At 41.1% G+C, this 922746-nt stretch carries 796 protein-coding genes, 10 tRNA genes, 6 rRNA genes, 2 pseudogenes and 1 riboswitch (2 of these 815 only partly in view); of the genes and pseudogenes, 393 read left to right on the top strand and 421 right to left on the bottom strand.

The genetic code is table 11. The features are described from left to right. The 4 genes in view from D3P12_RS05005 to D3P12_RS04990 are tightly spaced (at most 36 nt apart) and all read left to right on the top strand, a layout consistent with a single transcriptional unit that may run on beyond the window. Positions 1-779: the final stretch of a GDSL-type esterase/lipase family protein gene (locus D3P12_RS05005; RefSeq protein WP_118193971.1), read on the top strand. The gene continues 1315 nt to the left of window position 1, outside the view; only the last 779 of its 2094 coding nucleotides appear in the window; its start codon lies beyond the left edge, outside the window; it ends in the stop codon at positions 777-779. A 2-nt stretch (positions 780-781) separates the two neighbouring features. Further along, entirely contained in the window at positions 782-1960 is a 1179-nt protein-coding gene (locus D3P12_RS05000) for an AGE family epimerase/isomerase (RefSeq protein ID WP_118193970.1), read from the top strand. Position 1961: 1 nt separating this feature from the next. Next, complete coding sequence (locus D3P12_RS04995) at positions 1962-3923, top strand: family 20 glycosylhydrolase (protein WP_205941060.1); 1962 nt, start codon at positions 1962-1964, stop codon at positions 3921-3923. A 36-nt stretch (positions 3924-3959) separates the two neighbouring features. Next, the gene (locus D3P12_RS04990; RefSeq protein WP_118193968.1) at positions 3960-5117 is read left to right on the top strand and encodes a sialidase family protein; all 1158 of its coding nucleotides are present in this window, start codon (positions 3960-3962) and stop codon (positions 5115-5117) included. A gap of 72 nt (positions 5118-5189) precedes the next feature. Here D3P12_RS04990 and D3P12_RS04985 read toward each other — a convergent pair whose 3' ends face one another. Both D3P12_RS04985 and D3P12_RS15310 read right to left on the bottom strand, forming a co-directional pair. Next, the gene (locus D3P12_RS04985; RefSeq protein WP_118193967.1) at positions 5190-5609 is read right to left on the bottom strand and encodes a hotdog fold thioesterase; all 420 of its coding nucleotides are present in this window, start codon (positions 5607-5609) and stop codon (positions 5190-5192) included. A 249-nt stretch (positions 5610-5858) separates the two neighbouring features. Further along, positions 5859-6026, bottom strand: coding sequence for a hypothetical protein (locus tag D3P12_RS15310; RefSeq protein ID WP_157970253.1), 168 nt, complete (start codon positions 6024-6026; stop codon positions 5859-5861). Here D3P12_RS15310 and D3P12_RS04980 point away from each other — a divergent pair. After that, positions 5947-6378 carry a 2'-5' RNA ligase family protein gene (locus D3P12_RS04980; protein ID WP_118193966.1) on the top strand — a complete coding sequence of 144 codons (432 nt, stop codon included), beginning with the start codon at positions 5947-5949 and terminating at the stop codon, positions 6376-6378. The genes D3P12_RS15310 and D3P12_RS04980 overlap by 80 nt on opposite strands. Positions 6379-6424: 46 nt before the next feature. Here D3P12_RS04980 and D3P12_RS04975 read toward each other — a convergent pair whose 3' ends face one another. The 4 genes from D3P12_RS04975 to D3P12_RS04960 form a co-directional block, all read right to left on the bottom strand. Continuing rightward, the gene (locus D3P12_RS04975; RefSeq protein ID WP_118193965.1) at positions 6425-6817 is read right to left on the bottom strand and encodes a barstar family protein; all 393 of its coding nucleotides are present in this window, start codon (positions 6815-6817) and stop codon (positions 6425-6427) included. 67 nt (positions 6818-6884) lie between these two features. Then, complete coding sequence (locus D3P12_RS04970; protein ID WP_118193964.1) at positions 6885-8849, bottom strand: tetratricopeptide repeat-containing sensor histidine kinase; 1965 nt, start codon at positions 8847-8849, stop codon at positions 6885-6887. Positions 8850-8968: 119 nt separating this feature from the next. Further along, positions 8969-9550 carry a hypothetical protein gene (locus tag D3P12_RS04965; protein ID WP_118193963.1) on the bottom strand — a complete coding sequence of 194 codons (582 nt, stop codon included), beginning with the start codon at positions 9548-9550 and terminating at the stop codon, positions 8969-8971. 228 nt (positions 9551-9778) lie between these two features. Beyond that, positions 9779-9850 (bottom strand) — tRNA-Glu (locus tag D3P12_RS04960). Between the two features lie 165 nt (positions 9851-10015). Between D3P12_RS04960 and D3P12_RS04955 the strand changes: the two genes are divergently transcribed. From D3P12_RS04955 to D3P12_RS04940, 4 genes are all read left to right on the top strand, one after another. After that, complete coding sequence (locus D3P12_RS04955; protein ID WP_118193962.1) at positions 10016-11581, top strand: serine hydrolase; 1566 nt, start codon at positions 10016-10018, stop codon at positions 11579-11581. A 210-nt stretch (positions 11582-11791) separates the two neighbouring features. Further along, positions 11792-12916: a Re/Si-specific NAD(P)(+) transhydrogenase subunit alpha gene (locus D3P12_RS04950; RefSeq protein ID WP_118193961.1), complete on the top strand. Its 1125-nt coding sequence runs from the start codon at positions 11792-11794 to the stop codon at positions 12914-12916. A gap of 16 nt (positions 12917-12932) precedes the next feature. After that, on the top strand, positions 12933-13220 hold the full coding sequence (locus D3P12_RS04945) for an NAD(P) transhydrogenase subunit alpha (protein ID WP_118193960.1): 288 nt from the start codon (positions 12933-12935) through the stop codon (positions 13218-13220). Positions 13221-13229: 9 nt separating this feature from the next. Continuing rightward, on the top strand, positions 13230-14621 hold the full coding sequence (locus D3P12_RS04940; RefSeq protein ID WP_245977390.1) for an NAD(P)(+) transhydrogenase (Re/Si-specific) subunit beta: 1392 nt from the start codon (positions 13230-13232) through the stop codon (positions 14619-14621). 22 nt (positions 14622-14643) lie between these two features. On the opposite strand, the gene D3P12_RS04935 is transcribed toward D3P12_RS04940, so the two are convergent. From D3P12_RS04935 to D3P12_RS04915, 5 genes are all read right to left on the bottom strand, one after another. Continuing rightward, on the bottom strand, positions 14644-17721 hold the full coding sequence (locus tag D3P12_RS04935; protein ID WP_118193958.1) for an SbcC/MukB-like Walker B domain-containing protein: 3078 nt from the start codon (positions 17719-17721) through the stop codon (positions 14644-14646). Continuing rightward, a complete protein-coding gene (locus D3P12_RS04930) occupies positions 17718-18941 on the bottom strand; it encodes a metallophosphoesterase family protein (RefSeq protein WP_118193957.1) in 1224 nt (407 codons plus the stop codon). The genes D3P12_RS04935 and D3P12_RS04930 overlap by 4 nt, the downstream gene beginning before the upstream one ends. A 126-nt stretch (positions 18942-19067) precedes the next feature. Further along, on the bottom strand, positions 19068-19646 hold the full coding sequence (locus D3P12_RS04925; RefSeq protein WP_118193956.1) for a YceI family protein: 579 nt from the start codon (positions 19644-19646) through the stop codon (positions 19068-19070). Between the two features lie 116 nt (positions 19647-19762). Continuing rightward, positions 19763-20770, bottom strand: coding sequence for a GlxA family transcriptional regulator (locus tag D3P12_RS04920; protein WP_118193955.1), 1008 nt, complete (start codon positions 20768-20770; stop codon positions 19763-19765). Between the two features lie 109 nt (positions 20771-20879). After that, a complete protein-coding gene (locus D3P12_RS04915) occupies positions 20880-21509 on the bottom strand; it encodes a trimeric intracellular cation channel family protein (protein WP_118193954.1) in 630 nt (209 codons plus the stop codon). 168 nt (positions 21510-21677) lie between these two features. On the opposite strand from D3P12_RS04915, the gene D3P12_RS04910 reads away from it, so the two are divergent. From D3P12_RS04910 to D3P12_RS04890, 5 genes are read left to right on the top strand one after another with little or no spacing between them, the layout of a single operon-like run. Then, on the top strand, positions 21678-23966 hold the full coding sequence (locus D3P12_RS04910) for a DUF7133 domain-containing protein (RefSeq protein ID WP_118193953.1): 2289 nt from the start codon (positions 21678-21680) through the stop codon (positions 23964-23966). Between the two features lie 48 nt (positions 23967-24014). Next, complete coding sequence (locus D3P12_RS04905) at positions 24015-25742, top strand: FAD-dependent oxidoreductase (RefSeq protein WP_118193952.1); 1728 nt, start codon at positions 24015-24017, stop codon at positions 25740-25742. A 23-nt stretch (positions 25743-25765) separates the two neighbouring features. Next, the gene (locus D3P12_RS04900; protein ID WP_118193951.1) at positions 25766-26413 is read left to right on the top strand and encodes an NAD(P)H-binding protein; all 648 of its coding nucleotides are present in this window, start codon (positions 25766-25768) and stop codon (positions 26411-26413) included. A 54-nt stretch (positions 26414-26467) separates the two neighbouring features. After that, positions 26468-26968 (top strand): GNAT family N-acetyltransferase, encoded by a 501-nt coding sequence (locus D3P12_RS04895; RefSeq protein ID WP_118193950.1) that lies wholly within the window; start codon positions 26468-26470, stop codon positions 26966-26968. Positions 26969-26994: 26 nt separating this feature from the next. After that, complete coding sequence (locus D3P12_RS04890; RefSeq protein WP_118193949.1) at positions 26995-28284, top strand: GDSL-type esterase/lipase family protein; 1290 nt, start codon at positions 26995-26997, stop codon at positions 28282-28284. 4 nt (positions 28285-28288) lie between these two features. Here the strand turns inward: D3P12_RS04890 and D3P12_RS04885 are convergent, their stop codons facing one another. Continuing rightward, on the bottom strand, positions 28289-29419 hold the full coding sequence (locus D3P12_RS04885) for an NAD(P)-binding domain-containing protein (RefSeq protein ID WP_118193948.1): 1131 nt from the start codon (positions 29417-29419) through the stop codon (positions 28289-28291). 1151 nt (positions 29420-30570) lie between these two features. On the opposite strand from D3P12_RS04885, the gene D3P12_RS15305 reads away from it, so the two are divergent. The 3 genes from D3P12_RS15305 (at position 30571) to D3P12_RS04875 (ending at position 32539) form a co-directional block, all read left to right on the top strand. Then, positions 30571-30771, top strand: coding sequence for a hypothetical protein (locus D3P12_RS15305; RefSeq protein ID WP_157970250.1), 201 nt, complete (start codon positions 30571-30573; stop codon positions 30769-30771). A 185-nt stretch (positions 30772-30956) separates the two neighbouring features. After that, on the top strand, positions 30957-31277 hold the full coding sequence (locus D3P12_RS04880; protein ID WP_118193947.1) for a helix-turn-helix domain-containing protein: 321 nt from the start codon (positions 30957-30959) through the stop codon (positions 31275-31277). Further along, positions 31277-32539, top strand: a complete 1263-nt coding sequence (locus D3P12_RS04875; protein ID WP_118193946.1) for a type II toxin-antitoxin system HipA family toxin — start codon at positions 31277-31279, stop codon at positions 32537-32539. The genes D3P12_RS04880 and D3P12_RS04875 overlap by 1 nt, the downstream gene beginning before the upstream one ends. 151 nt (positions 32540-32690) lie before the next feature. Here the strand turns inward: D3P12_RS04875 and D3P12_RS04870 are convergent. Next, positions 32691-32762, bottom strand: a tRNA-Glu gene (locus D3P12_RS04870). A 173-nt stretch (positions 32763-32935) separates the two neighbouring features. On the opposite strand from D3P12_RS04870, the gene D3P12_RS04865 reads away from it, so the two are divergent. Continuing rightward, positions 32936-34600, top strand: a complete 1665-nt coding sequence (locus D3P12_RS04865) for a L,D-transpeptidase family protein (protein ID WP_118193945.1) — start codon at positions 32936-32938, stop codon at positions 34598-34600. Here the strand turns inward: D3P12_RS04865 and era are convergent. After that, positions 34574-35452, bottom strand: coding sequence for a GTPase Era (gene era / locus D3P12_RS04860; protein ID WP_118193944.1), 879 nt, complete (start codon positions 35450-35452; stop codon positions 34574-34576). The genes D3P12_RS04865 and era overlap by 27 nt on opposite strands. 186 nt (positions 35453-35638) lie before the next feature. Here era and D3P12_RS04855 point away from each other — a divergent pair. Continuing rightward, a tRNA-Met gene (locus D3P12_RS04855) sits at positions 35639-35711 on the top strand. Positions 35712-35757: 46 nt separating this feature from the next. Here the strand turns inward: D3P12_RS04855 and D3P12_RS04850 are convergent. Together D3P12_RS04850 and D3P12_RS04845 are read right to left on the bottom strand one after the other, a co-directional pair. Further along, the gene (locus D3P12_RS04850) at positions 35758-37197 is read right to left on the bottom strand and encodes an amino acid permease (RefSeq protein WP_118193943.1); all 1440 of its coding nucleotides are present in this window, start codon (positions 37195-37197) and stop codon (positions 35758-35760) included. A gap of 49 nt (positions 37198-37246) precedes the next feature. Then, positions 37247-38302 carry a sugar phosphate isomerase/epimerase family protein gene (locus D3P12_RS04845; RefSeq protein WP_118193942.1) on the bottom strand — a complete coding sequence of 352 codons (1056 nt, stop codon included), beginning with the start codon at positions 38300-38302 and terminating at the stop codon, positions 37247-37249. Between the two features lie 632 nt (positions 38303-38934). On the opposite strand from D3P12_RS04845, the gene D3P12_RS04835 reads away from it, so the two are divergent. The 5 genes from D3P12_RS04835 to der all read left to right on the top strand — a co-directional run bounded on the left by D3P12_RS04835 (position 38935) and on the right by der (position 46912). Further along, complete coding sequence (locus D3P12_RS04835) at positions 38935-40098, top strand: efflux RND transporter periplasmic adaptor subunit (RefSeq protein WP_118193940.1); 1164 nt, start codon at positions 38935-38937, stop codon at positions 40096-40098. 73 nt (positions 40099-40171) lie between these two features. After that, positions 40172-43324 carry an efflux RND transporter permease subunit gene (locus D3P12_RS04830; protein ID WP_118193939.1) on the top strand — a complete coding sequence of 1051 codons (3153 nt, stop codon included), beginning with the start codon at positions 40172-40174 and terminating at the stop codon, positions 43322-43324. Next, positions 43317-44780: an efflux transporter outer membrane subunit gene (locus D3P12_RS04825; RefSeq protein ID WP_118193938.1), complete on the top strand. Its 1464-nt coding sequence runs from the start codon at positions 43317-43319 to the stop codon at positions 44778-44780. Before D3P12_RS04830 ends, D3P12_RS04825 begins: the two co-directional genes overlap by 8 nt. Before the next feature lie 52 nt (positions 44781-44832). After that, positions 44833-45522 (top strand): SIMPL domain-containing protein, encoded by a 690-nt coding sequence (locus D3P12_RS04820; protein ID WP_118193937.1) that lies wholly within the window; start codon positions 44833-44835, stop codon positions 45520-45522. A gap of 88 nt (positions 45523-45610) precedes the next feature. Then, a complete protein-coding gene (der, locus tag D3P12_RS04815; protein WP_118193936.1) occupies positions 45611-46912 on the top strand; it encodes a ribosome biogenesis GTPase Der in 1302 nt (433 codons plus the stop codon). Between the two features lies 1 nt (position 46913). Here the strand turns inward: der and D3P12_RS04810 are convergent, their stop codons facing one another. Next, positions 46914-48533: a S41 family peptidase gene (locus D3P12_RS04810; protein ID WP_118193935.1), complete on the bottom strand. Its 1620-nt coding sequence runs from the start codon at positions 48531-48533 to the stop codon at positions 46914-46916. A gap of 146 nt (positions 48534-48679) precedes the next feature. Between D3P12_RS04810 and D3P12_RS04805 the strand changes: the two genes are divergently transcribed. Continuing rightward, positions 48680-49246, top strand: coding sequence for a hypothetical protein (locus D3P12_RS04805; protein ID WP_118193934.1), 567 nt, complete (start codon positions 48680-48682; stop codon positions 49244-49246). Between the two features lie 16 nt (positions 49247-49262). Further along, complete coding sequence (locus D3P12_RS04800; protein ID WP_118193933.1) at positions 49263-49838, top strand: DUF4833 domain-containing protein; 576 nt, start codon at positions 49263-49265, stop codon at positions 49836-49838. Here the strand turns inward: D3P12_RS04800 and D3P12_RS04795 are convergent. Then, positions 49813-50973, bottom strand: a complete 1161-nt coding sequence (locus D3P12_RS04795; RefSeq protein WP_118193932.1) for a formylglycine-generating enzyme family protein — start codon at positions 50971-50973, stop codon at positions 49813-49815. The two genes, D3P12_RS04800 and D3P12_RS04795, sit on opposite strands and share 26 nt — an antisense overlap. Before the next feature lie 135 nt (positions 50974-51108). Continuing rightward, a riboswitch (SAM riboswitch) is annotated at positions 51109-51215 on the top strand. A gap of 89 nt (positions 51216-51304) precedes the next feature. Between D3P12_RS04795 and metH the strand changes: the two genes are divergently transcribed. From metH to D3P12_RS04780, 3 genes are read left to right on the top strand one after another with little or no spacing between them, the layout of a single operon-like run. Beyond that, the gene (metH, locus tag D3P12_RS04790) at positions 51305-55000 is read left to right on the top strand and encodes a methionine synthase (protein WP_118193931.1); all 3696 of its coding nucleotides are present in this window, start codon (positions 51305-51307) and stop codon (positions 54998-55000) included. Between the two features lie 31 nt (positions 55001-55031). Further along, positions 55032-55991 (top strand): methylenetetrahydrofolate reductase [NAD(P)H], encoded by a 960-nt coding sequence (gene metF, locus D3P12_RS04785; RefSeq protein WP_118193930.1) that lies wholly within the window; start codon positions 55032-55034, stop codon positions 55989-55991. A 10-nt stretch (positions 55992-56001) separates the two neighbouring features. Beyond that, entirely contained in the window at positions 56002-57102 is a 1101-nt protein-coding gene (locus tag D3P12_RS04780) for an Ldh family oxidoreductase (RefSeq protein ID WP_262511128.1), read from the top strand. Here D3P12_RS04780 and lepB read toward each other — a convergent pair. The 5 genes from lepB to D3P12_RS04755 form a co-directional block, all read right to left on the bottom strand. After that, positions 57086-58504 (bottom strand): signal peptidase I, encoded by a 1419-nt coding sequence (lepB, locus tag D3P12_RS04775; RefSeq protein WP_118193929.1) that lies wholly within the window; start codon positions 58502-58504, stop codon positions 57086-57088. The genes D3P12_RS04780 and lepB overlap by 17 nt on opposite strands. Positions 58505-58519: 15 nt before the next feature. Next, positions 58520-59263: a 4-hydroxy-tetrahydrodipicolinate reductase gene (gene dapB / locus D3P12_RS04770; protein ID WP_118193928.1), complete on the bottom strand. Its 744-nt coding sequence runs from the start codon at positions 59261-59263 to the stop codon at positions 58520-58522. Positions 59264-59327: 64 nt separating this feature from the next. Continuing rightward, positions 59328-60020, bottom strand: coding sequence for a DUF5683 domain-containing protein (locus D3P12_RS04765; protein WP_157970249.1), 693 nt, complete (start codon positions 60018-60020; stop codon positions 59328-59330). Positions 60021-60024: 4 nt separating this feature from the next. Next, positions 60025-60954, bottom strand: coding sequence for a ParB/RepB/Spo0J family partition protein (locus D3P12_RS04760; protein WP_118193926.1), 930 nt, complete (start codon positions 60952-60954; stop codon positions 60025-60027). 3 nt (positions 60955-60957) lie between these two features. Then, positions 60958-61758: a ParA family protein gene (locus D3P12_RS04755; protein WP_118193925.1), complete on the bottom strand. Its 801-nt coding sequence runs from the start codon at positions 61756-61758 to the stop codon at positions 60958-60960. A 179-nt stretch (positions 61759-61937) separates the two neighbouring features. On the opposite strand from D3P12_RS04755, the gene D3P12_RS04750 reads away from it, so the two are divergent. Continuing rightward, on the top strand, positions 61938-62459 hold the full coding sequence (locus tag D3P12_RS04750; RefSeq protein WP_118196969.1) for an NADPH-dependent FMN reductase: 522 nt from the start codon (positions 61938-61940) through the stop codon (positions 62457-62459). Between the two features lie 144 nt (positions 62460-62603). Here the strand turns inward: D3P12_RS04750 and D3P12_RS04745 are convergent, their stop codons facing one another. The 3 genes from D3P12_RS04745 to D3P12_RS04735 form a co-directional block, all read right to left on the bottom strand. Beyond that, positions 62604-64646, bottom strand: a complete 2043-nt coding sequence (locus D3P12_RS04745; RefSeq protein ID WP_118196968.1) for a M16 family metallopeptidase — start codon at positions 64644-64646, stop codon at positions 62604-62606. Positions 64647-64668: 22 nt separating this feature from the next. Further along, a complete protein-coding gene (locus D3P12_RS04740; protein ID WP_118193924.1) occupies positions 64669-66018 on the bottom strand; it encodes a M16 family metallopeptidase in 1350 nt (449 codons plus the stop codon). 90 nt (positions 66019-66108) lie between these two features. After that, positions 66109-67185 (bottom strand): aminotransferase class V-fold PLP-dependent enzyme, encoded by a 1077-nt coding sequence (locus D3P12_RS04735; RefSeq protein WP_118193923.1) that lies wholly within the window; start codon positions 67183-67185, stop codon positions 66109-66111. A 263-nt stretch (positions 67186-67448) separates the two neighbouring features. Here D3P12_RS04735 and D3P12_RS04730 point away from each other — a divergent pair, with 263 nt between their 5' ends. Continuing rightward, positions 67449-67823 (top strand): GreA/GreB family elongation factor, encoded by a 375-nt coding sequence (locus D3P12_RS04730; protein ID WP_118193922.1) that lies wholly within the window; start codon positions 67449-67451, stop codon positions 67821-67823. Between the two features lie 92 nt (positions 67824-67915). On the opposite strand, the gene D3P12_RS04725 is transcribed toward D3P12_RS04730, so the two are convergent. Continuing rightward, positions 67916-70366: a TonB-dependent receptor domain-containing protein gene (locus D3P12_RS04725; RefSeq protein WP_118193921.1), complete on the bottom strand. Its 2451-nt coding sequence runs from the start codon at positions 70364-70366 to the stop codon at positions 67916-67918. 111 nt (positions 70367-70477) lie between these two features. Then, on the bottom strand, positions 70478-73258 hold the full coding sequence (leuS, locus tag D3P12_RS04720) for a leucine--tRNA ligase (protein WP_118193920.1): 2781 nt from the start codon (positions 73256-73258) through the stop codon (positions 70478-70480). A 118-nt stretch (positions 73259-73376) separates the two neighbouring features. Here leuS and D3P12_RS04715 point away from each other — a divergent pair, with 118 nt between their 5' ends. The 5 genes from D3P12_RS04715 to D3P12_RS04695 are packed head-to-tail and all read left to right on the top strand — an operon-like array spanning position 73377 to position 76987. Further along, positions 73377-74255, top strand: coding sequence for a cell division protein FtsX (locus D3P12_RS04715; protein WP_118193919.1), 879 nt, complete (start codon positions 73377-73379; stop codon positions 74253-74255). Between the two features lie 19 nt (positions 74256-74274). Continuing rightward, entirely contained in the window at positions 74275-74499 is a 225-nt protein-coding gene (locus tag D3P12_RS04710; RefSeq protein ID WP_245977389.1) for a DUF3098 domain-containing protein, read from the top strand. Positions 74500-74502: 3 nt separating this feature from the next. Further along, positions 74503-75297: an undecaprenyl-diphosphate phosphatase gene (locus D3P12_RS04705; RefSeq protein WP_118193917.1), complete on the top strand. Its 795-nt coding sequence runs from the start codon at positions 74503-74505 to the stop codon at positions 75295-75297. Between the two features lie 2 nt (positions 75298-75299). After that, positions 75300-76016 carry a tRNA pseudouridine(55) synthase TruB gene (truB, locus tag D3P12_RS04700; protein WP_118193916.1) on the top strand — a complete coding sequence of 239 codons (717 nt, stop codon included), beginning with the start codon at positions 75300-75302 and terminating at the stop codon, positions 76014-76016. Further along, positions 76013-76987: a bifunctional riboflavin kinase/FAD synthetase gene (locus D3P12_RS04695; RefSeq protein ID WP_118193915.1), complete on the top strand. Its 975-nt coding sequence runs from the start codon at positions 76013-76015 to the stop codon at positions 76985-76987. The genes truB and D3P12_RS04695 overlap by 4 nt, the downstream gene beginning before the upstream one ends. Before the next feature lie 43 nt (positions 76988-77030). Here the strand turns inward: D3P12_RS04695 and D3P12_RS04690 are convergent, their stop codons facing one another. The 11 genes from D3P12_RS04690 to uvrA (D3P12_RS04640) all read right to left on the bottom strand — a co-directional run bounded on the left by D3P12_RS04690 (position 77031) and on the right by uvrA (D3P12_RS04640) (position 89305). Further along, positions 77031-77561, bottom strand: coding sequence for a YceI family protein (locus tag D3P12_RS04690; RefSeq protein WP_205941059.1), 531 nt, complete (start codon positions 77559-77561; stop codon positions 77031-77033). A 98-nt stretch (positions 77562-77659) separates the two neighbouring features. Next, positions 77660-78076: an OsmC family protein gene (locus D3P12_RS04685; RefSeq protein WP_118193913.1), complete on the bottom strand. Its 417-nt coding sequence runs from the start codon at positions 78074-78076 to the stop codon at positions 77660-77662. Between the two features lie 2 nt (positions 78077-78078). Continuing rightward, positions 78079-79248 (bottom strand): trans-sulfuration enzyme family protein, encoded by a 1170-nt coding sequence (locus D3P12_RS04680; RefSeq protein WP_118193912.1) that lies wholly within the window; start codon positions 79246-79248, stop codon positions 78079-78081. Positions 79249-79379: 131 nt separating this feature from the next. Then, positions 79380-80621, bottom strand: a complete 1242-nt coding sequence (locus D3P12_RS04675) for a sulfate adenylyltransferase subunit 1 (protein WP_118193911.1) — start codon at positions 80619-80621, stop codon at positions 79380-79382. 20 nt (positions 80622-80641) lie between these two features. After that, positions 80642-81532, bottom strand: coding sequence for a sulfate adenylyltransferase subunit CysD (gene cysD, locus D3P12_RS04670; RefSeq protein WP_118193910.1), 891 nt, complete (start codon positions 81530-81532; stop codon positions 80642-80644). Between the two features lie 43 nt (positions 81533-81575). Further along, positions 81576-82286, bottom strand: a complete 711-nt coding sequence (locus D3P12_RS04665) for a phosphoadenylyl-sulfate reductase (RefSeq protein WP_118193909.1) — start codon at positions 82284-82286, stop codon at positions 81576-81578. Between the two features lie 2 nt (positions 82287-82288). Then, positions 82289-82927: a precorrin-2 dehydrogenase/sirohydrochlorin ferrochelatase family protein gene (locus D3P12_RS04660; RefSeq protein WP_245977388.1), complete on the bottom strand. Its 639-nt coding sequence runs from the start codon at positions 82925-82927 to the stop codon at positions 82289-82291. Between the two features lie 4 nt (positions 82928-82931). After that, positions 82932-83696 (bottom strand): uroporphyrinogen-III C-methyltransferase, encoded by a 765-nt coding sequence (gene cobA, locus D3P12_RS04655; RefSeq protein ID WP_118193907.1) that lies wholly within the window; start codon positions 83694-83696, stop codon positions 82932-82934. 1 nt (position 83697) lies between these two features. Beyond that, positions 83698-85803: a HEPN domain-containing protein gene (locus D3P12_RS04650; RefSeq protein ID WP_118193906.1), complete on the bottom strand. Its 2106-nt coding sequence runs from the start codon at positions 85801-85803 to the stop codon at positions 83698-83700. Positions 85804-86046: 243 nt separating this feature from the next. Beyond that, the gene (locus D3P12_RS04645; RefSeq protein WP_118193905.1) at positions 86047-86484 is read right to left on the bottom strand and encodes an RrF2 family transcriptional regulator; all 438 of its coding nucleotides are present in this window, start codon (positions 86482-86484) and stop codon (positions 86047-86049) included. A gap of 22 nt (positions 86485-86506) precedes the next feature. Further along, positions 86507-89305 carry an excinuclease ABC subunit UvrA gene (gene uvrA / locus D3P12_RS04640; protein ID WP_118193904.1) on the bottom strand — a complete coding sequence of 933 codons (2799 nt, stop codon included), beginning with the start codon at positions 89303-89305 and terminating at the stop codon, positions 86507-86509. 238 nt (positions 89306-89543) lie between these two features. On the opposite strand from uvrA (D3P12_RS04640), the gene D3P12_RS04635 reads away from it, so the two are divergent. After that, positions 89544-90146: an RNA polymerase sigma factor gene (locus tag D3P12_RS04635; RefSeq protein ID WP_118193903.1), complete on the top strand. Its 603-nt coding sequence runs from the start codon at positions 89544-89546 to the stop codon at positions 90144-90146. 41 nt (positions 90147-90187) lie between these two features. On the opposite strand, the gene rocD is transcribed toward D3P12_RS04635, so the two are convergent. Continuing rightward, complete coding sequence (rocD, locus tag D3P12_RS04630) at positions 90188-91435, bottom strand: ornithine--oxo-acid transaminase (protein ID WP_118193902.1); 1248 nt, start codon at positions 91433-91435, stop codon at positions 90188-90190. Between the two features lie 72 nt (positions 91436-91507). Here rocD and metN point away from each other — a divergent pair, with 72 nt between their 5' ends. Then, complete coding sequence (gene metN, locus D3P12_RS04625) at positions 91508-92539, top strand: methionine ABC transporter ATP-binding protein MetN (protein ID WP_118193901.1); 1032 nt, start codon at positions 91508-91510, stop codon at positions 92537-92539. After that, on the top strand, positions 92532-93185 hold the full coding sequence (gene metI / locus D3P12_RS04620) for a methionine ABC transporter permease MetI (protein WP_118193900.1): 654 nt from the start codon (positions 92532-92534) through the stop codon (positions 93183-93185). Before metN ends, metI begins: the two co-directional genes overlap by 8 nt. A 150-nt stretch (positions 93186-93335) precedes the next feature. Here the strand turns inward: metI and D3P12_RS04615 are convergent, their stop codons facing one another. After that, the gene (locus D3P12_RS04615) at positions 93336-94901 is read right to left on the bottom strand and encodes a calcineurin-like phosphoesterase C-terminal domain-containing protein (protein ID WP_118193899.1); all 1566 of its coding nucleotides are present in this window, start codon (positions 94899-94901) and stop codon (positions 93336-93338) included. A 145-nt stretch (positions 94902-95046) separates the two neighbouring features. Between D3P12_RS04615 and metQ the strand changes: the two genes are divergently transcribed. Together metQ and D3P12_RS04605 are read left to right on the top strand one after the other, a co-directional pair. After that, the gene (gene metQ / locus D3P12_RS04610; RefSeq protein WP_118193898.1) at positions 95047-95865 is read left to right on the top strand and encodes a methionine ABC transporter substrate-binding lipoprotein MetQ; all 819 of its coding nucleotides are present in this window, start codon (positions 95047-95049) and stop codon (positions 95863-95865) included. A 128-nt stretch (positions 95866-95993) separates the two neighbouring features. Continuing rightward, the gene (locus D3P12_RS04605; RefSeq protein WP_118193897.1) at positions 95994-97310 is read left to right on the top strand and encodes an ATP-binding protein; all 1317 of its coding nucleotides are present in this window, start codon (positions 95994-95996) and stop codon (positions 97308-97310) included. Positions 97311-97668: 358 nt separating this feature from the next. Here the strand turns inward: D3P12_RS04605 and D3P12_RS04600 are convergent, their stop codons facing one another. The 4 genes from D3P12_RS04600 to D3P12_RS04585 all read right to left on the bottom strand — a co-directional run bounded on the left by D3P12_RS04600 (position 97669) and on the right by D3P12_RS04585 (position 105221). Beyond that, positions 97669-99255 (bottom strand): efflux RND transporter periplasmic adaptor subunit, encoded by a 1587-nt coding sequence (locus D3P12_RS04600; RefSeq protein ID WP_118193896.1) that lies wholly within the window; start codon positions 99253-99255, stop codon positions 97669-97671. A gap of 24 nt (positions 99256-99279) precedes the next feature. Beyond that, the gene (locus tag D3P12_RS04595; RefSeq protein ID WP_205941058.1) at positions 99280-100572 is read right to left on the bottom strand and encodes a TolC family protein; all 1293 of its coding nucleotides are present in this window, start codon (positions 100570-100572) and stop codon (positions 99280-99282) included. A 10-nt stretch (positions 100573-100582) separates the two neighbouring features. Then, positions 100583-104413, bottom strand: a complete 3831-nt coding sequence (locus tag D3P12_RS04590; RefSeq protein WP_118193895.1) for an efflux RND transporter permease subunit — start codon at positions 104411-104413, stop codon at positions 100583-100585. 616 nt (positions 104414-105029) lie between these two features. Next, positions 105030-105221 (bottom strand): hypothetical protein, encoded by a 192-nt coding sequence (locus tag D3P12_RS04585; RefSeq protein WP_245977387.1) that lies wholly within the window; start codon positions 105219-105221, stop codon positions 105030-105032. A gap of 277 nt (positions 105222-105498) precedes the next feature. Between D3P12_RS04585 and D3P12_RS04580 the strand changes: the two genes are divergently transcribed. Together D3P12_RS04580 and D3P12_RS15645 are read left to right on the top strand one after the other, a co-directional pair. Continuing rightward, positions 105499-105738: a VOC family protein gene (locus D3P12_RS04580; RefSeq protein ID WP_118193894.1), complete on the top strand. Its 240-nt coding sequence runs from the start codon at positions 105499-105501 to the stop codon at positions 105736-105738. Positions 105739-105749: 11 nt separating this feature from the next. Then, positions 105750-106304: a sugar O-acetyltransferase gene (locus D3P12_RS15645; RefSeq protein ID WP_118193893.1), complete on the top strand. Its 555-nt coding sequence runs from the start codon at positions 105750-105752 to the stop codon at positions 106302-106304. A gap of 113 nt (positions 106305-106417) precedes the next feature. Here D3P12_RS15645 and D3P12_RS04570 read toward each other — a convergent pair whose 3' ends face one another. Next, positions 106418-107107: a DUF1295 domain-containing protein gene (locus D3P12_RS04570; RefSeq protein WP_118193892.1), complete on the bottom strand. Its 690-nt coding sequence runs from the start codon at positions 107105-107107 to the stop codon at positions 106418-106420. 42 nt (positions 107108-107149) lie between these two features. Continuing rightward, positions 107150-107695: a dihydrofolate reductase family protein gene (locus tag D3P12_RS04565; protein WP_118193891.1), complete on the bottom strand. Its 546-nt coding sequence runs from the start codon at positions 107693-107695 to the stop codon at positions 107150-107152. 54 nt (positions 107696-107749) lie between these two features. Between D3P12_RS04565 and D3P12_RS04560 the strand changes: the two genes are divergently transcribed. After that, a complete protein-coding gene (locus tag D3P12_RS04560; RefSeq protein WP_118193890.1) occupies positions 107750-108058 on the top strand; it encodes a hypothetical protein in 309 nt (102 codons plus the stop codon). A gap of 1 nt (position 108059) precedes the next feature. Here D3P12_RS04560 and D3P12_RS04555 read toward each other — a convergent pair whose 3' ends face one another. After that, entirely contained in the window at positions 108060-108788 is a 729-nt protein-coding gene (locus D3P12_RS04555; RefSeq protein WP_118193889.1) for a hypothetical protein, read from the bottom strand. Positions 108789-108908: 120 nt separating this feature from the next. Continuing rightward, on the bottom strand, positions 108909-109589 hold the full coding sequence (locus tag D3P12_RS04550) for an ATP-binding cassette domain-containing protein (protein ID WP_118193888.1): 681 nt from the start codon (positions 109587-109589) through the stop codon (positions 108909-108911). Positions 109590-110006: 417 nt separating this feature from the next. Between D3P12_RS04550 and D3P12_RS04540 the strand changes: the two genes are divergently transcribed. After that, positions 110007-112736 carry a hypothetical protein gene (locus D3P12_RS04540; RefSeq protein ID WP_118193886.1) on the top strand — a complete coding sequence of 910 codons (2730 nt, stop codon included), beginning with the start codon at positions 110007-110009 and terminating at the stop codon, positions 112734-112736. Positions 112737-112804: 68 nt separating this feature from the next. Here the strand turns inward: D3P12_RS04540 and D3P12_RS04535 are convergent. Next, positions 112805-112878: transfer RNA gene (locus tag D3P12_RS04535), tRNA-Met, on the bottom strand. 118 nt (positions 112879-112996) lie between these two features. Here D3P12_RS04535 and D3P12_RS04530 point away from each other — a divergent pair. The 11 genes from D3P12_RS04530 (at position 112997) to D3P12_RS04480 (ending at position 125808) form a co-directional block, all read left to right on the top strand. After that, positions 112997-113374 carry an START-like domain-containing protein gene (locus tag D3P12_RS04530; protein WP_118193885.1) on the top strand — a complete coding sequence of 126 codons (378 nt, stop codon included), beginning with the start codon at positions 112997-112999 and terminating at the stop codon, positions 113372-113374. 32 nt (positions 113375-113406) lie between these two features. Further along, the gene (locus D3P12_RS04525) at positions 113407-114852 is read left to right on the top strand and encodes an LptF/LptG family permease (RefSeq protein WP_118193884.1); all 1446 of its coding nucleotides are present in this window, start codon (positions 113407-113409) and stop codon (positions 114850-114852) included. Positions 114853-114922: 70 nt separating this feature from the next. Next, positions 114923-116137, top strand: a complete 1215-nt coding sequence (locus D3P12_RS04520) for a bifunctional 3,4-dihydroxy-2-butanone-4-phosphate synthase/GTP cyclohydrolase II (RefSeq protein ID WP_118193883.1) — start codon at positions 114923-114925, stop codon at positions 116135-116137. Positions 116138-116207: 70 nt separating this feature from the next. Further along, positions 116208-116531 (top strand): hypothetical protein, encoded by a 324-nt coding sequence (locus tag D3P12_RS04515; protein WP_118193882.1) that lies wholly within the window; start codon positions 116208-116210, stop codon positions 116529-116531. A 135-nt stretch (positions 116532-116666) separates the two neighbouring features. Beyond that, a complete protein-coding gene (locus D3P12_RS04510; protein ID WP_118193881.1) occupies positions 116667-117782 on the top strand; it encodes a sensor histidine kinase in 1116 nt (371 codons plus the stop codon). Positions 117783-117788: 6 nt separating this feature from the next. Continuing rightward, positions 117789-121847: a response regulator gene (locus tag D3P12_RS04505; RefSeq protein ID WP_118193880.1), complete on the top strand. Its 4059-nt coding sequence runs from the start codon at positions 117789-117791 to the stop codon at positions 121845-121847. 26 nt (positions 121848-121873) lie between these two features. Further along, positions 121874-122272, top strand: coding sequence for a response regulator (locus tag D3P12_RS04500; RefSeq protein ID WP_118196966.1), 399 nt, complete (start codon positions 121874-121876; stop codon positions 122270-122272). Then, positions 122250-123077, top strand: a complete 828-nt coding sequence (locus D3P12_RS04495) for a CheR family methyltransferase (RefSeq protein WP_118193879.1) — start codon at positions 122250-122252, stop codon at positions 123075-123077. The genes D3P12_RS04500 and D3P12_RS04495 overlap by 23 nt, the downstream gene beginning before the upstream one ends. Then, positions 123067-123642 (top strand): chemotaxis protein CheB, encoded by a 576-nt coding sequence (locus tag D3P12_RS04490; RefSeq protein WP_118193878.1) that lies wholly within the window; start codon positions 123067-123069, stop codon positions 123640-123642. Before D3P12_RS04495 ends, D3P12_RS04490 begins: the two co-directional genes overlap by 11 nt. Positions 123643-123752: 110 nt before the next feature. After that, the gene (locus D3P12_RS04485; protein ID WP_118193877.1) at positions 123753-124727 is read left to right on the top strand and encodes a polyprenyl synthetase family protein; all 975 of its coding nucleotides are present in this window, start codon (positions 123753-123755) and stop codon (positions 124725-124727) included. 4 nt (positions 124728-124731) lie between these two features. After that, positions 124732-125808 carry a TerC/Alx family metal homeostasis membrane protein gene (locus D3P12_RS04480; protein WP_118193876.1) on the top strand — a complete coding sequence of 359 codons (1077 nt, stop codon included), beginning with the start codon at positions 124732-124734 and terminating at the stop codon, positions 125806-125808. Positions 125809-125834: 26 nt separating this feature from the next. Here D3P12_RS04480 and D3P12_RS04475 read toward each other — a convergent pair whose 3' ends face one another. Genes D3P12_RS04475 through recJ form a run of 3 tightly spaced genes read right to left on the bottom strand, consistent with a single transcriptional unit; the run spans position 125835 to position 129838 of the window. Then, complete coding sequence (locus tag D3P12_RS04475) at positions 125835-127358, bottom strand: GH3 auxin-responsive promoter family protein (RefSeq protein WP_245977386.1); 1524 nt, start codon at positions 127356-127358, stop codon at positions 125835-125837. A 9-nt stretch (positions 127359-127367) separates the two neighbouring features. After that, positions 127368-128102, bottom strand: coding sequence for an LPS export ABC transporter ATP-binding protein (lptB, locus tag D3P12_RS04470; RefSeq protein ID WP_118193875.1), 735 nt, complete (start codon positions 128100-128102; stop codon positions 127368-127370). 29 nt (positions 128103-128131) lie between these two features. After that, positions 128132-129838, bottom strand: a complete 1707-nt coding sequence (gene recJ / locus D3P12_RS04465; RefSeq protein ID WP_118193874.1) for a single-stranded-DNA-specific exonuclease RecJ — start codon at positions 129836-129838, stop codon at positions 128132-128134. Between the two features lie 72 nt (positions 129839-129910). Here recJ and D3P12_RS04460 point away from each other — a divergent pair, with 72 nt between their 5' ends. Beyond that, positions 129911-130672 carry an MBL fold metallo-hydrolase gene (locus tag D3P12_RS04460; protein WP_118193873.1) on the top strand — a complete coding sequence of 254 codons (762 nt, stop codon included), beginning with the start codon at positions 129911-129913 and terminating at the stop codon, positions 130670-130672. 56 nt (positions 130673-130728) lie between these two features. Here the strand turns inward: D3P12_RS04460 and D3P12_RS04455 are convergent, their stop codons facing one another. After that, positions 130729-131136 carry an OsmC family protein gene (locus D3P12_RS04455; RefSeq protein ID WP_118193872.1) on the bottom strand — a complete coding sequence of 136 codons (408 nt, stop codon included), beginning with the start codon at positions 131134-131136 and terminating at the stop codon, positions 130729-130731. Positions 131137-131239: 103 nt separating this feature from the next. Here D3P12_RS04455 and lipA point away from each other — a divergent pair, with 103 nt between their 5' ends. Then, positions 131240-132121, top strand: coding sequence for a lipoyl synthase (gene lipA, locus D3P12_RS04450; protein ID WP_118193871.1), 882 nt, complete (start codon positions 131240-131242; stop codon positions 132119-132121). 50 nt (positions 132122-132171) lie between these two features. Here the strand turns inward: lipA and D3P12_RS04445 are convergent, their stop codons facing one another. Next, on the bottom strand, positions 132172-132582 hold the full coding sequence (locus D3P12_RS04445; protein WP_118193870.1) for a DoxX family protein: 411 nt from the start codon (positions 132580-132582) through the stop codon (positions 132172-132174). A gap of 1 nt (position 132583) precedes the next feature. Continuing rightward, positions 132584-133558 (bottom strand): S66 peptidase family protein, encoded by a 975-nt coding sequence (locus D3P12_RS04440; RefSeq protein WP_317124652.1) that lies wholly within the window; start codon positions 133556-133558, stop codon positions 132584-132586. Between the two features lie 21 nt (positions 133559-133579). Between D3P12_RS04440 and metG the strand changes: the two genes are divergently transcribed. Continuing rightward, a complete protein-coding gene (metG, locus tag D3P12_RS04435) occupies positions 133580-135652 on the top strand; it encodes a methionine--tRNA ligase (protein ID WP_118196963.1) in 2073 nt (690 codons plus the stop codon). An 80-nt stretch (positions 135653-135732) separates the two neighbouring features. Here metG and frr read toward each other — a convergent pair whose 3' ends face one another. Both frr and pyrH read right to left on the bottom strand, forming a co-directional pair. Then, positions 135733-136296, bottom strand: coding sequence for a ribosome recycling factor (gene frr / locus D3P12_RS04430; RefSeq protein WP_118193869.1), 564 nt, complete (start codon positions 136294-136296; stop codon positions 135733-135735). Between the two features lie 40 nt (positions 136297-136336). Then, on the bottom strand, positions 136337-137041 hold the full coding sequence (gene pyrH / locus D3P12_RS04425) for a UMP kinase (protein WP_118193868.1): 705 nt from the start codon (positions 137039-137041) through the stop codon (positions 136337-136339). 182 nt (positions 137042-137223) lie between these two features. On the opposite strand from pyrH, the gene D3P12_RS04420 reads away from it, so the two are divergent. Beyond that, a complete protein-coding gene (locus D3P12_RS04420) occupies positions 137224-139728 on the top strand; it encodes a zinc-dependent metalloprotease (protein WP_118193867.1) in 2505 nt (834 codons plus the stop codon). A gap of 107 nt (positions 139729-139835) precedes the next feature. Here D3P12_RS04420 and D3P12_RS04415 read toward each other — a convergent pair whose 3' ends face one another. From D3P12_RS04415 to D3P12_RS04390, 6 genes are all read right to left on the bottom strand, one after another. Then, positions 139836-140828 (bottom strand): aspartate-semialdehyde dehydrogenase, encoded by a 993-nt coding sequence (locus tag D3P12_RS04415; RefSeq protein WP_118193866.1) that lies wholly within the window; start codon positions 140826-140828, stop codon positions 139836-139838. A gap of 90 nt (positions 140829-140918) precedes the next feature. Continuing rightward, a complete protein-coding gene (locus tag D3P12_RS04410; protein WP_118193865.1) occupies positions 140919-142475 on the bottom strand; it encodes a YifB family Mg chelatase-like AAA ATPase in 1557 nt (518 codons plus the stop codon). A gap of 31 nt (positions 142476-142506) precedes the next feature. Beyond that, positions 142507-143847 (bottom strand): signal recognition particle protein, encoded by a 1341-nt coding sequence (gene ffh, locus D3P12_RS04405; protein ID WP_118193864.1) that lies wholly within the window; start codon positions 143845-143847, stop codon positions 142507-142509. A 333-nt stretch (positions 143848-144180) separates the two neighbouring features. Continuing rightward, entirely contained in the window at positions 144181-145476 is a 1296-nt protein-coding gene (locus tag D3P12_RS04400; RefSeq protein ID WP_118193863.1) for a sugar MFS transporter, read from the bottom strand. Positions 145477-145713: 237 nt separating this feature from the next. Further along, positions 145714-146220 (bottom strand): DinB family protein, encoded by a 507-nt coding sequence (locus tag D3P12_RS04395; RefSeq protein WP_118193862.1) that lies wholly within the window; start codon positions 146218-146220, stop codon positions 145714-145716. Further along, entirely contained in the window at positions 146201-147436 is a 1236-nt protein-coding gene (locus D3P12_RS04390; RefSeq protein WP_118193861.1) for a sensor histidine kinase, read from the bottom strand. The genes D3P12_RS04395 and D3P12_RS04390 overlap by 20 nt, the downstream gene beginning before the upstream one ends. Positions 147437-147521: 85 nt before the next feature. On the opposite strand from D3P12_RS04390, the gene gltX reads away from it, so the two are divergent. Then, positions 147522-149051, top strand: coding sequence for a glutamate--tRNA ligase (gltX, locus tag D3P12_RS04385; RefSeq protein WP_118196962.1), 1530 nt, complete (start codon positions 147522-147524; stop codon positions 149049-149051). After that, entirely contained in the window at positions 149048-149620 is a 573-nt protein-coding gene (locus tag D3P12_RS04380) for a nitroreductase family protein (protein WP_118193860.1), read from the top strand. The genes gltX and D3P12_RS04380 overlap by 4 nt, the downstream gene beginning before the upstream one ends. A 9-nt stretch (positions 149621-149629) precedes the next feature. Here the strand turns inward: D3P12_RS04380 and D3P12_RS04375 are convergent, their stop codons facing one another. Genes D3P12_RS04375 through D3P12_RS04365 form a run of 3 tightly spaced genes read right to left on the bottom strand, consistent with a single transcriptional unit; the run spans position 149630 to position 151684 of the window. Beyond that, on the bottom strand, positions 149630-150268 hold the full coding sequence (locus D3P12_RS04375) for a peptidase associated/transthyretin-like domain-containing protein (protein ID WP_118193859.1): 639 nt from the start codon (positions 150266-150268) through the stop codon (positions 149630-149632). Between the two features lie 46 nt (positions 150269-150314). Next, entirely contained in the window at positions 150315-150557 is a 243-nt protein-coding gene (locus D3P12_RS04370) for a NifU family protein (RefSeq protein ID WP_118193858.1), read from the bottom strand. 53 nt (positions 150558-150610) lie between these two features. After that, positions 150611-151684: an Mrp/NBP35 family ATP-binding protein gene (locus D3P12_RS04365; RefSeq protein WP_118193857.1), complete on the bottom strand. Its 1074-nt coding sequence runs from the start codon at positions 151682-151684 to the stop codon at positions 150611-150613. A gap of 129 nt (positions 151685-151813) precedes the next feature. Here D3P12_RS04365 and D3P12_RS04360 point away from each other — a divergent pair, with 129 nt between their 5' ends. The 4 genes from D3P12_RS04360 to D3P12_RS04345 are packed head-to-tail and all read left to right on the top strand — an operon-like array spanning position 151814 to position 156146. Continuing rightward, entirely contained in the window at positions 151814-153883 is a 2070-nt protein-coding gene (locus D3P12_RS04360; protein ID WP_245977385.1) for a transglycosylase domain-containing protein, read from the top strand. A gap of 2 nt (positions 153884-153885) precedes the next feature. Next, positions 153886-154422 (top strand): hypoxanthine phosphoribosyltransferase, encoded by a 537-nt coding sequence (gene hpt / locus D3P12_RS04355; RefSeq protein WP_118193856.1) that lies wholly within the window; start codon positions 153886-153888, stop codon positions 154420-154422. Positions 154423-154462: 40 nt separating this feature from the next. Beyond that, entirely contained in the window at positions 154463-155128 is a 666-nt protein-coding gene (locus tag D3P12_RS04350; protein ID WP_118193855.1) for a phosphatidylserine decarboxylase family protein, read from the top strand. Beyond that, positions 155118-156146: a sensor histidine kinase gene (locus D3P12_RS04345; protein ID WP_118193854.1), complete on the top strand. Its 1029-nt coding sequence runs from the start codon at positions 155118-155120 to the stop codon at positions 156144-156146. The genes D3P12_RS04350 and D3P12_RS04345 overlap by 11 nt, the downstream gene beginning before the upstream one ends. 1 nt (position 156147) lies before the next feature. On the opposite strand, the gene D3P12_RS04340 is transcribed toward D3P12_RS04345, so the two are convergent. After that, on the bottom strand, positions 156148-156780 hold the full coding sequence (locus tag D3P12_RS04340; protein ID WP_118193853.1) for a hypothetical protein: 633 nt from the start codon (positions 156778-156780) through the stop codon (positions 156148-156150). Continuing rightward, positions 156777-157301 (bottom strand): RNA polymerase sigma factor, encoded by a 525-nt coding sequence (locus tag D3P12_RS04335; RefSeq protein ID WP_118193852.1) that lies wholly within the window; start codon positions 157299-157301, stop codon positions 156777-156779. The genes D3P12_RS04340 and D3P12_RS04335 overlap by 4 nt, the downstream gene beginning before the upstream one ends. Before the next feature lie 135 nt (positions 157302-157436). On the opposite strand from D3P12_RS04335, the gene D3P12_RS04330 reads away from it, so the two are divergent. Genes D3P12_RS04330 through pepT form a run of 4 tightly spaced genes read left to right on the top strand, consistent with a single transcriptional unit; the run spans position 157437 to position 161056 of the window. Beyond that, positions 157437-157931 (top strand): hypothetical protein, encoded by a 495-nt coding sequence (locus D3P12_RS04330; RefSeq protein ID WP_118193851.1) that lies wholly within the window; start codon positions 157437-157439, stop codon positions 157929-157931. After that, positions 157900-158997 (top strand): Nif3-like dinuclear metal center hexameric protein, encoded by a 1098-nt coding sequence (locus D3P12_RS04325; RefSeq protein WP_118193850.1) that lies wholly within the window; start codon positions 157900-157902, stop codon positions 158995-158997. The genes D3P12_RS04330 and D3P12_RS04325 overlap by 32 nt, the downstream gene beginning before the upstream one ends. Beyond that, entirely contained in the window at positions 158997-159740 is a 744-nt protein-coding gene (locus D3P12_RS04320) for a zinc ribbon domain-containing protein (RefSeq protein WP_118193849.1), read from the top strand. Before D3P12_RS04325 ends, D3P12_RS04320 begins: the two co-directional genes overlap by 1 nt. A gap of 56 nt (positions 159741-159796) precedes the next feature. Next, positions 159797-161056, top strand: coding sequence for a peptidase T (gene pepT / locus D3P12_RS04315; RefSeq protein WP_118193848.1), 1260 nt, complete (start codon positions 159797-159799; stop codon positions 161054-161056). Here the strand turns inward: pepT and D3P12_RS04310 are convergent. From D3P12_RS04310 to D3P12_RS04280, 6 genes are all read right to left on the bottom strand, one after another. After that, positions 161053-161715: a LytR/AlgR family response regulator transcription factor gene (locus D3P12_RS04310; protein ID WP_118193847.1), complete on the bottom strand. Its 663-nt coding sequence runs from the start codon at positions 161713-161715 to the stop codon at positions 161053-161055. The two genes, pepT and D3P12_RS04310, sit on opposite strands and share 4 nt — an antisense overlap. 14 nt (positions 161716-161729) lie before the next feature. Then, a complete protein-coding gene (locus D3P12_RS04305) occupies positions 161730-162734 on the bottom strand; it encodes a sensor histidine kinase (RefSeq protein WP_118193846.1) in 1005 nt (334 codons plus the stop codon). Positions 162735-163099: 365 nt separating this feature from the next. Further along, on the bottom strand, positions 163100-163870 hold the full coding sequence (locus tag D3P12_RS04295) for a succinate dehydrogenase/fumarate reductase iron-sulfur subunit (protein ID WP_205941057.1): 771 nt from the start codon (positions 163868-163870) through the stop codon (positions 163100-163102). A gap of 26 nt (positions 163871-163896) precedes the next feature. After that, the gene (locus tag D3P12_RS04290; protein ID WP_118193844.1) at positions 163897-165828 is read right to left on the bottom strand and encodes a fumarate reductase/succinate dehydrogenase flavoprotein subunit; all 1932 of its coding nucleotides are present in this window, start codon (positions 165826-165828) and stop codon (positions 163897-163899) included. A gap of 32 nt (positions 165829-165860) precedes the next feature. Next, positions 165861-166640 carry a succinate dehydrogenase cytochrome b subunit gene (locus tag D3P12_RS04285; RefSeq protein ID WP_118193843.1) on the bottom strand — a complete coding sequence of 260 codons (780 nt, stop codon included), beginning with the start codon at positions 166638-166640 and terminating at the stop codon, positions 165861-165863. A gap of 191 nt (positions 166641-166831) precedes the next feature. After that, a complete protein-coding gene (locus D3P12_RS04280; protein WP_205941056.1) occupies positions 166832-168364 on the bottom strand; it encodes a Do family serine endopeptidase in 1533 nt (510 codons plus the stop codon). A 217-nt stretch (positions 168365-168581) separates the two neighbouring features. Here D3P12_RS04280 and dapF point away from each other — a divergent pair, with 217 nt between their 5' ends. From dapF to D3P12_RS04260, 4 genes are read left to right on the top strand one after another with little or no spacing between them, the layout of a single operon-like run. After that, on the top strand, positions 168582-169367 hold the full coding sequence (dapF, locus tag D3P12_RS04275) for a diaminopimelate epimerase (RefSeq protein ID WP_118193841.1): 786 nt from the start codon (positions 168582-168584) through the stop codon (positions 169365-169367). A 59-nt stretch (positions 169368-169426) separates the two neighbouring features. Then, positions 169427-170377, top strand: coding sequence for a lamin tail domain-containing protein (locus D3P12_RS04270; protein WP_118193840.1), 951 nt, complete (start codon positions 169427-169429; stop codon positions 170375-170377). A gap of 47 nt (positions 170378-170424) precedes the next feature. Beyond that, positions 170425-171372 (top strand): NAD-dependent epimerase/dehydratase family protein, encoded by a 948-nt coding sequence (locus tag D3P12_RS04265; protein WP_118193839.1) that lies wholly within the window; start codon positions 170425-170427, stop codon positions 171370-171372. Between the two features lies 1 nt (position 171373). Next, positions 171374-172096 carry a YebC/PmpR family DNA-binding transcriptional regulator gene (locus D3P12_RS04260; RefSeq protein ID WP_118193838.1) on the top strand — a complete coding sequence of 241 codons (723 nt, stop codon included), beginning with the start codon at positions 171374-171376 and terminating at the stop codon, positions 172094-172096. Positions 172097-172133: 37 nt separating this feature from the next. Here D3P12_RS04260 and D3P12_RS04255 read toward each other — a convergent pair whose 3' ends face one another. Together D3P12_RS04255 and trhO are read right to left on the bottom strand one after the other, a co-directional pair. Next, a complete protein-coding gene (locus D3P12_RS04255) occupies positions 172134-173294 on the bottom strand; it encodes a dipeptidase (RefSeq protein WP_245977384.1) in 1161 nt (386 codons plus the stop codon). Positions 173295-173364: 70 nt separating this feature from the next. Further along, complete coding sequence (gene trhO, locus D3P12_RS04250; protein ID WP_118193837.1) at positions 173365-174318, bottom strand: oxygen-dependent tRNA uridine(34) hydroxylase TrhO; 954 nt, start codon at positions 174316-174318, stop codon at positions 173365-173367. A 95-nt stretch (positions 174319-174413) separates the two neighbouring features. Here trhO and D3P12_RS04245 point away from each other — a divergent pair, with 95 nt between their 5' ends. Continuing rightward, positions 174414-176219: a DUF4153 domain-containing protein gene (locus D3P12_RS04245; protein ID WP_118193836.1), complete on the top strand. Its 1806-nt coding sequence runs from the start codon at positions 174414-174416 to the stop codon at positions 176217-176219. Positions 176220-176366: 147 nt separating this feature from the next. Here D3P12_RS04245 and D3P12_RS04240 read toward each other — a convergent pair whose 3' ends face one another. From D3P12_RS04240 to D3P12_RS04215, 6 genes are all read right to left on the bottom strand, one after another. Continuing rightward, a complete protein-coding gene (locus D3P12_RS04240; protein WP_118193835.1) occupies positions 176367-177053 on the bottom strand; it encodes a DUF4998 domain-containing protein in 687 nt (228 codons plus the stop codon). A gap of 34 nt (positions 177054-177087) precedes the next feature. Continuing rightward, positions 177088-178296, bottom strand: coding sequence for a DUF5000 domain-containing lipoprotein (locus tag D3P12_RS04235; protein WP_118193834.1), 1209 nt, complete (start codon positions 178294-178296; stop codon positions 177088-177090). 15 nt (positions 178297-178311) lie between these two features. Then, positions 178312-180207: a RagB/SusD family nutrient uptake outer membrane protein gene (locus D3P12_RS04230; RefSeq protein ID WP_118193833.1), complete on the bottom strand. Its 1896-nt coding sequence runs from the start codon at positions 180205-180207 to the stop codon at positions 178312-178314. A gap of 9 nt (positions 180208-180216) precedes the next feature. Then, on the bottom strand, positions 180217-183669 hold the full coding sequence (locus D3P12_RS04225) for a TonB-dependent receptor (RefSeq protein WP_118193832.1): 3453 nt from the start codon (positions 183667-183669) through the stop codon (positions 180217-180219). 240 nt (positions 183670-183909) lie between these two features. Continuing rightward, positions 183910-185046: a FecR family protein gene (locus tag D3P12_RS04220; protein ID WP_165438718.1), complete on the bottom strand. Its 1137-nt coding sequence runs from the start codon at positions 185044-185046 to the stop codon at positions 183910-183912. Between the two features lie 93 nt (positions 185047-185139). Beyond that, entirely contained in the window at positions 185140-185694 is a 555-nt protein-coding gene (locus D3P12_RS04215; protein WP_118193830.1) for an RNA polymerase sigma factor, read from the bottom strand. Positions 185695-185927: 233 nt separating this feature from the next. On the opposite strand from D3P12_RS04215, the gene D3P12_RS04210 reads away from it, so the two are divergent. Continuing rightward, positions 185928-187331 (top strand): MFS transporter, encoded by a 1404-nt coding sequence (locus D3P12_RS04210; protein WP_118193829.1) that lies wholly within the window; start codon positions 185928-185930, stop codon positions 187329-187331. Between the two features lie 14 nt (positions 187332-187345). On the opposite strand, the gene D3P12_RS04205 is transcribed toward D3P12_RS04210, so the two are convergent. From D3P12_RS04205 to D3P12_RS04170, 8 genes are all read right to left on the bottom strand, one after another. Beyond that, positions 187346-188182, bottom strand: a complete 837-nt coding sequence (locus D3P12_RS04205) for an endonuclease/exonuclease/phosphatase family protein (RefSeq protein WP_118193828.1) — start codon at positions 188180-188182, stop codon at positions 187346-187348. Positions 188183-188251: 69 nt separating this feature from the next. Continuing rightward, the gene (locus D3P12_RS04200; RefSeq protein ID WP_118193827.1) at positions 188252-190693 is read right to left on the bottom strand and encodes an outer membrane beta-barrel family protein; all 2442 of its coding nucleotides are present in this window, start codon (positions 190691-190693) and stop codon (positions 188252-188254) included. Between the two features lie 56 nt (positions 190694-190749). After that, a complete protein-coding gene (locus D3P12_RS04195; protein ID WP_118193826.1) occupies positions 190750-192021 on the bottom strand; it encodes a sensor histidine kinase in 1272 nt (423 codons plus the stop codon). Beyond that, on the bottom strand, positions 192018-192704 hold the full coding sequence (locus D3P12_RS04190; protein WP_118193825.1) for a response regulator transcription factor: 687 nt from the start codon (positions 192702-192704) through the stop codon (positions 192018-192020). Before D3P12_RS04190 ends, D3P12_RS04195 begins: the two co-directional genes overlap by 4 nt. 68 nt (positions 192705-192772) lie before the next feature. After that, entirely contained in the window at positions 192773-193663 is an 891-nt protein-coding gene (locus tag D3P12_RS04185) for a phosphodiester glycosidase family protein (protein ID WP_118193824.1), read from the bottom strand. A gap of 17 nt (positions 193664-193680) precedes the next feature. Then, on the bottom strand, positions 193681-194874 hold the full coding sequence (locus D3P12_RS04180; RefSeq protein ID WP_118193823.1) for a metallophosphoesterase family protein: 1194 nt from the start codon (positions 194872-194874) through the stop codon (positions 193681-193683). A gap of 328 nt (positions 194875-195202) precedes the next feature. Beyond that, a complete protein-coding gene (locus D3P12_RS04175; RefSeq protein ID WP_118193822.1) occupies positions 195203-195994 on the bottom strand; it encodes an endonuclease/exonuclease/phosphatase family protein in 792 nt (263 codons plus the stop codon). A gap of 55 nt (positions 195995-196049) precedes the next feature. Further along, positions 196050-197228: a formimidoylglutamase gene (locus D3P12_RS04170; protein WP_118193821.1), complete on the bottom strand. Its 1179-nt coding sequence runs from the start codon at positions 197226-197228 to the stop codon at positions 196050-196052. 119 nt (positions 197229-197347) lie between these two features. On the opposite strand from D3P12_RS04170, the gene D3P12_RS04165 reads away from it, so the two are divergent. Beyond that, a complete protein-coding gene (locus D3P12_RS04165) occupies positions 197348-198301 on the top strand; it encodes an NAD-dependent epimerase/dehydratase family protein (RefSeq protein WP_118193820.1) in 954 nt (317 codons plus the stop codon). Positions 198302-198325: 24 nt separating this feature from the next. After that, positions 198326-199618, top strand: a complete 1293-nt coding sequence (locus D3P12_RS04160) for an HAD-IB family phosphatase (protein ID WP_118193819.1) — start codon at positions 198326-198328, stop codon at positions 199616-199618. A gap of 38 nt (positions 199619-199656) precedes the next feature. On the opposite strand, the gene D3P12_RS04155 is transcribed toward D3P12_RS04160, so the two are convergent. Then, on the bottom strand, positions 199657-200787 hold the full coding sequence (locus tag D3P12_RS04155) for a TlpA disulfide reductase family protein (RefSeq protein ID WP_118193818.1): 1131 nt from the start codon (positions 200785-200787) through the stop codon (positions 199657-199659). Positions 200788-200932: 145 nt separating this feature from the next. Here D3P12_RS04155 and D3P12_RS04150 point away from each other — a divergent pair, with 145 nt between their 5' ends. Then, a complete protein-coding gene (locus tag D3P12_RS04150; RefSeq protein ID WP_118193817.1) occupies positions 200933-201997 on the top strand; it encodes a branched-chain amino acid aminotransferase in 1065 nt (354 codons plus the stop codon). Positions 201998-202031: 34 nt separating this feature from the next. Here D3P12_RS04150 and D3P12_RS04145 read toward each other — a convergent pair whose 3' ends face one another. Continuing rightward, the gene (locus D3P12_RS04145; RefSeq protein WP_118193816.1) at positions 202032-203798 is read right to left on the bottom strand and encodes an AsmA family protein; all 1767 of its coding nucleotides are present in this window, start codon (positions 203796-203798) and stop codon (positions 202032-202034) included. A gap of 8 nt (positions 203799-203806) precedes the next feature. Continuing rightward, a complete protein-coding gene (locus tag D3P12_RS04140) occupies positions 203807-205486 on the bottom strand; it encodes an AsmA family protein (protein ID WP_118193815.1) in 1680 nt (559 codons plus the stop codon). Positions 205487-205680: 194 nt separating this feature from the next. Between D3P12_RS04140 and miaB the strand changes: the two genes are divergently transcribed. The 7 genes from miaB to groL all read left to right on the top strand — a co-directional run bounded on the left by miaB (position 205681) and on the right by groL (position 212339). Beyond that, on the top strand, positions 205681-207099 hold the full coding sequence (gene miaB / locus D3P12_RS04135; protein WP_118193814.1) for a tRNA (N6-isopentenyl adenosine(37)-C2)-methylthiotransferase MiaB: 1419 nt from the start codon (positions 205681-205683) through the stop codon (positions 207097-207099). 6 nt (positions 207100-207105) lie between these two features. Next, complete coding sequence (locus D3P12_RS04130; protein ID WP_118193813.1) at positions 207106-208344, top strand: sigma 54-interacting transcriptional regulator; 1239 nt, start codon at positions 207106-207108, stop codon at positions 208342-208344. A 56-nt stretch (positions 208345-208400) separates the two neighbouring features. Beyond that, the gene (locus tag D3P12_RS04125; protein WP_245977383.1) at positions 208401-208871 is read left to right on the top strand and encodes an LptE family protein; all 471 of its coding nucleotides are present in this window, start codon (positions 208401-208403) and stop codon (positions 208869-208871) included. Positions 208872-208900: 29 nt separating this feature from the next. Continuing rightward, entirely contained in the window at positions 208901-209809 is a 909-nt protein-coding gene (locus tag D3P12_RS04120) for a hypothetical protein (protein ID WP_118193811.1), read from the top strand. Between the two features lie 10 nt (positions 209810-209819). Then, positions 209820-210173 carry a preprotein translocase subunit SecG gene (gene secG / locus D3P12_RS04115; RefSeq protein WP_118193810.1) on the top strand — a complete coding sequence of 118 codons (354 nt, stop codon included), beginning with the start codon at positions 209820-209822 and terminating at the stop codon, positions 210171-210173. Positions 210174-210353: 180 nt separating this feature from the next. After that, a complete protein-coding gene (gene groES, locus D3P12_RS04110; protein ID WP_118193809.1) occupies positions 210354-210629 on the top strand; it encodes a co-chaperone GroES in 276 nt (91 codons plus the stop codon). 72 nt (positions 210630-210701) lie between these two features. Further along, positions 210702-212339, top strand: coding sequence for a chaperonin GroEL (groL, locus tag D3P12_RS04105; protein ID WP_118193808.1), 1638 nt, complete (start codon positions 210702-210704; stop codon positions 212337-212339). 81 nt (positions 212340-212420) lie between these two features. On the opposite strand, the gene D3P12_RS04100 is transcribed toward groL, so the two are convergent. Next, positions 212421-213782, bottom strand: a complete 1362-nt coding sequence (locus tag D3P12_RS04100) for a glycosyl hydrolase 2 galactose-binding domain-containing protein (protein ID WP_118193807.1) — start codon at positions 213780-213782, stop codon at positions 212421-212423. A gap of 119 nt (positions 213783-213901) precedes the next feature. On the opposite strand from D3P12_RS04100, the gene D3P12_RS04095 reads away from it, so the two are divergent. Both D3P12_RS04095 and D3P12_RS04090 read left to right on the top strand, forming a co-directional pair. Then, on the top strand, positions 213902-215329 hold the full coding sequence (locus D3P12_RS04095) for an L-serine ammonia-lyase (RefSeq protein ID WP_118193806.1): 1428 nt from the start codon (positions 213902-213904) through the stop codon (positions 215327-215329). Between the two features lie 55 nt (positions 215330-215384). Next, positions 215385-216956, top strand: coding sequence for a S41 family peptidase (locus tag D3P12_RS04090; RefSeq protein ID WP_118193805.1), 1572 nt, complete (start codon positions 215385-215387; stop codon positions 216954-216956). 52 nt (positions 216957-217008) lie between these two features. Here the strand turns inward: D3P12_RS04090 and lipB are convergent, their stop codons facing one another. Continuing rightward, the gene (lipB, locus tag D3P12_RS04085) at positions 217009-217713 is read right to left on the bottom strand and encodes a lipoyl(octanoyl) transferase LipB (protein ID WP_118193804.1); all 705 of its coding nucleotides are present in this window, start codon (positions 217711-217713) and stop codon (positions 217009-217011) included. A 24-nt stretch (positions 217714-217737) separates the two neighbouring features. After that, entirely contained in the window at positions 217738-218376 is a 639-nt protein-coding gene (locus D3P12_RS04080) for a 4'-phosphopantetheinyl transferase family protein (protein ID WP_118193803.1), read from the bottom strand. Between the two features lie 140 nt (positions 218377-218516). On the opposite strand from D3P12_RS04080, the gene dcd reads away from it, so the two are divergent. Beyond that, on the top strand, positions 218517-219053 hold the full coding sequence (gene dcd, locus D3P12_RS04075; protein ID WP_118193802.1) for a dCTP deaminase: 537 nt from the start codon (positions 218517-218519) through the stop codon (positions 219051-219053). Positions 219054-219055: 2 nt separating this feature from the next. Here dcd and prfB read toward each other — a convergent pair. The 6 genes from prfB to rplM form a co-directional block, all read right to left on the bottom strand. Then, positions 219056-220142 (bottom strand): peptide chain release factor 2 gene (prfB, locus tag D3P12_RS04070; protein WP_118193801.1). Its coding sequence is split into 2 segments (ribosomal slippage): positions 219056-220081 and positions 220083-220142, totalling 1086 coding nucleotides; the frame shifts between segments, so codons are not numbered across the junction. 79 nt (positions 220143-220221) lie between these two features. Continuing rightward, entirely contained in the window at positions 220222-223104 is a 2883-nt protein-coding gene (locus tag D3P12_RS04065; RefSeq protein ID WP_118193800.1) for a DEAD/DEAH box helicase, read from the bottom strand. Positions 223105-223289: 185 nt separating this feature from the next. Then, positions 223290-224129, bottom strand: a complete 840-nt coding sequence (gene tsf, locus D3P12_RS04060; RefSeq protein ID WP_118193799.1) for a translation elongation factor Ts — start codon at positions 224127-224129, stop codon at positions 223290-223292. A gap of 98 nt (positions 224130-224227) precedes the next feature. After that, entirely contained in the window at positions 224228-225100 is an 873-nt protein-coding gene (gene rpsB / locus D3P12_RS04055; RefSeq protein WP_118193798.1) for a 30S ribosomal protein S2, read from the bottom strand. Positions 225101-225118: 18 nt separating this feature from the next. Continuing rightward, entirely contained in the window at positions 225119-225505 is a 387-nt protein-coding gene (gene rpsI, locus D3P12_RS04050; RefSeq protein WP_118193797.1) for a 30S ribosomal protein S9, read from the bottom strand. An 11-nt stretch (positions 225506-225516) separates the two neighbouring features. Then, positions 225517-225960, bottom strand: coding sequence for a 50S ribosomal protein L13 (gene rplM / locus D3P12_RS04045; protein WP_118193796.1), 444 nt, complete (start codon positions 225958-225960; stop codon positions 225517-225519). Positions 225961-226100: 140 nt separating this feature from the next. Between rplM and D3P12_RS04040 the strand changes: the two genes are divergently transcribed. Beyond that, on the top strand, positions 226101-227438 hold the full coding sequence (locus tag D3P12_RS04040) for a flippase (RefSeq protein WP_118193795.1): 1338 nt from the start codon (positions 226101-226103) through the stop codon (positions 227436-227438). 28 nt (positions 227439-227466) lie between these two features. Here D3P12_RS04040 and D3P12_RS04035 read toward each other — a convergent pair whose 3' ends face one another. Both D3P12_RS04035 and D3P12_RS04030 read right to left on the bottom strand, forming a co-directional pair. Continuing rightward, positions 227467-228111 (bottom strand): class I SAM-dependent methyltransferase, encoded by a 645-nt coding sequence (locus D3P12_RS04035; RefSeq protein ID WP_118193794.1) that lies wholly within the window; start codon positions 228109-228111, stop codon positions 227467-227469. A 2-nt stretch (positions 228112-228113) separates the two neighbouring features. Further along, positions 228114-228743: a class I SAM-dependent methyltransferase gene (locus tag D3P12_RS04030; RefSeq protein ID WP_245977382.1), complete on the bottom strand. Its 630-nt coding sequence runs from the start codon at positions 228741-228743 to the stop codon at positions 228114-228116. A gap of 136 nt (positions 228744-228879) precedes the next feature. Between D3P12_RS04030 and D3P12_RS04025 the strand changes: the two genes are divergently transcribed. From D3P12_RS04025 to D3P12_RS04015, 3 genes are read left to right on the top strand one after another with little or no spacing between them, the layout of a single operon-like run. Continuing rightward, entirely contained in the window at positions 228880-229803 is a 924-nt protein-coding gene (locus D3P12_RS04025) for a sugar transferase (RefSeq protein ID WP_118193793.1), read from the top strand. Next, the gene (locus D3P12_RS04020) at positions 229796-230500 is read left to right on the top strand and encodes a DUF5672 family protein (RefSeq protein ID WP_118193792.1); all 705 of its coding nucleotides are present in this window, start codon (positions 229796-229798) and stop codon (positions 230498-230500) included. The genes D3P12_RS04025 and D3P12_RS04020 overlap by 8 nt, the downstream gene beginning before the upstream one ends. Positions 230501-230525: 25 nt before the next feature. After that, a complete protein-coding gene (locus D3P12_RS04015; RefSeq protein WP_118193791.1) occupies positions 230526-231290 on the top strand; it encodes a glycosyltransferase family 2 protein in 765 nt (254 codons plus the stop codon). On the opposite strand, the gene D3P12_RS04010 is transcribed toward D3P12_RS04015, so the two are convergent. The 4 genes from D3P12_RS04010 to tilS all read right to left on the bottom strand — a co-directional run bounded on the left by D3P12_RS04010 (position 231287) and on the right by tilS (position 236020). After that, complete coding sequence (locus D3P12_RS04010; protein WP_118193790.1) at positions 231287-233740, bottom strand: YfhO family protein; 2454 nt, start codon at positions 233738-233740, stop codon at positions 231287-231289. The two genes, D3P12_RS04015 and D3P12_RS04010, sit on opposite strands and share 4 nt — an antisense overlap. A gap of 85 nt (positions 233741-233825) precedes the next feature. Continuing rightward, positions 233826-234110: a DUF4834 family protein gene (locus D3P12_RS04005; protein WP_118193789.1), complete on the bottom strand. Its 285-nt coding sequence runs from the start codon at positions 234108-234110 to the stop codon at positions 233826-233828. Between the two features lie 85 nt (positions 234111-234195). Beyond that, positions 234196-234690, bottom strand: coding sequence for a hypothetical protein (locus tag D3P12_RS04000; protein ID WP_118193788.1), 495 nt, complete (start codon positions 234688-234690; stop codon positions 234196-234198). Then, positions 234683-236020: a tRNA lysidine(34) synthetase TilS gene (tilS, locus tag D3P12_RS03995; protein WP_118193787.1), complete on the bottom strand. Its 1338-nt coding sequence runs from the start codon at positions 236018-236020 to the stop codon at positions 234683-234685. Before tilS ends, D3P12_RS04000 begins: the two co-directional genes overlap by 8 nt. Positions 236021-236127: 107 nt before the next feature. On the opposite strand from tilS, the gene D3P12_RS03990 reads away from it, so the two are divergent. Beyond that, a complete protein-coding gene (locus D3P12_RS03990) occupies positions 236128-238710 on the top strand; it encodes an OstA-like protein (RefSeq protein WP_157970248.1) in 2583 nt (860 codons plus the stop codon). 191 nt (positions 238711-238901) lie between these two features. Here the strand turns inward: D3P12_RS03990 and D3P12_RS03985 are convergent, their stop codons facing one another. Then, on the bottom strand, positions 238902-239477 hold the full coding sequence (locus D3P12_RS03985) for a non-canonical purine NTP diphosphatase (protein ID WP_118193785.1): 576 nt from the start codon (positions 239475-239477) through the stop codon (positions 238902-238904). A gap of 4 nt (positions 239478-239481) precedes the next feature. After that, on the bottom strand, positions 239482-240042 hold the full coding sequence (locus D3P12_RS03980; protein WP_118193784.1) for a hypothetical protein: 561 nt from the start codon (positions 240040-240042) through the stop codon (positions 239482-239484). 140 nt (positions 240043-240182) lie between these two features. Here D3P12_RS03980 and D3P12_RS03975 point away from each other — a divergent pair, with 140 nt between their 5' ends. Both D3P12_RS03975 and D3P12_RS03970 read left to right on the top strand, forming a co-directional pair. Continuing rightward, the gene (locus D3P12_RS03975; RefSeq protein WP_118193783.1) at positions 240183-241049 is read left to right on the top strand and encodes a hypothetical protein; all 867 of its coding nucleotides are present in this window, start codon (positions 240183-240185) and stop codon (positions 241047-241049) included. Further along, a complete protein-coding gene (locus D3P12_RS03970) occupies positions 241046-242386 on the top strand; it encodes a peptidylprolyl isomerase (RefSeq protein WP_118193782.1) in 1341 nt (446 codons plus the stop codon). Before D3P12_RS03975 ends, D3P12_RS03970 begins: the two co-directional genes overlap by 4 nt. Before the next feature lie 31 nt (positions 242387-242417). Here the strand turns inward: D3P12_RS03970 and D3P12_RS03965 are convergent, their stop codons facing one another. From D3P12_RS03965 to D3P12_RS03925, 9 genes are all read right to left on the bottom strand, one after another. Beyond that, the gene (locus D3P12_RS03965; RefSeq protein ID WP_118193781.1) at positions 242418-243284 is read right to left on the bottom strand and encodes a DUF4440 domain-containing protein; all 867 of its coding nucleotides are present in this window, start codon (positions 243282-243284) and stop codon (positions 242418-242420) included. A gap of 21 nt (positions 243285-243305) precedes the next feature. Next, complete coding sequence (cysS, locus tag D3P12_RS03960; RefSeq protein WP_118193780.1) at positions 243306-244772, bottom strand: cysteine--tRNA ligase; 1467 nt, start codon at positions 244770-244772, stop codon at positions 243306-243308. Between the two features lie 66 nt (positions 244773-244838). Next, complete coding sequence (locus tag D3P12_RS03955) at positions 244839-245948, bottom strand: endonuclease/exonuclease/phosphatase family protein (RefSeq protein ID WP_118193779.1); 1110 nt, start codon at positions 245946-245948, stop codon at positions 244839-244841. 4 nt (positions 245949-245952) lie between these two features. Next, positions 245953-246831, bottom strand: a complete 879-nt coding sequence (locus tag D3P12_RS03950; RefSeq protein ID WP_118193778.1) for a rhomboid family intramembrane serine protease — start codon at positions 246829-246831, stop codon at positions 245953-245955. Between the two features lie 80 nt (positions 246832-246911). Continuing rightward, a complete protein-coding gene (locus D3P12_RS03945; protein ID WP_118193777.1) occupies positions 246912-247646 on the bottom strand; it encodes a rhomboid family intramembrane serine protease in 735 nt (244 codons plus the stop codon). 5 nt (positions 247647-247651) lie between these two features. Next, positions 247652-249517: a DNA mismatch repair endonuclease MutL gene (gene mutL / locus D3P12_RS03940; protein WP_118193776.1), complete on the bottom strand. Its 1866-nt coding sequence runs from the start codon at positions 249515-249517 to the stop codon at positions 247652-247654. A gap of 6 nt (positions 249518-249523) precedes the next feature. Then, positions 249524-250447 carry a tRNA (adenosine(37)-N6)-dimethylallyltransferase MiaA gene (gene miaA / locus D3P12_RS03935; RefSeq protein WP_205941055.1) on the bottom strand — a complete coding sequence of 308 codons (924 nt, stop codon included), beginning with the start codon at positions 250445-250447 and terminating at the stop codon, positions 249524-249526. Between the two features lie 22 nt (positions 250448-250469). Next, positions 250470-251639: a Gfo/Idh/MocA family protein gene (locus tag D3P12_RS03930; RefSeq protein ID WP_118193774.1), complete on the bottom strand. Its 1170-nt coding sequence runs from the start codon at positions 251637-251639 to the stop codon at positions 250470-250472. A 237-nt stretch (positions 251640-251876) separates the two neighbouring features. Continuing rightward, complete coding sequence (locus D3P12_RS03925; protein ID WP_118193773.1) at positions 251877-252662, bottom strand: hypothetical protein; 786 nt, start codon at positions 252660-252662, stop codon at positions 251877-251879. Positions 252663-252751: 89 nt separating this feature from the next. On the opposite strand from D3P12_RS03925, the gene D3P12_RS03920 reads away from it, so the two are divergent. Next, positions 252752-254500: a serine hydrolase domain-containing protein gene (locus tag D3P12_RS03920; RefSeq protein WP_118193772.1), complete on the top strand. Its 1749-nt coding sequence runs from the start codon at positions 252752-252754 to the stop codon at positions 254498-254500. Positions 254501-254554: 54 nt separating this feature from the next. After that, positions 254555-255703 (top strand): N-acetyl-alpha-D-glucosaminyl L-malate synthase BshA, encoded by a 1149-nt coding sequence (gene bshA, locus D3P12_RS03915; RefSeq protein ID WP_118193771.1) that lies wholly within the window; start codon positions 254555-254557, stop codon positions 255701-255703. Here the strand turns inward: bshA and D3P12_RS03910 are convergent. Then, on the bottom strand, positions 255698-256750 hold the full coding sequence (locus D3P12_RS03910; protein ID WP_118193770.1) for a glycoside hydrolase family 43 protein: 1053 nt from the start codon (positions 256748-256750) through the stop codon (positions 255698-255700). The genes bshA and D3P12_RS03910 overlap by 6 nt on opposite strands. Positions 256751-256787: 37 nt before the next feature. After that, positions 256788-259799, bottom strand: coding sequence for a TonB-dependent receptor domain-containing protein (locus D3P12_RS03905; protein WP_118193769.1), 3012 nt, complete (start codon positions 259797-259799; stop codon positions 256788-256790). 266 nt (positions 259800-260065) lie between these two features. On the opposite strand from D3P12_RS03905, the gene rimP reads away from it, so the two are divergent. The 3 genes from rimP (at position 260066) to infB (ending at position 264834) form a co-directional block, all read left to right on the top strand. Further along, positions 260066-260530, top strand: a complete 465-nt coding sequence (gene rimP / locus D3P12_RS03900; RefSeq protein WP_118193768.1) for a ribosome assembly cofactor RimP — start codon at positions 260066-260068, stop codon at positions 260528-260530. A gap of 2 nt (positions 260531-260532) precedes the next feature. Then, entirely contained in the window at positions 260533-261768 is a 1236-nt protein-coding gene (nusA, locus tag D3P12_RS03895; RefSeq protein WP_118193767.1) for a transcription termination factor NusA, read from the top strand. 96 nt (positions 261769-261864) lie between these two features. After that, positions 261865-264834: a translation initiation factor IF-2 gene (gene infB, locus D3P12_RS03890; protein WP_118193766.1), complete on the top strand. Its 2970-nt coding sequence runs from the start codon at positions 261865-261867 to the stop codon at positions 264832-264834. An 88-nt stretch (positions 264835-264922) separates the two neighbouring features. On the opposite strand, the gene D3P12_RS03885 is transcribed toward infB, so the two are convergent. After that, positions 264923-266740 carry an ABC transporter ATP-binding protein gene (locus D3P12_RS03885; RefSeq protein WP_118193765.1) on the bottom strand — a complete coding sequence of 606 codons (1818 nt, stop codon included), beginning with the start codon at positions 266738-266740 and terminating at the stop codon, positions 264923-264925. A gap of 197 nt (positions 266741-266937) precedes the next feature. Between D3P12_RS03885 and D3P12_RS03880 the strand changes: the two genes are divergently transcribed. Both D3P12_RS03880 and D3P12_RS03875 read left to right on the top strand, forming a co-directional pair. Continuing rightward, positions 266938-268101 carry a pyridoxal phosphate-dependent aminotransferase gene (locus tag D3P12_RS03880; RefSeq protein ID WP_118193764.1) on the top strand — a complete coding sequence of 388 codons (1164 nt, stop codon included), beginning with the start codon at positions 266938-266940 and terminating at the stop codon, positions 268099-268101. A 4-nt stretch (positions 268102-268105) separates the two neighbouring features. Continuing rightward, the gene (locus D3P12_RS03875; RefSeq protein ID WP_118193763.1) at positions 268106-268948 is read left to right on the top strand and encodes a prephenate dehydrogenase; all 843 of its coding nucleotides are present in this window, start codon (positions 268106-268108) and stop codon (positions 268946-268948) included. Here the strand turns inward: D3P12_RS03875 and D3P12_RS03870 are convergent, their stop codons facing one another. The 28 genes from D3P12_RS03870 to D3P12_RS03735 all read right to left on the bottom strand — a co-directional run bounded on the left by D3P12_RS03870 (position 268949) and on the right by D3P12_RS03735 (position 293453). Continuing rightward, positions 268949-269449 (bottom strand): acetyl-CoA carboxylase biotin carboxyl carrier protein subunit, encoded by a 501-nt coding sequence (locus D3P12_RS03870; RefSeq protein WP_118193762.1) that lies wholly within the window; start codon positions 269447-269449, stop codon positions 268949-268951. Between the two features lie 49 nt (positions 269450-269498). Further along, complete coding sequence (locus D3P12_RS03865; RefSeq protein WP_118193761.1) at positions 269499-270206, bottom strand: 16S rRNA (uracil(1498)-N(3))-methyltransferase; 708 nt, start codon at positions 270204-270206, stop codon at positions 269499-269501. An 11-nt stretch (positions 270207-270217) separates the two neighbouring features. Then, on the bottom strand, positions 270218-271531 hold the full coding sequence (locus D3P12_RS03860; protein WP_118193760.1) for a hemolysin family protein: 1314 nt from the start codon (positions 271529-271531) through the stop codon (positions 270218-270220). A gap of 1 nt (position 271532) precedes the next feature. Beyond that, entirely contained in the window at positions 271533-272081 is a 549-nt protein-coding gene (locus D3P12_RS03855; protein WP_118193759.1) for an inorganic diphosphatase, read from the bottom strand. An 11-nt stretch (positions 272082-272092) separates the two neighbouring features. Then, a complete protein-coding gene (locus D3P12_RS03850) occupies positions 272093-272731 on the bottom strand; it encodes a DedA family protein (RefSeq protein WP_118193758.1) in 639 nt (212 codons plus the stop codon). A gap of 104 nt (positions 272732-272835) precedes the next feature. Further along, positions 272836-274215 carry an NADH-quinone oxidoreductase subunit N gene (locus D3P12_RS03845; RefSeq protein WP_118193757.1) on the bottom strand — a complete coding sequence of 460 codons (1380 nt, stop codon included), beginning with the start codon at positions 274213-274215 and terminating at the stop codon, positions 272836-272838. A gap of 36 nt (positions 274216-274251) precedes the next feature. Next, entirely contained in the window at positions 274252-275703 is a 1452-nt protein-coding gene (locus D3P12_RS03840) for a complex I subunit 4 family protein (RefSeq protein ID WP_118193756.1), read from the bottom strand. A 17-nt stretch (positions 275704-275720) separates the two neighbouring features. Further along, complete coding sequence (nuoL, locus tag D3P12_RS03835; RefSeq protein ID WP_118193755.1) at positions 275721-277640, bottom strand: NADH-quinone oxidoreductase subunit L; 1920 nt, start codon at positions 277638-277640, stop codon at positions 275721-275723. Between the two features lie 19 nt (positions 277641-277659). Beyond that, the gene (gene nuoK / locus D3P12_RS03830) at positions 277660-277980 is read right to left on the bottom strand and encodes an NADH-quinone oxidoreductase subunit NuoK (protein ID WP_118193754.1); all 321 of its coding nucleotides are present in this window, start codon (positions 277978-277980) and stop codon (positions 277660-277662) included. 3 nt (positions 277981-277983) lie between these two features. Next, on the bottom strand, positions 277984-278481 hold the full coding sequence (locus D3P12_RS03825; protein ID WP_118193753.1) for an NADH-quinone oxidoreductase subunit J family protein: 498 nt from the start codon (positions 278479-278481) through the stop codon (positions 277984-277986). A gap of 5 nt (positions 278482-278486) precedes the next feature. Beyond that, complete coding sequence (locus D3P12_RS03820) at positions 278487-279008, bottom strand: NuoI/complex I 23 kDa subunit family protein (RefSeq protein ID WP_118193752.1); 522 nt, start codon at positions 279006-279008, stop codon at positions 278487-278489. 12 nt (positions 279009-279020) lie between these two features. Further along, positions 279021-280058, bottom strand: coding sequence for an NADH-quinone oxidoreductase subunit NuoH (gene nuoH / locus D3P12_RS03815; protein ID WP_118193751.1), 1038 nt, complete (start codon positions 280056-280058; stop codon positions 279021-279023). An 18-nt stretch (positions 280059-280076) separates the two neighbouring features. Beyond that, entirely contained in the window at positions 280077-281087 is a 1011-nt protein-coding gene (locus D3P12_RS03810) for a 2Fe-2S iron-sulfur cluster-binding protein (RefSeq protein ID WP_118193750.1), read from the bottom strand. A gap of 35 nt (positions 281088-281122) precedes the next feature. Next, positions 281123-282475: an NADH-quinone oxidoreductase subunit NuoF gene (nuoF, locus tag D3P12_RS03805; protein WP_118193749.1), complete on the bottom strand. Its 1353-nt coding sequence runs from the start codon at positions 282473-282475 to the stop codon at positions 281123-281125. A gap of 8 nt (positions 282476-282483) precedes the next feature. Next, positions 282484-282996: an NADH-quinone oxidoreductase subunit NuoE family protein gene (locus D3P12_RS03800; protein ID WP_118193748.1), complete on the bottom strand. Its 513-nt coding sequence runs from the start codon at positions 282994-282996 to the stop codon at positions 282484-282486. Further along, positions 282989-284224: an NADH-quinone oxidoreductase subunit D gene (locus tag D3P12_RS03795; RefSeq protein ID WP_205941054.1), complete on the bottom strand. Its 1236-nt coding sequence runs from the start codon at positions 284222-284224 to the stop codon at positions 282989-282991. The genes D3P12_RS03800 and D3P12_RS03795 overlap by 8 nt, the downstream gene beginning before the upstream one ends. Positions 284225-284235: 11 nt before the next feature. Continuing rightward, positions 284236-284739: an NADH-quinone oxidoreductase subunit C gene (locus D3P12_RS03790; RefSeq protein WP_118193747.1), complete on the bottom strand. Its 504-nt coding sequence runs from the start codon at positions 284737-284739 to the stop codon at positions 284236-284238. Then, a complete protein-coding gene (locus D3P12_RS03785; RefSeq protein ID WP_118193746.1) occupies positions 284736-285293 on the bottom strand; it encodes an NADH-quinone oxidoreductase subunit B in 558 nt (185 codons plus the stop codon). The genes D3P12_RS03790 and D3P12_RS03785 overlap by 4 nt, the downstream gene beginning before the upstream one ends. A gap of 31 nt (positions 285294-285324) precedes the next feature. Next, positions 285325-285705, bottom strand: a complete 381-nt coding sequence (locus tag D3P12_RS03780) for an NADH-quinone oxidoreductase subunit A (protein ID WP_118193745.1) — start codon at positions 285703-285705, stop codon at positions 285325-285327. Positions 285706-285810: 105 nt separating this feature from the next. Next, entirely contained in the window at positions 285811-287526 is a 1716-nt protein-coding gene (locus tag D3P12_RS03775; RefSeq protein ID WP_157970247.1) for a tetratricopeptide repeat protein, read from the bottom strand. Between the two features lie 37 nt (positions 287527-287563). Then, the gene (locus D3P12_RS03770) at positions 287564-288487 is read right to left on the bottom strand and encodes a PstS family phosphate ABC transporter substrate-binding protein (RefSeq protein WP_165438717.1); all 924 of its coding nucleotides are present in this window, start codon (positions 288485-288487) and stop codon (positions 287564-287566) included. 83 nt (positions 288488-288570) lie between these two features. Next, positions 288571-288813, bottom strand: a complete 243-nt coding sequence (locus D3P12_RS03765; RefSeq protein ID WP_118193742.1) for a hypothetical protein — start codon at positions 288811-288813, stop codon at positions 288571-288573. Next, entirely contained in the window at positions 288814-289650 is an 837-nt protein-coding gene (locus D3P12_RS03760) for an energy transducer TonB (RefSeq protein ID WP_118193741.1), read from the bottom strand. It lies immediately after the preceding gene. Between the two features lie 26 nt (positions 289651-289676). Beyond that, entirely contained in the window at positions 289677-290234 is a 558-nt protein-coding gene (locus tag D3P12_RS03755) for an ExbD/TolR family protein (RefSeq protein ID WP_118193740.1), read from the bottom strand. 23 nt (positions 290235-290257) lie between these two features. Next, entirely contained in the window at positions 290258-290872 is a 615-nt protein-coding gene (locus D3P12_RS03750; RefSeq protein ID WP_118193739.1) for an ExbD/TolR family protein, read from the bottom strand. 95 nt (positions 290873-290967) lie between these two features. Next, positions 290968-291801 (bottom strand): MotA/TolQ/ExbB proton channel family protein, encoded by an 834-nt coding sequence (locus D3P12_RS03745; protein ID WP_118193738.1) that lies wholly within the window; start codon positions 291799-291801, stop codon positions 290968-290970. A gap of 372 nt (positions 291802-292173) precedes the next feature. Then, entirely contained in the window at positions 292174-292521 is a 348-nt protein-coding gene (locus tag D3P12_RS03740) for a translation initiation factor (protein WP_118193737.1), read from the bottom strand. Positions 292522-292571: 50 nt separating this feature from the next. Beyond that, positions 292572-293453, bottom strand: a complete 882-nt coding sequence (locus D3P12_RS03735) for a diacylglycerol/lipid kinase family protein (RefSeq protein ID WP_118193736.1) — start codon at positions 293451-293453, stop codon at positions 292572-292574. 525 nt (positions 293454-293978) lie between these two features. Here D3P12_RS03735 and metK point away from each other — a divergent pair. Next, a complete protein-coding gene (gene metK, locus D3P12_RS03730; RefSeq protein WP_118193735.1) occupies positions 293979-295232 on the top strand; it encodes a methionine adenosyltransferase in 1254 nt (417 codons plus the stop codon). 24 nt (positions 295233-295256) lie between these two features. Then, positions 295257-296006 (top strand): lysophospholipid acyltransferase family protein, encoded by a 750-nt coding sequence (locus D3P12_RS03725; RefSeq protein ID WP_118193734.1) that lies wholly within the window; start codon positions 295257-295259, stop codon positions 296004-296006. On the opposite strand, the gene D3P12_RS03720 is transcribed toward D3P12_RS03725, so the two are convergent. Both D3P12_RS03720 and D3P12_RS03715 read right to left on the bottom strand, forming a co-directional pair. After that, complete coding sequence (locus D3P12_RS03720; protein ID WP_245977381.1) at positions 295979-297115, bottom strand: glycosyltransferase family 2 protein; 1137 nt, start codon at positions 297113-297115, stop codon at positions 295979-295981. The two genes, D3P12_RS03725 and D3P12_RS03720, sit on opposite strands and share 28 nt — an antisense overlap. Beyond that, entirely contained in the window at positions 297096-298091 is a 996-nt protein-coding gene (locus tag D3P12_RS03715) for a lysylphosphatidylglycerol synthase domain-containing protein (RefSeq protein ID WP_245977380.1), read from the bottom strand. Before D3P12_RS03715 ends, D3P12_RS03720 begins: the two co-directional genes overlap by 20 nt. Before the next feature lie 134 nt (positions 298092-298225). Between D3P12_RS03715 and ruvC the strand changes: the two genes are divergently transcribed. Then, on the top strand, positions 298226-298792 hold the full coding sequence (gene ruvC, locus D3P12_RS03710) for a crossover junction endodeoxyribonuclease RuvC (RefSeq protein ID WP_118193733.1): 567 nt from the start codon (positions 298226-298228) through the stop codon (positions 298790-298792). 2 nt (positions 298793-298794) lie between these two features. Here the strand turns inward: ruvC and D3P12_RS03705 are convergent, their stop codons facing one another. From D3P12_RS03705 to D3P12_RS03685, 5 genes are all read right to left on the bottom strand, one after another. Next, positions 298795-299223 carry an HIT family protein gene (locus tag D3P12_RS03705; protein WP_118193732.1) on the bottom strand — a complete coding sequence of 143 codons (429 nt, stop codon included), beginning with the start codon at positions 299221-299223 and terminating at the stop codon, positions 298795-298797. A 129-nt stretch (positions 299224-299352) separates the two neighbouring features. Next, on the bottom strand, positions 299353-299826 hold the full coding sequence (greA, locus tag D3P12_RS03700) for a transcription elongation factor GreA (protein WP_118193731.1): 474 nt from the start codon (positions 299824-299826) through the stop codon (positions 299353-299355). Positions 299827-299929: 103 nt separating this feature from the next. Continuing rightward, entirely contained in the window at positions 299930-300622 is a 693-nt protein-coding gene (locus tag D3P12_RS03695) for a response regulator transcription factor (RefSeq protein ID WP_118196954.1), read from the bottom strand. A 9-nt stretch (positions 300623-300631) separates the two neighbouring features. Continuing rightward, on the bottom strand, positions 300632-302332 hold the full coding sequence (locus D3P12_RS03690) for a sensor histidine kinase (RefSeq protein ID WP_245977379.1): 1701 nt from the start codon (positions 302330-302332) through the stop codon (positions 300632-300634). A 6-nt stretch (positions 302333-302338) separates the two neighbouring features. Next, a complete protein-coding gene (locus D3P12_RS03685) occupies positions 302339-304225 on the bottom strand; it encodes a S9 family peptidase (protein WP_118193729.1) in 1887 nt (628 codons plus the stop codon). Between the two features lie 176 nt (positions 304226-304401). Here D3P12_RS03685 and D3P12_RS03680 point away from each other — a divergent pair, with 176 nt between their 5' ends. After that, positions 304402-304710 carry a DUF4286 family protein gene (locus D3P12_RS03680; protein ID WP_118193728.1) on the top strand — a complete coding sequence of 103 codons (309 nt, stop codon included), beginning with the start codon at positions 304402-304404 and terminating at the stop codon, positions 304708-304710. A 394-nt stretch (positions 304711-305104) separates the two neighbouring features. Here the strand turns inward: D3P12_RS03680 and D3P12_RS03670 are convergent, their stop codons facing one another. The 17 genes from D3P12_RS03670 to D3P12_RS03590 form a co-directional block, all read right to left on the bottom strand. Next, positions 305105-305377 carry a hypothetical protein gene (locus D3P12_RS03670; RefSeq protein WP_245977378.1) on the bottom strand — a complete coding sequence of 91 codons (273 nt, stop codon included), beginning with the start codon at positions 305375-305377 and terminating at the stop codon, positions 305105-305107. Positions 305378-305399: 22 nt separating this feature from the next. Further along, positions 305400-305939, bottom strand: a complete 540-nt coding sequence (locus D3P12_RS03665; RefSeq protein ID WP_118193726.1) for a DUF420 domain-containing protein — start codon at positions 305937-305939, stop codon at positions 305400-305402. 1 nt (position 305940) lies between these two features. Continuing rightward, complete coding sequence (locus D3P12_RS03660; RefSeq protein ID WP_118193725.1) at positions 305941-306603, bottom strand: SCO family protein; 663 nt, start codon at positions 306601-306603, stop codon at positions 305941-305943. 25 nt (positions 306604-306628) lie between these two features. Next, a complete protein-coding gene (locus tag D3P12_RS03655) occupies positions 306629-306982 on the bottom strand; it encodes a cytochrome C oxidase subunit IV family protein (protein ID WP_118193724.1) in 354 nt (117 codons plus the stop codon). Positions 306983-307002: 20 nt separating this feature from the next. Further along, positions 307003-307695, bottom strand: a complete 693-nt coding sequence (locus D3P12_RS03650; protein ID WP_118193723.1) for a cytochrome c oxidase subunit 3 — start codon at positions 307693-307695, stop codon at positions 307003-307005. Positions 307696-307705: 10 nt separating this feature from the next. Further along, positions 307706-308293, bottom strand: coding sequence for a cytochrome c oxidase subunit 3 (locus D3P12_RS03645; protein WP_118193722.1), 588 nt, complete (start codon positions 308291-308293; stop codon positions 307706-307708). Continuing rightward, positions 308290-309165 (bottom strand): heme o synthase, encoded by an 876-nt coding sequence (cyoE, locus tag D3P12_RS03640; RefSeq protein WP_118193721.1) that lies wholly within the window; start codon positions 309163-309165, stop codon positions 308290-308292. The genes D3P12_RS03645 and cyoE overlap by 4 nt, the downstream gene beginning before the upstream one ends. A 7-nt stretch (positions 309166-309172) precedes the next feature. Next, positions 309173-310204: a COX15/CtaA family protein gene (locus D3P12_RS03635; protein ID WP_245977377.1), complete on the bottom strand. Its 1032-nt coding sequence runs from the start codon at positions 310202-310204 to the stop codon at positions 309173-309175. 63 nt (positions 310205-310267) lie between these two features. Continuing rightward, positions 310268-312163: a cytochrome c oxidase subunit I gene (locus tag D3P12_RS03630; protein ID WP_118193719.1), complete on the bottom strand. Its 1896-nt coding sequence runs from the start codon at positions 312161-312163 to the stop codon at positions 310268-310270. Positions 312164-312182: 19 nt separating this feature from the next. Next, positions 312183-313550, bottom strand: a complete 1368-nt coding sequence (locus D3P12_RS03625) for a cytochrome c oxidase subunit II (RefSeq protein WP_118193718.1) — start codon at positions 313548-313550, stop codon at positions 312183-312185. A gap of 38 nt (positions 313551-313588) precedes the next feature. Continuing rightward, on the bottom strand, positions 313589-314809 hold the full coding sequence (locus tag D3P12_RS03620) for a quinol:cytochrome C oxidoreductase (protein ID WP_118193717.1): 1221 nt from the start codon (positions 314807-314809) through the stop codon (positions 313589-313591). A gap of 20 nt (positions 314810-314829) precedes the next feature. Continuing rightward, positions 314830-315420 carry a c-type cytochrome gene (locus tag D3P12_RS03615; RefSeq protein ID WP_317124651.1) on the bottom strand — a complete coding sequence of 197 codons (591 nt, stop codon included), beginning with the start codon at positions 315418-315420 and terminating at the stop codon, positions 314830-314832. Continuing rightward, on the bottom strand, positions 315413-315949 hold the full coding sequence (locus D3P12_RS03610; protein ID WP_118193715.1) for a DUF3341 domain-containing protein: 537 nt from the start codon (positions 315947-315949) through the stop codon (positions 315413-315415). The genes D3P12_RS03615 and D3P12_RS03610 overlap by 8 nt, the downstream gene beginning before the upstream one ends. A 4-nt stretch (positions 315950-315953) precedes the next feature. Continuing rightward, positions 315954-317432: an NrfD/PsrC family molybdoenzyme membrane anchor subunit gene (gene nrfD / locus D3P12_RS03605; protein ID WP_118193714.1), complete on the bottom strand. Its 1479-nt coding sequence runs from the start codon at positions 317430-317432 to the stop codon at positions 315954-315956. Between the two features lie 31 nt (positions 317433-317463). Beyond that, positions 317464-320475 carry a TAT-variant-translocated molybdopterin oxidoreductase gene (locus D3P12_RS03600; protein ID WP_118193713.1) on the bottom strand — a complete coding sequence of 1004 codons (3012 nt, stop codon included), beginning with the start codon at positions 320473-320475 and terminating at the stop codon, positions 317464-317466. Positions 320476-320519: 44 nt separating this feature from the next. Further along, entirely contained in the window at positions 320520-321809 is a 1290-nt protein-coding gene (locus tag D3P12_RS03595) for a c-type cytochrome (protein ID WP_118193712.1), read from the bottom strand. Between the two features lie 248 nt (positions 321810-322057). Next, positions 322058-323032 carry a deoxyhypusine synthase family protein gene (locus D3P12_RS03590; RefSeq protein ID WP_118193711.1) on the bottom strand — a complete coding sequence of 325 codons (975 nt, stop codon included), beginning with the start codon at positions 323030-323032 and terminating at the stop codon, positions 322058-322060. Positions 323033-323121: 89 nt separating this feature from the next. Between D3P12_RS03590 and D3P12_RS03585 the strand changes: the two genes are divergently transcribed. Next, positions 323122-324273, top strand: coding sequence for a BamA/TamA family outer membrane protein (locus tag D3P12_RS03585; RefSeq protein ID WP_118193710.1), 1152 nt, complete (start codon positions 323122-323124; stop codon positions 324271-324273). Between the two features lie 3 nt (positions 324274-324276). Here D3P12_RS03585 and D3P12_RS03580 read toward each other — a convergent pair whose 3' ends face one another. Beyond that, positions 324277-325065 carry an O-methyltransferase gene (locus D3P12_RS03580; RefSeq protein WP_118193709.1) on the bottom strand — a complete coding sequence of 263 codons (789 nt, stop codon included), beginning with the start codon at positions 325063-325065 and terminating at the stop codon, positions 324277-324279. Between the two features lie 98 nt (positions 325066-325163). Between D3P12_RS03580 and D3P12_RS03575 the strand changes: the two genes are divergently transcribed. Beyond that, positions 325164-326030 (top strand): transglutaminase-like domain-containing protein, encoded by an 867-nt coding sequence (locus D3P12_RS03575; RefSeq protein WP_118193708.1) that lies wholly within the window; start codon positions 325164-325166, stop codon positions 326028-326030. Here the strand turns inward: D3P12_RS03575 and D3P12_RS03570 are convergent. Next, complete coding sequence (locus D3P12_RS03570) at positions 326008-327024, bottom strand: YncE family protein (protein WP_118193707.1); 1017 nt, start codon at positions 327022-327024, stop codon at positions 326008-326010. The two genes, D3P12_RS03575 and D3P12_RS03570, sit on opposite strands and share 23 nt — an antisense overlap. A 92-nt stretch (positions 327025-327116) precedes the next feature. Between D3P12_RS03570 and D3P12_RS03565 the strand changes: the two genes are divergently transcribed. Then, positions 327117-328055 (top strand): hydrogen peroxide-inducible genes activator, encoded by a 939-nt coding sequence (locus tag D3P12_RS03565; RefSeq protein WP_118193706.1) that lies wholly within the window; start codon positions 327117-327119, stop codon positions 328053-328055. A gap of 1 nt (position 328056) precedes the next feature. Here D3P12_RS03565 and msrA (D3P12_RS03560) read toward each other — a convergent pair whose 3' ends face one another. The 9 genes from msrA (D3P12_RS03560) to D3P12_RS03520 all read right to left on the bottom strand — a co-directional run bounded on the left by msrA (D3P12_RS03560) (position 328057) and on the right by D3P12_RS03520 (position 337207). Continuing rightward, entirely contained in the window at positions 328057-328788 is a 732-nt protein-coding gene (gene msrA, locus D3P12_RS03560) for a peptide-methionine (S)-S-oxide reductase MsrA (RefSeq protein ID WP_245977376.1), read from the bottom strand. Positions 328789-328866: 78 nt separating this feature from the next. Continuing rightward, on the bottom strand, positions 328867-329472 hold the full coding sequence (locus D3P12_RS03555) for a superoxide dismutase (RefSeq protein ID WP_118193705.1): 606 nt from the start codon (positions 329470-329472) through the stop codon (positions 328867-328869). A 90-nt stretch (positions 329473-329562) separates the two neighbouring features. Further along, the gene (locus D3P12_RS03550; RefSeq protein WP_118193704.1) at positions 329563-330039 is read right to left on the bottom strand and encodes a nucleoside deaminase; all 477 of its coding nucleotides are present in this window, start codon (positions 330037-330039) and stop codon (positions 329563-329565) included. A gap of 15 nt (positions 330040-330054) precedes the next feature. After that, positions 330055-330453, bottom strand: coding sequence for a hypothetical protein (locus D3P12_RS03545; protein WP_118193703.1), 399 nt, complete (start codon positions 330451-330453; stop codon positions 330055-330057). A gap of 3 nt (positions 330454-330456) precedes the next feature. After that, on the bottom strand, positions 330457-331866 hold the full coding sequence (rlmD, locus tag D3P12_RS03540) for a 23S rRNA (uracil(1939)-C(5))-methyltransferase RlmD (protein ID WP_118193702.1): 1410 nt from the start codon (positions 331864-331866) through the stop codon (positions 330457-330459). 54 nt (positions 331867-331920) lie between these two features. Continuing rightward, positions 331921-332490, bottom strand: a complete 570-nt coding sequence (locus D3P12_RS03535) for a TetR/AcrR family transcriptional regulator (RefSeq protein ID WP_118193701.1) — start codon at positions 332488-332490, stop codon at positions 331921-331923. A gap of 4 nt (positions 332491-332494) precedes the next feature. Next, positions 332495-333535: a phenylalanine--tRNA ligase subunit alpha gene (gene pheS, locus D3P12_RS03530; RefSeq protein ID WP_118193700.1), complete on the bottom strand. Its 1041-nt coding sequence runs from the start codon at positions 333533-333535 to the stop codon at positions 332495-332497. Beyond that, positions 333535-334725, bottom strand: a complete 1191-nt coding sequence (gene kbl, locus D3P12_RS03525; protein ID WP_118193699.1) for a glycine C-acetyltransferase — start codon at positions 334723-334725, stop codon at positions 333535-333537. The genes pheS and kbl overlap by 1 nt, the downstream gene beginning before the upstream one ends. Before the next feature lie 100 nt (positions 334726-334825). Then, positions 334826-337207 carry a TonB-dependent receptor gene (locus D3P12_RS03520; protein ID WP_245977375.1) on the bottom strand — a complete coding sequence of 794 codons (2382 nt, stop codon included), beginning with the start codon at positions 337205-337207 and terminating at the stop codon, positions 334826-334828. 266 nt (positions 337208-337473) lie between these two features. Here D3P12_RS03520 and prfA point away from each other — a divergent pair, with 266 nt between their 5' ends. Together prfA and D3P12_RS03510 are read left to right on the top strand one after the other, a co-directional pair. After that, positions 337474-338544 carry a peptide chain release factor 1 gene (gene prfA, locus D3P12_RS03515; protein WP_118193698.1) on the top strand — a complete coding sequence of 357 codons (1071 nt, stop codon included), beginning with the start codon at positions 337474-337476 and terminating at the stop codon, positions 338542-338544. A gap of 69 nt (positions 338545-338613) precedes the next feature. Next, positions 338614-338687: transfer RNA gene (locus D3P12_RS03510), tRNA-Asp, on the top strand. A 53-nt stretch (positions 338688-338740) separates the two neighbouring features. Here D3P12_RS03510 and D3P12_RS03505 read toward each other — a convergent pair. Further along, positions 338741-339937 carry a CynX/NimT family MFS transporter gene (locus tag D3P12_RS03505; protein ID WP_118193697.1) on the bottom strand — a complete coding sequence of 399 codons (1197 nt, stop codon included), beginning with the start codon at positions 339935-339937 and terminating at the stop codon, positions 338741-338743. Between the two features lie 379 nt (positions 339938-340316). On the opposite strand from D3P12_RS03505, the gene D3P12_RS03500 reads away from it, so the two are divergent. Genes D3P12_RS03500 through D3P12_RS03490 form a run of 3 tightly spaced genes read left to right on the top strand, consistent with a single transcriptional unit; the run spans position 340317 to position 342652 of the window. After that, a complete protein-coding gene (locus D3P12_RS03500) occupies positions 340317-340811 on the top strand; it encodes a hypothetical protein (protein ID WP_118193696.1) in 495 nt (164 codons plus the stop codon). Between the two features lie 45 nt (positions 340812-340856). Continuing rightward, positions 340857-341660 (top strand): SDR family NAD(P)-dependent oxidoreductase, encoded by an 804-nt coding sequence (locus tag D3P12_RS03495; protein WP_118193695.1) that lies wholly within the window; start codon positions 340857-340859, stop codon positions 341658-341660. Then, positions 341657-342652, top strand: a complete 996-nt coding sequence (locus D3P12_RS03490) for an NAD-dependent epimerase/dehydratase family protein (protein ID WP_118193694.1) — start codon at positions 341657-341659, stop codon at positions 342650-342652. The genes D3P12_RS03495 and D3P12_RS03490 overlap by 4 nt, the downstream gene beginning before the upstream one ends. Here D3P12_RS03490 and D3P12_RS03485 read toward each other — a convergent pair. The 5 genes from D3P12_RS03485 to D3P12_RS03465 form a co-directional block, all read right to left on the bottom strand. Then, the gene (locus D3P12_RS03485; RefSeq protein WP_118193693.1) at positions 342643-343230 is read right to left on the bottom strand and encodes a YdeI/OmpD-associated family protein; all 588 of its coding nucleotides are present in this window, start codon (positions 343228-343230) and stop codon (positions 342643-342645) included. The two genes, D3P12_RS03490 and D3P12_RS03485, sit on opposite strands and share 10 nt — an antisense overlap. 11 nt (positions 343231-343241) lie before the next feature. After that, entirely contained in the window at positions 343242-343625 is a 384-nt protein-coding gene (locus D3P12_RS03480; RefSeq protein WP_118193692.1) for a DoxX family protein, read from the bottom strand. Between the two features lie 5 nt (positions 343626-343630). Next, entirely contained in the window at positions 343631-344095 is a 465-nt protein-coding gene (locus D3P12_RS03475) for an SRPBCC family protein (RefSeq protein WP_118193691.1), read from the bottom strand. A gap of 1 nt (position 344096) precedes the next feature. Continuing rightward, positions 344097-344420, bottom strand: coding sequence for an ArsR/SmtB family transcription factor (locus D3P12_RS03470; RefSeq protein ID WP_118193690.1), 324 nt, complete (start codon positions 344418-344420; stop codon positions 344097-344099). 128 nt (positions 344421-344548) lie between these two features. After that, positions 344549-345499 (bottom strand): M20/M25/M40 family metallo-hydrolase, encoded by a 951-nt coding sequence (locus tag D3P12_RS03465; RefSeq protein WP_118193689.1) that lies wholly within the window; start codon positions 345497-345499, stop codon positions 344549-344551. A gap of 314 nt (positions 345500-345813) precedes the next feature. Between D3P12_RS03465 and D3P12_RS15715 the strand changes: the two genes are divergently transcribed. Then, the gene (locus D3P12_RS15715; RefSeq protein WP_118193688.1) at positions 345814-345957 is read left to right on the top strand and encodes a DUF4197 family protein; all 144 of its coding nucleotides are present in this window, start codon (positions 345814-345816) and stop codon (positions 345955-345957) included. 73 nt (positions 345958-346030) lie between these two features. On the opposite strand, the gene D3P12_RS03455 is transcribed toward D3P12_RS15715, so the two are convergent. Continuing rightward, positions 346031-346510 (bottom strand): GNAT family N-acetyltransferase, encoded by a 480-nt coding sequence (locus D3P12_RS03455; protein ID WP_118193687.1) that lies wholly within the window; start codon positions 346508-346510, stop codon positions 346031-346033. A gap of 119 nt (positions 346511-346629) precedes the next feature. Beyond that, the gene (menA, locus tag D3P12_RS03450) at positions 346630-348162 is read right to left on the bottom strand and encodes a 1,4-dihydroxy-2-naphthoate octaprenyltransferase (protein WP_118193686.1); all 1533 of its coding nucleotides are present in this window, start codon (positions 348160-348162) and stop codon (positions 346630-346632) included. A gap of 86 nt (positions 348163-348248) precedes the next feature. On the opposite strand from menA, the gene D3P12_RS03445 reads away from it, so the two are divergent. From D3P12_RS03445 to D3P12_RS03435, 3 genes are all read left to right on the top strand, one after another. Next, on the top strand, positions 348249-348464 hold the full coding sequence (locus D3P12_RS03445; protein WP_118193685.1) for a hypothetical protein: 216 nt from the start codon (positions 348249-348251) through the stop codon (positions 348462-348464). 70 nt (positions 348465-348534) lie between these two features. Continuing rightward, positions 348535-351828, top strand: coding sequence for a SusC/RagA family TonB-linked outer membrane protein (locus D3P12_RS03440; RefSeq protein WP_118193684.1), 3294 nt, complete (start codon positions 348535-348537; stop codon positions 351826-351828). A 13-nt stretch (positions 351829-351841) separates the two neighbouring features. Further along, complete coding sequence (locus D3P12_RS03435) at positions 351842-353581, top strand: RagB/SusD family nutrient uptake outer membrane protein (RefSeq protein ID WP_118193683.1); 1740 nt, start codon at positions 351842-351844, stop codon at positions 353579-353581. A 66-nt stretch (positions 353582-353647) separates the two neighbouring features. Here D3P12_RS03435 and D3P12_RS03430 read toward each other — a convergent pair whose 3' ends face one another. The 4 genes from D3P12_RS03430 to D3P12_RS03415 all read right to left on the bottom strand — a co-directional run bounded on the left by D3P12_RS03430 (position 353648) and on the right by D3P12_RS03415 (position 358401). Continuing rightward, positions 353648-354190: an RNA polymerase sigma factor gene (locus D3P12_RS03430; protein WP_118193682.1), complete on the bottom strand. Its 543-nt coding sequence runs from the start codon at positions 354188-354190 to the stop codon at positions 353648-353650. A 171-nt stretch (positions 354191-354361) separates the two neighbouring features. Further along, positions 354362-355240 carry a sugar phosphate isomerase/epimerase family protein gene (locus D3P12_RS03425; protein ID WP_118196950.1) on the bottom strand — a complete coding sequence of 293 codons (879 nt, stop codon included), beginning with the start codon at positions 355238-355240 and terminating at the stop codon, positions 354362-354364. Between the two features lie 10 nt (positions 355241-355250). Then, on the bottom strand, positions 355251-356729 hold the full coding sequence (locus D3P12_RS03420) for a carbon starvation CstA family protein (protein ID WP_118193681.1): 1479 nt from the start codon (positions 356727-356729) through the stop codon (positions 355251-355253). Between the two features lie 10 nt (positions 356730-356739). Further along, positions 356740-358401 (bottom strand): FAD-dependent oxidoreductase, encoded by a 1662-nt coding sequence (locus D3P12_RS03415; protein ID WP_118196949.1) that lies wholly within the window; start codon positions 358399-358401, stop codon positions 356740-356742. A 162-nt stretch (positions 358402-358563) separates the two neighbouring features. Here D3P12_RS03415 and D3P12_RS03410 point away from each other — a divergent pair, with 162 nt between their 5' ends. The 7 genes from D3P12_RS03410 to D3P12_RS03380 all read left to right on the top strand — a co-directional run bounded on the left by D3P12_RS03410 (position 358564) and on the right by D3P12_RS03380 (position 367442). Next, positions 358564-359862 (top strand): acetylxylan esterase, encoded by a 1299-nt coding sequence (locus tag D3P12_RS03410; protein WP_118193680.1) that lies wholly within the window; start codon positions 358564-358566, stop codon positions 359860-359862. Positions 359863-359881: 19 nt separating this feature from the next. Further along, positions 359882-360904, top strand: a complete 1023-nt coding sequence (locus D3P12_RS03405) for a carbon-nitrogen hydrolase family protein (protein WP_118193679.1) — start codon at positions 359882-359884, stop codon at positions 360902-360904. Further along, complete coding sequence (locus tag D3P12_RS03400; RefSeq protein WP_157970245.1) at positions 360897-362366, top strand: right-handed parallel beta-helix repeat-containing protein; 1470 nt, start codon at positions 360897-360899, stop codon at positions 362364-362366. The genes D3P12_RS03405 and D3P12_RS03400 overlap by 8 nt, the downstream gene beginning before the upstream one ends. Before the next feature lie 11 nt (positions 362367-362377). After that, positions 362378-363769: an enolase C-terminal domain-like protein gene (locus tag D3P12_RS03395; protein WP_118193677.1), complete on the top strand. Its 1392-nt coding sequence runs from the start codon at positions 362378-362380 to the stop codon at positions 363767-363769. A 73-nt stretch (positions 363770-363842) separates the two neighbouring features. Next, complete coding sequence (locus D3P12_RS03390; RefSeq protein ID WP_118193676.1) at positions 363843-364841, top strand: plastocyanin/azurin family copper-binding protein; 999 nt, start codon at positions 363843-363845, stop codon at positions 364839-364841. Positions 364842-364848: 7 nt separating this feature from the next. Further along, entirely contained in the window at positions 364849-366351 is a 1503-nt protein-coding gene (locus D3P12_RS03385) for a DUF7133 domain-containing protein (RefSeq protein WP_118193675.1), read from the top strand. Between the two features lie 14 nt (positions 366352-366365). Continuing rightward, positions 366366-367442 carry an acyltransferase family protein gene (locus D3P12_RS03380; RefSeq protein WP_118193674.1) on the top strand — a complete coding sequence of 359 codons (1077 nt, stop codon included), beginning with the start codon at positions 366366-366368 and terminating at the stop codon, positions 367440-367442. 738 nt (positions 367443-368180) lie between these two features. On the opposite strand, the gene D3P12_RS03375 is transcribed toward D3P12_RS03380, so the two are convergent. From D3P12_RS03375 to D3P12_RS03360, 4 genes are all read right to left on the bottom strand, one after another. Further along, positions 368181-369083: a DUF4886 domain-containing protein gene (locus D3P12_RS03375; RefSeq protein ID WP_118193673.1), complete on the bottom strand. Its 903-nt coding sequence runs from the start codon at positions 369081-369083 to the stop codon at positions 368181-368183. 12 nt (positions 369084-369095) lie between these two features. Continuing rightward, on the bottom strand, positions 369096-371354 hold the full coding sequence (locus D3P12_RS03370; protein ID WP_118193672.1) for a GH92 family glycosyl hydrolase: 2259 nt from the start codon (positions 371352-371354) through the stop codon (positions 369096-369098). 119 nt (positions 371355-371473) lie between these two features. Continuing rightward, the gene (locus tag D3P12_RS03365; RefSeq protein WP_118193671.1) at positions 371474-372910 is read right to left on the bottom strand and encodes a phytoene desaturase family protein; all 1437 of its coding nucleotides are present in this window, start codon (positions 372908-372910) and stop codon (positions 371474-371476) included. 19 nt (positions 372911-372929) lie between these two features. Continuing rightward, a complete protein-coding gene (locus D3P12_RS03360) occupies positions 372930-373388 on the bottom strand; it encodes a lipocalin family protein (protein ID WP_118193670.1) in 459 nt (152 codons plus the stop codon). Between the two features lie 141 nt (positions 373389-373529). Here D3P12_RS03360 and D3P12_RS03355 point away from each other — a divergent pair, with 141 nt between their 5' ends. Further along, complete coding sequence (locus D3P12_RS03355; protein WP_118193669.1) at positions 373530-375755, top strand: DUF4954 family protein; 2226 nt, start codon at positions 373530-373532, stop codon at positions 375753-375755. Here the strand turns inward: D3P12_RS03355 and D3P12_RS03350 are convergent. From D3P12_RS03350 to D3P12_RS03335, 4 genes are all read right to left on the bottom strand, one after another. Further along, positions 375749-376945 (bottom strand): DUF4185 domain-containing protein, encoded by a 1197-nt coding sequence (locus tag D3P12_RS03350; protein ID WP_118193668.1) that lies wholly within the window; start codon positions 376943-376945, stop codon positions 375749-375751. The genes D3P12_RS03355 and D3P12_RS03350 overlap by 7 nt on opposite strands. A 23-nt stretch (positions 376946-376968) precedes the next feature. Further along, positions 376969-377994, bottom strand: a complete 1026-nt coding sequence (locus tag D3P12_RS03345) for a sugar kinase (RefSeq protein WP_118193667.1) — start codon at positions 377992-377994, stop codon at positions 376969-376971. A 222-nt stretch (positions 377995-378216) separates the two neighbouring features. Beyond that, the gene (locus tag D3P12_RS03340; protein ID WP_118193666.1) at positions 378217-379803 is read right to left on the bottom strand and encodes a SusD/RagB family nutrient-binding outer membrane lipoprotein; all 1587 of its coding nucleotides are present in this window, start codon (positions 379801-379803) and stop codon (positions 378217-378219) included. Positions 379804-379832: 29 nt separating this feature from the next. Further along, on the bottom strand, positions 379833-382859 hold the full coding sequence (locus tag D3P12_RS03335) for a SusC/RagA family TonB-linked outer membrane protein (protein WP_118193665.1): 3027 nt from the start codon (positions 382857-382859) through the stop codon (positions 379833-379835). Between the two features lie 267 nt (positions 382860-383126). On the opposite strand from D3P12_RS03335, the gene D3P12_RS03330 reads away from it, so the two are divergent. Beyond that, the gene (locus D3P12_RS03330; protein WP_118193664.1) at positions 383127-384266 is read left to right on the top strand and encodes a lactonase family protein; all 1140 of its coding nucleotides are present in this window, start codon (positions 383127-383129) and stop codon (positions 384264-384266) included. Between the two features lie 192 nt (positions 384267-384458). Here the strand turns inward: D3P12_RS03330 and xseB are convergent, their stop codons facing one another. The 4 genes from xseB to D3P12_RS03310 form a co-directional block, all read right to left on the bottom strand. Further along, positions 384459-384656, bottom strand: a complete 198-nt coding sequence (gene xseB / locus D3P12_RS03325; RefSeq protein ID WP_118193663.1) for an exodeoxyribonuclease VII small subunit — start codon at positions 384654-384656, stop codon at positions 384459-384461. Positions 384657-384667: 11 nt separating this feature from the next. Beyond that, complete coding sequence (gene xseA, locus D3P12_RS03320; protein WP_118193662.1) at positions 384668-385915, bottom strand: exodeoxyribonuclease VII large subunit; 1248 nt, start codon at positions 385913-385915, stop codon at positions 384668-384670. Positions 385916-386010: 95 nt separating this feature from the next. After that, on the bottom strand, positions 386011-388056 hold the full coding sequence (locus D3P12_RS03315; protein ID WP_118193661.1) for a dipeptidyl-peptidase 3 family protein: 2046 nt from the start codon (positions 388054-388056) through the stop codon (positions 386011-386013). Positions 388057-388082: 26 nt separating this feature from the next. Continuing rightward, on the bottom strand, positions 388083-388292 hold the full coding sequence (locus tag D3P12_RS03310; protein ID WP_118193660.1) for an alkylphosphonate utilization protein: 210 nt from the start codon (positions 388290-388292) through the stop codon (positions 388083-388085). Between the two features lie 195 nt (positions 388293-388487). Here D3P12_RS03310 and D3P12_RS03305 point away from each other — a divergent pair, with 195 nt between their 5' ends. Next, positions 388488-389003: a hypothetical protein gene (locus D3P12_RS03305; RefSeq protein WP_118193659.1), complete on the top strand. Its 516-nt coding sequence runs from the start codon at positions 388488-388490 to the stop codon at positions 389001-389003. Positions 389004-389129: 126 nt separating this feature from the next. Further along, a complete protein-coding gene (locus D3P12_RS03300; RefSeq protein ID WP_118193658.1) occupies positions 389130-389984 on the top strand; it encodes an OmpA/MotB family protein in 855 nt (284 codons plus the stop codon). A gap of 57 nt (positions 389985-390041) precedes the next feature. Here the strand turns inward: D3P12_RS03300 and trmB are convergent, their stop codons facing one another. Next, positions 390042-390692, bottom strand: coding sequence for a tRNA (guanosine(46)-N7)-methyltransferase TrmB (trmB, locus tag D3P12_RS03295; RefSeq protein ID WP_118193657.1), 651 nt, complete (start codon positions 390690-390692; stop codon positions 390042-390044). Positions 390693-390763: 71 nt separating this feature from the next. Here trmB and fcl point away from each other — a divergent pair, with 71 nt between their 5' ends. Further along, positions 390764-391690: a GDP-L-fucose synthase gene (gene fcl, locus D3P12_RS03290; protein ID WP_118193656.1), complete on the top strand. Its 927-nt coding sequence runs from the start codon at positions 390764-390766 to the stop codon at positions 391688-391690. On the opposite strand, the gene D3P12_RS03285 is transcribed toward fcl, so the two are convergent. The 5 genes from D3P12_RS03285 to D3P12_RS03265 form a co-directional block, all read right to left on the bottom strand. Further along, a complete protein-coding gene (locus D3P12_RS03285) occupies positions 391684-392160 on the bottom strand; it encodes a hypothetical protein (protein WP_118193655.1) in 477 nt (158 codons plus the stop codon). The two genes, fcl and D3P12_RS03285, sit on opposite strands and share 7 nt — an antisense overlap. Next, entirely contained in the window at positions 392147-392512 is a 366-nt protein-coding gene (locus tag D3P12_RS03280; protein WP_118193654.1) for a hypothetical protein, read from the bottom strand. Before D3P12_RS03280 ends, D3P12_RS03285 begins: the two co-directional genes overlap by 14 nt. A gap of 56 nt (positions 392513-392568) precedes the next feature. After that, the gene (locus D3P12_RS03275) at positions 392569-392838 is read right to left on the bottom strand and encodes a YtxH domain-containing protein (protein ID WP_118193653.1); all 270 of its coding nucleotides are present in this window, start codon (positions 392836-392838) and stop codon (positions 392569-392571) included. A gap of 162 nt (positions 392839-393000) precedes the next feature. Beyond that, positions 393001-393192 carry a cold-shock protein gene (locus tag D3P12_RS03270; RefSeq protein WP_118193652.1) on the bottom strand — a complete coding sequence of 64 codons (192 nt, stop codon included), beginning with the start codon at positions 393190-393192 and terminating at the stop codon, positions 393001-393003. A gap of 120 nt (positions 393193-393312) precedes the next feature. Continuing rightward, the gene (locus tag D3P12_RS03265; protein WP_118193651.1) at positions 393313-395022 is read right to left on the bottom strand and encodes a glycoside hydrolase family 3 protein; all 1710 of its coding nucleotides are present in this window, start codon (positions 395020-395022) and stop codon (positions 393313-393315) included. Between the two features lie 484 nt (positions 395023-395506). On the opposite strand from D3P12_RS03265, the gene D3P12_RS03260 reads away from it, so the two are divergent. Genes D3P12_RS03260 through D3P12_RS03215 form a run of 10 tightly spaced genes read left to right on the top strand, consistent with a single transcriptional unit; the run spans position 395507 to position 405860 of the window. Next, positions 395507-396199, top strand: a complete 693-nt coding sequence (locus D3P12_RS03260) for a GNAT family N-acetyltransferase (protein WP_118193650.1) — start codon at positions 395507-395509, stop codon at positions 396197-396199. Positions 396200-396215: 16 nt separating this feature from the next. Further along, on the top strand, positions 396216-397412 hold the full coding sequence (argG, locus tag D3P12_RS03255; protein ID WP_118193649.1) for an argininosuccinate synthase: 1197 nt from the start codon (positions 396216-396218) through the stop codon (positions 397410-397412). After that, on the top strand, positions 397409-398392 hold the full coding sequence (gene argC, locus D3P12_RS03250) for an N-acetyl-gamma-glutamyl-phosphate reductase (protein ID WP_118193648.1): 984 nt from the start codon (positions 397409-397411) through the stop codon (positions 398390-398392). The genes argG and argC overlap by 4 nt, the downstream gene beginning before the upstream one ends. Before the next feature lie 7 nt (positions 398393-398399). Next, the gene (locus tag D3P12_RS03245) at positions 398400-399533 is read left to right on the top strand and encodes an aspartate aminotransferase family protein (RefSeq protein WP_118193647.1); all 1134 of its coding nucleotides are present in this window, start codon (positions 398400-398402) and stop codon (positions 399531-399533) included. A gap of 44 nt (positions 399534-399577) precedes the next feature. Further along, positions 399578-400528, top strand: coding sequence for a Rossmann-fold NAD(P)-binding domain-containing protein (locus D3P12_RS03240; protein ID WP_118193646.1), 951 nt, complete (start codon positions 399578-399580; stop codon positions 400526-400528). 3 nt (positions 400529-400531) lie between these two features. Then, positions 400532-401329 (top strand): acetylglutamate kinase, encoded by a 798-nt coding sequence (argB, locus tag D3P12_RS03235; protein WP_118193645.1) that lies wholly within the window; start codon positions 400532-400534, stop codon positions 401327-401329. Positions 401330-401338: 9 nt separating this feature from the next. After that, on the top strand, positions 401339-402148 hold the full coding sequence (gene proC, locus D3P12_RS03230; RefSeq protein ID WP_118193644.1) for a pyrroline-5-carboxylate reductase: 810 nt from the start codon (positions 401339-401341) through the stop codon (positions 402146-402148). Between the two features lie 5 nt (positions 402149-402153). Further along, a complete protein-coding gene (locus tag D3P12_RS03225; RefSeq protein WP_118196948.1) occupies positions 402154-403221 on the top strand; it encodes a M20 family metallo-hydrolase in 1068 nt (355 codons plus the stop codon). Positions 403222-403250: 29 nt separating this feature from the next. Beyond that, positions 403251-404582: an argininosuccinate lyase gene (gene argH, locus D3P12_RS03220; RefSeq protein WP_118193643.1), complete on the top strand. Its 1332-nt coding sequence runs from the start codon at positions 403251-403253 to the stop codon at positions 404580-404582. 6 nt (positions 404583-404588) lie between these two features. Further along, positions 404589-405860: an acetyl-CoA hydrolase/transferase family protein gene (locus tag D3P12_RS03215; RefSeq protein ID WP_118193642.1), complete on the top strand. Its 1272-nt coding sequence runs from the start codon at positions 404589-404591 to the stop codon at positions 405858-405860. Here D3P12_RS03215 and hisS read toward each other — a convergent pair. Next, positions 405847-407217, bottom strand: coding sequence for a histidine--tRNA ligase (gene hisS / locus D3P12_RS03210; RefSeq protein WP_118193641.1), 1371 nt, complete (start codon positions 407215-407217; stop codon positions 405847-405849). The genes D3P12_RS03215 and hisS overlap by 14 nt on opposite strands. A gap of 114 nt (positions 407218-407331) precedes the next feature. Between hisS and D3P12_RS03205 the strand changes: the two genes are divergently transcribed. After that, positions 407332-407841, top strand: a complete 510-nt coding sequence (locus D3P12_RS03205; RefSeq protein ID WP_118193640.1) for a DUF2911 domain-containing protein — start codon at positions 407332-407334, stop codon at positions 407839-407841. Positions 407842-407940: 99 nt separating this feature from the next. Here D3P12_RS03205 and D3P12_RS03200 read toward each other — a convergent pair whose 3' ends face one another. Genes D3P12_RS03200 through D3P12_RS03190 form a run of 3 tightly spaced genes read right to left on the bottom strand, consistent with a single transcriptional unit; the run spans position 407941 to position 410181 of the window. After that, positions 407941-408624, bottom strand: coding sequence for a metal-dependent hydrolase (locus D3P12_RS03200; RefSeq protein ID WP_118193639.1), 684 nt, complete (start codon positions 408622-408624; stop codon positions 407941-407943). Between the two features lie 13 nt (positions 408625-408637). Beyond that, the gene (locus D3P12_RS03195; protein WP_118193638.1) at positions 408638-408943 is read right to left on the bottom strand and encodes a YbaB/EbfC family nucleoid-associated protein; all 306 of its coding nucleotides are present in this window, start codon (positions 408941-408943) and stop codon (positions 408638-408640) included. Between the two features lie 56 nt (positions 408944-408999). After that, entirely contained in the window at positions 409000-410181 is a 1182-nt protein-coding gene (locus D3P12_RS03190) for a serine hydrolase domain-containing protein (RefSeq protein WP_118193637.1), read from the bottom strand. A 159-nt stretch (positions 410182-410340) separates the two neighbouring features. On the opposite strand from D3P12_RS03190, the gene fumC reads away from it, so the two are divergent. Both fumC and D3P12_RS03180 read left to right on the top strand, forming a co-directional pair. Beyond that, entirely contained in the window at positions 410341-411738 is a 1398-nt protein-coding gene (fumC, locus tag D3P12_RS03185) for a class II fumarate hydratase (RefSeq protein WP_118193636.1), read from the top strand. A 1-nt stretch (position 411739) separates the two neighbouring features. Next, on the top strand, positions 411740-412264 hold the full coding sequence (locus D3P12_RS03180) for a fumarate hydratase (RefSeq protein ID WP_118193635.1): 525 nt from the start codon (positions 411740-411742) through the stop codon (positions 412262-412264). Here the strand turns inward: D3P12_RS03180 and D3P12_RS03175 are convergent. The 8 genes from D3P12_RS03175 to D3P12_RS03140 form a co-directional block, all read right to left on the bottom strand. Further along, entirely contained in the window at positions 412261-412845 is a 585-nt protein-coding gene (locus tag D3P12_RS03175) for a 5-formyltetrahydrofolate cyclo-ligase (protein ID WP_118193634.1), read from the bottom strand. The two genes, D3P12_RS03180 and D3P12_RS03175, sit on opposite strands and share 4 nt — an antisense overlap. Positions 412846-412913: 68 nt before the next feature. After that, complete coding sequence (gene efp, locus D3P12_RS03170; RefSeq protein WP_118193633.1) at positions 412914-413474, bottom strand: elongation factor P; 561 nt, start codon at positions 413472-413474, stop codon at positions 412914-412916. Positions 413475-413554: 80 nt separating this feature from the next. Next, positions 413555-414172: an ABC transporter ATP-binding protein gene (locus tag D3P12_RS03165; RefSeq protein ID WP_118193632.1), complete on the bottom strand. Its 618-nt coding sequence runs from the start codon at positions 414170-414172 to the stop codon at positions 413555-413557. Between the two features lie 5 nt (positions 414173-414177). After that, a complete protein-coding gene (gene lpxA, locus D3P12_RS03160) occupies positions 414178-414975 on the bottom strand; it encodes an acyl-ACP--UDP-N-acetylglucosamine O-acyltransferase (RefSeq protein ID WP_118193631.1) in 798 nt (265 codons plus the stop codon). Between the two features lie 2 nt (positions 414976-414977). Next, on the bottom strand, positions 414978-416390 hold the full coding sequence (locus tag D3P12_RS03155) for a bifunctional UDP-3-O-[3-hydroxymyristoyl] N-acetylglucosamine deacetylase/3-hydroxyacyl-ACP dehydratase (RefSeq protein WP_118193630.1): 1413 nt from the start codon (positions 416388-416390) through the stop codon (positions 414978-414980). Between the two features lie 39 nt (positions 416391-416429). Then, on the bottom strand, positions 416430-417458 hold the full coding sequence (lpxD, locus tag D3P12_RS03150; protein ID WP_118193629.1) for a UDP-3-O-(3-hydroxymyristoyl)glucosamine N-acyltransferase: 1029 nt from the start codon (positions 417456-417458) through the stop codon (positions 416430-416432). Between the two features lie 59 nt (positions 417459-417517). Then, positions 417518-418759: an HD domain-containing protein gene (locus D3P12_RS03145; protein ID WP_118193628.1), complete on the bottom strand. Its 1242-nt coding sequence runs from the start codon at positions 418757-418759 to the stop codon at positions 417518-417520. Between the two features lie 37 nt (positions 418760-418796). Then, positions 418797-419927, bottom strand: coding sequence for an acyltransferase family protein (locus D3P12_RS03140; protein ID WP_118193627.1), 1131 nt, complete (start codon positions 419925-419927; stop codon positions 418797-418799). Positions 419928-420053: 126 nt separating this feature from the next. Here D3P12_RS03140 and porX point away from each other — a divergent pair, with 126 nt between their 5' ends. The 4 genes from porX (at position 420054) to D3P12_RS03120 (ending at position 424312) form a co-directional block, all read left to right on the top strand. Continuing rightward, on the top strand, positions 420054-421607 hold the full coding sequence (porX, locus tag D3P12_RS03135; RefSeq protein ID WP_118193626.1) for a T9SS response regulator signal transducer PorX: 1554 nt from the start codon (positions 420054-420056) through the stop codon (positions 421605-421607). Position 421608: 1 nt separating this feature from the next. After that, the gene (gene tsaE, locus D3P12_RS03130) at positions 421609-422028 is read left to right on the top strand and encodes a tRNA (adenosine(37)-N6)-threonylcarbamoyltransferase complex ATPase subunit type 1 TsaE (RefSeq protein ID WP_262511125.1); all 420 of its coding nucleotides are present in this window, start codon (positions 421609-421611) and stop codon (positions 422026-422028) included. 73 nt (positions 422029-422101) lie between these two features. Next, entirely contained in the window at positions 422102-423313 is a 1212-nt protein-coding gene (locus tag D3P12_RS03125) for an alanine dehydrogenase (protein WP_118193625.1), read from the top strand. A 51-nt stretch (positions 423314-423364) separates the two neighbouring features. Next, positions 423365-424312, top strand: coding sequence for a YihY/virulence factor BrkB family protein (locus D3P12_RS03120; protein ID WP_118193624.1), 948 nt, complete (start codon positions 423365-423367; stop codon positions 424310-424312). A 35-nt stretch (positions 424313-424347) separates the two neighbouring features. On the opposite strand, the gene pfkA is transcribed toward D3P12_RS03120, so the two are convergent. The 3 genes from pfkA to D3P12_RS03105 form a co-directional block, all read right to left on the bottom strand. Beyond that, positions 424348-425325 (bottom strand): 6-phosphofructokinase, encoded by a 978-nt coding sequence (gene pfkA, locus D3P12_RS03115; RefSeq protein ID WP_118193623.1) that lies wholly within the window; start codon positions 425323-425325, stop codon positions 424348-424350. A gap of 61 nt (positions 425326-425386) precedes the next feature. Continuing rightward, positions 425387-427516: a protein-disulfide reductase DsbD family protein gene (locus D3P12_RS03110; RefSeq protein ID WP_118193622.1), complete on the bottom strand. Its 2130-nt coding sequence runs from the start codon at positions 427514-427516 to the stop codon at positions 425387-425389. Positions 427517-427522: 6 nt separating this feature from the next. Continuing rightward, entirely contained in the window at positions 427523-428338 is an 816-nt protein-coding gene (locus tag D3P12_RS03105; protein ID WP_245977374.1) for a biotin--[acetyl-CoA-carboxylase] ligase, read from the bottom strand. Here D3P12_RS03105 and rsfS point away from each other — a divergent pair. The 5 genes from rsfS to D3P12_RS03080 all read left to right on the top strand — a co-directional run bounded on the left by rsfS (position 428332) and on the right by D3P12_RS03080 (position 433366). After that, complete coding sequence (gene rsfS / locus D3P12_RS03100; RefSeq protein ID WP_118193621.1) at positions 428332-428706, top strand: ribosome silencing factor; 375 nt, start codon at positions 428332-428334, stop codon at positions 428704-428706. The genes D3P12_RS03105 and rsfS overlap by 7 nt on opposite strands. Before the next feature lie 74 nt (positions 428707-428780). Beyond that, complete coding sequence (gene ftsH, locus D3P12_RS03095) at positions 428781-430886, top strand: ATP-dependent zinc metalloprotease FtsH (RefSeq protein ID WP_118193620.1); 2106 nt, start codon at positions 428781-428783, stop codon at positions 430884-430886. A 4-nt stretch (positions 430887-430890) separates the two neighbouring features. Beyond that, positions 430891-431553 carry a LutC/YkgG family protein gene (locus tag D3P12_RS03090; RefSeq protein ID WP_118193619.1) on the top strand — a complete coding sequence of 221 codons (663 nt, stop codon included), beginning with the start codon at positions 430891-430893 and terminating at the stop codon, positions 431551-431553. 39 nt (positions 431554-431592) lie between these two features. Further along, on the top strand, positions 431593-432663 hold the full coding sequence (locus tag D3P12_RS03085) for a PA0069 family radical SAM protein (RefSeq protein WP_118193618.1): 1071 nt from the start codon (positions 431593-431595) through the stop codon (positions 432661-432663). A gap of 67 nt (positions 432664-432730) precedes the next feature. Then, positions 432731-433366 carry a rhomboid family intramembrane serine protease gene (locus D3P12_RS03080; RefSeq protein WP_118193617.1) on the top strand — a complete coding sequence of 212 codons (636 nt, stop codon included), beginning with the start codon at positions 432731-432733 and terminating at the stop codon, positions 433364-433366. 83 nt (positions 433367-433449) lie between these two features. Here D3P12_RS03080 and D3P12_RS03075 read toward each other — a convergent pair whose 3' ends face one another. Beyond that, on the bottom strand, positions 433450-434436 hold the full coding sequence (locus D3P12_RS03075; protein ID WP_118193616.1) for a hypothetical protein: 987 nt from the start codon (positions 434434-434436) through the stop codon (positions 433450-433452). 90 nt (positions 434437-434526) lie between these two features. On the opposite strand from D3P12_RS03075, the gene ybeY reads away from it, so the two are divergent. Continuing rightward, on the top strand, positions 434527-434955 hold the full coding sequence (gene ybeY / locus D3P12_RS03070; protein WP_118193615.1) for an rRNA maturation RNase YbeY: 429 nt from the start codon (positions 434527-434529) through the stop codon (positions 434953-434955). Between the two features lie 446 nt (positions 434956-435401). Here the strand turns inward: ybeY and D3P12_RS03065 are convergent, their stop codons facing one another. Continuing rightward, positions 435402-436088, bottom strand: coding sequence for a zinc metallopeptidase (locus D3P12_RS03065; RefSeq protein ID WP_118193614.1), 687 nt, complete (start codon positions 436086-436088; stop codon positions 435402-435404). Between the two features lie 205 nt (positions 436089-436293). Here D3P12_RS03065 and D3P12_RS03060 point away from each other — a divergent pair, with 205 nt between their 5' ends. Next, positions 436294-437643: a DNA recombination protein RmuC gene (locus D3P12_RS03060; RefSeq protein ID WP_245977373.1), complete on the top strand. Its 1350-nt coding sequence runs from the start codon at positions 436294-436296 to the stop codon at positions 437641-437643. Positions 437644-437657: 14 nt separating this feature from the next. Here the strand turns inward: D3P12_RS03060 and thiL are convergent, their stop codons facing one another. Further along, the gene (gene thiL / locus D3P12_RS03055; RefSeq protein ID WP_118193613.1) at positions 437658-438704 is read right to left on the bottom strand and encodes a thiamine-phosphate kinase; all 1047 of its coding nucleotides are present in this window, start codon (positions 438702-438704) and stop codon (positions 437658-437660) included. Positions 438705-438731: 27 nt separating this feature from the next. Further along, positions 438732-439733 carry a quinolinate synthase NadA gene (gene nadA, locus D3P12_RS03050; RefSeq protein ID WP_118193612.1) on the bottom strand — a complete coding sequence of 334 codons (1002 nt, stop codon included), beginning with the start codon at positions 439731-439733 and terminating at the stop codon, positions 438732-438734. A gap of 483 nt (positions 439734-440216) precedes the next feature. On the opposite strand from nadA, the gene nadB reads away from it, so the two are divergent. Both nadB and D3P12_RS03040 read left to right on the top strand, forming a co-directional pair. After that, the gene (nadB, locus tag D3P12_RS03045; RefSeq protein ID WP_118193611.1) at positions 440217-441803 is read left to right on the top strand and encodes an L-aspartate oxidase; all 1587 of its coding nucleotides are present in this window, start codon (positions 440217-440219) and stop codon (positions 441801-441803) included. A gap of 8 nt (positions 441804-441811) precedes the next feature. Further along, positions 441812-442327, top strand: coding sequence for a gamma carbonic anhydrase family protein (locus D3P12_RS03040; protein ID WP_118193610.1), 516 nt, complete (start codon positions 441812-441814; stop codon positions 442325-442327). Here the strand turns inward: D3P12_RS03040 and D3P12_RS03035 are convergent, their stop codons facing one another. From D3P12_RS03035 to D3P12_RS03025, 3 genes are all read right to left on the bottom strand, one after another. Beyond that, positions 442328-444172, bottom strand: a complete 1845-nt coding sequence (locus D3P12_RS03035) for an Ig-like domain-containing protein (RefSeq protein ID WP_118193609.1) — start codon at positions 444170-444172, stop codon at positions 442328-442330. Positions 444173-444249: 77 nt separating this feature from the next. Beyond that, on the bottom strand, positions 444250-446109 hold the full coding sequence (gene mnmG / locus D3P12_RS03030) for a tRNA uridine-5-carboxymethylaminomethyl(34) synthesis enzyme MnmG (protein ID WP_118196944.1): 1860 nt from the start codon (positions 446107-446109) through the stop codon (positions 444250-444252). Between the two features lie 32 nt (positions 446110-446141). Then, the gene (locus D3P12_RS03025; protein WP_118193608.1) at positions 446142-447998 is read right to left on the bottom strand and encodes an ABC-F family ATP-binding cassette domain-containing protein; all 1857 of its coding nucleotides are present in this window, start codon (positions 447996-447998) and stop codon (positions 446142-446144) included. Positions 447999-448132: 134 nt separating this feature from the next. Here D3P12_RS03025 and D3P12_RS03020 point away from each other — a divergent pair, with 134 nt between their 5' ends. Next, positions 448133-449932, top strand: coding sequence for a glycoside hydrolase family 15 protein (locus D3P12_RS03020; RefSeq protein WP_245977372.1), 1800 nt, complete (start codon positions 448133-448135; stop codon positions 449930-449932). Here the strand turns inward: D3P12_RS03020 and D3P12_RS03015 are convergent. Beyond that, on the bottom strand, positions 449929-452106 hold the full coding sequence (locus D3P12_RS03015; protein ID WP_118193606.1) for a bifunctional alpha,alpha-trehalose-phosphate synthase (UDP-forming)/trehalose-phosphatase: 2178 nt from the start codon (positions 452104-452106) through the stop codon (positions 449929-449931). The genes D3P12_RS03020 and D3P12_RS03015 overlap by 4 nt on opposite strands. Before the next feature lie 110 nt (positions 452107-452216). On the opposite strand from D3P12_RS03015, the gene D3P12_RS15300 reads away from it, so the two are divergent. The 5 genes from D3P12_RS15300 to rplS all read left to right on the top strand — a co-directional run bounded on the left by D3P12_RS15300 (position 452217) and on the right by rplS (position 454785). Next, positions 452217-452357 (top strand): hypothetical protein, encoded by a 141-nt coding sequence (locus D3P12_RS15300; protein WP_157970244.1) that lies wholly within the window; start codon positions 452217-452219, stop codon positions 452355-452357. Positions 452358-452476: 119 nt separating this feature from the next. Next, a complete protein-coding gene (locus tag D3P12_RS03010; protein WP_118193605.1) occupies positions 452477-453040 on the top strand; it encodes a 30S ribosomal protein S16 in 564 nt (187 codons plus the stop codon). A 72-nt stretch (positions 453041-453112) separates the two neighbouring features. Next, the gene (gene rimM / locus D3P12_RS03005; protein ID WP_118193604.1) at positions 453113-453637 is read left to right on the top strand and encodes a ribosome maturation factor RimM; all 525 of its coding nucleotides are present in this window, start codon (positions 453113-453115) and stop codon (positions 453635-453637) included. Between the two features lie 4 nt (positions 453638-453641). Next, positions 453642-454319: a tRNA (guanosine(37)-N1)-methyltransferase TrmD gene (gene trmD, locus D3P12_RS03000; protein WP_118193603.1), complete on the top strand. Its 678-nt coding sequence runs from the start codon at positions 453642-453644 to the stop codon at positions 454317-454319. Between the two features lie 118 nt (positions 454320-454437). Then, on the top strand, positions 454438-454785 hold the full coding sequence (gene rplS / locus D3P12_RS02995; RefSeq protein ID WP_118193602.1) for a 50S ribosomal protein L19: 348 nt from the start codon (positions 454438-454440) through the stop codon (positions 454783-454785). A gap of 71 nt (positions 454786-454856) precedes the next feature. Here the strand turns inward: rplS and D3P12_RS02990 are convergent, their stop codons facing one another. Further along, positions 454857-456014, bottom strand: coding sequence for a THUMP domain-containing class I SAM-dependent RNA methyltransferase (locus D3P12_RS02990; RefSeq protein WP_118193601.1), 1158 nt, complete (start codon positions 456012-456014; stop codon positions 454857-454859). A gap of 73 nt (positions 456015-456087) precedes the next feature. Between D3P12_RS02990 and D3P12_RS02985 the strand changes: the two genes are divergently transcribed. From D3P12_RS02985 to D3P12_RS02975, 3 genes are all read left to right on the top strand, one after another. Next, the gene (locus tag D3P12_RS02985) at positions 456088-456465 is read left to right on the top strand and encodes a DUF3127 domain-containing protein (RefSeq protein WP_118193600.1); all 378 of its coding nucleotides are present in this window, start codon (positions 456088-456090) and stop codon (positions 456463-456465) included. 136 nt (positions 456466-456601) lie between these two features. Further along, positions 456602-458410: a sensor histidine kinase gene (locus tag D3P12_RS02980; RefSeq protein ID WP_118193599.1), complete on the top strand. Its 1809-nt coding sequence runs from the start codon at positions 456602-456604 to the stop codon at positions 458408-458410. 9 nt (positions 458411-458419) lie between these two features. After that, complete coding sequence (locus D3P12_RS02975) at positions 458420-459118, top strand: response regulator transcription factor (protein WP_118193598.1); 699 nt, start codon at positions 458420-458422, stop codon at positions 459116-459118. 7 nt (positions 459119-459125) lie between these two features. Here D3P12_RS02975 and amaB read toward each other — a convergent pair whose 3' ends face one another. After that, a complete protein-coding gene (amaB, locus tag D3P12_RS02970; protein ID WP_118196943.1) occupies positions 459126-460670 on the bottom strand; it encodes an L-piperidine-6-carboxylate dehydrogenase in 1545 nt (514 codons plus the stop codon). A gap of 290 nt (positions 460671-460960) precedes the next feature. Between amaB and D3P12_RS02965 the strand changes: the two genes are divergently transcribed. The 5 genes from D3P12_RS02965 to D3P12_RS02945 all read left to right on the top strand — a co-directional run bounded on the left by D3P12_RS02965 (position 460961) and on the right by D3P12_RS02945 (position 465883). Continuing rightward, on the top strand, positions 460961-462364 hold the full coding sequence (locus D3P12_RS02965; protein ID WP_118193597.1) for a tetratricopeptide repeat protein: 1404 nt from the start codon (positions 460961-460963) through the stop codon (positions 462362-462364). 64 nt (positions 462365-462428) lie between these two features. After that, the gene (locus D3P12_RS02960) at positions 462429-463184 is read left to right on the top strand and encodes a phosphosulfolactate synthase (RefSeq protein ID WP_118193596.1); all 756 of its coding nucleotides are present in this window, start codon (positions 462429-462431) and stop codon (positions 463182-463184) included. A 7-nt stretch (positions 463185-463191) separates the two neighbouring features. Further along, positions 463192-463971, top strand: a complete 780-nt coding sequence (locus tag D3P12_RS02955; protein WP_118193595.1) for a shikimate dehydrogenase family protein — start codon at positions 463192-463194, stop codon at positions 463969-463971. 45 nt (positions 463972-464016) lie between these two features. After that, positions 464017-464661, top strand: coding sequence for an MBL fold metallo-hydrolase (locus D3P12_RS02950; protein WP_118193594.1), 645 nt, complete (start codon positions 464017-464019; stop codon positions 464659-464661). A gap of 88 nt (positions 464662-464749) precedes the next feature. After that, a complete protein-coding gene (locus D3P12_RS02945; RefSeq protein ID WP_245977371.1) occupies positions 464750-465883 on the top strand; it encodes an ABC transporter permease in 1134 nt (377 codons plus the stop codon). A 5-nt stretch (positions 465884-465888) separates the two neighbouring features. Here D3P12_RS02945 and D3P12_RS02940 read toward each other — a convergent pair whose 3' ends face one another. Beyond that, the gene (locus tag D3P12_RS02940; RefSeq protein ID WP_118193593.1) at positions 465889-466731 is read right to left on the bottom strand and encodes a 1,4-dihydroxy-6-naphthoate synthase; all 843 of its coding nucleotides are present in this window, start codon (positions 466729-466731) and stop codon (positions 465889-465891) included. A 53-nt stretch (positions 466732-466784) separates the two neighbouring features. Then, a complete protein-coding gene (mqnB, locus tag D3P12_RS02935; protein ID WP_118193592.1) occupies positions 466785-467417 on the bottom strand; it encodes a futalosine hydrolase in 633 nt (210 codons plus the stop codon). 95 nt (positions 467418-467512) lie between these two features. Here mqnB and D3P12_RS02930 point away from each other — a divergent pair, with 95 nt between their 5' ends. From D3P12_RS02930 to D3P12_RS02915, 4 genes are all read left to right on the top strand, one after another. Continuing rightward, on the top strand, positions 467513-467926 hold the full coding sequence (locus tag D3P12_RS02930) for a 6-pyruvoyl trahydropterin synthase family protein (RefSeq protein WP_118193591.1): 414 nt from the start codon (positions 467513-467515) through the stop codon (positions 467924-467926). Positions 467927-467951: 25 nt separating this feature from the next. Next, positions 467952-468593, top strand: a complete 642-nt coding sequence (folE, locus tag D3P12_RS02925; protein WP_118193590.1) for a GTP cyclohydrolase I FolE — start codon at positions 467952-467954, stop codon at positions 468591-468593. A gap of 28 nt (positions 468594-468621) precedes the next feature. Then, the gene (gene fabD / locus D3P12_RS02920) at positions 468622-469506 is read left to right on the top strand and encodes an ACP S-malonyltransferase (protein WP_118193589.1); all 885 of its coding nucleotides are present in this window, start codon (positions 468622-468624) and stop codon (positions 469504-469506) included. 88 nt (positions 469507-469594) lie between these two features. Further along, entirely contained in the window at positions 469595-473320 is a 3726-nt protein-coding gene (locus D3P12_RS02915) for a sensor histidine kinase (protein ID WP_118193588.1), read from the top strand. Here D3P12_RS02915 and D3P12_RS02910 read toward each other — a convergent pair whose 3' ends face one another. After that, positions 473321-474262, bottom strand: coding sequence for a hypothetical protein (locus D3P12_RS02910; protein WP_118193587.1), 942 nt, complete (start codon positions 474260-474262; stop codon positions 473321-473323). A 126-nt stretch (positions 474263-474388) separates the two neighbouring features. On the opposite strand from D3P12_RS02910, the gene D3P12_RS02905 reads away from it, so the two are divergent. From D3P12_RS02905 to D3P12_RS15295, 3 genes are all read left to right on the top strand, one after another. After that, the gene (locus D3P12_RS02905; RefSeq protein WP_118193586.1) at positions 474389-475921 is read left to right on the top strand and encodes a glycoside hydrolase family 10 protein; all 1533 of its coding nucleotides are present in this window, start codon (positions 474389-474391) and stop codon (positions 475919-475921) included. 87 nt (positions 475922-476008) lie between these two features. Continuing rightward, complete coding sequence (locus tag D3P12_RS02900) at positions 476009-476995, top strand: pyruvate dehydrogenase complex E1 component subunit beta (protein ID WP_118193585.1); 987 nt, start codon at positions 476009-476011, stop codon at positions 476993-476995. A gap of 252 nt (positions 476996-477247) precedes the next feature. Beyond that, positions 477248-477394 (top strand): hypothetical protein, encoded by a 147-nt coding sequence (locus D3P12_RS15295; protein ID WP_157970243.1) that lies wholly within the window; start codon positions 477248-477250, stop codon positions 477392-477394. A gap of 32 nt (positions 477395-477426) precedes the next feature. Here D3P12_RS15295 and D3P12_RS02895 read toward each other — a convergent pair whose 3' ends face one another. Continuing rightward, complete coding sequence (locus D3P12_RS02895) at positions 477427-477903, bottom strand: Lrp/AsnC ligand binding domain-containing protein (protein ID WP_118193584.1); 477 nt, start codon at positions 477901-477903, stop codon at positions 477427-477429. Positions 477904-478157: 254 nt separating this feature from the next. On the opposite strand from D3P12_RS02895, the gene D3P12_RS02890 reads away from it, so the two are divergent. From D3P12_RS02890 to rbfA, 9 genes are all read left to right on the top strand, one after another. Beyond that, a complete protein-coding gene (locus D3P12_RS02890; protein WP_118193583.1) occupies positions 478158-478472 on the top strand; it encodes a rhodanese-like domain-containing protein in 315 nt (104 codons plus the stop codon). Between the two features lies 1 nt (position 478473). After that, positions 478474-478659, top strand: a complete 186-nt coding sequence (locus D3P12_RS15710; RefSeq protein ID WP_118193582.1) for a DUF6358 family protein — start codon at positions 478474-478476, stop codon at positions 478657-478659. Positions 478660-478661: 2 nt separating this feature from the next. Next, positions 478662-479555, top strand: a complete 894-nt coding sequence (gene meaB / locus D3P12_RS02880) for a methylmalonyl Co-A mutase-associated GTPase MeaB (RefSeq protein WP_245977370.1) — start codon at positions 478662-478664, stop codon at positions 479553-479555. A gap of 363 nt (positions 479556-479918) precedes the next feature. Continuing rightward, positions 479919-481193: an OmpA family protein gene (locus D3P12_RS02875; RefSeq protein ID WP_118193581.1), complete on the top strand. Its 1275-nt coding sequence runs from the start codon at positions 479919-479921 to the stop codon at positions 481191-481193. 116 nt (positions 481194-481309) lie between these two features. Next, entirely contained in the window at positions 481310-481447 is a 138-nt protein-coding gene (locus tag D3P12_RS15670) for a DUF6728 family protein (protein ID WP_317124650.1), read from the top strand. Between the two features lie 14 nt (positions 481448-481461). Then, a complete protein-coding gene (locus D3P12_RS02870; RefSeq protein ID WP_118193580.1) occupies positions 481462-481839 on the top strand; it encodes a RidA family protein in 378 nt (125 codons plus the stop codon). A 27-nt stretch (positions 481840-481866) separates the two neighbouring features. Next, a complete protein-coding gene (gene recG, locus D3P12_RS02865; protein ID WP_118193579.1) occupies positions 481867-483954 on the top strand; it encodes an ATP-dependent DNA helicase RecG in 2088 nt (695 codons plus the stop codon). A 101-nt stretch (positions 483955-484055) separates the two neighbouring features. Continuing rightward, a complete protein-coding gene (gene hflX / locus D3P12_RS02860) occupies positions 484056-485237 on the top strand; it encodes a GTPase HflX (protein WP_118193578.1) in 1182 nt (393 codons plus the stop codon). Between the two features lie 29 nt (positions 485238-485266). Further along, complete coding sequence (gene rbfA / locus D3P12_RS02855) at positions 485267-485653, top strand: 30S ribosome-binding factor RbfA (RefSeq protein ID WP_205941053.1); 387 nt, start codon at positions 485267-485269, stop codon at positions 485651-485653. A gap of 16 nt (positions 485654-485669) precedes the next feature. Here the strand turns inward: rbfA and def are convergent, their stop codons facing one another. Genes def through D3P12_RS02835 form a run of 4 tightly spaced genes read right to left on the bottom strand, consistent with a single transcriptional unit; the run spans position 485670 to position 491138 of the window. Further along, positions 485670-486245, bottom strand: a complete 576-nt coding sequence (gene def / locus D3P12_RS02850; protein ID WP_118193576.1) for a peptide deformylase — start codon at positions 486243-486245, stop codon at positions 485670-485672. 35 nt (positions 486246-486280) lie between these two features. Next, a complete protein-coding gene (locus D3P12_RS02845; protein WP_118193575.1) occupies positions 486281-487519 on the bottom strand; it encodes a M16 family metallopeptidase in 1239 nt (412 codons plus the stop codon). 41 nt (positions 487520-487560) lie between these two features. Beyond that, positions 487561-490350: an outer membrane beta-barrel protein gene (locus D3P12_RS02840; RefSeq protein WP_118193574.1), complete on the bottom strand. Its 2790-nt coding sequence runs from the start codon at positions 490348-490350 to the stop codon at positions 487561-487563. Between the two features lie 29 nt (positions 490351-490379). Next, positions 490380-491138 (bottom strand): hypothetical protein, encoded by a 759-nt coding sequence (locus D3P12_RS02835; RefSeq protein ID WP_118193573.1) that lies wholly within the window; start codon positions 491136-491138, stop codon positions 490380-490382. A gap of 110 nt (positions 491139-491248) precedes the next feature. On the opposite strand from D3P12_RS02835, the gene D3P12_RS02830 reads away from it, so the two are divergent. Beyond that, a complete protein-coding gene (locus tag D3P12_RS02830; RefSeq protein ID WP_245977369.1) occupies positions 491249-491566 on the top strand; it encodes an MGMT family protein in 318 nt (105 codons plus the stop codon). Position 491567: 1 nt separating this feature from the next. Here the strand turns inward: D3P12_RS02830 and D3P12_RS02825 are convergent, their stop codons facing one another. From D3P12_RS02825 to D3P12_RS02815, 3 genes are all read right to left on the bottom strand, one after another. Continuing rightward, positions 491568-491909 carry a hypothetical protein gene (locus tag D3P12_RS02825; protein ID WP_118193571.1) on the bottom strand — a complete coding sequence of 114 codons (342 nt, stop codon included), beginning with the start codon at positions 491907-491909 and terminating at the stop codon, positions 491568-491570. Positions 491910-492005: 96 nt separating this feature from the next. Then, complete coding sequence (locus tag D3P12_RS02820) at positions 492006-492467, bottom strand: copper resistance protein NlpE N-terminal domain-containing protein (RefSeq protein ID WP_118193570.1); 462 nt, start codon at positions 492465-492467, stop codon at positions 492006-492008. Between the two features lie 63 nt (positions 492468-492530). Further along, positions 492531-493754: a hypothetical protein gene (locus D3P12_RS02815; protein WP_157970242.1), complete on the bottom strand. Its 1224-nt coding sequence runs from the start codon at positions 493752-493754 to the stop codon at positions 492531-492533. Positions 493755-493928: 174 nt separating this feature from the next. Here D3P12_RS02815 and D3P12_RS02810 point away from each other — a divergent pair, with 174 nt between their 5' ends. The 7 genes from D3P12_RS02810 (at position 493929) to nirK (ending at position 499420) form a co-directional block, all read left to right on the top strand. Further along, positions 493929-494420: a c-type cytochrome gene (locus D3P12_RS02810; protein WP_118193568.1), complete on the top strand. Its 492-nt coding sequence runs from the start codon at positions 493929-493931 to the stop codon at positions 494418-494420. 123 nt (positions 494421-494543) lie between these two features. After that, on the top strand, positions 494544-494990 hold the full coding sequence (locus D3P12_RS02805; protein WP_118193567.1) for an RrF2 family transcriptional regulator: 447 nt from the start codon (positions 494544-494546) through the stop codon (positions 494988-494990). Positions 494991-494998: 8 nt separating this feature from the next. Next, positions 494999-495394 carry a group III truncated hemoglobin gene (locus D3P12_RS02800; protein WP_118196940.1) on the top strand — a complete coding sequence of 132 codons (396 nt, stop codon included), beginning with the start codon at positions 494999-495001 and terminating at the stop codon, positions 495392-495394. A 152-nt stretch (positions 495395-495546) separates the two neighbouring features. Next, positions 495547-496479: an iron-sulfur cluster repair di-iron protein gene (gene ric, locus D3P12_RS02795; RefSeq protein WP_118193566.1), complete on the top strand. Its 933-nt coding sequence runs from the start codon at positions 495547-495549 to the stop codon at positions 496477-496479. A 114-nt stretch (positions 496480-496593) separates the two neighbouring features. Beyond that, positions 496594-497862, top strand: coding sequence for a heme-copper oxidase family protein (locus D3P12_RS02790; protein ID WP_118193565.1), 1269 nt, complete (start codon positions 496594-496596; stop codon positions 497860-497862). Further along, positions 497846-498172: a metal-sulfur cluster assembly factor gene (locus D3P12_RS02785; RefSeq protein ID WP_118193564.1), complete on the top strand. Its 327-nt coding sequence runs from the start codon at positions 497846-497848 to the stop codon at positions 498170-498172. Before D3P12_RS02790 ends, D3P12_RS02785 begins: the two co-directional genes overlap by 17 nt. Positions 498173-498280: 108 nt before the next feature. Beyond that, positions 498281-499420, top strand: a complete 1140-nt coding sequence (nirK, locus tag D3P12_RS02780) for a copper-containing nitrite reductase (protein ID WP_118193563.1) — start codon at positions 498281-498283, stop codon at positions 499418-499420. Between the two features lie 104 nt (positions 499421-499524). On the opposite strand, the gene D3P12_RS02775 is transcribed toward nirK, so the two are convergent. After that, a complete protein-coding gene (locus D3P12_RS02775) occupies positions 499525-501651 on the bottom strand; it encodes a carboxy terminal-processing peptidase (RefSeq protein WP_245977368.1) in 2127 nt (708 codons plus the stop codon). 139 nt (positions 501652-501790) lie between these two features. Further along, on the bottom strand, positions 501791-502891 hold the full coding sequence (locus tag D3P12_RS02770) for a tetratricopeptide repeat protein (RefSeq protein WP_157970241.1): 1101 nt from the start codon (positions 502889-502891) through the stop codon (positions 501791-501793). A gap of 137 nt (positions 502892-503028) precedes the next feature. Between D3P12_RS02770 and D3P12_RS02765 the strand changes: the two genes are divergently transcribed. Further along, complete coding sequence (locus tag D3P12_RS02765) at positions 503029-504309, top strand: replication-associated recombination protein A (protein WP_118193560.1); 1281 nt, start codon at positions 503029-503031, stop codon at positions 504307-504309. On the opposite strand, the gene rnc is transcribed toward D3P12_RS02765, so the two are convergent. The 3 genes from rnc to D3P12_RS02750 are packed head-to-tail and all read right to left on the bottom strand — an operon-like array spanning position 504303 to position 506582. Beyond that, on the bottom strand, positions 504303-505052 hold the full coding sequence (rnc, locus tag D3P12_RS02760) for a ribonuclease III (RefSeq protein WP_118193559.1): 750 nt from the start codon (positions 505050-505052) through the stop codon (positions 504303-504305). The two genes, D3P12_RS02765 and rnc, sit on opposite strands and share 7 nt — an antisense overlap. A gap of 13 nt (positions 505053-505065) precedes the next feature. After that, entirely contained in the window at positions 505066-506319 is a 1254-nt protein-coding gene (gene fabF, locus D3P12_RS02755) for a beta-ketoacyl-ACP synthase II (RefSeq protein ID WP_118193558.1), read from the bottom strand. Between the two features lie 26 nt (positions 506320-506345). Then, positions 506346-506582, bottom strand: coding sequence for an acyl carrier protein (locus tag D3P12_RS02750; protein WP_118193557.1), 237 nt, complete (start codon positions 506580-506582; stop codon positions 506346-506348). A 167-nt stretch (positions 506583-506749) separates the two neighbouring features. On the opposite strand from D3P12_RS02750, the gene D3P12_RS02745 reads away from it, so the two are divergent. From D3P12_RS02745 to D3P12_RS02730, 4 genes are all read left to right on the top strand, one after another. After that, positions 506750-507169, top strand: coding sequence for an IPExxxVDY family protein (locus D3P12_RS02745; RefSeq protein ID WP_118193556.1), 420 nt, complete (start codon positions 506750-506752; stop codon positions 507167-507169). Between the two features lie 76 nt (positions 507170-507245). Further along, the gene (gene pyk, locus D3P12_RS02740) at positions 507246-508673 is read left to right on the top strand and encodes a pyruvate kinase (RefSeq protein WP_118193555.1); all 1428 of its coding nucleotides are present in this window, start codon (positions 507246-507248) and stop codon (positions 508671-508673) included. Positions 508674-508907: 234 nt separating this feature from the next. After that, positions 508908-512006: a SusC/RagA family TonB-linked outer membrane protein gene (locus tag D3P12_RS02735; RefSeq protein WP_118193554.1), complete on the top strand. Its 3099-nt coding sequence runs from the start codon at positions 508908-508910 to the stop codon at positions 512004-512006. A gap of 17 nt (positions 512007-512023) precedes the next feature. Continuing rightward, on the top strand, positions 512024-513523 hold the full coding sequence (locus D3P12_RS02730; protein ID WP_118193553.1) for a RagB/SusD family nutrient uptake outer membrane protein: 1500 nt from the start codon (positions 512024-512026) through the stop codon (positions 513521-513523). A gap of 61 nt (positions 513524-513584) precedes the next feature. On the opposite strand, the gene D3P12_RS02725 is transcribed toward D3P12_RS02730, so the two are convergent. The 3 genes from D3P12_RS02725 to D3P12_RS02715 are packed head-to-tail and all read right to left on the bottom strand — an operon-like array spanning position 513585 to position 516954. Then, positions 513585-514883, bottom strand: a complete 1299-nt coding sequence (locus D3P12_RS02725) for a UDP-N-acetylmuramoyl-tripeptide--D-alanyl-D-alanine ligase (protein WP_118193552.1) — start codon at positions 514881-514883, stop codon at positions 513585-513587. A gap of 43 nt (positions 514884-514926) precedes the next feature. Next, entirely contained in the window at positions 514927-516576 is a 1650-nt protein-coding gene (locus tag D3P12_RS02720) for a PspC domain-containing protein (RefSeq protein ID WP_118193551.1), read from the bottom strand. Positions 516577-516585: 9 nt separating this feature from the next. Then, positions 516586-516954 (bottom strand): PadR family transcriptional regulator, encoded by a 369-nt coding sequence (locus tag D3P12_RS02715; protein WP_118193550.1) that lies wholly within the window; start codon positions 516952-516954, stop codon positions 516586-516588. A 188-nt stretch (positions 516955-517142) separates the two neighbouring features. On the opposite strand from D3P12_RS02715, the gene D3P12_RS02710 reads away from it, so the two are divergent. Beyond that, positions 517143-518546 (top strand): sugar MFS transporter, encoded by a 1404-nt coding sequence (locus D3P12_RS02710; protein ID WP_118193549.1) that lies wholly within the window; start codon positions 517143-517145, stop codon positions 518544-518546. Continuing rightward, positions 518546-519571 (top strand): nucleoid-associated protein, encoded by a 1026-nt coding sequence (locus D3P12_RS02705; protein WP_118193548.1) that lies wholly within the window; start codon positions 518546-518548, stop codon positions 519569-519571. Before D3P12_RS02710 ends, D3P12_RS02705 begins: the two co-directional genes overlap by 1 nt. Positions 519572-519801: 230 nt before the next feature. On the opposite strand, the gene D3P12_RS02700 is transcribed toward D3P12_RS02705, so the two are convergent. The 5 genes from D3P12_RS02700 to D3P12_RS02680 all read right to left on the bottom strand — a co-directional run bounded on the left by D3P12_RS02700 (position 519802) and on the right by D3P12_RS02680 (position 527639). Beyond that, complete coding sequence (locus D3P12_RS02700; protein ID WP_118193547.1) at positions 519802-520923, bottom strand: cytochrome-c peroxidase; 1122 nt, start codon at positions 520921-520923, stop codon at positions 519802-519804. Between the two features lie 18 nt (positions 520924-520941). After that, the gene (locus D3P12_RS02695; protein ID WP_157970240.1) at positions 520942-522462 is read right to left on the bottom strand and encodes a DUF6850 family outer membrane beta-barrel protein; all 1521 of its coding nucleotides are present in this window, start codon (positions 522460-522462) and stop codon (positions 520942-520944) included. Positions 522463-522469: 7 nt separating this feature from the next. Then, positions 522470-523672, bottom strand: a complete 1203-nt coding sequence (locus D3P12_RS02690) for a DUF4876 domain-containing protein (RefSeq protein WP_118193545.1) — start codon at positions 523670-523672, stop codon at positions 522470-522472. Between the two features lie 30 nt (positions 523673-523702). After that, positions 523703-526495, bottom strand: coding sequence for a TonB-dependent receptor (locus D3P12_RS02685; protein WP_165438716.1), 2793 nt, complete (start codon positions 526493-526495; stop codon positions 523703-523705). 181 nt (positions 526496-526676) lie between these two features. Next, a complete protein-coding gene (locus D3P12_RS02680; RefSeq protein WP_118193543.1) occupies positions 526677-527639 on the bottom strand; it encodes an NAD(P)-dependent alcohol dehydrogenase in 963 nt (320 codons plus the stop codon). A 219-nt stretch (positions 527640-527858) separates the two neighbouring features. Between D3P12_RS02680 and D3P12_RS02675 the strand changes: the two genes are divergently transcribed. Together D3P12_RS02675 and D3P12_RS02670 are read left to right on the top strand one after the other, a co-directional pair. After that, positions 527859-528254 (top strand): VOC family protein, encoded by a 396-nt coding sequence (locus D3P12_RS02675; RefSeq protein ID WP_118193542.1) that lies wholly within the window; start codon positions 527859-527861, stop codon positions 528252-528254. 12 nt (positions 528255-528266) lie between these two features. Further along, positions 528267-528692, top strand: a complete 426-nt coding sequence (locus D3P12_RS02670) for an SRPBCC family protein (RefSeq protein ID WP_118193541.1) — start codon at positions 528267-528269, stop codon at positions 528690-528692. A 96-nt stretch (positions 528693-528788) separates the two neighbouring features. Here D3P12_RS02670 and D3P12_RS02665 read toward each other — a convergent pair. After that, positions 528789-528860, bottom strand: a tRNA-Arg gene (locus tag D3P12_RS02665). A 209-nt stretch (positions 528861-529069) separates the two neighbouring features. Here D3P12_RS02665 and D3P12_RS02660 point away from each other — a divergent pair. The 5 genes from D3P12_RS02660 (at position 529070) to D3P12_RS02640 (ending at position 532738) form a co-directional block, all read left to right on the top strand. After that, a complete protein-coding gene (locus D3P12_RS02660) occupies positions 529070-529708 on the top strand; it encodes a peroxiredoxin (protein ID WP_118193540.1) in 639 nt (212 codons plus the stop codon). Between the two features lie 13 nt (positions 529709-529721). Continuing rightward, positions 529722-530036 carry a thioredoxin family protein gene (locus tag D3P12_RS02655; protein WP_118193539.1) on the top strand — a complete coding sequence of 105 codons (315 nt, stop codon included), beginning with the start codon at positions 529722-529724 and terminating at the stop codon, positions 530034-530036. Beyond that, positions 530017-530277 carry a DUF6952 family protein gene (locus tag D3P12_RS02650; protein WP_118193538.1) on the top strand — a complete coding sequence of 87 codons (261 nt, stop codon included), beginning with the start codon at positions 530017-530019 and terminating at the stop codon, positions 530275-530277. Before D3P12_RS02655 ends, D3P12_RS02650 begins: the two co-directional genes overlap by 20 nt. A 293-nt stretch (positions 530278-530570) precedes the next feature. Next, positions 530571-531281: an SAM-dependent methyltransferase gene (locus D3P12_RS02645; protein WP_118193537.1), complete on the top strand. Its 711-nt coding sequence runs from the start codon at positions 530571-530573 to the stop codon at positions 531279-531281. Then, entirely contained in the window at positions 531278-532738 is a 1461-nt protein-coding gene (locus D3P12_RS02640; protein WP_118193536.1) for an FAD-dependent monooxygenase, read from the top strand. The genes D3P12_RS02645 and D3P12_RS02640 overlap by 4 nt, the downstream gene beginning before the upstream one ends. Here D3P12_RS02640 and nadD read toward each other — a convergent pair. From nadD to D3P12_RS02625, 3 genes are read right to left on the bottom strand one after another with little or no spacing between them, the layout of a single operon-like run. Continuing rightward, positions 532735-533310, bottom strand: a complete 576-nt coding sequence (gene nadD / locus D3P12_RS02635) for a nicotinate (nicotinamide) nucleotide adenylyltransferase (RefSeq protein WP_118193535.1) — start codon at positions 533308-533310, stop codon at positions 532735-532737. The two genes, D3P12_RS02640 and nadD, sit on opposite strands and share 4 nt — an antisense overlap. Then, entirely contained in the window at positions 533307-533891 is a 585-nt protein-coding gene (gene gmk / locus D3P12_RS02630; protein ID WP_118193534.1) for a guanylate kinase, read from the bottom strand. The genes nadD and gmk overlap by 4 nt, the downstream gene beginning before the upstream one ends. Position 533892: 1 nt before the next feature. After that, on the bottom strand, positions 533893-534756 hold the full coding sequence (locus D3P12_RS02625; RefSeq protein WP_165438748.1) for a YicC/YloC family endoribonuclease: 864 nt from the start codon (positions 534754-534756) through the stop codon (positions 533893-533895). Between the two features lie 96 nt (positions 534757-534852). Here D3P12_RS02625 and D3P12_RS02620 point away from each other — a divergent pair, with 96 nt between their 5' ends. Next, positions 534853-535596, top strand: a complete 744-nt coding sequence (locus tag D3P12_RS02620) for a hypothetical protein (protein WP_118193532.1) — start codon at positions 534853-534855, stop codon at positions 535594-535596. A gap of 3 nt (positions 535597-535599) precedes the next feature. On the opposite strand, the gene D3P12_RS02615 is transcribed toward D3P12_RS02620, so the two are convergent. From D3P12_RS02615 to pgi, 8 genes are all read right to left on the bottom strand, one after another. Beyond that, positions 535600-536649, bottom strand: coding sequence for a glutaminyl-peptide cyclotransferase (locus tag D3P12_RS02615; protein ID WP_118193531.1), 1050 nt, complete (start codon positions 536647-536649; stop codon positions 535600-535602). A 45-nt stretch (positions 536650-536694) separates the two neighbouring features. Further along, a complete protein-coding gene (locus D3P12_RS02610) occupies positions 536695-537057 on the bottom strand; it encodes a YraN family protein (RefSeq protein ID WP_118193530.1) in 363 nt (120 codons plus the stop codon). Positions 537058-537059: 2 nt separating this feature from the next. After that, the gene (dnaG, locus tag D3P12_RS02605) at positions 537060-539003 is read right to left on the bottom strand and encodes a DNA primase (RefSeq protein WP_118193529.1); all 1944 of its coding nucleotides are present in this window, start codon (positions 539001-539003) and stop codon (positions 537060-537062) included. A gap of 28 nt (positions 539004-539031) precedes the next feature. After that, complete coding sequence (locus D3P12_RS02600) at positions 539032-540414, bottom strand: mechanosensitive ion channel family protein (protein WP_118193528.1); 1383 nt, start codon at positions 540412-540414, stop codon at positions 539032-539034. A 47-nt stretch (positions 540415-540461) separates the two neighbouring features. Beyond that, positions 540462-541646, bottom strand: a complete 1185-nt coding sequence (locus tag D3P12_RS02595; protein ID WP_118193527.1) for a M20 metallopeptidase family protein — start codon at positions 541644-541646, stop codon at positions 540462-540464. 8 nt (positions 541647-541654) lie between these two features. Beyond that, positions 541655-542092 carry an SPOR domain-containing protein gene (locus D3P12_RS02590; protein ID WP_118193526.1) on the bottom strand — a complete coding sequence of 146 codons (438 nt, stop codon included), beginning with the start codon at positions 542090-542092 and terminating at the stop codon, positions 541655-541657. A 17-nt stretch (positions 542093-542109) separates the two neighbouring features. Then, positions 542110-545418, bottom strand: coding sequence for a preprotein translocase subunit SecA (gene secA / locus D3P12_RS02585; RefSeq protein WP_118193525.1), 3309 nt, complete (start codon positions 545416-545418; stop codon positions 542110-542112). Positions 545419-545524: 106 nt separating this feature from the next. Next, positions 545525-547171 carry a glucose-6-phosphate isomerase gene (gene pgi, locus D3P12_RS02580; RefSeq protein WP_118193524.1) on the bottom strand — a complete coding sequence of 549 codons (1647 nt, stop codon included), beginning with the start codon at positions 547169-547171 and terminating at the stop codon, positions 545525-545527. Between the two features lie 18 nt (positions 547172-547189). Between pgi and D3P12_RS15430 the strand changes: the two genes are divergently transcribed. The 3 genes from D3P12_RS15430 (at position 547190) to D3P12_RS02570 (ending at position 549407) form a co-directional block, all read left to right on the top strand. Next, a complete protein-coding gene (locus D3P12_RS15430; protein ID WP_165438712.1) occupies positions 547190-547339 on the top strand; it encodes a hypothetical protein in 150 nt (49 codons plus the stop codon). Beyond that, complete coding sequence (locus D3P12_RS02575; protein WP_245977367.1) at positions 547305-547946, top strand: OmpA family protein; 642 nt, start codon at positions 547305-547307, stop codon at positions 547944-547946. The genes D3P12_RS15430 and D3P12_RS02575 overlap by 35 nt, the downstream gene beginning before the upstream one ends. A 153-nt stretch (positions 547947-548099) precedes the next feature. After that, the gene (locus D3P12_RS02570) at positions 548100-549407 is read left to right on the top strand and encodes an FAD-dependent oxidoreductase (protein WP_118193522.1); all 1308 of its coding nucleotides are present in this window, start codon (positions 548100-548102) and stop codon (positions 549405-549407) included. A gap of 455 nt (positions 549408-549862) precedes the next feature. Here D3P12_RS02570 and nagB read toward each other — a convergent pair whose 3' ends face one another. After that, positions 549863-551794 (bottom strand): glucosamine-6-phosphate deaminase, encoded by a 1932-nt coding sequence (gene nagB, locus D3P12_RS02565; protein WP_118193521.1) that lies wholly within the window; start codon positions 551792-551794, stop codon positions 549863-549865. Positions 551795-551952: 158 nt separating this feature from the next. Here nagB and D3P12_RS02560 point away from each other — a divergent pair, with 158 nt between their 5' ends. Beyond that, on the top strand, positions 551953-553149 hold the full coding sequence (locus tag D3P12_RS02560; RefSeq protein WP_118193520.1) for an anhydro-N-acetylmuramic acid kinase: 1197 nt from the start codon (positions 551953-551955) through the stop codon (positions 553147-553149). A 15-nt stretch (positions 553150-553164) separates the two neighbouring features. Here the strand turns inward: D3P12_RS02560 and trpC are convergent, their stop codons facing one another. From trpC to D3P12_RS02515, 9 genes are all read right to left on the bottom strand, one after another. Beyond that, on the bottom strand, positions 553165-553953 hold the full coding sequence (trpC, locus tag D3P12_RS02555; protein WP_118193519.1) for an indole-3-glycerol phosphate synthase TrpC: 789 nt from the start codon (positions 553951-553953) through the stop codon (positions 553165-553167). Between the two features lie 10 nt (positions 553954-553963). After that, positions 553964-554548: an anthranilate synthase component II gene (locus D3P12_RS02550; protein WP_118193518.1), complete on the bottom strand. Its 585-nt coding sequence runs from the start codon at positions 554546-554548 to the stop codon at positions 553964-553966. Between the two features lie 9 nt (positions 554549-554557). Then, positions 554558-555973: an anthranilate synthase component I family protein gene (locus D3P12_RS02545; RefSeq protein ID WP_118193517.1), complete on the bottom strand. Its 1416-nt coding sequence runs from the start codon at positions 555971-555973 to the stop codon at positions 554558-554560. Positions 555974-556168: 195 nt separating this feature from the next. Next, a complete protein-coding gene (locus D3P12_RS02540; RefSeq protein ID WP_118193516.1) occupies positions 556169-556618 on the bottom strand; it encodes a cytochrome B in 450 nt (149 codons plus the stop codon). Between the two features lie 64 nt (positions 556619-556682). Further along, positions 556683-559145: an outer membrane beta-barrel family protein gene (locus D3P12_RS02535; protein ID WP_118193515.1), complete on the bottom strand. Its 2463-nt coding sequence runs from the start codon at positions 559143-559145 to the stop codon at positions 556683-556685. Between the two features lie 128 nt (positions 559146-559273). Beyond that, positions 559274-559558, bottom strand: a complete 285-nt coding sequence (locus D3P12_RS02530) for an ATP-dependent Clp protease adaptor ClpS (protein ID WP_118193514.1) — start codon at positions 559556-559558, stop codon at positions 559274-559276. A gap of 44 nt (positions 559559-559602) precedes the next feature. Further along, positions 559603-560490 carry an SDR family oxidoreductase gene (locus tag D3P12_RS02525; RefSeq protein ID WP_118193513.1) on the bottom strand — a complete coding sequence of 296 codons (888 nt, stop codon included), beginning with the start codon at positions 560488-560490 and terminating at the stop codon, positions 559603-559605. Next, the gene (locus D3P12_RS02520; protein ID WP_118193512.1) at positions 560490-561254 is read right to left on the bottom strand and encodes an enoyl-CoA hydratase/isomerase family protein; all 765 of its coding nucleotides are present in this window, start codon (positions 561252-561254) and stop codon (positions 560490-560492) included. The genes D3P12_RS02525 and D3P12_RS02520 overlap by 1 nt, the downstream gene beginning before the upstream one ends. Before the next feature lie 11 nt (positions 561255-561265). Next, positions 561266-563704: a carboxypeptidase-like regulatory domain-containing protein gene (locus D3P12_RS02515; RefSeq protein WP_118193511.1), complete on the bottom strand. Its 2439-nt coding sequence runs from the start codon at positions 563702-563704 to the stop codon at positions 561266-561268. Between the two features lie 169 nt (positions 563705-563873). Here D3P12_RS02515 and purD point away from each other — a divergent pair, with 169 nt between their 5' ends. From purD to D3P12_RS02490, 5 genes are read left to right on the top strand one after another with little or no spacing between them, the layout of a single operon-like run. After that, complete coding sequence (purD, locus tag D3P12_RS02510; RefSeq protein ID WP_118193510.1) at positions 563874-565157, top strand: phosphoribosylamine--glycine ligase; 1284 nt, start codon at positions 563874-563876, stop codon at positions 565155-565157. Between the two features lie 14 nt (positions 565158-565171). Next, the gene (gene polA / locus D3P12_RS02505) at positions 565172-567964 is read left to right on the top strand and encodes a DNA polymerase I (RefSeq protein ID WP_118193509.1); all 2793 of its coding nucleotides are present in this window, start codon (positions 565172-565174) and stop codon (positions 567962-567964) included. Positions 567965-567972: 8 nt separating this feature from the next. Further along, entirely contained in the window at positions 567973-568572 is a 600-nt protein-coding gene (locus tag D3P12_RS02500) for a ribonuclease HII (protein ID WP_118193508.1), read from the top strand. A 44-nt stretch (positions 568573-568616) separates the two neighbouring features. Then, positions 568617-569696 (top strand): glycine cleavage system aminomethyltransferase GcvT, encoded by a 1080-nt coding sequence (gcvT, locus tag D3P12_RS02495; RefSeq protein ID WP_118193507.1) that lies wholly within the window; start codon positions 568617-568619, stop codon positions 569694-569696. Positions 569697-569712: 16 nt separating this feature from the next. Continuing rightward, a complete protein-coding gene (locus D3P12_RS02490; protein WP_317124649.1) occupies positions 569713-570441 on the top strand; it encodes a 2-phosphosulfolactate phosphatase in 729 nt (242 codons plus the stop codon). Between the two features lie 6 nt (positions 570442-570447). On the opposite strand, the gene D3P12_RS02485 is transcribed toward D3P12_RS02490, so the two are convergent. Genes D3P12_RS02485 through rsgA form a run of 3 tightly spaced genes read right to left on the bottom strand, consistent with a single transcriptional unit; the run spans position 570448 to position 572171 of the window. After that, on the bottom strand, positions 570448-570777 hold the full coding sequence (locus D3P12_RS02485) for a nucleotide pyrophosphohydrolase (RefSeq protein WP_118193506.1): 330 nt from the start codon (positions 570775-570777) through the stop codon (positions 570448-570450). Next, positions 570777-571235 (bottom strand): D-aminoacyl-tRNA deacylase, encoded by a 459-nt coding sequence (dtd, locus tag D3P12_RS02480; RefSeq protein WP_118193505.1) that lies wholly within the window; start codon positions 571233-571235, stop codon positions 570777-570779. The genes D3P12_RS02485 and dtd overlap by 1 nt, the downstream gene beginning before the upstream one ends. A 15-nt stretch (positions 571236-571250) precedes the next feature. Beyond that, entirely contained in the window at positions 571251-572171 is a 921-nt protein-coding gene (rsgA, locus tag D3P12_RS02475) for a ribosome small subunit-dependent GTPase A (RefSeq protein WP_118193504.1), read from the bottom strand. Positions 572172-572261: 90 nt separating this feature from the next. On the opposite strand from rsgA, the gene cdaA reads away from it, so the two are divergent. Then, positions 572262-573053 carry a diadenylate cyclase CdaA gene (cdaA, locus tag D3P12_RS02470; RefSeq protein ID WP_118193503.1) on the top strand — a complete coding sequence of 264 codons (792 nt, stop codon included), beginning with the start codon at positions 572262-572264 and terminating at the stop codon, positions 573051-573053. Positions 573054-573124: 71 nt separating this feature from the next. Here cdaA and D3P12_RS02465 read toward each other — a convergent pair whose 3' ends face one another. Then, positions 573125-573535, bottom strand: a complete 411-nt coding sequence (locus D3P12_RS02465; protein ID WP_118193502.1) for a BrxA/BrxB family bacilliredoxin — start codon at positions 573533-573535, stop codon at positions 573125-573127. A 164-nt stretch (positions 573536-573699) separates the two neighbouring features. Between D3P12_RS02465 and ahcY the strand changes: the two genes are divergently transcribed. Together ahcY and D3P12_RS02455 are read left to right on the top strand one after the other, a co-directional pair. Continuing rightward, on the top strand, positions 573700-575013 hold the full coding sequence (ahcY, locus tag D3P12_RS02460) for an adenosylhomocysteinase (RefSeq protein ID WP_118193501.1): 1314 nt from the start codon (positions 573700-573702) through the stop codon (positions 575011-575013). Positions 575014-575017: 4 nt separating this feature from the next. Then, the gene (locus D3P12_RS02455) at positions 575018-575743 is read left to right on the top strand and encodes a pyridoxine 5'-phosphate synthase (RefSeq protein WP_118193500.1); all 726 of its coding nucleotides are present in this window, start codon (positions 575018-575020) and stop codon (positions 575741-575743) included. Between the two features lie 80 nt (positions 575744-575823). On the opposite strand, the gene D3P12_RS02450 is transcribed toward D3P12_RS02455, so the two are convergent. After that, positions 575824-576243 (bottom strand): nucleoside-diphosphate kinase, encoded by a 420-nt coding sequence (locus D3P12_RS02450; RefSeq protein ID WP_118193499.1) that lies wholly within the window; start codon positions 576241-576243, stop codon positions 575824-575826. Positions 576244-576401: 158 nt separating this feature from the next. On the opposite strand from D3P12_RS02450, the gene D3P12_RS02445 reads away from it, so the two are divergent. The 4 genes from D3P12_RS02445 to D3P12_RS02430 are packed head-to-tail and all read left to right on the top strand — an operon-like array spanning position 576402 to position 580238. After that, positions 576402-577409, top strand: a complete 1008-nt coding sequence (locus D3P12_RS02445; protein WP_118193498.1) for a DHH family phosphoesterase — start codon at positions 576402-576404, stop codon at positions 577407-577409. Positions 577410-577426: 17 nt separating this feature from the next. Further along, positions 577427-578356: an FKBP-type peptidyl-prolyl cis-trans isomerase gene (locus tag D3P12_RS02440; protein WP_118193497.1), complete on the top strand. Its 930-nt coding sequence runs from the start codon at positions 577427-577429 to the stop codon at positions 578354-578356. Positions 578357-578404: 48 nt separating this feature from the next. Further along, the gene (locus tag D3P12_RS02435) at positions 578405-579172 is read left to right on the top strand and encodes a TatD family hydrolase (protein WP_118193496.1); all 768 of its coding nucleotides are present in this window, start codon (positions 578405-578407) and stop codon (positions 579170-579172) included. 40 nt (positions 579173-579212) lie between these two features. After that, positions 579213-580238 carry an asparaginase gene (locus tag D3P12_RS02430; RefSeq protein ID WP_118193495.1) on the top strand — a complete coding sequence of 342 codons (1026 nt, stop codon included), beginning with the start codon at positions 579213-579215 and terminating at the stop codon, positions 580236-580238. Positions 580239-580240: 2 nt separating this feature from the next. Here the strand turns inward: D3P12_RS02430 and D3P12_RS02425 are convergent, their stop codons facing one another. Continuing rightward, positions 580241-582328, bottom strand: coding sequence for a S9 family peptidase (locus D3P12_RS02425; protein ID WP_118193494.1), 2088 nt, complete (start codon positions 582326-582328; stop codon positions 580241-580243). Between the two features lie 131 nt (positions 582329-582459). Between D3P12_RS02425 and D3P12_RS02420 the strand changes: the two genes are divergently transcribed. After that, positions 582460-582933, top strand: a complete 474-nt coding sequence (locus D3P12_RS02420; RefSeq protein ID WP_118193493.1) for a low molecular weight protein-tyrosine-phosphatase — start codon at positions 582460-582462, stop codon at positions 582931-582933. 63 nt (positions 582934-582996) lie between these two features. Here the strand turns inward: D3P12_RS02420 and D3P12_RS02415 are convergent, their stop codons facing one another. Further along, positions 582997-584715 carry a pyruvate dehydrogenase complex dihydrolipoamide acetyltransferase gene (locus D3P12_RS02415; RefSeq protein WP_118193492.1) on the bottom strand — a complete coding sequence of 573 codons (1719 nt, stop codon included), beginning with the start codon at positions 584713-584715 and terminating at the stop codon, positions 582997-582999. A gap of 44 nt (positions 584716-584759) precedes the next feature. Further along, positions 584760-585755, bottom strand: coding sequence for a pyruvate dehydrogenase (acetyl-transferring) E1 component subunit alpha (pdhA, locus tag D3P12_RS02410; protein WP_118193491.1), 996 nt, complete (start codon positions 585753-585755; stop codon positions 584760-584762). 240 nt (positions 585756-585995) lie between these two features. Between pdhA and D3P12_RS02405 the strand changes: the two genes are divergently transcribed. Next, a complete protein-coding gene (locus tag D3P12_RS02405; protein ID WP_118193490.1) occupies positions 585996-586562 on the top strand; it encodes a C40 family peptidase in 567 nt (188 codons plus the stop codon). A gap of 116 nt (positions 586563-586678) precedes the next feature. Then, positions 586679-587185 (top strand): phosphoribosyltransferase family protein, encoded by a 507-nt coding sequence (locus D3P12_RS02400; RefSeq protein WP_118193489.1) that lies wholly within the window; start codon positions 586679-586681, stop codon positions 587183-587185. A 10-nt stretch (positions 587186-587195) separates the two neighbouring features. Here the strand turns inward: D3P12_RS02400 and D3P12_RS02395 are convergent, their stop codons facing one another. The 8 genes from D3P12_RS02395 to D3P12_RS02360 form a co-directional block, all read right to left on the bottom strand. After that, on the bottom strand, positions 587196-588638 hold the full coding sequence (locus D3P12_RS02395; RefSeq protein WP_118193488.1) for a lytic transglycosylase domain-containing protein: 1443 nt from the start codon (positions 588636-588638) through the stop codon (positions 587196-587198). A gap of 132 nt (positions 588639-588770) precedes the next feature. Then, the gene (locus D3P12_RS02390) at positions 588771-588968 is read right to left on the bottom strand and encodes a Sec-independent protein translocase subunit TatA/TatB (RefSeq protein WP_118193487.1); all 198 of its coding nucleotides are present in this window, start codon (positions 588966-588968) and stop codon (positions 588771-588773) included. Between the two features lie 89 nt (positions 588969-589057). Then, positions 589058-590362, bottom strand: a complete 1305-nt coding sequence (locus D3P12_RS02385; RefSeq protein ID WP_165438715.1) for a murein hydrolase activator EnvC family protein — start codon at positions 590360-590362, stop codon at positions 589058-589060. 96 nt (positions 590363-590458) lie between these two features. After that, positions 590459-591238: a DUF4292 domain-containing protein gene (locus D3P12_RS02380; RefSeq protein WP_118193486.1), complete on the bottom strand. Its 780-nt coding sequence runs from the start codon at positions 591236-591238 to the stop codon at positions 590459-590461. Further along, positions 591228-592943, bottom strand: a complete 1716-nt coding sequence (locus D3P12_RS02375) for a tetratricopeptide repeat protein (RefSeq protein ID WP_118193485.1) — start codon at positions 592941-592943, stop codon at positions 591228-591230. Before D3P12_RS02375 ends, D3P12_RS02380 begins: the two co-directional genes overlap by 11 nt. A gap of 16 nt (positions 592944-592959) precedes the next feature. Beyond that, positions 592960-593397: a dUTP diphosphatase gene (gene dut, locus D3P12_RS02370; protein WP_118193484.1), complete on the bottom strand. Its 438-nt coding sequence runs from the start codon at positions 593395-593397 to the stop codon at positions 592960-592962. Next, positions 593387-594937, bottom strand: a complete 1551-nt coding sequence (locus D3P12_RS02365) for a lipopolysaccharide biosynthesis protein (RefSeq protein WP_118193483.1) — start codon at positions 594935-594937, stop codon at positions 593387-593389. The genes dut and D3P12_RS02365 overlap by 11 nt, the downstream gene beginning before the upstream one ends. A 65-nt stretch (positions 594938-595002) precedes the next feature. Next, the gene (locus tag D3P12_RS02360; protein WP_118193482.1) at positions 595003-596175 is read right to left on the bottom strand and encodes an amidohydrolase family protein; all 1173 of its coding nucleotides are present in this window, start codon (positions 596173-596175) and stop codon (positions 595003-595005) included. 164 nt (positions 596176-596339) lie between these two features. Here D3P12_RS02360 and rlmN point away from each other — a divergent pair, with 164 nt between their 5' ends. Continuing rightward, positions 596340-597386 (top strand): 23S rRNA (adenine(2503)-C(2))-methyltransferase RlmN, encoded by a 1047-nt coding sequence (gene rlmN, locus D3P12_RS02355; RefSeq protein ID WP_118193481.1) that lies wholly within the window; start codon positions 596340-596342, stop codon positions 597384-597386. A 2-nt stretch (positions 597387-597388) separates the two neighbouring features. After that, complete coding sequence (locus D3P12_RS02350; RefSeq protein ID WP_118193480.1) at positions 597389-598087, top strand: ComF family protein; 699 nt, start codon at positions 597389-597391, stop codon at positions 598085-598087. Between the two features lie 189 nt (positions 598088-598276). Here the strand turns inward: D3P12_RS02350 and D3P12_RS02345 are convergent, their stop codons facing one another. Then, positions 598277-599098 carry a siderophore-interacting protein gene (locus D3P12_RS02345; RefSeq protein ID WP_118196937.1) on the bottom strand — a complete coding sequence of 274 codons (822 nt, stop codon included), beginning with the start codon at positions 599096-599098 and terminating at the stop codon, positions 598277-598279. A 199-nt stretch (positions 599099-599297) separates the two neighbouring features. Further along, positions 599298-600569, bottom strand: a complete 1272-nt coding sequence (glyA, locus tag D3P12_RS02340) for a serine hydroxymethyltransferase (protein WP_118193479.1) — start codon at positions 600567-600569, stop codon at positions 599298-599300. Between the two features lie 232 nt (positions 600570-600801). Here glyA and D3P12_RS02335 point away from each other — a divergent pair, with 232 nt between their 5' ends. From D3P12_RS02335 to D3P12_RS02325, 3 genes are read left to right on the top strand one after another with little or no spacing between them, the layout of a single operon-like run. Then, positions 600802-602043 carry an Nramp family divalent metal transporter gene (locus D3P12_RS02335; protein ID WP_118193478.1) on the top strand — a complete coding sequence of 414 codons (1242 nt, stop codon included), beginning with the start codon at positions 600802-600804 and terminating at the stop codon, positions 602041-602043. 37 nt (positions 602044-602080) lie between these two features. After that, positions 602081-603094 carry an NAD-dependent epimerase/dehydratase family protein gene (locus tag D3P12_RS02330; RefSeq protein ID WP_118193477.1) on the top strand — a complete coding sequence of 338 codons (1014 nt, stop codon included), beginning with the start codon at positions 602081-602083 and terminating at the stop codon, positions 603092-603094. Continuing rightward, positions 603094-604164, top strand: a complete 1071-nt coding sequence (locus D3P12_RS02325; RefSeq protein WP_118193476.1) for a dihydrodipicolinate synthase family protein — start codon at positions 603094-603096, stop codon at positions 604162-604164. The genes D3P12_RS02330 and D3P12_RS02325 overlap by 1 nt, the downstream gene beginning before the upstream one ends. 6 nt (positions 604165-604170) lie before the next feature. Here the strand turns inward: D3P12_RS02325 and D3P12_RS02320 are convergent, their stop codons facing one another. Then, positions 604171-604908, bottom strand: a complete 738-nt coding sequence (locus D3P12_RS02320; RefSeq protein ID WP_118193475.1) for a segregation and condensation protein A — start codon at positions 604906-604908, stop codon at positions 604171-604173. A 168-nt stretch (positions 604909-605076) separates the two neighbouring features. Here D3P12_RS02320 and dxs point away from each other — a divergent pair, with 168 nt between their 5' ends. Both dxs and aspS read left to right on the top strand, forming a co-directional pair. Then, positions 605077-607005 carry a 1-deoxy-D-xylulose-5-phosphate synthase gene (gene dxs / locus D3P12_RS02315; protein WP_118193474.1) on the top strand — a complete coding sequence of 643 codons (1929 nt, stop codon included), beginning with the start codon at positions 605077-605079 and terminating at the stop codon, positions 607003-607005. Between the two features lie 31 nt (positions 607006-607036). Further along, positions 607037-608779, top strand: a complete 1743-nt coding sequence (gene aspS / locus D3P12_RS02310; RefSeq protein ID WP_118193473.1) for an aspartate--tRNA ligase — start codon at positions 607037-607039, stop codon at positions 608777-608779. Between the two features lie 59 nt (positions 608780-608838). Here aspS and D3P12_RS02305 read toward each other — a convergent pair whose 3' ends face one another. Both D3P12_RS02305 and mutY read right to left on the bottom strand, forming a co-directional pair. Beyond that, positions 608839-609264 (bottom strand): single-stranded DNA-binding protein, encoded by a 426-nt coding sequence (locus D3P12_RS02305; RefSeq protein WP_118193472.1) that lies wholly within the window; start codon positions 609262-609264, stop codon positions 608839-608841. Positions 609265-609275: 11 nt separating this feature from the next. Next, entirely contained in the window at positions 609276-610325 is a 1050-nt protein-coding gene (gene mutY, locus D3P12_RS02300) for an A/G-specific adenine glycosylase (RefSeq protein ID WP_118193471.1), read from the bottom strand. Between the two features lie 240 nt (positions 610326-610565). On the opposite strand from mutY, the gene D3P12_RS02295 reads away from it, so the two are divergent. From D3P12_RS02295 to radA, 4 genes are all read left to right on the top strand, one after another. Beyond that, a complete protein-coding gene (locus D3P12_RS02295) occupies positions 610566-610856 on the top strand; it encodes an HU family DNA-binding protein (RefSeq protein ID WP_118193470.1) in 291 nt (96 codons plus the stop codon). Between the two features lie 21 nt (positions 610857-610877). After that, entirely contained in the window at positions 610878-611717 is an 840-nt protein-coding gene (locus D3P12_RS02290) for a tetratricopeptide repeat protein (RefSeq protein WP_118193469.1), read from the top strand. A gap of 395 nt (positions 611718-612112) precedes the next feature. Then, positions 612113-613666, top strand: coding sequence for an Rne/Rng family ribonuclease (locus tag D3P12_RS02285; RefSeq protein WP_118193468.1), 1554 nt, complete (start codon positions 612113-612115; stop codon positions 613664-613666). A gap of 5 nt (positions 613667-613671) precedes the next feature. Next, positions 613672-615051 (top strand): DNA repair protein RadA, encoded by a 1380-nt coding sequence (radA, locus tag D3P12_RS02280; RefSeq protein ID WP_118193467.1) that lies wholly within the window; start codon positions 613672-613674, stop codon positions 615049-615051. Between the two features lie 63 nt (positions 615052-615114). On the opposite strand, the gene carB is transcribed toward radA, so the two are convergent. Further along, positions 615115-617931, bottom strand: a complete 2817-nt coding sequence (gene carB, locus D3P12_RS02275) for a carbamoyl-phosphate synthase large subunit (protein ID WP_118193466.1) — start codon at positions 617929-617931, stop codon at positions 615115-615117. A 195-nt stretch (positions 617932-618126) separates the two neighbouring features. Here carB and D3P12_RS02270 point away from each other — a divergent pair, with 195 nt between their 5' ends. Further along, a complete protein-coding gene (locus D3P12_RS02270) occupies positions 618127-618699 on the top strand; it encodes an AAA family ATPase (protein ID WP_118193465.1) in 573 nt (190 codons plus the stop codon). Here the strand turns inward: D3P12_RS02270 and D3P12_RS02265 are convergent. Beyond that, positions 618659-618874: a hypothetical protein gene (locus D3P12_RS02265; protein ID WP_118193464.1), complete on the bottom strand. Its 216-nt coding sequence runs from the start codon at positions 618872-618874 to the stop codon at positions 618659-618661. The genes D3P12_RS02270 and D3P12_RS02265 overlap by 41 nt on opposite strands. A gap of 153 nt (positions 618875-619027) precedes the next feature. Here D3P12_RS02265 and D3P12_RS02260 point away from each other — a divergent pair, with 153 nt between their 5' ends. Further along, positions 619028-619606: a porin family protein gene (locus tag D3P12_RS02260; RefSeq protein WP_118193463.1), complete on the top strand. Its 579-nt coding sequence runs from the start codon at positions 619028-619030 to the stop codon at positions 619604-619606. Positions 619607-619667: 61 nt separating this feature from the next. On the opposite strand, the gene D3P12_RS02255 is transcribed toward D3P12_RS02260, so the two are convergent. The 3 genes from D3P12_RS02255 to D3P12_RS02245 are packed head-to-tail and all read right to left on the bottom strand — an operon-like array spanning position 619668 to position 621993. Continuing rightward, entirely contained in the window at positions 619668-620738 is a 1071-nt protein-coding gene (locus tag D3P12_RS02255) for an AI-2E family transporter (RefSeq protein ID WP_118193462.1), read from the bottom strand. A gap of 16 nt (positions 620739-620754) precedes the next feature. Next, entirely contained in the window at positions 620755-621540 is a 786-nt protein-coding gene (locus D3P12_RS02250) for an enoyl-CoA hydratase/isomerase family protein (RefSeq protein ID WP_118193461.1), read from the bottom strand. A 33-nt stretch (positions 621541-621573) separates the two neighbouring features. Continuing rightward, positions 621574-621993: a cobalamin B12-binding domain-containing protein gene (locus tag D3P12_RS02245; RefSeq protein ID WP_118193460.1), complete on the bottom strand. Its 420-nt coding sequence runs from the start codon at positions 621991-621993 to the stop codon at positions 621574-621576. Between the two features lie 181 nt (positions 621994-622174). On the opposite strand from D3P12_RS02245, the gene D3P12_RS02240 reads away from it, so the two are divergent. Beyond that, positions 622175-622978 (top strand): murein L,D-transpeptidase catalytic domain family protein, encoded by an 804-nt coding sequence (locus D3P12_RS02240; protein ID WP_118193459.1) that lies wholly within the window; start codon positions 622175-622177, stop codon positions 622976-622978. A gap of 69 nt (positions 622979-623047) precedes the next feature. On the opposite strand, the gene D3P12_RS02235 is transcribed toward D3P12_RS02240, so the two are convergent. The 4 genes from D3P12_RS02235 to D3P12_RS02220 are packed head-to-tail and all read right to left on the bottom strand — an operon-like array spanning position 623048 to position 627497. Continuing rightward, the gene (locus D3P12_RS02235) at positions 623048-624529 is read right to left on the bottom strand and encodes a L,D-transpeptidase family protein (protein ID WP_118193458.1); all 1482 of its coding nucleotides are present in this window, start codon (positions 624527-624529) and stop codon (positions 623048-623050) included. Between the two features lie 53 nt (positions 624530-624582). Then, entirely contained in the window at positions 624583-625074 is a 492-nt protein-coding gene (locus D3P12_RS02230; RefSeq protein WP_118193457.1) for a gliding motility lipoprotein GldH, read from the bottom strand. After that, entirely contained in the window at positions 625043-626350 is a 1308-nt protein-coding gene (locus D3P12_RS02225; RefSeq protein ID WP_118193456.1) for a PSP1 domain-containing protein, read from the bottom strand. Before D3P12_RS02225 ends, D3P12_RS02230 begins: the two co-directional genes overlap by 32 nt. A 4-nt stretch (positions 626351-626354) precedes the next feature. Beyond that, positions 626355-627497, bottom strand: a complete 1143-nt coding sequence (locus D3P12_RS02220) for a DNA polymerase III subunit (RefSeq protein WP_118193455.1) — start codon at positions 627495-627497, stop codon at positions 626355-626357. Between the two features lie 63 nt (positions 627498-627560). Here D3P12_RS02220 and ruvX point away from each other — a divergent pair, with 63 nt between their 5' ends. The 7 genes from ruvX to D3P12_RS02185 all read left to right on the top strand — a co-directional run bounded on the left by ruvX (position 627561) and on the right by D3P12_RS02185 (position 633050). Further along, positions 627561-627977 (top strand): Holliday junction resolvase RuvX, encoded by a 417-nt coding sequence (gene ruvX, locus D3P12_RS02215; protein WP_118193454.1) that lies wholly within the window; start codon positions 627561-627563, stop codon positions 627975-627977. A 25-nt stretch (positions 627978-628002) separates the two neighbouring features. After that, positions 628003-628638, top strand: a complete 636-nt coding sequence (locus D3P12_RS02210; RefSeq protein WP_118193453.1) for an O-methyltransferase — start codon at positions 628003-628005, stop codon at positions 628636-628638. Between the two features lie 16 nt (positions 628639-628654). Continuing rightward, complete coding sequence (locus tag D3P12_RS02205) at positions 628655-629335, top strand: glucosaminidase domain and LysM peptidoglycan-binding domain-containing protein (RefSeq protein ID WP_245977366.1); 681 nt, start codon at positions 628655-628657, stop codon at positions 629333-629335. 9 nt (positions 629336-629344) lie between these two features. Beyond that, positions 629345-630205, top strand: a complete 861-nt coding sequence (locus D3P12_RS02200) for a glucosaminidase domain-containing protein (protein WP_118193452.1) — start codon at positions 629345-629347, stop codon at positions 630203-630205. Positions 630206-630245: 40 nt separating this feature from the next. Further along, positions 630246-631037, top strand: coding sequence for a peptidase associated/transthyretin-like domain-containing protein (locus D3P12_RS02195; RefSeq protein WP_118193451.1), 792 nt, complete (start codon positions 630246-630248; stop codon positions 631035-631037). 38 nt (positions 631038-631075) lie between these two features. After that, positions 631076-632074: a DUF3078 domain-containing protein gene (locus tag D3P12_RS02190; protein ID WP_118193450.1), complete on the top strand. Its 999-nt coding sequence runs from the start codon at positions 631076-631078 to the stop codon at positions 632072-632074. A gap of 97 nt (positions 632075-632171) precedes the next feature. Then, the gene (locus tag D3P12_RS02185; RefSeq protein ID WP_118193449.1) at positions 632172-633050 is read left to right on the top strand and encodes an N-acetylmuramoyl-L-alanine amidase; all 879 of its coding nucleotides are present in this window, start codon (positions 632172-632174) and stop codon (positions 633048-633050) included. Between the two features lie 6 nt (positions 633051-633056). Here the strand turns inward: D3P12_RS02185 and D3P12_RS02180 are convergent, their stop codons facing one another. Next, positions 633057-634712, bottom strand: coding sequence for a glutamine--tRNA ligase/YqeY domain fusion protein (locus D3P12_RS02180; protein WP_118193448.1), 1656 nt, complete (start codon positions 634710-634712; stop codon positions 633057-633059). Positions 634713-634797: 85 nt separating this feature from the next. Here D3P12_RS02180 and mfd point away from each other — a divergent pair, with 85 nt between their 5' ends. Together mfd and D3P12_RS02170 are read left to right on the top strand one after the other, a co-directional pair. Further along, complete coding sequence (gene mfd, locus D3P12_RS02175; RefSeq protein WP_205941052.1) at positions 634798-638139, top strand: transcription-repair coupling factor; 3342 nt, start codon at positions 634798-634800, stop codon at positions 638137-638139. Beyond that, a complete protein-coding gene (locus D3P12_RS02170) occupies positions 638136-638345 on the top strand; it encodes a DUF3820 family protein (RefSeq protein ID WP_118193447.1) in 210 nt (69 codons plus the stop codon). Before mfd ends, D3P12_RS02170 begins: the two co-directional genes overlap by 4 nt. A gap of 60 nt (positions 638346-638405) precedes the next feature. Here D3P12_RS02170 and D3P12_RS02165 read toward each other — a convergent pair whose 3' ends face one another. Further along, the gene (locus D3P12_RS02165) at positions 638406-639080 is read right to left on the bottom strand and encodes a DUF2461 domain-containing protein (RefSeq protein ID WP_118193446.1); all 675 of its coding nucleotides are present in this window, start codon (positions 639078-639080) and stop codon (positions 638406-638408) included. A gap of 58 nt (positions 639081-639138) precedes the next feature. On the opposite strand from D3P12_RS02165, the gene D3P12_RS02160 reads away from it, so the two are divergent. Further along, the gene (locus D3P12_RS02160) at positions 639139-639822 is read left to right on the top strand and encodes a hypothetical protein (protein ID WP_118193445.1); all 684 of its coding nucleotides are present in this window, start codon (positions 639139-639141) and stop codon (positions 639820-639822) included. Positions 639823-640102: 280 nt separating this feature from the next. Here D3P12_RS02160 and D3P12_RS02150 read toward each other — a convergent pair whose 3' ends face one another. The 3 genes from D3P12_RS02150 to D3P12_RS02140 are packed head-to-tail and all read right to left on the bottom strand — an operon-like array spanning position 640103 to position 642157. After that, complete coding sequence (locus tag D3P12_RS02150; RefSeq protein ID WP_118193444.1) at positions 640103-640909, bottom strand: phosphatidate cytidylyltransferase; 807 nt, start codon at positions 640907-640909, stop codon at positions 640103-640105. A 5-nt stretch (positions 640910-640914) separates the two neighbouring features. Continuing rightward, positions 640915-641127, bottom strand: coding sequence for a putative signal transducing protein (locus D3P12_RS02145; RefSeq protein ID WP_118193443.1), 213 nt, complete (start codon positions 641125-641127; stop codon positions 640915-640917). A gap of 58 nt (positions 641128-641185) precedes the next feature. Beyond that, a complete protein-coding gene (locus D3P12_RS02140; protein ID WP_118193442.1) occupies positions 641186-642157 on the bottom strand; it encodes a CPBP family intramembrane glutamic endopeptidase in 972 nt (323 codons plus the stop codon). 38 nt (positions 642158-642195) lie between these two features. Here D3P12_RS02140 and dusB point away from each other — a divergent pair, with 38 nt between their 5' ends. Both dusB and apaG read left to right on the top strand, forming a co-directional pair. Then, positions 642196-643194 carry a tRNA dihydrouridine synthase DusB gene (gene dusB / locus D3P12_RS02135; RefSeq protein WP_118193441.1) on the top strand — a complete coding sequence of 333 codons (999 nt, stop codon included), beginning with the start codon at positions 642196-642198 and terminating at the stop codon, positions 643192-643194. A 20-nt stretch (positions 643195-643214) separates the two neighbouring features. Continuing rightward, on the top strand, positions 643215-643601 hold the full coding sequence (gene apaG, locus D3P12_RS02130; protein ID WP_118193440.1) for a Co2+/Mg2+ efflux protein ApaG: 387 nt from the start codon (positions 643215-643217) through the stop codon (positions 643599-643601). A 36-nt stretch (positions 643602-643637) separates the two neighbouring features. Here apaG and D3P12_RS02125 read toward each other — a convergent pair whose 3' ends face one another. The 5 genes from D3P12_RS02125 to D3P12_RS02105 are packed head-to-tail and all read right to left on the bottom strand — an operon-like array spanning position 643638 to position 645944. Then, on the bottom strand, positions 643638-643871 hold the full coding sequence (locus tag D3P12_RS02125; RefSeq protein WP_118193439.1) for a DUF2442 domain-containing protein: 234 nt from the start codon (positions 643869-643871) through the stop codon (positions 643638-643640). Continuing rightward, positions 643849-644085: a DUF4160 domain-containing protein gene (locus D3P12_RS02120; protein WP_118193438.1), complete on the bottom strand. Its 237-nt coding sequence runs from the start codon at positions 644083-644085 to the stop codon at positions 643849-643851. Before D3P12_RS02120 ends, D3P12_RS02125 begins: the two co-directional genes overlap by 23 nt. A gap of 5 nt (positions 644086-644090) precedes the next feature. Then, positions 644091-644858: an exodeoxyribonuclease III gene (locus D3P12_RS02115; RefSeq protein ID WP_118193437.1), complete on the bottom strand. Its 768-nt coding sequence runs from the start codon at positions 644856-644858 to the stop codon at positions 644091-644093. After that, positions 644859-645581 (bottom strand): peptidylprolyl isomerase, encoded by a 723-nt coding sequence (locus D3P12_RS02110; protein WP_118193436.1) that lies wholly within the window; start codon positions 645579-645581, stop codon positions 644859-644861. 9 nt (positions 645582-645590) lie between these two features. Then, positions 645591-645944: a hypothetical protein gene (locus D3P12_RS02105; RefSeq protein ID WP_118193435.1), complete on the bottom strand. Its 354-nt coding sequence runs from the start codon at positions 645942-645944 to the stop codon at positions 645591-645593. Between the two features lie 298 nt (positions 645945-646242). Between D3P12_RS02105 and D3P12_RS02100 the strand changes: the two genes are divergently transcribed. The 13 genes from D3P12_RS02100 (at position 646243) to D3P12_RS02040 (ending at position 669563) form a co-directional block, all read left to right on the top strand. After that, positions 646243-646488: a hypothetical protein gene (locus D3P12_RS02100; protein ID WP_118193434.1), complete on the top strand. Its 246-nt coding sequence runs from the start codon at positions 646243-646245 to the stop codon at positions 646486-646488. Between the two features lie 235 nt (positions 646489-646723). Then, positions 646724-647197 carry a hypothetical protein gene (locus D3P12_RS15465; RefSeq protein ID WP_118193433.1) on the top strand — a complete coding sequence of 158 codons (474 nt, stop codon included), beginning with the start codon at positions 646724-646726 and terminating at the stop codon, positions 647195-647197. 292 nt (positions 647198-647489) lie between these two features. Next, positions 647490-650798 carry a SusC/RagA family TonB-linked outer membrane protein gene (locus D3P12_RS02090; protein ID WP_118193432.1) on the top strand — a complete coding sequence of 1103 codons (3309 nt, stop codon included), beginning with the start codon at positions 647490-647492 and terminating at the stop codon, positions 650796-650798. Between the two features lie 20 nt (positions 650799-650818). After that, complete coding sequence (locus D3P12_RS02085; RefSeq protein WP_118193431.1) at positions 650819-652249, top strand: SusD/RagB family nutrient-binding outer membrane lipoprotein; 1431 nt, start codon at positions 650819-650821, stop codon at positions 652247-652249. 136 nt (positions 652250-652385) lie between these two features. Next, entirely contained in the window at positions 652386-653894 is a 1509-nt protein-coding gene (locus D3P12_RS02080) for a hypothetical protein (protein WP_118193430.1), read from the top strand. Positions 653895-654556: 662 nt separating this feature from the next. Next, positions 654557-657700 carry a SusC/RagA family TonB-linked outer membrane protein gene (locus D3P12_RS02075; protein WP_205941051.1) on the top strand — a complete coding sequence of 1048 codons (3144 nt, stop codon included), beginning with the start codon at positions 654557-654559 and terminating at the stop codon, positions 657698-657700. Positions 657701-657712: 12 nt separating this feature from the next. Then, positions 657713-659284 (top strand): SusD/RagB family nutrient-binding outer membrane lipoprotein, encoded by a 1572-nt coding sequence (locus D3P12_RS02070; RefSeq protein ID WP_118193429.1) that lies wholly within the window; start codon positions 657713-657715, stop codon positions 659282-659284. A 16-nt stretch (positions 659285-659300) separates the two neighbouring features. Then, positions 659301-660164, top strand: a complete 864-nt coding sequence (locus D3P12_RS02065) for a DUF1735 domain-containing protein (protein WP_157970239.1) — start codon at positions 659301-659303, stop codon at positions 660162-660164. A gap of 482 nt (positions 660165-660646) precedes the next feature. Then, the gene (locus D3P12_RS02060) at positions 660647-663889 is read left to right on the top strand and encodes a SusC/RagA family TonB-linked outer membrane protein (RefSeq protein ID WP_118193427.1); all 3243 of its coding nucleotides are present in this window, start codon (positions 660647-660649) and stop codon (positions 663887-663889) included. Between the two features lie 18 nt (positions 663890-663907). Beyond that, the gene (locus D3P12_RS02055) at positions 663908-665464 is read left to right on the top strand and encodes a RagB/SusD family nutrient uptake outer membrane protein (RefSeq protein ID WP_118193426.1); all 1557 of its coding nucleotides are present in this window, start codon (positions 663908-663910) and stop codon (positions 665462-665464) included. A gap of 120 nt (positions 665465-665584) precedes the next feature. After that, positions 665585-666676: an AI-2E family transporter gene (locus tag D3P12_RS02050; protein ID WP_118193425.1), complete on the top strand. Its 1092-nt coding sequence runs from the start codon at positions 665585-665587 to the stop codon at positions 666674-666676. A gap of 112 nt (positions 666677-666788) precedes the next feature. Further along, the gene (locus tag D3P12_RS02045; protein WP_118193424.1) at positions 666789-668333 is read left to right on the top strand and encodes a glycoside hydrolase family 10 protein; all 1545 of its coding nucleotides are present in this window, start codon (positions 666789-666791) and stop codon (positions 668331-668333) included. A gap of 3 nt (positions 668334-668336) precedes the next feature. Further along, positions 668337-669563 (top strand): N-acetylmuramoyl-L-alanine amidase, encoded by a 1227-nt coding sequence (locus tag D3P12_RS02040; protein ID WP_118193423.1) that lies wholly within the window; start codon positions 668337-668339, stop codon positions 669561-669563. Here the strand turns inward: D3P12_RS02040 and D3P12_RS02035 are convergent, their stop codons facing one another. Further along, positions 669564-670307, bottom strand: coding sequence for a DeoR/GlpR family DNA-binding transcription regulator (locus D3P12_RS02035; protein WP_118193422.1), 744 nt, complete (start codon positions 670305-670307; stop codon positions 669564-669566). 244 nt (positions 670308-670551) lie between these two features. On the opposite strand from D3P12_RS02035, the gene D3P12_RS02030 reads away from it, so the two are divergent. The 12 genes from D3P12_RS02030 to D3P12_RS01975 all read left to right on the top strand — a co-directional run bounded on the left by D3P12_RS02030 (position 670552) and on the right by D3P12_RS01975 (position 693266). Further along, positions 670552-671796 (top strand): exo-beta-N-acetylmuramidase NamZ family protein, encoded by a 1245-nt coding sequence (locus D3P12_RS02030; protein WP_245977365.1) that lies wholly within the window; start codon positions 670552-670554, stop codon positions 671794-671796. Positions 671797-671937: 141 nt separating this feature from the next. Further along, on the top strand, positions 671938-675405 hold the full coding sequence (locus tag D3P12_RS02025; RefSeq protein WP_118193420.1) for a SusC/RagA family TonB-linked outer membrane protein: 3468 nt from the start codon (positions 671938-671940) through the stop codon (positions 675403-675405). An 18-nt stretch (positions 675406-675423) separates the two neighbouring features. Further along, entirely contained in the window at positions 675424-677229 is a 1806-nt protein-coding gene (locus D3P12_RS02020) for a RagB/SusD family nutrient uptake outer membrane protein (RefSeq protein ID WP_118193419.1), read from the top strand. 44 nt (positions 677230-677273) lie between these two features. Next, the gene (locus tag D3P12_RS02015) at positions 677274-678704 is read left to right on the top strand and encodes a DUF4623 domain-containing protein (RefSeq protein WP_118193418.1); all 1431 of its coding nucleotides are present in this window, start codon (positions 677274-677276) and stop codon (positions 678702-678704) included. 95 nt (positions 678705-678799) lie between these two features. Then, the gene (locus D3P12_RS02010; RefSeq protein WP_118196933.1) at positions 678800-680260 is read left to right on the top strand and encodes a glycoside hydrolase family 10 protein; all 1461 of its coding nucleotides are present in this window, start codon (positions 678800-678802) and stop codon (positions 680258-680260) included. 6 nt (positions 680261-680266) lie between these two features. Next, the gene (locus D3P12_RS02005; protein WP_118193417.1) at positions 680267-682117 is read left to right on the top strand and encodes an outer membrane protein assembly factor BamB family protein; all 1851 of its coding nucleotides are present in this window, start codon (positions 680267-680269) and stop codon (positions 682115-682117) included. A 23-nt stretch (positions 682118-682140) separates the two neighbouring features. Then, positions 682141-684672, top strand: a complete 2532-nt coding sequence (locus tag D3P12_RS02000; RefSeq protein WP_245977364.1) for a glycoside hydrolase family 9 protein — start codon at positions 682141-682143, stop codon at positions 684670-684672. After that, complete coding sequence (gene murQ / locus D3P12_RS01995) at positions 684656-685462, top strand: N-acetylmuramic acid 6-phosphate etherase (protein WP_118193416.1); 807 nt, start codon at positions 684656-684658, stop codon at positions 685460-685462. Before D3P12_RS02000 ends, murQ begins: the two co-directional genes overlap by 17 nt. Positions 685463-685474: 12 nt before the next feature. Next, entirely contained in the window at positions 685475-686956 is a 1482-nt protein-coding gene (locus D3P12_RS01990) for a sodium:solute symporter (RefSeq protein WP_118193415.1), read from the top strand. Between the two features lie 439 nt (positions 686957-687395). After that, on the top strand, positions 687396-690500 hold the full coding sequence (locus tag D3P12_RS01985) for a SusC/RagA family TonB-linked outer membrane protein (RefSeq protein ID WP_118193414.1): 3105 nt from the start codon (positions 687396-687398) through the stop codon (positions 690498-690500). 11 nt (positions 690501-690511) lie between these two features. After that, positions 690512-692374 carry a SusD/RagB family nutrient-binding outer membrane lipoprotein gene (locus D3P12_RS01980; protein WP_118193413.1) on the top strand — a complete coding sequence of 621 codons (1863 nt, stop codon included), beginning with the start codon at positions 690512-690514 and terminating at the stop codon, positions 692372-692374. Between the two features lie 28 nt (positions 692375-692402). Then, positions 692403-693266, top strand: coding sequence for a hypothetical protein (locus D3P12_RS01975; RefSeq protein WP_118193412.1), 864 nt, complete (start codon positions 692403-692405; stop codon positions 693264-693266). Between the two features lie 200 nt (positions 693267-693466). On the opposite strand, the gene typA is transcribed toward D3P12_RS01975, so the two are convergent. After that, complete coding sequence (gene typA, locus D3P12_RS01970; protein ID WP_118193411.1) at positions 693467-695272, bottom strand: translational GTPase TypA; 1806 nt, start codon at positions 695270-695272, stop codon at positions 693467-693469. 138 nt (positions 695273-695410) lie between these two features. On the opposite strand from typA, the gene D3P12_RS01965 reads away from it, so the two are divergent. Further along, positions 695411-695581 carry a FeoB-associated Cys-rich membrane protein gene (locus D3P12_RS01965; protein ID WP_118193410.1) on the top strand — a complete coding sequence of 57 codons (171 nt, stop codon included), beginning with the start codon at positions 695411-695413 and terminating at the stop codon, positions 695579-695581. Here the strand turns inward: D3P12_RS01965 and ispF are convergent. The 4 genes from ispF to D3P12_RS01945 form a co-directional block, all read right to left on the bottom strand. Further along, on the bottom strand, positions 695567-696043 hold the full coding sequence (ispF, locus tag D3P12_RS01960) for a 2-C-methyl-D-erythritol 2,4-cyclodiphosphate synthase (RefSeq protein ID WP_118193409.1): 477 nt from the start codon (positions 696041-696043) through the stop codon (positions 695567-695569). The two genes, D3P12_RS01965 and ispF, sit on opposite strands and share 15 nt — an antisense overlap. A gap of 36 nt (positions 696044-696079) precedes the next feature. After that, positions 696080-697918 carry a glutamine--fructose-6-phosphate transaminase (isomerizing) gene (gene glmS / locus D3P12_RS01955; protein WP_118193408.1) on the bottom strand — a complete coding sequence of 613 codons (1839 nt, stop codon included), beginning with the start codon at positions 697916-697918 and terminating at the stop codon, positions 696080-696082. A 122-nt stretch (positions 697919-698040) separates the two neighbouring features. Then, positions 698041-699438, bottom strand: coding sequence for a DUF4270 family protein (locus tag D3P12_RS01950; protein WP_118193407.1), 1398 nt, complete (start codon positions 699436-699438; stop codon positions 698041-698043). 27 nt (positions 699439-699465) lie between these two features. Continuing rightward, the gene (locus D3P12_RS01945) at positions 699466-700287 is read right to left on the bottom strand and encodes a glycogen/starch synthase (protein WP_118196931.1); all 822 of its coding nucleotides are present in this window, start codon (positions 700285-700287) and stop codon (positions 699466-699468) included. A 162-nt stretch (positions 700288-700449) separates the two neighbouring features. On the opposite strand from D3P12_RS01945, the gene panC reads away from it, so the two are divergent. The 5 genes from panC (at position 700450) to D3P12_RS01920 (ending at position 706011) form a co-directional block, all read left to right on the top strand. Continuing rightward, positions 700450-701319 (top strand): pantoate--beta-alanine ligase, encoded by an 870-nt coding sequence (gene panC, locus D3P12_RS01940; protein ID WP_118196930.1) that lies wholly within the window; start codon positions 700450-700452, stop codon positions 701317-701319. Positions 701320-701347: 28 nt separating this feature from the next. Then, positions 701348-701698, top strand: a complete 351-nt coding sequence (gene panD, locus D3P12_RS01935; RefSeq protein ID WP_118193406.1) for an aspartate 1-decarboxylase — start codon at positions 701348-701350, stop codon at positions 701696-701698. A 50-nt stretch (positions 701699-701748) separates the two neighbouring features. Next, a complete protein-coding gene (locus tag D3P12_RS01930; RefSeq protein WP_118193405.1) occupies positions 701749-702888 on the top strand; it encodes an acyl-CoA dehydrogenase in 1140 nt (379 codons plus the stop codon). 24 nt (positions 702889-702912) lie between these two features. Continuing rightward, a complete protein-coding gene (locus D3P12_RS01925; RefSeq protein WP_118193404.1) occupies positions 702913-704139 on the top strand; it encodes a peroxiredoxin family protein in 1227 nt (408 codons plus the stop codon). A 90-nt stretch (positions 704140-704229) separates the two neighbouring features. Beyond that, a complete protein-coding gene (locus D3P12_RS01920; RefSeq protein ID WP_118193403.1) occupies positions 704230-706011 on the top strand; it encodes a hypothetical protein in 1782 nt (593 codons plus the stop codon). On the opposite strand, the pseudogene D3P12_RS01915 reads toward D3P12_RS01920, so the two are convergent. Then, a pseudogene (locus D3P12_RS01915) lies at positions 706004-706726 on the bottom strand (pseudouridine synthase); the annotation flags it as partial. The gene D3P12_RS01920 and the pseudogene D3P12_RS01915 overlap by 8 nt on opposite strands. A gap of 507 nt (positions 706727-707233) precedes the next feature. On the opposite strand from D3P12_RS01915, the gene D3P12_RS01910 reads away from it, so the two are divergent. From D3P12_RS01910 to D3P12_RS01900, 3 genes are all read left to right on the top strand, one after another. Further along, entirely contained in the window at positions 707234-708049 is an 816-nt protein-coding gene (locus D3P12_RS01910; RefSeq protein ID WP_118193401.1) for a lytic transglycosylase domain-containing protein, read from the top strand. 83 nt (positions 708050-708132) lie between these two features. Then, positions 708133-710991 (top strand): excinuclease ABC subunit UvrA, encoded by a 2859-nt coding sequence (gene uvrA, locus D3P12_RS01905; protein WP_118193400.1) that lies wholly within the window; start codon positions 708133-708135, stop codon positions 710989-710991. An 11-nt stretch (positions 710992-711002) separates the two neighbouring features. Further along, positions 711003-711323: an iron-sulfur cluster assembly protein gene (locus tag D3P12_RS01900; RefSeq protein ID WP_118193399.1), complete on the top strand. Its 321-nt coding sequence runs from the start codon at positions 711003-711005 to the stop codon at positions 711321-711323. Between the two features lie 10 nt (positions 711324-711333). On the opposite strand, the gene D3P12_RS01895 is transcribed toward D3P12_RS01900, so the two are convergent. Continuing rightward, entirely contained in the window at positions 711334-712584 is a 1251-nt protein-coding gene (locus D3P12_RS01895) for a cation:proton antiporter (RefSeq protein ID WP_118193398.1), read from the bottom strand. Positions 712585-712604: 20 nt separating this feature from the next. Continuing rightward, on the bottom strand, positions 712605-713090 hold the full coding sequence (locus D3P12_RS01890) for a cation:proton antiporter regulatory subunit (protein WP_118196929.1): 486 nt from the start codon (positions 713088-713090) through the stop codon (positions 712605-712607). A 98-nt stretch (positions 713091-713188) separates the two neighbouring features. On the opposite strand from D3P12_RS01890, the gene D3P12_RS01885 reads away from it, so the two are divergent. Next, the gene (locus D3P12_RS01885; protein WP_118193397.1) at positions 713189-714685 is read left to right on the top strand and encodes an NAD(P)H-hydrate dehydratase; all 1497 of its coding nucleotides are present in this window, start codon (positions 713189-713191) and stop codon (positions 714683-714685) included. A gap of 9 nt (positions 714686-714694) precedes the next feature. Here D3P12_RS01885 and D3P12_RS01880 read toward each other — a convergent pair whose 3' ends face one another. Genes D3P12_RS01880 through D3P12_RS01865 form a run of 4 tightly spaced genes read right to left on the bottom strand, consistent with a single transcriptional unit; the run spans position 714695 to position 716904 of the window. Further along, positions 714695-715093, bottom strand: a complete 399-nt coding sequence (locus D3P12_RS01880; RefSeq protein ID WP_118193396.1) for a hypothetical protein — start codon at positions 715091-715093, stop codon at positions 714695-714697. A gap of 11 nt (positions 715094-715104) precedes the next feature. Beyond that, positions 715105-715914, bottom strand: coding sequence for a TPM domain-containing protein (locus D3P12_RS01875; RefSeq protein ID WP_118193395.1), 810 nt, complete (start codon positions 715912-715914; stop codon positions 715105-715107). Then, positions 715895-716320, bottom strand: coding sequence for a TPM domain-containing protein (locus D3P12_RS01870; protein ID WP_118193394.1), 426 nt, complete (start codon positions 716318-716320; stop codon positions 715895-715897). Before D3P12_RS01870 ends, D3P12_RS01875 begins: the two co-directional genes overlap by 20 nt. A 5-nt stretch (positions 716321-716325) precedes the next feature. Further along, on the bottom strand, positions 716326-716904 hold the full coding sequence (locus D3P12_RS01865) for a LemA family protein (protein ID WP_118193393.1): 579 nt from the start codon (positions 716902-716904) through the stop codon (positions 716326-716328). Positions 716905-717002: 98 nt separating this feature from the next. On the opposite strand from D3P12_RS01865, the gene D3P12_RS01860 reads away from it, so the two are divergent. Both D3P12_RS01860 and D3P12_RS01855 read left to right on the top strand, forming a co-directional pair. After that, positions 717003-718547 (top strand): NAD(P)/FAD-dependent oxidoreductase, encoded by a 1545-nt coding sequence (locus D3P12_RS01860; RefSeq protein ID WP_118193392.1) that lies wholly within the window; start codon positions 717003-717005, stop codon positions 718545-718547. A gap of 37 nt (positions 718548-718584) precedes the next feature. Beyond that, complete coding sequence (locus tag D3P12_RS01855; RefSeq protein ID WP_118193391.1) at positions 718585-718944, top strand: CoA-binding protein; 360 nt, start codon at positions 718585-718587, stop codon at positions 718942-718944. Here D3P12_RS01855 and upp read toward each other — a convergent pair. Beyond that, complete coding sequence (gene upp / locus D3P12_RS01850) at positions 718941-719597, bottom strand: uracil phosphoribosyltransferase (protein ID WP_118196928.1); 657 nt, start codon at positions 719595-719597, stop codon at positions 718941-718943. The two genes, D3P12_RS01855 and upp, sit on opposite strands and share 4 nt — an antisense overlap. 42 nt (positions 719598-719639) lie before the next feature. Between upp and uvrB the strand changes: the two genes are divergently transcribed. Beyond that, on the top strand, positions 719640-721664 hold the full coding sequence (uvrB, locus tag D3P12_RS01845) for an excinuclease ABC subunit UvrB (protein ID WP_118193390.1): 2025 nt from the start codon (positions 719640-719642) through the stop codon (positions 721662-721664). 367 nt (positions 721665-722031) lie between these two features. Next, positions 722032-722286, top strand: coding sequence for a ribbon-helix-helix protein, CopG family (locus D3P12_RS01840; RefSeq protein ID WP_205941050.1), 255 nt, complete (start codon positions 722032-722034; stop codon positions 722284-722286). A gap of 206 nt (positions 722287-722492) precedes the next feature. Here the strand turns inward: D3P12_RS01840 and D3P12_RS01835 are convergent, their stop codons facing one another. The 5 genes from D3P12_RS01835 to D3P12_RS01815 all read right to left on the bottom strand — a co-directional run bounded on the left by D3P12_RS01835 (position 722493) and on the right by D3P12_RS01815 (position 725167). Continuing rightward, positions 722493-722783: a hypothetical protein gene (locus tag D3P12_RS01835; protein ID WP_118193389.1), complete on the bottom strand. Its 291-nt coding sequence runs from the start codon at positions 722781-722783 to the stop codon at positions 722493-722495. A 42-nt stretch (positions 722784-722825) separates the two neighbouring features. Then, the gene (gene ytxJ / locus D3P12_RS01830; protein WP_118193388.1) at positions 722826-723155 is read right to left on the bottom strand and encodes a bacillithiol system redox-active protein YtxJ; all 330 of its coding nucleotides are present in this window, start codon (positions 723153-723155) and stop codon (positions 722826-722828) included. Positions 723156-723158: 3 nt separating this feature from the next. Further along, positions 723159-723887 (bottom strand): hypothetical protein, encoded by a 729-nt coding sequence (locus D3P12_RS01825; protein ID WP_118193387.1) that lies wholly within the window; start codon positions 723885-723887, stop codon positions 723159-723161. An 87-nt stretch (positions 723888-723974) separates the two neighbouring features. Further along, complete coding sequence (gene ribH, locus D3P12_RS01820) at positions 723975-724469, bottom strand: 6,7-dimethyl-8-ribityllumazine synthase (protein WP_118193386.1); 495 nt, start codon at positions 724467-724469, stop codon at positions 723975-723977. A gap of 17 nt (positions 724470-724486) precedes the next feature. Next, a complete protein-coding gene (locus D3P12_RS01815) occupies positions 724487-725167 on the bottom strand; it encodes a tetratricopeptide repeat protein (protein WP_118193385.1) in 681 nt (226 codons plus the stop codon). Between the two features lie 116 nt (positions 725168-725283). Between D3P12_RS01815 and recF the strand changes: the two genes are divergently transcribed. Both recF and D3P12_RS01805 read left to right on the top strand, forming a co-directional pair. Continuing rightward, the gene (gene recF / locus D3P12_RS01810; RefSeq protein ID WP_118193384.1) at positions 725284-726387 is read left to right on the top strand and encodes a DNA replication/repair protein RecF; all 1104 of its coding nucleotides are present in this window, start codon (positions 725284-725286) and stop codon (positions 726385-726387) included. 3 nt (positions 726388-726390) lie between these two features. Then, positions 726391-726684, top strand: a complete 294-nt coding sequence (locus tag D3P12_RS01805; RefSeq protein ID WP_118193383.1) for a DUF721 domain-containing protein — start codon at positions 726391-726393, stop codon at positions 726682-726684. On the opposite strand, the gene D3P12_RS01800 is transcribed toward D3P12_RS01805, so the two are convergent. From D3P12_RS01800 to D3P12_RS01790, 3 genes are read right to left on the bottom strand one after another with little or no spacing between them, the layout of a single operon-like run. Beyond that, complete coding sequence (locus D3P12_RS01800; RefSeq protein WP_118193382.1) at positions 726662-727201, bottom strand: shikimate kinase; 540 nt, start codon at positions 727199-727201, stop codon at positions 726662-726664. The two genes, D3P12_RS01805 and D3P12_RS01800, sit on opposite strands and share 23 nt — an antisense overlap. Positions 727202-727217: 16 nt before the next feature. Further along, on the bottom strand, positions 727218-728384 hold the full coding sequence (locus tag D3P12_RS01795; protein WP_118193381.1) for a BT_3928 family protein: 1167 nt from the start codon (positions 728382-728384) through the stop codon (positions 727218-727220). A gap of 26 nt (positions 728385-728410) precedes the next feature. Next, complete coding sequence (locus D3P12_RS01790) at positions 728411-728950, bottom strand: DUF1599 domain-containing protein (RefSeq protein ID WP_118193380.1); 540 nt, start codon at positions 728948-728950, stop codon at positions 728411-728413. Between the two features lie 81 nt (positions 728951-729031). On the opposite strand from D3P12_RS01790, the gene folP reads away from it, so the two are divergent. The 5 genes and pseudogenes from folP (at position 729032) to D3P12_RS01765 (ending at position 733169) form a co-directional block, all read left to right on the top strand. Continuing rightward, positions 729032-729886 (top strand): dihydropteroate synthase, encoded by an 855-nt coding sequence (gene folP / locus D3P12_RS01785; protein WP_245977363.1) that lies wholly within the window; start codon positions 729032-729034, stop codon positions 729884-729886. An 8-nt stretch (positions 729887-729894) separates the two neighbouring features. Next, on the top strand, positions 729895-730434 hold the full coding sequence (gene rfbC / locus D3P12_RS01780; RefSeq protein ID WP_118193378.1) for a dTDP-4-dehydrorhamnose 3,5-epimerase: 540 nt from the start codon (positions 729895-729897) through the stop codon (positions 730432-730434). Continuing rightward, positions 730431-731276 carry a dTDP-4-dehydrorhamnose reductase gene (gene rfbD, locus D3P12_RS01775; RefSeq protein ID WP_118193377.1) on the top strand — a complete coding sequence of 282 codons (846 nt, stop codon included), beginning with the start codon at positions 730431-730433 and terminating at the stop codon, positions 731274-731276. Before rfbC ends, rfbD begins: the two co-directional genes overlap by 4 nt. After that, positions 731273-731824 (top strand): NUDIX hydrolase, encoded by a 552-nt coding sequence (locus tag D3P12_RS01770; RefSeq protein WP_118193376.1) that lies wholly within the window; start codon positions 731273-731275, stop codon positions 731822-731824. Before rfbD ends, D3P12_RS01770 begins: the two co-directional genes overlap by 4 nt. 30 nt (positions 731825-731854) lie before the next feature. Continuing rightward, positions 731855-733169: pseudogene (locus D3P12_RS01765) on the top strand (nicotinamide mononucleotide adenylyltransferase). A gap of 251 nt (positions 733170-733420) precedes the next feature. Here D3P12_RS01765 and tsaD read toward each other — a convergent pair. Further along, complete coding sequence (tsaD, locus tag D3P12_RS01755) at positions 733421-734425, bottom strand: tRNA (adenosine(37)-N6)-threonylcarbamoyltransferase complex transferase subunit TsaD (protein WP_118193374.1); 1005 nt, start codon at positions 734423-734425, stop codon at positions 733421-733423. A gap of 63 nt (positions 734426-734488) precedes the next feature. On the opposite strand from tsaD, the gene D3P12_RS01750 reads away from it, so the two are divergent. Then, positions 734489-738886, top strand: coding sequence for a translocation/assembly module TamB domain-containing protein (locus tag D3P12_RS01750; protein ID WP_157970238.1), 4398 nt, complete (start codon positions 734489-734491; stop codon positions 738884-738886). A gap of 12 nt (positions 738887-738898) precedes the next feature. On the opposite strand, the gene D3P12_RS01745 is transcribed toward D3P12_RS01750, so the two are convergent. From D3P12_RS01745 to D3P12_RS01715, 7 genes are all read right to left on the bottom strand, one after another. Further along, positions 738899-739465 (bottom strand): DUF3109 family protein, encoded by a 567-nt coding sequence (locus D3P12_RS01745; protein ID WP_118193372.1) that lies wholly within the window; start codon positions 739463-739465, stop codon positions 738899-738901. A 3-nt stretch (positions 739466-739468) separates the two neighbouring features. Beyond that, positions 739469-740239 carry a DUF3108 domain-containing protein gene (locus tag D3P12_RS01740; protein WP_118193371.1) on the bottom strand — a complete coding sequence of 257 codons (771 nt, stop codon included), beginning with the start codon at positions 740237-740239 and terminating at the stop codon, positions 739469-739471. Positions 740240-740266: 27 nt separating this feature from the next. Next, a complete protein-coding gene (locus D3P12_RS01735) occupies positions 740267-740782 on the bottom strand; it encodes a DUF2480 family protein (RefSeq protein WP_118193370.1) in 516 nt (171 codons plus the stop codon). Positions 740783-740852: 70 nt separating this feature from the next. Further along, on the bottom strand, positions 740853-742949 hold the full coding sequence (locus tag D3P12_RS01730) for a peptidylprolyl isomerase (RefSeq protein ID WP_245977362.1): 2097 nt from the start codon (positions 742947-742949) through the stop codon (positions 740853-740855). Positions 742950-743124: 175 nt separating this feature from the next. Next, positions 743125-743679: an LPS export ABC transporter periplasmic protein LptC gene (lptC, locus tag D3P12_RS01725; protein WP_118193368.1), complete on the bottom strand. Its 555-nt coding sequence runs from the start codon at positions 743677-743679 to the stop codon at positions 743125-743127. A gap of 6 nt (positions 743680-743685) precedes the next feature. Beyond that, the gene (locus tag D3P12_RS01720; RefSeq protein WP_118193367.1) at positions 743686-744987 is read right to left on the bottom strand and encodes a PorV/PorQ family protein; all 1302 of its coding nucleotides are present in this window, start codon (positions 744985-744987) and stop codon (positions 743686-743688) included. 95 nt (positions 744988-745082) lie between these two features. Then, the gene (locus D3P12_RS01715) at positions 745083-746063 is read right to left on the bottom strand and encodes a DUF6427 family protein (protein WP_118193366.1); all 981 of its coding nucleotides are present in this window, start codon (positions 746061-746063) and stop codon (positions 745083-745085) included. 130 nt (positions 746064-746193) lie between these two features. Between D3P12_RS01715 and D3P12_RS01710 the strand changes: the two genes are divergently transcribed. The 3 genes from D3P12_RS01710 to D3P12_RS01700 all read left to right on the top strand — a co-directional run bounded on the left by D3P12_RS01710 (position 746194) and on the right by D3P12_RS01700 (position 751681). Beyond that, positions 746194-748449 (top strand): glycoside hydrolase family 20 protein, encoded by a 2256-nt coding sequence (locus tag D3P12_RS01710; protein WP_118196927.1) that lies wholly within the window; start codon positions 746194-746196, stop codon positions 748447-748449. Between the two features lie 32 nt (positions 748450-748481). Further along, positions 748482-750149 carry a GLPGLI family protein gene (locus tag D3P12_RS01705; protein ID WP_118193365.1) on the top strand — a complete coding sequence of 556 codons (1668 nt, stop codon included), beginning with the start codon at positions 748482-748484 and terminating at the stop codon, positions 750147-750149. 101 nt (positions 750150-750250) lie between these two features. Beyond that, positions 750251-751681, top strand: a complete 1431-nt coding sequence (locus D3P12_RS01700; protein WP_118196926.1) for an arylsulfatase — start codon at positions 750251-750253, stop codon at positions 751679-751681. Positions 751682-751695: 14 nt separating this feature from the next. Here D3P12_RS01700 and D3P12_RS01695 read toward each other — a convergent pair whose 3' ends face one another. Beyond that, positions 751696-752568: an AraC family transcriptional regulator gene (locus D3P12_RS01695; protein ID WP_118193364.1), complete on the bottom strand. Its 873-nt coding sequence runs from the start codon at positions 752566-752568 to the stop codon at positions 751696-751698. Between the two features lie 263 nt (positions 752569-752831). Here D3P12_RS01695 and D3P12_RS01690 point away from each other — a divergent pair, with 263 nt between their 5' ends. From D3P12_RS01690 to D3P12_RS01670, 5 genes are read left to right on the top strand one after another with little or no spacing between them, the layout of a single operon-like run. Beyond that, the gene (locus D3P12_RS01690; protein WP_118193363.1) at positions 752832-754487 is read left to right on the top strand and encodes a UxaA family hydrolase; all 1656 of its coding nucleotides are present in this window, start codon (positions 752832-752834) and stop codon (positions 754485-754487) included. Positions 754488-754497: 10 nt separating this feature from the next. Then, on the top strand, positions 754498-755262 hold the full coding sequence (locus tag D3P12_RS01685) for an SDR family NAD(P)-dependent oxidoreductase (protein WP_118193362.1): 765 nt from the start codon (positions 754498-754500) through the stop codon (positions 755260-755262). 23 nt (positions 755263-755285) lie between these two features. Then, complete coding sequence (locus D3P12_RS01680; protein WP_118193361.1) at positions 755286-756134, top strand: fumarylacetoacetate hydrolase family protein; 849 nt, start codon at positions 755286-755288, stop codon at positions 756132-756134. A gap of 3 nt (positions 756135-756137) precedes the next feature. Then, positions 756138-756950: an L-fucose dehydrogenase gene (locus tag D3P12_RS01675; RefSeq protein ID WP_118193360.1), complete on the top strand. Its 813-nt coding sequence runs from the start codon at positions 756138-756140 to the stop codon at positions 756948-756950. Between the two features lie 8 nt (positions 756951-756958). Then, positions 756959-759310, top strand: a complete 2352-nt coding sequence (locus D3P12_RS01670) for a glycoside hydrolase family 95 protein (RefSeq protein WP_118193359.1) — start codon at positions 756959-756961, stop codon at positions 759308-759310. 133 nt (positions 759311-759443) lie between these two features. Here D3P12_RS01670 and pncA read toward each other — a convergent pair whose 3' ends face one another. Then, on the bottom strand, positions 759444-760130 hold the full coding sequence (gene pncA / locus D3P12_RS01665; protein ID WP_118193358.1) for a bifunctional nicotinamidase/pyrazinamidase: 687 nt from the start codon (positions 760128-760130) through the stop codon (positions 759444-759446). A gap of 98 nt (positions 760131-760228) precedes the next feature. On the opposite strand from pncA, the gene D3P12_RS01660 reads away from it, so the two are divergent. Continuing rightward, on the top strand, positions 760229-761536 hold the full coding sequence (locus D3P12_RS01660) for a DUF3472 domain-containing protein (RefSeq protein ID WP_118193357.1): 1308 nt from the start codon (positions 760229-760231) through the stop codon (positions 761534-761536). A 109-nt stretch (positions 761537-761645) separates the two neighbouring features. Continuing rightward, positions 761646-764435, top strand: a complete 2790-nt coding sequence (locus D3P12_RS01655) for an outer membrane beta-barrel protein (protein WP_118193356.1) — start codon at positions 761646-761648, stop codon at positions 764433-764435. 5 nt (positions 764436-764440) lie between these two features. On the opposite strand, the gene D3P12_RS01650 is transcribed toward D3P12_RS01655, so the two are convergent. Beyond that, positions 764441-765853 (bottom strand): Gfo/Idh/MocA family protein, encoded by a 1413-nt coding sequence (locus D3P12_RS01650; RefSeq protein WP_118193355.1) that lies wholly within the window; start codon positions 765851-765853, stop codon positions 764441-764443. Positions 765854-765949: 96 nt separating this feature from the next. After that, positions 765950-767467 carry a sulfatase family protein gene (locus D3P12_RS01645; RefSeq protein ID WP_118193354.1) on the bottom strand — a complete coding sequence of 506 codons (1518 nt, stop codon included), beginning with the start codon at positions 767465-767467 and terminating at the stop codon, positions 765950-765952. Positions 767468-768444: 977 nt separating this feature from the next. Here D3P12_RS01645 and D3P12_RS01635 point away from each other — a divergent pair. From D3P12_RS01635 to recA, 9 genes are all read left to right on the top strand, one after another. Beyond that, a 16S ribosomal RNA gene (locus D3P12_RS01635) occupies positions 768445-769974 on the top strand. A gap of 117 nt (positions 769975-770091) precedes the next feature. After that, positions 770092-770165: transfer RNA gene (locus D3P12_RS01630), tRNA-Ile, on the top strand. 11 nt (positions 770166-770176) lie between these two features. Then, positions 770177-770250: transfer RNA gene (locus D3P12_RS01625), tRNA-Ala, on the top strand. Positions 770251-770441: 191 nt separating this feature from the next. Further along, a 23S ribosomal RNA gene (locus D3P12_RS01620) occupies positions 770442-773331 on the top strand. Between the two features lie 98 nt (positions 773332-773429). Beyond that, positions 773430-773541, top strand: a 5S ribosomal RNA gene (gene rrf / locus D3P12_RS01615). The 16S, 23S and 5S rRNA genes sit together here with 2 tRNA genes alongside, the layout of an rRNA operon. A gap of 173 nt (positions 773542-773714) precedes the next feature. Beyond that, positions 773715-775328 carry a S8 family peptidase gene (locus tag D3P12_RS01610; protein WP_118193353.1) on the top strand — a complete coding sequence of 538 codons (1614 nt, stop codon included), beginning with the start codon at positions 773715-773717 and terminating at the stop codon, positions 775326-775328. A gap of 123 nt (positions 775329-775451) precedes the next feature. Continuing rightward, positions 775452-775646, top strand: a complete 195-nt coding sequence (locus D3P12_RS01605) for a hypothetical protein (protein WP_118193352.1) — start codon at positions 775452-775454, stop codon at positions 775644-775646. Between the two features lie 35 nt (positions 775647-775681). Further along, positions 775682-776347: an endonuclease III gene (gene nth / locus D3P12_RS01600; RefSeq protein WP_118193351.1), complete on the top strand. Its 666-nt coding sequence runs from the start codon at positions 775682-775684 to the stop codon at positions 776345-776347. Between the two features lie 89 nt (positions 776348-776436). Further along, a complete protein-coding gene (gene recA, locus D3P12_RS01595) occupies positions 776437-777465 on the top strand; it encodes a recombinase RecA (RefSeq protein WP_118193350.1) in 1029 nt (342 codons plus the stop codon). Between the two features lie 98 nt (positions 777466-777563). Here recA and gcvP read toward each other — a convergent pair whose 3' ends face one another. After that, complete coding sequence (gcvP, locus tag D3P12_RS01590; protein WP_118196925.1) at positions 777564-780443, bottom strand: aminomethyl-transferring glycine dehydrogenase; 2880 nt, start codon at positions 780441-780443, stop codon at positions 777564-777566. Between the two features lie 125 nt (positions 780444-780568). On the opposite strand from gcvP, the gene D3P12_RS01585 reads away from it, so the two are divergent. From D3P12_RS01585 to D3P12_RS01550, 8 genes are all read left to right on the top strand, one after another. Then, entirely contained in the window at positions 780569-781612 is a 1044-nt protein-coding gene (locus tag D3P12_RS01585) for an acyl-CoA dehydrogenase family protein (RefSeq protein WP_118193349.1), read from the top strand. A gap of 45 nt (positions 781613-781657) precedes the next feature. Then, positions 781658-783949 carry an NADP-dependent malic enzyme gene (locus tag D3P12_RS01580; RefSeq protein WP_118193348.1) on the top strand — a complete coding sequence of 764 codons (2292 nt, stop codon included), beginning with the start codon at positions 781658-781660 and terminating at the stop codon, positions 783947-783949. 14 nt (positions 783950-783963) lie between these two features. Then, entirely contained in the window at positions 783964-784545 is a 582-nt protein-coding gene (ruvA, locus tag D3P12_RS01575) for a Holliday junction branch migration protein RuvA (protein ID WP_118193347.1), read from the top strand. Positions 784546-784608: 63 nt separating this feature from the next. Next, positions 784609-784989 carry a glycine cleavage system protein GcvH gene (gene gcvH, locus D3P12_RS01570; protein WP_118193346.1) on the top strand — a complete coding sequence of 127 codons (381 nt, stop codon included), beginning with the start codon at positions 784609-784611 and terminating at the stop codon, positions 784987-784989. 89 nt (positions 784990-785078) lie between these two features. Beyond that, entirely contained in the window at positions 785079-785462 is a 384-nt protein-coding gene (locus D3P12_RS01565) for a VanZ family protein (RefSeq protein ID WP_118193345.1), read from the top strand. 79 nt (positions 785463-785541) lie between these two features. Beyond that, positions 785542-785766 carry a FeoA family protein gene (locus tag D3P12_RS01560; protein ID WP_118193344.1) on the top strand — a complete coding sequence of 75 codons (225 nt, stop codon included), beginning with the start codon at positions 785542-785544 and terminating at the stop codon, positions 785764-785766. 12 nt (positions 785767-785778) lie between these two features. Next, on the top strand, positions 785779-787881 hold the full coding sequence (gene feoB / locus D3P12_RS01555; RefSeq protein ID WP_118193343.1) for a ferrous iron transport protein B: 2103 nt from the start codon (positions 785779-785781) through the stop codon (positions 787879-787881). Positions 787882-787885: 4 nt separating this feature from the next. After that, positions 787886-788479 (top strand): SprT family zinc-dependent metalloprotease, encoded by a 594-nt coding sequence (locus tag D3P12_RS01550; protein WP_118193342.1) that lies wholly within the window; start codon positions 787886-787888, stop codon positions 788477-788479. A gap of 12 nt (positions 788480-788491) precedes the next feature. On the opposite strand, the gene D3P12_RS01545 is transcribed toward D3P12_RS01550, so the two are convergent. The 11 genes from D3P12_RS01545 to pdxA form a co-directional block, all read right to left on the bottom strand. Beyond that, complete coding sequence (locus D3P12_RS01545; protein ID WP_118193341.1) at positions 788492-789883, bottom strand: LutB/LldF family L-lactate oxidation iron-sulfur protein; 1392 nt, start codon at positions 789881-789883, stop codon at positions 788492-788494. Position 789884: 1 nt separating this feature from the next. Continuing rightward, positions 789885-791444 (bottom strand): M28 family peptidase, encoded by a 1560-nt coding sequence (locus D3P12_RS01540; RefSeq protein WP_118193340.1) that lies wholly within the window; start codon positions 791442-791444, stop codon positions 789885-789887. Between the two features lie 41 nt (positions 791445-791485). Further along, entirely contained in the window at positions 791486-791926 is a 441-nt protein-coding gene (gene rpiB / locus D3P12_RS01535; protein WP_118193339.1) for a ribose 5-phosphate isomerase B, read from the bottom strand. A gap of 3 nt (positions 791927-791929) precedes the next feature. Then, positions 791930-792808 (bottom strand): twin-arginine translocase subunit TatC, encoded by an 879-nt coding sequence (tatC, locus tag D3P12_RS01530; RefSeq protein ID WP_118193338.1) that lies wholly within the window; start codon positions 792806-792808, stop codon positions 791930-791932. Between the two features lie 67 nt (positions 792809-792875). Next, the gene (gene accC / locus D3P12_RS01525) at positions 792876-794216 is read right to left on the bottom strand and encodes an acetyl-CoA carboxylase biotin carboxylase subunit (protein ID WP_118196924.1); all 1341 of its coding nucleotides are present in this window, start codon (positions 794214-794216) and stop codon (positions 792876-792878) included. A gap of 17 nt (positions 794217-794233) precedes the next feature. Next, positions 794234-794713 (bottom strand): acetyl-CoA carboxylase biotin carboxyl carrier protein, encoded by a 480-nt coding sequence (gene accB, locus D3P12_RS01520; RefSeq protein WP_118193337.1) that lies wholly within the window; start codon positions 794711-794713, stop codon positions 794234-794236. A gap of 59 nt (positions 794714-794772) precedes the next feature. Beyond that, positions 794773-795762, bottom strand: coding sequence for a beta-ketoacyl-ACP synthase III (locus D3P12_RS01515; RefSeq protein WP_118193336.1), 990 nt, complete (start codon positions 795760-795762; stop codon positions 794773-794775). 7 nt (positions 795763-795769) lie between these two features. Continuing rightward, a complete protein-coding gene (gene plsX / locus D3P12_RS01510; RefSeq protein ID WP_118193335.1) occupies positions 795770-796708 on the bottom strand; it encodes a phosphate acyltransferase PlsX in 939 nt (312 codons plus the stop codon). Between the two features lie 94 nt (positions 796709-796802). Further along, positions 796803-796994, bottom strand: coding sequence for a 50S ribosomal protein L32 (gene rpmF, locus D3P12_RS01505; protein ID WP_118193334.1), 192 nt, complete (start codon positions 796992-796994; stop codon positions 796803-796805). Between the two features lie 12 nt (positions 796995-797006). Continuing rightward, positions 797007-797540, bottom strand: a complete 534-nt coding sequence (locus tag D3P12_RS01500) for a YceD family protein (protein ID WP_118193333.1) — start codon at positions 797538-797540, stop codon at positions 797007-797009. 103 nt (positions 797541-797643) lie between these two features. Further along, entirely contained in the window at positions 797644-798702 is a 1059-nt protein-coding gene (pdxA, locus tag D3P12_RS01495) for a 4-hydroxythreonine-4-phosphate dehydrogenase PdxA (RefSeq protein WP_118193332.1), read from the bottom strand. 123 nt (positions 798703-798825) lie between these two features. Here pdxA and rsmA point away from each other — a divergent pair, with 123 nt between their 5' ends. Together rsmA and D3P12_RS01485 are read left to right on the top strand one after the other, a co-directional pair. Beyond that, entirely contained in the window at positions 798826-799614 is a 789-nt protein-coding gene (gene rsmA, locus D3P12_RS01490; RefSeq protein WP_118193331.1) for a 16S rRNA (adenine(1518)-N(6)/adenine(1519)-N(6))-dimethyltransferase RsmA, read from the top strand. After that, positions 799607-800563 (top strand): NAD(P)-dependent oxidoreductase, encoded by a 957-nt coding sequence (locus D3P12_RS01485; protein WP_118193330.1) that lies wholly within the window; start codon positions 799607-799609, stop codon positions 800561-800563. The genes rsmA and D3P12_RS01485 overlap by 8 nt, the downstream gene beginning before the upstream one ends. Here D3P12_RS01485 and D3P12_RS01480 read toward each other — a convergent pair. Both D3P12_RS01480 and D3P12_RS01475 read right to left on the bottom strand, forming a co-directional pair. Continuing rightward, positions 800546-801349, bottom strand: a complete 804-nt coding sequence (locus D3P12_RS01480) for a UbiA family prenyltransferase (protein WP_118193329.1) — start codon at positions 801347-801349, stop codon at positions 800546-800548. The genes D3P12_RS01485 and D3P12_RS01480 overlap by 18 nt on opposite strands. A gap of 111 nt (positions 801350-801460) precedes the next feature. Further along, complete coding sequence (locus D3P12_RS01475) at positions 801461-801811, bottom strand: HesB/IscA family protein (protein ID WP_118193328.1); 351 nt, start codon at positions 801809-801811, stop codon at positions 801461-801463. Between the two features lie 140 nt (positions 801812-801951). Here D3P12_RS01475 and D3P12_RS01470 point away from each other — a divergent pair, with 140 nt between their 5' ends. Next, positions 801952-803502, top strand: coding sequence for an acyl-CoA mutase large subunit family protein (locus tag D3P12_RS01470; protein ID WP_118193327.1), 1551 nt, complete (start codon positions 801952-801954; stop codon positions 803500-803502). A gap of 371 nt (positions 803503-803873) precedes the next feature. Continuing rightward, on the top strand, positions 803874-805301 hold the full coding sequence (gene dnaA, locus D3P12_RS01465) for a chromosomal replication initiator protein DnaA (protein WP_118193326.1): 1428 nt from the start codon (positions 803874-803876) through the stop codon (positions 805299-805301). A gap of 12 nt (positions 805302-805313) precedes the next feature. Here dnaA and D3P12_RS01460 read toward each other — a convergent pair whose 3' ends face one another. The 4 genes from D3P12_RS01460 to folB form a co-directional block, all read right to left on the bottom strand. Beyond that, positions 805314-806015 (bottom strand): hypothetical protein, encoded by a 702-nt coding sequence (locus tag D3P12_RS01460; protein WP_118193325.1) that lies wholly within the window; start codon positions 806013-806015, stop codon positions 805314-805316. Positions 806016-806392: 377 nt separating this feature from the next. Beyond that, positions 806393-806824 carry an Hsp20/alpha crystallin family protein gene (locus D3P12_RS01455; RefSeq protein ID WP_118193324.1) on the bottom strand — a complete coding sequence of 144 codons (432 nt, stop codon included), beginning with the start codon at positions 806822-806824 and terminating at the stop codon, positions 806393-806395. Positions 806825-807088: 264 nt separating this feature from the next. Then, on the bottom strand, positions 807089-808501 hold the full coding sequence (locus D3P12_RS01450) for an FAD-binding oxidoreductase (RefSeq protein ID WP_118193323.1): 1413 nt from the start codon (positions 808499-808501) through the stop codon (positions 807089-807091). A 13-nt stretch (positions 808502-808514) separates the two neighbouring features. Then, on the bottom strand, positions 808515-808877 hold the full coding sequence (gene folB / locus D3P12_RS01445) for a dihydroneopterin aldolase (protein ID WP_118193322.1): 363 nt from the start codon (positions 808875-808877) through the stop codon (positions 808515-808517). A gap of 103 nt (positions 808878-808980) precedes the next feature. Here folB and D3P12_RS01440 point away from each other — a divergent pair, with 103 nt between their 5' ends. Continuing rightward, positions 808981-810153 (top strand): acyl-CoA dehydrogenase family protein, encoded by a 1173-nt coding sequence (locus D3P12_RS01440; protein ID WP_118193321.1) that lies wholly within the window; start codon positions 808981-808983, stop codon positions 810151-810153. Between the two features lie 44 nt (positions 810154-810197). Beyond that, entirely contained in the window at positions 810198-810932 is a 735-nt protein-coding gene (locus D3P12_RS01435; protein ID WP_118193320.1) for a 3-keto-disaccharide hydrolase, read from the top strand. Between the two features lie 43 nt (positions 810933-810975). On the opposite strand, the gene gmd is transcribed toward D3P12_RS01435, so the two are convergent. Both gmd and rfbA read right to left on the bottom strand, forming a co-directional pair. After that, on the bottom strand, positions 810976-812112 hold the full coding sequence (gene gmd, locus D3P12_RS01430; RefSeq protein WP_118193319.1) for a GDP-mannose 4,6-dehydratase: 1137 nt from the start codon (positions 812110-812112) through the stop codon (positions 810976-810978). Between the two features lie 5 nt (positions 812113-812117). Next, positions 812118-812990 carry a glucose-1-phosphate thymidylyltransferase RfbA gene (gene rfbA, locus D3P12_RS01425; RefSeq protein ID WP_118193318.1) on the bottom strand — a complete coding sequence of 291 codons (873 nt, stop codon included), beginning with the start codon at positions 812988-812990 and terminating at the stop codon, positions 812118-812120. 170 nt (positions 812991-813160) lie between these two features. On the opposite strand from rfbA, the gene D3P12_RS01420 reads away from it, so the two are divergent. The 4 genes from D3P12_RS01420 to D3P12_RS01405 are packed head-to-tail and all read left to right on the top strand — an operon-like array spanning position 813161 to position 816645. After that, entirely contained in the window at positions 813161-814054 is an 894-nt protein-coding gene (locus tag D3P12_RS01420) for an outer membrane beta-barrel protein (protein WP_118196923.1), read from the top strand. A 19-nt stretch (positions 814055-814073) separates the two neighbouring features. Next, the gene (locus tag D3P12_RS01415; protein WP_118193317.1) at positions 814074-814622 is read left to right on the top strand and encodes an RNA polymerase sigma factor; all 549 of its coding nucleotides are present in this window, start codon (positions 814074-814076) and stop codon (positions 814620-814622) included. After that, entirely contained in the window at positions 814606-815523 is a 918-nt protein-coding gene (locus tag D3P12_RS01410) for a hypothetical protein (protein WP_118193316.1), read from the top strand. The genes D3P12_RS01415 and D3P12_RS01410 overlap by 17 nt, the downstream gene beginning before the upstream one ends. 51 nt (positions 815524-815574) lie before the next feature. Then, positions 815575-816645, top strand: a complete 1071-nt coding sequence (locus D3P12_RS01405) for an ABC transporter ATP-binding protein (protein WP_118193315.1) — start codon at positions 815575-815577, stop codon at positions 816643-816645. 10 nt (positions 816646-816655) lie between these two features. Here D3P12_RS01405 and D3P12_RS01400 read toward each other — a convergent pair whose 3' ends face one another. Then, positions 816656-817129: a ribonuclease H-like YkuK family protein gene (locus tag D3P12_RS01400; protein ID WP_118193314.1), complete on the bottom strand. Its 474-nt coding sequence runs from the start codon at positions 817127-817129 to the stop codon at positions 816656-816658. A gap of 221 nt (positions 817130-817350) precedes the next feature. Between D3P12_RS01400 and D3P12_RS01395 the strand changes: the two genes are divergently transcribed. Both D3P12_RS01395 and D3P12_RS01390 read left to right on the top strand, forming a co-directional pair. Continuing rightward, positions 817351-818175, top strand: coding sequence for a hypothetical protein (locus D3P12_RS01395; protein WP_118193313.1), 825 nt, complete (start codon positions 817351-817353; stop codon positions 818173-818175). A gap of 132 nt (positions 818176-818307) precedes the next feature. Beyond that, complete coding sequence (locus tag D3P12_RS01390; RefSeq protein WP_118193312.1) at positions 818308-818778, top strand: substrate-binding domain-containing protein; 471 nt, start codon at positions 818308-818310, stop codon at positions 818776-818778. Positions 818779-818785: 7 nt separating this feature from the next. On the opposite strand, the gene ettA is transcribed toward D3P12_RS01390, so the two are convergent. Beyond that, positions 818786-820465 carry an energy-dependent translational throttle protein EttA gene (ettA, locus tag D3P12_RS01385; RefSeq protein WP_118193311.1) on the bottom strand — a complete coding sequence of 560 codons (1680 nt, stop codon included), beginning with the start codon at positions 820463-820465 and terminating at the stop codon, positions 818786-818788. Positions 820466-820653: 188 nt separating this feature from the next. Here ettA and D3P12_RS01380 point away from each other — a divergent pair, with 188 nt between their 5' ends. The 3 genes from D3P12_RS01380 to D3P12_RS01370 all read left to right on the top strand — a co-directional run bounded on the left by D3P12_RS01380 (position 820654) and on the right by D3P12_RS01370 (position 825335). Beyond that, entirely contained in the window at positions 820654-823221 is a 2568-nt protein-coding gene (locus tag D3P12_RS01380) for an ATP-dependent Clp protease ATP-binding subunit (protein ID WP_118193310.1), read from the top strand. A gap of 134 nt (positions 823222-823355) precedes the next feature. After that, the gene (locus tag D3P12_RS01375) at positions 823356-823823 is read left to right on the top strand and encodes a hypothetical protein (RefSeq protein ID WP_118193309.1); all 468 of its coding nucleotides are present in this window, start codon (positions 823356-823358) and stop codon (positions 823821-823823) included. Positions 823824-823934: 111 nt separating this feature from the next. Beyond that, positions 823935-825335, top strand: a complete 1401-nt coding sequence (locus D3P12_RS01370; RefSeq protein WP_118193308.1) for an MBL fold metallo-hydrolase RNA specificity domain-containing protein — start codon at positions 823935-823937, stop codon at positions 825333-825335. A 91-nt stretch (positions 825336-825426) separates the two neighbouring features. Here the strand turns inward: D3P12_RS01370 and D3P12_RS01365 are convergent, their stop codons facing one another. The 8 genes from D3P12_RS01365 to D3P12_RS01330 all read right to left on the bottom strand — a co-directional run bounded on the left by D3P12_RS01365 (position 825427) and on the right by D3P12_RS01330 (position 834290). After that, positions 825427-826251, bottom strand: a complete 825-nt coding sequence (locus D3P12_RS01365) for an enoyl-ACP reductase FabI (protein WP_118193307.1) — start codon at positions 826249-826251, stop codon at positions 825427-825429. A gap of 112 nt (positions 826252-826363) precedes the next feature. Further along, entirely contained in the window at positions 826364-828034 is a 1671-nt protein-coding gene (gene recN, locus D3P12_RS01360; RefSeq protein ID WP_118193306.1) for a DNA repair protein RecN, read from the bottom strand. 69 nt (positions 828035-828103) lie between these two features. After that, a complete protein-coding gene (gene coaBC, locus D3P12_RS01355; RefSeq protein WP_118193305.1) occupies positions 828104-829297 on the bottom strand; it encodes a bifunctional phosphopantothenoylcysteine decarboxylase/phosphopantothenate--cysteine ligase CoaBC in 1194 nt (397 codons plus the stop codon). A gap of 18 nt (positions 829298-829315) precedes the next feature. Continuing rightward, positions 829316-829654, bottom strand: a complete 339-nt coding sequence (locus D3P12_RS01350; protein ID WP_118193304.1) for a DNA-directed RNA polymerase subunit omega — start codon at positions 829652-829654, stop codon at positions 829316-829318. 32 nt (positions 829655-829686) lie between these two features. Next, positions 829687-830619 carry an outer membrane protein assembly factor BamD gene (locus tag D3P12_RS01345; RefSeq protein WP_118193303.1) on the bottom strand — a complete coding sequence of 311 codons (933 nt, stop codon included), beginning with the start codon at positions 830617-830619 and terminating at the stop codon, positions 829687-829689. A 128-nt stretch (positions 830620-830747) separates the two neighbouring features. Continuing rightward, positions 830748-831791 carry a hypothetical protein gene (locus D3P12_RS01340; RefSeq protein WP_118193302.1) on the bottom strand — a complete coding sequence of 348 codons (1044 nt, stop codon included), beginning with the start codon at positions 831789-831791 and terminating at the stop codon, positions 830748-830750. Between the two features lie 17 nt (positions 831792-831808). Next, positions 831809-832447 carry a response regulator transcription factor gene (locus D3P12_RS01335; RefSeq protein WP_118193301.1) on the bottom strand — a complete coding sequence of 213 codons (639 nt, stop codon included), beginning with the start codon at positions 832445-832447 and terminating at the stop codon, positions 831809-831811. Then, positions 832434-834290 carry a sensor histidine kinase gene (locus tag D3P12_RS01330; RefSeq protein WP_262511124.1) on the bottom strand — a complete coding sequence of 619 codons (1857 nt, stop codon included), beginning with the start codon at positions 834288-834290 and terminating at the stop codon, positions 832434-832436. Before D3P12_RS01330 ends, D3P12_RS01335 begins: the two co-directional genes overlap by 14 nt. 1364 nt (positions 834291-835654) lie before the next feature. On the opposite strand from D3P12_RS01330, the gene D3P12_RS01320 reads away from it, so the two are divergent. The 5 genes from D3P12_RS01320 to rrf (D3P12_RS01300) all read left to right on the top strand — a co-directional run bounded on the left by D3P12_RS01320 (position 835655) and on the right by rrf (D3P12_RS01300) (position 840749). Then, positions 835655-837184, top strand: a 16S ribosomal RNA gene (locus D3P12_RS01320). 117 nt (positions 837185-837301) lie between these two features. Further along, a tRNA-Ile gene (locus D3P12_RS01315) sits at positions 837302-837375 on the top strand. An 11-nt stretch (positions 837376-837386) separates the two neighbouring features. Then, positions 837387-837460, top strand: a tRNA-Ala gene (locus D3P12_RS01310). A 191-nt stretch (positions 837461-837651) separates the two neighbouring features. Further along, positions 837652-840541, top strand: a 23S ribosomal RNA gene (locus D3P12_RS01305). A gap of 96 nt (positions 840542-840637) precedes the next feature. Next, positions 840638-840749 (top strand): 5S ribosomal RNA (gene rrf / locus D3P12_RS01300). A gap of 245 nt (positions 840750-840994) precedes the next feature. Here the strand turns inward: rrf (D3P12_RS01300) and D3P12_RS01295 are convergent. Beyond that, on the bottom strand, positions 840995-841612 hold the full coding sequence (locus D3P12_RS01295) for a hypothetical protein (protein WP_118193298.1): 618 nt from the start codon (positions 841610-841612) through the stop codon (positions 840995-840997). Positions 841613-841951: 339 nt separating this feature from the next. Here D3P12_RS01295 and D3P12_RS01290 point away from each other — a divergent pair, with 339 nt between their 5' ends. Then, positions 841952-843208 carry a serpin family protein gene (locus D3P12_RS01290; RefSeq protein WP_118193297.1) on the top strand — a complete coding sequence of 419 codons (1257 nt, stop codon included), beginning with the start codon at positions 841952-841954 and terminating at the stop codon, positions 843206-843208. Between the two features lie 18 nt (positions 843209-843226). Here the strand turns inward: D3P12_RS01290 and D3P12_RS01285 are convergent, their stop codons facing one another. Next, on the bottom strand, positions 843227-845485 hold the full coding sequence (locus D3P12_RS01285; protein WP_118193296.1) for a helix-turn-helix domain-containing protein: 2259 nt from the start codon (positions 845483-845485) through the stop codon (positions 843227-843229). A 72-nt stretch (positions 845486-845557) separates the two neighbouring features. Between D3P12_RS01285 and D3P12_RS01280 the strand changes: the two genes are divergently transcribed. Then, positions 845558-846058, top strand: coding sequence for a cupin domain-containing protein (locus tag D3P12_RS01280; protein ID WP_118193295.1), 501 nt, complete (start codon positions 845558-845560; stop codon positions 846056-846058). Positions 846059-846148: 90 nt separating this feature from the next. Next, a complete protein-coding gene (locus tag D3P12_RS01275) occupies positions 846149-847996 on the top strand; it encodes a DNA topoisomerase IV subunit B (RefSeq protein ID WP_118193294.1) in 1848 nt (615 codons plus the stop codon). 48 nt (positions 847997-848044) lie between these two features. On the opposite strand, the gene D3P12_RS01270 is transcribed toward D3P12_RS01275, so the two are convergent. After that, entirely contained in the window at positions 848045-849076 is a 1032-nt protein-coding gene (locus tag D3P12_RS01270) for an ATP-binding protein (RefSeq protein ID WP_118193293.1), read from the bottom strand. A gap of 109 nt (positions 849077-849185) precedes the next feature. Here D3P12_RS01270 and D3P12_RS01265 point away from each other — a divergent pair, with 109 nt between their 5' ends. Genes D3P12_RS01265 through D3P12_RS01255 form a run of 3 tightly spaced genes read left to right on the top strand, consistent with a single transcriptional unit; the run spans position 849186 to position 850160 of the window. After that, complete coding sequence (locus D3P12_RS01265; RefSeq protein ID WP_157970237.1) at positions 849186-849482, top strand: hypothetical protein; 297 nt, start codon at positions 849186-849188, stop codon at positions 849480-849482. 31 nt (positions 849483-849513) lie between these two features. Further along, complete coding sequence (locus D3P12_RS01260) at positions 849514-849708, top strand: hypothetical protein (protein ID WP_118193291.1); 195 nt, start codon at positions 849514-849516, stop codon at positions 849706-849708. Between the two features lie 38 nt (positions 849709-849746). Continuing rightward, positions 849747-850160 carry a hypothetical protein gene (locus tag D3P12_RS01255; protein WP_118193290.1) on the top strand — a complete coding sequence of 138 codons (414 nt, stop codon included), beginning with the start codon at positions 849747-849749 and terminating at the stop codon, positions 850158-850160. A gap of 277 nt (positions 850161-850437) precedes the next feature. Here D3P12_RS01255 and rhuM read toward each other — a convergent pair whose 3' ends face one another. Next, positions 850438-850758 (bottom strand): RhuM family protein, encoded by a 321-nt coding sequence (gene rhuM / locus D3P12_RS01250; protein WP_205941048.1) that lies wholly within the window; start codon positions 850756-850758, stop codon positions 850438-850440. Positions 850759-850993: 235 nt separating this feature from the next. Between rhuM and D3P12_RS01245 the strand changes: the two genes are divergently transcribed. The 3 genes from D3P12_RS01245 to D3P12_RS01235 all read left to right on the top strand — a co-directional run bounded on the left by D3P12_RS01245 (position 850994) and on the right by D3P12_RS01235 (position 853245). Beyond that, positions 850994-851632: a type IV toxin-antitoxin system AbiEi family antitoxin domain-containing protein gene (locus D3P12_RS01245; RefSeq protein ID WP_118193288.1), complete on the top strand. Its 639-nt coding sequence runs from the start codon at positions 850994-850996 to the stop codon at positions 851630-851632. Next, a complete protein-coding gene (locus D3P12_RS01240) occupies positions 851629-852486 on the top strand; it encodes a nucleotidyl transferase AbiEii/AbiGii toxin family protein (protein ID WP_118193287.1) in 858 nt (285 codons plus the stop codon). The genes D3P12_RS01245 and D3P12_RS01240 overlap by 4 nt, the downstream gene beginning before the upstream one ends. A 150-nt stretch (positions 852487-852636) precedes the next feature. Further along, a complete protein-coding gene (locus D3P12_RS01235) occupies positions 852637-853245 on the top strand; it encodes a hypothetical protein (protein WP_118193286.1) in 609 nt (202 codons plus the stop codon). Between the two features lie 149 nt (positions 853246-853394). Here the strand turns inward: D3P12_RS01235 and D3P12_RS01230 are convergent, their stop codons facing one another. Beyond that, on the bottom strand, positions 853395-855134 hold the full coding sequence (locus tag D3P12_RS01230) for a M28 family metallopeptidase (protein WP_245977361.1): 1740 nt from the start codon (positions 855132-855134) through the stop codon (positions 853395-853397). An 11-nt stretch (positions 855135-855145) separates the two neighbouring features. Between D3P12_RS01230 and D3P12_RS01225 the strand changes: the two genes are divergently transcribed. Then, positions 855146-857908 carry a DNA gyrase/topoisomerase IV subunit A gene (locus D3P12_RS01225; protein WP_118193285.1) on the top strand — a complete coding sequence of 921 codons (2763 nt, stop codon included), beginning with the start codon at positions 855146-855148 and terminating at the stop codon, positions 857906-857908. 51 nt (positions 857909-857959) lie between these two features. On the opposite strand, the gene msrA (D3P12_RS01220) is transcribed toward D3P12_RS01225, so the two are convergent. From msrA (D3P12_RS01220) to D3P12_RS01200, 5 genes are read right to left on the bottom strand one after another with little or no spacing between them, the layout of a single operon-like run. Then, a complete protein-coding gene (gene msrA / locus D3P12_RS01220; protein WP_118193284.1) occupies positions 857960-858478 on the bottom strand; it encodes a peptide-methionine (S)-S-oxide reductase MsrA in 519 nt (172 codons plus the stop codon). Between the two features lie 57 nt (positions 858479-858535). Further along, positions 858536-859594, bottom strand: coding sequence for a hypothetical protein (locus D3P12_RS01215; RefSeq protein ID WP_118193283.1), 1059 nt, complete (start codon positions 859592-859594; stop codon positions 858536-858538). Between the two features lie 8 nt (positions 859595-859602). Then, on the bottom strand, positions 859603-860517 hold the full coding sequence (locus D3P12_RS01210) for a class I SAM-dependent methyltransferase (RefSeq protein WP_118193282.1): 915 nt from the start codon (positions 860515-860517) through the stop codon (positions 859603-859605). 12 nt (positions 860518-860529) lie between these two features. After that, positions 860530-861282, bottom strand: coding sequence for an ABC transporter ATP-binding protein (locus D3P12_RS01205; RefSeq protein WP_118193281.1), 753 nt, complete (start codon positions 861280-861282; stop codon positions 860530-860532). Between the two features lie 22 nt (positions 861283-861304). Beyond that, positions 861305-862039: an MlaE family ABC transporter permease gene (locus tag D3P12_RS01200; protein WP_118193280.1), complete on the bottom strand. Its 735-nt coding sequence runs from the start codon at positions 862037-862039 to the stop codon at positions 861305-861307. A gap of 82 nt (positions 862040-862121) precedes the next feature. Here D3P12_RS01200 and D3P12_RS01195 point away from each other — a divergent pair, with 82 nt between their 5' ends. From D3P12_RS01195 to D3P12_RS01185, 3 genes are read left to right on the top strand one after another with little or no spacing between them, the layout of a single operon-like run. Beyond that, positions 862122-862826 carry an SDR family oxidoreductase gene (locus D3P12_RS01195; protein WP_118193279.1) on the top strand — a complete coding sequence of 235 codons (705 nt, stop codon included), beginning with the start codon at positions 862122-862124 and terminating at the stop codon, positions 862824-862826. 22 nt (positions 862827-862848) lie between these two features. Next, the gene (locus D3P12_RS01190) at positions 862849-863811 is read left to right on the top strand and encodes a LiaF transmembrane domain-containing protein (protein ID WP_157970236.1); all 963 of its coding nucleotides are present in this window, start codon (positions 862849-862851) and stop codon (positions 863809-863811) included. Positions 863812-863827: 16 nt separating this feature from the next. Next, entirely contained in the window at positions 863828-864439 is a 612-nt protein-coding gene (locus D3P12_RS01185; RefSeq protein ID WP_157970235.1) for an RDD family protein, read from the top strand. Here the strand turns inward: D3P12_RS01185 and D3P12_RS01180 are convergent. Beyond that, complete coding sequence (locus D3P12_RS01180; protein WP_118193276.1) at positions 864436-864621, bottom strand: hypothetical protein; 186 nt, start codon at positions 864619-864621, stop codon at positions 864436-864438. The genes D3P12_RS01185 and D3P12_RS01180 overlap by 4 nt on opposite strands. Before the next feature lie 116 nt (positions 864622-864737). Between D3P12_RS01180 and dacB the strand changes: the two genes are divergently transcribed. The 5 genes from dacB to D3P12_RS01155 all read left to right on the top strand — a co-directional run bounded on the left by dacB (position 864738) and on the right by D3P12_RS01155 (position 870768). After that, complete coding sequence (gene dacB / locus D3P12_RS01175; protein WP_118193275.1) at positions 864738-866156, top strand: D-alanyl-D-alanine carboxypeptidase/D-alanyl-D-alanine endopeptidase; 1419 nt, start codon at positions 864738-864740, stop codon at positions 866154-866156. Positions 866157-866199: 43 nt separating this feature from the next. Then, positions 866200-867048: a 4-hydroxy-3-methylbut-2-enyl diphosphate reductase gene (locus D3P12_RS01170; protein ID WP_118193274.1), complete on the top strand. Its 849-nt coding sequence runs from the start codon at positions 866200-866202 to the stop codon at positions 867046-867048. A gap of 71 nt (positions 867049-867119) precedes the next feature. After that, positions 867120-868154 (top strand): ferrochelatase, encoded by a 1035-nt coding sequence (gene hemH / locus D3P12_RS01165; RefSeq protein ID WP_118193273.1) that lies wholly within the window; start codon positions 867120-867122, stop codon positions 868152-868154. A gap of 9 nt (positions 868155-868163) precedes the next feature. After that, positions 868164-869462 (top strand): metallophosphoesterase, encoded by a 1299-nt coding sequence (locus tag D3P12_RS01160; protein ID WP_118193272.1) that lies wholly within the window; start codon positions 868164-868166, stop codon positions 869460-869462. Positions 869463-869520: 58 nt separating this feature from the next. Then, positions 869521-870768 (top strand): ABC transporter permease, encoded by a 1248-nt coding sequence (locus D3P12_RS01155; RefSeq protein WP_118193271.1) that lies wholly within the window; start codon positions 869521-869523, stop codon positions 870766-870768. A gap of 51 nt (positions 870769-870819) precedes the next feature. On the opposite strand, the gene rfbB is transcribed toward D3P12_RS01155, so the two are convergent. Genes rfbB through D3P12_RS01140 form a run of 3 tightly spaced genes read right to left on the bottom strand, consistent with a single transcriptional unit; the run spans position 870820 to position 873904 of the window. Further along, positions 870820-871869: a dTDP-glucose 4,6-dehydratase gene (gene rfbB, locus D3P12_RS01150; protein ID WP_118193270.1), complete on the bottom strand. Its 1050-nt coding sequence runs from the start codon at positions 871867-871869 to the stop codon at positions 870820-870822. A gap of 5 nt (positions 871870-871874) precedes the next feature. Next, positions 871875-872912, bottom strand: coding sequence for a UDP-glucose 4-epimerase GalE (gene galE / locus D3P12_RS01145; protein ID WP_118193269.1), 1038 nt, complete (start codon positions 872910-872912; stop codon positions 871875-871877). A gap of 11 nt (positions 872913-872923) precedes the next feature. Then, positions 872924-873904 (bottom strand): UDP-glucuronic acid decarboxylase family protein, encoded by a 981-nt coding sequence (locus D3P12_RS01140; protein ID WP_118193268.1) that lies wholly within the window; start codon positions 873902-873904, stop codon positions 872924-872926. A gap of 129 nt (positions 873905-874033) precedes the next feature. Here D3P12_RS01140 and D3P12_RS01135 point away from each other — a divergent pair, with 129 nt between their 5' ends. Continuing rightward, positions 874034-875359 (top strand): 3-deoxy-D-manno-octulosonic acid transferase, encoded by a 1326-nt coding sequence (locus D3P12_RS01135; RefSeq protein WP_118196921.1) that lies wholly within the window; start codon positions 874034-874036, stop codon positions 875357-875359. Here the strand turns inward: D3P12_RS01135 and hemW are convergent, their stop codons facing one another. From hemW to D3P12_RS01115, 4 genes are all read right to left on the bottom strand, one after another. Beyond that, positions 875360-876490 carry a radical SAM family heme chaperone HemW gene (hemW, locus tag D3P12_RS01130; RefSeq protein WP_118193267.1) on the bottom strand — a complete coding sequence of 377 codons (1131 nt, stop codon included), beginning with the start codon at positions 876488-876490 and terminating at the stop codon, positions 875360-875362. It lies immediately after the preceding gene. A gap of 28 nt (positions 876491-876518) precedes the next feature. Then, entirely contained in the window at positions 876519-877835 is a 1317-nt protein-coding gene (locus tag D3P12_RS01125; RefSeq protein ID WP_118193266.1) for an MATE family efflux transporter, read from the bottom strand. A 22-nt stretch (positions 877836-877857) separates the two neighbouring features. After that, entirely contained in the window at positions 877858-879249 is a 1392-nt protein-coding gene (locus D3P12_RS01120; protein ID WP_118193265.1) for an SLC13 family permease, read from the bottom strand. A gap of 312 nt (positions 879250-879561) precedes the next feature. Further along, positions 879562-880227, bottom strand: a complete 666-nt coding sequence (locus tag D3P12_RS01115; RefSeq protein ID WP_118193264.1) for an ACP phosphodiesterase — start codon at positions 880225-880227, stop codon at positions 879562-879564. Positions 880228-880305: 78 nt separating this feature from the next. Between D3P12_RS01115 and D3P12_RS01110 the strand changes: the two genes are divergently transcribed. From D3P12_RS01110 to hemL, 6 genes are all read left to right on the top strand, one after another. After that, positions 880306-881031: an EcsC family protein gene (locus D3P12_RS01110; RefSeq protein WP_118193263.1), complete on the top strand. Its 726-nt coding sequence runs from the start codon at positions 880306-880308 to the stop codon at positions 881029-881031. A gap of 21 nt (positions 881032-881052) precedes the next feature. Next, positions 881053-883068: a (E)-4-hydroxy-3-methylbut-2-enyl-diphosphate synthase gene (gene ispG, locus D3P12_RS01105; RefSeq protein WP_205941047.1), complete on the top strand. Its 2016-nt coding sequence runs from the start codon at positions 881053-881055 to the stop codon at positions 883066-883068. A 109-nt stretch (positions 883069-883177) separates the two neighbouring features. Beyond that, positions 883178-884413, top strand: a complete 1236-nt coding sequence (gene hemA / locus D3P12_RS01100) for a glutamyl-tRNA reductase (RefSeq protein ID WP_118196920.1) — start codon at positions 883178-883180, stop codon at positions 884411-884413. Between the two features lie 48 nt (positions 884414-884461). Further along, on the top strand, positions 884462-886051 hold the full coding sequence (gene hemC / locus D3P12_RS01095) for a hydroxymethylbilane synthase (protein ID WP_118193261.1): 1590 nt from the start codon (positions 884462-884464) through the stop codon (positions 886049-886051). Positions 886052-886095: 44 nt separating this feature from the next. Then, positions 886096-887067, top strand: a complete 972-nt coding sequence (gene hemB / locus D3P12_RS01090) for a porphobilinogen synthase (protein ID WP_118193260.1) — start codon at positions 886096-886098, stop codon at positions 887065-887067. A gap of 11 nt (positions 887068-887078) precedes the next feature. Beyond that, positions 887079-888440 carry a glutamate-1-semialdehyde 2,1-aminomutase gene (gene hemL, locus D3P12_RS01085; RefSeq protein ID WP_118193259.1) on the top strand — a complete coding sequence of 454 codons (1362 nt, stop codon included), beginning with the start codon at positions 887079-887081 and terminating at the stop codon, positions 888438-888440. 92 nt (positions 888441-888532) lie between these two features. On the opposite strand, the gene D3P12_RS01080 is transcribed toward hemL, so the two are convergent. Then, positions 888533-890770, bottom strand: coding sequence for a penicillin-binding protein 1A (locus D3P12_RS01080; RefSeq protein ID WP_118193258.1), 2238 nt, complete (start codon positions 890768-890770; stop codon positions 888533-888535). A gap of 250 nt (positions 890771-891020) precedes the next feature. Between D3P12_RS01080 and D3P12_RS01075 the strand changes: the two genes are divergently transcribed. From D3P12_RS01075 to D3P12_RS01015, 12 genes are all read left to right on the top strand, one after another. Then, positions 891021-891890 (top strand): M23 family metallopeptidase, encoded by an 870-nt coding sequence (locus tag D3P12_RS01075; protein ID WP_157970234.1) that lies wholly within the window; start codon positions 891021-891023, stop codon positions 891888-891890. A gap of 11 nt (positions 891891-891901) precedes the next feature. Further along, a complete protein-coding gene (locus D3P12_RS01070) occupies positions 891902-892147 on the top strand; it encodes an AtpZ/AtpI family protein (RefSeq protein ID WP_118193256.1) in 246 nt (81 codons plus the stop codon). Positions 892148-892549: 402 nt separating this feature from the next. Then, positions 892550-893689 (top strand): F0F1 ATP synthase subunit A, encoded by a 1140-nt coding sequence (gene atpB / locus D3P12_RS01060; protein ID WP_118193254.1) that lies wholly within the window; start codon positions 892550-892552, stop codon positions 893687-893689. Positions 893690-893730: 41 nt separating this feature from the next. After that, positions 893731-893937: an ATP synthase F0 subunit C gene (atpE, locus tag D3P12_RS01055; RefSeq protein ID WP_118193253.1), complete on the top strand. Its 207-nt coding sequence runs from the start codon at positions 893731-893733 to the stop codon at positions 893935-893937. Positions 893938-894023: 86 nt separating this feature from the next. Beyond that, positions 894024-894518 (top strand): F0F1 ATP synthase subunit B, encoded by a 495-nt coding sequence (gene atpF, locus D3P12_RS01050; RefSeq protein ID WP_118193252.1) that lies wholly within the window; start codon positions 894024-894026, stop codon positions 894516-894518. A 6-nt stretch (positions 894519-894524) separates the two neighbouring features. Beyond that, positions 894525-895061 carry an ATP synthase F1 subunit delta gene (gene atpH / locus D3P12_RS01045; protein WP_118193251.1) on the top strand — a complete coding sequence of 179 codons (537 nt, stop codon included), beginning with the start codon at positions 894525-894527 and terminating at the stop codon, positions 895059-895061. A gap of 22 nt (positions 895062-895083) precedes the next feature. Beyond that, on the top strand, positions 895084-896658 hold the full coding sequence (gene atpA, locus D3P12_RS01040; protein ID WP_118193250.1) for a F0F1 ATP synthase subunit alpha: 1575 nt from the start codon (positions 895084-895086) through the stop codon (positions 896656-896658). A gap of 25 nt (positions 896659-896683) precedes the next feature. After that, positions 896684-897568: an ATP synthase F1 subunit gamma gene (gene atpG / locus D3P12_RS01035; RefSeq protein WP_118193249.1), complete on the top strand. Its 885-nt coding sequence runs from the start codon at positions 896684-896686 to the stop codon at positions 897566-897568. 111 nt (positions 897569-897679) lie between these two features. Further along, positions 897680-897898, top strand: a complete 219-nt coding sequence (locus D3P12_RS01030; protein ID WP_118193248.1) for a hypothetical protein — start codon at positions 897680-897682, stop codon at positions 897896-897898. Between the two features lie 150 nt (positions 897899-898048). Continuing rightward, a complete protein-coding gene (locus tag D3P12_RS01025) occupies positions 898049-898702 on the top strand; it encodes a hypothetical protein (protein ID WP_118193247.1) in 654 nt (217 codons plus the stop codon). A gap of 94 nt (positions 898703-898796) precedes the next feature. Then, the gene (locus D3P12_RS01020) at positions 898797-899450 is read left to right on the top strand and encodes an outer membrane beta-barrel protein (protein ID WP_118193246.1); all 654 of its coding nucleotides are present in this window, start codon (positions 898797-898799) and stop codon (positions 899448-899450) included. Between the two features lie 10 nt (positions 899451-899460). Beyond that, a complete protein-coding gene (locus D3P12_RS01015; protein ID WP_118193245.1) occupies positions 899461-901059 on the top strand; it encodes an NAD+ synthase in 1599 nt (532 codons plus the stop codon). Here D3P12_RS01015 and lnt read toward each other — a convergent pair. From lnt to rsmI, 3 genes are read right to left on the bottom strand one after another with little or no spacing between them, the layout of a single operon-like run. Next, entirely contained in the window at positions 901046-902677 is a 1632-nt protein-coding gene (gene lnt / locus D3P12_RS01010; protein ID WP_118193244.1) for an apolipoprotein N-acyltransferase, read from the bottom strand. The two genes, D3P12_RS01015 and lnt, sit on opposite strands and share 14 nt — an antisense overlap. Before the next feature lie 2 nt (positions 902678-902679). Further along, positions 902680-903291 carry a PH domain-containing protein gene (locus D3P12_RS01005; protein WP_118193243.1) on the bottom strand — a complete coding sequence of 204 codons (612 nt, stop codon included), beginning with the start codon at positions 903289-903291 and terminating at the stop codon, positions 902680-902682. A gap of 40 nt (positions 903292-903331) precedes the next feature. Continuing rightward, a complete protein-coding gene (rsmI, locus tag D3P12_RS01000) occupies positions 903332-904015 on the bottom strand; it encodes a 16S rRNA (cytidine(1402)-2'-O)-methyltransferase (protein ID WP_118193242.1) in 684 nt (227 codons plus the stop codon). Between the two features lie 59 nt (positions 904016-904074). On the opposite strand from rsmI, the gene serS reads away from it, so the two are divergent. Then, entirely contained in the window at positions 904075-905346 is a 1272-nt protein-coding gene (serS, locus tag D3P12_RS00995; protein ID WP_118193241.1) for a serine--tRNA ligase, read from the top strand. A 66-nt stretch (positions 905347-905412) separates the two neighbouring features. Here the strand turns inward: serS and acnA are convergent, their stop codons facing one another. The 4 genes from acnA to ileS all read right to left on the bottom strand — a co-directional run bounded on the left by acnA (position 905413) and on the right by ileS (position 912729). Beyond that, complete coding sequence (gene acnA / locus D3P12_RS00990; protein WP_205941046.1) at positions 905413-908148, bottom strand: aconitate hydratase AcnA; 2736 nt, start codon at positions 908146-908148, stop codon at positions 905413-905415. Positions 908149-908254: 106 nt separating this feature from the next. Continuing rightward, complete coding sequence (locus tag D3P12_RS00985; protein ID WP_118193239.1) at positions 908255-908905, bottom strand: lipoprotein signal peptidase; 651 nt, start codon at positions 908903-908905, stop codon at positions 908255-908257. A 20-nt stretch (positions 908906-908925) separates the two neighbouring features. Continuing rightward, entirely contained in the window at positions 908926-909312 is a 387-nt protein-coding gene (locus D3P12_RS00980) for a TraR/DksA family transcriptional regulator (RefSeq protein ID WP_205941045.1), read from the bottom strand. Positions 909313-909315: 3 nt separating this feature from the next. After that, positions 909316-912729, bottom strand: coding sequence for an isoleucine--tRNA ligase (gene ileS / locus D3P12_RS00975; protein ID WP_118193237.1), 3414 nt, complete (start codon positions 912727-912729; stop codon positions 909316-909318). Positions 912730-913038: 309 nt separating this feature from the next. Here ileS and D3P12_RS00970 point away from each other — a divergent pair, with 309 nt between their 5' ends. Genes D3P12_RS00970 through recO form a run of 3 tightly spaced genes read left to right on the top strand, consistent with a single transcriptional unit; the run spans position 913039 to position 914365 of the window. Continuing rightward, positions 913039-913284, top strand: a complete 246-nt coding sequence (locus D3P12_RS00970) for a signal peptidase (protein WP_118196919.1) — start codon at positions 913039-913041, stop codon at positions 913282-913284. Continuing rightward, positions 913271-913636: a diacylglycerol kinase gene (locus tag D3P12_RS00965; protein ID WP_118193236.1), complete on the top strand. Its 366-nt coding sequence runs from the start codon at positions 913271-913273 to the stop codon at positions 913634-913636. Before D3P12_RS00970 ends, D3P12_RS00965 begins: the two co-directional genes overlap by 14 nt. 6 nt (positions 913637-913642) lie before the next feature. Then, the gene (gene recO / locus D3P12_RS00960; RefSeq protein ID WP_118193235.1) at positions 913643-914365 is read left to right on the top strand and encodes a DNA repair protein RecO; all 723 of its coding nucleotides are present in this window, start codon (positions 913643-913645) and stop codon (positions 914363-914365) included. A 10-nt stretch (positions 914366-914375) separates the two neighbouring features. On the opposite strand, the gene D3P12_RS00955 is transcribed toward recO, so the two are convergent. The 4 genes from D3P12_RS00955 to D3P12_RS00940 all read right to left on the bottom strand — a co-directional run bounded on the left by D3P12_RS00955 (position 914376) and on the right by D3P12_RS00940 (position 919621). Further along, positions 914376-915362: a glutathione synthetase gene (locus tag D3P12_RS00955; RefSeq protein ID WP_118193234.1), complete on the bottom strand. Its 987-nt coding sequence runs from the start codon at positions 915360-915362 to the stop codon at positions 914376-914378. A 45-nt stretch (positions 915363-915407) separates the two neighbouring features. Next, positions 915408-917267: a flavohemoglobin expression-modulating QEGLA motif protein gene (locus D3P12_RS00950; RefSeq protein WP_118193233.1), complete on the bottom strand. Its 1860-nt coding sequence runs from the start codon at positions 917265-917267 to the stop codon at positions 915408-915410. 2 nt (positions 917268-917269) lie between these two features. Beyond that, on the bottom strand, positions 917270-918052 hold the full coding sequence (locus D3P12_RS00945) for an N-formylglutamate amidohydrolase (RefSeq protein ID WP_118193232.1): 783 nt from the start codon (positions 918050-918052) through the stop codon (positions 917270-917272). 105 nt (positions 918053-918157) lie between these two features. Beyond that, positions 918158-919621 (bottom strand): glycine--tRNA ligase, encoded by a 1464-nt coding sequence (locus tag D3P12_RS00940; RefSeq protein ID WP_118193231.1) that lies wholly within the window; start codon positions 919619-919621, stop codon positions 918158-918160. Positions 919622-919774: 153 nt separating this feature from the next. Between D3P12_RS00940 and mbhE the strand changes: the two genes are divergently transcribed. The 3 genes in view from mbhE to D3P12_RS00925 are tightly spaced (at most 4 nt apart) and all read left to right on the top strand, a layout consistent with a single transcriptional unit that may run on beyond the window. Continuing rightward, a complete protein-coding gene (mbhE, locus tag D3P12_RS00935; RefSeq protein WP_118193230.1) occupies positions 919775-922066 on the top strand; it encodes a hydrogen gas-evolving membrane-bound hydrogenase subunit E in 2292 nt (763 codons plus the stop codon). Positions 922067-922069: 3 nt separating this feature from the next. Continuing rightward, the gene (locus D3P12_RS00930) at positions 922070-922480 is read left to right on the top strand and encodes a Na+/H+ antiporter subunit B (protein WP_118193229.1); all 411 of its coding nucleotides are present in this window, start codon (positions 922070-922072) and stop codon (positions 922478-922480) included. Positions 922481-922484: 4 nt separating this feature from the next. Then, positions 922485-922746, top strand: the 5' portion of a protein-coding gene (locus D3P12_RS00925; protein WP_118193228.1) for a Na+/H+ antiporter subunit C. The gene runs 92 nt beyond the window's last position; 262 of the gene's 354 nt are visible here — the first part of the coding sequence; the start codon lies at positions 922485-922487; its stop codon lies beyond the right edge, outside the window.

The raw sequence follows: 922746 nt of genomic DNA, 5'->3' as shown, positions 1-922746 counted from the left end.
CTTGGCGCGAAAGTGATTATCTGATGGGTTGGTGCAGAATGCGTGCAAATCGGAATTTAGAACTGACTGACTCACCTTTTCAACAACACCCTTATGCTCCGGCTTATATTTACGAAGCGGGCGTTGCTAACCTGGTGCCCTTCGCACTTAGTGGGATGATCTGGTATCAGGGAGAAAGCGATGCGGAAAATGTAGAATTGTATAGCCGTCTTTTCCCGTATTTTGTTGAAGAGCTTCGAACCCAATGGCATGACAACTTTCCCTTCTATTATGTCCAACTATCAAGCATTGAACGCCCTTCGTGGCCATTTTTTAGAGACGAGCAGCGACGGCTATTAGATATTGTACCCAACAGCGGGATGGCTGTAACCAGCGATATTGGTCACGCACAGGATGTACATCCACGTGAAAAACTGGAGGTAGGTCGCCGTTTGGCACAATGGGCATTTCAGCAACATTACAGACAAGACATTACACCTTCCGGTCCTCTATTCAGCGGCTATAATATGAGGGGTGAAGCGATTGAAATATCTTTCGACTATGGTCACGGTTTAAAAACATCAGATGGCAAAGCCCTGCAAGGCTTTGCCCTGCAAATGATGGATGGACGGATCCTTCAGGCTGAAGCGTCTATTCAAAACGATCAAGTCTTTATAAAGACTTTACCCAATAAAAAGATAAGCGCAATTGTTTATGGCTGGGAGCCAGTTAGCGCCGGCAACCTAGTTAATCATGCTGGGTTACCAGCTAGCACGTTTCGTATATCGTTAAAACAGTAAATATGGATACTCAATATATCAAATCACTTCGTGATTTTTATAAACATCAATTGCTAGAGGATACCGCGCCGTTCTGGTTCCCAAGATCATATGATAACGAATATGGCGGATACCTCCTGATGCGCGATGCCGATGGCAGCCTGATTGACACAGACAAAGCTGTCTGGATCCAAGGGCGCGCTTGTTGGTTGTTGTCAACGCTCTACAATACTGTTGAGCCTAGACAAGAATGGCTGGAGGGCGCGAAGCTAGGTTTCGAGTTTCTTAAAGACAAATGCTTTAATCGAGACGGAAAGATGTATTTTCATGTCGACCGACAAGGTAATCCAATCCGAATGCGCCGTTACTTTTTTTCCGAGACTTTCGCCGTCATTGCTTTCGCCGCCTATGCGAAAGCATCTGGAAACGAGGAAGCAGCGAAACTCGCCAGAGAGCTTTTCACAACTTGTCTTGAATATGCTTCAGGCGAACGAGCGATAGAAGCGAAGTTTGAAGATACGCGACCTAACAAAGGTATTGGCATCCCGATGATTATGACCAATACTGCGCAGCAACTTCGTGAAACCATAGGAGATCCACGTTGTGACGATGCGATCGAATCATGGATTAACGAAATTGAAACCTATTTTGTAAAGGACGACATCCGCTGCGTTATGGAACAAGTTGCACCGGATGGTAGTATTATAGATCATATTGATGGTAGAACACTCAATCCCGGACACGCCATTGAAGGAGCATGGTTTATCTTGCATGAAGCACGTCACCGCGGCGATGACCCTAAACTAATCGATCTTGGATGCCGTATGCTAGATTATATGTGGGAACGGGGTTGGGATCAAGAGCATGGTGGCATTTTATATTTCAGAGACGTATACAATAAACCGGTTCAGGAATATTGGCAAGATATGAAGTTTTGGTGGCCACAAAATGAAGCAATTATCGCAACACTACTGGCCTACCTTATAACAAAAGATGAAAAGTACCGCGATATGCACCGCCAGATTCATGATTATGCATATCAGCATTTTCATGACCCGAAACACGGCGAATGGTATGGTTATTTGCATCGTGACGGGCGGATTGCACAGACTGCAAAGGGCAACCTGTTTAAAGGTCCCTTTCATTTACCCAGACAGGAATGGTATTGTTGGTCAATTTTAAACGAATATCTAAATGCGTAGTTTGGACAAGAGAACTTTGAAATTTATATCACTTAGCATCCTATTAATTCTTTTTGCATTCGTATCAGTACGGGCACAAGAGAGCCTGATACCCTTGCCTACTCATGTACAATGGAGCGAAGGGACATTAGATTTAAGCAAGGGTATTCAACTCGAAACAAACCATACCGATTTGGTGAACGAGCGTGTTTTGGTGGAGGATATCTTGACTAGTTGGCAGATTGAACATTCGACAACCGAAACACAAAACAAGCTTCCTGTTCTTCAGTTAAAGCTTATATCCAGCTCAGAGCTCAACGAATCGAGTGAGGCCTATGAGTTGACAATTGATGATCGTGGCATTAGCATCAGCGCTTCTACGCCGACCGGTATATTTTATGGCCTACAGACGTTAAGACAGTTTAACATTCAAAACAAGCAAATTCGTAAAGTAACTATCGCCGATCAACCTGCTTTTTCATGGCGTGCTTTCTTGTTGGATGTAGGTAGAAACTATCAACCCATGGATATGCTCAAAGAGCAGATCGACATCTTATCACGCTATAAAATGAATGTATTGCACTTTCATTTCACGGAAGACATAGCATGGCGCTTGGCTAGCAAAAACTATCCGGGGCTTACTGCGGCAGATAATATGACGCGTTGGGAAGGCAAGTATTATACGCAAGAGCAATTTCAAGAGTTAATTGACTACTGCGCAGAACGACATATTCTTTTCCTCCCCGAAATAGATATGCCAGGACACAGTGCAGCTTTTAAGCGTTTTTTCGGTGTGGATATGCAATCTGATTCGGGAATTGTTTATATCAAAGAACTATTAAAGGAGTTTTCTGAAACATTCGCTAACCTTCCTTATCTCCATATCGGCGGCGACGAAGTCAAAATAACCAATAACGACTTTATGCCGGAAATCACCAGATATGTCGAATCGCTGGGATATAAAACAGTCGGCTGGGATCCAGGTAGCAATCTGATGCCCCAGACAATCCGACAACTTTGGATGGGAGGCGCCGAAAAAATAGAAGAAAGTGGTGAGAAGGTGTTTATTGACTCCAAACACCTTTACATTAACCACATGGATCCGCTTGAAACTGTAACGACCCTATTCCACAGGAAAATTGGGGAACAAGGAGATGAACATGCTAACCTGATTGGTGCAACTTTATGCTCATGGCCTGACAGAGCAGTGTCCAAACCAATCGACATGTTCTACCAGAGCTCTATCTATCCAGCGATCCTTACATTTGCAGAGAGGAGCTGGCGAGGTGGCGGGAAAACTGGATGGGTTGCCAATATAGTTCCCAAAAACAGTCCGGATTATCAGGAATTCCGAGATTTTGAAAGGCGTTTGCTTGTACACAAAGATTTGTACTTCAACAACAAGCCGTTTCCCTATGTTAAGCAGACAGACTTAGTATGGGATCTTATCGGACCGTTTGATAACAACGGCGACCTGTCAAAATCGTTTATTTCAGAAGACCATCCGTATAGCAATGAAATTAAGGTTACACAAACCGCTGAAGGCGGCACGATTATATTAAGGCATTGGTGGGCGGATGTAATAAAAGGTGCTCTCAAACAGCCCGAAGAAAATACAACCTGGTATGCACGGACAAAAATCTGGAGCAACAAGAATGAGCTAGTGCCTTTTTGGATCGGGTTCAATGACCTGTCCAGATCATACGCGAGCCACTCGCCACAAAAGGGAACTTGGGATGAACAACAAAGTGAAGTATGGGTAAACGGTCTTGTTATTTCTCCACCAGATTGGAAGCAAGGGGGAGAAAAAGGCGCATTGGAGACACCTCTTATCGATGAGAGCTATTCATATCGCGAGCCCACGATGATTAGGTTGAATAAGGGATGGAACGAAGTGTTGGTTAAGCTTCCAGTTGGAGAGTTTAAAGGTAAAAGTTGGGATAGCCCAGTAAAATGGATGTTTACTTTTATACCTTACAAGTGATAAAACAAAGAAAATACAATACATAAAACAAATACAATGAAAAGATTAATTCTAACATTTACGATTATTGCGAGCGTTATGCTGGCACGAGCTCAAGAAGTAACAGTGTTCAAGTCTGGAGATGATGGTTATGCCAGCTACCGGATTCCAGCTATCGTGAAAAACAAAAACGGTGACCTTATCGCATTCTCCGAGGGTCGTGTAGATCATGCAGGCGACTATGGCAATGTTGACATTGTCTATAAAATCAGTTCAGACGATGGGAAAACTTGGGGTCCACTTCATGTAGCAGCAGATTATGATGATCTTCAGGCAGGAAATGCAGCTCCGGTCGTAGACTTGCTTGACCCGGCATATCCCAATGGTCGCATATTCCTGTTTTACAATACCGGAAACAACCATGAGGGTGAAGTTCGAAAAGGCACAGGCTTGCGCGAACTGTGGTATATTACCTCAGAAGATAATGGTGAGAGTTGGTCAGAACCAGTCAATATCACCACTCAGGCACACCGTCCTAAACAACCACAAATCAACTCGGCCTATAATTTCGAGGAAGACTGGCGTACTTATGCTAACACACCTGGACATGGCTTCCAATTTGTTTCGGGACCCAATAAAGGACGCATCTACATTGCCGCAAATCATAACGCAGGTGATCCGCAGCCTCAAAACAAAGACTGGATTGCTCATGCATACTATTCAGATGATCATGGCAAAACGTTTAAGCTAAGCGAAAACGTTCATTACCCAGGAACTAACGAATCTACGGCAGCACAGATCGGAGATAATTCTGTTTACATGTCATCAAGAAATCAAGGACTTACCCCTAAACAACGAATCATATCCATTTCGACCGATGGAGGACAAACATGGGACAGCTCTAAGGCAGACCCTAACTTGCCCGATCCGATCAATCAAGGCTCAGTACTTTCCTGGAAGAAAGGCAAGAAGTTTATTTTAGCCCATATCAATGCTGCTGACGAAAACAATCGCGATAATTTAACCTTACGCCTTTCGAAAGATGGTGGCAAAACCTGGTACTTCAATGAAACCATCGCGAAAAGCCCTGAAGGTTATGACGGTGCATATTCGGCCTATTCGGACATCGTTCTTGTGAACAAGAAAAAGATAGGCGTATTGTACGAAAAAGATCATTATAAAGAGATTGTTTTCGTAATCCAAAAGATAAAATAAACGAGTCCACTCAGTGAAAAAAACAATCTCTTAAAATAGGAAAGCCTGCGAGTTAATTCGCAGGCTTTCCTATTATTGCCTTTCGATAATGGCGACCGTCAACCGACTGATACAAACCATTTTGCCCTCTTCATTATAGATCTTGATATCCCAGACATGTGTTTTTCTCCCTATATGAATCGGAGCACAAACTGCTTTTATCTCTCCTGAAGAAACTGGTCGAAGATGATTCGCATTAACCTCCAGACCGACTGGCATATATTGAGCAGTATCCACAATCAACCCGCTAGCATAAGAACCAACGGTTTCTGCTAAAACAACGGACGCCCCACCATGTAAGATACCCCAAGGCTGGTGTGTTCGTGTATCAACCGGCATCGTTGCCGTCAGCGAACGATCATCAAATTCGGCAAACCGAATGCCCAGGAATGTTCCCATATACTCTGGTCCGCTATTCAGCTTTTCTAAATCGATAGGCTCTTTCCAGATCATATTCTGCTACTTTAGTTATCAATGATTAAATTAAATGCAATTTACGAGATATCCCTCTATAATCCTACGTTTTACCTTTTTGATAACCTGTGCGAACCTTGGTGAAAATCATATGAGAAACAATTTGGATTATATCTACATTATATTCGGATTTTGACATCAAAATGCGGATGAAATGCGAATGGAGTCCGTTATGTATCCATTTTCAGGTAGCACCATTTTTAACCAAGTCTGACACATGTCTTTTTGTCAATCTACCGAAGAAATCCAAATATTATCTGCTCCATATTGAGTTGGCGTGGACGAAGCTTCAATTGTCAGTTCACCGCCCTGAGCAATTTCTTCCTTACTCAGCCAAACTCTGTTCAAATCTTTCCCATTATCTGATTTCGGTAGTTTCCAGAACGAAACTAGCACGATTTATCTTCATGTAGAAAACGAAGAACAATTCTCAAGGATACCTCAATATTTACAAATGCACCTTCGACCAGCTTTAACGCCCGTTAAAGGTTATTCACTTAATTTTATCAAAAAGGGTCACCTGACAATTGCGAGGCGGATTCCTGAAAACGAGTTTAACGGAGTTTGGCCTTATAGGGAGAACATGCGATATCATGCTGATAGCGACGCCAATCGAATTGTATTTTTAAGAAAAAGATTGTCCGCAACAAGGAGTACCACACGCCCCCATGTTAATCAATACGAAGTTGTCGGTGATTATCCATTCCTCGGGAAAGGAATTTCAGATGCTCAGTTGAAACTATTTTAACCGACGTACAAATCTTAACGCAGACCATAACATCGAAAGGCGTTGGTTATCGGCGAATAAGATTTATATTCTGATGGTCGGAAATAATTTCAAGGATGATTTCAAAGTAGGTTTTACCAGTTCCATTTTCAAGTTCCTTCAACTTTTCTTTTACCCAGGGAATATTAAACTTCGACGGCTGATCTAATTTATCAAGATAATATGACTTGGTAAGTTCGGAACCCAAATCGTTTCGGTTTTTTTCAAAACCTATCCAAATCAAATCTATAGGTTCATCACCCTCTATCACACCGTAGCCGCCATGAAGCATATCATTAAAAGCATCGAGACTTTGACCAAGTTTCCAGTCGACACCATTCATAAACACTTGGTTTATTTCATCATAAAAGCTTTTGATATCGTATATTCGGCGACCGTCGATAGAGATTGTTTTTTTCATCTGTTAAAGCTTTCTAAATGGAACATTTGCTAACCAACTATGTTTCCAAAACAAACAAATTCGTTTCCTATCCATTCTCATCCTCATGTGGAAACTCTAATTCGACATAGACCTCTGTCCCCTTTGACGAGGAGTATACATTCATTTTTCCTTGAAAAGTCGTCACGCGCTGCCTTACGTTCTTTAGTCCCATCCCTTCTGTTGTTTGCTCCTGATCGAAACCCACTCCATTATCATGGACGGTAAAAGACAAACGATCTTCTTCCTGCACAAGCTGTACATTGATCTGTGTGGCCTGTGCGTGCTTAAGAGCATTGTTTACTAATTCATGGATACATCGGTAGATCATAATCTCTAACTTTTCAGATAGCCGAGTTTCATTCCCAAAATAGTGAAAATCGACATTCGGGATAGCTGCACAAAAATCAGATAAAGATACTTTCAGACCATGCCGAAGAAGCGATTCTGGCATCATATGGTGTGCGACACGACGAAGTTCTTGTATGGAGTCATCTAACATCCCTAGCGCTTTTTGAAAGCGTGATATATCTACCGTCTCCAGTACACCTGCTCCTTTCACATCCGGCAAATTGAATTTCACCAACGATAGCATACAGCCCAGTCCATCGTGCAAGTCTTTTGCCAATCGACTGCGTTCTGCAGCCTCGCCATCCAATGTGGCCTGAACAGCAACCAAATGCTTTTCCTGCTCCAAACGCTGAGCTTCTTTCTCTGCTAGCTTACGACGACTAACTGCCAAACGATACCGTATTACCGCTAGTGCAAAAGCAATTAGGCAAATTACTACCCCAGCTAAGCCCAACCAAATATACAACTGGCGTTGTTTTTCCAACGATTCGATCCTAATTTCTTTCTTTTCGGTTTGGTATTCAGATTCCAGGAAAGCGATATGTCGCTGATTATTCTCATCAAAAAGGGTGTCTTTTAACAGATATGCTGCATACAGTTGCTGATAAGCGTTTTCGTAATCACTGTTCCTAGCATTAACCTGTGCCATCACAGACAATGAGATTTCTTGCTTGTCCTTCGACTTCAGTTTTTTGGCGAGTGACAACGTATTCTCTGCCGCCTTATAAGCTTCACTCATCTGCCTATTTTCTAAATAGGCTTCCGATAAAGCCGAATAGTGTCTCATTATTTCCCATTCATCGCCGACCGATTCGGCTAACTGACATGCTTTTTCATACTCTTGTATCGCAGAGGCATAATCTTTTTTATGATTTATTAAGTATGCCCCCCTATTGAAATGATACAGGAACTTCTTATAGAGATCATCGTTCTTTTCCCCATACTCTTTAATTTTTTCAAGCAAAGGAACAGCCTCCTCAAACCTTTTCTGCTGCATTAGAGAAGACAGGAGAACGATGCTACCGGTTACCTCCATGAATTCATCGCCAACTTTACGAGAAAGATCAATACAGCGACGAGCATAAACTTCTGTCTTATCTGCATCACCTACCAATTCATAAAGCGTAGCAATGTTATTTAATGTGTACGGCCGTCCGGTTGTATTTTCGGTTTCATCAAATAGTTTTAAAGCTTTTATGTAATAATCAAATGCTTCGCTATAGTCTCCCAAAACTTGCTTCAGCGTTCCATAATTATGATAGACCATACCCATACCGTTCAAAGCATCCTCTGATTGAAGAGTGCTGTAGATCTTTTCGGCTTGATCCAAATAATGGGCTGTTGAATCATAGTCAGCCTTCGTTTGAAACCAAACCGCAGCCATAAATTGATAGCTTTGAGCGACCGCTAAAGGTCTTTTTTGCTTTTCCGCAACACTAACGGCTCGCTCAGCGATTATCGGTGTTAACGATGGGTTGGTGTATACATACTTCTTACCCTCATCGAGAACTGCTTTTACATTTACAATCCCGTTCTTATCGGTATGCGCTAAAAACAACGAGTCGACCAGCTGGCCTTTTGCGACTAAAGGGAATGCGATGATCAGGGACACCCATGCGAACTTCCACCAGCAAAAAGTGGTCTTATTCACAAATATACTCATAACAACGTCTGTTTGAATCGTTTATAATTGGTTTCTATCTCGCAGTAAAGATAAAAGATTTGACGCGTTAAAAACACCCCCTTTTGGGGGGATAGAAAAAATAGAATAAAAAACTGAGGCTAGAAGTAGATATCTACATAGTCGAGCACCCTTCCTCCTTCACAATTTTCCATATCTTGCATACGCCAGTATTTACGGTTTTTTGTAGACTCAAAAACCTGGCTCCCATCTCTCACACAGGGCTGACCCTGGTTTAAATGTTCGATCTGAGACTCGATAGTGCCTTCGAAGGCCAACTTTTTATCCGATACAGGTTCAATTGTACCATTGATTTTCAAATAATCACTATTATCAGGATTTCGTTGCTCTCCTACAATGCTATATTTATTATCTCCGACGTACTCTATCTCGGCCTCGCCTAAGTCATCCCAACTTATCCATTGCAAACTGATATTATGCTTCCCTTCACGAATCTTAAAAGAGGTAGCTTTAACATCTGTTGATGGCTGTGCATTTTCTGCGGAGGTTGCAGTGTCAACGACTGGTTCTTCACTGATTGTGTCTTGATCTATTGTATCCTGTGATATTTCTGACAACGTATCAGCAGTCGTTCCGTTGGTATTTGTATCGTTTGCTGACTGCTGGCAACTGATTACGAACAAACTAATAAAAGCTACTATAAAAAATTTTACCTGATTCATATTGTCTTCGATTTATCTACTAAGTCAGATAAATAACATACAGAAATTCGCTTGGTTTGTAATATTTTGAATGTTTCTGTTTAAACTAAGGTAAATGCAGTAAATCAGATACTATATTTAACACGTCGAATCTGGGTGACTTCGACGAATCCTATAAAACGAAATACCGCCTTTAACATGTTTAAAGGCGGTATTTGAACCTTCTCGGCTCTCTTTGGAGCCTCTCGGTAGCCCGTAGGGGAATCGAACCCCTGTTTCCAGAATGAAAATCTGGCGTCCTAACCCCTAGACGAACGGGCCAATAAATCTTTCCAACCAAACGTTATCCGTTTTTCGGAATGCAAAGATACTCCTTTATGAGAAATATCAAAAAGATTAATAAAATATATTTGTGGAATATTTTATACCTTTAATCACCTTATCCAGTTATTTATCGCAAACACATTAAATAGCAATTACACTCATATGGAAAATAGAATACATATCTCGACCTTCTTTATTATGATTTTCAGCCTGTTATTAACTAGCAATTCGTTGTGGGCTCAAGGATTATCAGAGCAGCAAATCGACAGCATTGCGGAAAAGACACTAGCCACTTTCAATGTCCCAGGCATAGCCGTTGCCGTGATAAAAGACGGAGAAATCGTTCATTCTAAGGGGTACGGAGTAAGATCAATCGAATCGAAAAAGAAAGTAGATGAAAACACACTATTTGGTGTTGCATCCAACACCAAAGCATTTACAGCAGCTTCGTTAGGCATACTAGTTGATCAAGGAAAGATAACGTGGGACACGAAAGTGACGGATATTATTCCCGAATTTAAGTTATACGACGCGTATGTAACACGCGAATTTACGATCCGCGATCTTCTCACCCACCGCAGCGGATTAGGTTTAGGAGCTGGCGACTTGATGATTTGGCCAGACTCTAACTCTACGACGAAGAGTGAGCTGATTCATAACCTTCGGTATTTAAAACCAGTGTCTTCGTTCCGATCGAAATATGATTACGACAATTTGCTCTATATCGTCGCAGGCGAGATAGTAGCCCGAGCCTCTGGAATGGACTACGAAGATTTTGTAGTGAAACATTTTATTGAGCCACTGGGCATGACACAAACAGCCATGTCGTGGTACAGATTAAAGGATCGGTCGAATATCATAGATGGTCACGCCCCCGTTAACGGTCAGCTAGAAACAGTCGGGCTCAGCTTTTCAGAAGTCGCCAATGCAGCCGGGGGAATGTATTCCAACATAAAGGACATGAGCAAGTGGGTTATTACCCAGTTGAACCATGGCAAATATGGCCCCGAACTCAAAGACAGTCTTTTTTCGGAGACTGTCCACCGTGAAACATGGACACCACAAACGATTATCCGAGGGCGCTCGCCGTATGAAGGCAACCCTTTTGTTGCGTATGGCTTGGGGTGGAATCTCAGCATGGTCGACGGACACCTTCAGGTAATGCATACCGGGGGCTTAGCAGGTATAGTAACGCAAGTAACCATGATACCTGAGTTGAACCTCGGGATCATCGTTCTCACCAATCAACAATCAGGATATGCTTTTAATTCAATTTCAAACAGTATTAAAGATGCATACTTTGGAAAGCCGGCTAAGGACTGGATCGGTCAGTACAACGAGATGCGACAAGCAAGTCAAAAACGAGCCGCTGAGATTACCGATGCACTATGGACGGATATCAACTCGCAACAACACCAAAAACCCATTGAATACAACCAATATATCGGAACATTTACCGATCCGTGGTTCGGAAACGTGACGATAGAAAAAAGGGGTAACAACCTCTATTTCCAATCAGAAAAATCACCAAAACTACAGGGAACCATGTATTTCTACAAAGGAAATACCTTCATCGTAAAGTGGAATGACAGAACCCTCGACGCAGATGCTTTTGTTATGTTTACACTGAACCAAGAGGGAGAAGCAGATGGTTTCAAAATGGAAGCTATTTCGCCGTTAACTGACTTTAGCTTTGACTTTCACGACCTCGATTTTAACCGGAAATAGGTGCTACATAAAACAAATTTGGATTATAAATCATCAACGAGACACATACTTTAATATCAATTTCATATCAAATACACACATAAATGATTATTATTTCATTTATTATTGGCTTTTGATTTAAATATATTAATTAATATTCTATATTTGCCGATTGCAACATTTCAGATGCAATTGGTTCGTTGTAAAAAATATTTATAATCCGAAAGAATAATGATCCTAGGGGTACTTAAAGAAACCAAAGAAAAAGAAAGACGCGTAGCGCTCAGTCCGGAGATAGTTAAACTTCTCCTCAAGAAAGAATTCCAGATCCAAGTCGAAAGTGGAGCTGGTGTCGCTTCAAATTTTAGCGACGAAGACTATAAAGTAGCTGGAGCACAAATCGTTTCGAAGAGTGATATCTTTAATTCAGATGTCATTCTTAAGGTCAACGCGCCTACTCTTGAGGAGGCATCACAATTTAAAAACGGCTCGGTCAGCATTTCTCTTTTATACCCCTATACACAACCGGAACTGCTGGAAACTTTCAATTCGCGACAAATAAGCTCTTTTGCGATGGATGCTGTGCCTCGCATATCTCGCGCCCAAAAGATGGACGCACTAAGTTCACAGGCTAACTTAGCGGGTTACAAAGCCGTGATTATGGGTGCAAATGCTTTAGGCAAAATCTTTCCACTCATGATGACAGCCGCGGGAACCATCACTCCGGCCAAAGTGCTTATTTTCGGTGCTGGCGTCGCGGGTCTACAAGCAATCGCTACCGCGAAGCGCCTGGGGGCAGTCGTAGAAGTATCCGACGTGCGACCAGAAACAAAAGAACAGGTGGAGTCTTTAGGTGGCCGTTTCCTCGTTGTTGAATCGGCGGAAGAAGTAAAAACAGAAGGTGGTTACGCAAAAGAAGTATCGCAAGAGTTTCTCGCAAAACAACAACAACTGATTCAAGAAAAAATCAAAGACGCTGACCTGGTGATAACCACAGCGCTCGTTATGGGCAAGAAATCACCAATCCTGGTTACCGAAGAAATGGTTAAATCTATGAAAGCGGGCTCCGTTATCGTAGATATGGCAGTCGAATCAGGTGGGAACTGTGAAATATCAGAATTTAATCAGATTGTAGAAAAGCATGGGGTAACGATTATTGGCGAGTCAAACCTCCCATCCCTCCTACCTGTGAATGCAAGCCAATTGTATGCAGTCAACTTAAGCACCCTTCTTTTACACCTTGCCGATAAAGAAGGATTTAAGTGGGAGCTAGAAGAAGAAATCACCAAGGGGGCTTTGATTACACATCAAGGACAATTAGTACATGAGTTCACAAAATCTATTTTATCTAAATAAATCAAAATCATAAATTATGTCTGCTGATAGTTTTATCATTTTATTGTACATATTGATACTAGCCAGTTATCTTGGCTTTGAACTAATAAACAAGGTTCCACCAACCCTCCACACACCGCTCATGTCGGGATCCAATGCCATCTCCGGAATTACCATCGTGGGTGCTATCATAGCGTGTAATGAGTTAGGCTATGTGTCAGTAAGTAAGTGGTTGGGAATGGTGGCTCTTATTCTTGCAACCATCAACGTCGTAGGTGGTTATGCCGTAACGGATAGAATGTTGAAAATGTTCAAGAAAAAATAAGACCTGAAAATGAACGTCATTATACAAATATCTTATCTCGTCGCGTCTATATTGTTTATAGCGGGGATAAAAATGTTAGGCCGCACAAAAAGTGCGCGAAAAGGAAACGTCATATCTGCGACGGGTATGTTCATCGCAATACTCGCAACCGTTGTCCAAGTAGAAGCCATCAGTCTTATCGACATTTTGATATGTGTTATCATCGGCTCAGCAATCGGTCTGACCATCGCTTTCAAGGTTCAAATGACCAAAGTGCCAGAAATGGTCGCTCTCTTCAATGGTTTTGGAGGTTTGGCCTCATTGACAGTTGCTCTTTCTGACTTTTGGCTAAATACGCAAGAGCGTGGCCTGGATGTAGACATGGTTACGGGCATCAGTGTCGCACTAAGTGTCTTAATTGGGGGTATTACCTTCACAGGATCCATAGTTGCATTTATGAAGCTTGCAGGAAAAATATCTGGTCGGGCAATTATGTTCACCGGACAGCATTTGCTAAATCTAATCCTCCTAATCTTATCTGTTGCTGTCACGGTATTTGCTTTGACCGATTTCTCAAACCCCAATTACATGATCATCTTAGGGGTATTATCGTTAATTTTAGGTGTACTTGTAGTGATTCCAATTGGTGGTGCCGATATGCCCGTAGTGATATCTTTATTGAATTCATACTCAGGTATGGCTGCTTGTGCTACGGGTTTCGTCCTAAATAATAATGTCCTTATCGTATCAGGTGCACTCGTTGGTGCATCCGGAATTATCCTTACTCAAATTATGTGTAAGGCAATGAACCGCTCCTTAGCTAATGTATTACTTGGCGGGTTTGGACAAACCTCAGCGGGCGGAGGAGCGCAAGATAGCGGTTCCGACATTGTTGTAAAAGAAGTTGGAGTTGAAGAAGCAGCGCAGATTTTTGATTCCGTGTCATCATTGATCATCGTTCCCGGTTATGGTATGGCGGTTGCTCAAGCACAACATACAATCCGAGAGCTAAGCGAGCTATGTGAAAAGAATGGTGTCAACGTTCGTTTTGCTATCCACCCCGTCGCTGGCCGGATGCCCGGGCACATGAATGTTCTCCTGGCAGAAGCAAATATTTCTTATGATAAGCTAATTGAAATGGATGAAATCAACGATGATTTTGGAAATACAGACCTGGTATTTGTCGTTGGTGCGAATGATGTAGTGAACCCAGCTGCTAAAACCAACCCTAACAGCCCAATCTTCGGAATGCCCGTATTGAATGTTGAAAAGGCACAGACGGTAATTGTCAGCAAGCGGAGCATGGGGAAAGGGTATGCAGGTATCGAAAATGAACTATTTGGTGCAGACAATTGTCTCATGTTGTTTGGCGATGCTAAACAAACCATCACAAAATTAGTAGGCGAGTTAAAGGAATTATAATTCCTTTAACTCGTTATCAAAGCTATCCCCAGCTCCCTGAAATCAGGCTGCCTCGGACAGGGTCATTCCGTACATTTAAGCAAACGTCTATTTCCTGCTGTAATTCCTCCACATGTGATATCACGCCAACCATTCGATTTTCTTTGCGAAGGGTTTTAAGTGTCGCTAACGCCGTTTGTAGTGCCTCACGGTCTAAAGAGCCGAAACCCTCATCGAGAAAAAAGAAATTTTGTTTAGACTTGTTCTGCTGCTGCACACTTTGCGCTAAAGCCAAGGCCAATGACAATGACGCCTGAAAGGTCTGTCCACCCGAGAGCGTCTTTATACTTCGGACGCGACCGTTATTAAGAAAATCACGTACTTGAAAGTTATTGTTGCTATCGACCTCAAGTTGCAATTGCTGGTTGGTCAGCTTATAAAATCGCTTATTGGCTTCATGACAGAGATTCTGAAGGTAAACGCTGGAAATATAACTTACAAAACCACTCCCTTTAAAAAGTTTCTTTAAGAGGTCGAGGTTTCCAGCACGCTTTTCAAGCTGCCCCATCGCCGCCGCCAACTCCTTCTTTTTGGCAAAATCAGACCGCTCTCTATCAAATACAGAAAGCTCCTTGATATATTGCGTATGCTCCTCCTCAAGCTTTTCCTGAATCTGTGCTGTCACACGCTGAAGGTCCAAAAAACGCTCATTATCGAAGCGAATATCGCCTAATATCCCTGTTATCTTCTCCAATTGTTTTCGAATGGAATAAACTGTCTGCCGGTAGTCAGACGTTTCCTTTTTTATTGACTCAGCATCCAGGGTCTGACTCAAAATATTCTTAACTGATTCAAAAGTGTCAAAAGGTGATTTGTCTAGGATATCATGTAACTCACGATTTAAATATGAATTTTTATCAGAAAGGTCACTCATTGCCTTCATCAGAAACTCGGACTGTTCCTGAACGCCGATTAGCTCTGCATTCAACCGATCCCTTTTATCGACACGCTGTTCATATCGAACAGCATTGTCTTCTATCTTCCTTTTCAATATAGCTATCTTCTCCTGCAATTGAGCCTCCTCAAAACCAGCACCTTCTTCCACGCGTAAGCGCCTAAGACTCGATTGAAGGGTTGCATGCTCAGTCCGCATACCAATTATATCCTGCGTAAAACCCTGTACAGCTTTTTCATACTTTCCATGGTTTACTCGCAAAATTTCGATCTCACTCTCCAATGTCCGCTCAAATTTCTCCGCATCGCTGATTTGTGTCTGAAGCGCCCTCGCCTGCTCATAAGCCTTCTTCAACTGATCGGGCTTATCTTCAGAAAATCCATTCCATTTAAAGAGTTGACGATGGTCAGCCAACAGCGTCATCGTCTTATCTACATCAAGCTCAATGTCCTCAATTGTTTTTAACGAACGCACCAAATTTTGTTTGAGGTACGATAAGTCGGCTATCAACTTTCCGAGTGCCAGATCCTTTTCTTTCAAATTCATCAACCTTATTTCCTGTTCACTCAAATGTTCCTCAACATCCTCAATTTCTATAATATGTGGGTGATCTACTGAACCACATAACATGCAAGCTTCCCCATTTTTCAAAACAGTAGCAAATTCTCCCAATTTGGTCTGTAAGCGAAGATGATCTATCTGTTCTTGCACAAGCTTTTGCTCTTTCAGAAGTTTCATTCGCAGAGAACTCATCGCGTCTGAGTGGAAATCGGGGGCTTCACCAATATCAATACCTACTAACAAGGGGTCAGCTGTTTGGTTCTCAATTTTCTTCACCAGCAACTCTGCTTCATCCTGCTCATGTTTTAACTTGGCTCTTAGCTCTGTCGCCTTCTGTCCCAAGGTGTCTTTTCTATCATACCAGCTCTGCAACGCTGATAGCTCCATCATATCTGGAAGAGCCGATTGCTTTTCTCGTTTTTCCGCTTTTAAAGACTCATAAGTTTGTTGTTTCTCTCCTAATTCCCGAAAAGTATTTTGAACATGAATTTCACCTGATTCGATCCTATTTTGAATCTGACCCAAACTCTTTTCTAGCGAATTGATCCGGATAAAAGACGTGTAGTCGAAAACCTGATCTTTATACTCTTCTTGTCGCATATACTCAGCATGCGCAGCCTCTAGTTCTTGTTTGACTAATAAGAGGGACTCCTCGATCTCTTTCTTTTTCTGTTGCGCCTGATCGACCTGCTGCACATAGTGCCTTAACGAGGACTCAAACTCTTCCCTACGGCTCAACTTATCCTTAAAATGGATAATGCAATATTCATAATCTTTTACTTTCTTTTCGAGTTCCAGCACATTTTCTTCCCGACCAAGAAGTTCATCTAGCTCCTTTTGCAATTCATCTTTCTGATCAAACTGCCTCTTTTGCAAGGTCAGAGCTTCCAGTTCTTTCGTTTTTTTATGAAGTATTTCCCGCTGTTCCTTCAAGGATGTTTCGATTTGTCTAAGGCGAAGCTCCTTTTCATCTAAATAAGCTTTTTCAATCGACTCAAACTGTAGCAATTGCCCTTGTAGAACATGAATTGCGTCCTTATTCTTTCTTTCCAGATTCGCTGTTTGATGAAAAAACTCATACTTGGATAAATCAAATATCTCTTTCAACATATCGGTACGTGCCTTATCACCTAACTGAAGAAACTCCTGGAACTTCCCCTGTGGTATGATGATTGTCCGTCTAAAATTTACATAACTTAAGCCCAATACTTCTTCAGCTGATTTTAAATCCAGCGGCACCCACTGCCCCCCTTCCAGTTTATAAGAACTTCTCTCAAAAGTGCCTACTTTCGTAAAATCCTTTCCATGCCTTTTTCCTCGAACAGTGAAGCGATAAATAAAGTCGTCATAGTTTTTAAACTGAAAATCAATCCACAGCTCGTTAGACTTCAAATTCATCATATTGTAACTGCGGTTGTCAGCCCGATTCATTCGCTCCGTTTCTCCATACAGGGCAAAAGCCATTGCCTCTAAAATTGATGACTTTCCTGAACCGACAGAACCAAAAATCCCAAAAATCTGTCCAGCCAAAAGCTTATCAAACTCGACAATCTGCTCCTCCTGGTATGAATACATGCCTTTAATTATAATGGAAATAGGTATCATTCTTCGTTCTGTTCTGATCTGACTTCTTTAAACAATTCAAACAGCTCCTGATTTATCTCATGGCCAATTTGGTACCGAAAATATTGCTTGAATAATTCATCCACACTTTTTTGCAAATCCACAACTTGTTCATCATGTTCAAATTGTGCCTTATTCTTTATCTCCGGAATCAAGGTAATGATGCCATCATGCGCCTGGAATAAACGGCGCCTATCTTCTGAAGATATATAATCGTCACTAACCAACGTCAGTTCAACAAGGGAGTCTGGATGATCATACAACCAATTTAATGCCTCGTCGGTACTGGCAAAGCGTTTTCGTTGTAATGTACGCCCTTCAGTTAATCCTCTTTTCCGATAATCTACAGGCTTTCCTGGTTGAGCATCCAGAATAACAACAAATTTTTCCTGTCCTGCCTCCGCAAAGCTGTAGCTCAATGGACTGCTGCTGTAAACCATCGGACATGGCGTGTCATCAATTTTCTGGTAGCGGTGAAGATGGCCTAACGCTACATACTGAATTTGTGAAGGAATATTTTTCGAGAAAACTGCTTGCGCCCCTCCAATGTGAAGGATCGGCTTTTCATCTTCCGGTTCCACAGGTGGTGGCGCGCCCTCTTTCATCAGAAACAAATGCATCATCATGATATTCACACCCTTATCATCACAATATCTATCAGCAATGCCTTTCCACTGTTTCTCCAATATGCTCCGCAGTTCAGCTTCGGCATCTTCCTGACCCAAAAAGACCCTCATACGGTATTCATTGGCATAAGGGGTTAGTAACAACCGTAATTTAGCCTCATACCTTGGAAGCTTCACCTCAATAAAGCCAGGTTCGCTCCGAGTGATACAAATCCCCGACTCGAGCTCGCACGGCGCTACAGTTGAGTCAGGGTAACCAATAAATAAAATCCCATTTTCTTTCGCCAAGGGGTCAGGTGCCTCAATCCGATCAGGGGAATCGTGATTCCCGGCAATAGCCACAACGAGCCGCTGCCCCTGGTTTGTCAGCCTCTTAAGCGTCCGATAGAATAGCTCAACTGCCTCCGTTGAGGGGTTATAGTTATCAAAAAGATCGCCAGCGATAAGCACGACATCTACATCCTCTTCTTCCGCTATTCCGACAATTTCATTTAAAACACGTCTCTGTTCATCTAAGCGCGAAAATTTTTCCAATCGCTTTCCCAAGTGCCAATCTGCGGTGTGAAGTATCTTCATGTTCGATTATTCCTGAACATGTAAAATAAAGCATTTTTATTGAGATCCCTAAGAAGAGAGATCATGCTCAAAATAAAAAAAGCAGACCATCGCTGATCTGCTTCTTAAAGATATAGTTTGTTAATATTATTGTTTATGACCGAACTCACCGTCTGCTTTAATGGTTACTTCATCACTAATCATTGGTGCAGGAAAGCCTGACCCCATATTAAAGTCAGAACGTTTAATCTCACCCGTAATCTGAATACCAGCTACTGGCGCACCATTTGCATTTGGATTTTCAGTGGTTCCACGATATTCCATCGTCATAGTCACTGGTTTTGTCACACCCACCAAGGTTAAATCACCTTTAAGGGTATATTTATTTTTCCCAGCTTTTTTAATGGAAGTGCTCTTAAAGGTCATCGTCGGATGTTTTTCAACATCAAAGAAGTCTGCGCTTCTCAAGTGATCGTCTCTTTGACCTACTCTTGTGTCTACCGATTTTGTTTGAACAGTCAATTCTACAACTGCATCGCTAAAATCTTCTTTTGATGAAGTGATTGTTACATCATATTCACCAAAATGACCCGGTACATCAGCAATTCCTAAGTGAGTTACTGTAAAACCTAGTTTCGAATGGTATGGATCTGCCGTCCAAGTTGTTTGTGCAAATACGCCTACTGACACAAACAAGAATGTTAAAAATAAAGTTACTTTTTTCATTTTTTATTGTTTTAAGATTAAATACTTTTTCCACGTTAAATTTAAAACAAAGATAAAGATCAATATAAACAAGGCGCTTAACCTATGTTAACAAATCAAAAAGCAACCATTTTTTTCTATCGCAGCGTAGCATGGTTACTCGGAGAGACCCATTTCAGCTCCCGATACTTGTTCCGGTAATCAACTGGTGACATACCAGCAAACTTTTTAAATACCTCCCTGAAAGCTTTGGAGTCGGAATACCCTACATGAAACATAACCTCATTCACATTAGGCATACCCGCTTCAAATTGTTTCTTCGCCACTTCCATCTTTACGCGCTGAGCATATTCGACAACGGTATTACCCGTCGCCTTTTTAAACCTCCGTTCAAAGGTTCGCCTCCCGATCGCCAGCCGATTGCATAGCATCTCAATCGTAATCTTATCTTGATAATTTCCTTCAATATACTCTTGTGCCTGCAGTATACCTTGGTCATTATGACCTTTCTGGCCAGAAAAGATAATAAAGGGGGATTGGCTATTCCGATCAATGTCAATCTCAAATACCTTCGATTGCAGAATTGCAATCTTCCGACCAGCTAGTTTTTCGATTAAATAGAGATTTAAATTGAGCGAAGAATAAGCACCCCCGCTCGTGTAGATACCCTTCTCATCGGTTATGATTTTCTCATTCAATAGTTCAACCTTGGGGAACATTGCTTTAAACTCCTCGCTCGCCATCCAGTGTGTTGTACAGTGCTTGCCGTTTAATAAGCCCGTACTTGCAAGCAAAAAAGCACCAATGCAAAGACTTGCAATTTCAGCACCTTTCTCATATTGTTCTTTAATCCATGGTATAAATGCCCTATTATCTTTAACAACTTGCTCGTAGTCACCATGAATTGCAGGGATAATAATCAAGTCCGTCCGCTCTACTTCAACTATCGTCCTATCCGGAGAAACGGTAAAAATACCATTGCTCGTCCGCCCCTCATTGCTAGCAGCCACCAGCTCAACCCGAAACCTAGCCTCTTCTCCTTGCTCCATTAGAAAAGAATTAGCCATCGTAAACATTTTGTGGGTTGCCTCTAGATTACTAATGCTCGTATCACCTTTAGGCAATAATAAAGATACATGTATCATTTTTTATATTTAGGTTTGAACCATTAAGCTCAATTCAGTAAAATGGTATAACAAATATACAGCATTTAGTAATAACGAAATAAGGGGTATATTTATGACAGCCGTCTATTTATTTTTTATTCGTTCCGAAGGTCGGTAAGTTCCAATGATAATGAAGGCTCATAAACCGCATACCGAAACAGAAAATCAAAGCAACGATCGATATAATATCAATATCATAACCCAGGTGTGTGCCCAACACCACAATACCCGCACCCACCATCGCTGCAGATGCATAGATCTCCCGCTTCAAAATGATCGGCACCCTTCCCAATAATACATCCCTCAACACACCGCCACCTACCGCGGTTGTAATTCCCAACAGGATGGCTACTTCATAATTGAAGCCAAACGCAAGCACTTTTCGGGCACCCGCAATAGCAAACACCGATAAACCTACCGCATCAAAAACGAGCACCGGATGTGTTAAAATATTAACCCACGAATAAAAAACCATGCTGACAATTGCTGCTATCAGCGCAGTCAGCAGATAAGGGAAATGTGTTAACCCAACCGGTGGTATTGCCCCTATACACAGGTCACGGATAATGCCGCCGCCACAAGCCGTTGTAAATGCAAGTGCGAATATCCCGAAAACATCCAATCCGCGTTGACGAGCAGCAACAGCACCACTAATCGCAAACGCAAAAGTCCCGATCAGATCTAAAATAATGTAAATATTATTTGTCAATTGAGCCATGAGACAAGACAAAAGCTTTTAAAAGTTCCCTAAAATTAACAATTGTTATCGATTTCATCGAACAGACCGCTGTCAAGTAAAAAAAACAAGGATATTTTCTAATTTTTAATTTAATTTTATACATTGTTTACGTAAACGAAACAAACAAAGAACTAAAGGAAACCTTTTATGATAAAGCACATTGCAGGACTAATCTTGATTATGCTTTTTTTTAGCTGTCGTTCTGACATCAACGGAGACCAACAAATCCCGCTTGACTCTGCAGAAATCCAACGTATTATAACCGATGCTCCCGAGCTTGATCCTGAAGAAGCGATCCGCGCCATGGTAGTCGAAGAGGGCTTCGAGGTCAAATTAGTCGCATCCGAACCCTTAATCAGCTCGCCGGTTGCGATGAATTTCGATTCAAAAGGCAGGATATGGGTTGTGGAAATGAACAATTATATGCCCGATGCGGATGGTACTGGAGAAGAAGAAGCAGGCGGGAAAATTGTCATCTTGGAGGATACGAACCAAGACTTGAAAATGGACTCCCGAACGGTCTTTTTAGACTCTCTAGTTCTACCGCGTGCACTCTGCTTGGTTGGTGGTGGAATTCTCGTTGCCGAACCTCCCTACCTATGGTATTATCAAATCGAAAATGATAAACCCATCAACAAACAACTGATCGATTCCGCTTATACTGAAGGCGGCAATGTGGAAGCTCAGTCCAACGGCCTGTATCGTGCAATGGACAACTGGATCTATAGCAGCGGCTCGCAAAAAAGATATCGTAAAGTTGGTGAGGAATGGCTCACAGATACAACACACCTAAGAGGACAATGGGGTATATCTCAAGATGATCAAGGCCGACTGTACTACAACAATAACTCGCAGAATATTCTTGGGGATTTTTTCCTTCCATCGCTCGGCGCAGCAAATCCTGATCAGCGAACCGTTTCCGGCTTCAACGAACGTATCGTACCAGACAAGCGTGTCTTCCCCATCAGACCCACACCAGGTGTAAACAGAGGGTATCAGGATAACGTACTCGACGATAGTCTGCGCCTACGAACCTTTACCGCGGCAAGTGGCCCTATAATCTATAGGGGTGATCTTTTTAAAGACAGTTATTATCAAAACGCATTTGTCGGGGAGCCGGCTGCTAATCTCATTAAACGAAACATCCTTAAAAAAGATGGGTTTACGATTCACGGTGAGCCTGCTTATGAAGGAAAAGAATTTCTTGCAAGTTATGACGAACGCTTCCGCCCCGTGACACTTTATAATGGACCAGACGGAGCCTTATATATTGTCGACATGTACCGGGGCATCATTCAGCATAAACTATTTTTAACAGATTATCTGCGAAGTGAGATTGACAAACGCGATCTCGATCAGCCGATTAACTTGGGAAGAATATACAAAGTGATTCCAAAAGATGCAGATATCAACACCGTAGAATTTCCTGAAAATCCGAAACAGCTGGCACAGCTTCTCAGTCATAAAAACGGTTGGGTAAGAGATCAGGCACAACAAATCATTATTGACAAAAACTACAAGGAACTGGCTCCGGCACTAAGGGACAATCTCCGGAATAAGAAAAACAGCATACTGGCCACTCACTCACTTTGGACCTTGGAAGGTTTGGGCGAACTTCAAACAGTCGATATCCGTGAATTATTAAATTCATCCGAAAGGGAACTGAAAATTCAGGCTTTAACCGCAATGAGCAGTATCTTGGATGAGAATAATGTAAATGATTTTGCAGAAATATTTTCAAATATTATCCAAACACAGGATAGTATCAGTGCAACCTACCTTGCATTCCAACTGGGTCATATCCGATCGGTACAACCCAAACTTGCTCAACAACTACGCGAGGATTTAACAGAAACATTTCCACAGAACCGCTTTATTCTTGACGCAATCATCAGCACCTTAAGCGGCCGTGAAAAATCTATTTACGATAACTTGGGCGAAACAAAGAAAGATACGAGCCTATTGTTTGTTAAAAAGCTTGAGAACATCTTGGCTACAATAGAAAGCAACAAAGCAAATCGTGATATCAATCTCCTTCGAAAAAAATATTCTCGAGGCGTCTCTATCTTCCGTTCTACCTGTCAACCTTGTCACGGTGCAGATGGCAATGGTATCGAGTCGCTAGCCCCTCCTTTAAATAACTCAGATTGGGTTCAAGGCAATAAAGAGCGTCTGATAGCGATCGTTCTTTACGGCCTGCGAGGCCCGATCACCGTTGCCGGCAAATCATACGATCATATTGGCGGCGAAATGCCCGGGATAGGCACAAACATAGACATCGTGGACGAAGACATTTCCCAGCTTCTATCATTTATCAGACAAAACTGGAATAATGATGCACCAGAAATTAGCCGGGAAGAGGTCATAAAAATCAGGAAAAAATATAAGGACCGACAAGAGGCTTTCACGCAGGATGAATTATACCGAATTCAATAATATCGGTATATTCGCTACTACCTAAATATTGAGATATTAAACCAAATCATGAAACGAAGAAATTTTATTGGAGCCATCGGTATCGGAAGCGGCACCTTAGCGGCTTCCCCCTTGTTGGGCTTCACAAAGCACTTAGATAAAGTACATATCCAAACACAAACACAGAAAGGAGAAGAGGTTCTTACAGCAGACGTTGTCATCGCGGGGGGCGGACTGGGCGGTTTTGCGGCTGCCATGTCTGCCCTCAGAAACAATCAGACTGTCGTCCTGACCGAAGAAACAGATTGGATCGGTGGGCAACTTTCACAGCAGGGGGTACCCCCAGATGAACATCAATGGATAGAAAAATTTGGGGGTACACAGCTATATCGCGATTTTAGAAATGCAGTGAGAGCTTATTACGTGCAAAACTATCCTCTAACCGCTGAGGCAAAATCAAACCCTTTACTCAATCCAGGTAGCGGAGGTGTCTCTAGGCTATGCCATGAACCACGAGTGGCTGTTGCGGTCATGAACAATATGCTTGCTCCTTATCTCAGTTCGGCAAAATTGGTTCTCCTACTCGAACACAGAATTATCGCGGCCGATGTAAGGGGCACGCGCGTCAACGGGCTGGTTGCCGAAGACAAAACGGGCAAGAAAAAAACGCTGCAAGCCCCATACTTCGTAGACGCTACAGAGCTGGGCGACTTGCTACCTCTCACCGGAACGGAATATGTAACCGGAACGGAGTCTAAGGAAGAAACGGGCGAACTTCACGCACCGGAGCAAGCCAACCCATCCAACAATCAGGCCTTTACCATGTGTTTTGCGATGGATTACGTGCCCGGTGGCAATCATGTGATCCCAAAACCAAAGGATTATGAATTTTGGCGCAACCATGTTCCTGACTTAACTCCACCCTGGCCTGGAAAGCTTCTAGACCTGCACTATTCTAACCCCCGAACCCTAGAACCCAAAAAGCTGGGCTTCCACCCTGATGGGCGCACTATGAAAGGTGTATTGAATTTATGGAACTACCGCAAAATCATCAATAAAAACAATTTCGCGGAGGGCTTTTACCCAGGCGATGTTACCATCGTCAATTGGCCACAAAACGATTATATGCTGGGTAATATCGTTGATGTTTCCCCTCAGGAACTTGAAAAACACATCGAAGCTTCGAAACAGCTCAGCCTATCACTCTTATATTGGCTGCAGACCGAAGCGCCACGCCCCGATGGAGGCAAGGGATGGCCGGGGCTACGCTTACGAAATGATATTATGGGAACGGATGATGGCATGGCAAAATACCCGTATATCCGCGAATCACGCAGAATCAAAGCGGTTTTTACAGTACTTGAAGAACATGTTGGTCGCGACCAACGCGCTATGACCGCCAAAGAAGGTGAAAATAAAGAAAAGGCAGTATCCTTCTATGATAGTGTTGGAACAGGTTATTACCATATTGACTTGCACCCCAGCAGCGATAAAGTAAACTATGTCGACTTTCATTCCCTCCCCTTTGAAATCCCACTAGGAGCTTTATTGCCTATACGTATGGACAATATTTTACCAGCAAATAAAAATATCGGCACCACCCATATTACCAATGGTTGTTATCGCCTGCATCCGGTAGAATGGAATATCGGGGAATCAGTCGGCATGCTCATCGCATACGCCAAGGAAAACAATGTTTCACCCCGAAAAATACGTGAAGACAAACAGCTTCTAGCTGATTTCCAAAAATTTATACGCTCCCAAGGCATCGAAACTCAATGGCCTGACGAAGTATAATTCTTTTTACGTATTTTTAGGCTATGAAAGCAATTGTCATCGGTGGAACGGGAGCTACGGGAAAGGAATTAGTAACACAGCTATTGAATGATACCCGGTTTAAAGAGGTTACCGCTTTAGTCCGACGACCATATTTCGGCGGACATATCAAATTAAAAGAGATCATTGTCGATTTCGATAAGCTGGAAGAATACATAGACGACATTCAAGGGGATGTGGCTTTTTCATGTCTGGGAACAACATTAAAGGACGCTGGCGGAAAAGAAGCACAATGGCGGGTCGACCATGACTACCAGCTAAAATTTGCCGCTCTTTGCAAGGAAAGCGGGGTTGATAGCTTTATCTTACTATCTGCAGCAGGAGCTGACAGCAAGTCCATGATTTTTTATAACAAAATGAAAGGAACGTTGGAGGAAAGCGTGAAAGCATTGGGCTTTAATAAACTCCTTATTATCCATCCCGGTGCAATTGACCGGCCCAACACGACACGAACAGGCGAAAAATGGATGATAAAAGTTCTCCGGTCACTCAACTCCGTCGGTATCCTAAGAGGTTATGCCGCTATCTCTACCAGGCGCTTAGCTCTTGCGATGATCAATGCCTACTTCAGCTATCAAGAGACATTCAAAATCGTTAATTTAAAGGAAATAAAAAGTATCTCAAAGAGCTGAACCCATCACACCGGCTAGATTTTTTCTTTTAAAGTAGATTATTTATTTTAATTCATGGACATTAGAAAAGCTGAATCCAGCGACATTAAAGACATCATGACGATTGTCAAAAAGGTCGTCCCACTTATGCGGGCAAGTGGCAATTACCAATGGTCAGACGATTACCCTAATCCAGAGGTTTTCCAAGAGGATATCGATAAAGACCAACTATGGGTGGGCATCATGGACTCAAAGGTAGTAAGCGTCATCGCCATCACCAATGAGCAAAGCCCGGAATACAACGATGTAGGTTGGGATCTTAACGAAGATGCTCTCGTTACACATCGACTGGCTGTTGACCCCGACCTACAGGGAGCCGGTTTGGCGAGAACAATGATGAACTATGCTGAAAAGCTAGCCAAAGAACGCGGCATCCATGTCTTACGAGTCGATACCAATAGTGAAAACAAGGCGACTCAAGCGCTTTTCCCCAAGCTAGGCTATGAATATAGTGGTATTATTTCGCTAAGGAAAAACCCAGATCTCCGCTATTTCTGCTACGAGAAAAGAATCTAAGTATTCTGATTTTAATACATTTGAAAATGAAATCCGATGTACTATACAGATTAATAGCCCTTATTACCTGCTTCTTCCTCCTTGCTGCACCTACTTACAGCCAAGATACACATCAGGTAAAACCCACCCATAAAATCATTTATTTCGGCTCGTCAGTTCCAAAAGGTGTCGGAGCAACAAATGAATATGGCTATACAAGTATGTTCACGGATATCCTGAAGCAGCAATCAGCGGCAGGAAAAACTCAATGGGAAACCGTAAACATCAGTATCGGCGGAGACAATACTTTGAAAGTATTGAAGCGATATGAAAAGGATTTCTTACCACAAAAAGGCCAGTATGTCATTTTCGCACTAGCATTAGGGAACGAAGGTATCCATGAACAAGGGGAACCAGTTTTCGACCAGTTTGAACGAAACATGAAAATCCTCATCAACAAAGCCCGATCTCATGGGTATACCCCTGTTGTTACGAACAGCTATACGCGAAACGACTATAACGAAATTGACTACCGATTTATCAAACAGATGAACCTACTGATCCATACCTGGGAGGTGCCCAGCATCAATCTTTTGGGTGCGATCGATGACCTCGCAGGACATTGGACTGACGGCTACTGGGCAGATAGCGCCCATCCAAATGACGCTGGCCATCGTGAAATGGCTTATACCATTCCTCCCTCGTTGTTTGACGCGTTGGAAGTCAATAAACCCTTGCCAAAACGTATTGAAGGATCATCCCTTCATTTTAAAAACAAAGGGCAACGCACCAAGTTGTTCCTATTCAAACCAGAAAACATCGTTCACTCCTTCACCACCTCCATTAACTTTAAAACAGCGCAACCGGGCACGCTAATGTCGTTTCAGACAAGCGGTAAAAACGAAGGACAGAAACAAGGTGTGCTTAGCATCGACGACAAAGGTGCGGTAATATACAGCTCACCAAAGTCCGATAAGATAAGCACGATCAATGTAAATGATAGCCAATGGCACACCCTCACTCTGACGCACTATTACGCCAAAGGTATTACCCTGCTATACATTGATACGGAATTACAAGGAACTGTGGAAGAGCAGCTCATCGCGACGGATTTTCAGATCGGAGGTTCCGATATTCCAAAGAAAATAGCTTATAAAGATTGGCTCTTTTATCGTTCCGGAATGAACCAAGACGAAATTAGCCGTATTGCTGAAGGTCCGCTGTTAAAGTCCAGCCTTGAGCTTTACGCACCACTTGACGGTAAGAAAGTCGAGGTAAATGATCCTTCAATTAATCTCGCCCAGAGCCTCAATACCCTGATTGAGCAACAAAAATGAGTCTTTAATTTTCTAGTCTCTTTTTCAGGCCCAAATGATCCATAAGCTCCTGTGCAGCTGCACGACCGGCACGATTTGCACCAATCGTTGATGCTGATGGGCCGTAGCCAACCAGATGAACCCGGTGATCCTTGGCAACCCGCGTTGCAAGCCGGCCGTCCATCGTAATCCCACCGCTGGGTTCCCTTAGCATTAAAGGCATCAGATGATCTAACGAACTTCGGAAACCGGTACACCAAAGAATCACGTCCACATCCAATGTCCGTCCATCCTCCCACCTCACGCCCTTTCCCGTAATTTCAGCAAACATCGGCTGTCTGTTTAACACTCCCCGCTCCCGCATAGCAATGATCGCTGGGGTTACCGGCAAGCCCGTTACCGACACGACCGAATTTGCTGGCAGTCCCCGCCGTACACGATCTTCCACCATCGCTACAGCCGCGCGCCCGCGTTCAGCATCAAAAGATCCTTCAACAAATTCCGGAGGACGACGCGTTACCCAGGTCGTCTTAGTCACCCGTGAAATCTCATCTAATAACTGAATCGCCGATATTCCCCCACCTACAATCAGCACATGTTTCCCCACAAAATCTTCCGCTACCCTATAATCCCGCGTATGCAGCTGATCTCCTCTAAAAAGCCCCGCACCCGGGTATTCAGGGATATAGGGCTTATCCCAAGTACCTGTAGCATTGATGATACCACGCGCAGAGAAAAAACCCCTGTCTGTTTCTACACGCAACCTACCCTCCCGCTCGCAAACCACGTTGACTTTTACCGGTCGGTATACCGATAGATCGAAGGTCTTCTCGTAGCATTCAAAATAACGCGGTACCGCAATATTGGCATGAACTTCGGGAGCACGACTGTCGGAGATCGTATCTGCAAAAGACATCCCCGGCAGATCATGAATTCGGTTCACCGTACTCAATGTCAACGACGGCCACCGATATTGCCAAGCACCGCCCGGACTGGGCGAACCATCGAATACGATAAAGCCGCGCCCCTGTTGCAAGCCCAAGTTCTTTAAGTGATATGCAGACGACAAGCCCGCCTGGCCAGCCCCAATAACAACAATTTCTGTTTTATAAATCAGTTGAGACGTCGTTTGTCCTGTCTTTTCTTTAGAAGCCATAAGCCATTTCGTTGTGTACAAATATTTGTTCAATATACGGAATTCCGGTCGCAGTCACCCCTAACTCCGGCCGCTACATTTTACTTTAAGTTAAAAATGAACTCTCACCTTATCGCCTGTTAAACCTGAGCTGACGACTCCAAAAACCGTCGCATTTCTTGTATAATTGCGCCTATTTTGCTTTATTTTTCTTCTACTTTCAGACGGACTTTAGTCGGACATTGTTCGGACATTCCTCGGACTTTAGAGGTGTATACACGATTGATCTCCGTTTAATCTACGGCTAACTTCCATTTAATATCCGTCTTAGTAAAAATCAAGGGAAAAACGGGTGTACTCGATGGATTAAAATTTAATTTGAAAGAAATACGAAATAAATCGGGTTGAGCTCAAAATTTAGCTATGATTTTCTTTTTAGGTATCTGACTCAGTTGGAAAGCGTCTACGTCACACAAGACATCGAGGGAATTAATATATAAGTCAATTGAAAAATTGGTCGCATAAAACGTCTCCACTTTTAAATTGCAGTTCCAATTGCGCACGTGCTCCCAAAAGGGCAACAGTTTGAAAATCGGTCTTGCAAAGAGCTCAACTAATTAAGGAAATAATGGAATGCAAAACGTTAGCTGGGGGAGTTAATGGTTTGGTATAGGGAGGATTGCAGGTAACGATAGCTATAAAAATAGTGTTTTTTCATGACATTATTTTTATAGCCTGTTAGGGGACGTTTTTTTTCCAATGCTTGGTAAATATTTAAAGACCTGTCTGCCGACAGGCAGGTTAATAATGCTATCCGAACCATTCGGACAGTTTTTGTTTCTATTTTTTTGAAGTGATTTACTTATTATATCTTGAGCGTTTTTTTTGGTGCCGCTTCCTTTTTGATGTCTTTGTACGATTTCATAAGATTCATTTTAGATTTACTTCCCATAGCGCCCTCGCTGTTACCTTTTTTTGTTGCTGATACATTTTCAATATTTGGAATTGATAAGGGCTTATAAAAGGGAGTACGCGACCGGTTATGCAGTCCGTTCAACTTCCAAATGTTGGTATTTTGCTGTCAAAAAAAGAGAAGGACGGTGATGGTGCGGAAGGAGTTCTAAAGGCTTTTGTGAAGTTCCAATACATAGGAAGCGACACCAAATGGTTAAATGGAATTCCGATGGAGCGGACTCCGTTCCCGATTTCGGGTTGGAAATGCAGTGCTCCTTTCCAGTCACGATAGCTATCAGGGACGGCAAGAGTTAACAGAGTGGAAAGGAGAAATTAGTGATGGTGTCCAAGACTTTTTAGGGAAGCGCTACTGCCCGGAATGCAGCTTTTCGCGGAATGAAGGGGAATATGCTGAGTGAACTCAATAAAAGAATAACGCTTTAAGGGCTAATTATACGCTATAGTGGAAAATATATGTAACACATTTAATTATCCTAAAAGAATACTTTTTTTGGGACAAAATTAAGCTCCATATATTATTTGTTTCAATAACGTAAAATACTATTTACTTTTTTAGGTATATTTGTAAAAAATATTTAACGTTATGCCTAGAAATAGCCTTATACTACTACCTAAAAACCGGAAGCTTTTACAAGCAGTGGGAGAAAATATCAAGTTGGCACGCTTACGCAGGAAACTAACGATGGGTCAGGTTTCAGAGCGGGCAGGGATTTCCCGTCCTACACTTTCTTCCCTAGAAAAAGGAAGTCCTTCAATTTCTTTAGGTATTATTCTCCAGGTTTTATTAGTATTAGGATTGGAGAAGGATATATTGCTTTTGGCCAAAGATGATACATTGGGTAGAAAAATACAGGATGCCGATCTAACCGTTAAAGAACGTGGTCCAAAAAATACCAAGAAATAATGACACAGGAACGAAAAGAAATATTGGTATATGCGCATTGGGATGGAATTGAAGATCCATTCTTAATGGGGAGTTTATATGCTACGCCATCCAGAGGAAAAGAAATATTTTCCTTTGAATATGCTAAAGAATGGTTACAATCGGATTATGCCCAGATCATAGATCCAGATTTACAATTATTCGAAGGAGCCCAGTACCTGACTGATGAGAAATCCAGTTTCGGTATTTTCTTGGATTCCTCACCTGATCGATGGGGTCGAGTTTTAATGATGCGTAAAGAGGCTGCTAAAGCTAGGAAAGAAGAACGCCGGCCTAACACTTTAATGGAATCGGATTACCTACTCGGAGTTTATGATAATAACAGAATGGGAGGACTTCGTTTTAAAACAACGTCCGATGGTGCATTTTTAAATGATGATGAAGCGATGGCCGCACCACCTTTTGCTGCACTTCGGGATCTTGAATTTGCCAGCTTACAACTAGAAAAAGAAGATGCCTCAGAAAATCCGGAATACCTAAAATGGCTTAATATGCTAATGGCACCAGGATCTTCTTTGGGAGGTGCAAGACCCAAGGCAAACATTCGGGATACTGAAGGAAGTTTATGGATTGCTAAATTCCCAAGTCAAAATGATCGTCAGGATATGGGCGCTTGGGAAATGCTTGCCTATCGGCTTGCCATTCAATCTGGTATTGAAATGGCACCGTCAAGGATACAAAAATTCTCACACCATCAACATACATTTCTAACACAACGATTTGATCGTAACAACGCTAGTGCCCGTATTCACTTTGCTTCTGCAATGACCTTATTAGGATATACTGATGGAACGGACTATCAAGATGGGGTTAGTTATTTGGAGCTTGTGGAATTTTTGATGCAGAATGGAACTAACGTTGATAACGATCTAAAAAAATTATGGAGCCGCATTGTTTTTAATATAGCCATATCAAATACCGACGATCATCTTCGCAATCACGGATTCCTTTTGAGGGATTCGGGCTGGATACTTTCGCCGGCTTATGATATTAATCCAACCCCGAATGGTACTGGCTTGAAACTTAATATTTCAGAAACCGATAATGCGTTGGATTTTGACCTTGTACGAGAAGTAGCTCTATATTTTCGGTTAAAAGAAAAAGAGGCCGATGCTATTATCAATACAATTGGTCAGAATGTAGCCCAATGGGAACAAATAGCGACGGATCTGGGTATTCCAAGAAACGAAATGGAGTTAATGAAAAATGCATTTAAGTATTAAGATAGTTCATCCATACTATTTCTTGCTACAAAATGATATCATTTGAAATCAAGGGAAATGTCAAATTGAAAATGGGCTTATTGTGTACTTATTCTGTAATGGGACTAAAAAAGAAAGGCTCCACATTTCTGTGAAGCCTTGTCATTGCTAGTAGCCCGTAGGGGAATCGAACCCCTGTTTCCAGAATGAAAATCTGGCGTCCTAACCCCTAGACGAACGGGCCAATAAATAATTCCTAATCAATAGGCTCTCCTATTTTCGGAATGCAAAGATAGTTCTTTACATCAATAATCAAAAAATAAAATATTTTTTTCAATAGTACCCGAAAATCATACTGGAATGTCGTAACTTACTTCTAATGTCACCCTTTAAGCAAAGGCTATTATTTCATATAATATGAAATGTTTTTATCGATATTTTATCAAGATATTCGCAATCCTATGGGTGGCGGGGCTCACTTCTTGCGGAAGCTCGAATCGAACAGAGAATCGGGCAAGTGATGTACAGGATTCGATCCGAGCAATCGAAAATTGGAACGAAACCATTCCAGGGAGTTTTAGCGAACAAAAGTTATACCCATTCGATTCGACAAAAATCGATTCATTTTTAGCAAAATATCCTCTTTTTGCGCCTTTAGACTCAAACCTTATTTTCTTTTACCGGAACAGGGACTTTAATTATGCGTGGTTTGATGAACGGGGGTTAATAGAACAGTCGGGAAATTTAGTCGCCAGGGTCTCCAATTTAAAAGACGAAGGGGTGTTTAAGATACCGCCTTATAAAGGTCAACTCGATTCTCTCTTACTCGAAACACGAACAGATAAAGATGGTTCTCATCTTAATTTGGATCTGGAGCTTATGCTTACTGCTCAATATTTCAATTTCGCACAACTGGCGTGGACCGGGATGGACGAATCAACCTCCAAATCGCTCAAATGGTATCTTCCAAGAAAGAAAGTGTCATACAATCAATTTCTGGACAGCTTACTCGGATCAGGCTCTAAGGAAATTGATGAAATCAAAGAACCAGTCTACCGGCAATACGAACTTTTAAAAGCGTATTTAGCTCAATTTCGTGAACTCGATGAACGGGAACCGGAATGGCCGATAATTGAATTAGATAAAACTTCCTATAAAGTTCAGGACTCATCGGCTGTGATTCTAGCAATTAAAAAACGAATGAATTTGTTGGGAGATTTTGAGGGTGATATAAGCTCTCCAATATTCGACGATGACTTGTTTCGTGCCGTTCAACATTATCAAGCGCGGTTGGGTTTAACGGATGATGGCGTCATTGGCAAGGGTACCATAGCGACACTGAATATCAGTCCGAAAGAACGAATCAAGCAGATTATGGTCAATATGGAAAGGTGCCGTTGGCTCCCGCTAAGTCTTCAAGAAGATTATTTAGCAGTCAACATCCCCGAGTTCAAACTGCACGTTTATCATACCGATAGCTTATTGTGGAGTAGCAATGTGGTAGTAGGAAAAACGCTCCATGAAACTGTAACCTTTGCTGGAGATCTCAAATATGTGGTTTTCAGTCCCTATTGGAATGTACCAGCCAGCATCGTCAAGAACGAAATCGTGCCGGCTATGAATCGGAATTCTGGTTACTTGCGCCGGAATAACATGGAAATAACAGGTCGGAGTGGCGGTTTACCGATTATCCGGCAAAAACCAGGACCGAATAACTCTTTAGGTTTGGTGAAATTTCTATTTCCGAACTCTTATAATATTTATTTGCACGATACACCATCTAAATCTTTATTCTCTCAAAGTTCCAGAGCGTTTAGTCACGGTTGTGTCCGCGTAAGTGAGCCAAAAAAGCTAGCACAGTTTCTTCTCAGGAACGATACAGCATGGACGGAGGAAGCCATCGACCGGGCAATGCATAGCGGAAAAGAAAAATATGTTACACTGAATAAACCGGTTCCCGTATTTATAACATACTTTACGGCATTTGTAGACCGACAAGGACAAATTAACTTTCGTCAGGATATTTATAAACGTGACGACCGCTTGGCAGACTTCCTAATGCTCGTACCCGAATCGCTTTAAATAGTTCTTTTTTGTTCGCCAGTCAGCAATTACCTTGACAAACAGCTCTAGAAACACTTTCTTCTGAAGAAATTCCTCAATATCCTGGCGTGCATACGTTCCTACCTTCTTAATCATTGTACCCCCTTTTCCGATGATGATATTTTTTTGTGAATCGCGCTCAACAATAATCTCTGCACTTATTCTAACAATACGTTCTTCATCCTTGAAGGAATTGATAATCACTTCAGCACTGTAAGGAATCTCCTTTTCAAAAAGCTTAAATACTTTCTCACGAATAATTTCTGAAACGAAAAAGCGCTCCGACTTATCGGTAAGGGTATCCTTGTCATAATATGGCGGATGCTCCGGAAGATTATCCATGATGAATTGTTGAACAGCTTCAACATTATGTTCTAGCTTGGCCGAAATAGCGAAAATGGCGGTAGGCTGTAAAACCTTTTCCCAAAACTCTATTTTCTTATTCACCCACTCCTCAGTCGACTTGTCGATCTTGTTGATCAGGACTGCAACAGGTACATCGGCTTTACTAATCCGTTCGATCATCTCCGTCTCATCATATCGTTCGTTGATATCAGTTACCAGCAAAACCAAATCGGCGTCAATCAGCGAACCCTGCACGAAGTTCATCATGGATTCTTGCAGGTCATAGTTCGGTTTGATCATTCCCGGTGTATCGGAAAAAACGATTTGATAGTCAGAGCCGTTGACAATTCCTAAAATACGATGTCGCGTGGTTTGTGCTTTCGGCGTAATAATTGACATTTTTTCACCTACCAAGGCATTCATCAACGTTGATTTCCCTGCGTTGGGCTTTCCGACTAAACTGACAAATCCTGCTTTATGCGACATATTATTAAGGCGTTATGAACTACAAAGAAACAAAATATAAATCGAGTACTGTTGAAACTGGCGACAATTAATTAATAATTCGCAAACCGAGTTGCATCTTATCATAAAAAACTCTATATTTGCAGTCCATTAAACGAAGAACGTTATACTTTTCTGCGAGAGAAAAGGGAAAATATAAAAATACAGTGCGGGGTGGAGCAGTTGGTAGCTCGTCGGGCTCATAACCCGAAGGTCGCACGTTCGAGTCGTGTCCCCGCTACCTAGAGCCTTGTAAGGCGTTATTAATAACACTTACAGGGCTTTTTTTATGTATCCAATTTTCTATTCTTTTTCGTTAGACGATAACTGATGTAGAGCAAAATTAACCATACAGGGATCAGTTCTACGGAGGTTTTCATACCGGTTACCCAGATGATGCCCAGCATGGAAAGTAAAAACACGATACAAAAATAGTTGGTAAATGGATACCAGAAGACCGAAAATTTTGGCTTGACCCCCTCTTTTATCTTCGCGTTTCTGAAATATAAATGGGTAATACTAATGATGAACCAGTTGATAACCAAAGCAGATACCGTTAAGGACATTAAAATACCTAATGCTTCTTCCGGCATAATTTTATTAATGACAATGCAAATTGCTGCGAAGAAGGCGGATACTAAAATTGCCCTAACGGGAACATGGTTTTTGCTGAGTTTTGAAAGCACCGATGGCGCATTTCCCTGTTTTGCTAAACCGAAAAGCATACGGCTATTTGAATAAACACTGCTATTGTATACGGACAACGCAGCCGTTAGCACAATAATATTCAACGCATTTGCAATGATGCTTGTAAAATAAAAGGTTCTTCCGAATAAAGTGAATTCAAACCCCTTCAAGGTGTCGAAAACAGCGACAAAAGGGCTACTTCCCGTTGTAATCTCCCTCCAAGGTGAAAGAGAAAAAAGGATAATAAGCGCCCCGATATAGAATATCAGGATTCGATAAATAACCTGATTAGTTGCTTTAGGGATATTCTTTTCAGGGTTTTCTGCTTCGGCAGCCGTGATACCGATCAACTCTAAACCTCCAAATGAGAACATAATAAACGCCATGGCCGATAGCAAGCCTTGATATGAACCATCAGGAGCATTAGAAAATAAACCTTTAGGGAACATCCCGCCATCGTTCCAAAGATTGGTGATACTTGCTCGCTCTCCGCCAGAGCCGCTAATCAATAAATAAGTACCGAAAATAATCATCGCTATGATAGCCACGACTTTAACAATTGAAAACCAGAATTCAGCTTCCCCATAGATCTTTACGGACGCTAGGTTTAGCGCATTAATAACAAAGAAGAAGAAAAGACTTGAAACCCATAGAGGTATTTCCGGCCACCAAAACTGTATGTATACACCAATAGCCGTGAGTTCGGCCATGCTGACCAAGATGTAGAGGATCCAGTAGTTCCAGCCGGAAGCAAAGCCTGGAAATGTTCCCCAATATCGATATGCGAAATGACTAAAGCTTCCGGCTACTGGTTCTTCAACTACCATCTCTCCGAGTTGCCTCATAATCAGGAAAGCAACTATTCCAGCGACTGCATAACCTAAGATAACTGATGGGCCGGCTAAGACGGCTGCTGGCCCGATTCCTAAGAACAGCCCAGTTCCTATCGCTCCGCCTAAGGCAATCAACTGAATGTGCCGATTAAGTAAGCCTCTCTTTAGTTCTCTGTTGTTAGATTGAGATTCGTTCTTTATTTCCAATGTCTGTTCTGCAACAAGTTAAAATATGTAAGGAATTTGCATAATAACCTTAGTCAAGGCCCAAAATCCGACGGTTGAGCTCTTCGTTGCTCCCGGTAGATGCGAAATCATCAAAAGCTTTGTCGGTTACCCGGATAATATGATCAGCAATGAACTTTGCCCCTTCAATTGCTCCTTGCTCTGGATGTTTGATAGCACACTCCCATTCCATCACAGCCCAACTATCAAAATCGTAGCCAGCAAGTTTACTAAAAACAGCTTTAAAATCGACCTGCCCATCACCAAGAGAGCGAAAACGACCGGCACGATCAATCCAGTCAGAGTAACCACCATATACACCTTGCTTTCCGGTTGGGTTGAATTCGGCATCCTTTACGTGAAACATCTTGATACGCTCGTGGTAATAATCGATATAAGAAAGATAATCCATTCCCTGTAGTACAAAGTGTGAGGGATCATACAAGAGACACGCTCTGGCATGGTTATTTACCTTCTTCAGAAAGCGCTCATAGCTGACACCGTCGTGCAGATCTTCGCCTGGATGTATTTCATAGCATAAATCAACTCCGTTTTCTTCGTACTCATTTAGAATGGGCAACCAACGGTTTGCCAATTCATTAAAACCTGTATCTACTAAACCCGCCGGACGCTGTGGCCAGGGATAAACAGTATGCCAAAGCAATGCTCCGCTAAAGGTAGCCACTGCCTCAAGGCCTAGATTTCTGGAAGCCTTTGCAGCATATTTTAATTGTTGAATGGCCCATTCGGTTCTCGCTTTAGGATTTTTGTGGTACTGTGAAGGCGCAAACCCGTCAAACATCTCATCGTAAGCGGGATGAACAGCGACCAGTTGGCCTTGAAGATGCGTACTAAGCTCAGTTATCGATAAACCCCACTCCTTAATCTGTCCTTTTATTTGCTGTGCGTAATCTGTGCTCTCTGCCGCTAATTTTAGATCAAAATAGTTTGTAGCCCATGTAGGTATCTGAACACCTTCAAATCCGATACTTTTTGCCCATTTACAAATAGATTCCAGACTGTTAAATGGTGATTCATCTCCTAAAAATTGTGCTAAGAATATACCCGGTCCTTTTATTGTCTTCATTTTTCTAAATTAACCAACGTGTAAAAATGTTTTGATTCTAAAAGTAATAATTTATAATCAAAAAGGGCTGTAAACCGTGAATATTCTCAAAACCCCATCTTCAATCCGATATATAGAAACAACTGTTAATACAATAGCGAAAAAAAGCAAGTACTCCATAAGTAATGAGGGACGTGACTATGGCTATTAAATACACTACTGGCTCGACATCTAAAATACTTATTAATATAAAAGGTATAGCATGTCCAATAACCTCGATCGGTCTCATCGTCCTACCCGCATTTAGTCGCTGTAGATAGAACAAAATAGGCCCATAGATAAGTTCGAATGGCAATCGTATAGAAAAGGAATTTAATATAAGATTGAATAATATGATCAGCACCAGTATGACAATTACCTCTTTTCTGTAATTAATATCTTTATCACTTGACATACTTTCCTGATTTTTATATACTTACTGTTACAAATATATCATTCGAAGCGATATATTATAACTGTTTATATGAAATGGCATCAAATATGCGTAAGTAAGTGCGATTATTAAGAATATTAAGTTAAAATTATTTCAGAACTATATTTAATAACATACATATAAGAATAAGGAAACAGTTACTAAAACAAATATGATTTTTATGAACAAAAACCTGAGAGCATTAAAAAACGCTCTGATATTCAGCGCATTTACAGGCTTATCCACGTTTATGCTAACAGCTTGTAATTCCAAGGCTTCCGATGCAGATAAGAGATTATTGACCTTGCCGGTGTATCAAATTGACACGGGTACAGCGGTTACTGTCAAAGACTATTTAGGAACTATTGAAGGAAAGGTAAATGTGGAGATTCGTCCACAAGTTGAGGGAATCCTTGAAAAGATCTATGTAGACGAGGGTTCCTATGTAAAGGAGGGTCAGAATCTTTTTAAGATTAACGCTTCTCCATACCAAGAGGCCTTGAAAAATGCCGCCGCGGAAGCGCGAGTTGAAAGAGCTAAGGAGGAAAACGCTCAACTCGAAGTTGAGAGTCTTGAACCACTTGTTGAAAATGAAGTCATCTCTGACGTTCAATTAAAAACAGCACAATCCAACAAAGAGGTTGCATCTGCTTCGGTAGCAAAGGCTGATGCCGCAGTGGCAACTGCAAAAATCAACCTTGATTTTACCAACATCAAAGCCCCGACTAGCGGTTACATCGGCCGTATTCCAAAACGTATCGGTAATTTGGTGACGAAAGGCGACTCACAACCTTTAACGGTACTTTCTGATACTCGGGAGGTATATGTATATTTTGCAATGAGTGAATCAGACTTTTTATACTTCACAAAGAAAGGAAGAGAAGGAGATTCAACGGATATTCGGAATAATACATCGTTAATACCCTATGTACGACTGATCTTAGCCGATGGCAGCGAATACAAAGAACGTGGGGTTGTGGACGCAGTAGATGGACGGGTAAACAGTACAACCGGGGCCATCTCATTAAGAGCGACCTTCCCAAATCCAGACAATATTCTAAGACACGGGAATACGGGTACTCTTAAAATGGAGGAACTAAAACCGGGTTCGCTACTTGTCCCTCAAGTAGCAGTTCTTGAACTCCAGGCGATACAATACGTGTATGTTTTGCAGGACGATAATTCTCTTAAAATGCAAGCTATCGAGATTGACGGCACTAGTGGCTCTAACTATATCGTCACCAAAGGTTTAAAACCTAACGATAAAGTAGTTACTTCCGGTTTAGACAAATTGGAAGAAGGGATGATTATCGATCCAAACCTTCAGAACTCAAAAGACGTTTAATTCTGTAAGCAAACAAGTATAGCACTTGTATGACACATCAAAAGACCGCGTATTGGTCTAAAAGCAAAAAATAATGATAAAGACAATCATGAGTAGGCCAGTGATGGCTACCGTAATATCTATATTATTGGTGATATTAGGGGTCGTTGGGATGCTGCAACTACCGGTAACCAGATTCCCTGAAATAGCGCCTCCCAGTGTAAGTGTATCTCTTTCATATCCCGGTGCCAACGCTGAAACGGTGGCAGAAAGTACTTTACTCCCCCTCGAAGAGGCTATTAACGGAGTAAACCATATGACCTATATGCGGTCTAGTGCGAGTAACAAAGGATCAGGAAATATTACGATTTTCTTTGAACCTGGTACGGACCCCGATCAAGCGGCCGTAAATGTGCAAACTCGCGTATCCAAAGCAGCGAGTAACATTCCAGCTGAAGTTAATGAATCAGGTATCACCGTTATGCCAAAGCAAAGCGGTGTAATTATGACAATTAACCTCTTTAGCGACCACCCAGAAGGCATTTATGATGAAACCTTTCTTCAGGCTTACGCATCCATCAATATTATCCGCGAGCTGTTACGTGTTTCCGGAGTGGCGGAAGTAAGCAGGATTGGTGCTCGAAACTACTCGATGCGAACCTGGTTAAATCCCGAAAAGCTCGCCTTATATGGACTGGTACCTCAAGATATTACAGCAGCTATAAAAAATCAAAACTTTGAGATTGCACCGGGGAAATTCGGAGAATCCTCAGATGAAGTTTTCGAGACGGTATTGAAACACCAAGGAAGATTCAGTAACCCGGAAGATTATGAAAACCTTGTGATCCGAACGAACGAAGATGGAAGCGTTCTGTATTTAAAGGATGTTGCGCGAATTGAATTTGGCGCATCGAACGTCGGCAGTGATAATGAGGTAAATGGCTTACCTGGTCTGACGATGAATGTTGTACAGACTAGTGGATCGAATGCTGTGGAAATTGACAAGGAAGTCCGCCAAGTTCTTGAACGATTACAAAGTACCTTTCCTAGTGGAATCAAATATGATGTAACCTATTCAGTTAGAGAACAGATTGATGAATCAGTGTCTCAAGTGCAGCATACTTTATTTGAAGCATTCTTGCTCGTATTTCTCATTGTGTTTATCTTCCTACAGGATTTTAGATCGACATTGATTCCGGCCATCGCCATCCCCGTATCCTTAATTGGAACATTCTTTTTTCTGTTGTTATTTGGGTTCTCTATTAACGTACTGACTTTATTTGCACTAGTACTGGCGATTGGTATCGTCGTCGATGATGCTATTGTCGTCGTGGAGGCTGTTCACCAGAAAATGGAGAATGGCATGGGACCACGGAAAGCGACAGCCGCAGCAATGAGTGAGATTACCGGAGCCATCTTGTCTATCACCATGGTAATGGCAGCTGTATTTCTACCCGTAGGACTTATGTCGGGTCCTTCTGGTATATTTTATCAACAGTTCGCATACACCTTAGCAACGGCCATTCTTATTTCAGCAGTAACAGCACTCACGCTCAGTCCGGTGTTATGTATGCTCTTGCTAAAAAAGAAGAAAAAGAAAGCTCGAAAAGAACGAAAGCTTGATAAGTTTATCGCTAAGTTTTTCAAAGCATTTAACGATGCTTTCGAAAAATTAACTAAGCGCTACGTAGGGACACTAGACTTTTTGATGACTAGAAAAGGTCTAAGTGTTTTAGGCCTCGCAATTGTAACCTTTATTGGTGTATTCTTAATGGTGAAAACACCGGCAAGCTTTATTCCTGCTGAAGATGACAGCTTCGTTACTTTTTCCATGGCCATGCCTCCCGGAGCATCTTTGGCGCGGACAACTGAAATCTTAAGAAAAGCGGATAGCGTGATTAAACAACGTAATGAAGTGGAGGGCATGACTACTATTTCGGGTTATAACGCTATTGATGCAAATGCTAGTTCAGCTTTCGCTGTCGGGTATATTAACCTGAAAGATTATGGAGATCGCGAAGGCATCAAAGACATCAATGAATTCATGGACACCTTACGAAATGAACTATCTTTAATACATGAGGCTTCTTTTAGTGTGTACGGCCGTCCAACAGTACAAGGTTTTGGTGATTTTAGTGGATTAGAATTTGTGCTTCAAGATCGTTTAGGTGGCCCATTCCTTGAATTCAGTGGAGTGGCAGATAAATTTATTGAAGAAATTAACCAACGACCTGAAATTGAAGATGCTTTTACTCCATTTAAAGCAAATTTCCCGCAATACGAACTTGAGATAGATTACGTCAAGGCTCAAGCCTTAGGCGTCGAAGCGAGAGATCTCATGACTTCTATTAGAGGATATTATAGTCGCTCACAGGCTGGTGACTTTACACGTTTTGGACGTCAATACCGGGTATACATGCAAGCCGACGCCCAGTTTACCAATGATCCAGAATCGTTTAAATCGATTTTCGTAAGAAACAAATCTGGCGAAATGGTACCAGCAAACACCTTGATAAAGCTAAAACGAGTATTAGGTCCGGAGACTGTAAATAGATACAATCTGTTTAATGCAATTGCCATTAATGCTACGCCGGCTGCGGGATATAGTACAGGACAAGCGATGGCTGCGATCGAAGAGGTAGCAGAGCAATCACTTGCAGCAAACTATAGTTATGAATGGACAGGAATGAGCTTAGAGGAGAAAGAGTCAGGTGGTGAAGTTATTTTGATCTTTACTCTGAGCATTCTTTTTGTATATTTCTTACTGGCAATTCAGTTTGAGAGCTATATTCTACCACTGGCAATTATTTTTTCCGTTCCGGTAGGGCTCATCGGCGTATATACTGCCGTGAATATAGCCGGACTTGAAAATAACATTTATGTACAGGTCGGACTAATTATGTTGATAGGTCTTTTGGCTAAAAACGCTATCTTGATCGTTGAATTTGCTGTGCAGCAAAGGAAAATGGGTGCGAGCGTTTTTGAAGCTGCTAAAGAAGGAGCTAGACTCCGACTTCGACCAATTTTGATGACATCGCTGGCATTCGTTGCAGGTCTTATACCGTTGATGTGGACGGTAGGACCTTCTGCACAAGGTAATCATTCCATTAGTGTCAGTGCGGCCGGTGGTATGTTGTTTGGTGTTGTGCTAGGGATATTCATCATCCCTGTACTGTATTTAATATTCCAACAAATGGATGAAAAGATAAAATTAAAAATGGCTAGAGAGGAGGAAGAAGATGAATAAGCTCCGCAATATATTTCTAGCGGCAATTGGTTTGCTCCTTACACTGAATGCATGTAAGGTCGGAAAGGACTATCAGCGTCCTGATTTAGATTTACCCAATTCTTATAGAAACGGTCCGGCTACGGCTGATACAACCAGCATAGGGGATATTCCATGGGATGAGTTCTTTAAAGATTCCACTCTTTTGGCGTTAATCGATACAGCTATTATTTATAATTATGATTTACAGCGTGCTCTGAAGAATATAGAAATTGCTGATCAAATCAATCGAGAAGCAAGAGCTCAATACCTCCCCGATATCAATGCAAATATTGCAACTTTTGACAGAAGCTATCGTTCTGAAAATTTCTATTCAAGCCCGACTGCTAAGTGGTACGAAGAAAATGGCAAAGAGCCTCCGAAAAACATGTACGGCTATACTCCACAACATTCTTCAGGAATTAGCTTAAGTTGGGAACTTGATATTTGGGGGAAAATAAGGCGACAGAATGAAAGTGCAGCAGCCAATTACCTCCAAACACATGAGGCCCGAAAATTGATTCAGACGCAACTTGTAGCTGACATTGCTCAGGGATATTATAACTTATTGATGCTCGATGCCCAACTAGAAGTGGCAAGACGGAATCTCCAGTTGACAGACAGTACCCTGAGGATTATTCAGTTACAATATGATGCCGGAAAAACTACATCGCTCGCTATTCAACAAACAAAGTCGCAGCGCTTATCCGCGCTATCTCTGATTCCACAACTTGAACGTGAAGTGGCTATTCAGGAGAACTCGTTGCGTGCATTGGCTGGGCAGATGCCCGATAGTGTTGCCCGTACAGGTCAACTAGAGGATTTTCTTGAGAACTCTGTTTTCGCGGGTGTACCACTATATATGGTGACTAATCGACCCGATGTACGAGCATCTGAATTAGCTTTAAGAGCTACCAATGCTGAAGTAGGCGTCGCGCAAGCTTACCGATATCCTAGTTTGACAATTAGCGCTGAAGGGGGTGTTAACAGTATGTTGCCGTCTAACTGGGTAAGTATTCCCGGTTCACTCTTTGGTGATATTATTGGAAGCATAACACAACCTATTTTCAATCGTAGAAAGCTAAAGACAGATTTTGAGGTTGCTAAACTCGAGCGTGATAAGGCAGAATTAGATTTTCAAGAAGATGTGCTAACGGCAATTAATGAAATTACAAATTCGTTGATCACGTTGGAAAAATTACGTGAGGAGCATGACATAACCGTCGAGCGTGTCGAGGTAGCACAGTTGGGGATCAAACAATCTGACTTATTATTTAAAGCGGGGCGCGCAAGTTATCTCGAAATTATTAATGCTCAGCAAACAGCGATTGAAAGTGAACTCGAGCTTGTCAGTTTAAAACAACAATTATTACTCGCAAGAGTTGACCTTTATAGAGCATTGGGGGGCGGATGGCAAACCAAAGAAGAGTCAAATTAACGTAACGGTCTTGTTAGGCACAATTATTGCCAAAAACAAGAAAAACAAAATCATGAAAAGAATAATCACAACGCTAATTTTATTAACAGTTATTTCTATGGGATTTGCACAGGAAAAACCTCTTGTTACTGTTAACGGAGAACATACAATCAAAGTTGAACCCGACGAAGCGGAAGTGAACTTCGCTATCGTAACTGAACATAAGGATCTTCAGGAAGCAAAAAAAAATAATGATGCGCTAGTCTCTAAAGCGATATCTTTTCTAAAAAAGGAATCGGTTCCTTCGAATGATATTCGAACAACACGTGTAAATGTTAATCCGTATAAGGAATATGTAAAAGACAAAGACCCGATCCCAATGTTTAGAGCTCAACAATCAATTAACGTAAAAATAACTGACCTTGATAGGCTGACAGAATTAGTAAGCGGTTTAGTGGATCTCGGTGTTAATAACATCCAAAACATTGAGTTTAAAACATCGAACTTAGAAGAACTTCAAAATGAAGCGCGAGCTAAGGCAGTGCTCGACGCCAAGAAAAAAGCGACCATTCTTGCTGAGTCTGTAGGACAATCCATCGGAGCGGTTCATGCTATTCATGATAATACAGTTTCTGATATCGGTTCTCCCAGACCAATGATGATGGCCTATAAAAGTGAAGCTGCTGATAGTGGCCAGGCGCCGATCGCTACTGGGGAAATCGAAGTAACCGCCAGAGTCAACGCAAGCTTCCTGTTAAAATAACAAAAAGCAATTTTTAGTATATACAGTCTGTATCTTACTTTTCTGTATCTTTGCAGAAATAGAGATACAGACTCTTTTATTTTGTACTATGTCAAATATTATCGCAATCGTAGGCCGTCCAAATGTCGGTAAATCCACATTTTACAATCGTTTAACTGAAAGCCGGAAAGCAATCGTTGATAACTTTAGTGGTGTTACACGTGATCGTCATTACGGACAAGGGGAATGGATTGGTAAGACGTTTACGGTTATTGATACCGGAGGTTATGTACATGGTTCGGATGATATTTACGAATCGGCAATTCGTGAGCAAGTACTTATCGCTATAGATGAAGCTTCAGTAATCCTTTTTATGGTTGATGTAACAACCGGCATTACTGACCTGGACGACGAGATGGCAAACCTATTGAGACGAAGCAAAAAGCCAGTTTTTGTTGTTGTGAACAAAGTGGATAATACCAATTTGCATATCGAGGCTGCTACATTCTATAGCCTGGGTTTAGGCGAGATTTACAATATATCTTCTATGACGGGTTCGGGAACAGGTGAGCTTCTAGACGAAGTAGTTAAACATCTGGAAGATCTTCCCGAAGAAGAAAGCACACTACCGAAGTACGCAATCGTAGGCCGACCGAATGTGGGTAAGTCTTCATTGACGAATGCGCTCGTTGGCGAAACAAGAAATATAGTTACTCCGAATGCGGGCACTACACGAGACTCTATTGCAATTCACTACAATCAATTCGGTCATGAATTTTTACTTATTGATACGGCTGGATTAAGAAAAAAAGGGAAAGTTCGGGAGGATATTGAATTTTACTCCGTTATGCGGACAATTAAAGCACTTGAGGAAGCCGATGTGGTCTTACTTATGCTCGACGCAACCGAGGGAATCGAGTCGCAAGATATCAACATATTCCACTTAGCTCAGAAAAACAAAAAAGGCATCGTCATTGTCGTCAACAAGTGGGATTTAATTGAGAAAACCCATAAAAGCACGAAGGAGTTTGAAGCACTTATCCGCGAAAGGATCGCGCCATTTACGGATGTGCCTATTATATTCACGTCTGTGACCGAAAAACAGCGGATTATGAAGGTGGTGGAGACAGCTGCAAAAGTTTACGAAAATAAAACGAAGAAAATTTCCACTTCGAAACTGAATGACGTAATGCTTCCTATTATCGAAAGTTATCCCCCTCCTGCTACCAAAGGAAAGTATATCAAAATTAAGTATATCACTCAGATCAGTGGAAAATCACCTATGTTTGCATTCTTCTGCAATCTGCCACAGTACGTAAAAGATCCTTATAAACGCTTTATTGAAAATAAACTGCGCGATAACTTCGGCTTTGAAGGCGTTCCGATTGATATTTTCTTCAGACAAAAATAGTTCAATTATTCAGGACTTGTAAGCTTCGCATAATAGTGGGGTCTTGATGGTTTCGAACTTTAAACCATGCTTCATTACCAAAGAAAAATTTACCCAATATTGCCTTCATATCACCTTCAATGATGCTACGCGACAAGTTGGACTCCGCTAAGCTAACGGAAACATTTTCTTCCCGTACAAAACGAATGAAATCCCGATACACAGTATTCGGAATTTCATAATCCTCTATAAAATTTTCTACAGCAAAAGAAGGTGGTGAGTCGATCATTCGATGGTAGATAAAGTTTCTTATTAAATCTTGCTCCTGAACGACATGATAAAACGGCGTTAGGCCTGTCGTATCCATGGGAACATAAATATCAGGCATAATGCCTCCTGATATGGTAATTAGCTTACCAGAACCGTTCTCATAAACATCACCGTCTGGACTGATCGAATCTGTTTGCTGGATCGACTGACTAGTCAGCTCGCCACTCAGAAAACGTTGGTTAAGCTCATTAAAGTAGTTAATATTTCCTCTTTTATAGGATTTCTGTATACTACGGCCCGAAGGGGTATAGTATTTTGCGACCGTAAGATTTAAAGCAGATCCGTCACCAAAATCAAACTGCTCTTGAACCAAACCTTTCCCATATGATCGCCGACCGATAATGACTCCCCGATGTAGATCTTGAACGGCACCAGCTACTATCTCACTTGATGATGCAGAATTTTCATCGATTAAAACAACTAAATCACCCTTTTCATATAAACCATTAGGAGTAGAATAATAGTCGGTTCGCTCTTCATTGGCTCCGTCGGTATAAACCAACAGACTATCAGGTGGAAAAAATTGATCCGCTACAGCTAAAGCAGAATAAAAGTATCCACCGCCATTCTCTCGAAGGTCTAAAATCAATTTGTCAAAATTATTCTTCTTTAAGGCTTTTAATGCAGCTTCAAACTCTTCTGAGGTATGCTCCCCAAAGCGTTTGATTTTAATATAAGCCGTGCGAGGCTGCATCATGTAAGCAGCGTCTATCGTGCTAACGTTAATCTTATCACGCTTAATCTGAATAGGGCTTTCAATCTCTTTTCCTGAACGACTGACCCAAACATTCAATGTAGTGCCCCGCTTGCCTCTCACTAAGTCAGAAATTTCCTGCCGACTTCGATTAGCACCAGCAATCAGAGAGTCATTAATCCAGATCAACTTATCACCTCGGAGTATTCCAGCCTTTTCTGCTGGACAATCACTAACCATACCCGTGACGATCAATGTATCATTAACAGAGAAATACTCAATACCAATACCATCGAAAGACCCTGAAAGATTTTCTGCAATTGCCTTGGCCTGACGAGGAGCTAGATAACTTGAATGTGGATCCAAACGCGTAAGCATTTCTGTTATTGCAGCATCCTGAAGCGTGTCTAGGACAACCTTTTCAACATATCTTTCTTGAATCAGCTGCAATGTTTTTTGTACCTTCCCTGTTTTATCCGTGAGACCTAAAGGAATAAAACTATTATTGCCTACTGTTTGATTTTCATCAGCATAATTTTGCCCCAAAAGAATTCCTATCGCCAAAACAACGGCGTACGCGAGCGCAAATAAAAGGTTCTTTTTAGTAGAGTTTTGCATAGACAACTATCAAACAAAAATAAGGTTTCTTCCCTGTAGTTTAATAAAAAACAAACAATACAACAAATAAAAGAAGAGTTTCCCTGTTATTATATATTTTCCTGAATAACAAAGAAAGTCAATTTATAATTTTAGTATCTTTAGGTATGCATGAAATTGAACCATTTTATCGTTGGCGGGATGATTATATATCATCAGAGGACGAACGTTCACCGTTCTATAACCAGGAATATAGCGAATTTGAATACGACAAAAAAGTATATAATTTTCTCTTACACCCACAATGGGATTATTTCGGATCAGACACACTTTATTTGAAAATTCTATACACAGATTATGAACAAGGCTTTGCGATTATCGAAATGATAGGCGAATGGAATGACGCGATTGACAATGATATCATGTTATTGAAACGCGAGGTAATCGACTTAATGCTTGCGGACGACATTACGAAATTTATTCTTATAGGGGAAAATATTCTCAACTTTCACAGCTCAGATGATAGCTATTACGAGGAGTGGTTTCAGGATGTCGATGACGGTTGGATTGTGGGAATTAACTTCCGACAACATGTTATTGAAGAATTTCGACAAGCCGATATTGATTATTTTATAAATTTTGGCGGGAATTTTGATGAATTAAGCTGGCGAGTATTAAAGCCTATTCAACTATTTCATACAGTTGAAAATAATATGCAGAACAGATTAACCTAAATTAATAATACTGCCTATGAGAATGATCGTCATTTTTTTATTCGTACTTATTGGACCTATGGTGATTGTTGAAGACAATTATGCGCAAGATCGAGGAGATGAAGCAATCGACCGATTAGTCGAAAAAGAAAGCTTACCTGTACCGAATGAGAGCAAACAGCTTTTTTATCTTCAACGGGACCCAAATACCAACACGGTTATTTACAGCGTAAATATGAAAGATGACGAAATCGACGAGAATCAACCCGTTAAAGCTCATTGGATCCGTTATGCAGAAGGCGGAAAGCGAACCAGCCTTAGCTTTGTCCAGCGCAAATTTGCATATGGAGTTCACCATACCAAAACGGGAGATCAGGAATATGATATACGGTTGCAAGCTTACAAAGACTTAGAAATTTCAGTAAGGTTTAATCCGAAAACGAATAAATATCAAGCCTATACGGCAGTCGACAACAAAGAAATTGTCCTTAAAAGAATTTTCGTCCGCATTGATGGAGGTTCCTATTTTAAACCCAATGTACAATATATAGAAGTTTTGGGTTATGACCCCACCAACAAGTCAAAAATCACCCACCGCTTTTCTCCGAAGTAGGTCGCTCCGGAGCAGGATCGTCACTTACACATCTAAAACCCAAATTATTCCCTGCACTACTCACCTCCCCTTTCCCTCTACTACCCGCAATGTAACGCTCGCAATACTGATCATTACAAAGGAATGATCCGCCACGCTGAACTCTTTTTACCATATTGGGTTCAGAAGGATCATAGCTATCGCTTGGCCCTTTCGGATTGTTTGCTGGACTGTTTTCGTAGTAATCAGGCCGATAGAAATCTGAGCACCATTCCCAAACATTTCCATCCATATCGTATATACCAATGGCATTCGCTGGGAATGACTTAACAGGTGCAGTGCCAACGAAACCATCCTCGCCTGTATCTTTCATTGGAAAGCTTCCCTGATAAATATTAGCTACCCATTGCCCTCCGGGTTTCATCGTATTTCCCCAATAATATTTATCATTTTCCCTCATAGCCCGAGCTGCAAATTCCCATTCTGCTTCAGTCGGCAACCGCTTACCTGCCCATTTTGCATAAGCCTCAGCATCTTCGTATGCAATATGAACGACAGGATGATCTTCGCGCCCTTCAAGTGTACTTCCAGGTCCTTCGGGATGACGCCAGCTGGCACCTGCCACATAGCTCCACCAGTTTGTATAATCATTAAGTGAGGGGTGATTAGCCGGAGGGGTAAAAACAGCTGAGCCGGGAACTAATAAATCGAGTGGCACTGTGGGAAAATCTTTAGGGTCGAGTGGTCGCTCTGCCACTGTCTGATAACCCGTTGCCTGCACAAAGCGCGAAAATTGTCTATTGGTTACTTCATGTTCATCCATCCAAAAACCATTGACATGTACCTCATGAAGCGGCTTGCTATCCGCAAACTCATTAGATCCCATTGTAAAAGTACCGCCTTGGATGTAAACCATATTGGCATTATCGGATCCCATGCCTTGGACAATTGGTGTAGCATTCGCAATAGCAGCTCCACGAGACGGCATTCCATCCGCAACACATTGATCGTGGTTATGCCCAACAGCTGTATGATCATGACCAACGTGCGAGCTGTCTTGACTATTCTCCCCTTGTTTGTTATCAGCCGTTTGATTACAGGCTGCCAAGGTAACAGCAAACAGTATATAGAAAGGTATTAGATATACTTTTATCATAACATTCAATGGAATTAACTCAATACGCTTCCAAATTAACAAAAATTGTTTAACTAAACCCGCATTTAGTTAATGATACCGAAATAGTATTCCGTTAAAATTGAAAATTATCAAAAATAATTAGCACCTTTGTCTTGCTTATAGAGAAAGACGGAGGGATTAGACCCGAAGAAGTCTTGGCAACCTGTACTTACAAGGTGCTACATTCTACCTGATTCTAGATATATCAGGAAAGATAAGCTGCGGAACTTCTCCCGCTCTTCCTCTAATAAAAAAGCATTTTATTTTACTTTCCTTAAAATACTGATATTAAGGATTTTGTTGTCAGAAAATGAGTATAAGAGAAGCGTTAAAAAAACGAATTTTAGTTATTGACGGTGCGATGGGAACGATGATTCAACGTCATAAATTGGATGAGAAGTCGTTTCGCGGAGAAAGATTTGCTGAACATCCATGTGATGTGCAAGGGAACAATGATCTGTTAAACATATCGCAGCCACAGATAATCGCCCAGATTCACGAAGAATACTTAAGGGTGGGTGCCGATATTATCGAAACAAACACATTCAGCTCTCAAAAGATATCGATGGCTGACTACCAGATGGAGGAACTGGTCTACGAACTAAACTTCGAAGGTGCCAGGATAGCAAAAGAAGCTGCATTAAAATTCACAACCACAGACCCATCCAAGCCTCGTTTCGTTGCCGGAGCGATCGGCCCTACCAACCGGACAGCATCGCTTTCGCCTGATGTAAATGATCCCGGTTTCAGAGCAGTCACATTTAACGGACTAGTGGATGCTTACTACGAACAAGTTCGTGGCTTAGTCGATGGAGGTGCGGATCTACTGCTTATCGAAACCATTTTTGATACGCTTAACGCAAAAGCGGCTATCTATGCTATAAAAAAATATCAAAAAGAACTCCATGAAAACGGGAAGTTAAATCGTGATAATCAACTGGAAATCATGATCTCAGGAACCATCACAGATGCTAGCGGGAGAACCTTATCAGGTCAGACCGTAGAAGCATTTCTGAATTCCTTAAGTCACGCCAATCCTTTGAGTATTGGCCTAAACTGTGCCTTGGGCGCTAAAGAGATGAGACCGCATATTGCGGAACTCGCCCAAAAGGCTCCGTTTTTTGTTTCCGCCTACCCAAACGCAGGTTTACCCAATGAATTTGGTGAATACGATGAACAAGCTCATGATACGGCTCACCTTTTAGATGATTTTATTCAAAATGGATTTGTCAATATCGTCGGAGGATGTTGTGGCACCACGCCCGAACACATAGCCTGCATTCTGGAAAGAGCCAGTAAAGGGAAGCCTCGAAAACCGCCAAAACCTGAGGCCTACTTACGACTTAGTGGCTTAGAGGCTGTGACAGTACAACCGGAAAGTCTGTTTATCAACATTGGAGAACGAACCAATATTACGGGTTCGCCCAAGTTCTCTAAACTCATCTTAAATGACAAATATGAAGAAGCGCTTGCCGTTGCCCGTCAGCAAGTTGAAGGTGGTGCTCAAATCATTGACGTTAATATGGACGAGGGAATGCTTGACTCCGAAAAGGCGATGGTCAAGTTCCTCAACTTGATAGCATCTGAACCTGACATTGCTAAGCTTCCGATCATGATCGATTCATCACGATGGTCGGTTATTCGTGCTGGATTACAATGTCTTCAAGGAAAAGGTATCGTTAATTCGATATCCCTAAAAGAGGGAGAGGAAGAGTTTCTCCAGCATGCACGTGAAGTCATGGATTACGGCGCTGCCGTCGTCGTCATGGCTTTCGATGAAACAGGCCAAGCTGATTCTTTTGAGCGCCGGATAGAAATCTGTGAGCGGTCATACAAATTATTGGTATCCATTGACTTCCCGCCCCAAGATATTATTTTTGATCCCAATATATTAACCGTTGCTACGGGTCTTGAAGAACATAACAATTATGCGGTTGATTTTATCAAAGCAACACGATGGATAAAAGAAAACCTTCCCCTCGTACATGTCAGCGGCGGTGTAAGTAACATCTCATTCTCTTTCCGTGGCAATAATGTTGTACGCGAGGCGATGCACTCAGCTTTCTTGTACCATGCGATAAAGGCTGGTCTTGACATGGGGATCGTTAATGCAGGGATGCTGGAGGTTTATGAAGAAATTGATCCGACTCTTCTCGTTCACATCGAAGACGTTCTATTGAATCGTCGTGATGATGCAACAGAAAGGATGGTTGACTTCGCCGAAACTATTAAAAGCAAGGGGAAGACGGTTGAGAAATCAGAAGAATGGAGAAAAGGCACCGTACAAGAACGCCTATCTCATGCTTTGGTAAAGGGTATTATTGATTATCTGGACAATGATGTTGAAGAAGCACGATTGGCATATGATAAACCGTTAGAAGTTATTGAAGGGCCGCTAATGGACGGGATGAATGTCGTTGGTGACTTATTTGGCTCCGGAAAGATGTTCCTACCCCAGGTAGTTAAATCTGCGCGGGTAATGAAGAAAGCAGTAGCTTATCTACTTCCGTTTATCGAAGCTGAGAAGCTAAAAAACGAAGATCAATCCGAAAGGAAGAATGCAGGGAAGATTGTGATGGCAACCGTTAAGGGTGATGTCCATGATATCGGCAAAAACATCGTGGCTGTAGTGCTTGCCTGCAATAACTTTGAGGTCATCGACTTAGGAGTCATGGTACCGGCACAAAAAATAATCGATGAAGCGATTGCGCAGAATGCGGATATTATAGGACTTAGCGGACTCATCACACCGTCACTAGATGAAATGGCCAATTTCGGAAAAGAAGCTGATCGAAATGGGTTGAAGCTCCCGCTTATTATCGGCGGTGCAACAACCTCACGGATTCATACAGCCGTAAAAATAGCCCCTAATTATTCTGGGCCAACTGTCCACGTACTTGACGCATCAAGAAGTGTAAGCGTTTGTACCAATCTGCTGAATGCGGCCACTAAAGATGAGTATATCAAAACTGTTCATGAAGATTATACGAAAACACGCGAAGCACATTTACAAAAACGATCTGACAAGCGTTATGTAAGTATTGAAGAAGCAAGAAAAAACAGGTTCCAAACGGACTGGATGGACTACGTGCCACCAAAACCGACATTTTTTGGAACAAAAGTATTTAATAATTTTTCATTTGAAGAGCTCGAACCTTATATAGATTGGACTCCATTCTTCCATACATGGGAGCTGCGAGGACGCTATCCGAGGATATTAACAGACAAAGTAGTCGGGGTAGAAGCAACTAAATTATTCGACGACGCTAAAAAAATGCTAAGAAACCTGGTGGATAATAATCTCCTCACGGCAAATGGTGTAATCGGTTTCTGGCCAGCTAATAATATTGGCGACGACATCGAGCTTTACACGGATGATTCAAGAACTGAAGTTCTCACAAGGATTCATACGTTGAGACAGCAATCTGAAAAAGTTCCTGGCGAACCACATTATGCTTTGTCGGATTTTGTAGCACCAAAAGATAGCGGTCGCGCCGATTACTGGGGAGGATTCGCCGTTACCAGTGGTATCGGCTGTGATGAACTGGTAAAAGAATATGAAAAAAACCATGACGATTACAATGCCATCATGGTCAAAGCCTTAGCAGATCGTTTTGCTGAAGCTTTTGCTGAGAAAATGCACGAAATGGTACGTAAAGAGTTTTGGGGGTATTCTAGAGAAGAGGAATTCACAAATGAAGAACTGATTAAGGAAAAATACGACGGTATCCGCCCCGCACCGGGCTACCCTGCATGTCCTGACCATACTGAGAAAAGGACGTTATTCGACCTTCTTAACGCCGAAGAAAACGCGGGCATCCACTTAACAGAGAGCTTCGCAATGTACCCGACAGCAGCTGTGAGTGGTTTTTACTTCTCGCACCCTCATTCGCGCTACTTCGGACTAGGAAAAATAGCCAAAGACCAAGTTGAGGATTATGCTATTCGCAAAGGAGCCGACTTAGAAACAGCCGAGAAGTGGCTCAGTCCGAACCTATCGTATTAAAATTTATCAACACGACACAATTGACATATTAATGAAAATAACTGAACATATTCGAAACGCAAAAGGGAAAACATTATTTTCGTTTGAACTGCTCCCTCCGGTTAAAGGGCAGAGCATCCAAAACATCTACAATACCATTGACCCTTTGATGGAGTTCAACCCACCATTTATTGATGTTACCTATCATCGAGAAGACTATATATACAAGGAGCAACCGGGCGGATTACTGCAAAAGGTGGCCTATAGAAAGCGCCCTGGAACAGTGGCCATCTGTGCTGCCATCATGAACAAATATAAGGTAGATGCCGTGCCGCATCTGATCTGCGGGGGGTTCACGAAAGAAGAAACTGAAAACGCTTTGATTGACCTGCAATTTCTAGGAATTGATAATGTTTTGGTACTCCGCGGTGACCCCAGACAAACAGAGAAAACCTTCTACCCGACGCCAGGTGGACATGAATATGCGTCAGACCTACTACAACATGTCGTTGATATGAACCATGGCAAGTACCTCCATGAAAACATTGACGTTGCAACTGATCAAAATACATTTTGTATTGGCGTAGCCGGCTATCCTGAAAAACATTTTGAATCACCGAATATGGAAACAGATTTCAGGTATTTAAAAAAGAAAATTGACTTGGGCGCCGACTTTATTGTCACTCAAATGTTTTTCGATAATGAGAAATACAGATGCTTTGTTGAGAAATGCAGAGAATATGAAATCAATGTTCCGATCATTCCTGGTTTAAAACCCATCACAAGTTCAAAACAACTTATATCTTTGCCAAAAACATTTCATCTCGACTTCCCGCTCGAGCTGAGCGAAGCTGTCAGAGCCTGCAAATCTGAGAAAGAGGTGAAAGAGCTCGGAATCGAATGGCTGATTAATCAAAGCAAAGAGCTGATCAAGATGGGGGCACCTGTTTTACATTTCTATACAATGGGAAACCCAGAACCAACAAAACGAGTTGCGGAAGCTGTATTTTAAACCAAACCGTGTGGAAACGAAAGAACTTAGACGAATTGACGAACATAAACTGCGAAAATTTACGCAAGATGTATTCCTATCTATGGGCTGTTCGCAGCAAGATGCCCAGTTAGCGGCAGATGTCCTATTAAAAGCCGACCTGCGAGGGATAGACTCTCATGGTGTAGCGCGACTGATTGGGTACGTCCGGTTATGGGATAAAGGCCGCATAAACCCAAGCCCACAGATCAAGATTATACATGAAACACCAAGTACAGCCACGGTGGATGGAGACGCAGGATTAGGGCTCGTTGTTGCTCCGCACGCTATGAATATCGCTCTGGAAAAGGCTGACAAAGTTGGTTCCGGCTGGGTCTCTGTAAAGAATTCCAATCATTTCGGGATTGCAGGGTACCATGCCCTGATGGCTATCGAAAAGGATATGATCGGCATGGCAATGACCAATGCTAGCCCTCTGGTAGCACCAACGTTTTCAAAGGAACGGATGCTTGGAACCAACCCGATATGCTACACATTCCCAGCAGGTAAATATCCTCCAATTGTTGTCGATATGGCGACATCTACCGCAGCTAACGGAAAGCTGGAAGTAGCTCAACGAAAACATTTACCGATTCCTTCTGGATGGGTACAAACAAAAGAAGGACAAAATTCGCTTGATGCCGGCGAACTAAAAAATGGTGGTTCACTATTACCCCTTGGTGGTGACCGTGAACATGGAAGCCATAAAGGTTTTGGTCTAAGTTCAGCAGTCGATATTTTCTCAGCAGTACTATCTGGCGCCAGCTATGGGCCGTGGGCGCCCCCATTTGTTGCATTCCTTGAACCTGCTAAAGACCAACCCGGACAAGGACTCGGTCATTTTTTAGGAGCTTGGCGTGTTGATGGATTCAGACCGGTTGAAGATTATAAGCAAAATATAGATCAGTGGATTGAACGTTTTAAAGCAGCAGAACGAATCAGCGAAAACCAATCAGTGATTATACCCGGTGAACCGGAAAACCTCGCTGAGCAGGCAAACCGTCGTGAAGGCATTCCACTAGTCGATGCAGTTATTAATGACCTAAATAGTTTGGCAGATCGTTTTAAGCTCCAACCTATTCGATTTTCATAAAAATCCGATTCCAGCGAACTTTATCAAAGAAGCTTCCCACCTCATCTAAGCTCAGCCAAACAAATAGAGCTTTACCTACAATGTGGTCCTCGGGAACAAAGCCCCATAAGCGGGAGTCCGCAGAGCTATGTCTATTATCACCCATCATCCAGTAGTAATCCATTTGGAACGTATAGCTGTCGGCCTTCTCTGAGTTAATATAGTAGCCATCCGCACGTTGCTCAAAGGTGTTACCTTCATAATCTGTAATAATTTGCTCGTATAAGGGGACGGTAGTACTGTCCAGTGCAACGGTCCATCCCTTTTCTGGTACCACAATGGGTCCAAAATTATCCACATTCCACGGAAAATCGGGATTATGAGGAAAAACCTGTCCATCAAACGCGTTCAACGGAGCGATATTAGGCTTTACGGCTTCCACATTAGCCCAAGAAGAGATGGTTTCAGCCTGCTTGTCCGTCATAGTAAAAACATATTCGGTTTCCGATTGGCGTAAGCCTTCAATCCGCATATCAAATAATGTTTGCGGGTTCAAATCAGTTCCATTCGTTTTTACATAATAACTCGTTTGACTCTCTGGTGGGTTCACTTCTGCTTGCCCATTCACATATACTTTAGAGTCAATGATCCGAAGTGAATCGCCCGGGATAGCAATGCACCGTTTGATATAGTTTTCACGTTTATCTACCGGACGACTCAATGGAGGCAGTCCATCTGGCGGGTAGTTAAAAACCACCACATCGTTTCTTTCAATTTTTTCAAATCCCGGAAGGCGTTTATAATCCAATTTGATACCCTCCCAATAAGCCTTTCCGCCAGTAGGTAACGTATGATGTGAAAAAGGAAATGCTACAGGCGTCATTGGGACACGAGGACCGTAATTGACCTTGCTAACAAAAATAAAATCACCGACCAAAAGACTTTTCTCCATGGAGCCAGTCGGAATCATGTATGCTTCTATCAAAAAGCCACGAATCAGCGTAGCAGCAACCACAGCGAAAATAATCGCATCTGCCCATTCTCTAGTTACTGTCTTTTTGTAAGGGTATTTCTCTTTAAACTCGGCAGTGTTTGATTTGCCCCAATATGTTGTTTTTGTGTCTGTTCCCCATAATGGAAATACTACGAAAGGTAACAAAATTGTCCCGGCATGTTCTAAGAAAGAACGTTTGCCAAAACTTTTCACAAAATCCACATAAATCGTAATAGCGATAAAAATATTTACAATCGGTATCAGCAACAGGATGAGCCACCATGCAGGCCGACCAGTTAGTTGCGCAATGATATATTCACGGTAAAAGGGGATAAGTGATTCCCATCCAGGTCTACCCGCTTTAACGAACATCTTCCATAGTCCGAAATGAACCAAAACAAGGAGGATGATACAAATTACATAACTCATCTATTTTTTTGTTTTTTAAAGATCGAATTTAAACATTTCTTTCACATTGAAAAAGCCTGTTTTATCCTGCAGCCACTCCGCAGCAATTACCGCACCTAAAGCAAAACCAGACCTGCTGTGAGCAGTGTGCTTAAACTCAATTTGGTCTACTTCAGAGCTGTACAGCACTGTATGGGTTCCAGGTACATCTTCTAATCGGTGTGATTCAATCAACAACTGATCATTTTTTGGAATTACTTCTCCTTCTTCACCAACAATATTATTTACCCAACTCTTTTTCACCTCACTGTTTTCAAGGATGCCTTCTGCAATCGTAATAGCTGTACCGCTTGGAGCATCCAGTTTTTGCGTATGGTGAATCTCTTCAACCTGCACATCATATTGCTTGAATGGTTGGATCGCCTTTGCTAATAGCTTATTAATATAAAAGAAAATGTTAACGCCAACACTAAAATTAGAACCGTACAGCAAGGAATGTTCTCCCGCCTCGCAGGTTTCCCGTATTTCTTCGATCCGGTCATACCAGCCAGTCGTCCCAACAACGACTGGCACCCGAGCGTCAAAACACAGCTTAATATTATCTAATACAGAGTCAGGCGTACTAAAGTCAATAGCCACGTCAACCCCCTCGAAATCGTCGACACGAATACTCTCGCGATTATTTTCATCGATAATAAGGGTAACTTCATGATCCCTATCGTGGGCGATCCGTTCGATAATCTGCCCCATTTTCCCGTACCCGATTAAAGCAATATTCATAATCTATATTGAATTGATTAATAATCGCAATATACGATAATATCCTTTTTTTTAAATTAAAACATCAATGAATTGTAATAGCCATTTTTAAGCCGAAAGTGGGTGTTCGCGAAGCATAAAAACCTTGCGGTTGTTGTACAAATGGATCAATACGAAAGCTTAAGTCATCATCGATATCATATCGAAACATTTTTGCATCTACATAAGCGTCTACCAAATTTAGTGCATACAGTCCCAGTCCTACCAAAATAGTCAGATCTCTATTTCGACGATAAAAATCTTTCGCCTGAATCACCCACTCCTGATTAGCCCCGGCATACTTTTCATGTAGGTACTGGTCATTATGCGTTATCCGATACTGGGCTTCCGCGAGCATCTCCTTATAATTTGTTTGGTTAAAGTCATAGGTAAGCACCAACCCAACAATCCCACCATAAATAATGGGCACTTTCCACCAGCGCTTATTAGTTAACTGCCCCCATCCGGGTATAATCGCCGAACGGGTTACTGCCACCCGGGTCATGCGCTCTAACGCCAGACGTGTTGAATCTTTATACACAGAAGGCTCTTCCTCCTTTTTTTTCTTCCGTCTGGTTTTTTCTACGTTTGCATCGGTTGGTAAATTAGTGGTATCCTGCATGTTCAGGCTATCAGTCGAAATGCGTTCTACTTCCTGACGCAAAGAGTCAGGGGTCTGTGCCTGCAAATCAACAACCGAACAAGCAAGCAATAATAGAAATGCAAGGCAATACCGCATTATTTTACCAGTCTAATAGTTCCAGGATACGATTCAGGTCGTCTTCAGAGTTAAATGGGATCTGAATTGACCCTTTCCCTTTATCAGCATTAACATTCAACTTAACACGCGTTGCAAATTTCGTCGCCAGATCATCTTCGATTTTCTGAAACTGGAATGAATGTCCTTTTGCTTTTTTCTTATTGGTTGAAGGCTTCTCTTCTTGCAACGTGCGGACAAGCTCTTCTACTTTCCGAACCGACAAACCTTTGTTTAATATCTCCTGATGTATAAAAAGCTGCTTCTCAACTTCCGGCACACTGATCAGTGCACGCGCATGTCCCATACTGATTTGGTTGTCACGGATCGATGCTTGTATGCTCGGTGGCAATTTTAGTAGACGCAGATAGTTAGTCACCGTTGATCTGTTTTTACTAACCCGCTCACCCAGTTCATCCTGCCGCAAGTTACATTCGTCTATCATGCGTTGGAAACTTAATGCCACCTCAATAGCATTTAGGTTCTCCCGCTGGATATTTTCGATCAGAGCCATCTCCAACATCTGCTGATCATCCGCCGTCCGAATGTAAGCTGGTATCTCCTTAAGCCCGGCAATTTTTGATGCCCGCAACCTCCGCTCACCGGAAATGAGTTGATAGGAATTTGAAGACATCCGTCGCACCGTAATAGGTTGGATCAAACCTTGCAACTTTATAGACTCAGCGAGTTCCTCCAATGCCTGGGCATCAAAGTCTGTCCGCGGCTGAAAAGGGTTGATCTCAATTTCCGATATTTTAACATGACCGATAGAGCCCGTAGACGACCCACGGGTCGGGCTTTGCGACGCATATTCCGCAGATACCGACTGTTCATCCTGTTCGTGTCGCCGATTATCGTTATCATTCAACAAAGCACTAAGTCCTTTTCCTAATCCTGTTTTTCTTTGCTGTGCCATATATTAATTAACCACCTTTGATTGATCCTCTATTTTCCTTAAGCCATTTTTGAGCAAGACTTCCCTTGCTAAATTAAGGTAGTTTATCGCCCCTTTCGAGTTCGCATCATGCATAATCACCGAGACACCAAAACTCGGAGCTTCACTTAGACGCGTATTCCGCTGAATGATCGTATCAAAAACCAAATCGTTAAAATGCGAGCGCACCTCTTCAACCACTTGATTCGATAACCGCAGTCGCACATCATACATCGTCAGCAAAATACCTTCAATCTCCAGATCGACATTCAAACGATTTTGAACTATTTTAATCGTATTTAACAGTTTCCCCAACCCCTCCAATGCAAAATACTCACACTGTACCGGAATAATTACAGAATTGGCAGCCGTAAGCGCATTAATGGTAATCAGACCCAACGAAGGGGAACAGTCAATAATAATAAAATCATACTCCTCTTTCACCTGATCCAGGATGCCTTTCATTTTAAACTCACGGTCCGGCAAATTGATCATTTCTATTTCCGCACCAACAAGGTCTATATGTGCCGGCAAAAGATCCAAATTAGGCGTTTCGGTCGAGCAAATCGCTTCGGCTGCAGGAACATCATTAATAATACATTCGTAAATGCTATTCTTGATCGTACGGGGGTCATAGCCTATGCCAGATGTAGAATTAGCCTGTGGATCAGCGTCGACCAGTAGAGTCCGATATTCCAAAACAGCTAAACTAGCGGCTAAATTTATTGAAGAAGTCGTTTTCCCTACTCCACCTTTCTGATTGGCTAGTGCGATTATTTTACCCATAAATGTAATTTTCCCTACTATAGCTTCTTTTGTTCAAGACCAAAATTATTTAATTCCAATAACTTAAAACTAGCTAATATGATTAACTTCGCTTTAATAGCAATTATTATTTCGCTAAGATACAAAAATTAAAATTTTAACTTCTTTTCTTGGCGGCTATGTTATACACAATTGATAATATGATTACGATAATTTCTGGAACAAATAGACCCAATAGCAACACGTTAAAATTAGCACGATATTACCAAAAACAACTATCAAAATGGGGAGTGGAAAGCACCCTATTATCTCTCGAAACCCTGCCTCCTAACCTTCTTGTTTCGGATCTTTATGGCGCTAGAAGCGACGAGTTTAAAGAAATACTCAACATCATCAATGCGACCGAAAAATTTCTATTTATCATTCCCGAGTATAATGGAAGCTATCCGGGAGCGCTGAAAGTCTTTATTGACGCTTGCGAATTCCCCGCAAGCTTCTACCATAAAAAGGCGGCTTTAGTCGGTCATTCCAGCGGTAAATATGGAAATATTCGTGGCGTCGATCATTTTACCGGTGTCTGCCATTATATGCAGATGCACGTGATGCCGCTGAAGATCCACATTCCTTACATTCGTCAGGAATTCGATGAGAATGGGAATCTTTTCAAAGAGGATACGGTGAAGTTTACGCAAATGCAGATCGAAGCCTTTGCCAGTTTCTAAAGCAAGATACATTGGGAATATCTTGTCCTACTTTCTAGGCGATTTACCTCCTGATTGATTGCTATTCCATCCCTATTTTTGCTCGAAAATAGGGATGGAATAGGGAATCAATTGCATTTCAATTGGCTAAAATGTAAACCAAGTCTAATTCAAATCCGCTTCCGTCAGTTGTGGGTTCACCTCCACACTCGTCATGCTCATCTGAATTGCCGTAGGTAATTGCGGTGTTTTTACGCTCAACGTAGAGGGCATCTTAATACCGTCAAAATCTTTATAGGTTCCGTATTCGATTTCACCGGCGATTGCGCTTTCAGTTTTTACTTTAAGACCGCTTTCTACATCGAAGTAGTCAGTCGTTTTAACAGAACCATTTTCTATAAGAACTTTATAGGCATCCTTTCCATTAACCTGCGTTATTCCATCCAAGGTCAACTTCACACCTTGTTCCTGGTAGGTCAACTCAGGGAAGATCAACTTGGAGGCTTTCATAGCCTCATGCATCTCAGCTGGCATCTCTTGTTCTTGCCCCATGGCTGAAGCCGTTGTTTTCTCCGCGGTAGATTTCATCTTCGAAACCTCCTGACCTCCCATAAATGTCCGTTGCACAAGGATCTGCTTATCTTTATCAATGACAGCAACTTGCGAAATTTTCATTCCTTGAATTTCGCCTTCACCGGTTTGTCGCAACGTTTTAACTGATTGAAGTTTTTCCTTCCCACCAATGCTCTCAATATATTTAGAAATAACGCCATCTACAGTAACATCTGCACTTACGGCCTTCTTCTCCTCCGGATAACCTTCTTTGGTATATCGCTTTACTTCTCCGAACTGAGCAACCTGATCTTCAAACTCCCCTACGTTGCCTACGATAACCAAATAAGCATTATTCGGCTTGATGTATTTCAAAGCAATTTCATTCGCTTCCGAAACACTCACTCCATTCAGGTTCTTTAAATAGTTTTTATAGTAGTCTTTCGGCAAATCATATATCTCTGTATTCAGCGCAAAGCTAGCGATCGTCGAAGGACTCTCGAGCGAGCGACCGAAACTACCCGTTAAATACGCTTTCGCTGCATCGAGCTCCTCTTCGGTGATTGATTTTTTAGTCATCCGGTCTAATTCATAAAAGAACTGGTAAGCGGCACTGTCAGTTACCTCAGTCCGAACGCTGGCATCGGCTGAAAAAGATCCGATGATCTCATCCGGACTTAATGAAGCATACGCCCCATACGTATAGCCTTTTGCTTCTCTCAAGTTCATAAACAAACGCGATGAAGAACCGCCACCCAGTACATAAGACATTAAGCTGGCCGCTATCCGATTTGGGTTGTTATGCTGCATTTCCACAGGGTAAGCAACTGAAATCAAAGATTGGACACTGCTTGGACGGTCTACTAAAATAACCTGGTTAGATGCAGGTCCTTGAACAGCCTCCCATTCGTGCGTTGGAACCTCGCCTTTCTCCCAGTTACTGAAGTATTTCTTAACTAGCTTTTCAGCCTCTGGTTTGGTAATATCACCTACAATCGCCAAATAAGCTATGTTTGGTTTAAAATAGGTGTTATAATAATCTTTAATATCTCCTACCTCTACGGTGGCTACGGTTTCTTCGGTAGCGGCTTCACCGTAAGGGTGATCTTTTCCATATATTACTGCACTTTCCACCACAGACGCGATTGCGCTTGGATCATCTTTAGCGGCTGCTAAGCCTGAAATGGTTTGTTTCTTGATTTTATCAAGCTCAACCTGTGGAAAACTTGGCTTGAACAATACCGCCGAGAATAGCTCTAACAAGCGCTCTTGATGTTTTGTCAAAGATGAGGCACTGGCGGACGTAGAAGATACGTTGATCCGCGCACCGATCTGGTCAATTGCTTCATCCAACTGCTCTTTACTCAGATCTTGCGTACCGCTCATCATTAACTCGCCGACCATGCCAACATAACCAGCTTTGTCACCTTCAAAAACGGGATCTCTATCCAATACCAAAGAGAAGGTTACACGCGGCAATTTATGATTTTCAACAACAAAAACCTTTAATCCATTTGGAAGAGTAAATGTTTCGGCATCACCGATATTAATCGTAGGTGCTGGTCCTGGTTCAGGGTACTGACTGCGATCTACCTGGGCAAAGGCAGTACCGGAAATAACCAGAAAAAAGAATATATATAAACTAAGTTTTTTCATCGTATGCATATTTTTTAATTTCCTAATTGTTAGCTGCCTCTTGAGGTTCTGCAGATTTCGGCAAGTAATGTAAAACCACTCGCCCTTCTTTACCAAAATACTCTTTAGCAACCCTTTGCAAATCTTCCCGTTTCACCTTATTGTATTTCTCCATTTGGTGGTTCACCTCATCGGCGTCGCCGAAATAAACTTTACTTTCAGCCAGGTTTTGTGCAATTCCTGCTACGGATGCATTTTGTGAAACAACCGCATTTTCCACCTGAGCTAACAGCTTCTGGAAATCTTTTTCAGAAACACCTTCTCTTTTTACGCGCTCGATCTCATTATCAATACTCGCTTCTAACGAATCGACGTCAACACCCATATTAGCGATCCCATATAGTAAAAATACACCTCCATCTTCGAGTGTTAAAGGAATAGCCATCACTGCAAGTGCCTTTTGCTGTTTATCAACCAACTCCTTGGTCATTAAAGAACTCTTCCCACCAGTCAAGTAAGTTGATAACATGTCTAGTGCGTAAGCATCAGGATGATCTTTTCTCGGCAAGTTATAGGCTTCAATTACGGCAGGAAGCTGAATATTATCATACACAATGTCTCGGATCTCTTTGTTCCTTCTCGGTTCCGTTACATTCGGACGAGGAATTTCTTTGGTTCCTTTCGGAATTTCCGAGAAATACTTCTTCACCCAGTCTTCTGTTTGTTTATAATCTAAGTCGCCTGCAATACTTAACACGGCGTTGTTTGGCACATAAAAAGTTTTATAAAAATCAATAAACTCACCTAATTTCGCTGCGTTTAGATGCTCCATCGAACCAATGGGAGGCCATTGGTAAGGGTGCTCATGATATGCCCGTTTTAAGACTTCGGGCAATATGGTACCATATGGCTGGTTTTCGTAGCGCTGCCTTCTCTCTTCTTTTACCACCTCACGTTGTGTGTTAACACCTACCGTATCAATCTTTGCCTGCAACATCCGCTCGCTCTCCATATACAAAGCTGTTTCAAGATGATTGGACGGAACCACCTCATAATAATAAGTCTGGTCGCTGGAAGTAAAAGCATTCAGAGTTCCTCCAATCGCTTGAATTTTCTTCATGTACTCTCCTCTACCTATATTTTCGGTGCCTTCGAACAATAAATGCTCGAAGAAATGCGCGAAGCCTGTCCTTTCTGGGTTCTCGTTTTTTGAGCCGACATGGTACAAAACAGATACGGCCACAATCGGTGTCGAGTTGTCCTGGTGCAAGATAACACGCAAACCATTATCAAGCGTAAACTCCTTAAATTCAATCTCATTCTGGGCCTGGGCACTCAATCCCGTCCCAAGGAATATGATCCCTAAGGCATAACCTAGTAGTTTGTTCTTCATTTAATGTAATCTTTATGTTTTCGGTACTGTGCAAAATATGGTTTTTAGACCAACGAGCAAGGGGTTTGTTACATATCGGGAAATTATTCGCTATGTGTGAACATTTTGCTTAATTATTTGTAATATTTTATCTAAATCGTCTTTCGTATTAAAAAAATGGAAAGAAATTCTTATCCCCTGTCCTCTTGGAATACAAATGACCTTCTCGTTTTTCAGAAGTTCAAACAACTTATTATCTCCTTTTATATTAAAGATGCTAGACACTGTCGATCGTTTAGCCGTAATATCGTCTAATATAGAAAGTTCGTTGAACGCGCATTTTGCCTGTATAGAAAGGTTTTTTAATTGCTGTTCTATTTTATCCATGCCAAACGAGGCCAGGAACAACAGTGATTGTTGCAAAGAACCAAAATTCAGCGTATCCAAATGGCCAGGCTCAAAATGAGCGTCTATAGCATTCTTACCTCTTGCTTCAAACTCTTCCGACATTTTTATATTTTGAAACCTTGCGGTGATACGGTTATAAACCTGATCTTTGAACAAGATATATCCATTTCCATAACCGGCTAGCAACCATTTATAACCACTTCCTGCAAGAACATCTAATCCGCTACCTTCAAAATCCATTCTCCCTGCACCACAATATTGTGTCCCATCTGCGATCAATAATAAATCTGGGAAATCACTTTTCAATTGCCGGACAAAGTCTAAACTGAGCGTCAGACCGTTAATATACTGCACCAGACTGAAAGCAAATATGGACGGTCTGTATTTTTTTATAGCCTGATAGATATGCGCTTCGACGTTTTCGTCGACCTTCACGACGCTGATTCGAAAGTTCCGTGCCATGATCGGATGCGAAATTGACGGGTATTCATCATCTAACAACAAGAAGTGCTCATCAGCAGTAAATGTTTCCAAAAAAGCATTAAATGCCAATGAGAAATTTGGCACTAAAAAAGCATGTTCCGCATTAAAAAAGCCTCTAACGGTCTCGCGTACTGACTCAATAAACGATCCTTGCTCTACTCGAAACTGACTTCCGTTTTCATAAAAATCTCGCTCATGTCTCTTCCGCCAGACATGCAAATCAGTTGATAAAATACATGAACTGGCAGTATCAACGTAGGTGCAATCGGTAAGGATTGGGAATATTTCTTTCATCATTTCTAAAAATACTCAATTCTTGATAAGAAAAACTAAACAAAAAAGTTTATTGCCGATTTATCTTTTATTTATTAAGTTTGGGAAAATGAATCAGAATATCACATATCGTTTAACGGAACGCTCTCGAAGTTCGAAGTTGCGGTATCCCTGTTTCATCAAATACCTCATTTTGTAAATACAGGCTACTCGGCACGTATTCATAGACTTAAAACATTTTTATCAAATTTTCCTGTCATTTTTTTTACAACTATTAGAACAGTAATATGGAAACATCAAATAACAACGTAGTATTAAGTGAAGAAGACTACAACATTTTAAGAAATCACGTTACTCCGAATCCGGATAACCCCATGTCACTTGCATACGAACTCAGTCGGGCTAAGGTGGTCAAAAAAGACAAAGTACCGGCCGATCGCGTCAAGATCAATTCATTGGTAACTATTGAGGATCAACAAAGTAAAGTTAAAACGACGGTTACCATTGTTGAGCCGGCGAATGCCGACATGAAACAGCAGAAGGTTTCATTTTTAACGCCGATCGGTTCGGCGCTGATTGGTTTTAAAATTGGAGATGAAGTAGAATGGAAAATGCCTGTCGGAATTCGAAAATATAAAATATTAGAAGTTACTAATCCTTAGCGTCGGTCAAAAACATCTTCTTCACAAATTAAAAAGGCAGAGATATTGGAAATCTCTGCCTTTTTAATTACTTGTTCAGTAAGTATCAATAGTTATTGGGCCATACCACCCTGCCCTTGCTGGCTTTCACCTTGTTTCTGGTCGTCATTACTGATCCCACGTCTTCTCTTTTGCGTTTCTTTGAAATCCATTTTACCAAAGTTCCAACTAAATGTCACCCCAAAGGAACGGAATGGTACACCTACACTCGAATTTTGGGTATAGTTTGGCGTAAAGATCTCGGAATCGAAGAACTTAGTCTCGTTAAATGGATCGATAATATTAACACCGATACTCGCCTTTTTGTCTAGTATCTCCTTCTTGAAACCAAGGCTCCACATATTGAAAGAGGGATTTGTACCTTGGAAAGTGCGGCGAGGTGAATTTAACATAAAGAAAGTCTCGGCAATAAATCCGCTACTCGCAATATTATAGCTCCCACTGATAAATGCACGATACATAAAATGCGTTTCATCAGCCTCTGTAGTCAAATTGCCATTCACACCAGTAGCATCAATGTTATATGTATACAGGTTCAAATTTGTCCTCAGTGTCAAATTTCTGATCGGGTTCACAGAAGCAAAAAGGTTGGTTCCGAAGGATCTGTTCTGACCAATATTATCAAATGTTTGTAAAACGATTGGCTGATTTTCATTGTCAGGGTTATCAATCGTTGTCACCAAACTCTCAATCACGTCATTGGTCAAGCGATAGTACACGGAAGCATTTAAGACAGTCCCCCCCTTGATAAAAGTTGAATAACCTAATTCAAAGTTATGTGACAACTCCGGCTTTAGTTCGGGGTTACCTTGACTTTGATTGATCGGGTCAGATGTGTTTCTAAATGGGTTCAGGTAGAACAAACTCGGACGTTGGATACGTTGGTTATAACTCAACTTCAAACTTGACATCGCACCTAATTTCCGGGAAATAACGGCGCTCGGCAAAATATTTAAATAGTCATTTTCGAAAGCGTCAAAGCTAGCTACAGACTCACCGTTTAATTTGGTATATTCAGCTCTGACACCTGCCATCAATTGATACTTTTCACTAATGGTATAGTTTAAAGATGCATAACCCGCAGCAACGTCCTGATCATAACTATAATCATAAGAACGATTGGGATTGAGCTCATAAGACCCATCAACAAGTTCCCGAATGTCTGACAAACTACTGATATCACGCAAAATAGCCTTAGCACCTACCTCTAAGGTTGCCTTTTCCGCAAAGGGGTGCGCGTAGTCAACCTGCATTGTCAGCTCGTCATTTGTACCATCATTAACCCCCATTTCACTCAGTCGATCACCTTCTGTATATAGAGTTGAATAGTCTGTATTATTTTTATTTCTTGAGAACTGACCGACGATCGCCAACTCTTGCTTTGGCTTGTCAAATTTGTGCGTATAGCCCAGTGACCAGTCAAAACCATTGAAACCTCTATCCTGATCAGAATTGCTCACTAAGTTAGGACTATTAAGATATGTCGAGGTAGAAACACCTTCCATATCCATGCTAAATTTGTTCAACGAGAATGTGGTGTTAAATAGATTGTTTTCATCCAAATCATAATCCACACCGATCGACCCGCGACCACCCAGACGTTGCGCTTCACTTGACCCATTTTGCATCAACGTGGTGGTACCATCATTATCAATTTGTGTAAAACCAATGGTTGTCGTTTGTGGCCATGACCAATGCGCACCTGCATTAGCGGTTACTCCGAATTTCCCCTTACGAAGATTAATGTTTCCATTCGAATTGTTTTGTCTGGTTCCAATTCCGGCGGAAAGTGAGCCATTCACACCAACGATATCCTTCTTCTTTGTAACGATATTAATAATTCCAGAAGTTCCTTCGGCATCGTATTTAGCGGAAGGACTGGTAATCACCTCTACATTGGCAATCTGATCAGCCGGAATCATCTTCAATGCATCACCTACACTGTTTGACATCGCCCCAGAGGGCTTACCATTAATCAGGATTTTGACATTTTGATCACCGCGGAGTGAAACATTACCATCCATATCTACCGATAGCAGAGGAACCTTGCGCAACACATCGGTAGCATTCCCACCAGCTGAAGTAACGTCCTTTTCAGCATTATAAACTAAACGGTCAATTTTATTCTCAATAAGTGGTCTCTCACCAGTAACCGAGACTTCAGACAGTTGAGTCGCAGAAGGAGACAAGAATATTTTTCCAAGCTCTACCGTTCCTGCTTTCACCTCAACCGAAGGAATTGTTTTTTCGATATAGCCTAAGAAATTAACAACTACGCGATAGGTTCCTGCAGGCACTTCATTGACTGAAAAGTTCCCTTGATCATCTGCCAAGGATCCGTTTACGCTCACATCTTTACCTTCTGCAAACAAAGCAATCGTAGCGTAGTCCACCGGCATATTGGTTGCTGAATCGACCACTGAACCAGTTACAGTGCCTTTGGTTTGTGCGTTCACCTGAAGTCCCCATACAGCTAGCAGGGCAAATAGTAGTATTTTTTTCATCTGTGTTTTTACTCTTTGCTCAATTAGTCTCCACGATGGGCGTATTGTTACATCCCTGAGTCAAAAAACAAAGCAACAACTACGTTACACGGACATTTTACTATAAAAGCATCATACTACAATATTGATAATCCGACCTTTAACAATAATAATTTTTTTGGGGGTTTTACCTTCTACATACCGCTGAACATCTTCATTGTCCAGGCTCTGTTTTTCGATCTCAGCGTTTTCCATATCCAATGGAAATTTAATTTTCGCCCGCACCTTACCATTAACAGAAACAGGGTATTCAAATTCGTTTTCTACCAAATACTCTGGATTAAACGCCGGATAGCTTGCATAACTCAAGGTGCCTGCCTGATTTCCAAGTTTTTCCCACAACTCTTCGGTGATGTGTGGAGCATAGGGTGAAAGCACAATACAGAGATCCTGCAAAACCTCTCGTTTATTGCACTTAAGATCAGTCAGTTCATTAACACATATCATAAATGCAGAAATAGAGGTATTGAATGAGAAACGATCAATGTCTTCCTGAACTTTTTTGATAATCTTATGGAGCGACTTTAACTCTGCCGGACTTGCTTTTTCATCCGAAACAGTAAAATTAAAATCAGCATCATGAAAAAGCTTCCAGAATTTGCGGAGGAATTTAAATACTCCTTCTATGCCGTTTGTATTCCATGGTTTACTCTGCTCTAAAGGCCCCAAAAACATTTCGTACATCCGCAGGGTGTCTGCGCCATAAGCTTCAATGATATCATCCGGGCTCACAACATTGAATTTAGACTTAGACATCTTTTCAACTTCATGGCCACAATGGTATTTCCCTCCCTCCAAAACAAATTCTGCGTCTTGATATTCCTTTCGAGAGGCTTTAAACTTTTCTATATTTAAAATGTCGTTTACAACAATATTGACATCAACATGAATAGGTGTAACCTTGTATTGATCTTTAAGACCATACGAAACAAACCGGTTCGTCCCTTTGCCTTCATCATCTATGATGCGATAGACGAAATTCGAACGCCCTTGAATCATCCCTTGATTAATCAATTTTTTAAAGGGCTCTTCCTCGGGCACATAACCCCGGTCTTTTAAGAACTTGTTCCAAAAACGACTGTACAATAAATGCCCAGTGCCATGTTCGGAACCTCCAATATATAAATCTACCGCCTTCCAATAATTAACAGCTTCTTTTGACACAAATTCATCTGAGTTATTTGCATCCATATAACGGTACCAGTACCAGCTAGAGCCAGCCCAACCAGGCATCGTACTCCATTCGTAATCGTATTCCGACTTATATTTCCAGTCTTTTGCTCTAGCTAACGGAGGTTCACCCGTCTCAGTGGGTAAATATTGATCCACCTCAGGCAGAATAAGTGGCAAATCACCCTCCGCAATCAATTGAGGCAAGCCGTTTTTAAAATATACAGGAACGGGCTCTCCCCAGTAGCGCTGTCTGCCAAAAATTGCATCTCGCATGCGATAATTTACCTTTTTCTTCCCTTTGCCTATTTCTTCGAGTTTGACAAGCAATAAAGCCACCGCCTCATCGTAGGTCAATCCATTGATAAGATCCGAATTTATATACCTACCTGTTTTCGATGGGTCAGCTTGCTCTTCAATATTTTGCTGATCGTGGATGGGCACAATTGGTAAATCGAAGTGTTTAGCAAAAAGATAATCTCGCTGATCCCCCGAGGGAACGGCCATAACCGCGCCAGTTCCATAGCTTGCTAAAACATAATCTGCTATCCAGATTGGAACCCGTTCGCCTGACAATGGATGAATCGCATAACTTCCCGTAAACGCACCAGAAACTGTCTTGGTATCAGCCATACGCTCCAATTCAGACTTTTTCTTTGTCGCGGTCAGATAGGCTTGTATTTCATTTTTTTGTTCTTCAGTGGTTAACTCCTCAACCAACTCATGTTCAGGAGCCAATACAAGGAAGCTTACCCCATAGATTGTATCGACACGGGTTGTGAATACCTCGATCTCCTTACCAGTCTCTGTATCAAATGTCACCGATGCACCAACACTCTTCCCTATCCAATTTCGTTGAATTTCAACCAGGGGTTCCGGCCAATCCACTGTTTCCAAGCCTTGTAATAGACGTTCTGCATAAGCGGTTATCCGCATACTCCATTGCATCATCTTTTTTTGCTCAACTGGATAACCACCTCGCTCCGAAACTCCACCAACAACTTCATCATTCGCTAAAACAGTGCCTAAAGCTGCGCACCAATTCACCGAGCTTTCTTTCAAATAAGCTAATCTATATTTCAAAAGCTCTTTTTGCTTTTCCTCATCAGAAAATGCAAGCCATTCGCTGGATGTAAATTGCCTGGTATTATCATCGGCTACCGCATCAATCACTTCACTTCCGTTCTTTTCAAAATGCTCGATTAAAGAACTTATTGGCTCTGCCTTATCGGTTGTTTTATCATACCAAGAATTAAAAAGCTGCATGAAGATCCATTGTGTCCACTTATAATAGCTTGGATCACTTGTACGCACCTCTCTGCTCCAGTCATAGGAAAACCCTATTTTGTCCAACTGAACCCTATAACGATCAATATTTTGCTGTGTGGTAATCGCTGGATGCTGACCAGTTTGTATCGCGTACTGCTCAGCCGGTAAACCAAAAGAATCATAACCCATTGGGTGCAGCACATTAAATCCTTTTAACCGCTTATATCTACTGTACACATCAGAAGCTATATACCCCAAAGGATGTCCCACGTGTAACCCGGCGCCTGAAGGGTAAGGAAACATATCCAAAACATAATATTTTGGCTTTTCAGACGTATTATCTACTTTGAAAGTGTTATTGGTGGCCCAAAATTTTTGCCATTTATGCTCTATTTCGTTAAATTGGTAATCCATTCTATTATATTTTCCTTTACTGGCAAAAATAGAATTTTTTTATGGCATTGATAGTTTTTGAATATGGATTGTCTTTTTCTCACATCATTTAGTTAATTTCGCATTTTAAATCTGTGATATGGAAGAATTTGAAGTTAGTACCACGTCAAGAAAAACGAAATCAGTTTATATTTCTACTGTAATCAGTATTGCTCTGGTGCTGCTTATGACAGGTTTATTAGGGCTTATCTTGGTTCATGCTAAAAACCTTTCGAACTACGTTAAAGAAAATATTGTTTTGAACGTCATCGTCAACGGTGATGCAAAAGAAGCTGAGGTTCTAAACCTGCAGAAAGAAATCAATGCGGATAAATATGTTCTCAAGACTCAATACATCAGTAAAGAACTTGCCGCAAGGAACCTTCAACAAGATTTGGGTGAAGATTTTGTTCAGTTTCTGGGTTATAATCCGTTATTATCGTCGATCGACGTATACTTAAAAGCTGAATATGCTAACAAAGACAGTATCGATGTCTTCACTGAAAATTTATCTGAAAAAGCAATGGTCCAAGAGGTAGTTTATCAGGAATCATTGATTGACATGGTAAATAAAAACATTCGTATAATCGGTTTAATTATATTGGGTTTTGCTTGTATTCTTCTGATTATTGCTGTTGCTCTAATTAATAATACAATCCGTCTTGCCGTCTATTCACAACGCTTTCTTATTAAAAGCATGCAAATGGTCGGCGCAACCAAAAGTTTTATCCGTAGCCCGTTTATTGGCTATGGTATTGTTCATGGTTTATTAGGTGCGATCATTGCCATCATCATGTTGCTTCTGGTGTTGTATTTTGGTCAGCAACAGATCCCTGAACTCATAATCTTAAGAAATTACTTTGAATTCGCACTGATATTTGTTGGAGTTGTCATTCTTGGTATCCTTATATCCGGACTCAGTACATACTTTGCCGTGTCAAAATACTTACGCTTAAGAATGAACGACTTATATAGATAAGATCATTATGGCTCAAAACATGAAAGATTCTCAGACAAAAAACAAATCTACCGGAATGGTATTCGGTAAGATCAATTATCAGCTAATGATTGCCAGTGTAGTCGTTGTCTTCATCGGGTTCATTCTTATGTCAGGCACAACCGATATTTACAGCTTTACCAAAATCACGTTAGCTCCGATTGTGGTTATTGCTGGTTTTGCTCTCGGATTTGTAGCAATACTAAAAAAACCAAAACGCGATTAACATATGAGTTTATTTGAAGCCTTGGTCTTGGCCATTGTAGAAGGGCTGACTGAGTTTTTACCGGTTTCCTCCACCGGGCACATGATTATTGCCACTTCCTTACTTGGCATGGAATCGACGCCTTTTGTAAAGTTATTTACTGTAGCCATCCAGTTAGGAACGATCCTTTCGGTCGTTGTTTTATACTTCAAACGTTTTTTCAAATCGCTTGATTTTTACTATAAACTATTTGTGGCTTTCTTGCCCGCGGCTGTATTGGGACTGGTTTTCAGTGACCTGATCGATAACATGCTAGAAAGCCCTATGACTGTTGCTGTTTCATTAGTTATCGGTGGGGTTATCCTTTTGTTTGTTGACAAATGGTTTAACAACCCCAAAATAGATGATTCTGATGAGATATCCTATGCAAAAGCATTCAGGATCGGTCTATACCAGTGTTTAGCCATGATACCCGGCACTTCTCGTTCCGGGGCAAGTATCGTTGGGGGTATGGCCGAAAAGTTAAGTCGAAAAGCAGCAGCTGAATTCTCGTTTTTCCTTGCTGTTCCAACGATGGTCGGAGCTACGGGAAAAAAGCTGATCGACTACTTCATGGATGGTGGACAGCTTAGCTCCAACGAAATCAATGTTCTTGTTATAGGCAATGTGGTTGGTTTTATTGTTGCCATTATTGCGATTCGATCGTTTATAGGCTTCTTGACAAAACATGGATTCAAACTCTTTGGTTGGTATCGAATTGTTGTAGGATTAGTGATTATCATTTTATTATTAAGCGGACATAGCTTAAGTGTTGTTTAAAGATGCATTCAAAGCAAAAAGACTTTCCCGAGTTTGATTTTCAAGCGGGTGAGATATTGTTGGTTGACAAGCCTCTCCGTTGGACAAGCTTCGATGTGGTGGGAAAGATTCGAAACACCATCAAGCCACTCAAAGTTAAGGTTGGACATGCAGGGACACTCGATCCACTCGCAACAGGTCTCCTCGTGCTCTGTACCGGAAAAAAGACAAAAACAATTGATCTGCTACAGGCTCAAGAAAAGGAGTATATTGGTACGATCTATTTGGGTGCCACAACGCCTTCCTATGATCTGGAAACTGAAATCGATCAGAGATTTGACATTAACAATATTACCGACACGAAAATATATGAAGCCGCACAGCAATTTGTCGGAGAAGTGCAGCAATATCCGCCATCACATTCAGCTATAAAGATTGGTGGAGAACGTCTATACGAAAAAGCTCGACGTGGCGAAGAAGTTGAGCGCAGACCAAGGACTGTTAATATACATTCCTTCGAAATTACAGACATCGCTCTCCCATTGATCAGCTTTAAAGTGATCTGTAGTAAAGGCACTTATATACGTTCACTCGCTAATGATTTGGGAAGAGCACTCCATAGTGGCGCATATCTACATTCTTTAAGAAGAACAAGGAGTGGTGAATTTTCAGTTGAAGATGCATATGAGGTTCAAGAGCTAGTTGATCATATCAGGGAAAATAAAGTGAAAGAGATATGAAGATCTACAGGAATATAGAGGACTTTATACCGATCGACAATGCAGTAGTTACTATCGGAACTTTTGACGGCGTGCACATCGGACACCAAAAAATATTGGCTAGTTTAGTGGAAAGTGCGAGAGATATCAAGGGTGAAACGGTTATGCTTACCTTTTTCCCGCACCCACGCATGATTCTCCATCCTGAAGACGATAGCCTTCGTTTAATTAGCACAATCGAAGAAAAAGCTCGCAATCTTGCAGCTAGCGGACTTGATCATCTGATTATTACGCCTTTTACACGCGAATTTTCTCTACAAAGTCCGGAAGATTATATCCGCGATGTTTTAGTAAGCAAGATCGGACTTAAGAAAATCGTTATCGGATACGACCATCGCTTTGGAAAAGATCGTACCGGCTCTTTACCCGACTTACTAGCTTATTCAAGTATGTACGGATACAGCGTACAGGAAATTTCAGAGCAGGACATTAACGAAGTTACTGTTTCATCAACAAAAATACGGGAGGCCTTGATTAAAGGGCAAATTGAAATTGCAAACAAATACTTGGGTTACCCTTATGAACTTACCGGATTGGTAGTCATGGGTAAACAAATCGGTAGAGACATCGGTTACCCAACTGCTAATCTTCACATCGAAGAGAACTATAAACTTATTCCCGCTTATGGCATCTATGCAGTAGAGGTCAGCATCGTTGATAATATCCAAGTGAAAGAAGGTCTATTCGAAAGCCATGAGGATATTGAGACTTTCAAAGGGATGGGTTATATTGGTACTCGTCCGACCGTAAATGGCATTACGCGAAGTATTGAAGTACACCTCTTTGACTACAGTGGCAATCTTTATGGCAAATCGCTCCGCGTCAAGTTTTTACATTTCATTAGGCATGATATCCGCTTTGATCAATTAGAAGACATGATCCAGCAAATTACAGAGGATGAAAAAAAAATAAGGGAAATGTTAAATTGCTAGGTCATGAAACCTAGCAACTAATTTATTGACTAGAGCTACTTAATTATTGCTTAATAAACTGTACAGATGCCTGAATATTGATGCGGTCACCCACCACAACGGAGCCCGCTTCGGTAACAGCGTTCCACACGAGACCAAAATCTTTTCGATTGATCTTACCGGTGACTTCAAATCCAACTTTAAAATTCCCATAAGCATCGGTCACACTGCCTCCATACTCAGCATTTAGCTCAATCTTCTTTGTTATATCCTTTACGGTCAGATCTCCTTCAAGAACAAATTCTTCATTTCCCATAGCTCTCACAGAGGTTGAAACAAAGCTGATTGAAGGAAAATTTTCAACATCGAAAAAATCGGCGGATCGAAGATGGTCATCCCGCTGTTGCTGGTTCGTATCCACACTAGCCGCATCAATCGAAAATGCAACTTTTGCAGATTCAAAGTCTGCTTCGTCGTTACTTTCTACCGTACCATCGAACGATCGGAAATGACCAGAGACAGTAGAGATAACGAGGTGCTTTACTTTAAAATTAACTTCTGAGTGTGTGGGATCAAGCGCCCATTTGGTAGCCATAATAACAAAATTAAATTATCAATATCAATCCACAGCAATACATCAGTTTTTCACTGTTACTGCTGACATAAACACAAACAGAAGAAGAGTATTTTTGTTTAATTTAATTGAATTCCATAGGTTATTTCGACGCCACCTGCCACCAGCATATCGTGTACTGAACAATATTTTTTTACGGCAAGCTCTGCGGCCTTCTGAGCTTTCTGCTCATCAATATCTCCCGTAAGGAAAAACTGGATATGTATATCCGTAAAAATATTAGGCACGGCTTCCCTTCGGTTGCCAGTTACTTTAATATTCACGTCGACCACTGCCTGTCGTTGTTTCTTTAAGATACTCAATAAATCCAACACACTGCATGAACCCAAAGCCATTAAAACCAGCTCCATTGGTCGCACACCTAATTCCTCACCACCAATATCTGGTGAACCATCGATATGGACGGTAACCGGTGAACTAGCCGCCGATGCCTCGAAATGTACCGCCTGATTAACTCTTTTGATATTAACTTCCATAATTATTTACTCCTATCAAGTGCTTGTAATAGATCATTTTTAATATCGTCCACATCCTCCAATCCGACAGATATCCTTACCGTTCCGGGAAGAATACCCAGATTCAAACGCTCATCCTCTTTCAATTTTGAATGCGTAGTCGATGCCGGATGAGTAATAATAGTCCGGGAATCACCTAGATTGGAAGTGATTAAAACCATCTCCAGAGCATCCATAAAACGCTTCGCACGTTCATATCCACCTTTTACAATAAAAGTTACGACCCCGCCGCCCAGCTTCATTTGCTTTTTTGCCAGCTCATACTGAGGGTGTGAGGGCAAAAAGGGGTAGCGGACAGATTCTATTTCATCATGAGCTTCCAATGCTTCTGCAACGGCAAGCGCATTGCTGCAATGGCGATCCATCCGTAGCGGAAGTGTCTCTAGGCTTTTAGATAATATCCATGCGTTAAACGGCGACATAGCAGGGCCGGTATGGCGGATAAAGAAAATCATCTCGTTAATCAAGTCCTGCCTACCGGCTACTACACCACCCAATACACGGCCTTGTCCGTCCATATACTTTGTCGCTGAATGACTCACCAGGTCAAACCCATACTGTAATGGCTTCTGTAAATAAGGTGTCGCGAAACAATTATCAATACTCAATATAATATGGGGATACTTCTTTTTAAATCCACCCAGCCATTCCAAATCCACAAGCTCCAACCCAGGGTTTGATGGCGTCTCCAAGAATATCATCTTCGTATTTTCCTGGATCGCACCCTCCCATTGCTCAGGTTTTGATGCATCCACATAGGTATGTGTAATCCCCCATCTCGGAAATAGCTCGGTAAAGAGTTGATGTGTTGAACCAAAAATGGCTCTAGAAGAAACGATGTGATCGCCACTCCTTAATAAAGCAGCGAATGAAGCAAATACAGCTGCCATTCCTGAAGAAAATGCTAAGCCAGCTTCTGCACCTTCCATTACACAAACCTTGTTGATAAACTCAGAAGTATTCGGATTGGAATACCTGGAATAAATAATCCCGTCTTGTTCATTCGCAAAAACAGCACGGCACTGTTCCGCATCATCAAAGATAAAACTGGAGGTTAAATACATAGGAACCGAATGTTCCCTATTTTGAGAACGAGGAAACTGTTCCCGGATAAGCTTGCTTTCGTCTTTCATTAAAGTTAATTAAAACAAACAGACCGCCGAGCAACATCACCAAACGATCTGTTTGTATTCGTCCAAATTTAATGAAAACATTAAATCTTGAATAGATTTTTTAAAGATTTCGTGCGCTTTAGTCTAAAAATTTAGTCAAACATCAAAGCACCTACGGTAAGGTTTGTCCGACTATCGATCAATATAGCCCCTCCTGTTGCTTTATTATTAGCATAAGAATCAATCGCAAGTTCATCTGCAGACCGTAAAGAGATTCTGCCGATATCGTTAAGCCCAAAACTATCTGCTGCAACTTCCTCTAGCGTATTAATATTAATTTTATGGTGAACATCTCGTATCTTCACTCTAGACACCTTGCTGTTAACCTGCAATAAATAAGTCTGTGAAAGATCAAGCGGGCGTGTATCCATCCAACAGATCGAAGCCTCAATACCTTTTGTCAAGTTGGGACTTTCTCCACTCGCCGTCACAATCAAGTCGCCGCGACTAATATCTAAATCATCTGTTAATCGCAAAATCACTGACTGCCCTTCACTAGCCACATCCAACTGTTCGTTATTAAGTTCAATATGAGAAATCGCGGTGTGGAAGCCCGAAGGCAGAAGAATCACTTTATCACCCACTTTAAATGAGCCACCAACTACCCGACCAGCATAGCCTCGATAATCATGCAATTCATCCGTCTGCGGCCGCACAACCCATTGTACCGGAAACCTGCCGATATCAACGGCTTTTCCTTTTTCCACCTCGACTGTTTCTAGGAAATGAAGCAATGATTGTCCCTCATACCAAGCCATATTCGTTGATTGCTCCACAATATTGTCTCCTCGCAATGCACTAACAGGGATAAAATCGATGGAAGGAATCGAAAGCTTCTTCGAAAAACGAAGATAATCCTCCTTAATTTTTTCAAAAGCAAGGCGATCGTAATCGACCATATCCATCTTATTTACGCATACCAATACATGCCGGATCTGAAGGAGCGACACAAGAAATGTATGTCGAATAGTCTGCTCAATAACACCTTTTCTCGCATCAATTAAAATAATTGCTAAATCAGCCCCCGATGCACCAGTCACCATATTGCGGGTATACTGAATATGACCAGGTGTATCAGCAATAATAAACTTACGCTTATCTGTCTGGAAATATTTATATGCAACGTCAATCGTAATTCCTTGTTCGCGTTCAGCTTTTAGACCATCAGTCAAAATAGCTAAATCGACCGTACCGTCATCATTCTTACGATTAGCATTCCGAATCGCCTCCAATTGATCTTCTAAGATTGAATCTGTGTCATATAGCAATCGACCAATCAACGTACTTTTCCCATCATCAACACTCCCCGCCGTTATGAATTTTAATATATCCATTATTAATTTTTTATCGTATCCTAAAAATAACCACCTTTTTTCCTGTCCTCCATCGCTGCCTCTGAAACCTTATCATCCATCCGTGCACCACGTTCAGAAATACGCGAACTGCTGATTTCCTCGATCACTCCGTCAATATCAGCTCTATCGGACTCCACTGCAGCGGTACAGGTCATGTCACCGATCGTTCTGAAGCGTACGTTTTTCCTGACAATTTGGTCTTCATGATCCATATTCAGGCTCGGATCCGCAGTCATCCACTGACCATTCCGTAATATACAGTCGCGTTCATGCGCAAAATACAACGACGGGATTTCAATATTTTCTCTTTTTATGTAATTCCACACATCCAGTTCAGTCCAGTTACTTATCGGGAATACACGTACATTTTCACCCTTTTGAATACGTCCGTTAAAAATACTCCATAACTCTGGACGCTGTCTTTTAGGATCCCATTGACCAAACTCATCCCTCACCGAGAAAATACGTTCCTTTGCTCTTGCCTTTTCCTCATCTCTCCGTGCCCCGCCGATACACGCATCAAACTGATGTTTTTCTATTGTTTCCAATAGTGTTACTGTCTGCAGCGGATTTCTGCTGGCATTCTTGCCTTTTTGCTCAACCGCCCGACCTTCGTCAATAGCATCTTGTACTAAACCAACAACCAGTTTTTCCCCTAGTTCTTCGATTAGTTTATCTCTAAACTCAATTGTTTCCGGGAAATTATGTCCAGTGTCAATATGTACCAAAGGAAAAGGAAATTTACCCGGTCTAAAGGCCTTTTTTGCCAAATGCACCAGCGTAATTGAATCTTTCCCTCCAGAAAATAAGAGAGCGGGTCTCTCAAACTGTCCGGCCACTTCCCTTAGGATCGATATCGCTTCTGCTTCTAAATGATCTAAATAATCCATTCTTCTATATTGTATCTACTTATTTATTACTTTATAACACCAACTAAGAGGCAGCACTCGTTATGTGAAGTCCACATTCTTTTTTACTCTGATCTTCCCACCACCATCGACCGGCACGAAAATCTTCACCTGGCTGTATCGCCCGTGTACAAGGCGCACAACCAATACTTGGGAATCCTTTATCGTGCAAGGCATTATAGGGTACATTATTCTCCCGTACATAATCTTTCACATCGTTCAGCGACCAAAAGAATATTGGGTGAACCTTAATCAACTGATGCACTTCATCCCATTCCACCCAATTCATCTGTTCACGATTCGCGGACTGATCCGCCCGAATACCTGTAATCCATATTTTTTTTCCTTTCAGCGCCCGATTCAATGGTTCAACCTTCCGAATCCCACAACACTCTTTTCTATTTTCTACAGACTCATAAAAGCTATTTGGCCCCTTTTCGCTTAACATCGCCTCCAGTCTTACCCGATCCGGATAATAAACCAATATATTTTTTTTATACCGTTCTCTTACTCGATTCCAGACCGAATATGTTTCTTTAAAGAGCCGCCCCGTATCCAGAGTAAAAACATCAATCGGCAGATCCTCTGAGAATATCATATCCGTTATCACCTGATCCTCCCAACCAAAGCTCGTTGAAAAAGCTATTTCACCTCTAAATTCTTCACCTAACACCCTTAAAACCTCTTGGGGTTGTTTTCCTTTAATCAATTTCTCGACATGTTCTATTTGGCTCATATCTACTTAATTTGGGATGCCTCACCATCATGATTCACAACTTTGTTCTCGACTAATCCGGCTGTCAGTTCGTTTAACTTTCTAACCTTGTAAGTAAAATCACCTTTCAACGACTCTCGAATCGCGTGTAGGTTATCCAATATTTCCTCAATCTCCTCAGGCAGACATTCGTTCAATACCTCTTTCAGTCTTTTCGCCAATGTTGGCGATTTTCCATTCGTTGATATACCAACCTTTAAATTCCCTTTTTTCACAATCGATCCCAAATAGACATCACACAGGTCAGGTGTATCAGCAACATTCAACAAGATTCCTCTTTCTTTCGCCAGCTCATAAATATATTGATGCAATTGATGATCATCAGTTGCCAAAACTACAAAAGTCATCCCATCCAGATCACCTTCGATAAATGGTCTTTTTACGATTACTACATGAGGATGCTGATCTGCTAGCGATTGAAATTCTGACGAAACAGCTGTAGCGACAACTTTTATACGCGCCTTCGGGGTATTATTCACTAAGGCTGTCAACTTTTCCAAACCCACATTCCCCGCGCCAACCAGCAAAGTATGAAAGTTTTGAAGTTTCAAAAACACAGGAAAGAGATCATTCGACTTCACTTCCGTTTTCTTATTTTTCACTGTTTCAGACATGAACAAGTTCATTATTTGTTATTTTCTCTTTGTATGCTTCATGCAACGCGACTACATTTCCGACGACAATTACAGCGGGCGAGCCAATATACAACTCTTCTGCTTTCTTTTCAATCGAGCAGATATCGCCCATCACGATCTTCTCGTCCGGCATTGCTCCATTTTGTATAATAGCAATGGGCAAATCACCTTTTCCCTCTTTTTTGTAGACAGTCACGATCTCCCCTAACTTTTTAATCCCCATTAAAATCACCACAGTCGCCGATGTCTTAGCCGCCGCATACACATCTCTCGAAATCTCCCCTCTACTCGTCGTCCCAGTAATTACCCAAAAACTCTCCGTCGTACCCCGATTTGTAATAGGAATCCCCAACAAGCCCGGAACGCCGATTGCGCTCGAGATACCAGGAACAACCTCCGTCGGGATATCAAATTTCCTTGCAAAGTCAATTTCTTCAAAACCACGACCAAAAACAAAAGGATCCCCTCCTTTTAGGCGAACTACATGACCATGAGACAATGCATAGTCCACCAGCATTTGATTGATCTCCTCCTGTCTATAGGCATGATTGCTCGCTCGCTTCCCAACAAATATTTTACAAACCGCTTGGGGGCAGTACTGTAATAGCTCTTCATCAACTAACGCGTCGTATAATACAACGTCTGCCTTAGCCAAAGCCTTTAATCCACGCAAGCTTATTAAATCTGTGCCTCCGGGGCCGGCACCTACAAGCGTTATCTTTGATGTCTTTGTCATCCTAATCCGTAATGCTGGCCAAATCTCTAACCCGAGAAATCGCCTGATAAAACTCTTTCGCTTCCTCCAAATATGCATTGGCAAATTCTTGCGTTGGCTCATTCGCTTTAATCTGTAAAACAATATTCGAAAAGCTATCCCGTACAGGGAACTCTCCCGTTTTCACAAAATGCTCATCGAAACCATCGATAATCGACACATGCGAATTTCCGTTAACCCCTTTGTCCAATAACAGTGCCTTTGCACCGCTGATGAATACGCTATACGCATGGAAAATCGAATCGGCCCAGGCCTTATTCTCAAAGCTTTCTGTTGCCCATATAAATTTCTCTTCCGTCTCAAACAGAAGCGTAGCAACCAAGTCAATGACTACTCCCGCACATTCACCAATGCCAATCTCTTTCTGGTAGTTTTCTTTTTGGCCCCAATCCACAAATTCTTCTTCCGTAATTGTAGTAAGATCAGCCAAGGGTTTCAATAATCGATAGAAATAATCTTTAGTTTGACGATCGTAATAGTCATGATAAAGTTCAGCCTCAGTTGCATGCTCTTGATAATCGTCAATCAGCACCCTTAACACTTGAGTTACCCGCTTCGACGGCACCTTGATTACCCGGTCAGCTGCCCGACCAAATCCGCCGCCCAATTTCGCTCCCCCTAACATCACCTGCGCTGCGGGAACGACCGACTTTCCGGCTTTCAATGAACTTCCATGGAAACCGATATGTGCCAGACTATGCTGACCGCATGAGTTCATACATCCGCTGATCTTTATTTTAAGGTCACGATTATAGACCAAATCAAAATATTCAGTAAGAATCAGATTCTCCAATACCCTTGCCATCTCCGTACTGTTCGAAATACCTAAGTTACAGGTATCTGTACCGGGACAAGTGGTAATATCAGCCACACTATCAAAACCCGGCGATGCCAAGTCAATCTCGCATAATAGATTATAAACATGAGGCAAACCTTCCTCTTTGATATACTTTAACAGAAGACCCTGATTTTGGGTAACGCGGACTTCATCAGCAGCGTAGCCCTCCAAACCAGCTATCAAGGTTCGCGCTTTCGCGGTACTGATATCTCCGGTGGGCACTTTCACATACACCGAAAAATATCCTTCTTGCTTCTGCTCGTGAACATTTGTTTTTCGCCATACCTCATAAGCCGATCGATCTTCAACATCCTCGGCAGCAATACCTTCATAAGATGGCAAGTTCGGAGCTTTTACCTTGTTCCGGTCTATTTTGTAAGTTTTTGACTTCAGCGCCGGATACTCCTGTTCGATCAGCTCCAAAACGGCTTCAAGGCCAAGTTTCTGAATCACATATTTAAAACGCGCCTTATTACGATTATTCCGCTCTCCAAGTCGACCAAACACCCGTATCGCCGCTTCTGCAAAAGGAATAATTTGATCTTCATGAAGAAAATCGTGAACCAAGAAACCCACCATCGGCTGTGCTCCAAGTCCACCACCCAGCATAACACGAAAACCACGTTCTTCCACGCCATTTATCGTCCTTATTTGTGGCACAAAACCGATGTCGTGAATATAGGCAAATGCCGAATCTTTTTCACTGGATGAAAAACCCAATTTAAACTTTCTACCAAGCTCCTGACAAATCGGATTACGGACCAGGTATTCAAACATCTCCCGCGCATACGGTGAAACATCAAAAGGTTCATCTTTGTCTATCCCAGCTTCGGGCGAGGCAGTCACATTCCGCACCGTATTTCCACAAGCCTCACGAAGCGTAATATCATCTTGAGCCAATTCTGCCCATAGTTCTGGCGTACGGTCAAGACTAACAAAGTGTATCTGTATATCCTGACGCGTGGTCAAATGAAGGTTCTTGATCGCATATTCGTCCGAGACATCCGAAATTTTCAGCAACTGCTTAAAACTTGCCTGTCCAAATGGAAGTTTAATTCGTACCATTTGAACCCCCGGTTGTCTTTGCCCGTAAATTCCGCGAGCCAGACGAAGACTCTTAAATTTGTCTTCATGGAGCTCTCCATCTCGGAACATTCGAATTTTCTTATCTAGTTCAATAATTTCCTTTTCTACAACAGGATTTTCTAGTTCACTTCGAAAACTTAACATTTGGCAAAATTATAATTCAAAAAAAAAGGCCCTTGACTGAAAGAGGCCCTACTAATTATTTCACAATATATGCATCCATTGCTTAGCCTCTTTACTCAAAGAAGACACATCATATTAAGCCATGAATTCATATCAACGATTTTCATAATTCAAAGATATACATAATTCCTATGTATTTAGTATACTTTATTTAAAAAAACAACAACGCCCCTTATAATAGGCTTATTTACAGACAAATAAATTTTATATGTTTTGAATTCTAGAGTTTTCCCGATCAATCATATCTGCAATGCTCGTGTCATTGAGAATCTGCAGCATCGCGTCACGGACCTCAGCAAAAGTGTCCCTAATACCACAGATTTCCTCCGAAATACACTCATCACATTTCCGATAGAAATTCAAACTCACACAAGGCAATAAAGCAATAGGGCCGTCCAATAGCCGGATAACCTGCGTCATCCGAATATCCTTGGGATCTTTGTTCAAACTATACCCTCCTTTCGCCCCTTTAATACTATAGAGAAGTCCAGCGTTCCGAAGTTCAATCAGAATCTGCTCCAAAAATTTCTTCGGAATCTGTTCTTCCGTCGCAATTTTCATAATCTGCACAGGCTCTTTGCCATAATTCTTCCCAAGAAAGATAAGGGCTTTGATCCCGTACTTGGATTTTTTTGTTAACATACTCATCAGATTCCTTTCTTCGTTACTTAAAATAAGGGGCCAAGTATTGCCCGGTATAAGACTCTTTGCAATTTACAATATTTTCAGGAACCCCCTCAAAAACAACCGCTCCTCCTCGCTCTCCTCCTTCCGGACCAATATCGATGATCCAATCGGCACATTTAATCACATCCATATTGTGTTCAATAACCAAAATGGTATTACCTTGTTCTAACAGAGCGTTAAACGACTTCAAAAGCTTTTTGATATCATGAAAGTGCAATCCGGTTGTCGGCTCATCGAAAATAAACACAGCATTCTTACTTTGATTACCCTTAACCAGAAAAGAAGCCAGCTTAATTCGCTGAGCCTCACCACCTGACAAGGTATTTGAAGACTGTCCCAGTTTGACATAACCCAAACCCACGTCTGCCAATGGCTGCAATTTTGCAATAATTTTAGGTTGCTCTGAGAAGAAGTCGATTGCCTCGTCAACCGTTAGATCAAGAACATCACTAACCGATTTATCTTGATAAGTCACGTCTATGACGTGCTGCTTAAAACGTTTTCCATTACAAGCTTCACAAGGAAGAAAGATGTCGGCGATAAATTGCATTTCTACTTTAATCTCCCCTTCTCCCTGGCAAACGTCGCAACGGCCGCCGTCCACGTTAAATGAAAATGAAGCCGGTTTTAACCCCATGGCTTTTGCAGCCGGCAAACCTGCATAGAGCGCGCGAATCTCATCCCAAGCCTTCACGTAGGTAACCGGGTTTGATCGTGAAGAACGACCGATGGGATTCTGATCAATTAATTCAACTCGTTCAACCTGCTTATAATCGCCACCAAGCTCATTGAACAAACCTGTTTTTTCATTAGCATATCCACCGATCACTTTCTGCAAAGCCGGATACAGTATTTGTTTAACCAAAGAAGTCTTACCTGAACCAGAGACGCCCGTTACGACCGTAAAAACACCAAGCGGAAATTTAACGTCGATATTCTTCAAGTTATTCTGCCGTGCACCCTGAACCTGGACATAGGCATTCCACTTCCTCCGATAATCAGGGATCTCAATTTCCTCCTTACCGCTCAGATAACGACCTGTATAACTTTCGTCCGACTCAATAATCCCTTCGTAATCACCTGCATAAACCAATTCACCCCCATGTGAACCCGCTTCAGGACCTATATCGATAATATAGTCAGCAGCCTGCATCATCTCCTGCTCGTGTTCGACTACTACTACTGAATTTCCAATATCACGGAGTGATCTCAGGACAGAGATCAACTGATTTGTATCTCGCGGATGCAAACCAATGCTGGGCTCATCCAGCACATAGATAGACCCTACAAGTGAACTCCCCAACGAAGTTGCCAAGTTGATACGCTGCGACTCTCCACCTGAGAGCGTATTTGACAAACGGTTCAATGTCAAATACGACAAACCTACATTGGTCAAAAAACGTAAGCGATTGGTTATTTCTGTCAGCAGTCGCTTCGCAATCTTACTTTCTGTTTCGGAAAGCTCCAGTTTCTCAAAAAACTCAAGACTGCGATCAATCGGCAAAAGAACCAAATCAACAATCGACATCCCATTGATTGTCACATAAGCCGCATCCTTCCTCAACCGAGATCCCTTACATTCGGGGCAGTCTGTTTTTCCCCTATATCTCGATAGCATTACCCGGTACTGTATCTTATACGTATGCTCCTCCAGATCTTTAAAAAATGCATTGAGCCCTTTAAAATGCTTATTCCCCGTCCACAACAATTCTTTCTGCTCTTCATTCAGATCCTCATAGGCTCGGTGGATTGGAAAATCAAACTTCAACGCATTATCGATCAACTTCTTTAACCAGACTCCCATTTTTACACCGCGCCAAGGAGCAATAGCACCATCGTAGACAGATTTACTCTTATCAGGAATCACCAGATCAGGATCAATACCAATCACCTTCCCATAACCTTCACAGCGAGGGCAAGCTCCATAAGGGTTATTAAAACTAAAGAAATTCGGCGTGGGCTCTTCAAACATCATCCCATCACGCTCGAATAAATCACTGAAGGTATGCTCCTCACCATTAAACTCGACGATACACTTTCCTTTTCCCTCAAAGAAAGCTGTTTGCACCGAATCTGCCATCCGACTCATGGTTTCCTCTTCACCATCTACCCGGATTCGGTCCACTACGACAAAAACTTCATCATGGCCCACTTTTTTATTCGGTAAACCTTTCGTCTCCAACAAATCCTCTACCTTCACCAAATCCCCTTTCCACTTGATACGCACATAGCCCTTTTGAAGCAAAACTGAAAGCTCTTCTTTCAGCGTTCGCTCATTATGCGGAATCAGCGGGCTATAAATGGTCAGTACAGTATCTTCAGGCTGCGAAACCATAAAATTCACAACGGAACTCACCGTATCCTTCTGGACCTCCTCGCCCGATATCGGAGAAATTGTTTTTCCAATTCTAGCAAAAAGCAATTTTAAATAATCGTAAATTTCCGTAGAGGTACCAACAGTTGATCGCGGATTACTGGTAATTACCTTTTGCTCAATCGCAATTGCCGGAGCAATTCCCTTGATATAATCAACTTCAGGTTTATTCATTCGCCCCATAAACTGTCGAGCATACGAGGAAAGGCTCTCTATGTAGCGCCGCCGCCCTTCAGCATATAGCGTGTCAAATGCCAAAGACGATTTGCCAGACCCCGACATCCCTGTTACAACAACAAGCTTGTTCTTCGGAAATGATACATCAATATTCTTAAGATTATGCACCCTTGCACCCTTGATCAAAACATGGGATTTTGGGCTTTCTATAGTATTTAAAGTCATAAAATCACTTGATTCGGCAGAAGTTCAGTACTGAACGACCGATTGCTACAAAAATAACGAATCTGTAGCACAACCTATTATTTTAAAGATTATTCTTTGTTATATTAAAAAAAATGTCTTTTTTTGAATTGTTAATCAATTAGCACATTTAATGCGAAAACGTTAACGAGCAGATACGATAAAGAAACAAGCTACTACTTTATTTTACTTTTTAACAACAAAAAGCACAAAAAGTAGTATGGTTCTACACACACAGACTGATCAACAACTTATCCATCTCTATATCCGTGGCAATGAAAACGGCTTAGAGGAACTCATAAACCGCCATAAGGCAAAAATATACACCTCCATTTTTTTATTGGTAAAAGACGCGCATCTCGCAGAAGATCTTTTCCAGGATACCTTTATCAAGGTTATCAAAACCCTTAAAAGAGGAAAATACAATGAAGAAGGAAAGTTCCTGCCTTGGGTTATCCGCATTGCCCATAACTTAGTGATTGACTATTTCCGAAAAGAGAAACGTACGCCGATCATCACCAATAACGAAGGCTTTGACATCTTTGATGTCCTTCATTTTTATGATGAAAGTATTGAAGACCGCCTGTTAAAAGAACAGACGCATAAGGATCTCCGTTCCTTAATCCACCGTCTTCCGGATTCACAAAAAGAAGTACTGATTATGCGCCATTACTGCGAGATGAGCTTCCGCGACATTGCAGAGATCACCGGCGTCAGCATCAACACAGCCTTGGGTCGCATGCGTTACGCAATTAATAACCTGCGAAAAATGATGAACACAAGAGAATTGTCTCTCAATATCGCCCTCAACGCGGGGGCCTGAAACCGAGACACAAATTCTCTTTATCGGCTTCTCGAAGTTACCTATTTCTCGAAGGTTTTCAATGTTTCGACGATAATGTTTGCACAATCCAAAAGTTGTTCCTCTGTAATAATTAATGGCGGAGCAAAGCGGATGATATTGCCGTGCGTAGGTTTGGCCAGCAATCCATTATCCCGCAAAGCCAGACAAATATTGTAGGCAGTTTCGCTCTCCTCTGTATCATTGATTACAATGGCGTTCAACAAGCCTTTACCCCGAACCATAGCCACCAAACTACTTCCGACGATATAGTCATTCAGTTTCTCTCTCAGCAATTGACCCAGTCTTTCGGCGTTTTCGGCCAGATTTTCTTCTTCTATGACCTGTAGAGCGGCTACAGCAACCGCTGCGGCAACCGGATTCCCCCCAAAGGTTGAACCATGCTGCCCAGGCTTAATAACCTCCATGATCGGATCATTCGCTAAGACAGCTGATACCGGATACACCCCACCTGAAATTGCTTTACCTAAGATTAAGATATCCGGTTTCACATCTTCATGCTCAACAGCAAGTAACTTGCCCGTCCTTGCAATTCCTGTTTGCACCTCATCAGCAATAAACAACACATTGTGTTGCTCACACAATTCTTTCGCTCTTTTTAGGTAGCCTTGCGTAGGGACATAAACTCCCGCTTCACCCTGTATAGGTTCAACCAAGAAACCGGCCACGTTTGCATTCCCTTCCAGCGCCTTCTCCAATGCATGAATGTCATCATATGGAATCTTAATAAAGCCAGGAGTATAAGGGCCAAAGTTCTTACGGGCATTCTCGTCGTTCGAAAAAGAAATAACGGTAGTCGTTCGTCCGTGAAAATTATTCTCGCACACAATAATCTGTGCTTGAGCCTCGTCTATCTTCTTTTTCTCATAAGCCCATTTCCGGCAAATCTTCAAAGCTGTTTCCACTGCTTCCGCACCTGTATTCATCGGCAGCACCTTATCGAAACCAAAATATTCCGTCACAAACTTCTCAAACGGCCCCAACTTATCATTAAAGAAAGCACGCGAAGTCAGCGTAAGTGTCTTCGCCTGCTCCACCATCGCATTGATAATCTTAGGGTGACAATGCCCTTGATTAACCGCCGAATAGGCCGAAAGAAAATCATAATATTTCTTCCCTTCTACATCCCACACAAAAACACCTTCACCCTTATTTAACACCACCGGGAGTGGGTGATAATTATGTGCTCCGTATTTATTTTCCAACTCAATGAACTCTTTCGAAGAGTCAACTTCTTTAAAAAACGTCATACTATTTCTGATTTTCCGCAATTTACAAATTTTAAAATGAGTAACTGATTTTCCTTACTTTTGCATCGCAATATGATTAAGCTCAATAATATAAGCAAGCACTTTCAACAGAAACGTCAAAGGATTACCGCGCTGGACAATGTCAGTTTAGAAGTTCCGAAGGGCAAGATCTTTGGTGTAATCGGCGCCTCAGGAGCCGGCAAAAGCACATTGATCCGTTGCGTAAACCTGCTTGAAAGACCAGATTCCGGCATGGTTCAGGTTAACGGTGTTGATCTGATGCAACTTTCGTCTTCGCAGCTTGCGAAAGAGCGCAGACAGATCGGCATGATCTTTCAGCATTTTAACTTACTATCTTCAAGAACGGTTTTTGACAATATCGCCTTCCCATTAGAACTGAGCAGAACACCGCGGGAAGCTATCAAGGCACGAGTCCATGATCTCTTAAAACTGGTGGGTCTTGAAGACAAGCAACATGAATATCCGGCCAACCTATCGGGCGGACAAAAGCAGCGTGTAGCTATCGCCCGAACCTTAGCCAACAAACCGCGCGTGCTTCTATGTGATGAAGCTACGAGTGCCCTTGATCCGGCAACGACAGAATCCATCCTCAAGCTTCTGAAGGACATTAACCAGCAACTTGGTATCACCATCTTACTTATCACCCACGAAATGGATGTTGTGAAGAGCATTTGCGATGAGGTTGCTGTGATCAGTCAAGGGAAGCTCATTGAACAAGGAAGTGTTAGTGATATCTTCGCCCATCCCAAATCTGAGCTGACCAGAGAGTTTATCGCTTCGACGCTGAAGGTCAATATCCCAATAAAATTTCAGGAAAAACTGGATGATCCCGCACATAATGGAACGAAGCCCCTGCTAAAGCTTGAATTTACAGGTGAATCAGTTAACGAACCAGCGATGTCGGAAGCAAGCAGAAGGTTTCTTCTTGACAACAACATCATCTTTGCTCAGATCGAGTACGCAGGTGATGTCCAATTCGGTGCGATGGTCGTTGAAGTAAGCGGAACAGCAGAAAACATTGCCCAAGCGATTGAATATTACAAAAGCAAACACATTAAAGTGGAGGTATTAGGTTATGTCTGAGTCAATGATTTATCTACTTCTTGAAGGCACTTGGGAAACCATTGTCATGACTTTTGTGTCAGGATTCTTCGGCTTCCTGATGGGTCTGCCCACCGGAATTCTACTTTTTCTAACCCGTCGCGGACAAATACTCGAAAACAGAAAGTTCAACAACACCATTTCTACCCTAGTCAACATCTTTCGCGCCATCCCTTTCATCATCCTCATTGTCTGGATGATCCCCTTCACCCGCATGGTTGTCGGCACCTCGATTGGCGTTGAGGCAGCCTTGGTTCCATTAAGTATCGGTATCGCACCTTTTATTGCGCGGATGGTTGAAAACAGTTTGATCGAAGTACCTAACGGACTGGTAGAAGCAGCTCGGGCCATGGGTGCCACACCCACACAGATTGTTCGCAAGGTCCTTTTACCTGAAGCTCTTCCTTCTCTTATCAATTCAGCCAGTATCTCATTGATCGCACTGGTAGGTTACTCAGCAATGGGTGGCGCAGTGGGTGCCGGCGGACTCGGGCAAATCGGTTACCAATATGGCTATGTGGGTTACGACGTGCTTATTATGAACACCGTCCTTGTAGCATTGGTCGTCTTAGTGTTTATTATCCAATTTATCGGAGACAGACTATCAAAATACTTCGATCATCGATAATAAGTTCCTACCACCTACTCAGCACCGCTAGGTTTATCACAGCACCCAAGTTTATTACCCAATTGATAGACTACGAATTATAAGCTCTTATCTTAGCTCAAGCTCAAATCATCCCGCTTGTGAGCTTAAATAGTGAGATCGATGAGCCGTTTACTCAACCCGGATCAAACTTTTCTCCGTAAAGGTTCGTCCAAACATATCAGTGGCCCTAACCTCAATCGGGTAAACACCTTTTGTCAGTTTGTTATTGGGCAGGTTGAATTTCCATAAATGGTTGCTAATACCGGGGTTACCAGGCTTTCTACCTTCCAACACCTCTTCCGTCAAATCCCACAGCACACGCTCAGCAACAAATGTAGGATCGTATTCCTCCACCCGGTTCATCGGCTTCCATTCCCCATCCCCAATCCGTACCATTACTTCATCACCGTCTTTCCCCATATAAAAGTTAGCATAAATACTGATCGCCCCTTTAATACCTGCAGCCGTCACCTTCGGTGCATAAATACCGATCTGATGTTCTTCGGGCTCGCCTACAACTTTATAATCAATCGTATAGTCATTCCCGTCGAAACTAATAAACGAATAGCCCTTCGGCGTGCCATCAGCCATCATCGAAACCGGCACTCCTACTTCATTAATCCGACCACTGTACCAGTTACCCGAAGTGGTTCCGGAATTAAAATGATGATGTGGATTTTCTTGCAACCACCCTTTGTCTGATCCCATCATAAAATGCGATTGCTTATGCGTATGAGCAGAAAGCGACAGAGTATGTGGAAAATCTTTCAAAATCTCGAACAAACGAGCACGACTTTCCGGACGGAAGCCAGCATCGTTGGAAATCGGAATATGAAAAGCTAACACGACCAGATAGTCTTTTGGCACAAAGCGCAAGTCATTCTCGATAAAAGCCAGCTGTTGATCATTCAATCCACCCCAATAACCTTTTCCATCTCGCGGATCCGGATAAATAATATCATCCAAGACTATAAAATGCACCTTACCATGATTGAAAGCATAGTTTGCAGGGCCAAAATGAGCTTCGTATGACTCATCTGACAGGGAGTCAACCTCCACATCGAAATTGATATCATGGTTTCCCATCACGTTGTACCATGGTGTGCCAATTTCTTTCGTTGCAGCAATATACGGATTGAACAAGTCCGGTCTGTTACCCACTAAATCGCCCAGGCTCATTCCAAACTCATAACCTTCGACACCGCGAAGTTCCTCCACAACGGCTTTTTTGTAATAGGCAACCTCCTCTTCCGTATATACCTGTGGATCCCCGAATAAGATCATCTTGAAATTTTCACCCACTTCATTTTTCACCAACGGGAAATCAATCGATTTAGGTAGATCACCCGTAGGTTCCACACCGGCATATTCTAATTCCGGCGATCCGTGTGGTTTATGTATATAGAAAAATTGAGGCAGCTGATCTTCGTTTGCGCGTACATTATAGTCACCCGGCTTAATTACAGCGATAATATTATCACTCCCGACAGGCAGTTCATACCTTCCTTTGTTATCAGTTTGCACTACCTGAACACCATTGGTCACCGAAACACCGGCTATTCCCTTTTCTCTTCTTTCTTTAACTCCATTTTTATTAATATCCTCAAAGACGACCCCTTTCGCTATTTCTTGAGCAAACGAAGCGAAGTGAAACAATAAAAGACCGAAAGTTAAAATGGTAACGCGCTTTCTCATTAGATTTTAAGTTTTATTATGTTTTTTTATGGCGTCGAATATAGTTTTTTTTAATTTGTTTTTGATATTACATTACCATTAGGACTATATTAACGAATCGTAAAATCCCTGAATCTCTATCTATTTTATAGTTATCTTTGGCACCATGAAAAAGCATTTTTTAACATCAGCCACCATCATCGCAATAGCAGTTTTCAGTTTGCTTAGCTGCGGCGGTAACAATACACCCGATGACCCGAACCACATCCGTGTCGGTGTGCAGAGCGGTCCTGAATATGAAATTGCCAAAGTAGCCAAGGAAGTTGCCAAAGAACAATATGGCCTTGAAGTAGAATTGGTTCAGTTCAACGACTACGTCATGCCAAATGAGGCCCTGCAACAAGGAGATATCGATGCCAATGCCTTCCAAAACAAACCTTATTTAGAAGTTCAAGCCGAACAGCGAGGCTATAACCTCGCTATCGTTGGCAATACCTTCGTTTATCCGCTCGCAGGCTATTCAAAAAAGATCGAGAGCCTTGATGAGCTTCAAGACGGAAGTACGGTTATCATTCCGAATGATCGCACAAATGGCGGGCGCTCTCTTTTGTTGATGGAGAATGTCGGTCTTGTTACATTAAAAGACGGCGTGGGTCTATTGCCCACACTTGCAGATATCGTCGATAATCCTCGAAATCTTAAAATACTTGAACTCGAGGCTCCGCAATTAACCCGTGCCCTAGACGACCAGAACGTCACAGTTGCCATTATTAACAATACCTTTGCAGCCCAAATTGGCTTGTCCGCTTATCGGGATGGCATTTTTGTAGAAGACAAAGACTCTCCTTATGTCAACCTGATTGTTTCACGTGAAGACAATAAAGACACTGAAAAAGTAAAAAACTTTGTTAAAGCCTATCAATCACCAGAAGTAGAAGCTGCCGCTGAAAAACAATTTCAGGGTGGTGCTATTAAGGGTTGGTAACAAGTGGCTAGTATCCAATAATTGTCTTTATTGTAAAGACAATTATTGGATATAAATCTTTATTTAAAAGATGATTTTACAACATTTATCTTTCTCATAAAGATAATTTCTTATATTCGTCATAAGAAATGAAAGAAATTATCAAGGAAATACTTATTCAGAATAAAGAGAGGAAACCTGTAAAAGGATTAAGAATACGGAATACGCAACTCTCCTTGAAGCTTGAAAAGATCCAAGCGATCATCGGCCCCCGGCGGGTCGGAAAGACCTCCTCCATGCTCCTCGCCATGGAAGAGCTTAAAAAAGTTAAACATATCCCACCTGCACATATCTTTTATTTCAACTTTGAAGATGAACGTATTCAATTCGACAATAAAAATCTTGACCTACTACTCCGATCCTGGCAAGAACTCCATCCCGACCATACATTAGAAGACAACTGGTTCTTTTTTGATGAAGTACAAGCGGCTCCTGGCTGGGAACGTTTCATCAACCGTATCAACGAAACCTATTCCAAACGTATATTTTTTACTGGCAGCAACAGCTCTGTTTTGCATACCGAGTTAAAATCAGTACTACGCGGACGCAGTATAGCTATTGAACTATTGCCCTTATCATTTATCGAATATTGCAGTTTCAAGGATATAAAGCCCGGTATATATGGTGCAAATAGAAACAAAACGGTCGCACTATTCCACCAATACCTGACAAATGGAGGATACCCAGAAACGATCAACCTAGACGACATCCGGTTACGCACCGCCTATCTACAGGAATACTATAACGCAATGTTGCTTCGTGACATTGTAGAGTATAATCAACTAACAAATTACAGTTACTTACGTAGCCTCTATCGACAAGCTGCAGCAACCATCGGAAAAACGGTAAGCAATCGTCGTCTATATAACAACTTAAAATCTCAAGGATATAGCGTAGGCGTAAACAGCGTTTACGATGCCATGGACATGGCAGAACAAGCCTATTTATTCAAACGAATCAGCCGCTTTGATTATTCTGACAACAAACGAGAAAGATCTGATAAAAAAATATATTGGCTCGATAATGGATTACTCAACGCCAACACAGCTCAGTATACGGCAAATAAAGGCTTATTGCTAGAGAATCTCATATTCAAAGAATTATATCTTAAATATGGCAATATCTATAGTAACAATATCTACTATTATGCTGAACCCTCATCTGAATGTGACTTTATCGTATACAGTGAAGGAGCCTCCCCATTACCTGTGCAAGTGAGCTGGACGCTAGCAGAACCCACCACCCGCAACAGGGAAATAAAGGGACTCCTCAAGGCGGCACACTACTGTCGCGTTAGCAACGGACTTATTATCACCGCCGAAGAAGAGGAAGAATTAAGTGTCGATGGCGTCGATATAAAAATTGTACCCGCCTGGAAATGGATGTTAGAAACTCCAAATCCCTAATATCCCTACAGGGTTCGCTTCTTTTGAGTTAGAGAATGCCGATGAGTTTGGATGTTCGAAAAGCTTAACCCTCATAGCAGCAATCAATAAACAGAAGCAACTATTGCGCGCTACATTAATGTTATGACCTTAATAATCGCTGCCAGTCGTGGATAAAAACAAAGAGGATCCCATCCTGACCTTTACCGCATTTTCGACGCAAAATTGCGGATACAATGCGGATGGAATCCACCATAAATCCATTAAGGTGTGAACCAAGTTACCACCAACTTATCACCATTTCAGTTTCAGGGTTTGGCTGAACATATTCATTATATACTTTAAGAATACGAAGATTCCCAAAAAAGAGACAGACAAATCATTTTTTAAGTCTATAAAGACAGCAACCCGGTAAATTTTCATAAACTGCCTCGGGCGCCTTGTCAAGCTCTGTATCGTGACCAACATTGGCGATCGCTTTACTTATTGCACTTTTTGTGGTTACTCCTAAGTCGAAATCCAAATGCATGACTTTAGCATTTACATCCCAATTTGCAGAAATCACCCCGTCGACGCTTTTCGCCGCTTTCTCGATTCGCTTTTTGCACATTTCACAATTCCCGGACACGTTAAACATAGCATGTGTTTTGTTGTTGCTCGACTGCATCTCTCCATGTTGATGACCGGTTGCAGAAGCTATTCCGTCATTATTCATCATACTGGCTTTACCTTCCAGTTGAGCGCTCGCATCAATCGTGAACGTTCCGTTAGTTACGATTTCCTCGCCTTTTTCCAATCCTGAAATAACAACAAATTGATCTTCCATTGAAGGCCCCAATACAATTTCCCGCAGTTTAAAGGCAGGCGTAGATGTATTTGGTTGTTTTACATAAACAATCGAACGCTTCCCGGTCCATAATACTGCCGACCGGGGAATGGCCAGCCCATCCTTGTAGCCCTGTACAGGTGCCGTAATTCTGGCCGTTGCGTACATTTCAGGCTTAAGGCTCCGATCCCGGTTATCGGCTTCAACCCTGATTTTTGCCGTTCTTGAACCAGCATCAATAATGGGATTAATAAAAGCGATCCGACCTTTATAAACCCTTCCGGGTGCACTTTGCAATGTATACTCCAACTGATCACCTACTTTTAAAAATGGCAAATCAGACTCATAAGCTTCAAAAACCGCCCATAACCTAGAAAGGTTTGAAATGGTGTACAAAACGCTCCCTTGGGTGATATAATCTCCTTGGTTTACATTTTTCGACATAACGACCCCACTCGTATTTGCATGTATATCTACGTAGGGAGAAACTTCGTTGGATACCAGTATTTTGCTGATCTGATCTTCCGATACTTTCCATAGACGCAGCTTTTCTTTCGCTGCATCAAGTAATAAGGGTTGGGCGTCTTGCAATTTTGCAGCTTCCAATAATTCCTGTTGCGCTGTCAGCAGCTCAGGCGAATAAACCTTAGCGATCAATTGACCTTCTTTCACAGACTCACCGGTAAAGGTTACATAGAGAGTTTCAATGCGCCCGTTGACATGTGATGTTTGAGATCGTTGCAAACGCTCATCTACTTGAATGGTTCCATATAATTGCAGGTCTTTGGCTACATCTTGATGACCGACAATCGAAGTCTGGATATTCGCAAGGGCAATCGCTTCCTCTGACATCTGTAAAGCATCATCATCAATCATATCATCACCTCCGCCCGATGATTTTAAAGTAATTAAATCCATTGCACAGATCGGACATTTGCCCGGTTTGTCCATTCTAATCTGTGGATGCATGGAACAAGTCCATACAGTTTCTCCATTCTCGGTCTCCTCGGCTTCAAGATCATGGTTGTGATGATGAGATGAACTCCCCCCAAATATAGCCCAGCCTAGCAACAATCCGGACAGTAGGACGATACCGTATGTTACCCCCTTATTTTTAAAAATGCTTTTCAGTTTGTTCATTACTAAATTCTTTAAAAAATCTCGTTATCTATTATCTGCTAATAATTTTTTTATTGACACAACCAATGTATTATAGTTAGTAAGCGCTTCCGCTCTTTTAAGTTGATAGTCCAGCAATTGGCGCTGTACCTCAATCACGTTGGTCAAGTCACTTTTTCCGCTGATGAATTCTTTTACGATCAGGTTATAGGTTGTTTGAGCAAGCGTAGTTTGCTTTTCATACAGCTCAATGGTGCGCTCAGCATCATCCAATTGGCTTTTGAAACTATAAAACTCACTTTCTAAGGTATTCAATGTGTTTTTAAAACTCTCTTCGCTTGATTTCCGCCATAGCCTGCTTTCGTTTTGCTGGGCGTTATACTTTTTACGGAAGAGCGGCAGGCTCAACGAGACCATAGGCATGACCATGTCGTTCCCATTCATCCCGTCCATCGCAAGCATCGCATTGTTCGTTTTTCCCAAAACCATGTATTCCACACCTATGCCAATCATCGGATAGCTCATTTTCCGATCCGCCTCCGCTTTCGCTTTATAGGCCAAACCTTCTTCGGTGATCATTCCAAGCACGGGATTGTTCATCTGAATAATTCTCAGTGCTTCTTTCTCACTATATAAGAAATTCAACTTGCGAATCTCCTTTCCCACCATCACTTCTTCACTCGCTTTCCTATTCAACAATGCATTGAATTCTGCCTTTTCAGCTTCGATCTGAGCATGCAGGCTTTCAATATTGTTTTCAATTTCTGCAACCCCCATTTGTATCCGGAGTGTCTCTGACATGCTCGCTTCTGATCCCCCTGAAGGTGCAGAGAATTTCCGTATTGCCAATTGTTCCAATTGTTCTAGAAGCACTTTATTTTCTTGATTATTCTTTAGTTGTTCGCTTAATTTCTGCAGCAAGTACCACTTTGTACTAACCTGAAGGATTAGACTATTTAAAACCTCCTGATACTGCTTATCTTGCACATTAGCCATGTGGGTTGCTTCTGTACGAGCAGCTTTCCTTGTTCCAAACCAGGGAAACACCTGCATTAAGCTTATATTGCCAATTGAGCGCCCACCCACAACTTCCATGGGCATCGTATAAGCTTCCATGGACAACTCCGGGTCTTGATAAGCCCCCGCTTGTGGGATCTTTTCCAAAAAAGCCGCATGGATATACTTCTGTGATTTCAAGCCAGGATTATTTTCAATCGCAACCTGTATATAATAGGACAGTGAATCTGTGAATGTATTCTGAGCGGAAGCTTTCGAAAAGATGCTTAACCACATCAATACAGCTACGACGACATATCGATTTAATTTATTCATCTTCATTTGTATACAATTAATTATTGTTTTTTCTATTTTCTTTTTTCGTGGCAGATTCCCTCCACCAGCATTGGAATACCGGAACCACAAACATCGTCATGGACTGAATTAGCATACCACCGAAAGTCGGGATTGCCATCGGCACCATGATCTCCGCTCCTTTACCGGTTGAGGTCAAAACGGGCAGCAATGCAATCAATGCCGTTGCAGTAGTCATCGCTGCAGGTCTGACACGTTTTAGCCCTGCGTATATGACGGCCTCCCGTATTTCATCTTTTGACTGGGGCTTACGTTCTTCAAATGTGTCGTGAATATACGTTCCCATGAGTACCCCGTCACTTGTCGCTAGCCCGAACAGGGCGATAAACCCTACCCAAACAGCGATGCTGAGATTGATGCTGTGCATCTGGAACAGATCCCTCATATTCGTCCCCCCGACAGAGAAATCCATAAACCAAGGCTGTCCGTAAAGCCACAACAAAATAAAACCTCCTGCAAGAGCTACAAAAACACCAGAAAAATGAATTAACGATGCTGTAACCGTTCGGAACTGAAAGTAGAGAATTACTAAAATGGCTAACAAACTCAAAGGTATAATCAGCATTAAGCGCTGGGATGCACGCTCCTGCTGTTCATAATTTCCGGCAAACTTATACGTCACCCCGTTGGGTAAATCGAGTTCTCCAGATGCTATTTTTTCCTTTAGGAACTGATCCGCTTCGTGTACTACGTCGACTTCTGCTATGCCACTTTTTTTATCAAAGATTACATAACCCAACAAAAAGGTATTTTCACTTTGAATCATCTGCGCGCCCTTCGCATACTCAATGGTGACTACCTCTCCTAATGGGATCTGTGCTCCGGTTGCGGTAGGTACGATTATTTTCTTCAAGGCATCAGGATCGTCCCTTAGTTCTCGCGGATAACGTAGACGCACGGGAAACCGTTCCCGACCTTCAACCGTCGTGGTCAGCGTCATACCGCCTACAGCCGCGCTGATCACTTCCTGAAGTTCAGCAACCGTGATACCGTATCTGGCCATTCTATCGCGGTTCAGTTGAATTTCGATATAAGGTGCGCCTACAGCACGGTCGTAGAAAACGGTCGATGGCATAACAGATGGAACATCCTTTAACGCTTCTTCCAAGGCCTTGCCACCGATTTCAATCGACTCCAGATCCGGACCTGATACCTTTAACCCCATCGGAGCCCTCATGCCCGTAGAAAGCATCACCATTCTCGCTTCTATCGGTTGCAGCTTAGGAGCGGAAGTCAATCCGGGCAGATGGGAAACATTGACGATCTCTTGCCAGATATCTTCGGCTTTTTTAATTTCGGGACGCCATCTGCGGAAAAATTTTCCGCTTTTATCTTCAATCAGACTGTCGCGTGGTATGGAACGGAAACCATTGGAAACAGCATAGGTCTTGTCGCCTTTCAACACGAATTCTCCGGAACTGTTTACCTTGAATCTTTCACGGTGCCCGTCTTCATCCAGATAAAATTCCGGGATATAATTGATCGTATTTTCAAACATCTGTGTGGGCGCAGGATCAAGTGCAGAATTCACACGGCCCCATTTTCCTACGATAAGTTCGACTTCCGGTATGTTTTGAATACGTTTATCAAGTGTTCTGATCAATTGCAGGTTTTGTTCAATCCCAGTATGCGGCATACTGGTGGGCATCAAAAGGAAAGAACCTTCATTGAGGCTTGGCATAAATTCCTCCCCGATACCGGGAAATGTTTCGGTGGATTTTTGCCAGAAGGCAGTCTCCCGAAATGATTTCCAACCTGTCTTTTCGAAGCCATTTGCAACAAAATCAAAACTCTTCTCTACGCCCATCCATGCTAACATTCCGAATAATAAAGTAATGATAGGGATGGCCATGAATTTCCACCGGTTGGAAAGTGACCAACGCAGGATCTGTTCATAATAGATCACCAATGCCCATAACATTCCCAGGATGGAACCAATGGCAAAGAATACGAACACAAAGTTAAGTGTGGTGCTTGCCTGCGTGCCGAGTGGCAGCCACTCAACCGTCAGGTAATACATCGCTACAAAAAGTGTGATAGCTACATTAACGTAGTTGGCAATTTTTTCTCCTTTCCATTTTGGTGTAAACAGGTTGTTGACTCCGATCAAGGTCAATGCGAACGCGACAAAAACACCTGTATAGATCCAAAGAGCGATACCGGCAACTACCAAAACGTAGTTGGCTATCCGGCGAACTTTACTCCCATTGATACGGATTGAAAATATATAATAAGCTAGTGTTGGCAAGATAATAATGCCTAACACAAAGGCTGAAACCAAAGCAAAGGTTTTGGTGTATGCCAAGGGACCGAACAACTTACCTTCTTGTGCTTCCATCATAAAAACAGGTAAAAAGCTGATGATCGTGGTGAGCATTGCCGTTGACAAAGCTCCTGAAACTTCCGTCACAGCACGAGAAATCAAGTTTACAAAGACTTTCCCCCGGCTCTCAACACCCTTGGCTTTTTCTTCATCAATATGGCGCAAAATACTCTCGATAAAGACGATCCCAACATCAACCATAACACCGATGGCAATGGCGATACCCGAAAGAGCAACGATGTTCGCTTCTACATCCATCTGTTTCATAATAATGAAAGTCGCCAACACACCGATGGGCAAGAGGCTGGATATAAGAATTGATGCGCGTAGATTGATCACCAAGACGATGACAACGATAATGCAGATCAGTATTTCATGGGCAAGCGCACGCTCCAATGTCCCGATGGTTTCCTGGATCAAGCCTGAGCGATCATAGAAAGGTACAACAGTCACTTTCGATATGGTTCCGTCTGCTAGTGTTTTTTGAGGGAAGCCGGCCTCCATCTCTTTGATCTTTTCCTTAACGTTATTGATGACTTCCATCGGGTTAGTTTCATGCCGGGCAACCACTACACCACCAACCGCCTCAACACCTTCTCTGTCCAGCCCGCCGCGCCGTGTGGACGGTCCTAGATTGACAAACGCGACATCTTTTATTTTCACGGGAACACTGTTGCGTACTGTTACGACAGCATCTTCGAGATCCTGAATACTTTTTAGATAACCCAATCCACGCACTAAGTATTCCGCTTTATTTATTTCGATTGTTTCCGCACCGATATCCAGATTGCTGTTTTGAATAGCCGACATAATATCCATTACAGATACGTTATACGCACGCATCGCATCAGGATTGATATCGACTTGGTATTCTTTTATAAAGCCTCCGATGGAAGCTACTTCGGCAACCCCTTCCGATGCTGCTAAATTATATTTTGCGTAAAAATCTTGAATCGAGCGCAGCTCATCCGGATCCCACCCTCCAGCCGGCTCTCCCGTTTCGGGGTTGCGCCCTTCCAATGTGTACCAAAAGACCTGACCCAAAGCAGTAGCATCCGGCCCGAGTGTAGGTGTTACATCAGCCGGCAATGTGCCGGCAGGCAACGAGTTCAACTTTTCCAAAATACGAGAACGGCTCCAATAAAACTCGACATCCTCCTCAAAAATCACATAAAGAAAAGACATCCCGAACATCGAGCTGCTCCGTATCGTTTTTACGCCCGGTATGCCCAGCATGGATGTGGTAAGCGGATAAGTGATTTGCTCTTGGATATCTTTTGGCGACCGCCCCATCCATTCTGTTGCTACAATTTGCTGATTTTCTCCAATATTCGGGATAGCATCGACTGGCACGGGATCACTCGGCAATACGTTCTGATGCCAGTTAAAGGGTGCCGTAATCAGCCCCCATATAAGGACAACCATAAGCAAAACCAGTGTTACTACCCTGTTCTCCAAAAAATAGTTAATGACTTTATTAAGCATAACATGATATCAAAATGAATTAGAAATGGGATTACAAATCCATTTCTAATAGAATTTAAATAACTAATAAAATAAAGTGATTGAAAGCTATGTTTAGCTTTCGACAAGACACGCCTATGGCAAGGAAGCCATGGTTTCTAGCTTATTTTAGGTGGTTGCCAAATGGAAAACTCCCCAGAGGAATAATACCGTTGTTGGTATTGGGGATAAGATTTGTTAGCGTCAAAGCTCAAATGATTTTGAGTATTTGTAGAAAACGGTGAAGTTGCCGAGAAATTGTTTGATGAGCCGTGGCAAGTACTGGTACCACAATGGTGGGAACATTCATTGCTTACATCATCTTGAGTCTTACAACACTCGTCCCTATTCTCGTTTTCTGAATGATGCTGCGTTTGGGCAATGTCGCATGACTTCTCGTTGACGGCAACTTCTTTAGCGTTAGCTTCACAAGCAAAAGATTGCTCGGGGACTAGAAAAGACCCCAATAAGCATATAATCAATATTATATTTATCTTTTTCGACATGAGAAGCTAAAAAACTGCAGCAAAGATAAACGTATTTTCAAATTAGTTCAATTTTTTCGGCTAAATTTGTCCTTTATAGTTTGGATCAAAATCTACCATCCATTCAATTCCATATTTATCTCTATGATTTTATTTTCTTCTTTTTCTGATATCGGGAATTCCGAGCTTGCCACGTCTTTGAAACGAACAATTCTAGCAAACTCTCCGCCAAATACTGATTTGTAAAAAGTAAATGCCTCTTCGGCATTTCCGTTGAAGTTAATGTGAGGATTGATTAGTGCCATAGCTATTACAATTGTTTTATTATGTCCAAACTTACTACTTAGCCTCAAAAAAAACACGGTGTAATCGCGACAAAAAAGCGGTGGATTGCGACTGCTTTTACATGCTCTCGTGGTGGCCGGTCGGTGAACCCTGTGTGGACATACTCGTAGGGCTGTTCCAGTATGTCCATACAGGGGGCATACAAGGGCTACTGAACGAAAACCTTAAGCGTGGTAGTTAATTGAGTGCTCAAAATCCTATTATTAAATCGGCGACGTCGACTACCCTGACTACCTGATGGCAGAGAAGGATCAGATTCAAATTCATCTTTTCTTATTTAAAGAGCTAGATCCAAAAGAAAATTATGGCCAGGTTTATTTCCGAACTGACGATATTGAAGGGGTTTATCAATCTTTCTCGGAAAACAAAGGGATAATACACCCGAATGGCAGCTTACAGAAAAAACCCTGGGGACAAATAGAGTTTTCTATTCTTGATCCTGACAATAATTTGCTGACCTTTGGACAAGCATATTGATAGCCCACTATATGAAAACCGAAAAAGAAAAAATGCTCAGCGGAGAGGTGTATAGCCCTTATGTAGCTGACCTTACTGAAGACAGAGCCCGATTAAAGGATCTTATTCATCAATATAATTTATTGGCGCCTTCCGAAACGGATGCCAAACAAGCACTGGCGAGAACGATTCTGGGTTCTGCGAAAGAGAACTTTACGATTGAACAGCCTTTTTATTGTGATTATGGTTATAATATCCATATCGGAAACAACTTCTTTTCGAATTTCAACTGTACTATCTTAGATGTTGGTTTGGTTACTATTGGCGACGATGTATTGTTGGGACCCAATGTCAGCTTGTTTACGGTTAACCATGTTCAAGATCCGCAAGGCAGGAAAGATGGATTGGAGTATGCAAAACCGATTGTCATTGGCAATAATGTTTGGGTTGGCGGCAACGTGGTTATTCTTCCTGGTATCACGATTGGGGATAACTCGATCATCGGAGCGGGCAGCGTCGTGACCAAAAATATTCCTGCGAATGTCATAGCCGTCGGAAATCCGTGTAAGGTCGTGAAGGAGATCTAAGATGGAACATTTCGCGCCCGACAAGGCTATTTCACTTTTTGTGAAAAACATCTGGGTACTTGAAAGTCAGAATACAACCGCCAAAAAAAACTAACTACCGTAAGTATTTCAAATTAATAAATGAAAGGTATCAGCATCTTTGTGCTTTTTGCATAGTCGTCATAGCCCTTACCGTATTTCTTTTTAAGATATGCATCTAGTTTTGGGGCGTTGAAGAAAGCAAAGAAACAGAAAAGAAAGATTGGAACACTGATAGCATACCAATTTCTGGTAATAATAGCATAGGCGCTTACCCATAAGAGATCGCCAAAGTAGTTGATATGGCGGGAATATTTAAAGAACCCTTTGGTATAAATTTTCCCTTTGTTTTCGGGATTCTTTTTCCATCGACCTCTTAATATCTCACCGCCACTGTTTAATACGGATCCGACAAGAAATAAAACAACAGCAATAACATCCAAAGCATCTAATGGTTTGGATGTGGGGAGCACAAAAAGCGAGAAGCCTATGTAATACAGAGCAAAGGCAAAGGGCACACTGACACTTTCTTCCCATTGTATTTTTCTTTTTAACAGAAATGTCATCATATAACCGAGCCTGATAAAGGTAATGAGATTAAAGGCGAAGATGATTATGCGCCGGTCATAGCCTTCTAATGAATTGGATATGTGAATGACATTCGCTATCCTATTGCCTCCGTCTTGGAATAGTAGCCAAAAAGATAACCATAATAGCAAAAGCTCTATGAAATGAATAATAATTTTCTGTGGTATACTTCTGCTTTCCTGTCCGTATAACTCCATGAACCTTTTATTCTAATCGCTTTAAAGTATGAACGTTAAATTTCATTTCTTGTTTTTATAGACGAGCTGCACGACGCCGGATTTAAACCTGTTTACAAAAAGCAAATCTAGGTTAATGCGGTGTCGCAAGTTTTCAAACAGCGGTTTACCGGACCCTAGGACAGTGGGGTGAACGGATAAGCGATAAATATCAATTAGATTCAGCTTCATGAAGGTCTCAATTAGTTTGGCACCACCATAAAGCCATATATCTTTACCTTCTTGAAGTTGAATTTCAGCTACCTTTTGAGGAAGATCAGAACTGATGAAGGTCACTTCTTCTCCTTCTTTTGGAGTATTGGAAAAAACATATTTTTTCTTGCTGTGAACAGCTGACCATAATGCCCTTTCTGCTTCATTCGCGTCTTTCCCAGGTCGAAAATTACCCCAAGTATCGTAACTCACTCTTCCGTAAAATATGGTATCGATACTAGAAAGAAACCCTCCAAAATCCATATCTTCATCCATAATACACCAGTCGATTTCTCCATTAGGACCTTCAATAAATCCGTCTAGTGTGGTTGCCAGATCTAAAATTATTTTCTTCATCGCGTTTTATTGGTCTATAAATAGAACGAGTTAATTCCCTCAGCGCTACAGAGAATGCAGTTAACAAAACAAGAGGAATACCCATTTACTGCGAAAACTCAAGAAGAATACGCATCGAAGACAGCGTGCATAGCAAATCCACCAGAAATTGACTTTAGCACTCATTATATAATTGGTGGTTCGGTTAATGTCCCTCGCTGTGCGGAATTACAGGATCAGAACCTCAGATTAGTAGGTGACAAATTGGTTTATCAAGTTCATATCGATCAACTGGACTGCCAGGCGCTAAGTATGGTGCACTTTATGGTAACCGTCCCGATCTCGTATAAAGACAAGGAAGTGGATTTTCAGATTGAGTATTAAATCACTCTCTATTCTTACGAAATTCTTTGTAGTTATTTGTAATATATTTCACGAAATCATAATCTGACCACTTTTTAATTTGTTCATAGTCTGGCCGATATTCTGTAAGAAACATCTGTAGACCCTCATCGCTTATGTCCGGGAGCAAATTTTTTACAGTTTCAGCGTTAAACTTCAAATCGATCTCTTCCTGTTGAGATTCTTCAGAAAGAGAAGCGTTCAACCTCCTTATTTTCCGGGCATCTTTACTGAAGAGCTCACGAAAAAAAGTTATTGGGCTGCCTCCGAAAGGAGACAATAGAACAATGGGAGGCTTTCCACCATAATATATATCTCTTTGTCTCGCATATTCAATCTTTTCCGCTTCGTAGTTTCTTCTCTTATGCACACCTAGTATTGGAACCTCTTTCAATTGGATAGTACTATCCATGTCAATCAAAAGACTATTATATTCTTTAATTACATGTGTGCGGACGCGATAACCCGTTAAACATGCAATAACAGTATCACCGATCTTGCCAGAAAGGACAAAGGCGCCGACGTTGTTGGGCGATACACGTTCGTTGGTTTGTAAGTTATGGACTTGTACATCACGTACTTTAATGTTGTCATTGAAATCAGATAAATGGAGGACGACCATGCCACTGATTTTTTTGCGGTCTTGAGCTTGGATATCGATGGCAACTAAGGAACACAAAAAAATAATAATTCGGATCAGGCGTATATTCATTGTCTCTATAATCGGAATAACAACTACTTGTAGCTAGATCAAACTTATTAATATAAGCCGGTAACTAATAAATAATTAACTTTATTTAACAGATCGTAGCGACATCTAATAACAGAGTTTTCACTTTCCAAAAGTACCCGAAGGGACATATCCATACAACTCCAACTCGCTAAAATCAGTGACATGCTTTAACACGCCCTCTCGTAGCAGATACAATCGGTCACTGACTTCAAGGATGTTCCGATAGTTATGGTCAGTCAACAAGATTCCTTTGTTTTGGGGATTACTTTTCAATAAAACCTGTATCTCTTTTTGATAGATGGGCTCTACTCCAGAGAAGGGTTCATCAAGTAGAATAAACGGATGATTCATGTGGAGCATCGTTAATACTTCCAAGTATTTTAACTCACCTCCCGACAGTTTCCTGATCTTGGTTTTTAAGATGGACTCGATACGTTCATAGGACTTTATGGACTCCAAGCGCTCCTTTCCGAAGAGAAATTTAAGAAGCTTATTGACCGTAAAATCGCCCGGAAAAATGCTAACCTGTGGGATGTACCCTACTAGCTTCTTCTTGAAAGGTTGACTGCAAACCTCCCCATTAATGCGTATGAGTTTGTTCGCCGGGTTTAGCGAACCAAAAATAATTTTGAATAAAGAGGACTTACCGCAACCGTTACGACCGAGAACACCGATGATTTCGCCTGAAACGCAGTTTAAGTAACAGTCTGTTAAAATACGTTGTTCTCGAGAAAAGTTGGAAAAACTCAAACGAACGGAATCGATTTCTAAAGTATTCATTTGGTCAGAATAATGATGACAAACAAAAGGGTAGATAGTATGACATTGACTAATAATCCGAATAAAATTAGATTTTTTTTCGAGTAGCCTAGATTATTATACAGGTAGTACTGGTATTTAAATCGATCGAAAAAATAAATCGTCAGTCCATAAGCGAAAGTAGGCAACGAAATGGCGAATGCTTTAAACATGGAAAGGAGATCTGGTAAAGAAAGTAGCGAAAATAAGAGAGCTAACATAAAATTTGCTACAAATATGCGCTTATAAAAATGGAGACAGACTTTCATAATTCTTGGAGTATTGCAACAAGGTACGAAATTTTCGTAGCATAACGTTAAACAAATCAACCCTAAATTCTTTTTTTTCTTTATCTTTAGAATTGAATTAACCAAACAAACTGAAAACAACTATACTCTCATGTACAAAAAGCTAACCTTTATTTTGATTTTATCCATATCGGTTACGTTACCGTTACTTGCGCAAACAATAGAATTTGTCCCTAATAAACCTTTTCGTCTAAATGCGGCGACGGCTGATATAAATACGAAAAGCAGTGAAAAAGTGGCTGACGAGCGACTGACCAACAAGGAAGGTGTGACGCTGAAGTCCGGGATCGAACAGGCGATTGAGGGTGAACGGGATGAGCCAGATTTAATTTTCCGCGTAAAGGCTCCAGATGCAGGACGCTATGTGATGCATAGTTATGCGGTGACCGATGAAGAAGGAGCTGCGCTGATGAAGAAAGCATCGAGCAAATATGAATCGATGTACATGAGGATACAGATCGATGATCAGCGGGCAACGAAACGGGTAGTATATGTACCGTGGGACAGGCCTTTGCAGCGGTCGGGAAAATTCGCTTTAACTGGTGAAGAACAGGAAATTAAAATCTGGCTGCCACGGGGTGTGCGTTTGGAATATTTGCAATTGCAAACTTATGTACCTCCGAAAGTTCCTGAGGCTGCAGTCAATTATAAGCCGACGATGACGCCACCGGCTTCCCACCCAAGAATACTGGTGAATAAGGAGACCCTACCTTTAGTTAAAGCGCGCCTACAGGCAGACGAGCACAAAGCGGCTTGGGAGAAAGTAAAGAAAGCGGCTTTAGTTCCGTTCGTTTTTGAATTTGACCCAAGTGAGGAGATGTCCTTCAATGCGGATTTGGAAGTGGCTGCAGAGATGAAAGCATTTTATTACCTGATGACCGGCGATAGGGAAATCGGTCGCGAAGCAATTGAACTGATGGCGCCTTATTTGTCTCATGTGGAGTTTGGTAATCTGTTGGATATTACACGAGAGATGGGACGGGCTATTTTTATTGCTTCCGAAGTATACGACTGGACTTATGATCTCCTTACGGAAGATGAAAAGAAGCTGATGGTCAATAATTTGATGCGATTAGCCGATGATATGGAAATTGGCTGGCCGCCATTTCTAACAAGTATTGTAAACGGACATGGGAATGAGGCTCAGGTGAACCGCGATTTGCTGGCTATGAGTATCGCGATTTACAATGAGAACCCTCTACCCTACCAATACACTTCTTATGCTGTACTGGAAACACTTGTACCGATGCGAAAATTTGAATACCAGTCGCCACGCCACAATCAGGGAGTAGGTTATGCAGCTTACCGGTTTGCATGGGAAATGCACGCTGCTTGGTTGATGTACAGAATGACCGATAAACCCGCTTTTGATGATAATATCAAGGATGTTTCCAAGTACTTCCTGTATATGCGAACACCAAATGGGCAGATGCTGCGCGATGGGGATGGTTTTGGTGCTGGTGCGCCGGGAAAACCTTACTATTGGAAGTCGCCAATGGTGATGTTCTTAATGTCAGCCTACTCGGCTGACCCGGTTGTGAAAGGTGAATTCTTGCGACATGGAGGTCTGAATTCCAATCCGGTATTATTTTTATTGCTAAATGATCCGGAACTTAAAGCTGAACCAAGTCTGGAAAGCCTGCCTCTGACAATCGATTTTGGACCTATACTGGGTTCAATGATCACGCGAACGGGATGGGATATCAGTGATGAAAGTGACGACGTCGTTGCAGAAATTAAAGGTGGTGGCTATCATTTTGGAAATCATCAGCATGCAGATGCTGGATCAATGCAACTTTACTATCGGGGTTTCCAGCTGGGTGATATTGGACTTTACAAATTCTATGGCACTCCTTATGATCTGGGCTTTAACAAACGATCCATTTCACACAGCATGATGTTAGCGGTTGATCCGGACGAAGAATTCTACAGAAGTAAGGCAAATGATGGAGGGGCGCGATTCAATCAACGTGCACCAACATCGGCAGAGCAGGTGCAAACTGATCCATGGTTTGATAATGGTAAAGTCGTTTCGGCAAGCTATGGACCGTCGGAAATGAAACCTCCTTTCAGTTATTTCTCGGTCGACTTAGAGGGAGCATATTCCTATAAAATCAGCAAATATACGCGGAGTTTTATGTTTTTAAATCTAGAAAATGAATCAGTGCCAGCGGCAATCATCTTAACCGATGATATGCAGACGAGCAACCCGAATTTCAAAAAATATTGGCAGATAAACACCCTAAACGTTCCAGAGAAAACAGCGGATGGTCTGATCTTAAATAGTAAAAGAGGAGATAAGGTTGGCAAGACACATGTTCAGATGTTAGTGCCGAGTCCGGACAAGAGGACAATTGAGATATTTAGTGGCGAAAAAGCTAATAGTGCTTTTGAAACACAATTTGAAGCACCTCCGTCAAGCCACCCAGAGGGTCGCGCTAATCGGATTATGATCTCGCCCGAGAATGCAAATGGACGGGATCGGTTCCTGACTGTCTTCCAGATCGTGGATGGCAACACGGAACCGTTGCCAATAAACTACAAAGAAACGGATGTTAGTTATGTGATTTACTTGGCTGATCGTGTCATCAGTATGAGCAATAGCTCAGAATTGATTGATAAGAGCTTTTTGATTGATATCCCCTCAAAAGGAAAAGGTGTTTATCAGGTAGCTTTAGCCGGACTGGAAGCGGGGAAATGGGTCGTAAAAAATAAAAGAGGAAAAGTTGAGTTAAATGCGCAGGTAGAAGACGGAAAGAATACAATCTTCTTCGAAGCAGGAAAAGGATCTTACACAATTGAAAGGGTAGATTCCGCTTGACGGTCGCATTAAATATGCCAGCCTTTACTGAAAAATAAAAGAGCCTTGATTACTCAAGGCTCTTTTAGTAGCGGGGAGCAGAATCGAACTGCCGACCTCAGGGTTATGAATCCTGCGCTCTAACCATCTGAGCTACCCCGCCAATTTGTATAGTTGTATTTTTCGGTTTGCAAATATAGTTTAAATTCCTTTTCTTTAGAAAAAAAGTTTAAAATGAATATTTTTAAGCGGAAAAACGTTAATGACTAGCAAGTAAAAATATGCCTGAAAAAGTAAAAATACAACTCGAATATGAGGTAAAATCAGCCCCTAAAATATTATTCTCTTTTCTAAATGAACCCAACGCATTAGCACAATGGTTTGCCGATGAAGTTACGATACGAGAAAACATCTATACATTTCAATGGCATGACGATTCAAAAAGAGCCAAACTGGTGAATGTAAAAGACAACAAATCGGTACGCTATAAATGGATTGATGATGAACCCTATTATTTCGAATTGGAGATAGTTCAAGATGAACTAACCAATGACGTCGCACTTGCAGTAACTGATTTTGTAAAAGAAGAGAACCTGGAAGACAGAAAACTAATCTGGGATAACTCAATCGACTACCTGTCTAGCGTGTTGGGCGCTTAAGCTATAAATAATAAATTCAGTATCTTTGTACTGTGAAAAAGGTTCACGTACTTGTACTAAAGGCATTTATAAAGCCATTCATCGTTACGTTTTTTATCGTAATGTTCGTGCTTTTGATGCTTTTTTTATTTAAATACATCGATGACCTCATTGGGAAAGGCTTCGAATGGTATGTTATCCTGCAACTACTATGGTATGCGTCTGCGACCAATGTAGCGATGGCTTTACCTCTTTCCATGCTCCTCTCGTCAATTATGACCTTCGGCAATTTAGGAGAAAGCTATGAATTGGTTGCGATTAAAGCTGCGGGAATATCGCTCCGAAAAGCGATGATGCCGCTTATCATCTTTGTGATGCTCTTTAGCACGGGAGCTTTTTTCTTCAGTGACTACATGCTGCCAATTGCTAATTTAAAGATGGGGTCCCTTTTGTACGATGTGCGACAAAAGAAAGCAGACTTTTTAATCACTGAAGGAGTCTTCAACAATAGCATCCCGAATTATTCGATCCGGGCAATGGATAAAAGTAATGATGGAACGCTCCTTCATAACCTGACGATCTATGAACATGCACAGGGTTCTTCGGGAACAAATGTATTGATGGCCGAAGAAGGCAAAATGTACGATGCGCCGGATCCCAACTACATGATCTTAGAATTGAAAAACGGTGTGCGCTACGAAGAGCAATCTGGCTCGAAGGTCTACAATCCGCGTCAGCTGTTTACAAGATACTATTTTGAGCAAACCGAGCAGCGATTTGACATGTCCGATTTTCAAATGAAAAGAACTGACGAGAATCTGTTCAAAAGTCATTATGCGATGTTAAATCTTCGGCAACTCGACTATTACGCTGACTCAATTCAACATTATAACGATAGTTTAAGAACCACGGTTATTCGGGAAATCATCCCCTATTACCGTGTTTATAATCAATATCAGCCTTTTAAGATCGAAAATACAAGTCCAGTAACTTTTGAGAACAGTACGCTTGAACTTATTCCGGATGACAGTAAAACGCAGGCGGTCTCAGAAGCAAGCAACCAAGTACGTTATATTCAGGATGTATTGACCTTAAAGGCGACAACAGATGCGGAATTCAGCACTTCGATACGCCGCTACCTGATGGAGTATCAACGCAAATTTACACTATCGGTGGTATGCCTGGTTTTTTTCTCAATTGGGGCTCCGCTTGGTGCGATCATAAGAAAGGGGGGACTGGGGCTTCCGGTGGTCATGGCCATCATCTTTTTCTTGATTTACTACGTAATTTCAACATTGGCTGAGAAGTCGGCTCGCGAAGGGAACATTGATACAACGCTGGGGATGTGGACAGCCATCATTGTATTGGCTCCACTAGGTGTTTTCCTAACTTATAAGGCAGCAACAGATTCAGCCTTATTTGACGTGGAACAGTACAAAACGATTGTGAAAAAAACTTGGCGAAAAATTCAAAAGCCGTTTAAGCGTAAAGCGAGATAATGACACGCGGATTATCAGAAACCGCATCATAAACAGTACCTTTGTACAAAATTCTATTCCTGATTAATTTATGGCAATTCAACTAAATACAATCGAAGAAGCGATTGAAGATATAAAAGCCGGAAAGGTTATCATTGTTGTTGATGACGAGGACCGGGAGAATGAAGGCGATTTTATTACAGCTGCGGAAAATGCGACCCCCGAGGTTATCAACTTCATGGCTACACATGGCCGCGGACTTATCTGCGCGCCATTGACAGAGGCTCGTTGCAAGGAGTTGAAACTGGACCTAATGGTGGGCAAAAATACAGCTGCTTATGAAACTAACTTTACGGTATCGATAGACCTAGTAGGCCATGGTTGCACGACAGGGATCTCGGCGTCCGATCGGTCGAAAACCATTAAAGCTTTAACTAACCCCGATACAACACCTGAAGAACTTGGTCGCCCCGGCCATATTTTCCCATTGATGGCAAAAGATGGAGGAGTATTGAGGCGAACCGGACATACAGAGGCTGCGGTGGACTTGGCAAGGCTCGCCGGTTTTGAACCTGCAGGGGTGTTGGTAGAGATCTTGAAAGAAGACGGTGAAATGGCACGGCTACCTGACTTGATCCCGATCGCTAAGAAATTTGATCTTAAGATAATCTCGATCGAAGATTTGATTGAATATCGTCTACACAAAGACTCCTTGATTACCAAAGAGGTTTCAGTTAAATTACCCACAGAATGGGGTGAATTTGAGCTTTCAGCCTATACTCAGAAGAACACAGGTGAACAACATGTAGCGTTGATTAAGGGTTCATGGGAACCAGATGAACCTATCTTGGTTCGGGTGCACAGTTCTTGTGTTACGGGCGACATCTTCGGTTCATGCCGTTGTGATTGTGGTCCACAGCTTCATAAGGCTATGGAGATGATCGAAAAAGAAGGCAAAGGTGTGATCGTATACATGAATCAGGAAGGTAGAGGGATTGGCTTGATCAACAAATTAAGAGCTTATAATTTACAGGAAAATGGGTTGGATACTGTTGACGCAAACTTGAAACTCGGTTTTAAAGCTGATCAGCGCGACTATGGAATTGGAGCTCAGATTCTTAGAAACCTTGGAGTAACCAAAATGCGCTTGATGACGAATAACCCTAAGAAACGGGCAGGGATGATCGGGTATGGACTGGAAGTAGTTGAAAATGTGCCGATTGAGATCGCCTCGAATAAACATAATGAACTGTATTTACGGACTAAACGAGATAAGCTCGGTCATTCGATCATGAAAAATATTTAATGAATTAAAAAACAAATGGTAGGGTTTTTGTATTTATAGAAAACACTATTGTTCACTTAAATAATTCATTATGAAAGTTAAAATCTACATGATGCTAACGATGATGATGTTAGCGTTCACCTTTGGCCCGACTGTTTCGGCTAAGCCGGTTGATGAACCAGCACCAAAAACTTTTACTGACGAAGAAATCGAAATTCGCATGAATGAGATGCGTCAGCGTGTAAAAGAAATTAAGGAAATGGACAAATCAGAGCTTACCAGATCAGAAAGAAAGGCTCTACGCCAAGAGCTCAGAGACATGAACAAAGAAGCTCGCGCATTTGGTGAGCGTGGTGTCTATCTTTCAGTAGGTGCGATTATCATCATTATTTTATTATTAATCTTAATCTTATAATACATAGCTCTTTATAGAGACTTATGTCTGAAAAGAAAGGGACAACGTCGTTTGTCCCTTTTTTTATGTCACACCTTTTTCGTAAAATTGTTATAGCAATAACAAACCAATACTTTATCACTCTTATTTTGTTTTATGATTTTAATCGTTGATGATAAACAAGAGAACCTAATCTCACTACGTAGCTTTTTGGAACATAACAACTTTGAGGTTGAAGAAGCATCATCGGGAGAGGAAGCATTGAGAAAAGTCCTCAAAACCATTTATTCACTTATTATCCTAGATGTTCAGATGCCCGGAATGGATGGATTTGAGGTTGCGGAAACAATATTGGACTATAGTAAGGCAAAAGACACTCCTATTTTATTTTTATCAGCGGTTAACATCGACAAGGAGTTTATCACTAGAGGTTATCGAGCGGGTGCTGTTGATTATATCACAAAACCTTTTGATCCGGATATTCTGCTTTTAAAGGTCAAAACATTCATCCGTTTGTTCGAACAAACGGATAAACTTAAAAAAGTTCAAAAATCGTTGAAGAGAGAAATCGAAGCGCGGAAAGAACTGGAGAATAAAAAAGATGAATTTATCAGCATCGCGAGCCATGAACTAAAAACGCCGCTGACTAGTGTCCGCGGTTATATCCAATTACTTGACCGACTAATCCAGCGCAAAGAAGATGAAGAGCTTAAACCTTATATTCAAAAGGTTAGTCAACAGGTTAACAAACTAGGTGACTTGGTGTCCGATCTTTTAGATATTTCAAAAATGGAAAGTGGCAAGATGAAGTTTAATATCAAAGCTTTTTCATTTGACGACATGCTTAACAATGCAATCGATAACATTCAGCAAGTTTACCCCGAACATCAAATCTTAAGGAAGGGTTCTGCCAATCTTATGTACCTAGGTGATGAAATGAGGATAGAGCAAGTGGTCATTAACTATTTAACGAACGGAATCAAATATTCCCCAGACAATAAAACTTTAGAAGTAGAAACGGATCTTGGGGATGAACATCTTGAGGTTCGGGTACGAGACTACGGTATCGGTATTTCTCAGGAACTCCAAGAACAACTCTTTGAGAAGTTTTTCCGGATAGAGGAAACATCCCATAGGTTTCAGGGTCTCGGCATTGGCCTATTTATCTGTCAGGAAATAATACAAAGACACGGCGGTAAATGCAACGTTCAGAGCACTCCAGGAGAAGGTTCCACTTTTTCATTTACACTGCCTTATAAAAAGATAAATTAATCATTAATGAGAAAGACATTTAATCGGATACCATTCAATATCAAATTGATATTAAGCACTGGAATTCCTCTGGTAGTCTTAATCTTTGCATTCTTTTTTATCCGCGAAGAACGAAGGGTACGCAATGAAACAACGAACAATTTCATAAAACGTTTGGAGATCACAATGGCGTCTAACAAGCTAACGAACTGCATACAAATGGAACGCCGTTTCAGTATTAGCAAGCTTGCCCAGCGAAACTCGAATCAAGATTTAGAGAGGTATCGGGCTGAAGTGGACCAGTCCATACAATATCTTACCCAGCTGACCACTACTGAAACTTCACATGAGCGGGAGTATTCTTTTGGTGATGATTTGGGAGTCTGGCGGTCTTTAATTGATAGCGCGCAAATTTCAACAAGGGACGTTCTGGACAATTATCAGCTTATCGTCGACCAGCTTCAAAGCAACAACACCATGCGCAGCGACAACCCAACGATTAAAGGGCGATCCGAAGCCAAAATGATGGCAAGCAGCGCATTGTCTTATATGATAAACCTTTTAACACAGCTAAGATTGGATGTTTACGTATCGGCTATTGATGAGGGAGAATTAGACAATAGTTTCCAGCAAACCTACAAACTATTCCGCTCTCTGGAAGCTGAAGTTCTGAATAGCAACGATACGATGATCACAAATGAATATTCAGAGCTTCGTGAAGAAAGTGGATTACAGGCAATGCTCGCGTCACTCAACGAATTAGTGGTAAACGGAGCGACGAGAACGAACTATTCAAGCGAAGAATGGTGGCGGATATCGGCCGCAGGGGTAGATGGTCTAACAAGTTTGCAAGAATCTCTTTTAAACAGTGTTCACCAAGAAACAACCGCTTATCACGACCATGCGATACTTCTTCAGCGGACGATGCTAACGGTGATCAGCATCGTTATCTTAATAATTATTTTACTTATCGCATTTTTCATCCGATCAACAAGTGATCAGGTCAACTCATTACGTATCGCCGCAGGAAGGATGGCGCGTGGAGAAACCGATATTAAATTGCCGAAGTTCCCTAAAGACGATTTAGGAAGCTTGGCGAGCTCTTTCATGCAAATTGACCGAAATAATAAAAAGATTGAAATTGCTGCACGCGCTATAGGTAATAGTAATTTTGATGTTGCTTTTCAACCCCGAAGCAAAAAGGATGATCTAGGCCATGCAATCGTAAACATGCGAAACTCCCTTAAAGAGTTTTCGGATGCAAGTGAGCAGGAAATTTGGGTGCAGACAGGCCTCTCAAAGATTAACGGTGTATTAATCGGTCAGAAAAAAATTGGTGACGCTTGTGAAACCGTCTTAAAAACGTTGGTAGATTACTTGGGTGCGGAAATTGGGGTCTTCTATCTTCACAATTATTCCAATATGCTTGAATTGCAGTGCAGCTATGCAGTGATAAATGAAGAGAACCTGCCCCGCCTAGTTAGAATTGGACAAAACCGATTAGGGAAGGTTGCAGAAAACCGTATTCCGATGATTATTGACTCGGTGCCAGAGGGTTATCTTGCTATAGGCAGCAGCTTGGGTCAAGCTCAACCCAAAAACCTACTCATTTTACCATTGATTCAGGCGGAAGAAATAGAAGGGGTTATTGAGATCGCTTCGTTTACAGATTTTCATCCCGGGACGAAGGATTTTGTAAAACAGGTTGGTGTTAATATAGCAAGCATGGTTCAGTCCATGAAATCACGTATACGGTTACAGGAGCTTCTGGAGGAAACGCAAACGCAAACTGAGGAATTGCAAACACAACATAGTGAACTCGAAAATCTGAATACGGAATTGGAAGCTCAGACACAAAAATTGCAAGCATCCGAGGAAGAGCTTAAAGTACAGCAGGAGGAATTATTACAGGCGAACCAGGAACTAGAGGAGCGAAGCAATTTACTGGAAGATCGAAATCAGATTATCATTGATCGAAACCTAGAAATACAGAAAAAAGCGGAAGAACTGGAACTAAGCACACGCTACAAATCGGAATTTTTGGCTAATATGTCCCATGAACTAAGGACGCCGCTGAACTCGATCCTGCTCCTCTCTCGGTTGTTGAGCGAGAATGGGGAAAACAATTTGAACAACGACCAGGTAGAATATGCTCATGTAATTCAAAACTCCGGAAAAAGTTTACTTTCGCTGATTGATGAAATCTTAGACCTTTCTAAAATTGAGGCAGGAAAAATGACAGTCGAATTCAAACCAGAGTCGATTCAGGAGGTCGTAACTTCTATGCGGTCAATATTCAGTGAGATGGCAAAAGAAAAGAACCTCGACTTGCAATTTACGATCAGCAATGACGCACCACTGCTGATTACGACTGACCGACTTCGATTGGAACAGATTCTTAAAAATTTGCTGTCTAATGCGTTGAAGTTTACCAAAACCGGATTTATTAAAATGAACATTCACGATGATCCAAAAAAACCTGATCACATCATATTTTCGGTCAAAGACAGCGGTATCGGAATTCCGGCGGATAAACTAGAACATATTTTTGGTGCTTTCCAACAGGCTGATGGATCAACCAGAAGAAAATTTGGAGGAACCGGCTTAGGACTGGCAATTAGTCGTGAGCTGGCACGGCTACTAGGTGGGGATTTAACAGTAAAAAGTAAAGAGTCTTCAGGAAGCGAATTTATTTTGAGTATACCAGTTGATGGGTCAAGTGCAATTACCTCGGATAGTGAAAATGAAAAAGATGACCCAAAACAAGAGCCTATTGAAGTTCAGGTTGAACCAGACCAAACTGAACAACCTTCGGAACAAAAACCGGAAACGAATGGAGGACAAAGCTTCATCACTTCTGTAATTCCGGAAGATGTGCCAGACGACAGAAAAAGTATTAAGAAAGGAGATAATGTAATACTCATAATTGAAGACGATACCTCTTTTGCAAAATCCCTCCTCTCTTTTACCCAGAAAAAAGGTTATAAAGGGCTTGTGGCGGTTCGTGGAGATGAAGGAATAGAAATGGCATTTCGCTATAACCCGCAAGCAATACTTTTAGACCTGCAGCTACCTATCAAAGACGGTTGGCAAGTGATGAAGGAGCTGAAAGAAAACCCAAGCACTCGACATATTCCGGTACATATGATGTCATCATACGAAATAAGAAAAGAGAGTCTTCGGAAAGGAGCGATTGATTTTATCAATAAGCCTATAGCTTTTGAACAAATGAATGAGATATTCAAAAAATTGGAGAAAGCTTTGGAGCGTGGGTCGAAGAAAGTTTTAATTATTGAAGAAAACGCAAAGCATGCTGAAGCTCTCGCTCAATACCTGGGTACATTCAATGTAAAATCTGAAATCAAAGGCGATATACAAACCGGTGTCCAAACATTAAAAAACGAGGGCGTCGATTGTGTCATCCTGGATATGGGGATTCCGGATGAGATCGGTTACAAAACATTAGAGGCGGTTAAAGACAATCCGGGGCTGGATAACCTGCCGATTATTGTCTTCACAGGAAAAAACCTCTCACGCATTGAAGAGCAGAAAATTAAACAGTATGCAGATTCAATTGTCGTGAAAACTGCTCACTCTTATCAGCGGATTCTAGATGAGGTTACTCTCTTTTTACATTTAGTCGAAGAAAATAAAGAGGCAGACGGTAAAAAGAAACTTATTAGCAACCCTGGTCGTTTTAATGACATCCTAGAAGGGAAAACTGTATTGGTCGCTGATGATGATATTCGAAATATATTTTCACTAACAAAAGCATTGGAACACTTCAATATGCATGTATTGACGGCAAATGATGGCAAAGAAGCCTTAGAAGTGTTGGAAGCTAATGCAGATAAAGTAGATATTATTTTGATGGATATGATGATGCCGCAAATGGACGGTTATGAAACGACCACTCGCATTCGTAAAAATCCGAAATTAAGTTCTCTACCAATTTTAGCGGTTACGGCAAAAGCGATGGTTGGCGACCGGGAGAAATGCATTCAAGCGGGCGCGTCAGATTATATTTCTAAACCTGTGGATATTGACCAGCTCGTATCGTTACTGAGAGTATGGCTGTATCCTTAAACTTAAACCTAAGCATTCACACTTTTATGAAACCTCAAATTTTAGTGATTGACGACGATGAAAAAAATATTTTCGCTTTATGCGCAGTACTCAAATCGCGCGGTTTTACATGCTTAACCGCCCAATCTGCCAAAGAAGGTATTAGCCAATTAATAAAAAACAACAAAGTTGGCATAGTTTTAATGGATATGATGATGCCTGAGATGGACGGTTATGAAGCGATCAGTCTGATAAAAGCTCAAGAGAAACTCTTACATATTCCTATAATTGCTGTAACTGCTCAGGCAATGGCAGGCGACCGGGAGAAATGCCTTGCAGCAGGGGCTGTCGACTATTTGGCGAAACCGGTTGATGTCGATTTATTAATAAATAAGATTAACCAGCAGTTAGGCAACATAGATAATGGAATTACAAACGGTAAATGATGAGGATGTCGAGCTTCTTTTAATGGATTTACATGCAGAGCATGGCTATGATTTTTCTGATTATAGCCGTGCCTCAATGAAGCGTAGACTAAATCGTTTGGTTGTTATTGACAAGTTCCCGAGTTTTGCAGAGATGCGGTATCGTCTGGTTCATGACCCATTTTATTTACGTCGATTCATAGAAGAAATTACCGTTAACGTGACAGAAATGTTCCGCGATCCTGATTTTTTTAAATATCTACGACAGCATATCATCCCCACGCTCGGCACATATCCCTTTATCCGAGTCTGGATCGCTGGTTGTGCATCAGGAGAAGAAGCTTATTCAGTTGCCATTCTTTTGGAAGAGGCAAATTTATTAGATAGAAGTCTAATCTATGCCACTGATCTTAATCCACGAGTTTTGGAAAAGGCTAAGTCTGGTATATTTCCTGTTAAACTAATTAAGCAGTATTCAGAAAATTACTTATTAAGCGGTGGTTATCAAGACTTTTCATCCTACTATACCGCCAACTATGATGTTATGATTTTCAAGGAGCCTCTTCGAAAGAAGATTGTTTTTTCTACTCATAATCTGGTGTCTGACTCTTCCTTCAACTCGTTTCAACTGATCATGTGCAGAAATGTCCTTATCTACTTCAATACACATCTTCAGTCGCGTGTGTTCAATTTAATGGATAAAAGCCTGGAAAACTTGGGTTATCTGGCATTAGGTACAAAGGAAACACTGCGCTTTGCGAATATTTCCGACAAATATAAACAGGTGGATCCTAAGCAAAAAATCTGGAGGAAGCATGGCTACTGATATGGTGGTTATCGGAGGGTCAGCGGGCAGTTTACAAGTGGTCATGGAGATCTTGCCTGAATTGAAGCAAGACCTGAAATTATCGATTGTGATTATTTTTCATCGGAAAGCAGTGAACGAACCTGATATTCTCTTAGAGCTTTTGAACTCTAAATCTAACCTCCCGGTAAAGGAAGCGGAGGATAAAGAGCCGATCGAAAACGGCAAAGTTTACCTTGCGGCGGCTGACTATCATCTGTTTGTTGAAAAGAACCATTCTTTCTCATTAGATATTTCTGAGAAAATTAACTTTTCAAGACCCAGTATCGATTTAACATTTCAATCAGCTGCGGACGCATATAAAAAAAACCTTGTCGGTATCCTATTATCCGGTGCCAATGCAGACGGCGTAAAAGGAATGCAGTCAATCAAACTTAATGGGGGCTATTGTATAGCTCAGGATCCGATTTCTTGCCAAATACCATACATGCCATCACAAGCAATCACTAAAAAAGTAGTAGATCAGATTGCTTTGCCCGGTGAGATAGCACAGTTTATCAATTCTTGTACACCTTCCAAATTATAAACAGCGAATTAGTCTTCCTTTTTATTATTTTTTTGTGACAGGCGACAGCCTGCAAATAACTTAAATTTTATTATGTTTGTGCTGAAAATTTTCAACCGCCACCAGCATACATGTTGAAGCTCGATGAGATAAAAAAACCTATAGCGGAACAACTTGATTTATTTGAAGAAAAGTTCAAGCAATCGATGGCGAGTTCCGTACCTTTATTAGATCGGATTACTCACTACATTGTTAAAAGGAAGGGAAAGCAAATTAGGCCGATGTTCGTGTTCTTTTCTGCTGGCACTTGTGGAGACATCTGCGAGGCTACGCATCGCGGAGCTTCACTTGTGGAATTGCTGCATACTGCAACCCTAGTGCACGATGACGTGGTCGACAATTCCAATGAACGAAGAGGCTTTTTCTCAGTCAATGCGCTTTGGAAAAATAAAGTAGCCGTTTTGGTAGGAGATTTCCTTCTAGCAAGAGGTCTTTCGCTTTCGATACGGAATGACGACTTTAAACTTCTCAAAATTGTCTCCGAAGCAGTAGAGCAGATGAGTGAGGGAGAGCTTCTACAGATGGAAAAAGCGAGAAGGCTCGATATTGACGAAACGGTCTACTTCGAGGTGATAAGAAAAAAAACAGCTTCTCTAATTGCATCATGTTGTGCATGTGGAGCGGCTTCAGTGGGAACGGTGGATGATGAAGCAGTGAACCGAATGCACCGGTTGGGAGAAAAGATAGGTATTGCTTTTCAAATTAAGGATGATCTCTTTGATTTCGGGGTTGACGATGTTGGTAAGCCTGTAGGAAATGACATTAAAGAGAAAAAACTCACACTTCCTCTAATCTATGCATTAAATAAATCTTCCAAAGCAGAAAAGAGATATTTTATTAATTTAGTAAAAAATCATAACGAGGATCCTAGTCGGGTTCGGGAAGTGATTGACTATGTGAATGGTAGCGGCGGATTAGCCTATGCAAAGCAGAAAATGCTACAATATCAAGACGAAGCTTTTAAGATACTGTACACTTTCCCTGAGAATTCTTATCGGACGGGGCTCGAGCAGTTAGTAAAATTTACAACAGAACGCAAAAAATAAACAAATGGATACTTCCTTTCTCACAAATGAATTTCTTTTCTTCGGTGGATTCTTAATTTTTATCGCGCTGATGCTCGCATTAGACTTGGGGGTCTTTAGCAAGAAAAATGAGGTTGTCAGTTTTAAAGCTGCGGCTATCATGAGCTCAATATGGGTCTTCTTTGCACTTGCTTTTTATGTACTTCTGCGGGTTTGGGGGAATGAGTTACATAATGTCCATGACTTTGAAACCCTTGCTACCGTCACGGAAAATCATATGCACGACATTGCTGCAATTCCTGGTGACTTGGCTGCCAGTATAAGGATATACAATAATAACCTGGCATTGGAATACCTTACTGGCTACGTAGTCGAATATGCGCTATCGGTCGATAATATTTTCGTGATGGTGTTAATATTTAGTTCATTTGGAGTTGACCCCAAACATTATCATAAGGTATTAGTATGGGGTATCTTAGGAGCTGTATTCTTCCGTTTCGTATTTATTTTTATAGGTGCTGCTCTGATTAGTCGTTTCGATTGGATACTTTATGTTTTTGGCGCGTTCTTAGTTTACACGGGTATTATGATGTTCATTAACCGTAATCAAGAGGAAACGATGGATCCACAGGAGAATCGAATCGTGCGTTTCGCATCCAAACATTTTTCTGTTACCCCAGGCTTTGTAAATGGAAATTTCTTCCACAAAATAGATGGAAAAACTTTTATCACACCGCTCTTTCTAGTATTGCTGATGATTGAGTCGACGGATATCATTTTTGCGGTTGACTCGATTCCTGCCATTTTTTCTGTAACACAAGACCCATACATTGTCTTCTTCTCTAATATCTTCGCAATTTTAGGACTTAGATCAATGTTTTTCTTATTGGTAAACATCATTCACAAATTCCATTATCTAAAAGCGGGACTTTCTTTTCTACTTGTCTTTATCGGGGCTAAAATGTTGCTACATGGACAGCTCGCCGAACTCGGATTTACGACGATGCATTCGCTTATTGTAATCTTAGGAATTTTGGCAGGAAGCGTAATCTTATCGCTGGTTTTTCCAAAAAAGGAGCAAGTTCCAACAAAGCAACAATAAATCGGTAATGAGGGATGACAGGCTAGCTATCCCCTTTTTTCTTTAATCATTTGGATTATCGGATCAAGAAAGGATCGATCGTTCGATAAGCGCGGTACCTTATTTTGTCCGCCTAACTTGCCGCGCTCTTTCATCCATTGATAAAAGGTTCCCTCCTCAGCGAAATGTACGATGGGTTCTTTTAGCGCCAGATTATTGAATCGCTTGGCGTCATAATCTGAATTAATCTGACGAAGTGCCTGATCCAAGACGGCGACAAATTCAGAGCGGCTCCCAGGCTCTTTGGAAAGTTCGATAATCCATTCATGAGCTCCCGCCTCATTCCTCTCAAAATAAACTGGTCCTGCAGTAAAATCTTTTATAATAGCACCTGTTTTGTCACAAGCCTCTCGGATTCCATCTTCGGCATTATCGACGATCAGCTCTTCACCAAAGGCATTAATATACTGCTTCGTACGACCGCTTACTTGAATACGAAAAGGATAGCGCGAGGTAAATCGTACCGTATCGCCTATCATATAACGCCACAACCCCGCATTTGTAGAAATGATTATTGCGTAGTTTTTACCCAGCTCAACCTCCGACAAACTCAATGTTTGTGGATATTCGTCATGGAAGTTCTCCATCGGCATAAATTCATAATAAATACCATAGTCGAGCATCAAAAGCATCTCGTCAGAATCAGGTAAATCCTGAATGGCAAAGTAACCTTCCGAAGCATTATAGTTTTCTAGGTAATACATACTATCGGAGGGAATCAACTGCTTAAACTGTTCACGGTAAGGCTTGAAGCTGACCCCTCCGTGAAAGTAAAATTCAAGATTAGGCCAAATCTCAAGTAAATTTAACTTCCCAGAAATTTCAAGCATCCGTTTCGCTAACACGACGTTCCAAGTGGGCACACCCGATAAACTTGTTATATTTTCAGTTAAACCCAAATGTGCAATCTTTTCAATTTTTTCTTCGAAGTTAGGATTAAGCGTAAGATCAATATCTGGGAAGCGATGATACTCGGCCCAGAAAGGCAGGTTTTGAACAATGATGGCAGAAAGATCGCCAGAAGAGGTTTTGCCTAGCGCATTAATCTGATGGCTCCCTCCCAAGACAAGACCCTTTCCTTCAAAAAGATTATTGTTTGGGCGGTTCAAGCAATATATACTAAGCAGATCTTTTCCACCAGCATAATGACATTCTTCTAAGGCTTCCTGGCTAACCGGGATATATTTACTACGATCGGAAGTTGTCCCGGATGACTTAGCGAACCATTTGATCGTTGAAGGCCAAAGAATATTTTGCTCACCCTTCATCATCCGCTCAATATAAGGCTTTAAAGAATCATAGTCCTGAATGGGAACCCGTTCTTTAAAGTCATTAACAGAAGAAATTGATTCATAATCATACTTCTTCCCCCACTCTGTAGCTTGTGCAGTTTTTATAAGATCATGAAACCATTCTTCTTGGACTTCATTGGGGTACTGTTTAAAAAGCTCGATTTGATGTACACGCTTTTTCATGATCCACTTAAGAATGGAATTAACCAGTGCTGCCATGCTCGATTCCTAACGCTTTTTAATTTTTAATTCAAAATTCTGACCTAAATAAAATTTCCTTGCCATTTCATTTACAGCTATCTCAGGAGGGGTCCCGGTTAACATGATCTTACCTTCAGTTAATAAATAAGCTCGATCCGTAATTGAAAGGGTCTCCTGAACATTATGGTCCGTTATTAAAATACCTATATTTCGATGTTTGAGCTTATGAACAATGGTTTGAATCTCCTCGACCGCAATCGGGTCAACACCGGCAAAAGGCTCATCTAACAAAATGAAATTGGGATTCGCGGCCAAGGCACGTGCAATCTCTGTTCGACGCCTTTCGCCACCCGAAAGTAGATCTCCTCGGTTCTTCCGAACCTTATTCAAACTAAACTCATTAATCAGTTCCTCTAACTTTTGCTTGCGCTCTTCTTTGTCCTTATAATGGATCTCCAGCACTGCTAGAATATTATCTTCAACAGAGAGCTTCCGAAACACGGAAGCTTCTTGTGCTAAATAGCCGATACCTTTTTGCGCCCTCCGATACATCGCGTCACCGGTAATTTCTTGATCATCTAAGAAAACTTTTCCCTCAGTTGGCTTAATGAGTCCAACAATCATATAAAAAGAAGTTGTTTTCCCGGCTCCATTTGGTCCAAGCAAACCTACGATCTCTCCCTGTTCGACATGGAAGGACACGTCGTCAACAACCTTTCGTTGTTTATACTTCTTTACCAAATGTTCTGCTTTTAATATCATTATGTTTTTCTTTATGACGGTGGTGTACGTTACGTCGCTGGTCTGATATCTTTAATATTTAATTGAACACTCTTGACCCCACGCCAATTATTTTCTTCAATAGTATAACAAATATCGATAGCCGCGCCTTTAGTTACAAGTGAATTATGGTGTGAAAGGCCAAATCCTATACAATCAAAGATAGCGGAAGAACCTTGAGAAACTCTTATTTTGAGATGATTTTTCCCTACGATTTGCGGAATATCTCTTACCATAACGTTTTTACTAAGAAATAAAGGCAATTCATTCTCTTGCCCAAAAGGGGCAAAGCGATTTAAAATCCTAAAAAACTTACCGTCAACATCGTCAAAATGAAGTTGCTCATCGATAAGCAACTCCGGTGTCAACAATTCATCAGGAATACTAGCCGCGACTACCTCTTCAAATCGCTCTTGCAGAGCTTCGACATTCTCCTTTTTCATGGTCAAGCCTGCAGCGTACTTATGCCCTCCGAATTGTTCAAACAGTTCGCTGCATTGACTTAAAGCTGCATAAAGATCAAAACCAAAAATAGAACGCGCAGAACCAGTAATGAGGCCATTCGATTGAGTCAAGACAATTGTAGGACGATAAAACTTATCAATTAAACGTGATGCGACGATACCAATTACGCCTTTATGCCACTTCGGTTGAAAGACGACGGTCGTCTTTCTTTTCATCATCTCTTGACTACCCATAATCATGGCCGTCGCCTGTTCCGTTATCTGGATATCGAACGCTTTCCGCTGATGATTTTGTCCTTCTATCTCTTTGCTTAAACTCGAAGCCAGATATGGATCTTGCGAGATAAGCAACTCCACAGCAGCTCTCGCATGTTTAATTCTTCCGGCCGCATTGATTCTAGGGCCAATATGAAATATCAGATCAGTTGATGACAACTCAGCTTGACTCCCTCTCAAATTTATCAATGCCTTTAAACCCGGACAAGGATCATCGTTCAATTTTTTCAATCCGTAGAAAGACAATATCCTATTCTCCCCAACGACAGGAACCATATCTGCCGAGATACTCACCGCTACCAGATCTAGATACCGATACACCTCCTCCAGCGGAAGACCCAACCGTAAGACAAGTGCATGAACTATTTTCAAACCTACACCACATCCTGATAATTCAGGAAAAGGGTATTGACAATCAGCACGTTTCGGATCTAACACGGCATATGCAGATGGCAACCGAGCGCCGGGCGTATGATGGTCCGCAATGATAAAGTCAACCCCCAACTGATTACCATAGTCAATCAAGTCATTTGCTTTAATCCCACAATCAAGCGCAATAATCAATGAGAATTGGTTTGTATGAGCGAAATCAACCCCCTTTTTAGATATCCCATAACCTTCCTCATAGCGGTCGGGGATATAATAATCAATATAATTTGGAGCCAATTCATTTAAGAAGCAATATACAACCGCCACAGCTGTTGTTCCATCCACGTCGTAGTCGCCATAGACAAGTATTTTTTCTTTATTCTTTAGAGCCCGGGTAATTCTGAATACCGCTTTCTCCATGTCTTGCATAAGATAAGGGTCATGTAATTGACCTAAGTCCGGACAAAAGAAGGCTTTTGCATCTTCGTAAGTATGAATCTCTCTTTTAACCAGCAGACTAGCCAAGACGGGGTTGATATTTAAAGTTTTAGATAAGTTTTGAACCTGTTCAGGATATAGTTGTGGCTTTTCGACCCATCTTTTTTGCATATATTTGTACTTACAGTTCGGTAAATATACATTATAGTCGCCGTAATCACAACGTATATCAAACACTCGGATATGAAGGTATTTGCATTAGATGAAGGATCATTTTCAGTAGGGATAGATAAAAAGTTTATTCCTTTCGACCCAAAAACAGATGATAAAAAAGATAGAAAAGGTTCACTTTTCATCAATGTTAAACCATTTCTTGTTGACACAGGAAATGATCTTATTATCATTGACACTGGTTTGGGCTTCTCAAAGAATGGGCAAATGATGATTCACGAAAACATCCGTGAGCTCGGCTATGAGCCAGAGGATGTTACGTTAGTTCTCATGTCTCATCTTCATCAGGATCATGCCTCGGGGATGATTAATTCGGAAACCAACACGATTAGTTTTACAAACGCTGAATACATCATTCAGCGGGCGGAATGGGAAGAGGCTTATAGCGACACGAAATCTTCATATCGTACTGAGGTTTTTGATATCTTACAGAGAAGCGGACAGGTTCATTTCGTCGAAAACAACGGTGAGCTGAATTCACTAGTCAGCTACGAAATCAGCGGAGCCCACAGCCCCTACCATCAGGTCTTCCATATTAAAAACGAGGAAGACCATCTATTCTATGGTGGAGACGAATGGCCCGAACCAGAACAAGCTTTGCGCAGGTTTGCCGCGAAATATGATTACGATGGGCACAAGGCAATGGAACTGAGAGAGCAGTATGCTACTCAGGCGACAAACGAAGACTGGACATGCCTCTTCTACCATGCAGGTGAAAATGCAATTGCTAGAATGGCAAAAAAAGATGATAGCTTTCGGATCATACCTGTATAAGTAGCCCCTTCGGTCTGACTAATTCCTCGGATTACGTCATCACCCATCGGCTTACGTCACCAGTTAAATTGAAGATTTTTCTCGATTTCGGGGTGAATACTATAGAAAACAGGGCAAGTTTTTGCTGCTTTTTCCAAAATGACTTTTTCTTTATCTGAATACTGCTGTCCTTTCGGAAAATTAAAAACAATATCTAACCTGGAAACACGACGCGGATTATCGGTCATAATCTTTGTCGTTTCCAGTTCCACTTTTTCCAGGTCAATATGATGCTCGCGCGCGGCAATCCCCATAATGGTCAGCATACAACTTCCTAAGGCAGTAGCCAGCAGGTCTGATGGTGAAAAAGCTTCTCCTTTACCCTGGTTATCAACCGGCGCATCTGTAATCAATGAATTTCCTGATCGTAAATGGGTAGCTCTCGTACGTAATTCTCCTAAATATTCGTTTTTAATTGTTGCCATAATTTAGCTTTGATGTAATGTTGATGTAATATTAGGTGCAAACGCTTGGCTCGTTCGCTCTATTTATAGCCCTAATTTACAATTTTATCTTTACTTTTGTTATATGATTGAATTACCAGTTATTTCGTCAAATGAATTACAGCGGAAACCGGATTGGTTGCGCGTGAAATTGCCTGTTGGCAAAGAATATCGTCATGTTCGTAATCTCGTTGACACCCACAAACTTCATACGATTTGCGAAAGTGGTAACTGCCCCAATATGGGTGAGTGCTGGGGTGCAGGCACTGCGACTTTTATGATTTTAGGAAATATCTGCACCCGTTCGTGTTCATTCTGTGCAGTTGCGACAGGTCGCCCGTTAGCGGTTGATCAAGATGAACCCAATCGTGTTGCGGAGTCAGTTCGATTAATGGAAGTAAAGCATTGTGTCATCACTTCTGTTGACAGAGACGACCTGAAAGATGGAGGGTCCACCATATGGGCTGAGACTGTTAAGGCCATTCGCCGGGAAAGTCCAGGAACAACCTTGGAAACACTCATTCCCGACTTCAAAGGCATCTGGGAAAACCTTGATCGTGTCCTTGCTGTACGACCCGAAGTAGTTTCCCACAATCTGGAGACTGTTCGCAGATTGACTCGTGAGGTACGTATTCAAGCCAAATATGATCGTAGCCTTGAATGTTTGAGACGAATCTCAGAAGCCGGATTACGCACCAAATCGGGCATTATGCTTGGCTTTGGAGAGACCGAAGAAGATGTTATTGAAGCAATGACCGATCTATACAATGTTGGAGTGCATGTGCTGACATTAGGGCAATACCTTCAGCCAACAAAAAACCATCACCCTGTTGTAGAATGGGTTACACCAGAAAAATTTAAGAAATTCCAAGAAATTGGACTTAAAATAGGGTTTAAATACGTGGAAAGTGGGCCATTGGTGCGTTCATCTTACCATGCAGAAAAACATCTATTTGATATGCAATAAGCCACTGGTGGCAATAAACAAGCAAGTTGATAAGCGATTTGCTCTAAGACCTATCGCTTATCAACGCTATACTTTCCGGGCCCAACAAATAACAAACCGACAAACACGACTAAAAGTTCAAAGGCATGTGCCGCACCCATGAGGCCATCGCCCATGGCGAGATGGTTCATCCCTGCTACTAGCATCGTAAATGCTAACAATAAACAGGCAGGACGGTAAAATAATCCCAGTAAGAGAAACAGTCCACCCACCGCTTCCGTAAAGCCGGCCAAGAAACCCCAAACTGCTGGAAAAAAATCAATACCAAGGTTACTCATTGCAGAACCAACGACTTTCCATGTCTCGACCCCACCTACTAACTTTGGATAGCCATGCAAAAATATAAACGATAAACCTAACCCGATACGCGCTAACAGCAAACCGAAATCTTTGTATCTGCCCAATGATGACAATGCAGCCATATTATAAATATTTTAAATGAACATTTTTCTTTTTAATGTCCAAAGATACTTTTTTTCCAAATATCAGCGATTGATTATTATCAATATGGCCTGCCGGGAAATCAGTAGCAACCGGATAAGAGTATTCTTTAATAACATCCATAATAATTTCCAGCGCAGTAAAGCCAAAAGACGGATCCCCGTCTTTTAGACTCGTAAACCCACCAACGATCAATGCACGAATATCTTTAAGTCTGCCCGCCCGCTTCAACATGCGCATCATCCGGTCAATCGAATAGTAATACTCAGACACATCTTCTATAAATAAAACTTTGCCCTTGTAATCGGGTTCGGAAACTGAACCAGCAATATTTACCAGTAAAGCAAGGTTGCCTCCTGTCAGAATTCCTTCCGCGTACCCAGACACGTTCGTCGAACAACTGCTGTATTGATAGTCAATCTCCTCTCCGAACAAAGCTTTGCGCAAGGTTTCAAGCGAAAGATCGGTAGCATCAGAAATTGTCCAAGGCATTTGACCATGAATTGTTGGTATGCCAAACTGTGCCTGGATGTGACCGTGCAAAGCTGTGATATCACTATACCCTACAATCCATTTAGGATTGTTTTTAAAATCTGAGAAATCCAATTCATCAATAATGCGCACCGTTCCATACCCACCTCTAGCAGCGATGATAGCCTTCACGGATTCATCATTAAGCATCCGCTGAAAATCATTTATTCGCAGCCTGTCATCGCCCGCAAATTGATGATAGGATGAGCGAACAGACTCTCCTATGACAACCTCCAAACCCCAAGACTCAAAAATTTTGACCGCTTCAGACAAATCCTTATTAACTCTCCCGGCAGGAGCCACAATGGCTATCTTATCTCTTTTTTTTAAATAAGGTGGTACTTTCATATGATTATTGGTTTTAGAAACCGCAAATTGAATTATCTTTGTAGAAATAGCAAATATTGCAGCTTTTTTCTTTTGCATAATTTGAAAAACGAATCGAAAATGCCGAACGCACAACAAAAAAAAAGATTTACAATAACCTCCGCCCTGCCCTACGCTAATGGCCCTCTACATATCGGCCACCTGGCCGGGGCGTATATACCTGCAGATATCTTTGCCCGCTTTCAACGCCTTAAAAACCACGATGTTTTGCATGTTTGCGGATCAGATGAGCATGGTGCAGCAATTACAATTAAAGCAAAGAAAGAAGGTAAAGAGCCTCAAGAGATAGTTGATCAGTATCACTCGCAGATCATGGAGAGCTTCCAGAAATTCGGTATAGGCTTTGACATTTACCATCGTACATCGGCGCAAATCCACCATGAATTGTCACAAGAATTCTTTTTAACCCTTTACAATAAAGGGGAATTTATTGAAAAAGAGTCAGAGCAGTTTTATGATGAAAAATACAAGCAGTTCTTGGCTGATCGATATATCGTGGGTACCTGTCCTAATTGCCACCACGATGGAGCATACGGGGATCAGTGTGAAAAATGTGGTACATCGCTAAACCCTACAGATCTTATTAATCCAACCTCTACGTTAAGTGGCGAAAAACCAGTATTAAAAATAACAAAGCACTGGTACTTACCGCTTGATAAATATCAGACCTTTCTTGAAGAATGGTTATTAAAGGGCAAAAAGGACATTTTAAAATCAAATGTATACGGCCAATGTAATTCTTGGTTAAATTCTGGGCTGCAAGCACGATCAATGACCAGAGATCTTGACTGGGGCGTAGATGTCCCGTTAAAAGAAGCAAAAGGGAAGAAATTGTACGTTTGGCTTGATGCTCCAATTGGCTATATCTCTGCGAGTAAACAATGGGCGCTTGACAACAATAAAGATTGGGAGAAATACTGGAAAATACAAAATGATCCGAAAAACAACGCTCACCTTATCCATTTTATCGGAAAGGATAATATCGTTTTCCATTGCATCATTTTTCCGGCGATCTTAAAAGCTCACGGAGACTACATATTACCTGAAAATATTCCAGCGAATGAATTTTTGAATTTAGAGGGAGATAAACTTTCCACCTCAAGAAACCATGCTGTATGGCTACATGAATATCTAGAAGAGTTTCCGGGCAAAGAGGATGAATTACGCTACGTTTTAACGTCTATTTTACCAGAAACATCGGATAGCGAATTTACCTGGAAAGACTTTCAGGCTCGTGTTAACAATGAGCTAGTTGCTATCTTCGGCAACTTTATCAACCGCGTAATGGTATTATCGCATAAGTATTTTGACGGAGTAGTATGCAAAGGTTCAGCGTTGACGGATAGTGATAAGCAAGTGCTTAATGAACTGGCCAGTTACCCGTCTAAAATTGAGAAAGCTATCAATTCTTATCGTTTCCGCGAGGCTCTTTCATATTTTATGCAAGCAGCACGTCTCGGAAACAAGTATTTGGCGGACGAGGAACCTTGGAAGTTGATTAAAACCGATGAAGAGCGTGTCAAAACGGTTCTGAATATCAGTTTACAAATTGCATCGAACCTAGCCATATTTGCGCGTCCTTTCTTGCCTTTTACAGCAAAAAAGCTCTTCGAAATGTTGAACCAGGCTGCGAAGGGTTGGGATCAAGGTGGCCGTGGCGACCTGCTACCAGTCGGTCATCAATTAGGCGAAACACAACTTCTTTTTGAAAAAATCACGGATGAAGAAGTTGAATTTCAGTTGAAGAAACTGGCACAAGCAGCTGCATCCAATCAACAAGCCAATAGTGAAGCACTAGCAGGGAAGCCCGCGGTTACGTTCGATACGTTTTCGGCGATGGATATCAGGAGTGGCGAAATTGTAGCTGCCGAGAAAGTTGCTAAAACAAAAAAATTATTGAGACTAACAGTAGATACTGGTTTGGACAGAAGGACAATCGTTTCGGGAATCGCAGAACATTTCAAAGCTGAAGACCTTATTGGACAACAGGTTTCTGTTCTTTTGAATCTAGAACCCCGCAATATAAAAGGAGTTGAATCTCAAGGGATGATCCTAATGGCAGAAGACAGTCAAGGCAAACTATTCTTTGTAGCTCCAAGCGAAAAGGTTCTTCCCGGAAGTATCATTCGCTAAAAAGTTTAAATATTCTAGCAAAGAAAAAGGATGTAGGCTCTAACCTACATCCTTTTTCTCTTGAAGAGCGTGTCCTTTAATTAGACGGTCATAATATCTTGCTCTTTAACCTCAGCAAGTTTATCAACTTTCTGGATGAAGCTATCGGTAAGCTTTTGAATCTCCCCTTCGCCATCTTTCATTTCATCTTCGGACAAACCATCGTTTTTCAGCTTGCGAATCTGCTCGTTGGCCTCCTTCCGAAGATTTCGTATAGAAACACGGCCTTTTTCTGCCTCATCTTTCACTTTCTTTACCAAATCTCTTCTCCGCTCCTCGGTTAAAGGCGGGATAAGCAAACGGATAACGGTTCCATCGTTTTGCGGGTTCAAGCCGATATTGGAATCAATAATCGCTTTTTCTATATCTCTTAGTATTGTTTTTTCCCAAGGCTGCACAACCAGCGTTCTGGCATCAGGTGTAGAAATCGTTGAAACCTGCGCCAACGGAGTTAATGCTCCATAGTATTCCACAGATACACCATCCAACATAGACGGTAATGCCTTTCCGGCACGTATTTTAGTTAATTCGTTTTCCGTAAAAGCTACAGCCTTGGTCATATTTTCGGCCGTTTCATCAAGTTGTAATTTTATCAGGTCATTCATGAGATTTTATTTAAATCAAAAATACTTTTTTGTCTCTAACTTATCGAACCAAGGTGCCAATATGCTCACCTTTTGTCAGTTTCATCAAATTTCCTGCTTTGTTCATATCAAAAACAATGATCGGTAGTTTATTTTCTTGACAGAGTGTAAAAGCAGTCATGTCCATCACGTTTAAGCCACGATCATATACATCCTGAAAACTAAGCTGGTCAAATCGAGTGGCTGTCGGATCCTTTAACGGATCAGCTGTATAGATACCATCAACACGTGTGCCCTTTAGAACAACATCAGCGTTGATTTCAATTGCGCGGAGTGAAGCAGCAGTATCGGTCGTAAAATAAGGGTTCCCTGTTCCAGCACCAAAGATCACTACTCTACCCTTTTCAAGATGCCGAACAGCCCGTCTGCGGATAAAAGGCTCACAAATCTGTTCCATTTTTATAGCAGTAAGCAAGCGAGTTTTGATCTCAACTTTTTCCAGCGCATCTTGTAAAGCCATAGAATTGATCACAGTTGCAAGCATCCCCATATAGTCTGCCTGTACCCTGTCCATTCCTGATTTTTCAGCGCTTAACCCTCGATATATATTGCCACCTCCAATAACAATTGCAATTTCTACCCCTTCATCGTGCACTTGTTTAATATCTTTTGCATATTGGGCTACCCGATCGATATCTATCCCGTAGTTTTTTTCACCCATAAGGGCTTCTCCGCTAAGCTTTAGTAAAATGCGTTTGTAATTCATTATTAGAGTTCTGAATGTTGAAGAAATATTACTATTCAGATATCAAAGGTAAGCCATTTTTTTAATTCGAAGGGATTAACTTTACACATTCTTGTTTATAGCCACTTTTTTACGTTCAGAAAAGTTACTTTATCAAATAAAAATTCCTAATTATGTAGAACTATTACAAACTAATAATCCATATGAAGAAATTTATACTGTATGTGGGGATTGCAGCTTTTGCCCTGTTCTCAAACTCAGCATTTGTATCTGCTCAAAAGCCCACAGAAAAGCCAAGTACAACCGAATCTGATTCGACGAAGAAAAAAAACGATAAAAAAGAGCCGAAAACCTTTGTCAACTTTATGAAAGATGCAGAGGAAGGACATAAAGGTCTATTCAATATTTATACGCAAGACGAAAAATATTTTTTTGAGATCCCCGATAGCATCATGAACAGAGATATCATCGTTGTCAACCGCATATCAAGAAGTGGGGTTGATTTACGAACTGGGTTTTCAGGATATGCCGGCGATCAGATCAACGAAAATGTGATCCGATACGAAAAGGGCCCAAACAATAAAGTGTTCATGAAGAAAATATCTTATTCGGAGCGTTCAAAAGATAGTACGCAAGCGATGTATACAACGGTTATGAATTCGAATATTCAGCCGATCGCTGCATCCTTTGATATTGTAGCATTTGGACCTGAGAAAAATAGCGTCATCGTGGATATGACTTCTTTTATCAACGATGATAACGATATCTTCTTTTTTAGTCCGCGTTATAAGCAAGTATTGCGTCTGGGTTCAATAAAAAAAGACATGTCATACATTGATACGGTGAAGTCTTTTCCAACGAATACAGAGATAAGAACGGTAAAAACCTACGGTCGTACTGCCCCACAAGGTGTTTCAGGACCTGCCGCTGCTGCTATGTCAAGCGGAACAGCAACCTTAGAGCTTAACACATCGATGGTTCTTCTTCCAAAAGTTCCGATGCAAGGCAGGTATTTCGATCCTCGTGTTGGTTACTTCACCGTACGGTATACAGACTTCGATCTAAACCCACAGGGAATAGAACACAAGGCCTTAATAACCAGATGGCGCTTAGAACCAAAAGATGAGGATATAGAAAAATACAAACGTGGCGAACTGGTGGAGCCCAAAAAACAAATCGTTTTTTACATCGATCCGGCGACTCCCGAAAAATGGGTTGACCATTTAATCGCAGGAGTCAATGACTGGCAGGCAGCTTTTGAAGAAGCTGGTTTTAAGAATGCGATTGTAGGAAAGCGTGCGCCGACAAAAGAAGAAGACCCCGAATGGTCGCTCGAAGATGCGCGGTACTCGGCCATTGTATACAAACCCTCTTCCATACCCAATGCAAGTGGTCCGCATGTAAATGACCCACGTTCCGGTGAAATTTTAGAGAGCCATATCAACTGGTACCATAGCGTTATGACCCTTTTGAGAAATTGGTATTTTATTCAGGCTTCACCGAATGATCCCCGTGCCAGAAAGATGGAGTTTGATGATGACCTGATGGGAGACTTGGTACGCTTTGTTTCTTCACATGAAGTTGGTCACACACTTGGTCTGCGTCACAACTTCGGTTCCAGTGCCGCCTACCCGGTTGACAGTTTACGGAATGTTCAATGGGTAAAAGAACACGGGGTAGCGCCCTCCATTATGGACTATGCTCGCTTCAACTATATTGCCCAGCCTGGCGATGGACTCACAGGCTCCGACCTCTATCCGAAGATTAATTATTACGACAAATGGGCTATTGAATGGGGATACACGCTGATCCCTGAAGCGAAAGACCGGGATGATGAAGTGGCAAAACTTAATCAATGGATTTTAGCAAAAGCTGGCGACCCGAAATATTGGTTCGGAACTGAATCAAACCCTGACGATCCCCGTTCACAAAGCGAAGACCTGGGTGACGATTCTATGCTGGCAAGCGATTATGGCATACAGAACCTTCAACGGATTGTTCCTAATCTACTAGACTGGACAGCCACAGCTAACGAAGGTTATGATAATCTGGAGACACTTTATGGCGAAGTAATCACACAGTTTAATAGGTACGCAGGTCATGTTACTAAAAACATAGCAGGAATTTACGAAACCCCAAAAACTATTGAACAGGAAGGTGCTGTCTATGAACTGGTACCAGCTGAACGACAACAAAGAGCTATGGATTTCTTGAATTCCCAAGTGTTTACAACACCAGCATGGTTAATTGATTATGACATTTATAATCGCATCGGACAGAACCCAATCGATCGGATTGGCGCTGTCCAGCAAAATGTTGTCAACCGTCTCCTATCAGCACGAACACTCGACAAATTAATCAAAGCTGAAATGCAGGATCAGAACGCTTTTGGTGTTTCGGAATTATTTAATGGTTTAGAAAAGGGGATATGGACAGACTTGAAAAATTCAGATATTTACAGAAGAAACCTGCAAAAAGCCTACGTATCGAATCTGATCGATTTGCTTTCACCACCAAAAGAGAGAATAAGTAATTTTGGAAGCGTAAACCTCGACCCTACTGAATCTGATATTACAAGTGTCGCCAGAGGGCACCTCGCAGACCTACAGCGAAAAATCAAATCTGCTGCATCTGGCAAGAGTATTTCGGCATACCATTTTAGAGACTTGGAGAAACGAATCACGTCAGCATTAGAGCCCAAAGGTTAGTTTCGATCAAAACAAAAATGGTTATAAAAAGCGCGGCGCTCTTTTGGGAGCGCCGCGCTTTTTATCATGTGGCCCGAATAATCTCATTTTACGTTAAAAGCATTTATTTAGGCTACGATTTTTTCTCTCAGTAAATACTCGGCAATTTGCACAGCATTCGTCGCAGCGCCTTTGCGTAAGTTGTCAGCAACAACCCAAAGGTTCAATGTTTTATCTTGCGTTTCGTCACGACGAATCCGTCCAACAAGAATGTCATCTTTATCGTGTGCGTCCAAAGGCATCGGATATTTCAAATTGGCAGGATCATCAACTACAACTATTCCCTCTTGTTTTGAAAGGATCTCACGAACTTCTTTAAGATCAAACTCATTTTCAAATTGAATGTTAATCGACTCTGAATGCCCACCCATAACCGGGATACGCACCGTGGTTGCTGTCACCTTGATCGAGTCATCACCCATAATCTTGTTCGTCTCCTGTATCATCTTCATCTCCTCTTTGGTGTATCCATTTTCCATAAATACATCAATCTGAGGAATCACGTTCAGGTCTATTTTGTAAGGATAGGCTTTTTCCCCCTCAATTCCAGAACGCTCATTATTCAGCTGGTCAACCGCCTTAACGCCTGTTCCGGTAACTGATTGGTAAGTAGAGACCACAACCCGTTTGATTTTATACTTTTCATGAAGTGGCTTTAAAACAACGACCATTTGAATGGTTGAACAATTGGGGTTAGCAATGATCTTATCATCCGAACTAAGAACAGATGCATTGACTTCAGGAACGACTAATTTCTTATCCGGGTCCATACGCCATGCGGAAGAATTATCAACTACGGTAGTACCAGCTTCAGCAAATTTCGGAGCATATTCAGTCGAAGTTACTCCACCCGCTGAAAAAAGGGCGATATCAGGTTTCATCGCAATTGCCTCGTCAGGTGTAACCACCTTATATTTAGAGCCCTTGAATATGATTTCCTTACCCTTGCTTCTTTCAGAAGCAACAGGAATCAATTCATCGAGAGGAAAATTCCTTTCCTCCAGAACTCTTAAGATCATGGACCCGACTAAGCCAGTGGCTCCAACTACGGCAATTTTCATTTTTTTTAATTTTGCTTTTAATAATTTATGATTTAATCAGTTATAATAGTTATAACTGAGCAATTATACAAATTTATTGTCATCTTATTACTATCCTGACCAATTTTCTCTGTCCAAAGAACGATATTGAATCGCCTCCGCCAAATGTTCTGTTGAAATATCGATACTGCCATCTAAGTCGGCAATCGTTCTGGCTACCTTTAATATACGATCGTAAGCTCGTGCAGATAAGCTTAACCGTTCCATCGCTGATTGTAACAACCTTTTACCTTCATCAGAAATCTGACAAACCTCTCTAACCATTTTTACCCTCATTTGGGCATTACTGTGAATCTCAGCAAAATCCTTATCCTTATTTCTTTTCGAAAAGCGCTCAGCCTGCGCGTTTCTTGCTTTTATCACTCGTTCACGAACAGCGTGGCTATTTTCTCCACGTACCCCATTGCTCAACTCTTGGTAATTAACGGGCGTTACTTCAATATGGAGATCAATACGATCCAATAAAGGCCCTGAAACCCGACTCAAATACTTTTGCACCACGCCAGGTGGGCAAATGCAGTCTTTATGAGGATGGTTATAATAACCGCAAGGACATGGATTCATGGCTGCAACTAACATGAAACTAGCAGGATAGTCGACCGTTAATTTAGCTCTGGAAATCGTTATTTTACGTTCTTCAAGGGGTTGGCGCATTACCTCAAGAACAGATCGTTTAAACTCAGGCAGTTCATCTAAAAATAAGACTCCATTGTGCGCCAGTGATATCTCTCCGGGTTGTGGATTAGCCCCGCCCCCGACAAGTGCAGCATCACTAATACTATGATGTGGATCCCGGAACGGGCGGACAGTCATGAGCGAATCAGAAGCTGACAAATATCCTGCAACCGAATGGATCTTCGTTGTTTCAAGCGACTCCCGTAACGAGAGCGGAGGCAGGATTGTAGGCAGTCGCTTCGCCAGCATCGTTTTTCCCGAGCCTGGCGGACCGATCAGGATAACATTATGTCCTCCAGCCGCGGCAATTTCCAATGCTCTTTTAATGTTTAGTTGTCCGCTTACATCTGAGAAGTCAAATTCATAATTATTGATATGATCGTGAAATTCAGCTCGTGTATCAACGATCGTTTCTTCAATTTCCATCTTACCATCGATAAAGGAAATTACTTCGCTGATATTCTCAACTCCGTAAACCTTCAAGCCATCCACAATAGCGGCTTCACGCGCATTATCTTTAGGCAAAATCACACCATCATAACCTTCATGTCGAGCTTGTATCGCAATAGGCAACGCACCTTTTATACGCTGCACGCCACCGTCCAAAGAAAGCTCACCCAATATAATATACTTTGAAAGCCGATCAATTTGGATCTGTCCGGATGCGCCTAAAATACCCATAGCGATTGCTAAGTCGTAGGCCGACCCTTCTTTACGGATATCAGCAGGTGCAAGATTTACCACAATTTTCTGCCTTGGCATTCGGAAATTAGCTGACTGGATAGCACTTTCGATTCGTTGAAGACTCTCCTTGATAGCATTGTCCGGCAACCCAACGATATAATACTTAGTTCCAGCAGTTACCTTCACTTCGACGGTAACTGTCGTTGACTCGATCCCATAGACGGAACTAGCATGTGTTTTCACAAGCATAGCAAATACCCTCCTACAAAAAAATTATTATTTATTTACCAAATGGCATTTTAGGCATATTCTTCATCAGCTTCGCAGCTGCTGCCGGATTTGAGAACTGTTTCATTACTTTCCTCATATCATTGAACTGCTTCATCAACTTGTTCACTTCTTGCAAATCAGTACCCGACCCTTTTGCAATCCGCTGACGACGAGACTGATTGATAATATCAGGGTTTTCACGTTCATAAGGTGTCATCGAATGAATAATCGCCTCGATCGGCTTAAAGGCATCATCTTCAATCTCCACATCTTTCAACGCTTTACCAGCTCCTGGGATCATCCCCATCAGATCCTTCATATTACCCATCTTTTTAATTTGTTGGATCTGACTGATAAAGTCATTGAAATCGAACTTATTTTTGCGTATTTTCTTTTGAAGTTCGGCAGCCTTTTTCTCATCAAATTGCTGTTGAGCGCGTTCTACTAAAGAGATAACGTCACCCATCCCTAAAATTCTGGACGCCATCCGATCCGGGTGGAACACATCGAGTGCTTCCATCTTTTCCCCCGTTCCGATGAATTTGATGGGTTTGTTAACAACCGACTTAATAGACAGCGCAGCACCACCACGCGTATCACCGTCAAGCTTCGTCAATACAACCCCCGTATAATCCAACCGGTCATTAAATATCTTGGCTGTATTAACTGCGTCCTGACCAGTCATCGAGTCAACGACAAAAAGGATTTCATGTGGTTGCGTTGCATCCCTAACGGCAGAAATTTCATTCATCAGGGCTTCATCGACTGCTAAGCGACCCGCTGTATCGATAATAACAACACTATTCCCATTGCGTTTAGCTTCCGCTACCCCCTCTTCGGCAATGGCAATGGGGTCTTTGGATTCAAGATTAGCATAAACAGGAACTCCTATCTGCTCTCCAAGAACCTGTAACTGATCAATGGCTGCTGGACGATAAACGTCTCCAGCCACCAATAAAGGCTTTTTACCCTTTTTTGTTTTTAAGAAGTTAGCAAGTTTACCTGAAAATGTGGTCTTACCAGCACCGTTTAGACCTGCAATCAGGATAATTGTTGGGTTCCCCTTCAGCTCCAGCTCTGTTACCGATCCCCCCATCAGCTTGGCAAGTTCATCGTTCATGATCTTAGTCAATAGCTGACCTGGAGAAACACTAGATAGCACATTTTGCCCCAAGGCCTTTTCCCTTACCTCATCCGTAAAAGCTTTCGCTGTTTTATAGTTTACATCCGCATCTAATAAGGCCTTACGAATTTCCTTGACAGTCTCAGCAACATTGATTTCAGAAATACTACCTTGACCTTTTAGAACTTTAAATGCTCTATCTAACTTGTCCTGTAAATTCTCAAACATAAAGAGTCGTTATTTTTGGAAAAACAAAGATAGAAAAAAACTTTGTCATGGGAAGATGATGAGACCGAACGAACCCAGTAGACCCTCGTTTAACTTATTTGCCAATTAATTTGCTATTTAATCCCTATTGACTCCCTATATTTTAATAAAAACAGGGATAAAACCGGATATCATTTGACATTATTTTCCTCGTGATTCCGAACAACAGCTTCAGGAGCTATGGCCCTTGTGATTAGCCTGGATTGTTCCAGTAAAAAAAATGCCCTCAGAAGTATTTCACGTTCTGAGGGCATCGTTCTTCGAAGACAGTTCTTCGGAAATGTCCGTCTTTAATTAGAATTTTATTTCTTTGTTCTTTTTTCCAACGTTATGGCCTGCTACAGCATAATACAAGATAAATAAGTAACACGGCACAGCGATCCAATATGCAGACTGTGGGTTCCAAGAGTCAGCTAATGCACCATATAACAGTGGAATTACGGCACCACCAGCGATACCCATTACCAATAAGGAGGATGCCGCTTTGGTAAAACGTCCAACACCGGCAAGCGCTAGAGGCCAGATTGCTGGCCACATCAACGAGTTGGCAAGACCTAATAGTGCAATGAAACCTACTGACACGAAGCCTTGTGTAAATATCGCCCCGAGTGTAAATAAAATGCCTAAGATTGCACATAAGCGAAGAGCATTCTCTTGTTTTATGTATCTAGGAATTGCAACGATACCAACTAAATAACCGACAACCATCGCCACCATTGTACCGGTAGTAAAGTATTTAGCGGTCCCTAATGCAATGCCTTGTGAAGCACCGTAACTGATAATCGAGTCGCCCGCGATTACCTCTACGCCAACATATAAGAAAAGTGTAATAACACCTAAGATGACATGAGGGAAGTCGAAAACGCTCTTTTTCCCTGAATTCGATGTTGCCACAGCTTCATCTTCTTCATCTGTATCAACTTCTGGCAAACCTGATTTATACACCCATATAGCAAGGAGTAAGAGTACAGCGATAATCCCAATATAAGGAGGTATCACACGTAGTGCCATTGCATCTAAGGCGGCAATACGATCGGCATCTGCCATGTGAGCGACATCGCTCTTTAACTGGTCAGCACTCTCTAAATGCAAGAATATCCCTAAAATAATCGGGGCTGCAGCACCTGCTAATTTATTACAGATCCCCATGATACTGATTCTTTTGGCTGCACTCTCAGGAGGGCCAACGATCGTAATATAAGGATTCGAAGCGGTTTGCAGAATTGCAAGCCCACTACCCATAATAAATAAGCCCAGCAAAAACAGACCATAGATCCTTGTCATTGCTGCTGGAATAAAAATAAGGGCACCCACCGCCATAACGATCAATGCCACAGACATACCGTTTTTGAAACCAAATTTATTCAGTACTCGGGTTGAGATAGGAGCCATCACCAAATAAGCAATATAGAAGGCGAAGGTTACAAAGAAGGATTGAAACTTGGTTAATTCACACGCAATCTCCAAATACGGAATAAGCAAGGAATTCAACCAGGTAACAAATCCGAAAATGAAAAACAATGCGCCGATAATGACAATCGGATTGATCGCTGGCTTAGGAGAATGACCAGATAAATTTTCTTGAACCATTAGATGACTTTTTACAGATTTAAAATTTTCAGATACAAGACTAATAAAATTAATCTGTTAAAAAAAGAAAAAAAGACTTAAGTAGAGCAAGTTGGTGTATAAATTAGAAACGCCCCGATTCACATCAGGGCGTTTCAAACCTAAACCTTATCACAAAACCAATTGGCTTTGACTGATACATCAGTAACAAACTCGTGATTTATAAGTTTTTTATTTTGAGTTTTTTTTCACAAGACGTCACAAATAGCGCTCTTGAATAATCAAGCGATGATGATTTAAATGTCCAGCGATCATATACATCAAAGCGCGAACGCTGACGAGTCGCCCCCCAGCCAGACCACTCCTTAACAAAGCATTTTCCTGAAAAGATTCAAACAGCACTAAATTTGTTTTACGAATCAGAATAAACTCTTCTGCGTAATGCTCAAGGCTAAACGAGTTAAAATAACCATTTTCAACGTAAACATCCTGATCAAAACCGGGAAGCTCTTTGGTGTCATTTCTGGCAAAACAAAGAGCACGATATGCCATAATTCGCTCGGTATCGAGTATGTGACCCACCACCTCCTTAACATTCCATTTGCCTTCTGCGTACGCATATTCCGACTTGCCAGCGGGAATACTTCGCAAAAAACTAGGGAATGTTTCCATCTGCTCTCTCAGTCTTTCCAAACAGTTATCCGTTACCGTATCAATATACCTAGACCATTCGGCAGGGAATTCATCAGATCTTAGCGGGTTCATAAATTAAGCTACTATTTAATATAATTCGAAATGTCGTCCCTTTACCAACTTCAGAATCTTTAATAAAAATGTGTCCTTTGTGGTAGTTTTCAACCATCCTTTTCGTTAATGATAAACCCAATCCCCATCCTCTTTTTCGTGTTGTATATCCTGGTTGAAAAACTGCATCAAACTGTGAACGGGGAATTCCTTTTCCTGTATCGCTAATGTCGATAAAAATCTGCTCTTTTGCAATATTTTCAATAATCTCTAACTCGATTTTACCGCTTGATTCTATGGCATTTGCAGCATTCTTCAGGATATTTTCCAGCACCCAGTCAAAGAGAGGAACGTTCAACATGGCTTCAACGTCTCGATCTCCTTTGACTTCAAATTCTATTTTTTGACTGATCCTAATTTTAAAATAATCAACAAAATTTTTCGCAACATCATAGAGATTATGTGGCTCCAATACTGGCTTGGAGCCTATTTTGGAAAATCGATCTGCTACGATCTCCAACCGTTTCACATCCGTTTCCATCTCTTCAATTAACGGATCTTTATCTGCATTGAATTTTGATTTAATCAATTCTACCCAAGCCATCAATGAGGAAATCGGCGTCCCGAGCTGATGAGCTGCTTCTTTTGCCATACCGAGCCAAACCTGATTTTGTTCTGATTTACGTATGGAATTAAACACGGTGTATGCAATAACCAAGAATACCGCAATTAAACTCAACTGTATATAGGGAAATATCCGTAGCTGAGTAAGCAACCTAGAGTCTTTGTAGTAAATATACCAAGACTCTCCATTATAAAGTTCAACGATAATCGGAGGGTGCTGTTCTTTCATAATCTCCAATTGATCGCGAAAATATTCAGGGTCATATTTGGGGACTGACATCCCCTCCATGATCATTTCGCTCTCGATATGAATATTTGTGCGGGCAGTGTCCAGCCCTTTCCAGTAAATAATACTGTCTTGAGAATCAGCTATAATCGCCGGCATGGAAAGGCTGTCACGAACCGCGTATATAAAGGTGGTAAATTCGTCGTTAATATCCGGCATATTGAAAATATTGCGGGTGCTCATAGCCCATACCTCCGCCTTAGTACGCTCCGCTTCTGACAAGTTCTTGACTAAATAATTTGTATAGAACAGGGATGTCGCGGCGATGAGTGCGGCGAAAAAAAGCAACGCAAACTTCCAACGCTGGTTATTTCTATATGGATTCATTGACAAACTTTTAGCCAAAATACATATTTATATGAAAAATTCGTGGATTCCGAAAATCCCACATGCAATTTTTTATCTTTGTACTATGAATGAAAATAGAAAAGTTAGGGTTCGTTTTGCGCCTAGTCCGACGGGCGGTTTACACTTAGGAGGAGTACGTACGGCTTTATTCAACTATCTCTTCGCTAAGAAAAATAACGGTGATTTCATATTACGAGTGGAAGATACAGATCAGAGTCGCTTTGTTGAGGGGGCAGAAGAGTACATCAACAATTGCCTGGCATGGTGTGGCATCCATCCTGATGAAAGCCCCTCAAAACCTGGTGAATTTGGCCCTTATCGGCAAAGTGAACGGAAAGAATCTTACAGAGCCTATGCTGAAAAGCTAGTTGACGCGGGAAAGGCTTACTATGCTTTTGATCTTCCGGAAGAGCTCGAAGAGGCTCGCACAAAAATGCCTAATTTCACCTATGGACATTCTACGAGAATGACAATGAAGAATTCCTTGAGTCTGCCAGAGTCTGAAGTGCGGGAATTACTGGATAAAGGAACGCCCCATGTGATACGAATCAAAATGCCTACTGATGAGACTATCCAGTTTGAGGATATGATTCGTGGATCAGTTGTATTTGACACTAATCTGGTGGATGACAAAGTATTATTAAAGGCCGACAATATGCCCACCTACCATCTTGCCGTCGTAGTGGATGATTACCAAATGAAGATCAGTCACATTTTTCGTGGTGAGGAATGGTTGCCTTCAGCGCCAGTTCATATTTTATTATGGGAATATTTAGGCTGGAAAAATGAGATGCCAGAATGGGCACATCTGCCACTGATTTTGAAGCCGGATGGTCATGGTAAACTCAGTAAACGAGATGGTGATCGACTCGGCTTCCCGGTTTTTGCGATGGATTGGAAAGACCCAAAATCTGGTGATATTACAAAAGGTTTCAGAGAACTAGGCTTTCTGCCGCAAGCATTTGTTAATATGCTCGCTTTATTAGGTTGGAACGACGGAACAGATCAAGAGCTTTTCTCCTTAGCTGAGCTTATTGAGAAATTTTCTTTGGAACGTATTAATAATTCGGGCGCTAAATTCGACTTTGAGAAAGCGAAATGGTATAACCATGAATGGATACAGAAGCTTTCGATTGAAGAAATCGCAGAATATATCCGTCCATTAATGGCCAACCATCAACCTAATATTGACGCTAAATATCTGGAAAGTGTTCTTGCTTTAACTAGAGAACGACTGACACTGCTAACTGACTTTTGGAGCAATGCGAGCTTCTTCTTTCAAGAACCAACCAGCTATGATCTGGACACAATATTGAAGCGATGGAACGATGAGAAGACAGCTTTCTTCACAGATATCGGAGAAAGGCTGGAAGCGTTTGAGCCGTGGCATTCAGAGGAGCTTGAAAGCTTTTATAAACTGGCGATTCAAGCTTCGGGCATGAAGATGGGTGAGCTTATGTTGCCTTTACGTATTATGTTGGTAGGAGGCAAGTTTGGACCGCACGTTTTCGATATTGCTGCAACGCTGGGCAAAGCGGAAACCATTAGTCGTATTCGTAAAGGCTTGGACGCTATTATATCTGAAAAAGCATGACCAATGTAGAAAAGGAAATTCTGGAATTAATTAAGACGAAGCGAAGTATATTTCCGGCAAGCTATCAAAATAAAACCATTGAGAAAGCACTGATTGAAGAGATACTCGCGTGTGCCGATCAAGCACCTAATCACAAGCTTACCGAGCCTTGGCGCTTTGTAGTTTTTACCGATAAAGGGCTTGACAGATTAGCCAATGAGCTTGCTAGTCAATACGAGTCGACAACAACTCCGGACACCTATTTAGAGAAAAAAAGTAAATCTATTCAAAAAAAAGTTTTGCAATCGGGCGCGGTCATCGCAATCTGTTTACATGAAAGCGGCAAGATACCCCGATGGGAAGAAATAGCTGCTGTTGCTTCGGCTGTCCAGAACATGTCAATTGCCGCATCTGCACTAGGGATTGGTTCATATTGGAGCTCTACAGCACTCATAAATAACCTATCAAGCTTCCTCAAATTAGAGAATAATGAGAGTTGTATCGGGCTGTTTTATATGGGTTATCATGATGACGACCGAAAATATGGAAAACGCAACCCGTTAGAGAGTAAAGTACGATGGGAAGGCTAAGACAACTAGCTACTTTTTGCTGCCCTTAGATATTTGATCAATGAATTTTGCCCACGCAAAAGGATTCAGGAGCGGGTTCGCATATCGCTGATTAATATTTCGATTAGTCATATTCTGATGACTACTGATTGCCTGATAATTCTGCAGCTCATTCGCACTTAGGGGTGCTTCACGTGCCATGGCGACCAAACTCTCTCGACTTAGATTCCTTTTAGCCAACAAATAGTCATCATCTGCAACGTCAAGAGCTAAAAAAGCTTGGTTAAACTCTTCGACACTTGCCCATGGTAAAACAACTACAACCGGGAGGGCAGTCACGCTAGCCTCCATTTTTACGATACCACTATGTCGGTTATTCTCTGACTCAGGGATCACTACCTGCGTTGTCTTATATCCTATTGCGGTAAATTCAATTGTATCCTTCTCGTGTGCTACAAAAGAGAAATAGCCTTGATGATTGGATGCAAAAAATTGATCTCGATAGGAAATATTCCGAATTGTAACATAGGGTACTACGACATTCGAGTCTACATTTTGTATGATCCCAGTAAATTGCACAAGCTTCTTGGTCGGCTCCTCTTGGGCATGGGCGCCCAAACTAAACGCGACGATGATAAGAACAAAAACTGTTTTCAAACAAAATTTCATAATCACAAATCTACCACATTCTGAAAACTAGCAGGGTTAAATAATGTTAAATCGCGGTTAGATTAATCGCCTCTACACCGCTAACCTCTGGCACGGCCTTTTTGATAGCTTGCTCTAACCCTGCTTTGAATGTCATAATACTCATAGAACAGGAAGCACATGATCCAAGAAGTTTTAAGATCACCACATTCTCTGGAGTAATTTCCTCAATAACAACATTACCACCATCAGCTTCAAGAAAAGGACGCATGGTATCTAACGCCTGTTCTACTTTATCCTTCAAATTCATAATTCTATGTTTCTAAATGTAAAGTTACTAAAATTATCACTCCGATAAAAAGTTTACACCGTCTGCAACGTTGACTCACTGATGATAGAAAGTTGCTGTGCTACCTTCTGAGCGATTTCAGAGAAAGCTTTACTAATGATCGTATCTTCATCCAAAACAGCTGGCATGCCACTATCACCAGCATCACTGATGCTTTTAACAAGTGGGATTTCCCCTATTAAAGGAACATCATATTTTTGGGCAAGCATTTTACCGCCACCCTTGCCAAATATATAATATTTATTATCAGGAAGTTCAGCAGGTGTAAAATAGGCCATATTCTCAACTACACCGATAAGTGGAATGTTGATGGCATCCATCAAAAACATACCGATACCTTTGGATGCATCTGCAGTAGCAACGAGTTGTGGCGTCGAAACCACGAGCGCACCTGTAACCGGATAGCTCTGAGCAATTGTAATGTGAATATCTCCGGTACCAGGAGGAAGATCGACGATCAAGTAATCTAGTTCGCCCCATTCGGCATCATTAAAGAGTTGCTTAACAGCTGAACTCGCCATGGGGCCGCGCCATGGCACAGGCTGATTAGGGTCCGTAAAGAAACCAATAGACAACAACTTAAGACCAAACTTCTCTATCGGCAAAATTTTTGATTTACCATCAGCACCGGTTGTGCCTTGTGGTTTTGCACCTTCAAGACCAAACATTATTGGCAAAGACGGCCCATAAATATCAGCATCGAGTAAGCCAGTTTTCGCTCCCTGCATGCTTAACGCCAGCGCTAAATTGCTTGCTACGGTCGATTTTCCAACCCCTCCTTTTCCTGATGACACCAAAACGATGTGCTTAATATTGGGAAGTTGTGAGTTTTTCGGAGCAAGCACTTTGGAAGTCATATTGATATCCACTTCAATATCTTTCGAAACAAAATGAGCAATCGCATTCCGGCACGCGTTCTCCAAATGATCTTTCATCGGACATGCGGGTGTGGTCAATACTACGCTAAAACTTAATTTATTGGGTTCTATTTTTATATCTTTGATCATATTGAGCGTAACCAAATCCTTCTTGAAATCAGGATCTTCGACATAGCTCAAAGCTTTTAAAACTTGTTCTTCTGTTATCATCGTCACACATTATTTTAATTATTTTCAAATTTAAGAAATAAGCTATACAAACTTGAAAAACAGAGGATTTTATAGATATTTACGGGAAGTTTAGACATTAAAACTACAATTCAACATAAACGAACAAACTTGGAGAAGATCCGTGCATTCCTAAAATCGATACCCAAGCGGTATTATATAATTGCTGCGAGTATTACCGGCGCGCTGCTCGTGCTATTTACAATTGTGGCGATTATCGCTGTCAACAAAAGAGAACCCTTGTTAAAGAGTGCGATCGAACGAGCAAAAGCCAAGGCCTTAGAGGACTACCAAATTAAACTTGATATTGAAGACGCCTACTTCTCCGGACTGAAAGAAGTAACTTTCGAAGACATTTCTGCCACTCCGCTGGACGCGGATACGTTGGCGAAAATTGAACTGTTGCGGGTTAGTGTCAAGTTGTTTCCCTTGCTCAGCGGAACAGTGAAACTCGCTAACATGGATATGGAAAACGCCAGTATCACCTTCATCAAAAAAGACAGCGTTACGAGTAATTATGACTTCTTTTTTCGGGAAGATCAAGTCGATACGGCCACCGTTGTGCCTGAAACCGAAAAAGAACCGATTCACCTGGGCAAGCTTGTCAACCGGGTTATCCATCAGGTTCTCTATAAGATTCCCGAAAATATGGACTTAGAAAACTTTGACGTTTCTTACAAAGATGATAGTCTGTTTCACAGGGTAACGGTTCCTCGGGCTAATATCGACAACGGGAACCTGGAATCGACAATTTTAATTAATTCCGACAAGGCTACCTGGCATCTTGATGGGGATCTCAATCCGGGTCGGAACAAGTTATTCTTCCGCTTGTATGCAGAAGACGGAAAAGTCGAACTTCCTCTCCTCCAGGATAAATATGGTTTGCTTGTAAATTTCGATACGGTAGAGGCTGAACTTCAGGATGTCAAATGGAAGAACAGCGATGACCTGCAAATTTCGGTAAGTGGACGACTTGGCAATTTCCTGATAAACCATTGGCGCATTGCATCCAACGACGTCATCATTCCGCAAGCCTTCGCTCAAGCAGAATTCATTATTGGTAAGGACTTTATAGAGTTAGACAAAGGATCGGAAGTTCAGTTGGCTAAAATAACAGCTCACCCTTATGCGAAGCTGACCCTGCAACCGCATAAAATCTATAATTTAGGAGTAGATATACCTGAAATGGATGCTCAAGAGGCCTTTGATTCATTTCCTACCGGGCTCTTTGAATCGCTCGAAGGGATCAAGGTTTCTGGAAAAATGAAATATAGTTTTGATCTGCATCTGGATTCACAGAATCCTGACAGCGTGCAACTGCACTCGGCGATTGAAGAAGACGGTTTCAAGATCAACTCTTATGGAAAGACTGATCTATCGAAAATCAACTCGACTTTCACCTATCAGCCTTACGAAGAAGACGGTCCTGTCCGGAATATTATTGTTGGTCCTGAAAACCCGAACTTTACCCCTCTAAACCAGATATCCCCGACGTTACGCAATGCCGTTCTAACTGCAGAGGATCCAACATTCTTTCAACATGAGGGTTTCGTGGAAAAATCAATCAAAGCATCAATTGCTACTAATTTTAAGGAAAAAGCATTCACCCGTGGCGGCAGTACAATTTCGATGCAACTGGTTAAAAATGTTTTTCTGGACAGGGAAAAGACCTTAGCGAGAAAAGTTGAGGAAATGCTTATTGTGTGGCTAATCGAACATAACGATATTGTGAGCAAAGAAAGAATGTATGAGGTATATCTGAACGTCATCGAGTGGGGAAAAGATGTTTATGGGATTTCGGAGGCTTCACGTCATTATTTTCTAAAAGATCAATCTCAATTGACTGTCGGTGAGAGCATTTTCTTGGCGAGCATCGTCCCCAGCCCCAAAAGAGGTTTGTCGCGCTTTACAAGTTACGGTGGTCTGCAACCTTATCTGACCGGATACTTCCGGCTAATCGGTACGCTGATGGCTAACTCTGGTTATATCCCGAGAGATTCGACGCGAAGTTATGGTTTTTACTCTGTGAGCTTACGAAATGCTGTCCTCCCTTCAAGAGAACCGGAGCCGGACAGCACAATGCAGGACACTGATCAAGACCGGATTGATTTGGAAAGAGAGGTCGATGAGGCCCAACGGCTACTTGAACAGCTTTTTGGTAAGGAAATTGAAGATCAATAAGCATGAAATTACAAATCGATAAAAAGGAATTTGGTCTCATGATCGAGCATGATCAGGTGAAGAAGCGGATCAGACTGATCGGCACACAAATCAATGTGTCATACGAAAAACAGGTTCCTGTTTTTATCGGTGTTTTAAACGGTTGCTTTCTTTTCATGGCTGACCTGATGAAAGAAATTGATATCGCTGCTGAGACCTGCTTTATTAAACTAGCTTCCTATCAAGGTGATCAGCAGCAAGGGGAAATAAAAGAAATCATCGGGTTGTGCGTCGATATTAAAGACCGGGATGTAATTATTGTTGAAGATATTATTGATACAGGGAATACACTGCATTATCTGTTAGAAAAAATTAAGGAACACAAACCCGCATCTGTAGCGATCTGCTCCTTGTTGCTTAAGCCTGCAAAACTACAGCACACTTTCCCCAACCTGGCGTTCGTTGGCTTTGAAATCCCCGACGAGTTTGTTGTCGGTTATGGCATGGACTATAACGGTCTCGGAAGGAACTTAAAAGATATCTATAAAGCGTGTGACTAAATAAGGCTTTATAGTTATATTTGCTGAAAATATACACATCATGACTATTCATAAGGAAGGATATACCTCAATTGCCCTCGGAGTCTTATTTGTTTTTGTCCTCAATGCAATCACTCACTACTATGCTTCTGAAAATCAACTTCTAACTTGGGCCGTGTATATTTTATCAGCCTTTGTACTGATCGCGCTTTTACAATTCTTCCGGAGTCCGAAGCGGACGATAACTCAAGATGAGAAAATTATTTTATGTCCGGCAGATGGAAAAGTTGTTGTTATTGAAGAAACAGAGGAAACGGAATATTTTCAGGATAGAAGGCTGCAAATATCGATTTTCATGTCGCCAATAAATGTCCATATCAACAGGAATCCGGTGAGCGGTATCGTAAAATACTTTAAATATCATCCAGGCAAATATTTAATGGCTTGGAACCCAAAATCCTCGACGCTTAATGAACGTACAACAACTGTTGTAGAAACAGATGGCATCGAAATCCTGTTCCGGCAAATTGCAGGAGCAATGGCCAGGCGAATCGTATGGTATGTAAAAGAGGGACAGACAGTCGACCAAGGTACAGAGTTTGGCTTTATTAAATTTGGGTCGCGTGTTGATGTTTTCCTTCCGATTGGAAGCAAAGTGGCTGTAAAACTGGGTGACAAAGTTAAAGGAGGAATTACAGTGCTAGGTGAAATAAACAATGAAGTTTAGATCTTTAATTTTTCTAAATGCTATACTGGTTGCATCTGCAATTGCTCTAGTTAGTTTCCTTCTTCGACTTGAACTAGCGGAGATTATTGTAATTTTTGTCAGCGCAGCGATAATTAGTTTCGTTATTTTTTACATATTGATGGAGCGCTATGTTTATAGTAAAATAAAAATAATCTATAAACTTATCCATAACCTCAAGCTAGGAAAAGATATAAAAGAAACCTTGGCAGAACATGTAAGTTCGGATCCCATCGGCGATGTTCAGAAAGAAGTTCGAGAATGGGCAAGGGACAAGAAGAAAGAAATTGATGCGCTAAAAAGTCAGGAAAAATACCGACGTGAATTTTTGTCAAATATCTCCCATGAATTCAAGACTCCGCTTTTTGCTATTCAAGGTTATATTGATGCTCTACAGGATGGCTTGATTGAGGAAGACACTAACCTCGCCAATAAGTTTTTAGATAAAGCAACTAATAATCTGGACAGATTAAGTTACCTGATTAAAGACATTGACGAAATATCTAAATTAGAAAGTGGCGAACTTTCGATAAACTTCCAGCAATTTGATCTTTCTATTTTAATTCACGAGGTAATTGAATCATTAGAATTAAAAGCTCAAAAGCATAAAATCAAACTCCACTTCAACGATAAGCCCAAAATACAGTCGATGGTTAATGCTGATCGTGAAAAAGTGAGACAGGTACTGGCAAACCTTCTTTCTAATTCGATAAAATATGGAAAGGAAAACGGCGAAACAGAAATCACCCTCTTCGAACTCCACGATCAAGTATTAATTGAAATCTCAGATGACGGAATAGGCATAGACGAAGAAAATCTCCCAAGGATATTTGAAAGGTTTTATCGAACCGAAAAAAGTAGAGCGCGAGATATTGGCGGCTCGGGTTTAGGTCTATCCATTGTCAAACATATCCTGGAGGCACACCAACAAACCATTTCAGTGCAAAGTAAAGAAGGTATCGGAAGCACATTTAGCTTTACGCTAGGAAAGAAGAGATAGATTAAAACTGCAACTCGATTGTCCCCGAGCTTCCATCCCAGCCTGGTCCTTTTTCCAGCATTTTCTCGATGGTATCAATAAGTTGTTCATCATGACTCGAAACAAACCGAATATTGATCGGCCGAGTATCCTTAACGTCAAAATGAACGGTAACATGTTCACCTGTCGGAATAGCAACGGTTGATATAGACACATGATCCCTAAAAGCATCCCATCCTACTTTCGGAAATAGGTTTCCTTCAACTAAATTTATCGTAACCTTTTCCTGAACACTAACTGCCGTCGCTTGTTGTTTAGTAACATCTTCCCGATTTGTGGCGGGGTTTCTCATCATCCAGAACAGCACGCCGATAACGATGAATAAAAGTCCAGCAATGCTTGCGATAGTTAATCTCTGCCAGGTAAAATAGTTTCTATTTTTGATCTCTTGATGGTTTTCAATCCGAGCAGCAAAACGCTTCTGCAGTAAACTCAACTGTCTATGGTCAACCGTATCCGCAGAACGATACCCATCAATAGCATCTTGTAACAGATTGTCATTTAAAGCTGCACGTTCGAGATCATGCATCTCATCAGGACTTAGTTTTCCTTCTAGATACTGTTGAATATATAATATATCGTAGTGTTGACTCATATATCTTTATCCATGCAAATTTTTAAATTCCGTCTCCCGTTCTGTATATTGCTTTTTACTTGTTTCATCGAATACCCCGTCTTGTCTGCGATGTCTTTATAGCATTTCTGCTCTAGATAGAATAACTTCACACAAACCCTTTGTTCTTCTTTCAATTGCTCTATACATGATTCCATTTTCGATAAATTCTGCTCACGCATACCCTCGCTATCATCAAGATGCGGATATTCGACATTTTCCATAAAAGTTTCTTCTAAAGAAACGGTCTGGTTTTTATCTTCTTTACGTAGCTCCATCAGGCAATGATTTCGAGCCACCGTGTAAAGCCATCCCTTAAAATTATCGACTCTGTGAACACGAAGTTTTTTAATCAGTTCTTCAAAAATCTGCATAACTGCATCTTCACTTTTAACCGGGTCCTTTAAATATTTAAGGCATAATCCGTAGATTAAGTACATATAGGGTTCATAAAGTCGCCCGAGAACCTCCAAATCACCGGTTCGATAGAAATTCTCCAGCATCGCGGTTTCATCTTGTATATATTGTTTGGAGCGTCTGATAGTTCGATACCTTAGTTATCCCAATAATAATCATTTTATTGTTAACAATTTTCATATTAAATTCATAGTTGACAATTTTCCCGTATTTTCGTGCTGATGGAATATAATGGCATAACTCTGACAGAGGACATGGTGTGGGCAGCAACGATTATCTCAATAGTCAGTTTAATTATACGTGCATTTTATTGCCTAACGTTAAGCAGAACCCTGAAAACGGTTGCCGAAGAAAACCGCCACTTAAAGCCTTGGATGGTTTGGATGGCTCTGGTGCCAATCGTAAGTCTTTATTGGAACTTCATCATTGCAAATCGGATGGCTGACTCTTTAACTAATGAATTTTATGATCGGAAAATAGCAGAAGAGGAAAATCCGGGTCGATTATTCGGACTTTCATATGCTATATTCGTTGTTATTGCCAGTTTTCCCCTCATTCCGAGTATATCTTTTGTAGCCGGTATTTTTGCATTGTATTATTTCATTCGCTACTGGGTTAAGATCGATTATTTTAGAATATTAATTATTGAACACCAGCGATTTGTAGATAAAAACAATAAACAAGATGAAATTAGTAGAAATAACGAAATATCTTGAGTCATTAGCTCCACTTCATCTACAAGAGGATTATGACAATTCTGGCCTCATTGTAGGCAACCCCCAAGACGAGATCACAGGTGCGCTCGTGGCACTCGACTGTACCGAAAGAATTGTGGATGAAGCTATCGAACACCACTGCAATCTCATTATTACTCATCATCCCATTGTGTTTCGAGGACTAAAGCGATTCAATGACTCAACTTATGTAGAACGCGTCGTAGCGAAAGCCATCCGGCATCGTATTGCTTTATATGCGGCTCATACCAACTTAGATAATATCCGTGGTGGTGTAAATGCTAAAATCATGGAGCGCCTGGGGATACAAAATCCAGCTATGTTATCGCCGAAAGGAAATGTTTTAAAAAAACTCAAGGTTTTCGTTCCAATAAGCCATTCTGAGGTTGTTAAAAATGCTCTATTTGCTGCTGGTGCCGGCAATATTAGTAATTACTCGGAATGTAGCTTCAGCAGTTCCGGAACCGGAACTTTCTTGCCGAACGAATATGCATTACCGACCATTGGCGAGGCTGGCCGAAGAGAAAACGTACAAGAACTAGCCATAGAGGTCATTTATCCCTATTATAAAGAAAGGAATATTCTAATAGCAATGTATGAGAGTCACCCGTATGAAGAGGTAGCCTACGACATTTATTCACTCGACAACAGCTACCAGGAGGTGGGAGCTGGCATGATTGGAAACCTAGCAGAACCTCAACCGAAAGAAACCTTTCTGTCTTTTTTAAAAGAGCAAATGAATGTACAGGTCATTCGGCACGCGGGACACAAGACTAATAACATCCAACGGGTAGCTGTATGTGGAGGTGCAGGCAGTTTCCTTCTAAAAAACGCGATCAGAGCAGGTGCGGATGTGTTCATATCCTCTGATTTTAAATATCATGAGTTCTTCGATGCTGAAGATAAAATCATGATTGCAGATATCGGACATTTTGAAAGCGAGCAGTTTACGCAAGATTTATTGTTAGAAGTAATACGAAAAAAATTTCCTAACTTTGCAATCCAAATTACTAAAGAAAGCACAAACCCAATAAAATATTACTTTTAATGGAAAAAACTGTAGAGCAGAAATTACAAGCATTGTGGAACCTGCAAACAATTCATACACAAATAGATAAAATTCATCAGGTACGCGGAGAACTTCCAATTGAGGTAGCAGATCTTGAGGACGAAGTCGCTGGACTTGAAACTCGGATTGAAAAGATCAGAACCGATCTTGACGCATCTGAAGACTCTATCGTTAATCGTAAAAATTTAATTAAGGACGCGCAAGCGGCGATTAAGAAATATGAAACCCAGTTGAATGAAGTAAAAAACAATCGTGAATACGACGCGATAGCTAAAGAGATCGAAATACAGGGTCTTGAGATCCAAGTTCTTGAAAAGAAAATTCGTGAAACTGAATTCGAAATCAGCAATAAAACTAGCAAGTACGAAAAGGCACAGGAAGATCTAGAAGAACGTCAGAAAGATCTTGCTGCAAAACGAGAAGAACTTAATAATATTACTGGAGAGACTGAGAAGGACGAGAAAGTGTTGCTTTCCAAAGCCGAGAAAGCTGAAAAGAAAATAGACGAGCGTCTATTGATAGCCTACAATCGGTTAAGAAAAAATGCTAAAAATGGCTTAGCTGTAGTAACTATTGATCGCGATTCTTGCTCCGGTTGTTTTAACCAAATCCCACCTCAAAGACAGTTAGATATTCGTCAACGAAAAAAAATAATCGTGTGCGAACATTGTGGTCGCATTCTCGTAGACGAGGAATTCACTACAGAAGACGCAACAGCATAAGAAAAAGCCCACATAAAACTGTGGGCTTTTTCTTATAAAAATATTTTTCTATCGACATGAGCTTACAAATTCAGGAGCATGAATTTCAAGTAACAGAGAAATTCATGCAATACGTACAGATTGACACCCAGTCTGATCCAAATTCGAAAAGTTTTCCTTCTACAGATAAACAGAAAAACCTTGCGAACCTACTTGTCGAACAACTAACTGAGCTTGGTATCAAGGATGCACACGTAGACAAGCATGGGTATGTTTTTGCTACGGTTCCATCAAATACGGACAAAGATGTCCCTGTTATTTGTTTTTGTGCCCACATGGACACTTCACCAGATTGTAGTGGAACAAATGTACAGCCCATCATTCACCATAACTATCAAGGGCAAGACCTTGTCTTGCCCGACGATGAGACACAAGTCCTGACACCTCAAAACCATCCAGATCTTGCTAAACAATATGGCAATGATATTATTACTGCTAGTGGAACAACGCTACTAGGGGCAGACAATAAAGCCGGCGTTGCTGAAATCATGGATGCAGTGCAACTTCTATTGAAACATCAGGAAATTAAACATGGAGATATTCGCATTTTATTCACACCTGATGAAGAAATAGGCAGAGGCGTTGAAATGTTGGACATGGAAAAGTTAGGTGCCGATTATGGTTATACTGTGGATGGTGAGACCTTGGGGTCTATCGAAGACGAGACTTTTTCTGCTGATGGAGCGCGTATTGTGATTAACGGCAATAGCATTCATCCGGGATTTGCAAAAGGGAAGATGATAAACGCGATAAAAGTAGCAAGTGAGCTGATTTCCAACTTACCAAAAGACCGACTTTCACCTGAGACGACATCTGATAAAGAAGGGTTTATCCATCCAGTTTCCATATCAGGAACTGTCGAGCAAGCCACGATCGATTTAATTATACGCGATTTCGATGATGAATTATTGAAAAAACATAGCGAAGAATTAAGAAGGATCACAAAAGAAACCGTTTCGCAATTTCCTGGCTGTACCTTTGAAATAAGCATACATGAACAATACCGTAATATGAAAAACATCTTGCAAAACCACCCGCAGGTGACAGAAATCGGTGTTGAAGCTATGAAACGATTAAACATAAACCCTATCTTACGCAGTATCCGTGGCGGAACCGATGGTTCTCGACTTTCGTTTATGGGCCTGCCTTGCCCTAATATATTTGCTGGAGAACATGCTTTCCATGGCAAACAGGAGTGGGTTTCAGTGCAAGATATGCAAAAAGCAGTTTTAACAATCATAATGATCGCAAAGCTGTGGGAAGAGAGATCTAATTAAGAGCTTTTTTGTTCGATCTTTTTAAAAAATGAATCACGATAGGTATCACCAATAGGGATCTGCTTTTCACCAATATTAATCTTCCCTTTCTCTATCGAGTCTATTTTATCCAAAGAAACGATATAAGACTTATGAACTCTGACAAAACGTTTGTCAGGAAGTAACGAATCTATTTTTTTTAAATTTTGCAATGTTATAATCCGTTCGTCACCAATATAGATAGAAATATAATCCTTTAAACCCTCAATATAAAGGACTTCATTTAAATCCACCTTTTGCATCTTATGCTCTACTTTAACAAAGAGTATATTCTGAACATTTAACACTTTTTCAATTGCCTTTTTAAAACGTTCAAAAGCAAACGGTTTCAAAAGGTAATCGACTACATTAAGATTGTATCCATCCAATGCATATTCAGGATACGCAGTGGTCAAAATCACTTCGCATTCACCATTCATCCTCTTAAGAAAATCGATACCAGAAAGTTCAGGCATCTGAATATCTAGGAACAAAAGATCAACTTCGCCCCTTTGAACCATTTGCAGGCCTTTTAACGGATCTGTCAAACAATCCAAAAGTACGAGTTCGGGAACTCGTTTAATATAATCACACAAAATATCTAACGCCAGCGGTTCATCATCGATTACAAGACAACGCATTTTGTTAAGTTTTTTTATAAATATAAAAATAATTCACTGCTATAAAACAGTTCTTTATCATCAACCATCAGACTATACTGATTAGGATATCCCAACTCCAAACGTCTCTTTAGATTCTCGAGCCCGATTCCACTCACCTGATCTTTATTCAATTTGTTTTTGAAATTAGACACTTTAAAGTGAAGTCTATTATTCACCACCTCTATCAAAATTCGAATTGGATATTCTTTATTGGTAACGACTCCATGCTTAAATGCGTTTTCCAGGAAGGAAATAAGAAGGAGAGGCATTATCCTAAGTTCCATATTTTCAATATCGATTTTATAATCGATAGCAATCTCCTCCTTAAATCGTAGCTGCTGGAGGGATATGTAGTTCTCCATATAAGCGATTTCATCCTTTAATTGCACCCTATCGTCGTCACTCTCTTGCAACATATAACGCATAATGCCTGAAAGCTTTAGAATAGCTTCTGGAGCTTTATCTGACTTATGATAGGTTAACGAATAAATATTATTAAGTGAATTAAACAGAAAGTGCGGATTAATTTGAGATTTTAGAAAAGACAATTCAGCCGCTAATTTTTCATTCTCCAACATTCTCTTCTCCCTCTCCTGAATAAAAAAATTATGCGTTAAGCGTAAACAGAAACTTAATAAGACAAAGAACAAGCTAACAAGTCCCGCAGACCATAAATACTGAGTATCTGTATATCGTTTATTATAATTCTCACCATAGTACATAACATCCGATTCATAAATCAATGCCACTCCATACTTTATGAGTACGGATACTACGATGATTACCAGTAATCTGTAAGAACCTTTATAATATCTTTTCTTACTTAAAATAAACGGCGTAACAAAGAAATAGCTCAAATAAAATATCGAAATATTCAGTAGCCCGTAACCAAAAATCACTAATTCACCCGCCTTATGCGACGTAACCAAATAAAAAACGAACAGCAACAGCAGCCAAATAATGGTCTGAATAATGAAGGAGTTTCGTTGATTCATCATGCATTTTTCATAAATATCTATAAAATCAGCCAGTTCGTCTATTAAATTTTATATTATCAGAGCCTTATTGTTTATTTGTATCATCCAATATAGGACAGAATAACAGCATTCCCATTATGAAACGGTCTTTTTTTAATATATCCCCGTACTTGCTTTTGTTAGTACCGATCTTTTTGGCTTTAGCCTTAATACTTATAAACTCAGACACCAATATGATTGCTGAAGAAGGATCAATTAGTGCTTCGTTCATTCAAATTCCAAGCGTCAATATAATTCAGGTTGTCAGCAGTATATTCTAATAGTTTTACTAAATAAAAAAGCTTCGGAAATCCGAAGCTTTTTTATTTAGTAAAAGATATGATCCTTTAATGGATTTCTTCTTCTTTCGTAATCTTAGCACGAAGGTATTCCCGATTGAGACGGGCAATGTTTGTAAGTTTAATCCCTACCGGACATTCTATCTCACAGGCTCCCGTATTTGTACAAGAACCAAAGCCTTCAGCGTCCATTTGATCCACCATAGCCTGAGCTCTTTCAACACGTTCTGCTTGACCTTGAGGAAGAAGGGCGAACTGCGATACCTTGGCGGAAACAAATAACATCGCTGATGAATTTTTACAAGCCGCCACGCAGGCTCCACAACCAATACATGTAGCAGAATTAAATGCCTCATCAGCCTTAACCTTTGGTATCGGGTGAACATTTCCATCGACGATGGCTCCTGTGTTTACTGAAACAAAGCCCCCTGCTTGTTGAATACGATCGAATGCTGTACGATCGACAGCCAAGTCTTTGAGAACTGGAAAAGCTGCTGCTCTCCAAGGTTCAATTACAATCGTTTGCCCGTCATGAAAGCTTCGCATATGTAATTGACAAGTCGTAATACCCTCTTTTGGTCCATGAGGTCGACCATTAATATACAAGGAACACATACCACAGATACCCTCGCGGCAATCGTGATCAAAATAAATCGGGTCTTCACCCTTTCTTGTTATTTCTTCGTTGACAACATCGAGCATTTCCAAGAATGACATGTCGTCTGATATATTTTTCGCTTCATATGTATGAAACTTACCTCGAGTATTCTCGTCTTTTTGACGCCATACCTTTAGCGTCAGATTCATTGTTGCACTCATTTTCTTATAGATTAGAGATTCATCATCTATTTATAACTACGTTGAGTTAATTTAACATTCTCGAATTGCAGTTCCTCTTTATGCAATTGTTCGGTTCCATTCGGCTGATATTGCCAAGCTGCAACATAAGCAAATTCATCATCTTTACGTTTGGCTTCCCCTTCTTCAGTCTGACTCTCCACACGGAAGTGACCGCCACATGACTCAGAACGATTCAACGCATCATCGACCATAAGTTCGGCCAACTCCAAGAAATCAGCTACTCGTCCAGCTTTCTCTAGCGACATATTCAGTTCTTCATTTGCCCCTAACACACTAACATCTTCCCAGAACTCTTTTCTAAGGTCTTGAATTAAACCTTTTGCTTTCGTCAACCCTTCTTCAGTTCTCGCCATCCCACAATACTCCCACATGATATGACCGAGTTTCTTATGAATGTCATCAACTGTCTGCTTACCCTTCATGCTAAGCAACTTGTTAACACGCTCTTCGACTTCCTTTCTTGTATTTTCAAAAGCAGGATTTTTATCATCTACCGGATCAAATCCCTGACTAGCTAAATAATCACCAACAGTATACGGCAACACAAAATAACCATCTGCAAGCCCTTGCATTAAGGCTGACGCACCCAAACGATTAGCACCATGGTCAGAGAAATTACATTCGCCAAGTGCATATAACCCTGGTACAGTTGTCATCAAATTATAATCAACCCAAAGTCCGCCCATAGTGTAATGAACAGCTGGATAAATCCGCATCGGCTGCTTATATGGATTTTCATCTGTGATTTGCAAATACATATCAAATAGATTCCCATATTTCGCACGAACAGCATCCTCTCCTAAACGCTTGATGGCGTCCGCGAAATCCAAATAGACAGCTACGCCAGTCTTACCTACACCTCTTCCCTCATCGACCATTTCTTTCGCATTTCTGGAAGCAACATCGCGTGGAACTAAGTTTCCGAAGCTCGGATATTTTCGCTCTAAATAATAATCGCGATCCTCTTCTTTAATATCACTTGCTTTGAGCTCACCTTTTCGTAATCGTTCGGCTAGTTCTACTGTTTTAGGCACCCACACACGCCCATCGTTCCGTAGTGATTCAGACATCAATGTCAATTTAGATTGATGATCACCTGTAACTGGAATACAAGTAGGGTGAATCTGGGTATAACAAGGGTTTGCAAAGAAAGCTCCCCTTTTATGAGCTCTCCATGCTGCGGTAACATTACATCCCATAGCGTTCGTTGATAAGAAGAATACGTTCCCGTAGCCGCCAGTGCATAATAAAACTGCATGTGCCGCATGAGACTCAATCTTACCTGTTATCAAGTCTCTAGTTATTATACCACGAGCATGACCATCGATTGTGACCACGTCAAGCATCTCATGTCGTGTGTAACTCTTAACTGTACCCTTTTTAATCTGACGATTTAATGCTGAATATGCCCCTAGCAACAATTGTTGTCCTGTTTGTCCGCGCGCATAAAATGTTCTGGACACTTGTGCTCCACCAAACGACCGATTATCCAACATCCCACCGTATTCGCGAGCAAAGGGCACCCCCTGTGCCACACATTGATCGATTATATTTGCTGAAACTTCAGCTAAACGATACGTATTCGCTTCACGCGAGCGGTAATCGCCCCCTTTGATAGTATCATAAAACAAACGATAAACACTATCACCATCATTTGTATAGTTTTTAGATGAGTTAATCCCACCTTGCGCTGCGATCGAGTGCGCACGTCGTGGGCTATCCTGATAGCAGAACGTTGTTACATTATACCCCAGTTCCCCGAGGGATGCTGCTGCCGAAGCGCCCGCTAAGCCCGTACCTACGACTATAATATGATACTTACGTTTGTTGGCAGGGTTGACCAACTTTAAATTAAATTTATGCTTAGTCCATTTTTCCGCTAATGGACCTTCTGGAATCTTAGAATCTAAAATCATTTTGAATTTTTTATTTTCAGCATAACGAAATGCTAACCATTAACAACGAAAAAAGAATACAAAGGCATTGCAGCGAACCCTAAAGGTATTAAAATACCAAATATCCAAAATCCAATCCACCTAATTATTGGGGCATATCGATTATGGTCGAAGCCGAGGGTCTGAAAAGCTGATCTAAATCCATGAGCCAGGTGAAAACCTAATGCTACCATCGCCAACACATAGAAAATTACAAGAATTACATTTTGGAAAGCAAAATTAACTTGCTTATATAAATCTTTCGCTCTCATAATCTGATTGTCAGAGTCAATATAATTGACATAACCTGCAAATTCAGCTTCTGATATCTCATTAACCTGGGTATCCCCACTTTGTAAGTTAGTTACATACTCAACATAAGGCGTACCACCCCAATGGTATTTATACCAGAAATTACTCATATGAGTAACGATAAATATCAAAATGATAGTCCCCAAGATGCCCATGTTTCGTGAATTCCAAGGGCTATTCGCCGCTCCATTATAAGATGCGTATGCAACTGGTCTAGCCTTTCTATTTCGTATCGTAACGATTAAAGCATACACTGCATGGAGCACAATCGTCGCATAGAGGCCGTAAGAGATAATTTTTATGGGACCAAAGCTTGTCATGAAGTATGCGTATTGGTTAAATGCCAATCCGCCATCATCCTTGAATAATTGCAAATTCCCAATCAAATGAACAACCAGGAATAGGCTTAGAAATATCCCTGTTAAACTCATGATAAGTTTCTTCCCTATCGTAGAGGAAAGTAAATGATTGAAACGACTCATTTTTATGGCTTGTTTTTAATTATGGTAAGCAAAATTATCCATTTGTATTCAATTCTGTAAAACTTTTGTAAAAATAAAACAATTTAGAACTGTTCTAATCTGCAAAAAAAAAGAGGCTGAACGCTTATCTAGCGATTCACCCTCTTTTCTACGTCGTAATCGACGCGTAAACTATACAATTACACTCCCTGCTATTCCGTCGGGAACGTTAATGTAGCCATTCCTCCGTCTGGTGTAATCCCTTTAATGGTAATTACATTTGCATTCTTACTTAAAGCCTGACCGATTTGATCAATATTGCTTACAGCTGTACCATTTATACTTGTTATTACCAACCCTTTAGGCACACCGTATTTGGCAAAAAGCCCACCTTGGCGGATACTAGTAACAACAACTCCGGCATCTACACCAAGCTCCTTCTTTTGTGCGGCCGTCAATTCTTTGAATCCAGCCCCCAAGCTATTGTATAATTGTGTAGCTGATTTACTTGATTCAGCAGTATCTGCTGTCTCTGCGTTTGTTATTTCCTGCAAAGTAATCGTTGCTTTCCGCTTCTTCCCTTCTCTTAAGTACTCTAATTCAATTTTATCTCCCGGACGTAAACGACCAACTCGCTCTTGTAAAACAGAAGAACTTGTAATTAATTTACCGTCAATATGGGTAACAATATCGTCTGCTTTTATTCCGGCTTTATCAGCGCCACCACCCTCTACAACATCACGAACATACAACCCATTGAATTCACTTACCTCTAATTCCTTTGCCACCTCAGTATTCAGCTCAACAAACGTAATTCCTACATAACCACGTTTAACTTCGCCAAACTCTTTGAAGTCATTCGCTATCTTCTTAACTAAGTTCACCGGTATCGCGAAGCCGTATCCAGCATAATATCCGCTAGGTGAAGCGATTGCTGAGTTAATTCCAATCAATTCGCCATTAGCGTTTACTAATGCACCACCGCTATTACCTCTGTTAATTACAGCATCCGTCTGAATAAAAGATTCAATCGCCGCATTTACCGGCATTTCATTAGGATTTTCTTGATATTGACGGCGCAAATCATCTTGCCCTAAAAGATTAAGAGACCTCCCCTTGGCACTAACAATACCAGCAGTAACGGTAGACTCCAAACCCAAAGGATAACCAACCGCTAAAACCCATTCACCGATATTCACATCGTCTGAGTCTCCAAGCTTAACGATTGGCAAAGACTTGGACGATGATACTTTTAACAATGCCAAATCAGTATTAGGATCTCTACCTATCAATTTAGCTTCCAAAACACGCTTATCAGTAAGCTTAACTTCTATCTTGTCCGCTCCCTCTACTACGTGATTGTTTGTCACGATATAACCATCTGTAGAAATTATAACGCCAGAACCTGACGCACGGGAAGGCTGACTTTGTCCTCTACCTCTTGGAACCCCAAAAAATTCTTCAAACATATCTCCGAATGGCGAAGATTGCATACGCTGACGACTTTTCGCCTCGTAGGTTGTTACAATATGAACAACTGCAGGCGATACTGCCGCACTTGCTTGTGTAAAGTCAGGATTCCCCGTTGAAGAATTAATCTTTAAAGGATTATTAGCAAAATAAACCTCTTGCTTCTCTTCAAAGCTCATATTCTCCACTTGTTTGTTTTCAAACAATTTATAACCACCTATAGCAAGAAGGCCTCCTACCATAGCGATCAAAACTGTCATTCCGATTTTTTTCATATTCATTTATTTATTCAAGTATTTCTAAAGTGGGAACCACTTTATTGTTTTATAAAGATTAAAAATATTAACTAGCACAAATTTACCATTTAGAGACCATTGTTTGCAAATCGCTTACAGATCTTTTCTGTTAAATAATGTTAAACGAATCCAGCTACCATTATTTAATGACATTAAAATTAGAAGTCGACAATCAATATTTTGTTTAAATTTGAAAATGCAATCAATTCATTTTTTTAAGTATCAAGGTGCTGGCAACGATTTCATCATCGTCGACAATCGAGAAAAAAACATTCAACTCAGTCAGGAAAAAATCAATCACCTTTGCGACCGGCGTTTTGGTATTGGTGCGGATGGATTCATGTTGCTACAAAACAGTGCTGAAGGCGACTTTGAAATGATCTATCACAACGCCGATGGCCAACTCGGAAGCATGTGTGGCAATGGAGGCAGATGTATTGTTGCTTTCGCAAAGAAAATAGAAATAGTAAGTGATCATGCCGACTTTATAGCCATAGACGGACGTCATACTGCATCAATCAACGACGAAGGAAATTGGGTGTCACTAAAAATGCAAGATGTTGATCAGATTCAAATAATCGACAAGTCTTACGTTTTAGACACCGGTTCACCACACTATGTAAAATTAGTTAACGAGCTGGAAGCAATGGACGTAAAGCACGAAGGAGCCAGTATCCGCAATTCAACCCCTTACAAGAAAGACGGAATTAATGTAAATTTCGTAAGCCCTGAAGAAGATGGTTACTTCGTACGTACATTCGAGCGTGGTGTTGAAGATGAGACTCTTGCTTGTGGCACCGGTGTAACCGCTGTTGCTTTAGCGATGGCATATAAAAAGGGTGAAAATGGCCAACTAAAAACCCCTATCCGTGCCCTTGGCGGGAATCTGCTCATACGCTTTCATGCGGACAATAACCATTTTCGGGATATCTATCTTGAAGGTCCTGCTGAATATGTTTTTGAAGGCACAGTTACTATTTAACCAAGCTAATTTTTGTTACATATAATTTCACTTTTTGTATCTACGATTTTTATTGAAAAATGAAGGCGTTCTTACAAACTCTATTTATTTCTCCCTGTTTACTTTTCATATCAGCATGTTCGGAACATAACATTTTTGAACCGACAGCTCCCCAGACTAGTCTTTCTGGTGACAGTAACTATGTCCCCCAACAAGTCTTAATTTCAGAAATTTTAGCTGACCCTAAGTCGGACGGGGTAGAATTCATTGAAATATACAATCATTCAGATCAAATTATCGATCTCCGTTCGCTGGAAATTACAACGGTAAACTCTAGCGGAAAACGAAATCGGCTGCATCAAGTCAGTAAAGAGTCCGTTTACCTGTACCCTGGCTCCTATAAAGTACTAAGTAAAGATTCACAGATTCTTCAGGAACATTACCCTTCTCAGGTTCCCCAGAGCTTCCAGTCTATGGAAACTTTCCCAACTTTGACAAACACCCAAGGCGCTGTCCTCCTATTTAGGAACGAGCAGCTGGTTGACAGTCTTTCCTACCATGAAAAAATGCACGATGCCTTTATTAAAAACCCAAAAGGCGTTTCTTTAGAAAGAGTTGACTTCAATACCCCTACAAATATTCCTGGAAATTTTATTTCTGCCGCAGCAAATCATGGGTATGCAACACCCGGTTATCAAAATTCACAAGCTCTCAATCAGGATACTCAATCATATGGCGTCTATCTAATTAATAAAAAGTTCGCACCGGAAAAAGAAGACAATTTAGAGTTGCATATTGGCTTCGAAAAAGGGGGTAAAATGGCAAACGTATCGGTTTATAGTTCCAGTGGAATTTCAGTAAAAAAACTTCTTAGCAACCACCGTCTAGGAACCCGAAACCTCGTCAATTGGGACGGTACGGACGATCAAGGAAAGCCTGTGCCATCAGGGGTATATTATGTTTATACCGAATTATATAGTTCTATAGGACAAAGAGAATCTTTTAAAGAAGCCTGTTTATTGTTAAGGTAATCTGACATAGTCCCAATTTTATTTTCAAAAAGCATATATTTGCGGCGATGGAAGAACGTATTATTATCATCGGATCAAATGGTCAGATTGGAACCGAGTTAGCCGCCGCCCTCCGCCAAAAATTCGGAAATGAAAGCATTATAACTTGCGACATCAAAGCACCGACTCAGCTTGATCCCTTTGCAAACTTCGAGATAGTCAATGTACTTGATCAACAAGCATTGAAGGCCCTATTTGAGAAGCACAAACCAACCCAGGTTTACCTGCTTGCAGCACTTCTGTCAGCCACTGGTGAACAATTTCCGAAAAAAGCATGGGAACTCAACATGGATGGACTTATTAATATACTCGACCTTTCCGTCGAATATAAAGTATCGAAAGTCTTCTGGCCCAGCTCAATTGCCGTCTTCGGCCCTCACTCTCCAAAAGACCAAACCCCCCAATATTGCATTATGGATCCCAGTACGGTCTATGGATTCAGCAAGTTAGCCGGCGAACGGTGGTGTGAATACTATCACCAAAAACACCGTTTAGATATAAGAAGCATTCGTTATCCTGGCTTAATCAGTTGGAAAGCGGCACCGGGGGGAGGAACTACTGATTATGCTATTCATATTTTCCACGAAGCTCTATTATCTGGGAAATACGAGAGTTTTCTTTCTGAGAACACGAGACTACCGATGCTTTACATGGATGATGCTATTGCCGGCACTTTACAAGTAATGGATGTCCCTGCAGAAAATCTTCGGATTCGCTCTAGTTATAATCTCACTGGTCCAAGTTTTACACCATCCGAATTAGGAGAAGAAATACAAAAATATTTACCCGATTTCCAACTAAGTTACACGGCTGATGATCCTCGACAACAAATAGCTGATAGTTGGCCAAAATCTATCGATGATAGCTACGCAAGAGAAGATTGGGGTTGGAATCCTGAATTTGATCTTTCTGCAATAACAAAAGAAATGTTGACAAACCTTAGAAAACAACAATAAAATGGGAAGAGCCTTTGAATTTAGAAAAGAACGGAAGTTTAAGCGCTGGGCTAAAATGGCCGTTCAGTTCACACGTTTGGGCAAAGAAATAGCGATGGCAGTTAAAGATTCAGGGCCACATCCTGAATCGAACTCACGCTTACGAACGGCTATTCAGAATGCGAAAGCTGTGAACATGCCGAAAGACCGGATCGAGGCGGCTATCAAAAGAGCCTCTGAAAAAGATTCGAATTCGTATGAAGAACATATTTATGAAGGCTACGCTCCCCACGGAGTTGCAATTCTAATAGAGACAGCAACCGACAATATTAACCGAACCGTCGCGAATATCCGCAGTTACTTCACCAAAGCCGGAGGATCACTCGGCAAGACAGGATCGCTAGATTTTATATTTCAACGCAAATCCGTGTTCCGTTTCAAAGTTGGCGAAGATGTCGATCTCGAGGAATTCGAGCTCGAACTCATTGACGGAGGCTTAGAGGAACTCTATGTCGAAGATGACGAGGAAGGCAATGACGTCGTTGTCGTTCAAACTTCCTTTGAAGATTTTGGAAATATGCAAAAACTTCTAGAAGGCAAAGGCTTAGAGGTCACTGCTAAATTAGAACGCATTACGCTTTCGTCAACAGAGATCGGCGAAGAAGATGCCGCAGATATTCTGAAACTTATCGATAAGATTGAGGAAGATGATGATGTTCAGGCGGTTTACCACAACATGGCTTAATCCATCACATTGCCACCCACGAAAATAAACGTCAGGCTCATTGTGCATCAAGTACCCTTAGCACATTGAGCCCCAAAATCTTTTGGATATCTCCATCGCTATACCCTCTTTCGACTAACGCTTTTGTAATATTCGGATAGGCTGACACATCATCTAAACCTTTGGCAGTTGATTCTACCCCGTCAAAATCGCCACCCAATCCGACATAATCAATACCCACCAAGTTAACAATGTAGTCAATATGATCAATCACCACGCTTAGTTCAGGACGAACCTGTTCCTTTGCTTCAGCAGACAGCTTATCAAATTTGCCATCCCCCTTCACATTCTTTTTTTGCTCCTTTTCCGGAACCGTCACAGCATATAAGCTATCTACTTTACGATTATAACCTTCTTCTAAAAAACCAGAATAAAAATTAATGCAGATCACACCATCGTTCTCCGCAATTGCCTTGATCTGCTCATCTTTTAAATTTCGTGGCACAGGTGCTATTGCATACACGTTACTATGCGATACAATTACCGGTTTTGAAGTCGTTTCTATTGCATCATAGAATGTTTGCTCACCAACATGTGATAGATCCACCATCATGCCGATTTTATTCATGTAGCGAACCACCTCACGACCAAAATCAGTCAACCCTTTATGTTTGATCTTCGATTTAGGGTTCGTTTCATCAGATGCAGAGCTCGCCCAGTCCGTACTATTATTCCAGGTCAGCGTTAAATACCGTACCCCGCGATCATACAGATTTTGAAGATAACTCAAATCATCCTCAATCATGTGTCCCCCTTCCACACCCATCAGAACCGCTAATTTGTTTTCTTTGGCAGCGGAAAGGACATCCTCTTTAGTCGTCGCTAATTGTAACTTGTCGGGGTTTTCAGCAACAATTTTTGTTAAAGCGTCAATTTGTTGATTCGCGAAATTATACGCCCTCCCTTTTCCATAATCTCCCCCACACCATACTGAAAAGATTTGAGCATTAACCCCTCCTTCAAAAAAACGGGGAATATCGGTATGCCCACTAGGGACATGATTGGCAATGTTCTTTCCCTCCATAATAGAAGAAATTAATACATCGTTATGTGTATCTATTACGATTGACGCTTGATGTAGACTATCTGCACGTTGAGCAATACTACCTAACGGCCAAGCAATTACCATTACAACAAATAAGAAAAAAGGGTTTCGCATAGTTAAAACTACAAAAAACCCTTTAAACTTTTATAAATAATCCCAAGTAAAAACTTAAGACATGCAAGAATTAAGATTCGGTAAGAATACGTTTCTTCGTGTTAACAGGCTGTGGGATCTTTACATAATACCCTGTACCGTCGTATTCTCTTTTCAAAGGATGCGTCTGGCAAGCTGCAGAACAACAACCCTCTAACTGCTCCCCACAAGCATCACACTGCGTGAAATGCTCATTACACTCAGGATTTGCACAGTTGATCATTTTGTTAGTTTTGGTACCACAATTTCTGCAGGTAGATATTACCGTCGGATTTACACGGTTTACATCCACTGCCACCCGATTGTCAAATACATAACATTGTCCCTCGAAATCTTTACCCTCGGCTTCTTTCCCATATTTTATAATACCGCCGTGTAATTGGTAAACCTCTTTAAACCCTTCTTTCAACAACAATGCTGACGCCTTTTCACACTTAATTCCGCCAGTACAATAAGTCAATATCTTTTTGTCTTTATACTGTGCCAGTTCATTGATTTTTGCAGGGAAGTCACGGAAATTTTCAATATCCAGAGTTACCGCATTCTTAAATCTCCCCAAATTATGCTCATAATTCGAGCGCACATCCAACACCACCACATCTTCCTGATCTTTCATTTCCAAGAAGTCTTTCGGCTCAAGATGAATACCCGTTTCTTTATTTGGGTCAATGAGATCAGGGTTCCGAAGACCCGAATGTACAATCTCTGATTTATAACGACAATGCATCTTAATAAACGACGGCTCTTCTACGTCATCGATTTTGAAATCGGTTTTCGCAAAGCGCTCATCTGCATGAATGCTTGCCATGTATTGTTTACAGGACTCAACCGTACCTGAAACCGTACCATTCAATCCTTCGTCGGCAACAATAATCCTCCCGACCAAGTTCAGACTTTTACAAAAAGCGAGGTGCTCAGCAGCAAATTCTTCTGCATTCTCTATTGGGCTGTAGCAATAGTACAGCAAGGTTTGATATTTTTCCATAAATTCATTGATACCGCTGCAAACGGCGTTTAATGTTAAATAATGCGCAAAGATAAAAAAAATTGAAGTAAATTCACTCTCAAAGAAAGCGAGTTATGCTCAAATTACCGTCCCTCAATACCCTTTGGTTAAGTCTTCGAAATATACTTATCCGTTTCCCTTTACAAACCCTAATCGCACTGTTTGCCATGGTCTTATGGCTATCCGTCGCAGATCACTACGCCAGCGAACACATCAATATGGTTCATAAGCTTATCGCCTTAAGCTTAGTCGCTTTTACCTTTTCTTTATCTTTTGAATTATTTTCAGAAAGCCGGGTACTACCTCGTTACATGAGCTGGTTAATACAACTCATTGTAATCGGTCTAAGCTACAGTATAACATGGTTTATTTATCCCGAATATTTTCAAAAAGACGTCCTTAAAATTATTCTCCTGATTCTGGCAGGTCACCTATCCGTTTCCTTCAGCGCTTACATAAATAAATCTAACCCTCAGGCATTTTGGCATTTTAACAAGGTACTTTTTCTCCGTTTTTTTACGTCCGTCTTATTTTCGATCGTACTTTATATCGGTTTGGCAGTCGCTCTATATACAACCGAAGCACTGTTCCAGGTTGATTTCGATGGCGATATCTATTACAAGCTATTCATTCTAATCGCCGCAGGGTTCAACACGTTGTTTTTTCTGGGTGGAATTCCAACAAATTTAAACGAATCCACCGAACATAATGACTATCCCAAAGCACTAAAGATTTTCACCCAATATGTCCTCATTCCGCTGCTGACTGTCTATCTAGCAATTTTATTGGTTTATGAACTCAAGATAATTATTAGCATGCAGCTTCCCGATGGTCTGGTCTCAATTCTGATTATGGGATATGCAGTTTTTGGAATATTATCATATCTGCTGATCTATCCGATACGGGAAACGGAAGAGAACGCATGGATAAGTCGATTTTCTAGACTATTCTTTTGGTTTATGCTGCCGCTGCTAATCCTCCTGTTCATTGCCATCCTTGTCCGTATCGGGGACTATGGAATTACCGAAATGCGCTATTTCGTTTTCATATTGGCACTATGGTTAAGTTTTGTGACGTTTTATTTTATTACAAAGAAGAAACCCAATGTCAAGATTATTCCAATCAGTCTATTTATAACAACTATTTTCTCCATCAGCGGTCCCCAGAGTGCAAGCAGTATCTCAAAAAAATCGCAGTTGTCGCGATTTTCAAAACAAATAATGTTAAAAGAAAAAAGCGAAGAAAATGCTTCCATTATCAACTACTTGGTACGTTTTCATGGACTTATATCACTAGAATCGTTCATTTCACAAAATACTGCTACAATACAAAATCAGATCATCAGCACAAAGGACTCGTTACGAAATTCAAATTTCCAAAAACAAACACGCTTATTGGACACAGCCTTTTCAATGTTAGCAATCGACCGCCACCCCTTTGCGCAAACAAGTATCAGCTTCATCAATAGTGAAAATTACCTCCGTAGTAGTGATTTCGAAATAGCTTTTTGGAGAAACAATCATTCTGGAGAGGACGGCGTAGAAACACCAGCAGGCATCATAACCACCGCATATCCTAATGAAGAGAGCTTTTACGTCATATTTAATGGGAATGACAGCGTGTCCCTCGATATAAAAGCTTTCCAAACATCTCTCCGATATAAATATGATTCGTTGAAAATTTCGAATCAAAGCTCTAATACCGAGAGAACGATTAATGAAATTAAAGCTCCCAGAGACTGGATGATGCTCGAAGGAGAAAATGCAAAATACCGTGTTCAGATGCAAGTCGAAAGAATCACCATTGATAATAAGAATAATACGGAACAACGAATTTATTTCCCATATTTTTCAGCTTATATACTGATAAACGAGAAGTAGTATAACGAAGAATCAAACTTTAAGAGATCACATATAAAGGAGGGAAAAATTAATTTTGCTCAATGAGCATCTTCGATACATGAAAGAACTAACATTTCATTAAACCTTGTATGAATATATTACAAAAGAATTCAAATTCTACCTTCATCAAAGAGGCCTTATATCTTCCGTTTTCGAATAAAATGTATCTAAAGCGATAGAATCTGGCTTATAGGCTGAGATTAATTTAAATATTCCATCCAGCGGAAACTTCTTAAGTGTATCTAATTGAGCTTCCCGATCAACGATATGTTTAACACTATTACCATCAGTATCAAGATATAGTAATTCCGAATATAGTAGTTGTTCTTCAGCCGCCACCCAGTCCAAAAGCAAATCTCCATCATTTATTAATTTGGCAGAATTAAATGTTCTATTCACCAAAAAACTACTATACTGTTCACCATAAGAGCGTCCCGAAGTCTGAGTAGGTACCGAATGATTGCCCATCTTGTCATACAATACTATTTCAAAATGATGCAAGCCCTCTGTCATGTTTTCCAACAAAACTCGAACAGTATCGATATTCGAAGTTTTGGTCACCAATGCAGAAGTTGAATCCCGATAATTATTCCAATATAATTTATAACTGTTAACTTTTGGATCCGACAATAATAGCCAAGATATCTCGACACGATGGTTTCCTCCCCGTACTATAACCGAATCAGCTTTGCCGATATAAATAGTTTCCCCCTCATCGATAAATTGTCGATAATTATCATCTAACTTTTTACAGCTAATCAAAAAAATAATAGACAATACGAAGAGAAATATATTTTTAAAATATTTTTTCATGATATTCAATGCTTATTTATAGATAACAAAAAAACTATTCTACCGGTGCTCCCCACAATGTAAGCTCCTGTAAAATAAATCCAGCTTGAGACGACCAACTATCCATTACTTTCACTCGAATATACCGATAAGCTTGTTCATAATTTGAAAATGTAAAATCCTCACCGGCAAGCCCAACTGCAATATCTTCTGCGCTATTCTCTCCCATAGGAAGTCCAGAGGGTTTTATAGACTCAAATCTATCTAACAGTGTCCAGCTATCCCAAGATCCATCAATTCCAGGGTCATTACTCCCCCATATTTCAAAAACTCGGGGTGTCAAGTTCCCAAAGAAGTAGCTATAACGCGTACCGCTTTGAGCAGGGCTAGGGAAGACCTTCATTCTACCAATTTGATACTTCTTTCCCAAATCAATGGTAAACCACCAAGGAAAAGCAAAGCCTGTATATTCTTGTAGAAAAAAATTACTTCCTGCTGCAGTACTAGGTCCATCCCATAAATTTTTCAGCTGCCTTGTTGCGAATTTTGGCACGTAGTAATCGTTATCAAGTTGATAGTGTTTCATCAAGGTCTTATCAATTTCAACTTCATATAAGGGCGTAATTGTTTGAAATAATGTATCTGAACGGTTTTGCCATTTATCAGTAAAATAAAAAGCAAACTCCTGCGGCTCAGCTCCTAAACCTCGAAAAGAAAAGCTTGGGTTTATCTCTGTTGACAACGTGTATAGTTTATCATATATCTCCCATTGACCCACACTATCTTTGGTTAAGAAATATAATACATACTCATTCTCTAGCTCATTATCGTATTTAACATTTACCCCTCCAAAATCTTGAGTTGGTAAAAGTGAATTAAAAGCTAGTTCTATCGGAGATATGAGAGGTTTTATTTTTACTGAAATCGGATCGGATTTCATTTCTGAACGATTAACTGTATAAAGAAAAACTTCCCTTTCGTTGGTACTGGTAAAACCTTCTAGTTTAACAAACCCTTTAAAAACTGACGATTTAACCTTCTTTGTAACGCCATTGTCTAATGTGTACTCGGCTTCTACATATAATAATTCAGAGTCATCGGGCAAAGCATATGAAATGGTCGCTGCTCCATGGTCATTCTTAACTGAAATATCACTCACTATAGAAGGCTTATCTCCTTTTTGAACTAATGGTTCCAGCTTTCTTTCATTACAAGAAAAAAAGCCAAACAAGCATATAGAAAAAAATAAATATACAAATCTCATATTTAATTAAATTAATTACCAACCGGGGTTTTGCACTAAATTTTTATTTACTAATAGGTCACGCTCGCTTATAGGCCAGAAATAGTCCCTTAAACTAAAGTCTGGTTTGAAAATCAACCTCTCCCGATAGTACCCTTCAGTTGAAGATTGGTCTACATCCCAGCCAGAGATAGGTTTAGACCCTTCTTCTACAGCTGTTTTCCAACGTCTGATATCCCAAAATCTATGTCCTTCAAAAGCTAATTCAATCGATCGCTCTCTTTGAATAATTTCCCGTAAACCTTCTTTCGTCGTATATTTTGTAGGTATACGAGAGAACTTGGACCACGACTCTTGAACCGTAGGTATTCCTGCACGCTCCCTAATAATATTAAGAAACTCGTAAACTTCGTCACTTGGACCATACGCTTCATTCATGGCTTCAGCATACATCAAATACAAATCAGTTAGGCGCAGCATTACCCATGGATAATTAGTAGAATTCCAAGTACTCCTGTCAACCGAAGTGTTAGTATAATAATTCAGCTTTTTGGGATAATATCCGGTTACCGAATGATAACTTATGCCTGTTTTACCCCCATACTGTCCTACTTTCCCTTCAAACCAATACGTATTATTATCGTCATATTTACCTTGACCATACCAGATACCTCCATCGAAACCTAAACCTCCATAAAAGCGGGGTTCGCGATGAAAGTTCAGAGCCGCTGTTGTATAACCCTGTTTGATATTGTATCTCTCTTCTTCCGTTGCCACCCTCAAATCAAACCTTTCGGCATAATGCCAAGTATGATCTTCCTCAATTGGGACCCCGTGTTCACTATAAAATTGTTCGACGATCTTTAATGGTACACTAAGAACCCCATTCGGTAACGTATATAATCTTTGACTAGCATCTAACGCACGAGGGGTAGCATATCGCTGCAGTACTTGGGTCGTGCTGCCTGTATTTGCCCAAATAATTTCGGAGTTCCAGCGTTCGGTTAATGCCCCACGATATGTTAATTGAATCAACGTTGTATCCGAAAGACTCCGCTGTTGCATTCCAGGCTCAAATACATAAAGTTTGTATCCTAATGAATGAGCCAAATCAATTGCAGCTTTTGCAGCTTCAGCAGCGCGCTCCCATTTTTGTACGCTATAGATTTGATTGAAAAACAGCTCCCCTTCCTTTCCCGTGAAATTATTATAATCACTATTCCCATTAAATAGCGGACTAGCAGCATAGAGCAACACTCTAGCTTTTAGACTTACGGCTATCGGTCGCGTAATTCTGCCTAACTCCGAATTTTCGTCAAAAACATGGTCCGGTAAAAACTCGGTAGCCTCATCAAGTAACTCCACGATATATTCAAACACATCATCTACTGGTTGACGAGAAACGCGCACCTCTTCTCCGGAAGCCGAAATAGGCAAATTTTCCTTGATAATAGGCAGCGGGCCGTACATACGTACTAAATAAAAGTAATAATATGCTTTTAAAACATTCACCTCGGCCATCCACTGTTGTATTTCATATTCCTCCATATCCGGTACATTCACGATATTTTCAAGAAACAAATTACATTGACTGATAGCTGTCCATAACGGTTCACCGCTATTCTGACCACTCCAAAAATCTAAATATGGAGAATTTCTATTCTGTTCTCCTCTGGCTAATTTGGTTGAGTTATTATCGAATGCGGTATTTATCCATAATTCGTCACTCCCTGCATGTGCTACATTTGACATTGGATGTCCCAAGTCGGGCAAAAAGGAATAACAAGTTGCGAGATATTTTTCAGCAGCACTCCGCATCCTAAAAGCATATTCCAGAGTAGGGACATTATCAGGCACGACATCTATAAATTTATTACAGCCTATCGTGATCATGACAAGAAAAGTTAATGTTATTAATCGTATATTTTTCATAAATACATTTTAAAATGTCATATTAACACCCAGATTTACAACTCTTTGCAAGGGATACCCTAAGCCATTTCCACCCATTTCTATATCCCATAATTTAAATCCACTTAATAAAAATAAATTTGTTCCACTCAAATAAAAACGAAGGTTCTTAGCTGAAATCCTTTTAGTAAGATGCTCTGGTATAGAATAACCTAATTCAACTTGTTTTAAACGAAGAAAAGATCCGTCATTCAACCACCATGTACTCAACTGCATATTATTAGCTTGATTCTCGGTGCTTAGTCGCGGCCACAAAGCATAGATATCCGGATTATCTAATGAGTAATGACTGTCAGCAAAAGCTTGTAATACTTGTTTTCCACCAACAAAAGGCTGAACATTTATAGGGCCGGCTACTCCATCAACAACACCTCCAGTCCAAAATGAAGATTGAGCTGACCCTTGTAAAAACATTGATAGATCGAATCCTTTCCAACCAAAGGAAAACCCACCACCATATACGATCTCCGGCACTGTAGGAAATCCTATCGGCACCTGATCTAAAGTAGTGATCTGTCCATCACCATTGATATCTTTATACTTTATATCTCCCGCTATATTTTGTGAGCCAAAATTTTGTTGAGGTGAATTCTGAACCTCTGCATCGTCGACAAACAAGCGCTCTGCAATGTAACCATAAAGCTGTCCTAATGGTTGTCCAATCCTAGATTTCCACCACTCCCTTTCGTAAACTGGTTCTTCATATACACGATATTTACTAGTGGCATAAGTATAGTTTGCTCGTGCTTGTAACCACATACCATTTTGGAAGCTATGCGAATAATCAAGAGATATATCCATTCCTCGACCAGAAGCTTCACCCACATTTGCTCGTACAGGCGCTGTTAATCCCATTGTAGTTGGAATATCAGCCCGATTCATTAAAATATTCGTTCTTCTTTCGGAAAAGAAATCGGCTTGGATATTTACTTTATTAAATAATCCTAACTCAAGAGCGAGGTTACTTTTATAAGAAGTTTCCCATGTTACACCTTCATTTGCATATCTCGTAACATTTACGCCGCTGATTGATCTACCCCCCTCTCGCCCAAAAGTAAATCCCCGGTTACCCGCCGCCATGTTTACTTCAGAAAGATAAAAGAATCGATCAGAGGCTGATCCGATTTCATCATTTCCTACAAGACCATAGGTGCCTCTAATACGAAAATTATTAATCGTATTCTTCATTGGCTCCCAGAACTTTTCATTCGATATGCTCCAAGCTACCCCAGCTGACGGGAAAAACCCCCAGCGTTTATTCTCATGAAATCGCTCCGAGCCGTTATATCCGAAATTAAACTCGAGAAAATAACGGCTATCGTAAGCATAGGTTGCTCGTCCAGAAACCCCTAAATTTCGTGAAGGAAGAGATAATTGAAGGCTGCTCGCTTTTGCATCCATGTTGGAACGCATAATCGCAACAAGTAAACCGCTCCAAGAATGCTTCTCATTAAATACTCTGGCATAATTCAATGCAGTTTCCATGTAAAAAACGGAAGACTGTTGTCTCAGGCCTTCGTTTACTCCGAAATCTAAAAACTCAGTTCCGGAAGTTTCATTAAAGGAATATATCTCATAGTCACCAGTCCGTCGATCAAAGTATTCTAGGTCATAGAAAAAGGGTTTATATGAGCGTTCAATATCAAATCTAGATATTCGATTTGTATTAAACATTGCTCGAACATTTAAGCCCTCAGTTATTGCAGATAGATCCTGCTTTAACTCCATTTGTGCCATCATTAAAGATCTAGTATAATCTTTGTATCCCTTCACCATGTCGGCGTATGGATTCAAAAATGAACGATCAGCCAAACCGCCAAACATAATATGTTGTATATGACGGTGCGAATCATCAATTGGATAATACGGAGCAAAGTCTACCGGGTTAGTTCGAATAACCTTATTGTATATAGCTGACCCACCCTCAATCGGCCCCACATAATCATCGAAGTTACCGTTTAAACGGACGATTAGTTCAGTTGATTTAGTTAAATCAATATTAACATTTGCTCTCAACGTGTAACTTTTTAAGTTTATATTATTATTAAAATTGTTAATACCATTGACTTTTAGCACACCATTGTCTTGTGCATATGAACCTGCGACATAATATCTCGCCACCTTTCCCCCTCCACTTACATTCAGATTATAGCGATGATTGAAAGTTTGATCTTTAAATAATTCATCGCGCCAGTCGACTGCCGGAAATAGAATCGGATGAAGGCCTTGTTCAGTGGCATCGATTTTTTCTTGAGAATACAGAGGAGGCTCAAATGGATTTCTCGATATTAATGCATCGTTATAGAGCTTCATAAAATCTACCGGATCGGCTAATTCGACATTCGCAGTTGGTTCGGAAAGAGAACTCTCTGCTCGAAACGATATTGTTGGAGTTCCTTCTTTACCCTGCTTGGTTGTAACAAAAATAACCCCATTTGCCCCTCGGGCACCATAGAGCGCAGTCGAAGTCGCATCTTTCATGATTGAAAAACTTTCAATATCATCTGGTCGGAGACGTGCCAATTCCGTAACTCCCAACTCTACACCATCAATTAAAATCAAAGGATCCACTTTTCCCGTACCAAATGAAGTAACCCCTCGAATAAAGAAGTCAGCATTATCTTGCCCAGGCTCCCCACTTCGTTGATAAGCGATAACACCCGCTGCTTGTCCTGCTAAAGCAGTTGTAAGATTACTTGACGGAACACGCAGATCCGACGGCTTGATAGTAGTAACCGCACCCACCATATCCGTTTTCTTCTGTGTACCAAATGCAACAACCACAACCTCTCCCAGTTCTGCTGGATCTTCTTTTAAAACAACAGTAATTGAAGTTCTGCCTCGACGGGGAACCTCCTGAGTAACAAAGCCTGTAAATGATACAACCAATACAACGTCCTCATCGAGGGCAGGAAAGGAAAATCGACCACTACCATCAGTCTGAGTTCCTACATTTGTTCCTTTGATCATTACAGAAGCTCCCGGCAATGTTACACCTAATGAATCCTGAACGACCCCAGACACGCTTTGTTGACTCCGCTTTTCGTAAGTTGGCACGGTTGACCGTGGACGCGGCCTTACAACCACCGTCTTATCTACAATCGTATATGCCAAGTCTTTCGGTGTCAGTACTGAGCTCAATACTTCCTTCAAGTCTACTTCCTGAAAATCAACGTCTACCCGTTCACGATCATTGAGTTTTCCAGACTGCCACAAGACATCGTATCCGGTTTGGTCTCTGATATGATTGAAAACATCTTTCAAGGCTATATTCTCCTGCTTGAGCGTCACTTTCTGTGCAAGGGTCTCCCCACTCACTTGTAAAAAAGAAATGGCCATTAAGAAGACAATGAGTTTCATAATACGCATGATTTGAGCCAACCACCTGCGGTGAGACAGCCCGATAGCATTAATAAATTTCATACATTTGTTATGTTCGGTTAGTTATTTAGATTTTTAATTGTGGATTAACTGAATGTATATCACCAGAGATGCTAGCACATTTCTGGTGATTTTTTCAGCATTCAAATTAGTAATAGTAGTAGTCTCTCATAAGCAATTCTTAAGTCGAATGATAAATTGGTTAAACTGTTTAGTCGATCTACATTCACGTGAACGTAACCGATCTATATATAAGACAAATTTAGGGTGCGGTGGTAGACATCAATTTACAATAATTTTTTTCTGTTGGATCTTAAAATGCACACCCCCAGTTAGTTCAAGCAAGTTTAACACGCTTTTCACGTCTTCAAATTTCGAAATAGTGCCAGAAAAGACCTGCGTCTTGTCCACATGCTGAAAATCCACTTCTACGTCGTACCATCGCGCAATTCTCAACATAATATCTTCAATCCTTTCATCCTCAAACATAAAATAGCCATTCTTCCACGCTATTGCGACGTCGGCGTCCATGTTCTTAATGTTAAGGTTATTACCGTCGACATTACTCTGCTGGTTGGGTTTCAATATAGCCTGTTGATCGCCGCTCCTCACTTTGACAGAACCCTCGACGAGGGTGGTCTTTAATATACCACCATCTCCGTAAGCATTAATATTAAAATGCGTACCGAGAACTTCTATATTTTGTGATAGTGAGCTATCGGGCGAAATCGCATGGACCAAGAACGGCATCTTTTCGTTAGTCATTACTTCAAAATATGCTTCGCCTCTTAATACAACCTTCCGTTCACCTAGAGACGAGAACGTTGTGGGATAGGTAAGCGAAGATTCTGCATTCAGCCAAACTTTTGTACCATCGGGCAATAGAATTTGGTATTGCCCTCCTCGTGGAGTCGATATGGTGTTATACCTCACTATTTTGGGCTCACTCTCCGGCTTTTCATCTATCGAATAAACTAATTGCCCCTCTTCCGTCTTAGAAATCGACACGCCCAATTGTTGCAAACTCTTTCCTTCATCCAGTTCGTCTAATAAAACACGGCTTCCATCTTCTAAGGTCAAATATGCCTTGTTTCCTCCCGGGAGAATTGATTCCAGATCCCTATCGATGACAGCAACCTCATTTTGATCCTTAAGGAACGAATTGATGACAAAGGTGGTCGCAGCCAAGAATACAGCAGCGACAATTGAACGATAGAAAATACTTATCCTACTTTTTCTCTTTACGGGAAGTCGCTGAAAAATCTCATCCCCAATTTCGTCTATATTTCTGTTCGAAGGCATCAAATGATGCTCATCTGTTGCATGATTATACCACCGTTCTACCAAAGACTTTTCTTCCGGACTGCAGGTACCCTCCAAGTATTTATTAATTAGTTCCTCTGCATTTTTTTTATTCATTGTCATCCATAATATTGTAGCCCCAATTCCAGGTCCTTATACTATATAGACTATCAAGACTAACCTAGGTAGACGTACAAAACGAATTCATTGCTAAAAGAAAGAAGAGATTTGGGTTCGGAGTAGCTTTAAAGCTCTGTTTATTGTTTTTTTAACAGTATGATCCGTTATCTCTAATTTTTCAGCGATATCCTTATTAGACATCCCGTCTTCACGACTAAGAACGAATATAGTTTTCATTCGTGGCGAAAATTTATCAACCTCTCTGTCAATCCGTTCAACCAGGTCTTTAAAGTGAACATAGTCATCCGTGGAAGATTCTCCCTTTTGCGCAAAGGCAGCGATAGAATCCAAATACTTATCCTTTTGTTTGCCTTTATTTATCACATTGATGACATGGTTTCTAACAGATGTATACAAATACGTTTTGATAGAGGAATTAACAATCAACGAGTCTCTTTTATTCCAAAGGTTTGAATAAATATCCTGTACAATATCCATCGCTTGGTCCTCATCACGAAGCATTCTACAGGCATGTATAAATAAATTTTTCCAGTAACGATTATAGCACTCAATATATGCCGACTCGTCTCCATGAGCCAGAAGACTTGCTAATTCAGTATCTGTATACGATTCATAATTGTTCATATTGGCTATAGCATAATTAGGTTTTATAAGTTTACGTACCCGTAAAGCGAGCAATCAAAACTTCATAATATCACTTTTGTTATAGTTGGCTATAATCTCTTTCAACTAATATATAAAAAAAATAGTAACAGTTAAAAAGTTGTTGGCAAAATTTTAAGAAAAGAACTAACAAAAGACCTATTAATTCAGTATTATTATAGCTAATATTTACCAAGATTAACGTATATCAATCCATGGCAGACAACAATTGGAGTATCTTATTTTCTAAAGAAAACCGAGCTAAAACAGGCGCCTTGGCTGGCGGACTCGGTATTCACGCCATCAATATCTATCTCGTTACTACCATTTTACCTTCTGTCGTTGAAGATATCGGCGGAATGGAGTTTTACTCTTGGAACTCCACCTTGTTCGTTCTTACCTCAATCCTCGGATCATTTCTATCTGTCAGACTCTTAAACACCTATGGTCCACGGAGATCCTTTCAACTGTCCATCGCCATCTTTATCGCAGGAACACTTGCCTGCACACTTGCCCCGACAATGTATGTGATGTTGATAGGAAGAACCGTTCAGGGGTTTGGGGGAGGATTATTGATGGCACTTTCCTATTCTATGGTACGGGTGGTATACAGTGAGGCTTTATGGCCAAGGGCCATGGCGCTTTTGTCAGGTATATGGGGAGTAGCCGCTCTATCGGGTCCATTTATCGGCGGAATATTTGCAGAATTAGATATTTGGCGGATGGCTTTCGGCGCAATCGTTATATTTTCGATCATCCTTTTATTCCTTATTTCAAAAGTATTCCCGCGGCGGCATCAACTCTCCAAGCAGAACACAGCAATACCATTCGGTAAACTGATATTGCTAAGTATTGCCATCCTCTGTTTGTCGTTCGGTAGCCTCACATCGAATTTAACGTTCAACCTCACAGGTTTGCTGATCTCGTTCATCTTCATCTTCATTATCGTCAGACTCGAGAAAAACTCAACGAGCCGGCTATTACCACGCGGCGCATATACATTTCGCAGCACACTGGGTGTTGTTTATGCTGCGATGGCTCTGTTAATTTTATGCACGAATCCTGAAATCTATATTCCCTATTTCTTTCAGGAAATCCATCAGTATGCGCCCCTAAAAGCAGGCTATCTGACGGTTATCATTTCTTTAGGATGGACGGCCGCATCCATTCGGTTTTCAGGAGTAGCTAAAAGTCAGGTATATAATATTATTAGACTAGGCCCTTTATGTATGTTTGTTGGCATACTCATGCTGGCATTTTTATTACCCTCACCTTTCGGAAGAAGTAGCCTGGGCTTTATATTGACTTGTATGGGACTAGCATTAACAGGTATCGGTATCGGACTCGGTTGGCCTCACCTTCTTACACTTGTTCTCTCGTCAGCAAAAAAGGGCGATGAAGACCAAGCATCTACTTCTATCACGTCGATACAGCTGATTGCAACTGCATTCGGAACAGCATTCGCCGGAATCATCACAAATTTAGCGGGGATCAATGAGCCCGGCGGCTTAGAAGGAGCTCAATCTGCGGCCTTTTGGCTATTCATTCTTTTTGCAATCTTCCCTCTGCTATGCCTTTTTATCGTGAGTTCGTATTTAAAAAAGCCCGACAGAGTGTAAGTCTAAAGAAGTGTCTAAGGAAGTCTAATGATGCTCATTACCGGAAAGTGATCTGAAGGGTACTTCCCGAAATAGGTATCCGTCAACACGCCCCACTTATCAACTTCAATACCTTTGGTGATAAAAATATGATCGATAATAGTCATATTATTCGACGTCTTAAAGCCACTAAAACTTCCATTATTATGATATGGGTCGTCTGCTAAGGTATAAGAATCATCCAGTAGCTCTGAATCCTGTAGGATCTCATAGGGTTCACTTTCATGATCCGCATTAAGGTCTCCAACCAGAATAACCGGCTTACCCTTGGCAATCTCTTTAATCTTTTCCAATACCAACTTACTGCTTTCTCTTCTCGCCACCTTTCCTTGATGATCATAATGAGCGCTGAAAAAGAAAAACTGCTTTCCTGACTTATTATCCTTTAAATTAACCCAAGATACAATTCGATTACAACATGTTGCATCCCAACCTTTACCCGGCACATCGGGGTTTTCAGCTAACCAAAAGTCGCCTTTATCCAGCAATGTAAACTTTTCTTTTTTATAAAAGATCGCCGAATGCTCGCCTCCTGTTTCCCCATCATCACGCCCCACGCCATAGCGTGCGTAATCAGGAAGCATTTCATTTAAATCAACTAACTGTGAGTTTAGCGCCTCCTGCGTCCCAAAAACATCAAAATCATGAAATCGAATCAGAGCACCAACATAAGGCGCACGATCTGGCCATAGATTTCCTGTGTCGCTTGTGTTCGCATACCTGAGATTATAGGTCGCTACTTTAAGTTCCTGCGCAACAACAGATGCGCTAATAACCAATAAGAGTAGAAGGGTTGTATATATCCGTTTCATCAGCTAAAAAATTTGCAGTTTTACATTGCTAATGTAATTCTTTCTAGCCGCTTTTCTATTAATTCATTGTTAATCTTCCATTCCGCCTTGCATACCGCCTCCCATATCACCCGAACCCTGATCCATATCGCTGTCACCTCTACCACCGCTATCTCTCAAACTTCCAAAGATATAGCTGATACTGAAAGACACGTAGCGCGACTGTCTTTTATAATCACTTGTCTGGAAAAAGTTTTCTTGTTCCAAGGTTCTGGAAAACTGCATTTGGTTGAAAATATCTGAAACCCGAACTGAGAAATTAGCCTTCTTATTGAAAAAAGATTTACGGATTCCGGCATCGCTAATCAGCATGCCCTTCATGGTTCCTTGCGCAATAGCACGCGGCCCCCGATAGCGAACAAATGCATACCCTCTAAATCCGGCAGCGATGGGAAAAAACGTTGAAAACCGTCCGGTAAATGACATTTGCGAATTTTCGCGATCAAAGCCTAATACCTCATTCTTTCTCAGACCAATATTCAATCGGACATTCCAGTTCGGAACCACATCTGCACTGACCCCCGTTTCAAGTCCATAGTAGTTTTCAGTACCAATATTTTGGTAAGTTGTATGCGTTACACCACTGGCATCCACCGTACTTACCCGTTGAATAGGATTATTGCTATGGCGATAGAAAACAGAACCAAAAAGATTGAACTGATTGATAAATTTACCGTAACTAGCTTCAAATGAATTGATAAGTTCTGGATCCAGATCAGGGTTTCCCGATTGAATATCCTCTGGATTTGAGTAATCAACAAAAGGGTTCAGTTGACGCCACCATGGTCTGCGAGCTCGACGGCTGTAACTAAACTTGATATTGTCTTCGTTTTTCAAACGATAAGACAAGTTTAACGTAGGGATCAGGTTCAGAAAATCATTCTCGTACGACTGATTCAAAATTCGCTGCTCCGTTTTTAATATCGCTTTCTCCAGCCGCGCTCCCGCCTGAACACTCAGTCTGTCGAATGAATTGCGATACATTAAATAACCAGTAAACTCTTTCTCTCGCGATTCATAATCGTTCAGCAATTCGGTATCTATAACATACTCGCCCAATTCGTTATCGAACTCCAGCGGTGTAAACTCGTTTGCGTCTGTTTCCCACTCTGCACGCACGCCGGCTTCTAACATGGCATTTTCTCCAAACGGATGAACATAATCTCCCTGAAAGGTAAAGCCTTCATCCTCACTGATCGAAGTCTGGTGCTGAAGGTACTCCAAATCTTCCCATTCACTTTCTTGATCGAATATCTCGATATCTTTATCATCACGGGTCGAATAGTAAGCCTGAAGATCCAACACCTGATTCTCGTTCTCGAAGGTTCGCTTATAGTCGATTCCTCCACGATACTGCCAAGAATTTTCTGTCCCATCAATAACACGACGATAAGAGGAGATATCTTCGTTCTCACTATTGTACGAACGTGTTAACAACACCTCCTCCTCATCTTCGGTATCTCTTCCTATACCAAAGAACACTCCAACTGTGTTGTTTTCATTGAAGTTATAAAAAAGGTTCCCATTGTACGAGAAGTCTTTATCAATATCCATCCCGGTACGTTGCTGATCTGTAAAAAACAAGTCGCCAACCCGGTTTTCCCGATAGATCCGACTTTCTGTAGGTTCCTTGTCAAAATCAAAACTAACGCTGTTATTAAAACCTATTTTTTTTCTGGTAATATTCACATTCAAAGATGGCGAGTAGCGATTATTTGTTGTAGCATTCATGGTAGCAATCCCACTTACCCCAATCAGGCTCTTACTTTTCGTCACGATATTCAAGACGATTCCGCCCTCTTCGGTTGTATATCTCGCAGACGGACTTGTGATCACTTCTACTTTTTCAATTACACCCGAAGGGATCAGCTTTAATACAGTTTCAATATTATCACCATAAATCCTAGAAGGCCTACCATCAATCAACACGGTAAGTCCTTGTCCCATTACACTAGGTGTACCTTCTTCATCCAGTTCAACCATCGGAATCTGCTCCAAAACTTCGGTCGCATTCACACTCATTGCCTGCACATCTGAGGTGATATTAAAGACAGTTCTATCTAATTCGTATTGAACCGCAGGAGCTTCACGCTCTACGACTACCTCTTGCAGCAGCTTACTGTCAACCGACAGATTAATCACACCAAGGTTTTCATTGTCTCCGGCTTCAATGGTTACACTTCGTTGTGCAACATCATAACCAATGTAATTGGTCTTAATCACATATGCTCCTGGGGCTACAGCCGGAAATTGAAAGCGCCCATTGGCCGCCGTTTCAGCATGCTCAACAAATGTAGAGTCAGGAAGTTTCAATAGCGATATCGCTACGAACTCCAATCCGTTTTTTGTCTCATCGACAACCTGCCCACGAATCGATCCATTTTGTTGTGCTTGTGATTCATTCGCAACGAAACAAAATAAAAGAAGTAACCAAGTGCTAATTTTAAGGATCTGTTTGGGTTGAAAGGACATCTGAATATGTATTAGTTTTAACTTTAGTAATCTAAATACAAAGCTAGTCCAGATATTTAAGCAGAATTTGATAACATTTTGAAGGAAATTTGAAGAACGTGCATTACACCCCGATATTCGTAACAAATTTGTAGATCATTTTGGTTACATATCTGTTTAACAATTGCAAGACCGAGTCCGATCGATTGGCTATTCGGGTCATTTTTACGAAACCGTTCAAACATCTCTTCCGCAGGGGCGGTCAATTCCTCACCAGTGTTTGCAATTTCAAGTCGATCATGATTCAAGGACACTTTGATCAAGCCATTAAGAACATTGTGGCGAATCGCATTACTCATCAAATTATTCAACAAAATATTAGCCAAAACAGGGTGAAGGCTGACCATTACATCATCCTCAATTTCATCCTCGAGTGTCAGCGACTTCATCTCCAGTAATTCCTGGAAGGCAAAGAGGCATTCTTTTACAAGTGCAGACAGATTAATCGGGCCGGGCGACTCAAACTCACGGTTCCCCAGCTTAGTTAGTAGTGAGAGCGACTGCCCCATTTTACTCAACTTATCAACCGAGTTTTGCGCACTGTGAATCAACCGAGCTTGTTCATCACTAATATCTGAATCCATTAACAACTCAAGTTTACCCATGATGATAGACAAGGGGGTCTGAAGTTCATGTGAAGCATTTTCAGAAAATTCCTTTAAAGCAGCATAATCGTCCCGCATCTTATCCGTCATTTTCTCCAACAGCAGATTTAGTCGCCTAAATTCACTAGTACTCGTTCCGATTAATGCCAGAGGTTTTTTCTCATTAAGCCTGAATAGCTTCATCTCCCTCAATGTCTGATTAAAAGGTTTGAGAATTTTTCTCGAAATCAAAACACTAACCAGAGCAGTCACAAACAGCATGATCAGAAAAATTCCACTAATCGACTTTACCACAGCATCGGTGATATCCTGCGTATCCACAATTGCACCGTAGGTTGAAATATAATAATGGTTGTTATTAATTTTCCGGGACGCAGAAACTTTCACCTGCGGTTCAAACCTTTTTAAGTAGTTCAGCCATACCAATGTATCTCTTACAAAAAACTCAATCTCCGGAACAGACATATCGAGTCTCTGCACTTCCATTTTATTTTGAAATAATGAATCAGGGTAAATCCCACGAGATAGTTCCTGCATCGTAAAATCGATATTCCGTTTTAAATAACGGGTCTGTTCCTTGTCGACTTCTTTCTTGATAACATGATAAGAAAAGACACCCCCGATGATGAGCACGACCACGGTGATAAGCAAATACAATAGTGTAAACTTCTGTATTAACTTCATTTAACAGAATTATTATTGAACTTATACCCTAACCCGTAAACCGTCTCGATATAATCGTGTCCTTCAGCCTGAATAATCTTCTTTCTTAAGTTCTTCACATGCTGATAAACGAAATCAAAATTCAACAAGTTATCAGCATAATCGCCCCATAAATGTTCAGCGATCGTCTGTCTGGTTAGTACACGGTTCTGATTCGTGATAAAATACACCAATAGAGAATATTCTTTACGAGTTAGGTCAAGCAATGTATCATTTACAAAAGCCTCCATCGTGTCAATATTAATTGAGATATCATTGAAACTGATCAAGTGATCACCTTCCAGGTACTTGCGACGGTATATGGCCTTCAAGCGTGCATTTAGCTCCGGTAAATGAAATGGTTTTGTCAAATAATCGTCGGCACCCAATTCCAGCCCATGAACTTTATCATCTAAGGAATTTTTCGCCGAGATTATCAGTACTCCACTTTTTATACGTTTGGTTTTTATATACTGTAGAATATCCAGACCATTGCCATCGGGGAGCATAATATCCAACACCACACAATCATATTGAAAAGTACTCAGCTTATCAATGGCCGTGCTTTGATTATTAGCAAGTTCACAAACATACCCCTCACGCGTCAGGTATGACATGATATTGCTGGCAAGATCTTGATTATCTTCGATTACTAACACTTTCATGGTTAAACAAAGATAATTTTTGTTTTTGATGAAAGTTTGAAGAAAGCCCGGTTTTGAGAAATATGTGACTAGCGGAGCATGAAAAGGATCGCATTCGCAACAGATCGCTCTCCTTCATGATCAAACTTCTTATTATCAGTCGGGTGATTAATGATTCCTTCCCCCTGAACCCAGGCTGTTGACGACCCTCCACCATCCAGATTCATCGCCTCTTTGCAGCCCAGCGCATGCATGAGCTTCGCTAATTCTGATATCGACATTCCGTATGATTCTGATGAGCGTCCATCTACGACCACACATATGACACGTTTATCCGCGGTTACCCCAATAGCAGTTCTAGGATGACGATTGGTATTAAATGGATTGTCGAGGGGCTCAACAAGTTCACCACCATAGACCAGTAAAGGCCCCGATGCTAAAAGTGTTGAGGCGTCGACCGAATTCCAGCCACCCATATTTTCCGCGGGTCGCTTTACAATCGCCACCTTGCCTTTATTGTCGACCGCGAACCCCACCTCTTCTCGGTAAGGGGTAAAGCCCTTTCGGGTTTCATTGATAACTTTCCCATCTTTTTTCAAGAAAACGGTTGAGCCTCCGATTTTCGTATCAAAAAAACTTCCATTAATTGCAGCAACCGCGCCCGCTTCAGCGGACGCTTCACTCGTTTTCATAAAACCTTCAGTCACATAGGGTAAATCGACCGAAATACCTTTGTCCAAATCAACCTCGATAACGCTGACAAACTGCTTCGATGAATAAAGATCATTGAAATGAAAGTATTTCCAGATAACCCCTTCCGTTGCTTCAGTCGCTTTCCATTCTGCATTGCGAATTTGATCATACAGAGCCGCTAAGCTATCCTGTTTTTCTAGAGGCGGGGCAATAGTTCCGTCCTGTGCTTTCAAACAACTTGTTGCAATAAACAGAAAAAGTGTAAAAATCAACTTTACTTTATTCATCAGTTTCCTATTTTAATTTAGATAGTAAGCTCACCTACAACTCTGCCGGAATCATCTTTCATGGATATCGAAAGCTTAGACTTATCGGCTGTCAAATGGATAATTGTTCGTTTACCCTCTTGCGGTCCGCCACCAATGACAATCGGGAACGAATGCTCGTTATTCGCCTGATGGATTCCATATCGATGTGTATGACCTGAAATAACCAAGTCGACTTTATATTTTTCAAAAAGAGGGGCAAAAAGTTCTCTACAGTGCATCGTACCATGCCAGTCACCAGAATGAAAAGGCGGTATATGCATGAAAACCACTTTATAAGGTGACTTCCGATAGGCCTTACTCCTCATCAGCTCTTCAAGCCAACGTGCTTGTTCTTCCCGGAAAGCATCGAAATTCACAATCCCTCCATAAACTTCAGCATCATCTGGCTTATCTTCACCCGTATCGAGTACAATAAAATGTACCGGACCCTGCTGAAAGCTAAAGTAATATTGATTGTCCGGATAGCTGAAATAATTTTTAAAATCACGTGCATATTTCCCTCGTGTCTCATGATTTCCGCGTATCATCAACATCGGTTTTTCTGCTGAGAACAAAGCACTCGTTGGAAGGAACAGGTGATCTATTAGCTGCGCTTCATCAGTTTGATAGTCGAACGTATCACCGTTAAAAACCACAAAATCATACGGTTCACTATTTAATGCCATCAGATGTGCAAAAGAATGTGGCCGATCATGGATATCATTCATGATCAGACAAGAAACCGACTCAGACGAAGGCGAAGGTGTTCTAAACGTATAATCTTTTGTCTTGCGCGTCTCACCATACTGAAGATCGTAAGGTTTAAAAAGAGTAATTTCTTTTCGATAGACACGGTAGCTATATTCCTTTCCCGGCACTAAGTTATTTATCTTAAACGTCTTCGGTCCTTTACCTGCTTCCAGAAAGCCATCCTGCTGATTAACGATCTTCCGGGTCGTCCCCCCATCGGTCAATTCAACCCACGTAACGGCATCTTTCGTATCAACCACAGAAATGGCTACCTGTTCCGGACCCAAATTCTGTAGGTAGGGTGCTTCAAATTCGGTCACCTGCATCACCTTCGCCAGCTCTGCACCAGCAAAAACATCAAGGGGAGAAATCAACGAAGTTAGTGCACCAACACCTGTTAGCTGAAGAAAACTACGGCGGGTTGGTTTGCTTATACTCATGTATAGAATATTACAACGTTTCTAAGTATTGCGAAGATACAATTTTTTCGAGAAGTCATGGATAGGAGTTTTTTGGTTGAAAAGTTGGTTAGACCTTGTTCGACTATCATGGGTACTTCACCCCTTATTCCTTCGTAGTTAACTCGTACAAATCAAGGTTTTGAACGAGAAGACAACGGGAGCACTACGGCTTCACAACGCGAGGACCCTAAACAAGTTCACTCGAGATCTCTCGGCGATCTCACCAAAAAACATCATTCCAGGAAAGAATTAATCAACCAATAAAAAGAGTGGGTTGCCGAATGAGAGCGGACGTACCTAAATCAGTTTAATATTCCAGTTCTACGTAAACGGGCAAATGATCTGATGCATACTGCTCATCAATTACCTCATGTTTAACAACTTCGAAACGATCTTCTGGCTTAAACATAATGAAATCAATTTCTCGATTTGGCTTGGTTACGGGGATGGTGAAGCCATTGGGAATGCTGCTTCGTTTGAAATGTTGATCAAAAATACCAATCTCATCGCTTTCGGGTTTGGCGTTAAAATCGCCGCCAAGAATAACAGGCAGCTTAAGATCCTTGAGATGGGCCGTAATAGCCTCTGCCTGCAAAACTCTTGTTTCGGGCTTTAAATCAAGATGTGTACTACCGAAAACCATCTTTTTGCCTTTAGCAGGCTTCACAGTAATTAAGGCTAACACACGAGGCTCTCCGCCAATGCCTTCCTTCATAGGTAGGCGAAGGCTGTCGGTTTTCAGGATTTTAAAACGTGACAAAACTGCTATCCCATATTCGCCGCCTTCATAATCGATCCCTTTGACAAAGAAATGATTCATTCCGGTTAAACGACCTAATTCTGCAGCCTGATTAATTTCTTTACCCGATCGTTGGGTGTGGACGTCTACTTCTTGCAGAGCGACTAAGTCGGCTCCGCTTTCGTTGATCACCTTTGCTATAGCAGGCAAATCGATAAACCTTTCTTTACTGGGAGGGTTTGCATGGTGGATATTATAGGTCATAACCTTCAGAGTCTTTCCTTTTTGGGCATAAGTTAAAGGTATACTCAGAAACGACATCAGCAAGATAAGAGCGATGGACAAACGGGTGTTTTTCATAAAAACAAGTTTAAGATTCGATGATTTAAGCAATCTCTTCAATGATATTATTTGATTAAAAGGTTAATTTCTGATAGGTTCGCCACCATAAATCGGGCATCTCACCGTCAATTGCTGTTTGATAATCCTGATAGCTGCAAGGCACTAAGTGGTAGCGCTCGTTAACCGACTTGGTATTCGGATAAGGTACCTGCATCCACCAGCGATCTGACTTTTTACTTTTCACAAATACCACCTCGTGATCATCTGCCTTTAAAGCGGTGTGATAAATGATATAAGAGGATTTGGGCTGAAGCGGAAAATCCTTCTTCCGATGATAGTACCCTTCGATGAAGTACCAAATCATTTGCGAGAGCAAAATTGCGGTTTGTCCGTTTTTGTCAAGGTCGGGATTAAACTCATAAAATCCAATGGATGTGAGCTTATCACTCATGCCTGCGTAGCGGCAGATTTGACAGGCCTCTTCGCCATAGAATCCATTTGGGGTTGCATTCCCGTTTGCAGAAGCGTCTGAAGACCGGATAGCCCCCATGTCAAAACTAATCATATCGGCATTGCGGAGAACCGGTTCGGCCTGTTCAATTTTTCCGGAAAATGTTCCGAGGCGATAAACATCAAAATAAAGCTTTTCAAATACATCCAGGCTCTCTTGATTTACAAAGTAGGTTTGATATCCGATATTGCTGAAATTAAAAAGATAGTTCGGCTGATGAAGCATCACCTTATTCAGATAAGACCGGGATGTTGTATCTGCCATATCTTCAACATCTTCCTGAAGATCGAAGGATGAATCGACAACGACGAGGTCAACCCGTTGCTCTAATTTCTCGTATGCAAGGTATTGGGCGTAGGTCAAATCCTGCCCTCCTCCAATAATTACCGGTACAATATTCTTTTTTATCAATTCTGTAGTAACGGTTTGTAGAGCAACATAGGTATCCGTTACCGAATGCCCGCGCTTAATATTACCCAAATCAACGATCTTGGTTCGATACCCTCCTTGGTGCAATTTGTAGAACTGTTTCCGAAAGGCATCCGGGGCTTCGGCGCAGCCTTTATTATTGAAAGCCCTGCGATCATCCATCACCCCAATAATTGCGATGTCCGCATCATCTAGCTTCGGAAACTCTTGATCGTAAATATCTAGTATCTTGCCATACTGTGATCTGAACAAATCTGTTTCGGCTAATATTTCCTCGCTATTGACCGGACTGAAAAAATCGATTAGAGACATATGGATGTTTAAATAGTATTATATAGTAGGCTATCACAGATAATTCCTGCAAATATCCATTTAATAGCTTACTTTTGAAAGCGAATAATAAATTGAATTGATTTTTCAAAAATAGTAACGTGATTCTAGTAACGGGCGGAACAGGTTTTATAGGCTCTCTTCTGATTGAAAAATTATTGCTAAAAGGCAGCTCTGTTTTGGCGATTAAACGGAAACACTCTACCATACCCGAAAGGCTACTTTACAAGAAAAATCTATTTTGGTTTGACGCCGATATAACCGATTACTTCTCGTTGGAAGATGTGTTTAATAATGTCTCGCAAGTATACCATTGCGCGGGTCTTGTATCTTTTGACAGCAAGGACAAAGCAGCCTTAGAGAAAGTCAACGTAGAAGGCACCACGCACATTGTCAATCTTTGTCTCCACCGGAAAGCGCGACTGCTCCATGTCAGTTCAGTTGCGGCGTTGGGTGAAGAAAGGGATGATGTACTGATTACCGAAAGCAGTAAATGGGAGTGGAACAAAAACAAATCCGCTTACAGCATATCGAAATTTGAGTCAGAGCGTGAAGTCTGGAGGGGAATGGCGGAAGGCTTGAATGCTGTGATCATCAACCCTTCTATTGTATTAGGTGCGGATGATCGGGAGAATAGTGGCCAGATCTTTTCGCAACTTGAGAAAGGCTTAAAATTTTACCCAACGGGCAGTACGGGCTTTGTGGATGTGCATGACCTTGTTGATATTATGATCAGGTTAATGAATGACGATCAGATCAATGGCACTAATTTTTTGATCAACAGTGTCAATATAAGCTATCAAGAGCTCTTCGAACAATATGCAGAGATCCGCAAGATTACACCACCTGAAACTCCGGCAAACCGATTGATGCTTGGCATTGCCTGGCGAACACAGAGTATCCTTCGTTTGCTTAAACTGAGCAAGTCAAAACTAACGAAAGAACTCGTTAGATCAGCCCGAAAGAAAAATAAATATAGCAACGATAAAATTGTTAAAACCTTGCAGTACACATTTAAACCATTGAAAGAGACACTTCGTGACATAGCGGAATAATGGTTTACTATCAATCCATATTACATGAAAACAAGTTACATCATTGATTTTGACAGTACTTTTACCCAAGTAGAGGCATTGGATGAATTAGCCAAGATATCCCTTAAAAACAACCCAAACAAACAACGCTATCTTGATGAAATTGAATCGTTGACCAATTTGGCTATGGAAGGTAAGCTTTCCTTTCGCGATAGCTTGAACAGACGCCTTCAGCTGTTGCATGCAAATAAGGATCACTTGGAACTGCTCATTAAAAGACTAAAGAAAAAGGTTTCTGCTTCCTTTTCCAGAAACAAAGCCTTTTTCAAAGAAAACGCCGATGATGTCCTGATTGTATCCGGCGGTTTTAAAGAATTCATTTATCCGGTAGTTCGGAATTATCATATAACAGAAGAAAATGTTTTTGCTAATACATTTCTTTTTGATGTCAATGGTAATATTATTGGTTTCGATGCTGAGAACCCTCTATCGGAAGAGGGTGGAAAAGTAAAGCTCCTTAAACAGCTTAAGTTAAAGGGTGAGATTCACGGAATAGGAGATGGGTACTCCGATTTCCAATTGAAGGAATCTGGGATGATCGAGAAGTTTTATGCGTTTACTGAAAACATCCGCCGCGAATCGGTCTCTGCAAAAGCAGACCATATAGCACCCAATTTTGATGAATTCCTGTACATTAATCAGCTTCCGCGTGCTATCTCCTATCCGAAGAACAGGATACTGTGTGTCCTTGTGGGTTCGATTCCCAAACATGCACTTAGCTTTTTCAAAAAAGACGGATTTAATACAGTCACCGCAAAAGACCTGGATGACGCAGATTTAAAAGAAGCGGGAATGCTGTTGCTTGAGGATGGTTTAAATCTCAGCGACGATATGATCCAATCTGCTGCGCGCTTAAAAACCATTGGGTACCTGGGAAACAGCAAAGGCCATATTGATCGGGATTTTTGCCGACAACATGGTATTGTATTGTTTGACGACAAAAAGAATAAATGGAAAAACGCGGACTTCATTCCCAGGCGAATGGCCAATTTTATTAACAATGGTGATACGATGATGAGTCGTAACTTCCCTAATCTGAACGTACCACAGAAAAACGATTCGCACAGACTGATCCATATCCATGAAAACGTTCCGGGCATTATGGCACGGATTAACGGTATTTTAAGAGATCATGACATCAATATTGTCGCACAGTTCTTAATGACAAAAAAAGGATTGGGGTATGTTATCACGGACATCAGCAGGAAGTACGATAAAATTGTTTTGAAAGAGTTGAAGTCAGTCGAGCATACGATTAAATTCAGGGTTCTCTATTAAGAGCCCTGAATTTAAAGAAACCAGAAATTGGTTAAGACCTAGTTAAGAAGCTCCTCTAAACGGGTGTGCAATTCTTCGCCCCGCAGATTCTTTTGGATAATTTTCCCGGATGGATCGATTAAAAAGTTTTGAGGAATTGCGCGCACTCCATATAACACGGCAGCTTCGTTTTCCCAAAACTTCAGATCAGATACTTGAGTCCACTCTAAGCTGTCGTCTTCGATTGCTTTTAACCATGCCTCTCTACCCGATTCACGATCTAAGGAAACGCCCAATACGGTAAAGTTCTTATCCTTAAATTTATGATATGCCGCAACTACGTTGGGGTTTTCCTGACGGCATGGGCCACACCAACTGGCCCAGAAATCAATTAGAACATACTTCCCCTGAAACGAAGAAAGGGAAATGGGATTGCCGTCTGGGTCGTTTTGTGTAAAATCTGGCGCGACAGCTCCTATCGAAACCTTTTTGGCGATATCCAGACGCTCACGAAAGGCAATACCTTTTTTATGTTGTTGTAGCTCTGGCGACAACGTATTGAAAATCGGGTCTATTTCGGAAAATTCTGGCACGTAACCAGCATAATCAATTAAAGCTTCTAGACTTAATAGGGAACTGGGGGTTGCTTGGATAAACTCTTTCAGTACCTCATTCTTTTCGTCTTCAATCTGCTCATAGCGGGCGTTCATCTTTTCACCAAAAGCAGGATCTTTTTTCTCTTCATCCGTTGCAGCGGCATAATCAGCTAGAAACTGCTGACGCTTGGCCTTCACTCCCTGGAGACTTTTGTTTAATTTATTTTGATCTTCGTTTAACGGAGTCCCTCCTAACTCAGCGTCACTCGCCAAACTATCAGCCTCCAAGGTTATGGACCCCTCTTCCAAGTAAAGAGTAGTACGATCCGGATTCCGCAGCTGATCAATTCCAGCTCCTGTCGGATCGACAGCCAAGGTTGCAGAAACCGGCTCACTGACCGTTCCGGAAAATACGAACGTGCCATTTTCAATTGTAGCTGAATCAGTTACATGTTCATCGTTATTTGAGTAAAGAAGAAAAACCTTAGCAGGTGCAGAAAGGCTTTTTATCTTTCCGTTGATAGTGAAGCCTTGTTGGGCAAAAGAGGAAAAAGGCAATGCCAATAACAAGGATAATATTGCTTTTTTATTCATTGTATCTCGTGTTTGTCAATAAAATGATTTGCTAGACAAGCCAAAAGTACGTATATATTGCTAAAAACTTAAAAAGCACGAATGCTAAAGATTAGTTATTTCTTTTTTTTGTAAATTGCACATAAATAATTAAATAACGTTTGTCGTGGAAAAAGTGCATTCTATCGCCGTTGAGCAAACCCAGAATTCGCGTTTGGCTCAAGTAGATTTTGAAAATCTGAATTTCGGAAAAATTATGTCAGATCATATGTTGTTGGCTGAATACAACAACGGTAGCTGGGAGAGTGTGAAGGTCGTCCCGTATCAGAACTTATCTCTGAGCCCAGCTGCTTCTGCTTTGCATTACGGACAAGCGATATTTGAAGGGGTTAAAGCGTATCGACTGGAAAATGGACAGATCAGCATCTTTCGTCCTGATCAAAATTATATTCGTTTTAACAAGTCGGCTGCACGACTTGAAATGCCTGAGGTGCCGGAAGAAATCTTTATAGAAGGAATGAAAGAACTTATCCGTACGGATAAGGAATGGGTGCCGAAAACGCCGAATACTTCACTTTATATCCGTCCGTATATGTTTGCAACGGAAGCAGCTTTGGGCGTACATCCTTCTGCTAATTATAAGTTTTTGATTATAACGAGCCCTGTTGGCGCCTATTATAACAAACCGTTGCGAATTAAAGTAGAAACGCATTTTACAAGAGCGGCTGAAGGCGGTGTAGGGTTTTCTAAAAATGCTGGAAACTATGCTTTATCGCTTCATCCAACCCGGTTGGCACAAAAAGAAGGTTTTGACCAATTAATCTGGACAGACGCTAAAGAACACGCGTATGTCGAAGAGGCTGGCACAGCCAATCTTCTTTTTATTATGAACGATACGCTGATCACACCTTCGTCAGAAACAATCTTACGAGGAATTACCCGATTGAGCATTATGGATATTGCAAAGAAATGGGGAATGAAAACTGAATCGAGAAAAGTTTCTATTGAGGAACTTATTCAGGGGATTGAAAATGGTTCTGTTACGGAGGCATTTGCAGCGGGTACGGCAGCTACCTTAACCCCCATTGCAGAGATCGGCTATAACGGACAGATTTATAAGTTAAGTGATCCGGCCACGCGGGAATTCTCGAACAAGGTACTGGCTTACTTAAATGACCTGCGTTACGGTCGCATTGAAGATGAATTTGGCTGGAATTTAGTGCTTGATTAAGCACTAAATTCATTCTGTTCTTCGGATTCCTGTTCTATTCTTTATCTTTCTTTTTAAATACTTTCTTGAAGAAGGAGCCTACTTTTTTGGCTGCGCGTTTTGTTTCAACAGCTGTGTTTTTCAATTTAGCTTCTCGCTCCTGACTAACGCCAGCGCTGGTTTTAATACCCTGAAAAAGGCTTTTCCAGATAATTTTAAAGAATGCATAAGACTGAGGACGGTTATAATAAACATTCCCTTTCGTGTATTTACCTATCCCGTCGGGGTTGCCGCTGTTAATAATAACGGTGGTAGCTAGGGTCGAAGCTAGTTTTCTTTTAGAGATCAGTGCCCCTTCGTCTTCGAGCATTAGCAACTTGACTTTCAAATTGTCGTAACGAAAATCTACGGTTCCTACGGATTTGTTTTGGTCAATTTTGAAATTAAATGCTAGCGACCGGATGTCCGCTGTCGTGATTTCAATTTGCGCCAAAGGTTTCAAAACTTGATTTAATACCCGGCCGTTCATAGCACCCAATTTGCCACGGTACTGAAAAGCACCTATTTCGGACGACATGTCAAAATCAAAGTGTACGGTCAATGGGGCAGCATTCATGAACTTACTTTGGATATCCGCCGTGAGGTGAGGCGAGCGGCTCAGTCGGCTCGAGTCATTGGTGACATTTACCAAACGGATATCTGTGTTATTAAAAGAAATTTTACCTTTTTGCTGCGTGACCTTACTGAGCTCTTCATAAACAATATTGGTGTTCGCGATTGAAACCGTATCAATGCCGATGTTCCAGGCTAATTTAAGGATCTGTTGATGAGGGTCTTTTCCTCTTTTATCTGTTGCCGGTTTGGGATAATTGGTGTTCGCTGCCACCTCCATATCCCCTTTGGCAATACTGATTTTAGATGCCCGGAACTGCTGCGACTCAAGCAAACGGGGTACATCAACGCCTTGAAATAATAGTGAATCAAATGCGATATCGAAACGCTCGGTCGGCTTATTCGCTTTTTCATAAAATTCATCTTTCCCATACCGCGGCTCCAGTTCAATATGGCCCACAAGAAACTCTTTTTTCGACGTAGAAAAATCGATATCTGATATGTTGATATGGTATAGGCTATCGCGTGTTGCGATACGATAATTATTCATTTTAAAATGTACTCCTTTGGAGTAATAGATACGAGAGGTATCCTTACCAGAAAGCGAATCTAACAAGATATCATTCACATTGATATTCACGTTTTTCAAACGGGTGGTGGTGCTATCTTCCGTATTATTGTTTTGATACGTCAGAGTGAGGTTATTCACATCGAAATTGTCTACCCGAACCTCTGTTAATAATTTCGATATTTTTTGGTACAGTGTACGCTGGTCTTCAGCCTCAACGGTGTCTTGTTTGGGCATTGTTTCATTGATAACGGAAACCACAGGATCTACCAATATGATATCATTGATGTTCAGTTTGCGCTGCTTGTATAATCTTGCAGGGTGAAAGTTTTTAACTTCAACGAGCCCCACTTGGATTGAATATTGATTATCAGGGGCTGTGCCCGCTGCTTTCAGGCGTTCAAATACTTCTTTATTGGGCTTTAACGAGACATTTGTTAATGATGCATAGCCTCGGTACCAGCTAAATTCCAGATCATCATAACTCAAACTATACAAACTATCAGACGAAGAGCTAACCAAGACCTGTAAGCGTTCACTCAGAATAGGCCTCCAGTGTTTACTCAGATACCAGGACCCAGCTAAGATGACAATCACGATAAACAAGAAAATCGCGAGGATAATTTTTAAAGCTCTATTCATATAGTTTGTTATAAATCAGGAACGCCTAAATTTACTTTTAATCCTGCATATATGCTCTTCCACATCAAATTAAAAAATGATTTGTCCTGTGGATGCAAATGTGATATCTCAGCGGAGATCGGTTCTTCACCCTTTTTGCGCGGGTTACTATTCTTTACGATCAGCGAGTTTGCCAGGAACGAAAGGAAACCTTTCTTTTTTAATACGTTACCGTCTTTATCAAGAAGGCTGATCTCCATATTGTCATAAAGAGCCTGTACGGTACCCGAAGAGCCGTAGCGGTTTGCGTTGATCGAAAAAGTCACTTGGTTAATCACGCCTTTCTCAATTCTTGCCATGGCCAAAGGTTCAGCAAATTCATTAAATAATTTGGCGTTCGCTTTTCCAAGAGAACCTTTGTAATTGAATTCACCTGCCTCATCGGCCATATTAAGATTCAGATTAACCTTTAGTGGAACTTTGCCCATAAAATTGGTCTGAAAGTCTGACCGACACCATGAATCAGTCGCCCACCGAGCACTATCGTTGGTAACATTTTTGAGTGTCCCGTAGAGGTTAGTGAAGAAAACAGTTCCCGGCTTTTTTGATTTAGGACCCATTTCTTTATAATATACAGCAAAGTTTTTCATCAGGAGCGTATCGACTGTCGTCGGCAAGCCCAAGCGCTTCATTGCGAGATTCGGGAAATTCTCGGCCTTAATTTTACCACTCTCGGGCAACAGTTTATTATTAAAAATCCTCAGCTCTGCGTTCTCTAGACTTAAACTGGCAATTCTTAGGATATTATCTATTTCAAGGTCTTTAAATTTGATCTGACGAGCCTTAATTTTTTCCACGACTATATGATATCGATCCCCTTCTGTTCCCAATTTCTGAGAAAATTCGATCTCGGGATATTGTGGTGTAAGCTTGAAGTTGCTGACATCTAAAAATCCGTCTTTTAACGACGCTTTAATGTCTGCAATGTCAAATATATACATTCCATCTGCCGACGCATACTTAAAGTTCCGACTATCGATTTTAACATCATCACAAAACCAAAAAGCACTTGTATCAGCACTCCGTAATGAATCGATACGTATCGATTCAAGTGCGAACGATAAGCCGGATAACTGACCACTACGCGTTGTGGTGTCAGCACCTTGCTGTTCTACAAAGGAAAGTTCTTGAACACGAATGAGCCGAATATCAGTATCTTTAAAAAAATCTGGTATCTTCTCATACAAAGTCTGCTCAGTTTCCTCTTGTTTTACGGTATCCTGCATGCTCATAACAAGAACATCAGGCTTACTGATAGTAATTGAAGATAACTGCAGATCTTTTTGGAAGAGAAGCTTAAGTACCTTGACCCCCGAAATTGACAACGAGCTCATGTTTACATCGAACAAGTTAGCCGAACGGCTTGAATCCGACAAATCAAAATAAGCTACGGTGTCAGGACTTAGCTTAACACTGTCCAGTCTGATTGAACCTCTCAATAAACTCACATTCATGTTAGCAAAATCAAGCTGATAGACACCTTCGGTTTCCTTATTGACGCGGGCTTTTAATTTTTCAGGCATACTATTTTGCAAAATGATGCCACCGATCACGAGAGCCAATACGATAACGACCATGACCGACCCTACCCAGATCGCTATTTTTTTCCAAGTTTTATTTTTTGATGTTTGAGTCGTTTTCTTATCCATATAATCCTATTAGACGACTTACAATTAAAACACGTTCAGTCTCTTAATATCGCTGTGTGTCTTTTTTGCATTTTTATCTTTCAACAAGCAAAAGACTGAATAGTTGGCTAAATCGCTAAAATAAAATAATCGTTACCTGACAAACTGTCATTTCTATCATTTTTTCTTATCTTTGCTCTTTGAAATAAAAAGCAATGTTTGAATCACCTATCCAATCAAAAGTACATAATGAAGCTCGCCAAGGCGAAGCGCTTCTTTTAAAAAAAGAATCAGGCAAAGCAAGCCGAAAGCTTTACATTGAAAGCTATGGGTGCCAGATGAACTTTTCTGATAGTGAGATTGTAGCATCAATTTTATTGGATAATGGTTTCGAGACGACAGGGTATTATAACGAAGCAGATGTCGTGTTTATCAATACCTGTTCAATCCGGGAGAATGCAGAACAACGTGTTCGTACGCGTTTAGCAGATTTTAAACGGGCTAAACGCGAGAACCCGGGCATGATCGTAGGGGTTTTGGGCTGTATGGCTGAACGTCTAAAATCTAAATTTCTGGAAGAAGAGAAGTTAGTTGACCTAGTGGTAGGGCCTGATGCATACCGTGATTTACCTAATTTAATTGCTAAAGTAGATGAAGGAAGCAAGTCAGTTAATGTGCTCCTTTCTCGAGAGGAAACTTACGCTGACATCAGTCCGGTTCGCTTGAATTCGAATGGCATAACGGCGTTCATATCGATTATGCGCGGTTGCGACAACATGTGTTCTTTTTGTGTTGTTCCATTTACGCGCGGTCGTGAACGAAGTCGGGATCCGCAATCGATCGTTAAGGAGGCTCAGGATTTATTCGATGCAGGTTACCGAGAGGTTACCTTACTTGGACAGAATGTCGACTCCTATAAATACCAGGATGAAGAAAAAGGCGAGACCATAAACTTCGCAGCGCTTTTGGCGTTGGTTGCTGAAGTCGATCCTTTGTTGAGGGTACGTTTTTCTACGTCACACCCCAAAGATATTACCGACGAGGTTCTTTATACCATAGCGAAATATCCGAATATTTGTAAATACATTCACCTACCCGTTCAATCTGGAAATTCCCGTGTGTTGGAGTTGATGAATAGAACATATAGCCGGGAATGGTATATAGACCGTATCAATGCGATTCGTCGAATTATTCCAGATTGTGGTATTTCTACCGATATGATAGCTGGCTTCTGCACGGAAACAGAGGAAGAGCATGAAGATACGCTATCGATGATGGATCTGGTAAAATATGATTATGCTTATATGTTCACATACAGCGAACGGCCCGGTACTTTAGCGGCAAAACGCTATGAAGATGATGTACCTGAAGATGTGAAGAAACGCCGATTAACGGAGATTGTTAATAAGCAGCGTGGGCATAGCTTATTCCGTCTTGAGAACCAGATAGGGAAAGTACATCGAATTTTAATCGAGGGCTATTCAAAGAAATCAGATCAAGATTATTGTGGCAGAAATGACCAGAATGCAATGGTTGTTTTCCCGGTTGATGATCGTTATAAAATTGGAGATTACGTAGATGTGATTGGCGAAACCTGTACTTCAGCTACACTGATTGGACGAATTATAGAATAGTCAAAAATGGATATACAAGATATTAAAAATAGGTTTGGTATCATTGGGAACTCCCCTTTGTTGAACCGAGCGATCGATGTTGCCCGACAGGTGGCTCCCACAGATATTTCGGTGTTGATTACCGGAGAAAGTGGTAGTGGGAAGGAAGTATTTTCTCACATTATTCACCAATTAAGTGCAAGAAAACACGGTACTTTTATTGCAGTCAATTGTGGAGCCATTCCCGAAGGAACAATCGATTCGGAACTTTTTGGACATGAAAAGGGCTCCTTTACGGGTGCTCATGAGGCGAGGAAGGGTTATTTTGAGGTGGTCAACGAAGGGACAATTTTTCTAGATGAAGTTGGGGAACTCCCCTTGAATACACAGGCGCGCTTGCTGCGGGTTCTGGAGTCGGGAGAATATATCCGCGTAGGTTCATCAAAGGTGCAAAAGACGGATGTGCGGGTTATTGCTGCTACGAATGTGGATGTATTTAACGCGGTGGAAAAAGGAAAATTCCGTGAGGATCTCTACTACCGATTAAATACAGTTCCTTTAAAAATACCTTCATTAAGAGAAAGAAAAGAAGACATTCATCTTTTATTCCGAAAGTTTATTTCAGATTTTACATTTAAATACCGTAGTCCGAATGTACAGCTAACTGACGAGGCACAAGCTTTATTAGTGCAGTATAGCTGGCCTGGAAATGTAAGGCAGTTGAAAAATATAGCGGAGCAGGTTGCTGTGTTAGAAAAGGACAGGGTGGTAAACGCAGACGCGCTGAGAAAATATTTGCCCACGGATGAAAGGAGCACATTGCCTACGACTTTGGATAAGAACAAGGGGGATGATTTTTCAGAAAGAGACCTTTTGTACAAGGTTCTCTTTGATATGAAGAAAGACATGATGGAGTTAAAGAAGCTGGTTGTGGGTATTGTGAATAATGGCGTAAATGCATCGACCATTGATGAACATTCACCTTATATCAACCAGCTGTATCGAGATACGGCGCATCCACACGGCGAATTACCTTCGGCATCGACATTAACGATACATCAACCCAAAGCTGAGAGGGAAGAAGATCTTAATATGATGGAAGAGGCTGAGGAGATTGAAGAGTCGCTGTCGCTAGTCGACAAAGAGTCTGACTTGATTAAAAAAGCACTAAAGAAACATAAAGGGAAACGCAAATTAGCTGCACAAGAATTGGGAATATCTGAACGGACCCTCTATCGAAAGATTAAAGATTTAAATTTAAACTAATGTGCCTAAAGCCTTTTAAGAAGTTTAAACAAATTTTTGTATTGTGCTGCATCGTTATGGGTTCACACCTTTCATGTGGTATGTACAGCTTTACCGGGGCGTCTATACCTGCTGAAATGAGTACGGTAAGTGTAGATTTTTTTGAGAATACAGCCCCCATTGTGGTCACCTACCTAAGTCAGGAGTTTACGGAGGCGTTAAAAACGCGGATCAGAAATCAATCTCGCTTGAGTATGGTTCGTGCAGACGCAGACGCAGCCTTTGAAGGCAGGATAACCGGTTATAGCATTACACCGACGGCTGTGCAGGGTAACGATCGGGCTGGGCTCAATAGGCTCACCATCACGGTCACGGTTACCTATAAGAACCGATTAGACCCCAAGTTAGATTTTGAACAATCTTTCAGTAGATTTGAAGATTTCTCCACCACAGCTGGGCCGATTCAAGCACAAGAGCCTCAGCTCATTAAAAATATCAATGATATGCTTACGGAAGACATTTTTAATCGTGCATTTGCTAACTGGTAACCTAGGAGATAAAATCAAGCAGAGATAAAATGGGAGAAAATACAGCGATACAAAAACTTTTTCAATCGTCTTTGAGTAAGCCCGAATCGGCCGACTCCAAGGATGTCAAAAAACTTATTGACCAGTACCCCTATGTTAACGCTCTTTGGTTTTTATATGCTCGACTGGGGGTCGCTAATGGTGAGCATGACGCAAAAGAGCGATACCAAAAAGCGGTAATATTCAGTTCAGATACGGAAAAGTACCGTGAATTTGTCTATCAACCGGATTCAGGGATTTCTTCTCATGAAGATGAGAATCAGGCTCAAACTCAAACTCCAAAGACCATCGTAGCTCCGTCAGAGGTATTACTGCAATCCAAAAATGCTGTTGACCAACGCATGTCTATTAATAATGAGAGGGGAGCAGAACCGAATACTCCCAGTCGCTATTATGACGAATGGATGCCTTATTCCTATGTGTGGTGGTTAAACAAAACCCGAACTGAATATGCTGAATCTAACCAGCCATATGCATCAAGCGGTTCAAATGAAAAAGAGGTTGGGGAAACGGATGAAGCTGGCAACCCGCTCGACCAGCAGATACGTGAGCATATATTTAACTTGCAAAACCCGGAGACAAAACTTAGTGAGCAGTTTGGCGGAAAGGCAAAACCATTTCAGGTGCCTAGAAAAGAAGATCCGATTATTGAGCGATTTATCAAAGAAGAGCCCCAGATACGCCCTCCTTCAGCAGAAAAAATCAATTTGGAAAATAAAGCGAGGAAAAGTGCTGAGGATGAATCTGGCTTTGTATCGGAAACCTTGGCAAAAATTTATGCAGAACAGGGTCTTTATCATAAGGCTATCGACACTTATAAAAAATTAAGTTTGAAATATCCCGAAAAAAGTCTTTATTTTGCGGGGCAAATTGAGCTGCTTAATAAAAAATTAAATTAATAATCATACAATGTTTTACTTATTTATTACCCTGATTATCATCGCCTGCGCTTTGTTGGTGTTTTTTGTATTGATACAAAATCCAAAGGGAGGAGGTTTAGCTTCTCAATTCGCAGGGTCAAATAACCTGATGGGCGTTAAGCGCACGGGAGATATTTTAGAAAAAGGAACTTGGGTATTGGTCATTGCCATCATGGTAATTTCTCTATTAATAAACGTAACAATGCCTTTAGGTGGAGGTGCTGGAAGTGGTTCCGGTTTAGGAGACCAGATACAGCCGACGAGTGTACCAACTGCACCGGCGCCTGACCTGAACACAACAACACCAGCCTTACCGGAGAGTCCGGCGGATACTGCAAATTAAGAGATATTAGAAGAACATAAAAAGGGATGACAATCAAGTTATCCCTTTTTTATTGGCGAATGCTGACATTTTTACATAAGAGGTGTCACTTTATCCACAGAAATCACTTTGGCATAGTTACTGAATACTTCTTTTTAAACTTAATAAAAGTATTAACACTAAAAATTTAATAGAATAATTATGGCATTAAGCATTAAACCTATCGGAGACAGAGTGGTGGTAGAAGCCGCTCCTGCAGAAGAAAAAACAGCTTCAGGAATTTACATTCCGGACACGGCGAAAGAAAAGCCTCAACGTGGCACTGTTGTGGCCGTTGGTACGGGTAAAGTTGATGAGCCACTAACGGTTAAAGTTGGTGATGAAATTCTTTATGGTAAATATGCAGGTACTGAGATAACCTATGAGGGACAAGAGTATTTAATCATGCGTGAGTCAGATATTTACGCAGTACTGTAATCGTTCGTTTTTAGTTTTAATTCAAGACAGCCTTTCAATAGGCTTTATAAAATCATTATCAAATAAAATAAAATGGCAAAAGAAGTAAAATATGATGTTGACGCACGTGAAGCACTAAAAAAAGGTGTCGACACGCTTGCTAATGCAGTAAAAGTAACTTTAGGACCAAAAGGTCGTAACGTAATTATAGAAAAGAAATTCGGTTCCCCAGCGATCACAAAGGACGGTGTAACAGTTGCTAAAGAGATTGACTTGAAAGAGCCAATGGAAAACATGGGAGCTCAAATGGTTAAAGAAGTTGCTTCTAAAACAGCCGATCAAGCTGGTGATGGGACGACTACTGCTACTGTGTTAGCTCAGGCTATTGTAACCGCCGGAATTAAAAACGTAGCTGCCGGTGCGAACCCAATGGACTTAAAACGCGGGATTGATAAAGCTGTAGCTGCGGTTGTAAACGACTTACAGTCTCAATCTCAAACTGTTGGGGAAGATAACAACAAAATCAAACAAGTTGCTTCTATTTCAGCAAACAACGATGAAGTGATTGGTACGCTCATCGCAGAAGCAATGAATAAAGTTGGTAAAGACGGTGTGATCACGGTTGAAGAAGCTAAAGGAACGGAAACCGAAGTAAAGACTGTAGAAGGTATGCAGTTTGATAGGGGTTACCTTTCTCCTTACTTCGTTACCAACACCGATAAAATGGAAGTTGAATTAGAAAGCCCTTACATATTGATTTACGACAAGAAAATCAGCAACATGAAGGAGCTTCTTCCTATTTTGGAGAAACAAGTTCAAACAGGAAAACCACTCCTTATTATCGCTGAAGATTTAGATGGTGAAGCATTGGCAACCTTAGTTGTTAACAAAATCCGCGGTTCGTTGAAAGTTGCGGCAGTTAAAGCTCCAGGCTTTGGTGATCGTAGAAAAGCTATGTTGGAAGACATCGCGATCTTAACGGGCGGTACGGTTATCTCTGAAGAAAGAGGTTTCAAGTTAGAAAATGCTGAATTAGAATCACTAGGTCAAGCTGAAAAAGTAGTTATCGACAAAGATAACACAACCATGATTAATGGTTCTGGCTCAACTGACGAGATTAAAGCTCGCGTAAACCAGATTAAAGCTCAGATCGAAACAACTACCTCTGACTACGATCGTGAAAAACTTCAGGAACGTCTTGCTAAATTAGCTGGCGGTGTTGCGGTACTTTATGTTGGTGCAGCTACCGAAGTTGAAATGAAAGAGAAAAAAGACCGTGTTGATGATGCTTTGCATGCTACTCGTGCAGCAGTGGAAGAAGGTATTGTAGCTGGTGGAGGTGTAGCATTCATTCGTTCAATCGAAGCTTTAGCTGAATTGAAAGGTGAAAACGAAGATGAAAACACAGGTATTAATATCATCAAACGTGCTATTGAGGAACCGTTACGCCAAATCTGTAACAACGCTGGTGTAGAAGGATCAATCGTAGTACAGAAGGTGAAAGAAGGTGAATCAGATTACGGATACAATGCACGCAATGATGTATATGAGAATTTGATTGGTGCGGGTGTAATCGATCCGACTAAAGTTTCTCGTGTTGCGTTAGAAAACGCTGCATCAATTGCATCAATGCTATTGACTACTGAAGTTGTTTTGGCAGATGAGCCAGAAGACGATAAAGGTGGCGCAGGTGCTCCTCCAATGGGTGGTGGCATGGGCGGCATGATGTAATAATCAAACGTCGCAATAAAAAAGAGGGAGTGGCTTAATCAGTAACTCCCTCTTTTTTTGAAATATTATATCAGCTTCAATCTATTTGGCTAGGAAAAAATAAGTTGGATCGATCTCTTCCAGCGTTTTTTTCAGCAAGGCGTTGATGTGTTCTGAATGCGCTTTTGCATTTGAATTCTCTTCCGTACCTGAATGTGCTCTTTCTTTGTCGGGGTACTTCGGAACAACACCGCCCCAGGCTACAATGGACGGGTGATGTTGTAGAGCTTTTATGTTTTCTGCCGCTTCAGCTTTTATGTTTTCAAGAAAACTAGCTGTTTTAGGATAATTTGCCGGCGGAAACATAAAATCCTGCAAAATTAAGATCCCATGCGTATCAGCCAAATCATAAAAATAGGGACTTTCATAGATTCCCGGAGACGCTACGTGGAGCACAGTCTTTTCTAACCTCTCTAAGATGAAGAAAAACGAATCATATTCATCCGTACTTATACTGCTCGCATTCATCGCCATAGGCCAATATTCAGATAGATCGACATGCACCGACTTCCCGTTTACCATTAGCCTGAAATCTTGAACTGTGCTCGAAGGATCAACCTTCACATCACGAATTCCAATCCGCTTCATCATTACCTGCTCATTTTTGCCACTATTTACACGAACCCCAATTTTGTAAAGATTGGGCTTCCCTAACTTTTTAGGCCACCAAAGCTTTGGCTTTTTGATTACAAACGGAAGCTCTATTTGCTCGCTACCTGGGGCGACACGAACGGTTTCACGGGTAAATGTTCTCCCCGATACTTCATCATAAACCTCCACATTCACTTGTTGCTCCCCCTGTGTGCGGAAATCGAGTTCAGCGGTTAAACGTGCCTCTTTATCCGTTATTTCATCGATACTGTAGCTAAGATGATCTAGTCGGTATTCGTTCCAGGACTCAAGAATGACGGGTTTCCAGACGCCGAGAGGGAGAATGGGGTCTGCGTCTTTAAAATGATAATACGCTTTCCGAAGTGAGGGAGAATATTCAACATTTGCAAACCGAATCATCAATTCATTCTCGCCTTCCTTTATAAGAGATTTAATAGGTACGGACCATGAGCGAAACATATTGTTAGCTGCCAATATCGGTTTCTGATTTAGGAATACAGTTGCCCGCGTATCGAGTCCCTCGAATGACAATTCAACAAAGTCTCTTGACATAATCTGTTTATCGGCTATAAAAGTCGTTCGATAGAACCAGATGGAATCTGAACTATTTACCGATGACTTCCCATTATCTAAAAGGTCATCGATTAAAATGCCGGGTACCTGTGCAGGAAGCCAATATTTATCAGATTCTGCTTTGAAAGCCCAGTCACTCAGCAAATATTCTTGATAGACTTGTGCTCTACTGAACAAACAGGAAGTAAGCAAAACCAATAAACCAAGGATGTTTTTCATAACGAGTAAACTATTTTTTAAAAATAGTAATTATAATTTATGTCGATGAGCTAAGCTACGAATGTGAGTTTATATTGCTTATTTTTGTAATAAAATAACCTGATTATTAACGATAAAGAATGGAAAAGGAACAGATTTCGGTTTTTGACATCTTGAAGATCGGTGTTGGTCCGTCTAGCTCCCATACGCTGGGGCCATGGCGAGCGGCACAACGCTTCTTAAGAAGATTGGATGAAGAAAGCTTAACAGATGAAGTCGAGCAAGTCCAGATACACCTGTACGGGTCTTTGGCAAAAACTGGCAAGGGGCACGGAACTGATATTGCGGTTGCGTTAGGGATTAACGGTGATGATCCGGTGACGATTGAGGTCAATATGATTAACCCTACGATTGACTCAATTAAGATTGACAAGAAAATCTCTTTAGGTGGAAAAAAAGAAATAGCTTTTTCGTTCTCCGATGATATTGTCTTTCATTTTACTGAAAGTCTTCCGTTTCACCCGAACGCTCTAACTTTTCAGGCATTTCTGACAACAGGGAAAGCAATTTCAGAAACTTACTACTCGGTTGGTGGAGGTTTTGTTACCCAAGAAAATGAAGAAATAGGCCAAGACAACCAAGTTGACTTGCCTTTTCCGATTGATAATGCGAATGAATTGTTAGGATGGTGTATACGCACAGGTCTTAGTATTTCGGACATCGTTTTGGAAAACGAAACTGCATGGCGTGAGGAAAAAGATACAAGAGCACAAATGCTGCGCATTTTTGAAGTTATGAAAGACTGTGTGTATCGTGGATGTCATACGGAGGGTGTTTTGCCAGGCGGGCTATCAGTTGTAAGAAGAGCATCCAAACTTAATAAACGCCTTTTAAACGGTAAATTTTATCATGACTACCAGTCTTGGGTTGAAGCAATCCGCTCGGGAGGAAACGACTTTAAGCATATTCTTGATTGGGTAAGTTGTTTTGCTTTGGCGGTGAATGAGGAGAATGCCTCTTTCGGTCGTGTAGTTACCGCGCCAACCAATGGTGCTGCGGGAGTCATTCCGGCCGTTCTTTTATATTTCAGTGTTTTTCACCACGATATTGACGATGAAGAAGTTATTCACTTTTTAGCAACAGCTGCAGAAATAGGTAGTATTTTTAAGAAAGGTTCGACAATATCTGCTGCCATGGGTGGTTGTCAGGCGGAAATTGGAGTATCCTCTTCAATGGCCGCAGCAGCACTGACCGAATGTTTAGGGGGTACACAAGCGCAGGTACTAACCGCTGCTGAGATCGCGATGGAACATCATTTAGGGCTGACATGTGACCCTATTGGCGGTTTGGTTCAGATCCCTTGTATTGAAAGAAACACCATGGGAGCTATCAAGGCTATTACGGCATCACAGCTTGCTCTTCGAACTGATCCGGACAAAACAATCGTTAGTCTGAATAATGTTGTTAAAACCATGTGGCAAACGGCTCAGGATATGAACTCGAAATATAAAGAGACGTCAGACGGTGGTTTGGCTATCAATATCCCCTTGAGTTTACCTGAGTGTTAATCAATAAATTCTGAGTTTTTTTTTTACTACTTTTGGGTTACATAAATTTTACAGAATGAAAATAAGTTATCTTACACTTATAAAAAGATATATACCCATATTATTTATGGGTATCGCAATAAGCTTCGCTTCGTGTGAAAAGACAGCGCCAAGTCCAACTGACGATACAGAGGAAACAGAGGTTAATCCTGAGAACCAAAAGGTGAATGAATGGATTACCGAACAAATGCGTATTTACTATTACTGGAATGATGGAATACCAGCTGATAATCGACTAGACTTCGGTCTTGAACCTCCTGAGTTTTTTGAGACTATTCTTAACGCCGATGACCGATTTTCATGGATACAAAAAGCAGATGAGTTAAATGAAGGGATGCAAGGGGTGACGACGAGTACGGGCATGAACATTATATTATTTGGGTATGATGATGGCAAGAAGGTATTCGGTGTGGTTAAATATGTCATTCCTGGTTCGCCGGCCGACAAAGCCAAGCTGGAAAGAGGAGATATGTTTACGAAAGTGAATGGGTCGGAGATGACGGCTCAAAACTATGAAGAAAAACTTAAACCTTACTCTTCGGGCGAAGCATTTAACATTACGCTAGCGACTTTAAAAGGAAAAGTATTGACAACAACGGATGAAACCGTTTCTCTAACTGCAACCAAGGTCGACGAACCCTCAGTGCATTACCACTCAACAATCACATCTAAGAGCGGCAAGAAAGTTGGTTATATCTTCTATAATCGCTTTTTAAACAATAAGGTAGATGAACTGTTCGATGTTTTCGCTGAGTTTAAATCTGCTGGCGTAAGCGATCTAATTCTTGATCTTCGTTATAACCTGGGTGGAGGGATAGCCGTTTCAGGTGCATTGTCCGCTTTGATTATGGATAACTATAATAAAGAAGATGTATTTGTTAAATACAACTATAACGATCGCCTGAATCAACAATTTGACAGGGCAGGACAAAGTCGCGATGAGAGATTTTATGACCTCTATCCGGCATTGTCAAAAGACCTACCGGAAAACCCGAGTGACCAAGAGTTAACTGCGGCAGCTAACGCGATTGATGCTAGGATTAAAGCTGCTAATTTGAACCTCCCGCGAGTCTTTATATTGGCAACGGATAATTCTGCATCGGCGAGTGAGTTGGTTATTCACAACCTTGCACCTTATATGGAGGTCATCCATATTGGTGGCACTACAATAGGAAAAAATGAGGGTTCAATAACGATCGAGGATGATAGAAAACCACGGCAAATTGACTGGGCTATTCAGCCGATTATCGTCAAACTTGCTGATAAAGAAGGACATGGTGACTATGACAAAGGTTTAGCTCCTGATGAAGAAATTGATGAGTATGAATACCTGCCTTTATCACCATTAGGTTCTAAAGAAGACCCTCTGGTATTAACTGCGCTCTATATAATTGATCCTTCTGAAGCAACAACATCACAAGCTAAGCAGATGTCTGTTTCTCGCGCACAAACCAGACAAGCAGCCTTTGAACTGATTGAAGAATTTAAGAGAGAAAATAGTAAACCATTGCCAGTGTTGCTTGATAAATATCAGGTCAAGCCAACGGTCATTGATCAATTGAAAATGGAAAAAGAGTCTAGGAAATAATTCTAATAATGTTGAATCGCTATGAGTTCTATATTCTAGCGGTTCTATATTATTATGGCTCAATAAAATTCATTTGGAAAACCTGTCCAATATGACGTTTTAGACGGCTTTTTACTTCAGTAATATCCTGCTCTTCACCTAATTCGCGTGACAAGGAAGTAACAGCTTTATCTTCAATTCCACAAGGTACAATATTATTGAAGTAATCAAGTTCTGAATTGACATTGAATGCAAAACCATGCATGGTCACCCAGCGACTGCTACGAACCCCCATTGCACATATTTTTCTTGCTTTTTCGTTATCAGCCTCCAGCCAAACGCCGGTATAACCAGGATACCGATCTGCTTTTAGTCCGTAATCCGCCAAAGTCAGAATAATTGCTTCTTCTAGTGTACGTAAATAGCGATGGATATCGGTAAAGAAATTGTCCAAATCAAGTATCGGGTAACCTACAATCTGTCCTGGCCCATGATAGGTTATATCTCCTCCTCTATTTATTTTGTAATACCTAGCATGTTTAGCCTTCAAGCCTTCTTCATCCAATAATAGGTGTTCGGGCTTACCGCTTTTACCCAGCGTATATACATGCGGATGCTCTACAAAAATCAAATAATTTTTTGTAGGTATTTTTCTTTCATGAGTCCGGTTATCGATCTTTAGCGCAATGGTTTCCGCAAATAATTCCTCTTGTCGGTTCCATGACTCTTCGTAGTCAACCAATCCCCAGTCTTGAAAAATCACATCTTTGTTTTGCATTACATTCTCTATTAAATCCCAAAATTAAGGATTAGAAACATAAGCCAGAAAATACCCTTCCATTTTCTGGTATTCTACCGTCAACAATTGACTCGCATCTGATGTATTTAAGTATGCTTGCAAACTTCCCTTGTCTTGATATTCGAAGGGAACGACATCAATATTTTGTTTAAGGGAGATCCCCTTTCTCCCCTGCCATTTGAAAATAGATTCCTTTGCGCACCAACAGGCGTATAGTTGCTCTATCTCATTTTCTCCATGGATGAAACGAAGCTCTTTCTCCGTCATGAATTTCTGCTTAATACGTTTAATTTTGGGTTGTATAATTTCTATATCAACTCCAACCGGGTGCCGGGGATGAGAGATCGCGGCTGCATATTCGTTCGAATGACTCAGGGAAATGTAGCCATCAAAGCCTTTTACATAGGGCTTACCATGTTCGTCTTTCAGACATTCTGTAATGTCTTGAGCGAACAAACAATTGAGTGCTCTGCGCACAGCAAGCCAGCGTATTCTTCCATACGGCGATCGAATCTTGGATAATTCCTGTCTTTCAAGATCGCTCATTCTTAAACCCTCTATCAGCTTATCCTCGTCTTCATCAATATACCATAAGGCTAACGTGCTTCCGTCCTCTATCTTTTTGATAAAACGTATCGGCATCTAATTATAATTATTCGTCTTAGTTTATTTCACATCACAAATTACGAACTAATCTCCGAAATCGAGACTCAACATTACTTTAAACGTCTTTATTTTTAATATGTAGGCAATTAGACAACGATTATTTCTATTTTTACTGCATGATTTTATCTGATAAAAGAATTTTGGAAGAAATCGAAAATGGGCATATCGTTATCGAGCCCTTCGATCGGCGTTGTTTAGGAACTAACTCATATGATGTTCATTTGGGTAGATATCTTGCAACCTATAAGAGCCGCGTATTGGATGCAAAAGAACATAATGAGGTGGTTCACTTCGAGATACCTAAGGAAGGGCTGATTTTAGAACCGAATACCTTGTACTTGGGTGTAACAGTCGAATATACGGAGACCTATCGCCACGTTCCCTTTCTTGAAGGGAAGTCGAGCACGGGTCGCCTGGGAATCGACATTCATGCAACCGCTGGAAAAGGAGATGTTGGGTTTTGCAATACCTGGACACTTGAAATATCGGTGACACAGCCTGTCAGAGTGTATGCAGGTATGCCTATCGGACAATTAATTTATTTTGCTGTCGAAGGCGATGTTCAGACACTATATAATTCAAAAGGGAACGCAAAATACAATAGAAAAACGACAAGACCTGTTGAAAGCATGATGTGGAAAAATGACTTTTAGAATTAGTCACTCCCAAACTCCATTAAATAGGCCTTCAAAAAGTCATCAATCTCGCCATCCAGTACCGCCTGTGTATTGGATGTTTCATGATTAGTCCGTAAATCTTTAACTAACTTATATGGGTGCAGAACATAATTCCGAATTTGGGAACCCCATTCAATTTTTTTCTTGCTCCCTTCGATTGCTGCTGTCGCTTCCATTTTTTTTCTCATTTCTATTTCATATAACTGAGATTTAAGTAGGCGCATAGCATTTTCTTTATTCTGCAACTGCGAACGAGATTCTTGATTCTTAATAATGATTCCCGAAGGCTTATGGTGCAAGCGCACGGCAGTCTCCACTTTGTTCACATTCTGACCTCCGGCACCTCCTGAACGAAAAGTATCCCATTCGATTTCGGAGTCTTTAACATCAATCTCGATCGCATCATTAATTAGTGGGTAAACATATACCGAAGAAAAAGACGTATGTCGTTTTGCATTCGAATCAAACGGAGAGATACGGACTAAACGATGTACGCCTGTTTCTCCCTTTAAATACCCAAACGGAAAATTACCATCAAATTGAAGTGTTACTGTCTTTATTCCAGCAACGTCGCCAGCCTGATAGTCCTGTTCGCTAACTTTGTAACCATTATTGGCTCCCCACATCAGGTACATACGCATAAGCATTTCTGCCCAGTCGCAGCTTTCCGTTCCGCCAGCGCCGGCCGTAATCTGAAGGATTGCACTGAGTTGATCTTCCTCCGCACTAAGCATGTTTTTAAACTCCAACTCCTCAAGCGCCGTTATCGCCTTTGCATACGTGTCGTTTAATTCCTCTTCGCTCGCATCTCCCGATTGAAAAAACTCCTGCATGACTGCAACATCATCAACAAGTGTGCTGAGCTCATCATAGGCATCTGTCCAGACCTTCTTACTCTGAATTGTAGCCATAACCTGTTCAGCTGCTTTGGGATCGTCCCAAAAGGTAGGTGTAAGCGTTAAACTTTGATCTTTATGAAGTTCTTCTTTTTTCTGATCGATGTCAAAGATGCCTCCTCAGGGAAGCAGTTCGATCCCTCAAGTCTTGAATATTTTCTTTGGTCATTGCGCAAATATACAACTATTGATTACCTTCTGATTTAAACAATAAAAATAAACTAAAGTTTATTTCACTATGCGAATAATTAGCTTAACAACTCGGCAATATCAGCCTCCGTTAGTGATTTAACAAAGCTTTCTTCGACTTTTATGAGTGACGTTGCAAGCTGTTGTTTATTTCTTTGTAACGCTAAAATCTTTTCTTCTACGGTGTCCTTTGTGATAAACTTGTAGATGAAAACTTTCTTAGTTTGACCAATCCGATGGGTTCGATCTATGGCCTGCATCTCGACAGCGGGGTTCCACCAGGGGTCGAGAATGAAAACATAGTCGGCCTCGGTCAAATTTAGTCCGACCCCTCCTGCCTTTATAGAAATTAAAAAAACTTTTATCTCTTCACTCTCTCGATATTCGTCAATAACATTTTGTCTATTCTGGGTTGCGCCATCCAGATATGAAAATGCAATACCGTTGTCTTTAAAATAGTTTGCATATATCTTCATTTGTTTTACAAACTGTGAAAATATAAGCACCTTATGACCGCGAATCAAGACAGTTTCCAATGTCTGTATAACGCTCTCAAACTTACCCGATGTACCCTGATATTTATCATCAATCAGCTGAGGATGATTTGCCAATTGTCTCAATTGACTGAGACCTTTGATTACCTGAATACCTGACCTTTTAAATGTCCCTTCATCCAATTGCCTAAGCATCATGTTTCGATATTCTGCTTTGATCCGACTATAATAATCAGCCTGTGATTCAGACATTCCGCAGTAGAATATTTTTTCAGACTTTTCTGGCAACTCTTTGGCTACCTGATCTTTCGTTCTACGAAGAACAAAAGGCTTGATCAATGTTTGCAAGCGCATACTGGCTTTTTCATCCTTCTTCTTTTCGATTGGAGTGACATACTCTCTCATAAAAAAAGTATAACTTCCTAAAAGCCCCGGATTAACAAATGTCATTTGCGACCATAGATCAGCCACTGAATTCTCAATTGGTGTACCACTTAAAATTAATCGATAGTTACCTCTTAATCGCTGTATTGATTTGAAAGCCTTTGATGTTACGTTCTTGATGTACTGGCTCTCGTCTAGTATAATGTAATGAAATAAGAAATCCTCCAGAATATCGGTGTCTATTCTTGCTATTCCATAGGTACTGATGACGATGTCGTATTCTGTAAATACCGAAGAAGCTTTAGCTCTTGTTGTCCCTGTGTGGTTTAGTATTCGCAAATCAGGAGCAAATTTTTCAGCTTCTTTCAACCAGTTGTATATCAACGAAGTTGGCATTATAATTAAAGATGTGTGCTCCCTTCCTGTTGAAACAGACTCTTCCTTCTCTTTCTGTAAAAGCGCTAATGTCTGGACAGTCTTTCCTAAGCCCATGTCGTCTGCTAAACATCCACCGAAATGATGTCGTTTTAAAAACCAGAACCAATTATAACCGGCTTTTTGATAAGGACGAAGGGTTCCATGAAAAAGCTTAGGCTCATCGACATCCTCAAGAGATTCGAAATGAGTCAACTTCTCGATTTTCCTCTTCATACTCAATCCCGCGACTCCATCTTCATCAAGACCACTAATAATCCCAATATGTTGTTTCTGAAGCTTTAAACCTTCCTTGTCATCGGCAAAATAAAAGAGATCGTTGAATTTGTTAAACCATTGCTCGGGGATAATCGCAATTTCACCTGAAGGCAACACGAATTCTTGTTCATTGTTCAAAATATACTTTTTGAGCTTAACAAATGGAATTAAAAATTCTCCGAACTGAATAGTTGCTTTAATATCAAACCAATCGATCCCTTCTTCAACTTCAAGGTTCACTTTCATCTGTCCGAATACATATTTCTTATCGGATTTTTTCTGTGAGATCTCGAAGCCGTGATCAACTAGCACATCTATTTGCCGATTTAACCAATCTAGCAGGTTCCCGCTATTGTTAATCTCTTCTCTTAGCTCCAGTCGATTCGACGTTGAGCGTTTAAGTCCTAATTTTTCCAGAAAATCTAATTGAGCACGCTCCCACATCATCGATCTTTTTATCCGATAAAATGTATAACGGTCATATTGAGTGTCATAAGAAACTCTCACGCTCACCGGTTTAGTACCTATTTCTGAAAAAATATAGCTGTCATATTTAAATTTAAGCTTAATATCGTATTGCCGATCAGAAAGTGAGCGGAATTCAATTAAGGGCACTGCTTGATACTTATGTGTTTTTATCTCGAAGCCCTCTGCATAAACATGATATCGTTCGATCAAAGGAGCTATAAACTTTTTAAAATAACTCTGCTCTGTCGATTTAGGGATAGAAATATACCGCCTATTTAAAAAAGGTGCTAGTTTGCGTCCTTCAACTTCTTGATCGAAGAAATAAAGGGTATTCTCCAAGAGTAAGCATGCAGGGTCATTCGTTATAATTTCAGCTCCTTTATACATGAACTCAATACGATACCCATCATACTTCAAAGTCGGGAAATACCTGAGTTCATGTTCCGAACGTCTAAAATGAAACAAGACTGAAGCCTTTTGGCTCGCGAAACTAAGATTAGCTTCGACCGGCCACCCCTCTTTACTCATTAAGTAAAAGGGCTTTCCTGTTAGCAAATCAAATATCTTCTGTAATGTCTCCTCGATCTTTGGTCGAATAATAGCAAAAAGTTCCTCATTGAAAATCCGACTAAAATATTCGGAAGGCCTTATATTCTTTTTGTAGAATCGCTTAATAATATTGCCCTGTTCGATATCCTCACATAGCTTAATGAGTTTCCAATCTATCTCATCAATGTACTTACTATAATCACTGGCAGTATTAGTAAACAGACGGTTATAGGTTAAAGACATCCCTCCATCTTGGTTTATCTGTACAACGTGCGGTTCGATCAAATATCCCAAGAATTCATGCCTACATAACGAGTAGACCAATTTAAAGGGTTTGCTACTATCTACTCTCATGCCGTCCTTTCGCTTTTATCGTCATACCTTCTTTACTGCTTCAAATAATTATTTTTCTACCTCAGAATGAAAAATGGCATTAAATATAACAAATCCTTTTGGATCTGGCTTCAATATTGACTACAAAGCAAAAAAAATCCCGCCTCTAACGAGACGGGATCCATATTCTCAGTAAAAACTGTTAGTTATGCACCTAACTGTACACGTTTAAATGCTGTAACAGTTAAATCTTTTGATACACTCCCTAAGAATTGAGTAACGCTTTTAGAAGGATCTTTAACAAACTCTTGGTTCAACAACGTGTTTTCCTTGAAAAACTTATTCAACTTTCCTTGCGCTATTTTGTCCAACATCGCTTCTGGCTTTCCTTCAGCACGAATCTGCTCCTTAGCAATTTCTAGTTCGCGTTGAATAACCTCTTCATCGACCCCGTCTTTATCAATTGCGGATGGGTTCATCGCCGCAATTTGCATTGCTACATCTCTCCCTGCTTCTTCTGCCCCCTCAGCTTCTTGACTCAATCCCACTAAAACTCCAATACGGTAGTTTCCATGAATATAAGGAACAACTTTTTCAGCTTCTATTACCTCATAGTTTGAAACGTCGATACGCTCACCAATTTTTCCAGTTTGCTCAACAATCAACTCACTTATTGGACGTCCGCCGATACTCAATGCTTTTAAAGCATCAAGGCTAGCTGGGTTTTCCTGAATTGCAACGTCAGCGATATTTTCTGCAAATGCGATAAAATCTTCATTTTTTGCAACAAAGTCAGTTTCGCAGTTCACTTCAACCACAACTCCTCTTTTTCCATCAGTGGTAGTTTTAGCAATGACTACTCCTTCGTTCGACTCACGGTCTTGACGATTAGCAGCTACTTTTGCTCCTTTCTTACGAAGGTAGTCAACAGCTTGTTCGAAATCTCCATTTGATTCAACCAAAGCCTTTTTGCAATCCATCATACCTGCTCCAGTTTGTTGGCGCAGCTTATTTACGTCCGATGCAGAAATTTGTACTGTAGACATTTCTTTTACTTTTATTTATATTATAAAATAATTATGGGTCGTCGATTACGTGCTTATTTAAAACGCATACACTTAATCAACAACCCACAATATAAAAATTAATCTTTTTTATCTTCTACCGATGATTCAACAGTTTCAGATTTATCTTGACTTGCAGATTTACGCGGACGTTTAGCCGAAGTCTCTTTTTTATCTTTATCGTCTTTATCAGACTCTTCTTTTGCGTTATCGATTTGTGCTTTTGCTGCTGCTGCTTCCTTTTCAGCCTCTTCCTCCTTATCGCGTTTACGCTCTTCCAATCCTTCCTGAATAGCCTTTCCGATAATAGCAGCTATTAAAGAAATAGACTTTGATGCATCGTCATTCGCAGGAATTGGAAAGTCAATATTTGAAGGATCAGAGTTTGTATCCACTAAGCCAAATGTAGGGATATTCAACTTCATCGCTTCGCTTACTGCAATATGCTCTTTTTTAACATCAACGATGAATAACGCTGCCGGCAAACGATTCAAATCAGCAATACCTCCAAGAAGAGATTCAAGCTTAATTCGCTCGCGCTGAATCATTAACTTTTCCTTTTTAGACAAAACATCGTAAGTTCCGTCTTTCGTCATTTTGTCGATGTTCGACATCTTCTTAATAGACTTACGCACCGTAGCAAAGTTGGTAAGCATACCACCTAACCAACGTTCTGTAACGTAAGGCATATTTGCAGCTTTTGCCTGCTCTGCTATAATATCTTTTGCTTGTTTTTTTGTAGCAACAAATAAAACTTTACGGCCAGATTTTACGATCTGCTTAATAGCAGAAGCAGCTTCTTCTAGTTTTACTAAAGTTTTATTTAAATCGATGATGTGGATGCCGTTACGCTCCATGAAAATGTACTTAGCCATTTTCGGATCCCATTTACGGGTAAGGTGTCCAAAATGTACACCTGCATCCAGTAATTCCTGATATGTTGTTCTTGCCATTGTTTGGTCCTCCTTAAATTAACGTTTACTAAATTGAAATTTCTTACGAGCTTTTGCACGTCCTGGTTTCTTGCGCTCAACCATACGGTCGTCACGGGTCACCAAGCCTTTCGCACGTAAAGATGCTTTAATTTCTGGGTCTAATTCGATCAATGCTTTCGCAATCGCTAATCGAACTGCTTCCGCCTGACCTTTAATTCCACCACCTGCAACGTTAACTTTAACATCATGATTCCCAGCTACACCAGCAACTTCAATACTCTGAGTTACGATGTACTGCAATGGCAATGTTGGAAAATACTCTTTATAATCTTTACCGTTCACGGTAATTGTTCCGCTGCCCGCGCTCAAATAGATACGCGCTACAGCTGTTTTTCTTCTTCCTGAAGTGTTTGTAACTGACATTTCTTTCCTCCTTAGAATTTAACTGTTTTAGGATTTTGAGCCGCATGCGGATGCTCATTACCAGCATACACATAAAGGTTCTTAAATAAAGCGCGACCTAATCTGTTTTTAGGCAACATCCCACGAATTGCTTTTTCTACAACGCGTGTCGGGTGTTTCGCCAACAATTCCTTAGGAGAAATAAAACGCTGACCACCTGGATATCCAGTATAAGACGTATAAACTTTGTCCTCCAGTTTATCACCGGTCAATTTAACTTTGTCTGCATTAATAACAATCACGTTATCTCCGCAGTCTACGTTTGGGGTGAACGTCGGCTTGTGTTTTCCTCTGATAATCTTTGCAATTTCAGAAGACAAGCGCCCCAAAATCTCACCTTCGGCATCAACGACAATCCATTCTTTGTTAATGGTCTGCTTGTTGGCTGAGACAGTTTTGTAACTTAACGTATTCACTTACTTTTCTTTTAAATATGAATAATATATAATGCTCCTTAAAATTAAGGACTGCAAAGGTAGCGAATACTTTCGTAAACCAAAAACACTTTAAAATATATTTTACGAATACATTTACTATTTTTTATTAGGTTTGTTTCATGAAGCTACCCACGCTACCAGGCTTTGACCCTCAGGCTTTTGAGAAATATTTTAAAAACACAAGCTGGTTAATGTTAGCCCGTATCGGTAGCTTACTCATTAAAATGTTTACGGGCATAGCGGTAGCCAACTATCTGGGGAGCGAGCAAAATGGTATGTTGAATTTCCCCATGGCTATCATTACCTTCTTTATGGCAGCTTCCGCACTCGGTTTAGATAGTTACGTGACACGCGAGTTATTACACCGGCCGCAGGCAAAAAACACGTTGTTAGGAACAGCATTCGGCATGCGCCTGCTGGCCGGGCTCCTGATGTTGCCTCTAATCTATCTCTCCTATTTTCTCGTAGTTAATTTTTCAAGCCCCAACCTCGGAATCCCTTTTGAGTTCATCCTCATCGTTTCTTTCGTTTGCGTCATCCAGTCCATTAACATTATCGACAGTTACTTCCAATCGCAAGTGCAGGGGAAAAAGATCATGATCGTGCAGATTGCCGGAAATCTAATATCAGCTCTATTGAAGATTGGATTAATCATCAAACAGGCACCCTTAATCTACTTCGTATGTGCACTTCTGGCTGATGCGGCATTTCTGGCCGCCGGCTACATTCTTATGTATTCAAGAAGCTCTGAATCTATTTTCCGATGGAAGTTCAACCGCGTTATTGCGGTCGATCTATTCAAAAAAGCATGGCCCTTAGCTTTCTCAGCAATCTTGGTGTCCCTTTATATGAAAATCGACCAAGTAATGATCAGCAGCTATCTAGGGAATGATGCTTTAGGTATTTATTCGACCGTCGTTAGCCTGAGTGAAAGCTGGTATTTTATCCCTGTAGCTGCCGTAAGTGCCCTCTTTCCGGCGATCATGAACGCTAGAAAAAACGACCCCAAACGGTATATGCTTCGTTTACAAAATCTATACGATCTCATGTCTTTGATCAGTATAGGTATCGCGATAGTCGTAACATTCGCAGCGCCGTGGATTTATCAATTGCTCTACAGTGCAGAGTATGTTCAGGGAGGTGGCGCTGAAGTTCTTGCAATCCACATCTGGGCGGGTGTTTTCGTATTCTTGGGTAGTGCCAGCGGGCAATATCTAATAGCTGAAGGCTACACCAAACTATCACTAAGCCGGACCGCCGCAGGAGCCTTTGTCAATGTTATCCTTAATATTTGGTGGATTCCTCTTTACGGTATCAAGGGAGCCGCCTGGGCATCATTAATCGCCTATGGCATTTCCACATTCTATATTATCTTAATCCCAAAAACTCGGCAACAAGGTCTTATGATGATTAAGTCAATCTTTCAAATTTCGTTTTTCAAAAAAATATTCAGCTAAAAATACGGCAAGAAAGCGGAAACTGGAATCAGATATCCAAACAGTTAGATGATCTATAAAAAACACTCGTGCATTTGGAAATAATAGCCCCCGGAGCCATTCCCGTAAAAGGCAAGTGTTTAAAACCATGACGCTCAAAGAAGTAAAAGGCCTGTTCGTATTTTGCTCTTTCCGAATCGTCCAGCACAATGACCCCGTCCTCTGTCAATGCATCAAGTGCGTGTTTACAGCAATTCACCCGGTCACGTCCGTCAACGATAATAATATGAAAGCGTTTGCCCGTCCGGGTAGCAGAATGACTGTAATCTCCGCCCGGCTGCAAATCACATTGAATCATATCCACATTCGGCAAGTTTAGTTTTGAGCTCTTTTCAAACCAATCCCGATCATGCTCTACCGAAACCACTGTTTGAGCCCGTTCCGCGTAAAAACGAGTTGAGTTACCCGAACCAAACTCGAATACATTGTGCTCCTTGCTAATACGCTCACCAATAAAATCGATAAACGAATAAGTCACCCACGGAATTGCTTTCCCATTTTCATCGATCGCCGATTTCGTCCGATAAGCATCGAACCAACCCCGATCTGCTAAATAGCCTTTCACGCCGAGTGATAGGAGTACTTTCAGTTTCCCAGGGTTCAATAAGCTAAAAGGTGAAAGTTTATTTTCCAAGTTTATTCGCTTTTTATACCGTCAACAATCAATGAAGAATACCCCAAAGGCTCATGAAAGCGCTTATCATAGCGCATCGACCTCATTACATGCCCGTCTTCGCTCTTCCAATCGTTGTAATGGAATTCGCCTGCCTCATCATAATATTCTAATAAACGCACCGTAAAACCAGCTTCTTCCAACACACGGCTCAGACTTTCATAGGTATAAAGCAATTTATGATCGTCAGACCCCCAGCCATAACCACCGGGCTTTACCATATTAATATAGTCTGGGTTGGGATGAAAGCCATCGGGTACTGCAATCCGGATTGCCCCCCCAGGCTTCATAAAGCGGTTACAGTTCTTAAGTCCCACAATCGCATCATCATAATGAATATGTTCAAAAACATGCTCTGCCAAAAAGCGGTCTACACGCTTTTCTCCTAATAAGCTTTCAAATGAACTTACTTTTAATATATCGAGACTTTCAATATTAGTAGCTAACCAGTTTTCATACTTTGTCTTTGCGGAGCCAATAATGATCTGTAGTGTGCCATCATTCTTCGCTATCTGCGACTTTAAACGTAAAAATTGAATAATGTTTACCGGGATCATCACAATCGAACGAATCGCCTTCCGCAAAGATTTCATAGGTGTATCTTGTTTACAAAGAATATGTAAAATCAAATGTAGAAAAAATAAGCTAATCCCGTAAAAAAATAAAATACTGACTTATATCTATTAAATTCGCATATCCATAGATAGAGAAAATCAAATACAAATATCAATGAATCACTTAGCTCCCATTGCTTTATTCGTATACAATCGGCCCCAACATACACGGAGAACACTGGCTTTTCTTAAAAAGAACCTCCTTGCTGACGAATCTAGATTATTTATTTTCTCCGATGCCGCGGCAAATGAAAAGGATGAAGACAACGTCAACGAAACACGCGAGCTTATCCAGAATTTAGATGGTTTCAAGTCCATCAGAATAACAGAACGCAAAGTTAACCTAGGTTTGGCGGCTAACATTATTGATGGGGTAAGTGAGCTTGTCAAGTCTTATGGAAAGGTCATCGTCCTTGAAGATGACTTATTAACCTCACCAAACACATTGAAATATTTTAACAGAGCGCTCCGAAAATATCAGGATGAAGAACGCGTAATGCAAATCGGCGGATACATGTTCCCCTTAAAACAGCCCAAAGCACTACCAGAGACTTTTTTTTTCCGGGCGACAACTAGCTGGGGCTGGGCAACATGGGAACGGGCATGGAATCACTTTGAACCCGATATCGAAGTACTCTACCGGCAGTTCGATAAAAAAAAGATCAATTCTTTCACAATTGATGGCACCATGAATTACTGGAAACAATTTATGGACTACCGGAATGGGAAAAACGATTCCTGGTCGATCCGTTGGTACGCATCCTTATTTCTGAACAATGGATTAGTCCTGCACCCGCACGAGTCTTTGGTCGAGAATATCGGGCACGACGGGACTGGTGTCCATTCCATTATCGAGGATACTTATCAGGTAAGTATATCGAAAAAAATCATTCAAGATTTCCCGGATACAATTGAAGAGAACCCAGAGGCACTAAATGCGATCAAACATTTCTTCAAACACCGTAAAGGTAATCTTTGGAAACGCACAAAGAAATTCGTCGTGAATAAGTGGTATCAATATTTCGCTCAACATGATTAAAGCAGCCGTTGCCATTCCTGTTTATAAACGGGACCTTTCCGCTTCTGAGATTGCGTCGTTCAAACGGTGTCTGCACATTTTAGGAAACCACCCACTCATCTTAGTTGCACCGGCAAATCTAGATCTGTCGGCCTATCATAAACATGCGGGTAAAGAGCTCAACACTGTCACCTTTAAGGAGCGTTTCTTCAAATCTGTCAAAGGTTATTCAGAATTACTGCTTCACCGTAGCTTCTATACCCAATTTATTGCTTATGATTACATTCTCATTTACCAACTGGACGCATGGGTATTTCGGGATGAGCTTCTCAAGTGGTGTAAACGAGACTTCGACTATATTGGCGCTCCTTGGTTAGATGCGCCACCGGTCAAAAAAAGAAAAGCACTTATCAACCTAGGTCATCTGCTGAAAAACAAAGTTGGCAACGGAGGGGTATCCCTGCGAAAGGTACGCACTCATCTCCGCTGGGCGTGGTGGGTCAGTTTTATTTTTAAACTCTTTCCAAAAAATGAAGATATGATATGGTCTCTTTTTGTTCCATTTAAAAAGCCGGGAACAGTGGAGGCATTACACTTTGCATTCGAACTGGAACCTCGGAAATCGTACCAAATAACGGGTAAAACCTTGCCGTTCACCTGCCATGCCTGGGAAAAATATGACCCTCTTTTCTGGCAAAGTTTCATTCGAAGCCAGTAATTTAGCACCTCAAACCGTTTTCGATATGTCTAAGCAAGATTTTCATCCGCGCCTCACCGTCATAACAGTCGTTTACAACAACGTAAAAGATATTGAACGAACCATTCTTTCGGTGGCAAACCAAGATTATCGGAATATCGAATACATTATTGTAGACGGTGGATCAGACGACGGAACGGTAGATATCATCAAAAAACACGAACAGTATATAAGTAAGTGGATTAGCGAACCTGATAAAGGTATCTACAATGCTATGAACAAAGGTTTAGCAATGGCAAGTGGCGAATACGTTCTATTTATGAACTCAGGCGACGAGATCTATGATTCAACAACTGTCAAAAAGGTTTTTGCCAGCTCACCCGATGCGGATATCTATTATGGAGAAACAGAGATGTTCGACTCGGCATGGAAAAGCTTAGGTCCGCGTCGCCACAAAGCCCCTAAGCAATTTACCTGGCAAAGCTTTAAGTATGGCATGAGTATCAGCCATCAGGCTATCTACATCCGAAGATCAATAACTGAGCCCTACGATGAATATTACAAACTTAGTGCAGACATCGACTGGATCTTAAAAGCGGCGCAAAAAGCAAAAAAGATCGTTAACACCCATCAATACGTAGCTAAATACCTTGTTGGAGGTATGTCAAAGAAACGTCATCGCCAAAGTCTGATGGAACGCTTCGAGATTTTTACTGAGTACTATGGCTTTGTGCCCAATTTGTTTCACCACGTCGCTATCGGCGCCAAACTAGCGTGGTATTACCTGAAAAACAGAAGAACGAACGATTAATTCTTTCCTTTTCTTTCCCGCCACACGGCCAACCCGAAGACAAGAACCAGAACAATCGACGCAGCTAATGAAATGTTTTCTCCGACATAATACGAACGCGGCTCAAATTTAAACTCGACCCGATGATTTCCTCCGGGGAGTTGGGCTGCTCGCAATACATAATTTGCACGGAAATGAGGAATTTCCTCTCCATCTACAAAGGCCTTCCAGCCTTTGTCATAATAAATCTCAGAAAACACTGCTATAACGGATTGCGGAGCAGAATATTCGTAAACAAGGTGATCTGGACGATAGTTTACTAATTTAATCTCACTGTTCGCAGAGGTGCTTATCTTTGTTGAGTCAATAAGGGTCTGGAATTCATTATGTACAATGGCCACGTCCTTCGGGTTAAATGCGTCCAGTGCCCTCATCTCGTCTTCAGCACTTTCAACAAAATTAACGCGATTTACAATCCAGACATTCCCTGCCGCTGATCTCCTATTTTGTATACGAAGCGACCCTTCACCATCACCTCCGATCAGGTATTTCGTATTCAGCATATCCAGTACATCCTGATTAATCGCACCGTTAAACTGGCGCTCGATCAATTCCTGATAACGCATTAACTTCGCCGCATGGTAACCCCCGATGGTGTTATGGTAATAAGAAGTACTCGCGCTGCTAAACGTTGGGATTGTCAAATCCAAGACCCGGTAGTTCGATGTGTCACGGGCAATTAGCTTGTCAACCTCCCGTTCCTGGAATTGCTGTTTAATCAATCGCTCTTCAACGAAATTATCTTTATTCAGGTAACGACGGTTCACCCCCCACATATCCACCAACACGGCTACCCCTAAAAGAATAATGGCTACATCAGCTTTGATTTTATTTTTAACCCATAACCAAACCAAGCCTCCACCGATTAATACGAAGATTAAAGAACGAAACGCATCGGCCCTGGCTATACTGGTCCGATCATCCACCAATGCATTCATAATGGATTGCGCGAAGGCTTGGTCACCACCCAGCTGCTGTCCCATCTGTTGCGTAAGGGCCTGATGATTCCCAGTGCGGAAATTCAGGAATAGGCTGGGCAATAGAGCGACCAGCAAACTGATACCTCCAACAATATAGAGGCTATATAACACCTTTTTATCAAGCTTCGGTATGTCATTGTGCTTATTGACAATCTCATTTAAGGCCAATACCGCAATTGTCGGGATAAATAGGGAAGCTAATACCAACGTAGATTCAACCGCACGGAACTTATTGTACAGCGGAAAATAATTAAAGAAAAGATCGGAAATAAACGGAAGATGCCTTCCAAAAGCAAGGAAAATACTTAATAATGTTGCACTCAACAGCCACCATTTCAAACGACCTTTAACAATAAACAAGCCCAAAACAAAAAGGAACATGACGATTGCGCCGAAGTACCAAGGACCGGATGTAAATGGTTTGTCACCCCAATAAGTGGGTAGCTGACGTGCAAAAGCAGCTGCCTGATCTTGTGGTACGCCCTGCCGGGTCAGCACTTTCGTCACTTCAGAATCCCCATCAAGTTTCGGCCCCGAACCCCCACCATAAGCATCAGGAATCAGAAATGTAATATTTTCCATGACCCCTTGACTCCACTGGTATGCATATTCCCGATCGACACCCTGAACATCAGCGGCTTTTGCCTCGGTTGATAAGTTTGATTTACCACGGATCGATTCCTGGCTGTATTCGTAGGTCGTCCATAAGAGACCGGCATTTACGGCTAAGGCGATTACACATGCAATGGCTATCGCTCCGAGCGATTTGCCTAACTGAGCTAACCGCTTGTCTTTATAAGCATGGTAGATTTCTATCCCAACCAAAATCAACATAGCAATAAAGAGGTAATAGGTCATCTGGATATGATTAACTCTCATTTCCAGTGCTAAGAACAGGGCTGTTAGTGCCCCTCCCCACAAATATTTGCCTCGCAAGGTTAACAGAACTCCTGCCACGACAGGTGCAAAAAAGGCAATTGCATAGGCCTTACTGGCATGTCCTGCCTCAATGTAGATAAAATTATAGGATGAGAAAGTAAACGCTATGGCACCCAGCGCAGCGATCCACGGTTTCACACGAAGAACGCTAAACAATAGGTAAGACCCTAACAGATAAAACAGGATGGTATCGATCGGGTTCGGAAATACGTTTTTAAAGAAACCAGTAATGTGCGTAACGATATTTTTCGGATAGGAAACCCATATTTGATAAGACGGCATGCCGCTGAACATCGAGTTTGTCCATAACGGTCCTGTACCATCCTTTTCTTTAAAGTCTATAATTTCACGCGCCATTGCCTGCGCCTGGATAACATCCTGTTGAACCAGGGTTTTACCCTGCCAGGCCGGAGCAAAGTAAATAAAGCAAATGACTATAAAAACCGCAACAATCCCAAAGTGTATGGAGTTTCTTGTAAACCAATGTTTCATCCTGTGAATCCTAATTTCTAAAAGCTCAAAAATATAGAATAGAATTCACTTTTTATGAAGAGAATACGATTTTATAAAGAAAGGTCTATTTCATTTCCTCAAAGTCTACAAATTCGCCCGCCTGTCTTGATCCGCGTTGATTCGTAGGTTGTGGAGGTATATACTCAATATTAATTTTACCTTCTGTCTTGCGCTGATGTTCACGAGGATTACCAGCCTGACGCTGATGCTGGGACTGAAACTCGCGGTATGCCTGCTCTTGCATCTTCGTGGCAAAACGCCTCAACAGCCACGGCAACAGTCTCGCCGCTACCAATCGGACAACCCAAAGAACTAGGATTGCAATGAACAAAAATTTTAAAAATCCCATATATAAAAAATCTTCTTACTTACTGATAGATAACAAATTTACTAAAAAAGAGTTTAACCAGATTACCATCTAAGTCAAAAATATGTCACTCTATAGGTTTATTATTTTTCAGAACTTTTTCCACGACTGCCACAAGCTCATTAGATCGCTGACTACCAATTATATACACCAAACCATCACGGTCTGTCAGCCATACTGCATCCTTCCCTCCCGCATAAAAACGAATCTTCCCTTTTTGATGTAGATTGTAGACGGGGTTATTAATCAGGAAAGTACTGTAGGGTTTCCGCTCTACTCGGATAACGCTATGAAGGTCTATCTTAACCAACCTGGTTGTCCACAAGCCACTTAGCCTGATGCTATGATTCAAAACTACAATCTGGTAATGAAGCATATACATCATGACAATAGATACAAAAACAATAATAGCTCCCGCGACAAGGAATAAACGGCTGCTTTCCTCCCGCTCAATGTTCAGGTAGTAAGCGGCAAAACAGAAAAGCGCTAACAGCAAGCGTACACTCAGCCAACCGCGATCACGGCCGAGATATTGCTTTTCTATATACAGTGGCTTATCCATGCTTTATTTTTTCGAAGATAATAACTTTTTTAGTTTTTGTCGTTATCTTAAAATCATCGCCAATGCGCCATGGCCAAACGGCCACAACTAGTCCCCTCGCATCAACCAGTATTGGGATCTCCAACTTTTTGATCCGGGGCACTTTTTGTTCGATCAGCAAATCGCTTATCTTCTTTTTACCCCGCATACCCAACGGCTGGAACCGATCCCCTTCATGCCAGGACCTAACTGTTAAAGGCATTTCTACCTGGTCGAAATCAACCATCACGCAAAACTGCCCCACTTCAACATCCGTTTTCTCGGCCACCCTGATTGCATAACGTTCGTTATACCACCAGAATTGGCAAGGAAAAGAACCAACATCAATTTCTTGTTGTTGTTTTTCTCCAATAGGCCCTAGAATCAAATGATCACGATCCACCAAAATCTCATATAACGGCGATAGGAAATGCTTACCTGTTCCATCGTCCCAGGAAGAAACCAGATCTCCAAGCACCGATTCACTAAAGCCGTATGGATGAAACAGTTCATGCATCCACAGATCCAGCGGATCCAGTGCTTTCACCGCTTTTAAGTCAATTCTGAATCTTCCGTCGCCTTGTTTTTTAAAATAGGTATCACGGAACTCGCTAACCAGGTTGCTTATTAGCTGGTTGACCAGTTGAAGGCGTCTGCTATTTTGTGCAAACGTAGTTTCTAGATCTTCATTAAGCTCTCGTAAATGGGGCAGGACATCCAACCGGATTTTATTCCGTTTGTACTTTGTACTGCTATTGCTTATATCTTCACAAAAGATTAATTGTCTCCGAGCCACCTCATCCCTAACCTCCTGAGCACTGTAAGCTAACAATGGCCTGACAACAACACCGCGTTTTGGCAAAATACCAACCAAACCGGCCACTCCGGTACCACGCAACATATTCAACAATACCGTCTCCACGGAATCCGTTTGATGATGAGCAACAGCAATGTAATCATGATCTTCTCGATGACGGATCGATTCTAGCCACTGGTAGCGAAGATCGCGAGCCGCCATCTGAATCGAAACTTGCTCAGCAGCGGCATACTCTTCTGTATTAAACCGAACCGAATAAAAGGGGACGCTTAGTTTTTCCGCTAATTGTTTGACAAAAGCCTCGTCCTTATCTGAATCACCCCCCCGGAGTTGAAAATTGCAATGCGCAATGGCAAAAGTCAGCTGAGCCTCCGCAAAAAGATCGGTCATCAAGACCGAATCTTTGCCACCGCTCACAGCCAATAAAATGGATTGCTCCACTTTAAACAGCTGATTTTCGTTAATAAAAGCCAAAAACCTGTCTACAAAGCGCATAGTCAAAGTTATAGAAATTTATCTTTGGCAGAACATTTGCACTTCCCTAATTCATTTATTTATCAGATAATCTAAATGATATCGGGCAAAACCGTATTTTTGAAGCTGTGAAAAAAATCGCGTTATTTCTGTTGATTATCACCTTCCCCTCCTTGCTGTGGGCGCAAAAGACCATTACCGTGGTCTCTAATATCAAGGTGACCTATGATCAGAACCGCGGCTCCTTCCGTTGGTACCGACCCGTTTTTGCACATGAAGGGAGTACCCTGGCAGCAGATAGCTCCGATTTTAACGAAGGGGACAATTATTTCGATGCTTATGGTCATGTCGTGATCACACAACCGAATGGGACGGTCGTTTATGCTGATAAGCTTCATTACACAGAAAGCAACCAGCAGGCCCTACTGACGGGTAACGTGAGGATGGTAGACCAACAAGCTACTTTAACAACCGATTACCTCACATACAATCTACGAACCAAAGTGGGCTCTTATTATGGAGGAGGGACCATCATCAATGGTACGGATACATTGACAAGCGATAAAGGATTCTATTTCGAGAATAGCCAGGATGCCTATTTTCGGGAGGATGTAATTGTCCAATCGAAAGGAGCCCTAATCTTAACGGACAGCATGCGCTATAATACAGCGTCTAAGATGACCTACTTTTACGGACCAACCAACATCAAGAGCGATAACGGGAATCTGTATACAGAAAACGGGGATTATAATACTGAATCAGAACAGGCTCGCTTTGGAAAAAACAATCTGTATACAGAAGGAAGTAAATTTTTTAGGGGCGACAGCTTGTACTACGACGGGCTCACAGGGAATGGTCGTGCAGTCAAAAATGTAGTTTTCGTTGATACAGCACAACAAACCGTAATGTATAGTCAGCTCGGAACCTATGACAAAGCTACGCAAACGACCTTGATGACCCAAAACGCGTATATTGTTCTGGCAACGGATGATTCAACCAACAACGACTCGACTAGCAATAATAGTGATACCCTGAATCTTGCCGTAGATACAGTCACAATGTCGCAAGAGGAGAATAGCCTCCTAGAGACCGATGTCGGCCAAAACCCCTCAGATACTTCACAAAGTGCTACAAACGGCAGCATCGATCTTCCTGAAAGCAATAAAAAAGATTCTACCTACATGACGGCCGATACGCTCATCTCGCGGGTGATTCCTCTAAAAGATTTTATTCCGCTCAACTTAAAACTGGGTAAAGAGGACGATACGCTCGAAGAAGAAGTAGAAGAATATGAACAGATGGATTACGGCGAAGGAAATTCGATTATCAGTCGACAGCCCGACGATGCCGATTCCTTAGATTTTGTAGAAGATGAGGCTGATTCCACAAGATCCATCATCGGTCGGGATAGCTCCAAAACAATCTTATCCACGGATTCACTCGTAGGAGATACCACGCAGGTTGATTCAGTTAAAAAACAGCTTGCAGCTCCAGTAGCAGCGAGTGACAGTCTTCGCATCGATTCTTTAGAGAAGGGACTCAATACCGACTCCGCTGCTGTAGACTCCACCCTCGGCAAGAAAGACTTGAGTAGAAGCGAGAGAAGAGCAATTCGCAAGTTGGAAAGGCAGAAAGAAAAGGAAGCTAAACGTTTGAAAAAAGCTGCTGCCGATAGCATCAAACAGGCTGAAAAAAACCAGGAAAAAAGCTCCACCATTGACAGTATCAAGGCTCAAATCACTGATCTTCAACCAACAGACAGCCTTGGACTAGCCGACAGCACCGCGATGACCATCGATTCGCTGGTCGCGCTAGATAGTAGCCTGAATGCACCTGCGTTATCCACGGCCGACAGCATCCTGAACGATGCCACTGAACGCGCACTCAGCGGTCGCACGGACTCCCTTCAGACGGATACGGCGGAAACTAGGGTCGTTCTCGCTTTCCACAACGTCAAGATCTTCAAATCAGACCTTCAGGCTATCGCCGATTCAGCATACTATAGCTATGCTGACTCGATCATCCGATGTTACGGAGATCCACTGATCTGGTCACAAGGGTCACAATTAACAGCGGACAGCGTTTATATGCTGCTGAAGGATCAGCGTATGGAAAATGTACTCTTTGACCGGAATGCCTTTATTGTAAACACAGAGCTCGATTCAACCAAATTTAATCAAATCAAAGGCCGAAAGATTACAGGCTATTTCGAAAATGGCGAATTAGACCGTATCTATGTAGACGGAAATGCCGAAAGTATTTATTATACAGTTGAAGACAGCATACGAACGGGCATGCTCCGTAGCTTAAGTAGCCGTATAAAGGTCAACTTCGAGAACCAACAGATGTCGACTGTTACCTCTATCCGCAAAGTGGAAAATGTTTACTACCCAATAGGCATGATTCCACGTGATCTGGAGATACTGGAAGGCTTTATCTGGAAACCAGAACTGCGACCTAAGTCAAAGGAAGAGATCATCCCAACAGAAAACCTGAACAAGGAGGCTACACCGACAACGGACGATGATGAAGGCGAAAACCCGATGATGACTCCCGACACGGAGAGAAAAATGGAGGAAGCCGACGAGCAGATGGAGATTTTACTGGAGGGCGAAGAACAAACAGGCTCTGAACCCCTAAAAACCGAAGAGGGAGAAAAACCTGCCGAACCGGAGAACAGCAACACACAAAGCGAAAACCAGAATAATTAGGGAAAAATATGGTAACGACCATGTATAGTATATTTGCCTATTAATTCCCAACTGAATCCCTATTGCATTCGAATATTTCGTCGAAAATAGGAAGTCATTACAAAAATATTATACCGTCATTCACCAATGGAGTAAAACAAGGTATTTTCGAGTTTAGACGAGTTTGTTTATTCTCCGATCGGTGTTTTTGTTCACAGGGTAAACAAAAAGTCTGTGAGATTTGCCACAGCAATGGCACGATGACTAATGGCATTCTTTTCTTCCGGATCCATCTCTGCAAAAGTTTTAGAGTATCCATCTGGCACAAAGATGGGATCATAGCCAAAACCCTTGTCCCCGATCTTTTCATGAATAATACGCCCTTCTATTTTACCCTCAAAGAGGTATTCCCTGCCATCAAGAATAAGGGAAATAACCGTTTTAAAGCAGGCCATTCGGTTGGTTTGACCATCTAGTTTTTCCAGCAGGTGTTGAATGTTCTTCGCCATATCCCGCGATCCGGAATACCGGGCGGAATACACACCAGGCTCTCCGCCAAGCGCTTCCACTTCCAAACCGGAATCATCTGCAAAACAATTCATCCGGTAACGTTCAAATACATATTTGCTCTTGATTCCCGCGTTTTCCTGTAAAGTACGTCCCGTTTCTGGAATATCTACATCGCATCCGATATCCTGCAAACTAAGCAGAGTGACCCTATCCCCTAGTATCGACCTGACTTCTTGCAGTTTGTGCATATTATTAGTTGCAAATACGATTTCTTTCATACCATCATTTGTTTATCAGTTTTACTGCATTCCAAAAGGCTCGCTTCTTGTCGACATCGGTCAACATCTCATCAAAGCTATGTGTTTTGATGAGATGCACACCATCATGTTGATTCCAGATATTTTCAACGTATTCTCCAATATGCAGATCGGAAGGGTTGGACCCCAAAAAAACACTATAGACAGGCGACAATTCTTTCTTAAGGGTATCGAAACTTAGATCCGGATCCAGAGAAGCCCTGTTGATGACTGCTACATCGGACAAATTTAGCTTCATGGCATCGAGAGTCTTTAAAAAAGCCAACTCAGCTTCTCGCGAGAAAAAACTAACATCCGCATTGTCTACAATAAAAAGGATATTCTTGCGATTGCTGCCGTAAACCTGTAGCACCTGCTTTGGCTTGGACTCCGGATTAACAGGTTCTGCAACATGATTTTCCTCAACCGAAGCAGCTTTTATGTTATCCGCGCCGATATCACTCGGAAGCGTAAAATCAATATCAAACACGGTTTCCGTCATAAAGGATCGAAGGGCATGCGAGTTTTTTGTATTGAGGGCGCTCATAGCATCAAAGTTAGCTAATCCAAATTGAACGCAGAGAGGTTGTTTGTTAAAAATCGTTAAAATAAGACCTATTATACTAGAAATAATTAACTTAGCGGTTCTACTTTTTTGAATAAAAAAAGGAAGAATAAGAGAGTAGTTTGAGACATCATCAGAATTTCATTATCGGAATTTACAGCGGTATCGTTATCACCGTATTGTCATTCAGCGCATGCAAACAGAAGGGCGATTCAGAGCCAGTTGCTCGTGCTTACGATTCCTATTTGTATCAGGCTGACCTGAATGGCATTATTAATCCGGATATTTCAGAAACGGACAGCGCTAACCTGATCAATGCTTATATCGAACAATGGCAGCGGCAGAAAGCCTTGGTGCATCATGCGCAGACAAATGTAAAAATCGATGTCAAACAAATTGAAAAGCAAATTGAGGAATATCGAAACTCATTGATTATTTATGAGCTTGAACAAGCTTTGATTAAAGATCAGTTAGACACACTGGTTACAGAAGAGGAAATTAGCAACTATTATATCGAGCACGAAGACACGTTTGTCTTGCGACGTCCGATTTTCAAAGTTTCATTTATTGAGCTTAATGCTGATGCTCCTGAGTTGGACCGGGTGAAGAAATGGTTTGCGTCGGACGAGCTTGAATCCAGAAACCTACTGTTACAGTATTGCAAAAGCTATTCGACAAACTATTCATTGAGCGATACGTCTTGGTACTATCTCGAGGAGATAGCCAAAAAGACTCCTATTAAACAGATTGATGAGAATAATTACCGAAATTATGAACATATCTTTCAAATAAATGAGAACAATAAAATATATCTGATAATTTTGCATGATTCAAAATTCAAGGACAGCAGATCTCCTCTGGATATTGAACGCAATAATATTCGAAACCTGATTCTGAACCGGAGAAAGATCGATCTGATTAACCGTGAGGAAAAGGAAATTTTAGAAAATGCTAGAAATAATAAAAAAATAGAAATATATAACCAATGAAGAAGTCTCTAAGCGTACTGGTATTCATCTTTCTTGCCTTCGGTTACTCAGCGAAAGCGCAAGAAGTTGATAAAGTTGTAGCAGTGGTAGGTAAAAATATTATATTAAAGTCTGAAGTCGAAAATCAATATGCTCAATACTTAGCGCAAGGAGAGGCGGCAGATAATTCTGTAAAATGCATTTTTTTACATCAATTACTTACGCAGAAATTACTTGCACAGCAAGCAGCCATTGATTCAATAGAAGTGACGGAAGATGAGGTTGATGATAATATCAACAGAAGATTGCGCTATATGTCTAATCAAGCCGGCGGCCAAGAAAGACTTGAGCAATTCTTAAACCGCTCCTTGCTTCAATACAAAGAGGAGATGCGTCCAACAATTCGTGAAATGATCGTTGCCAACAAAATGCAACAAAAGATAACCGAGGGGATTGATGTGACTCCTGCCGAAGTCGAGAAGTACTTTAATGACATTCCAACCGATAGTCTCCCCAACTTCGGTACTGAAGTGGAAGTTGGAGAAATTGTTTTCCAGCCGAAGCTTACTGATGAGGAAAAGAAACCCTTTTATGACCGTGCAGAATCTATCCGGCAGGAAATTCTTGGTGGGAAAGATTTCGGAACCTTGGCCAGAATATATTCACAGGACCCTGGATCAGCTTCTGAAGGAGGAGAAATGCCTTTTGCTGATCGTAGCACTTTCGTAAAAGAATTTTCAGCGGTAGCTTTCCGGCTGAAAGCGGGAGAAGTTTCCAAAGTATTCGAAACAGAATTTGGTTACCATATCCTACAAGTGTTAGAACGCCGCGGTGAACAGGTTAAAGTTCGCCATATCTTGATATCCATCGTTCCTACCGCTGCGAGTTTGGAGCGTGCGCAGAAATTGGCGGATAGCGTATACAAGGAAATCACAACTGGCAAACTTGATTTTTATAATGCAGCGGCCATTTACTCAGATAATAAGGAAACAAAATATAACGGTGGAATGATCCTGAATGCAGAGAATACGCAAACCAGGACCACATACATTCCTGTTGAGCAACTCGATGCAGGAATCTTTACTGCAATCGACACCTTAGAACCAGGTCAGTTTTCACGGGCCAGCAAGTTCACCGGTGCCGACGGAAAAGATGCATACCGCCTGGTTTATTTAAAGTCAAGAACCGCACCGCACCAAGCAAACCTGCAACAGGATTATGCAAAAATCAAAGAAGCTGCACTTGATGAAAAAATGAATAAAATAGTGGCAGACTGGTTTGAGAAAAGACGAAGGACTTCTTATATCCGTATAGACGAAGATTACGGAACCTGTGATGTGCTAGATGTCTGGAAGTAGTTCTATATTTGAGAAATAACCAACCGGTTGGTTATTTCTCAAATAACATTTCGACCAAGACGTTCCATTTAAACTCATCATTCACTTCCCATACTCGGATATAATAGAAGTTCTGTACCCGATCGTCTTTAATTACTTTTGCATCGCCATAGGAATAAGCAAGCTCACCGCTATAAGAACGATCTACGGCTACATTTTCGGTTTTGATATCGATTTTATTCTCTTTCAGGAAGTTGATGATATTTTCTTTACCAATTTGAGGGGAAAAGCCTGAAAACAATAAACGGGCATTGTCAGCTAAAAACTCTTTGTATGCGACCGCGTTATCAGCGCGAAGGACAGTCCCCATCAGCCGATCAGTACTGGTTACAATTTCTGCACGTTGTTTGAGTCTGCTATCCGACCTCTGTTTAAAATACTTGGTATCTTCCGGATTCACAAACTTAAACGTTTTCTCACGAGAAGCATCAGTATGCTCTATCTCTGCACGCAATGCTATTTTCCATCGTCCTTTCCGATCACGTTTCCAAATATTCAGATATTCTCCGTGTTTTTTTGCGAAACCGCTGTTCTGCCAGCTAACCGGCCCGGTTGTAAAACCCCACTCATTACTTTTCGCAATTTTAGCATATACAGGCCTCCAGCTGACCACATCAGGGATATTGGGGCGGGTTTCAAAATATTCAGATGCAGGTTCCGGTGATGGTTTAAAGTATATAGTATTCTTATCTATTGAATTCGTTAGTCCCTCTAATGGTCCTTTATTTAGGCTCAATTCAGAATCATAGATATCTGCCGCGACAATTTGCCCAACCAGGTTATCTGTCTGTGCGAAAACAGCAAAAGGGAAAAAAAAGAGAAAAAAAACCTTGTATACTCTGAAAAGAGGATGAGACATATTTGTTTATTTAGATAAATGTTAAGCTTTCACCCAATGGGTTTTTGTTTTATTGTCTTTCAGTTGGATCCCTATTTTTTGCAAGCCGTCCCGTATACGATCTGAGCTAAGATAGTCCTTATTTGCCTTTGCTTCATTTCTTAACTCGATGATGACCTCCATTATCTGCTTAAGATCTTCTTTTGCATCTATTGTATCATCCGTTAGTCCCAAGACATTGTAAACAAATTCATTCATTAAATTCCTTAACTCTTCAATTTGTGTGCCGTTTAAAAATGCCTTGCCATCAAAAACACTATTGATGATCCTTACTCCTTCGAACAGCTCTGCGATAAGCACCGGGCTGTTGAAGTCATCATTCATTGCGGCATAGCAACGTTGTTTTAACTTTTTGATATCAACGCCATTGGGCTGATCACTGCTTTGTAGATCCGCCAAGAGCATCATGGCGTTCATGAGGCGCTTGTATCCTTTTTCAGCCGCATCAAGCGCTTCATTCGAGAAATCTAAGGTGCTGCGGTAGTGCGCCTGAAGCATAAAGAAACGAACCGCCATAGGAGAATACCCCCTGTCTAGTAATGGATGGTTTCCCGTAAACAATTCGTGTGGGAGGAAGCCATTGCCAGCTGATTTGGACATTCGCGCTCCGTTGACCGTCAGCATATTGGTATGCATCCAGTATTTTGCTGGATTAGTATGGTTACATGCTTGCGATTGCGCAATCTCATTTGTGTGATGTGTAGCCGCCAGATCCATTCCGCCACCATGAATATCGAATTGTGCACCAAGGTATTTACTACTCATTGCCGAGCACTCGATGTGCCATCCGGGGAAACCTATGCTCCAGGGCGACGGCCAGCGCATGATATGTTCGGGTTTCGCTTTAATCCACAACGCAAAGTCTAGTCGGCCTTTTTTTTCATCCTGGCCGCCTAACTCGCGTGTATTGTTCAACATCTCTTCCAGGTTACGGTTTGTCAGGATGGTATAATTATTTTCTTTACTATATTTTTCAACATCAAAGTATACTGTACCATCCACTTCATAAGCGTAACCATTATCAATAATCTCCTTGATCATCTCAATCTGTTCGATAATGTGCCCTGTTGCGGTCGGCTCAATGGAGGGTGGCAACGTATTGAACAAATTTAGCACCTCGTGGAAACCAACCGTATAGCGTTGTACAATTTCCATGGGTTCCAATTGTTCCAACCTTGCTTTTTTTGAGAATTTATCATCTCCCTCGTCACGGTCTCCTTCCAAATGTCCGGCGTCGGTAATGTTCCTTACGTACCGCACCTTGTACCCTAAATGCAATAAATAACGATAGATTAAATCGAAAGAAACAAAAGTTCGGCAATTCCCTAAATGCACATCGCTGTAAACAGTAGGACCGCATACATACATACCCACAAATGGAGCGTTCAAAGGTTCAAACTTTTCCTTTTTTCGACTAATCGTATTGTAAATGATAAGTGCATCTTTCATCTTGCGAATTTACTAAAGAGAATTGAATTTATTAGTTTGCTTATACAATCGGCTTGATCGACAAGATTATAACCGGAGATCGCTCCAGATAGGATAATGATCAGATAGCTTTTTGGCTACAATATGAAAGTTTTGAACCTGGAATTCTTGGCTGGCCATAATGTAATCTATCTGAAAATTCGGGAAAGCACCATTATAAGTGACGCCTAAGCCCCTGCCTTTCTCGACAAACGCGTTGCTCATATCTGAAGCAAGCTTGTTGACCGAATAAGATAAGGGTGTATCGTTAAAGTCTCCAGCCACAACATAAGGTATTGATGCTGTTTTCATGTGGGAATAAAGTATATCCACCTGTTCGTTACGCTTAAGGTATGCATGTTTCAATCGCCGGCCTATCCGCTTGGTAGACTCTACATCGTCCTGACTGGCCCCAGGGCCTTGTTTGATATAGTCATAATCCTGCTGGTCAAATCCGATCGATTGTAGGTGTACATTGTAGATACGAAAATTTTTGCCGGATTTATTAATATCCGCATATACGATACGGTTTACTATCCGCTCGTGCTGATTCACATTCAGGCTTCCCGAGTTAACGATAGGATATTTTGAAAAGATGGCAATTCCATATGCATCATAGTCGTTCTCTGCGGCAGGGATGAAATATGAATATTGAAAATTTAGCTTATCATCAAAAAGCTGTTTCATATCGCTAGGCCCCTTCGCTCTAGTATAGAATTCCTGCACGCACAAAACATCCGGAGCGATACTGTCAATCATATTCACTGTTTCTTTCCGACTTTTGGCTGCATCTTCTTTTAAACCTTGAAACATCTGTACATTATAGCTCATAATACGAATTGCAGAAGTATCCATCTCACCTTCATGTTTAGCTGCCCGCCCTATCCCAATATTCTTGCTAAGCGCACCCCATCCAATTCCGATGGCGAAAACTGATAATAGTGCAATCTTGGGCTTTTTCAGCAGCCAGAAAAAGACAAATAAGAGATTCAGACCAAGAATCACAGGGTAGGCTATCCCCAAAAAAGCAATCGGCCAGAATGTCTGTGGTTTAACAATCGGCGCCAAGTAGCTCAATAAGAGCGCAACAACTGCCAAGATATTGAAAAGGAGGATAACAGTGCTTAAAAAGCCTAACGATTTCTTTCTAGAACGCATTTTGCTAATTTTGATCCTGCTTACTGGCTTTAAAAAGTGCTTCTTTTTCCTCTTTTGTTAGCTTATCGTAACCGTATTGAGAGATTTTATCAAGGATTGTATCAATGTATTCTTGATCCGGAACGCGGTGCGCCGGCTTGTTAGGAGGTGTCTCTTCTTTAGGCACAACGCGCATAATCGGTTTTTTTCTTCTTTTCTTTGCAAATGCCCTGCTCCAATCACTCCCCCTTTGCAAGCCTCGAACATATAAGAAACCAAACAAAGCGCCTCCTAAGTGAGAAAGACTTCCGCCTGGATTTGCACCGGCAATACCAATAAGGTCTAGCACTATAAACACTAATGCAAGATACTTCAGTTTAACATTACCGAAGAATAACATTCGGATCGTATAGTCAGGTAGTAAAGTGGCGGTACCCACAACGATAGCACTCACCGATGCTGAAGCCCCCAACAAAAAGGAGAACTGTGCTTCGTTGCTAAACACGGGTATGAAATTATACAATAAAAGAAAAATCAGCCCTCCAGCCAAGCCGCCACAGATATAGGTGAATATAAATTGCCTGCTGTTAAGAAAATCGAGAAAAATCTGCCCAAGCCAGAATAACCATAGCATATTGAACAACAGGTGAAAAAATTCCTGCTGTGTGAACATATACGTAAAAAGAGTCCAGGGTTTTAAAATAAATAATATCGGATCGGCAGGCATGATTATCTGCTCCCGAACGGGTCCGCTAACGACTCCCTGATAGGAAAAAAGAAATTCAAACAGCAATAAAAAATTAAGGAATAAGAAAACCCCGACATTGATAGCAATAAACAGATATAACGGGTTTCCGGATTTAAAAACCTTATACTTAAGATCGCTTAAAATTGAGTTTCTCATCGATATTGACCAAATAATCAATTAAAATTCTGCATGTTGAATTTACAAATCGTTTATCCAATAAACAAATTAAATCTTCTCTACCACAGTTGGGTTTTACCGATGCCCCACGCCTTTAAAAGAATAAAGCCGAATAAGGCTCCGCCTAGATGAGCAAAGTGAGCAACAGAGTCACCGGCAAACCGTGATACCCCAAGGAAAAGTTCTATTAAAATATAAATGGGAATAAAATACTTCGCCTTAACGGGTACAGGAATAAACATCAAATAGAGCGAAGTGTTTGGAAAAAGATACCCAAACGCCACCAAAAGACCAAAAATAGCACCGGAAGCTCCAACCATCGGTATATGATATATGCCTGCCACAGTTTGCAGTTCTTCACTCGTCATACCCGGGTAGTTGCTGGAGATCATACCCGAAACTGGGTCATAATTAAAATAACCTTCAGCAAAGGGGGTACCGACAATTTGATACACTTCTATTCCTTGTACAAAAAATTGTAACGCCAATGCGCCCAACCCGGTAATTAGATAAAAATTGATAAATCGCTTAGCTCCGAGGATCTGCTCGATAATGGGACCAAACATAAAGAGCGCGAACATATTGAAAAAGAGGTGCGCAAAACCGCCATGCATAAACATATAGGTAATAATTTGCCACCAGTGGAACATCGATGAGTCGGGGTAGTAAACTCCGAAAAGCCGATTTGCCTGGTCAAAAATCATTGAGCCAACAAAACCGATTAAATTAAAAACCAACAGGTTTTTAACAACTGGAGATATAGCGCCAAAAGGCGAGGTTGAATTTGTAAACATGCGTTTTAACTTAATTTTCCAAACTTCGTTAAAAGTTCTCCGATAGTAAAAGTAATAATTATAGGCTTATTGCTCAATGATACGTTGGGGCTCTCACATGCAAAAAGCTGATCAATAAGATCAGTCATTGCTTCTTGATCCAGTCGCGTTCCACTTTTAATTGCCGCATTTCTGGCTAAACTACGAGCTACACTTTCTCGCTTCGTGATCCGGTCAACCGCTTGATAATTCTTATATGTTTCCAATAACTGTTCGATAACCTGCGTTTCTTGAAGACTGGGACCAATATCTGCTGGTATCCCTTCAACTACAAACGCGGTCTTTCCAAATGGTCTGATTTGAAACCCTAAGGCTTCGATATGCGGTAGGAGTTCCTGAGCCAGCTCGAAATCAGCTTGATTGAGTGTCACTGTTTGCGGAAACAGACTTTGCTGACTTGCTCCTTGCCGATCCTCAAGTTGACGCATAAAACGTTCAAATAAGACACGCTCGTGAGCTGCCTGCTGCTCTATAACAATAAAACCCGATTTTATTTGTGAAATAATAAACCGGTTATGGATCTGAAAAATCTGCTTAGTTGCCTGCTTCTCGGTTTGCATTTCTGAATCGTCATGAAGATTCAATTGATTCACTTTTACCTTTTCGGTCACTTCATAAAGCGATTCCCAGTTTTGAGGTATAGCTGCCTTATAGGAACCGTGATTAGCCGCCCTCTGTCCCCCGCCATCAGCTTTGTCCTTTCTTTCTTTAGTGTCCTCTGTATCAAAGGGGTTAAAGGAAGGATTAAAATTGATAGATGGCTCCACGATCTCATCGATCGGCTTTTGAGTAATCATCTGACTAAAAGCTGTTTCCTGATTAAAATCTAATGAAGGTGTAATGTTATACTGACCTAAGGAACGTTTGATTGCCGAACGAACAATAGCATAAATTGATCGATCATCCTGATACTTGATCTCTGTTTTTGTCGGATGAACGTTGATATCAATCTTCGCAGGATCAATTTCGATAAATAACACATAGAGCGGAAAGGTTTCCGATGAAAGCAAGCCTTCATAAGCCCCTATCACTGCATGATTTAAATAGGGGTCTTTAATGAACCGCTTATTCACAAAAAAATACTGTTCACCACGTGTTTTTTTGGCAAATTCAGGTTTACCGACAAAACCCTGTATACGAATAATGGTTGTTTCTTCTTCTACCGGAACCAGACGCTGGTTATACGAGTTTCCGAAAAGATGCACCAGACGCTGCTTAAGTCCGGATGCCGGAAGGTGAAACAGTTCGTTACCGTCATGATGTAAACTGAAAAATATCTTGGAATGTGCCAAAGCCAAGCGTTGAAACTCTTCGATTATATGCTTTAGCTCAACTGGGTTACTCTTTAAAAAGTTTCTTCGCGCCGGAATATTATAGAATAGATTTTTAACACTGATGGACGTGCCGGCGGGAGTAGCTACAGGCTCTTGATTTACGACGTTGGAGCCTTCAATTTCGAGGCAAGTCCCCAAATCATCTTCGTGTCTTCGGGTTTTCAATTCAATCTGTGATATCGCTGCGATCGAGGCCATTGCCTCCCCTCGAAAGCCCATGGTACGAATTGAAAATAAATCTTCTGCTTGCCTGATCTTTGACGTGGCATGACGCTCAAAACACAATCTGGCATCGGTAATACTCATTCCGCACCCGTTGTCAATAACTTGTATTAATGACTTTCCAGCATCTTTTACGATGAGTTGAATTTTGTCTGCTCCCGCGTCGATCGAATTTTCTAATAGCTCCTTTACTGCTGAAGCTGGCCTTTGGACAACTTCTCCTGCTGCTATCTGGTTTGCTACCGAATCTGGTAGCAGATTTATTATATCAGACATACGCTGCTAAGGTACGAATTTGGCAGGAAAAAATGCTTTGATATATGCCAATCGTTCTTCAAGACCGTCTTCAGTAAGCCAATGAATTGCTAGTCCATCTTTCTCCATTTTCCTAAAATAGGTCATTTGCCTTTTAGCAAATTGATGGATCGCAATCTCCAGGCGCTGAAAACAGGTTTCATAGTCAAACATGCCCTGTAGATATTGAGTGATAAATTTGTATTCAAGTCCGTAAAAAATCAGCATTTCCTCGGAAACACCTTTTTTCATCAATTGCTCTACCTCGTCGATCAACCCTCCATCGAAACGGGATTTTAATCTGGCCGATATATTGGCTCTCCGGACATCAAGAGCGGGCTGAATGCCGAATGTCAGTGACTTTGGTGGTTTCGCGACATTTTTTTCCAGCCTATTACTCTCCAGCCACTTGGCAATTTCAATTGCCCGTACTAGACGCTTATGTGTACTGGTATCTGCGTCAAAGGAATCATGCAGTGGCATGTTTCTAAAATCTTTCCTAAGTTCATCAATCGTCTTCCCTTCAATCGCTTCTCGTAATTCAGGGTTACGGGGCACACTCGTGAATTCGAAATTTTGTAAAACAGATTGTATGTAGAGACCGGTTCCTCCACACAGAATGGGGATTTTTTCGCGGGATTTTATATCCTCGAAGGCACGATTGAAGTCTTTTTGAAACTGACCAACGCCATAGATTTCACCGGCATTCAGAATATCAATGAGGTGATAAGAGATATCACCATATTCGCTCAGATCCTTCCCGGTACCAATATCCATTCCTCGATAAATCTGTCTGGAATCGGCACTGATAATTTCACCATCGATTTCTTTTGCCAAAGCGACAGCCAGGGAAGTTTTCCCTGAAGCTGTCGGGCCAAGAATTGTAATAAGTTCGAAATCTTTATAGACCAAACCTACATCTAAATTATCATGTTTAATCTACTTTAATCCACTTGTCAGAGCTTGCGTTACTTTCAACCACACGATCTACAAATTGCATTCCTCGCACACCTTCGGCTACTTGCGGAAAATCTAACATCTCTGGTGTTGGGTTTTCACCATTCATTTTAGCAGAAACCGTCAGCGCGAAGTTACGGTAAATATTACCAAAAGCCTCTAAGAGACCTTCTGGGTGCCCAGCAGGAATACGGCTATTGTGTGTTGCAAAACTACTTAGCGTATACGGCGCTTCATAGGCATTCCCTGTGCGGTATACCTGTAAAGGACGGTCAAGTAGTTTAACGTACAAGTTGTTAGGATCATGTTGCTTCCACTCGATCCCACCTTTTTCACCGTAAACACGTAGCGTTAGCGCGTTCTCCTCACCGGCGGCAATTTGTGAGGCAATAAGGACACCATTCGCCCCGTTATTAAAGCGCAAAAGTACATTCCCATCATCATCTAAGTGTCTACCTTCTACAACAACCGAAAGATCGGCGCAAAGCTCGCTGATTTTTAATCCGGATACATATTCCGCAAGATGTGCCGCGTGCGTACCGATATCTCCCATCGCGCCGCTTTTACCTGATTTTTTCGGATCGGTTCTCCAGGCAGCACCTGCATTCCCTTCACGTTCTGATAACCGGCTCAACCAACCCTGTGGGTATTCAACGATAATTTTTCTTACTTTCCCTAATTCTCCGTTAGCAACCATGGCTTTTGCCTGCTTAACCATAGGATAACCGCTGTAGGTATGCGTTAATGCAAGGGTCAAACCGGTCCGTTTTACGATCTCCTGCAACTCAAGAGCTTCTTCGGTAGAAAAAGTCATGGGTTTTTCTATAACAACATTGAAGCCATGCTCCAGAGCCATCTTAGCCGGAGCAAAGTGAATAAAGTTTGGCGTGACAATGGTTAGAAAATCCATCCGTACATCTTCAGGCAGCTGGCTTTCTTTCTCAATCATTTCCTTATAGTCTTTGTAAACGCGATCGGGCGCCACGAAAAGAGCCTCTCCAGATTCCTTACTAATCTGAGAGTCAATACTAAACGATCCGCAAACAAGTTCAACCAAGCCATCCATGTAGGCAGCTATGCGGTGTACAGAACCGATGAAGGCATCTTTTCCTCCACCAACCATACCCATTCTTAATTTTCTCTTCATTATTATCCTTTTTATTCTTTGAATTTTATTCAGCTAAATATATACAATCTTATTCAATTAACCCGTTTCACATTTTAAATAATGGTAATTTTTGATTGTTAACCGGATAAGAACTTGTACTACCTGTTCCCGTTCTGAACCCGTAGTGCTCCCGTTGCCAACCCGTACAAATGGCCATTTGTACGGGTTCACTACCATATAATAACGTGATCAAAATGCGTTATAGTAAAACATGTATTAAACAAAATAGCGTTTGATCATTTTTAGGCTTCCGGAATTCGCAACTACATAGCAATTTTGGTTCTTTTCCAGAACTGAGGAACTAGTAACACCCGCTTTATATATTATTCTCTGATGGTTTTCCCGATCCACCAAATAATGTTGCGGCTCTGTTAATCCTGCATTTTCAAAACCTAATTTCTCATATAACCTGCCGTCCGACCAGTCGAGATCAACATATGTCATCACATCGCTCGGCTGAAAGTCTCTCGAGAAAGCCTTCAGCAGTTTACTTAATCCGCCAACGACCACATAACCCTGCTTCGTACAAAAGCGGATGCATTCGAACGAACGATACGCATCAGTATGTCGCATAAGGCGCCCACCACTGAAAACAGCGATACTCATAAGTTCACCATCAACGAACAATCCGTAACGGTATTTACCTGGAATAGGTGAATGCAAATGATGCTCTTCCAAAAAGGCGATTGTCGTTTTTTTATCAACTCGGGCAACGACACCAGACCGGGCAGCAACTCGACGAGCCTGACCAATTTTATTAAGTATTCTGTTTAAAACGAGATCGCTCTTATTTAACCATATATCTTCATCGAGGTGGATATATTTTTTGACACTGATGTCTGCTGAATGGAAACGGACAGAACCGGGCAAGTAATAATAAACAATTAAGTTATAAGCAGATAAGTCTACCGCGTAGGTAAGCGGACCGATTTCCATCACATTAACAGGTTCAGAAACCCGCTTTTCTATGCGTCGAACCAAATCGTTGAAAGCGATATCCATTCTGCAAATATATCTATTAGGTCGCGATGCACCCTTCTTTCTGACTTATTTAAAAATTTGTATAACTTAGATTCTGAAATAAAAACCCTATGCGAAATCTTATTCTTGCCATCAGTCTGCTTACCTGCATTTCTTACTATGCTTGTGCTCAGAAGAACCAAACGGGGAACCACCCCACTGAGTCTGGAACATCATCGACCGTTGTCCTGTTAAATAACCTGAACAACAAAGTACCTTTAAAACAGCTTGATGAGCGAAAAATTGCCAGTATGAATACTGACGTGACCTTTGATAGCCTACTGAATTATTATGCCGACATCACACCAATCCTTCCGGGTGACGATGTGAATGAGTACAATACCTTAATCGTAGAAATTAACGACAAGCTTCTGGCCGACGAGCCTTTTATGCAATCACTGAAGGAATATAATAAAACAGAAGATCTCATCCTTGTCGGGAAAGGACCCTATACTAGCCTCGCAAAACTGAATGACATAGAAACGCCGATTATCTGGACCACCGATACCAGTAAGAATGCTTCGGCAATCAATGCTCAAGTTGTTTTTGGAGGTATTGCTGTAAATGGCGTGCTACCGATGAATGTATCAGCTAATTTTAAAAAAGGAGACGGAAACAAAACTGAGAAGATAAGATTGGGGTATACCGATCCTGATAATTTGGGTATTAATGGTGGGCAGCTGACAAAAGAAATTGACGCGATCGCAAAAGAAATGATTGACGGGAAAGCAGCTCCCGGCGCTGTCGTAATGGCCGTTAAAGATGGCCATGTCATTTTCGAAAAGGCTTATGGTAATCATTATTACGACAAAAATGAGCCAATGAGCACTCACGATATTTTTGATCTCGCATCTGTCACCAAAATAGCAGCGACCACCCTAGCTGTTATGAAGCTGGAAGATGAAAATAAAATCGATTTAACGAAGACGATGGGATATTATCTAGAGGATGCTGCCCAATCAAATAAAAAAGATGTGAAATTGCAAGATGTAATGTTGCATCAAGGGGGCTTTATCCCGTATATCCCTTTCTATAGAGAACTGACGGAAGCTGATTATCGTACCGACTCATCGGCCGCCTTCCCTACGAAAGTAGGCGAAAACTACTATTTGCGGAAAAACTACTATGAAGAAGTTATGTGGCCGACGATGCTTAGCTCAAAAGTTAAGGCTCCTGGCGAATATGTATACAGTGACATCAGCATGTACGTAATGCAACATGTAATTGAAAAACAAACGGGGATGCCCGAAGAGGTTTATGTAAAAGAAAACTTTTACGACAAGCTCGGCATGTATTCAACCGGCTTCAATCCTTGGCAGCGTTTTCCGCAAACGCGGATTGTACCTACTGAGTTAGATAAAACATTCAGAAAATCGCAGTTGATTGGTTACGTGCATGACCAAGGTGCTGCTATGGCAGGAGGTGTCGCAGGTCATGCAGGCTTGTTTGCAACGGCAAACGATCTGGCTATTTATGGGCAATTGTTATTGAATAAAGGCACTTATGGTGGTGAAAACTATATAAAACCTGCAACAATTGAGAAATACACGGTTCAGTTCTCTGATAATAGCCGGAGAGGTCTTGGTTTCGACCGCTGGAGCCCTGAGCCCGATAGCGAGTATCCTTCAAAATTCGCTTCTCCATCTACCTTTGGGCATACTGGATATACGGGAACGTGCATTTGGATTGACCCTGATAATCAGCTTGTTTATATCTTTCTTTCTAATAGAGTTCAGCCAACAGTCAGTCCTTATTTAGGAAAATTAGACATTCGTTCCAGAATTCAGGATGCGATTTACAAGGCAATTTCAAAAAAATAGTGGAACTTTGCTTCATATTTAAATATAGCAAGGAACAGTTTATAATATAGGAAAATGAAAATAGGTATTGTTTGTTATCCTACTTTTGGAGGAAGTGGTGTTATCGCTACAGAACTTGGGAAAGCATTGGCTGCACATGGACACGAGGTGCATTTTATCACTTATAACCAACCAGCGCGGCTAGATTTCTTTTCAGCAAACCTATTTTACCACGAGGTTAGCATTTCGAAATATCCGCTATTTGACTTCCCCCCTTATGAGCTGGCGCTTTCCAGTAAATTAGTTGATGTAGTTCGATTTGAGAAGCTTGATCTATTGCATGTCCATTATGCGATTCCTCATGCATCTGCAGCCTTTATGGCAAAACAGATTCTAAAAACTTATGGGATCAATATCCCTGTAATAACAACCCTGCATGGCACCGATATTACGTTGGTGGGCAAAGATCCTAGTTATAATCCTGTGGTCACGTTTTCAATCAATCAGTCTGACGGGGTAACGGCTGTATCGGAGAACCTAAAAACAGACACCTTAGCACATTTCAATATAACGAAAGATATCAAGGTTATTCCAAACTTTATTGATCTTGCACGATTCAGTCTTAAGCCTCGCGATCACTTTAAAAAGGCTATTGCACCAGACGAAGAGCGTATTATTATCCATACATCCAACTTTAGAAAAGTAAAAAGGACAGCCGATGTGATTCGAATCTTCAAAAAAATAAACGATAAGATCCCTTCAAAGCTTCTTATGGTTGGAGATGGGCCAGAGAGGGCAAACAATGAAAAGATCTGCCGTGAGCTGGATATTTGCCAAGATGTTCGGTTTCTGGGAAAACAAGACGCTATCGAGGAAATTCTTTCGGTTTCTGATTTATTTCTAATGCCTTCTGAGTCTGAAAGCTTCGGTCTTGCAGCTTTAGAGGCAATGGCCTGTAAAGTCCCTGTCATTGCAACAAACGTTGGGGGATTACCTGAGCTCGTTACCCACGGCGAAAGCGGCTTTATGTCAGATTTAGGCGATATCGATGATATGGCGAAAAACGCGATGTATATACTGGAAGATAGTGAACGACTCGATACTTTCAAAGAGAATGCACGTAAACGAGCGGAGGAATTTGAGCTTAGCTTAATCCTACCGATCTACGAAAATTATTATCAAGAAGTGGTGGAATTAACAAAAGCCGCCCCCTTGAAATTATAATGGTCGCCTCTCTACACCTTCATTCGTAATTTTCACTGGCAGAATATAACCTTCGTCGTCAAAATACATCCGATCGATACTAACCTCTCGATGATAACCCACGTCGGTGGTCAGTGGACGTCGATGATAGACGATATACCAGTCGTCACTACCAGGATAATTAAAAACGGAATGATGACCTGCTCCTTTGGCAATCTTCGGATCCTGCTCTAAAATTTTTCCGATACGCTTAAAGGGACCTAATGGAGAATCTCCAATAGCATAAGCAACCGAGTAATCAGGCCCCATCCATCCTCCTTCAGACCACATCAAATAGTATTTTCCCTTCTTAACAAACATAAACGGTCCCTCAACGTAATTTTCCGGGGTGATCGACTTGAACAAACTTCCATCTTCAAAGGGAATAAAACCCGTAAAATCATCATTTAGTTTTCCAATATTACAATTTCTCCATCCGCCATAGATAAGATAGTACTGACCGTCGACGTCACGAAAAACGTATTGATCAATGGGTTGTGCGCCATGATGAAATTTATCAATCAACGGCTTGCCAATATGATCAACATAAGGACCTTCTGGTCGATCAGCGACCGCAACACCAATACCCCCTAGCTGATCATCATTTTGGATATCATTTGCTCCAAAGAAGAGATAATATTTACCTTCTTTCTCAGTAATAGAAGGTGCCCATATTGAATATGCCGCCCATTCGACATCTTTTATATCAAGAACATGACGATGTTTTTCCCAATTGGTTAAATCCTTGGATGAAAAAGCATCTAGAAAAGTCTGCCGCAAATATTGAGGGTTGATTGTATTTTTCTGCAATTCCAGCTGCTGCTCAGTAAATTCCGTCGAAGGATCAGGTTCCCCATATTCCTCCGAAAAAGTTGGGAATATCCAATAAGTATCATTGAAAATAGCAATCTCGGGATCCGCATACCAGCCTGGAAAAACCGGATTCCCGACTTTCTCAGATTGAGCGTATGAATTAGACACTCCAAAAAATATGCTAAACAAGGCAACTAGTAATACATTCGTTCTCATAAAAAGTCATTTATGGAAACGAATGTATTAAAAAAAATCAATTCAACAACTCATCAAATGTAATCGATACATAGTACATTCCGCCGACCGAAGGGTTACCCCAGCCTGTTGTATAAAGTTTATTGCCGATATTCGTCGCCCCCAACTTGATGATTGACTTGTAAGCGGGTAGTCTTTTGCTGACTTGCGCATCAATCGTTGAATACGCAGGAATGACTGTATAACCGTTTATGTTAGCAAAGGTATTGGCTAGAGCCGCGTTCCAAATCATTTCTGTTTGATGGCGGTAAGTCACACCGGCTCCCCATCCTGTGTTATTGATATTATGATTTGTAATTCCGAGATTGTATCTGAATTCAGGGCTGTTGAATGCGGTCACAAAGGTTGGATCATTTTTCTTTAATTCGTCTTTATTCAAAAGGACGTTTTGCGTGATGTTGCCGGTCGCGACAAAACCCTTTCCGAGCGAATAATCGAGTCCGACACCCCAACCTGAATTTTTAACGGTTTGTTCGGCATTCATGGGCATACTATAAACATTCCGTTTTGTAGGATCCGCCAAATCAGTCATCGGTCCGTTTGGATCCTTTTTCTGTATCAGAACGGTGCTACCCTCAAAAGTAAGGAAGCGATTATAATAATAGAATAGGTCAACAAACAACTTTTCATCTATTAAGCCTTTATAACCAATTTCATAAGTTTCCACACGTTCAGGTTCCCATTCTTTAAATTCAAAAGGTTCGATTACGCCCTCTTGGACACTTGCTAATCGATAAACAGGATTTTCAACCATATTATAGCGCTCCTTAAATAATGGCAAACCGCCAATTAATCGAGCTTGAGGAGTTAACAGGTCAATATATTGATTTTGAGTTGTTGGTATTCTAAATCCTTGCTGAAAAGACGCTCTGATATTCTGGTTCGGTGCGAGCGTGTAGACTCCAGAGATTCTTGGACTAAACTGCCCTGCAAAGTTTTCATTTTTATCATAGCGAATGGAAGCTGTAAGTTTAAAAACATCGGCAAAAGTCTTAGCGCCTTGTATATAGGCTCCATATTCCCTGATATTGAACTCCTCACCCTGCGGTGTCCCGTCTTTTGTTGCAAATAACGTTCCTTCGGAATTAAGATCATACACCCGATAGTTAGCCCCGACCAATAACTCCACGGTCGCTGGGTCAATAAGTCTTTTGAAATCATACATCGCCTCAGCATGGTAAAGATTTGTACGATCTAAAAATTGCGCTCCGCCAGGGATGGGTATTGATTTAATATCAGCCATTGCACTTCCAAATTCGGTTCCTTCAACACTATAAAGACCATTTGCGGTTTCTATTCCCGGAAGTAAGGCACTACTCATCCATTCATTCCTGTTTGCCTCGGCAAACTCATTTGCAGTTTGATAAGCTGCTGCCATGGCCTGCTGTTGATTCATTCCGCCCATCAAATTGGTCTGATAGGTTTGTAATAAAGCCCCTGCATATTGTGTAAAAGAGCTTTGGACGAAGCCCGGCGCTCCAGTGCCAATAGCTGTTTCTAACCATTCTTTACTCATGAGGCTACCCAATACACCCAACGCATGTGCATCTCCCGAATTTTCCCGAGTCGTATATCCACGTACAAAAAAATTATCTCCCCGTAGTTCCGCTTTGTATTGTCCCATCGTGAAATTTTGGATATTATAACGATCAGCTGCGGTATAAACCGATGAACCTTTACCCCAGTTCAGTTGAATGATCGCTTCCATATCATCCGTAACACGGTAGTGTAGAGAAGCATTCAGCTTTAAACTTTTTGCAGGATAATCAGTTAACTGCTGTTCAGAATAACCTGGAGCAGCAAAATAATATTGTGGAACCATCGCATTGAAAATATTATTAGCCATAGCAAGTTGGGCCTGAGGATCTGCTCCAGCCAATAATTGAGGCAACGTGGCATTTCCCGCCTGAGGAATCTGCGTCGTCATGATTGCGCCAAGCGTTGCGGATGTTCCGTTTGCCCCATCACCCGGCATTCCATTCCCACGAAGGATATCATATACATTGGTTCCTACATCTCCGTACCAATTTATTCCGTCGTAATATGGATTATTTTGTGTGTTACCGATATTATTTTCGAGTGTCGTGCCATTGAAGCTCTGATCACGGTAGTCAGTCGCCTGCCAATCATCTGCTGACAGGTAAGCGATATTAGCTTTAAAAGCAAAGCGGTTATCAAATGATTTCGCAAAGCGGAGAGCCACATCATAAAATGCAGTATTCGTCTGCGTTCTATTTGATGCACTCATTACACCACTCTTTACATATGCGCTTAACCCCTGATATTCGAAAGGCGATTTACTGTTCATTAATAGAATCCCATTGATTGCATTGGGACCATAGAGCGCCGAAGCCGCGCCAGGCAATAATTCAACTGTCTCTACATCAAGTTCAGACATCCCAACAACATTTCCTACTGCAAAATTGAGACCTGGAGCTTGATTGTCCATCCCATCCATTAACTGAACGACACGGACGTTGCCATTAGCTCCAAACCCTCGTGTGCTCACAGAACGGAATGTTAGTGATTGCGTATTCATTTCCACACCCTTTATATTCTGTAATGCATCGTAGAATGAAACTTGTGGCGATGTCTGAATGGTTCTGGTGCTTAAGCGTTCGATTGTGACAGGGGATTTTAACAAACTTTCCGGAACTCTTGATGCGGAAACAACAACGGCATCACCCATAATCGCTTTTTCATCTAAAGAGATGGCCAAATCTTCACCTGAACGCGTTACTACGATTTCTTTGGTTTCAAAACCTACAGAACTTATTATTAACGTAATAGGCGGTGCAGAGTTTACGGAAAGCGAGAAGGTCCCGTCCTGATTCGTCGCGGTTCCCATCACTTTCCCTTCAACTTGAACGCTGATACCTGCTAATGGAGCAGATCCTGCGGAGTTAACTATTCGGCCCGTGATTGTAGTTTGAGCTAATGCTTGAAAGGAAAACATGATCTGAATTACCAACCATAGTAATAAGATCCTTTTTAAGTAAACTATTTTCATATAATAGAATTAAAGGTTCTGTAAATCCTGACGCAAGGTGAGGTTTGATTAGTTTAGTTAGTGGTTAATTGTGGGTTCTTGCTATAACTGGTTCTTTATTATAAAAATAATACAAAAAAATTAATAATTACTATGTCTGCATAATTTTTGTATGATAAGTGTCTTATTTTGTTTGTTTTGAATTTAATTTTATTTATCATACCTTTGCGATATCTTAGTTGAGAGGGAACAGACTGTTCCCTCTTTTTTTTAAGTAAGTTTTGAAGATGAATATCGAAAAGTATGTAACGGGGTTGGTTGAGGAAAAAATAGCAGATAGGCCGGATCTATTTCTGGTAAGTGTGCGATTCACTCCCAATGGGAAACTTTCCATCTTGGTTGACGGAGATCAGGGCATTAGCATACAAGATTGTGCTGCGATCAGCCGCCATGTGGGTTTTCATTTAGAGGAGAATGAGATCATTAAAACCGCATACAACATTGAAGTATCGTCGCCCGGTGTCGATACCCCGTTAGAACTTGAGCGTCAATTTATCAAAAACATTGGTAGGCGTGTCCATGTTAAGCTGAAAGAAGGTAAAAAGCATGAAGGAGAATTACTTAGCTATACGTCGGAAGGTATCGTAATCAAAGAATTGATCAAAGAAAAAGGAAAAAAAACAAAAGAACAAGAATCCTTTTTTGATATCGATAATATAGTTGAAACAAAGGTGTTAATTTCATTTAAATAAAAATGAGCAATATCAATTTAATAGACTCATTTCAAGAGTTTAAAGACTTTAAAAACATTGATCGCCCGACGGTAATCAGTGTATTAGAAGAGGTTTTCAGAAGCATGATCCGCAGACGCTTTGGAACCGACGAGAACTGTGACGTAATCGTAAACCCCGATAACGGAGATTTGGAGATATGGAGAACCCGTGTTGTAGTTGAGGATGAATTCTCGGAAGACGATGAACTGGAAATAGAGTTGGCAGAAGCTAAGAAATTAGATCCGGATTTAGAGATCGGAGACGACTATATTGAGGAAATAACATTGGAAAGCTTCGGTCGTCGGGCAATTCTTGCCGCTCGTCAGACACTAGTTTCTAAAGTGTTAGAGCTTGAAAAAGACGAAATATTTAAGAAATATAAAGATCGTGTTGGCGAGTTGGTTACCGGAGAAGTGTATCAAATATGGAAGAAAGAAACGCTGGTATTAGATGATGAAGGAAATGAGCTAATTCTTCCAAAAACAGAACAGATCCCAGCTGATTATTTTAAGAAGGGTGATAATATTCGCGCGGTGGTGCATAAAGTTGATATGCTAAATGCGTCCCCGAAAATTATTATATCAAGAACAGCACCGGAGTTTCTACACCGTCTCTTTGAACTGGAAGTACCGGAAATTTTCGATGGATTAATTACCATTAAGAAAATCGTACGCGAACCGGGGGAAAGAGCCAAAGTAGCTGTTGAATCTTATGACGACCGTATTGATCCAGTGGGTGCATGTGTCGGAATGAAAGGCTCTAGAATCCATGGTATTGTCAGAGAATTGAGAAATGAGAATATTGACGTGATCAATTTTACCAACAACATTTCGCTGTATATAACCCGAGCGTTAAGTCCGGCTAAGATTTCATCTATCAAACTCGATGATGAAGAGAAAAGAGCTGAGGTGTACCTTCAATCTGATCAGGTTTCTCTGGCAATCGGGCGAGGTGGACATAATATAAAATTGGCCGGGAAATTAACCGGTTATGAAATTGATGTTTACCGCGAAGCAGATGAATCAGAAGAGGATGTTGATATTGAAGAATTTTCGGATGAAATCGAAAGTTGGATTCTGGACGAGTTCAAGCGTGTGGGATTAGACACCGCCCGGTCTGTATTAGCTTTAAGCGTTGAAGAGTTATTGAGGCGAACCGACTTGGAAGAGCAGACAATTATTGATGTTATTCAGATATTTAAATCTGAATTCGAATAAATACTTACAAAAAGTACGTTTTCTGTAAATCGTTGGTAATAAACAACTAAAAAAGTATACTTTTGTAACAACTAAATAAAGAGGTAATAATAATAAATGACAGAAGGTAAAAGCATAAACTTACTGAAAGCAGCCAAAGAATTGAACATTGGCATCGCTACAGCTGTTGAATTTTTAAATAAAAAAGGCTACGATATTGAATCAAAACCTAACACAAAATTGAACAGTGAGATGTACGATGTTCTTCTGAAAGAGTATCAGGGGGATAAAATTGTAAAGGAAGAAGCAAATCAAATAGTGATTGGCAAAATCCGTCGGGATGAAGCACCAGCCGATACAAACCCCTCTGAACCCGAAAAAAGTGCTGACTCAGAAGAAATCCTTATTAAGAACAGTACGTTCAGTCCTCCTGTTGAGCCTACCAAAGCGCCTCATAAAACGGGAGAAGAAGAGGATTCTTCTTCAACCCATAAAGGAGTTAAGGTTGTTGGAAAAATAGATCTTGATAGTTTAAAGCGTGGAAAATCTGGAAAACCAAAAACAATAGAAACTAGTAAAGACACAAAAAAAGAAGAAGAAAAGTCAGTAACTTCTACACCAGACACGCCGAATGAACCTAAACCTGTTAAAACACCAGTTCGCGACGAACAGGTAGACAAAACAGAGGAACCAAAAGAGGAAAAAAAGGAAACAACAGCTCCACAACCCCAAAAAGAAGAAATTCCTGCTGAAAAGGAAGAAAAACAAGAGAAAGAGGTGAATGCACCTTTAGCCGATAAAGAAACGCCAAAAAAAGAAGAGAAACGAGATGATAAAGTTTCTTCAGACGAAAAGCCAATCACTCCGGCGGCTGATAACGTATATCGTACTAAAACAGTTCGTCTGGCCGGCCCTCATGTAGTTGGAAAAATTGAACTCCCAAGTAATACGCGGAAGAAGAGCCAGCCAATTGCCTCTTCTACCGGAGCGGGAACAGATCACAAAAGAAAACGGAAACGGAAAGAAGTAAGTAACCGCGGCCAGCAGCCCGGCTCGGGAAATCCGGCTCACCGTAGCGGTGGTCCGAATAAAGGTGGCCAACAAAATCGTGGAAAAAGTGATTTCCATAAAGGAAAAGGTCGTAATCATCCTCCTGTTAAGAAGGAAGAACCTACAGAAAAAGAGATTCAGGATCAAATTAAAGCGACACTTGCTCGCCTAAGCGGTGCTGGAAAGTCTGGAAAATTTGCACAGCGTGCAAAACTAAGAAGACAGAAACGGGACGATGTAGCGTTATCCGCTGAGGAAGCTGCAATGGAACGTGAACTGCAATCGAAAGTTTTACGCGTTACAGAATTTGTTACAGCGAATGAGCTTGCTACTCTATTAGATGTACAAGTAACACAAATTATCTCTACGTGTATGAGCCTTGGCTTGTTCGTCTCCATTAACCAACGCTTGGATGCCGAGACAATAAGTATCGTTGCCGAAGAATTTGGCTTTGAGGTTGAATTCATCAAACCTGAAGACGAAGAGACTTTTGACTTAGAAGAAGAGGATAATCCTGATAATCTGGTTCCTAGATCTCCTATCGTGACCGTAATGGGACACGTTGATCATGGTAAGACGTCTCTCCTTGATTATGTTCGTAAATCTGATGTAACAACGGGCGAAGCGGGGGGGATTACTCAACATATAGGAGCTTACGAAGTAACACTAGAGGATGGCCGTAAAATAACTTTCCTAGATACACCTGGCCACGAAGCATTTACAGCGATGCGTGCTCGTGGTGCTAAGGTTACGGATATTGCCATTATTGTTATTGCAGCAGATGATAGTGTCATGCCGCAAACGAAAGAAGCGATCAACCATGCTCAGGCTGCAAATGTTCCTATCGTATTTGCATTTACGAAGATTGATAAACCGGGTGCAAATACAGACCGGATAAGGGAGCAACTGTCTACTATGAACATCCTGGTCGAAGAATGGGGTGGAAAATATCAAGCACAGGAGATATCTTCTAAAACAGGAGAGAACATCAATCTATTGCTTGAGAAAGTTCTTCTGGAGGCAGATTTACTGGAGTTAAAAGCTGACCCAAGTAAACGGGCAGTTGGCTCAGTTGTAGAAGCGGAATTGGATAAAGGCCGAGGTATTGTAACAACGGTTCTTATCGAGGCTGGAACATTACACATTGGTGATGCTATTTTAGCTGGATCCCATAGCGGTAAAGTTAAAGCTTTAACCAATGAACGTGGCAAGAAAGTGACGACCGTGGGTCCATCCTCGCCAGTACAGATTCTAGGTATGACGGGGGCACCGACTGCAGGAGATGCTTTTTATGTTTTAGAAAGCGAATCGGAAGCACGAAGGATTGCCAATCAGCGTCTACAGTTACAACGAGAGCAAGGTTTACGCACGCAAAAACATATTACACTAGATGAAATTGGCCGTCGACTCGCCATCGGTAACTTTAAGGAGTTGAACGTAATTGTAAAAGGAGACGTGGATGGCTCAATCGAAGCACTTTCCGATTCACTGATTAAATTATCTACCGAAGAAATCCAAGTAAATGTTATCCATAAATCGGTGGGTCAAATTTCAGAATCAGATGTTTTATTAGCTTCTGCATCAGATGCTATCATCATCGGTTTCCAAGTTCGACCATCAACCGGAGCACGGAAACTAGCAGAGCAAGAACAGATTGACATTCGACTCTATTCTATTATTTATGATGCAATAGATGAATTAAAATCTGCTATGGAAGGAATGCTGGCACCGAAGTTTGAAGAGAAGATTGTTGCCAATGTTGAAATCCGTGAAACCTTCAAAATTTCTAAAGTTGGAACTATTGCGGGTTGTATGGTATTAGATGGTAAGATCAACCGCAACCATGACATCCGCATTATCCGTGACGGTGTTGTTGTTTATACTGGAAAACTTGCGTCACTTAAACGCTTTAAAGATGATGTGAAAGAAGTATCAGCAGGATATGAATGTGGTTTGAATATCGAGAAGTTTAATGATATTAAAGTGGGAGATATTGTAGAAGCCTACGAACAAGTTGAAGTGAAGCGTAAGTTGTAATGTAATCAACTCACATATTTATAATAGAAAAAGCGCAAGAATGCATTATCATCCTTGCGCTTTTTCTATTATTGTCAATTTTAATAAACTAACTATAAAATTGCTGCATTTCGATCAGCCGGCAATACAGTCCTTTTTTCTCAAGCAGCTGGCTATGGGTACCTTGCTCTATAATCCGGCCCGCATCAAGTACGAAGATTTTATCAGCCTGTTGTATCGTGCTCAACCGGTGGGCAATTACCAAACTCGTTCGGTTTTTCATTAACTTGTTCAAAGCTTCCTGAACTAGTTGTTCAGACTCTGTGTCTAACGCCGAAGTAGCTTCATCAAGCAAAAGTATCGGAGGGTTCTTTAATACCGCGCGCGCAATACACAGACGCTGCTTCTGTCCGCCGGAGAGTTTGATCCCCCGGTCACCAATGTTCGTCTGATATCCGTCTTCTGTATCCATGATAAATCCATGAGCATTTGCGATCTTCGCAGCTTCTATGATACGTTCTTCGGCAACGTTTTCCAATCCGAAGGCGATGTTATTTGCTATTGTATCGTTAAATAGCACCAGGTCTTGATTAACGATACCCATTAAGTTTCTAAGAGAATCAACCTTGACGTCCTTTATATCATGTCCATCCAATAAAATTCTGCCGCTCGCAGGATCCATAAAACGAGGAATCAGATCCATCAAAGTAGACTTCCCTCCACCAGACGGCCCGACCAACGCAATGGTTTTCCCCTTGGGAATAACAAGGTCGACATCTGATAAAATCGTCCTATCGCCATAGCTAAAACTGACATTATCTAGTCTTATATCGGACTGAAAATCGTCAATCGTTACTGCGTTCTCAGAATCTACGACTTGAGGCCTTTCATCAATCAGCTCAAGGACTCGCTCTCCAGCAGCTATACCCGAATGAATATTGCTAAAAGAACTTGTTAATGCTTTTGCTGGCCTCATCACTTGCGAAAACAAAGCGATATAGGCGACGAAGGTTCCGGCCGTAAAACTCGGATCCTTATTAATTACTAAATTACCTCCATAAAGCATAATAATGGCTACCATCAGTACACCCAGGAACTCAGAAACAGGTGATGCTAATTGTTGCCTACGAACCATCCTACGACCTATTTTTGAATAATATACGTTTTCGTCGTCGAAACGTTTCTTAACAAAGTTCGTCGCATTGAACGCCTTAATAATTTTAACACCAGATAATGCCTCATCCAGATAACTTATCATCCTGCCATATACTGTCTGAGCCTCGGTTGCTTGTTGTTTCAGCCTCTTAACTATCAAAGAAATAAAAAAACCCGACACGGGAATGATCAAAAGAGCAAACAAGGTAAGTTCCAATGACATCATTAACAAGCAAACGATATAAAATATGAGTTGCAAAGGCTCTTTAAACACCACTTGCAATGTTCCTGTCACAGAGAATTGTACCACCTGCACATCTGATGATATTTTCGAAATAATATCACCTTTCCGCTGGTTATTGAAATAACCGATATGCATATTCATTACGTTATCGAAAACCGTTTTTCTTAAATTCAGCAGAGTATGAATACGCAAATTTTCAATAATACGCTGTGACAAATAACGGAACGCGTTACTTAATAGAACAGAAATGACAATTACGACACAAACGATTTTCAATGCTTCATAGGGACCGAAGTTTATACTCATTTGTTGTGCATAATAATTAAACCAGTCAATAGCATTCCATCCATCGGGTCGGCTTAACAGTTCCACCTCTTCATTCGCCGAGAAAAGTGTATTGAGCAAAGGACCGACTAAAACCAGATTGAATGTACCAAACAAAACAGAAAGGAGCGCACAAAGTATATAAGGGATTGCAAATTTCTCGATCGGCTTTGCAAAGGAAAGTAATCTAAAGTATGTTTTCATAAATAATATAAATCTCACAAAGGTACTAAAACCATAAGTAAATAAATTAGATTAAGATGCTGATCGAAAAAACGTTCTCTAGCGATAAAAACATCAACAGTTAGCGGTTCTATTTGTAAATTCATCAGATTATTAATAAAACCTCATTAATAATTAGCAAATCATTATTAAGTTTACATGCTTAAAATAAAATCGATATGCAAGTGAAGATTGCCGATAGACTTCAACAAACAACGGAATACTATTTCTCGAAGAAGTTGAGTCAAATTGCGGAAATGAATAAAAATGGTGCTAACGTGTTAAACTTGGGGATCGGTAGCCCTGATCTCCCTCCCCCACCAATTGTTATTGAAACTCTTATTCAAGAATCTCAAAACCCACATAACCATGCATATCAAAGATACAATGGAGCACCCGAATTAAGGAACGCAATCGCTCAATGGTATGATCGAGAATATGGGGTATCATTGGACGCCGAAAAAGAGATTCTACCTCTAATCGGGTCCAAGGAAGGGATTATGCATATATGCATGACTTACCTTCAAGCAGGGGATGAAGCATTGGTGCCAAATCCCGGATATCCCACTTACACCTCAGCAGTAAATTTGAGTGGAGCCACACCGCGATTCTATGAACTGAATGAAGAAGACCAATGGCTGCCAGATTTGGAAAAATTAGCAAAGTTAGATTTAAGTCGCGTTAAGATCATGTGGGTCAATTACCCTCAAATGCCTACGGGCGCCAAAGCAAATCATGATTTCTTTGCGAAGCTTGTTAGGTTTGCAAGTGAAAACAACATTCTTCTCTGCCATGACAACCCTTATAGCTTTATTTTAAACGACGAACAAATCAGTCTTTTATCAATTGACGGTGCTAAGGAATGTGTGCTGGAATTGAATTCTTTCAGTAAAACATTCAATATGGCAGGATGGAGAATCGGGATGCTTTTAGGCAACCAAGAGCGGATATCTGAAATCTTACGCTTTAAAAGTAACATGGATTCTGGTATGTTTTATCCGCTCCAAATTGCGGCAAGCAAAGCTCTGTCGTTAGAGAAAGACTGGTATCAAAAAATCAATTCAGTATACAAAAGTCGTCGGCTAAAAGTGTATGAATTACTCGATATCCTGAATTGTTCGTATAGTGAAGATCAAGCAGGAATGTTCGTATGGGCTAAAATTCCTGAAAAATGGCAAGACTCTTATGAACTGGCAGACGAAATTCTCGATCAGGCGCATGTATTTATAACTCCTGGTGGGATATTCGGTTCACAAGGCAATCGCTATATTCGCATAAGTCTTTGTGCTACCGAAGATTTCTTTGAAGACGCCATTAACCGTATAATTTCAAGTAGAAAGTAAACAGATGAAAGTAACTATTATCGGACTAGGACTTATCGGTGGCTCAATTGCAATTAAACTGAAAGAGGCAAACTTCGCAACCACAATAACCGGAGTCGACAAAAGCAAAGCAAATCAAGAAAAAGCTTTAAAGCTCAATATTGTTGACACCATCGCTGAACTGGAAAAAGGCATTAAAGATGCAAATCTCATCGTGTTAGCCATACCCGTTGACGCAATCAAGCTATTACTACCCGGTGTACTTGATCTGGTTACCGACAAGCAGGTAGTAATGGAAATGGGGTCAACTAAACAAGAGATTCTAGCTTCTGTTGATCAGCATCCTAAACGCGGGCGACTTGTCGCTTGCCACCCTATGGCCGGAACTGAATATTCAGGACCAGAAGCAGCTATTCCAAATTTATACGACGGAAAAAATATGGTGTTTTGTGATGTCACCAAAACGGATGAAGATGCTTTTGAACTGGCAGAGAATGTATGTGAGGCTCTTGAAATGAAACCCATATTTATGCATGCTAAAGAACATGACCTGCACGCAGCATATGTTTCTCACATCTCGCATATAACCTCATTCGGATTAGCCTTAACTGTATTGGAAAAAGAAAAATCACAAGGTAGAATTTTTGAACTGGCAAGTGGTGGTTTCGCATCAACGGTCCGGTTAGCAAAAAGTTCTCCTGAGATGTGGGTTCCTATTTTCGAACAAAACAGAGAACATGTTCTAGAAGTACTCAGAGAGCAACTGAAACAATTACAGCATTTTCACGATTTATTAGAAAAAGAAGACTACCCCGCAGTGCATAAGCTCATTAAACAGGCTAATAAAATCAAGCGTATTATTAAATAGTTACTCAAAATAGAGAAGGGGTTGGCCTTTCTCTATTTTATCGCCTTTTTTCACTTCGACAGACTTTATAGTTAGATCCGACGGAGCCTTAATCAAGTTCTCCATCTTCATCGCTTCAAGAACCAGTAATTGGTCTCCCTTTTTAACCTCATCACCTGCGTTGACCAATATATCAAGGACCAACCCTGGCATGGGGGCTTTTAAGTCTTTAACCGCTGCTATATCGTTCACCTCTATCCCCAGCCTTTCTAAAAGACGGTCCTTCTCGTCCTGTAGACTAACACGGTACTCACTCCCATTAATCAACATCAAGACGGTCTTCGTTCGCTCATCTTTCTCCATGATCTCAATCTGAAAGCTTTGGTGGTTTAAAATTAAATGATAGCAGTTCGCTGAAATTTCATACAAATCGGGTTCTAGACGAATACCGTTAACCAACGTAGCATCTCCGTCTGCAATTAATTCAAAAGAAAGCAAGTCGTTAACAAGTGCTTTTTTCATTGATGAACCCTGATTAATTAACAAATCTACCCGTCAAGATAGGAAAAATTTATCGGTTTATAATGGCAGTCTCAAGACAAGCTATAACTCCCGCCGTTTCCGTCCGCAGACGAGTAACTCCCAAACTAATAGGCTGACAACCCAAACTAAGCGCCATTCCGATCTCTTCAGTGCTAAAATCCCCTTCTGGACCAATTAGAATCGTTACATCCTCGCCAGGTTTCACCTGTTCATTAAGATAAGCCTTTTCTCCGGCATCACAGTGAGCAATGAAGCACTTCGCATCCGTTTCAGTTTTCAAAAAATCTCCTATTTTCCGAGTATCATTTAGTTTCGGAAGAAAACTTTGCTTCGATTGCTTCATCGCCGCGATTAAAACCCGAACTAAGCGATCTGATTTTACATCTTTTCTTTCCGAATGCTCACAAATAATGGGAGTAATCTCATCAACGCCAATTTCGGTTGCTTTCTCCAGAAACCATTCATAACGTTCTATGTTCTTTGTTGGTGCTACAGCAACATGAATTCTGTAGCTACTACGGCGTCGTTGTTCATTAAAAGAGCAAATGCTTAATGATGTACGTTTGGGGTGTGCATCAATAATCTCCGCACGAAAACTGCCCCCTTTGCCATCGACCAGAACAACGGTGTCCCCAACCTTTAAGCGCATTACACGGATGCAATGTTTACTTTCTTCTTCGGACAATGTATATGCCGAGGCCTCAGGGTCAATATCTGGTGTATAAAATATATGCAATTTTCCTATGGTTATTCCTCGCCATCATCCTCAGTGACTTCGAGTCTCTCCATCTTGACAGATTCAATATTTTGCTCTGTTTTTTTCAAAATTGTGAAAGCATAGCCGTGATATTGTTTGCATTCACCCACGTCAGGAATCTTATCAAACAATTCGCTTACCAAACCAGACACCGTGTCATAATCATTACTTGGAGGAAGTTCATGCGGAAGAAACTCGTTCACATCATGAATACTTGCAGATGCTGTAACAATATATTCTGTCTGCGACACCTGTTCAACAATTGGGTGCTCCTCATCATACTCATCCTGAATTTCCCCTACCAACTCTTCAACGATATCCTCCAGAGTAACCATCCCCGACGTTCCACCAAACTCATCCAACACAATCGCTATCTGAATACGCTTTAATTGAAACTCCGTCATCAAATCGTTGATCTTCTTCGTTTCTGGGATGAAATAAGGCTTTCTAATTATATTCTTTAGTTCAATCTCCTCTTTATCCACTAACTGAGGCAACAGATCTTTTGCATGAACAACGCCGACGACCTTATCTATCGATCCATCATAAACAGGCACCCGAGAATACCCCTCGCTAATGATCGTGTTCAACAGAAGCTCTTTCGGGCTGTCGATATCAACAGCTGTAATTTTTGTTCGAGGAACCATCACATTCTTCACAACACGCTCATTAAAGTCAAACACGTTCTTAATAAGCTCATGTTCGGTCAAGTTAAGGGCACCAGACTCTTTCCCTTGATCCAATAAGTATTGTAGCTCTTCCGAGGAATGATGAACCTCATTCTTAGTTGGACCAAATCCTAGAACCTTCAAGAGTAAATTAGCAAAACCATTCAGCACCCAAATAACCGGCCTAAACAGCATATAAAAAAATCTCAGTGGAACTGTCAACGCCATGGTGGTGCCTACAGGACGCTGAATAGCGATCGACTTCGGCGCCAATTCTCCAAATACAATATGTAAAATGGTGATGATGCTAAAAGCTAAAATATGACCTAGATTTGTCTGTAAAGATCCTGAAAGCTCAATATTAAATAAACCAAAAAAGTTTGCAACGATTTGTGTCATCACAGCTTCACCTACCCAGCCAAGCCCTAAAGATGCAAGAGTAATCCCAAGCTGCGTCGCTGCTAAATAACCGTCCAAATGATTCGTTATGTGTTTTGCGATATTTGCTACATTACTACCAGCTCTTGCTCTGACTTCAATTTGAGATGCTCTGACTTTTACAATTGCAAACTCAGCAGCAACAAAAAATCCATTCAGGAAAACCAAGAAAAAAGTAACAAAAATTTGAAAACCCATGTTATGATTTTTGGTTCACAAATAGCTCTTGATAGAGTTCTAAACTCTCCTCAATTACTTTTAAGCCGTAAGACCTATCAAGAAGCTGCTCCACCGTAACATTTTTTCCCTCCAATGCTTTGTAATCCTGGAAGAAACGTACGATTTCCTTCATCGTATGTGGTGGCAATTCACTTAAGTCATTGATATAATTAACAGACATATCATTCTTCGCTACCGCTATAATCTTATCATCCTGCTCACCATTGTCAATCATATGCATCACACCGATAACATTCGCTTCAATCAAAGTCATCGGGTGCACATCCACCGAACACAACACTAAGATATCAAGTGGATCTTTATCGTCACAATAAGTTTGTGGAATGAATCCATAATTCGCCGGATATATTACTGAAGAAAACAGGACACGATCTAATTTCATCAGTCCACTTTCTTTATCAATTTCGTATTTTGCTTTCGAGCCTTTAGGGATTTCTATAATTGCATTTACCGACGAAGGCACGTTGTTTCCAGGAGAAACCCCATGCCATGGATGCTTGTAACTCATATTTATTACTATTATTTATTTTTATCTTTTTTTAAACTTTTTCGAACAATGGCTATAATAACAGGTACCGTTGTAATCGATATGAAGCCTATTATTATATACTCAATATAATCTACTATTTGAGGAAACTGCTGTCCTAAGAAGTAACCCGAAAGCGTCAGAACCGATACCCAGAGAATCGCTCCCCCAATATTCAGAATCGTAAACCTCTTAAATTCTACCCGGACAACACCCGCAAATATTGGAGCAAATGTACGTATAATTGGCATAAATCTTCCTAATATTAAAGCAAGGGCACCGTATTTATGATAAAACTCTTCGGCCGTTACAATATATTTTCGTTTAAATAATAAGGAATCTTTCTTTTTGAAGAGCATCGGCCCCGTTCGTCGGCCAAAATAATAACCCGTATAGTTGCCCAAAATTGCTGCGCCTAATAATCCTCCACATAGAGTATAAATGTCAACCGCCAGCAATCCGGAAGCACAGAACAAGCCTGCTAGAAACAACAGATAGTCTCCCGGAAGAAAAAAGCCAAAGAATAGACCTGTTTCAGCGAAGACCACAATCAACAGAAGATAAAAACCACCAGTCTTTAGCAGTGTTTCAGCATCCATCAATTGTTGAAATGATGACCAAAATTCGTGCATATAAATACTTATGCTACGAATATATAAAAATAAATAGCTAGATTTTATGATTATCTGAAATACTGAACCCCTAGACGTCCTTTATAACAAGATCGTTGTAGACGCTATACTATCCCTGAAATAATTGCTGGATACAAGCCGACCAATATTGTTAATATCACCGCGATCGCAAACACGAATTTATAGTTTGTATTTAGAGAGATTGCCTCTCTTTCTGAAGAGCGGAAATACATCGCTACGATAACCCTGAAATAGTAAAAAATACCAATACAAGCATTGATAACAGCAAGCACAAGAAGGACAATATGATAACCGCTCAAAGCCGCAGTAAACATCATAAATTTGCCCACGAAACCCGCTGTAAGGGGAATGCCTGCTAGTGATAGCATAGCTATAGCAATCGTAAATGCTAAAAATGGGTTTTTCTTTGCTAAGCCATTAAAGGCTTCGTATAATTCACCTCCATGTGCACGCTTTACCAGAATGAGCCCGCCAAACGCGATGATTGTAGCTAGAGAGTATGCTCCCACATAAATAAAGATCGCATTAGCCGATCCACCGCCCATACTTAAGATAGCAAACAGCATATAGCCTATATGGGATACGCTAGAGTATGTGAGCATTCTCTTAAAGCTTTGCTGCATAAGTGCTGTAATATTTCCTATAAAGAGTGTGATGACCGACATGACCACTAATATCGGAGTCCAAAACTCTTGCAAGGGCTCGAAACAGAACCAAAATAAACGTAAGAAGGCAGCTATTGCTGCAACTTTAACAACCGTGCTCATAAACGTTGTAACAAGAATTGGTGACCCGTCGTATACATCTGGCACCCAAAAATGAAAAGGAGCCGCACCAACCTTAAACCCTAAACCAACAATCATTAAAATGATACCTGTATAGAACATCGGGGAAATTTGATCAGGATTGTTGAGCACATAGTCTTGAATCTCCCTTAAACCAAATGACCCGGAAGCCCCATATAAAAGAGCTATGCCAAACAATAAAAACCCTGTGGAGAAGGCTCCCATAAGAAAATATTTTAGAGAAGCTTCATTCGAGGCATAATCGCTTTTCCTTATCCCGGCCAGAATATATAGTGCTACTGACATAATCTCGATTCCGATAAAAAGCATAGAAAGATTGTAAAAAGAAACAACGATCAAAGCTCCTGTTAAAGAAAACAGCATTAAGGCATAATATTCAGCCAAATGTTCGCCTACAGAATCAAAATAGTCTTTAGATAATACAAAAATTAAGATCGTTAATCCGATCATCAATAATGAGAAAACCAGAGAAAAATGGTCAAACAAAACCATTCCACTATACAATGGTTCTGCAGATTGCGACCATAAATAGACACAAAAGCCACCCGAGACCAATAATCCGAGCACAGATATCGGTAATATGCTCTTAGGTACCTTAAAGACACCCAAGTATAATACGAGAATAGCTAATAAAGAAAGCGTTATAATTGCACCCATATATGATATCTTTTATTCGAGAACCCCGAAATATTTTTATTTAATTGTTATTTGATTAATCAAATCAGTTACAGCTGCTTCTGAAACATTTAGTAAAGGTTGTGGATAGACTCCGATACCGATTACAAAAATCACCAATACAACGAACACAACTACTTCGCTACCCCGTAAGTCCTGAACCTGAATATTCGCAACAGCGCTATTTTCACCCAACATGGTCTTCTGGTACAAACGCAACATATAAGCAGCACCCAATATCAATGTCAAACCGCCGAAAACAGCATACCAGATACCCGCATTATACACCCCGACAAGCAAGAGGAATTCACCAACAAAACCGTTGGTAATCGGTAAACCAATAGCTCCCATGACAAGCACTAAGAAAAACACAGCCAGTTTAGGCATTGATGTAGCTAGTCCGCCCAGCTCCGTAAGTCTTTGCTGCCCCGTCCGCTGAATGATGATATCGACTACAAAAAAGAGCCCGACGACGTTGACTCCATGGTTGAACATTTGAATCATCGCACCTTGTACTCCCTGAACATTCCAGGCAAAAACCCCAGCCCCAATCAATCCCACGTGGGCGATAGAGGAGTAAGCTATGAGTCTTTTAATGTCTTGCTGCATGAGTGCAATTATTGAAGCATACACTACTCCAATGATTCCCAGTACCAAACAAATCAAACCGTATTTCTCAAAACCTAATGGAGATATCGGAATCAACCAACGGATTAATCCGTATACACCCATTTTCAGCATAATACCGGACAAGAGCATTGTGCCTATTGTCGGAGCTGTTGTATAGGTATCCGGTTGCCAGGTATGAAACGGAAAAATTGGCATTTTAATCGCAAAAGCAACAAAGAAGGCAAGGAATACCCAGCCTTGACTTTCGGCGTCAAGAGCTAGTTGATAGAATGACGTCAACTCAAAATCTCGTCCCGGTGTTTGGAAGTATAAAAATATAATCGCAATAAGCATCAATAGACTTCCAAAGAAAGTATAGGCAAAGAATTTGAGGTTAACTTTAATTTTATTTTCGCCACCCCAAATCGCGCAGATAAAGTAAATAGGAATTAAAGCAGCTTCCCATCCAACATAAAACACGAAAGCATCCAGTGCCATAAAGACCAATAAGAGGCCAGCTTGCATAAAAAACACAAGCGCATATAGCCCACCTTTATAATCGTAGCGAAAACTTGACAAGATGATCAAAAAAATTAATAGGTTGGTCAAGATTACCAAGGGCAGGCTAATGCCATCAATTCCAATATGAAAGTTTATACCATAATTCGGTAACCAAGGCACCGAACTCACAAATTGCATAGATGCATCAGGTACAAAGTTCACTATAAAAGGTAAAGTCAATACCAATGTCAAAACCGAAATAACCAAAGCTATTAGCTTCGCTAGTCTAGTTTGCTTAACAAATGCAAGTAGCGCAGCACCTATAAGTGGCAATAATAAAAGAATGTATAAATTGTCCATTTACTTCGTTATTTCTTTTAAATCGTATAAACACCATAGAGTAATAGAGCAACAACCCCTAATACCATTAAAAATATGTAAAAGCCCACATTTCCAGACTGCAGCAACCTAACACCTTTTCCGGATTCCGCGACACCTCTGCCCACACCGTTAACAAATCCATCGATACCGGCTTTGTCGATGATCTTATAAAAGAAAATCGATAGTTTGTTCAGTGGACCAACAATGAGCCCATTATATATCTCATCTACATAAAATTTGTTATAAGAAAGGCGCTCTAACAGTCCTCGTAACTCACTGTCTGACTTCGGCAGAGCCTGATTTTTAATGTAACGATTGTACGCTAAAAATGCCATAACGATAGCAGCTATCCCAGATGCCCCCATAAGAATATACTCCGTCCTATGTGCTAAAGTGAATGGTTCGATAATCAACGCTGAGTCCACAAAAATCGGCTCTAAAAAAGAAGCTAAGGAAGCCCCGCCACCTAAAGCAGCAGGAATATTGATCAAGCCGCCAACAATCGACAATACAGCCAGAATAATCAACGGTATCCGCATTGAGGTAGGCGATTCATGAAGATGCCGCTCCTGCTCACTTGTTCCTCTGAATTTGCCATAAAATGTAAGGTACAGCAAACGGAACATGTAAAAAGCTGTAAAAAGCGCAGCAATAAACCCGCCCACCCACAGTATAGGATTACTCGCAAATGCATGTGCTAAGATTTCATCTTTCGAGAAAAAACCCGACAAAGGGGGTATACCAGCAATTGCTATTGTTCCGATAGCCATGGTAAAAAATGTTACGGGCAACTTGCTCTTCAAACCGCCCATAAGCCTCATATCCTGTTCATCGGACATCGCATGAATCACTGAACCAGCTCCCAAGAACAACAGCGCTTTAAAAAACGCATGCGTAATAACATGGAAAAGTGCACCCGTAAAAGCACCTACCCCCAAGCCAAGAAACATATAGCCTAGCTGAGACACCGTCGAATAAGCTAAAACTTTTTTAATGTCATTCTGCGTTATTGCAGTAGCCGCCCCAACGATCGCCGTTGCCAGACCCACAATCGCAATAATATCCATGACTACCGGTGATAATGCAAAGAGAATATTAGACCTGATAATCATGTAGACGCCTGCAGTAACCATAGTCGCTGCGTGAATCAACGCAGAAACTGGTGTAGGACCCGCCATCGCATCAGGCAACCAGGTAAATAAGGGAATTTGTGCCGATTTACCTGTTGCCGCAATAAACAGCAACAGAGTAATCATTACCACTGCTGTATCTCCGGATACCAAGTTCTTCGCCTCTCCAAACACACCGCTGAATTCAATGCTGCCGAAAGTGACAAACATCAAAATCACCGCTATTAAAAAACTTAAATCCCCAATTCGGTTCATAACAAAAGCCTTCTTTCCTGCGCTTGCAAAAGAAGAATTTTTATACCAAAACCCAATCAACAGATAGGAACAAAGACCAACCCCTTCCCAACCAATAAACATAACCAGGTAATTCGAACCTAAAACCAAGAGAAGCATGAAGAAAATAAACAGGTTCAAATAAGAGAAAAACTTATTGAAACCCGCGTCATGCTTCATGTATCCGGTAGAATATACGTGAATCAGGAAACCAACTCCCGTTACAATCAACAACATAATCGAGCTCAGCGTATCGACTAAAAAAGAAAGTGTAATATCCAGTGAGCCGACTTGAATCCAGTCAAAGATCTTTATCTCGAAAGAGGCATCTTCGCCTGCCTGACGTGCCTGATATACATCGTAAAATATGGAGCAACTAATTAAAAAAGAGAGTAAAACGACGGCCGACGCAATCAATCCTGCAACGCTCTTTGGCAATATATTACGAAATAGGCCGACAACGAAAAAACCAACTAGGGGCAAAAGTGGAACCAACCAAATTAAATCTATCATAAAGCGCTTTGAATTTTAATTACCACTTAAGTCTATTTAAAATATTGATATCAATGGAACGAGTATTTCGATATACCATCATAATAATAGCCAGACCAACCGCTACTTCTGCTGCAGCCAGCGCCATTATAAAGAACACGAATACCTGACCAGATGGGTCGCCATGAAAAACAGAGAAAGCTACTAACAGCAAATTCACAGAGTTCAGCATTAACTCGACAGACATCATTATAACAATCACATTTCGACGTGTTAACACACCGATAACACCCACCGCAAAAATTAAACTACAAAAAAGAATATAGTGGTTTAATGGAACACTTTGTATTGCTTCAAACATAATTTATACGTTTTTTTTGTCTTTTTTACCCAATAATACCGCGCCGACCATTGCTGTCAACAAAAGAATAGAAGAAATCTCGAATGGTAACAAGAATTCTTTAAATAACACTTTCCCCAGGCTTCCTACCAAACCGATTTCCGGTTGTGTGATTTCCACCGGGGCTGAAGTCTGCAAGAATTTATAAGATCCGGCTAAGGTTACAACCAGGCACATACCCGCAATAACTCCTACTAGCTTCAGCAAAACTGACTTCATGGGTTCACTGTCCTCATTCATATTCAATAACATGAGCACAAATAAGAACAACACCATAATCGCCCCCATATACACAATAAAGTTAACGACGGCGAGAAATTGAGCGTTCAGCAAGATATAATGAATGGTAAAAGTAAAGAAAGTAATTACGAGGTAGAGGACACTGTGCACAGGGTTTTTACTAACGATCGTCATCACAGCAAAAAACAGCGAAAGAAAGGCTACAAAATAGAATATTGTCATATAAATTATCGATTAGCAGGAAGCTCCTCCAAATTAATAAATGGCTGTTCCACTAGTTTATCCTTGCCATAGATGAAATCCTTTCTCAAGCTTGCAGGAGGCACATGTGGTCCGTCCAGATAAATTGCTTCTTTTGGGCACGCTTCTTCGCAGAGGCCACAAAATATACAACGGAGCATGTTAATTTCATATACCGCTGCATATTTTTCCTCGCGATACAGATGCTCTTCCCCTTTTTGGCGTTCCGCAGAAATCATGGTAATGGCTTCCGCCGGGCATGAAAGCGCACATAAACCGCAAGCTGTACAACGCTCTCTCCCAAACTCATCACGCTTCAAAGAATGCAAGCCTCTGAAATTCTTTGCATATTCCCTTTTTTCTTCAGGATACCGAACGGTATTTTTTTTCATAAAAAAGTGTCGCAAAGTAATTCCAAGCCCCTTAAAAATTGCCGGAAGATACATTCTCTCCCAAAAATTCATGGGCTTTTGTTCTATAACTTTTTTCCTATTACTAAGTGATTGCATAGCGATCGTTAATTAGAAAAATTTATCCTTCAAAATAATAAATACACCCGTTAACACTATATTAGCTATTGCCAACGGAATGAGTATCTTCCATCCCAAGTTCATCAATTGATCATAGCGAAACCTCGGCAATGTCCACCTAATCCACATAAAGAAAAAGATAAATGCAAAGATCTTAATGAAAAAGACGATGACCCCAATGATCGTAATCCAGTTCTGAGATAGCCCCAGATCATACATAAATGGAAAATTATATCCACCGAAATAGAGCGAAGCCATCAAAGCCGACGAAACAAACATGTTAATATATTCTGAGAACATATACAGTCCCAATTTCATCGACGAATATTCAGTATGATAGCCCCCTACAAGCTCTGTTTCACATTCCGGCAAGTCAAAAGGAACACGGTTACATTCTGCAAATGCACAGACTAAGAAAATCAAAAAGCCAAAAGGTTGTGACCAGATGTTCCAATTTACAAATCCACTCTGCTGTGCTACGATCTCACCGATAGACAAGGTCTGAGTCACCATTAACAAAGCAATAATTGACAAACCCATGCTAAGCTCATAGCTAATACTCTGCGATGCCGCACGGATAGCCCCCATTAAAGAGAACTTATTGTTCGAAGCCCATCCACCCAACATAATGCCATATACGCCCAGAGCTACAACACCAAAGATATATAGGATACCTACATTAATATCCGCAACCTGCAGCTCGATAACCCGGTCACCGATTGTCAAGCTCTGTCCCCAAGGTATCACCGCACTACCGATACAAGCGGTAATAATAGCTAAAGTAGGGCCAAGAACAAAAAGGGTTTTATGTGCACCTGCCGGAATGATTTCTTCCTTAAAGAAGAATTTACCGCCGTCACATAAAGGCTGTAAAATACCAAAAGGCCCCGCTCTTTCAGGACCAAATCTATCTTGCATAAAACCTGCTACCTTTCGCTCAGCTAAGGTAGAGTACATAGCAATGACCAATGTGATCACGAATACCACCACAATCAGTACAAATTTCTCTATGACGAAAGCTAATTCCATATTTTCTTCGTGGCTTAACTATTTTAATTTCTCAGAACGTTGTAATTGTTTTATATTTCCTTCTTGGAGAGTCAGATTCTTCTTTATTACAGGCTTCGGCACAAGTTGTTCATAATGATTGGCAGAAATTACTGAGGTGTTCTTTACTTTTTTTGGCCCCTCGATTATCCAATCTGATGTTTCCTTTTTGTCGAATCTACATTCATTGCAGATAAAATCTTTAACTTCTCCAAACTCATCTTTTCTACCCGTAACACGTAGCACCTCTTCACCTTTATACCACAGAGTTACTTTACCCGAACAGGTCGGACAATCCCGGTGAGCTTCTACCGGTTTCGTGAACCATACACGGTTTTTAAACCGGAATGTTCGGTCGGTTAGAGCCCCTACCGGACAAACATCAATCATATTCCCCGAAAAATCATTATCAACCGCTTTGCTGATATAGGTTGATATTTCAGCAGCGTCACCTCTCCCCAACACACCATGAACACGATTGTCTGTAATCTGATCAGCTACCATCACACAACGGTAACACAAAATACAGCGAGTCATGTGCAACTTTATTTTGTCGCCAATATCGATCTTATCGAAAGTCCGTCGTTCAAAATCATAGCGAGTATTCTCTAGTCCATGCTCATAACTTAAATCTTGCAGATGACATTCACCCGCTTGATCACAGACAGGGCAATCCAATGGATGATTGATTAAAAGAAACTCTACCACGCCTCTCCGAGCTTCAATTACTTCCGGAGAGGTAATATTTTGCACTTCCATCCCATCCATCACCCCCGTTCTGCAAGATGCTACCAATTTAGGCATCGGCCTCGGATCTTTCTCCGAACCCTTACTCACTTTTACCAAACAGGTTCTGCACTTCCCTCCACTACCATCCAGTGTTGAATAATAGCACATTGCCGGCGGAACAATATCTCCTCCGATTTGACGTGCAGCATTCATGATCGTTGTTCCCGGAGCCACCTCAACCAGGATCCCATCTATTGTTACTTTTATTTTTTCTTCCGTCATAGCCTATGTATTTAGCTATTAAATTCTTATTCTTTCTATTCGGCCGGACTTAATTCATCTGCATAGTGTGCCAAACCGAAATTACGGGTTTGCGACTCATCCGGATTACTAACATGCCATTCAAATTCGTCTCTAAAATGCCTGATCGCGCTGGCAACTGGCCAAGCAGCTGCATCACCTAATGGACAAATGGTATTTCCTTCTATGTTCTTAGCGACATTAACCAACAAGTCGATATCACTATATTTCCCCTTTCCATGCTCGATATTATATAACACTTTATCCATCCACCCCGTCCCTTCTCTGCACGGCGAACATTGTCCGCAACTCTCATGATGATAAAAACGAGTAAAGTTCCAGGTATTTCTCACAATACACTGGTCTTCATCAAAGGCAATAAAACCGCCTGACCCCAACATGGTTCCACTTTCGAAACCGCCATCGGCCAAAGATTCATAACTCATTAACCGTGCCTCCCCAGCCGCTGTTTTCAAGATAAGATTTGCAGGCAAGATCGGAACAGAAGAACCTCCCGCTACCACAGCTTTCAGGCGCTTCCCATTAGCTATCCCTCCACAATATTCGTCAGAATAAATAAATTCTTCAACAGGCAAGCCAAGCTCTATCTCATATACACCCGGCTTAGCTACATTGCCACCTGCTGAAATTAACTTTGTTCCTGTACTCCGACCAATACCTATTTTCGCATATTCAGCTCCACCCTCATTAATGATAGGAACAGTCGTAGCAATAGATTCGACATTATTGACAACAGTTGGTCGGTTATATAAACCTGCAACTGCAGGAAACGGAGGTTTGATCCTTGGGTTTCCTCTTTTCCCTTCCAATGACTCTAATAGAGCTGTTTCCTCCCCACATATATAAGCACCTCCACCTGGGTGCACATAAATTTCAAGATCATAGCCAGACCCTAAAATATCTTTCCCTAAAAACCCGTTTGCTTTCGCTTCAGCAATAGCATGTTCCAGAATACGAATCTGTGGCATCATTTCACCCCTCACATAGATATAAGATGTATTTGCCCCCAATGCATAGCTGGAAATAATCATGCCCTCGATGAGAATGTGAGGCTTGTAAGTCATCAGGTAACGATCTTTGAAGGTTCCCGGCTCAGATTCATCGGCATTGCAGACCAAATACCTGGGCACACCTTCAGGCTTTGCCAAAAAGCTCCATTTCATCCCTGTGGGAAAGCCTGCTCCACCTCTACCTCGCAAACCCGATGTTTTCACTTCTTCCACCACCTGGTCAGGGCTCATTGTTTTCAAAGCCTTTTCAACAGCACGATAGCCTCCCTTCTTCCGATAAACCTCGAAGGTGTTTATTCCCGGTTCATTAATATCTTCCAATAATATTTTACGTGCCATCTTTCCCTCTATTTATTTCTTAACTCATCGATTAACTGATCAACACTTTCTTCTGTTAAATTTTCATAATAAGTATACTCGGGTCCTATCTGCAATACTGGTCCCCCACCACACGCTGCTAAACATTCGACCCCCCTCCAGCTAAACATACCGTCTTCGGTCACTTCACCTTCTTTAACACCCAGACGCTGCTCAATGTGCTGCATAATTTTCTCTGCTCCCACCAAACAACATGGTCCTGTCCGGCACACATCTAACACATACCTACCAGAGGGTTTAAGCAAAAACATTGTATAGAACGTAGCTACTTCATACACCTCTATCGCTTGTATTCCCAAATAATCAGCCACCTTGTCCATCATCGGCGTACTGAGCCAATTATAAACAGCCTGTACCTCATGTAAAATCGGTAGCAGAGCAGATTTCTGCATCCCTTCAGGATATCGGGAAACAATTTCACCAAACCGAGCCAGTAGCTCATGTGGGAATTCAATTTCTTCAGTATTATTTACGCTAAGCATCTAATTCTCCTGCTATTACATTTAAACTACTCATATTTATAATCGCATCAGAAAGTAGCATTCCCCTACTCATCGGTGCGTACATCGAATAATTAATAAAAGACGGTCTACGGAAGTGCAACCGGTAGGGAGATCTCCCGCCATCATTAATTAAGTAAAAGCCCAACTCCCCGTTAGCTCCTTCAACCGCATGATAGACTTCCGACTTCGGAGTATCGACTTCACCCATAACAATTTTAAAATGGTAGATCAACGCCTCCATATTATTATAGACCTTCTCTTTCGGAGGCAAATAATACTCCGGTACATCTGCATGGAAAATACCAGCAGGTTCCTTTTCTATCTTATCGAGTGCTTGCTCTATAATCCGCATGCTTTGACGCATTTCCTCGTTACGGACCATATAGCGATCGTACACGTCGCCATTGGTGCCAACCGGAATTTCAAAGTCAAATTCCTCATAAGATGAATAAGGTTCCATAACCCTCACATCATAATCCAATCCGGTTGCTCGTAACAATGGCCCACTCCAGCTATAATCCAATGCGGTCGCTGTATCAACAGCCGCAACACCCGAAGTTCTCTCTATAAAAATGCGATTACGATCAAACAACTCAGTAAATTCGTCAAGTACAGGCGGAAAGCGCTTCAAGAAAGCACGTATCTTAGCAAATACAGATTCGTTAAAATCACGTTCAAAACCCCCGATTCTACCAATATTGGTTGTCAAACGCGAGCCACAGATCTCTTCATAAATCTCATAGATTTTTTCACGCTCATGCATAACGTATAAGAAGCCCGAAAAAGCACCTGTGTCTACACCTAATATACCGTTGCATATAATATGATCGGTGATGCGCGCAAGCTCCATGATGATTACACGCATATAATCAACACGTTTCGGCATCTCAATTTCCAACAGTTTTTCCACCGTCATATGCCACCCCATATTGTTAATTGGTGATGAACAGTAATTAAGCCTATCGGTCAATGGCGTAATTTGATAAAAAGGTCGGTGCTCAGCGATCTTTTCAAAAGCTCTATGAATGTATCCAATCGTCGAAACGCCGCTAACGATCCGTTCGCCATCCATTTGAAGAACATTCTGGAACACTCCATGCGTTGCAGGGTGTGTGGGACCCAAATTCAGGGTTATCAGTTCTTCTTGTGGGTCATTATCGGTAAGAACTGGTTTATTAGATGTAATTTTCGTTATCGGGTTGGCCATAGATTCTAAAATTAACGTCCGAAGAAATAATCTTTCTTATCTACGCGGTTAGGATCTTCCAGAGGATATTCTTTTCTCATCGGAAACACATCCATATCGTCTACATTAAGAATACGCTGCAGGTTTGGATGACCTTGAAAACGAACACCGAAGAAATCGTACGTTTCTCTTTCCATCCAGTCGGCTCCCTTCCAAAGAAGTGTTGCCGACGGAATTATCGGGTTTTGGCCGTCAATATAAACCTTGATCCTGACCCGTACATTGTGCACAAAACTATGAAGATGATAAACCACCGCAATAGATAATTCCTGTTCGGGGTAATGAACGGCCGTAATATCCGTCAAATAAATAAACTGGAGATCTTCGTCTTTCTTCAAGTATTCCAGTACTTCAATAATATTTGCCTTTTGAGTTTCTACAGTTAACAATCCGTACGGTTCTGTTTCATTACTGATCAGATCCCCAAACCTCTCCTGCAACCGAGAAAAAAGTACCTTGTTATCTAGTTTGCTCATTTCTCAATCAAAGTTTGAATTCCATATCGCTCTAAAAGAGCTTTATATTCCGGCGAGTTTCTTCTATTTAGTGATTCATTCTTCACAATCTCCTGAAGCTGCATAATTCCGTCCAAAATAGCCTCTGGTCTTGGTGGGCACCCAGGCACATATACATCAACAGGAATAATTTCATCGATACCCTGCAATACAGAATAGGTATCAAAAATACCGCCACTGCTAGCGCATGCCCCTACCGCAATGACCCAACGAGGCTCGGCCATCTGCGTATACACCTGCTTCAGTACCGGCGCCATCTTTTTTGCAATGGTACCCATAACCAAAAGCATATCCGACTGCCGGGGCGAGAAACTCGGCCTTTCCGCTCCGAAACGTGCCAGATCATAGTCTGCCCCCATCGTCGCCATAAACTCAATACCACAACAAGACGTGGCAAAAGGCAAAGGCCATAAGGAATTAGCTCTTGCCAGACCGATTACTTTATCCAATGATGTGGCAAAAAAACCAGCCCCTTCTACGCCTGGTGGCGGCGATCCTAACTTGATATCACTCATTCTGTTTCCTTTCTTCTAAAAAGCCACAAAGCTATTCATCCCAATTTAGCGCTTTCTTCTTAATTACGTAGATAAATCCAAGTAACAATAACCCCATGAAAACGAACATCTCGATAAGTCCGTTTATCCCAAACTCTCTGAAATTAACAGCCCACGGGTACATAAAGATTACCTCGATATCAAAGATCACGAATAAGATCGCAACCATGAAATATTTAATTGAAAAGGGTTGCCGAGCGTTACCGATCACTTCCACGCCAGATTCAAAAGCTGACAACTTATTTTCTGTACGGACCTTCGGCCCGATCAAATGCGTAGCAACGATGGTTGTGATACCAAATCCGGCAGCGACAATGATTTGAAAAAGAATCGGCAGGTAATTCGCAGACGTACTTACAACCTCATTTTCCATAATAATTTCCCAGATAAATAGTTACGGTCAAATATACATATTTTTATGAAAAAAGCGCCAACAACCTAAGTTACTGACGCTTTTCTCATTAGCTAAAATTCTGTCTTATTGTGCTGGTGCCTGAGACGGCTGCAAGTTTTCCAACGCTTGAGCAGCGTACTCATTTGCAGGGTCTAGCTCCAACGTACTTCTGAAGTTTTCACGAGCCTTCTCATAGTCGCCGCTCATTGAATAGAATGCTCCATTTACATTGTAAGCTTCAACCATTGCCTGTTTATTTTGATTTACAGCGTCTTGACCTTTTTCGGTTACCACCTCAATATATTTCTCATAATGCGGAACAAATAACCCTTCTGGAGACTCTGCATCATCTAATAGACGTGTTGCTTTGGCGCGGTATAGATAAGCCGCTTCAGTTGTTGGTACTTCTTCTGTTACCTTCGCAAAGGCAGCGTCAGCTTTCTCTAATAATTCCTTTTCAGGTTTAACCTCATCATTGATACGAGTAACGTAATCAAAATAATTTGCATAACCTAAATAAAATAGATCCACCACATAGTTCTTCGATTCTGGATTCAATGTCGCTACTTCGAACACTTTAGCTGCAGCTCCATATTGACCAGCTTTGAATATCTCCATACCGATCTCGTTCAAGTCTTCCGCGATTAACGAATCAGACTTCACAGATTTTTCTAAATTCTGAACCGCTTCATTAACTAAAGTTTCATCCATGGTTTTGGAAACCGTATCAGTTGCTAAACGCAAATCTGCTAAACCTAAGAACATATAGTCACGCGCAATTAAACGCTCCGGTTCAACTTTTGACATGAACTCTTCAAGTCCGCGTTTACTCTCCGCATAATTGCCATTTTCATAAGCAGCGTAACCCAAATAACGCAAGATACGAGGGTTCATTTTATCAATTTTCGCCATTTCATTGGCCTGAACCTCTAGGGTCTCATAATCCTTCGCTAAAATCAAGAAGTCAGCATAACGCATACGTGAGTCTAACGAATAATCCGTTAGGTCCATATACTTTTTATAGTGCTCCAATGCCTCTTTCAGTTTTGCATCGTAATCCTCTACGGTTGTTGACCGTCTTGACCATAAGTAGTATGTTTCCGCCAACTCACGATAAGTCGGTGCAAATTCAGGATGTTGTGCGGCAATTTCTTTCAACGCTGTAGATGCTTCTTGAAAAGCATATGCCTCTTTACTGATCACCGCCATCTGTACTTGTGCGTTAATAAGGGAATTATCCAAATCAACGGCATCACGATAGTTAACAAACGCGTTACTATTATCCCCCAATCCAAAATACGCATTCCCTAACTGCAACGAAACTTCCGCGTCTTCGTCCTCTTTTTCTTTTGCTTTATTTAGATATTCAATCGCTTTATTGTAATCAGGTTTCTCTCCTCTTAAATAAGCCTTTCCAATCTCAAGTAACTCTTCATAATCCCTTCTTTTAATACTGCTCTCTACATCTTTGAAAGTAGCATCAGCCGCTGTCGCATCCCCATTCAAGAACTGAATGGCTCCGATACCAACGTTGTTAATGGCATTTTTCGAATCAGCAGCAAGCCCTTGGTCAAATACCGTTTTCGCAGAATCCAAATAACCAGAAGTCAGATAAATTGTTCCTAAATAGTAATAATTATCCCCATCCTTGCTCTTCGTCTGCACCAAATTCTCTAAAATACTTTTGGCTTCAGCGTACTGCTCTTCTTTAATAGCAGTTTTCGCGTCATCCAAGCTCTGAGCAAAGGCACCCGAAGCTACAAAAGACAGAGCTAAACCTATGTTTATTGCTTTCTTCATTTTCATTCTAATTCTTATTCAATTAATTTAAATTTATTTATTCTATAATGTTAATCTCTCGAGGAGGGATACTATCGGGCATTAAACCCGACTTCAGGACAATTCTCTGTCCTCTCTCCCCGGTCAAAAAAGCCGAGAAACCTAGTCCCAGCCCTTTAATGCCCTGACAGTTGATAATATACAAATCACGAGCCAAAGGATAGGTACCAAGGGCCAGGTTCGTTTGTGAAGGTTTGTAAAAATCATCGTCGCCTTTACTACCTGTCTGATTTTTAACCCCTAATATCTTTACCCCTTCAACAAAATCTTTCAGCTCTGGATCTGGTTGAAAAATCCAATTAATACCAATTACACCGATCGCATGTGTATTTTCATACACATATCGAATCACATCAGCGTTGGAACTCAACGCATAAACCCCATCCTCCGGTAGCTGATCAATACCGGCTAACTCCTGCAAGTACCTTACAGTACTAGAATTTGGATTATCAAACACCAAAGTACTCAAATCAGTGTCTTCACCGCGGAGTTTCTTGATTATGTCGTCGACATGAACGGTAGAATCATTACTGCTTCTGTTAGCAATCAAGGCAACACCGTCTGTCGCAAACCTCGCCTCCCGGGGTATAATTTTTTTCGCTTCAAAGAACTTCCGCTCGTCTTCAGTCAGCTTTCTCGCAAGAACAGCGACTTTCACCGAGTCATTTAATAACGAATTAACAGCGCGCTTCTCGGGCTCACTTTTCAACGTAATATCTGCATCAACATATGTGTGTTCGAAAACAATCATCTGATCTTCGACAATGGGTTCAAGACTTTCATCCACCACCATCGTCAACCTGCCCGTTAGAATCGTGTGCACCTCCTTTTTATCTTTTTGTGGAGATTGACTACAGCTAACTATGGCCAAACAAATGACAAACGCCACTAACAAATATGCATTTTTTTTTATGAAGTTCAAGGACACAAGCTAAAATTTTAGTGATTAATTAACATTATTTAACATAGATGCATCTTTACTGCGAAATCCATAAAATTAATTATTTATAGCTCATTAACACGATTGCTCCATAGTCGGGCAAAGCGGAGAAAGGAATAGACAATTAAAACTACCCCAAAAAGTATACGGTAGGTGCTGTCCATCTCGATTGGGAAGTCGGACCAGAAGATAATGATCAAACCCAATACAAAGTACAGGGCGAACATGAATAGCCCTAAAAGTGACAGAAATCGCTTTGCGGGCGATTTCTGTCTTCTATCATTATGAATATTATTTCTATTCAACATTTATTGTGCTGCCAAATTCAACTGGATCGGCAAGGTAAACTGTACACGTACCGGACGGCCATTCTGAATACCTGGCTTCCATTTAGGAGCTTTCTTCAGCATTCTTACAGCTTCTTCACCAGTTCCGTATTTCAAGTCTCGAAGAATCTTGATATCAGTTAATGATCCATCTTTCTCCACAACGAACTGCAAAAGAACACGTCCGTTTACACCCTGCTCTTGTGCTTGTGGCGGGTAATTATAATTGTTTGCCACATACTTATAAAAGGCTTCCATTCCACCTTGTGGTGTTGGCGCTACCTCTACCGAAGTAAACACCTGGTTTGATTCAACTGCTTCAGTTACTTCCTGATCTTTCGGACCGTCACCCACAGGTAAATCAATCCGGATATCTGCGGTTGGATCCCCGGCCAATGTTTTTGGTCCCGGGTCAGCCTTCTTCAAATCTTCCACGGTCGGAGGCTCCTCATCACGAACCTCTTCAGCCTTAACTACCACTGGAGGTGGCATACGCACCTGATCTACACGCGGTGGAGGTGGTTCAACAGGAGGAGGTGGCGGAGGTGGTTCCTCTTCGTTTACCGGAGGCGGTTCTGAAAGAACAACCTCGGTTTCTATAATACGCTCGGTTTCCACAACCTCATCACCCTTGATGTATTGCAATATTATCGGCATGCTTACTGCAATTGTAAATAATACTACACCAATAAATAAGGCTTTGGTGGTGTTTGAATCCGCTGTTTTTCGCAAATCATATGCCCCATAGGCCTGATTCCGACCAGCGAATACTACGTCGAGCCACTCTTTTTTAAATATGTCTAATTTAGACCCTAACATGCTTTTTTATTTAATGGTAAAACCTATTATTCATTGTATATGGCTTGATTCTCTAACAAAGCTATTTCAGCCTCACCAATATCACCAATCATATACTGCGTCGCATTTACGATTTTCATCTCATCAAGGATGTCCACAAGGTTCTTATAGTTAGATCGATCGCTCGGTCTAATGATTACGATTAATCCTTTTTCAGGATCACCCGTAATTTGTGGAACCTCTTTGATCTTTTCCAGAAGTATCGGTCTGATACCATTTTTCCCATAATCAACCACTTCAGGACCTTGAATAGGAGATTCTAACAATCCCATATAATAGGCGATCTTATCATCACTTCCCAGTAAAACGGTCAGCGTTCTATTATCAGCCACATCCAGTTGATCTTCCTGATTCTCTTTGTTTTTATCCGGCATTGCGACATCCATCGCGTACGGCTTGGAGATGGAGGTGGTCAACATAAAGAAGGTAATCAATAAGAAAGCCAAATCCACCATCGCGGTCAAATCTACACGACCACCAGCTTTCTTTGACCGTATCTTACCGCCCTTTTTGCCTCCACCGTCACCGGTATTTAATTCTGCCATTTGCTATATCTTTAATATGGTTACTATTCAGCTACACGTAAACTCGTGATCAAACTGAATTTATTTAACTTCTGATCCTGAAGAATATCAATCACCTTCTTAACAGCCGGATACTCTTCCTCCTTATCTCCTTTTATAGCTATACGCATTTGCTTATCGTTGATTTCAGCGGTCGCTCTACGCGCGGCTAAAATCCACTCTTTCAATTGATTGTCAGCTGAATCGGCAGGAATACCCTGCTGAATACCTGATTCAATCCGCTGCGTATTATCCATTGCGATCAACTGTTTCAACTGGCTCAGCGGCACACCAAAGCCATCGATCAAAGAGAAGCGCTGCTTTTCCTCGTCTGAAAAAGTCATTCCGTACTGCTCAGCCATACGATCCAACATATTCATACGAACATTAGGACCGGTAACGCTGAAGAACAACTTACCGCCATCACCCACAGTAATGATCCCCAAATCTGTATCAGGAACCTTAATCTGTACAGTTGACGCTGGCATATCGACCGGCATCGGCTCTGGCTGACGGGCAGTTGCTGTTAAAATAAAGAACGTTAACAGCAGGAAAGACACATCACACATAGCCGTCATGTCTATCGTGGTACTGTTTCTTTTTACTTTTATCTTACCCATTGCTTCATTTTATTATTCGTTTTTAAACTAAGTGTTTTAATTAATAGATGATCAAACCCAGACGATTCCATAAATCATCTGATTTTTTTCAAAAATTAATTATGGGTTGAAGCGTAAGTTTGTACAATTGAGAAACCAGCCTCATCAATCGAGTAGGTTAATTTATCAATCTTAGAAGTAAATACATTGTACATTACAATCGCAATGGTAGACGTAAAGATACCTGTTGCTGTGTTGATCAAAGCCTCAGAAATACCATTCGCCAACTGCGCCTGGTCAGGAGCACCGCCGGTTGCTAAAGCCGAGAATGCTTTAATCATACCAGTTACCGTACCCAATAGACCAGTCAGCGTACCAATCGATACCAACGTTGCGATAACGGTCATGTTTTTCTCTAACATCGGCATTTCCAATGCAGTTGCTTCTTCAATTTCCTTTTGAATAGCAATGGTTGCTTGCTCAGGATTAACACGGGTATCTGCAGAAGCTTCTTTGTACTTCAATAATCCTGATTTAATCACATTCGCTACAGATCCTTGTTGTTTGTCACATTCAGCGATTGCAGAATCGATGTTTCCAGAAGACAGGAACCCTTGGATACGAGTTACGAAAGCATCTACATTCCCTTTTCCAGCAGCTCTGCTAATTACAAAGAACCGCTCAATCGAGAACACAATAGTCATAAGGAGTAAGCCCAATAGTACTGGCACAACAACACCAGCTTTGTATACCATTCCAAAGTAATCACCCGGAAGTGGCTGTCCATTTTCTGGATCGCCTCCCTCAAAGTGAATAGGATTACCCATTACTAACTTCCAAACAAGATATCCGATAACAAAACAGATAATGATTGCTAAACTTGCAAAAACGTTTGAACCCGAAGAGCTACTTTGCTTTTTTGCAGTGTTTGGTTTTGGTGCATTTGCCATTTTCTTAAATTTTAGTTTTTAGTTTTAATGATTTATGTTAATTAGTTCAATTGTTTACTCTCCAATTTCTAGTAAAGCTTAAGCAAACTTAAGATTTTACAAAATAAAAACAAATAAAGTTTTTTCGATAGTTATCCCTTTTATTCGGCGTGCAACAGCGGCATCAACGCCGAAATTAAAATTGTTGATCTTATACAAATTCCTCAACTTTTCTTAACAATATTTTACAATAGAAACTATTTTTTTTTGATTATGCAAGTTTTTAATCCAAAAAAATACAAAAGGAACCAAGACAAAGATTCAAATTTATTCCTTTTTTTCTTTATTTGTTTGCTATAAACTATTAACCTACAAGCCTATAATTTTCACAATTTAACCTCCAGATTGCTTTGCCCGGTAACCTTGTGCTTCGAGCAGTTCTAAAACGCGTTTTCTAAAATCTCCTTGTATCAGAATAGTCCCATCTTTAACTGTTCCCCCTACTCCGCATTTCTGTTTCAAAACCTTTCCAAGCTCCTCTAAATCATCGCTTTCACCAACAAATCCGGTAACTAAAGTCACGGCTTTGCCCCCGCGTTGTTTCTTATCGAGCATCACGCGTAGGTTTTGTTGCCGCGGAGGAAGTGTCTGTTCAACATCCGGGGTTTCCTCTTGATAATCAAAAGAAGGGTCAGTGGAGTAAACCACCCCCGTATATTGTTTTTTCTTATTCTTTGCCATCTCGTTTCATTTAAATCTAATTCATTCTTATGCTTTGAGACCGAAATATACTAATAAATAATATATAGAGAGTCTGGCAATATCGTGCAACGCAGTTCTTTGCCCAGATAAATCGGCTGACCATCTACATGGACATGACCCTCTTTTTCTCGTTTTATTAAAATTTCCTTACCTCGAATTATATCGACAAAACCTGACTTATCAGTTGTCCGGTTGAACAAATGAAAGAGCATTTTAGGTAAAAGAAAGAGCGGAAATGGCTTAACAATGCAAACATCCAGCAAGCCGTCGCTAACCGAGGCATTTGGTGAGACATAAGCATTATTACCATATTGCGGTGAATTAGCCAGACTAATCATAAAAGCCTCTTCTTCGTAATTTTTCCCGTCGATTATAAATTGATAATTCTCAGCTTTATAATTTCCTATCTCGGAAACGACTGTTTTCATGTATCCGAAAGGGCCTCTTATACTATCCTTATCAAAACGGTCACTGATAACAGCGTCAAAACCTATACCCGCCATATTGAAAAAATAATGGTCGTTTAATTTGCCACTATCTATTTGTTTGACTCGAAACTTATTCAGCAGCAAAACAGCCTCTTTCATGACCATGGGGATCTCAAGATAACCGGCCAAGCCATTGCCTGACCCTTCCGGAATGATACCCAAAACAACGGAAGTATTAACCAGCGTCCGGGCAACTTCATTAATGGTCCCATCACCTCCGACAGCCACAACAACATCATAATTGCTTTCAATCGCCTCTTGAGCTAATTCGACAGCGTGATCCGGCTTTTCTGTAAAGCGGTATCGCGCATCGAATATATCAGTATCAAGAAACTGAGCCGATCGTTTTTCGAAATTACTCTTCTCTTTGCCACCAGAAATGGGGTTGATGATGAATAATAGCTTTTTTCTCTTCTTAACCATCTATCAAATACTCTTACCTACAAAACTAAGTAAACAAAAGACTTATTCGTACAATTCATAAAAATATAACATTGTGATAGGATACTAAATATAAACAGTGATTGTACTGTTATTAAACAGTAGTCAAACAGTAGTTATACAGTCCTTTTATCACTGTCTGACCACAGTTAGAGGACTGTTTGACCACTGTTTAACCACTGTTTGTCTAAACTAGAATAATTCGTGATTATGGTGCTGGCCGAAACAATGCAGATGCTATACTATACATTCCTTCAATTGTTTCGACCCGAAATGATCGGAGATCACTGTAGAAAAATAAATAAGCCTGATAAAAAATGATAATTGAAAAATTATTGTACTTTTGTGATAAGATAGAAAGTGGATTGATTTGCTTATCCGATAGGGTCAAAAGATTGCAACCACGATAAAAAAGTGCTAAAACCTACCTCGTTTGTTTTAATACTTCTATTGTAAGCGATCAATCCTTATTAAAGTTTTATGTATTACGGTTAAATTTGAATTAATATGCCTTATTTATTCACTTCTGAATCTGTATCTGAAGGACACCCAGATAAAATTGCGGATCAAATATCGGATGCGCTAATTGATAATTTTTTGGCTTGGGACCCTGATTCAAGAGTTGCTGTCGAAACATTGGTAACAACCGGACAGGTGGTTTTGGCCGGAGAAGTTAAATCCGTTACCTATTTGGATATCCCACAGATCACCAGGGATGTTATCCAGCGTATTGGCTATACGAAATCAGACTATATGTTTGAAGCAAATTCATGTGGGATTCTCTCGGCCATACACGAACAGTCCGCTGATATTCACCAAGGTGTTAACAGAGCGAATAAAGAAGACCAGGGAGCTGGTGATCAGGGCATTATGTTTGGTTATGCTAATAACGAAACGGAAAATTATATGCCGCTGGCACTTGATTTATCTCATAAATTATTGATCGAACTAGCTAAATTGCGAAGAGAAAACCAAGATATCACGTACCTAAGGCCGGATGCAAAGTCTCAGGTGACTATCGAGTATGATGATGACCACAAACCATTACGCATTGACGCAATCGTGATTTCTACACAGCATGATGAGTTTGATACGGAATCGGCTATGTTAGAAAAAATCGAAAAGGACATTATCAATATTTTAATTCCACGAGTTAAAAAGAACCTGAAACCTGAATTACAAGAACTATTTACGAATGATATTAAATATCATATCAACCCGACCGGAAAATTCGTAATCGGCGGGCCACACGGTGATACGGGACTTACCGGAAGAAAAATCATCGTTGATACCTATGGTGGTAAGGGTGGCCATGGTGGTGGCGCTTTTTCTGGGAAAGACCCATCTAAAGTAGATCGGTCAGGGGCATATGCTACCCGTCATATTGCAAAAAACCTGGTAGCAGCTGGTGTAGCTGACGAAATATTAGTGCAGGTGTCTTATGCCATTGGCGTGAAAAACCCGATGGGTATATATGTGAACACATACGGGACATCTAAATTGGGTATTAGTGATAGTGCGATCGCGAAAAAGATTGAGGAGATGTTTGACATGACCCCTTACGGTATTGAGTGCCGCTTGGGTCTGCGCAACCCTATCTATTCTGAAACTGCGGCATACGGACACATGGGTAGGGAGCCTAAATTTGTAAAAAAATCATTCAAAAATACACTTGGAGAAGAAAAGACAGTTGAAGTAGAGCTGTTTACGTGGGAAAAGCTTGATTATGTAGAAAAAATCAAAGCAGCATTTGGTATTTAAAATTGTCAATTTAATTGGCGGTGCATGGTTAGAAAAATAGCTGGATACATCCTTAGCCCGATTCATTACATTGCTTTCGGGCTTATCTTATTAATTTTTCACCCCATCCAATGGGTTTGTCTGAAGTTAGGCGGCTACAATTGGCATAAGACATCGGTAGATATTCTGAACTTATGCCTGATTAGTTCCTATTATATTTTAGGTAATAGTGTCCGGTTTACCAATCAACACGATTTACCAACAGACCGCCCTATTTTATTTGTATCGAACCATCAGAGCATGTATGATATCCCTCCTCTGATTTACTTCCTCCGAAAACATCATGCTAAGTTTATTTCCAAGATTGAGCTTACGAAGGGAATCCCGAGCATTTCGTTCAATCTTAAATATGGCGGCGGGGCAAACATTGATAGAAAAGACAGCAAACAATCGATCGCCGAAATCTTGAAATTAGCGAACCGCATGAAGGAAAAAAACTGGTCAGCGGTTATTTTTCCTGAAGGAACACGAGCGAAATCTGCTAATATTAAGCCTTTTTCAGGTGGCGGCATTGCAACCATTATAAAAAAAGTACCTAATGTTCTGGTCGTGCCAATAGCAATTAACAATTCATGTAAGGTTGTCCAGTATGGTGCTTTTCCTTTGGGAACTTTTAATAAGATGAGCTGGACGGTTCTAGATCCGATAGAACCAAAAGATTTGACAATAGACGAAATCGTCAGTACTTCCGAAGATCGGATTCGCGATTACTTAACCTCTCGGCCTTTCCACTGATAGGTTCCGCTGTTACCCGCAATGCCGATATAGATCAGATAAAGGATGTGGATAATCGACAACAGCGGCAGATAGATTAGATAGTTTGTCCGCTTAGCGAAGCGACTTACGGGTACAAGGAAGAAATATTCAGCCAGGATCTTAATCGCGATGCAATAAGCAGCAATGGATAAGGCTCCTTTAAAAAAGACCGCACCAAGCAGATTAGCCACCAGGAGTAGGTTGAAAAACCAAATCCCAACACCCAGCATAACAAGGCTCTTATTTTTGTATTTCGTGCTCTTTGAAGCCCAACGTCTACGTTGACTAACGAACGAACGTACGGTATGCTTCGCATCTGTATAAACGATGGCATCTTCGTTTTTACAAAAAGCGATCTGATGTGGATATCTGCTAACAACCTTATGAAGAAATAGCTCGTCGTCGCCGGATGCGAGATCGTCTATACCTTGAAAGCCCCCCAATTCAAGGAAGACCTCTTTTGAATAAGCGAGGTTAGCCCCGTTGCATGTTGAAGAACGACCATTGCCGATCCCGGCAGCTCCTAACCCAATTAAATACAAAAATTCAAGCGTTTGAAGACGTTCAAAAAAGCTTTTCTCCTGATCATAGACAACCGGACCGGAAATCAACTTTACCTCCTTTTCTTCATACATCGCTACGATCGTCCGCAACCAGTCGGGGCCCATCCTGCAATCTGCATCGGTGGCAACCATCAATTCCCCGCTAGCATAATGGATGGCTTCAGTGATAGCCTTTTTTTTATAGGAGTTCAATGGCTCGCTCTCATTCAACTGAAGCAATATGACACCCTGATCTCTGAAAGACCGGATCACTTCCGCGGTACGATCATTAGAATGGTCATCAACTACAATAATTTCCAATAGCTCTGACGGGAAATTCTGTCGGAGGATATCGGAAAGTGTATCCCCTATATTTTTCTCTTCGTTTCGGGCAGCAATAAGTACGCTGACTTTCGTGGTAAAAGCAGGATCAGTGGGCACTTTGAAAGGTGTTATTCGTTGCCACCCACGAATAAGGTAAAGTATTACGGAAACGTATATGACGGTAAACAGAACCGTCAAGGAGCTAATGATCTCTGGTACCAAAGAAGTTAATTTTAAATACAAAAAATGATCCGATGATAGCCGGGATAATCAAGTTCACAAACCAGACGCAGGCCGTTATTGCCATTACCGCAACGATCTGATCGGTTACGAAGCCAAAGAAGTAGCTCGCCGTTATCCCTCGTACTCCTACATCAAACAAATCGAGCGAAGGTAGTGCAGATTGTACGAAAAATAAAATAAATATGAGTAAAACCATTTGAACGGCGGGAATGGACGGAAGCAGAACCGCTATAAGTATGCAGTACTGAAGGGTGAAGATGATAAAACGAGCCACAGAATAAAGAAAGATTTTTCGCAATTCTTTTTTCTCATAACGAAGTAGAAGGTCAAAAAAACGTTTATACTTTCTCAAGAACCTGATCTTCAATAACCAGCGATTGATTAAGGATATGTTAAAATATAAAAGTAGGAAGAACAGAATATAGATAAAGCCGAAGAGGCAGATAACAGCATACAACCAACCTTCTATATCCATAAACCGGCCAACAAACCAACAGATGGCAATACACCCCAATACATTGGTTATTACCATCTGCGACACAGCACCGATAAGCATGCCTATCACACCAAAGACACGTTTCCGAGGGCGGAGAAACAACACACGGCCACCATATTCGCCGATTCTATTTGGGGTGAATACTGCCCAGGAAAGTCCACAAAGTACCGATTCGATAGCCATCCGTAAACGAATGGGCTGAAATTGGCAGCAGATATAGCGCCATTTTAAAGCTTCAAAGAACCAGTTTACTAACATGAATAGGAAAACAGCAGAAATGGTGAGCCAGATAGTTGTCGGTGGTACGCTTTGAATTAGCTCACGAAAATCACGAAGTGCATCGTTCCTTGTAAGTAACTTATAAGAATACCAGACAACCAGGATAAAAATACCCGCCTTTAATAGATAACTTAAGGTTTTCTTCAACGAAGGATTCAAGTCTTTCCTATTATTGTTCAATGTGGATCCTTTTTACACTTAAAAAGGTTAAATATCTCGCTTTAAATGGTCGGTAAAGATATGCAAAAACCTTTGAAATTAAACTCTATGCCTTTATGGAAGCAGAATCTATAAATAAAACGTAATATTGTACTATGAATTTAGCGCCTGAAAAAGAACGAATCATCCTGGGAATTGACCCGGGCACAGCTGTCATGGGCTACGGTGTAGTGACCGAACGGGGAAAAGATCTGGCATTGGTTACCTTAGGAATCATTAAACTGAGTCATTTAAGCAACCATGCATTAAAACTACAGGCTATTTTTAAAAAAACAACCGAGATTATTAATGCCTATCATCCTGATTGTATCGCATTGGAAGCACCTTTTTATGGGAAAAACATCCAGTCGATGCTCAAACTGGGTAGGGCACAGGGTGTAGCAATGGCTGCAGGCCTTGCACTGGACATTCCAATATTTGAATATGCGCCACGAAAAATAAAGCAAGCAGTGACAGGAAATGGAAATGCGGGTAAGGAACAGGTAGCATCAATGCTTCAGACCCTCCTTAAGTTTAAGGAAAGCCCTAAATTTTTGGATGCCACCGATGGGTTAGCCGCTGCTGTATGCCATTCATTTCAGAAAGTCAATGGAAACAGCAACCTGCAAAACTATTCGGGCTGGGCTGCATTTGTTAAGGACAACCAGGACCGTATAAAATAATGTTAGTTTTTAGGATACAAAGACGACTCGAGCGATTTACTAAGAGCGCCCCGTATTTTTAATGCATCGGCCGCTAACTCATCATTTGTTAATTTTAACTTCTCACGACTGAAGTCCATATCATTTACATGATTAATTGGAATTAGATGGATATGCGCATGAGCAACCTCCAAACCGACAACAGCTACTCCTACTTTTTCACAGGGGAAAGCCTCCTTAATCCCTTCGGATATAATTTTTGTCAACATCCAGATACCCATGTATTCATCATCGTCCATGTCAAATATATAGTCTGTCTCTTTTTTGGGAATTACCAAAACATGGCCGTGAGTGAGGGGGTTAATATCTAAAAAAGCTATAAAATCATTTGTTTCTGCGACTTTATGCGCGGGTATCTCACCTGAAATTATCTTCGAAAAAATGGTTGACATAAGAAATTTATTTATTCCCCAAGATACAAAAAAAGCGGTCATTCTGACCGCTTTTTTTGTATCTTTTTTGATCAGCCTTATGGGATATCAGGCATAATCGGATATGGTTAACGTGATAAATTCAGTAAACTACCGTGATATTTCTAGAATTTCTAATTCTATCTTACCAGCCGGCACTTCGATTTCAGCTTTGTCCCCTACAGATTTACCTAGTAAACCCTGTGCTATCGGAGATTTGACAGATATCTTACCAGACTTTAGATCAGCTTCTGTTTCGGAAACCAATTGGTACGTCATTTCCATTCCATTCTTTGTATTCTTCAATTTCACGATGGATAGGGCCAGAACTTTAGATGCGTCTAATTTAGATTCATCTATCAAGCGTGCGTTAGCTAGTATCTCCGTTAATTTAGCAATTTTGCTTTCATGGTGCCCTTGTGCATCTTTTGCAGCGTCATATTCAGCGTTTTCTGATAAATCACCTTTATCCCTGGCTTCTGCAATGGCCTTTGCAATTTTTGCCCGTCCTTCGGTTTTAAGCTGATGCAACTCTTGCTTCAACTTTTCCAGTCCCTCTTCAGTGTAATAAGTTATTTCTGCCATGATTATCTTCTATCAAGTTGTACAAAAAAAGCGGCAAGACCATATTGTGTATGGTCTTGCCGTGTTAACAAATATAAAAAACTATTTAGATAAAATCAAAACCTTATTCGGTATCTTCAACAAACTTATAGCCCATTCCTCGAACTGTGATCAGATAGGCAGGTCGATCAGGGTTCAATTCGATTTTCTTTCTAAGACGCACAATATGCATGTCGAGTGTACGGGTATTCACATTTGAACTGTAGCCCCATACGACTTCCATCAGCTCGTCTCGACTAATGACTCTGCCGATATTTTGAAGAAAATAAAGAAGGATCCTGTTTTCTAAAATGGTGAGCTCAATTCTTTTCCCATCGCGTATCAATGTATGAATAGAAGGGTGGTGTTCGGTATCACCAAAAGTAAAGTTTTCTACGGGCTGGCTAACGAAATATTTGACCTTGTTTTCGATCATAGCAACCAGTACGTCCATATTAAACGGTTTGGTGATATAGTCAGATACTCCAAAGCTATAGGCGTCGATCTTATCTAAATCTTGTGACTTGGCAGTCATCATAATAATGAGATTCGTGAAGCCTTTATCACGAACATTTTCACAAACTTCGGATCCAGGTCGTTTAGGTAACATCCAATCTAAAAGCACGATGTCTGGCTTTTCACGCAGTATCAGCTCTTCACCGTCTACTCCGTTATCAGCTTGGATTACTTGAAATTGTTCTGCTTCTAACCGATGAACAACTAAAAACCTTAAGTTGTCATCATCTTCTATTACTGCGATTTTAATATTTGTGTGCATAGTATTCATTTATGATATGAGAACCTTCTTTACCTGATTCAATTCAGCTGGTAAAATGATTGTAAAGACCGACCCTTTTCCTTTCTTACTCTCTACAAAGATCTCGCCATTCATTAAGTTAACTACCTCCTTACAAAAAGCGAGCCCCAAACCAACGCTACCCTGTTGATTGTATTGGGATTGTATTCGGTAAAATTTCTTAAAGATATTCTTTTGCTCATCTTTGGGTATACCGATACCCCTATCCTCAAATTTAAAAAAGATTTCTCTCTTTTGCTTAGAAATATTGATTCTCAAGTATTTTTTATCAAACGACGAGTATTTATAAGCATTGTCTATCAAATTTTGGAAAAGGCTGATCAATAGCGTCTCATCTGTTTCAATGACCTCAACGCCCTGTATATGGTATTGAATATCAAAATCAGGATGCTTTACCTGATAGCTGTTTACCATATTACTGCAAAAATCATCGAGGTCAACTTTTTTCTTCTTGAGTTTAAACACTTTATTCTCTAATTGGGTAAAAGAGAGCAGTGTATTGAGTAGGTTGTTTAATTTATCTGATTCCTCGTCGAGTATTTTACCGTAATAATTGCGCTCAACATCGGTAAGGGTCTTTCCGTTCCGAATATTACTGCCAGCAATTTTGATCACACTTACTGGGGTCTTGAACTCGTGAGATAGGTTGTTGACAAAATCATATTGCAATTTAAACATACGAAAATTAATCTTCAGGTTTTTATAGATTAAATAGCCAATCAGTAAGAGGAATAAATAAATCGCAGAAATGGCAATTCCTATTGGGGTAAAAAGATTGTTAATCTCTTTCTTGAGGAATGTGCGCGACGAACGAAAATATAGTTTATAATCTGAAAGCGCTCCGGAAAGCGGCATTTGTGTTACAATTACAGAGGGATCAGCCTCATAGGAGTCGAAGAATAAGGGCTGGATGGAGATATCCTGATAAAGCTCAGGATGGACATTCTGTATATCCAGGTTTCTCGGATTGAGGTAGAAAGTCATGATGTCAAATTCATAGACAGAGGAGTCTTGTACCTGTCCCGCCATAAACTGTTGGAATACCCTAATCTCATCTCTGCGTGGAATGGTCATATATGAAACCTTAGCCGAATTAACAGCATAAAAAGAGTTGAAGATATCTGCTCCGCTTAAGACTTTCGCTGAGTCTGCAGATTCAATAAAGGATGCGAATTTAACCGCCATTGTATTAAACTCGTCTGACTTCGTCAGGCTCAGATTGGGGTCAACCCCCGCTTTGTAATAAACAACTGAGTCGGGATGTACATCATCGCCGAATTGGTAGATGGCCTTAGGGGAAAGATACATTTGATGGATCGAAAAGCCATGGTTTAAATAGTAATTACTTATTTGCACGTCAGCAAATAGTATCCGTTCGACTATCGGATAGTTAGATAGTACCGAATCAGCGTATCTTCTGGCACTCGCAGAATCAAGGTAACCTTGGTAGTAGGACACTTCACCAATACGGTTCTGAAAAAAATCATTGTAAGAACTCAAACTTTGATCAAACACTTCTACTTTTACAGTATTGAAATTATTTTCTACATAGTTTCTTGTAAAGCTATACCCAAGTATCAAAGCTATAACATAGGTGAGGGTAATCAATACCAAAAAAGTAATGATAAGAAGACCATTTTTATTATTGATCGCTTTTTGAGGTTTCATCATTACATATTAACGCCTTTTTAGGAGATAACTATCAAAGAAATCTGCTAATTGATTATATAAATCAATCTTCTGTTCGGTTGTCGTAAACTTCCGACCCTCATTTGGCTCAAGAATATATTCAACCGGGACTTCGCGGTTACGTAGATCTTTGACAAATTGATTTGCTTCGGTGACATTGACACGGCTGTCCTTTCCACCATGTGCAATAAATACAGGATTTTTTATTTTCGCTGCGTGAAAAATTGGTGAGTGCTTCCGAAAATAATCACTTTCTATTGCTGGGTTGCCAACCATCTCGTAAAACATTTGCCTATAAAGCTTAAAGTAAGGTGGTATTTCTTTTAGATAGGTAAATAAATTTGTTATTCCTGAATAGGATGCCGCACAGGCGTACAGATCGGGTTGATAACAAGCACTATGCAATGCGGAATAACCGCCAAGGTTAAAACCATAGATTCCAACACGAGTAGAATCAGCGATACCTTCTTGAATTAACCACTGTGTAGCATCGGTAATATCTTCCTGCATGGTTGTCCCCCATTTCTTGAATCCGTCGATCCAATATTGTTTCCCGTACCCTTGTAAACCACGTGTATTAACCTGAAACACAGCATAGCCTCTGGAAACTAAAAACTGAACTTCTGGGTTATACCCCCACACGGCCCGTGAATTGATATCAGAAGGAGGTATTATAATGGTGGGCAAGTTACTTTCCGATGTTTTTGGAACTGTAAGGTAACCTTGTAATTCAAAACCGTCACGGGCTTTAAAATTTACTGTTTTCATGGGCGATAGCAAACTGGTATCAAGTCCCGGACTCTCTTCTGCAAGCAAGATCAGCTCGTCCGTTTTGTAATTATAATAATACGTTGCCCCGGGGTCGACGTCCTGTTCGGTTTTTATCAGAAAGTTTGTGAAGGTACTATCCCGAGCAACAATCTCAAGGGAGTAATCGGGTATATGAGAACTGAGCTTTTGAAAAACTTTCTTTAATTGAAGATCAATAAAATGCCGCTCTGCTCGCGTTCCATTGTATTCTGCAAACCCCATCTCCCCTGTTTGTTTTAAATAACCTTGCGTGCTCAAATCGTACTTAGGATTCTGATAAATAACTCCCATTTCTTTTCCCGTAAGCAAATTGAACTCAACAAGGGCTAATTTATCCCGATTTTGGTTTGAGAGCGCATAAATTGTGTTTCGGTCGTGCTTCGTAAAACCTAATGGTATGATTCGTGTCTTATAACGCGTGTTAATTACTTGATGAAAATCTTCAACTTCATTTTCTCTGGCCAGAATGGTTTCCTGAAGACCATTAGATACCACGGCGACTCTTAGTGAGCCTTCAACGTCGGTAAGCCAGCGGACAATATTACCAGGATTCTTTGCTATCAAATCCCGACTGCCGGTGAGAATATTCAGCCTGTATACGTCAAAAACGGATGAATCCCGATCGTTGAGTGATATTAATATTTCATTATTCTTTACCTGAATAGGTGCTATCCAGCGCAGGTGTGCGTTGGTTGCGGGAAGAATGGATCGGATATCTAACGCATCACGATTAACTGACATCAGTCGAAGACTGTCTCCTGGATTCCTTTTTAAAAGAAAAATCAACTCGTCGTCATTTGCCCAAAAGGCAGACTCAACATCATGCCCCGTCGGCACGGTACGCGTGTTCCCTGAGGCGATATCTAAAATAAAAATAGTCTTGAATCCTTCGTAATCTTGTAAATACGAAATGTGAGTTCCACTTGGAGAAATCCTAAAATGATTTTTCTCCGCTGTATGGAAAAATAAATCCGCTTTGGGATGATCTGTTTGATTTTGGCCACACGAAAAGGCTAACAGAGCAAAAGCAAAAACATACAGTTGTTGAAGTAAATTTCTAATCATATAGTTCCTCCGTCGACTATGCAACCATGTATTGTCTTTGACATAATATACCAATTGAGCTCCACTAGATGCCTAGGTGAATTTAGGAAAAAATAGCTTTGATTTGAAATATCGGTGAGTAACATTTAAAATACAGCTTTTTGGTTTTAACGGGTCATATCCCCTATCTTCGCAGCATGATATTATACAATATAACCTTCCTTGTAAACGAGGACATTGATGCTGAATTTGCCGCTTGGATTCAATATGACTTTTTACCTAAAGTGGCAAATGAAGGAATCTTTAAGGGTCAGTCGTTCTTAAAAGTGTTGGACTCTCCAAATGAAGGTACAACGTACAGCTTACAAATGATGAGTGCAAGCGATCAAGGAATCGAGACTTTTAAATCGAGTCTCTTTAAACTTATCCAAGAGAAAATGGCGCAACATTGGGAAGGTCAACTCTATATGTTTGAGAGTAAGATGAAATACATCGCGTTTCATTAGTGGTCGTTATCATAACGACTGTTATATCGAATCTTTCGAGTAGTATACAGTAATGTTATTCTTGAATAGCGGTAGTTGACGGGAGCCATGAAAATAATAACAAAGATTATAAAAAAACCATATAACCAAGGTGACTCACTATGAGTGATTGAGAAAAGAAGAAACGCGGTTAAAAGTGCCTCAAAAACAGCAAACGCGTAACTGATGTACATTGATATATAAAAATAACCAGGTTCAATTTCAAAGTAAAGACCACAGTGTGCGCATACTTGATTGCTTCGCTGCCGTTTAAAGGAATAAGGATTTCCATAGAATACCTTACCGATTCGGCAACGGGGGCACCGACATGATACCATAGCGCTTAGTAACCCTCTAGCTGCCACCGTATGAAGATTTACGAAAAGGGATTGGGAGCCTCTGCTTCTTGTTTCTTACGATACTTCCTATACCATAGATATCCCACTAAACCAGCTGCAGCATAGGGCATTGCAAGAAGAAAAAGAATTCCTTTGTTTAAATTATCACCTTGGGTATTACCATTTTTCACAGAACTGTCAGCCGTTAACGAACACATAGCACACTGAGCTTGGGCACCCGATAAAGGGTAGCTAGCTAATGCAATTGCCAACATAAATACTGCTGCGATTTTTTGAACTGACTTTTTCATTTTACTTTAAACAAAAACTCCTTTAAAATGAATAATAAGGAGATATCATCAAATATACTAAAACTCCACTAATTGTGACGTATAACCATATGGGGAAACTCCACCTAACAAGCTTTTTATGTTTTTCAACCTGCATCATCATACCTCGGTAGAAACTTAACAAAACTAAGGGAAGTACAATAGCTGCCAGAATGATGTGCGTGATTAGAATAAAAAAATACACATAGCGAATTGTGCCTTGGCCTCCAAATTTGGTTTCCATACCTGCTGAATGAAAAATCAAATAAGAAACCATAAACAGACAGGATAGGATGAACGTTGTTATATTTAACGTTTTATGCATCCGTATGTTTTTTCGCCTAATAAAATAGTAAGATATTAACAGCAAAATGGTGCAGGTGCCGTTGATTATAGCATTCAGCGTAGGCAGAAATTGAACCCATTTGGGCAAAACATCATGATTGGGGAATAAATTCACAACATTGGCCTGCAGGAGGATAACAACCAATAAAACGATTATTGAGACTACACCGACTAATCTAAATATTGCTTTATCGTTCATTTTACAAATCTACCTTATTTTCTCGGGATAATTCGGTTACTAGTAAAATCATTTCACCGATCAAACGATCAACCTCATCTTTCGTGAAAAACTCGTAGTAACCTCTAATACGCTGTTTTGAATCCAATAATATAAAGAACGGACTATGTATAATACGATTGTTACCTTGTGAAGTTCTAAACCCATCAACCCAAAATTCCTGTTGTGCAATTCGGGAAGTCTCTTCTTCACTACCGGTGAGAAACTGCCAATTAGTACCCGCCGCGCCATAATGTAGCGCCATTTCTTTTAGCACAGCCGGCGTGTCGTTAGAGTCAAGAGAGATACTGTAAAGATGCACATTGGGATGCTCTCCAAATTTCTTTGCTACACGAGCCATTGAGAGACTCATATAGTCTCCAAACTGTTGACAATCACTATGCATAAATTGGACAACGGTAATGCTTTCTCGTTCAGGAAAGTTAACAACCTCGCTGTCCTGATTAATAAGCTGAAAAGGCTTAACCTGGGTAGTATCGGTATTCGGAGAGCCTAAATGTGGGAGCTCTTGATAGATGTTCTGGCCAGTTTGTCTTAAATAAAAATGCAATAACCCTGGTATTAATAAAATCAATACCAGGGTTACAATTTTACCTAAAGAATATTTCTTATTCTTTTCAGTCATGAATGCTTATTAAGCTGTACGCCTCTTATTTGTAGATATAAAGGCCAAGATAATCTCCTTCAATGAGAACAAGGACAATAAAATAGATCAATAGGAAAAGAGGGATACCTAATATAAGTTTAAACGCTTTATTCTCAAATTTAAGGTGCATGAAATATGCAACGATGTAGAAGGCCTTCAATATTGTTAAAATAATATAGGCTGCAATTACAGCAAAACCTTTTTCAATCAAACCGGTTTCTACAAAACCCAAGGCAATAATAAATTCTAAAGCGGTAAGTCCCAATAAATAAAAGAATACCTTCCAAATACGACCTTTGGTCATATCCGGCTCATGATGTTCGTATGTATTCTGAGTAGTAGTATTTTCAGTAGACATGATCTGTAATTTTAAAATTTTTAAACCAAATAGAAGAACGTAAACACAAACACCCACACCAAATCAACAAAGTGCCAGTATAAACCAACTTTCTCGATCATCAGATAGGTCCCCCTTCTTTCGAACACATTCGCGAGTGTCATTAAAAGGATAATGATATTCAAAGTAATACCAACCGTCACGTGGAAACCGTGAAACCCTGTTATCGCGAAAAAGAAGCTCGAGAACTGAGTAGCGCCTTGTTGTTCAGCTAGAGGTATAGACTCAGGGATGGCTCCAAACCAAAAACCCTGATGGCTCAAGTGACTCCACTCTAATGCTTGACAACCCAAGAATGTCAGACCTCCGACAATTGTTAAAATCATCCATATGACAACTTCCTTCTTAGAATGACGATGACCCGCTTCAACGGCTAATACCATAGTTACAGAGCTCACAATCAAGATGAATGTCATGATTCCAACAAATACCAACGGTGCCCCTGTATCGGTTATAAAGGGGATGGATTGAAAAATTATATCTGGATTAGGCCATGTATCTTGCATATACATTCTCTGCGCACCATATATGGTAAGGAAACCCGTAAATGTGAATGCGTCTGAAAGCAGAAACAGCCACATCATGACTTTACCATATTCAGCCTTTAAAGGTGAGGTTCCACCTGACCATTTGCCAGTCTTTACTTCATCTAATTTTGATACAGTTGTGCTCATTATAAAAATTTTATTGGTTCAAAAGTAAGAAAACATATATATATATCCATAATATATCTAGAAAATGCCAGAACATGGCACCCAACTCTGTGCTCGCTATATTCTGTGCTGACGTATAGCGCTCAGTTTTTCTAAAAAACGCAACCAACAGAACAATAACTCCACCCAAAATATGTGCTAAGTGAAAGCCCGTAAAAACATAAATGAACGATTGAGAGGCATTATTATTAATAAAGTAAGCGCCTTGTTCTACCAGAACTTTCCAAGCATTAAATTGAGATACAAAAAAAGCCGTTCCTAGCGCAATCGATATTAGTAAATATAAGCGCCGTTTAGCAGTTAGCTCCTTCTTTGTTGCTAAATATGCCATGTGAACTGTGATACTACTCAGCACAATGAAAATAGTACTCCATATAAAGGCTTTTGGCAAGATGATTTTGATTCCTTTGTCAACTCCGTTTGCCGTATAAACAATGTACCCGCTGCTCAAGGAAGCAAAAATCATAATAGAGGCAATAATAAAAAGCCATAATGCAAATTTTTTAGCTCTAAATACTGCTAAAGAGCTCTGTTCCTTTGTTAAATCCTTCGTGCTCATATCGATATTGGTATAAAATCAAACAACAAAGTTAACTGTACAACTGGTAAATAAAGAAAGGATGTGAACATCACTTTTTTCGCTGATGCGGTATCCAGTTTCTTGTAAAGGGACCAAGAATACCAAACAAACACGAGCCCTCCTAATGTTGACAAAGCACCGACCACATAGCCTCCAAAGCCCATTAGTGTTGGTAGTAACCCTACAGGTATTAACAACATTGACGAAAATATCACCATAAATGCGCTCACCTTGTCTTTCTTGCAAGTAGGCAGCAGCCTGAATCCTGCACGCTTATAATCCTCGTCTAACACCCATGCAATTGACCAAAAATGGGGAAATTGCCATACAAACTGTATGGTAAACAGAATGATGGGTATCCACGATATCATCGGCTCGTCAAACGCGGCAAAATAACCGATTAACGGAGGCAGAGCCCCTGGAAATGCTCCAACAAAAACTGCTATAGGTGATATCTGCTTAATTGGTGTATATACAAAGGCATAGAGAATGATTGAAAAAACTGACAATGCTCCGGTTAACAAATTCAACCGGAACAAGAGTATTGTCCCTATTAGCCCCATAAACAAGCTCAAGATTAATGCTTGACCCGTATTCATTCTTCCTGATGGAAGCGGTCTATCTGCCGTTCGGGACATGAGTTTGTCCAGATCACGCTCTATAATCTCATTAAACCCGTTGGCAGAACCAGTCACCAGAAAACCGCTAATAGTTAAAATCACCCAATTGAACCAATTAATGTCACCCTGAACCTTACTACCTATCAAGAAAGCTACGGAAGCAGAGAATACGACGGTTAACGTCAGCCGAAGCTTAACCAGCTTTTTAAAATCCTGTAAAAAATCTTTCACCTTCTATCTAATGCCCAATATATTGGCTTGTTTTAGTTAATAAGAGAATAATATAATATTGAGCGCCAAAAGTAAGCGTTGCTAGAACGAGATGTACGGTCTGCATATAAGCTGGCATACCCATATATCCTAACACTAATCCGCTTATAATTTGCAGCACCACCAATATCATCATAAGATTAATCATTCTACTTTGCTCACTATCGCCTGCAAATCTTGAACGCACAGCAAAAAACAAGAATAAAGTAAGAACAAATGACACCAATGCCAGCTCACGGTGCCATATGTAGCTGTCTCCAAGTTGATCGACCCAAAGATTACGATTCGTTCCCTCGTAACTTGCAGAAATCATGTCAATACTCTCCCGTATATCTGTTCCAATGATGACTTGTATAAACGTGACAAACAACACTAAAACCGCTAACCATTTAATCCAAGCTGAGCCTTGATTAAATAAAATTCCTCTATCCCTGACGACTCTTGCTTGAAAATACGTATATATCGCGATTAGCAATATCACTAGTGCTAAGACCATGTGAATGGTAATAACCCAAGGTGTCAAGTTAGTAGAAACGACAACCGATCCCATCCAAGCCTGAAACACAACCAGCACGACGTTCACCAAACTAAAAAAGAAAATCCTTTTTCTAAATCTCCAGTAAGCAGTCGAAAAGACCACACATAACAAGAGGAACACTCCCACCGTTGCGCCTGCTAGACGATTTATGTACTCGGTCCATGTCTTAGCGGCATTAAACTCCTCATGCTCAAGAATACTATCATCATTTCGAATCTTAGAAGCTAAGTCCTTAAAACCTAATTTCTCTAGATAATTGGCGAAGCGTTCATTTTTTTTCGCTCTGCCATCAATGTACTCTTGCTCATAGTCTGCAGGAAGCTGAGAAACATGTGTTGGAGGTACCAAGCGGTTAAAGCATTTTGGCCAATCGGGACACCCCATTCCAGAACCGGTGCTCCTTACCACACCTCCGGCTAAGATGACGATGTAAAGGATCACAATAGTGATCCGATTCACCATTATAAATCTTTTCTCAGCCGGTAAGTACATTATTTCGTCCCCTCTTTCACTACTTAAGTATTTCTACTTGGATTCTTCGTTTTCGACAATCTCTTGTTGAGCCTCCCATTCACGCTGGATTCTTTCAGCCTCTGGATTTCCTTCGAAGTCATGAGGAAGGTTCGAGCTCATTGTTTCTGAGAACGGAGTGGTTTGAAGAATAAAATCTTCATGATGCCCTGGCTTGCTATAATCATATGGCCAACGATGAACTGTTGGGAGCTCTCCAGGCCAGTTTCCGTGAATACGTTCGACAGGTGTTGTCCACTCTAAAGTGTTTCCGCCCCAAGGATTCTGTCCAGCTAACTTACCATGCTTCATAGACCAAAAGAAATTCCATGCAAAAGCCACTTGTGCCAATCCAGCTATAATTGCAGACCAAGTGATAAATACATTCACCGATAACCACTTGTCCATAAACTCGAAGGATGTAAATGCATAATATCTACGTGGTACTCCATCGATACCCATAAAGTGCATAGGTATAAACACAAAATAGGCTCCGATAAAAGTCAACCAGAAATGTAGGTATCCCAACCGATTATCCATCAAACGTCCATACATTTTAGGGAACCAGTGATACACCCCTGCCAACATACCAAAAATAGCAGCCGATCCCATTACTAAGTGAAAGTGAGCCACAATAAAATAAGTATCATGAACATTGATATCGATCGCAGCATTACCCACGAATAGACCAGTTATACCTCCTGATATAAAGAATGATACCATTCCGATCGCAAACATCATAGCTGGCGTAAATCGTATATTACCCCTCCAAATAGTTGCGAGGTAGTTAAACACCTTTACTGCAGATGGTACAGCGATTATCAAGGTAGTGATCATAAATACACCACCTAAAAATGGATTCATCCCTGTCACGAACATGTGGTGCCCCCAAACAATGAATGATAATATGGCGATTCCTGCCAAAGAATAAACCATTGCATGGTAACCAAAGATCGGTTTACGCGCATTGGTAGAAATTACCTCGGAAGTGATACCGAACGCTGGTAAAATTACAATGTATACCTCTGGGTGTCCTAAGAACCAGAACAAGTGCTGGAACAGAATCGGACTTCCACCTTCATTAGCAAGAATTTGCCCCTGCACAACGAGATCAGAAAGATAAAAACTAGTGCCCATACTTCTATCAAAAAATAAAAGTACAACGGCTGAAACCAGTACTGGGAAAGCTAATAGACCTAATACAGCAGTGAACAAAAGCGCCCAGATAGTCAAAGGCATCCTCCAAAGGCTCATCCCTTTTGTTCTCATATTAAGTATAGTACTGATATAATTAATACCGCCCATTACCTGTGAAGCGATAAAAAGAACCATACTTACTAACCATAAAGTCATTCCCGTTCCTGACCCTGCAATCGCAGTCGGAACGGCGGAAAGCGGCGGGTAGACGGTCCATCCGGACGAAGCTGGACCACTCTCTACAAAGAAAGAAGCTAGCATGATGATACATGCAGCAAGAAAAAACCAGTATGATAACATGTTTACAAACGGGGCTGCCATATCACGGGCTCCAATTTGTAAGGGTATCAGCAAATTACTAAAGGTTCCACTAAGACCAGCCGTTAACACAAAGAAAACCATGATCGTACCGTGAATTGTCACCAAAGCCAAGAAAAATTCAGGCTTTATTCGCCCACCCTCGGCCCACTTGCCTAGAAAGACCTCTAATATTGGAAAGTCTGTTTCCGGCCAAGCTAATTGCAAACGAAATAAGATAGATAAAAATAACGCGATAAAGGCCATAATAATTCCTGTTATCAAGAATTGTTTGGCTATCATCTTGTGATCTAAGCTAAAAACATATTTAGATATAAATGTTTCCTTATGCCCATGATCACCATGATGATCGTTGTGATTAAAATCTGCCGCCGACAGAGTTGATGTAGTTGCCATAAGTTCTTTAACTCTATATTTAGTTGTTTAATACCATTTGATTCCCTTCTATCACCGAATTGTTGGCCTGCTGCTGAGTCTCTTTAAACTCTTTTTGCATAGCTTCATCAAAGAAGTAAGTCTGCTCCGATAACCACTCCTTATATTCGGCTTCCGTTACAACGATTACTTTTTTCTGCATATTATAATGCCCTCCCCCACAGATTTTAGCACAAAGCAAAATGTAATCGTATGTCGGATCGTCTAACTTTTCCCTCATCTCTTCAGTAGTATATTTTGGAACTATATGAAAGAAAGTAGGCATTCCGGGAACTGCGTTTATCTGAACCCTGAATTCGGGAATATAAAATGAATGTAGAACGTCTTTTGCGTTTACAGTAAAATGCACAGGTTTGCCGACAGGAAGAACGATATCACCTGCACGCACATCATCTAATGCACTTTTATCAGTATAATCAATCCCTAAACCATTTGTCGGCGTAGTCAACTTATAATCTCGCTGCCCAATAACATTATCGCGACCGCCATACCGAACTGTCCATAAAAACTGTTCACCAGTCACTTCAATTTGAAGCGCGTCTTTCTGTTGATCTTCTGGAATATTGGTTATCCCTCTCCATGTGAAGAATCCAGAAAGCACCAAAACCGTTAACACCGTAGCTGGCACAATCGTCCAGATCTTTTCTAACGTATTATTATGAGGGTAGAAATAAGCCTTTCTTTTATCAGAACCTCTATACTTCCAACTGAAACCGAAAAGAGCAATGTGAGTTAAGACTAATACGATTGTTGTGATAATCGTCGTGATAATAAAAAGCGTATCTATTTTGGCACCGTGCTCCGTAGCTGCCTCACGAAAACTCATTGCACCGTGATTGACATAGGACCAATAGATCCCATATAAAAATAAAGGCAATGCTACTAAAAACAACCATCCTTGAGAAGAATGCCATTTGTTTCCAATAATTTTACCTTGCATCCGTTGAGTAAGTTCATATACGCTACCAATTTGTCCGATTATAGTAACAATCAAGCAAATCAATACAAACAGCAAGACATAGTAAAAGAAGTTTACATAAACTTGAGTTGGAATATTTGCCTCTTCTTCAGCAGCCTCTGCAGCTGTGTTAGTTGAAGAGCTAGTGCTGGTGCTGGCAGCGGAAACTTCTTCAGTTGAAGTAGCGGCTTCTTCTGTCGGCGCTGCGTCTTCGGTTTCCCCAGCTGCCACCGCCTCAATGCTGTCTCCTTGCACTGCTTCAACCTGTTCTGTATCAGCTGTTGCCGCAGTTGTATCAGTCTGAGCAAAAACCGGTCCCTGAAGTAAGAACAATAATCCTAATACCAGTCCAAGAACTCCCTTACTATGAACGAATTGTCTTAATTTCATTTTAATTGTTCGATTAAACTTTTAAAGTTACGTAAATTTTAAATTTGATGGTGTAGGCTTTCCTCCAAAAATGGGTGCTTTTGAGGTGCTAGAGCGTGCTTACTCAATTTGTTAAGCATTAAATAAACAAATAACCCTGTAAATCCAATTGCCATACCAATTTCAGTTAGACCAAAACCCCTATGCTGTTCCACCGTTCCCGGCATAATCATTAAGTAGTAGTCAAGCCAGTGACCTAACAATAATAGGATACAAACTCCGGCCAATACATTCACATTTCTCACCCAAGATCTATTAATTAAGATTAAGATCGGTGCTAAAAAGTTGATAACAATATTCAACCAGAACCATGGTTTATATTCAGGCTCCCAACGCTTATAGAAGTAAACCGTTTCCTCTGGTAAGTTCGCATACCATATCAACATGAACTGCGCGAACCAAACATAGCACCAGAAAATGGAAAAACCAAATATGAGCTTACCCATATCATGCAGGTGATTGATATTAACCCAATGCATATATCCCGCCTTCTTCAACAAAATAATTGTTAGGGTAATTGCACATAAACCACTCACCCAAAGAGCGGCAAAGTTGTACCAACCAAACATTGTTGAAAACCAATGGGCCTCCAAAGACATGATCGTATCAAAAATCCAAATTGGTGACGTGAAACCAAAAATCACCAAGAATATTGCAGAATATTTAAAACTCTTCTTATATGAATTTAATCCACCTGAAAGATCCTCATTATAGGAAAACTTTGTTAGTGCAACGGCAAAAAAACTATAAGCTGCTAAGAAGATAACTTCGCGTAAAAGGAAAGCTGGTGCATTTAAATAAACTTCCTTTTTTGCAATCAACGGGTCAAAATGAGAGCTGTTAGGATCTGTCAATCCTTCTCCAAACCAGTGATGATACAGATTATGAGAAAATAATCCGATTGCACAAACAGCCAATAATATAAGCGAAGCGATTGGTAATAGACTTGAAAATGCTTGTGGTACACGGATCATACCAGCTGACCAACCCGATTGAGTTACATACTGTATTGCGAGGAAACAAGTTCCAGCCGCGCAAATACACGTTAAGTAATAGCTCATTAACAACAGATTGGCAAAAGTTCTTTCTGCGCCATTGAATACAAAGCCGTACACGATAGCAATTACTCCAATCAAAATTGCAATTAGACTCCAGGTTTTAGGTTTACCTGAAAAGTCGAACTGTTCATTAAAATTATACGAATGTTGATGAGTTTCCATTTGTTAGATATCTATTTATACTATCGATTTTGTAATTCATGAACATGCATAACAATCTTCCAGCGGTCTTCCGGAGAAATCTGGCTAGCATGAGATCCCATTAAGTTTAATCCGTAATAAATGGTGTGATAAATCTTACCATCAGATAAATCTTTCATTGCTCCACCGCGAGATGATGGTCCAGTACTATATGACGGCGGAGGCGGAAACTTCTCCAACTGAACAATGCTACCATCACCATTACCCGACTCTCCATGACATGGCTGACAGAAGCGTAAGTATAAAACTTCCCCTTCTTTTAAATTGTCTTCTGTCCTTTCCAACGGATTATGAAAATTTGCTCCTGCAGCTTCGTAACCTTCAATAGTGTTTTCATATTGCATTCCAAAGTTTTCAAACCCGATGGGAACTGTACCTTCCGGGGGTGTCTGAGCTGTTATTTTATTGGCAAAATTACCATTTACTTGATCTGCATTATATCCAATCGGATCATACATATTCCGAGAAAATTCCATGCCTGTACTTCTGGTCGTTCCATCCCCACAAGCAGAAACAACGGCGGCTAAAGCTACAGCAATACATGCAGATCCTATTATCTTAATCTTATTCATAGCTAACATATTTTCTCTCGTTGTGCAATACATCTATTGCACCAGCTTCTTTTAATAAAGTTTCAATTTGATTGTGGTCAGTATTTTCTTTTGCGTCAACAGCAATTACAAATCGATCATCTGTCGCTCTAAAATCCATTACTCTAGGTGCTCTACCAGGAAAGAGATGGTTTCTATAGAAAAAAACCGCCACCATACCCAAGGCAGTACAAAGTATAGTAACCTCAAATGTAACCGGCACAAAATTCGGTATAGCGAATGCAGGTTTTCCTCCGATATTCATAGGCCAGTCGTAAACCATTGTATAGTAGAGTAAAGAAAAACCCAATATAAATCCTAATAACCCGCATAAAAACGCTACAATGGGTAATCTTGATGGGGGTACACCCAGTTTAGCCTCAATCCCGTGAATCGGCATCGGTGTATAAACATCATATATTTTAATGTTATTCTCCTGCAATTTCTCGATGCCATGCATCATTTCGTCAGGATCCCCAAAACTTCCTAATATATATTTTGTAGTGCTCATCCTTTTATTTTACTAGTTCTTTAACTTCACGCTCTGTTACTGAATCGTATTTATCTAATGAGTTTGTATAAAACTCTTCGTACTCGCGCTCTTCGTGCCCATCTAAAATTATCTGTTTCTTAACTGCATGACTCTGAGTTTTCAATAATAATTTCACTTCCGCTATAGCTACAGGAGGTAATACTCTAAGGAACAACAGGAATAATGTAAAGAACACACCAATTGACCCTACGAAGATACCCACATCAGCCCAGGTTGGATAGAACATAACCCAACTAGATGGGATATAATCACGATGAAGAGAAGTAACGATGATTACAAAGCGTTCGAACCACATACCAATGTTAACTACAATTGACAAGATCCAAGATAACGCAATACTAGTTCTGATCTTTTTGAACCAGAATAACTGAGGTGATATAACATTACAAGTCATCATTGACCAATAGGCCCACCAATACGGTCCAGCGATACGGTTTTGGAATGCGTACAATTCATACTCAGAGCCAGAATACCATGCTATGAACAATTCGGTCAAATATGCTATACCAACGATCGAACCAGTAACTAAAATAATCTTATTCATTGATTCGATATGGAACATGGTAATGTAATGTTCCAGATTCAATACCTTTCTCATAACCAACAGGAGTGTCTGAACCATCGCAAATCCAGAAAAAATCGCTCCTGCAACGAAATAAGGAGGGAAAATTGTTGTATGCCAACCAGGAATCACCGAAGTAGCAAAGTCCATCGATACAATGGTGTGTACCGAAAGTACGAGTGGTGTTGCAATACCCGCAAGGATCAAACATACAATCTCAAATCGCTGCCAGGTTTTTACAGAACCGTTCCAACCGAACGATAATACAGAATAGACTCTTCTTCTTAAGCCAATAGCACGGTCACGGATTGTCGCAATATCTGGCAATAACCCAACATACCAGAACACTAATGACACTGTGAAATAGGTTGAAATCGCAAAGGCATCCCAAACAAGGGGAGAGTTAAAGTTTACCCACAGAGAACCAAATTGATTCGGAAGCGGAAAAATCCAATAAGCTAACCATGGCCGTCCCATGTGAGCTACAACATAGGTTGCCGCACAAATAACGGCAAAAATCGTCATAGCCTCTGCTGATCGGTTAATTGAATTACGCCAGTTTTGGCGAAACAGCAAAAGCACAGCAGAAATCAACGTACCTGCGTGACCAATACCCACCCACCAAACGAATGTGGTAATGTCCCAAGCCCATCCAACTGTCTTATTCAAACCCCAAGCGCCAATCCCTGTCCAAAATGTATAACCTACACTCACAACCCACAGCAATGCACCCAATACTGCAACGATGAATCCAATCCACCATGCTTTATTCGGTTTATTTTCCACAGAAACGAGAATGTCGTCTGTAACCTTTGCGTAGGTAATGTTTTCCCCGGTTACAAGGGGCTCTCTAATAATAGATTCGTTGTGCGATGACATATTCTTTTTATTTCAGATATATTAATATTGATTACGCTTCAAATGTATTTCTCACCTTCGTCATGTAACCAACACCCGGTTGAACGTTTAATTCTTCTAACACGTAATAAACGCGTTCATTTCTCAAAGCTTTGGAAACAGCAGATTCAGGATCGTTTCTATCTCCAAAGATGATTGCATTTGACGGACAAGCTGCAGCACACGCTACTTGTATGTCACCATCCTTAATAGGACGCTTTTCAGCTTTTGCCTGTAATTTACCAGCTTGGATACGTTGAATACACATTGAGCATTTTTCCATTACCCCTCGCGATCTCGAAGTCACATCTGGATTTAATACTAACTGCGTGAATTCATTGTTTAAATAGTTGTCGAATCTCGAATCGTTCCAATAGTTAAACCAGTTGAAACGACGCACCTTATAAGGACAGTTATTGGCACAGTACCTTGTACCGAAACATCTGTTATAGGCCATATGATTAAGACCTTCCGATGAGTGAACGGTTGCAAGAACCGGACACACTGTCTCACACGGAGCGTGGTCACAATGCTGACATAACATTGGTTGATGTACAACCGAAACATTCCCAAGATCTTCTAATTCAGCAATATCTCCTTCTCTTGTTACCCCTTCATTATTACCATTGTCGAATGAGTAATAACGGTCGATTCGAATCCAGTGCATTTCTCTACGGCGGCGAACTTCATCACGTCCTACCACGGGAACATTATTCTCAATATTACAAGCTACCACACATGAACCACAACCTGTACAAGCGTTTAAGTCAATAGCCATTACCCAACTGTGCCCTGGCTGTTCGTATTTATTCCACAAATCATAAGTTTTATGTTTGTGACCAGAGTTTCCACTGTTATGTGTTGGGTCATTTTTATAATTAGCAAAAGTCGTCTCGCGGATTACATTTCTTCCTTCAATTGTATGGTGAGTTTGCGTTTGTGCCAGCTCGTAAGAACCAGATGCCTTCGATATCTTAACAGAATTGTTCAATTGAAGTGTACCATTCACTAACCTTACAAAAGGAAATGCATTTTTCCCGACTCCGTTCCCTGCACGACCTGCTTTGGTTCTGCCAAAACCAACAGCTATCGAAACAGTCCCCTGTGCTTGACCAGGTTGTAGCAAAACAGGAAGAGTTACCGAATAACCGTTTTCTGCAGTCACTTCGACCAAATCTTTTTCTCCAAGCCCTAACGACTCAGCATAGCGGGGCTCGATCGCCACATAGTTATCCCAGGTCACTTTAGATACAGCATCTGGCAGTTCAAGAAGGTACGCATTATTCGCCTGCTTTCCATCACCCAAAGCACTCTGATATAACTCTAACTCTACGTCTTTCGCTATCGCCTTACTCTGACTGGTGATTTGAGCAGCTATATCCGAAACAGAACCGTTAAATACTTTTGTAGACACTCCTAGTGCCCCATTAAATATAAACCCTTCTTGTAGACTGTCAATCCAGGTTTTACCTGATGGAGCTAAAATATTAGCCTCCCAATATGCCTTCACATAATCATGGTACGGAGTCGTATTACCGGCCCAGATTAAAAAGCTTTCTTCAAATTGACGCGAGTCAAAAATTGGGTTAATAGTCGGTTGGACAATCGTAAAATATCCCGTATAAAGTTCCGCATCTCCCCAAGATTCTAAATAATTACGACCTGGAGCAATGATTGTAGCTTCGGAAGCTGTTTCATCATCACGATCTGCGAATGACAGAGTAAATTTGATTTTGCCAAGCGCATCTTCTACCAATTTACTGTCAAAATAATCGTATCGGGGATTGCTATTAACGAAGAATGCAACATCTACATTTCCATCTCTAGCATCGTTCAAGAATTGAGCGAAAGCCTCATCGTCTCCCCGGAAATGATTTGCTGAATTGTCGAGATCGATCGTTGTACCATAACTTCCAAGATGCATGTTGATAGCGTTCACCAAGGATTGTACATTGATATCGTTTGAACCAGAGACAAGAAGCGATCGTCCATTCGCCTGGCTCAATTCTTTTGCAACAACCTTGATAGCCGTAGCGGCTTTATCATTACCCTGAAGAGCTCCCGACAATGAAGACCCTGTCAACTCATTATATAAAGATATTAACAACGCACCCTCTTCTGACGGCTTGATAGTAACCCGAACATCAGCGTTTGTCCCTGTCACACTTAAACCACTTTCAAATTGAATATGACGAGACATTTTGCCATTTTTCAACGATGCATGATTCCGGTTAGACATGTACTGTTTTGTAAACTCTACCTCATCAATCCATGTATTCAAGAAATCGGCGCCCACACTTACAATTACGTCCGCATTATCGAAACGATACTGCGGTAGAGCCGCTTTTCCAAATGTACGCTCATTGGCTTTTATAATACCTGAGTAAGATACCGCGTCAACTTCAATAAGCTTCGCAGTTGGATATGCTGCGATAAACTCATCGATAGCCGCTCTGGCGGAAGGACTGTTTAATGTACTTGTTATAATTGCAATCTGTTTTCCTGCACTTGATGCGGAATTTAGTGCCGCCCCAACTTGTTTATCAACTTCCTCCCATGAGATATCTTCTGAACCCGCACGAGGGCCCTTAAGTTTAGACATGTCGTACAAGTCGAGGATAGAAGCTTGAGTAGAAGCACTCACACCGTTTCCAGCAAATACTGCTTTGGGATTTGCTTCGATAAATATCGGACGCCCCTCCCGTGTCTTAACTATTAAACTCTGTCCTTTATAGCTCGACGCATAGTAATTTGGGACCCCCGGTGTTACTTCCTCAGGCTTAATAATGTAAGGTACAGACTTATGAACCGGTGTCCGCTGACAAGCAGCTAATGTAACGGCTCCCACCCCAAAACCTAAAGCCTTCAAAAAGTCTCTACGTGGAGTTTTTGTACTTAAACCAGCTTCATTTAACACGTTTTCAATAGGAATATTCTCAGAAAACTCAGCACTCTTATTCTCAACAAAAGCAGGAGTCTGCTGTAATTCCTCTAAACCTTTCCAGTATTTTTTGTTGCTATCCATTTAAGCTATTATATAATCGTATTGCTACGTTTGTTTTTACTTGATTAATAATGACATTTACCACATTCCAAGCCCCCTAACACCGCGGCGGTTATCTTCTCGCCACTTTTCAGTTTTTCGTGTGCGGCTATTAGTTGATCGTAATATGCATTACCTTTTGCATTAACCTCTGTTTCCTGGTGACACTCGATACACCATTTCATGGTTAACGGCGAATATTGATAAACCTCTTCCATTGTTTCGATTGGACCGTGACATTTTTGACATTCAATACCAGCCACCGTCACGTGCTGTGAGTGATTAAAGTAAGCTAGATCCGGAAGATTATGAACACGTATCCACTCGATTGGTTTCGGGTTATCACCATAAGTACGAGTTTCAGGATCCCAATCAATCGCATTATAAATCTTTTGGATCTCCGGAGAAATCTCACCTCCATAATTGTCTGATGCAGTCACATAGTTATGACAGTTCATACATACATTTGGAGACGGAATCGATGCATTTTGAGAAGTAGCTGCGCCAGAGTGACAGTATTGACAATCAATCTGATTAATTCCAGCATGTAGCTGGTGGGAAAACTTAATTGGCTGAACCGGCTGATAACCTTCATGAACACCTGTATTCCACATCACATTCCATCCAGCAGTACTTAAGATTGCTACAAGACCTAAAATCACAAAGAATACAAGTTTTTTATTTTTCGAAAGACGCTTCAATTTAGCAACGAAGACCTGGCCTTGTGTCTCTCCTTCTTCTTCTACCTGTTCAACAATATTATCTTTATTCTTTAGGATAATTCTGTCTAAAGTACGGATTACTCGGTTCAACACCAAGATAACAAGGAAGGCGATAATCAAGACAAGGATCAACCCTCCTAACATAAAGTTGCTTACATCACCGCTTTGACCAGCACCTTCAGCCATGCCAGCACCACCAGAACCGCCTTCTGCTTCCGGCTTTGCTACCGAAGCATCAGCTATATAAGCAATAATGTTATTAACATCGTCATCCGATAGCGTTGGAAAGGCTGGCATCATTGACGGATGCAGCTCTGATACCTCTACCGCCTGCGCATCACCCGAAGCTATAAGTGCTGGAGAGTTCTTAATCCACGAAACAAGCCAGTCATGTTCAAAGTTATCAGTTACACCTTTTAGGGCTGGACCGATAACTGCCTTATCAATACCATGACAAGCCGTACAATTTGCTTTAAAAAGCGATTCACCCGCCTTGATATCCTGCGCCTGCACGGATAAAGTTGCCACACTTAGTAACGCGACTAAGATTAAGGACTTTGCAACACGTCTAAAAATTAAAGAGATGTTTCTCATTTTGAGAGTTTTATACGATATAATGTTTGACAAATTGAACAAGTTGATCACCTAACGCGAAATAGGGTAATAAACTCAAAAGACAAAAGTATAACTTATTAGTGTATCGGTGACAGTTTCATGACCAAATTTGCTAATTTATAATTATTCTAAACAACCCATTTGCATTGTTTAACGAATGGCAAGGCCATTTTATAATCCTTCTATAAAAAAAGTCGGATTTGTATTTTTAAAAAAATAGCTATATATTATTGTTTCAGAACCCAAGCAAAAATCAGTGGCGCTACAATCGTAGCATCAGATTCAACGATAAACTTCGGTGTATCGATATCTAATTTGCCCCACGTGATTTTTTCGTTCGGAACTGCCCCGGAATATGAGCCATAGGAAGTTGTTGAATCTGAGATTTGACAAAAATAACTCCAAAACGGGATATTATCCATTTCGAGATCCTGATACAACATCGGCACAACACAAATCGGAAAATCGCCAGCTATTCCTCCACCAATTTGAAAAAAGCCAATCCCTTTCCCATCAGAGTTTTTAATGTACCAGTCCGCTAGATATCCCATATATTCAATTCCGCTTTTTGTAGTCGATGCCTGCAGGTCTCCTTTGATAACATAAGAGGCAAAAATATTACCCATTGTCGAATCTTCCCACCCGGGAACAATAATGGGGAGGTTCTTTTCCGCTGCGGCCAACATCCAAGAGTTTTTTGGATCAATTTCATAATACTGTTCCAGCACACCGCTATTCAACATTTTGAACATGTATTCATGTGGAAAATAACGCTCTCCTGCATCTTCTGCATCTTTCCATATTTTAAAAATGTGTTTTTGTAGCCTCCTAAAAGCCTCTTCTTCGGGAATACACGTATCAGTGACACGGTTATAATGGTTTTCCAATAGATCCCATTCTTCTTGTGGACTTAAATCACGGTAATTGGGCACGCGCTTATAGTGTGAATGGGCCACCAAATTCATAATATCTTCTTCTAGATTCGCTCCAGTACATGTAATGATAGACACCTTATCTTGTCGAATCATCTCTGCCAAGGAAATCCCTAACTCTGCGGTACTCATGGCACCAGCCAGCGTAATCATCATTTTGCCACCGTCATCTAGGTGCGCCTCGTAACCTTTTGCCGCATCCATCAATGCAGCAGAATTGAAATGCAGATAGTTCTTTTCAATAAATTGGGAAACTGGACCTCTTTCCATAATAAAATAAAATAAGATTTAAGTAACGGAGCCAAAGTTAAAGATAAATACGCTAATCTTATAATGTACATTCCGTACCTTTGTCGGCAATGAAAACTGGTTCCATCTTTTTATCGCTCGTACTCCTTTTATTTCTGAGCTCAACACCTCTGTATGCTCAAAAGAAACTTTGGGATCACCCTCTCATCAAAAGACTTACCTCTTCAACAGCAGATACTTCTCGAAAACCAACACTTTTAGTTATTCCTACATTGAGTTATTCGCAAGAAACAGGCTTAGAGTATGGTCTAAGTGGCATGTATAACTTTTATGTTAATCGGACAGACACAACGATTTACACATCAAGTCTTATCGCTCTAGCATCGATGACGACAGAGAAACAGGTTAATTTAAAACTAGAAAGCGATATCTGGACCCGGAACAACGATTATCATTATATCACCACACTGCGTTATAAAAAATATCCTTTTAGTTACTATGGTTTGGGAGATCAGACAAATGAAAGTGATAAGACAACCCTCACTCAAAACCTCATTCAAATCAATTTAGAAGCTGAGAAAAAAGTTCTAAAGAACTATTATGCGGGCTTAAACGCCATCTTCGAAAATTTTGACTTTAGTGATTACGGCGACGAAAGCCTTTTCGATCCAAATCTAATATACGGCGCTGGGGGCGGTAAATACCTTGCACTGGGCATTTCACAATCCTACGACACCAGAAACTCTAATACTGAAACGACACAAGGGCTATATGGACGGTTGAAATATGCGTATGCTCCTGATTTTTGGCGTGAAGATAACTTTCACGGAGGTATTCTATCAGCAGACTTGCGAGCGTTTTTCGACCTGAAAAAAAACTTTGTATTAGGAGTCCAAGGATATTTTGAATCCGTAATGGCGAATAAGGTTCCATTCTATATGACTCGACAATTAGGAAACGACTCGATGATGCGAGGATATTATCAAGGTCGCTATCGTGCTAATAACTACATCGCATCGCAAGCAGAGTTACGATACAGAATACATCCGCGCATTGGTATGGCTGCTTTCTTCGGTATAGGTTCAGTCTATGATAGCCAGATCGACCTATCCAGCCTGAAAATTTCAGGAGGCGGGGGTGTTCGATACTTTTTTGATCTCCAACACGGATCAAGCATTCGTTTGGACTACGCTATTGGAGAAAAGAGACCAGGGGAAAAAAGACAGGGTGGCTTTTATCTTGCCTTGGGTCAAGCATTTTAGCTCCTAGAAGAAACGTATCTTAAAATTTTCTTTAGCTTGATCCTTTTTAAAGAAAACAAGCCCTATATAGAAAAGATCAATTGTTACGGTGACTGATGGATGATTCTTGATTTCTGCCCAGGCTTCTTTCATCCCATCACTCCAATAAATATCATCGAAGATGAGCATGGTTCCGTTGTGCACTTTTGGCAGGCATTGATAAAAGTAATCAAGTGTAGCTTCTTTCCGATGATTACCGTCAATAAATAAGAAGTCGACTTTAGTCAAATCCTCTAAAACCTGAGGAAGGAGAACATCGAAGTTGCCTACTTTTATATCAACGTTATCAACAGCCAGTTTATCAAAATTTTCTCGGGCTATATTAGCCGTTTCTGGACACCCTTCAACCGTAATAATCGAAGCGGCAGGATTTGCTTTTGATAAATACAGTGTTGTCACACCTAGACATGTGCCTAACTCTATAATCGTTTCAGGTTGAAGATCATGAGCTAAACGAGCAATAAGTTTCGCTACCCTTGGCGGTTTTAAAGCATTAGCAGCAAGCGTCCCAACCTTCTTTTTTCTGTTCTTATTCAACATCGAACCGGCACCTAGGTCGGTAATTGTTAGCGTTCTTTGGTCATCGACCAAGTCATCACGTAATTGCTCAATATCTGCGACATACGCTTTTTTACTGAAATCGTAGATTACTTCATCGACCAATCGGTAAACGAAAGGAGAATGCGTTCCATGTCTGGTTTTTGACTGAATGCAATGCAATATAAAGTCTTTAAAAAAGCGGAAGTTCGCCATGTAGCAAAGATACGTGTTCCGCTCCAAGCGTCAAGTATTATTCGTAAATTCGCTCATAATACATTTGCACCTGTCAAAGAATCAGGTTATAGTAGAATATGAGAAAAGAAGAAATCGACTCCCTAATCAAGCTCCTAGACGATCCTGATCACATAATCTTTGATCATGTCCAAACGAAACTTCTTTCGTTGGGAGAATTAGCGATCGAACCTCTAGAAGAAGCTTGGGAGCAATCTTTCGACGCCCTCCAGCAACAAAGAATCGAGGATATTGTACATATAATACAGTTTCGCCAAAACCTCCAATCGCTCGACCTATGGGCTTTAAGCGGTTCTTTCGATCTGCTCGAAGGACTTATTATTATCCATAAATATCAATACCCAGATTGTGACGAACAGAAAATCATCAATCAAGTTGAAGCGATTAAAAGAGAGGTGTGGCTCCAGATGCACTATAGCATGACGCCAGTCGAAAAAGTCCGCCTTTTCAACAATGTCTTCTACAACACTGAAGGCTTCTCAGGAAACATCAGAAATTACAACGACCCCCAAAACTCGTATATTGGTCAGGTACTTGATACCAGAAAAGGTAATCCTGTTTTGTTATCCTGCATCTATAGTATTGTTGCCCAAAAGCTGGACATGCCGATCTACGGTGTCAATCTCCCAAAACACTTTATTTTAGCTTATACGGATAATTACCAAACCAACTACGATGAAAACGAGATCTTGTTTTACATCAATGCTTTCAACCGCGGGCAGGTTTTGGGGAAACATGATGTCCTCTCTTTTTTACAACAGCTTAAATTACCAAGAAAACCGGAATATTACCAGCCTTGTAGTAATCTTCAAATAATCGAAAGGGTACTGACTAACCTACTCGCATATTATACTGAAAATTCCAGCCCAAAGGCAATCGAAGTTCAGAAAATGCGGGACATCGTTAGCGGGCATCTAAATAAATAGAAACAGGAGTTAAATTAAAAGTATGCTCGGCTTCAGGCGAGGCATTCCCTTCAGCAGATAACGGATAACGCAATAATCGCTTACTATTTCGACTGATTACATAGAGCAAATTCCTCTCTTCTCGATCGTCAATGGCTACGTCAATAGGCCCATCAAGAAGAGTCGCTGCTCCCTCAATCACGCGAGTAGCAGATATCAATCCTTGAGAATTAAACGCTTCTCGCGCATTTTCAATTACATATATCCGGTCATTCGAGAAATCGGTTAAAACCAACAGGTTTAACTTGCTTGAGAATGCAATTCCCCTCAAATCTCCCGCATCTGCTATAGCTATTTTTTTCGATGCTGTAACGGCGCCTGAATCAAGTCTATGTGGTTTGTCCAATAACCATACTTCCTTTAGCTGTCCCGCCATTGCGACAAATAAGCTATCCCCTGTCAACGTGTCACCTTGAAAATAAACTCCCCAAGGTGCACTTCCCAACTCAAATATTTTATTAGGAGGCACATCTCCATTATTGGTTAATGCCTGCGCATACCCATAAATACTACCAGACAGATTATCAGATACATATAAATATTTTGAGCTATAGTCATAGGCTAAATCGCGTTGAGAAAGTAACGTTGAGTCACGAAAACTCACGCCCGTACCAATTGAACCCTGTGCATTCACGGAGAATGTTTTGATTGTCTGATTACGTAGACTACCTTGAAAGATTCGTCCAGAAAACGGGTCAAAAAAGATCCCAGCACCTTCCTGAACTTCAGAATTGTACTTAAACGACGTCGGTATCGGAGATTCATGTGCAGGATCAAAAACCTCAATATTACGAATAGGCTCCTCTAAATCGCTTGACGGAACATCAGAAAAAGAAACATATAAACGAGAAATAGGAGTTTGCGGCAATATTGGCTCGTCATCATTACGTTCACAAGAAACAAAAAATCCAAGCGATAGGGCAATAAATAAAAAAAACAGTCTATATCCTCTCATTCGTATCGAAAACTGATTAAAACAAAAGTAGCAAAAAAACGCGAACTGAATCCAAGTCATTTTCTTATATTTATTGGTTAAGAAAACATAAAATGACACTGATTCAATTAGAATATATAATTGCCGTAGATACTTACAAAAGTTTCGTGCTCGCCGCAGAGAAGAGTTTTGTTACGCAACCTACTCTCAGTATGCAGATACAAAAACTCGAGAAATCCTTGGGTGTTCGGATATTTGATCGTAGTAAACAACCTATCGTAGCAACAGATATCGGCGCAGTAATCATCAATCAAGCACGTAGCGTCCTCAAAGAACGAGATAAAATCAAAGAACTCATTTCTGAAACGCAAGATGAACTAGGAGGAGAAATAAAGATTGGAGTCATTCCGACACTCGCACCCTATTTATTACCCAAGATCCTAGGGTCTTTCATGGAGAAATATCCAAAGATGAAATTGCAAATTTGGGAATCCACGACAACCAAAGTGATCAGTGAGCTTAAACTCGGATTGCTAGATTGTGGTATTTTATCAACCCCTTTAAATGATGGCGAACTAATTGAAACACCGCTGTTTTACGAAAGCTTCGTTGCATATATTTCGGAAAACAGCTCCCTGAACAAGTCCAAGACCGTCAGCGCGACCGAACTGCTCAATGAAAAATTATGGCTTCTAAACGAAGGTCATTGTATGCGAAATCAAGTTCTGAATATCTGCCAGAAAAAACGTGCGCTGAATCCCGAACAAACGCTTGAATATAATACCGGAAGCGTAGAAACCCTTAAACGGATGGTCGACATGAACTCCGGAGTAACCATTCTACCAGAATTGAGTATCTTGGATTTTAATGAAGATGAACTCGAACATGTGCGATATTTCATATCTCCCGAACCTGTACGCGAGATATCTCTGGTCACTACGCAGAATTTTCTAAAAAAGAAAGCGATCTCATTTCTAACAAAGGAGATCTTGGAGGCCGTTCCCGAAAAGTTTAAAAGTAGTAAGCGAAAAGAATTAATGAGTATTGACTAGATTATTTAGTCTTCGTTTTTAATTTATGCGAGAAAACTTCCTTGAATTTTTCCAGCTTCGGCTGGATAACACGTTGACAATAAGGATTCGATGGATTTAAAGCATAATAATTTTTATGATAATCTTCTGCCTCGTAAAATACGTTGAGTGGACTCACTTCAGTAACAATCGGTTTCGCATACACCTCCTCCTCCGTTAACTCTGCTATGTAATATTCACTTAACTTTTTTTGCTCCAGATTATGATAAAAAATAGCGGAACGATATTGTGTTCCTACGTCATTTCCTTGTCGATTCAATTGAGTGGGATCATGTGCAACAAAAAATGCTTCTAATAACTCATCGAAAGAAATCTTATCTGAGTCATAAATCAAATTGATCGCTTCAGCATGCCCCGTTTTTCCAGTTACTACTTCCTTATAGGTAGGGTTCTTTGTGCGCCCACCTGTATAACCTGGGTTCACCTCATTCACACCGGCTAGTTCAAGGAACTGTGCCTCTATACACCAAAAACATCCGGCTGCAAATGTGGCTGTGTCAATACCACCATCTCCTTTCTCAAGTAACTCCGCTAAAGGATTTGGTTCGATTACCTCTTGCTCTTCACCCTGAACACCTGAACTCTGATTGCTTTCCATTGTCCGTTCGCTGCCGTTCGACGAGCTGCAAGAAGTAAAAATCATCACAAATGCTGCTAGCATAGCAACAAACCGTATATTCTTTAACTTTCCCATTCTTTCATTTCTATTTAAAATAAAATAGCGATGCCGGTCCATACCCGCATCGCTATTACAAAGCTTCCAATTTATATTTTATTTTGCTTTCGCGTAACGGTCTGCTACAGCTTCCCAGTTAACAGCATTGAAAATAGCTTCTAAATATGCTGGGCGTTTATTTTGATATTTAAGGTAATACGCATGCTCCCATACATCGATGCCGAAAATCGGGGTACCCTGAACCTCAGCAACATCCATTAATGGATTGTCTTGATTTGGAGTAGAAGTTACCTGCAATTTCCCGGAACCATCTACAATAAGCCAGGCCCAACCTGAACCAAAACGTTTTGCACCTGCATCTTGCAACTTCTTTTTCAGCTCATCAAATGACCCGAAAGCCTCATTAATTGCAGTTGCTAGCTCGCCCGTTGGTTCACCTCCGCCATCGGGGGATAATACCGTCCAGAACAAGGAATGGTTAAAATGACCACCACCGTTATTCCTAACAGCAGCGTCATATTTAGAAATACTTTTTATGATATCTTCAATAGAAGAGCCCGCATCTTTACCTTCCAGAGCTTTGTTCAGGTTATCAACATAAGCTTGGTGGTGTTTCCCATGGTGGATTTCCATGGTCTCTCTATCAATATGTGGTTCTAAAGCGTCTGAGGCGTATGGTAACGCCGGTAATTCGAATGCCATAATAGTTTGGTTTTTAAATTAATGAATAATACAAATATAACCAGAAAGTATGACAAATGTTTGAAATAATCGTCAGCTAAATATCATTAATCAATTTCTCTTTTTTTGAAAAAACCTTTTGATGAAACTTGCGCAACGCTCTTCTAAAATACCCGCCAAAACTGTCGTTTTAGGATGAATAATCGATTTATCATTATCAAACTTAGAATATCCACGCTTCTCGTCTTTTGCTCCGTAAACAATCCTCCCTATCTGAGTCCAGAACGCAGCACCTGCACACATCACACAAGGCTCTAAGGTAACGTATAAGGTACATTGCTGCAGATACTTTCCACCGACATGATTGGTTGCTGAAGTAAAGGCTTGCATCTCCGCATGAGCGGTAGTATCGTTCAAGGTCTCGCTTAAGTTGTGCCCTCTCGCAATAATCCGGTTCTTATACACAATTACAGCCCCAATCGGAACCTCGTCTAGTTCAAACGCTTTTTGTGCCTCCTTAAGCGCCTCGTTCATAAAATATTCATCTGTCACTAAACCACTCCCCTCATCGAAACTGATATAGGTCATTACAATAGTTTAACTCTATTTATATGGATAAAATACAAAGTTCGCTCCTTCAGGGACAACAACGAATAGGCACATGTGTTCTGCTGGATCTTTAAATTTCTGAATGAATTTGTCTTTCTTATCTTCTTTTATAATCCCAACCTCCAAAAACTCCTCTAAACTCGACACCTGAATCGTCCACTCTGTCCCCAGCTCCATTCTATCCAATATAATCTCTCCGACACTTACTTCATGCTGATGAGCAACAAAAATCGGAAACTGGGTGTATTTTTCTGAAAGAAGCTCGTTAGCTACTTCATTCATCGAATCTTTATAGAAATCCAAATCAACCTTAAGGCTTTTCAAGGGACTGACTTTCGTCTTATTTTCGTTTTCGTTTTCAGATCCCGCCTTTAACAAATCCTCTAAATCCATATTCTAGTTCTTTAACGTCAATAACACCACGTTTTCAACATGCTGTGTCTGCGGGAACATATCAACAGCCTTGCTTCGTCTTACATCATACTTCTCTCCCAGCATCGACAAATCCCTCGCTTGCGTCGCAGCATTACAGCTTACATAAACAATTTTATCAGCTTCAATTTCTAACAATTTCTTCACCACATCGGCGTGCATACCCGCTCGCGGCGGATCCGTAATGATCACATCAGGTTTCCCATGGAAAGCAATAAACTCATCATTTAGAACATCTTTCATATCACCGGCAAAGAACTCCGTGTTACCGATACCATTAAGCTCCGCATTAACTTTGGCGTCCGCGATCGCTGTCGGCACATACTCGATACCAACGACCTTCCGAGCATCTGAAGCTATGAAGTTTGCAATCGTACCAGCACCGGTGTACAGGTCGTACACCATCTCATTTCCCATCAAACCCGCAAACTCCTTGGTAATTTTATATAATTCATAGGCTTGGAGTGAATTGGTTTGATAGAACGACTTCGCGCCAATTTTAAACGTCAACCCGGCCATCGATTCAAAAATATGGTCACGACCGTGATATATATGCACTTCCTGATCGAAAATGGTATCGTTTTTCTTTTGATTGATGACATAAAGCAAGGAATTGACCTCGGGGAACTTTTCAAGAATAAAGGACATCAATTGTTCAACTTGCTCTTCGTCCGGATAAGCGAAGACAACGATAATCATCAGCTCACCAGTTGAAGTATTCCTAATAATCAGGTTCCGAAGTGCCCCTTCATGTTTTCTAAGGTCGTAGAAGCTGATATTGTTCTCTATCGCAAAAGCACTTATTGAATTACGAATTGCATTCGAAGGATCTGCCTGTAGATAGCAATGGTTAATTGCCAAAATTTTGTCGAAGCGCTGAGGAACATGAAAACCCAACGCATTTCGCTGTAGCTCTTCGTCACGCTTAATCTCTTCTTCTGTAAGCCACCTTTGGTTAGAAAATGTATATTCCAGCTTATTGCGATAATACCTTGTCTGTTCGGAAGCCAATATGTCTTCCATAACCGCTGTATCAACCTTTCCTATTCTGGATAGAGCGTTTTCAACGCTTTTGTTTTTATATAGTAATTGAGCATCATAAGACATGTGCTGCCATTTGCAGCCACCACAAATTCCAAAATGCTCACAAAACGGATCTACCCGATGTTGTGATGAAGATCTCAGCGCGGTAACATTTGCTTCTGCAAAATTCCTCTTCTTTCTGGTTACCTCGACATCCACAACATCACCAGGAATTGCATGAGGTATAAACAAAACCAAATCATTTGCCTTCCCGACCCCTTTTCCTTCTTCAGCTATGTCAACAACCTCTACATGGTCTATTTTAATTCTTTCCCTTTTATTTCTTCTCATTGCTGGTGCAAAATTACAACTTATTACGGTAAAACACTTGAGTTCACCAGGTTCTTAGACCAAAGCCCCTTTTACGAGAAAAGGCAGGAGATCGTTCTGAAAAGAGACAAAATTCTTCCGTACATCAGCTACACTAACTGACGTAAACGCAAATGAAAAAACAATACTCTTACTAGACTTCACCAAGAATATCAGATTCTCAAGTGGAATAGAAACCCGTTCGCTTTGTTGAAAGGACTGAACCAACAGGTTTTCCAAATCGTCTGAAAGAGTTTTTAGATATTCTTGTGCATTGGCTGACTCCCGAATAAAGTCCCAGCCAATAAATTCATTGCAGATGGTATAAGTCAGGCGACTGACTTTTAAGATCAAATTACTCAGATACAACTCCAGCTCAAGGTCGCGCGGCGATTTATAGATCAGGTCATTTACACCTTTCCGGATATAATCCATCAGAATTCCGTGCAAAATCAGCTCTTTGCTATCAAAATACTTGTAGATAGTTGCCTTCGCAATCTTCGCTTTTTTGGCTATTTCATTGACATTCGTTTTGTTGTAGCCATAACGTCTGAACAGTTCCCGAGCAGAATCTTTAATACATTCTTTAATCTTATCTGCTTCCATCTGGCTATATTATTTCAGTCTCAAACTGCTTTAAAAACCGGATATCATTTTCAGAAAACAATCGCAGATCCTTAATCTCATATTTCAGGTTTGTAATACGCTCGATCCCCATTCCAAAAGCAAAACCGCTGTATTTCTTACTATCGATACCGCAATTTTCCAAAACATTCGGGTCAACCATGCCACAGCCTAAGATTTCCACCCATCCGCTTCCTTTGCACATCGTACAACCGGCACCCTTACAGATCGAACAGGAGATATCCATCTCGGCAGATGGTTCGGTGAACGGAAAATACGACGGACGGAAACGAACCTTTGTCCCTTTACCATAGAGTTCCTGAACAAACTGGAATAAGGTCTGCTTCAAATCAGCAAACGAGACATTCTCATCCACATAAAGTCCTTCTACCTGATGAAAAAAACAATGCGCCCGTGCAGAAATAGCTTCATTCCTGTAAACACGCCCTGGCATAATGGCTCGAAAAGGCGGTTTACCCATCTCCATCATCCTTACCTGAACCGAAGAAGTATGTGTACGAAGCGCGATATCATTCCCTTCTTTCTTTTCAACAAAGAAAGTATCCTGCATATCCCTGGCCGGGTGCTCTTCAGGAAAGTTCAAGGCACTGAAGTTATGCCAATCATCTTCAATCTCTGGGCCTTCAGCAACGATAAAACCCATCTTCTTGAAAATATCGACTATTTCCTTGCGTACCAAAAGTAGTGGATGACGAGAGCCTAACGTAAAACCTCTTCCCGGTAATGTTAAATCTTCTGAAGTTCCAACAGACTGATCAGCCGGACTTTCCAGATCGTCAAGAAGCAATCGGTGTTTCGATTCAGCCAATTGCTTAAACTCGTTCAGCACTTTTCCGAGTGTACGCTTCTCTTCCGGAGAAACTGTTTTAAACTCATCAAATAAAGAGCGAACAATTCCTTTATTTACCAAAAACCGTAGACGAAATGCTTCCACTTCCTCAACGGTTGAAGCAGAAAATGCATTGATCTCTGCTGTATACTTCTGTATTTGATCGTGTATACTCATTACTTAATCACCCCTAATTCTTTACCGACTTTTGTAAATGCAGCCACAGCCTTATCAATATGTTCTTTTTCATGAGCAGCTGATAACTGTACACGAATACGTGCCTTTTCGCGTGGCACTACAGGGAAATAGAAGCCGATCACGTAAATTCCCTCATCCAGCATTTTCGCAGCAAAATCCTGAGCGATATTTGCATCGTAAAGCATCACAGGAACAATCGGATGCTCCCCTTGTGGAATATCAAAGCCGGCCTCCGTCATTTTCGAACGGAAGTACTTTGTATTTTCTTCTAGTTTATCCCGTAAATCCGTTGCCTCGCTCAGCATATCCAATACAGCGATAGATGCACCCACAATGGATGGTGCAAGCGTATTAGAAAACAGATAAGGACGCGAACGCTGACGTAGCATATCGATAATTTCCTTTTTCCCGGAAGTGAAGCCTCCCGATGCACCCCCCAAAGCCTTACCCAATGTACTTGTAATAATATCAATACGATCCATTACGCCGCAGTATTCGTGCGTACCACGACCTGTCTTTCCAAGAAAGCCAGTACAATGCGATTCATCGATCATCACCAAAGCTTCGTACTGATCGGCCAGATCACATATTTTGTCTAATTGCGCGATCGTGCCATCCATCGAAAAAGCACCATCCGTTACAATAATCCGGTGGCGTGCACCTTTCGCTGCCTGCAATTGAGCCTCCAGGTCAGCCATATCATTGTGCTTATAGCGAAAACGCTGCGCCTTACATAATCGTACTCCATCAATAATGGAAGCATGATTTAGTTCATCAGATATAATAGCATCCTCCGCGTTAAAAAGCGGTTCAAAAACACCACCGTTTGCATCAAAGGCTGCAGCATATAATATGGTATCCTCTGTTCCTAAAAAAGCTGATATTTTTTCCTCCAACTGCTTATGTATATCTTGTGTACCACAAATAAAACGAACGGAGGACATTCCATAGCCATGTGAATCGATCGTAGCTTTCGCAGCCTCAATGACCTTTGGATGAGAAGACAATCCCAAATAATTGTTCGCACAAAAATTGATAACTTCCTTCCCGCCTTCTACCTTGATCTCAGCCCCTTGAGGAGTAACGATAACCCGCTCTTTTTTGTAAAGTCCGGCTTTCTTAATTTCCTCGATTTCTTTTTGCAATACTGGTTGGAGTGATTTGTACATAGTTTTGAAATTTTGTGTAAAAATACGTCATTAGGCTGGAATTGCAAAAAACCCCGAAAATAGATTCCGGGGTTCGAATATTAAACTAAACCAGTAGCTCCTAAAATTTCAAATTCACGCCTAGCATAAAGTTCCTCGTGGCCTGCGGAAAATAGTAATTGTAAGTTTCCAGATTTCCATCGGGATTATAATAACCAAACGTATAACCGGAAGCCTCGTACAGTTCATTGAAAATATTATTGATTTTCAGGGTGATTCCTACATTTTTCACCCCTTTTATCTTTGTATTGTAACTTAAGCGAAGATCTGAAACAAAAAACGGATCAATACTTTTACTCTGATCTCCTGTATTATCCAAATACTGACGCGAAACATATTTGCTTAACAAGGCTATTTCCGCCCGATCAAATGGTACATATGCAAACTCATTGGACAATACGGCATTAGGTGAAAGTGCTATATCCGTCAAGCCCAAGGTCTCCGATTGTTGCCCATCAAGTCCCCATTCGCTATCGTAAATATCAATATAATACGAATAGTCTTTAATTTTATTTTGACTAAATGCCGCGGTAGCCCTCCACATAAAATCTTCTATCGGTCTCCAACTAGCGTCCATTTCCACGCCGATGCGATAGCTCTTGTCCACATTTTCCCGCACAGCAGCTCCCACATCATTAATCTGACCCGTAAATACCAGTTGATCCTTATAGAGCATGGCATATCCATTCAATCCGATGTTGAAGTCACGGGCTGAAATACGATAACCAGCTTCGAAATCTGTCAACCGCTCCGGAGAAGGCCTGCTTGAAACCGAAGATTCAGTAAAATCATCACGAACCGGTTCTTTATTAGCGATCGCCATGGATGCATAAACCTGACTATTGTTGTCGAAACTATAAGTCAAACCTACTTTCGGATTTATAAAATCATAATTGACATCTTGGTCCAGTAACTTTAAATCCTTATCAATCCCCTCCAAAGTGTAATCAATTTTACGATACTGAACATCCCCGAACAAGTTAAGCTGACCAATACGAAAATCACCTTTTGCATACACGTTAAAGTCATTTTTCTCTGCATCATTGAGGTAATATTTATCGCCCAAATTTAAATCCGAAGAGTATCTCGCCCAAATTACTTCTCCATAGTGATCACCCCTGTATTGGTTATACGCTCCCCCAACGGTGATGTTTGCGATCTTCGAAGGACGATAATTCACCGAATACGTCAGACCATAAAAATAGTTATCCAACCATCTTTGTCTCACCAGGTCGGTCGACTCAATCGTTTCATCACCAATCACTACCGGGGGCAATTGGTAATTTTCCAGCATATCATCCTCCTTAAACTCCTCATAATAACCTTTACCACGGGTATAATGCAAGGCACCGTTTATTAAAAACCTCTCATCTATTTGATTGGAATACAACAACTGGTAGTGCGTCTGTGTATAGTTATCAGTCTGATCTTCATAAGTAAACTCGCTATAGGTGCGATCCGTTTCTAATAATTCTTCAGGAACCCCATTCCAAGCCTGGTAGGTTTTTTCTTTTCCGGAGAATACATTGGCTCTAACAAACGAACTCTTCCCATACCATGCACCTGAAACGTAGAATGACTTCAAGTCGGAAAATGCATTATCCATATAGCCGTCAGATTCAATTCGCGAGAGTCGCGCATCAAAGGTAAACTGATCATTGATCAAGCCTGAGCCGATTTTTACGGTATTCTTCCATGTATTATAAGACCCAAACGAGTTGTCCAGTTCAGCATAGGCCGTATCAATTCGCTGGCCGGTCTGAATGTTAATACTCGCACCAAAAGCGCCAGCCCCATTCGTAGAAGTACCTACCCCTCTTTGAATCTGGATATTATCTACAGAAGAAGCGAAGTCTGGCATGTTTACCCAAAAAGAACCTTGGCTCTCTGAATCATTATAGGGAATACCGTTCACCGTTACGTTAATCCGTTGTGCATCACTTCCGCGAATACGTATTCCTGTATAACCCACACCTGCTCCAGCATCTGAAGACGCCACAACCGAAGGCGTCTGATTCAACAAATACGGAATATCTTGCCCCATATTGTTCTTTGCTATCTCTTCCTTCGACAGATTTTTGTAGGTTGTCGCTGCATTCGCCGACGCTCTGGTAGCCTGCACGACCACTTCGTCCGCTAAAAAAGTAGCCGGATCCATCAACACATCTATGCTGGCATCACCAGGAACCGAAAATTCTTTCGTCACATTTCGGTAACCCAGATAGCTTACCATCACCGTATGGGTTCCGCTTTCCAGATTAGTTAACCGAAATTCACCCTTTGTGTTCGTCTGGCCATTTAACGAACTGTTTTTTAACTGCACAGAAGCACCAATAAGTGATTCTTTTGTGTTCACATCCTTCACCGAGATGCGAATGTCATTCTGTGCCAGCAACCATAACGGCAGCCATACAATCGCCATCAGCGCAATTGTCTTTTTCATTTTTAATTTGATTTTTTAATAAAACATAGCAGAAACAAGGGGTTTGTTACTGCACCTATTTTATTTTACCTTCCCTACGCCGGCATGATCCGGATCAGGTTCCCGACAAACACCACTCAGAAAAGCGTAATTTGCCGATGGGTATAATCTCAGCCCTGAATTTAGATTGTATTTCAGGACACCCCTTAGATGCTGCAAATATAAAACAATAAACGCATAAAAGAAAAATGGAGAAAAAACATTAATTTTGCATCAAATTCCGCATAATGTTAGAAAAATTACGAGCGATAAAGGAGCACTGGGAAGAGATTGAACGCGAACTGAGCAACCCCGCTACGGTTAGCGATATGAAACGTTTTGCCAAGCTCAACAAAGAATATAAAGATCTTGGCAAGATTGTCGATCAATACCATATCTACAAAAACGTGGTGAGTAACATCGATAGCAACCGCGACATCCTTGCTAATGAAAAAGATCAGGAGCTTCGAGAGATGGCAAAAGAAGAGCTTGACCTTTTAGCAGAGCAGAAAGAAGAGATGGAAGAAAGCATACGTCTTATGCTAATCCCGAAAGACCCTGAAGATTCCAAAAATGCCATGATCGAGATCAGAGGTGGTACTGGTGGAGATGAAGCTGCATTATTTGCTGGGGATCTGTACCGCATGTATACACGCTATTTTGAGGATAAAGGCTGGCGGACGGAAGTGATGGACGTTACAGAAGGTACAGCCGGAGGGTACAAAGAAGTCATCCTGAAAGTCACCGGCGAAGATGTATACGGGACCCTGAAATATGAATCAGGTGTTCACCGCGTACAGCGGGTACCTGATACTGAAACGCAAGGGCGTGTTCATACTTCGGCTGCTTCGGTTGCTGTTTTACCAGAAGCGGAAGATGTAGATATCGAAATTAATGCTGGTGATATCGAATTTCATACATCTCGTTCAGGAGGAGCTGGTGGACAGAACGTCAATAAAGTTGAAACCAAAGTTCAGCTAACCCACAAACCTACCGGCATTGTTGTAGTCTGTCAAGTAGAGCGCTCGCAACTCGCCAACCGGGAACTAGCTATGGAAATGTTGCGCTCCAAATTGTACGAGCAAGAGCTGTTAAAAAAGAACGGTGACATCGCCGCTAGAAGAAAAACAATGGTATCTACGGGCGACCGCTCCGCTAAAATCAGAACCTATAACTACCCACAGGGGCGCGTAACCGAACATCGTATTGGCCTTACACTCTATAACCTACCGGCCGTCATGGATGGTGAAATTCAGGAAATTATCGATGCCCTTCAATTTGCGGAGAATGCAGAAAAAATGAAGGAGAGTGAAATTTAAAAAATTTTAACAAAAAATGTTGCGATATACAGAAATCGCAGTATATTTGCATTCCCAAAAGGGAACCAGGGTCTGGTAGTTCAGCTGGTTAGAATACATGCCTGTCACGCATGGGGTCGCGGGTTCGAGTCCCGTCCAGACCGCAAAATCCTCGGAAGAACCTTCCGGGGATTTTTTGGTTTAATACCCTTCATTTTCAATAATCCTCAACGAAACGTGCTTTTGCTGCTCCAAGCCCGCTAAAAGTCAGGATAACAGCCATAACTATCAAAAAATAAAAGGATGTATTCCATGAGGAATCCCAGTCGTGCAACACTCCAAAAACAGGAGGCCCTAAAGCAGCTATCAGGTAGCCTATCGATTGTGCCTGGCCAGAAACTTTAATCGTTCCATCGGTAGTTCTACTTTTTAAAGAGAAAAAAAGAATAGAAAGACTAAATGCCAAACCTGTGGATGTCCCGATCATTACAGCGGTAAAGTAAATATATTGAGTTTTGAATATTGTCAACAGTCCGATACCCCCAACCATCAAAGCACCCGCTAAATATATTAGAGATTGCTGCTCTTTCATTTTTGAAGCAATAACCGGACAGATAAACATCACAGGAGCCATCACCAATTGAAAAGCCAACAACACAAAACCAGTCTCTCCTTTATCCATCCCATAATCAATCAAGACGGTAGGCAACATAGCAATTACACAAAAATATACCAAGGACTGGATACCCATGAATATACTGATGTACCAAGCCTGTTTTGAACGGAATGCATTAAATTTGCCTTCTAGAATTTTGTTTGATTTGCTCTCGTCAGACCTCTTTTTACTTAGAAAAAGCTCAATTGACAGTACCAGCAGTGCCGGTATGGACCAAATTATCCAGATACCCAATGACCCACGCCAGCCCAATTGTGTCCATTCGCCTATTGCTATACTATAGCCGGCAGCAAGAGCAGCAAACAAGTTCATCGTCACAGAGAACACCCCAGTCATCAAACCTATCTTGTCAGGAAATACTTGTTTGATATAAGCGGGGGTCATTACATTTCCGATACAGATACCTATTCCTATCAAAAAAGAACCTATATAAAGCATGGAGACACTTCCGTATACTCGCAAATACAACCCGAGGATTAGTAAAATTAACGATAAACCCAGAGTATATTGAATTCTAATTTTCGCGCCGATCCGACTTACTAAAACCGAGCCGCCAGCAAACACCAGCAAAGGAATAGAAGTCAGCAAGCTCCCTTGAAAGTTACTCAACCCCAACTTTGTCATGATTTCACTTAGGACCGGACTAAGTGACGTAATAGGCGAACGGAGATTGCCTGCTATCAGGATAACGATTATTATTCCGATCACCGAAAGTTGCGACCGATCCACCTTAGTCATGAAAAGCTGCTTTAATAGTCACCTGTGCACGTGTTATTGTAGATTCTTTTAAACGAGGAGCAGCAAAGATGGTTATTTTAATATAACTTGCCAAAAAAGTCTTCAAGATAACAAGCGCCCTTCTTAGCCCTGGATTAGGACTTGCTTTACATACCTTCGTGGTGGCCGGTCGGTGGCCCCGGTGTGCACTCGCTTGTAGGGCTATTCGAGCGAGACCCTAGCATAGGCACCTAAGGGGTACAGATAGAGAATATAATGCATGGTAGCTACCATTCGCTTACAGCACAGAGAAATTATCTATGAAAAATCGTTTTCGTCATAGGGGTATCACGCGTATAAGTTGTCTCTATTAAAAGTAAGAAAACAATAAACTGACAGTATGCTAACAGGGTCATACACAAAAAGTGATTTTTCTATAAAGATATCGGGGGATGTTTCTGACTTCCAGGCTCTGCAAAAAACGATATTCAAGCTGATGTGTCTAATTGAGCATTATCATCCCAATAATTGTGAAATATTAAAACTCTTCGAGGGTTTTTACGAAAAAATTGACAAAGCCGAAAAGCAAAGTACCTCATTGCAATGCACCTTGGGCGAACTATTGATCATCTTTAATTTGTTAATTTCATTAAAGGAATATTTAATAGCTGACGAGTTGGACCATGTCAACCTTCTGCTGTTAGAACATATATTGAGGAACTCTGTACAAGGCTCAAACACAAAAGAATTACATCTTATAGAAGCCCTTATCGGCAAAAAATTCATTTTTAATAAGATGAAATCATTTATCAAATATTTTGAATATGAAAAGGTTTTAACTGACTACATTCTTACCACTTCACCACTAAAAAATAGCTATGAAAATACAGAATAAAGGACAAGCACAGCTTTTAGCGAAAAATGCCAAAACCAGGAAATCATGACGAGCAAAAAATACGTACTCATAACGGGCGGCAGTGCGGGTCTGGGAAAAGAATTGGTTATACAATGTGCTTCTATTGGCTTAAATGTAATAATAATAGCTCTTCCTAGCGGAAGTTTAAGATCTTTAGCAAGACAGATTGGATTGGAATTCGGAGTAGATATTGTTATTATTGAGCTTAATTTAACCGATCAGCCATTGCTCGTTGAGCAGCTGGAATATATTAAAAAAAACTACAAGGTTAACTTTCTCATAAACAATGCAGGAACAGGAGGAACTGCGGAACTACTAAGCAGCTCACTCAACTATATTGACAATATTGTACAATTAAATGTTCGGGCTATGACAACGGTTACTAGTCTAATGGTTCCGCACTTAATAGAAAATGAAGAGAGTTATATAATGAATATATCTAGTATGGCAGCATTTAGCCCGATCGCATACAAAACAGTATATCCAGCATCAAAAGCTTTTATATCCTCTTTTTCATTAGGGCTAAGAGAGGAACTAAAGCATACCGGGGTATCAATCAGCGTAGTGTACCCCGGTGCGATCATGACCAATTCTAATGTATCAGAACGAATAATAGCATTGGGGAGAAAAGGGAAAATAGGTCTTCTGCCGACTGCCGAAATTGCAAGAATAGCGGTTAAACAGACATTGGCTAAGAAAGCGATCATCATACCCGGACTTTGGAACAGGTTTAACTATTCGCTAATGAAACTCATTCCCATAAAAACAAGACTTCGAATTGTTTCTTCTACTATAGCAGCCGAACTGAAATTTCAAGTACAACAATGACAAATAGAAAGAAAAAAGTGTTAATCACTGGTGCAAATGGGCTTTTGGGATCTAATTTAGTTAGATTGTTGTGTAACAAATACCATGTTCGGTTGCTAGTTAGACCAGGGTCTAATTTGAAAACCATTAAGAACCTCAACTGTGAATTCTACTACGGTGATATTTGTGTTGCTGAAGATGTCCATGATGCTGTTAATGATTGCAATTTTGTTGTCCATGCGGCATCGCTGACCGCACAATGGGGAGTGGCCTATAGTGACTATAAACGGGTTAATATAACGAGCACAAAACATATCGTAGAAGCTTGTCTTATACATAAAGTCGAAAAGCTGATCTATATCAGTACAGCCAATACCATCGGCCATGGATCAATCAACAAACCGGGTAATGAACTCAGCTCGTTTTCACTGTTTCACATAAACTCGGGCTACATCAATACCAAATACATCGCACAGCAATATGTTCAGGAACAAATAGAGCGTAATAATCTTCCAGCCGTCATCTTGAATCCAACATTTATGATTGGCGCTTATGACGCAAAGCCAAGTTCAGGTCAAATTATACTGTACGGGATGAATAAAAAGATACTGTTTTATCCGCCAGGCGGTAAAAACTTCGTACATGTAAATGATGTTTGTATCGGAATAAATAATGCTATCGAGCAGGGTGAAATTGGGGAAATGTATCTGCTGGCCGGACAGAACATTTCATATTATGATTTCTTCAAGATGTTAAATAAAATCTCCGGTCAAAATCCAAAGATGATCCGCATCCCGCCATCGTTACTGAAAATAGCTGGAAATACAAGTAGCAAATTTGGAAAGATTACAGGTTCATCTCCTAAATTAAACTATGTTTCGGCCTATATGCTATGTCTTGGCAACTATTATTCAGGTCAAAAATCAGAACGAGAATTGGGTATAAAGTATACAGCTATTGAAGACGCTATTAAAAGTGCATACGATTGGTTTAAGAAGAACAATTATATGTAATCATTGATCCCTTTTCCGTCTAAGATATGTTGATAGTATTTCTCAATTCTACTTTCTCGCGTTTTAGATCGTTTGGCTTGGTTGAAATAAAATAAATATCCTTTTTGTCTTCCGGGAGTTAAGGAATGGAAGGCTTTCGTTAAAGCCTCATCGTCATCAAGGACTTTTTTGAACTCTTCTGGCATCGGGTATTCTTCTACTTTTTTGAACTCTAACTTTTTACCCAATCTTTCTATATCTATTGCCTCTTGAATGTATTTCTTAATAACAGTGCGCAACTCGAGAATCTGCTGAACATTGGTAAAGCGAATTTGCCTTGCGGATTGAACATTTTCAGTCTGTTGAATCAATATCCCCGCCTTATCTTGGATCAAGACTCCTTTATGAAAAAGCAATGCACAGTAATCTTTAAATCCGTGAACAATTATTATATTTTTCCCTTCGTAAGTATAACAAGGATGCTTCCACTTAAAATCTTCTTTTAAAGACTTATTCTCAAGGATGATGTCTCGAAGCAAGGAGTATTCTTCGCTCCATCGGTTTGCTTTTTCAAAAAAAAGCTCAGCTTTTGTATTCATTTTTGATTGAATTAATTTCGTGTGGATTTGATCTGCCGATCTGCCGGCCTTGTATACCAAGACAAGATCGTTACCAATAGTAATATTAGAGAAGGAAGCGCTTCTATGAATGGCTGTCCGACACTAAAATGAGATATTGCTGCACCAGACATAGCAAAGAAAAAGCCTGCATAAGCCCATTCTTTCAGCAGAGTAAATCTGGGAATCAATATTGCTACAACTCCTAATATTTTCCAAACCCCGAGAATACTCAACATGTAGAGCGGATAACCTAATTGGGTTACAATCTCATTATACCCACCAATTTGAAGCATTTGTTGTATACCTCCTGCCAGCATTCCGACAGAAAGAAAAATTGTAAGAATCCAATAAATGGTTCTGTTTCGTTTATTCATGGTATTTAATTTAATTGGTTAAAAATTTGTTGTAGCCGGTCATGCGCCATACTTAACCCTTTCGCAAAAGGCATTTCTAAAAGTTGATTGCGAAACTCAACCGATTTAAAAATCTGTTGAATGGTGATTTTACTCGTTTCCTCATCTATTCTTTCGAATGATAAAAATTCTAATTGAACAGGGAATGGACTGTTTTCCATTTCAAAGGTTCTGGTGATTCTCTCATTTGGTATAAATTCGAGTATAACTCCTTCAGCAGCGAAAACCACTTGACCTTCATAGGAGGTTTCAAAACGCCAACTCCCATATTTTCTATTTTCAAGTTTCAGAACTTTTGTTCCCATCCATTCTCCTACTAATTCGGCGTCTTCATAAGCTCGGAAAAGAAACTCTACGGGCAGATCAAACTCTCTTGTGATGAATAGTTCTTGTTTATTTTCCTCAGCGTGAATTTTTGTTTTAAATTCCATTTTATTTTTTATTTCTATAGTTTTTCATTATAGATTCTAGCTTATTGAAGCGCCCGTCCCACATTTTACGAAAAGGCTCAATAAAATCTGCAACTTCTTTCATCTTTCTTGGGTTTAAGTTATAGTAGATCTCCCTACCGTTCTGCTCGGATTCCAATAGCTCACATTCGGTTAGGATTTGTATATGTCTAGAAACGGTGGGTCTTGCACTGTTAAAATTCGAAGCAATCGCTCCGGCAGTCATAGACTGTGTAGCAAGCAATAATAATATAGCTCTTCTGGTAGGATCAGCTATCGCTTGAAAAACATCGCGTCTTAAATTCATTATGAAGTCATTTGTTTGCGAATATAAGAGTAGTCATTTAGCTACGCAATATTTTTTAATTTATTTTTCTAGTTTTCTTTCTTATTCAATTTGCTTTTAGTAGCAAAACATGATGGTCAACGATAAACTTAATTCGTCCATTGAAAATCCATTTTTGGCTGCTCCATCGAATTATCAATAACTATGATACCCAAATTTAAAATAGCCTCCATGGCTTGGTAATTAATCTTGGGTTCATCGTCGCCCGGTTTATGATAATCGTCGTGTCCGCCGGTATGAAAAAACAATACCGGGATATCTTTTTTGTAAAAAGAAGTTTGATCGGATCCACCATTACCGTCTTTACTTGTAAAAAAATTAATGGGGCTTTCAACGCCTTCAAAGATTTTTGGAAAGGCCGAGCTGGTTCCATGACCAATAATAGCTAGTCCATTCTGCTCTTGATAACGACCAATCATATCCATGTTGAGCATCCAATGAATTTCAGATAAAGGAAGAGTTGGGTTCTCTGTAAAATATTTGGACCCTATCAACCCCAACTCTTCAGCTCCAAAACCTATAAACAAAATATTAAAGGGTTCTTTAATATTATTTGTACTGTAATGACGCGCCAATTCCAACAACCCGGCCACACCTGAAGCATTATCGTCTGCTCCATTATGGATCTCACCAATAGCGAGCGTATCTCTGGAGCCGCCAATGACCCCAGTTCCTAAATGATCATAATGAGCTCCGATAACAATTGTATAGCGCGCACCATTGTTTAGGAACCCAATAATATTGTCAGACATTCTTATCGAATCAGCCACCTTTGCTCTAGTAATCTTAGCTTCAAATGACTGACGGAAGCCATCCTCGCCTTTTGGCTCCAACCCTAATTTCTTAAAATACTTTTCTACATAATCTGCCGCTTTAAGAGATCCTTTTCGACCCGTTTCGCGACCCTGCATTTTGTCTGCCGACAAAAACTTGATATGCTTCTGAAGGTTCTTCGAGTTTATTTGTGAATAACCAGGGTTAGTCAAGCTGATAAAGCATATACAGGCAATAAGTGAACATAAAATTTGCATAGATCTCATGCACCAAACTTAGATAAATCTTCTTTTATTTAAAATAATAACTGTGTTGTAATATAGCGAGGACAGCCTTTTTTCTTCAAGCACAATCCCTGAAGAAATATTATTAACTTGTTCGAGAAGAACAGTGGTCAAACAGTCCTTTTACAGTCCTCAAGCTGTGGTCAACCTGTGGTAAAAGGACTGTTTGACAACTGTTTTAGGAGAGTTTTTCTACTGTTTATTATAAAGAAGAGTAGAATAAGAGTAGAGAATTTTACCATTGGGTTAATTTTTGTTCTAAAAATTAACCCAATGCTGCCGGTCTGATATCCTGAATGGATCTAAATACCTACGTCACGCGAGAAACGGTCAATGGCGTATTCAAAATGGTAGCAGAAAAAGAAAGCGACATCCGTGAAAATCCCATATTCCGCACGACATCGCTCCTAAAAAAGGTGTTCTTGAACGATCGAATATAATAGGTTTTTGGTTAGAGAGCATCGATCTTATGTTAATGCCTAAATTAAAAATATGTTAACTATGACAAATTTTTTAACGTTTTAAAATAAGTTTTTCTGTTGGAATATTATCTTCAATTCCTTTAAAATAGGTTTTAAACCCAAAGCTTTCTAAGATCTTTCTTGAAGCCTGATTCTTGGGATCAATAATACCAAGAATCGGGTTGTTAGGAGCAACAGAAAATGCTAGGTCAATCATGTTCGCACAGATCTCCTTGCCCAGCCCTAGCCCCCAGTAGTCCTTTTTTAAAAGATAACCAACCTCGAATAGCGATCGATCTTGCTTGTATCTCACCAATTTACACTCACCAATAATATTCGAATCAATATTCAAAACTTTAAAGTACCCGAGCAACTCGACCTCGTTGTTAATCTTTATAATCGATTCAAATTTTTCTTCGGCTTCTTCAGCTGACATTCCCTTACCGGTGATATATTTCATTACCTCATCATCCTTGACTAGTGAATAATAGTCAGAGTAATCACTATTTTTGTATTTCTCGAAATGCAACATTACGTTTAAGATACAAAAAAGTCTTAATTCTTAAAAGAAGATGAAAGCTCTTGAAAACTATCGTTTGCGAAAATAATAGAGCATTAAAGATTGACAGAGCAAGTTTACTCGTAACGTTATCAACCCTTTTCTTTAAACGATACCCTAAAATCGGTCATCGTTTTCCGTTGGCGTTCAATGTAATTCCACACCCAGAATATAAACGCAAGGGATGCTACAAAATAAAGCAGTGGATACAGAAAGCCCAAACCTTCTAATAGAAATGCGAATACGAAAAGCAATCCTGTGAATAGATGTGTTATCGCCGTGTGTGCATTGCTCGGGACTAAGTCACCGGGTGTCCCGTCATAATGATTCTGCGCATATCGAATGGCCTGAATTGCGAAAGGCATCGACAAAAACGCTACGTAAAAAGTAGCTGGTGCAAATCCCAATACGGGAAGTAATACAATAATTGCGTAAGCTAAGATAAAATTGCCAATCAGCACATTCTTCGCTTTCCTCTTACCAAGGCGAACTACCAATGTGTTTTTGTTTGCTTTAATATCAGAATTCGCATCCTGAAATTGATTAATTAAGAGCACATTTGAAATAAAAAGTGCTACAGGTAATGAAATCAGAAATGATTCAATCGAGAAATAGCTGGTTTGTACATAAAATGCGCCCATTGTCATCATCACCCCAAAGGTAGTAGCAATAAGAATCTCAGCGATACCCGGAGCTAAGTTAATGAATGAAAATTTACCACTTTCATTGGTATAGAACAACCCTGCTATCATTCCGTAAAGCACCAAGGGCACAAGCCCCCAACCGCTAACGATGATTAGGAAGATGCCGATTAACAATGCTACAAAGCTTAAAACCAAGCCAGCAAAGCCCATATCCCCCCGTGAGATCAGTCCGAGCTGAATCATTCTGGAGCCACTTGTAAACGGCCTAATCCCCTCTGCGTTTTCATTATCTCGTTCAGCATCCTTCCAATCGTTAATCATATTGGTGCCCACTTGAATCAACAAGCCTCCTATCAGTGTCAAGAGAAATAGCACAATATTAAAGGTTTCTGTGGCGGAATAGGCTACAGCCCCTCCCACCATGATGGGCACCAACGAAGCAGTAAGTGATAACGGCCGCATGGCTTGCTTCCAGGCTCGCGCTTTTGCTTTGACGTCATCCCACGAACTGAAGGATTCCCGGTTTTGAGGAAATTCGAATATAGTCGGCTTTTCGCCTTGCAATATCTCAGGAACAAAACGATACTTTACTGTAAAAGGTTTGATGCGGATGAACTCAAGACGATCCGTAGCATCAATTTTTATCATATGCTCCACAAAAGGTGATCGGGTCGACATAATATCGATAATCCTGTTTCGTTCTTTCCGTTCACGTATTACCTCAGCACGCCCGATAATTTCACACTCCTCCATCTCCAAAAACTTATCTCCCTGATGAATCAGTAAAGCCGTTTCGGGAATGTTACTCCACTGAATAACTTTCGGATCCCCCTTCATACTGCTCACATAGATATTAAAATCCTCGTCGGCTCCGAAGTGCATCATACGCTGTCTCGGAGTACCCATATTTGAAGTCCCGACGGCAGCTACCTCCGCTCTGGAAAGATAGTCAAGAACCTCTTGTTTACTACGTTCTGCCATGATACAAAAATACGATAAATTATTTCGGCAAAAATAGTTTAATCCACACCCCCCCGATCTGCGCAATTCAGGATATATAGATTGATATGTCGAAAAAGTCGGATTTTATTAACCTGGTAAACGGTATGGAGAGCCCAGAGGATTGCAACTACGCTACCTTGCGTCTTTTCGTAGCTCACTCTTGGAAAGACTTTAACGATTATCCAACTGATAATGAAAATCGTCTCGACCCACAAATAAGCAGACGCTTGCAAGAGCGTATATTCCAAATCGTAAACAAACACAAAAAAGGAGGTAGCTGATAGGCAGATTTACATCACCAAATTAAATAATCTTATCTAATAAAAACTCACATGAAATGTATTTTACAAAATGAAAAAAATTGACAAAAAGTTTATAGAATTACTGAAAGGCGGATTGATTGCCACGAGTGTGATCATGATGACGAGCAACAGCCTCCTCGCATCTCGGGATGTGATTTCTTTGGATAAATACGGTTACAACATAGAAAACTCTGTTCAGTCCATCGAAGTAACCGGTGTCATTAAAAGCCAGGAGGGAGAGCCTTTGCCTGGCGTTACGGTTTCCTTGAAGGATCAACCGTCAACAGGCGTGTCTTCTAATGAAAATGGAGAATATATATTAACTGTTCCAAACTCTAATTCTGTTCTTGTGTATTCGATGATTGGCTTTGTTAAACAAGAAATCACCGTAGGATCGAGAACCAGGATAGATGTCACATTAGAATCTGATCAACAACTACTCGAGAATGTAATTGTGGTAGGTTACGGTACGCAGAAAAAGGTAAATCTGACCGGAGCGGTTACCCAAATCGACTCGGAAGTACTTAATGACCGTCCAATATCCAATATCACTCAGGGTATACAAGGTACCATGCCAAACGTCAATATCAATTTTGGTAATGGTCGCCCGGGAACAGAGGGAAGCGTTAACGTACGTGGGTATGCATCGATCAACAGCTCGAGGGCAGCACCCCTTATTTTGATTGACGGAGTACCCGGCAACATTAATAACATCAATCCACGTGACGTGGAGAGCATATCGGTTTTAAAAGATGCGGCAGCAGCTGCAATTTACGGGTCTCGCGGTGCTTTTGGTGTCATGCTAGTGACCACAAAAAGCGCTAAGGGCGGAAAAATCAATATTAATTACAGCAATAATTTCGGGTGGGCTGGATCAACCGTAAGCACCGATTTTATTACTGACGGATACGACGCGGCGATATTGAACGACGAAGCATTTATACGTGCAACAGGTAATAGCTATACCGGATATTCAGATGCCGATTATGAGGAACTACTGAAAAGAAAGACCGATAAATCGCTGCCCGATGTTGTTATCCAGAACCGAAATGGGAAAGATCAATATGTGTACTATGGAAGTACAGACTGGTGGGATGTTCTTTACCGCGACACACAAACGTCAATGGAGCACTCATTGAGTTTCACTGGAGGAACAGATAAAATTGATTTCTACGTTTCGGGAAGAGCCTATCAAAAAAATGGTATCATGAAGGTTAATCAAGATAAATATAAAGGATATAACCTAAGGGCTAAGGTATCAGGAGAAGTTGCTCCGTGGCTCCGAATCAATAACAATACTCAGTTTAATTACAACAACTATTCATTCCCAGGATGGAATGGTAACGCGAATGCGAACAATAACTTTATTTCTTCAACTGTGCATGCGTTACCGTCCTATTTGCCAATCAACCCCGATGGGACAGCCACTTACCGGACTGAGCTGAACAATTATACGATCGGCGACGGTATTTTTGCCGATTTGCTTCATGGAAAATCAAAAGGCGAAGATGGAGAGTATGAATTCATCAATACATTCCAGGCTCAATTTACGTTAGCAGAGGGTCTGCACATCACCGGAGATTACACATTCTCGCACAATCCTCTCCTTTTATTTGTCCGTCGAACACAAGCACCATGGTCTGTATATCCGGGAGAAATCAGTTATTTAGGCAATGACCGATTAACCGAAATACACACCACCAACATTGGCCATACAGTGAATCTTTATGGTGACTATACCAAGAGCTTTAATGATCATAATTTTAAAATAACCGCAGGGTACAACCAGGAGTCGCGATCGTACAAACGAATTACGGGTATACGAAACGACTTGTTGTCGGAAGATTTGAACGATTTAAATCTCGGGTCAGGTGATATGGAAGTAACCGGCGGCGCAAATACGTGGGCTCTTCAAGGTTTCTTTGGAAGAATCAACTACGATTATCAGGGGAAATATCTTTTAGAGGTCAACGGCCGCTATGATGGTACATCGAAATTCCCGGATGATCAGCGTTTTGGCTTCTTCCCTTCAGTTTCTGCCGGATGGCGGTTGAGTGAAGAAAACTTCTTCCAACCGTTAAAGTCTACTGTTAGTGAATTGAAATTCAGAGCATCGTATGGCTCCCTAGGAAACTCTCAAGAAGCAGGAATATACGGATATATCCCGTTGCTTGCTAGGGGAAATACGCCTTACCTAATGGACGGACGGAGAACGGAATTCCTATCCGTACCTGTCCCTATTTCTCCAAGCCTCACTTGGGAGAGAACAACCACTGCAAACTTTGGTGTTGATTTGGGCTTGTTTAACAACCGACTTAACACGACTTTCGACTGGTATGTGCGGGAAACACTGGATATGCTCATCCCCGGAAAAACACTTCCTGCTGTGTTTGGTGCAGCTTCTCCGCGTCAAAATGCCGGCGATCTTAGAAATACTGGATGGGAGCTGGCTATTTCGTGGCGCGATCAGGAAACGGTCGGAGGAAAACCTTTTGGATATAGCTTTTCTTTCGGTCTATCAGACTCAAAAGCTGAAATTACGCGCTTCGATAATAAAGATAAATTACTCAACAACTATTACGTAGGTCAGCAATTAGGGGAAATTTGGGGATATAAGGTCGACGGGTTCTTCCAATCAGACGAAGAAGCCGCCAATTGGCAGATCAACCAAGACTATGTCAACCAACAACGTCTGCGGGCTCCCGGCGACTGGTCAAGACTGCAGGCAGGAGACCTTAAATTTGTTGATGTCAACGGCGATGGTCTCGTAGATAATGGAAAAAACACGGTGTCTGAACCTGGCGATCAGGTTGTGATCGGTAATACACTGCCACGCTATACATTTGGGTTCAACTTAGGGGCAGACTGGAATGGTTTTGATGTTTCTGCATTTTTCCAGGGAATCGGACGCCAGCACTGGTATCCTGGAAATAACGCCGATAAATTCTGGGGTCCTTATTCAAGACCGTATTACTCGTTTATTCCAGAAAACTTTACAGATGACATCTGGACACCCGAAAATCCCGATGCCTATTATCCTTTGTTAAGAGGATATGTAGCCTTGAACAGTAGAGGGGAGCTGAATGTAAAAAATGATCGTTATTTGCAAGATCTTGCTTATATCCGGCTCAAAAATCTGACGGTAGGTTATACGCTACCGACCGACCTCCTCTCCAAAGCTAAGTTATCAAGAGCACGTATATATGTTAGTGGTGAAAACTTGTTTACCGCTACTAAACTTCGTTCGGATTACATCGATCCTGAGCAAGCTGCAAACGAGGCAAATGGAAGAGCATATCCGTTCTCAAGAACATTCTCATTGGGTATTGACATTACATTCTAAAAAATAAAAGATCATGAAAATCAAAATAATATTAACGCTTATAGCTGCCGGTCTTCTGGCCTCTTGTAGCAAAGAGTATCTAGATAAGCAGCCTGAAGCAGACATTTCTCCCGATGCTTTTTTTAGAACAGAAAGAGACCTGGAGCTATATGTAAATTCTTTTTATCGGGTATTACCTTCTGCTGAAGGGGTTTACAACGAAGATATTGACAATATCGTCAAACAATCGCTGCCTGAAAATGTAATCGGGAACCGAATTGTACCACAAACAGGTAGCGGTTGGTCATGGGGCGATTTAAGAAACATCAACTATTTCTTAGAAAATTACAACCGAACCGTACCCGAAGAACAAGCAAAAAAATGGGCAGCTGTTGCACGGTTTTTTAGAGCCTATTTTTATTTCGATAAGGTAAAAAGATTTGGCGATGTCCCTTGGTACTCAAGAACACTCGATCCGGACGATGAGGAATTATTTAGACCAAGAGACCCTAGGGTCATGGTGATGGATTCGATCATGGCTGATATTGATTATGCAATAGAGAATCTAGGAACATCAAAAGATGTAGAACGGGTCACCAAGTGGACAGCTTTGGCTTTAAAGTCGAGGATTGGCCTCTTCGAAGGTACGTTCAGAAAATATCATACCGAGCTCGCTCTTCCAAACTACGAATATTTTCTTGAAGAAGCTGCTTCCGCAGCCAAAGAGTTAATAGAGGCCGGCCCATATACTGTTTACATGGGTAGCGGTGCAGACAAAGGTTATCTTGAGTTGTTCTCATCTGTAAATGCTGTTGAAGAAGAAGTCATTCTGAGCAGGAAGTTCAGTGACGCCTTGCAGGTTTGGCATAATGTCAATTATTACACGATAACCGCTTCATACGGACGACCAGGATTAAATAAAGACCTTGTCAACTCCTATCTGATGGCTGATGGGAGCCGGTTCACTGATAAGCCCAACTATCAATCAATCGAATACTTTGAAGAAGTGCAAGATCGCGACCCACGACTTTCTCAAACGATCCGTACGCCGGGATATATCCGGATAGGAGGTACATCTCCTCAAGTCCCTCAGTTTGGGTTCTCGGTTACGGGTTATCAGCTTATCAAGTTCGTAGGTGATGTGAAATACGATTCCTATAACCGTTCTGAAAATGATATGCCTATTTTTCGTCTGGGAGAGGTTTTGCTAAATTATGCAGAAGCGAAAGCGGAGCTTGGGAACATTGTACAGGCTGATATTGATTTATCGATCAAAAAACTTCGTGACCGCGTCAACATGCCTAATTTGAACCTAGCCGCAGCTAATGCAAATCCAGATCCTTATTTAGCTGATCAATATAAGAATGTATCAGGCGCGCAGAAAGGTGCTATTCTGGAAATAAGAAGAGAGCGAAGGATTGAGCTTGTCATGGAGTCTTTCCGTTGGGACGATATTATGCGCTGGAAAGAAGGCCAATTATTAACTCGTCAGTTCAAAGGAATGTATTTCCCCGGAACTGGGCAATATGACTTAGATGGAGATGACAAAACTGACGTTTGGATTTATGAAGGTCAAAAACCAACAGCCAACGGTGTTCAACTATTAAAATTAGGAGGAGAAATCCTACTGGAAAATGGTGCCGCCGGAGGAAATGTTGTTATCAACCCACACATCAGCAAAAAGTTTGATGAGAAAAAGGATTATTTCTATCCGATACCAATTCAGGAACTTCAGTTAAATGAAAACTTAACTCAAAATCCGGGTTGGGAATAAATTGATAATTTTATCAAACAAGAAGGGTTTCTGTTATTGAAGCCCTTCTTGTTTGATTATAGGTTTTTAGCTATTCTGTTTAATATAGGTTTGCACAAACCGCATCGCCAACGACATATGCTCTTTGATGGTGTATGGGGATATTTTCAATTGTGTGGCTGCCTCCTGATAGGTTAACCCCTCTTGCCTGCATAGTCTAAAAACTCGCTGCCTTTGACTAGAAAGCATGTTGACAGCCTGATTAAAAAGCGATCTGTTTTCTTTCTCAAGATAAGTCGTATGAACGCAGCACTGCGTTGGAACATCCTCGGAAAGTGATTTCTTTATCCATTGCTGTTCTTGCTTCTTTTTAAGTGCCTTCAGCGCAAAGTTCCTAACGATCCGATAAAGGTAATTTATAATAGGCAACATAGGGTTAACACGTGACCGAATCTCCCATAACTTTAAAAACGTGTCATGTACTGCATCTTCTGCTAAATCTTCATCCTGCAGGTACTTGTTTGCGAAACTAAATAAACGTTGGTGATGAAGCTGATAAATCTCCAGAAAGGCTTCTGCCGACCCTTCGCGAAGATCCTCTAATAGCTCATAGTCGTCATTAACTATCATGATTCTATATTCAAACGAACAGCAGCAAATGTAGACTGAATGTTTAATCTCTATGTTAAGAGATCAATAAGTTTCCTTCCATTATGCACTTCTAGACCTCTTAGTCAATTGCAGGCACTCACGCCACTTTTTTACTTCAACGAATTCGGTCGAACCGTCGGACAGTATCTTCTAACGCTTCGAACTTTGAAGTATGTCCCGAAAATTTTGGACACTCGCCGTAATATCCGGTGTATTGTGTTCCCAGTTGGTTTCGTATTCTGCAGAAAACATCCCTTTAAACTTCTGCCGCTTTAGTTCGTTAAGCAATTCCGGCACATTAGCTACACCGGTTCCCCAGTGAACGTCCTTTGCTTTCCGATCCTTTGCTCCTAAATCTTTAAAATGCAAATGATAAACGTGACCATCCAATTTCTTCAAGCTCTCAACAGGATCCAAACCTGAACGTATCCAGTGACCGATATCAGCACAAGCGCCCACATATTTACTATTCGCAATTTGAATGGCTTGTAACACAGAATCGGGACTCCAATAGATCGACGGCTCTGGATGGTTATGAATGGATACCTTAATTTTAAATTCATTAGCTAATTGTCCGACAAGAGGTAAATCTTCGCGATTAGGCTCTGAATTTATATTTTTAATCCCCATCGCTTTGGCGAATTCAAAAAGCTGCCGCCAGGATTCTTCTGAATCAGCTTTCACCACTCCGTATGCATAAAGGGTGATACCTTGTTCCTTCAGTAATTTCAAAACTTCTTCACGCTTTTCAGGGCTCATCGTATAATCCATCTTACCCTCTATTCCGCCACCAATGGGTTGGCCAGGGTAAGATTCGATAAATTTAAGATTAGCACTGTCCGTCTTCAATAGCGCATCGTGAAAGGTAAATAAACGAAAACTGTAGGCTTGGGTACCAAGATGCCAACCGAGCTTTTCTTCAGGATAGTTTTGATAATCGGTAATCTTTTTTTGCTGCCCTTTAACTGTAGTAAAGAAGCAACAAAAAAGAATTAAAAAAAGGAAAGATGATTTTAAGCTTATTTTCATGATATAAAGGTTAAAGGGTTGTGATTTCATCCGCAAATACTTCGGCATTTTTATTCATTCTTTCTCCAGATTGCTGTCGCTTCACATAAAATAGCGAAACAACAAGACTCAAAATCGAGGCGGCAATACCAATCCCAAAAGATATATTTTTAGATAGGCTCAGACCTTCCGGAGCGATAAGTATATACGTCACCACAACCGCGGTCATAAAAACTGCCGGTATAAGAGAAATCCAATAAAACTTTTTCGATTTTATGAGAAATACGGTAATTGTCCATAAAACGATCGTAGCCAAAGTCTGATTCGTCCACGCAAAGTATCTCCAAATAATAGCAAAGTCAATTGTCAGTAATAACATTGCGATAACGAATAAAGGAGCCGAGATCAAAATACGATTTGTTATAGGCCCTTGTTTAAACTTGAGTGCATCAGCAATGATTAGCCGAGCTCCACGGAAAGCCGTATCTCCTGATGTTATTGGCGCAGCTACAACACCCAAAATAGCCAATACACCGCCTGCGGTGCCGAGTAAATTGTTAGATACTTCATTAACGATTAACGCAGCATTACCACCGTTGTTCGCCATAATGTCATTTAAAGACCCCACCGAACCAAAAAAACACATACTTATAGCAGCCCAGATTAATGCTACGATTCCTTCGGTTACCATCGTGCCAAAAAATATGGGCTTCCCTTGCTTTTCATTAGTCATACACCGTGCCATTAAAGGCGATTGCGTCGCATGAAATCCCGAGATTGCTCCACAGGCAATTGTGACAAACACAAAGGGGAAAATAGGAAAATCATTGGCTGCATGATGCATATTTGTAAGGTTGCTTATGGTGATTTCAGGTATCGGCAGCCGATTGTAATACATCATAAATAAGATCCCTACAGCCATAAATAGGAGAGCCACGCCGAAAACTGGATAGATTTTGCCGATAACTTTATCAATAGGTAGAATAGTCGACAAAATATAATATGCGAAAATACCAATGACCCAAATGGAAGAACTGACATAGTCGCCGGTTATACCTGCCAGTATTTTAGCTGGCCCCATCACAAAAACGGCACCGACCATGATGAGTAGGATTACCGTGAAAACACGCATAATATGCTTAACAGTAGCGCCGAGATAATGACCCGATATTTCTGCGATACTTTGACCTTTAAATCGCAAAGAAAGCATTCCTGAAAAATAATCATGTACTCCGCCCGCTACAAGGGTACCTATAACAATCCAAACGAAGGCGACCGGCCCCCACATGGCTCCAGCAACGGCTCCGAAAATAGGCCCCAAACCAGCGATATTTAAAAATTGAATAAGGAATATTTTCCATCCGGGTAATGCAACATAATCAACCCCATCCGCCATTTCCACTGCGGGTGTAGGTCGTTTATAGTCAGCTCCAAAAATCCGTTCCGATATTCGGGATAAAACAAAGTAACCTACGATAAGCACGACAACGCATACTACAAAAGAAATCATAGTTTATTTTTTATTGGCTGATAACCTGACTATCAGCAATTAATTGATCTTTTAGTTCCTTATAATTAATATCCTGAACCGCCTGCTGGCTTTCAATTGCCAGCACCGCCACGGTAGCTGCACTTTGTCCCAATATCATAAATACAGGCTCCATCCGTATCGATCCAAACGCGATATGCGAACTGGATACACAAACCGGAACCAGAAGATTTTTACATTCTTCTTTTTTTGGAACAATAGATCCAAACGATATTTTATATGGATTTTTCGTTGAAACTCCGATATCCCCTTCGTTTTGCACAAATCCGTCTTCTTTTACATACCGTTGTACATTATGAGAATCCAATGTATAAGATCCCATTCCTATGGAGTTATCCACGTTGCGTTTGTTAAGGACTTCATGCTCAGTCATTACTTCCTCTCCAATCATTCGTCGCGCCTCCCGGATATACAATTGATGAGGCCAGTTACTGTTGTCAACGAACTCGTCTTTGGCTAAGCCCCATTCTTTTACCTGTTTTTGTACTTCCGGAGGCATACGCTCATCATTTGCCATGAAATACAGCAGACCTTTTTGGTAGGTTTCATGTTCCTTAATGATTTCTCGTCGTCTTTCATATGACGCTTCCGGGTAATCATAGTTCATACCAATATTATCGGTGCTGAACGGACCGTGATTATTGGTGTCTGTCTTTCTATTCGGAATCGGATCATACTTATTGAAGGTTTGATTCCATCCACTTTCATAGATTCTTAGCAATAATTCATATTGATTCGGATCGTACCCGTCTGGTTTAGGAAACTCGACCCGGTTGTCCGGATGGTTAGTAAGACACATCCGAAAACAGTAAGCTTGAATACGGTGATCCCCCTCCCCTTTCTTTCCTGGCGATTCTTTAGAAATTCGCGGAAGAAGTCCGCTGCTTGGGTCGCCCGGGATTTTGTAGGGACTGATATCTGACTGGAACCAATGTTGGTGATGTAAGGTGCCCACTTGAACACCATTCCACTCTTCATCATAAGTGTCATTGGATTCACGTCCGACATGATAACTAACACCTGCAGCCGCCATTAAATCACCTTCATAGGTAGCATCGATAAACATTTCCCCCGTATAAACCTTTCCACTTAAAGTCATTATTGATAAAATCTCCCCATTTTTAACCTTAACTCCCTTTTCTCGATCGAGCCATTCATCCCGATGTATCTGGATGTTGTGTTCTTTCACCAAATCTTCAAATACGCTTTCGGCAACATGAGGTTCAAAGATCCACATAGTTCGCTCGTCTCCATCAATTGCAGGCGTACCCTGCCCTTTATTACCGTATTCCGACTGCTTTTGCCATTTCCAGGCTTCATCTTTTTGGTAATGCATATATACACGATGATAGAATTCTCTTGCCAGACCTCCAATGACGGACTTATCACCAGTATCGGTAAAACCCAAACCACCCGAAGATAGACCTCCAATGTGCTTATCCGGTGCTACAACAAGCACCGATTTACCCATACGGACGACCTGTACCGCAGAGGTGATTGCGGCAGAAGTTCCACCGTAGATGATAACATCGGCTTCATAGTGCACATTATTTTCAGCACTCACATTGGTAGTTAAAGAGAAAACGACACAGATGGTTAAGATCAGGCGTAAAAAATTTCTTTCTTTATACATAATATTTAGGCTCCCTCCACTCCTACATGAAGGCATTATTTTTTTCCGTTGGTTACGTTACCATAAATATAAAATAAAACAATTTATTGAGCGATAATTTTTACGAATTATAAATATTTTGTGTTAGTTTTAAAGACTAATCCTAAAAAACAACCTTATTTTATGAAAATAGTCAATCTACTAATTCTTGCTGTATTCTCTTCTTTTTGCGTTTTTGCTCAGGACAAAACCACAGAGCTAACAGTTGAGGTCACAGCCGACCATCCTGATTGGGTCTACCAAAGAGGAGAAAATGCGAACTTCACAATTCAGGTAAAAGAAGATGGGGAACCTGTTGAGGATGTACTTGTTAAATACCAAATTGGTCTGGAAAGAATGACGCCTTCTGTAGAAGATTCCGTTCAATTATCTGCTGGAGTGCACCAGATAGATGGTGGAACGTTGAACGAACCCGGTTTCTTGCGTTGCATAGCAACCGTAGAACGCGATGGAAAGGTTTACCGGGGACTTGCAACAGCAGCGTTTGAGCCTGAAGCGATCGAGCCAACGACCACGATGCCTGAAGATTTTGAAGTATTTTGGGACAGTTTGAAAATGGAAGCAAAAAAAATTCCGCTTAACCCTAACGTTCGATTATTAGAGGACAAATCAACGGAAGAGGTTAACGCTTATGAAGTTAGTATTCAAAATATTGATGGAACTTTGATCTATGCTGCAGTTGCTGTTCCTAAGAAGAAGGGAAAATATCCGGGAATATTGATGGTTCCGGGCGCTGGGGTCAGACCCTATAATCCAGATGTTTCAACCGCAGCTAAAGGCTTTATCGTAGTAAAAATGGGGATACACGGAATACCAGTAACCATGGCACAAGAGAACTACACGGAATTAGCCAAAGGCGATTTATATGGATATCCGACGTTTAACTCAAATGACAGAGATAAGTATTATTTCAAGCGTGTTATTATCGGATGTATCCGAGCTTTAGATTACTTGACGAGCCTTCCAGAATATGATGGAGAAACTCTGGGGGTAACTGGCGGCAGCCAAGGAGGCGCACTTACGATTATTACGGCTGCCTTAGACAAGAGAGTAAAATATCTAGCCTCTTACTTCCCTGGGCTTTGCGACCTGACCGGTCCGCTACATGATCGAACGGGAGGTTGGCCGCATACACTCGAAAAAGAAACACCAACACCAGAGCTGATTCAGACGACACGCTATTACGATGTAGTTAACTTCGCCAAGTTATTAACAATACCGGGTATGTACACTTGGGGGTTTAATGACGAAACGTGTCCGCCAACTTCGATCTCGGCAGCGTATAATTCAATCACTGCACCTAAAGACGTATTTATCATCAAAGAAGCTGGACATGCTTACTTTCCACAACAACGAAAAATCATGAATAACTGGTTCCAAGGAAAATTAAAAACAAGCCACTATACGAGCCATATTAACTAACATAATAAATCCCAAAATTATGATTAAAAAATTAAAAACTACTCGTTTTTTAGTGGTCTTCATACTGATCAGCGTGTTGGGTTCATCACTACTAACCAAAGTAAATGCTGCGGAACGTATCAGGATAGCGACTATAGGCACAAGAACGCCAACCTTAGATAAAAGCCAAGGGCATCAGAAGATGGTCGAACAAATGATAGCCTTCTGGAAGAAAGAATTAGAGCAGGTAATCCACGATAAACCAGATTTGATTGTTTTACCAGAGAACTGTGATTTCCCGTGGGGATTGACCAATGAGGAGAGAAATGAATATATCCGAGTACGCGGCAACCAGATTATCGACTATTTCGCTTCGGTTGCTAAATCGACCAAAAGTTACTTTGCTTTCGGGATGCGAAGAGTTGATGGTGACGGGAACCTAAGAAATTCTGGAGTATTGTTGGACAGGGCAGGGGAAATTGTAGGCATATACGATAAGAACTATCCGACCATCGGTGAGATGGAAGCAGGGATAAAGCCAAGCACTGAGGTACCTGTATTCGAATGTGATTTTGGCAGAGTAGCGATTGCTATCTGTTACGACCTTAATTTCGATGAACTACGTGAAAAGTATATTGCACTAGATCCTGACCTGATTGTGTTCCCATCTGCCTATCATGGAGGCTTTGTACAAAGTGATTGGGCCTATACCTGTCGTGCTTATTTTGTCGGATCAATTAGCGGTCGCGGCGCCCCGTCGCAAATACGCAACCCGATTGGTGAAATCGTAGCTAGTTCAACTAATTATTTTAATTTTACTGTCGCTGACGTAAATCTTGATTATGAATTAGCTCACTTGGATTACAATAGGCTAAAACTGAGACAACTAAAGAAAAAGTACAACAACACCGTGGAAATTACCGATCCCGGAGAAGTTGGCGTTGTACTTGTTACCAGTGAAAATGATAACGTAAGTGCAAAGCAGATGGTCGAAGAGTTTAAGATTGAGCTTGTAGATGATTACTTCCAAAGGTCTCGCGAAAAGAAAAAATCATATGAATAATATATTAAAACACACAAACAAAAACTATTCTCCCTGCAGGCTTGCTCTGATAATTTTTACTCTATTTTTAACATTGTCAAGTTGGGCAGCAGATGTCAAAGAATTCGGAGCAAAGGGGGATGGGAAAACCGATGATACGGAAGCGATTCTTAAAGCGATACAGAACAGTGTTAATGGGCAGATAGAGTTTCCAAAAGGTGAATATAAAATTACCCGCACGATAGAAATTAGGCTTTCCGAACATGGCACACTTAGTGTATCGGGAAACGGTGGCACCGGTAAAATTTTAATGGCAGGCGAAGGACCAGCATTTCGATTTATTGGTTCGCACGATAAAGGCTCGGCTCTGCCCTCAACAGTAAAGCCAATTACTTGGGAAAAGGAAAGAATGCCGATGGTCTCGGATCTTGAGATTTTGGGATTAAACGAAAAAGCTGACGGACTGGAATTCAGAAATACCATGCAACCAACGATACGTGGTGTCCTGATCAGGAACGTGCGAAATGGTATCCACTTAACTTCGCGAAATCGAAACATTATCATCGATAATTGCCATATCTATAACGCAAGCGGTATCGGAGTCTTTTTAGATGATGTCGATATCCACCAATTTATTATCAGCGACAGCCACATAAGTTATTGTAAAAAGGGAGGAATTAAAGTCTCTGGTAGTTCAATCCGAAATTTTCAGATTACCGGAAATGACATTGAATATAACTGTGATCCAGAAGGTGTTGTATCCGCAGATATTTTGATTGATTGCAGTCAAGAGGGGAGCAGTGTAAGGGAGGGGACGATATCTGGCAATACCATCCAGGCCATCTACAGTCCCGGAGGAGCCAACATCCGATTTATAGGAAGTGCTAGCAACGCTAATAAAATAGGTCTATGGAGCATTACCGGGAACCATATCGGGAATCAAGATTTTAATATTGATTTGGTTCAGAGCAGAGGTATCAGTATTATTGGAAATACTTTTATGCGAGGCTATGATCGGAATATCGTAGTCAAAAACAGCAAAAATATCATTATGAGTGACAATATTATTGACCGCAATGAAGACTATTATCTTAAACCATCCAAGTCTGGTGGCGTAATGATCGAGCATGGACAGAATATTATCTTTAACAATAATATAGTAGAGGGCTCTGAAGCAGGAGATGAACAAGTGGGAGGTTCGGTATTAGTAAGAGAAAGTAAGTATATTAGTCTCAATAATAACCAAATCAAAGATGCCCGGTATCATGGGATACAGGTCATCGATAGCAAAGGCATTATGGTTACAGACTGTATCATTACAGAGGATTTGAAACAACCAAGGATGATATCAGGAATTGCTCTTCAAGGAGAATGTGCAGAAACAGTCGTACGTGGAAATACAATACGAACCGGAACGAAGGCTGCGATTGACAATAATGCAAAAAGTGTACTTTTAGAATCAAATATTATTACAACCAACTAATCAATAACTGAATGATCGATAGACGAGATTTCCTTAAATCAGCAGCCGTTTTAGCTTCCACTTCAAGTCTCGATCTATTGAGCGAAAAGCTTTTTATGACAAATTCAAATAAACAGATCTCAATAGATTATATAAATGCTAACTTTCAACGTGAGAAGCTCGCATCACCCTATGGATTTAAAGGGAATTTCCTGTCCGAGCTTTGGCAGATTGTATCACAGATCAAATCGACAACAGGAAATACGGGTACAGGTATTGCAACGCAAAGCGTTCTATATGCAGACTCAGATCTTTTTGTCGATTGCACTGAAGCCGAAGGCAATGCGCTGATGTTTCTAACGGTTAATAAAGCATTGCATATCTTAAAGGAAAATCCATTCAAGGATCCAATTGAATTAATGGACCGTATACTTCCTGAAGTACACTCTGAAGCTAAGCGAATTACTCAAAAAACTGACTTAAACATCAATTTCGTTTATAACGCTTTGGTAAGCGTGGACAACGCCGTCTGGCTGCTATATGCTAAAGAAAATAAGTTCTCCTCATTCGATAGTATGCTTCCTGAAGCATACAGAAAAACACTATCACATCGGAACAAGAAAATAGCAATCATGTGTGCGGTTTCTTATAATACTCCAATGGAGGTATTAAAGAAAGAAGTGGAAGACGGATATTTCGTCATTAAAATAAAAACAGGTGCACCGGGCACACAAGAGGAAATGGTGGAAGCGGATATGAAAAAGTTGACCGAAATTCATCAAACTTTAAAAAATTACCGTACCGATCAGACAAGAGACGGTAAGCTGATCTATACGTTGGACGCGAATGGTCGATACGAAAAGAAGGCTACCTTAGTAAAATATTTGGAACATGCTAAATCAATCGGTGCCTTCGACCAAATTATTCTCTGTGAAGAGCCTTTAGCAGAAACCAACACAGAACATGTCGGTGATCTAGGTGTCCTTGTAGCAGCTGATGAAAGTGTTCATAACGAGAAAGATGCGCTCCGAAAAATAGAATTAGGTTATGGTGGTTTTGTTCTCAAAGGAATAGCAAAAACATTGAGCCAGACTTTAAAGATAGCCAAATTGGCATATGATAGAAATCTCCCATGTGCGTGTGCTGATTTAACGGTTAATCCTGTTTTATTGGAATGGAATAAAAATATCGCAAGCCGGCTCGCACCATTTCCCGGTTTAGGAATGGGACTATTGGAAACTAATGGGAATGTTAATTACGAAGATTGGAACAGAATGAAAAATTACCATCCACACGCAGATGCATCGTGGACAGAGGTGAAAAATGGCACTTTTGAGCTAAATGATGATTTTTTTGAAAAAAGCGGCGGTATTTTTACCCCATCCACCCACTATCAAGACCTTTTAAACAACCCGATTACATAATACAATATTAACTATCGTGTATATAAAAAAATCCTTACTCCTATTATTGACAATATTTTTTTGTCAAATAGGAATGGCACAAGAAACGGAAAAAACCAACATTACATTGCGTGCCGTACCAGGTTTAAAGTTTGATCAATTGAGGTTTAGCGTAAAACCAGGAACATCTGTCAGCCTGACTTTAATCAATAATGATGACATGGATCATAATCTTCTGATTACTGCGCCCGGTAAGCGAGAGGAAGTGGTGAAAGCCGCCGATGCTTTACAAGACAAAGGTCCCCAGATGGATTTCATCCCCCAATCAGAATCTGTGTTATGGTCCATACCGGTTATTTCGCCTGGAGAAAAACAGTCTATTAACTTTGTTGCACCATCTAAAACGGGTGCGTACCCATACGTTTGTACCTATCCCGGCCATGGGCTCGTAATGTTCGGCGTCATGTATGTAACCAGTGACGAGATGCCGCCATTAGCGGATGATCCGAATATCCCTCAGATGCATAAAGAGACTCAAGACCATGCTGATCATATTGAAAAGTCTACACCCTATTTGTACCGTACATTTATCGATGATATTGGGCCTGCCGTAATAGCTGTCAGACTCACGAACAACCTATCTTATGCTTGGGATGCAGCTGAATGCCGATTTCGGTATGCGTGGACGGGAGAGTTTCTGAATATGGATAAATTATGGGCAGGTCACAAGCAGGCTACGGCAATCGTCCTGGGTAAGAAAAAATGGGACGAAAGTGACTACCCTTTGCGGGTCGGCACCCAAGGAAATATACCCGACGTAAAATTTAAAGGATATAAACTTGTTGATCGTTACCCTGAATTCCATTATACGATAAATGGAGTAGATGTTTACGAGTTAATTAAAGAATCAAAGGACGGAAGTGAATTAACAAGGAGTTTCAGAATTCCGAATACCTCGCAAAAAGTTTGGTTCTACGCTTCAGCCGATCAAACAATCCATTACTCTAATAAGGGAAATTGGTCCAAAGGTTTTCTTGAATTAAACCCTGAGGAAGCTAGGAGTTTCAAAATTATCATGACTAAGAAAAAGTAACATTTCGATGAAAAAACTATTTGTTATACTATCCATTGCATTAATATACTTTTCCAGCTGTTCGGATAAAAGTGTATCAAATGCGGATGTCCCTTATCTTGTTGAGAACATCCCTTCACCAGAAAATGTAGACGCACAGGTCGGTGCCCTCGACTTTTTCTCTGACGGCAGACTTATAGCTGGGTTTCTAAGAGGGGAAATAATGATTTACAATCCTCAGACCAAAGAGTGGAAAATGTTTGCCGAGGGTTTACATGAACCGTTGGGAATTCATATCGTGAATGACTCAGAAATACTGGTCATGCAACGCCCCGAACTTACTAGGGTAAAAGATACCGATGGTGATGGATATGCTGATCTGTATGAAACCGTTACGGACGATTTCGGCATCACGGGAAACTATCATGAATTTAATTATGGTCCTGTTATCGACGCAGACGGAAATATATTTATTGGCCTCAATTCGGCTTCATCAGGGGGATCCAACATTGCCCATGTTCGTGGCGACCTAGACACCGTATCCATGGGCCAAAAGGGTCAAATGTATTCAGCAGTACCCTACCGAGGTTGGGTTATGAAATTGGATAATTCTGGTGAACTACGACCCTATGCTAGCGGATTGCGTTCTCCAAATGGGATGGGGTTTGATACAGATCAAAATCTATTTGTAACAGAAAATCAGGGAGACTGGGTAGGAACGAGTGCTCTATATCACATAGAAGAAGGGAATTTCTATGGACATCCTTCTAGTCTGGTATGGAAAACTTCATGGAAAGGAGACAATCCCCTACTCCGACCTGTAGAAGAATTAGATAAAATGAGGACCAAAGCTGCTGTTCTTTTTCCTCATGGAATCATCGCAAATTCTCCGACTCAACCGCTACTTGACAATACGAATGGAAAGTTTGGTCCTTTCTCTGGACAGCTTCTCGTCGGCGAAATGAATAGCGGACGTATCGTGCGTGTCATGCTAGAGGAAGTTCAAGGGGCAATTCAAGGAGCTTGTGTATTTTTTCTAAATGGTGACAGCCTCAGGAAAGGCAATAATCGACTCGCCTTTGCACCTGACGGCAGTTTATGGGTGGGTCAGGCTGAATATGGATGGGCGGGATCAAGAGGGATTCAACGCATCGTTTATACAGGAAAGGCACCAATGGATATCTACTCGATGAACTTGAGTCACACAGGATTCAACCTGAAGTTTACACAAAATGTCAATAAAGAAGCAGCGGAAAATGTGGCTAATTATAAAGTCCGCAGGTATCGCTATCAATATCATAAAAAGTACGGATCTCCGCAAACGGACTTAAAAGAAGTGACCGTGACAAAAGCAACGATTATAGAAAACGACGAGATCTCGTTAGAGTTAGAAGAGCTTGACGCGGGTTATGTATATGAACTTACCCTGAATAATATCAGTTCCCAGAAAGGCGACTCGTTAGTCAATAATTTAATTTGTTATACTGCAAATAATTTACTTCTTTCAACGAATACGAATAGTCCAAACTAAAAAGTAAAATATTTATGTCGCATGCTAAGCCTGAATACCTAAAAAGCAAGAAGCATTTTGAAGTATTAGACGGATTAAGGGGTATTGCAGCTCTAGCTATTGTCATATTTCATTTTATGGAATGGATATATCCTGATCCAAGCCAGAATTTTATTGGACACGGATTTTTGGCAGTCGACTTCTTCTTTTGCTTATCTGGATTCGTAATTGGCTATGCCTATGATGACCGGATCAAGACTATGGGAATAAAGGAGTTTTTCAAATCCCGGCTAATCAGACTGCACCCTTTGGTGATCTTTGGATCGGTATTAGGACTGCTAGCCTTTTTATTTGACCCCTTTAGCGGAGAGTCCGAACTGTACAACACCGGGCGCATTATCTTACTTTTTATCTGCTCTGCTTTCCTGATCCCTTTCCCTTCTATGGAAGAAAGGGCCTATAATAATTTTGGTTTAAACGCCCCATCATGGTCACTGTTCTGGGAATACGTTGCCAATATCATCTATGCTTTTTTCCTTTGCCGATTAAATAAGAAAGCTTTGATCGTCCTTACGGCGATAGCTGCTGGGATTCTCTTCTATGTGAGTTTTCATGCGGGCAATCTGCTGGGCGGATGGAACGGAGATACCTTCTGGCATGGTGGCGCCCGTATTTTTTATTCATTCTCAGCAGGATTGTTAATTTATCGTTTTAACTGGATTATCCGCAATAATTTGGGCTTTTTCGGATTAAGCATCCTCTTGGCTGCCGCTTTTCTAGCACCCTCTCCTAATTGGAGCTGGTTGTTGGAATACTTAATTGTACTCTTCTTTTTCCCTTTGCTCGTTTCCCTCGGTGCTGGAACAGTAACAAATAGCTTTTCCAAGAGATTCTGTACCTTTTCCGGTGACATGTCCTACCCCTTGTATATGACTCATTATGCCGGCATTTGGATATTCGGAAATTACTTTATGAACTACCAACCGGATTCAACGGAACTTACATGGATCGTCATCGGCGGCACACTCCTGATGCTCATTTTTGCCTATATAGTAATGAAGTTCTACGACAAACCAGTTCGGAAGTACCTAAATGCAAAACGACGGAAATAACGAGCCTATAATCTCTTCAGTTTATAGTAATGGTACTATTTTAAGATTTATGATTCAGATTAATAATAGGGCGTAAAAAGTTGTTCATTTCTCCGATAATGCGTATTTGAGACCTATTCTAACAGGTGTGCGACCAGCTTATGATCAAGCGAAATTGTGCCAAGTCTTTCGATCCTGTTCCTAGTCATGAAGAAGATGAAATTGGCAAAGTAACCCCGGTTCCTTCCCTGTCCTCCCCATAAATACCGAAAATCAGGAGGCGCACACGGGGATCATAGGGAGGTACAGGGGAGGGACATAGAACGAGACTAGGATAAAGGATGCTCCAAACCGATGCTCGTTTGCATGGTATTTTATCCGAATTCGCTTACAACCTTGTTCGGATCCACAGGCGAATTTTTACCGAATTATTTGCTTATATATCCCTATTTTCGTCGATTTGAACGAGAGGAATAGGGAATTAATAGATAATTAATTGCTAAATACCCTTTACAAGTTTTTACCAAGATACTCTAAGGTTTTTTTGTTTTTTACCCTTTTTGCATTGATCTTGTATATACTCATCTTCCTTTCTGTCGTTCAGCGCTTCGACGGGCGAACTTATGGTGAAGAAATCTTTGATAAAGGCAAATTGGTTTTAAACAAATTGATCGACTCAATTTTCTTTGCGGAAAATTGAAATTAAGTACTATTTAAAATGCACAACGGGTTAAAATACTTACAAAAAGGATAACGAGCTTACAATCTCTTCAGTTTGGTCACTTTCTTTGGTTTCTTCACTGCTGCATGAGCGGCTTTCTGGGCAATTTTCACTTCCTTTTCAGACATCGCCTCTGGTCGGTAAGAATTACCAATAACACTTTCGCCGAAAATGATTTCATACCATGCGCTAGATGCAGTATACCGTCCTATATTGAGATCGAGATGATATCCGTCGCGTGTAAAATGATCACCAATAGAACTTGTACGTGCATTTTGTATTGCTGTTCCCGCCGGGACAACCGCATCTGCACCAATCATATCCTTCACTTTTGCATAGGTACTGACAATAGCCTCATACATTTTCATTTGGTCATTATCATAATTAGCAAAACCTTTGTGAGTTGAGGTCTGCTCATAAGCCCAAGTCTGATGAAGTAAATACTCTACATCGGGATTTTTCACACGTTCCTTTACATAGCTGAAAACAAAAGGAAGATGTTCTTTAAACGTTTCAAACTTCCCTGACAGCGAACTAACTTGTTGAAAGCTGATATAATCCCAATCTTCATCATCCAAAGCTTGGGAAATAGACGTATTTTTCGTGACAACCTTTACTCCATTTGTGTCAATTTTTCTATAACTATATGCCTTGGCATCTGAGAGGGCATTATTATAATGTTTCTCCAAAGGAGCTCCGCCGATATAAAGATTACCTATAATCACCGTTTTACCCCCAGCTCGCGCTAACCCATATAAATGATGCTCAACGGCATCGTCCGAAAAGCTATTGCCAATGGCCAGCACCTTAACAATTCCGTCGCCATTTGTATCTCCTCCTTTAACATCAAAATACGTGGCAGCAATATTAACCTGCAGACCCGCGCTCAGTGCCAGGGAAAGAACAAATAACCTTAAAAAGACTTTTCTATTAATTTTCATAATTACATTGTTTTAATATCGAAATGACGGTGGAGCCGACTCTTCAGAAGCACCCCATTGTTTATTAGCAGTATCCCCCATCACAAATTCCAAAACACCCCCTTTTTCTAGATCTTCATGTGCAAACCATGGCTTGTCCAACTTCCTGCCATTCAGCGAAGCCGATTGAATGTACTTGTTTTTTGGAGAATAATTCTTCGCCACTACCACAAATTCATTTCCATTGCTGAGGTGAATTGTCGCTTTCTCAAAAAATGGAGACCCAATGGTATATACCGGCATTCCTGGAGTTACCGGATAAAAGCCCATCATCGAAAAAACAACAAAGGCAGACATGCCACCCCCATCTTCATCACCTGGAACTCCCATTAGATCATTTCTAAACCATTGGTCCATGAGCGTATGAATTCGCTTTTGAGTCATCCAGGGTTGCCCTGAATAGGTATATAAGTACGGTATGTGCAAACTAGGTTCGTTCGCCATTGAAAATTGACCAACATTTCCAGTATGATCCGGAAGCTGGCTATAAAAGTCAAATTTACTCTTCCCTAAAGGTTCTCGAAATGTCTGATCGAGGTTCTTATTAAACTGATCTCTGCCTCCCATTAAGGAAATCAGGTCCGCAACGTTGTGAGGAACATCCCATCGATAAACCCAGGCATTATTTTCCCCATAAAATTCACGGGCTCCCTGTCCGCCTGAATAGCGGTAATCAAAAGGTTCGATGAAGTTTCCATCTTTGTCTTTTGGATGAAAGAACGCGGTCTCCGCATTAAAGATATTTCGGTAATTAAGTGCTTTTTCAGAAAAATACTCTGCGTCCTCCTTCTTATTTAACATAGTCGCAATCTGCGCTAGACTCCATTCGTCGTAAGCAGTTCCCAAGGTTACAGCAACCGGCTGTCTTTTTTCAAAAGAATGCACTTCCGGAACGGTTTCTTCCTCGCCCGGGTGTAATGCCGGAATATAACCTTTCGTGTGATAAAATTCATCCAACCAGCCAGCTGAATCAGCAGACCATGGCGCAAGCGTTTTCTCTAAAACCGCATTCTTTGATGCTTCATAAGCTTTCTCCAAATCAAAGCTTCGTAATCCTTTGGCCCATGCATCCGCAATCGTTACGATACCATGATTAGAGTTCATCCTCCGGGAATCTCCCGTTATTTCAGGAAATGTCGGCAGCCAAAAGCTTTCCATTTGCTCAGCCATCCTCAAAAAAGAATTGATAATATCCGACTCTGTTTCATGATCTATCAATATCCTTAGCGGGTGGGTAGCGCGATATGTGTCCCATATCCAATCATCGGTATAGAACGGGGTATCGTCTTGATGAACTTCCCCATCGAACGCACTAAAATATCTTCCGTCTTCGGTAATCGAGACTGGACGTTCAAAGCAACGATAAAGCGACGTATAGAAAACAGTTTTATCATCTTCACTGATGCCTTCTACAGCAATCTTACCCAACGCTTCATTCCATGCTGACCGTCCCTTAGCAACCAATGCATCAAGGTTGAAGTCTGGAATTTCTCTCCGTAAATTCTTTTCAGCCTGATCGGCACTAATAAACGAAACCCCATAACGAAATTTCACATCCTTAATTCCTTCTGCAAATCGAAAAGCCATCGCAACATTTTCGCCTTTCTTCTCAACGAGTTTCGGATTAATTCCATCTCCTAGCTCTAGAAACCCCGCTTTCTCTGGCTTAACATCTGTCTCAGCAAATAAATACACAACTGTGTTGTTCGCTAATTTCTGAGAAGCATAAACCTTATTCCCTTCAATTCTAATATCCCCATCAATCGTGTTAAAAATAAGATAAGCCGGCTTATCGTCGGCAAATCGGATCTCATAAAATGCAGATTGTGCTGAAGGTGCGAATTCGATTTTGGTGTTTTTTTCATCTAACGTCACTTGATAATGATAGGGTCGAATCTCTTCATTATCATAAGTAAAATGATATACTGCTTGCAGTTCGCTCTCGTCCAGGCCTTGTACCGGACTTAAATTAAAAGCCGAACGTCCACGATGACTGGAAATAATCAATGGCAAGCCTTTAATCTGATCAGAAGTATAATCGGACCGTTCCGGATAAACACGCAACATTCCATTCGGCAAATGGATAGTAGGATATGTCGGCACCAGCAAATGACTAATATTCCCCATCGTCGGATTTACATAATCAACAGGCGTCTTTTTAGGAATAGATTGAGCTACGGCTGTATAAATAGAAAAAAATATAAAAACAAGACTAATATTGAATCTCTTCATAAATTCATTTACTGTGTGTGATTTTCAAAGCATATCCTACTTTATCAACAATAATATATAAAAAGGAATTGGCTCGCAAATTTCGAGATCATTTTCGCTGTATAGCCCACAGCAGCCTTTTATTTTAAATTAATGCCAAAAACATCTTTTAATGCCCTTCTAGCTGCATGATAACCACACATTCCATGCACGCCGCCTCCCGGCGGAGTTGATGAAGAGCACATGTAAATTCCCTTCACCCCTGTTCGGTATGGAGAAAAAAGAGCTGGACGATTAAATAGTTGCCTAATATCCATGACCCCACCACCAATATCACCTCCTATATAGTTCGGATTGTATTTTTCCAACTGTTCGGTATTAAAGGTATGAGTTGCTAAAATCCGGTCTTTAAAGCCCGGTGCGAATCGCTCCACCTGCTTCTCAATCACATTCCTCATATCTACGGTACTGCCTTTCGGCACATGGCAATATGCCCAAGCAGTGTGTTTACCCACCGGTGCCCGGCGATAATCGAACAAACTAGGTTGGGACAAAAGAACAAAAGGGGCTTCACTATGCCGTCCTTTATAAGCGGATTGCTCACTCATTCGTATTTCGTCAATGGTATTCCCCAAATGAAGTGTTCCCGCTCTCCGGGCATCTGCAGACATAAAAGGTATGGGGGCATCCAAAGCCCAGTCTACTTTGAATATCCCCATTCCGTAACGGAATTTTTTTAATTGCCATTGATAGATGCTAGAAAACCGATGGCCGGCAATTTCAAGTAATTGCTTTGGCGTAACATCAAACATCACAACCTTACTGGACGGAAGCTGCGATAAAGATTTTATGTAGATGCCCGTTTCAATCTTACCGCCAATAGAAAGAAAATAAGAGGAAAGGGCATCCGCAATTCGCTGAGAGCCACCAATAACTATGGGCCATCCTTTAATATGGCCAGTAGCTTGTAGAACTAGCCCAACCGCAGAGGTAGTAGACTTAGAAAGTGGTTGCATTGAATGTGCTGCCATCCCAGCCCATAGCGCTTTAGCTTCCGTTGTCTTAAAACGACGTGATAAACTGAGCGCTGAAGAAAGTCCGAGCCAGCCAAACTTAACCATGGCACTTGGATGAGAAGGTATTTTGAGCAGGGGACTTAAAATGTCTTTAGACAATTTTGACCAAGCTTCCAAGATAGGCCTCATCAAATCCAAATAAGCATGACTGTCGGCTCCTAGTCCGGAAGCTGTATATTCGAGTGATTTAGTTAGAACGGCAGCCCTTCCGTCGTCTAAAGGATGCGCTACCGATACTTCCGGAAATATAAAATCAACACCGAAATCAGCAAGTGGAAGACTGTTTAAAAAGGGAGAAACAGACGCCATCGGGTGTACAGCAGAGCAAACATCATGTAGAAAACCAGGCAAGGTTAGTTCTTCACTCCTTAAGCCCCCTCCAATCTGCTTCTTTGCTTCAATTAACAAAACAGATTTACCTTGTTGTTGTAAGGTGATGGCAGCCGCCAGACCGTTAGGACCAGACCCTACTACAACACTATCAAAATCTGTTTTATACATTATAGCACGAACTCAATGATTACGACTTTTTATTAAAAAACAAAACCGTATCAGAATCGAACTCATCAAGGCCACCGTAGACACCCAGTTCGGTCTCTGTTAACATATAGATATTAATACGAATCGATTCTTCCTCGCCTTCTGTATCGGTAAGGACAATAACATCGTCTCCAGACCACTCCCAATTAAAGGTCGTCGTAACGGCCCCCTCGTCGGTATAGTCTTCATAGACCGCCCCTTTCCCGTCGGCACTTAGTGTAAGCTCAAATATACGCCCGTCCCTAGCGTATTCTTTTTCGGCATCGCTTATACGTCCGTCGCCATTTCCGTCCTTACCGGCTGCGTATAACAACCAAGTTCCCTGAATCAGGGTATTTCTGTCTTTTTCAATTTTATCTTCATCCTTGTCACAAGAAACGAATGAAACGACAAATAATAAAGCGAATATAAACGGTAGAAGGTTTCTCACGCTTTTCATAATCAATGTTAATTGGTTTCCAGTTCGACTCAACAAAAATTATGCCCGACAAAATTTTCGAATTAATCATGGTAAATAATAGTGTTTTTGTAATTTCAACTCCTGACACAGATATGCATGTAAAATAGTAATAAAAGGCTCATGAACAATATAAAGAAAATCCCACTTTCTAGGTTAGGATACGATTTCATCAGTAAAGAGTTTATTCCCGAAGGAAAAGACGAATATTACCTAAGAAATATACAAAACAGAAGTGGAATTGATTATCGAAACCTTTCGGCCTTTGAAATCGAAGTATTGGTTAAAAATGGTAACACGACAGACAACTGGAATAATATTCTCGTATCGGATGCTTTCAATCCTGAATTAGTCAAGAATTGCAAATTTTACGGACTGATACGCATTGGGAAATTGGAACCCTATTACCTTGAATTCCACGGTCTAAAGGCCGAAGTAGGCCTGTACAATTCTACCATTATCAGCTGTGATTTAGGCGATAATGTAGCAATCAATCACGTTAATTATATCTCACACTATATCCTAGGGAAAGAAGTCGTAATCGTCCAAGTAGATGAGATGAAGACAAGTGTCAACGCCAAATTTGGCAATGGCATTCTCAAAGATGGAGAAGACGAGGCATCGCGGATCTGGCTAGAAATCTGCAATGAGAACGGAGGAAGGAAAGTGATCCCTTTCAATGGTATGCAACCGGGCGATGCCTGGCTGTGGAGTAAATATCGCGACGACTCGCTACTACTGGAACAATTTATCAAATTCACTGAAACAGAATACAAAACCGAACCGGGATATTATGGAAAAGTTGGGGACCGCACGGTTATTAAAAACACAAACATCATCAACGACGTATGGATCGGATCGGATGCTTATATCAAAGGGGCGAATAAACTTAAAAACCTCACGATAAAGTCCAACGCCAAAGGCAAATCGCAAATTGGAGAAGGCTGTGAGCTTGTAAACGGAATTATAGACTTTGGCTGCCGAATTTTTTACGGCGTTAAAGCAGTACGTTTTGTAATAGCATCCAATTCACAACTCAAATATGGCGCACGGCTGATCAATTCCTATCTCGGTAGCAATGCGACAATATCATGTTGTGAAGTCTTAAACTCACTTATATTTCCTGCGCACGAACAACACCACAACAATTCCTTCTTATGTGCTGCCGTGGTTTCGGGACAAAGCAACATTCCAGCAGGGGCAACTATTGGCTCGAATCACAACTCACGCGGGGCCGATGGAGAAATCATTGCGGGGCGGGGTTTTTGGCCGGGCTTATGCGTTTCGTTGAAGCACAACTCCAAGTTTGCTAACTTTACGATCCTCGCCAAAGGGGATTATGATTATGAGTTAAACATCCCTATTCCTTTCTCACTGGTTAGCATCCAAGAAGATACGAACACGCTTGTTATTATGCCAGGGTACTGGTTCATGTATAACATGTACGCTTTACAACGAAATACCTTCAAATATCAAGACCGGGATAAGCGCTACGAAAAGATTCAGCGGATCGAATATGACTATCTGGCGCCAGATACAATCAATGAAATATTTACCTCCTTGGCACTTTTCGAAGAACTCGTGGGTGAAGCCTATCTAAAACACGCTGAGCAGGTTGGGTTTAATCCTAAAGATGACCTCAAAAAGCCACGAGCTATCGGTAAAAAGCTATTAGAGGAAAGAGATCCAATAGTTACCGAATTGAATATTTTAGCAAGAGGATTCGAGAATGCGAAACGAGCTGTACGAATCATCAAAGTCCAGCAAGCCTATGATATCTTTAAAACCATCATACGCTTTTACGGCATTAACAATCTGATAAACTATGTTGAAGAATTAGAAAAGCCTTCCATTAAAGAGCTGGTTGGATCACTTACGAAGTCGAAACTCAAGAGGGAAAATTGGCTAAATGTGGGCGGACAGCTATTAAGTGAAAAGACCATTGCTACATTTCGAGATCGAGTTCATAAGAGTATCATAAATTCTTGGGATGATGTTCATGACTTCTATCGCGCCGAAGGAGAAAAGTATGCTTCTCAAAAGAAACTACACGCCATAACCTCCTTACTTGAATTGGAGGAGCTTCAGGTAAAACAAATTACCAAAGAACAGATCCTCATCTGGTGTAAGGAAATCAAGAAGACCAAACAATGGATGGTCGACTCAGTCGAAAACTCTCGTAAAAAAGATTATACCAATCCTTTCCGGAAAATGATGTACGATACGCAGGAAGAACTTGATGAGGTATTAGGCAGGTTCGAAGACAATTCTTTTATAAAGGATCAAAAATCGGAACTTAAGACCTTTACTAAAAAGGTGAATGCTTTTGAAAAAAAATTAAATCACTGATCAAATTTAATACGAATAAAACGAGGTCGATATAGCTGTGGATCTAAATTCAGGTCCTTTAAAAAGTCAAATGAATTTACATTATAGCTGATAAGAAGCTCTCCTTTTTCCGATAAATGCGGATGAGCCTTTGCGTTATATACAAAATAATTTTTATTTGCTGCGGGCTCAGGGCATTGCCAGATCTCATGAATGGGACCGAATGGCCCCACCGGACTAAGCCCTACACGCAGCCCAACGGAAGAGCCAATGCCATCCTTCTGAAAAACCATGACGTAACGGCCATCATCAAGCGGACTGACACTAAGCTCGTTCGAAGCGCTGTCGACAATCTCAGTAGCACCGTTTATATCAGCATCCCATTTTGTTCCGTCCCAATACCTCCATTGCTCGAAGGCTTCAAAATCTTCTGGACGCACACGTGCAACCAAGACTTTCTTTTCAGATCCCATAACGCCATAGACATAAATAAATCCATCAGGATTAGGGACACCAGCTAATTCGGTATTGACTAAGATGCCGGCCCCAAAGGATCCCTTTTGCTGATTATCATCCTTACTGACATATAAAGGGGTATCAAATTGCCGATAGTCACTAAATGGGGGCGCACTACCCTTTGGAATAGCAATCAAGGTATTGCCTACTTCTTCAAAACCAAATACCTTTGCACCGGTATTTCGTATACGGTAGCCAAAAATATACGTAGTAAAGTCGAGCGCCTGATTTACGAAACCATCGCCCAGCCAATAGTATTCTCCTTCCTTAGATTGAACTGTTTTCGGCGCAAACAGCGTGCTTGTCGAATCGACTGGCTGATCATCTCCGTAAAACAGCATATTGGTATTCCGGGGCTGTCTTCCCGTCAAGATTGCCACTGAGTTATTCACCATTTTCGATCCAGGCTGCAATTCTCCCTCTCTGATATCTCCAAACATGGTATCGCTAAATATGAAGAGGGTTTTAATTTCTTCTTCACGTCCCTGCGTCTCAATTCCATTCATCGGAATGCTGTAAATTCCGTCACCACCAAACCAGCCGTGATTCCGCTTAAAAAGCAGATCCCAATCCCCGGCAGCTTCAACTCGATAGTTCAATTGAAAGGCAGCCGAATCTTTATGAAGCAAAACAGGGTCTTGTGAAAAACCCACAAAGACCCTGCATAAAAGAATTGATACTAAAATATATCTCATTTCTAATCTGGCGACTGTGTTCGCTAGCGCTGAACACGCCCCGACCCGTCTCCTTTTAATAAAGTTTCCACATCTGATAGTGTGGCATGATTCATATCACCAGGGATCGTATGTTTCAAAGCTGAGGCGGCCACAGCAAACTCCGCTGCATCTTGCAAAGATTTATCTGTCATCAAACCATAAATTAACCCGCTGGCAAAAGAATCCCCTCCGCCTACGCGATCAACAATTCGTATTTCATACTTTTTCGTGTGATAAAACTCCTTACCATCATATACCAAAGCCGACCAGCCATTATCCGAGGCACTGTGACTCTCACGTAGGGAGGAAGCAACATATTTAAAATTAAATTTCTCAACCATCTGCCGGCACACATCTTTAAAGCCATCGAGGTTCAGTTCGCCTTTCGTTACATCTGTGCCTTCGCTTACAAAACCCAATGAGTCATGAGCATCCTCTTCATTTCCGATACAAACATCAACATATTGACAAAGACGGGTCATTACTTCCCTCGCTTTTTCTTTGCTCCACAATTTTTTGCGATAATTTAAATCAATACTTGTTGTAATCCCTTTCGCTTTTGCAGCTTTTAAAGCAGCTTCCGTCAACGCAGCCGCCTTGTCGCTCAGCGCAGGAGTAATGCCAGTCGTATGGAACCAGTCTGCACCTTCAAATATTTTATCAAAATCAAATTCGCTGATCTCCGCCTCAGAAATCGCACTATCAGCACGATCGTATACAACCTGTGAAGCTCTCATCGACGCACCAGTCTCTAAGAAATAGATCCCAAGTCGCTTTCCGCCTTTGGCAATAAACTGGGTATCTACTCCATAACGACGCAGGTGATTTATTGCAGACTGACCGATGGGGTTATCAGGAACTCTTGTCACAAAAACTCCGTTTAACCCATAATTACATAAAGAAGCTGCCACATTCGCTTCACCACCTCCGTAAGTTACATCGAAACTATCACTTTGAACGAATCGTTTAAATCCTGGAGTCGATAATCGCAACATAATTTCCCCCAGCGTTACTGCTTTTTTTGACATTTTAAATTAAAATTAAATTTATGAATATGATTAGTAAGATAATTTATTATCAATATTTGGTACGTACCCGATTATCACATTCCAAATAATCGAGAGATTAAAGTTACCTATTATTTTCAGATTTGCAAACTATAACGCTCAAAGTAAAAAAGATAAAATCAAGAAGGAAAAGAGGTCAATGGTCCTGACAGACAGCCACGGCCATTGACCTCTTTTTTTCTGTTACTCGTCTTTCATCCAATAAAAGGTGACGTCTTCATCGTCACGTCCACCTAAATGTGCAGCCACGGCAGCATCGTAAGCGGCCTGACTGCTTGAAACCACCGCTACGGGATATGTTAAGCGTTTAATAAATGTGCCCTGAGGCAACAACGGATTCTTTGATGCCATGATTGGATATAGTTTTGGATAGCCTGTTCTACGAAATTCGGACCAAGCTTCCGTACCTTCTGGAAACATGGCAATCCATTTCTGAGTGATAATTTTCTCTAACTTCTTCTCAAAAGAAAGGCCCTCGTTCCATTTCACCGTCACATCCGTCAATGGCGGACTGTTATAGTCACTGCGTTTTGGGTCGACATAGGCTATTTGCGTACTGACGCTTTCCAAATATTCGTCAATCCCTGCCACTTCATTTGCAGCAAACGATACGCGGATACCTTCCTTATAGAAAAAATCAGCTGTTTGTCCTCCCATATTCCAACCTCGCAATGCTCCTTCTGCTCTTAAAAAGTAACTTTCAGCAACGTCTACAATTTTCATAGGGTCTGACTCCAGGACATTGTACTTTGAATAGTTTTCGTAAACCGTCTTTGTCGGCCTATCGACTCCCGGACGGATACCTCGGTAAGCTCCATTCAGCGCAGGATCAGTTGCTGGCAGCGCATACGCTTCCAAGCGCGGATCACCAAAGCCTTGCAGATAGGTGATTACAGCGGCTGACACGCGTGTATCAGACCATTCATTGCTCATTACGAAATGTGGATTCTTTGCTGCTCCTTTTACCGAAAAAGATCCTTCATCTTCTCCTATTACGCCGCCGTTCGCAGGATCAACTGCCTTCTCCGCCTCTGCGCGTGCTTTTTGAGGATCAATTTCAGAAAGTCGAATCGCTAATCTCAGACGTAAGGTATTTGCCAGCTTGATCCATCGAGGGTAATTGCCTTGAAAACTTGATCGATCCCATTTTTTAAACCGGATGTCATCTCTGGCGGGATCTTCAGCTTCGGCAGCTTGAAGACTAGCTACCGCAATATCAAGATCCTCAAAAAATGCCGTATAAGAAGCCTCAGGCGAGTCCCATTCCGGTTCAGCTGTTAACCCATATTCGGTGTATGGATATGGCCCAAAGGTGTCAACCAACCGATGCCCAGCAGCGACTTTAATAATCAATGCTATGGCATATAAATCTGGGTATTTCTCATCGATCCCTTTCTTTTTCATCTGCACCCAATTATTCATCACCCCATTGGTACTTACCGTCCATGACCCTGGCCAAATACCTCGGGTTACATAAGTGGTCGGGTTAACATTCCCAATAAAATTACTGGGTGCCTCTAAGTAATTTGCATATGATTCGGCTTGCAGGTTTTGCTGTGTCTGTTCAGATGTTGTGGTGCTGATGATATTATTCATCATCGTTGGCAATAAAAATCCACCATCATTGGCATCTTGTTGCAAATCTTTATCAGAGATCAGTTTTTGATCCTGATTCAAACCTTCAAAATCTTCAGTACACGACTGGGCGACAAGAACAAAAGCTATAATCGCCAGCATTTTAAGATTTATTTTATTTATTAAATAGTTCATCGCTATATTTTATTTAAAATCCGACAATTTTATAATCCTACCCTTAATGTTAGACCAAAGGACCGGAGCGAAGGGATCTGAAACGATTCGAACCCTTGACTTCCATTAGCTGTTCCCAACGCCAACTCGGGATCGAAGGGCGCTTTCTTATGAAGAAAGAATAGATTACGACCGACCAACGAAACGTTGATATTTTTGAACGTGTCGCCTAGATCATCGAAGGTATAACCAATTGAAAACTCACGAAGGCGAATGTTCGTCGAGCTGTACGTATACTCACTGGCCGCTGCACCATAGTCTGCTTTGGCAGAAATGTATCCATAGTATGTTTCAGCATCAATCAGATTCCCATTTACCATCACACCGCCGTTATCTCGGGCCTCCCCACTCCGCTTTGAAAGCCCTTTATAGTCTAGCCACTGTTCAGTTGAAGAAGCTACCAACCCTCCAAACCGGCTATCAATCAAAAACGAGAGATTGAAGTTCTTGTACCTAAATTGGTTATTAAAGTTTAACAGAAAGTCCGGATTGGCATTACCAATATACTGGTTATCCTGTGCAGAAAGCAAAGGCAAGCCGGCGGCGTTGACCTGATGGGATCCATCCTCGTTATAGAGGTACTTTTTCCCATAAATATCGTGATAGGCAGCATATTCTCGGTCGCCCAGCAAATCGCTTCCCGGACGTACTAAGTACAAATTAGTTAACCTGTTGGCACTCGCTAATACAAAGCGGTCGGTAGTTAATAAGTCACTAAGCTCCTTAATACGGTTGGTGTTTCTGGTAAAGTTTAGGCTTGGTGTCCATTGCAACTCACCAAATTTACCATTATAGCTGGCATAAGCTTCGATACCTCGGTTTTGGATGGTTCCGCCGTTAATCCAGAAGCTTGTGGCGCCAGCCCCCGAAGGTGCCGTAATCGTAAACACCTGATCTCGTGTCGTTGCATCATAATACGTGATATTGAAATTCACTTTATCATTAAAAAAGCGCATCTCAGCACCAAATTCGAGCGACTTTGTTCTTTCAGGTTTCAGGCTTGTGGTGTCGGTACCACTAAAGAACGGTAGGTTTGGACGGCCGATCACGTTCCCATCTGGGCTCAAACTATAATTTGGCGAACGCTCCGCCGCGCCAAAAGGCAAACTATTCCCAACTTCAGCATAGGTTGCTCGCAGCTTAATAAAACTAACCGTTTCACTTGGCGCTAAATTTTCCGAAAGAATATATGAGAAACCAACCGATGGATAAAAGAAAGCCTCATCTACAGTCGACGACCATTCGTTTCTAGCTGTCGCATCAATATAGAGAGTTTCTTTGATACCGAAAGTAGCAGTCGCAAAAACGGCTCTTGAAACTTCTTTTCTTTGAGACTCCGTCTTCACAAAATTCCCTGTTAATGCGTAAACTGAAAAGTAGTTCGGATACGATAAAGTCGTCAGAGCACCGTCTGTTCCGTTATAAAAACTTCGATAACTCTCCACTGTATTGCTTGCCCCCAACACCGCATTCAATGTTAAATCATCATTGAGCGATCGGTTGGCAGAAATAAGAAGATCAGAATACAGGTCTTCGCCGTTAGAAACTTCTTTGGTATAAGCACCGTTTGCTCCAATCGAGGTTGGGTCCGAAGTAGCAGCATAACGATATTCTACGTCCCCTGAATACCGGTTCAAGGTTGTTCTGGCTTGTACATTTACCCAATCCGTGATATTCCATTTTGCGGAAGCCGTAAAAACCGTCCGATCCCGCAATTGATCATTTTGTAAACGATTGGTAATCCAATAAGGATTCTGATTAGAACTATGTTCGTTTTTAATGTATGGCCAGTTCTGCACATACATATGGCGGCGCTCATCCCACACACCACCCCCATTTGGAGAGTATTTTGACATATCATCTCCCATCGGGAATAAATACAACCCGAACATCGGACTATTGTACCAGGAAGAGGCATTTTGGTTTTCCGTTTTACTCTTAATATAGTTCAAGCCTGCCTCAAGTTCAACCTTACCGTCCAAAATCTCACTCGTCCCTCTAACGGTAAAATTATCCCTTTTAAAGCCATAGTTTGGTATTACAGATTTTGAATTCGTATTCGAATAGGACAAGAACGCTCTGCTTACTTGATTGCCACTACTTATCGAGATGCTATTGATAAAGTTCTGACCTGTCTCGAAAAACTCTTTAATATGCCGATCGCTACCATTATTGATCTTCGGCCCCCAGCTATCGTTAATGCCTTCTACTGCCTCACCTCCGAGACCCTGCCCATACGATGTTTGCAGTTCTGGCAGCACCAATGGGTTATCGAACATAGTCGACGATGAAAAATCGACTGAAGTCGTCCCAAACTGCCCTTTCTTGGTGGTAATCAAAATCACCCCGTTTGCCGCCTGGCTACCATACAGAGCCGCCGCAGATGCACCCTGCAGCACTTGCAAACTGGCTATATCTTCTGGATTATAATCGGCAAACCCACCGATCGGAACCCCGTCAACTACATAAAGGGGCTGATTATCCCCGACAATCGATTTGTTCCCGCGCAGAACGATCCTCGGGTTTGAACCAGGTCCACCCGCACCCTGAGAAACTACGACCCCCGCCGCCTTTCCGGCTAGAGAATTTAGTAAGGTAGGGCCTTTCACCTCGGTCAACTCATCTGCCGAAATATTAGTTGTCGAATAAGACAAACTCTTTGCCGAACGCTCAATACCGAGCGCCGTTACGACGACATCACTTAGAACTTTTGTGTCTTCCGACATCTGTATGGTGATAGTCGTTCGGTTGTTGATGCCGATCGTTTGCGAAACGTAGCCTACCGAAGAGAACAAAAGAGAATCTGTTGCACCTGCACTGATGGCAAAATTCCCATCGGCATCGGTGCTTGTTCCAGTCGTTGATCCTATAACTTGGACACTAATGGCCTGTAAACCCTGACCACTAGCATCGGTAACTTTTCCTGCAACATTGGTGTTTTGTGCAAACAGCGAATTGCAATACGCTAAAAGAAAAAACAGGATGACGTGAACCTGAATCGGCAGCTTTTTTTCCATAATTTAGTTTTTTATAGGGTTAAAAATATTAATAACTAATATAGTTATTAGCATCTAATATCATATAACGCTGACAAACATAAGTTATTATATCGCAATCATACATCTGATTATCAGTCCATTAAAATGTAATATTTGTATTATATTAAAATATATTAATATTAAGTAGTAGTTATAAAACAAGAAAACCATTCATTTTAACGAAGAAAAATTGCAGAAATTAACGTCAAAAAGCTAAGTTTGACTGTGAAGCATAATAAAAAGATTATGAGAACTCTTATTGTTGTTTGTATTTTACTTTCGTCTTGTAATATGGCGACTACTTCCACCGACCCATCACAAGGGAAACTCACCTTGCTTATCGGGACATATACCGGCTCGGGTGACCATGCAGACATTTACGTTTATACTTTTGATACTGATAGCGGGACGCTTACTTACAAAAACGAATTAACCGGCATCGACAACCCATCTTTCCTCACACTTTCACCTGATTTGAAACAAGTGTATGCAGTATCAGAATGGGGTAAAGATTCCATAGGCACGGTTTACGCATACAATTTCGATCAGAAATCTGGAAAAATGGAGTTCTTGAACAAGGTATCTTCCGGCGGTGACGGCCCCTGCTATATATCAATCGACTCAACCGGGACTTATGTCTTTACAGCAAACTACGGAAGCGGGAGTTTAGCCGCAGTTCCAATCTTGGAAGATGGCTCATTAAGCAACGATATACAAGCCATTTACCATAAAGGAAATATAGTCAACGGCAAGGAAGGCCCAACACGAATGCACGCTGCTGCTGTATCCCCGGACAACAACACCCTGTTCGTTACAAATTTGGGAACCAGCGAAATAACAGGTTATCCATTAAATGTCAACCAGGAATCTTTTCCATTGGACACCAACAACCTGAAGGTTTCCACGTTACCTGAAAATAGCGGTCCCCGTCATTTCACTTTTCACCCGAATGGGCAGCATGCCTATTTCATCAACGAATTAAATGGCGACATTACAGTGTTTGATTATGAAGACGGGGTACTGACTGAAAAACAAAAAGAATCAATCGTTCCCGACGATTTCGCCGGCAAGTTCGCGGCTGCAGATATTCATGTATCCCCCGATGGAAAGTTTCTCTATGGATCAAACCGGCTGGAGTTAAATGAAATTATTATCTTTAAAGTTAACCCAACAGATGGGCAACTTAGTTATGTCGGTCGCCAATCTTCGGGAGGCGAAACACCAAGAAATTTCGCGATCGATCCCTCCGGCAAGTTTTTGTTGGTGGCTAATCAAAACACAAATGACATAACTGTTTTTCTCCGTGACCAAGAGACGGGACTATTGAGCGAGACCTCAGAAAAAATCAGCATCCACAAACCGGTATGCTTAAAATTTGCCCATTAATTTCCGGATAAATTGGTGATAACTTGGTATAGTCCATTGCGGAATGTTAGTGGAACGCTCCCGCATTACATCCGCATTTTTCGATGAAAAATGCGATAAAAGTACGAAACGGTTTAGCTTGTTTTCCTCCATCAGGTGAAACATGTTTAAACCAATGGTACTAGTTTTTCAGATCAACTTAATCCGGTTGATTCATTCCGGCAACTGGTCTATAACACGCTTTACCTCTTCTTCTGTTGCCGTAAGTTTTGTACGGCATACTTCGATTAACAGGGACGCTCTTTTTACTTTAGCAGCCAATTCGTCAACAGGGATATCCCCTCTTTCCAGGTGAGATATAATCGACTGTAATTCATCAAAAGCTTCAGTATATGTAATTTTATCTGCCATATATATTCTTTCTAAGAAATAATTGTACTCTCAACTTCGCCATCATGAAGTTTCGTGGTTAATGTCACCGTTCTATCTAATTCGCTTAGGTTTTTAATAATTATCCCGTTTTGATAAGTCAGGGAAAAGCCTCTTTTTAGCACATTTTCGGGACTGAGGAGCTTAACCTGAACCTCTGTAGAATCCAATGTTTTGCCTGCTGTGGAGATGTGCTGTTTTGCCAATAACCGCAAGGAAGCACTAAAAGTAGAAAGTGCGGTGTTCTCGAGCCTTATTAAATGCTGACTGGTCAACTGAAACTGACGAACTAGCAGATCTAGCTCTGTATTCTTTTCTTTCAGAAGGTTTATAATGCCTGTTTTCAGATATTCTTCAGCCTCCACGACCGGCACAGCAAATTCGTGGAAACGCTGGATCAACATATCAGCTAATTCGCTGGGCGTAATTGCGTTTTTAAATGCAACCATTTCACTCACGGTTTCGTTTGTAGAATGTCCGATGCCAGTAAGAACAGGAAGCGGGAAAGTTGCAATAGCTTTCGCTAGCTCATAATGATTATAACAGGCCAGACCAATTTCTCCGCCACCTCCACGTATGATCGCCACGGCATCGAACTGATCCAATACCTTCTCAATACTCTTGAGCTGGTCGACGATCGATTGAACTGCTTTATCCCCTTGCAGCAATGCGGGAAACAATCGATATTCAAACTTGTAAGCATATGGGTTATTGTCGATGATTTTGACAAAATCGGCATAACCCTTACTGGTTTCAACAGAAATAATGGCCAATCGCTTAGGCAGTACGGGAAACACTAATGCTTTATTTGCATTGAAGATATTTTCTTTTTGTAGCCTGGCGATGGATGCTTGCTTTTCTTTGGCAAGCTCGCCCAAGGAAAAAGAGGGGTCGATATCCAAAATCCGCAGGCTAATGCCGTAAACCGGGTCAAAAGCAATATTGACCAACATTAAGACCATTATCCCGTCTTTCAAAGGCTCTTGCAAGGTGTCAAGAAAGCGTTGATTAATAATATAAAAATCACTTTTCCATAATATCGACCGCATTTCAGCGATCACCTTGCCTTCTTTTTTTTCAACCAAATCAGGATAACAATGACCAGAATGTGAATAATGGTTCAGTTTGTTTATTTCTGCCTTTACCCAATAAGCACTCTGGTATCTGGCCGCCAGCGTCTTCTGGATACTCGTTGCTACTTGTGACAAGCTAAAGATTTTTCGTTGTAAAGGCTCTTCCATGTAAGGGCAATCTTAACTCAAAGATAAGAATATAAAAAAAGACCATCTCCTATATTTATCGGGATGGTCTTTTCGTACGATATATTGTTAAAGCATTAGTTCGCTACTGGCAAAAATGAATAGTTTTTGCCGTACTCTATCATTTGATCGAAGAATGAGCTTGGGTATTCCAATTTTACATTGACAACCTTACCGTCTTGGGTTTCTGCTACTAATCGAGGTTGTATAAAGCCTTTATAAGGTTTTAGGTTCAGGCTTTCGTAGCGATCTAAAACTTCTTTATGCAATTCGTGATCAACTTTTACCCCGTAAGTTTCAACCAGAGCCTTGCCCGCTTCATAATCGCCTTCGGATTTAATACGCTGTATTTCTCGCAGCAACTCACCAAATAGCTCGCGCAATTTTTCGTAGTCATTGATCTGAACATAGGTTTTATTGTCTTTGGTTATGAACTCGACAACATTATCTTCCTTCCCTTTTTCATATACCCAGTAGGCATTGAGGGCACGATTCCGCATATGTGATTCCTCAATGTTGTCACCAAGTTTTAAACGCGATAATTGGGTCATTAAGCCATTCATCATATAGCTATCGTATTCTGCTTTGCCGACATCAAGAGACTCCATCACACCGATTTCTATTAGTTTCTCATCCAATAGGTAGTACAACGCCACCAAATCTGCGCGCGCTTCTTCTAGCGTGGATGCGTAAGTTTTAAGTGTTTTATCAGGTGTCCCTACGCCTGGATTGATCTGTCCCGAAGCGTGCCCGATACATTCATGCATATCGGTATGGAGGTCACTCGCTAGGTTGCCGTGTTTTTTCATTCGGTCGATTACCGCTTGGTCACTCACGAACTCTTCCAAAAACCCACTACTGGCGCTGCTTTCATTATAAGCATGAATGATATTGCTCAGAGATACCGATTTTGATCCATATTCTTTTCGAATCCAGTCTGAGTTAGGCAAGTTTATCCCGATTGGTGTGCTTGGTGCAGCATCGCCAGACTCCACAATAACGGTAATGGCTTTGGCGCTGATCCCTTTAACTTCTTTCTTTTTGTGTTCCGGGATCAAGGGCGAATTATCTTCAAACCATTGCGCTTCGTCAGCTATTGCTTTGATACGCTTGGTAGTCTCAAAGTCTCTTAGGGATAAAACACTCTCGAAACTCCCTTTGATACCCAGCGCATCGTTATATACTTCAATAAAACCATTGGCAAAGTCGATCACACTTGTTGTATCCTTTACCCAAGAAATATTGTATTCATCCCATTTCTTTAGGTCGCCTGTCTTATAATATTCTATTAATAATTGCAACGAATTCTTTTGTTGGTCATTCTCTGCAACATTCACTGCTTTTTCAAGCCAGAAAATCATCTTATCAATCGCTTCACCGTACATACCTCCGGATTTCCATACCTTCTCGACAACTTCTCCATTCTCTTTAACCACTTTGCTATTCAATCCCCACTCGGGTTCGTGGTCACTTTGAGGAAACCCGGCATAAAATGCTTCGACCTCATCGGCAGTAACACCCTCGTAGAAATTATTTGCGGACTCCCGAACATTGTCGATCCCCGCAGTTAGGTTTACCATCTTGGGCATGAATGTAGCATCAAAGATAATAGTTTCTAATTTCGCAACGAGGTCATCAACCGTCTCTCCGTTTTGAAGTGGCAGACGGGTTGAGTCAGCTGTTTTCACGAGTTTAACAAAATACTCTTTACTGAAGCCTGGTGAAAACTTATCATTTGAGTAATGATGATAAATACCGTTAGCAAACCATACTTGACCTGCATAGACGCGGAAAAGACCCCACTCCTCATCGTTGTGATCTATCTCAGGGCTTTCCCAGATCCCTTCAATCGTTTTTCGGATTAACAGGTTGTATTTTCCACGTTGGTCATAGATAATATCTCTCCCTGACAATGATGCTTCGTATAGATAATACGCTAATTCTTTTTGTTTATCATCCAAATTATCCCAGCCGGGCACTTCATAGCTCAAAACCTGAAGATCTGCAAACTCCCGGTCACCCGCAGTTGTCGCCGAGGAATTGTTCGTAGATGTTTCCTCGCAAGATGTTAAAATGAACAAAAAGCAAAGGATACTTCCTGTTAGTGAAAAAAACTTATTCATTGAATTATGTTTTGGTTAAAATTAGGTTATGCTTTTCTTAGAAATTCCGTTCGCAGTACCACTTTCATTTTGTCGACCTTGCAGTCTACCTCTTCTTCGTCATCTGTTAAACGAATATTTTTAATTACAGTACCTTTCTTTATGGTCAATGGCGATCCTTTTACTTTAAGGCTTTTTATTACTACAACTGAATCCCCATCGTTCAATGGATTACCGTTACAATCTCTGACTTCCATTACGAGCTTATTATTAAATTGACATTATTTACCATCAAAAGTAGCATAAAATTACGGAATTAATAAATGACAGCGATTGCGGTATCTTCTAGACTGATAGATACAGTACATCACGCTATAAATCAATATATTATGCAATATTTTAAAACTTTTATAATAATTAATTTGTCTTTTTAATACATCAAATAAAGTATCATGTTAAAGAATTTAGAAAATCTAGTTAGGGAAAACGCACAATCAGCTATTGTTGACAATAGCGAAATCCCAAATGACAAGAATGAAGCAGCTATTGAAGCCGCATCTACGTCCATTATCGATGTTTTACGCCAGAAAATTGCCGCCGGTGATATAAATGGCTTGATTAGCTCTTTTAAAGACCCTTCGGCTCAAGGTGCAACGAGTAATGAGGTTGAAAATAATTTCACCTCCAAATTACAGGACATGGGAATCAACCTAGAGTCTGCAAAAGCTGTAGCGGCTTCTATTATACCGGGCATATTGGCAAAATTTAATCAAAAAACGAATGACCCTAGTGATAACTCGTTCGACTTTCAAGATATTGTAGCGCAGGTTGCAGGGCCAGACGGTAAATTTCAATTATCAGATCTGACGAATCTCTTTAATAATAAAGGTGGAGATACAACATCGTCAGGCGACCAAAAAGGAGAAAATGACGGTGGTTTTATTGACAAGATGAAAGATATGTTCTAAACCAGCTGTCATTCATCATTGTTAAATACTGTTAAATAGCACCTCACTTCAGGGGTGCTATTTAAGTATCTGATGAGTTTTGCACGGTCTTTGCAGTTCTTCGTCTGTAAAACAAAAAAAAGTGATATGAAAACTAAATATTTGTTCTTATTCACAGCGGCCCTCATGATCGTCTTAAGTTCATGCGGTGCCAAAAAGAAATTGCAGGAAGCAGAGAACCGCTATTCCAGCTTGGATAGTAATTTCCGAATGACTCAACAGGAATTAGCACAATACAAAGACTCGGTTAGTCTATACAGAAATGAGAATGAGCGCCTTTCGAACCTGCTACAAGACCAAAAATCGAGTAATAACCAAATGGTTGAACAGTTGAAGAACCTTTCAGTTATTTCTAGCTCACAGGCTGAAAGTATTAACAAATCATTGGAGAATATCAGCAGCAAAGACGCCTATATTCAAGATTTGCAATCTGCCATATCCAGAAAAGATTCGTTAAACATGGCTTTGGTAATGAATCTAAAAGGTGCGATTGGGAATCTAGATGATCAGGATATAGATATCAAAGTTGACAAAGGTGTTGTCTATATCGATATTTCCGATAAGTTGCTATTTAAGAGCGGAAGTTATGAACTGAGTGGGCGAGCTCCTGAGGTTTTAGGAAAGGTTGCTAAGGTGCTAGCGAATCAGCCTCATATTGAATTCATGGTCGAAGGGCACACAGATAATGTACCTTACAGAAAGGGTGTACTGTTAGACAACTGGGATTTGAGTGTGAAACGCGCAACAACAATCGTTCGGGTTCTTCAAGATACTTATAATCTCGATCCGGCGAGAATGACTGCTGCTGGTAGGGGTGAATATATCCCGGTAGCTGGCAACGATTCTGAAAGCGGCAAAGCTGCTAATAGAAGAACAAGAATCGTTATTCTTCCTGAATTAGATCAGTTCTTTAAGCTGTTGGAAACTCCCCAACAGAAGTAGGTAAAATATATAAAGCAAATAAGAGAGGCTAGTTTGTACAGCGAGCCTTTCTTTTGTTTACCGGAATATCCACTTTAGGTAATTGATATTCTTGCTTACCAATAAATACTTCTTCTCGTAATAGGTTTTAATGGAGAGGACATCGTCAAGAAGTTCATCGTGGTAGAGATCTGTTGTCGAAGCGAGAATCGGCTCATTTCTTTCCTTTAGTTTATTCACCGTATACTCGTACAACCCATCGTTATCCGTTTTCAAATTTACCACCCCTTCCTCTTTCAATATCCGCTTGTAGTTATCTAAAAAACGGTCGGCTGTTAAACGCTTTTTTTCACGGCTTAACTGAGGTTGCGGATCAGGAAATGTTATCCATATCTCTGCTATCTCTCCTTCAGAGAAATAGGAAAGGATATCCTCTATTTGTATTCGAAGAAAGGCTACATTTGAAATTTGCTCTTCAAGAGCTGTTTTTGCCCCCCTCCAAATCCGGTTACCTTTGTAATCAATGCCAATAAAGTTTTTCTCAGGAAAAAGCTTTGCCATATTCACCGAGTATTCACCTTTTCCACAAGCCAACTCTAACACAACGGGATTTGTATTCCCAAAATGTCTTTCGGCCCAACGGCCTTTATTTTCCATACCAGCGTCAAGTTGATAGACATTCGGGAAAGTTCCTATCTCCGCAAATTTCCTTAATTTATCTTTGCCCATAGTTGCAATTGTGCCTAAATAGTGATTATTGCGACAAAATTAATTTTATCTTTGAATATACGATCCAAAATATGGAAAAAGACGCTAAGATATATATAGCCGGACACCGAGGAATGGTAGGTTCTGCTATTCACCGCAATCTACAAAAAAAAGGATATACCAATTTCCTGTTGCGTTCTTCCAGTGAGCTGGATTTACGAAACCAACAACAGGTTGCAGATCTTTTCGAAAAAGAAAAGCCAGCATACGTTTTTTTGGCGGCGGCAAAAGTAGGTGGTATACATGCAAATAACACCTATAGAGCAGAGTTCTTATATGATAATTTATGCATACAAAATAATGTTACCCATCACGCATATATGCAAGGGGTCAGAAAACTGTTATTCCTAGGATCAAGTTGTATATATCCGAAGTTTGCTCCTCAACCATTGAAAGAAGAGTACTTATTGACTGGAACACTTGAGCCCACCAATGAGCCTTATGCAATAGCTAAAATAGCGGGAATAAAGCTTTGTGAAGCTTATCGCGACCAATATGGTTGTAATTTTATATCAGCTATGCCTACTAATTTATATGGCAAAAATGACAATTATCACCCTGAAAATTCGCATGTATTACCAGCCCTTATTCGTCGCTTTCATGAAGCAAAGGTAACCGAGTCTCCGGAGGTAATAATATGGGGTACGGGAACACCATTACGCGAATTTCTTAACGCAGATGATATGGCGGACGCGTGTACATTTTTGATGAGCAATTATGATGGGAAAGATTTTATTAATATTGGAACCGGCACAGACATTTCTATCGCGGACCTAGCTCACTTAATTAAAGATATTATTGGCTATAATGGATCGATACGTTTCGATCATAGCAAACCCGATGGCACCCCTCGCAAATTAATGGATGTTTCTAAACTCAATAAATTAGGATGGAAACATTCTATTGATCTGGAACAAGGTATCAAAGATGCCTATCAGGATTTCTTAAAAGATCAATAGGTTTCACTATCGGGAGGGATTCCATAGTCCTTGTGCTTTTTCTTTTTCCTCTTTTTGGACTCAGAAGGGCGAATAATGGACGCTAGTTTATTAATAAAACCAGTTACACGATCTTGATTGATCGCACTGGCGGCTTTCTGCGATGCAAGCAATAAAAGGGTCTTTTTAATGAAACCTGCCTTTCTAAATAGTACTCGGTTAAAAATAACAGGCAGTCCCACACGAAGAGAGTTTGTCAGCCAATCTGCGTCTTCGGAACCACTTTTACTTTTAAAGTTTCGGTTAATATTACTTGATGTCGGCGCCCATGAAGTAAATCTTTTAAAGAATCTTACCGGGGCTTCTATTTTATGCTGTAATAACCCCATCTGATCACCCAAATAGACTTCCTGCTCTTTTTTCAGGGATTCTAAGCGTACGATTTCGGCCCGAAGTTCATCCAAATTATTTATATTTCTATTTGTCGCCATCTGTTTCGTTCCATTTTTTTAGTAGTTTCCGAATAGAAAGGTTCATTAAGCCTTTTTCGATACCCCCTTTTGAAATAAGGAGTATAATAATTAGAAGAAGATAGACACCCGCCAACGCAAGGAAGCCAAGCGCATTGCTATCAAATAAATCCCCGAAATAGAAACCGAGACCGATACTAGCGAACAGAAGAATAAAGAAAGCAAATATCAACATAAGCCCGTCGGTAACAACGGCTGCAATAATACCGGATATCTTCTCTACAATCTTTAAAATAGTAACATTCTTTGTATTCTCTAAGTATTCTTTAAATTTCTGCACAGTTCCATGCAAGGAGAATTTTTGATCTTCCATAGTCTATTTTTTAAGAGGGGCATACTGAAATAGAGTATAACCCTCTTTGTTTATATTCAGGCGTGTTCGTCTATCTCGCTTTCTAAGTTCTCTACTCCACGATTTACTTTTCCTTTGATAGTGGATACGAGCTTATCTTTTAGTTCATTAATGTGCTCCTTTTGCTCTGCCGAACGCTCTTTGATGGCCTCACCCAGATCTTTTAGTGATTCATTTAATTTTTCTCTTGTGTCAGCTCCCTTTTCTGGTGCGAAAAGCAAGCCCACTGCAGCCCCAGCGGCCAAGCCAGCTAATAATGCTGCAACTACTTTTGCATTATCATTCATACGGTTTGTTATTTGAAATTTGTTAAATAATCTTTTTTAATACTACAAATATGATTACAAACTGTTTGCCAGAAAATCCAAAATCGTTACCAAAACGCTTTTTTAAATAAAAAAAAGAGGCCACCTAAAATAGATGGCCTCTTTAAACGATTTATGATTTAGTTAGATAACTTTAACATTTACCGCATTAAGTCCTTTCTTACCTTGCTCTACGTCAAAACTCACATTGTCGTTTTCACGGATGCTGTCAATTAGACCTGTTGAATGAACAAAGATTTCACTTTCTCCTGAGTTAGGGATGATGAAACCGAAACCTTTTGTTTCATTAAAGAATTTTACTACTCCTTCTTGCATGATTTTAAATATAATATTAATAAAGTACAAACATGCACAAAAAATATCTATAAATACAAAAACGAGCAAAATTATATTTCAATAAACGGTAATATTTCGATGACTATTTAAACCCAGTTACTATTCTCCGTCACCGTATTTAAAAAAAGCATTGACGGTCACAGGCAGTTTGCCCGTTGCTTTTATTTCTCTTAAAACTGCCTTTGCAGCAGCGCGTTGCAAAGGTTCATCATTCTGATAGCATACCATGAGCGAGTTCGCGGCTTCAACACCCGGCAAGGAAGCCAAGGCGTAAGGGTTACCGAATAAAACGAAATGGGCATTGGTGCTTGCCAACTGACTTATAAATAATTTAATGGTGCTATTGTAACGAAGTGTGCTCCCCGGTCTTGTCCGGGAATCATGCAAAGCGACAATAACTTGGTCATAATTCCGCAAAGCAGAGCTTACTCTTGAAACATCGTCAGCTGTTGCGTTCTCGCTAAGAAGAAAAGAAAGACTATTATCAAAACGATCATCGATAATTTTCTGAAAAGTACTAATATCATGGGTACCTATACTGATCACAGCCGTCTTTTTAGTAAAAGAAAGGTCTGCAAGTCTCCGGCTTCCTTTCAGTACAGTAATGGCGTTATCTGCCAATAGCTGATTCAACTGCAGGGAAGTTTGCTTATTGAGATCGCGATACAGATTTTGCAGGCTAACGGGTTTTGCAGTATGTAATCCCAACCAATACTTCGCCGCCAACACCTTCTTCACTCGTTTTTCAAGGTCTTCCTTGTCTATTCTCTTTTTCCGCACAGCCTTACGAACCGCTTTGATAGCCCGCTTACTGTTTTGGGATAGTTCAAGAATATCATTGCCTGCTATGATCGCACGGACATCGGCCTCTCCATCTTTAAAATATTTGACAACTCCATTCATGTCCATCGCGTCTGTAAAGGTCAGCCCTCTGAAACCCATCTCACCCTTCAATATCCCAGTGATAACTTTCTCCGATAATGAAGAGGGCAAGTTTGGGGTTTTATCTAAACTGGGGATGTTCATATGGGCAACCATCACTCCGGAGGCTCCTTCATTAATCAACTGCCGGAAGGGGTACATTTCGAGAGAATCAAGTCGAGCGCGACTGAAAGAAAGTACGGGCAGGTCATGATGTGAATCTACGTCGGTATCTCCATGACCAGGGAAATGTTTTAACGATACAATTATACCTTCATCCATCATTCCTGTCATATATGCACTTCCTTTTCTGGCGACGTTCTCTTTATTTTCCCCAAACGAACGGTAGTTTATTACCGGATTACGCGGATTGTTGTTTACATCGACAACGGGTGCGAAGTTTACCCCAAGACCGAGTCGCTTGAAATCTTTCGCTACCTCACGACCCATTTGATAAATCAAATCATTGTTTTGTATAGCGCCTAAAGCCATTTGATAAGGATAGGAGATGGTTGAATCGGGCAAGCGCATTCCTAGTCCCCACTCACCATCTAGAGCGAATAATAGGGGCACTTTAGAAACGGATTGATATTCGTTAATCAAATTAGCATGCCTAACGGGTCCGCCTTGAAACAGGACTACTCCCCCTAAGCCCTCATTTTCAATTACCTTTGCAACTGAGTCGATATAACGCTGCCCCAAGTTCGTATGCGCTCTTACCATGAACAATTGTGCTATGCGTTCCTTATTATTCAGTTTATTATAAACCGAATCTACCCATTCATGCTGGGTATTGATAAATTTGATAAAATTTGAGCACTGTTGAGCGTGCGAAAAGTTCGCTAACAACAGGGACAAAACAATCAAACAAAATATTCTTATTCTCATAACAATTTCATAGTGACGCCAAAGATAGCAAGCAAACGTCAATAAAACGGAATTAACCTAGAGAAAAACTGTTATAATATTGATGCTGATACCTGGACTTCGATATGAAAAACCCAGCTTATACGCTAAAAAAATGGCATTTCAATAATGCTTATCATGTATTTTTAAAAAGATACTATTTTTTATACCGCTTATATAAATAATAATTTATACCTTTGTGTCTTTGACACTTCAAAAAGACAATGGAATTATTATTAAACGATACATATCACTCCAATCAGACGTCAGAGCATCGTCTGCAGGCTGATATTTGTAATTTCCGTTTTATTGATAATCTGATCTTTAGAGTCCGACGACCGCTAAAGCCAAGGGCTTAGTATTTGGCAATCTTCTTTCTTCTTCCTCAGATAAGCCCCATCTTGCGGAAGCACCCACTAAAATTATTAATTAACAATTGTAGTAAACAATTAATGAGTCTTTGTCAATGAATCTTTCAGATTTTGTTGTGATCCCTGCAACAGAACAGCATGTCATATACGCTGAACAAATTTGTGAGGAAATGGCGGAATCGGCAAAAGCCCGAGGAACCGGTATAGCTCGTAGGAAACCAGAATATGTAAGTCAAAAAATGCGTGAGGGCAAAGCCGTCATTGCATTGACGAAAGAAACTGCCGAATGGGCAGGCTTTTGCTACATAGAAACATTTAGCCATGGCGAATACGTAGCGAATTCAGGCCTAATTGTCAACCCCGACTACCGCAATGTCGGTTTGGCGAAGGCCATCAAGAAGAGGATCTTCAATCTTTCGAGAGAAAAATATCCTAAGTCAAAGATTTTTGGACTTACTACGGGCTTTGCCGTAATGAAAATCAATTCAGACCTAGGATATGAGCCTGTACCTTACTCTGAACTGACCCAGGATGAAGAATTTTGGAAAGGCTGCCAAAGCTGCGTAAATTACGATGTTTTACAAAGTAAAGGGCGCAAGAACTGCCTCTGTACCGCAATGCTTTGGGACCCGACTGAGAAGGAGAGGGAGATTCGTCTCAAAATCGAAGAAAAAGCACGCGCGAGAGAGAGGCTAAAACAAATTACAAAGAAATCCTCTCTTTTAAAAAGGATTGGGATTAAACTGAGACGCTCAACAAAAATGCTTTTTACAATGATTCCGTATTAAAATATAAAAATAAACAATGAAGAAAAAAGTAGTATTAGCATATAGCGGAGGCTTAGACACCTCGTATTGTGTTGTTTATCTAACACGTGAGTTAAATCTAGAAGTACATTCCGTATTGGTCAATACGGGCGGATTTACCGAGGATGAATTAAAGCAGGTTGAAGAGCGTGCTTATGCCATGGGCGTAACTTCCCATCATACGGTTGACGAATCTGAGAATTATTATGAGTCCAGCATTAAGTATTTAATTTTTGGCAATGTTCTAAAAAATGCGACTTACCCTCTTTCTGTGAGCGCCGAAAGGGTCTCACAGGCAACAGCCATTGCAAAGTATGTTCAAGAGATAGACGCTGATTATGTAGCTCATGGGAGTACTGGGGCAGGAAATGATCAGGTTCGCTTTGATATGATTTTTAATATCTTAATTCCTGAAGTTCAGATTATAACACCCATCCGCGATATGAAACTGAGCCGAGAAGAGGAAATAGCCTATTTACAACAACAAGGGATAGAGCTTAATGCAGAAAAAGCTAAATATTCAATAAATAAAGGCATTTGGGGAACATCTGTCGGGGGGAAAGAGACGCTCACCTCTGATCAAACTTTACCTGAAGAAGCGTGGCCAACACCAGTAACAGCTACCGAAAAGAAAACTGTACGGATTGATTTCAAGAACGGTGAACCTATGGCTTTGGATGGGGAACAACTAAAACCTGTTGCTTTAATTCAAAAGCTGCAAGAAATTGCTCAGCCCTATGGTATTGGTCGCGATATTCATGTGGGGGATACAATTATCGGGATTAAAGGCAGGGTTGGTTTCGAAGCAGCAGCTCCTATTATTATTATAAAGGCCCATCATACCTTAGAAAAACATACGCTCACGAAATGGCAATTAAGTTGGAAAGATCAGCTAGCCTCGTTCTATGGGAACTGGCTGCATGAAGGGCAGTTCCATGATCCCGTGATGCGTGATATCGAAGCTTTTTTTACCAGTTCTCAACAATTTGTAAACGGAACAGTGACGGTAGAGTTAAACCCGTACCGTTTTCATATTGTCGGTGTTCAATCTGAGAACGACTTAATGTCTAATAAATTTGGAAGCTATGGTGAAATGAATAACGCGTGGACTGGTGAGGATGTAAAAGGCTTCTCCAAAATATTTGGAAATCAGGTTATGATCTGGCATAAAGTGAATAAAGGAGGTCAGCAGTGAAACAACCGGTAAAAGTAGGCATAATCGGTTCCGCTGGCTATACTGGTGGAGAACTAATCCGGTTACTTTTAAACCACCCTTCCGCGGAAATAGTATTTGCTCACAGCGAAAGCAATGGTGGCAATCTGGTATCCGATGTACATTTGGATTTATTGGGGGAGACTGATCTTCGGTTCTCCGACAGCCTGACGCAAGATATAGATGTCCTGTTTTTGTGCGTAGGACATGGAAATGCGCGGAAGTTCTTAACAAATCACAAAATAGCGGAAACTGTTCGTATTATTGATCTAAGTCAGGATTTCAGGCTAGAAGCCAATGCAAGCTTTGAAAACCGTGAGTTCGTCTATGGCTTGCCCGAATTACAACGAGCAGCTATAAAATCTGCAAGAAACATTGCCAATCCTGGTTGCTTCGCAACAACTATTGAGCTTGCCCTATTGCCTTTGGCTCAAAAAGATCTGATAAAAACCGAGGTTCACGTGAATGCGACAACCGGAGCCACCGGTGCAGGACAAAATCCGACGGCAACGACACACTTTAGCTGGAGAAACAATAATTTGTCGGCTTACAATATATTTCAACATCGACATCTTGCTGAAATCGGCGAGGTTTTATCTCAGTCATCTGGAGTCCAACCGCAGATTAATTTTATACCTCAACGGGGTGATTACCCCAGAGGGATCTTTGCTACGAACTATTTAAAAAGTGATTTAAGCTTGGAAGAGGCTTATAGCATTTATGAATCATACTATGCAGAACACCCTTTTACCCATGTCAGCAGGAAGAATATTGACCTGAAGCAAGTTGTAAATACTAACCGAGCCCTAGTACATTTAGTCAAACACCAAGATATTCTACTTATTATTAGCATGACAGACAACCTACTAAAAGGAGCCAGTGGCCAGGCAATACAAAACATGAATCTGATGTTTGGTCTGGACGAAAAAGCAGGCTTAAATCTAAAATCTATCGTATACTAAAAATAAAATGAAACTTTTTGATGTATATCCATTAAACGAAATTGAAATCGAGAGAGCCTCAGGCCTCAATGTTTGGGACAAGCACGGTCAAAAATACCTTGACCTATATGGTGGCCATGCGGTTATTTCAATTGGCCATACTCATCCCCATTATGTTGATGCTCTTACCAATCAACTAAACAAAGTCGCTTTCTATTCCAATTCGGTACTCAACCCACTACAAGAAAAATTAGCTGATTTACTTGGCGAGCTTTCTGGCAAACAAAACTATTCGCTGTTTCTTTGCTCAACTGGTGCTGAAGCAAACGAAAATGCACTTAAAGTTGCTTCATTTTACAATAAGCGAAAAAAAGTGATCGCTTTCAAAGGTGCGTTTCACGGACGAACATCCTTGGCGGTGGCTTGTACAGATAATCCAAAAATTGTCTCGGCGGTAAATAAACATGATGTTGTGTTTCTACCATTTAATGATGAAGATGCACTTGAAAAGGCATTTAGCGAATATGGCGACGCAGTTTCGGCCGTAATCGTAGAAAGCATACAAGGCGTTGGGGGAATCCAAGAAGCGACACCACTATTTTTAGCAAAAATCAGAGAGCTTACTACAGCGTATGATGCCGTCTTCATAGCCGATGAGGTTCAATGTGGATACGGGCGTTCAGGTCAATTTTATGCGCAAGCCTATTCCCATTGTGAAGCAGACATCTATACGATGGCAAAAGGAATGGGCAACGGGTTCCCCATTGCAGGAATTTCCTTATCTCCAAAATTTAAGCCGTGGCACGGTATGCTCGGCACAACTTTCGGTGGCAGCCACCTAGCTTGTGCTGCGGGTATTGCTGTTCTAGAAATCATGGAAAAGGAGGGCCTGATCGAAAACGCGAAAAATATAGGAACCTATTTGCTAAATGAGCTTCGAACTTTAGATAAAATCCAAGAAGTAAGAGGTCGCGGATTAATGATAGGGATTGATCTTCCGGCAGAATTAAATCAGATCAGAAAGGAGCTTCTATTCGACGATCATATATTTACTGGGGTGGCTAGCCCGAATGTTATTAGATTACTCCCAGCTTTAAATATAACCAAAGATGATGCTGATTTCTTTTTAGATGCGCTAAAAAAACGTCTACAGAAAGCTTAATTTTAAAATACAAAACCACCTCGAAACCTTTAAGAACAATAAAAATGAAAAAATTCTTCTCTGTTAACGATGTTCACGATCTAAAAAAACTTGTTCTAAAAGCAAAGGACATAAAAGCTTCACCCTTCAGCGACAAGCAACTTGGTGAGAATAAAACCTTGGGTTTAATCTTTTTGAATCCAAGTCTTCGAACCCGTTTAAGTACACAAAAAGCCGGGCTTAATTTGGGCATGCAGGTTATGGTGATGAACATGGGACAAGAGGGTTGGGCTTTAGAAACCCGAGATGGCATTGCAATGGACGGAAATACGGTAGAGCACATAAGAGAAGCGGCCGGAGTTATCGGTCAATATTGCGATGTAGTAGGTTTTCGGTCATTCCCATCATTAAAGAACCGTGACGAAGATTATAGCGAGGAGTTATTTAACAAATTTATGGAATTTTGTAAGGTTCCAATGATAAGTCTGGAAAGTGCAACAAGACATCCACTACAGAGTTTTGCGGATCTACTAACCATTGAGGAACATAAAACTGTTAAAAAACCAAAAGTAGTACTCACATGGGCTCCGCATGTAAAAGCACTTCCGCAGGCAGTTCCTAACTCATTTGCGGAATGGATGAACCGAGCTGAAAAAGAAGAGATGATCGATTTCTGTATTACACACCCTGAAGGGTATGAACTGGCGGAAGAGTTTACCAAGGACAGCGAGATCATCTATAATCAAGAAGAAGCGATCAAAGATGCTGATTTTGTATATGTTAAAAATTGGTCGAGCTATAGAGATTACGGAAAAGTCATCAGTACTGACAGTAAATGGATGATCCAACCCGACCAACTGTCGAAAAGCACAAAAGTAATGCACTGTTTACCTGTTCGGAGAGATGTTGAACTTGCTTCGAGCATACTTGATGGGCCGCAATCACTTGTCCAGGCAGAAGCTGGCAACAGGCTGTGGGCAGCCCAAACGGTACTAACGGAAATATTAAGCTCTTAACCTATGAATAACAAGAGTAAACTGCGAATCATCAAAATTGGTGGGAATATTATTGACTCTCCTTCCCTATTAACAAAATTTTTAGCAGATTTTAATACTGTTGAGGGTAAAAAAATCTTGATTCATGGCGGTGGAAAAATTGCTACAGATTTTGCCTCGCAGATGGGCATTGAAGCCAAATTAGTTGATGGTAGAAGAATAACAGATGACCCCATGCTAGACATTGTAACCATGGTGTATGCAGGCTTGGTTAATAAAAGGGTTGTTGCACAGTTACAAGCGCTAGACTGCAATGCCATTGGCTTATCAGGGGCGGATGGAAATTCTATCAAAGCGGTCAAGCGACCGGTAGCAGCAATCGACTATGGGTGGGTTGGCGACCTTAGCGAAGATTCAGTAAACGAGAAAGCCTTATCTCTTTTCCTTGAAAATGGATTCACCCCTATTTTTTCCGCAATAACACATAACGGGGAAGGTCAGCTCTTAAATACCAACGCAGATACCATTGCTGCCAGTATTGCTGTTGCCTTGTCCGCTGAATATTCAGTATCTCTCATTTATTGTTTCGAAAAAAAGGGTGTATTAAAAGATGTAAACGATGAAGAATCAGTAGTTCGGGAAATTCAGCAAGCCGATTTTATTCCGCTTCAAAAGAATGGTACTGTAGCAGGCGGAATGATCCCTAAACTGCAAAATGCCTTTGATGCGATCAACAAAGGTGTAAAGGACGTATTCATAGGTCATGCGGCTGATTTAGCTCTTCTGCACGAAAATCAATTTGGAACACGAATTATGAAATAAAATCTAAAAATGAAAAAAATTACTATTATCGGAACGGGGAATATTGGACGATCATTAGCCAATGGACTGGTAAATAAATCATATTGCAAAGCGGGTGAAATCACACTTACCCGAAGAAACATTAAAAATCTGGCCTCAGAAGCCGCTGCAGGTTACTTGGTAAGCGATGATAATGCCGAAGCCATTACAGATGCCGACATTATTGTATTGGCAGTTCTGCCCCAACAACTGAATGAAGTTATTGATCAAATTTTGAAAAAAATAGACGCAGAAAAGCAGCTGGTTGTATCGGTTGTGTCTGGAGTTACCTGTCAAAATATCAAAGATAGCTTGGGTGAAAAAGTGCAAGTCGTACGCGCAATGCCTAACACTGCTATATCTATTGGGCAGTCCATGACCTGTATTGCGGGAGATGACGCCGACCCAAAATCAATTAAAGAAGTAACCAGTCTATTTGAAACAGTGGGTTCAGTCATTAGAATAAACGAGGATCTTATGACCGCAGCAACTGCCTTGTGTGCTTGCGGAATCGCTTTCTTTTTAAGGTCTATCAGAGCTGCATCACAAGGGGGTGTGGAAGTAGGGTTTCATGCCGATGAAGCGCTAAAAATGGCGATACAGACCGCTAAGGGTGCCGCCGACCTGCTTTTACAAATGGAGAGTCACCCGGAGAGCGAAATTGACAAAGTTACCTCGCCCAAAGGATGTACGATTGCGGGGCTCAATGAGATGGAACATAATGGTTTTAGTTCGTCCATGATCAAAGGGATAAAGTTATCGGCTAGAAAAGCTGGAGGGCTTTATCAAGATGAAAATTGATGGAGATGGAAGATCTGCAAACACTAACACATGAGAGCATTGAACTCTTGAAACAATTAATCAGCATTCCGTCTTTCAGTAAAGAAGAAGAAGAAACAGCTGATAAAATAGCTGAATATATAACAGCTAAAGGTGTTCTCATACACCGTAAAGGCAATAATATTTGGTGTTATAACGAACATTTTGATAAAAACAAGCCGACGATCCTCCTCAATTCCCATCACGACACTGTAAAGCCCAATCCAGGGTATACCAATGATCCCTTTGAGCCCATCGTCGAAAATGGAAAATTGTATGGTCTAGGAAGCAATGACGCAGGTGGAGCCCTTATTTCACTTTTAACTGTCTTTCTTTACTTCTACGATTGCCGGACCCTTAAGTACAATCTCTGCTTTGCAGCGACTGCTGAAGAAGAAATATCAGGAAAAAACGGCATTGAATCTATCTTGGGGGATATCGGCGAGCTCGACTTTGCTATTGTTGGTGAACCAACCTTGATGCAACTCGCTATTGCTGAGCGCGGCTTAATGGTAATTGACTGTGAGGCTATGGGAAAGGCAGGACATGCGGCTCGAAACGAAGGGGAAAACGCAATATACAATGCCATAGCAGACATCAACTGGTTCAAAAGCTATAAATTTCCAAAAGAATCGAGCTTATTCGGTCCGATCTCCATGAACGTGACTATCATTGAAGCTGGATCTCAGCACAATGTTGTACCCGCGAGCTGCAAATTCACCGTTGATGTTCGGGTAACTGACGCTTATCGAAATGAAGAGGTATTGGAGATTATAAAGGCAAATATAAAATCTAATGCCTCAGCCCGCTCTACGCGACTCAAACCGTCGTCTATCTCACCGGAGCACCCCATCGTTCAGGCTGGCCTCGACCTAGGCAGAAAGACATATGGTTCGCCAACTACGAGTGATCAGGCATTATTAGATGTTCCGTCACTGAAATTAGGACCTGGAGATTCAGCCCGATCTCATATGGCAAATGAGTATATTTACCTCGATGAGATTGAGGATGGGATTAATTTATACATTGAGATGTTAAAGTCAATCCTCATTTAATAAAATGATCGTTTAAATAAAATTAGAAAATGAAACTCTGGGAAAAGGACAGTCAAATTGAGAATATTGTAGAAAAGTTTACGGTAGGAAAGGATCGTGAACTTGATCATCAGCTCGCCCGTGCGGACGTTATAGGATCACTAGCACACACGCAAATGTTGGAGAGTATCGGCTTGCTTACTTCAGAGGAGCTGGATCATATTCACAAGGAACTAAAAACTATATACCGGGAAATAGATGAAGGTGATTTCAAGATTGAAGAAAACGTGGAGGATATCCACTCCCAAATAGAGATTCTTCTTACTGAACGAATAGGCGATGCTGGAAAGAAGATTCATAGTGGACGCTCCAGGAATGATCAGGTTCTTGTCGATCTAAAGATTTTCTTCCGATCAGAAATAGAGAAAATTGTTAACAACTGTAGACTCTTATTCGATCAATTAAATGAACTAAGTGAAAAGTATCAGCATGTTCTTATTCCCGGCTATACGCATTTACAAATAGCTATGCCTTCGTCATTCGGATTATGGTTTGGGGCATACGCTGAAAGTTTAATTGATGACCTGGAGTTAATGCTGGCCGCTTGGAAAATTAGCAACAAAAACCCTTTAGGCTCCGCAGCGGGTTATGGTTCATCATTCCCGTTGAACCGAACGCTTACGACCGAATTGCTAGGCTTTGAAAGCTTAAACTACAATGTAGTGTACGCACAGATGGGGAGGGGCAAAACGGAGCGAATTATTGCTCAGGGGATGTCATCTATTGCTGCAACACTGGCGAAGTTTTCGATGGACGTTTGTCTTTACATCAATCAAAACTTCGGCTTTATATCATTCCCAGATGAATTGACTACAGGATCAAGCATTATGCCCCATAAAAAGAATCCGGATGTTTTCGAATTAATACGTTCGCGTTGCAACAAAATTCAAGCTTTACCCAACGAAATTGCGATGATGACGACAAATCTTCCATCGGGATATCATCGTGATTTGCAACTATTAAAAGAAAACCTCTTCCCAGCTTTTGAGTCACTTAACGAGTGCCTTCTGATATGCAAATATATGCTCGAGCATATTACTATAAAAGATGATATTCTTTCTGATCCTAAATATGATTACCTATTTAGTGTAGAGGTGGTAAATAATGAAGTATTACAGGGTGTCCCCTTCCGCGAAGCATATAAAAATATTGGCAGAGCAATTGAGGCAGGCACGTTCCAACCAAGCCGAAGTGTAAAACACACTCACGAAGGGAGTATCGGTAATCTTTGCAATGCAGAGATCAGGAAAAACTTCGATGAAGTCTATAAATCTTTTAACTTTGATAAAGTTCGAAATGCAGTAAATAATCTTGTAAAATAATATATCATGAAGTATCAGGGTCCTGAAGAAGCCGTTAGGTTAATTCAAACTGACCATCGTGTTTTTATACACTCAGCGGCAGCTACTCCTCGTGAATTGGTGAGAGCGATGTCTCATCGTAGTTCGGAAATAAAGAATGTTAAGATTTACAGTATGCATACTGAATGGGATGCTCCGTATGGCGATCCCGAGCATGCAGATTCTTTTGACATTAATGCTTTTTTTGTTGGAGCTAACATCAGAAAGGCCATAAATGAAGGCCGGGCTGCCTATGTCCCGATGTTTTTAAGTGAAATCCCGAAAGCTTTTAGAAGTGGACACATACCACTTGATGTGGCGCTAATTTCTGTCTCTCCGCCCGACAAGAACGGTTATTGTACAATGGGTGTCTCCTGTGACATTTCGCGTGCAGCTGTTGAAAAGGCCAAAACCATTATTGCTGAAATAAACCCCAATATGCCAGTGGTGATGGGAGATGGCATAATACATATATCTGAGATCGATGCTTATATTGATGTTGATTACCCCATTTATGCTCAGCAATTAAAGGAGCCAACGGATGTCGAATTAACTATCGGTGAAAATGTAGCGACTTTGATTGAAGATGGGTCTACATTACAAATGGGGATCGGGGGTATACCCAATGCGGTGCTTCAATGTTTGATGGGTCATAAGAACCTGGGCATTCATACAGAAATGTTCTCTGATGGGGTAATCCCATTATTTGAGAAAGGAGTTATAAACAACCGTGAAAAGAAAAGCCACCCTGGTGCGATCGTTTCCAGTTTTTCTATCGGCTCTAAAAAACTTTATGATTTTCTAGATCGAAACCCTTTGGTGAGAATGTTGGATATTGAGTATGTAAATGACCCCGGAACAATTTCCAAAAACCCTAAAGTTACAGCAATAAATAGTGCGATAGAGGTCGATATTTTCGGACAGGTATGTGCGGACTCTATCGGCACCAGACAATACAGTGGCGTAGGCGGACAAGTCGATTTTATGCGAGGGGCAGCTTTATCAAAAGGTGGCAAACCCATCATAGCGATCCCTTCTATAACCAATAAGGGAATATCGAGAATCGTATCCTTATTGAAGCCCGGTGCCTCAGTAGTAACAACTCGCGCGCATGTACATTATGTAGTAACAGAATACGGTATTGCTTATTTACACGGTAAAAACCTCCGCGCTCGTGCGAAAGAATTGATTAGTATTACCCACCCCGACCATAGGGAGCAAATAGAAAAAGAAGCATTTTCTATTTTTAAATCAATTTAAAAATATCGGCCTCAGACACTTGTGTCTGAGTGCCGTTGATCATATCTTTTAATGTATAAAAACCATTTTTGATCTCATCGTCCCCAATGAGGATGACGAAAGGAATATTTTTAGCATTCGCATAAGACATTTGCTTCTTCAACTTCGCTGCTGATGGATACAGCTCGGCGGCAATTCCCTCAGCTCGTAGTCTATTTAGCAATGGCAGTGCGTATCGCTCTGCTTCTTTGTCAAAATTACTTAACAAAACACGTGTGCCTACGCTGGTTTCTTTAGGAAAAATATCAAGCTCCAATAACACGTCGTAAATTCGATCAGCTCCAAAGGAAATTCCTACCCCAGATAGTCCCGGAGTTCCGAACATTCCAGTAAGATCATCGTATCGTCCTCCACCGCCTATACTCCCCATCTGAACTTCATTCGTTTTAACTTCTAGTATGGTTCCAGTATAATAGTTTAACCCTCGAGCTAAGGTAATATCCAACTCCAATGATCTTAAAATATTCTCATCAAGAGTCGTAACATAATCAAGAAGCTCCTCCAGTTCTTCAATCCCTTTTCTGCCCGTCGTTGAAGTTTTCAGAAAATCCTTCAAAAGCTGCAGCTGCGAAGGAGTATCCCCTGATGAATTTAAAAGCACACATAGTCTTTCGATTGCATTTTTACTAAATTCCTTACTTTCCAACTCGCGCACTACACCCTCAACCCCAATCTTGTCTAACTTGTCAATTGCTACCGTCATCTCGACAAGTCGATCCGATACTTCAAGCTCTTCAGCAATGCCAGCCAGCACCTTTCGATTGTTGATCTTGATATCAAAATCCGAAAGTCCCAGGGACGTGAGCACCTCAAAATAAATTGCAATAAACTCCGCCTCATTAAGTAAACTATCCGACCCCACGACATCCGCGTCACACTGATAGAACTCGCGATATCGACCCCGCTGGGGACGGTCCGCTCTCCATACAGGCTGTATTTGATACCGCTTAAACGGAAAAACAATATCATTCTGATGCATTACGACAAAGCGGGCAAAAGGGACGGTTAAATCATATCGGAGCGCTCGATCCGATATGATATGTGTTAAGCTTTTTGAGTCTATATTCAACAATCTGTCATTCGGAACCTTGGATAGATAATCACCTGAATTTAAGATTTTAAATATTAGTTGGTCCCCCTCCTCTCCATACTTCCCCGTTAATGTTGTTAAATTTTCAAACGATGGAGTTTGAATTTCGCTATAACCGTACTTCCTAAAAACTGTTTTTATCGTATCAAATATATAATTCCGCCTTTCCATCTCTAACGGTGAAAAATCACGGGTTCCTTTTGGAATTGAGGGTTTAAGTTTTGCCATAAGTACAAAGGTAATAATTACCGTCCATTGAAAAATACTTCCTGATACCATTGTCATGAATTCGTACTTTTTGCTTTACTTTTAGTATTTTAGTTTCTCAAAAAATAACAGATTATGAAAAAGATTATTCTTTTATTGGCGCTAACCATCGGATTTACATTAAATTCTAATGCGCAACAAGACAAGTCAAAAAGAGCGAGCCCACCCGACTCGGTGTCCGTAACAACAGGAAGTGGAGTTACAATAAGCATCCATTACAGTCGCCCCTACCTAAAGGGCCGTGACCTCGCAACATTAACCCCTCCGGGAAAAGTTTGGCGAACCGGAGCTAACGAAGCTACTACATTTGAAATCAATAAGGATGTAAAAGTGAATGGGAAGAAATTACCAGCCGGCAAATACAGCTTGTACACTATTCCTGGGGAAAATCAATCGACTATTATCTTTAACAAAACCTGGGAACAATGGGGAACCCAATACGACCAGAAGAATGATGTTTTGCGCGTTGATGCACCTACGAGTTTAGGTAACCCAACGGTAGAACAATTCACAATTACGGCCGACGATACTGGGGAAGTTAACTTGCTCTGGGGGGAAGCGATCTTATCGTTTAAGGTTGAGTAAAAACTTGGCTTCGCTACCTTTGTTATAAAGCAATTATAAAAGGGCATATAATGATACATATATGCCCTTTTATAATTGCTTTATATAATCCACTACGAGCTATAAATCTATAGAGGCCCCGATGTCCAGAAGCTGTAAATTTAAACCAGCATCTGAAAACTGTTTTACAGCCTCGCCTTCATTGATTTTTATAGGCGGGAAGGTGTTATAATGTATTCCAATAATATTCTGGCAATTGATAAATTTTGCAGCTTTAATTGCGTCACCAATATCCATAGTAAAGAACCCACCGATGGGGAGGAAGGCCCAATCTATTTGTTCGTCTTTTAATAGTTGCATTTCGATAGTTAAGGCAGTATCTCCAGCAAAATAGACCGTTTTTCCGTTTGATTTAAGCAAGTAGCCAGCTGGAGCACCTGCATAGCTTCCATCCGGAGCAGCGTTTGTATGTAATGCGTGAACCATTTTAACTGTCCCAAAATTACCCTTAAAAGTTCCTCCGAAGTTCATCGCGGTTATTTTATTCTCTGGCACACCTTGCTTTTGAACCCAATCCCCGGTTTCAACAATTCCAATCACCTCCGCATTACTTTGCCGTTGAATTTCTGCCATATCGTGAACATGATCACCATGACAGTGACTTAAAAAAATATACTCTGGATGAATATTTTTCAACTCGATATTGCTTGCGAGTTTATTAGGTGTGATAAAGGGGTCAAACAAAACACTCGTACCATTAAGATCCAGTTCAACCGTTGAATGACCATAATATGTTGCTTTCATTTTCGATTAATTTTTATTTACCAAACATTCCTCCCAAGCCTCCCAACATATCTTGAGTTACCGCTTGCATCTCGCTTTGGCTGATCTGATCGGCTTGTGTAAGAGCCTTATTAATTGCGGTAACCAATAATTCCTCTAACTCTTCTTTATCAGCAAGCTTAAGGAACTCCGGATCAATAACGATTTCTTGAATCTGTTTGTTGGCATTGGCGACCACCTTTATCTTTCCCGATTCAACTTCGCCGAAAACACTAATAGTCTCTAATCTTTTTTTTATCTCCTCGGCTTTTTGCTGTGCTTGCATTAATTTATCAAACATACCTCTTTAGTTTTTAATATAAATACAACGATCCATATGCATTAATTGTTCGAAATTTATTCGATATACTCTCCCCGACTATTGTACGCACCCTGTCTAATGACCGGCATATCCAATATTTTATAGACCTCATCTAAATGGTTTAAGCTGCCGTTGACCATATTAGAAAGAAATACTAGCGTTATATCGTTATCTAGATCGCGGACATAAAGGTTTTTAAATCCATGCCACCAACCTGTATGATAAGCAATAGTATGTCCCTCATTTTTATATAAGCGCCAACCAAACCCATAGTTGAATACTCCACGAACAGGATCACTATATCCCGTATATGCAGAATCTAAAAGAGCTTTATCAACAACTCTACCCTCAGAAAGCGCACGATCAAATAGAAACAGGTCACCTACCGTGCTGTAAATTCCTTTATCGCCAACTGGGCCATCCAGGAAGTTTTGAACAACGGAACGCCTAAAAACTCTGTCGTGCCCAATTACATCGGTAGGAATTTTATCATAATCAGCTTTCGAGTAAACTGCTGTATTCTTTAGTCCCAATGGCCGGAATATATTCTCTTGCATAAATACAGTAAACGATTGCTTCGAAACTATTTCAATAATTGCCGCCAGCACCATATAGTTACTGTTATTATACAAAAAACGAGCATCTGGCACATTGTACCTCGCCGGTTTTTTTTCAACAAGTAGATCGATTACGTCTTTATTCGAAGCGCCTTTTGTCTTATCTTTCCAAATTTCATCAATAAAATATATATAGTTAGGAAGGCCAGATCGATGAGTCAACAACTGCTGTATCGTCACCCCCGGATAAGGAAAATCAGGAATAAATTCATTTACAGTTTGGCTCAGCTGTATTTTCTCCTGCTCAACTAATTTTAGAATCGCTGTGGCTGTAAAAGGCTTCGATACAGATGCCAACTCAAATTGGGAATCTATCTGAAGGCTGTCACGATGTAAATAGTCAGCCCAACCGAATGAATTTTGATATATTATTTTGCCCTTTTTCGCTATCAAGACATTGCCATTAAAGCCAGATTTTTGATGTAAATTCTGCATAAAATCATCAATCCGCTTATCTGCCGTAGCAGGATCATAAACTAGGCGTATGCTATCGGTTAATTGTTGTTTTTTTTCTGCTTTGATTCGCTTACTTTCAGCAGATGAGCAAGCGATGTAAATACATGGGATTACAAAAATAAGTACCTTTAGTTGTCTTAACATGTAAACGAGGAAAATTGATGTTTTTTCTAAATGACGAAAATGCGTAAATATTTTTAAAAACGCTAGTATATATCATTTAAAATACAATTTTACTGATACGAATTCCTCCTAAATGTTTTCTATTGTTAACTTTGTTTAAAACAATTAAATCTTAGTCATATGTCATACAGAATTGAGCATGATACCATGGGTGAAGTACAGGTTCCTGCTGATAAATATTGGGGCGCACAAACCGAACGATCTAGAAATAATTTTAAAATTGGTGCTCCGGCGTCGATGCCCAAAGAGATTATTGAGGCATTTGCTTATTTAAAGAAGGCCGCAGCATTTACCAATGCTGATGCGGGCGTTTTACCGACGAAAAAGCGCGATCTAATAGCGCAAGTTTGTGATGAAATCCTTGATGGAACCCTTGATGATCAATTCCCTCTCGTTATTTGGCAAACAGGGTCGGGGACTCAATCAAATATGAATGTTAACGAGGTTGTATCTAACCGTGCTCACGTCATTGAAGGCAATAAGCTTGGTGAAGGAACCCCCTTTATTCATCCAAATGATGATGTTAACAAGTCTCAGTCTTCTAACGACACCTTTCCGACAGCCATGCATATCGCAGCCTATAAAGCTATTATAGAGATAACTATTCCCGGTGTGGAAAAACTACGCGATGTGTTACAGACGAAATCCGAAGAGTTTAAAGATGTAGTGAAGATAGGAAGAACACACCTTATGGATGCCACTCCTTTAACTTTAGGTCAAGAGTTTTCTGGTTATACGGCTCAGTTAAACTTCGGTTTAAAGGCACTGAAAAACACCCTTGACCATCTTTCTCAACTTGCGTTAGGGGGCACCGCAGTCGGTACAGGGATAAATACACCAAAAGACTACGCAGTGAATGTTGCAAAATATATTGCCGATTTCACTCAATTACCTTTCATAACAGCGGAGAACAAGTTTGAGGCACTCGCGGCACACGATGCTATTGTAGAAAGTCACGGAGCATTAAAGCAGTTAGCAGTCTCATTGATGAAAATTGCCAACGATGTGCGGTTACTCGCATCAGGTCCACGCTCAGGAATCGGAGAAATCACCATCCCAGAAAATGAGCCCGGTTCTTCGATCATGCCAGGCAAGGTAAATCCAACACAATGTGAGGCTCTAACCATGGTAGCAGCTCAAGTGATAGGAAACGACGTAGCAATCTCAGTTGGAGGCTCAAACGGCCATTACGAGCTTAACGTTTTTAAGCCTATGATGGCAGCAAACTTTTTACAGAGCGCCCGTTTAATTGGGGAAGCCTGCGTTTCTTTCACCGACCATTGTGCTACGGGGATCGAACCAAATTATGAAGGGATAAAGAAGCATCTTGACAATTCACTTATGCTTGTAACTGCCCTTAACCCACATATTGGGTATGAAAATGCAGCCAAGATTGCTAAGAAGGCTCATAAAGAGAATACTTCTCTGCGCGAGGCTGCGCTGGCCTTAGGACTGTTAACTAATGAGCAGTTTGATGAATGGGTTCGTCCGGAAGACATGATCGGGGGCCTTAAATAAAATGAGAAAGAACAATATCAGAATTCAACCAGCATACAGAATTATCTTATTCTGTATGCTGGTTTTGATTTTCGTTTCATGTCGGAAAAACTCAGATATGCAAGGTGAAGGAGAAGTCTTTCTACAAGGCTCATGGACTGCGGAGTCTGTGCCTTACCAAGAGCAACTCCTTCGGTTCGAGCTAATTGATTTTAAATTTAACTGTGACTCTGTTTTTGTTAAAATAAAGACACACTCAGCAGCGAAAATGGATTTAGATTCCTGCTATGGAAGCGGTGAGTGGGTTGAATACGCCAGAGGAACGTATGCTGTTCGTAAAGACAGTTTGATCATACAAGCCACCTATACGCATGAAAATTGGAGACAAAAGCTTTCAGGATGTCATCATATTGGACAATATTTACCCCGGTTTAAAATCGTAAAACAAACAACAGACTCCCTCTATTTAGAAAACCGCTTCAGCCATAATCCGGTACAACTACGCAAAACCAAAACGACGAGGTGCATACCGCAGAAAGTATACTAGTTACGAAGATACCATATTCTTTCAGCCGTAATACAGATATCGAGGGGAATATCTGTTTCCCCAACATCCAATATTTTTTCGACAGGCTCAAAGAAAGATATTCCCACAATTAAGCAGTCGGGTCTACATAACGCCAAGAATCGATCATAGAAACCTTTACCGTAGCCAACCCGGTTCCCACTACGATCGAAAGTTAGTAGAGGCACCAAAATAGCATCAAGTTGGGATGGTACAATAATCTTACCTCCTACTGGCTCTTCAATTCCCCAAGGATTTACTTCAAGCATTTGATCCTTTTCCCACAAAAAATGATCTAGCAGGTTATTTTTTAAATCTGATTTCGATATAACCAGCTGGATTTCCGGATAAGTTTCTCGAAGCCAATCTGCCATACGATAAGTATCTGGTTCTTTAAATTTTCGTATTGGAAGAAATGTATGTACATAGTTTAACCCCTCCCATACAAACTGCTTGAATTGATAGAATAAACGGGAATTTAAACTCTCCTCTTCTTCTACAGTTAAAGAAATTCTCTTTCGCTTAAAAATACGACGCAGATCCTCTTTGTTTGCATCTTTCATCGCTCATAAAAATCAGCTGTGATTCCTTTTCACTTACGGGCTTCCATTAAACCGATCGTTCTTCAATGCTATTTCACTCTCTCTATATAGCTTCCGGTTCGTGTATCGACCTTAACTCGATCGCCCTGATTAATAAACAAGGGGACTTTAATTTCCACCCCCGTTTCAACGGTAGCATTTTTAAGAGCATTCGTTGATGTGTCACCTTTAACGGCAGGTTCGGTATAAGTAATCTCTAGTTCGATATTAGCAGGGGTGCTTGCCATTATCGGCTCGTCACTTTCAAATGCAACGATCACATTCATCCCTTCTTTCAAAAACTTCGCTGAGTCGCCAAACAGGTGTTTTGGGATATTATATTGTTCAAAAGTATTATTATCCATAACAACGAAGAAGTCCCCATCGTCATATAAATATTGATAGTCATTTGTTTCCACTCGTGCAATTTCGACCTCTTCGTCTGTCCTGAAACGATACTCTACCAGCTTACCCGTTTTAACATTTCTCATTTTGGCTTGATAAAAAGCACGCAGGTTTCCAGGAGTACGATGAATAAACTCTTCTACAGTGACTAATTCACCGTTAAACCGTAAAACATTTCCAGACTTTACTTCAGATGCTTTTGCCATTTTAGTATATTTAAATTCAACATTTCTTCTGACAAAGATAGTTGTTTCAATGATAAAACCGTATACTGGACAATCGTAGGCTATTTATAATCGCTTATAAGTAATTGCTTTTTACAAAAAGCATATTCAGCAGGCTGATTTGAACATACGACGACCAGACGGTTAATAGAAAAACTCTCAATTAACTTATAATACCAATCTACTCCTTGTTTGTCGAGATTCGTAGTGGGTTCATCCAATAGCAATACCGGAGTTTCGGTACAGCAAGCTAATAATAATTTAACACGCTGCTTCATACCAGATGAAAAGTATCGAATTTCTTTTTGTTTCGATCCGATCAGTCCTAAGAAATCAATCATCCGATCTATATCCCATCCTTGAACTGGATTTTTGAAACGAAAATGAAATGATAGTAACTCTATTAGGGTGAACTCTTCAATTAATTCAAGGTACGGTGTAGCTATTGATAGATACCTGAAAACCGACTCTATATCAATCAGGCTGGTACCGTCCGTATATTTTACGCTTCCTTCAGAAATACTTAGGTTGCCAGATAATATCTGGAGCAATGTTGACTTCCCCGAACCATTTGGACCAAGAACAGCATAGGACTCCCCTTGAGCGAAGTGGTAGCTAATCTTTCGGAAGATCCACTCTTGATTAAATCGTCTACCAACGTTGTCAAGTATGATATCCATTCTATTTACATCACCCCTAACTTACCTTGTCCGAAACCCTTCATTACGCCGCGGTTAGAATTTCTTATAAAATCGATAATTTCATCTCGAATTTCTGTAGGTTTATATTCGGTCTCAATAATTCCTAATGCTTTCGACAGATTATTGTTCTTTACAAAGAGTGTCCGATAAATATCTTGGATTTCATTGATCATTTCCGATGAAAATCCCCGTCTACGAAGGCCGACCGAATTGATTCCGACATAAGCTATAGGCTCTCTCGCTGCCTTTACAAATGGGGGAACGTCTTTCCTAACCAAAGTACCGCCTGCAATGAACGCATGAGAGCCTATACTACAGAACTGGTGTACTGCTACCATTCCCGCCAGCACTACATAATCACCAACTGTAATGTGTCCCGCCAACGTACTACTATTTGAGAAAATACAATTATCCCCAACAATACAGTCATGCGCGATATGGCTATAAGCCTGAATCAAACAATTATTACCTACAACAGTTTTCCAACGATCTTTGGTCCCTCTATTTATCGTTACACACTCTCGGATGGTTGTGTTGTCTCCGATTTCGGCAGTGGTTTCTTCACCATCAAACTTTAAGTCTTGTGGTATTCCTGAAATTACCGCACCTGGAAAAATTTTACATCCCTTACCAATCCTCGCACCCTCCATAATAGTAACGTTAGAGCCGATCCAAGTACCTTGTCCAATCTCAACGTTCTTATGGATAGTTACAAATGGTTCAATAACTACATTATTAGCAATTTTTGCTTCAGGGTGAATATATGCTAATGGTTGAATCATATTTATGCGGTTTCGCTATCTTTTACTCTAACAATTTGAGCCATCATTTCTGCTTCTACAACTACTTTCTCACCAACGGTACCAACCCCCTTCATCTGTGCAATACCCCGTCTAATTGGTTCCATCAAGTCGCAACGAAAGACAACTGTATCACCGGGAGATACTTGTGCCCGGAACCTTACATTGTCAATTTTCAAAAATAAAGTTAAGTAATTTCTAGGGTCTGGTACCGTACTTAGAACAAGTATACCCCCCGTCTGAGCCATTGCCTCCACTTGGATTACACCTGGGAAGACTGGAGCCCCCGGAAAATGTCCTTCGAAGAATCCTTCATTCATTGTTACATTCTTCACTCCAACGACGTGCGTCTTCGAGAGTTCTAATATTTTGTCAATAAATAGGAACGGTGGCCTATGTGGTAAGATGTCCATGATCTGAACGACATCATACAACGGTTTTGCTGAAGGATCATAGGTCGGAATCCTCTTTTTGTTTTTTTCTTTTTTGATAGCCGCTTTAATTTTTTTCGCAAATGCAACATTTGCGGCATGACCTGGTCTCGCCGCCATAATATGACCTTTTATTGGCATCCCAATAAGTGCTAAATCGCCAACCATATCTAGCAGTTTATGTCTAGCTGGCTCATTTTGATGCCTTAACTCTATATTATTTAAAATTCCTTCTTTTGCTACTTTAATATCTTTTCTATTGAAAAGTTTTGCAAGCTCTGTTAACTCATCTTCACTCACCTGTTTATCGACAATGACGATTGCGTTATTAAGATCGCCCCCTTTGATTAGGTTATTCTCTACTAATGCTTCCAATTCATGTAAAAAGCAAAACGTTCGTGAAGAAGCTATCTCTGACTTAAATTCATCTATATTAGAAATTGACGCGTGCTGGCTACCTAAAACAGGAGAGTTATAATCAATCATACACGTCAACCTATAGCCGTCATCAAGCGGCATAGCCACCATCTCTACCCTTCTATCTGGTTCAGAATAATGCATATTATGAGGAATAACATAATATTCACGATCTACATTCTGCGTTACAAACCCCGCTTCTTCGATAGCATCAGTAAAAAAAGAGGAACTACCATCCATAATTGGAACCTCTGGACCATCAATCTCAATCAGTACATTGTCTATTTCCATGCCAACAAGAGCCGCTAACAGGTGTTCAATTGTACTAACACTAGCACCATTCTGCGAAATCGTTGTTCCTCTAGAGGTATCACTTACATTATCCACATCTGCGTCGATAATTGGGGTTCCCTCAAGATCGACTCTTTTAAATTTATAACCGTGATTTTCTGGTGCTGCTCTAAACGTCAATGAAGCAGGCTTCCCCGTATGCAAGCCAACACCCGAAATAGTTACTTCATTTCTAATAGTTCTCTGTTTAGCATTCATTCTTTCAAACTTCGCGTAATTTTCTATTTAAGATTAAAGTTAACTCTTATATATTAAGTTCTCTAATTGTTCTATTCGCTTTTCCAACCCAGGCAGCTTTTGTAAAGTCACTTGTATCCTCATTTGAGAAGTGTAACTAAATGCTGGGGTACCTGCCCATTTTTTGCCTGGATGAGTAATGGATCGGTTAATTCCCGACTGCGCTTGCACTTGTGAACCGTCTGCTACACTGATGTGTCCGGCAACACCCACCTGCCCCCCTAAAACAACGTTTTCGCCAATCTTAGTACTGCCCGAAATGCCTGTTTGAGCAGCCACTACCGTATTTTGACCTAGTTCAACATTATGTGCTAACTGAATCAGATTATCTAATTTAACCCCACTCTGAATCTTCGTCGACCCTAAGGTAGCGCGATCAATTGTGGTATTAGCTCCAATTTCAACATCATCACCGATCAAAACATTTCCAATTTGACTTACCTTTTTATAAGTCCCGTCTTCTTGAGGAGCAAAACCAAAACCGTCACTACCAATGACCGCACCCGCATGAATAATAACCCGGTCTCCAATTACGCTATCGAAGTATACCTTAACTCCAGCGTAAAGCGTGCAAAACGAACCAATCATTACTGAATCTCCAATATAACTGTTCGGATATATTTTCGTATGATCACCAATCCGAACGTTTGCTCCTATATAAGAAAAAGCACCAATGTATACGTTCTTTCCGATTACAGCACTTGGATGGATAAAGGACGGCTCTTCGACGCCACTCTTATCGGCTCGGAGTTGATTATATGCATCTAATAGAATCGAAAAAGCTGTGTATGCGTTTTTAACACGAATAAGTGTGGGTTTAACCGCTTGCTTAAGAACGAGATCTTCGTTTATTATTACGATCGATGCACGGGTGGTATATAAGTAATTTTCATATCTAGGATTTGCCAAAAAGGAAATACTGCCTTCCTGACCTTCCTCGATCTTTGACATTTCGGAAACCGTCTGGCTAGAATCACCTTCAACCGTACCGTTAACGATATCGCTAATTTGTTGCGCGGTAAATTGCATCTGCAAATCTAAATGTTATTAATTTATGAACAAACAATTAAAATCAAATAATCCAGGCGCTAAATTAAAGCTTTTGAATGAAGTTCCTTAGGAAAAGAAACAATATACTTTTCTACTGTTTGTGAGAGTACTTCTAGATTTGACAAATCAGACGCTTCAGTAATATCTTTAATTGAGCCATCTTTCATTAAAATATTAATACTTTCATTCTCAATATCATAAGCGCTATTTGATATAACAGTTGAATAAACAAAATAATCGACTTCACGTTTAGAAAGAGAAAAATACTGCATAGCGACTGCTTTTATTCGTTCTAAATATTTATCATCCGGCTCGTTATTCAAAATCTCCACCCGATTCAGTTGTCGGCTTAGCAATTGTCGGCATAAGAGAGACAATGTCCTATCCGGATGACCAACCCAAACCTTCATACTGGCTAAAATATCTATATCATCTAATTTAAGAAAAGTCGCCAAGTGAACAGGAGACTTTTCAAACGACTCCTTAGTAACTTGTCTTTCCAGAAAATGTTGCAAAGGAGGTGTTGCAAATAAAGACTGCCCTTCCAAACCTAGCTGTTTTGCTCGGTGCAATATTCTTATCAGCATCTGCTCGGCGCTCACAACGGTTTTATGAAGATAAACCTGCCAATACATCAAACGTCTCGCTATCAAAAACTTCTCGATCGAATAAATACCCTTTTCCTCTACAACAAGTTCATTGTTCGCAACAGTCAACATTTTGATAATCCGATTAAAGCTAATAACTCCCTCTGTGACACCAGTATAAAAACTATCTCGAATTAGATAGTCCATTCGATCTGTATCTAACTGACTTGAAACCAGTTGATGGAGAAATAATTTTGGATATTGATTTCGAAAAATAGCAATAGCCAACGTTAACTTCCCTTCAAAACTCTTGTTTAGGTCATCCATGATTCGATCCGAGATATATTCATGGGAAACTCCCTCCACAATCGAGTGTTCCAATGAATGGGAAAACGGTCCATGCCCGATATCATGCAAAAGGATAGCGATTATAACCGCCTCTTCTTCTTCGGAAGTTATCTCGATATCTTTTCCTTTCAACGTCTCCATGGCTAGCCCCATTAGGTGCATAGCTCCTAAGGCATGTTGAAACCGAGTGTGCAAAGCACCTGGATACACCATATGCGTTAAGCTTACTTGTTTGATATTCCTCAAACGCTGAAAGTAGGGATGCTCAATTAACTCGAAAATTAATCCCTCCGGCACCGATATAAAACCGTAGATAGGATCGTTGATTATTTTTTTCTTTTTCAATTTTGAAAATGCTTGATACAAAGGTGTTACTTTATGACTAGACTTTTATGAAGATATTCTTGTTGAACATTAGCAATGCAATGCCTGCCCAAATCAATGTAAAAAAAAGAGCGTAGATTAACGACGCATTATTGGGAGAAAAGTACGGAATCATAAATGTACTATAAATCCACCCCTTAAGGCTAAGTCCCCCACCAACTTCTATTAAACTCAAGCATCGGGCCATTATTCCAGAAAAGAAAAATACCGTAATCGCATTTACACCGAATATTAAAAATGGTTTCGTAAAGCGAATATGTTTCTTGCAATCTATTTTCCAATATGTTAAGGCTAACACCAGCGTCGCCAACCCACCTGTATACAGCACGAAAGAACTTGTCCATAGCGATTTATTCAATGGGAACTGTAATCCCCAAGCCATACCAATAACAAAGCATAGAAACCCATAAAAGCAAAGCCAAGCAACTTTAGTACCCTGGTCAATATCCTTCCTTTTAAGATAAACCCCTACCAGAACACCAAATAAGCAAGTAGATATCGCCGGCACCGTGCTAAGGATACCTTCAGGATCCCAAGTCTTGGCAGATTTCCATAAATGTGCCTCAGTTAACAAAGTTCGATCAAGCCACGCACCCATATTGGTTTCTTTGCCTAGGTTTGCAGCCCCCACTCCAGGAACTGGAATAAAAGTCATAATAATCCAATAAACAACCAAGAACACAATTCCAACTCTTAAAACACCCTTTGTTGATAGCTTTAAGAATAATAATGTAGAAACAAAAAAGACGATGGCAATTCTTTGCAATACACCCGGAATACGAACAACCTCAAAAGCACCTACCGGATCCACAAAGACTTGTGGGAAAAGTGATAACATTAACCCTAATCCAAATAAAATCAGCGCTCTTTTACCTGCCTTCGCCAATAAACTGCTGTGATTATCTCTAACTAATTTCTTTGTTCCGTATGCATATGCAATCGATACCCCTACGATGAACAAAAAGAAAGGAAAAATCAAATCTGTCGGCGTACAGCCATTCCATTCAGCATGCCGAAGCGGAGAATAAATATTGCTCCAGCTCCCAGGGTTGTTTACTAAGATCATCGCCGCGACAGTAGCACCTCGAAATACATCAAGTGATAAAAGTCGATTGGAGTTTGTTTGCATAGGGTTAGGTAAATACTTATTTTTATTTACTAGTAGACAAAAAGGATTTTTGTTAATCTTTGTTAAAAAAACAAGAGTTCCACAAACATTCTTTTAAGTTCGTGAACTTACAAAAAAAATAAGAAAATGCAAGAAACCAATATATTGTGGGCTGATGACGAGATCGATCTATTAAAACCCCATATACTCCTACTCAATGAGAAAGGGTACTTTGTTAAAACCGTTACCAACGGGACAGATGCTGTTGAGGCATTTAAGAATGCTTATTTCGATTTGGTTTTTCTAGATGAAAACATGCCGGGTCTAACTGGGCTTGAGACATTAGCTGCATTAAAAAGTATTAACCCTGCTGTACCTATGGTACTAGTCACCAAAAACGAGGAAGAGCATTTAATGGAAGATGCTATCGGTTCAAAAATAGACGACTATCTGATAAAGCCAGTAAATCCGAAACAGATTCTCTTAACAATTAAAAAACTTACTGAGAACAAAAGACTCGTAAGCGAAAAGACGTCTACTGCATATCAGCAAGATTTCCGGGTATTAGGTATGACACTCAATGACCGCTTGAATCACGAGCAATGGGCGGAAGTTTATAAAAAGCTAGTTTATTGGGAGTTATCACTTGAGAAGCTTGAAGACGCCGGCATGCATGAGGTACTTACCTTGCAAAAGGCAGAAGCAAACGCTCAGTTCTCCAAATTCATCGAAAACAACTATATCGATTGGATAAAGTCGCCCGAAGAAGGACCGATTATGTCTCATCAGCTATTTTCAAAAAAGCTTTTCCCCTCACTCGAAGATAATAAACCCACATTTTTTTTCCTGATAGATAATTTGCGCTACGATCAATGGAGGATTATCAATAACATTATCAGTAATTATTTCCGCTTGGACGAAGAAGATCATTACTACAGTATTCTTCCTACTGCCACACAGTATGCACGAAATGCAATATTCAGCGGACTCATGCCATTAGATATGGAAAAACGCTATCCTGATATGTGGCAAAATGATGAAGACGAAGGTGGCAAAAATCTCCATGAAGAAGACTTCATTGCCGATCAGATTAAGCGTATCTTGCGTAAAAACAGCAAGTTTTCCTATAATAAGATTTTAACTCTAGAACAAGGACGCGAGATCGCAGATAACATCTATAACCTTATGGACAATGACTTAAACGTGCTTGTCTATAATTTTGTTGATATGCTGTCGCACGCACGGACTGACATGGCTATGATTCGAGAATTAGCGAGTGATGAATCTGCTTATCGATCTTTAACACTTTCTTGGTTTGAACATTCTCCCTTATTGGAAGCAATAAAGAAATTATCACAAAAGAATGTCAGAATTGTTGTAACCACCGACCATGGGACCATACGTGTTAAACATGCCAGCAAAGTCATCGGCGATAGAAACACCAACACGAACCTTCGTTACAAACAAGGAAAAAATCTAAACTTTATCCCAAAAGACGTGTTTCATATAAAGAACCCACATGAAGCGATGCTTCCGAAACTGCATGTTAGTTCTAGTTTTATTTTCGCTAAAGAGGATACATACTTTGTATATCCCAACAATTATAATCAGTTTGTCAATTATTACAACGAAACTTTCCAGCATGGAGGAATTTCAATGGAAGAAATTATCATCCCTTATATAACTTATAGCTCAAAATAAATTGAAAGAATTTATTGTTCCCAGTATTGACGCTTTACCGCAAGCGGCAGAAAACTTATTAATGTCAGCAGATTCCAACAAGCGAGTCTTTCTCTTCGATGCTCCCATGGGTGCTGGAAAAACAACGTTAATCAAGTCTATCTGTGCTAGTCTTGGTGTGAAAGAAAACGTCAGCAGTCCAACCTTTTCAATCGTTAACGAATACCAAGGATCCGAAGGACCTGTCTATCATTTCGATTTTTACCGTCTAAAAAATGAGCAAGAAGCGTATGATCTGGGCTATGAAGAGTACTTCTATTCAGGCCACTATTGCATGGTAGAGTGGCCCAAAAAAATCCCCACATTGCTTCCGGATGACGCTGCATTTATTGAGATAGAAATAACCGGTTTGCAATCCCGTATAGTCCGACTCATGAAGTAGTTTACTCATGCTTTTTAAGTTACTTTATGGTTTATTTTCGTATATTAATCCCCGTTTGTGAATAATTTCATGTATGAACGAGTTTTCTAAGTTAGCGAAGCAGGCCTTAAGGCAACCAAAAGAAATGCTCCAAGAAACGGGCAGAAAAAAAAATGAGCTATTTATAGGGATTCCAAAGGAAGTGACATTTCAGGAAAAACGCATTGCATTAACACCTCTTTCCGTCGCCTTACTCGTAGAAAACGGACATCGAGTTATCATGGAAAGCGGCGCAGGCGAATCCGCGAACTTTCTCGATCACCATTACAGTGAACAGGGTGCTGAGATTGTACCCGATAAACCTAGTGTATATCGTGCTGATTTTATCATAAAAATCGCTCCTCCTACGATTGAAGAAATTGACCTGATGAAAAATGGACAAGTTCTTTTTTCATCACAACAACCCTCTCTGTTAAGTCTTAGCCACCTTCAGGCTATGATGCGGAAAAAAATTACGGCTATCAGCTATGAATATCTTCGGGATGAAGGAAACATCCTAACCGTTGTCCGGGCAATGAGCGAGATCGTTGGTGCAACCTCCGTACTTATTGCCGCGGAATATCTTAGCAACGTATTTGAAGGAAAGGGTTTGATGTTGGGAGGAATAACCGGAGTTCCTCCAACTGAAATTGTCATCCTCGGAGCCGGCACAGTTGCTGAATATGCAGCCAGAACCGCGTTGGCTTTAGGAGCGCAAGTCAAAGTTTTCGACAGCTCAATTTATCGATTGCGACGACTTCAAACCAACATTGGAAGCCTAGTATTTACATCTGTTATGCAACCAATTGTCCTCAGAAAAGCAGTATTGAGCTCAGATGTTGTCATCGGTGCCGTACGGTCTAATAACGGTCGCTGCCCATGCATCATCGATGAACCTACAGTTGAAAAAATGAAACCCAACTCGGTACTGATCGATGTAAGCATCGATCAGGGTGGATGTTTCGAAACCTCTCGAATTACAAATCATCTAAAGCCCACGTTTCGGAAACACGATGTTATTCACTACTGTGTTCCCAACATTGCTTCCCGAGTAGCACGGACCGCCACCTATGCCTTAACGAATATCTTTACTCCAATTTTGCTTGAAATCGGTGAACGAGGAAGTATCATGAATTTGATATGGAATCGTCCCGGCATCCGAAATGCTGTATATCTCTACCAAGGTGCGTTAACCAATAAGGACATAGGCGAACGATTTAACATGACGCCAAAAGATCTCGAGTTGATCGCTTTTTCTCAAAGATAATACAAACTAATCGCCGAGTTGAACGTTTGTTTATAAAAATTGCACCTGCTTATGATTTTTAAAAAGAAGTTTTTCTCAGATATCTTTTCTCTTATTAAAGAAACCCTGGCTGGTTTTTCTGAAGATAAAGTGATGAAAAAAAGTGCTTCTTTAGCTTATTATACTATTTTTTCTTTAGCTCCACTCATTTTGATTCTGATGTGGACAGTTGGCTTTTTCTATGGGGAGGACGCTTCGAGCGGAGAAATTTTCTCGGAGATCAATGAATTAGTTGGAGCTAAAGCAGCAGCACAAATTCAAGACATCATTAAGCAGATTAGTTTATCTGAAAAATCAGGAATAGCAATTGTGATCGGAGTGGGAACCTTAATCGTCGGTTCAACCACTGTCTTTATCGAAATACAAGATTCAATTAATGCTATTTGGGGTGTGAAAGCCAAAGCGACTAAAGGCTGGAAAAAGATGCTGCTTGATCGTGTGATTTCTTTCTCAATGATTATCGGGCTTGGTTTTCTTTTAATCGTATCCTTGTTGGTGAGTACCATCGTCGAATTATTAAGCGGGTATTTAGTTCGAATACTCCCTGACATCATGGGTGCATTATTTAATTTGATAAACTTTGGAATTACTTTTCTCGTAATTTCATCTCTATTTGCCATTATTTTTAAATTTCTTCCAGATGCCCAAGTCAAATGGAAGTATGTAAGGAGTGGCGCAATATTTACTGCATTGCTTTTTATCGCCGGTAAATTTCTTATCAGTCTCTATATGCAATATACGGCACCAGAAAGTGCCTATGGTGCAGCAGGGTCTATCATAATTATTCTTTTATGGGTCTACTATACGGCTGCTATTCTTTATTTTGGCGCTGAATTCACCAAAGTATATACCAAGCGGAAATGTGGAGAAATCCTCCCATCAAAATTTGCTGTGAGAGTGGTTCAGCAAGAAATTGAAGAGGACATCGACCATCCCACATCCTCCTCAAGACGAAATTAGTATTTAGTCCTACACCATAAATTTATCTTCAGGTTTTATAGGGAAAGTATATCAGCAATCTTCAGTAAATTAGGATTTACTGTGTGTATATGTTTGATCGCATTTTCAAAAGGTGTAAATGCGATATCGCCACAAATGATTCCCGCCATTTCGCCAGATTTACCCGCAATTAACCCTTCTACTGCAGCCACGCCCAATCGACTAGCTAAAACCCTATCCATACACGAAGGCTTCCCTCCTCGCTGAATATGGCCTAAAATTGAAACTCTTACATCATAATGAGGAAAACGTTCTTTAACCTTTTCAGCAGCCTCAAATGCGCCTCCTTCACCTTCGCCTTCCGCCACAATAATAATTCGAGATGACTTATTTTTACGAATGCTATCCATTCGATTGAGCATGTTAGTGAAATCAATTTTTGCTTCGGGAATTAATATTGCTTCCGCCCCAATACCGATCCCACTACGCAAAGCAATTAAACCCGAATCCCGACCCATAACCTCAACGATAAATACCCGATCATGTGACTCAGCTGTATCCCGAATTTTATCTACCGCATCAACAACCGTGTTGATTGCCGTATCATACCCGATAGTGAAGTCAGTACCTTGTAAATCGTTATCGATCGTACCAGGAATTCCAATAATAGGAATACCCTGTTCTTCCATAAATATCTTTGCTCCTGTAAATGTTCCATCTCCTCCAATAGCGACCAAGGCGTCGATTCCAAATTTCTGAAGTTGCTCGCGAGCCTTCGTTCTCCCCTCTACTGTGAGAAACTCCTGGCTTCTGGCAGTTTTCAATATAGTTCCACCGCGCTGAATAATATTAGCTACCGATTTGGGGCCCATCTCAACAATATCCCCCTTGACCAGTCCATCATAACCACGTGTTACACCATAAACTTTCAGGTCATAATATAGAGCTGTCCTTACTACAGCTCGGATAGCAGCATTCATTCCCGGAGAGTCTCCTCCTGAAGTTAGAATGCCAATACTTTTAATTTTATTCATTTGGTGATATTATTTAAATACGACTACTATAATAAGAAATCTTACCTATAAACCTCATTTTTTAGTTATTTTTTTTAAACATTTCGACGCCAGAATCTAGAAAATCAACATAATTTCGGACATCTAGATTAAAGGCTTGAGGAGGCACCAACTTATTTCCATCATGATCTACAATAACATAATATGGTTGGGAGTTTGTCCCATAAACGGCTGCCTGCATATCACTCCATTTCTGACCTACCCTCGATATTTTCTTTCCGCTGAATTCAGATACATATTTTTCCGATTCATCGAGTTCAGTCCGATCGTCCACGTAAAGTGAAATTAACACATAATCTTCTTTCAATCTCCTTAAAACTTCGGGTTCCGGCCAAACAGAAGCTTCCATCTTTCTACAATTCACACAACTCCAACCAGTAAAGTCAATCAGTACTGGTTTATTCACCGAACGCGCATACGCCAATCCCTCATTGTAATCATAATACGCGTCTAACCCGTGCGGTGCATGAAAAATATCCGAATATTTCTTCTCAGCGCCGGTTGTTCCCTTAGGATCAGCATTGGTAAGCCCGCCGTAAGTCAACTTATTTAAATCAAAATCCTGTGTAGGCTGCGGTGGCAGCCAAGCGCTTATCCCCTTCAATGGTGCTCCCCATAAACCCGGTATCATGTATACTGTAAATGTTAATATCAACATTGCGACAAACAAACGTGGTAAAGAAATTATTTTAATTTCATCAGCTTCAGACAATCTAATTTTACCCAAAAGATAGAATCCAAAAATGGCAAAGATCACAATCCAGATCGCTAAGAACACCTCCCGATCTAAAATCCCCCAATGATAAGCCAAATCAACATTTGAAAGAAATTTAAAAGCAAGTGCTAATTCTAAAAAACCCAGCGAAACTTTAATCGTATTCAGCCAGCCACCTGATTTTGGCATTTCTTTCAGAAAAGCAGGAAATAGAGCGAAAATAATAAATGGAATTGCTAAGGCGACCGAAAATCCGAACATGCCAACCGCCGGACCTAACAGTGACCCCTTTGAAACTGCTTCAACTAATAAATAACCGATAATAGGTCCCGTACATGAAAACGACACCAATGCCAAGGTAAATGCCATAAAGAAAATACCGATCAAACCGCCTCGGTTCGACTGACTATCGATTTTGTTGACAAACCGAGAGGGAAGCGTAATTTCGAACGCACCCAAAAATGAAACTGCGAAAATCACGATAATCACGAAAAACGCCAGATTAAACCAAGCACTACTTGCCGCCTGATTTAAAGCCGAAGCACCAAATATTAAGGTGATCACCATTCCAAGCGCTACATATATCACAATAATGGATAATCCGTATATTATTGCATTCCAAATCCCTTTCCTTCGGCTACCACTTTGTTTAGTAAAAAAAGATGTCGTTAAAGGAACCATTGGGTAAATACAAGGCATAAGAAAAGCCGCAAAACCACCTATAAGCCCGGCAACAAATATCGCCCATAAACCCCGTTCTTCTGACGTATCATCCGGATTATTTGAACTAACCGACTGTAATGAATCCACTGAATTACTATCAATTGACACTGCGTTATCTACAATAGTCACTGCAGAATCGGCCACACTATCCTTTTCCAACGTATCCGAACCATTTATAGTTGGGGCAGCCACCACTTGTTCTACAGCTTCAGCAGTATTTGTAGTCTCCAGTGGCGCCGAATTAGGTTTTGTGAAAGATGCTGACGCATCGACGACAACTGAAAAAGGCACTTCTTCTGGAGGCAGGCAGTTGGTATCATTGCAGGTCATAAACTCTAATGTTCCTGACACCGTTAATTTCGGTTCATTAAGCTTAATTTTCTGTGTGAAATCAACCTTTGTCTTATGCCAAGCTATCTGCATATTAAAGTTCGGGTCGAATGCCGAAATTGCCTCCGGACTTTCCTTAACCGTTCCTACGATAGAGTAGCCATCATCTGGTTCAAACTTGAACGATGTCGGAATCGGGCCGCCTTCGTCAATAAACTGAGAATAAACATGCCAGCCAGGTTCTATGTTTGCAGTAATTACGAGCGTCGCATTCTCTCCATTAACATCTTTTACACTGAATTTCCAATCGACAGGATCATAAATCTGTGCAATCGAACTCAGACTCAACAATCCAAATACCAACAACGCTAATAACTTCTTCATACTAAATTAAAATATAAACCCTATTTCTTTAAAGCCAAACTTTGCCGTATACTCGCCAAAGGTAACCAACAACTGCCCGGCGTGATCAACACCAACAATTTTACCTTGAACGAGTATTCCATCTATACTAAACTCTCGAACTTGGTTCAAACCAAAAAGATGCCTGATATAAAATGCCTTAAGTTGTGAAACTCCGTGAGTTTTAAGTTCAGTATAGTTTGTATCAATTCGCTTGCAAAGTTCGTATAATAAGTCGGTTAAAATGTACTCTTCCTGTAATAATTGTTTTATAGAACACGCTTGGGTTAAATTTTCAAAATAATCCTGATTAACATTAATACCAATTCCAACAATCGAATTTTTCCATTCAGAACCGCTTATCATATTCTCAATCAGAATTCCCCCAAGTTTCTTGTCACCTACATAGATATCATTGGGCCATTTTACCAATACCTGATCGCCCAATAGAGGTTTTAGTGTTTGAATGATCGACGAACTAATTGTAATATTCAGGTCAAACTGTTCATCAACCGTTAAAAACGAGGGGTTTAAAAGGATACTAAAGGTTAGATTCTTTCCCGCTTCGCCTACCCAACTATTTCCTCTTTGCCCTCTTCCTTTCTTTTGGTCAACTGCCATTATTACAGTACCTTCCTTAACTGGCGTAGATTTTGACAGTCTTTCTTTCAAATAGTCATTTGTGGAGTCAATCTCATTCAGTGTAATTAATTTTTGACCAGAAAAAAATGCTGAAAAAGTGTTACTTTGCAAGAGTGCTGAAAATATGTTAATAATTGTCAAAACTAATATTTTTAATGACAAAAAATAAAAAGTCAAATGAATCCACCTACATTTCGGAGATAGCTGTTCATGGCCTCCAAGAAAAGAAAGGGAATGATATCGTGCGTGTTGATCTTAGAAAACTCAATGCATCAGTTACAGATTTTTTCGTTATATCCCATGCAGACTCATCTACACAGGTACGAGCTTTAGCAGATAGCGTTGAAAAAGAAATATACTCCTCTTTGAAACAGGATCCCTGGAGAAAAGAAGGCTATGAATTAGGAGAATGGGTGCTTTTAGATTATATAAATGTCGTCGTTCATATCTTCAAAACAGAGAAAAGGTCGTATTATGGAATTGAGGACCTGTGGGGTGACGCAAAAATGGAAAATTACAAGAGTGCTTAGCACAAGAAAAGCTTAATTTAGATAAAAATAAAACAGAAAAACAACAAGAAGTTGTGATACTATAAAGATTTAGAATGGAACAAAAGTTTTCAAACCAGGCAAGAGGTAATAAGAAGGTACCCAGCAAGAAGATAACACCTAAACCGCCTCGGTTTAATATCATGTGGTTATGGATGATCCTGTTACTAGGATTTTTCGTGCTTCAATATGTTTTTAGTGGCGAAACAGCCAAGCAAATCACCTATCAACGTTTTGAAGAACATATGCTAAAAGCGGGAGATGTGGACCATCTTATTGCTTATAAGAAAAATGAATTGATCGCTGTCGAGGTATTTATCAAAAAGGATAAATTATCAACCGATAAATACAAAGAAGTACAGCCTCAGGAAAACCCTTTAAACCTTAGTGGAGCACAAGGCCCACAGTATGTTTTCCAAGAAGGCTCTTTCGACGCGTTGGAAAGAAAACTCAATGCAGCTCAGGCTGACCTGCCCGCCAATGAAAGGGTCAGTGTAAAGCTTGAAGAAAGAAACAGTCCGTGGACCGGTTGGCTGCTTACGTTATTGCCTTTTGTTTTAATCATAGCTTTCTGGATATATCTTATGCGTCGCATGGGAAGTGGCGGCGGTGGGCCGGGTGGACAGATTTTCAATATCGGGAAGTCGAAGGCTAAACTATTTGATAAAGAATCACAGGTCAACATTACGTTCAACGACGTGGCTGGTTTAGAAGAAGCTAAACAGGAGGTAATGGAGATCGTTGATTTCTTAAGAAATCCAAAAAAATATACCAATCTCGGAGGTAAGATACCAAAAGGCGCTCTGTTAGTGGGATCACCAGGTACAGGTAAAACCCTGTTGGCAAAAGCAGTCGCTGGTGAAGCACAAGTTCCGTTTTTCTCATTGTCAGGATCTGACTTTGTAGAAATGTTCGTTGGTGTCGGCGCTTCACGTGTACGAGATTTATTTAAACAAGCCAAAGAAAAAGCTCCCTGTATCATCTTTATTGACGAAATTGATGCTATCGGTAGGGCGCGTGGAAAAAATAGCATGATGGGAGGAAATGATGAGCGGGAAAACACACTCAACCAACTTTTGGTTGAGATGGACGGATTTGGAACCGATTCTGGTATTATCATCATGGCGGCCACGAACCGACCAGATGTATTGGACGCTGCGTTGCTCCGTCCGGGACGATTCGACCGACAAATATCAATCGACAAACCAGATCTAGTAGGACGTGAGCAAATTTTTAAAGTGCATTTAAAGCCAATTAAATTAGCCTCAGACGTCGACGCCAAGAAACTATCAGCTCAGACCCCGGGATTTGCCGGAGCAGAAATAGCTAACGTATGTAACGAAGCTGCACTTATCGCTGCTAGAAGAAGTAAGGAGGCAGTCGATATGCAAGATTTTCAAGATGCTATTGACCGCGTTATCGGAGGTTTGGAGAAGAAAAACAAAATTATTTCACCCGAGGAAAAAAGAATCGTCGCCTATCACGAAGCTGGACACGCCATAGCCGGCTGGTTCTTAGAACATGTTGACCCTCTCGTGAAGGTATCAATCGTACCAAGAGGGGTAGCAGCTTTGGGTTATGCACAATACCTTCCCAAAGAACAGTTTTTATACACGACCGAACAATTAATAGATACGATATGTATGACGATGGGTGGTCGTGTCGCGGAAGACATTACCTTCGGTAAAATTTCTACAGGTGCTCAAAACGACTTAGAGCGTATCACCAAACTGGCCTACGCCATGGTAACCGTATACGGTATGAATCATCGTATCGGTAATGTTTCATTCAATGAAGTACAGGAAAGCAATCAGTTTAATAAACCATATTCTGAAAAAACAGCTGAACTCATCGATGACGAAGTACGTATGTTGATTGCTGATTGCTATGAACGCACTAAAAAATTGCTACAGGCAAACATAGAAGGGTTAGAAAAACTAGCCGAGAAATTACTAGATAAGGAGATTTTATTCCAATCTGATCTCGAAGAGCTTTTGGGCAAAAGACCGTTCGATAAACGTACTGCATACGATGAATTTGTGAACAGTGGCAACGACGAACCAGATCAGCGTTCTGTTACGGATAACCTCGTTCACGATGGCGTAGGAGATAATTCAGATACCTTCGACAGTACAGGTAAGGACGAGAATAAGACCGAGTAGATCAATGAAGCAAGCAACTGCCAAAGAAAGGATTTTAAAAAAAATCAGAGCTGCTTTGTTGCAAAAGAGGGATAATCCATATCTCAATATGGAGGAATCTCCTCTTTATCCGCCATTTACAGAACCATTGGAAATTGAATTTGCTAAACAATTCTCAGCTGTTGCAGGGAAGTTTGTTTTCTGTGAAGATGAACTAGACTTGGTTGAGAATTTACTCCTTTTAGCAGAACAGTTCACCATGCGAAAAATGTACGTTTGGGAACCAGAATTACAACGCCTATTGGGCAAATATGACTTCCCTTATTACAGTACAGATACCGATTTTGACAAGGCCGATGCCGGTATCACATTTTGTGAAGCGTTAATTGCGAGAAACGGCAGTGTACTTATCAGCAGCGGCAGCCCAATAGGACGAAGATTAGCTATTTTTCCGCATATCCATATCGTTGTAGCGTATACCTCACAAGTTTTACCAGATATTAAGGATGGTTTAGACTTCTTAAAAACAAAATATAATTATAAGCTGCCATCCATGATCAATCTGATTACCGGTCCGAGCAGAACCGCTGATATTGAAAAAACACTCGTTTTGGGTGCTCACGGCCCTCGCGAACTCTTTGTTTTTCTATTAGACGATTCGATTGCAGTTAAAGACAAAAAAGAATAAATCTGATAAAAATACTAAAAAATTTAGTATTTTTATCAGATGGATATCACCGACGGTTTTATAAAAGGGAGAGGTTCTCAAGTTAACCCCAATAATAAATTTTTAGGAAATCAATATGTACAAGAATTTATTGAGGGTCTTGACGAAAAGTTCATTGAAAATAACCAGACAAAATTTTTCAAAGAAACACCGAAAAAAATTATCAGCTTAAATAACAGTCCTGATTTATTTTTCAGTCAGTCCGTTAACCCATATCAAGGTTGTGAACACGGTTGTATCTACTGTTATGCAAGGAACTCACACGAATATTGGGGTTTTAGTGCAGGTTTAGATTTTGAACAAAAAATTATTGTAAAGCATAACGCCGCCGAACTCCTGGAAAAGGAATTGAATAAAAAAGGATACCAAGCAAAAACAATCGTGCTTTCAGGCAATACGGATTGCTATCAACCTATCGAAAGAAAGTTACAAATCACGCGGTCTCTTCTCAATATTTTCGATGAATATAATCATCCCGTATCAATCATTACAAAAAATAGCCTTATTCAAAGAGATATCGACATATTAAAACGGCTGGCAGAAAAAAGTCTGGTTAATGTAGCCATCACGATTAACTCTTTAAATGAAGACTTGCGACAAAAGATGGAACCCCGGACAGTAACAGCCAAAGGTCGTCTCAAAGTAATAGAAAAACTCAGTCAAGAAGGTATTCCGGTAATGCTCATGTGCGCGCCCATTGTGCCCGGGCTGAATAGTGACGAAATGCCCAAACTGATACAAGCTGCGGCTAATGCAGGTGCACAATCCGCTTCTTTTACTTTGGTACGTCTGAATGGTGCTATTTCAGACATTTTTACTGATTGGGTCAATAAGACATTCCCTGACAGGGCTGAAAAGATCTTACATGGAGTTCAGGCATCGCATGGTGGAAAATTAAACGACAGTGACTGGAGCAGACGAATGCGTGGAAGCGGCCATTTAGCAGAAAGCATCCATTCACTCTTTAAAATAGCAAAGCAAAAATACATGAAAGACAGAACACTAAGTCCTCTTAGAACGGATATCTTTTTACCAAAGAACGGAAGGCAATTAAATTTATTCGCAGATTAAATTTCAAATTAACGTATTTTTATTACCTTTCAAATCAAGATTTAAAACAAGTAACTCAGACTATACAATGCAAGAATACATCATCTATACACCCGTTGCAAGTTTCATCCTAGTTTTTACATTAATTACAAGCATCTATACATTTTCAAATCCACAACTCTTTGGTAAGTTCATGCTCCATCCCTATACAGTGAGCAGAGGAAAAAATCTGTATACGGTATTGACTAGTGGAATTATCCACCGTGATTGGATGCACTTGCTGTTCAATATGCTTACTTTCTTCTTCTTTGGATTTCCTCTTGAACGCGTCTTGGCCAACATCAGTTCATGGGGACACATCCAATTTTTATTAATTTACGTACTTGCATTGATCTTGAGTGATATACCAACAATTTTCAAACACAAAAACAATTATGGTTATCATAGCCTAGGTGCTTCAGGAGCTATTTCAGCTATACTCTTTAGCTTCATTCTGTTCAACCCTTCTATGTCCATCTATCTTTTCTTTATTCCCATTCCTATTCCAGCTGTTATTTTCGGGCCTCTTTATCTTGCATATTGTGTATGGGCAGCCAATTCGGCAAATGACAGTATCAACCACGATGCCCATTTCTACGGTGCACTTACCGGCCTGGCGCTTACAATCCTTTTATATCCAGCAGTTTTAGGAAATTTTATAAATCAGATTGGACAAATGTTCTAACAAAAAATAGTTCATCAAGTAAACTATTGCCGCATTCATCGGCTATTTAAATAATATCTATTGAATAGAAAACAAAATTAGATTTATCCCTTCGGTAGATTTATCTGGTCGGTCGACATAACATTTTTTTCCCCATCATAGATAAATGACATCGGGTTTTCAGGGTCTTTTATAATTTCAAACAATGTATACCCCCAGGGTTTCCAGAAATTCTCCAATACCTGCCCATAGGTCTTCGACTGCCACTGATCAAAAACAGGTCGCGAATTTACACCCAAGAGCGACATTGGTTCGATGAAGATCTTTTCATCCAAAGAAGTGACCATGTAATCCGGCAAACGGTTAAATAGGTAACAAGAATAAAAAAAGCGGGCACATAATTCCTCAAACTGAATCGGATGCAGTTTTTTACTCCAAACATCATCTAATGCCTCCTGATGATAACGCAGGTTTGCCTCATTGTCTTGCAAACAAGCTATAATACCCAAATCTTTTATCCTGAGAGAAAAAACCAATGTATTGATCTCATCGCGATAATTGTACGTATTTTCTGGATTATCAACCTCGAAAATGAGAATACTATAAGGTGGTTGATTTTCAAATTCAACGTCGTGGATCAGCGATTGGAGCATCGTGTGCAAATTTCTAAATTTTTGCATCAGCGTTTGGGAAAAATTCAAAGGTTCTCCGCTCATAACCTGCTGTCTTATCCCTACTTGAATTTCATTAAAAATAATCCCATAAACCCATTTAGCTATCCACTGAAACAGAAAGTCAGAATCTAGCCTACTAACATCCTTGTACCCCCCTTTAAAAGCTTCCTCAGCTTGCTTGTCCAACGCTTCCAATCGATCGTAGACACGCTGACAGCATGGAAGCGTCAGATCGCTATATCGCTTTACATTCTCATCTAGCATCTTGAAAGGCATATCTTCCAAGCCATAGTCTTTTAAAATCCACTTCGGAAAAACTGGAAAGAATAATGGGTCTTCTAACTTCTCACCAGTTAAAAAACACCGGACAGTATCAAACGTAAAATCTTCAAACGGATTATAAAATTTTGCCTCCATAGCTCTTGCAAAGATAATATTAAAATAAAGGAAAATATGTCAATGAAAAGTTGAAATAAAAACAATAAATTCGTCGATAAATCTTATATCATGAGCCAGAAAATCCATTTTTTTGTCGAGGAAATCGAATTTACTTTAAAAAGTAAGATGAAATTGCGAAAATGGATACAAGCTACACTTGAAAACGAAGACTTCTTTCTCGGAGAATTGAACTTTATTTTTTGTTCTGATTCCTATTTGCTCAAAATTAACCAAGAATATTTAAACCACGATACCTTCACAGATATCATCACCTTTGATAACAGTGAAAAAAGCAAGGAAATATCCGGTGATATTTTTATCAGTATTGACCGTGTCGTAGAAAATGCAAGTACATTTTCTCTTGAGTTCAAAGATGAACTTCATCGTGTAATGATCCATGGTATTTTACACTTGATGGGTTACTCCGACAAAAATAAAGAAGAAAAATATCTTATGACGGAAAAGGAAAACGAATATCTAGCCCAACGTTGGAAATAACCTCTTCGTATCCATAACTAATTCCCCGGGCATAAATTCCTATCAATTTCCAATTTTATACGAAAAATATTGACCATATATTCGATATACCATGTTTTACTATAACACGTATTGATCGCGTTATTATATCGTAGTGAACTCGATCAAACAACCTTTTGTACGGGTTGGCAACGGGAGCACTACGGGTGCATAACGGGAACAAGTAATACAAGATCTATCGGAGTATGAATTCTTATCTTTGAAAAATTTGCATTTTAGTTGAATTTGAGATTACTAAAAACCCATTAATAATTCAGCTGTCCTTTTTATAGTTAAGTTTTATTATGTAGGTAGAGGGAGGGAAATTCGACTGGGAAGTGACCCAAACGTTCAAAAAAAAAGGGAACGGCTCAAACCATTCCCTTTAAAGAAAATTTAAAATTACTAATTATTAATATCAGTTGATATTAATCTCTGCCACCGAATAAAAAGCTGGCATAATAGGCCAAGGTAGCCAAAGCAGATAAAGCAGCAACAACGTAGGTCATAGCGGCCCATTTCAGGGCATCTTTAGCTCCTCTATGCTCAATACTGTCGCCCATCACTGACGGATTCATATCTAACCAGGCTAAAGCCCTTTTGGAAGCGTCAAATTCAACAGGTAAGGTGATAAAAGCAAATAACGTTGTGATCGCTAAAGCAGCTACTCCAATACCTAATAAAAGGATATTACCCGAGGCAAAAAACATAAACAAACCGATCATCAATACCACTGATGTTAAATTAGACGCGATATTAACTAAAGGTACCACTGCTGAGCGCAGTGTTAACCATGAATATGCCTTAGCATGTTGCACAGCGTGACCACATTCGTGTGCAGCAACAGCAGCTGCAGCGACACTTCTTCCTTCATATACTTCAGGACTCAAATTTACCGTGCGGTTTGCTGGATTGTAATGATCTGATAATCTTCCTTGGACCGATAAAACTTCCACATCGTATATACCATTATCATGGAGCATCTTCAAAGCGATATCTTTTCCGCTCATTCCGCTCATCAGCGGAGTTTCTGAATATTTCTTAAATTTATTCTTGAATTTCCATTGCACACCAAAACTGATGATAGCAATGATAATAAACAACATTAATCCCATTTTACTTTTCCTTTTGTTTCGTGTTTTAAATAATGTATTATCAATTTATGTACCGCAATAAAAATAATTCAAAAAAGACGAAGTAGACAATAGTTTTCGTAATAATATTCTCATATTTTGCTAATTACATTGGAATAACTGTCAAAATATCCGATTTTATTAGTAAGCTAAATTTATTAGCTTTGTTATACTAATTTTTTTATCAATGGATTATTCGATTTATTTATTTTTAGCAGCTCTTTTTATTTCGGTGACATACGTTGGCTTGTCAATGAAATTTAAAATTAGGGTTGACAGATTAACCAGGGAAAAAGACGAAACACTTACTCGACTAACACGGTCAGAATATGAAATAACAAGCTTACAAAGGGAGAAAGACACAATTATTTCATTTTTAAAGCAAGAAAATAATATGCTTAAAAATGAATTGGAAGCAGAACGGGCAACCAGTATTCAAGCACAAAAAAAACTGGAAAAAACACAGTCTTATTTTGATGCTCAGTCTGAAAAAATGGCGGAACAGAGAAAAGAAATAGAACTGATAAAAAATCAGATGAATAAAGATTTTGAGTTAATTGCACATCGTATAATAACTGAAAATTCAGAAAGGTTTTCCGAGAGCAGTGAAAAGAATCTTTCTCAAATTATAAATCCATTCAAAGAAAACTTAAGAAAATTCGAAGATAAGGTGAACCAAGTTTACAATGAGGAATCAAAAGACAGAAACTCGTTGAAAGGCGCAGTAGATCTATTGATTGAACAGAGTAAACAGATACAAGATGAAGCGAATAATTTATCAAAAGCCCTTAAAGGAAACAATAAAAAACAGGGAAATTGGGGTGAAATTATCCTTGAACGTGTATTAGAACGTTCTGGATTACTTAAAAACCAAGAATATCGGTTACAAGAAAGTTTTGTTAACAATCATGGGCAGCGTCTGCAACCTGACGCTATTATTGATTTACCAGACGAGAAAAATCTTGTTATCGATTCTAAAGTCTCGCTGATTGCTTATGAACGGTGGATCAATACAGAAGTCGAAGAAGAAAAAAGTCTTTTCGCTAAACAACATTTGCAATCTGTTAAAAATCATATCATCGAACTATCTGCAAAAAATTATTGTGATCTATATCAGATAAATTCACCTGATTTTGTTTTATTATTTATACCAATCGAATCGTCCTTTAGTATGTCTATTAGTATGGATAATGATTTATTTAATTTCGCTTGGGAGAGGCGTGTTGTTTTAGTTAGCCCTTCTACACTATTAGCTACACTTAGGACAATTGCAGGACTTTGGAAACAAGAAAGACAAAATCGAAATGTAATAGCTATTGCCCGCGAAGCGGGTTTACTTTATGATAAGTTTGTTGGCTTTATAGACGATATGGAAAAAATAGAAAAGCAAATAAACCTATTAAGTAAAACTCATGAAGACGCTCGAAAAAAATTAGATAGCGGACGGGGTAACATAATTTCAAAAATTGAAAAATTGCGTAAATTAGGTGCTAAAACTACAAAAACACTTGATTCTTCGCTACTAGATAGCGATTAGAATAATAGCATGAACTATTCAGATTTAATAAAGGAATTCCAACCTTGTGCTTTAATAGGATGTACTTTATTCGACTTTGAAATCAGCTCACAGCCTGCTGCTTCCTCTGTTATATGACCTATAACAGTTATATCTATCAGATTCTTTATTTTCTCATAGTCGTTTTGAGAAACAGTGAACAATAATTCGTAATCTTCTCCTCCGCTCAAAGCACATACTGTAGGGTCTAATCCAAACTCAAATGCTGTATCAAAAGTCATCTGATCAATTGGTATTTTTTCTTCATAAATTTTACAACCTTTAGCAGATTGCGTACAAATATGTAGTATTTCCGAAGCTAGACCATCAGAAATATCAATCATCGAGGTAGGTAATATTTCTTTTTCCGCCAATAACTCAACAATATCCTTCCTAGCTTCAGGTTTCAATTGTCTTTCAATGATATAATCTTTCCCTTCCAAATCTGGTTGGATATTCGGATTTTCAAGGAATATATTTTTCTCTCTTTCTAATATTTGTAAGCCTACATAGGCACCCCCCAAATCGCCGGAGACGCAAATTAGATCCCCTTCTTTCGCTCCATCCCGATAAACAACTTTTTCCGCTTCGGCATAACCTATACTGGTGATACTAATTACCAATCCTTGTGCAGAAGATGAAGTATCTCCGCCAATTAAATCTACCTGATAATGTTTACAGGCGAGGAGGGCGCCTTCATAAATCTCTTCGATCGCTTCTAAAGGAAATTTACTTGAAAGACCTATGGAAAAAGTGATTTGCGAGGCTATACCATTCATCGCATAAATATCACTTAAGTTAACTTGAACTGCCTTGTATCCGAGGTGTTTCAAGGGTACATAACGTAAATCAAAATGAATTCCTTCTAATAAAAGATCAGTTGAAATAAGTGTCTTCTTTGTTGAAAAATCAAGAACTGCAGCATCGTCCCCTATCCCCTTTGTTGTCGTTTCCTGTTCTATTGTAACAGCATCCGTGAGGTGCTTAATCAAACCAAATTCACCCAACTCCTCTAGAGAGGTTCTTCCTTTGTTATCAAACATATAATCTTCTATTTTGAATTGATGGTTTTATAATCCTAAACGAGCGGAAATATCCAACATACGCTCAATCGGTTTCTGTGCACGTTTTATTAGATCTTGATCCAGTGTTACCTCAGGAAGCTCGTATTTCATGCAATTATATAGCTTTTCAAGCGTATTTAACTTCATGTGTGGACAATCGTTGCAGGCACAAGCGTTATTTGGCGGTGCTGGAATAAATGTTTTATCAGGATTGGCTTTTTGCATTTGATAAATAATCCCACTTTCGGTAGCGACGATAAATACCTGTGCTGCATTTTCTTTGGTATATTTTAAAAGGCCAGATGTAGATCCGATATAATCTGCATTTTCCAGAATATGATTTTCACATTCTGGATGGGCTATTAATTTAGCAGCTGGATATTCTTCCCGTAATTCATTTATTTTTTCTTGTGAGAAAATTTCATGCACCATACAGGCTCCATTCCAAAGTACGATATTATCCCGACCAGTTTTCTTAATTACATAATCCCCTAAGTTTTTATCAGGACCAAATATGATTTTCTGATCTGCTGGTAAACTCTCTACAATTTGAACTGCATTAGATGAAGTACAAACAATATCACTCAAAGCTTTGAGCTCTGCAGTACAATTGACATATGTTATCACAAGATGATCAGGATATTGTTCTTTGAACTTAGCGAACAAATGTGGCGGACAGCTATCAGATAATGAACACCCTGCTTTTAAATCGGGTAATAAAACCTTTTTTTCGGGTGATAATATTTTAGCGGTTTCTGCCATAAAGTGTACACCAGCAAATACTATGACATCTGCTTCGGTTTTAGCAGCTTGTTGGGAGAGCCCCAGGCTATCTCCGATATAATCTGCAATATCCTGTATTTCAGATTCTTGATAATAATGTGCTAGTATAACAGCATTCTTTTCTTTCTTGAGCTGTTGTATAGCTTCAACAATGTCTAAATTAGGATCGATTGGTTCGTCAATAAATCCTTTTTCATTCAAATCTATATCGTACGCTGTTTCCATTTCTTTATAACCCTTTCACAAAAATACATAAAGTAAATGAATTCCCACTTCCCGCTTAAGGTAGCTTGCTAACACCACCAACAACAAAGAACAATTTATTTTATATAAAAAGAATCTTATTACTTATTATAGTGTTGGTATTGTGAAGAAAATAGATGATTGGAAATTGCTTTTATTCTTATTGTTTTTTTGTTCACATATTATTCACAGCGTTTTATACGTAATACGCTGAAAATTAAGGCTCATTTTAATTGGGGTATTTTTTGGCAAAGTTATTATGTGGATTAAAGACTATACTCAAGAAGGTGAATAAATGGGTATTTCTACTGTATAATAAATAAGTTGTTTGTTCAATACTTATGTTTTTTAACTATTTTTAATCCGTGAGGACTATAGTTAACGATTAATTCACAAAAATTACACATGGATCGCATGGTTATTAACCGATGGTCGTGAATAAATAAAAAGTAATAATTTTTTTCAATGTACAATGTTGATTTCTTAGTTGTAGGATCCGGGATAGCTGGATTGAGTTATGCATTAAAGGCAGCGCAACACGGTAAGGTTCTTATCATTACAAAGTCTAACGAAGATGAATCCAATACAAAGTATGCGCAAGGCGGCGTAGCTGCTGTTGTGGATAAGTCTGATTCGTTTGAGAAGCATATAGCTGATACTCTGATAGCTGGAGATGGTCTGTGTGATAAAGACATTGTGGAAATCGTTGTGAAAGAAGGTCCGTCCAGGGTGCAAGAAATTATAGATTATGGGACTCACTTTGATAAGATGGGTACCGGACAGTATGATTTGGCGAAAGAAGGAGGACATTCTGAGAACAGGATTTTGCATTATAAAGACATCACCGGTTTCGAAATAGAGAGAGCTTTGTTAAGTAAAGTGCATGAGAATAATAATATAGAGGTATTAACTCATTATTTTGCTATCGATCTGATAACACAACATCACTTAGGAAATTATGTGGATCGGGAGTCTGATGATATCGATTGTTATGGTATTTATGCATTGAATACGAAGGACAATAAGGTCGAAAAGTTTTTGAGTAAAGTAACCGTTTTGGCTACCGGTGGAGCTGGTCATATTTATTCGAGTACAACGAATCCCGTTATCGCGACTGGTGATGGGATTGCTATGGTTTATAGGGCGAAAGGAAAAGTAAGGAATATGGAATTCATTCAGTTTCACCCTACGTCACTTTTTAATCCAGGAGAATATCCAGCCTTTCTTATTTCCGAGGCTTTGCGCGGATTTGGAGGAATATTGCGAAGACTGAATGGTGATGAATTTATGTTTGAATATGACGAGCGTGGATCGTTAGCCCCGAGGGATATAGTAGCTCGCGCGATTGATGCTGAAATGAAAAAATCAGGTGAAGATTATGTTTATTTAGATGTCACTCATCGTTCTAAAGAGGATATTTTGTCCCATTTTCCTAATATTTATGCGAAATGTTTGAGTATAGGAATTGATCTTACAAAAGATTATGTACCTGTTGCACCTGCTGCTCATTATTTATGCGGTGGTATTTATGTTGATGAGTGGGGAAAAACAAGTATTAATAGATTGTATGCTTGTGGTGAATGTGCTTCTACCGGATTGCATGGCGCCAACAGACTCGCTTCGAATTCGCTGCTGGAAGCATCTGTTTTTGCCCACCGTATTTATGAGGATTCATCTGCTAAATTTGATTCATATCAAATACCTAATGATATCCCTGATTGGGACGAATCAAATACGCAATTATCTAACGAAGATATTTTAGTTATGCATAATCTGAGAGAAACGCAGAAGATTATGAGTGATTATGTGGGAATTGTAAGGTCGGATTTTCGTTTGGACCGGGCGATGAGGAGATTGGGCTTATTATATGAGGAAACGGAGAGTTTTTATAAAAATACGCGGTTATCCGTTAAACTTTGTGAATTGAGGAATGTTATTCAAGTAGCGTTCATTGTTATTAAGAGTGCATTACTTAGAAAGGAAAGTCGGGGTTTACATTATACGACGGATTATCCGAAACATGCAGAAGACATTCACGATACAATTTTTTAAGGGATATTATGGCTTTAGTTCGTTCTGTGAGGGGTTTTGACCCGAGTATACCAACGTCTTGTTATTTGGCTGATAACGCAACGGTTGTGGGAGATGTTATAATGGGAGAGAATTGTTCCGTTTGGTTTAATGCAGTAATTAGGGGTGATGTAAATTCTATTCGTATAGGGAATTATACGAATATACAGGACGGCGCGATAATTCATTGTACTTATGAAGGGGCATCAACTAATGTTGGAAATTATGTCTCCATCGGTCACCAAGCGTTAGTACATGGTTGTAATATAAAGGATCACGTATTGATAGGAATGGGTGCAATTGTAATGGATCATGCTATTGTCGAAGAATATGTTATTATCGCGGCTGGTGCAGTAGTTTTAGAAAATATGCACTGTGAGTCTGGATATGTATATGCTGGAATTCCTGCACGAAAGATTAAACCTATTACGGACTCTCAGAAATCCATGTTGGATAAACTCCCACACAATTATGTAATGTACTCGACTTGGTTCAAAGATGAGTAGTTAAGGCTTTTTGCCCTCTTCTACATTGGGCTTTTCCTCCTCTGTTGTCTCGGTTTTTGTATTTGTTGCGGGAACTAAGGTTCCGGATTTTATATAGGGTTCATCCAATGGATTAGTTGAATTATCTTCAGTTTCCACTGTATCTGGACGTGTTTCCGGCACCAAATTTCTAACTGTTTCGATACTTGGTACATTTACTATTTCTTCTTGTTCCCAGTTTGGTCTTACAGTAATTACTTTATCCCAGTACCATAATTGTTCTGGCTGGGTTTTAGTTTTTAAATTTCCTGTATCCCACTTTCGGTTCTTGTTCTCGTCATATACTACTCGAACCGTATAATTCTGTCCTGGCAATTGCTTATAGGTTATTTTTTGTGATCGGTCGATAACATGTGCTTGAATAACTTGGGATTTATCTTCTTTTATCACCTCTATGATATAGCTGTTAGAATCGGGTAATTGAATATCGAGAACAATATCTCCGTAATTACCCGAATCGTCGTAGGTAAATTTCCTTTGTCCATCCTTTGATAGTTCTCCGAATTGGCCGATGAATGCGCCTTCTTGTAACTCAAGTACATATGTTCTCTTGGGTCGCCATCTATAGCGTAGATATGCGCGTCTGCTATTTTCCTTATCCAAAGACAGTTGAAAATTAGTTCTAACAGTCGTATCTTCTATAAGTTTAATTTTTGAAAGGTCAGCTGATTGAATAGGCGCAGAACCTGTGAAGACTATATTCCTGACTTGATCTACGCGTTGGTTGCTTAAATTATCTGTTATCGTAATTGAACGGTCGTATTCGTCATTCTTGTTTCTTCGCAAGGTGACGGTGTCTAAAGCTTGGTTATTATCATTTATTTGTACGTTAATAGTATCAAATTCTAATTGTGGTAGCCAGACGTACGCGCTATCTCTTAGATTCGTGAATTCAACTATTTTATTTGTATTGAGATTATCGTTATCCAGGATGTTTATTGTTGGATCTTGGAGTGACTTATTAAAAACGAATAATAGTCGGCCACTATTTTCTATCTTCCTGTCAAGGATTCTGAAATTTTCGGGAATCTCTTTAAACGTTTTTAATTTTATACCGCTTATATTTCTATCGAGATAAATACTATCTCCCAAAAAGCCTATTTCTTCTCCTGGATTGTTGTAAATACGATCAGCAGCCTCTTCTTTTAAAGCATAAATACGATAGGCGGTTTCACTTAAGTTTTGCAAGATAAAGTTTCCGGAACTATCGGTTTTGGTAAATATGTTTGCTTTCTTTTTACCAAAAATAGAATCTTGAGATATCGGTATGAGGAGTACATTTATATCCGTTTCTGGTTCAAGGGAGATAGCATTTATTACGTTTCCTGAGACAGAGAGTGAATCGATTTCGTCGCCTGTGGAAAAGACGTAGCGATAGTTTACCAAGGGATTTGATTCATTAAAATCGACTAACCCTTCTCCAAAGTTTATGGAGTACGTCGTATTTTCAGCGAGTGTATCGGGGAGTGTGATAATTAGTGTTTTTTTTCGAATTTTATATTCAGGCGGTACATCAACATCAGGCGAAATGCTGAATTCTTGAAATTCATTATTGAGTTTAACGTATTCATCAAATTCTATTGTTACCTCTCGCGTTGAAAAATTTCTTGTCAAATTAGGGGGTGTTTCACTAATTACTTTTGGTGGTATTGAGTCTTTCGGGCCACCAGTTGGTTGCTGAATGCTGGCACAGCCTGGAAAGAATGATAATATGGCAATAAAATGTATAAAAAAAATACAAATCTGATTTAAGCCTATTTTAAGCTCATCTGGTGATTTTTTGTTCTTTTTGGTACTATTTGTCATATTTTTTAAAATAGTCGGTTATATCGCATAAAAATAACTCGAATTTATATCTATATAAAGTATTGATTATTAGTTTGTTATGATAAATATACCATGAGAACACTGATATCTGAAGGTTTAACGCCGGAAATTCGAGATGCTTGCCCTATTGTTCTCGGTTTTATTCGACTCAATTTTTCTCTTGCTTCCTTTGACAGCGAATTCAACGTTGAATAGTCAAAGTTTGGATTAATACTTTGATCTTCCATTTTTTTCATTTTATTAACTAACTCTACTTCTTTTTCAAAGTAGCTATTATACTTTACCTTTATCTCTGCTTGTTCAATAGTTTCCTCGTTGAAGTTTGAAAGTAATTGTTGGAAGGAAGCGTCAGCCTTTGCTAGGTCAAAAATATTCAATTGTGGTCGGGTAAGAAGATTAATCATCTTAATATTTTGACTGAGGAGGCTGCTATTTTTCTCTTTTAGAATCGGATTAATATCATTTTTATCCATTGATACTTTGGAAAGATAGTCAATAATTTTGTTGGTATTTTCTATCTTATTATTTACTTCTGTTAAACGTTCATCACTAACCAAACCTAGTTTATGAGCCAATGGCGTAAGTCGTTCATCCGCGTTATCTTGTCGTAGAAGTAGACGGTGTTCTGCTCTTGAGGTAAACATTCTATATGGTTCGTCGGTACCCTTAGTTACGAGATCGTCAATTAATACCCCAATATAAGATTCTGATCTTCGTAATATCAACTCATGTTGATCGTTAATGCGCTGATGTGCATTAATACCGGCGATAAGGCCTTGGCTTGCGGCTTCCTCGTAACCCGTTGTTCCATTTATTTGGCCAGCGAAGAATAAATTCTTTATTAAAAATGTTTCCAATGTCGCATCTAACTGCATTGGCGGGAAAAAATCATATTCGATCGCGTAACCCGGTCGGAACATTCTCGCATTTTCGAAACCTGGTATTTTTTTTAGTGCTTTATATTGGACATCTTCCGGAAGTGATGTTGAAAAACCATTGACATATATTTCAACGGTATTCCATCCCTCCGGTTCTACGAATATTTGATGCCGATCACGCTCAGCGAAACGGTTAATTTTATCTTCAATTGAGGGGCAGTATCGAGGTCCTAAACCCTTTATCCGGCCTGTGAACATTGGTGATTTTTCGAATCCTTCTTTCAATGTATCATGTACATTTTCGTTCGTGTAGGTAATCCAACAGCAGCGTTGTTTTTTTGGAACCTCGATATCAGTAAATGAAAATTTACCTCGCTTTTCGTCTCCCCATTGCTCTTCCATCAAACTATAATTCAGGCTTCTTCCATCTACTCGGGGAGGAGTACCTGTTTTCATACGGCCTGATGTAAACCCTAACTGTGTTAATTGTTCAGTAAGCCCGGTAGCTGCCTTCTCTCCGGCTCTTCCCCCGCCGATTTTCTTTTCTCCGATATGGATTAATCCATTTAGGAATGTTCCGTTAGTAAGGATTACACTGTCCGATTCGATCTCGAGGCCTAGAGAGGTCTTTACGCCTGTAGCTCGTCCATTTTTTACCAGTATTTCTTTAACGGTGTCTTGCCAAAAATCGATGTTTGGGCGTGCTTCCAGTTGAAGTCGCCATTCTTCAGAAAATCGCATTCGATCGTTCTGGGTACGAGGGCTCCACATGGCGGGCCCCTTTGATTTATTGAGCATTCTGAATTGGATCGTAGTTTTGTCTGCTACAATCCCAGAGATACCTCCCATTGCATCTATTTCTCTAAGGATTTGTCCTTTTGCCACGCCTCCCATAGCAGGATTACAACTCATTTGAGCGATGGTTGTCATATTCATGGTCACGAGTAAAACGCTCGAACCTAGATTCGACGCTGCTATTGCCGCTTCGCAACCCGCATGACCTCCTCCTACAATAATTACGTTATATTTTTTAAACATCTCTATATTTTTTGAATGTTCCACGTGGAACATTAATCTTCTTTTTCTTTTAATTCTATCCAGCGGTCTTCTTTTAAAGAAAGTTCAGAATTCAATGATCTTATATTATGTGCTATCTCATTTAGAGTTTCATGATCGGTAACAGTATTCATCTGATTTGTTAAAGCTAATATTTTAGACTCAAGATCTGGTATGACAGTCTCTAATGTCTCAAGTTCTTTTTTTTCTTTATAAGATATCTTTTTTTCTTTTTTTGGTTCAAGCTTTTCTATTACCTTTTTATTTCTCGCTTTCTCCTCTTTTTCTTGATTTAGTTTTTCTGTTTTGAAGTCGCTATAATTACCATTATAAATTGTAATTGAAGCTGAGTCAGTAAAGATAAAAAGCTGTTCTGTTAACTTGTCTAACAGGTATCGGTCATGAGATACAATCATCAAAACACCGGGATAACCTTCTAAAAATTCTTCTAATATATTTAGTGTGTCTATATCGAGGTCATTGGATGGTTCGTCGAGAATTAGAAAGTTTGGATTTTTGATGAGAATCTTTAAAAGTTGTAAACGCTTCTGTTCCCCTCCACTTAAACTACTTACAAAACCGTATTGTTTTTCTGGCGGAAATAGAAACTGAGTTAGCAATTGAGATGCACTGATCAATTCTCCATTTGACATTTTTATGTACTCGGCGACTTCTTTAACTATATCAATTACTCTGACATTTTCCGGTAATTCAAGACCCAGTTGATGATAATATCCGAATACAGTGGTTTCTCCTTTAATTATATTGCCCGCATCCGGAAGTAATTCGCCAGTCAGTATATTTAAAAATGTAGATTTTCCAGTTCCGTTTTGACCAGCGATTCCAATCCGATCACCTTTTTTAAATACATAACTAAAATTCTCAATTACTTGTTTTGTGCCAAATCCTTTTGATATATTTTTTACCTCTAATATACTGTTTCCTTGGCGTGCTATTTCTACACTTAATTGAAGTGTATCCTTGGTTCGTCCGGTTCTGACTTTGGATTCTAGTTCGTGAAATGCATCTATTCTAGATTTTGACTTCGTTCCGCGTGCTTGAGGTTGTCGCCGCATCCATTCCAGTTCTTTTCTTAATAAATTTTTATTTTTCTGTAAAATGGTTGCGTTGGATTCTTCACGTTCTGATTTTCTGACCAGGAAAGTTTCATATTTTCCTTCATGCCTGTAAAGAACATTGTCTTCTAACTCGCGAATTTCTGTACAAATATTATCCAGAAAGTAACGATCGTGTGTTACAAATATAATGGTTTTTTGACTAGTCGTTAACAGCGTTTCAAGCCATTCTATTGTTTCTATATCCAAGTGATTGGTAGGTTCATCAAGAATATAGACTTCCGGGTCACTTATCAAGAGCTTGGCTAATGCGAGACGTTTTTGTTGCCCTCCGGACAAACTTTCAATTGATTGATTTAAATTTGTTATACCTAGTCGACTAAGAATCGTCTTGATCTTAAATTCGTACTCCCAGGCATTGGATGCACTCAGTTTATCTGTAATCTGCGTAAGCTTTTTCTCATCTACATCATCGCTTAAGATTAAACGTTCATACTCACTAATAAGTTGTTGTTGTTCGTTTTCAGCGTTAAATATGAAGCTATTAATATTTGTAAATATCTGAAAGTCAGGATTTTGTTCTAAATAACCAATAGCTATATCCTTTTCAGTTACTACTTTTCCTTCACTTGCAACTTCCCTCCCAGCTAGGATTCTCAATAAGGTAGATTTTCCAGCACCATTCGCTCCGACCAATGCAATTCTATCTCCCGGTTGCACCCCGAAAGATATATCTCTGAACAACCAACGGCCGTCATAGTTATGTCCCAATTTTTCTGTTGAAAGAATGCTCACGTAATCGTTTTTGAATTAAAAGAATATTCTACTATATTTTGCTAACTTATTTTTTGCAAAAATACGAATTTCATTTGGAGGCATGGTATTTGGATACAAACCTTGAAATAAAGCTCTATTGTTAAAGATCCGTTATGAAAATGAGAAAAACTTACGAAAGTGGAATAATAGGTAATTGTGCATTTTTGGCATACGTTAATAAAGATACGAATATCTCTTGGTTGTGTTGGCCACGATTTGATAGTTCTTTTGTGTTTGGTAGCCTGCTTGATGAAGAAAAGGGTGGTACGTTTTCTATTAAACCCCACGAAGGTGATTTTGAGTCGGAGCAATATTATATAGAAAATACAAACGTTTTACGCACTGAAATTACTTCTGAGGATGGTGTCTATAGGGTAACTGATTTTTGCCCGCGCTTCAAACAATACGATCGATATTTTAAACCATTGATGTTAATCCGGAAAATAGAGCCTATTAAAGGAAATCCTAAAATAAAAATAACCTGTGAACCAAAATATGACTATGGGCGATTAACACTCAAGGCACACCGAGGCAGCAATCATCTTGAATTTCACGGCGGACCAGAACTAATACGTTTAACAACGGATATTCCGGCTACTAATCTGCTTGAACAGCGTTCGTTTGTTCTAACTGAAACACGTTATCTATTTCTTACATATGGTGTCCCACTAGAGGCGCCTATTGTCAGTACAGCTGAGCGTTTTCTTCGGGAGACGATTAATTACTGGCGGTTGTGGATTAAGCATTCAACGATTGCTCCTATTTATCAAAAGGTAGTCATAAGATCTTCCTTGGCACTAAAAATCCATCAGTTTGAGGACACAGGAGCTATTATTGCCGCTGGGACGACAAGTTTACCAGAATTTGATGGAGGCGGGCGAAATTGGGACTATCGATACTGTTGGTTAAGGGATAGCTTTTATATCTTGACTGCGTTGAACCATATTGGTCATTTTGAAGAGATGGAACGATACGCGTCATATATAGCTAATATTTCTTACGAAGAAAAAGGGCGATTCCAACCCTTATATAGTATTTCGGGAGCAAAGGATTTGACGGAAAGTACGTTGGATCATTTGAGTGGGTTTTTGAATAACCAGCCTGTTCGAATAGGTAATCAGGCCTACGAACATGTCCAAAACGATGTTTACGGACAAGCTATGCTTTCTGTACTGCCTTTATATACTGATTATCGGTTTGTATTTAAAGAACGTACTGATTCTAGTCAATGGGTTTCATTCTTATTAGACAAAATAGAAACCACCATCGATGAACAAGATGCGGGTCTTTGGGAATTCAGAAATTTTGCAAATAAGCATTGTTATAGTAATCTTTTTCAATGGGCGGGAAGCCACGCTGCTTTAAAAATAGCGTTGCTGATTGGTGATAAAAAAGTAGAGAACCGCGCCCGAAATCTCATTAAACGAGCGAGTAAACATATTGAAGCTTGCTACGATCCTGAGCGAAATGTTTATACTCATGCGGTGGATAGCCCACATTTAGATGCAAGTACTCTTCAACTAATTATGATGAATTACTTGGATCCCAACTCTCAGAGAGCCAGAGATCATCTGAAGGCATTAGAACGGGAGTTGAAAACACCGGAAGGACTGTTTTACCGCTATATTCATGAGGATGATTTTGGAAAACCGAAGACGACGTTTTTAATTTGTGCTTTTTGGTATGTAGAGGCTTTGGCAAGTGTTGGTCGGATTGAGGAGGCGCAAGAAACATTCGAAAGGTTACTGGGTTATGGGAACCATCTTATGTTATTTAGTGAGGATATAGATGAAAATGACGGTAGTCAATGGGGTAACTTTCCGCAGGCATATAGCCATGTCGGGCTTATGAATGCGGTTTATCGTATTTCTCAAAAATTGGATAAACCATCGTTTTTATCAAACCAGACTTAATCAATATTTACTAAATGCTTCAAAAATGCTCGAACTTCAATATGGCTTTTTAAAGAGAAGCGAGCGGATGACAGTTGATTTCCTACTTTGATTGTAATAGCTTCAGCTGGCAGAACTTTAAAAATATCTTCGTCGGTATAGTCATCTCCTATCGCTAAAATAAAATCATAGTTATCTTTTTCTAGTAGACTCAAGGCTGCTTTTCCTTTATTCACCTCTGATTGTTTTACTTCGACGACTTTATCTCCGTTTAAAAGTTGCAGTCCATAGCCGGGAATAATATATCGTAGATTGTCCGTTAAGTTATTTGCTCGTAAGGATCCCAATCCTTTTTGAACTTTACGGTAATGCCAGACTAGTGAATAGCTTTTTTCCTCAATAAAAGACCCAGGAGTCCGATCACAAAAATCATCCATCAGTTGATGCACTTCTTCTTTCCAAAAATCGGAAAGCCCTTCCTTTTCTTTCCACGCGCTATGGGCTTCTTTCAACCAAGCCCCATGCTCTGCAACGAGAACCAATTCCTTATTTCCGAACCATTTTTCTAATGTTTGATGTTTCCTTCCACTAATAATGGTTGTCTTATTTTTCTTGTCTTTAATGAAATTCTCTAAAATTTCATCGAGCTCTGAATCTGGAGACGCCGAATCGATTTGCTTTTTGAAACCAACGAGTGTGCCATCGTAATCTAATAAAATAAGTCGTTTGGTAGCAAGCTTGTAAAGACTAAGAATCTCGTTCCGAAGAGATTCTTTTACAACACGTGTTTTCATAGACGTTTTGATCTCGATTAGTTCTGATAAACGTGTCATATATATTTTTACCCAATGGTCTATGTTGTATTTAAATACTAACTCACGCATTGTAGCCATCCTTTCTTTCATTTCACCTTCTGGCATATTGAGTGCTTCGATAAATGCTTCCTTGACCTCGTGTATATTATTGGGGTTAATAATAATCGCATCATTGAGCTCTTTCGATGCACCAGCCATTTCACTTAAGATAAGGACGCCAGTGTTATCATTCCTGCTAGCAATATATTCTTTACAAACGAGGTTCATGCCGTCCCGCATAGAGGTAATTAAGCAGACATCGGCTATGTTGTAAAGAGCAGATAGATATTCAATTGGAAAGCTATTATAAAAATACGCTATAGGCTCCCAATTATATTTTCTATAAAGTGAGCTGATATTTCCTACTAAGCGGTCAATCTCATCTTTTAATCGTTGGTATTCAGGGACATTGTCGCGCGAAGGGACCACAATCATTAATAGAACGACCTTCTCGTGATATTCAGGATTATCTTCAAGAAACTGATTATAAGCTTCTAAGCGTTGAATAATACCTTTGCTATAGTCTAATCGGTCTATAGAGAGCAGAATCTTTTGATCTTGATAGTAGGACTTTATCGTTGTTTCCAAAGTCTTAACTGAATCCGTTTCAGAGAGTGCTGAGAATTTTTCACTATCGATCCCCATCGGAAATGGTTCAACGGCAATTGCTCTTTCGTCCATTTTAATTAGACTTCCATCAACATGTAAATCTAATAATTGTGTTGCTGCGCTAATAAAATGACGTACATCATCGTAAGTATGAAAACCGACTAAATCAGCGCCTAATATTCCGGAAAGTAGTTCTTCGCGCCACGGAATCATTCTAAAGAGCTCTTGTGAAGGGAACGGTATATGTTGAAAAAACGCTATAGATATCTCGGGGAATGATTCACGAAGAATATTGGGCAAAAGCAATAATTGATAGTCATGAACCCAAATAGTGTCACCCGGTTCTACATATTTTGATATGACTTCAGCAAATTTAAGGTTGACATTTTTATAGGATTCCCATTTATCTAAATCGAAACGAGCATACGTTGATATGTAGTGAAACACCGGCCAAAGAATCTCATTCGAGAAACCTTCATAATACCCAATTATGTCTTCTTCGGTTAAAAATACGGGTACCAAGCTTAAATCTTTTAATTTCTCATTTACGAACGCTTTTTCTTCTTCTGCTACGACCATGCCCGGCCACCCGATCCAAATATTGTTCTTTTCTTTATAAATGGATCCGAGTCCAGTAGCTAATCCACCTTCACTGGGACTAAATTCCAATTCAGAATCTTCATGGGTTATTTTTAAGGGAAGTCGATTTGATACGATAATTGTTTTGCTCACGATTTTGGTTGTTAATCAAATAGAATGACAGTATATATGATAAATTGTTTTGTATAATATATGAATTATGATTGATAATGTACATTTTTGCACATGAAATTCTTGGTTGTATGCGTTGTTATTACGCTTTTTGGACTGTATTTGTTCAGGAAAACCTTTCATCATATACCCGCTACGGTGAAAGGGTGGATGGGCTGGATAATCGCTGTGGCATTGCTTGTTGGCTGGTTTTGCTTGTTGATTTGGCTTAGATAGTCGCGCCCAGCGGCTTAGTCTAAAATAATTTCATTTTTTTATGTAAAAAATTAATATCTTTGCAGCCCCGCAGCATGTTGCTCCGGGAATATGTTGAATACATAAAATATTAAAAATGGCAACTAAAATAAGATTGCAAAGATTTGGTAAAAAAGGAAAACCTTTTTACCACGTAGTAGTAGCTGATTCTCGTGCTCCGAGAGATGGAAAATTTATAGAACGTTTAGGTTCATATAACCCTAATACGAATCCCGCTACAGTTTCTATTGATTTTGATAAGACGTTAGATTGGTTGAACAAAGGAGCGCAACCTACTGATACAGCACGTGCGATTCTTTCTTATAGAGGAGTATTGTACAAAAAACATCTTTTGGGAGGTGTTAAAAAAGGGGCGTTCGACGAAGCTACTGCTGAAGCTCGGTTCCAAGAGTGGTTAACAAGTAAAGAGGACCAGATTAACAATAAAAAGAAAAACATTGCAGACGCTACGTCTGAAACAAAGAAAGCTGCTTTAGCTGCTGAATCAAAAAAGAAAGAGGCTAAAGCTGCAGCTATTGTTGCTAAGAATACCCCTCCAGCAGACGAAAATGAAGAAGTTTCAGAGGAAGCCGGTACTGAAGTAGAAAATTCGACATCTGAAGAAGCTTCGGCATCTGAAGAAACTTCTACCGAGGAATAAATATTATTTTCAAAAAAACGGGATGTCATTCTAATAGAAACTTCTTTAGAATGACATTTTTTTTGATGGAGTATGGATCACCAAGGTTATTTTAGAATAGGTTATTTCACGAAAACTCGCGGGTTAAAGGGAGAATTACAGCTGTTTTTTGATTTTGAGGATCCAGAGTTGCTTGAGCTCGATTCTATTTACGTCGAGATTGATCGACAATTGGTTCCCTTTTTCGTTGGTTCCTATCGTCTTCAGGCAAATCAAACGGGATATTTTTTTATAGATGATATTGATCATATAGACCAAGCAAAAAATCTCGTTCATAAAAGCATTTTTCTGCCAGATGACAGAAAGCCTGTCAGAAATGATGATGAGTTTTATATGGAAGATCTGAAAGGCTTTGAGGTTATTGAGTCAACTCATGGAAACTTGGGTATTATCGAAGCAATAGATGAATATCCTCAACAGTATATAGCAACCGTGTTCTTCAATTCCAAACAAGTCATGTTTCCGTTAAGCGATGATTTTATTACAACGGTTGATGAGGAAAAAAAAGAACTATATGTAAGTCTACCTGAAGGATTAATTGATATATATCTAAGCTAAAATAATGAGGGTTGATATTATAACAGTTTTGCCGGACTTATTGGAAAGCCCTTTTGCTCATTCGATATTGAAAAGAGCACAAAATAAAGGACTGGCGGAGATTCATGTGCATAACCTACGTGACTATTCAGATAATAAGCATAAAAGTGTTGATGATTATCCTTACGGCGGCGGTAGTGGGATGGTAATGTCGATTCAGCCTTTTGCCGCTTGCATTGGGGCATTGAAAAGAGAACGTAGTTATGACGAGGTTATTTTTATGACGCCAGATGGCTCTTCTCTTAAACAGGATACTGTGAATGAGTTGGCCATTTATGAGAACATTATTATTCTTTGCGGACATTATAAAGGTATTGACCAGAGAATAAGAGATTTATATGTGAGTCGTGAGATATCTATTGGTGATTATGTTGTGTCCGGTGGAGAATTGCCGGCGGCTATTTTGGTAGATGCTATTATCAGAGTTATTCCGGGTGTTCTTTCAGATGAAACTTCGGCATTGTCTGATTCTTTCCAAGGAGGGTTACTTGATGCACCAGTGTATACGAGACCAGCAAATTGGGAAGGTGTTAAAGTGCCAGAGATTTTATTAAGTGGAAATCAGTCTGCTATTGAGAATTGGAGATATGAACAAGCTGTCGCACGTACGAAGGAGCGTAGACCAGATTTATTAGATAATTGAGTGTATGGTTTTTAATGCTCAAATTATTTTGAAATAAGTATATAAAATATAAAATAAATTAACTAATATTGCAATCCGATTTTTACGGGTTAAAAATCGTCATTAATTACTTGAAATCATGGATTTAGTAAAGTTTGTAGAAGAACAAGCGGTAACGAAAAACGAAGTTCCCGCATTTAAGGCAGGAGACACGATTAGTGTTCATTATAAAATACGTGAAGGAAATAAAGAACGTGTTCAGGTTTATCAAGGAGTTGTAATACAACGAAACAGTATTGGAACAAGTGAAACATTCACTGTGCGAAAGATTTCTAATGGTGTTGGTGTAGAACGTATTTTCCCGATAAACTCCCCTAATATTGAAAAAATTGTGGTGAATAGCTTCGGAAAGGTTCGTCGTTCTAAAATTTATTACTTACGTAGCCGTACAGGTAAAGCTGCTCGTATTAAATCGAAACGAATTTAGCTTTTATAAAAATACAAATAAGAAAGCCTGATGAATTCATCAGGCTTTCTTATTTGTATACGAAATGCTCTCTACCTTTTTGAGCCTTCATACAATTCATATTCTAACAATCTGCAATCAAGCCTACCATTGTAAAACTCTATTTTTCGTGACGCTCGAAGTCCGATTTTTTTGGCAAGTTCTGGGTTCCCTGTAAAAATGTAACCCATATATCCTCTACAAGATTGCTTCATAAAATCGCCCATAGCTTTGTAAACTAATTCTAGTTTGGAGTGTACTCCTAAACGATCCCCGTATTCTGGGTTAAATACAATAACGCCCGGACTCGGTTCGATGGGGGTTTTTCGGAAGTCTTGAACAAAAAAATCGATAAGGGTGTCGACTCCGGCAGTTTTGGCATTCTTACGTGCGAGTTCAATCGCCTCTTCCGAAATATCACTCGCAATGATCTTAATCTTTTTTGTTTTATCAATACGGGCTTTTAACTGGCGGCGTTCCTCGAAGAAAACTTCTTCTTGGTACCCTAATATATGCATAAACCCATAATTCATTCGAAATAAGCCTGGTTTTCGACCTGTAGCGATAAGAGCGGCTTCAATAGCAAGTGTTCCTGAGCCACACATAGGGTTTATGAATGGAGTTTGCCGATCCCATTTTAAAGAATAAATAACGCCCGAAGCTAATGCCTCTAACATGGGGGCTTTACCTGGGTGTTTGCGATAGGCGTGTTTTGCCAATGTTTCGCCGGAGGTGTCGATAAATACTTCAGCCTGTGTGTCTTGCCAATACAAATGGATGACAGTTTTGTGTAAATCGGGACCGCTATTGGGTCGTAGACCTTTCCGCGCTTTAATTCGATCCGCGATGCCATCCTTAACTTTCAGGTTAGCAAATAACGGTGTTGTAATCGTTTCGTTCGTAACGTTTGAATTAACAGATACATACCCATTAAAGTCGATAATTTCTTCCCAAGCAATGGAAGCAATCTCTCGATATAGATCGTCACCGTTTTGCGCTTGAAAACTTTTTATAGAATAGAGGATCTGACTAGCACAGTGTAAATTCAAGTTAAGTTTAATGCAGTCATTCAGACTTGCGTTCAATTCTACTCGTGTTGGGAAAACACGGATATTCTCAAACCCTAACTCTTCAACTTCCTGTGATAAATAGGGAGCTAAACGCTTATTACAGGTTATAATTACTTTGGATGTATTGTTGAAAACTTGCATATATTAATATGCGAAGGTACAGATTATTGTAACTTAAATTCCTTATTTTTACGGTTTATTAATATTTAATCGTATGGAAATTACTGGGAAAGTACATGAAATTGGCCAGGTGCAGCAAGTTACCGATACATTTAAGAAGCGTGATTTAGTAGTGCAATATGCTGAAAATCCACAATTTGTTGAATATATAAAGTTTGAGGCTACGCAAGACAGAGTGAATTTATTTGATAATCTGAATCTTGGTGATGAAGTAACCGTATCATTTAATTTGAGAGGGCGGCCATGGACGAACAAAGAAGGTGTAACAACATATTTTAATTCTTTGGTAGCTTGGAGAGTAAATAAAGTAAATACTGATACATCTTCTGCAGCAGGTTATCAGAATCAGCCGGATTCGGCGCCACCGATCGATATTTCTTCTGACAGTGGAGAAGATGATCTGCCTTTCTAATCTAATTTGAATATATTGAAAACGGCTCCGCATTACGGGGCCGTTTTTGGTTAGGAAAATATAAAGAACTTAGATATAAGGTGTTAAATTATGTTAAAAGGGTGTTAAAGCTTTTTTGCTTCTGTATTTTTGTTTTATGAATAAAAAGAGTATCAGTCTTATTATTAGCTTGATGGGTCTTGCCTTATTGGGCGTAATGGCTATGCAATACTATTTTATAAGACAATCTTTTCATCTAAAGGCACAGTTGTTTGATGAAGCCGTTATGGCAGCATTGAATACAGTAGCGTTGAAAGCCGAGAAAGATGAAGCTCTTCGTTTTTTGAATGAAAGAGAGATGCACGAAAGCAGAATGAAGCGGCAGAGAGAACGTCAGGCACGAGAGTCTTCAGAGCATAAGAAGTCTTTAGAGTACGCCAATCGTATGCGTATGAAAAGACAACAGTTGAATTCGGAATTCAAGGCGTTGGAGCAGCAGGTAAAGAGACGCTATCCAGGCGCTGTTCTACTGGATAACAGTTTTTATGAGACCTATATAAAAGATCCTGCTTACCGGAACCATGTTAACTATGAAGTGACCATTCAAACAGGTTACGACGAGAAAGGGAATGCTTATCAACAGCAGGAATGGGGAATTTACTCTAATCAAAAGGCGAAAGTTATAAAGAAGGCGAAAGATGATAGTGTTCGTTACTTCGTCGTAGACCCGGTAGTTGGCGAATTTGTAATATCACTGCCTCCGCGCGTTGATTCTAAACTTGAACTGGAAATCAGACGTGTGGAACACGAAGCCAAGATGCGTGCCGCTAGCTTATATATGGACTCCATTAAAGCGAGCGCGAATGGAGACGGTTCTGTACTTAAAAATCTTGCAAATGAATTTGAACGGTCAAAAAAATCGATAAGCCAGCGTATCGATCCAAAGTTTATGCAGGAGGAGCTCCGAAGAGAGCTTGATATTCGGGATATTCATTTAGATTTTGATTTTCAAATTAATAATAACTCAACTGATTCGGTAATATTCAAATTTGCTGGTGAGGATTTTTCAGCGGAATCAAATGCCGCTTACCAAACTGTTCTCTTCCCTAATGACATGACTGCCGAAGGGGCAGTATTGTCCGTGCATTTTCCCAATAAGTCATCCCTCCTAGTTGGCAATATGAAAATTATGTTGGCCTCTTCTGTTGCGCTGTTGATGGTCTTGATTGGCTGTTTTGCATACACAATCTTATCGATTATAAAACAAAAGAAGCTTTCAGAAATGAAAAGTGACTTTATGAATAACATGACTCATGAATTCAAAACACCAGTAGCGACCATCATGATAGCTAGCGAGTCGTTGAAAGATCCGGAGATGTCTATGGATAGAGCTAGAGTAGAACGCTTGGCTGGCATTATTTACGATGAAAATGTAAGATTAGGGAATCATATTGAACGGGTTTTAAATATAGCGCGTATCGAAAAAGGGGATCTTACTTTAGAGTCGGGACCTATTGATATGAATGAGTTGATTTCGACGGTTATTGAGAGTCTGGGGCTGCAGCTTCAGAAGAAAAATGTAACCATCAACCTAGATTTGGTTGCAAAAGATTCGATTGTGCTTGGGGACGAGCTACACTTTTCGAATGTGATCTTCAACCTTATTGATAATTCAATCAAATATTCGCAAAAATCACCGCAAATTGAGATCCAAACACGTAATCATGCGAATAAACTTCTAATTTCCTTTAAAGATAATGGGATTGGAATGAATAGGGATCAATTGTCGAAGATATTTGATCAATTTTATAGAATACCGACGGGAAATATTCATAATGTTAAGGGTTTTGGATTAGGACTGGCCTATGTTCAAGATATTATTAAGCGGCTTGATGGTAGTATTCGCGTAAAGAGTGAGCTTAATAAAGGAACAGAGTTTGAAATAACCTTACCTTTAGCTAACTAATTATGTACTATGACAAAAATATTACTGGCTGAAGACGATCCGAATTTGGGTGATATTCTGAAGGAATATCTTGAGCTAAAAGGAAAATTTGATGTGACGTTATGTGTAGATGGCGATGATGCATTACGGGCTTTTAATCGCGAGTCTTTTGATCTTTGTATTCTTGATGTTATGATGCCCAAAAAGGACGGATTTACATTGGGCAAAGAAATCAGAAAGCTAAACGATGGAGTACCTATTATCTTTGCTACGGCAAAAGGTATGATGGAAGATAAGTCAATCGCGTTCGGCTTAGGAGGTGACGATTATATAACGAAACCTTTTCGGGTTGAAGAACTATTGTTAAGAATAAACGCGCTATTAAAGCGGGCGTCTAGCAAAGATAGCGTGACCAAGGAACCTGTGCCCACAAACTTTAAAATTGGCTCCTATGCTTTTGATTTTACTTCGCAAATTATTACTAGGAATGGTGAGCAGCAAAAATTATCGACCAAAGAAGCAGAGTTATTGCAGATGCTTTGTCTGAGAAAGAATGATGTTCTAACCAGAGAAGAAGCACTGATAAAAATCTGGCACGACGATAACTATTTTAATGGCCGCAGTATGGATGTTTTTTTAAGTAAACTGCGGAAATATCTCAAGGCTGACCCGAATGTTGAAATAGTGAATGTTCATGGAAAAGGCTATAAACTAATTGTAAGTCAATAAGTCACAGTTAAGAGAGATCAAACTTAATGCCTTGAGCTAAAGGGACATCCTTCGAGTAATTAATTGTATTGGTTTGACGTCGCATATAGGCTTTCCAGGATTCGGTGCCAGATTCGCGTCCACCACCGGTCTCCTTTTCGCCGCCGAAAGCACCCCCAATTTCTGCGCCTGATGTGCCGATGTTGACATTAGCAATTCCACAATCAGATCCTCGATGGGAGAGAAAAATCTCTGCCTCCCTTAGGTCAGTTGTCATGATTGAAGAGGATAGCCCTTGGGGGACATTGTTTTGGATGTGAATAGCTTCTTCTAGCGTTTTGTATTTCATGATATATAAAATTGGAGCGAAGGTTTCTTTTTTTATTATCTCGAATGTTGGCTCCACCTCGGCAATACATGGCTTTACGTAACAATCTGAAGAATATTCTTTCTCGTCTAAAACTTTTCCCTCGATCAAAAATGTTCCTCCTTGTTTTTTTATTTCTTCGATCGTATTTAAGTAGGATATTGTTGCATCCTTATCGATGAGCGGTCCCATATGATTCCTTTCGTCTAAAGGGTTGCCAATTTTGATTTGTTGGTACGCGTTCACAAGCTTTTCTTTAAAATCATCATAAACTTCCTCATGAATTATAAGGCGTCTGGTTGACGTACAACGTTGGCCAGCAGTCCCAACTGCGCCGAATACTGCTGCCGGAAGAGCCGTGTCCAAGTCTGCATGGTTACTAATAATCATCGCATTGTTTCCTCCTAGCTCCAGGATACTTTTCCCTAATCGGGAAGCAACGGTCGTGGCCACGGCCTTGCCCATATTTGTACTTCCCGTCGCCGATATTAGGCTGATTCTAGAATCCTTGGTCATCATCTCCCCCACTTTATAATCGCCGTGAATAAGACTACTGATACCATCAGGTAAACCATGTTTCCCCAGTACTTCAGTTAGCAAGTTTTGACAAGCGATCGCAGATATTGGAGCTTTCTCGGAGGGTTTCCAAATGCAAACATTACCACAAACCATTGCGAGAGCTGCGTTCCAGCTCCAGACGGCAACAGGGAAATTGAATGCAGATATAATTCCAACGATACCGAGTGGATGCCATTGTTCATACATTCGATGACTTGGTCTTTCAGAATGGATAGTTAATCCATATAATTGTCGGCTCAAACCGACTGCAAAATCACAGATATCAATCATTTCTTGCACTTCTCCATACCCTTCTTGTACGCTCTTCCCCATTTCATAAGAAACTAAGGTGCCTAATTCCTTCTTTTTTGCACGCAGACTCTCGCCAAAATCTCTAATAACTTGTCCTCTTTTCGGTGCGGGTATGTCTCTCCATACCAAAAAAGCCTCCTGGGCTTTCTCAACTACTAATTGGAACTCTTCATTAACCAGAACGCCAACGGATGCAATTTTCTGCATGTCAACTGGCGAGATACTGGCTATCGTTTCCGCCGATTGTTGAGCACCATGACTCTGTCCGGTACTCCATGAAGGGTTGCTAGAAGCTATTTTAAGTTGTTCGAGAATAAGGTTAATATCGTTAGTCATCACCAGTGGGCTTAGTATATGGAAATATACAATAAATTTCGTAATTTTACAGCCTCTCTTAACAACTCTTTGTTTATCATCTCCGTTTATCATCTCCGCATTTTTTTGAGAAAAGGATTAAGTTTTAGACATTTTGTCAGAACTAAGGTGTTGATAGTTAGGTTTTTGTGCAAATGGATTGGATTTTGTTAACAAAATAAGTTGTTGAATATTGTCAAATCAGGTAATTTGATAATATTATAATGTGTTGAACAAATATATTGTATAGTCAAGTTCTTAAATAGTGTAAAATGGAAGAAAATTATGATTTTGGTTTTTCCGAAGATCCCAAATTTTCGGTAGAGAGATACGAAGAGATGATTCGTAATAAAGATCAATATTTTTTTGAGTCACAAGCTTTTGAGGGAATAATTGATTTTTACATCGAGAAGAACGATCCAATAAAGGCATTACAGGTGGTTGACTATGCAGTTAATCAACACCCCTATGCGGTTTCTTTCTTGATTAAGCAGTCTCAGCTCTATATACTGGTATCGAAGCTAGACCTAGCTTTTGAATCACTTCATAAAGCAGAAATGCTTGACCCTTCTGAAGTGGATATCTACTTAATTCGTGGAGGAGTATTAAGTACGTTAGAGCGGTATGATGAAGCAATGGATGAATTTAATAAAGCCAAGTCAATTTCTGAGAATTCGGTAGAAGTTCATTTGCAAATAGCAATGATGCTGCAGAGTAAAGGAGATTTTCAGGAAGCTATTGTTCACCTGAAAAAGAGCTTGGAAATTGATATGGAAAGTCAGGATGCTTTATATGAATTGGCTTTTTGTTATGATGTGCTTGATAAGCAAGAAGAGAGTATTAATTTTTATCTTCAATATATTGATAATGATCCTTATTCTTATGCCGCGTGGTACAACTTGGGGAATGCGTATCATAAACTTGAACAATACGAAAAAGCAATAGATGCTTATGACTATGCGATTATAATCAAGGAAAATTTTGCTTCTGCCTATTTCAACAAGGGGAATGCTTTGGTCAATATTGGAAAGTTTGAAGATGCTATTGATATCTACAAAGAAACCTTTGAGTTTGAACCGCCGAGCGCAGACACTTATTGTGCGATAGGGGAATGTTACGAGAAGCTTGAGCAAATGCAACTTGCACGGTCATTCTATAAGAAAGCAGTCAAATTAGATTCAAAATTAGCAGATGCTTGGTTTGGTATTGGTGTCACGCTGGATTTTGATGAACGCTATTTTGAAGCTCTTTACTATTATCGAAAAGCGCTGCACTTGGATGAAGCGAATCCCGATTATTGGTTTGCTATAGCTGACGCTCAATATAAACTTAAACAAGTGGATGACGCAGAATTGGCCTATCAGCATGTTGTTGAATTGAATCCAATTGATGTGGATGCCTGGTTGGATTATTCATCAGTTGTTTATGAACAACATAAGCTTGATGAGGCTATTGGTATTATCTCGGAAGCGATAAAGTGTAATCCAGATGCTGCTGAGTTATATTATCGTATGGTCGCTTACCTTTTTGCCGCAGGTAAATACAATGATGCGTTGAATTATTTAGACATGGCTCTCAACTTAGATGTGGAGAAACATCATATTTTATTTGAATATCTTCCTCAATTACAAGATAATAAGATAATTATCGAAATCATCAAAAAGTATACTGGGTAAGGTCGTGTTAATTAGTTGACTGATAATTCCTTCTATTCAATTTTTTTTTGGACATTTGCACTCCATGAATTTTCAACTTAACAATATACCCGACCGTAGTGATAAACCTAGAGAGAGGGGCATTACTATGGTAATGGACAAGGGTTTATCAATAAGACAAGTCGAAGATTTCTTGTCCGTTGCTGAACCTCACACCGATATCGTTAAATTGGGCTGGGCTACTTCTTACGTGACTCCCAACTTAGAAGAGAAGTTAGCCATTTACCGTGATGCGAATGTCCCCTTCTATTTTGGCGGGACATTATTTGAAGCTTTTGCGATCCGTAATCAGTTTGATGATTACAGGAGGGTGCTTGATCGGTATAAACTAGAGTATGCGGAAGTATCTGATGGTTCGATTGATATACCTCACGAGCAAAAATGTGAGTATATACATCAGTTAAGTAAACAAGTTACTGTTATTTCGGAGGTAGGATCGAAAGATGAGGAGAAGATCATTGCACCTTATCGTTGGATAGAACTAATGGAAGCAGAGATTCAAGCCGGTTCATGGAAATTAATAGCGGAAGCTAGAGAAAGTGGAAGTGTTGGAATTTATAGAGAAAGCGGAGAAGTAAGACAGGGATTGATCGATGAAATTTTAACACAGATACCCTACGAAAAGATTATTTTCGAAGCTCCCCAAAAAGCGCAACAGGTCTGGTTTATCAAATTACTCGGAGCCAATGTTAATCTTGGCAATATAGCGCCCGCAGAGGTTATTCCTTTAGAAACTATTCGGTTAGGGCTCAGAGGCGATACGTTCAGCCACTATTTATAAAGTATTAATGAAGAAGTTTGGATTGATTGGTTTTCCTTTAGGGCACTCGTTCTCCAAGCAGTATTATACTGAAAAGTTCAAAGAACTCGCTTTAACGGACTATCGTTATGAGTTATACCCTATTCAGACCTTGAGCGAGCTACCTTCTTTGCTGAAAGAGGAAACAGAGTTATGCGGACTGAATGTGACAATCCCCCATAAAATAGGTGTTCTTTATTACCTTGATTGGATTAGCCCGGAAGCTAAAATGGTGAATGCCGTTAATTGCATTAAGATTATCAAAAAAAACCCTTTGGAAGACTTCTTTTCTGGAGAATGTTCATTAGAGCCAACTCGTCTTCACGGATATAATACAGATGTATTTGGCTTTGAAGAGTCGCTAAAACCCTTATTAAAAAAACATCATAACCGGGCTCTAATTTTGGGGAACGGAGGAGCAGCTAGAGCGGTGATGTATGTATTAAAGAAATTAGATATCGACTATAAGGTAGTTTCAAGAAAAGCGACTCATTACCAGTTGTCTTATAAGGATTTATCTTATCAGACAATAAAAAAATACCCTTTAATCATCAATACCACGCCAGTGGGAACTTATCCGGATGTTCATCATAGTTTAGATTTACCTTTTCACGCGATAAATGAACAACACCTACTCTATGATTTGATTTATAACCCTGAAGAGACTGAGTTTCTTAGGTTAGGTAGAGAACAGGGCGCGTCCATAAAGAACGGACGAGAGATGTTAGAGTTGCAAGCTGAAAAAAACTGGGAGATTTGGCTTAGTTAATACCCTTTATAAATTAAACTCTCATAATTATTGTATTTTTGTGATATGACTATTCATATCAAATCGTTCGTATGTAACCCCTATCAGGAAAATACATACCTCTTGTACGATGAATCGGGCGCAAGTGTCATAATTGACCCAGGGATGTACAGTCCTGCGGAAGAAAAAGAGGTTTTAGGCTTTATAGATGAGCATGACCTTAAACTTGAATATGTTTTAAATACACATTGTCACATTGATCACATTTTGGGGAATAGGCTGATCTATGATACTTACGGGCTATTGCCAACTTTCCACGAAAAGGAAATCCCATTATATGCAGAAGTTCAAAACTATGCACCACAAATGGGAATCAGATACGAGGTGTCTCCAATTTCGGAAACATTTTTGCCAGAAAGCGGGACGGTTCGATTTGGTGATCACCTTTTAGAGCTGATTTTTGCACCGGGGCACTCTCCAGGACATCTTTGCTTTTATAGCAGATCCGAGGGTTTTATAATTGGTGGAGATGTATTGTTTAAAGGAAGCATCGGGCGAACGGACCTCCCAGGTGGGAACCATAGTCAATTGATCCAAAGCATTTCGGATAAAATTTATCAACTTCCTGACGATACCGTTGTCTATCCGGGTCACGGGCCCGCCACCACCGTGGGACAGGAGAAAAGAACGAACCCCTTTGTAAGAGGATAATATGATGAATACACCCCTATTTATTGCAAAACGGTATTTATTCTCAAAAAAATCGGTAAATGCTATAAATATTATTTCAAGCATAAGCATGTTAGGGGTGTTAATCGGAAGTGCTGCCCTTGTAATCATACTATCCGTGTTCAACGGCTTTGAGTTGTTGATCCTGAATATGTATAGTTCTTTTACTCCCGAACTTAGATTGGAGCCCAAACAAGGGAAATCGTTTGAGTTTGACAGTGAGCTGGAAGAACTTTTATCCCGTCAACGCGGTGTTGCTTATTATACTGAGGTTCTACAGGAAAAAGTGTTGGTCAGATACGGACAAAACCAATACATAGCTAATTTGAAAGGAGAAAAAATAAGGTCAATTCCTCCAAACATTGCCGATAGCCTGTTATTTCAAGGGGATTTTATATTAAAGAAAGATACGACAGACTATGCCGTGGTAGGTGCCGCTGTACAGGCCTATTTGGGGATTGACTTAGAGAAAGAGGAGATAAAAGCGACTATTTATTCGCCGCGAAAAGGAACACAGAACGTATTAAATCCTGCTGAAGAGTTTAATCTGCGTTCTATCTATTTATCGGGAGTTCTGATGGCACAGCCGATGTTCGATAATTTGGTTATTGTACCGTTATCATTTGCCCGAGATGTTCTTAGCGAACCGGATCGTGTGTCTGCTGTAGAGATCTATCTAGATGAGAATGCTGACTTTCGGTCGCTTGAAAGAGCACTCCGAGAACAGCTAGGGGAACGGTTTCTTGTTAAAAACCGCGCACAACAAAATCCAGCTCTATACAAAGTGTTGAATTCCGAGAAATGGGCAATCTTCTTTATACTTACTTTTGTTTTAATCATCGCTATTTTCAATATTATTGGTTCACTTACGATGTTGGTAATTGATAAGAAAAGAGATATAGCGGTGTTGAAAAGCTTAGGGGCAAATGATTCGTTTATTAAGCGGATATTTTTCACCGAAGGGATGTTTATTTCTTTCCTCGGCTGTATTATTGGGATGGCCTTGGGGTTGATCTTTTGCGTTTTACAAAAAAAGTTTGGATTGATAAAAATGGACGGCGCAGAACTGGTCACCAACGTCTTCCCGATCGCCATTAAGGCAACCGACTTCATGTTGGTGTTTTTTACGGTTTTATTTATCGCGTTAATCGCCTCTTATGTCTCTTCACACCTTAGTGTGAAAGGTGAAGAGCAATTATCATAAATGTTTCAGATAAAGATGTCCTCTTGGTAAGAGGGTACTACATTTAGCGATCTAGCTTTATCAAAGAGAATAGTTACCGCATCTCGTCCCGACTGACCTAAGCTCAATGAGTAGTTGTTGACATAGAGATTAATATGTTTGAAAATGACATCTTCTTCCATTTCCTGAGATAGACTTTTTATAAACCCTAAACCCGATTGTGGATCGTCGAATGCGAACTCAATGCTTTTTCGGATTAGCCTGCTTATGGTTTGAAGCTCTTTTTTAGGAATACGCCTATTCCCGACTATACCACCCAAGGGGATTGGTAGACCTGTTTCCTTTTCCCAATAGTTCCCCAGATCTGTAATTTTGTGAAGCCCTTTCTGTTGGTAAGTGAATCGAGATTCGTGGATAATTAAACCGAGGTCAATTTCGCTTCTGCTGACCGCGTCTTCGATCTCAGAAAAGAGATACAATTCTTTCTGCTGGAGCGACGGGAAAGCTAAGCTCATTAAAAAATTAGCAGTAGTGTAGACTCCCGGAATGGCCACTTTCAGTTGCTGGGAATGTTCCTTAACATATTCTTCTGAGATTGCGGATTCTCGAGAGATAAGCAAAGGCCCTACACCATGCCCCAAGGCACTTCCGGCATCAAGGAGGCCATAGTTTTTTAAGGCAAAAGCGAAAGCATGAAAACTCAACTTCGTTATGTCGAGTTCGTTATTAAATGCCATTAGGTTCAATGTTTCGACGTCCTCATAGATAACTTCGAAGTCGATACCCTCCGTATCGATCTTTTTATGGACTAGAGCGTCAAAGATAAATGTGTCATTAGGACATGGGGAGAAACCCAATGTAAATTTCATGGAATGTATTCTAAAAATATAAAAATATGAATCTTTTGAATAACATAAGTGATTTATGAGAATATTTCTGATGATAGCCTACTTAGCCAATCGTTTATGTTGTTAATTGCTGTAGATATTTTCCATGCTTCACGATTCCGCTCTTCGACATAATTTGAAATACTTCGAATTTGTAACACCGGTATATTTTCTTTCTCCGCGACAAAGAATACCGCGGCTCCCTCCATACTCTCGAGATCTGGGTCTACTCTCTCTCTGATTTTTTCTATACTTTTTTCATCACCATGAACGGTATTAACTGTTATGGCATTTTGAGTCTTCAGCTCACTTATCGCTGGTACTTTGAGCAATTGCGCAGTAGGTTTTTCTTTGTAAAAACTCTGACCAAGTCCAATCTCTTCGAGAGTTAAAAACTGAGATCCATTCTGTGCTCCTAGTTCGCTAAACTGGTCAGTTGCAATTCTGATAATAGAGCCAAGCTCGATATCGCGTCTAAAACTTCCCGCTATGCCAATATTTATTATCGCATCGTACCGGCGCGTGGCTAGACGCTGTCCAAGCATGAAAGCCGTTGGGACCATACCTGCTCCCGTAACTAAAATATCTACCGGATAGGAATTTTGTTGTGCTAGGTTTCTGTATTTCGATATTTCATTCTCAGTCGCCGCGACAATTAATATTTCCATAGTTAGTTTTATTACGAATATACAATAATAAAAGCACGACCTTGAAAGTCGGCATGTCAGCACTATTTTCGGTTCAATATACTATCTTTGTACACATGATTCATATTACACGAAGAGAACGTTTTTCGTCTGCCCATAAATTGTATAGGTCAGATTGGTCGGATGAAAAGAACTTGGAAACATTCGGAAAGTGCTCGAACCCAAATTGGCATGGTCATAACTACGAGCTGTTTGTGACTGTAAAGGGCGATATTAACCCAGAAACAGGATTCCTGATCGACCTTAGAGTATTGAAACAAATTATATTAGAAGAGGTGATTGAAAAACTCGATCATAGAAATGTCAATCTTGACGTAGATTTCATGCAAGGGAAAATGGCTTCAACCGAAGTGATGGCCGTCGAGATCTTTAATCTATTGGCACCTAGAATTCAAGCTGAGGGAGCAATTCTTCATTCAGTTAAACTCTGTGAGACAGAGAATAATTTCATTGAGTATTTCGGTAAATAAGCCAGGAACATACTGAAAAAATAACATGAACAAAACAGATAAGATAATTACAAGCGAGGGCGAAGGTGTTGATGGGTATGTCAAAATAGACAGATATAATGTTGATACGGTAAATAGAATTGCCGAGCATTACGGGGATATTTTAGCAGCGCTAGGAGAGGATCCAAATCGAGAAGGTCTTTTGAAAACACCTGAGCGTGTAGCTAAGTCACTGCAGTTCTTGACCCACGGCTATGATATTAATCCTGCGGAAATATTAAAAGGAGCCATGTTTGCTGAAGAGTATAGTCAGATGGTAGTTGTCAAGGACGTCGAAGTATACTCGTTATGTGAACATCATATGCTGCCTTTTTTTGGGAAAGCTCATATTGCGTATATACCAAACGGGCATATTGTCGGGCTAAGTAAAATCCCACGTATCGTAGATGCTTTTGCGAGAAGACTACAGGTTCAGGAGAGATTGACAAATGAAATTAGAGATTGTATTCATGAAACCCTGAACCCTCTTGGGGTAGCAGTTGTGATGGAATGCCGTCATCTATGTATGTCGATGCGAGGCGTACAGAAGCAAAATTCAGTGACAACGACATCTGCCTTTACCGGTGAGTTCGCTAAAGAGCGTACACGAAATGAGTTTTTGAGACTGATAACAGCAAGTTTAGATTAAGAAGAATCAATTAAGAAGAATCAAAGCAATGAAAACAGCATACGTATTTCCCGGACAAGGAGCACAGTTTGTCGGAATGGGAAAAGAACTATACGGCTACAGCAGCCAGACTAAGGAACTCTTTGAACAGGCTAACGAAATACTTGGCTTCCGGATTACGGACATTATGTTTGATGGTACCGATGATGAGTTAAAACAGACCAACGTAACACAACCATCAATCTTTTTACATTCAGTTATTTTAGCAAAGGCATTAGGAGACTCTTTTAAGCCTAATATGGTTGCCGGGCATTCATTGGGGGAATTTTCTGCATTGGTGAGTGCTGGTGTGTTTGATTTTGAATCCGGATTAAAACTTGTTGCAGCTCGCGCTAATTCGATGCAGAAAGCCTGTGAATTACAGCCTTCAACAATGGCAGCAGTGCTTGGTCTAGATGACTTTGTCGTTGAAGATGTATGCCAACGAGTAAGTGACGTAGTCGTTCCTGCAAATTATAACTGCCCTGGGCAATTGGTCATTTCTGGTAGTATAGCCGGGATTGATCGAGCATGTGAGCTTTTGATAGAAGCTGGGGCGCGGCGAGTTCTTAAGTTGAACGTAGGCGGAGCATTTCACTCACCGCTAATGGAATCAGCCAGAGTTGAACTGGAGAAAGCGATCGAAGCAACAACATTTAATACTCCCATATGCCCTGTATATCAAAACATCGATGCAAAACCCTACTTAGATTCAGATCGTATCAAAAATAATTTAATCGAACAATTAACCGGACCAGTGAAATGGTCGCAGATTGTGTCTGCTATGATTGAAGATGGTGCAACAAAATTTGTAGAAGTAGGACCAGGAAATGTCTTGCAAGGACTTGTTAAAAAAGTAGATCGTAAAGCTGATACATCAGCGGCATCGTTATAAGGAAGGGCCAAACAAGTAGTGAATAGCTCCATAGATTTTCAGTTCTGTGGAGCTTTTTTATTACTTTTATGCGAACTGATTTTATTTTGTGAATAACATTTTAAAGATACGCATTCTTTTGCTGCTGCTTACACTTTGTTTCGCAGGCACCGCAATTACAATAAATCTCACTTATCAAGAAAAAGAGATCCTTCTTATTGATGGAAAGGAAGTAGAAGATAATCTTCATAGGAAAGAAGCTGTGGTGGCGTCTCTTTTTAATGATTCAGAATTATTTTCACGGTTACGATCCATCGAACATGATTATTCTTTACAGGATTATGTTATCAATGATTTAGGGAATAAGAGCAATATCTATTTATATACTTACTCTAATAACGATCTTGTCTTCTGGGGGTCGGAACAGATTGTCCCGCGATCTGATGCTGGCATACGAGAAGGGAGCAGTGTGATTTCTTGGAAAAACGGTTGGTTTGAGGCTCAAAAAAAGAGTTCGGGTGGCTTCTCTGTCGTGTGTCTAATTCCAATAAAGGCTAATTACTCGCTATCTAACAGATACCTGGTAAATGAATTTTCGAGCGACTTAATCAATACCCCAAATCTTGATGTTGCTTCATACGATGATCGTTTTGTCTACAATCTGAGAAACAGTGACGGTGAATACTTACTATCTTTAAAATTGAGATCGAGTGTATTTAATACATTCTACTCTCGTCTTGAATTAATCATGTGGTTGCTTTTTGCCTTTACAGCAACTTTATTGGTTACCTCTATTTGCACTTGGATTGCTAAAAAAGGCTGGGTGAAATCATCTATTCTTCTCTTGGCTATTTATTTGTTCGGAGTCCGATATCTTGATTTAAAAACGCAATGGTTGGCGGAGAACTTCTATTCAGGCTTTTTCGATCCGAAGATATACGCTTCCAGTTCAATCTTACCATCACTAGGTGCGTTGGCTTTCCATGTGTTTGCTGCAACTTGGTTGATATGTTATATCTATCAATGTCGATTTGAACTGGTTTTTTTTAGGACAGATCGTAAATCCTCACGATTTACTCAAATACTGGTTTTTTTGACATCAGGAGCGCTCCTTTATATATGTTGCGAGGCCGCTGTATATATATTTGAGAGCTTAATCGTCGATTCGAGTATAAGCTTTGAAGTTAATAACCTGTTAAATCTAAATATTTATAGCTGGTCAGGGATCTTTTTGCTATGTCTCGTTGTCTTTTGCTTTTATCTTCTTATAGAAACCCTCATAGTTATTATTAAGCGACTTGACATGAGCCGTAGAGATCTTTTCTTATTTTCTGTCGCGGTGGTAGTTTTGTGTCTTGTTATTAAGCTACAATTAAGAAGCTTGTCGATATCGGCATTTCTGATGATTGCGATTGTCTACCTTAAGGGGTGGACGGCAAACATTAGTAAGCGTTTTAATCTGGCCCTATTCGTAGTTATCTTGTTTCTTTTTGCAGGGATCGCTTCCTTGAAGCAAAGTGCATTTCAAAACAAAAAGAACTTGAGTAATCAATTACTCGCCTTGCAAAAATTAGAATCTTCGGAAGATCCTGATGCCGTTCTATTGTTTATGGAAATAGAAGAAAGTATTGTTAATGATCATCTACTGGAAGAGTATTTTTTAAATCAACCGAATACACCACAAAAGCTGATTAGGGAGGAATTACGGAGCAAATATTTTGGAGGATACTTAGCAAAGTATGACTTTCATGGATATGCGATTTCGACAGACTCAGCAAACAATAGCGCAATGGCGATGTCAAAGTTTACCTATTATAAAGATAAGGTAATCAGTGGCTCTCGGAAAATATCTAAAAATTTTTATCGCCTTTCGCATTCTATCGGATATATCAACTATTTTGCACTTTTACCTATTCGCCATGATGATGAGATGGTGGGCACCTATCTTATTGAATTGAAGAATAGATCTTTGGGCAGGTATACTTCTTCTTTAGAATTACTTTTTTCGGGTACGACCGTAGACAGTCCTAATGAGTATGAGAACTACTCCTATGCCTATTATAGTCAAAGTGAGTTAAAGACACAACACGGGTCCTACCAATACCCAGTCAATGCAGTGATTCCTTCATCGGAATCAGACAGATATATGCAATACACATCGAACGGCTATAATCATATCTTTCACAGCCCAAATGACGATGACCTCCTTATACTAAGTAGCAAAGCTCAAAGCGGCTGGCAGCAGTTAGCTTCCTTGTCATTCCTATTTCTTGTATTTCTTGTATTTTCAATTCTTATTTATACAGTTCAATGGATTGTATCTGTTTTGAATGATTATGATTTTAGTTTTAGAAACTTTAGATGGTCAGTCATCATTCTGCAAAACAGAATACTCTACAGTACTAGAATTCAGGCCTTTGTTGTACTTGCCGTGGTCGGGACACTAGTTATTGTAGGTTTTATCTCTTTTTTTAGTTTAAGCGGACAATATAAGGTGCGGCAAGAAAACGCTATTATTCGACAAATATCACAAATAGCACGCGGGGTTGAGGCTAAATTGTCTGTAGAGAATAAAGATATTGAATCGATCAATATTGAGCAGCAATTTAGTACCACTGCAGAAGTTAACGCTACTGATTTAAATTTATATAACCTTAGCGGAGAGCTTCTCTATAGCACGCAGAGCAAAATCTTTGATTTGGGTCTTATTTCGGAGTATATGAATGCGAATGCATGGTTAAACATGCATGATTATAAACGAGAGGAGTTTGTCCACCATGAGAGTATTGGAGGGTTGGATTTTCTAACTGCATATACGCCTTTGAAAAATGATAGAAATGAAACGATTGCATTTTTAGCACTACCCTATTATTCGAATCAAAAAGATTTGGATCAGCAGGTTGGGTTGCTTCTAAATACAATTATTAATGTATATGCCTTGGTCTTAGTTATATTAGGGCTATTCGCAGTTTTCGTTGCTAACAAAATTACGGCTCCATTAACGTTGGTACAAAAAAGTTTGGCGAAAACCAATATTGGCAAAAAGAATGAGCCTATCTTTTGGAAACGGAACGATGAGATTGGCTCACTTATTAAAGAATACAATAATATGTTGGTGGCTTTAGATAATAGTGCAGATCAGATTATGAGATCCGAACGTGAATCTGCGTGGCGCGAGATGGCAAAACAAGTAGCACACGAAATAAAAAATCCATTAACACCATTAAGGCTAGGAGTGCAATTGTTAGAAAGATCATGGAAGGAGCAAGACCCTAATTTTGACGAAAAGTTTAAAAGATTTACTCAGTCATTTATCGAACAAATTGAGAGCTTAAATCATATCGCCTCGGAATTTTCAAATTTCGCTAAAATGCCCGATACGAAACTAGATGATGTTAAGATAATCGACATGATAGAAAAAGCGATTGATTTACATAGCGAAAATCCACAGATCAATATAGAGTTTGATAGTCGGACGAACAGAGAAATACTGGTACACGGTGATCAGGATCAGCTACTCAGATCTTTCAACAACCTTATTAAAAACTCGATCGAAGCTTGTGTCGGTCAGCCACAGTGTAAAATGAAAATTATCACGGAGATAAAAAGACCTGGCTACCTTAGCATAACAGTACAAGATTTTGGAAAGGGGATTGACGAGTTAGTGCAGGCGAGGATATTTCAGCCGAATTTCACTACCAAAAGCTCCGGAACGGGACTAGGGTTGGCTTTTGTGAAGCAAGCTATAGAAACGATGAGGGGAACAATCACCTTTAAAACAAAAAAGGGAGTTGGCACGACATTCTTTATTACGATGCCTATAAAAAGCCGCTAGTTATTTTAATATTACCGAAGCTCTGCCTAAAACACTTTCGGTAGTATATAGTATCACTGTATAGGTTCCTTTCTGAAACTTATATTCTTTTGGGATCCATTCTATGCTATACTGCTTACCGTCATTCTGGAAGTCTATAATTGTAGCTTGAGTATACTGAATTTCTTCGTTGTTTACTTTAAATAGATCTCCATTCGTGAGAAGGTTGCCACTCGGTTCAGTGACACGATAGTAAATCGTATGTTCGCCCGTTGGGGCTAATGAGTTGTTGGCTATTGCAAAATGGATTCTAAACTTATCGGTTCTTCTTGCTCTGGTTTCTGCATCTGACTGCTCACCATCATTTATTCTTTGAGGTGTAATGCTCATAGACGACACCTTTAATACTGACGCAGATTTCACCATTTCTTCCAAACCTGTATTTTCTTGCTCCAACTCGTCGACTCTTTCTGTGATTGTGTTTACTGAGCTTTGGAGATCATCTTTTTCAATTGAAAGCTGGTGGTTTTCAGCTCTCAGATCTTCCAAGTCATTGCTGTATTGTTCCACCAACAATCTCAAACGTCTTATTTCTTGTTGAGTTCTAAGTAGATCGTCCTGACTAATATTTGGGTTCTCGTCAAGCTGGCTCCTCAATTCAGTAATTAATTCGCGAGCAGCATCATGCTCTTGTTTAAAAGATGTTGCCAATTCTAGGTTCTCAGCAGTAACTCGGTTTAATTCCGCTTCGATACGGTCTATCTCGATTTCCAGTTGGTTTTTTTCCGAATTCAGGACTTCTACCTGTTTGCCAAGATTTTTGTAACGTATGGCATAGTACGCATTAGTTGCTAGCAATGCGACAATAGCAAGTATAAAGAAATATATTTTACTCGAGTTTTTAGGCTTTTCATCCTGCGTAGACTCGTCTTCCAATATTAATTTCCCATTCTTAATTTCCATAACGTTTTAACATCAATAAAAAGAATTGTAAATGACTGAAGCAAAAATTATTCCAAATAAATCATCTCTTTTTTCGTTGATAGTTAGAGCTGTTGGTTATCTTTGACGCTTGCTAATATGTCGCTTATGTTAAGAAGGAATTTTAGACGATTATTTTCACTATTATTGCTGTTTGCGTGTTCTGTGAATATGCTTGCAGCGCAAGACAATATACTAAAGAAGAGAGAATTTAGAGGAGTTTGGATTGCAACGGTTGTCAACATTGACTGGCCGTCAAAACCGGGCTTAAGTGCTGCTCAGCAAAAAGCTGAACTTGTACGAATCTTAGATGCTCACCAACGCGCTGGGATTAATAGTATAATCTTCCAAATCAGACCAGCGGCTGATGCATTGTATGCCAATTCGAGAGAACCTTGGAGTGAGTACTTGACCGGTACCCAAGGAGGTGACCCTCAGTATGACCCTTTAGAATTTGCTATCCAGGAGGCACATGCAAGGGGTATGGAGTTGCACGCATGGTTTAACCCCTACCGTGCAACATTTAGCGGAGGGAGCAGCATAGCGCGTGATCATGTTACACGCCGACATCCCGATTGGTTTTTTAGCTACGGTGGGAAGAAGCTTTTTAACCCCGGCCTTTCCGAAGTTCGGGAGTACATTACGTCGGTTGTGATGGATGTCGTACGTGCTTATGATATTGATGGCGTTCATTTTGATGATTACTTCTACCCCTATCCTACGAAAGAAGCAATTCCAGATTATGCGACCTTTAAGAGAAATCCACGAGGGTTTAGCTCAATCGACGATTGGCGCCGGGATAATGTCGATCTTTTGATTAAGAAAGTATCAGACAGTATTCATGCCGCGAAACCCTATGTTAAATTTGGTGTCAGCCCCTTTGGTATATGGGACAATAAGAGGGATCACCCAGAGGGGTCTGAGACCGCCGGCTTCAGCGGTTACCGTCAGCTGTATGCTGACGCAAAGAAATGGACCGAAGAAGGTTGGGTAGATTATAATAGCCCACAACTCTATTTTCCATTTAATTATAAAGCTGCCGCATTTGAAGTATTGCTCGATTGGTGGGCTGACCACAGTTACGGCCGTCATTTATATATTGGTCAAGGAGCCTACCGTGCGAATGAGGGTGGGATGGGCTGGCGCGAACCCGATCAACTATCAAGGCAAATACATTATTTACGAAAAAATGACAACGTTCAAGGAAGCATTTTCTTTAGCTCTAAATCATTAACCAATAACATAAGGGGCTTTAGGGATTCTCTACAATATAATCACTATCGTTATAGGGCATTACCACCGACAATGCCTTGGATTGATAACGTCCTGCCGAACGCCCCAAGAGGTTTGACGCTGCGCGTAACCGGAGGTAAAGCAATCACACTACATTGGCAAAAGCCGGATCCTGCTGAAGACGGAGACAAAGCATACGGCTATGTTGTCTATCGGTTTGAAGCAGGCGAAGGAATAGACTTAACGAACCCGAAAAACATTTTGCATATCTCATTTAATAGCCGTTATACAACGTACACGGACGACTCCGCTCGCAAAAATGCCCGCTATACGTACGTGATTACAAGTATCGATCGGATGAAGAACGAGAGCGGACCCTCAAATACCGAAACAATTGTTTTTCAGTAACAGGATTTTTCGCCACGCTAAAATTAAAACTTCATAAATAAACATTATATTTGCTCGTCCACGGATATGACTTTACATTAATTAAATATGAGAGAAATACAGTTCAGAGAGGCCCTTCGAGAAGCGATGAGCGAAGAGATGAGGAAAGATGAGAAGATCTTTTTAATGGGTGAAGAAGTTGCCGAATACAATGGTGCTTACAAAGTGAGCCAGGGAATGCTTGATGAATTTGGAGAAAAACGTGTTATCGATACACCAATATCTGAACTCGGTTTTGCAGGTATCGGTGTTGGTGCCGCGATGAATGGCCTGAAGCCCATTATCGAGTTCATGACATTCAACTTCTCGTTGGTAGCGATTGATCAGGTTATAAACTCTGCCGCAAAGATGAATTCGATGAGTGGCGGACAGTTCCCTCTGCCGATGGTTTTTAGAGGACCTACCGGTAATGCAGGGCAATTGGCAGCGCAGCACTCGCAGAATTTTGAAAACTGGTACGCAAATACGCCCGGCTTAAAGGTTGTCGTTCCTTCAAACCCCTATGATGCCAAAGGCCTATTGAAACAGGCGATCATCGATCCGGATCCGGTTATCTTTATGGAATCTGAGGTGATGTACGGAGATAAGGGGGATGTTCCTGCGGATGAGTATTATCTTGAAATTGGTAAAGCGAATATTGTTAAAGAAGGCAAGGATGTTACGATCGTGAGCTTTGGTAAAATGGTGCCTCGAGTGGTAATTCCTTCATTAGAGGAATTAAAAAATGAAGGGATCGATGCAGAACTGATAGATCTTCGCTCTGTTAGGCCGATTGACTACCAGGCTATTATAGATTCCGTAAAAAAGACCAATCGTTTAGTTATCGTAGAGGAAGCATGGCCGTTGGCTTCTATCTCATCTGAGATAGCGTATAAGATTCAAAGCGAGGCTTTCGATTACCTGGATGCTCCGGTAGTTAGAATTACCTCTGCCGATGTTCCTATTCCCTATGCCCCTACTTTATTAGAAGCGGCATTGCCTTCAGTAAATAAAGTTGTTAAAGCTGTCAAAGAAGTTCTATACAAAGTGAAATAGGACGCAGAAAATTTAAATAGTTGAATTAACAAGAAAAGCCCGATATCCCATCGGGCTTTTCTTGTTATGGAGTATTCCGATGGTGCTATCGTCGACCTAAATTAAGCAATTTCGATAGCTCGTAAGTCCTGCTGTTTCTCGTGTCAAGAAAGCAACAAAAAGCAACGAAAAATAAATTACCTTGGTAAAAACATGTTAAGGGTAATTAACTATTAATTGCCTAATGATTCCCTATTCCACCCCTTCAAATTGATGAAAATAGGGAGTGATCAGGAAATAAATCGGCAAGGAATCCTCCATGATGTCGAACGAGTCCTTTCCGTCCTGTCACCGATGTTTACGAATAATGTTGCGATATATCTGGCTTTGCTGGATACAGCAAAACCAACCTTCTTTTAGATGGTTTATGCTTGTTTGCGATTAGTCAAGGATTAGTCAATAAGGCTGATTTGTCTTCGGATACTCTCTTCAAGTGATATGATGGTTTCCGTTCTTTGAATCCCCTTGATTCCTTGTATTCCTTCATTGAGTACTTGGCGGAGATGATCTGTGTCTCGACAGATGATCTTAGCAAACATGCTGTATGATCCGGTGCAATAGTGTAGCTCAACTACCTCTTTTACTTTGCGGAGCTCTTCAACGGCGTGGTTGTATTGCGAGCCTTTTTCCAGATAGATGCCTAGGAAAGCGGTTATATCGAACCCGATTTTTTGAGGGTTAATCGTTAAATTGGAGCTTCTGATGATCCCTAGATCCTCCATTTTTTTCATTCTTACATGGATGGTTCCTCCAGATACAACAAGTTTTTTTGCGATTTCTGTATAAGGGACTGATGCATCGTTCATCAGGATCGATAAGATTTGGATATCCAAATTGTCCAATTCAAAATTTGAATTCTTCTTTTCCATAAATTGTTAAAGGTTGTAGGTGTGGTTCTATACTCCTGTAATTCTTCTATTATTTGGCATCAAAGTGACCCATAAATTATAAATTTAATAAATATTCGGATGATTTACCAAAAATATAAAAAAACAATATAAAATCAATTATTATTACAATTAATAAAAAGCATCCTCCTGTTTTGATGTCGATGCCCCTTAATCTACTTCTTGCAGCGTCATAGTATTTGCAAAAAGCTTATATTTGATGAAAATGCTACAAAATGGAAATAGTAACAGTAGATGAATTAAAAAAGAAAATCGAAGAGAACGAGGATTTTCAGCTAGTGGATGTTCGGGAAACTTTTGAATATGAAACATCCAATATCAATGGAGAGAATATTCCATTGGCAAATATACTTTTAGAAAAGGATAAAATTTCGAAGGACAAGCCGGTTATTATTCACTGTCGCAGTGGAAAACGAAGTGCTCAGGCAGTTAAATTACTTGAAGGGCAAGGTTTTTCTAATTTGGCGAATCTTGAAGGTGGGATCATCGCTTGGCGAGATCAGTTTGATCCGGATATGATTGTGTACTAAAATGGTAAAAAAGCTTTTGTATAGTACTTTCCTTAATATTGGGATCATGGTTTTGTTGTATTGCGGGTTCATCGCAATAAATACAAAACAGTATTTACTTCTAATGGGTATTATCCCGGGTTTAGCGTTGTTGATATACCTAAAAGTCCGCCTGTTGAGGAAAATTAGAGCTACTAGTGAAAAATAATTGTGCACAACCCTATTGGATACTACGTCAAAGGAATTAAGGAAGGGGCTTATGGTGTGTTGGCTCGAGCTATTAGCTTAGTCGAAAATGATGCACCCCTCTCCTGGCAGATATTGGAGCACCTCTCTCCTTCTACGGAAGTTCCGGTGGTTGGATTCACGGGACCACCAGGTGCTGGTAAGAGTACGTTGGTGCGAACTGTTGTCGAGAATTTTTTGAGTGAGGGTAAAAGGGTAGCCATCATAGCGGTTGACCCCACGTCGCCATTTACTAAGGGATCATTATTGGGTGACCGGATTAGAATGCATTCGGTATTCAATCATCCGGATATATATATTCGGTCTCTAGCGAGCCGGGGTGCACTTGGAGGGTTGTCCTATAAGACAATTGAAATAGTGGATATTTTACGATCGTCAAATTTTGATGCTATTTTGTTAGAAACCGTTGGGGTTGGTCAATCAGAGGTCGACATCGCGGGTCTTGCCGATCGGACGATTGTGGTATTGGTTCCTGAAAGTGGTGATGAGATTCAACATTCTAAGTCGGGGATCATGGAGATTGCTGATCTATTTGTCGTGAATAAAGCAGACAGGGAAGGCTCAGAACGATTCTCTTCCATGTTAAAAAAGACGTTGCGCCAGAACAATAAAGACATTCCTGTTTTGGGCACCCAAGCGGAGCGGGGTCTTGGGACGCGGGAGTTGTTTGAATGGATTGTCAGGCCTCTGCAAGCTGACCGGTCCAAAATATTGACATCGTTAACAGAAAGGGCGTGGCGATTGATTGTTGAACGAAGGGTTCGATCAATAGATAAAGAGCAGTTAGCTGTAAAACTGCAAGAAAGCTTTCTCAAGCCTCAATTTAACCTTTATCGTTTTATTAATACACACTATTAAAACCTTTTATTATAAAAAGTGGCTTGAATAATAGACATTCAAGCTGAAATTAAAGATTGGAAAAGAAAGGGCCTTAAATACAATGGCTTGTTTTTCGATTTTTTTGATATAATTTACGGGGGGGGGGTGTGTTTTTGGAACGGTTATTGCAGATCGCTATCGTGCACGTCTAATGGGTCGGAAACGTCGATTAGAGGTGATTCGTTCCTTAGTCGTTTAAATTTTAGCTAAAAAAAGTTATGTTTAATTTAGGTAAAATAAATATTGGTACGAATTTTGTTTTTGTTGCGTAAATCAAACTATTAACTATTTTTGTATAAAAATTATACAATTAAAATTTTTTAACCTTAAAAAAAACAGAGTATGAACTATTCTACAATTAAAAAAGCAGCATTAGCTTGCACGTTGGTAGCCGCGATAGGTTATGCTGACGTTGCTAATGCACAAGAGCCAGCAAAAGTTTTTGGCGGAAGAAGCCAGTACAGAACTTGGTCTATTGGCGTTAACGCTGGGGCTTTATCACCAGCTGTAGTTATCGGTGGTTTGAGAGATAACTCTCACCCTGAAATCACTTTAGGATACGGAGCTAACATCCGTAAGCAATTCTCACCTCACTTCTCAATGCAGGCTGATTTCTTAAGAGGATCGTTAGAAGCATCTGGTGAGGCATCAGAAGTTAATGATAACTGGCAATATGGTGATGCTTACAAAACAGACCTTAACTGGCAAACTGGTTTGACAGGTAACTTCCATTTCGGTGCAATCGACTTCTTACGTCGTGAAAATTCAGTAGGTTTTTACTTATCTGCTGGTTATAACATCGCAAATTACGAAGTTGTTGAAGGTCCAAATGTTGACGGAGAAGATAGAACTGAACAAGTAATCCCTGTAGGTGGTGGTGTTAAGTTCAAATTAGGAGGTGTTGTTAACTTAGATTTAGGTTACAAAATGAACTTCTTAAATGCTGATAACTTAGATGGAGTATGGGCTAATAACGGTTCATTAGACCACTATAGCTACGGTTATGCTGGATTAGAATTCATCTTAGGAAGCAAAGACAAACCATCTTTAGAGTGGAACAACCCAGTTGCTAATCTTTATGATGAGTTGAAAGACCCAGAATTGAGAAACGAAGTGGAAGCTCTAAAACAACGTGTAACTACATTAGAAGGTACTGTTGATGAGTTAGGAAGAGATTCTGACGGTGACGGTGTTGCTGATAGATTCGACAAATGTCCTGACACTCCTGCGGGAACTGTAGTTGACGGGTCAGGTTGCCCAATCAAATTCCCTGAAACTACTGAAGCAGTAGTTGGTGATTATTCTCCAATTCAGTTTGAGTTTGATAGCTACGTGTTGAAAACTTCTTCTTACCCAACTTTGGATAAAGTGTCACAAGATCTACGTGATAGCGGAAACGCTCTTACTTTAGAAGGACATGCTTCTGCTGAAGGTACTGAAGATTACAACATGCAATTGTCAAAAGACCGTGCAAACGCTGTGAAAAACTACCTAGTAAACTCTGGTGTTGACGCAAACAAATTAGAAGTAGTTGGTTACGGTGAAACTCAACCAATCGCATCTAACGCTACTGAATCAGGACGTGTTCAAAACCGTCGTGTAGAGTTCAGCAAATAGAATTGAACTTCTAAATTTTAATACACATTATAAGAGAGAGTCCAACGATTTCGTTGGACTCTCTCTTTTTAAAGCTCTTCGTTTTGAATATTGCATAATCAAATGTAACTTCGTTTATGTATTTTTTTGGAAAAAGGAGTGAAGATAGGCCTAAGAGTTTTAATTTAAAGGTGATGCACACATTTAATAAAATAGCGATTATCGTTTTTTTATTAGGCCTGTTGTATAAACTTATTGAGTATCTATTATCCTAAATAAAAAAGAAAATATGAAAACAGTTGTCAACACCTCTAAAGCTCCCGCCCCTATAGGACCCTACAATCAGGCTATCAAAGCTGGTAATACCTTGTATATCTCTGGTCAGATACCTATGTCTACCCCTAGTGGCGAACTTGTGAGTGGGGATATCAGTAAAGAGACCAAGCAGGTTATGGAAAATATCGGGTTTATTTTGGAAGAAGCCGGATACAATTTTAGAGACATTGTTAAGACAACGATATTTTTGGCAGATATGAATGACTTCTCAGAGGTTAATGGTGTATATGGTGAGTATTTTGACGACCAAGCTCCTGCTCGAGAAACTGTTGCTGTAAAAACATTGCCAAAAAACGTAAGAGTCGAGATATCGGCGATCGCATTCAAATAGAAAATTTACCGGCTTTTATTGAAGTAGATGGCGCCAGAATTCAATTTAAAGACACCAATTGGGTATTTATCTGGAATCGGGCCCCATCGTTCCGATGTTTTAGCGAAAGAGTTAGGAATATTCGTTTTTGGAGATTTATTGCATCATTATCCATTTCGGTATATTGATCGAACGGTATTCCACAAAATCAATCAGATAGAGCCGTCGGGTTCCGGAGTACAGTTTTTGGGGAGGCTAGTCAGTTACTCTATTCAGGGCGAAAAAAGGACTAGACGCTTAGTGGCGGCTGTAAAGGATGAAACAGGTATCGCCCAATTGGTTTGGTTTCAAGGTATAAGATGGGTCGAGAAAATGCTTAAGGTGGGGAATGTGTATACCATTTATGGGACTCCGACTCTTTTTAACGACCAAATATCGATTGCACATCCGGAAATAGAGAGTTATAAACCCAATCAAGTTAACCGGACATTTCAACCTGTTTACAATTCGACAGAAAAATTAAAAAGGTTATCATTAGATAGTAAAGGGCTCTCGAAAGCCATTGATGTGTTATTGAAATCAGTTCGTATCAACGAGACGATACCACTATACATACGATCTAAATATGAATTGGCAGATTTGCCAGTCGCCTTACGTAATATCCATTTCCCGGAGAGTACAAAATCTTTGGCAAATGCTAATTATCGATTAAAGTTTGAAGAGCTTTTTTTTCTTCAATTAAAGATTCTAAAAAGTAAAATAACCAATAGCGTGCGTTTTGCTGGCCCTATCTTTAAGAACGTTGGGGCGAACTTTAATTCTTTCTACAGTGAGAGGCTCCCTTTTGAGTTAACAAATGCGCAAAAGCGTGTGTTAAAAGAAATTCGCCGCGATACGCTTCATGGGGCACAAATGAACAGGTTACTGCAGGGGGATGTTGGTAGTGGGAAAACCATCGTTGCACTCTTGAGTATGCTGTTGGCCCTTGACAATGATTTTCAAGCATGCTTGATGGCGCCTACAGAAATCCTGGCTCAGCAACATTATCAAGGTTTAAAAGCATTGGTGGGTGATGGTGTTGAAATTTCCTTGCTTACCGGATCCACGAAAAGAAGACAACGAAGTGAAATTTTAACAAGTTTAGCTGATGGTGAGTTACAGATTATTGTTGGCACTCATGCGTTATTAGAAGATAACGTGAAATTTAATAATCTTGGTTTAGCTATTATTGATGAACAGCACCGTTTTGGTGTGCAGCAGCGGGCAAAGTTGTGGAAAAAAAACAAACTTACGCCTCATATGTTGGTGATGACCGCTACACCGATTCCCCGGACCCTGGCGATGACTTTGTATGGGGATTTAGACGTGTCTGTAATCGATGAGCTACCTGCGGGCCGGCGTCCAATCAAGACTGTACATTTGAAAGAAAATATGCGGTTAAGGATGTTTGGTTTGCTTAGGGAGGAGATATCTAAGGGACGTCAGGTATATGTGGTCTATCCATTAATCGAGGAAAGCGAGAAACTTGATTTACTCTATCTAAATGCTGGTCTGGAAGCGCTCGAGCGGGAGTTCCCGCTACCAACATACAAAATTGGTATCGTGCACGGGCGGTTATCACCAAAGGAGAAAGAGTCAGAAATGGAGCGCTTTGTGAAGGGGCAAACACAAATTTTAGTAGCAACGACGGTAATCGAAGTTGGAGTAAATGTTCCCAATGCATCTGTGATGGTTATTGAGAATGCTGAACGTTTCGGGTTATCTCAATTACATCAGCTAAGAGGTCGGGTAGGACGTGGTGCGGAGCAATCTTTTTGTATTTTGATGTCAAAGGATAAGTTGAGTCGTGAAAGTAAAATTCGTTTGGAAACAATGGTTGAGACCAACGATGGTTTCAAAATCGCCGAAAAGGATTTGGAGCTTAGAGGCCCGGGAGATATTACGGGTCTGCAGCAGAGCGGGATCGTTAATTTGAAGATTGCCGATTTGGCGACTGATCAAACTCTTCTGCAGACCGTTAGAAATGAGGTTATTCATATTCTGGACAACGATCCGAATTTGAATCTTGATGAAAATACTTTATTACGAAAAGGATTATCCGGGGAACCCGGTATAGGATGGGAAAAAATATCTTAACAAACACCTATCTTTAAGTTTTGTTAGGGTATTGGGAAGAGGTGTTATTTGTGACGGGAATTTGGTTTAGGCAGAAAATAAGAACATAGGAAAATAAATTAATGGCGAAAGCGAAATATTTTGATACAGCGATAAAGCCGGAACGAGCAATATTGGTGGGTATCATCACTCCATTGGAAGATGAAGAGCTTGAACGGGAATATTTAGAAGAGTTGGCATTCTTAGTGGATACGGCCGGGGGCATAACAGTCTCTTCATTTACTCAGAAAATGCAGAAACCCGATCGGGCTACTTTTGTTGGGAGTGGGAAACTTGACGAGATTAAAAGTTATGTTGATGCGGAAGATATCGATATGGTTGTTTTTGATGATGAGTTGTCTCCAACCCAGCTCAGGAACATTGAACGGGAGCTTAAAGTAAAAATCCTGGATCGAAGTAACCTGATCCTGGATATTTTTGCGCGGCGTGCTAAAAGCGCACAGGCAAAGACGCAGGTAGAGTTAGCCCAGTTACAATATTTACTTCCACGACTAACGCGCTTATGGACTCACCTAGAGAGGCAGCGTGGTGGGATTGGTATGCGCGGGCCGGGTGAAAGTCAGATTGAAACGGATAGACGCTTGATTTTAAATAAAGTCGCGCTCTTAAAAGAAAAACTACGTGCGATAGATAAACAGAATGAAACTCAGAGGAAAAACAGGAAGCAATTAATCCGGGTCGCTTTAGTAGGCTATACGAATGTAGGGAAATCTACGATTATGAATATGCTGTCTAAATCAGACGTTTTCGCTGAAAACAAATTGTTTGCCACGTTGGATACGACCGTGCGGAAAGTTGTTATCGATAATCTTCCGTTTCTCTTATCTGATACCGTTGGTTTCATCAGGAAACTACCACATCACCTTGTAGAGTGCTTTAAGTCGACGCTAGATGAGGTGAGAGAGGCCGACGTGCTATTACATGTCGTAGATATTTCACATCCAAACTTTGAGGATCAGATAAGTGCGGTAAACGAGACACTGAAAGATATTGGCGCGTTAGACAAGCCGATTATTACCGTATTTAATAAAATAGATATTTTTCAGGAACGTCAGGGAGATGAGGATAACCCTGACTTTAAAATGGAAGATTTTGAAAAAAGCTGGATGAAGAAAAATGCTAATCCCGCTATCTTTATCTCGGCGACTGAAAAGGAGAATATTGAAAAATTGAGAACAATGATATACAATGAGGTTCTTACCATTCATAAGACTCGGTATCCTTACGACAACCTTTTGTATTAATTGCAATAGTTTAGATAATCATTATTACTATGGAAAGTAAAAGACAACAGAAATTTGCTAGGATAATTCAGCAGGATTTAGGTGATATATTTCTTCGTGAAGGTAACTCTTGGCTTCCAGGGGTTATGATTACTGTGACCAGTGTACGCGTTACATCGGATTTAGGCATAGCGCGCGTTTACTTAAGCTTTTTAAATGCCAAGTCGCCTCAGGAGGCAATTGATCAGGTTAAGTCAAAATCAGGTGAGATACGGTATAAACTAGGGAACAAGATTAAGGATCAGGCGAAAAGTGTCCCTACATTGGAGTTCTTTATTGATGACAGCGTGGAATATCGGCAGCATATTGATAAGCTATTTGACGAGATTAATAAGGGTAAAGCAGGTAATAAGGGAGCCGACAATGGCGACGCCTAGCTGTGCGCGTTGCCGGTTAGAATCTTTTTTTTCGCTTTAATGCGGGAAATTTCATCTTGTAATCTACATTTACGCGCCCTTTTGCTATTGCATCTAGCTTGCTTTTTAATAATGCTTTGCGTAATGGTGTAATATGATCAGTAAATAGTTTGCCCTCGATATGATCATACTCATGTTGAATGATTCTCGCGGCTAGGCCGTCATAGGTCTCCTCATGTTCTTCCCAATTTTGATCTAGATAATTGATGGTAAGTTTAGAAAGGCGAGAAACATCTTCTCGGATATCAGGAATACTTAAACAACCTTCGCTAGAGGACCATTTCTCTCCCTCTTCCTGAATGATAATTGGGTTTATGAATACTTTTTTAAAATCTTTTAACGGTGGTTCGTCTTCTTCGTAAGGAGAGGCATCGATTACGAACAACCGAATTGATTTGCCGATTTGGGGAGCGGCAATACCGACACCGGACGCAGCATACATCGTTTCGAACATATTGTCGATAAGGGTATTCAGCTCTGGATAATCTTCGTCGATTTCTTTCGCTTTTTGCCTTAAAATAGGGTCTCCGTATGCTATGATGGGTAATTTCATGGGTCGTATAAAGTTTTTAATAAAGTGCTAATTTATTAATTTTTATCAAAAGAAGGTTCATATAAGAGGGTAGTCAACTGCTCTGTTGTGAACAGTTCGTTTGCAACTTCCCATAAATCGTTCGCAGATACGCTTTCAATTTGCGAGTAGATTTCATCGAGCGTTTGTACATATCCAAGGTCAATCAGATTTTTAGCCATGGAAATAATCAGCGACATTCTGTTCTCTTCTCCCAATGCTATTTGTCCGATAAACTTATTTTTTGCCTGTTTTAAAAGTGTAGAGCCTAATTTTCTTTTTGTAGAATTTTTTATCTCTCGGAGAACGAGGGCGCGTGCTTTTTCTCCTTTATCAGCTTCGGTGCCAAAATAAATTGAAAAGACCCCCGCATCAGAATATGGCGTGTAGCTTGACTCAATTGTATAGGCGATACCGTGTTTTTCTCTGACCAAAAGATTGAGGCGGGAGCTCATTCCCATACCACCGAGATAATTATTGAGTATCATTAACGGCATTTTTTTTGGGTGGTTAACAGGGTAGGCACGTGTACCCATCATGTAATGTGCTTGGTTGATGGGTCTTTTTAACGAAAGATTTGCTGGAAGAATTGCGGGTGGTGGCAAACGTTTGCGCGCTACTTTATGATTTTCCAGATGACTGAAGTATTTCGATGCAATTCGTTGTATGTAGCTCAGCGAGTAATTTCCCGTTATACCCAATACCATATTTTCTGGTTGGTAATGTTTTTCTACGAAAGCAAGCACGTTGGGTTTCTCCAATGCGCTTAGATCTTTTTCTGTGCCTAGAATGTTATGTCCTAACCCACTCCCGGAAAAGATAAGATCCTCGAAGTCATCCATTATGGCATCTTCAGGACTGTCTTGATATGACGATATCTCATCCAATACGATGCCTTTTTCTTTTTCGATGTCTTCATTAGGAAACACAGAGTTAAAAAGGATGTCCTCAAAAAGGTCAATCGTTCGGGTTAAATGGGGATTTAAAAAAGATGCATGAATGCAGGTATATTCTTTGGTTGTATATGCGTTTAAATCGGCACCAACCAACTCCAGTCGATTTAAGATCTGATTGGTGCTTCTCTTTTTTGTTCTCTTAAACAGGAGGTGTTCGACAAAGTGAGCTATCCCGAATTCGCCGTTCTGCTCATCTCTTGTGCCCACATTAATAATCATACACGCGTGTGTGATCGGCGAGTTTGTGGGGTGGAATACAATACGAAGCCCGTTTGCCAGGGAAAAAATATGGTGATCCATTAGCGTGCAAAGATAGGAAAAAAGCTAGAGCTAAGCTCAGCTTAGCGTGGACCCGGAGGTCCGAATCTTCCCGGCATTCCGGGGCCTCTGCGTTCTCCTTGTTCTCTTCCGCCAGTTCCACCTGCGAATTTATCAAATCGATACGACAATGTGAGCATGAAATATCGGGCAAGACGGTTGCTTCTTCTGTCATTTATTGTATTCTCGGTAACGGTTCTTGATATATTAACCTGCTCGTCTAGCAGGTCATATCCTTGAAGACGCAGGGCGCCCTTGTTTCCTTTTAGGAATTGCTTCTCGAGGTAGGTATTAATAATAAAAGGGTTTGCGTCAACATCTGAAGTATACCCTGAATTGGACATTTTATTTAAGGTTAATCCCCATAAGAATGTTGGAGTAAAATACACCTTGCTGTCCATCTCCATTGACCAGGTATGGATATTTAAATTACTTCGGTTATCTATTGAGTTCTGCGTTGTATTAAAAGAATAGCGTACCCCTGGTGTTACTTCGAGCCATTCTTTCGGGTTTATTTGCATGTTTAAGCCCTGTGATAGCACCCAGTTCTGTGCCATATTCTTTTCACTATTGGTGAATGAGATATTATTATTGAAGTTCGCCGATCCATTTAAAGAGACGACATACTTTCTATCCAAAAATGGTTTTGAGTAATTATAGAATCCACGCAAACTATAATAGCCATCTGTATTGAGATAAGTTGTCGATTGTACAACACCGTGTACTTCATCGATACTTTGAACCCGGTTCGAAACAACTTTGTCGTTCGTCATGGTACCGTTTAGCATGACAAAGAGGGAGTTCCCGGATGCATAATCGAAATTGTTATATCTGAAATAAAGATTATGAGAGAACTCTGCGGCGAGATCGGGGTTTCCGGTGACTGGGAACTGAGGGTTTGAGATGTCGGTTACGGGCTGTAACTGAGAATAGCTGGGCTCGTTCGGTCGTCCGGAATAGTTAAAACTTAGTCGTTTTGTTCGCGAAAATCGATATTCGAAACGGGCAATCGGGGCGAAGTGTGTCGAATTCCGCGAGAAAGATAGTGATTCGTTGTTGATAACCGTATTGCCTTTTAATGAAGACGGTTGTACACTTGCGCCGATAGAGTAATTTAACTTGTCTGTCCGGAATCTGTAGTTAAGATTGATGTTGTTATTGATGAATTTATAGTCGTAGATATTGCTTAATTCTGGATTATACTCAGTTTCACCATCCGGATTTACCGTATTGGCTATTCGGTCGTTATCGTAATTTGAGAAGTCATAGCGATATTCTAGCTCGATATTACTGTTTTCTCCTAAAGGTTCGATGTATGATATCGAGGTACCACCATTTAGTCGTTTGTTTTGTAAGTCAATTAACTGTCGCTGATATATGCTGTCTTGACTGGCATTCATGCCAAAAAGGTACGTTTCGGTTATTTCGTCGCGATCACTTTCGGTACTTGCGTTGTTAATCGAAAAGTTCACGAATAGGTTTCGACCTTTATCATTAAAACGATGATTGAATAATCCACTCACCCCAACATTGGGAGAGCTATTATGGTTTACGTTATTTCTATTTACGAAGTTTTCTAACTGTTCGTTTTGTGAGAACTGCGAATTCTGTAGTGAAGTACCATTTGATGTACTTAGAGAAAAGGATGGGGATAATTTGAAAAAGTTATTGTCATCCAGTTTATATTCTACGTTCCAGTCGAAACGGTGGTTGTTCCCGATCGTCGCTTCGTCTGTGTTTCCCTGATTAGTGATGATTAAACTATCTGGATAGGTGTTTTGGTTAAAAGAGCTACTTAGGGTCGAATTATCGTTATGACTATAGCTATAACTGCCGTATGTCGTGAGCTTTTCGTCCCAAAAAGATTTGCGATAGTTGAGACCAATCGACCCTGTGGTTGTCAACCCATTTTGATTTCCTCCAAATCCGCCTCCAAATCGTCCGCCCCTCATACGCCTAGCTCCGCCACCTTGCGTATTAAAATCGAATAAATCCGCGTTGGTGTTGTTTAAGTTGGCTAAGGTGGAAAATTGTCTAGAATCAGCGAAGGAGCTGTACATACCAGTCAACTGATAGCGCTCCTCAGTTCCTCCACCTACTCGGAAATTTCCGAAATCTCCACGATTTTTTTCAGGGGCAATTTCTATGTTTAAGACACGTTCGGGATCACCGGTTCGATTTCCGGTTAAATTAGCTTGATCACCGTAATCATCTATAATTTGAATTTTTTCGATGATGTCAGCTGGCAGATTTTTTGTTGCCGTTTTAACATCCCCTCCAAAAAAGTCTTTCCCATTAATTCTTACTCTGGCCACTGATTCTCCTTGTGCTGTAACGTTTCCATCTTTGTCTACCTCTACTCCGTCCAACTTTTTCAATAGATCTTCTGTAACCGCTCCATCCCTCAGCTGGTAATCCTTCGTTCGATATTCAAGCGTATCTTCTTTTACCGTTATCATCGGCGTACCGTCTACCGCAACTTCTCGGAGCAGCTGTGAGGATTCATTAATTAAAAGAGTCCCTAGATCAAGCTGTTTTTCATCGTCAAACTGAAAAGAGAAGGTCTTTGTTTCATAGCCAAGACTGGATATAGTAAGTGAGAACGATTTTGCGTTTACATTTTTGAATTCAAAATTTCCATTAAGGTCGCTTGTTGTCACCAACGAATCAGATATTGTTTTAAGTTTTACGGAAGCCGCGATAACACTCTGACCAGTAGAGTCCTGAAGGAGCCCTTTAACCTGGTTTCCGTTTTGCCCATAAACGGCTGGTAAACCCACTATTAGGCATAAGGTGACGATGATAATACGCATGGAATGATAAGAATTTAAGTATAGGGTTGTTAGTTGTTTGCCAAGGTTACGATGTGCCAGACACCGGGCACTTCTTTGCGAGTGATACCTGATCGTGAAGTGGATCGGCCGTAGGGATCCATGCCATAGTATGGATAGCCGTATCGGTACCTTCTAAAACCAGGATCGGTATATCGAGTGGTAATTATCTCATTAATTCGTAGGTTAACAGCAAAGGGCTTACTTTTATCGATCCCTATTTCATCTAGGCGAATGGCCAGTTCATAGTTTAGTACATCTGCAGAATCGATCTTTGCAGCTGGTCGTATCCCATAGTTATTATTAATTGAGATCATGCCATCTACAATACCATCAAAGTTTCGGACGAAAATTGCGCGAACAGTTTTCAATCCAAATTCACGCCTATTTACTGCTTTCTCCGTACTGCTTTCCTCATTTACGGCTCGCAAAGCAGCTTTATCTGGTAAGGGGAATATAACACTGGGGCCTGGTTTCTCTTTAGCTTCGGTGTTGATGGTAATATTAAAGCCATTGTAAATTGCCTTTAATTGTTGCATCTGGTGAGGAACTTGTATATAGACGTATAAATATTCGTTATCGTTAGCAATACTATATTTTAGACCTTGGTCTTCGTAAAAGTATTGGAGACTATCTTCTTGCCAATCTGAGAAATCAGCATCGATTTGGAGTTTTTCTTTCCAGGCTAATCGTTCTTGAGCCTTGAGTGTTGAGTCAGTAAAAAGACAGATCAACAATAAAAGAATAGTTAAATTAGGGACAGTATTCATGCCATTGCAAATATTGTTTTTTTGACCTAAATTCTATTGTAGAGTTTAATTGTAATGTAAATATTACAAATGGCAGTAAAAACTTCTTCATTTGTGGTTACTTTTATACCGTGTCATTGTCCAAAGAAGAGTTTTGTGATCGCGTTTATGAATTTGCTCGCCAGGTTCCTGAAGGGAGAGTTACAACTTATGGTGCGATTGCTAGAGCTGTAGGTGAACCTAAATCGTCGAGAAGGGTTGGATATGCGATGCGTGTTTCAGATCAAGCAGATAGCCCAATACCGGCTCACCGAGTTGTCAGTAGTTCTGGCACGATTAGTTGTAAAGCGACAAGAGTCCGCCAGTTTCTAGAGAATGAGGGTGTTGATATAGTTGATGATAAAATCAGAGGCTTTAAAAAGCTGTTTTGGGATGAATTTGAAAAATAGCTTAATCCATCTCTAAATCCTCTCGCTCGTCAACTCTAACGTCAAGTATGAATTTATCGTAAAACTCTTGGTCTTGATCAGAATAGGTGCCGTAAGCGTTTAGTATCATACCCGTTTTTCCATCCCCGCTCTCGATAGCGTATAGGACTGCCATGTCTGCAGGATCAGAATCCCCTTCAAAGCGATATGTTTTAACGATGGTTAGTTCATCTGGGTTGTATCGTTTGCTATTGCCTTCTAGATATGCGCCGTCTCTGCCAATTTTAAATTCGTTGCCGTATCCCTTTTCGTTGAGCCGGTTCATAACAAGCGATAGGGGAGTCATTGAAGCTGAAGTACTCATGCTGTATATATTATTTAAATTAAAATAACTTGTGAATTTATGGATATAAACGTCTGTACAATTAATTTGTTTCGTTCAAATAAGCTTTCGATTGTTTTAATCTGGGTTGAAAATGAAGAACTGTGCTTGAGCGGGATCAATTTTTAACTCTTTATTATTATTTAACATAATAAGGTGTCCACCGTTTTGTGCCTTATAGAACTCTTGGCTTTTATCCGAAAAGGAAATCCGTACGATATTATCTTCAATTACGACCCAACTGCCCGTATGCTTCGAAGTTTTTTTGGTTTTACTTTGTATAAATCGTTGAGACTTTACTACTGAATTGTCATTTTTAAAATCTAAGGTGACTTCAATTCCCGGACAATCATCACAGGGAACGGCTCCTTTGTAGACTCCTGCCGGTGCTACAAAAAACAAAGGGCCGCGCGGTCTCCATTCATCGAGCGTTTCGGGTGACACACTTGAACTAGTTAAATCCTGGCTGATTTTTGGGGAACAACTTAACAAAACGGAACTTATTAAAAGAAATAGTATCTGAGGTAATTTTCTTTTCATGAAAACATATTATAATTCAATACCAATAACGGGAATAGTTTGCATAATAGTATAAGCAAATGATTAATCTTTATGCTTGCTACTCTTTTTATATATGCCGAGGTTCACCATTATTGTGCCAGTAAGCATCACAACGGTTATGATAAATAGTGATTCATTGATAAACGGCAATACCTTATAACTCATAGCTGCCAACCCTTGTAACATCAGCGCTAATTCATTCGCGATTATGCCAATAATAAAGACAATCATGCCATACCATAGGAGTCTATTATAATTAATGTATCGCGCATATAGCAGGTATCCCAAAATGAAGATTGTGATCACAGCAAGGAAAACAAGGTGTAAATAACCGATTACGATGGGTCTGTATCCGAAAGCCATGTTGTTTAACGAGGGAATAGCGGATCCAGCTTGCAGGATAACTTTGATGGTATATGCAATAGCGGATAAAAGCAAAAGCCAACTGACCGGAACCGATAAGCTTGGGCGGAGTGCAGGTAAATGTCCTCGTAATTGATTGACGAACCATACCCATCCCATAAGTAATACAATCCCTGAAGCAGCTACTATTAGATAGATTCCTAGGGGAAAATGCATCCACAAGGTAGAAAGGAAATAAGAGATTGCAGTTGCGATACTATAGAACCAAAAAAACTTATTCGTTCCCGTCAGATTTATCCCTTTGTTGTCAAGAATGTTCAGGAACAAACCAAAACAGGAAAAGAAGAAAAACCCATTATACTGAAAGTGTAAAAAGTAGTACGTGGTCGCTTGCTGTATATTGATGTCGCGATTTCTTGAAGCCATTAAGTAAACCAGAAACATGATTCCTAGGGTGGATAAAAATGCAAAGATTATAGAAGCTTTGAACCAGGGAAAACTGGGAAGCTTTACAGTTGATTTCGACATGTCCCTCCATAATTGAACGCCAAAGACGTACATCGCAAGGATGGAACATGTAGAAAAGAAAATAGAAACAGGGCCATATCCTTGAAATAGGAACGAGACCAGCATGCCATATGCAGATGCGAGATTGAAAAACAAGACAAAATTATATTTCTTAAAATGTTGATCACTAAATACGGACGAGACTCTGCATGCCAAGAGGATCATAATCATTTGTGTGATCCAACCGGTCATCGCAAAATGAGAATGGCTGTGTTGTAGGTACTTCTGATTAATGATAGGCAGCGAAAATGTAATTTTGTATCGCAATAGAACTCCTAAAATCGCTACTAACAAGAGGCTGATAAGAGTCAAGTTTATCCATTTTTTAAGGGTCATGATTACTACTTTTTCAGTACGCGATGATTGGTCAGATATGTTCAAAGATAAGTTTTTTAAAACGAAGACAAAGTTTTTAGAAATATACAGGATTATGACCTAAGTCATATTAATGGAAACAATTCGTGTATATATTTGTTTAAATATCATATAAAAGTAAAATTCTCAGAAATTATGAAAAAACTATTCTATTTGGTTCTTGTAGTTGTGTTTGCCTATTCTTGTTCTGGCAATAGTTCCAGCAGCGATACAACGAGTACCTTAAGCACAAATGAAAGTTCGGTGGCGGATGATACTGCTGCAGACGTTCAAACAGAGTATGATGCTCTTGTTGGGGAGGGTAAATTTTCAGAAGATAATTTCGAATTTTCTCATGATTCGGAAATGACTGAAAAAGGGAATGCTATTTATAGCGCTAAATGTCAGAGCTGTCATAAACTCACCGATGAGATGTTGGTTGGACCGGGTTTCAAAGGAGTTAGTGAACGAAGAACTCCGGTTTGGATTATGAATTTCTTGACAAATACAGATGAAATGATTGATCTGGATCCTGCTTTACAAGAACAACTGGAAGTTTGTATGGTTAGGATGCCTGATCAGGCTTTAACGGATGACGATGCACTAGCAATAGTAAACTTTTTCCATGAAAATGACACTAAGAATTAATTAACAATTTGATTTAAAATTATTTAGCGATAGCCTGTTTAGGCTGTCGCTTTTTTTTTGTTTAAAAAAGGATAAAAAACTCTTCTGTTAAAAAATGATTACATTTGTAATAAATGTTAGGCAATGATATTTTCTAAAACATGTGAGTATGCTATTCGTGCAATGATATACGTTTCACAACGATCTAATGAAGGTTTTAAGGTTGGCGTTAAAGAGGTGGCAAAGGGCATCGATTCTCCAGAGCACTTCATCGCAAAGATTCTGCAAGATCTGAGCAGGAAGTCTTTGCTACAGTCGTTTAAGGGACCAAATGGTGGGTTCTTCATAGAGAGTAGTTCAGAAGTAACCTTAGCGGACGTTGTCCGAGCGATAGACGGCGATAAGCTATTTGTAAATTGTGGTCTGGGTTTAGGATATTGTTCAGAAACCCACCCTTGTCCGATCCATAGCGAGTTTAAAAAAATTCGAAATGATGTCTCTCACATGTTGAACTCATCGAAAATAACAGATTATAACGAGCTTCTTAAAAATAAAGAAGCTTATCTACGGTTATTTACGAAAGCAATTTAATAATGATGATGAAAACAGAAAAAGGTGATATTCGGGATTTAGATGATATAAAGAAACTGGTTGACACCTTCTACGATAAAGTTAGGGAAGATGAACTACTTGCCCCCATTTTTAATGGCATAATTCAGGATCGTTGGCCTCAACATCTAAATATCATGTATACTTTTTGGCAAACGGTGTTATTAGGAGAGCATACTTATTTTGGTAGCCCTTTTGTTCCTCATGCAAACCTGCCGGTCGAGCATGTGCATTTTCAAGCTTGGCTTAAATTGTTTAATGAGACACTTGATGAGCTTTTTGTTGGTAAAATAGCAGATGAGGCAAAATGGAGGGCGGACAAGATGGCTGTGATGTTCGAAACAAAAATTAAATATTTCCAATCTAATAATAAACCTTTATCATAGGCTTAAAAAAGTCGAAACAGATCAAACTTTCATGTTAGTGTAAAAAAGTATAGCTTTTCTGTTAATAAAGGATAAAAAGGTCTTTTATTAATAGAAAAGCTATATCTTTGTGATATTAATCCAACGAGTTAATAAAATTAAAACCATTTGCTATGATTACTACAGAAACCCTCGATGTTACGACGATCGAACCAAGATTAAAGCACCCGACTATCTTTCAACATTTTGATGCGCTTAAACCGGGTGAGAGTTTTGTTATTCATAATGATCATGATCCGAAGCCTCTTTACTACCAGTTATTAGGAGAGCGTGGTGCTATTTTTAAGTGGGAATACATGGAACAAGGTCCAACTTCTTGGTTAGTAAAAATTACGTTAAACTCTTCAGGTGCGACGGACGATGCAGAAACGGTGGGGGCAATCGCCGCCAAAGATTACCGGAAGGCTGAAGTCTTTAAGAAACTCGGTATAGATTTCTGCTGCGGCGGAGAAAAATCTCTTAAGGAGGCAAGTGTTGAAGCTGGAATTTCAGAAGAGAAACTGAAAGAAGAGCTTGAACAAGCTAATACGGTAACTACATCGGCCTCTCAAGATTATAATAATTGGAAAATTGACTTTCTTGCCGATTTTATTTCGAATACCCATCATCAATATATCCGCGAAAGTTCAACTGTGATAACCGGTCTAGCAAGTAAAGTAGCTCAGCATCACGGAGCTCAGCATCCTGAACTTTGGTCTGTCAACAAAAAAGTAGAAGCTTTGATGGGTGATCTCCTTGATCATATTTCCAAGGAAGACCAAGTTTTATTCCCCGCAATCAAAGATCTAGTAAACGGCAAAAAGGAGCAGGATTCTTCCGTTGAAACTATTATTAAGGCAATGCATGAGGATCATGACCATACAGGAGAAGATTTGCGTGAGCTTCGAACGTTAACTGATGATTATAAATTACCACCAGAGGCCTGTAATTCCTATACTTATCTATTCGAGAAACTTAAGGAGTTCGAAAACGATACCTTTAAACATATTCACCTTGAAAATAATATTCTTTTTCCGAAGGCAATTCATTTAGAAACACAAAGCTAACGACGTTTGTTGATGAAGCGAAGGCTTTTCCTTTTAATGTTTTATTTACCAATAGGCATCCTCAATATTGGGGGTGCCTATGAAACTTTTAATAATACTGTGGGTATATAATTTATGGTATTTGAAAATTCAAAGACGACGGACTATTCTTCTATTTTGCCGTTCTACGGCACGGCGTCCGTCTTTTTTCTTTTCCTAACGGTTTTAATGTTTATCGCCGCTGACCGATTCGAGACACATTTTTTTAAAGCGGAAACTTTGGCATTGGTTCATCTTGCTGTATTAGGGTGGGGTACGATGATTATTTTTGGAGCAGCATATCAATTGATTCCTGTTATTTTTGGGAAAAAGCTGTATAGTTCAGGCCTTGCCTATGCTTCCTTTTGGTTTCTTCTGTTCGGAACTCTTTTTTTGGCTTTTTCTTTTTGGGGTTTTTTAATAGGCTCTCCCATGGTCACAGGCGGTAGTATGGTATTGATTAGTATCGTGCTTTATAATATCAATGTTATACAAACTTCTAAAAGATCTGATACTTCAATCCAACGAGCATTTCTTATTATATCAGGAATTTGGCTGCTACTAACGGCTTCTATTGGTCTTTTGCTGGCTGTTAACCTATATATACCTTTCCTACCTACCAGCCATATGGAAGTTCTTAAGATACATGCTCATATGGGTTTCGTTGGTTGGTTCCTGCAGTTAATAACCGGTGTTAGCTCCAAGCTAGTACCCATGTTTCTATTTGGAAAGTCTCAGAAGGAGTTTCTCTTACGTGCTTCTTTGGTGTTACAAAATATAGGCTTAGTCGGTTTTGTAGTTGATCAAGGGTTGTTTGGATCATCTCCGCGTATGTTTGTATACTTTGCCATCGTAGTGTGCGGCATGGCGACTTGGTTTTATTATCTTGTAGATGTATACCGGAATCGAGTAAAGAAGAAGGTAGATATGCAAATGAAATACACCTTTATTTCATTACTGTCATTGACTGCCGCCATTTTCATTGTGCCAGTTTTAGTATTTGTTTCCGGCAATCAATGGAGCATTCTGTACGGCATATTTATTATTCTTGGCTGGGTCAGTGGGATTATTTTTGGTAAAACCTTTAAAACCTTACCATTTATCATTTGGAATAAACATTATGAAAACATGCATGGTAGAAAGAATATTCCCTTACCCAAACACCTATATAATGAAAAATACCTTTATTGGCAATTTGTTGTGTTTGTCGTGGCTTTTGTTTCGCTTTGTGTAGGTGTAGGATTATCACACACCCTGATTATCAAAATCGGTCTTTCCTTTTGGATATTGGTGGCCATATTATATAATTTGAATGTAGCTAAAGTTTTTTTTCACAAACCTGTCAGTCATGGAACTTCAACTTAACGATCCCTATTTCCCTGAAAAATCAAAGATCATGACCGCACTTTATCAGGTGGTGGATCCTGAACTCATGGTAAATGTTATCGATCTTGGTTTGGTGTATGACATCGATTTGTCTGTACCCGGCGAGGTGAAAATCGTGATGACATTAACCTCAAAAGGCTGTCCTTTAGGGCACGCGATTGAGCAGGGAGTAAGGAATGCGGTCAATGATATATATCCCAATACAAATGTATTGGTCGATATCGTGTGGGAGCCTGCCTGGACTTTTGAAAAGATTTCCGACGAAGGGAGAGAACAATTAGGGTTTTAATACTCAAAATCAATTATCTAAATGACTCAGGTCACTGTTTGTATTCAGCAGATGTATTAGATTTGTTATAAAGAAAAATAACAATAAAATAAAATTAAATAATTGATTATGAAAAAAGTAAACATCCAACAATTAGTCAAAAAAATGGTTCCTCTCGGAGCTATCGTAATGGCTTCACTTGTCGCAGCTTGTAGCGGCGCGGGAGGTGGTCCCGGCGTTATGGAAGCAACCTTTGAAGGTGAAGGCGATGACTTAGAAAGAATACAACAAGAAATGGTAATGCCACCATTGGTTCCAGTACACGAACAAGTAGCTACTGGAGGGCCTAAGATCGTTGAAGTAACACTAGAGATTGAAGAAAAGAAGATGGAAGTTGCACCGGGAGACTCTATCTGGGCATTGACTTTCAACGGCTCGGTCCCAGGACCTTTAATTGTAGTACATCAAGATGATTTTGTTGAGCTAACACTAAAAAATCCGGCTACAAATGCGATGATGCACAATATTGATTTTCATGCTGCAACAGGACATGAGGGCGGTGCAGATATTTCTAAAGTAAATCCGGGTCAGGAAGTAACGTTCCGGTTTAGGGCAACCCGTGCAGGGGTATTCGTATATCATTGCGCGCCAGGTGGGATGATGACCCCTATGCACGTAGTCTCTGGAATGAACGGTGCAATTATGGTTCTGCCCCGCGAGGGACTAAAAGATGAGAAAGGCAAGTTAGTAAAGTATGACAAAGCATTTTACGTAATGGAACAAGATTACTATTTGCCGAAAAACGAAGATGGTTCTTTTAAAAGCATAGCGACAGCTAATGAAAGCATGACAGAGATGGAGAAATCGATCAGAACGCTGATCCCGACTCATATAGTTTTCAACGGTAGAAGGAACTCCCTCACTGGTAAAAATGCGATGAGCGTAAATGTAGGAGATAATGTATTATTCATCAGTGGCCAGGCAAACAGAGACACTCGTTTGCACTTAATCGGTGGGCATGCCGACTTATTCTGGCCAGGCGGGAAGTTCGCTAATACTCCTTACACTGACTTTGAGACCTGGGCTATTCCTGGAGGATCGGCAGCAGCAGCGTTATATAAGTTCAGAGAGCCTGGCACATATACGTTTCTTAACCATAACTTAATAGAAGCGGTCGCTTTCGGAGCTGTGGCTCAAGTTAAGGCAGAGGGTGCTGAATGGGATAATGCTTTAATGAAAGAAATTACGGAACCAGGACCGATAAAATAAGCATGTTTTGATTTGTTGTTAATAATAAAGGAGCTGTCATTTTTTGACAGCTCCTTGTTCTTTTATCGGAATTTCTTTAACAAACAACTCTCTAGAAGGCCTCTCTAGCTAGTAAACTGGATCATATCAGCAATGATCTTAAGACTTTCATCTTCAATTAAGTCTACCCCTTTTTCTTTCGACTCATCATCTTCTTCACCGACGGGCAAGCCTAAGGATGATCTACGAGCGTCACGTCTTGCTTTCGATCGTTCTTCATTTTTTGCCCGTTCAGCTTTTAACTTCGCTTCCTGTAGTGAGACACTGGTCTCGCTTTCTCGTTTATTCAGATAGGCAATATCCTCCAATAAGTTTTTATACTCAGACGAGGTCTTCATGCGTTCTTCATGTTTGATATTCAAACTATCGATTACACTTCCTAGGTCAGCGACTTCAGAGTATTTTGTTGCATTTATCTGATCCCAAGGTAAGGCTGCAGGCTCTGAGCTTTCACCGAATTTATCAGCTGGATAGATCATCGGGAACTCGATATCTGGAATTACTCCTTTATGTTGCGTGCTGCTGCCGTTAATTCGATAGAATTTAGCCATGGTGATGTTAATTTGCCCGAATGCAGGCGCGTCTTCAGATCCCATAGATCGTATGGAACCACTATCAGCACTTTGAGCTTTTAATAACAAACGATTTGCAGGACTAATAACACGAGCCATGTCGATCGCTGATTGTACTGTTCCCTTTCCGTAGCTTTGTGTGCCTATAATCACACCCCGTCCATAATCTTGTATAGCACCGGCGAATATTTCTGATGCTGAGGCACTGAACCGATCGATCATGACACCCATAGGCCCGTCCCATAAAATTTCTGGATCATCATCACTATCCACTTCAATGCGATTTCTGGTATCTCGAACTTGTACAACCGGGCCGCTTTTTATGAATAAGCCTGTTAGTTCGATAGCTTCCATAAGTGATCCTCCTCCATTTCCGCGCAAGTCAACTAAAACAGCATCAACGTTTTCTTGTTTAAGTGTGTCTAAAATTAATTTAACATCTCGCGTCGTACTCTTATAGTTAGGATCTTTCGCGTTGTAAGCTTTAAAGTCAATATAGAATCCTGGAACTTTAATAACCCCTACTTTATATGTTTTACCATCATCGCCTGTGATATTTCTTATTTCTTTTTTTGCGGATGTTTCTTCCATCACAATTTTGTCTCGAATAAGCGATATGATTTTTGGTTGAGAAGTTAATTCTTGTCCCGCTGGGATAATTTTCAAGCGAACTTCCGTTCCTTTTGGCCCCTTAATTTTAGAAACCGCATTGTCGAGACGCCACCCAATAATATCAACAAATTCTTCATCCCCTTGAGCTACCCCTATAATACGGTCATCAACCTGTAGTGTTTTATCTTTGAATGCTGGACCACCCGGCAATATCTCGGAAATCTTGACAACCTCATTGTCCATCATTAACCGCGCACCGATCCCTTCAAATGTTCGCGCCATATCTTCATTGAATGCTTGTGCGAATGAAGGGTTAAAATAATTGGTATGCGGATCAATAGCCCCGGTGAATGCATTCATGATAATTTGAAATGCATCATCATTATTATATTTTTCAGCTTGTGAAATCAAGTTGTTATAGCGGTCAGTTAGTGTTTTAACACGTTTCTCTTTATCTTCTTTTCCATCCTCTTCACGAATTTTCAGAACCAACATATCGTACTTAACACGTTTCCGCCATGTTTCTTCCGCTTCTTCTTGTGAGTTAAACCAGTCCTCATCCTTCCTATTATAGATATATTCTTCATCTTTTGTAAAGTCAAAATCACTATCTACTAATGAGACAGCATAGTTAAGGCGTTCTAGATAGCGTTTCTGGTAGACATTAAATATATGGAACATGGCACTCAAGTCGCCATCCGTAAGGTCTTTTAATAAAATGGGACGGTATTGCTCAAAACTTTCTATGTCGCTTTTTAAGAAATAATTCCTGCCTTCGTCCAATGTTTTTAGATATACATCATAAATCTCTGACGAAAGTGAATCGTTGAAGGGAACCTTCTTATAATGCACAGTCTCAAACAAACTCACCAAATCTTTGGCGATAACACCCTGCGCTGCGTTCGGTTTAAGCGTCCCCGGTCCTTCCCCATTTAAATCCACCCGCGCACCTGCACTACATGAAATAGCCGCAGCGATAAATATGGCTAAAAATACTTTTTTTAACATTTCTTGAAATGATTTGTAACTCATTCTATAAACTTGATAAATTTATAAAGCTCTTACTTGTAAATTAACAAAATAAAATCCACTTTTCGTGGAAGCCTTTAATAATTATAAAAAGATTAAAAACTAGATATTAATCTTTTTACATTAGGATTTGTTTATTGATAAATTCGACCTTTAAAATATTGTACGAATTTAGGGCTAGAGCGGCTTCATTATATTTGCCCATATTCAAATAAGCATCACCTATTCCATCTTCGATCTCAACAAGCATGGCATCCATACCATGCTTGGAAGCTAGTTCTTTTGCATGTTTGTAATCTTTTATGGCCAATGCTCCATCTCCGATTTTGTTTTTTAACTCAGCTATCCTGAACAAACTTTGAGCCAGTCCCCTTTCATCATTGTGTAATGTCGCTACATCCACCGCTTGCAAATAGATCCATTTTGCTTCCACATACTTTTCCTCGTTTTCCTTGATTAGTGCTAATGTGTTCAGTGCTGTAACAATGTTAGGATAACTTCTTGTTTTTTGAAGAAGAGGAAAACTACGTGTCAAAACTAAGTTGTGTGCTGCACGATAATTGCCCATCTGCGCTTCAATATTGGCCACGGATAACGTGTATAGAGCTTCCGCAAGAATGTCCCGGTTTGCCTTTGCCAACTGAATCAGTTCATCATAATACCTGAGGGAAGCTTCATACTTCTGGGCGTTGTTTTCCAGAATCGCTAAGTTATTAAGGATAGCGATGCTTTTTGACTCATTACTGAGGTATTGGTACTCTTTTAAGACTGCTGCGAATAAGTCGCGAGCAGCCTGATGTTCGCCTTTAAGGAGCTTGATAATCCCCAAATGATTTTGCCAAGACCAAACAGAATCGAGCTTATTGGCTTGCTTATAATAGACAATCACTGCCGATACCTGCTCTTCTCGACTCACAATAGATGTATCCTTTGTAATGTTGCCGGGAAGCTTTCCGTTGTCAATTCTTTTTAGTTTTTCAAATAATTGAAGCCGATCTATCAATGACAACAATTCACTTTGCTCTTTCTTTTTATCAGAATACTGTTCTTGAATAATCTCTATTTTAGTCTTCGGTGGCGGTAAAATATAAACTTTCGGGCCGATTCCTGAAAATTGTTCATTATATTTTGACGGTTGGTTCAACTTGGTTTGACCATGGCTTTCGAAACCCGAAAACAGAAACAATAACAGTCCGCACATCCATAGTCCCTTTCTCATACACATCTTTTCTTTGTTAAACCTAATTCTTTATTGTGATTATAAACTCTTTGCAAATATAATGCAAATTTTTCCATGCTCTGTTTTGAGAACCCATAGTCACGTCATCTGAAAAAAATAATTACTTTTGTTCATAGATGGCAACTCTACCACCATTAGCAGAAAGATTACGTCCTCGCTCACTTGATGACTATATCGGACAAGATCATCTTGTCGGCCCCAATGCGGTATTACGAAGTGCGATCGAGAATGATAACATCCCCTCGATGATCCTTTGGGGTCCACCCGGAGTCGGAAAAACTACTTTGGCACACATTATCGCAGAAACTTTAAAGCGTCCTTTTTTCAATTTGAGTGCCATCAATGCGGGAGTAAAAGATATCAGAGATGTAATTGAAAAGGCAAAGGCTATCCGAATTGCTCAAACGGAGCAACCTATACTATTTATTGATGAAATACATCGATTCTCAAAGTCGCAACAAGATTCACTTTTAGGTGCTGTAGAAAGCGGATTAGTAACTCTAATTGGAGCCACGACAGAAAATCCGTCTTTTGAAGTGATATCCGCTTTATTATCACGCTGTCAAGTTTATATCTTAAAGCACATCGAAGAGCGTGACTTGATCCATCTTCTAAACACTGCTATTGAAAAAGACGAAAGCCTGCGAAATAAAAAAATAGCAATTAAAGAATACGACGCTTTACTGCGGATATCGGGCGGGGACGCACGTAAGCTTCTTAATTTATTGGAGCTCGTTTCCAATGCTGATGATGCTAGAGCTTACCCGATTGATAATGCGCTTGTATTAAAACTAGTACAGCAAAATCTGGCATTCTATGATAAGTCCGGAGAGCAACATTACGATATTATATCTGCCTTTATCAAGTCTATCCGTGGTAGCGATCCGAACGCGGCGGTTTACTGGTTAGCGCGAATGATCGAAGGGGGGGAGGATCCAAAATTCATAGCTCGTCGTTTATTGATCCTCGCCTCAGAGGATATCGGGAATGCAAATCCCAACGCTCTTTTATTAGCGAACAATTGTTTTCAAGCTGTATCTGTAATTGGGTGGCCTGAATCGCGAATTATTCTTTCGCAAACAGTAACCTACTTGGCGTCATGTGAAAAAAGCAACGCATCGTATGAGGCAATTAATAAGGCTCAGGCGCTTGTTCGTCAAACCGGAGACCTGCCAGTACCTCTTCATTTACGAAATGCACCCACAAAATTGATGAAAAACATTGGCTATGGGAAAGATTACCAATATTCGCATGCTTATGAGGGGAACTTTGTCGTTCAAGAATTTATGCCGGAAAAGATCGCTAATACAAAGCTTTATGAACCAAGTACAAATCCTTCGGAGAATAAGCTAAGGGAAAAATTGAAAAAAAATTGGAAAGGAAAATACAATTACTGAGGGAGTTGCTGATCCGTAAGCCCTTCATAAGCTTTTTCTGCAGCAATTTTTTCCGCGTTTTTTTTGTTATAATCCTGACCGATGCCCTTCACCTCTCCATCGATAAGAACATTTACAGTAAATAAACGAGATTGGTTTTCCTCGTCATTTTTTACTTTAATAAACTGAATTTCTTTACTGTTTTGTTGACACCATTCAATAAGTCGGCTTTTGAAATTAGTTTCCGTGTTTTCTAGCATCTGTATGTCTACAAAAGGCTCTATAATGCGATTGAGTATAAACAGTTGAGTTCTCTTGTACCCCCGATCCAAGTAAACTGCACCGATTAACGCTTCAAAAGCGTCCCCTAAGAGAGAGCTTTGCCGATGCGGATAACCCAACATGCGCATATCGTACTCTATTAACTCATTTAATCCTAACTTTTTTGCAAGGATGTTTAAGTTTGCCCGACTGACAATCTTAGATCGCATTTCAGTGAGAAAGCCCTCGCCCTTGAATGGGTATTTTTTAAAGAGAAGTGTCGCGATGACTGATCCCAGAATAGCATCACCTAAGAATTCCAGCCGTTCATTACTGTTTTTGGCATTTTCATTTTCTTTGATGATACTAGCGGCTGACTTATGTCTAAAAGCCATTCGGTAAAGTCGAATGTTTCCAGGCACAAATCCCAGTAAGTTTTTTAAAGCTCGAAAATATTCGCGTTCTGAGGAAATATGAAGTTTATAGATTTTAGAAAAAGGCATAGCCCTACATCATTTACTCCTCATATTTTTTAAAGACAACAGAGGCATTATGACCGCCAAAACCAAACGTGTTACTTTGCGCGTACCGAATATCTCGCTTTTGCGCCTCGTTAAACGTAAAGTTTAATTTCGGATCCAAAGCCGGATCATCTGTAAAATGATTGATTGTCGGAGGAACAACACCATTGGCAATTGCTAATATACAAGCGATTGATTCTGCCGCGCCTGCTGCTCCTAACAAGTGACCTGTCATCGATTTCGTCGAACTGATATTCAGTTCAAAAGCATGTTCCCCAAACAAGTCCATAATGGCCTTGGTCTCACTGATATCACCTACGGGTGTAGATGTACCATGAACATTGATATAGTCAATGTCATCTGTTGAAATGTGTGCATCGCGCATCGCATTTGTCATCGCTAAGCGTGCGCCTAACCCTTCAGGGTGAGATGCTGTGATGTGGTGAGCGTCAGCACTCATTCCTCCGCCTACCAATTCAGCATAAATTTTGGCTCCCCGAGCCTTTGCATGTTCTAAGCTTTCTAAAATGATCGTTCCAGAACCCTCCCCCGCCACAAAACCGTCGCGGTCTTTGTCGAACGGACGGGAAGCCGTTGCAGGATCGTCATTTCTGGTTGAAAGTGCATGCATTGCATTAAAACCGCCTATACCAGCCTCATTGATAATGGCTTCGGATCCTCCGCTGATAATCATGTCAGCATAACCACAGCGAATGTAGTTGAGAGAATCAATAAGTGCATTTGTCGATGAAGCACATGCAGAGACGGTTGAAAAATTTGGTCCATGTAACCCATATCTCATGGAAATGTGTCCAGGAGCGATATCCAAAATCATCTTTGGGATAAAAAAGGGGTTGAACCGTGGTGACCCATCACCATTGGAGAAGTTTGTTACTTCGTCTAAGAATGTTTTAAGGCCTCCTATTCCCGAACCCCAGATAACGCCGATTCTATTCGTATCGAGCTTTTCAAAATCTAACTCGGCATCTTTAACTGCTTCGTCAGTTGAGGCTAACGCATAGTGAACAAAAGGGTCCAGTTTCCGTGCTTCCTTCCGGTCCATAAAGTCTTCAGCATTGAATCCTTTAACTTCACAAGCAAAACGGGTCTTAAATTTACTAGCATCAAAACGAGTGATTGGAGCGGCGCCACTCACTCCATTTGCCAAACTATCCCAGTATTCTGGAATAGTATTACCAATTGGAGTAAGTGCACCGAGCCCAGTTACAACTACTCTTTTAAGCTCCATGTATGAATTTTGGCTTAATGGATTAGTTATTTTACATTCTTTTCTAAATAGGTCACAGCTTGACCTACGGTGCTGATCGTTTCAGCTTGGTCATCAGGAATGGCAACGTTGAATTCCTTTTCAAATTCCATGATTAGTTCAACGGTATCTAAAGAATCCGCTCCTAAATCATTTGTGAATGAAGCCTCTGGTGTAACCTCGTTTTCGTCAACACCCAATTTTTCAACGATAATTGCTTTTACTCTTGAAGCGATATCAGACATGATTTTTATAGTTTAATGTTTAATAAATCAAATGCAAAGAAAAATAAATTATATCACATATCAAATCTTTTTAATTTTTACCAATAGTTTTGATACTAAATATATCTATTAATCAATTAATAATGAATTTTGTTTTTATTATCTTCGTGTGAAAATACGAAAGATAATTGAATAAAATCATCTTAAAATACGAAATTGATCTTGATTTTCTATTAATTGCGATCACTTGTCCCCTTAAAGACTACCGTCTTTGCTACTATATAAACAAACATACTGGTCTCAATTTGGAGAAAACAGGTGATCATGAAACTTGGATGTCGAGCACAACTTCACTCTTTTTTACGAAATATGTATACATAAGTGAAAGTACCGGAACCGAATTTTATTTGATCGGGAACAAAAGTATTGAGTCAGGTTACTTACTCCCCGAACTTCGGGGATCCGATTATTTCTTAATTATTAAAGAATTTATTGATGAAGAGGATTTGAAAAACTTACATAAGTCGTTAAATAGTATTCCTGATGTGGTTGTCGCTACCGAAATTGACCCTGAAAAGTTGAAATCCAAAGAAAATCTCGTATTTTAGCGACTTATTATTAGGTGTATAAACAACACTAATGAAGTGTAAAATACTGTAAACTAGACACTAAGATTTAAGATATATGAATAAGGTTCAAAAGCGAACTAAGATTGTGGCCACATTAGGTCCAGCATCCACGAACAAAGATACATTGTCCAAGATGATTGCTTTAGGAGTTGATGTGTGCCGTTTAAACTTTTCTCACGGTAGCCAGGAAGATCACCAAAATGCTATCGAGACTATCCGACAAATTATTGATGAATCAAATGTGCCGATTTCCATTCTTGCCGATTTGCAAGGACCAAAAATTCGAATCGGGAAAATGAAAGAAGGCGGAGCCCTCTTGGTAAATGGAGAAAAGGTAACTATTACGACTAACGAACAAATCGGTGATGAGAAACATATATACATCACATACGATAATTTCCCGAATGATGTATCCGAAAATGAGATTATCCTGTTAGATGATGGGAAAATCCAACTTCGAGTTCTTTCTTCAAACCAAAAAGATACAGTTGAGTGTGAGATTGTGCATGGCGGAGTGCTGACTTCAAGAAAAGGTGTAAACCTGCCTAATACCAAAATATCGATCCCTTCACTAACTGAAGAAGATATTGATAACCTTAACTTTGCTTTATCCTTTGATGTCGAATGGGTAGCGATGTCTTTTGTGCGCACAGCTGCAGATATCCAGTTGCTTCGTAAGCATATCAAAGAGCAAAACAAGACAGCTAGGATCATTGCTAAAATTGAGAAACCTGAAGCAATTGAAAATATTGATGCTATCATCGAGGCTTCTGATGGTATTATGGTTGCGCGGGGTGATCTGGGTGTCGAAATGCCTATGGAAGAAGTTCCCGGACTGCAAAAGATTATCGTACAGAAATGCCGCGACGCCTCCAAACCTGTAATCATTGCGACACAAATGCTCGAAAGTATGATTACTACGCCTCGCCCAACCCGTGCGGAGGTTAATGACGTAGCTAACTCAGTTTTGGATGGCGCGGATGCTGTCATGCTGAGCGGTGAAACATCGGTGGGTGAATTTCCTGAAATTGTAATCGAGACCATGTCAAAAGTTATTACCCACGTAGAAAAAACTTCCTATCCATACTTCACGGAAAAAGTAACTAAGCCTGACCAGGCTAGTTTAGTTCCTGACCATATTTGTAGTTCGTCGGTATTTTTAGCTGAAAAAATTTCTGCTAATGCAATCGTGGCTATGACATCTTCGGGCTATACAGCTTTTGAGATTTCAAGTCATCGCCCGAAATCGAATATCTATATATTTACCGGGAACACGTCTTTATTGAATACCTTAAGCTTGGTTTGGGGTGTAACGGGCTTTTATTACGATGGTTATGAAAGTACCGACGTTACCATTAAGGATGTAAATAATGTGCTTTTGGAGAAAGGCTTGATTAACAAAGGTGATTTTGTCGTAAATACAGCTTCCATCCCGATCGAAGAAAAAGGAAAAACCAATATGATTAAAGTAGCAGCAATTTAACTGCCTCAAATAAATTCATTTTCTTTTTATGCCTCTGTATGATAAATACAGGGGCATTTTCTGTTTATAGCCCCCCCAGCATAAGAAGTAATTTGATAACGCTTTTTTAACCATAGCTTTACTTTAAGTTCCCGTTATTTGCCGGTGATTTATCTAATACGTGTAACGGTAACTTCCAATTTGGTTTAATGCAATCATCCATATCACTACTTATAAATATCAACTCAATTTCTTATGACTAAAAATTACAACATTCGATGTAGTGTTCTTTTGTTTCTATTTTCATTATTTATTTTTCCTCTTTCTGCTCAGTCTCAGGACGCCATTATCGGTAAGGTGCTAGATGAAGCAGGTGCGCCTCTTCAGGGTGTAAGCGTAAGTGTAAAAGGGGGCGCATCTTCTTCTTCGACTGATGCTGAAGGAGATTTTTCCGTAAGTACTTCAGATGACGAAGCCATTTTAGTATTCAGCTTTATCGGTTACGCACCAAAAGAAGTATCTTTAAATAAAGGTAAGGAACATGTTGTTGTTCTTGAGCCTCAGGTTTCTTCTCTAGAGCAGGTTGTTGTCGTTGGTTACGGAGAAGTTAAAAAAAGAGACCTAACCGGAGCCGTTTCTTCTGTAAATGGCGATGATTTAAACGGGATACCCGTACAACGTGTAGATCAGATGTTGCAAGGTCGCGCTGCCGGGGTACAGGTGACCTCGAGCACGGGTGCACCGGGTGCTGGTACGACTATTCGTATACGTGGTAGTCGGTCGGTAAGCGCATCTAATGAACCCCTATATGTTATCGACGGAATTGTAGGTGCGGGTGACCTCAATACCATCAACCCAGCCGATATCGAAAGCATCGATGTTCTCAAAGATGCCTCATCAGCAGCTATATATGGCTCAAGAGCCTCTAACGGTGTTATCATTATCACAACCAAAAAAGGGAAGGCCGGGAAAGATCGGATTTCATTTTCTGCAACTCATGGTATTTCCGACGTCCCAAAATTAGTCGATATGATGGGAGCTGAAGACTTCGTCTCTTTTGTGAACGAGGCCTACATCGATGAAGGTCAAAAGCCCTTGTATCCAAATGTTGATTCCATTTTAGCCATTACCGGTCCTGAAGGTACAAACTGGCAAGAAGAGATCTTCCAAACCGGAGAATACTCTGATTTTAATTTAGCCCTGTCAGGTGGTTCCGAAGACTTTACCTACCGTGTTTCGGGGAACGTCGTTGATCAGAAAGGTGTAGTTCTCAACTCATCTTACAAGCGCTATCAGGCAAACTTAAATTTAGCGAAAAACATCGGAACTCGTTTAAAAATGGGACTTAACATGAATATCGCGAGATATAAAAGAGAACCGAGTTCGAGTGTAAACCTCGGAACAACTGCAGGCTGGAAAAGCTCAATGATCACATTGCCGCCAACCATGCCGGCACGAAACCCAGATGGGTCGCCTTCCAGTTTTAACCCCATCGCATACTTCGGCGGCGGTGTTGTTAACACATCGCTCGCTTCTGCTGAATTGATAACAGCCTACACAACCTACAATGATCTATTGGGTAGCGTATATGCCCAATATGAACTACTTGAAGGGCTGAATTTTAAAACGTCGTTAGGAGTTAATCTGAGCAATAGTAATTACTATCAATATATCCCGTCTTACATGCCGTCCTATGTTGCTAGTGGAGCCGAGTTCGGAAATGCAAGAAGAGACGTCGGTTTCCAAGATTACCTCCTGAGCGAAAACACACTAACCTATGATAAATCGTTCGGAGAGCATAACTTGAATTTGTTAGGAGGATTCACCTATCAAACATCTGAAAGCAACTCGATGGATGTTTGGGGTGGCGGTTTAACCAATGACATTGTCCGCTGGAATAGCTTTGGTAGCATCCCTCAAGAGCAGCGTAACATAAGCTCGGGCTACACATTAAACAAGCAGCTATCCTTTATTGGTCGGGTACAATACAATTACGCCAATAAATATTATCTAACCGTTACCAATCGTTATGACGGTGCGTCCAATTTTGCTGCCAATGAAAAGTGGGGTTATTTCCCTTCTTCAGCAGTTAAATGGAGAATTTCAGAAGAAGATTTCTTCCAGAACATGTCGGTATCACAGTCAGTTTTGACAGACCTTTCTTTGCGCTTAAGTTACGGACTATCCGGTAACCAGGGTATTAGCAACTACCAGTCGCTTCCAACCTTATCCGCCGATGCCACAGCTTATGTATTTGCCGGGGTTCCGACTCTCGGTTACAAACAGGGTAACATTGCAAATGATGACCTCACATGGGAGACCTCCAAACAGTTGAACGTAGGGTTGGATTTCCAATTGTTTTCTGGCAGAATGGACGTTACCGCAAATTACTACAACATGCATACTAAAAATCTGCTGTTGACAGTACAAACACCAACACAAACCGGATATGGAAGCCGATTAGTCAATATCGGGAAGACCGTTTCTTCTGGATTTGAAATCGGGGTTAGAGGGACTATTGTAAACAACAAAAACTTCGGGTGGTCAACGTCCTTAAATCTTAGTACAAACGATCAGGAGGTGACAGATCTTGGCCCTCTTGTTATGGTGGCTTTGGATAATACAGGCTACGGTGCAACGACCAATTATCTACAGGTTGGGGTTCCCGTAGGTGCTAATTTTGGTTTAGAGTACGCTGGCGTATGGCACAGTCAGGAAGAGATCGATGCAGAATTGGCTAAGCCGCTTGAAGAGCGCACATACGTTTCTATTTCAAACTTCTATCAACCAGGAAAGCAGAAATATTACGACTATAAGCGCGATGGGGTATTAAACATAGATGATTACCATTATTTAGGCACGCCGAACCCGCCGTTTTTCGGAGGATGGGGAAATACACTGCGGTACAAGAACTTATCGCTAGATATGTTCCTTCAGTTTCAGCATGGTAGCACCATGTGGAATAGCATGCAGTATTTCACAGGCGTTGGTATGTACCTCACGAATCAAATGACTTATATGAAAGATAGATGGACTGAAGACAACCCTACCTCTGATATCCCAGCGGTAAACTCCAGAGATAATATACCGAGTACCTATCTGTTGCAAAACTCATCATTCTTGCGGCTCAAGTCACTTACGCTGAACTATGATTTGAGTCCGGCCGTGTTCAAGGGTTCTGATCGGAAATTAAATATCTTTTTGTCGGGAACAAATTTATTCTTGTTAACAGATTACAATGGATACGACCCTGAGGTAAACTCTGCAGGAACAAGCTCCACAATTCGTGCAAAAGACAACGGTGCGTACCCAAATAGCCGAACAATTTCGATTGGAGCAAGTGTTAATTTCTAATTTCTAAAAAGATCATCATGTTAAAGAGTAAATTTTTCATCATACCATTAATCAGCGTCCTATTCATGTGTGTAAGTTGCGAAAAGACACTTGTGGAAGATCCCCAGAGTATAATCGCACCCGATGCTTTTTTCAAAACCGAAGACCAGAGCCGGCAGGCCACTAATGGGGTTTATAGTCACTTACCGGGAATCTTTGATCAAACCGCACTTCGTGCTGTTACATTTGCAGGAACAGACTTGTTTATGAACCAAGGGGGAAGTGCAACAGTGGATGCCATTCAGGATTACAACTTTTCTTCAGCGACAGAGGCCAATAGCCATGCAGTTTGGCGGGTTTCGTATGCAGCTATCAAAGACGCTAACTTTGTTATTAGCCGTATCGCTGCATCTTCAATAAATGAAGAAGTTAAAAGCCAGTTGTTAGGTGAAAATAAGTTCTTAAGAGCTTTATACTATTTTATTCTAACCAACACATTTGGCGATGTGCCTTTGTGGACCGATGAGCTTAAAATCGAAGAAGTATCTAGTCTCCCACGCACACCCCTAGCAGAGGTACGGGCACAAATGGTTCAGGATTTAGAAGAAGCCGTAGCTTCTCTTCCACTACGTTATGATGCGAATAACATAGGAAGAGCGACAAAAGGTGCCGCTTTGACACTACTCGCAAAAGTTCATTTGTTTAATGGCGACTGGCAGAAGGCTCATGATACAGCCAAACAGGTGAAAGATGGGGAATACATCTTATTGCCACATTACGCTGATCTTTTCGATCCCTACAACAAGAGCAAAAATAATCAGGAGTCGATTTTCGAAATCCAGTACAAACGAAGCGCAGAAACCAATCAGAATTTCGTTGTTAATTCGTTTTATACTTGGTTTTTTCCAACGGGCGATGCTTCCGGAGGTACCTACGCCGGGGTTAATTTTGGTTCAACTATTTTACAGTCTTATCCACAGTTTTATCCCACACAATATATGATCAACATCTATGAAGATCAGGATGAGCGCCGCGAGGTTTCTCTCGCTTGGGGATTTAATGGGAAAGAGTTTGACAGAGGCTCTAAAGATGACCGCCCATGGTTCGGGCCTAAATTTTGGGACCTAACGGCTAATCGCACTGCAAGTGAAAAAAACTTCTACTTTCTTCGTTATGCCGATATAATCATGATTCTCGCCGAAGCTGCAAATGAATTAGGAAATACTGCCGAGGCCGTAACCTATCTCAATATGATCAAAGGAAGAGCCAAAGCAGATTTACTGGTAGTTGGCGGTAGTTTAAATCAAGAAGAAATGAGAGAGGTGATCATGGAAGAGCGTGCAAGGGAGTTTGTTGGCGAGTTCCAGAGAAAGTGGGATTTAAGTCGCTGGGGTAAATTAGTTGACGCAATCCAGAAGATAGCAGTTGACAGTGAAGACGGAGCAAAAAATGTTCAACCTCATCATGCCTTATTTCCTATCCCTTATGATGAGATTGTTAAAAATGATAAGCTAACACAGAATCCGGGCTACAATTAATCAATTGACAGCCCATTAAATAAAAACAGCCTGTGGGTTTTCTTTTTCACAGGCTGTTTTTTTACAAGACATCAATCAATTTTTCAAAAGTCATTCCGCGTGAGGCTTTCAGCAAAATGAGTTTATCCCTAAGTGGGTTTTGGCGGATCCATTCAGCTGCTGCGTCTGTAGTTTCAAAAAACAACGCTTTACCAGATTGATGTTCAGCAAAAGCGCGTCCGATAAAAATGCATTTTAAGTTGCTGACAGCCAATGCTTCGTCGATTAGTTTTTTATGCTCTTCTGACGAGTCGTCCCCTAATTCAAACATGTCACCTAAAATGGCGACTTTGGTTAGACCGGTCTGGATAGATTGGAGATTTTCTAGTGCCGCTTTCATGCTGCTGACGTTGGCGTTATAATAATCACAGATTAACGTGTTACAATCCGTCTTAAGAATCTGTGAGCGATTGTTTTGTGGCTGATAGCCGGCAACTCCCTGATTAATTTCCTGTACGGTCAGACCAAAAAAACTACCGATGCAGATAGCTGCCAGAATATTTTCAGTATTATATGCACCGGTCAACTGAGTTGACACCGTATTTTCCTGACCCTTAAATATCCATTTCAGCCTTAAAAACGGATTGTTTTCGACCAGTTTACCAGAAACCGTCGCATCCTCTGAGTAGCCGTAACCTATTCGCTCTTTAAAGTGTAAGGTTTCAGCCATTCCCTTTAATTCTTGATTATCTTGTTGTATGAACAGCGTTCCCTGATGCTCACTCAACCAAGTATAGAGTTCTCCTTTCGCCTTCTTAACCCCCTCATAACTCCCAAAACCTTCCAGATGAGCCCTGCCCACATTGGTTATTAAACCGTAACTGGGTTTGGCTATCGAACATAGAAATGCAATTTCACCAATATGATTTGCCCCCATTTCGATCACAGCGATCTCGACTTTCTTGTCAATAGACAAAATGGAGAGTGGTACCCCAATATGGTTATTCAGATTGCCTTGCGTAGCAAAGCAGTGATATTTTTCTTTTAAAACACTGTAAATAAGCTCCTTGGTGGTTGTTTTCCCATTTGTGCCTGTAATGCCGATTACGGGAATATTCAATTGATCCCGATGATATCTCGCTAACTCCTGTAGTGTTTTCAAAACATCTTGCACCAGAATGATGCGCTCATTCGTTTTATATTTCTCCTCGTCGACAATTGCATACGCTGCACCCAGTTCCAGTGCTTTATCTGCGAACTCGTTTCCGTTAAAATTCGCTCCTTTTAACGCAAGAAAGATTGAGCCAGACTCAATCTTTCTTGTATCGGTTGATATTTTCGGATGACTTAAATAAATCTTATAGATATCGACTAACTGCATGCTTCTTAATTTGACCCATTAGAGAGTTCAGTAAAAGTAAGCACTAATTTTTAATTAGCGTATCAATTGCCACTTGCGTTGTATCATTTTGTACATTAATGGAGTCAGTCGGCAACGGGATGGTCGAACTGACAGCTTTAGACACATATTTCAGACCATTGGCAGTCATAATCCATTCAGACGGATAATAACTGCGGTTATCAAAGTCATCATTGTCTACATTGTCGTCTGGTAAGTTGTAAATCCGATGCTGAACATTTTCATCGATGATCAACCGGGTTCCTACCGGAACGTTCAACTCAACCCATATTTCCTGATCGCGTATAAGCTCGCCTTTACCGATCGAGCCATGACTGTCAAACACGATCTTCCGGTTTTCCTGCTTTACGTTGTAGACGATTTTCTGCGCCCTGGCCGTTGCTATATCAAAGTTCCTGCCTTCCGCACCGTAATTTTTGTTGATCGTTGCCGTGTCACCAAAAGTTAACTTGTTGATATAGATTCGCGGTTGAATCTGTTTAGACCATTCCCCGTCAGTAATATTCATAACCCTTCTTCTTACCCGCGGATCGGAGTTGCTTTTTTTGGCTACTGCCGTCACGTCGTTCATGGTAAGAAAGTAAATGCTATCTGCCTGAAGTGTTTCCGTTTCCACGACTTTACCGTCAAACGAGTGATCAACCGAGATCAACGTACTGTAATAGATTACAAACCCGATTGATACGATCCACAGAATTAATAGAGAATAGCCAAGATACTTACTGATTTTGACAGAAGAAATCATTCTGATCGACAGGAGTATCAATGCGAGCAAAGGAATCGCGCCGGCGATGAAGCTTGCCCATACAAGCGGTTGATAGTATGCTGGGTCAACAAAGAGTGCCGGAGCGAAATCATCACCAAAATATCCACCGTTAGACACGCCTAAAAAGACAAACAAAGCGATAAAGCCAGCTACCAGACCAAGTACGGACGCAATAATTACCAGAATACCGATAATCTTTACAACCAGGCTTACACCTTGTTCAAGTACAACTCCCGTTTTTTGAGCCGTTTTTTTAAGGCCGGGGCTTATTCTTTGACCGGCCGCGGTAAAATTTCGGCGAAGACCCTCCATCTCTTCATCAAAGTTCCGTTTAAAATTGTGAATATTAGCCGCTTCCCCTCGCATCGACATTTTATCAGCACGGGTTCTCGCCATCGGCATTACTACCCATAGTATCAAGTAAAGCAAGAGACCGGATCCGGCAAATAAAAACAATAAAAGAAGGATTAAGCGTACCCATTTCGCTTCGATGTCAAAATAGTGACCCAAGCCTGAGCACACCCCACCAAGCACTTTATCATCGGGATCACGAAAAAGACCGCGTCTTCCCGGGTCATACGAATAGTCCTGATAGTCACTGGCATATTCCTCCCCCTTCTCATCAAAGTCCTCGAAATCGCTGATACGACCCATTTGGGCGGTCACCTCGTTGACATCCTCCATCGTAATGACTGCTTTTTGAGGAGTTATACGCTCGGTGAACATCTCGGCGATCCGATTTTCAATATCACTGACAATCTCATTGCTATCAGGAGAATAACCAAAGTGTTTTTTTACACCGGTCATGTAGGTTTGTAAAACCTCATAGGCGTCTTCTTCAATATGGAAGATGATCCCGTTAATGTTTATTATAATCGTCTTATTCATGATTTCTTATTATTGATCTGTTATAGGTTTTTCTGATTGTGAATTATTTCGACGGTGCTCCATAGCAGAATCAACTGCAAATACCAGCTCGTCCCAGGTTTTGTCCAATTTATTGAGAACATCTAAGCCTGTCGTCGTAATTTCATAATACTTTCTGGGCGGACCAGAAGTAGACTCACGCCAGTTGTAACTTAGCAGACCATTGTTCTTCAAGCGGGTGAGCAAGGGGTATAAGGTCCCTTCCACCACCAACAGACGAGCTTTTTTCAGCTCGCCCAGAATATCTGAGGCATAAATTTCGCCCTGCGAAATTATGGAGAGGATGCAATATTCCAGAATCCCCTTTCTCATTTGTGTTTGTGTATTTTCAGCAATCATATTACAAAGATATATGTTTAAGACGGTAGTATGCAATGCATAGTTACATGCAATGCCTGATAAATGTTATAACGTATTGATTGTCAGATTAATAATTTTAAATATATTTTTGAGATTCTCTTATTCTCAGAATAACCGTGCTTAATACAGAAATTATTTCAATATTTGGTGTTACCTAATTCAACAAAATGGAAAACAACTATAACGAAGCTCAAAGACCCAATTATTCTTTCGCTCTTTCAACGCTCATTTCATTATTTTTTATGTGGGGTTTCATCACCTGTATGAATGACATCCTGATACCTCATTTGAAAGAGTTGTTTCAATTAACGTACCTTCAGTCCATGCTGGTTCAGTTTGCCTTTTTTGGTGCATACTTTATCGGTTCATTGATCTACTTCCTACTTTCTTATTTCTACGGCGATCCGATTAACAAGATCGGGTACAAAGGCGGATTGCTTATAGGTCTCCTATTATCGGCGTTGGGCTGCTTTTTATTTTATCCGGCAGAAGAACTGCTGATTTATAACATGTTCCTTCTGGCACTCTTTACATTGGGTCTTGGGTTTACACTTTTACAGATATCGGCAAATCCTTACGTAGCTATCTTGGGCCCTGAAGAAAGTTCTTCGAGCCGTTTAAACCTAGCTCAGGCGTTCAACTCTTTAGGAACGACCATCGCACCAATATTAGGCGGGTTCTTGATCTTTGAATTTTTCGGTAAAGGTGGCGAAATGACTGCTGAAGCTACTAAAATTCCGTATTTGATCTTTGCCGGAATTTTTATCCTCCTCGCCCTGTTTATCTACTTCGTTAAGCTTCCTGAATTCAAAAATGATGATCCATCGATGAGAGGATTGGGCGCATTGGCCTTTCCTCAGCTTAAGATGGGTATTTTCGGTATATTCTTCTATGTAGGAGCTGAAGTAGCGATCGGAAGTTTAATTATCAGTTTCCTAAGTCTTGACGAGGTGATGGGTTTTAACGAAAGTGTTGCCAAAAACTACCTTGCTCTCTACTGGGGTGGTGCTATGATTGGACGTTTTTTGGGTGCTATTTCCTTGAATAATAAGCTGAGCTCTACCAAGCGGGCTACCTACATGGTTTTGACCGCAGCAGCCGTTGTTCTTTTGATCTTCAGCATTGTGGACATCCCATTCGCTAATTTCAGTGTCTTTTTAATTTTCGTTGCGTTGAACCTGGTAGGCTTCGCGCTGGGAAAAGCGATTTCATCTCGTACCTTAGCCATCTTCAGCATCGTTAATATCGCGCTTCTTCTTCTGACCTTGGTAAGTAGTGGTGTAGTGGCTATGTGGTGTCTGCTGGCCATCGGGTTGTTCAATTCCATCATGTGGTCTAATATTTTCACCTTGGCCATTACCGGCTTAGGGAAACATACCAGTCAAGGTTCGTCACTTTTGGTGATGGGTATTTTAGGAGGAGCACTTTTACCTTTAATTCAAGGAGGTATTGCTGATGCTTATGGTGTCCGTTTCTCCTTTATCTTGCCGATGTTTTGTTATGCCTACATCGCATTTTATGGAGTTTACTGCCTAAGAAAACTAAAAAGTACATCTAAGGCGGAGCTGTAATGATCAAGACGGATGATACGGCCCTAAATAAATTCATCGTACATAAAATAGGGTCTGATGAGGGCCATTCAGTGCTCAGTAATCAGTTGTGGACACAAGGGGATGAAGACAGTGAGGCGATCCTAAAAAAACTGCTCCTGAATCCTTTTGTTAATCACGCAAGTACCTATGAGTTTGCTCATGAAGTCAATATTGAATACAATGTGCTTTTCGGGCTTGTCAAAGGCATCTTTGAAAAAGAAGATTTCATCGAATCCTCCAAATCGATTGCCCAACATTTGATTGCGACTTCAAAGCATGCCAATATTAATGATGGCGACCTGTTCGTCGCTGAGTTTGATGGGCTGGAACTAAACGGCGATTACGTACAGGGTATTGGTATTTATAAGTTTGAAGAAAAAGAAAACTTTCTGGAAACGAGCGTTATCGACAAACGTTCGGTTATCGACCGACGCAAAGGACTTAGTTCCCGCAAACCAGATAAAGCGTGTCTAATCTTGCTAACCGAGGAGCCCTATACCCTGCTGATACTGGACAACAATAGCAAGTCGACCGACTATTGGCAGAACGATTTCATCAAGCACAAACCCAAGAACGATTTCGTTAACAATACGACCGATTTTCTGACCATTACCAAGAGTTATATTACCGATCAGCTAGCAAATGACTTTGAAATATCAAAAGCCGATCAGATCGACCTGTTGAACCGTTCGGTCGACTACTTCAAAAAGAACGAAACTTTTGTTAAGGACGAGTTCGAAGAACAAGTTTTCAATGATTCCAGCGTGATTGATTCCTTCCGCCGTTATGACCAGCGCTACAAAGACGAACACGAACTTGAACTGGAAGACAATTTTCAGATATCTGCCCAAGCAGTAAAAAAACAACAGCGGGTCTTCAAAAGTGTACTGAAGCTTGATAAGAATTTCCACGTCTATATACATGGGAATCGCGATCTCATTGAGCGTGGTGTTGATGACAACGGAAGAAAGTACTACAAAATCTACTACGAGGAAGAAAGCTAGTTTATCCGGTTTGAGTTAATACAAAATGACTTGTTAATACCTTGTCTTACATCATGGAGGATTGATTGTCTATTGCTACCCTCACGGATCCCTATTTTCGTCGAAATAAACGAGTCCAATAGGGATTTATTAGGTAATAAATTGGCAAATACCCTTAACAAGTTTTCAACAAGTTTCTATCAGGGATCTGGTGATCCTTCTATATTTGGCTACGAATTAACCTTGTATATTTACCTCGGGAGCTCTGGTCGGCGCATATGATATTGCGTAGCGGTGATCGCGTCCATAAAGGCTACAAGTGCCTGTATTTCCTCTTTGGTTAAATCCAACGGTTGCATCAATTCATCGGTAACCGGGTAAAGCGGATCAGCCGCTTTTTCTGCAGAATCTGGGTCGATCATGTGCATTCCGCTGTTATACATGTTGATAATGCCGGTAATATTATTGAACAGTCCGTTGTGCATCCACGGCGAGTTGTGCATAACATCTCTTAGCGAAGGTGTTCTGAACTTGCCTACATCTTCGGGGTTTTTGGTGATGTTGTAACGTCCCAGATCTTCATATTTACGCTTATAGTAAGTCAGTCCGATATTATGAAAGTTTTCATCCGTTAAGAATTTACCATTATGACAATTCATACATCGTGCTTTATTACGGAATAAATGCATTCCTTTAATCTCTTGATCGGTCATTGCATCATAGTCTCCGTTTAGGAAGCGGTCGAAACGACTTTGACGGCTTACGATGGTCTTTTGAAAAGCAGCTAATGATTCCAGGACCCTATCGTAGGTAACCTGTTCGTCGCCATAAGCATCCTTGAACATATCGCGGTACCCTTCGATTGCCCCTAATTTATCACCCAGTTCTTCTGGTTTCATCGCCATTTCGTGATGAGCGACGATTGGTTCTTTCGCCTGATCCTCTAAACTTCCTGCTCTGCCATCCCAGAAGAATGTTTTACGACTGGCAACATTCAATAGCGATAGGGTGTTCCTGTTACCTTCCAAATGATCATTTCCCAGGGCAACTGAACGTTTATCGGCCCAGGAAGATTGGGGGTCATGGCAGCTGCTACAGGAGATCTGATTTGAACCGGAAAGCATCGGGTCGAAAAAAAGGATTTTTCCTAAGTGAACTTTTGGTTGTGCGATGATTCTAAAATAACTGGTATCTTGTTTCTCCAGGGCTTCAAATTCTTTCCAATCGACGCCAGGGTCGATAAAGGGTTTCGGCCATTCATTTATCGGTTTACTATAGAGTGCTCGCAAGTTTTCTTCCTGACGTTCCGAAAGAAAAGCCGTCGTAATGATAAAGATCCCTATAGAAAGTAACAGAAGAAGATACCTGTTCATCGTGTAAAAATAAAAAATTTAAAAGACAAATCCTGTTGAAACAACGAACTGCTTGCCGTGGTAATCGTCCGTAAAGTTTGTATAGTTGCCCGCGGCCTGAACAAAGAAATTAAGGTTGTTCGGGAAAGGGTAATCTACACGCAGTTTGCCGGATATCTGAAAGCTTGAGGATGTTAAGTACTGATAATTACTTGTCAGCATCTCGTAGATTCCTGATTCCGGGTTAGCATCATTCCAGAAATAGCCTGCATCGAGGTTCTGAAGTTTCTGTGCGCCGATCTGTGCGGTTAACAGACTTTTGTTAATTGGTTTGATGCCTGTGAAGTTCAAACCCAGAAGAAGATTGCTGTAGTTCAAAGTCCTGTCCGGACTGATGTAATCCTGATCATCTTCAAGATAAGCGACCTTGCCATGTATATAAAAATCAAATGCATCTGATTTGCGTCCGTACATCCCTTCCAGTCTTAGTTGGTTTTGGATGTTCCGATAGCGGATGTCTTCGGAGACTTTTTGCAAAAAATTGTTGCTGTTTCTATTGTCGAATTTCGCCTCCGTACCGTCTCGGTTCTTGTGAATACCCATGAGTTTAAGAGATAGGCTGCGGTCTTCTGTCGTCTGCAAATAACCTAGGAGAGCATTGATCTGATGGTCGTTGACTTGACCTACCGCATCTGCAACGCTGGACAGGTCCTTATTAAAGTTAAACTGATGGTATCCAATTTGCGCAACAAAACCATTCCTATTGATGGGGATAAGGTTTACCTGTCCACCGAAGGTGTAACCTCTATAATAAGCTAGATTACGACTGCCTGCTAAGATATTGTTGTAGACGCCCAAACCCGCATCATGAAAAATCAAGGGTGCTCCCAGTTCGCTGACAAAGTCTAATGTATTCTCCTGATCGTATTTTCTTAAATTCAAGTCGGCTGAAGTTCTGTAATTCCTCCACGCATTTGTTGCTATGGAAAGCGAAGCATTGATATCTGAAATGATGTTTTTCGGTCTCGGATCACGATCTCGGTAGGCTTGTGCCCCCCTAAAGCTAGCTTCCAAACCATACTCAAAAGACCCTAGCTGTTTGCTCAGCCCCCCTGAAAAGAAATATGTTTCCGAGGAAAGGTCGCCGCCAATGGTATCAGCCATGACATAGGGGTAAATTAAATCATAGTCACTACTTTCGTTGTAACTGACGCTTTTTATTTTCTCGTTTACATAAAAGGCATTTCCCCATAGTGTACTGGCCTGGCTGTTTTTGAGATAAGACCGTGCATCTACGCGGAAACCTTGTCGGCCGCTACCTTCTTGGCTAATGAATAGGTCTTGGTCGCTATCGAAATAGCTAGCGTCAATTTGGGAAAAGCTGTTTCTTCGCTCGTGAGACTTGAGCGATGGACTTGAGTAATACTCTTCGATAAACGCGGTAAGCGGAGAGCTGTTCTCCCTGATAACGGAAGATACTGTACTGTCCTGAGCATAGAGCATTCCTATGCTCAGGCTAAGTACGAATGTTAATGTCGCTATGTTTTTTAAAAACCGCACGAAGGTATTAATTCATTAAGGATGGTATAGTTTCAGGCTCAAAGTCTACGGTTGAATTATTGGTATCTTGTAATATTTCGCGTCCGTCAGGGGTAGTTGACAATACTTTACGTGTAACACTTTTTCCGTAGCGGCTCTCATCACTGTCTACTTTTCCAACGTATGTCCAGCCCATGTCGAGGGACGGCGAAGTTACAATCCATTGAAATTCTGCTTCTACGCTTAAATTAACGGCGTCAATAATCCATTCATTTGGTATTTTATATGCATCTCGGCTTCGTTCGATACCCGAGGCAACGTATTCATAAGTATATTTATTTTGAACTTTAAATTCTTCTGGGCTAACCTCGAATTTAGCTAAAACATAGCTTTTAAATCCACGGTCATGCATCAACAATGGTAAAATAATATTGGTTAAATTAGGCACTTCGGGATTGTCTACATTAAGGTTGGCGATAAGCTCAAGTTCAAACTCAGCACCAGTTAGGTCAAGTGAGTTCGGGTTTAGTTCGAGGTGATTAATCGCATTATTAGCGATAGTAAAAGATGCTCCCGGTTCTATGGGATAGTCTTCGCCGTTGCCCGGAATCATGACAATGCTTCTATCTCCTGCGGTGAATGCTTCGTTCATTATGTCGGGAGTGTATTGGGTTTTACTAGTCGTGGTGAAAGCTGATTCTGCGATCACCAATCCATCAGCATAAAGCACCTCATCAGAGTTGTTTTGGATAATGAAATATTTATCTCCATGATAGGGTTTTCCTTCAAAGCTGCCTGTTCCAGTGAAAAATATCTCCTTAATAACAAATCCGGCCGTTTCACTATGAAGAAACAGGTCAATTGTCGTTACCGCCGTTGGACCATTGAGTACCAATCCTGTTTGATATCCGCGAACAGTAGATGTTTGAGTTTTTCCATCAAGCTGATATTCAATCTCTCCTTCAAAAGAGATATCATAAGAGCCCTCTGTTAAGGTGACGATTAGTTCATTATCGGTAAATTCATCCGAAGAGGTTACGTCTCCGCTATTGATTTCAGTGAAAGAAATAGTGCCACTTTTAAGCTCTACGTTTTGTAAACCTGTTGGATTTTCTATCGTAACCTTAAGATCTGTTTTTTTCGTGGATAGATCATCGTCCTTTGTACAGGCTTGCAATAAAACTGCAAATGTTAGGACAAAACTGAATCCGATCGTTTTTAACTTGTTCATATTATTTGTTATTTATTAATTTTTAATGTTTTACAATGTGAAATTAAGTTCCATCCCAAAATAAGGAGCCGTAAGATCTTGTCTATACTGGGTAATGCCATACGACTCATAGTTCGGTGCGTATTTAAACAGACGGTTTACAAACATGGAAATCCGTACTTTGTTCTTAAATTCTTTCGTAGCTTTTAAATTTACCTGAAGATCGATGGGTACCCTGTATTTTCTAAAGGTACTTTCATGACGCGGAATATTTAGCCACTGCAAGTCGGGATGCGAAAGTTCTGCATCCGTATAAGGGTGCCATTCCTCTTGGATATCCATGTAGGCTGTTGGTCTGCCTGAGTTAAAGTTTTGTTGTCTAACTGTGAACCAAAAGCTCTGAACAGAACTAGAGAGCGTGAGACCCAATTTTGGCAGATAGCTATCTACGATCAAATTCGTGTTAAATTGTTGTCTCACATTTCCAGCATCTTCTTCATAGACACCTACATATTGTCTGACTTTCCCGTCGCTTATCACATTTTGTGTGATAGCCTGGTATGAAGGTTGGGAACTGGCGTAGGTTGATTTGAACCATGCTCCGTTAAGCGTGAAACGCGTATTGATACTGGTAAAACGCTTTGTTGTGAACTGATATTCGATTCCCTCCTTATCCAGAGAACCACCGTTGGTGTTGATTGAATAAACCATGAACTCCCGTGCTTCTTCATATTCGAAATCACTTGTTTCTGGTGCTTCCGTAAGGTTGCCGGCATCAATCGATGTATTGTCATATCTTCTGTAGTCTAATGCTCGATACCTGGAGGTGTTCCGAAAGCCAGAATTCATTTTTTCGTTGAAATAAGTAATCGCCAGTCGGTTGCCCGCAAAGGTAATATCACTATTGATCTCCCATTTCTTATTCACAGCAGCAGCTAGATCGTAGTTGGTCGGATCAGTAATGTAGGTCATCACATTCGCCTTTCTGAATTCAGGATTGTTGTGATAGAAGTTCAGCTGGATAATATCTTCGTAGATTGGATCTGGATATAAATGATTCAATGTTGGCAGCTTGGTGTGAATTCCATATCCGCCTCCAAAGCCAATGGATAGTCTCTGTTGGTTTATTTCCATTTGTGGCAGCGTCCACTTGATATTCAGCCGGGGATCCAAGTGTATTTTATTGGCAATAGAATATTGTTTATCCATGCTCAGCAAGCCCATGCCTCTTAACCCAGCTGATAGGTTGACGGTATGGTCACCGACATACATATGCATGACATCTTCGGCAAAGAAGGAGAGGTTATGCATGGCGGGAATAGAATTAAAAGCTCTTGGACGGGCAGTTTGATCTTGTCTTAATGGAAAATCCAGATCATATACTTGCCCCTCACCGTAGTTCTTGCTGTAATTGGTTTCTGCGCCGACTTTAAACTGATGATTTATTTGTTTTGTTCGGAATTCGAAGTTAGCTCTTGCCTTAACAAAGGCATTGAGGGGTTTGCCATCTACACGAAGTTCAGCAGCGTAACTTGGTGTTACATACCTTGCATCATGCGCGCCTTCTTCAAGTGAATTGATCAACACTGTGGCGGTTCTGGCCTGCGTCCATCTTACGAGGTCAACCAAGTCGTTCTGATAACTGAAGTTGGTAGACAGGTTTAATGACTTTAAAACTGACTTATTGGCAAATTTATAGGTAAAATGATTGCTCAGGGCAACACGATTATAGGTCGATTTGTAGCTATCGGTAAGTGCATAACTATTATCCGGATCAGTACGTTGATTGTCGATTGTAGTCCCGTAATCGATGGAAGCGTTCCAGGCAAATTCACCTTGGTTGGTTTCCCACAACTTTTCTGTGCGGATAGATCCGCTTAAGCGTTTAAAATTTTCGTAATTGTCACGAGGATCCGATTGGGAATCTAAAAAGTCGATATCTGCGTTTAGCGATAGGTTTTTTTCTGGGAAATAGAAACCTTTTCCCGCTGCCATTAATTTACTGAAACCGTCGGCCTTTATTCGAACAGAATAAGGGGTGTTCCCTTTCTTACGGGTAATTTTAACAAGTCCGCTGGTCAAATCTCCATATTCTACGCTGGGAATCCCTCTGACAATTTCGACCGACTCGATTTGGTCGGTAGGAATGGATCGCATATCGACACCCTTGTTTGTTGAATTACGCGATCCGTGGGGGTCTGTGGTAGTAAATCCACTGGTTGTTTGCATATTGGCAGTTGTATTAATGGGGCTGCCGTCTATATAGAACGCTGTTCCGAGCGAACTAATATCATATCCGGCGCTAGCCTCTTCAACTTCCCTGAGCCGGATTTGATTCATGGCCGTCAGTTTAGGGTCAATCGCCCTCCCACCGGGCAGTAGTTCCAATATATCGGTGAAGCTGGATGGCTGAAGGTGCTCCATTGCTTTCCGGTCGATCGTTGAAGAACTCGTCAAGCCTTTAGATTCGGAGGCTGTGATGTAAACGTCGTCAAGAACACGCTGTGCGGGTTCGAGCGTGATATTTATTGTTGTGTCTTTATTGAGAACAAGTTGAATATCTTTGGGTTGGAAGTGTATAGAAGAGATACTTAGCATATAGGAGCCGGCCGGTAAGTTTTCCAGTAAAAACCCACCCTTGTCATCGCTTATCGCCCGGTACTCTGCTGATTGGCTGTTTGCTGTAATCACTAAGAATGAGATTGACTCATTGGTACGACTATTTAATAGCTTTCCCTGAACATTGAATGAGGGATTTTGTGCAAACACGATATTCAACGAGAAGCAAGTGCCGATAATAGCTGACCATAGCCAAATAATTGATTTTCCGTACCTTCTTTTCACTGTGCAGCAGGTGTTCTTATTTAGACTGATTATACGCAGGCGCAAATGTACAGTATTTTAATTAAAATTTGAGTTTCGAAGCGCTTTTAAGTTTTGAGGGTTGTGTTCCAATTTGAAGGTCGTGTTCCCAAAATATTCCAGAATCTAGGCTTAAAATTGTAAAGTTTTTGAGAATCGATGACTAAGCTATTTTTATAATAACATTACCTGTTTTCTGTCCAGTTTCAACATAACGGTGAGCTTCGACGATTTCATCTAAGGGGTATTCTCGATCGATAACAGGTTTGAAGATATTGTTTTCTGCTAATTGACGCAGGTAGATAATATCTTCTTTTTTTGTTGTCGGTATTGGGAATAGTACTCTTTTCCCTCGTTTAAAAGGTGCTAACATCGCTAATAGTATATTCTCCCATCCTTGGCCTAATTCGGTAGATATATACACGCCTTTATCTTTCATTAGAGGTTTGCATTGACCGAAAGAACTTTTGCCTACGGCATCGAAGATAAAATCGAAACGAAGAGTCGTCTTTGTGAAGTCTTGCTTCATATAGTCGATGACCTCGTCGGCCCCTAAGGACTCAATTAGTCTTGTGTTTTTTGTGTTGGAAACAGCTACTACATAGGTGCCTATGTGTTTTAGTAATTGTACTGCGGCTGAGCCGATCGCCCCAGTAGCGCCATACACAAGAACGAAGTCACCCGGCTTTACTCCTGCGGCCCGGATATTGCCGAGTGCATAATGACTGCCTTCAGTAAGGGCTGCTCCTTCAGCATAGCTGAGAGGCAGGGGGAGTGTTGTTACAGCTGCACCTGCGTCAATAACTTTATATTCGGCATGGCCGCCGAAGTTACTATCATCATAACCGAAAACACGGTCTCCAACATTGAACTCCGTTACGGCTTTGCCGATTGCCTCTATTTTTCCGGCAAACTCGCAGCCTAATACCTTGAGCTTTGGTGCAAGTAGTCCACTAAAAAGTCGTGATATGAAATAATCCGCACCGCGGAAACCACAGTCGGTGCGATTTACGGAAGAGGCATATACCTTAATCAGTATTTCATTGTCTTTTGGTTGAGGTTTCAGTGTTTCTTGTAAAGATACTACCTCGGGACCACCGTATCGTTTATAAATCGCTGTTTTCAAATTAGCCTCATTATTGTATTCATCATCGAATATAACAAATGTTTATATCGCTGAGCTAATCTGATTTGTTAAGAAATTAAAAAGAAAAGCTCTCTTGAAAATAAAGAGAGCTTTGTTACTATAGGAAAGGCTTGCTTCTGACTTTCAACGTTTTCTGACCTATGGCAAGATTATTGCGAGGATTAAATGCATCGATTTGATAAGTAAATAGCAAACATTATGGCTCCGCAACCATCGAAGATCTGGGCAGATTATCCGATCAAAGATATTCATAAGTCCAAAGAATTCTATACAAAGCTTGGATTCACAGTCAACGAAAGCGTACACGACGGCGACAGTTTCCTCTCGCTCAACATCGGGGATTCCGGTTTTATTCTGAACCTGTTCCAAACGTCCCGCTTTGAAAATGCCGTAAAAACCAAAGTAGCTGATCAGGGAAACGAAGTGAATTTCAGTATCTCCGCAGAAAGTAAGGAGGAAGTGTTGGAATGGGAGAAAGCACTCGACAGCATTGGTGCCGACATCATCAGCCGTCCCGAACAGATGAAAGAAGGCTGGTGGGTCATGCGCTTTGCGGATCCCGACGGACACAGGTGGGTCGTATTGAACATGTAAAACACATAAGAAATGAAGACAAAAACGATCAATCAGGAGGTCAAGATCAATGCAAGTGCGGAAAAGGTCTGGCAAGTATTATGGGAGAAAGAATCCTATAAAAAATGGGCAGCAGCTTATACGGACGGATCACATTACACCGGTGATCTCCAACAGGGAGGGCGGGTACAATTCCTCGACCCAAATAACAACGGTATGGAAAGCGAGGTGCATTCCCTGACCGAAAACCGGAAGATAACCTTCCATCACCTGCATGAACTCGAAGCCGGAAAAGAAGGACAGAAGCTCGGCAACTTAGTGGAAAAATATGAGCTTGAAGAGCAAGATGGTGTTACCACACTATCCGTAACCTCGGACATGCCGGAGAAATACTTTGCCGATTTAGACGCCGGAACAGCAAAGGCATTGCAAATAGTAAAGGAATTGGCAGAAGCGTAACTGCAACTTTTTCTTTTTCCAGGAGCTATCTGGAACAAAAAAACGCCTTAACGATACTGATAAGGCGTTTAATGGTTGTGCGTCCTATTATAAAAGTAGCCCCGACGGGAATCGAACCCATATCTAAAGTTTAGGAAACTTCTATTCTATCCGTTGAACTACAGGGCCTGGTTGATCCCACAAAAATAGCATTTCAAATAGGATTTTCTGAGAAAAATAGGATATAAATGTATTTTTGTGTGTTATTGCGTATAGTAATATCAAGCTTATGTCATTATAAATTTTAGCTATAGGTTATCGTTATAAAAGATGTTCTTATCCCTTTCTATTTCTTATCTTTGCAGCACGAAAAAGGAACAAATTAAATTATAATTATTATGAGTTTAGTAGGAAAAAAATTCCCCAACATTACAGTAGATGCCATGGATCACATGGGCGATGACTTAAAGATCAACATTTTTCAAGAAGCGACTTCGAAGGGAAAGAAAGTATTATTGTTTTGGTACCCTAAAGATTTTACTTTCGTTTGTCCAACTGAATTGCATGCTTTCCAGGAAGCATTGCCTGAATTTGAAAAAAGGAATACCATTGTTATCGGGGCATCATGTGATACGAATGAAGTTCACTTCGCTTGGTTGAATACAGAAAAAGACAACGGAGGAATCGAAGGTGTAACGTACCCGATTTTAGCAGATACCACTCGTAACTTAGCGAATATATTAGGTATTCTGGACGTACAGAAAGCTGAATATGACGAACAGTTGGATTCATTGATTATCGAAGGATCGAACGTTACTTTTAGAGCGACTTATCTGATCGATGAAGATGGAAAAGTATTCCACGAAAGCGTGAACGATATGCCACTAGGCCGTAATGTTAAAGAATATATCCGTCTGATTGATGCTTATGCTCACGTACAGAAGTTTGGTGAGGTTTGTCCCGCAAACTGGGAAGAAGGAAAAGAAGCTATGAACGCTAATAGAGATGGCGTTGCAAGTTATCTAGCGGCACATTAATAAAAATAAGATTATGGTAGTAGAATTAGATAATGATAATTTGGCGGAGATCGTCGGAGGAGAGGATGTTGTATTGGTACAGTATTCAGCTTCTTGGTGCGGGAACTGCAGAATTATGAAACCAAAATTTAAAAAATTGGCTGGTGAGAATGAAGGAATGAAATTTGTCATCGCAGATGCAGAAAAATTTCCTGAATCTAGAAAGCTGGCTGATGTAAGTAATTTGCCAACTTTTGCGGCCTTTAAAGGTGGTAAGTTGGTGAATCAGATTCAAACAAATAAGTTGGATCCATTAACGCAATTAGTGAATGAAGTTACCAGTAATTAAACATTTAACTCAATTTATTGAGGAGAATGATGAGGACTTTGTAATAGAGACCATCGAAACTCTGGAATCATTGACGGAGGCGCCGGGATTGAAGGATGACGAAATTGATGTTATCGGAGAGTTGATCTCCAATATGTATGGCGCTGTTGAAGTGAATAAATTAATTAAGGAAGAGGGGTTAGATAAGAAAGATGCGCTTAATAGCTTTATGAAGCGCGTTTTGGGCTCTATCGACAAGTAAGATGATTGCCTTAACGTAAGGGGTTATCCACACAAAAGTGTGGATAACCCCTTTTTTGTTGAAAAGTTGTTGCCTTCGTAGAAGATTTTTTACTTAATTTTATAAACGTTATAGGATAAGCTTAAAGTGTTATTAGTGAGAATTATAGCTTTAAGGGAACCAAAAAATTTTTAATTGTTGATTTTTAGAAAGAGGAAGCTTTAGGGGGTTTCCTCTTTCTTTTTTTAGAACTACTGGAATTAAAGAAGTCGGACAACCATCGGATTGTTCAGGTTAATAACCATATTTGTATTATGAACCGTGGTTGTCTATATCTAATTCCTGTACCTTTGGGGCCTGATAATGCGAAAGCTTCTTTTACACCTTATCTTTCCGACACAATAAACGAGATAAGTGAATATATCGTTGAGAACGAGAAAACGGCCAGGAAGTTTTTGAAACAGGCAGGTCTTAAGTTGCCTCAGAATCAGCTTGTTATACACGACTACGGGAAGCATAAAAGGGGGAATACCTCAATTAAGGATTACTTTCAAGGCTTATTGTCTGGCAAGGATGTTGGCCTAATGAGCGAAGCTGGTTGTCCGGGTATAGCCGATCCGGGATCGGAAATTATCGCCCATGCTCACAAACTAGGTATACGTGTTGTTCCGCTTGTAGGACCGAATTCTATTATTTTAGCCTTGATGGCTTCGGGTTTTAATGGCCAGCGTTTCACGTTTCACGGGTATCTCCCAATTGATAAGGAGCAACGGCGGAGGCAGCTGATTTATGCTGAGAAGAACGCGATAAAACGACAAGAAACACAAATCTTTATCGAAACCCCATTTCGAAATAATGCGCTTTTAGAAGATATCCAAAAGCACTGTAATGATCACACAAGGCTATGTGTCGCATGTGATTTGACTACATCAGATGAGATTATCATCAGTGAGCCTGTCAAAGACTGGAAAAAAAGGAAAATAGATTTTCATAAAAGGCCGGCGATCTTTTTATTGTACAGATGAAGTTTACCAATAAGAATGTCGATTTAATCATCGTTGGGGTGAATTCCGCTACCTTGCTTTTAGCTAGTCAGTTAGTAAAGTATGGTATTCGACCAACGATTATTGACGCGCGCAAAGGCTTATCGAGTAACTCGTCAGTTATTACGTTAGACCGGATATCGCTTGATATTCTAAGCCGGCTAGGATTCGGACAAGTTCCATTAGAGTCTGGAAGTGAGTGCGAAGGCCTGACAGTACAATCTGATGGACAGGTCTTGAGGTATTTTGATTTCAGCAACAACTTACATCTGTCGGCTCAAAACTCGTTTGTGAATCTTGAACAAGAGAAAATCGATAAGGTTTTATTATCCTACCTAGGGTCACAAGTATGTCCGGTATATTGGGACTCAAAGGTTACCGCGATACAGCAAGATAATAATGGCGTTAACGTCATGATACAGCAGGCGGGCCAGCCGCACGGGGTAAGAGCCGAATGGGTAGTTAGCTCGGACAGGTCTGACGCTTCCATATATGGAAGTCTGGAAGCGGATTATAAAAGATGGATTTTTAAAAGGCCGATATTCGTGTCCGAAATTGAACCCGATGAGCAAGTCGACAAAGATCAGCATCTTGTTCTTATGAAGAGGGGTTTTATGTTTGCGGAGCCCAGCGAACGTATAAATCGATATAAACTATTGAGTACAAGCAAGGGTGAAACCGCTATCGAGGTCAAAGCGTCGGCTTCGATAGCGGGTGCATATATGCGCGAACGATGTATTTTTTTAGGGGAAACCAATTTCGATAGTTTCAGTCTGTTTCGATCATCAGTGAATATACACTTTCAGGACGTGTGCAATTTAAGTTGGAAGCTGGCTCTCGCGCTTTTGGGAAAGATCGACAAGTCAATTCTTACATCATATGAACTTGAACGCAGACCTGTAGCAATGAGGTCTTTCAAGAGAAACTATTGGCTAATGAAGATATTACTCTACAAAGGTAAAATTCTTTCTAAAGTCCGTCAGAAGTTTTTATTGAAAAGTTTGGATCAGTTGCTCAACTCGAAAGATCATTATCGAGCGAGTAGCTTGTCTTTGCATCACTCTCTATCCGAGAATATCGTTTCAGGCGATCGATTGCCAAACCTGACAATTTATGATGAAAGGAAAGGTAACGAAACTAGTTTACATGAATGGATCGAAAAACCTGGCTTTGTTTTATTATTGATTGGTAGCTTGTCGAGTCATCTGCGATTTAAAATTGGGCAATGGGTGAAACAAAAATATGCTACCTATATGCATATTTATTACCTTCCTTTCTCAGATAAGAATAAACATGTTTTCGAAGCGTTCGAGATAAATCCTGAGCAGCATAGGATGGTGCTTATTCGTCCAGACGGATATATTGCATTTATCAATGACGTTCTAAACGCAACATTGGTTGATACCTATATGGAAGGGATATTGAAATGGAGATATTAACCGTAGAGCCCTTTGCTGTCGATGAACTGAGCCACTGCATCCGGCACGAAAAACTTAATGCTTTTTCGATTGGCTACTGATTTTCTAATGAAGGTTGAAGAGAGCTCCATCAAAGGGGTATCAGTTATTGTAATAGAGGGGTGTTGAGCCATTTCTCCATCCTCAAATCCCGGCCGGGGATATACAAATACCTTGTAGTCACGAAGAATAACTTCATAGTTTTTCCACTTTTTTAAACTTACCAGGTTGTCAGAACCCATAATAAGGATGAATTCCTTTTTCGGATAGCGTTCCTTCAGATGAATCAGTGTGTCGATGGTATAGGAAGGTTGATTTAACCGGAACTCAAAGTCGCTGCTTCGAATATTTTCGGTGTCCTGTATCGCTAAATTCACCATCTCTAAACGATCGTACATATTAGCCAGGTTACTCTTTTTCTTTAGTGGGTTATGTGGTGAGACCATCAACCAAACCTCGTTCAAATCAGTGTAATTAGCCATATAATTGGCTATAATCAGATGTCCTGTATGAATAGGGTTGAAGGAGCCAAAAAATAAGCCTATTTTATTCATGATTCGTTATTTCTGTCAAACAGGAAATTCTCTATCAGCTGTTCAGCTCTTTCGCATGCTTTTTCTAGGTTGTCATTCTCCAGTATTACATCAAATTGATCAGCATATTCAAGTTCCTTTTTTGCTTTCTCGATTCGCTCGTTTAACTTATCAATTGTGTCGGTCCCTCTCCCAAAAAGCCGCTTAGAAAGAACTTCCAATGATGGGGGTTGCACAAATATTGCTAAAGCTTTCTCCTTGAATTTGTTTTTAAGATGCAATCCTCCAATTACATCGATATCAAACATAACAGCTTTTTGACCTGCCCATATTCTTTCGATTTCTGATCGGAGCGTGCCATAGTAGGTGCCGGCATAGACTTCTTCGAATTCAACGAACTCTTTTTGGGCAATCTTGTGAAGAAAATCTTCCTGTGAGATAAAATAATAATCTTTCCCATCTACCTCATTTTCTCGTGGCTGGCGCGTGCAAGCAGATATGGAGAAAGCGAGCTGATCAGCATATTTAGAGAGGAGGTGTCTGACAATGGTCGTTTTCCCAGCACCCGAGGGAGCAGAAAAAATAATTAACTTTTCATTCATTTTATAAAACGTTCAAAAGTTGTTCTTTGATTTTTTCTAATTCTTCTTTCATCCTAACAACGATCTGTTGAATTTCAGCGTGGTTTGCTTTGGACCCCAGGGTATTGATTTCCCGACCCATCTCTTGAGAGATGAAGTTTAATTTTTTACCATTCGCGTCTTCGCTGTCAAGCGCTTTACTAAAATAATTGCAGTGGCTTTTCAGACGTACTTTTTCCTCCGTAATGTCGAGTTTGTCAATATAATAAATGAGCTCTTGTTCAAAGCGATTTTTGTCCACATTTTCTTTCCCAACGGTATCGTCAAGGTAATTGATGATCCTTTCGCGGATTAGAGGTACGCGACTCGTTTCTTTGATTTCGATTTCGGCTAAATACTCGAGGATCTTTGCTGTTCGCATTGTTAGGTCAGCCTTCAATACTTCCCCTTCGTCTTTACGAAACTTGTCAAACTCGTTCGTGGCTTCTAAAAAAACACTATAGATATTGTTCCAGGCAGTTTCATCTGCTTTTTCTTCTTTGTGACCGATTACCTCGGGAAGATCGAGAACTGTAGATAATAGGTTGTCGTGACTCGCGCCCACTTCATCTGCAACTTCTTTTAATTCATTGTAATAGAATATTGCCAAAGGCTTGTTGATGCTAGCCGCATTTAGAGCCGGGTCATTATGTTCAGCGGTAATGGTCAGGTTGATCTTTCCTCGCTCCAAAAGTCGGGAACACTCATTTCTCAGAAATAGTTCTCTGTCCGAAAATGATTTAGGAACTTTTAGATTTAACTCTAAAAATTTAGAATTTAGTGATTTTATTTCAACCGTATAATGCCCGTATTGAGTGTCTGAATGAGCAATACCGTAGCCAGTCATTGATTTGATCATTCGCAAAGATAGCGTAAATTCTTTTAACATTTTTTAGCATACTCTTTGTACCCTTTTCTTTAAGTTTGGAGAATTGAATGCTCAATGAACAGATTATACAGATTTCTATGTCCTTTTTTCCTGTTGCTTCCGTTAGTTGGTTTTACCCAACAGACGGTTCGAGGTGTTGTTCTTAATGCCTCGAACGATACTCGGATAGGCGATGTCGAGATCAGGAACATAAGAACACATGATCGCTTTATGACGAATTCACTCGGTCTGTTTAATATTGTAGGTGAACTGGGTGATACATTGCGGATATTCAAAGAGGGTTATAACGAGCAGAATGCCATACTTTCCTCTGAAGAAGATCTTATTGTACGACTTCGGCCTATATCAACGCAGTTGAAAACCGTCAATGTTTTCGGGGAAACTAAGGAACAGCGAATGGAAGATGTGCTGGAACAATATCGAAAGCAGGGTAGTTATTATGACGGAAAGCCTCCGACGCTAGCGTATATATTCAACCCCATCTCTGCTTTGAGCGAGAGATTCGGTAAGGCAGGAAGGAGATCGCGTAGATTTCAAGATTACATGAGCTATGAACAGGATCAGTTGGTTGTCGATCGAAAGTTCAACCGTTCGCTGATAGCTTCGTTAACGAATTTGGACGGTGAAGACCTAGATAATTTCGTGATCATTTATCGTCCTTCTTACGAGCGGGCGCGAAATTGGAGCGAATATGACGTCACAAACTATGTAATGAAAGCTTTTGAACAATTCGAAAAAAATGGACGCCCTGCTGCGCCTAAGTTGCCGGATTTTAAAGCACCTGACTTAAGTGAATAATGACTAATGCGGCAATAATTTGATTTCAAATAGCGTATTCCATTTCTTACCCGTAACGAATATCCGGTCTTGATTTTTGTCATAAGCAATGCCATTTAGAACATCGGTATCTGGCTTATGGTCTTTCTGCGGTAGCAGACCTATCAAATTGAGTTCACCTTCAACGACTCCGGTAGCCGGGTCGATAATGGCGATTTTGTCAGTTAGATAAATATTAGCGTAAATTTTTCCGTTAATGAACTCCAGCTCATTGAGATTATCGACCGCACCGCTTTGGTTGTACACATCAATATATTCACCTGTTTCAGCATAGCTATCCTTATCTAAAAAGTAAAGTCGATTAGATCCGTCAGATTTGATAAGTTTCTCTCCATCATAACATATACCCCAGCCTTCTCGGCTCGCCTGATAGTTAAACTCTTTTAATTTTTCAAAAGAAGTCAAGTCATATACCAAACCAATGCCTTCTCGCCAAGTGAGCTGTAGGATTTTATTGTCGACGATGGTCAACCCTTCCCCGAATTGTGACTGTGGGAGGTCTACTTTCTGAACGACTTCTCCTGTTTTGAGATTTACTTTACGGAGGCTTGAATGTCCATACTCGCCGGTACTTTCATAAAGAAAACCGTCCTTATATTCTAAACCTTGTGTGTATGCTCCATTATCGTGCGGGAAACTATTAACCACTGAAAAGCTGAATTGCTCCGGAGCTTGTTGTGGTAGTACGGTTACCGAAACTTTTCGTTCCGTAAGTTCCCCATTTTGATAATGTTTAGCGATCAGTTGTTGTGAGCCGTAGCGTAGTTTACTACTATCAAAATAGATTGGGTCATTACCGTTACTTTTTTCGATTACACTGTCATTCACATAATAGACAATCGAATCCGTTTGTTCTGATTCGGGAACATTCAGCTGGAGTTTGATCGTATCACCCAAATAGATATTACCCGGTTCAGGACTGATAAATGTGATTCCAGATGTTTTCTTCTGGCTATTGCAGCCTGTAGAGATCACAAAGGATAGAAAAAATATAAAAAGGAATAGATTTCTCATGAGAATTCAATATATCGCTAAAATAATGATTTATGATTAAATTACTTACTCCGGCCAAAAAGCATCACGAATATGCTCTACTGTCAATCCGTTTTTTTGATCTGAGATAATAGAAATAATATCAAAACGTATATCTCCCTGATGCTTTTTATAGGAAATATATAGATTAGCTGCACGGTTAAGCTTTTGTTGTTTGTGGTAATTTACAGCTTCGAAAGGTAGTCCGTATCGGGTACTTTTCCTCGTTTTTACTTCCATAAACACCAATATGTCGTTGTCCATGGCGATGATGTCGACTTCAAGATGCTTATACCGCCAGTTAACCTCCAAAATTTTGTAGCCAATTTCCTTTACAAATCGGCATGCTTCGGCTTCTCCAATTCGGCCTGTTTCTAAATGTGTCGACATGTTTACCTACTAATAACCGTTCCTAAAAAATCAAGTGTTTCTTTTTCTACCTCTTTAAGTTTCTGATACTTATGCAGTAATATTGACATGTTATCTGGGTCGGATTCTTGTTTCATCTCCTCACGCACCTGCTGTATCCGTTCATCGATCTTTCGCCTCTTCATCCTAAAGATCGCTCTCACCACGGCATCTTTCAGGTTATCGGTTTCTTGCTTTACATAAATCTGTCGTTTATCATCATTCCAATTAGGGCTTAATGTATAAGGGGTCGACAATAAAGAAACTGCAAGGCTCGATATTTTTTTATCCGGATGGGTTATAAAGTACCGATTTTCTGGTAGATCTTGTTTATTAACGAAATCAATATAGATGTCTAAAATTTTTTTTGATTCAGGGTGGCTAAACTCGATGTCTTGCAGAGATGAAAGAATTAATACAGCAATGGGATAATTGTCATTTTCTAACCAGGTTGCTGGCTGTTCTCCATATTGCAAAAGGAGCCGTATAATCTCTTTTTCTTGCAGATCGTTCGCATTTATTGAGGGAGGTGAATCAGGCGTCGCTTCTCCATTGATTAAAGCGGACTGTGACTCAGTCGGCTCTTCGGGTATTTCTGACTTGGTAGACGGCCGCTTCCTAGACTGTTGCAGTTTTATTTTGTTTAACTCCGTAATGAGAATACGCTCTTCGATATCCAGTTTAACGCTGCAATTACGGATGAATAAAGAAGCTTTTATTGGATCTGGAATAAGTGCGATACTCTCGACGATCTCTCGGATAACGCCGGCGCGCTTAATCGGGTCATCTCCCGCTTCATCCAATAAAACCTGGGTCTTAAAGGAAATAAAGTCGTGTTGATTTTGACTGACATATTCTTCAAAGCTTTTAGGTCCGTGCTTTTGTATATATGAGTCAGGGTCATTCCCTTCAGGAAAAAGAAGGATCTTAACATTCAGGCCTTCCTTTAGCAACATGTCCGTTCCTCGCAGCGATGCTTTTATGCCGGCTGCATCACCATCATAGAGCATGGTGACGTTGCTCGTAAATCTCCCAATTAATTTGATCTGTTCCGTTGTAAGCGAGGTTCCGGAAGAGGCAACCACATTCTCTATTCCCGCCTGATGCATCGATAGGACATCCGCGTACCCTTCTACTAAATAGCATGTGTCCGCCGTGCTTATCGCTTTTTTAGCAAAGTATAAACCATATAGGACAGCTGACTTATGGTAAATGTCGCTTTCGGGAGAGTTGACATATTTCGGAACTTTCTTGTCGGTTTTCAGTGTTCTTCCACCAAAGCCCAAGGTTCTTCCGGTCATGTTATGAATTGGGAACATGACTCTGCCACGAAAGCGATCGTAAGTTTTGCCACCTTCTTTCTGGATAATCAGTCCAGTGTTCGACAGATACTCATCATCGAAGCCCTCTGCTTTCGCATGTTGGTACAGGTAATCCCAACTTTCCGGAGAATATCCTAATTCAAATTTCTTAATAATATCATCCCGGTAGCCGCGTTCCCGAAAATAGCTTAGCCCGATCGCTTTTCCCTCATCCGTATCCCATAATGTTTTCTGAAAAAGTTCTGCTGCCCAATTGGTTACAATATAAAGGCTTTCCCGTCGGTCATGCACCAACTGTTGTTCTTCACTTTGCTCTTCTTCCTCTACCTCAATATTATATTTTTTTGCCAGATAGCGGATAGCCTCCGGATAGGAATACTTTTCATGTTTCATCACAAAGTCGACCGCGTGGCCACCTTCGCCGCAACCGAAACACTTATAAATACCCTTGCCTATGGAAACATTGAAAGAGGGGGTTTTTTCGTTATGGAAAGGGCATAAACCGATCAGGCTCGTTCCTCGCTTTTTTAAGTCCACAAAGTCACCGACTACCTCTTCTATACGGATGGTATCAAATACTTTATCGATGGTACGTTGCTTTATCACTCAAAAAAGTCCTCCAACGTAAAGTTAGTTAATTTTCTTTATTGGGTGTGTCTTTTGTCTCAGGCAACGTTTCGGAAGCAGCTTCGGCGTTAGGTTTCTGCTCGGTATTCATCGGCTTTAAGGCCAACGCGTCACTACCCGCAACATCCTCAAATATGGTTAAATCGAAATATTCGACGGAAGCAAGTAAGTGGTCAAATATGTCTGAAAGAATGCGCTCATATTCGGCCCATTTGACCGTATCTGTAAACGTATAGACCTCAAATGGCAAGCCTTTATGGGTCGGGTCCAACTGTCTTACCATAATCGTCATCCTTTTATTAACATCCGGATGCGTATGCAGATACCATTCTATATATTTTCTAAAGAGGCCTGCGTTTGTCAGGTTTCTTCCGTTAACACGCAGGGTTCTATCCAGACCTAGTTTTTCATTATGTTTTCTGATTTCCTCCTGACGCTCGTCTATATAATCTGCGATACCATGTATTTTTTTAAAATGATCAAGCTCGTCCTCTTCCAGAAAGCGTATCGATGATTGTTTGACTGTGACCGACCTTTTAATTCGCCGACCGCCAGTCATTTGCATTCCGCGATAATTATGAAAGGCATCGGATATCAGCGCATAGGTTGGAACCGTCGTAATCGTTTTGTCCCAGTTCTGAATCTTTACGGTGGTGAGATTGATTTCCAATACATCGCCATCCGTTCCGTATTTCGGCATGGCAATCCAATCGCCAATGCGTACCATATCATTCGTTGTAACTTGTATACTGGCAGCGAACCCTTTAATAGTATCTTGGAAAATCAATAATAATACGGCTGATGTAGCACCCAGGATGGCAAAGAATTCTAGCGGTGAATTTTGCGTGATCCGTACGTACATGAAAATTGCACCAAAGAAAAATAATACAAAGGTTAGAATTTGTAAAAAACTCTCCATCGGTCGGAATCTAAACACTTCATTTTTCTCTTTGAGCACATCGATAAGAGCTCTTGCTATGGAGGTCACGATGGATACGGTCATGAAAACGGAATATAGGTCGGTTAACAAGGACAACGGGCGTATCCAAACCGGGTAACTCTCAAAAACAATGGGTAAACTGGCGTGGACTAAGCTAACGGGTGCAATAAGCGCCAAATAATGAGCGAAGCGGTGCGCACGCAAATAGTTTAGGAAAGAGGTTTTATTTTTACTGGATACTCGGTCAAGAACTACACGGAATATACTTCTAACAATACTATGTACGACAAAGACAAGTATTAATAAAATAGTCAGCAAAACGAGGCAGTTAACCAGAGCTGCCCAATCCTGTGAAACGCCCCATTTGACGAGCATGTCATAGGAGTATCTGCTTATAAAATTAGATGATTTTTCCAGGTTATTACCTAGATCGTCGGATAATACGTCCATACTAAAAAAAGTTTGTGCGGATTAAAAAATAAAAAGAATAAGATCTATTAATTGCCTAGTTGCTTAACGCCAATATAGGCCATTAAACCAGTACTTAACTGGAGTGCTTCTTCGTCGATATCGAAGGTTGGTGTGTGAACAGCCGAAGTTATATCTCTTTCTTCGTTTCGTGTTCCCAAGCGATAGAAGCAAGCATCCGCCTGTTGTGAATAGTATGCAAAATCCTCAGCAGCAAGCCAAAGATCAAGGTCGACTACATTCTCCTTACCGAGAAAATCTTCGGCAAAAGAACGTACAGAAGCTGTTAATTTCGGCTCGTTCACTAAAAACGGATAGCCATTTCTGATTTCAAATTCACAACGTGCGCCCATGCTCTCCGCCATCCCCTCTGCCATTTTCTTCATATGTTGGTGTGCTTCTTTTCGCCACTTTTCGTCAAACGTTCTGAAAGTTCCCTCCAGATACACTTCATTGGGGATTACATTGGTCGCACCTTCCGCTATAATTTTTCCAAAAGATAGTACGGAAGGTATTTTGGGGTCACCGATTCGACTAACAATTTGCTGAAGAGCGGTTATAATGTGTGCGGTGATAACTATCGGATCGACGTTCTCCTGTGGCTGTGCACCGTGCCCACCTTTTCCGATAACGCGTACATAAAGCTCATCTGACGATGCCATGTACTTTCCAGACCGGAAGCCTACCTTACCTTTCTCGATAAGAGGCATGACGTGTTGACCGACCACAGCTTCAGGAACAGGTTTTTCGAGAACGCCTTCTTTAATAAGCAGGCTAGCCCCTCCCGGTAATTTTTCTTCACCAGGCTGGAATATCAGCTTAATAGTACCGCCGAATTTATCTTTTAAACGCGTCAAGATTTTAGCAGTACCAAGTAAAGATGAGGTATGAACGTCGTGTCCGCAGGCATGCATGACACCGGGCTTGGTAGAGCCATAACTTCTTCCATCGACTTCCTGTATCGGTAGAGCATCCATATCCGCACGTAATGCGACGACTCTGTCCGAAGGCAGATCGCCCTTAATCAATCCAATTACGCCCGTATTAGCCATGCTTTCCCAAGGAATACCAAGCTCATCGAGTTTTTCTTTTATAAAAGAGGAGGTATTGAACTCTTTGAATGACAACTCAGGATTCGCATGCAAATGTCTTCTGTTTTGTACCGTTTCCGAATGAATTTGTTTCGCTAGTTCTTTTATCTCTTCTTGCAGCATAATTTGTTTTAGTAATATACGTAAACCTGTTCAGTGAATAAGAATACCATTGGATAGTTTTTCTTTACTTCCCGCATAAAAGCCTGCGCCTCACTTCGACTTCTGAAGTCTCCAACTTTAACACGGTAGTTTGGTTGCGTATAGCTTATATATGTAGCAATATCTTCGTATTGCTTCTGAAACCGTGCCTGAATAGCATAAGCCTCGTTTCTGCTTGCCCCAGAATATATTTGAACACGGAAGCCAAGTACCGTACCTCTTGTACCGTTTTCCTTGGTCACTGGAGTTTCCTCTACAGGGTTATTTTCGAAATAAACACGACTTTTCTGAAGCAAGTCAATCCTCGGATCTTTGATAATTTCTAAGTTGCCTTGTGTTGTTTGCGCTAAAGCACAGGTGGAGAAAAATACAACACTTAGACCGAGAATAATTGATTTGTAGTTCATCGCCGTATAAATTTCTGTTATGCCTGCCCTATCCCATGACAGTTTTTATATTTTTTACCACTTCCGCATGGACAAGGTTCGTTTCTGCCGACTTTATTTTCATTTCTGATCGGCTGTGTTTTTTGCACCTCTCTCGTATCTTCGTTCATCGCTTGTGCTGCCCCTGAGCTAGCTGTAGCGAGTTCAGGCTTTGACACTTTGATCTGTTTATTCTGCGCGGGTGCCGGTCTTGCTTCCCGAACGTCCTGTGGGTTTTGTGTAGGGATCCCTCCTTTAAACAGGAAGCTGACTATTTCTTTATTCATGTTGACCAACATCTGTTTAAACAGGTTAAAGGCCTCCATTTTGTAAATAATAATCGGATCTTTTTGTTCATATACCGCATTTTGAACGGACTGTTTCAAGTCGTCCATTTCTCTGAGATGTTCTTTCCAAGACTCATCAATCAAAGCAAGAACAATGCCCTTTTCAAAAGCCTTAAAAACCTCTAAGCCTTCAGATTCAACTGCCTTCTTTAAGTTAGCAGTAACTTGAATTCCACGCGTACCATCAGTGAATGGAACAACAATATTTTCGATCTGTTCTCCGCGGGTTTCAAATACATCCTTTAGAACTGGTAAGGTCTGCTTAGCGATGTTTTCTGCCTTTCTGTGGTAATATTCGTTAACCTTTTCAAAAAGTTGATCCGTTAGCGATGCAATACCTGAACCATTAAACGTATTTTCATCTAACTCTGGATCGACTGAAAATATGCGGATAAATTCCAACTGCAAATCTTCATATGTCCCACCTTCTTTGCAGTCGCTTACAATCTCTTCAACGGTATCGAAAATAAGATTATTAAGATCAACGTCTAAACGCTCACCAAACAACGCATTTTTTCTTTTTGAATAGATTACCGTACGCTGCGAATTCATTACGTCATCGTATTCCAACAGGCGTTTACGTATTCCAAAGTTGTTCTCTTCAACTTTTTTCTGCGCCCGTTCGATCGATTTCGTAATCATCGAATGTTGAATAACCTCGCCTTCCTCAATTCCCATCTTCAACATGATGTTGGAGATTCTTTCAGAACCAAATAAGCGCATCAGGTTATCTTCTAAGGATACAAAGAACTGAGATGAACCGGGGTCTCCTTGACGACCAGACCGACCTCTTAGCTGACGGTCAACACGTCTGGATTCGTGGCGTTCAGTACCGATAATGGCTAAACCACCCGCAGCTTTTACGCCTTCACCTAGTTTGATATCCGTACCCCGTCCCGCCATATTCGTAGCGATCGTAACAGTTCCCGGCTGCCCAGCTTCCGCTACAATATCAGCTTCCCGTTGATGCAGTTTTGCGTTCAGAACATTATGTTTTATACCGCGGAGCTTCAACATCCTGCTTAATAGTTCTGAAATTTCTACCGAAGTTGTACCGACAAGAACAGGTCGTTTCGCTTCAGTTAAGCGTTGAATCTCTTCAGCAACAGCATTGTATTTCTCACGCGCTGTCCGGTAAACAGCGTCTTGCCTATCGTCACGCTGAATTGGAAGGTTGGTAGGTATCTCTACTACGTCGAGTTTGTAGATTTGCCATAACTCACCCGCTTCAGTTGTCGCCGTTCCGGTCATACCCGCCAACTTGTGGTACATTCTGAAATAGTTCTGCAAGGTAATGGTGGCGTAAGTTTGTGTCGCGTCCTCTACCTTCACATTTTCCTTTGCTTCGATCGCCTGGTGAAGCCCATCAGAATACCGGCGCCCCTCCATAACGCGACCCGTTTGCTCATCAACAATCTTAACTTTACCTCCGTCAATGATGTATTCGACATCATTTTCAAAAAGAGTATAGGCTTTTAAGAGTTGATTTACAGAATGTATGCGTTCTGATTTAACTGAAAAGTCACGCATGATTTCATCTTTTCTTGCTGCCTTTTCTTCTGCGCTTAAATCAGATTTTTCAAGCTCCGCAATTTCCGATCCTACATCCGGCATAATAAAGAAGTTTGCGTCTTCTCCCGAAGCGGTTATCAGTTCGATCCCTTTCTCGGTAAGCTCAACCTGATTATGCTTTTCATTGATTACAAAGAAGAGCTCCGCATCTACCTTCGGCATGTTTTTGCTCTGCTCTTGCATATAGAAGTTTTCAGCCTTGGTAAGTACCTGTTTGTTATTACCTTCGCTCAGAAACTTAATCAATGCTTTGTTTTTTGGCAAACCCCTATGTGCCCGTAAAAGGGCTAAGCCCCCGCCTTCCGTGTCCGTATCACCTGCCTTAATTGCTTTTTTAGCTTCGTTTAGTACGGTATTGACAAATGACTTTTGCGCATTCACCAAACGTTCAATCCTCGGCTTCAGTTCATAAAACTCATGTTCGTCGCCGCGAGGAACCGGTCCGGAAATAATCAACGGCGTTCTGGCGTCGTCAATCAGCACGGAGTCTACTTCATCGACCATCGCAAAATGCAGTTTCCGCTGAACCATCCCATCGGGGTTCTGCGTCATATTATCTCTTAGATAATCGAATCCAAATTCATTGTTTGTACCAAAGATAATATCAGCTGCGTAGGCTTTTTTGCGAGCCGCAGAGTTGGGTTGATGCTTGTCGATGCAGTCAACTTTAAGCCCATGGAACTCAAAGATAGGTCCGTTCCACTCAGCATCACGACGAGCAAGGTAGTCGTTAACAGTTACAATATGCACCCCTTGTCCTGAAAGAGCGTTAAGGTAAGCTGGAAGCGTTCCAACCAATGTTTTACCTTCACCTGTCGCCATTTCGGCAATTTTACCCTCATGCAAAACGATACCACCAATAAGCTGAACATCGTAATGGATCATGTTCCAGGTAACTTCAGAGCCCGCAGCGGTCCAGGTATTTTGCCATACAGCTTTATCTCCCTGGATTTCAATATGGGGGTGAATCGCCGCTAAATCTTTATCATAGTCTAGTGCAGTAACCTCTAAACTTGAATTTTCCGTAAAGCGCCTTGCCGTTTCTTTAACAACCGCAAAGGCCTCCGGTAGAATCTGCATTAAAACATCTTCTAGTTCCTTATCACGATTTTTTTCCAGCTTATCAACCTCCTCATAGAGCGAGGTTTTGGTAGACATATCGGTGGTTGGCAGCTCAGCCTCTGTCTTCAATTCATTAATACGAGCGTCTGTATCTTTTAAGTGTTCTGCTATCCTTTCTTTAAAGGAGAATGTTTTCTGACGCAGCTCATCATTTGAAATTGACTCCAATTTACTGAATTCAGCTTTAATTTTATCTACTAAAGGCTGAACATGTTTTATGTCTCGTGCTGATTTGCTGCCGAAAACTTTGCTTAGAAATCCTAACATCTATCTTGTTTTTTTATCTTCTTGTAATTTGACAATAAATAATCCAAAATCCTTCTTCCGCCAAATTGACAGAGATGATTCTGCAAAGTTAATAATAATAGACTATTTAGCGCCACGCTTTAAACTGATTGATAAGACCATTGGTTGATGAGTCGTGGGATCCAACGGCTAAATCATTTTCCAGCTCAGGGAGAATTTTTCCAGCAAGCTGCTTCCCTAATTCAACGCCCCATTGATCGAAACTAAAGATATTCCATACAATACCCTGGACGAAAATTTTATGTTCGTAAAAGGCGATCAAGGTTCCAAGTGTTCTCGGCGTGATTTTTTTAATGAGGAAGGAGTTGCTTGGTCTATTACCATCAAATACTTTATATGGGCTGAGCTTCTTAATCTCGATATCACTTTTCCCGGCTTTTTTAAGTTCGGCGATCGCTTCTTCCTCAGTTTTCCCATTCATTAATGCCTCGGTTTGGGCAAAATAATTTGAAAGCAATAAGGTATGATGATTTCCTAATGGATTATGGCTTTGAGCGGGGGCAATAAAATCACAAGGGATCAGTTTTGTTCCCTGATGAATCAACTGATAAAAAGCATGTTGTCCGTTTGTCCCGGGTTCTCCCCAAATAATTGGACCAGTCTGGTAAGCGATGGGATCCCCATTTCTATCAACGTTTTTTCCATTGCTTTCCATATCCCCTTGCTGAAAATAGGCTGCAAAACGGTGCATATACTGATCGTAGGGCAGAATTGCCTGGCTTTCCGCATCAAAGAAATTGTTGTACCAGATTCCAAGCATAGCCATAATTACGGGTATATTATCTTCTAATGCCGTATTTTGGAAATGCATATCTGCCTCATAGGCACCTTCAAGTAGTTCTTTGAAATTATCAAAGCCGATGCTTAGTGCAATGGACAGACCGATAGCGCTCCAAAGAGAATAGCGACCACCGACCCAGTCCCAAAAAACAAACATGTTTTCAGGGTTAATTCCAAAGGACTGCACAGCTTTTTCATTGGTTGATAATGCAACAAAATGTTTGCTGATATCCGCCTCACTTGCTCCATCATCCAATAGCCATTTTCGTGCGGAGAACGCGTTTGCCATGGTTTCCTGCGTAGTAAAGGTTTTCGAAGCAACCAGGAATAAGGTCGTTTTGGGATCCAAATTCCGAAGTGTCTCGGTGATATGCGTACCATCAACATTTGAAACGAAGTGCACATTAAGCCTGGTTTTATATGCTTTCAATGCTTCAGTCACCATCACCGGACCTAAATCAGATCCTCCAATGCCGATATTTACGACATCGGTAATCTCTTCTCCTTGGTAACCCTTCCACTCGCCCGAAATAACCTGCTCGCAAAAGCTTCTCATTTGATCGAGAACAGCACGTATTTCTGGTTTGATGTCCTGATCATTGACATAAACAGGATTGCTGTCCTGACTGCGGAGTGCGGTGTGGAGAACCGCGCGATTCTCAGTTTCATTGATTAACTCCCCCTGAAACATGGATTTTATAGCATCTTCTACTTGACATTCTCTAGCCAGTTGAATAAGTAGCGCCATGGTTTCGTCGTCAATCCTATTTTTTGAATAATCGAAAAGAATGTCGTTAAATTTGATTGAGAAGTTCTGAAATCGGTCGGGGTCGCCTGAAAACAGATCCTTCAAATGTCTCGGGGCGATTTCAATATAATGATTTGTAAGATACTTGTAAGCAGGGGTTTCGTTGAATTTTACTTTTGATAACATGGATCAATATGCTTTTGAATGAGGTACGAAATTACCATTTTGGCATTGTGTTTGCAAGATTCGCAACTAGAAAAGAAAAATAAAAACAAACGTTATGAATATTTCAAAAAAGATATCAGTATTAGGAATCGCAATGGCTACAGTCGCGATGGTATTTTCGGCATGTAGTTCTATGACTAACACGCAAAAGGGCGTAGGGATCGGAGCTGGAGCAGGCGCCGGGATTGGTGCTATTATTGGTAACAAAGCAGGTAATACAGCTGCAGGTGCTGTTATCGGTGGCGCGATCGGTGGTGTTGCTGGTGGATTGATAGGTAAAAAAATGGATAAGCAGGCTGCAGAGATTGAAAATACAGTTGATGGCGCTGAGGTTATCAAGGCTGGCGAGGGAATTATCGTAAAATTTGACTCTGGAATACTTTTCGATTTTGATAAAACCGATTTGAAACCCGTAGCTAAAGAGAATATTCAAAAGCTTGTGCAATCATTGAACGATAATCCTGATACGGATATTTTAGTGATTGGCCACACAGATAATGTTGGGAAAGCTTCTTATAATCAAGGTTTGTCAGAACGTCGCGCAGCATCAGTAGAAAATTATGCCGTTGCTCAAGGGTTGAGCGGCTCAAGAATTAAGACCAAAGGTATGGGGGCAACGGAGCCAATAGCCAGCAATGAAACTGATGCAGGTAGAGCAGAAAATAGAAGAGTGGAAATCGTGATTGTAGCAAACGATCAGATGAAAGCCGAGGCGAAAGCTGAAGCAGCACAGTAAAAAGCTGATGAGAACAGTAACTTGTAAGTTATTGAGCTAACAAAACTCTAATAAAATAGAAAAATGCCATGGATAGAATATTCATGGCATTTTTCTATTTTTACGGTTAAGTTAATCGATAGGATGTAACATTTTACCCGGCTCAAACTAATTATGAATACTAAATACATCATTCTCTTCAGCTTCTTATGGTTAAATACAGTACTGTATGCACAACGGAAAGATAAACCACAACTTGTTGTATATGGGCAGGGTGAGGTAGCATTCGGAGCAGCTGTGCAGTCGGCTAAGTCGGGAGTTCAGACTCTCTGGGTTAATCCGCAAGGGTCTTTTGAAAGTGAATTGACACAAGGAGCTGACATCAAAAAAGTTACCTCATATCAAAGCCTTGATGGGGGGCTGTGGGGAGAATTTCTTAAGGCAACTATTAATGCATCACATTACACAGATTCGGTTTTCAACCGTGCTAAAAGGCACCTAAATCCACGTGTATCAATGAATGCCTTTGAAAAAATTATCGATTCAACACAAAACCTGACCATTTTGTACAATTCGTCTATTGAAGAGGTTAAACGCTCCCGAAAAAATTGGACAATCGATCTCAGCAATGGCAGTAGCTATAAAGTGTTTGCTGTTGTGGATGCAAGTAAGGATGCAGAACTTATTCCTTTAATTGAATTGGAGGAAAAAATAAAAGACAGAGCTCTTCATTCGTCATTGATCGGAACGGATGATATTTATGAGTCAACCGCTTACAAAACCAGTTTGATGATTGACGATCGGGGAGAAAATGAATCCCTAATCCCCTCATCGATAATCATCACGCCCTATGCTAAAAATTTATTTATTGTATTCGATCCCGATCGGTCTGCACCCTCTTTAGGTTCGTCAATTGAGGATGTTCCCCGTTTCCTGTTGTTTGGACAAGCCATGGGCGCTGCAGCCGGATACTGTGCTTTTTTTGAAACAGACTATGATAAGATTAATATCCGCACACTCCAGGGAGAGCTGCTGGCATTCAAGGCGCAGCTGATACCATTCCATGATATCGCTTTTGAGGATGTTCATAATACGCATATCCAACATATCGGACTCTCTGGAATACTTGAGGGTGTGGCGAATGCGGAAGGAAAATTTATCTTTAACGCAGAGGGTTTTGTATCAACAAAGGAGATTGAAGCAGTCATGCGGAGCATCTATACAAGGAGCCAAATCTGGTTTAATCAACACTCCAGCGACCAGCTGAAGGTAAAAGAGGTTATCGATCTTATCAAGTTTATAGCCTTAAAGGGTGATGAAATTGACCGTGCGATCGAAAATGGATGGAATACCCGATTTAAATTTAGTGGATCTTTTGACTCAGAAACACCCATTAACAGACGGCAATTTGCCGTATTGGTAGATACCTACCTCCAACCGTTTACCGTGAAGGTAAATAAGGAAGGGAAATTTGTTTATTAAAACCTAAAAAACTCATTGAATTTTTTAAAAAAAGCTACTTCACTGAGTAGTTTCTCAACGATTTTTTGCTCTTAAAAGCGAAGCGATTTTCCTTTAGGTTAAATGCTCGTGCACGCTTTTTACTCTCAGGTTTTATATTAAGACGGAGGTTAGATGTATCTTAATCGTATGTTCCTCGGAGGTTATACGTGTGCATCCGAAGAAAGTCCGACTAATGTCCGAAGAATGTCCGACTGAAGTCCGTTAAAGAGTTGTACTTTTTAAGACCAAATATTATAGAAAATAGCACCATATCCGTCGATTTTAATTGGAAGTGTGAGTGTTTAATTTCTTAGTATTCAGGTTGATTTTGGTCAGCTAGATGGGGATTGTTTAACTGTAAGGAAATATACTGAAACAAAAAAAGCCGCTATTGATAAAACGATAGTGGCTTTTTTTGTTTTTTTTGGGGAAGATTAGACTTCGTCTTCAAATTTCCATCTCACGAATGCTTCGATCGACTCGTATTCTGCAAGTCCCAGATCGTCATATATTTTTGCTGTTTCTGCTGTGCGTTCTTCTGCGCGTACCCAGAATTCCCGAGCATCATCACCTGGGAAAACAGGAGTGTCCTTTTGAGACTGGTGCTTGAAGATTGCGTGGCGTTTGCGGATTACCTCAGCAGGGGATAAAGGCACAGCCATTTCGATTTCATGGATTTCGAACTCATGCCAAGCTCCGCGATAAAGCCATAGCCAGCAATCTTTTGTCCATTCTTCGGTTTTCCGTAATCGGGTTATCGCCTCTCTTAAAATGTCAAAACAAACTTTATGCGTGCCGTGAGGGTCAGCAAAATCCCCTGCAGCAAAAATCTGATGGGGTTTGATTTCCTGAAGAAGCTCCATTGTCTGGACGATGTCGTCTTCTGTTGATACATTCTTCGAGTACTTCGCACGATCGTAGAAAGGAAGGTTCTGAAAATGGATGTTCTCGTCAGGGAGTCCGGCAAAGCGTGCTCCAGCAATTGCTTCCCCCTTTCTGATTAGTGCGTTTACGGTCAAGATTTCATCAATATCAGCTTGATTAGGTTTCTTTTTGCTCAAAAACTCCCTTGTATCAGAATAAACCTTATCCAGCACTTGCGTGTCTAGATTCATTGATTTTGAAAAATCCCGTGCAAATTCAATAAAGCGAAGTGTATCATCGCTCCATACCGCAGTATTGCCAGATGTCTGGTAGGCAACGTGTACATCATGGCCTTGATCTGCTAATCTAATAAAAGTACCACCCATTGATATAACATCATCATCTGGGTGAGGTGAAAAAATGATGCTGCGTTTCTTTTTGGGTAATGCCCGTTCCGGACGTTGACTGTCATCCGCATCTGGTTTGCCTCCTGGCCAACCTGTAATGGTATGTTGGATTAGGTTAAAGATCTGAATATTGATATTGTAAACAGGGCCTTTCTCTGTGGCAAGCTGAGCCATGCCGTTGTTATTGTAATCTTCTTCCGTAAGTTTAAGTATCGGTTTCTTTAGTGTTTTTGCCAACCAAATAACCGCTTTTTTAATGGTGTCTTCATCCCATACACAATCTTTCGCCAGCCAAGGTGTATCGAAGCGTGTGAGGCCTGAAGCAGCTTCTTTATCTAAGATAAATTCGACATTGTCAGATAGTTGTAGATAAGTTGCAGGTACTTCGGAACTGATTGCACCTTCCACAGCTTTCTTTACAATCTGAGCTTTCGTGCCGTTCCAAGCCATTAAGATGATTTCTCGAGCTTTGAAGATCGTACCTACACCCATGGTTATCGCCTTTGTTGGTACGTTTTCTTTTCCACCAAAATTTCTAGATGCATCCCGGCGAGTCAGGTCATCAAGCGTAACGAGGCGTGTGCCTGAATTAGGCGCAGAACCGGGCTCATTGAATCCGATATGGCCGGTACGACCGATACCCAGGATTTGGAGATCGAGACCGCCCAGTTCAGATATTTTTTTCTCGTACTGTAAGCAGTAATCATGAATTTGATCTTCAGGTAACGTCCCGTCTGGAATATAAATATTATTTCTATCGATGTCTACGTGATTAAACAGAACCTTATTCATAAAATAAACGTAGCTCTGTTCTGCATCGGGTTGCATCGGATAATACTCATCCAAATTGAAGGTTATCACATTTTCAAAACTCAAGCCTTCTTCTTTATGAAGACGAATGAGCTCATCATAAACCTTAACCGGGGTAGCTCCAGTTGCCAAGCCTAATATGGCTGACTCACCTTTTTCTTGTTTGTCTCTGATTAGTGCTGCTATTCGATTTGCAACAGCAATTGATGCTTCCTCCTGGTTAGGGTATACAGTAACTGGTAATTTTTCAAAACGCGTTTCTTCCAGTAAATTTAATCTTGCCATTTTGGGTTAATACGTTTAAGGTGAAAGCAAATCTAACAAATCTATTCTATAAAATGTCTCGTTTTTGACGTATTTATAGTAATATTGGTCAAATATCGAGGCAATTCTTCGTAGCAGAGGAACGCACACGATTGCGCTCAATTACAAAAAGATCTGAAATGAATAAAAACTTAGCAACTTTATATCATATCGCAGAGCAAGACACTCGCGTTATTATCGGTCTTATGTCTGGAACTTCATTAGATGGTTTAGATATCGCACTGACCAAAATTCAAGGTAGCGGCTCCAATACGCGGTTGGAATTGCTGGCTTTTGAATCGCTCGAATATTCCAGCGCTTTCCGTGATGAAATCAGATCCGTATTTTCCAAAGAAACCGTTTATACAGAGATGCTTTGCGCTATGAATGCTAAAATTGGTATTGCACATGCTGAGTTGGTGAATAAGACGTTAAAAAAATGGAAATTGAAACCCGAGCAGATCAATTTAATTGCTAGTCATGGACAAACGGTTTTTCACGCTCCTTTAGGTTCGCCGCCTCCGGAGGGTTTTACAAATAGCACGCTGCAAATCGGTGATGGCGACCATATCGCTATGAATACAAGGATTATTACGATTTCGGATTTTAGACAGAAGCATGTGGCGGCAGGCGGAGAAGGTGCCCCTCTGGTAATTTATGGGGACTATCTTCTTTTCGGTCACAGCACAGAGAATCGCGTTCTTTTGAATATCGGTGGAATTTCCAATTTGACCTTTCTGCCCGCAGGGCGACAGGTTGCAGGAGTGTTTGCAACGGATGTGGGATCTGGAAATACGCTGATGAATCAATATATGCAAGCGGCATTGTCGAAACCTTTCGATAAAGACGGTGAACTTGCTGCAGATGGCGAAGTAAATGTTGCATTGCTTGCAGCTTTGTTTAAGCACCCATTTTTCGAAAAAGTGTCCCCAAAGACAACAGGGCCTGAGTTATTTAACCTTTCCTATCTGGAAGGGGCACAGTTGCAAAGTGGAACGACGGATCTCGGAAATGCGGATGTTATGGCGACACTGTCGATGTTTACAGCTAGATGTATTGCAGACACTATTTTGCAATTGAGTGAGAATTACGGTGAGCTTTCACTATACGTTAGCGGTGGCGGTTATCTGAATAAAACACTTATGAATAACCTTAAAACACTTTTGCCTGGGGTCGCTATCGATAATACCTCCGTTTTAGGAATGAACCCAGAAGCGAAAGAGGCTGTGCTATTTGCGCTGCTGGCTAATGAAACGGTAGCGGGTTCACCGATTGAGTTCCCAGAGACATCAGGTGCACCCGCAGTTTGTTTTGGAAAGGTTAGCTTTCCAGATTAAAAGATCGTTGTCAAGCTATTCAGCTAATTCGCTCACAAAGTTGGCAATGGCCTGTTGCGGACTTTCTTGTTTCATAAAGTTTTCTCCAATCAGAAATGCGTTAAAACCAGCTGTTTTAAGCTTTTTGATCGTATCGACTTCGCTGATTCCACTTTCCGACACTTTAATATACTGGTCTGGTATCTGACTAATCAAATTAAGTGAGTGATCAAGGGAAACACTGAAGTCATTTAAATTGCGGTTGTTTACACCGATCGCGTCAACCGTCATAATCAGGTTATCGGCTAATTCTTTTTCATTGTGGACTTCCAACAGTACGTTTAAACCTAAGTTCTTTGCCGATGAAGATAATTGGATGATCTCGGCAGGTGTTAAGCAAGATGCAATAAGCAAGATGATATCTGAACCGTAAGCTTTCGCTTCGATAATTTGAAACTCATCAATAATAAACTCTTTACGTAATAGCGGAACGTTAACTTGTTTTCTGGCGGCTAATAGATCGTCAAGACTTCCGCCAAAAAAATCAGAATCAGTTAGGACTGAAATAGCGGAGACTTTATTGTTAGCATAGGCTGTGACAATCTCTTCAACTTTTGAGTGCTTGTTAATCATACCCTTAGAAGGGGACGCTCTTTTAAACTCAGAGATAATCCCGTTTCTTGCCGGATCGAAAACGAAATCTTTCAGACGATAAGGGTCTCTGGAAAACAGGGGCATCGACTCTAAGTCGCGAACCGTAGTACGTGCTTTGGCGTCGCTCACTTCCTTTCGTTTATGCTGAATAATTTTTTCTAATATGTTCATAATGTTTTTATTAATGCGTAAGCCAATTGCTGATGAGTTTGACACCGTGTTCACTGAGAATCGATTCAGGGTGAAATTGCACGCCCCTAACGTCTAATGTTCTATGGCTTGCTGCCATGATTACGCCTTCTTCGTCGACGGCTGTTATCTCTAACTCGGGCGGTAGGTTTTCTTTTTCCACCGCCCATGAGTGATAGCGACCTACTTTAAATGAATGAGGGAGGTCCTGGAATAGTACATCGTCGGCTTTTAAGATCTTAATGGGCGTAGCTGTGCCGTGCACAGGCTTCGATAGGTTATAGAGTTTTCCTCCGTATACTTCAGCAATAGCTTGCAATCCGAGGCAAACACCTAAAATACTTTTTCTATCACCATACTCTTTGATAACATCCAATAGTAATCCTGATTCTGAGGGAATCCCCGGACCGGGAGAAAGCATGATCTTATCGAAGCCTTCTAAATCCTCTAAGGCAAATTTATCATTTCTCCATACCGTTGCTTCGTATCCACACTCATTTAATAAGTGTACCAAGTTAAAAGTGAAAGAATCATAGTTGTCGATAATAACAACTTCTTTTTTAACTGTTGTGTTCATATACCTGTTCTAATTCTTATTAATGGTTTCAGCGAATTCCAGTGCTTTTCTTAGTGCTGCAATTTTATTGTCAACTTCTTTTAGCTCGCTTTCTGCGTTGGAATCTGCGACGATTCCTGCACCAGCCTGATAGTGCAGTGTGTTTTGTTTACTTAAAAATGAACGGATCATGATAGCATGATTGAAATCGCCATTGAATCCCATAAAGCCGATTGCCCCGCTGTAGAAGCTCCGTTGAATGGTTTCGTAGCGGTCTATTAAAGTGAGGGCCATGTATTTGGGAGATCCGCTTAAGGTGCCTGCGGGAAAAGTGTCAGCAACAATGTCAAAGGGGTTAACTCCGTCGCGCAGTTGTCCGGTCACTTTCGATACAAGGTGTATAACATGGGAGTAGAATTGTGATTCTTTGAAGGATTGAACATGGACCTCTTCGCAATGTTTGCTGAGATCATTCCTGGCTAAGTCGACTAGCATCACGTGTTCTGCGCTCTCTTTTGGGTCATTTTTTAACGCATCGGCTATCGCACTATCTTCCTTGTCATTGCCGCTTCGCTTAAATGTTCCGGCAATTGGATAGATAGCTGCTTCTCCATTTTTAATTGTAAGCTGTGATTCAGGTGATGAACCGAATAGTTTAAAGTTTCCGTAGTCAAAATAAAAAAGATACGGCGACGGGTTAATTGATCGGAGTGCCCGGTATACATTGAACTCATCTCCTAAAAAGGCTCGTGAAAAAGCTCTTGAGGGGACAATTTGAAACACGTCGCCGCGGTAAATATGTTTACGCATGGTCTCGACAAGGTCTTTAAATTCTGTATCGCTGAAGTTTGAGTTTTCCGATCCGTTTAACGAAAATTGGTAATCCGGGAAATCTTTATTCTGGATTAAGTATTCTATTTGATCTAAGCCGTAGGGTTCTTTGTCGCCTGTTGTATGCTCGAAGATATAAAGTTCATTTTTAAAATGGTCAATTGCTATAACATATTGATAGATATGATATTGCATAAACGGAATGTCTTTCTCCTTTGTTGGTTCTGTTGTGAGTTTGATGTCTTCAAAATGTTGGACGGCATCAAAAGTGAAATAACCAAACAGGCCGTTTGAGATGAACTTTACATCTGCTTTGTCGGCTTTAATTGAGCTACAAAACGCAGAAATTTCCTTCCGGATATCGACTGTGTCAGAGGGTTTGGTTACTTTTTCTCCATCTGGATAGTTTATTTCCAGTTGGTTACGGTTAAGCGTTATTCCGGCAATCGGCACACAACAGACATAGCTCATGTTGTTCTCTCTGCTGTGATAGTCAGAGCTTTCCAGCAGAAGACTATTGGGAAAGATATCTCTTAAACGTAGATAAATACTTACTGGTGTTGTGGTATCAGCGAGCATTTTTCTGAAAGTTGTTGAAATGTTTAATTTCTTCATTTTCCTGTGTTTTGAAGCATAAAAAAACCCGACATTTTATACGTCGGGTCTTAAATAAGGTTTAATATTTTTAATATACGTGTAGCCCGGCGTGCTTATTTATTGCACCACCACCAGCTAGTTGTATATGTATTGTTCATCATCGATGACAAATTTAAGAAGATTTATTACAAAACCTAATTTCTTATTATTTTTCTAAGACATTGCCCATATTGGTATTCCGCTCATACTAACCCCAACAATTACAATGATTAGTGCGAGTGTATAGAAGATCGCAATGGTTTTATGCTTTTGAAATGAAGCAGCAATCTTTTTCGATTTGGAGTGTCCAATGGTAATGAGTATAACGGCAATAAGCATCATAAACAGGTGCTCGACGGTCCAATATCTGCTAATACTGTCTTTCATCGCCATGGCCATATCGTCCAATCTGACTTTTGGACTTACAAAATAGAGAATGATGCCAATTAATGCTTGTAAATGGAAAGCTATTAACGTAAACAGGTTAAGTTTTCGGTTGCCTTCAGTATAGTTGTTTTTTCCAAACCAACCAGAGAATGCACTAATAATTGCGAGTATAATTAATAACAAAGCAACATAACGCCATCCTGAGTGCAGATGTTTTAATGCCAAATGTAAGTTCATGATGTTTTAATTTCTTGTTTCCCCAAAGCTACATTTTTTTACCCAAAGTCGTAGAAAAGAAATTTTAGAACTGAGGCTCGTCATTTCCAAAACTTTCTTCTTGATTGCGATCGCGTTGTTTTGTGTTAAAATCACTTCTTCCGAAACGATAACTTAGCGACAGCGTAACCATTCTTCGCATCCAGCGCCTTTCAAATTCCTGTGAAAATTGTGCGGTAGACGTTGTGCCGCCCCAGCGTCGTTGGTTGAAAAGATCCCGCACATTGAGCATGATGCTGCCTCGCTTGTTTAATATATCCATTTTGGCTCCGGCGTCCATAACGAAGGAAGCGATGGATGTCCCTTGCGCCATTGTTTTAGGAGCATTATATTGCGCCCGGACTTGTGCGGTAAGGTCATTTGTAATTTTGACATTGCTGCTGATGTTTGCATCCCAATTAAATCCGTCAGTTGGTTCCAGATTATGCTCTTCGCTGCCAAAATATTTGTTATAGAAGGCATTGAAGTTAGCAGTTGCATCGATTTTTGGACTAAATGTAATCTTTGAGATTAACTCGAAACCGGTTGCATCATTTCGACTGATGTTGTACCATTGCGATACGGTAGCAGAGGTTTCCTCGTTTACGCTGGCCCGGATACTTTCTACACCGTCATTGACACGGCGATGATAAACTGAAGAAGTAAACGTTATGCTGGGCCAGAACTTTGCATAGCTTAACTCGAATGAATGAATGTCTTCCGGCAAAAGATTGGGATTACCCATTCGTATATTCATCGGATCAGAAATATTAATAAATGGATTCACCTGCCATCCGCGAGGTCGACGTACTCGCCGGGTATAACTTGCCTGTAATTGTTCCCCTTCACTTAATTCTTGCGTAAGAAACAGACTTGGGTACAATCTTAAGTAATCAAGCTTACCTTCTGTTTCCCGTTCATCTTCAGGTGTAGAGGGATCAAGCGACTCATAAACTGTATTCAGGTAAGCCTGTTCCAGACGGAGGCCTACTTGAAATCCGAGTTTGTCTGTTATTTTGTTTTGGTAATTACTGTAGATTGAGTGAACAATATCCTCTAGATCAAAACGGTTTGTCAGATCGTAATCACGCACAAACGAGTTAGTAGCTAGATCGAATCTGTCTGAAATCTGCTCTTCATCATCATTGCGTATGGATGTTCGGAAGCCTGCTTCCAAGCGATGTTCTTCATCGAAGGGCAAAACATAGTCGATTTGTATGTTGGTATTTATACCTACTTCAGATGTGTTGTTAATGCGCTGATCATCGGGTTGGTTAGATTCTGAAAAGACTTGATTGAAATGTTGTATACCATCTTCAGTGCTTTTTCCATAAGAGAGATTGACCATCAGGTTCTCACCAGGTCGGTTAAAGTCATGTCTGAGATCTAAGTTGACATCATAGCCTAAGTCATCTTCATTTTGTTCTGTTGTCCTATCACTGGTACCTGTTAGGTCCGGCTGATTGAAGTATTGATAAAATAAGTACTCAGATCGATTGTTGTCACGAATGCTAAAATTACTTGACAAACCGACTGTAGTTCTTTCACTGATATTATAGTCGACTCCAATTTTTCCCGAGTGACCATTGCCTTTTCGGGAATTTTCACTGGAATTTTCAGTGATCCCATTGTTCAGTAAATTAGTATTCTTGTTGAAGCCATCGCCAACGCGGTTTGATTTACGAAAATTGTAGTTTCCGTAATAATTGAACCTTTCATCACGATAGTTTAAGCTTATACCTCCATCATAATTGTCATACGATCCGCCGGACGCGGTAATAATACCATTAAGTCCTTGACGTACATTCTTTTTCAAAACGATGTTGATGATGCCTGACTGGCCTTCTGCGTCATATTTAGAGGAAGGGTTTGTGATTACCTCGATTGTTTGAATAGAGTTTGCTGGTAGCGATTGCAGGGTCTGAGTGATATCACTTCCCGCCATGGCTGATGGTTTTCCGTCTATTAGAATGCGGACATTGTTTGACCCTCGTAGACTTACGGCTCCATCCATGTCGACGGACAATGACGGAACATTAGCTAGTAGATCTGTTGCAGAGCCTCCTTCACTAACAAGACTCTGTGAAACGTTAAAAACTTTCCGATCGATACCCAGGCGCATATCAGGGAGCTCTGCTTCAATGACCACTTCATCCAGTTCTTCAGCTGAAGCGGGCTTAAGTAAAATGGTTCCCAGGTTTTTGTTTTCGCTGGCGTTTAGGGAAACCGGTGCTTCATATTTTTCGTATCCTACAAAGGAAATTCTAATAATATATTCTCCTCCGGCTAGTCCGTCGAAAGAAAATCCACCATTTTCATTGGAAAGCATACCTGCTACCTGCGTATTTGCTTCATTAAAGATTGCAACACTGGCAAAATCAACGGCTAATTCAGTTGATTGGTCAATCAGTTTACCTTGAATAGTCGATTTTTTTTGTGCGTATATTGGTTGGAGAGTAAAAATGGAGACAAGGGAAAAGAATAGAAGTAATAAGGCTGGGCGCTTCATCTAGAGTTTAAATGATAAAATGAAAATTATTTAAGTTAGTTGTTTGCGAAGGCAAATATAACCCAAAAGATATGCCTGAGTTACTGGTAACTGTATTATTACGTGTTTAAAGGGAGAGGCGTATTTAATTATTCGATTGTGACAGTCAAGCCTTCTTGTTTAAGGATTTTTCGATATACCTCTACCTCTGTCCATGATCCTTCCAAAACGGCACATTTCCCCTTGGTGTGTACCGTCCATGCGATTTTTTCTGCCTGTGATTCGGTGTAGTCCAGGTATTTTACAAGGCAATTGATGACGTGGTCAAAGGTATTGGTGTCATCATTCCATAGAATTAGGCGATGGTTTCTTTTTATGGATGATAATATCTCGTCTAATGTAAAAGTTTCTTCCTGAACCTGGGTTTCCGACATGGTAAAATGCGTTTCTGCAAAATTAGAAAATTTAATAGGCAATTTCAATCGGCTTTTGTTTTTCGAATCATTGCTTCCAGAGAATCCCACATTTCTGTTGGAATATGTCGGAAATCATTAAATTGCCCTGCTCCCTGTATCCACTCTCCACCGTCAATAGTAATCGTTTCGCCGTTGATGAATTCCGCATAGTCTGACATTAAGAAAGCGGCTACGTTCGCAAGCTCCTGATGGTCGCCCGTTCTTTTCAGCGGCACCCTGTTCTGTGGTTCGAACTTTTCAGCCAAGTTTCCAGGCAGTAATCTATCCCAAGCACCTTTTGTCGGGAATAGTCCAGGCGCGATTGCGTTGTGTCGTATGCCGTATTTTCCCCATTCTGCTGCGAGTGATTTGGTAAGTGAAAGAACTCCACCTTTGGCTGCCGCGGAGGGAACGACATATGCAGAACCCGTAGAAGCGTAAGTCGTGACAATATTTAAGACAGTAGCTTTTTGTTTGTTAGCGATCCAGTGTTTTCCAAAAGCCAGGGTGCAATTGATGGTTCCTTTCAAGACGATATCAATAATGGTAGAAAAAGCGTTTGCAGAAAGTCGTTCCGTTGGGGAAATAAAATTACCCGCTGCATTATTGATTAGGCCATCTACTTTTCCAAACTCTTCAATACTTCTTTTCAACAGATTTTCGACCTGGTCGTAATCACGAACATCGCAAGCAACGGGCAAGACCTTGCCGCCTGTTTTATCCTGCATTTCATTAGCCGTACGCGTTAGCACGTCAATTTTACGGCTGGTGATTATCAAATTGGCGCCCAATTCTAAAAAATATGTCCCCATAGAACGTCCTAAACCCGTTCCGCCGCCTGTGATAAGAAAGGTTTTACCTTTCATGCTATTTTCTTTCAGTGCTCCCGAAATAGCCTTTTGATCTGCCATTATTTCTTGTTTGTTAGGTTCGTAATGATTGTTTTTAAAATTGACCGTGTCGACGGGTCCCACCATTGCTTTACTAAACCGTCTAGCATTGCGTTGTCGACTTGATTGAATTCTGCTATCAGTTGCCTGCGAATATTTAACTTGGTTTGTTGCCATGCATTGGCATCGAATTGAATATAGGTTAACAGCCTCTTCTCCGCTTCTGAACGTAGTTTTTCTGGTTTAACAACCTGGTCGACCAGACCTTGTTGCAAGGCTTCTTCTGGATTGAGAAGTTTACCCTCCATAAGATATTGGTATGCCTTCCTTTCACCCAGCCAAAATTTATATAAGGAAAAGATACTCGTCGGGACAATCAGTCCTACAGGTACCTCATTTAAACCGATAATAAAATCGCCTTCATTCATTATTCGATAGTCACAGCATAGAGCAATGACACATCCGCCAGCCGGACTGTGGCCACTGATGGCAGCAACACTCGGTTTTTTAAAAGAAACGAGGGTCGCAGCGACCTGAAGGAATAAATTCCAAAATTCTCGGATTTGCTTTTCATCATAATCATATAATTCAATCAGGTCGAGACCCGAGCTAAAAAAGCGCTCCTTTCCGTGGATGATAATACCAGTGATTGTGTCGTCCTGTTCAATATTCTCCAGAAGGGATTTGAGCTCCTGGAGCATTTCAAAGTTAATGGCATTGGACCTTCCTCTGTCAAGTCCGATGAGTGCCATCCGCTCATTAACCGCAAGTTGTATCGTTTTCATCTTTAAAAAAATTAATTTTCCGTTACCTCAATAGAAGCTTCTGCATGTCCAAGCCTTCCGTTAAGATCGACTCCTTCAACAATAATCAGGTATCTTCCTTTTCGATCGGCCGTATAAAAGCCAAAACTAGCTTCTCCATTTTCATCAGTTGTGATGTTAGGGTTCCAATAAATAGTAGAACGTAAATCTGGCTCGTTTGTGTTTTCTTCTACCTTGCTATAGTCTGGTGATGCGAATTCGCTAATTTCGTAAAAACCTTGCGGACTAAAGGTAACTATTCCCGGTGTGTATAAGTTAGACGAATAGTTGCCGCCTCCAATTTTGGTTGTTACGATAATAATTCCGCCGCCTCCCATTGACCCATAGATCCCGAGATTTCCGGGGGTTCGTAAAACTTCGATGGCGGCCACATCCATTGGAGGAATTGTCGAGAGTATGTCACCCTCCATATACATTCCGTCTAAGATAACTTGCATAGGCTGGTTAGGGGAACGAGTTGAATACGGAATTCCCTGTTTAAAAATAACACCCGTAAGTCGCCCTTGTAAGCATACCATTAAACTTGAACAAGTGGAAAGGTCTTCTTCACTGAGCACCTGATCTGCATTGCCGGGACCGTTTAAGTTACTCGAGTTTTCTGCCGGATTCTTTTTCTCTACTTCGATATTTACATCTTCAAGTAGGATGCCATTTGCCATTTTGCCATTTTTCAACAAGTTATCGAAGCGTTCTTTACTATTTTCGATATAATGATTAAGCGAGGTATCCACACGAAGATCAACCGATGATGCGTCTTTACGAGAAGAGACCGATTGTCTCGGAACTTCATCCAAGAGGATTTCGACATTTCTTTTTCCTTTCTCATCTCTAGCCTGCACAACAAAGCTGGTATTGTCATAGAAAAGCAGTTGATCGAAATTGAACCGTCCGTTGTCGTCCGCTATGGTGTCAACCAAGAGGGTGCCTGGTGACATCACCATTACGTGTGCACGTGGTACGGGTTGTCCATTCCGTTTGGTGACCTGACCAGAAATATGAAGGTCTTGTTCGGGTTTGAATCTGACTTGTTGATCAAGCATCTCCCAAATGTTCTCCATTTCGAAAGTTTGAACAAGATCATCTAGTTCTGCTTTCTTCTTAATATCTTCACCAGAAAAGTAATGAACCGGCGATTGGACTGAAGAGGAAGCTTCAGAATTAAGTGTAAGATACGAGACGATTGAACTTAAGTTACTCGAATCACGTGGAATTTGATCGACATCGATTACAGAAACAGAAAAACTTCCAACCCTTATGGAGTCATTGACGTTACTTTTTAGGTTTACATGCACACGCTCTCTAGTTCCATAGGACTCTTTGTTAGAGGTGATGCTGAGTGGTAGCTCCCTTGTATTATTGTGAACAAAAACATTCTTCCTAGCGATACTCTCCATGGACTCTGTGAAAAGACTCAGCTCTATCGGCCCCATTGGCAGGTCTTTTTTCGGAATCGATAAGCTTGTCTGGGCTCCAGCGGGTTTAATCTTAACTGCATAGAAAACTTTGCCTTCTTTCTGAACTACCAGGATCAGTGGATCAGTTTTCGTGCTATCGGACTGAGATATCCGAACAAATAGTTGCCGCGGTCCCCAAGCATTTGTTTCAAGTGTATATCCTTGTGAGTTTACTTCTGGCAATACCGTTTCTTTTGAAGTGCCGTCATTAAATTCGATTAGCAACCTATATGATCGTCCGGATTCCGGGAAAAACGAGAAATTCCCGATGGCGTTGGATGGAGGTTCAAATGTTAAAACCACTTTGGCCTCACTGTCGATGAGAGAACCTTTAATTGGTAAGGCATGACTTGTATCCTTAATTTGGTACACGAGCTTGTTTAAGGTTCCCGCAATTAAGTTATGTGTATCAGAAAATATCAGAATTTCATTTTGCGAATCGGCTTGATTTGGCCTTCGTTTATTTCGTGTTTTCTTTTGTCTAAAGGAGGCTTGTTCAGCCTCCGGAGAGTTGTTGAGTGCGTTGCCTATTTTAATATCTCGGTCAAAAAAATAACGATCATTAAAATTTCTCATCCAATTGGTATAGGCGCGGATGCGGTAATTACCGGTAGCTACTGTATCAGTCAGCAGAAAATCACCAAATGTGATACCTGCTACGACGGGTAACCTACGAGATAATACAATATCGTCCTCATCGTTTATCAATTCAACGTACAATATTTTACTTAAGGAAGACAGATAGTTATAGGCACCCACGGTAACATAGGCTTTGAACCAAATCTGATCCCCTATACTGTAATAGGGTTTGTCGATATGTAAGTATACTTTTTCACGCGGAAATTGAGCATGATAATCAGCCAGACGATTTAAGCTGCTTTCCAAGGTTTGGCTTTGTTGAGCTTGGGTAGTGATGGCTAAGGCTAAGAAGAAAAATAGGAGATAGATATTTTTCATGAGGTTTTTTTTATTGGCTTGGTATAAAGATACAGATTTATAGCAGATGTGCTCAAGATCTTTTGCTTGCCGATATGAATAAAATATGATCTAGTCGGAGTTATTGTTTAGAAAAAAATATCTTTGTAGATAACTGAAAGAATTATATTAAAAGTCAACACAGAGAAAAATGAATATTTTGATCCTTGGTTCCGGAGGTAGGGAATCTGCTTTTGCTTGGAAAATAGCACAAAGCAATCAGATAGAACAATTGTATATAGCGCCCGGTAATGGCGGTACCGATAAATATGGGACAAATATTGACTTGGAAGTTAATGACTTTAAGGGTATTGCGGATTTTGCATTAGCAAACGCTATTGATATCATTGTTGTTGGCCCAGAGGAGCCTTTGGTAAATGGTATTCACGATTATTTTCTGGAAAGAAGTGATTTGAGTGGGGTTGCGATCATTGGCCCACAAAAAGAGGGTGCTCTGTTGGAAGGCAGCAAGGATTTCTCGAAAAAATTCATGAATAAATACAACATCCCGACTGCTTCGTCACAGACTTTTACGGCTGATTCTATTAATGAAGGATTGTCCTATCTTGAAGGACATAGCCTGCCTATTGTCCTGAAAGCAGATGGCCTAGCAGCAGGTAAAGGCGTATTGATTTGTCAAAGTCACGAAGAGGCCAAGGCCGAACTAAAGTCCATGCTATTGGATTCTAAATTCGGAAAGGCGAGCAGTATGGTTGTGGTAGAGCAGTTTCTGGAGGGTATTGAGCTTTCAGTTTTTGTTCTGACCGATGGCATATCATATAAGATTTTACCAAGTGCAAAAGATTATAAGAGGATTGGGGAAAATGACGAAGGTTTGAATACAGGTGGTATGGGGTCTGTTTCACCGGTTCCATTCGCCAGTAATGAATTCTTAAAAAAAGTTGAAGAGCGAATCATTATTCCTACTATTGAAGGGTTAAAAAATGAAGGAATTCCCTATAAAGGGTTTATATTTCTAGGCTTAATGAATGTGGAAGATAATCCCTATTTGATAGAATATAATGTGAGAATGGGCGACCCAGAGACGGAAAGTGTATTTCCGCGTATTGAAAGTGATCTGGTAGATTTGTTGGTTGGGGTAGCAGAGCAAAACCTTGGTGATAAAGAGCTAGTCTTGTCGCCTAAAACCGCCGCAACTGTGATGCTGGTGTCTGGAGGCTATCCGGGTAAGTATGAGAAAGGAAAGGTTATAAGCGGACTTGAAAATATTAAAGAATCAATTTTATTTCATGCTGGTACTGCTGCAAAAGGGAGTGAAGTCGTGACTGCCGGTGGACGTGTGATCGCAGTTACAGCGTTGAAAGATACGCTTTTTGACGCACTTCAACAGGCAACCGCAGATTCGGGTCGTATCTTTTTCAATGGTCGTTATTTTAGGACTGATATAGGTTTCGATTTGACGAAATATATCTAAAATGAATATCCGTAATGTCTAAAAAGCTTTTTTTGTTAGATGGGATGGCGCTGATTTACCGCGCTCATTTTGCGTTAAGTAAAAATCCACGATTTACCGCTACTGGCCTTAATACTTCAGCGATCATGGGCTTTGCCAACACTTTGTTAGAGGTACTGAAAAAAGAGCGGCCTACTCATATTGCTGCGGTGTTTGATACCGCGGCACCTACGTTACGTCATTTAGAGTTTGAAAATTATAAGGCGCAACGTGAGGCGATGCCGGAAGATTTATCTGCAGCAATTCCTTATATCCATCGATTACTTGACGGCTTTAATATCCCTGTTATCACCTTAGATGGTTATGAAGCTGATGATATTATAGGCACGTTGGCTAAAAAAGCTGAAAGTAAGGGGTTTACAACATATTGTATGACGCCCGATAAAGATTTTGCTCAGCTGGTTTCCGAGAATATCTTTTTATACAAACCAGCGCGAATGGGTAATGGTGCTGAGGTTCATGGTGTCCCGGAGGTACTGGATAAATGGGAAATTGAACGGGTCGACCAAGTGATTGATATTTTAGGGTTATGGGGAGATGCTGTCGACAATATTCCCGGAATTCCGGGAATTGGTGAGAAGACGGCAAAAAAGCTGATTAAAGAGTACGGCAGTATTGAAAATATTATTGCTAATAGTCATCAATTAAAGGGTAAGCAACGCGAAAATGTTGAGAATTTTGCTGAACAAGGATTGCTTTCTAAAAAATTAGCTACTATACTCCTGGATGTGCCTGTTGATTTGGATGATTGCAAGTTGGAACTGGAGGATCCTGATCCGGAAATCTTAGAACCACTGTTCGCTGAACTTGAGTTCCGAACATTGGGAAAACGGGTTTTCGGAGAAGATTTCAATGTTAACGATTCGAAACCAGTTCAAGGGCAGCAATTTGATATGTTTAATCAACCTGGAGATATACCCGAAGACATCAACAGTCATACGTTGGTTGTAGCTTCGGGCAAAAATATATCGAATACAGAACATGATTATCGGGTGCTCACCAATCCGGCGGAGATTGATGATCTCATTCTTTTGCTAAATAATGAAGATGCAATTTGCTTTGATACGGAAACAACGGGGATCGATGCGAATTGCTGTGACATTATTGGACTTTCATTCTCAATTGCACCTGGAAAAGCTTGGTATATTCCTCTTTCGATAGAACGCGACGAATGCATGCCTGTATTAAACAAATTTAAAGAGGTTCTGGAAAATGCAAGGATTACTAAGATTGGGCAGAATATAAAATATGATGTACTCGTTTTATCTTGGTATGGTATTCACGTGCGTGGTCCATTATTTGACACGATGCTAGCGCATTATCTGATTGACGCTGACTCAAGGCATAACATGGATATTTTAGCGGAAAACTATTTAGGCTATTCGACAATACCTATTACGAACCTCATAGGCCCGAAAGGGAAAAAGCAAGGTAATATGAAGGATGTAGCGGTGGATGTTGTCGGTGAATATGCTTGTGAAGATGCTGATATCACCTTACAATTGAAAGAGGCTCTGGAGCCTTTATTGGATTCGCATACACTAGCTTTGGCAAAAGACGTCGAATTTCCTTTAGTATATGTACTGGCTGGAATGGAAAAAGAAGGGGTGCAACTAGATGTTGAGGTACTTGCTGAGATTTCCAAAGCTATTACAGAGGAGATACTGGAACTGGAACAAAAAATATATTCCAAGGCAGGTGTAGAATTTAATATCGCATCGCCTAAGCAGCTCGGAGAGGTGTTGTTTGTTAAGCTGGCATTAGATCCGAAAGCAAAAAAAACGAAGACGGGTCAATATCAGACAAATGAGGATGTGCTTATGCGTTTAGCATCTAAAAGCGACATCGTGCAGGATATTTTGAATTTCAGGCAGTTGCAAAAGCTGAAATCGACTTATGTCGATGCCCTCCCTCAACTTATCAATACGCGGTCTGGCAGGGTGCATACATCATTCAACCAAGCGGTTGCTGCGACAGGAAGGCTTAGTTCAACCAATCCGAACCTGCAGAATATTCCAGTTAAAACAGAAAGAGGAAGAGAGGTTCGTCGCGCATTTGTTCCGAGGTATGAAAATCATGTTATTTTAGCAGCAGACTATTCTCAAATTGAATTACGCTTGGTGGCTGAGATTAGCGGCGACGAAAACATGAAGGACGCATTTATTAAGGGACTGGATATCCATACAGCAACTGCTGCCAAGGTCTATGGAGTAGACCTTGATGCGGTTACTTCGGATATGCGAAGAAATGCTAAAGCGGTCAACTTTGGTATTATCTACGGACAGTCGGCTTTCGGTCTTTCTCAAAACTTAGGAATCCCACGTCGGGAAGCAGCGGATATTATCGAGCAATATTTTATACAATATCCGGGGATTAAAAACTACATGAATGAAACGATAGCTTTTGCTAAAGAGAATGGTTATGTGGAGACTTTATTAAAAAGACGCAGATATTTGCGTGACATCAATTCTCAAAATGCTACGGTACGTGGTTTTGCAGAGCGAAATGGGATTAATGCACCGATTCAGGGCTCTGCTGCGGATATGATAAAGATAGCGATGATTCAGATTTATCGTGATATTGAAGAAAAGCAGTTAAGAGGACGAATGACAATGCAGGTTCATGACGAATTGGTTTTTGATGTTCCCAAGGAAGAGGTTGATATCTTTAAGGAGCTCGTTGAAGACCGGATGAAGAATGCTATCAAGACAGAAGTGCCGATTGTTGTTGAGGTTGGTATAGGGACAAACTGGTTAGAGGCTCATTAAATAATCATATGTTACTTTCAGCTTTCCAAAATAGATATATTGAAGCGGGCTGTGATGAAGCAGGGCGAGGATGTTTGGCAGGGCCTGTATTTGCAGCCGCTGTCGTTTTCCCACCCGACTTCAAACACATCGGGTTGAACGACTCCAAAAAGTTGACGAAAATACAACGCTATGCTTTTCGCGAAGTAATTCAGCGCGAGGCAATTTCTTATGCGGTGGCTTGTGTCGAGCCAGAAGAGATTGATCAAATCAACATCCTTAATGCGTCTTTTCTGGCGATGCATAAGGCCTTAGATTTACTTAAAGTTTCTGCAGAATTCTTGATCATCGATGGAAACCGGTTTAGACCTTATAAATCTGTTCCATACGAGTGTATTGTACAAGGAGATGGTAAATACCTATCAATCGCGGCGGCCTCTGTTTTAGCAAAAACGTATCGCGATGATTATATGGCTGAACTTGCAATTCAATACCCTCAATATGGTTGGGAGAGAAATAAAGGTTATGCGACACTCGCTCATCGGAAAGCGGTTTCCGAACATGGTCTTAGCCCCTATCATCGGCGAAGTTTTCGAACAAACAGAGTGCAGCTGGAAATGTTCGACTAGAACAAAATTTTGATTACTTTTGCTGAATATAGTCACATTGAAATATGAAGAATACCGCATTAACTGATGTTCACATTTCGCTCGGTGCTAAAATGGTGCCTTTTGCTGGTTATAACATGCCCGTTCAATACACAGGGATTAACGCCGAACATGAAGCCGTTCGTAAATCGGTCGGTGTGTTTGACGTAAGCCATATGGGTGAGTTTATCTTGAAGGGGGATGGTGCCCTTGACCTGATTCAAAAAGTAACTTCGAACGATGCATCAAAGCTATATGACGGGAAGATACAGTACACCTATTTTCCCAACGAACAGGGGGGTATCGTGGATGATCTGCTGGTGTATCGGATCGACGCCAAAACCTATATGCTTGTTGTTAATGCATCGAATATCGAAAAGGATTGGGAGTGGATTAATAAATACAATACGCAAGACGTGGAGATCATCAACATCTCTGACAAAACATCACTCTTAGCGGTACAGGGGCCAAAAGCAGTTCGTGTTTTACAAAAACTTACTGATATCGATTTGTCATCAATGGACTATTACACGTTTGAAAAAGGGGTATTTGCGGGTAAGGATAATGTGCTGATTTCATGTACAGGTTATACGGGTGCGGGCGGATTTGAAATCTATTTTGAAAACTCGTATGCCGAAGATATTTGGAATGCCATTTTTGAAGCCGGCAAAGAGTTCGATATTAAGCCGGCTGGTTTAGGCGCACGGGATACCCTGCGTTTAGAGATGGGCTTTTGTCTATACGGTAATGACATAGACGATTCAACCTCTCCGCTAGAGGCTGGGTTGGGATGGGTTACTAAATTCACCAAAGATTTCATCAATGCTGAAAACCTCAAAAAAGAGAAGGAACAAGGCGTTGATAATAAACTGGTTGGTTTCGAGGTGCTTGATCGGGGTATTGCAAGACGCGGTTACGAAATACACGATGAACAAGGAAACCTGATTGGCAGAGTCACTTCCGGAACTCAGTCTCCCTCACTAAATAAATCGATCGGATTAGGGTATGTAAAGAAAGAGTTTTCTAAGGAGGGTACGAATATTTTTATCAGTGTCCGCAACAAAGCGCTCAAGGCCGTAACGGTGAAGCCACCTTTTATTAAATAACCTTAATCATCGCATATTGAATAAGATTCAGACAAGAACTGTAAGCGTTTGCTTGTCGCCAGCCTTGCTACCGTCCTATAATCTTGAGGAAAGCATTGTGGTAGTCATCGATATTTTTCGTGCATCTTCTTCTATTTGTTATGGGATACATAATGGTGCGGATGCTATTATACCCGTGTTAACTGTAGACGATTGTAAAAAATATAGCTCGAGCGATTTTTTACTTGCAGCCGAACGTAACGGAGCTATTGTTGAGGGTTTCGCTTTCGGCAATTCACCATTCTCTTATACTGAAGAAAAGGTTCGGGGTAGAACAATTGTTCTGACTACGACCAACGGTACGAGATCCATCCAGCTTTCGAAAACGAAACAAGCTAAAAAAGTGTTGATAGGCTCTTTTTTAAACATCAGTGCTCTAAGCCATTGGTTGATGGATCAGCAGCATTCAGTGGTACTTTTATGTGCGGGATGGAAAGAGAACTTTTCATTGGAGGATACGCTCTTTGCAGGCGCTGTTGTAGAAAAACTAAAAGAAAGTTTTATCGTGAATGATGATGCAGCCCATGCGGCTTATGACTTGTATACCTTAGCAAAAGGGGATATTGCAGAGTATTTAAAAAAGTCGTCTCACAGCGAACGTTTAGAGAAATTGAATATTGAAGCTGATATTGAATTCTGTTTGCAATTAGATGTGGTGGATTCGATACCAGTGTTAGAAAATGACAGGCTGGTCAAGTTAGGATAACAGGATTTATTTTTTAAGCTTCTTGTTACCCTTGTGGCGTTCCTTGTCGCGTTTGGTTTTTTTCTTTATGTTTTTAGCGAATGCCTGAGTGAGGTCAACGTTCGTTTGGTTTGCCAAGCATATCAGAACAAATAGTGCGTCGGCAAGCTCATCTGCCAAGTCAATTTCTTCTTCTGATTTTTTGAACGACTGATCGCCATAGCGTCTAGCCATAATGCGAGCTATTTCCCCCACTTCTTCCATCAGAATGGCTGTGTTGGTAAGTTCACTGAAATATCGGACCCCAGTGGTTTTGATCCACTGATCTACAATCTCTTGTGCTTCTTCTAGTTTCATTAATAGTTATCTTTATTGTTTGTGTCCATTACTATTGTGACCGGTCCGTCGTTGAGTAGATCTATTTTCATATCAGCACCAAAGATACCTGTAGCTACCTTTTTCCCTAAGTTTGTTTCTATCTCAATAAGCATCTTTTCGTATAATGGAATAGCAATATCGGGCTTTGCTGCGCGGATAAAAGATGGTCTATTCCCCTTTTTGGTTGCAGCCAGTAAGGTAAACTGTGATATAAGGAGAATGTTCCCATCGATATCTAATAATGATCGATTCATTAACCCTTGCTCATCATTAAATATTCGCAGATTGATTATTTTTTTTGCTAACCATTGAATATCAGCCAAGCTGTCTTCGTTCTCGATCCCCAATAGCACGAGGAGCCCTTGCTCGATCTTACCGGTAATTTTGCCGTCTACTGTACAGCTTGCTTTGGATACACGCTGAATCACTGCTCTCATATATATTCACTTAATTTAATTACGTGTTTCGTTCCCGTGATAAATGCTCAGGTAGCTTTGATAGCGCGATGGTGCAATTTCTTCGCTCTCAACTGCCCTAAGTACTGCGCAACCCGGTTCGTTAATATGCTTACAATTATGATATTTACATTGATTTAAGAGTGCACGGAATTCTGGGAAAAAGTGTCCCAATTCGTGAGGCTCAATATCAACGATACCAAATTCTTGTATTCCCGGGGTGTCGATTATAAAACCACCATCTGGCAATGCGAGCATTTCAGCAAACGTCGTCGTATGTTTTCCTTTCTCAGACCATGATGAAATATCGCCGGTTCTTAAGTCTGCCGATGGTATCAATTGGTTGATGAGTGTTGATTTACCAACGCCGGAATGGCCTGCAATGAGGGTAGTCTTGTCATGAAGTTCGGCGCGGAGCTTATCGATATTTAATCCTTCTAATGCTGAAATACGAAAGCATTCATATCCAATTTCTTTATAAATATCTTCGAACTGTTTTAATACTTCGAGCCCTTCGTCACTGAAAAGATCTAGTTTATTGAAAACAATTGCAGCTGGAATATCATAGGCCTCGGCGGTTACCAAAAAGCGATCAATGAATCCTAAGGAGGTCATCGGACTTGCTAAAGTTACAACGAGCAGAGCTTTATCTAAATTAGATGCTATGATTTGAACCGATTTCGAAAGATTAATTGATTTACGGATAATATAATTCCGTCTGGGATGTAAACCGGTGATGATGCCAGTTTCTTGATCTTCTTCCAACGAAATATCTACTTGGTCGCCTACCGCGATTGGGTTCGTTGATACGATCCCTTTAATCCGAAATTTTCCTTTGATGCGACAGGAATAGATATCGCCATTGGGAACCAATACTTGATACCAACTTCCTGTGGATTTGATCACGAGTCCCTTCATCTAAATATCCTCTTCATTAGGCGTCATTTTGTGAACTATTCAAATCTAAGCATAAAGTGAATGTTTTAGAAAGTTTTTTTAACTTGCACCATGGATAATTTTGATTTGAGCTTTCTCAGTATCCGCTTTTTGGATATCATTGACGTGCTGTTAGTCGCCATTATTATCTATTATATATATAACCTGATCCGCGGTACAATTGCTGTTAATATCTTAGTTGGTTTAGTAATTATCTACCTGGTTTTTATTATCGTTCAACAATCTCATATGAGATTGTTAACGGAAATTTTCGGGGGTTTTATAAGTGTAGGGTCGATTGCGTTAATTGTCGTCTTCCAACAGGAGATCCGGCGCTTTTTACTCCACATTGGAAAAAACATCTCTCTGCGCAGAAATCGTTTTTTTATGTCGCTCTTTTTGAATAAGAAAGACGTAGAAAAAGATAACACGGCACGTTTAAAACCAATAGTAGATGCTTGCAGAAGTATGCAAAAATCACGAACCGGTGCGTTGCTTGTTTTCTCAAAATATTTTGACGAAGAATATTATCAGAATAGTGGTGAATACATTGATGCCCAAGTGTCGAAGCGTTTGTTAGAAAGTATCTTTCAAAAGCACAGTCCTTTACATGATGGCGCGGTTGTCATTGTCGATTTTAAGATAAAAACAGCAAGCTGTATTTTGCCTCTTTCGGATAGCGAGGACCTTCCATTACAGTTTGGGTTGCGGCATCGTGCTGCAATCGGTGTTACGGAGTTAAGTGATGCCGTCGCTGTTGTCGTGAGTGAAGAAACCGGAGAAATCTCTTACGCGAAGCAAGGAAACGTTAATATGAACATTGGCCATGAAGACCTTGAGAGGCTCCTTAACGAGGATCTTTAAAAAATGGATTTATTAGCTCAAGATTCACGAACTAATAAACCCACTTGTATTAACTTAATAAATAACGAACGTTAGCAATATTCGTCAAATGCGGCAACAAGATTGTCGGCAATCATCTGTGCTGGTCTCCCTTCGATATGATGTCTTTCAATCATGTGCACTAATTTTCCATCCTTGAACAACGCCATAGAGGGCGATGACGGAGGGTAAGGAGCCATATATGATCGGGCTTTATCTACCGCATCTTTTTCAACACCAGCGAAAACTGTAACAATTTTCGAAGGTTTTTTGTCGTTTTGTATCGCCGCTTTAGCCGCTGGTCGTGCATTTGCCGCCGCACAACCACATACTGAATTTACAACAACGAATACTGTTCCGTCTTGGTTAATTGCAGTATCAACCTCTTCGGGAGTTCTTAAATCTTCAAAACCGACATCAGTCAGTTCTTGGCGCATTGGCGCTACCAAATAATCTGGGTACATATTACGTGTCCTTTCTGTGTTTAACTTTTTACAAATATACATGAACGCAATTGCGCTCCAAAATGCTTCTTTCAGATGAATGTAATAATTGTGCTTTTTAGTAAAGAGTTTGATAATCAGGGCGAATTCAGTACTTTTGTTTGGAATAAATTAAATTAAGAAATATGTCTGTAAAAACTGAATATATCCCATTTAAAGTCAAAGATTTATCACTCGCAGATTGGGGAAGAAAAGAGATCGAGTTAGCCGAAGCCGAGATGCCTGGCCTTATGGCTCTTAGGGAGGAATATGGGCAAGCTAAGCCTTTGAAAGGGGCGCGGATAGCAGGTTGTTTGCATATGACAATACAAACTGCGGTTTTAATTGAAACGTTGACAGCCTTAGGGGCGGAAGTAACCTGGTCTTCCTGTAATATTTTTTCGACGCAAGATCATGCTGCTGCAGCGATAGCCGCTACGGGTGTATCGGTTTATGCGTGGAAAGGCATGAGTGCTGAAGAGTTTGATTGGTGTATTGAGCAGACCTTGTTTTTCGGTGAAGATCGTCAGCCTTTGAATATGATTTTGGATGACGGTGGCGATTTGACGAACATGGTTCTTGATCAATATCCTGAGTTGGTAGAAGGGATCAAAGGGCTTTCAGAAGAAACAACAACGGGTGTGCACCGTTTATATGAAAGAATGAAAAACGGCACATTGCCTATCCCTGCAATTAATGTGAACGATTCGGTTACGAAATCGAAGTTCGATAACAAATATGGATGTCGTGAATCCTTAGTCGATGCAATTCGACGAGCAACAGATTTGATGTTAGCCGGAAAAGTAGCTGCAGTGGCTGGGTATGGAGATGTTGGTAAGGGGTCAGCAGAGTCGTTACGGAGCGCTGGAGTGCGAGTAATCGTATCAGAGATTGATCCGATTTGTGCGTTACAAGCTGCTATGGAGGGCTTTGAAGTAAAGAAGTTCAGCAACGCAGTAAAAGAAGCTGATATCGTTGTAACATGCACGGGCAATAAAGATATTGTACGAGCAGAGCACTTTCTTAGCATGAAAGATAAAACCGTGGTATGTAATATTGGTCACTTTGATAACGAAATTGACGTTGCTTGGCTGAATCAGAATCATGGCGATTCAAAAGTTGAGATTAAACCACAGGTAGACAAATATACGATCGATGGTAAGGACATTATCTTGTTAGCGGAAGGTCGCTTGGTTAATCTGGGATGTGCAACCGGGCATCCATCGTTTGTAATGAGTAATTCGTTTACAAACCAGACGCTGGCGCAGATTGAGTTGTGGCGAAATACAAACCAATATGAAAACCAAGTATATACGCTACCCAAACATCTCGACGAGAAAGTTGCAGAATTGCATTTGGCAAAAATTGGAGTCGAGCTCGATGTACTCACGCCAGAACAGGCAGAATACATAGGGGTTACGGTAGAAGGTCCATTTAAATCCGATCATTACCGGTATTAAAAAAATGACAAAACTCTCTGTTAACATCAATAAAATCGCCACTTTACGAAATTCACGTGGCGGGGACAATCCGAATGTTCTCAAGGCTGCATTGGCATGTGAAAGGTTTGGTGCGCAAGGAATTACGGTACACCCAAGACCCGATGAGAGACATATTACCTATAACGATGTTTATGTATTAAAAGAACATATAAGTACTGAGTTTAATATTGAAGGTAATTGCCGGGAGAAGAAGTTTATTGATCTTGTTCTTGCTAATAAACCAGCGCAAGTGACGTTGGTGCCTGATGCTTTGGGACAAATTACTTCGAATCACGGCTGGGATACAATAAAAAATGTGGGCTATTTGAAGGAGATGGTGGCTTTATTTAAAGAGGCTGAGATACGGGTTTCTATTTTTGTAGACCCAGATCCGAAAATGGTGGAGGCGGCGAAAGAGACCGGTACCGATAGGGTTGAGCTTTATACAGAAAGCTATGCAGTCGAATACAAAAAAGGTCAGCCTCAAGAAGCGCTTCACCCATATTTAGAAGCTGCCCTGGTTGCAAAGGAGTGTGGAATAGAATTGAATGCGGGTCATGATCTTGATTTGGAAAACCTTTCTTTTTTTGCCGAAAATATTCCAGGTCTACTGGAAGTTAGTATTGGTCATGCACTTATTTCGGATGCTTTATATTTGGGCTTAGAAGAAACAATCAGGCGCTATCGTCAGGCACTTACTTTTAGATAGAACATTTAAAGTTACTAAGAAATTTTAACAAAAAAACCAGCTCCGAGAAGCTGGTTTTTTTGTTTTTTGTAACAATTGCTTTAAAATCTTTCAAGCTGTGAAAAGAAGAAATTTCCTTCTATATCAGCATTTTCATCTGAATCTGACCCATGAACTGCGTTTGCTTCAATAGAATCAGCATATTTTCTACGGATTGTCCCTTCTGCCGCTTCTTGTGGATTGGTTGACCCAATAAGTTTTCTGAAGTCTTCAACAGCATTTTCTTTTTCTAAGATCGCCGCAATGATTGGACCTGAACTCATGAATGATACCAGATCTTTATAAAAAGGTCTCTCTTTGTGTATGGCGTAGAACGCACCAGCATTTTCTTCAGTTAACTGAGTGTATTTCAATGCTATTATCTTAAATCCAGCATTTGTAATGTCATTTAAAATTGCTCCGATATGCCCGTTGCTAACAGCGTCAGGCTTGATCATTGTAAAAGTTCTGTTTGTTGCCATTTTTAATTCTTTTTTGCAAAAGTACAGTTTTATTCGGAAAGGTTCGATTCTGTAGTGATTTCTTAGTTTGAAGCACTTTATTAGCTAGATAAATACACTTAAAATGAAAATAGGTTTATAGATAAATTTTTATAGATTTGCTTTCTTGAAACTGGCGCATGTTATTGTTAAGTGATCTAAAAGAAAAATTAGCTGAACGGCAGAGAATAGTCATAACAACACACTTTAAACCAGATGGCGACGCTATGGGTTCATCTTTGGGCTTGTATCACTGGTTAAAGGGAAATGGTCACGAAGTGGATATCATCGTGCCATCTGATTATCCTTCTTTTTTATTCTGGATGCCCGGACAAGATCAAGTTATTGTATATCCGGCTGATAAACAACGTGCAGATCAGTTGATTGAAAGAGCTGATATTATATTTTGTCTTGATTTCAACAATCTTTCGCGGATACATGAAATGGAGCCTGCAATACGCAATGCGGAAGCCGTTAAGGTAATGATCGATCATCACCTGTCTCCGGAAGGGTTCGATGATTTTAGGCATTGGGATAATCACGCTGCAGCTACAGCGCAGTTGGTGTATGATTTTATCGTGAATCAATTTGATGACCGAGCGAAGGTAACGCCGGAAATCGCCACGTCATTATATACCGGCATTATGACTGACACCGGATCCTTTCGATTTCAGTCGACTACGGCAGAGGTTCATCTTATCGTGGCTGACCTTATTTCTCTGGGCGCTGAAAACTGGAAAATCCATGAACATATATTCAATAGTTCTACTGAGAACCGTCTAAAGTTTTTAGGCTTTTGTTTGCTTAATCGTCTGGAAGTAATTCCTGAATATAATACGGCACTTTTTGCTGTTAGTTCAGAGGACTTAAAAACATTTAACGTAACAACAGGAGACACAGAAGGTTTAGTCAATTATGCATTGTCTGTAAGCGGTATCCGTCTGGCTGCGTTAATTATCGATCGGACAGAGCGTGTAAAACTTTCTTTACGATCTATTGGGGAGATACCTTGTAATGAAATATGCGCCACTTATTTTGGTGGTGGAGGGCATAAGAACGCGGCTGGAGGGCAATCTACTGCACCAATTGCTGAGGTTGTAGACTCTTTTAAATCAATTTTACCGAAGTATAAAAATCTTTTAATTTAAAAATCGAAACACAAAAAATGAAAAAATCAATTGTTCTCTTAGGCTTTGCTGTGCTGGGTCTAACTGCATGTCAACAATTCCAAGAAGGAGAAGGCGGGATGCAATATAAAATTATTAAAGATAATGGTGAGCCTAAAATTCAGGAAGGCGACTTTATATCAGTAGGAGCTATTATCAAAACTGAAGGCGATTCATTATTGATGAGCACCTATGAAACGGGTCAGCCGACTTATATGGCTGCTCAGAAGCCGATGTATGAAGGAGATATTATGTCAGCCCTTTTTAAATTGGGAAGTGGAGATAGTGCTGTTTTCAAATTCAATATTGATAGCATGGTAGCTAGGGGTATTCCTAAACCAGAAGGAATCGAAGGCTCTCATTTGGTTTATACTTTCAAGGTGAATCATGTTATTCCAAAAGGGGATTTGTCTGACAGTGTTTTTCATGCGCAGGTAGAAGAGTATATTACTGCGGAACAAGAAAAAATTAAGAATGCTGAAGCTGGTATAATTGAAAATTTCATCAAGAAAGAGAATCTAACAACTCAGACTACAGCTTCTGGCCTTCAGTACGTTATCGAGGAAGAGGGAAATGGCGCTGTTGCAAAAATCGGCGACACAGTAACGGTGAATTATACAGGACGTTTCTTAACGGGAGAGAGAAAAGTATTTGATACTTCCGTTGAGTCTGTAGCCAAAGAAGCTGGTGGCAATGTATATAACGAACAACGTCCATATGAACCAATCTCGATTCCGGTTGGATTGGGTGCAGTAATTCCAGGTTGGGATGAAGGCCTGCAATTATTGCCTGAAGGATCGAAGGCTCGGTTGATCGTTCCTTCAAAACTTGCATATGGGGAGCAAGGAGCCATGGGGGCAATCGCGCCGTATACTCCTTTAGAGTTTGAAGTTGAAATTGTCAAAGTTACTCCACAAAAAGAAGAGTAAATAAAATTAAAGAGCGCCGATTAGGCGCTTTTTTTTATTTATGTTTTTATGCAACTAACCGATACACATACTCATATTTATTATCAGGCTGGCGGTCCTGAATTGGCAAAGCAAATGGATCGCTGTTTTGAAAATCAGGTTGGACGGTTGTTTTTACCGAATGTTGATTCCAATTCGATCGACAAAGTCATGCAAACGGTGTCAGCTTATCCCGATCATTGCTACCCCATGTTGGGGTTGCATCCTTGTAGTGTGAAAGAAGATTATCGTTTGGAATTGGAGACAATAGAAAAGGCTTTGAGCCAATATAAAGTTTACGCTATCGGTGAAATAGGATTAGATCTCTATTGGGATAAGACTAAACTGAAAGAACAAATCGAAGCCTTTAAAATTCAAGTAGACTGGGCGAAGGATAGAAACCTCCCCATCGTTATCCATTGCCGGGATGCATTTGACGAGCTGTTCACTGTTTTAAAGGACTTGAGAGATGATAAATTGAGAGGGATTTTTCACTGCTTCACTGGTACGCTTGAGCAGGCCAAAGAGGCAATTGAATATGGCTTTTATCTCGGAATTGGAGGCGTCGTCACGTTTAAAAACGCTGGCCTCGACAAAGTCGTAGAAGAGGTTAGCTTAGATCATATTGTTTTGGAAACGGATTCTCCCTATTTAGCGCCGGCGCCATTCAGAGGAAAGGAAAACGAAAGCAGTTATTTATACCATATTGCAGAAAAGGTAGCCGATTTGCATCAAAGGTCGATCGAAGAGATCGCAGAAATAACTACTCAAAACTCCAAAAATATTTTTGGAGTTTAATCTTCTTTCTTAACTTCGATGCTTGCCTAGAAAATTCCGAATGAATCATATTCTCATCATATATACCGGCGGTACCATCGGCATGGTAATGGACGAACAAACGGATTCGTTTGTGCCGTTTGATTTCGATCTGATCAGTAAAAATGTTCCAGAACTGAATCGGCTAAACTATAAGTTAACCGTCCACTCCTTTGATCCCATTATTGACTCGTCAAATATGACACCGGAGATTTGGGTGGAAATGGCTGAAATGGTTAAGCGAAATTATGACGAGTATGATGGGTTTGTGATATTGCATGGTTCTGATACAATGGCTTTTTCGGCGTCTGCATTAAGCTTTATGCTAGAAGGCCTCCAGAAACCCGTCATCATATCCGGGTCGCAGCTGCCTATAGGAGAAATTCGTACAGATGCTAGAGAAAACTTAATTACTGCACTTGAGATTGCGTCCGCCAAGAAAGGGAGTCGTTCGCTCGTACACGAAGTGGGGATTTATTTTGATGGGCAGTTATACCGTGGAAATCGAGCGTTTAAATATAATTCAGCAAAATTTGAAGCCTTTCGATCGCCTAATTACCCTGTATTAGTAGAGGCTGGTGTTCATCTTCGATACAATGAAGCAGCTTTGCAAGATAATAGTGACAAAGAATTTGTCGTTCATACGAAACTCGATAACTCCATTTCAGTTCTTAAACTATACCCCGGCATCAATGATAATGTGGTGCGGAGCGTGCTTGAGTCAGATGCACGATCGGTTATCATGGAGACTTTTGGGTCAGGTAATACAACAACAGAGACTTGGTTTCTTGATTTGCTGAGAGATGCTATCCGAAATGGGAAAAATATCCTGAATATCTCTCAATGTCGCGTCGGTTCTGTGGAGTTGGGCAGGTACGAGACGAGTAAATGGTTGAAAGATATGGGCGTTCTAAGTGGTTACGACATGACTTTTGAGGCTGCTGTTACCAAACTGATGTATTTACAAGGAGAGTTTGAAGACCAGAAAGAAGTAGCCCACTGGGTTGAAGTTAGTCTTCGTGGTGAGCTTACTCCTACTGAATATTGAATTTATTCTTCAATTCCCTCCAACGCGAAAAGGAAAGCATAGCTTAACGCAATATCTTTCAGGTAGTCAAAGCGCCCCGATGCGCCACCATGACCGAATTCCATGTTGGTATGTAATAACACAACCTGATCACCAGTTTTTGTTGCACGTAATTTCGCAACCCATTTAGCGGGTTCAAAATATTGAACCTGACTATCGTGTAAACCGGTTGTGACCAGTAGGTTAGGGTAATCCTGTTTTACAACATTTTCATAGGGAGAATAGCTTTTCATATAGTCGTAGGCTCCCTTTTCTTTCGGGTTTCCCCACTCGTCAAATTCGTTTGTTGTTAGCGGAATGGTTTCGTCCAGCATGGTGTTGACGACATCTACGAAAGGTACTTGCGCGATGACACCATTCCACAGCTTAGGTCGCATATTGATCACAGCTCCCATAAGTAAGCCTCCCGCACTTCCGCCTTGTGCATAAAGATGCTCAGCAGATGTATACTGCTCTTCAATTAAATACTCTGCACAGTCGATGAAATCGGTAAACGTATTTTTTTTATTCATCATTTTTCCGTCCTCGTACCATTGACGTCCCATTTCTTGACCTCCACGGACATGAGCAATTGCAAAGATAAATCCACGGTTGAGGAGGCTTAGCCGATTTGAACTAAATGATGCATCGATGGAATTTCCATATGAGCCATAAGCATAGAGGAGCAGCGGTGTCTGAGCACTCTTTTGTAGGTCTTTGCGGTATACTAATGAGATAGGGATTCGTTGCCCATCGCGAGCCGTAGCATAAGTCCGTTCAGCTACATAATTGTCAGATGAGTAATCCCCCAATACCTCTTGCTGTTTTAGAAGCTCCTTTTCCCCTGTCTCAAGGTTGTATTCAAAGGTAGAGTTTGAGGTTGTTAGAGACGAATAATTGTATCGGAGTTTAGCAAAGTCAAATTCTCGATTATTACTGGTATAGGCCATATATGCCGGTTCTCCAAAGTCGAGATAGCTGCTGTTTCCGTTCGTCAAATTACGAATATTTAATTTTGTCAAGCCGTCTTCACGTTCCGAAACAACGATGTAATGCTTAAACTCATCCACATCTTCTAGCAAAACATCTGGTCGATGAGGTATGATCTCCTTCCAATTGTCTACACCTGTTTCGCTAAAGTTAGTTTCCATCAGTCTGAAATTCTGGGCGTCTAAATTGGTAAGGATTAAAAATTTATCGTCTAATGAAATGACGTCATAAAGCACATTTTTTATTCTGGGTTGAAAGACAACAAACGGGTCATTTGGCCGATCTGCCGAAATAAAGCGAGTTTCAGAGCTGGTGGTTGCTTGCGAGTGGATGTAGATAAATTGCCCGGATTTTGCTTTTGAAACAGCGATATAATTTGACGGGTCAGTCTCCTGATAAACTACTTTGTCCGTATCTATATCAGTACCTATTTTATGCTTCTTGATTTTCTCACTCAAAAGTGTGACCTCATTCTTCGCAGTGTAAAATAATGTTTCATTATCGTTGGCCCAAACCGAACCTCCCGTTGTGTTACTTAATCGATCTTGAAAGACTTCTCCCGTTTCTAAGTTTTTAATATGGATCGTGTACTGACGCCGAGAAACGGTATCGATGCCATAAGCAAGTAACTTGTTGTCAGGACTAACATTGAATCCCACAGCGGCGAAATAAGCATAGCCCTCGGCCATCTTATCAACATCCAGAAGAACCTCTTCGGGTGAATTAAGGTTATCTTTCTTTCTGCAAAACTTGAAGTATTCGTTGCCTTCCTCTGTCCGTGTATAATAATAGTATCCATTCTGATAGTAAGGAGCAGATTCGTCATCCGTTTTGATACGTGCTTTCATCTCATCGAAGAGTTCAGTTTGCAAATTCTTCGTTCCCTTCATCATGGTATCCAGATATGTATTTTCAGCTTCTAGGTATTTTATTACCTGTGTACTGTCAGACCCTTTTTTAAAATAGTCGTTCATCCAGAAGTAGTTATCGACTACAGTATCCTGATGAACAACACGAGTATGAGGTTTTATTTCAGCAACAGGGGGTTGAGCATTAGGCCAGTGATAGCTTTTGTTTGTCATGGTTTGTTGAGAGCAAGCTGTTAGGAATAAGAAGCATACTATGGCTAGAGATTTTTTCACGATATAGTATTTGTTTTCAAGAGCAAGATCGTAATTTTTTTTAATAAGTCAGCTTTTCTATATTTGAACCTATGCGCATTTTAGTGGTTTGTTTAGGGAATATTTGTAGGTCGCCGCTCGGTCACGGATGTTTAGAACATTTAGTTGGTGAGGCTGGTTTGGATTGGGAAATAGATTCTGCAGGAACGGGAAACTGGCATATCGGTAATATGCCGGATAAAAGAGCTATAGCAATAGCTAAGAAGAATAATATTGACATATCTCATCAGAGAGCACGTCAAATTCAGAAAGAAGATTTTGAACGTTTTGACCATATTTTAGTAATGGATCGTCAAAACTACGAAGATGTGCTCAAATTAACGGAAAATGACGAACAGCGAGCGAAAGTGAGGCTTTTTCTGGGGGGTGATGCCTGCGTGCAAGATCCTTATTGGGATGATTCGTTGTTCGAATCAGTTTTCAATCAAATTTATGATCAATCACAGAATTTGATTACGGGGCTCAGAGTTCTATCTGGATCAAAAAAAGCAAAATACAAGCATTAATATAAAAAGGGATACTTTTTCTTATCAAGTATCCCTTTTCTATATCCGAATTGAAAAAAATTACTAAACCAATAGACGAACGGGTTCTTCCAGTAAGTTTTTCAGTGTTTGTAAAAATGCAGCACCAGTCGCCCCGTCAACCACACGATGGTCACAACTCAATGTAACCTTCATGATGTTACCTGGAACAATAGACCCATTTTTCACTACAGGAACCTGTTGTATACCGCCTACCGCAAGAATACACGCATCCGGTGAGTTTATGATTGCCGTAAATTCATCGATTCCAAACATGCCTAAATTAGACACGGTGAAGGTTGAGCCTTCCCAATCTGCCGGTTGAAGCTTTTTCGCCTTTGCCTTCTGTGCAAAGTCTTTCACTTCAGCTGAAATATGAGAAAGTGACTTTCCGTCCGCGAAACGAACGACTGGGACTAACAAGCCTTCATCCACAGCGATTGCTACACCAATATTAACATGCTCACTATATCTGATTTTATCTCCTTGCCATGATGCGTTTATACCCGGATGTTGCTTCAATGCCACGGCTACAGCTTTAACGACTAAGTCATTAAAAGAAACTTTTACAGGAGCTACTTCGTTAATTTTAGCTCTTGCAGACATTGCACTATCCATGTCAATCTTCATTGTCAGATAGAAGTGCGGAGCGTTAAATTTACTTTCAGAAAGACGTCTCGCAATAGTTTTTCTCATTTGCGTTACCGGTCTTTCTGTATAACTTTCTTCCCCTATATATTGAGGGATATTGATTGTTTTTTCGCCTGCAGCTTCTTCTTTGGAGGCAGATGCAGGAGCCGATGAGGCTTTGGCTGCCTTGGGGTCAAACTCTTCGATATCTCTTTTGACGATTCTCCCACCATCTGCCGATCCTTTGACATCTTTAAGGTCAATGCCTTTTTCTTTTGCCATTTTTCTTGCCAGAGGAGACGCTTTAATGCGTCCGTCTGAAGAATCTGTATCGTCTGTAGGCGCGGCAGCACTAGCTGTCGAGTCAGACTTAGAGTCTTCTTTATTGTCAGAAGTTTGCTTATTGTCTGCTTTTTTCTCTGTACCCTCCGTAGATTTTGGTTGATTCAGTAAAGGTGTAATATCCGTTCCCTTCGGCCCTACGATTGCTATAATATCATTTACTTTGGCTGCTTCGCCTTTTTCAAGTCCGACGTATAGCAAAGTTCCTTCGGCATATGCGGTTACCTCCATTGTCGCTTTATCGGTTTCAACATCAGCAATAGCATCGTCGCTTTTGATTTCATCTCCAACTTTGAAATTCCACTCAGCGATAACCCCTTCCGTCATCGTATCACTTAATAAAGGCATCGTGATGACTGTAACACCTAAATCTTCTGCTGTAACGTTACTGTCTTCAGCACTGGATTCCTTTTTTTCTTCACTAGACCCTGCGTCAGATCCCTCTTCTTTTTTCTCCTTTTTGCTTTCTTGCTCTTTTGAGTTAGAATCGCTTTCAGATTTATTTTCTCCAGAGTCAGCACCTTCTTCTTCTAAAAGAGCTTTGTAATCTTCTCCCTCTTCACCTAAGACAGCAATTACCGCATTAATAGGAACTGCCTCTCCTTCTTTCGGCCCAATGTACAACAAGGTGCCGTCTTGGTAAGATTCAAAATCCATCGTTGCTTTGTCGGTTTCTACTTCGGCTATTACATCTCCGGAGCTTACTTTATCACCAACTTTTTTATGCCATTTAGCGATTACCCCTTCCTCCATGGTATCACTCATTTTAGGCATTCGAACTACTTCAGCCATTCTTATTTGTTTGAGTTTCGTTAAAAATCTGTTAAAATGTTAGTTTAGTTATGTATGAACGGATAATCCTCCTGAGCATAAACGTCTTTATATAACTCATCAACTTCAGGAAATGGAGAATCTTCTGCAAACTTAACAGCTTCAGCTACGATTTGTTTCACTTCGGCGTCTACTTCATCAAACCACTTATCATCAGCATATTTTTTCTTGGTGATCGTGTTTTTTACAGAAATAATAGGGTCTTTTCCTTTGTAAGACTCTAGTTCTTCTTTTGTCCGATACTTAGCTGGATCTGACATCGAGTGACCCTTGTAGCGGTACGTACGGATCTCAAGGAATGTCGGTCCATCGCCTTTTCTTGCGCGTGCTACCGCTTCATCCATCGCATTGTGGACTGCTACTACATCCATACCATCAACAGGTGCACTTGGCATGTCATAAGCAAAACCCATCTTGTAGATGTCAACTTGGTTGGTCGTTCTTTTCAGTGAAGTTCCCATGGCATAACCGTTGTTCTCACAAACAAAAACCACAGGCAATTTCCAAAGCATTGCCATGTTAAATGTCTCGTTAAATGCACCTTGCCGAACTGCACCATCACCCATATAACAGACACAAACATTATCTGTTCCGTTGAACTTTTCTGCAAAAGCGATCCCTGCCCCTAGGGGTATTTGTCCCCCAACGATCCCGTGACCCCCCATAAATTTATGTTCCTTACTAAAGAAGTGCATGGAGCCACCTTTACCTTTTGAGCAACCTGTTATCTTCCCATACATTTCAGCCATGGCTTCATTAGGGCTCATGCCTTTAGCTATCGCATGTGCATGGTCACGGTATGCAGTAATCATCGAGTCTTCTGCTTTGATTACAGACATGGTTCCTGCAACTACAGCCTCTTGTCCAATGTTAAGATGGCAGAAGCCTCTTATTTTTTGCTGACCATATAACTGACCAGTCTTTTCTTCAAACTTACGCATGAGCAGCATAGATTTATACCACTCTAAATAGGTTTCTTTTGTAATCGCTATTGAACTCATTTTTACGTATTAATAGTATATAAATTGCGGTACGCAAATCTAATCAATTGATTTGAATTATGATAATATGCAACCTTAATTTTAAGTTGTGTATAGTATTTGGTACATAATGTATAGAAAAGTGAAAAAAAAATTAAAAAAGCTTGGAGTAAATAGGGTTTTAATTTAGATTTGCTTTAGATCTATAAACAAACAGTAAAATAAATTTAGTTTATTAAAATTTTTATTCAGTTTGATGATATGAAAAAAACGGTATGTGCAGTATTGCTCCTTGCGAGCATAGCTTCCGGCGTTAATGCACAAGAGCAACCCTCCTCTCAAAACCCCTCTAACGATCCCGACAATTTAGCTAAAGAATATTTTTCCCAGATTATGGGGGTAGCTGCCGCATCGACAGCGAATACAAAAATGTATCAATTTATCTATGAGTGGATTGGAACACCCTATCGCTTGGGCGGAACGACAAAGAAAGGAATTGACTGCTCGAAGTTTGCAGCTGAATTGTATGAGCAAGTTTTTAATACGACTATCGGTTATAATTCTAGAAATATTTATTCTAAAGTTGATAAGGTAAGTAAAAGTAATCTACAACCGGGCGACTTTGTTTTTTTTAAAATCCGTAGTCGCAATATTACTCACGTTGGCGTGTATATAGGTGATAATCGTTTTGCACATGCCTCTACCAGTCGTGGTGTAATGATCAGTGACTTGGACGATGCTTATTGGAAACGTTACTATTTCAATGGCGGTCGGGCGCTAACCGCTGCTACAGAGACGATGGATGCGGAGGAGCGTGTACTGGACTAACCTAATCAACTATATAAATTCTAATAACGAACCGAATGTTTTCCATTCGGTTTTTTGTTTTTTTCGATTGCCTGATAACTGGAAAAATAGTTACTTTTATTTTTAATCTGATTAATATGTCAAAGAAAATTACGATACTGGATTATCAGCAAATGACACAGCGAACTGTTCGTATTGCTTATCAAATCCTTGAAGACTCGATGGATGAAAAGGAGTTGGTTTTCGCGGGTATAGCCGAAAGAGGGTATATATTTGCGTCTAAGATCATCGATGAGCTTAGCAAAATATCAAAGCAGAAAATCGAGTTGATTAAAATCACTTTAGATAAAGACAGCACATCATTACAAGCAAACACAGATAAGGATGTAGGTCTGGCAAAAAATAAAGTTGTTATTCTTGTTGATGATGTTCTTAATAGTGGGAGAACACTCGCATATGGATTAGGCGTGTTTTTGAATGTACCATTAAAAAAAATGCGAATAGCTGTTATGGTTGACAGAAGCCATCATAGCTACCCTATAGAAAGTGATTTTGCCGGACTGAAGCTCTCAACTGTTTTAAATGAGCATGTATCAGTTGTTTTCTCTGATGATAAAAAGAAAGAAGGAGCCTACCTGATCTAACTGATAGGGGCTAGTCCTGCATAATCTTTAAAGTCATACCCGGTTCGACTATATTACTTGTCAAACCATTCATAGCTTTTAAAGAAGACACACTCGAGCCTTTAAATTGTTTGGCAATTGTATCTAACGTATCACCGTTTTTTACTTTGTACGCTATATAGTAATTACTGCGATTTGTTTTGATTTCTTGCGTGCTTTTTTTCTCTGTTACTGGAGCTGTAACCAACAGATTTCTTCCTTCGATATTAGCACCTTCTTTTAAATGATTCCACGCGAGCAGATCTCGCGCTTTTACATTATAATGTAATGCTATTTCGTTGACATCCTCTCCTTTTCGTACCCGGTGATACTTAGATTGCGTACTTTTTACATTGCCGCTGTTGCCATTCGCCGCCAGCATCATTTTTTGCCCTTGTATATGCCCTTCGAGGAATTTATATAATTTGGCGTAATCGTTCTTTGCGACTTTTGGAACAACAAGACGACCTGGGTTGATTTTAGTACCGTTGATTACCTTTTTCCTATAAGACGGGTTCAGCGTAGATAAATATTCGGTGCTAAGTCCGAGTGTTTTAGCAACCGAAGCTAACGAAATGTTACGGCTGACCATGATTACATCGATCGCTTCAGGAAAGTCGGCATATGATGGCTCTACAGGATATCGATCCGGGTTTCCCAAAACGTGGCTGATCGCAATGAAAGAAGGGATATAGTTCTTGGTTTCACCCGGTAAATAGGGTCTAATATCCCAAAAACTAGGTGATGATTTCCCACTTCGACGTATTGCTCTATTGACGTTGCCCATTCCACAGTTATAAGAAGCGATAGCCAAAAACCAGTCTCCATAGATATCGTATGCCTCTTTTAAATAGTTGGCCGCGGCATAGGTTGCTTCGATGGGGTCTTTTCGCTCATCTACATAAGAATTGATTTGCAGTCCGTAACCTTTGGCCGTTGCGTACATGAATTGCCACGGACCAGTCGCCCCTACACGGGAAACGGCGTGCGGGTTTAGCGACGATTCGATGACTGATAAATATTTTATATCAGATGGTATACCAACTTCACGGAATATTTTTTCGAAAATAGGAAAATAGTAGGAGGCTAGACCCTTCATCTCTGATAAATGTGAAGTATAACTTCTGCTGGCATATTTGTTGATGTAAGATTCAACAAAATCATTATGGTTGGCTTCCATCAATTGTCGAAACGGTGAATGCTGGATTTCTAACAAATCATTGATGGGCTCAGAGGCCAGTCGTTTCTCGTTTTGAGACAACTGAGGAATGTTCGTAGTCTTGATGGGGGCTACCTTGCTTGACTCTGCAAAGGCTACTCGAGTTGAATCTATATTATTCGTCTTATTCGTTCTGCGAATCGAATCACTATAGGCTATACCATTACAAAAAATTAGTAACGCTAGTCCTATTAATGAGGTGCGCTTTAATAGCATATTGATTATCGGTTTTTATTTAAAAACGATCACCTTATCTATTTTATTGTCTAAATACAAAAAAGCATTCCACACCACCGTTAAAGTGGAACGTTGAACGCTAAAATTCAGTATTTTTCTAGAATGGGGATACTATTTTTGCTCTTCTTTTACCTTTTCGTTGGGAGTAGAAGTAGCGTCATCATTTTGGGCATCCTTAAACTCACGAATTCCCTTTCCCAAGCCGCGCATAAGTTCAGGGATTTTTCTTCCCCCAAATAGCAGCAATAGTGCTAAGGCAATAACAATTAACTCTTGCCCGCCCAAAAATCCTAAAGTTGTACTAATCATTTGTGTACTTTTAATAGTATATAATAATAAACTCAACAGTCGTTAACAAGTAAAATGTTTCCGACAGGAAACAAATATACGACTATTATTTAGAAACGTGCAAGCCAAGGAGTTGGATTTATAGGTGCAGAACCTTCCCAAAGTTCAAAGTGCACTTCTGTCGTACCTTCGTCAGGATCCGTAGCAGCTGTACCGATTGCCTGTTTCACGGTAACTTTTGTACCCCGTGATACGGAGACTGAGCGAAGATTAGAATAAACTGAAAAATATTTACCGTGACGAATTATTATGGCATAACCAGCTCCCATCATTTGAACAACACTAGTTACTTCTCCGTCAAAAATAGCCCGGACAGCAGCCCCGCTGTTGGTTCTGATATTAACACCATTATTCTCCATTTTCACCCCCTTGCCATAGGTATGCATACCAAAGCCTTGAGTAATCGTTCCTTGTGCTACCGGCCATGGTAACTTTCCTCGATTGCCCATGAATTCATTTGATAGCTTTGCGGCTTCCGGTGTGGCTGACAGAACCCCAGAGGCAGTTTTTGGCGCTGCAGCTGGCTTCTCCGGTTCTGCAGGTTTTGGTGCTTCGCCGGCAGCTTTCGCTCTGGCTGCCTCTTTCGCTGCAGCGAGTCTGGCTGCCTCTTCGGCACGTTTTCTTTCAGCTTCAATTTCACGTCTGATCGCTGCCTGGATAGCACGAGCCAATCGTTGAGATTCTTGTTGCTTTTTTGATATCTCTTGCTTGTATTGTTTTTCCTGACCAGCAAAGGTGCTGACAACTTTTGATTTCTCGCTCTTCTGATCACTCAGTGTATTTCGCTCAGATTCCTGAACCGCCAAGAGTGCCGACTGCTCCTTTTTGGCAGCTGCTAGTTCTTCTATTTTCCGTTTGATAGTAGCTTGTGTCTCTTCAATCTCTTTTGCCTGGTTTTTTCTCGATTCACTAAACTGTTGAAGATATTTAACTCGTTTAAAAGCCTGATTGAAGTCACTAGAGGCAAAGATGAACATCATCTTGTTATACCCATTCTTATTGCGGAACGCAAAGCGAATCATGCTTGCATAATCTTTTTTTAGCTTTTCTAACTGCTCCTCTAATTTCTTGATTTCTTGTGTATTATCTTGGATTTGCCGCTCTATTAATCTTACTTCCGAGCTGATGGTGCTGATCTTGCGTTCGCGGAGTTGGATTTGGGTGTTTAATGCGTTCACTTGCTTCAGCGTCAGTGCTTTGTCGCTTGATGTCTTTTTTAAACTTTCATTAAGAAGGCTAATTTCACGATCCAAACGCTCACGCTGTTTTTTTAGCTCAGCACTTGATTGTGCAAAACTTGCTACTGAAAAGAGCATCAACATTAAAATAATGGGTATCTTTCTTATCAAATTCATTCTTCTCAATGCTATGTTTAAATAGACCTCTTATTTTTCAGCTACGAAGTTAATCATAATATTTTCCACTGCCTTTGCATTTTTTTTAAAACAGGATTAGAGCTTTTTATATTTTTCGGGAACAGAAAATGGGAAATCTAAGTTTTGATCGAGATTCAACTCCTCATATGCCATTTCTGCGTTAAGGTCGACCTTTTCTGCGTTTAATCTGATCTTCACCTGACCCGGAGCGTAAGAAGATCCTACCTCTTGAAAGTTATTGTAATCCACTTGTACTGTTTGACTGCGATTACCGTCAGAAAGTTTAGTTTGTTGCAGAGAATAATTTTCTTTTAACTTCATTTCGAAATCAAGGTTTTCTAGTTGACCTATGATCATGAAAGAATCATCAAGAATCAGCGTTTGGTTTACGTCGTTATCATAGAAGCCCATGGCATTTCCAACTAAAAGATCTTCCAACTCGTTAAATGTCAATTCCCTGGTCGTGTAATTGTAGATATACTCAAATGGCTTATCAATATATGTGCTTTGTAGCCGATTAAGGATTTGGATACGATTCGGTGTAATCTTGATTCTGGCCGCTTCAATACCCAAAAAGGCAGTTGCTGATATCCAGATAGTTTCATTGTTTTTAATCCGAATATTCAGGGTTGAATTAAATGACTTGTTATCAACTGAAAGTCTCGTTTTAGCTTTCGTGCTGAAAGTCGCATATTTTAATTCCTTTTCTGAGATTGCGTCGATCAGGATTTTCCTTTCTTTTTTCGATAGTTCCTTTGCACTGCCACCCACTGTATTTACGGTTTTTGTGGTAGAGCAGGCTGCCAAGAAGATTAGTAAAACAGCGCTAGCTAGGATATTTCTATTAGTCCACATATTCTTTGTTCTTCACTTTACTATTCAGTTTGTCATTGTCATTGCCGTCAGTTAGCTTTAATGCCTGTTCCCATAGCCGGACTGCTTCATCTTTTTTGCCAAGTTTAAATAAGATGTCACCTTTATGCTCAACCAACGTTGCCGATGGCTCAGCCGAGTTTTCAACTGCTTTATCGATCCATGATAAAGCCTCGTCGTAATTGCCTTGTTGGAATAGTACCCATGCATACGTGTCCTGATATGAGGCATTGTTTGGCTCCAGATCGTTAGACTTCTTTGACATGCTGGCAGCTTTATCTAGCTCTTCTTTTCTTAACGCCAAATAGTACGCAAAATTATTAAGTACATAGGTATTGTTACTGTCGATTTGTAATGCCTCACTATAGGCTGTGTTTGAAGCGGCGCCCATATCAACCGCATGGTACGTATCCCCCAAGGCACTGTAAATTTGGATCATCAAGCCTTGGTTTTCCTGGTCTGCTTTATTTAAAGCTTCCTCTAGGAAAGCACGCGCTTCCTGATATTGTTTGTCAAGTAGGTAAGCATAACCCGTAAAAAGTAAGATTACAGAGTTATCTGGAAATTGATTTATAGCCTCTAAACCATGGTTTTGAGCTTCTTTTATTTTGTTGTTGGCAACTTCTAACTGTAGCAGTTGTTCCCAAACAATGTATAGTTTTTTATTTAAATCAACGGCTTTCAAAAAAGCATCGTATGCGACATCCTCTTTCCCTTGTTGTAGAGCGACGTCTCCAAAGACAGCTTGAGCTAAAGCCTCTTGGGGGTACCGATCAACCAAAACGCTCGTGATTTCGGATGCTATTTTTAATGACTCCTTCCTGTTGTCACCTTGCAGCACATTATACACCGTCCGTACTTTGTTATTAATTGAAAGGCTATCCATTGCAAATGCTTTCTGCAATTCTTTGGATACGTTCGAATAGTTTCTCAATGCTTGATAGGCATCCGCTTTCGTCAACGGTATATACGGATCCTCAGGGAATTTATCTTCAAGACCCTGCAACGATTTCAAAGCGTCTTTCGGCTTCTCGAAATCGAGATAGGTGTTCGCAAGCATTAAATGAGAATGACTTACATCCGGCTTGCTTTTGACAAAAGCCTCAGCTACTGAAAGAGCGCTCTTCCGGTCGTTTTGCTGTCTGTATAATTCATTCCGTGCCAAAAAGAGCCGATCCGATGCACCAAATTTGTCTTCGATGTTTTGATATAGTTGTAACGCCTCTTTTGCTTGCCCATTTAATGATAAGGTAAAAGCCTTGTCATAATAGTAGGAAGCTTCGTCTGGGTTTAACTCTATTAATTTGTCGTAAACATCGATTAATGCCGTAAAGTCTTCAAGAGCTTTATAGGTGTCGGCAAGTGCAATCCAGTGCTCTTGTCGATCAGGATGTATAGAAGTTAACCTTAGTGCAATGCTCTTTGCCCCTTCGAAATTCTTTTGTGCATAATAAATACGCATCAAGTTTAGATTCGCATCCAAATGGGTACTATCTAAGGATAAAACTTGCTCAAGTTGGTTTTGTGCCGTATAAAAATCGCCGGCCTTTAAGTTGTTTATCGCGTTCCCGTAGGCCGATTGTACCGCAGTACTGTCGGTCCGGGTTTCATTTTTATCTGTTTGCGCAAATACAATAGTTGGCAGCTGAAACGCCAGTAATAAAACGAAAAAAAAGGTTGATTTCATTTAATTTTTTTTCAAGTTAAACTACTCCGGTATGACCATACCCTCCCGCACCACGCACAGTATCGGTCAATTCGGTCGCTTCTTCCCAGTCAATCTGCTGATGTTCAGCGATAATCATTTGGGCTATCCGCTCTCCATGAACCACCTCAAAGGGTTCATTTGACAGGTTGACCAATAGAACTTTGATTTCACCTCGGTAATCGGCGTCGATCGTTCCAGGTGAATTCAGTACCGTGATCCCGTTCTTATAAGCCAATCCACTTCGCGGTCTAATTTGGGCTTCAAACCCCAAAGGTAACTCCATGAATAACCCTGTTGGAACCAAAACACGTTCCAAAGTGCCTAATGTCAGATTCCCTTCAGGTAAATTAGCTCTTAAATCCATTCCGGCAGAAGCCGCTGTTTGGTAATTTGGCAACTTGTTTCCCGACTTATTAATTACTTTAACTATCATTTTCCTTTTTTACGATTTGATTCAAAAAATTTTTCTTTTCTATAAAAATGGTGCTTACAATAAACGCCACCAATATCATATTGCCGATCAGCAAGTCGCTATCGAAAACATAAAAACAGAGATAGCTCATCATCATGGCAGCACCAATATAGTAAATGTTCTTTTTAATATGATAGGGAATAGGGTAGTTTTTTTGACCCAGAAAATACGATAGTGCCGTCATCACAAAATAGGCTAATAAGGTAATCCATGCCGATGCAACGTAGCTATATTTAGGGATAAATATCAAGTTGAGCCCGATGGTAACAAGTGCTCCGAAACCAGAAATATAAAGACCATAACGGGTTTGATCTGACAGCTTATACCAAATTGATAGATTCATGTATATGCCTAGAAAAATGTAACCTATAAGTAGCACAGGAACAACTTTTAAGCCTGACCAATAGAGAGCCTGCTCCTCAGCATCCTTACCTTCTATGAAATATTTAATAATATCGATATTGGCAAGCAATGCTACTACGGCGATACACATAAGGATGATAAAGTAATCCATAATGATGGCGTAGGTGCTTTTTGCATTTGGGTTTTTCGCATGGCTAAAGAAAAAAGGCTCTGCACCGAGTCGGAATGCCTGAATAAAGATATTTAAAAAAACCGCTAATTTAGCGGAAGCACCATAGATTCCTAAATCACGCTCGCCGATACTAGCAGGTAATAACTTAATCAGAAATACTTTATCCAAATGTTCGTTAATAATGAAAGAAAGATTGGCAATTAAGATGGGAATAGAATACCAAAGCATACTTTCCATCATTTTTCTATTCGGATGTATTCGTAATTGAGCAAATTCAGGGATTAACAGGACTAAAGTGGCCAAGCTAGCAATCAGGTTTGCCAGAAAGGCATAACCAATCCATACTTCTGGGAAAGGAATGCTTGAGCTATTTGCAGTGCCGTCCTGAAATTTTAACCAAGTGCTAATCCATTCAGCACCAATAAGATTGTTTTTAAGGGCATAAGGAAAAACAACAATGAACAATAAAGTAAAAGTTACCATCACGGCGATGTTGGCAAGTTTAATCAACCCATAGCGTAGAGGTTGTTCATTGGCGCGAATTAGCGCAAAGGGTATTACCGCCAGTGCGTCGGCTGTTAAGATGACCGCGAAGAAATAGATATATGAAACACGTTCAGGACCTTTATCATCGAATAGAAAAGTGGAGATGTCATTAGCAAATAAGAGGGTGCCTAAAAGAAAAACTGCTGAAGTTAGAATAATGAAAAAGAAGGTATTGTTCATCACAGCCCTCTTGTCGTTGTCATGCTTTTGTAGATATCGGAAGAAAGTGGTTTCCATCCCAAATGCGAGAACAGCATTTAAAATGGCAGCCGCACTATAGAGGCTGGTAAATATGCCGTAAGTTTTTACCTGATAAGCTTTTACGTAGACCGGGGTAAGAACAAAACTTAGTAGCTTTGAAATTACAGCTGTTAGCCCATAAATAACTGTCTGTCCAGCAAATTTTTTTAAGGTAGACAAGCGCTAAAATTTGATTTACACGATGATTCTTATGAAGCAAAGTTACAATTGTTTTCGAGGTTCACCTAAGCTAATTTTATTACTTCAGTAGCTTCAGTGATATTCGGACCCCGGGTGTTTGTAAGAAGGTTGATTCCCGGTTTCTTCCCTGATTCCAAGCTTCCGTAGATATCGTCAATGCCAAAATACCGGGCTCCGTTCAACGTAGCCCAATTCAAGGCTGTTTCAAGCGGCAGATGCGCCGAATGCCTCAAAAGAGTTTTTATTTCAGCAAGAATAGACAGTTTATTGTTTGACGCAAGGCTGTCCGTGCCTAAAACCACGGGGCGCCTTGACCGTATAAACATGTCAATGTTAGGTAAGCGGTTCTCGATATAAAGATTGGCATTTGGGCATAAGCACCACGTTACATCGCGTTTGTAACGATCCACGAAATTAGTGTCTTTGAAGGAAGTATAGGTGTTGTGCACCAGCAAAATACGTTGTGATTCCGGAAGCAAAGGTAGTATCGACCGCAAAGAATTTCTGGCCTGTGCTTTAAAAAAACTGATATCTTTTCCGAGCGACTCATAAAAATGAATAAATGCACAGGTTTTATAGCGGTATAGCTTGTTTTCTTCTTCAGTTTCCTGATTGTGGATGCTGATAAGGTTGTTATTATCATCGCTGAAAGTCCGGATATAACGGAAAAGCTCTTTAGTAACAGAATACGGAGCGTGAGGGGTTATTGAAGAAGGCAGCGGAGAGAAACCGGTACACAAATCATTGCCTTTTTTAAAAGTTTCTTTCGCCTCATCGGGATTAAAATTGAATACCTCCGCAAACGTATGATAATAAATCGGACTGTCCAGTTTTACTTGCCTGCTATTTAGTGTGTTGGCGATATCCCCCACAGCGACGATCCCCTCTTTCTGCATCGCTGCATCGGCTTCTTTGATAGCAGTATCAATGACTTGTTGATCGAAAGACCTGTCACGCGTTACACCCCCAATAAAATCGATCAAACCTGTTTTTTCTGGAATCTTACCGTGTAGATAAGAAAGCTCTAAGTGGCAATGACTGTTCACAAAGCCTGGTACGATAATGCCATGATGCTCTTCGACTGATACGTTGGCCGGCACCTGATCATCCGTCATTAACTTGATGATTTCCCCTTTTTCATTCAGCACAATAACGCCGTTCCGGATGGGAGCTGAGCTAATTGGGAAAAGATAATCGGCCGAAACATATCTGCGCATTTCTGAAAAGGGATTTAAACGATCATTAATAATGCTCTCAAAAGTAATACTTTTCTAATATAGAAAAAAAATGAAGCAACGGACAGAAACGTTTTTTATTTTATTTCTGTTGAAAAAAAACCGAGAAGGGTTTTCTGTCTCAAAACACGTAACTTTGCACCACCATGGGAATTTCTAATAAGAAAGATATACGTACATTGAGCCTTAGTGATTTAAAGGTGGATTTGGACGGCTTAGGAGAGAAGGCTTTTCGGGCAAAACAAATTTATGAATGGCTCTGGCAAAAGTCTTGTGTCGATTTTGATCAGATGAGCAACTTGAGCAAGGAACTGCGCGAAAAGTTGAAAACCAACTATGTCATTAATCCTGTTTCGATCCTAAAATCACAGCTGAGTACAGATCAGACAATTAAAAATGCCTTTAAACTACATGATTCGAATATCATAGAAGGGGTATTGATTCCTACCCCTGATCGAATGACGGCCTGTGTCAGCTCCCAAGTGGGTTGCAGTTTATCATGTAAATTCTGTGCAACCGGGTACATGGATCGGAAGCGAAATGTCCATGCCGATGAAATCTATGATCAGGTTGTTCTGATCAATCGCCAAGCGGAGGAAAACTATCAGAAGCCTTTGAGCAATATTGTCTATATGGGAATGGGTGAACCTTTGTTAAATTACTCCAACGTACTGAAGTCCATCGACCGCATTACATCACCTGACGGACTCAATATGTCCCCAAAGCGTATTACTGTCTCTACAGCGGGTATCGCCAAGATGATCAAAAAGCTTGGAGATGACGAGGTTCGGTTTAACTTAGCACTTTCTCTTCATGCGGCGAACGACAAGAAGCGGAACGAAATTATGCCTATCAATGAGCAAAACTCGCTGGAAGCACTGGCTGATGCATTGAAATACTACTATGCGAAGACGAAAAATCCAGTCACCTACGAATATATTGTCTTTAATGATTTTAATGATGAGTTGACGGATGCCGCGGAACTGGCTCAATTCTGTAAGCACGTTCCGTGCAAGGTTAATATTATTGAGTATAACCCCATTGTTTTTGCAGACTATGAAAACGCGGAAGCCGATAAAATCGAACTTTTTGCAGAATTTCTTCGAAAGAAAGGTATTAATACACGAATACGGCGGAGCCGTGGTAAGGATATTGACGCTGCATGCGGACAGTTGGCAGTTAAAGAAAAATAATCATGCTCCTTTACAATCTTGTTAAAGATTCGCTCGCGCTTCTTTTTCCTGATTTGTGCGTTGGCTGTAATACGAGTTTAGTCAACCAGGAGAAATACCTATGTTTAAACTGCAGCTACGATTTGCCGATTACCAACGATTATCTCGATGCGGATAGCCTTGTTGACAAAAGACTAAAAGCCAGAATGCCAGTCAACAAGGTGAGCTCTTACCTTTATTTTACAGGTGGGTCGCGTGTGCAGAGGATAATCCACCGCATTAAATACCAAAATGGTTATGCTCTGGCTCAATTTCTCGGACGACAGTATGGAGGTATTCTGAAAAACTCTCCCTATTTCCAGCATCTCGACTTTATTGTTCCTGTTCCACTGCACAGGAAAAGGCTGCGCGAACGCGGTTATAACCAGAGTGAGTATATCGCACGAGGGATGGCGGATGAGTTGGGCGCTGAGGTTATTATTAATAATTTAGTACGGTTGGTTCACCAAAAGAGCCAAACCAAGACAAAAGGGCGCTATGAACGTTTTGAAAACATGGAAGGTATGTTTTCTGTTCGTAACCCTGCCGAGTTTGAAAACAAACATGTCTTGTTAGTTGACGATGTTCTGACAACTGGTGCGACGCTTGAAGCTTGTGGAGTCGCTCTACTAAAGGTGCCCAATGTCAAACTGAGCATTGCGACCCTTGCTTTTACTAAGTAACTATTGGAACAGACTTGTTCGGAATGACGGGGGATAGTTTGCCGATTTTTCCCCTACTGAATCCCTATTTTCGATAAAAATTAGGAGGTCAATAGGGAGTCAATAGGGAATTAATCGTTAATTATACTAACCAAGTTTTATTCAAGTTCCTTTGATTTTTCCTCAGGTTTCTTCGATATTCTATAAAGTCTATGACAGAGATTTCTTTTCTTCCTGACGTTCGGCGACAGAGCCATCTTCACTTTTTCCATATTTCCAGTACGAATAGGCGTAAAGTGATTCTTGCGGCCAGCCAACTTCCTTGCGGAGAAAAATGCGTAAGTCTTTAACACTGGAGAATTCAGCAGCTATGTAGCCGAAGACGGATGTTTTAGTGTGATCTGGTAGCTGCGCCTGTCGAACTGTCTTGGCGAGTACAGGTTCTTGTCCCGGATGTGGATTATGAATCCAGTGGATCTGTATATCCGCTTTGGTACTCAGAGGTATTTCTTCTTCTTTACCCAGAACTTCAATATAAGCTTCGCCTTGGGCTGTTGCGGGTAAAGCTTCCAAGATGCTCGCTATTACCGGTATGCCGGTAGCGTCACAAGCCAAAAGGTACCAATGTGCCTGTGGGTGGAGAGGTGCGGGGTGGTCTTTCATGGCGACGCCCAGCTGATCTCCGGGCTTTGCTTGAATAGCCCAAGCAGATGCAGGGCCATTATCGCCGTGAGCCACAAAGTCGATATACATTTCGTTTTCTTTTAGATCGATACCACGATGGGTATAGGTGCGCCGGATCGGCTTTAGTTCATCGGGGGCATCTTCCATTTTACCGGTTGTTTGATCTAGAATAGGGAAATAGACCTTATCTGAGCCGGCAGGCGGAAGAAAGATCTTATTGTTTTTACCAACCGTAATATTCTCGAATAATTTAACGTCTTCGCCAGTTAAGGTGACGCGAATATAATGAGGTGCTAGGTGTTCTTTTCTCTTAACGGTTAACACAGAACGGACAATCTTTGACTTCATGTCATTTTTTGTTTTTATTTTCTTTTTGTATGTGAACAAGATACTCATAATAAATCCGATTCTGGATTTTACGATCTTAATGAAGGGGTAAGGTTGTCAAAAAGAAAAAAAGCCAGCATGGAGATACTGGCTTCTAAAGTAATTGCGTCTCGGTTTCCCTTGCTCGTTATGTTACTCGTTTTAATTTTAAGGTCGAATCTTATTTATAGAGAGGAAAACGTGCCATCATTTCATTGACTTGATTATGGATGTCGGCTAATTTTTCTTCGTCTTCGTGGCTCACCAATGCTTCGTCAATAAAGTCCACGACTGTTTTCATATCCGCTTCCTTAAGTCCACGGGTAGTAATTGCGGCTGTTCCTACACGAATTCCAGAAGTTATGAAGGCCGATTTGTCATCAAAAGGGATCATGTTTTTATTAATGGTAATACCTGCTTCACCTAAAACACGTTCGGCTACTTTTCCTGTTATATCCTTATTGCGCAGGTCGATAAGCATCAAGTGGTTGTCTGTTCCACCCGATATAACTTGATAGTCTTTCTCAATGAAGGCATGAGCCATTGCTTCTGCATTTTTCTTTACCTGAACGATATAATCCATGTATTCGTCACTCAAAGCTTCGCCGAAAGCAATTGCTTTCGCAGCGATGGTATGTTCAAGTGGGCCTCCTTGTGTACCTGGGAAAACAGCCAGATCTAGCAAGGACGACATCATCCGAATCTCTCCTTTAGGTGTTTTCAAACCAAATGGATTTTCAAAATCTTTACCCAATAAGATTAATCCTCCACGCGGTCCACGAAGCGTTTTATGTGTTGTTGTTGTTACGATATGGCAATGAGGAAGAGGATCGTTTAAAAGTCCGCGGGCAATCAGTCCGGCAGGGTGGGAAATGTCAGCTAATACCAATGCTCCGATCTTGTCGGCTACTTCGCGGATAAATTTGTAATCCCAATCGCGTGAGTATGCAGAAGCACCACAAATAATCAATTTTGGTTTTTCGCGAAGAGCGGTTTCTTCCAACGCTTTATAATCTATTCTTCCTGTCTCTTTTTCGACACCATAGAAATGAGGTTCGTAAAGTTTGCCAGAGGAGTTTACCGGCGAGCCGTGAGTTAAATGTCCACCATGAGAAAGGTCAAAACCTAATATTTTGTCGCCCGGTTTCAGTACTGCTAAAAAAACGGCTGCATTTGCCTGTGCTCCGGAGTGAGGTTGCACGTTGGCCCACTCGGCGTTAAATAGTTGCTTGGCGCGGTCGATGGCGATGGTTTCAATCTCGTCAACTACCTCGCAGCCTCCATAATAACGTTTTCCGGGAAGCCCTTCTGCATATTTATTGGTCAATACAGACCCGGCAGCTTCCATAACCTGTTTGCTTACAAAATTTTCTGAGGCGATTAATTCCAAACCTTCTTCTTGCCTCTCCAATTCTTCATTGATCAGGTCAAATATTAGATTATCTCTTTCCATGTGTTCTAAATAAAATCAGATAAAAGCCAAAGATATAAAAATGAATGTTTTAATGTCGGAAATATTTCGAATTTCATAGACCGGTTAAATTGTAAAATAATTTGCAATTCGGCGGATTTTAGTGTTACTTAGTATGCTAAACCAGCGTTTAGTATTTTTTTTGCTGATTTTACGTGTGCGTACACGATATGAAGCTCACTGGGGGCTGCAAATGTGTGAATAAACATAGATTATGAATAAACCAAAAACAAAAAACCCACTTATCAAATGGCTGCTGTCATTAGGGCCAGGTATTATTACTGCGGCGTTGGTATTCGGACCTAGTAAAATAACAATAACAACGAAGCTAGGAGCAGTGTATGGTTATTCTTTACTATGGATAGTCGCGGTTGCTATTCTCTTTATGGCGGTATTTACTAATATCGGAGAAAGGATCGGTTTAGCCGATAGCCGCTCCCTTTTAACAATCATACGTGAGAAATGGAGCAAAGCTGCCGCTGTTATTATCGGTATAGGTATATTCCTCGTTGCTACCTCATTTCAGGCGGGTAACTCTGTCGGCGTTGGGATTGCAGTAGCGGAAGCCAGTGCCACATCAACAGTTACTTGGATTGTCGTTTTTAATTTGATCGGTATATTTCTTCTGTTCTTCCGGAAATTTTATGGAATTCTTGAAAAGCTGATGATTCTTCTGGTGAGTATTATGTTGTTTTCCTTTGTTACAACGTTGTTTTTCGCTAAACCTGATATTGCAGGCATTGTTCAAGGTTTTGCCCCTTCCATACCGTTGGGGTCAGAAGGTCTGGTCATCGCATTTATTGCCTCGTGTTTTTCTATAACGGGTGCGTTTTATCAAGCTTATCTGGTTCAGGAAAGAAAGCGGAAAGGGATTATTGATGTTGGTGAAGACGGTCAACATAAAAAGGGGGGCAGCGGTAGTCTAACCGGTATTATTATTCTAGGTATTATGAGTGCCGTCGTGTTGATTTGTGCAGCAGCTGTTCTAAATCCACAAGGGATCTCGGTGACCAGTGCTTCCGATATGGCTAAGGCTCTAGAACCACTTTTTGGAGTTTACGCTTCTGATATGTTTTTAGTGGGACTGTTCGGTGCTTCATTTTCATCTCTCGTCGGTAATGCCACACTTGGAGGCACACTGTTGAGCGATGCATTGGGTTATGGGAGTAAACTAGATTCCCCGATCACGCGAGTATTGATTGGATTGGTCATGGTTTGTGGGTCTCTTATCGCTATTTTGTTTGGGAAACTCCCGCTGGAATTGATTGTTTTCGCGCAAAGCATTACTATCTTTTTGGTGCCTTTTATCGGAGTGGCTATGTTTTCGATTGCAAACCGAAAGGATATTATGGGAATCTATGTCAACAAGGGTTTTTCTAAGATTATAGGTGGTCTAGGATTGGTTGTTTTACTAGCCTTGGCAATTTACAATGTATACGATATGTTTTTAAAGTAAAAACGGGTATGATTTTTTAAAATATAAATGTTACGATATGAATTTAGATGCACTAGAGTATGAGCTATTAAAACCTTCTCCGGAGTTGCTGGATGATCTTGCCAAGGTAGATGGTGATATTATGCTGTTGGGTATTGGCGGGAAGATGGGGCCAAGTATGGCAAGATTGATAAAAAGAGCGTTGGCGGATACGGGAATCTCAAAAAGAGTGATTGGGGTATCACGTTTTTCTGATCCGGAGCTCCGAGAAAGCCTTGAACGTGACGGTGTGGAGACTATTGCTGCCGATTTGTTAAATGAGGATGATCTAGCAGCTTTGCCTAAAGTGGAAAATATCATTTATTTAGCGGGACATAAGTTTGGCTCTCACGGGAATGAACCATTTACCTGGGCAATGAATGCATATTTGCCTGGCCGTGTTGCTGAACATTTCAAAGACTCGAAAATCGTCGCATTTTCGAGTGGAAATGTCTATCCGTTTTCGCCGGCAAATAGCGGTGGCTTGTCTGAAGAGGTCGCTCCGTCGCCTGTTGGTGAGTATGGGCAATCATGTTTGGGTAGAGAGCGTATTTTTCAGCATTTCTCAAAAAAGAATAATACGCCAATATTAATATACCGTTTAAATTATGCCGTTGATCTTCGTTACGGTGTGGTCATGGAAGTTGCAAAGGCCGTACTAGAAGGAAAAGCAATTGATTTAAGCACGGGTAACGTAAATGTAATTTGGCAGGGAGATGCAAATGAAATAGCTATTCGTGCGTTACTTCATTGTGAATCGCCAGCGAAGGTACTGAATGTTACAGGGCCGGAGACCCTATCCGTTAAATGGCTTGCAGAACAGTTCGGTGTTGCGTTTGATAAAGAACCTAAATTTGTCAACGAGGTGCAGGAGACTGCGCTGCTCAGTAATGCATCAGAGTGTCATCGGCTATTTGGTTATCCTAAAGTCTCTATCAGGGAAATAATCGACATTACAGCTACTTGGCTAAAAGAAGGAGGGGATCTTTTTAATAAAGCGACTCATTTTCAAGAAAGGGAGGGTAAATTCTAATGAAAACATTAAGTAAAGAACAAGAAACACTTTTAAAGGAAGGTACAGTTATACCAGCAATTCCTTTGGCTCTCACTGAGGAGCGTCAATTCGATGAAAAGCGTCAGAGACGTTTAGCTCGTTATTACGTATCTACTGGAATAGGCGGTATGGCCGTGGCTGTACATTCGACGCAGTTTGAAATAAGGGATCCGGAGGTTAATTTATTCGAGACTGTCATTCGTGTAGTGGCTGATGAGATCGATAAAGCAACTATTGAGCGACCCTTTCTAAAAGTAGCCGGAATATGTGGCCCAATTCCGCAAGCTGTTCAGGAAGCTGAATTAGCTCTAAAGTATGGGTATGATATGGGTTTGCTCAGCATGGGTGGATTGCAGGGTTGGTCAGAAGAGGAAATTCTGGAGAGAACCCGCGAAGTTGCGAAAGTTATACCTTTATTTGGCTTTTACCTTCAACCATCGGTAGGCGGACGGATATTCAGCTATGATTTCTGGTCCAAATTTGCTGAAATTGAGAATGTAAAGGCTATTAAGGCTGCGCCATTCAATAGATATCAAACTTTTGATGTCATGCGTGCTGTTAGTAATAGTTCCAGGAGAGATGAAATAGCGATGTATACCGGCAACGACGATAATATAGTTTCTGACCTTTTGGCGACTTACCGGTTCACCGTTGAAGGGAAGCCTTATGAAAAGAGTTTTGTTGGTGGAATGTTGGGTCATTGGGCGGTTTGGACTAAAAAAGCAGTGGATCTTCTAGCAGAGATTAAAGCTTTTAAGGTTAATAAGACAGTTGATCAATACGAAGAATTGCAGAAACGGGGAATTGAAATTACCGACACGAATGCAGCCTTGTTTGATCCGGCAAATCATTTCCATGGATGTATACCTGGTATCCACGAAGTTTTAAGAAGACAAGGTTTGTTAGAAGGTAGGTGGTGCCTTAATCCGAATGAGGAGTTATCCCCAGGTCAGATGGAAGAGATTGATCGCGTTTATAAAGATTATCCACATTTGAATGATGATGATTTCGTGAAAGCTTTCTTGGAAAATGACAGAGAATCATTTTAACGTAGCTTACCTCGCGCTTACCTGAAAATTGTTATAACCACTTTTAACTTGTATATCGATAAGTTGCTGTTGGAGCATTTCTAAGATCGCCAGGAAGTTATATACAAAATGAACCTTATTGTCTGAATTTTTTAATAAGGACTGAAAGTCGAGCTTTTCATTGATCGAGAGAAGGTCTGTTATTGCTTTTTTTTGAGCTTCGATCGTATAGGGGTATTGGACGACTTGATGTTTTACTTCTTGTGTGCGGCTAGCGTGGTTTTTTAGCAGCCGATCGTATACGCGCATTAATTTGTATAGATCAAACGACTGGAGCTCTTCCTGGTAGTCGTTGCTTTCAGCTGCACGGTCGAGATCCTGGTATATGTATTTGCGCTTTTCCCGATGGCTACGCTTTTCCTCTAAAACACGTAGTTCTTCACAAATATTTTTGAATTGCTTGTATATGATCAGTTTTTGTATAAGGTCTTCCTTTGGGTCTACCTCCTCTCCTTCTGAATCTTGAGTGCTTGGTAGTAATGTCCGTGCTTTGATGCGCATTAATGTAGCGGCGACGAGGATAAACTCGCTTGCTATTTCGACATTTAAAGCCGTCATCTGTTGAATGTAATTCAGAAAATCTTGTGTTATCTTTGCGATAGGCACGTCGTGTATATTCAGCTCATCGCGTTCTATAAAGAATAAAAGTAAATCAAATGGGCCTTCAAACTGTGGGAGGTTTATTTCGAAGTGTGGTTGATCCATTTGGCGTCTTTGTCTGTCGTTTCAAGTACAAATGTAAAAAACTTATATTAGTCTTGAACCAGGTCCAACTACTCAGTAAGCCAATAGGTTTTTTTCTGGAATGTCTTGGCTTAGGATGTTATAAATATTATGACTTAATTTGTAAAAGTTTTGTAAGAAGTTTTGAATATGGATTTTGAACCGGGAGAGTTACTCAAGAACATAACGACACCCGCCGACCTGAAAAAGCTAAAAGAGTCTGATCTGGAACAGCTTAGTAAGGAGTTGCGCCAGTATATTATCGATGTTGTTTCGGTATATGGAGGGCATTTTGGTGCGAGTTTGGGTGTGGTTGAGTTAACAGTAGCCTTACATTATGTTTTAAATACGCCCTATGACCAATTGGTCTGGGATGTCGGACATCAAGCATATGGTCACAAGATCCTCACCGGCCGACGTGAGCTTTTTCATACGAATAGGCGACACAACGGATTGAGTGGGTTTCCTAAACGTAGTGAGAGTGAGTATGACACTTTTGGGGTCGGACATTCTTCAACTTCTATTTCTGCGGCATTGGGAATGGCTGTTGCGTCAGCTTATAAGGGTGAAACGGATCGCCAACATGTGGCCGTAATCGGTGACGGTGCGATGACGGCTGGTTTGGCTTTCGAGGCCTTGAATCATGCCGGTATCGCCAATACAAATCTGTTGGTTATATTAAATGACAACTGCATGTCTATAGACCCGAACGTGGGTGCCTTAAAAGAGTATCTGACTAGCATTTCAACTTCGAAGTCATATAATCGTTTCCGTGATGATATAGGTTTTGTGCTCGGCAAGATTTCTGAGTTAGGTCCAGATGCATTAGGGATTGTTAAAAAAATTGAAAAGAGTATAAAAGGAACATTGCTAAAGAATAGCAATCTTTTTGAGGCTCTCAAATTTAGATATTTTGGCCCGGTCGATGGGCACGATGTTAAGCGTTTAGTCAAAACGTTGGAAGATCTAAAAGATATTCCGGGGCCTAAGCTTCTGCATTGTATTACTGTTAAAGGTAAAGGTTTTGCGATGGCAGAGAAGGATCAGACCAAGTGGCATGCACCCGGCTTATTCGATAAGATTACAGGGGAAATTAAGAAATCGGTAAACGCTAAACCTGTTCCTCCAAAATATCAAGATGTTTTCGGACACACGATTGTTGAGTTGGCGGAAAAAAATGACAAGATCATGGGCATTACACCAGCTATGCCATCTGGATCTTCGATGAATATTATGATGAAGGCCATGCCGGATCGTGCCTTTGATGTTGGGATTGCGGAGCAGCACGCTGTAACTTTCTCGGCCGGTTTAGCAACTCAAGGAATGGTACCTTTTTGTAATATCTATTCGAGTTTCATGCAACGTGCTTATGATCAAGTGATTCATGACGTAGCGCTTCAAAAACTGAACGTCGTTTTCTGTCTCGACAGAGCTGGAATTGCAGGTGCAGATGGAGCTACTCATCATGGGGCTTATGATCTCGCTTATATGCGCTGTGTTCCAAATATGATCGTATCGGCACCAATGAACGAAGAGGAGTTAAGAAACTTGATGTATACTGCTCAGTTGGAGGATATGGGGCCATTTGTAATACGATATCCACGTGGACAGGGAGTGATGACGGATTGGCAACAGCCCATGCAAGCCATTGCGGTCGGAAAAGGTAGAAAGATATGTGATGGAGAAGATGTAGCAATTCTTTCTATTGGACATATTGGCAATGAAGCAAGCAAAGCACGCTTATTATTAAATGAGGAAGGCATTTATCCCGCTCATTATGATATGCGTTTTGTTAAACCGCTTGATCATGAGTTGTTGGACGAAGTATTTAAAAAGTATAAAAAGGTCATTACGATTGAGGACGGCGTTATCGAAGGCGGGATGGGAAGTGCGGTGCTAGAATATATGGCGGACAAAAGCTATTTTGCGCAGGTAGTCCGTTTGGGGATTCCTGATAGGGTTGTCGAGCATGGGGAACAAGAAGAGCTTTGGAGTGAGTGTGGATATGATGCAAAATCGATTGTGAAAGAAACCAAAAGTCTGGCTATTAGTAGAATAACAGATACGCTGGCAGGCTAAAAATCAAACGAATTAAGATAGAATACAACATATGCTGAGAACTCATACTTGTGGCGAGCTAACCACCGCAGATTTAGGACAAGAAGTAAAACTTTGTGGATGGGTACAAAAGTCACGCGATTTGGGAGGGATGACTTTTGTAGATATGCGTGATCGTTTTGGGATCACACAATTGACGTTCAATTCAGAAGATGACCCTGAACTGCGCGCGAAAGCTAGGGAATTGGGAAGGGAGTTTGTAATTCGTGTAACGGGAATGGTTATCGAGAGAGCAAGTAAAAACTTGAAGATCCCCACGGGGGAAATAGAAATAAAAGTCTCGCAGCTTGAAATATTGAATGAAGCCAAACTTCCTCCATTTCTCATAGAGGATGAAACTGACGGAGGAGAGGAGTTGCGAATGAAGTATCGCTATTTGGATCTCCGTAGAAATCCAATACGTGAGAATATTATTCTCCGACATCAAATAGCACAAGAAATAAGAAAATACCTGGATGCAGAGCAGTTTCTTGAAATTGAAACTCCTGTACTGATTAAATCGACGCCCGAAGGGGCACGAGACTTTGTAGTGCCGAGTCGGATGAATCCGGGTGAGTTTTATGCACTCCCCCAATCTCCACAAACATTTAAACAGTTACTGATGGTTTCGGGTTTTGATCGTTACTTCCAAATTGTTAAGTGTTTTAGAGATGAGGACTTGAGAGCTGATCGTCAGCCGGAGTTTACTCAGATCGATTGTGAACTAACCTTTGTTGAGCAAGAAGATATCTTAAATATTTTTGAGGGGTTGATTAAGCATTTATTCAAAACCGTTAAAGGTGTTGTATTAGGAGATTTTCCACGAATGGAATATGCCGATGCGATGCGGTTGTATGGTTCTGATAAGCCGGATATTCGCTTTGATATGAAGTTTGTTGAACTAAATGATGTAGCGAAGGTATCAGATTTTCAGGTTTTTAACTCAGCAGAGTTGGTTGTGGGTATTAATGCGGAAGACTGTGTTTCGTATACCAGAAAGCAAGTAGATGCATTGATTGATTTTGTCAGAAAACCTCAAATTGGAGCAAGTGGCTTAGTTTATATACGCTATAATGTTGATGGTACTTTAAAATCATCCGTTGATAAATTTTATACCGTAGAGCAATTACGAGCCATTGCAGAAAAAATGGCTGCAAAGCCGGGCGACCTCATGCTTTTGATGGCAGGACCGGCTGATAAAACGCGGAAACAATTGTCTGAGTTACGGTTGGAAATGGCAAGGCTTCTGGGGTTGAGAAATAAAGGAACGTATTCGCCACTTTGGGTTGTTAATTTCCCTCTGCTAGAGTGGGATGAAGAAACTAACAGGCATCACGCGATGCATCACCCTTTTACGGCTCCGAAACCTGAAGACTTGAGCAAGTTGGACAGCGATCCATTAAGTGTTCGCGCTAATGCATATGATATTGTAATCAATGGAATCGAAGTCGGCGGTGGATCGATTCGTATACACGATCAGAAGAGCCAGTCGAAGATGTTCGAGTTGCTAGGGTTCTCTGCTGATGAGGCTAAAGCGCAATTCGGTTTCTTGATGGATGCTTTTACGTATGGCGCGCCGCCTCACGGAGGAATAGCACTTGGGTTCGATCGACTGGTTTCGATTTTTGCAGGTTTGGATTCGATTCGGGATGTTCTTGCTTTTCCAAAGAATAATGCAGGAAGAGATGTTATGATTGACTCTCCGTCGCCCATCACCCAACAACAGCTAAATGAACTTCAAATAAATTTGAAGTAAAGCGAAAAGACCGTATTATGCATAATCGTATTTATGCATAATACGCGAAGGAGATCTCCTTAAAAAGGTAGATCATCATCCTCATTTTGATTTTCTTTGAAGTCAACCGAGGTTTCATTTTCGTTGTTTCTATTGTCAGTCGGTGCCTCAAAATCGCTTTTTCTTCCAAGCATAGTGAAGCTATCCGCTACAATCTCGGTCGTATAGCGCTTTATGTTTTCCTTATCTTCATAAGATCTGCTTCGAATTTTTCCTTCGATATAGACTAACTTTCCTTTATGAAGAAATTTCTCCGCAATTTCGGCTAGCCCTCGCCACATGACTATATTATGCCATTCGGTTTGTTCCATTCGCTTCCCGTCTTTATTATAAGTCTCGGATGTGGCCAAAGGAAAACTTGCTACAGTTACGTTATTGTCCAAGTGACGTATATCGGGGTCCTTTCCTAAATGCCCTACTAGAATAACTTTGTTAATGCCTGACATAATTTAATTGGTTAAGTAAAGAATGATTCAATAAAAGTGTATATAAGCTTTGGTTTAGCTAATTTATCTAAATCTTTTATCAAAACATAATTCCACAATTTATTTTTCATAAGTTGTTCATCGACATTTTTTATCTCGTAGAAACATGCGTATATATTTTGATGACTCAGGATATGCTTGATTGTTCGACTTTTATGAATAATTGTCGTCTCCGTTCCGAAAGCTTCTATATATGGTGCTGATAACTGGATCTGCGTATTGTCCAACGCATTAGCGGTTTCAATTAACGGCAGCTCATACATGTTTTTCCAGATATCATTCTGCGTGCGTTTCTGGACGAGAATTGCGCCATTCTTACGTATAACGAAGTAGTGGAAGTATCGATTTTTACTTTTTGCTGGTTTTAACTTATGAGGGAGTTCTCGGACCGAGTTATTGAGGAACGCATAACAGCTATTTTTTAGCGGACAGATACTGCAGTCAGGGTTCTGAGGTTTGCATTGGAGTGCACCAAACTCCATGATAGCCTGATTGTGGAGGCCGGGATCTTGTTTTGTAAGTACTTCTTGAGCTAAGTTTTGGAACTTTTTTTTGCCTGTTGTTGAGTTAATAGCTTCACTTATGCCAAAGTAACGTGCAAGTACGCGACTAACATTGCCATCTACAACGGCTCTAGGTTCATTATTAGAAAAAGAAGACACAGCGGCGGCAGTGTACTCGCCAATCCCAGGAAGCTTAATGAGTGCGTCATAGCTCGTCGGGAAAACGCCGTTATGGTCTGTAATGACTTTTTCCGCGGCTTTGATCATATTCCTTGCGCGCGAGTAATACCCTAGTCCCTGCCATCGCCGTAATATCTCATCTTCTTTCGCATTAGCAAACTCGAAAATATTGGGGTAGTCCTTCTGAAAAGTACAAAAATATGATAAACCTTGATTTACACGTGTTTGCTGCAGAATAATTTCAGACAACCAGATAATATAGGGGTCTTTTGTTTCACGCCAAGGCAAGTCACGTTTATTTTGTTCATACCATTCAATGATAATCCGCGAGAAATCCATGTGCAAAAATTGCAAATAAATTTGACCTTTTATTTAATTTTCTTTTGTGTCGACGTTTGCCTGAGTGGTATTTTCTTTGTAATATTTCAAATGCACTTGCTTAGTTGTTGGGTAATAGGAAGTTTCGGGAAATAATTGTTTATTATGATTTTGTTTAATCATTAAAAAGCAATACTTTTGCATCCCGATTCTGTTAATAGAAAATAAGAAAAGCTTAAAAATAAAAATTTAATTAAAAACATGACTAAAGCAGATATTATCACGGAAATATCCAATAAGACTGGATTAGAGAAACAAGATGTGCAAGCAACTGTAGAAGCGTTTTTCAAAGTAGTGAAAAATTCAATGATCGAGGGAGAGAATGTTTATGTAAGAGGCTTTGGAAGTTTCGTTGTTAAGAAACGTGCTCAAAAAACTGCCCGTAATATTTCAAAAAATACGGCAATTATAATTCCTGAGCACTATGTGCCCAGCTTTAAACCTGCTAAAGTTTTTGTAGAGAAAGTGAAATCTGGAAATAAAGTTAAATAAACCATATAAATCTTAGAGAGAATGTTAAACGCTAAACAGATTATCGCAATTGTGGGGGTAGCCGTTCTTATGGTCGTGTTGTTTCTTCAACCTGTGAAGAGTCTGATTAAGGAAGACGAAGCGACTAATGTTGAGTCTGCTTCTGTCTCTAATGCTGATATGTTCTCTCTAGAGTCTGTTTCTGAAATAGCTAAACAAGGTCTAAGTGCTGATCTAACACGGACTATAGAAGACGTAGAAGATGAACTGGCGACTGCGTCGGAGGATGAAAAGTTGACTGTGTATAAAAAACTTGCTACGGTTTGGCTAGATGTAAATAAGCCTATGCCGGCAGCTTATGTTTACGAAGAAGTATCTGAAAAAGAGTCTTCTTTGGAAAACTGGTTGAAAACAGGTGATTTATTTACGGATTCGTATCAACATTTGAGTGATACAGTGATGGCGCCGGTTTTAATGGAGCATGCCAAAAATGCCTACGAAAAGGCCCTTGAATTAGATGAACAGAATTTAAATGCGAAAGCCGGCTTAGCCACGGCGTTAGTAAATGGTGCTACACCGATGGCGGGTATTACCATGTTATTAGAAGTAGTAGAACAAGAGCCGGAGCATTTAAAAGCAAATTATAATTTGGGTTTATTTTCCATGAAATCCAGACAGTTCGATAAAGCTGTTGATCGTTTTAATACAGTCCTTAAGCAAACACCTAATGATGCTGAGGTATGGTTCTATTTGGCGACGAGCTATGAAAATATTGGCTTGAATCAAGATGCTATCCAAGCTTACGAAAAGAGTAAGACTTTAGCTGCTGATCCAAGCTTATCTCAATTCATTGATCGGAAAATCACAGAATTGAGTAATTAATAACATTTAAAGAACATTAAAGAAAATTATTATGCCAAGCGGAAAAAAAAGAAAAAGACATAAAATGTCAACTCACAAACGTAAGAAACGTCTTAGAAAGAACAGACACAAGAAAAAATAGGTCAATTTATTGATATGTTAATCGCCTGTAACCAAAATTTGTTTACAGGCTGTTACATTTCTAAACTATACGTCGGGAGCGTATGCGCTTCCGACTGTGTTTGTATATATAAGTCTTATGGTTTCATCGAAAGTTGCCATCATAGTCCGTGGGCTAAACTCAGATTTCTAATCGTATTTTAGAAACCGTACCGTCATTGGGAGTACGGTCACTGTTATTTAAACCGTTTTCTGAAAGTTAGATGATGTAATGCAACTTTCAAATTCAAAAGCTGTTGGTAAAGGAATTAATCATTGATTCGACACCCGACTCAGGTGTGACGATCGCCTTACTTCAGGATAAGCAGCTTGTTGAGCTTAATACCGAACAAGTAAATAATAATTATGCTGTCGGCGATATTTATCTAGGTAGGATTAAAAAGATCATGCCGGGGTTAAACGCTGCGTTTGTGGATGTTGGCTATTCTAAGGATGCTTTTTTACACTATTTAGATCTCGGTCCACAGGTTCAGACACTCATCAAGCTAACAAAAATTGTGAGAAATGGAGGAGCAAAAGAAAAGCTCCTTACATCTATAAATCTTGAAAAGGATATAAATAAATCTGGCAAAATTTCTGAAATATTAAGCAGAAATATGTTATTGCCAGTGCAAATTGCTAAGGAACCTATTTCAACGAAAGGTCCACGCTTGAGTTCCGACTTATCTATTGCCGGGCGCTTTGTTGTATTAGTCCCTTTTTCAGATGTTGTATCGATATCGAAGAAAATAAAATCAAGTGGAGAACGTAATCGCCTAAAGAAGATTGTTGAAGGAATTAAACCCAAGAATTTCGGCATTATTATACGTACGGTTTCTGAAGGGAAAGGTGTATCGGAAATCGAAAGGGATATTGTAGATCTAGTTTCAAAGTGGGAGAAATTTGTTAAACGCCTGCAATTAGCTGAGCCTAATAACAAGGTTCTTGGCGAAATGGATCGGACGTCGACGATTCTCAGAGATTTGTTGACCGATGAGTTCACACATATTCACGTGAATGATTCATTAATTTTTGAAGAAACACGTGCCTATATTCATGATATTTCTCCTGATCTTGAACGCATCGTTAAATACTATAAACATAAAGAACCGATTTTCGAGCATTTTGGTGTAGAGAAGCAGATTAAATCTGCTTTTGGAAAAACGGTGAACCTGCATGGCGGGGCTTACTTAGTTATTGAACACACCGAAGCATTACACGTGATCGATGTCAATAGTGGTAACCGCACGGCAAACAAAGAGAATCAGGAAGAAAATGCACTGATGGTCAATAAGGAGGCCGCAAAAGAAATTGCACGACAACTGCGCCTGAGAGATATGGGTGGGATCGTTGTGATTGATTTTATTGATATGCACAAGGCTCCTAACCGAAAAGAACTGTTTGAATACTTAAAACAGTGTATGAAGGACGACCGGGCTAAACATACAATATTGCCACCCAGCAAGTTTGGCCTTGTGCAGATTACTCGCCAGCGCGTGCGCCCAGAGATGAATATTGTGACCAACGAAAAATGCCCGGCTTGTGATGGCACAGGCGAGATTCGAGCCAGTATTGTATTAATGGATGATATTGAGAATAATCTCAATTATATTTTAAATGAGCAGAACGAACAAGGAATAACGCTTTGCGTTCACCCCTACATTGAAGCCTACATAAAAAAAGGAATTCTATCAAAGCGAGTGCAGTGGTTCTTTAAGTACAATAAATGGATTAAGGTAAAGAGTATTGGTTCTTATTACTTAACGGAGTTTCACTTCTTAAATAATAAAGATGAAGAGATAAAACTCTAAAAATCATGGCAAAGGCGCGGACAACTTATTTCTGTCAGAATTGTGGTTTCGAAAGTGCGAAATGGCTAGGGAAGTGTCCGTCGTGTAGCCAATGGAATACGTTCGTTGACGAGGTCGTCGAAAAAGTCGGTACGAAAATTCCAGATTGGCGAACCGAGAAATCCAGTAATACACGTACTTCTAAAGCAGCAGCTATTCACTCTATTATTTATAAAGAAGAGGAAAGGATAGAAACGCCAGACGAAGAGCTTAACAGGGTGCTAGGAGGTGGAATTGTTCCAGGTTCGTTGGTTTTGATAGGTGGTGAGCCTGGAATTGGTAAGTCGACCTTAATGCTTCAATTAGCATTAACACTGCCGAGGTTGAAAGTGCTTTATATTTCTGGCGAGGAAAGTGATCAGCAAATAAAAATGCGTGCTGAACGTATCCTCCAGTCGTCAAAGGCTTCATGCTATATCCTCACTGAGACATCTACTAAAAATATTTTTAAACAGATAGAAAAGGTTGAGCCGGAACTTGTAATTGTAGATTCGATCCAGACATTGCATTCTGCACATATTGATTCGTCGCCAGGCAGTGTTTCACAAGTTCGGGAATGCACTGCTGAGTTGCTTCGGTTCGCAAAGGAGACAGGGATCCCTGTCTTTTTAATCGGACATATTACCAAAGAAGGTTCGATAGCTGGTCCCAAAGTGCTTGAACACATGGTTGATACTGTGCTTCAATTTGAGGGTGATCGGCATCATGTTTACCGTATCTTACGGGCCGTAAAGAATCGATTTGGTTCATCATCTGAACTAGGGATTTATGAAATGCAAGGCGCAGGATTACGACAGGTATCCAATCCGTCAGAAATCTTACTGTCACAACGTGAGTCGTCTTTGTCAGGCATTGCGATTGCAGCTATGCTGGAAGGGGTGCGACCAATGTTAATTGAAGTGCAAGCTTTGGTGAGTACTTCTGCTTACGGAACTCCACAGCGATCGACAACCGGATTTGAAGCCAAGCGAATGAACATGTTGCTCGCCGTGCTTGAGAAACGTTTTGGTTTCCGCCTTTCTATTCAGGATGTCTTTCTTAATATTGCGGGTGGTTTAAGGGTAGAAGATCCTGCGATTGATTTAGCTGTGCTAATGGCCATTATTTCTTCGCAGCAAGATATACCACTACCGTCAACCGTAGTTTTTGCGGGAGAAGTGGGTTTGTCTGGGGAAATCCGGGCGGTAAACAGAATCGAACAAAGAATAACCGAAGCTGCTAAGCTCGGTTTTGAGACAATCTACTTATCAAAGTACAATTTGAAAGGTCTTGATACGAGCCGCTATCAAATAAGAATCGTGGCACTTTCAAAAGTCGAAGAATTATTTCAGCAACTTTTTGGATAAAAAAAAGGAGCGACTCATTTTTGATAACATGAGCCGCTCCTTTTATTCTTATCAGTAAATAATCTATTTACTTAAATACATTGATTTCTTTGCATTTAGCTCTCGGAACCTTTCGTCGTTCAAATCTTTGATGAAAAGTATTGATTCACCTGTTGATTTCATTTCTGGTCCCAATTGCTTGTCAACATCAGGGAATTTATTGAATGAAAATACAGGTTCTTTAATAGCAAACCCTTTAAGTTTCCTCTCTATTTTAAAATCTTTCAACTTATTGGCTCCTAGCATTACCTTTGTCGCAATGTTGATGTATGGCACATCATAAGCTTTCGCTATAAATGGAACCGTTCTCGATGCCCTTGGATTCGCTTCAATTACATAGACTTTTTCATCTTTGATTGCAAATTGAATATTTAATAGACCTCTAACATTTAAGGCCTTTGCAAGCTTAATCGAGTATTCTTCCATTTGTTTCATTACTGAATCCGAAAGACTATATGGTGGTAATACAGCATTTGAGTCGCCTGAGTGAATACCAGCCGGTTCAATATGTTCCATCAGACCGATGATATGGACGTCCTCACCATCAGAAATTGAATCTGATTCTGCTTCTTCCGCACGATCTAAGAAATGGTCGATCAGGACACGGTTTCCTGGGAGACTCCTTAAAAGCTTCACAACAGCCTTTTCTAAGTCTTCATCATTGATTACGATGCTCATGCCTTGGCCTCCCAATACGTAACTAGGTCTTACGAGAACAGGGTAGCCTACTTCATTGGCGACTTTTAGCGCCTCTTCGGCACTCTCAGCTACTCCATATTTAGGATATGGAATATCCAGCTCTTTTAATAAATCAGAAAAACTTCCTCGATCCTCTGCCAAATCCATATCGGCAAAGGATGTTCCGATGATTTTTATTCCATGTTCGTGTAGCTTTTCAGCCATTTTTAAGGCTGTCTGTCCACCTAATTGAACAATTACCCCTTCTGGCTTTTCAAGTTCAATAATTTCTCGAACATGTTCCCAGAAAACAGGTTCGAAATATAGCTTATCGGCCATATTGAAATCTGTCGAAACAGTTTCCGGATTACAATTGATCATAATCGCTTCATAACCTGCTTCTTTCGCAGCAATCAGCCCATGGACACATGAGTAGTCGAATTCGATCCCCTGGCCGATTCTATTTGGGCCGGAACCTAGAACAATTACTTTTTTTCGATCACTCACAATCGACTCATTTTCATCCTCGAATGTTGAGTAGAAATATGGAGTCAGCGCCGGAAACTCCGCCGCACAGGTGTCGACCATTTTGTAGACACGAGTGATATTGAGTACTTTTCTTCGTTGATAAACATCCTCTTCTGTTACATTTCCGAGGAGCCAGGCTAGCTGTCCATCTGAGTATCCTTTTTGCTTCAGAGTAAGAAAGAACTCTTTAGGAATATTATTTAACTGATAACGTTTTAACTCTGTTTCAAGGTGAACAAGTTCCTGTATTTGCTGAAGAAACCATTTATCAATAAGCGTTGCCTTACGAATAGATTCAAGTGGTACGCCCATTTCAAAAGCGTCCTTGATGTGGAAAAGCCGATCAGAGCTCGGATGTTCCAGGCTATGCATAATCTCCTCTAAGTTTCTACTTTGCTTACCATCGGCTCCTAAGCCCAACCGGTTGGTTTCAAGACTCTGGCAAGCTTTCTGAAGCGCCTCGATAAAAGTGCGGCCGATTGCCATAACCTCACCTACTGATTTCATCTGCAAACCTAACTCCTTGTTTGCTCCCTTAAATTTGTCAAAATTCCAGCGGGGCACCTTAACGATTACATAATCAAGACTCGGTTCGAAATAGGCAGAAGTTGTTTTGGTGATTTGATTCTCAATTTCATCTAAATTGTAACCGATAGCTAACTTAGAGGCAATCTTAGCAATAGGGTAGCCCGTCGCTTTTGATGCCAGCGCAGATGAGCGCGATACCCGTGGGTTAATTTCGATTGCAATGATCTCTTCAGTCGCTGGATTTACAGAAAATTGTACATTACAACCGCCTGCAAAGTTTCCTATGGCTCTCATCATTCGGATTGCCTGGTCGCGCATTTCTTGATAGCAACGGTCGCTTAACGTCATGGCCGGTGCTACGGTAATTGAGTCACCTGTATGTATACCCATTGGGTCGAAGTTCTCAATGGTACAGATAATAATAACGTTATCATTATTATCTCTCAGAAGTTCAAGTTCGAACTCTTTCCAGCCCAATACTGCTTGTTCTACAAGCACTTCGTGCGTTGGAGAGGCTTGAAGCCCCCGGCTAAGCGCACCTTCGAAGTCTTCCTTTTTATGTACAAATCCACCACCGGTACCGCCTAACGTATAAGATGGGCGTATTACTAATGGAAATCCAATTTCTTGTGCAGCTTCCTTCCCTTCTAGAAAAGAGTTAGCTATTTTCGAAGTGGCTACACCAACACCGATATCCACCATCAATTGTCTGAACTCTTCGCGGTTTTCGGTCTTTTCAATCGCTGCGACGTCGACCCCAATAATATCAACGTTATATTTAGACCAGATACCTCGTTCGTCAGCCTCAATACAAAGATTCAATGCCGTTTGTCCGCCCATAGTAGGCAAAACGGCGTCAATCTGTCGTTCTGATAAAATTTGCTCAATGCTCTCGCAGGTGAGAGGAAGAAGGTAGACATGGTCGGCAATAACCTTGTCGGTCATGATCGTTGCCGGATTGGAATTAATGATGGAAACCTCAATGCCTTCTTCCTTTAGAGAAAGCGCAGCCTGAGATCCCGCATAGTCGAACTCACAAGCTTGACCGATGATTATTGGTCCAGAACCAATAATTAAGATGGAGCGGATAGAAGTGTTTTTTGGCATTTTAAATATTAAAAGTACAAATCTCTTAGATAAGCGTCGGATTTGTTCTTTATTTCTGAAAGGAAATTCCGACAGCTGTGTCGGAGTGCAAAGATAATAGATTCTATTCTGATTCCGATAAAAAAAAGGAATAAATCCAGAAACTCTTTTGCCCTCTTTCGTTTATTCTATACCAAATCGTACCTTGCAGTTCATATGTCAGCGGATAAAACCATCAAAATAGCTATTGTCGGACCTGAGTCAACGGGTAAATCTGCTATGGCGGTTCAGCTTGCGGAAGCTTTTGATACGATCTACATTCCTGAATTTTCTCGTGAATATTGCAAAGGCCTTAATCGCAACTATACTTTAGAAGATGAAGTTAATATCTTTTGGGGGCAGCTCGCGTTGGAGGATGAAATGATTCAGCAAGCTCGAAATGGAATCGTATTTTGTGATACCATGGTGCTTACAGTAAAAATCTGGAGTGATTATTTATTCGCCGGAACACCTTCCAATGTATTGGCGGCTCTTGCTGAACAGCATTATGACCTTTATTTACTGATGGATATTGACTTGCCGTGGGAAGATGATGAATTACGTGATTTCCCAAACCTTCGGGAATATTTTATGGAAGTCTGGCATAAAGAATTAAAATCAATTTCGGCTAATTACCGCGTGGTATCAGGTTTGGGAGAGCAACGATTTAAAAATGCAAAACAAATTGTTGATGAGTTCTTGCTGAAGGTTAAAGGCGATTGCTATCCAAATCAAACAAGCCTTTCTTGAGGGTAAAAACCACGTATTCCTGGTTCCGGCGAAGGCGTTCAGCAAGACGTTGAACCAGTTCTGCTTCGTCTCCTGGCTGAAATGCAAGATCTGCCGCACTTAAATGGTTGTATTTACGCAAGAGTTTTAGTTTTAACTTATCCCACTGTTCGGCTGTGATATTTAGATCTTTCATGTTATACAGATATTTAAGCAAAAGTAGGTAAAAAGCAAATGGAAGTCAATAGACGCGGCTTGTTCTCATCACACGCTAATCAAAAAGATTTACAGTCAAGTTTTAGGCGCGAATTTTGCTTCTATTTGAGATTAAAAACAAAAATCTTCAATCATGAAAAAAATTTTTCTTAGCCTTATTTTATTAGTTGGAACAACGATGATTGCTTCCGCACAGCTTTTGCCTTCAATTCAATTTGGATTAAAAGCGGGAGCTAACTTTTCGAATTTAAATGACATTTCACTGGATACGAAAACCCGGACCGGACTTTTAGGCGGTGTTTGGGCTCGTGTTGGTGGGGCAGGGCTGCATTTTCAGCCGGAATTATATTTCACAAGCAAAGGGTCTGAAGGTGATGAGGGAACGTCTAAATTCAGTACACTCGACCTGCCACTTCTATTAGGTACGCGGATAGGTTTGGGGCCAATAGCCGGTCGCGTTCAAGTTGGGCCGGTGGTTTCATTCGTTTTAGATGAAGAAAACTCTTTCGGTGAAAATCTAGGACAAGTCACTAAATTCGATGAATACAAGAATCAAACTTTTGCATTAACTGGTGGTGTAGGTGTTGATATTATGAAATTCAGGGCAGATTTACGTTATGAGCACGGTTTGAGCGATGTATACGATAATGAAGATAATGATAACGGGAAGCTTAAGCTTTGGACATTGAGCATCGGGTATAGGCTGTTCTAGTCGTAGAGAATTGACAATCCACTAGAGTAGGGAAGCCGATGAAACAACCTCATCGGCTTCCCTACTCTAGTGGATTGTTTTTGTGAAATGCCCCTTCCTTTTGTAATCGCTCCAATCTTTTTTCAGCAATTTTATTGGTTTCGTAAATTTTGACAGTGATGAGAAAATAAGAAAGTAGTAGAGGACCATACACCAAACCCATCAAACCAAATAATGGGATGCCAATTATTACCCCGATAATCGTGATGATCGGATGAATATTTCCAACTCTTTTAGCGATGACCAAGCGCAGCACATTATCAATATTTGTGATGATAATGAACCCAAACAACAACATCCCGATGCCGTCGAAGCTGTTTCCCTGAGCGATTGCCAAGAGACTAGCGGGGACGAATACGAGAGGCGCCCCTAGCACTGGAATAAAAGAAAGAATAGCACAGATTATTCCCCAAAAGACCGGATCGTCAAAGTTAAATATAACATAACCAAGTGTTACCAACGCGCCTTGAAGCATAGCTATAAACCCCTGCCCTAGGACATTGGAATACGTTATATTTCTGAGTTCACGCCCAAAGCGAAGTGCATTTTCCTGTCTAAATGGCGAATAACGGAGTAAACCAGCTTCGAACTGTTTGTATTCAACGAGAACAAAATAAAGTAAGAAGTACATAACGGAAAGACTCAATACAAGATCCGCGGCACCGCTTAATAACGAAGTAAATATGCTTCCTGCCGAGTTGACAATATTACGCAGTCCATCAGCCATGAGGTCCGGTTGTCCCAGTTTATCTCCAGCAAATTCATTGATTTTATTGATCGTCTCCTGTATCCACTGTGTGTTTTCCTGAAGTTTTCCAACTTTGGTGATAACCATAGAACTTACCCCGAGAATTGGAAGTACTATTACCAAAAAAGAAAATAGTATAATAAAAATTGCAGCTACACTTCGTTTCCATTTCCATTTTAATACTAAATGCAGTAGAATCGGACGGAAAATAGTGTACATTACCATCGTGCCTAGTAAAGCACCAAAGATCCCTCGTATAGAATAAACAATAAAAGCCCCTAGGACGATCAGAATGCCTAAGGTCAGTAAATTTCGTTCTTTAGAGTTATATAATGGTATCGGCATCCTCGATTGTTATTAATTATTTTTTATTGAAGTCAGGCTTTCTTTTCTCAAGGAAAGCACCTACACCTTCCTTGAACTCGTCTGTACCGAAACGTTTTGAAAACTCTTCAATCTCTGTTTCATACCCTGAGTTGCTTTGCGATGCATTGATCGCTTTTATGGCCCCTGCAACCGCTTTGGGTGATTTGCTCTTAATTGTGTCTAACAGTTCGTTGGTCTTTTTCATTAACTCCTCTGGAGCGACCACATGGTTTACCAAGCCGAGCTCATATGCACGATCTGCAGAAATCATCTCGCCCGTTAAAATAAACTCCATAGCTAGACCTCTGCCAATAAGCTGAGTCAATCTTTGCGTGCCGCCGTATCCAGGAATCAGCCCTAAAGATACCTCAGGCAGACCAAGCTTAGCTGTTTTGCTAGCGACGCGAATATGGCAGGCTAATGCAAGTTCCAGTCCTCCTCCAAGTGCATATCCGTTGACAGCCGCGATAATCGGCTTGTGTGCATTGTGTATAACGTCGAATACTTTAGATTGGCCTTCTGAAGCGAGTGCTTTCCCTTCTTCAGCATCATAATTCGAAAACTCGGAAATGTCTGCCCCGGCAACAAATGATTTTGTCCCTGAACCTGTAAGTACAATTGCGAAAATACTTTCCTCTCGCAACGCCATGGTAATTGCATGGTGGAGCTCATTGAGAGTCGATTTGTTCAGAGCGTTTAATTTATCCGCGCGGTTAATGGTTATAAAGCATGTTGATCCTTCAATTGCAATCATCAAATTCTTGTATTCAGTTTGAATCATAATAGTTTTTCCCTTTAAGTGTGAGCTGAATTCTTAATAATTTCTATTTTCTGCCACCCAGACTCTCACATAATCCACAATATCAGCCATTGTTGAACCAGGGGCAAATAGTTTGCCAACTCCTAATTTCTGTAACACCTGCATGTCATCTTCTGGAATGATCCCACCACCTGTCAATAGCACATTATCGAGCCCTTTTTCTTGCATTAATTCGATGATCTTTGGAAAAACAGTCATGTGAGCTCCTGATAGAATAGATATTCCTATAGCATCTACATCTTCTTGCAGGGCGGCGTTTACAACCATCTCAGCAGTCTGGCGTAACCCCGTATATATTACCTCCATCCCCGCATCCCGCAACGTTGTAGCGATAACTTTTGCCCCCCTATCATGGCCATCCAAGCCTACTTTAGCCACTAATACGCGTATGGGTCTATTTAATTCTGTTGACATAGGTTTTTTGTCTAAAGTTAAAGATTTTATATGAAAATTCGTTGACTGAAAAATGATCCTTATGTCATTGCAAAGTGATTTTATTTCTTATTTATATAGCAAATTACTTAATAGTTAGAAAAATGTTTGTTCAACTCGTTTTATTTTCTTTATCTTTGTGTCCGACCAAAAGAAAACGGTTATGAAGAGATTAAAATTGGTTACAGTTCCAGGGATGATATTGGTAGTTATTGCTATCCTAACCCTCAGTTGGGTTCCCGTAAACCCTGAGAATGTTGAAATAAAAAGGGAAGAAAAACTCACCTTGTCGTCAGAAATGCTGCTTGAGCAGCACGCTTCTACGATTTATAGAGAGGCGGAACTACACGAAAAAGGCCTTAAATTCGAGGTGTTCGAAAAAGCTTATATTGGATATTTAAATCTACAGGGGAGTAAACACACAAGTTTACAGTCGCATGTTTTATCTATTGCTGATTTTAGCCAATCCAGTAAGAAGAAGCGTTTGTGGATTGTTGATTTAAATAACTCGCGCCTGATTCTTAATACCTGGGTCTCCCATGGCCGTGGTAGTGGCGGAGAGATGGCAACCAAATTCTCGAATACCAACAATTCTCATCAGAGCAGTTTAGGCTTTTATTTAACAGGAGAGGTATATTACGGAAAACATGGTCGCTCCCTTCGTCTAGATGGTATGGATTCAGGATTCAACGACAATGCCCGTCAACGTGCAATCGTCCTTCACGGTGCATCGTATGTTAGTCAATCGGCAATCAACAGCTTAAACCGATTAGGGTTGAGTCATGGGTGCCCCGCTGTTCCGTTAGAGTTAACAGATGAGATAATCGATGTCATCAAGAACAAAACAGTATTTTACATTCATGCAGATTATCCATCTTATCGGTCAGTCTATTTGAACACAGAGAAGGCCGGTCGTACACTGATTGCTTCCTCCAATCCCGATGAAGATATCTATAGCGGAATATAATAGATATAATGGAAAAGCTGGATATCTGAAAAGTGTCTGAAAAGTACCGGAATATGGAGGCTTAATCCCTTACATATATGAATAAATCACCCGATCCAAACCATATACATCTGGGTAAAATATAAGCGCGTTGTCTTTACGTTCGACTGTCGCATAATCGAGTACGACCTGAACTTGCGGACTGAGTTCAATATCTTTTGCGTTCTCTTGTTCGTCAGATTCCATATCGCCCTTAATGGTTTCGAATTTGTTGCCTGTACCAAACAGAGCCTTAGCCAATACAAGGGGCTCTGCTACGCGGACACAACCATGGCTGGAAGCCCGGATGTCTCTGTCGAACGCAGCCTGAGCAGGCGTATCATGCAAATAAACGCTGCTATTATTTTTGAACAGAAATTTAATTTTTCCAAGTGCATTTTCGTCTCCAGGTCTCTGTCTAAAGCGAAATGGTAGATTATCCGGCGAATATGACGACCAGTCGATATTTTCTGGATTCTCAATCACTTTACCATTCTGTAGAACATCGATACCGGCATTGGACAAATAAAAACGGTCTGCTTGCACATGTTTTAAAATTTCCTTCCCGGCGATGCTTTCTGGAATATTCCAAACCGGATTAACCTGTACACTATGTATCATACTGCTTAATATCGGCGTCTCGTGCGAATGGGGCTTATCTTTAATTCGCTCACTTTCAGAAAAGCCAGCTTTGTTGTTATTGTTTCTTCCCGTTCCCACAACTGTTTTCATACTTTCCACTAGGTCCCCATTTTTATAGATATCTAAGCGGTACGCGGGGATATTTACATAAATTAACTCGTTGCTATCGATATCATGTTGCCATCTAATTCGCTCCATATTTACTTTGATCGTTTTAATCCGGTCCCCATCCCCGTTTTCTGATTGAAGAGCCTGTTGCAGTAACGAGTAAATAGAAGATTTTGGTTGGACACTGTCCAATAGCGTTTTCAAATTATTGCTGCTCAAGACGTCGTTTATGAAGCCCGAATCAGCTTGTTTCGTCTCCATGTAATATCGAGACATCAATTTATTAGGGTTTAGTGTTCCAAATTGGAGAGCAGAGCTATAACTAATCAGGGCATCTGCTGTAGTGAGCTCAAGCAGCGCTACTTGTTGATAAGCTTCATCGGTCGATTGTATTCCATCTTTAGAGTGGACCAAATCGTACAATGCACGATACTCGTTCCCGTTAAAATAGTTGGCTTCCAAACCATGCTCTGGAGCTGCTGAAAGATGCTCAGCCAAAATATTCAGATTATCTTCCGGTAGAAATTTTTTAAGAAGTGTAGCTTGATAGCCATTGTTTCTATAATAATTGGTTAAAAAGTTTTTATTCTTCAGGTTCCCTGATTCGATGATGCTTTTTATCGACGCGCTGAGCTTCGTTTCATCGATATCTTTGTAGACCTTGTTTTTTGTTTCTTTAAAAAGAACACGGTCTACTGTTGCTTCCCGATTACATGAAGTGATCAAAATTGCGAGGACTAAAATTCCAACGAGAATAGTTTTGGTATTTTTAAATAGCATCATCTTTTGTTATTGTCTTTAGTATGTAAGCATATATGCAATAACATTGCCATTTTCTATTGCCTGGTTTCAGCGATTCGGAATCCGACATCATGAATACCTTCCACCGGGTTCGCCCTCATATTTTGTTTAATTGAAAAAATATAAGTACCTGAATCAGGGAACTGATAATCGCTCAGAAATCGAACTTGCTGGGAGTAAATAGTTCCTGACCCATTGCCCCTCCATAAACCTTCGCCGTTAGTCATTTTTATCTTAACACTATAATTGAATCTGCTACTATCAGGGTTTTTTTGTTGGATTTGTAAATATAAATCTGAAAACTGAAAATCAATCGAGTTTCGAAGATTCAGAAAAAGATCATAGCTTGTTGCAGGCTGGTCTACTTTAACAGTAAAATACTGTTCTTGTTCACGAAACCAACGGCGCTCAGTGATGTTTTTATTCTGATCGATCAAAGGTTGATCCTTACAGGCAATTAAGCCACAAAAGACTAAAGTATACAGCCATATCGTCTTAGCCCTCATTCGATTTATCTGATTTGCCATTGCCTTTGCGCTTAGGCTTAGAATAACGTTTCTTTCTTCGCTCAGGCTTTCCCTCAGTTGTATTTGCCGAACTCTGCATGGTTGAACTTTTCACATTCTTTTGCTGTTCGCCGTTCTTTGGTTTGTCCCCGCGTTTACGGTTTCGATTCTTATTCCGGTTCCCTTTTCTTTTTGGTTTTTGATCATCCAGCCGAGTTAGGCTATCTTGGCCGACAACATTTTCATAGTCGTAGGTACGCTCCTTCTGCTTTACTTCAACCTCCGGCGTCATATCCTTTATATCCTCCGGCTTGTTTCCAAGCAGGTTCTCTTGCTGAATCTCTTTAACCCGGTCAATCGGCAGTGGAATCCAACTATCGTCACCCTGATAGCTGAACCACATGAGTTTTTTGAAGATATCCGTTTTTTGAAGAAAAGCAAACCCTCGTTGTGTCTCCAATTTATTAATATCCGTTGGAATGTCTTTTAGGGCATCCATATAGGTATCAAGTTCATAATTCAGGCAGCATTTTAATTTTCCACACTGCCCGGCTAGTTTCAATGTATTCAATGAAAGATTCTGATAACGTGCTGCGGACGTTGATACCGTTTTAAAATCCGTGAGCCATGTAGAGCAGCATAACTCGCGTCCACATGATCCAATGCCTCCTAAGCGACTGGCTTCTTGTCGCATTCCAATTTGCCGCATTTCAATTCGGATATGAAAAGCTTCAGCCATTCTCTTTATCAGTTCACGAAAATCCACTCTGCCGTCGGCAGTATAATAAAAGGTTGCTTTTGTTTTATCCCCCTGGTAGTCCACATCACTGATCTTCATTGAAAGACCCAGTTCTAAGGCCAGCGTGCGCGCCCTGTGCATAGTTTCCCATTCCAGATCTTTTGCAGCTAGGTATTTGTCTATATCAGCTTGCGAAGGTTTCCGGTAGATTACCTTTGTCACAGACTCTTCCTGTACTTTATTCTTTTTTAATTGAAGTCTTACCAATTCACCCATCAGCGAGATATGACCTACATCATACCCGCCTGTAGATGACTCTACAACTACAATCTCACCCATTTCAAGGTACAAATTGTCCTTGTTAATGAAGAATTCTTTTCTAGAGCCTTTAAATCGAACCTCAACAATGTTGAAGGGTTTATAGTTAGAAGGCAGGTCCATATCGGCCAGCCAATCGTAAACATCTAATTTATTACACCCATTCGTCGGGCAGCTACCATTCCCTTGGCAGCCCTTCGGAGTACAACCTCCTCCGGATGAACAACTACTACATCCCATGTTTTTATATATATAGAGTCCCTTTCGGGAACGTTTGATATTCTAAAAATAAAACTAATTGCAAAGATACATCTAAAAATAAGATTTTCGGATTTGCATTCCGTTCAATATGATAGCTAGCCTTTTCAAACTCAGCGATAACTGCTTCAATCTGCTGATGATTATACATGCTGCTAAACTTTTCTGCAAAGGCGTTTTCCAGTTCAGGAAGATTGACCAATTCTGTTAAACCTTCTTTAAGCAGAAGCGATTCTCGCATCATGTTTATCGCATAAAGTAAAAAGCTTTTTTGATTCTCACGACCTAATTTAGACAAAGTTCCATCAACAAAGGATATTATTTCCAAACCTTTTTCACGTGCACACACATTCATCCAGCTTCTCAACAGTTCGAAGTGGTTGCTCTTTTCCTCTCCTATCAGCCCTTGCGTTCGTTGGATATTACCTTCACTAAGGTAGGCAATTTGCTCCGCGCGTTCTTCATCAAGCCCTTTTTTCGTAATTAGATATTGTGCAACATCCGCTTCCGTCAGTTTGTTCACCTTCACGAGTTGCGTTCTCGATAAGATAGTTGTCAGTATTTGGTCCTGATTTTCGCTTACTAATAAGAAAAGAGTTTTCTCAGGAGGCTCCTCAATCAGCTTAAGCAGTGCATTTCCCTGCTTGTCCAAATATTCAGGGAGCCACATGATGAGCACTTTATATCCTCCTTCAAAGCTCTTTAGACTTAATTTCTTAATAATACGGTGACACTCCGCAATATTAATATTGGCCTGTTTCTTTTCTTCTCCGACCGCATGGCGCCAATTATCAAGATTCAGGTAGGGGTTCTTCAAATAGGCAGACCGCCACTGTTCGATGTAATTAATAGCCGTCTCATCTGCTTTTTTTGCAAAAAACGGGTAGGATAAATCCAGATCTGGATGGATCAGCTTACTGTACTTCCTGCATGTCCCACATTCTCCGCAGCTATCATCGTCCATTTTGTTTTCACAACTTACATACTGTGCATAAGCATGTGCCAAAGCCAAACTGCCATAGCCCGTAGACCCCAGAAACAACTGAGCATGACTCACACGGTTCTCCTTAACAGTCTGTATCAATCGTTTCTTTAAAGCCTCTTGGCCGCTTATCTCGCTGAATTGCATTGGCTACCGAAGTTTGGTTTAATAAGTAAGCTGTATATTTGCATCCAAACAAAGATAATAAAAATGAGGATAATGGCTTTTGATTACGGGACAAAACGGATTGGCATTGCCGTTACCGACCCCCTGCAAATTATTGCCACAGCGCTGACAACCATTCATCCGAATGAGATCATATCCTTTCTTAAACAATATCTGACAAGCGAATCTGTAGAAAAATTTATTGTCGGTAAACCGTTGCGAATGGATGGAAGCGACTCACAATCAGCGCCACACGTAAAAGGTTTCATTCGAAGTCTCAAAAAGAATTTTCCAGAGATACCCGTTGTTACAATTGACGAACGTTTTACATCAAAGATGGCATCTTCAGTAATTGCCCAAAGCGGGATGGGGAAGGGCAAAAGACAAGAAAAATCACTTGTTGACAAAGTTTCCGCGGTAATTATCTTGCAAAGCTATATGGAAAGTTCTTATCTTCATTAGGTTTTAATTATTATTTTTGCCCCCTATGGAGTTGTTTACTGATAGTCTAACGAGCTATATAGAGAACCACACAGACCCTGAAAATGATCTCTTAAGGCGCATAAGCCGGGAAACCTATCTAAAAGAGACCAGGGCGCATATGCTGTCCGGCCATTTACAAGGTCGGGTACTGAGCCTGTTGAGTAAGCTTATTTCGCCAAATACCATTCTCGAAATCGGTACTTTTACCGGTTATGCTACCTTGTGTCTTGCTGAAGGGTTAAAAGCAGGGGGTACTCTTCATACAATTGATATTAACGAAGAGTTGGAAGATCGCGTACGCGCTTATTTCCAGGAATCACCTTATGCTGAGCAGATTGAATATCATCTGGGGAATGCGATGGATATTATACCCACACTCAAGCAGTCTTTCGATCTGGTATTTATTGATGCAGACAAAAAAAATAATATAAACTATTATAACCTCGTTATTGATAAAGTTCCTGCTGGAGGACTAATACTGATTGACAATGTTTTGTGGAAAGGGAAAGTGCTCCAAGAAGATTACGACAAACAAACTGAACTCATTTTAGAACTTAATAAACAAATAGCGGCCGATCCGCGTGTGGAAAAAGTTATCCTGCCCCTTCGGGATGGGCTTTTTCTCATACGGAAGCTATAGATAAAACGAACGAAAAATGAACGTTGAGAAAAATTTACGAACAGTCATCGCCTTTGTCATCGCCATGGCGATTTTCCTGCCCAGCCTTTCGTACGGTCAGAAGCGCATAACAGCGGAAGACTACATTGAAAAACATAAAGATGCCGCTATCAGGTATATGAAGGAGTATGGCGTTCCTGCTAGCATTATCTTAGGAATCGCTTACCATGAAAGCGCAGGCGGTAATAGTAAAATCGCACGCTATTTAAACAATCATTTTGGGATTAAAGGAGAGAACAGCAGCACAGAGATCCGCTCTGCCTATAAAGGCTACGACTCTGTAAGCGACTCGTACCGTGACTTTGTAAGACTTATTGAAAGAAGAAAACAATACAACAAGCTAATCGACCGCTACGGTCCGGGCAACTATAAGGATTGGGTGTATGGTATTGCTCGTGGCGGCTACGCAATGAGCCGGACATGGCCTTCGCAGGTTATTGCCATTATCAATAAATATGAGTTGTATGAACTCGATGAGTATACCAATAAGCCAAACGTGCAAACCGCACAGTCAGATTCAGGCGATAATTACAAGGTCAGAAAGGGGGACACTCTTTCCGGAATTGCCAAACGTTACCGTGTCACAGTTGATGAAATCAAAAATAAAAATGGACTAACTTCTTCCAACTTGCAAGTTGGACAAGAGCTTATGCTATAGAGAAAACATATGGGGAAATATTCGGTACTGGTTGTTTTATTATTTTGTCTGACGTCTTGTCTGTCTAAAAAAGACATTGTTCTTCAGGATCCAAACTGGGGGAACGGCCCTTCATCGTCCACTGTCGCTTCGTCTTCATCACCGTCGCCAGTCTTGCCTTCTGATGAAGTTTCGCTGCCTCGCAGCAGCACTGCTGAAGCCTATATCGCCCGCTATAAGAATATCGCTATTCAGGAAATGAACCAGTACGGTATTCCAGCCAGTATCAAGCTCGCACAGGCGCTCCTTGAATCCGGAAACGGTAACTCCAGTTTAGCTCGTAATGCCAATAACCATTTCGGAATAAAAAGCACTTCCTCCTGGCAGGGGAAGACCGTCTTGAAATCTGATGACCGCCCAGATGACCGCTTTCGCGTTTACCGCACAGCTGAGGAGTCGTTCAGGGATCATTCAGAATTTTTACTACGCAAGCGTTACGCCGCTTTGTTTGAGCTGGATCGTGACGACTACAAAGGCTGGGCTCGAGGCCTAAAGAAAGCCGGCTATGCAACCAACCCCCGTTATGCTGAGTTACTCATCAATCTGATAGAACGCTACGATCTACAGCAATACGATCGCTCTGAAACGCCGACTGAAAAATTACACCGCGAAGAAGTTGTCTTGGCAGAGGTGGTTAAGGAAATTCCCGAAGAAGAGAAAAAGGAAATGGCAAAGCCGCCTGTTGCCATGTCTATTCACGAGGTTCGCTCCGGAGACACCTTGATGGCGCTCTCCCGAACCTATTCCATCTCGGTAGAGGATATCAAAACCCTAAACAATCTCAACGGCGATTCACTTAGTCCAGGACAGCTATTATTGGTTTCTAAATAGCTTTTAATTGTTAAAAACTGTAAAAAAGTTTCTCCAATTCATGAAACTTCTTAGTTTTACTCTGTTGAAGCATCTAATTTCCATCGTTTTTTTATTGTTGTGTTCTGGGCTTGTTCTTGCCCAGCAGGAAATCAGTGGAATTATTTATGATCAGGACACAAAACAACGCGTCGCTAAAGTCTATGTCTACAATACAAATAATGATCAGGGTGTTTTCAATAATCTAAAAGGTGAATTCAAGCTGCAAGCTAGCGCTGGCGACGTACTGATTGCCGCTACCGAAGGTTATTTCCCGGACACCCTGCGGGTTCAGGAAGAGAATATCCTTGTTCTTTACCTCAGAAGATCGTCCATTATGTTAAGGGAAGTTAGCGTAGTGGCGCGGAAATCCCCAGAAGAAATACTTGCGCAGAAGAAGGAGGACTATAATGTTGCTTATCGTCGTGGAGACCCCGGCTCTTTGTTGTCGACAGGGCACTCCGGAGCCGGCCTTAGCATTGATGCACTTTATTCAATTTTGAGTCGTGAAGGTAAAAATGCACGGTATTTGCAACAGATCATCGAGCGTGACTATCAAAATGATATTATTGATTATCGCTATACCGCGGATCTTGTACACACTAATACAGGTCTGGAAGGCGATGCATTGAGAGATTTTATGGAGCAATACCGACCGTCTTATTATTTTATTTTGGAAAGTAACGACTATGAGTTAGCCGTATTTATCCGCAGAAACTTTCAACAATATCGTAAGAATCCACATGCGCGGCGCTTGCCTCCGCTAGAGGAAGTTCCGGTGCAAGAGCTTGACGAATTACGAACACCTAAATAACACATAGATAATACAAACCCTTTGCTTATTTTTGCTATATGAAGCACATTTTTACTCTTTCAATTATTGCCCTATTTTTTTGTCAAGGCATTGTTTTCGCACAAGAGCCTGATTTGGATCGACTTCGTCAGGTTCCGGAAACTGAAAGTTTACCTGTTAAAACTCCAGACCTGATCATTGAAAAAGTTGAAATCCCACAAAGCACGCTAGATCTCAAGATTAATTATTGGCGAAACTGGACGACCATCGGGTTGAGCGCCAACCAGGCGTCTTTCAGTGATAACTGGAATGGTGGGGGTGTAAACTCACTGGCATTGGGTGCCAATTTTGATCATAAGTCGGAGTACAATAAAGACAATAAAAATTTCACCACCCAGTTGGTTCTTCGTTATGGGACGATCAAAAACAAAGATCAATTAGCGAAAAAAAGTAACGACCGTATCTTTTGGGACAATAAATTCTCGGTAAAGATGTCGAAGTCTTGGTCATTCTTTGCATCTCTCGCCTGGGAAACCCAATTTATGAAAGGTTATAAATATGGTAAAGACCCAGAAACAGGTCTGGATACGATAGGTGATCTTATATCAAATTTTATGGCGCCGGGCTATTTGACCGAATCCATCGGTATTGAGTTCGCTCCAGACAAAACCTTTTCCGTACGTTTCGGTACAGGTACTGCTCGTCAGACCTTCATTCTAGATGATCGTTTGGTATATGATGATAGAGAGAGTTTTGGTGTTGACACCGGTAAAAACTTTAGGAATGAACTGGCATTTCAGTTGGTTGCCAATCTGAACCGAGATCTGGGAAAAAACTTCAATATCACCAGTCGCTATGCGTATTTTGCGAATTATAATGAATGGTCCGATGCTAGCCACCGTTTAGATGCTACACTTACCGCTCGGGTGAGTCGGGTTATCAATGTTGCTTTTAGTACGATCCTTTGGTATGATAAAAACTTAGTGGAAGAAGGCGAAGACGCATTACAAAGAAGTCAGTCCCTCTCCGTCGGCATTACCTATAAGTTCCCGCGATGATGTTCTCGCGGAATACGTAGGCACACTGTCAGGTAGAGTTAAACATGGGTCAAGAAAAGAAGTCTAAGAGGTTAAGTGATATGAAAATTGAGACGATATGAAGAAGAGCGCGAATCTATTAATTTTTGGATATATTTTATTATTGTTGGTTAGTTCTTGTGCTGCAAAGAAGAATCGATATGCTGAAACCAATAAAGTTCACACCCAACATGTAGAAGAGGCTGCGGAGACCATTAAGAAACCCCTGCCTCCACCACAGCTGCCTCCTCCGGCAACCTCGCCATCACCAGAAGTATTTGTTGCGGATGCAGAAGGCAAGCGTAGTGATCTAGACTGGGTAGGAACTGTTAATTTCGATATGCGTCGCCCAAGCTACGTTATTATCCATCATACAGCTCAGGAAAGTTTGGAGCAGACGGTACGTACCTTTACGTTGGAGCACGCGCAGGTGAGCGCACATTATGTAATCGGTCGCGATGGCCGTACCGTCCAAATGCTCAACGATTATTTAAGAGCCTGGCACGCTGGTGCATCCAGATGGGGTAAGGTGACTGACATGAACTCACAATCTATCGGTATCGAATTAGATAACAACGGTAGAGAACCATTTACCAATGTGCAGATTAACAGCCTTCTCCGTTTATTAGATACATTAAAAACAAACTATCGGATTCCCAAAGAAAATTTTATCGGTCATTCCGATATAGCTCCCACAAGAAAACAGGATCCGAGTGTTCATTTTCCTTGGAAGACTTTGGCCGATCATGGTTTTGGATTATGGTATGAGAATCCGTTGCCTAATCCACCTGCTGATTTTAATCCCTTTATGGCGCTGCAGATCATCGGTTATGATACCCGCAATATTAACGCAGCAATCGTAGCCTTCAAAAGGCATTATATCCAGTCTGATATTAGTCCAGAATTAACACCTTTTGATCGGCGTGTTCTTTACAGTATTTATTTACAGCAAAACTAATTTCGGCTAGTTTTTTTTCGCCCAATTGTCTCGTAGTCCCACCGTACGGTTAAAAACCAATTTGTCCGCAGTGCTGAGTTTGTCCAATGTAAAGTACCCTTTCCGGATAAACTGATAGCCTTTACCAGCTTCAGCATTCAGTAGGTCGGGCTCAATATAAGCATTGATAATCTTTAAACTGTCCGGATTTATAGTCGACTTAAAATCAACTTCTGCAGCAGGGTCTTCCACTTGAAAAAGCCGATCATACAACCGAACCTCTGCTTCTTTGGCGTGTGGTACACTCACCCAGTGGATGGTACCCTTCACCTTCAACCCACTCGTATCTTCCCCACTCTTAGATTCAGGGATATAGCTACAGTAAATTTCTGTAATATTACCTTGTTCGTCCTTCTTAAAGTCATCACATTGAACAATATAGGCATGTTTTAGACGAACCTGTTTACCTGGCCCCAAACGGAAAAACTTTCGCGGAGCATTCTCCATAAAGTCTTCACGTTCAATCCATAGCTCTCTACTAAACGGTATTTCACGTTGCCCTTCGCCACCTTCCACTTCGGGATTGTTCTCACCAATCAGTATCTCTTCCTTCCCTTCCGGGTAGTTGGTAATAATTAACTTTATCGGGTCCAGCACCGCCATTCTGCGCCATGCTGTTTTGTTCAAATCTTCACGCACGCAGAATTCCAACAAGCTGAAATCAATCTTATTCTCCCTTTTTGCAACACCGATACGCTCGCAGAAATCACGGATACTGGCTGGTGTATAGCCTCGTCGTCTTAAGCCACTTATGGTTGGCATTCGCGGATCATCCCAGCCATCTACAAGCTTATCGTTCACCAGTTGTAACAATCTACGCTTGCTCATGACCGTGTACGTCATGTTCAGACGAGCAAATTCATATTGTTTCGACTCATAGATGCCGATATTCTCAATTAGCCAGTCATACAGCGGTCGGTGCGGAACAAATTCCAATGTGCAAATAGAATGAGTAATCTCTTCGATAGAATCACTTTGACCATGGGCAAAATCGTACATTGGGTAAATGCACCATTCATTGCCAGTACGGTGATGATGTGCATGTTTAATCCGATAAAGTAGAGGATCTCGCATATGCATATTCGGGCTCGCCAGATCGATTTTTGCACGAAGAACCCATTCGCCGTCCTGATACTTCCCTGCACGCATTTCCTCGAATATCCGCAGGTTTTCTTCTACGCTTCTGCTCCTGGCCGGTGTCGGAACACCCGGTTCAGTTGGAGTCCCCTTTGCTTTTGCTATTTCCTCAGGACTACTTTCGTCTACATAAGCCAGTCCTTTGTTAACCAATACAACGGCAAAGTCATAAAGCTTGCCAAAATAATCAGATGTATAAAGCTCCTTGTCCCATTCGAACCCGAGCCATTTAATATCATACTTGATGCTATCCACGTACTCTACATCCTCTGCCAATGGGTTTGTATCGTCAAAGCGTAGATTCGTTTTACCATTGTATTTATCTGCCAAACTAAAATTCAAGCAAATCGACTTGGCATGCCCAATATGGAGATAGCCGTTAGGCTCTGGTGGAAAACGAGTTAACACACGTCCACCGTGTTTATCGCTCTTCAAGTCCGCTTCTATTATTTCCTCAATAAAATTGAGTGATTTCTCTTCATTCATAACGTGCAAATAGTATACAAACTTAGATAAACTTGCCATCATATACAATGATATATTCTGAAGATAACTATCTTTGCGCCGTTACGTGAATATCTCTACTATATTAGATCAGTTTAAAAGCAGCGCCAAGGTTGGAGAGTTGGTAAATGCTTTACAGGCAAGCAAGCCAAAGATTGCCCTTAAAGGGCTAATCGGGTCTGCTGATGCCATGGTGGCTATTAGTGCCTATCAATTACAAGAAAGACCTTTTATTTTTATTCTCCCCGATCACGAAGAAGCCTCTTTTTTTCTTAGTGACCTCGAAAATATCCTAGACCGGGCCACGCTCTTTTTCCCCTCATCCTATCGCAAATCCTATGATTTTACTCAGCTGGATAGTGCCCAGGTTTTGCAAAGAGCAGAAACTCTTAATGCACTGAATCAGAAGAGCGACAGCCCGAAACTTGTTGTCACCTATCCAGAAGCACTCGCAGAAAAGGTAATCAACCGGCGTGATCTGGATAAAAACACCTTGGAGATCAGGCAAGATACCCAGCTGAACATCGATTTTATTAATGAGTTTCTTATTGAGTATGATTTTGAGCGGGTAGATTTTGTATACGAACCCGGTCAGTTTGCCATTCGTGGTGGAATCGTCGACATCTTTTCTTTTTCGAATGATCATCCCTATCGGATTGAGTTTTTTGGAGACACCATTGAAAGCATAAGAACCTTCGATATCGAAAGCCAACTTTCGGTCAGTAAGATCAATCATGTAACGATATTGCCCAATGTACAAGCTAAATTTCTGACCGAAAGCAATATTTCCTTGTTGGAGTACATTGACGAAGATTCGGTTATTTGGTTCAAAGACGTCCAATTTACCTTAGACATCCTCAAGGCAGGTTATAAAAAAGCAGTGGCACTATGGCAAGCCTTATCCGCAGAAGAGAAAGAACATAATCCCGAGTGGATTGACCCAAAATACAACTTTACCACCGATGCTATCCTCGCTGATCAAGTACAAGAGTTCCCGATTGTCGAGTTTGGCAAACAATTTTTTTATCGTGCCGATGCGCAGGTCGATTTTGATCAGCGGCCACAACCCTCTTTCAATAAAGATTTCAATTTGTTAATTCATCACCTGAAAGAGGGAGAAAAAGCTAAATTTGAAACCTACATATTCAGTGATTCAGGGAAGCAGATCGAGCGCTTATTGACTATTATCGAGGATATCGATTCGTCAGTTTCCTTCACACCTATCCATTTGGCACTACGTCAAGGATTCTCCGACGAAACGCTGAAGATCATGGCCTATACCGATCATCAGATTTTTGATCGTTATTATAAATACAAACTCAATAAAGGCTATTCCCGATCCCAAGCCATTACACTAAAGGATCTTCGTGATCTGAAAGCGGGTGACTTTATCACCCACATCGATCATGGAGTGGGAAAATATGCCGGTTTGGAAAAGATCGAAGTGAATGGCAAAGTGCAGGAAATGATCCGTTTAGTCTACGCCGACAATGACCTGCTCTACGTCAACATCAACTCCCTAAACCGCATTTCCAAGTATTCCGGTAAGGAGGGCACCGTTCCCAAAATGAACAAGTTGGGTACCGACACTTGGGAGAAGCTTAAACGGACAACCAAAAAAAAAGTTAAGGACATTGCCCGCGACCTGATCAAGCTCTACGCCAAGCGGAAAGCTGAAACCGGTAATTCCTTTTCTCCAGATACCTACCTGCAAACCGAGCTCGAAGCGTCTTTTATCTATGAAGATACACCTGATCAGGAAAAAGCAACCCTTGATGTCAAAAAAGACATGGAGTCACCACACCCCATGGATCGTCTGGTATGCGGTGATGTCGGCTTCGGTAAAACCGAAATTGCGGTTCGCGCTGCCTTTAAAGCTGTCGCTGACAGTAAGCAGGTGGCCATTTTGGTGCCGACCACCATTCTCGCCTCGCAGCATCATCGTACATTTACTGAGCGACTGAAAGGGTTTCCCGTAACCATCGACTATATCAACCGTTTTAAAACCTCTAAGCAGATCAAAGAAACCCTGGCCAAACTCAAGGAAGGTAAAATCGATATCATCATCGGCACCCATCGTCTGGTCAGCAAAGATGTAAAGTTCAAAGATTTGGGCTTGCTGATTATTGATGAAGAGCAGAAATTTGGCGTGTCGGTGAAGGAAAAGTTAAAACAGTTACGGGCAAATGTCGACACGCTGACCCTGACAGCAACCCCGATTCCCCGAACCTTACATTTCTCCTTGATGGGTGCGCGTGATCTGAGCATCATCAGCACACCACCACCCAACCGGATCCCTGTACAAACTGAACTGCATGTTTTCAACGAAACGTTGATTAAAGAAGCAGTGGCTTATGAAATTGATCGGGGCGGACAGGTATTCTTTATTCACAATCGGGTCAATGATCTGGAGCAACTCGGTGCCATGATCAAAAAGTTGGTTCCTCATGCTCGTGTCGGCATCGCTCACGGACAGCTAGAGGGTGATCAGCTCGAAGACGTTATGTTGAAATTCATTAACCACGACTACGATGTCCTGGTAGCTACCACCATTATCGAAGCCGGACTGGATATCTCCAATGCCAATACGATAATAATCAATCACGCTCACATGTTTGGCTTAAGCGATCTGCACCAGATGCGTGGTCGCGTTGGTCGCTCCAATAAAAAAGCCTTCTGTTATTTGTTGAGCCCACCATTATCCACACTAACCAGCGAAGCGCGTAAACGGTTGAGTGCCATTGAGGAATTCTCTGATTTGGGCAGCGGGTTCAATGTCGCCATGCGTGACCTCGATATCCGGGGGAGCGGCAACCTACTTGGTGCAGAGCAGAGCGGATTTATAGCTGAGATCGGCTTCGAGATGTATCATAAGATACTCGATGAAGCAATCCAAGAGTTAAAGGATGAAGAATTCAGCGGATTGTTTACCGATGAGAAGCCACGTGAATTTGTTTCTTTCACACAAGTAGATACCGATCTGGAAGTGCATATCCCGAGTGATTATGTCACTAACATTACCGAGCGTTACAACCTCTACTCACAGCTTTCCACTTTAGAGAACGAACAGCAGTTGCAGTCGTTTAAGAAAGAACTGATAGACCGCTTTGGTCCCCTACCCATTGAGGTCAACGAGCTTTTCAATACCCTTAGGCTACAATGGTACGGCAAGAAGATCGGTTTTGAGAAAGTATCATACAAGAAGGATGTTTTAAGAGGGTACTTCGTCAGTGACAAGCAATCACCTTATTTCGAAAGTGACCAGTTCGGATTGGTACTCGACTTTGTACAACGCAATCCATCGATCTGCAATTTAAAAGAAGTCAAAGGAACCCTGCGCATCGGTTTTGACCGTATTTATGATATCAGGCAGGCGATCGACATTTTAAAAGAGCTCGCCGGCGCATGAATTCAGAACTTTTAATAGCTCTTGTCCAAACCCGTATGCCTTACGGCAAATACAAAGATCGCCTGATATGTGATCTCCCAGAGCATTATTTGGTTTGGTATCATGAGAAAGGCTTTCCTGCCGGAAAACTTGGTGGACTCATAGCTACCATGTATGAAATAAAACTAAATGGTTTGGAGTATTTACTAAAGCCTTTGCGGAAGTAGTTTTCCTGTCAACTTTTTAATCTACACATTACTATCTTAGTGAGATTTCTTGTAAACAGTTTACTCCACTTCCTCCAACGCTTCGTGCAGAAAATGTAAAAATGGCTGCATTAGTCGACATCTTTCCAACACCAATTTATCCGCATCTACTCGTGTTAGTTCTTCGTCAGAGAAAGCTGCTGTAGCGGTAAAGCTTTTCAGTCGCAAGTACTCAATATTCGGATCATCGATCGCATAGCCCGCAGGAGCGCGTTTTAGTTTATCTTCTTGATCCAACGTTAAATATTTCTTGAAATCTGTATTCTCTACAATCGAACGAAATCGCTCACTACTATAATCAATCTCCTGTCGCACAGCTGCTAATTTGTCCTTCTTAGGATGCCATAAACCTGATGTCATAAAACTGCTTCCCGGTTGGATATGGAGATAATAACCCGGAATATCAGTCACCCGCCCTTCCGAAGAGTAAGCTGCTGAAAAATAACCTTTGTAAGGAGATTTATCCTTACTGAACCGGATGTCCCGATAGATTCTGTAAACGAATTTAGAAGCAGGTAAATCACGGGGAATGCGACTATCCATGTCAGCTAAACCATCACGAATGCTCTCGGAAAAATCAATGAACAAGGCACGTTCAGGCTCATAGCGGCTTTCCTTATGTTTGTTAAACCATTCCCGGTTGTTGTTTTTAGCGAGGTCTTTTAGAAACGTAAAGGTACTTGGAGGTACTTTCATATAGGTCAAAATAACGATAATTTGCGGTCGGCTCTCTTTTTTCGTAAATTTAATATAAATGGATCTACTACACAAAACCCTGTCGGATATTGCTACATTATCGAGAAGTACAGCGGAGGTTGAAACCGGCTTTTTAGAAGCTGCAAAGCTTATTTTGCTGGATTATCAGCTTATTGCCGGAGAAGAAAGCTTTGAAATACTCGAACTGGAATTTTATTTCTATCAAAAACAGATTCACCCCGATCCTTATTCCCATGCCTTTCAATATCCCAAACGTGTCATTCCCAAAATGTCAGTAACCGGATCTTGGTATTTTCACCGTTTTATCGGGGTCGAAAAATATACCCATACCCGCCGGGGTCTCGACCTGACTTACGGCTCCGCCGAACATGAAGCTTATGGCGGCCTCTTGATCCGATCCGTTAAACGTGAAAGCGATGGGAAACGCGTCTCCGGGCCGTCTAATGTAGTCGCCTATGTGCTTGAGGCGGCCGATAATCCAGAGGGCGTTCAGCATCTGGCTTTTAACCGTGACGATGGGATGGCCTTTCGGGAAGACTCCGTTATCCGTTTCAGCCCTCGCAATAAACCTCTCTTCAAAGCTGTTTACCAAACCAGTCGTCATGGTCTGGGCGACAAAATGCCTTTTTTCCGGGACAAAGAATATCGTTACTTTACCGACGCCTCTGTGCTGAAAAAGCGACCGAAGAAAAACTTGAAAAAAGAAATAATCTCCGCATAATATGCGGAGATTAGCTATATAGTCACTCTATAAAGCATTGGAAATATGCATATACACCAAAGACGGAACTGGACAGACTTTACTTGGGATGACGAAAAGGTTTTTCCAAAACTTAGTGAAATCTAAATGGGCAAATTTAATGAAATGCTCCCAAGATACCGCAACAAGAGACATACAAGACTTAGTTAGTAAAGGGATCCTGGAGAAAGATTCTGCGGGCGGACGAAGCACGAATTATCTATTGACGTTTTAGCGAGCTAATCGGACGCATTCTCGCCGCTCACCCCACCCATACCAAAAACAAATACACCAGTGGCGCTGATAGCAGCAAACCATCAAAACGATCCAGAAAACCACCATGCCCGGGTAAGATATTCCCTGAGTCCTTAATATTATAACTGCGTTTCAGCATCGATTCCGTCAAATCGCCGTAGGTGCCAAAGACCACAATAATCGCCGAGACCACCATCCATTGCCAGGTTTCCAAGCCCACGAAATAGCGTGAAAGGATAAATGCGGCTAATAAGCTGATCACTAAGCCGCCAATACTTCCCTCCCAAGTCTTTTTTGGCGAATGCCTCTCAAACAATTTCGTCTTGCCGAAAGTCCGACCAGCCAGGTAGGCACCCGTATCACTTGCCCACAGCATAATCAAAAACCCCAACGGATATTGATAGTTATAGGATCCGTCAATAAATCCGAGTAGGTAAAAGAAGGCAAAAGGAACTACCGCGTAGATAATGCCCAGAAAGCTGAAGGCGATGTTCCCAAAAGGATTCCCCGTCTTACGAAAGAGCTCAGTCCAGAAGACCAAGGTCATAAAGGGAATAGAAAACAGAAGAGCGGAAATGCTAGTGACGGTCATTTGATACAAAACCAGCCCGCCAAACAGTGCTGCGCCCAGAAGCAGTCCCACGACCCGGTTAACGCTTACATTCTCAGAATTGTCATTAATGATACCATAAAATTCATTCAGACTGAAGAGCGCGATCAGTGCAAAAAAGATCGAAAACATCCAAGGCCCCAGCAGGAGCGAAGCCACCAATACAATAACAAATACAACCCCGGTAATCGCTCTGGTTTTCATGTAGATCAATCTTCAATTTCCGACATTTCTTCAATAATCTCCTTTGCGCCCTCTACGTTGCTTTCGTGAACGTACAGTTCAATCTGGCCAAATTTATAAGAAGAATCCTGCTTATTGAGTACGACAGCATGAATATCACGGTCTTCCAATACTTGTCTGATCAGTTCGATTTTGTAAAAATTCGAACCCGTATACACCTTTTTCCAGTCTTTTTCCATATTCGTATTCTATTCGATTAAAGAATTACTTTTTGATATGCTCACACCTATATTAAGTTTACCGCTGCTGAGCCATAGATTCATGAGTTACTTTTTCAGCCTTCGACATCTTCTTAAATAAAATAAATAAGTAAATCAAAACCCCTGCAGCGATGATCGAAACCGGCCAGTACGACATATCCGGTTCACTGATCTCATCGAATGACTTCCCCTGCTTTTGCCCGATAAAATAAAGCACAACGGCCGTCCCATTATTTAAAAAGTGTGCTAAGATAGGCAACCAGATGCTTTTCGACCAATAAAATAAATAACCGAAGGCGGCTCCCATCAATAGTCGCGGTATAAAGCCATAGAACTGCACATGAATCGCGCTGAATATAATCGCTGTTACCCATATCGCTACATGATAATTTTTGAACCAACGCGTTAGTATTGGCTGCAAAGATCCTCTAAATAAAAGCTCCTCCCCAATAGCGGGAACCACCGCAACGACAAGCAGGTTCAATAGCAGATCTGAAAAGCTGGTGCCGACAAGCATTTTCTCGGTAATTGTTTTCATTTCCAGCTCCTTCGCCTCCATCCAAGCTTCCATATTAGCCAGGCTCTCAGGTAATTTCATTTGTTGGTTCAGGTACCCTGAAACCTCGATAACCGGTCCCGCTGCAAGCATAATTCCGATTGTCAGCCAGATTAAATTCCGAACCTTCGGCCCTGAAAAGTCATAATAAAAAGACCGTCTCCGTTCAAAACCGCGCAACAACAGACTGGGCACAACAAAAACACCAATGCTGGAAACCATCTGAAAGATCTTCAAAAATAAGACGCCTTCCTGAGAGCTCCCGCTCATAATTTCCGGAAGATCTCTCATAATATCCATTCCATGCATCGCAAAACCGATCCCCATTCCCAGCAAGGAGAACACAAAAGCCCCCACAATAACAAAGAGCAGGAGGTAGATCAGCGATACTATCGGGTGATTTTCAGGATATTTGTAATGAAAAGCCCTTTGGTTTTCGTAAATTTGCGCCATTAATCCGGAATTAATTAAAAATTGGTTTAAGATAGGGAATGTCTGTTAAGATTGGAAATATAGATTTAGGAGAATTTCCGTTGCTTTTAGCACCGATGGAAGATGTCAGCGATCCGCCTTTTCGTTTTGTTTGCAAGCAGAACGGGGTGGACATGATGTATACCGAATTTATATCTTCCGAAGGCTTAATTCGTGATGCCGCGAAGAGTAAGCAGAAATTGGATATCTTTGAGTATGAGCGGCCAATAGGCATTCAGATCTTCGGAAGTGACATTGACACCATGCGCGAAGCAACGGAGATCGCTACCCTGGCCGGTCCTGATCTGATTGATATTAACTACGGTTGCCCGGTAAAGAATGTTGCCTGTCGCGGTGCCGGCGCCAGTTTGCTTCAGGACGTCGATAAAATGACCGCGATGACCAAGGCCGTGGTTGAATCGACCCATCTGCCCGTTACCGTAAAGACACGTTTAGGCTGGGACGATAACACGAAAAACGTCTATGAAGTAGCCGAGCGATTGCAAGACGTAGGTATCCAGGCTTTGAGTATCCACGGCCGTACCCGTTCACAAATGTATAAAGGGCAGGCTGACTGGACGATGATCCGCGATATAAAGCGCAACCCGCGTATTGAAATCCCAATTTTTGGTAATGGTGATGTCGATAGCATCGAAAAGGCTGCAGCCTGGCGAATGGAATATGAAGTCGACGGAATTATGATTGGCCGTGCTTCTATCGGCTATCCGTGGATATTCCGTGAGATTAAACACTTCTTTGAGACTGGCGAACGCCTTGAAGGGCCAACCATTACCGAGCGCGTCGAAACCTGTCGCATCCACCTTCAGAAATCCATCGAATGGAAAGGGCCTAAAACCGGTATTTTCGAGATGCGCAGACATTATGCGAATTATTTCAAGGGCATACCTCACTTCAAGGAATACAGGATGAAGCTTGTAAAGCTTGATAACGTAGCTGATATAGAGGAAGTTTTAGACGAGATCGAGTCGAATTTTGCGAATTTGGAAGTCATTTATTAACTTGGGAAAAAAAGCAATGAATGGCCACTCAAATTACAGAGAATGTTAAGGTTTCTGTAGAAACGGTATATCAGTCGGAGTATTCCAATCCTCAGAACGACCATTATATGTTTGCCTACCATGTTACAATCGAGAACCTGGGTGAACATAGTGTGCAGTTATTACGCAGACATTGGTTTATCTTTGACTCCGCTGGTGCAAAGCGAGAAGTGGAAGGAGAGGGAGTGGTTGGTTTGCAACCTATTATCGCACCGGGCGAACAGCATGACTACGTTTCGGGCTGTAACCTTCAGAGTGAGATGGGTTATATGGAAGGAACTTACCAGATGATGCGGGAAATTGATGGGTTTATCTTCGAAGTCCACATCCCCCGTTTCAGCCTCGTTGCACCATTCCGAATGAACTGATTCGTATTATTAGGAGCTGTATCCACAATTATTTTACTATAAGAGGTTTTCGATCGATACATCTTCGTCAATCTCCGACCAATGTATCCCTTCGCCGTCTCCTATAAACCGCCATTGTTTAAGTTGTTTTATCGTAGCACTTCGAAGTTTAGGAAACCACTCAAGAGGAATGGATAATTCTCGTCCATCCTCCAAAAGGAAAATCATCTTATCCTCCGTAAAAGATAAGTCAATTGCTTTGCGAGATTTAGATATGGTTAAAGTACTCATTCCATTTAGTTTTAAACAGTTCAATATTATCTTCTACTAATTTACGCATTTCCTTTAATTCTTTCGAATTAAAGCGACTTGAACGAATTAGCTCTATAGGCTCTAAGTTAAATTTCGCGACTTTGTTTTCCTTCTCTACATGGATATGTATTGGGTGATGGTCATTACTGTAAAAAAAGAAACGGTAACCGTCTTTCAATAGAACCGTAGGCATGTTTATTATAGATTAATATCAAGCAACACCGGGCAATGATCCGAATGCATCGCATCGTTTAAAATGGTCGAACTTTTGATTTTATCTTCCAGCGGTTTGCTAACCATATTATAGTCAATCCGCCATCCCAGGTTCTTCGCCCTTGCGTTTGCACGGTAACTCCACCAAGTGTAGTTATGCGGTTCAGGGTTCAGATGCCTGAATGAATCAATATATCCTGAGTTAATAAAACCCTCCATCCATTCCCGTTCTTCCGGTAAAAAACCTGATGACTTAGCATTTGATTTTGGGTTGTGGATGTCGATGGGGCGGTGACAGATATTATAATCACCTGAAATAATCAGGTTGGGTAGTTCAGTTAACAACTTATTGCTGTACAGCTGAAAATCATCCAGAAAACGGTATTTGAATTCCTGACGGATATCTCCGCTTGACCCTGATGGGAAATAAGTACTTATCACCGAAAAGCCATCAAAGTCCGCACGGATAATCCGCCCTTCCTTATCGTAGCATTCCTCACCGCAACCATATTCCACATGATTCGGGGTTTTCTTCGTCAAGATAGCCGTCCCACTATAACCCTTCTTCTCCGCAGGGTACCAGTAGTGTTCATAGCCCAGCTGTTCAATCAAGAGCAGATCGACCAGCTGATCAGGAGAAGCCTTAATCTCTTGTAGGCAAATTACATCCGCATCCGTTTCTTTAAGCCAGCCCAGCCAGTCTTTGCGCAATGCCGCCCGTATACCATTCACATTATACGTAACAATCTTCATTTATGAATCCCCCTCCTCCAGCTGTTTTTCCAAGCGTCTCGCTTCACCACGTCTCAATACCCTCATTTGCATTTTTTGATCCACTACCGGGCGGTCAAATTCATCCGTCGCCACTCCTGAAATTATATCAATTATATCAATGCCCTTCACCACCTCGCCGAAAACCGTGTAGTTCTGATCCAGATGCGGCACCCCTCCAATTGTTTTATACACCTCGCGCTGATATTCTGGAATCTTTCTCCCTTTCAGGCGAAGTTCTTCCAGGCGATCCAGTTCTTCATCTGTAAAGACCTTCCCTTGCACGAGATAAAACTGCGAGGCGCTTGATGCTTTTTCCGGATTATCATCGCGGGCTGCGGCCAGAGCACCTTTTTTATGAAAGAGGCTATCGCGGAACTCCGCTTCAACCTTATATCCCAGATCCCCATTGCCGAGTTGCACCCCTTTTGCGGCATTCTTTGACTCCGGGTCGCCCCCTTGGATCATAAACTGCTCAATGACCCGATGAAAGAGAAGGCCGTCGTATGTGCCATCCTTCACCAGTTTGGTGAAATTATCACGATGCAGAGGCGTTTCATTATAAAGTTTCACCACGCAGACACCATAATCTGTTCTGATTTCGACATAGGTATGTCTATCTTTCTTCCCCCAGCCAAATATTTGAGCCGATGCGGATACCGTCAGCGTAGATAAAATAAAAAGTGCAAATAATTTCTTTAACATTCTTTCTGATTAAGTGTTTTGGTTCATTTCCTCTTCAAAATAGTTCACGATTAGCGATTTCATGACCATTTCCTGTTCTAAGATCGTATAATTTGGTATTGGCTTAACCAGTTTCCAGTGTGGCCATCCGTCTTGGTCTGTCCCAATCAGCTCATAAAAGCCCATTGAGCTGAATAATCTACAATTTGCGATATGCATCAGCTCTTCTTTCTGCCTTTTGCTGAATTTTTTTGGTCCTTGCCCCAACTCCTGTATTCCTATCAGAAATAGAAAACTTTGTATATCGGGTGTATCAACGTCGAAGTCTTCAACGATTTTCATTTGAAGCTCGGTCCATTTTTTATTTACCGTTGCTAAATCCATTTTACAAAGATACTCAATTGAGATTGTGGATTAAAGGGGCAAAGTGTGGAATTTTCTCTACACTCTATTTTCTGATGTCCGTACCCTTTTTGTCTAACTTGGTCAATTTCAATAGTGTTAGCGATCTTTCATTTTATGGCATGGAGTTTATCTACTAGTATGTAATCGTGTTTAAAAGATTCACTGAAAAATCTTTATTTAAGTATAGTTTGTTTTAGTATCTGAGAAGAGGTTGTTGCGAAATAACCTCTTTTTTTTGTGCCATTTATTTATCTTTATTCTGTTCCAATCAGTTACGATGTCCAAGGTACTCTTTCAGAGACCTTCGTATGCCTTCGGTGTGGACATACTGGAATGGCCCTACGAGTATGTCCACACCGAAGGCACCGACCGGCCACCATGGGAACATGTAAAAGCAGTCATTGAGAAATTAACGATTGAAATCTCGTCAAGCCCATCTTTAACTTTTGTTTTACTCGATGGAGAAAGAAAGATGAAATACTATCGGACTGACTTCGGATTTTTCGAGGGAAAATGCGGATGAAATGCGGAAGGAGTCCCGTTGGAATCCATTATGGAGAGAACCAAGTTTTCAACGATATTTATTTGAGGTGTTTACCTCATTTTGGGGAATTCATTACACAAATGAAATTTCCGCCTAATCCCGAAATGCCTTTTAAAAGACCAGAATCAGCTTTTTCGTTTTTGGCACAGCGTTTTCAATACCCTAGGCAAATACATAGTTAACAGAATTTAAAACTATTTAAAATTATAGTAAGATGAAAAAGTTAATGTTATCAGCCGCAGTATTGGCTTTCGCAGGATTTACAGCGACAAATGTAAACGCAGAGACGACAAATTTTCCAGCTGCTAGCGAAGTAGTAATGGGAGTTCAAGATAAAACACCAGTTAATCCAGAAGATCTTCCAGATGCTGTGAAGACAGCTTTAGCAGGTGAAGAATATGCAGAGTGGTCAGTAAAAGAAGCTTTTGCTGTAGCACCAGCAGATGGTGTTCCTTTCTACGAAATTTCGTTACAAAAGGATCAGGAAACAAAGGTGGTGAACTTGAACGAGGCAGGTGAAGTGGTTGAGCTTCCGGTAGGAACTGAAGCTCCAGCTGAACCGATGGAGCCGGCAGAACCAACTCCGACGGTTCCAACAGAGCCGACTGAGCCTGCACCGAGCGAGCCGACTCCATCCGAGCCAACTCCTTCGGAACCAGCACCTACAACACCAACTCCGGGAATGTAACAGAGTCTTATTCTAACGATTAAGAATCAACAATTATTTCAAAAGCCTCGTGAAAACTCACGGGGCTTTTTGTTTTAACATTTCATTAACATTTTCATAAAAAGTCATGGAATTGTAAATCGTTTCTTGTAAGTTTGTCTATTAGGTAATTAAAACTCGTCATAAGAAATCATTTAAGTTAATAATCTATAGTTTATTGTAATAATTAAGTTACATAATATTTGAGACGAAATGATGTTTAGGGGAGTTTATCTATTCGTGGATAATTAAGTTATAAACAAATCACAAACACATGAAACAAAAATTACTAATTTTCTTCATGGCGGGATTTCTGATCATTAGTTCAGCTTATGCCCAAAATCGAAGAGTAAGTGGAAAGGTGACATCCCAAGAAGATGGTCTCGGGATCCCTGGGGTAACTGTAGCGGTGTCGGGAACAACGACTGGAACTACAACAGACAACGAGGGTTTTTATAGCTTGGATATTCCAGCGTCCGCAACGGCGTTGGAATTTTCATTTATAGGCTATACCAAGCAAACATTGGAGATTGGCGACCGTTCAACCATTAATGTGGCGCTCGTAACAGACGCTACTCAGCTTGGAGAAGTAATTGTTACAGCATTGGGTATTGAACGTCAACGAAATGAGCTTCCGTACGCTGCTCAAGAAGTTAAGGCAGAAGAGATAACCCGTACCCGTGACAACAACTTTGTAAATGCCCTCTCTGGTAAAGTAGCCGGCTTGGATATTAAACAATCTGGTACGATGGGTGGATCAACCAACGTTGTTATGCGTGGTGTTAAATCCATGACTGGTAACAACCAGGCATTATTTGTTGTCGACGGTGCGCCTATCAGCAACGCAAATACGAATACTGTAAATCAGACAACTGGTCGTGGTGGTTATGACTATGGTAATGCAGCGGCTGATATTAACCCGGATGACATCGAGTCATTAACGGTTTTAAAAGGCGCTGCCGCAACTGCTCTATATGGATCTCGTGCCGCAAATGGTGTTATCATGATAACAACCAAAAAAGGGAAGAAGAACTCGATGAATATTACGGTTAATTCGGGTGTGACTTTTGGCAATATCGATAAGACAACTTTTGCTGAGTATCAAAAAGAATACGGTGCCGGTTACATCAATGAGTATTCAAAAAGCGAATATATACGACTAGCCGAAATTGCTAATTCGGATGGTGATCCTGATAATGACATGGATCCGACTGATTTCCCGACTTATGGTTCGGAAGACGGAAGTTTCTGGTTTAGACAAACACCTTTCGAAAATGGGAATTCGCTTATTGTTCCGTTTACAGAAGATGCTTCTTATGGTGGAGCGTTTAATCCTAACTTGATGGTTTATCAATGGGATGCTTTCGACCCGAGTTCACCAACCTACGGACAAAAAACACCTTGGGTTGCTGCGCAGAACGATCCTTCTACTTTTTATAAAACGGGTGTAAATTCTACGCAAAGTATTAGCCTGGATGGTGGTGGCGACAATGCAACCTTTAAAGCAGGGTATACAAGAAATGATGAGACAGGTGTACTTCCCAATAGTAAGATTATCAAGAATATCTTCAATTTAGGGGGATCGTACGACATCACTGAGAACTTGAAAGCTTCGGGTACCGCCAACTTCTCCAAGATCGACGGACTGGGAAGATTCGGTACTGGATATGCAGGAAATAATGTTAACCAGCAATTCAGACAATGGTGGCAAACCAATGTTGATATGAAAGAGCAAGAGGCTGCTTACTTCAGGAACAAACAAAATATAACCTGGAACTGGTCTAACCACAATGCAACTAATCCGATCTATTCTAACAACCCATATTTTACCAGATATGAAAATTACCAAAATGATACCCGGAATCGGTATTTCGGAAATTTCGCGTTATCGTGGACCCCGATAGAATGGATGAACATTATTGGTAGAGTGACCTATGACGGTTCTTCGGAAAAGCAGGAAGAGCGTTGGGCGCAAGGGGGTGCGGACGTTCCTGGCTACAGACTTTACAATCGTTCGTTTAGCGAAACCAATTATGATCTATTGGTTAACTTTAACAAAGATATCAACGAAGATATTTCGTTCAGCGGTTTATTGGGAGGTAATATCCGACGGTCGACGCTTTCAGGTATTGATGCTCAGACAGTTGGAGGTTTAGCGTTCCCTGGACTGTATTCGCTGTCTAACTCCTTCTCTCCGATGGATGCGCCGGTTGAACAGTATGAAAGAGTAGGTGTTGACGGTATCTTTGCATCGGCAAACTTCGGCTTTATGGATACTTATTTCTTAGATGCGACCATCCGCCGTGACCAATCATCGACATTGCCGGAAAATAATAATACCTACTGGTACCCATCGGTTGCAGGAGGTTTTATCTTTAGTAACTTGATTGATGACAAATCGTTCCTCAACTATGGTAAGTTGAGGTTGAATTATGCACAAGTGGGTGCCGATGCCGCTCCGCTAAGTTTATATGATACGTATATCATCAACTTCCCTTTTAATGGGATTCACCAAACTTCGATAAACGCATCTAAGCAAAATATCAATTTGTTGCCAGAGCGTACGCGTAGTGTTGAAGCCGGTATCGAATTAGCCTTCTTTAACTCTCGTTTAGGTTTTGACGCGAGTTATTATAATACAACTTCGTTTGACCAAATTATGGCTGTTAGCGTTTCTACTGCTACAGGTTATGGGTTTCAGTTTGTTAATGCTGGTTCGATCGAAAATAAAGGTTTTGAGATCGCTGCTTATGGTGTGCCAGTTCAAACCGATAATTTCTCTTGGACTATCAACGCAAACTTTTCAAGAAACCGAAATAAGGTTGTTGAATTGTATGAGGAAAATACCAACCTTCAGTTAGCAACCTTCCAAGGTGGAGTTTCCCTCAATGCAACAGTTGGTCAGCCTTTCGGAACTTTTAGGGGTGTAGATTATGTTTACCAAGGAGAGCAGAAAGTAGTAGGTGAAGATGGATATTACCTCAGTTCTGCGCCAAATACAGTGATGGGTGATATTAACCCTGACTGGAGTGCTGGTATTCAAAATGCCTTTACTTATAAAAACTTTGCTCTTAATTTCTTGATTGATATTAAGCAAGGTGGCGATGTTTGGTCGCTAGACCAATATTATGGAATGGCTACTGGTCTTTATCCTGAAACGGCCGGGTTGAATGATTTAGGAAACCCTTCAAGATTGCCGATAGCGCAGGGGGGTGGTGTGATTCTTCCTGGGGTTAAGGAAGACGGAACGCCAAATGATATCCGTGTTGAGAATTACGACTCTAACGTTACACCTTACGGTTATGCAAATAATCCAACTGCTGTTGGGTTATTTGATGCGAGTTATGTGAAGTTAAGGGAAGCAGCTATCACTTATTCGTTGCCTTCGGAATGGTTAGAGAGAACACGTGCTATTAAAGGTATTGATGTGTCTCTTGTAGGAAGAAACCTATGGATTATTCATAAGAACTTGCCTTACGCAGACCCAGAAGCAGGTTTAAGCTCTGGTAATTTCCAAGGTTACCAAAGTGGTGCCTATCCAACCGTAAGGTCCGTAGGGTTTAACTTACGTTTCAAATTCTAATTACCTCAAAAATAATTAAAATGAAAAAGATATTTTTATATATACTTCCATTGGTCTTATTAGGATCATGTGTGAAGGGTCTAGATGACTACAATATAGACCAGAAGAACCCGTCGGAAGTTACCCCAGGGTCTTTATTTGCTAACTCGACTAAGGTAATTTCCGATATAATAACCACACCGAACGTTAATAATAACGTATTTCGGTTCTGGGTGCAACAGTGGACGGCAACTACCTATCAGGATGAGCCTCGGTATGATTTTGTAACCCGAAATATTCCTTTGAATTTTTGGAATCAGTTTTATCGTGAAGCTTTAATGGATTTGAAAACAAGTAAGGAGGTTGCTGAAGCAGATGAATTTTTAGATCCGGCTATTAAAGCGAATCAGGTTGCTCTTACAGAGATTCTTTCTGTATATGCATGGACCGTTATTGTTAATACGTGGGGAGATGTTCCCTATAGTGAAGCTTTAAATTTGGATGAATTCGGGCGACCAGTATACGACGACGCTGCAACTATTTATCAAGATCTATTTAGCCGTTTAGATGCAGCAATTGCTGCGATCGATCCATCTGCAGAAGGTTTTGGTTCATCGGATTTGATTTATGCGGATGATTTAAATGCTTGGGTGAAATTTGCACATAGTTTGAAAATTAAAATGGCAATCACAATTGCCGACGCTGATGCCGCGGCAGCACAATCCGCATTTACTTCATCGCAGGATAAAGCGTTTGCAAGTAATGCTGACAATGCAGCCTTTGCATATCAGGCAGCATCACCGAACAATAATCCGATTTCGAATAGCTTAGTACCACCGTTTACAGCTAGACAGGATTATGTTATAGCCTCTACGATTGTCAATAGGATGAATAGCTTGGAAGACCCTAGAATGGACTTCTTCTTTAAAGATAAGATTGATGGTAAGTATGTTGGGGGAACACCTGGTGTTACATCACCATTTGATGATTTTTCTCATGTAAGTGATAAAATCACAGATCCTACCTTTGAAGCTTTGCTCCTCGATTATTCGGAAGTTCTTTTCATTAAAGCCGAAGCGGCGGCAAGAGGCTGGGGTGGAAATGCAACCACTCTTTATCAAGAAGCTATTACAGCATCCATGCAGTATTGGGGTGTAGGAAGTGCTGACATCACAGCTTATTTAGCACGTCCTGATGTTAATTATAGCATTTCAAGTGCTAACTACAAGGAGCGGATCGGTAACCAGAAATGGCTTGCTCTTTACAATCGCGGTTATGATGCATGGGTAGAATGGAGAAGACTGGACTACCCTGCTTTATCTCCGGCTCAGAATGCCGATGGTCCGATGCCAACAAGGTTACCTTACTTAACTAGTGAATACACGTTAAATGAAGCGAATGTGTCGGCCGCTGCCGGTAAGATAGACGGCGGCGATGAAGCAGATGGAAAAGTATTCTGGGATAAGTTTTAGACCCGATAGATTTTAATTTCTTGAATATAAGAGTGCAGGATGACTACTCTTGGAAATTTCCAAGAGTAGTCATCCTGCATTCTTTACTATTACCAATTATCATTTTATTAAGTTATAAACCTAAAATAAATCAATTATGAAACAGATTCAACTTACACTATTAATTGGGCTTGTTGCTTCGTTTATAAGTTGCAATAAAATACAGATAGATGAACACGACATACATAATGTTGAAGCGAAGTCAAATGCGCTTTTATTTCAAACGCTAGGGAATCCTATTCCGCCTTTAGATTGGGAAAACATAGATTTCATGCCCACCCCAGACAATACGTTAATTCCCGTGCCATGGCAAAGCGGGATTTCAGGTGCAAAAATGGACGATGATATAATATTTGATTATAAGTCTGAAGACGGTTGGGATCTGGTGTACAATACTTTTAGCGAAACACAACAATTTAATAATCAGTATTTTATGCTCTATAATCGATATAATGGGTTATTAAGAGTATACTTCTATTTCGCTGCCGATAGTGAGTACCAGTCCAGTAACATAGCTCATTTTTTGAATTTACGAGGGAGCGCAGCGGGAAATTCTCCATTGCTCGCGTTTGCGGCTGGCGATCTAGTTGATATTAATAATGAAAATAATATAACAAGCGTAAGCCAGTTACAACCTTATAAAGTTTCGTCCACTGGGTCCTGGTATGCTGCGGAATTTGAAATAGCATATGATGCGAACTTAGCCAGTACACCTTTTAATGATTTACGATTGGAATGGCAGATAATTCCAAACAGTATACAGAACATCGTAATTAATGGGACCGAGACTGGTGACATTTCTGGAACAGTTGAGCGAATGTCAACCTCTCCTTCTTTTTTTGCGAACGCTGCTAATAGTATAGTTGATGCGGGAATAAAAGTTGGGGCTAGCGCAATATCGGATTCAACCAATGTTCTTAATTTTTTACCCAAAGCTATTAAAGGTGCTGTCATTAATGCGTTTTCGAACGGTGTGGGCGGAGTTGTGAAAGGATTTCTAAGTGGTATTCTTGGATCTAATACTTCTACTTCAGAACAAAAAGTTAAATTAAAGATTAATTCGCAGCTTTCATTTTCTGGTAATGCGACGACCACGTCACAGTTATACGATAATATTTTCGCCATCCCGGGCGCCTTTGGGGTTGAAAATACAATACCTTTTTTTCCAAATTATCAATATCCTTTAGGTGTTTTTTTTCTGTCAAATCGACCACTGGTGGATGTAGAAAGCTCTTCAACATTAGTTGATGATGAGAATGGGCGAAATTACCTTGTACAAGATATTTACTCGGTGAATGAGCAATCATTCGATGTGACATTTAATCCTGCAGTATTATCTGTTGCTTCGATTACAAATATCAAGAAAGAGGTGGTCGTAATGGATTTGCCTACGAATATTTACGGATTACAGAGTATATATGGTATTTATGAAAATATAGCTGGTAATACTGTATACACCGGGCATACTTTTGAGATTTCCCGTCTTGTGCCTCGACCTACACCGTTGAACCTAAAAGTCGGAGTTAGAGTATCGTTTGATGTAGTTCCCAATGATGGAGCATCGAAGACGACTATTGTGAAGACTTTCTTAGCTAGTAGGAGCTAGTATCGAGATGTAAGATGATTTGTCTTTTGACGTTATATCTAATAGCACCTTAGTTGATGAAGTAGATATTGGAGGTGTATGCAAAGAAATATTATTATTTGGAGTTCCAACTAAATGATATGATTGAAATTTATGGAACCGAGGAGACGGTTAGTAAAAAACGATAATCGTTAGGACATTTTTAGCTGAGGCTATCGATATATAATAATTATTCTATATCACTAAGTAGTGGGTTTCGCGTTGATATTATTCAACGCGATTTTTTTTGTTTTGTTATATGCTTGCGGCCTCTAACGTTCCACGCTATTGAGAATTTCTCAAATGCATCGAAAAATACCAAAGTGCATGTTACATAATACAATGCAAGCATGGTGTGTAGTATTGCGAATAAATCATTTTTAACGCTTGTATAGCGCATATTGTTAAGGATTTCTTAAAAATATAGTAACAATTATGTTACATAAGTAACATTATTAAAACATTCATTTAAGTTTGATCTATAGTTAACAGTAATATTACATAAAACAGAAAGGAATTTATAAGCGAAATTGTTACATCCGAATTGTAAATTAAGTAAAAAGATTCATCGAACTATGGTATCCCATATGTTCGATATCGACTTTCCCATTTAAAAATTTCTAAAACAAATTAATTTTAAACACATGAAACAAAAATTACTAGTTTTTTTCATGCTGAGTGTTATGCTGGTGGGTACAGCGTTTGCACAAAGCAAAACTGTTACCGGTACAGTCACAGCAAGTGACGACGGCTCGCCTTTGCCAGGGGTAACTGTAGTTGTTAGTGGTACCAATGAGGGGACACAAACTGATCCCAATGGAAGGTACTCTTTATCGGTGCCCTCTAATGCTGCGTCTCTAACATTTAGTTACATTGGTTTTGAGACTCAATCAGTCGTTGTTGGCAATAGAACTGATGTTTCTGTTGTGCTGCAGACTAGCGCAAGTACGTTGAGTGAAGTTGTGATAAGTGCTGGTGGTATCGAAGTTCAGAAAAAAGCACAAGGTTATGCTTCGACTGATATCAAAGCTGATGATTTAGTGACAGCGCGCCCGGTTAATATCGCAAGTGGTTTAAGCGGTAAAGTTGCCGGTATGAGAATCAACGCTACGAGTGGTGGTGTGAATCCGAATTATCGCGTTAATTTACGTGGGATGCGTTCGTTAACAGGAAACAACGAAGCATTAATCGTTTTGGATAATATTGTTGTACCTAATGAAGTTTTAGGTAACTTGAATCCAGAAGATGTTGCAAATATTACCGTTTTAAATGGGGCGGGTGCCTCTGCTTTATATGGTTCTGAGGCTTCTAACGGTGCTTTGATTATTACGACAAAACGCGGGCAAAGAGGAACGACGCGGGTAACTCTTTCTAATACAAGTACATTTGAGCAAGTAGCTTTTTATCCAGACCTTCAGACAACTTTCGGAGCAGGATCCGATCGCGATGTTCAAATTTATACGCCTTATGAGAATCAACAATTCGGACCCCGTTTTGACGGATCAATGCGAGAAATAGGCTATATTTTACCAGATCCTGATGCTACTTTGCAAAGTATACCGTATGCGGCCTCAAACGGAAAAAAAGATTTCTGGCAAGATGGTTATACTAATCAAACGGACTTAGCGGTATCCACTGGCTCAGACCGGGGCACGATGTACTTGTCTGCTCAGTACGCTGATGTTGAAGGGACAACCCCTGGTGATTTGTTCAATCGTGCAACTGTTCGTTTTAATGGAAATTATGAGATGGCCAAGAATTTGACTGCGTCTATCAGTTCTAGTTACACGCAAAATAACTACGATGTTACAACCTCGACGGCAACGTTGTACGATCAGTTATTGCAAACGCCAGCCAATATACCTGTTACAGCTTATAAAGACTGGAGAAATGATCCGTTCGCTAGCCCAGATGGATATTATAATGCTTACTACAATAACCCGTATTTCACTGCTGATAATAATCGTCGGGATGCTCGCAATGAATATGTTATTGGAGGGGTTGAATTAAAGTACGCGCCACTCGATTGGTTGGATTTTACATATCGTATTGGATTAACTTCGAGGAATTATACAGCTAAAGAGTTCCAGGACATCTATAGATACTCTCCGTTTACTCAAAGCCAAGCGCAGGCTTCAACATACAAAGTTCAGGATATAGCAGGTTCGACTTATGAGGCCAGTATGTCTACTACTCGCGTTAACAGTGACTTTATGGCCGGCTTTAAGAAAGACGTCGAAGATCTTACTTTCCGTCTGACCGTTGGTGCAGCTATTCGACAAGATCAAACGAGAAGTGCCAGTGCAGAAGTATTGGGGCTTGTCGTTCCGGGATTATTTAATCTAGGTAATAGTACTACCCCTCCGACTGCAGAAGAGTCAAATTATAAAGCGAGACAGGTTGGGTTGTATGGAGACTTAAATGTCGGATACCGTGATTATTTATTTTTACACGTTACTGGTAGAAATGATTGGATCTCGACGTTGCCGTTGAACAATAACTCATTCTTCTATCCGGCTGCAGACGTTTCATTTGTAGCAACTGACGCGATTGAAAGTTTGCAAGACATCGAAGCAATTGATTTCATTAAACTGAGAGCAGGTGTTTCAAAGACGGGTAACGTGAATCTGGGAAACCGTAGTCAGTTTGGGGCCTATAAACTAGATCCTACTTTTGGACAGGGTGCAGGTTATCCTTATAGCGGTACTGGTGGTTTTACAATCAATAACACCATGGTGGCAGCCAATTTGAATCCCGAAATTACTAGAGGCTATGAGTTTGGTTTTGATGCGAACTTTTGGTCGAATCGTATTCAGACAAAATTCACCTATTTTGATAACCAAACTACCGATCAAACTGTTCAGACCGGTGTTTCGTCAACGACTGGTTTCGCGACTTATTTGTTAAACGCAGCTAAAACGAGCAGTAAAGGGATTGAAACCTCTTTGCGTGTAGTACCGGTTCGCACTCAAGATTGGGAAGTGAGTATTGGAGGTAACTACAGCCACTACGACAATAAAGTGTTGGAAGTGTCAGACGATGCAGATCAATTGCAATTAGGTGCTTACGGATCGGGCGCAGGTTCATATGCTGTTAAAGGGCAACCATTTCCCGTAATTATGGGTACCACTCATGAGCGTGATGATCAAGGTCGGATTATCGTTGATCCAACTTCTGGTTATCCGACTGAGACTCAAAATATTTCAGTGTTAGGTAACGCTGCTCCGAAGCATATTCTTGGCGTTGATCTTGGAATTGCATGGAAAAATCTATATCTAAGCGCATTAGCTGAGTACCGTGGTGGATATGATTACTTCTTCGCAGGATCGACTATCGACTTCTCTGGATCGTCTATTGCGACAACTTATTATGACCGTGACCGTTTCGTGATACCAAATTCATCATACATGGATGAGTCTGGCGATTACGTGCCAAATACCAATATTACGGTAAGAGATGGTGGCCCAGGATTTTGGACAATGGCTGGTACGCGTACTGGTATTGATGAAAACTATGTAATATCAGGTGCATTTTGGAAGTTAAGAGAGGTTTCCCTGAGTTATGATCTTCCTGCCGAATTTTTGGCACGTAGTCAATTTATTGAGGGAGCGCGAATTAGTTTGCAAGGTCGAAATCTATTCATGTTAACACCTAAAACTAATATTTACACTGATCCAGAGTATAGCGATGGGGACGGGTTAAACAATGGTAATGCAATTGGTTTAGCCAACTTAGGTCAAACCCCTCCCTCTAGGTATTTTGGTTTAACAGTTTCCCTTACTTTTTAAAAGTTGATACAAATGAAAAAGATATTAAATTTATTATTGATAGGTTTTGTTGTTGTCGCCAGTTCTTCTTGTAAGAAGTTTCTGGACATCAACGAAAACCCCAATGATGCTCTCACTGCGACTCCAGAGCTGATTTTACCGCAAGCGATCACTGCCACCGCTAACCAGATGTATAATTACAATATATATGGTGGTCAAACAGTAGGCTACTATGCAAATGGTGGAGGTGTGAGCGGTTGGGGTTCCATTATAACATATAATTATACGACTACTGATTTTCAGGTTCTTTGGAATACCACATACGATATCCTTAATGACTTTGAATACGTTCTTAAGGATACTGAGCAAGAAGGAAATGAGCAATATGCATACTACAATGCAATTGCAAAAATAATGAAAGCATATAACTTTCAATTATTGGTAGATACCTATAACGACGCTCCGTATTCAGAAGCTTTTCAAGGAAATGAAGCACTAGCTGTTGGGTATGATGATGCGCCTACTATTTATAAGAATATAACTGATTTGGTAGACCAGGCTTTCAATACCATTGTAGAAGCTGATGACGATCTTGTTCTGCAAGTGGGTGAAGCTCAGGATCCCATGTTTGGTGGAGATATGTTAAGTTGGGCTCAATTTGCTCAATCTTTGAAATTGAAGCTAATTATACGAGGTGGAGACAAGGTCTCTTTTTCAAATAAGACCTTCGACGAATCAATCGGTTTCTTAGAAGACGACGCGATAGTAAATCCGGGTTATGCGAAAATCGATGACAAACAGAATAGGTTGTGGAATAACTGGGCATATAATGCAGCTGGTACAAGACAGACTAGGGGAGGACAATTTATTCCTACTCCTTACGTACTAGGATTCTATAGTGGCGATAAGATTTCTGATAATGCACGTGGAACTGCGGTATATAAAGCATTCTCAAATGGGTCAGCGCCTACGAACCAACTCGGTTATGAGGGATCCGATGCAAAAAGAGGTGAAAATCCGAATTCTTGGTTTAAAGGGACAAGTTCTACAAGTTATAGTGAACTGGGCATCTTTAAAGGATACGATGCTGGACAACCATTGATGTTAGCTGCTGAGGTTTATTTAAACAAAGCGGAAGCGGTTCTCAAGGGAATTATTTCTGGCGATGCAAAAGAAGATTTTGAAAATGGTATCATCGCTTCTTTCGCATACCTTTACAAAGACGCTGCTGGATCTATTCCCTCAAGCAGGGATTATGTTGGAGATGCGGAAGCTTATTTTACAACAAACAGTAATAATCCATTAGTTAACTTTTCTGGATCCAATGAGCAAAAGCTCGAAGCAATTATTACGCAAAAGTACATTGCTTATAATATGATTATGGGTCACGAGGCGTGGAATGATTACAGAAGGACAGGATATCCAAAAACGGTTGCAAATCCTCAGGGGAATGCGGTGAACTCCATGGTTTCTTTGGTTTCTCAAGCATCAACTCCTGATCGTCTTCCAACCAGACTTTTATATCCAGAATCTGAATTTAAGTACAATAGCAGTAATGTTATTACAGTCGATCCAAACAAGGATAAGATTTTTTGGGCTAAATAGTAAAAAAGAAAAGAAAATGAAAAAAATTATATATGTAATTGCGCTCCTTTTGACAGTCGGTTTCTCGTCTTGTCTTAAAGACGACGCTATCGTTGGACCAGAAGCGCCCGGATATATTCCGAATGTAATCGAGTTGTATAATATTGCTCCTGTCACTTCTCCTGAGACCGGTTCTACTTACCCCAGATGGACACTTGCCTTCGATCCACAAGAGGAAGTAGAACTAGATTTAGTGGTTAGCTACTCAGGTGCAGAGACCGCGCCAAATGATATAACTGTCAAGATTGTGGTTGATCCTTCAATCGCTTCAACTTATAACGCTGACAATGATAGTGAATACGAAGTTATTCCTGCAGAATGGATAGAGATAGCAAATGGCGGCACTGCTGTTATCAAACAGGGCGAAAAGAGAGTTACTATTCCAGTTAAAATTAAACTGGGCTTATTTGACTTAAGTACCGATTATGGTTTGCCAATCAGAATTGAGTCAGCAACGCACGGCGAAATCAGTGGTAATTTCGGGGCTGGTTTATACGCAGTTTCGCCAAAATCAATTTTGGACGGTACTTATACGAATACATTTCAGTCATCCGCGGGGTCTGGGGAAAATGAACAAACTTTCTCGACTGTAACTCCCCTTGTTGTTACAGCTCCCTTTATTGGCATCTACAGCAACGTGACTACGGTTACTTTAGATCCAGAGAACCCTACTCAAGTTATTAGTGTGGCCGTTTCCGGACTTGGTGAATCTTCAGTTGCAGCAGGCACTCTAGATCCGGCGAAAAACTATTATGACGAGGCAACAGAAACACTTTATTTGGATTACGATCTGCCTCCAAGCGCACATTGGGGTGTGCAAAAATTAGTAAAGAAGCATTAGAATAAATTCTAAAGTGATTTTATAAAAACAGAGACGGCCTCGATATTATATCGAGGCCGTCTCTGTTTTTATAAAAGATCCCAATAGCACCTAATAATCAGTGCTAGTCAAAAAAGGCGCCCTAAAATGCAGTTAGTAATTTGTCAATCTGGAGCATTCTCACACGTTAGTGGTCAGTATGTTGTAGCTAAACTTAATTTTATAAAATATAAATATTGTAATTTAACGTTCAATGCGCTAAGGAACATTGACAATATTATAAAATTTAAGTATTAATCTTGTTACTTTTCTTTGTTTTTTGATCCTTTCATTTATGTTTGGTTAATAAATTATAAATGATACGTTAATAAACAACAAGTTACACTAAGAAAATAATCAAGCTATACGTCAAAAAATTACATTCTAAATGGATGAGATAGGGCGGTCTCATTCTACTTCTCAAGAAGCCCGATTTCTAAAAACAAATTAAATTTTTTAAACACATGAAACAAAAATTACTTAGCATTCTTATGCTTTGTACTTTGCTGGTAGGAGTGGCATTCGCACAGAATAAAACAATTACGGGTAGAGTAACTTCATCAGACAATGGCGAGACGCTTCCAGGTGTTTCTGTTGTTGTCCCAGGAACGACTGTCGGTACACAAACTGACGTCAACGGCGCGTTTACGTTGCAGATTCCAACAGACGCAACTACTCTTGAATTTTCTTATATTGGATTCTTGCCACAGACTGTTACAATTGGTACGAATACAACATTCGATATAAGTCTAGTCGCTGATGCGACACAACTGGGAGAGGTTGTGGTTGTAGGTTATAGTACGACAACTCAAGGGGCTTTCACAGGTTCTGCAACCGTGGTGTCAAGTGAGGATCTGGATCGTAAGAATACTTCCGACATCTCAAAGGCATTATCAGGAGAGGTTGCTGGTTTACAGGTGGTTAACGGGAGTGGGCAACCAGGGCGATCTGCTACGATTCGTATCCGGGGGCTTGGTTCAGTTAACGGTAACCGCGATCCTTTATATGTGATTGATGGTGTGCCGATGGATGGAGGGAATACATCTACAAGTCCTTTAACATCGTTCAGCCCATTAACTTCAATTAATCCAGCTGATATTGAGTCGACTACAGTATTGAAAGATGCTGCTGCAACTGCGATTTACGGTGCAAGGGGAGCAAATGGTGTTATTCTAATTACCACCAGAAGTGGTAAAGGTAAGCCTTCATTTGTTGAAGTTGACGCACAGATAGGTTCAAATATGTCTTTGTTGCCACGTTATGACATAATTACTTCTCCGGAACAATATATTGGTTTGAGCTGGGAAGGTATGTACAATTATGCTGACGGTAGAGTTGATGATCCAACTGCTTATGCGAATGCCAATCTGTTCGGATCAGGCGGTATTAACGCTAAATATAATATGTGGAATGTGGCGAATGGTGGTGAGTTGATTGACCCAGCTACAAGAACGGTTAGAAGCGGTGTTACCAGGAGATATGATCCTGAAAGCTGGAAAGATCATGCTTTCCAATCATCAAACCGTACGGAAATGAACGTAAAGTTTGGAGGTTCTAATGACCGGACAAATTATTATTCTTCTCTTGGATACCTTGATGATAAAGGATATTCTATCAATTCAGATTACCAACGTTTATCTGCTCGTTTGAATTTGTTCCACGAAGTAAAACCTTGGTTAGATGCTTCAATGAACTTTGGTTATTCAAGAAGTGAAACTAACAATGGGGGACAGTCTCAAGATTCAGGAAGTGTATTCTGGTTTGTAGATAATATTCCATCGATTTATCCTTTGTTTGAGAAAGATGCTGATGGTAATGATATCCCTGAACCTATTTTCGGTGGGTCGACGTATGACTATGGTACAGGAAGAAGATTTGGTGGTTTGACGAACTCAATTGCTGATGCTCATTATAATACAAACAGACATAACCGGAATGACTTGAATGGTAATGTAGCCTTGAACTTTAAAATTCTTGAAGGCTTAACTTTTGAGAATAGATTGGGTGTTCAATATTATAACAATAAATATGTTGACCTGACAAATAAGTTTTACGGTTCAGCAGTTTCGCAAAATGGTAGTCTTTATCAGCAAAGAAGCGAAATGACTTCCTATAACCTATTAAACTTATTGAGATATAGAAAAAGATTTGGCGAGCATAACTTCGAAGCTTTAGCAGCGCATGAAGCAACGGATTGGAGCCGTAATATCTTGACTGTATCGGGATATAATTTGGTAGATCCTGATCTTGAAGAGTTTAGTAATACGGTAGTTTCTAACCCGATCGGGTCTTATACGAACAGATATAAACTGGAAAGTTATTTTGCTCAGGTTACCTACGATTATGATAATACATATTTTCTTTCTGCGAGCGCAAGACGTGATGGTTCTTCGCGGTTCGTAAAAGATAAATGGGGTAATTTTGGATCGATCGGTGCTGCATGGTTAATTTCGAACGAGGAGTTCATGCAGGATCAAAATGTGTTTAACTCATTGAAGTTGAAAGCTAGTTACGGTTTAATTGGAGAGCAAGCGGGTATCGGCTACTATCCTGGATATGACTTATATAGCATTGATAACTTAAATGACAATCCGGCTTTCTCTTTCTTCAGTAAAGGGAATGAGGATCTAACCTGGGAAACTTCTAAAATGTTCCAAACAGGTATTGAGTTTGACCTAGGTCAATATTTATCAGGTTCGATTGACTATTATATCAAAAATACAACTGATCTGATTTTTGACAGAAGAGTTGGTCCTTCAATTGGTTATGCCTTAATAAAAGTTAATGGCGGATCATTGAGAAATCAAGGCTTAGAATTTAACCTGACAAGCCGCGTATTGGAACAAGATGATTACTATTTAAATCTAAGCGTAAATGGAGAGTTGTTTAAAAACAAACTAACTAGTATGCCTATTGAACCTGCTACAGGATTAGAAAAAGATTTAGATATTCAGGGTTTATACGGATGGGCAACTGGTCACTCTGTATATGATTTCTATATGCGTGAGTGGGCTGGGGTTGATCCGGAGGATGGTGTAGGTATGTGGAATGCATATTACATAGATAACAATGGCAATGGAGCTGCAGATGCGGGCGAATACATTGCATCATTGGCTCAGTACTTAAATGAAAACCCTGATCAAGCAAGTGCAGTACAGAAAACGACGACAAAAACCTATGCGAATGCAACACAGACTTTTGTTGGGAAATCGGCTATTCCGAAGATAAGAGGTGCATTTAATTTGTCAGCTGGATACAAAAATTTTGATCTGACTGTACAAATGCTATATAGCTTTGGCGGTTATGCATATGATGGAGCTTATGCACGTTTAATGAGTAATGACCTAATTGGCGGAAATAACTGGAACACGGATATTTTGAATAGATGGCAAAATCCTGGTGATATAACTGATGTTCCTCGTATTTCAAACAACAGAGACGCTAACGTCGGATCGTCATCGACACGTTTCCTTACGAAAGCGAATTATTTGACTCTGAATAACGTTCGGTTAGGATATAACCTCCCATCGAATTTATTGAGTAATCTTGGTATAGCAGGAGCAACTATATGGGTGTCTGGAGACAACTTATGGGCTCACTCAGAACGTCAGGGTTTTTATACATTCACGTCAGAAGCAGGAAGCTCGGACATGTATAGATATTCCCCATTGTCGACGATTTCGGCTGGACTTAGAGTTAGGTTTTAATAAGATAAATTATACAAAATGAAAAAATATTTCAAAATGGCGTTCGTTACTGCACTCGCTCTTGGCGCGAGCAGTTGTGGAAAGGATTTTTTAGACGAAAAGCCATCACAGTACTTGTCACCGGGACAAATTGCCGATGCTACGGAATTGGATCCGGGATTAGCTCAAGCTAATATAGACGGTGTTTATGCATTGATGTACAAAGTTGGTACCGGAGGTACGAACCTTGATCACGATGATTTCGGACAAAAAGCGTATGATATCTATAGCGATATGATCGTTTCCGATATGGCTCTGGGTTCATTAACTTATGGATGGTACCGAGATGTGGCTCGGTTGAGTGCTACTACAGATTATACGGATACAGATGCTTACAAGCCGTGGCGCTATTATTACCAGATTGGTTTAGCTGCAAACGCGACAATCGAATTGTTGGGTGGCCCTGATGCTGAATTAGAAGGTAATAACGTCTTTATTATGGGTCAGGCTAAAGCTATGAGAGCTTATGCATATTTTTACTTGGCTCAGTTTTATTCTTCGGGATATGGAACTGGATCAGAAAAGATTTTACCGATATACAGAGATACGCAAGTTCCCAACCAACCTAAAAGTACGTCTGCAGAAGTTTATGAGTTTATCATAGAAAACCTTGAACAGGCAATTGTACACTTGGAAGGATTCAATAGATCAGCCAGCGCTAAGAATCAAATTAATCAAGATGTAGCGAAGGGTCTTCTTGCTTACGCTTTGACAGCTCGGGGCTCAGCGGAAGATTTGCAGCGAGTAGTTACATTGACTGATGAGATTATTAACAGCAATGCTTATCCGTTGACGACTAGAAGCCAAACGGTTGCTCAGTTCAGAACACCTCTTACTGCAACTTCTGAGTTGCTTAATCCTGAGTCTGGCTTCAATGATGTGAACACACCAAGCTGGATGTGGGGGGTTGACCTTACGTTGGACAGTGATCTTGACTTAGTTTCGTGGTGGGGACAAGTGGATCTATTTACATATAGTTATGCCTATGTTGGTGATGCTAAAATAATTGATGACGGTTTATATGACGCGATCCGTGAAGACGATATACGTAAAAATCAATTCGTGGATGTTGATGGGGACGGTAAACTTTGGCCTATTAACAAGTTTTACTGGTCGGGTCGAACTAAATACTTAGCTGGCGATGAATTCGGTGGTCAGAGATACATTATTACCGACTATGTTTACATGCGTGTTGAGGAAATGTATTTGCTGAACGCAGAAGCAAAAGCTAAACTTGGTCAAGACGGACCAGCAAGAGAAAGATTAAAAGATATCTTGAAGTTGCGGGTAGACGATTACAACTATGTTGATGCTTTAAGTGGTGAAGCTTTGCAAGATGAAATTTACTTGCAAACCAGGATTGAAATGTGGGGTGAAGGGAAAGCTTATTTAGCGATGAAAAGAAATAAGGCCACGGTTAAAAGAGGGTCAAATCACCTTGAACACGCAGGTCAGTCATTTCCGTACAATGCTGATGAGTTAACTTTCGACATTCCTCAAGCAGAAGTGTTGAATAACCCATTCTTAAATCAATAATTTGTTAGTTTAGCACTATGTGCTTTTAAATAGGAAAAGCCGTCTCAACTGGGACGGCTTTTCCTATTTAAAACATTCGGTTTCTTTCGACTGTTAAATGTCAACAAGAACCGTCATCTTATGAAAAGCCTCAACGCTAAGGTTAACCAATTTCTTCTGTTTTGGATATTATTGGTCGTCGTTATGATTTACGGCCAAGCCATCCTCATTCCTATCACATTTGCTGCTCTGCTCGCTATGCTCATGGTTCCGGTAATTGATTTCTTTGACAAAAGAGGGTGGAAACGGGTTTTTTCGACGATTGTGGTCATTGTTATACTTCTGGCGTTTATCGTGATGATTATGATGGTTCTGGTGGGGCAGATATCGAGCTTAAAAAGCGAACTGCCGAGAATAGAAGAACGAGCAAACGAATTGATTAATTATCTGCACGATTACATATATGCGATATTTGATTACTCGGTTGAATCCCAAAAGGAATATCTGAAGTCGCAGGTGAAGACCTTGGGCGAATCTTCTGCCGGCTATTTTACTACATTACTGACGGGGGTTACGGGTGTAATCGTACAAATTATAATTACGCTTGTAGTTACATTCTTGCTCTTGTATGATAAAGAGAAATACCGTGCTTTCTTTTTTCAGGTGTTGAAGATGGAAGACCGGGGTGAACGGCATGAAATGCTGAACCAGATAACAAAAGTTTCACAGCAGTATTTGTTGGGTCGTATCATATCTATGAGTATTTTGTTTGTACTCTACTACATCGCACTGGTAGCCATCGGTGTGGAAAATGCTTTGCTCTTGGCAGGTGCTGCTGCTATAGTCAACATCATCCCTTATGTCGGGCCGATTCTCGCTGCGGTATTTCCGGTGATCATGGCGTTGGTTACCTTCGATACTTTTGAACCAGCTATCTGGGTGATTATCATTTTTAGTATTATTCAGGGTATTGATAATTATTTTGTCACGCCCTTTTTCATGGGCGGAGAGGTACGATTGAGCGCATTGGCAACGATCTTGATTATTATCTGTGGTGGGTTTGTATGGGGCATACCTGGGATGATCTTATTTGTGCCCCTATTGAGTATGGCGAAGATTATCTTTGACCACGTCGATTCTCTTAAGCCCTATGGAAAACTCATTGGTACCCCAGAGGGGGAAACTCCGTCGAAGCGATTTCATAATTGGCTGCGGGGAAAATTAAAACGTTGAGAAGTCGACTCTTGAGAAATCGCCAAACAATAAAAATAATAATTGCGCGTTTTTGCATTATTGGCAAATATCATGCATCTTTGGGATCTCACTAACCCAAACGCCGATTATTATGAAACTCGCTTATCAACCCGCACGATATTTCGTTTTATTATTACTGGTAATCCTTTTTGAAGCTTGTTCTTCGTCTAAAATTGTTGTAGACCCTTCTGCTAAAAAGGATGTAGATGATAAACTACTGCACCACGGACCAATAGATGTTCCGAGGGAATTTAGGGCTGCATGGGTAGCGACGGTTGCTAATATTAATTGGCCGAGTAAGCCGGGCTTGTCGGTTGAGGAACAACAAAAGGAAGCTATCGCACTATTGGATTCACTGGAAAGGTTAAATTTTAATGCGGTTGTGTTTCAGGTGCGGCCACAAGCGGATGCGCTGTATGCCAGTGAACTGGAGCCTTGGTCTTATTACCTGACGGGTGAACAGGGTAAGGCACCAGCACCATTTTACGATCCGCTAGAGTTTTGGATTCGCGAAGCGCATGCGCGTGGGATGGAGCTTCACGCCTGGCTGAACCCTTATCGGGCGCATCATACGAGTGGTGGTAAGGCACCAGGTGCTTCGTCGATTATCCACAAGATGCCGGAGTCGGTGGTACGACTGGAACAGGGCTATTGGTGGTTTGACCCGGCTTTGGAAAGTACGCAGGAACATTCGCTGGCTGTGGTGAAAGACATTGTGTCGCGCTATGACGTGGATGGGATTCATTTCGATGATTATTTTTATCCTTACGAATCATATAATGGAGGGAAGGATTTTCCGGATGATGTAAGTTGGGTCGCTTATCAGAAAAGTGGAGGGAAATTGTCGCGTGCCGACTGGCGTAGACAGAGTGTCAATGAGTTTATCCAAAAGGTGTATGCAGGAATCAAAGAGGTGAAGGAGGATGTGAAATTTGGGTTGAGCCCGTTTGGTATCTGGCGGCCTGGGTATCCGTCTTCGATTGCAGGAATGGATCAATATAATACGCTTTATGCGGATGCGAAGTTATGGCTTAACGAGGGTTGGGTGGATTATTTTTCTCCGCAACTGTATTGGCCGATTAATCGGATAGCCCAAAGTTTCCCAGTATTACTGAACTGGTGGCAGGAGCAAAACACACATCAACGTCACTTGTGGCCAGGGATCAATGTAGCTGCAGGTGGCCGTGGTGAAGATGGCGCCGATGAGGTGGAGAATCAGATCATGATTTCAAGGGGGATTACAGGAGAGAGTCCCGGTGTGGTTCATTGGAGTGTTGGGCCGCTTCTTCGGAATGATAGTTTAAAAGCGAGATTAGCACGCGGGGTATATAAAAATCAGGCTCTGGTACCGGTGACAGATTGGCTGAGTGCAGGTTCTTTAAAAAAGCCCGACGCGAGCGTTGAGAAAGCGACTGATTATATTACGGTTAAATGGGATGCTCCGGAAAAGGGGAAGTCGTTCCAGACGATAGTTTACTATCAGTACGGATCGGGTTGGGAATATCAGGTTATGGGTGAGAAATTTACGTCCTTGCGACTGGAACGGAAGCAGGCGTCAGGTGATCTAACCGCTGTGCAGCTTGCTTATGTTGATAAAAACGGTAGAATCGGTGAACTGTCAACTCTAGAACTGTAGATTATGAAATGCTTTGGTTGTTTTCTAGGTTTTGCTTCATTATTTGTACTGATAAATCTCTCTGTATTTGCACAGGATTCTCCAAAAAAGGCTCCATCAGCTTTAAGAATGACTCCCTCAGACACGATTCATCGGACGGCAGCAAAAACGGTGGGTGATTTCCCCTTTTTGGAGTACGGTATGGGTGAGGATCGGCTTGGCGGAGCTAAAATGACTTTTCTGGATACAGGTATCGTATTAAATGTTGTGGATAGTGTGGGTAGTCGCTATAAAGTGCAACTTTCCCGTTTGCATCATGCTTTTATACCGAAGAACAATGTGGAGATTGTTGACCCTGTCGCTGTGAGGGAAGGGATCAACCTGACGAAATCCTGGCATGTTTCAGGTGATGAAAACTATGATTATCTGCGTGTAGCGCTGGATAAGAAGTTGCCGTACCGGAGTATGCAGCAGATTAATCCGAACCGGATTGTACTGGATGTTTTTGGGGCAACGAGCAATACAAACTGGATTACGCAGCTGAAATCTGTGAAGGAGATTAAAAATGTCTATCATGAGCAGGTAGAGGAAGATGTGTTTCGTGTAATTATTGAATTGAACAGTAAGCAGCATTGGGGTTATCAAATTTACTATCAGGGATCTAGCTTAGTCGTTCGTGTGAAAAGGCATCCCGAAAGGTTTCGGATGAAGAACCTGAAAATAGCGGTCGACGCAGGGCATGGAGGTTCGGCAACCGGAGCTGTGGGCAGTACCGGAGCGCAAGAGAAGGAATACACGCTATTGTTTGCGAAAGAATTGGAGGCTTTGTTGGCAAGGAAGGGAATTGAGACCGTTATGACGCGAACGGAAGATGTGGATGTGTCCATGACCGAACGGTTGAATCACTTGCTGGAAGAAGATCCGACAGTTCTAATCAGCCTGCACCTGAATTCGGCCTCGAGGGAGTCGGCTAAGGGGGTAAGTACCTATTACCGCTACATTGGCTTTAAGCCAATGACGGAATATATCCTGGACAGGATGCTGGATTTGGGATTGGATGAATTTGGTAATATTGGCAGCTTTAATTTTTCGCTCAGCGGGCCAACTGAATATCCGAACTGTCTGGTAGAAATTGCCTTTATCAGCAATAAGGAGGATGAGCAGCGCATAATGGATCCTAAATTCCATAAGCAGGTAGCAAAGCAGATCTACAAAGGTATTCGGGATTGGTTGAAAGCGAGCAGGAATTAGCTAGATAACATGTACTTGATTGGCGAATTTCTGTAGGCTTTCATGTTTTGGATCTAAATCAGTAATCAAATAATGGATATTGCTCAGGCTACAGACTTTCATTTTCTGAACGGAATTAAGCTTTTCGGCGATACTCAATAAAGCAATTTTTTCTGAACAGCGCAACATAGCCTTTTTGATCTGGATGATCTCCCAATCGGAGTCGGTCAATCCTTCCTCGACCGAAAGACTGTTGGTCCCGAGAAGACAGAGGTCAACCTTAATCTCAGACAGCTGGTTAATTACCTGTGAACCGATGCTGACATTACTACTTTTTGATAATCTTCCTCCAATAAGAATCACCTCTGCATGACTGCGTTCTGCCATCTCTAAAGCAACAAGGGGGCTAATGGTGAAGAATGTACACTGTAAGTTTTTGGGGAATGCTTTTGCCATTTCAAGCATGGTGGTCCCGCCACCAGCAAGTATCGTCATGCCGGGTTTAATGAGTTTAGTGGCTTTTAGGCCGATGATTTTCTTTGCATCTCGTGCGTAAACCTCGTTTTCCTGAAAGGGGAACTGATAAGACTTGGAGAGAGCCCCACCATATACTTTCGTGACTTTGCCGTTTTCTGCTAATTCATTGAGGTCACGGCGTATGGTATCTTCCGAAACTGCCAGTTTATCGCTTAGATCAGCCGATAGAACACGATTATGCAGGTTAATCTGCCGAAGAATATAAGATTGACGCTCCTCTTTTAACATAATTTTCAGGTTTGGTTTGCGGTTTAAAGATACGTAAAAAAGTGTTTGATAATTAAGAATAGCGAGTTCTTTTTATGCGTATTAATGCGGTTTGTTACAATTCAAGGTCAGCGTTATAACGTTTTAGCGTGCAATTTTTGACGTTTTTGAAATAAATCGTGCATAAATACGCATAGCCTTGTAAAATATTTTTATGTTTGTATAGAACTAAAACCAAACGTTAACCATTGTAAGCAATAATAAGATGTCTTTAAGAAAAGTAATCTCCCAATCCCTGTATGCTTGTGTCGTTTTAATAATTTGTACGGCAGCGATGGCCTGCTCTTCAGGATCCTCTGCCAAAGAGAATGCTAATCAATCAAAAACCAACTCATCAAGCGATACTGAGATCCTTCCGGGAGCTGACCAGCTCGATGAATACCTTCCGTTGTTAAAGGGTAAAAAGGTTGGCATCATGGGTAATCAAACGTCAGTTGTGGGTGATAGACATTTGGTAGATGTATTATTGGAGAATGAGGTTGACGTCAAGTTTGCTTTCGCGCCGGAACACGGTTTTCGGGGTGATATTGAGCGCGGGGAGAAAGTGAGCAATGATGTGGACGAGAAGACAGGTCTGCCGCTTCATACACTTTATGGAAAGAATGAGAAAGCAGATTCGATTGTCAATTCAATTGATGTGATGATCTTCGATTTGCAAGATGTGGGTGCACGTTTCTATACGTATATTACATCGATGCACCGTGTTATGCAGCTTGCGGTGAACAACGGCAAGAAAGTGATTGTACTGGACAGACCAAACCCGAATGGCGATCAGGTAGATGGTCCTGTTAGAAAGGATGATAAGTTTAAATCAAACGTCAGTTATCATAAAATCGCTATGATCCATGGTTTGACTGTGGGCGAGTTAGCGAAAATGATTAATGGTGAGGGGTGGTTGGAGAACGGCGAGCAAGTTGATTTGACTGTAATTCCTGTGAAAAACTATGATCATAGCATGAAGTATGAGTTGCCGGTGATACCGTCTCCTAGCCTTCCAAATTATACATCAGTCCGGCTGTATATGTCGCTGTGTTTATTTGAGGGTACAGATATCAGTATTGGCCGCGGCACAGATTGGCCGTTCCAGGTAATTGGTTATCCTGATCCGGTGTTTGGTGACTTTACATTTACTCCGGGTACACGTCCGGGAATGGCTGCGCATGTTGAGCAGCAAGATGAGCTATGTTATGGTATTGACTTAAGAGATATCGATGCTGAGAACGAGAAATTCACCTTAAAATACCTAATTGATTTTTATAATAAAGCTGATTTCAAGGATGAGTTTTTTGCGCGTCCTGAATTCTTCGATAAACTGGCGGGAACAGATGAGCTTAGGAAGCAAATTATTGCCGGAAAAACAGAAGACGAGATTCGTGCATCCTGGAAAGAAGAATTGGATGCTTACAAAGAGATGCGCAAGAAATATCTGCTATATCCCGATTTTGAATAGAAATTAGGAATAAGCTAAGCATTATAAACTGGTGCAGCCCCTCATTCGGGTTTGATGGTAGATTGATCCGTTTCGAGAGTTGGGTGACCGTATTTTTTTAACCAAATTATGAATACAGTGCATATTTTAACAAACTAACACATGAGAAAAGTTTTACTTTTATCGGTTGCATTAGGTTTGATGGTTTCTGCAGACGCCCTGGCGACAACATCTGTGGCGGCGACAAACCGTTCAGCAACTGCAATCTACTCGGCAAATAGATTGAAGCAGAATACGGTACAAGGTACTGTATCTGACGAGCAAGGGCCGGTTCCGGGAGTTACAGTTAGCGTAGTGGGAACAAATACCGTCGTTGTTACAGATAGTAATGGGCAGTACCGCATTGATGCGCCGGTTGGTGCAACATTGCGCTTCTCAAGTATTGGGTATGCCACAAAAGACATCGTTGTATCGTCAGCGACATTGGATGTGGTTCTGGAGGTGTCGCAAAGTTCACTTGAGCAGGTCGTAGTGGTAGGTTATGGTGTACAAAAGAAAGAGCATCTAACAGGAGCAGTGTCTTCGGTGAACGTTGAAGAGGTATTGGGTAGTAGACCAATTCCTGACGTGGGTAGAGGATTACAGGGAACAGTACCGGGGTTGTCTATTGTTGTGCCTAGTGGTGAAGTTGGTTCGGATCCGGTAATAAAAATCCGTGGTCAGATTGGGTCTATTGTTGGTTCAAGTAATCCATTGATTTTGGTAGATAACGTTGAGATACCGAGCATTCAGATGGTGAACCCAGATGATATCGAGTCGATCAGTGTCTTAAAGGACGCGGCATCTACTTCAATTTATGGTGCAAAAGCAGCTTTTGGTGTTGTATTAATAACAACAAAGAAAGGCGCAAAAATGGATGGGAACGAAGTTGCTTACTCGACGAATCTTTCCTTTCAAAGTCCATTTAAAGATATCGAGATCGCTGGAATAGATGGGCTGGAATATACGCTTGAAGCTCATGAGAACATGAAGTCTAGTGGTCCAGCTGGTGGTTTTTGGCGAGTAAGCAGAGAAAGCTTTGAAAAAATCAAAGAATGGCAGACGCTCTATGGTGATGTGGTGGCTTATAATGATCCGGTTGTTTATGGAAGGGACTGGTACTTTGATGGTACTGATAAATATGGATATAGAATTTATGATCCCGTTGAGACGATGGTTAAAGATCATGGATTCTCCCAAAAACATAATATTAGCTTAAATGGTAAAAAAGAAGACACAAGATATAATTTCAGCGTTGGCTACTTAGGGCAAGAGGGGATGATGAAGCCAGCGAATCATGATGATTATAAAAGATTTACTTCAAACTTAAATGCTTCGACAGCAGTAAATGACTTTCTGACGTTGCGTGGTGGAGCGAGGTTTACCGATGGAACAAAGCGTTATCCGAATTCGGCGACGGGCTTTGGCGCTGACCCTTGGTTATACCTATATCGTTGGAGCCGTTTGTTCCCAACAGGGGTGACCGAATTGGGCGAAGAGATCAGAGACCCGTACTTTGATACAAAGAATGCGAACGATGCGATTGAACAGAAACGCTATGTAAACTTGAACTTAGGTACGACGGTCGACTTTACTAGCAATTGGAACTTAATTGCTGACTATGCATATACTACCGAATTTAACAAATTCACAAATTCACTCCCCAAAATGGATGGTGCTTTTCATTGGTATGCACCTGTCGCTTGGAATGATGAGGAGGGGAACAGGGTATATGTAGACGAAGCTGGAAATATAACGGAAGATCAAGAAAATGGAATACCGGGCTTTAGGTTCCCAATGAATGAGTACATAGGAAAAGATCAAACCTATTTCTATCAAAATTCATTTAATTCTGCAAAACATACATTTAATGCGTATTCGACATATAATTTAAATCTTGAAGACAAACATGATTTTAAATTTATGTTGGGGACTAACATAATCGCATATAAATGGGATAGTCATTGGTCTGAAAGAACGAACCTGATTAACCCAGATAATCCGCAATTTAACTTCACGGTTGGAACACCTGACGTTGGTGGGAGTGCGAATTGGGATTCACAGGTAGGCTTCTTCGGTAGAGCGAATTATGCCTTTATGGATAAGTATCTCTTTGAAGCGAACCTTCGCTATGATGCGACATCCAAATTTCCAACGCATTTGCAATGGAAGTGGTATCCATCGTTCTCAGCTGGTTGGGTGTTGTCAAACGAAACTTTTATGCAGTCGCTTGACCCAATCCTGAGTTTTGCAAAAATAAGAGGCTCGTGGGGTAGTATAGGGGACCAATCGGTTCCAAACTCGCTTTATCTGCCAACCATGGCTATCGGACAAAATTCATGGTTAAACAGTGGAGGTGAGCAATTCTTCCAATTAGGTACTCCTCCACCTGTATCGATGGCGATATCGTGGCAGGATATTGAACACTTAAACTTGGGTGCGGATTTACGATTCTTTAACAACCGTTTCGGGATTACCGCCGAGTGGTTTCAACGAGATACACGTAACATGATTATCCCCGGTGAGTCGTTACCAGACACCTACGGCGCAAATGCACCACAAGGAAACTACGGGAATTTGAGAACAAAGGGATGGGAGTTGGCAGCTGATTATAGTCATATGTTTGAAAACGGTCTTCGACTTAGCCTGAACGCTAATATTTCAGACGCTACGACTGTAGTGACCAAAGGAGCGGACTGGAATACGCCTTGGGAAAACAGAAGTTTGGGTAGCACATTTGCCACTGGCAGAAGATACGGTGATATATATGGATTTGTAACCGATCGTCTATATCAAAAAGAAGATTTCGTACACGACGCAGATGGAAATATCCAGCAAGTAACGATCGTTCACCGAGGTACCGCAAAGGTTACGAACCAGTTGGTGGGCGATAACCCTGTCTATCAAACTTATTTTGAGGATGGTAATCAGGTGATGTTGATCAGTCCGGGTGATGTGAAATTCGTCGATGTAAATGGCGATGGATATATCGATAACGGACAAAATACCTTTGGCGATCCGGGCGACCAAGTTGTGATTGGAAACTCGACACCACGCTATCAATATGGTTTCCGTGTGGGTGCTGATTTTAAAGGATTTGACTTGTCAGTCTTCTTTCAGGGAGTTGGTAAGAGACAGATCTGGGGTAATGGTCAATTGGCCATTCCTGGTTACCACGTAAAAGATGGTGCAATGCCGCAGGCGATTGCTGAAGATTTCTGGAAGGAAGATCGAACCGATGCTTTCTACCCTCGGGCTTGGAACCTAGGTGGGGGTAATAGTGGATTCGTGATGAGGCCTCAGACACGTTATCTGTTAGATATGTCTTATCTGAAAATTAAGAATATCACATTCGGTTACGCGCTTCCTCAGAACATCCTGAGAACAATACACCTTTCTAGAGCGCGTATCTATGTGTCGCTAGAGAATATGTTCACCTTTGACAATCTGAGAGGTCTTCCAATTGACCCGGAGGCAATTTCTGGGCATTCTATGCTAACGGATAATAACGGAAATTACAATTTGGGCAGAACAGGTACCTCGAACCCGGCTTTTAAATCGGCTTCATTTGGTATTCAAATCGGTTTATAATTATAAAAAGATATTAAAATGAAAATCAAACATATAATAATCGGATTTTTAGCTTTGGCGCTCGGTGGGTGTACAGAGTTTTTGGATAGACCGCCTTTAACGTCGTTAACGGATGAGACAGCGTGGGAAAATGAGGAAAACGTTCGTATGTATGCGAATAAATACTATCCTGACTTCTTTATTGGTTATGGTACTGGATTTAGCTATGGCGGTGCTGCTTTAATGGGATTTACATTCAGTGATGACGCAGTTCTTTTGGGTCGCCAAAGTAATTTTACAAGGGCGGTTCCCAACAGCGGAATTTGGAGTTATTCATCTATACGATCTATAAATATCATGATCGATCGGGTGGAAAACGGAATGGCAGATAAACTAGAAGAAGAAGCCTATTTACATTGGCTAGGGATAGGCCGGTTTTTTAGGGGATTCCGCTATTCTCAATTGGTCTTCGCATATGGGGATGTACCCTACTATGATAAAGAAGTCAGTGATACCGATTTAGATGCTCTCTATAAGCCAAGAACACCACGCAATGAAGTGATGAATGCTGTTTATGATGATTTTAAGTTTGCATTAGAAAATGTTCGGCTAAACGATGGAGATCAAAGTGTAAACCGGTATGTAGTAGCGGGAATTGTATCCCGATTGGCACTACAAGAAGGAACATGGCAGAAATATTACTATAAAAATGACGAACAAGCGAAGAAGTTCTTCGAGTTAGCTGTCGAAGCCGGAAACATGGTGATCAGTAGTGGTCGTTATGACATCGAAACAGATTATCGCAGTTTGTTTACTTCAAATGACTTGAAGGGCAACAAGGATGTACTTCTTTACAGACATTATGATGCTGCGGTGGGTATTAAACATGCGATCTCTACGAATGCGAACCTGTCTGAATCGTTGATTTTTGGTCCGTCTACAGATCTGATCAAATCATACATCTGTCAGGATGGTAAAGTGTGGCAGAATTCAGGCGAAGAGGATGCCGATAACTTTGAAATTGAAAACTTGATGAAAACAAGGGATTCAAGATTTGAAGCGTCATATCATATTAAACCTCATCCCAGAAACCGAGGGTCCTTGTTATACATCACAAAATTCTTACCACGTGAAATTGAAGCAAGTGTAGCGGCAGGAAATACACCTCCGCCAGATTTCCTTGGTGCTAATAACGTGACTGACTATCCGGTGTTAAGGTATGCGGAAGTATTAATCAACTGGGTTGAAGCAAAGGCTGAATTGGCTACTTTGGGAGGAGCGGCTGTTTCTCAAGGAGACTTGGATAAGTCGATTAATAAAATTCGTAAAAGACCACTTGCAGCACAGGCGGTCGAAAGAGGGGTTAAAGAAACAGCGCCATTGAAGATCGGAGCATTGCCTCAAGACCCTGAACGTGATCCACAAGTGTCTGCTCTGCTTTGGGAGATTAGAAGAGAGCGTAGAATGGAATTTGCTTTTGAAGCTTCTCGAATTGCTGATCTGGAGCGCTGGCATAAGCTTGATTACATGGATACAGACGCGCATATGGATCTGTTGTCTGGGGCATGGGTGAATTTTCCAGAGCAATTAAGTTCGGAACTGAACTCAGCAAATATTGGTAAAATTTCAGTAGTTGGTTTAGACGGTTCAATTACAGTATACAATGGTAGCAACAAGGATGAGATGAAGGGTTTTTACCGTCATACAACCAACGAAGGACGCTTGCCATATTTAAACCAAGCGAACATCAACCCATATCTTGCGCCAGTTGGGAGAAATCAAATCGACGAATATGCAGCGAAAGGGTATGAGTTGAAGCAGACCGAGGGTTGGCCGCAGAATTAATAGACATAAATATGATTAGATAATCATTTTAGAAATTGACAGATATGAAAACATTATATAATTTTCCAAAATGGGGACTATTGCTCGGCTTGATTGGTGTAATGATCTTCAATTCATGCTCCGAGGATTTCCCGGAGAACATCGAGTCGTCGAAAATGACGGTATTGAAATCAATCAAGATTTTAAATGCAGGAGCTGATGGATCAACAGTGATAGAAGGTGTAATAGACGAAAATAAAAAGACAGTATGGTTTCCGCGCGTAGATCCTGAAACAGATGTATCCGCTATTCGGTTTGAGATTGAAGCATCGGAAGGTGCCGTGTTGGAGACCGATACCTATGCTTTTCCTTTTGGTGAAGGAGATGCGGAAAAAACAGTTACTATTAAGCTGGTAAATGAACCTCGATTTCGTGAGTATATGGTGACGCTACGCTTGCGTGTGCCAGTTTTCGGTGCAGATTTTAGTAAGCCAAACGTTATAGATCATACGAATAATGAACTCGGAAGCCCTGCTTATCCGGCATTTAGTGGCATGACGACCCGTGGTTCCGGCTTTGACGGTGAACACGTATTGGTTGTAGCAAGGAACGACATGCAACCTCATTTGTTGAGAATGGCCGACTTGAAAAACAATGAAATAAAACGGATACCGTTGAACATGACTGGTGTATCGGGAGGAACCTATACATTCAATATGGGTGCTCAGGTAAATGGTCATACCTATATCGCTAACCTTTCTGGAGGAACAGCAGCGAGCCCGCTGAATATCTATCATTGGGATGATCCTAGCAAGGCGCCACAGCGCATTGCTAATCTGGATCTTTCTACAATACCTGGTTCCGGAGGGCGTCATGGAGATAATATGTCGGTTAATCTAGACGAGGATGGAAATGGTTATATCTTCTTTGGAGACAATGCGGGGAACAAAGGGTTACGGTTGAAGGTGACAGGTTATACAACGATCTCTGCTCCTGCGGCATTTGCGATCTCTCCTGCAGCCCAAGCGTGGGCGACATGGACACAAGTTGGAAATACAGATAGCTATTTGTATTCGTCGCACTCGTCACCGATTAGTGTTGTAAATGCCGGTGGCACAAAATCGTATACGATGGGTAGTACAACGATCCCTATTAGAAGTTCTGACCCACGTGTTATTAACTTCAATGGGAAACGCTATTTAATGGCAACTACTGCTGCGCGTGGAGCGGGTGAACCGGTTGTTTTATCAGTGTATGATATCTCTGGTGGGAGTGATATTGTGGAGGCATTGAATATCTTCGAAGGATTGCCAGAGCATGATGCAGTTTATAGCTACTCTTTACTCGGTCCTGATAATCAGGCTCCATCAACCCAAACAGCATTTAATATCATCAAAGACGATGAAGGTAATGATAAAACATTGGTATTATATACAGCATCGACAGATGCGGGTTTTGTTATTATCGAAATCCCAAGAATGGAATTGGATGACTAAGCCGGGCATAAATTAAAAATAGCCGATTTGATAGTTCGATGATGGACTGTCAAATCGGTTATATCCGAATGCGATAAATGATGCAAACCATTGATATGAAAAAACTTGCTTTATATCTGATAACATTTTCCCTGTTTTCTGTTTTTCTCGCGTCCTGTAAAAAAGAAAGCGGTGTTGAACCCATTGAGCCGGAACCTCCGGTAACTGAGGAGGAAGAATTAAGCTTTCCGGCGAAAGAAATGCGGGCTGTTTGGATTACTACGGCTTGGGGGCTGGACTGGCCACAAAGTGACTATAGTATTGAGTCACAGAAACAACAGTATATCGCTTATTTGGATAAGTTCAGCGAACTGAATATAAATGCGGTGTTTTTTCAGGTGAAAGGAATGGGGGATGCTTTCTATACATCGCCATATGAGCCTTGGAGTGTTGCAATTACGGGGACAAGAGGCAAAGATCCAGGTTATGAAGTATTAAAGTTTATGATCGATGAAGCACATGCGAGAAATATTGAATTTCATGCTTGGATGAACCCCTACCGTATAGCGACACGGGCAAGTTCAGGTACTCCGTATCCTGCTTTGCATAGTTCGGTTGATTCTAAATGGGTCGTTAGCCATGAGAAGATACAAATATACAACCCAGCACTTCCGGAAGTTAGGGAACGTCTGGTTGATATAGTCAAAGATTTGATCTCTAAGTATGAAGTTGACGGAGTTCACTTCGACGACTATTTCTACCCTGCTCCGTCTGCGGCCGGTCAAATGGTTCCCGATCAATCAGACTACGAAAAATATGGTGCTGGATACAGCTCGATAGAGGATTTCCGGAGGGGGAATGTGGATAATGCAATTGAAGCGGTTCATAATATGATCGTTGCGACAAAACCAGGAGTCGTATTCTCGGTATCGCCGGCCGCGGGACGAGATTATAACTACAATACCATGTTTGCCGATGTCGCAAAATGGAATCAAGAAGGATGGGTGGATATTGTGATACCGCAATTATACCAAGAGATTGGTAACCAATATAATGATTTTCAAACGAATTTGATTTGGTGGTCGCAAAATAGTCATAAAGCAGCTTTGATGATCGGTCACGGGTATTATAAGTTTGGAGATCCAACAGCACCCGCTGCGTTCCAGTCTGCAGCAGAGTTAGAGAAACAGTTTAATTTAACCAGGAAGAACAGTAAGGTGGTGGGAAATGCGATGTATAGTGCGCGGTATGTTATGCTTAACAAAGTTAGTATTACAGATCAGTTGGCTTCGCTTTATAAAAATCCGGCTGTCATGCCATTTGTAGGTCGTGCGGTTGCGCCGGCTCCTGCACCTGTGCAAAATGTGAAAATTGAAGGGAACTCTTTAAAGTGGAGTGCATCGGGCGATGTGAGATCCGTCGTGTATTATTTTTCCGATTTAAAGAAAAAAGGTGAAGTCTTTGCAATTACTCGTGATAAAAGTATTGAGGTGAGCAATAAGGGATATTACTCGGTCTCGACGATCAATAGTGACCACGCAGAAAGTGTACCTTCAGACGTTATAGAAAAGAAATAAATTCCCATGACTCGGATCGCTACTTTCGTCTGTTTCTTTGTTTTCTTCGGAATACAAGTTTTTGCCCAACCGTTTAAGTTTGCGCATGTTACCGATACGCATATCGGGGGAGAAACAGCGGCTGAAGATTTAAGGAGGACGGTTTTGGATATTAACCTAAACCCTGAAATTAAATTTGTTTTGATAACAGGTGATATAACGGAGTTTGGATCTGATGAAGAATTGCTTTTAGCAAAGCAGATCTTAGATAGTTTGACTTTGCCCTGGTATATCGTGCCGGGAAATCATGATGCTAATTGGTCTGAAAGTGGCGGGAATAGCTTCCGCCGTGTTTTTGGGGCAGAAACGTTTGAGTTCAAATACAACGGCTATCAGTTCATGGGCACGAATTCAGGACCCAATATGAGAATGAGCCCTGGTCAGGTGCCGCGAGAGAATCTGGTGTGGATGGATTCGATCTTTAACGCAGAGCCGGATAGTAAAATGCCATTGATTTTTATTAACCATTACCCTCTGGACAGCGAACTGAATAATTGGTATGAGGTTATTGACAGACTAAAAACAAGAAATATTCAGCTGGCTTTGTGTGGTCATGGTCATAGTAACAGATTGATGGATTTTGAAGGTATACCCGCGATTATGGGCAGATCGAATCTGCGAGCTAAAGACAGTATTGGCGGGTATAATATCGTGACAATAAAAAATGACGAGGCAACTTACAAGACTCGTATTCCAAGCATGACCACAAAAGAGCCTTGGGCAAGCGTACGCCTGGTTAATCATCATTTTGATCAAGAGCAAGCCAGCTGGAGCCGTCCGGACTTTTCAGTTAATGAACGTTTTAAGAACGTATCTGTTTCTTGGAAATTTCAGGATGATAGTGATCTCGGGGTCGGCTTAGCCGTTTATAAGAATACTGCAATCACCGCTAATACAAAAGGGGAAGTATATGCCCTGAGGTTGAAAGATGGAAGTAAAAAGTGGAGTTTCCAGACGAATGGGAAGGTTTATTCAACACCAGCCGTATCAGGAAATTATGTGGTTGTAGGTTCGTCAGATGGAAATATTTACTGCCTGGATGCCCGAAATGGCAAGGAGGTCTGGACTTATGAAACGGAGAAGGCCGTTCTCGGTTCACCATTTATCATTCAGAAGACAGCCTATATTGGCGGATCGGACGGGCATTTTCGAGCCTTCGATCTAAAAAGTGGTACATTGAAATGGGATTTTGATCGAGTTGAAAACTTTATCTCATCGACCCCTTTGTTCTATAATGGAACGCTCTATTTTGGAAGCTGGGGGAATGATTTTTACGCGCTGGACGCAATAACAGGAGCAGTGGATTGGAAATGGGACAATGGTTCTACAAACCGAATGTTTTCAGCAGCTGCTGTGGTACCGGTTGAGGCCAATAATAGGGTTTTTATTGTCGCGCCGGATCGGTATATGACTGCTCTTGATGCTTCAACAGGCGAGGTGATTTGGAGAGAGAAGAAAGATAGTAGCCGAGTGAGGGAGTCGATCGGTTTGGCTGAAGACAGGGAAAAAGTATATGTAAAGACTATGGACGGTGATCTGTTGGGTGTATCGACGAGAGCAAACAACATGGAGATAGTCTGGGAATCTGAACTGGATCTCCCTTATGAACTAACACCGTCGGCAATCGTTGAAAGCAATGGGCTGGTTTTTGTTCCAAGTCATAGTGGATTGCTAAGTGCGGTAAATGCTGATAACGGTGGGGTGGAATGGCAGTATAAGATATCAAATGCGATGGTTAATCCCATTAAGCCGTTCGGGAAAGATAAAGTGTTGGTGAGCTCGATGGATGGGACTATTTTTTGTTTAAAATATCATTAGTTGAAAGCGAAGACTAGCTGATTATGAAAGGAAAAAAGATCATCCGTATCATGCTGACTGTATTTGGACTGTTTGTAATGGTCGGTTTTTTGGCATGCTCAGCAAAAAGACTTGGGGGTGGGGAGCAACGAGCGTGGATACGGATTAATCAGTTAGGATATACACCTGATGGCATAAAAATAGCAGTATGGGGGTCTAAGTCGTCTAACAAGATTGAGTCTTTTCAGTTAATGGATGCTGAAACTGATGAAGCGGTGTTTAAGTCGGAAGCCGGTATGCCATTTGGCGCCTACGGACCGTTTGAAGAGACGTATAGACTGGATTTTAGTGCTTTTTCAGATACTGGGAAATTTTATTTACAGGCCGGAAATGCTAAATCTCCTGTTTTCTCTGTTAATAAAGATGTTTACCAAGGGACAGCAGATTTTGTTTTGAGGTATCTTCGACAACAGCGGAGCGGTTTTAACCCCTATCTGAAGGACTCATGCCATGTGCATGACGGTTATACAATGTATGGTCCGATGCCAGACTCTACGCTGATTGATGTATCGGGTGGTTGGCATGATGCTTCGGATTACCTGCAATATTCTACTACATCGGCCAATGCTACCTATCATTTGTTGGCTGCCTACCGCGATTTTGGGGAGTTTTTTTCAGATGCTCATTTGGCAAATGGATTGGAAGGTAAGAACGGTATTCCAGATGTATTAGACGAAGCGCGGTGGGGTTTGGAATGGTTGCTGAAGATGCACCCGCGGGAAGACTGGATGTTTAACCAGTTGGCTGACGATCGGGATCATCAGGGCTTGAGGTTGCCGACAATCGATTCAGTTGATTACGGAATGGGGCCTGGAGGTGCGCGACCAGTATATTTTATAACTGGGGAACCGCAGGGTTTAGGAAAACATCAAAACCGGGCAACGGGAACATCGTCAACTGCCGGTAAGTTTGCTTCGGCTTTTGCACTGGCATCACAAATTTACGAGAAGAAGGATGCTGAGCTGGCAAGTGTCTTTTATGATAAAGCCCTTTCGGCTTACAAATTTGGCCTTCGTAAACTGGGCGTAAGCCAGACTGCACCAAATTTAGCTCCTTATTTCTATGAAGAGGACAGTTGGGCAGATGATATGGAACTGGCTGCTTCGAATTTATGGAAATTGACCGGAGATGATGACTATTTGAATAAGGCGGTAGATTATGCGCGGATGGAGAAAATTACGCCGTGGTTAGGTCAAGATACGGCTCGACACTATCAATGGTACCCTTTCCATAATTTTGGGCACTATGAAATAGGGAATAATGAAACCACTGCATATTATAAAGAGGGTATAGAAAAGGTACACGCAAAGGCTGAAAAAAATGCCTTCTATAGAGGAATCCCTTTTATCTGGTGCTCGAATAACCTGACAACCTCTTTTGCAATCCAATGCTATTTGTATCGCAAAATGTCAGGGGATGAAACCTATAGGGAATTGGAGCAAGCAAATATCGATTGGCTCTTTGGCTTAAATCCTTGGGGAACGAGCATGGTTTATGGCCTCCCTTCTTGGGGGGATACGCCTGCTGATCCGCATTCTGCTTTTACACATCTACATGATTTTCCAGTAGATGGCGGACTGGTAGATGGACCGGTTTATACCTCTATCTATAATAACCTGATTGGTATTACCTTATACAGCCCAGATGAGTATGCAGCGTTTCAGTCTGACTTGGTCGTATATCATGATGATTTTGGAGATTATAGCACGAATGAACCAACCATGGATGGAACCGCGTCTTTGGTTTATCTATTAGCGGCAATGGAGGATGAAGCAGTTAGTCACCCATCGGTCAGCAAACTGAAACGAGATCGTTTTGGCGCCGTCATCCGAGGTGACGAAACGAAAAAGCTAGTCGCCTTGATATTTTCAGCAGATGAATTTGGCGAAGGAGCCGGTTATATCGCAGAAGTGCTTAATCGAGAAGATCAAAAATCGTCGTTCTTTTTTACAGGAAATTATTTGAGAAAAAAAGAAAATCAAGGGATTGTGGATAAGCTTGTTCGGGACGGACATTACGTCGGAGCACATTCTGATCAACATTTATTGTATGCACCGTGGGGGAATCGAGATTCATTGTTAATTTCGCAAGAGGAATTTGAAAAAGATGTTATCGAAAATTATAACTTGCTTAAGAAATGGAACCTAGATAGGTCAACAAGCAGGTTTTTCTTGCCGCCTTATGAATGGTACAATGACACAATAGCAGACTGGGTAGCCAAGATGGGTTTGGAACTTATTAATTTTACGCCGGGTATCCGAACACCTGCAGATTATACATGGCCTGACATGGGTTCGCGTTATGTAAGGAATAAGGCGATTTTCGAATCAATCGAAGACTTTAAAGAAAAAAATAAAAATGGGTTAAATGGTGCAATTATTTTGATTCATGCTGGAACAGATCCGAAAAGAACGGAAAAATTTTATCATGAACTACCAAAATTAATTGAATTATTGAAAAATGACGGGTATCAATCCGTCACAATAGATAAACTGCTAAATGAATCGCGTAACTGAAAAAGAATCAAATTATAACCATCTGGAGAAGATGAGTATCCATGAAGTGTTAACGAATATTAATCATGAAGACCAGAGTGTGCCTGATGCTGTAAAGAAGAGTATCCCGCAGATAGAGGCACTGACAGGTGCTATTGTAGAGAAGATGAAGAAGGGTGGGCGGCTGTTTTATGTTGGTGCAGGTACTAGCGGCCGACTGGGTATCCTGGACGCATCCGAGTGCCCACCAACTTTCGGTGTGCCCTATGACTGGGTAATCGGACATATAGCAGGCGGTGATACGGCTATTCGCAAGGCAGTGGAATTTGCGGAGGATGATCAAAAACAAGGATGGAAAGACCTGCAGGAATATTCTATCAATGAAAAAGATGTACTTGTCGGCATAGCTGCATCGGGAACAACCCCATATGTCATCGGCGCTTTGCAAGCAGCAAACGAAGCAGGATTGGTGACCGGATGTGTTGTGTGTAACCTGGACTCACCGGTAGCTGCAGAAGCAAAATTCCCGGTTGAGGTAGTGGTGGGGCCAGAATTTGTAACTGGTTCTACAAGGATGAAAGCTGGTACAGCTCAGAAACTCGTCCTCAATATGATCTCGACGACAGCAATGATTCAGCTCGGTAGGGTAAAAGGGAATAAGATGGTTGATATGCAGCTAAGTAATAATAAGTTGGTAGCCCGGGGTGTTAAAATAATTATGGATGAAACCGGTGCTACGGAAGAACAGGCAACTGAACTGCTTGAAAAGCACGGAAGTGTGAGGGCTTCGATTGAAAATTATAGATCATAAAGAGATTAGAGTATGACCCCCATTATATTATTGAGCTTTTTGATTGGCTACTTTACGCTTCTTGTCGGTGTAGCCTATTTTACATCACGGAAAAAGTCTGACAATAGTGCGTTTTTTAGTGCAAATAAAAATTCGAAGTGGTATATCGTCGCTTTCGGGATGATCGGTACCGCGCTTTCAGGGGTGACCTTTATATCGGTGCCAGGAGCAGTTGGAGCGGGGAGTTTTAGCTATTTTCAGTTTGTATTAGGGAACGCTGTTGGTTATGTAATCGTAGCGTTTTTACTCTTGCCTCTATACTATAAGATGAATCTGGTGTCCATTTATACCTATCTGGAGCAACGATTCGGGTATCTGAGCTACAAAAGTGGGGCGATGATCTTCTTAGTGTCCAGAACGATAGGTTCGGCTTTCCGCCTGTATCTGGTAGCAATCATTTTACAGCGCTTTATCTTCGACGCCTGGAATGTCCCATTTGCTGTGACCATCGCCATCTGCTTAATTCTGATATGGGTATATACGCATAAGGGTGGATTGAAGACGATCATCATTACGGATTTGATGCAGACATTCTTCCTCTTGCTTTCGGTAGTTTTATCGATCTATTTTATAGCGGATAGCATGAACCTGAATGTTGTGGAAACTTTTGATAAGATTAAGGATAGCAGCTATTCGCAAATATTCTTTTGGGATGACTTTACAGGAGATACGCGAAACTTTTTCAAACAATTTTTAGGGGGAATTTTTGTAACGCTGGCGATGTTCGGATTGGATCAGGATATGATGCAAAAGAATATCAGTCTTAAAACGATCGGCGAAGCACAGAAAAATATGCTATCGTTTACCTTGGTCTTCGTAATCATTAATATTTTCTTCTTGTCAGTTGGTGCGATGCTGTATTTCTACGCTGCTGAAAATGGACTGGATGTTTCTGCTCTGACGACACCTGACTATCTTTTTCCCGAAATCGCCTTGAATTATCTGCCGATTTTGCCAGGTATTATATTTATGATGGGCTTAACAGCAGCTACCTTTGCTACGACGGATTCTGCTTTGACAGCCCTAACAACTTCGTTCTGTGTTGATTTTCTGAATTTTCACAAGAAAGAAGATCCAAATGCCCCGGCACTGGTAAGAACAAGGACGATGGTGCATGTCGGTTTCTCTGTTGTCATGTTGCTAGTTATTATGGCGTTTAGAATTATCAATGACGACTCGGTGGTAACAGCTATTTTCACCGCTGCTGGTTACACTTACGGACCGCTGTTAGGGCTTTTCGTATTCGGGATGTTTACGAAGCGATCGGTCGCCGATTCGCTGGTTCCTTATATCTGTATTTTATCGCCAATATTGCTTTATTTGTTAAAACTCGCACTAGAGAAGCACGCGGGATATGGAATGAGCTTCGAGTTGATCGTTATTAATGGTGCTATTACATGGACTATGCTGTTTTTGACTAGCAAACCCGGATTGCCTACACCGACGAACGCCTAACAAGATACAGTATGAGTACTTAACGGTCATGCACCCACAGGTACGACTTTTGATTTATGCATTTTGAAAAAAAAACATGCACAAACATGCGAGACTGTCAGATATTATTGTTATCATTGTGTAGCCAATAATTTATAAAGAGATAGTTTGTAGCTGTAATTATTTGAACCTAATAAACCACGCTAAAAGATAAGTTTTAAAAGACGCTTGGATCTAAGAAGTTTGTTTTAGAAATCACGTCGCTAATCGATATAAAAAGCCAAAGAAAGCCGATAACACAGTTATGTTATCGACAATTATAACCATCAAAAAGCGAATCCATTATGAAAAAGTTATCCCCTCCAAGCCAGACAAGTTAAAGCAAGTAGTTTAGTTGCCATCCATGATGGGGCAGCGATTGTGAAAATTTGTATTTAGTTAATTTTTTAAAATGTGAAATATGAAAAAACAAAGACTAATAGCTACCCTGCTTTCCGTTTTGTTTTTATTTTGTGCGTATCAAACTCATGCACAAACAAGGACAATCACGGGTACGGTGTACGATAATGAAAATACCCGTTTTTCCGGGGTAACTGTCACAGTTGTGGGCAAATCGACGAGCACATCAACTGATAATAATGGAAATTTTAGTATTACTGCTAATGACGACGACGTGTTGAGTTTTTCAGCTGTTGGGTTTGAGCAACAGACGATCCCAGTTGGTAGCCGATCGAACATCACGATAACGATGGAAGCGAACGTGAGTGACTTGAGCGAAGTTGTAATTACTGGTGAATTTGGGATGGAAAGAAATGCACGTGCAGTAGGGTCGTCTGTTCAAAAGATTGATGGGGCAACCATCAGTGAGTCAGGCAGGGAATCCTTTGTGTCTGCATTGGCGGGACGGGTACCGGGTCTGAATGTTACTTCAACGAGTGGTACCCCGGGTGCATCCAATACGGTTGTGCTCCGTAATATAACTTCTATTTCTGGTAATAATCAGCCTCTTTATGTGGTTGATGGGGTACCGATGAACAACAGTACATTTGACCCCTTGACTGGTATGGCAGGAGCAGGAGTAGACACTTATTCTGTACGGAATATGGACTATTCTTCGCGGGGGAATGACTTTAATCCAGAAGATATTGAGTCGATTACTGTCTTGAAAGGTGCCGCCGCCGCCGCGCTTTATGGCTCCGACGCTTCGAACGGTGCGATTATTATCACAACCAAAAAAGGGCGTGCTGGGGCTGGTCGTGTACAGTACAGTAACTCTTTCAAATTTGATAAAGCCTATGGTTACCCGGAATTACAGACGAAGTATGCGAATGGAAATTATGGAACTACAAACTACTATTATACGGCTAAATTCGGCGGTTTGTATCCTGAGGGTATGACACTTTATGATAATTTTGCGTCCGTACTCCAAACTGGGTTTACACAGAGACATAATGTTTCCGTAGACGCAGGGACTGAAAAATCTACTATCCGCGCCTCTTTCTCTATGTTGGGGCAAGAAGGGGTTATTAAGACGACTGACTATGATCGTACTAATCTGGGGTTGGCGGGACAGTCTCAAGTAACTGATTGGCTGAAGTTTGAAGGATCGATGCAGTACACGAGGATGTCCAATAATAAAGTCATGCGAGGAACAGATGGACCATTGTATCGCGCGATGATATGGCCCATGGTAGATAATATGGCGAATTACCTTACTGATGATGGAGTTTTTATGAAAGTGCCTGATTACTACCTTGATCAGGATCTGTTAAATCCATTGTTTGGTTTGTATAAAAATAAATTTTTCGACAAATCGGATCGCTTTCTTTCGAATGTAGCAATCAACCTGACACCAATAGAGAACGCCTTCTTGAGAGCACAGGTTGGCTGGGATGTAGGTATGCAAAACTTCGAAACATCCGCCCATCCTTATTATGCTGCTCGTAATGCTGGTCTTGGGCAGTACAATTTGGTGCAATCAAATTTTTCTGATCCAACGATTAATATTTTGACGGGGTATAACAACACTTTTATGGACGGGAAGCTATCTTTTTCCGGTCAGCTGGGATATCATCAAATGGAAAATGGTGTAACAAGACTATCGAGCTACGGCAGTGATTTTATCGTTCCAGACTTTCAATCGATCAACAACACGGAACCGAGTACACAGGTGGCTTCCCAACGAAATACAAAAAGAAGAATTCAGGCTATTTCCGGACAGTTTGAGTTTGGTTATGATAATTTGGCATTTATTACTTTGCGAGGACGTAACGACTGGTCTTCAACCTTGCCAGTTGAAAATAACCGTTATTTCTATCCATCCGTTGAAGCGTCTTTTATCCTTTCTGATCTGGATTTTATGAAATCCGTTGAACCGATCAATTATGTTAAACTTCGCGGATCGGTAGCGCAGGTCGGTAAGGATGCTGGCCCGTTGGAGATTGATCCTGAATTAGAACCTACTGAACTGACCGGTGGTGGATTTAAGTATGGATTTACGGGACCTAATCCAAACCTACGGCCAGAGATGACTACTGCATATGAATTCGGTGCTGACGTTCAGTTGCTTAACAATAGGCTAAACGCTAGTTTTACATATTTCGGAACAAGGAACGCTGACCAGATTGTTAAAGGTTTCCGGTTGAGTTATGCAACGGGTTTCGTGTTGAATAATATGAATGTCGGAACATTTAAAACCTGGGGATGGGAAGCACATGTGGATGGAGATATTGTTAGGAAGCCTGAAGGTGTGACTTGGAACGTTGGTGTCAATGTGTCTCATGGTGGATCTAAGGTTTTATTCTTACCGGAAAATGTATCGGAATATTACAATGCTTATACATGGAATTCGGGTAATATCCGAAATGGTATCATGGTGGGACATCCGATCACAACACTAACTGGTCGTGCCTATCTTAGAAACGATGCAGGGGATATTTTGATTGAACCAACGACGGGTATGCCGTTGACTGATCCGGAATGGTCTGTAATAGGCGACCGTGAACCGCTTTTGCGTTTTGGTATCACTTCCTCGCTGCGATATAAAAATTTCAGTGCGTCTGCACTTTTTGCTGGACGCTTCGGGGCTACTGTTGTGAATGGAACAAAGCGTGTGATGATGACACAAGGAACCAGTTTGGAATCAGTTGAGCTTCGTGAAAGTGGTCCATTCGTGTTTGAAGGGGTTTTGAGAGATGGAAATGAGAATACAGATAATCCGACCAAGAACACAATTGTCACCGATTACAGGAATTATGGCGCAACGATCTATGGCGGTAATGACGAAGATTGGCTAGAGAAGGATGTACATTATCTGCGCCTGCAAGAACTGCGTCTTGCATACCGTTTGCCGGCGTCGACATTGAACTGGACAAAAATTGCTTCGTCCTTCGATGTGTTCGTGGTGGGTAATGATTTGGTCACCTGGACAAATTACTCTGGTATTGACGCAGTTGGAAATACAGTTTCTGCTGCTGCGGGCGGTACTGGTGGTGAAGGATATGATGTTTGGTCTATCCCCAACCCACGAGGAATCTCATTTGGTATTAGTTTAACCTTGAATTAAAGATATAGACCATGAAAAAGTTTTTAATATATATAATCCCTTTATTTCTTCTACTTCCAACCGGATGTAAGAAATATTTGGATGTAAATACAAATATAGATGCGCCAGCTGAGGTCGAAGGCTATTTGTACTTAGCGAATAACATTCAGCAATTGCAGGGTGTTTACTGGGACATTCGCGCTATCGGACCGATGACACAGATGATGGGCACAACGAGTTACACGACTTTTGCTACGCATTATTATTCCATAGGCAGCGACGCAGGCGGCGAGATATGGAGAGTTGTGTATTGGCTGCAAGGAATGAATTTAGAGAATATGATTAATCAATCGGTTGAAGCTGAAGAATGGACCTTGGCCGGAATCGGTTTAGCATTGAAGGCTTTTGGTTGGGATATGTTGACGAAGGTGCACGGGGAAGTACCAATGACCGATGCGTTTGTGCCCGGCTTGCTCTCTCATGATTATGACTACCAACAGGATATTTATCCGCAAGTACGTGCCTGGGCATACGAGGCCATCGAAATGTTGGAAAGAGAGGATAATACAATTTATGGTAGCAAGCTTACGGATAATGATTTTATTTATGGAGGAAATAAAGATCAATGGATCAGGTTTGCTTATGCAGTAATTGTACGGAATCTTGCGTCGTTGAGCAATAAATCAGATTTTAATTCAGCTTACGCTCAAGAGTTGATTAGTGCAGCAGAGAAATCTTTCCAGTCCCCGGGGGACGATGCGACAATCCGTATTACTGGTGGGTCACAGGGTGCCCCTTACAGTGGTTATAATAACTTTTGGGGTACTGCTCGAAACAACCTAAATATTCTTTATTTTCAGCACGATTATGCTGTGCAGGTTTTTACAGGAACTGTTCCCGAGTACGATCAAGTTACCGGCGACAAGATCCGTACGGAGGATAATGAAACTTATCCATTTAAACCTGCTGGAAAACAGATTACTGCGAACATCTTGAATGATGCACCAGGGAATTATGATCCACGAGTAGCGGTTAAATTAGCAACAACTAGTAATCCGAATTATGAAGACATCGATGATCCTGATAATGTGAAAAGCTATGAATATTATGGAGGTTCGTTTACCAGTCGTACTGGGCCAATCGGTACAGCTCCTTCTTATTATGGGAGAGAGGTGGCGCCTACCTGGACTGGTGACATTCATGATGGTATGGGACGATGGCTCTATCGGGATGACGCTCCTTATATTCTAACCACCTATGCTGAAATTCAATTCTGCTTAGCAGAGGCTTATTGGAAATTGGATCAACGAGGACAGGCATTTACTGCTTTTCAAAACGGTGTTCGTGCAGATATGGAATTTACTTCGCGGTATATTTCTCCAGGAAAGGAAGGCAGTCCGACTGGTGGTGATAAAATTACCAAATCAGTATTTGATGCATTAGCGACCGAATATCTGAATGGACCGTATGTCGCGAATGTGACTGATTTTTCTCTATCTCATATTATGATGCAAAAGTGGATAGCATTGTATCCATGGGGTGCTCCTGAGGCGTGGGTGGACATGCGTAAATACCACTATGATATCGAATATACTGGCGACTATCCAAGTAATGGAAATGGATGGATTCAAGCGGAAATCAGACAAAAGTGGGATACAGATCCTACCAAGGTATACAAGGGTTTGTATCTTGGCCCAGCTCAAGTGGAAGGGAGAAAATCAGCTTATAATGTTCTGAATGAGGGTTCTCCAAGTTATAGGATAAGACCTCGGTATAATTCTGAGTATATGTGGAACGAGGGGTCTCTTGAAGGCTTGAAACCAATCTCAGGAACGGCTCCGAATTATCAGACATCCATTCCTTGGTTTGCTTATCCTGGAGAAATGCCTAATTAATTATTGACCCATTTAAAATCAAGAAGAAATGAAAAAGATACTTAAATTATTATCATTCATGGTGATGCTGATTTTTCTGGCGTCATGTGAAAAGAATGTGGTGGATTTCCCAGCAGAGAAGATTACAGATGAAACGCCTCAGTTTCAGCTATTCTACATGGTTCCATTGGCTACTGGCTCCGCAAATGCTATCAACAAAGTAGAATTGAATGGTCAGTTGCTGGCCAATGAAACTTCCCCGTTGAATACGTTTAATTTAATTCCTGGTGGTGCCGTAGGTAAGTTCTTTAGCACAGAACCCGGAACGTCAAATTTAAAACTGTATCGCGGGAATGTAGAAAATATGACTTTGGTCTATGACCGAGATATCGAAATACCCGCTGGTAAGAATAGCTTGTTTATTCATGATTTTAGCGAACCTCCGGTGATTATTCCTTATCCGACTCCATTACCTTCTATAACGACTGAGCGTACTGGCACTACTGCCTGGATTCGCTTTATAAACTTGATGTATGAAGCAGAGGGTGAACCAACAGATCTTACACTACAATATCAGTGGCAATATACGACAGACAATGAAACCGGCGATAAAAGCGAATGGTTCGATTTAGGAGAGCCTGTTGCTTTTGGTGAGTTTACGGGTTGGGAACCGGTTACTGTAAATAAAACTGTGGAAATATCGGCAGGTACTGCCCGAATTGACTATCGAGTTCGTCTCATTGGTGCTGATGGTTCCGATCAGGGAAGCCTACAGATCCGTAATTCTTCTGGAAATCAGGTAGATTATTCGGATTGGTGGAATGCACAGATCGGTCGGATGTATAATCACGTGTTTGCAGGGTATCGCAATGCGACGCCGGGCGTAAATATCCGTCTGTCAACAGCGCACTAAATAGCGTAAATATTATTGAAAACTTGATAAAGATGGAAGTGGATTTAATACGGAATGCATCCGCATTAAATCCACTTTTTTCTGATAAAAATGCGAATTTAGTATGCTCTGGATTTTCCTTTATTTCTCCACGGTTCAGCAGCGGTTTTTAACATGCTATCACTAGCATTAATTCGCTGAAGACCGCCGAGCTCAAACCGTTACTGAAACTTCTTTGCGTTTACTTTACGGTCGGCTTCTTTCAGGTAAATCTTACGCAGGCGAATGTTTTTAGGTGTTACCTCAATATACTCATCGCCTTGGATGTATTCCATAGATTCTTCAAGTGAAAATTTAATCGCTGGTGCAATACGAGTATTGTCATCACTACCAGAGGCACGCATATTCGTAAGTTGTTTCCCTTTTACAATATTGACAACCAAGTCATTCTCGCGAATATGCTCTCCAACGATCTGTCCTTCATAGACATCTACACCTGGATCGACAAAAAAGCGACCGCGATCTTGAAGTTTATCGATTGAGTAAGCGGTGGTCTGACCTTTTTCCATGGATACCAAAACACCGTTTAGGCGACCAGGTATCGTGCCCTTCCATGGTTCGTAGCTCTTAAATCGGTGAGCCATAACAGCTTCCCCGGCGGTGGCCGTTAACACATTATTTCGGAGTCCGATAATGCCCCGCGAAGGAATCTCAAATTCTAAATGCTGAAGAGTTCCTTTGGTCTCCATGATCAGGAGCTCGCCTTTACGCTGAGTAACGAGCTCGATAACTTTACCTGATACCTCAGCAGGGACATCAACGATGAGTATCTCAACTGGCTCACATTTCTGTCCGTCAATTTCCTTAAGTATCACCTGAGGTTGACCAACCTGAAGCTCATAACCCTCGCGGCGCATGGTTTCAATTAATACGGAAAGATGGAGGATTCCTCGGCCGTATACCAAGAACGCGTCAGCCGAATCAGTAGGCACTACTTTAAGGGCAAGGTTTTTCTCCATCTCTTTGTATAAGCGCTCATGAAGGTGACGAGAGGTTACAAATTTACCCTCTTTACCAAAGAATGGTGAATTGTTTATCGTGAACAACATATTCATGGTCGGTTCATCGATATGGATTACTTCTAGTTGTTCGGGGTTTTCAAAATCAGCGAGTGTATCGCCAATATCAAATCCGTCGATTCCAACAACAGCACAGATATCGCCGGCCTTAACTTCAGAAACTTTCATTTTCCCTAAGCCCACGAAGGTATGTAATTCCTTAACACGGGACTTCACGATTTTACCGTCTCTCTTTACAAGGGAAATCGGCTGGTTTTCTTTGATAACTCCGCGTGCAACACGGCCAATCGCGATCCGACCTACGAAAGAAGAGTAATCCAGCGATGTAATTTGCATTTGAAGTGTACCTTCATTCGTAGGTGCCGGTGGGATGTGTTCCAAGATAGCGTCTAATAGAGGTTCGAAGCTTTCGCTTGGTTTCTTCCAATCAGTCGACATCCATCCTTGTTTAGAGGAACCATATAACACCGGGAAGTCTAATTGCTCGTCATTGGCATCTAGGTTAAAGAATAATTCCCATACAGATTCGTAAACTTCGTCTGGGCGGCAATTCTCTTTATCTACTTTGTTAACAACAACAATTGGCTTAAGACCCAAACCGAGTGCTTTTTGTGTTACAAAACGTGTCTGCGGCATAGGGCCCTCAAAGGCATCTACCAATAGGATTACGCCATCAGCCATTTTGAGCACCCGCTCAACCTCGCCTCCGAAATCGGCGTGACCGGGTGTGTCAATAACGTTGATCTTAACATCTTTATATTGAATCGACACGTTTTTTGAAACAATGGTGATACCGCGTTCCCTCTCAAGATCATTGTTATCAAGAATAAGTTCTCCGGACTCTTCCCCTTCACGAAAGAGGTTACTTGAGTGTAGTAGTTTGTCAACAAGGGTGGTTTTACCGTGGTCAACGTGAGCAATAATTGCTATATTTCTGATTTTCTGCATTTTATCGGTACTGGATACTCGAAATTTTTCGCAAAGATAGGTATTCACATTCGAAAAATTTGTTACGTTCCACTGTTTTTTTAGAGTTATTGTGATTTTTTTTCATGATTATGAACATGAAAGCTTAGCTTTGTATATATGGATATTCAGTTAATCCTCGTTATAGCTATTTTTGCGGGAGCACTTTTCTACCTAGCCAGGATGATCTACTTTAGCATTAAGCCTGGCAAGAAAAAAGGAGCATGTAAATCATGCTGTGGCTGTGATACGCTTAGCAATTTGGAGAAGCCTGCATCATCTAGAGATTAGACAAACCGAATAAGCGACTACCCCTTCTTCGCGGCCGATAAAGCCCATCGTTTCATTGGTGGTGGCTTTAATGGATATATCATCAATGCTTATTTTCGCTGCATTAGCAATGTTCTTCTTCATTTCAGGAATATATGGTTTTATTTTCGGAGCTTCAATGCATAGCATGGCATCGATATTTCCCAGTTTCCATCCTTTTTCTTCAAGCATAACAATGCATTTTTCCAACAGGCTAAGGCTATTAACGCCTTTCCACTTGGGGTCTGTGTTTGGGAAATGATAGCCGATGTCCTCCAGGTTTGCGGCTCCAAGAATGGAATCACAGATAGCATGTGCTAGTACGTCGGCATCCGAGTGGCCAAAGGCTCCAGCATGGTGGTCAAGGAGAACACCCCCCAATACGAAAGGGTGCCCTTCTTTTAGTTGGTGTACGTCAAAACCAAATCCTACTTTAATCTTCATATAAAAAGCAATTGAATTGCTTCAAACATACGATTTTTATTCAACAGTAACCGATTTGGCCAGATTCCGGGGCTGATCAACATTGCATCCACGGAGTAAGGCGACATGGTATGATAAGAGTTGCAGCGGCACAGTGGCTAACAAGGGAAGGAAACTTTCATGTGCATCCGGTATTTCAAGAACGAAATCTGCTACTTCCTTGATCTTCTCGTCGCCCTCGGTTATGACTGCGATGACCTTGCCCTTCCGCGCTTTTACTTCTTGGATGTTGCTAAGCACTTTTTCGTAGGACGAATTCTTGGTAGCCACTACTACTACAGGAAGCTCGTTGTCGATTAAAGCGATGGGTCCGTGTTTCATTTCAGCGGCCGGGTAGCCTTCTGCGTGGATATAGGAAATTTCCTTCAGTTTGAGTGCCCCTTCTAATGCTACCGGGAAACCGGTACCGCGACCGAGAAATAGGCAGCTGACCGCATCTTTAATTTCCTCTGCAATGTACTTCGTTGCTTCTTCAGTTGCCAGGCATTTTTCAACCAAAGATGGCATGGTGTCCAATTCTTTTAAGAGTTTTTTAAGACTTGACCGATCTGTAGTTTCCCGCAATTGTGCCATATAGAAGGCCATCAAGCTGATAACGGTCACCTGTGCTGTAAATGCTTTGGTAGACGCCACCCCAATTTCTGGTCCGGCATGTGTATATGCGCCACCATCAGTTAAGCGGGTTATTGAAGAGCCGACAACATTGCAAATCCCTAAGATTAATGCGCCTTTTGATTTTGCAAGCTCGAGTGCTGCCATGGTATCGGCGGTCTCGCCTGATTGGGAAATAGCAATTACAATATCATTTTCGGAAACAACCGGATTGCGGTAGCGGAATTCGGAGGCGTATTCAACCTCAACCGGAATCCGTGCGTAATTTTCAATTAAGTACTCACCCACTAATCCCGCATGCCATGAGGTTCCACAAGCAATAATGATAATGCGGTTTGCCTGCTTTAATTTGTCATCATAGTCTTTTAAACCTCCTAGCTGGACGGTGCCTTCGTCGGGACTGATTCTCCCACGCAGGCAATCGCGTATAGACCGCGGCTGCTCGTAGATTTCCTTCAGCATAAAGTGGTCGTAACCAGCTTTTTCGAGCATTTCAAGCTTTAACTCTAAACGGTGTACAAAGGGCGTTTGTATTTCATTGTCTATCGTTCTAATCTCAATGCTGTTGGGCGTAATGGTGGCTATCTCTTCATCTTTGAGGTAGATAATGTTTTTTGTGTATTCTATAATAGGAGAAGCATCTGATCCTATAATGTACTCATCTTCACCGACACCTATGACCATTGGACTGCCTTTCCGTGCAGCAACGAGCTGGTTAGGGTTTTCTTTGTCTATTATGACGATTGCGTATGCACCGACAACCTGTGTCAACGTCAGGCGAACCGCCTCGGTTAAGTCACACTGTTCCGCCTGTTGGATATCTTCGATGAGGTGAACAAGGACTTCGGTGTCTGTGTCACTTAAGAAATTATGACCGTTGCTGATCAATGTTTCTTTGATAATTGCGTAGTTCTCAATTATTCCATTATGGACGATCGCCAAGCGCTCATTCCCGGAAAGATGGGGGTGAGCATTTCGGTCCGACGGCTCTCCATGTGTAGCCCAGCGCGTATGTCCGATTCCGACAGTTCCACTTTGATCTTCACCGTTAGCGAATTCTTCTAAAACCGAAACTTTACCTGCTTTCTTGTAAGCTGTGATCCCGTTGGAGGACGCTAAAGCAATTCCGGCACTATCGTAGCCTCTATATTCCAGACGTTTTAAACCTTTTATTATAACTGGCCACGCCTGTTCTTTCCCAATATATCCAACAATTCCACACATATGTTCTTGTTATTTTTAGTCAATAAAAATCGAAAGTCGGAAAAATATCCGACTTTCAATGACAGTTTACTAAAAATAACAGAAAATTTATGTTATCTACACAAACGATTGATTAGCGCTAATCAATCGTTTGTCTTCGTGTAGTAGATGTTTAGTTTCATCTTGTAGTTCGGGTTATTGAAGGTGCCCAAAATAGCTCGTGAAGCTGAGTAGATATTTGCCTGATAAGGTACCACGTTAGAGTAGATGTTGGCTGCTGGTTCTATAAAAAACTGAGCATTGTTTATTTTCCCTAAAAGGATATCCTGTATATAAGATGTCAGTATAAATGAATACTGTTTCTTTTCAGCGTTGTACTTTCCTCCGAATGCAAGACCGAAACTGCGTGGGTCGCGGTTATTCTCATTTGTATCCCCATCGGGGACAGGTCTGCGTTGACCCGCGATATCTTCCCGGTATAGGGTTAAACGCGGAGCTTGTTTGTTAAAAGCAGATCCGGTAGTCTCCTCATCAGCCAAGATAACTAATTCAGCTTTGTTAATGATCATATCCTGGTTTTGAAGCGCAGAGATTGTCGGAAGAGATAATTTAATACGCAGACCTCCCAAGCCTTGTGTATAAACGGTCTCATAATTATTTCCCGGGTTATCAAGCTGGCTTTGCACTTCAGTAGAATATACATGATTTATCGATGCTGCAGCGTTGCTTGGAGATATTAAATAAAATTTATTTTTCTGAAGCGTTGTGTCTGGTGTTTTGTAGTAGACAATCAGACCGTTTTGGCTATTATCACTTATCGCTAAGTGAATAATGCCGCCGACACCACTTTGAGTCTCTTTATTAACACTTACTTGGAAACCCTTGACCCGGTTGTGGTAAAAATCATGTTCATTAAAAACTGCAGAGTCGATATTGCCATCAAATAGTTCAGTTACTTTTTCCTTGTCGAGCGGAATCCGAAGTTGCGGACCTACACGAACGACGGTATCTTTTCCATCAATCACTGAATTAACTCGAATACTATCGTTATAAGCAAATTTATTGACGGCCTTACTCCCCCAAAGCGAAGGATCCACTTCCCACTTTGCATTGGTCGGATAATTTTTTCCAACTTCATAAGGAACACTTAGCTGCTTCACCTCAACAGTTGTAGATGAATTCAATGAGTCGCCAAAAAAGTCTTGACCATAGTTGATAATCAATACCGCGGAATCTACAGTAGCATTAAGAGGTATACGGGAATCCCCGTTTGATACGTTTTGAACCGCGAATTGAATTGATGCGTTACTTTCGCCAATTATCGGATCTTTGAGGTATCCTAGTGGTAATTGTGCTAAACCTTTGGTGAAAATACTATCTTGTTTAACGGTTGAAGCGTTGATTTCTAAGGTGTCGATGAGGACGCCATTAATTTGATCTCCGGGATCAACATCTAAACCAACTTTTGAAGGGTTATCACAACCGCTTAAAATAAAGAGACTTATCAACAAAGTTAATAAGTCTCGTAAATGATATCTCATATGTTAAAATTGAAAACTAACCAACAATTATGCAGTTTCAAGCTCTTCGCTCGCAAATTGCTCGTAAAGGTTGCAATAATTTTCGAAATCTTCATCTTTTTCAGCGTTGGTAAGAGGAATATCTGCTTTTTTAACAAATTTTAACAGATCCTCACTGACGTTCTCTTCTGCTATTACGACCGCATCAGAATAAGAAATGGCTCCCTGATAAAGGCTGGTGTGATCGCCATTTCCGTACTCGGCTAACTGATCTTCTTTCATTGAAGAGGTAAGTGCTTTCTTTTTAAAGCCCTCTCCGAGAGCTTCTGGGAAGTGGTCATTGTATAAAGAGTAGATTACTTTGGATTCCTTGTATGTAGGATCGTCTTTATAGGCTGTTTTCAAATAGGCCGGAATCAATGTGCTCATCCATCCGTGACAGTGAACCACATCGGGTGCCCATCCTAATTTTTTAACCGTTTCTAATGCTCCTTTACAGAAGAATATTGCCCTCTCGTCGTTGTCTGCAAAGAATTTATTGCTTTTGTCTCTAAACACCTGCTTGCGATGAAAATATTCATCGTTGTCTAAAAAGTAAACTTGCATTCTTGCCGCTGGAATCGACGCTACCTTGATTATTAAAGGGTTGTCATTGTTGTCCACGACAATATTCATTCCTGATAAGCGTATGACTTCATGTAACCGGTTTCTACGCTCATTGATCGTGCCGAAGCGAGGCATAAGGATTCGGATCTCAAAGCCTTTTTCCTGCATTGCCTGAGGTAACTGTCGGGTTATTTCTGAAATTTTGCTTAGTTCAAGGAAAGGCGCCATCTCGTGCGTAATAAACAATATCTTTGTTTTTGCCATCTCCAATAATTTATTTGTATTTTGTGTATTTTGTAATCGAGTCTTAGCTGACAGGTATGCAAAGATAAGCATTATCTGTCAATTTATCAATGTATTACGAAAAACCCTTTGCTTTACCAATAGAATTTGCCATTTTTGGCGGTATTTTCTAAAGCGTTATCTGTGCTTATATTTACAACAAAAAATGACTTAGGTGCGCATCTCGATAACATGCGCAACGAGGGTAAAAGGATCGGTCTAGTGACTACGATGGGAGCTTTGCATCAAGGTCATCTTTCCCTTATGCAACACACTCAAAAACTTAGTGATATTCTTGTTTGCAGTATTTTTGTTAATCCTACCCAGTTTAATAACAAAGAGGATCTGGCTAAATATCCCCGACCCATCGAACAAGATATTCATATGTTGGAGCAGATTGGCTGTGATGTGCTTTTTCTCCCCGAGGTAGAGGAGATGTATTCAGGCAGTGAGGAGTGGAATATTGACCTTGATGGTTTGGATACTATATTAGAAGGGGCATTCCGACCTGGTCACTTTCAAGGGGTTACGCAGATTGTTAAAAAACTCTTTGATGCAGTTGGTCCAGATATCGCAAGCTTTGGGCAGAAAGATTACCAACAGTTTGCTGTAATAAAGAGAATGGTAGAAATATTCCGATTGCCGGTCGAATTAAAACTATGCCCTACGGTTCGCGACTCGAATGGTCTGGCCATGAGTTCAAGAAACGTACGATTATCGGATCATGGGAAAACACAAGCCTTGGCGTTATCGAAAGCGCTTCAATATGCTTCCGATCATATAGCGGAAGAAAGAGCTTCTTATTCAGAAATAAGAGAGGAGGCGATTTCAATCCTAAAGAATGCAGAAGGGGTGGATGTTGAATATTTCGAAATATGCGACCGAGAGACTCTTCTCCCGGTCGGTCAGCCCACAGCAGGTGTCAGTCTAATTGTCTTAGTAGCTGCCTGGGTAGAAGGTGTTCGGTTGATAGACAATATGTTAATCCCGGGCGGAAATTCACCGAAATCATAGAATTCATATTTTTTCGTAATTTTGCATTATGATTATTGAGGTAATGAAGTCAAAGATTCACCGTGCGCGTGTTACGCAGGCGGAGTTGAATTATGTTGGTAGTATAACTATTGATGAAGATTTGATTGATGCGGCAAACATTATCCCGAATGAAAAGGTGCAAATTGTCAACAACAACAATGGTGCTCGTTTTGAGACTTACGTAATAAAAGGTGAGCGAGGTTCGGGTGTTATATGTTTGAATGGTGCAGCGGCACGTTTAGCGCAGGTCGGTGATGTTATTATTATCATTTCCTATGCTCAGATGACGATGGAAGAGGGCCGAAACTACCAGCCTCGTCTCATATTCCCAGACGATAATAACAGGCTAATTAAATAATAATTTATGCGTGCATAGCATTTTTTTGTAATTTTATAAAAAATGCTGTCATGATGTTCGAACTAACCGAAGAGCAAAAGATGGTCCGCGACGCGGCTCGCGATTTTGCTCAAACTGAACTGAAACCCGGCGTGATAGACCGGGACGAAAACCAACTCTTCCCAGCGGAACAGATTAAGAAATTAGGTGAACTGGGCTTTCTCGGTATGATGGTCGATCCTCAATATAATGGATCTGGCTTGGATACCGTCTCATATGTATTGGTTATGGAAGAGCTTTCCAAAATAGATGCCAGTGCATCGGTCGTCGTTTCAGTAAACAATTCACTGGTTTGTTATGGTTTGCAAACCTATGGTACAGCTGAGCAAAAGGAAAAATACCTTAAACCTCTTGCCGCTGGTGAAGTGATCGGTGCATTCTGCTTGTCTGAACCGGAGGCCGGTTCGGACGCCTCCTCGCAACATACGACTGCGGAAGATAAAGGAGACCATTATTTATTAAACGGTACGAAAAATTGGATAACCAATGGCAGTTCTGCATCAGTGTACCTTGTAATTGCTCAAACCCATCCAGAGCGAGGATCAAAGGGGATTAATGTTTTAATCGTTGAAAAGGATATGCCTGGTTTTACGATCGGCCCCAAAGAAAATAAAATGGGTATTCGCGGGTCTGACACCCATTCATTACATTTTGACAACGTTATAGTTCCAAAAGAGAACCGGATCGGAGATGATGGTTTTGGATTTAAGTTTGCCATGAAAACACTGGAAGGCGGGAGGATTGGTATCGCAGCCCAAGCATTGGGTATCGCATCGGGTGCCTACGAACTGGCGTTACAATATGCCAAAGAGCGAATTGCTTTCGGTAAGCCTATTGCGAGCCTGCAGGCCATCAGCTTTAAGTTAGCGGATATGGCTATGGAGATCGAGGCTGCTCGTTTATTGTGTTTGAAGGCAGCTTGGTTGAAAGATCAAGGTCAGCCATATACCGAGGCTGCTTCCATGGCTAAACTGAAAGCATCGGAGGTTGCGATGAAGGTTACGGTAGACGCAGTGCAGATTCACGGAGGTTATGGTTATGTTAAAGAATACCACGTTGAACGGCTCATGCGAGATGCCAAAATTACTCAAATATATGAAGGCACGTCTGAAATTCAGCGCCTGGTTATTGCGCGGGAAATACTTAAATAACTATATTTACCGAAAAAAACTGTGATGAGATATAGATTCCCAATCGTTTGTGTTTTCATATGTATATTAATTGCTGGGTGTGGCCGTAAACCTGCTCAGCTGGATAACGGAATCTGGAGAGGAACTTTTCAGACGGATTCGACAATTGAAATCCCTTTTAATTTTGAGGTTTATGACTCGGCCGGCACCAAACAAATCGCTTTCATAAATGGTGAGGAGCGCCTTAATATCAATGAATTACAGATTGAGGGTGATTCGGTTTTTTTCAGAACACCTCTATATGAAACCGAGATTCGAGCTAAGCTTGGAGATAAAACACTGGAAGGGACATGGGTCCGGACACTTCCTAATTTGACCCAAAGCATGCCCTTTACAGCCGAATATGGGGCAGACTGGCGTTTTGTTAAAGAGCCCAAGGCTTCAAAGGCCGATGTTTCAGGACGTTGGTCCGTGGTGTTCACAAAGGAGAATACGAAGGATACGACACTGGCCATCGGTGAGTTTGTTCAGGAAGGAAATTTAGTTCAAGGGACATTTTTAACGAATTATGGTGACTATCGATTCCTGAGTGGCGAGGTAGATGGAGATATGTTGCGTATATCGGCCTACGGTGGAATGAGTCCTTCGTTGTTTACAGCAACGATCAGTGGAGATGCAATGACCGGAGATATGTATTCCGGACCAGCTAATCATTCCAAATGGCAGGCTAAGAAGGACCCCAATGCAGCACTCGCCGACGCTTATTCTCTTACTAAATTAAAAGAAGGATATAATACACTGAGCTTTGAGTTTCCTGATACGGAAGGGAACCTTGTTTCGTTATCGGATGATCGCTATAAAAATAAGGTTGTTATCCTGCAGTTTTTAGGGTCTTGGTGTCCAAACTGTATGGACGAGACAATCTACCTTAACTCTTTTTATAGGAAATATAAAGAAAAAGGTGCTGAGGTGCTAGCACTTGCTTATGAGCGCTACGCCGAACCTGAAAGGGCTAAGAAGGCGGTCACGAATCTGATGGATCGTTTTGATATGGCCTATCCTGTTTTACTAACCGGTTATACGAATAGCCAGGTATTGGAAAGCCTGCCGGAAATGGAGAGTTTCAATGCTTTCCCGTCGACTATTATTATTAATAAGAAAGGCGAAGTGCATTCTATTCATACTGGCTTCAATGGTCCGGCGACCGGTCAGGCCTATGTCGATTATATCACACAATTTGAGCAAACAATTATCGAATTGCTAGCAGAATAGTCGGCACAATTATTCTTTTATGTGATATTCGTTATCTTCTGGTTCCATAAGAATCATTCACTTTACCCCTTTATAAAGTAATGGTTTATTATGAGTCACGTTTTTCACATACCTGTATTAGGTTTGGCATTTTCCATCGATACGCCCGTAAAGGTTGCCCGTTATGGTATTTCATCTGTTGTTTCCATCGTCGATGATATTTTGATAGAGCGTATGCGTGAGTATTATTCACACAAAATTGGTGAAGAATTTGTTCCGATCAATAAGCAAGAGCCAGACTTCCGTGCTCGGCGGATTACTGCTTATCTGAACTTGCTTCAACAAATTGTTCGCTCACAATTTAAGAACCTTCTCAAATCGGACTTTGTAGAAGGGACAGAAATTACAAAGTATTTTGAACTGCTACCAGATCATTCCGAACTAAAGCAGCAATATCTACAAATGCTCCTCATGACAGATGCTCGTGAAAAAGCAGCAATTCAAAAAATACTGAAGAGTAAAATACGATGTGGTGAAATCGATGTGAATATAATGTCGAAGGTAGATAAAGTGAACTATGAAACGAATGGTAAATCGTTAGGCGATCAATTTACGGATGCAGTTGCTGCTGTACGAGGTTTTGCGCAATCTGACCTTGAATCGTCAATTATACTTTCAGCTGGTATGAACCCCCGCTTATATAGCTCATTAGAGACCTATCCTGATTTCTATCCGCATAAGCAGGGGCGATTAAAAAAGAGAATTATACTTAAGGTGAGTGATTTTCGCTCGGCTTTAATCCAGGCCAAATTTTTAGCGAAGAAGGGATTGTGGGTTTCCGAATTCAGAATTGAATCGGGTCTGAACTGCGGTGGTCATGCCTTTGCAACTGAAGGCCTTTTACTGGGGCCGATCTTAGAAGAGTTCAAACAGAAGCGAACGGAACTTTTGTATACAGTATTTGACATGTATCAATCATCGCTCAAAGCGAAGGGCTTGTATGTTTCCGCTATACCAGAAATGAGGGTAACCGTGCAGGGTGGTATCGGTACCGCGGAGGAAAACAGCTTTTTATTGGAGCATTTTAAACTTGACGGGACAGGTTGGGGTAGTCCTTTTCTGCTTGTTCCGGAAGCGACAAATGTCGATGAGACGACCTTGGATAAGTTAATTATCGCTGAGCAGTCCGATTTTTACATCAGCGGTTCTTCGCCGCTCGGCGTGCCTTTTAACAACTTTCGTGGATCATCAGCCGAATTATTGCGCCTAGAACGTATAAAAAAAGGACGACCCGGTAGCCCTTGTAAGAAAAAGTATTTGGTGTCGAATACGGAGTTTACTGATAAGCCGATCTGCACCGCATCCCGGGAATATCAATCTCTTAAACTGAAGGAATTGGATAAGCAAGAAAGCCTTTCATCCGCAGCATATAAGAAAGAGTTTGATCGGATCACGGAGAAGGTTTGTTTGTGTGAGGGCTTGGCTACATCTGTTTATATTAAAAATGGTCTATTGAAGCCACGCGAAGAACGCGCAGTTTCAATTTGTCCCGGCCCCAATATTGCGTATTTCTCGGGCAAATATTCGCTACAGGAGATGGTAAATCATATTTATGGAAAGGGGAGTCTGCTTAAAAGTGTAAATCGGTCGAACATCTTTGTTAACGAATTGAAGCTGTATGTTGAATACCTTCAAAAAGATATTCAGCAGCATATTACTCAGCTTTCAGACAAAAAGGATAAGTACTTTGCGCGATTTAGATCACAATTGCAAGAGGGGATAGAATATTATAAGAGCCTGATCCCTTTCATTTCTAATGAGACCGAGACCTATAAAAAAAGGATGCTCCTTGATATACAGCAATTAGAACGAAACCTTGCGGAACTTATTTAACAAAGTGCTTCAGCTGGATCACTTCTTTTTCCTCAAGATGGCGCCAGCGTCCGCGCGGCAAGTCTTTCTTTGTTAGGTTTGCGTAGATCACCCGGTCAAGTTTAATAACATCGTATTGAAGATGCTCAAAAATCCGCCTGACAATGCGGTTCTTTCCGCTGTGGATCTGGATGCCAACTTCGTTCTTGCCTGCGCCCTGTATAAAGCTAACAGAATCAGGTTTAATGAAACCATCTTCAAGCTCCAATCCATACTCTATTTTATTGAAGTCCCCTTGAGTAAGGTTCTTATTAAGTTCGACGTGATATATTTTGGTGATCGTATTTCGTGGGTGTGATAGTTTATCCGCTAAATCGCCGTCATTCGTCATGAGTAAGAGCCCGGTCGTATTGCGGTCTAGTCGCCCAACCGGATAGATACGTTCCTTACTCGCTTTCTGAACCAGATGCATCACAGTTTTCCGCTCTTGCGGATCATCCGTAGTTGTTATATAATCTTTGGGTTTGTTTAAGAGAACGTAAACAAGTTTTTCCCGTCTCAACCGCTCTCCATTATAGCCAACTTCATCTTTAGTCGGATCTACTTTTGTTCCCAGTGAAGTTACGATTTCTCCATTGATGCTGATTACGCCAGCTTCAATTAATTCATCAGCTTTTCTGCGTGAACAAACACCCGCATTCGCGATATAACGATTCAGACGGATTAATCCATCGTCGATTGTTTCTGTTTTGTAGGTTGGGGTTTGAGCTCTGTCGTCATTTTTACTCCGTGAACGCACTCTTTTCCGTTTGCCCGATTCGACTTTCTGGTAGCGTTTATCATCTGAATACTTTTCTTTTGATGTGTCTTTATCAAAGGATTTGTAACGGTCTCTTTTGTTGAAGGTGCGTTCTCCACGCTTCCCCGATGAGTCGCTGTCACGTTTATACCTGTCTTCTTTCTTAAAGTAATTAGACTTCCCCCCCTTGTTGGATCTGCCGTCCCGGCTATTCCGTTTATTATCGAATGGCATATTATTTACCCCTAAAATGAATTAGCAAAGGTAGGGCATTTTTTTAAATTTTAGATGTAGACAGAGGTTTTATATGAGATGCTCAAATCTGGGTCTAGAAATGTCGTTTAAAGGTGATAGGGCTAGTTTTTACGTAACTATTTGGTAGTTAAGGGAATAGTTATTATCTTTGTCGCCACATTTTTCCAAAACCATTAGGAGAGGTAAAAAATGATAAAAAAACACATGCTCACATGTGCATTAGCGGTGCTAATTTTGATAGGCTCAAAACTGTTTATCTATAGTACACCGGCATCTACCAAAGATGAAGTAATAGCACAAATTGATGCCGAAGAATTTGTTGAAAAACATCGGGAGGCATTAGAAATTGAAAAAAGAGAAGCATATTTTTCTTCTATAAATTTTGCTGATGAACTCGTCCCTCTCGACAAGAAGGGGGTGGAGAAACGCTTAAAAAGAAATCTTGACAAATTCTCATATTCCAAACTGCGGACACATAAGTTACACCGATTGGCTAAACAATGGTTTCCTGTAATCGAGCCAATTCTTGCCAAGCACGGTATTCCCGAAGATTTTAAATATGTCCCTCTTGTAGAAAGCGGATTAAAGTCGGGAACCTCGCATAAAGGGGCGTCGGGCTATTGGCAGTTTATGCCCGCAACCGCGCGGTCGTTTGGCTTACGAGTAGATGACAGCGTAGACGAGCGCCATAATATTGTCAAATCTACAGAGGCCGCTGCCAAGTACATCAAAGCCCTTTATAATATATTTGATGACTGGACATTGACAGCAGCTGCATTTAATGTAGGTGAAGGAAGTTTGCTCCGGTCATTGAATGCGCAGGATAAAGAGACCTATTATGAGCTCTCATTAAATCCGGAGACACGCGTATATGTATATAAAGTAATTTCTATGAAAGAGGTTATCGAGCATCCCGAGCTTTACGGTTTTCAACCTGCTAACGGACGTGGCATGCTCGCTGACAACTCTAGCGTAATGCAATCTGACGACAACGGCAGGTTATAACCGGTCAGATTTTCATTTTATTATCCGTATTTTTGTTCAACAGATCTGAACGATAAAGATCTGACCGCAACGAGCAATCTTATATGAATAATAATACCATTCCGGATTTAGAAGAACAAAGTGAAGTCGAAGTTTACGGCGCCAGGGTTCATAATCTAAAAAACATCGATGTAAGCTTTCCCAGAAATCAACTCGTAGTAATTACAGGGCTCAGTGGAAGTGGAAAGTCTTCATTGGCTTTCGATACGATTTATGCTGAAGGTCAGCGCAGGTATTTAGAAACTTTTAGCGCATATAGCCGGCAGTTCTTAGGCGGATTAGAGCGCCCCGACGTGGATAAGATTACCGGATTAAGTCCGGTGATAGCCATAGAACAAAAAACAACGAGTAAAAATCCAAGATCGACAGTAGGCACCATAACCGAGGTTTACGATTTTCTCCGTCTTTTATATGCTCGCGCCAGCGAAGCATTTTCTTACGTCTCTGGGAAGAAAATGGCCAGATTGTCGGAAGATCAGATCATCGACCAGATCCTGAATCAATTCGATAATCAGGCGATCAATGTTCTTGCTCCCGTTGTGAAGGGGCGGAAAGGACATTACCGTGAGCTATTCGAGCAAATCAGAAAGCAGGGTTTTGTAAAGGTGCGCGTCGACGGAGAGCTTATGGATCTCATGCCCAAGATGCAGGTAGACCGCTACAAAACGCACGATATCGAGGTTGTTATTGATCGCCTTCTGGTCAGTCAGCAGGATAGAAAACGATTAGTAAGCTCGGTACAACAAGCAATGAAACATGCTAAAGGAGTGATCAAAATTAGCGATGTTTCCAATAAGGAATATTTCTTCAGCCGGTTCCTCATGGATCCCGAGTCGGGTATTTCTTATGACGAACCGCAACCCAATACCTTCTCTTTCAATTCCCCTTATGGCGCCTGTGAGCATTGCGACGGACTGGGTTATGTATTTCAGTTAGATCGGGAGAGCGTAATCCCCGATGTTAAACTGAGCATTATGCGTGGGGGCATTCTGCCGATCGGGGAGTATAAAGATAATTGGACCTTTCAGCAACTTAAAGCGTTGGGGAAGAAATACGGTTTTTCCTTAACAACGCCGATTAAGGAGTTGTCTGAGGAGCATTTAGATATTATCTTTCACGGTGCACCAGATATTATCACGGTACCCGTTTCCTATAACAAGTGGAATGTAAAGAACTATCAGATCACATACGACGGCTTGATCAAGCAATGGGAAGAACAGCTTGAGCAAAAAGGAGGGGTGAGTGACCTGGATGACTACCGGTCTTTGCGGACTTGCCCGACTTGTCATGGCGCGCGCTTGAAGAAAGAGGCGCTACATTTTAAGATTGACGATAAAAATATCGCTCAATTAGCGGAAATGGATATTGCCGGCCTAGCAGAATGGTTTGAGGGTTTGGAGAACCGGTTGAATGAAAGGCAGAAGACGATAGCAGTTGAGATCTTGAAGGAAATACGATCTAGACTAGGGTTTTTATTAGACGTTGGTTTAGACTATCTCACGCTCAACAGAACAGCCAGAACGCTGTCTGGGGGTGAAGCACAGCGTATCCGCTTAGCTACACAAATTGGTTCACAACTAGTTAACGTACTTTATATTTTAGATGAACCGAGCATTGGCCTTCATCAAAGAGATAATGAGCGATTGATTAATGCCTTGAAGGATCTAAGAGATTTGGGGAATACAGTCCTGGTCGTTGAGCATGATAAAGACATGATCTTGGCGGCTGATTACGTGATTGATATGGGGCCTGCAGCGGGCTCTCACGGTGGTGAGGTTGTTGCAGAAGGTACTCCGCATGAGATTGAGAGTAGCCGGACGCTAACAGCAGATTACCTGACAGAAAGAAGGGAGATTGTAGTCCCTTCGGAAAGAAGAGAAGGGAATGGCGAGTTTCTGACCTTAGAGAAAGCGTCGGGGAATAATTTAAAGAACGTGACGGTAAGCTTCCCTCTGGGTTGTTTTATTGCCGTAACCGGAGTGTCAGGCAGCGGTAAATCAAGTTTAATTACTGAAACCCTATACCCAATTTTAAATAAACATATTTTCAGGGCGAAGAAAACACCGCTTCCCTATAAAAAGCTTGTGGGTTTAGAGCATATAGATAAAGTAATCGAAATCGACCAATCACCGATTGGGCGTACGCCCCGGTCAAACCCATCTACCTATACAGGAGTTTTCTCCGATATCCGAAATCTCTTTGTCCAGCTGCCTGAAGCGAAGATCAGAGGTTACAAGCCGGGCAGGTTCTCCTTCAACGTCAAGGGGGGCAGGTGCGAGACATGTAAAGGTGCCGGGATGAAGGTAATTGAAATGAACTTTCTTCCCGATGTCCAGGTCCCCTGTGAAACCTGTCAGGGCAAACGATATAACCGGGAGACCCTTGAAGTAAGGTATCGCGGGAAATCTATCAGCGATGTGCTTGATATGCGGATTGCGGATGCTATGGAATTCTTTGAACCTATACCCTCCATTTACCGTAAGATCAAGACGCTGAATGACGTAGGTCTTGGTTATTTGACATTGGGGCAATCTTCAGTATCTTTGTCAGGAGGTGAGGCTCAGCGCGTCAAATTAGCTACAGAACTATCGAAAAAAGATACTGGAAAAACATTCTATATCTTAGATGAGCCGACAACGGGCCTACACTTTGAGGATGTTAACGTATTATTGGGTGTTCTGAACCGCTTGGTTAATCGGGGCAATACCGTATTGGTCATTGAGCATAACATGGATGTAATAAAAGTAGCCGATTACGTCATTGATATGGGGCCTGAAGGTGGGCAACGTGGTGGGGAGCTGGTATTCTCCGGTACCCCTGAAGAGTTGGCCAGAAACAAGCGAAGCAAGACTGCGCGTTTTGTTGCGATGGAGTTGGGTAATAAATTAGTTGATAAAAAATAAATTATAGTAAAATGATTGTACTTGATAAGTTGGGAATTGCAGACAAGATCAAAGAGGCTTTAGAGACAGTCTTTGACCCTGAAATACCGGTGAATATTGTCGAATTGGGATTAGTCTATGAGCTTATTACAAAAGAGGACGGCACCGCAAAGGTGGTAATGACTTTAACTGCACCAAATTGTCCGGTTGCCGATGGTATCATCAATGAAGTACAGGAAAAAGTAGAGGCTGTAGAAGAGGTTAAGGATGCCTTGGTTGAGCTGACCTTTGACCCCCCTTGGGATAAAAGCATGATGAGCGAGGAGGCTCGTCTAGAATTAGGCTTTATGTAAGCAGGTCTGATTAATCTTCCTTTTGTGCACGGTTCTCTAAATCCTGTAAGGTCTTTACAGGTAGCGCTTTTGCTTTAGCGGCTTCTTTTCTGCCTAATGTGCGCTTCCAAATGGTGCGTGACTCCTTTGTTAAGATTGGCGCTACGATACTTAAGATCAGTACGTAAACTACTACGAACGACTGAATGATCGGGTTTAGTCCACCTGCCTTACCAATGTTGGCCATAATGATTGAAAACTCACCTCTGGCAGAAAGTGTGAAGCCGATATCAAAAGAAGCTTGTTTTTTCATTTTTGATATCCGGGTAGCAAAAAAGCCAGAAGCTAAGTTGGCAATCACGGTCAATACAGCTGCTATTGCTGCCCATTGCACAGCACCGCCAAGTGTCGTCGGATCGATAGACAGTCCGAAGCTAAAGAAGAACATCGCTCCGAAATAGTCTTTATATGGCAGCACCATTCCTTCAATTCGCTTTATATACTTCGAGTCCGCTAAAACCAATCCGGCCATCAAAGCTCCAATGGCCTCGGCAACGTGAATACTTTCCGAAAACCCGGCCGTAATAAAGAGTAGTGCAAAAATGATAAGGATAAAAATCTCCGAAGAGTTTACTTCTAATAGCTTATCAATCGCCGGTACCACCTTTCTTCCCACGACCAAAAACAACAGGATAAAACCAAGTGCAAGTAAACAGGTGCCTACAACTTGCCAGACAGATCCTCCCCCAGCCAGTACCAATCCTGATAGGAAAGAGATGTGCATCGCAATAAAAAGATCATCAAACATAATCATCCCCATGATGATCTCAGTTTCAGGATTCGCTGTTCTTCGCAGATCAGTCAAGACCTTCGCTACGATGGCTGTCGATGAACTGGTCATGATTCCACAAATTACCATGATTTCGGCAAATGGCATGCCCATCATCCAGCCAATAAGGAGCCCGGTGACAAAATTGATGCAGACATAGATACTCCCACCTGTCACGATGGATTTTCCCGACTTGATGAGTCGCCCGACGGAAAATTCAAGACCTAAATAGAACAATAGAAATAAAACTCCAAGGCGCCCCATGAATTCGATGAACGGCATGCTCTCCTTAAACTGGAGGTCAATGATGCCCAAATCGGGTGCGTTGGGGCCTAGGATCATCCCAATTAGAATAAAAAATGGAATTACTGAAACACGGAGTTTGTTTGATATAAGACCAACAAGGGCAACCAAACCAACAGCAATACCAATTTCTAATATGAGTGTATCCATGCGTGAACTTCTCGTGTTAATTATTTATCTAAAAGGATTTGTTTTAGCAACTTAATATGATTTCGCTTGCCTGCTACGATTAAGGTTGTATCCGGATTGATGATAAAATCAGGTCCGGGGTTAATTGTTGTTTCATCTGCTTCGATAGCTGCTATAATCGAAGCCCCCGTCATTTTTCTCACTTCCAGATCACCGATTGTTTTGCTAATTGCTTTGGCCTCTTTTGGAACCTTATACCATTCGATGATCAGATCGTCCAATGCTACCTCGATAGTTTCCAGTGCCTTTGGTTTGTATGAAAGACCACCGATAATTCCTGCAACCTGTCTGGCTTCCTCATCGTTAAGCGTCAACACACATTTCGATTCGTTTTCAACCTCATCAAATTCATAAATTTCGCGACGACCGTCATCATGAATTACAATTACCACGTGATCTCCGTAACTCGTTTCTACTTGATATTTTTTTCCAATACCAATCAGATCCGTTTCTTTTACATTCGACATAATCAATTTTTCTGGTAAATAGTTAATAGACAAAAGCATTATGCTTTTTTCATTTGTACAAATTTATGAAAAAATAGGACTTTTTCGTACATTCAGGGATGCGAAAAATAATAGATGCTGCTCAGATGAAGTTAGCCGACAAAGACTGTTTAACAGCGAAAAACATGGCTTCCCATGAGCTGATGGATCGGGCAGCTTCGGCCTTTGCTGGAATATTCAGGAGTTTGATCCAACATAAGAACCAACCTATTGTGGTTCTTTGTGGTACAGGCAATAACGGGGGCGACGGTTTAGCGATCGCGCGGTTGCTTGATTGCGACGGCTATAACCATGTTGAGATCCTAATCATTCCAACTGGAACAGATCCGAGTGCAGATTTTTTATATAATCTGGAGCGTATTAAAAAGACTTCCGTTCCCGTCCGACAAATAGGGCAGGTGTCCGCACTAGATTTTGAATCATTGGATATTGATGTCTCCCGATCCGTGCTGATTGACGCACTGTTGGGAATCGGAGTCAACAGGCCCTTGGATGGAGGGTTAAGGGACATTGTACGATACCTAAACGGACGTTGCAAGCGAGTTGTAGCAGTAGACGTGCCTACAGGTTTTCGGAGCGAGGGTAGCTTTCAAGATGACGAAGTTATTCTGCATGCAGATGAAGTCATTACCTTCCAACGACCCAAGCTAAATTTCTTTTTTCCTGAATCAGCTAAATTTATGCGCAGTTTCTTTGTAGCTGATATCGGGCTTCGGGAAGAGTTTATTGCAGAGCTACCATCGTCATTCTCCTGTCTGGAACAATCGGACATTGAGAATATTTACCGGAAGCGAGAAACCTTTAGCCATAAGGGCAATTACGGCCATGCCTTGGTAATTGCAGGGTCGATAGGTAAGGTGGGTGCGGCTCTGATCTGTGCCGAAGCATGCCTGTATGCTGGTGCCGGTTTAATAACCGTATCGTTACCCCAAGAGGGTCGGGACGCTCTTTATGCGCGTCTTCCCGAGGCGATGATCACCAGACCGGAAGATCTTTTTGACGAGCGGGACTATTCAGCCATCGCTTTTGGCCCCGGCCTAGGTGTGCGTGCAACTGGACTTCCGCATCTTTTCAAAAAAACGAAAGCACCGCTTGTTATTGATGCAGACGGGCTCAATTACATGGCAAAAAACCAATCTACATTAACAGCCCTCCCCAAGGGGACTGTATTGACACCGCACATGAAGGAATTCGACAGGCTTTTTGGCTCTTCTTCAACTTGGTGGGACAGGATCCAGTTAGCGATTCGGAAAGCAAAAGAATTGAATGTGATCATCGTACTGAAGAACCGTTACACATTTATTGTGACCAATACGGGTGATGTTCTTATTAATCCAACCGGTAATCCGGCAATGGCCATCGGTGGAATGGGAGATGCTTTAACGGGTTTGATTACATCGTTTATAGCACAAGGCTATACGCCACGGGAAGCTTGTATTCTCGGTTGTTTTCTCCATGGTCGGGCTGGTGACCGGCTCAAGTTAGAGGGACAGGCAGTCGTATTGCCCACCGCTGTGATTCGGAAAATACCGTATTTGCTTAGCGAAATAGAATAGGAAATCGCTTTATGGTTTCAGTTGACTGAGTAACAGGTTTTTGCGGGCAATATGGTCGAACGATACAAATTGATATTCTCTTTCAAGAAAGTCAACAAGCGCAATATAGTGACGGTAAAACAAAAGTTGTTCGGCTAGTTCTTCTTGCAGTCCCGCATATTCATCGATAAAATAAGCCAGGCTGTCCAGTTCTTCGGCTTGCAGGTTTAGCTGACGTATTTTATCAATAAAGCTACTTTCTTCCAGCGAACCCAGGTCGCCAATCCTCAATCGGAAATAATCCGCCAATGTCTCTTCTGTCAGGGTCTTGGCGTCCTCTTCATTATCCTCTATGATCAGCCTTTTGACCCTAGCCAGCACCTGATTCAGTTGCTGTAGCTGTGCTGTTAGTGAGTCTCTTTTTAGCATATTAAAATAATCTACCAGCTTCCGCTAGCTCCACCACCCCCAAAACTACCTCCTCCGAAACCACCGAAGCCGCCCCCTCCGAAGCCACCGCCTCCTCCTCCAAATCCGCCACCGAAGCCACCCCCACCACGTCCGCCACGATTACCCATGCCGCTCAATAGGGTCCACCACAACAAATCAGAGCTACCGCGCCCGCCGATCACCTTACCGCCACCGCGTCCACCACCTCCACCTTTAGAGAAGATGCTGATAATTACAAAAATAACGATGACGATGACAATAAACGGAACGCCAGAACCTTCCTCTTTTTTCTTTTTAGGTTTCGCTTTATATTCACCTTTGGTATACGAGATCAATGCATCGGTTGCCCTATCCAGCCCTGTGAAATAGTCCGTTCTGGAAAAAGCAGGTTTAATTTCATTATTGATGATCTGATAGGCTATCGCATCTGGCACGGCGCCTTCCACTCCATAACCAGTTTGTATGGTTACTTTTCGATCTCCCAAAGACGCTAATAGAAGAATACCATTATCATTTTCCGCTCCCCCAATCCCCCACTTCTGTGCCAGCCGTACAGCATAATCGGCAACATCATAGTCCCCCAATGAGCTAATCAGAACAACAGCGATCTGTGTTGTAGTGGAATCACTGAAAGCAACCAATTTGTTCTCTAAATGCTGAACCTGTGAACTACTAAGCGTATTGGTATAATCATTAACCAGTCGGTTGGGTTTAGCCGGAAAGTCATCCGCAAAAACAGAACCTGTAAATAAAGCTATGAGAAAAAAAGTAGTGAGAAGTCTAAAAGTACGCAATGTCATCAGGTAATTCATTTATATCGTCATCAGAGCGCGGGAAGAAAGTCTTAAGTTGTTTGCCAGCCCGGTCGATACCAGCCACCAAGCCATCTACGAGTTGCCCTTGTTTGAAGTAGCCGACCATTACATCCTTCGTTTCTTGCCAGAAACCTTCGGGGACTTTCTTGTCGATTCCAGCGTCTCCAATAATTGCGAATTTATGATCGTCTAAAGCAAGGTAGATCAAGATCCCGTTTTTCAGAGCTGTTTTATGCATATCAAGCTGCGTAAAACGCTTTGTTGCTTGCTCAATCACCTCACCCGCGCATTTTTTTTCAATGCATAGCCTGATCTCGCCGGACGTGCGGTTTTCGGCCACATTGATTGCATGGGTCAACCGTTCCTCTTCCTCGCTATTAAAATGCTGCATGATCTCTAAAATTGAACTTCCGGCGCTTGGTCAGCGCCGGCTTCAGCAGTAAATGAACCCTTTTGCTTAAATCCGAAAATACCGGCAGTAATGTTATTCGGGAATCTCCGAATCGTCGAATTGTATTGTTGTGTAGCTTCGATAAAAGCCCGCCTTTCTACAGAAATCCGATTTTCCGTCCCTTCCAGTTGCGCTTGCAGTTGTAAGAAATTCTGGTTCGCTTTAATATCCGGATAGGCCTCAACAGTCGCTAATAACCGACCCAAAGACTGGGACAGAGCTCCTTGAGCTTGTTGGAACTGAGCGATAGCTTCTGGCGTCAAGTTGTCAGCATCCACGTTGACAGAAGTAGCTTTCGCTCTTGCCTCAACAACTTGTGTCAATGTTTCTTGCTCAAATTCAGCAGCCCCTTTTACCGTATTAACCAGGTTGGGGATTAAATCTGCCCTTCTTTGGTAGGCATTTTCAACTTGTGCCCATTTTGCTTTTACATTCTCGTCAAGGTCTACCATCGTGTTATAGCCACAGGAACTTAAAGAGGAGATGACAAATAAGCCAATTAATCCAAATAATAGTCTTTTCATAATATTGCGTTTGAAAGAATGAATTTTTTTGTTCTGTTTTTCTAGTCGCCTTCAAAAATCATACCTTTACTAATCCATGTAAGAATACATGACACAATATGCAAAAAGAAATTGAATTAGCAGTTATACCAGAGAAGATTTCTGATCAACAATTCATACTAAAAGAAGCAGCGAAGAAATTGAATATCCAGCCGGATCGCATCAAGACCTTGAAAATTCGTAAACGATCAATTGATGCAAGAAGCAAAAAGGTGGTGTATCGGTTACTGATAATTCTTGCGATCGATGAAGAGTTGCAGGAGCAGCCTTTCCGATGGGAGGGAAGAAATGTCCAGAACGGAAGCCCGGTCATCATCATCGGGGCTGGTCCCGCAGGCTTGTTCGCTGCATTGCAGTGTATTGAGGATGGGTTTAAGCCTATCATTCTCGAGCGTGGTAAAAATGTTAAAGACCGGCGTCGTGACCTGGCATTGTTGAATAGAGAGGGCATTGTAAACCCCGAATCTAATTATTGTTTTGGTGAGGGCGGTGCAGGTACCTATTCTGATGGAAAGCTTTATACGCGGTCAAACAAACGCGGTGACGTAAAGAAGGTTTTAGAGCTTTTTGTGTCGCATGGTGCTCCCGAAGATATTTTAGTAGATGCAAGGCCACACATCGGTACCAATAAGCTTCCACACATTATTGAAAAAATAAGAGAGTCCATCCTGGATGCAGGTGGGGAAATTCTTTTTGACACAAAAGTTGTCGATATCGAGAGCAAGTTCGGTATGGTTAGCGGGGTGAGCCTGGCGTCGGGAGATCGGATTGCAGCAAAATCCGTTATTTTAGCGACAGGACATTCAGCACGCGATATTTTCGAGATATTCAGGTCTAAAAACTGGCAATTGGAGGCCAAGCCCTTTGCTTTGGGCGTACGGATAGAGCATCCGCAGGCATTGATTGATCGTGCGCAATATCACTGCGATGTGCGCAGTGAGTTTTTACCTCCTGCGTACTACAGCCTTGTTCAGCAGATCGGGGATAAAGGTGTCTTTTCTTTTTGTATGTGCCCGGGAGGTATTGTTGCTCCTTGCGCTACGGACGAAGGGGAGATTGTTGTCAATGGCTGGTCGCCGTCTAAGCGGAACAATAGTTTCGCAAATTCGGGAACCGTTGTGCAGGTTGGTCTCGAGGATATCGGACATGATACGAACAGCCATTTTGCCTTACTGGATTTCCAGAAGGCTGTGGAGCAGAAAGCTTTTGCATTTGGCGGCGGCCGACAGGTAGCACCAGCGCAGCGTATGGTCGATTTTGTTGAAAACAGGCTATCATCTGACCTTCCTGCCAACTCATATAAACCCGGCACTACGCCGGTTATGTTAAACGAAGTTCTACCCGATTTTGCTACGAGGGCTCTGCAACAAGCACTGCCTATTTTCGGCAAAAAGATGAAAGGCTATTTTACTAACGAAGCCATTCTGATCGGTGTAGAATCCAGAACCTCATCCCCAATCCGGCTCGTGCGCGATCCAAAAACCTTACAACATCCCGATGTAAAAGGTCTCTTTCCCTGTGGCGAGGGGGCCGGTTATGCCGGTGGAATTGTTTCCGCGGCTATCGATGGGATCAACTGTGCAAAAGCTTTGATAAAACCATAACCAGTAGTTTGTTGTTATTAGTTAAAAGGAGAGAACTATGAAAAAGACGATGATCATTGGTGCCACGCCGAATCCGGAAAGATATGCTCACAAAGCTGCAACGAGACTCGTTTATACTGGTCATAAAATTGTTAATATTGGGATAAAAAAAGGAGAGGCTGCTGGTGTGCCTATCGAAAAACCCGGTGAGATCTATGACGATATCCACACAATCACACTTTATATAGGAAAGAAAATACAAAAGGAATATTACGATTATATTCTCCAGACGAAGCCCAAACGATTAATTTTCAATCCGGGTGCAGAAAACGAAGAGTTGTTCAAATTGGCAGAACGGAATGGGATCGAAGCAACCAACTCATGCACCTTGGTTTTATTAGCAAGCAATCAGTTTTAGTGCTCGTCGCCCGCTTTGCTACCGAATGCCAGGTCCCCCGCATCTCCCAACCCCGGTACGATGTAGGCTTTGCTTGTCAACTCGTCGTCTACCGCGCCTACCCATAGTTTGCAGCCGGGCACATAGGCTTTTACGTGTTCCAAGCCTTCTTCACTAGCGATTGCTGCTACCACATGTAATTCTTTTATTTTAAATTGTGCCATCAGTTCTTTACAGATAAGGACGATACTTCTCCCTGTAGCAATCATCGGATCCGAGAGGACAACAATACGGCCGTTCAGGTCAGGCGTGATCTGATATTCTTTATGAATTTCGAATTCACCGCTTTTTTTCGTCTTTCGGTAAGCCGCGACAAAGCCCGAGTCAGCTTGATCAAAAACATGAAGAAGTCCCTGATGAAGTGGCAGACCAGCCCGTATAATGGTTACCAGTACAGGTTGTTCCCTGATGAGTTCAGTCTGAGCCTCCCCCAATGGGGTCGAGATGGTAGACTCCTCGAAGTCCAGACCTTTACTTATCTCGTATCCAAAAATCTCTCCCAGACGTTCCAGATTTCTTCTGAACCTCATCCGGTCAGCCTGCATTTCTACATTTCTGAGTTCAGCGATGTAATGGTTGGCAATGCTATTTTGATCCGTTAGAATGTTTACCATATATTTACAAACAATTTTCACTTCTTTAGGTTTTTGCATTACATGGATTTTCGACTTACCTCTCAATATCAACCCACGGGTGACCAACCTGAAGCAATCAAACAACTTGTTCAAGGAGTGAAAGCAGGCGAACACTACCAGAATCTTTTGGGTGTAACGGGGTCAGGGAAAACATTCACCATTGCAAATGTTATCCAGCAAACGCAGCGACCAACGCTGATACTGAGTCATAATAAAACCTTGGCAGCACAACTATACGGTGAGTTTAAGCAGTTCTTTCCAGAAAACTCGGTGAACTATTTTGTGTCTTATTACGATTATTATCAGCCAGAGGCTTTTATTGCAACTACCAATACCTATATCGAAAAGGATCTGGCTATCAATGACGAAATTGAGAAGCTTCGGTTAAAAACAACATCGGCACTTATGTCAGGTAGGCGTGATATCGTCGTAGTTTCATCCATTTCCTGTATCTATGGTATGGGTAATCCGGAGGACTTTTCAAAGATGGTATTCCGCTTTGCAAAGGGGACGGTTATTTCCAGAAATGCGTTCTTACATAAGCTGGTCGAAATCCTATATACACGTACCACGATGGATTTTAAGCGTGGTACTTTTCGGGTGAAAGGCGATGTCGTTGATATTTTTCCGGCATACCTCGATGATGCCTACCGAATCTCATTTTTTGGTGATGAGATCGATGAATTGAGTGTAATCGATCCCGAAACAGGCAGAACGATTGAAAAGGTATCACACATGGCTCTTTATCCAGCTAACCTGTTCGTAACCCCCCGAGATCGTTTTTTGGGTGCTATCTGGAATATTCAGGAAGAGCTTGAAATGAGAAAAGAACAGCTGCTGAATGATAACCGGGCATTAGAAGCCAAGCGTCTGGAAGAGCGCGTAAATTATGATCTGGAAATGATGCGCGAGTTAGGGTATTGCAGCGGTATCGAAAATTACTCCCGTTTCTTTGATGGGCGGCAGCCGGGCATGCGGCCTTTCTGTTTGCTGGATTACTTTCCGGATGATTACCTGATGGTTATCGACGAGAGTCATGTTACCGTTCCGCAAATCCGTGCCATGTATGGTGGCGACCGTTCGCGTAAACTCTCGCTTGTCGAATATGGGTTCCGGTTACCAGCGGCGTTGGATAACCGACCTTTGAATTTCGCTGAATTTGAATCATTGGCACCGCAGACGATCTACGTAAGCGCAACGCCGGGCGACTATGAACTGCAACAAACCGAAGGTGTGGTAGTAGAGCAGGTGATCAGACCAACAGGCTTACTCGACCCGCTGATCGATATCCGTCCTGTTATCAATCAGGTGGACGATCTGCTAGATGAAGTTGATAAAACCGTCAAAGAAGGTGGCCGTATCTTGGTGACCACCTTAACCAAACGAATGGCCGAAGAACTCACGAAATACATGGCCAGACTCAATATCAAAGTCCGCTATATCCACTCAGAAATCAAAACCTTAGAGCGGGTAGAGATTCTACGGGGTTTGCGCTTAGGTGAGTTCGATGTCCTTGTCGGTATCAACTTGCTTAGAGAAGGACTGGATTTGCCCGAGGTTACTTTAGTAGCCATCCTTGATGCCGACAAAGAAGGTTTCTTACGATCCGAGCGATCGTTGATACAGACCATTGGCCGCGCCGCGAGAAATGAAAAAGGTCGTGTCATTATGTATGCCGATACCATTACCAAGAGCATGCAGATTACCATTGATGAGACCAATCGCCGCCGCCAGAAGCAGATCGACTACAACGAAGAACATGGCATCACGCCGCGAACCGTTGGCAGAACCCGTGAAGCCATCATAGAGCAAACCTCTGTGGCTGATTTTATAGGTGCCCCAAAAGCCTATGCAGGTCCGGAAGAGGTCAATATAGCCGCCGATCCGGTTGTTCAATATATGAGTAAAGACCAGCTAGAAAAAGCACTTGCCGAATCCCAAAAGAAGATGCAGAAGGCCGCCAAAGCCATGGATTTTCTTGACGCCGCGAAATACCGTGATGAGATGTTTGCCTTCGAAAAACTCCTGAAAGAGAAATTTTCCTAAAACAGCATTCCTAAAATAGCATATTAAAGCACTTGGTGCCTTTAACTTAAAGGAAAGTTGCTGTCTTGTTTAATTGAAAGACGGAGATGATACAGATGTTAGACGTATGTTAGTCGTAGATTATTCGTGTTAGCACGACTGATGTCCGACCAATGTCCGACTAAAGTCCGTCGAAGAGTGCAGCATTTTACGTCAATTTATACTCTATTTTAACAAGAAATAGGGACTTTTTCCTCGTGTTTATCACGAAAAAAGGCAGGTTGGCGTGAAAAATAGGATGAGGTGCTTTTAACTTAAAAGAAAGTTGGTAATGTTTTCAGGTTTGTTTTTACTTTCTCTCTTTTTTTGTATTTAATTTGATATTATTATGAATACAGCTAACTTAAAAAAGTCAACGTCATTGCGGTTGGATAGGGAATTATACAATTACATTGAAAAGCTAGCAAAAAAAGAAAACAGGAGCGTAAATAATTTTATTGAAACTGTTCTAGCAGAAGCGACACACTTTCATGAGCCAAATGCTGAGACAAAAAAAGCGATCGAAGATGCAAGAAAGGAAAGACATACACTAAAGCGATACAAAAATTCAAAAGACTTATTCGATGACCTGATGTCTGACTAATTAAATTAATGGCAAGATTTACGTTAACCTATACATTTTGCTCACCTCTTATGGAATTATGGTTTTTGTGCTGCTAAAATATGTTTTAGAAGATTGAATACCATGTTATGAAAAATCACGTTTATATCTCCCTGATATTATTTCTCATGTTACTATTGGTGTTTTTTGGCTGTGCAAAAAATCGGAATCAAATAATGGGATCAGAGTTATCTCAAATCCAAACAAAGACTTCTGTCATTTTGAGTATTTGAAACTGCTCGTAGCATATCAAGTATACTTACATCAGCATTCTTAATGCTAATGTCTATGGTATGGTCGCTGCTATAAAGCTCTTTGTGGAATTGATCTGCGAAAGAACGAGACATGAATATAATATCAGTAAAGTCTAATTCGACCTTACATTCACCTTCTTCCTTGATCATATCAACAAGTTTTGAAGCAAACTCTCGTGTATCGAGTGTGAGCGGCAAACGACTGGGTAACAAAATAGTCCTCATGTTAACTTCTATTATAGGGAGGTTCTTGTTATCGAAAAATTCTTAAACAATGTTATTCACCACATCGGCCATTTCGATATCGCTGTGTGATGCGTTGTACACGCACTGTCCGTTTTGGATCAATAATACTTGAGGAGACTCGTGCCGGATATTCCAGTGTTCGGCGATATGATTGGATATCTCGCGGTGTTTAATAAGGTCTAGGTAGTACACAGCAACACCCTCAGGTAGCAAGGGGGCTTCTAACTGAAAATTTCTTTTAACCATGCTGCTAACAGGGCAGCGTGTGCTGTGTTTGAATATGATAGAAGGTGTATTGCTTGCCTTTATCTGTTCGAGCTGATCGGTTGAATCTAAAGCTATCCAGTCCATTGTTTATGGTTTTTTGAATTTCTGTGGTTCGATATTTAATAGGGCCGCGGCTATCGGATACTCGAAAGACGATCCGGTTAAATTATCTGTAAACTGTGTCGGTAATGTCAAGCCGCCACCAACATCTTTGGTTCTAGAAACGATTAGCTCGTGGCTTACCTTATCGTCGGCGTTATAGGTGTCCCATTTGTAAATCGTCCCATTCTGAAAATCAATGTAGATTTTGCTGGATTTGTATTTGGAATCGGGGGTGCGGATTTGCAGTACGTGAAACTTCTTCGAGTCGACAATCTCTGGTTCTAGTTCAGCGGCATTAATTTCTTGCTTAGCAATACGGATGGGCATGAATAGAAAATAAGAATCATCCTGAAAGGATTGGCGAACACGTTTAAGAAGGGACTCGTCTGTGGTTGGTTTTTTATTTATAAAAACATCCCCTCCTGCTTCATTGACGTTGAAAAGGATGACGACATCTTCTGCGTTTTCAGTCTGCCTTTCATATCGGCAATCGCCGCTTTCCCAATCATATAAATAGCTTGCCTTTGATCTTTTATTGCCTGCATCAAAAGTGAATATGATATACCGGGCATCTGCTGCGCTATTCTCATCCCCTAGACCAATGGATAAGCTTTCGATAGCTGAACGATTGCTCGTTTGAGCAAAAGAAGGCTCAGGGAACTGACAGATCGTAAATAAAAATATAATGAGGTAAATTATTCTTTTATTAATCATGATATTAAAATTTTATTGTGATTGAAATCACTGATTATAATATCCTTTAACCCAAAGATAAACGATTATGTATGAAATGTGTTTTGATTATTTTGTTAGCGTGGCTCGAATGTGGGCCATCTGTATGGCCGTGATAGCGGCTTCTTCTCCTTTATTTCCGTGTATGCCACCTGCCCGCTCTTCTGCCTGTTGTTGGTTATCGGTCGTTAATACACCAAAAATGACTGGCTTATTGTACTTAATGGATACATTGGCGATGCCGTTGGCTACGGCGTCACAGATAAAATCAAAGTGCCGGGTTTCTCCCTGAATAACGCAGCCAAGGCAGATAACGGCGTCAAGCGAAGTGTCATTCAATAAGATATCAGCTCCGGATATCAGTTCGAAGCTTCCTGGTACCTGAATTGTTTTAATATTATCCGGAGAAACTTTCTTGTCTAAAAGCAATTGATAAGCTCCGTCATATAAAGCACCTGTAATAGCTACATTCCACTGTGCGACGACAATTCCAAACTTGAAGTTTTCAGCCGAAGCTACTTCGAGATGTGAAAAATCGGATAGGCTTTTAAGATACGTTGCCATGGAATAGTGAATGTAATTTACAATTGTGCTTCAGCACGCGCGATATAAGCATCTGCAACGGAAGCTTCATAGCTCCTTGGGTAATCACTTTTGATTTTTTTATAAGCATCCAATGCTGCTTTATAATCATTCTGTGCTTCGCTTACCAAACCTAGTTTTTTCAAAAATAGAGGGGAGGTGAAGTCGTTTGATTTCAACTCGGCTGCTTTTTTATACTGTTCGGCTGCTTTCTTGTAATCCTCGAGCTCTGAATAAGCGTCTCCTAAGAGGCCAATAACTAATGGGTCTAACACCGGACTGCCGGTTGTTGTATATTTCTCTAAAGCGACGATGGCTTCCTGATAAGAACCTTGACGCAGATAGAGGCCTCCTAAGTAAGCATTCGCTATATTCGCCGAGGGGGTATTAGAGTATTCTTCAGCAATTTGCTCAAATCCGGGATAGGATCCGTCGCCAGAGATTGCTAATTTTTGTAATGAATCAATTTGTGCGTATGATTCTGCTTTGAAGATTTCATTGTTTGCTTTTTCAGCACGTGGAGCCAAGTAAAAGTTTTGGTAACCTATATAAAGTAAAACCAAGACTACGATTCCTCCTGCAATAAAACCTAAGCTTTTTTGGTTTTCTTGTATAAAGCTTCTTTCTACACCGCGAGTCGCAGAAGCAGTCGTTATTTTGTTTTTTTCTTTTGTTGACATTTTTTTAAAATAATTCGGACTGCAAAAATACAGTTTTAGCTTTGAGAAACAAGAGTTTTAAAGAAGTTTATTGTTTGTAAGCAAGTGAATTACTTAAAAAGCTATCTTTGCTGGATATGTGGCTAACAGGACTTTCTCTTCTGAATTTCAAGAATTATGATGAACTGTCAGCAGAGTTTTCTCCTACGGTGAATGTTTTTTACGGGCATAATGGTGCAGGGAAAACCAACTTGCTGGACGCCGTGCACTATCTTTCTCTCTGCAAAAGTTATTTTAATCCGGTGGATTCTCAACAGATTAAACAAGGGCAGGATTTTTTTATGATTCAGGGACGATTTGAGAAGAATGAACAGGATGATGTGATTGTCTGTAGCCTGAAAAGAAACCAAAAAAAGAAATTTCAACGTAACAAAAAAGACTATAATCGCTTAGCGGATCATATCGGGCTATATCCGCTGGTTATGATCACACCGAACGACTCTTTTCTTATTACAGAGGGGAGTGAGGAGCGACGGAAGTTTATCGACAATGTAATCTCGCAGACCAATAGCTCTTACCTGGATTTGCTGATCTCTTACAATAAAGTTCTGCAGAATAGGAATAGCTTGTTAAAACAGGGTCGGACTGTTCGGATTGATGAGGAGCTACTGGATGTCTATGATTCGCAATTGGTTGGGTTGGGAGAGCAGATTCATAAAGAGCGGAAAAGCTTTATGGATGTGTTTACTGAGTTATTTGACAGGCATTATTCGTTTTTGACGGAAGATGCCGAACACGCACAGCTGGAATATGATTCGCAGCTAAATACGGATTCTTTTGCCGAGCTTTTACGTCGCTCTGCCGAGAAAGATATGTTTTTGGAGAGAACGACTACGGGCACCCACAAAGATGACCTCTTGTTTACAGTAAACGGGATGGCTTTGAAGAAATTTGGTTCGCAAGGACAACAGAAATCTTTTGTTATCGCATTGAAGCTAGCTCAGTATACTTATCTGACGCGAAAGAAAGGCTTTAAACCGCTGCTTCTTCTTGATGATATCTTCGATAAGATTGATATACTGAGGATACGAAGATTAATGATGATGATATCGGAAGATGAGTTTGGACAGATTTTCATAACACACACGAATAAAGAACGGGTTGAGGAGCTTTTCGAAGGAATATCGGTGGATTTGCGTACTTTTGAAATAGCAAATGGTGTGATTAAGAAGGTTGGCTAAAGTATGAATAAAAGGAATAACGATAGAACGCTAAAGGAGGCTATCGAGCAAATGCTTGAAGTGTACCGCTTGAAGCAAAAGTATGACGAGACCTCTATTGTTGCTGCTTGGCCAGAGCTGATGGGCACTGCCATAGCTAACCGGACTACGCGCCTTTACGTTGCCGACAAAAAGCTGTTCGTAGGGCTTGAGTCATCTGTTATCAAAAATGAGCTGATGATGATGAGAAGTCAGATCCTTAAAAAACTCAACGATCGGGCAGGTAAGGAGATCATCACATCGATTGTATTTCTTTAATTAGAATATCCAGCATACTTTTTGGTGATTCATGGAGTGGGTTGATCTGTATATGGGCCTTTTCGTAGAATGGTAATCGGGCTGTTAGCTTTTCTTCAATATAGTCCAATAACTCGTTATCTCCCATCTGTGCTAATAGTGGTCGGCTGCTCCGTTCCGAAGCTACCAGTCTGTCGAAAATGACTTTGGGAGCTAGATCGAGATACACGGTGAGCCCGTGTTCGTTCATCCAGTTGATGTTATCACTAAAACAAGGTGTGCCGCCACCCGTTGATACGATTGCCCCCTGGTTTGTGGGTATGGTTTTGAGTGTTTTTTCTTCCAACTGACGGAAGCTGTCTTCTCCGTTCAATTTGAAGTAATCGCTAATGGGCATACCTGAAGCCTCTACGATTTGTTGATCCAGGTCGATAAACGGGATTCCTGCCAACCGTGATAATTTTTTGCCTAAAGTTGTTTTTCCAGTGCCCATGAACCCAACAATGAAAATTGGGAGGGTAATCGACGAATTCTCCATTATGATCTAAAAATTATCATTCCTGTAAAATATGATCAGACGCAAGCTTCTCAGCGTTTGGCATTAAATGGAAGTGCCATTTTTTTATAACTACTCCATCCCGCAATAGGATAAGACCAGGATTGGCCCTAACCATTGTTTTTAGTGGAACCGCATCGGCAAAGAGTACGTCGGCATAGAGTGTGAGGTCGGCTGTCTGACTTTCAACATCTGCTGCAGAGCTGGCTGTAAGCAGGACACTGTAAATTCGGTAATCTTCAGCGAGTTTTTGAGCAAGCTCATTCATGCGGGATAGTCCATCTTTATTGGTTTTATTGATGTCGTGGGCAACTATGAGTAAAACTTCACCGGGGTTCTCAATAATTTCCTCTGTACGGTTAATTCCGTCTAAGTCGTTGATTATTAAATCACTGATAGGGGCCTGATAGCCTTTTTTAACAAGCCGTGTTTCGGGCTCGCCGGTGATTTTCCAACTTTCATCTTTCCATATTTCCTGCTTTAGGTATTCTTTATCCGTCATCTTTCTCGTTTCCTCTGTAGCTTGGTTATGAAGCGTATATATTGTTTCATATTCATCGAGCGACTCACCTTCCGGCACCGCCATCAGCGAAGGAAGGTGATTGCCGACCTTGTATGGCAAAAAATCAATGATGGGTAGAAAATTATAGGTGTAGACCCCGATACCAAGGGAAACGACGATGATACAGGCAGTTAGGATAGACTGCGTATATTCATCTTTTATAAGTGAATCGATTTTAGTCCGATGATAAAAGAGAAAAGATATCATTAACAACAAGACACAGTCCTTGGCAAAGGACTGCCAGGGTGTAAGAGGGATAGCATCGCCGAAACACCCGCAAGAAGTAACAACCTCAAAAAAAGCGGAATAAAAGGTTAAGAATGTAAAGAATACAATTAATATAATGAGACCCCAGAGTACCTTGTTTCTCCAGAAACCCAAAAGTAAAAGCCCCCCTAGCACAATTTCCAGGCTGCAAATAAAGATTGCGAAGGCTACACTGTAGTCGTTTAGGAAAGGAAGTCCGAAGACTGTAAAATATTCTTCTAATTTATATCCAAAGCCAAGCGGGTCATTTGCTTTAACAATCCCTGAAAAAATGAACAATGCCGATACGATTATCCGAATGGCCCAGGTAATCCGATATGAAAGTGAATTTTTCACGCTGACAAGTAGTTAAGTCGGGTAATTTAATGAAGTCCGGTCCGAATTAATGCAAAAACCGCATAGTTAAGCATGTCTTGGTAATTTGCAGCAATCCCTTCAGATGCGATTGTTTTTCCTTCATTATCCTCGATTTGTTTTGTTCGAAAGATCTTCATCAGGATCAGGTCGGTAAGTGAACTGATGCGCATGTCTCTCCATGCTTCACCATAGTCGTGGTTCTTTGCCATCATTAGCTCGAAAGTTTCCTTAACCTTGGTGTCATATTTACTTTCTAGGTCACTCAACGAAAGTTCAATCGTTTCATCGTTTTCCAAGTCGATCTGCATGAGCGCGATTACACAATAGTTGACGATGGCAATAAATTCAGAGGTAATATCTTCGTCAACTTTTGCCACGCCTTGTGTTTCAATGGTTCTTATGCGGCGTGCTTTGATAAATAGCTGATCGGTGATCGATGTTAATCTCAATATTCTCCAGGCTGTTCCGTAGTCTTTTGCCTTCTTTAGGAATAATTCTTTGCAATGATTTATGACTGTATAATATTCTTTGGTAGTATCTTTCATTTTTGTTTGGATAGCCCTCCTTATTTCCACAAAATTACCGGAATATATGTAATTTAGCGAACACATAGAAAATTTAATTAGGTGCTTAGCTCAAGTTTCAAAACAATTCGTGCTGGTCAACGCTTGTTGGATTTCAACACTCCTAAAATCATGGGGATTGTGAATGTAACTCCTGACTCATTTTTCGATGGCGGACGCTATGTCGCAATGGAAGACGCGCTAGAACATGCAACCGGGCTGCTGGGTGACGGAGCTGACATCTTAGATATAGGCGCTTATTCGTCACGACCAAATGCGAAACATGTAAGCGAGGACGAGGAAATAGACCGACTGATTCCGTTTATTCAAAAGTTAAAAATGAAGCACCCGGACAGTATCATTTCGGTCGATACCTTTCGTGCAAAGGTGGCTGAAGAGGCTATCCAGGCAGGTGCTCATATTATCAACGATATTTCGGGTGGTAGCCTTGATAAAGAAATGTATGCTACGGTGGGGCGGCTGAAGGTCCCCTATATCCTGATGCATATGAGGGGGAATCCGCAAACGATGCAAAGTTTGACCGATTACGATGATCTTATTTCAGATATTTCTTATTATTTCGCAGATCGTATCTCGAAACTAAGGGCAAGCGGTGTACAGGATATTATTCTAGACCCGGGTCCGGGTTTCGCAAAGACATTGGATCAGAACTACGAACTTATCTGCCGATTCAGTGAGTTTAAAAGTTTTGGCCTTCCTCTGTTGGGTGCGGTATCTAGAAAGTCGATGATTTACAATGCGCTCGGGATATCAGCTCAGGAGGCGTTGAATGGCACAGCGGTGCTAAATACGGTGCTTCTACTTTGTTCGGCAGATTTGCTGAGGGTACATGATGTAAAGGAAGCCAAAGAGGCTATTGAATTAATAAAACGGATAAACAGATATAAAACTAACTAATTTGGTATATGAAGATTATTGAGAACCCTTTTGAAGGTGTGTACCTTATCGAACCTAAAGTGATCAGAGATGAACGTGGCTATTTTTATGAGAGTTTTAATGAAAATACATTTAGAGAATTAACAGGTACATCAGTCCATTTCGTGCAAGACAACCAATCTTTTTCATCTTTTGGAGTAATTCGCGGTCTTCATGCGCAGGCGGGCGTGCATTCGCAGGCAAAGTTGGTTCGCGTTCTTAGCGGGGAGGTGTTGGATGTGATTGTTGACGGTCGGGAGGATAGTAGCAGCTATGGTAAAAGTTATTCGGTTCGACTCAGTGGCAGTAATATGTTGCAGCTATTTATACCTAGGGGCTTTTTCCATGGGTTTGCTGTTTTAAGTGATAGGGCTGAGTTTTTTTACAAATGCGATAATTTTTACCAGAGAGATTCGGAGATTGGTGTATACTACGGGGATCCGGATTTAGAGATTAATTGGGTTATTCCCAATGAAAAGCGTATCCTTACTGAGAAAGATTTATCACTGCCATTATTTAAGACACTATGAAAAAAGTCATCGTATTAGGAGGAAGTGGCCAATTAGGGCAATGTATTCAAGCGGCGGATACCAGCGGCTTAGACATTATATTTTGCAGTTCCCAAAAAGTCAATATTCTTGAGGAGGATCACTTGCATGCTCTATTCGGAAAAGAGCGTCCGGATGTTATCATCAACTGTGCGGCCTATACGGCGGTAGATTTGGCGGAGGATGATCCTTTAAAAGCTGCTGCGATTAATGCGCAAGCTCCGGAGCTGATCGCAAAACTGTGTTTAGAGTACAATGTTGTTCTTATTCATATTTCAACTGATTTTGTTTTTGATGGGGAGTCTCCTGTGCCGCGCGTGGAGACTGATCGGACCGACCCCATTGGGGCTTATGGAAAGACTAAATTAGCTGGGGAAGAAGCCATTATGCATAGTATGGAAAAGTATATTATTCTTCGGACTAGCTGGCTGTATTCTGAATTTGGCAATAATTTCCTTAAAACGATGTTACGGGTAGCTAAAGGCCGCAAAGAGCTTTCGGTTGTTTACGATCAGGTAGGAAGTCCGACTTATGCAATGGATCTGGCAGAAGTTATCGTGAAAATAGCGCTTATAGACGAACCTCGCTACGGTATTTATCATTATAGTAATGAGGGTGTAGCTTCGTGGTATGATTTTGCCCATGCTATTTTTCAGGCAGCTAAGGTGGATGTGAACCTAAAGCCGCTGCTCTCTTCAGAATACCCGACGAAGGCTGAACGACCTAAGTATTCTGTATTGGATAAATCTAAAATAAAAAATGCTTATTCTTTAACTATTCCCCATTGGCGTGATAGTTTGGGTAAATGTCTTAAACGATTATGAGTAAATTAACCTGGCGCGTATTGGAGTCATCTTATTTGGTTCGTGCTCCGTGGGCAGTTTTAAGAAAAGATGTATGCGAAATGCCCAACGGTCATGTGGTTCCCGAATACTATGTACTCGAATATCCAAACTGGGCAAATATTGTCGCCTTAACGAATGATAATCAATTTATTCTCGTAAAGCAGTACCGGCACGGGGCTGGGAAAGATTTTTTGGAGATACCCGGTGGAGTAATCGACGAGGGTGAAACGGCTTTGGAAGCAGCCCAGCGTGAGATGTTGGAAGAAACGGGCTATGAATTCGAATCGTTGGAAGAAATTTGCGAACTTTATCCGAACCCAGCGACAAGTAATAATATAACGACAACCTTTCTTGCACGCGGAGGGGTAAAAAAGAGAGAACAATCCTTAGACTCGCAGGAGGAAATTGAGGTTCTTTTAGCATCTGCTGACGAAGTTAAAGAAATCTTGTTTTCGAATGGCTTTGGACAGTCACTGCATGCATCTGCGCTGTTTTATGCCTTGAAACATTTAGGCTTAATATCATAGAGATCTTTTTTAATTCTTATTTTTGTCCGCATGGCGAGAGAAATCTTAGAGACAAAGCGGAAAGCACTGCGAATTAACCTGAATGGGGAAATTTATGGAACATTTGCAGAGATTGGTGCGGGACAGGAAGTTGCGCGAAACTTTTTTACAGCAGGTGCTGCATCGGGAACGATAGCGAAATCCATGTCCGCTTATGACATGGCTTTTAGCGATTCGATTTACGGGGTTGAAGATTCGAAACGCTATGTTAGCCAATCGCGACTTGAAAAGATGTTAGATCATGAATATCGACTGCTAACCGAGGCTGAAAGGGCCAAAATATGAGGACCGGAGTCTCTTTGCTTTTGCTAATACGGTTACAACACTTAACTTCAGCAAGACGAATGACCCACACGGTTGGATAGGTATTCGTTTTCAGGTAGAACCAGGAGGAGAGCCGAATGAAATTATTTTTCACATTCGCCTGTTGGATAGCGATTCAAGTTTGCAACAATCGGTGTTAGGCATTTTAGGTGTGAACCTTGTTTATGCGTCTTACTATTACCGCAATGATGCACAAATGATGATTGAGTCATTGGTTGATAACCTATCGCCCGGTTCGGTTGAAATCGACCTCGTTAAAGTGAATGGAGCGATATTCAATGATGTAAATGAGCGCCTGCTCAACCTTTACCTCGTAGCCAAGAATTTCTCAAGCGCAGCTATTTTTGACCCGGAAGGACATGTATTGCAAGCCAAAGATTTTTTATATAAAAAGGATATCATGATTTTGCGTACAAAATACAGACAGAAATCGAATCCTAACTTTGATCTCTTTAATTTGGCGGTTGAGGAGTTTAAAAGAAATAGTAAAACAAAAAAGGCCAATCTGGTTGTTATGATTGAGGTATTGATGTCAAATGCTTTGGAAGACCAACTTGATCTTAGCAATGAAGACTTGAAGTATTTTGCAAAGCGGGCTGAGGATCTCTGTGCAACGGGTAATCACATTATTGTTTCGAATTTTTCTCGTAATAACTTCCTCGCTGAATTTCTTTCTCGATTTAAGCCAAGAAGTGTAGGGATTTCAAGTAATATCTCGAATCTTAGAAATATATTCAACGCCAGTCTTTACGGTGATAACTATACAGATGAGCTGTTAGCCTATGTCAGCGGTATGTTCAGTAAAAATGTAAAATTATATGCATATCCTTATCTGGATAGGAAAAATGACGAGATTATCACAACGAACAATATGCCGGTTTCACCTGAGGCAAAGCCTTTGTTTGAGTTCCTTACTCAAAATCAATACATTATTGATGTCGAAAATTACGATATAAAATATGTAAAAACCCTGAAACGCTAATAACTATTGATTGGGGAAAAAAGTTTCGTACTGCGGAGCAATGAAAAATGCAACATAGAGGGCCGCAATGATTAATACGATTAAGGCGATGAGGCCCCATTGACGTGTTTTGTTCCTTTTGTCCTTTTGAGCTAACCAAAAAAGCAATACTACGAAAGGAATGACAAATATGGCGAGGAATATTAAGCTTGGAGTATCCATTGTGTCGTGTTATCTGGTACAAAAGTCTGCAAAAAATTCATAAAAAAGAATTATTCAACCGACCACCGTGTTAAAGGTGCAACATCTTGGTTTGTGAAGTCTTTCTGTAGATATTTATAATAGCCGGCAATGCTGATCATCGCTGCATTATCGGTGCAATATTCGAATTTGGGAATAAAGGTCTTCCATTTATTTTTATCTCCAGTTTCCTGCAGACTCTTACGTAAACCGCTATTGGCAGATACACCGCCAGCGATCGCTATATTTTTGATGTTCAGCGTTTTTGCAGCTGATTCGAGTTTGTTCAGCAGAATGGTGACGATGCGATCTTGCACGGATGCACAGATATCTGCTAGGTTTTCTTCTATAAAGGAGCTGTTTTCAGCGGTATTGCGTTGTATAAAGTAAAGGATAGATGTTTTAAGTCCGCTAAAGCTGAAATTAAAGTCAGGGATCTGGGGTTCAGGGAAGCGAAATTTTCTTGGGTTCCCGTTTTGAGCGTAACGGTCAATCAGGGGACCGCCGGGATAGGGAAGGTTTAGAATTTTCGCTGTTTTATCGAAAGCTTCGCCCGCAGCGTCATCCAGTGTCTGTCCCACAAGTTCCATGTCAAAGTAATCGTTCACTTTAACGATCTGTGTATGTCCCCCCGAGACGGTCAAACAGAGAAACGGAAATTCAGGCTTTGGATCATCAATGAAATGTGCAAGAATATGCGCTTGCATGTGATTGACCTCTATTAGTGGGATGTTTTTAGCCAAGGCAAAAGCTTTGGCAAAAGACGTGCCGACTAAAAGTGATCCTAAAAGACCTGGCCCTCGAGAAAAAGCGACGGCGTCTATATCATTTTTATGTATTTTTGCATCGATAATACATTGCTCGACCGTTGGAATGATATTCTGCTGGTGTACGCGGGACGCAAGTTCAGGCACAACACCGCCGTATTTTCCATGAACAGCTTGGTTTGCGATAATATTTGAGTGTATTCTTCCGTCTATACAAATAGATGCAGATGTTTCATCACATGTAGACTCGATGCCAAGGATGGTTGCCAAATTGTTTATATTTAAATAAAATACAAAAGTATCAAAAAAGTACTAAAAATAGCATTGTGGTTGTTGCTGGGGATCGTAGTACTTCTCGTAACACTTACTCTCTCCCTGCAGTTGCGACCGGTTCAGAATTTTCTGGCTCAGCGCGCGGCAAGCTATCTTTCTGATGAGTTGGGTACGGACATTAATCTCGAGTCTATTTATTACGAACCCTTTAACTCAATAAGGATTCAGAAGCTATTTATTGCTGATCTGGATCAGGATACGTTGCTTTATTTTGATGATTTCAATGCTGATCTGGATCTTCGGTCGCTAATAAGTTCAAAGCTAGTTGTAAACAACCTGCAATTGGACGGAGGTAAAGTCTTTATAAAAAAGCAGCTTGATTCGACTACAAACTTTTCATTCATTCAGAATTATTTTGCTCCCGAAAAACCGACATCTGGAAGTCAAGGCAAAGATTTTGAATTTGTATTACCGGACGCTAGCTTTAACAATATTGATTTTCGATATGTAAATTATTTGCAACAACGCGAAGTTGAGGGAATTAACTACAGTGATATTCATATTCATGGTCTTAGTGGAACTTTAAAGGATATTGATTATATCGAACACTTGTTTCAGACGCGCGTAGAAAACCTAACGTTCAAAGAAAAAAGTGGCCTCGACGTAAAGAATATAACAACTAACTTGACGATTGATCCTAATCAGATGGAATTTGCTGATCTTAATCTTGAACTTAACGATAGTTATATCCGGGATTATATTTTATTTGAGTATGACTCATTGTCTGCTTTTTCCAACTTTATTGAGGAGGTTGAAGTGACTGGTAATCTAAAGAGCTCTAGGATTGTTTCAAAGGACATAGCTTATTTTGCGCCGGGTGTCAGTGTAACGAATTTCAATGTTTTATTCAGTGGAGAGCTTTCAGGTACCGTTGAGAACATTCGCGGACAGCAAGTACAGATTAGAACGGGTAAGCAAACTTGGTTAGAAGGGAATTTAGCTATCCGAGGACTGCCGGATATCAATAATACATTGTTTGACATGGATCTTTCCAGATTGTTAACGAACCGGCAAGACCTTGAAAGACTCGTCGCAGGATTTAGTGGAAAGGATATTTTCGCGTTGCCAGAGGTGCTTGATCGTGTAGGTGATATTCACTATCAAGGTCGTGTTACAGGTTTCTACAATGATTTTATAACGCAGGGGATCTTTAAATTAGGATTGGGTGACGTTATTGCGGATGTTAAATTGTCACTAAAGAATAAAGGTGAATATAGTGGAAAGTTGATAACACCGGGCTTAGATCTGAGGGCACTGCTCAATAACTCAACCCTAGGTTCTATTGCCGGGACTTTTGGTGTATCGGGACAAGGTTTTGCGTTGGAGGATCTCTATGAGGAGATTGATGCTTCGATTGATTATCTTGATTATAACGGCTATCGGTATACGGATATGGTTGTTGATGGAGTGTACACCGATCAGGCTTTCGCAGGGAATATAACCATCAATGATAAAAATCTGAAGGTGAATCTTAACGGAGATGTTGATCTGAAAAGTGAACAGATTGCAGCGGACCTTCATGCTGATATCGAGCAGGCAAATCTTTATCAGTTAGGTTTTACTAAAGATACATTGGAATTAGCTGCGGGACTGGCGGGGAATTTTGCTGGTACGAGCCTTAACACAATAGTTGGGGAGCTGATGTTGACTGATTTATCGCTCGTGACCCCGGATACAACGTTCCGGACAGATTCCATTCGTTTCATCGCAGAAGGAACAGAGAACGACCGTGTGATCGCGATTACATCAAGTATCGTAGACGCACGTATTAATGGGCAAATTGATCTTAATACATTCCCGTCGTATTTTAAGGGTATCGCTAAGCAATATATTCCTTCTTTGGATGTGGATATTATTGAAGGTGGGAATCAGGAGTTTGATTTCGATTTGACTTTGAAAGATTTTACGCCATTTGCACTTCTTTTTGTGCCCGATTTAGAAATACCGGAGGAAGTGATTATGACGGGAAGGTTCTCCTCTGTTGATGGGGTGAGTTCGTTGAACGGATTTGTCCCCACGAGTGTTTATAAGGGTGTAACAATACATAATTTAATTTTTGATCAGACGGCAAATGATCGGTTCCTCAATTTGTTCATTACCTCAGACCGGGTGAATTTTACAGATAGTCTTTTTATTAATAATGTTAATATTGCCAATATCCTGCGGAACGATAGTTTACGATTCAATATCAAGATGTCGGATCTTGATGAAACGAACCAACTTGATTTAAATGGGTTAGTAGAGTTTAATCAGGAATCGTCTTCTCGTCTTAGTCTACTGCCCTCGGATATGATTATTAATAATGAGGATTGGCGCATTCAGGAAAAAGTTAAATTCGATTTTGAGGAAGGGAAGACGTTGATCAACGGTTTGGAGCTGTCGCAAGGCGAACAGGTAGTCACTATCGATGGAGCTATCTCAAAGGATGATGAGGATGTTCTAAAGGTAGGGTTTTCAGACTTTTCCTTACAGACCTTTAATCCGTTGACGGTACCTCTTGGGATTGAGTTAAGTGGGTTGATGAATGGCGAAGTGCAGATTAAAGCTTTATTGGACAGACCTTATGTTCAAAGTGACTTGCAGGCACAGGAGATCGTCTTTAATCAGACCACCATTGGGGATATGACCCTTGATGCTGAACTAGATCCCGAAACCCGCTTGGTAAAGGTAGCGATGGAGATCGAAGATGGTGGAGTGGAGTCCTTGACCGTTAATGGAACGTACAATGCGTCAGATGAGGTAAGTCCGCTGGATTTACAAGCTCATATGGACGAAAACCCGCTGGTGATATTTGGCCCTTTTCTCAGAAACCTTGTATCTGATCTTTCGGGTACCGCAACGGCAGATTTGTCCATCACCGGAACTTCATTGAATCCGGTAATTAATGGTACTGCAAAGCTCAATAATAGTCGGATGATTGTTAATTACCTGAAGACGCCTTATGTGATAAATGATGAGGTAAGTATCAACGACAGTAAAATTATGTTGAATGACCTGGTAATAGTCGATGAAAATGATCAGCGAGCAATTGCCAACGGATCGGTAGATATGTCCAATCCTATTAACCCGGAAATTCATGTTGATATATCAACGAATAATTTTATGGTTTTGAATACCACCGCGAAAGATAACCCGCTGTATTACGGACTTGCGTATGGTACGGGTACATTTAAGTTTAATGGACCAACGGATGATATGGATATTCAGATCGTGGCCAACACAGATCCTGGCACCGTAATTAACATCCCTTTAAACGCTGCTGGTGAGATTACCGATCAAGACTTTATTACGTTTATCAGTGCTGATTCAACTGCGGCACCTAAAACGAATTACTTTGAGGGCTTAACGATGACGATGGATCTTACGGTCGATCCAGAATCTGAAGTCAATATTTTTACTGACCTGGGAAAGCTATCTGGGAGAGGAACAGGACTTTTATCACTTAATATTACGAGTCTGGGTGACTTTGAAATGTTTGGGGACTATGCTATTCAGCAAGGAAAATTCGAATTCACGGCTCAGGATTTTATTAATAAGATCTTCGAAATAGAAAGTGGTGGTTCGATCCGATGGACGGGAAATCCGGCTGAAGCATTGATTAATTTGACAGCGACCTATCAGGTACGAACAAGTGTGAGACCCTTATATACTGCGGCAGGACGAGCAGGAACAGATCAACGTGTTCAAGCTCAAGCCGAAATGATTCTTAATGGGAACTTATTGCAGCCCGATATAACCTTTGGTATTGACTTCCCAACAGACTCTTATGTTGAAGATGAGCTACAAAGCTATTTAAGTGATGTCAATAACGTTAACCAGCAAGCATTGAGTCTGATTGTCCGGCGTAGCTTTGCACCGGGCACGGGCACTGACTTGACCAGAGAGCTGAACACAACAATTTTCAGTGCGGGAACTGAGCTGGCATTTAATCAATTAAACAATATTATATCACAATCTTTGAACTTAAATTTTGTGGATTTTAACATACGCTCATTTAACGAGGCAAGTGCATCCATTCGCTTGTTGAATGATCGATTGATTTTAACAGGCGGCGTAACCGATCGGCGGGGGGAACTTAATGATTTTAATGTGTTCGGAAAAGATATCGCGAGCGATGTCGAAGCTCTCTACCTGATTAGAAAGAGTGGTAACCTGTTGTTCCGTGCTTCCAATAGATTAAATAACCGAAACTTTTTGAATCCGGAGGAAGAGTACGTAAGTGCGTTCGGACTGGTTTACCGGCAGGAGTTTGACACTTTTGGAGAGTTTTTCCGAAAGTTGGTATCATTCAAGAAAACAGAGTCTGTGAAGGATACCTCTTTCATTGAATTTAAGTCCGATGAAAACAAAAGCACCACAAGGCCGGACACAACCAAGGTTCGCACCGAACGTAACTAGTGAACTCTATCTTTAATTATCTCTTCTAACACTCTCTTCAAGTGTCTTGAACCATTCTTCTCCATATTTGCGGATCAGTGGTGTTTTTAAAAAACTATAAACGGGAACGTTTAATTTTTTACCGAAAGAACAGGCGGCATGACATATATGCCACCGATCGTAGTTTAATACATCGAATTCGGGATACTGTGTGATTCGGATCGGATATAAATGGCAGGAAATAGGTTTTTGCCAATCTATTTTACCATCTTCATAGGCTTTTTCGATCGCACATTTGGTAATTCCATTTTCCCAGGTAACGTAGGCACATTCCTTATTTTTATCAACACAGGGTGTCGTTAAATCGCCATCCTCATCAATGACATGGGTGCCCTCGGTTTCTATTGTTTCGATACCTTTTTGAGTCATATAAGGTTTGACCGCAGGATAAATTCTGGCGAGTGTTTCAAGCTCCTCCTGAAGTAGAGGAGCGCCTGAGTCGCCTTCAATGCAGCATGCGCCTTTGCAGGCGTTAAGATTGCAAACAAACTCCTCTTTTATTAGCTCTTCGCTAACCAATACACCGTCAACTTCAATCATTTTTTAATTCTTTTCCAATGGGTACTTAAGTCCTGATGCTCCTACTAGTTCTAAGGTTACCGAACCGACCAGTATCTCTACTTGCGCTTTTACAGGAATTCTGTTTCCATCATCGGTTACCCATAGATACAATTTACTATCCTTTTTAAAAATCCTTCCTGGTTTAATTTCGGGACTGAACTTTAAACAGTTAAAGGTTCCCATATCCGTTTTGATACGTTCCTTGCCTAAATAGGTTATTCCTAGTGTACTGACCTCGTCATTTAAGAAATAGGTCATTTTGAAGGATTGACCTACTTTCATTTTTGATAGATCAAGATTCCGGGCAAAGTAATATGCTGACAGCAGATCAAAGGTTTGGCTAGCTCCCTTAAATGTACCCTCATTGCCCTTTATCTTGCGTTGCTTCTGATAAAATCGAACCTTATCGTTTCTTCTGTATTTTCCTTCCTTAATATCTTCCGAATAGAAGTAGGGAAGGAAAGTCTCTTTGTCTATGTACGAGTTATAGCGATTATGAACACCAAAAACGAGACTGAAAGCACTCGAGGTTTTACCTTCTGCGGAAAGATGGTAAGTAGGCTTTCCGTCAAACTCCAGTGTGCTTTTATTCACCTTTAGTGTACCGTTTGCGGCGGAAATGAAACCATACTTCAATTTATAGTTCAGGGTCTCGCCAGGTTGAAATACCGACGCCTTCAAGTGTGGTAGGTCTTGCGAGAAACCATTGAAATACAAAAATACGGTTAACACCGCTAATATTATTTTCTTCATAGGGAAGATATGGCAAAAAATATGCCTTTAAGCTTTTCGCTTAAAGATTGGCACAGAAGAGCAGGCTTCGCCATACATGATGCTTTTGGCTACTTTGCTTAACTTTCTAGTGAGTGTGATAAAAGCTGATTCGGGAACTTTGACATCTCCACAACCTTTTACCATAATACGCTGGTCAACATACTGTTCCATATCGAGTTTATCCAACGCCTTTTCAAAAAGAAGGGATCGAAGGTTCTCTAATGATCCGAAAGTAACTTCTCTTGCATAAGGCTCCAGTTTATTGGCGAGCAGCATATAAGCCCAAGTTGGGATGATAGCATCAGAAGAACAGGTAATTGCCACATTCTTTCCTTCATATTGTGACCAGTCATTTTGTTTAACAAACTCTCTGAAGTCTTTTTCACGTAAAATGAGGCCATGAAAGAGATGGTCTTTTACATCAAATACAACAAACTCTCCTGCTGGGGCTAACGTTGCTAAATCAAAAATTATTAGACCACTTGCTGCGACTTTATTTACTATTTTATCTTGAATTTCCATACCGTTTAAACAAAAAAATCCGGATAAAGTGGTTATTCTTTATCCGGATACAAAGTTAGGTATTTTTAAATTAATAGAATCTCGCTCTATTATCTGTTATGTCAGCATTTTCTAATAAAACCTGGAACACGCTACCTGGAGCACGTTGTTTTAACATATTGATGCTTTGCCGTTTAATAGCATCAAGATTTTGTGGTTGCTGTGGGTTGACGAAGTCGTGGACAGAAACCGCATATACGCCACGAGATCCTTCGATGCTTTTGGATAGTGTGTTTGGCTGTAGGCCAAATACTGTCCCTACAACTGTACTTTCTTGAGCCACCCCTGGGATAATAGGGTTCGCAAACACAATATTCTCAGCTTTAACAGCAGGTTTACTTAATTTCTGGCCAACTTCCTCGATACTGGAAGCACCAGTCAACGCCCCGTTTAATTGTTCTGTTAACGTCTTTGCCTTGATTTTATTAATAACCTGTGGCTTGATATCATTTTTAACGGTATTGAGAGGTAAATAACCCTCTTCCCGAATCTCGGATAATTGCGCTACAACATACTTGTTAGGTAGCTCATAAACTTTGTCGGTGATATCTCCGGTTTCTGCTTTATAAGCCCAACGGATTAGCTCGCGTGGATTTTCCAGATCTTGGATAAATGTCTGCATCGGTGCAATTTCGGTGCCGTTTAGTACCGTATAACCCGCATCAGTCGCTAACTCGTTAAAGTTTTCTTCATTCACTTTTCCGAAAAATTCAGACGCCTCAGTATAGGCAGCGTTTAAGGTTTCCTTACTGCTTTGGATTGTGCGATCGATAATGGCGGCTTTAATAACGCGTGAGGAACCTGATTGGTTGTCGATTCTGATTACGTGTACGCCATATTGAGTTGGAACAACTAATACTTCGCCTGTCTTGCCATCAAAAACTGCATTCTCAAACTCAGGAATCATAGCTCCTCTACCAAAGGTTCCAAGTTTCCCTCCATCTTCTCTGGAAGCATCAGTACCAAACTGGGAAGCTAAGTCTGCAAAACTAGCTCCATTCTGAAGAAGATTCTTAATTGAATCTGCTTTTACTGTTGCCTGGTCAATACCTCCTTCTAGAGCAGGATTTAATAGGATGTGACTGGCTGTTACGGAATCTGGACCTACTTTGCTTTCGAGCACCTTCGCCATTTCGTATGTTCCACTTGAGAGGAGTGGGCCTACAACTGAACCTACAGATGCATTGAACAAGGCTGAATCTAGAGCTGGTGATAGGTTGCCTTGGGTATAATAAGTAACTGGGTATTTTGTTTCTGAATTAATGGCCGCATAAAGTGAATCATTTTCGGCTGTTTCGAATCCGCGAGCCAATTCTTCCGCTTTTGCTTTTACCGCTGCTGAATCTGCGGCTGTGGGTTGGGCATCAAATACTACATAGCGGATGCTTCTTGTCTCACTGGGGTTGTAAAATTCTTTCTTGTGCGCGTCGTAATATGTCTTATAGTCCGCGTCGGTGATATTTACATCTTTATCAGGAATTGATGAGTAATCAAGCAATACATAGCTGAAGTTAGCAATTTTATTTCGTTGTGAGTGCTCTTCCTTAGCTTCTAGCGAAGTAACATACACACTGTTTTGAATTAATTGATTATACTTTTGTTGTAGTCGATCATCTTTGATTACCTGCAGGAAGTTTTCCCACTGTTGTTTTTGAACACTGTTAGCAGGTTCGTTTCTAATGTTAGTTAAGAAAACGCTTAATTGATTGCGATCAAATTCTCCGGTTTGCGGATTGGTAAATGATTGTACAATTTGTGGAGATGGATTTTGACCTGAAACTAAATCATTCAGCTCACTAGATCCTACGCTCAATCCTATCCGATCCACCTCTTCTGCAAGAAGAGCATTCGAGACATGTTGATTCCAAACATTTTCCACCACGTAGGTGCTCAATTGATCATTAGAGGCTCCACCCATCTGTTGACGCATATTGCTGATTCCAGCTTCTACCTCTTGATTAAAGGTAAGGTATTCTATTTTCTCGCCGTTAATCTTCCCAACTTGGTTTTGATTGGCGTTCATATTCCCCAACAGTTGAGGTATAATCTCTCCCAATAAAAATGCAACAAGCGCGATCCCGATTGCCCATACAACCAATAAACCTGCACGGTTTCGCAAAAAAGTCATTATTCCCATAGAATCTCTTGTACTTAGTTTAGTTTGTCAATTAGTTTGCTATTTGTATTCAAACGTATTATGTGTATATTTTATAAATGCGGGCGCAAGATACAATTAAATGTAAAAATTTAAAAAGATAAAATAAAAAGAGCCGCTTGAAATGCACTGTATCTTAAATAAATAGTTAGAACCGGTCGTCGCTGTTAAATCGAAAATCACCTGTTTGCGAAGAGATTTCATAGTACGAGAAATCTTCTTTTGCCCAGAAAGAAGTGCCGTACGAAACCTGGTCGTTCACAGTGATCGTAACTGGTAGGTTCGAATAGAAGCGGCGTTCATTCTCATCCCATATAAGCTCTTCAGATTTCAAAGTCATTCCATCTGCCCGTGTTGCTACAACATTTTTTCTTAATTCCGTAATACCTGTGTTAACATGTTGGATCGCGTAGTCGGAACGTACCCGCTGGGTTTCTGTCCGTGTCGAATCATAGAGAATCAGTAACCCCCCTTCGGGAAATTCATAAAACGGGTTTTCCGTTTTATGATGTAACATTTTTGGGGTTGTTAATTGTGCTTTTACTATTGCAGAGTCGCTATAGATCACTTTAACGCCGTGCGATACATCAACAGGATCTTCGGTTATACTTTGAGAAACCCGCTCAACTTCCTTAAGATCGTTCTCGCAACTGATAAGAGAGAGCAATAAAAAGGATACGATATAGAGGTATCGGCAATCCATGCTTGCTTAGTCATACTTGTAGCGTTGGAACCAACGGTCGTTTAAGGTAAATCCAAGGCGCAGGGTGATGTAGTTTTCTTTCACCAAGTTATTGCTCAGGGTTCCCCGTTGGCCAAACTCTGCAGATAAGTTGATTTTATAGAATGTACTTTGTCGATTTGATGGAAGAGGTAATCCTAGCCCAACCGTCAAAGCCATATCTTTGATATCTTGGTCATTCATTCGAAGTTGAGTTTTATCGTAACGAAACCCTAATCGATAATCAACCAAGCTGAAGTATCTATTCGAAGTATAATCCGGAGTTAAACTACCTCCGATAGCAAATCCGAATCGATCCTCGAAATTGCCCGGCACCTCACCCTCTTGGAAGTCGGACCATTTTCCATAATGGAAGTCACCTCCAATAAGCCATGCGTTATGCTTTCTGAAACTAAACCCCACTTTGTGTTCAAGCGGCATAATAATATTTTCGCGAGCAAATTCCGTATAACTGATCGTATCAAGAGCAATATTATCTTCGATATTGGTTTCATTGCCGAAGGTCCGGGTAGCCGATTCAGTTGCCTTAGAGCGTAGAGAGTGCCCAGAATTCCCTGAATATCCGATTACCAAGCCATAATCATCTCCTATGTCGGTAAAATATTGCATACCGTAATCAAATGAAAAACCATTTATCGCTCTACTATTTTCAATTTTGGAGTTAAGTGCTCCCGAATTTAATGGATATTGTGCTTCCCTGTTATTTTCAAGCTTACCAAATATATATCCTGCATTAGCACCAATGCTAAAGTTTTTCCCAATTTGTTGGCCATATCCAAAGTAAGCTTTCGTGAGCCCCCCTTCACCAGAATAGACCGTGTTGATATTCATCGTGTCTATTTGTCCTGGAGCCGAAAATCTATAACCAACGCTAGAGTAAGGCTTAAAGCCAAAGCTAAGTGCGGATTTTTGAGATACAGGAACGGCAAAAGTCAGATAGCCCAAAGAAAAATCCTTATTGCTTTGTTTGATATTATCACGCTCTTGTGATGAGAAATTGCCGTAAACACCGATATCGATCGCCATTAGTCGGATTCCTGAATAAGAAGCTGGATTTTCAGAATTAATATTATAATAAGAACCCAAGCTGCGTATACCAGTAGAGATGCCACCCATACCTCGTAATTGAGGAAGGTATTCCCCGCTTAGTTCCCCTAAGCCGTATCTCGAATAAGGCGAGCTCGTTAATGATTGCGCCACAGCTCCTGAAGAAACAAAAAGCAACGTTAAGCAAACTAAGTTACGGATGGATAGTTTTGATAGAGTCATGTATAATTGTTAACGCAAAAAGTATTTTGCATGCAAATCTATTTAATTTTTAGATGCTTTGCACGCTATTTTTGTTAAAAAAGGTTAAAGATTGCTTATATCCATTGGAAATATAGTATAGCTAAAAACAAAAGAGCATAAGCGCTTTCATATAGCCAACGTATTTTTGCGTGTGTAAAATAGTAAGCCATATAGATAGCTAGCGGCGCCACGCACAACAGAAAATGAAATTCCTCAAGATTATTATTCAAATAAAAAGAGATTATACTCAAAAGGAGCATAAAGAAAAGTAACTGAAATGATTTGCGGATAAAAACCAGGCTTTTAAAAAAGTTTTGTCTCAAGGAAATGATGAATAATAATAGGATAATCGAGGGGGCGAGAAGAACCCAATAATCATAAAGGTCGATGTTCAGTGAGGTTGGGAACGTTCTGGTTAGCGGAGTCCATATGTTTTTGAATGCTTCGAGCATATCAAACCATAAATAGATGATAAAGAGTAAAAAGTAGATTGTAATGAAACCCATCACGCCTGCTATCCACTCCCGCCAGTTGAAAGATCGAAAGATAACCAGCGCAATCCAAATTGCTGGAAACATGGCTATAAATGGGAAATAGAACAGAGTTCCCACTGCAATGATTAAACCTGTGTCAAATAATATAGCTTTAATATCACCAGCTCGGTATATTGACAGTAGTTTGTCTATCACCCATATCAACAAGAAATTGCATAATAATGTTGATGACAGGGTAAGAAACGGCGTAATGATACTTGCCAGTGTCACATAAATCAGCGCGGTTAGGTAGTTGACTTTGCCCAACAGATTATATTTACTGATAATATGATTTAGTAAAACTCCCTGTAGAATGGTTAAAGTGAGCGCAATGACGATACTAGCTTGCGGTGTGATCGATGTTTCATAAATGTTGCCTAGCAGATTGGAAAGAGCTGGCTCAAAGAACACCGCCCGCAGATCTTCTGGTACATTGATAAAGGCGCCAATACAGAGTAAGGCGGCTATCGGGATTAAATAGATTAAGTTCGTCGGAGTATATCTCCTGAATAGTTCAATCATTCTGGACAACGTGCAAACATCTACAAAACTAATAATTAATCAGTACAGTAGGGGCTATTGTCGTCTTTAAATAATAGCTGAAGCTTTTTTTGTAATTTTGCGTTGGATATTAAATTATACAATGATAAAGATGAATAAGTTAGCGATCCTATCAATACTAATAGGGTGTTTACTCCCGTTTACCCTGTTTTCACAAGAGACATTGCCTTTGATTCCTAAACCTAAAAAGATAGAGATGGGTGCGGGCTCGTTTAACTTGCTGTCTCCAAACCTTCAGGTGTCAGCGTTTGAAGAGTTCATGGAAGTTTCAGAGTTGCTTAAGGACCATCCATTTATCAACTTCTCAGAAGTTGAGCTTATTAAAAAGCGTAAGAAAATTCCTGAGAATGGGGTGCGGTTGATCCTTCCAGAAGAAGGTGATAAGCTTGACAAGGACGCTTATCGCATTGAAGTTGATTCGCAAGGAATTCTTATTACGGCTTGGGAAGCACCGCAAATGATTAATGCAATTATGACGCTTGTACAAATATCGTATTTGCAAGAATCTGGTAATTTAATTCCCGCCCTGACTTTGGAGGATGCTCCACGGTTTGCTTACCGAGGACTGCACTTGGATGTTTCGCGGCACTTTTTCCCAATTTCTTTTTTAGAGAAATATATTGATCTGATGGCCATTTATAAGTTAAACAGATTCCACTGGCATTTAACGGATGGCGCGGGATGGCGACTGGAAATAAAGAAATATCCTGAATTGACACAAAAAGCCGCCTGGAGAAATTTCTCATCGTGGAAAGATTGGTGGAATAGTCCTCGCCAATATGTCGAAATGGGGACTCCTAACGCATATGGCGGTTTTTATACACAAGAGGAAGCTAGACATTTGATTGATTATGCAGCAAGAAAAGGCATTACCGTTATTCCTGAGATAGAAATGCCTGGACATTCTGAAGAAGTTCTGGCGGTTTATCCGAACCTTTCATGTTCTGGGCAGCCCTATCATAATTCGGAGTTTTGCATCGGAAATGAGGAAACATTCACCTTTTTAACCGGCGTACTAGATGAGGTCATTGATGTATTCCCATCTGAGCTAATTCATATCGGTGGAGATGAAGCGAGTAAAGAGAGCTGGAAAACCTGTCCGAAGTGTAAAAAGAGAATGGAGGAAGAGGGATTGGAGAATGTAGATGAGTTACAGAGCTATCTTATTAAGAGAATCAATGATTATGTGAAATCGAAGGGACGGAAGATCATTGGTTGGGATGAGATTCTGGAAGGCGGTTTAGCGGAAGGAGCAACCGTAATGTCTTGGAGGGGAGAAGAAGGAGGTATAAAAGCTGCAAATTCAGGTCATGATGTGATCATGACTCCAGGGGCTCCGATGTATTTTGATTCTTATCAAAGCAATCCCATGGATCAACCGGAAGCAATAGGCGGATTTACGCCTTTGTCCAGGGTTTATGATTACGATCCGATCCCATCAGACATTAATGATAATAATCGCAAGCATATCATCGGAGTGCAAGCAAATCTGTGGACTGAGTATATGCCAACTCAAGAACATGTTGAATACATGGCTTACCCTCGTACACTCGCCTTATCCGAGGTCGCTTGGACTTCACCCGAACAAAAAGACTGGGCTGATTTTGAAAGCAGGCTACAAAAGCATTACATGCTTTTGCAGCGTTTGAATGTCAATTATTATCGACCAACTTACAAGCCACTAATTAGAGCAGTTTATAATGATAGTACACAAACTTCACGAGTAACAATATCATCCGAACAATATCACCCTACGATTCGATATACAATTGATGGTTCCGACCCAACGGCACAGTCGCCAGTATACGTCGAACCACTCGAGCTGCTAAAATCTACGATTGTTAAAAGTGCTGTGTTTGCTGACTCTGTACGTTTGGGTGCAATTGATAGTCTGCAGGTTGATATTCATCGTGCTATCGGAAAAGATGTAATCTATAATAATCCTTGGGATACTTATGAAGCCCGTGGTGATAGTACCTTGGTCAATGGTGTTAAAGGTGGGTTGAGCTATGGAGATGGTGAATGGCAGGGCTTTACGAAGGGAGGGGTAGATGTTACGATCGATTTTGAGAGAAGGGAGGAATTGAATTCAGTTTCTATCCGCTTTATGCAAGTAACAGGCCCTGGGGTTTATATGCCTGGTCAGGTAACCTTAGAAGTATCCGATAATGGAAAGGATTTTAGAGAATGGCATACGATAAAAAATAACATCCCCACCACTCGCGCACGCCTAACTTTCAAAGAATTTAAATTTGATTTAAAAGGTAAGATGGCTCGTTATATTCGAATTAAAGCTACCAATCCACAACGGGGTTATTTATTTACAGACGAAATTATTGTTTACTGATTTTCTATAATCAAACACGTACTAACGCCAACATGAAATACTTTATCACCTTTGTTTCTATTCTGATATCTTTTTCTGCGTACGCGCAAAATACCGGAGAAGTTTATAAGGTTACCTATCAGCGAAGTTCACATGGTAAACCTTTGACAAATCAAAGCCCGCTTATCCTATATTCTTCAGATACAGAAACGGTAGTCGCGTCAGAAGCAATAATTCAAGGTAAGGCCGAACTCCCTTATGAGCGTTTTTTTGTCGATAGGGCAAACGGGAGTTATCTAAAGCAGGCTTTTTTCCAAAGCGGTAAACAGATCGTCACAAGTGATGCGGCGCTTTTATCAAAACAAAATTTTACAATTACTGATGAAAAGAAGGAGATTTTAGGTTATGAGTGTACAAAAGCGGTAACATCTGTAAATTCGAATACGATTGAATTGTGGTTTACTGATAAAGCACCTGTTAAAGGGGCTCCCTCAGAGCTCGGTCAAGACTTAGGGCTAGTTTTAGAAATGGTTAGGAATGGGAATTCTGCGATTACAGCGATAAGTGTGGAGAAAGTTAAGCGTATCCCCAATGCTTTGCGTTTGCCGGATTTAGCGGAGGCTGTTGATGATTTGAGCTACAAAGACCTCTTATGGAAAAGTCGTTTTACCAATTTATCGATATTTAGAAACGAGCAGATTAATTTTATCGCTGAGCCTAAGTCAGATAGTGTCCTACGTTTTGCCAATGGGACTATTATCCTGAAAAAGGTAAATGTACCAGCTATACAAGAAGGGAATAGTGTTTTTGTAGAATTAATAGAAAAATCAAATGGCGATGCATACGATCGGACCGGAACAGTATTTATGATCCCCACAGATCGTGATATTTCTTTTCTGGATGGACTGACGAAAGACGTCTCGGCTTTATCAGTTTATGAAAATGGTAATGGGAAAGAATACAGAGGCGTTATCCGCACTGAAAAATACACGCCGCTCGTTGAATTGATGCGCTTTTTTACTCCTTTTGGAGTTAAGCAATTCAACCATATCCAACTGAAAGGTAAAAATTGGCAAGATAGTGTGAGTTACAGACAGGATATTACTGAACTTGCACCCATTCTAACAAATCAAGAAGTATGGATCGGCACTTTTATTGGAAATTATGATGGCGGCGGGCATATTGTAAGTTTAGACTTGAGTATTCACCCTGGACGACCAGATAACTCCCCTGCTCAGAAAGTTGTTCCATTGTTTAATACATTAAACGTAATGGAAATGGCGGGACAGGACTACGCAACCATGTTCGATGTTGAGAAAGGGTTGGAAGTTAAATTTACACTGCCCAGCGATATGAAGAACGTGCAACTTCGTTTCATTACAACAGGCCATGGTGGTTGGGGAGGTGGAGATGAATTTGTCCCGAAAGAGAATGCTATTTTTCTTGATGGAGCAGAGGTCTTCAGCTTTACACCTTGGCGTACGGATTGTGGATCATACCGACTTTATAATCCAGCTTCGGGAAATTTTAGCAACGGCTTATCGTCGTCCGATTTAAGTCGGTCGAATTGGTGTCCAGGGACACTGACCCCACCAGTTTTTATTGATATGGGAGATCTTAGTGCAGGCGAACATGTCATCCGGGTACAGATTCCACAGGGTGAACCGGAAGGAACTAGTTTTAGTTCATGGAATGTGTCGGGAGTGTTGATTGGTGAGTAGTATTCATTACTTTTACTCACTTTGGCCGATATTTATTCATATTTAGCGGAAAGTATATTTGTTTAAAACCTAAGTATATTAAGCATAACCCTATGAACTCAATGGCTAAGATTTTTATTTTGCTGATTTATCCGCTTTTGGGAATTGCGTGTTCAGGTGCGACTCAAACCACGGAGAGCACTCCAAACGTTGTATTGATCCTGGTGGACGATTTGGGATATGCGGATATCGGTATCAATGGCCAAAAATACATTGAGACTCCCTATCTGGATCAGCTGGCACGGGAAGGACTTGTTCTTACTCAATTCTATTCGGGTAGCCCGGTTTGCGCACCATCACGCTCTGCGCTAATGACCGGCATGCACACGGGGCATACTCATATACGAGGTAATAAAGAGATACAACCTGAGGGTCAGGAGCCAATTTTGGATTCATTAGTTACCATCGCAGAGGTATTGAAATCAGCTGGCTATACGACAGGGGCATTTGGTAAATGGGGGCTGGGCTTCATCAATACCGAAGGTGATCCATTGAATCAGGGTTTTGATAGATTTTACGGGTATAACTGTCAACGGCAGTCGCATCGATATTTCCCTCCTCATTTATGGGATAATGATACAATGATAAAGATACCAAATAACAATCCGCAAAACGTGGAAGGTTATGCACCAGATATCATCCAGCGTGAAGCCCTCAGTTTTATTGAAACCAATGCGAACAAACCTTTCTTTTTATTTTTACCTTACACCCTGCCGCATGCAGAATTGGTGGTACCAGACGATAGTCTGTTTAAGAAATATAAAGGAAAGTTTGAGGAAGTCCCTTTTCAGGGCAATGATTATAAGCAAAGAGAGACATCCACTGGCTATGCATCACAAGAATACCCTAAAGCTGCCTACGCAGCGATGGTTAATCGGATTGATGTGTATGTGGGACAAGTAATGGAAAAGTTGAAAGAGCTTGGTTTAGAAGAAAATACTTTAGTGATATTTACTAGTGATAATGGCCCGGCAAAAGAGGGCGGGGCTGATCCTGACTTCTTCAATAGCAATGGTATTTTTCGCGGCTATAAACGCGACGTTTATGAAGGCGGAATTCGAGTGCCTTTCATTGCCAAGTGGCCGGGAAGAATTGTTTCGGAGTCAAAAAGCGATCATATCGGAGCTTTTTGGGATCTGTTGCCAACACTTGCTGATATCGTCAGCCAAGATGTACCGGCAAATATCGACGGACTTTCTCTTTTACCCGCGATGACGGGAGAGGGAGAACAGGAAGATCATGAGTATCTATATTGGGAGTTTCATGAACAAGGAGGTAAGCAGGCTGTTCGAAAAGGTAAGTGGAAAGCAGTACGACTTCAGGTTAAAACACAAGCTGATAATGCGCCTATTGAACTTTATGATCTTGACGAAGACCCTTCGGAACAATATAACATAGCTTCCAAGCATCCAGAACTTGTAGATGAAATGCTATCCATAATGAAAAATGCCCGTACAGAGAGTGAAATATTTCCCTTTTTGACAATGCAATAAGCCCAACGCTGTTCTTATTTTTTCGTAATAAAATCCTTTTGGAAAGAAAGCGGACTTTTTGAAGTAATTGTTTTAAAATTTTTATGAAAACTTGCAAAATTGTTAAAACCACTGTCATAACAAATTTCTTTAACACTCAGCTTGCCGTCTACCAATAATCTGCAAGCGTGACCTACCCTGATTTCATTTAAGAAACGAGAAAAGGTCTTACCGGTTCGAGATTTAAAATAGCGGCAAAAAGAATTGGTGCTTAGTCCCGCAATTTCAGCCGGCTCCGCTAACGATATTTTTCGTTTAAAGTTATTCATTGCAAAATTGTATACCGCATTAATGCGATCGCGCTCCTCTTTCTCCATATGCAGGTTAAAGCCTTTTGAAGAAATGGTAGCGATATCCTCTGATTCAGCAATAATATTTAAAACTTCTAGCAATAGAATGATCCGCTTGATGCCCTCTGCGTCAGTCAAATCATTGATCAGTTTGATAACTTTAACTTTACCGTGTCCCTGTATGATCAAGCCTCGCTTTGCTCGTTCAAAGAGTGTTTTAAGCTTTATGTTTTCAGGTAAATTTATAAATCGATCACCCCAAAAATTATCATTGAAGTGAATAACGCGTACATCAGCCTGATGCTCATGAGGGTGTTCAAAATACACATTGTCGAAGCGCCAGTAATGAGGCAGATTGGAACCTAACAAAACAACATCACCTTTCTCAAAGTTACCTATATGATCACCGACAAATCGAGTACCTTTCCCTTGTTGGAAGTAAATTAATTCAAGCTCGCTGTGATAATGCCATCGGTTATTAACATGAGGAACCTCATCTATGCGTATGCTGAAAGAAAAACTGGGGGTGGTCTGAACTTTAAGCAATTGAGGCTTCATATTTTACTATATTTTAAGATCGTTATTCGATTAAGAAAAGCGATCGGTCAATTATTTTGTATTGAAATAACTGTTCTAATTCAAATATAGGGTAATATTGTTGAATAGGGTGTTAATTAGATAGAAGTTTTTCCGCTCTTTAATTCATTAATTTGTATATCAATTATGAAAAGATACGTACTCATCCCCGAAAAGATATGGTCGGCGTCCAATGGAAAGCAAACTCTTGGAAGAAATTTTTAATTTAAATGAACTAGAATAACATGAGCCGGTCATTCCAATATTTACAGATTCACCCTAAAGACAATGTCTTGGTCGCTCTGCAGGACTTGGAGGCTGGGCAGAAAATATCTTTTGACGGAATGACGTTCGACTTGCCCAATCGAGTAAAAGCGAAACATAAATTTACGCTCCACGATCTCCCCGCAAATTGTAATATCATCATGTATGGTGTATTGGTAGGAAGAAGCCAGACATTTTTGGCGCAGGGCGAAATGCTGACGACATCCAATACGAAACATGCCACAGAGACTTTCACTTTAAAACAGCGGAAGTTGGAGTGGCAAGTTCCAGACCTGACAGATTTCTCTGGAAGGACATTCAAAGGCTATATAAGGAATGATGGTAAGGTTGGAACGGCTAACCACTGGTTGGTAATTCCTTTGGTATTTTGTGAGAACAAGAATATTCAGGTATTGAAAGATGCTCTGGAAGAGGAGTTGGGTTACCAACGTTCCAAAAATTACAAGACAGAAGTTCGTCAGCTGGTGCAACTTTATCAAACTGGCAAATCTGTGGAGGAGATTCTTTCGGTTGATCTTGAAGGATCTGTCCGACATGGATCAAAAAGAATGTTTAAGAATGTTGATGGAGTTAAGTTTTTAACACATAGCATGGGCTGTGGCGGAACACGGTTAGATTCAGATTCCCTGTGTGGCCTCCTAGCCGGATACATTACCCACCCAAATGTCGCTGGTGCAACGGTCTTGAGCTTGGGCTGTCAGCACGCGCAAGCCTCTATTCTAAAAAGAGAAATTCAGGCAAGATGTGCAAACTTCGATAAGCCTTTGTATATCCTGGAGCAACAGAAATATGGTAGCGAAGAAGAAATGATACAGAAGGCTCTGAAAGTTACCTTCGCTGGTTTGATGAAGGCTAATAAACATGAGCGTCAGGACGTACCACTGTCTAAATTGACAATCGGTCTCGAATGCGGTGGGTCAGATGGCTTCTCTGGCATATCAGCTAATCCTGCGATCGGTCATGTTTCGGACTTGTTGGTGGGGTTAGGTGGCAGCGTTATCTTATCTGAATTTCCTGAGTTGTGCGGCGTCGAACAGGAACTATCCGATCGCTGCGTTGATGAAGAAACTGCTCTTCGGTTTATGGAGTTGATGAGAAATTATAACATGAAAGCGGAGCAAGATGGCTCTGGTTTTTATGCAAATCCCTCACCAGGTAATATTCGAGATGGATTAATTACGGACGCTATTAAATCGGCCGGAGCCGCAAAAAAAGGTGGCAGCTCACCCGTTGTAGACGTAGTCGATTATCCTGGTGTTTGCGATAAAAAAGGACTTAATTTGCTTTGCACGCCGGGGAACGATGTGGAGAGCACAACTGCAGAGGTTGCTGCTGGTGCTAATGTAGTATTATTTACAACAGGTCTAGGGACCCCTACCGGCAACCCCATTGCACCAGTGATTAAACTATCATCAAATACTTCGATTTTTGAAAAAATGAATGATATTATCGATATTAATTGCGGAACAATCGTCGAGGGCAAGGAAACGATTGAACAAGCGGGACGTAGAATATTAGAGTATGTCATTTCAGTAGCGTCCGGAGAGGAACAACCGAAAGCCGTTCGACTGGGGCAAGACGATTTTATACCTTGGCGAAGAGGCGTTTCGCTATAAACTATTGTTTATGTCTAAATTCACTGATAAAACAGTTATAATTACCGGAGGCGGCAGCGGAATTGGGCGTGCAATGAGCTTTCTGTTTGCCAAAAATGGTGCGAATGTTCATCTTGTAGATCTTGATGTAGAAAGTGCTAACCAAGTTGTCGAGCAGATCAACCGTGAAGGCGGAATCGCACAGGCTCATTCTTGTGATGTTTCAGATCAGGATCAGGTTGTTGCGCTTTTAAACGACTTTGATCGGGTTGATATCTTAATCAATAATGCCGGTATTTCTCATATTGGTAGGGCCGACAATACATCACAAAGTGATTTCGACCGCGTATATCAGGTAAATGTTAAAGGAGTGTATAATATGCTTTATGCCTGTTTACCTATTATGAAAAAACAGAAGGGCGCAGTGATAATCAACATGGCATCGATCGCAGCGCATGTCGGACTAACGGATCGCTTTGCATATTCAATGAGCAAGGGCGCCATAGCTGCCATGACTCTTTCAGTTGCTCGTGATTATATTGATTATAATATTCGCTGTAATAGTATTTCGCCTGCGAGGGTTCGCACACCTTTTGTCGACGGTTTTATTGCTAATAACTACGCTGGCCAAGAGGAACAAATGTTTAAAAAGCTGTCTGACAGTCAACCTATCAAGCGGATGGCACAACCAGAGGAGATTGCAGCTTTAGCTTTATACTTGGCGTCAGAAGAAGCTAGCTTCATTACGGGAACTGATTATCCAATAGATGGCGGCTTTATAACACTTAATAACTAATAATTTATTTAAAGAGATTAATAATGAAATTAATACGATACGGTAGTGCGGGAAAAGAACAAACAGGTGTACAGATTGAGGGTAAGAACTATGATACATCAGCTTTTGGGGAGGATTACAATGAACTTTTTTTTGAAACTGATGGTCTGACTCGATTGGCCGACTTCATTTCAAATAATACATTGAAGGAACTACCAAGCGATACCCGTTTGGGTAGCCCGATAGCAAGGCCATCGAAGATACTATGCATTGGTTTAAACTATAAAGACCACGCAGAGGAAACTGGTGCCAAGATTCCCAAAGAACCTATCATTTTTATGAAATCGACGACAGCATTAATCGGTCCATATGATGATATCATGATACCCAAAGGCTCACAAAAGACGGATTGGGAAGTTGAGTTTTGTGTTGTGATCGGAAAAAAGGCAAGTTATGTGGAAGAGGTTGATGCTGAGGAATATGTAGCGGGATATCTATTGCATAATGACGTGTCTGAAAGAGAGTATCAATTGGAACGAGGTGGAACCTGGGATAAAGGGAAAGGCTGTGATACCTTCGCTCCTTTGGGACCGGTTCTCGCTACAAAAGATGAGATTCAAGACATTCATAAGGTAAATATCTGGTTGAAATTAAATGGCGAAACTGTTCAGCATGGGAATACATGTAACCTTATATTCGATGTACCTTACATCGTTTCCTATGTTAGTAAGTTTATGACCTTACTACCCGGGGATGTTATTTCAACAGGAACGCCAGCCGGTGTTGGCTTAGGGATGAACCCTCCGGTTTATTTAAAACCGGGTGACGTGCTTGAGCTTGGAGCAGACGGCTTAGGTGTACAAAGGCAGCATGTTGTTGCATACAAACCTTAATATATGGACTTAGGGCTAAAAAATAAAGTTATTATCGTAACCGGAGGGGCAAAAGGGATCGGTCGGTCCATTTGTCTGACCCTTGCTCAGGAAGGGGCGGTACCAGTTATCGTTGGAAGGAATAGAGCTGATAACGAGAAAGTACTTGATGAGATTGTTGGCGGTGGTGGACAAGCATTCATAGTAAATGCTGAATTGACAAATCCTGAAGATTGTCAGCGAGCTGTGCAAGAAACGTTGTCGAAATGGGGAAAGATTGACGGTCTGGTTAACAATGCGGGACTGAACGACGGGGTGAGCTTGGAAAATGGGAACTATGATGACTTTGTTGAGAGTCTGCATCGAAATGTAATCCATTATTTTTTGATGGCTCATCACGCTTTAGCAGAGCTAAAAAAGAACCAGGGGGTAATTGTCAATATCAGTTCAAAGACAGCGGATGTCGGACAGGGAGGAACATCAGGTTACGCGGCATCTAACGGTGGCAGAAATGCACTAACACGCGAATGGGCTGTAGAGCTTTCGAAATACGGTATCCGGGTTAACGCGGTTGTTGTTTCAGAGTGCTGGACACCTCAATATGAGAAATGGATAAAAAAGGTAAGTGAGACTGAAGCTCAAGCTATGCAGGAGATTACAGAGAAAATCCCCTTGGGAAATCGAATGACAACATCGGAAGAGATCGCAGATACAGTGACTTTTCTATTGTCGGACCGATCGAGCCATACAACAGGGCAGTTACTATACGTCGATGGTGGCTATGTTCATCTGGACAGGGCAATAAAACCCATGGGTACAGGCGGTCATAAATCTTAAAGGAAAATATGAAACTCTTTATTAAATACCTCATACTCATCTGTTGTGTATGTTCAATCACGGTCGCGGGAGCCCAAAATAGGCTTTCGCTGTGGTATGATAAACCCGCGGAGGATTGGATGACAGAAGCACTCCCCATAGGTAATGGTTATATGGGTGTAATGTTTTTTGGCGGACTGGAAACAGAGCAGCTTCAATTTACTGAAGGGTCTTTGTGGAGTGGAGGCCCTCACGCAAGTAAGGATTATAATTACGGTAATAAACCGGGCTCTTGGAAACATCTCCAAGAAGTAAGGGGACTAATCGAACAAGGTGAACTGGAAGAAGCCAACGAGTTGGTAAAACAATATTTTACCGGGACGCCCCCGGAAATTACTGATGGAAAATCGGAATGGGGTGACTATGGCGCTCAGCAGACAATGGGCGACTTATTTATTACATTAAATCACGGATCCGAAAATATCTCTTCTTATAAGAGGGAGCTCGATATCAATCGAGCCATGGGGTTAGTTAGTTATCAAATTGGGACAACGCAATACAAGCGGGAATTTTTTGGAAATTATCCGAGTGGCATGATGGTTTATGAGTTTTCTTCTGGTAAGCCGACGCAATACACGATTCAATATCGGACACCCCATGTAAAGGAAAATGAAAGCTTTATTGATAATGTTTATCAGTTTGATGGTCATGTGGGTGATAATAAGCAGCGGTTCCGCACTGTCTTTAAGGTTGAGACGGATGGTGCAAAAAGTTATGAAAATGGAGTCTTAACTATTGATGGCGCCAGCTCAGTGGTTATTTATCACACAGCGGCTACAGATTATACATTAGATTATCCCTTGTATAATGGGAATGATTACAAGTCGATCGTTGAAAGCAGGTTTGAGAAGATTGATGGTTTAAGTTACAAGGAAATAAGAGAACAACATATCCAAGATTATCAGGGATTATTCCAGCGCGTGTCGCTGTCGTTAGGGAATCAGGAACTCAGTGAGCTGCCAATCAACGTGAGGCAGCAACGATATTTTGAAGGTGCGGAGGATAGTGCTTTAGAGGAACTTTATTTCCAATATGGAAGATATTTAATGATTGCAGGCTCACGGCCAGGAACGATGGTCATGAACCTTCAAGGAAAATGGAACAATAGTGTTAATCCTCCCTGGGCTGCTGACTATCATATGAACATCAATCAGCAAATGATCTATTGGCCGGCTGAAGTGACCAATCTGGCGGAATGTCATGAACCCTTATTGAGGTATATAGAAAGTCTAGTTGAACCGGGAACACAAAGCGCAAAAGATTTTTTCAATACCCGCGGATGGATGGTCAATACGATGAATAACGCTTTTGGCTATACTGCACCAGGCTGGGATGTTCCTTGGGGCTTTTTCCCGGGAGGAGCTGCTTGGCTAGCTCAACATCTTTGGGATCACTATGAATTTAATTTGGATACAGCTTATTTAAAAAACCAGGCCTATCCGGTTATGAAAGCAGCTTCGCTATTTTGGATCGATTATCTTATTGAGGATAACAAGGGCTATCTGGTATCTTCGCCCTCTTATTCACCAGAGCACGGTGGTATTTCTAGCGGCGCGTCAATGGATCATCAGATCGCATGGGATGTACTAAATAATAGTATACAGGCTGCAAAGCTTTTGAATGATCATGACTTCGTTAGGGAAGCTGAAGCCGTCAAAAGTAAAATTCTTCCCCCTCAAATAGGAAGCTGGGGGCAGCTGCAGGAATGGAAAGAAGATGTTGACGATTCCACAAGCCGTCACCGACATGTTTCACATTTATTTGCGTTACATCCTGGCCGACAGATCTCTCCTTCGGAAACGCCCGATTTGGCAAAAGCAGCTCGTATAACTTTAGAAGCAAGAGGGGATGATGCAACTGGCTGGTCGCTTGCCTGGAAAGTTAATTTCTGGTCACGCCTGTTGGACGGGGATAGGGCTTATAAGCTCTACAGAATGATACTGAAACCCTCTGGCGCAGGCGGGTCAGGGTCAGGGTCTTATGCTAATCTCTTGGACGCACACCCGCCATTTCAATTAGATGGTAATATGGGTGCGACGGCCGGATTAGCTGAAATGCTACTCCAGTCGCATACGGATAATATCGCGATCTTACCCGCTCTTCCCGCGGCATGGGCTACAGGGCATGTAAAAGGTTTGAGAGCAAGAGGCGGTTATACGATTGACATCTATTGGGAAAATTCCGAGCTGAAAAAGTTGATCGTCAAAGCCGATAAAGCTGGAGAATGCAATTTGTCGTATCTCAATCTGGATATGTTGGTTCCTATGGAAGCAGGTTCTCGGGTCGAAATCAAGCTGGATGATTTCGTAAATAATACGTGACGTTTTTCTTGCAAAATCATGACATATCATGCTTGGTAAAGTGTACAAAGGACACTATATTTGTGCTTTCATAATTTAGGTTTATAATTGGTTAGTAAAGGTCTCCATTCTCCCCGTTTGGAGACCTTTCTTTTTAAGAGGAAACCGTTCCTCCCTTTTCTTTAAAGAGTTCTATTTTCTTTGCAAATGTTTCTGGATCGATAGCCCTGGTTCCCTCTGTGATAATTTCTACTTCAAATCCAAGCTCCAACGCATCCATTGCCGTATAGAAAACACAGTAATCAGCTGCTAATCCGCAGACTGCTAACTTTGAAATACCTTTTTCGATCAGATAGCCAGCTAATCCGGTAGATTTTTTATGACCATTATCAAAAAAAGCGCTGTAGCTGTCGATTTGTACATCTGTTCCTTTTCGGACAACAAGTTCAATCTTGTTCGACTCGAGAGTTTCAACAAGTTCAGCACCCTTTGTGCCTTGTACACAATGGTCCGGCCATAAGACTTGTTCTCTGCCGTCAAGAATGATGGTCTCCATTACTTCCTTGTCAGGATGATTGGAAGCGAAACTTTTATGTGCAGCCGGGTGCCAGTCTTGTGTTGCAATGATCAGGTCATAATGTTTCTGGAGGTTGTTCACGACCGGAATGATTTCGTCGCCCCTTGGAACGGCTAATGAGCCTTTGGGTAAAAAATCACTCTGTAAGTCCACAATAATGAGGGCTGCTTTACTCGGCTCGTCGCTATCAAAGTAGGGTTTGTCTTCAAAATGAAATTCCTCATTAAGTCGCTTCACTAATGGAGGAGGAAAAATATTACTCATAGGCGTAAGATACAAAAAGTTGCGCAAACGGTTGACTTCCTTCAAAATTTGGAGATCGGGGCTATTTATTTGTATCTATACATTAAATAATTAAATCAATGAATAAAATCGTACAAATCTTGCTTATAAACTGGTTCACTTTTTTTGCATCGCTAACCTCGATGGTGTTCGCCCAGTCGACAGGCACCAAGGTGACGATACCTGTGGGTGGTAACACATGGCAAACGACTGAAGTTTCAGGGAGGCAGAAAAGTATAACGAACGATGGAATTCAAGCTTGGGACGACGAGGCAGCTGTATTTCACACTTTTTTTAGAGTAAACAAGGCCGGATCGCTAAAGCTATGGATGAGGGCTGCATCTCAGGAAGGAGAAAGCACGGTTCAAATAAAAATAGGCGACCAATCTAAAAATATTAGATTACCTGAGCAGGAGTTTACGGACATCTACGTTGGCGATTGGAACCTTGTTGATACGGGTTACGTGAAAATTGAACTGAAAGGTATCGCAAAAGAAGGGAAGTTTTATCCGGATGTTGCTAGCTATGCCCTGGAGGGTACAGCTGTCGAAGGGGATATTAAATTCGTTAAAAACAATGAAGGTAATTTCTTTTATTGGGGACGACGAGGACCATCTGTTCATTTACGTTACCCGGTTCAGGAATCCGTGGAAGCCAAATGGTATTATAATGAAATCACAGTTCCTGAAGGTGAAGATGTTGTTGGGTCGTATTACATGGCGAACGGTTTTTCAGGTGGGTATTTTGGAATTCAAGTAAACTCTGACAGCGAACGGAGGGTATTATTCTCTGTTTGGAGCCCATTCGTGACCGACAACCCTGAAGATATTCCTGAAGATCAGAGAATCAAATTGTTGAAGAAAGGGAAAGACGTTAACACCGGAGAGTTCGGCAACGAAGGCTCTGGTGGGCAGAGTTTTTTACGTTATAATTGGAAAGCAGGCAATACTTACAAATTTCTGCTAAAAGGAGAACCCGTGGGGAATGATTACACCGAGTATAGTGCTTGGTTTTTCGCTCCAGAGGAAGAAAAATGGCGTCTGATAGCAAGCTTTAGTCGACCTAAAACGAATTCCTGGCTAACTGGTTTTCATTCGTTTTTGGAGAATTTTATTCCGGAACAAGGAGCTTTTGAACGGAAAGTAATATTCTCTAATCAATGGGTTGCCGATAAGAATAACCAATGGACTGAGCTAACTGACGCAGTTTTCTCGGCAGATAATACGGCCCGTCAGGGATATCGAATGGACTACGGCGGTGGTGAAGATGCGAAGGGGTTTTACTTACGTAATTGTGGCTTCTTTGATGACTATACGCCCATTGGTACTGTGTTTAAACGCTCGCCCTTGAAAAGGGAACCAGAAGTTGATTTGAATAATCTTCCCTGAGGGAACCGGAAGGGGCTCAGGAAAAATGTAATAAAATAGTTACGATTAAACCTGACGCTTAAATCCTTCTCTAAGAGGGTAGATACTTAAAAACAGCTCTACCTAAATTATGTTTAAAGGACACCTTTTATTAGTTCTCTTTTTCTTGCTCCTTTCTTTTATAGCATCTGCACAGGTCACCGTGTCTGGTATTGTTAAAGATAGTTTAACCAACAATCCGCTAATGGGGGCTCGGGTTGAAGTTATCACTGCTGCTGATTCGGTAATCCGTTCAACGAGTTCGGGAGAGGGAGGTGACTTCCGTTTCACAAACATCCCTAACGGGCCTTATACATTAAAAGTAAACTTTTTAGGATTTAAAATCTATCAACAGCAATTTGTGCTTGACCAAAATAAAACAGAACAATTTAACATCCTGCTGACGTTAGATATGACAGTTTTGACTGCGGTTGACATTAATGCCAAACCTCCAATGGTTGTGTTGAAGGGAGATACAACCGAGTTTGATGCCGGAGCATTTACAACGGAACCTTATGCAGATGCCGATGCCTTAATCGGCCAGCTTCCAGGAGCGGAAATCGACGCAGAAGGTAAACTTACCTTTCAAGGCGAAGAGGTGCAACGGATTATGGTCGATGGTAAAGAGTTCTTTAGTACAGATCCGCGCATTGCAATGAAAACGATCCCCGCCGATATTATCAGTAAGCTGCAAGTGATTGATGAACAGAGTGAACAGGCAAAATTTACTGGTTTTGATGATGGCGAAAGGAAGAAGGTTATGAATATTATTACGAAACCAGACAGGCGGCACGGCTATTTTGGAAAAGTTGCAGGTGGATATGGCAATTCAGAAAAATATAATACCGGTGGAAGCTACAATATATTTAACGGTGATAAGAGGGTTTCTTTTAATGCAGTTTCGAATAATGTAAATCAACAAGACTTCTCGATGGAAAATCTTGCTGGCGGTGAAACATTAGATCAGGGCCGAAACCGATCAAGAGGACGCGGACGGAATAATGCCGGCGCAGGCGGGAGTGGTTTGCGGAATACCAATAATATTGCCATAAACTATAACAATGAATGGAGCGATCAACTCGATCTAAACGCAAATTATTCTTTTAATAAAACAGATAGCTATACAGAGAGTCTGGTCAACCGGGAGTACCTGATCGGCAGCAGAAGTAATCAGCTGAGCGTACAACAACAGAATGCATCAGGGGAGAACATGAGTCATCGGGCAAGCTTTCGTTTGGAGTATGAAGTAGATACAAATAACTCCATCTCTTTTCGTCCCAACATTCAATATCAGCAAAGCGATATCTTGTTAAATTCATTTAATAGGACGATGTTGACAACTCAGGAACCCGTAAACTCCTCCGTTCGTGACAATCAAAATGATCGGAACAATCTCAATTTTTCGGGCGATTTTACCTATCGTAGACGATTGAATAAGAAAGGCAGATCTCTATCATTAAGTGTGAATGGTTCTATAAACAGTAACAAGGGGCTAGCCTATAATCTTTCGATGAACGAATTTTATGAAGATTTTCTGCTGGATAGAACGGATACCGTTAATAATGAGAACAATACTTATGCAAACGGGAATGGACTAACCGGAAGACTGGCCTATACAGAACCAATCAACGATCAGAGCCGATTACAAGTAAATTATAGTATCCGGAATACAAATAATTATTCCAATCGTGAGACTTTTGAATTTCTTGCTGAAACAGGGCAGTTTGGTGAGCTGAACGAGCAACTATCGAATGAATTTAGAAATGATTATATCTATCATAGCGGAGGGCTAGGCTATCAATATAATAAAGAAGACTTTCGTTTTGATCTGGGACTGGATATGCAGCGCGCGCAATTGCAAAATCATCAGTATTTCCCGGAAGAGCAACTGAACTCAAGCCGATTCAGCAGTTATCTGCCAAATGCTAGTTTGACCTACCGTTTTTCAAGGAACAAGAATATTCGAATCAATTACAGTACTGCGACGAATGCCCCGAACATTAATCAGCTACAAAATGTGATCAATAACCAAAATTCTTTAAATATACGAGTTGGTAATCCTGATTTAAAACAGGAATATGGTCACCGTTTCTCGCTCCGGTATAAAACTGTGAATCGGGAAACCAATGCAAACTTTTCTACAAACATTGATGCGGAGTTCTCAAATAATAGGATCGTCAACTCTACGTGGATCGCAGATCAGGATACCGTTATAGGCCCTGACTTGATATTGGGAAAAGGAGGACGGTTAACTAGACCGGAAAACGTGGACGGCTATTATCGCTTACGTGGTCATGTGACTCTCGGAATTCCCATTGAGAAATTGAAGATCAACTTGAGCCTCAACACCGGACTTTTTCACACCCGAGATATCGGGATGCTCAACAATCAGCTATCTTATGCTAATTCGTCAGGCATTAACCAGCGAATAGCAGTTAACAGTAAAATAAGTCAGAAAATTATTTTCAGTTTTTCTTACGGAGGGAATTACAGCGTTGTACGAAACAATATGAATCCTGACTTGAGTTATAACTTTTATAATCAGAACTTGAGAAATGATTTCACCTTTATTTTTATGAAGGGTATACGTATTTCCTCGACTTTCAATTATAATTACAATACAGGTCTAACAAATGACGACTCTCAGCGATTTGTTCTTTGGAATGCTTCATTGGGAAAAAAGCTATTTTCCCGTCAACAGGGTGAAATAGCTCTTTCTGCTTATGATATTTTGAATACAAACACCAATATCTCCAGAGATATCAGCGAGCAGTTCATCGAAGACCGTGAAAGTAATATGTTAAACCAGTATTTTATAGTAAGTTTTACCTATAATCTCCGAAAATTCGGAGGCCGACCTAATCAGCCGGCCCGAATGTAGAATTATTAAGCCAATACGCCGGTTGTCCCACCGCCTTCTAATGTGAGATTAACAGGTGTGTTTGTTTTCCACGAACCTACTGTGAAATCAGGGATATCTATTGAATTTGACCGATTGGCAACCGACCATTCACTTAAAGGGGCGATAACGCTCCAAGAAGCTGCGTCGTAAACATCCTGATCAAGAGGGAGCCCGTTTCGCAGGCAGTCGATCAGCCGCCAGTCCATCATAAAGTCCATTCCCCCATGTCCACCAATCTTTTTTGCCATTTCGCCAACTTTTTTTACAATCTCTGGCGTATATTCAGCCTCTAACTTTTTAAATTCTTCGGGTGAAATCCATTCATGGCCTTTTGCTATCCTGGCGGGTTCAGGGTATTTACGTGCGAAGGCCTTACTCCCGCTTACCAAATGGATTCTTGAGTAAGGTCGCGGCGAGGTAACATCGTGCTGAATCATGATGGTCCGCCCCTTTGATGTGCGTATGCTTGTTGTGTTCATGTTTCCACGGTATTCTTTGCCTGCAAACTCTTTATAGAAATTGTCTTTTGCAGCGAGCTCTTCCGCTCTGGCGGCCATGTGGAAATCATTTGATGCCATGGATGTCAGGTAATCCATTTTATCGCCACGATTAATATTCATTATCTGGCAAACAGGACCTAGTCCATGTGTAGGATAAAGGTTGCCATTACGATAGTTTTCTTTCAGTCGCCACATGTCCTGATAACCTGTCTTTGAAAAATTCAGGTCAAGCAAGTCGTGGATGTATGCACCTTCAGCATGAATAATCTCACCAAAATAACCCTGTCTCGCCATATTTAAAGTCAGCAATTCAAAAAAGTCATAACAACAGTTCTCTAGCATCATACAATGCTTTTTCGTTTTTTCCGAAGTTTCGACTAATTGCCAGCATTCGTTGACTGTAACCGCCGCGGGAACTTCTACAGCAACATGTTTGCCTGCTTCCATTGCATAAACCGCCATGGGGGTATGCAGATGCCAGGGTGTACAGATGTAGATCAGGTCGATATCTTCACGGTCGCAGAGCTCTTTCCATGCATCTTCACTACCCGAATAGGATGTTGGGTTATGATTGCTTGACGAAAGTCTTTTTTTCACGGCTTCTACATTTTCCGGAAGCAGGTCTCCGAGACCCTTAATTTCTACTCCATCTATACGACTAAGTCGGTTTACTGCACCCGGACCCCTAGACCCCAGACCGATAACCCCAACACGTACCGTATCAATTTTCGGAGCAGCGTAACCACTCATATTAAAGTGCTGTTTCGATGGCTGCCGAGCAGATCCGATAGCGTTCGAAGCGGCATTTAGTGTTCCGCAGCCTACCAAACTACCGCCCACCAAACCGAGCCCGGTTAGTCCGGTCAGCTTAAGGAAGTCTCTTCTTTTTGTACTCATAATAAGTTAGATATGTTATGATGAAATTAGGTTTCTGATACAATAATAAGACACAGAGATGCCAAAACCAAATGCGATCGCAACACAAACGATTGTCTAAAAGTCAGATAATGCACTTTTCATTTCCATTACTTTGTCTGGATATTTTTCTGCGACATTTTTCTGCTCTCCCAAATCCTCTCTGAGGTTATATAGCTGCTCTTCTGTCGAGTTCCCGGTTTCAATATTAGTAAGTTTTGCTACTGCTGCGCCTGCTTGCGGACTGATGTATTTCCAATTTCCTTTGGTTACGGTCATCGCACCTCCTTGTTTAATTAAGACATCTCTGCCTTTTTGTGATTGACCCAAAAAAGCGGATAGCAAGTTTTCGCTATCCTTCGCCTGATTGTTGGGAATACGTTGGTCGATTAACTCTGAAAAAGAGGCTAAGAAATCAACCTGGCAAACCAACGCATCAGAAACAGTCGGCTTGATTGTTCCTGGCCAGGAAATAATAAGAGGAACACGGGTTCCACCTTCAAATGCACTATATTTTCCCCCGCGTAACGGGCCTGCGGGTCGGTGCGTACCATTCTTCTCGACCGCATAATCAACATAACCGTCATCGAGTACCGGGCCATTGTCACTGGTGAATATAATCATGGTCTTGTCTTCTATTCCCAAAGCTTTCAGCTGTTTCATGACCTCGCCCACAGCCCAGTCAATTTGCAAAATAGCGTCGCCGCGATACCCCAATTTACTTTTGCCTTTGAAAACGGTCGAAGGCATTCGTGGCACATGAGGTTCTGTGAGTGCATAATAAAGGAAGAAGGGCTTTTTTTGATTCGTTTCGATAAACTCTTTCGCTTTCATTAAAAACGTCAAGGGCACTTCTTCATCCGTCCATCTGGCTTTATGGCCTCCGCTCATATAGCCTATCCGGCCGATTCCGTTTACGATCGTATTATTGTGTCCGTGATTTGGTGAAGCGGGCATTTTAAGAAGATCGGGGTTCGCTGCCCCCGTCGGGTCGTTGCCCACGGGTTGTTGATAGTTGACAGTGATTGGGTCATTTTCTTCGAGGCCCAACACCATGCCGTTCTCCATAAAGACGGTCGGAACACGATCTGCCGTAGCGGGAAATATAAATGAATAATCGAAACCAACATCATTTGGCCCAGGTGATATTGGCTGATTCCAATTTTTTTCGATTGTTTCACCCAAACCTAAATGCCATTTTCCGACAATTCCAGTTGCGTAACCCGCTTGTTGAAATAGAGCCGGGACTGTTGTTTTGTCTGTAGAAATAATCAAAGCAGCATCGCCGGGTAGAATCTTTGCACCTTGCCGCCAAGGGTATTCGCCTGTGATCAGTGCATATCGTGATGGAGTGCAGGTTGCCGATGTGGCATGCCCATTTGTAAAACGAACCCCTTTCGCTGCCAGTGCGTCGATATTTGGTGTTTTTATTTCGGTTGCGCCATAGATACCGAGGTCTCCGTAACCCAGATCATCGACGTTGATGATGATAACATTCGGAGCATTGGTCGTTTGGGCATTCGTGTACTGTGGTGGGAAATTTAAAAGGAATAGAAACAATGTCCAGATACAGCAGATTCGAATGTTTGTTTTCATTTGGGTGTAGCGTTAATGGTGTCCAACTGTTTTTAATTAAAGATACAATAATCACGGTCGTTTCGGATATCCTAGTTAGAAAATTTATTCGGTTCAGAGGAGATTTATTGAGATCCTCACCGAAAGTTTGCCCTGTTTTGAGTGGAGATCGATCGGGTTTGGGTTGTACTTGGTTTGAGTCAATAGCCTATTAAATCCCAATTGATCCCGTAATGCTCCCGTTCAAACGATCAAAAATAGGGATTACTTAGGTAATTAATATGCCTTTAATATTGGATAATGTAAAACAAGTTATATCGAGTAGGCTCAAAATGATGTAAGCTTTTTCTTTACGATAAGGATGCCGTATGGTTCATTTTTGTGCTTTGGAGTTTTATTAATTCTGATAATGAAAATTAATCATCTTGTTTTTCAGTGTTTTGTATTTTTCTTTGGGAATAAGTTTCGTTGTAGTTTGGAAGTTGCGGTTTAGTTCCTATCTTTGCATCCCGCAAACGAGGGAATGCGGGTTCGTTCATTGAAGGGGGGATGTTTTTGGGTTTTAGGGCTTCCGGTCTTTTCCGGTTTTTTTTGCCTTTCGTCCCGGACTCCCGATCTTTGCGCCCCGCTCTGGCGGGGCGGGCAGGGGCACCGGAAAAAAATAATTTTTTTTATTTTGCGGAATCAAAAAAAGCTCTTACCTTTGCAATCCCGAAACGGACGGGGCCCGGGGCGCGACGCCTTGGGGTACTGAAAAAAAAGAAGATCGATACGGTGGGGTGCCCACCGGTAGATATAAAAAAACAGCCGGCCCGTGAGGCCACCGGCGACAAGTTCTTAAAAGAGAAGATTATCATGTAGCGTAACGAGTAGTTTGAGAGAACGAAAGTTTAAAAAGTTCAAACCAAGTCAATGACCGGTACGGTAGATACAAATACGGTACCGATTCTATGAACAGATTTTGAGTGAATAGGGTCAGGTAGCAAACACACATTTTTACAATGGAGAGTTTGATCCTGGCTCAGGATGAACGCTAGCGGCAGGCCTAATACATGCAAGTCGAACGGGATCCAGAGGTGAGCTTGCTTACCTTTGGTGAGAGTGGCGTACGGGTGCGTAACGCGTGAGCAACCTACCGCTGTCTGGGGGATAGCCCGGAGAAATCCGGATTAATACCGCATAACATCAGTTAGCAGCATTGCATACTGATCAAACATTTATGGGACAGCGATGGGCTCGCGTGACATTAGCTAGTTGGAGTGGTAACGGCACACCAAGGCGACGATGTCTAGGGGATCTGAGAGGATGACCCCCCACACTGGGACTGAGACACGGCCCAGACTCCTACGGGAGGCAGCAGTAAGGAATATTGGTCAATGGAGGCAACTCTGAACCAGCCATGCCGCGTGCAGGAAGACGGCCCTCTGGGTTGTAAACTGCTTTTACCAGGGAATAAACCCCATTACGTGTAATGGGCTGAATGTACCTGGTGAATAAGGATCGGCTAACTCCGTGCCAGCAGCCGCGGTAATACGGAGGATCCGAGCGTTATCCGGAATTATTGGGTTTAAAGGGTGCGTAGGCGGCCTGATAAGTCAGGGGTGAAAGACGGTGGCTCAACCATCGCAGTGCCTTTGATACTGTCGGGCTTGAATGTACTTGAGGTAGGCGGAATGTGACAAGTAGCGGTGAAATGCATAGATATGTCACAGAACACCGATTGCGAAGGCAGCTTACTAAAGTATGATTGACGCTGAGGCACGAAAGCGTGGGGATCAAACAGGATTAGATACCCTGGTAGTCCACGCCCTAAACGATGAATACTCGATGTTGGCGATATACAGTCAGCGTCCAAGCGAAAGCGTTAAGTATTCCACCTGGGGAGTACGGCCGCAAGGTTGAAACTCAAAGGAATTGACGGGGGCCCGCACAAGCGGAGGAGCATGTGGTTTAATTCGATGATACGCGAGGAACCTTACCCGGGCTTGAAAGTTAGTGAAGTATCCAGAGACGGATACGTCCTTCGGGACACGAAACTAGGTGCTGCATGGCTGTCGTCAGCTCGTGCCGTGAGGTGTTGGGTTAAGTCCCGCAACGAGCGCAACCCCTATGTTTAGTTGCCAGCATGTTATGGTGGGGACTCTAAACAGACTGCCTGTGCAAACAGTGAGGAAGGTGGGGACGACGTCAAGTCATCATGGCCCTTACGTCCGGGGCTACACACGTGCTACAATGGCCGGTACAGAGGGCAGCTAGCCAGCAATGGTATGCCAATCTCTCAAAGCCGGTCACAGTTCGGATCGGGGTCTGCAACTCGACCCCGTGAAGTTGGATTCGCTAGTAATCGCGTATCAGCAATGACGCGGTGAATACGTTCCCGGGCCTTGTACACACCGCCCGTCAAGCCATGAAAGCTGGGGGTACCTGAAGTATGTAACCGCGAGGAGCGTACTAAGGTAAAACCGGTAATTGGGGCTAAGTCGTAACAAGGTAGCCGTACCGGAAGGTGCGGCTGGAATACCTCCTTTCTAGAGCATCCGGTTGTTGATGCTCGTTGCGCCATGAGATTTTCTTGATAGAGACATAAAGAATGAAGAATAAGAGTACCGCTCCCCTATGAGGTACCCTTGCAGCATTGAAAAGCTAGTCCCGTAGCTCAGTTGGTTAGAGCACTACACTGATAATGTAGGGGTCAGCAGTTCAAATCTGCTCGGGACTACTCAATTAGATGGGGAATTAGCTCAGCTGGCTAGAGCGCCTGCCTTGCACGCAGGAGGTCATCGGTTCGACTCCGATATTCTCCACAGTAGGGGCCGTGAGGTTCCCGGAGGCCTAACCCGCCATCCGGGTCCGTACAATCGGTTTCCCGAACGTTCTTTGACATATTGGAAGAAAAAGTAAATTGAAGAGAAGACAACAGTAGAGACGCTGGTGCCTTTAGGGTACCGGCAGACAATAAAAGCATCCGCATATACTAGCAAAAGGGTATGCGGAGAAGAAAGTAAGAAAGGGCACACGGTGGATGCCTAGGCTCTCAGAGGCGATGAAGGACGTGATAAGCTGCGATAAGCCACGGGGATCAGCACATATGACTTGATCCGTGGATTTCCGAATGGGGCAACCCGGCATGTTGAAGACATGTCACGAAGAAGAGCAAACCCGCTGAACTGAAACATCTAAGTAGGCGGAGGAGAAGAAAATAACAATGATTTCCTGAGTAGTGGCGAGCGAAAGGGAAAGAGCCCAAACCGGACATGTTACGGCATGTTCGGGGTTGTAGGACTGCGATGTGATTACAGGTTAGCGAAGTAGAACCCCGGTGGAAAACGGGGGCCATAGCGTGTGACAGCCACGTATACGTAAGCGACCCTGGTCTAGCAGCATCCTGAGTACCGCGGGGTCGGAGACGCCCTGTGGGAATCTGCCAGCACCATCTGGTAAGGCTAAATACTCCTGAGAGACCGATAGTGGACTAGTACCGTGAGGGAAAGGTGAAAAGAACCCCGAACAGGGGAGTGAAATAGAACCTGAAACCGTGTGCTTACAAGCGGTCGGAGCGGGCTTGTCCCGTGACGGCGTGCCTTTTGCATAATGAGCCTACGAGTTACTCTTCCCTGGCAAGGTTAAGTGGTTCAGCCACGGATCCGCAGCGAAAGCGAGTCTGAACAGGGCGCACAGTCAGGGGAGGTAGACGCGAAACCTTGTGATCTACCCATGGACAGGTTGAAGGTACGGTAACACGTACTGGAGGACCGAACCGATAAACGTTGAAAAGTTTCCGGATGATCTGTGGGTAGGGGTGAAAGGCTAATCAAACTGGGAAATAGCTCGTACTCCCCGAAATGTTTTTAGGAACAGCGTCGGTGTTGAGTTTCATAGAGGTAGAGCTACTGATTGGGTGCGGGGGAGTCACATCCTACCAAATCCAGACAAACTCCGAATGCTATGAAATATAACCGGCAGTGAGGCTCTGGGTGCTAAGGTCCAGGGCCGAGAGGGAAAGAACCCAGACCATCAGCTAAGGTCCCCAAGTATACGCTAAGTTGAGCTAACGAGGTCCGATTGCACAGACAGCTAGGATGTTGGCTTGGAAGCAGCCATTCATTTAAAGAGTGCGTAACAGCTCACTAGTCGAGCGATCGGGCATGGATAATAAACGGGCATCAAGCGTATCACCGAAGCTATGGGATCGAAAGATCGGTAGGGGAGCATTCCAGCGGAGCTGAAGGTATGCCGTAAGGCGTGCTGGATCTTCTGGAAAAGCAAATGTAGGCATAAGTAACGATAAGGCGGGCGAGAAACCCGCCCACCGAAAGACCAAGGTTTCCTGATCAACGCTAATCGGATCAGGGTTAGTCGGGTCCTAAGGTGTACCCGAAGGGGGAATCCGATGGACAACTGGTTAATATTCCAGTACTTTTTACAGCTGCGATGTGGTGACGGAGTAGTGACACTGCCGCGAACTGACGGAATAGTTCGTTGAAGGGTGTAGGTATAGGGATGGTAGGCAAATCCGCCGTTCCTGCTGAATCCCGACAGTACAGCAAGCCTTCGGGTGCGCTGATAGTGCAGGTAATCAGACTTCCAAGAAAACCCGCTAAGCTTCAGGCTGTAAAAACCCGTACCGCAAACCGACACAGGTGGTCGAGGAGAGAATCCTAAGGTGCTCGAGTGAATCATGGCTAAGGAACTCGGCAAAATGGCCCTGTAACTTCGGGAGAAGGGGCGCTTCCTCCATTCCTTCGGGGGTGGAGAAGCCGCAGTGAAACGGCCCAGGCGACTGTTTAACAAAAACATATGGCTTTGCCAAATCGAAAGATGATGTATAAGGCCTGACACCTGCCCGGTGCTGGAAGGTTAAGAGGGGATGTTAGTCGCAAGGCGAAGCATTGAATCGAAGCCCCAGTAAACGGCGGCCGTAACTATAACGGTCCTAAGGTAGCGAAATTCCTTGTCGGGTAAGTTCCGACCTGCACGAATGGTGTAACGATCTGGGCGCTGTCTCGGCCATGAGCTCGGTGAAATTGTGGTATCGGTGAAGACGCCGATTACCCGCAACGGGACGGAAAGACCCCATGAACCTTCACTATAGCTTAACATTGTGACTGGGTGCAGGATGTGTAGGATAGGTGGGAGATTGTGAAGCGGTGTCGCCAGGCATCGTGGAATCAACCTTGAAATACCACCCTTTCTGTACTCGGTTCCTAACCCCGCTTAAGCGGGGGACATTGTTTGGTGGGTAGTTTGACTGGGGTGGTCGCCTCCAAAAAGGTAACGGAGGCTTTCAAAGGTAAGCTCAGTACGCTTGGTAACCGTACGTGGAGTGCAATAGCATAAGCTTGCTTGACTGTGAGACCTACAAGTCGATCAGGGTCGAAAGACGGATATAGTGATCCGGTGGTTCTGCATGGAAGGGCCATCGCTCAAAGGATAAAAGGTACTCTGGGGATAACAGGCTGATCTCCCCCAAGAGCTCATATCGACGGGGAGGTTTGGCACCTCGATGTCGGCTCGTCACATCCTGGGGCTGGAGAAGGTCCCAAGGGTTGGGCTGTTCGCCCATTAAAGTGGCACGCGAGCTGGGTTCAGAACGTCGCGAGACAGTTCGGTCCCTATCTGTTGTGGGCGCAGGAAGTTTGAGTGGGGCTGTCCTTAGTACGAGAGGACCGGGATGGACCAACCTCTGGTGTATCTGTTATGGCGCCAGCTGTACCGCAGAGTAGCTATGTTGGGAATAGATAAGCGCTGAAAGCATCTAAGCGCGAAACTAGCCACGAGATGAGACTTCCATTGAGGGCCGTTGAAGACTACGACGTCGATAGGCCGCAGGTGTAAAGGTAGAGATATCAAAGCCGAGCGGTACTAATCACCCGAATCTTTCTCAAGCAGATAGACTGTTGTTTTCTCTTTCGGTTTCCTTTTTCTTCCAGTGCATGTCAAATGCCGCTTGCCCTGTTGTGGGCTGGTTGGCATATCAAGATATTCAGGTGCCTATATCGGCGGTGTCCACCTCTTCCCATACCGAACAGAGAAGTTAAGCCCGCCAGAGCCGATGGTACTGCCGTAACAGGTGGGAGAGTAGGTCGGCGCCCTACCCTTTTCCCGGGCCCGTTCACAGAAGTGGACGGGCCCGTGGTATTTGTGGGCATAACCAAAAACACCCTCCTTGAAAAGCCAAAATACCTTCCCCAGCTTTTTTTAACGCTTTTTAACCATTTTGCGAACGATATTCTTTTATCTTTGTGATAACAGTATTAGATGAAGATATATGGTTAATTTACATAAAGTAGTTTTATCAGTTTTTTTTATTGGGTTACTATCCACTGCTTTTGCACAGGAGTATAAGGCGGGGAAAGCTAACTGGCAAAATCTAGATTTTGCTGATGATGGGGTTCATGGCTTAAGCACAGAGAAAGCGTATAGAACCTTATTGAAGGATAAGAAAGGTGAAAAGGTTATCGTGGCGGTGATCGATGGTGGTGTTCAGGCTGACCATGAGGATCTTAAAGATGTGATGTGGGTGAATGAAAAAGAAGTTGCGGGGAATGGTGTCGACGATGATAATAATGGTTATATCGATGATGTTCACGGCTGGAATTTCATTGGAAATGCAGAAGGGGAGAACGTTCATTTTGATAATCTAGAGGTTGTACGTTTGCTTAGGGAATTGCAACCAAAGTATATATCTGTTCTACCTTCTACGCCGCTTAACGAAGAGGAGAAGCGTGCGTTTGATGAGTATCAGAAAATGACGACAGATTACATGGCGAAGTTGAAACAAGCCCGGATGGGAGAACTGAACTATGGGATGCTTAAGGATGTTGTTGATAGTATCGTCGCTGATATTGGGGAATCTAATCCGACTGCTTCGCAATTTAGTGCATATAAAGCAAAAAATCGTAATGAATCTCGCGCTTTGAGGATTATCGCTTCAGAAATGAAGGATAAGTCTTTTGAGAAATTTTATGAAGAACTGGAAGAGGCGTTTGAGTATTATTCGAATCAGTTAAAGTATCATCTGAATATGGAGTATCAATCTCGTGACATCGTCGGAGATGACTATGAAGATAGTAGTGAACGTATCTATGGAAATTCGGATGTTGAAGGTCCGGATGGTGAACACGGAACCCATGTTGCAGGGATCATTGGAGCAGTTAGAAGCAATGATATAGGTATAAAAGGGGTAGCTGATGAAGTATTGATTATGGGCGTGCGAGTTGTGCCCGATGGTGATGAACGGGACAAGGATGTTGCTAATGGGATTCGTTATGCCGTGGACAATGGAGCTAAAGTGATTAACATGAGCTTTGGTAAAGCGTATGTTAAAGATAAGCAAGTTGTTGACGAAGCAGTGAGATATGCGATGGAAAATGATGTTTTATTGGTTCACGCTGCAGGAAATGACAGCAAAAATAATGATAAATTCACGAGTTACCCTAACCCACGTTATGTGGACAGCTTAGGTTTTAATCAGGGGCAAGGAGATGCGTGGATAGAGGTTGGTGCAACTTCTTGGGATAAAGATAACTTAGTTGCTTCATTTTCCAATTATGGTAAACAAACGGTCGATTTATTCGCACCAGGGGTGGATATCTACTCGAGTATTCCAAGTTCTGCGTATAAAGAAGCGAGCGGGACGAGCATGGCGTCGCCTGTTGTTGCTGGGTTAGCTGCATTGATTCGGTCGTATTATCCGGAGTTTACCGCACTTGAAGTAAAGGATATCATTCTCCAATCGGTAGTAAAAATAGATGATAAGGTGAAAATTCGGGAGGATAATACGAATAAGCGAGTTTATCTGAGTGATATTAGTGTCACTGGTGGCATCGCAAATGCGTATGAAGCTTTGGAGTTGGCTGAGAAGCGGTCTCAACGTAAATAGCCTTGTTTGATATAAAGCCCTTATTGAGAAATTGTTCGACTGAATTTGATTATTTCGGGAATTTCAATACTAATCCTGGTAGCTTAGCGTTATACTTATTCTAAAATGCTAATTTTTATGCTTATGGATGAAATATTTACCTCTAACAGTCGGAAATATAACGCAAAGAAAGCAGACTTGTTACACAAGATTCGTCGAGTTGATCAAGCAGAGAGTTTTTCTATTGATCGGAAATTAGCGTCTTTATTAGATCAGGAGTTAGTTAATCCGAGAGAACAGATTGTTCAGCATCTTTTAGAGTTTTCCAAGAATCTATAGGTTTCATTTAGGTAATCTAATTCCTATCTTTGATTATGTTGAAAAAAGATAGATTCAAAGCTTTCGTCGATTACTTTTCTAATAATCAACCCGATGCAGAAACCGAGCTTCACTATAATAATCCATATCAACTTTTAGTAGCGGTTATCTTATCTGCGCAGTGTACCGATAAAAGGGTTAATATGGTAACCCCCGCGCTTTTTGAACGTTTTCCAAACCCACAAGCATTAGCAGATAGTAGTTCCGATATCGTTTTTGACTATATCCGAAGTATAAGTTATCCGAATAATAAGTCAAAGCATCTTGTAGGTATGGCTAAGATGCTGGTTGAAGAATTTAACGGACAGGTACCCGATACGGTAGAGCAACTAATTAAGTTGCCAGGAGTAGGAAGGAAGACGGCGAATGTTATTGTGTCTGTTATTTACAATCATCCTGCGATGGCGGTCGATACACATGTGTTCAGAGTGTCAAGGCGAATAGGTTTGACTAATGGAAAAACTGTTTTAGCGGTGGAGAAAGATTTAGTAAAAAACTTACCTAAAGATTCGATACATATTGCTCACCATTGGCTTATATTGCATGGGCGCTATATATGTGTCGCACGTAAACCAAAGTGTGAAATTTGTCCGCTTACGACATTCTGTAGATATTATGAAAAAGAGATCAGGCCGAAATTAAGTTCGAGCAAAATAATTTAGTATTGTTTGTAATTGTTAATTGTTTGTTGTATTTTGGCTAAAATTATTAGTAATAGAAAATTATTGTTATTTATATTTAGATTATCGTTATGAATGAGAATGCTGAAAAGTTAAAGGCTCTGCAATTAACCTTGGACAAATTAGAAAAATCCTACGGAAAAGGTGCTGTAATGAAATTAGGTGATTCGGCTGTTGAGCCGATTGACTCTATTTCTACAGGTTCATTGGGCTTAGATATTGCTTTAGGTATTGGAGGAGTTCCGAAAGGGAGAGTTGTTGAGATTTATGGGCCAGAGTCTTCTGGTAAAACAACCTTAGCTACACATATGATAGCAGAAGCCCAGAAAAAAGGTGGGGTAGCAGCGATAATTGATGCGGAACATGCATTTGATAAATATTATGCTAGCAAATTAGGGGTAGATATTGAGAACTTATTGATTGCACAGCCAGATAATGGAGAACAAGCGCTTGAGATTGCTGATAATTTAATTCGTTCAGGTGCAATTGATATCATTGTGATTGACTCTGTTGCAGCTTTGGTTCCGAAGGCAGAAATAGAAGGAGAGATGGGTGACTCGAAGATGGGGTTGCAAGCGAGATTAATGTCACAAGCTTTGCGTAAGCTTACTGGTACAATTTCAAAGACAAATTGTTGCTGTATTTTTATTAATCAGTTGAGAGAGAAGATTGGTGTTATGTTCGGTAATCCGGAAACAACAACTGGAGGAAATGCATTGAAGTTCTATGCATCTGTTAGATTGGATATTAGAAGAACTTCGCAGATTAAGGATACAGATGAGGTATCAGGTAACCGTGTAAAGGTAAAAATTGTTAAGAACAAGGTGGCTCCGCCTTTCCGAGTAGCTGAATTTGATATTATGTTTGGAGAGGGGATCTCAAAAGTTGGTGAAATTATTGACTTGGGAGTTGACTTCAATATCATTAAAAAGTCAGGGTCTTGGTTTAGTTATGGAGATACGCGCCTCGGTCAAGGACGTGATGCTGTGAAGAAACTTTTATTGGATAATCCAGATTTAATGGATGAACTTGAAGCGAAGATTAGAACAGAAGTCACAGGTGAAAAGCTTGATGAGATGAATGAGTTAGGTGGAGATTAAGAGATCTTAGACTTATAGGTAATTAAATAAAAATAGCTGTAGCGATCGTCGCTACAGCTATTTTTTATATTCTTTTTTATTCTATGGAAGAAGTATTATTATACTTCCTCCATATATTCTTCTATCGGCGGACAGGCACAGATAAGAGTACGATCACCATAGGAATCGTTTACACGGCCTACGGAAGGCCAGAATTTGTTTTCACGAATATATTCTAAAGGGAATGCGGCTTCTTCTCGACTGTAACTCCGATCCCATTCTGAATCGGCAATAGCTTGTGCGGTATGAGGTGCATTCTTGAGTGGATTATTGATTTTGTCGCCACCATCCTCAATTGCCTGAATTTCCTGACGGATAGAGAGTAGTGCATCACAGAACCTGTCAAGCTCAGACTTAGATTCAGACTCCGTCGGCTCAATCATAAGTGTGCCAGCAACTGGGAAAGACACAGTTGGAGCATGGAAGCCATAATCCATTAAACGCTTAGCGATATCTGTCACTTCGATACCTAGAGGTTTGAATAATCGGCAGTCTATGATCATTTCATGTGCACAGGTATTGTTGACCCCTGAGTAAAGCACTGCATAATTTTTCTCTAAGCGGGCTTTAATATAATTCGCATTAAGAATGGCGTAACGCGTAGCATTCGTTAGTCCTTCGGCACCCATCATAGCAATATAGCCATGAGAAATAACTAGTATCGACGCGGAACCCCAAGGAGCTGCTGATACCGAAGAGATGGAACGGCTGCCTTCTAGTTCAACAACCGAGTGTCCGGGAAGGAAATCAACAAGATGACTGGCAACACCGATAGGCCCCATACCTGGTCCACCACCTCCATGAGGGATACAAAAGGTCTTATGAAGATTCAAGTGACAAACATCCGCTCCAATCGTTCCGGGGCTAGTGAAGCCGACTTGAGCATTCATGTTCGCACCGTCCATGTAAACCTGGCCGCCGTTTTTGTGAATAATCTCACACATTTCGACAATCGCTTCTTCGAAAACACCGTATGTTGATGGATAGGTAACCATCAGACATGACAAGTTATCTCTGTGCTTTTCGGCTTGTTCTCTTAGGTCTTCTACGTCAATATTACCTCGTTCATCACATTTAATAACGACAATTTTCATGCCTGCCATGGATGCAGAAGCTGGATTGGTTCCGTGTGCAGAAGCTGGGATTAGAGCTACGTTACGCTGGTGTTCTCCATTCGCTTGATGATAAGCTCGGATAACCATGAGGCCTGTGTATTCTCCTTGAGCACCTGAGTTGGGCTGAAAGCTCATTTTTTTGAATCCGGTTATTTCACATAGCCATTGGTTAAGTTCATCAAATAACTGCATATAGCCGTTTGTTTGATCGGATGGTGCAAATGGGTGAATATTCCCAATTTCAGACCAAGTAAGTGGGATCATTTCTGAAGTAGCATTTAACTTCATTGTACATGATCCAAGAGGGATCATCGAGTGGCAAAGGGATAAATCCTTTGCTTCCAATGATTTGATATAACGAAGCATCTCATGCTCGGAATGATATGAGTTGAATATCGGATGTGTAAGATATTCAGATTGTCTTTGCAAATTTTCCGGTATGCGGTTTTCTAGATCTTTCGCGAGTTCATCAATCGAAAACTCGCTATTCCCTTGCCCCTTTACCTTTGCAAATACTTTGATAATAGTTTCGAGATCGGTTAGGCTTGTTGTTTCATCTATCGAAATCCCAACGGTACCTTCTTTATCATAACGAAGATTGATTTCATTGTTAAGTGCCTCAGCGTGGATCGGCTCTAACAGGTTTCCTACTTCAATAGTCAGCGTATCAAAAAAAGATTTATTCTTAATCGAATAACCTAGATTTTCTAATGCTTTGGCTAGAAGGGAGGTTATACCATGAATTCTGGATGCAATGTTCTTGATACCCTTAGGGCCGTGATAAACTGCGTAAAAACTGGCCATAATGGCTAGCAAGGCCTGTGCTGTACAGATATTAGAAGAGGCTTTATCACGACGGATATGCTGTTCTCGTGTTTGTAAGGCCATTCTTAGCGCATATTTACCTGTAGCATCAATTGTTACACCGATAATGCGACCGGGGATATTTCTTTTATAAGCTTCTTTCGTTGCAAAATAAGCCGCGTGCGGACCACCAAAACCCATTGGTATTCCCAGGCGCTGAGTCGAGCCTACAACTACATCGGCACCCCACTCTCCCGGAGGGGTTAGTAGAGCAAGGCTCATGATGTCAGCAATGACGCCAAGGCTCATTTTTTCAGCATGAAGCTTGTCAGCCAATTCTTTGAAATCACTTATCGCTCCATCGGCTGATGGATACTGCACGATAGCGCCAAAGATATTTTCATTTAATTCAATGTTTTTAATATCACCTACGATCAGCTCAATACCATAAGATTCGCCACGTGTGCGGATAACATCGAGGGTTTGGGGAAATATGTTTTCGGAAACGAAAAAGGTGTTGGCTTGCTTATTTTTACGGATACTATATTGCATAAACATAGCTTCAGCGGCAGCGGTAGCCTCATCTAACAAGGAAGCGTTGGCAATTTCCATTCCCGTCAGGTCAATAACAGCAGTCTGGAAGTTTAGAAGAGCCTGTAATCTGCCTTGCGCGATTTCCGCTTGATAAGGGGTATATTGTGTGTACCATCCTGGGTTCTCTAAAACATTGCGAAGGATAACGGTTGGTAGGTTGACATCATAATATCCTTGACCGATATAAGATTTAAATACTTTGTTTTTTGAAGCTAACTGCTTCATTTTTTTCAAGTAGTCTACTTCACTTAAGGCCGATGGTAAAGCTAAAGGTGATTTTAACCTGATATTTTCAGGAATAGTTTTGTCTATTAACTCATCAATGGAGTCTACTCCAATAGTTTGTAACATGGCAGGAACATCAGCTTCACTCGGGGAAATGTGTCGATCTTCAAATCGCTCCTGGAAATTAAAGTCTATTTTCATTGAATCTTTGTTTTTTAATAAAAATATAGCCTTATTTGAGTATAATATCGGCTTTATTTTCTTTGCAAAGGTAAAGAATAAAGTCCACAAATTTTGATAAGCATACGTCACAAAGATTAATATAAATGTCGTATTCAACACACATTAATGAACTATCCCTATCCCGGAGTTTACTCATGAAGGAATCTTCCGAAGCTGAGCGAAATGCTCGAATGACGAGGGCCCAGCTAGATTATATTTATCGGAATGAGCTCTTCCATCTTCTGGTGCCTAAAAAATTTGGCGGTGAAGAAATGGATCTGCCTTCGTTCGCAAAATTGATGGAAAGCTATGCAGAAGTTGACGGGGCACTTGCTTGGGTGATCAATCTTGGGGCTGGTGCCAATATGTTCGCTGGGTTTATGGATGAAGAAGCGGCACGCACCATATTTAGCAATAAGAAAACCTGTGTTGCGGGAAGCGGTGCTGCGACAGGTACGGCAGAATCAGAAGCTGACGGTTTTTTAATTTCTGGGAAATGGAAGTATGCCAGCGGGTCGGCTCATGCAAACTGGTTTTCACTTAACGCAAAAATTGACGGAGATGGTAACTATCAATCATTTTTAGTGCCCAGAGAAGATGTTGAAGTTTTAGATACATGGCACGTTTATGGGATGAAAGCCACGTCGAGCTGTGATTTTAAAGTAGAGAAAGTGTGGATTCCTGCTAAGTATAAGTTTGATTTGCAGAACGTGTCGAATAAAATAGATACACCACTTTATCGTTTTCCTTTCAATGTTTTGGCTGAGATTAACATGGTGGTAATGGTGACGGGTTTGGCAATTGGCTTTACTAAAAGAGTCTTGGAATACGCGAATGTGCGATCGATTGAAGTTTCTGAATACGATCGATTGAACCGCTTGTTTATGGAAAGCAGAAGTAAGATGTTTGCGTTCCTCGAAGAGCTTTGGACGCGGACTGTTGAACGACTACCTTTAGAAGAAAATCTGAACAAAAGATTTAGTATGGCTGTTAATCAAACCGCTCAATTAAGTCGAGATCTGGTCGATCATCTTTATGCGTATACGGGAATGAGTACAGTTTTTGAAGCTAATGAGATATCGAGGGTGTATCGCGACTTTAAGGTGGCATCGCAACACGGATTATTATTTCCGCGGCACAACGTTTGATTATTTTTCTTATAACTTTGTTCAATCTAAAATAAATAACTCTTTATGAAGGTAAAAAATAAGAAGCAGGACGCACTTGACTATCATAGTAAGGGCAGACCAGGGAAGATTGAGGTTGTTCCAACTAAACCAACGAATTCTCAACGAGATTTATCGCTCGCTTATTCACCGGGAGTTGCGGAGCCTTGTCTGCGGATTTCTGAAAATAAAGAAGATGCTTATAAATATACTGCCAAAGGAAACTTGGTAGCCGTTATCAGTAACGGCACATCAGTTTTGGGATTAGGAGATATTGGTGCAGATGCAGGGAAGCCGGTAATGGAAGGTAAAGGGTTGCTATTTAAGATTTTTGCAGATATTGATGTTTTTGATCTCGAGTTAAATACAAAGAACGTTGACGAGTTTGTAAATATTGTTAAAGCATTGGAGCCTACTTTTGGCGGTGTTAATCTAGAGGATATCAAGGCACCAGAGTGCTTCGAAATAGAGCAGCGGCTTAAAGAAGAGATGTCGATCCCAGTGATGCACGACGACCAACATGGTACAGCAATTATATCGGGCGCTGCTCTGATCAATGCATGTGAAATTCAGAAGAAGAAAATAGAGAAAGTTAAAATTGTGGTGAATGGTGCGGGGGCCGCAGCGATTTCTTGTACAAAAATTTACATATCACTTGGAGCTAAGAAGGAAAATATTGTTATGCTCGATCGGGCTGGAGTGATTCGATCGGATAGGAAAGTTCTTGAGAAAACGAAAAGTGAGTTTGCCACGGATGTCGATATTCATACCCTTGAAGAAGCAGTGAAGGGAGCTGATGTATTTATCGGTTTGTCAGCAGGGAATGTGTTGTCGGTAGATATGTTAAAGTCAATGAACAAAAAGCCGATCGTATTTGCTATGGCGAATCCGGATCCGGAGATCGATTATGATTTGGCAACGAAAACACGTTCTGATATTATTATGGCTACTGGCCGTTCAGATTTTCCGAATCAGGTGAATAATGTGCTGGGCTTTCCTTACATTTTCCGGGGTGCTTTAGATGTGCGTGCCACGGCAATTAATGAGGAAATGAAGATTGCTGCTGTATATGCGATTGCAGAGTTGGCTAAGAAATCTGTTCCCGAAGCGGTTAATGAAGCTTATGAAGAAAGTAATCTGAAGTTTGGCAAGGATTATATCATCCCTAAGCCGAACGACCCGCGCTTAATTACTTCGGTAGCGCCCGCCGTAGCCAAAGCAGCGATAGAGACTGGTGTGGCACGAAATACAATTGATGATTTTGAAGCCTATGTTAACCAGTTGAGAAATCGATTGGGTTCTGATGACCGGATTATTCGCGATGTAACTGTATTAGCAAAGAAAGATCCGAAGCGTGTTGTCTTTACAGAGGCTGATAACTATAAAATTTTGAAGGCGGCACAAATTGTCAATGATGAAGGGATTGCCTATCCCATACTTTTAGGAAATAGAAAGAAAATCGATAATCTGATCAAGGAGCACAATTTAGAGTTAGGCGAGGTTGAGATCATTGACCCTTTCGAGGAGCAAAATAGTGAGCGCTTCCAAAAATATGTCCAATTTTTATTTAAGAAGCGGCAACGACGAGGTATTACAGAGAGTGGTGCAAACAAGTTGATGCTTGATCGCAATTATTTCGCTGCTTGTATGGTCGAATTTGGTGAGGCGGATACATTGATCTCTGGTTTGACAAAAAATTATGGGACAGCGATTAAGCCGGCACTTCAGGTTATTGGAACACAGCCAGGGAGCCGCGTTGCTGGTATGTACATGATGCTAACAAAGAAAGGGCCTGTTTTCTTTGGAGATACAACAATTAATGAAAACCCAACGATTGACGAATTGGTCGATATTAGTGTTTTGCTTGATAAAGCGGTACGGAGATTTAATATTAAACCTCGATTAGCGGTTCTTTCTTATAGTAACTTTGGTTCGAGTGATGGCGTCGTCCCGGTTAAGACGCGCGAAGTTGTCCGAAGATTGCATGAATCACATCCAGAAATTACGGTGGATGGGGAGATGCAGGGTAACTTTGCGATCAATCCGGAACTGTTAACCGATAATTTCCCTTTTAGTACGCTTGATGGGCAGGCTGCAAATACGCTCGTATTCCCCAATTTGGAATCAGGTAATATAGCCTATAAATTACTGCAAGAATTGGGAGATGCGGAAGCAGTCGGACCAATTTTATTGGGTATGAATAAACCTGTACACGTTCTTCAGTTAGATAGTTCGGTCAGAGAGATCATAAATATGGTGACGATTGCAGTTGTGGATGTACAATCCCATGCTAAATCAAAAAAGAAGAAGCGTAAGTAAACCTGTTTTTTGCTATGTATGATTATTTAAATGGGAAGCTGGTTTATAAAGGACCTACACATGTTGTTCTAGATGTAAGTGGAGTAGGATACCATGTCGTAATTTCGTTGAACACTTTTGAGCAAATCAAGTCACAAGAGCAATGCAAGTTGTTTATCAGTTTTCAGGTTCGGGAAGACTCTCATACGCTGTATGGCTTTTATGATGAAGGGGAGAGAAGGCTTTTTCAGCATTTAATTTCCGTATCGGGGATTGGGGCTAATACCGCTAGGATGATGCTGTCCTCAATCACTCCTACTGAGATCCAGGCGGCAATTATCAATGGCGATGTTAATCTTATCCAGCGGATCAAAGGGATTGGTCCAAAAAGTGCGCAGCGAGTAATTCTTGAACTACAAGATAAACTAAGGAAGGAAGGGCCGGATACGCTAATTCCTGTTGCAAAAGATCAAACCGTTGTAGAAGAAGCACTTTCAGCACTGGTAATGTTGGGTTTTGTCAAACAAAAGGCGGAAAAGGTCGTTTTGTCAATCTATAAAAATGAACCTGAAAGCTCTGTGGAGCACCTGATTAAGGTAGCATTGAAGAGTCTATAAATGGAAGGCTTTATTTTGTTAATATCCGTTTAGATTAATAAATTTGAAATAAAAACAAGAACTATGAATTTTCCATCAGAATTAAAATACACCAAAGATCACGAATGGATCCGTGTAGAGGGTGAAGAAGCTGTAATCGGTATTACTGAATTCGCTCAAAGCGAATTGGGAGATATTGTCTTTATTGACATCGATACTGTCGGAGACGATGTCAGCAAGGACGAGGTGTTTGGTACGATTGAAGCTGTAAAAACGGTTTCTGATCTTTTTATGCCGGCTAACGCAACTGTTCTTACCGTAAATGAACAATTGGATGCTAATCCAGAACTTGTTAATAATGACCCTTACGGTGAGGGATGGATGGTTCGTATAAAACTAGAAAATCCTTCAGATGTTGAATCTTTACTCACAGCTGAAGGATACAAAGAGCTGATCGGTAAATAAAAAATACTCCTGAAAAGCAAGTTAAACACGGATTCGAACAAGAAAATGTTCTTCTCCGTGTTTTTTATATACTAAAAACCGCTTTGTGAATGAAACATTATCTGTGGGCTATTATTTGGGCGATTCTCGTATTGATTTTGATCTCGTCACCGATGCCTGATGTGACTGACTCTCGTCACTCCTTTCCAGGTATCGACAAGTTAGTCCATACAGGGTTCTTTTTCGTTTTTACCGTACTGATGTTTTTTGGATCACTAATGAATGGTAATGAACCCAACCTGATTAGCTGGCCCAATGTTGTTGTCCTACTATCGGCGAGCATTTTTGCTATTGGAACAGAATTGGTACAGAAATTTTTTACGGATAATCGGCAGTTTGAATACTGGGATATATTCGCCGATCACGTGGGTATTGGGATGGGTTATTTTGCGTATCTAGTTCTTGTTCTGGCAATAAAGAAGACAAAAATATAACAGTTCTCGCTTTCCTGATCATATTACTACTTGTAATGATTCTAAATAATTGTATTTTTGCTATCTGAAAACAAGGAGCATGAAACTATCAGAACTTAAAATCGGTAAAGGTGGAATAATAAAAGAATTTACTGATCTGTCTTTATCAATTAAATTAATGGAAATGGGTTGTCTTCCAGGAGAGCCTGTTGTTTTAGAAAGAATTGCTCCTCTCGGTGATCCGATTGCAATCAAAGTTTCGGGTTATCAGTTAAGTTTGCGTAAAGATGAAGCGTCTAAAGTAATCTTAATACCTCATTCTTAAAACCTGAATAATTTGAAAGTTGCATTAGTTGGGAACCCTAACACTGGAAAGTCGTCTCTGTTTAACCTGTTGACGGGACTTAACCAGAAAGTGGGGAACTTTCCAGGAGTTACAGTAGATAAAAAAATAGGGTCTTGTAGGTTACCCAATCAAAAAACTGTAGAAATCATTGATCTTCCCGGTTGCTACAGTCTTCACCCAAAGACAGAAGATGAGGCAATTGTAGCTGAAATACTATCTAATAAAGAGAATCCTTACCACCCAGATTTGCTGGTTGTCATAGTCGATGTAACCAACCTGAAAAGGAATCTATTGCTTTACACGCAAGTTGCGGATTTGGGTATCCCGATAATCTTGGCTTTGAATATGGCTGATCTCGCAGAGGAGGAGGGGATTGATGTTGAAGTTGATCGATTGTCTCGGGAATTAGCTGTACAGGTCGTGAAAATAAGCGCTAGGAAAAACGAAAATATTCATATTTTAAAACAGGCGATTGCTGATGCGCCCAAGAATGCTGTTCATCATCCAATCTACGAGATACCCGAAAGTTCGCAGCAACTTCTTACGGAGATCCAGAATGAACTAGGGGTAGATAACGCATATGCCAGCCTGCTTATGGCACATAAACATGTGTCACTTAAAATGGTAGGTAATGATGAAGGAGACCGTTTCGATGCAATTATGGCATCCCATGGCTTTAATTCAGAGGAAGCACAGGTTGAGGAAACACTTGCGAGATATCAGTATATTGATCGATTGCTGAAAAATACCGTGTCCGTGAAACCAAAAGAAAATAGAGAGTCAATTACGGATAAACTCGATAATATTCTTACGCATAAGGTATGGGGTTTTGTTATTTTCTTTTTCCTTTTACTATTGATTTTTCAGGCTATTTTTTCATGGGCAGAATATCCGATGACGTTAATCGAGAACTTTTTCGCTTGGTTAGATGATGTCGGCCGAAATCTTCTTCCCGCGGGGATACTCGCTGATTTGCTCCTAGATGGGATTCTTGCTGGTTTAGGAGGGGTGCTTGTTTTCATTCCGCAGATTGCCATATTATTTGCATTCATAGCCATTCTTGAAGATACGGGCTATATGGCGAGGATTACCTTTCTGATGGACAAATTGATGCGTAAGGTCGGGCTTAATGGGAAGTCGGTCGTGCCGATGATTGGCGGACTGGCATGTGCTGTTCCGTCTATTATGGCTGCCAGAAACATTGAGAACTGGAAAGATCGTATCATTACAATTATGGTCACGCCTTTGATTAGTTGTGCGGCTCGATTACCTGTATATATTCTATTGATATCTTTAGTAGTTCCCGACGAGAAAGTGTGGGGAGTATTTGATTTGAGGGGGTTAACTCTTTTAGGGTTTTATCTGTTAGGTGTTGTTGGGGCCGTGCTTGTGGCTTGGGTTATGAAAGGGATGATTAAAGGAAAGTTGGGGTCCTATTTTATTATGGAACTGCCTATTTATCGTAAACCGCGTTGGAAGAATGTGTTTTTGATCATGTATGACAAGGTGCTGACTTTCGTCATTGATGTCGGTAAGATTATAATTGCTATCTCTATTGTCTTATGGGTGGCGGCCAGCTACGGCCCGCCAAGCAGAATGGAAGCAATCAATACAAAGTATGAATCGCCAGAATTAATCAGTCAACACACACCCGACGAATTGGCGCGCATGCGTTCTGCCGAGGAATTGGAAAACTCTTATGTCGGTATCGTTGGCAAAGCAATTGAACCAGCCATTCGTCCCTTGGGTTACGATTGGAAAATCGGAATTGCATTGATCACATCGGTAGCAGCCAGAGAGGTTTTTGTTGGGACAATGGCCACAATTTATAGTGTTGAGGGTGGAGACGATGATACGACCAACATCAGGGAGCAGATGGAGGCCGCTGTAGATCCTGTAACGGGAGAAAAGGTTTATACGACGGCAACAGCTTTTTCGTTGATGGTCTTCTATGCTTTCGCGATGCAGTGTTTAAGCACGATTGCTGTTGTCAAGCGGGAAACAAACGGATGGAAATGGCCGATTATACAGTTTACCTATATGACTGCCATGGCTTATGTCGCCAGTTTAATTGTATATCAGTTATTACGTTAAGTTAATGGATTCAGTACTGATGCCTTACCTCCCGTCAGATGCAGTGCCGATAATAGAACGTTGGATTCACGAGACCCCCTGTGAGTTTCGGATAACGAAGGGCCGAAGTAGTAAATTCGGCGATTACCGAAGTCCGTTTAAAGGGAAAGGTCATCGGATATCTGTTAATGGTGACCTGAACCCCTATGCGTTTCTCGTTACAACGGTTCATGAATTTGCTCATCTCAAAACTTGGCAAGAGCATAAGAATCGTGTTAAGCCACATGGCACTATTTGGAAAAATAACTTTAAGATGCTGATGGAACCTTTTCTCTTGCTCAATTGTTTTCCGCAGGAGATCAAAAATGCGATCGTTAAATATCTGGTGAATCCGAGCGCGTCTAGCTGCAGCGACCCTGTCTTATTTAGGGTTCTTCATAAACGTGAGCTTAAAGATGGGCTTGTTCATTTAGAAACACTTCCTGAAAAGACTGTTTTTTCAATAGCATCCGGCCGTATATTTGAAAAAGGAGCAAAGTTGCGGAAGCGCTATCGTTGTGTTGAGCAAGCTACCGGGAGGGTCTACTTATTCAGCCCCATCGCTGAAGTACAGATTTGATAGAGAACTCTATTAGGATGACTTTGTTTCGTTCGCCTCTTTCCATTGTTGGCTGAAGGATTTATCCGAAACAGTTGGTAACGACCGATGTGATCCCCAACTTTTCTTGAAGAAAGTCTTTAAAAACCAATTTTTAGTTTTGCCTCCAACTCGATCAATTAGTGAGCGTTTGGTTATTGCTTTGGAGAAGGCCTTCCAACCGATACGTTCGATGATTGAGCTCTTGCCTTCCTTAACTGCGTCCCTCCGGTTCGCTAACAGCATGTTATGAATATCGATTTTTACAGGGCAGACTTCCGTACATTTTCCACAGAGGCTTGAAGCATAGCTGAGGTGTTTGAAGGCCTCCATGCCTTTCATATGCGGAGTGATAATAGATCCAATTGGCCCACTGTAGGTTGTTTTATAAGTATGACCACCGATGTTTTTATACACCGGACAGGCATTCAAACAAGCTCCGCAGCGAATACAGTATAAGGCTTGTCGCTGATCTTCATTCGCTAATACATTGGTTCTACCATTGTCTAGCAAAATTACATACATCTTTTCCGGTCCATCAACTTCTCCTTCTTGCTTGGGTCCGCCAATAATGCTGTTGTAAACCGTCAGGTTCTGACCTGTTCCATGCGTAGCCAGTAATGGCCAAAATAGATTCAAGTCATTGATCGATGGGATTATCTTTTCGATACCTACTAAGGCGATATGAACCTTTGGAAAGGTTGTGCTCAAGCGTATATTCCCTTCATTCTCCGTCAGGGCAATACTGCCCGTGTCAGCAATAAGAAAGTTGGCGCCGGTGATGCCGATATCGGCAGAAGTGAATTTTTCACGAAGTAATTCCCTTGCCTTTAATGTCAGTTGCTCTGCTGTCGCATCGATCGGCGTATTAAATTTTTCGTGAAACAATTTCGCTATCTCTGCGAGGTTCAAATGCATGGCGGGTGTTACAATATGATACGGTTTCTGGCCGAGCAACTGAACAATGTATTCACCTAGGTCACTTTCTATCGCCTCTATGCCTTTACTTTCCAAGAAATCGTTTAAATCGATTTCCTCCGTTGTCATCGATTTTGCTTTGATGACCGACTGTGCCCCCTCCTCATTGATTATCTGCCAAATGGCCTCCTGTGCTTCTTTAGCATCATTTGCCCATATGACCTTGCCTCCCTTTTTTTGGAAATTAGCTTCAAAGTCCGGAAGGTATTTGTCCAGGCTTTCCATCACCTTCCACTTCAGGCTATAACCCTTTCGTTTGGAGTTTTCTAAGTTATTAAACCTTGACAGACCTACCTCCACAGCGGAATTATACTTATTGATATTATAATTGATCACTTTTCGGTGATCCATATCAAAAGCCTTTTTCTCGCTGTCTGATTGAAATGTCTGTGCAGGGTTAGATGACATATTATTTTTTATTTGAGTCTACAATCAATCGATTGTCACGGTTAGCAACCTCCCAAGCCGTATGGAAAACCAATTTAGCACGTTTTACTAAAAGCTCAAAATTAATCTTGTCAACTGTATCGGAAGGTTTATGATAGTCTGCGTGAACACCATTAAAATAGAAAATAACCGGGATCCCATGTTTTGCAAAATTATAGTGATCCGACCGATAGTAAATCCGTTCCGGATCATCCGGATCATTATACTTGTAATCGAGTTCTAGTTTGGTGAATTGTTCGTTGGCTTTTTCGCTAATGCTATGAAGTTCGGAACTCAATTTGTCAGAGCCAATTAGGTAAATATAGTTGGGGTTTTCTTCGTGAGGAGGATCAACGCGACCAATCATGTCGATATTGAGATCTGTTACCGTATTTTCTAAAGGAAAAACAGGGTGCCTCGTGTAATAGTCAGAGCCCATTAGTCCTTTTTCTTCTGCCGTCACTAATAAAAATAAGATACTTCTTCTCGGACCGTGCCCCTCTTTTTTGCTTTTAGCAAAAGCCCTTGCAACTTCAATTACTCCCGTAGTGCCCGAACCATCATCATCTGCTCCGTTGTAAATTTCCTCGCCATCAACTCCCACATGATCATAGTGCGCTGATATTACAACGAGCTCTTCTTTCAAATCACTTCCTTCCAAGTAGCCTAAAACATTGTCAGACTCTACATCCGAAGTTTGAATCCCAAAGCTTGTGATAAATTTCGTTTTGGCTACGATTGATTTTGGCTTTCCCGATTGGTTTATCTTAGTTCGTAAGCTTTCAATATCTTCTTCGCCTAAAAGCTCGTTTGCTAAGTCAAAATTAACATGGGCAACCGCAGGGCTGCTCGGAGATTGCTTAACGTCTTCGCGCAACATGAGCCTCGGTCTGGTTAACCGATCACCGAAACGTTGTAAGAAGTTGTCGATCTGTGACGAAGCAGCTATGATGAGCTTGGGTTGGTGTTCTGCTACAGCTTGGATACGTTTGTTCCGTTGCGTTGACCAAGCGGAAGCCTCCTTATTGCCACTGATGTGGTAGACTCCCTCGTCATTTAAAGGTTCTCCTTCATTGATGAGCAGGACCACTTTGTTTTTTATATCTAAATCTTTTAAGTCACTATAACGTTCATCATCGATACCGTAGCCTATGAATACAATCTCGTCTGTATTGATTTTCTGTTCGTTTGTTGCAGTTATATAGAAACCATTTCCGAGTTGATAAGAGTTGTTCTCGATGGTGAAATCACTCACTTGTAGTGACGTTTCAACCAAGTCAACAGGTTGAAAATAACTGCCGTTTACAGGTGCTGTTAATCCGATTTTTTTAAATTCATTTGCAATATATTCTGCAGCTTTATGCCCTCCGGGTTTACCGGTATCTCGACCTTCGAACTCATCAGATGCAAGGATCGTCAAGTGCTTCGTGGCACTTTCAACATTAATTTCATTTGCATATTTTTTAGAAACACCATCCGTCTGTGCACAAACCGTCGCTGCTGCAGCGATGAAGAGGTTTAATAGGGAGATTTTTTTCAACATGAATATAGACTGTTTTTTTATTAGATAGTGAGCGTGTTTAATTAGCAAGATATCTTATTGACACGGTTTGCATGTCTTCCTCCTTCGAAATCTGTAGAGAAAAATGCTTTTACGATTTCTTTTGCCTCGTCGATAGATACGAATCTTGCCGGAATACAGACGATATTTGCATTATTATGTTGGCGAGCCAAAGAGGCAATTTCCGCTTTCCAACATAATGCCGCTCGTACCTGTTGATGCTTATTGGCCGACATGGCAACACCGTTCGCACTACCACAAATCAGGATGCCGAAGGTGCCTTCATTTTCTTCTACGGCTGAAGCGACCGGATGAGCGAAGTCGGGGTAATCGACTGAGCTGTCATCATAGGTGCCGAAATCATTGGACGTAAAACCTAATTCATGAACATAGTTCTTTAAGGTTTCCTTGTACTCAAACCCCGCATGATCGGCTCCTATTGCAATGTTTTTAATCGTTTTCATATGTTATGATTTGTAAAATTCCTTCTCTTTTTTTAGCTTCCTTTTTTCCACCTGTTCCGATATGATAATGCTAATCTCATACAATAGAACAAGAGGGAATGTCACTGCTAACATCGTCATAATATCGGGTGTTGGAGTAACAATCGCTGCGATTACCAAAATGATGATAAAGGCATATCGTCTAGTTGATTTCATAAACTTTGGTGTCATAACACCTACCTTCGATAAGATGAAGATAACAATCGGTAATTCAAATACAATTCCAGTTCCTAACGATATCGTTGCAATAGAAGAGAGGTATGAGCTAATCATAATCTGATTCGATACTTCATCACTAACTTGGAAATTGGCTAAAAAATTGACCGATAGAGCGGAAATGATATAATAACCAAAGAGTACGCCGATCGTAAAAAGTATCGTTGCGTAGAAAACGAAGCCCTGAGCAGATTTTCTCTCTATTTCCGAAAGTGCCGGCTTTACAAAGCGCCAAATTTCATAAAGAAGGTAAGGGAAGCCTAACATCACACCAATTAGCAATGACGAATTAATTTGTAGCGTAAACTGCCCGGCTAACTGGGTGTTGATCAGTGTAATCGGAATATGATCGACACAGAAATCGGGACCTAGATTGAATTTTCCCGCCAGCTGGCACATCATTCGATAAGTCCAGAAATCAGTTTTCAATGGACCCATGATGATGTCATCGAAGATGAAATCATAAAAGGCGAAGGCCAGACCCATGAAAATAAAGATAGCAATGGCTACTCGGATCAAGTGCCAACGCAGCACCTCTAAGTGCTCAAAAAAAGACATTTCTGCTTCGAGGTTTTTGCCTTTTTGTTTGATCGTGTCTAAAAGCTTTTTACTCTTTGTCTCGCTCATAATTCTTAAAAAACAAAAATACCATTCTTTACACAAAGAATGGTATTTAAAAAATTATATCATCATATTACTCTGAGAGGTCAAATGATTCCATGAATTTTGTTGTGAAATTTCCAGCTCTAAAGTTAGGGTCTGCCATTAAGCGCAAATGCAGAGGGATAGTTGTTTTAACTCCTTCAATAACAAACTCGCTTAAAGCACGTTCCATTGTGGATATGGCTTCTTCACGTGTTTGCGCAACGCAAATCAATTTTGCTATCATGGAGTCGTAATAAGGGGGGATCGTATAACCTGCATATACATGCGTGTCAACCCGTACTCCATGACCTCCCGGAGAGTGAAAGTTTGTTATCGTGCCTGGAGAGGGTCGGAAATTATTAAATGGGTCCTCAGCATTGATCCTACACTCGATCGCGTGCATGGTGGGCTCATAATTGCTGCCTGATATTGGTACTCCGCTTGCAACTTTAATCTGTTCTTTGATCAAATCAAAATTGATAACTTCCTCGGTAACCGGATGTTCAACCTGAATCCGGGTATTCATTTCCATGAAGTAGAAATCGCCATGTTTATCAACCAGAAACTCGATTGTTCCAGCGCCTTCGTATTGTACTGCCTTCGCACCGGCGATAGCAGCATCTCCCATTCTTTTGCGAAGATCGGGTGTGATAAATGGTGAAGGTGCTTCTTCGACTAACTTCTGATGGCGACGTTGAATCGAACAATCCCGTTCAGACAGATGGCAAACGGTGCCGAATTGGTCACCGATAATTTGGATCTCGATATGTCTTGGATCTTCAATGAATTTTTCCAAATAGATTCCATCATTCCCAAAAGCGGCTCCGGCTTCTTGCCTTGCAGAATCCCATGCGTGCTCAAAGTCTTCCTTCTTCCAAACAATCCGCATACCCTTCCCTCCGCCACCGGCAGTAGCCTTGAGGATGATCGGATAGCCAATTTCCTCGGCTACTTTCAGGCCTTCATTTATATCAGCTATTAACCCGTCAGAACCGGGAATAGTGGGTACGCCAGCGTTCGCCATGGTCTCTTTGGCGGCTGCCTTATCGCCCATGGCATTGATTTGCGCGGCCGTTGCTCCGATGAACTTGATGCCATAGTCTGCACATATTGCTGAGAATTTAGCATTTTCAGATAGAAATCCATATCCCGGATGGATCGCATCGGCATTGGTCAATTCAGCAGCAGAAAGAATATTGGGTATATTTAAATAAGAGTCTTTACTGGCGGGTGGCCCAATACAAACAGCTTCATCGGCAAAGCGAACGTGTAAGCTATCGCGGTCCGCCGTCGAATAAACCGCAACGCTTTTTATTCCCATTTCTCTACATGTGCGAATAATGCGCAAGGCAATTTCCCCACGGTTAGCAATGAGTATTTTTTTAAACATCATGTATTTTCGTTTATTTAACTAGGGTCCACCAAGAATAAAGGCTGATCGTATTCTACTGGCTGTGCGTCATCAACAAGAACCTTTACAATTTTTCCAGCTATTTCAGATTCAATTTCGTTGAAAAGCTTCATTGCTTCAACGATGCAAACCACTTGCCCCGGAGAGATGGAATCACCTACATTTACAAAAGCCGGTTTATCTGGGCCCGATGAGCGATAAAATGTACCAATCATCGGTGATTTAACCGTCACATATTTTGATGAATCGTCATCTTTCGGTTGTGAAGCTTGCGCTGGAGCTTTATTCTCTGTTTGAGCAGGAGCAGGTGCACTTTGAACCGGAGCAGGCGCCGGAGCTGGTACCGCAGCCGTTACGTAAGTAGGCTCTTTACTCGTTTTAATCGTAATCTTAAAGTCTTGTTCTTCGATTGAAACCTCGTTGACGCCAGATTTGGCAACAAACTTAATCAGGTCTTGTATTTGTTTGATATCCATCGAGTTTTGTTTGATTTAATAGTGTTATAAATTAAATATAGCGAAAATTAGCTAATGAATCAATAGGCCCATTTTAGGTAAATCGACCCCCAAGTAAATCCACCCCCGAAGGCAGCTAATATTAATGAATCTCCCTTTTTTAATTTGTCTTCCCAGTTCCATAAACAGAGTGGAATCGTCCCGTTTGTTGTATTTCCGTAACGGTCGATGTTGATCATGATTTTATCTTCACCGATGCCCATTCTATTGGCAGTAGCATCAATAATACGTTTATTCGCCTGATGTGGAACGAGCCAGGCAATATCATCCCCAGCGAGACTATTTCTTTCCATCACCTCTGCAGCCGCATCCGCCATGTTCGTTACTGCAAATTTGAATACGGCTTTGCCTTCCTGGTAGATAAAGTGTTCACGCGCGGCCACGGTCTCATGACTTGCCGGGTTCAAAGAACCGCCGGACTTTTGATATAGATAATGCCTTCCAGCGCCGTTGCTTTTCAGGACAGAGTCAATAACACCGTTCCCTTCCTCATTAGGCTCTAAAAGTACAGCGCCACAACCGTCACCAAATAAGATGCAAGTAGTTCTGTCTGTATAATCAACAATCGAGGACATTTTGTCGCCACCTACTATTAAGACTTTTTTATGCTTCCCAGACTCGATGTACTGGGCTCCGGTGGCCAGTGCATACAGAAAACCAGAGCAGGCAGCTTGCAAATCATAGCCCCAGGCATTAATTGCACCCACTTTGTCGGCAAGAATATTAGCTGTGGCCGGGAATGCCATATCCGGAGTAGCCGTAGCAAATATAATAAGTTCAATCTCTTCTGCACCGATTCCCCGTTTCTCAAGAAGTCCTTGAACAGCAGGTACCGCCAGATCGGAAGTTGCTTTCTCCGGATCTTTTAATATCCGTCGTTCTTTAATTCCTGTTCGTGTAGTAATCCATTCGTCGTTTGTATCGACAAGTGATTCTAACTCTTTATTCGTTAGCACATAGGGAGGAACGTATCCATGAACAGCCGTTATAGCAGCATTAATTTTAGACATTTTAATTTTAATTAAAAGCGGACCTAATTTTATCTGTGATGTTAGACTCTATCATTAACCGCGAAAGTAAGATCATGTTTTTTACAGCGCGCGGACTTGAAATGCCGTGGCCTATAATCACTGGAGCATTAACACCTAGAATTGGGCTTCCTCCGTATTGTTCATAATTAAAGCGATCGAAGAACTCATCTTTAAAATTCCTTTTTTCGACTAATTCGTGAAATGACTCAGCGAGTTTTAAGACAATATTGCCAACAAAGCCATCACATACCATCACGTCAGCCCGGTCGTTAAACAAATCTCTCCCTTCAATGTTCCCGACGAAATTAAGGGATTCCTTTTCCTTCAATAATGGGAAGGCGGCATGGGTAAGGTTGTTGCCTTTTTCCTCTTCCTCGCCAAGATTCAAAAGACCGACCTTAGGGTTCTCTACTTGATAGATGTGTTCAATAAAGAGGCTACCCAATATGGCGAACTGAAGTAGGGTTTCTGCCTTACAGTCCGCATTGGCTCCTACATCGAGCAAGATACCGTAACCGCTTTTTTCCTTGGGTATATTGGTTGCAATAGCCGGACGTGATACACCTTCAATATTTTTCACACTGAACATAGCTCCAACGAGCATGGCACCTGTGTTGCCGGCTGAAGAAAAAGAATCAAGCTCTCCTTCTTTCAATAATTGAAAACCAACACTGATGCTGGAGTTCGGCTTATGTGTTATTGCTTTGGTAGGATGTTCGCCCATACTGATGGTTTCAGTTGTATGGACAAATTGGAAATTGTCGGGATTTTCGCCCGCTTCCTGGATGATTTTATGAGCCTGAGCCTGATCACCGATTAGAACGATAGTTTGATCTGACGATAATTCTTTTCGAGCTTCTATCGCTCCTAAAACAATTGATTCTGGGGCATAATCGCCGCCCATGATGTCTACGCCAATCTTCATTCTATTTTATTTTATTTAAATAAAGTGAAAAAACATCCCAAGGTAGCACTTTTTTAGTGAACCTTAAGATGTTTTTCGTACTTAAAAAAATAAATTAAGCAACGGTCGTATTTTCAATAAGTACTTTGCCATTGTAGTACAAGACACCGTCAACTTCGTATGCGCGGTGAGGCAAGTGTACTGTTCCTGTTGTTTGACAAGTTGTTAAACCAGGAGCTACTGCTTTGTAGTGTGTTCTTCTTTTGTCTCTTCTCGATTTAGATGTTTTACGTTTTGGATGTGCCATCTTCTTTTATTTTTATTGTTTCTTTATTTTATTTAATGCTTCCCATCTTGGGTCGGTTTTTGAAACCGTATCTTTATCAGCAGCCAGAGCTTCTAACTTTTTAATCATTTCTCGATCACAGGCGTCCATGTTCCCAGGATCACTACACCGATTATTAAACGGAACGGCTAGATTGATGTACTCATATATCAGTGGAGCTACATCAAACTCGTACTCTTTTTTTGATAGAACTAATATTTCTTCACTTTGTTCGTTCTCTTCCCCGTTATCTGAAAATTTGACAATCAATCTTTCTTTAATATCTGTCGCTGAAGGAAAGTCATTCAGGCATAGATCACAGCTTAGCTTTAATGTTCCATTGATATTGAAGTTGACAATCATCATAGTTTCTTGTTTGTCAATCTCAATAGTCGCTTTCAAATTCCCGTCTTTTACTATGGAATATTCATATTCATTGAAGAATGCTTTATTGATTTCAAACTCAAAAATATGCTGACCTAGTTTTAAGCCGATATATGGAATACGAAAGGTGTTCAAATAATTCAAAGCACGATAATTAAAGCCCGCAAATTTAGGGATTATTTATAACTTGTGAAAGTATTTTACATAATACATATTGTGGGGTGTTTTACGGCATATTTTCGACTGGCTAATCTCGGTCTTTAGACAATCTTTTCGTTTTTAATCTATTAGATAGGAGTGTTTTTTGTTCTTCCCTTTGTTTAACGATATTGATAGCAGCAAATAAAGCAGATCGAAAGGAGTCAGCTGATGCCATATTTTTTCCAGCTATATCGAAGGCCGTGCCATGATCAGGAGATGTACGAACGATAGGCAAGCCTGCTGTAAAGTTAATGCCACGGTGTGAAGCGATATATTTAAAGGGAATCAGGCCCTGGTCATGGTACATAGCTAATATACCATCAAAATTTTTATAATTATTACCAGCAAAAAAACCATCGGCAGGATAGGGGCCGAACGCGAAAATATCTAGTTCTTGTGCACGTTCGATTGCCGGTTGAATAATTTCTTTCTCTTCGGTTCCAATTAAACCATGGTCACCGGCATGAGGATTAAGGCCTAATACAGCTATTTTTGGCTTTTCAATCCAAAAGTCGTTTCGTAAACACTGGTTCATTAATTGCAGTTTACTAACAATCTGCTCAGAGCTTAAGTATTGAGAAACGTCTTTGAGTGGAATGTGCCCGGTTACTACGCCGATGCGCAGGTCATCGCTAATCATAAACATGAGTGAATCACTTGCGCCTGTGCGTGACTGTAAGTATTCGGTATGACCTGGAAACTTGAAAGCTTCACTTTGAATTGAATTTTTATTGATGGGTGCTGTTACTAAAGCATCAAGCTTTCCGTCGAGCAAATCGTTCATGGCCGCTTCTAGCGAAAGAAAAGCATATTTCCCACCCGTTTCGTTTTCTTCACCAGGAGTAATCTTAACATCCTCATCCCAGCAATTAATCATGTTGGCTCGCTTGTCATTAGCTTGATCCGGATGGTTGATAACATGAAAGCTGAAGTCATTTAAGCCAATATTTTTTCGATAATATGAAGCTATTTTGGTATTCCCATAGACAATCGGAGTGCAAAAATCAGTAATTCGATTATCAGCAAAAGTTTTAATTATCACTTCCAAGCCTATGCCGTTCACATCACCAATGGATACTCCAATTTTTAATTTCTTTTCGCTCATGTTTATGCTTTGTGAATATCAAAAGTATAAAAAATGCTAGATTTATTCAATTTGTCAAAGCCTAAGCACCCTTATTCTTTTAAATATTCGCTTACCTTTGCGTTATCTTAATAGTATTGAACCATGGCAGTACAAGCGAAAAAGCACTTGGGGCAGCATTTTTTAACAGATCGAAATGCAGCGAGGAAAATTGTAGACGCTCTACAATTTACTAATAAGCTTGATGCAGTCATTGAAGTAGGCCCGGGAATGGGGGTGTTGTCTGATTTCCTTATAGAGAAAAAACTAAATGCCTGGTTTATTGATATTGACGAAGAGTCGATTCAGTATTTAGAGGAAAAATACCCTGATCAGAAACCCCGACTAATTTTAGGTGACTTTCTTTCCGTGTCTCTAGAAGACCTGATAGGCAGTGAGAAGGTCGCGGTTATTGGAAACTTTCCATATAACATTTCATCACAAATACTTTTCAAAATTCTTGAAGAACGAAATCGTGTTGTCGAAGTTGTCGGAATGTTTCAGAAGGAGGTCGCGCAAAGGTGTACTGCACAGCCAGGTACAAAGGAATACGGTATTTTAAGCGTTTTGTTACAGGCATATTATGATATTAAATATCTTTTCACTGTAAAAGCAGGGTCGTTTAATCCTCCTCCAAAGGTTTTGTCAGGTGTAATCCGACTTGTCCGCAACCCGACTCCGCAGCTCGACTGCGATGAAAAGCTTTTTAAACAAGTTGTTAAAGCTGGGTTTAATCAGCGTCGGAAGACATTGAGGAATGCCCTTTCTGCTTTGATTGATAAAGATAAAATGAATGGCAACAGGTTTATGGATTTAAGGGCAGAGCGCCTGTCTGTCGAGGATTTCATTGCTTTAACCAAGGAAATTACAGAATCAAGAATAAATCATGAATAAAGTTGATTTTAGACTATTGATAGTTGATGACATACATGAAATATTTCTGAATATCGTTGAAAAGGCGGGCATTCAGGTAGATTACCAACCTCATATTCAACCAGAACAAGCGGAGGGTATTATTGGAAAGTATCACGGCCTGATCGTTCGTTCGAAATTTAAAGTAGATGCCGGGTTTTTGGATAAGGGGGTGAAGCTCAAAGTTATTGGGCGGGCCGGAGCCGGAGTCGACAACATTGATGTCGCTTATGCAGAGTCAAAAAATATCCGATTAGTTTCTGCTCCAGAGGGCAACTGTGATGCTGTTGCTGAACATATGCTAGGTATGTTACTGACTTTATTTAATAAAATAACATGTGCTGATAGAGAAGTGCGGGAGGCGAAATGGCAGCGAGAAGAAAACAGAGGGATTGAGTTGTCCGGGCGGACTGTAGGTTTAGTAGGCTATGGGAATAACGGACAAGCTATGGCTCGAAAGTTAAGTGGTTTTGACGTTGAGATTTTAGCCTATGACAAGTATAAATCTGGGTTCGGTAGCCACCTGGTTAAAGAGTCTACGATGGAAGAGTTATTTAGTCGGGTGGATGTGCTTAGTCTGCACATCCCACTTACAACAGAGACAAGGTTTATGGTTAATCATAGCTATCTTCAGAAGTTTAAGAAACCCATTTTTTTCCTAAATGGAGCCCGAGGAGAGATAGTTGATATAGAGGCTCTTATTTGGGCTATTGAAAATAAAACAGTTCTCGGAGCATGTCTAGATGTGCTGCCGGTAGAGAAAGCAGGTGAGCTTCAGGGTACGCAATGGTTTTCCAAAATAGCTAACCTTCAAAATGTTGTTCTGACACCCCATGTAGCTGGGTGGTCGGTTGAATCGTACTACAAAATATCGAAAGTCCTTGCCGAAAAGATTGTTGACAGCTATATGGATCTACAAGCTGCGGGTTAGTGATTGAAGGCTCCAAACGCTAAGGAATTGGAGGGCCAACGTGCCGTCTAGGAATAGAAAATAAAAGTATTCATTCTTCTCCCATTTCGATTTGAATATAAGCCAGCCCGTGATAAGCGTAACGAGGATCAAACCAATTGTCGCGATGGAAATTCTGTCAACAAAAATCAGTAAAATGATAATGTAGAGAACTAACAAAGTTTGGCAGAATAGAAGCGATTTTTTGCCGCCCAGTAACACGGGCAGGGTTTTTAGATTATATTTCTGATCTTGGAATAAATCGCGAATATCGAAGGGAATGGTTATCGCCGTAATAAACAGGAAGCGCTTTGCCGCTAACAAAAGTGTATCGGTGCCCGACACGAAATAGCCGGTAGAATTTAATTCAACGATAGGCACATAAACACAGCTAAGAGTCCATACCAAGGAAATAATAAATAATTTGGCACCCGGCACATCTCGTAGATTAGATAGTTTTTTTAATACCGGGCGATTGTAGGAAATAGCAATAAGCCCCGTAAAAAAGAGCACCGTCAATGTCCGGAACTCAAACGTAAACATTAAGGGAGCCATCAGAAGCAGGGCACCGGCGCTTAGGCCAAGTACGAGCCGATAATGGGAGTAAATCCAATGTACACGCCGATGAGGTGACGACATTGGATTTGCCGGTCGTGCCATAATCATGCTGAAGTTATAGAGAAATAATGTGCCGCAACCCGTAAAGAAAACAGCAAAGTAATCGACAGGCGCACCTAAGAGTAAGTACGTTAATCCTACCTGAGCCATTGCACAGCACGCAATAAAAATATTGCTAAATAAAATGAAATCCAATGCTTGTAGAAAGGGCTTAGGCAGCACCACCTGATATTGAGTTAATCTCTTACTTGGTTCCGTGGGCTATGCAGAAAATGAGGTGCCACACCCACATGTTGATTGTGCATTGGGATTGTTAAAAACAAATCCACGCGCATTCAGGCCGCTTTGGAAGTCAATCTGCATGCCGGCTAAATAAAGCCCGTGCGCTTGATTCATAAATACGCGGATGCCATCGATCAGATACTCGGAATCTCCATCTTTAATTTGATCGAAGCCTAAAATATAATTTAAGCCTGAGCAGCCCCCACCTTCTACACCGATGCGTAAACCGAAGTCTTCGCCTATTTCTTGCTGATCTCTGAGCTTTTTTAACTCACGAACAGCACCTTCGGTAAATGAAATTGGGGAAGTAGTTGCAGTTTCTTTTAACATAGTCCTATCGTTTATGTCCACATGTATCTGTTACAAATATACACGAAAATAATCATATTTGTTTTCATTGGTGGCTTCTTGCGCCTTACACATACGTATATGCCGCAAAAAGCGATTTTAAAAGATTAACTTTAAGTATTATGACGGAAAAAAGACATACATCTTCGGGCATAGAGGTGAAAGAGGTCTACACATACTGCAGACCTATGGTGGAACTGCCGGGCGATTTCCCTTTCACGCGGGGGATTCGAAAAGATATGTATCGAGGGAGAGTGTGGACTATGCGCCAATATGCTGGTTATTCTACTGCTGAGGAGTCGAATAAGCGTTATCATTACTTATTAAAGCAAGGAACGATGGGACTTTCCGTGGCATTTGACCTTCCTACACAGATCGGCTATGATTCGGATGATGTCATGGCTGAGGGCGAAGTGGGGAAGGTCGGCGTAGCGATCGACTCTTTGGCGGATATGGAGATCCTTTTCGAAGGGATTGAACTCGGTGAAATCACAACATCGATGACCATAAATGCAACGGCTCCTATACTTTTGGCTATGTACATCGCAGTAGCCAAGAAGAAAAAATCAGATTTGTCAACGCTTTCGGGGACGATTCAAAATGATATACTGAAAGAGTACATTGCGCGAGGTACCTATATTTATCCTCCCAAACCTTCCATTCGACTGATTACGGATGTTTTTGAATATTGTAGTAAGCATGTTCCACGCTGGAATACAATTTCCGTTTCTGGATACCATATCCGCGAGGCGGGTTCTACCGCGGTGCAGGAATTAGCATTCACCTTAGCAAATGGCAAAGCCTATCTATTAGCGGCCAAAGAAAGGGGGCTAGATATAAATTCGCTAGCTGCCCGTATCTCCTTTTTCTTTAACTGCCATAACGATTTCTTCGAAGAGATTGCTAAGTTTAGAGCGGCAAGAAGACTATGGGCTCAGATAACAAAAGAACTTGGGGTGAGCAGCGCAAGATCACAATCACTTCGCTTCCATGCACAAACAGGTGGATCTACTCTCACGGCGCAGCAAGCACAGAATAATATTGCAAGAGTTGCCAATCAAGCCTTAGCTGCTGTATTGGGTGGTGCTCAGTCCCTTCATACCAACGGTTATGATGAAGCTATTTCGCTTCCGACTGAAGATGCGGCGAAAGTTGCGCTAAGAACGCAGCAGATCATTGCATACGAGACAGGTGTAACAAATACTGTTGACCCTTTAGGTGGTTCTTTTTTTGTAGAAAACCTCACAGATGAACTAGAAAAAGGAGCAAAAGATTATATCGAACAAATAGATCGGATGGGAGGAGCTATTAAGGCGGTTGAAAGCGGTTTTATGCAGGATGAAATAGCCAGTGCGGCTTATGATTATCAATTGCAGGTCGAAAACGGCGATCAGATTATCGTAGGGGTTAATAAATTTATTGAGAAAGAAAATGGGCTAGAAAAGCCATTTCGTGTCAATGACGAGATCCGTCAGTTGCAGATCAGAAAACTGGAGGAACTAAAGAGGCGACGGTCAGCAGAGCGCGTAGGTCAGGCGTTGGCAGAATTAAAAGATGCGGCGGCGCAAGGGGAGAATACCATGCCCTTTATTCTTAAGGCAGTCGAATCCTACGCTACTTTAGGTGAAATATCCAATGTTCTGAGAGAAATTTTTGGCGAGTTTCGACTGTAAATTACCAAAGGGTTACTTGATAATAATATTGTCAAAATAGTGACCATCAATGCTCTAGAAATAATTGCATTTTTTATTTCTAGAATAGGGTCTTTTTTTGCTATATTAAGTCGGGAAAAATAGGTTGTTTTTACCTGAATTTTGAGAAGCGAAAAAGTGTCATTGGTAAAATGTTAATAAATAAATTTCAAGCCTGATAAATACAGTATTTTTAGTGCTTTTTTGACATAACGTTTTGTATGTCAATATTTTGAACCTTTATTTAAATTTAACTTTTTTAAATACTTTTTTTTTATGACCTTCGGTTTTCCAATGGGTTATCAACATAAAAGCCCACGAGCATTGTAAATCAGAATATTAAGAAATTGAACATGGAAAAAACGTGTACGGACGTATGGAAGAATTGCCTTCAAGTGATTAAAGATAATATCCCAGCACAAAGTTTTACCACGTGGTTTGAGCCGATCAAAGCGTTGCGTCTTGAGGGTGATGTCTTAACCATTCAGGTACCGAGCCTCTTTTTTTATGAGTGGTTGGAGGAGCACTTTGTAGGTCTGTTACGTAAAACAATTAAACAACAGTTAGGTGAGAATGGAAGATTGGAATATAATATTGTCGTAGAGAACTCATCCAACAACAACCCTTATACTACCAACATGCCGTCCAATGGCAATGGGGCTGCCGGCAACAGACAATCGATTCCTGTGCCTGTTGCATTGAATAAGGATATAAAGAATCCTTTCGTTATTCCCGGACTAAAAAAGCTACAAGTTAACCCTCAGTTAAATCAAAATTACACATTCGATAATTTCATTGAGGGAGACTGCAATCGTTTAGCGCGATCAGCAGGGTATGCTGTTGCGCAAAAACCCGGGGGGACATCTTTTAACCCTTTGATGGTATACGGAGGTGTGGGTCTCGGAAAGACGCACCTCGTGCAAGCCATCGGAAATGAAATCAAAAAGAACTATCCTGATAAGCTAGTTATTTATGTTTCCTGTGAACGCTTCTGCCAGCAGTTTGTTGATTCTCTTAAAAATAGAACCATTAATGATTTTGTTAATTTTTACCAGGCAATGGATGTTATTATCATGGATGACGTTCATAATTTTGCTGGTAAGGAGAAAACACAAGATATATTCTTTCATATATTCAACCATCTCCACCAGTCAGGGAAGCAGATAATATTAACATCTGATCAGCCGCCGAAAGACTTGTCAGGGGTAGTAGAGCGTTTGCTGAGCCGCTTTAAATGGGGCTTATCGGCTGACATGCAGATCCCTGATCTGGAGACACGTATGGCAATTCTTCAAAAGAAAATGTATTCAGATGGTATAGACCTCCCATATGAAGTGGTTGAATACGTTGCAAATAATATTGATAATAACGTTAGGGAGCTTGAGGGGGCGATGGTGTCCTTGTTGGCGCAGTCAACTCTCAATAAAAAGGAAATTGATTTAAGTCTTGCAAAGTCTATGCTGAAGAACTTTATCAAGAATAGTCATAAAGAAATCTCAATTGATTATATACAGAAGCTTGTGTGTGATTATTTCGAAGTTCCCGTGGAGATGGTTAAGTCAAAAACCAGAAAAAGAGAAATCGTGCAAGCTCGGCAAATTTCGATGTATTTGGCAAAGAACTATACAAAGACATCATTGAAGTCGATCGGGTCGCATTTTGGAGGCAGGGACCATTCAACTGTTATCTACGCATGTCAGACGGTTGTAGATCTTATTGAAACCGATAAGAAATTCAGATCGTATGTCCAGGATATTCAGAAAAAAATAAAATTAGTTTAAGGTGCTTACACCTTAACCCAATTTCCACAGTCCCAAGATACCTGCGGGATTAAGCACCTTTGAATTCAAAAAAGCAGAAGAATTAAGGTATTTGAACAGTTCCGTCCGGATCAGCACAAGCAGCAGATCGGTTCCAAGCGATATTCTCTTGTCTAGGTCAACGGTAAGTCGTTGCCCAGCGTATTCGCGGTCAAGTTTAAGGCGTTCTGTTTTTAAAAGTTGTTCGGTAGAAAGAATTCCGTCGTCTGAAAAATTCATCAACGCCACTTCATAAGAAATATATTCAGCGTTCGCGAGCTTTTTGTTTCCTTTAGTGGCTTTTATTTTCGGAATATCAATTTCCAGTTGGCTGCCAGCTTTGGATGTCGTCGGAAGCTCGTTAAATATCTCCTGTAGATGATTGTTCTTATCCAGTGCGATATATTTCCCGAGTTGCTGCTGCTCTCCATCTGAAAAGAGCAATGTTTTTATTGCACTCGTTAATCTACCATGTAGATAGCTGTAGGACCGATCCCAGGCGAAGTCCTTGATCGGGTGATACAGCATCGCGCTTAGTTGTGCCGCCACCTGAAATTTGTGATTTTCCACGATTGTCCCGCCTTTCGGTGCTCTCGGCTGCGGAGAAGACTGTATAACTTGCTTGCCGTTTACCTCCCGATGGATATAGTTGCCGATTCTTCCACGAAGTTTTCCATTTTTGTTTAAAATAGCCATTGCATTTATGATTTAAAAAGTTTAACAAAACCCCAATATGGATAACTCTGTACAATAAAGCAAAATATGAGAAGCTATGCTAACCAATAGTAAGCTATGCAACAATAATCTGTTTTTTTGAAGCTTCTAAAGGAGCTGATTTGCTCGAGTATTTGGTTTGTATGTTAAGGGGGATTATAACAAATAATAGGCTATTAACTCCCTGTTTTTATCAAGATATAGGGAGTCAATAGGGAATTAATAGCGAATGTATCGTTAAACATGTATAACGAGCTAAACACAGCAATGTCGGATTGCAGGTAATTTGCCATAAAAAAGCGGGAGACCCATGAAAGGGTCTCCCGCTTTTTGTTTAGATTCTTTTTAAAATACTTCTGTTATGATATTGCGATCATTTTCTTGGTATCTGTGTTTTCTTTTTTGGTTAAAGAGATGCTTAAGATGCCATTTTCGTATTTTGCGTCGATAGATTCCTCATCGATGTTTTCAGGCAAGGTAAAGCTGCGTGAGAAAGAGGTGTAGTTGAATTCGCGTTTGCTATACTTCTTGTCTTCAACTTCTTTTTCTTCTTTTTTCTCAGCGCTAATCGTTAAGATGTCTTTTTCGATGCTGATAGAAAAATCTTCCTTTTTTAAGCCTGGGGTGGCTAACTCAACTTCGAAGCCGTTGTCCTTTTCTGAGATGTTTACAGATGGTGTTTTGCTGAAAAAGCTTCTTCGTAATCCATTGTCGTTAAAAAAGCTGTCAAATACATCGTTTAACCAAGGGTCTACGCTGTGATTTCTTTGTAGTGATTTTGTAAGTGTCATAATATTGTTCCTTTTGTAAGTGTTTTTAAAAATTGTTTAACTGCACTTTATGGGAATCAAAATGTAGACCGTTGGTAAAAAGGGAAGGTTATTTAATTGGAATAAGACAAAATGTCATGTCTTTTAAAATAAACATGCCATTTTGTCTTGAATCGGTCGGTTTCAATTACTTTTGCCGATCTGCGGACAAGTCAAAAAGAAGCTGATTGGGCAGAAGTTTTGAAAGATCAGGCGCTGCATATCTGTTCATTATTGGTGATCGGATTAAGCATTGGCGGGCGGATTAAACATTTTTCCTGGATTCATAATGCCTTTGGGGTCAAAAACTGTTTTTATGCCTTGCATCAGGGCTATATGGACCGGGGAAAACTTGATGGGCATGTAATCCTTTTGTACATAACCGATCCCATGTTCGCCAGAGAGCGTTCCGCCGAGAGAGACCGTCAGTTCAAAAATCTCTTTAATCCCATCTCCCAATTTGTGGTTCCAGTCTTCATCGTTCATGCCGCCTTTAATAATATTAACGTGCAAATTGCCGTCGCCTGCATGGCCGTAACATACAGACTCAAAACCATAACGATTACCAATTTCTTTAATTCCTTTAATGAGCTTAGGCAACTCGGCGCGCGGAACAACGGTGTCTTCTTCCTTGTACACCGAGTTTGATTTTACTGAAACGGCCATGGTTCTTCTCATGTTCCATAAGGCTTCTTTTTGTGCAGAAGAGTCGGCCAGTAGAACGTCTTGGCAATCGTTCTCTTCTAATACAATATTGATCTGTTCGCATTGCATGAATAGATCGTCCATGCTATCGCCATTGACTTCAATAAGCAGGAAAGCCTCGATTCCGTCAACCAGGGTAAAGGCAATCTGATCGTATTTAATGACCCACTCAACGCCTTTGCGTTCCATGAATTCTAGTGAAGAAGGAGTTTGGCCGGCCATAAAAATGCGTGATACAGCTTGGCAAGCAGCTTCATTGCTTTTGAATGAAGCTAACATAAGGATGTTCTCCTTTGGTTTTGGGATCAATTTCACCACGATTTTTGTAACAATTCCCAACGTTCCCTCCGAACCGATCATTAATTGGGTCAGGTTGTAGCCGGACGAAAACTTTAGTGTATTGGCGCCCGTCCAGATAATTTCGCCAGATGGGAGCACGACCTCGAGGTTTAGGATATACTCCCGAATTGTTCCATATTTTACCACTTGTGGTCCGCCACTTCCATGTGCAACGTTTCCGCCGATAAAGCAGGATCCTTTGCTGGCTGGGTCAACCGGATAGAGTAGGTTTTTGTCCCCAACAGCATCAATGAGATTTTCGGTAATAACTCCGGGCTCCACGGTTGCTTGTAAATTACGTTCATCAATATCGATGATTTTATTCATTTTCTCCATGCAGATCACCAAGCCTCCATGGATGGCTAATGCCCCTCCGCTCAATCCTGTTCCTGCGCCTCTTGGGGTGATCGGAATTTGGTGTTTATCGCATAATTTCACCAATGCGGATACTTCTTCTGTCGATTCAGGAAGAGTAACCACTTCGGGGTAGAATACGAGGTCTTCAGTTTCGTCATGTGAAAAGCGCTCGAGATCTTCTTTGTTATAAAAAGTTCTCTCGCCGGTGATGGCGATAATTTGCTCTAAAATCTCTTTGCTTATCGGGATGAATTTCATTATTTTAAAAATATTAACTTGTCCAGTGTAAACTAACTTTTGCTGTTGCCTTATCGGCACCAAATGGTGGGTTTATTTTTACGATGCTAATTTCAATTGCTATTATTTCAGAAAACTGAGCGTTGATTTCTTTCAGTATATCACTTGCTACGGTTTCTAAAAGTTTCCGTGGCTGGCTCATTTTTTTCTTCGCTATTTGGTACAGGGTCTCATAATTAACAGTATGTGCTAGGTTCTCGGTGTCAATATCAGCAAAAGTATATTGGGCTTTGATAGAGACATCATATTCATTACCTAGAATTTGCTCTTCAGGATAGTAGCCGTGATAGGCATAAAAACGAGCGTTTTCTAATTCAATAGAAACTATTCTCCCCATATAGCAAATCTAAATATTTTTTTAAGCAGGGGAAATTATAATTTCATATAAGAGAAAATTTATCTAAGTTTGATTAGAGTCATGCATCTCATTCCTTTTATTTATGAGCACATACCAGTCTCCGGATTATTATTTATTAGATGAATTAATCTCTGAAGAACACAAGTTAATTCGTTCAACTGTTAGAACTTGGGTGAATAAAGAGCTCTTGCCTATTATTGAAAAACATGCGCAAGAAGCTAGCTTTCCTAGTCGATTATTGAAAGGGATGGCACAGCTTGGTCTTTTTGGTCCCACTGTGCCGGAAACGTACGGTGGCTCAGGATTGGATTATCTAGCCTATGGCATCATGATGCAAGAACTAGAAAGAGGCGATTCCGGAATCCGGTCAACCGCTTCGGTCCAAGGGTCTTTAGTTATGTATCCTATATTGGCGTTTGGCAGTGAGGAACAGAAAAGGAGATATCTTCCTAAGCTGGCCAGTGGAGAATTAATGGGTTGTTTCGGCTTAACTGAGCCAGATCATGGGTCAAATCCATCAGACATGTTATGTAGCTATGAGGAAGATGGAGATGAGATCATCCTTAATGGAAGCAAAATGTGGATCAGTAATGCCCCTTTTGCAGATATTGCTATCGTGTGGGCAAAAAATCCGGAGGGAGTAGTACATGGAATTATTGTAGAAAGGGGTGCTGAAGGCTTTTCTACGCCGGAAACCCATAACAAATGGAGCCTGCGGGCATCGGCTACTGGTGAGCTTGTTTTTGATAACGTTAAAATATCGAAAGACCAAATCTTGCCGAACGTTAAAGGGATGAAGGGACCGCTAAGTTGTTTGAATCAAGCCCGATATGGAATCGCTTGGGGGGCGCTGGGAGCGGCGATGGACTGTTATGATACCGCCTTGAAATATTCGAAAGAGCGGATTCAGTTTGGAAAACCCATAGCAGGTTTTCAACTTCAGCAAAAGAAATTAGCTGAAATGATTACCGAGATAACCAAAGGTCAGTTGTTGGTTTGGCGTCTTGCTCAACTGAAAAATGAGAACCGGGCGACTCCGGCACAAATCTCAATGGCTAAGCGTAACAATGTCGAACTTGCTCTAAAGGTGGCGCGTGAGGCTCGACAAATACTGGGTGGGATGGGTATTACCGGCGAATATTCCATTATGCGCCACATGATGAACCTGGAATCTGTGATTACTTATGAGGGGACACACGATATCCATCTTTTAATAACCGGATCAGATATAACCGGCATCAATGCTTTTTCTTAGATTATTTTCTTAAATCATAATTTATAACCAAAATTTGAATATCAATGAAATGCTTTTTAATTGCCAGTGTTTTAGTTGCGACATGTGTTCATGTGCAAGCCCAAGAAAAAATGAAACCCGAAGACACGGAATTTTGGGAGCCAGTACCCAAAAAGGTCACAGTTGAAGGGGAGAATAAGGTACCGTCAGATGCCATTGTTCTATTTGATGGATCTTCGTTAGATGCATGGGTTAGTTCGAAAGACAAGAGTGCGGCACCATGGACCGTTGAGGATGGTATTTTCACCGTAAAACCTGGTAGTGGGGGTATTGAAACGAAACAAAAATTTGAAGACTATCAATTGCATGTTGAATGGCGCAGCCCCTTGGTGATTAAAGGCGAAGGTCAGGGAAGAGGAAATAGCGGGATCTTCATGCAAGGTTTATATGAAGTGCAGGTTTTAGATACGTATAATAACAAGACCTATGTGAACGGACAAGCGGCGAGTATTTATAAGCAACATGTTCCATTGGTTGGTGTTGTAAGGGAGCAGGGGGAATGGCATAGTTATGATATTATCTGGACGGCCCCACGTTTTAATCAAGATGGAAGTGTAAAAGAGAAGGCAAGAATAACCGTGATCCATAACGGGGTTCTCGTGCAGAACAACGTCGAGTTAGACGGGACGACAGAATATATCGGTTTGCCAAAATACGAGGCTCACGGTGCCGGGCCTATATCCTTGCAAGATCACGGCAACCCTGTAAGCTTCAGAAATATCTGGATTAGGCCACTCTAAGGAACATAGGGGGCTAATCCAAACTTCATTTTACATTACTTCTCTATTCGAAATAATTGAAGATTTTGAAACCTCCCTTTTTTAGATAGTCGTCTTTTTGCATTTCTTTGACGTCTGACTGCATCATTTCATGGATAAGCGCTGGCAGGTCATACTTGGGCTTCCACCCGAGTTGTTTGTTAGCTTTGGAAGCGTCTCCGATTAGCAGCTCAACCTCAGTAGGGCGAAAATACCTTGGGTCGACGCGTACCACCGTCTGACCCATTTTTATATTGTCTGCGCTTAACCCGTAAGTATGTAGGCGCTCTTCGTCAAGATCTACAACGACTCCTTTCTCATTTTCGTTTCTTCCTGCAAATTCGATCTCGATACCAATCTCTTCGAAGCTTTGCCTAACGAATTCGCGCACGGTGGTCGTTACGCCGGTTGCAATCACATAGTCTTCTGCCTGGTTTTGTTGCAACATAAGCCACATTGCTTCTACATAGTCTTTTGCATGCCCCCAGTCGCGTTGTGCAGACAGGTTTCCTAGATACAAGCAATCCTGCAGTCCCAATGCAATTTTACTTACACCGCGTGTGATTTTTCGGGTTACAAAGGTTTCGCCTCGAACCGGGCTCTCATGGTTGAACAGAATGCCGTTGCAGGCATACATGTTATAAGCTTCGCGGTAATTAACGGTAATCCAATAGGCGTATAATTTGGCTACTGCATAGGGTGAGCGTGGATAAAAGGGTGTCTTTTCATTTTGAGGAACCTCCTGGACCAGGCCGTACAGCTCGGATGTTGATGCTTGGTAGATTCGGCATTTTTCTGTCATCCCCAAAATGCGGACGGCTTCTAATAATCGCAGTGTCCCTAAGCCATCGGCATTAGCAGTATATTCTGGTGTGTCGAAGCTAACTTTTACATGGCTTTGTGCCGCCAGGTTGTAGATCTCATCGGGTTGTACCTCCTGCACAATTCGTATCAAGTTTGTCGCATCTGTTAAATCCCCGTAATGGAGGTTGAATTTTTTTTCCTTTTCATGTGGGTCTTGGTATAGATGATCGATACGATCTGTATTAAATAAAGAACTCCGTCGCTTCACGCCGTGTACGATATAACCTTTTTTTAACAAAAACTCAGCTAAATAGGCTCCGTCTTGTCCCGTTATCCCCGTAATTAATGCAACCTTCATATATTTTATTTCTTTTTCTTTAATACCTTTTCCAATAAATATTTGCCATAGCCACTTTTTAGGAGTGGTTGAGCAACTGCCTGTAGTTGTTCATCATTGATGAAATTCATTCGGTAAGCCACTTCTTCAATACAGCCGATTTTTAACCCTTGTCGTTCTTCGATGACCTGAACAAATTGTCCTGCTTGCATGAGAGAAGGGAAGGTTCCGGTATCTAACCAAGCAGTACCGCGACTGAAAATTCCGACATGTAATTGGCCTTTGTCAAGATATGCCTTGTTGACATCGGTAATTTCATATTCCCCGCGAGCGGAAGGCTCTAAATTTTCTGCAATCTCAATAACCGAGTTGTCATAAAAATAGAGACCAGGAACGGCGTAATCTGATTTTGGTTGACTCGGTTTTTCTTCAATGGATATTACCTGATTGTTTTCATTGAATTCAACAACGCCGTATCGTTCAGGATCGGAAACCTGATACGCAAATATCGTTGCGCCATCAGCATGGGTTTTTTGCTGCAACAATTTTGATATCCCGTCTCCGTAAAAAATATTATCTCCAAGGATTAAAGCTACTTTATCTTTTCCAATAAATTCCTTCCCTATGACAAAGGCCTGAGCTAACCCATTGGGTTCTGCCTGTTCCGCATAGCTGAAATTACACCCGATAGCGTTGCCTGTACCTAACAGTTTTTTGAACTGTGGTAAGTCATGCGGTGTGGATATGATCAGTATCTCCCGAATGCCTGCGAGCATTAAGGTCGATAGCGGATAGTAGATCATGGGTTTATCGTAAACCGGCATCAACTGCTTGCTGACCGCCAGCGTAAGTGGATGTAGTCGGGTGCCAGAGCCTCCGGCGAGAATAATTCCTTTCAATGTCTCAAGTTTAGATTGGTAAAATTATAATATATTTCTTATTCGATGCAACCTTTTCTTCCCTTTGGCAGTCTAATAGTTAAAAGGCCTATAATTGTGATTGCTGCAACAAACGGATATCAAATAAAGCGATGAAAATAAATAAATTAAACAACATTAAACGAACAAATATGAAATCTATCTTACTTTTTGGATTAGCTCTTAGCATCAGTGTTTTCAATGTGCAAGCACAGGAAAAAGAAAAAGCCGTTCGTGAAGCAGATTCTGTGAAGGTAGTTGCGGACAGTACAGTCGTTGAAATTGACAAAGATGGTGAAAAGAAGAAAGTGAAGATTATTTTTGAGTACGGTAAAGAGGAGATAGATAAGCGAATTAAAAATTCAGAGGGAAATGACATCGTATCAGAAAAAACGCATCGCGCAGGTGATGATGATGACGCTGATGGTGTGTTTGCGGGGATTACTTTTTCCCGCTTCGATTTAGGATTAGCAAAGATGCTGAATGATGGTAAGTTGGCATTGACACCTGAAAACGAGTTCTTGGAATACCGTGGCTGGAAGTCGGTTAACGTTGGTTTCGACGTACTGCAAATGGGTTACAAGTTTAGTGATCAATTCCGGATGCATATAGCTGCTGGTTTTGACTGGACACACTTTCGTTTGGAAGATGATATTATCATTTTGGAGGATACCAAGCCACTTTCATATACTGATTCGCCGATTAGCTATAGTAAAAACCGTTTTTCATCCAGCTATCTGCGTATTCCTCTGAGTTTTGAGCTACAGACCAAGGCTAGTAAATCTGGTGACAAAATTAAATTAGCAGTAGGTCCGGTTATGGGTGTTTTATTACAAGGAAGTCAGAAGTTTAAAAGCGATGAAGAGGGTAAGCGAAAGGTGAAGGATGGATTTAATTTTGCACCGGTAACATACGGAGGTTTTGCGCGCTTAGGTGTGGGTAGCTTTGGAGTGTATGCCAAATACTATTTTAACGACATGTTTATCGATAGCCCTGATCAGGAAGGTTTAAAAAATCTTAGCTTTGGACTTATGTTCTTCTTTTAATATCGATTAGTCAAGGCAGATGGATTTGGAAAGCTTGTTAGCGGGCTGTATAGAAAATGATCGGAAGGCACAGGAGATGTTGTATCAGAGTATTGCGCCAAAGATGATGACCGTATGTTTACGCTATGCCGATAGTCAATACGAAGCGGAAGAGATTCTGCAAGTTGGATTCATCAAGCTATTCAATGGGATTCGGACCTTTGCTGGTAAAGGTTCTTTTGAAGGATGGGTGCGCAGGATCTTTGTCAATACCGCGATAGAGATGTGCAGGAAAAAAACGAGCGTTAAAAGTGTCGATGCGGTTGACGGAGAAGAACAGGTTTTCTTGCAGAGTTTTGACTCTGATCGGGTAACGATTCAAGAGTTGCTGGATATGATTCAGGAGCTACCCGCAGGTTACCGCTTGGTATTTAATATGTATTCAATAGAAGGGTTTTCGCATAAAGAGATCGCTGATAGGTTGAACATCTCTGAAGGAGCCTCGAAATCGCAGCTGTCACGGGCACGAGCAAGATTACAGGAAAAAATGAAAATTATAGAAAGGGAAGTAGATGGCATCAAATCGTAAAAAGGATATCGATCAGCTGTTTAAAGGCAAACTTGAAGATCATTCTTCGGAAGTCCCATTTGCTTTATGGGATAAAATATCGGCGAAGCTAGATGAAAACCAAGGGAAGGGACAAGTTGTTGGAGAGGATCCGCTTGTTGAACCACTGCCTGCTGACTTTGGTACTAAAAAGAAAAAGTTGGGAGGTTCTTGGTTCTTGAAAATTGCCGCAGGTCTTTTATTATTTGGTTTTTTGATATGGAGACTGCAACCGAACGAGGTTCGGACAAGGCCGGATGAGTCGCTTGCTGGCCAAACTCAGGAATTGGTTCAGAAGCAGAAGCCCGCTCAGAGTAACGATGATCACGGAGTAAAGCCTGAAGATACTTCCAAGCCGGTCGTAGCGGAGGGGCTGCCTCCTCAGCGACAGGAGGAAAGTCGGCCGACTGAGAAAGTAGAGACGCGGTTGGCTTATGTGGAGCCACGACCCGAACAAGCTGACAATACCGCAGAGGATCCAACCGCGTCGGAGGGAATAGAGTCTGACGATTCTCAGCAAACGGTTAAACGAAGTGGGGTAGCGCTGAATGCAGAAGAAGCGATCGCAATGGCGAACACTGATGAAGATGATCCGGTTGTGAATGACCCTGTATTTGAGTCTGTCCCTGATGCTGCTGAAATAACACTCGAGACCGTTGGGCAGGAACATGACTTGCTTACTTCGACAGAGAAGACAACAGATGAAGAAGGTGGTTTTGAAGAATCACTTGCATCGTCTCTACGTGAGCGTCCAAAGTTATTAAGTGGCGTCTTAAATTTCGTAGCAAATAACCTTCAGGTTGGCGGAAGTCAGGTGGTTGAATTCAATGAAACTGATCAGGGGATTTTACAAGTTGATGTGAAAGCTTTGTTTAACAAGTAGTCAGTCGCATATTTATTCTTAACTTCGCTGCGTATTAATCAATGCAGATGTATGTCAGTACCTCCTTCGAACAATTCGTGTGATTTACCTGAAACCCCGAGTTACGAATCTGGGTTGCCTTTATTAAGTGTAAGAAAGGTAGCTCGGAAATTTTCTGAACAGACTGATTCTGGAGGGTTACAAGACATTGGTTTTACCATGTCCGAGAAGGAGATTACGGCGATCATCGGCAGGAGTGGAAGTGGTAAAAGCACGTTATTGCGTTTGATTTACGGCTTGTCTGAGCCCGATGAGGGCGAAATCCGCTTCAACGGCTACCGAGTGTTAGGGCCAAGCGAGCAGTTGGTTCCAGGACATCCTGAAATGAGAATGGTTTCCCAAGGTTTTGATGACCTGAACACGTTTGCGACGGTTTATGACAATGTAGCATCCCGGTTAAGTAATGAAGATCTGGAATATAAGAACAAGCGTACGCTGGAAGTGCTTATTTCTCTACGGATCGATCATTTGCGGGATCAGCGGATCAGCGATTTGAGCGGCGGAGAGAAGCAACGTGCAGCTATTGCCAGAGCTCTGGTCACCCAACCTTTGCTCTTGTTGATGGATGAGCCTTTTAATCAAGTTGATGCGGCGTTTCGAGATCAACTCCAGCGAGATCTGAAAGCGATTGTGGAGACGAGTGGGCTTAGTGTTATTATTGTTTCGCATGATCCGGCTGAAGTATTGGGGATGGCTGATCAACTCGTCATTCTCAACGATGGTAAACTTGCCGCCGTTGATCATCCGGTCAGTTTATATCATTGTCCTCCGACGCGCTATATTGCTCGAATGTTAGCAAAGAGTAATATTCTTCGTGGTGACCAGGTTGCGACATTGCAGATCGAACAGCAACATGAATGTTATGCAATTCACCCAGAATGGATTCGTGTTGAAATTGACGATGAGGGTAGTTTTTATATTGACGCCGTTTTTTTCAGAGGCTTTTACGAAGAGCTGCTAGTTCGTAACGAACAGATATACCTCCGCGTTTATCAAAAGGTGGGTAGTGGGTTGAAGAAGGGTGACAAGGTCGTATGCCATATAAATAATTATATAGCTGTCCGAGATGACCGTAATGAGTAAAAACGGGCTCTTACTGAACCATCTTATTGGCACAAGCAGAGCTTGCAAATGCTTCGGGCTTTGCTTTAAATACAAAACCCATCCCTAGAATATACCCCATAGCGTCGTGCAGGGCCTGATTGGACTTAAATTGTGGGTTTGTATTAATGTCTGCGTGTACTTCCAGGTCTATATGATAACGATCCAGAAGCGGACAAAGGTCGTAAGCAACCATAATAGAACGTTGTACTTCTGCCAACATCCGGGTTTTAATGGTCATTTTTTCCTTTGTCTTTTCTTGATGGATAAACATAAAAGCACCTTTCTTCTCACGGACAAAGACGATGACAGTAGCAAAATCAATTAATGAGCCCTTTACTTGTGAGTCTGTTCCAATACAAACTTTTAAGTGATTGCCCATTTCATATTCATTCGCTATCACTCGATTTACTTCTTCGAGGATGTCTTCACCCAGAGTTTCGCCATTGAACTTTTTCCAGGTCATAAGTGTGATTGTTAATAGTTAAAAGTTAGCTTTTCTATTTCGTTTTTTTCTATTGTCAAAATAAGGTTTCCTTTTGATAATCAGGTTATTTTATTATTAACAAATCGTAAATGCGTCCACCTAATTTTTGCTTAATTATTTATTAATTCGCCATTCTCTAAACAATTATTAATTTTACTTGTTGTACTACAATTACAAGTCAGAAGAAAAAAATCAAAACAATGAAACAAACATTCAAATTGAGCCTTGCGGCTCTTGCATTTGCAACACTAGGTTTTACCGCTTGTAACTCGGGAAGCCAAAATTCTGATAATTCAAGCACTTCAGATAGCACGGATATGACTACGGCTACAACAGGGTCGATAGAGGTGACTCCCGTGGAAGACTCTAAGGCTTTTCCCGGAGCAAGTTTGGAAATAGCTTCGTTGACATCTGAAAAAGTGGGTTCCGATTCGGCTAAAATAACGGTTAAGTATAATGTGGAAAACTTTACCTTGACAGAGCATACCGATGACTCCAACGCTAATCATATGGCAAATTCAGCTGAAGGTCAGCATATTCATTTTATTTTGGATAATACACCTTATGCTGCGTTATATAAACCAGAACATTCAGCAACTGTTAAGTTAGGCAGTGAGCATTATTTACTTTCTTTCTTATCCCGTTCTTATCATGAGTCGATTAAAGAAAAGGGCGCGGCTGTTTTAAAGCATTTTCGTGTTGATGAAAATGGTGCTATTGAAGAGCTGGACTTGCCTACGGACGCTTCGTTATTCTATAGTCGTCCGAAAGGCGAATATAAGGGTGTCGACACAGACCGGGTATTGTTAGACTTTTATCTATGGAATACAGATTTGACTGACGGAAATAAAGTTAAAGCAACTGTCAATGGACAAGATTTCTTATTAGATAATTGGGGGCCTTATGAAATTGTGAATGCTCCCAACGGAGAAGTTACCGTTAACTTGTCGCTTGTTGATGAAAACGGGAATCCTCTTTCTGGAGATAACACGTCGATAAATAGAACCATTACCTTGTCAGAGTAACGATGGTTCTCCATCAGGTAGTACTGATGAGTTTTTAACAAAGAATCGCCTGCAAACACAGGCGATTCTTTGTTTTTATATCTATGTGTATGATCCGTGCTAATTTGTACATTTGTAGTCAAAGAAAAAATTATGTCTATTCATATCCCTGCCGATCAGGAAGAGCGGATCAATATTATTCTACACAAACTAAAATTTATTTCGGAAGACCAAAAGCCAGCGGTATTGGTTATGACATCGGTCAACCCTCCTGAATATGAAATGAATGATTGGTTACATGAACTTCTACGTATGGCCGGCGGTCGTATATATGACACACAGGCGAGCGATGGTAAAGCGATGTTTAATCCCGATTTAATTCTTGTTTTAACCGACCAGATAGAAGGGGTACTTGGTGATTTAGGTGTTTTGTTGTCTCTTAGCGAGTGGGAGCAGACAAACGCTGTTAAAAATAATCGAATTTATTTAGTAGATGAAGGGAATGCTTTAATAGAGGACGAATCGAAGCTTGCTGATAATTTAGAGCTTTTAGCTGAGATAATTTATCCCCAATACCTTACATATGGTGGTAATGGGGATAAGTGGATTCAATTTGATGTATAGCTAAGCTTTAAGCTAGCTTCTTGTATTTGATTCTTTTTGGAGTTTGGTCTCCAAGGCGTTTCTTTCTGTTTTCTTCATATTCGGAATAGTTGCCCTCAAAGAAATATACTTGGGAGTCGCCTTCAAAAGCTAAGATATGTGTACAAATGCGGTCAAGGAACCAGCGGTCGTGTGAAATAATAACAGCGCAACCACCAAAGTTTTCTAAACCCTCTTCAAGCGCCCTAAGGGTGTTAATATCGATGTCGTTCGTTGGTTCATCCAACAGTAATACGTTTGAGCTTTTTTTCAAGGTAATTGCTAAATGTACTCGATTTCTTTCCCCACCGGATAAGACACCCACCTTTTTTTGTTGATCTGCGCCATTAAAATTGAACTTCGAGACATAAGCGCGGGAGTTGATCGTACGGTTTCCCAGTTGTATGTTATCGAGGCCATCCGTAATGTTTTCCCAGACAGACTTTTCCGGATCCAGATCGTCGTGCATCTGATCGACATAACCTAGCACAACGGTTTCCCCGACTTTGAAAGTTCCGCTATCTGGAGATTCCTGACCGGTAATCAATCGGAATAATGTTGTTTTCCCTGCGCCATTAGGTCCGATGATACCAACGATTCCTGCCGGTGGTAAAGAGAAACTTAGGTTCTCAAATAGGATCTTATCTCCATAAGCCTTGCTTACGTTGTTAGCTTCGATAACGACATTGCCTAACCGAGGACCGGGTGGAATAAACAGCTCCAACGTTGCTTCACGCTCTTTCGTCTCTTCAGAAGCTAGTTTTTCATAATTTGACAAACGTGCTTTTGATTTAGCGTGCCGCGCTTTCGGTGCCATTCGTGCCCATTCAAGCTCGCGTTCAAGCGCTTTTTGGCGTTTGTTTTCAGACTTTTCTTCTTGTTCAAGACGTTTCGCCTTCTGATCCAACCATGAAGAATAGTTCCCTTTCCAAGGAATCCCTTCGCCTCTGTCCAGTTCCAGAATCCAACCTGCAATATTATCAAGGAAATACCGATCGTGTGTCACGGCAATCACTGTTCCTTTATACTGATGCAGGTGTTGTTCTAGCCAGTCAATGGACTCGGCGTCCAAGTGGTTGGTCGGCTCATCGAGTAAAAGGACATCTGGTTCCTGAAGTAATAATCTACATAAAGCAACGCGCCTTCTCTCACCACCCGAGAGCGTTGCGATTTTCGTATCGGGTTCAGGGCATCGCAATGCATCCATTGCACGCTCTAGTTTGTTGTCCAATTCCCAGCCGCCCATCGCATCTATTTTGTCTTGAAGCTCGCCCTGTCTGGTCATCAGCTTATCCATCGCGTCGGCATCTTCATAGACTTCAGGTAAACCAAATTTTTCATTGATCTCTTCGTATTCTTTTAAAATATTAATGATATCTGCGCATCCTTCCTCAACTGTTTCCCGAACAGTCTTTTCTGGATCTAGTTTAGGCTCTTGTTCCAGCAGACCAACTGAATAACCTGGTGAAAATACCACTTCGCCCTGATAAGATTTGTCTATACCGGCAATGATCCTTAATAAAGAGGATTTCCCTGAACCGTTTAAACCAATAACACCGATCTTTGCTCCGTAAAAGAATGACAAATAAATATTCTTTAAAACTTGTTTTTGTGGCGGATAGGTTTTACTTACCCCAGCCATCGAAAAAATAATTTTCTCGTCTGACATATTTTCTTATTTGTTTTCCCAAATATCGCTAATAATAAACTTTTAATGCCATTCTTTTCAGTTATTTCATAAAAATGCCATAAATTGACATGTTAAGAGCTGTGGCTCAGTTCTTGTTAAAAGTTTAAAAAAGCTTGAATAGATTAATTGAATATTAATATATTAGAGCATAAAAAAAGGATTAAAATATGGATGCGAAATTTTCGCCACGTGTAAAAGATGTCATTTCCTATAGTAGGGAGGAAGCATTGCGACTTGGGCATGATTATATCGGCACGGAACATCTGTTGCTCGGTTTGATCAGAGAAGGAGACGGGATGGCGATCAGGATACTTGAAAACAACGATGTTGATACTTCGCGCTTACGTCGTTCGATAGAGGAGGCAGTTAAAGGAACTTCTATTACAAGTGCAAATCTTGGTAACATACCCTTAACAAAACAAGCTGAAAAAGTTTTAAAAATCACTTATTTAGAGGCAAAGATATTTAAGAGTGATGTAATTGGAACAGAACATTTACTCTTGTCTATCTTAAGAGATGAAGATAATATTGCTTCTCAGATACTTCAACAATACAATATTAACTACGATATCTTCAAGGCCGAAGTTGAGCAAAACCGAACTGAAATCTCAGATCAGGCGAGTTCAGCTGCAGGAGACGAGGACTATCAAGAGGAAGATTATGGACAGCCTAAGAAGGTTTCTGATATTAAATCGAAAACACCGGTATTGGATAACTTCGGGCGCGATCTAACTCGTGCGGCTGAGGAAGGTCGGTTAGACCCTATTGTCGGTCGTGAAAAAGAGATCGAGCGTGTTTCTCAAATTCTTTCGCGGAGAAAGAAAAACAATCCGATTCTAATTGGTGAGCCTGGTGTTGGTAAGTCAGCTATAGCCGAAGGTTTGGCGTTGCGTATTGTGCAACGAAAGGTATCACGAGTGTTGTTTAATAAGCGAGTAGTAACATTAGACTTAGCTTCTTTGGTCGCTGGCACAAAATATCGTGGGCAGTTTGAAGAGCGGATGAAGGCCGTAATGAACGAATTGGAAAAATCACCTGATGTTATTTTATTTATAGATGAGATCCATACCATTGTTGGTGCTGGTGGTGCTTCAGGTTCGTTGGATGCCTCCAATATGTTCAAGCCTGCTTTAGCGAGAGGCGAGATTCAATGTATAGGTGCCACAACGCTCGACGAATACAGACAGTTTATTGAAAAAGATGGAGCGCTTGATCGTCGTTTCCAAAAGGTTCTTGTAGAGCCAGCAACATATGAGGAAACAATTGAGATTCTGAATCGGATCAAAGAGAAATATGAAGAACACCATGGTGTTTCCTATACTCCCGAAGCAATTAATGCTTGTGCGACGCTGACTACCCGGTATGTTACTGACCGTTTCTTGCCGGATAAGGCTATTGATGCGTTAGATGAAGCTGGCTCGCGTGTCCATCTAAACAATATTCATGTTCCACAATCGATCATCGATATCGAAGAAAAGATAGAAGAGATCAAGATCGAAAAGAATAAAGTGGTGCGTAGTCAAAAATATGAGGAAGCCGCAAAATTACGGGACACCGAGAAGCGCCTGCTGGAAGAACTAGAACAGGAAAAGAAAGCTTGGGAAGCAGAAACTAAAACGAAAAGGTATACAGTAGGAGAGGAAAATGTTGCAGAAGTTGTTTCAATGATGACAGGAATACCAGTCCAACGTGTTGGTCAGACCGATAGTCAAAAACTTCTGGGTATGGGTGATGCGATGAAAAATCGGATTATCGGGCAGGATGACGCAGTGCAAAAACTTGTACGTGCTATCCAGCGAACCCGTGCCGGATTGAAAGATCCAAAAAAACCGATCGGCTCTTTTATTTTCCTTGGCCCTACAGGTGTTGGTAAAACAGAGTTAGCAAAAGAGCTTGCTCGTTTTATGTTTGACAGTGAAGATTCGCTCATTCAAATTGATATGAGTGAGTATATGGAGAAGTTTGCCGTATCCAGACTCGTAGGTGCGCCGCCGGGCTACGTAGGCTATGAAGAAGGAGGGCAGCTTACAGAAAAAATACGAAGAAAGCCTTATTCGGTTGTTCTTTTAGATGAAATTGAAAAAGCGCATCCCGACGTTTTTAATTTGCTATTGCAAGTGTTGGATGAAGGGCAGCTAACGGATAGTCTGGGTAGAAAAGTGGATTTTAGAAATACGATCGTTATTATGACGTCGAATATAGGTGCTCGTCAACTGAAAGATTTCGGTCAGGGTGTTGGTTTTACTACATCGGCCAAAGCCGGACAGGCAGATGCACATTCTAGAAGCGTAATTGAGAATGCACTGAAACGTACATTTGCACCAGAGTTTTTGAATCGTGTTGATGATGTGATTGTATTTAATTCGCTTGGTCAAGATGAGATCTTCAAGATCATTGATATTGAGTTGAAGACTCTTTTCGAACGTATCGAAGGGCTTGGTTATACAATTAAATTAACCGATGAAGCAAAGAAACACATTGCAGAAAAGGGTTTTGATTCCAATTTCGGTGCAAGGCCATTAAAGCGAGCGATACAAAAATACCTAGAGGATCCAGTTGCAGAAGAGATTTTGAAGGGTGAACTTGTTGAAGGGAGCACTCTCCTGATAGATTTTGACTCCGAAAAATCGGAAATGATTGTTAAGTCAGTAAAAGAGGGAAAGGGTAAAAGCTCCAAGCCGACGGATGTGACACCGAAGTCTAGCAAAAAGGACGATAAGAAGGAAGAAAAGTAATCCTTTCTCACATTAAATTACAGGAAGAGGGTGTGATAACAGGCGTTTATCACACCCTCTTTTATTTTGGCGTGTTGTTTGTATTAAACCTTTCTAATAATTAATACTCTAACTTACAAACAACAAAACAAAATATGAAAAAGCACTTACTACTGATATGCTCACTGCTGTTAATTGGATTTTCAGCATGTGATGATGACGATAATGTTCAACCAATCGAGAACCCGAACACCGCTTTTGTCGTTACCCTTGACCCGGATGGATGGGTGCGAGAAGCTAATTCGCTAATCGCGTTTGATATCCCTCTTCAAGATTTAACCGAGTACTACATGCTACAAGGTGGGGTGGCTGTTGCACTAAGTTTCGATAATGAACAAACCTACGATGTTCTCCCTACGACTTTTGCGGCTCAAGCTTACTCGGTAAATTATTCAATCGGAATGGTTACTATTTATATTGAAGACCCAATTGCCGATGATGATATCCGGATTGAAGCGCCGTCTAGTGATATTACAGCTAAAATCATATTAACAACGACAGACTATTTGGACTACCAGGGTCTTTTTGACTCTCCTGACCTTCAGTTTAAAGAGTTGAAATAGATCAAATCTTATAAGATTTTAACAAAAGCAGAACGGCAACTTTAATAGGTTGCCGTTCTGCTTTTATCACCATTTTTATTAAATTGGTTTTTCAACATAAAAAAATATTTTATGGAAATAACCTTTCATGGCGCTGCCCAAACTGTTACTGGTAGTAAACATCTTCTTCATCTGGATGATGGCTATAAAATATTATTAGATTGTGGAATGTTTCAAGGAAGAGGTGTTGACAGTGACGTCCTTAACCGCGACTTTGGCTTCAACCCAAGAGAGGTTGATTGCGTGATACTTTCTCACGCGCATATCGATCATTCCGGACTTCTTCCTTTTCTTGTCAAGCAAGGATTTCGAGGTAAAATTTTTTGTACACCCGCAACCAGAGATCTCTGTAAGATACTTTTATTAGATTCCGCCTACATTCAAGAATCAGATGCACGCTATTTGAATAAAAAAAGAAAGAAACAGGGGAAACCGGAAATAGAGCCTTTGTACAATACCGAGGATGCATATATGGCTCTCTCTTTGATCCGGACGGTGAAATATCGAACGCCTTTTGAGCTTAATCAAAACGCGAGGTTAACTTTCACCGATGCAGGTCATATCATTGGTAGCGCTGCGGTTCATCTTGATATCATCGAACAAGGCAGAACGCTGAAACTTTCTTTCTCCGGTGATGTAGGTCGTTATGGAGATTTGATACTAAAATCGCCTGAGAGCTTCAGGCAGGCTGACTACATCTTAGTGGAATCTACCTATGGTGATGAACTACATCAAAAACCGGAGCCCGCAGAAGAGAACTTAAGACGAATCATAGAGGAAACCTGTGTTGCTCGGCAAGGAAAAGTAATCATACCAGCCTTTAGTGTGGGTCGCACGCAGGAATTATTGTATCATTTAAATAACCTGAGTCTGAAAGGGCATCTTCCAGCTGTACCTGTGTATGTAGACAGTCCCCTGTCAGAAAAAGCAACCTTGGTAGTAAAGTCTCACCCTTGGAACTTTAATGAAAAAGTACAGGAAGTTATGAAGAATGATGATGATCCGTTTGACTTCCCAAAACTTCATTTTGTAGAGGATGCAGAGGAGTCAAAATTATTGAATTTCAGGAAAGAACCTTGTATCATCATCTCTGCGTCTGGGATGGCTGAAGCCGGACGCATCAAGCATCATATCAAGAACAATATTGAAGATCCAAAAAATACGATTCTTTTGGTTGGTTACAGTGAACCAGGTTCTTTGGCCGGACGACTGAAGGCGGGCGCAGATATTGTGTCCATTTTTGGTGAAAAGTTTCCTGTGAGAGCTCAAGTTCAGAGTGTGCAGTCTATGAGTGCTCATGGGGATCAAAATGACTTAATTCAGTTTCTATCATCCCAGAACGTAACACTTGTTAAGAAGGTCTTTCTTGTACACGGAGATTTGGATACGCAGCTTATATTCCAAAAAATACTTCAAAAGAAAGGTTACGAGGTCGAAATTCCGCAGCGTCATCAATCTTTTGAACTTAGCTGAAGAAATGTATGTCGTTCGGAGAAAACGACAGGATTAAACAAATAAAAAGGTTACACTTGAGGGTAACCTTTTTATTGTGATGTAGATGTGTTTAATCTTCTTTCTCACCCATGTGTTGGATGATGGCTTCACTGACCCCTGTAAACGAGAAACCGCCATCATGGAACAAATTCTGCATGGTCACCATTTTCGTTAAATCAGAAAATAAAGAAATAGCATAATTTGCACATTCATCTGCGGAAGCATTTCCTAGTGGTGACATCTTATCTGCATAGTCAATAAATCCATCAAAACCTTTCACTCCAGAACCTGCTGTTGTACGCGTAGGGGATTGACTAATTGTATTGATTCTTACCTGCTTTTTTACGCCATATTGATAGCCAAAGTTACGTGCAATACTTTCTAACAGAGCCTTCGCGTCAGCCATATCATTGTAATCAGGGAATACCCGTTGCCCTGCTATGTAAGTTAAGGCTACAACCGAACCCCATTCATTAATTGCATCCTTTTTTAAGGCAGTTTGCAAGATTCGGTGAAGGCTGATTGCTGAAATATCAAAGCCTTTGTGCATAAAATCGTAGTTGTTTTCCGTGTAGTGAATACCTTTCCGGACATTGATACTCATACCGATGGAGTGCAAAATAAAATCAACCCCGCCACCAAAATGTTCCATCGACTTGTCGAACAAATTCTCAATATCTTGAACACTGGTCACATCCGCAGGGATTACAGGCGCATTGTTGCATTCCTTAGCAAGCTGGTCTATCGTCCCCATGCGTAGTGCAACAGGGGCGTTTGTTAGTACAATCTCCGCTCCTTCTTCAACACAGCGCAATGCGGTTTTCCAAGCGATCGAGCGTTCATCGAGCGCTCCAAAGATGATTCCTTTTTTTCCTTTTAATAAATTATATGCCATAATGGATTGATTAAATTACTTTTAAAATTCTAAACCAAAGGTTATAAAAAGATGCTGATTTGCCAAATAACCCGTTATCTTTTGTCTGTTTGTTGTAATCGCTAATTATTTATTATTTCAAATGCAGATTCAAAAGTTCTCTAGCATGCATCGTGGCAGTTTCACTGATATCTGTGCCACCAAGCATCTGTGCTAGTTCGGTCACCCGAGCTTCATGTTCCAGTAGTTGAATATTGGTAATTGTCTTATTTGTATGCTGTTCTTTGTAGACTTTAAAGTGATGAACGCCTTGCGCAGCTATCTGAGGTAAATGCGTAATGGCAATTACTTGTAAATTGGTAGTCAGTTGACGCATTAATTCACCTACTTTCATTGCCACATCACCCGATATTCCGGTGTCGATCTCGTCAAATATAATAGTTGGAAGAGCGGAGGTTTGTGCTACTAATGATTTGATCGCGAGCATGAGCCTTGATAGCTCCCCACCAGATGCTACCTTGCTGACTGGTTGAGGTTCTTGACCTTGGTTAGCCGAAAACAAAAACACAACTTCATCTTGCCCGCTCTTTTTAAGAATATGATCTGCAAATGGATTTAATTGGATTTTAAAAACACTATGAGGCATACCCACTTCTTTCAGAGAATGCTGAATCGAGTTTTCAATAACGGGGATAGTAGCTTCCCGAGTTTTCGTAAGCTTGGCTGCAAGTTGCCGACTTTTATCAGACAGTTGCGCACGCTCCTCCGCTAATTTTTGCAATCGGTCATCATTAAGCAGAACAGCATTGATCTTTTTGTCAAGCTCCTCCTGCACCGTCAACAAAGATGCAACATCATCCGACTGGTGTTTTTGAAGGAGTTTATAAATTAGGCTCAGGCGATCTTCAATAAACTGCATTCTTTCTGAGTCGACAGATGTTTCACTGTCGAGAATAGCCAGCTCATTCGAAATATCCTTCAATTCAATGTAGCTACTGTTGAGTCGTCCGCTGAGCTCTTCCAATTTCGGAAAGAACTGTTCTACTTGTTGTAATTGTTGGAGACTTTGTTTGATTAAGCTCAGACTAGAGTGCTCCTGTTCCTGAAGCAGATAGTTTGCCTGTTGGAGGCTGCTTTTTATATCCTCTGCATGACTAAGTAAGGATAACTCTTCCTCAAGGTCTTTCTGCTCACCCATTTTTAATCCCGCAGCCTGGAGCTCATCAAATAAAAATTGATGATAGTCCATCTCAGCCTGTAGTTGTGAGTTTAATTCCGACAGGCTCTGATACTCTTTTTCAGTCTGTAAAAACTGATGAAAGGTATCCTGAAACGTGCTTAATAAGTCGCTGTTCTCAGCAACACTGTCGATTGTGAGTAACTGAAATGCTTGAGTGTTAATTTCCAGCGTGGCATGCTGCGAGTGTATTGCAATCAGTTTTTCACTTAGTATCTTAAGCAGATTAAGTTTAACGGGAGTATCATTGATAAATGCACGGGACTTCCCATCTGGATATATTTCTCGTCTAATGATGCATTGCTGTTCGTAATCTAAATCATTGTGATCAAAAAACTCTCGAATATTGTAATCTTCAATATTGAAATAGCCTTCGATTACACATTTCTTACTCTGGTTGTAAAAATATTTACTCTCTGACCGTTGGCCTAAAATCAAAGACAAAGCTCCGAGAATGATTGACTTTCCTGCACCCGTTTCGCCCGTTATAATATTAAGCCCTTTTCCGAATTGAATGTCAATCTCGTCTATTAAAGCATAATTTTTTATTGACAAACGTGCCAGCATGTAATATGTAAATTAGATATCCAATAAAATTTGACAAAGCGCTTTGACAAAGATACGTAAAAAAGCTACTTAAAGTAGGGTGAGCGTATGTTGAGCAATATCTTGGGCTACCTCAAGTTTGGACTTTAATTTGAATTGGAAATGTTCGCCCGCACGATTTATAATGGTTATCTTGTTTTGGTTACCCGCAAAACCAGCTCCCTCGTCTTGTAAGCTATTCAAAACAATGAAATCGAGATTCTTTTTCTCCAGCTTATCTTTAGCGTTTTCAATTTCATTATGTGTTTCTAGTGCGAAGCCCACTAAGATCTGTTTTTCCTTCTTCTTACTGCCTAAGGTTTTGAGTATATCGGTTGTTTTTTCAAGTTCGATGGTCATCGAATCTGTATTCTTTTTTATTTTTTCTTCTGCCACAACTTTCGGACGGTAGTCTGCCACAGCCGCACTCATGATGGTAATATCTGCATGTGGAAAATTATCCAAACAAGCATTCAGAAGTTCTTGAGCAGACGTGATTTTGATCAGATTAACACCTTCAGGTGCATGCTCGCTTGTCGGACCGCTAATCAGGGTAACATCTGCCCCGAGCGTATGAAATACCCGTGCAATAGCAATGCCCATTTTTCCACTTGAATGATTGCCGATAAAGCGAACCGGATCGATCGCTTCATGGGTGGGGCCTGCAGTAACAAGAACCTTTTTCCCCTTAAATTGCTGTTGATTGGATTGAGTGTTCAGAATAGCTTCTAGAATTTCGTATGGTTCAGCAAGTCTGCCTTCTCCAATAAGTCCGCTCGCTAATTCACCGCTACCGGGTTGGATAAGATGATTTCCATACGACTTAAGTCTTTCTATATTCGTTTGCGTGGCTGGGTGAGCCCACATGTCTAAATCCATTGCGGGCGCAAAATAAACAGGGCACCGGGCAGACAGGTAAACGGCGGATAAAAGATTGTCACAAATGCCTGAAGCAAATTTCGCTAAGCTGTTCGCACTGGCAGGGGCAACAAGGATTAAGTCAGCCCACAGGCCTAACTCCACATGATTATTCCATTCACCCGTTTTGGTATCAAAATAGTCTGTTAGAACCGGGCGTTTCGATAAAGTCGAAAGCGTAAGTGGGGTAATAAAGTTGACCGCATCACGGGTCATGATCACCTGTACATTTGCTTCGGCTTTTATCAAAAGCCGAAGCAGTAGGGCTGCTTTATAAGCTGCTATGCTTCCACATACTCCTAGTATGATGTTCTTGTTTTTAAGCATAGGCGCGTTAGTTGGTAATTAGTCCTGCTCTGCAGTAGGGTTGCGGTAGTAAACCTTATCATTCATGAAGTCATCTACTGCTAAAAGAGTAGGTTTCGGCATACGCTCGTAATGTTTAGAAATTTCAATCTGCTCACGATTCTCAAACACTTCCTCTAAGTTATCGTTTACCGTAGCGAAATCAGCAAGTTTACTGTGAAGTTCTTCTTTGATATCACTAGCAATTTGATTAGCACGTTTTGAAATGATTACGATAGACTCATAGATGTTCTCTGTATTCTTATCCAAGTCACGTAAATCACGCGTAACGGTTGTGGTTGGAACTGGTACCACTTGTTTTTCTGTATTGTTCTCCATATTTTTTTAATTTTCCCTTTGCTTTCCAGCTACTAACCTTCTGGGCTAACGGGGGTTTCTTCAATTAATTCTTCTGACTTACTTCTCTCTTGCAGTCTCTCGCGCCTAGCTTCCGCTTCCTCCTGTAGGACAGACCATTCTTCTAATGTTTTTCGAACCCGTTCAATACCTTTCTCAGAATCAGATTTAAATTTTAAAGCATCGTCTAGGTGCGCGCTTTCCGGATAATCTGCAGCGAAGTCATCTGCAAATTCGATAGCATCGTTAAAGCGTTCTTCTTGTCTGCGCTCAGAACTATTCAATGCATAAAGATACTGTGCTTCGATTTTGTAGTATTCCAGTTGTTCAGCGTATTTCGTGTCAGGATAATCTCTCAATGAATTATCAAAAGCGATAACCGCGGCCAAGTAATCACCAATATCAAGGTATATTTTGGAGTTTTCGTATGACTTACGTTCTAATTTGCCACGGAGGTTATCTATCAGGTTTGCTGCTTCTTCAGCTCGTTCACTATTTGGGTAGATATTAATAAATAACTGCAGTGCTTCAATTGCCTTAAGTGTATTTTCCTGATCCAGAGAATACACCGGAGATTCCAGATAATAGCAATAAGCTGCCATGTATCGACATTCTTCTGCACGCTGACTTCCCGGATAGCTTTCAGTAAAGCTCTGGAATTGATAACGGGCTGTAGTATAGTCTTTTAGTTGGAAATTTGTATATGCAAAATAGTAATTTAAATCTTCAGCCTCTGGTCTTCCACGATATCTTTTTACAAGATCATCGAATAAAACAAGAGCTTTTGAAAACTTCTTATCATTATAATATCGAATAGCTTCCTGATATTTCCTGCCGGTATCGTTGCTCGCGCGCAACTTCTCAAACTTGCTCTTACAGCTAGAGAGACCAATGACAAGAAGCATCAACATGGCAAGCGTTTGTACTATACGTTTGTTTTTAAACATTTTGCAAAGATAGTTGAATTAAAAATATGTAGCAATTATATTTTTCGGCACCAAGATATTGTCAATATATTTAATACGAGAAAGACCCGAAAGCTTTTAACAAAGTTTAACAATTATACGATGCAAATTTAGCGCGCTACTTGATTGATGACATTACGAAGGTTTTGTTCAATCAGGTCGGTCATCGTTTTACAGTGGTCATAATTATCTTCTTTGAAATATTTTGACAGACCCTTTTTTAAGCGATTGATATTGTCGTCGGTCGTAATCACATGATGCGCAGAGGCGTCTCTTAAAGCAGCAATGCGATGTCTTTCCATCCGGGCGCGCTGGATAAGTGAAGAACGCTCCTCTTGTTGGTACTGAAGGACTGTTTTTTCTGTCAGGTTCGCCATGCTGATTTGGACATACACATAATTGTCCCGGAAAAACTGCGGCAGATAAATCTTCACATTCCCTTCATAGCCTTGCTGATCGAAATCGATCGCTCGGAGACGAAACTGAAAGTCATCAAAATCGGGTGTGATCTGCACGACAAAGTTATAGGATCGCATATCACCTAATAATGTGATCACGCAACGCTCATTAAACTTAACAAACTCTTTCGCAATGCGTTTATGGTTGTAATCCGATTTGTCGAACCGCTTGCTAGCGAATACGTCACCAGGTATGCCGGCAATATGTTCTTCTATTAATGTATCTCCGTCTACTAGATAATTGACTTGATTGGGTGATAGGATCTCCTCGAGTTCCAAACCATAAATTCTGGACGCATCCGCCTGCTTTACGTAAAAATAATCATAAACATCGTTCAGCCTATTGACAATTTTAATGCGAAATGGATGGGTGTTGCCAAACGTGCAGTACTCAATACGTTCGATAAATTTATGTTCCACAATGCGTGTATTGCCCGATGCTTTTAACTTGGCATAAATAATCTTTAGACCCTCATGGATGCGGTCAATTTCGTGTGAGGGGTACAAGGGGCTTTCCCATAAGGTATCCTTTCCATTTTTGTCGATTACAGGAATTGTTTCATCGAAATGTAATAGTTCAGAATAACGTAACGGCAATTTCGTAGCACGTTGATACGACTGTAAATATCTTTGTAGTGAAGGAATTACCGGAAAAATCGGCTTTTTCCGACTAATGCGAACTTCGTTACTTTTCATCTCACTCTCAATTTCGGTTAATCCACAATCTTATTCTCTTTGGCGAAGCTAATTAATTGATTTTCGTTTTGAATACCAAGTTTTAAAAAAATATTCTCTTTGATAGTTTGGATCGCAAATTCGCTCAAATACAAAAAATCACTGATTTCATTCGTGTTAAATTGTTTGTTCATCAGTTGAATAACCTCTATTTCACGTTTTGTTAGATGAAAAGCTTTAAAATCGGCACTTAAATAATAGGATGTAGGTTGTTCTTCATCGTTCTCTAGGTACTCACCCCAATTCAGGCCGCCATATATCTCTAATACAATTTTTTTGAAGTAATGAAAAGGCGTATTTGACAAAAGATATCCTTTCGCTCCAAGTTTTCTGATCTCTGTGATCAACCTTAGGGACGCATAATTGCTGATCGCAACCGTTCTAACAGAAGGGTACTTCTGTGCTAAAGCGGTAAGGGTGTCAATTCCATCCAGAAGTGGCATATTGATATCCAATATAAGGATGTCGGGAACCGCCTGACTTAGAGTGTTCACCAAAGTCTTTCGGGTGTTTACCGAGTCCAATAATTCAAAGCTGTCATCGTTTCCCAATGATGAAATTAGGTCATCAGTCGCGAAGGATTGGTCTGCAGCTATCAAGATCTTAACTTTCATCATGTATCAAATTATTCAATGGTATCTGGATATACACCAACACCCCACCTTCCTGTTTGTTTAAAACTTCAATCTTACCATTTAAGTAATGGATCTTGCTCGCTATACTCAGTTCTTTTTCTTTTAGTTCAGGGTCTTTAGATGTAATGCCTTTGCCGTTATCTTCAGCAACGACGTTAATATGATCTCTATGTTCGATGATTTGTAGAAAAGCATTTTTTGCAGAGGAATGCTGGACTATGTTGGACAAAAGCTCTTGTATGATTCTATATAAATCGATAATTGCTGGTTTCTTATAATTTGTCATCCTTTCGAAACCAATTATCTTATACTCCAAATGTATTTGGTGGGAGTGATTGATATTGTCACAAAGATAGCTGATGGCCGCGGCGAAACCCAACTTCTGAAGATGAAATGGAACCAGAAGATGGCTAATTGTTTGAATTTGACCGTTTGCCTGATGGATGATGTCCTCCGCAATATTTATCTTCGATTTTATTCCATCTGCCAGATCTTCGTTTCTTATAGATGATAGCTGCAGGGAGGCAAGTGAGAGCATCGACCCTACGTCGTTGTGGAGTTGTTCTGCGATGCGGTGACGCTCATTCTGTTGTATTTCCCGAATTTGCTCGCTATGTGTTTGTTGCTGCTGATTGATATTTCGGAGTAACCTTTCCTGGTCCTTTTTATAGTTGTTGAATCGATATACCAACCCGAATGTCAAGATCACGGCAGTAACCATATAGCCTGTTTGCACTCCATGTTTCGAGAGATAACTGTCATAAACTAAGATCTTACCTGTGTGTGCGACAAGTTCTATAATTGAAAATGCAATTAAGGCTGTAAAAGCCAGTAAGAAAAACCAAGCATTCCTGTTCGCTTGTAGGCTTTCTTTGACACATATAAACAGAAACTGAATAACTAATAAGAGGTTCCACGTATTATGAATAATCAATACCGATAAAACTAATTCAGGAAACTGAGAATAGTCGATCGGTACGGCAAAGAAAATAAGAATTGCGATGCCTACGTAAACAAGGGCTGTATTGATATAATAGATTGTGCCCCGTTTTTTCAATTTTAAGAATGCTTGAATAAATAGTAAAGCCGTTATAGCCTGAGCGCAACTAAAAATTGGGCGGGCTTTATTTTCGAACATAGGGAAGTCGGACCACCAAATCTGATAACCTAAGCCGAGGTTCGTTGATACCCATAGGAAGCCTGATAAAATAAATGCCGCATAAAACAAGTATAAATAATCCTTCATGGTTAGGAATAGGAATAAGCCGAAGATGACAAGCAATATTACCATGCCCATGAATATTCCACTAATGAGTTGTTCAGAAAGTTGAGTGTCGTGGTACTGATCAATCGCTACTAGCTCCTGTGTAATCTGTAGCGATTCATGATGTTTATCAACTTTAACGAAGTACAGGGATTCCGTACTAGACGAACTTTGGATCGGGAATACGAATTTTCTTGAATTAATGGGGCGGCTATCGAACGGAAGATGATCGCCAGTTTCATTGATTAGATTAATCTTGTCATTTTTTACCTCAAAAAGATCGACCCAGTTGATGTGTGGGTTGCCGACAACATAATAGTATTTATTCGGCGTCTCTTCAGGAGGCAGTCGCAATGCTAACCAAAACGTAGATTTAGTGAAGCCAGGATTATAATCTTTAGTATGTAAACGATCGAATTCACCGTCTTCAAATGCTTCATGAATCGCCGTGACGTTCATGCTGTTTGAAGGGTCTTCGAAGATAAAGACTTCTTTTTGCCCTGTTGGCGGCTGGAAAAGATTCTGTAAGAGTAAAACAAGTGAGAGTAAAATCAGTTGCAAGGGGATCTGTACATTAAGTTTTTTTAATCGGTCGTCATATTAATTTGGATGAGTCCAAGGTAATATTTTTTTTCCATAATGATGTATCATTTTTTAGCATTGATTTAACATTATTTTTTAATTCTGGTATGATCTCCTACCCTGTTATAGCTAAACACATTTATTAATAAATGATCCGTTGTGTATGATGGTCGAGATTAACAAAAGAGTGTAAAAAGTGGTTCATTTCTCTAATAAATCGTATTGAGACCTTATTCTCAAAGATGTGCGACCAGTTTATGATTAGGCGAAATTATGCCAAGTCTATCGATCCTATTCATAGTCATGAAGAGTGTGAAGTCGGCAAAGTACCCCTGTTCCTTCCCTGCCCTCCCCATAAATCCCGAAAATCAGGGGGCGCATAGGGGACTCATAGGGGAGGGATAGGGGAGGCACATCGAACGAGGCTTGGATATCGAACGAGGCTTGGATAAAGGATGCTCCAAACCGATGCTCGTTTGCATGGTATTTTATCCGAATTCGCTTAGAACCTTGTTCGGATTCATAGGCGAATTTTTAGCGATTTATTTGCTGTCATATCCCTATTTTCGTCGATTTATACGGGAGGAATAGGGAATTAATAGATTATTAATTGCTAAATACCCTTTACAAGGGTCTTACCAAGGTACCCGAAGGTGATTTTTATTGTACCCGAAGGTGATTTTTATTTTTCTCCTTTTTGTGTTGATCTTGTGCTTGGGCGTCTTCCTTGGTTGTGGGGGTGCGGGAGCGGTTTTTAAAAATTAATGATATTGTATTTCAGTGTTTTGCATTTTTCTTTTGGAATAAGTTTCGTTGTAGTTTGGAAGTTGCGGTTTAGTTCCTATCTTTGCATCCCGCAAACGAGGGAATGCGGGTTCGTTCATTGAAGGGGGGATGTTTTTGGGTTTTAGGGCTTCCGGTCTTTTCCGGTTTTTTTTGCCTTTCGTCCCGGACTCCCGATCTTTGCGCCCCGCTCTGGCGGGGCGGGCAGGGGCACCGGAAAAAAATAATTTTTTTTATTTTGCGGAATCAAAAAAAGCTCTTACCTTTGCAATCCCGAAACGGACGGGGCCCGGGGCGCGACGCCTTGGGGTACTGAAAAAAAAGAAGATCGATACGGTGGGGTGCCCACCGGTAGATATAAAAAAACAGCCGGCCCGTGAGGCCACCGGCGACAAGTTCTTAAAAGAGAAGATTATCATGTAGCGTAACGAGTAGTTTGAGAGAACGAAAGTTTAAAAAGTTCAAACCAAGTCAATGACCGGTACGGTAGATACAAATACGGTACCGATTCTATGAACAGATTTTGAGTGAATAGGGTCAGGTAGCAAACACACATTTTTACAATGGAGAGTTTGATCCTGGCTCAGGATGAACGCTAGCGGCAGGCCTAATACATGCAAGTCGAACGGGATCCAGAGGTGAGCTTGCTTACCTTTGGTGAGAGTGGCGTACGGGTGCGTAACGCGTGAGCAACCTACCGCTGTCTGGGGGATAGCCCGGAGAAATCCGGATTAATACCGCATAACATCAGTTAGCAGCATTGCATACTGATCAAACATTTATGGGACAGCGATGGGCTCGCGTGACATTAGCTAGTTGGAGTGGTAACGGCACACCAAGGCGACGATGTCTAGGGGATCTGAGAGGATGACCCCCCACACTGGGACTGAGACACGGCCCAGACTCCTACGGGAGGCAGCAGTAAGGAATATTGGTCAATGGAGGCAACTCTGAACCAGCCATGCCGCGTGCAGGAAGACGGCCCTCTGGGTTGTAAACTGCTTTTACCAGGGAATAAACCCCATTACGTGTAATGGGCTGAATGTACCTGGTGAATAAGGATCGGCTAACTCCGTGCCAGCAGCCGCGGTAATACGGAGGATCCGAGCGTTATCCGGAATTATTGGGTTTAAAGGGTGCGTAGGCGGCCTGATAAGTCAGGGGTGAAAGACGGTGGCTCAACCATCGCAGTGCCTTTGATACTGTCGGGCTTGAATGTACTTGAGGTAGGCGGAATGTGACAAGTAGCGGTGAAATGCATAGATATGTCACAGAACACCGATTGCGAAGGCAGCTTACTAAAGTATGATTGACGCTGAGGCACGAAAGCGTGGGGATCAAACAGGATTAGATACCCTGGTAGTCCACGCCCTAAACGATGAATACTCGATGTTGGCGATATACAGTCAGCGTCCAAGCGAAAGCGTTAAGTATTCCACCTGGGGAGTACGGCCGCAAGGTTGAAACTCAAAGGAATTGACGGGGGCCCGCACAAGCGGAGGAGCATGTGGTTTAATTCGATGATACGCGAGGAACCTTACCCGGGCTTGAAAGTTAGTGAAGTATCCAGAGACGGATACGTCCTTCGGGACACGAAACTAGGTGCTGCATGGCTGTCGTCAGCTCGTGCCGTGAGGTGTTGGGTTAAGTCCCGCAACGAGCGCAACCCCTATGTTTAGTTGCCAGCATGTTATGGTGGGGACTCTAAACAGACTGCCTGTGCAAACAGTGAGGAAGGTGGGGACGACGTCAAGTCATCATGGCCCTTACGTCCGGGGCTACACACGTGCTACAATGGCCGGTACAGAGGGCAGCTAGCCAGCAATGGTATGCCAATCTCTCAAAGCCGGTCACAGTTCGGATCGGGGTCTGCAACTCGACCCCGTGAAGTTGGATTCGCTAGTAATCGCGTATCAGCAATGACGCGGTGAATACGTTCCCGGGCCTTGTACACACCGCCCGTCAAGCCATGAAAGCTGGGGGTACCTGAAGTATGTAACCGCGAGGAGCGTACTAAGGTAAAACCGGTAATTGGGGCTAAGTCGTAACAAGGTAGCCGTACCGGAAGGTGCGGCTGGAATACCTCCTTTCTAGAGCATCCGGTTGTTGATGCTCGTTGCGCCATGAGATTTTCTTGATAGAGACATAAAGAATGAAGAATAAGAGTACCGCTCCCCTATGAGGTACCCTTGCAGCATTGAAAAGCTAGTCCCGTAGCTCAGTTGGTTAGAGCACTACACTGATAATGTAGGGGTCAGCAGTTCAAATCTGCTCGGGACTACTCAATTAGATGGGGAATTAGCTCAGCTGGCTAGAGCGCCTGCCTTGCACGCAGGAGGTCATCGGTTCGACTCCGATATTCTCCACAGTAGGGGCCGTGAGGTTCCCGGAGGCCTAACCCGCCATCCGGGTCCGTACAATCGGTTTCCCGAACGTTCTTTGACATATTGGAAGAAAAAGTAAATTGAAGAGAAGACAACAGTAGAGACGCTGGTGCCTTTAGGGTACCGGCAGACAATAAAAGCATCCGCATATACTAGCAAAAGGGTATGCGGAGAAGAAAGTAAGAAAGGGCACACGGTGGATGCCTAGGCTCTCAGAGGCGATGAAGGACGTGATAAGCTGCGATAAGCCACGGGGATCAGCACATATGACTTGATCCGTGGATTTCCGAATGGGGCAACCCGGCATGTTGAAGACATGTCACGAAGAAGAGCAAACCCGCTGAACTGAAACATCTAAGTAGGCGGAGGAGAAGAAAATAACAATGATTTCCTGAGTAGTGGCGAGCGAAAGGGAAAGAGCCCAAACCGGACATGTTACGGCATGTTCGGGGTTGTAGGACTGCGATGTGATTACAGGTTAGCGAAGTAGAACCCCGGTGGAAAACGGGGGCCATAGCGTGTGACAGCCACGTATACGTAAGCGACCCTGGTCTAGCAGCATCCTGAGTACCGCGGGGTCGGAGACGCCCTGTGGGAATCTGCCAGCACCATCTGGTAAGGCTAAATACTCCTGAGAGACCGATAGTGGACTAGTACCGTGAGGGAAAGGTGAAAAGAACCCCGAACAGGGGAGTGAAATAGAACCTGAAACCGTGTGCTTACAAGCGGTCGGAGCGGGCTTGTCCCGTGACGGCGTGCCTTTTGCATAATGAGCCTACGAGTTACTCTTCCCTGGCAAGGTTAAGTGGTTCAGCCACGGATCCGCAGCGAAAGCGAGTCTGAACAGGGCGCACAGTCAGGGGAGGTAGACGCGAAACCTTGTGATCTACCCATGGACAGGTTGAAGGTACGGTAACACGTACTGGAGGACCGAACCGATAAACGTTGAAAAGTTTCCGGATGATCTGTGGGTAGGGGTGAAAGGCTAATCAAACTGGGAAATAGCTCGTACTCCCCGAAATGTTTTTAGGAACAGCGTCGGTGTTGAGTTTCATAGAGGTAGAGCTACTGATTGGGTGCGGGGGAGTCACATCCTACCAAATCCAGACAAACTCCGAATGCTATGAAATATAACCGGCAGTGAGGCTCTGGGTGCTAAGGTCCAGGGCCGAGAGGGAAAGAACCCAGACCATCAGCTAAGGTCCCCAAGTATACGCTAAGTTGAGCTAACGAGGTCCGATTGCACAGACAGCTAGGATGTTGGCTTGGAAGCAGCCATTCATTTAAAGAGTGCGTAACAGCTCACTAGTCGAGCGATCGGGCATGGATAATAAACGGGCATCAAGCGTATCACCGAAGCTATGGGATCGAAAGATCGGTAGGGGAGCATTCCAGCGGAGCTGAAGGTATGCCGTAAGGCGTGCTGGATCTTCTGGAAAAGCAAATGTAGGCATAAGTAACGATAAGGCGGGCGAGAAACCCGCCCACCGAAAGACCAAGGTTTCCTGATCAACGCTAATCGGATCAGGGTTAGTCGGGTCCTAAGGTGTACCCGAAGGGGGAATCCGATGGACAACTGGTTAATATTCCAGTACTTTTTACAGCTGCGATGTGGTGACGGAGTAGTGACACTGCCGCGAACTGACGGAATAGTTCGTTGAAGGGTGTAGGTATAGGGATGGTAGGCAAATCCGCCGTTCCTGCTGAATCCCGACAGTACAGCAAGCCTTCGGGTGCGCTGATAGTGCAGGTAATCAGACTTCCAAGAAAACCCGCTAAGCTTCAGGCTGTAAAAACCCGTACCGCAAACCGACACAGGTGGTCGAGGAGAGAATCCTAAGGTGCTCGAGTGAATCATGGCTAAGGAACTCGGCAAAATGGCCCTGTAACTTCGGGAGAAGGGGCGCTTCCTCCATTCCTTCGGGGGTGGAGAAGCCGCAGTGAAACGGCCCAGGCGACTGTTTAACAAAAACATATGGCTTTGCCAAATCGAAAGATGATGTATAAGGCCTGACACCTGCCCGGTGCTGGAAGGTTAAGAGGGGATGTTAGTCGCAAGGCGAAGCATTGAATCGAAGCCCCAGTAAACGGCGGCCGTAACTATAACGGTCCTAAGGTAGCGAAATTCCTTGTCGGGTAAGTTCCGACCTGCACGAATGGTGTAACGATCTGGGCGCTGTCTCGGCCATGAGCTCGGTGAAATTGTGGTATCGGTGAAGACGCCGATTACCCGCAACGGGACGGAAAGACCCCATGAACCTTCACTATAGCTTAACATTGTGACTGGGTGCAGGATGTGTAGGATAGGTGGGAGATTGTGAAGCGGTGTCGCCAGGCATCGTGGAATCAACCTTGAAATACCACCCTTTCTGTACTCGGTTCCTAACCCCGCTTAAGCGGGGGACATTGTTTGGTGGGTAGTTTGACTGGGGTGGTCGCCTCCAAAAAGGTAACGGAGGCTTTCAAAGGTAAGCTCAGTACGCTTGGTAACCGTACGTGGAGTGCAATAGCATAAGCTTGCTTGACTGTGAGACCTACAAGTCGATCAGGGTCGAAAGACGGATATAGTGATCCGGTGGTTCTGCATGGAAGGGCCATCGCTCAAAGGATAAAAGGTACTCTGGGGATAACAGGCTGATCTCCCCCAAGAGCTCATATCGACGGGGAGGTTTGGCACCTCGATGTCGGCTCGTCACATCCTGGGGCTGGAGAAGGTCCCAAGGGTTGGGCTGTTCGCCCATTAAAGTGGCACGCGAGCTGGGTTCAGAACGTCGCGAGACAGTTCGGTCCCTATCTGTTGTGGGCGCAGGAAGTTTGAGTGGGGCTGTCCTTAGTACGAGAGGACCGGGATGGACCAACCTCTGGTGTATCTGTTATGGCGCCAGCTGTACCGCAGAGTAGCTATGTTGGGAATAGATAAGCGCTGAAAGCATCTAAGCGCGAAACTAGCCACGAGATGAGACTTCCATTGAGGGCCGTTGAAGACTACGACGTCGATAGGCCGCAGGTGTAAAGGTAGAGATATCAAAGCCGAGCGGTACTAATCACCCGAATCTTTCTCAAGCAGATAGACTGTTGTTTTCTCTTTCGGTTTCCTTTTTCTTCCAGTGCATGTCAAATGCCGTTTGCCCTTGTGGGCTTGTTGGCATATCAAGATATTCAGGTGCCTATATCGGCGGTGTCCACCTCTTCCCATACCGAACAGAGAAGTTAAGCCCGCCAGAGCCGATGGTACTGCCGTAACAGGTGGGAGAGTAGGTCGGCGCCCTACCCTTTTCCCGGGCCCGTTCACAGAAGTGGACGGGCCCGTGGTATTTTCGGGCATAACCAAAAACACCTTCCTTGAAAAGCAAACGAACTTTCTATAGCAAGTTTAACGGCTAGCTTGTTCAATACTGATTTTATTTAAACAGTCAACGAACGTTTTACCTGTTCTTTTTTAATAAACCTACTTAATGACGTTTCGTGTAAGAGAATTTAGCGTATGCGCTATAATGAGAAGTCTGTGTATACAGATCATAAGGACACAGAGCCCTTGGGAATTAATTGCACTGAAAAGCGTTTGGCTTTTAAATCTTTTGTAGGACGGAGACCGTAGTAACCTCCACCGGAAATTATCAGTTCAATAGCATGTTTCCGCAGATCAATCTCTTCTTTCAGCCAGGTTTTGTAAACAACGAGAGCGCGTTCGTAACTCAAACGATAAGCCCAAGTATTGTTACGTTCATAATCTTCCTCCCATTCGTTACAGAGGTTGCCCTCTAATACAAGCGTGAATTCTTCGGCACGCCCGTCTTTTTCCATTTTTGTTAATAGATCTCTTAGCTTTTTTCCCGCTTCGTGAATCGTCGACCGTGCTCCTGGTCTTAGTTCCTCCTTATTTTTTTCAAATAGCTCAGCCGCCTCTAGAAAATCTTCCATAACATATTTTTCGCTTGAATCTAGGTAGGTAAAGTGTTCGATCTCTTCCCGCTCCAAGATTTCATTTACTGCTGCCTGTTGCTTGTTCTGTATAGTCTTGGATGCAGGGTTGGGCTCAATAGAAAAATCGCTCGGCCGCAAAAAAAGTAACATCAACAGTCCCACGAGAATCCCTCCAATAACAACGGTGCCTGCGATCAAAGCCTGTTTCATAACCTATGTTTCCCTTCTTGATTTTATCAAAACATTTGTTTTCGTTTATAAATCTAAAGATACTTCCTCTTTTTATCAATCAAAAAGACCAAATGATTGTTACAATTTAACCCACAATTACGTAATACAAAAAGCGAGGAGCGATTTTTGCTTGGAACTACATGGCTTTTTGGAACTACCTAGTGTTATTAAGGTAGAGCTGTATGAGGTAAATATTACATAAAGGAAAATGGGAAAAGTAGAAGTGAAGCGGTATGGTATTCCAATGTAGTAGACTTAATTATAGCATCAGACTGATGAGTGAACATAGACGAGTGAACATAATAAAATAAGAATAAAATGAATGCATTGAGCCTTAGTATTTTGAGTTTTTTTGCAGTTCTGGCGATATCTCCGATGGCCTGTCAGGATTCAGCAGATGTAAAGAAAGAAGAAGGTCGTCAAAACCTAAACTTTACCCCAAAAGAAGAGCAGAAACTTGCTCAGGATAACGAATTTACGTTTAGTCTTTTTAATGAAGCGCTGACCAATCTGAATGAAGGAAATAACATTTTGATGTCGCCAGTCAGCGCCAGCTTAGTTCTCGCTATGCTCCACAACGGTGCAGAAGACGAAACTAAAGCTGCTATCGGAAAAGCACTTCGGTTTGAAGGCTTCAGTGATGAAGAAATCAACACCTATTACCAGAAAATCATTCAGGTGCTCCCTAATTTAGATCCGAATACCACATTAGACATAGCCAATTCCATCTGGTATCGTCAAGAATTTAGGGCCAAGTCATCTTTTTTAGACATCAACCGTAGTTTTTATCAAGCTGAGGTTGGCGCCCTAGATTTCAATAACCCACAGGCTCCGAAAACCATCAACGATTGGGTAAGCAAAAATACCAACGGGAAGATCCCTACGATTGTTGATGACATCTCACCTGATATGGTCATGTATCTGATCAACGCCATCTATTTCAAAGGTAGCTGGCAAGAAAAGTTCGATTCTGAGCGTACACAGCAGAAGGCATTTAAGCGGTCCAATGGTTCCGACCTGCAGACTGATTTTATGAATATCCAGGAAAAGTTTAATATTGTTCAGAACAACGATGTCCAGGGCATTGAGTTGCCATATGGCGACGGACAGTTTAGCATGTTTGTTTTTATGCCGACAGGTACGACCGATCTGAAAGAATTTATCAAAAAATTTGATGATAGTGAGTTTCTTGCAAGCGTATACAGCGGTTTTAGCAAAAGAGAAACAAATCTTTCAATCCCCAAGTTCAAATTTGCTTACGAAAATACCCTCAACGATGAGCTAGAAAGATTGGGAATGGGGGTAGTCTTTAGCGATCAGGCCAACCTTTCAGGCATTGCTGATGAAGATCTTCTGGTTAGCGAAGTTAAGCAGAAAGCCTTTATCGAAGTTAATGAAGAAGGTACCGAAGCTGCCGCCGTTACCGGTGTAGGTGTCAGCGTTACTTCCATGCCTATGGTTCAGACACTGACTTTCGACAAACCCTTTTTCTTCCTCATCCGCGAAAACAATTGCGGTTTGATTCTTTTTACAGGCGCTGTCAATGACCCGTCGAAAGAAGAGAATAAGGGTTAATACAAACAAAGTTGCCAGCTAACGCGAAGTTGCCTGCTGGGCTATTTTGATATCCGTATAGCTGATATCATAGCCCAGCCCTGCTTTCAGCTCAGACATCGTCAGCCCCGGATTCTTTTCCATATATTTCAAGATAACATCTAGTTTAGCCGTATCGATCAATTGTTCAACATCAATCTCGCTTCCTATAAAAGAAATCAGATGATTGGTAATCGTGTTTTCTGTCAGACCACGAAGTGTCGCTATTTCCTTGATCGTTTTTCCTTCCGTAAAGAACTGAAGACTAATTAATTTAGTCTGCCCTTTCGGCACTTTTGAGCTTTTGGAAGACTCAGGATTATTTGCTCCTAACGCTCCATCGGCCAGCACGGACGAATCCTTTTCTTTTAACACCAAATCCAAATGAATCGAATGAAAAACCTTCACCTGCTCCAGAAGATCATCAATCTCCATTTCCTCCAGTAGCGCCTTACTCAGCGAGCGACATTTCTTAAGTCGATCTAGCTTCCGATAGCAATCGATCAACAAAGCCTTACACTGTTGGATATACTTCTTCGTTCTTTTTTTTGCGGTCCAAAGCTTAATATGACCCTCAAGCGGATTCAGTACCTGCTTTTCCATTTTCTTGATAAACCAGTCCGTCGCCTTATCGGTCCGTTCGTCCAGAATTTTCAAATCCACCGGCGATTGTGCCAATAAATTTCTCAGTTGCCCTTGAAATTTTGTCGCCACCTCCTCATGCATACTACAGGCTATCGCCAGTGCCTTAAGAAAGTCCACCGCCTCCTGTTTATCGACGATATTCTTCTCATTCGTTTCATCTTTTAACACCTTTGCCTGCTCCGTAATCACTGACCAGTCGAACGTCTCCAGCAGCAAATTCATCAGGTAGAGACGTTGCGACTCCCGAAGCAAATCATCATATTCATCCCCGGTCAGTTTCCGTCGCGAATAATCGACCACCGCCTGGTTTGTGAAAATATTACTTGGATTAATCATCGACCGCAGAACCAGTCCCTCCAAACTACGCACCCTGCTAAGCGCCACATACACCTGTCCCGCAGCAAAGGCAGCACCTGCATCAATAATCGCCCGGTCAAAGGTCAAACCCTGGCTCTTGTGAATTGTCACCGCCCAGGCCAGCCTGATAGGGAACTGACTAAACGTACCCAAGGTTTCCTCCTGAACCTTATCCTCCGCCTTATCATAATTATATTTTACATTCTTCCATTCCTCCTTGCTCACCTTTACATCCTCCGATCCATCGTTGAAGGAAATCCAAATATCCCGTTTATTCGCACTAATATCCTTGATAAATCCAATCTTTCCATTGTAATAGCGCTTTTCCAGACCTTTATCATTCTTGATAAACATCACCTGTGCACCTATTTTCAACTGCAAGATCTGCTCCGTCGGGTACGCCGACTCCGAATAATCGCCCGTCACCAAAGCCTGCACCGCGATGGTTTTCCCTTTCAACTCTTTCAATCTCTCTTGGTTAATACGATCCGCTTGCGCGTTGTGCGAACACAGTGTAATAAAGATATTCTCTTTATCTGGTTTAAAATCAGCACGATAATGACTGTTCAGCAGCGCAATATGCTCCGCCGTACATGCATTGTTTCGAATACTGTTCAACAAATCAATAAACACCGGATCTTGCTGCCTGTAAATCTTTTCCAGTTCAATCTGAACCAGATCCAGTTCCCGTATCGCTATCGAATCAAAGAAAAAAGGCGTAGCATAGTGTTCCCGTAGAAAAGTCCACTCCTGATTTTTTACCACCGGAGGCAACTGATACAAGTCACCAATCAGCAATAGCTGTAAACCACCAAAAGGCCTCATATCCCGGCGGACCGACTTCAAAACATCATCGACCGCATCCAGCACATCCGCACGCAACATCGATACCTCGTCGATAATCAACAGCTCCAGCTCCTGCAGCAGGTTCCTGCGCTCAGCCGATAGCCGAATCTTACTCATCAGTCTCTGCCGATTATAAATATGATTGTCATGCTCATCCCAGCGCAACTGATAGTCACGAATGTACGTCCCAAAAGGCAAATGAAACAACGAGTGCAAGGTTGTGCCTCCCGCGTTGATAGCCGCCACACCCGTTGGCGCCGTCACCACCATCTTTTTAGCACAATGCTTCAGGATGTATTTCAGAAAAGTAGTCTTACCCGTACCCGCCTTTCCTGTCAGGAAAATGGGCTTGTTCGTATGAATAACAAAGGATGCAGCTTTCGAAAAAATGTCATTAGTTTCCACTTCCATTTCCAGATTAAAAGTACTGCCTTTTTATCAGAACAAAAAATATCTCATTATATTAGCACAAAAAACAAAAAAATGGCAACTCAATCCAAAGAAAAACTATTTAACGATATAGAGCAAACCCTCGTTAACCACGGTTTCACCATTGTAGAGCGAGATGAAAATCGTCCGTGGGGAGGTTTCTTCGTTATCGACGAAGAGCAGGCACAACAGTTTGCCGATGCATTTTTTGACGGTATCGACGTCAAAGACTTGCGCATCGCAGGAAAATTAAGTCCCAAGATATTGTTCGTTGCCCCCAATAAAAAACTATCCTGGCAGTACCACCATCGTCGTGCAGAAATCTGGCAGGTTTATCAGGGCGAAGTAGGCGTCATCACCAGCCAGACCGATGAAGAGGGCGAGCTTCAGAAACTGAACGAAGGCGATGTAATCAAGCTAGAGCAAGGCCAGCGTCACCGTCTGGTAGGTTTGGACGAATGGGCCGTATTAGCAGAAATCTGGCAACATACAGACCCTGCCAACCCTTCAAACGAAGAAGACATCGTGCGCGTACAAGACGATTTTGGCAGATAGCCAATCCAAACAGCCGACTTTCATATAATAGACGTGCACATAGCGGATTTTCACAGAGGTTTTATCAAATAGAGGATAAGCAGCAAACAAATGACAAATTATAACGAAGACAGCATACGGTCACTCGACTGGAAAGAGCATATCAGGCTTCGCCCGGGTATGTATATAGGGAAATTAGGAGACGGTTCAGCTTATGACGATGGTATCTACGTTCTGTTAAAAGAAGTTGTTGACAACAGCATTGATGAATTCGTTATGGGGGCTGGCAAAACTATTGACATCACCGTCAGCGAATCCAAAGTCTCCGTTCGCGATTATGGTCGCGGCATCCCCTTGGGGAGCGTTGTCGATGTCGTGTCCAAGATCAACACCGGCGGTAAGTACGACAGCAAAGCCTTCCAGAAGTCGGTCGGCCTCAATGGCGTTGGTACCAAGGCCGTCAATGCCCTTTCCAATGCCTTTACCGTACAATCCTATCGTGCAGGCAAGACCCGTATTGCTGAATTCAGCAAAGGAGAGTTGTTAAACGACCATGAGAAGGAAACCACCCAGCGCAATGGTACCGCCGTCGTCTTCCATCCCGACGATAGCATCTTCAAAAACTACAAATACCGCATGGAATTTGTAGAGAACATGATCTGGAACTACGTATTCCTCAACTCCGGCCTCACCGTCAATTTCAATGGCACCAAATTCCATTCCGAACATGGGCTTAAAGACCTGTTAGAAAGAACCGTAGAGCCCGAAGGCATGCGCTATCCTATTGTCCACCTCAAAGGTGACGATATCGAAGTTGCCTTGACCCATGGCCAAGCCTATGGAGAAGAATACTATTCATTCGTCAACGGCCAGCACACCACCCAAGGCGGCACACACCAGCAAGCCTTTCGCGAGGCCATTGTCAAAACCGTTCGCGAATTTTATAAAAAAGACTTCGATGCGGCAGACATCCGCGCATCTATTATTGCCGCCATCGCCATCAAAGTTCAGGAACCCGTATTCGAGTCGCAGACCAAAACCAAACTCGGTTCCCAGAGTATCGGCCCAGACGGACCAACCGTACGTACCTTCATCAATGATTTCATCAAGAAATACCTTGATGACTATTTGCACCGCAATCAGGAAGCCGCCGATGCCCTCTTAAAACGTATTTTACAATCCGAGCGCGAGCGCAAAGACATCGCAGGCATCAAAAAGCTCGCTAATGAACGCGCAAAGAAAGCCTCCGTACATAACCGGAAACTTCGCGACTGCAAGATCCATTACGACGATAAGCACGAGCGCAACCAAGAAACCACCTTGTTCATCACAGAGGGTGACTCCGCCAGCGGATCCATCACCAAATCCCGCGATGTACAAACCCAGGCCGTCTTCAGCTTAAAGGGGAAACCCCTCAACGCCTTCGGCCTCACCAAAAAAGTGGTTTATGAAAACGAAGAATTCAACCTATTGCAACACGCCCTCAACATCGAAGATGGGCTTGACGGCCTCCGTTACAACAACATCGTCATCGCTACCGATGCCGATGTCGACGGAATGCACATCCGTCTTTTGCTTATGACCTTCTTTCTTCAGTTCTTCCCCGATCTTGTTAAAGCAGGGCACGTATCCATCTTACAAACCCCACTGTTCAGAGTACGGAACAAAAAAGAAACCATCTATTGCTATAGCGATGAAGAGCGCGTAGCCGCCATCGCCAAGCTTGGCAACAAGCCAGAGATCACCCGTTTCAAAGGCCTGGGTGAGATTTCCCCCGAAGAGTTTGGCCTCTTTATCGGTCCGGATATGCGCTTAGACCCCGTTATGCTGATGAAAGAAAACAAAGTAGGCGAGCTGCTAAGCTATTATATGGGTAAAAATACACCCGACCGGCAGAAACACATTGTCAATAACCTGCATGTAGAGTTAGATGTAGAGGAAGAGCTGCTGGGGGTGTAGGGAGTTAGTCATGAGTCCCAGACCTCGTTTTTCTCTAAAATTATACGGCTACATATCCTCAACAGATAGGTCAAGAAACTCGACGTGATAGTTAGGGAGTCCGGTTAGTAGGTTCTTTGCTTTCGATTTTACGCTTTCGAGGTTAATGTTTTCTTTTTTTCGTTTAACTTTTGCAATAATGGCGGACTTCTCGATGTCGTTTATCGCCACAATATCAATTTCATTAATATTGCCCTTTTCCCAATATGTCCCGATATTAGAATAAATACCCTCCTCAACCATTTTTTCGATAAAGTACTTTTCAAGGATAGCCCCACTGTAGGTTGAATAATCTCGTTTTATGATTTCCTTTAGATAGTCTAAGTTCCCGATTTCCACGGTACTCCGGTATTTGTATATAAAACGAAACCAGAAATTTAAAAAGTTGTCATTGATCCGGTATTTGACAGATCGGCTGCCCGGCTTTGAAAAAATTGGACGCACCTTGGTTATCAAACTGAACTCATTTTCCAGACGGTCTAAAAATCCGCCGACAGGCATCTCCATTATCGATTCGATTTCTACTCTGGACGTTTTGGATGAAGCGATGAGTGATAAAATAGAAAAGTAGTTGCCATATTCCTTGCCAAATTCATCAATGAGAACATTTTTCCCTTCATCTAAAAAAAGAGAATTTTCGGAAAGGACGGTATTGATGATGGACTTAAAGCTCAATGCCTTTGCTTCGATGAGCAGTTCGACATATTTAGCGACGCCCCCCGTAACCAGATAGAAGGCCAGCAGGTCATCGTTGGAATAGTTAGGACGGTAATCTGCCAAAATTTCCTTGAGTGTTGAAATGGTAAAGGCCTTAACATGTATTCTGGCGGTCGCCCTCCCGAAAAGGGGTTCTTTTGCATGCTCAAATATTTTACTCATCAATGAGTATATGGAGCCACAGAGGATCAGGTTGATTTTGCTCGTCCGTTTATTACGATCCCAAATGTTTTGCATTTCGCTGTAGACAGAGGGGTTGACCGTGTTAAATTCCTGGAACTCATCAATAACCAGTGTAAAATTTTTGGTTTGGGATAATTCCATCAAATACCCGAATCTAAAATAAGGACAGCTACGGAAGTTAAAGGATTGAGAGAGCAGATTAACAAAGTAATGAGTGAACGACCTAAATTCTAAGACTATGATGAGTTATATGAAAATATTATTAGTGCCGATTTCAGTTTTACTTGCATCAGGATGTAAAACAGACTGGGAAAAACAACAGAGGTTTTTATTACCGACAGAAAATAAATTAGAATCCATTTCTTATAATGATAATGAAATGGCTACAATTAAAGTTTTTTCTGTCTCGGGAACATTAGACCGAGATAGCTTAGTTCATTATCCTCTTCAAAAAATTGAGGGTAAAGCCCTAAAAAAATGGCATAAAGCATCAAATCAAGAGATTAAAGATTTAGAGGTTTTTTTTTCAAGAAGAACCAATAGATGAAGAAATCAGTAAAAAGGTTTTAAAAAGCATTATGGATGAAAGTTACTACGTAGCTTATATGTTCAACTATAATGAGAAAGCTCCAGCATTTGAAAAAGGCTATGCACATAAAGACCGAAATCCAATTCCTGGAGAAAAAGGTTATAATACAATGAGTTGGCTTGATATTTATTTCTTAGATATAGGTTCTAAAGAACTAATACATATTAGCTACGGAAAGTTTTAGAACGATATTAGAAGCTGTCTTAAAGTCGCTAACTGAGAATGAAAAGAAGGATAATTATGCTTATGTTGATCGTGTTGAGTCATTTAGCGCTCTTGGCCCAAGATAAAGAGAGGGATGAGGTGTGTGACTTTGTAATTACTATGGACGGAGATATTGTTAAAACCATCTACCGTCCAGAGATTGTGATACTTGAATCGGATACAGACATAAAAACAGTGCCGGTATCCTATCATCCAGGTAGTTTGTCGTTGGCTAAAGTTGACAGGGATCATCTGCTGTCGCTGGCTGATAGCATCAGACTATTTTTGAGGTTTGAGTATAATGAATATACGACCCAGGGAAATCAGAAGGTATTAAACTACGAAATTGAGATAGGTAAGGGGTGGCTGGAGCAGGCATACATGATACTGCACATATTTAATACCGAAAAAAAACGTATAAGGGTAAATTGAAACCTGTACCGGGTAGAAATTATACTTTTGAACTGGATTATCCGGGTGGGCAGATGATTAGGTTGCGTGAAAAATAATCATTAGGATGACCTATCAAGCCGAGCTTGATAGGTTTACGGCGCAACGGCTATAATAAGATGGGCAACAACCGAGTGGGCTTCGCCCAAGGCACAAACGTGACGGTGCCGAACTTTTCGACGGACTACTACCACTTTGACCTTGCAAACCGGTAAGGCATACATTAAAAAAACAGGGTTTTTATTTTCATATTTCGACTTTATTCGTTTCGTGGATTTATCAGGTTGATCATGTCAAGGGCATAGCTGTAATCCGTGACCACCTTTAACAGGCCGGTGGCTTCGTCAGAGGTCAGTTCTTTATTCTTTAATACATTGCCCAACAGGTTCACGGTATGCTTTAACGATTTGAACTGTTCTGTCTGTTCCCTTAATCGTTGCTCGTTGACCGCATAACCTTTTATCAGATATTCTTTTAGCACCTGATTGGCCCAGATGCAGAACTGTGTACCCCGCTTCGAGTTCACTCGATATCCAACTGAATTAAGGTCTAATTCTTCTTCCCTAAAAATGTTTTTCAAGTGCCTTGAGATAACGGATTTGTCTCTCCTGAACAACCTGGACAATTGGTTGAGCGAAAGTCATATCATATCATCTTCGAGCTTGACGTCAATGGCTGTTTGACCGTCCTCTGTCGGTGGACTCGTTAGCGGAAATAATCCGAGCCTTAATTTTGGAATAGCTGTAAGTGTTGTAGTTTTAAAGCAAGATAAACGACTAATTTCCGTTTATCTTGTTAATTTATTACATTTGATTATGGATATTACCCGGACGATAGGTCTCCATGCAGACAACCTCTTGCCACATCATTTATTGATGTCGTGGTTGAAGGCCTATAAGCGGCCAAATGATAAAATTTTGGCGCTGAAAGCCCAGGGTATTCTAGAGCCATTGAAAAAGGGTCTGTACATCGCTGGACCTTCGGTAACCGATAAAAGGCCTGACGTGTTGCTGGTCGCGAACCATTTACTGGGACCAAGCTATGTGTCGGTGGAAACGGCTTTGTCTTACTATGGTTTAATACCAGAACGGGTATATGAAATATCATCCATGACGACAAAGGTGTCCCGTTCTTTCAATACGGTATTGGGTATGTTCACATATACGCGCCTACCATTGCCCTATTATTCCTTTGGTTTAAAGATGCTTCACCTCCCTTCTGATCAGTATGCTATAGTGGCATCACCGGAAAAAGCATTGTGCGATAAAATAGTAACGACATCTGGACTGACATTAAGAAGTACCCGCAATGCCTATGCCTATATTGTTGATGATATGCGGATAGATGAATCGGCATTAAATGACCTAGATACGGATATGATAAAGGGATGGCTTCCTGACGCACCCAAAAGAGAAAGTTTATGGATGATGACTAAAATGATTGAACAATTATGATAAGGGAGTGGTTGGACAGCTATAAGCCTAGAAATGAACAAGACGCTAAAGATGCGCTGAGGGAAATCATGCAGGAAATTGCGCTTGCTGGTCTTTACAGAGCGGGTTTTTTTGAAAGGGCCGCTTTTTATGGCGGAACGGCGTTGAGGATATTTTATGGATTGGATCGGTTTTCGGAGGATCTAGACTTTTCACTACTTGAGGTCGATCCGGAATTTGATCTGGGTAAATATCAGGAAACCATTGTCCATGAATTTCAATCGTTGGGGATGGAAGTGTCTATAGCAGAGAAGAAGAAAGCTGTCAAAAGCAATATTAATTCGGCATTTCTAAAGTCCGAAACCCTTTGGAGAGAACTGGTTTTGGAAGGTGTTATCCCCCAGCAGGGAATCGATCGGATCGCCAACATTAAAATCAAGATTGAAGTAGATACTGAACCTCCTTTAGGTTTCGAAACGGAAGAGAAGCTACTCCTGCGGCCGTTTTCATTTTATGTAAAGTGCCTCATCCTTCCTGATTTATTTGCAGGTAAGATGCATGCGCTTCTCTTTCGTAAATGGGGACAAAATGTAAAGGGACGGGATTGGTATGATATGGAATGGTACATTAAAAAAGGAACCGTCCTTAATCTGCGACATTTTGCTTTGCGAGCTCAAGATAGCGGTGATTGGGATAAGGATACGATTACCGAAAATGAATTTAGGGAGCTGTTGACTAAAAAAATCGATACGGTAAACATGCGATATGTTAAAGAAGATATTAAGCGCTTCATTCGCGATCAAAGTAGTCTTGACATATGGAGTCCGGAATATTTCCATGAACTGGTGGGTCACTTGAAAGTGAAGGAAAAATGAGAAAAAAATTCAATTTATGAGCCTTTGTGCTTCAGACGATACCAGAATGCAGTATGAAATATAGGAAACTAAAAAATCCCTAGTTTTCGGGGATTGATTGCACCTATCTTGCCTTTTAACTTTGATAGTAAATAATTTAAAGAATGAGCTATGAAGGTGCTTATTAAAATATTGGTGTTGAGTCTCGTATTAGTAGGATGTTCAAAAGATGGCGATGAGATCGCTCCGAAGGAGAACTTTAATGATCTGTTTGGCGGAAAACCTTTTAAAGGAACTGCTGAGGGCGTTCGGATTAATGAAGGGGATGACAATTATACGTGGAATGGTGAAGGACGGGTGGCAGTGATCGAAGCTTTGGGAGATTCGGTGTCAATCGTGTTTATGGCTGACTTTGGAGAGGAGGGCGATATTAATTTGAAAATGAGAGGGAAGGTTGAAGGTTCTAATTTTCTTATGGAATCAGAAGATTCAGCTAGTTTCTTTCGGATAGTTAACGAAAAGATAACTGGCGATATTAGTAATGATGCCCAGGAAATGAATTTTGAGGGGACACTTAGGGAAGAGCAAGCTAACTTGACGGTGCAGGTTTATTTTAAAGAAACAACTGGTGCTTTCCCGAAGGGGTCTTCTTTAAACCTGACATTTAAGACGAGCAGGGAGGTTAGTGAGGATGATGATAACGGTGAGGGTTGCCAAATGCGGATGGTCCCTATCTGGGGGCCTAATGGTATGACAATGGGTATGGTGCCGGATTGTTAGGTTTAACACTTTTACGTACGACTTTTTGTTAAATCTTACATTTTTCTGTACGACTTTTAGGAGCAAAACCAAAAACGTCTGTTATTTCAAGCAGAAAAGTCAATTTTGACTGAAATAACAGACGTTTAATAATCTATAGAAGGAAGGTTTTACCTTTTCTCTCCCGCTTCTTTAAACTCAGACCCTTCTTTCCATTTCGGGAAGGTTGTTTCCATGCTTAGGGTATAACCCACCTGAAAGAAGAGCCGGATATCATTCATAATACCGTCCATCTGCCAGTAAGATTCGTCGTACTCATCTTTTTGAGTATGGTAACGGCCGGCAAACATTTCACGCTTGGCTTGGGCTTCTTCGCTTTTGTCAACGTAGTCGCTTCCTCCACCAGCGTAGATGGCTGGAACGCCTACTTTGGCAAAGTTGAAATGGTCGGAACGGAAAAAGGATCCGGCGGATGGGTTGCGGTCGCCCTCTACCTTCCGATCTTGCAGTTTGGCAGCATTCCCGATATATTCATCCATTTCAGATTGGCCGAGACCGATTACGGTAATATCGTTGGTTTCGCCCATGGCGCCCATCGCATCGATGTTGATGTTAGCAACTGTTTTGGCTAAAGGGTAGATGGGGTTGGTGGCATAGTATTCTGAACCCAGCAGGCCTTGCTCTTCGGCGGTTAGACCCATAAATAGAATAGTTCGTTCTGGTGGAACACTGGCTTGGGTGAAGGCTTTGGCAATCTCAAGGATGGCGGCTATGCCGGTAGCATTGTCAATCGCCCCATTGTAAATGGAATCGCCTTCCAAGGGTTCGCCAACACCCAGGTGATCCCAGTGGCCGGCGTAGATAATAACCTCATCAGGTCTTTTGCTGCCTTCGAGTTTGGCGATGACGTTGTTTGAAGTGGAACGCTCTACTTCATTTTTGATCGTGACGCTGGTGCTGAGCCCTAAGTCGACTGCTTTGAAGCCTGGCTTTTTGGCTTGTTCTATCACATCGGCATCAACACCGGCCAGGGCAAACATCTGCTTGGCTGATTCAGCACTGATCCATCCTTCAAATTGGGCGAGGGAGGCTCCGTTGTCGGCTGACTCTAAAGCCATCTGCGGGCCGCTCCAGCCAGAGCGGACTACGTTCCACCCATAGCTGGCTGCGCCGGTATCGTGGATGATCAGGATGCCGGTAGCGCCTTGGCGTGCAGCTTCCTCAAATTTGTAGGTCCACCGGCCATAATAGGTCATGGTTTCACCTTTGAATAGTTTTTTATCGTAATAACCGGGGTCGTTCACCATCACCACAACGGTTTTGCCTTTGACGTCCAGTCCTTCATAATCATTCCAGTCGTATTCAGGGGCAACAATTCCAAAGCCGGCAAAGATCAATTCGCTGTCATCTACCTGAATGGTTTCTTCTAAATGACGGCTGCCCATGACAAAATCATCCAGCAGGCTTAGGTTGATGCTGCCGTTCTCGCCGCTGAGGGTCAGCGTTTCACTTGGATGCGAAGTGATCTCAACCAAAGGCACCTCCTGAAAATAGCTGTCGCCATTACCTGGTTGCAGGCCCAGGCTTTCAAATTGCTCTTTGAGGTAGTTGATGGTTTTGGTTTCGCCTTCGGTGAAGGGCATGCGGCCCAGGAACTCATCAGAAGAGAGCGTTTTAACGGTATTGACAAAGTTTTCTTCGCTGATGGCATTCATGGCAACGGAGTCAACCGCGGGTGCCTCTGAAGTTTCATTATTGTTGCAGGCTACGAGCGTGGCACTGGCAAGGAATAGACAAGTGAGTGTTTGTTTCATCGGTGATAATGTGTTCGTTCGTTTGAAATAAAAAATAAAAATAGTATAATTTACTTGAATTCGTATTTTTACAGCAAATGCTAATTTTAATTGCATAGAATATTGTTATGAGTGAAGAAATAAATCAAAATAATGAATTGCCGGAAGAAGAAGGAAATGGGGAGTTGTCGGGTAGTCGGGTAATTCCTCTTTCGGGTTTATATGAGCGGTGGTTTCTAGATTATGCGTCCTATGTGATTCTTGATAGGGCGGTCCCTTATATCAACGATGGTTTAAAGCCAGTACAGAGGCGTATTCTGCACTCTTTGAAGGAACTGGATGATGGCCGGTATAACAAAGCGGCGAATGTGATCGGTAATACGATGAAGTATCATCCGCATGGGGATGCTTCGATTGGCGACGCGATGGTGCAATTGGGGCAGAAAAACCTATTGATTGACACGCAGGGTAACTGGGGGGATCCGATTACGGGTGATTCGGCTGCGGCACCGAGGTATATTGAGGGGCGCCTGTCGAAGTTTGCCAACGATGTGGTTTTCAATCCGGATACGACGGTATGGCAGTTAAGCTATGACGGCCGGAATAGAGAACCGGTGACTTTGCCGGTGAAGTTTCCATTGCTTTTGGCGCAAGGGGCTGAAGGGATTGCTGTGGGGCTGGCGACCAAGATCATGCCGCATAACTTTATCGAATTGCTCGATGGCTGTATCTTGGCATTAAGGGGCGAACGGCCGAATATCTTGCCTGATTTTCCAACCGGGGGGCTGGCTGACTGTTCTGCCTATAATGAGGGGATGCGTGGTGGGCGGATTAAAGTGCGAGCGAAGATTGAGGAACGCGATAGGAAAACATTGGCGATTACGGAAGTGCCGTTTGGGGTCACAACAGGCAGTTTGATTGATAGTGTGATCTCTGCAAACGATAAGGGTAAGATCAAGATCAAAAAGATTGAAGATAACACGGCACAGAACGTAGAGATTATCGTGCATCTGGCTTCGGGGGTTTCTCCGGATGTGACCATCGATGCTTTATATGCTTTTACGGATTGTGAAATCTCAATTTCGCCGAATACCTGTGTCATTAAGAATGACAAGCCCCAGTTTATGAGTGTGAACGATGTGCTGATCGAAAATGCGAAGTTTACACGGGGTTTGTTGAAACAGGAGTTAGAGATTAGGTTAAATGATTTGCTTGAGAAGATTTTCTTTAGTTCACTACTGAAGATCTTTATTCAGGAAGGGATGTACAAACATCCTGATTATGAAAATGCAGGTAACTTTGAGACAGTGGTTGAGGTGCTGAACAGGCTGTTTGAACCTTTCTTTCCTCAGTTTTACCGGGAAATTTTGCCGGAAGATTATAAACGCTTGATCGATAAGCCGATGAGCAGCATTACACGCTTTGATGTGAAAAAGGCGGACGAGCAGATGAAGGCTTATGAGGATGAGATTAAGAAGGTGAAGCATCATTTGAGGCACCTGACGGATTATGCGGTGGCATGGTTTGAAAGGCTGAAGGAGAAATATGGTGAAGGAAGGGAGAGGAAAACGGAGCTGCGGACTTTTGAGAAGGTGACAGCAGCGGATGTGGCGCTAGCGAATATTAAATTTTACGTGAACCGTGCGGATGGGTTCATCGGTACAGGACTGCGGAAGGATGAGTATGTAGGTGACTGTTCGGACTTGGACGATATCATTGTGTTCCGGGAAGATGGACAGATGGTGGTGACGAAGATTCAGGATAAGGTGTTTGTCGGCAAAGGGATCATCCATGTAGCGGTGTTTAAGAAAGGAGACGACCGAACGGTCTACAATATGATTTACCGGGATGGTAAAACGGGGGTTTCCTACGTTAAGCGCTTTTCTATTTTAGGAGTAACGCGCGATAAGGAGTATAATTTGACAACCGGTAACAAAGGCTGTAAGGTGCTGTATTTTACGGCGAACCCGAATGGTGAAGCAGAAGTGGTGAATGTGCAGTTGAGGGCGCACTCGAAATTGAGAAAGCTGCAGCTGGATATTGATTTTACTGAGATTGCCATTAAGGGCCGGGGCTCTAAAGGGAATATTGTTACCAAGTATCCGATCAAGAAAATCGTGTTGAAAAGTAAAGGTGTATCTACCTTGGCGGGGCGTAAGATCTGGTTTGACGAAACACTGAGCCGTTTGAATGTCGATGGTCGCGGTTTGTACCTGGGTGAATTTGATGGTGACGATAAGATTTTGGTGGTGCTGAAAGATGGTAGCTATGAGTTGCGTTCTTTCGACTTAAGTACGCATTTCGATCATGAATATTTGAAACTGGAAAAATATGACCCGGAACGTGTGTACTCGGTTATACACAAGGACGGAAAGTCGGGAAATTACTATGTGAAGCGCTTCCTGATTGAAAATATGCCGATTGGGAAAAGAACGAGCCTGATTAATGAAGAGACGGGGTCGCGACTGATAATTATTAGTAATGCGGATCACCCGATCGTAAAAGTGGATATCGAAAAGGGGAAGTCAAAAACTCAGGAAAGCTATGAACAAGACTTGGCTGAATTTATTGACGTGAAAGGGATGAAGGCTCAGGGGAATCGACTGACGCCGCATACGGTTAAGAAACTTAGTCTGCTGTCAGCAGAGAAGACGGCAGACGAGCGTGGTGCAGAAGACAAGGGAACCGAGGAGAAAAAGCCGGGTGGCGAAGAAGTCGTAGCTGAAGAGAAGTCCGGTAATTCGGAGGCTGCTACCGAGAAGCCCGGTAATACGGAGGATGCTAATACAAAGGAAGAACCAGAAAAGAAAGCTACCAGGAAAATCGACCTGGAGATTACCAATCCGGATGATATAGATATGGATGATAAAGGACAAATGGGCTTATTTTAAGTCCATTTGTCCTTTAGTTTTTTCGTTTAATTTGCTAGAGAAAATATTCCGTTACCCCTGCGCCAGGCTTTGAACGAATCTATCAACCTTCGGGCGTATTACCGCAGCACAATAGGGTTGATTGGGGTTTCGATTGAAATAGTTGACATGGTAGTCTTCGGCTTCGTAAAAGGTGTCCGCAGGAGATACCTTGGTCACAATAGGCCGGTCAAATACTTGCTGTTCAGTCAGCCCTTTAATAAAGCCTTCTGCCTGTTCTTTTTGCTCTTCATTATGGTAGAAGATTTCTGAACGGTACTGTGTTCCGATATCATTGCCCTGACGGTTTAGCGTTGTTGGGTCATGGGTCTTGAAGAAAACTCCTAAGATATCCTGATAATTCAATACGTTCTCATCATAATCAACTTGAATAACTTCTGCATGCCCGGTTGTGCCGGTGCAGACTTCCTCGTAGGTAGGGTTTTCTTTGGTTCCACCCATATAGCCTGGTATGATTTCATTAAGACCTTCGAGCTTCTGGAATACTGCTTCGGTACACCAAAAACATCCGCCTCCTAAAGTTGCTTTCATCTGTTCTGATCTTTTATTTATCTGAATTAATAGATATCAAATTTACGCATAATTATTTTACTGGTACTGTATGTATACAGGGATGGGCTTGAGTTCCATCAGTTCTTCAGGCGTAATCAGACGATTGGGTGCTTGTTTGATATCGTTTTTATAGAATATTTTAAATCCGGTGAATTCGACAGGCTCTTTGTAGATATATCTTCGATAGGTGTCTTTCTTCAATGTTGTTGGCCCCCACCCGTCCATATGGATGACGGTCTGTACCTCGGGTCTTAACTGGATATCATTATAATTTCTAACCATACCCTGTGTGAAGCGGTGGACAACGAATACCTTGGGAGGAAGATTGTTTTCCTGTACAATTTTGGAAAGGTACTCGCTTGCATAATTGATATCGGCTGCCGTGAAGTGACCTATTTTCTTTCCGGGCCTGGTGCCGTCTTTCATTGAGAATTCAGGATCGATACCCAGGTGCACATGGGGCAGTTTAAGGTATTTTTCAAGATGTGGTAGCTCATCCTGAATAGTGCTCAAAGCTACCTGAATGTCCAAAAAAACCAAGGCATCGCGCATTTCAGCAATTGCCAGGACAGAGTCGATTTGGTGATCGGGCATTCGTGAGCGATATTTGCCATCCTTGCCTGCGCTGCCTTGTGCAACCACGGCAATATAGTGTAAAGCAGGGATGGCTTCACGTGCTGAATCTACCCGGTTCCATTTCTCAATTTCTTCGTCGAGGCGAGCAAGCATCTTTTCGGGTTCGTATTCTCCTAGAATGCCCATTTTGGTAGAATACAGATTGCCATAATAAGCTATGATCCGCTTTTGTGGTAGAATAGCCCCGGGTAGAGGTATTGGTTGATCATCGACGGGCCAAGTTCCTGTGGTGTCACCGTTGACAAGGGCGAGCATATCCTCGCGGAACTTGACAGAGTCAATAAGCGGATAGGCAGAGCTTACTTTGTCTTCTACAATGCTCGGGATCGTATCAACAGCCAATGTGTCCGCAGATGACTCTTGATGTTTAGCGCCCTGTATATTTTGCGTACAAGACAAAGTGAATATAGCTAACGCAGTCGTTAGGCTGGCGAGTGATACGTATGTTTTTCTTTTCATAGAGTTGATTATAGGATTTTTCTAAAACGACCATAATTGCTCATGATCAGTTTTTCTTTGCCAGTTGAATGTTTACCGGATGGCCGTAGGTATAGATCCCCGGTTTCCAGGTTGCGGACCTGAGGATAATGTGTTTTAATTAATTTTTCAATATTCTCCGATGAGAACCCGGACGTGTATGTGTTTAGAATAAAAAAATGTTCTTTGGGATCCAATAGCGTGATAACCTGTTCAATCATTTCTTCGATCTGATCCTCCAGTTTCCATCGTTCACCCTTGGGCCCATGACCGTATGCCGGAGGGTCAAGGATGATCCCATGATAGCCATTTCCGCGCTTGGTTTCACGCTTCACGAATTTAAAAGCATCCTCAACAACCCAGCGGATATCCTTAAGCCCGGATAATTCCTGGTTCTGATTAGCCCAGCTAACTACTTGCTTGATGGAGTCGACATGGGTCACATCTGCCCCACAGGCCCTGGCAACTAGGGAAGCGCCTCCGGTGTAGGCGAAGAGGTTCAACACTTTGGGTGTTTGACTTTTCATCTTACGCAGAGAAGCTGCTATATATTGCCAGTTGGCCGCTTGTTCTGGGAAAATGCCGACATGTTTAAACTTGGTAAGCGCTAGTCTGAATTTGATGTCAATGGGTCCGACTTGATAAGTAATCTGCCAGTCGGATGGGTTGGTCTTGGATTTTTTAACCCATTCGCCTTGGGTGCTGGAGCGAGCAACAAAACGTGCATGATGCCTTTGGTGCCACTCTTCACCGGACAGCGATTTGGGCCAATTGGCGTTCGGCTCAGGGCGGATAAGCGTGATGGAGCCAAAACGCTCTAGTTTTTCGCCATTACCACTGTCAATGAGTTGATAGTCGATCCACTCACTAGGTGTGGTCAGTAAAGAGTTGGATGTCCCGGCCATGTGATAAGCTAATTAAAAACTATTTTTAGCAACTTTCATAAAAGGGCTGGCAAATACAAAATCGTTTAGCTCCTTGATATCGGTATGTGCAATTTCTTTGTTGGAGCCTTCCCATTTCTTCTGGCCTTTATAGAGGAACAAGATGTAATCACCAATACCCATAACGGAGTTCATATCGTGGGTTACAACGATTGTTGTGGTGTTGAATTCTTCAGTTAGATCTTGGATCAGCTCATCGATCAGGATCGATGTCTGTGGATCCAGACCTGAATTGGGTTCATCACAAAACAGGTATTTCGGGGTCATAGAAATGGCTCGAGCAATACCTACTCTTTTTTTCATACCACCGGATAGTTCTGCTGGATATAGGTCGTTGGTTCCCTTTAGGTTCACTCTCTCCAAACAGAAGTTGGCGCGATCGACTTTCTCACTCCGGCTCATGTCAGTAAACATATCCAGGGAGAACATGATATTTTGCTCAACTGTCATCGAGTCAAAGAGTGCTGAATTTTGGAAGAGCATACCAATTTCTTTTCGGATGGGGATGCGGTCATCAAAAGACATACGGGTAAAATCGGCTTTGTTATATAAGACCCTGCCCGCATTGGGCTTATGTAGGCCTACCATGCACTTCAATAGTGTACTTTTCCCAGAACCCGATCCACCAATAATCAGGCTGATTTTGCCGGGTTCAAAGGTAGCGGATATGCCTTTTAAAACTTCATTGTCACCAAAGGATTTATAAATATCTACGATCTCAATCATGTATCTATTGGATATTAATTCTTTATAACATTACAGCCGTAATAATATAATCACAAGCTAAGATGGTAATACAACTCACCACCACACTCTTTGTACTTGCATAGCCTACTTCCAGGGAGCCACCTTCTACATAGAATCCTTGAAAAGCGGAAACCGAGGTGATGATAAAGCCGAAAACAAAGGCTTTCACGAGAGCCACTGAAACGGTATAGCCATTAAAATCACTCGTAATACCGTTGATGTATTCCGCTGGTGTAACAGCTCCGGACAAGGCTCCTCCCATAAGTCCGCCAGCGAGCGACAGAAAAATAGATACAATAACCAATAAAGGAACCATGGTGATACCCGCTATGATCTTTGGTAAGATCAAGTAACCCGGGGCGTTGATCCCCATAATTTCAAGCGCATCAATCTGTTCTGAAACGCGCATAGAGCCGATTTGTGAGGAAATAGATGAACCCACTTTCCCGGCAAGGACAAGCGCTGTGATGGTCGGGCTTAGCTCCAAAATACTGGAGTCACGGTTGATTTGCCCGATAATGGAAGAAGGGATCAGATCAGACACGAGCTGGAAGGCAATTTGCATGGTCATTACAGCTCCGATAAAAGTTGAAATGATACCGACCAGACTCAACGAGCCAACACCGATGTTATTCATGTTCAGGATGATCTCTTTCCAATAAATGCTCCATTTTTCAGGTTTCTTGAAAACCTTTTTTAAAAGAATTAGGTATTTGCCGAAGTAAGTAAAAAACATAAATAACAATATCTTGGCATAAATATAATGTTTTAAAATTTGTAATTTTAATTTTTAAAAGCTGAGAACTGAGCATAAAAATATGAAAACAGCATTGATTACCGGTGGGACAAAAGGAATGGGCAGGGCAATTTCCTTGGCCTTGGGCAACGACGGTTATAATCTGATCATCTGCGCCCGAAATCAGGATGATCTGGATCGCATAGCAAAAGAAATAGCGAAAGTGAATGCCGAGGTGCAAGTGTATACCCAAGTATGTGACTTTTCTGATGAGGAACAGGTGAATAATTTAATTTACTGGGTAGAAAAAGAATTTGACCAGATCGATGTGCTGGTAAATAATGTAGGCCTCTTTGTTCCGGGACGCTTTTTTGATGAAAAACCGGGTGCTTTGAAACAACACATGCAGATCAATGTATTCGCTCCGCACGCTTTGTCACGAGCCATTGGTAAGGTGATGAAGAAACATGGGTCGGGAAATATTTTTAACGTTACTTCGGTGGCTTCCAGAGAGGTAGTGCCAACGGCAGCTTCTTATTCTGTAACAAAATTTGCCTTGGCAGGTCTAACAAATATCATACGTGAAGAGTTGAAGAAGCATGGGGTCAAAGTAACAGAGATTGTCCCTGGGTCAACTTTAACTTCGTCGTGGGAGGGTACAACTGTTCCGGCAAAGGAATTTGTTTTGCCGGAAGATATAGCCAAAGCTGTGATGTCTGTACTTTCCATGAGCGAGGGCGCGAATGTGGATGAAGTAGTAGTTCGGCCGATAAAAGGCCAGATCTAGCAGCGAACCTAAAAATATTTTTATGAATGCTAAACGAATAAGTTGGGGAATGGTGGTCCTGTTTGTCGGGTTTATTCTCCTGTTCTCAAATTTGGGATATATTAACTTTAATTGGTCGGCCGTATTTTCTCTTTGGCCAGTGTTGATTATTTTGATCGGAGTGGGCTATTTGCTGCCTGAAAAGAATGAAAGTCGCTATATTATGGTTTTCGTGACGCTTGCAGTACTTGCTTTATTTACCTATCAGGGACTTACCGTTCCTAAAAACAAGAGCTTTCTTGATCGTGTCTTTAATGATCATAACAATGATTTCGAATGGGACTCCTCCAGTTCCAAAGCAGACGGCTCGGCGGCGGCAAGTAAACATTTTGAGCAACCTTATGATCCGGCTATTGAAGAGGCTGATCTCTCTATTGAAGGAGGGGCAGTGGGTTACCGAATCGGGGAGCCAACGGATCAATTGTTTTCCGCGGATGCCAAGTCGAGTTTTTCTAACTTTTCATTAAAGGAAGTGAGATCGGGGAACCGCGCGGATCTGGAGTTCAAAATGTCAAACGAAGATGGGAAGCGTACAGATAAGGATAACGGCTCCAATTCTGTTACAATGCATTTGAATGCTAACCCGATCTGGAACATTAGCCTGGAAATTGGTGCAGGCTCGGCAAGTTTTGATTTGAGTCCGTATAAATTGAAAAGCCTGTCGATTGAGGGTGGAGTGGCCAGCGTAAAAATGAAAGTGGGGATGCCGCAAAAGAAAGACTCAGAAATTAATTTTGAAGGCGGCCTGGCCAGTTTCGAACTGGAAGTTCCGAAAGATGCGGCTTGTCGGATTATCATGGAGGCTGCTCTTTCTTCAAAGAACCTCGATGGTTTTAGTAAGCAGGAAGATGGTTCTTATGTTTCGGGTAATTATAATTCAGCCGACAAACGCTATATCATCAATATTGAAAGTGGATTGTCAAGTGTAAAAGTGAAACAATATTGATTGACGAAGGGTGTTTGTGGAAGAGAAGCGTTATTTGATTGTTCAGCAGGGGAAGCCGAGTAAACCTTATAGTCTGGCTGAATTGCGTTTACTGCATTTAAGAGCCAGTGATTTTATCAAAGAGGAAGGAACCGCAGATTTTAAAGAATTACGGGAGCTGCCAGAATTAAGCAGGCTGCTGGAGGTAGAGTACCAGGCTGCGGAGCCGCAGTATTTTGCGACTTTGGATGTGCGCTTGCTGGCTTGGGCGATTGATTTCTTTTTGGCTTTCGCTGTCTATTGTATTTTGGTTTTAGTACCCATTCTCGGTTTTGCGCCACCGGAACAGCGAATGACGCTGGCTTTGCTGGGCTTGATTTCTATTATCCCTATTCAGTTTTTCATTTCCTTGTTCATGGAATGCTCAAAGTATCAAGGCGGTCCGGGGAAGATGGTTTTACGAATTAAGGTATGTGATGTTAAAGGTAGTCCGATTAGTTTCCCGAAATCGCTGTTACGTAATATCGGGAAACTATTGGGTTTTCTTAGTTTGGGCTTGGGTTTCCTGCTCGGATTCTTTAATCGCAAACAACAGTGTTGGCACGATAAATTAGCCAATACATTGGTGATCAAGGATCGATTGATTTAGGCTTCGTCTTTGGTATTGCGAACCAATCCGATTCCCGAGAAAAAGAAGATGATGCCGATAATCCCGACCACGAGTAGTTCTCGATAGGCTTCACTGCGTTGTACAAATTGTACACCTACATATATGAGCCCGATAATTCCGAGTATCGTCAGAATGGTTCCAAATGTTCTTTTTACATTCATAGCGTGATGATTAAAGATTTATTATACAGCCAAAGGCAATTTTTATGCCTAAAAGAAAAATGTATCTTAGACGGACGCTAATTTGTATTTTTACTGAAATTCCTAATAATTAATATATGAAATACCTTACTACCTTAGTTTTTGGTCTCCTATTATTCACCCATGCTGCTTTGGCTCAAGGCTTGGCACAAAAGATCGAAAATGCGTTTGAAGCTTTTGAACGGGAGCCGAATATGAAGTATGGGATAGCCTCCATTACGGTATTGAATGGCAATACGGGCGAGGTGATGTATGCGAAGAACGAAGGGACAGGCTTGGCGACGGCCTCAACCATGAAAGCGATAACAACTGCGACAGCCTATTCGATAATGGGGAGTAATTATAAATACGAAACCAGTTTACGCTACAGCGGAACGATTGATGGGGCGGGCGTGCTGAACGGCAATGTGATCATCCAAGGTACGGGCGACCCGTCATTGGGTAGTGAGAATTTTGATGAAACCAAACCGGAAGATATTCTTGCACAGTGGGTGGCTGCTATTAAGCGTGCAGGTATAAAGAAAATTAACGGATCGGTTATCGGGGATGATATTTTATTTAATGGCCATATGGCACCTAGTGGGTGGACTTGGATCGATATGGGGCAGTATTATGGCTCGGGTGTTTCATCGTTGAATTGGCGCGAGAACAAGTTTAAGATTATCTTATCGGGAAAAGGGAGGGTAGGTGACCCAGCTCCATTACAGCGTACAGACCCGGATAAGCCTTATTTGAAAATTATAAACGAGGTGACGATCGGCAAACCGGGTACGGGTGATCGTGTCTATGCATTTTCAGCGCCGTATTCTTCGTTCATTGTTTTAAGGGGTACATATGCATCGGATCTTAATAAACAGATTGAGATATCCGTTCCGGACGGTGCGCTGGATGCTGCCTGGTCATTGCAGGCGGCTTTAGAGAAAGAAGGTGTTTCTGTAGAAGAGCCTGCAAATACAGCCTTCCTGATGAAATCAGAAGGAGAAACTATTCCATTGGAAACAACTTTGTTAGATCGGTATTTCTCGCCGACCCTCAGCCAGATTTGCTATTGGTTTATGAAACGCAGCATCAACCTTTACGGTGAGGCTCTGCTGAAAACGGCGGCTCTGCAAGAAGGCTCGGAGCCGGAAACCAGCGAGGCGACGGATTGGGAAAAGGAGTTTTGGAGTGAGCTGATTGGTGAAGGGGAAGGAGCATTAAAGATCAAAGATGGTAGCGGCTTGTCGCCGGAAAGTCGGGTGACAACCATGGCAATGGCGAAAATCTTACTGCATGCAAAAAAACAAAATTGGTTTGGCAGCTACTATGAGAATATGCCAACCTACAATAACATGAAAATGAAGAGCGGTACAATTGGCGGGGTTTTAGGTTATACAGGCTATCACACCGCTCCAGACGGAACGCCACTCGTGTTTTCGTTCTTAATCAATAACCATATGGGGGGCTCGCAGCCGATGCGTCTGAAAATGTTTAAAATGTTGGATGCCTTAAAATAGTGCACCAACGATATATGAGCACAATTGTTTACCTTTGTATGTCATGGGATTAAATCTATCAGTATCAATCGATAAAGATTCAGGCTTCTGTTTTGGCGTAGTTTACGCTATTGATATGGCCGAAGAGATTTTGGAAGAGGACGGTTATTTGTACTGTCTGGGCGATATCGTGCATAATGATAAGGAAGTAGTTCGGCTAAAGGATAAAGGTCTACGGATTATCAGTCACGACGATCTGCCCAACCTGAAAAACGAGAAGGTGCTGATCCGTGCCCACGGTGAAGCTCCTGAAACGTATAAAATAGCACTGGAAAATAACATCACGCTGATTGACGCTTCTTGCCCTGTAGTATTGAAACTTCAGAATCGCATCAAAACCACTTTTGATGAGAAAGAAAAGGTATTGATCTTTGGGAAACATGGACATGCAGAGGTGATAGGTCTTCAGGGGCAAACGAATGGAGAAGCGATCGTTTTTCAGGATATTGCTGAGCTGGATCACGTGGATCTTCCAAAGAAATTCACGCTCTACAGCCAAACTACCAAGAGTACCGATAAGTTCTACGAGATTAAAGACGAGCTTTTGCGGAGAGGTTATGATGTTCGTGCTAATGATACGATCTGCCGACAAGTTTCTACGCGGTATGAAGACCTGGGGAGCTTTGCTGAGGCGTTCGATAAGGTTGTTTTTGTAGCAGGTAAGAAATCCTCTAATGGAAAGGTTCTTTATGACGTGTGTTTGAAAAGTAATCCTAATACCTATTTTATATCCGATCCGAGCGAATTGGATCCCTCTCGGTTTGAGGAGAATGATCGTGTAGGCATCTGTGGCGCGACATCAACGCCCATGTGGTTGATGGAAAGTGTTCGCGATGTGCTCGAGAAATATTGATTTTAGGTCATATTTATCGCTGATTGTCTAAAGTTTACATCTTAATTTCTTGGTTTTAGTAACTTTGTGCCATGATGAAAAAAGGAATATTGTTAGTAAATCTGGGTACGCCGGATAGCCCCTCGGTGCCGGATGTTCGCAGGTATCTGGATGAGTTCTTAATGGATGGACGAGTAATCGATATTAAGCCAATTCCCAGAAACCTATTGGTTCGCGGTGCAATTATTCCTTTCCGCGCCCCGCAGTCAGCTAAGATTTATAAGGCTATCTGGACTGATGAAGGTTCTCCTTTATTGATTTATGGTATGCAAAATAAAGAGAGGTTGCAAGAATTGCTGGGTGATGAATATGCTGTTGCATTGGGGATGCGCTATCAGAAACCGTCTATTGAGTCAGCATTAAACGAGCTAAAAGCCCAAAATGTAAAGTCAATCCAGGTAATTCCTTTGTTCCCTCAATATGCCTCGGCAACAACGGGCTCCGTTCATCAGAAGATCATGGAGATTGTCAGCAAATGGCTGGTGATTCCAGAAATAAGCTTTATGAACTCCTATCACGACCTGCCTGAGATGATTGATATTTTCGCAGACAATGGTCGTAAACACGGTATTGAAAATTATGATCATGTAATTTTTAGCTTTCATGGTTTGCCTCAACGTCAATTGCTGAAAGCAGACCATACGAAGCAACATTGTCTGAAAAACGGGACCTGTTGCCAAACGTTAACTGATCAAAACTTTTTTTGCTATTCTGCACAGTGCCACGATACGGCACGACTGATTGCTGAAAACCTAGGTCTGAATAAAGATCAATATACGGTTAGTTTCCAGTCGCGTTTGGGAAAAGAACCATGGATAGAACCATTTACCAGTCAACGGATTCACGAGCTGGCTAAACAAGGTAAAAAGCGTTTACTGGTGTTTTGCCCGGCTTTCGTTGCTGATTGCCTAGAGACTCTTTACGAAATAGCAGTAGAATACCAAGAAGAATTTGTGGAAGCGGGAGGTGAAAAAGTGCAATTGGTAGAAAGCCTGAATGACGATCCGCGTTGGGTCGATATCTTAAAAAATTTTGTATTGAAAGAGGAAAAGCAAATCCTTGACTAAGAAACATTCATGAGATTTATCGTTTTAAACTCCTTTATCCTCCTTTTTTTAGATATCTACATCTATAAAGCTCTGCGTGCTACCAATATCAAGTGGGCGAAAACCAAGCTCTTTTCTATTCTATGGTGGGTTTACTCTGTTCTCTTATTTTTGGGAATTATAGCGACTGTGTATCTAGATCTACGTTTGACAATCCGGTCAATCGTCCTCGTCGCTTTTTTTATAACCTTTGTTTCCAAATTGGTTTTCGGTCTGGTTTTCTTGGTCGATGATGTCCGTCGCGGTGGTTTATGGTTAACTAGAAGGCTTTTTAACAAAGAGAAAGATTCAGGAGAACCACTAACTAAAGCAGCAAGTGATCGGTTACCGGAAGAAGGGGCGTTATTGAATGAAAAAAAGAAAGGTATTTCCCGTTCGGATTTTCTTGCTAAGACAGGGATCGTTCTGGCTGCAGTGCCTTTTACAACGTTGAGCTGGGGAATTGTTTCCGGAGCTTATGATTATCGGATCCGACGACAAACGCTGCACTTGCCGAATTTGCCAAAAGCTTTTCATGGGATGAAAATTGTGCAACTGTCGGATATTCACTCAGGAAGTTTTTACAATCAAAAAGCAGTAAAAGGCGGTATTGAAAAGGTTTTGGGCGAGAAGCCCGATGTTATTTTTTTTACGGGCGACTTAGTCAATAACCTGGCTTCTGAATTGAAAGACTATAAAGATATCTTTAGTAAACTGAAAGCACCTTTAGGTATTTATTCCATTTTGGGGAATCATGATTATGGTGAGTATCATTTCGGTCATGAGCCCTCGCCGGCGAAAGCTAGAAACCTGGAACTGATAAAGAATACACAACGCGAAATGGGATGGGACCTGCTGTTGGATGAAAACCGAAAGTTGAAAGTCGGCAATGAGGAAATTGGAATTATTGGAGTTGAAAACTGGGGTGCGGGTGGTAGGTTTCCGAAGTACGGTGATCTGAAAAAGGCTTTGGAAGGGAGCGAGGATATGCCAGTTAAGTTGCTACTGTCTCACGATCCTTCGCATTGGCGTGCACAAGTACTGGATCATCCAGATGTGGATGCTACCTTCAGTGGCCATACCCATGGAATGCAGTTTGGTGTGCGAACGAAGAGCTTCCAGTGGAGTCCTGTGCAATATATCTATAAGGAATGGGCCGGACTGTATCAGGAGGGTCAACAGCAGCTTTATGTCAACACCGGTTTTGGCTTCTTGGGTTACCCAGGTCGAGTGGGTATCTTACCAGAAATTACCGTGTTTGAACTTCAAAGCGGAGAAAAACCAGCCTAATCGTTCTCTTCCTGTAACATTCTTATACGAGGACTGTCTAACGTAAAACAATATTTTTATGGCAGTAAAAATGTCCTTACGTGAAACGGTTAAGATCTCGCTGCAATCCATCAGCAGCAATCGCCTGCGTACATTTTTAACTGCGCTGATTATTGCGATCGGTATCACCGCCCTCGTCGGTATCCTGACTTCGATCGACGCAATGGAGAAATCCATGACCGAATCGTTCTCTGCCATGGGTTCCAGTGCCTTTAATATTCAGAATAGAGGGCTCAATATCCGTATTGGAGGGCAGGGCGAACGACCGAAAAATTATCCGAATATCACGTACGAAGATGCAGTGGGGTTCAGAGATGAATTCAGTTTCCCATCCACCGTTTCTGTCAAAGTCTTTGTAACTGGCGGGTCTACCGTAAAGTACAAAAGTGAAAAGACCAATCCCAATATTTCCGTACAAGGGGGAGATGTTAACTTTCTCCAAACAGGTGGATATAAATTGGCTTTGGGGCGAAATTTTACACCGAGGGAATTGGAGTTGGGAAGCAATGTCGTGATTATCGGCACCAAGATAAAAAGCAGCCTGTTTAAACAGAATGAAGATCCGCTCAATAAAGTTATAACCGTTGGGAATATGCGCTTTACCATTATTGGCGTATTGGAAGAGAAAGGTTCCAGTGCGGGTATGGGAGGCGATAATACGACGATTATCCCGCTTGCCCGTGCCAGAGCCATCATGCCGGCGACGCGACCATCTTATACGATTACGGTCATGATGAGCCGTCCGGAAATGATGGATGCCGGGATTGGAGAGGCTACTGCTTTGTTCAGAAACATACGCGGCCTGGCGGTGAAACAGGAAAATAATTTTGAGATTACGAAGAGCGACGCAATTGTTCAGGCTTTAATGAGCAATTTAGCTTATGTAACCATGGGGGCAATCGTTATAGCGCTGATCACACTGGTTGGGGCGTCGATCGGCTTAATGAATATCATGCTGGTATCAGTAACCGAAAGGACAAGGGAAATTGGGTTGCGTAAAGCAGTAGGGGCTACACCTCAGCTAATCCGTCGCCAATTTCTGACGGAAGCAATTGTGATCTGTATTTTGGGGGGAATAGCTGGAATTCTTTTAGGTTTAATTATTGGCAATGCTGTCGCTCTTGTCCTAGAGGCTAGCTTCCTGATACCGTGGATATGGATCGTTGTTGGAATTGGTGTTTGTGTTATCGTAGGAATAATTTCCGGCTTTTATCCAGCCTCAAAAGCCTCTAAATTGGATCCCGTAGAGGCTCTCCGATATGAATAAGGGATCGCATACCAGCGATCCCTTATTTCACGGTTCCATTATATTTTCTGCTTAACCTTTGTATTGTTGTTTGTAATAATCAAGGTATTGTCCACTGGTCACTCTTTCCAACCATTCTTCATTTTCCAGGAACCAGTCGACTGTTTTCTCCAAACCTTCTTCAAAGGTAATGCTGGGTTTCCATCCCAGGTCCTTTTGCAATTTGCTGGAGTCGATAGCATAGCGAAGGTCATGCCCTGCGCGATCGGTGACATAGGTAATAAGTTTAGCAGACTCACCTTCGGAGCGTCCTAGTTTTTGATCCATCACCCGGCAAAGTAGTTGGATTAGATCAATGTTCGTCCATTCATTATGTCCACCGATATTATAGGTCGCTCCGGACGTCGCCTGATGATAAATCAGGTCAATTGCCCTGGCATGGTCTTCTACCCAAAGCCAGTCACGTACATTTTCCCCCTTTCCATAGATCGGAATAGGTCTTCTGTGTTTGATATTATTGATTGCCAGCGGTATCAGCTTTTCCGGGAAATGATGAGAACCATAATTATTGGAGCAGTTCGAGATGACAATATCGAGTCCATAGGTGTCACCATAAGCACGCACGAAATGATCGGAACTTGCTTTGGATGCCGAATAGGGTGAATGGGGGTCATAGCTCGTTTCTTCTGTAAAGAAGCCTTCTGCCCCTAGTGCCCCGTAAACCTCGTCGGTCGATACATGATAGAAACGATGCTGATCATAAGCACCCTCCCAAGTGCTGCGGGCTGCATTAAGCAGGTTCACGGTGCCAATTACGTTGGTCATCACAAAAGCAGAAGGGTCGCTAATGGAGCGGTCAACATGCGATTCCGCAGCCAGATGGATAATCCCATCTGGTCTCTCTTCCTCAAAGAGCTTGTTGATAAATTCAGCATCCACAATGTCACCTTTCACAAAGCGGTAGTTGGGTCTGCCTTCAATATCTTTTAGGTTTTCGAGGTTTCCTGCATAGGTGAGCTTGTCCAGATTGATGATCTCATAATCTAGATAGGTGTTCACCATTCGGCGAACCACATGAGAGCCGATAAACCCTGCTCCACCCGTCACAATAATTTTCTTCATGATTATTACTCCGTATCAAATGGATTTTCATTTTTTAGATATACTTCCCAAGCCCAGGCAGAGCGCATCATCTCCTCGATATCGAGTTCTGCCTTCCATCCCAGCTCCTCTGTCGATTTGGTTACGTCTCCCCATACTTGCTCCACGTCACCACTTCGGCGAGCGCCGATCTGGTAGTTTAATTTTTCTCCGGTTGCTTTTTCAAAGGCATGGATTACTTCGAGCACCGACGTCCCGTTCCCCGTTCCGATATTGAATACATCGTAATTTTTACCGGTTGAGTCTTTTTCTAGTAGTTGAATAGCAGCCACGTGTGCTTTTGCCAGATCGACTACGTGGATGTAGTCGCGGATAGCTGAACCATCTGCTGTGTTGTAGTCATCTCCATATACCGTAATCTTTTCACGTTTGCCAATTGCCGTCTGCGTTATAAAAGGGACTAGGTTTTGAGGAACACCAAGTGGTAGCTCGCCAATCAGGGCGCTTTTGTGTGCGCCGACCGGATTGAAATAACGGAGCGAAAGGATACGGAAATTCGGATTGCTAGCTGCAGTTTCACTTAAGATCTCTTCAGCAATCTGCTTGGTATTTCCGTATGGAGACTCGGCCTTCTTAACTTCAGCCGCTTCCGTAACGGGCAGTTCATCTGGTTGACCATATACCGTACAGCTGGATGAAAAGACAAAGTTCGTGCGTTTGCCCGAAAATGCATTGAGCAGGTTGATCAACGAAAAGAAATTATTGTAGTAGTATTTCAACGGTTTTTCTACCGACTCCCCGACAGCTTTGTAGGCTGCGAAGTGGATGACCCCTTCAATATCAGGATTGTCGCTGACGAACTTTTTTACTTTTTGTTCGTCACATAAATCAAAGTTGTGGAAAGCCGGTCTCTTACCCGTAATCTTTTCAATTTGTCCTAGAACACCAATATTGGAATTAGAAAGATTGTCCACGATAATTGGAGTATAACCAGCTTCGTAGAGTTCAACAACTGTATGTGATCCAATATATCCGGTTCCGCCGGTTACCAAAATTTTCTTCATTTTATCTGTTTTTATTTATTGTAATATGAAAAGTCCTTATGATTGATTTCTTTTTCCGGTAAGGATTTAAAGTATTCATAGGTGATTTTCAACCCTTCTTTTCGGCCAACTTTTGGTGTCCAATCAAGTAACTCTTTTGCCTTGGTGATATCAGGGCGGCGTTGTTTGGGGTCGTCTACCGGCAGGGCATGATAAACCACGCGTTGTTTTGTGCCAGTTAATTTGATAATTTCTTCAGCAAACTGATTAATGGTGATCTCATCAGGGTTGCCGATATTGACGGGCTGTGCATAATCACTCATCAAGAGCCGGAATATTCCCTCTACCTGATCGTCTACATAGCAAAATGAACGAGTTTGTGTCCCATCGCCAAACACGGTCAAATCTTCACCGCGAAGAGCCTGGCCGATAAAAGCGGGTAATACGCGACCATCGTTCAACCGCATTCTTGGTCCGTAGGTGTTAAATATACGGACAATTCGTGTTTCTAGATTATGGAAAGTATGGTAAGCCATGGTAATGGCTTCTTGAAAGCGTTTGGCTTCATCGTATACACCTCTCGGGCCAACAGGATTGACATTACCCCAGTAATCTTCCGTTTGCGGACTGATTGTCGGGTCCCCATAAACCTCTGATGTAGATGCAACTAAAATTCGTGCACCTTTTGCCCGGGCAAGACCCAGCAGATTATGCGTTCCGAGGGAGCCTACCTTCAAGGTCTGGATCGGAATCTTTAGGTAATCGATCGGGCTGGCAGGCGAGGCGAAATGCAGGATATAGTCGAGTTTTCCAGGAACGTGAACAAAGGTAGAAACGTCGTGCCGATAGAACTCAAAATTTTCCAGCGGGAACAAATGTTCGATATTCCGGAGGTCGCCGGTGATTAAATTATCCATGCCAATGACATGGAAGCCTTCCGCAATGAAGCGATCGCAAAGGTGTGAGCCTAAAAAGCCCGCTGCGCCTGTTATTAGTATCCGTTTTTTATCCATAATGAAGATTTATTATAATGATTACCTTTGGCGAAGGTAATTAATTTGGCAAAAACAAAATATTAAATTTATTACAAACATTTGTATTTTTAACTGTTCTTTCAATAAAAATAATAATTGGTTCTTTTTATGACTCTATTATATAGCATTGGTATTTCTTTTTTTCATTTCCTGATTCGAATCGGTGCTATTTTTGGTAAAAAGGCAAGGAAGTGGGTGGACGGACGGAAGGGTTTGCTGGAGAAGATTGAAAGCGATGTAGATTCGTCAAAAAAACATATTTGGTTCCATTTTGCATCCCTTGGCGAGTTTGAACAAGGGCGATCAGTACTCGAAGAGTTTAAAAAACGTTTTCCGGATAAACTTATCATTATTACGTTTTTCTCGCCTTCTGGCTATGAGATTCGCAAAAACTATTCTTTGGCCGAACACGTCTTTTATTTGCCTGCTGATTCAGCCTCAAACGCCAAGCGTTTTGTCGAGTTGATTAACCCGGAAATGGTCTTTTTTACGAAATATGACTATTGGTTGTTTTATTTCCGTGAACTAAAACGAGAGAATATACCGTTGTATATGGTTTCAGCGATTTATCGCCCAGATCAGGTGTTCTTCAAATGGTATGGCGGAATTTTCAGACAGATTCTAAGCTATGTTTCTCATTTTTTTGTACAAAACCAAGAGAGTATCAGCTTATTAAATCGGATTGGTCTGGAAAATGCTACGTTGAGCGGAGATACACGGTTCGATCGTGTGGTTGCTGTTTCGAAGAATGTTCGTGAGTTGCCGGTCATTTCCTATTTTGCAACGGGGCATCGGGTAATGGTCGCGGGCAGTACCTGGCCACAAGATTTGGAAAGGCTATTAGCATTTCATCAGGTATTTCCTGATTGGAAGTTGATCATTGCGCCGCATGAAGTAAGCAAAGAGAGTGTCGACTACACTCGTAAGTTGTTTTCTATGGCTGTTTTATTTTCTGAGCTGAGTGATCATATGCATAAAGAGCAGCTAAAGATGGATCAATCGAGGCAACGGGAAATAGACATGGATTTAATTTACCACGATACGGACACAGAAGCTGACACGATCCCAGAGCATAAAGCCCCGATTTTGATTATTGACAATGTGGGTATGCTTTCTTCACTCTACGGATATGGCGATATTGCCTATATCGGTGGCGGATTTGGTGCGGGTATTCACAATACGCTTGAAGCAGCAGCCTATGGCATGCCCGTTATTTTCGGTCCTAATTACCATAAATTTCAGGAAGCGAAAGATTTAATTCAGGCTAAAGCGGCTTACTCAATCAGTAATGAACGGGAGCTGATACTTGTGATGGATGAATTGATGGATTATAAAGTGCGCATCGAAGCGGGGAACCGTGCAGTCGGCTATGTTCAGCAGCAAGCCGGGGCAACGGAACGAATCGTGAACTTTATCGAAGATAGGCTTCCTTAACTAGAATGTGATAAAAAGATCAGAGGCGATTTGATCTGCGATTAATTTGCCTTGTTCTGTTAAGACATAGTGACCTTCTTTATTTTCAATTTTTCCTTTGTCGATGTACATATCTAAAGGCTTGCGCATTTCTAAGAGAAAATCAGAATCAAAGGTTTTCTCCAGATACGCATAATCGACCCCCCATTTGGTTCGGAGCGAGGTCATGATATATTCATTGAACTTATCTGATTCTCTTAGGATTTCTTTTTCAGCAGGTATTTGTTTGTCTGCCAAAGCTTGCAGGTACTTCATGTTGTTAGCTACGTTCCATTGTCGCTCCCTTCCATTGAACGAATGGGCAGAAGGGCCTATGCCTATATAAGGTACCCCTTGCCAATAACTGGTATTATGTTTTGAGTACTGTTGGTTTCGAGCGAAGTTCGAAATTTCATATTGTTCGTATCCATTTTCCCCCATTTTCTGCATCAAAAGAATAAACTGATCGGCGCTTTGTCCTTCGTTCATCGGCTGTTGTGTTCCTTTCCGGATGAAGGCGCCAAGAGCGGTCTGAGGTTCCACTGTCATGCTATAAGCAGAAAGATGGGGAACTTCAAATTCAGCCATCCGGTCGATATTATTGATCCATTTGGTATCTGACAATAGCGGATAACCATAGATCAGATCACACGTAATGTTTGTAAAGCCCGCATCCTGAGCACGTTTAATCGAGCTTTCAGCTTCCTGTGCATTATGAGCACGGTTCATCCACCTCAAGTCCTCCTCATAAAAGGATTGGACACCGATGCTGAAGCGGTTAACGGGAGTGCCGCGGAGATCTTTAACTTTTTCCGCAGTCAGGTCGTCCGGATTGGCTTCGAGGGTAATTTCGATAGTATTCTCAACCTGTTGGGTATGATAAATCATATCAATTATACGATTGATTTCCTGCGACGACAAGAGAGAGGGCGTACCGCCGCCAAAATAGATGCTCTTTATTGGCGTATTTTCTAAGTAATTCTTCCTCAATTCAATTTCCTGTAAAATAGCGCTAACCATATCATCTTTATGCCTCATGGACGTCGAAAAATGAAAATCACAATAATGACATGCTTGTTTACAGAAAGGGATGTGGATATAAATGCCGGCCATAGAAACAAAGGTAAGATGAAAATATGAGTTATTGGGAGTGAAATAACTTCCTCACCCTCGGCATATAATAATGCAGACTTATACCCCTGACAGATACGTATATGATAAAAGCAATCCACAGCCCTTTGTTTCCCAGATAGTGGCTTAACAATAGACTGCTAGCCAAAAACACAATAACGGAGACGATACTCGCATTTCGCATTTCTTTGCTCAACGTGGCACCAATGAACACGCCGTCCAATTGGAATGCATAAAAGGAAGTAAAAATATAAAGACATGCTAGCGGCAGGTAGCTATAGGCGAAACCTCGGACGGTGACATCCGTCGTTAAACCATTGATAGCCAGGTTGCCTCCAAAGAAGAACAGCAAAGCTAAAACCAGCGCCGTAGCACCAGCGAGTTCATTTGCAAGCTTTAACTCAGTTTGGAAAGCACGTTCATCTCGCGCGCCCAGGTTTCGACCTACCATCATTTCGACAACATAAGCATAACCGTCGAGAAAAAAAGCCGACAGTGATACAAATTGTAATAGGATGTGATTAGCTGCTAAAATGCCATCTCCAAAACCAGCTCCGCGGTTGGTAAACCATGCAAATCCGAATAAAAGAGCCAGTGTACGGATCATAATATTGCCGTTGGTTTGCATCATTTGACCGAATTCCTGCCTATTAAACAGTGTTTTCCAATGAATATTCTGAAGGGTCGGCGATAAGCGGTTGAGAATCTGCCACACCATCCATATTCCGAAAAAGAGGGAAGTCCATTCAGCTAATACGGTTCCCAAGGCGATGCCTTTAACACCGAACCCTAAGAAAACAACGAAAATTACATTCAGGATAATGTTTAGTCCATTCAGCACCAATTGCAAGACGAGAAGCTTTTTGGTTTCACCTAAACCGATAAGAATACCCAGCAGGGCATAGGTGCATAAGGTTGCAGGTGCACCCCAAATTCGCACATAGAAATAGTCGCCCACCAATTGTTTAATGGAAACACTTGTATCCAAAAGATGTAAGGCGACGGGTAGGATGAGTTGCTGTAAACAAATAAAGAGAATGCCAATCCCCAATGCTATCACCGCATAACGCAGCCCAATATTGCGTATTTCATCATGTTTCCCTGCCCCAAAAGCCTGAGAAACATAACCTGTCGTGCCCATTCTCAGAAAACCGAATCCCCAATATAGGAAGCTGAACACGAGCGCACCTAAAGCAATAGCGCCGATCTCTTGTGCGCCGCCGGTATGGCCGATAGCAGCTGTGTCCACAAGTCCCAACAGAGGTACACTTGCATTGGCCAATATGATGGGAAAGGCTTTTTTGGCAATCGCCAAGTGATTTTTCATCTTGCGGCCAAATCTAAGGATTTTACTTAAAAATCAATCCCCATATAAATTGAACGAAAACAAATACCAAAATAATTGCTGCAATATTTAAGGCAAATCCGGCTCGGATCATCTCAGGGATTGTCACTTTTCCCGAACTAAAGACAATGGCGTTCGGTGGTGTGGCAACCGGCATCATAAATGCGCAAGAGGCCGCAATAGCCGCTCCCGCTAGCAGCGGCAGTACATCCATATTCAACGAAATGCCGATGGTAATCAGCACCGGCAAGATCATGCTGGCCGTTGCTGTATTGGATGTGATTTCGGTTAAAAAGTTGATGCCTGCAATAATCAGAATTGTAAAGACGGCCACCGGTAGGAAATCAAGATAAGCAAAATGCTCTCCGAGCCAGACGGTCAGATCCGTGCTCGAGAAGCCATGGGCAATGACCAAGCCGGCTCCAAAGAGAAGGAGAACATCCCAAGGTATTTTCTTGGCTGCCTCCCAATTCATAAGCGGACCTTTGCCATCGCCTGCCGGGACGGTGAACATCATCATCGCTCCGACGATCGCGATGATGGTATCGTCCAACATCGGTAAAATACCATTCCAAAGAAATGACCGACTGATCCACAGGAAGGCCACCAATACAAACACAACAGCCACCCGTTTTTCGACAAGCGACATTTTACCCAGACTGTCTAGTCCATAGTTTGCCGGCTCGGTATCTTTTTCGGTTGTATACCTTGTTAAGGTAAACCAAGTGGCCAGCAAGAGAATAGCAGCAAACGGCGTCGCAAACAACATCCAGTTTAAGAAAGAAATCTCGTAGCCTAGTGATTCTTTTACAATTCCGGCTAAAATAATATTGGGCGGTGTGCCGATTAACGTGCCTATTCCGCCAATGGAAGCAGCGTAAGCGATACCCAACATCAGGTTTTTAGAAAAAGGTTGCCGATCGCCGAAATGGCTGGCAACAGAAATACCGATTGGTAACATCATGATTGCCGTTGCCGTATTGGATATCCACATGGATAGGAACCCCGTAGCCACCATAAAGCCTAAGATTACTTTTTTCTCGCTGGTTCCAACAATCTTGATAAGATTAAAAGCGATACGCTTATGCAGACCTGAACGTTCTATTGCCAATCCGATTACAAAGCCGCCCATAAACAAAAAGATATAAGGATTCCCGTAGGAGCTGGTCGTTTCCGAGACTGTTAACGCACCCGACAGCGGGAAAATAATAATTGGAAGGATCGACGTAACAGGAAGTTCAACTGCTTCGGTAATCCACCAGAAAGCGACCCATATTGTACAGGCTAAGACGGCTCTTCCTTGTGGGGATAGACCCTCGAAAGGAACAAAGTTAACAAGCAAAAAGAGCAAAGGACCAACAATGAAGTTGATCGTCTTCAAATTTTTCTTAATCATGAGTTGCTCGTTATAGGTCGTTGCAAAATACGGCCTCGATTAATCGGGTTTGAAGATATAAAAAAATAACAATCATTCAATATGCATAATGCGTTTTATTTAAATCCTCTTAAGACCTTGTTCGGATCCATAGGCGAATTATTGCCGAGTTATTTGCTGATATATCCCTATTTTCGTCGATTTATACGGGAGTAATAGGGAATCATTAGGCAATTAATCGTTAAATACCCTTTACAAGTTTTCACCAAGATACTTGAAAGTGATTTTTGTTTCTTCCGTTCTATAGTTCAGCGCTTCGATAAGCGAACTTATTCAGAGTAGACGTTTTTCAACCCAATGAAATACATCGATAAAAGCTGGGTTCAGTTCTTTCATTGTCGAATCGATCGCTTCGATTGTATTCTTAGTTTCAAAGTCAGTGAATTTTTCGACCCAGACTCTGCGGCCGATTTGATCGAGGGCGTGGACCAGGCTCTTCGGGCGGTCATAATTTCCTAAGTAACGGCTTTCAATAAAATTTTTTAAAAATTTATGAAAGCCTCCCGTATCCTGAACGCCGAGTTGAACCATAAATCGATCTAAGACGGAAGGGTCACAGCTTTCTAGTTGTTGGTAAAACTCTGCGGCAATCACTTTTTTATTTTGGATTAACAGCGCATCCAGAATAAGCTCGTAGCCGATGTGGGCGAGAAAAAAAGGACGCTTGGGAGGCTCCGTGAAAACATGGACAAGTTTCTTCCGCAGATGAGAGGTATGTGCTGAAAATGGCGCAGAGCTATGGAAGATACGGTCAACTTCAATATGCAGCAACCAGCCCTTGATAAGCCAACTCATATCGTCGCCATCCGGAACTACGTCTATTTCATGAAATTTCCAATCGTGGTGATGATTTCTGAAGAGGTCAGGTAGTACAGCCCCCATGGTATAGTAGGGGTTTGCTGTAGATTGTGTATAGTAGAAATGCGACAAAAAATTCATATCTGCTCCTCAGGGGTAAGATAGGAAAAAGCACGGTATTTGTAGGATAGTCTTGGTAAAAATTATGTTTATTTGTATATGACTCCCTATGAAGAACGCATCTGGCCCGAATTGTCTTATTGGCAAATGAAGATGCAGAAAAAAGCCTCCATTACGAATCGGCTGACTAAGAAAGTGCAAGTAAAATTGAATAGCATGATTCCTGAAAAAGTTCACCAGGGAATTACGTATGCTATTGAAAAGATGGTGAACGGAGTTTTGTTTGGGACGAAATACATCACGCCGAAACCGAAAGTGGATGCGTCTTTTCAATTACAGGAGGCGTATGTAAAGAAGCAAATCAAGTTTTACCAAAAGACAGCTTCCGTAGAAGGTGCGGTGACCGGCGCAGGTGGTTTGGTGATGGGCTTTGTTGATTTTCCTGCCTTTCTGGCGATTAAGATGAAGATGCTTTTTGAAGTTGCTGCGCTTTATGGCTATAACGTAAAAGACTTTAAAGAGCGTTTATTTATCCTGTACATATTTCAGTTGACATTCTCAAGTCAGCAAGGACGCAATGAGGTTTATAAGATTGTAGCTGACTGGGAGCATTACAGTGAAAATCTGCCGGAAGATGTGGAGAGTTTTGACTGGAGAACCTTTCAGCAGGAATATCGAGATTATATCGATTTGGCTAAACTGGCACAATTAATTCCAATCATTGGAGCGGCCGTTGGTGCGGTTGCTAACTATCAGTTAGTAAAACAATTGGGGAAGGTAGCGATGAATAGTTATCGTATGCGACACTTCAAGGGAATTTCCTAACTTTGTAGGATAATAACGGATATGGATACGACAGTTGGTAAAAAGCTTCCCGGGGTTTATTGTAATTCCCTGATACACTATTCGCGGTTCCAGACTCGCGAAGTTCATATTGGTGATGTGCCGATGGGAGCTAATAATCCCATTCGTATTCAAAGCATGACAACGGTTGACACCATGGATACGCAAGGCTCCATTGAGCAAACGTTGAAAATGGTGGATGCTGGCTGTGAGTATGTGCGTATTACCGCCCCGAGCATTAAAGAAGCGAATAATCTTGCTGAGATAAAAAAACAATTGCGACTACAGGGTTGCAAGGTTCCTTTAATTGCTGATATCCATTTTACACCGAACGCTGCGGAAGTGGCTGCCCGGATTGTTGAGAAAGTGCGGATTAATCCGGGTAATTATGCAGATAAAAAGAAATTTAATGAGTTAAGCTATACGGAGGCTGAATATCAAAACGAGCTGGAGCGTATTTATAAGAAATTTGCTCCGCTGGTAAAAGTTTGTAAGGAGTACGGTACGGCCATGCGGATCGGTACGAACCATGGTTCTTTGTCGGACCGCATCATGAGTCACTATGGCGACACACCAGAGGGAATGGTTGAGTCGGCTATGGAGTTCATTCGTATGTGTGAGGATCTGAAGTTTTATAATTTGGTCATTTCGATGAAGTCGAGTAATCCACAAGTGATGATCCAGGCTTACCGGCAGTTGGTTGAGAAGATGACCGGAGAGGGGATGAACTATCCGCTGCATTTGGGGGTGACGGAAGCGGGAGACGGTGAAGATGGCCGGATTAAATCGGCCGTCGGTATCGGAACGCTACTAGAAGACGGTTTGGGAGATACGGTACGGGTTTCATTAACAGAAGAGCCGGAGTTGGAAGCACCGGTGGCGATCGCGATGGTCAACCGCTATGAGCAGCGTAGACGTAATGAAGTTTCTCCAGAAGCATTCACTTCGTTTAAGGAGATGTGCTTGCCGGCGCGAGATTCTTTGCGACGTGAGACGGCGGATGTGAACAATTTTATCGGCAGCAGTCAGGTTCCGAGGGTAGTAGCGGATATTTCGAGAGAAAACCTAAAAGATCCTTTTATTCTGAAGGCAGTAGGCTATCGTTACGATGTTTTACTGGACAAATACCATATGGGCGAGCAGTCAGTCGATTTTGTTTATCTTGCTGATCAGTTGCCTTCATTTACGATGCCTGCCAACCTAAAACAGGTTTATGATTTTCAGGTATGGAAGGATATTGTGAATCGAGCGAATATCCATCCATTATTTAGCTTAGCGGAGTATGTATCGGCCAAAGAACGTGATCCGCAGATGAACCTTGTTGCTATCAATACAGATGATATTGATGGAGATCTGTTTGGGGAACTGGAGTTTGATAAATCGTTGGTATTGGTATTGGAGACCGATCATGAGCATGGAATGGCAGATCAGCGTTGGTTTTTCTGTAAGCTGGTAGAGCTGGGGATCGATGTTCCGGTTATTATTAAAAGAAGTTATAACCCCGACGAGTTTAATGGGCCTGTTGGTGAGTTGGAGAGCCCTGAAGAGCCGGTATCTAAGTTGCAGATTTATGCCGGCACCGATTTTGGCGGTTTGCTGACTGAAGGTTATGGGGATGGGATTTGGATCGATTCCCCGTCAACAGCACTGAACCATGTTGCGTCGATTTCTTTCGGGATTTTGCAGGCAACCCGCTCTAGAATATCAAAAACAGAATATATTTCTTGCCCGAGCTGCGGTCGGACGCTCTTCGACCTACAAGAAACAACCCAATTGATCCGAAGCCGGACCAATCATTTAAAAGGGCTGAAAATTGGCATCATGGGTTGTATTGTCAATGGGCCAGGAGAAATGGCAGATGCTGATTATGGCTATGTCGGGGCCGGCCCTGGTAAAATAACCTTATACAGAGGTAAACAGGTAGTAAAGAAGAATGTTGATACAAGTGCCGCGTTGGATGAATTGATCGAGATCATCAGGGAGGATGGTAAGTGGGTTGACACTGAGGATGTTAAGTAGTTGTTCTATTTATAAACGTTCTAAATATAGCTGTTTTACAAACAATTGACAATGGGCATGTGCCTTATTGTTTATTTTTGTAGCTGTTTTAAAAGCACTATACAATACCTTGAAAAATCTTAAAGTAATTGCATATACGCATAAAAATGTGGATCTGAAGGATCTGGGTAACCTAGTGATCTGTGATGAGGAGTTGGATCCGAAGTTGTTGCAATTAAAAAACATCTTAAAAACAAGTGAACTTTTTTATATCGGAACATGTAATCGGGTGGAATTTGTTTTTTACGATGAGAATAAACTTGACGATGAATTCAAAGAACGTTTCTTTGAAGCTCTTAGTATTTCCGTTCCCGAGTGCAAGTTTAGTCCGGTTTTATCGCAACTGGAATCATATGAGGGCTTAGAGGCCATTAACCATCTGTTTCGTATTTCTTGTTCTTTGGAAAGCCTGGTTGTAGGTGAGAAAGAAATATTGGCACAGGTAAGAAAAGCATATGAACGTTCCAGGGCGGCTGGTTTTACGGGCGATTTTATGCGTATGCTGATGAATCAACTGGTGAAAACCGCCAAAGAGGTATACACAAGAACAGATATTTCGCGGAAGCCAATTTCTGTTGTGTCTTTAGCTTATCGTAGCCTGCGTGATTTAGGTCTGGTAGAAAATCCGCGCTTCCTAATTGTGGGGGCAGGAGAAACCAATCAAAACATCGCTAAGTACATCCAGAAACATAAAGACTCGGAATTTATTGTTTTTAATCGCACTGTAGAAAAGGCCGAGGCTTTAGCGAAAGAGCTAAATGGTAAAGCATATCCATTATCTGAGTTGGAAAACTATAGGGGAGGTTTTGATGTACTGATCACTTGTACCGGTTCTACGGAAGCGATTATCACCAATGAGATTTACCAAAAATTGATTGGTGACGATCATAGTAAGAAAACGATCATTGATTTAGCTGTTCCAAATGATATCTCGGAAGATGTGCTCAAGAACAATGCGATAAATTACATCGAAGTGAGCAGCCTACAATCAATCGCTAATAAAAACCTTCAGGATCGGTACGAAGAGCTGGTGCATGCTGAGCGGATCATCGACGAGAATATACAAGAGTTTCTGCCGTTATTAAAACAGCGCAAAGTAGAACTCGCCATGCGCGAAGTGCCGCAAAAAGTTAAAGAGATCAACTCTTTTGCGCTGAATACCGTTTTTGCCCGTGAAGTAGGTTCGTTAGATGAAAATTCAAGAGCGGTGTTAGAAAAGGTAGTAAATTATCTTGAGAAGAAATATATTAGCGTCCCCATGGTTATGGCGAAAGAGATCTTGGTAAAGAATAGCGAGATAGAATAATTTCTGTTATTTTAGCGTCTGTTTACTTTATTATTTAAGGAGATTACTGTGGAGAAAACTTTTACTATTGGAACTAGGGGCAGTGAACTGGCGCTTTGGCAAGCCAATCATATAAAAGATCGGTTAGCGGAGTTTGGATATCAAGCTGAACTTAAAGTCATAAAAACCCAGGGCGACCATATTCAACATCTGCGCTTAGACAAGTTAGAGGGGAAGGGCTTCTTTACCAAAGAGCTTGAAGAAGAACTTCTTTCCGGTTCAATAGATATTGCCGTTCACTCCCATAAAGACCTGCCAACGACGAACCCTCCGGGACTTATCATTGCAGCTGTTTCTGAACGGGAGGATCCTTCTGAGTTGCTACTGATTTTAAAAGATTGCGTTGATACAAAAAAGAAACTAGCATTAAAGCATAATGCTATTGTTGGTACTTCTTCGAACCGACGGAAATCACAATTGTTGGCTTTACGGCCAGATTTGGAGATTGAGGATCTGAGAGGAAATATTAATACCCGAATTCAAAAACTTCGTGACGAGAATTACGATGCGATTATGATAGCCAAGGCAGGGGTTGAGAGGATTCAGATCGATCTCAGTGAGTTCCATATTGAAGTAATTAATCCAACAGAGATTGTGCCGGCGCCCGCACAGGGGGTATTGGCGGTACAGATCAACGAAAATAATGAGGAGCTTAAGGAGATTTTAAAGAAGATTAATGTGGAGGCGGTTCAGGAAGCGATCGCTGTGGAGCGTAAGGTTTTAAATCTTTTTGATGGAGGATGTCACTTACCTTTAGGCTGTTATTGCCGTTTTGAGAATGGTCAGTTTGAAGTGTGGACGGCCATGGCACAGACGAGCAATCATTTCCCTGATCGGGTTTTTATGTCTGCAAAAAGCACCGAAGGGCTGGCTGAGAAAATATTTGATATCTACACCAACAAGGAACGGAAACTACCGGGCAGTGTTTTTATCAGTCGTGATATCGATGAAAATAGCTATCTGTCTAAAGCGTTAAAGAAGCATAATATTACCTTAGAAGGTGAGTCGCTTATTCGGATTTACCCGATAATCAACCGTCTTGATCCGTTTATATTGAAGCATGTAGACTGGATATTCTTTAATAGTAAGAATGGCATTGAAAATTTCTTTAGTTTGGAACCACGATTAAGTAAGAAAACGAAATTTGCTGTTGTGGGTAGAGGGTCTGAAGCCATGTTAAAACAGTATGGGCGCGAAGTATCTTATACTGGACAGGATGAAGGAATTGACACGGAAGAGATTGGTAGGGCATTTGCAGCTATGAATCCAAATACAACAGTATTATTTCCATGTGCGAAGGGTTCATACCGGACTATCCAAAGCCAGATGACCGAAGATATAAAAGTTATCGACCTGCCTGTATATGAAACGGTTCTGGCAGACGATGTTTCTAAGACAAATGCTGATGTTCTAATTTTTACAAGCCCGAGCAATGTGGATGCGTATTTTGCAAATAACTTAATCGACCCGGGACAGAAGGTAATCAGTATTGGCTATTCAACGGGAAAGAAATTGGAAGAATATGGTGTTTCCTATACCTTGCCTTATTCACCGGATGAAATTGGTTTGGCTGAAGCTGTATTTGCCCTGTCGTTATAGGGTGTCTTCATAAGGCAGTTTTGAAAATTTAAAAAATTACGATCATGATTATAAGACCACGACGATTGCGGCGCAATGCCATTATCAGGAATATGGTAGCCGAGACAAGATTGATAAAAGATATGTTAGTATATCCTTATTTTGTTATGCCCGGTGAAGGCATTAAACACGAAATAGAGGCTATGCCCGGCATCTACCATTTTTCGATTGATACGTTGATTGAAGATGTGAGAAAGGGTCTGGATCTGGGAATTGAGAAGGTTCTGTTATTTGGTGTTGGGGAAGAGAAAACTGAGGACGCATCATCGTGCTATCATAATAATTCAATTGTGGTGAAAGCAATTGAGGCTTTGAAAAAAGAGTTTCAAGATAGCATTTATATCATTACGGATGTATGTGCATGTGCTTATACAACACACGGACATTGTGGGGTTCTGAAAGACGGTTATGTACAAAACGATGAAACCGTCGAAGTGTTGGCGAAGATGGCGCTTTCTCATGCAAGGGCAGGTGCCGATATGGTGGCTCCGTCAGACATGATGGACGGTCGAGTAGCCGGTATCCGGAATTTGCTTGATGAAAATGGATTTGAGCAAGTTGGAATTATGAGCTATAGTGTGAAGTTTGCATCTGCTTATTACGGACCCTTCCGGGAGGCGGCGGATTCATCTCCGTCGTCGGGCGATCGGAAAGCCTATCAAATGGACTACCGCAACTCTCGGGAATCCATTCGCGAAGCTTTACTGGATGAAGATGAAGGGGCAGATATCTTAATGGTGAAGCCCGCATTGGCTTATCTGGACGTAATCAGAGAGGTGAAAGAAAGTACGTCTTTACCGTTGGCAGCATACAATGTTTCAGGTGAATATTCGATCGTGAAAATTGGTGCGCGTGAAGGCTTGATCGACGAAAAGTCGTTGGTTTTAGAGAATATGTATGCTTTTGCCAGAGCTGGAGCAGATATTATTATTACCTACCATGCACGTGACTTGGTTGAAAAAGGTTGGTTGGAATAAATAAATAAACAATGATTGATTCTATTAAAAAGATGTTTTCCTCGAGTGAGTCGGGCGGTTTTCATGACGGATCTAAACCTGATATTTCCAGGGAGAAATCAGCACAGCTATATGAAAAGGCTAAACAGTATTTTCCGGGCGGAGTAAACTCGCCTGTGCGTGCCTTTAAGTCAGTTCACGGTGTTCCTTTGTTTATAGAAAAAGGAGATGGTTGCCATATCTGGGATGCAGATGGCAATGAGTTTATTGATTTCTGTTGTTCCTGGGGGCCACTGATTTTGGGTCATAACAATGAAAAAGTACGGGAGAGCGTAACGGCTGCTTTGCAGAACGGGTTGAGCTTTGGAGCGCCAACAGTTTTGGAAAATGAGTTGGCAGAATTGATTTTGCAAAACAATCGCTATCTCGAGAAGATCAGGTTCGTTAGTTCAGGGACAGAGGCCGTGATGTCTGCTATTCGGTTGGCGAGGGGCTATACTGGAAAAGACAAGATTATTAAGTTTGAAGGCTGTTATCACGGTCATTCTGATTCGTTGTTGGTTAAAGCTGGTTCGGGCTTGGTTACGTTTGGAGAAACCTCTTCGGCGGGTGTTCCTAAAAGCTTTGCTGACGAAACCATTGTTATTCCACTGAATGATAAAGAAGCGGTAAAGACGGCTTTTGAACAGTTTAAAGATCAAGTGGCGGCCATTATTATAGAGGGTATCCCAGCCAATAATGGATTGTTGATTCAGGAGAAGGAGTATGTTGAATATCTCCGCGCGATTACTACGGAAAATAAGGCTCTGCTGATCTTCGACGAAGTTATTACGGGATTTCGTTTGGGTTTTGAGGGTGCTGCCGCATATTATGATATTCAACCGGATATTGTAACGTATGGAAAAATTATTGGGGGTGGAATGCCGGTGGGCGCTTATGGTGCTTCTAGTGAAATTATGAGCTATATCTCTCCGGATGGCGGTGTTTATCAGGCGGGAACTTTGTCCGGTAATCCGATTGCTATGGCGGCGGGTATCGCGCAGCTGAGTGTCTTAAAGAGTGGTGTCTATAAATCATTAAATAATAAGACGAAGGAGTTCGTAGAGGCGCTTCGTCGTTTTGTACTTGCAAAGAACTATAAGGTAAAGATATTCTCGGTAGGTTCTATTTTTTGGATTGCCTTTACGGATCAGGAAGCAATTCGGGCTGCGTCAGATATCGATCCGGCAAGTATGGAAAAATATAAAGTAATGCATCGTGAGCTGTTGAACCGTGGTGTGTACTTTGGTCCATCGGGTTATGAGGTAGGCTTTGTTTCTCACGCACATACGAAAACAGATTTGGAAAAAACCAAGCGGGCTATCTTTGAAAGTTTAGAAGTCGTGTTTAGATAACATTCGGTTAATATGCTGATCAAACAATAAAGGCTAGAACTGAAATTCTAGCCTTTATTGTTTGAAAGATAATTTTTGCCGGGGACCGATGATTAGAAGCCTAAGCGGTCTTCAATGCTTTCTGGCTCTTCTTCCCCTTGATAATACTGATTATGATACTGGCTACAGTCTAATTCAACCTGCAATCCATTTTTTGGCAGTTCAAAGTCGCCTTGTGTATATTGTAGTACCTTATCGGCATATACTTTCTGGAGATAAAGTGCGTACACCGGCAAGGCTGCATTGGCACCCTGACCGATGGCTGTTGAGCTGAAACTGATCGCCCGGTTTTCAGCGCCAGTCCACACGCCGGTTACCAAGTCTGGCGTTATACCGATATACCAGGCGTCCGAATTGTTATTGGTCGTACCTGTTTTTCCGCCTTGCGGGTTTGTGAAGTTGAACATCCAACGGATACGGCGGCCACTTCCCTCATCCACAACACTTCGGAGCATATCTACCATGACATAGGCAGTTTGCTCGTTAAGAACCACTGATATTTTCGGATTATGTTCGTAAATGACCGCCCCGTTCCGGTCCTCCACTCTCAAAACATAAGTCGGTTCCGTCCATACTCCGTGATTCACGAAGGTAGAATAAGCACCCACCATATCATAGAGTGATGCATCAAACGAACCCAAGCTAATGGATGGTACAGGCTTTAGATCGGGGCTGGTAATTCCCATATTCTTGATAAGATTGGCAACAGGAACGGGGCCAACCTGTTGCATAATATCTACCGTCGCAAAGTTTTGAGAGTGAGCTAAAGCTTTTCGAAGGTTTATTGGCCCTCCGATAGATTCTCCGCGTGGTGTCCAGTTGCCAATCGTAATGGGTTGGTTCGGCACATTATAACAAGGAGAATAACCGTTGTCTATCGCAACAGCATAAGTAAACGGTTTTGCCGTTGAGCCGACTTGGCGAGTACCTACCTTTACTTGATCGTATTTAAAATGTTCAAAGTCGATCCCACCCACCCAGGCTTTTACATGACCTGTTTGCGGTTCCATGGACATCACCGAGTTGCGAAGAATCAGTTTGTGATAGCGAATAGAATCCATCGGTGTCATCAGGGTATCAATCTCACCTTTCCAGCTGAAAATGCTCATTTCAGTAGGCGTATTAAAGCTTTCCGTGATTTCATCTTCTGATGCGTCGTTCTGCTTCAACCACCAATACCGCCCTGATTGCTTGACACCTTGATCAAGCAGAACCTGATATTTAGCAAATGGGTCACGGTTACGGTATTCCCGGTTAAATTGTTCTTGGAGTTTTTGTAGCCATTCTCTTTGTGCCTCTTCCGCGTAGCGTTGCATGCGCGAGTCGATCGTGGTATAAATCTTCAGACCATCTCGATCCAAGTCATAAGGCGTGCCATCTGCTTTTGTCCTTGAAGTTTCTTCAAATATTTTTTTAAGTTCCTCTTTTAGGGTAGCCCGGAAATAAGGTGCTAAACCCTCGCCGTAGCTAACCGGATTGAAGGCTAAGACCAACGGTTTCGCTTTAAGCTCGTCCGCTTCCTGTCGTGAAACAAAACCAGCTTTGCGCATATTTTCGAGAACTGTATTTCGGCGTGCAAAAGAGTTCTTGGGGTTTTTTATTGGGGAGTACAGTGTTGTTCCTTTAAGCATCCCGACTAGAACCGCAGCTTGTTCGGCAGTCAGTTCAGCCGGTGTTGTACTGAAATAAGTACGAGCCGCAGATTTGATGCCGTAGGTATTATAAGCACCGAAGTCTACGGTATTAAAATACATAGTGATAATCTCTTCTTTGGTATAGTTCCGTTCTAAACGAACGGCGGTTATCCATTCCTGGAATTTCTGTATAATTCGTTTAAAGGTATTTCGGGAACGACCTTCAGAAAAAAGATTAAGAGCCAATTGTTGTGTAATCGTGCTTGCCCCTTGGCGTTTACCAACTAAATTGTAAAAAATAATGGTAAAAGTACGTTTGAAATCAATACCTGAATGTGTGTAGAATCGGATATCTTCTGTCGAAATCAGCGCATTGATCAGATTGGGTGATAGTTCTTCGTAGGTGACGTTTGATCTGTTTTGTGCGTAATAACTCCCCAAAACCTTTCCGTCTGCTGAAATAACTTCACTGGCGAGGTTGTTTTTTGGGTTCTCTAGTTCTTTGAATGAGGGGAGCGGGCCGAACAGTCCCAATCTAACAGATAAGATAAAAAGGAAGCCAAGTGCGACAGCCCCTATTATTATTTTCCAAAAATTGCGAGTATAGCGTTTGCTATCCTCTTTGGATAATTGATCGTTTTTTGTTTTTCGCTGCATTGAAACTATGGACGTTATTTATCAAATCCACTTATTGGACATATCGGTAATAGCTAATTTCGTGCCTATTTTAATCGAAATTGCCATGCGCTATTATTTATGCGTCAAAGATACGGTCTTTTATTTTTTTACAAAATAGGATATCGGTGCCTTATTGTAATGATCGTGATTCACTGAGTATATTGAGCGTTAAATGGTTAAAGCATTTCCTTATATTTGCAGGAAATTCAAACAATCGAAAAAGCATTCATTGAAAAGAAAAGTAAAAGCACTCGTTGAAGCACTGAAACGAAGGTATCAGATTAAGTTGTTGCAGGACGCGAGTTTTAAGGAAAAACTATCGATCAAAGCCCCCTTATGGATTCTCATAAGCTCCTTGGTTGCTTTTATGATGATTGTTCTTTTTATTGTATTGCTTCTTGCCCGCCATAGCCCATTGAAGGAATATTTTATGACTGACTATAATGAGAGTCGCCGAAATCTGGTGGATGCTTACAGTCGTATCGATTCCTTAAGTCGTTTGGTCGACGCGAATGATCTCTATTTACAGAATATACAGGGTGTATTGACCGGGGAAGTTGGTGAAACTATGGACCAAGCTGTTGCACGTGAGAACAAAGAAGCTGAAAAACCCGTGGAAAGTGCTCGGACTACAGAGCTTTCTGAGGATGAACAAGTGTTAAGAGACTTGTTGCTGTCGGGAACGAGCACACGAAATTTGGATGCTATCGTAGACGAGAGAGGGATCTCGTCGTATACATTTTATAGTCCGGTTAGGGGAATTGTGAGTGCTCATTACGATGAAGATACGCAGCATTTCGCTACAGACATCGCTACGAAGCTGAATGAACCGATAAAAACAACATTAGATGGTCATGTGATCTTTGCTTCTTTTACTCCCGCAACGGGTTATGTAATTATTGTCCAACATATTGACAACTTGATATCCGTATATAAGCATTGTGCAGTTCTATTAAAGAAAGCTGGAAGCTTTGTGAGGGGCGGCGAAGTGATTGCGATGGTTGGTAATACAGGGGAGTTGACAACCGGACCCCATTTGCATTTTGAGTTGTGGCATCATGGGAATCCGGTCAATGCAGAAAACTACATAACATTTTAATTTAAACTGAAATGGTTAATAAGGATAGACGATCGACTGAACAGGAAGGCAAAGGAAATCAACTAAGTAGATATGCCTACTATTCCGGTCTGGGCTTTCAGATGATTGCCATTATTGGTGTGTTTACTTTTATTGGATATAAGATCGATGCATGGCAGGGAAATGAGAAACCCATATTTACGGCTGTCTTGAGTTTAGTTGGCGTTTGTTCAAGTCTTTATTCGGTGATAAAGTCTGTTAATAAGAAAAAACCCTAAGAATGACCATACCTAAGTTTATAGTGTGTTTTTTTCTATTTGCGATTGGCGTTTTCGTAGGTCCATATGCGCTGCAATATTTCTTAGCAGCTGATCTGATTTCTGAATATTATATACCGTTATTTGTTTTTCTTTTTGTGCTGACAACGATTGTCTATATAATGTCTTTTTTGGGTATTAAAAAGGGGGGGCAAACCTCCGTTTTGACTATACTGGGAGGGCTTACTTTGAAGATGATATTCAGCTTAGCGATGGTTTTCGTGTTACTTTTAAAAAGTACTGATAATCAAAAGGTTTTAGCTGGAAATTTTTTTTATATATATTTCTTATTTACACTCTTTGAAGTTATCTGTTTGTTGCGTAACTTGCGCGACCAAAATAAAATGTAAAAACACGGAATAGATGGAATTCAGCCCTATTTTTAATTTGAGGAGTACAAGGTTTATTGCGTTTTTCGCACTTTTTTTCGCTTTTTTCACTGCAAATGCCCAAGCTGACGCTCAATCTCAGGAAACTACTCATGAAGAGATTACCGAGGATGGGGAAGAAGTTGATATCAACGGTTTTATTTTACATCATATCGCTGATGCCCACGAGTTTCATTTTTTCGGTGAAGGGGAGAATTGGAAAGGTTTACATCTTCCGATTATCTTGTGGACGGACAAAGGGCTGACGGTATTTTCTTCCAAAAGATTCCAGTTGGATAATGAAGGGAAAGTAATTGTCGAAAGCAACGGGCAACGCTTTACCCGTTATCATAATAAAATCTATTATGCTTCAGATGTAGAATCACATGGTTCTTATCTGGAAATGGAGACAGCTGCGGATGGTCATCACGAAGTATTGAACGCGAAACCATGGGATTTCTCGATTACAAAAAATGTATTTACGATATTTTTCTCAATTATTGTATTGTGTATTCTGTTTATTGGTGTCGCTAATTCATATAAGAAGCGTGAAGGCAAGGCTCCGAAAGGATTCCAGTCGCTGGTAGAACCGATTATTATTTTTGTACGCGACGATATCGCCCGCCCGAACTTGGGATATAAGTATGAGCGTTTTATGCCCTATTTGTTAACTGTATTCTTTTTTATCTGGTTTAATAATATGTTGGGTTTGGTTCCCTTCTTTCCAGGTAGCGCAAATGTGACCGGGAATATTGCAGTTACGATGGTATTGGCGGCTATTACCTTTATTATTACAACAGTAAATGGTAATAAGTATTATTGGGCACATATATTTAAACCACATGTGCCTTGGTGGTTATATCCGTTAATGATCCCAGTTGAAATCATCGGTATGTTTACTAAACCGATTGCTTTGATGATCCGTTTGTTTGCAAATATTACGGCTGGTCATATTCTCGTATTGGCGCTGATTTCACTGATTTTTGTTTTTAAGTCGGTAGCAGTTGCTCCCGCATCTTTACTCTTTGTTTTGTTTATTTCATTGATCGAATTGTTGGTAGCTTTTATTCAGGCTTTCATCTTTACAATTTTATCGGCGCTGTTTATAGGTATGGCGATTGAAGAGCATCATTAATAGAACATTATTGTTAAACTAAATATATAAATTAAATTAAAATGACTGGAACGTTAGCTGCAATTGGAGCCGGGTTAGCCGCAATCGGCGCCGGAATTGGTATCGGAAGAATTGGTGGTTCTGCAATGGAAAGCATTGCTCGCCAACCCGAAGCTGCTTCAAAGATTCAAACTGCAATGCTTATTGCTGCTGCCCTTATTGAGGCGGTTGCTTTATTCGCAGTGGTTGTTGCCTTCTTGGGTAACTAAGAGTAAAAGAAGAATTGATTGGTGGGATTGCCGCCAATTAATTCTTTCTATTTAGTGATAATGATAGTTAATTAATACGATATACAATGGATTTAGTTACCCCAGCGGTTGGTTTAATATTTTGGCAGACTTTAGGATTCCTGGTTTTGTTATTCCTTTTGACAAAATTTGCTTGGAAACCCGTAATGAAGTCAATTAGCGATCGTGAACGCTCAATTGAGGAAGCGTTGGATTCAGCCGAAAAAGCAAAAGAGGAGATGGCTCGCTTGACAAACGAAAATGAGCAGTTATTGATTCAGGCGCGAGCAGAGCGTGATCAGATTTTAAAAGAGGCAAAAGAGTTAAAAGATCAGATTGTTTTAGATGCTAAAACTTCTGCTGAAGAAGAAGGGGCTAAAATGTTGGAAAAGGCTCGATTGGAAATTGAGCATCAGAAAACCTTAGCCCTGGCGGAAGTTAAAACAGAAGTGTCTGGTTTAGCGCTGGACATTGCACGTAAAGTGTTAAAAAACAATTTTGAAGATCAGGCCAATCAACAGAAATTGGTTGATGAACTATTGAAAGACATTAAGTTAAATTAAGGGTCTATGTCAGAATTTAAAGTTGCTTCGCGTTATGCAAAATCTTTAATTGACTTAGCAAAAGAGCAAAACGCTTTGGAAGCTATTCATGGAGATATGCTACAGGTAATTGATGTGATCAAATCAAACTCTAATTTGCGCGCCGTGTTGAAAAATCCAATTATTAAATTGGATAAGAAAGCGAGCATTTTGAAAGAGATATTTGGAGAAAGGGCTCACAAATCTGTAGCTGCCTTTTTTGATCTGTTAGTTAACAAAGGCAGAGCGGGGGTGATTTACGCAACGGCAAAAGAGTTTATTTCGGAATATAATCGTGAAAAGGGAATTGTGGAGGCAACTGTTGTTTCCGCTGCTCCTTTGTCAAAAGAACATCAGGAAGAAATGATTGCTTTGATTAAGAAAGATTACGGTAATCAAGTAATTCTTACAAATGAGGTGAATCCAGATTTGATCGGAGGGTTTATTCTTCGCGTTGGAGACAAACAAATTGACACAAGTATTGCTGGCCAACTAAATAAATTAGAACAGCATTTATCAGAATAAATAACACATTTAATAAATAATTATGGTAGAGGTAAGACCAGATGAAGTATCAGCAATTCTCAGAGAGCAATTGTCAAACTTTAAATCAGAAGCCGAACTTGAAGAAGTAGGTACCGTATTGCAAATCGGTGACGGTATTGCTCGTATCTACGGTTTAACGAAAGTTCAATCTGGGGAATTAGTTGAATTTGAAAATGGCCTGAAAGGTATCGTTTTGAACTTAGAGGAAGACAACGTGGGTGTGGTGCTGCTTGGATCCTCTGACGAAATCAAAGAAGGTGATACCATCAAAAGAACCAATAAGATTGCATCGATTCAGGTAGGCGAAGGCATGCTTGGGCGTGTTGTTAATACCCTAGGTGAGCCAATAGACGGTAAAGGGCCGATTACTGGTGAAACTTTTGATATGCCTATTGAGCGTAAGGCGCCGGGAGTAATTTTTCGTGAGCCTGTAACCGAACCTCTACAGACAGGTGTTAAAGCGATTGATGCCATGATCCCGGTTGGTCGTGGACAACGTGAGTTAGTGATTGGTGACCGCCAAACTGGAAAGACAGCGGTTTGTATCGATACGATTATCAATCAGAAAGAATTTTATGAAGCAGGTGAGCCTGTTTATTGTATATATGTTGCTATCGGGCAAAAGAATTCAACAGTGGCTAACATTGTTCGGACATTGGAAGAAAACGGTGCAATGGCTTATACAGTTGTAGTTGCTGCTTCTGCTTCTGAACCTGCTCCAATGCAGTTCTATGCTCCTATGGCTGGTGCTGCGATTGGTGAGTATTTCCGTGACTCAGGACGTCCGGCACTAATCGTATATGATGATTTGTCTAAACAGGCAGTTGCGTATCGTGAAGTATCTTTGTTACTTCGTCGTCCACCGGGTCGGGAAGCTTATCCTGGAGATGTGTTCTATTTACATAGCCGCTTATTGGAGCGCGCTGCAAAGATTACATCGGATGATGAAATTGCAAAAACGATGAACGATCTGCCAGAATCGATGAAGGACAAGGTGAAAGGAGGAGGTTCTTTGACAGCTTTACCTATCATTGAAACTCAGGCAGGGGACGTATCTGCCTATATTCCTACAAACGTAATTTCGATTACTGATGGACAGATATTTCTTGAATCGAATCTGTTTAACGCGGGTGTACGTCCAGCGATTAACGTTGGTATTTCGGTGTCTCGTGTTGGGGGTAACGCGCAGATTAAATCAATGAAGAAAGTGGCGGGTACATTAAAGCTTGATCAGGCACAGTATCGTGAGCTGGAAGCTTTCGCTAAGTTTGGTTCAGATTTAGACGCGGCTACCAAAGCAGTATTGGATAAAGGCGTTAGAAACGTAGAAATACTAAAGCAACCACAGTTTTCACCGGTATCGGTTGAGAAGCAAGTTGCGATTGTTTACGCTGGGGTAAAAGGTCTGTTTAGAACTGTACCTGTAGAGAAGGTTAAAGAGTTCGAGAAAGAATACTTACAACAGTTGGAATTACGCCACCCGGAAGTTCTTAGAGAGTTGAAAAGTGGTAAGTTCAATGATGACTTAACCGGTGTATTAGAGAAGGTTGCCAAAGAGCTTGTTGCTAAATATTAATATAGATTTTTATCGATACTAAGAAATGGCGAATTTAAAAGAAGTAAGAAATAGAATCTCATCGGTAACCTCTACTCAGCAGATCACAAATGCCATGAAAATGGTTTCAGCTGCAAAGTTGAAGAGGGCTACCAATGCGATTGTTGACTTACGGCCTTATGCCACTAAATTAAAAGAGATTTTATCAAACCTTTCAGCTAGTATTGAAGGGAATGCTTCTCCTTATCTGGATAATCGGAGTCCGGAGAAAGTGTTACTTATTGTAGTTACCTCAAATAGGGGCTTAGCAGGAGCATTTAACTCGTCAATAATCAAGGCAACTAATTTGTTGATATCTCAAAAGTATAGCGAACAGCATAAAAAAGGAAACGTAAGTATTCTTGCTATTGGTAAACGTGGGCATGATCATTTCGCTAAGGCTAACTATGCAATGATTGGCAACCATACCGAATTATTTTCGCAATTAAACTTTGAGAATACTTCAATTATTACAGAAGAAGTAATGAAGGGTTTTGTGGAAGGTGATTATGATCGGGTTGAGATTGTCTATAATCAGTTTAAGAATGCTGCTGTGCAAATTTTGACGACTGAACAACTCTTGCCTTTAGAACCAGCTGTACGAGAAGAAGATGAGACTCAGACTGAGGTGGATTATATATTTGAACCCTCAAAAGCAAAAATTACTGAGGACTTGATCCCAAAATCGATTAAGATACAATTGTATAAAGCTGTTTTGGATTCTCATGCATCTGAACATGGTGCGAGAATGACGGCAATGGATAAAGCAACAGAAAATGCTGGCGAACTATTGAAAGCGCTGAAACTTTCTTATAACCAGGCAAGACAGGCGGCTATTACAACCGAGTTAACGGAAATTGTTAGCGGTGCAGCAGCTCTTTCAGAAGGCTAGTCTGGGTAATAAAATTTCTAAAAAGCCCTTGCTTATCGCGAGGGCTTTTTTGTTGTGAATAAGATTTCTAATCATTTAAATATTTTGTATTTTTGTTGCAAATAAAACGCTATGAATACGAAAATTGAACCAAGACCTCATGTAAAAACTGATAATAATGCTAATCAGACACATTATTATGTTACTCTTGTTATCGCTATCGCCATTGGTATGGCAGGCGTATTCGTAAGGTTCATTCAGGATTCTTTCTTGTTTACATCGATCGCAAACATTTTATTGATAATTGCATCCGTAATTGCTATTAGAACGGTGCTCCGTATCCTAAAATAGAGATACTGCAATAAAATACGGCTTATATAACGTGCTCTGTCCCGTTAGTCAAAGATCCTTTTAGATTCTAATGATAGTTCTAAAAGGATCTTTTGTTTTTAATGTTAATGAATTGATTAAACCTTTTGTTTTCAGGCGTGTTTAATATGTATGAAATATTTGATTATTCTTACCATAAACATATTCCTTGCGACAGCTGTCGTCGCGCAATCGGTTCCTGTAACGCATATTTCGAAAATAGAGGTTAAGAAGAAAAAGCGTGAACGAGTACCGGGAGCTGATTCGATACAACATGTTGTGATCGACACATTGATTATGCATGACCGATCTTCACTGCAATTCTATGGAAAAAAAGAGGTCACACTAGAAGTAAAGCACGCTTTTATACCTAAAAAAGCGTATATCTCAGCTACGGACGGTAAAAATAACGGCTCAGATATGGAGATAACGATGCGTTTCGACGAACTTGGGTCACTGATTGTTCTCGCCGGAGGACGAGATGCGAACAATGGGAGTCGGACTTATCCGAATGGAGATGGGGGGACAGTGACATTTAATTATCTTAGTGACGGGGTAAAACCACAGTCAGCTGATGAAAAACAAGACACATATCTGAGAATTGACACAAGAGCAGGTGGGTATTCAGTTAACGCACGGAGCGATCTATATAATATTTACAGTCGCATCGGAGGGGGCTCACGACCGCTCGGTCAGCTGCCACAGGGACAAGTTTACTCGGGATCTCCCGGTATAGATGGGGAAAGCGATATCCATGAGCTTTCTAATTTCGATTTTTCTAAATAATAATCGAATATTAGTGTGATTTTTTGGTAGATTTGGTTCGAGAGTAATATAAATTACTATGTTATTCGTTTTTTATTTATCGATATCGGCTTAAATGAAATCATATTTTAAATTTTCGACAAAAATTATTCTAGTTTTTCTCTTTTTGGTTAATTTCCATTGGGAGTCCTATGCTCAAGATTATTATGGATCAACCTATACTTATAAGCCTGTAAGTTTAGGGATTACCTTTGCTCCGAATATGAGTTGGCATCGATATGGAACTGGGGTTGATATAGAAAAAAAATGGGAGATTGGATATGGATATGGACTACTGGCTGACTTTGGTCTCTCGGAGAATTATTACTTAGCTACAGGTTTTCTTATCAATAATATTAAATCGACCGTAGACGTTGGTCCTGATCAATTGTCGACTACCTATAAGACGCAGTATGTAGAGGTTCCATTCGGAGTTAAATTAAAAAGTACACAGCGTTATTATCGAAGTTACTATGGTCAATTCGGATTTACGGGAGGAGTGAAAATAGCAGGTGATAAGGAGGTTGAAGATATGGGACGAGAAGAGTTTGATGCTAAGACTTTTCGTCTAGGTTTGGCAATTGGCGGGGGTATCGAATGGCAGTTGGATCATAAATTAAGTATGGTAACTGGGCTAACATTCAATAATGGGTTTACGGAAATTCTGGATGACGGTTATGGAAAGCCTAAAGATTCCTATCTGGCTTTTAACTTTGCTATTTTCTTTTAATATACATCATATGAACTTTGCTATTTCACAGCTAAATTTTAAGATCGCGGATTTCGTTGTCAACACCAAGAAGATCATTGAATCCATCCAAATTGCCTATGCACAGGGTGCCGATCTGATTGTCTTTTCGGAATTGGCTGTTGGAGGAACACCAGCGCTGGATTTACTGAAGTCAGATACATTCCTTGACCAAGTGGATGAAGCTATCGGCGAAATAGCGAACGCTTGTTCATCTATTGATTGTATTATTGGCGCCCCCTATCGTGAAGACGATTCAGGACTCCTTTATAATGCAGCATTATTTATCAGTAAAGGGGAGATTAAAAAGGTAATTTCTAAACAGAAACTTCGTGATCAGGGCTTGATCATGGAAACTCCTTACTTCTCACGAGGAAGCGGCGCGGACCTCATCGAAGTAAAAGGCAGTACGATTCTATTAACTCTTGAGGATATGTTAGACAATCCGCATGGTCACGCAGTTGATTTTATAATTTCGTTAAAAAATTATCCTTTTTCATACGTTGAACATGAACAACGGAAAGAAAGATTGAGAGAAACATCTAAACAGTTAGGAGTCGGCATTGTTGAACTCAATCAAATCGGCGCTCAAGGACAGTTAATATTTGACGGGCGATCATTGATTGTTCATTCTAAGGAAGAATATGCAGATGAGCTCCATGCTTTTCAAGAAGATTTTAAACTCTTTAGACTGGAAGAAAAATCTATTAAATCTTTGCAACCGCTCAGGGAAGGTCACTTTACCGAAGTCGAGTTAATATACGAGGCTTTGGTCTTAGGAATAAAAGACTATTTCCAAAAGAATGGTTTGCAAAAGGCGCTAATCGGACTGTCAGGAGGTATTGATTCGTCGATCGTTGCCGCATTGGCATGCCAAGCTCTGGGTCCGGAAAACGTTAAAGGTATCCTGATGCCCTCTATGTACTCAACCGGACATTCTGTAAAGGATGCCGAAGACCTCGCTAATAATTTGGGCTTTGAATATGAAATCGTCCCTATTAAGGGCGGATTTGATGCTTTTATGGCGACGTTAGACCCCGTTTTTCAGGATGTAGATGATTCCGATGTAGACTTGACTGAGCAGAATATACAAGCGAGGGTGCGCGCAGTTATTTTGATGGCCATATCAAATAAGCAGGGTTACATTGTTTTAAATACATCAAACAAAAGCGAAGCCGCTATGGGGTATGGAACCTTATATGGCGATTTGATTGGGTCGCTTAGCGTTTTAGGAGACGTTTACAAGACCCAAGTCTTTCAACTAGCTCATTACATTAATCGCGACCGAGAGCTTATCCCTGAACATGCAATTAGTAAACCTCCTTCCGCTGAGCTCAAACCTGGACAAAAAGATAGCGATAGTTTGCCTTTATATGACGTATTGGATCCGATTTTATATCTATTAATTGAAAAAAACCTTACCCGTTCTCAAATAGTTGCTTTAGGACACGACGAAGATGAAGTTGACAGGATCGTTCGCTTGATGAGCCGCGTCGGATTCAAGCTGTTTCAGACACCTCCAGCCTTACGGGTATCGCCCCGCGCATTCGGAAGCGGATTAAACTTACCGTTGGTAGCTAAGTTTGGCTAGGCGTCTTTCTTAATTTGATAAGGATCAGAACAAGAAAAATAAAACTCGCTCCTATACCGATATAGGCAAGATAATCTCCATGTTTGGTATAGAATGTAAGCTCTTCGTTTAGGTTGATTTCCTGTTTTAAAGCGGTAGGCTCCCACCAATTGGTATGTTGGACAATGTCTCCACGTTGGTTAATAAATGCCGAAATGCCGGTATTGGCTGAACGTGCTACCCATCGTCTGTTTTCGATAGCTCGGAGCTTTGCATATACTACGTGTTGATCTTTACCAGAGGTATTGCCCCACCAGCCATCATTAGTAACGATAGCGATAAATTGCGCCCCTTTCTGAATATATTCGCCGACATAGTCACCCCAAATCGATTCGTAACAGATGACAGGGGCGGCCCCGATTCCGCTCTGAGCGTAAAAAACGGATGGTTCTTCCTGTGATCCATAAGCCCCTGTTGCCCCTCCGAATGCTGAAAATAATGGAGTCATAAAAGATAAAGATTCCCGGAAGGGCATTTTTTCAACACCAGGAACTAACTTCGACTTGTGATAAAACTGAACTTTGCCTGTGTTCTCTAATAAAACGGCGGCATTGAACGCATCCCAATACATACCGTTTTCCAACGGGCGTGCCGAGCTTGTTTTCGCTGAATCATAGATCAGGTAACTCTCGATGCCTGATAGGATGTTGCCGTTTTTGTAACGATTTAGGAAATCTTGTAATCTGATAAAGACTCGGGATGTATGTATTGTTTCTTCGTTGGTCAATTCCGAAATGGCCGTTTCGGGCCAGATAAAGAATTCTGTGTTAGGTTGGGCTATAGAATCTGACAAACGGATAAGGTTGTTAATCTGATCCTCAACTGTCATTGTTGTGTATTTGTTGTACGGTTCGACGTTCGGTTGAACGACAACAACTTCGGCCGGATTTGTATGTTCCTCGTAGCCTACATACCGGGTAATTGACAATACAGATGGGATAATAATAATAGCCAACCAGACGAGAGGCATAATAATGCCTTTTTGCGCAATTTTGTTCCTCTTATTATTGAGCCGGTAGGTATATAGAATTTGGAAGAGAATAAGATTGCTAAGCCACACCCATATAGTGCCACCATACACGCCCGTATATTCATACCATTGCACTAGCTGATGGAATCCCGCAAAACCATTCCCTAAATTCATCCACGGGAATGAAAGGTCCCAGCTCTGATGCAGGAGCTCATAAGCAATCCAAAAAGAAATTAACCCTGCCGCAGCGATGGTGTAGCTGTATTTCTTTCTTAATTGATAATATAAGCGGAACGCAATAGCCATGAGCATGGCCCCGAGGCCAAAAGGGATGAGGGAAATCAATGCGGCAATTACAGTTGGCATGATTTCATTAACGGCGTTAAACACCCAATAGATACTTGCTGTGTTCCAGAAAAGGCATGTAATGCCCGCAGTCAGAAATATTTTTTTACCCTTCTTTTGATAAGAGCCACGCATAATCTCTTCCAACGCGAAGAGTAGTGGAATAAAAGCAATAAATAACAGCGGAGTCGTGTAGTTTAATGGTGGCCAGGCTAGCCAGAGCAAGAAGCCACTTAGTAAAGCTAGTAGATAGTTGTTTTTCACGATTATAGCTGGCTTAATAGGTCTTGCTTCTTACTATTGTATTCTTCTTGGGTTATTAACTGTTTATCATAAAGAGTTTTCAACTTCTTTAATTTCATGGTAAGTTCGTCTTCTTCCTCTTTAAGTAGGGGCTCTTCTTCTGGCATTAACTTGAAATTTTGGTAGGCTGTGTCCCGGTCGGTATCGTCAGTGACAGGATGTTTATCCTCATGCAAACGTTCTTGTTCTTGTTGCTTTGCCATGGCTTCTTTTGCGAATTGATAAAGCTTCCTGGCTTGTACTTTCGGAATGTAATCAACCGTTAAGTTCTCATCGTCGGTTGGCACAATGGTAAACTTCGCGCCAAAAAACTCCTCTTTGAAGGTAATGGTTTTAAGCTCGTTCCAATGAAAGATTTCAAAATTCGTACTCAGGCCGAGGTTGGTGGCTTCGCATAGGAAAATACGTTTATTGGTTAAAACGATCGAGTCAGGAAGAAGGTTTACAGCAGGTTTTTTTTGAACAGCTATATAAGTTACCAGTTCTCCTGAATCGAGTATGTCCTGTAGCTTGCCCAGAATCTTTTCAACCGTTTTAGGGTCTTGCTCTTCATTGATATAACGATCTATATTCATTTTCGTATAAATAATGCGTGACTAATATACCTATTTTGGCTCAATCTTTTTTATTTCTACTGATAGATCCCTGGACACAAATTACAAATTCACCCTTAATATTAGTCGATTGGAAATGGTGAAGCAACTCTTCGATACTACCTCTGACAGTCTCTTCGTACAGTTTGCTGATTTCCCGGGATACAGAAGCCGGTCGCTCTCCCCCGAAATACTCAGCAAGATCGTTCAACGTTTTGACGATTCGATGAGGTGATTCATAGAATATCAAGGTTCGCTCTTCGTTGATTAAAGCCTTTAATCTGGTTTGCCGTCCTTTCTTAATCGGTAAGAAACCTTCAAATACGAAGCGATCATTCGGCAGACCAGAATTAACCAATGCAGGAACAAAAGCTGTTGGTCCCGGCAGGCAGATTACTTCAACATTGTTTTTTATCGCTTCCCGTACAAGCAGATAACCTGGATCAGAGATGGCTGGTGTGCCTGCATCTGAAATTAAAGCGACATCCTGGCCTTCTTTTAAGAATTTTATAATTTCCGCTACCGCTTTATGTTCATTATGCTGGTGGTGAGAGAGTACTCTCTTCTCGATTCCAAAATGCTTTAGTAACGGTGCACTCGTGCGTGTGTCCTCGGCCAAAATAATATCCACCTCTTTCAATATCCGTATGGCACGATGGGTTATATCTTCTAAGTTGCCGATAGGTGTTGGAACAAGGTAGAGCATTTTGTTTTTTTTAATAGATTTATTTATTAACTATTATCTTTGCCATAAAACACAAATATATGTTGCAGATTAGTTATATCCGAGAAAACAAAGAAAAAGTTATCGAAGCTTTGAATAAGCGCGGCTTTAAGGAGCTTGGTAAAATCGATGAATTAATTGCTTTGGATGAGCAAAAGCGATCTCTTCAATCGGAATCGGATAATCTGGCGGCACAGGCAAACGCGGCAGCACGAGAGATTGGCGAATTGATGCGTCAGGGAAAGCGTGATGAAGCAGAGGTTGTCAAACAAAGCTCTGTGAATTTTAAGGAACAAATAAAAAGTTTCGCGGAACAACTTAACAAACTGGAAGAGGACTTCCAAGATCTCTTGGTAACGATACCTAACTTGCCACATGATTCCGTGCCTGCAGGTCTGACTGCGGAAGATAACGAGGTGGTTTTGCAATACGGCGATGAACCCGACTTGCAGCAGGAGGCTTTGCCGCATTGGGAACTCGCTGTTAAATATGGTATTATTGACTTTGAAACTGGAACGAAAATTTCAGGGGCAGGTTTCCCACTTTACAAAGGTAAAGGGGCGAAGCTTCAACGGGCTTTGATCAATTTCTTTCTGGATGAAGCAGATAAAGCGGGTTATTACGAGATACAACCCCCTATAGTAATCAATGAAGCTTCCGGTTTCGGAACAGGGCAATTGCCCGATAAAGAAGGCCAGATGTACTATATTGGCGAGGACAATCTATACCTTATACCAACAGCGGAAGTGCCGGTGACAAATATTTATCGGGACACAATCGTGCAAGAAGAAAGCTTTCCTATAAAACACTGTGCTTATACGCCCTGCTTTAGGAGGGAGGCAGGTTCTTACGGGGCGCATGTGCGTGGATTGAACAGGTTGCATCAGTTTGATAAGGTTGAACTGGTACAGATCGTTCATCCCGCCAGATCGTATGATACACTTGAAGAGATGAGCTCCTACGTACAGACGCTGCTGCAAAAGCTGGGTTTGAAATACCGAGTTTTACGGCTTTGTGGAGGGGATATGGGATTTACTTCAGCGCTAACCTATGATATGGAGGTGTGGAGCGCTGCACAAAAACGTTGGTTGGAAGTCTCATCAGTTTCTAACTTTGAAACTTATCAAAGTAACCGTTTAAAGGTACGCTTTAAGGGGGAAAACGGTAAGATGCAATTAGCTCATACGTTAAATGGAAGCGCGTTGGCTCTACCACGGATTGTCGCTGCGATACTTGAGAATTTTCAAACAGATAAAGGTGTTGCTATTCCGGATGTATTAAGACCCTACACCCGTTTTGATTTTATTGACTAAATAGTTGTCAAAATTTTATAAAAAAGAGCCGTGTTTAGTAACTACACGGCTCTTTCTGTATGAAGCTTAATTTTCTGATTGTTTCAGGTAGCTTCGAAGAACGTATTGGAGAATTCCGCCGTGTTTGAAATATTCGACGTCGATGTCAGAGTCTAATCTCGCTTTTGCTTCAAATTCAACGATTTCACCGGATTCTTTTTTAGCCGAAACTTTGACCATTTTGAATGGTTTCAGATCTTCCGCAATTCCGGTGATCGTAAATTCTTCTTTGCCGGATAATCCTAAAGACTCTGCGCTTCCCCCTGGAGGAAACTCGATCGGTAGAACACCCATACCCACAAGGTTACTTCTATGAATCCGTTCGAAACTCTCGGCAATCACCGCTCTGATTCCTAATAAGCTTGAGCCTTTAGCTGCCCAGTCTCTTGATGAACCACTACCATAATCTTTTCCAGCTAAAACAACCAATGGCGTATTGTCCTCTTTGTATTTCATGGCTGTATCAAATACGGTCAGGGTTTCACCCGACGGGAAATACGTGGAATAACCGCCTTCTTTGTCTGTAATTTTATTTTTGATCCGGACATTCGCAAAAGTCCCGCGCATCATGACTTCATGGTTACCACGACGTGATCCATACGAGTTGAAATCTTTTCGTTCGATACCCTGGCTAAGAAGATATTTCCCCGCGGCACTTTCTTCGTTGAAAGAGCCAGCTGGTGATATATGATCGGTTGTCACTGAGTCACCAAGAAAGAGAAGGACGCGTGCATTTTCGATATCTGTTAATGGTGTAGGTTCATGTGACATGTTTTGGAAGAACGGTGCTTCGCGAATGTAGGTTGATGAATTATCCCATATAAACTCTTTTCCTTCCGGAGCCGCAAGCTTCTGCCATTCTTCCTCACCATCAAAAATCACATCATAGACTTCTTTGAAATCTTCCTTTCGCATTGCTTCTTTGATCGTTCTGTTAATCTCGTCTTGGGTAGGCCAGATATCTTTTAAGTATACCGGGTCGCCGTTCGGGTCATACGATAATGGATGTTCGAGGAGATTAACATCGACCCGACCAATTAATGCATAAGCAACAACCAGCATAGGTGACATCAAGAAGTTCATTTTAACCTGTGGGTGAACCCGTGCTTCAAAATTTCTGTTTCCGGATAATACGGATGCGACAATCATCTCACTATTATCAACCGCTTCTGCTATATGGCGTGGCAAGGGTCCGCTATTGCCGATGCAGGATGTACATCCATAACCTACCGTATGGAAGCGCAGCGCTTCTAAGTCGGCCGATAGACCCGATCGATCTAGGTATTTCGTAACAACTTTAGATCCCGGTGCCAGACTTGTTTTTACCCACGACCGTGTGCGCAAGCCTTTTTCTACCGCTTTCCTCGCAACCAGGCCTGCTCCGACCATCACACTCGGGTTCGATGTATTTGTACAACTGGTAATGGCTGCAATCACAATGCTGCCATCGCTCAGTCGATATTCGCCATTTTTTAGTTTGATTTTAACCGATCGCAAGCTGTTTGGTTCGATCGTCAACGTATTTTCGTGATGATCGTTTTTGTCACGAACGTACTGAGTTCCCGAACCTCCTTCGTTTAGCCAAGCATGTTCCCGGCGATCGTCGAAGGGAACATAGTTTCTTTGGAAGTCACTTTTAAGTATGGAAGAGAAACTTTTATCAAGTTCCTTTACGAGAATTTTATCTTGCGGACGTTTCGGTCCTGCCACCGTTGGCTCTAGCGTATTTAGATCAAGTTCAACAACCTTGGAATATTCTATTTCTTCATTTCCGGTGCGCCAAAGCATATTTTCCTGACAATACTCCCGTACTAAATCAATCTGCTCTTGCGATCGATTCGTACGTTCCATATAGTCGAGTGTCTGGTCATCTATTGGGAAATAAGTAACCGTACATCCGAATTCAGGTGACATATTAGAGATAGTGGCCCGATCCGTTACAGTTAATTTGTTGAGGCCGTCACCAAATACTTCGACGAACTTTCCTACCACACCCGTATCTCTCAGTATTTTAGTTATTGAAAGAACCATGTCCGTCGCAGTACAACCTGCGGGGATTTCCCCGGTAAGTTTCAATCCGACTACCTGTGGGCAGGTAAAATACACGGGTTGGTCTAGCATAGCTGCTTCCGCTTCGATGCCACCAACTCCCCAACCGAGAACACCGATACCATTGACCATGGGCGTGTGAGAGTCGGTACCAACTAAAGTATCAGGGAAGGCCCAGCCGTCACGTTCTACGACCCCCTTCGCTAAATACTCGAGGTTAACCTGATGACAGATTCCCATGCCCGGAGGCACGACTGTCATGTTGGTAAGTCCTTGCTGTGCCCATTTTAACAGTTGATAGCGTTCGGCATTTCTTTCATATTCTAATTCAACATTTTTTTGATAAGAATAATCGGTTCCGAAATAATCTACCTGAACTGAATGGTCAATAACTAGATCGACTGGAATTGCGGGATTTATTTTTGCCCCATTTCCGCCTTTTCTTATAAACTCAGCCCGTATGGATGTGATGTCAACGACCGCAGGTACCCCAGTAAAGTCTTGCATAAGAACCCTGGCTGGTTTAAATGGAATATCTTTATCCGTGCCGTTTGCATCCCAATGAACGAGCGTATCAAGATGGTCGTCTGTAATAGCAAAGCCGTCATGATTTCTTAAAACATTTTCAAGCAAGATCCGAATTGAGAAAGGGAGTCTGTGGATGTTTTTCCCTTCTTCTTGAAGCTTTTTAAGAGAAGCTATTTTCTGTTTCATGGTTTTGGATTTAATATTATTAGTTATAATCCAATTTACTGAAATTTGTTTACAAAACAGCTATTTTTAAGAAAACAAGAATTTAAAATAAAAAGAAGGTGCAGGTTTAATCCTCTACAATCTCATTGTTGAAATTGGTGGTTGATGGAATATCTTCTTTGAAGTATCTTTTTTGACCGAGTAAGATAAGGATTACCCCAACTGAAATGGCGGTGTCAGCCAAGTTAAAAACAGGTCTGAAGAATACAAAATCTTGTCCACCCCAAAGCGGCAACCAAGATGGGAAATTCCCGCTAATGATAGGAAAGTAAAACATATCCACAACCTTTCCATGAAGGAAACTCGAGTATCCGCCTTCCGCAGGAAAGAGCGCAGCTTTTGTATACCAAGTGCTCTCACTGAAGATTACGCCGTAAAACACCGAATCGATAATGTTCCCTACTGCACCAGCAAAGATCAATGAAACATTCATTATTAATCCCCGGTGGTATTTGTGGCGTATCATGTGATAGAGCCCATATGCTATGGCAATAATAGCAATGATCCTAAACAATGATAACGCCAGCTTCCCGGTTTCACCACCCAATTCTAAGCCGAAGGCCATGCCGTTGTTCTCAGTAAAGTGGATGATTACCCGATCCTTAATGATATGAAACTCCTGACCTAAAGTCATATTCAACTTGATCCAAAATTTAAGGATTTGGTCAAGTAATAGCGTGCCTATAATTAGAAAAAGGGGTTTGGTGAATCCTTTCATAAGATTGTGGACAAGAAACTCTAATTTCGTTGGTTTAATTTCGCTTCCATGCTCAATGTAGCATGTGGTACAGCGCGTAAACGTTCTTTAGGAATTAGTTTTCCAGTAACCCTGCAAATTCCGTAGGTTTTATTTTCAATACGAACCAAAGCAGCTTCCAGACCTTCGATGAATTTCTTCTGACGGGCAGCTAATTGGTTAATTTGCTCTTTCTCTAAGGTTGCCGAACCATCCTCAAGCGTTTTGAACGTGCCAGCCGTGTCATCAGTTCCATTGCTATTCGGGCTACTAAGAGATTGAGTTAACGCTGCCAGCTCTTCTTTGGCTACCCTGATCTTTTCGGTGATGATGTCTTTAAATTCTTTCAGCTCACTATCGCTATACCGTGTTTTTTCTTTGTTATCCATGATTTATTTCTTTACAATATTTATTCTAAGTTGTTTATCTTCAATAATTACTTTCTCTCCGTTTACCAAGCTACTATCGAATATAATATCGCTTGCGAGAATTTCGTTGCAAATATAGGCTAAATTGTTCTCAACTGCTTCCGCGAACTCTGTTTCTCCGCTAATCTTAACAATTATTTTATCCGTAACCTCTAAACCCTGACTTTTTCGTATGTTTTGAATGCGGTTTATCAATTCCCGGGCAATTCCTTCCTGTTTTAATTCGGGGGAGATGTTAACATCCAGCGCCACGGTTAATTTCCCGAGATTTGCTACTTGCCAACCCTCTACATCCTCCGCAATGATTTCTACATCGTCTAACCCGATAGTATATTCAGTTTCGGGAAGCTTCAATAGACCCTCATTTTCCAATGTTCGGATCTGGTGAGAATCGAGTTTAGAAATTGCCGAACTAACGAGCTTCATGTCTTTGCCGACTTTTGGCCCTAATGCTTTAAAATTGGGTTTTATCTTCTTTGTGATAATTCCTTCAGTGTCTTGAATATATTCAATATGCTTGATATTTGTTTCAGAAAGGATTAAATCTTTTACGCTTTCTACTTTTTTCTCGAACAGATTATCTAAAACAGGAAGAAGTGTTTTGTTCAAGGGTTGTCGGACATTGATACCGGTTTTCTTTCTTAACGAGAGTACCAATGACGAAATATCCTGAGCTAGTTTCATTCGCTCTTCGAGCTGCGAATCAATTAAACCTTTATTTCCTTCCGGGTAGTCGGAAAGGTGAACCGATTCAACGTTCTCTTTGTTTGTGACTGAATTAAGATCTTTAAACAACCGGTCACTAAAGAAAGGGGCGATCGGTGAGATTAGCTTAGAAACGGTAACCAGACAAGTATAGAGTGTTTGATAGGCCGATATCTTGTCGTTCGAATAATCACCTTTCCAGAAACGGCGTCTGGACAAGCGGACGTACCAATTGCTCAGATTTTCGTCGACAAAATTTTGTATCGCCCGTGCTGCTTTTGTCGGTTCGAAATCAGCATAATACTGATCCACCTCGATGCTTAGGGTATTGAGAAGAGAAATGATCCACTGGTCAATTTCCGGGCGATCCTGAAAAGGGATCTCTTTTTCTGAATAACTGAACTTATCGATATTGGCATAGAGGGCGAAAAACGAATACGTATTGTATAAAGTTCCGAAAAACTTTCGGCGAACTTCATCCAGGCTTTCTTCGTTGAACTTTAGATTGTCCCAAGGCGCCGCATTGCTGATCATATACCAACGGGTAGCGTCTGCACTGTGTTTTTCGATGGTAACAAACGGGTCTACTGCATTGCCTAAACGTTTAGACATTTTGTTCCCATTCTTATCAAGAACGAGTCCGTTAGAAACTACATTTTTAAAAGCCACAGACCCATTGAGCATCGTTGATATTGTATGAAGGGTAAAGAACCAGCCGCGTGTCTGGTCGACCCCTTCAGCGATAAAATCAGCCGGATAAGCAAGATCAAAACCCGCTTTAAATGGGTTTTTTTCGCCTTTCGCTAGTTTTTCAGGGTCAATTCCCCATTGTGCGTAGGGCATAGCACCCGAATCGAACCATACGTCGATTAGATCTGGTTCTCTGAATAATTTTTGTCCATCATCTGAAACAAGCACCAGATTATCAACATAAGGACGGTGCAGGTCAAAGTTGTTTTCATCTATCTTTGTCAGATAGTCCTCCAGCACCGCTCTCTCATTTGCATTAATCACTGTAGCTTCAAGACTTGTTTTGATTCTAGCCTTTAATTCAGTGATGGATCCGAGACAAATTTCTTGCTTTTCGTCCTCGCTCCGCCAGATAGGCAGGGGTGTTCCCCAATATCTAGAACGGGAGAGGTTCCAATCCACGAGATTTTCGAGCCAATTGCCGAAGCGACCCGAGCCCGTAGCTTCTGGTTTCCAGTTGATGGTATTGTTTAATGCTACCAACTGGTCTTTTACAGCCGTTGTTTTTATAAACCAGCTATCGAGCGGGTAATATAAAACCGGTTTGTCTGTTCGCCAGCAATGTGGATAACTGTGTTCATAGCGTTTTACTTCAAAAGCTTTGTTTTGTTCTTTTAATTGGATAGCAATCAGGACATCTGTAGGCTTAAAATCAGATGCATTGCGAATATCGTCAGGATAGTATTCTTCCTTAACAAAACGTTCAGCATAGTCGGTGATTTCTTTTACGAATCTTCCTTGGCGATCGACGATAGGCAAGTCCTTTCCGTTCTCATCCTTTACGATGATCGGCGGAATGTTATTTTCCCGACATACTCTAAAGTCATCCGCGCCAAACGTTGGAGATGCGTGTACAATACCTGTACCGTCTTCTGTACTAACAAAATCACCCGAAATCACACGGAATGCTTGCTCTTCTATTTCTGGTGAGCTTACATACGGCATTAGTTGATGGTAACGTAAGTTCACGAGTTCGCTGCCTAGGAATTCGTCTACTATCTCCCAGGGTATTAATTTATCGCCAGCTTGGTATGCTTTGAAATCTTGGTTTTTAGCTTCTTTTTTGAAAAATTTCCCAATTAGATCCTTGGCTAGAATAACACTAACCGGTAAATGTGTATATGGGTTGAACGTTTGTATTTTTACATAGGAAATATTTTTTCCAACTACCAGCGCTGAGTTTCCCGGAAGCGTCCACGGAGTTGTGGTCCAAGCAATAAATGCTGTATCTTCCTCCTCGTATGCAAATATTCTATTTAGTAACGGATGTATTTGATCTCTACGAACCCGGAACTCTGCGACAATCGTAGTATCTCTGACCATTTTATAGGTGCCCGGTTGGTTTAACTCATGAGAGCTTAATCCGGTACCCGCGGCCGGTGAAAAAGGCTGAATGGTATAACCCTTATATAAATACCCCTTTTTATAGAATTCTTTTAAAATATACCATAACGTTTCGATGTATTCATTTTTGTATGTTATGTATGGGTCTTCGAGATCAACCCAATAACCCATTTTCTCAGTGAGGTCATTCCACACATCCGTATATTTCATCACTTCTTTACGGCAATGCTCATTATACTCTGCAACTGTGATGGTTTTGCCAATATCCTCTTTCGTAATTCCGAGTGTTTTTTCGACAGCAAGTTCAATCGGTAGTCCGTGTGTGTCCCAGCCTCCTTTCCTCTCGACTTGGAAACCTTTTAAGGTCTTATATCTGCAAAAAATATCCTTGATGGTTCTGGCCATAACATGGTGGATGCCAGGCATTCCATTGGCAGACGGAGGTCCTTCATAGAATGTATAAGGTTTAGAAGAGGGTCGGTTTGTTATACTCTTTTCGAAAATCTTATTGGCTTTCCAGTTATTCAGAATCTCTTTCCCGATTTCTGAAAGGTTTAATTGTTTATATTCTTTGTACATCAAGTATTTGCATCTTAAAATTGAGGATGCAAAGTTAAGAATAAATGATTAATATGGAAATGGGGAGAGGTATACATGGAGTCGTCTAGACCTTGTTCTGGATGAACGATGATTTGATATCTATTCTATACCTATTTAGTCCCTATTTTTGGGTCAATGAACGGGAAGAATTGGGAATCAATTGGGAATTAATTGAGAATTAACAGGAATAAATCTATTGTCAGGTTTATCAAATTATATAGCATACCTTTAAAAAGCTATTCTTAAATTTGCTGTAATGCAATGACCTAATGATCTCTGATAATGAAAATGAATAGATACATAGGAAGAGGAATTGTTCTGACACTGGCCGGTATTGGTATTGGCCTGTTGGGGAATTATCTTCAAGAGACTGACCATGGGGTTTACCGATGGGTGCTCATCGCTGCTGTCATCGTTTTTGGTATCGGCTTCTTAACGATCCTTTATGGTTTGATCAGAAAAATTGAGCGGAAGAGTATTTTGGAAGAGCGGTCGGAACAGCGTGTTGAAGACGAAGATAATGAAGAAACATAATTTTTTAGATTCGTTTATATATGCTCTCCACGGATTCCGAGACACTTTTAAGAGCGAATATAATTTTAAAGTCCATTTAGCGGCAGCTATTATAGCGTTGCTTTTGGGTTTTTTATTGAATATTTCCATCGGTGAATGGTTTTGTATTTGTTTGGCGATTTGCTTAGTTTTTGCTGCGGAATTGTTCAACACAGCGATTGAGTCCCTCGCTGATGAGGTTTCGTCCGAAGTCAATCCACAAATTAAAAAGGTGAAAGATGCAGCTGCTGCTGCGGTTCTCATCCTATCAGTTTTTGCCTTAATATGCGGGGTTTATATATATGTGCCCAAAATACTTGCTATCGAATTTTAAAGTAATATGTTGCATAAGACCAGAGGAATCGTGTTGAAGACAATTAATCACCGGGAAACGAGTGTGATTTGCCAGATATTCACTGAAAAATTTGGGTTACAATCTTATATTATTCACGGGGTAAAGAGAAGCAAGGCAAAGATACATATTAATATATTGCAGCCGCTCCATTTGTTGGACATGGTTGTCTATCATAAGAGTACAGGGGGGATACAGCGAATTTCAGACGCGAGGCAATCGCCAACTTTTCTGCGTATTCCCTATGATGATAAGAAACGATCGCTTGTTATTTTTCTGAATGAAGTATTATCCAAATGTTTAAAGCAGCAAAGTCCTGATGAGCCGCTGTTTGAATACATATACCATGCGATTATATGGTTGGATCAGTCGTCAGAAACCCCGTCTAATTACCATCTCTATTTTTTATTGCGACTCAGTAAGTTCATGGGCTTCTATCCATCTGTTTCTCAGGAGAAATTACCGTTTTTTGATTTAAAGGAGGGTGTCTTTTGTTCAAGCGCTCCCTATCACAACCTCTATCTGGATGAAAAACAAACTCAACAGTGGTTGGCTATTCTGTTGAGTTCGTTTCAAGATCTGAAGAGAGTGCATATTTCATTAAATGATCGTCGCGTTCTTCTGAACCATTTGATGGAGTATTATGCACTTCATGTTGATAATTTTGGGAACATAAACTCTCATTATATTCTAGAAGAGGTTTTTAGCTAGTGTTTATGATTTAGAATACCTTTCTTTCTATGGCCTTGATGACAGGCTCAAAAAAGTCTACTTTATTAAGTTTTCCGGCATTCCCCAAGCCTCCCGGACTAAATACGTTAACCTCCATCAGTTTGTCGCCAACGATATCGAGACCAGTGAGGAACATGCCGTCTTTAATTAATTTGGGAGCCACTTCTTCTACGATTTCATAGCAACGTTTGGACAGTTTGGCAATTTTCGCCGTACCTCCTTGGTGGATATTGCTCCGTATATCGTTTTTTGCTTGCGTACGATGTAGGGCAGCGGTTTTGCCATCGACAACAATAGGTTGGCCGTCCAACAAGAAAAGGCGTATGTCGCCATTTTTAGCGTCGGGTAGGTATTCTTGAGCGACAACAAAGCCATCGCGTGAAATTGCTTCAACAATTTGATTTAGATTCTTTATATCGTCTTTAATCATAAAAACGTTCTTGCCACCTGATCCCTGCAAAGGTTTCAGGATAATATGCTTGTCGAAATGTCGATAGAAAGCCTTGATATCATCTATGTTTCGAGTGATAATCGTCTCGGGTCGGACGCTCTTCGGAAAATACTGGAAATACATTTTGTTTAATGCACTTGCTAAGGTATCGGGGTCGTTTAAAACAACGACGCCGTGTCTTTGTGCCAGTTGACCAAATACGATTCCTGAATTTTGCGCCCAGGGGCGGCGCTCGAAATCGATCGACGGGTCATTCCTTAATACAAGAACGTCTAATTCTTTGGCGGTTATGAGTTCTTTTTTGACCTTTTTAACGGCATTTAAAAAGGTTTCGTTCGTTCGGAATTGTTTATCCGGGCCTTTCCGCGCATGGGCTCCCATTTGCTCATCTTGGAGATATACCAAATCTCCTACACCAATGTAATAGATTTCATGACCCATTCGACTGGCATGCAAAGCCAATCCGGTGGTGGTGTAAGCAGGAACTTCTTTAGGTGTTTGATTGACAACAAATCCTATTTTCATATTTTTATAAGGTTAGGTGTTTTTTTATTTGTTAAATTATAATATTTACTTGTGAATCATATTGAAAACGTTTCCACCCGAACGAATGTTTTCGTATTTGACTAAATATTTTTCATCTAAGTAGCGTGGTTTTATAGGAATCTTGGTTAAGATTTCCCGGTGTACAAGTTCCTGTATAACAGTTATATAGTCTTGTCTTATTTTGCCGATTAAAAGTGGTTCCAAGCTTTTTCCTTTTTTGATATACTCGATGATATTGAGTAAACCTTTGAGATAAACGGCATCTTTTGTTAAACCACCGCCGCGATATACGCGCATCGCAATTGAAAAAGCTGCGCTTTCACTAAACTGGTATTTATCGACGAGTAAGAAAAAAGTATCGATAAATGAATTTCCAGAAACCATTTGATGGACTGCAACCACTCGGGCCGCGATGGTTCTGAGTCGGCTCAGCGTTAGGCCATCAGCCATGTATTCGGCGAATACGGCCAATCCTTCTTGGAGCTCTTCATATCCAGGGACGCCGATATAGAAAAGTTGGAGAGGTTGTGCTTTCCCGTTATAATAGGTAACAACGTGGGTTCCTATTTCATGTTGCAGAAGTGCAAAAGCACGTTCTTCTGACACTCGGAAGTTTTTGTTAATGTTCAAGGTGCCTCTATTGACTAAGATACCTTCAATATCATCACGAATACGAACCGCAGTCGATATTGAAGGATCCTGGAGTTTTAACCACTCTAATTCCTTTTCGGCCATTAGGGCAAACTCTTTTGCAGAGATCATTTTCTTTTTCTTGGTTGTCTCTGGAATTTCAATTGCAATCAGGATAGCTTTAGCTGTTTCAAGCAGTTTTTCATCGATTGGCCCAAATAGTTGTAGGCTAGTCAGCATAAAGTCAGGCTTTTCTCTTTCTGCCATCATGTATAGCATTCGATCGATCTCTTTTCTTTTATCACGAAAAAGAAAGGCTAAGGTCGGGTCTGAGATTTCTTCTATGGGCAGATTGTATATTTTTCTTTTAATTAGCTCCGGATCGATCGGCATCGGTCTGTAGTGAAAGACCGGTTCTTTTAAGAAGTTAGACTTTTTGAAATCTTTCCAAGCTTCATCCACATTGAGTGGCGTCACAAGAAGAAGAAAGTCAAACAAATTGCTATAGTGGGCTAATTCTTTATCAATTTCAAAGACATTTTTTCTCAGACTGGTTGTTCCCAACATTTGAAAGTTAGATGCATTATAGGACGTATGCATTCTCACAAACTCAAAGAATCCCTTTCGAATGGCTTTGCTGAATTTTGCTCGGAGGTCACGCAGAAATAAAGGATAAGCCCTGCCTGTTGCTTCATTCATGTATACAGGTGCGATTTCTAAACCTATAAGGGTTATGGAAGATTTGTTAGCTTCTTTAGCATCTATGAGTGGTTTGTAATAATCAGGGGTGGCTACGTTTTTACCTTTATTGATTTCGGCTTTTAGGAAGTTGCCGAGGATGTTTATTTTGGACAGCTCGGTCTTTAGTTTTTCGGCAACTTCGAGACCACTTTTCTGACCAACGTGTATCGTGAACGGTGAAGGGTTGTCTTTTTCCGCTAACCAAACTTCTAAAAGTAGGAAGCCCTTAAACCGATCAGCTAATTCATTGGCTACGCTTTCGATTATTTCAGTTGTTTGGCTGCTGTCTTGTGCGTGAAGGTAAGACGATTCAGTTTTTCCTAAACGCGATGTAAATCCGTCTTTGCCACTTGGTGGAATTCTGTAAACCACCATAAAAGGTACCGGTCTTTCCATGTTAAACAGTCCCTTCGCTGGTAGTGTTACCCGGATTGGCTCGTCACTTTTTATTTTACTGATGATGCGATTGACAGTCTTCTTATCTATTGTTTTATGTTCGGCATTGTTTGTCATAGTCAGGAATTAAGGGCGACCTGTGCATTCTTTGTTAGAAATGATATAGAATCCCGAAGAGCCTGCCGTATATCCCGGATATGGTCGATGTCTCCCCGTCCGGTCCATTCATCCATAAATGTCTTTTTAAATTCAATTGATATTACACAGCCCTGCTCTGAGTAATGCTGATTCACCCATTGAGAGAACCCGCCGCCTTTAAATTTGATATTTTCCCTTACATCGGGATGATGGTTATTGATTATACATTTTGACAGGAACGTCGCGTAGTTACTGATCAAAGGTCGCCATCGGGGATGATTATATTCTGATCCGATATTGATTTCAGGGTTTTCCTTTTCGTTAGCTAAGGTGAATGCATTTTCTCGGCGATGGTTATATGAATGAATATCCAGAATGATGAAATAGCCATGTTTGTGAATAATGTCCTTTATGAATTTTTCTATTTCTGAATAAAACTCGTGATAATAAGCCATCTGTTTTTCTTCCAGCTCGATTGGGAATTCATTCTTCCATACTTCTAACCCCCAAGCATCTTCTGGTCTTTTATAAATAGCCTGATTTTCCAGACGATTGAGATCGACATAAAATCGGGATGTATTAACAAAAACCTTATTGACCGGAAGGTTGGCCATATAAGCTGTATAGGGATCTTCCTCTCGGAAGCGTTCGTGCTCTTTGAGCTTGATATGCCTCAGAACATCAGGTGGAATGAAGTGTCCATCGTGTAAGGCGAGAGAAATAAAAGGAGAATCTTCTTTGTAGATTTCGTAGTTTGTATTCATCAAAAAAATCTGTTGTTGATATTTAACAGATTTTTTTGATGAATGTTTGGTGGTCAAGGGGCTGAGTTTGACCAAAGTTGCTTAAACTGTGTCTATGTCTTTGAACTAAGTGCTTTGTAATAAGGTGCTCCAGCCTGTTAGTTTTGTTAGAATAGAATTCAGTTCACTGATTGACACGCGTTCTTGCTCCATTGAGTCACGATGACGTATAGTCACTTGATCATCTTCCAATGTTTGATGGTCTACCGTAATACAAATCGGAGTACCTATTGCGTCTTGGCGACGATAACGTTTCCCGATCGAGTCTTTCTCATCGTAGTGCATATTGAAGTCAAACTTCAACCCAGTGAGGATCTTTCGAGCCTTTTCAGGAAGTCCATCTTTTTTTGTCAACGGAAGCACCGCCGCCTTAACTGGTGCGAGTGCCGGATGAAAGCTCAAAACAGTACGACTATCTTTCTTTTCTGTTGTGCTGAGATCTTGTTCTTCATAAGCGTTGCAAAGTGCCGTTAGAAACATCCGGTCCAGACCGATTGAAGTCTCGATTACATATGGGATGTAATTTTGATTTATCTCTGGATCGAAAAACTGCATTTTCTTTCCCGAGAACTCTTGATGTTGCTTGAGGTCAAAATCGGTTCTGGAGTGAATGCCTTCCACTTCCTTGAATCCAAATGGAAACTCGTATTCGATATCGACAGCTGCATTCGCATAATGCGCAGGCTTGACATGATCGTGGTACCGGTACTTCGACGGGTCAGCTCCTAAAGCGAGGTGCCATTTTAGTCTGGATTCTTTCCATTTCTCATACCATTCCATTTCGGTGCCTGGACGAACAAAGAACTGCAATTCCATTTGTTCGAACTCTCTCATTCTCATTATAAATTGGCGGGCGATCACTTCATTTCTAAAGGCTTTTCCAATCTGTGCTATCCCAAATGGAACTTTCATTCGGCCACTTTTTTGCACGTTTAGGAAGTTGACGAAAATACCTTGAGCGGTTTCCGGGCGAAGGTAAACTATTTCTGATTCGTCTGCCATCGCTCCCATTTTTGTGGAGAACATCAGGTTAAACTGACGTACATCAGTCCAGTTTTTCGTGCCAGAAACGGGGCACACGATTCCATGTTCAATGATGATTTCTTTTAAACTGACTAGGTCATCATTTTTGATCGCCTCATCCAAGCTAGTTTGAAGCAAATCAGCCTTTTCTTGTTTGCCATCCTTTTCATACCGTGTAATCTTATCTTCAATCAACTGATCGGCCCGGTAGCGTTTCTTTGAATCTTTATTATCGATCATTGGGTCGTTAAAACCATCAACGTGACCGGAGGCTTTCCATATTTTTGGATGCATAAAGATTGCTGAATCGATCCCAACGATGTTTTCATGAAGTTGAACCATTGATTTCCACCAATAGGTTTTAATGTTGTTCTTTAATTCACTTCCAAGTTGGCCATAATCGTAAACTGCGCTTAACCCATCATAAATTTCACTCGAAGGAAATACAAAGCCATATTCTTTGGCATGTGATACTACATTCTTTAATATATCGTCCGTTTTACTCATAGTATGACAAATATAAACCGATTTATGAAAAGTTATACTTATTTGCTGCTAATTGATCGAAAAAGTATAATAAATGTAATTATTGACGATTGTTAATCGGATTTTGGTAAGGATTATTATATTTGTTAACATCCGAATTTTAAAAAAACATTTATGATAATAGCTGTACTCACGGGTTTTCTTCTTGCGTTTTTTCTGCTATGCTTGACTAAGCCATTGAGTGCAAGAATGTCCATGGTATTATCGTTTTTACCGGTAGGGCTATTTGTTTATTTTGTCACATTATTGATCAGGATATTTTCTGGTCCGACTTTGTTTTATAACTATTCTTGGGTCCCGTCAATGGAGATCGATTTGCAATTTAAGGTCGATGGCTTATCTGCTCTTTTCAGCTTATTGATTACGGGTGTTGGTGCTTTGGTTTTTCTGTATTCTTCCTCCTATATGAAGGAGCATCGGTATATTAATCGCTTTTATGCTTATTTGAGCATGTTTATGGCCTCGATGCTCGGCTTGGTTTTAGCGGATAACCTGTTGTTGTTATTTATTTTTTGGGAGTTAACAGCCATTAGTTCTTTTTTTCTGATTGGGTTTAACAATACGAGCGCAGCATCGAGGAAAAGTTCATTAGTCGCTTGGGGTATAACGGCGGGAGGTGGGTTCTTCTTAATGGCGGGCTTGGTTTTTATCGGTAGCATTGCAGGAACCTATTCTCTTCAGGAGATGTTGAACTCCAGCGAAGTACTGAAAAGTCATCCTCTGTACGGACTTATCTTATTTTTCTTCTTTATGGGAGCATTTACCAAGTCCGCTCAGTTCCCTTTCCATTTTTGGCTGCCTGGGGCTATGAAGGCGCCTACGCCTGTTTCTGCTTATCTGCATTCGGCCACGATGGTAAAGGCCGGGATTTATTTGATAGCTCGGTTTACACCGATCCTCGGAGGGACTATCTACTGGAATAATACATTATTGATAGTAGGTGGGATAACCATGCTTTACTCAGCCTTTCATTCTATTTTTAGAGTCGATATGAAAAGCGTATTGGCTTACTCGACAATCTCAGCTTTGGGTATTTTAGTGTTTTTACTGGGGCTCGGTACACATGAAGCTTTCGTTGCGGCTATTGTGTTTATTGTCGTACATGCTCTTTATAAAGCCGGTTTGTTCCTAATTACAGGAGTAATTGATCATCAAACGGGTACGCGTGATTTAACTAAGCTCCGCGGTTTGCGTTATTCGATGCCCATATTAGCTATTGCAGGAATACTGGCAGCATTGTCGAGTGCGGGAATACCTTTGACGGTCGGGTTTATTGGGAAAGACCTGATTTATGAAGCAACATGGGGCGGTAGCAATGCTGTATTTCTTACCGCTTGTGCCTTGGTTGTTAATGTTTTGTTGGCCTGTGCTGGTTATTTGGCTGGAATAGGTCCTTTTCTGGGTTCAAAATCAGACGAGATAGTGGTTGATCACCATCCATCTTTTTTGATGTGGTTGCCTCCTTTACTTCTTGGTGTGTTAAGCATTGTTCTGGGCTGTTTTCCGGGTATAATGAACGAGATCGTTCAACGTGTTCTACTATCTATGCAGCAAGAAGAGGAATTGGCGTTAAAGATATGGCATGGGTTTAATACGATATTAATCATCAGTTTGGCAACTATCGCGTTAGGGGTAGTTTTATTTTTACTATGGAAACCTTCTGTAGGCAAAATGAATATTGTTGCCCGGTTGGAGCACATTTCTCCCGAAAGTATTGCTAAGGCTACTGCACGGATATTTACCGATATTGCGGCGAGGTATACGCTTTTTATGCACAATAACTACTTGCGGTCGTACTTGCGAAAGATTATGTTGTTTTTTGTGTGCTTAATCGGTTATTACTTGATTAAAAACGTTCATTTACAGATCAATCTTGACAATTTAACGGCGATCAAGATATATGAGGTTGTGGTGTTCCTCATTATGGTAGTAGCGATTATTACGGTCATTATTTCCCCTTCTCGTTTAGTCGCAATAATCGGAACCGGTGTGGTAGGTTATTGTATTTGTTTGATCTTCGTTTTCTTTGGAGCGCCAGACTTAGCAATGACCCAGTTCACGATTGACACGCTGACAACCGTCCTTTTTGTTCTCGTACTGCTTCGGCTTCCTTCGTTCCTCAACACGAAAGATGGTTTGGCCAGAACAAGAGATGGAATTCTTGCTGGGTTTGTCGGTTTAATAATTTCAGTTATAGCATTGCAGGTCTTGAATGAACCGACTGATAAGACGGTTAGCATGTTTTATGCGGATAATGCTTATTTGTTGGCGAAAGGAAAAAATGTAGTTAATGTCATTTTAGTTGATTTTAGAGGTTATGATACTTTTGTGGAAATAACAGTTTTGACAATTGCTGCCATCGGTGTTTTTGGTATGCTTAAAATACGATCATCAGAAATTGAATAAAAAATGAAAATTCTTTTACTTCGGACAGCCTCAAATTATTTGCTACCGCTTTTATTGTTGTTCTCTATTTTCACATTGTTGCGAGGACACTACGAACCGGGAGGTGGATTTGTTGGAGGGTTGATAGCTTCCATTGCTTTTATCTTGCATTCTTTGGCTCATGGACTGGAAAGTACGAAAAAGATTTTGCGAAGACCCCCTTTTTTCTTAATACCTATAGGGCTCGCGGTAGCGATACTGAGTGGTTTATTGCCTTTATTTTTCGGGCAACCCTTTATGACAGGAATGTGGATGGACAACCCTCTGCCGATTATAGGCTTAGTTGGAACGGCATTATTTTTTGATATTGGAGTTTATATCGTGGTTATTGGGGTTACGCTAACTATACTGTTCACGATATCAGAAAGCATTTAGAATTATGGAGTTATTAATCGTTTTTTTAATTGGTCTTCTGTATGCAGCCGGAATTTATATGATGCTTAGACGGAGTATGGTAAAGCTGCTTTTGGGGTTATTGTTATTAGGGAATGGAGCCAACCTTCTAATTTTCTTGTTGGGCGACCTTCGAGAGGGTAAACCTCCTGTAATTCCTGCCGATTCGAATATTTTTATGGAGGTTTATGCTGATCCAATACCACAGTCCTTAATCTTGACCGCAATTGTTATAAGTTTTGGATTGC

The organism is Pedobacter indicus, assembly GCF_003449035.1.
In the GTDB taxonomy this organism is placed as follows: Bacteria; Bacteroidota; Bacteroidia; order Sphingobacteriales; family Sphingobacteriaceae; genus Albibacterium; species Albibacterium indicum.
Note: the sequence above shows the minus strand (reverse complement) of the source record. Positions and strands in the feature narration are given on the sequence as shown.

Bases quoted from the DNA above. Each gene is read 5' to 3' on its own strand.
- D3P12_RS05000 (WP_118193970.1), top strand. From the start codon at position 782: ATGGATACTCAATATATCAAATCACTTCGTGATTTTTATAAACATCAA.
- D3P12_RS04990 (WP_118193968.1), top strand. From the start codon at position 3,960: ATGAAAAGATTAATTCTAACATTTACGATTATTGCGAGCGTTATGCTG.
- D3P12_RS04985 (WP_118193967.1), bottom strand. From the start codon at position 5,609: ATGATCTGGAAAGAGCCTATCGATTTAGAAAAGCTGAATAGCGGACCA.
- D3P12_RS04975 (WP_118193965.1), bottom strand. From the start codon at position 6,817: ATGAAAAAAACAATCTCTATCGACGGTCGCCGAATATACGATATCAAA.
- D3P12_RS04970 (WP_118193964.1), bottom strand. From the start codon at position 8,849: ATGAGTATATTTGTGAATAAGACCACTTTTTGCTGGTGGAAGTTCGCA.
- D3P12_RS04965 (WP_118193963.1), bottom strand. From the start codon at position 9,550: ATGAATCAGGTAAAATTTTTTATAGTAGCTTTTATTAGTTTGTTCGTA.
- D3P12_RS04955 (WP_118193962.1), top strand. From the start codon at position 10,016: ATGGAAAATAGAATACATATCTCGACCTTCTTTATTATGATTTTCAGC.
- D3P12_RS04950 (WP_118193961.1), top strand. From the start codon at position 11,792: ATGATCCTAGGGGTACTTAAAGAAACCAAAGAAAAAGAAAGACGCGTA.
- D3P12_RS04945 (WP_118193960.1), top strand. From the start codon at position 12,933: ATGTCTGCTGATAGTTTTATCATTTTATTGTACATATTGATACTAGCC.
- D3P12_RS04940 (WP_245977390.1), top strand. From the start codon at position 13,230: ATGAACGTCATTATACAAATATCTTATCTCGTCGCGTCTATATTGTTT.
- D3P12_RS04935 (WP_118193958.1), bottom strand. From the start codon at position 17,721: ATGATACCTATTTCCATTATAATTAAAGGCATGTATTCATACCAGGAG.
- D3P12_RS04930 (WP_118193957.1), bottom strand. From the start codon at position 18,941: ATGAAGATACTTCACACCGCAGATTGGCACTTGGGAAAGCGATTGGAA.
- D3P12_RS04925 (WP_118193956.1), bottom strand. From the start codon at position 19,646: ATGAAAAAAGTAACTTTATTTTTAACATTCTTGTTTGTGTCAGTAGGC.
- D3P12_RS04920 (WP_118193955.1), bottom strand. From the start codon at position 20,770: ATGATACATGTATCTTTATTATTGCCTAAAGGTGATACGAGCATTAGT.
- D3P12_RS04915 (WP_118193954.1), bottom strand. From the start codon at position 21,509: ATGGCTCAATTGACAAATAATATTTACATTATTTTAGATCTGATCGGG.
- D3P12_RS04910 (WP_118193953.1), top strand. From the start codon at position 21,678: ATGATAAAGCACATTGCAGGACTAATCTTGATTATGCTTTTTTTTAGC.
- D3P12_RS04905 (WP_118193952.1), top strand. From the start codon at position 24,015: ATGAAACGAAGAAATTTTATTGGAGCCATCGGTATCGGAAGCGGCACC.
- D3P12_RS04900 (WP_118193951.1), top strand. From the start codon at position 25,766: ATGAAAGCAATTGTCATCGGTGGAACGGGAGCTACGGGAAAGGAATTA.
- D3P12_RS04895 (WP_118193950.1), top strand. From the start codon at position 26,468: ATGGACATTAGAAAAGCTGAATCCAGCGACATTAAAGACATCATGACG.
- D3P12_RS04890 (WP_118193949.1), top strand. From the start codon at position 26,995: ATGAAATCCGATGTACTATACAGATTAATAGCCCTTATTACCTGCTTC.
- D3P12_RS04885 (WP_118193948.1), bottom strand. From the start codon at position 29,419: ATGGCTTCTAAAGAAAAGACAGGACAAACGACGTCTCAACTGATTTAT.
- D3P12_RS15305 (WP_157970250.1), top strand. From the start codon at position 30,571: ATGGAATTCCGATGGAGCGGACTCCGTTCCCGATTTCGGGTTGGAAAT.
- D3P12_RS04880 (WP_118193947.1), top strand. From the start codon at position 30,957: ATGCCTAGAAATAGCCTTATACTACTACCTAAAAACCGGAAGCTTTTA.
- D3P12_RS04875 (WP_118193946.1), top strand. From the start codon at position 31,277: ATGACACAGGAACGAAAAGAAATATTGGTATATGCGCATTGGGATGGA.
- D3P12_RS04865 (WP_118193945.1), top strand. From the start codon at position 32,936: ATGAAATGTTTTTATCGATATTTTATCAAGATATTCGCAATCCTATGG.
- era (WP_118193944.1), bottom strand. From the start codon at position 35,452: ATGTCGCATAAAGCAGGATTTGTCAGTTTAGTCGGAAAGCCCAACGCA.
- D3P12_RS04845 (WP_118193942.1), bottom strand. From the start codon at position 38,302: ATGAAGACAATAAAAGGACCGGGTATATTCTTAGCACAATTTTTAGGA.
- D3P12_RS04835 (WP_118193940.1), top strand. From the start codon at position 38,935: ATGAACAAAAACCTGAGAGCATTAAAAAACGCTCTGATATTCAGCGCA.
- D3P12_RS04830 (WP_118193939.1), top strand. From the start codon at position 40,172: ATGATAAAGACAATCATGAGTAGGCCAGTGATGGCTACCGTAATATCT.
- D3P12_RS04825 (WP_118193938.1), top strand. From the start codon at position 43,317: ATGAATAAGCTCCGCAATATATTTCTAGCGGCAATTGGTTTGCTCCTT.
- D3P12_RS04820 (WP_118193937.1), top strand. From the start codon at position 44,833: ATGAAAAGAATAATCACAACGCTAATTTTATTAACAGTTATTTCTATG.
- der (WP_118193936.1), top strand. From the start codon at position 45,611: ATGTCAAATATTATCGCAATCGTAGGCCGTCCAAATGTCGGTAAATCC.
- D3P12_RS04810 (WP_118193935.1), bottom strand. From the start codon at position 48,533: ATGCAAAACTCTACTAAAAAGAACCTTTTATTTGCGCTCGCGTACGCC.
- D3P12_RS04805 (WP_118193934.1), top strand. From the start codon at position 48,680: ATGCATGAAATTGAACCATTTTATCGTTGGCGGGATGATTATATATCA.
- D3P12_RS04800 (WP_118193933.1), top strand. From the start codon at position 49,263: ATGAGAATGATCGTCATTTTTTTATTCGTACTTATTGGACCTATGGTG.
- D3P12_RS04795 (WP_118193932.1), bottom strand. From the start codon at position 50,973: ATGATAAAAGTATATCTAATACCTTTCTATATACTGTTTGCTGTTACC.
- metH (WP_118193931.1), top strand. From the start codon at position 51,305: ATGAGTATAAGAGAAGCGTTAAAAAAACGAATTTTAGTTATTGACGGT.
- metF (WP_118193930.1), top strand. From the start codon at position 55,032: ATGAAAATAACTGAACATATTCGAAACGCAAAAGGGAAAACATTATTT.
- lepB (WP_118193929.1), bottom strand. From the start codon at position 58,504: ATGAGTTATGTAATTTGTATCATCCTCCTTGTTTTGGTTCATTTCGGA.
- dapB (WP_118193928.1), bottom strand. From the start codon at position 59,263: ATGAATATTGCTTTAATCGGGTACGGGAAAATGGGGCAGATTATCGAA.
- D3P12_RS04765 (WP_157970249.1), bottom strand. From the start codon at position 60,020: ATGCGGTATTGCCTTGCATTTCTATTATTGCTTGCTTGTTCGGTTGTT.
- D3P12_RS04760 (WP_118193926.1), bottom strand. From the start codon at position 60,954: ATGGCACAGCAAAGAAAAACAGGATTAGGAAAAGGACTTAGTGCTTTG.
- D3P12_RS04755 (WP_118193925.1), bottom strand. From the start codon at position 61,758: ATGGGTAAAATAATCGCACTAGCCAATCAGAAAGGTGGAGTAGGGAAA.
- D3P12_RS04750 (WP_118196969.1), top strand. From the start codon at position 61,938: ATGATTACGATAATTTCTGGAACAAATAGACCCAATAGCAACACGTTA.
- D3P12_RS04745 (WP_118196968.1), bottom strand. From the start codon at position 64,646: ATGAAAAAACTTAGTTTATATATATTCTTTTTTCTGGTTATTTCCGGT.
- D3P12_RS04740 (WP_118193924.1), bottom strand. From the start codon at position 66,018: ATGAAGAACAAACTACTAGGTTATGCCTTAGGGATCATATTCCTTGGG.
- D3P12_RS04735 (WP_118193923.1), bottom strand. From the start codon at position 67,185: ATGATGAAAGAAATATTCCCAATCCTTACCGATTGCACCTACGTTGAT.
- D3P12_RS04730 (WP_118193922.1), top strand. From the start codon at position 67,449: ATGGAAACATCAAATAACAACGTAGTATTAAGTGAAGAAGACTACAAC.
- D3P12_RS04725 (WP_118193921.1), bottom strand. From the start codon at position 70,366: ATGAAAAAAATACTACTATTTGCCCTGCTAGCTGTATGGGGACTTCAG.
- leuS (WP_118193920.1), bottom strand. From the start codon at position 73,258: ATGGATTACCAATTTAACGAAATAGAGCATAAATGGCAAAAATTTTGG.
- D3P12_RS04715 (WP_118193919.1), top strand. From the start codon at position 73,377: ATGGAAGAATTTGAAGTTAGTACCACGTCAAGAAAAACGAAATCAGTT.
- D3P12_RS04710 (WP_245977389.1), top strand. From the start codon at position 74,275: ATGAAAGATTCTCAGACAAAAAACAAATCTACCGGAATGGTATTCGGT.
- D3P12_RS04705 (WP_118193917.1), top strand. From the start codon at position 74,503: ATGAGTTTATTTGAAGCCTTGGTCTTGGCCATTGTAGAAGGGCTGACT.
- truB (WP_118193916.1), top strand. From the start codon at position 75,300: ATGCATTCAAAGCAAAAAGACTTTCCCGAGTTTGATTTTCAAGCGGGT.
- D3P12_RS04695 (WP_118193915.1), top strand. From the start codon at position 76,013: ATGAAGATCTACAGGAATATAGAGGACTTTATACCGATCGACAATGCA.
- D3P12_RS04690 (WP_205941059.1), bottom strand. From the start codon at position 77,561: ATGGCTACCAAATGGGCGCTTGATCCCACACACTCAGAAGTTAATTTT.
- D3P12_RS04685 (WP_118193913.1), bottom strand. From the start codon at position 78,076: ATGGAAGTTAATATCAAAAGAGTTAATCAGGCGGTACATTTCGAGGCA.
- D3P12_RS04680 (WP_118193912.1), bottom strand. From the start codon at position 79,248: ATGAAAGACGAAAGCAAGCTTATCCGGGAACAGTTTCCTCGTTCTCAA.
- D3P12_RS04675 (WP_118193911.1), bottom strand. From the start codon at position 80,621: ATGGATATATTAAAATTCATAACGGCGGGGAGTGTTGATGATGGGAAA.
- cysD (WP_118193910.1), bottom strand. From the start codon at position 81,532: ATGGATTATTTAGATCATTTAGAAGCAGAAGCGATATCGATCCTAAGG.
- D3P12_RS04665 (WP_118193909.1), bottom strand. From the start codon at position 82,286: ATGAGCCAAATAGAACATGTCGAGAAATTGATTAAAGGAAAACAACCC.
- cobA (WP_118193907.1), bottom strand. From the start codon at position 83,696: ATGACAAAGACATCAAAGATAACGCTTGTAGGTGCCGGCCCCGGAGGC.
- D3P12_RS04650 (WP_118193906.1), bottom strand. From the start codon at position 85,803: ATGTTAAGTTTTCGAAGTGAACTAGAAAATCCTGTTGTAGAAAAGGAA.
- D3P12_RS04645 (WP_118193905.1), bottom strand. From the start codon at position 86,484: ATGTTAACAAAAAAATCCAAGTACGGGATCAAAGCCCTTATCTTTCTT.
- uvrA (WP_118193904.1), bottom strand. From the start codon at position 89,305: ATGACTTTAAATACTATAGAAAGCCCAAAATCCCATGTTTTGATCAAG.
- D3P12_RS04635 (WP_118193903.1), top strand. From the start codon at position 89,544: ATGGTTCTACACACACAGACTGATCAACAACTTATCCATCTCTATATC.
- rocD (WP_118193902.1), bottom strand. From the start codon at position 91,435: ATGACGTTTTTTAAAGAAGTTGACTCTTCGAAAGAGTTCATTGAGTTG.
- metN (WP_118193901.1), top strand. From the start codon at position 91,508: ATGATTAAGCTCAATAATATAAGCAAGCACTTTCAACAGAAACGTCAA.
- metI (WP_118193900.1), top strand. From the start codon at position 92,532: ATGTCTGAGTCAATGATTTATCTACTTCTTGAAGGCACTTGGGAAACC.
- D3P12_RS04615 (WP_118193899.1), bottom strand. From the start codon at position 94,901: ATGAGAAAGCGCGTTACCATTTTAACTTTCGGTCTTTTATTGTTTCAC.
- metQ (WP_118193898.1), top strand. From the start codon at position 95,047: ATGAAAAAGCATTTTTTAACATCAGCCACCATCATCGCAATAGCAGTT.
- D3P12_RS04605 (WP_118193897.1), top strand. From the start codon at position 95,994: ATGAAAGAAATTATCAAGGAAATACTTATTCAGAATAAAGAGAGGAAA.
- D3P12_RS04600 (WP_118193896.1), bottom strand. From the start codon at position 99,255: ATGAACAAACTGAAAAGCATTTTTAAAAATAAGGGGGTAACATACGGT.
- D3P12_RS04595 (WP_205941058.1), bottom strand. From the start codon at position 100,572: ATGAAGATGAATAAATTAAATCGATATGTCGTCGTAGCTGTATTGATG.
- D3P12_RS04590 (WP_118193895.1), bottom strand. From the start codon at position 104,413: ATGCTTAATAAAGTCATTAACTATTTTTTGGAGAACAGGGTAGTAACA.
- D3P12_RS04585 (WP_245977387.1), bottom strand. From the start codon at position 105,221: ATGGCACTAATCAATCCTCACATTAACTTCAACGGAAATGCCGAAGAG.
- D3P12_RS04580 (WP_118193894.1), top strand. From the start codon at position 105,499: ATGGCAGAGAAGGATCAGATTCAAATTCATCTTTTCTTATTTAAAGAG.
- D3P12_RS15645 (WP_118193893.1), top strand. From the start codon at position 105,750: ATGAAAACCGAAAAAGAAAAAATGCTCAGCGGAGAGGTGTATAGCCCT.
- D3P12_RS04570 (WP_118193892.1), bottom strand. From the start codon at position 107,107: ATGGAGTTATACGGACAGGAAAGCAGAAGTATACCACAGAAAATTATT.
- D3P12_RS04565 (WP_118193891.1), bottom strand. From the start codon at position 107,695: ATGAAGAAAATAATTTTAGATCTGGCAACCACACTAGACGGATTTATT.
- D3P12_RS04560 (WP_118193890.1), top strand. From the start codon at position 107,750: ATGCAGTTAACAAAACAAGAGGAATACCCATTTACTGCGAAAACTCAA.
- D3P12_RS04555 (WP_118193889.1), bottom strand. From the start codon at position 108,788: ATGAATATACGCCTGATCCGAATTATTATTTTTTTGTGTTCCTTAGTT.
- D3P12_RS04550 (WP_118193888.1), bottom strand. From the start codon at position 109,589: ATGAATACTTTAGAAATCGATTCCGTTCGTTTGAGTTTTTCCAACTTT.
- D3P12_RS04540 (WP_118193886.1), top strand. From the start codon at position 110,007: ATGTACAAAAAGCTAACCTTTATTTTGATTTTATCCATATCGGTTACG.
- D3P12_RS04530 (WP_118193885.1), top strand. From the start codon at position 112,997: ATGCCTGAAAAAGTAAAAATACAACTCGAATATGAGGTAAAATCAGCC.
- D3P12_RS04520 (WP_118193883.1), top strand. From the start codon at position 114,923: ATGGCAATTCAACTAAATACAATCGAAGAAGCGATTGAAGATATAAAA.
- D3P12_RS04515 (WP_118193882.1), top strand. From the start codon at position 116,208: ATGAAAGTTAAAATCTACATGATGCTAACGATGATGATGTTAGCGTTC.
- D3P12_RS04510 (WP_118193881.1), top strand. From the start codon at position 116,667: ATGATTTTAATCGTTGATGATAAACAAGAGAACCTAATCTCACTACGT.
- D3P12_RS04505 (WP_118193880.1), top strand. From the start codon at position 117,789: ATGAGAAAGACATTTAATCGGATACCATTCAATATCAAATTGATATTA.
- D3P12_RS04500 (WP_118196966.1), top strand. From the start codon at position 121,874: ATGAAACCTCAAATTTTAGTGATTGACGACGATGAAAAAAATATTTTC.
- D3P12_RS04495 (WP_118193879.1), top strand. From the start codon at position 122,250: ATGGAATTACAAACGGTAAATGATGAGGATGTCGAGCTTCTTTTAATG.
- D3P12_RS04490 (WP_118193878.1), top strand. From the start codon at position 123,067: ATGGCTACTGATATGGTGGTTATCGGAGGGTCAGCGGGCAGTTTACAA.
- D3P12_RS04485 (WP_118193877.1), top strand. From the start codon at position 123,753: ATGTTGAAGCTCGATGAGATAAAAAAACCTATAGCGGAACAACTTGAT.
- D3P12_RS04480 (WP_118193876.1), top strand. From the start codon at position 124,732: ATGGATACTTCCTTTCTCACAAATGAATTTCTTTTCTTCGGTGGATTC.
- D3P12_RS04475 (WP_245977386.1), bottom strand. From the start codon at position 127,358: ATGGCAGCACTGGTTAATTCCATTCTTAAGTGGATCATGAAAAAGCGT.
- lptB (WP_118193875.1), bottom strand. From the start codon at position 128,102: ATGATATTAAAAGCAGAACATTTGGTAAAGAAGTATAAACAACGAAAG.
- recJ (WP_118193874.1), bottom strand. From the start codon at position 129,838: ATGCAAAAAAGATGGGTCGAAAAGCCACAACTATATCCTGAACAGGTT.
- D3P12_RS04460 (WP_118193873.1), top strand. From the start codon at position 129,911: ATGAAGGTATTTGCATTAGATGAAGGATCATTTTCAGTAGGGATAGAT.
- D3P12_RS04455 (WP_118193872.1), bottom strand. From the start codon at position 131,136: ATGGCAACAATTAAAAACGAATATTTAGGAGAATTACGTACGAGAGCT.
- lipA (WP_118193871.1), top strand. From the start codon at position 131,240: ATGATTGAATTACCAGTTATTTCGTCAAATGAATTACAGCGGAAACCG.
- D3P12_RS04445 (WP_118193870.1), bottom strand. From the start codon at position 132,582: ATGGCTGCATTGTCATCATTGGGCAGATACAAAGATTTCGGTTTGCTG.
- D3P12_RS04440 (WP_317124652.1), bottom strand. From the start codon at position 133,558: ATGCAAAAGAAAAAAGCTGCAATATTTGCTATTTCTACAAAGATAATT.
- metG (WP_118196963.1), top strand. From the start codon at position 133,580: ATGCCGAACGCACAACAAAAAAAAAGATTTACAATAACCTCCGCCCTG.
- frr (WP_118193869.1), bottom strand. From the start codon at position 136,296: ATGAATGACCTGATAAAATTACAACTTGATGAAACGGCCGAAAATATG.
- pyrH (WP_118193868.1), bottom strand. From the start codon at position 137,041: ATGAATTACAAACGCATTTTACTAAAGCTTAGCGGAGAAGCCCTTATG.
- D3P12_RS04420 (WP_118193867.1), top strand. From the start codon at position 137,224: ATGAAGAAATTTATACTGTATGTGGGGATTGCAGCTTTTGCCCTGTTC.
- D3P12_RS04415 (WP_118193866.1), bottom strand. From the start codon at position 140,828: ATGAAAATTGCCGTAGTTGGAGCCACTGGCTTAGTCGGGTCCATGATC.
- D3P12_RS04410 (WP_118193865.1), bottom strand. From the start codon at position 142,475: ATGCTTGTGAAAACACATGCTAGTTCCGTCTATGGGATCGAGTCAACG.
- ffh (WP_118193864.1), bottom strand. From the start codon at position 143,847: ATGTTTGAGAATTTACAGGACAAGTTAGATAGAGCATTTAAAGTTCTA.
- D3P12_RS04400 (WP_118193863.1), bottom strand. From the start codon at position 145,476: ATGGTTCAAGAAAATTTATCTGGTCATTCTCCTAAGCCAGCGATCAAT.
- D3P12_RS04395 (WP_118193862.1), bottom strand. From the start codon at position 146,220: ATGAACCCGCTAAGATCTGATGAATTCCCTGCCGAATGGTCTAGGTAT.
- D3P12_RS04390 (WP_118193861.1), bottom strand. From the start codon at position 147,436: ATGAATCCATATAGAAATAACCAGCGTTGGAAGTTTGCGTTGCTTTTT.
- gltX (WP_118196962.1), top strand. From the start codon at position 147,522: ATGAATGAAAATAGAAAAGTTAGGGTTCGTTTTGCGCCTAGTCCGACG.
- D3P12_RS04380 (WP_118193860.1), top strand. From the start codon at position 149,048: ATGACCAATGTAGAAAAGGAAATTCTGGAATTAATTAAGACGAAGCGA.
- D3P12_RS04375 (WP_118193859.1), bottom strand. From the start codon at position 150,268: ATGAAATTTTGTTTGAAAACAGTTTTTGTTCTTATCATCGTCGCGTTT.
- D3P12_RS04370 (WP_118193858.1), bottom strand. From the start codon at position 150,557: ATGAATTTGAAGGATAAAGTAGAACAGGCGTTAGATACCATGCGTCCT.
- D3P12_RS04365 (WP_118193857.1), bottom strand. From the start codon at position 151,684: ATGATAACAGAAGAACAAGTTTTAAAAGCTTTGAGCTATGTCGAAGAT.
- hpt (WP_118193856.1), top strand. From the start codon at position 153,886: ATGAAATTACAAATCGATAAAAAGGAATTTGGTCTCATGATCGAGCAT.
- D3P12_RS04350 (WP_118193855.1), top strand. From the start codon at position 154,463: ATGACTATTCATAAGGAAGGATATACCTCAATTGCCCTCGGAGTCTTA.
- D3P12_RS04345 (WP_118193854.1), top strand. From the start codon at position 155,118: ATGAAGTTTAGATCTTTAATTTTTCTAAATGCTATACTGGTTGCATCT.
- D3P12_RS04340 (WP_118193853.1), bottom strand. From the start codon at position 156,780: ATGAGTCAACACTACGATATATTATATATTCAACAGTATCTAGAAGGA.
- D3P12_RS04335 (WP_118193852.1), bottom strand. From the start codon at position 157,301: ATGCTGGAGAATTTCTATCGAACCGGTGATTTGGAGGTTCTCGGGCGA.
- D3P12_RS04330 (WP_118193851.1), top strand. From the start codon at position 157,437: ATGGAATATAATGGCATAACTCTGACAGAGGACATGGTGTGGGCAGCA.
- D3P12_RS04325 (WP_118193850.1), top strand. From the start codon at position 157,900: ATGAAATTAGTAGAAATAACGAAATATCTTGAGTCATTAGCTCCACTT.
- D3P12_RS04320 (WP_118193849.1), top strand. From the start codon at position 158,997: ATGGAAAAAACTGTAGAGCAGAAATTACAAGCATTGTGGAACCTGCAA.
- pepT (WP_118193848.1), top strand. From the start codon at position 159,797: ATGAGCTTACAAATTCAGGAGCATGAATTTCAAGTAACAGAGAAATTC.
- D3P12_RS04310 (WP_118193847.1), bottom strand. From the start codon at position 161,715: ATGCGTTGTCTTGTAATCGATGATGAACCGCTGGCGTTAGATATTTTG.
- D3P12_RS04305 (WP_118193846.1), bottom strand. From the start codon at position 162,734: ATGATGAATCAACGAAACTCCTTCATTATTCAGACCATTATTTGGCTG.
- D3P12_RS04295 (WP_205941057.1), bottom strand. From the start codon at position 163,870: ATGAGTGCAACAATGAATCTGACGCTAAAGGTATGGCGTCAAAAAGAC.
- D3P12_RS04290 (WP_118193844.1), bottom strand. From the start codon at position 165,828: ATGATTTTAGATTCTAAGATTCCAGAAGGTCCATTAGCGGAAAAATGG.
- D3P12_RS04285 (WP_118193843.1), bottom strand. From the start codon at position 166,640: ATGAGTCGTTTCAATCATTTACTTTCCTCTACGATAGGGAAGAAACTT.
- D3P12_RS04280 (WP_205941056.1), bottom strand. From the start codon at position 168,364: ATGAAAAAAATCGGAATGACAGTTTTGATCGCTATGGTAGGAGGCCTT.
- dapF (WP_118193841.1), top strand. From the start codon at position 168,582: ATGCAATCAATTCATTTTTTTAAGTATCAAGGTGCTGGCAACGATTTC.
- D3P12_RS04270 (WP_118193840.1), top strand. From the start codon at position 169,427: ATGAAGGCGTTCTTACAAACTCTATTTATTTCTCCCTGTTTACTTTTC.
- D3P12_RS04265 (WP_118193839.1), top strand. From the start codon at position 170,425: ATGGAAGAACGTATTATTATCATCGGATCAAATGGTCAGATTGGAACC.
- D3P12_RS04260 (WP_118193838.1), top strand. From the start codon at position 171,374: ATGGGAAGAGCCTTTGAATTTAGAAAAGAACGGAAGTTTAAGCGCTGG.
- D3P12_RS04255 (WP_245977384.1), bottom strand. From the start codon at position 173,294: ATGCGAAACCCTTTTTTCTTATTTGTTGTAATGGTAATTGCTTGGCCG.
- trhO (WP_118193837.1), bottom strand. From the start codon at position 174,318: ATGGAAAAATATCAAACCTTGCTGTACTATTGCTACAGCCCAATAGAG.
- D3P12_RS04245 (WP_118193836.1), top strand. From the start codon at position 174,414: ATGCTCAAATTACCGTCCCTCAATACCCTTTGGTTAAGTCTTCGAAAT.
- D3P12_RS04240 (WP_118193835.1), bottom strand. From the start codon at position 177,053: ATGAAAAAATATTTTAAAAATATATTTCTCTTCGTATTGTCTATTATT.
- D3P12_RS04235 (WP_118193834.1), bottom strand. From the start codon at position 178,296: ATGAGATTTGTATATTTATTTTTTTCTATATGCTTGTTTGGCTTTTTT.
- D3P12_RS04230 (WP_118193833.1), bottom strand. From the start codon at position 180,207: ATGAAAAATATACGATTAATAACATTAACTTTTCTTGTCATGATCACG.
- D3P12_RS04225 (WP_118193832.1), bottom strand. From the start codon at position 183,669: ATGAAATTTATTAATGCTATCGGGCTGTCTCACCGCAGGTGGTTGGCT.
- D3P12_RS04220 (WP_165438718.1), bottom strand. From the start codon at position 185,046: ATGAATAAAAAAAATGCAGAGGAACTAATTAATAAATACTTGGAGGGT.
- D3P12_RS04215 (WP_118193830.1), bottom strand. From the start codon at position 185,694: ATGAACAATTATGAATCGTATACAGATACTGAATTAGCAAGTCTTCTG.
- D3P12_RS04210 (WP_118193829.1), top strand. From the start codon at position 185,928: ATGGCAGACAACAATTGGAGTATCTTATTTTCTAAAGAAAACCGAGCT.
- D3P12_RS04205 (WP_118193828.1), bottom strand. From the start codon at position 188,182: ATGAAACGGATATATACAACCCTTCTACTCTTATTGGTTATTAGCGCA.
- D3P12_RS04200 (WP_118193827.1), bottom strand. From the start codon at position 190,693: ATGTCCTTTCAACCCAAACAGATCCTTAAAATTAGCACTTGGTTACTT.
- D3P12_RS04195 (WP_118193826.1), bottom strand. From the start codon at position 192,021: ATGAAGTTAATACAGAAGTTTACACTATTGTATTTGCTTATCACCGTG.
- D3P12_RS04190 (WP_118193825.1), bottom strand. From the start codon at position 192,704: ATGAAAGTGTTAGTAATCGAAGATAATCAAGATCTTGCCAGCAATATC.
- D3P12_RS04185 (WP_118193824.1), bottom strand. From the start codon at position 193,663: ATGAATAAAGTAAAGTTGATTTTTACACTTTTTCTGTTTATTGCAACA.
- D3P12_RS04180 (WP_118193823.1), bottom strand. From the start codon at position 194,874: ATGAGTATAAGCAAACCAACCCGCCGTAGTTTTCTTCAGCTAACAGGT.
- D3P12_RS04175 (WP_118193822.1), bottom strand. From the start codon at position 195,994: ATGAAAAACACCCGTTTGTCCATCGCTCTTATCTTGCTGATGTCGTTT.
- D3P12_RS04170 (WP_118193821.1), bottom strand. From the start codon at position 197,228: ATGTCTCTAATCGATTTTTTCAGTCCGGTCAATAGCGAGGAAATATTA.
- D3P12_RS04160 (WP_118193819.1), top strand. From the start codon at position 198,326: ATGAAAACAAGTTACATCATTGATTTTGACAGTACTTTTACCCAAGTA.
- D3P12_RS04155 (WP_118193818.1), bottom strand. From the start codon at position 200,787: ATGAATAAAAAAGCAATATTATCCTTGTTATTGGCATTGCCTTTTTCC.
- D3P12_RS04145 (WP_118193816.1), bottom strand. From the start codon at position 203,798: ATGAATAGAGCTTTAAAAATTATCCTCGCGATTTTCTTGTTTATCGTG.
- D3P12_RS04140 (WP_118193815.1), bottom strand. From the start codon at position 205,486: ATGGATAAGAAAACGACTCAAACATCAAAAAATAAAACTTGGAAAAAA.
- miaB (WP_118193814.1), top strand. From the start codon at position 205,681: ATGTTTGAATCACCTATCCAATCAAAAGTACATAATGAAGCTCGCCAA.
- D3P12_RS04130 (WP_118193813.1), top strand. From the start codon at position 207,106: ATGGATATACAAGATATTAAAAATAGGTTTGGTATCATTGGGAACTCC.
- D3P12_RS04125 (WP_245977383.1), top strand. From the start codon at position 208,401: ATGGGTTCACACCTTTCATGTGGTATGTACAGCTTTACCGGGGCGTCT.
- D3P12_RS04120 (WP_118193811.1), top strand. From the start codon at position 208,901: ATGGGAGAAAATACAGCGATACAAAAACTTTTTCAATCGTCTTTGAGT.
- secG (WP_118193810.1), top strand. From the start codon at position 209,820: ATGTTTTACTTATTTATTACCCTGATTATCATCGCCTGCGCTTTGTTG.
- groES (WP_118193809.1), top strand. From the start codon at position 210,354: ATGGCATTAAGCATTAAACCTATCGGAGACAGAGTGGTGGTAGAAGCC.
- groL (WP_118193808.1), top strand. From the start codon at position 210,702: ATGGCAAAAGAAGTAAAATATGATGTTGACGCACGTGAAGCACTAAAA.
- D3P12_RS04100 (WP_118193807.1), bottom strand. From the start codon at position 213,782: ATGAAAAACATCCTTGGTTTATTGGTTTTGCTTACTTCCTGTTTGTTC.
- D3P12_RS04095 (WP_118193806.1), top strand. From the start codon at position 213,902: ATGGAAAAGGAACAGATTTCGGTTTTTGACATCTTGAAGATCGGTGTT.
- D3P12_RS04090 (WP_118193805.1), top strand. From the start codon at position 215,385: ATGAAAATAAGTTATCTTACACTTATAAAAAGATATATACCCATATTA.
- lipB (WP_118193804.1), bottom strand. From the start codon at position 217,713: ATGCAAAACAAAGATGTGATTTTTCAAGACTGGGGATTGGTTGACTAC.
- D3P12_RS04080 (WP_118193803.1), bottom strand. From the start codon at position 218,376: ATGCCGATACGTTTTATCAAAAAGATAGAGGACGGAAGCACGTTAGCC.
- dcd (WP_118193802.1), top strand. From the start codon at position 218,517: ATGATTTTATCTGATAAAAGAATTTTGGAAGAAATCGAAAATGGGCAT.
- D3P12_RS04065 (WP_118193800.1), bottom strand. From the start codon at position 223,104: ATGAGAGTAGATAGTAGCAAACCCTTTAAATTGGTCTACTCGTTATGT.
- tsf (WP_118193799.1), bottom strand. From the start codon at position 224,129: ATGTCTACAGTACAAATTTCTGCATCGGACGTAAATAAGCTGCGCCAA.
- rpsB (WP_118193798.1), bottom strand. From the start codon at position 225,100: ATGGCAAGAACAACATATCAGGAATTACTGGATGCAGGTGTACATTTT.
- rpsI (WP_118193797.1), bottom strand. From the start codon at position 225,505: ATGTCAGTTACAAACACTTCAGGAAGAAGAAAAACAGCTGTAGCGCGT.
- D3P12_RS04040 (WP_118193795.1), top strand. From the start codon at position 226,101: ATGAAGCTACCCACGCTACCAGGCTTTGACCCTCAGGCTTTTGAGAAA.
- D3P12_RS04030 (WP_245977382.1), bottom strand. From the start codon at position 228,743: ATGAAATCTTTGCGGAAGGCGATTCGTTCGATTGTGATGATCCCGGTA.
- D3P12_RS04025 (WP_118193793.1), top strand. From the start codon at position 228,880: ATGAATCACTTAGCTCCCATTGCTTTATTCGTATACAATCGGCCCCAA.
- D3P12_RS04020 (WP_118193792.1), top strand. From the start codon at position 229,796: ATGATTAAAGCAGCCGTTGCCATTCCTGTTTATAAACGGGACCTTTCC.
- D3P12_RS04015 (WP_118193791.1), top strand. From the start codon at position 230,526: ATGTCTAAGCAAGATTTTCATCCGCGCCTCACCGTCATAACAGTCGTT.
- D3P12_RS04010 (WP_118193790.1), bottom strand. From the start codon at position 233,740: ATGAAACATTGGTTTACAAGAAACTCCATACACTTTGGGATTGTTGCG.
- D3P12_RS04005 (WP_118193789.1), bottom strand. From the start codon at position 234,110: ATGGGATTTTTAAAATTTTTGTTCATTGCAATCCTAGTTCTTTGGGTT.
- D3P12_RS04000 (WP_118193788.1), bottom strand. From the start codon at position 234,690: ATGGATAAGCCACTGTATATAGAAAAGCAATATCTCGGCCGTGATCGC.
- tilS (WP_118193787.1), bottom strand. From the start codon at position 236,020: ATGCGCTTTGTAGACAGGTTTTTGGCTTTTATTAACGAAAATCAGCTG.
- D3P12_RS03985 (WP_118193785.1), bottom strand. From the start codon at position 239,477: ATGAAAGAAATCGTATTTGCAACTAATAATATGCACAAACTGCAAGAA.
- D3P12_RS03980 (WP_118193784.1), bottom strand. From the start codon at position 240,042: ATGAGCGCCCTCAATACAAAAAACTCGCATGCCCTTCGATCCTTTATG.
- D3P12_RS03970 (WP_118193782.1), top strand. From the start codon at position 241,046: ATGAAGAAGTCTCTAAGCGTACTGGTATTCATCTTTCTTGCCTTCGGT.
- D3P12_RS03965 (WP_118193781.1), bottom strand. From the start codon at position 243,284: ATGTCTCATCCTCTTTTCAGAGTATACAAGGTTTTTTTTCTCTTTTTT.
- cysS (WP_118193780.1), bottom strand. From the start codon at position 244,772: ATGAAAGATGCACTTATCATTTACAATACGATTAGTCGAAAAAAGGAA.
- D3P12_RS03955 (WP_118193779.1), bottom strand. From the start codon at position 245,948: ATGCGTTCTAGAAAGAAATCGTTAGGCTTTTTAAGCACTGTTATCCTC.
- D3P12_RS03950 (WP_118193778.1), bottom strand. From the start codon at position 246,831: ATGAGAAACTCAATTTTAAGCGATCTTAAGTATAAGGTTTTTAAATCC.
- D3P12_RS03945 (WP_118193777.1), bottom strand. From the start codon at position 247,646: ATGTTTACAAATTCAACCTCGCCTTTTGGCGCTATATCTCCAGTTGTT.
- mutL (WP_118193776.1), bottom strand. From the start codon at position 249,517: ATGTCTGATATAATAAATCTGCTACCAGATTCGGTAGCAAACCAGATA.
- D3P12_RS03930 (WP_118193774.1), bottom strand. From the start codon at position 251,639: ATGAAGAGAAAATTAAGAATGGGTATGGTTGGTGGAGGAAAAGATGCC.
- D3P12_RS03925 (WP_118193773.1), bottom strand. From the start codon at position 252,662: ATGGATATCGCTTTCAACGATTTGGTTCGACGCATAGAAAAGCGGGTT.
- D3P12_RS03920 (WP_118193772.1), top strand. From the start codon at position 252,752: ATGCGAAATCTTATTCTTGCCATCAGTCTGCTTACCTGCATTTCTTAC.
- bshA (WP_118193771.1), top strand. From the start codon at position 254,555: ATGAAAATAGGTATTGTTTGTTATCCTACTTTTGGAGGAAGTGGTGTT.
- D3P12_RS03910 (WP_118193770.1), bottom strand. From the start codon at position 256,750: ATGAGAACGAATGTATTACTAGTTGCCTTGTTTAGCATATTTTTTGGA.
- D3P12_RS03905 (WP_118193769.1), bottom strand. From the start codon at position 259,799: ATGAAAATAGTTTACTTAAAAAGGATCTTATTACTATGGTTGGTAATT.
- rimP (WP_118193768.1), top strand. From the start codon at position 260,066: ATGAATATCGAAAAGTATGTAACGGGGTTGGTTGAGGAAAAAATAGCA.
- nusA (WP_118193767.1), top strand. From the start codon at position 260,533: ATGAGCAATATCAATTTAATAGACTCATTTCAAGAGTTTAAAGACTTT.
- infB (WP_118193766.1), top strand. From the start codon at position 261,865: ATGACAGAAGGTAAAAGCATAAACTTACTGAAAGCAGCCAAAGAATTG.
- D3P12_RS03885 (WP_118193765.1), bottom strand. From the start codon at position 266,740: ATGAAAACATACTTTAGATTACTTTCCTTTGCAAAGCCGATCGAGAAA.
- D3P12_RS03880 (WP_118193764.1), top strand. From the start codon at position 266,938: ATGCAAGTGAAGATTGCCGATAGACTTCAACAAACAACGGAATACTAT.
- D3P12_RS03875 (WP_118193763.1), top strand. From the start codon at position 268,106: ATGAAAGTAACTATTATCGGACTAGGACTTATCGGTGGCTCAATTGCA.
- D3P12_RS03870 (WP_118193762.1), bottom strand. From the start codon at position 269,449: ATGAAAAAAGCACTTGTTAACGACTTGCTTTCTTTTGAATTAATTGCA.
- D3P12_RS03860 (WP_118193760.1), bottom strand. From the start codon at position 271,531: ATGGGTTTTCAAATTTTTGTTACTTTTTTCTTGGTTTTCCTGAATGGA.
- D3P12_RS03855 (WP_118193759.1), bottom strand. From the start codon at position 272,081: ATGAGTTACAAGCATCCATGGCATGGGGTTTCTCCTGGAAACAACGTG.
- D3P12_RS03850 (WP_118193758.1), bottom strand. From the start codon at position 272,731: ATGCACGAATTTTGGTCATCATTTCAACAATTGATGGATGCTGAAACA.
- D3P12_RS03845 (WP_118193757.1), bottom strand. From the start codon at position 274,215: ATGGGTGCAATTATAACGCTTTCTTTATTAGCTATTCTCGTATTATAC.
- D3P12_RS03840 (WP_118193756.1), bottom strand. From the start codon at position 275,703: ATGGACAATTTATACATTCTTTTATTATTGCCACTTATAGGTGCTGCG.
- nuoL (WP_118193755.1), bottom strand. From the start codon at position 277,640: ATGATAGATTTAATTTGGTTGGTTCCACTTTTGCCCCTAGTTGGTTTT.
- nuoK (WP_118193754.1), bottom strand. From the start codon at position 277,980: ATGTTTGAAGCAATACAAAGTGTTCCATTAAACCACTATATTCTTTTT.
- D3P12_RS03825 (WP_118193753.1), bottom strand. From the start codon at position 278,481: ATGACAATATTCTATTTTGTAGCCTTTCTTTCGCTGTTTTTTGCTGTG.
- D3P12_RS03820 (WP_118193752.1), bottom strand. From the start codon at position 279,008: ATGCAATCACTTAGTAATAGGAAAAAAGTTATAGAACAAAAGCCCATG.
- nuoH (WP_118193751.1), bottom strand. From the start codon at position 280,058: ATGGAATTAGCTTTCGTCATAGAGAAATTTGTACTGATTGTGGTGGTA.
- D3P12_RS03810 (WP_118193750.1), bottom strand. From the start codon at position 281,087: ATGACGGAAGAAAAAATAAAAGTAACAATAGATGGGATCCTGGTTGAG.
- nuoF (WP_118193749.1), bottom strand. From the start codon at position 282,475: ATGGCACGTAAAATATTATTGGAAGATATTAATGAACCGGGAATAAAC.
- D3P12_RS03800 (WP_118193748.1), bottom strand. From the start codon at position 282,996: ATGCTTAGCGTAAATAATACTGAAGAAATTGAATTCCCACATGAGCTA.
- D3P12_RS03795 (WP_205941054.1), bottom strand. From the start codon at position 284,224: ATGGCCAACCCGATAACGAAAATTACATCTAATAAACCAGTTCTTACC.
- D3P12_RS03790 (WP_118193747.1), bottom strand. From the start codon at position 284,739: ATGAGCAAACTAGATAACAAGGTACTTTTTTCTCGGTTGCAGGAGAGG.
- D3P12_RS03785 (WP_118193746.1), bottom strand. From the start codon at position 285,293: ATGAGTGATATCAAGTTAGGATCGCCGCCACCAGGCGTAGAAGGGGCT.
- D3P12_RS03780 (WP_118193745.1), bottom strand. From the start codon at position 285,705: ATGGAAAATGAGGTTGTAAGTACGTCTGCGAATTACCTGCCGATTCTT.
- D3P12_RS03775 (WP_157970247.1), bottom strand. From the start codon at position 287,526: ATGAAGAAAGCAATAAACATAGGTTTAGCTCTGTCTTTTGTAGCTTCG.
- D3P12_RS03765 (WP_118193742.1), bottom strand. From the start codon at position 288,813: ATGTTGAATAGAAATAATATTCATAATGATAGAAGACAGAAATCGCCC.
- D3P12_RS03760 (WP_118193741.1), bottom strand. From the start codon at position 289,650: ATGTTAGGGTCTAAATTAGACATATTTAAAAAAGAGTGGCTCGACGTA.
- D3P12_RS03755 (WP_118193740.1), bottom strand. From the start codon at position 290,234: ATGGCAGAATTAAATACCGGTGACGGTGGAGGCAAAAAGGGCGGTAAG.
- D3P12_RS03750 (WP_118193739.1), bottom strand. From the start codon at position 290,872: ATGGGTAAGATAAAAGTAAAAAGAAACAGTACCACGATAGACATGACG.
- D3P12_RS03745 (WP_118193738.1), bottom strand. From the start codon at position 291,801: ATGGCAAATGCACCAAAACCAAACACTGCAAAAAAGCAAAGTAGCTCT.
- D3P12_RS03740 (WP_118193737.1), bottom strand. From the start codon at position 292,521: ATGGCAAAGAATAAGAAAAAACAATATACGGGGGTGGTTTACTCCACT.
- D3P12_RS03735 (WP_118193736.1), bottom strand. From the start codon at position 293,453: ATGGTTAAGAAGAGAAAAAAGCTATTATTCATCATCAACCCCATTTCT.
- metK (WP_118193735.1), top strand. From the start codon at position 293,979: ATGCCTTATTTATTCACTTCTGAATCTGTATCTGAAGGACACCCAGAT.
- D3P12_RS03725 (WP_118193734.1), top strand. From the start codon at position 295,257: ATGGTTAGAAAAATAGCTGGATACATCCTTAGCCCGATTCATTACATT.
- ruvC (WP_118193733.1), top strand. From the start codon at position 298,226: ATGAATTTAGCGCCTGAAAAAGAACGAATCATCCTGGGAATTGACCCG.
- D3P12_RS03705 (WP_118193732.1), bottom strand. From the start codon at position 299,223: ATGTCAACCATTTTTTCGAAGATAATTTCAGGTGAGATACCCGCGCAT.
- greA (WP_118193731.1), bottom strand. From the start codon at position 299,826: ATGGCAGAAATAACTTATTACACTGAAGAGGGACTGGAAAAGTTGAAG.
- D3P12_RS03695 (WP_118196954.1), bottom strand. From the start codon at position 300,622: ATGCACACAAATATTAAAATCGCAGTAATAGAAGATGATGACAACTTA.
- D3P12_RS03690 (WP_245977379.1), bottom strand. From the start codon at position 302,332: ATGATGAAACCTCAAAAAGCGATCAATAATAAAAATGGTCTTCTTATC.
- D3P12_RS03685 (WP_118193729.1), bottom strand. From the start codon at position 304,225: ATGATTAGAAATTTACTTCAACAACTGTATGTTTTTGCTTTTGCTCTG.
- D3P12_RS03680 (WP_118193728.1), top strand. From the start codon at position 304,402: ATGATATTATACAATATAACCTTCCTTGTAAACGAGGACATTGATGCT.
- D3P12_RS03670 (WP_245977378.1), bottom strand. From the start codon at position 305,377: ATGAAAAAGTCAGTTCAAAAAATCGCAGCAGTATTTATGTTGGCAATT.
- D3P12_RS03665 (WP_118193726.1), bottom strand. From the start codon at position 305,939: ATGAACGATAAAGCAATATTTAGATTAGTCGGTGTAGTCTCAATAATC.
- D3P12_RS03660 (WP_118193725.1), bottom strand. From the start codon at position 306,603: ATGACTGAAAAGAATAAGAAATATTCTTTAGGTAAAATTGTAACCCTG.
- D3P12_RS03655 (WP_118193724.1), bottom strand. From the start codon at position 306,982: ATGTCTACTGAAAATACTACTACTCAGAATACATACGAACATCATGAG.
- D3P12_RS03650 (WP_118193723.1), bottom strand. From the start codon at position 307,695: ATGAGCACAACTGTATCAAAATTAGATGAAGTAAAGACTGGCAAATGG.
- D3P12_RS03645 (WP_118193722.1), bottom strand. From the start codon at position 308,293: ATGAGCACGAAGGATTTAACAAAGGAACAGAGCTCTTTAGCAGTATTT.
- D3P12_RS03635 (WP_245977377.1), bottom strand. From the start codon at position 310,204: ATGGTGAATCGGATCACTATTGTGATCCTTTACATCGTCATCTTAGCC.
- D3P12_RS03630 (WP_118193719.1), bottom strand. From the start codon at position 312,163: ATGGCAACTACATCAACTCTGTCGGCGGCAGATTTTAATCACAACGAT.
- D3P12_RS03625 (WP_118193718.1), bottom strand. From the start codon at position 313,550: ATGAAATTAAGACAATTCGTTCATAGTAAGGGAGTTCTTGGACTGGTA.
- D3P12_RS03620 (WP_118193717.1), bottom strand. From the start codon at position 314,809: ATGGAAACTCATCAACATTCGTATAATTTTAATGAACAGTTCGACTTT.
- D3P12_RS03615 (WP_317124651.1), bottom strand. From the start codon at position 315,420: ATGAATAAGATTAAGATAATAGGATCTGCATGTATTGCTGTAGCTTTA.
- D3P12_RS03610 (WP_118193715.1), bottom strand. From the start codon at position 315,949: ATGAGCACTACAAAATATATATTAGGAAGTTTTGGGGATCCTGACGAA.
- nrfD (WP_118193714.1), bottom strand. From the start codon at position 317,432: ATGTCATCGCACAACGAATCTATTATTAGAGAGCCCCTTGTAACCGGG.
- D3P12_RS03600 (WP_118193713.1), bottom strand. From the start codon at position 320,475: ATGGATAGCAACAAAAAATACTGGAAAGGTTTAGAGGAATTACAGCAG.
- D3P12_RS03595 (WP_118193712.1), bottom strand. From the start codon at position 321,809: ATGAGAAACATCTCTTTAATTTTTAGACGTGTTGCAAAGTCCTTAATC.
- D3P12_RS03590 (WP_118193711.1), bottom strand. From the start codon at position 323,032: ATGGAAAGAGGTCCAGTTTCCCAATTTATTGAAAAGAACTATCTGCAT.
- D3P12_RS03585 (WP_118193710.1), top strand. From the start codon at position 323,122: ATGAAAACTGGTTCCATCTTTTTATCGCTCGTACTCCTTTTATTTCTG.
- D3P12_RS03580 (WP_118193709.1), bottom strand. From the start codon at position 325,065: ATGGCGAACTTCCGCTTTTTTAAAGACTTTATATTGCATTGCATTCAG.
- D3P12_RS03575 (WP_118193708.1), top strand. From the start codon at position 325,164: ATGAGAAAAGAAGAAATCGACTCCCTAATCAAGCTCCTAGACGATCCT.
- D3P12_RS03570 (WP_118193707.1), bottom strand. From the start codon at position 327,024: ATGAGAGGATATAGACTGTTTTTTTTATTTATTGCCCTATCGCTTGGA.
- D3P12_RS03565 (WP_118193706.1), top strand. From the start codon at position 327,117: ATGACACTGATTCAATTAGAATATATAATTGCCGTAGATACTTACAAA.
- msrA (WP_245977376.1), bottom strand. From the start codon at position 328,788: ATGGGAAAGTTAAAGAATATACGGTTTGTTGCTATGCTAGCAGCATTT.
- D3P12_RS03555 (WP_118193705.1), bottom strand. From the start codon at position 329,472: ATGGCATTCGAATTACCGGCGTTACCATACGCCTCAGACGCTTTAGAA.
- D3P12_RS03550 (WP_118193704.1), bottom strand. From the start codon at position 330,039: ATGACCTATATCAGTTTCGATGAGGGGAGTGGTTTAGTGACAGATGAA.
- D3P12_RS03545 (WP_118193703.1), bottom strand. From the start codon at position 330,453: ATGGATTTAGAGGATTTGTTAAAGGCGGGATCTGAAAACGAAAACGAA.
- rlmD (WP_118193702.1), bottom strand. From the start codon at position 331,866: ATGAGAAGAAATAAAAGGGAAAGAATTAAAATAGACCATGTAGAGGTT.
- D3P12_RS03535 (WP_118193701.1), bottom strand. From the start codon at position 332,490: ATGGAAGCAGATAAGATTAAAGAATGTATTAAAGATTCTGCTCGGGAA.
- pheS (WP_118193700.1), bottom strand. From the start codon at position 333,535: ATGAGTATACACGATCAAATACAGAAGTATACAGCAGAGATCAATGCA.
- kbl (WP_118193699.1), bottom strand. From the start codon at position 334,725: ATGTACAAATCACTCCAACCAGTATTGCAAAAAGAAATCGAGGAAATT.
- D3P12_RS03520 (WP_245977375.1), bottom strand. From the start codon at position 337,207: ATGAAAAAGACAATTGCGCTGATGGCGATTGTATGGCTGCCGTTATGG.
- prfA (WP_118193698.1), top strand. From the start codon at position 337,474: ATGTTAGAAAAATTACGAGCGATAAAGGAGCACTGGGAAGAGATTGAA.
- D3P12_RS03505 (WP_118193697.1), bottom strand. From the start codon at position 339,937: ATGACTAAGGTGGATCGGTCGCAACTTTCGGTGATCGGAATAATAATC.
- D3P12_RS03500 (WP_118193696.1), top strand. From the start codon at position 340,317: ATGCTAACAGGGTCATACACAAAAAGTGATTTTTCTATAAAGATATCG.
- D3P12_RS03495 (WP_118193695.1), top strand. From the start codon at position 340,857: ATGACGAGCAAAAAATACGTACTCATAACGGGCGGCAGTGCGGGTCTG.
- D3P12_RS03490 (WP_118193694.1), top strand. From the start codon at position 341,657: ATGACAAATAGAAAGAAAAAAGTGTTAATCACTGGTGCAAATGGGCTT.
- D3P12_RS03485 (WP_118193693.1), bottom strand. From the start codon at position 343,230: ATGAATACAAAAGCTGAGCTTTTTTTTGAAAAAGCAAACCGATGGAGC.
- D3P12_RS03480 (WP_118193692.1), bottom strand. From the start codon at position 343,625: ATGAATAAACGAAACAGAACCATTTATTGGATTCTTACAATTTTTCTT.
- D3P12_RS03475 (WP_118193691.1), bottom strand. From the start codon at position 344,095: ATGGAATTTAAAACAAAAATTCACGCTGAGGAAAATAAACAAGAACTA.
- D3P12_RS03470 (WP_118193690.1), bottom strand. From the start codon at position 344,420: ATGAATTTAAGACGCGATGTTTTTCAAGCGATAGCTGATCCTACCAGA.
- D3P12_RS03465 (WP_118193689.1), bottom strand. From the start codon at position 345,499: ATGAGATCTATGCAAATTTTATGTTCACTTATTGCCTGTATATGCTTT.
- D3P12_RS15715 (WP_118193688.1), top strand. From the start codon at position 345,814: ATGGATCTAAATACCTACGTCACGCGAGAAACGGTCAATGGCGTATTC.
- D3P12_RS03455 (WP_118193687.1), bottom strand. From the start codon at position 346,510: ATGTTGCATTTCGAGAAATACAAAAATAGTGATTACTCTGACTATTAT.
- menA (WP_118193686.1), bottom strand. From the start codon at position 348,162: ATGGCAGAACGTAGTAAACAAGAGGTTCTTGACTATCTTTCCAGAGCG.
- D3P12_RS03445 (WP_118193685.1), top strand. From the start codon at position 348,249: ATGTCGAAAAAGTCGGATTTTATTAACCTGGTAAACGGTATGGAGAGC.
- D3P12_RS03440 (WP_118193684.1), top strand. From the start codon at position 348,535: ATGAAAAAAATTGACAAAAAGTTTATAGAATTACTGAAAGGCGGATTG.
- D3P12_RS03435 (WP_118193683.1), top strand. From the start codon at position 351,842: ATGAAAATCAAAATAATATTAACGCTTATAGCTGCCGGTCTTCTGGCC.
- D3P12_RS03430 (WP_118193682.1), bottom strand. From the start codon at position 354,190: ATGATAGTTAATGACGACTATGAGCTATTAGAGGATCTTCGCGAAGGG.
- D3P12_RS03425 (WP_118196950.1), bottom strand. From the start codon at position 355,240: ATGAAAATAAGCTTAAAATCATCTTTCCTTTTTTTAATTCTTTTTTGT.
- D3P12_RS03420 (WP_118193681.1), bottom strand. From the start codon at position 356,729: ATGATTTCTTTTGTAGTATGCGTTGTCGTGCTTATCGTAGGTTACTTT.
- D3P12_RS03415 (WP_118196949.1), bottom strand. From the start codon at position 358,401: ATGTATAAAGAAAGAAATTTTTTACGCCTGATCTTAACCATCTGTGTC.
- D3P12_RS03410 (WP_118193680.1), top strand. From the start codon at position 358,564: ATGAAAATAGTCAATCTACTAATTCTTGCTGTATTCTCTTCTTTTTGC.
- D3P12_RS03405 (WP_118193679.1), top strand. From the start codon at position 359,882: ATGATTAAAAAATTAAAAACTACTCGTTTTTTAGTGGTCTTCATACTG.
- D3P12_RS03400 (WP_157970245.1), top strand. From the start codon at position 360,897: ATGAATAATATATTAAAACACACAAACAAAAACTATTCTCCCTGCAGG.
- D3P12_RS03395 (WP_118193677.1), top strand. From the start codon at position 362,378: ATGATCGATAGACGAGATTTCCTTAAATCAGCAGCCGTTTTAGCTTCC.
- D3P12_RS03390 (WP_118193676.1), top strand. From the start codon at position 363,843: ATGGCACAAGAAACGGAAAAAACCAACATTACATTGCGTGCCGTACCA.
- D3P12_RS03385 (WP_118193675.1), top strand. From the start codon at position 364,849: ATGAAAAAACTATTTGTTATACTATCCATTGCATTAATATACTTTTCC.
- D3P12_RS03380 (WP_118193674.1), top strand. From the start codon at position 366,366: ATGTCGCATGCTAAGCCTGAATACCTAAAAAGCAAGAAGCATTTTGAA.
- D3P12_RS03375 (WP_118193673.1), bottom strand. From the start codon at position 369,083: ATGAAAATTAATAGAAAAGTCTTTTTAAGGTTATTTGTTCTTTCCCTG.
- D3P12_RS03370 (WP_118193672.1), bottom strand. From the start codon at position 371,354: ATGAAGAGATTCAATATTAGTCTTGTTTTTATATTTTTTTCTATTTAT.
- D3P12_RS03365 (WP_118193671.1), bottom strand. From the start codon at position 372,910: ATGTATAAAACAGATTTTGATAGTGTTGTAGTAGGGTCTGGTCCTAAC.
- D3P12_RS03360 (WP_118193670.1), bottom strand. From the start codon at position 373,388: ATGAAAAGCGTGAGAAACCTTCTACCGTTTATATTCGCTTTATTATTT.
- D3P12_RS03355 (WP_118193669.1), top strand. From the start codon at position 373,530: ATGAACAATATAAAGAAAATCCCACTTTCTAGGTTAGGATACGATTTC.
- D3P12_RS03350 (WP_118193668.1), bottom strand. From the start codon at position 376,945: ATGAGATATATTTTAGTATCAATTCTTTTATGCAGGGTCTTTGTGGGT.
- D3P12_RS03345 (WP_118193667.1), bottom strand. From the start codon at position 377,994: ATGTCAAAAAAAGCAGTAACGCTGGGGGAAATTATGTTGCGATTATCG.
- D3P12_RS03340 (WP_118193666.1), bottom strand. From the start codon at position 379,803: ATGAACTATTTAATAAATAAAATAAATCTTAAAATGCTGGCGATTATA.
- D3P12_RS03335 (WP_118193665.1), bottom strand. From the start codon at position 382,859: ATGGAAAAAAAGCTGCCGATTCAGGTTCACGTCATCCTGTTTTTTCTT.
- D3P12_RS03330 (WP_118193664.1), top strand. From the start codon at position 383,127: ATGAGAACTCTTATTGTTGTTTGTATTTTACTTTCGTCTTGTAATATG.
- xseB (WP_118193663.1), bottom strand. From the start codon at position 384,656: ATGGCAGATAAAATTACATATACTGAAGCTTTTGATGAATTACAGTCG.
- xseA (WP_118193662.1), bottom strand. From the start codon at position 385,915: ATGGAAGAGCCTTTACAACGAAAAATCTTTAGCTTGTCACAAGTAGCA.
- D3P12_RS03315 (WP_118193661.1), bottom strand. From the start codon at position 388,056: ATGAATAAGTTTTTTTCACTAACAGGAAGTATCCTTTGCTTTTTGTTC.
- D3P12_RS03310 (WP_118193660.1), bottom strand. From the start codon at position 388,292: ATGGAAGTCAGAGATTGTAACGGTAATCCATTGAACGATGGGGATTCA.
- D3P12_RS03305 (WP_118193659.1), top strand. From the start codon at position 388,488: ATGTTAAAGAATTTAGAAAATCTAGTTAGGGAAAACGCACAATCAGCT.
- D3P12_RS03300 (WP_118193658.1), top strand. From the start codon at position 389,130: ATGAAAACTAAATATTTGTTCTTATTCACAGCGGCCCTCATGATCGTC.
- trmB (WP_118193657.1), bottom strand. From the start codon at position 390,692: ATGGGCAAAGATAAATTAAGGAAATTTGCGGAGATAGGAACTTTCCCG.
- fcl (WP_118193656.1), top strand. From the start codon at position 390,764: ATGGAAAAAGACGCTAAGATATATATAGCCGGACACCGAGGAATGGTA.
- D3P12_RS03285 (WP_118193655.1), bottom strand. From the start codon at position 392,160: ATGGCGACAAATAGAAATATAAATAATTTGGATGAACTTCGGGCCGAA.
- D3P12_RS03280 (WP_118193654.1), bottom strand. From the start codon at position 392,512: ATGGAAGATCAAAAATTCTCCTTGCATGGAACTGTGCAGAAATTTAAA.
- D3P12_RS03275 (WP_118193653.1), bottom strand. From the start codon at position 392,838: ATGAATGATAATGCAAAAGTAGTTGCAGCATTATTAGCTGGCTTGGCC.
- D3P12_RS03270 (WP_118193652.1), bottom strand. From the start codon at position 393,192: ATGCAAGAAGGAGTAGTAAAATTCTTTAATGAAACAAAAGGTTTCGGT.
- D3P12_RS03265 (WP_118193651.1), bottom strand. From the start codon at position 395,022: ATGAGAATAAGAATATTTTGTTTGATTGTTTTGTCCCTGTTGTTAGCG.
- D3P12_RS03260 (WP_118193650.1), top strand. From the start codon at position 395,507: ATGAATCTTTCAGATTTTGTTGTGATCCCTGCAACAGAACAGCATGTC.
- argG (WP_118193649.1), top strand. From the start codon at position 396,216: ATGAAGAAAAAAGTAGTATTAGCATATAGCGGAGGCTTAGACACCTCG.
- D3P12_RS03245 (WP_118193647.1), top strand. From the start codon at position 398,400: ATGAAACTTTTTGATGTATATCCATTAAACGAAATTGAAATCGAGAGA.
- D3P12_RS03240 (WP_118193646.1), top strand. From the start codon at position 399,578: ATGAAAAAATTCTTCTCTGTTAACGATGTTCACGATCTAAAAAAACTT.
- argB (WP_118193645.1), top strand. From the start codon at position 400,532: ATGAATAACAAGAGTAAACTGCGAATCATCAAAATTGGTGGGAATATT.
- proC (WP_118193644.1), top strand. From the start codon at position 401,339: ATGAAAAAAATTACTATTATCGGAACGGGGAATATTGGACGATCATTA.
- D3P12_RS03225 (WP_118196948.1), top strand. From the start codon at position 402,154: ATGGAAGATCTGCAAACACTAACACATGAGAGCATTGAACTCTTGAAA.
- argH (WP_118193643.1), top strand. From the start codon at position 403,251: ATGAAACTCTGGGAAAAGGACAGTCAAATTGAGAATATTGTAGAAAAG.
- D3P12_RS03215 (WP_118193642.1), top strand. From the start codon at position 404,589: ATGAAGTATCAGGGTCCTGAAGAAGCCGTTAGGTTAATTCAAACTGAC.
- hisS (WP_118193641.1), bottom strand. From the start codon at position 407,217: ATGGCAAAACTTAAACCCTCAATTCCAAAAGGAACCCGTGATTTTTCA.
- D3P12_RS03205 (WP_118193640.1), top strand. From the start codon at position 407,332: ATGAAAAAGATTATTCTTTTATTGGCGCTAACCATCGGATTTACATTA.
- D3P12_RS03200 (WP_118193639.1), bottom strand. From the start codon at position 408,624: ATGAAAGCAACATATTATGGTCATTCAACGGTTGAACTGGATCTTAAT.
- D3P12_RS03195 (WP_118193638.1), bottom strand. From the start codon at position 408,943: ATGTTTGATAAATTAATGCAAGCACAGCAAAAAGCCGAGGAGATAAAA.
- D3P12_RS03190 (WP_118193637.1), bottom strand. From the start codon at position 410,181: ATGTTAAGACAACTAAAGGTACTTATTTTTGTAATCCCATGTATTTAC.
- fumC (WP_118193636.1), top strand. From the start codon at position 410,341: ATGTCATACAGAATTGAGCATGATACCATGGGTGAAGTACAGGTTCCT.
- D3P12_RS03180 (WP_118193635.1), top strand. From the start codon at position 411,740: ATGAGAAAGAACAATATCAGAATTCAACCAGCATACAGAATTATCTTA.
- D3P12_RS03175 (WP_118193634.1), bottom strand. From the start codon at position 412,845: ATGAAAGATGCAAACAAAGAGGATCTGCGTCGTATTTTTAAGCGAAAG.
- efp (WP_118193633.1), bottom strand. From the start codon at position 413,474: ATGGCAAAAGCATCTGAAGTAAAGTCTGGAAATGTTTTACGGTTTAAC.
- D3P12_RS03165 (WP_118193632.1), bottom strand. From the start codon at position 414,172: ATGGATATCATACTTGACAACGTTGGTAGACGATTTAATCAAGAGTGG.
- lpxA (WP_118193631.1), bottom strand. From the start codon at position 414,975: ATGATTCAACCATTAGCATATATTCACCCTGAAGCAAAAATTGCTAAT.
- D3P12_RS03155 (WP_118193630.1), bottom strand. From the start codon at position 416,390: ATGAATGCTAAACAGAGAACTATTAGAAATGAAGTAACTATTTCGGGT.
- lpxD (WP_118193629.1), bottom strand. From the start codon at position 417,458: ATGCAATTTACCGCGCAACAAATTAGCGATATCGTTAACGGTACGGTT.
- D3P12_RS03140 (WP_118193627.1), bottom strand. From the start codon at position 419,927: ATGCAAACAAACTCCAATCGACTTTTATCACTTGATGTATTTCGAGGT.
- porX (WP_118193626.1), top strand. From the start codon at position 420,054: ATGCAAGAAACCAATATATTGTGGGCTGATGACGAGATCGATCTATTA.
- D3P12_RS03125 (WP_118193625.1), top strand. From the start codon at position 422,102: ATGAACGAGTTTTCTAAGTTAGCGAAGCAGGCCTTAAGGCAACCAAAA.
- D3P12_RS03120 (WP_118193624.1), top strand. From the start codon at position 423,365: ATGATTTTTAAAAAGAAGTTTTTCTCAGATATCTTTTCTCTTATTAAA.
- pfkA (WP_118193623.1), bottom strand. From the start codon at position 425,325: ATGAATAAAATTAAAAGTATTGGCATTCTAACTTCAGGAGGAGACTCT.
- D3P12_RS03110 (WP_118193622.1), bottom strand. From the start codon at position 427,516: ATGAAGAAGTTATTAGCGTTGTTGGTATTTGGATTGTTGAGTCTGAGT.
- rsfS (WP_118193621.1), top strand. From the start codon at position 428,332: ATGACAAAAAATAAAAAGTCAAATGAATCCACCTACATTTCGGAGATA.
- ftsH (WP_118193620.1), top strand. From the start codon at position 428,781: ATGGAACAAAAGTTTTCAAACCAGGCAAGAGGTAATAAGAAGGTACCC.
- D3P12_RS03090 (WP_118193619.1), top strand. From the start codon at position 430,891: ATGAAGCAAGCAACTGCCAAAGAAAGGATTTTAAAAAAAATCAGAGCT.
- D3P12_RS03085 (WP_118193618.1), top strand. From the start codon at position 431,593: ATGGATATCACCGACGGTTTTATAAAAGGGAGAGGTTCTCAAGTTAAC.
- D3P12_RS03080 (WP_118193617.1), top strand. From the start codon at position 432,731: ATGCAAGAATACATCATCTATACACCCGTTGCAAGTTTCATCCTAGTT.
- D3P12_RS03075 (WP_118193616.1), bottom strand. From the start codon at position 434,436: ATGGAGGCAAAATTTTATAATCCGTTTGAAGATTTTACGTTTGATACT.
- ybeY (WP_118193615.1), top strand. From the start codon at position 434,527: ATGAGCCAGAAAATCCATTTTTTTGTCGAGGAAATCGAATTTACTTTA.
- D3P12_RS03065 (WP_118193614.1), bottom strand. From the start codon at position 436,088: ATGGGATTAATGTTGTTTATTATCATTGCTATCATCAGTTTTGGTGTG.
- D3P12_RS03060 (WP_245977373.1), top strand. From the start codon at position 436,294: ATGGATTATTCGATTTATTTATTTTTAGCAGCTCTTTTTATTTCGGTG.
- thiL (WP_118193613.1), bottom strand. From the start codon at position 438,704: ATGTTTGATAACAAAGGAAGAACCTCTCTAGAGGAGTTGGGTGAATTT.
- nadA (WP_118193612.1), bottom strand. From the start codon at position 439,733: ATGGAAACAGCGTACGATATAGATTTGAATGAAAAAGGATTTATTGAC.
- nadB (WP_118193611.1), top strand. From the start codon at position 440,217: ATGTACAATGTTGATTTCTTAGTTGTAGGATCCGGGATAGCTGGATTG.
- D3P12_RS03040 (WP_118193610.1), top strand. From the start codon at position 441,812: ATGGCTTTAGTTCGTTCTGTGAGGGGTTTTGACCCGAGTATACCAACG.
- D3P12_RS03035 (WP_118193609.1), bottom strand. From the start codon at position 444,172: ATGACAAATAGTACCAAAAAGAACAAAAAATCACCAGATGAGCTTAAA.
- mnmG (WP_118196944.1), bottom strand. From the start codon at position 446,109: ATGTTTAAAAAATATAACGTAATTATTGTAGGAGGAGGTCATGCGGGT.
- D3P12_RS03020 (WP_245977372.1), top strand. From the start codon at position 448,133: ATGAAAATGAGAAAAACTTACGAAAGTGGAATAATAGGTAATTGTGCA.
- D3P12_RS15300 (WP_157970244.1), top strand. From the start codon at position 452,217: ATGCGTTGTTATTACGCTTTTTGGACTGTATTTGTTCAGGAAAACCTT.
- D3P12_RS03010 (WP_118193605.1), top strand. From the start codon at position 452,477: ATGGCAACTAAAATAAGATTGCAAAGATTTGGTAAAAAAGGAAAACCT.
- rimM (WP_118193604.1), top strand. From the start codon at position 453,113: ATGGATCACCAAGGTTATTTTAGAATAGGTTATTTCACGAAAACTCGC.
- trmD (WP_118193603.1), top strand. From the start codon at position 453,642: ATGAGGGTTGATATTATAACAGTTTTGCCGGACTTATTGGAAAGCCCT.
- rplS (WP_118193602.1), top strand. From the start codon at position 454,438: ATGGATTTAGTAAAGTTTGTAGAAGAACAAGCGGTAACGAAAAACGAA.
- D3P12_RS02990 (WP_118193601.1), bottom strand. From the start codon at position 456,014: ATGCAAGTTTTCAACAATACATCCAAAGTAATTATAACCTGTAATAAG.
- D3P12_RS02985 (WP_118193600.1), top strand. From the start codon at position 456,088: ATGGAAATTACTGGGAAAGTACATGAAATTGGCCAGGTGCAGCAAGTT.
- D3P12_RS02980 (WP_118193599.1), top strand. From the start codon at position 456,602: ATGAATAAAAAGAGTATCAGTCTTATTATTAGCTTGATGGGTCTTGCC.
- D3P12_RS02975 (WP_118193598.1), top strand. From the start codon at position 458,420: ATGACAAAAATATTACTGGCTGAAGACGATCCGAATTTGGGTGATATT.
- amaB (WP_118196943.1), bottom strand. From the start codon at position 460,670: ATGACTAACGATATTAACCTTATTCTCGAACAACTTAAAATAGCTTCT.
- D3P12_RS02965 (WP_118193597.1), top strand. From the start codon at position 460,961: ATGGAAGAAAATTATGATTTTGGTTTTTCCGAAGATCCCAAATTTTCG.
- D3P12_RS02960 (WP_118193596.1), top strand. From the start codon at position 462,429: ATGAATTTTCAACTTAACAATATACCCGACCGTAGTGATAAACCTAGA.
- D3P12_RS02955 (WP_118193595.1), top strand. From the start codon at position 463,192: ATGAAGAAGTTTGGATTGATTGGTTTTCCTTTAGGGCACTCGTTCTCC.
- D3P12_RS02950 (WP_118193594.1), top strand. From the start codon at position 464,017: ATGACTATTCATATCAAATCGTTCGTATGTAACCCCTATCAGGAAAAT.
- D3P12_RS02945 (WP_245977371.1), top strand. From the start codon at position 464,750: ATGTTAGGGGTGTTAATCGGAAGTGCTGCCCTTGTAATCATACTATCC.
- D3P12_RS02940 (WP_118193593.1), bottom strand. From the start codon at position 466,731: ATGAAATTTACATTGGGTTTCTCCCCATGTCCTAATGACACATTTATC.
- mqnB (WP_118193592.1), bottom strand. From the start codon at position 467,417: ATGGAAATATTAATTGTCGCGGCGACTGAGAATGAAATATCGAAATAC.
- D3P12_RS02930 (WP_118193591.1), top strand. From the start codon at position 467,513: ATGATTCATATTACACGAAGAGAACGTTTTTCGTCTGCCCATAAATTG.
- folE (WP_118193590.1), top strand. From the start codon at position 467,952: ATGAACAAAACAGATAAGATAATTACAAGCGAGGGCGAAGGTGTTGAT.
- fabD (WP_118193589.1), top strand. From the start codon at position 468,622: ATGAAAACAGCATACGTATTTCCCGGACAAGGAGCACAGTTTGTCGGA.
- D3P12_RS02910 (WP_118193587.1), bottom strand. From the start codon at position 474,262: ATGGAAATTAAGAATGGGAAATTAATATTGGAAGACGAGTCTACGCAG.
- D3P12_RS02905 (WP_118193586.1), top strand. From the start codon at position 474,389: ATGTTAAGAAGGAATTTTAGACGATTATTTTCACTATTATTGCTGTTT.
- D3P12_RS02900 (WP_118193585.1), top strand. From the start codon at position 476,009: ATGAGAGAAATACAGTTCAGAGAGGCCCTTCGAGAAGCGATGAGCGAA.
- D3P12_RS15295 (WP_157970243.1), top strand. From the start codon at position 477,248: ATGAAAATAGGGAGTGATCAGGAAATAAATCGGCAAGGAATCCTCCAT.
- D3P12_RS02895 (WP_118193584.1), bottom strand. From the start codon at position 477,903: ATGGAAAAGAAGAATTCAAATTTTGAATTGGACAATTTGGATATCCAA.
- D3P12_RS02890 (WP_118193583.1), top strand. From the start codon at position 478,158: ATGGAAATAGTAACAGTAGATGAATTAAAAAAGAAAATCGAAGAGAAC.
- D3P12_RS15710 (WP_118193582.1), top strand. From the start codon at position 478,474: ATGGTAAAAAAGCTTTTGTATAGTACTTTCCTTAATATTGGGATCATG.
- D3P12_RS02875 (WP_118193581.1), top strand. From the start codon at position 479,919: ATGAACTATTCTACAATTAAAAAAGCAGCATTAGCTTGCACGTTGGTA.
- D3P12_RS15670 (WP_317124650.1), top strand. From the start codon at position 481,310: ATGTATTTTTTTGGAAAAAGGAGTGAAGATAGGCCTAAGAGTTTTAAT.
- D3P12_RS02870 (WP_118193580.1), top strand. From the start codon at position 481,462: ATGAAAACAGTTGTCAACACCTCTAAAGCTCCCGCCCCTATAGGACCC.
- recG (WP_118193579.1), top strand. From the start codon at position 481,867: ATGGCGCCAGAATTCAATTTAAAGACACCAATTGGGTATTTATCTGGA.
- hflX (WP_118193578.1), top strand. From the start codon at position 484,056: ATGGCGAAAGCGAAATATTTTGATACAGCGATAAAGCCGGAACGAGCA.
- rbfA (WP_205941053.1), top strand. From the start codon at position 485,267: ATGGAAAGTAAAAGACAACAGAAATTTGCTAGGATAATTCAGCAGGAT.
- def (WP_118193576.1), bottom strand. From the start codon at position 486,245: ATGAAATTACCCATCATAGCATACGGAGACCCTATTTTAAGGCAAAAA.
- D3P12_RS02845 (WP_118193575.1), bottom strand. From the start codon at position 487,519: ATGGATCACCATATTTTTTCCCTGGCAAACGGGCTTCGTATTGTATTC.
- D3P12_RS02840 (WP_118193574.1), bottom strand. From the start codon at position 490,350: ATGCGTATTATCATCGTCACCTTATGCCTAATAGTGGGTTTACCAGCC.
- D3P12_RS02835 (WP_118193573.1), bottom strand. From the start codon at position 491,138: ATGAATACTGTCCCTAATTTAACTATTCTTTTATTGTTGATCTGTCTT.
- D3P12_RS02825 (WP_118193571.1), bottom strand. From the start codon at position 491,909: ATGAGTACTTCAGCTTCAATGACTCCCCTATCGCTTGTTATGAACCGG.
- D3P12_RS02820 (WP_118193570.1), bottom strand. From the start codon at position 492,467: ATGAAAAGAAAATTACCTCAGATACTATTTCTTTTAATAAGTTCCGTT.
- D3P12_RS02815 (WP_157970242.1), bottom strand. From the start codon at position 493,754: ATGACCCTTAAAAAATGGATAAACTTGACTCTTATCAGCCTCTTGTTA.
- D3P12_RS02810 (WP_118193568.1), top strand. From the start codon at position 493,929: ATGAAAAAACTATTCTATTTGGTTCTTGTAGTTGTGTTTGCCTATTCT.
- D3P12_RS02805 (WP_118193567.1), top strand. From the start codon at position 494,544: ATGATATTTTCTAAAACATGTGAGTATGCTATTCGTGCAATGATATAC.
- D3P12_RS02800 (WP_118196940.1), top strand. From the start codon at position 494,999: ATGAAAACAGAAAAAGGTGATATTCGGGATTTAGATGATATAAAGAAA.
- ric (WP_118193566.1), top strand. From the start codon at position 495,547: ATGATTACTACAGAAACCCTCGATGTTACGACGATCGAACCAAGATTA.
- D3P12_RS02790 (WP_118193565.1), top strand. From the start codon at position 496,594: ATGGTATTTGAAAATTCAAAGACGACGGACTATTCTTCTATTTTGCCG.
- D3P12_RS02785 (WP_118193564.1), top strand. From the start codon at position 497,846: ATGGAACTTCAACTTAACGATCCCTATTTCCCTGAAAAATCAAAGATC.
- nirK (WP_118193563.1), top strand. From the start codon at position 498,281: ATGAAAAAAGTAAACATCCAACAATTAGTCAAAAAAATGGTTCCTCTC.
- D3P12_RS02775 (WP_245977368.1), bottom strand. From the start codon at position 501,651: ATGTTAAAAAAAGTATTTTTAGCCATATTTATCGCTGCGGCTATTTCA.
- D3P12_RS02770 (WP_157970241.1), bottom strand. From the start codon at position 502,891: ATGAGAAAGGGACTATGGATGTGCGGACTGTTATTGTTTCTGTTTTCG.
- D3P12_RS02765 (WP_118193560.1), top strand. From the start codon at position 503,029: ATGGCAACTCTACCACCATTAGCAGAAAGATTACGTCCTCGCTCACTT.
- rnc (WP_118193559.1), bottom strand. From the start codon at position 505,052: ATGCCTTTTTCTAAAATCTATAAACTTCATATTTCCTCAGAACGCGAA.
- fabF (WP_118193558.1), bottom strand. From the start codon at position 506,319: ATGGAGCTTAAAAGAGTAGTTGTAACTGGGCTCGGTGCACTTACTCCA.
- D3P12_RS02750 (WP_118193557.1), bottom strand. From the start codon at position 506,582: ATGTCTGATATCGCTTCAAGAGTAAAAGCAATTATCGTTGAAAAATTG.
- pyk (WP_118193555.1), top strand. From the start codon at position 507,246: ATGAATAAGGTTCAAAAGCGAACTAAGATTGTGGCCACATTAGGTCCA.
- D3P12_RS02735 (WP_118193554.1), top strand. From the start codon at position 508,908: ATGACTAAAAATTACAACATTCGATGTAGTGTTCTTTTGTTTCTATTT.
- D3P12_RS02730 (WP_118193553.1), top strand. From the start codon at position 512,024: ATGTTAAAGAGTAAATTTTTCATCATACCATTAATCAGCGTCCTATTC.
- D3P12_RS02725 (WP_118193552.1), bottom strand. From the start codon at position 514,883: ATGCAGTTAGTCGATATCTATAAGATTTATTTAAGTCATCCGAAAATA.
- D3P12_RS02720 (WP_118193551.1), bottom strand. From the start codon at position 516,576: ATGAATAAGACGATTATAATAAACATTAACGGGATCATCTTCCATATT.
- D3P12_RS02715 (WP_118193550.1), bottom strand. From the start codon at position 516,954: ATGATTGCTGAAAATACACAAACACAAATGAGAAAGGGGATTCTGGAA.
- D3P12_RS02710 (WP_118193549.1), top strand. From the start codon at position 517,143: ATGGAAAACAACTATAACGAAGCTCAAAGACCCAATTATTCTTTCGCT.
- D3P12_RS02705 (WP_118193548.1), top strand. From the start codon at position 518,546: ATGATCAAGACGGATGATACGGCCCTAAATAAATTCATCGTACATAAA.
- D3P12_RS02700 (WP_118193547.1), bottom strand. From the start codon at position 520,923: ATGAACAGGTATCTTCTTCTGTTACTTTCTATAGGGATCTTTATCATT.
- D3P12_RS02690 (WP_118193545.1), bottom strand. From the start codon at position 523,672: ATGAACAAGTTAAAAACGATCGGATTCAGTTTTGTCCTAACATTTGCA.
- D3P12_RS02675 (WP_118193542.1), top strand. From the start codon at position 527,859: ATGGCTCCGCAACCATCGAAGATCTGGGCAGATTATCCGATCAAAGAT.
- D3P12_RS02670 (WP_118193541.1), top strand. From the start codon at position 528,267: ATGAAGACAAAAACGATCAATCAGGAGGTCAAGATCAATGCAAGTGCG.
- D3P12_RS02660 (WP_118193540.1), top strand. From the start codon at position 529,070: ATGAGTTTAGTAGGAAAAAAATTCCCCAACATTACAGTAGATGCCATG.
- D3P12_RS02655 (WP_118193539.1), top strand. From the start codon at position 529,722: ATGGTAGTAGAATTAGATAATGATAATTTGGCGGAGATCGTCGGAGGA.
- D3P12_RS02650 (WP_118193538.1), top strand. From the start codon at position 530,017: ATGAAGTTACCAGTAATTAAACATTTAACTCAATTTATTGAGGAGAAT.
- D3P12_RS02645 (WP_118193537.1), top strand. From the start codon at position 530,571: ATGAACCGTGGTTGTCTATATCTAATTCCTGTACCTTTGGGGCCTGAT.
- D3P12_RS02640 (WP_118193536.1), top strand. From the start codon at position 531,278: ATGAAGTTTACCAATAAGAATGTCGATTTAATCATCGTTGGGGTGAAT.
- nadD (WP_118193535.1), bottom strand. From the start codon at position 533,310: ATGAATAAAATAGGCTTATTTTTTGGCTCCTTCAACCCTATTCATACA.
- gmk (WP_118193534.1), bottom strand. From the start codon at position 533,891: ATGAATGAAAAGTTAATTATTTTTTCTGCTCCCTCGGGTGCTGGGAAA.
- D3P12_RS02625 (WP_165438748.1), bottom strand. From the start codon at position 534,756: ATGACTGGCTACGGTATTGCTCATTCAGACACTCAATACGGGCATTAT.
- D3P12_RS02620 (WP_118193532.1), top strand. From the start codon at position 534,853: ATGAACAGATTATACAGATTTCTATGTCCTTTTTTCCTGTTGCTTCCG.
- D3P12_RS02615 (WP_118193531.1), bottom strand. From the start codon at position 536,649: ATGAGAAATCTATTCCTTTTTATATTTTTTCTATCCTTTGTGATCTCT.
- D3P12_RS02610 (WP_118193530.1), bottom strand. From the start codon at position 537,057: ATGTCGACACATTTAGAAACAGGCCGAATTGGAGAAGCCGAAGCATGC.
- D3P12_RS02600 (WP_118193528.1), bottom strand. From the start codon at position 540,414: ATGGACGTATTATCCGACGATCTAGGTAATAACCTGGAAAAATCATCT.
- D3P12_RS02595 (WP_118193527.1), bottom strand. From the start codon at position 541,646: ATGCTGCAAGAAGAGATAAAAGAACTAGCGAAACAAATTCATTCGGAA.
- D3P12_RS02590 (WP_118193526.1), bottom strand. From the start codon at position 542,092: ATGAACTACAAATCAATTATTCTCGGTCTAAGTGTTGTATTTTTCTCC.
- secA (WP_118193525.1), bottom strand. From the start codon at position 545,418: ATGTTAGGATTTCTAAGCAAAGTTTTCGGCAGCAAATCAGCACGAGAC.
- pgi (WP_118193524.1), bottom strand. From the start codon at position 547,171: ATGTTATCAAAAGTAAAATTCAACGAAACCCCTGCTTACAAGTATCTT.
- D3P12_RS15430 (WP_165438712.1), top strand. From the start codon at position 547,190: ATGAGGTACGAAATTACCATTTTGGCATTGTGTTTGCAAGATTCGCAA.
- D3P12_RS02575 (WP_245977367.1), top strand. From the start codon at position 547,305: ATGGCTACAGTCGCGATGGTATTTTCGGCATGTAGTTCTATGACTAAC.
- D3P12_RS02570 (WP_118193522.1), top strand. From the start codon at position 548,100: ATGAATACTAAATACATCATTCTCTTCAGCTTCTTATGGTTAAATACA.
- nagB (WP_118193521.1), bottom strand. From the start codon at position 551,794: ATGGCAAGATTAAATTTACTGGAAGAAACGCGTTTTGAAAAATTACCA.
- D3P12_RS02560 (WP_118193520.1), top strand. From the start codon at position 551,953: ATGAATAAAAACTTAGCAACTTTATATCATATCGCAGAGCAAGACACT.
- trpC (WP_118193519.1), bottom strand. From the start codon at position 553,953: ATGAACATATTAGAAAAAATTATTCAGCATAAACGAAAGGAAGTGAGC.
- D3P12_RS02550 (WP_118193518.1), bottom strand. From the start codon at position 554,548: ATGAACACAACAGTTAAAAAAGAAGTTGTTATTATCGACAACTATGAT.
- D3P12_RS02545 (WP_118193517.1), bottom strand. From the start codon at position 555,973: ATGAAGAAATTAAACATTTCAACAACTTTCAGAAAAATGCTCGCTGAT.
- D3P12_RS02540 (WP_118193516.1), bottom strand. From the start codon at position 556,618: ATGAACTTACATTTGGCATTAAAACATCTGCACTCAGGATGGCGTTAT.
- D3P12_RS02535 (WP_118193515.1), bottom strand. From the start codon at position 559,145: ATGAAGCGCCCAGCCTTATTACTTCTATTCTTTTCCCTTGTCTCCATT.
- D3P12_RS02530 (WP_118193514.1), bottom strand. From the start codon at position 559,558: ATGTCGGAAACCCAGGTTCAGGAAGAAACTTTTACATTAGACGAGATA.
- D3P12_RS02525 (WP_118193513.1), bottom strand. From the start codon at position 560,490: ATGGCAGATCAAAAGGCTATTTCGGGAGCACTGAAAGAAAATAGCATG.
- D3P12_RS02520 (WP_118193512.1), bottom strand. From the start codon at position 561,254: ATGAAAACGATACAACTTGCGGTTAATGAGCGGATGGCACTCATCGGA.
- D3P12_RS02515 (WP_118193511.1), bottom strand. From the start codon at position 563,704: ATGAAAAATATCTATCTCCTATTTTTCTTCTTAGCCTTAGCCATCACT.
- purD (WP_118193510.1), top strand. From the start codon at position 563,874: ATGAATATTTTGATCCTTGGTTCCGGAGGTAGGGAATCTGCTTTTGCT.
- polA (WP_118193509.1), top strand. From the start codon at position 565,172: ATGTCTAAAAAGCTTTTTTTGTTAGATGGGATGGCGCTGATTTACCGC.
- D3P12_RS02500 (WP_118193508.1), top strand. From the start codon at position 567,973: ATGTTACTTTCAGCTTTCCAAAATAGATATATTGAAGCGGGCTGTGAT.
- gcvT (WP_118193507.1), top strand. From the start codon at position 568,617: ATGAAGAATACCGCATTAACTGATGTTCACATTTCGCTCGGTGCTAAA.
- D3P12_RS02485 (WP_118193506.1), bottom strand. From the start codon at position 570,777: ATGAAACTAGAAGAAGCACAAGAGATTGTAGATCAGTGGATCAAAACC.
- dtd (WP_118193505.1), bottom strand. From the start codon at position 571,235: ATGAGAGCAGTGATTCAGCGTGTATCCAAAGCAAGCTGTACAGTAGAC.
- rsgA (WP_118193504.1), bottom strand. From the start codon at position 572,171: ATGAAGGGACTCGTGATCAAATCCACAGGAAGTTGGTATCAAGTATTG.
- cdaA (WP_118193503.1), top strand. From the start codon at position 572,262: ATGGATAATTTTGATTTGAGCTTTCTCAGTATCCGCTTTTTGGATATC.
- D3P12_RS02465 (WP_118193502.1), bottom strand. From the start codon at position 573,535: ATGTACCCAGATTATTTGGTAGCGCCAATGCGCCAAGAACTGACTGAT.
- ahcY (WP_118193501.1), top strand. From the start codon at position 573,700: ATGTCTGTAAAAACTGAATATATCCCATTTAAAGTCAAAGATTTATCA.
- D3P12_RS02455 (WP_118193500.1), top strand. From the start codon at position 575,018: ATGACAAAACTCTCTGTTAACATCAATAAAATCGCCACTTTACGAAAT.
- D3P12_RS02450 (WP_118193499.1), bottom strand. From the start codon at position 576,243: ATGGCAACAAACAGAACTTTTACAATGATCAAGCCTGACGCTGTTAGC.
- D3P12_RS02445 (WP_118193498.1), top strand. From the start codon at position 576,402: ATGTTATTGTTAAGTGATCTAAAAGAAAAATTAGCTGAACGGCAGAGA.
- D3P12_RS02440 (WP_118193497.1), top strand. From the start codon at position 577,427: ATGAAAAAATCAATTGTTCTCTTAGGCTTTGCTGTGCTGGGTCTAACT.
- D3P12_RS02435 (WP_118193496.1), top strand. From the start codon at position 578,405: ATGCAACTAACCGATACACATACTCATATTTATTATCAGGCTGGCGGT.
- D3P12_RS02430 (WP_118193495.1), top strand. From the start codon at position 579,213: ATGAATCATATTCTCATCATATATACCGGCGGTACCATCGGCATGGTA.
- D3P12_RS02425 (WP_118193494.1), bottom strand. From the start codon at position 582,328: ATGACAAACAAAAGCTATCACTGGCCTAATGCTCAACCCCCTGTTGCT.
- D3P12_RS02420 (WP_118193493.1), top strand. From the start codon at position 582,460: ATGCGCATTTTAGTGGTTTGTTTAGGGAATATTTGTAGGTCGCCGCTC.
- D3P12_RS02415 (WP_118193492.1), bottom strand. From the start codon at position 584,715: ATGGCTGAAGTAGTTCGAATGCCTAAAATGAGTGATACCATGGAGGAA.
- pdhA (WP_118193491.1), bottom strand. From the start codon at position 585,755: ATGAGTTCAATAGCGATTACAAAAGAAACCTATTTAGAGTGGTATAAA.
- D3P12_RS02405 (WP_118193490.1), top strand. From the start codon at position 585,996: ATGAAAAAAACGGTATGTGCAGTATTGCTCCTTGCGAGCATAGCTTCC.
- D3P12_RS02400 (WP_118193489.1), top strand. From the start codon at position 586,679: ATGTCAAAGAAAATTACGATACTGGATTATCAGCAAATGACACAGCGA.
- D3P12_RS02395 (WP_118193488.1), bottom strand. From the start codon at position 588,638: ATGCTATTAAAGCGCACCTCATTAATAGGACTAGCGTTACTAATTTTT.
- D3P12_RS02390 (WP_118193487.1), bottom strand. From the start codon at position 588,968: ATGATTAGTACAACTTTAGGATTTTTGGGCGGGCAAGAGTTAATTGTT.
- D3P12_RS02385 (WP_165438715.1), bottom strand. From the start codon at position 590,362: ATGAATTTGATAAGAAAGATACCCATTATTTTAATGTTGATGCTCTTT.
- D3P12_RS02380 (WP_118193486.1), bottom strand. From the start codon at position 591,238: ATGTGGACTAATAGAAATATCCTAGCTAGCGCTGTTTTACTAATCTTC.
- D3P12_RS02375 (WP_118193485.1), bottom strand. From the start codon at position 592,943: ATGAAATCAACCTTTTTTTTCGTTTTATTACTGGCGTTTCAGCTGCCA.
- dut (WP_118193484.1), bottom strand. From the start codon at position 593,397: ATGATAGTTAAAGTAATTAATAAGTCGGGAAACAAGTTGCCAAATTAC.
- D3P12_RS02360 (WP_118193482.1), bottom strand. From the start codon at position 596,175: ATGCGCAGATATGTTTCGGCCGATTATCTTTTCCCAATTAGCTCAGCT.
- rlmN (WP_118193481.1), top strand. From the start codon at position 596,340: ATGGGAATTTCTAATAAGAAAGATATACGTACATTGAGCCTTAGTGAT.
- D3P12_RS02350 (WP_118193480.1), top strand. From the start codon at position 597,389: ATGCTCCTTTACAATCTTGTTAAAGATTCGCTCGCGCTTCTTTTTCCT.
- D3P12_RS02345 (WP_118196937.1), bottom strand. From the start codon at position 599,098: ATGAAGTCAAAGATTGTCCGTTCTGTGTTAACCGTTAAGAGAAAAGAA.
- glyA (WP_118193479.1), bottom strand. From the start codon at position 600,569: ATGGAAAGAGATAATCTAATATTTGACCTGATCAATGAAGAATTGGAG.
- D3P12_RS02335 (WP_118193478.1), top strand. From the start codon at position 600,802: ATGAATAAACCAAAAACAAAAAACCCACTTATCAAATGGCTGCTGTCA.
- D3P12_RS02330 (WP_118193477.1), top strand. From the start codon at position 602,081: ATGAATTTAGATGCACTAGAGTATGAGCTATTAAAACCTTCTCCGGAG.
- D3P12_RS02325 (WP_118193476.1), top strand. From the start codon at position 603,094: ATGAAAACATTAAGTAAAGAACAAGAAACACTTTTAAAGGAAGGTACA.
- D3P12_RS02320 (WP_118193475.1), bottom strand. From the start codon at position 604,908: ATGGATCAACCACACTTCGAAATAAACCTCCCACAGTTTGAAGGCCCA.
- dxs (WP_118193474.1), top strand. From the start codon at position 605,077: ATGGATTTTGAACCGGGAGAGTTACTCAAGAACATAACGACACCCGCC.
- aspS (WP_118193473.1), top strand. From the start codon at position 607,037: ATGCTGAGAACTCATACTTGTGGCGAGCTAACCACCGCAGATTTAGGA.
- D3P12_RS02305 (WP_118193472.1), bottom strand. From the start codon at position 609,264: ATGTCAGGCATTAACAAAGTTATTCTAGTAGGGCATTTAGGAAAGGAC.
- mutY (WP_118193471.1), bottom strand. From the start codon at position 610,325: ATGGATTTCTCGCGGATTATCATTGAATGGTATGAACAAAATAAACGT.
- D3P12_RS02295 (WP_118193470.1), top strand. From the start codon at position 610,566: ATGACTAAAGCAGATATTATCACGGAAATATCCAATAAGACTGGATTA.
- D3P12_RS02290 (WP_118193469.1), top strand. From the start codon at position 610,878: ATGTTAAACGCTAAACAGATTATCGCAATTGTGGGGGTAGCCGTTCTT.
- radA (WP_118193467.1), top strand. From the start codon at position 613,672: ATGGCAAAGGCGCGGACAACTTATTTCTGTCAGAATTGTGGTTTCGAA.
- carB (WP_118193466.1), bottom strand. From the start codon at position 617,931: ATGCCAAAAAACACTTCTATCCGCTCCATCTTAATTATTGGTTCTGGA.
- D3P12_RS02270 (WP_118193465.1), top strand. From the start codon at position 618,127: ATGTCAGCGGATAAAACCATCAAAATAGCTATTGTCGGACCTGAGTCA.
- D3P12_RS02265 (WP_118193464.1), bottom strand. From the start codon at position 618,874: ATGAAAGATCTAAATATCACAGCCGAACAGTGGGATAAGTTAAAACTA.
- D3P12_RS02260 (WP_118193463.1), top strand. From the start codon at position 619,028: ATGAAAAAAATTTTTCTTAGCCTTATTTTATTAGTTGGAACAACGATG.
- D3P12_RS02255 (WP_118193462.1), bottom strand. From the start codon at position 620,738: ATGCCGATACCATTATATAACTCTAAAGAACGAAATTTACTGACCTTA.
- D3P12_RS02250 (WP_118193461.1), bottom strand. From the start codon at position 621,540: ATGATTCAAACTGAATACAAGAATTTGATGATTGCAATTGAAGGATCA.
- D3P12_RS02245 (WP_118193460.1), bottom strand. From the start codon at position 621,993: ATGTCAACAGAATTAAATAGACCCATACGCGTATTAGTGGCTAAAGTA.
- D3P12_RS02240 (WP_118193459.1), top strand. From the start codon at position 622,175: ATGAAGAGATTAAAATTGGTTACAGTTCCAGGGATGATATTGGTAGTT.
- D3P12_RS02235 (WP_118193458.1), bottom strand. From the start codon at position 624,529: ATGATGCTATTTAAAAATACCAAAACTATTCTCGTTGGAATTTTAGTC.
- D3P12_RS02230 (WP_118193457.1), bottom strand. From the start codon at position 625,074: ATGGCAAATCAGATAAATCGAATGAGGGCTAAGACGATATGGCTGTAT.
- D3P12_RS02225 (WP_118193456.1), bottom strand. From the start codon at position 626,350: ATGGGATGTAGTAGTTGTTCATCCGGAGGAGGTTGTACTCCGAAGGGC.
- D3P12_RS02220 (WP_118193455.1), bottom strand. From the start codon at position 627,497: ATGCAATTCAGCGAGATAAGCGGCCAAGAGGCTTTAAAGAAACGATTG.
- ruvX (WP_118193454.1), top strand. From the start codon at position 627,561: ATGAGGATAATGGCTTTTGATTACGGGACAAAACGGATTGGCATTGCC.
- D3P12_RS02210 (WP_118193453.1), top strand. From the start codon at position 628,003: ATGGAGTTGTTTACTGATAGTCTAACGAGCTATATAGAGAACCACACA.
- D3P12_RS02205 (WP_245977366.1), top strand. From the start codon at position 628,655: ATGAACGTTGAGAAAAATTTACGAACAGTCATCGCCTTTGTCATCGCC.
- D3P12_RS02200 (WP_118193452.1), top strand. From the start codon at position 629,345: ATGGGGAAATATTCGGTACTGGTTGTTTTATTATTTTGTCTGACGTCT.
- D3P12_RS02195 (WP_118193451.1), top strand. From the start codon at position 630,246: ATGAAACTTCTTAGTTTTACTCTGTTGAAGCATCTAATTTCCATCGTT.
- D3P12_RS02190 (WP_118193450.1), top strand. From the start codon at position 631,076: ATGAAGCACATTTTTACTCTTTCAATTATTGCCCTATTTTTTTGTCAA.
- D3P12_RS02185 (WP_118193449.1), top strand. From the start codon at position 632,172: ATGAAGAAGAGCGCGAATCTATTAATTTTTGGATATATTTTATTATTG.
- D3P12_RS02180 (WP_118193448.1), bottom strand. From the start codon at position 634,712: ATGAATGAAGAGAAATCACTCAATTTTATTGAGGAAATAATAGAAGCG.
- D3P12_RS02170 (WP_118193447.1), top strand. From the start codon at position 638,136: ATGAATTCAGAACTTTTAATAGCTCTTGTCCAAACCCGTATGCCTTAC.
- D3P12_RS02165 (WP_118193446.1), bottom strand. From the start codon at position 639,080: ATGAAAGTACCTCCAAGTACCTTTACGTTTCTAAAAGACCTCGCTAAA.
- D3P12_RS02160 (WP_118193445.1), top strand. From the start codon at position 639,139: ATGGATCTACTACACAAAACCCTGTCGGATATTGCTACATTATCGAGA.
- D3P12_RS02150 (WP_118193444.1), bottom strand. From the start codon at position 640,909: ATGAAAACCAGAGCGATTACCGGGGTTGTATTTGTTATTGTATTGGTG.
- D3P12_RS02145 (WP_118193443.1), bottom strand. From the start codon at position 641,127: ATGGAAAAAGACTGGAAAAAGGTGTATACGGGTTCGAATTTTTACAAA.
- D3P12_RS02140 (WP_118193442.1), bottom strand. From the start codon at position 642,157: ATGGCGCAAATTTACGAAAACCAAAGGGCTTTTCATTACAAATATCCT.
- dusB (WP_118193441.1), top strand. From the start codon at position 642,196: ATGTCTGTTAAGATTGGAAATATAGATTTAGGAGAATTTCCGTTGCTT.
- apaG (WP_118193440.1), top strand. From the start codon at position 643,215: ATGGCCACTCAAATTACAGAGAATGTTAAGGTTTCTGTAGAAACGGTA.
- D3P12_RS02125 (WP_118193439.1), bottom strand. From the start codon at position 643,871: ATGAGTACTTTAACCATATCTAAATCTCGCAAAGCAATTGACTTATCT.
- D3P12_RS02120 (WP_118193438.1), bottom strand. From the start codon at position 644,085: ATGCCTACGGTTCTATTGAAAGACGGTTACCGTTTCTTTTTTTACAGT.
- D3P12_RS02115 (WP_118193437.1), bottom strand. From the start codon at position 644,858: ATGAAGATTGTTACGTATAATGTGAATGGTATACGGGCGGCATTGCGC.
- D3P12_RS02110 (WP_118193436.1), bottom strand. From the start codon at position 645,581: ATGTTAAAGAAATTATTTGCACTTTTTATTTTATCTACGCTGACGGTA.
- D3P12_RS02105 (WP_118193435.1), bottom strand. From the start codon at position 645,944: ATGGATTTAGCAACGGTAAATAAAAAATGGACCGAGCTTCAAATGAAA.
- D3P12_RS02100 (WP_118193434.1), top strand. From the start codon at position 646,243: ATGTCCAAGGTACTCTTTCAGAGACCTTCGTATGCCTTCGGTGTGGAC.
- D3P12_RS15465 (WP_118193433.1), top strand. From the start codon at position 646,724: ATGAAAAAGTTAATGTTATCAGCCGCAGTATTGGCTTTCGCAGGATTT.
- D3P12_RS02090 (WP_118193432.1), top strand. From the start codon at position 647,490: ATGAAACAAAAATTACTAATTTTCTTCATGGCGGGATTTCTGATCATT.
- D3P12_RS02085 (WP_118193431.1), top strand. From the start codon at position 650,819: ATGAAAAAGATATTTTTATATATACTTCCATTGGTCTTATTAGGATCA.
- D3P12_RS02080 (WP_118193430.1), top strand. From the start codon at position 652,386: ATGAAACAGATTCAACTTACACTATTAATTGGGCTTGTTGCTTCGTTT.
- D3P12_RS02075 (WP_205941051.1), top strand. From the start codon at position 654,557: ATGAAACAAAAATTACTAGTTTTTTTCATGCTGAGTGTTATGCTGGTG.
- D3P12_RS02070 (WP_118193429.1), top strand. From the start codon at position 657,713: ATGAAAAAGATATTAAATTTATTATTGATAGGTTTTGTTGTTGTCGCC.
- D3P12_RS02065 (WP_157970239.1), top strand. From the start codon at position 659,301: ATGAAAAAAATTATATATGTAATTGCGCTCCTTTTGACAGTCGGTTTC.
- D3P12_RS02060 (WP_118193427.1), top strand. From the start codon at position 660,647: ATGAAACAAAAATTACTTAGCATTCTTATGCTTTGTACTTTGCTGGTA.
- D3P12_RS02055 (WP_118193426.1), top strand. From the start codon at position 663,908: ATGAAAAAATATTTCAAAATGGCGTTCGTTACTGCACTCGCTCTTGGC.
- D3P12_RS02050 (WP_118193425.1), top strand. From the start codon at position 665,585: ATGAAAAGCCTCAACGCTAAGGTTAACCAATTTCTTCTGTTTTGGATA.
- D3P12_RS02045 (WP_118193424.1), top strand. From the start codon at position 666,789: ATGAAACTCGCTTATCAACCCGCACGATATTTCGTTTTATTATTACTG.
- D3P12_RS02040 (WP_118193423.1), top strand. From the start codon at position 668,337: ATGAAATGCTTTGGTTGTTTTCTAGGTTTTGCTTCATTATTTGTACTG.
- D3P12_RS02035 (WP_118193422.1), bottom strand. From the start codon at position 670,307: ATGTTAAAAGAGGAGCGTCAATCTTATATTCTTCGGCAGATTAACCTG.
- D3P12_RS02030 (WP_245977365.1), top strand. From the start codon at position 670,552: ATGTCTTTAAGAAAAGTAATCTCCCAATCCCTGTATGCTTGTGTCGTT.
- D3P12_RS02025 (WP_118193420.1), top strand. From the start codon at position 671,938: ATGAGAAAAGTTTTACTTTTATCGGTTGCATTAGGTTTGATGGTTTCT.
- D3P12_RS02020 (WP_118193419.1), top strand. From the start codon at position 675,424: ATGAAAATCAAACATATAATAATCGGATTTTTAGCTTTGGCGCTCGGT.
- D3P12_RS02015 (WP_118193418.1), top strand. From the start codon at position 677,274: ATGAAAACATTATATAATTTTCCAAAATGGGGACTATTGCTCGGCTTG.
- D3P12_RS02010 (WP_118196933.1), top strand. From the start codon at position 678,800: ATGAAAAAACTTGCTTTATATCTGATAACATTTTCCCTGTTTTCTGTT.
- D3P12_RS02005 (WP_118193417.1), top strand. From the start codon at position 680,267: ATGACTCGGATCGCTACTTTCGTCTGTTTCTTTGTTTTCTTCGGAATA.
- D3P12_RS02000 (WP_245977364.1), top strand. From the start codon at position 682,141: ATGAAAGGAAAAAAGATCATCCGTATCATGCTGACTGTATTTGGACTG.
- murQ (WP_118193416.1), top strand. From the start codon at position 684,656: ATGAATCGCGTAACTGAAAAAGAATCAAATTATAACCATCTGGAGAAG.
- D3P12_RS01990 (WP_118193415.1), top strand. From the start codon at position 685,475: ATGACCCCCATTATATTATTGAGCTTTTTGATTGGCTACTTTACGCTT.
- D3P12_RS01985 (WP_118193414.1), top strand. From the start codon at position 687,396: ATGAAAAAACAAAGACTAATAGCTACCCTGCTTTCCGTTTTGTTTTTA.
- D3P12_RS01980 (WP_118193413.1), top strand. From the start codon at position 690,512: ATGAAAAAGTTTTTAATATATATAATCCCTTTATTTCTTCTACTTCCA.
- D3P12_RS01975 (WP_118193412.1), top strand. From the start codon at position 692,403: ATGAAAAAGATACTTAAATTATTATCATTCATGGTGATGCTGATTTTT.
- typA (WP_118193411.1), bottom strand. From the start codon at position 695,272: ATGCAGAAAATCAGAAATATAGCAATTATTGCTCACGTTGACCACGGT.
- D3P12_RS01965 (WP_118193410.1), top strand. From the start codon at position 695,411: ATGGATATTCAGTTAATCCTCGTTATAGCTATTTTTGCGGGAGCACTT.
- ispF (WP_118193409.1), bottom strand. From the start codon at position 696,043: ATGAAGATTAAAGTAGGATTTGGTTTTGACGTACACCAACTAAAAGAA.
- glmS (WP_118193408.1), bottom strand. From the start codon at position 697,918: ATGTGTGGAATTGTTGGATATATTGGGAAAGAACAGGCGTGGCCAGTT.
- D3P12_RS01950 (WP_118193407.1), bottom strand. From the start codon at position 699,438: ATGAGATATCATTTACGAGACTTATTAACTTTGTTGATAAGTCTCTTT.
- D3P12_RS01945 (WP_118196931.1), bottom strand. From the start codon at position 700,287: ATGGCAAAAACAAAGATATTGTTTATTACGCACGAGATGGCGCCTTTC.
- panD (WP_118193406.1), top strand. From the start codon at position 701,348: ATGATTATTGAGGTAATGAAGTCAAAGATTCACCGTGCGCGTGTTACG.
- D3P12_RS01930 (WP_118193405.1), top strand. From the start codon at position 701,749: ATGATGTTCGAACTAACCGAAGAGCAAAAGATGGTCCGCGACGCGGCT.
- D3P12_RS01925 (WP_118193404.1), top strand. From the start codon at position 702,913: ATGAGATATAGATTCCCAATCGTTTGTGTTTTCATATGTATATTAATT.
- D3P12_RS01920 (WP_118193403.1), top strand. From the start codon at position 704,230: ATGAGTCACGTTTTTCACATACCTGTATTAGGTTTGGCATTTTCCATC.
- D3P12_RS01910 (WP_118193401.1), top strand. From the start codon at position 707,234: ATGATAAAAAAACACATGCTCACATGTGCATTAGCGGTGCTAATTTTG.
- uvrA (WP_118193400.1), top strand. From the start codon at position 708,133: ATGAATAATAATACCATTCCGGATTTAGAAGAACAAAGTGAAGTCGAA.
- D3P12_RS01900 (WP_118193399.1), top strand. From the start codon at position 711,003: ATGATTGTACTTGATAAGTTGGGAATTGCAGACAAGATCAAAGAGGCT.
- D3P12_RS01895 (WP_118193398.1), bottom strand. From the start codon at position 712,584: ATGGATACACTCATATTAGAAATTGGTATTGCTGTTGGTTTGGTTGCC.
- D3P12_RS01890 (WP_118196929.1), bottom strand. From the start codon at position 713,090: ATGTCGAATGTAAAAGAAACGGATCTGATTGGTATTGGAAAAAAATAT.
- D3P12_RS01885 (WP_118193397.1), top strand. From the start codon at position 713,189: ATGCGAAAAATAATAGATGCTGCTCAGATGAAGTTAGCCGACAAAGAC.
- D3P12_RS01880 (WP_118193396.1), bottom strand. From the start codon at position 715,093: ATGCTAAAAAGAGACTCACTAACAGCACAGCTACAGCAACTGAATCAG.
- D3P12_RS01875 (WP_118193395.1), bottom strand. From the start codon at position 715,914: ATGACATTGCGTACTTTTAGACTTCTCACTACTTTTTTTCTCATAGCT.
- D3P12_RS01870 (WP_118193394.1), bottom strand. From the start codon at position 716,320: ATGCAGCATTTTAATAGCGAGGAAGAGGAACGGTTGACCCATGCAATC.
- D3P12_RS01865 (WP_118193393.1), bottom strand. From the start codon at position 716,904: ATGAAAAGACTATTATTTGGATTAATTGGCTTATTTGTCATCTCCTCT.
- D3P12_RS01860 (WP_118193392.1), top strand. From the start codon at position 717,003: ATGCAAAAAGAAATTGAATTAGCAGTTATACCAGAGAAGATTTCTGAT.
- D3P12_RS01855 (WP_118193391.1), top strand. From the start codon at position 718,585: ATGAAAAAGACGATGATCATTGGTGCCACGCCGAATCCGGAAAGATAT.
- upp (WP_118196928.1), bottom strand. From the start codon at position 719,597: ATGGTAAACATTCTAACGGATCAAAATAGCATTGCCAACCATTACATC.
- uvrB (WP_118193390.1), top strand. From the start codon at position 719,640: ATGGATTTTCGACTTACCTCTCAATATCAACCCACGGGTGACCAACCT.
- D3P12_RS01840 (WP_205941050.1), top strand. From the start codon at position 722,032: ATGAATACAGCTAACTTAAAAAAGTCAACGTCATTGCGGTTGGATAGG.
- D3P12_RS01835 (WP_118193389.1), bottom strand. From the start codon at position 722,783: ATGAGGACTATTTTGTTACCCAGTCGTTTGCCGCTCACACTCGATACA.
- ytxJ (WP_118193388.1), bottom strand. From the start codon at position 723,155: ATGGACTGGATAGCTTTAGATTCAACCGATCAGCTCGAACAGATAAAG.
- D3P12_RS01825 (WP_118193387.1), bottom strand. From the start codon at position 723,887: ATGATTAATAAAAGAATAATTTACCTCATTATATTTTTATTTACGATC.
- ribH (WP_118193386.1), bottom strand. From the start codon at position 724,469: ATGGCAACGTATCTTAAAAGCCTATCCGATTTTTCACATCTCGAAGTA.
- D3P12_RS01815 (WP_118193385.1), bottom strand. From the start codon at position 725,167: ATGTCAACAAAAGAAAAAAACAAAATAACGACTGCTTCTGCGACTCGC.
- recF (WP_118193384.1), top strand. From the start codon at position 725,284: ATGTGGCTAACAGGACTTTCTCTTCTGAATTTCAAGAATTATGATGAA.
- D3P12_RS01805 (WP_118193383.1), top strand. From the start codon at position 726,391: ATGAATAAAAGGAATAACGATAGAACGCTAAAGGAGGCTATCGAGCAA.
- D3P12_RS01800 (WP_118193382.1), bottom strand. From the start codon at position 727,201: ATGGAGAATTCGTCGATTACCCTCCCAATTTTCATTGTTGGGTTCATG.
- D3P12_RS01790 (WP_118193380.1), bottom strand. From the start codon at position 728,950: ATGAAAGATACTACCAAAGAATATTATACAGTCATAAATCATTGCAAA.
- rfbC (WP_118193378.1), top strand. From the start codon at position 729,895: ATGAAGATTATTGAGAACCCTTTTGAAGGTGTGTACCTTATCGAACCT.
- rfbD (WP_118193377.1), top strand. From the start codon at position 730,431: ATGAAAAAAGTCATCGTATTAGGAGGAAGTGGCCAATTAGGGCAATGT.
- D3P12_RS01770 (WP_118193376.1), top strand. From the start codon at position 731,273: ATGAGTAAATTAACCTGGCGCGTATTGGAGTCATCTTATTTGGTTCGT.
- D3P12_RS01745 (WP_118193372.1), bottom strand. From the start codon at position 739,465: ATGATTGAAGTTGACGGTGTATTGGTTAGCGAAGAGCTAATAAAAGAG.
- D3P12_RS01740 (WP_118193371.1), bottom strand. From the start codon at position 740,239: ATGAAGAAAATAATATTAGCGGTGTTAACCGTATTTTTGTATTTCAAT.
- D3P12_RS01735 (WP_118193370.1), bottom strand. From the start codon at position 740,782: ATGGAAATTCAAGATAAAATAGTAAATAAAGTCGCAGCAAGTGGTCTA.
- D3P12_RS01730 (WP_245977362.1), bottom strand. From the start codon at position 742,949: ATGACTTTTTTGCGAAACCGTGCAGGTTTATTGGTTGTATGGGCAATC.
- lptC (WP_118193368.1), bottom strand. From the start codon at position 743,679: ATGGATTGCCGATACCTCTATATCGTATCCTTTTTATTGCTCTCTCTT.
- D3P12_RS01720 (WP_118193367.1), bottom strand. From the start codon at position 744,987: ATGACTCTATCAAAACTATCCATCCGTAACTTAGTTTGCTTAACGTTG.
- D3P12_RS01715 (WP_118193366.1), bottom strand. From the start codon at position 746,063: ATGATTGAACTATTCAGGAGATATACTCCGACGAACTTAATCTATTTA.
- D3P12_RS01710 (WP_118196927.1), top strand. From the start codon at position 746,194: ATGAATAAGTTAGCGATCCTATCAATACTAATAGGGTGTTTACTCCCG.
- D3P12_RS01705 (WP_118193365.1), top strand. From the start codon at position 748,482: ATGAAATACTTTATCACCTTTGTTTCTATTCTGATATCTTTTTCTGCG.
- D3P12_RS01700 (WP_118196926.1), top strand. From the start codon at position 750,251: ATGGCTAAGATTTTTATTTTGCTGATTTATCCGCTTTTGGGAATTGCG.
- D3P12_RS01695 (WP_118193364.1), bottom strand. From the start codon at position 752,568: ATGAAGCCTCAATTGCTTAAAGTTCAGACCACCCCCAGTTTTTCTTTC.
- D3P12_RS01690 (WP_118193363.1), top strand. From the start codon at position 752,832: ATGAGCCGGTCATTCCAATATTTACAGATTCACCCTAAAGACAATGTC.
- D3P12_RS01685 (WP_118193362.1), top strand. From the start codon at position 754,498: ATGTCTAAATTCACTGATAAAACAGTTATAATTACCGGAGGCGGCAGC.
- D3P12_RS01680 (WP_118193361.1), top strand. From the start codon at position 755,286: ATGAAATTAATACGATACGGTAGTGCGGGAAAAGAACAAACAGGTGTA.
- D3P12_RS01675 (WP_118193360.1), top strand. From the start codon at position 756,138: ATGGACTTAGGGCTAAAAAATAAAGTTATTATCGTAACCGGAGGGGCA.
- D3P12_RS01670 (WP_118193359.1), top strand. From the start codon at position 756,959: ATGAAACTCTTTATTAAATACCTCATACTCATCTGTTGTGTATGTTCA.
- pncA (WP_118193358.1), bottom strand. From the start codon at position 760,130: ATGAGTAATATTTTTCCTCCTCCATTAGTGAAGCGACTTAATGAGGAA.
- D3P12_RS01660 (WP_118193357.1), top strand. From the start codon at position 760,229: ATGAATAAAATCGTACAAATCTTGCTTATAAACTGGTTCACTTTTTTT.
- D3P12_RS01655 (WP_118193356.1), top strand. From the start codon at position 761,646: ATGTTTAAAGGACACCTTTTATTAGTTCTCTTTTTCTTGCTCCTTTCT.
- D3P12_RS01650 (WP_118193355.1), bottom strand. From the start codon at position 765,853: ATGAGTACAAAAAGAAGAGACTTCCTTAAGCTGACCGGACTAACCGGG.
- D3P12_RS01645 (WP_118193354.1), bottom strand. From the start codon at position 767,467: ATGAAAACAAACATTCGAATCTGCTGTATCTGGACATTGTTTCTATTC.
- D3P12_RS01610 (WP_118193353.1), top strand. From the start codon at position 773,715: ATGGTTAATTTACATAAAGTAGTTTTATCAGTTTTTTTTATTGGGTTA.
- D3P12_RS01605 (WP_118193352.1), top strand. From the start codon at position 775,452: ATGGATGAAATATTTACCTCTAACAGTCGGAAATATAACGCAAAGAAA.
- nth (WP_118193351.1), top strand. From the start codon at position 775,682: ATGTTGAAAAAAGATAGATTCAAAGCTTTCGTCGATTACTTTTCTAAT.
- recA (WP_118193350.1), top strand. From the start codon at position 776,437: ATGAATGAGAATGCTGAAAAGTTAAAGGCTCTGCAATTAACCTTGGAC.
- gcvP (WP_118196925.1), bottom strand. From the start codon at position 780,443: ATGAAAATAGACTTTAATTTCCAGGAGCGATTTGAAGATCGACACATT.
- D3P12_RS01585 (WP_118193349.1), top strand. From the start codon at position 780,569: ATGTCGTATTCAACACACATTAATGAACTATCCCTATCCCGGAGTTTA.
- D3P12_RS01580 (WP_118193348.1), top strand. From the start codon at position 781,658: ATGAAGGTAAAAAATAAGAAGCAGGACGCACTTGACTATCATAGTAAG.
- ruvA (WP_118193347.1), top strand. From the start codon at position 783,964: ATGTATGATTATTTAAATGGGAAGCTGGTTTATAAAGGACCTACACAT.
- gcvH (WP_118193346.1), top strand. From the start codon at position 784,609: ATGAATTTTCCATCAGAATTAAAATACACCAAAGATCACGAATGGATC.
- D3P12_RS01565 (WP_118193345.1), top strand. From the start codon at position 785,079: ATGAAACATTATCTGTGGGCTATTATTTGGGCGATTCTCGTATTGATT.
- D3P12_RS01560 (WP_118193344.1), top strand. From the start codon at position 785,542: ATGAAACTATCAGAACTTAAAATCGGTAAAGGTGGAATAATAAAAGAA.
- D3P12_RS01550 (WP_118193342.1), top strand. From the start codon at position 787,886: ATGGATTCAGTACTGATGCCTTACCTCCCGTCAGATGCAGTGCCGATA.
- D3P12_RS01545 (WP_118193341.1), bottom strand. From the start codon at position 789,883: ATGTCATCTAACCCTGCACAGACATTTCAATCAGACAGCGAGAAAAAG.
- D3P12_RS01540 (WP_118193340.1), bottom strand. From the start codon at position 791,444: ATGTTGAAAAAAATCTCCCTATTAAACCTCTTCATCGCTGCAGCAGCG.
- rpiB (WP_118193339.1), bottom strand. From the start codon at position 791,926: ATGAAAACGATTAAAAACATTGCAATAGGAGCCGATCATGCGGGGTTT.
- tatC (WP_118193338.1), bottom strand. From the start codon at position 792,808: ATGAGCGAGACAAAGAGTAAAAAGCTTTTAGACACGATCAAACAAAAA.
- accC (WP_118196924.1), bottom strand. From the start codon at position 794,216: ATGTTTAAAAAAATACTCATTGCTAACCGTGGGGAAATTGCCTTGCGC.
- accB (WP_118193337.1), bottom strand. From the start codon at position 794,713: ATGGATATCAAACAAATACAAGACCTGATTAAGTTTGTTGCCAAATCT.
- D3P12_RS01515 (WP_118193336.1), bottom strand. From the start codon at position 795,762: ATGTCTAAAATTAATGCTGCTATAACGGCTGTTCATGGATACGTTCCT.
- plsX (WP_118193335.1), bottom strand. From the start codon at position 796,708: ATGAAGATTGGCGTAGACATCATGGGCGGCGATTATGCCCCAGAATCA.
- rpmF (WP_118193334.1), bottom strand. From the start codon at position 796,994: ATGGCACATCCAAAACGTAAAACATCTAAATCGAGAAGAGACAAAAGA.
- pdxA (WP_118193332.1), bottom strand. From the start codon at position 798,702: ATGAGCGAAAAGAAATTAAAAATTGGAGTATCCATTGGTGATGTGAAC.
- rsmA (WP_118193331.1), top strand. From the start codon at position 798,826: ATGGCAGTACAAGCGAAAAAGCACTTGGGGCAGCATTTTTTAACAGAT.
- D3P12_RS01485 (WP_118193330.1), top strand. From the start codon at position 799,607: ATGAATAAAGTTGATTTTAGACTATTGATAGTTGATGACATACATGAA.
- D3P12_RS01480 (WP_118193329.1), bottom strand. From the start codon at position 801,349: ATGGCTCAGGTAGGATTAACGTACTTACTCTTAGGTGCGCCTGTCGAT.
- D3P12_RS01475 (WP_118193328.1), bottom strand. From the start codon at position 801,811: ATGTTAAAAGAAACTGCAACTACTTCCCCAATTTCATTTACCGAAGGT.
- D3P12_RS01470 (WP_118193327.1), top strand. From the start codon at position 801,952: ATGACGGAAAAAAGACATACATCTTCGGGCATAGAGGTGAAAGAGGTC.
- dnaA (WP_118193326.1), top strand. From the start codon at position 803,874: ATGGAAAAAACGTGTACGGACGTATGGAAGAATTGCCTTCAAGTGATT.
- D3P12_RS01460 (WP_118193325.1), bottom strand. From the start codon at position 806,015: ATGGCTATTTTAAACAAAAATGGAAAACTTCGTGGAAGAATCGGCAAC.
- D3P12_RS01455 (WP_118193324.1), bottom strand. From the start codon at position 806,824: ATGACACTTACAAAATCACTACAAAGAAATCACAGCGTAGACCCTTGG.
- D3P12_RS01450 (WP_118193323.1), bottom strand. From the start codon at position 808,501: ATGAAATTCATCCCGATAAGCAAAGAGATTTTAGAGCAAATTATCGCC.
- folB (WP_118193322.1), bottom strand. From the start codon at position 808,877: ATGGGGAGAATAGTTTCTATTGAATTAGAAAACGCTCGTTTTTATGCC.
- D3P12_RS01440 (WP_118193321.1), top strand. From the start codon at position 808,981: ATGAGCACATACCAGTCTCCGGATTATTATTTATTAGATGAATTAATC.
- D3P12_RS01435 (WP_118193320.1), top strand. From the start codon at position 810,198: ATGAAATGCTTTTTAATTGCCAGTGTTTTAGTTGCGACATGTGTTCAT.
- gmd (WP_118193319.1), bottom strand. From the start codon at position 812,112: ATGAAGGTTGCATTAATTACGGGGATAACGGGACAAGACGGAGCCTAT.
- D3P12_RS01420 (WP_118196923.1), top strand. From the start codon at position 813,161: ATGAAATCTATCTTACTTTTTGGATTAGCTCTTAGCATCAGTGTTTTC.
- D3P12_RS01415 (WP_118193317.1), top strand. From the start codon at position 814,074: ATGGATTTGGAAAGCTTGTTAGCGGGCTGTATAGAAAATGATCGGAAG.
- D3P12_RS01410 (WP_118193316.1), top strand. From the start codon at position 814,606: ATGGCATCAAATCGTAAAAAGGATATCGATCAGCTGTTTAAAGGCAAA.
- D3P12_RS01405 (WP_118193315.1), top strand. From the start codon at position 815,575: ATGTCAGTACCTCCTTCGAACAATTCGTGTGATTTACCTGAAACCCCG.
- D3P12_RS01400 (WP_118193314.1), bottom strand. From the start codon at position 817,129: ATGACCTGGAAAAAGTTCAATGGCGAAACTCTGGGTGAAGACATCCTC.
- D3P12_RS01395 (WP_118193313.1), top strand. From the start codon at position 817,351: ATGAAACAAACATTCAAATTGAGCCTTGCGGCTCTTGCATTTGCAACA.
- D3P12_RS01390 (WP_118193312.1), top strand. From the start codon at position 818,308: ATGTCTATTCATATCCCTGCCGATCAGGAAGAGCGGATCAATATTATT.
- ettA (WP_118193311.1), bottom strand. From the start codon at position 820,465: ATGTCAGACGAGAAAATTATTTTTTCGATGGCTGGGGTAAGTAAAACC.
- D3P12_RS01380 (WP_118193310.1), top strand. From the start codon at position 820,654: ATGGATGCGAAATTTTCGCCACGTGTAAAAGATGTCATTTCCTATAGT.
- D3P12_RS01375 (WP_118193309.1), top strand. From the start codon at position 823,356: ATGAAAAAGCACTTACTACTGATATGCTCACTGCTGTTAATTGGATTT.
- D3P12_RS01370 (WP_118193308.1), top strand. From the start codon at position 823,935: ATGGAAATAACCTTTCATGGCGCTGCCCAAACTGTTACTGGTAGTAAA.
- D3P12_RS01365 (WP_118193307.1), bottom strand. From the start codon at position 826,251: ATGGCATATAATTTATTAAAAGGAAAAAAAGGAATCATCTTTGGAGCG.
- recN (WP_118193306.1), bottom strand. From the start codon at position 828,034: ATGCTGGCACGTTTGTCAATAAAAAATTATGCTTTAATAGACGAGATT.
- coaBC (WP_118193305.1), bottom strand. From the start codon at position 829,297: ATGCTTAAAAACAAGAACATCATACTAGGAGTATGTGGAAGCATAGCA.
- D3P12_RS01350 (WP_118193304.1), bottom strand. From the start codon at position 829,654: ATGGAGAACAATACAGAAAAACAAGTGGTACCAGTTCCAACCACAACC.
- D3P12_RS01345 (WP_118193303.1), bottom strand. From the start codon at position 830,619: ATGTTTAAAAACAAACGTATAGTACAAACGCTTGCCATGTTGATGCTT.
- D3P12_RS01340 (WP_118193302.1), bottom strand. From the start codon at position 831,791: ATGAAAAGTAACGAAGTTCGCATTAGTCGGAAAAAGCCGATTTTTCCG.
- D3P12_RS01335 (WP_118193301.1), bottom strand. From the start codon at position 832,447: ATGATGAAAGTTAAGATCTTGATAGCTGCAGACCAATCCTTCGCGACT.
- D3P12_RS01295 (WP_118193298.1), bottom strand. From the start codon at position 841,612: ATGAAACAGGCTTTGATCGCAGGCACCGTTGTTATTGGAGGGATTCTC.
- D3P12_RS01290 (WP_118193297.1), top strand. From the start codon at position 841,952: ATGAATGCATTGAGCCTTAGTATTTTGAGTTTTTTTGCAGTTCTGGCG.
- D3P12_RS01285 (WP_118193296.1), bottom strand. From the start codon at position 845,485: ATGGAAGTGGAAACTAATGACATTTTTTCGAAAGCTGCATCCTTTGTT.
- D3P12_RS01280 (WP_118193295.1), top strand. From the start codon at position 845,558: ATGGCAACTCAATCCAAAGAAAAACTATTTAACGATATAGAGCAAACC.
- D3P12_RS01275 (WP_118193294.1), top strand. From the start codon at position 846,149: ATGACAAATTATAACGAAGACAGCATACGGTCACTCGACTGGAAAGAG.
- D3P12_RS01270 (WP_118193293.1), bottom strand. From the start codon at position 849,076: ATGGAATTATCCCAAACCAAAAATTTTACACTGGTTATTGATGAGTTC.
- D3P12_RS01265 (WP_157970237.1), top strand. From the start codon at position 849,186: ATGAAAATATTATTAGTGCCGATTTCAGTTTTACTTGCATCAGGATGT.
- D3P12_RS01260 (WP_118193291.1), top strand. From the start codon at position 849,514: ATGGATGAAAGTTACTACGTAGCTTATATGTTCAACTATAATGAGAAA.
- D3P12_RS01255 (WP_118193290.1), top strand. From the start codon at position 849,747: ATGAAAAGAAGGATAATTATGCTTATGTTGATCGTGTTGAGTCATTTA.
- D3P12_RS01245 (WP_118193288.1), top strand. From the start codon at position 850,994: ATGGATATTACCCGGACGATAGGTCTCCATGCAGACAACCTCTTGCCA.
- D3P12_RS01240 (WP_118193287.1), top strand. From the start codon at position 851,629: ATGATAAGGGAGTGGTTGGACAGCTATAAGCCTAGAAATGAACAAGAC.
- D3P12_RS01235 (WP_118193286.1), top strand. From the start codon at position 852,637: ATGAAGGTGCTTATTAAAATATTGGTGTTGAGTCTCGTATTAGTAGGA.
- D3P12_RS01230 (WP_245977361.1), bottom strand. From the start codon at position 855,134: ATGCAATTAAAATTAGCATTTGCTGTAAAAATACGAATTCAAGTAAAT.
- D3P12_RS01225 (WP_118193285.1), top strand. From the start codon at position 855,146: ATGAGTGAAGAAATAAATCAAAATAATGAATTGCCGGAAGAAGAAGGA.
- msrA (WP_118193284.1), bottom strand. From the start codon at position 858,478: ATGAAAGCAACTTTAGGAGGCGGATGTTTTTGGTGTACCGAAGCAGTA.
- D3P12_RS01215 (WP_118193283.1), bottom strand. From the start codon at position 859,594: ATGAAAAGAAAAACATACGTATCACTCGCCAGCCTAACGACTGCGTTA.
- D3P12_RS01210 (WP_118193282.1), bottom strand. From the start codon at position 860,517: ATGGCCGGGACATCCAACTCTTTACTGACCACACCTAGTGAGTGGATC.
- D3P12_RS01205 (WP_118193281.1), bottom strand. From the start codon at position 861,282: ATGATTGAGATCGTAGATATTTATAAATCCTTTGGTGACAATGAAGTT.
- D3P12_RS01200 (WP_118193280.1), bottom strand. From the start codon at position 862,039: ATGTTTTTTACTTACTTCGGCAAATACCTAATTCTTTTAAAAAAGGTT.
- D3P12_RS01195 (WP_118193279.1), top strand. From the start codon at position 862,122: ATGAAAACAGCATTGATTACCGGTGGGACAAAAGGAATGGGCAGGGCA.
- D3P12_RS01190 (WP_157970236.1), top strand. From the start codon at position 862,849: ATGAATGCTAAACGAATAAGTTGGGGAATGGTGGTCCTGTTTGTCGGG.
- D3P12_RS01180 (WP_118193276.1), bottom strand. From the start codon at position 864,621: ATGAATGTAAAAAGAACATTTGGAACCATTCTGACGATACTCGGAATT.
- dacB (WP_118193275.1), top strand. From the start codon at position 864,738: ATGAAATACCTTACTACCTTAGTTTTTGGTCTCCTATTATTCACCCAT.
- D3P12_RS01170 (WP_118193274.1), top strand. From the start codon at position 866,200: ATGGGATTAAATCTATCAGTATCAATCGATAAAGATTCAGGCTTCTGT.
- hemH (WP_118193273.1), top strand. From the start codon at position 867,120: ATGATGAAAAAAGGAATATTGTTAGTAAATCTGGGTACGCCGGATAGC.
- D3P12_RS01160 (WP_118193272.1), top strand. From the start codon at position 868,164: ATGAGATTTATCGTTTTAAACTCCTTTATCCTCCTTTTTTTAGATATC.
- D3P12_RS01155 (WP_118193271.1), top strand. From the start codon at position 869,521: ATGGCAGTAAAAATGTCCTTACGTGAAACGGTTAAGATCTCGCTGCAA.
- rfbB (WP_118193270.1), bottom strand. From the start codon at position 871,869: ATGAAGAAAATTATTGTGACGGGTGGAGCAGGGTTTATCGGCTCTCAT.
- galE (WP_118193269.1), bottom strand. From the start codon at position 872,912: ATGAAGAAAATTTTGGTAACCGGCGGAACCGGATATATTGGATCACAT.
- D3P12_RS01140 (WP_118193268.1), bottom strand. From the start codon at position 873,904: ATGGATAAAAAACGGATACTAATAACAGGCGCAGCGGGCTTTTTAGGC.
- D3P12_RS01135 (WP_118196921.1), top strand. From the start codon at position 874,034: ATGACTCTATTATATAGCATTGGTATTTCTTTTTTTCATTTCCTGATT.
- hemW (WP_118193267.1), bottom strand. From the start codon at position 876,490: ATGGCCGGCATTTATATCCACATCCCTTTCTGTAAACAAGCATGTCAT.
- D3P12_RS01125 (WP_118193266.1), bottom strand. From the start codon at position 877,835: ATGAAAAATCACTTGGCGATTGCCAAAAAAGCCTTTCCCATCATATTG.
- D3P12_RS01120 (WP_118193265.1), bottom strand. From the start codon at position 879,249: ATGATTAAGAAAAATTTGAAGACGATCAACTTCATTGTTGGTCCTTTG.
- D3P12_RS01115 (WP_118193264.1), bottom strand. From the start codon at position 880,227: ATGAATTTTTTGTCGCATTTCTACTATACACAATCTACAGCAAACCCC.
- D3P12_RS01110 (WP_118193263.1), top strand. From the start codon at position 880,306: ATGACTCCCTATGAAGAACGCATCTGGCCCGAATTGTCTTATTGGCAA.
- ispG (WP_205941047.1), top strand. From the start codon at position 881,053: ATGGATACGACAGTTGGTAAAAAGCTTCCCGGGGTTTATTGTAATTCC.
- hemB (WP_118193260.1), top strand. From the start codon at position 886,096: ATGATTATAAGACCACGACGATTGCGGCGCAATGCCATTATCAGGAAT.
- hemL (WP_118193259.1), top strand. From the start codon at position 887,079: ATGATTGATTCTATTAAAAAGATGTTTTCCTCGAGTGAGTCGGGCGGT.
- D3P12_RS01080 (WP_118193258.1), bottom strand. From the start codon at position 890,770: ATGCAGCGAAAAACAAAAAACGATCAATTATCCAAAGAGGATAGCAAA.
- D3P12_RS01070 (WP_118193256.1), top strand. From the start codon at position 891,902: ATGGTTAATAAGGATAGACGATCGACTGAACAGGAAGGCAAAGGAAAT.
- atpB (WP_118193254.1), top strand. From the start codon at position 892,550: ATGGAATTCAGCCCTATTTTTAATTTGAGGAGTACAAGGTTTATTGCG.
- atpE (WP_118193253.1), top strand. From the start codon at position 893,731: ATGACTGGAACGTTAGCTGCAATTGGAGCCGGGTTAGCCGCAATCGGC.
- atpF (WP_118193252.1), top strand. From the start codon at position 894,024: ATGGATTTAGTTACCCCAGCGGTTGGTTTAATATTTTGGCAGACTTTA.
- atpH (WP_118193251.1), top strand. From the start codon at position 894,525: ATGTCAGAATTTAAAGTTGCTTCGCGTTATGCAAAATCTTTAATTGAC.
- atpA (WP_118193250.1), top strand. From the start codon at position 895,084: ATGGTAGAGGTAAGACCAGATGAAGTATCAGCAATTCTCAGAGAGCAA.
- atpG (WP_118193249.1), top strand. From the start codon at position 896,684: ATGGCGAATTTAAAAGAAGTAAGAAATAGAATCTCATCGGTAACCTCT.
- D3P12_RS01030 (WP_118193248.1), top strand. From the start codon at position 897,680: ATGAATACGAAAATTGAACCAAGACCTCATGTAAAAACTGATAATAAT.
- D3P12_RS01025 (WP_118193247.1), top strand. From the start codon at position 898,049: ATGAAATATTTGATTATTCTTACCATAAACATATTCCTTGCGACAGCT.
- D3P12_RS01020 (WP_118193246.1), top strand. From the start codon at position 898,797: ATGAAATCATATTTTAAATTTTCGACAAAAATTATTCTAGTTTTTCTC.
- D3P12_RS01015 (WP_118193245.1), top strand. From the start codon at position 899,461: ATGAACTTTGCTATTTCACAGCTAAATTTTAAGATCGCGGATTTCGTT.
- D3P12_RS01005 (WP_118193243.1), bottom strand. From the start codon at position 903,291: ATGAATATAGATCGTTATATCAATGAAGAGCAAGACCCTAAAACGGTT.
- rsmI (WP_118193242.1), bottom strand. From the start codon at position 904,015: ATGCTCTACCTTGTTCCAACACCTATCGGCAACTTAGAAGATATAACC.
- serS (WP_118193241.1), top strand. From the start codon at position 904,075: ATGTTGCAGATTAGTTATATCCGAGAAAACAAAGAAAAAGTTATCGAA.
- acnA (WP_205941046.1), bottom strand. From the start codon at position 908,148: ATGAAACAGAAAATAGCTTCTCTTAAAAAGCTTCAAGAAGAAGGGAAA.
- D3P12_RS00985 (WP_118193239.1), bottom strand. From the start codon at position 908,905: ATGAAAGGATTCACCAAACCCCTTTTTCTAATTATAGGCACGCTATTA.
- D3P12_RS00980 (WP_205941045.1), bottom strand. From the start codon at position 909,312: ATGGATAACAAAGAAAAAACACGGTATAGCGATAGTGAGCTGAAAGAA.
- ileS (WP_118193237.1), bottom strand. From the start codon at position 912,729: ATGTACAAAGAATATAAACAATTAAACCTTTCAGAAATCGGGAAAGAG.
- D3P12_RS00970 (WP_118196919.1), top strand. From the start codon at position 913,039: ATGAATAGATACATAGGAAGAGGAATTGTTCTGACACTGGCCGGTATT.
- D3P12_RS00965 (WP_118193236.1), top strand. From the start codon at position 913,271: ATGAAGAAACATAATTTTTTAGATTCGTTTATATATGCTCTCCACGGA.
- recO (WP_118193235.1), top strand. From the start codon at position 913,643: ATGTTGCATAAGACCAGAGGAATCGTGTTGAAGACAATTAATCACCGG.
- D3P12_RS00955 (WP_118193234.1), bottom strand. From the start codon at position 915,362: ATGAAAATAGGATTTGTTGTCAATCAAACACCTAAAGAAGTTCCTGCT.
- D3P12_RS00950 (WP_118193233.1), bottom strand. From the start codon at position 917,267: ATGACAAACAATGCCGAACATAAAACAATAGATAAGAAGACTGTCAAT.
- D3P12_RS00945 (WP_118193232.1), bottom strand. From the start codon at position 918,052: ATGAATACAAACTACGAAATCTACAAAGAAGATTCTCCTTTTATTTCT.
- D3P12_RS00940 (WP_118193231.1), bottom strand. From the start codon at position 919,621: ATGAGTAAAACGGACGATATATTAAAGAATGTAGTATCACATGCCAAA.
- mbhE (WP_118193230.1), top strand. From the start codon at position 919,775: ATGATAATAGCTGTACTCACGGGTTTTCTTCTTGCGTTTTTTCTGCTA.
- D3P12_RS00930 (WP_118193229.1), top strand. From the start codon at position 922,070: ATGAAAATTCTTTTACTTCGGACAGCCTCAAATTATTTGCTACCGCTT.